Annotated in this window: 715 protein-coding genes, 3 tRNA genes, 3 rRNA genes, 1 other RNA gene, 2 pseudogenes and 1 riboswitch (1 of these 725 only partly in view); of the genes and pseudogenes, 306 read left to right on the top strand and 418 right to left on the bottom strand. The window is 30.2% G+C overall.

Annotated features, from left to right (window positions below; all coding sequences use genetic code 11):
- Both WHD08_RS03615 and WHD08_RS03610 read left to right on the top strand, forming a co-directional pair.
- Window positions 1-1735 carry the 3' portion of a glycoside hydrolase family 97 protein gene (locus WHD08_RS03615; RefSeq protein WP_208889192.1) on the top strand. 287 nt of this gene lie to the left of the window's left edge, so 1735 of the gene's 2022 nt are visible here — the last part of the coding sequence; its start codon lies off the left edge, out of view; its stop codon occupies window positions 1733-1735.
- Between the two features lie 135 nt (window positions 1736-1870).
- Window positions 1871-2941: a LacI family DNA-binding transcriptional regulator gene (locus WHD08_RS03610; protein WP_208889193.1), complete on the top strand. Its 1071-nt coding sequence runs from the start codon at window positions 1871-1873 to the stop codon at window positions 2939-2941.
- Between the two features lie 52 nt (window positions 2942-2993).
- Here the strand turns inward: WHD08_RS03610 and ttcA are convergent, their stop codons facing one another.
- Complete coding sequence (gene ttcA, locus WHD08_RS03605) at window positions 2994-3791, bottom strand: tRNA 2-thiocytidine(32) synthetase TtcA (protein ID WP_208889194.1); 798 nt, start codon at window positions 3789-3791, stop codon at window positions 2994-2996.
- Window positions 3792-4130: 339 nt separating this feature from the next.
- Between ttcA and hisG the strand changes: the two genes are divergently transcribed.
- The 8 genes from hisG to hisIE all read left to right on the top strand — a co-directional run bounded on the left by hisG (window position 4131) and on the right by hisIE (window position 11813).
- A complete protein-coding gene (gene hisG / locus WHD08_RS03600) occupies window positions 4131-4988 on the top strand; it encodes an ATP phosphoribosyltransferase (protein WP_165733266.1) in 858 nt (285 codons plus the stop codon).
- A gap of 202 nt (window positions 4989-5190) precedes the next feature.
- Window positions 5191-6474, top strand: coding sequence for a histidinol dehydrogenase (gene hisD / locus WHD08_RS03595; protein WP_208889195.1), 1284 nt, complete (start codon window positions 5191-5193; stop codon window positions 6472-6474).
- A 50-nt stretch (window positions 6475-6524) separates the two neighbouring features.
- Window positions 6525-7583 carry a histidinol-phosphate transaminase gene (gene hisC / locus WHD08_RS03590; protein ID WP_208889196.1) on the top strand — a complete coding sequence of 353 codons (1059 nt, stop codon included), beginning with the start codon at window positions 6525-6527 and terminating at the stop codon, window positions 7581-7583.
- Between the two features lie 55 nt (window positions 7584-7638).
- Entirely contained in the window at window positions 7639-8778 is a 1140-nt protein-coding gene (hisB, locus tag WHD08_RS03585; RefSeq protein WP_165733263.1) for a bifunctional histidinol-phosphatase/imidazoleglycerol-phosphate dehydratase HisB, read from the top strand.
- On the top strand, window positions 8778-9359 hold the full coding sequence (gene hisH / locus WHD08_RS03580) for an imidazole glycerol phosphate synthase subunit HisH (RefSeq protein WP_208889197.1): 582 nt from the start codon (window positions 8778-8780) through the stop codon (window positions 9357-9359). The genes hisB and hisH overlap by 1 nt, the downstream gene beginning before the upstream one ends.
- Window positions 9360-9478: 119 nt before the next feature.
- Window positions 9479-10216, top strand: a complete 738-nt coding sequence (gene hisA, locus WHD08_RS03575; protein WP_208889198.1) for a 1-(5-phosphoribosyl)-5-[(5-phosphoribosylamino)methylideneamino]imidazole-4-carboxamide isomerase — start codon at window positions 9479-9481, stop codon at window positions 10214-10216.
- 137 nt (window positions 10217-10353) lie between these two features.
- Window positions 10354-11109: an imidazole glycerol phosphate synthase subunit HisF gene (hisF, locus tag WHD08_RS03570; RefSeq protein ID WP_208889199.1), complete on the top strand. Its 756-nt coding sequence runs from the start codon at window positions 10354-10356 to the stop codon at window positions 11107-11109.
- A 104-nt stretch (window positions 11110-11213) separates the two neighbouring features.
- Window positions 11214-11813, top strand: coding sequence for a bifunctional phosphoribosyl-AMP cyclohydrolase/phosphoribosyl-ATP diphosphatase HisIE (gene hisIE / locus WHD08_RS03565; protein WP_165733260.1), 600 nt, complete (start codon window positions 11214-11216; stop codon window positions 11811-11813).
- A 15-nt stretch (window positions 11814-11828) separates the two neighbouring features.
- Here the strand turns inward: hisIE and WHD08_RS03560 are convergent, their stop codons facing one another.
- Together WHD08_RS03560 and WHD08_RS03555 are read right to left on the bottom strand one after the other, a co-directional pair.
- Window positions 11829-12323 (bottom strand): hypothetical protein, encoded by a 495-nt coding sequence (locus WHD08_RS03560; RefSeq protein WP_165733259.1) that lies wholly within the window; start codon window positions 12321-12323, stop codon window positions 11829-11831.
- Between the two features lie 90 nt (window positions 12324-12413).
- On the bottom strand, window positions 12414-13913 hold the full coding sequence (locus WHD08_RS03555) for a hypothetical protein (RefSeq protein ID WP_208889200.1): 1500 nt from the start codon (window positions 13911-13913) through the stop codon (window positions 12414-12416).
- 150 nt (window positions 13914-14063) lie between these two features.
- On the opposite strand from WHD08_RS03555, the gene yiaA reads away from it, so the two are divergent.
- The 7 genes from yiaA to WHD08_RS03520 all read left to right on the top strand — a co-directional run bounded on the left by yiaA (window position 14064) and on the right by WHD08_RS03520 (window position 21267).
- Window positions 14064-14552 (top strand): inner membrane protein YiaA, encoded by a 489-nt coding sequence (gene yiaA, locus WHD08_RS03550; RefSeq protein WP_208889201.1) that lies wholly within the window; start codon window positions 14064-14066, stop codon window positions 14550-14552.
- Between the two features lie 152 nt (window positions 14553-14704).
- Window positions 14705-15625: an EamA family transporter gene (locus WHD08_RS03545; RefSeq protein WP_165733256.1), complete on the top strand. Its 921-nt coding sequence runs from the start codon at window positions 14705-14707 to the stop codon at window positions 15623-15625.
- Between the two features lie 4 nt (window positions 15626-15629).
- Window positions 15630-16952, top strand: a complete 1323-nt coding sequence (locus WHD08_RS03540; protein WP_208889202.1) for an MFS transporter — start codon at window positions 15630-15632, stop codon at window positions 16950-16952.
- A 9-nt stretch (window positions 16953-16961) separates the two neighbouring features.
- On the top strand, window positions 16962-17810 hold the full coding sequence (locus tag WHD08_RS03535) for a DMT family transporter (RefSeq protein ID WP_244183259.1): 849 nt from the start codon (window positions 16962-16964) through the stop codon (window positions 17808-17810).
- Between the two features lie 196 nt (window positions 17811-18006).
- Window positions 18007-19905, top strand: a complete 1899-nt coding sequence (locus WHD08_RS03530) for a VWA domain-containing protein (RefSeq protein WP_208889203.1) — start codon at window positions 18007-18009, stop codon at window positions 19903-19905.
- Between the two features lie 14 nt (window positions 19906-19919).
- A complete protein-coding gene (locus WHD08_RS03525; RefSeq protein WP_208889204.1) occupies window positions 19920-20309 on the top strand; it encodes an acyl-CoA thioesterase in 390 nt (129 codons plus the stop codon).
- Window positions 20310-20436: 127 nt separating this feature from the next.
- On the top strand, window positions 20437-21267 hold the full coding sequence (locus tag WHD08_RS03520; protein ID WP_165733252.1) for a prohibitin family protein: 831 nt from the start codon (window positions 20437-20439) through the stop codon (window positions 21265-21267).
- 597 nt (window positions 21268-21864) lie between these two features.
- On the opposite strand, the gene WHD08_RS03515 is transcribed toward WHD08_RS03520, so the two are convergent.
- From WHD08_RS03515 to smpB, 4 genes are all read right to left on the bottom strand, one after another.
- Window positions 21865-22668: a carboxypeptidase-like regulatory domain-containing protein gene (locus WHD08_RS03515; protein ID WP_165733251.1), complete on the bottom strand. Its 804-nt coding sequence runs from the start codon at window positions 22666-22668 to the stop codon at window positions 21865-21867.
- 520 nt (window positions 22669-23188) lie between these two features.
- Window positions 23189-23767 (bottom strand): Maf family nucleotide pyrophosphatase, encoded by a 579-nt coding sequence (locus WHD08_RS03510; protein ID WP_208889205.1) that lies wholly within the window; start codon window positions 23765-23767, stop codon window positions 23189-23191.
- A 41-nt stretch (window positions 23768-23808) separates the two neighbouring features.
- Window positions 23809-24738 carry a geranylgeranylglycerol-phosphate geranylgeranyltransferase gene (locus WHD08_RS03505; RefSeq protein WP_208889206.1) on the bottom strand — a complete coding sequence of 310 codons (930 nt, stop codon included), beginning with the start codon at window positions 24736-24738 and terminating at the stop codon, window positions 23809-23811.
- Window positions 24739-24776: 38 nt separating this feature from the next.
- Window positions 24777-25244, bottom strand: a complete 468-nt coding sequence (smpB, locus tag WHD08_RS03500; protein ID WP_165733248.1) for an SsrA-binding protein SmpB — start codon at window positions 25242-25244, stop codon at window positions 24777-24779.
- Between the two features lie 101 nt (window positions 25245-25345).
- Between smpB and WHD08_RS03495 the strand changes: the two genes are divergently transcribed.
- Window positions 25346-26092, top strand: a complete 747-nt coding sequence (locus WHD08_RS03495) for a DUF6503 family protein (RefSeq protein WP_208889207.1) — start codon at window positions 25346-25348, stop codon at window positions 26090-26092.
- Between the two features lie 360 nt (window positions 26093-26452).
- A complete protein-coding gene (locus WHD08_RS03490; protein WP_165733246.1) occupies window positions 26453-26788 on the top strand; it encodes a hypothetical protein in 336 nt (111 codons plus the stop codon).
- A 34-nt stretch (window positions 26789-26822) separates the two neighbouring features.
- Here WHD08_RS03490 and WHD08_RS03485 read toward each other — a convergent pair whose 3' ends face one another.
- The 3 genes from WHD08_RS03485 to clpB all read right to left on the bottom strand — a co-directional run bounded on the left by WHD08_RS03485 (window position 26823) and on the right by clpB (window position 31050).
- Window positions 26823-27743 carry a hypothetical protein gene (locus WHD08_RS03485; RefSeq protein ID WP_165733245.1) on the bottom strand — a complete coding sequence of 307 codons (921 nt, stop codon included), beginning with the start codon at window positions 27741-27743 and terminating at the stop codon, window positions 26823-26825.
- Between the two features lie 47 nt (window positions 27744-27790).
- Complete coding sequence (locus WHD08_RS03480) at window positions 27791-28288, bottom strand: SixA phosphatase family protein (protein WP_165733244.1); 498 nt, start codon at window positions 28286-28288, stop codon at window positions 27791-27793.
- A 152-nt stretch (window positions 28289-28440) separates the two neighbouring features.
- Entirely contained in the window at window positions 28441-31050 is a 2610-nt protein-coding gene (gene clpB, locus WHD08_RS03475; RefSeq protein WP_165733243.1) for an ATP-dependent chaperone ClpB, read from the bottom strand.
- A 167-nt stretch (window positions 31051-31217) separates the two neighbouring features.
- Between clpB and ytxJ the strand changes: the two genes are divergently transcribed.
- The 7 genes from ytxJ (at window position 31218) to WHD08_RS03440 (ending at window position 39353) form a co-directional block, all read left to right on the top strand.
- The gene (gene ytxJ / locus WHD08_RS03470) at window positions 31218-31619 is read left to right on the top strand and encodes a bacillithiol system redox-active protein YtxJ (RefSeq protein WP_165733242.1); all 402 of its coding nucleotides are present in this window, start codon (window positions 31218-31220) and stop codon (window positions 31617-31619) included.
- A gap of 59 nt (window positions 31620-31678) precedes the next feature.
- Entirely contained in the window at window positions 31679-33229 is a 1551-nt protein-coding gene (locus tag WHD08_RS03465; protein ID WP_165733241.1) for a DEAD/DEAH box helicase, read from the top strand.
- Window positions 33230-33826: 597 nt separating this feature from the next.
- Window positions 33827-35275, top strand: coding sequence for an arginine decarboxylase (locus tag WHD08_RS03460; RefSeq protein ID WP_165733240.1), 1449 nt, complete (start codon window positions 33827-33829; stop codon window positions 35273-35275).
- 15 nt (window positions 35276-35290) lie between these two features.
- Window positions 35291-36238: an agmatinase gene (gene speB / locus WHD08_RS03455; RefSeq protein ID WP_165733239.1), complete on the top strand. Its 948-nt coding sequence runs from the start codon at window positions 35291-35293 to the stop codon at window positions 36236-36238.
- A 9-nt stretch (window positions 36239-36247) separates the two neighbouring features.
- Window positions 36248-37780 (top strand): bifunctional GNAT family N-acetyltransferase/carbon-nitrogen hydrolase family protein, encoded by a 1533-nt coding sequence (locus WHD08_RS03450; RefSeq protein WP_208889209.1) that lies wholly within the window; start codon window positions 36248-36250, stop codon window positions 37778-37780.
- A gap of 215 nt (window positions 37781-37995) precedes the next feature.
- A complete protein-coding gene (locus tag WHD08_RS03445) occupies window positions 37996-38964 on the top strand; it encodes a deoxyhypusine synthase family protein (protein WP_165733237.1) in 969 nt (322 codons plus the stop codon).
- Window positions 38965-39074: 110 nt separating this feature from the next.
- Complete coding sequence (locus WHD08_RS03440; protein WP_208889210.1) at window positions 39075-39353, top strand: hypothetical protein; 279 nt, start codon at window positions 39075-39077, stop codon at window positions 39351-39353.
- A gap of 65 nt (window positions 39354-39418) precedes the next feature.
- On the opposite strand, the gene WHD08_RS03435 is transcribed toward WHD08_RS03440, so the two are convergent.
- Window positions 39419-40123 carry a hypothetical protein gene (locus WHD08_RS03435; RefSeq protein WP_208889211.1) on the bottom strand — a complete coding sequence of 235 codons (705 nt, stop codon included), beginning with the start codon at window positions 40121-40123 and terminating at the stop codon, window positions 39419-39421.
- 803 nt (window positions 40124-40926) lie between these two features.
- Here WHD08_RS03435 and WHD08_RS03430 point away from each other — a divergent pair.
- From WHD08_RS03430 to WHD08_RS03350, 17 genes are all read left to right on the top strand, one after another.
- The gene (locus WHD08_RS03430) at window positions 40927-41454 is read left to right on the top strand and encodes a UpxY family transcription antiterminator (RefSeq protein ID WP_208889212.1); all 528 of its coding nucleotides are present in this window, start codon (window positions 40927-40929) and stop codon (window positions 41452-41454) included.
- Window positions 41455-41902: 448 nt separating this feature from the next.
- The gene (locus WHD08_RS03425) at window positions 41903-43354 is read left to right on the top strand and encodes a lipopolysaccharide biosynthesis protein (RefSeq protein ID WP_340833478.1); all 1452 of its coding nucleotides are present in this window, start codon (window positions 41903-41905) and stop codon (window positions 43352-43354) included.
- Entirely contained in the window at window positions 43347-43913 is a 567-nt protein-coding gene (locus WHD08_RS03420) for a serine O-acetyltransferase (RefSeq protein ID WP_208889215.1), read from the top strand. Before WHD08_RS03425 ends, WHD08_RS03420 begins: the two co-directional genes overlap by 8 nt.
- Window positions 43903-45216, top strand: a complete 1314-nt coding sequence (locus WHD08_RS03415) for a glycosyltransferase family 4 protein (RefSeq protein WP_208889216.1) — start codon at window positions 43903-43905, stop codon at window positions 45214-45216. Before WHD08_RS03420 ends, WHD08_RS03415 begins: the two co-directional genes overlap by 11 nt.
- 90 nt (window positions 45217-45306) lie before the next feature.
- Entirely contained in the window at window positions 45307-46446 is a 1140-nt protein-coding gene (locus WHD08_RS03410; RefSeq protein WP_208889217.1) for a glycosyltransferase family 4 protein, read from the top strand.
- 4 nt (window positions 46447-46450) lie between these two features.
- Entirely contained in the window at window positions 46451-47584 is a 1134-nt protein-coding gene (locus tag WHD08_RS03405) for a glycosyltransferase family 4 protein (RefSeq protein WP_208889218.1), read from the top strand.
- Window positions 47585-47697: 113 nt separating this feature from the next.
- Window positions 47698-48990, top strand: a complete 1293-nt coding sequence (locus WHD08_RS03400) for an O-antigen ligase family protein (RefSeq protein ID WP_208889219.1) — start codon at window positions 47698-47700, stop codon at window positions 48988-48990.
- A gap of 7 nt (window positions 48991-48997) precedes the next feature.
- Window positions 48998-49927, top strand: coding sequence for a glycosyltransferase family 2 protein (locus WHD08_RS03395; RefSeq protein WP_208889220.1), 930 nt, complete (start codon window positions 48998-49000; stop codon window positions 49925-49927).
- A 7-nt stretch (window positions 49928-49934) separates the two neighbouring features.
- Window positions 49935-51038: a glycosyltransferase gene (locus tag WHD08_RS03390; RefSeq protein WP_208889221.1), complete on the top strand. Its 1104-nt coding sequence runs from the start codon at window positions 49935-49937 to the stop codon at window positions 51036-51038.
- A 191-nt stretch (window positions 51039-51229) separates the two neighbouring features.
- Complete coding sequence (locus WHD08_RS03385; protein ID WP_244183260.1) at window positions 51230-52513, top strand: MBOAT family O-acyltransferase; 1284 nt, start codon at window positions 51230-51232, stop codon at window positions 52511-52513.
- Window positions 52514-52516: 3 nt separating this feature from the next.
- Window positions 52517-53428, top strand: a complete 912-nt coding sequence (locus WHD08_RS03380) for a hypothetical protein (protein WP_165733224.1) — start codon at window positions 52517-52519, stop codon at window positions 53426-53428.
- An 83-nt stretch (window positions 53429-53511) separates the two neighbouring features.
- Complete coding sequence (locus tag WHD08_RS03375; RefSeq protein WP_208889222.1) at window positions 53512-54027, top strand: serine O-acetyltransferase; 516 nt, start codon at window positions 53512-53514, stop codon at window positions 54025-54027.
- Entirely contained in the window at window positions 54027-55121 is a 1095-nt protein-coding gene (locus tag WHD08_RS03370) for a glycosyltransferase family 4 protein (RefSeq protein ID WP_340833475.1), read from the top strand. The genes WHD08_RS03375 and WHD08_RS03370 overlap by 1 nt, the downstream gene beginning before the upstream one ends.
- Before the next feature lie 14 nt (window positions 55122-55135).
- Window positions 55136-55858: a WecB/TagA/CpsF family glycosyltransferase gene (locus tag WHD08_RS03365; RefSeq protein ID WP_208889225.1), complete on the top strand. Its 723-nt coding sequence runs from the start codon at window positions 55136-55138 to the stop codon at window positions 55856-55858.
- Window positions 55859-55870: 12 nt separating this feature from the next.
- Window positions 55871-56980: an MraY family glycosyltransferase gene (locus WHD08_RS03360; protein ID WP_208889226.1), complete on the top strand. Its 1110-nt coding sequence runs from the start codon at window positions 55871-55873 to the stop codon at window positions 56978-56980.
- Window positions 56981-57032: 52 nt separating this feature from the next.
- Window positions 57033-57788, top strand: coding sequence for a polysaccharide biosynthesis/export family protein (locus WHD08_RS03355; RefSeq protein ID WP_208889227.1), 756 nt, complete (start codon window positions 57033-57035; stop codon window positions 57786-57788).
- A 14-nt stretch (window positions 57789-57802) separates the two neighbouring features.
- Window positions 57803-60148, top strand: a complete 2346-nt coding sequence (locus tag WHD08_RS03350; RefSeq protein ID WP_208889228.1) for a GumC family protein — start codon at window positions 57803-57805, stop codon at window positions 60146-60148.
- A 421-nt stretch (window positions 60149-60569) separates the two neighbouring features.
- Here the strand turns inward: WHD08_RS03350 and WHD08_RS03345 are convergent, their stop codons facing one another.
- From WHD08_RS03345 to WHD08_RS03325, 5 genes are all read right to left on the bottom strand, one after another.
- Window positions 60570-61547 (bottom strand): hypothetical protein, encoded by a 978-nt coding sequence (locus WHD08_RS03345; RefSeq protein ID WP_208889229.1) that lies wholly within the window; start codon window positions 61545-61547, stop codon window positions 60570-60572.
- A gap of 177 nt (window positions 61548-61724) precedes the next feature.
- Entirely contained in the window at window positions 61725-61901 is a 177-nt protein-coding gene (locus WHD08_RS03340; protein ID WP_208889230.1) for a hypothetical protein, read from the bottom strand.
- A gap of 179 nt (window positions 61902-62080) precedes the next feature.
- A complete protein-coding gene (locus tag WHD08_RS03335; protein ID WP_165733215.1) occupies window positions 62081-62653 on the bottom strand; it encodes a Crp/Fnr family transcriptional regulator in 573 nt (190 codons plus the stop codon).
- Between the two features lie 116 nt (window positions 62654-62769).
- On the bottom strand, window positions 62770-63426 hold the full coding sequence (locus WHD08_RS03330; RefSeq protein WP_208889231.1) for an HAD family hydrolase: 657 nt from the start codon (window positions 63424-63426) through the stop codon (window positions 62770-62772).
- A gap of 284 nt (window positions 63427-63710) precedes the next feature.
- Window positions 63711-64127, bottom strand: a complete 417-nt coding sequence (locus WHD08_RS03325) for a thiol-disulfide oxidoreductase DCC family protein (protein ID WP_208889232.1) — start codon at window positions 64125-64127, stop codon at window positions 63711-63713.
- Between the two features lie 250 nt (window positions 64128-64377).
- Here WHD08_RS03325 and WHD08_RS03320 point away from each other — a divergent pair, with 250 nt between their 5' ends.
- From WHD08_RS03320 to WHD08_RS03260, 13 genes are all read left to right on the top strand, one after another.
- The gene (locus tag WHD08_RS03320) at window positions 64378-65070 is read left to right on the top strand and encodes an ABC transporter ATP-binding protein (RefSeq protein ID WP_165733212.1); all 693 of its coding nucleotides are present in this window, start codon (window positions 64378-64380) and stop codon (window positions 65068-65070) included.
- A 2-nt stretch (window positions 65071-65072) separates the two neighbouring features.
- Window positions 65073-66302, top strand: coding sequence for an ABC transporter permease (locus WHD08_RS03315; protein WP_208889233.1), 1230 nt, complete (start codon window positions 65073-65075; stop codon window positions 66300-66302).
- Between the two features lie 2 nt (window positions 66303-66304).
- On the top strand, window positions 66305-67525 hold the full coding sequence (locus tag WHD08_RS03310) for an ABC transporter permease (protein ID WP_165733210.1): 1221 nt from the start codon (window positions 66305-66307) through the stop codon (window positions 67523-67525).
- 35 nt (window positions 67526-67560) lie between these two features.
- Window positions 67561-68664, top strand: coding sequence for an efflux RND transporter periplasmic adaptor subunit (locus WHD08_RS03305; protein ID WP_208889234.1), 1104 nt, complete (start codon window positions 67561-67563; stop codon window positions 68662-68664).
- 253 nt (window positions 68665-68917) lie between these two features.
- Window positions 68918-69478 carry an RNA polymerase sigma factor gene (locus tag WHD08_RS03300; protein ID WP_208889235.1) on the top strand — a complete coding sequence of 187 codons (561 nt, stop codon included), beginning with the start codon at window positions 68918-68920 and terminating at the stop codon, window positions 69476-69478.
- Window positions 69465-70283 carry a hypothetical protein gene (locus WHD08_RS03295; protein ID WP_208889236.1) on the top strand — a complete coding sequence of 273 codons (819 nt, stop codon included), beginning with the start codon at window positions 69465-69467 and terminating at the stop codon, window positions 70281-70283. The genes WHD08_RS03300 and WHD08_RS03295 overlap by 14 nt, the downstream gene beginning before the upstream one ends.
- A gap of 102 nt (window positions 70284-70385) precedes the next feature.
- Window positions 70386-71474 carry a hypothetical protein gene (locus WHD08_RS03290; protein WP_208889237.1) on the top strand — a complete coding sequence of 363 codons (1089 nt, stop codon included), beginning with the start codon at window positions 70386-70388 and terminating at the stop codon, window positions 71472-71474.
- A gap of 206 nt (window positions 71475-71680) precedes the next feature.
- A complete protein-coding gene (gene ald / locus WHD08_RS03285) occupies window positions 71681-72781 on the top strand; it encodes an alanine dehydrogenase (RefSeq protein WP_208889238.1) in 1101 nt (366 codons plus the stop codon).
- Between the two features lie 286 nt (window positions 72782-73067).
- Window positions 73068-73409, top strand: coding sequence for a 30S ribosomal protein S6 (rpsF, locus tag WHD08_RS03280; RefSeq protein WP_165733203.1), 342 nt, complete (start codon window positions 73068-73070; stop codon window positions 73407-73409).
- A gap of 3 nt (window positions 73410-73412) precedes the next feature.
- Entirely contained in the window at window positions 73413-73709 is a 297-nt protein-coding gene (gene rpsR, locus WHD08_RS03275; RefSeq protein ID WP_068452452.1) for a 30S ribosomal protein S18, read from the top strand.
- 14 nt (window positions 73710-73723) lie between these two features.
- Window positions 73724-74170 carry a 50S ribosomal protein L9 gene (rplI, locus tag WHD08_RS03270; RefSeq protein ID WP_165733202.1) on the top strand — a complete coding sequence of 149 codons (447 nt, stop codon included), beginning with the start codon at window positions 73724-73726 and terminating at the stop codon, window positions 74168-74170.
- A 100-nt stretch (window positions 74171-74270) separates the two neighbouring features.
- Window positions 74271-77444 carry a TonB-dependent receptor gene (locus tag WHD08_RS03265; RefSeq protein ID WP_208889239.1) on the top strand — a complete coding sequence of 1058 codons (3174 nt, stop codon included), beginning with the start codon at window positions 74271-74273 and terminating at the stop codon, window positions 77442-77444.
- A gap of 63 nt (window positions 77445-77507) precedes the next feature.
- A complete protein-coding gene (locus WHD08_RS03260) occupies window positions 77508-77978 on the top strand; it encodes a DUF6495 family protein (RefSeq protein WP_165733200.1) in 471 nt (156 codons plus the stop codon).
- Window positions 77979-78178: 200 nt separating this feature from the next.
- Here the strand turns inward: WHD08_RS03260 and WHD08_RS03255 are convergent, their stop codons facing one another.
- Window positions 78179-79105 carry a sterol desaturase family protein gene (locus WHD08_RS03255; protein WP_165733199.1) on the bottom strand — a complete coding sequence of 309 codons (927 nt, stop codon included), beginning with the start codon at window positions 79103-79105 and terminating at the stop codon, window positions 78179-78181.
- Between the two features lie 253 nt (window positions 79106-79358).
- Here WHD08_RS03255 and WHD08_RS03250 point away from each other — a divergent pair, with 253 nt between their 5' ends.
- Entirely contained in the window at window positions 79359-81155 is a 1797-nt protein-coding gene (locus WHD08_RS03250) for an AMP-dependent synthetase/ligase (protein ID WP_208889240.1), read from the top strand.
- Window positions 81156-81376: 221 nt separating this feature from the next.
- Here the strand turns inward: WHD08_RS03250 and WHD08_RS03245 are convergent, their stop codons facing one another.
- The 9 genes from WHD08_RS03245 to lysA form a co-directional block, all read right to left on the bottom strand.
- On the bottom strand, window positions 81377-83707 hold the full coding sequence (locus tag WHD08_RS03245; RefSeq protein WP_208889241.1) for a type IA DNA topoisomerase: 2331 nt from the start codon (window positions 83705-83707) through the stop codon (window positions 81377-81379).
- A gap of 243 nt (window positions 83708-83950) precedes the next feature.
- Window positions 83951-84235 (bottom strand): type II toxin-antitoxin system RelE/ParE family toxin, encoded by a 285-nt coding sequence (locus tag WHD08_RS03240; protein WP_302849295.1) that lies wholly within the window; start codon window positions 84233-84235, stop codon window positions 83951-83953.
- Between the two features lie 17 nt (window positions 84236-84252).
- Window positions 84253-84621 (bottom strand): hypothetical protein, encoded by a 369-nt coding sequence (locus tag WHD08_RS03235; protein ID WP_208889242.1) that lies wholly within the window; start codon window positions 84619-84621, stop codon window positions 84253-84255.
- Between the two features lie 195 nt (window positions 84622-84816).
- The gene (locus WHD08_RS03230; protein WP_208889243.1) at window positions 84817-84963 is read right to left on the bottom strand and encodes a hypothetical protein; all 147 of its coding nucleotides are present in this window, start codon (window positions 84961-84963) and stop codon (window positions 84817-84819) included.
- Window positions 84964-84988: 25 nt separating this feature from the next.
- Window positions 84989-87112 (bottom strand): Tex family protein, encoded by a 2124-nt coding sequence (locus WHD08_RS03225; protein ID WP_208889244.1) that lies wholly within the window; start codon window positions 87110-87112, stop codon window positions 84989-84991.
- Between the two features lie 143 nt (window positions 87113-87255).
- A complete protein-coding gene (locus WHD08_RS03220; RefSeq protein ID WP_165733194.1) occupies window positions 87256-87771 on the bottom strand; it encodes a GNAT family N-acetyltransferase in 516 nt (171 codons plus the stop codon).
- A gap of 176 nt (window positions 87772-87947) precedes the next feature.
- A complete protein-coding gene (locus WHD08_RS03215) occupies window positions 87948-88559 on the bottom strand; it encodes a hypothetical protein (protein WP_208889245.1) in 612 nt (203 codons plus the stop codon).
- A gap of 245 nt (window positions 88560-88804) precedes the next feature.
- Entirely contained in the window at window positions 88805-89416 is a 612-nt protein-coding gene (locus WHD08_RS03210) for a fumarylacetoacetate hydrolase family protein (RefSeq protein WP_208889246.1), read from the bottom strand.
- A gap of 96 nt (window positions 89417-89512) precedes the next feature.
- Window positions 89513-90742 (bottom strand): diaminopimelate decarboxylase, encoded by a 1230-nt coding sequence (gene lysA, locus WHD08_RS03205; RefSeq protein ID WP_208889247.1) that lies wholly within the window; start codon window positions 90740-90742, stop codon window positions 89513-89515.
- Window positions 90743-91044: 302 nt separating this feature from the next.
- On the opposite strand from lysA, the gene WHD08_RS03200 reads away from it, so the two are divergent.
- From WHD08_RS03200 to WHD08_RS03165, 8 genes are all read left to right on the top strand, one after another.
- Entirely contained in the window at window positions 91045-92913 is a 1869-nt protein-coding gene (locus WHD08_RS03200; protein ID WP_165733190.1) for a DNA topoisomerase IV subunit B, read from the top strand.
- A gap of 36 nt (window positions 92914-92949) precedes the next feature.
- Window positions 92950-93312, top strand: coding sequence for a hypothetical protein (locus WHD08_RS03195; protein WP_261973344.1), 363 nt, complete (start codon window positions 92950-92952; stop codon window positions 93310-93312).
- A 422-nt stretch (window positions 93313-93734) separates the two neighbouring features.
- Window positions 93735-96488, top strand: a complete 2754-nt coding sequence (locus tag WHD08_RS03190) for a DNA gyrase/topoisomerase IV subunit A (protein WP_208889249.1) — start codon at window positions 93735-93737, stop codon at window positions 96486-96488.
- 52 nt (window positions 96489-96540) lie between these two features.
- The gene (locus tag WHD08_RS03185) at window positions 96541-97260 is read left to right on the top strand and encodes an aspartate/glutamate racemase family protein (RefSeq protein WP_208889250.1); all 720 of its coding nucleotides are present in this window, start codon (window positions 96541-96543) and stop codon (window positions 97258-97260) included.
- A gap of 51 nt (window positions 97261-97311) precedes the next feature.
- Window positions 97312-98619 (top strand): LuxR C-terminal-related transcriptional regulator, encoded by a 1308-nt coding sequence (locus WHD08_RS03180; RefSeq protein WP_208889251.1) that lies wholly within the window; start codon window positions 97312-97314, stop codon window positions 98617-98619.
- Window positions 98620-98777: 158 nt separating this feature from the next.
- Complete coding sequence (locus tag WHD08_RS03175) at window positions 98778-100082, top strand: LuxR C-terminal-related transcriptional regulator (protein ID WP_340833470.1); 1305 nt, start codon at window positions 98778-98780, stop codon at window positions 100080-100082.
- Window positions 100083-100231: 149 nt separating this feature from the next.
- Entirely contained in the window at window positions 100232-101074 is an 843-nt protein-coding gene (locus tag WHD08_RS03170; RefSeq protein ID WP_208889253.1) for a 7TM diverse intracellular signaling domain-containing protein, read from the top strand.
- Window positions 101075-101210: 136 nt separating this feature from the next.
- Window positions 101211-101537, top strand: coding sequence for a response regulator transcription factor (locus WHD08_RS03165; RefSeq protein ID WP_208889254.1), 327 nt, complete (start codon window positions 101211-101213; stop codon window positions 101535-101537).
- A gap of 159 nt (window positions 101538-101696) precedes the next feature.
- Here the strand turns inward: WHD08_RS03165 and WHD08_RS03160 are convergent, their stop codons facing one another.
- Window positions 101697-102827, bottom strand: a complete 1131-nt coding sequence (locus WHD08_RS03160) for an ABC transporter substrate-binding protein (protein ID WP_208889255.1) — start codon at window positions 102825-102827, stop codon at window positions 101697-101699.
- Window positions 102827-103864, bottom strand: coding sequence for a GMP reductase (locus tag WHD08_RS03155; protein ID WP_208889256.1), 1038 nt, complete (start codon window positions 103862-103864; stop codon window positions 102827-102829). Before WHD08_RS03155 ends, WHD08_RS03160 begins: the two co-directional genes overlap by 1 nt.
- Before the next feature lie 75 nt (window positions 103865-103939).
- Window positions 103940-104185: riboswitch (cobalamin riboswitch) on the top strand.
- Between the two features lie 138 nt (window positions 104186-104323).
- On the opposite strand from WHD08_RS03155, the gene WHD08_RS03150 reads away from it, so the two are divergent.
- Entirely contained in the window at window positions 104324-106261 is a 1938-nt protein-coding gene (locus WHD08_RS03150; protein WP_208889257.1) for a TonB-dependent receptor plug domain-containing protein, read from the top strand.
- Between the two features lie 64 nt (window positions 106262-106325).
- On the opposite strand, the gene WHD08_RS03145 is transcribed toward WHD08_RS03150, so the two are convergent.
- The 3 genes from WHD08_RS03145 to WHD08_RS03135 are packed head-to-tail and all read right to left on the bottom strand — an operon-like array spanning window position 106326 to window position 108340.
- The gene (locus WHD08_RS03145; protein ID WP_208889258.1) at window positions 106326-106838 is read right to left on the bottom strand and encodes a hypothetical protein; all 513 of its coding nucleotides are present in this window, start codon (window positions 106836-106838) and stop codon (window positions 106326-106328) included.
- 3 nt (window positions 106839-106841) lie between these two features.
- Entirely contained in the window at window positions 106842-107561 is a 720-nt protein-coding gene (locus WHD08_RS03140) for a DUF3307 domain-containing protein (RefSeq protein ID WP_208889259.1), read from the bottom strand.
- Complete coding sequence (locus WHD08_RS03135) at window positions 107558-108340, bottom strand: sigma factor-like helix-turn-helix DNA-binding protein (RefSeq protein ID WP_208889260.1); 783 nt, start codon at window positions 108338-108340, stop codon at window positions 107558-107560. Before WHD08_RS03135 ends, WHD08_RS03140 begins: the two co-directional genes overlap by 4 nt.
- A 239-nt stretch (window positions 108341-108579) precedes the next feature.
- On the opposite strand from WHD08_RS03135, the gene WHD08_RS03130 reads away from it, so the two are divergent.
- The 12 genes from WHD08_RS03130 to WHD08_RS03075 all read left to right on the top strand — a co-directional run bounded on the left by WHD08_RS03130 (window position 108580) and on the right by WHD08_RS03075 (window position 124301).
- A complete protein-coding gene (locus tag WHD08_RS03130) occupies window positions 108580-110901 on the top strand; it encodes an ATP-dependent helicase (RefSeq protein WP_208889261.1) in 2322 nt (773 codons plus the stop codon).
- A 215-nt stretch (window positions 110902-111116) separates the two neighbouring features.
- On the top strand, window positions 111117-111779 hold the full coding sequence (locus WHD08_RS03125) for a DUF4290 domain-containing protein (RefSeq protein WP_208889262.1): 663 nt from the start codon (window positions 111117-111119) through the stop codon (window positions 111777-111779).
- A gap of 3 nt (window positions 111780-111782) precedes the next feature.
- Window positions 111783-113093, top strand: coding sequence for a UDP-N-acetylglucosamine 1-carboxyvinyltransferase (gene murA, locus WHD08_RS03120; RefSeq protein WP_208889263.1), 1311 nt, complete (start codon window positions 111783-111785; stop codon window positions 113091-113093).
- A gap of 38 nt (window positions 113094-113131) precedes the next feature.
- The gene (locus WHD08_RS03115; protein WP_165734037.1) at window positions 113132-113680 is read left to right on the top strand and encodes an HNH endonuclease; all 549 of its coding nucleotides are present in this window, start codon (window positions 113132-113134) and stop codon (window positions 113678-113680) included.
- 91 nt (window positions 113681-113771) lie between these two features.
- Window positions 113772-114320, top strand: coding sequence for a nucleotide exchange factor GrpE (locus tag WHD08_RS03110; protein ID WP_208889264.1), 549 nt, complete (start codon window positions 113772-113774; stop codon window positions 114318-114320).
- A 131-nt stretch (window positions 114321-114451) separates the two neighbouring features.
- Window positions 114452-115597 (top strand): molecular chaperone DnaJ, encoded by a 1146-nt coding sequence (gene dnaJ / locus WHD08_RS03105; protein ID WP_208889265.1) that lies wholly within the window; start codon window positions 114452-114454, stop codon window positions 115595-115597.
- 189 nt (window positions 115598-115786) lie between these two features.
- Window positions 115787-116089, top strand: an RNA gene (gene rnpB / locus WHD08_RS03100) — RNase P RNA component class A.
- 234 nt (window positions 116090-116323) lie between these two features.
- Window positions 116324-119101 (top strand): bifunctional aconitate hydratase 2/2-methylisocitrate dehydratase, encoded by a 2778-nt coding sequence (locus WHD08_RS03095; RefSeq protein ID WP_208889266.1) that lies wholly within the window; start codon window positions 116324-116326, stop codon window positions 119099-119101.
- A gap of 444 nt (window positions 119102-119545) precedes the next feature.
- Window positions 119546-121813: an aconitate hydratase gene (locus WHD08_RS03090; RefSeq protein ID WP_208889267.1), complete on the top strand. Its 2268-nt coding sequence runs from the start codon at window positions 119546-119548 to the stop codon at window positions 121811-121813.
- 64 nt (window positions 121814-121877) lie between these two features.
- Window positions 121878-122573, top strand: coding sequence for a peptidoglycan DD-metalloendopeptidase family protein (locus WHD08_RS03085; RefSeq protein ID WP_208889268.1), 696 nt, complete (start codon window positions 121878-121880; stop codon window positions 122571-122573).
- Between the two features lie 69 nt (window positions 122574-122642).
- A complete protein-coding gene (locus tag WHD08_RS03080; RefSeq protein WP_208889269.1) occupies window positions 122643-123314 on the top strand; it encodes a Crp/Fnr family transcriptional regulator in 672 nt (223 codons plus the stop codon).
- 75 nt (window positions 123315-123389) lie between these two features.
- Window positions 123390-124301, top strand: a complete 912-nt coding sequence (locus tag WHD08_RS03075) for an anti-sigma factor (protein ID WP_208889270.1) — start codon at window positions 123390-123392, stop codon at window positions 124299-124301.
- A gap of 117 nt (window positions 124302-124418) precedes the next feature.
- Here WHD08_RS03075 and WHD08_RS03070 read toward each other — a convergent pair whose 3' ends face one another.
- The 3 genes from WHD08_RS03070 to WHD08_RS03060 form a co-directional block, all read right to left on the bottom strand.
- Window positions 124419-125600, bottom strand: a complete 1182-nt coding sequence (locus WHD08_RS03070) for an aspartate aminotransferase family protein (RefSeq protein ID WP_208889271.1) — start codon at window positions 125598-125600, stop codon at window positions 124419-124421.
- 2 nt (window positions 125601-125602) lie between these two features.
- Window positions 125603-127246 carry an OstA-like protein gene (locus WHD08_RS03065; protein ID WP_208889272.1) on the bottom strand — a complete coding sequence of 548 codons (1644 nt, stop codon included), beginning with the start codon at window positions 127244-127246 and terminating at the stop codon, window positions 125603-125605.
- 78 nt (window positions 127247-127324) lie between these two features.
- Window positions 127325-128038, bottom strand: coding sequence for a DUF542 domain-containing protein (locus WHD08_RS03060; protein ID WP_165734053.1), 714 nt, complete (start codon window positions 128036-128038; stop codon window positions 127325-127327).
- 269 nt (window positions 128039-128307) lie between these two features.
- Between WHD08_RS03060 and WHD08_RS03055 the strand changes: the two genes are divergently transcribed.
- Window positions 128308-129744 carry a pyridoxal phosphate-dependent decarboxylase family protein gene (locus WHD08_RS03055; RefSeq protein ID WP_165734055.1) on the top strand — a complete coding sequence of 479 codons (1437 nt, stop codon included), beginning with the start codon at window positions 128308-128310 and terminating at the stop codon, window positions 129742-129744.
- Here the strand turns inward: WHD08_RS03055 and WHD08_RS03050 are convergent.
- Window positions 129713-130933, bottom strand: a complete 1221-nt coding sequence (locus WHD08_RS03050; protein ID WP_208889273.1) for a hypothetical protein — start codon at window positions 130931-130933, stop codon at window positions 129713-129715. The genes WHD08_RS03055 and WHD08_RS03050 overlap by 32 nt on opposite strands.
- A gap of 2 nt (window positions 130934-130935) precedes the next feature.
- A complete protein-coding gene (locus tag WHD08_RS03045) occupies window positions 130936-131370 on the bottom strand; it encodes an RrF2 family transcriptional regulator (RefSeq protein ID WP_208889274.1) in 435 nt (144 codons plus the stop codon).
- A 145-nt stretch (window positions 131371-131515) separates the two neighbouring features.
- Here WHD08_RS03045 and nirK point away from each other — a divergent pair, with 145 nt between their 5' ends.
- From nirK to WHD08_RS03015, 6 genes are all read left to right on the top strand, one after another.
- Window positions 131516-132967 carry a copper-containing nitrite reductase gene (nirK, locus tag WHD08_RS03040; RefSeq protein WP_208889275.1) on the top strand — a complete coding sequence of 484 codons (1452 nt, stop codon included), beginning with the start codon at window positions 131516-131518 and terminating at the stop codon, window positions 132965-132967.
- A 94-nt stretch (window positions 132968-133061) separates the two neighbouring features.
- Entirely contained in the window at window positions 133062-133760 is a 699-nt protein-coding gene (locus WHD08_RS03035; protein ID WP_306772169.1) for a formylglycine-generating enzyme family protein, read from the top strand.
- A 4-nt stretch (window positions 133761-133764) separates the two neighbouring features.
- A complete protein-coding gene (locus tag WHD08_RS03030; protein WP_165734065.1) occupies window positions 133765-134481 on the top strand; it encodes an SCO family protein in 717 nt (238 codons plus the stop codon).
- A 1-nt stretch (window position 134482) separates the two neighbouring features.
- A complete protein-coding gene (gene ric / locus WHD08_RS03025; protein ID WP_165734066.1) occupies window positions 134483-135205 on the top strand; it encodes an iron-sulfur cluster repair di-iron protein in 723 nt (240 codons plus the stop codon).
- A gap of 156 nt (window positions 135206-135361) precedes the next feature.
- On the top strand, window positions 135362-137158 hold the full coding sequence (locus WHD08_RS03020; protein ID WP_208889276.1) for a hypothetical protein: 1797 nt from the start codon (window positions 135362-135364) through the stop codon (window positions 137156-137158).
- Window positions 137159-137481: 323 nt separating this feature from the next.
- On the top strand, window positions 137482-137988 hold the full coding sequence (locus tag WHD08_RS03015) for a c-type cytochrome (RefSeq protein ID WP_208889278.1): 507 nt from the start codon (window positions 137482-137484) through the stop codon (window positions 137986-137988).
- Between the two features lie 108 nt (window positions 137989-138096).
- Here WHD08_RS03015 and WHD08_RS03010 read toward each other — a convergent pair whose 3' ends face one another.
- The 3 genes from WHD08_RS03010 to WHD08_RS03000 all read right to left on the bottom strand — a co-directional run bounded on the left by WHD08_RS03010 (window position 138097) and on the right by WHD08_RS03000 (window position 142161).
- Window positions 138097-139377, bottom strand: coding sequence for an adenylosuccinate synthase (locus WHD08_RS03010; protein ID WP_165734069.1), 1281 nt, complete (start codon window positions 139375-139377; stop codon window positions 138097-138099).
- A gap of 41 nt (window positions 139378-139418) precedes the next feature.
- On the bottom strand, window positions 139419-139868 hold the full coding sequence (locus WHD08_RS03005; RefSeq protein WP_165734070.1) for a Fur family transcriptional regulator: 450 nt from the start codon (window positions 139866-139868) through the stop codon (window positions 139419-139421).
- 73 nt (window positions 139869-139941) lie between these two features.
- Window positions 139942-142161, bottom strand: a complete 2220-nt coding sequence (locus tag WHD08_RS03000; RefSeq protein WP_208889279.1) for a RelA/SpoT family protein — start codon at window positions 142159-142161, stop codon at window positions 139942-139944.
- Between the two features lie 107 nt (window positions 142162-142268).
- Between WHD08_RS03000 and WHD08_RS02995 the strand changes: the two genes are divergently transcribed.
- Window positions 142269-142745, top strand: a complete 477-nt coding sequence (locus tag WHD08_RS02995; RefSeq protein ID WP_208889280.1) for a hypothetical protein — start codon at window positions 142269-142271, stop codon at window positions 142743-142745.
- Here WHD08_RS02995 and WHD08_RS02990 read toward each other — a convergent pair.
- From WHD08_RS02990 to WHD08_RS02945, 10 genes are all read right to left on the bottom strand, one after another.
- On the bottom strand, window positions 142742-143974 hold the full coding sequence (locus WHD08_RS02990) for a M48 family metallopeptidase (protein ID WP_208889281.1): 1233 nt from the start codon (window positions 143972-143974) through the stop codon (window positions 142742-142744). The genes WHD08_RS02995 and WHD08_RS02990 overlap by 4 nt on opposite strands.
- Window positions 143975-144019: 45 nt before the next feature.
- Window positions 144020-144472, bottom strand: coding sequence for a GNAT family N-acetyltransferase (locus WHD08_RS02985; RefSeq protein ID WP_208889282.1), 453 nt, complete (start codon window positions 144470-144472; stop codon window positions 144020-144022).
- A gap of 56 nt (window positions 144473-144528) precedes the next feature.
- The gene (gene ppgK, locus WHD08_RS02980) at window positions 144529-145275 is read right to left on the bottom strand and encodes a polyphosphate--glucose phosphotransferase (RefSeq protein WP_165734077.1); all 747 of its coding nucleotides are present in this window, start codon (window positions 145273-145275) and stop codon (window positions 144529-144531) included.
- 2 nt (window positions 145276-145277) lie between these two features.
- Window positions 145278-146075, bottom strand: a complete 798-nt coding sequence (locus tag WHD08_RS02975) for a TrmH family RNA methyltransferase (RefSeq protein ID WP_208889283.1) — start codon at window positions 146073-146075, stop codon at window positions 145278-145280.
- A 225-nt stretch (window positions 146076-146300) separates the two neighbouring features.
- Entirely contained in the window at window positions 146301-147107 is an 807-nt protein-coding gene (locus WHD08_RS02970) for a type 1 glutamine amidotransferase domain-containing protein (protein WP_208889284.1), read from the bottom strand.
- 7 nt (window positions 147108-147114) lie between these two features.
- Entirely contained in the window at window positions 147115-148275 is a 1161-nt protein-coding gene (locus WHD08_RS02965; protein ID WP_208889285.1) for an iron-containing alcohol dehydrogenase, read from the bottom strand.
- 15 nt (window positions 148276-148290) lie between these two features.
- Window positions 148291-149286 (bottom strand): NADP-dependent oxidoreductase, encoded by a 996-nt coding sequence (locus WHD08_RS02960; protein ID WP_208889286.1) that lies wholly within the window; start codon window positions 149284-149286, stop codon window positions 148291-148293.
- Window positions 149287-149301: 15 nt separating this feature from the next.
- Window positions 149302-149931 (bottom strand): NAD(P)H-dependent oxidoreductase, encoded by a 630-nt coding sequence (locus WHD08_RS02955; RefSeq protein ID WP_208889287.1) that lies wholly within the window; start codon window positions 149929-149931, stop codon window positions 149302-149304.
- A gap of 14 nt (window positions 149932-149945) precedes the next feature.
- Window positions 149946-150608, bottom strand: a complete 663-nt coding sequence (locus WHD08_RS02950; protein ID WP_208889288.1) for an NAD(P)H-binding protein — start codon at window positions 150606-150608, stop codon at window positions 149946-149948.
- 1 nt (window position 150609) lies between these two features.
- Window positions 150610-151194: a TetR/AcrR family transcriptional regulator gene (locus tag WHD08_RS02945; protein WP_165734089.1), complete on the bottom strand. Its 585-nt coding sequence runs from the start codon at window positions 151192-151194 to the stop codon at window positions 150610-150612.
- A gap of 145 nt (window positions 151195-151339) precedes the next feature.
- On the opposite strand from WHD08_RS02945, the gene WHD08_RS02940 reads away from it, so the two are divergent.
- From WHD08_RS02940 to WHD08_RS02905, 8 genes are all read left to right on the top strand, one after another.
- Window positions 151340-152293, top strand: a complete 954-nt coding sequence (locus WHD08_RS02940) for a helix-turn-helix domain-containing protein (protein WP_208889289.1) — start codon at window positions 151340-151342, stop codon at window positions 152291-152293.
- Between the two features lie 123 nt (window positions 152294-152416).
- Window positions 152417-153223 (top strand): universal stress protein, encoded by an 807-nt coding sequence (locus WHD08_RS02935; RefSeq protein ID WP_208889290.1) that lies wholly within the window; start codon window positions 152417-152419, stop codon window positions 153221-153223.
- 194 nt (window positions 153224-153417) lie between these two features.
- Window positions 153418-153849 carry an RrF2 family transcriptional regulator gene (locus WHD08_RS02930; protein WP_208889291.1) on the top strand — a complete coding sequence of 144 codons (432 nt, stop codon included), beginning with the start codon at window positions 153418-153420 and terminating at the stop codon, window positions 153847-153849.
- A gap of 59 nt (window positions 153850-153908) precedes the next feature.
- Window positions 153909-154244, top strand: a complete 336-nt coding sequence (locus tag WHD08_RS02925) for a cupin domain-containing protein (protein ID WP_165734098.1) — start codon at window positions 153909-153911, stop codon at window positions 154242-154244.
- Window positions 154245-154264: 20 nt separating this feature from the next.
- Window positions 154265-156484: a nitric-oxide reductase large subunit gene (locus WHD08_RS02920; protein WP_165734100.1), complete on the top strand. Its 2220-nt coding sequence runs from the start codon at window positions 154265-154267 to the stop codon at window positions 156482-156484.
- Window positions 156485-156550: 66 nt separating this feature from the next.
- Window positions 156551-156940 (top strand): group III truncated hemoglobin, encoded by a 390-nt coding sequence (locus WHD08_RS02915; protein WP_208889292.1) that lies wholly within the window; start codon window positions 156551-156553, stop codon window positions 156938-156940.
- Between the two features lie 269 nt (window positions 156941-157209).
- On the top strand, window positions 157210-158484 hold the full coding sequence (locus WHD08_RS02910) for a porin (RefSeq protein ID WP_208889293.1): 1275 nt from the start codon (window positions 157210-157212) through the stop codon (window positions 158482-158484).
- 60 nt (window positions 158485-158544) lie between these two features.
- The gene (locus WHD08_RS02905; protein WP_208889294.1) at window positions 158545-158979 is read left to right on the top strand and encodes a hypothetical protein; all 435 of its coding nucleotides are present in this window, start codon (window positions 158545-158547) and stop codon (window positions 158977-158979) included.
- Between the two features lie 129 nt (window positions 158980-159108).
- Here the strand turns inward: WHD08_RS02905 and WHD08_RS02900 are convergent, their stop codons facing one another.
- Window positions 159109-159546 (bottom strand): TlpA family protein disulfide reductase, encoded by a 438-nt coding sequence (locus WHD08_RS02900; RefSeq protein ID WP_208889295.1) that lies wholly within the window; start codon window positions 159544-159546, stop codon window positions 159109-159111.
- Window positions 159547-159698: 152 nt separating this feature from the next.
- Here WHD08_RS02900 and WHD08_RS02895 point away from each other — a divergent pair, with 152 nt between their 5' ends.
- Window positions 159699-160706: an LLM class flavin-dependent oxidoreductase gene (locus WHD08_RS02895; protein WP_208889296.1), complete on the top strand. Its 1008-nt coding sequence runs from the start codon at window positions 159699-159701 to the stop codon at window positions 160704-160706.
- A gap of 249 nt (window positions 160707-160955) precedes the next feature.
- Window positions 160956-161744: a patatin-like phospholipase family protein gene (locus WHD08_RS02890; RefSeq protein WP_208889297.1), complete on the top strand. Its 789-nt coding sequence runs from the start codon at window positions 160956-160958 to the stop codon at window positions 161742-161744.
- A 44-nt stretch (window positions 161745-161788) separates the two neighbouring features.
- Here the strand turns inward: WHD08_RS02890 and WHD08_RS02885 are convergent, their stop codons facing one another.
- Window positions 161789-162754 (bottom strand): BT4734/BF3469 family protein, encoded by a 966-nt coding sequence (locus WHD08_RS02885; RefSeq protein WP_208889298.1) that lies wholly within the window; start codon window positions 162752-162754, stop codon window positions 161789-161791.
- Between the two features lie 296 nt (window positions 162755-163050).
- Here WHD08_RS02885 and WHD08_RS02880 point away from each other — a divergent pair, with 296 nt between their 5' ends.
- The 8 genes from WHD08_RS02880 to WHD08_RS02845 all read left to right on the top strand — a co-directional run bounded on the left by WHD08_RS02880 (window position 163051) and on the right by WHD08_RS02845 (window position 173883).
- Entirely contained in the window at window positions 163051-164211 is a 1161-nt protein-coding gene (locus WHD08_RS02880) for an RNA-directed DNA polymerase (protein ID WP_340833835.1), read from the top strand.
- Window positions 164212-164729: 518 nt separating this feature from the next.
- Window positions 164730-166061: a TolC family protein gene (locus WHD08_RS02875; protein WP_208889300.1), complete on the top strand. Its 1332-nt coding sequence runs from the start codon at window positions 164730-164732 to the stop codon at window positions 166059-166061.
- An 11-nt stretch (window positions 166062-166072) separates the two neighbouring features.
- A complete protein-coding gene (locus WHD08_RS02870) occupies window positions 166073-167284 on the top strand; it encodes an efflux RND transporter periplasmic adaptor subunit (RefSeq protein ID WP_208889301.1) in 1212 nt (403 codons plus the stop codon).
- Between the two features lie 6 nt (window positions 167285-167290).
- Window positions 167291-168034: an ABC transporter ATP-binding protein gene (locus tag WHD08_RS02865; RefSeq protein WP_208889302.1), complete on the top strand. Its 744-nt coding sequence runs from the start codon at window positions 167291-167293 to the stop codon at window positions 168032-168034.
- A 2-nt stretch (window positions 168035-168036) separates the two neighbouring features.
- Window positions 168037-169257, top strand: a complete 1221-nt coding sequence (locus WHD08_RS02860) for an ABC transporter permease (protein WP_208889303.1) — start codon at window positions 168037-168039, stop codon at window positions 169255-169257.
- An 11-nt stretch (window positions 169258-169268) separates the two neighbouring features.
- Window positions 169269-170603: a DUF1566 domain-containing protein gene (locus WHD08_RS02855; RefSeq protein ID WP_208889304.1), complete on the top strand. Its 1335-nt coding sequence runs from the start codon at window positions 169269-169271 to the stop codon at window positions 170601-170603.
- 220 nt (window positions 170604-170823) lie between these two features.
- On the top strand, window positions 170824-173205 hold the full coding sequence (locus tag WHD08_RS02850) for an outer membrane beta-barrel family protein (protein WP_208889305.1): 2382 nt from the start codon (window positions 170824-170826) through the stop codon (window positions 173203-173205).
- Between the two features lie 372 nt (window positions 173206-173577).
- Window positions 173578-173883: a GIY-YIG nuclease family protein gene (locus WHD08_RS02845; protein WP_208889306.1), complete on the top strand. Its 306-nt coding sequence runs from the start codon at window positions 173578-173580 to the stop codon at window positions 173881-173883.
- Window positions 173884-174191: 308 nt separating this feature from the next.
- On the opposite strand, the gene WHD08_RS02840 is transcribed toward WHD08_RS02845, so the two are convergent.
- The 23 genes from WHD08_RS02840 to WHD08_RS02730 form a co-directional block, all read right to left on the bottom strand.
- On the bottom strand, window positions 174192-175358 hold the full coding sequence (locus tag WHD08_RS02840; protein ID WP_208889307.1) for an MFS transporter: 1167 nt from the start codon (window positions 175356-175358) through the stop codon (window positions 174192-174194).
- A gap of 94 nt (window positions 175359-175452) precedes the next feature.
- Window positions 175453-175689, bottom strand: a complete 237-nt coding sequence (locus tag WHD08_RS02835) for a helix-turn-helix domain-containing protein (protein ID WP_165734130.1) — start codon at window positions 175687-175689, stop codon at window positions 175453-175455.
- Between the two features lie 291 nt (window positions 175690-175980).
- Window positions 175981-176799 (bottom strand): hypothetical protein, encoded by an 819-nt coding sequence (locus tag WHD08_RS02830; RefSeq protein ID WP_165734132.1) that lies wholly within the window; start codon window positions 176797-176799, stop codon window positions 175981-175983.
- 50 nt (window positions 176800-176849) lie between these two features.
- Complete coding sequence (locus WHD08_RS02825; RefSeq protein WP_208889308.1) at window positions 176850-178253, bottom strand: alpha/beta hydrolase; 1404 nt, start codon at window positions 178251-178253, stop codon at window positions 176850-176852.
- Window positions 178254-178413: 160 nt separating this feature from the next.
- Window positions 178414-179028, bottom strand: a complete 615-nt coding sequence (locus WHD08_RS02820) for a hypothetical protein (RefSeq protein ID WP_261973293.1) — start codon at window positions 179026-179028, stop codon at window positions 178414-178416.
- A gap of 138 nt (window positions 179029-179166) precedes the next feature.
- Window positions 179167-179745, bottom strand: coding sequence for an NAD(P)H-dependent oxidoreductase (locus tag WHD08_RS02815; protein WP_208889311.1), 579 nt, complete (start codon window positions 179743-179745; stop codon window positions 179167-179169).
- Between the two features lie 60 nt (window positions 179746-179805).
- Window positions 179806-180369 carry a Crp/Fnr family transcriptional regulator gene (locus tag WHD08_RS02810; RefSeq protein WP_208889312.1) on the bottom strand — a complete coding sequence of 188 codons (564 nt, stop codon included), beginning with the start codon at window positions 180367-180369 and terminating at the stop codon, window positions 179806-179808.
- Window positions 180370-180392: 23 nt separating this feature from the next.
- On the bottom strand, window positions 180393-181019 hold the full coding sequence (locus tag WHD08_RS02805; protein ID WP_208889313.1) for a hypothetical protein: 627 nt from the start codon (window positions 181017-181019) through the stop codon (window positions 180393-180395).
- A 187-nt stretch (window positions 181020-181206) separates the two neighbouring features.
- The gene (locus WHD08_RS02800) at window positions 181207-181533 is read right to left on the bottom strand and encodes a DMT family transporter (RefSeq protein WP_136581885.1); all 327 of its coding nucleotides are present in this window, start codon (window positions 181531-181533) and stop codon (window positions 181207-181209) included.
- A gap of 328 nt (window positions 181534-181861) precedes the next feature.
- The gene (locus tag WHD08_RS02795) at window positions 181862-182503 is read right to left on the bottom strand and encodes a class I SAM-dependent methyltransferase (RefSeq protein WP_208889314.1); all 642 of its coding nucleotides are present in this window, start codon (window positions 182501-182503) and stop codon (window positions 181862-181864) included.
- 753 nt (window positions 182504-183256) lie between these two features.
- Window positions 183257-183652, bottom strand: a complete 396-nt coding sequence (locus WHD08_RS02790) for a hypothetical protein (RefSeq protein ID WP_340833450.1) — start codon at window positions 183650-183652, stop codon at window positions 183257-183259.
- Between the two features lie 56 nt (window positions 183653-183708).
- The gene (locus WHD08_RS02785) at window positions 183709-184296 is read right to left on the bottom strand and encodes a hypothetical protein (protein ID WP_208889315.1); all 588 of its coding nucleotides are present in this window, start codon (window positions 184294-184296) and stop codon (window positions 183709-183711) included.
- Between the two features lie 514 nt (window positions 184297-184810).
- Window positions 184811-185176, bottom strand: a complete 366-nt coding sequence (locus tag WHD08_RS02780) for a DUF1801 domain-containing protein (RefSeq protein ID WP_208891238.1) — start codon at window positions 185174-185176, stop codon at window positions 184811-184813.
- 15 nt (window positions 185177-185191) lie between these two features.
- Window positions 185192-185650: a GyrI-like domain-containing protein gene (locus WHD08_RS02775; protein WP_208889316.1), complete on the bottom strand. Its 459-nt coding sequence runs from the start codon at window positions 185648-185650 to the stop codon at window positions 185192-185194.
- A gap of 48 nt (window positions 185651-185698) precedes the next feature.
- Entirely contained in the window at window positions 185699-186421 is a 723-nt protein-coding gene (locus WHD08_RS02770; RefSeq protein ID WP_208889317.1) for a helix-turn-helix transcriptional regulator, read from the bottom strand.
- A gap of 152 nt (window positions 186422-186573) precedes the next feature.
- Window positions 186574-187026: an RDD family protein gene (locus tag WHD08_RS02765; RefSeq protein WP_165734150.1), complete on the bottom strand. Its 453-nt coding sequence runs from the start codon at window positions 187024-187026 to the stop codon at window positions 186574-186576.
- Window positions 187027-187259: 233 nt separating this feature from the next.
- The gene (locus WHD08_RS02760; protein ID WP_165734152.1) at window positions 187260-187730 is read right to left on the bottom strand and encodes a hypothetical protein; all 471 of its coding nucleotides are present in this window, start codon (window positions 187728-187730) and stop codon (window positions 187260-187262) included.
- A gap of 180 nt (window positions 187731-187910) precedes the next feature.
- Window positions 187911-188519 carry a hypothetical protein gene (locus tag WHD08_RS02755; RefSeq protein WP_165734154.1) on the bottom strand — a complete coding sequence of 203 codons (609 nt, stop codon included), beginning with the start codon at window positions 188517-188519 and terminating at the stop codon, window positions 187911-187913.
- Between the two features lie 122 nt (window positions 188520-188641).
- On the bottom strand, window positions 188642-190594 hold the full coding sequence (locus WHD08_RS02750; RefSeq protein ID WP_340833446.1) for a DUF4365 domain-containing protein: 1953 nt from the start codon (window positions 190592-190594) through the stop codon (window positions 188642-188644).
- A gap of 130 nt (window positions 190595-190724) precedes the next feature.
- A complete protein-coding gene (locus WHD08_RS02745) occupies window positions 190725-191558 on the bottom strand; it encodes an IS3 family transposase (RefSeq protein WP_244183341.1) in 834 nt (277 codons plus the stop codon).
- Window positions 191559-191560: 2 nt separating this feature from the next.
- On the bottom strand, window positions 191561-192076 hold the full coding sequence (locus WHD08_RS02740; RefSeq protein ID WP_208889910.1) for a helix-turn-helix domain-containing protein: 516 nt from the start codon (window positions 192074-192076) through the stop codon (window positions 191561-191563).
- Window positions 192077-192199: 123 nt separating this feature from the next.
- Entirely contained in the window at window positions 192200-192733 is a 534-nt protein-coding gene (locus WHD08_RS02735; RefSeq protein ID WP_340833445.1) for a hypothetical protein, read from the bottom strand.
- A gap of 15 nt (window positions 192734-192748) precedes the next feature.
- A complete protein-coding gene (locus WHD08_RS02730; protein ID WP_208889319.1) occupies window positions 192749-193309 on the bottom strand; it encodes a hypothetical protein in 561 nt (186 codons plus the stop codon).
- 425 nt (window positions 193310-193734) lie between these two features.
- On the opposite strand from WHD08_RS02730, the gene WHD08_RS02725 reads away from it, so the two are divergent.
- Window positions 193735-193989 (top strand): helix-turn-helix domain-containing protein, encoded by a 255-nt coding sequence (locus tag WHD08_RS02725; RefSeq protein WP_208889320.1) that lies wholly within the window; start codon window positions 193735-193737, stop codon window positions 193987-193989.
- A 233-nt stretch (window positions 193990-194222) separates the two neighbouring features.
- On the opposite strand, the gene WHD08_RS02720 is transcribed toward WHD08_RS02725, so the two are convergent.
- The gene (locus tag WHD08_RS02720; protein ID WP_165734164.1) at window positions 194223-194864 is read right to left on the bottom strand and encodes a DUF6266 family protein; all 642 of its coding nucleotides are present in this window, start codon (window positions 194862-194864) and stop codon (window positions 194223-194225) included.
- A 543-nt stretch (window positions 194865-195407) separates the two neighbouring features.
- On the opposite strand from WHD08_RS02720, the gene WHD08_RS02715 reads away from it, so the two are divergent.
- The 9 genes from WHD08_RS02715 to WHD08_RS02675 all read left to right on the top strand — a co-directional run bounded on the left by WHD08_RS02715 (window position 195408) and on the right by WHD08_RS02675 (window position 203198).
- A complete protein-coding gene (locus WHD08_RS02715; RefSeq protein WP_208889321.1) occupies window positions 195408-196442 on the top strand; it encodes a sensor histidine kinase in 1035 nt (344 codons plus the stop codon).
- Between the two features lie 3 nt (window positions 196443-196445).
- Window positions 196446-197174, top strand: coding sequence for a LytR/AlgR family response regulator transcription factor (locus WHD08_RS02710; RefSeq protein WP_208889322.1), 729 nt, complete (start codon window positions 196446-196448; stop codon window positions 197172-197174).
- 1211 nt (window positions 197175-198385) lie between these two features.
- Window positions 198386-198709 carry a GIY-YIG nuclease family protein gene (locus WHD08_RS02705; RefSeq protein WP_165734414.1) on the top strand — a complete coding sequence of 108 codons (324 nt, stop codon included), beginning with the start codon at window positions 198386-198388 and terminating at the stop codon, window positions 198707-198709.
- Window positions 198710-199593: 884 nt separating this feature from the next.
- Complete coding sequence (locus WHD08_RS02700) at window positions 199594-200088, top strand: TlpA family protein disulfide reductase (protein ID WP_165731254.1); 495 nt, start codon at window positions 199594-199596, stop codon at window positions 200086-200088.
- A gap of 10 nt (window positions 200089-200098) precedes the next feature.
- Entirely contained in the window at window positions 200099-200797 is a 699-nt protein-coding gene (locus WHD08_RS02695) for a thioredoxin family protein (RefSeq protein WP_208889323.1), read from the top strand.
- Between the two features lie 236 nt (window positions 200798-201033).
- Window positions 201034-201468 carry a hypothetical protein gene (locus tag WHD08_RS02690; RefSeq protein ID WP_208889324.1) on the top strand — a complete coding sequence of 145 codons (435 nt, stop codon included), beginning with the start codon at window positions 201034-201036 and terminating at the stop codon, window positions 201466-201468.
- Window positions 201469-201489: 21 nt separating this feature from the next.
- Complete coding sequence (locus WHD08_RS02685; protein ID WP_208889325.1) at window positions 201490-201693, top strand: hypothetical protein; 204 nt, start codon at window positions 201490-201492, stop codon at window positions 201691-201693.
- Between the two features lie 250 nt (window positions 201694-201943).
- Window positions 201944-202246 carry a hypothetical protein gene (locus tag WHD08_RS02680; RefSeq protein ID WP_165731251.1) on the top strand — a complete coding sequence of 101 codons (303 nt, stop codon included), beginning with the start codon at window positions 201944-201946 and terminating at the stop codon, window positions 202244-202246.
- Window positions 202247-202616: 370 nt separating this feature from the next.
- Window positions 202617-203198 (top strand): DUF6515 family protein, encoded by a 582-nt coding sequence (locus WHD08_RS02675; protein ID WP_165731250.1) that lies wholly within the window; start codon window positions 202617-202619, stop codon window positions 203196-203198.
- Between the two features lie 195 nt (window positions 203199-203393).
- Here the strand turns inward: WHD08_RS02675 and WHD08_RS02670 are convergent, their stop codons facing one another.
- From WHD08_RS02670 to WHD08_RS02660, 3 genes are all read right to left on the bottom strand, one after another.
- Window positions 203394-204647, bottom strand: a complete 1254-nt coding sequence (locus tag WHD08_RS02670) for a mechanosensitive ion channel family protein (protein WP_208889326.1) — start codon at window positions 204645-204647, stop codon at window positions 203394-203396.
- A gap of 170 nt (window positions 204648-204817) precedes the next feature.
- Window positions 204818-205456: a thiamine phosphate synthase gene (locus WHD08_RS02665; protein WP_208889327.1), complete on the bottom strand. Its 639-nt coding sequence runs from the start codon at window positions 205454-205456 to the stop codon at window positions 204818-204820.
- A 44-nt stretch (window positions 205457-205500) separates the two neighbouring features.
- Complete coding sequence (locus WHD08_RS02660; protein WP_208889328.1) at window positions 205501-206115, bottom strand: DEAD/DEAH box helicase; 615 nt, start codon at window positions 206113-206115, stop codon at window positions 205501-205503.
- A 434-nt stretch (window positions 206116-206549) separates the two neighbouring features.
- Here WHD08_RS02660 and WHD08_RS02655 point away from each other — a divergent pair, with 434 nt between their 5' ends.
- Window positions 206550-207173 (top strand): MarC family protein, encoded by a 624-nt coding sequence (locus WHD08_RS02655; RefSeq protein WP_165731246.1) that lies wholly within the window; start codon window positions 206550-206552, stop codon window positions 207171-207173.
- Window positions 207174-207288: 115 nt separating this feature from the next.
- On the opposite strand, the gene WHD08_RS02650 is transcribed toward WHD08_RS02655, so the two are convergent.
- Complete coding sequence (locus tag WHD08_RS02650) at window positions 207289-211140, bottom strand: T9SS type A sorting domain-containing protein (protein WP_208889329.1); 3852 nt, start codon at window positions 211138-211140, stop codon at window positions 207289-207291.
- 420 nt (window positions 211141-211560) lie between these two features.
- Here WHD08_RS02650 and WHD08_RS02645 point away from each other — a divergent pair, with 420 nt between their 5' ends.
- A complete protein-coding gene (locus tag WHD08_RS02645; protein ID WP_208889330.1) occupies window positions 211561-213393 on the top strand; it encodes a cation:proton antiporter in 1833 nt (610 codons plus the stop codon).
- Between the two features lie 447 nt (window positions 213394-213840).
- On the opposite strand, the gene WHD08_RS02640 is transcribed toward WHD08_RS02645, so the two are convergent.
- The gene (locus WHD08_RS02640; protein WP_208889331.1) at window positions 213841-214704 is read right to left on the bottom strand and encodes an outer membrane beta-barrel protein; all 864 of its coding nucleotides are present in this window, start codon (window positions 214702-214704) and stop codon (window positions 213841-213843) included.
- A gap of 338 nt (window positions 214705-215042) precedes the next feature.
- Entirely contained in the window at window positions 215043-216095 is a 1053-nt protein-coding gene (locus WHD08_RS02635) for a WD40/YVTN/BNR-like repeat-containing protein (protein WP_208889332.1), read from the bottom strand.
- 47 nt (window positions 216096-216142) lie between these two features.
- Here WHD08_RS02635 and WHD08_RS02630 point away from each other — a divergent pair, with 47 nt between their 5' ends.
- A complete protein-coding gene (locus tag WHD08_RS02630) occupies window positions 216143-217111 on the top strand; it encodes a patatin-like phospholipase family protein (protein WP_208889333.1) in 969 nt (322 codons plus the stop codon).
- A gap of 630 nt (window positions 217112-217741) precedes the next feature.
- Window positions 217742-218290, top strand: a complete 549-nt coding sequence (locus WHD08_RS02625) for an REP-associated tyrosine transposase (protein WP_208889334.1) — start codon at window positions 217742-217744, stop codon at window positions 218288-218290.
- A 341-nt stretch (window positions 218291-218631) separates the two neighbouring features.
- Here the strand turns inward: WHD08_RS02625 and WHD08_RS02620 are convergent, their stop codons facing one another.
- The gene (locus WHD08_RS02620) at window positions 218632-220125 is read right to left on the bottom strand and encodes a S41 family peptidase (RefSeq protein ID WP_165731239.1); all 1494 of its coding nucleotides are present in this window, start codon (window positions 220123-220125) and stop codon (window positions 218632-218634) included.
- 156 nt (window positions 220126-220281) lie between these two features.
- Between WHD08_RS02620 and WHD08_RS02615 the strand changes: the two genes are divergently transcribed.
- The 6 genes from WHD08_RS02615 to WHD08_RS02590 all read left to right on the top strand — a co-directional run bounded on the left by WHD08_RS02615 (window position 220282) and on the right by WHD08_RS02590 (window position 227744).
- Window positions 220282-220791 (top strand): RNA polymerase sigma factor, encoded by a 510-nt coding sequence (locus tag WHD08_RS02615; RefSeq protein WP_165731238.1) that lies wholly within the window; start codon window positions 220282-220284, stop codon window positions 220789-220791.
- Window positions 220778-221200, top strand: a complete 423-nt coding sequence (locus tag WHD08_RS02610) for a hypothetical protein (RefSeq protein WP_208889335.1) — start codon at window positions 220778-220780, stop codon at window positions 221198-221200. The genes WHD08_RS02615 and WHD08_RS02610 overlap by 14 nt, the downstream gene beginning before the upstream one ends.
- 41 nt (window positions 221201-221241) lie before the next feature.
- Entirely contained in the window at window positions 221242-221748 is a 507-nt protein-coding gene (locus tag WHD08_RS02605; protein WP_208889336.1) for a DUF4252 domain-containing protein, read from the top strand.
- Between the two features lie 119 nt (window positions 221749-221867).
- A complete protein-coding gene (locus WHD08_RS02600; protein WP_165731235.1) occupies window positions 221868-222410 on the top strand; it encodes a DUF4252 domain-containing protein in 543 nt (180 codons plus the stop codon).
- A gap of 78 nt (window positions 222411-222488) precedes the next feature.
- Complete coding sequence (locus WHD08_RS02595) at window positions 222489-225236, top strand: kelch repeat-containing protein (RefSeq protein ID WP_340833435.1); 2748 nt, start codon at window positions 222489-222491, stop codon at window positions 225234-225236.
- A 105-nt stretch (window positions 225237-225341) separates the two neighbouring features.
- Window positions 225342-227744: a M1 family metallopeptidase gene (locus tag WHD08_RS02590; RefSeq protein WP_244183262.1), complete on the top strand. Its 2403-nt coding sequence runs from the start codon at window positions 225342-225344 to the stop codon at window positions 227742-227744.
- Window positions 227745-227958: 214 nt separating this feature from the next.
- Here WHD08_RS02590 and WHD08_RS02585 read toward each other — a convergent pair whose 3' ends face one another.
- The 3 genes from WHD08_RS02585 to WHD08_RS02575 all read right to left on the bottom strand — a co-directional run bounded on the left by WHD08_RS02585 (window position 227959) and on the right by WHD08_RS02575 (window position 230382).
- A complete protein-coding gene (locus tag WHD08_RS02585) occupies window positions 227959-228609 on the bottom strand; it encodes a peroxiredoxin-like family protein (RefSeq protein ID WP_208889339.1) in 651 nt (216 codons plus the stop codon).
- A 185-nt stretch (window positions 228610-228794) separates the two neighbouring features.
- Window positions 228795-229517, bottom strand: coding sequence for a tRNA-uridine aminocarboxypropyltransferase (locus WHD08_RS02580; protein WP_244183263.1), 723 nt, complete (start codon window positions 229515-229517; stop codon window positions 228795-228797).
- Window positions 229518-229536: 19 nt separating this feature from the next.
- The gene (locus WHD08_RS02575) at window positions 229537-230382 is read right to left on the bottom strand and encodes an HNH endonuclease (protein WP_290248737.1); all 846 of its coding nucleotides are present in this window, start codon (window positions 230380-230382) and stop codon (window positions 229537-229539) included.
- 371 nt (window positions 230383-230753) lie between these two features.
- Between WHD08_RS02575 and WHD08_RS02570 the strand changes: the two genes are divergently transcribed.
- Window positions 230754-232613 carry a B12-binding domain-containing radical SAM protein gene (locus WHD08_RS02570; RefSeq protein WP_208889340.1) on the top strand — a complete coding sequence of 620 codons (1860 nt, stop codon included), beginning with the start codon at window positions 230754-230756 and terminating at the stop codon, window positions 232611-232613.
- Window positions 232614-232742: 129 nt separating this feature from the next.
- Here the strand turns inward: WHD08_RS02570 and WHD08_RS02565 are convergent, their stop codons facing one another.
- Window positions 232743-233666 carry a hypothetical protein gene (locus WHD08_RS02565; protein WP_208889341.1) on the bottom strand — a complete coding sequence of 308 codons (924 nt, stop codon included), beginning with the start codon at window positions 233664-233666 and terminating at the stop codon, window positions 232743-232745.
- A gap of 84 nt (window positions 233667-233750) precedes the next feature.
- The gene (locus tag WHD08_RS02560) at window positions 233751-234257 is read right to left on the bottom strand and encodes a VOC family protein (RefSeq protein ID WP_208889342.1); all 507 of its coding nucleotides are present in this window, start codon (window positions 234255-234257) and stop codon (window positions 233751-233753) included.
- Between the two features lie 157 nt (window positions 234258-234414).
- Between WHD08_RS02560 and WHD08_RS02555 the strand changes: the two genes are divergently transcribed.
- Window positions 234415-234690, top strand: coding sequence for a winged helix-turn-helix transcriptional regulator (locus tag WHD08_RS02555; RefSeq protein ID WP_208891241.1), 276 nt, complete (start codon window positions 234415-234417; stop codon window positions 234688-234690).
- A gap of 105 nt (window positions 234691-234795) precedes the next feature.
- Here the strand turns inward: WHD08_RS02555 and WHD08_RS02550 are convergent, their stop codons facing one another.
- From WHD08_RS02550 to WHD08_RS02525, 6 genes are all read right to left on the bottom strand, one after another.
- Window positions 234796-235311 (bottom strand): hypothetical protein, encoded by a 516-nt coding sequence (locus tag WHD08_RS02550; protein ID WP_208889343.1) that lies wholly within the window; start codon window positions 235309-235311, stop codon window positions 234796-234798.
- A 92-nt stretch (window positions 235312-235403) separates the two neighbouring features.
- The gene (locus tag WHD08_RS02545; RefSeq protein ID WP_165731227.1) at window positions 235404-236234 is read right to left on the bottom strand and encodes a mechanosensitive ion channel family protein; all 831 of its coding nucleotides are present in this window, start codon (window positions 236232-236234) and stop codon (window positions 235404-235406) included.
- Between the two features lie 35 nt (window positions 236235-236269).
- A complete protein-coding gene (locus WHD08_RS02540) occupies window positions 236270-236560 on the bottom strand; it encodes a hypothetical protein (protein WP_208889344.1) in 291 nt (96 codons plus the stop codon).
- Window positions 236561-236572: 12 nt separating this feature from the next.
- Entirely contained in the window at window positions 236573-236956 is a 384-nt protein-coding gene (locus tag WHD08_RS02535; RefSeq protein ID WP_208889345.1) for a DUF3037 domain-containing protein, read from the bottom strand.
- Window positions 236946-237725: a HipA family kinase gene (locus WHD08_RS02530; protein ID WP_208889346.1), complete on the bottom strand. Its 780-nt coding sequence runs from the start codon at window positions 237723-237725 to the stop codon at window positions 236946-236948. Before WHD08_RS02530 ends, WHD08_RS02535 begins: the two co-directional genes overlap by 11 nt.
- 56 nt (window positions 237726-237781) lie before the next feature.
- Window positions 237782-238135 (bottom strand): helix-turn-helix domain-containing protein, encoded by a 354-nt coding sequence (locus WHD08_RS02525; RefSeq protein ID WP_208889347.1) that lies wholly within the window; start codon window positions 238133-238135, stop codon window positions 237782-237784.
- A 472-nt stretch (window positions 238136-238607) separates the two neighbouring features.
- On the opposite strand from WHD08_RS02525, the gene WHD08_RS02520 reads away from it, so the two are divergent.
- The 4 genes from WHD08_RS02520 to WHD08_RS02505 all read left to right on the top strand — a co-directional run bounded on the left by WHD08_RS02520 (window position 238608) and on the right by WHD08_RS02505 (window position 242636).
- The gene (locus tag WHD08_RS02520) at window positions 238608-239666 is read left to right on the top strand and encodes a M14 family zinc carboxypeptidase (RefSeq protein ID WP_208889348.1); all 1059 of its coding nucleotides are present in this window, start codon (window positions 238608-238610) and stop codon (window positions 239664-239666) included.
- A 76-nt stretch (window positions 239667-239742) separates the two neighbouring features.
- Window positions 239743-240222, top strand: a complete 480-nt coding sequence (locus WHD08_RS02515; RefSeq protein ID WP_068452778.1) for an Lrp/AsnC family transcriptional regulator — start codon at window positions 239743-239745, stop codon at window positions 240220-240222.
- Between the two features lie 114 nt (window positions 240223-240336).
- Entirely contained in the window at window positions 240337-242328 is a 1992-nt protein-coding gene (locus WHD08_RS02510) for an alpha-ketoacid dehydrogenase subunit alpha/beta (RefSeq protein ID WP_208889349.1), read from the top strand.
- 122 nt (window positions 242329-242450) lie between these two features.
- Window positions 242451-242636 (top strand): CPXCG motif-containing cysteine-rich protein, encoded by a 186-nt coding sequence (locus tag WHD08_RS02505; protein ID WP_208889350.1) that lies wholly within the window; start codon window positions 242451-242453, stop codon window positions 242634-242636.
- Window positions 242637-242918: 282 nt separating this feature from the next.
- Here WHD08_RS02505 and WHD08_RS02500 read toward each other — a convergent pair whose 3' ends face one another.
- The 9 genes from WHD08_RS02500 to WHD08_RS02460 all read right to left on the bottom strand — a co-directional run bounded on the left by WHD08_RS02500 (window position 242919) and on the right by WHD08_RS02460 (window position 251497).
- Window positions 242919-243623, bottom strand: coding sequence for a pseudouridine synthase (locus WHD08_RS02500; protein ID WP_208889351.1), 705 nt, complete (start codon window positions 243621-243623; stop codon window positions 242919-242921).
- Between the two features lie 96 nt (window positions 243624-243719).
- Entirely contained in the window at window positions 243720-244913 is a 1194-nt protein-coding gene (locus WHD08_RS02495; protein WP_165731218.1) for a multidrug effflux MFS transporter, read from the bottom strand.
- A 103-nt stretch (window positions 244914-245016) separates the two neighbouring features.
- Window positions 245017-245421 (bottom strand): DUF805 domain-containing protein, encoded by a 405-nt coding sequence (locus WHD08_RS02490; protein WP_165731217.1) that lies wholly within the window; start codon window positions 245419-245421, stop codon window positions 245017-245019.
- A gap of 23 nt (window positions 245422-245444) precedes the next feature.
- Window positions 245445-245828, bottom strand: coding sequence for a DUF805 domain-containing protein (locus WHD08_RS02485; protein WP_165731216.1), 384 nt, complete (start codon window positions 245826-245828; stop codon window positions 245445-245447).
- Between the two features lie 248 nt (window positions 245829-246076).
- On the bottom strand, window positions 246077-247411 hold the full coding sequence (locus WHD08_RS02480; RefSeq protein WP_244183265.1) for a DUF58 domain-containing protein: 1335 nt from the start codon (window positions 247409-247411) through the stop codon (window positions 246077-246079).
- Window positions 247412-247599: 188 nt separating this feature from the next.
- The gene (locus WHD08_RS02475) at window positions 247600-248604 is read right to left on the bottom strand and encodes an AAA family ATPase (RefSeq protein WP_208889352.1); all 1005 of its coding nucleotides are present in this window, start codon (window positions 248602-248604) and stop codon (window positions 247600-247602) included.
- A gap of 3 nt (window positions 248605-248607) precedes the next feature.
- A complete protein-coding gene (locus WHD08_RS02470) occupies window positions 248608-249816 on the bottom strand; it encodes a DUF4350 domain-containing protein (protein WP_208889353.1) in 1209 nt (402 codons plus the stop codon).
- Window positions 249816-250532, bottom strand: a complete 717-nt coding sequence (locus WHD08_RS02465) for a DUF4129 domain-containing protein (protein WP_208889354.1) — start codon at window positions 250530-250532, stop codon at window positions 249816-249818. The genes WHD08_RS02470 and WHD08_RS02465 overlap by 1 nt, the downstream gene beginning before the upstream one ends.
- Window positions 250532-251497, bottom strand: a complete 966-nt coding sequence (locus WHD08_RS02460) for a stage II sporulation protein M (protein ID WP_165731212.1) — start codon at window positions 251495-251497, stop codon at window positions 250532-250534. Before WHD08_RS02460 ends, WHD08_RS02465 begins: the two co-directional genes overlap by 1 nt.
- 22 nt (window positions 251498-251519) lie before the next feature.
- Between WHD08_RS02460 and WHD08_RS02455 the strand changes: the two genes are divergently transcribed.
- Window positions 251520-252332 (top strand): RDD family protein, encoded by an 813-nt coding sequence (locus WHD08_RS02455; RefSeq protein ID WP_208889355.1) that lies wholly within the window; start codon window positions 251520-251522, stop codon window positions 252330-252332.
- 148 nt (window positions 252333-252480) lie between these two features.
- Here the strand turns inward: WHD08_RS02455 and WHD08_RS02450 are convergent, their stop codons facing one another.
- From WHD08_RS02450 to nfsB (WHD08_RS02375), 16 genes are all read right to left on the bottom strand, one after another.
- On the bottom strand, window positions 252481-252690 hold the full coding sequence (locus WHD08_RS02450; RefSeq protein WP_244183266.1) for a hypothetical protein: 210 nt from the start codon (window positions 252688-252690) through the stop codon (window positions 252481-252483).
- A gap of 159 nt (window positions 252691-252849) precedes the next feature.
- Window positions 252850-254445, bottom strand: coding sequence for a hypothetical protein (locus tag WHD08_RS02445; protein WP_208889356.1), 1596 nt, complete (start codon window positions 254443-254445; stop codon window positions 252850-252852).
- Window positions 254442-255158, bottom strand: coding sequence for a hypothetical protein (locus WHD08_RS02440; protein ID WP_340833400.1), 717 nt, complete (start codon window positions 255156-255158; stop codon window positions 254442-254444). Before WHD08_RS02440 ends, WHD08_RS02445 begins: the two co-directional genes overlap by 4 nt.
- Window positions 255071-255619, bottom strand: a complete 549-nt coding sequence (locus WHD08_RS02435) for a hypothetical protein (protein ID WP_340833396.1) — start codon at window positions 255617-255619, stop codon at window positions 255071-255073. Before WHD08_RS02435 ends, WHD08_RS02440 begins: the two co-directional genes overlap by 88 nt.
- On the bottom strand, window positions 255606-257819 hold the full coding sequence (locus WHD08_RS02430; RefSeq protein WP_340833394.1) for a restriction endonuclease subunit M: 2214 nt from the start codon (window positions 257817-257819) through the stop codon (window positions 255606-255608). The genes WHD08_RS02435 and WHD08_RS02430 overlap by 14 nt, the downstream gene beginning before the upstream one ends.
- Before the next feature lie 1357 nt (window positions 257820-259176).
- On the bottom strand, window positions 259177-259665 hold the full coding sequence (locus tag WHD08_RS02425) for a hypothetical protein (RefSeq protein WP_208889360.1): 489 nt from the start codon (window positions 259663-259665) through the stop codon (window positions 259177-259179).
- Between the two features lie 1158 nt (window positions 259666-260823).
- Window positions 260824-264450: a hypothetical protein gene (locus WHD08_RS02420; RefSeq protein ID WP_208889361.1), complete on the bottom strand. Its 3627-nt coding sequence runs from the start codon at window positions 264448-264450 to the stop codon at window positions 260824-260826.
- 473 nt (window positions 264451-264923) lie between these two features.
- Window positions 264924-266147, bottom strand: coding sequence for a MalY/PatB family protein (locus WHD08_RS02415; RefSeq protein ID WP_208889362.1), 1224 nt, complete (start codon window positions 266145-266147; stop codon window positions 264924-264926).
- Between the two features lie 104 nt (window positions 266148-266251).
- A complete protein-coding gene (arsM, locus tag WHD08_RS02410; RefSeq protein ID WP_208889363.1) occupies window positions 266252-267043 on the bottom strand; it encodes an arsenite methyltransferase in 792 nt (263 codons plus the stop codon).
- A gap of 77 nt (window positions 267044-267120) precedes the next feature.
- Window positions 267121-267666 (bottom strand): RNA polymerase sigma factor SigZ, encoded by a 546-nt coding sequence (sigZ, locus tag WHD08_RS02405; protein ID WP_208889364.1) that lies wholly within the window; start codon window positions 267664-267666, stop codon window positions 267121-267123.
- 123 nt (window positions 267667-267789) lie between these two features.
- Complete coding sequence (locus tag WHD08_RS02400; RefSeq protein WP_208889365.1) at window positions 267790-268383, bottom strand: DsbA family oxidoreductase; 594 nt, start codon at window positions 268381-268383, stop codon at window positions 267790-267792.
- A 145-nt stretch (window positions 268384-268528) separates the two neighbouring features.
- The gene (locus WHD08_RS02395) at window positions 268529-269821 is read right to left on the bottom strand and encodes a carboxymuconolactone decarboxylase family protein (protein ID WP_208889366.1); all 1293 of its coding nucleotides are present in this window, start codon (window positions 269819-269821) and stop codon (window positions 268529-268531) included.
- 137 nt (window positions 269822-269958) lie between these two features.
- Window positions 269959-270582: a putative quinol monooxygenase gene (locus WHD08_RS02390; RefSeq protein ID WP_208889367.1), complete on the bottom strand. Its 624-nt coding sequence runs from the start codon at window positions 270580-270582 to the stop codon at window positions 269959-269961.
- Window positions 270583-270603: 21 nt separating this feature from the next.
- A complete protein-coding gene (locus WHD08_RS02385) occupies window positions 270604-271452 on the bottom strand; it encodes a hypothetical protein (RefSeq protein WP_208889368.1) in 849 nt (282 codons plus the stop codon).
- 15 nt (window positions 271453-271467) lie between these two features.
- Window positions 271468-272388 carry an alpha/beta fold hydrolase gene (locus WHD08_RS02380; protein WP_208889369.1) on the bottom strand — a complete coding sequence of 307 codons (921 nt, stop codon included), beginning with the start codon at window positions 272386-272388 and terminating at the stop codon, window positions 271468-271470.
- 23 nt (window positions 272389-272411) lie between these two features.
- Window positions 272412-273065: an oxygen-insensitive NAD(P)H nitroreductase gene (gene nfsB, locus WHD08_RS02375; RefSeq protein ID WP_208889370.1), complete on the bottom strand. Its 654-nt coding sequence runs from the start codon at window positions 273063-273065 to the stop codon at window positions 272412-272414.
- 259 nt (window positions 273066-273324) lie between these two features.
- On the opposite strand from nfsB (WHD08_RS02375), the gene WHD08_RS02370 reads away from it, so the two are divergent.
- Window positions 273325-273714 (top strand): winged helix-turn-helix transcriptional regulator, encoded by a 390-nt coding sequence (locus WHD08_RS02370; RefSeq protein ID WP_165731208.1) that lies wholly within the window; start codon window positions 273325-273327, stop codon window positions 273712-273714.
- Between the two features lie 54 nt (window positions 273715-273768).
- Here WHD08_RS02370 and WHD08_RS02365 read toward each other — a convergent pair whose 3' ends face one another.
- Together WHD08_RS02365 and WHD08_RS02360 are read right to left on the bottom strand one after the other, a co-directional pair.
- A complete protein-coding gene (locus tag WHD08_RS02365; protein WP_165731207.1) occupies window positions 273769-273930 on the bottom strand; it encodes a hypothetical protein in 162 nt (53 codons plus the stop codon).
- A 355-nt stretch (window positions 273931-274285) separates the two neighbouring features.
- Window positions 274286-275188: a LysR family transcriptional regulator gene (locus WHD08_RS02360; protein ID WP_208889372.1), complete on the bottom strand. Its 903-nt coding sequence runs from the start codon at window positions 275186-275188 to the stop codon at window positions 274286-274288.
- A 92-nt stretch (window positions 275189-275280) separates the two neighbouring features.
- On the opposite strand from WHD08_RS02360, the gene WHD08_RS02355 reads away from it, so the two are divergent.
- Window positions 275281-275877, top strand: a complete 597-nt coding sequence (locus WHD08_RS02355) for an NAD(P)H-dependent oxidoreductase (RefSeq protein WP_208889373.1) — start codon at window positions 275281-275283, stop codon at window positions 275875-275877.
- Window positions 275878-276207: 330 nt separating this feature from the next.
- Here the strand turns inward: WHD08_RS02355 and avs4 are convergent, their stop codons facing one another.
- The 7 genes from avs4 to WHD08_RS02320 form a co-directional block, all read right to left on the bottom strand.
- On the bottom strand, window positions 276208-280899 hold the full coding sequence (gene avs4, locus WHD08_RS02350; protein ID WP_208889374.1) for an AVAST type 4 anti-phage nuclease Avs4: 4692 nt from the start codon (window positions 280897-280899) through the stop codon (window positions 276208-276210).
- A gap of 458 nt (window positions 280900-281357) precedes the next feature.
- On the bottom strand, window positions 281358-281648 hold the full coding sequence (locus WHD08_RS02345; protein WP_208889375.1) for a putative quinol monooxygenase: 291 nt from the start codon (window positions 281646-281648) through the stop codon (window positions 281358-281360).
- A gap of 122 nt (window positions 281649-281770) precedes the next feature.
- Complete coding sequence (locus WHD08_RS02340; RefSeq protein WP_208889376.1) at window positions 281771-282247, bottom strand: cupin domain-containing protein; 477 nt, start codon at window positions 282245-282247, stop codon at window positions 281771-281773.
- Window positions 282248-282277: 30 nt separating this feature from the next.
- Window positions 282278-283285, bottom strand: coding sequence for a zinc-binding alcohol dehydrogenase family protein (locus tag WHD08_RS02335; protein WP_208889377.1), 1008 nt, complete (start codon window positions 283283-283285; stop codon window positions 282278-282280).
- A gap of 20 nt (window positions 283286-283305) precedes the next feature.
- Window positions 283306-283965: an oxygen-insensitive NAD(P)H nitroreductase gene (gene nfsB / locus WHD08_RS02330; protein WP_208889378.1), complete on the bottom strand. Its 660-nt coding sequence runs from the start codon at window positions 283963-283965 to the stop codon at window positions 283306-283308.
- A 268-nt stretch (window positions 283966-284233) separates the two neighbouring features.
- A complete protein-coding gene (locus WHD08_RS02325; protein ID WP_208889379.1) occupies window positions 284234-284863 on the bottom strand; it encodes an alpha-ketoglutarate-dependent dioxygenase AlkB family protein in 630 nt (209 codons plus the stop codon).
- Between the two features lie 50 nt (window positions 284864-284913).
- Entirely contained in the window at window positions 284914-286425 is a 1512-nt protein-coding gene (locus tag WHD08_RS02320) for a BCCT family transporter (protein ID WP_244183267.1), read from the bottom strand.
- Between the two features lie 664 nt (window positions 286426-287089).
- Between WHD08_RS02320 and WHD08_RS02315 the strand changes: the two genes are divergently transcribed.
- Entirely contained in the window at window positions 287090-287797 is a 708-nt protein-coding gene (locus WHD08_RS02315) for a ZIP family metal transporter (protein WP_208889380.1), read from the top strand.
- A gap of 325 nt (window positions 287798-288122) precedes the next feature.
- On the opposite strand, the gene WHD08_RS02310 is transcribed toward WHD08_RS02315, so the two are convergent.
- On the bottom strand, window positions 288123-289175 hold the full coding sequence (locus WHD08_RS02310) for a hypothetical protein (protein ID WP_208889381.1): 1053 nt from the start codon (window positions 289173-289175) through the stop codon (window positions 288123-288125).
- 270 nt (window positions 289176-289445) lie between these two features.
- Here WHD08_RS02310 and WHD08_RS02305 point away from each other — a divergent pair, with 270 nt between their 5' ends.
- The gene (locus tag WHD08_RS02305) at window positions 289446-289907 is read left to right on the top strand and encodes a hypothetical protein (RefSeq protein WP_208889382.1); all 462 of its coding nucleotides are present in this window, start codon (window positions 289446-289448) and stop codon (window positions 289905-289907) included.
- A 332-nt stretch (window positions 289908-290239) separates the two neighbouring features.
- Here the strand turns inward: WHD08_RS02305 and WHD08_RS02300 are convergent.
- The 7 genes from WHD08_RS02300 to WHD08_RS02270 all read right to left on the bottom strand — a co-directional run bounded on the left by WHD08_RS02300 (window position 290240) and on the right by WHD08_RS02270 (window position 296106).
- Window positions 290240-290321 (bottom strand) — tRNA-Tyr (locus WHD08_RS02300).
- Between the two features lie 250 nt (window positions 290322-290571).
- A complete protein-coding gene (locus tag WHD08_RS02295) occupies window positions 290572-291486 on the bottom strand; it encodes a bifunctional metallophosphatase/5'-nucleotidase (RefSeq protein WP_165731193.1) in 915 nt (304 codons plus the stop codon).
- Complete coding sequence (locus tag WHD08_RS02290; RefSeq protein WP_208889383.1) at window positions 291486-292232, bottom strand: 5'-nucleotidase C-terminal domain-containing protein; 747 nt, start codon at window positions 292230-292232, stop codon at window positions 291486-291488. The genes WHD08_RS02295 and WHD08_RS02290 overlap by 1 nt, the downstream gene beginning before the upstream one ends.
- A gap of 150 nt (window positions 292233-292382) precedes the next feature.
- Complete coding sequence (locus WHD08_RS02285; RefSeq protein ID WP_208889384.1) at window positions 292383-293294, bottom strand: GTP-binding protein; 912 nt, start codon at window positions 293292-293294, stop codon at window positions 292383-292385.
- 23 nt (window positions 293295-293317) lie between these two features.
- Window positions 293318-294994: a PhoX family protein gene (locus WHD08_RS02280; protein ID WP_208889385.1), complete on the bottom strand. Its 1677-nt coding sequence runs from the start codon at window positions 294992-294994 to the stop codon at window positions 293318-293320.
- Window positions 294995-295046: 52 nt separating this feature from the next.
- Window positions 295047-295712: a GTP cyclohydrolase I FolE gene (gene folE, locus WHD08_RS02275; RefSeq protein WP_208889386.1), complete on the bottom strand. Its 666-nt coding sequence runs from the start codon at window positions 295710-295712 to the stop codon at window positions 295047-295049.
- Entirely contained in the window at window positions 295702-296106 is a 405-nt protein-coding gene (locus WHD08_RS02270) for a MerC domain-containing protein (protein ID WP_165731189.1), read from the bottom strand. The genes folE and WHD08_RS02270 overlap by 11 nt, the downstream gene beginning before the upstream one ends.
- An 80-nt stretch (window positions 296107-296186) precedes the next feature.
- On the opposite strand from WHD08_RS02270, the gene WHD08_RS02265 reads away from it, so the two are divergent.
- Window positions 296187-296567 carry a Fur family transcriptional regulator gene (locus tag WHD08_RS02265; protein ID WP_208889387.1) on the top strand — a complete coding sequence of 127 codons (381 nt, stop codon included), beginning with the start codon at window positions 296187-296189 and terminating at the stop codon, window positions 296565-296567.
- A 242-nt stretch (window positions 296568-296809) separates the two neighbouring features.
- Here WHD08_RS02265 and nfsB (WHD08_RS02260) read toward each other — a convergent pair whose 3' ends face one another.
- The gene (nfsB, locus tag WHD08_RS02260; protein WP_208889388.1) at window positions 296810-297475 is read right to left on the bottom strand and encodes an oxygen-insensitive NAD(P)H nitroreductase; all 666 of its coding nucleotides are present in this window, start codon (window positions 297473-297475) and stop codon (window positions 296810-296812) included.
- Window positions 297476-297706: 231 nt separating this feature from the next.
- Here nfsB (WHD08_RS02260) and WHD08_RS02255 point away from each other — a divergent pair, with 231 nt between their 5' ends.
- The gene (locus WHD08_RS02255) at window positions 297707-298063 is read left to right on the top strand and encodes a winged helix-turn-helix transcriptional regulator (protein ID WP_208889389.1); all 357 of its coding nucleotides are present in this window, start codon (window positions 297707-297709) and stop codon (window positions 298061-298063) included.
- A gap of 230 nt (window positions 298064-298293) precedes the next feature.
- On the opposite strand, the gene WHD08_RS02250 is transcribed toward WHD08_RS02255, so the two are convergent.
- The 5 genes from WHD08_RS02250 to WHD08_RS02230 all read right to left on the bottom strand — a co-directional run bounded on the left by WHD08_RS02250 (window position 298294) and on the right by WHD08_RS02230 (window position 307098).
- A complete protein-coding gene (locus tag WHD08_RS02250) occupies window positions 298294-299583 on the bottom strand; it encodes an APC family permease (protein WP_208889390.1) in 1290 nt (429 codons plus the stop codon).
- Window positions 299584-299617: 34 nt separating this feature from the next.
- Complete coding sequence (locus WHD08_RS02245) at window positions 299618-302242, bottom strand: TonB-dependent receptor (RefSeq protein WP_208889391.1); 2625 nt, start codon at window positions 302240-302242, stop codon at window positions 299618-299620.
- Between the two features lie 104 nt (window positions 302243-302346).
- Complete coding sequence (locus tag WHD08_RS02240; protein ID WP_165731183.1) at window positions 302347-303729, bottom strand: TPM domain-containing protein; 1383 nt, start codon at window positions 303727-303729, stop codon at window positions 302347-302349.
- A gap of 143 nt (window positions 303730-303872) precedes the next feature.
- Window positions 303873-306365 carry an ABC transporter permease gene (locus tag WHD08_RS02235; RefSeq protein ID WP_208891245.1) on the bottom strand — a complete coding sequence of 831 codons (2493 nt, stop codon included), beginning with the start codon at window positions 306363-306365 and terminating at the stop codon, window positions 303873-303875.
- A 37-nt stretch (window positions 306366-306402) separates the two neighbouring features.
- On the bottom strand, window positions 306403-307098 hold the full coding sequence (locus WHD08_RS02230) for an ABC transporter ATP-binding protein (RefSeq protein WP_208889392.1): 696 nt from the start codon (window positions 307096-307098) through the stop codon (window positions 306403-306405).
- A 123-nt stretch (window positions 307099-307221) separates the two neighbouring features.
- Between WHD08_RS02230 and WHD08_RS02225 the strand changes: the two genes are divergently transcribed.
- From WHD08_RS02225 to pepT, 3 genes are all read left to right on the top strand, one after another.
- Window positions 307222-307869 carry an arylesterase gene (locus tag WHD08_RS02225; RefSeq protein WP_244183268.1) on the top strand — a complete coding sequence of 216 codons (648 nt, stop codon included), beginning with the start codon at window positions 307222-307224 and terminating at the stop codon, window positions 307867-307869.
- Window positions 307870-308203: 334 nt separating this feature from the next.
- The gene (locus WHD08_RS02220) at window positions 308204-308521 is read left to right on the top strand and encodes a hypothetical protein (RefSeq protein WP_208889394.1); all 318 of its coding nucleotides are present in this window, start codon (window positions 308204-308206) and stop codon (window positions 308519-308521) included.
- A gap of 1 nt (window position 308522) precedes the next feature.
- Window positions 308523-309764 (top strand): peptidase T, encoded by a 1242-nt coding sequence (gene pepT / locus WHD08_RS02215; protein ID WP_208889395.1) that lies wholly within the window; start codon window positions 308523-308525, stop codon window positions 309762-309764.
- A 148-nt stretch (window positions 309765-309912) separates the two neighbouring features.
- On the opposite strand, the gene WHD08_RS02210 is transcribed toward pepT, so the two are convergent.
- Entirely contained in the window at window positions 309913-310452 is a 540-nt protein-coding gene (locus WHD08_RS02210; protein WP_165731178.1) for a 1-acyl-sn-glycerol-3-phosphate acyltransferase, read from the bottom strand.
- 85 nt (window positions 310453-310537) lie between these two features.
- Between WHD08_RS02210 and rmuC the strand changes: the two genes are divergently transcribed.
- From rmuC to WHD08_RS02195, 3 genes are all read left to right on the top strand, one after another.
- Window positions 310538-311884: a DNA recombination protein RmuC gene (gene rmuC / locus WHD08_RS02205; protein ID WP_165731285.1), complete on the top strand. Its 1347-nt coding sequence runs from the start codon at window positions 310538-310540 to the stop codon at window positions 311882-311884.
- A gap of 92 nt (window positions 311885-311976) precedes the next feature.
- Window positions 311977-312192, top strand: a complete 216-nt coding sequence (locus tag WHD08_RS02200; protein WP_165731177.1) for a hypothetical protein — start codon at window positions 311977-311979, stop codon at window positions 312190-312192.
- Window positions 312193-312305: 113 nt separating this feature from the next.
- Window positions 312306-312491: a CsbD family protein gene (locus WHD08_RS02195; RefSeq protein WP_165731176.1), complete on the top strand. Its 186-nt coding sequence runs from the start codon at window positions 312306-312308 to the stop codon at window positions 312489-312491.
- Window positions 312492-312635: 144 nt separating this feature from the next.
- Here WHD08_RS02195 and glyA read toward each other — a convergent pair whose 3' ends face one another.
- Window positions 312636-313910, bottom strand: a complete 1275-nt coding sequence (glyA, locus tag WHD08_RS02190; RefSeq protein WP_165731175.1) for a serine hydroxymethyltransferase — start codon at window positions 313908-313910, stop codon at window positions 312636-312638.
- Window positions 313911-314106: 196 nt separating this feature from the next.
- Here glyA and fahA point away from each other — a divergent pair, with 196 nt between their 5' ends.
- Window positions 314107-315384 (top strand): fumarylacetoacetase, encoded by a 1278-nt coding sequence (fahA, locus tag WHD08_RS02185; protein WP_208889396.1) that lies wholly within the window; start codon window positions 314107-314109, stop codon window positions 315382-315384.
- Between the two features lie 58 nt (window positions 315385-315442).
- On the opposite strand, the gene WHD08_RS02180 is transcribed toward fahA, so the two are convergent.
- The 3 genes from WHD08_RS02180 to WHD08_RS02170 are packed head-to-tail and all read right to left on the bottom strand — an operon-like array spanning window position 315443 to window position 317989.
- Window positions 315443-315772 carry a hypothetical protein gene (locus WHD08_RS02180; RefSeq protein ID WP_208889397.1) on the bottom strand — a complete coding sequence of 110 codons (330 nt, stop codon included), beginning with the start codon at window positions 315770-315772 and terminating at the stop codon, window positions 315443-315445.
- An 8-nt stretch (window positions 315773-315780) separates the two neighbouring features.
- The gene (locus tag WHD08_RS02175; protein ID WP_208889398.1) at window positions 315781-316632 is read right to left on the bottom strand and encodes a sulfurtransferase; all 852 of its coding nucleotides are present in this window, start codon (window positions 316630-316632) and stop codon (window positions 315781-315783) included.
- 28 nt (window positions 316633-316660) lie between these two features.
- Window positions 316661-317989, bottom strand: a complete 1329-nt coding sequence (locus WHD08_RS02170) for a dicarboxylate/amino acid:cation symporter (RefSeq protein ID WP_165731171.1) — start codon at window positions 317987-317989, stop codon at window positions 316661-316663.
- Window positions 317990-318109: 120 nt separating this feature from the next.
- On the opposite strand from WHD08_RS02170, the gene WHD08_RS02165 reads away from it, so the two are divergent.
- Window positions 318110-318748, top strand: a complete 639-nt coding sequence (locus tag WHD08_RS02165) for a DUF937 domain-containing protein (protein WP_208889399.1) — start codon at window positions 318110-318112, stop codon at window positions 318746-318748.
- A 61-nt stretch (window positions 318749-318809) separates the two neighbouring features.
- Here the strand turns inward: WHD08_RS02165 and bshA are convergent, their stop codons facing one another.
- The 5 genes from bshA to dnaB form a co-directional block, all read right to left on the bottom strand.
- On the bottom strand, window positions 318810-319946 hold the full coding sequence (gene bshA / locus WHD08_RS02160; RefSeq protein ID WP_208889400.1) for an N-acetyl-alpha-D-glucosaminyl L-malate synthase BshA: 1137 nt from the start codon (window positions 319944-319946) through the stop codon (window positions 318810-318812).
- 176 nt (window positions 319947-320122) lie between these two features.
- Window positions 320123-320968, bottom strand: a complete 846-nt coding sequence (locus WHD08_RS02155) for a transketolase (RefSeq protein ID WP_165731168.1) — start codon at window positions 320966-320968, stop codon at window positions 320123-320125.
- Window positions 320969-321098: 130 nt separating this feature from the next.
- Entirely contained in the window at window positions 321099-322283 is a 1185-nt protein-coding gene (locus WHD08_RS02150) for an asparagine synthetase B (RefSeq protein ID WP_208889401.1), read from the bottom strand.
- Window positions 322284-322359: 76 nt separating this feature from the next.
- Window positions 322360-322485 carry a hypothetical protein gene (locus WHD08_RS02145; RefSeq protein ID WP_261973193.1) on the bottom strand — a complete coding sequence of 42 codons (126 nt, stop codon included), beginning with the start codon at window positions 322483-322485 and terminating at the stop codon, window positions 322360-322362.
- A 106-nt stretch (window positions 322486-322591) separates the two neighbouring features.
- On the bottom strand, window positions 322592-324109 hold the full coding sequence (dnaB, locus tag WHD08_RS02140; protein WP_165731166.1) for a replicative DNA helicase: 1518 nt from the start codon (window positions 324107-324109) through the stop codon (window positions 322592-322594).
- 215 nt (window positions 324110-324324) lie between these two features.
- On the opposite strand from dnaB, the gene WHD08_RS02135 reads away from it, so the two are divergent.
- From WHD08_RS02135 to WHD08_RS02125, 3 genes are all read left to right on the top strand, one after another.
- Entirely contained in the window at window positions 324325-325410 is a 1086-nt protein-coding gene (locus WHD08_RS02135) for a DUF3810 domain-containing protein (RefSeq protein WP_208889402.1), read from the top strand.
- Window positions 325411-325496: 86 nt separating this feature from the next.
- Window positions 325497-328454, top strand: a complete 2958-nt coding sequence (locus WHD08_RS02130; protein WP_208889403.1) for an amidohydrolase family protein — start codon at window positions 325497-325499, stop codon at window positions 328452-328454.
- A gap of 12 nt (window positions 328455-328466) precedes the next feature.
- A complete protein-coding gene (locus tag WHD08_RS02125) occupies window positions 328467-329762 on the top strand; it encodes an amidohydrolase family protein (protein WP_208889404.1) in 1296 nt (431 codons plus the stop codon).
- 133 nt (window positions 329763-329895) lie between these two features.
- Here the strand turns inward: WHD08_RS02125 and WHD08_RS02120 are convergent, their stop codons facing one another.
- From WHD08_RS02120 to WHD08_RS02100, 5 genes are all read right to left on the bottom strand, one after another.
- Window positions 329896-330087 (bottom strand): cold-shock protein, encoded by a 192-nt coding sequence (locus tag WHD08_RS02120; RefSeq protein ID WP_068448022.1) that lies wholly within the window; start codon window positions 330085-330087, stop codon window positions 329896-329898.
- Window positions 330088-330241: 154 nt separating this feature from the next.
- On the bottom strand, window positions 330242-330508 hold the full coding sequence (locus WHD08_RS02115; protein WP_165731163.1) for a hypothetical protein: 267 nt from the start codon (window positions 330506-330508) through the stop codon (window positions 330242-330244).
- Between the two features lie 187 nt (window positions 330509-330695).
- Window positions 330696-332231: an SDR family NAD(P)-dependent oxidoreductase gene (locus WHD08_RS02110; RefSeq protein ID WP_208889405.1), complete on the bottom strand. Its 1536-nt coding sequence runs from the start codon at window positions 332229-332231 to the stop codon at window positions 330696-330698.
- A gap of 16 nt (window positions 332232-332247) precedes the next feature.
- Window positions 332248-333555 carry a DEAD/DEAH box helicase gene (locus WHD08_RS02105; protein WP_208889406.1) on the bottom strand — a complete coding sequence of 436 codons (1308 nt, stop codon included), beginning with the start codon at window positions 333553-333555 and terminating at the stop codon, window positions 332248-332250.
- Window positions 333556-333749: 194 nt separating this feature from the next.
- Window positions 333750-335090: a DEAD/DEAH box helicase gene (locus tag WHD08_RS02100; RefSeq protein ID WP_208889407.1), complete on the bottom strand. Its 1341-nt coding sequence runs from the start codon at window positions 335088-335090 to the stop codon at window positions 333750-333752.
- Between the two features lie 174 nt (window positions 335091-335264).
- Between WHD08_RS02100 and WHD08_RS02095 the strand changes: the two genes are divergently transcribed.
- The 5 genes from WHD08_RS02095 (at window position 335265) to WHD08_RS02075 (ending at window position 339972) form a co-directional block, all read left to right on the top strand.
- On the top strand, window positions 335265-335834 hold the full coding sequence (locus tag WHD08_RS02095) for a Crp/Fnr family transcriptional regulator (RefSeq protein WP_208889408.1): 570 nt from the start codon (window positions 335265-335267) through the stop codon (window positions 335832-335834).
- A gap of 164 nt (window positions 335835-335998) precedes the next feature.
- Window positions 335999-336739 (top strand): acyl-CoA desaturase, encoded by a 741-nt coding sequence (locus WHD08_RS02090; protein ID WP_208889409.1) that lies wholly within the window; start codon window positions 335999-336001, stop codon window positions 336737-336739.
- 125 nt (window positions 336740-336864) lie between these two features.
- On the top strand, window positions 336865-337983 hold the full coding sequence (locus WHD08_RS02085; protein WP_208889410.1) for a tetratricopeptide repeat protein: 1119 nt from the start codon (window positions 336865-336867) through the stop codon (window positions 337981-337983).
- A gap of 193 nt (window positions 337984-338176) precedes the next feature.
- Window positions 338177-339190: a methylmalonyl Co-A mutase-associated GTPase MeaB gene (gene meaB / locus WHD08_RS02080; RefSeq protein ID WP_208889411.1), complete on the top strand. Its 1014-nt coding sequence runs from the start codon at window positions 338177-338179 to the stop codon at window positions 339188-339190.
- 29 nt (window positions 339191-339219) lie between these two features.
- Complete coding sequence (locus WHD08_RS02075; protein WP_208889412.1) at window positions 339220-339972, top strand: acyl-[acyl-carrier-protein] thioesterase; 753 nt, start codon at window positions 339220-339222, stop codon at window positions 339970-339972.
- Between the two features lie 398 nt (window positions 339973-340370).
- On the opposite strand, the gene scpA is transcribed toward WHD08_RS02075, so the two are convergent.
- From scpA to mce, 8 genes are all read right to left on the bottom strand, one after another.
- The gene (scpA, locus tag WHD08_RS02070) at window positions 340371-342503 is read right to left on the bottom strand and encodes a methylmalonyl-CoA mutase (protein WP_208889413.1); all 2133 of its coding nucleotides are present in this window, start codon (window positions 342501-342503) and stop codon (window positions 340371-340373) included.
- Window positions 342500-344299, bottom strand: coding sequence for a methylmalonyl-CoA mutase family protein (locus WHD08_RS02065; RefSeq protein WP_208889414.1), 1800 nt, complete (start codon window positions 344297-344299; stop codon window positions 342500-342502). Before WHD08_RS02065 ends, scpA begins: the two co-directional genes overlap by 4 nt.
- A gap of 76 nt (window positions 344300-344375) precedes the next feature.
- Window positions 344376-345665: an acetyl-CoA hydrolase/transferase family protein gene (locus WHD08_RS02060; RefSeq protein ID WP_208889415.1), complete on the bottom strand. Its 1290-nt coding sequence runs from the start codon at window positions 345663-345665 to the stop codon at window positions 344376-344378.
- A 65-nt stretch (window positions 345666-345730) separates the two neighbouring features.
- A complete protein-coding gene (locus tag WHD08_RS02055) occupies window positions 345731-347062 on the bottom strand; it encodes a sodium ion-translocating decarboxylase subunit beta (RefSeq protein WP_165731151.1) in 1332 nt (443 codons plus the stop codon).
- A 10-nt stretch (window positions 347063-347072) separates the two neighbouring features.
- On the bottom strand, window positions 347073-347492 hold the full coding sequence (locus WHD08_RS02050) for a biotin/lipoyl-containing protein (protein ID WP_165731150.1): 420 nt from the start codon (window positions 347490-347492) through the stop codon (window positions 347073-347075).
- A 3-nt stretch (window positions 347493-347495) separates the two neighbouring features.
- A complete protein-coding gene (locus WHD08_RS02045) occupies window positions 347496-347855 on the bottom strand; it encodes an OadG family protein (protein WP_165731149.1) in 360 nt (119 codons plus the stop codon).
- On the bottom strand, window positions 347855-349414 hold the full coding sequence (locus WHD08_RS02040) for an acyl-CoA carboxylase subunit beta (RefSeq protein ID WP_165731148.1): 1560 nt from the start codon (window positions 349412-349414) through the stop codon (window positions 347855-347857). The genes WHD08_RS02045 and WHD08_RS02040 overlap by 1 nt, the downstream gene beginning before the upstream one ends.
- 25 nt (window positions 349415-349439) lie before the next feature.
- Window positions 349440-349844 carry a methylmalonyl-CoA epimerase gene (gene mce, locus WHD08_RS02035; protein ID WP_068448052.1) on the bottom strand — a complete coding sequence of 135 codons (405 nt, stop codon included), beginning with the start codon at window positions 349842-349844 and terminating at the stop codon, window positions 349440-349442.
- A 513-nt stretch (window positions 349845-350357) separates the two neighbouring features.
- Here mce and WHD08_RS02030 point away from each other — a divergent pair.
- The 3 genes from WHD08_RS02030 to WHD08_RS02020 are packed head-to-tail and all read left to right on the top strand — an operon-like array spanning window position 350358 to window position 357210.
- Window positions 350358-353690 carry a DUF2126 domain-containing protein gene (locus WHD08_RS02030; RefSeq protein ID WP_208889416.1) on the top strand — a complete coding sequence of 1111 codons (3333 nt, stop codon included), beginning with the start codon at window positions 350358-350360 and terminating at the stop codon, window positions 353688-353690.
- A 27-nt stretch (window positions 353691-353717) separates the two neighbouring features.
- Window positions 353718-356288 (top strand): circularly permuted type 2 ATP-grasp protein, encoded by a 2571-nt coding sequence (locus WHD08_RS02025; protein ID WP_208889417.1) that lies wholly within the window; start codon window positions 353718-353720, stop codon window positions 356286-356288.
- A 1-nt stretch (window position 356289) separates the two neighbouring features.
- The gene (locus tag WHD08_RS02020; protein WP_208889418.1) at window positions 356290-357210 is read left to right on the top strand and encodes a transglutaminase family protein; all 921 of its coding nucleotides are present in this window, start codon (window positions 356290-356292) and stop codon (window positions 357208-357210) included.
- Between the two features lie 109 nt (window positions 357211-357319).
- Here the strand turns inward: WHD08_RS02020 and WHD08_RS02015 are convergent, their stop codons facing one another.
- Together WHD08_RS02015 and WHD08_RS02010 are read right to left on the bottom strand one after the other, a co-directional pair.
- Window positions 357320-358333: an alpha-E domain-containing protein gene (locus tag WHD08_RS02015; RefSeq protein WP_208889419.1), complete on the bottom strand. Its 1014-nt coding sequence runs from the start codon at window positions 358331-358333 to the stop codon at window positions 357320-357322.
- A gap of 6 nt (window positions 358334-358339) precedes the next feature.
- Window positions 358340-359806, bottom strand: coding sequence for a circularly permuted type 2 ATP-grasp protein (locus WHD08_RS02010; protein WP_165731143.1), 1467 nt, complete (start codon window positions 359804-359806; stop codon window positions 358340-358342).
- A gap of 461 nt (window positions 359807-360267) precedes the next feature.
- Here WHD08_RS02010 and WHD08_RS02005 point away from each other — a divergent pair, with 461 nt between their 5' ends.
- Window positions 360268-361167, top strand: a complete 900-nt coding sequence (locus tag WHD08_RS02005; RefSeq protein ID WP_208889420.1) for an EamA family transporter — start codon at window positions 360268-360270, stop codon at window positions 361165-361167.
- A gap of 62 nt (window positions 361168-361229) precedes the next feature.
- Here WHD08_RS02005 and WHD08_RS02000 read toward each other — a convergent pair whose 3' ends face one another.
- The 4 genes from WHD08_RS02000 to WHD08_RS01985 all read right to left on the bottom strand — a co-directional run bounded on the left by WHD08_RS02000 (window position 361230) and on the right by WHD08_RS01985 (window position 366289).
- On the bottom strand, window positions 361230-362120 hold the full coding sequence (locus WHD08_RS02000; protein WP_208889421.1) for a carbohydrate kinase family protein: 891 nt from the start codon (window positions 362118-362120) through the stop codon (window positions 361230-361232).
- The gene (locus tag WHD08_RS01995) at window positions 362121-363620 is read right to left on the bottom strand and encodes a mannitol dehydrogenase family protein (RefSeq protein ID WP_208889422.1); all 1500 of its coding nucleotides are present in this window, start codon (window positions 363618-363620) and stop codon (window positions 362121-362123) included.
- Between the two features lie 7 nt (window positions 363621-363627).
- Window positions 363628-365343: a purine-cytosine permease family protein gene (locus WHD08_RS01990; RefSeq protein ID WP_208889423.1), complete on the bottom strand. Its 1716-nt coding sequence runs from the start codon at window positions 365341-365343 to the stop codon at window positions 363628-363630.
- Between the two features lie 85 nt (window positions 365344-365428).
- Window positions 365429-366289 carry a hypothetical protein gene (locus tag WHD08_RS01985; protein WP_240915416.1) on the bottom strand — a complete coding sequence of 287 codons (861 nt, stop codon included), beginning with the start codon at window positions 366287-366289 and terminating at the stop codon, window positions 365429-365431.
- Between the two features lie 303 nt (window positions 366290-366592).
- Here WHD08_RS01985 and WHD08_RS01980 point away from each other — a divergent pair, with 303 nt between their 5' ends.
- The gene (locus WHD08_RS01980) at window positions 366593-367330 is read left to right on the top strand and encodes an NUDIX hydrolase (protein ID WP_340833311.1); all 738 of its coding nucleotides are present in this window, start codon (window positions 366593-366595) and stop codon (window positions 367328-367330) included.
- On the top strand, window positions 367330-367992 hold the full coding sequence (hxpB, locus tag WHD08_RS01975) for a hexitol phosphatase HxpB (RefSeq protein WP_208889425.1): 663 nt from the start codon (window positions 367330-367332) through the stop codon (window positions 367990-367992). The genes WHD08_RS01980 and hxpB overlap by 1 nt, the downstream gene beginning before the upstream one ends.
- Before the next feature lie 361 nt (window positions 367993-368353).
- Here the strand turns inward: hxpB and fabG are convergent, their stop codons facing one another.
- From fabG to WHD08_RS01930, 9 genes are all read right to left on the bottom strand, one after another.
- Window positions 368354-369097 (bottom strand): 3-oxoacyl-[acyl-carrier-protein] reductase, encoded by a 744-nt coding sequence (gene fabG, locus WHD08_RS01970; RefSeq protein ID WP_165731136.1) that lies wholly within the window; start codon window positions 369095-369097, stop codon window positions 368354-368356.
- A gap of 100 nt (window positions 369098-369197) precedes the next feature.
- Window positions 369198-372167 carry a M16 family metallopeptidase gene (locus tag WHD08_RS01965; RefSeq protein WP_208889426.1) on the bottom strand — a complete coding sequence of 990 codons (2970 nt, stop codon included), beginning with the start codon at window positions 372165-372167 and terminating at the stop codon, window positions 369198-369200.
- A gap of 107 nt (window positions 372168-372274) precedes the next feature.
- Window positions 372275-373147 (bottom strand): succinate--CoA ligase subunit alpha, encoded by an 873-nt coding sequence (gene sucD / locus WHD08_RS01960; protein ID WP_165731134.1) that lies wholly within the window; start codon window positions 373145-373147, stop codon window positions 372275-372277.
- A gap of 179 nt (window positions 373148-373326) precedes the next feature.
- Entirely contained in the window at window positions 373327-374247 is a 921-nt protein-coding gene (locus WHD08_RS01955; RefSeq protein WP_208889427.1) for a UDP-3-O-(3-hydroxymyristoyl)glucosamine N-acyltransferase, read from the bottom strand.
- A gap of 73 nt (window positions 374248-374320) precedes the next feature.
- A complete protein-coding gene (efp, locus tag WHD08_RS01950; protein ID WP_165731132.1) occupies window positions 374321-374887 on the bottom strand; it encodes an elongation factor P in 567 nt (188 codons plus the stop codon).
- A 93-nt stretch (window positions 374888-374980) separates the two neighbouring features.
- On the bottom strand, window positions 374981-375766 hold the full coding sequence (gene lpxA, locus WHD08_RS01945; protein WP_165731131.1) for an acyl-ACP--UDP-N-acetylglucosamine O-acyltransferase: 786 nt from the start codon (window positions 375764-375766) through the stop codon (window positions 374981-374983).
- 3 nt (window positions 375767-375769) lie between these two features.
- On the bottom strand, window positions 375770-377161 hold the full coding sequence (locus WHD08_RS01940) for a bifunctional UDP-3-O-[3-hydroxymyristoyl] N-acetylglucosamine deacetylase/3-hydroxyacyl-ACP dehydratase (RefSeq protein WP_165731130.1): 1392 nt from the start codon (window positions 377159-377161) through the stop codon (window positions 375770-375772).
- Window positions 377154-378197 carry a UDP-3-O-(3-hydroxymyristoyl)glucosamine N-acyltransferase gene (gene lpxD / locus WHD08_RS01935; RefSeq protein WP_165731129.1) on the bottom strand — a complete coding sequence of 348 codons (1044 nt, stop codon included), beginning with the start codon at window positions 378195-378197 and terminating at the stop codon, window positions 377154-377156. Before lpxD ends, WHD08_RS01940 begins: the two co-directional genes overlap by 8 nt.
- 45 nt (window positions 378198-378242) lie before the next feature.
- Window positions 378243-379466, bottom strand: coding sequence for an HD domain-containing protein (locus tag WHD08_RS01930; RefSeq protein ID WP_165731128.1), 1224 nt, complete (start codon window positions 379464-379466; stop codon window positions 378243-378245).
- Between the two features lie 269 nt (window positions 379467-379735).
- On the opposite strand from WHD08_RS01930, the gene WHD08_RS01925 reads away from it, so the two are divergent.
- The 5 genes from WHD08_RS01925 (at window position 379736) to WHD08_RS01905 (ending at window position 387533) form a co-directional block, all read left to right on the top strand.
- Entirely contained in the window at window positions 379736-381289 is a 1554-nt protein-coding gene (locus WHD08_RS01925) for a bifunctional response regulator/alkaline phosphatase family protein (RefSeq protein ID WP_208889428.1), read from the top strand.
- A gap of 306 nt (window positions 381290-381595) precedes the next feature.
- On the top strand, window positions 381596-382003 hold the full coding sequence (gene tsaE, locus WHD08_RS01920) for a tRNA (adenosine(37)-N6)-threonylcarbamoyltransferase complex ATPase subunit type 1 TsaE (RefSeq protein WP_208889429.1): 408 nt from the start codon (window positions 381596-381598) through the stop codon (window positions 382001-382003).
- A gap of 7 nt (window positions 382004-382010) precedes the next feature.
- The gene (locus tag WHD08_RS01915; RefSeq protein ID WP_208889430.1) at window positions 382011-383207 is read left to right on the top strand and encodes an alanine dehydrogenase; all 1197 of its coding nucleotides are present in this window, start codon (window positions 382011-382013) and stop codon (window positions 383205-383207) included.
- A gap of 65 nt (window positions 383208-383272) precedes the next feature.
- Entirely contained in the window at window positions 383273-387109 is a 3837-nt protein-coding gene (locus tag WHD08_RS01910) for a choice-of-anchor L domain-containing protein (RefSeq protein WP_208889431.1), read from the top strand.
- Window positions 387110-387164: 55 nt separating this feature from the next.
- Window positions 387165-387533: a DUF4258 domain-containing protein gene (locus WHD08_RS01905; RefSeq protein ID WP_208889432.1), complete on the top strand. Its 369-nt coding sequence runs from the start codon at window positions 387165-387167 to the stop codon at window positions 387531-387533.
- Between the two features lie 87 nt (window positions 387534-387620).
- Here WHD08_RS01905 and WHD08_RS01900 read toward each other — a convergent pair whose 3' ends face one another.
- A complete protein-coding gene (locus WHD08_RS01900) occupies window positions 387621-388298 on the bottom strand; it encodes a TrmH family RNA methyltransferase (RefSeq protein WP_208889433.1) in 678 nt (225 codons plus the stop codon).
- A gap of 70 nt (window positions 388299-388368) precedes the next feature.
- Here WHD08_RS01900 and WHD08_RS01895 point away from each other — a divergent pair, with 70 nt between their 5' ends.
- On the top strand, window positions 388369-389052 hold the full coding sequence (locus tag WHD08_RS01895; protein WP_208889434.1) for an SIR2 family NAD-dependent protein deacylase: 684 nt from the start codon (window positions 388369-388371) through the stop codon (window positions 389050-389052).
- 694 nt (window positions 389053-389746) lie between these two features.
- On the opposite strand, the gene WHD08_RS01890 is transcribed toward WHD08_RS01895, so the two are convergent.
- Both WHD08_RS01890 and WHD08_RS01885 read right to left on the bottom strand, forming a co-directional pair.
- Window positions 389747-389968 carry a VF530 family DNA-binding protein gene (locus tag WHD08_RS01890; protein WP_208889435.1) on the bottom strand — a complete coding sequence of 74 codons (222 nt, stop codon included), beginning with the start codon at window positions 389966-389968 and terminating at the stop codon, window positions 389747-389749.
- Window positions 389969-389973: 5 nt separating this feature from the next.
- A complete protein-coding gene (locus WHD08_RS01885) occupies window positions 389974-391605 on the bottom strand; it encodes an aminopeptidase P N-terminal domain-containing protein (protein ID WP_208889436.1) in 1632 nt (543 codons plus the stop codon).
- Window positions 391606-391736: 131 nt separating this feature from the next.
- On the opposite strand from WHD08_RS01885, the gene gcvT reads away from it, so the two are divergent.
- The 7 genes from gcvT (at window position 391737) to WHD08_RS01850 (ending at window position 399385) form a co-directional block, all read left to right on the top strand.
- Window positions 391737-392822 (top strand): glycine cleavage system aminomethyltransferase GcvT, encoded by a 1086-nt coding sequence (gcvT, locus tag WHD08_RS01880; RefSeq protein WP_208889437.1) that lies wholly within the window; start codon window positions 391737-391739, stop codon window positions 392820-392822.
- A 152-nt stretch (window positions 392823-392974) separates the two neighbouring features.
- Entirely contained in the window at window positions 392975-394090 is a 1116-nt protein-coding gene (locus WHD08_RS01875; protein WP_208889438.1) for an SDR family oxidoreductase, read from the top strand.
- A gap of 22 nt (window positions 394091-394112) precedes the next feature.
- On the top strand, window positions 394113-395111 hold the full coding sequence (locus tag WHD08_RS01870; protein ID WP_208889439.1) for a metal-dependent hydrolase: 999 nt from the start codon (window positions 394113-394115) through the stop codon (window positions 395109-395111).
- A 131-nt stretch (window positions 395112-395242) separates the two neighbouring features.
- Window positions 395243-396436, top strand: coding sequence for a hypothetical protein (locus WHD08_RS01865; protein WP_208889440.1), 1194 nt, complete (start codon window positions 395243-395245; stop codon window positions 396434-396436).
- A 27-nt stretch (window positions 396437-396463) separates the two neighbouring features.
- Window positions 396464-397480 carry a Gfo/Idh/MocA family oxidoreductase gene (locus WHD08_RS01860; RefSeq protein WP_208889441.1) on the top strand — a complete coding sequence of 339 codons (1017 nt, stop codon included), beginning with the start codon at window positions 396464-396466 and terminating at the stop codon, window positions 397478-397480.
- 116 nt (window positions 397481-397596) lie between these two features.
- A complete protein-coding gene (locus WHD08_RS01855; protein WP_208889442.1) occupies window positions 397597-398463 on the top strand; it encodes a YkgJ family cysteine cluster protein in 867 nt (288 codons plus the stop codon).
- Window positions 398464-398590: 127 nt separating this feature from the next.
- Window positions 398591-399385 carry a hypothetical protein gene (locus WHD08_RS01850; protein WP_165731113.1) on the top strand — a complete coding sequence of 265 codons (795 nt, stop codon included), beginning with the start codon at window positions 398591-398593 and terminating at the stop codon, window positions 399383-399385.
- A gap of 85 nt (window positions 399386-399470) precedes the next feature.
- Here the strand turns inward: WHD08_RS01850 and WHD08_RS01845 are convergent, their stop codons facing one another.
- Window positions 399471-400658, bottom strand: a complete 1188-nt coding sequence (locus tag WHD08_RS01845; protein WP_208889443.1) for a hypothetical protein — start codon at window positions 400656-400658, stop codon at window positions 399471-399473.
- 216 nt (window positions 400659-400874) lie between these two features.
- Here WHD08_RS01845 and WHD08_RS01840 point away from each other — a divergent pair, with 216 nt between their 5' ends.
- The 4 genes from WHD08_RS01840 (at window position 400875) to WHD08_RS01825 (ending at window position 402928) form a co-directional block, all read left to right on the top strand.
- Complete coding sequence (locus WHD08_RS01840; protein ID WP_208889444.1) at window positions 400875-401180, top strand: ArsR/SmtB family transcription factor; 306 nt, start codon at window positions 400875-400877, stop codon at window positions 401178-401180.
- Between the two features lie 51 nt (window positions 401181-401231).
- Entirely contained in the window at window positions 401232-401468 is a 237-nt protein-coding gene (locus WHD08_RS01835) for a thioredoxin family protein (protein WP_208889445.1), read from the top strand.
- A gap of 85 nt (window positions 401469-401553) precedes the next feature.
- On the top strand, window positions 401554-401961 hold the full coding sequence (locus WHD08_RS01830; protein ID WP_208889446.1) for an OsmC family protein: 408 nt from the start codon (window positions 401554-401556) through the stop codon (window positions 401959-401961).
- On the top strand, window positions 401954-402928 hold the full coding sequence (locus tag WHD08_RS01825; protein ID WP_208889447.1) for a permease: 975 nt from the start codon (window positions 401954-401956) through the stop codon (window positions 402926-402928). Before WHD08_RS01830 ends, WHD08_RS01825 begins: the two co-directional genes overlap by 8 nt.
- A 117-nt stretch (window positions 402929-403045) precedes the next feature.
- On the opposite strand, the gene WHD08_RS01820 is transcribed toward WHD08_RS01825, so the two are convergent.
- Window positions 403046-403834 carry a transglutaminase family protein gene (locus tag WHD08_RS01820; protein WP_208889448.1) on the bottom strand — a complete coding sequence of 263 codons (789 nt, stop codon included), beginning with the start codon at window positions 403832-403834 and terminating at the stop codon, window positions 403046-403048.
- A gap of 393 nt (window positions 403835-404227) precedes the next feature.
- Window positions 404228-405319, bottom strand: a complete 1092-nt coding sequence (ychF, locus tag WHD08_RS01815; RefSeq protein WP_208889449.1) for a redox-regulated ATPase YchF — start codon at window positions 405317-405319, stop codon at window positions 404228-404230.
- Between the two features lie 205 nt (window positions 405320-405524).
- Here ychF and WHD08_RS01810 point away from each other — a divergent pair, with 205 nt between their 5' ends.
- Window positions 405525-406988: a carboxypeptidase-like regulatory domain-containing protein gene (locus WHD08_RS01810; RefSeq protein WP_208889450.1), complete on the top strand. Its 1464-nt coding sequence runs from the start codon at window positions 405525-405527 to the stop codon at window positions 406986-406988.
- Window positions 406989-407131: 143 nt separating this feature from the next.
- Here WHD08_RS01810 and WHD08_RS01805 read toward each other — a convergent pair whose 3' ends face one another.
- Window positions 407132-407947, bottom strand: a complete 816-nt coding sequence (locus tag WHD08_RS01805) for a glycerophosphodiester phosphodiesterase (protein ID WP_208889451.1) — start codon at window positions 407945-407947, stop codon at window positions 407132-407134.
- A 341-nt stretch (window positions 407948-408288) separates the two neighbouring features.
- Here WHD08_RS01805 and WHD08_RS01800 point away from each other — a divergent pair, with 341 nt between their 5' ends.
- Complete coding sequence (locus WHD08_RS01800) at window positions 408289-411648, top strand: SusC/RagA family TonB-linked outer membrane protein (RefSeq protein ID WP_208889452.1); 3360 nt, start codon at window positions 408289-408291, stop codon at window positions 411646-411648.
- A gap of 22 nt (window positions 411649-411670) precedes the next feature.
- Window positions 411671-413359 (top strand): SusD/RagB family nutrient-binding outer membrane lipoprotein, encoded by a 1689-nt coding sequence (locus WHD08_RS01795; protein WP_208889453.1) that lies wholly within the window; start codon window positions 411671-411673, stop codon window positions 413357-413359.
- 88 nt (window positions 413360-413447) lie between these two features.
- Here the strand turns inward: WHD08_RS01795 and WHD08_RS01790 are convergent, their stop codons facing one another.
- Window positions 413448-414299, bottom strand: coding sequence for an AraC family transcriptional regulator (locus WHD08_RS01790; RefSeq protein ID WP_208889454.1), 852 nt, complete (start codon window positions 414297-414299; stop codon window positions 413448-413450).
- 202 nt (window positions 414300-414501) lie between these two features.
- Between WHD08_RS01790 and WHD08_RS01785 the strand changes: the two genes are divergently transcribed.
- The 3 genes from WHD08_RS01785 (at window position 414502) to WHD08_RS01775 (ending at window position 418071) form a co-directional block, all read left to right on the top strand.
- Window positions 414502-415893, top strand: coding sequence for a purple acid phosphatase family protein (locus WHD08_RS01785; protein ID WP_208889455.1), 1392 nt, complete (start codon window positions 414502-414504; stop codon window positions 415891-415893).
- Between the two features lie 28 nt (window positions 415894-415921).
- The gene (locus WHD08_RS01780) at window positions 415922-416824 is read left to right on the top strand and encodes a glycerophosphodiester phosphodiesterase family protein (RefSeq protein ID WP_208889456.1); all 903 of its coding nucleotides are present in this window, start codon (window positions 415922-415924) and stop codon (window positions 416822-416824) included.
- Between the two features lie 146 nt (window positions 416825-416970).
- Window positions 416971-418071: a hypothetical protein gene (locus WHD08_RS01775; RefSeq protein WP_208889457.1), complete on the top strand. Its 1101-nt coding sequence runs from the start codon at window positions 416971-416973 to the stop codon at window positions 418069-418071.
- A 94-nt stretch (window positions 418072-418165) separates the two neighbouring features.
- Here the strand turns inward: WHD08_RS01775 and WHD08_RS01770 are convergent, their stop codons facing one another.
- Entirely contained in the window at window positions 418166-418516 is a 351-nt protein-coding gene (locus WHD08_RS01770) for a 4Fe-4S dicluster domain-containing protein (protein ID WP_068448123.1), read from the bottom strand.
- Between the two features lie 70 nt (window positions 418517-418586).
- On the opposite strand from WHD08_RS01770, the gene WHD08_RS01765 reads away from it, so the two are divergent.
- From WHD08_RS01765 to WHD08_RS01725, 9 genes are all read left to right on the top strand, one after another.
- Window positions 418587-419648 carry an acyl-CoA reductase gene (locus tag WHD08_RS01765; RefSeq protein WP_208889458.1) on the top strand — a complete coding sequence of 354 codons (1062 nt, stop codon included), beginning with the start codon at window positions 418587-418589 and terminating at the stop codon, window positions 419646-419648.
- An 87-nt stretch (window positions 419649-419735) separates the two neighbouring features.
- The gene (serC, locus tag WHD08_RS01760) at window positions 419736-420797 is read left to right on the top strand and encodes a 3-phosphoserine/phosphohydroxythreonine transaminase (protein WP_165731102.1); all 1062 of its coding nucleotides are present in this window, start codon (window positions 419736-419738) and stop codon (window positions 420795-420797) included.
- A 79-nt stretch (window positions 420798-420876) separates the two neighbouring features.
- The gene (locus tag WHD08_RS01755) at window positions 420877-421830 is read left to right on the top strand and encodes a D-2-hydroxyacid dehydrogenase (protein WP_165731100.1); all 954 of its coding nucleotides are present in this window, start codon (window positions 420877-420879) and stop codon (window positions 421828-421830) included.
- 165 nt (window positions 421831-421995) lie between these two features.
- The gene (locus tag WHD08_RS01750) at window positions 421996-422667 is read left to right on the top strand and encodes a YggS family pyridoxal phosphate-dependent enzyme (RefSeq protein WP_208889459.1); all 672 of its coding nucleotides are present in this window, start codon (window positions 421996-421998) and stop codon (window positions 422665-422667) included.
- 23 nt (window positions 422668-422690) lie between these two features.
- Window positions 422691-423770, top strand: coding sequence for an exonuclease domain-containing protein (locus tag WHD08_RS01745; RefSeq protein ID WP_208889460.1), 1080 nt, complete (start codon window positions 422691-422693; stop codon window positions 423768-423770).
- Window positions 423771-425717: a transglutaminase domain-containing protein gene (locus WHD08_RS01740; RefSeq protein WP_208889461.1), complete on the top strand. Its 1947-nt coding sequence runs from the start codon at window positions 423771-423773 to the stop codon at window positions 425715-425717.
- A 143-nt stretch (window positions 425718-425860) separates the two neighbouring features.
- The gene (locus tag WHD08_RS01735; RefSeq protein ID WP_165731093.1) at window positions 425861-426391 is read left to right on the top strand and encodes an RNA polymerase sigma factor; all 531 of its coding nucleotides are present in this window, start codon (window positions 425861-425863) and stop codon (window positions 426389-426391) included.
- Between the two features lie 3 nt (window positions 426392-426394).
- Entirely contained in the window at window positions 426395-427177 is a 783-nt protein-coding gene (locus WHD08_RS01730; RefSeq protein ID WP_208889462.1) for an anti-sigma factor, read from the top strand.
- Window positions 427178-427484: 307 nt separating this feature from the next.
- The gene (locus tag WHD08_RS01725; RefSeq protein WP_165731091.1) at window positions 427485-428228 is read left to right on the top strand and encodes a YoaK family protein; all 744 of its coding nucleotides are present in this window, start codon (window positions 427485-427487) and stop codon (window positions 428226-428228) included.
- A gap of 123 nt (window positions 428229-428351) precedes the next feature.
- Here the strand turns inward: WHD08_RS01725 and WHD08_RS01720 are convergent, their stop codons facing one another.
- Window positions 428352-428711: a dihydroorotase gene (locus WHD08_RS01720; protein ID WP_261973140.1), complete on the bottom strand. Its 360-nt coding sequence runs from the start codon at window positions 428709-428711 to the stop codon at window positions 428352-428354.
- A gap of 331 nt (window positions 428712-429042) precedes the next feature.
- Between WHD08_RS01720 and WHD08_RS01715 the strand changes: the two genes are divergently transcribed.
- The gene (locus tag WHD08_RS01715; protein ID WP_208889463.1) at window positions 429043-429849 is read left to right on the top strand and encodes an alpha/beta hydrolase; all 807 of its coding nucleotides are present in this window, start codon (window positions 429043-429045) and stop codon (window positions 429847-429849) included.
- A 145-nt stretch (window positions 429850-429994) separates the two neighbouring features.
- Here the strand turns inward: WHD08_RS01715 and WHD08_RS01710 are convergent, their stop codons facing one another.
- Window positions 429995-432226, bottom strand: a complete 2232-nt coding sequence (locus tag WHD08_RS01710; protein WP_208889464.1) for a TonB-dependent receptor — start codon at window positions 432224-432226, stop codon at window positions 429995-429997.
- 418 nt (window positions 432227-432644) lie between these two features.
- On the opposite strand from WHD08_RS01710, the gene WHD08_RS01705 reads away from it, so the two are divergent.
- The 11 genes from WHD08_RS01705 (at window position 432645) to WHD08_RS01655 (ending at window position 442034) form a co-directional block, all read left to right on the top strand.
- The gene (locus tag WHD08_RS01705) at window positions 432645-433472 is read left to right on the top strand and encodes an ion transporter (protein ID WP_165731070.1); all 828 of its coding nucleotides are present in this window, start codon (window positions 432645-432647) and stop codon (window positions 433470-433472) included.
- Window positions 433473-434396, top strand: coding sequence for a tRNA (adenosine(37)-N6)-dimethylallyltransferase MiaA (gene miaA, locus WHD08_RS01700; protein ID WP_208889465.1), 924 nt, complete (start codon window positions 433473-433475; stop codon window positions 434394-434396).
- A 56-nt stretch (window positions 434397-434452) separates the two neighbouring features.
- A complete protein-coding gene (locus WHD08_RS01695; RefSeq protein WP_208889466.1) occupies window positions 434453-434974 on the top strand; it encodes an OmpH family outer membrane protein in 522 nt (173 codons plus the stop codon).
- A gap of 226 nt (window positions 434975-435200) precedes the next feature.
- On the top strand, window positions 435201-436580 hold the full coding sequence (locus tag WHD08_RS01690; protein ID WP_208889467.1) for a glycoside hydrolase family 30 protein: 1380 nt from the start codon (window positions 435201-435203) through the stop codon (window positions 436578-436580).
- Window positions 436581-436708: 128 nt separating this feature from the next.
- On the top strand, window positions 436709-437086 hold the full coding sequence (locus WHD08_RS01685; RefSeq protein ID WP_165731062.1) for a PH domain-containing protein: 378 nt from the start codon (window positions 436709-436711) through the stop codon (window positions 437084-437086).
- Window positions 437087-437463: 377 nt separating this feature from the next.
- Window positions 437464-437838 carry a hypothetical protein gene (locus WHD08_RS01680; RefSeq protein ID WP_208889468.1) on the top strand — a complete coding sequence of 125 codons (375 nt, stop codon included), beginning with the start codon at window positions 437464-437466 and terminating at the stop codon, window positions 437836-437838.
- 2 nt (window positions 437839-437840) lie between these two features.
- A complete protein-coding gene (locus WHD08_RS01675; RefSeq protein ID WP_208889469.1) occupies window positions 437841-438572 on the top strand; it encodes a hypothetical protein in 732 nt (243 codons plus the stop codon).
- A gap of 90 nt (window positions 438573-438662) precedes the next feature.
- The gene (locus WHD08_RS01670) at window positions 438663-439178 is read left to right on the top strand and encodes a helix-turn-helix domain-containing protein (protein WP_208889910.1); all 516 of its coding nucleotides are present in this window, start codon (window positions 438663-438665) and stop codon (window positions 439176-439178) included.
- Between the two features lie 2 nt (window positions 439179-439180).
- Window positions 439181-440014 carry an IS3 family transposase gene (locus WHD08_RS01665; protein WP_244183341.1) on the top strand — a complete coding sequence of 278 codons (834 nt, stop codon included), beginning with the start codon at window positions 439181-439183 and terminating at the stop codon, window positions 440012-440014.
- Between the two features lie 129 nt (window positions 440015-440143).
- A complete protein-coding gene (locus WHD08_RS01660) occupies window positions 440144-441469 on the top strand; it encodes a hypothetical protein (protein WP_208889470.1) in 1326 nt (441 codons plus the stop codon).
- A 136-nt stretch (window positions 441470-441605) separates the two neighbouring features.
- Window positions 441606-442034, top strand: coding sequence for a hypothetical protein (locus tag WHD08_RS01655; protein WP_208889471.1), 429 nt, complete (start codon window positions 441606-441608; stop codon window positions 442032-442034).
- Between the two features lie 266 nt (window positions 442035-442300).
- Here WHD08_RS01655 and msrA read toward each other — a convergent pair whose 3' ends face one another.
- Entirely contained in the window at window positions 442301-442960 is a 660-nt protein-coding gene (gene msrA / locus WHD08_RS01650; RefSeq protein ID WP_208889472.1) for a peptide-methionine (S)-S-oxide reductase MsrA, read from the bottom strand.
- Window positions 442961-443371: 411 nt separating this feature from the next.
- Here msrA and dnaX point away from each other — a divergent pair, with 411 nt between their 5' ends.
- Window positions 443372-445066 carry a DNA polymerase III subunit gamma/tau gene (gene dnaX, locus WHD08_RS01645; RefSeq protein ID WP_165731055.1) on the top strand — a complete coding sequence of 565 codons (1695 nt, stop codon included), beginning with the start codon at window positions 443372-443374 and terminating at the stop codon, window positions 445064-445066.
- Between the two features lie 2147 nt (window positions 445067-447213).
- Here the strand turns inward: dnaX and WHD08_RS01640 are convergent.
- Window positions 447214-449034, bottom strand: a complete 1821-nt coding sequence (locus WHD08_RS01640; RefSeq protein WP_165731053.1) for a cation:proton antiporter — start codon at window positions 449032-449034, stop codon at window positions 447214-447216.
- Window positions 449035-449826: 792 nt separating this feature from the next.
- On the opposite strand from WHD08_RS01640, the gene WHD08_RS01635 reads away from it, so the two are divergent.
- The 3 genes from WHD08_RS01635 to WHD08_RS01625 are packed head-to-tail and all read left to right on the top strand — an operon-like array spanning window position 449827 to window position 451266.
- Window positions 449827-450408, top strand: a complete 582-nt coding sequence (locus tag WHD08_RS01635) for a tRNA-(ms[2]io[6]A)-hydroxylase (protein WP_165731051.1) — start codon at window positions 449827-449829, stop codon at window positions 450406-450408.
- A gap of 9 nt (window positions 450409-450417) precedes the next feature.
- Window positions 450418-450831, top strand: coding sequence for a hypothetical protein (locus WHD08_RS01630; protein WP_208889473.1), 414 nt, complete (start codon window positions 450418-450420; stop codon window positions 450829-450831).
- 3 nt (window positions 450832-450834) lie between these two features.
- Window positions 450835-451266, top strand: a complete 432-nt coding sequence (locus tag WHD08_RS01625) for a DUF4268 domain-containing protein (RefSeq protein ID WP_165731047.1) — start codon at window positions 450835-450837, stop codon at window positions 451264-451266.
- 404 nt (window positions 451267-451670) lie between these two features.
- Here WHD08_RS01625 and WHD08_RS01620 read toward each other — a convergent pair whose 3' ends face one another.
- Window positions 451671-452009, bottom strand: coding sequence for a DUF4870 domain-containing protein (locus tag WHD08_RS01620; RefSeq protein ID WP_165731045.1), 339 nt, complete (start codon window positions 452007-452009; stop codon window positions 451671-451673).
- Window positions 452010-452182: 173 nt separating this feature from the next.
- Here WHD08_RS01620 and WHD08_RS01615 point away from each other — a divergent pair, with 173 nt between their 5' ends.
- The 3 genes from WHD08_RS01615 (at window position 452183) to mnmE (ending at window position 455100) form a co-directional block, all read left to right on the top strand.
- A complete protein-coding gene (locus WHD08_RS01615) occupies window positions 452183-452683 on the top strand; it encodes a Dps family protein (protein ID WP_165731043.1) in 501 nt (166 codons plus the stop codon).
- A gap of 49 nt (window positions 452684-452732) precedes the next feature.
- Complete coding sequence (locus tag WHD08_RS01610) at window positions 452733-453608, top strand: mechanosensitive ion channel family protein (protein WP_165731041.1); 876 nt, start codon at window positions 452733-452735, stop codon at window positions 453606-453608.
- A 97-nt stretch (window positions 453609-453705) separates the two neighbouring features.
- Window positions 453706-455100, top strand: coding sequence for a tRNA uridine-5-carboxymethylaminomethyl(34) synthesis GTPase MnmE (gene mnmE, locus WHD08_RS01605; protein WP_208889474.1), 1395 nt, complete (start codon window positions 453706-453708; stop codon window positions 455098-455100).
- A gap of 82 nt (window positions 455101-455182) precedes the next feature.
- Here mnmE and WHD08_RS01600 read toward each other — a convergent pair whose 3' ends face one another.
- The 9 genes from WHD08_RS01600 to WHD08_RS01560 all read right to left on the bottom strand — a co-directional run bounded on the left by WHD08_RS01600 (window position 455183) and on the right by WHD08_RS01560 (window position 470729).
- On the bottom strand, window positions 455183-456235 hold the full coding sequence (locus WHD08_RS01600) for a T9SS type A sorting domain-containing protein (protein ID WP_208889475.1): 1053 nt from the start codon (window positions 456233-456235) through the stop codon (window positions 455183-455185).
- 78 nt (window positions 456236-456313) lie between these two features.
- Entirely contained in the window at window positions 456314-457447 is a 1134-nt protein-coding gene (locus tag WHD08_RS01595) for a PKD domain-containing protein (RefSeq protein ID WP_208889476.1), read from the bottom strand.
- Window positions 457448-457480: 33 nt separating this feature from the next.
- Window positions 457481-459292: a hypothetical protein gene (locus WHD08_RS01590; RefSeq protein ID WP_208889477.1), complete on the bottom strand. Its 1812-nt coding sequence runs from the start codon at window positions 459290-459292 to the stop codon at window positions 457481-457483.
- Window positions 459293-459315: 23 nt separating this feature from the next.
- Window positions 459316-460539, bottom strand: a complete 1224-nt coding sequence (locus WHD08_RS01585) for a hypothetical protein (protein WP_208889478.1) — start codon at window positions 460537-460539, stop codon at window positions 459316-459318.
- 1 nt (window position 460540) lies between these two features.
- Complete coding sequence (locus WHD08_RS01580) at window positions 460541-461632, bottom strand: type I phosphomannose isomerase catalytic subunit (RefSeq protein WP_208889479.1); 1092 nt, start codon at window positions 461630-461632, stop codon at window positions 460541-460543.
- 4 nt (window positions 461633-461636) lie between these two features.
- Entirely contained in the window at window positions 461637-462890 is a 1254-nt protein-coding gene (locus tag WHD08_RS01575; protein WP_208889480.1) for an Nramp family divalent metal transporter, read from the bottom strand.
- Between the two features lie 29 nt (window positions 462891-462919).
- Window positions 462920-465937: a glycosyl hydrolase 2 galactose-binding domain-containing protein gene (locus WHD08_RS01570; RefSeq protein WP_340833234.1), complete on the bottom strand. Its 3018-nt coding sequence runs from the start codon at window positions 465935-465937 to the stop codon at window positions 462920-462922.
- Between the two features lie 157 nt (window positions 465938-466094).
- A complete protein-coding gene (locus tag WHD08_RS01565) occupies window positions 466095-467765 on the bottom strand; it encodes a RagB/SusD family nutrient uptake outer membrane protein (protein WP_208889482.1) in 1671 nt (556 codons plus the stop codon).
- Between the two features lie 18 nt (window positions 467766-467783).
- A complete protein-coding gene (locus WHD08_RS01560; RefSeq protein WP_208889483.1) occupies window positions 467784-470729 on the bottom strand; it encodes a SusC/RagA family TonB-linked outer membrane protein in 2946 nt (981 codons plus the stop codon).
- Window positions 470730-471008: 279 nt separating this feature from the next.
- Between WHD08_RS01560 and WHD08_RS01555 the strand changes: the two genes are divergently transcribed.
- The gene (locus WHD08_RS01555) at window positions 471009-475076 is read left to right on the top strand and encodes a hybrid sensor histidine kinase/response regulator transcription factor (RefSeq protein ID WP_208889484.1); all 4068 of its coding nucleotides are present in this window, start codon (window positions 471009-471011) and stop codon (window positions 475074-475076) included.
- Between the two features lie 43 nt (window positions 475077-475119).
- Here the strand turns inward: WHD08_RS01555 and uxuA are convergent, their stop codons facing one another.
- Entirely contained in the window at window positions 475120-476307 is a 1188-nt protein-coding gene (gene uxuA, locus WHD08_RS01550) for a mannonate dehydratase (RefSeq protein ID WP_208889485.1), read from the bottom strand.
- Window positions 476308-476318: 11 nt separating this feature from the next.
- A complete protein-coding gene (locus WHD08_RS01545; protein WP_208889486.1) occupies window positions 476319-477146 on the bottom strand; it encodes an SDR family oxidoreductase in 828 nt (275 codons plus the stop codon).
- A 546-nt stretch (window positions 477147-477692) separates the two neighbouring features.
- Between WHD08_RS01545 and WHD08_RS01540 the strand changes: the two genes are divergently transcribed.
- The 14 genes and pseudogenes from WHD08_RS01540 (at window position 477693) to WHD08_RS01475 (ending at window position 494837) form a co-directional block, all read left to right on the top strand.
- On the top strand, window positions 477693-477935 hold the full coding sequence (locus WHD08_RS01540) for a DUF4172 domain-containing protein (protein ID WP_208891246.1): 243 nt from the start codon (window positions 477693-477695) through the stop codon (window positions 477933-477935).
- A 184-nt stretch (window positions 477936-478119) separates the two neighbouring features.
- A complete protein-coding gene (locus WHD08_RS01535; RefSeq protein ID WP_208889487.1) occupies window positions 478120-478269 on the top strand; it encodes a Fic family protein in 150 nt (49 codons plus the stop codon).
- A 218-nt stretch (window positions 478270-478487) separates the two neighbouring features.
- Entirely contained in the window at window positions 478488-478670 is a 183-nt protein-coding gene (locus tag WHD08_RS01530) for a hypothetical protein (protein ID WP_208889488.1), read from the top strand.
- Between the two features lie 682 nt (window positions 478671-479352).
- Window positions 479353-482421, top strand: a complete 3069-nt coding sequence (locus WHD08_RS01525; protein WP_208889489.1) for a type I restriction endonuclease subunit R — start codon at window positions 479353-479355, stop codon at window positions 482419-482421.
- A 30-nt stretch (window positions 482422-482451) separates the two neighbouring features.
- On the top strand, window positions 482452-483423 hold the full coding sequence (gene rhuM, locus WHD08_RS01520) for a virulence protein RhuM/Fic/DOC family protein (protein WP_208889490.1): 972 nt from the start codon (window positions 482452-482454) through the stop codon (window positions 483421-483423).
- Window positions 483424-483488: 65 nt separating this feature from the next.
- Window positions 483489-485111, top strand: coding sequence for an HsdM family class I SAM-dependent methyltransferase (locus WHD08_RS01515; protein ID WP_208889491.1), 1623 nt, complete (start codon window positions 483489-483491; stop codon window positions 485109-485111).
- Window positions 485104-486435, top strand: coding sequence for a restriction endonuclease subunit S (locus WHD08_RS01510; RefSeq protein ID WP_208889492.1), 1332 nt, complete (start codon window positions 485104-485106; stop codon window positions 486433-486435). Before WHD08_RS01515 ends, WHD08_RS01510 begins: the two co-directional genes overlap by 8 nt.
- Window positions 486428-487741: a pentapeptide repeat-containing protein gene (locus tag WHD08_RS01505; RefSeq protein ID WP_208889493.1), complete on the top strand. Its 1314-nt coding sequence runs from the start codon at window positions 486428-486430 to the stop codon at window positions 487739-487741. Before WHD08_RS01510 ends, WHD08_RS01505 begins: the two co-directional genes overlap by 8 nt.
- A 29-nt stretch (window positions 487742-487770) precedes the next feature.
- A complete protein-coding gene (locus WHD08_RS01500; RefSeq protein WP_208889494.1) occupies window positions 487771-488916 on the top strand; it encodes a PD-(D/E)XK nuclease family protein in 1146 nt (381 codons plus the stop codon).
- An 18-nt stretch (window positions 488917-488934) separates the two neighbouring features.
- Window positions 488935-489633 (top strand): hypothetical protein, encoded by a 699-nt coding sequence (locus WHD08_RS01495; RefSeq protein WP_208889495.1) that lies wholly within the window; start codon window positions 488935-488937, stop codon window positions 489631-489633.
- 6 nt (window positions 489634-489639) lie between these two features.
- The gene (locus WHD08_RS01490; protein WP_340833231.1) at window positions 489640-490500 is read left to right on the top strand and encodes a hypothetical protein; all 861 of its coding nucleotides are present in this window, start codon (window positions 489640-489642) and stop codon (window positions 490498-490500) included.
- 11 nt (window positions 490501-490511) lie between these two features.
- Window positions 490512-490885: pseudogene (locus WHD08_RS01485) on the top strand (DUF6979 family protein).
- Between the two features lie 5 nt (window positions 490886-490890).
- The gene (locus WHD08_RS01480) at window positions 490891-493590 is read left to right on the top strand and encodes an AAA family ATPase (protein ID WP_208889498.1); all 2700 of its coding nucleotides are present in this window, start codon (window positions 490891-490893) and stop codon (window positions 493588-493590) included.
- A 2-nt stretch (window positions 493591-493592) separates the two neighbouring features.
- Window positions 493593-494837 (top strand): McrC family protein, encoded by a 1245-nt coding sequence (locus tag WHD08_RS01475; protein ID WP_208889499.1) that lies wholly within the window; start codon window positions 493593-493595, stop codon window positions 494835-494837.
- 15 nt (window positions 494838-494852) lie between these two features.
- Here WHD08_RS01475 and WHD08_RS01470 read toward each other — a convergent pair whose 3' ends face one another.
- The gene (locus WHD08_RS01470; RefSeq protein WP_208889500.1) at window positions 494853-495608 is read right to left on the bottom strand and encodes a LytR/AlgR family response regulator transcription factor; all 756 of its coding nucleotides are present in this window, start codon (window positions 495606-495608) and stop codon (window positions 494853-494855) included.
- Entirely contained in the window at window positions 495608-496669 is a 1062-nt protein-coding gene (locus WHD08_RS01465) for a hypothetical protein (RefSeq protein WP_208889501.1), read from the bottom strand. The genes WHD08_RS01470 and WHD08_RS01465 overlap by 1 nt, the downstream gene beginning before the upstream one ends.
- A gap of 160 nt (window positions 496670-496829) precedes the next feature.
- Here WHD08_RS01465 and WHD08_RS01460 point away from each other — a divergent pair, with 160 nt between their 5' ends.
- From WHD08_RS01460 to WHD08_RS01445, 4 genes are read left to right on the top strand one after another with little or no spacing between them, the layout of a single operon-like run.
- Complete coding sequence (locus WHD08_RS01460; RefSeq protein ID WP_208889502.1) at window positions 496830-497033, top strand: hypothetical protein; 204 nt, start codon at window positions 496830-496832, stop codon at window positions 497031-497033.
- Window positions 497034-497090: 57 nt separating this feature from the next.
- Window positions 497091-498524, top strand: coding sequence for a viperin family antiviral radical SAM protein (locus WHD08_RS01455; RefSeq protein WP_208889503.1), 1434 nt, complete (start codon window positions 497091-497093; stop codon window positions 498522-498524).
- The gene (locus WHD08_RS01450; protein ID WP_208889504.1) at window positions 498514-498807 is read left to right on the top strand and encodes a hypothetical protein; all 294 of its coding nucleotides are present in this window, start codon (window positions 498514-498516) and stop codon (window positions 498805-498807) included. The genes WHD08_RS01455 and WHD08_RS01450 overlap by 11 nt, the downstream gene beginning before the upstream one ends.
- A gap of 3 nt (window positions 498808-498810) precedes the next feature.
- Window positions 498811-499218, top strand: a complete 408-nt coding sequence (locus WHD08_RS01445) for a 5' nucleotidase, NT5C type (protein ID WP_208889505.1) — start codon at window positions 498811-498813, stop codon at window positions 499216-499218.
- Window positions 499219-499681: 463 nt separating this feature from the next.
- Here WHD08_RS01445 and WHD08_RS01440 read toward each other — a convergent pair whose 3' ends face one another.
- Complete coding sequence (locus WHD08_RS01440; protein ID WP_340833228.1) at window positions 499682-499810, bottom strand: helix-turn-helix domain-containing protein; 129 nt, start codon at window positions 499808-499810, stop codon at window positions 499682-499684.
- Window positions 499811-499900: 90 nt separating this feature from the next.
- Between WHD08_RS01440 and WHD08_RS01435 the strand changes: the two genes are divergently transcribed.
- A complete protein-coding gene (locus WHD08_RS01435) occupies window positions 499901-500836 on the top strand; it encodes a hypothetical protein (RefSeq protein WP_208889506.1) in 936 nt (311 codons plus the stop codon).
- 500 nt (window positions 500837-501336) lie between these two features.
- Here the strand turns inward: WHD08_RS01435 and WHD08_RS01430 are convergent, their stop codons facing one another.
- The 13 genes from WHD08_RS01430 to WHD08_RS01370 all read right to left on the bottom strand — a co-directional run bounded on the left by WHD08_RS01430 (window position 501337) and on the right by WHD08_RS01370 (window position 514506).
- Window positions 501337-504510: an efflux RND transporter permease subunit gene (locus WHD08_RS01430; RefSeq protein WP_208889507.1), complete on the bottom strand. Its 3174-nt coding sequence runs from the start codon at window positions 504508-504510 to the stop codon at window positions 501337-501339.
- Window positions 504511-504539: 29 nt separating this feature from the next.
- Entirely contained in the window at window positions 504540-505607 is a 1068-nt protein-coding gene (locus tag WHD08_RS01425; protein WP_208889508.1) for an efflux RND transporter periplasmic adaptor subunit, read from the bottom strand.
- Between the two features lie 4 nt (window positions 505608-505611).
- On the bottom strand, window positions 505612-506949 hold the full coding sequence (locus WHD08_RS01420; protein ID WP_208889509.1) for a TolC family protein: 1338 nt from the start codon (window positions 506947-506949) through the stop codon (window positions 505612-505614).
- Window positions 506942-507556: a TetR/AcrR family transcriptional regulator gene (locus tag WHD08_RS01415; protein ID WP_340833225.1), complete on the bottom strand. Its 615-nt coding sequence runs from the start codon at window positions 507554-507556 to the stop codon at window positions 506942-506944. The genes WHD08_RS01420 and WHD08_RS01415 overlap by 8 nt, the downstream gene beginning before the upstream one ends.
- Before the next feature lie 107 nt (window positions 507557-507663).
- Window positions 507664-508230: a TetR/AcrR family transcriptional regulator gene (locus WHD08_RS01410; protein ID WP_165730966.1), complete on the bottom strand. Its 567-nt coding sequence runs from the start codon at window positions 508228-508230 to the stop codon at window positions 507664-507666.
- 874 nt (window positions 508231-509104) lie between these two features.
- Window positions 509105-509596 carry a CIA30 family protein gene (locus WHD08_RS01405; RefSeq protein WP_208889511.1) on the bottom strand — a complete coding sequence of 164 codons (492 nt, stop codon included), beginning with the start codon at window positions 509594-509596 and terminating at the stop codon, window positions 509105-509107.
- Between the two features lie 137 nt (window positions 509597-509733).
- Window positions 509734-511215 (bottom strand): cryptochrome/photolyase family protein, encoded by a 1482-nt coding sequence (locus WHD08_RS01400; RefSeq protein ID WP_208889512.1) that lies wholly within the window; start codon window positions 511213-511215, stop codon window positions 509734-509736.
- Entirely contained in the window at window positions 511212-511340 is a 129-nt protein-coding gene (locus WHD08_RS01395; protein ID WP_208889513.1) for a DUF2256 domain-containing protein, read from the bottom strand. Before WHD08_RS01395 ends, WHD08_RS01400 begins: the two co-directional genes overlap by 4 nt.
- A 103-nt stretch (window positions 511341-511443) precedes the next feature.
- Window positions 511444-512070 (bottom strand): flavin reductase family protein, encoded by a 627-nt coding sequence (locus WHD08_RS01390; RefSeq protein ID WP_208889514.1) that lies wholly within the window; start codon window positions 512068-512070, stop codon window positions 511444-511446.
- Window positions 512070-513527, bottom strand: a complete 1458-nt coding sequence (locus WHD08_RS01385; RefSeq protein ID WP_208889515.1) for a cryptochrome/deoxyribodipyrimidine photo-lyase family protein — start codon at window positions 513525-513527, stop codon at window positions 512070-512072. The genes WHD08_RS01390 and WHD08_RS01385 overlap by 1 nt, the downstream gene beginning before the upstream one ends.
- A 105-nt stretch (window positions 513528-513632) precedes the next feature.
- Complete coding sequence (locus WHD08_RS01380; protein WP_208889516.1) at window positions 513633-513923, bottom strand: TIGR03643 family protein; 291 nt, start codon at window positions 513921-513923, stop codon at window positions 513633-513635.
- A 1-nt stretch (window position 513924) separates the two neighbouring features.
- Complete coding sequence (locus tag WHD08_RS01375; protein ID WP_165730952.1) at window positions 513925-514326, bottom strand: DUF2452 domain-containing protein; 402 nt, start codon at window positions 514324-514326, stop codon at window positions 513925-513927.
- Between the two features lie 12 nt (window positions 514327-514338).
- Complete coding sequence (locus WHD08_RS01370) at window positions 514339-514506, bottom strand: Lacal_2735 family protein (RefSeq protein ID WP_165730950.1); 168 nt, start codon at window positions 514504-514506, stop codon at window positions 514339-514341.
- A 524-nt stretch (window positions 514507-515030) separates the two neighbouring features.
- On the opposite strand from WHD08_RS01370, the gene WHD08_RS01365 reads away from it, so the two are divergent.
- Window positions 515031-515228, top strand: coding sequence for a YchJ family metal-binding protein (locus tag WHD08_RS01365; RefSeq protein WP_208889517.1), 198 nt, complete (start codon window positions 515031-515033; stop codon window positions 515226-515228).
- Between the two features lie 487 nt (window positions 515229-515715).
- Here WHD08_RS01365 and WHD08_RS01360 read toward each other — a convergent pair whose 3' ends face one another.
- From WHD08_RS01360 to WHD08_RS01315, 10 genes are all read right to left on the bottom strand, one after another.
- Window positions 515716-516951 (bottom strand): NosD domain-containing protein, encoded by a 1236-nt coding sequence (locus WHD08_RS01360; protein WP_208889518.1) that lies wholly within the window; start codon window positions 516949-516951, stop codon window positions 515716-515718.
- 50 nt (window positions 516952-517001) lie between these two features.
- On the bottom strand, window positions 517002-520061 hold the full coding sequence (locus WHD08_RS01355) for a chondroitinase family polysaccharide lyase (protein WP_208889519.1): 3060 nt from the start codon (window positions 520059-520061) through the stop codon (window positions 517002-517004).
- A 41-nt stretch (window positions 520062-520102) separates the two neighbouring features.
- Window positions 520103-520858, bottom strand: coding sequence for a hypothetical protein (locus WHD08_RS01350; RefSeq protein ID WP_165730943.1), 756 nt, complete (start codon window positions 520856-520858; stop codon window positions 520103-520105).
- Between the two features lie 53 nt (window positions 520859-520911).
- Window positions 520912-522165 (bottom strand): glycoside hydrolase family 88 protein, encoded by a 1254-nt coding sequence (locus tag WHD08_RS01345; protein ID WP_165730941.1) that lies wholly within the window; start codon window positions 522163-522165, stop codon window positions 520912-520914.
- A 269-nt stretch (window positions 522166-522434) separates the two neighbouring features.
- Window positions 522435-523715: a T9SS type A sorting domain-containing protein gene (locus WHD08_RS01340; RefSeq protein ID WP_165730939.1), complete on the bottom strand. Its 1281-nt coding sequence runs from the start codon at window positions 523713-523715 to the stop codon at window positions 522435-522437.
- Window positions 523716-523802: 87 nt separating this feature from the next.
- Window positions 523803-524738, bottom strand: coding sequence for a DUF5017 domain-containing protein (locus tag WHD08_RS01335; RefSeq protein WP_208889520.1), 936 nt, complete (start codon window positions 524736-524738; stop codon window positions 523803-523805).
- A gap of 29 nt (window positions 524739-524767) precedes the next feature.
- Window positions 524768-526399, bottom strand: a complete 1632-nt coding sequence (locus WHD08_RS01330; RefSeq protein ID WP_208889521.1) for a RagB/SusD family nutrient uptake outer membrane protein — start codon at window positions 526397-526399, stop codon at window positions 524768-524770.
- Window positions 526400-526410: 11 nt separating this feature from the next.
- Window positions 526411-529578 (bottom strand): SusC/RagA family TonB-linked outer membrane protein, encoded by a 3168-nt coding sequence (locus WHD08_RS01325; protein WP_208889522.1) that lies wholly within the window; start codon window positions 529576-529578, stop codon window positions 526411-526413.
- A gap of 143 nt (window positions 529579-529721) precedes the next feature.
- A complete protein-coding gene (locus WHD08_RS01320; RefSeq protein WP_340833220.1) occupies window positions 529722-533831 on the bottom strand; it encodes a two-component regulator propeller domain-containing protein in 4110 nt (1369 codons plus the stop codon).
- A 37-nt stretch (window positions 533832-533868) separates the two neighbouring features.
- A complete protein-coding gene (locus WHD08_RS01315) occupies window positions 533869-534897 on the bottom strand; it encodes a LacI family DNA-binding transcriptional regulator (protein WP_208889524.1) in 1029 nt (342 codons plus the stop codon).
- A 167-nt stretch (window positions 534898-535064) separates the two neighbouring features.
- Here WHD08_RS01315 and kduI (WHD08_RS01310) point away from each other — a divergent pair, with 167 nt between their 5' ends.
- From kduI (WHD08_RS01310) to tssD, 10 genes are all read left to right on the top strand, one after another.
- On the top strand, window positions 535065-535907 hold the full coding sequence (gene kduI, locus WHD08_RS01310; RefSeq protein WP_165730928.1) for a 5-dehydro-4-deoxy-D-glucuronate isomerase: 843 nt from the start codon (window positions 535065-535067) through the stop codon (window positions 535905-535907).
- Window positions 535908-535913: 6 nt separating this feature from the next.
- Entirely contained in the window at window positions 535914-536708 is a 795-nt protein-coding gene (locus tag WHD08_RS01305; protein ID WP_165730926.1) for a gluconate 5-dehydrogenase, read from the top strand.
- A gap of 70 nt (window positions 536709-536778) precedes the next feature.
- On the top strand, window positions 536779-537954 hold the full coding sequence (locus WHD08_RS01300) for a DUF4861 domain-containing protein (RefSeq protein ID WP_208889525.1): 1176 nt from the start codon (window positions 536779-536781) through the stop codon (window positions 537952-537954).
- A gap of 639 nt (window positions 537955-538593) precedes the next feature.
- Window positions 538594-541638, top strand: a complete 3045-nt coding sequence (locus WHD08_RS01295; protein WP_208889526.1) for a TonB-dependent receptor domain-containing protein — start codon at window positions 538594-538596, stop codon at window positions 541636-541638.
- A gap of 14 nt (window positions 541639-541652) precedes the next feature.
- Entirely contained in the window at window positions 541653-543239 is a 1587-nt protein-coding gene (locus tag WHD08_RS01290; protein ID WP_165730920.1) for a RagB/SusD family nutrient uptake outer membrane protein, read from the top strand.
- Between the two features lie 467 nt (window positions 543240-543706).
- Window positions 543707-545014 carry a sugar MFS transporter gene (locus WHD08_RS01285; RefSeq protein WP_208889527.1) on the top strand — a complete coding sequence of 436 codons (1308 nt, stop codon included), beginning with the start codon at window positions 543707-543709 and terminating at the stop codon, window positions 545012-545014.
- A gap of 27 nt (window positions 545015-545041) precedes the next feature.
- Entirely contained in the window at window positions 545042-546970 is a 1929-nt protein-coding gene (nagB, locus tag WHD08_RS01280; RefSeq protein ID WP_165730916.1) for a glucosamine-6-phosphate deaminase, read from the top strand.
- A gap of 29 nt (window positions 546971-546999) precedes the next feature.
- On the top strand, window positions 547000-547299 hold the full coding sequence (locus WHD08_RS01275; protein WP_165730914.1) for a hypothetical protein: 300 nt from the start codon (window positions 547000-547002) through the stop codon (window positions 547297-547299).
- 5 nt (window positions 547300-547304) lie between these two features.
- Complete coding sequence (locus WHD08_RS01270) at window positions 547305-548159, top strand: BadF/BadG/BcrA/BcrD ATPase family protein (RefSeq protein ID WP_165730912.1); 855 nt, start codon at window positions 547305-547307, stop codon at window positions 548157-548159.
- Window positions 548160-548475: 316 nt separating this feature from the next.
- Entirely contained in the window at window positions 548476-548877 is a 402-nt protein-coding gene (gene tssD, locus WHD08_RS01265; RefSeq protein WP_208889528.1) for a type VI secretion system tube protein TssD, read from the top strand.
- A 90-nt stretch (window positions 548878-548967) separates the two neighbouring features.
- Here the strand turns inward: tssD and WHD08_RS01260 are convergent, their stop codons facing one another.
- Complete coding sequence (locus WHD08_RS01260) at window positions 548968-549372, bottom strand: hypothetical protein (protein ID WP_208889529.1); 405 nt, start codon at window positions 549370-549372, stop codon at window positions 548968-548970.
- A 151-nt stretch (window positions 549373-549523) separates the two neighbouring features.
- On the opposite strand from WHD08_RS01260, the gene WHD08_RS01255 reads away from it, so the two are divergent.
- On the top strand, window positions 549524-550516 hold the full coding sequence (locus WHD08_RS01255; protein ID WP_165730906.1) for a hypothetical protein: 993 nt from the start codon (window positions 549524-549526) through the stop codon (window positions 550514-550516).
- 63 nt (window positions 550517-550579) lie between these two features.
- On the opposite strand, the gene WHD08_RS01250 is transcribed toward WHD08_RS01255, so the two are convergent.
- From WHD08_RS01250 to WHD08_RS01205, 10 genes are all read right to left on the bottom strand, one after another.
- Window positions 550580-551215, bottom strand: a complete 636-nt coding sequence (locus WHD08_RS01250) for a response regulator transcription factor (RefSeq protein ID WP_166382406.1) — start codon at window positions 551213-551215, stop codon at window positions 550580-550582.
- A gap of 5 nt (window positions 551216-551220) precedes the next feature.
- Window positions 551221-553182 (bottom strand): tetratricopeptide repeat-containing sensor histidine kinase, encoded by a 1962-nt coding sequence (locus tag WHD08_RS01245; RefSeq protein WP_244183273.1) that lies wholly within the window; start codon window positions 553180-553182, stop codon window positions 551221-551223.
- Between the two features lie 28 nt (window positions 553183-553210).
- Window positions 553211-555460, bottom strand: coding sequence for a hypothetical protein (locus tag WHD08_RS01240; protein ID WP_208889530.1), 2250 nt, complete (start codon window positions 555458-555460; stop codon window positions 553211-553213).
- Window positions 555457-556116: a DUF1266 domain-containing protein gene (locus WHD08_RS01235; RefSeq protein ID WP_208889531.1), complete on the bottom strand. Its 660-nt coding sequence runs from the start codon at window positions 556114-556116 to the stop codon at window positions 555457-555459. Before WHD08_RS01235 ends, WHD08_RS01240 begins: the two co-directional genes overlap by 4 nt.
- Before the next feature lie 3 nt (window positions 556117-556119).
- Window positions 556120-558609 carry a hypothetical protein gene (locus WHD08_RS01230; protein WP_208889532.1) on the bottom strand — a complete coding sequence of 830 codons (2490 nt, stop codon included), beginning with the start codon at window positions 558607-558609 and terminating at the stop codon, window positions 556120-556122.
- A gap of 55 nt (window positions 558610-558664) precedes the next feature.
- Window positions 558665-558967 (bottom strand): SMI1/KNR4 family protein, encoded by a 303-nt coding sequence (locus tag WHD08_RS01225; RefSeq protein ID WP_244183274.1) that lies wholly within the window; start codon window positions 558965-558967, stop codon window positions 558665-558667.
- Window positions 558925-559725 (bottom strand): cell wall assembly/cell proliferation coordinating protein, encoded by an 801-nt coding sequence (locus tag WHD08_RS01220; RefSeq protein WP_244183275.1) that lies wholly within the window; start codon window positions 559723-559725, stop codon window positions 558925-558927. Before WHD08_RS01220 ends, WHD08_RS01225 begins: the two co-directional genes overlap by 43 nt.
- A gap of 112 nt (window positions 559726-559837) precedes the next feature.
- On the bottom strand, window positions 559838-560974 hold the full coding sequence (locus WHD08_RS01215) for an adenylosuccinate synthetase (RefSeq protein ID WP_208889533.1): 1137 nt from the start codon (window positions 560972-560974) through the stop codon (window positions 559838-559840).
- On the bottom strand, window positions 560975-561838 hold the full coding sequence (locus WHD08_RS01210; protein ID WP_208889534.1) for a hypothetical protein: 864 nt from the start codon (window positions 561836-561838) through the stop codon (window positions 560975-560977).
- 2 nt (window positions 561839-561840) lie between these two features.
- Window positions 561841-562191 (bottom strand): hypothetical protein, encoded by a 351-nt coding sequence (locus tag WHD08_RS01205; RefSeq protein WP_208889535.1) that lies wholly within the window; start codon window positions 562189-562191, stop codon window positions 561841-561843.
- Window positions 562192-562363: 172 nt separating this feature from the next.
- Here WHD08_RS01205 and WHD08_RS01200 point away from each other — a divergent pair, with 172 nt between their 5' ends.
- The 14 genes from WHD08_RS01200 (at window position 562364) to WHD08_RS01135 (ending at window position 571629) form a co-directional block, all read left to right on the top strand.
- Window positions 562364-563272, top strand: coding sequence for a DUF6892 domain-containing protein (locus tag WHD08_RS01200; RefSeq protein ID WP_208889536.1), 909 nt, complete (start codon window positions 562364-562366; stop codon window positions 563270-563272).
- A 177-nt stretch (window positions 563273-563449) separates the two neighbouring features.
- Entirely contained in the window at window positions 563450-564091 is a 642-nt protein-coding gene (locus WHD08_RS01195) for a hypothetical protein (protein WP_208889537.1), read from the top strand.
- A 54-nt stretch (window positions 564092-564145) separates the two neighbouring features.
- Window positions 564146-565402, top strand: coding sequence for a hypothetical protein (locus WHD08_RS01190; protein WP_208889538.1), 1257 nt, complete (start codon window positions 564146-564148; stop codon window positions 565400-565402).
- Between the two features lie 172 nt (window positions 565403-565574).
- A complete protein-coding gene (locus WHD08_RS01185; protein ID WP_208889539.1) occupies window positions 565575-566321 on the top strand; it encodes a hypothetical protein in 747 nt (248 codons plus the stop codon).
- 88 nt (window positions 566322-566409) lie between these two features.
- On the top strand, window positions 566410-567165 hold the full coding sequence (locus WHD08_RS01180; protein ID WP_165730881.1) for a DUF2314 domain-containing protein: 756 nt from the start codon (window positions 566410-566412) through the stop codon (window positions 567163-567165).
- A 22-nt stretch (window positions 567166-567187) separates the two neighbouring features.
- On the top strand, window positions 567188-567589 hold the full coding sequence (locus WHD08_RS01175; RefSeq protein ID WP_208889541.1) for a hypothetical protein: 402 nt from the start codon (window positions 567188-567190) through the stop codon (window positions 567587-567589).
- A 21-nt stretch (window positions 567590-567610) separates the two neighbouring features.
- Window positions 567611-568216, top strand: coding sequence for an SMI1/KNR4 family protein (locus WHD08_RS01170; RefSeq protein WP_208889542.1), 606 nt, complete (start codon window positions 567611-567613; stop codon window positions 568214-568216).
- Between the two features lie 58 nt (window positions 568217-568274).
- Window positions 568275-568949, top strand: a complete 675-nt coding sequence (locus WHD08_RS01165; protein ID WP_208889544.1) for a hypothetical protein — start codon at window positions 568275-568277, stop codon at window positions 568947-568949.
- A 35-nt stretch (window positions 568950-568984) separates the two neighbouring features.
- Entirely contained in the window at window positions 568985-569413 is a 429-nt protein-coding gene (locus WHD08_RS01160) for a hypothetical protein (protein WP_208889545.1), read from the top strand.
- Window positions 569414-569481: 68 nt separating this feature from the next.
- The gene (locus tag WHD08_RS01155; protein WP_208889547.1) at window positions 569482-569940 is read left to right on the top strand and encodes a hypothetical protein; all 459 of its coding nucleotides are present in this window, start codon (window positions 569482-569484) and stop codon (window positions 569938-569940) included.
- Between the two features lie 11 nt (window positions 569941-569951).
- Complete coding sequence (locus WHD08_RS01150; RefSeq protein ID WP_208889549.1) at window positions 569952-570461, top strand: endonuclease V; 510 nt, start codon at window positions 569952-569954, stop codon at window positions 570459-570461.
- Window positions 570462-570479: 18 nt separating this feature from the next.
- Window positions 570480-570911 (top strand): hypothetical protein, encoded by a 432-nt coding sequence (locus WHD08_RS01145; RefSeq protein WP_208889551.1) that lies wholly within the window; start codon window positions 570480-570482, stop codon window positions 570909-570911.
- Window positions 570912-571219: 308 nt separating this feature from the next.
- The gene (locus WHD08_RS01140; RefSeq protein WP_208889552.1) at window positions 571220-571465 is read left to right on the top strand and encodes a DUF4168 domain-containing protein; all 246 of its coding nucleotides are present in this window, start codon (window positions 571220-571222) and stop codon (window positions 571463-571465) included.
- A 5-nt stretch (window positions 571466-571470) separates the two neighbouring features.
- Window positions 571471-571629, top strand: a complete 159-nt coding sequence (locus WHD08_RS01135; RefSeq protein ID WP_208889553.1) for a hypothetical protein — start codon at window positions 571471-571473, stop codon at window positions 571627-571629.
- 135 nt (window positions 571630-571764) lie between these two features.
- Here the strand turns inward: WHD08_RS01135 and WHD08_RS01130 are convergent, their stop codons facing one another.
- From WHD08_RS01130 to WHD08_RS01090, 9 genes are all read right to left on the bottom strand, one after another.
- Window positions 571765-572535, bottom strand: a complete 771-nt coding sequence (locus tag WHD08_RS01130; RefSeq protein ID WP_208889554.1) for a hypothetical protein — start codon at window positions 572533-572535, stop codon at window positions 571765-571767.
- 34 nt (window positions 572536-572569) lie between these two features.
- Complete coding sequence (locus tag WHD08_RS01125) at window positions 572570-574945, bottom strand: leucine-rich repeat domain-containing protein (RefSeq protein ID WP_208889556.1); 2376 nt, start codon at window positions 574943-574945, stop codon at window positions 572570-572572.
- Between the two features lie 42 nt (window positions 574946-574987).
- Window positions 574988-575362 (bottom strand): hypothetical protein, encoded by a 375-nt coding sequence (locus WHD08_RS01120; protein ID WP_244183276.1) that lies wholly within the window; start codon window positions 575360-575362, stop codon window positions 574988-574990.
- Between the two features lie 237 nt (window positions 575363-575599).
- Entirely contained in the window at window positions 575600-576220 is a 621-nt protein-coding gene (locus tag WHD08_RS01115) for a DUF1444 family protein (RefSeq protein ID WP_208889557.1), read from the bottom strand.
- A gap of 179 nt (window positions 576221-576399) precedes the next feature.
- A complete protein-coding gene (locus WHD08_RS01110) occupies window positions 576400-577005 on the bottom strand; it encodes a DUF1444 family protein (protein WP_208889558.1) in 606 nt (201 codons plus the stop codon).
- Between the two features lie 215 nt (window positions 577006-577220).
- Window positions 577221-577838, bottom strand: a complete 618-nt coding sequence (locus tag WHD08_RS01105; protein ID WP_165730855.1) for a hypothetical protein — start codon at window positions 577836-577838, stop codon at window positions 577221-577223.
- Window positions 577839-578011: 173 nt separating this feature from the next.
- Window positions 578012-579610 (bottom strand): MFS transporter, encoded by a 1599-nt coding sequence (locus WHD08_RS01100; RefSeq protein WP_208889559.1) that lies wholly within the window; start codon window positions 579608-579610, stop codon window positions 578012-578014.
- Window positions 579611-579622: 12 nt separating this feature from the next.
- Window positions 579623-580681 (bottom strand): HlyD family secretion protein, encoded by a 1059-nt coding sequence (locus WHD08_RS01095; protein WP_208889560.1) that lies wholly within the window; start codon window positions 580679-580681, stop codon window positions 579623-579625.
- Window positions 580682-582019 (bottom strand): TolC family protein, encoded by a 1338-nt coding sequence (locus WHD08_RS01090; RefSeq protein WP_208889561.1) that lies wholly within the window; start codon window positions 582017-582019, stop codon window positions 580682-580684.
- 98 nt (window positions 582020-582117) lie between these two features.
- On the opposite strand from WHD08_RS01090, the gene WHD08_RS01085 reads away from it, so the two are divergent.
- Window positions 582118-582936 (top strand): AraC family transcriptional regulator, encoded by an 819-nt coding sequence (locus WHD08_RS01085; protein WP_208889562.1) that lies wholly within the window; start codon window positions 582118-582120, stop codon window positions 582934-582936.
- A gap of 52 nt (window positions 582937-582988) precedes the next feature.
- Here the strand turns inward: WHD08_RS01085 and WHD08_RS01080 are convergent, their stop codons facing one another.
- The 5 genes from WHD08_RS01080 to WHD08_RS01060 form a co-directional block, all read right to left on the bottom strand.
- Window positions 582989-583720 (bottom strand): SIMPL domain-containing protein, encoded by a 732-nt coding sequence (locus tag WHD08_RS01080; RefSeq protein WP_208889563.1) that lies wholly within the window; start codon window positions 583718-583720, stop codon window positions 582989-582991.
- Between the two features lie 63 nt (window positions 583721-583783).
- On the bottom strand, window positions 583784-584269 hold the full coding sequence (locus WHD08_RS01075) for a phosphoribosylaminoimidazolesuccinocarboxamide synthase (RefSeq protein ID WP_208889564.1): 486 nt from the start codon (window positions 584267-584269) through the stop codon (window positions 583784-583786).
- Between the two features lie 86 nt (window positions 584270-584355).
- Entirely contained in the window at window positions 584356-584679 is a 324-nt protein-coding gene (locus tag WHD08_RS01070) for a hypothetical protein (RefSeq protein ID WP_208889565.1), read from the bottom strand.
- Between the two features lie 18 nt (window positions 584680-584697).
- The gene (locus WHD08_RS01065; protein ID WP_205860180.1) at window positions 584698-585111 is read right to left on the bottom strand and encodes a hypothetical protein; all 414 of its coding nucleotides are present in this window, start codon (window positions 585109-585111) and stop codon (window positions 584698-584700) included.
- 122 nt (window positions 585112-585233) lie between these two features.
- On the bottom strand, window positions 585234-590240 hold the full coding sequence (locus tag WHD08_RS01060) for a DUF4132 domain-containing protein (protein ID WP_208889566.1): 5007 nt from the start codon (window positions 590238-590240) through the stop codon (window positions 585234-585236).
- A 235-nt stretch (window positions 590241-590475) separates the two neighbouring features.
- Here WHD08_RS01060 and WHD08_RS01055 point away from each other — a divergent pair, with 235 nt between their 5' ends.
- The 3 genes from WHD08_RS01055 to WHD08_RS01045 all read left to right on the top strand — a co-directional run bounded on the left by WHD08_RS01055 (window position 590476) and on the right by WHD08_RS01045 (window position 596140).
- On the top strand, window positions 590476-592989 hold the full coding sequence (locus WHD08_RS01055) for a hypothetical protein (RefSeq protein ID WP_208889567.1): 2514 nt from the start codon (window positions 590476-590478) through the stop codon (window positions 592987-592989).
- A 79-nt stretch (window positions 592990-593068) separates the two neighbouring features.
- Window positions 593069-595591 (top strand): hypothetical protein, encoded by a 2523-nt coding sequence (locus tag WHD08_RS01050; protein ID WP_208889568.1) that lies wholly within the window; start codon window positions 593069-593071, stop codon window positions 595589-595591.
- Between the two features lie 183 nt (window positions 595592-595774).
- Window positions 595775-596140: a YchJ family protein gene (locus WHD08_RS01045; protein ID WP_208889569.1), complete on the top strand. Its 366-nt coding sequence runs from the start codon at window positions 595775-595777 to the stop codon at window positions 596138-596140.
- A 650-nt stretch (window positions 596141-596790) separates the two neighbouring features.
- Here the strand turns inward: WHD08_RS01045 and WHD08_RS01040 are convergent.
- The gene (locus WHD08_RS01040; protein ID WP_208889570.1) at window positions 596791-599028 is read right to left on the bottom strand and encodes a hypothetical protein; all 2238 of its coding nucleotides are present in this window, start codon (window positions 599026-599028) and stop codon (window positions 596791-596793) included.
- 331 nt (window positions 599029-599359) lie between these two features.
- Here WHD08_RS01040 and WHD08_RS01035 point away from each other — a divergent pair, with 331 nt between their 5' ends.
- A complete protein-coding gene (locus WHD08_RS01035) occupies window positions 599360-601606 on the top strand; it encodes a glycoside hydrolase family 3 N-terminal domain-containing protein (protein WP_208889571.1) in 2247 nt (748 codons plus the stop codon).
- Between the two features lie 588 nt (window positions 601607-602194).
- Here WHD08_RS01035 and WHD08_RS01030 read toward each other — a convergent pair.
- The 16 genes from WHD08_RS01030 to WHD08_RS00955 all read right to left on the bottom strand — a co-directional run bounded on the left by WHD08_RS01030 (window position 602195) and on the right by WHD08_RS00955 (window position 631868).
- Window positions 602195-603286, bottom strand: a complete 1092-nt coding sequence (locus tag WHD08_RS01030; protein ID WP_208889572.1) for an endo-1,4-beta-xylanase — start codon at window positions 603284-603286, stop codon at window positions 602195-602197.
- A 19-nt stretch (window positions 603287-603305) separates the two neighbouring features.
- Window positions 603306-605126, bottom strand: a complete 1821-nt coding sequence (locus WHD08_RS01025; RefSeq protein WP_208889573.1) for a glycoside hydrolase family 2 protein — start codon at window positions 605124-605126, stop codon at window positions 603306-603308.
- A gap of 33 nt (window positions 605127-605159) precedes the next feature.
- Window positions 605160-606722 (bottom strand): RagB/SusD family nutrient uptake outer membrane protein, encoded by a 1563-nt coding sequence (locus WHD08_RS01020; protein WP_208889574.1) that lies wholly within the window; start codon window positions 606720-606722, stop codon window positions 605160-605162.
- 31 nt (window positions 606723-606753) lie between these two features.
- Window positions 606754-609774, bottom strand: coding sequence for a SusC/RagA family TonB-linked outer membrane protein (locus WHD08_RS01015; protein ID WP_165732697.1), 3021 nt, complete (start codon window positions 609772-609774; stop codon window positions 606754-606756).
- A 212-nt stretch (window positions 609775-609986) separates the two neighbouring features.
- On the bottom strand, window positions 609987-614111 hold the full coding sequence (locus WHD08_RS01010; protein WP_208889575.1) for a two-component regulator propeller domain-containing protein: 4125 nt from the start codon (window positions 614109-614111) through the stop codon (window positions 609987-609989).
- A gap of 233 nt (window positions 614112-614344) precedes the next feature.
- A complete protein-coding gene (locus WHD08_RS01005) occupies window positions 614345-615721 on the bottom strand; it encodes a hypothetical protein (RefSeq protein WP_208889576.1) in 1377 nt (458 codons plus the stop codon).
- 12 nt (window positions 615722-615733) lie between these two features.
- Window positions 615734-617122 (bottom strand): GH1 family beta-glucosidase, encoded by a 1389-nt coding sequence (locus WHD08_RS01000; protein WP_208889577.1) that lies wholly within the window; start codon window positions 617120-617122, stop codon window positions 615734-615736.
- A gap of 28 nt (window positions 617123-617150) precedes the next feature.
- Window positions 617151-618752, bottom strand: coding sequence for an MFS transporter (locus WHD08_RS00995; RefSeq protein WP_208889578.1), 1602 nt, complete (start codon window positions 618750-618752; stop codon window positions 617151-617153).
- A gap of 715 nt (window positions 618753-619467) precedes the next feature.
- On the bottom strand, window positions 619468-619719 hold the full coding sequence (locus tag WHD08_RS00990) for a mannonate dehydratase (RefSeq protein WP_208891261.1): 252 nt from the start codon (window positions 619717-619719) through the stop codon (window positions 619468-619470).
- 11 nt (window positions 619720-619730) lie between these two features.
- Window positions 619731-619922, bottom strand: coding sequence for a mannonate dehydratase (locus WHD08_RS00985; protein WP_208891262.1), 192 nt, complete (start codon window positions 619920-619922; stop codon window positions 619731-619733).
- An 18-nt stretch (window positions 619923-619940) separates the two neighbouring features.
- Window positions 619941-622742 carry a M16 family metallopeptidase gene (locus tag WHD08_RS00980; RefSeq protein WP_208889579.1) on the bottom strand — a complete coding sequence of 934 codons (2802 nt, stop codon included), beginning with the start codon at window positions 622740-622742 and terminating at the stop codon, window positions 619941-619943.
- A gap of 225 nt (window positions 622743-622967) precedes the next feature.
- Window positions 622968-624341 (bottom strand): TlpA family protein disulfide reductase, encoded by a 1374-nt coding sequence (locus WHD08_RS00975; protein ID WP_208889580.1) that lies wholly within the window; start codon window positions 624339-624341, stop codon window positions 622968-622970.
- Window positions 624342-624579: 238 nt separating this feature from the next.
- The gene (locus WHD08_RS00970) at window positions 624580-625626 is read right to left on the bottom strand and encodes a DUF4465 domain-containing protein (protein WP_208889581.1); all 1047 of its coding nucleotides are present in this window, start codon (window positions 625624-625626) and stop codon (window positions 624580-624582) included.
- A gap of 20 nt (window positions 625627-625646) precedes the next feature.
- Window positions 625647-627131, bottom strand: coding sequence for a RagB/SusD family nutrient uptake outer membrane protein (locus WHD08_RS00965; RefSeq protein WP_208889582.1), 1485 nt, complete (start codon window positions 627129-627131; stop codon window positions 625647-625649).
- Window positions 627132-627142: 11 nt separating this feature from the next.
- Window positions 627143-630625: a SusC/RagA family TonB-linked outer membrane protein gene (locus tag WHD08_RS00960; protein WP_208889583.1), complete on the bottom strand. Its 3483-nt coding sequence runs from the start codon at window positions 630623-630625 to the stop codon at window positions 627143-627145.
- A gap of 88 nt (window positions 630626-630713) precedes the next feature.
- A complete protein-coding gene (locus WHD08_RS00955; protein ID WP_208889584.1) occupies window positions 630714-631868 on the bottom strand; it encodes a FecR family protein in 1155 nt (384 codons plus the stop codon).
- Between the two features lie 135 nt (window positions 631869-632003).
- On the opposite strand from WHD08_RS00955, the gene WHD08_RS00950 reads away from it, so the two are divergent.
- Window positions 632004-632603, top strand: coding sequence for an RNA polymerase sigma factor (locus WHD08_RS00950; protein ID WP_165733167.1), 600 nt, complete (start codon window positions 632004-632006; stop codon window positions 632601-632603).
- A gap of 115 nt (window positions 632604-632718) precedes the next feature.
- Here WHD08_RS00950 and WHD08_RS00945 read toward each other — a convergent pair whose 3' ends face one another.
- The 16 genes from WHD08_RS00945 to WHD08_RS00870 all read right to left on the bottom strand — a co-directional run bounded on the left by WHD08_RS00945 (window position 632719) and on the right by WHD08_RS00870 (window position 666959).
- The gene (locus tag WHD08_RS00945) at window positions 632719-634185 is read right to left on the bottom strand and encodes an aminotransferase class V-fold PLP-dependent enzyme (RefSeq protein WP_208889585.1); all 1467 of its coding nucleotides are present in this window, start codon (window positions 634183-634185) and stop codon (window positions 632719-632721) included.
- Between the two features lie 100 nt (window positions 634186-634285).
- A complete protein-coding gene (locus WHD08_RS00940; RefSeq protein ID WP_208889586.1) occupies window positions 634286-636244 on the bottom strand; it encodes a protein-disulfide reductase DsbD family protein in 1959 nt (652 codons plus the stop codon).
- Window positions 636245-637265: 1021 nt separating this feature from the next.
- Window positions 637266-640400: a carbohydrate-binding protein gene (locus WHD08_RS00935; RefSeq protein ID WP_208889587.1), complete on the bottom strand. Its 3135-nt coding sequence runs from the start codon at window positions 640398-640400 to the stop codon at window positions 637266-637268.
- Window positions 640401-640690: 290 nt separating this feature from the next.
- Entirely contained in the window at window positions 640691-642067 is a 1377-nt protein-coding gene (locus WHD08_RS00930; RefSeq protein WP_208889588.1) for a hypothetical protein, read from the bottom strand.
- Between the two features lie 32 nt (window positions 642068-642099).
- Window positions 642100-644538, bottom strand: coding sequence for a glycoside hydrolase family 95 protein (locus tag WHD08_RS00925; RefSeq protein WP_340833197.1), 2439 nt, complete (start codon window positions 644536-644538; stop codon window positions 642100-642102).
- Between the two features lie 74 nt (window positions 644539-644612).
- The gene (locus WHD08_RS00920) at window positions 644613-646925 is read right to left on the bottom strand and encodes a glycosyl hydrolase family 95 catalytic domain-containing protein (protein WP_208889590.1); all 2313 of its coding nucleotides are present in this window, start codon (window positions 646923-646925) and stop codon (window positions 644613-644615) included.
- 303 nt (window positions 646926-647228) lie between these two features.
- Complete coding sequence (locus WHD08_RS00915; protein WP_208889591.1) at window positions 647229-649721, bottom strand: hypothetical protein; 2493 nt, start codon at window positions 649719-649721, stop codon at window positions 647229-647231.
- 31 nt (window positions 649722-649752) lie between these two features.
- The gene (locus tag WHD08_RS00910; RefSeq protein ID WP_208889592.1) at window positions 649753-651138 is read right to left on the bottom strand and encodes an FAD-dependent oxidoreductase; all 1386 of its coding nucleotides are present in this window, start codon (window positions 651136-651138) and stop codon (window positions 649753-649755) included.
- A 42-nt stretch (window positions 651139-651180) separates the two neighbouring features.
- A complete protein-coding gene (locus tag WHD08_RS00905; protein WP_208889593.1) occupies window positions 651181-652740 on the bottom strand; it encodes a sodium:solute symporter family transporter in 1560 nt (519 codons plus the stop codon).
- Between the two features lie 54 nt (window positions 652741-652794).
- Window positions 652795-653586 (bottom strand): SGNH/GDSL hydrolase family protein, encoded by a 792-nt coding sequence (locus tag WHD08_RS00900; protein WP_208889594.1) that lies wholly within the window; start codon window positions 653584-653586, stop codon window positions 652795-652797.
- Window positions 653576-655021 carry a hypothetical protein gene (locus tag WHD08_RS00895; RefSeq protein ID WP_208889595.1) on the bottom strand — a complete coding sequence of 482 codons (1446 nt, stop codon included), beginning with the start codon at window positions 655019-655021 and terminating at the stop codon, window positions 653576-653578. Before WHD08_RS00895 ends, WHD08_RS00900 begins: the two co-directional genes overlap by 11 nt.
- A gap of 20 nt (window positions 655022-655041) precedes the next feature.
- Window positions 655042-656268: a glycoside hydrolase family 88 protein gene (locus WHD08_RS00890; protein WP_208889596.1), complete on the bottom strand. Its 1227-nt coding sequence runs from the start codon at window positions 656266-656268 to the stop codon at window positions 655042-655044.
- A 76-nt stretch (window positions 656269-656344) separates the two neighbouring features.
- Entirely contained in the window at window positions 656345-657463 is a 1119-nt protein-coding gene (locus tag WHD08_RS00885; protein ID WP_208889597.1) for an IPT/TIG domain-containing protein, read from the bottom strand.
- A 26-nt stretch (window positions 657464-657489) separates the two neighbouring features.
- Window positions 657490-659271 (bottom strand): RagB/SusD family nutrient uptake outer membrane protein, encoded by a 1782-nt coding sequence (locus tag WHD08_RS00880; RefSeq protein WP_208889598.1) that lies wholly within the window; start codon window positions 659269-659271, stop codon window positions 657490-657492.
- A 32-nt stretch (window positions 659272-659303) separates the two neighbouring features.
- Window positions 659304-662543, bottom strand: coding sequence for a SusC/RagA family TonB-linked outer membrane protein (locus WHD08_RS00875; RefSeq protein ID WP_208889599.1), 3240 nt, complete (start codon window positions 662541-662543; stop codon window positions 659304-659306).
- A gap of 267 nt (window positions 662544-662810) precedes the next feature.
- Window positions 662811-666959: a hybrid sensor histidine kinase/response regulator transcription factor gene (locus WHD08_RS00870; protein WP_340833193.1), complete on the bottom strand. Its 4149-nt coding sequence runs from the start codon at window positions 666957-666959 to the stop codon at window positions 662811-662813.
- 1364 nt (window positions 666960-668323) lie between these two features.
- Between WHD08_RS00870 and kduI (WHD08_RS00865) the strand changes: the two genes are divergently transcribed.
- The 5 genes from kduI (WHD08_RS00865) to WHD08_RS00845 all read left to right on the top strand — a co-directional run bounded on the left by kduI (WHD08_RS00865) (window position 668324) and on the right by WHD08_RS00845 (window position 676510).
- A complete protein-coding gene (gene kduI / locus WHD08_RS00865) occupies window positions 668324-669163 on the top strand; it encodes a 5-dehydro-4-deoxy-D-glucuronate isomerase (RefSeq protein ID WP_208889600.1) in 840 nt (279 codons plus the stop codon).
- A gap of 3 nt (window positions 669164-669166) precedes the next feature.
- The gene (locus tag WHD08_RS00860) at window positions 669167-669964 is read left to right on the top strand and encodes a gluconate 5-dehydrogenase (RefSeq protein ID WP_208889601.1); all 798 of its coding nucleotides are present in this window, start codon (window positions 669167-669169) and stop codon (window positions 669962-669964) included.
- Entirely contained in the window at window positions 669964-671118 is a 1155-nt protein-coding gene (locus WHD08_RS00855; protein ID WP_208889602.1) for a DUF4861 family protein, read from the top strand. The genes WHD08_RS00860 and WHD08_RS00855 overlap by 1 nt, the downstream gene beginning before the upstream one ends.
- A 160-nt stretch (window positions 671119-671278) precedes the next feature.
- Window positions 671279-672250 carry a type I phosphomannose isomerase catalytic subunit gene (locus tag WHD08_RS00850; RefSeq protein WP_208889603.1) on the top strand — a complete coding sequence of 324 codons (972 nt, stop codon included), beginning with the start codon at window positions 671279-671281 and terminating at the stop codon, window positions 672248-672250.
- An 84-nt stretch (window positions 672251-672334) separates the two neighbouring features.
- Window positions 672335-676510, top strand: coding sequence for a hybrid sensor histidine kinase/response regulator transcription factor (locus WHD08_RS00845; RefSeq protein ID WP_208889604.1), 4176 nt, complete (start codon window positions 672335-672337; stop codon window positions 676508-676510).
- A gap of 190 nt (window positions 676511-676700) precedes the next feature.
- On the opposite strand, the gene WHD08_RS00840 is transcribed toward WHD08_RS00845, so the two are convergent.
- The 7 genes from WHD08_RS00840 to WHD08_RS00810 all read right to left on the bottom strand — a co-directional run bounded on the left by WHD08_RS00840 (window position 676701) and on the right by WHD08_RS00810 (window position 688380).
- A complete protein-coding gene (locus tag WHD08_RS00840; protein ID WP_208889605.1) occupies window positions 676701-676862 on the bottom strand; it encodes a hypothetical protein in 162 nt (53 codons plus the stop codon).
- A gap of 332 nt (window positions 676863-677194) precedes the next feature.
- Complete coding sequence (locus tag WHD08_RS00835; protein ID WP_208889606.1) at window positions 677195-677953, bottom strand: DUF6250 domain-containing protein; 759 nt, start codon at window positions 677951-677953, stop codon at window positions 677195-677197.
- Window positions 677954-679588 carry a GH39 family glycosyl hydrolase gene (locus WHD08_RS00830; protein WP_208889607.1) on the bottom strand — a complete coding sequence of 545 codons (1635 nt, stop codon included), beginning with the start codon at window positions 679586-679588 and terminating at the stop codon, window positions 677954-677956.
- Window positions 679589-679631: 43 nt separating this feature from the next.
- Window positions 679632-681080, bottom strand: coding sequence for a glycoside hydrolase family 30 protein (locus WHD08_RS00825; protein WP_208889608.1), 1449 nt, complete (start codon window positions 681078-681080; stop codon window positions 679632-679634).
- Window positions 681081-681107: 27 nt separating this feature from the next.
- A complete protein-coding gene (locus WHD08_RS00820; RefSeq protein ID WP_208889609.1) occupies window positions 681108-682607 on the bottom strand; it encodes a sialate O-acetylesterase in 1500 nt (499 codons plus the stop codon).
- A gap of 477 nt (window positions 682608-683084) precedes the next feature.
- On the bottom strand, window positions 683085-685982 hold the full coding sequence (locus WHD08_RS00815) for a DUF7594 domain-containing protein (RefSeq protein WP_208889610.1): 2898 nt from the start codon (window positions 685980-685982) through the stop codon (window positions 683085-683087).
- A gap of 91 nt (window positions 685983-686073) precedes the next feature.
- Window positions 686074-688380, bottom strand: a complete 2307-nt coding sequence (locus WHD08_RS00810; RefSeq protein ID WP_208889611.1) for a T9SS type A sorting domain-containing protein — start codon at window positions 688378-688380, stop codon at window positions 686074-686076.
- A gap of 683 nt (window positions 688381-689063) precedes the next feature.
- On the opposite strand from WHD08_RS00810, the gene WHD08_RS00805 reads away from it, so the two are divergent.
- Window positions 689064-693788, top strand: coding sequence for a carbohydrate-binding protein (locus WHD08_RS00805; protein WP_208889612.1), 4725 nt, complete (start codon window positions 689064-689066; stop codon window positions 693786-693788).
- Window positions 693789-694028: 240 nt separating this feature from the next.
- Complete coding sequence (locus WHD08_RS00800; protein ID WP_208889613.1) at window positions 694029-694478, top strand: ferritin-like domain-containing protein; 450 nt, start codon at window positions 694029-694031, stop codon at window positions 694476-694478.
- 89 nt (window positions 694479-694567) lie between these two features.
- Here the strand turns inward: WHD08_RS00800 and WHD08_RS00795 are convergent, their stop codons facing one another.
- The 38 genes and pseudogenes from WHD08_RS00795 to WHD08_RS00615 form a co-directional block, all read right to left on the bottom strand.
- A complete protein-coding gene (locus WHD08_RS00795; protein ID WP_208889614.1) occupies window positions 694568-695905 on the bottom strand; it encodes a TlpA family protein disulfide reductase in 1338 nt (445 codons plus the stop codon).
- Window positions 695906-695920: 15 nt separating this feature from the next.
- Window positions 695921-697402: a sulfatase-like hydrolase/transferase gene (locus WHD08_RS00790; RefSeq protein WP_208889615.1), complete on the bottom strand. Its 1482-nt coding sequence runs from the start codon at window positions 697400-697402 to the stop codon at window positions 695921-695923.
- Between the two features lie 33 nt (window positions 697403-697435).
- Window positions 697436-698581, bottom strand: a complete 1146-nt coding sequence (locus WHD08_RS00785) for a glycosyl hydrolase family 28-related protein (RefSeq protein WP_208889616.1) — start codon at window positions 698579-698581, stop codon at window positions 697436-697438.
- A gap of 21 nt (window positions 698582-698602) precedes the next feature.
- Window positions 698603-699403, bottom strand: a complete 801-nt coding sequence (locus WHD08_RS00780; RefSeq protein WP_208889617.1) for an SGNH/GDSL hydrolase family protein — start codon at window positions 699401-699403, stop codon at window positions 698603-698605.
- 12 nt (window positions 699404-699415) lie between these two features.
- On the bottom strand, window positions 699416-701380 hold the full coding sequence (locus tag WHD08_RS00775; RefSeq protein WP_208889618.1) for a right-handed parallel beta-helix repeat-containing protein: 1965 nt from the start codon (window positions 701378-701380) through the stop codon (window positions 699416-699418).
- A 15-nt stretch (window positions 701381-701395) separates the two neighbouring features.
- Window positions 701396-703195: an arylsulfatase gene (locus WHD08_RS00770; protein WP_208889619.1), complete on the bottom strand. Its 1800-nt coding sequence runs from the start codon at window positions 703193-703195 to the stop codon at window positions 701396-701398.
- Window positions 703196-703474: 279 nt separating this feature from the next.
- Window positions 703475-706210, bottom strand: a complete 2736-nt coding sequence (locus WHD08_RS00765; protein WP_208889620.1) for a hypothetical protein — start codon at window positions 706208-706210, stop codon at window positions 703475-703477.
- 203 nt (window positions 706211-706413) lie between these two features.
- The gene (locus WHD08_RS00760; protein ID WP_208889621.1) at window positions 706414-708219 is read right to left on the bottom strand and encodes a sulfatase-like hydrolase/transferase; all 1806 of its coding nucleotides are present in this window, start codon (window positions 708217-708219) and stop codon (window positions 706414-706416) included.
- 22 nt (window positions 708220-708241) lie between these two features.
- Window positions 708242-709183 carry a prolyl oligopeptidase family serine peptidase gene (locus WHD08_RS00755; protein WP_208889622.1) on the bottom strand — a complete coding sequence of 314 codons (942 nt, stop codon included), beginning with the start codon at window positions 709181-709183 and terminating at the stop codon, window positions 708242-708244.
- Between the two features lie 23 nt (window positions 709184-709206).
- A complete protein-coding gene (locus tag WHD08_RS00750) occupies window positions 709207-710625 on the bottom strand; it encodes a glycoside hydrolase family 30 protein (protein ID WP_208889623.1) in 1419 nt (472 codons plus the stop codon).
- A 109-nt stretch (window positions 710626-710734) separates the two neighbouring features.
- The gene (locus WHD08_RS00745; protein ID WP_208889624.1) at window positions 710735-712099 is read right to left on the bottom strand and encodes a family 43 glycosylhydrolase; all 1365 of its coding nucleotides are present in this window, start codon (window positions 712097-712099) and stop codon (window positions 710735-710737) included.
- A 610-nt stretch (window positions 712100-712709) separates the two neighbouring features.
- Window positions 712710-714377 carry a hypothetical protein gene (locus tag WHD08_RS00740; protein ID WP_208889625.1) on the bottom strand — a complete coding sequence of 556 codons (1668 nt, stop codon included), beginning with the start codon at window positions 714375-714377 and terminating at the stop codon, window positions 712710-712712.
- The gene (locus WHD08_RS00735; protein ID WP_208889626.1) at window positions 714378-716783 is read right to left on the bottom strand and encodes a glycoside hydrolase family 3 N-terminal domain-containing protein; all 2406 of its coding nucleotides are present in this window, start codon (window positions 716781-716783) and stop codon (window positions 714378-714380) included.
- 32 nt (window positions 716784-716815) lie between these two features.
- A complete protein-coding gene (locus WHD08_RS00730; RefSeq protein ID WP_208889627.1) occupies window positions 716816-719320 on the bottom strand; it encodes a glycoside hydrolase family 95 protein in 2505 nt (834 codons plus the stop codon).
- An 11-nt stretch (window positions 719321-719331) separates the two neighbouring features.
- On the bottom strand, window positions 719332-721290 hold the full coding sequence (locus tag WHD08_RS00725) for a hypothetical protein (protein WP_208889628.1): 1959 nt from the start codon (window positions 721288-721290) through the stop codon (window positions 719332-719334).
- A 352-nt stretch (window positions 721291-721642) separates the two neighbouring features.
- Window positions 721643-723301 (bottom strand): leucine-rich repeat protein, encoded by a 1659-nt coding sequence (locus WHD08_RS00720; RefSeq protein ID WP_208889629.1) that lies wholly within the window; start codon window positions 723299-723301, stop codon window positions 721643-721645.
- Window positions 723302-723682: 381 nt separating this feature from the next.
- The gene (locus WHD08_RS00715) at window positions 723683-725986 is read right to left on the bottom strand and encodes a heparinase II/III family protein (RefSeq protein WP_208889630.1); all 2304 of its coding nucleotides are present in this window, start codon (window positions 725984-725986) and stop codon (window positions 723683-723685) included.
- Between the two features lie 160 nt (window positions 725987-726146).
- Window positions 726147-727184 carry a GDSL-type esterase/lipase family protein gene (locus tag WHD08_RS00710; protein WP_244183277.1) on the bottom strand — a complete coding sequence of 346 codons (1038 nt, stop codon included), beginning with the start codon at window positions 727182-727184 and terminating at the stop codon, window positions 726147-726149.
- A 143-nt stretch (window positions 727185-727327) separates the two neighbouring features.
- Window positions 727328-728689 (bottom strand): alpha-L-fucosidase, encoded by a 1362-nt coding sequence (locus WHD08_RS00705; RefSeq protein ID WP_208889631.1) that lies wholly within the window; start codon window positions 728687-728689, stop codon window positions 727328-727330.
- 301 nt (window positions 728690-728990) lie between these two features.
- The gene (locus tag WHD08_RS00700; RefSeq protein ID WP_340833182.1) at window positions 728991-731354 is read right to left on the bottom strand and encodes a PDZ domain-containing protein; all 2364 of its coding nucleotides are present in this window, start codon (window positions 731352-731354) and stop codon (window positions 728991-728993) included.
- A gap of 15 nt (window positions 731355-731369) precedes the next feature.
- Window positions 731370-732233 carry an alpha/beta hydrolase gene (locus tag WHD08_RS00695; RefSeq protein WP_165730756.1) on the bottom strand — a complete coding sequence of 288 codons (864 nt, stop codon included), beginning with the start codon at window positions 732231-732233 and terminating at the stop codon, window positions 731370-731372.
- 13 nt (window positions 732234-732246) lie between these two features.
- Window positions 732247-735048, bottom strand: coding sequence for a heparinase II/III domain-containing protein (locus WHD08_RS00690; protein WP_208889633.1), 2802 nt, complete (start codon window positions 735046-735048; stop codon window positions 732247-732249).
- 5 nt (window positions 735049-735053) lie between these two features.
- Complete coding sequence (locus WHD08_RS00685) at window positions 735054-737729, bottom strand: hypothetical protein (RefSeq protein ID WP_208889634.1); 2676 nt, start codon at window positions 737727-737729, stop codon at window positions 735054-735056.
- A 42-nt stretch (window positions 737730-737771) separates the two neighbouring features.
- Window positions 737772-739439, bottom strand: a complete 1668-nt coding sequence (locus WHD08_RS00680; protein ID WP_208889635.1) for a sulfatase family protein — start codon at window positions 739437-739439, stop codon at window positions 737772-737774.
- Between the two features lie 18 nt (window positions 739440-739457).
- On the bottom strand, window positions 739458-741437 hold the full coding sequence (locus WHD08_RS00675; RefSeq protein WP_208889636.1) for a glycoside hydrolase family 97 protein: 1980 nt from the start codon (window positions 741435-741437) through the stop codon (window positions 739458-739460).
- Window positions 741438-741502: 65 nt separating this feature from the next.
- Window positions 741503-742981, bottom strand: coding sequence for a sulfatase-like hydrolase/transferase (locus WHD08_RS00670; protein ID WP_208889637.1), 1479 nt, complete (start codon window positions 742979-742981; stop codon window positions 741503-741505).
- A 6-nt stretch (window positions 742982-742987) separates the two neighbouring features.
- A complete protein-coding gene (locus tag WHD08_RS00665; RefSeq protein ID WP_208889638.1) occupies window positions 742988-743800 on the bottom strand; it encodes an alpha/beta hydrolase in 813 nt (270 codons plus the stop codon).
- Between the two features lie 20 nt (window positions 743801-743820).
- Window positions 743821-745140: a sugar porter family MFS transporter gene (locus WHD08_RS00660; RefSeq protein WP_208889639.1), complete on the bottom strand. Its 1320-nt coding sequence runs from the start codon at window positions 745138-745140 to the stop codon at window positions 743821-743823.
- Window positions 745141-745173: 33 nt separating this feature from the next.
- Window positions 745174-746259, bottom strand: a complete 1086-nt coding sequence (locus WHD08_RS00655; RefSeq protein ID WP_208889640.1) for a glycoside hydrolase family protein — start codon at window positions 746257-746259, stop codon at window positions 745174-745176.
- A 37-nt stretch (window positions 746260-746296) separates the two neighbouring features.
- Window positions 746297-747520, bottom strand: a complete 1224-nt coding sequence (locus WHD08_RS00650) for a glycoside hydrolase family 88 protein (protein ID WP_208889641.1) — start codon at window positions 747518-747520, stop codon at window positions 746297-746299.
- Window positions 747521-748188: 668 nt separating this feature from the next.
- A pseudogene (locus WHD08_RS00645) lies at window positions 748189-748434 on the bottom strand (transaldolase family protein); the annotation flags it as partial.
- Between the two features lie 32 nt (window positions 748435-748466).
- The gene (locus WHD08_RS00640) at window positions 748467-748712 is read right to left on the bottom strand and encodes a transketolase-like TK C-terminal-containing protein (protein ID WP_208889642.1); all 246 of its coding nucleotides are present in this window, start codon (window positions 748710-748712) and stop codon (window positions 748467-748469) included.
- 20 nt (window positions 748713-748732) lie between these two features.
- Complete coding sequence (locus tag WHD08_RS18615) at window positions 748733-748849, bottom strand: hypothetical protein (protein WP_422894398.1); 117 nt, start codon at window positions 748847-748849, stop codon at window positions 748733-748735.
- Between the two features lie 138 nt (window positions 748850-748987).
- Window positions 748988-750409: a D-xylose transporter XylE gene (xylE, locus tag WHD08_RS00635; protein ID WP_208889643.1), complete on the bottom strand. Its 1422-nt coding sequence runs from the start codon at window positions 750407-750409 to the stop codon at window positions 748988-748990.
- Between the two features lie 107 nt (window positions 750410-750516).
- A complete protein-coding gene (gene xylA / locus WHD08_RS00630; RefSeq protein ID WP_208889644.1) occupies window positions 750517-751833 on the bottom strand; it encodes a xylose isomerase in 1317 nt (438 codons plus the stop codon).
- Between the two features lie 161 nt (window positions 751834-751994).
- Complete coding sequence (locus WHD08_RS00625) at window positions 751995-753479, bottom strand: xylulokinase (protein WP_208889645.1); 1485 nt, start codon at window positions 753477-753479, stop codon at window positions 751995-751997.
- Between the two features lie 4 nt (window positions 753480-753483).
- Window positions 753484-754485 (bottom strand): GntR family transcriptional regulator, encoded by a 1002-nt coding sequence (locus WHD08_RS00620; RefSeq protein ID WP_165730734.1) that lies wholly within the window; start codon window positions 754483-754485, stop codon window positions 753484-753486.
- A 30-nt stretch (window positions 754486-754515) separates the two neighbouring features.
- Entirely contained in the window at window positions 754516-755277 is a 762-nt protein-coding gene (locus WHD08_RS00615) for a ThuA domain-containing protein (RefSeq protein WP_208889646.1), read from the bottom strand.
- 824 nt (window positions 755278-756101) lie between these two features.
- Between WHD08_RS00615 and WHD08_RS00610 the strand changes: the two genes are divergently transcribed.
- A complete protein-coding gene (locus WHD08_RS00610) occupies window positions 756102-759353 on the top strand; it encodes a SusC/RagA family TonB-linked outer membrane protein (protein WP_208889647.1) in 3252 nt (1083 codons plus the stop codon).
- A gap of 24 nt (window positions 759354-759377) precedes the next feature.
- Complete coding sequence (locus WHD08_RS00605) at window positions 759378-761270, top strand: RagB/SusD family nutrient uptake outer membrane protein (protein WP_208889648.1); 1893 nt, start codon at window positions 759378-759380, stop codon at window positions 761268-761270.
- Window positions 761271-762132: 862 nt separating this feature from the next.
- On the opposite strand, the gene WHD08_RS00600 is transcribed toward WHD08_RS00605, so the two are convergent.
- From WHD08_RS00600 to WHD08_RS00490, 23 genes are all read right to left on the bottom strand, one after another.
- On the bottom strand, window positions 762133-763431 hold the full coding sequence (locus WHD08_RS00600) for a TRAP transporter large permease (RefSeq protein WP_208889649.1): 1299 nt from the start codon (window positions 763429-763431) through the stop codon (window positions 762133-762135).
- Between the two features lie 6 nt (window positions 763432-763437).
- The gene (locus WHD08_RS00595; RefSeq protein WP_165730728.1) at window positions 763438-763908 is read right to left on the bottom strand and encodes a TRAP transporter small permease; all 471 of its coding nucleotides are present in this window, start codon (window positions 763906-763908) and stop codon (window positions 763438-763440) included.
- Window positions 763908-764894 (bottom strand): TRAP transporter substrate-binding protein, encoded by a 987-nt coding sequence (locus tag WHD08_RS00590; protein WP_165730726.1) that lies wholly within the window; start codon window positions 764892-764894, stop codon window positions 763908-763910. Before WHD08_RS00590 ends, WHD08_RS00595 begins: the two co-directional genes overlap by 1 nt.
- A 476-nt stretch (window positions 764895-765370) precedes the next feature.
- Window positions 765371-766012: a hypothetical protein gene (locus tag WHD08_RS00585; RefSeq protein WP_208889650.1), complete on the bottom strand. Its 642-nt coding sequence runs from the start codon at window positions 766010-766012 to the stop codon at window positions 765371-765373.
- Between the two features lie 91 nt (window positions 766013-766103).
- Window positions 766104-767138, bottom strand: a complete 1035-nt coding sequence (locus WHD08_RS00580; protein WP_208889651.1) for a hypothetical protein — start codon at window positions 767136-767138, stop codon at window positions 766104-766106.
- Between the two features lie 84 nt (window positions 767139-767222).
- A complete protein-coding gene (locus tag WHD08_RS00575; protein WP_208889652.1) occupies window positions 767223-768539 on the bottom strand; it encodes a RagB/SusD family nutrient uptake outer membrane protein in 1317 nt (438 codons plus the stop codon).
- A gap of 10 nt (window positions 768540-768549) precedes the next feature.
- Window positions 768550-771843, bottom strand: coding sequence for a SusC/RagA family TonB-linked outer membrane protein (locus WHD08_RS00570; RefSeq protein ID WP_208889653.1), 3294 nt, complete (start codon window positions 771841-771843; stop codon window positions 768550-768552).
- A gap of 3 nt (window positions 771844-771846) precedes the next feature.
- Complete coding sequence (locus WHD08_RS00565) at window positions 771847-774402, bottom strand: zinc-dependent metalloprotease (protein ID WP_208889654.1); 2556 nt, start codon at window positions 774400-774402, stop codon at window positions 771847-771849.
- 96 nt (window positions 774403-774498) lie between these two features.
- Window positions 774499-776136 (bottom strand): sensor histidine kinase, encoded by a 1638-nt coding sequence (locus WHD08_RS00560; RefSeq protein WP_208889655.1) that lies wholly within the window; start codon window positions 776134-776136, stop codon window positions 774499-774501.
- Between the two features lies 1 nt (window position 776137).
- Window positions 776138-776908: a LytR/AlgR family response regulator transcription factor gene (locus WHD08_RS00555; RefSeq protein ID WP_166382299.1), complete on the bottom strand. Its 771-nt coding sequence runs from the start codon at window positions 776906-776908 to the stop codon at window positions 776138-776140.
- Window positions 776909-777168: 260 nt separating this feature from the next.
- The gene (locus tag WHD08_RS00550) at window positions 777169-778998 is read right to left on the bottom strand and encodes a T9SS type A sorting domain-containing protein (protein WP_208889656.1); all 1830 of its coding nucleotides are present in this window, start codon (window positions 778996-778998) and stop codon (window positions 777169-777171) included.
- 635 nt (window positions 778999-779633) lie between these two features.
- Complete coding sequence (locus WHD08_RS00545) at window positions 779634-781049, bottom strand: MFS transporter (RefSeq protein ID WP_208889657.1); 1416 nt, start codon at window positions 781047-781049, stop codon at window positions 779634-779636.
- Between the two features lie 10 nt (window positions 781050-781059).
- Window positions 781060-782508: a glycoside hydrolase family 30 protein gene (locus WHD08_RS00540; protein ID WP_422894397.1), complete on the bottom strand. Its 1449-nt coding sequence runs from the start codon at window positions 782506-782508 to the stop codon at window positions 781060-781062.
- Window positions 782509-782561: 53 nt separating this feature from the next.
- Entirely contained in the window at window positions 782562-783836 is a 1275-nt protein-coding gene (locus WHD08_RS00535; RefSeq protein WP_208889659.1) for a glycosyl hydrolase family 17 protein, read from the bottom strand.
- A gap of 137 nt (window positions 783837-783973) precedes the next feature.
- Window positions 783974-785587, bottom strand: a complete 1614-nt coding sequence (locus tag WHD08_RS00530; RefSeq protein ID WP_208889660.1) for a glycoside hydrolase family 30 protein — start codon at window positions 785585-785587, stop codon at window positions 783974-783976.
- Between the two features lie 94 nt (window positions 785588-785681).
- Window positions 785682-789140 (bottom strand): hypothetical protein, encoded by a 3459-nt coding sequence (locus WHD08_RS00525; RefSeq protein ID WP_208889661.1) that lies wholly within the window; start codon window positions 789138-789140, stop codon window positions 785682-785684.
- A 144-nt stretch (window positions 789141-789284) separates the two neighbouring features.
- Window positions 789285-790544 carry a glycoside hydrolase family 2 TIM barrel-domain containing protein gene (locus tag WHD08_RS00520; RefSeq protein ID WP_208889662.1) on the bottom strand — a complete coding sequence of 420 codons (1260 nt, stop codon included), beginning with the start codon at window positions 790542-790544 and terminating at the stop codon, window positions 789285-789287.
- A gap of 108 nt (window positions 790545-790652) precedes the next feature.
- Entirely contained in the window at window positions 790653-792332 is a 1680-nt protein-coding gene (locus WHD08_RS00515; RefSeq protein WP_208889663.1) for a family 16 glycosylhydrolase, read from the bottom strand.
- Between the two features lie 10 nt (window positions 792333-792342).
- On the bottom strand, window positions 792343-794364 hold the full coding sequence (locus tag WHD08_RS00510) for a PKD domain protein (RefSeq protein WP_208889664.1): 2022 nt from the start codon (window positions 794362-794364) through the stop codon (window positions 792343-792345).
- A 5-nt stretch (window positions 794365-794369) separates the two neighbouring features.
- Window positions 794370-795854: a RagB/SusD family nutrient uptake outer membrane protein gene (locus tag WHD08_RS00505; RefSeq protein ID WP_208889665.1), complete on the bottom strand. Its 1485-nt coding sequence runs from the start codon at window positions 795852-795854 to the stop codon at window positions 794370-794372.
- A 10-nt stretch (window positions 795855-795864) separates the two neighbouring features.
- Window positions 795865-798867: a SusC/RagA family TonB-linked outer membrane protein gene (locus tag WHD08_RS00500; protein ID WP_208889666.1), complete on the bottom strand. Its 3003-nt coding sequence runs from the start codon at window positions 798865-798867 to the stop codon at window positions 795865-795867.
- Between the two features lie 222 nt (window positions 798868-799089).
- Entirely contained in the window at window positions 799090-801867 is a 2778-nt protein-coding gene (locus tag WHD08_RS00495) for a helix-turn-helix and ligand-binding sensor domain-containing protein (RefSeq protein WP_208889667.1), read from the bottom strand.
- A gap of 195 nt (window positions 801868-802062) precedes the next feature.
- Window positions 802063-802857 (bottom strand): gluconate 5-dehydrogenase, encoded by a 795-nt coding sequence (locus tag WHD08_RS00490; RefSeq protein WP_208889668.1) that lies wholly within the window; start codon window positions 802855-802857, stop codon window positions 802063-802065.
- Window positions 802858-803218: 361 nt separating this feature from the next.
- On the opposite strand from WHD08_RS00490, the gene WHD08_RS00485 reads away from it, so the two are divergent.
- Complete coding sequence (locus WHD08_RS00485) at window positions 803219-803578, top strand: hypothetical protein (RefSeq protein WP_208889669.1); 360 nt, start codon at window positions 803219-803221, stop codon at window positions 803576-803578.
- A gap of 9 nt (window positions 803579-803587) precedes the next feature.
- Here WHD08_RS00485 and manA read toward each other — a convergent pair whose 3' ends face one another.
- From manA to WHD08_RS00470, 3 genes are read right to left on the bottom strand one after another with little or no spacing between them, the layout of a single operon-like run.
- Entirely contained in the window at window positions 803588-804805 is a 1218-nt protein-coding gene (gene manA / locus WHD08_RS00480; RefSeq protein ID WP_165730686.1) for a mannose-6-phosphate isomerase, class I, read from the bottom strand.
- 13 nt (window positions 804806-804818) lie between these two features.
- Window positions 804819-805226 carry a hypothetical protein gene (locus WHD08_RS00475; RefSeq protein ID WP_208889670.1) on the bottom strand — a complete coding sequence of 136 codons (408 nt, stop codon included), beginning with the start codon at window positions 805224-805226 and terminating at the stop codon, window positions 804819-804821.
- 20 nt (window positions 805227-805246) lie between these two features.
- Complete coding sequence (locus WHD08_RS00470) at window positions 805247-806419, bottom strand: response regulator (RefSeq protein ID WP_208889671.1); 1173 nt, start codon at window positions 806417-806419, stop codon at window positions 805247-805249.
- 177 nt (window positions 806420-806596) lie between these two features.
- Between WHD08_RS00470 and WHD08_RS00465 the strand changes: the two genes are divergently transcribed.
- From WHD08_RS00465 to WHD08_RS00455, 3 genes are read left to right on the top strand one after another with little or no spacing between them, the layout of a single operon-like run.
- Window positions 806597-809686, top strand: a complete 3090-nt coding sequence (locus WHD08_RS00465; protein WP_208889672.1) for a hypothetical protein — start codon at window positions 806597-806599, stop codon at window positions 809684-809686.
- The gene (locus WHD08_RS00460; RefSeq protein ID WP_208889673.1) at window positions 809686-810903 is read left to right on the top strand and encodes a hypothetical protein; all 1218 of its coding nucleotides are present in this window, start codon (window positions 809686-809688) and stop codon (window positions 810901-810903) included. The genes WHD08_RS00465 and WHD08_RS00460 overlap by 1 nt, the downstream gene beginning before the upstream one ends.
- Window positions 810897-812414 (top strand): glycoside hydrolase family 2 TIM barrel-domain containing protein, encoded by a 1518-nt coding sequence (locus WHD08_RS00455; RefSeq protein ID WP_208889674.1) that lies wholly within the window; start codon window positions 810897-810899, stop codon window positions 812412-812414. Before WHD08_RS00460 ends, WHD08_RS00455 begins: the two co-directional genes overlap by 7 nt.
- On the opposite strand, the gene WHD08_RS00450 is transcribed toward WHD08_RS00455, so the two are convergent.
- Window positions 812415-813599, bottom strand: coding sequence for a glycosyltransferase (locus WHD08_RS00450; protein WP_208889675.1), 1185 nt, complete (start codon window positions 813597-813599; stop codon window positions 812415-812417).
- A 113-nt stretch (window positions 813600-813712) separates the two neighbouring features.
- A complete protein-coding gene (locus WHD08_RS00445; RefSeq protein WP_208889676.1) occupies window positions 813713-814978 on the bottom strand; it encodes an oligosaccharide flippase family protein in 1266 nt (421 codons plus the stop codon).
- Between the two features lie 252 nt (window positions 814979-815230).
- Here WHD08_RS00445 and WHD08_RS00440 point away from each other — a divergent pair, with 252 nt between their 5' ends.
- Window positions 815231-817309: a tetratricopeptide repeat protein gene (locus tag WHD08_RS00440; protein ID WP_208889677.1), complete on the top strand. Its 2079-nt coding sequence runs from the start codon at window positions 815231-815233 to the stop codon at window positions 817307-817309.
- Window positions 817310-817360: 51 nt separating this feature from the next.
- On the opposite strand, the gene WHD08_RS00435 is transcribed toward WHD08_RS00440, so the two are convergent.
- The 11 genes from WHD08_RS00435 to WHD08_RS00385 form a co-directional block, all read right to left on the bottom strand.
- The gene (locus WHD08_RS00435; protein ID WP_208889678.1) at window positions 817361-819052 is read right to left on the bottom strand and encodes a T9SS type A sorting domain-containing protein; all 1692 of its coding nucleotides are present in this window, start codon (window positions 819050-819052) and stop codon (window positions 817361-817363) included.
- A gap of 99 nt (window positions 819053-819151) precedes the next feature.
- Entirely contained in the window at window positions 819152-819862 is a 711-nt protein-coding gene (locus tag WHD08_RS00430) for a LytR/AlgR family response regulator transcription factor (RefSeq protein WP_208889679.1), read from the bottom strand.
- Window positions 819863-819867: 5 nt separating this feature from the next.
- Window positions 819868-820185: an Hpt domain-containing protein gene (locus tag WHD08_RS00425; protein WP_208889680.1), complete on the bottom strand. Its 318-nt coding sequence runs from the start codon at window positions 820183-820185 to the stop codon at window positions 819868-819870.
- Window positions 820186-820187: 2 nt separating this feature from the next.
- Window positions 820188-821231, bottom strand: coding sequence for a sensor histidine kinase (locus tag WHD08_RS00420; RefSeq protein WP_208889681.1), 1044 nt, complete (start codon window positions 821229-821231; stop codon window positions 820188-820190).
- Window positions 821231-822376, bottom strand: a complete 1146-nt coding sequence (locus tag WHD08_RS00415) for an FIST signal transduction protein (RefSeq protein ID WP_208889682.1) — start codon at window positions 822374-822376, stop codon at window positions 821231-821233. Before WHD08_RS00415 ends, WHD08_RS00420 begins: the two co-directional genes overlap by 1 nt.
- Window positions 822357-824741 (bottom strand): PAS domain-containing sensor histidine kinase, encoded by a 2385-nt coding sequence (locus WHD08_RS00410; protein ID WP_208889683.1) that lies wholly within the window; start codon window positions 824739-824741, stop codon window positions 822357-822359. Before WHD08_RS00410 ends, WHD08_RS00415 begins: the two co-directional genes overlap by 20 nt.
- An 82-nt stretch (window positions 824742-824823) precedes the next feature.
- On the bottom strand, window positions 824824-825363 hold the full coding sequence (locus WHD08_RS00405) for a heme NO-binding domain-containing protein (protein WP_208889684.1): 540 nt from the start codon (window positions 825361-825363) through the stop codon (window positions 824824-824826).
- Between the two features lie 2 nt (window positions 825364-825365).
- Entirely contained in the window at window positions 825366-825779 is a 414-nt protein-coding gene (locus WHD08_RS00400) for a response regulator (protein ID WP_208889685.1), read from the bottom strand.
- Window positions 825780-825962: 183 nt separating this feature from the next.
- Complete coding sequence (locus tag WHD08_RS00395) at window positions 825963-826631, bottom strand: bifunctional 4-hydroxy-2-oxoglutarate aldolase/2-dehydro-3-deoxy-phosphogluconate aldolase (RefSeq protein WP_165730684.1); 669 nt, start codon at window positions 826629-826631, stop codon at window positions 825963-825965.
- Between the two features lie 116 nt (window positions 826632-826747).
- Window positions 826748-827965 carry a 6-phosphofructokinase gene (locus tag WHD08_RS00390; protein ID WP_208889686.1) on the bottom strand — a complete coding sequence of 406 codons (1218 nt, stop codon included), beginning with the start codon at window positions 827963-827965 and terminating at the stop codon, window positions 826748-826750.
- Between the two features lie 98 nt (window positions 827966-828063).
- Complete coding sequence (locus tag WHD08_RS00385) at window positions 828064-829110, bottom strand: sugar kinase (RefSeq protein ID WP_165730680.1); 1047 nt, start codon at window positions 829108-829110, stop codon at window positions 828064-828066.
- A 154-nt stretch (window positions 829111-829264) separates the two neighbouring features.
- On the opposite strand from WHD08_RS00385, the gene WHD08_RS00380 reads away from it, so the two are divergent.
- Both WHD08_RS00380 and WHD08_RS00375 read left to right on the top strand, forming a co-directional pair.
- The gene (locus WHD08_RS00380) at window positions 829265-830293 is read left to right on the top strand and encodes a LacI family DNA-binding transcriptional regulator (protein ID WP_208891252.1); all 1029 of its coding nucleotides are present in this window, start codon (window positions 829265-829267) and stop codon (window positions 830291-830293) included.
- Between the two features lie 52 nt (window positions 830294-830345).
- A complete protein-coding gene (locus WHD08_RS00375) occupies window positions 830346-830996 on the top strand; it encodes a peptidoglycan-binding domain-containing protein (RefSeq protein WP_208889687.1) in 651 nt (216 codons plus the stop codon).
- 134 nt (window positions 830997-831130) lie between these two features.
- Here the strand turns inward: WHD08_RS00375 and WHD08_RS00370 are convergent, their stop codons facing one another.
- The 13 genes from WHD08_RS00370 to WHD08_RS00310 form a co-directional block, all read right to left on the bottom strand.
- Complete coding sequence (locus WHD08_RS00370) at window positions 831131-831667, bottom strand: tetratricopeptide repeat protein (RefSeq protein WP_165730676.1); 537 nt, start codon at window positions 831665-831667, stop codon at window positions 831131-831133.
- An 852-nt stretch (window positions 831668-832519) separates the two neighbouring features.
- Window positions 832520-834634 (bottom strand): glycoside hydrolase family 97 protein, encoded by a 2115-nt coding sequence (locus tag WHD08_RS00365; protein WP_208889688.1) that lies wholly within the window; start codon window positions 834632-834634, stop codon window positions 832520-832522.
- Between the two features lie 3 nt (window positions 834635-834637).
- Window positions 834638-836290, bottom strand: a complete 1653-nt coding sequence (locus tag WHD08_RS00360; RefSeq protein WP_208889689.1) for an alpha-amylase family glycosyl hydrolase — start codon at window positions 836288-836290, stop codon at window positions 834638-834640.
- Between the two features lie 57 nt (window positions 836291-836347).
- On the bottom strand, window positions 836348-838225 hold the full coding sequence (locus tag WHD08_RS00355; RefSeq protein WP_208889690.1) for an alpha-amylase family glycosyl hydrolase: 1878 nt from the start codon (window positions 838223-838225) through the stop codon (window positions 836348-836350).
- Between the two features lie 10 nt (window positions 838226-838235).
- A complete protein-coding gene (locus WHD08_RS00350) occupies window positions 838236-840656 on the bottom strand; it encodes a TIM-barrel domain-containing protein (RefSeq protein ID WP_208889691.1) in 2421 nt (806 codons plus the stop codon).
- 40 nt (window positions 840657-840696) lie between these two features.
- Window positions 840697-842649: a glycoside hydrolase family 13 protein gene (locus WHD08_RS00345; RefSeq protein ID WP_208889692.1), complete on the bottom strand. Its 1953-nt coding sequence runs from the start codon at window positions 842647-842649 to the stop codon at window positions 840697-840699.
- Between the two features lie 58 nt (window positions 842650-842707).
- Window positions 842708-842974 (bottom strand): hypothetical protein, encoded by a 267-nt coding sequence (locus WHD08_RS00340; RefSeq protein WP_340833164.1) that lies wholly within the window; start codon window positions 842972-842974, stop codon window positions 842708-842710.
- Between the two features lie 99 nt (window positions 842975-843073).
- Window positions 843074-843976, bottom strand: a complete 903-nt coding sequence (locus WHD08_RS00335; RefSeq protein ID WP_165734421.1) for an IS1595 family transposase — start codon at window positions 843974-843976, stop codon at window positions 843074-843076.
- Between the two features lie 46 nt (window positions 843977-844022).
- Window positions 844023-844259 carry a hypothetical protein gene (locus WHD08_RS00330; RefSeq protein WP_340833162.1) on the bottom strand — a complete coding sequence of 79 codons (237 nt, stop codon included), beginning with the start codon at window positions 844257-844259 and terminating at the stop codon, window positions 844023-844025.
- Window positions 844260-844324: 65 nt separating this feature from the next.
- On the bottom strand, window positions 844325-846619 hold the full coding sequence (locus WHD08_RS00325; RefSeq protein ID WP_208889694.1) for a glycoside hydrolase family 65 protein: 2295 nt from the start codon (window positions 846617-846619) through the stop codon (window positions 844325-844327).
- Window positions 846620-846746: 127 nt separating this feature from the next.
- A complete protein-coding gene (pgmB, locus tag WHD08_RS00320; protein ID WP_208889695.1) occupies window positions 846747-847400 on the bottom strand; it encodes a beta-phosphoglucomutase in 654 nt (217 codons plus the stop codon).
- 73 nt (window positions 847401-847473) lie between these two features.
- Window positions 847474-848844, bottom strand: a complete 1371-nt coding sequence (locus WHD08_RS00315; protein ID WP_208889696.1) for an MFS transporter — start codon at window positions 848842-848844, stop codon at window positions 847474-847476.
- Between the two features lie 146 nt (window positions 848845-848990).
- Window positions 848991-850013, bottom strand: coding sequence for a LacI family DNA-binding transcriptional regulator (locus tag WHD08_RS00310; RefSeq protein ID WP_165730657.1), 1023 nt, complete (start codon window positions 850011-850013; stop codon window positions 848991-848993).
- Between the two features lie 200 nt (window positions 850014-850213).
- On the opposite strand from WHD08_RS00310, the gene WHD08_RS00305 reads away from it, so the two are divergent.
- The 4 genes from WHD08_RS00305 to WHD08_RS00290 all read left to right on the top strand — a co-directional run bounded on the left by WHD08_RS00305 (window position 850214) and on the right by WHD08_RS00290 (window position 858876).
- Entirely contained in the window at window positions 850214-853126 is a 2913-nt protein-coding gene (locus WHD08_RS00305; RefSeq protein ID WP_165730656.1) for a SusC/RagA family TonB-linked outer membrane protein, read from the top strand.
- Between the two features lie 11 nt (window positions 853127-853137).
- Window positions 853138-854712, top strand: coding sequence for a RagB/SusD family nutrient uptake outer membrane protein (locus WHD08_RS00300; protein ID WP_208889697.1), 1575 nt, complete (start codon window positions 853138-853140; stop codon window positions 854710-854712).
- Between the two features lie 11 nt (window positions 854713-854723).
- Window positions 854724-856043 (top strand): SusE domain-containing protein, encoded by a 1320-nt coding sequence (locus WHD08_RS00295; protein WP_208889698.1) that lies wholly within the window; start codon window positions 854724-854726, stop codon window positions 856041-856043.
- A 67-nt stretch (window positions 856044-856110) separates the two neighbouring features.
- Window positions 856111-858876, top strand: a complete 2766-nt coding sequence (locus WHD08_RS00290; RefSeq protein WP_208889699.1) for an alpha-amylase family glycosyl hydrolase — start codon at window positions 856111-856113, stop codon at window positions 858874-858876.
- A gap of 83 nt (window positions 858877-858959) precedes the next feature.
- On the opposite strand, the gene WHD08_RS00285 is transcribed toward WHD08_RS00290, so the two are convergent.
- Window positions 858960-859412: a DUF1569 domain-containing protein gene (locus WHD08_RS00285; protein ID WP_165730648.1), complete on the bottom strand. Its 453-nt coding sequence runs from the start codon at window positions 859410-859412 to the stop codon at window positions 858960-858962.
- 1 nt (window position 859413) lies between these two features.
- Window positions 859414-860415, bottom strand: coding sequence for a DNA polymerase III subunit delta (holA, locus tag WHD08_RS00280; RefSeq protein ID WP_165730646.1), 1002 nt, complete (start codon window positions 860413-860415; stop codon window positions 859414-859416).
- 17 nt (window positions 860416-860432) lie between these two features.
- On the opposite strand from holA, the gene WHD08_RS00275 reads away from it, so the two are divergent.
- Together WHD08_RS00275 and WHD08_RS00270 are read left to right on the top strand one after the other, a co-directional pair.
- Window positions 860433-860876: a type I restriction enzyme HsdR N-terminal domain-containing protein gene (locus tag WHD08_RS00275; protein WP_208889700.1), complete on the top strand. Its 444-nt coding sequence runs from the start codon at window positions 860433-860435 to the stop codon at window positions 860874-860876.
- Between the two features lie 152 nt (window positions 860877-861028).
- The gene (locus tag WHD08_RS00270; RefSeq protein ID WP_208889701.1) at window positions 861029-862027 is read left to right on the top strand and encodes a glycosyltransferase family 2 protein; all 999 of its coding nucleotides are present in this window, start codon (window positions 861029-861031) and stop codon (window positions 862025-862027) included.
- Here the strand turns inward: WHD08_RS00270 and WHD08_RS00265 are convergent.
- From WHD08_RS00265 to nusB, 9 genes are all read right to left on the bottom strand, one after another.
- On the bottom strand, window positions 862019-862507 hold the full coding sequence (locus WHD08_RS00265) for an SRPBCC family protein (RefSeq protein WP_208889702.1): 489 nt from the start codon (window positions 862505-862507) through the stop codon (window positions 862019-862021). The genes WHD08_RS00270 and WHD08_RS00265 overlap by 9 nt on opposite strands.
- Window positions 862507-863127, bottom strand: a complete 621-nt coding sequence (locus WHD08_RS00260) for an L-threonylcarbamoyladenylate synthase (protein WP_165730638.1) — start codon at window positions 863125-863127, stop codon at window positions 862507-862509. Before WHD08_RS00260 ends, WHD08_RS00265 begins: the two co-directional genes overlap by 1 nt.
- Before the next feature lie 74 nt (window positions 863128-863201).
- Window positions 863202-863903, bottom strand: a complete 702-nt coding sequence (locus tag WHD08_RS00255; RefSeq protein WP_165730636.1) for a response regulator transcription factor — start codon at window positions 863901-863903, stop codon at window positions 863202-863204.
- 10 nt (window positions 863904-863913) lie between these two features.
- Window positions 863914-865482 carry a sensor histidine kinase gene (locus tag WHD08_RS00250; RefSeq protein ID WP_165730634.1) on the bottom strand — a complete coding sequence of 523 codons (1569 nt, stop codon included), beginning with the start codon at window positions 865480-865482 and terminating at the stop codon, window positions 863914-863916.
- Window positions 865483-865585: 103 nt separating this feature from the next.
- The gene (gene coaE, locus WHD08_RS00245; RefSeq protein ID WP_208889703.1) at window positions 865586-866182 is read right to left on the bottom strand and encodes a dephospho-CoA kinase; all 597 of its coding nucleotides are present in this window, start codon (window positions 866180-866182) and stop codon (window positions 865586-865588) included.
- A gap of 1 nt (window position 866183) precedes the next feature.
- Complete coding sequence (locus WHD08_RS00240; protein ID WP_240915412.1) at window positions 866184-867062, bottom strand: CdaR family protein; 879 nt, start codon at window positions 867060-867062, stop codon at window positions 866184-866186.
- 165 nt (window positions 867063-867227) lie between these two features.
- Entirely contained in the window at window positions 867228-867548 is a 321-nt protein-coding gene (yajC, locus tag WHD08_RS00235) for a preprotein translocase subunit YajC (protein WP_165730628.1), read from the bottom strand.
- Window positions 867549-867554: 6 nt separating this feature from the next.
- Complete coding sequence (locus WHD08_RS00230) at window positions 867555-868019, bottom strand: DUF1573 domain-containing protein (RefSeq protein ID WP_165730626.1); 465 nt, start codon at window positions 868017-868019, stop codon at window positions 867555-867557.
- Between the two features lie 51 nt (window positions 868020-868070).
- Window positions 868071-869009: a transcription antitermination factor NusB gene (gene nusB, locus WHD08_RS00225; protein WP_165730624.1), complete on the bottom strand. Its 939-nt coding sequence runs from the start codon at window positions 869007-869009 to the stop codon at window positions 868071-868073.
- Window positions 869010-869205: 196 nt separating this feature from the next.
- On the opposite strand from nusB, the gene WHD08_RS00220 reads away from it, so the two are divergent.
- Together WHD08_RS00220 and WHD08_RS00215 are read left to right on the top strand one after the other, a co-directional pair.
- Window positions 869206-870960, top strand: coding sequence for an ABC transporter ATP-binding protein (locus WHD08_RS00220; RefSeq protein ID WP_208889704.1), 1755 nt, complete (start codon window positions 869206-869208; stop codon window positions 870958-870960).
- 81 nt (window positions 870961-871041) lie between these two features.
- A complete protein-coding gene (locus tag WHD08_RS00215) occupies window positions 871042-871419 on the top strand; it encodes a PUR family DNA/RNA-binding protein (protein ID WP_165730620.1) in 378 nt (125 codons plus the stop codon).
- A gap of 206 nt (window positions 871420-871625) precedes the next feature.
- On the opposite strand, the gene WHD08_RS00210 is transcribed toward WHD08_RS00215, so the two are convergent.
- Both WHD08_RS00210 and WHD08_RS00205 read right to left on the bottom strand, forming a co-directional pair.
- Window positions 871626-872675, bottom strand: a complete 1050-nt coding sequence (locus WHD08_RS00210; RefSeq protein WP_244183278.1) for a chorismate-binding protein — start codon at window positions 872673-872675, stop codon at window positions 871626-871628.
- Window positions 872676-872685: 10 nt separating this feature from the next.
- A complete protein-coding gene (locus tag WHD08_RS00205) occupies window positions 872686-873105 on the bottom strand; it encodes a PaaI family thioesterase (RefSeq protein WP_208889705.1) in 420 nt (139 codons plus the stop codon).
- 71 nt (window positions 873106-873176) lie between these two features.
- On the opposite strand from WHD08_RS00205, the gene WHD08_RS00200 reads away from it, so the two are divergent.
- From WHD08_RS00200 to WHD08_RS00165, 8 genes are all read left to right on the top strand, one after another.
- A complete protein-coding gene (locus WHD08_RS00200; protein WP_208889706.1) occupies window positions 873177-873680 on the top strand; it encodes an IS1096 element passenger TnpR family protein in 504 nt (167 codons plus the stop codon).
- Between the two features lie 182 nt (window positions 873681-873862).
- Entirely contained in the window at window positions 873863-874762 is a 900-nt protein-coding gene (locus WHD08_RS00195) for an ABC transporter ATP-binding protein (protein ID WP_208889707.1), read from the top strand.
- 22 nt (window positions 874763-874784) lie between these two features.
- The gene (locus tag WHD08_RS00190) at window positions 874785-875630 is read left to right on the top strand and encodes an ABC transporter permease (RefSeq protein ID WP_165730612.1); all 846 of its coding nucleotides are present in this window, start codon (window positions 874785-874787) and stop codon (window positions 875628-875630) included.
- A gap of 131 nt (window positions 875631-875761) precedes the next feature.
- The gene (locus WHD08_RS00185) at window positions 875762-880276 is read left to right on the top strand and encodes a T9SS type B sorting domain-containing protein (protein WP_208889708.1); all 4515 of its coding nucleotides are present in this window, start codon (window positions 875762-875764) and stop codon (window positions 880274-880276) included.
- Between the two features lie 220 nt (window positions 880277-880496).
- The gene (locus WHD08_RS00180) at window positions 880497-882125 is read left to right on the top strand and encodes an acyl-CoA carboxylase subunit beta (RefSeq protein WP_208889709.1); all 1629 of its coding nucleotides are present in this window, start codon (window positions 880497-880499) and stop codon (window positions 882123-882125) included.
- Window positions 882126-882175: 50 nt separating this feature from the next.
- Window positions 882176-883375 carry an OmpA family protein gene (locus tag WHD08_RS00175; protein WP_208889710.1) on the top strand — a complete coding sequence of 400 codons (1200 nt, stop codon included), beginning with the start codon at window positions 882176-882178 and terminating at the stop codon, window positions 883373-883375.
- A 284-nt stretch (window positions 883376-883659) separates the two neighbouring features.
- On the top strand, window positions 883660-885753 hold the full coding sequence (gene pta / locus WHD08_RS00170; RefSeq protein ID WP_208889711.1) for a phosphate acetyltransferase: 2094 nt from the start codon (window positions 883660-883662) through the stop codon (window positions 885751-885753).
- A gap of 1 nt (window position 885754) precedes the next feature.
- Window positions 885755-886939, top strand: coding sequence for an acetate/propionate family kinase (locus WHD08_RS00165; RefSeq protein ID WP_208889712.1), 1185 nt, complete (start codon window positions 885755-885757; stop codon window positions 886937-886939).
- Window positions 886940-887113: 174 nt separating this feature from the next.
- Here the strand turns inward: WHD08_RS00165 and WHD08_RS00160 are convergent, their stop codons facing one another.
- A complete protein-coding gene (locus WHD08_RS00160; RefSeq protein ID WP_208889713.1) occupies window positions 887114-888295 on the bottom strand; it encodes a T9SS type A sorting domain-containing protein in 1182 nt (393 codons plus the stop codon).
- 164 nt (window positions 888296-888459) lie between these two features.
- Here WHD08_RS00160 and WHD08_RS00155 point away from each other — a divergent pair, with 164 nt between their 5' ends.
- On the top strand, window positions 888460-889176 hold the full coding sequence (locus WHD08_RS00155; protein WP_208889714.1) for a YebC/PmpR family DNA-binding transcriptional regulator: 717 nt from the start codon (window positions 888460-888462) through the stop codon (window positions 889174-889176).
- A gap of 298 nt (window positions 889177-889474) precedes the next feature.
- Here WHD08_RS00155 and lpxK read toward each other — a convergent pair whose 3' ends face one another.
- The gene (gene lpxK / locus WHD08_RS00150; RefSeq protein WP_208889715.1) at window positions 889475-890488 is read right to left on the bottom strand and encodes a tetraacyldisaccharide 4'-kinase; all 1014 of its coding nucleotides are present in this window, start codon (window positions 890486-890488) and stop codon (window positions 889475-889477) included.
- 223 nt (window positions 890489-890711) lie between these two features.
- Here lpxK and WHD08_RS00145 point away from each other — a divergent pair, with 223 nt between their 5' ends.
- Both WHD08_RS00145 and WHD08_RS00140 read left to right on the top strand, forming a co-directional pair.
- On the top strand, window positions 890712-891806 hold the full coding sequence (locus WHD08_RS00145) for a Nif3-like dinuclear metal center hexameric protein (protein ID WP_208889716.1): 1095 nt from the start codon (window positions 890712-890714) through the stop codon (window positions 891804-891806).
- Between the two features lie 2 nt (window positions 891807-891808).
- Window positions 891809-892582: a zinc ribbon domain-containing protein gene (locus WHD08_RS00140; RefSeq protein WP_208889717.1), complete on the top strand. Its 774-nt coding sequence runs from the start codon at window positions 891809-891811 to the stop codon at window positions 892580-892582.
- A gap of 437 nt (window positions 892583-893019) precedes the next feature.
- Here WHD08_RS00140 and WHD08_RS00135 read toward each other — a convergent pair whose 3' ends face one another.
- The 12 genes from WHD08_RS00135 to WHD08_RS00080 all read right to left on the bottom strand — a co-directional run bounded on the left by WHD08_RS00135 (window position 893020) and on the right by WHD08_RS00080 (window position 908222).
- Complete coding sequence (locus WHD08_RS00135; RefSeq protein ID WP_208889718.1) at window positions 893020-893754, bottom strand: DUF6263 family protein; 735 nt, start codon at window positions 893752-893754, stop codon at window positions 893020-893022.
- A gap of 111 nt (window positions 893755-893865) precedes the next feature.
- Window positions 893866-895188, bottom strand: a complete 1323-nt coding sequence (locus WHD08_RS00130; RefSeq protein ID WP_208889719.1) for a dihydrolipoamide acetyltransferase family protein — start codon at window positions 895186-895188, stop codon at window positions 893866-893868.
- Window positions 895189-895609: 421 nt separating this feature from the next.
- Window positions 895610-896050, bottom strand: coding sequence for a DUF5362 family protein (locus WHD08_RS00125; protein WP_244183279.1), 441 nt, complete (start codon window positions 896048-896050; stop codon window positions 895610-895612).
- Between the two features lie 140 nt (window positions 896051-896190).
- Complete coding sequence (gene rocD, locus WHD08_RS00120) at window positions 896191-897432, bottom strand: ornithine--oxo-acid transaminase (protein ID WP_208889720.1); 1242 nt, start codon at window positions 897430-897432, stop codon at window positions 896191-896193.
- Window positions 897433-898172: 740 nt separating this feature from the next.
- Window positions 898173-898282 (bottom strand): 5S ribosomal RNA (gene rrf, locus WHD08_RS00115).
- A 108-nt stretch (window positions 898283-898390) separates the two neighbouring features.
- Window positions 898391-901275: ribosomal RNA gene (locus WHD08_RS00110) — 23S ribosomal RNA — on the bottom strand.
- A 189-nt stretch (window positions 901276-901464) separates the two neighbouring features.
- A tRNA-Ala gene (locus tag WHD08_RS00105) sits at window positions 901465-901538 on the bottom strand.
- Window positions 901539-901622: 84 nt separating this feature from the next.
- Window positions 901623-901696: transfer RNA gene (locus WHD08_RS00100), tRNA-Ile, on the bottom strand.
- A gap of 84 nt (window positions 901697-901780) precedes the next feature.
- Window positions 901781-903298, bottom strand: a 16S ribosomal RNA gene (locus WHD08_RS00095).
- The 16S, 23S and 5S rRNA genes sit together here with 2 tRNA genes alongside, the layout of an rRNA operon.
- Window positions 903299-904866: 1568 nt before the next feature.
- Complete coding sequence (locus tag WHD08_RS00090) at window positions 904867-905604, bottom strand: DUF4294 domain-containing protein (protein WP_244183280.1); 738 nt, start codon at window positions 905602-905604, stop codon at window positions 904867-904869.
- A gap of 90 nt (window positions 905605-905694) precedes the next feature.
- On the bottom strand, window positions 905695-907692 hold the full coding sequence (gene ligA, locus WHD08_RS00085) for an NAD-dependent DNA ligase LigA (RefSeq protein WP_208889722.1): 1998 nt from the start codon (window positions 907690-907692) through the stop codon (window positions 905695-905697).
- Between the two features lie 14 nt (window positions 907693-907706).
- Complete coding sequence (locus WHD08_RS00080; RefSeq protein WP_240915492.1) at window positions 907707-908222, bottom strand: hypothetical protein; 516 nt, start codon at window positions 908220-908222, stop codon at window positions 907707-907709.
- A 212-nt stretch (window positions 908223-908434) separates the two neighbouring features.
- Between WHD08_RS00080 and WHD08_RS00075 the strand changes: the two genes are divergently transcribed.
- Complete coding sequence (locus WHD08_RS00075; RefSeq protein ID WP_208889723.1) at window positions 908435-909097, top strand: hypothetical protein; 663 nt, start codon at window positions 908435-908437, stop codon at window positions 909095-909097.
- 216 nt (window positions 909098-909313) lie between these two features.
- On the opposite strand, the gene WHD08_RS00070 is transcribed toward WHD08_RS00075, so the two are convergent.
- On the bottom strand, window positions 909314-910756 hold the full coding sequence (locus tag WHD08_RS00070) for a glyceraldehyde-3-phosphate dehydrogenase (RefSeq protein WP_208889724.1): 1443 nt from the start codon (window positions 910754-910756) through the stop codon (window positions 909314-909316).
- A 132-nt stretch (window positions 910757-910888) separates the two neighbouring features.
- Window positions 910889-912277: a trypsin-like peptidase domain-containing protein gene (locus tag WHD08_RS00065; RefSeq protein WP_208889725.1), complete on the bottom strand. Its 1389-nt coding sequence runs from the start codon at window positions 912275-912277 to the stop codon at window positions 910889-910891.
- 130 nt (window positions 912278-912407) lie between these two features.
- Here WHD08_RS00065 and dapF point away from each other — a divergent pair, with 130 nt between their 5' ends.
- The 6 genes from dapF (at window position 912408) to WHD08_RS00035 (ending at window position 916937) form a co-directional block, all read left to right on the top strand.
- On the top strand, window positions 912408-913178 hold the full coding sequence (dapF, locus tag WHD08_RS00060) for a diaminopimelate epimerase (protein ID WP_208889726.1): 771 nt from the start codon (window positions 912408-912410) through the stop codon (window positions 913176-913178).
- Between the two features lie 78 nt (window positions 913179-913256).
- The gene (locus WHD08_RS00055) at window positions 913257-913673 is read left to right on the top strand and encodes a GxxExxY protein (protein WP_208889727.1); all 417 of its coding nucleotides are present in this window, start codon (window positions 913257-913259) and stop codon (window positions 913671-913673) included.
- A 37-nt stretch (window positions 913674-913710) separates the two neighbouring features.
- On the top strand, window positions 913711-914235 hold the full coding sequence (locus WHD08_RS00050; protein WP_208891255.1) for a GNAT family N-acetyltransferase: 525 nt from the start codon (window positions 913711-913713) through the stop codon (window positions 914233-914235).
- A 29-nt stretch (window positions 914236-914264) separates the two neighbouring features.
- A complete protein-coding gene (mltG, locus tag WHD08_RS00045; protein ID WP_208889728.1) occupies window positions 914265-915293 on the top strand; it encodes an endolytic transglycosylase MltG in 1029 nt (342 codons plus the stop codon).
- A 67-nt stretch (window positions 915294-915360) separates the two neighbouring features.
- Complete coding sequence (locus WHD08_RS00040) at window positions 915361-916272, top strand: DUF2279 domain-containing protein (RefSeq protein WP_208889729.1); 912 nt, start codon at window positions 915361-915363, stop codon at window positions 916270-916272.
- Window positions 916273-916508: 236 nt separating this feature from the next.
- Entirely contained in the window at window positions 916509-916937 is a 429-nt protein-coding gene (locus WHD08_RS00035) for a peptidoglycan-binding protein LysM (RefSeq protein WP_422894394.1), read from the top strand.
- A gap of 35 nt (window positions 916938-916972) precedes the next feature.
- On the opposite strand, the gene WHD08_RS00030 is transcribed toward WHD08_RS00035, so the two are convergent.
- Window positions 916973-917434 (bottom strand): Lrp/AsnC family transcriptional regulator, encoded by a 462-nt coding sequence (locus tag WHD08_RS00030; RefSeq protein ID WP_165733528.1) that lies wholly within the window; start codon window positions 917432-917434, stop codon window positions 916973-916975.
- 170 nt (window positions 917435-917604) lie between these two features.
- On the opposite strand from WHD08_RS00030, the gene WHD08_RS00025 reads away from it, so the two are divergent.
- A complete protein-coding gene (locus WHD08_RS00025) occupies window positions 917605-918567 on the top strand; it encodes an NAD-dependent epimerase/dehydratase family protein (RefSeq protein ID WP_208889730.1) in 963 nt (320 codons plus the stop codon).
- A gap of 4 nt (window positions 918568-918571) precedes the next feature.
- Complete coding sequence (gene kbl / locus WHD08_RS00020; RefSeq protein WP_208889731.1) at window positions 918572-919759, top strand: glycine C-acetyltransferase; 1188 nt, start codon at window positions 918572-918574, stop codon at window positions 919757-919759.
- Between the two features lie 185 nt (window positions 919760-919944).
- Here kbl and WHD08_RS00015 read toward each other — a convergent pair whose 3' ends face one another.
- From WHD08_RS00015 to dnaA, 3 genes are all read right to left on the bottom strand, one after another.
- Window positions 919945-920649, bottom strand: coding sequence for an SAM-dependent methyltransferase (locus tag WHD08_RS00015; RefSeq protein ID WP_208889732.1), 705 nt, complete (start codon window positions 920647-920649; stop codon window positions 919945-919947).
- Window positions 920650-920768: 119 nt separating this feature from the next.
- Window positions 920769-921221, bottom strand: coding sequence for a low molecular weight protein-tyrosine-phosphatase (locus WHD08_RS00010; RefSeq protein ID WP_208889733.1), 453 nt, complete (start codon window positions 921219-921221; stop codon window positions 920769-920771).
- A gap of 97 nt (window positions 921222-921318) precedes the next feature.
- Window positions 921319-922746: a chromosomal replication initiator protein DnaA gene (gene dnaA, locus WHD08_RS00005; protein ID WP_165733533.1), complete on the bottom strand. Its 1428-nt coding sequence runs from the start codon at window positions 922744-922746 to the stop codon at window positions 921319-921321.

The following is a 922746-nucleotide window of genomic DNA, read 5'->3' as shown; positions in this document are numbered from 1 at the left end:
TTACAAATCTAAAACGGTAAGAGATGAATACAATAATGTTATTGTAACGTTTAATGATCATTGGAGTTTAGAGTTTAGAGCTTATAATGATGGCGTTGCGTATCGTTTTGCTTCAACCAAAAAAGGAAATTATGAAGTAGTGAGTGAGCAAGCGCAATATAAGTTTGCACACGATGTAGAGACTACAGTACCGTATGTGTATTCTCCAGGAACTATGGAGCATCAGCTTTTTCAATCTTTCGAAAATCAATACACACGTTCTAAAATTTCTGATTTAGATAAAAATAGGTTGATGTTTTTGCCTTTAAGCATCGAGTCTAAAAACCAAAAACGTATTACCATTACAGAAAGTGATTTAAGAAATTATCCAGGAATGTACTTAACCACAAGTATTGGTAAAAATACAATGAATGCTTTTTTTGCGCCTTTAAGAGATGATGTAGAAGAACACGCAGGGTATAATAATCTTCAAGTAATTGTAAAAAGTAGACATCCTTTTATAGCGAAAGTAAACGCACCACGTAGTTTTCCTTGGAGAGCGGCAATTGTAACAAGAAATGATGTTGAGTTGGCGAATACAACCATGTCTTACAAATTAGCTGCTAAAAATGCTATTGGAGATACTAGTTGGATTAAACCAGGAAAAGTTGCTTGGGATTGGTGGAATAACTGGAATTTAGAAGGTGTAGATTTTAAAGCAGGTATTGATAATAGAACGTATAAATATTATATCGATTTTGCTTCAAAAAATGGTATTGAATATGTAATTTTAGATGAAGGTTGGTCGGTTAATAAAGTATACGATTTAATGCAGGTTGTTCCTGAAATTGATATCAAAGAACTGGTTGATTATGCAAAAGAACGAAATGTAGATATTATTCTTTGGGCAGGTTATTATGCCTTTGATAAAGATATGGAAGAGGTTTGTAAGCATTATAGTGAAATGGGCGTAAAAGGTTTTAAGGTCGATTTTATGAATGGTGATGATCAAGAATTGGTGTATTTTAACGAGCGTTCTGCGCAAATGTGTGCAAAATATAAATTGATTGTAGATCTTCATGGTACTTATAAACCAGCAGGTTTACAACGTACCTATCCAAATATTTTAAATTTTGAAGGAGTGCATGGTTTAGAGCAAATGAAATGGCAACCAAAAGAATGTGATCAAGTTACCTATGATGTTACGTTTCCGTTTATCAGAATGATTTCTGGACCTGTAGATTATACGCAAGGTGCTATGAATAATGCCGTAAAGGCTTTAAATACTATTACAAATGAAGTAGAAACTCAATATGCTCCTAACTTCTCAAAACCGATGAGTCAAGGAACACGTACGCATCAATTTGCAGAATATGTAATTTTCTTTTCTCCTTTAAATATGCTTTGTGATACCCCAACGAATTATGAAAAGAATCCGGTTAGTACAGAGTTTATTGCTTCTATTCCAACTACGTGGGATGAAACTATTACTGTTGATGGAAAAATAGGAGAGTACATTATTACGGCTCGTAGAAAAGGAAATGACTGGTATATTGGTGGTTTAAATAACTGGGATGCTCGTGAAATAACGATCAATGTAAAAGAAATTACAGGAAAGTCAGGAACCGCTACTGTGTTTAAGGACGGGCCGAATGCAGATATGAATGGAGTTGATTTTGTGAAAAAAACAGAAAATATAAAAGATACGTTTACAGTACGTATGGCTCCAGGAGGAGGTTTTGTAGTGAAGATTTAATGAGTTTAATTTTTTTTAATCCCCCGATAGTTGTAAAATCTATACTTGTTGTAATTTCATACAGGTATAGATTTTTCTATGAATAAGACATTGTAATTTTTAAACAATTATATTTGTTGTAATTAAGGTTTGATTATGAATAAAAAGGTAACATTTAAAGAAGTTGCAGAATTAGCAGGGGTTTCTACGCAAACGGTCTCTAGAGTAACTAATGGAGGAGAAGGAGTGAATGCGAATACCTTAAAAAAAGTTCAGGAAGCAATTGATCAGTTAGGGTATGTGCCAAATAAAGGAGCTCAGCTTTTAGTACGTAAAAAAGCAAAGGTTTTTGGTGTCATAACATTAGAAATGACCATGGAGGGTGCTTCTAGTATTGTCAATGGAATTCGCTTAGAAAGTGAAAAAGCTGGGTATGCTATATCTATTGCTGTTTCAAATTCTGAAGAGAAAAATTTAGAAAATGCCATACGAGAGTTGAAATCTCAACAGGTAGACGTTGTGTTTGTGAATTTGCCTGTGCAAAAAGAGTTGGCGGAAAACTTAGTAGCAAAACATAAGCATTTACCTTTTCTATTTATTGATGTTTCGCCTGAAGCAAATGTGAGTCAGGTTGCTGCAGATCATTACAAAGGCGCTGCGTTAATTGCAGAGTTAATGTTGAAACAAGGAAGAAAAAGGTTTGCGCTTTTAAATGGACCCGCTCATTCCCATGCTGCGAATTTAAGAAAACAAGCTTGGTTAGATATTCTAGAATCCTCGGATGCAGAAATTGTGACAATAGAAACAGGAGATTGGAGTGCTGAAAGTGGGTATTATGAAACAGCAAAACTACTCTTGCGACCACAAAATATAGATACTTTATTAGTAGGGAATGATCAAATGGCATTGGGAGCTTTAAGGGCTTGTGCAGAACAAAAATATACTGTGCCAGCACAAATAGCGGTAACTGGTTTTGATGATACTATAAATAGTGCATATTACAATCCGCCATTAACAACCGTTCATCAAAATTTTTTAGAAATAGGGAAGCAAGCTGTAAAGCAAATATTAATACAGCTAAAAAATGAAAGTAATATTTCTAAAATGGTAATTCCTGTTCAGTTAATAGAGAGACAAAGTACGATGCCTGTAAAAGAAAATTTAAATGCTGTAAAAGAAATTAAAGATTTACTTCAAAAAATACAAACACTTTTACCGAATAGTTAATATCTGGCTTTCTATTTTAAAATCTTATGCGTTTAAAATAGTTCTAACTTCTCTAAATGGTAGCTATCGGTTCAGATATTTTAGATTCTAAATTATCAAAATCATATAAGTTTTTATCTAAAAGGTGAGAAGGAGATACGTTCTGTAAAGCATTCATCATGATCGCATTTCTATTTGGGAATTCAGTTTCCCAGTCAGAAATCATTTGTTTTACGTTTTGGCGTTGCAAGTTTTCTTGAGAACCACATAAATTACAAGGAATGATAGGGAAGTCCATAAAGTCTGAATACGTTTCAATATCACTTTCTTTACAAAAAGCCAAAGGTCTTAAAACAACTAAATCACCTGCATCATTTTTAAATTTCGGAGGCATGGTTTCCATTTTTCCTGCAAAAAAGAAGTTTAAGAAAAAAGTTTCTAGAATGTCATTTCTATGATGTCCTAAAGCCAATTTATTACAACCTAAATCTTTAGCAGCTTCATATAGCGTTCCTCTACGCAAACGAGAGCACAAGCTGCAAGTTGTTTTACCTTCGGGCGTTTTGTCCATTACAATCTTATAGGTATTCTTTTCTATAATTTTATAATCAACCCCTAAATTGTGTAAATAGGTTGGGAGTATTTCTTCTGGAAAACCAGGTTGTTTTTGGTCTAAATTAACGGCAACAATATCAAAAGAAATAGGCGCTACTTTCTGGAAATACAATAACATGTTAAGCATTGCATAACTATCTTTTCCGCCAGAAAGGCAGACCATAATTTTATCTCCTTCGGCAATCATTGTAAATTGCTGTATCGCTTCTGCAACAGAGCGCTGTAGTTTTTTTGTAACCTGTTTTATGTTTTCCATGGCTGCAAAAATAAGTGTTTGTTATGGAAGTTTAAAAAGGTATTTTAAATTATAAAAAATATAAATTTTAAACAAATATTATTAATTTGATAAAAATTATAGTTTGATCTAATTTTTAGGATAAATATTAGTGTAATTAAAAATAAAATTTTGATATTTGCATAGAAATAAACAAGACATGACTTTTATTCAAAACCATCATCATCATTTTTACAATTGCAGTCAAGCGATTTAAAAGTGTATTGAATAAAATCAAGATATTTATAAACCCGTTTGAGCGAATCAAACGGGTTTTTTTAATTTTAAACCGTATTTGCTCAGGCATCAAACAAAACAAAAATGAGTAATTTAAGAATTGCAGTACAAAAGTCAGGAAGATTAAATGAAGATTCTATGGGTATCTTAAAAGATATCGGAATCTCAATAGACAACGGAAAAGATCAGTTAAAAGCATCCGCAAGAAATTTTCCTGTTGAGGTTTTTTATCTTAGAAATGGAGATATTCCTCAGTATTTAAGAGATGGAGTTGTAGATGCTGCTATTATTGGCGAGAATGTTTTGATAGAAAAAGGAAACGATTTAGACTTTATAGAGCGTTTAGGTTTTTCTAAATGTAAAGTTTCTATAGCTGTACCAAAAGAGTCTGAAGCTAATTCATTAAAAGATTTAGACGGCAAAAGAATTGCTACATCATATCCAGAAACCGTAAGAAAATATTTAAAAGAGTATAATATAGAAGCACAGTTACACATTATTAATGGTTCTGTAGAAATTGCACCAAATATTGGATTAGCAGACGGAATTTGTGATATTGTTTCTAGTGGAAGTACATTATTTAAAAACGGATTAAAAGAGATTGAAGTTCTTTTAAAATCTGAAGCTGTTTTAGCTGTTTCTCCATTAATTTCAGACGAAAGAATGGCTATTTTAGAGAAAATTCAATTCAGAATTCAGTCTGTTTTAAAAGGAAGAGACTCTAAATATGTGTTGCTAAATGCACCTAACGAGAAATTAGATGACATCTTAAATTTATTACCAGGTATGAGAAGTCCTACTGTTTTGCCATTGGCGCAAAAAGGGTGGAGTTCTGTGCACACGGTAATTAGCAAGAATGAATTTTGGGAAATTATAGAAGAGTTAAAAGCAAATGGAGCAGAAGGTATTTTAGTGTGTCCTATTGAAAAAATGGTGCTTTAATATTTTTATTTGGGCGTTTTAACGGGCTTTTCGCACTCGCTTTTTTTCTAAAAAAGAAAAAAGAGCTCAAACAAATGCTACAATCCCTAACGCAAATTACAAGTTTGCTAACATCCTGCAAGGTTTAAATAACTTTGTAAGTATAAATTAAAAAGTAAAATACCTACAAGGTTTTAGAAACCATGCAGGAGAAATTTAAAACATGAATACAATTATAAACCCATCCAGAAAAGAGTGGTCTCAAATTTTAGAGAGACCCACAAAAACGGTTGATGATATAGAAGGAGTTGTAAATGAGGTTTTTGCTGATGTCAAAGAAAACGGGGATGCAGCTGTAAAGAAATACACCGCAAAATTTGATGGTGTTTCTTTAGAAAATACAATTGTTTCGCTAGATGAAATAGAAGAAGCAATTTCATTAGTTTCTAATGAATTAAAAGACGCTATTATTCTTGCAAAAGAGAATATTACCAAATTTCATACTGCTCAAAAAACCGATAAAGTTTTTGTAGAAACGGCAAACGGAGTTTCTTGTTGGCAAGAAAAAAGACCAATTACTAAAGTTGGTTTGTATATTCCTGGCGGAACAGCACCTTTGTTTTCTACGGTTTTAATGTTGGCAATTCCTGCACAAATTGCAGGTTGTAAAGAAATTGTATTGTGTTCTCCTCCAAATAAGGAAGGTAAAATTCATCCGGCTATTTTGTATGCTGCAAATTTATGCGGAGTTACAAAAATTATAAAAGTTGGCGGAATTCAAGCTATTGCAGGATATACGTTTGGAACAGAAACCATTCCGCAAGTGTATAAAATATTTGGCCCAGGAAATCAGTATGTAACGGTTGCGAAGCAACTGTCTACAAAACATGGTGTTGCTATAGATATGCCTGCAGGTCCAAGTGAATTGTTAGTCGTTGCAGACGATTCTGCAAACGCAAGTTATGTGGCTTCAGATTTGTTAAGTCAAGCTGAACATGGTGCTGATAGTCAAGTTATTTTGGTATCAACATCCAAAGAAATGATTGCTGAGGTTGCCAAAGAAATTGAAATTCAGTTAGCAAAACTAACGAGAGCAGAAATTGCTCAGAAAGCGATCAATAATTCGAAATCTATTTTTGTAGAGAATGATGAAATCGCTTTAGAGTTGATTAATGAGTATGGTCCAGAACACTTTATTGTTTGTACAAATAACAATGATTTTTATATAGATAATATAGAAAATGCAGGTTCTGTTTTTATTGGAAATTATACCCCGGAAAGTGCAGGCGACTATGCTTCAGGAACCAATCATACATTACCAACAAACGGATTTTCTAAATCGTATTCCGGAGTAAATTTAGATAGTTTTACTAAAAGTATTACGTTTCAACAAATTTCTAAAGAAGGAATACAAACTATTGGAAAATCAATAGAATTAATGGCAGCAGCAGAAGGCTTAGATGCACATAAAAATGCAGTTTCTATTCGTTTAAAAGATTTAAAATAAGATAAACCTCACAGGTTTTTAAAACCTGTGAGGTTTGGAAAATAACAGCAATGAAAACAGACTTTAACATCAATAACTTAGTTAGAGAAAATATAAAATCTCTAAAACCATATTCTTCCGCAAGAGATGAATATAAAGATGCTAATACTACAGAAATGATTTTCTTAGATGCTAATGAAAATCCTTTTGAAAACGGTGTTAATAGATATCCAGACCCACAACAAAACGGTGTAAAAGATTTACTAGCTGATATTAAAGGAGTCAGCAAAGAAAATATTCTTTTAGGAAATGGAAGTGATGAAGTTTTAGATTTAATTTATAGAGCTTTTTGCGAACCTAATAAAGACAATGTAATTTCATTGCCACCTACATACGGAATGTATGATGTGTTGGCAAACATCAATGCCATCGAAAATAGAGAGGTATTGTTAAGTGAAGGTGATTTTCAGCCACAAGTCAGTCAGATTTTAAAAGCAGCTGATGCCAATAGTAAAATTTTGTTTTTGTGTTCTCCAAACAACCCAACAGGAATTAGTTTTACAGCAGAATCGGTTAGAGAATTGCTTACAAAATTTAAAGGATTAGTTGTTATTGATGAAGCGTATATCGATTTTTCTGAACAAAGAAGTTGGTTAGAAAGATTGTCGCAATTTCCTAATTTAATCATTACACAAACTTTATCTAAAGCATTTGGTTTAGCGGGAATTCGCTTAGGAGTTTGTTATGCATCCAAAGAAATTATTAAAATTTTAAATAATATAAAGCCACCTTATAACGTAAATGAATTAACGCAGCAAAGAGCCATTGTAAGATTGCAAAAGATGGATGAAGTTGAGAATGAAATTTCTCAATTAATTAGCGAGAGAAAGCGTCTTAAAAAGGAGTTAGAGTGTTGTGTTAGTTATATAGAAAAAGTATATCCTTCGGATGGTAATTTTTTATTGTTAAAGGTAGATGATGCAACAAAACGTTATAAGCAGTTAATTGAATATGGTGTGGTTATTAGAAACAGAACTACACAACCTTTGTGCGAAAATTGTTTGCGAATTAGTGTGGGGATTTGTGAAGAAAATCAAAGGTTATTAAGAGCTTTAAAGGCAATACAGTAATATTAAAATAAACAAACTTACAAGGTTCTAGAAACCCTGCAGGAAAAAATATAAGATGAGTAAAAAAGTATTATTTATAGACAGAGACGGAACTTTAGTATTAGAACCGCCTGTAGATTATCAATTAGATAGTCTAGAAAAGTTAGAGTATTATCCGAAGGTGTTTCGTTACATGGCAAGAATTGCCGAGGAACTAGATTTTGAATTGGTGATGGTAACCAATCAAGATGGATTAGGTACAGATTCTTTTCCGGAAGATACTTTTTGGCCAGCACAAAATAAAGTAATATCGGCATTTGAAAAGGAAGGTGTTGTTTTCTCTGAAGTTTGTATCGATAAAACGTTTCCGCATGAAAATGCTGAAACACGTAAACCAAGAACAGGTTTGTTAACCAAGTATTTTTCTGAGGAATATGATTTGGCAAATTCTTTTGTTTTAGGAGATAGAATTACAGACATGGAATTGGCTAAGAATTTAGGCGCAAAAGGAATCTTTTTGTCTGAAGACCCAGAATTAGGTGCAGATGAAATTGAGACTTCTAAGCAAGAAATTTTAGATTGTATTGCTTTAACATCTACCGATTGGAAAACTATTTATGAGTTTTTAAAATTAGAAGATAGAGTTTCTGAAATCACAAGAAATACCAACGAAACGAAGATTTATATCAAATTAAATTTAGACGGTTCTGGTAAAAATGATATTTCTACAGGAGTTAAGTTTTTCGACCACATGTTAGATCAAATTGGTCGTCATGGAGCAATGGATTTAACGGTAAAAGTAGATGGAGATTTAGAGGTTGATGAACATCACACCATAGAGGATACCATGATTGCTTTGGGAGAATTATTCAATAAAGCATTAGGAAATAAATTGGGTATTGAGCGCTATGGATTTTGTTTGCCAATGGACGATTGTTTGGCACAAGCAGCGGTAGATTTTGGCGGAAGACCTTGGTTGGTTTGGGAAGCTGATTTTAAACGTGAAATGATTGGTGATATGCCAACAGAAATGTTTTTACATTTGTTTAAATCGTTTACAGATGGCGCAAGATGTAATTTAAATATTAAGGCAGAAGGCGCAAATGAGCATCATAAAATTGAAGGGATTTTTAAAGCGTTTGCTAAAGCGATGAAAATGGCGGTTAAAAGAGATGCAAACAAAATGTTTTTACCATCAACAAAAGGAGTTTTATAATGAAATTAGTAATTATAGATTACGGAGCAGGAAACATAAAAAGTATTCAGTTTGCGTTTAAGAGATTAGGAATTGATGCTGTTTTATCAAATAATATTGATGAAATAAAAGCGGCAGATAAAGTGATTTTTCCTGGTGTTGGAGAAGCAAGTTCAGCAATGAAAATGTTGCAAGAAAGCGGATTAGATAAAGTGATTCCTACTTTAAAACAACCTGTTTTAGGAATTTGTTTAGGAATGCAATTAATGTGTAATTCATCTGAAGAAGGAAATACAAAAGGATTAGGGATTTTTGATGTAGCGATAAAGAAGTTTTCGAAAGCTGTAAAAGTTCCGCAAATGGGCTGGAATATTATTTATAATTTAAAATCAGATTTATTTACAGGAATTAAAGAAAAAGAGTTTATGTATTTGGTGCATAGTTTTTACGCAGAAAATTGTGAAGAAGCCATTGCGACTACAGATTATGAATTTGAATATGCTTCTGCTTTACAAAAAGATAATTTTTATGGTACTCAGTTTCACCCAGAAAAAAGTGGTTTAGCAGGAGAACAGATATTGAAGAACTTCCTAAATTTATAAATAATAACGGATGTCATTCCGACTGAGGAACGAAGAGGAATCTAGGAATCTCATGATAAGATTTCTCAATCGCCTAAAAGGCTCATTTCGAAATGACAATAATTAATAAAAAGACTATTTTGAGAATAATACCAGCAATAGATATTATAGACGGAAAATGTGTTCGTTTAACAAAAGGAGATTATAACACAAAGAAAATTTATAATGAAAATCCTTTAGAAGTAGCCAAAGAATTTGAAGCTGCAGGTATCGAGTATTTACATGTGGTAGATTTAGATGGTGCAAAAGCAAGTCAGATTATCAATCATAAAGTATTGGAACAGATTGCTTCTAAAACCAATTTAAAAATTGATTTTGGTGGTGGTTTAAAGTCTGATAAAGATTTAGAAATTGCTTTTAATTCTGGGGCTAATCAAATTACAGGAGGAAGTATTGCTGTAAAAAATAGCGAGATTTTTGAAAGTTGGATTGAAAAATATGGTTCAGAAAAAATTATTTTAGGAGCTGATTTTTATCCTGATGCAACAGGAGGAAAGATTGCAACCAATGGTTGGCAGGAAGAAAGTAGTTTAGAATTGATTCCTTTTATTGCTGATTATCATCAAAAAGGAATTCAGTATATTATTTGTACCGATATTTCTAAAGACGGCATGTTACAAGGACCAAGTTTTGATATTTATAATCAAATTTTATCTGAAGTAAAAAATGTAAAGTTAATTGCTTCTGGTGGAATTTCAGCTTTTGATGAATTGCCTAAATTGGCAGAAAATGGTTGCGAAGGTGTAATTATTGGAAAAGCGATTTATGAGAATAAAATCAGCTTAAAACAGTTGGAAGAATTTATAATTAAAAAATAAAATGGTTCTCGATATAATTTCGATAAAAATCGAAATCACTCGAACTGATATCATGGATAAAATGTAGAAAAAATATCCATGATTATATTAATAGTAACAAATTAGTTCCTTCCCTTTGGGAAGGTTAGGATGGGCTTATGTTAACAAAAAGAATAATACCTTGTTTAGATATTAAAAACGGAAGAACTGTAAAAGGTGTTAATTTCGTAAATTTAATAGATGCAGGAGACCCTGTGGTTTTAGCAAAACAATATGCAGATTTAGGTGCAGACGAATTGGTTTTTTTAGATATTTCTGCAACGTTAGAAGGTAGGAAAACCATGATAGAAATGGTGCATCAAGTGGCGGAACAAGTGAATATTCCGTTTACAGTTGGTGGTGGAATTTCTTCTGTAGAAAATGTAAATGAGTTGTTAAAATGGGGAGCAGATAAGGTTTCTATCAATTCATCGGCAGTAAAAAGACCAGAATTGGTTAACGAATTGGCAGAGAAATTTGGAAGTCAATGTGTGGTAGTTGCAATCGATGCTAAACAAATTGATGGAGAATGGTTTGTGCATTTAGCTGGAGGAACGATTCCTACAGAGATCAAACTTTTTGATTGGGCAAAAGAAGTAGAAGAGCGTGGAGCAGGAGAAATTTTGTTTACTTCTATGAATCATGATGGCACAAAAGGAGGTTTTGCAAATGAAGCTTTGGCACATTTATCAGAAATATTAAACATTCCTATTATTGCTTCTGGAGGAGCAGGGACAATTCAGCATTTTGCTGATACGTTTAAAAAAGGGAAAGCAGATGCCGCATTAGCTGCGAGTGTTTTTCATTTTGGAGAAATTCCTATTTTGGAGTTGAAAGAGGAGTTGAAAAAACAAAATATACCGGTAAGGTTATAAAAAAATTACAATGTCATTCTGAAGAATAATGAGAAATATTTTAAAATAAAGATTTCTCAATCACTTAAAAAAAGCTCATTTCGAAATGACAAAAAACAATAATTATGAATATAGATTTCAATAAAAACAACGACGGATTAGTACCCGCAATCATTCAAGATGCAACCACAAAAAACGTTTTGATGTTGGGGTATATGAATGAAGAAGCTTTTGCTAAAACACAAGAAACTAAATTAGTTACTTTCTTTTCTAGAACTAAAAATAGACTTTGGACAAAAGGTGAAGAAAGTGGAAATGTATTGAATTTGGTTGATATAAAACTAGATTGTGATAATGATACATTATTAGTTTCTGTAAATCCGAATGGACCAACCTGCCATAAGGGAACAAGTACTTGTTGGGGAGAAGAAAACAAACCAAACTATGGTTTCTTTTCTACTTTAGAAGACGTAATTACAGAAAGAGTTGCTAACAAAGACACTAAAAAATCTTATGTAGCAAGCTTGTTTTCTAAAGGAATTAACAAAGTTGCTCAGAAAGTAGGAGAGGAAGCAGTAGAAACTGTTATTGAGGCAATGGATAATAACGACGAGTTGTTTTTATATGAATCGGCAGATTTAATGTTCCATTACTTAATGTTGTTACAAGCAAAAGGATTCACTTTAAAAGACATTGAAGAGGAATTAAAAGGAAGACATAAATAATACTTTTTGAAAGGTTTACGGTACAGATGTAAAAACTAAAGCTTTTCCATAATAAGGATAATCTCCTGCTGTAAAAACCATTCTAGTTTCACTAAGTTCTTCTAAACCAAGAATAGTAAGTTCAGTTCTAAAATTTTCATTAAGACTTTCTCCTTTAGAAATATTGATGAAAATTTTACCTGAATCTTCATAGAAACTATACGTTAATCGACCTTCTTGTTCTGTTGGATTATCGTAGTAACAAGAAATATTACCAAGTGTTACTTGAGCTTCATTTTTATCGTAGAAAAAAGTATATTCATCATCGGTATAACATTCGTTAAGTTCGCTAAGTACATCATTTTCATAGGTTTTGTAAAAAGCCTCAACTTTCCATGTTTTAGAGCTATTTCCATGGATTTTTTGTAAATCATCTATTGTATATCTAACGTCAATATCTTTGTCGTCTTTACTACAGTTGTATAAAAATAAAGAGGAAATAATTAATAGGAAGATATAGACGTGTTTCATGATATACATTTTTAATTAAAAGGAATTATAAATTTAACAAGTATTGTGCCAAAAAGGATGTTTTTTTCGGGATTAATAGTGGTTTCATAATTATTTATTTATTATCAAATCTAAAGTGACCAAATACATATCTTGTTTGGTCATTTTTGCTTTTAACCAAGCAAAGAAACTCATCATAAAAATATCTTCTTTTTTGGTGTCTAACCAGTCAAATGAAGTTTGTACTTTTTCTTTAAAGGCTATTGTAGTGGCTACTTCTGGGTTTTTATAATAGATTTCTACTAATTTTAAATAGGTAATTACCTTTTCTTGATTCATGTCTAAAAGTTTAGAGAAATAGTTTCTTTTAAAGCTTTTTAACCTTGAATCTACCAAATCAATATTTCCTAAATCTATTTGTAATAAAATTTCAATTAGGTTTTTTTTGATGGTCCAAATAATTCCTGCTTTTTCGATATACCATTTGTCCGTATGGTAAAATTTAGATACTATTTTTTGAGCTTTTTCTAAGGATTTATGCTGGTAATAAAAAACAATTAAAGAAAGTGAGAAGTCTAATTGTGAAACAATAGTTGTATTTTTTTTATCGATATAAGGCGCTAATAAAGAAATAGCTTTTACTTGTTTATTTGTGTAGTTTAAGTTAAGAGCGTGTAATAAATCATATTTCTGAATAAAGTCATTATAATATTTTTTATTTTCTGCATTCATGTAAAAGAGCATCAATTTTAAATAGTGTTCGGATTCTTCAAATTTCTTGTTTCTAAAAAGTACGTTCGCAATTAAATACAAAACCTCTAAGTGATAATTAAGTTGTTTGTCCTTTGATGTATGATTTTGAATAATTTGATATGTTTCGATAATGAATTCGTCAATATTATAATAATCAAATTTTTGAGCAGATGATATGCTTGTTATCTTAATAATTTGATATAATGATTTAAAGGATAAAGAATCATTAATTGCAATGTCTTGTTCTTTTAAAACAAGATCTATCAATTTTTTAATATCAATATTAGATTTGTTTTGACGATAATTAGCCAATGAAGTTCTAATTTTAGCGTACGCAATATTTAGTTGGTCTTCTAAAATAAGTTTATTTTGATTCTCTTTAAAATCGGCGATTAACTTCTCTAGGTTTATGTCTGGGTTTAAATGTGCATATTGAATTTTCGTATGATATACTTCATTTAAAATTGCAAATAATTGGTATTCATTTGCCGTTACGATGGTTTTGTCTAAAATTTGATACCCAACTTTTAGTTGTCCCTTTTTAAGAAAGTACCTAGCAGATAGAATGTTTTTTATCAAAAGAATATCGATTGAATTTTCTTCTTTCATACTTGTGTTTGCTGTAAAATCTATAAGAGATTGAAACAAACGTTTTCTAAGTGCATGTAAAGCTACTTTATTTTGTTTGCCGTATAATTTTTCAGAAATTTCTGTAGATGATAAATTGTCTTCTAGCAAAAGGTTTACTAATTGACAGTTTTTAGCATCTTTCCTTTTGTTTTTTTTGTCAAGGTAAGAAAGAAAATCTTGTTGTTGTTCTCTAGTAAAAGTGTTTAATACTTCTTTTAAATTTATCATTATATCGTCAGTAAATAGATTGTAAATATAATAAATTTATTAAATTTTATATGTTTTGTTAAAATTATATCGTCAGTAATTGTTGTAAATTGAATTCTTATAACTTTAAAAGGGTTGCAAATTTGTATCATAATTATTAAACTAAATATTATGAATTATCAAACAACATCTTCAATTAATGAAGAAACTAAAAAAGAAAGTAAAAAGAAAAAAGTAAATAATGAGTTAAATTCAAAACCAACTTCTGCTTATGTTGGTGCTTCTTGGGGAGCTTTAATAATTGGTCTAGTTTCTTACTGTATCGGTTTGTGGAATGCCTCGATTGAATTAAATGAAAAAGGATTTTATTTCGCTATTCTTTTAATGGGTATTTACGCTGTAATTTCCCTACAAAAAGCGGTGAGAGATAAAGCAGAAGAGATAAAAGTTAGTGAAATGTACTACGGAATTAGTTGGGTAGTGGTTCTTGCTGCGATACTGTTATTAATCATAGGACTGAGGAATGCAGATTTTCTTTTAAGTGAAAAAGGATTTTATGGAATTTCATTCTTATTAAGTTTATTTGGTGCCATTTCTGTACAAAAAAATACAAGAGATATCGATTATATTAACAATAAAACAGAAGAAGAGAAGAGTTAGTTTAGTAATGGTTTTAGATAACCAAAACCTCACAAGTAAATACTTGTGAGGTTTAAAATTTTATACGAGGTTAATTTTAATGCAAAATAGGTTAAGCAGTAATTTTATTTATAGCCTTTCTATATTTATCTTTGGTTGATAAATTACTTGTTTTGAAAAAATCAAAAATATTAATTGTTTTAGCCTTTTTTACAATATACATTGTATGGGGTTCCACTTATTTATTTAATAAAATCGCGGTAACGGCGTTACCTCCATTTTTTATGGCTTCGTTACGTTTTTCAGGGGCTGGGATTTTAATAATGATCATTTCTAAAATCTTGAAATTAGATCTTAGAATTACAAGAAAACAACTAATTAACTGCTGTATCTCTGGCTTTTTTTTCTTAGTGTATGGTAACGGTGTTTTTGTATGGGCACTTGTATATTTAGATAGTGGTTTTGCTGCTTTGTTAGCCTCTACGCAGCCATTATTTGTTTTAATATTATTACGACTGATAGATAGAAAACCAATGCAGAAACAATCTATAATTGGTGTTTCTTTGGGTATTCTGGGAATGTATTTATTGGTGAGTCAACAATCTATTACTGCATCAGAAGGTAGTTTACTAGGTATTTTTATGATTTTAACCTGTGTGTTAAGTTGGAGTTATGGCGGCGTGTTCGTGTCTAAAGCAGATTTGCCTAAAAACTTCTTTATTACTACAGGGTACCAGACGTTGTTTGCTGGTTTGTTTCTAATTATAATGAGTTTTTCTTTTGGTGAAACCATGACTTCTCCTTTAGACTGGTCTCAAGAAGTGAAGTATTCTATGGGTATGTTGGTTGTTTTTGGAAGTATTATTGCTTTTACAGCCTTTAATTATTTGCTAAAATTAGTGTCTCCAGATAAAGTTGCTACTTCTGCTTATGTAAATCCTATTATAGCAATGCTTTTAGGATGGTACTTTTTAGATGAAGTACTTACAAGTCAGTCTATTCTTGCGTCTATGGTTTTATTAACAGGTGTCTATTTTATTACCTCTAGAAAAAGGATTGCAAAGGTAGATGCAGAAGAAGTTATAAAACCTTAGATACGTGAAAAACGAAAATTCATTTTCTTTTATAAATCCTAAAAAATGGCCTTTTTTTTACGGATATGTAGTCTTAGTTTTTGGCAGTATTGGTGTTTTGTTCAGTATTCCTGGTCAGACTGTAGGAGTTTCTGTTTTTACAGATCCTGTAAAAGATGCCTTGGGTTTAACTCGAAACCAATTTAGTAATGCATACTTAATTGGTACCTTGTTAAGTGCTTTTTTTGTTACAAAGGCCGGAAGATTATTTGATAAATTCGGAGCAAGATATGTTGCTTTTTTTGCAGCATTCTTTTTAGCAGTCTCGTTAATTATTTTTTCTTTTGCGGAAGGAATTAGTGATGTTCTTAAACTTTTTTTAAACACAAAATCTTGGTTTATTCCTTTTGTATTGTTGTGTGTTTTGTTTTTTCTTGTTCGTTTTTGTGGTCAAGGTGTACTCACAATGGCTTCTAGAAATATGGTAATGATGTGGTTTGATAAAAACCGAGGTAAGGTAAATTCTATTAGTAGTATTACCGTTTCATTAGGTTTTTCTAGTTCACCAATCTTATTTAATTATTTAATTGATGAAAAAGGTTGGGAGGTAAGTTGGCAGATATTAGCAGTCTGTTTGTTTATTTTTAGTTTTTTAATTCTTCAATTTTACAGAAACAAGCCAGAAGATTTTGGCTTAATTCCGGATGGTTTTCTTTCTAAAAAGAAAACTAAAAAAAAGAACGTAGAAATTATAGAGGTTAATTTTACGTTAGAGGAAGCCAAAAAAACACGTGCCTTTTGGATGTTTGGTTTGGCATTAGCTTTTAATAGTTTTTTTACTACAGGCTTTACCTTTCATGTAATTTCAATTTTTAATACACAAGGCTATGATAAAACAGAAGCAATTGCTGTTTTTCTGCCAATTTCTATCATTGCTATTTCTGTATCTACAGTAGCAAACATCTTAAGTGATTATATAGCGCATAAAATATATTTATTCATTATGCTTTTTAGTGGAATTATAGCTTCTATAGGACTTTTAGTTTTAGATGATGCTATGGGGATTTATTTATTGATAATTGGTTTAGGAACCTACAGCGGACTTTTTGCAGTGGTAAATGCAGTTACTTGGCCACGTTATTTTGGAAGAGAGTATTTAGGTGCTATTACCGGAAAAGTAATGAGTTTTTTGGTTATTGCAAGTGCTTTGGCGCCAAGTTTATTTAGTTATTGTTTTACGAGTTTAGGGAGTTATCGTTATGTAAGTTATGTGTTAATTCCTTTTTTAGTTTTTTTATTTATAGGTTCTTTGAGTTTAAAGAAACCAGATAAAATAACAGATAAATAAAGATTAGTTTTGGAAGTAAAAAGAGCCATAAAATACATGTTGATAAGCACTTTAGCTTTTGCCTGCATGAATTCTACTGTTAAATATTTAAAAGGTATTCCTACTTTTGAAATCGTTTTTTTTAGGTCTTTAGGATCACTTTTTTTTACGGTTGGTTTTTTATTAAAAAATAAAATACCAATGATTGGTAAAAATAATAAATCACTAATTTTAAGAGCGATAGCAGGAACAACTTCAATGAGTCTTTTTTTTATGTCTATAAAGTATTTATCTATTGGTACTGCGGTTTCCATAAGGTATATTGCTCCGATTTTTTCCGCTATTTTTGCGGTATTTTTATTAAAGGAGAAAATTAAACCTTTACAATGGGGCTTTTTTGTAATTTCACTTGTAGGTGTTTTTGTGTTAAAAGGATTTGATCATCAAATAAATACAACGGGTTTAATCTTGGTTTTACTAGCTTCTGTACTTAGCGGCTTAGTTTATGTAATTATTAATAAAATTGGTAAGAGTGAACACCCTCTTGTAGTAGTAAATTATTTTATGATGTTTGCTACTGTTTTAGGAGGTATACTTTCTATAAATAACTGGACAACTCCTAAAGGAATTGAATGGTTGTTTTTATTACTTTTAGGTATTTTGGGTTATGTAGGGCAGGTTTTTATGACCAAAGCTTTTCAGACCGCTTCGACAAATATAGTGGCACCAATTAAATATTTTGAGGTTATTTATACAGCTACTTTTGGCGTTTTCTTATTCGGAGAAATTTATACTTTTTATAGTTTTTTAGGAATCGCATTAATTATTGGTGGTTTAATTTTAAATATTTGGTACAAATCTAAATTAGATAATTCATAGAAAGACTCTAAAAAAATAACACTCATTTTAAAATAGTTCTTTATATATTTCACATAAATAAAAATCATTGCAAACAATTACAATTCTATATATTATTTTAGCCCTGTTACTGAGTCTTTCGGTAGCGTATTTTCAGTACTTTTTTAAAGAAAAAAATAAGGCTAAAATCAATGTTATATTATTTGTTTTAAGAACAATGAGTCTTTTTTTGTTGCTTTTATTACTGATAAACCCAACGATTAAAAAAATAGAACTCATAAATACAAAACCTATTTTAACTGTATTAGTTGATGATTCTAAATCCATTCCTTTTTTTAACGAAACGAAGAACATTACAATATTTTTATCAGAAATTAAAAACGATAAAAGCATTAATGAGAAATTTGATATCAATAGCTTTAGTTTCGGAAGTGATCTAAAGCCCTTAGATTCACTTTCTTTTATAGAGAATGAAACCAATGTGTCTAAAGCAATAACGGCTGCAAATGATTTGTATGAGGATAAAATTGCGCCGATAATCTTATTATCAGACGGAAACCAAACGATTGGCAATGATTATGAGTTTATCAATTCTAAGCAAAAAATATATCCCATTGTTTTTGGTGATACTGTTCAATATAAAGATTTAAAAATTGCTCAGTTAAATGTAAATAAGTACAGCTACATAAAAAATAAATTTCCGGTTGAAGTGTTTCTGAATTATGAAGGTAAGGAAAATGTGTCTTCTCAGTTTTCGATTTACAAAGAAGGAAAAACTGTTTTTACTAAAAACATACAGTTCTCAGAAACGAATAATATTCAAACAATTTTAACAAATATAACTTCAAGTAAAGAAGGACTTCAATATTACACAGCATCAATTAATAAGATAGAAGGAGAGAAAAACACAAAGAATAATAGCAAAATTTTCTCTGTAGAAGTAATCGATGAACAAACAAAAGTATTGATTTTAACTTCGGTTCTTCATCCAGATTTAGGTGTTTTAAAAAAATCAATAGAAAGTAATAAACAACGTTCTGTAGATGTTTTTTTAATTGATAAATTTAAATTCAATATCAATGATTATCAGTTAGTTATTTTTAATCAACCGAACAATAAGTTTAACAAGGTTTTAAATGAGGTTAAAACGAATAATAACAATTATCTTTTAATTTCAGGAACAAATTCAGATTGGAATTTTATCAACAAACAACAATTAGGATTCAAGAAAAACACACTGAATCAAACAGAGAATTATGGAGCCATTTTTAGTGATTCCTTTTTAACTTTTTTACAAAAAGATATTGGTTTTAATCAATTTCCACCACTTAAAGATCAGTTTGGATCGGTTGACATTTCTAAAGAACATCAAATATTATTGTATCAAAATATAAATGGTTTAGAAACCAAGCAACCTTTGCTGGTAACCTTAGAAGAGAACAATCAAAAATCTGGTGTTTTGTTTGGCGAAGGTTTGTGGAAGTGGAGAGCGACTAGTTTTTTAAACTCAAATTCCTTTCAAGATTTTGATGCTTTTATTGGAAATTTAGTTCAGTATTTAGCGTCCAATAAAAAGAGAAATCGCTTAGAAGTTAATGCGGAAAGTTTGTATCCTGCCAATGCTACCATTCAAATATCAGCATTTTATACAGACAAAAATTACCTGTTTGATTCAAGAGCTTCCTTAGAGATCACTGTTACGAATTCAGCAACAAAAGAAGTTGTAAATAATCCTTTTTCGTTAATAAATAACGCTTATCAAACGGAAATAGAAAACCTTATTGCTGGAGACTATGATTATAAAGTTTCGGTAAATGGACAAAATATACACAGGTACGGTAAGTTTAAAGTTACTGAGTATCAAATAGAAGAGCAGTTTACCAATGCAGATTCAGAAAAGTTGCAAAAATTGGCAAATAGAACAGGAGGAAAGCTGTTTTTTAAAGATGAAATAGAGGAATTAAAGAAAATTCTTTTAGAAGATAAATCATTTTATACAACACAAAAATCAATCAGTAAAGACCAAAACTTAATAGACTGGAAATGGGTTTTGTTTGTTGTTACAGGCTTGTTATCAATAGAATGGTTTATTAGAAAATATTACGGAAAAATTTAAATTTAAAAATTAATATGAGATTTCACACAAGAAAGTGGGTTAAACCCGAAGATTTAAACCCAAATGGAACCTTATTTGGAGGTAGATTATTACAATTTATTGATGAAGAAGTAGCTATTTATGCAATTATTCAATTAGAGCACACAAAAACAGTTACAAAATACATGTCTGAAATAGATTTTGTAAGTTCTGCAAAACAAGGAGATATTATTGAAATAGGGATTGATGTTTTAAAATTCGGAAATTCCTCTATAACTTTAACGTGTAGTGTTAGAAATAAGTTAACAAGAAAAACCATTATTGTGGTAGATAAAATTGTTATGGTTTGTCTCGATGAAAATGGGCACCCTAAAAAGCATGGAAAAACAGAAATTGAATATGTAAAAAATCGATTAGAAGATTAAGTTTAAGGATCATTTTTATATCTAAAATTATGTTAAATATTAACGCTTTTTAACCAATATATAGATTATATATATTGTGTTTCACAAAGTTAAATTGTAAATTTGTAATTAATCAAAATTTATAAGTATGGCGAATAATCAAGTAGATATAAAGTTTCCTAAGGGAGGTGTTTTTTTTATCATTTTAGCGGTAGTAGTAATCATTTTATTTTCTAAATCTACAGTGACTATTGGGCCTGGAGAAGGTGGTGTTGTTTTTGAGGCATTGGGAGATGGTATTAACACAGAAAAAACATATGGAGAAGGTTTTCAGATTGTAGCTCCTTGGAATCGTATGATTGTAAGAAAAGTGCGTCAGCAAGCTATTTCTACAGAAATGAATGTGCTTTCTGTTAATGGATTAGAAGTAAAGGTAAATGGTACAATTTGGTATGAACCTGAGTTTTCTAATTTAGGAATGTTGATAAAGACTAAAGGTGAAGATTATGAGCGTGAATTGTTAGATCCTGCTATTAATGCAGCTGCAAGAAGTGTTGTTGGTCGTTATACTCCAGAGCAGTTATATTCTAGTAAAAGAGATGTAATTGAGCAAGAAATTTTAGATGAAATTCAAATTGTTCTAAAAGAGCAATTTTTAATGGTAAAGAGAGTTTTGGTAGAAGATGTTAAATTACCAACTACTATTAGAACTGCCATTGAAACGAAGTTAAAACAAGAGCAAGAGTCTTTAGAATATGAATTTAGATTAGCAAAAGCATTAAAAGAAGCAGAAAGACAAAAAATTGATGCAGAAGGTAAAGCGGTTGCAAATAAGATTTTAAGTGCTTCTTTAACTGATAAAATTTTACAAGAAAAAGGAATCGGTGCTACTTTAGAGTTGGCTAAATCACCTAATAGTAAAGTAATTGTTATTGGTTCTGGTAAAGATGGTTTACCTATTATTTTAGGAAATCAGTAAAAAGATAATTTCTGCTAACGCGGGATGTGAAAATTAATAAGAGAAATCATTCTCAATGAAAATCCAGCGCTAGCTGGATTTTTTTTTGTGCTTATTTTTAGAAACTTAAAGTTCTGTTAAAGTACTTTTTAACTTGTAACGTTACTGTCTTTTTTGTGTCTTATAAGTGTAGGTAATTTATTTAAGCTATTGTAAGTTTTTAAATTTAGATACGTTAGTTTGAATTGATTTAGACTTAGAACTTGTTTAAGGCTTTCCTTACTATCAAAAATAACTCAAAATAACATTATGGTTTTTGAGATTAAATATTATATAAAAGAATTCAAAATAGGATAAAGGAGATTTAAAAGGTATTGGTGAAGAGATAAAAAGTTTAGATATAAAATACAGTATGACTGTATTTTTAGTTGGTTAATAGTTAGTTTTAATAGTTGATTAGAGTCGGAAGCAATATTGTTTTCGACTCTTTTCAGTTTTAGGTGATTTTTTAAGAATGAAGTATTAGTTGTCAATAAGTTTGTAGAAATAAAAAACCTTGAGGATGAAGCCTCAAGGTTATAATAATATTGTTATTTCTATATTAGAATATATATAGAATTAATTTTTTACGGGAATTTTATCAAGTTCTATTTTACCGTTCTTTATTGCTTTGTAATTTTCATAACAATCCAATACAGCTTCAATCATTTGTAAATCAGATGCCTTTTTAATAAAGTATTCAGAGTAGTTACAGTCTGTAAGTAATTCTGTAAGTTCTTGTCTGTCCATTTGTAGATACTCCATCATTACCTCTCTGTCAAACTTACCAGCTAACATTTTACGTAAATCATCTTCTTTTTTAAGCTTCTGTAATTTTTTTAATTGTTTGGGTTTACTTCCAAAGAGATTGTATAAATAATCTACAGGTTGAAATAATGCCGCAATTGGTGATGAGAAGTCTTTTCCTTTAGGTTTACCAACCTCATAGGTCTGTGGTAGTCCGTTTATTTTAATTCTTGTAAATCGATCTTTTGGTACTTGTTTTACATCAATTTCTAAAACACCAATTAATTGAGTAGATTTTATAACAACCTCTCTAATTTCTTCTGGTTTTTCATACAAAGCAATTAGTAATTCGTTTCCTTTTAACAAATCGTTTGTAATTTTTAATTTTATAGATTCATATCCTAAATAAGAAACCAAAATCGTATCGTTTGCTCTTGTAGGGATTTCAAAGAAACCTCTATCGTTTGTAATTGTACCTTGTACAGTGTTTAGATTTAATATATGAGAAGCACTTAAAGCTTTTTTGCTTACAGCGTGAATAATTTGTCCTTTTAGTGTTTTAACACGAATGGTATCGTTCTGTGAGAGTGTGCTTAAAGACGCGAATAAGCACAAAATGTATAATAGTCTTTGCATATTGCAATAATATGAATAATTGCTTTTAGAAAGGTTAATTTTTTGTGAAACCCGATGATTTATTTGTAAAAATGGATGAAATATAAAAGTGAAGTGTTTTTTAGTAGAAAAACAACTCTTTAACTTCATTTAGAACTTACATAATTTGTAGATATCTAAAGGTTAAAGATGTTCATTATCTTAATTATGAGACGAAAAAAAAAGCTCTTTTCATAGAAAAGAGCTTGTAAGTTAAAAGGAACTATATTTATCTATAACGTCTTTTTAAATTCCAAAGTGTTGAATTTGTGTTGCTTAAATTTTTTGTTGGTTCACCAACTTTACTTTTTACTTTCTGATTACTTGTTTTCATAAATTACTTAATTTGCGGGTGCAAAAGTACGCCGTTTAAAATGTTATAAAAACAACAGGTTTAATGAGTTTGTATAGTGTGTTAACTTTAGGTTAAGTAATTGTTTGTTTTATGGTAACGTACTGTTATTTAGTGAAATAAAATTATGTTTTATCGTTTTGAATCCCTTTATAGATTCATTAATTCTGTGTACAATTTTTGAACAGGTAACCCCACAACATTAAAATAGCTGCCTTCTAAATTATCAATAGCTATAAAACCAATCCATTCTTGTATACCGTATGCTCCAGCTTTGTCATAAGGTTTGTAGTTTTTGATGTAATAATTTATTTCGTCATCTGACAGTTCTTTAAAAGAAACAACTGTAATGTCGTTTACTATCTTTTGAAACTGTTTACTCTTTATGCTTATAGATGTAATTACTTCGTGCTTTTTACCAGATAACGCTCTTAACATGGCAAAAGCATCTGCTTCGTCTTTTGGTTTTCCTAATGCAGTGTTTTCTAACCAAACAATGGTGTCTGAAGTAATTAATATATCTTTTTCTGATAAATTGGAAAAGGCTTTCGATTTTAAATCTGCTAAAAAATCTGTAATGGCTGTTCCTTTTAATTCAGGAGGATAAATTTCTTCTACTTCTTTTAATTCAATTGTAAAATCGATATCTAAATCTTTAAAAAACTGTTGTCTTCTTGGAGACTTAGAGGCTAATATTACGTTGTATTCTTTTAGTTTTTCTCTTAACATATATTTGTGTTGTTCATTCTGCGGAAGCAGGAATCTATTTTTTATTTCAATTTGAATAATACCATTGATAAAATTCCGAAAAGCATTATTACTTTCATTAAATTACTTAGAAAACTAAATTCCTTTTTGCTTTCAGAAATCCATAATTTGTACATAAAATAGAGTAGTGGAAGTAGGATAAATAAAATTCCATAGGTTAAAAGTACGTAGTCACTTATTAAAGATTGTAAAACAATTAAAAGAAATACTAGTAAAATTGCACTAAAGAAAAAAGCGACTTTAGAAGCTCTTTTTCTTCCAAATAAAATAGGCAACGTTTTTGCTTTTATTTTTAAATCGCCATTAATGTCTTCTATATCTTTAATAATTTCTCTGATAATATTGGTAAGTACAGAAAAAATAATATAAGTAATCATTATAAAAAGTAACCGGAAACTTGTTGCAGTGTTGCTTATTACTTCTAATAAATTACTGTTATGTGCTTTGGGTTCGTTGAATAATATGGTTATAAAGAGTACTAAGCCTAAAAGAACTGACACTAATAAGTTACCTATAAAAAGTGTTTTTTTTAGGTATTTAGAATATAAAAAAAGTGCTAAAATGGTTCCTATAAAAAAGAAACTATACAAACTGTTTCCGGTAGTAAAAGATATATATATGCCTAAAAATAAACCTAAAATACTACTAGAATAGTAAAGAATCCAAGCTTTCTTTTTAGAAATAGATTTTTCTATAATTACTTTTAAAGGCTTGTTTATTTTGTCCGTTTCTATATCAAAAATATCATTAATAATATATCCACCAGCAGTGATGCATAAAATGCTAAAAGCAAATATTATAAATTGATAATGAGTTAGAGTAATGCCTAAATAAGTGGTATGTATTAAGGTGTAGTTTTTAAAGCTAAGATCGCTAAAAAATATAGAATCTATCAACGCATATTTGGTTAAAACCATTGTTAATAAAACCATTAAAAGATTTTTGTAACGAATAAGTCTTAAAAAATCCATTAACCGTTAAAGCTCTTTTTAATACGTGCCAAATCACGTTTGTTATCTCTGTCTTTAATAACTTCTCGTTTGTCGTGTGTTTGTTTTCCTTTTGCCAATGCAATTTCTAATTTGGCAAAACCTTTATCATTAATAAACAAACGTAAAGGAACAATCGTATTTCCTTTTGCCTCAACGTCTTTTCTTAAAGAACGTAATTCGCGTTTGTGCATTAATAATCTACGCTCACTTTTTGGTTTGTGGTTAAAGTGATGTCCAAACATGTATTCTTGAATGTACATATTAACAATAAACAGTTCTCCGCCATCATTAAATTCACAAAAACTTTCTGTAATTCTAGCCTGACTTAAGCGAATAGATTTTATTTCTGTTCCGGTTAACTGAATTCCAGCAACGTATTTGTCTAGAATTTCAAATTCGAAACGTGCTTTTTTGTTCTTTATGTTTATCTTTTTCTGAACAGCCATAGACTGATTTTAATTTTAATAATTTTAACAAAGATACATTTTTACTTTGGTCAAAGAAATGTAATTTTGAATTCTATTATCTACTAATTAAAACAAAACCAATGAAATATTTATCAATTCTTTTTTTAGCTTTCTTAATTTCTTGTAAACCTTCTGAAAACAAGTTGACTGCACAACAAGTTATTGATAAAGCCATTGTTGCTTCTGGAGCAGATAAAATTTCAAATTCCGAAATAAAATTCAATTTTAGAGACAAAGCGTATGTTGCCAATAGAAAACCTAATGGAAGTTTTAAGCTTACAAGAAAGCAGAAAGATGACAAAGTAGGGTTTATTTCTGATGTTTTAAGTAATGATGGATTTAAAAGATTAGTGAATGGAATTCCTTATCAAGTAAACGATTCGATAGCTAACATTTTATCGAATTCAGTAAATTCTGTACACTATTTTTCTGTTTTACCCTTCGGATTAAATGACAAAGCAGTGATAAAAAAGTTATTGCCATCAACTACGGTAAAAGACGAAGAGTATTATAAAGTGCAAGTTACTTTCTCTGAAGATGGAGGAGGAGAAGATTTTGATGATGTTTTTATTTATTGGATTGGTAAACAAGATTTTTTAGTTGATTACTTGGCATATTCTTACCATACAAATGGTGGAGGAAAACGTTTTAGAGCTATAAACAAAGAAGTCTTAAAAAACGGAATTCGTTTTGTGAATTATGATAATTATAAGCCTTTAAACAAAGAAATTTCTTTAACAGATATTGATAAAGCTTTTGAGAAAAATGAGCTTAAAAAATTGTCGGAAATAAATTTAGAAAATATCGAAGTACAGCTTTTAAAGTAAGAGAAGTAGTTTTTTTTGAAGCAATTTCGTTTTTGGAGCTTATCTTGATCGAAGTATAAATACATTCGCTTTTTTTATTCAGAAAAAGAGCTCAAACAATTGCTGCAATCAGGATTAAAATTTTTATTAGCTAATAGCTTTTAATCATTAATTCCGCTACTTTAAAAAGGAAATACCAAGAGATAAATCTTTTACACATAACTTTAGTTAGCTAAAAAATAAGTGGAAAAATTTAAAAACATATTATTAATAATTCTGTTAGTTTTAGTAGGGTTTCCTTTACTAATACTATCAATTCCATTTCTAATATTTATTTTTATCTTTAAATATTTTCAAAAGAAAAAGTTTGAGAAAAAGTATTTGAAATTTCTAAAAGAAAACGAAGGAAAGAACTTTTTCTGCTATAATAACAGAAAAAAATCAAAAGAGTATTTAGAAGAAAATATCCTTACAAATCTAAATAAAGAGGTTGTTATTGTGTATTTAAACGGCAGAGATATTGAATCGGAATACAATAAAGAGTTTATTTCTGAAGCTTTATATGGATTAAAACATTACACTAAATTTCCTCATTTAATGAAAATTAGAAACGGACAATTAATTGATAAATCAATAAATAACCCGTTTTTTGGAATTCTTAAAATGAACAAACCTAAAGCTGAATTGTTAGGTGAAATCAATCATTTTTTTCAATAAAAAGAAATAATATCAAATTGATTTTTATTAACCTTTATTGTTCTTTTAAAACTGAATTTACAGCTATTTTTAAAATACCTTTTTCTTTACTATTGTCATAGCAAAGCAGAATAGTATTATTTATAATTTCGAAATAATTAAAATCCGTGCTATTTAGTAGTTCATCTGTTTTAGGGTTAATCACTTTAACATCTTCTGTTTCTTCATATAGCGTATTGTAAATAAATAAGCCATTTTCGCTTAAAAACAATATGTTATTTTTATTTAAAAAGTCATAATAACTTGTAAACTGATACTTTTCTGAATCTAAATCTAAATTTTTTATTGATTTTATAGGTGATTCTGATATAACATTCAAATTAAATTCGTCTACTTCTATATATTTATTTTCATCTAAATAAACAATAGGAAACACAAAGTCTTTGCCTACTATTTCAGCTTCTAATTTATTGTCTTTAAGTTTTAGTAAAACATTCCAAAAACCATCCTGACCTTGTCCTATCCATAATATTAAATTATTTTCATAAGCAGGATACAAATGGATAGAAGCATCAAAGTAATCTTCATCTTCAATTTTTAAGGAAGTTATTTTACTAAAATCTAAAATGTTATATAATGAAACCTCTATATAATCATCATTAACCATTGAGGCTAACCATAAATATTCATTTTGAATATAAATTTTAGCATTTTTGACAATAATTGTGTCTACTACATTTTTATTATAATCAATTATTTGAACAAGTTCTTCAGTTGAATATAAGATTTGTTTTTTTTCTGGAATAAAATCGATGTCTATAAAATTATCTATAGAAATATCTAAAACTTGATCTAAATCTTCATTAATAATATTGAATTCTGAACTTGAATTGTAAGTCAGAAATTGAGCATCTCTTTCTTTAATTCTATTAATTCGATGTTTTAAATTGCAATTTTTATCTACAGAGATTTCCATTTCTTAAAAATATAATTGATTACAAAGATTCAAATTTTAGGTTTAATTTATTCTACAGTTTCTACAACACTTGTTTTTTCATCACCAGAAATAGTAACAATATATAAGTTAGCGTTATTGTTGTCGTCTATATCTTTATACTTTTCTACGGCTAAAATTTTATTTACAAAAGCAGGAGTTGTATTGCTATGTCCAACCACTAAAACAGTTTTTCCTTTTGTTTCTTGCTGAAAAATGGAGTCGTACATTTTACTAGGATTGTACTTTATAATTTCTAAACTTTTACTTTCTGCAGTTGGTGTTGCGGTTTGTATCGTTCTGTTGTAGTTTGTTGAATAAATAGCATCAAACGGTACGTTTTTAAAACGATTAGCCCATTTTATAGCTCTTTCTTGTCCAACTTTATTCAAATCAGGATTCTTGTTTGTTTTATCTGTTCTGTCTTTTTCTGCATGACGAATTAAATAATACGTAGTTGTTTCATCGGAAGAACAAGCAGTTATAAAAGTAAAAGCGAAAACAAAAAGCAGTAAAAATTTCTTCATTATATTTGGTTTAGAGAACAAATGTAATCAAAAAGAAAAAGCGATGTTTTTTCAAACACCGCTTTTTCCAAACGAACTAAAATTGTTCATAAATCTGAACTTGTTTCAGATTCATGTTTATAGATGCTGAAATAAATTCAGCATGACAAAAACTATACACTTTCTACAAAATCAGACTGATTTCTAAAAACCAATTTATCATCAAAAGCGTCAATTAAAATAATACTATCTGTAGTGATTTTTCCTGATAAAATTTCTTTAGAAAGCTGATTTAATACTTCTTTCTGAATCACTCTTTTTACAGGTCTTGCACCAAATTCAGGCTGATATCCTTTTTCAGCCAAATACGTAATTGCTTCATCGGTAGCATCTAAAGTAATTTCTTGTTTACCAATCATTTTCTTTAAATGTTCTATTTGTAATTTTACAATTTCAAATATATTTTCCTTATTTAAAGGCGTAAACATAATTACATCATCAATTCTGTTTAAAAACTCTGGTCTTACAGATTGTTTTAACAACGCTAAAACTTCAATTTTAGCCAACTCAGTTGCAGCGTCTAAATCTGCTTTTGGGTTGCTAAATTTATCCTGAATTATATGACTTCCAATGTTAGAGGTCATAATAATTATAGTGTTTTTAAAATCAGCAACTCGACCTTTGTTGTCGGTTAACCTTCCTTCATCTAATACTTGTAATAAGATATTAAAAGTATCTGGATGCGCTTTTTCAATTTCATCTAAAAGCACCACAGAATAAGGTCTTCTTCTAACAGCTTCTGTTAATTGACCACCTTCATCATAACCAACATATCCCGGAGGCGCTCCAACCAATCTACTTACAGAATGTTTCTCTTGATATTCACTCATGTCAATACGTGTCATGGCGTTTTCATCATCAAATAAATACTCTGCCAAGGCTTTTGCTAACTCGGTTTTACCAACTCCAGTGGTTCCTAAAAACAAGAAACTACCAATAGGTTTATTCGGGTTTTGCAAACCGGCTCTAGAGCGTCTAACGGCATCTGAAACGGCAACGATTGCCTCTTCTTGTCCAACGACTCTTTTATGCAATTGCCCCTCTAAACGTAATAGTTTCTCACGCTCAGACTGAATCATTTTTGTCACCGGAACACCAGTCCATTTAGCAACCACTTCTGCAATATCATCATAAGTAACTTCTTCTTTTATCAAAGACTTTTCAGATTGATTTTCTGCTAAAACTTTTTGAAAACCTTCTAAATCTTCTTGGGCTTTTTTAATTTTCCCATATCTAATTTCGGCAACTTTACCATAATCTCCATCACGTTCTGCTTTTTCAGCTTCCATCTTTAAATCTTCTATGGCAGCTTTTGCATTTTGGATATTATCAACTACATCTTTTTCAGATTTCCATTTCGCGTTCATTTCATTTCGCTCCTCTTTTAGATTCGCTAAATCAGAACGTAAAGATTTTAACTTGTTCTCATCTTTTTCACGTTTTATGGCTTCAATTTCAATTTCTAATTGCATCACCTTTCTGTCTAAAACATCTAGTTCTTCTGGTTTAGAATTGATTTCCATGCGTAGTTTAGCCATCGCTTCATCCATTAAATCAATCGCTTTATCCGGTAAAAAACGATTGGTAATGTAACGTTGAGATAATTCTACAGCACCAATAATTGCCTCATCTTTAATTCGGACTTTATGGTGTGTTTCATACTTATCTTTAATTCCTCTTAAAATAGAAATGGCACTTTCTGTATCAGGTTCATTTACCTGTACTTTCTGAAAACGTCTTTCTAAAGCTTTGTCTTTTTCAAAGTATTTCTGATATTCATCCAACGTAGTTGCACCAATTGCACGCAACTCGCCACGGGCTAAAGCGGGTTTTAAAATATTTGCAGCATCCATAGCTCCTTGTCCGCCACCAGCACCTACTAATGTGTGAATTTCATCAATAAAAAGTACAATATCTCCATCGGCACTTGTTACCTCTTTAATAACGGATTTTAAACGCTCTTCAAACTCTCCTTTATATTTTGCGCCTGCAATTAGTGCGCCCATATCTAAAGAGAAAATTAGTTTTCCTTTTAGATTTTCTGGTACATCACCATCTACAATTCTGTGTGCTAAACCTTCTGCAATAGCAGTTTTACCTGTTCCTGGTTCTCCAACTAAAATTGGATTATTTTTAGTTCTACGAGATAAAATCTGTAGCAATCTACGGATTTCTTCATCTCTACCAATTACAGGATCTAGCTTGCCGTCTTGTGCTAATTGATTTAAGTTTTTAGCAAATTTATTTAAAGAATTATAAGTTTCTTCTTGACTTTGAGAAGTTACTCTTTCTCCTTTTCTTAATTCGTCTATTGCTGCCTGTAAATCTTTTTCTGTAACACCTTGGTCTTTTAAAACCTGTGCAATATTACTTTTAGATTTAAAAATAGCTAGAATTAAATGCTCTATAGAAACGTAATCATCGTTCATTTTTTTAGCAATTACAGAAGCTTCTGTAAGTGTTTTGCTAGCCTCTCTAGAAATCATTAATTCTGCACCAGAAACTTTAGGTAAACTCTCTAATTGTTTGTCTAAAATTTGTTCTACAATATTTATATTGATGTTCAACTTTTTCAAAAGAAATGGTAAAACATTTTCATCAACTTGTGTTAAAGCTTTAAAAATATGCTCATTTTCTATTTGATTATGACCAAAACCTTGCGCAATCTGTTGCGCCATTTGTATGGTCTCTTGCGATTTTGTTGTATAATTGTTAAAGTTCATATTTTGTTTTTTTTATTTTTCTTTTGATAAGTAATAAGCAATTTTAATACCATATGGATAATGTATGTAAGATAAGTCATTTTGTCTTGTGAGTGATTGTTTTTGCTGACTTTTTGACAAATGAAAGTTTCTTATATTTACATCGACAAACCAATAAAAAATAGATAATGAGTATATTTAATAAGATTTTTGGAGCAAAAGGAGATGATACATCAAAAGTAGAAAAAGTGTCATACTTAAATTGGATTCCTTTAACTTCTATGGAAGAATTAGAGAAAATTAAAGAAATTTCTAAAACGGAAGCTGTTTTAATTTTTAAACATTCTACAAGATGTGGAATTAGCAGCATGGTAATTAAGCAATTTGAAAAGCTTTTTACAGAAGAACATCAAAAATTAAAGGTTTATTATTTAGATTTATTAAATTATAGAGATATTTCTGATGAAGTTGGGTTTACTTTTCAAGTAATGCATCAATCTCCACAATTAATTGTAGTTAAAAATGGAGTTTCTGTAGAGAATGCTTCTCATTATGAGATCACAAATACAAATTTATCGAGATTTATATAGGATAAACTTGCATAAACCCTTATTTAAGTCTTATTTTTGTAGCCTAAATTTATATTCCTTTGGCAGAGATAGACACTTCAGTAAAGAAAGTAGGTAAAGAATTATACGGATATCAACAAGATGCACTTCAAGAGATTTTTAGGAGGTTTAAAGATGCACCTAAAGATTACCATTTATTGTACCAATTGCCTACTGGTGGTGGTAAAACTGTTATTTTTTCTGAAATAGTTAGACGTTATTTAGAAACTTTTAAAAAGAAAGTTTTAGTATTAACGCACAGAATTGAGTTGAGTAAGCAAACTTCTAAAATGCTAAAAGAATTTGGAGTTTCTAATAAAATTATCAATTCTACAGCGGTTTTAGATGACCAAGATGACTTTAGTTGTTTTGTTGCTATGGTTGAGACCTTAAAAAATAGGTTGAATGATGGTAAACTAGATATTTCTGATATTGGTTTGGTGATTGTAGATGAGGCGCATTACAATTCTTTTACAAAAATCTTTAAATTTTTTGATGAATCTTTTATACTTGGTGTAACAGCAACTCCTTTGAGTTCTAACATTAAGTTGCCGATGTATGAGAATTATCAAGAATTATTTGTGGGTGAAACCATTCAGCATTTAATAGATCATGAATATTTAGCAAGCGCAAACTTATATTCTTATAATGTTGGTTTAACTTCTTTGGAAGTAGGAGCAAATGGAGATTATACGGTAAAATCTTCTGAAGATTTATATACCAATTCAGACATGCTTTCTAAATTGGTTTCTGCATACGAAGAAACTGCAAAAGGAAAGAAAACCTTGATATTTAATAATGGTATTAACACGTCTATACAAGTGTTTCATGCATTTAAAAAAGCAGGGTACCCAATTGCACATTTAGACAATACAAATACAAGAGCAGAGCGTGAACTTATTTTAAAGTGGTTTAAGAAAACTCCGGGAGCAATTATTACTTCTGTAAGTATTTTAACAACTGGTTTTGATGAGCCAACCATTGAAGCTATTATATTAAATAGAGCAACAAAATCGTTGACTTTATACTACCAAATGATTGGTCGTGGTTCTAGGGTTTTAAACAATAAAAGTACTTTTGATGTTATCGATTTAGGTAACAACTTTCATAGATTTGGTCCTTGGGGAGCAGATTTAGATTGGGAAAAAATGTTTAGAGCGCCAGACTATTATTTAAATGCAATTCTTTCTGATGAAGATATAGAAAGTACTTTTAGATATGAGTTAACTGCAGATGTAAAAAAAGAATTTGAAAAATCTACCGATACTTATTTCGACATGAAAAAAGTATATATAGATACTATTAGACAAGGAGAATCTTCTAAAAGGGTTTTAGAAAAGTCTATTGTACACCATGCAAAAATGTGTATTGAAAACAGTGAAGACGTTTTTGATGCCTTAATTTTAGCAAAATTATTAGGTGAAGAAATTGATGATAGAATTAATAGATATGCAAAGTGTATCTCTAAAAGTACACACAATTTTGTAACCTGGTTAAAAGATGATTATAGAAAGAAATTAAACGCTTATTTAAGAACTAATTTCGATGAAGATTTTGAAGAAATTCATGGTCATCCACCAATAGAAGAATAAAAAACAAATTATAAAATTTGATATATTGAAGTTGTTTCAAGATCTCAAATGAAGTAATGATAAAATCTGAGGAAATTCAGATTGACAAAAAACTCTGAATTTTCAGAGTTTTTTTGTTTTAATATATTTCCTTTAATTTGCTAAAAAAAAGCTTCTTTTTGAAATTTTTAGATTCTTATTTTGGTGAAATCTCTTAGCTTATTCTGAATAAGTGTTCGTAACCTCTTTATTTACTATTATTTACAAGTAAAATTAATAACCAAAAAAAATATCATTTTTTTTTGGATTTTGTTATTTGTATTCAAAAAAAATATACATTTGCTTAACTTATTTAAGTAAAATGTTTAGTTTTTCTTATTTCGGAAATAACGCTCAATCGGAGTATGATAGTTATTTAGCATTTTGGAAATGCAACGAAAAAATTAAGGTATCTCCATTTTCAATTCTTCCAGAATTGCAGCTTTTTTCAAAGCTGCATGTTGTTTACTTGCAAATATTACAGTGATAACATCCTTTTTATTAGGGTTATAATTTCTATTCTAAAACATGCTGTTTTAGTTCAGACAGGCTTATCATACAATTAATTTAAAAAATAAAGTGAACACAAAATACATAGATTTAATCGAGCAAACATTCGATTTTCCTCAAGAAGAATTCAAAACAGAAAATAATAAATTGTTTTGGCACGGAATTAATTTAATGGAATTAATAGAGCAGTATGGTTCTCCATTAAAATTTACTTATTTGCCAAAAATTTCAGAAAACATCAACAAAGCAAAAGGATGGTTTCAAAATAGTATTGAAAAACATAACTATAAAGGAAAATATTTTTATAGCTACTGTACAAAAAGCTCTCATTTTAAACATGTTTTACATGAAGCTTTAAAAAATGATATCCATATAGAAACATCTTCTGCTTTTGATATAGATATTGTAAATAATCTTAAAAAAGAAGGAAAAATAAAAGACAACACGTTTGTTATTTGTAACGGATTTAAACGTGACCAATACATAAAAAATATTGGTGGTTTAATTAACTCTGGTCATAAGAACGTAATTCCTATTATTGATAATTACGAAGAAATTAATCTATTATTAGATGAAACAGATAAACAGATAAATGTTGGTATTAGAATAGCATCGGAAGAAGAACCAAAATTTGAGTTTTATACTTCTAGATTAGGTATTGGTTATAAAAATATTGTTGCTTTTTACGAACGTGAAATCGCTACAAATACGCAAGTAGATTTAAAAATGTTACATTTTTTTATCAACACAGGTATTAAAGACAATGCATATTATTGGAACGAATTGATGAAATGTTTAAATGTTTACATCAACCTAAAAAAAATATGCCCTACGTTAGATTGTTTAAATATTGGTGGTGGTTTTCCTATTAAAAACTCATTGGCTTTTGATTATGATTATGAGTATATGATTGATGAAATTATCAATCAAATAAATGAAGTTTGTAAAGATGCAGGAGTAGATGTGCCACATATTTTTACTGAATTCGGAAGCTTTACAGTAGGAGAATCAGGAGCAGCTATTTATGAGATATTGTATCAGAAAAAACAAAATGATAGAGAACGATGGAACATGATAAACTCTTCATTTATAACAACTTTACCTGATGCTTGGGCAATAAATAAGCGCTTTATTATGTTACCAATTAATAAATGGAATAGACAATATGAACGTGTTTTATTAGGTGGTTTAACTTGTGATAGTGATGATTATTACAACTCTGAACAACATATAAACGGAATTTATTTGCCTGTTTATGAGAAAGATAATCCGCTATATATTGGTTTTTTTAATACTGGAGCTTATCAAGAATCTATTGGAGGTTTTGGAGGTTTACAGCATTGCTTAATTCCGCATCCAAAACATTTAATTTTAGATAGAGATGAAGACGGAAATTTAACTTCTAGAGTATTTAAAGAACAGCAAAAAAGTAGCGAATTACTTTCTATTTTAGGGTATGGAGAAGTAATTGAAAATAAAAACAAACCAGAACAACTAACAAAACAAGAAGTGTTTTAAAACACTAATAACAAAATGAAAACAAATAAAACATATGCAGGAATTCCACAAGAATTTGGAAACCTATCAACTTCAAAAATAGTAATTATTCCTGTTCATTATGACGGAACAAGTACTTGGCAAAAAGGAGCAGACAAAGGTCCACAAGCTTTTTTAGAAGCGTCTGAAAACATGGAGTTGTATGACATAGAAACAGATTCTGAAGTGTATAAAGAAGGTGTTTATTTGGCAGATGCTATTACAGAAAATAGTTCACCAGAAGCAATGGTAGATGCTGTACATCAAGTTACAAAAAAGTACATTAACAGAAATAAATTTGTAACTGCTTTTGGTGGAGAGCATTCAGTTTCTATAGGAACCATTAGAGCATTTAATGAGTGTTTTAATAGTTTAACAGTTTTGCATATAGATGCGCATGCAGATTTAAGAAAAGAATATGATGGTTCTAAATGCAACCACGCTTGTGCGGTTTATGAAGCAAACCAAAACACTAATTTGGTACAAGTAGGAATTAGAAGTATGGATATTTCTGAAAAAAGAAATATGAATTTAGACAAAGTTTTCTTTGCGCATGATATGGCGGTAAATGAAGATTGGGTAGAAGATGTAATAGATCAATTAACAGAAAACGTTTTTATTACGTTTGATTTGGATGCGTTAGATCCTTCGATTATGCCATCTACAGGAACTCCAGAACCTGGTGGATTGTTTTATTATGAAACGTTAGAGTTCTTAAAACAAGTTTTCGCTCAAAAGAATGTAGTAGGTTTTGACATGGTAGAATTATGTCCGAATGAAAATGAGAAATCATCAGATTTTTTAGCTGCAAAATTATTCTACAAGATGTTAAGCTATAAGTTTGCTTCTAATGATGATAATTATGATAAAGGAGATGAGAATGCTAAAGCAAATCCGTTTAGCAAATTATCTAAGTTTAAAGATGATGAAAACGAAGATTTTTAGTCTTATAAAATGATTAAAAATATAGAAAATATTGAGCTTCACTATTTAACTTTAACTGATTATAAGCAGTTTAAAGAAGCAATGATTCAGGCATATTCAAGTATGCCAGGATCTTATTGGAGTGAAACTCAAATTAAATCTTTAATAGATAAATTTCCAGAAGGTCAGGTTGTAATAAAGATAAATGGAGATTTGGCAGGTTGTGCGCTTTCTCTTAGATTAGATTATGATAGTTTTGATGATCAGCATACATATGAAGATATTACCGGAAATTATACTTTTGATACGCATGATGAAGATGGAGATGTTTTATACGGAATAGATGTTTTTATAAAAAAGGAATACAGAGGGTTGCGTTTAGGTAGAAGACTGTATGATTATAGAAAAGAACTTGCGGAAAAACTAAACTTAAGAGGAATTGCTTTTGGAGGAAGAATTCCAAATTATCATAAATACTCAGCAACTTTATCGCCTAAAGAATACATCGCGAAAGTAAAACGTAAAGAAATTCATGATCCGGTTTTAAACTTTCAAATTTCGAATGATTTTCATCCTTCAAAAATTTTAAAAGGATATTTAGAAGGAGATGTAAATTCTGGAGAGTTTGCAGTTTTGTTAGAATGGGATAATATTTATTACGAGAAAAAGTCTAAAAAAGCAGCTACAAAGAAAAAGGTGGTACGTTTAGGGTTGATTCAGTGGCAAATGCGTTTGTATAAAGATTTGGAAGAATTAATGCAACAAGCAGAATACTTTGTAGATGCAGTTGCAGCTTACAGATCGGATTTTGCGTTGTTTCCAGAATTTTTTAATGCGCCTTTAATGGCGGATAATAACCATTTACCAGAGTCGGAAGCTATTAGAGAATTGGCGAAGTATACACCAAAAATTGTTCAGAAATTTTCTGAATTAGCAATTTCATACAACATCAATATAATTACCGGTAGTATGCCAGAAATTAAGGATGGGTTGTTGTATAATGTTGGTTATATCTGTAAAAGAGACGGTTCTAAAGAGCGTTATGAAAAACTACACGTTACACCAGATGAAGCAAAAGTTTGGGGAATGCAAGGTGGTAGTGAATTAAGAACTTTTGATACCGATTGTGGTAAAATTGGGGTTTTAATTTGTTATGATTCTGAGTTTCCAGAATTAAGCAGAATTTTGGCAGAAGAAGGCATGGATATTTTGTTTATCCCGTTTTTAACGGATACTCAAAATGGATATTCTAGAGTACGTCATTGTGCACAAGCTAGAGCTATAGAAAATGAATGTTATGTAGCTATTGCTGGTAGTGTTGGTAATTTACCGAAAGTAAATAACATGGATATTCAGTATGCGCAATCTATGGTTTTTACACCTTGTGATTTTTCTTTTCCTGCAAATGGAATAAAAGCAGAAGCAACTACAAATACAGAAATGATTTTAATTGCTGATGTAGATTTAGATTTGCTAAAAGATTTGAACCAGTTTGGTAGTGTACGTAATTTAAAAGATAGAAGAACAGATATATTTGAAGTTAGAAAACTTCCAAAAAAATAATTAAAAATAAAGTATTACGAGAAGTTGATGTTTAATTATCAATTATATTGATAAGCATCTCGATACAAAATTTCTGAAAAAGAAATTTCACTCGATGTGACAGTGAGAAAATCGTATGAATAATAGGTGCTGTCAGTTCGAGTGATTCTGCTTTTTTTGCGGAATTGTATCGAGAACATTTAAACTTAATTTTCGTAATAATCAAAAACAATAAAATGAGCAAACCAATTACAAATTTTATAGAAAAATACTTTTTACATTTTAATGCAGCTGCTTTAGTAGATGCTGCAAAAGGGTACGAAGCACAATTAAACAAAGGATCTAAAATGTTAGTTTCTTTAGCAGGAGCAATGAGTACTGCAGAATTAGGGAAGATTTTTGCAGAAATGATTCGCAAAGATAAAGTTCAAATCATTTCTTGTACAGGTGCAAACTTAGAAGAAGATGTTATGAATTTAGTAGCACATTCTCACTACAAACGTGTGCCTAATTACAGAGATTTAACTCCGCAGGACGAGTGGGATTTATTAGAAAAAGGTTTAAACAGAGTTACTGATACTTGTATTCCTGAAGAAGAAGCTTTTAGAAGAATTCAAGAACATATTGTAAAAATATGGAAAGACGCAGAAGCTAATGGAGAGCGCTTTTTACCACATGAATACATGTATAAATTATTGTTATCTGGTGTTTTAGAGCAATACTATGAGATAGACATTAAAGACTCTTGGATGTACGCAGCAGCAGAAAAAAACTTACCTATTATTTGTCCGGGTTGGGAAGATTCTACAATGGGTAACATTTTTGCTTCTTATGTGTTAAAAGGAGAATTGAAAGCAAGTACCGTAAAATCCGGAATTGAATACATGACTTTCCTTGCAGATTGGTATACAAATAATTCGGAAAACGGAATTGGTTTCTTTCAAATAGGAGGAGGGATTGCAGGAGATTTTCCAATCTGTGTTGTGCCAATGTTGTATCAAGATATGGAAAAACCAGAAACACCATTTTGGAGTTATTTCTGTCAGATTTCAGATTCTACAACCAGTTATGGTTCGTATTCTGGAGCTGTACCAAACGAAAAAATTACTTGGGGTAAGTTAGATATCGATACGCCAAAGTTTATCATAGAAAGTGATGCAACAATTGTTGCTCCATTAATTTTTGCTTACTTATTAGAAATGTAAATAAAATTGTCATTCCTAAATGAGCTTTTTAGCGATTGAGGAATCTTAAAATGAGATTTCTCTTCGTTCATTCTTCTCTCATTCGAAATGACAAATAAAACATCAATATAATGAAAAGAGTAATCGTAGAATACGCAAAATTAACTACTGACATATTAGATATGTTGGTAGAAAAATATCCTGACGGATATGATTATGAAGATATTATTTCTTTTAAAAATGCAAAAGGTGAAACTATAAAAGCCGTAGAAGTAAAAACAGCAGATACTGTTTATCTAGTGAAAATTAGTTCTAAACTGGAGCAGACTATGGAAGATTACGCAGAAGATGAAGATTCTTTTGACGAAGATGAAGGGATAGATGTTGATGATATAGAAGGTGAAATATAGATAAAAACAAAAATAGCTTGGAAATTTTTCCAAGCTATTTTTTTATTAAGAATAATTATTCTTTATTAATTCATTGCAGGGTCAGATCTTTTAACGCCAGCATTTGTATGCACATTACCAACTTCTGTAATCACTACACCTTCTGGACCCGCCATTTGCCAATGCGCAGATTCAACCTCTTCTAATTTAGCAAAATCACCTTCATTTGCTTCAATAATATGATTTGCAGTAACTTTTCCATCCCAGTGAAACTGAGGAACAACAACCTGAGGAAAATCTGCTCTATTGTCTAGACCAACTCCAGCTACATAACTTTTTCCGTGTCTTACAACCCAGCCTTCCATTTTTGCAGGGTTTCCATCAGCAGCAAAGTGCATGTGTTCTCCTAACATTTGACCTGGGAGTAAAAAGATGTCCATAAGCATGTATTTGTCTACTTCATTGTTTACAAACATTATAGAAGCCAAACCTAATTCGGCATATTTTCCTTTGTTATAATCGGTAAGCCAAATTCTTTCACGTAAACCTTCAAAAACTGGGTAATCGTGATAAGCTAACATTTCCATTAATGCATCTTTTGCTTTTTCTTCTAAGAATTTTCCATCAGCGTCATAAAACTGTTCATTGGTGAATTTTAATTCTTTTTTGGCAACTTGCTTTAGTTCTGTAGTTTCATTTTCTTCCGTATTTGCTTTTTTTTCTACTTTGTCTGCACAACTTGCAAATAAAATTAAAATTAATAAAGCTATTAATAATGATTGTTTTTTCATGAATTTGGTTTTTAATTTAATACATAAAATTTATGTACAGTTTTTTCAAATTTAAGATTTTTGCTAATTATTATATGTTAAGAAAAGCACTTTAACATAAATTATAGAAAGTAATATTTAAATTTTATAAATTATAAAAGGGTGTTTTACCCTAAATTATAAAGATTAATATTTTTGTTTTATAAATTGAAAGTGGATAAATTATCTTGAATAGTAATTATCTTCTTTTTTTACATAATAAGTAGATCTGTAGATTCAATTCATTTTTTTGTAAAATACCTGTTTTTTGATGTCGTTATTCCTAAAAATGTAAAATTATTCTTATAAAATTACTTAAAACTTAATATCTGGTTTTATTATTTATGCGGAAGAATAGAACTTAAAAAAAAAAGAGATTTTTTTTGTTAATTAAATTTGTTCAGGAATCAAAATGGTATAAATTAGCAGCGTATAAATATAAATAATTAATCTACTGTTTATCAAATCCATTTTATATTGGTATCAATAAACAATAGTAAATTTCTCCCTAAATTATTTATTATATGTCATTTTTATTTTTTTAAGTACTAGCATCGTCGTCATTTTTTTTGTTTTAAATTTCTATAATTTACTACTCGAAATGTGATTTTCGATGGCGAAGCCGTAAAATAGATACAAATACCTTCCCCTAATTTTTACTGTTGAATATACTCCTTTTTTAGGAAGTTTTCACGTGCACAAATTTCCCCTTAAAACATTAATAACCATCACTGTTATAGTTAATATAAACACATATTAATTGGAGATAAGAAAAACGTTACAGTATGAATACAATCAGAAAAAGAAAAGAAGAATTACAATGGTTTGCCGTTTATACAAGACCTAAGGCTGAACAAAAAGTAAAGGAAAGACTATCTGTTGCTGGGTTTGATACTTTTTTGCCAATGCAAACTGTCGTTAAACAATGGAGTGATCGTAAAAAGAAAACACAAGTTCCTTTTATTAATTCTTATGTCTTTGTAAAATCAACCCAGAAAAATTTAGCTCAAATTTATCCAACAGCAGGTGTACTAACTATTTTAAAATATTTAGGAAATTATGCTGTAGTTAAAAATTATGAAATTGAAAATTTAAGAATTTTGTCTACAAATAGTTATTCACTAACCACTGTTTATCAGAGACCAACAGGTTTCGCTAAAGGAACAAAAATAACTGTTTCTGAAGGAGCCTTTAAAGGTTTGTATGGTAATTATTTATCTAATTCAGGGAAAGACAAAGTGATTATTGAAATGGAAGCCTTAGGGAGTTATGTTGAAGTAACATTGCCTATAAATAGTCTGCAAAAAGTATGATGCTTTTTAATTTAAAAGACTGTTTCAAAAAAAAACATATTTATTAATTTATAAAAACAGATAGCTATGAGCGTAATTAAAAAAGTTTTAAGAGTTGCATTAGTAGCAACAGTAGGTATGGTATTAATTGCTGTTGTGAATTTTATAATGTTTCCATAAAAAGCAATTATTTTATAGAAAGGAATTCTAGATTTTTCTAACTGATACTGATTGTTTCAGAGTAAAACGATGCAGTGCTAAAAAAAAACTTATAGGCCAATACTCTCTTGTGAAAAAGGATTTTAATGGGGTTATGATTGTTTTTTGTTGTCTAAAATTTTTATTATAAAGTAAAAGTATTTTTGAAATAATTGAACTTTAATAGTACATGATTAATATTAATAAAGTTGAGTTAAAGTCATCAATACTGTAAAGATGTTAATATTCTAAAAATAGGATATAAGGTTAAATGACGAGTTTAAAGAAAAAAAGTTTAACAGGTCTTATTTGGGACTTTGTTGGTAAGTTAGGATTGCAGGGAGTAGGTTTTTTTGTTTCCATAATTTTAGCTAGAATTTTATTACCAGAAGATTTTGGTTTATTGGCTATCATTACAGTTTTTATAAATTTAGCAAATGTATTTTTAGATTTTGGCTTTAGTACAGCTTTGGTACAGCGCACTGTTGTAACCAAAGAACATTATGGTTCTGTTTTTTTTATGAATGTAATTATGGGCGTCTTTTTAGGAGGACTAGTTTTTTTTACTGCTCCGTTGGTTGCTAATTTTTATGAGAAAGAAGTATTAACAAACCTTATTAGAGTTATGTCTTTTAGTTTTGTTATAAATTCATTTGGTAATGTAACTAGAGCGCATTTAAGAAGGATAATGAATTTTAAGATTATCTCTGTTTCCAATATTATTTCTGCTTTTATTAGTGGTTTTATAGCTGTTTTAATGGCGTTTAATGGTTACGGAATATGGAGCTTGGTTGTACAAATATTGGTTTCAGAAATACTTAACAATATTTTAATTTTTGTTCTAAGTAAGTTTCGTTTTAAACTAGTTTTTAGTCTGAAGGCAGTAAAAGAATTATGGGGATTTGGATCTAAAATTTTTTTAACAGGAGTTTTAGACACTATTTTTATAAATTTAGATTCGCTAATAATTGGGAAAATATTAAATCCAGCTACTTTAGGATATTACTATAGATCAAAATCATTAGAAAATTTTTCATTTAGATATACAGCTTCTACATTATCAAATATTTTATTACCTAGTTTAAGTACTATTAATAACGAACCAATTGTATATAAAAATACAGTTTTAAAACTTTTTAAGATAATTTCATTTGTGTCTTTTCTTGCTTGCGGGGTATTTTTAGTTGGAGCACATGAAATCATATTATTGTTATTTTCTGATAAATGGGAACCCTCCGTTCGGATATTTCAAATAATTATATTTGGTGCCTTTGCTCCACAAATTTTTAATTTATTTTATAATATATTATTAAGTAAAGGGTTGTCTGGGTTGTATTTAAAGATTAATGTTTTTAGCAAGGTATTGTTTTTTGCAAATTTTATTTTTTTGTTTTACGCAGACTTAAATAGTTATTTAATAGGCTTCGTTTGTGCTCAGATTATTGTTTTTTTTACAGGATTAATAGTGATTTCAGAAAAATTAAACTTTAAAAATGAATTGTATTACATTTCAATTAAAAATATGGTTATTTATCTAGTTTCAATATTAATTATTTTTGGATTGAAACAATATGTTTACTTACAAATCTTACATATTGACCTTTTAATCTCTTCAATTACTTTTTTAATTGTGTTTTTGACTTTCTATTTTGTGTTCATGAAAAAGGATTTAATTTTAATGGTCAAAGAAATTAAAGAAGTGTTAAACATAAAAAATGGTTAAAAATAAAACCATCTTAAAGCACTATCTTCAAGAAGATGCTAAAGCTAATGATATAATTTCTATTACTATTTACGAACTGTTTTTAACAATTTTTACACCTAATCTATTATGGTCATTTATTAAATATTTAAGGCATTATGAATATTATTTGAATGCAAATAAAAAAGACATAGTATCTAGATTAAAGCGAAAATATTATCTAGTTAAATATAAAAATTTAGGTTATAAATTAGGTTTTTCAATACCACCAAATGTTTTTGGACCAGGGCTTAGAATACCACATTACGGAACAATCGTTGTTCACCCTTTTGCAATAGTAGGAGCTAATTGTGTATTACAAGCTGGTGTTAATATAGGAATTAACAACAATGGTGTTCCAATTATTGGGAATAATGTTTACATAGGTCCTGGTGCTAAATTAATGGGTAGTATAAAAATTGGTAATGATGTTGCCATTGGAGCAAATACTGTGGTAACAAAATCTTTTCCAGAATCTAATATAACTATTGTAGGTGTTCCTGCAAAAATAATAAAGTATACAAAGGCAGATGAAAGATGAAAAACCTTTAAAGATTTTAATAATATCATCAGCTAATTTTTTCTCTAATTATGGTGGGGGGCAGGTTTATGTAAAGAACATCGTAAACCAAATGATTGCGCAAGATATAGATGTTAGTATTGCAACACCAGGAATTTCTGGATCAAAGTTATCTCACTATAAAGAAAAACCTGTTTATACATTTACTAATGAAATGTTAGAGGGAAATTTGTTAGAATTAAGAAATTTTATAAGAGAGATTAATCCATCAATAGTACATCTTCATGGTTTTAAAGCGCCTTTTTCGTTGGCTTGTAAATCACTAGATATACCTTGTATTGTTACAGCACATCATGGTGGTTTAGTTTGTCCGGCAGGAGCATTATTAAACTCTAAAGATAAAATTTGTCCGGTAGCAGCATCAGGGAGCAACTGTTTACCTTGTGTATTAAGAAATGTAAAAGGAGGAACGTTAACTTTACCATTACAAAAGATTATTCCATTTAAATTACGGTTGGCAATTGGTAAAGTGTTTAATAAAATTCCTTTTATTTATTATGTTACACCTATTGTTACTACAACAATTTCTATTGAGAATAAAAAAAAGGAATGGCAAAACATTTATAGTAATGCAAGTTTATTAATAGCTCCATCAATAGCTATTAAAAACGCAATGTTACGTAATGGGGCTCCGGTAAATAAAATAAAAGTTATTCCTCATGGAATACCTTCTATAAATGTAAATAAAATTACTGAGGTAAAGAAAGATCTAGAAGTATCAAAAGAAAAGAAACCCGTAAAGTTTTTTTATATAGGAAGAATTTGCAGAGAGAAAGGTGTACATGTTATGTTGGAAGCTTTTAATAATTTAACCTTACCTGCAGAAATTCATGTTATAGGAGGTACAGGTAATCATTTGGAAGAAAACTATTTAAAATATTTGAAAAAAAAATACAAAAACGAAAACATCATTTGGCACGGTAAAGTACTTCCAAGTGAAGTAAATGAAAAAATAAAAATGTTTGATGTTATGATACATCCTGCTTTCTTTTTAGAAGTATTTGGACTCACCATCGCTGAATCTTTATTAATGGGGAAACCTGTAATAGCAACAAAGTGTGGTGGAGCAGAAATGCAAATCACTCATAAAGAAAATGGTTTATTAATAGCCCCTAATAATGTTAATGAATTAAAAAAGGCAATAATAGAGCTAATAGAATCGCCAAATTTATTACTTAAGTTAAAAGAAAAGACAACTTTAAATGTAAACTTAATAGATAATCATGTACAAGATTTGATTACAGTTTATAAAGGTTTCGTATAAATAAAAACAACTTTTTAGAGCATTTATTACTTCAGATTTTAATTGTAGCTTATTTCTAATGTATTATTTGTTAAGAGTTTTTAAGTCATTATGAAAAAAATATTATTCGACATTAATTCAGTTGTACCTTATTTATTAACGGGTAGAACCACAGGAGTTGGTAGAACAACTTTAGAGTTAATTGATTCGTTTTCTAAAATAGAAGAAAATTTACCTTTTGAGATTACTTTGTATTCTCAGAACATGAAAGGTATTGGCGCAAAAGATTTTATAGATTATTTTAAAACGAAGCATTTATATCTGCCACATAGAGAAATTATCAATAAAATAATTGCAAAATTACCAATAAAAGAAAGCTTTACTAAATACGATTTAATGCATGTTCCTCATAATTATGCTCGTGTTTATAATCCTAAAAAAGCCATTATAACTTTACATGATGCCTTATTTATGAAAATACAGGAAAAAGCTTTTAATCATAATCAAATGGTAAAAGATGTACCGCCTTTAATGCAACAATGTAAAGGAATTATAACCTGTTCTGAAGCTTCTAAAAAAGATATTGTTGAAACGATGCAAATAGATCCATCTAAAATAGATGTTGTTTATTGGGGTGTAAAGCACGATGTATTTTATAAATTACCAAAAGATGATTTACTAATAAAAGAAATTAAAAAAGTATCTGGAATAGATGCTCCATTTTTTTTATGTGTATCGTGTAATGCCGAACGCAAGAATACACATAAATTAGTTGAAGCCTATATACAATTATCTAAACAGTCTCCTATTAATGACTTAGTGCTTCTTTGGGGCAACCCACCTTTATTTGTTTTAGAAATGATAGAGAAATCTAAATGCAAAGAAAGAATTCATTTTATATCGAATATTACAGATAGTGAATTATCTATAATGTATAACGGAGCAACAGCTTTAGTTTTTCCGTCTTCTTATGAAGGTTTTGGATTGCCTATTTTAGAAGCGATGGCTTGTGGTTGCCCTGTTATAACATGTAGTAATAGTTCTTTAAAAGAAGTAGGTGGTAATGCTGCGTTATATTTAAAATCTTCAGAACCGGAGGGTATTTGTGATGCACTAGAACAATTTGAGAATAAGTCTTTTGATTTAGACGAAATTAAAAAGAAAGGACTGGTACAAGCATCCAAATTTATTTGGAGAGATACAGCTTTAAAATATATTACTATTTATAATAAACATCTAGAGCTTAATTAGTAGAATGAAAATTGTATATATAATTAATTCTTTAGAAAATTCTGGAGGTATGGAACGCGTTTTAACTTCTAAAGTTAATTGGCTTGCATCTCAAAGAGAATTTGATCTAACTATTATTTCTAGAACTGATAATAAAAATGGCTGCTTTTTTGAATTAAATAAAAATATAACTGTCGAAAATTTAAGTTTAAAACAGTCTAATAATAAAGTTCTAAATCTAATTTTTAAAACAGATAGGAAAGAGTTTAAAAAAGAGTTATCTAAAAAATTATTCGAATTAAAACCAGATATTACTATAAGTATGTTTGGAGATGAATATCAGTTTTTACATACCATTAAAGATGGTAGTAAAAAAATTATCGAATTTCATTTTTCTAAAAACTATCTAAGTCATTTAATGGCTAATATACCCAACCTATCATTTAGAAGGCTTAGAAAGCTATATGCTTCATATCTTCAATACAAGCAACAAAGAGTTGTTTTAAAGTATGATCAGTTTGTGTTACTAACAGAAAAGGATCAAGTACTGTGGAATAATCCGGCAAATAGTTCTGTAATTTCAAATCCATTATCTTTTAATTCTATAGAAAAATCGAATGGTAAACAAAAAGAAATTATAGCCATTGGTAGATTTATAGCGCAAAAAGGATTTGACTTATTAATTAAAAGTTTTAGTTTAATAGCAAAAAATAACCCTGATTGGAAAGTAATAATTTATGGTGAAGGTCAGGATAAAGATTATTTACTAGAGCTTATAAAAAGTTATAATTTACAAAATGTAATTTTTTTAAAACCACCAACAAAAAATATAAAAGAAGCATTACTAAATAGTTCTATACTCGCTTTTCCATCAAGATATGAAGGCTTTGGGTTAGTGTTAACAGAGGCAATGGAATGTGGGGTGCCTTGTGTAGCTTTTAATTGCGAATGTGGTCCTTCAGAAATTATAACGGATGAAAAAGATGGTTATTTAATTGAAGGTTTTAACGTAGAAAATTTCTCAAAATCTTTAGAAAAATTAATGATAAATAAAGAATTAAGGTTGCTAATGGGAAAAACAGCATCACAAAATGTGAAACGTTTTCATATAGATGAAATTATGTCTAAATGGACTAAATTATTTAATGATACAATATGAATATTCTAATAAAAAGATACATCCATTTTATAAAGCAATTACAACTTTATATAAAACGATTAGAAAATGTTGTTTTTAATCAGAAAAGAATGTTTTTATATCTTCAATTATAAATGGCTATAGGATTAAGTTTATTGGCTTTTTTAATAGTAATCATTTATGGTTTTGAATATGCCTTTTTAGGTAAAACCTATTTGGTAAGTACTACTTGGAATAAGAGAGTTAAATTTAAAGTAAACACGCAACAACGTTTTATTTTATTTTTATTAGCAACAGCAATTGTACAAGCAGGTAATTTTTCTGCTTTGTTGTTATTAATTTGGATGGGTTTTTTATTGGGATTACTATTTAAGTATGGTATTCAAATGTTTTCATCACCAATGCTTAAAATTTACGCCTTGTATTTGTGTTGGTTGATCTTTTCGTTGGTTTTAACAACTGAAAAAGGATATGGTTTTCGTGTATTTTTAAAATTTTTATTTCCTTTTTTAGTCATATTGGTTGTTACTTCTATAAAAATTACAGATGTATTTTTTATAAAAGCCTTAAAAATAAGTTTTTTAGCAGGTGTTTTTATAAATGGATGTATTGTATTGATGAAAATTATTCCCATCTATTCTATTTATAATCCTATTTTATGGTGGCCTCCTGCAGTAATAGATGTAAATCCTTTTTTTATAGGTACCGGAATATTATTGTACAAGTTTTCAAAAAAGAAATATGTACTTCTTGCCATACTTCTTTTTATTAGTATTCCAATAGTAGAGAGTGTTAGAACTGGTTTAATAGGTATTGGGGTCTTTTTTTTAGCAGTATCTTTTTTTAAGTATAAGTTAAAAGCGCTTCCTGTATTTGTATTGATAATTGCCAGTTTTGTAGCGTCTGTTTTATTTGTACCTACAGTTAGAGATAAAATGTTTCGGACTTCTTTTAATAGTGCAGAAGAAGTTCTTAATATGAGTGGTAAAATATCACCAGATACTATTGATAGTAATGGTCGTTTTGCAATGTGGGAATGGAGTTTAAAAGTTTTCTATAAAGGAAATGAATTAATGGGTGCGGGTTTAGGGCAAATGCAAGCACGTTTTTATTCTGGAAATCATCCTTTTGGAGTAATAAGAATAGCTCATAACGATTACCTTCAAATACTTTGTGATACCGGCCAAATAGGATTCGTTTTATACTTGCTTATAATAATAAGTTTTGTTTGGCAAGCATTTCGAATCTACAACAATAAAAAAAATAATGTCTCTGCAAGATATGCTGCATTTATTGCTGGTACTTCTTTGTGTGGTATTATGGCAACAGCGTTTACAGACAATGTTGTAAACTATTCTTTAATTACCTTAAGTTATCCTTATATATTTTTTGGTTTTGCTTTGGTAATGAAATCTAAAAGAAAGTAATTTTATAATGAAAATAAGTGTTGTTATTCCGCTTTACAATAAGAAAGATAGTATTGTTAATACTATAAATACAGTCTTAAACCAAACTGTTTTACCAAATGAAATAATTATTGTTAATGATGGTTCTACAGATGGTTCAGATAAAATTGTGTCTAAATTAGAGCATCCATTAGTAAGATTGATATATCAAAATAATTCTGGCGTTTCGGTTGCTCGTAATACGGGAGTTGATAAAGCGAAACATGAATGGATTGCCTTTTTAGACGCAGATGATATATGGAATGTAAATTACCTGAAAGAAATTAAAGCATTAGCAAAAGAGTATCCGAATAGCAATGTATTGGCAACCGCTTATTTAATGGAAGATTATAAAGGAAAACAGACTCCGATAAAATTAAATAAAATTCCATTTAAGAATGATACAGGAATCTTAACTAATTATTTTGAAGTAGCTACCTGTTCACATCCGCCACTTTGGTCTTCTGCTATTGTTATCAAAAAGGAAGCGTTACTAAAAATTAATGGTTTTCCATTGGGTATTAAATCTGGAGAGGATTTATTAACATGGGCTAAGTTGGCAATTAAAAATGAGATAGCTTATAATTTAAAAGCCTTGGCTGTTTTTGTGCAAGATAGTGCACATACCTATGACAATAAACCGAATAGAATTCCAGAAAAAGTAGATATTGTAGGTCAAGAATTATATGATTTATATAAAAAAAATAAGGATGTAATTTGCTTAAAAGAATACATTTCTTCTTGGAAAAAAATGAGAGCTTCCATTTATTTAAGATTAGGCTTAAGATATAAATCAATTAAAGAATCTTTAGAAGCGATATACTATAACCCGTCTAATAAATTGGTTTACGCTTACTTAGTTCTAACAATAGTTCCGAATTCAGTTTTAAACAAGATTTTAAAGAAGAATCAAAAATAAAATTTTAATGAAAGCATTAATTTTTCATCCTGCTTTAGCACCTTACAGAGTCGATTTTTTTAATTCTTTAAATGAGTATTATTCAGCTTCATTTTATTTTAGTTTAAAAAATGTTAGTGATCAAAAATTTAATCAAGAGAACTTAAAATCTCTTTGTAATTTTAAGTGCAATTATGTTTCTAATGGCTTCGAAATTTTGGGAAGATCAATTAGAACGGGTGTTTTTTCAATTATAAAAAAAGAAAATCCAGATATTATTTTTTGTGCAGAATATAGTCAAATTACATTATTAACATTTCTGTATTGTAAAATTAAGAATCCTAAAATAAAAATATACACTTTAAGTGATGATAGCATTAAAAACTCTGAAGACAGAAAAGGCTTGAGGTTGTTTTTTAGAAATTTTATCTCTAAGAATATTAATGGAGTTGTATTTACGAGTAAAGACGTTTCTAATTGGTATAAAACAAATGTTAGTAATAAAAGTAATACACTTGATTTCCCTGTTATTCATTCAGAAAAATCTCTACTAAAAAAATATTCAAATGCTATAAACCAAGCGAATGTAAATATTGGCAATTATAATTTAAAGAATAAAAAAGTATTGCTTTATGTTGGGCGATTGGTGGATGTTAAAAATTTATTTTTTCTGATAAAATGTTTTTCCAATGTTAAAGGAAAAGATAAAAAACTGGTACTTGTTGGAGAAGGAGTGTTGAAAGAAAAATTAATTGAGTTTACACAGAAATTAGGCATTTTAGAAGACGTTTTATTTATAGGTAGAAAAGAAGGTGTAGAATTATACAACTGGTATCTTTTTTCTCAATTATTTGTTTTACCAAGTACCTATGAGCCTTTTGGAGCAGTTGTTAATGAAGCTTTAGTTGGTGGTTGTCGTGTTTTATGTTCAGATCTAGCAGGTGCATCTTCATTGATAAATAAGAAGAATGGGGTGTTGTTTAACCCTAATGAAGAAAATGATTTATCAACGAAGTTAAAACAAGCTTTTGATGAAGTAAAACCATTAGGCAAAAGTATTACAGAGTTAAGAGAAAGTGCAATGCCTTTTACTTTTGATCAAAAAATGCAAGACTTATTAAAAAACATATAATAGTCTCTATAGTTATATGAAAAAGATAAACCTATAAATAAATTATGCTATTTAATTCTTGGCAGTATGTATTCTTTTTTTTAGTTGTTTTAGTTATTTACTTTTCACTAAAACATAAATGGCGCATACATTTTCTATTAATTGCTTCCTATATTTTTTACTCGGTTTGGAGTTGGAAATTTGCGTTGCTAATGTTTGGAGTAAGTGTTTTAAATTTTTTTTGCGGAAAAAAAATATTTTATGCTGCTACTAAAAAAGGAAAACAGAAATGGTTTGCAACTGCACTGATGTTTTCATTATTGCCTCTATTTTATTTTAAATATGCCAATTTCTTTATTGATTCATTTTCTAATTTAGCCTCTTTTTTTGATGTTCATGCTAATAAATATACTTTAAATGTTATACTACCAGTAGGAATTTCATTTTTCACTTTTCAGGCATTAAGTTACTCTATAGATATTTATAGAAATAGAGTAGGTGTAGAAACTAGCTTAGTTAGGTTTACAACCTATGTTGCTTTTTTTCCTCAATTGGTTGCAGGACCTATAGAGCGTTCCACTAATTTATTACAGCAATTTTATGAGGAACATGAATTTGATATTAAAAGATTTGTAGAAGGTGCTAAATTGTTTATTTGGGGTTTATTTAAAAAAATAGTTATTGCAGATAGATTATCTGTCTACTCAGATTCGGTTTTTAACAATCCTGAAGCACATTCGAGTCCAACATTAATCGTAGCAACTGTATTTTTTACTTTTCAGATTTATTGTGATTTCAGTGGGTATTCAGACATGGCTATTGGTAGTGCAAGAATGTTAGGGTTTCGTTTAATGCAGAATTTTAATTTACCCTATTTATCGATTTCTATAGGAGAATTTTGGAAACGTTGGCACATTTCTTTATCTACTTGGTTTAGTGATTACGTGTATATTCCTTTAGGAGGAAATCGTGTTTCAATCAGTCGTTGGGTATTTAATATTTTAGTGGTGTTTTTACTTAGCGGGCTTTGGCATGGTGCTAATTGGACATTTGTTATTTGGGGAGCATTACATGCCTTTTATTATTTTATAGAATTTATAGGTAAAAAAACACTAGTATTAATAGGGGCTGAAGATGTAATGAAAAAAGGATACTATAAATTTTTTAAAATTATTATAGTATTTATTTTGGTCTGTTTTGCTTGGATATTTTTTAGAGCAAATTCGGTTTCTGATGCTTTTTTAATTATTACAAAAATAGTTAGTTTTTCGGGACAATTATGGACAGGAGGATCCTCTGTAACAACACTACTCTCTGTATTGTTAATCTTATTTTTAATAGGTGTGCAAATTTTGCAATTCAATAACAAGGTGTCCATTTACTTTTCAAAAACGCAATTGCCAAGTTATGTAGAGTGGTTGTCTTATGCCTTCTTGTTAATTACAATTGCTTTATTTGGAATGTCTTCGAATGCTTTCATTTATTTTCAATTTTAAATTATGATTAAAAAGGAGATTAAGAACAAGCTTTTAAAGGACTACTTAAAAAAAGGATTCCTATTTCTGTTATTACTTATAGTTTTAGATAATGGAGTTAATTACTTTCTATTAAATGGTTTGTATAGATATTATGGTTTATATAATGATAATGAAATAGCGCTTGTTGGTCACTCTCATCTAATGCTAGGTATTGACAAGGTACAGATGGAGAAAAAGTTAGATGTAAAGGTTTCTAAATATACAAGAGAAGGTGTAAACATTGTTGAAAGAGATTTAATGATAGATCAATTATTAAAAAGCAATCAGCAATTAAAATTAGTCGTATACGCTGTAGATGCTTGGATGTTTACAGGAGAGGGGTTAAGTGAAAATTCTTACAAACAGTTTTATCCATTTATGGGTGAAAAGACAATTAATAATTATGTTTTTGAAAATGCAGCTTTTGGAGATTTTTGGCAACATCAAATTATAAAATCATCTAGATATAACGAAGGTTTAGTAAGTGGTAGTTTTAGAGGTTATTTAAAAAGTTGGGACAATCTAAAAGTAGGAGTTCTAGATACTGTTGCTTTGAATTCTGATATTAAAAAAGGTGATTTTAGAAAGATAGTTTCTACAAAAGAGAATAGAAAAATATTTGAGAATACGTTAAAAAAAATTACTCAAAAAAACATAAACATCATATTGTTGTACGTTCCAACATCCTCAATATACAACAACGCTGAAATTGGAAAATTTAATTCTGAAATCACTTATTTCAAAGGTATTGAATCTAAGTTTAGCAATATAAAGTTTTTAGATTATAACGAATTATATAGTACTAATGCGAGTTTGTTTTATGATAGAATACACTTAAATCCTGAAGGGCAAAAACTAGTTACTGGTAGTTTTATTGAATATTTAAAAAAATAGTACGCTTCCAATTAATACAATAGTACTTCTTGTAGGTGAAATAAGAAGTACAAATTTAGTTCTATGACATTATTGATAAAAGTATGTTGATTTCTCAAATAATAAAAGCAGCAAAACAGAATTCTAATTTTAAAGGAAAAATTGTAGTCTGCAATTATGTCTTTATGCGATATTTTAGAATTAGAATGAATAATATTTTCACTAAAATTTTATTCTCTCCTGTTATTATTTTATACAAGTTTATAACAGATTTTTTATTGAAGTGCGAAATTCCTGCATCAACAGTAATAGGAGAAGGTTTGGTTGTTCATCATGTTACAGGTTTGGTTTTAAACAACAAGGTTGTAATTGGCAAAAATGTAACCTTAAAACACAATACAACAATTGGTAATAAAGAATCTTTAGAAGGAGAAGATTTAGGATCTCCTGTAATTGGTGATAACGTTTTAATAGGTCCTCATTCTATAATTATTGGACCAATAATTATAGGAGACAATGCAATTATAGGTGCAGGATCTGTAGTCGTTAAAGATGTACTTCCTTATACTGTAGTAGCAGGTAACCCAGCCAAAGTAATACATATCTTAAATAAAAAATAATGGCTAAAAAGATATTGTTCCTTTTGCATTTACCACCTCCTGTACATGGTTCTTCTATGGTAGGGCAGTTTATAAAGGATAGTGCTATAATCAATAATAGTTTTAAAACTAATTTTATTGATTTAGGAACATCAAAAACGATTGATGAAATAGGGAAAAATCCATTAGGAAAAATTTTAAGGTATTTGTCTATTGTTTTTCAAACGTTTAAACAACTGTTAGTTAACAAGCCGGATTTAATCTATTTAGCCATGACGGCAAAGGGATTTGGCTTTTATAAAGATGCTGTTATTGTACTTCTTGTAAAGTGTTTCCAACTTCCAATAGTGTTACATTTTCATAACAAAGGGGTACATACGAGACAAGAAAAAAGATTTGATAATTTTTTATATCAAAAGGTATTCAAAAACACAAAAGTGATTCTACTTTCAAAGCACTTGTATTTTGATATTAAGAGATATGTTGATGAAGATGATGTGTATTATTGCCCAAATGGGATACCTCCTATAAATCAAGATTTGGTTACTAAACGGCTAAAAAATGAAACACCTAAATTATTATTTCTTTCAAATTTAATAGCGTCTAAAGGTGTTATTATTCTTTTAAAAGCACTACAAATTCTAAATAAAAAAGGAATTGATTTTACCTGTAATTTTGTTGGGGGAGAAGGAGATGTTACAAAAGAAATATTTGCAGAAAAGTTAAAAGAATTGCAATTAGTAAATCAAGTTTTTTATTTAGGTAAAAAGTATAATAGTGATAAAACAGTAATATTTAATATTTCAGACATTTTTGTATTGCCCACATTTTATCATAATGAATGTTTCCCATTAGTCTTATTAGAAGCCTCTCAGTTTGGTTTGCCTATGGTTACCACTTTTGAGGGAGCAATACCAGAAATTGTTACGGATGGAGTAAATGGTTTTTTAGTTGAACAACAAAATATAGTTGACTTAGCAAATAAGTTAGAGATATTAATTAATGATTTTCCTCTTAGAAATCGTTTGGGGATAGCTGCCAAAGAGAAATATGAAGAATCTTATACATTGAAAATTTTTGAAAAAAATATGTTTAATATTTTAAATTCTATCTAAAATAAAATTAAGAGATGATTAAATTAAAAGATGTTATAGAAAAGGTTTATGCTAACGATTTAAGTGAATTATCACTTTTTAAAACAAAACAAATAATAAATACAATAAACCCTCATTCTTATTGTGAGGCTAAAAAAGATCCATTTTTTAGTCAAGCTTTAAATGAAAGTAATGTATTACTACCAGATGGAACCGGAATTGTTTTGGCAACAAAAGTACTTAATGGGAAAGTGATAAAAAAAATTGCAGGTGCAGATGTACATCAATTTTTATTAGAAGAAGCAGCATTAAAAAAACTAAATGTTTTTTATTTAGGAGCTTCCGAAAATACTTTAAGTTTAATAAAAACAAGGATAAAAAAAGAGTTTCCATCCATCACTGTAAATAGTTATTCACCACCGTATAAACCGGAATTTTCTAAAGAGGATAATGTTAAAATGATAGCCGCAGTTAATAAATGTAAACCAGATATTTTATTTGTCGGTATGACGGCTCCTAAGCAAGAAAAATGGGTACATACTAACAGTGTCTTTTTAGATGTTAAAGTGATTACTTGTATTGGTGCTGTGTTTGATTTTTATGCAGGTACCGTAAAGAGATCTAGTCCGTTTTGGATTAAATTAGGGTTAGAATGGTTGCCTAGATTGTTAAGAGAACCTAAACGTTTATGGAAACGGAACTTTGTGTCTACACCCCTTTTTTTATGGGATTTGCTAAAAGCAAAAAATTATAAATAAAACCTACTAAAAATGCTGCAACAACTTTTATCTAACTTGACGGTGGTAAGCATATTAGCTGTCATCAATTCACTTTTATTAGTTTATTATATAATACCTAAAATTAGTTGGGTAATTATAACACGTAATTTAAATGAAAAACCCAATGAGCGTAGTTCTCATAAAGGAGCAACACCTACAATGGCGGGAGTTGCCTTTTTTATAACCTTAATTTTAACACTGTTTTTTATTCAACATTTCGATACAGAGAATATTGGTTTAAATTTAATAGCAAGTACTACATTAATATTTATGGTAGGTGCTAAAGATGATTTAGTAGTTTCTTCTCCAAAAGCCAAGTTATTTATGGAGGCATTAGCGGTATTATTTTTGTTTTTTCATAATGCTTTAGAAGGAAATAATTTATATGGTTTTTTGGGGATTTATGAAATACCATTATGGCTCGTATATATTGCTAGTACTTTATTGGTCTTAACAATTATAAATGCCTATAATTTAATTGATGGTATAGATGGTTTGGCGTCTATTATTGCCATTATAATTTTTAGTGTATTTAGCTTAATATTTTATGCTATTAGTTTGTTTTTCTATTATTTAATCTGTTTAAGTTTTATAGGGATGTTATTGGCCTATTTATTTTTTAATTTTTCCACCAAGAAAAAAATCTTTATGGGAGATACAGGCTCTTTGTTAATAGGTTTTTGTATTGCTTTTTTGTCTTTAAGATTTATGGCGATAGATATTAGTATGTATAGTCATTTTACATTTAAACCAGAAAATGGCTTTTTTGTTTTAATGGCTATTTTATGTATTCCTTTGTTCGATTTGTTAAGAGTAATTGGAGTTCGTTTACTGCAAAAGAAAAGTCCGTTTTATCCAGACAGAAACCATTCTCACCATGTTTTAATAGATTTTGGTATGTCTCACTTTAAGGCAACTATGTTATTAGGTCTTATTAATTACCTGTTTGTAATCTTTATCATAAAATTAGGAACTTACTTAAATAGTTTTCAAATGTTAGGAGTGTTTGTCTTGGCTTTCGGATTGTTTTTATTGCTTTTTTATAGACTAAAAAGTAGTATTAATACGGAGCGTTTAAAAATTAAAGAAGAGAAAGTATAATATAATAACTGTAAAAAAGAATTTTATCAATAATTAAATATCTATAAAAAAAATGAAGTATCTATATGTAACATCTGTATTGCTTTTATTTTTAGTCACATCATGTGTTTCTAAAAAAAAGATTGTGTATTTCGGAGATAAAAAAAAGGTGATAGTAAATAGTAGATTACAACAATATGAACCTACTATTCAAAAAGATGATTTATTAAATATTAATGTATCTGCAGCAAATGCAGAAGCAGTTTTACCTTTTAATATTTATGAAACTCCAATTTTAGATAATTCAATTGGAAGTGCAAAACCATTACCTTATTTAGTAAATGCTAGTGGAGAAATTAAATTTCCGGTATTAGGTGTTTTAAAAGTAACAGGGATGACAACTAACGAATTAAGTGAGTTTTTACATACAAAATTGGCAGAATATATATCTAATCCTATTATAAATATTAGCACCATCAATTTTAAAGTAACTGTTTTGGGTGAGGTTAATAAACCTGGTACATATCAAATTCAAAATCAACGGATCACCATTGTAGAGGCTTTAGGTTTAGCTGGCGATTTAACAATTAATGGAAATAGAGATATCACATTAATAAGAGAGCGAGATGGAGAACGTGTTTTTATACCTATAGATATTACTAATAAAGCCCTGTTTAATTCTCCATATTACTACTTGTCACAAAACGATCTTATTTATGTAGAACCAAATAAAAGTAAGATTAACTCTTCTGGTATAGGGGCAAATACGAGTGTTATATTTACTTCAATTGCCACGTTTATATCAATTATTGCCATTTTAATACAATAACTATTTTTTAAATTATGCAACAAGAGAACCCTTTAAATTATATTTTTCAGGAAGAAGAACCTATAAATATAAGAGAACAGTTAGAAAAATATTTATTTCATTGGAAATGGTTTGTTTTTACTGTAATAGTAGCATTAGGAATAGCATATGCGTATTCTTATTATACACCAAGCCAATATAGAGTAGCAACAACAATTTTAATTGATGACGATAGTAATGGTGGCTTATCTAGTGAGCTTTCTGCCTTTGAAGATTTAGGTTTAATAGGAGGAGGAAAAAAATCGATAGACAATGAAATAGGTATTTTAAAATCGTACACGCTTATGGAGCGTGTTGTAAAAGAATTAGGAGTCTATACTACATTTTACAAAGAAGATAGAGGGCGTATTACAGAATTGTATGATACAGAAGTACCTTTTAAAATCACTTTTTTTTCTAAAGAAAAAGTATATGATTTAAATACTACATTTAAAATTCATGTACTATCTGCATCTAAATTTGAGCTTATTTCAGAAGATGAAAGTGTTAAGAAACATGTGTTTGGCGAGAGTGTAAGTACCGTATTTGGTAAGATAACGATAACACCTACAAAAACAGAAATTAAGAATATAAATGAAACCATAACGGTTAGAATATCTGCATTAAAAAATGTTGTTGAAGGTTTAAGAGGAGCGCTTCAAGTAGGTTTAATGTTTGAAAAATCTAGCTTATTAGAACTTAGTTTAATATCCCAAAATAAAGAAAAATCAACCGCTATTTTAGATGGATTAGTAAGACAGTATAATGAAGATGCTGTTGCTGGTAAAAATTTAATAGGTAATAATACTCGTACTTTTATTGATGAGAGGTTGGCTGTTATAGAAAAAGACTTATCTGCTGTAGATAAAGGTGTAGAAGATTTTAAGTCTAATAACAGATTGACAGGTATTCCTGCAGAAGCAGCTATAGTATTAGAAAATAATGCAGAATTAGAAAAGAAAATTGTAGATTTAAATACGCAGATTAGATTAACTGATTATGTAATGTCTTATATCACTGAAAATAAAGAAAATTTAATTCCTGCTAATTTAGGTTTAAATGATGGTAATTTAGACGGTAACAGTATTCAGTACAATGAGTTAATTCTAGAACGTAATAGAATTTTAAAGGGATCTAGTCTTAAAAACCCAGTAATTGTTAATTTAAACTCTCAAATCGCTCAGTTACGAGGTAGTATTTATCAAAGTTTGGTAAACTTAAAATCATCTTTAAGTATTTCTTTAATTGATGCCGAAAAAGCAGAAAGTAAAGTAGGCTATAGAATGTCTTCTGTACCTAAACAAGACAGAGAGTTTAGAGATATTGAAAGACAACAACAGATTATAGAAACATTATATCTGTACTTATTACAAAAGAGAGAAGAAAATGCAATTTCACTTGCAGTTACAGTACCTAATGCAAAAGTAATTGATACCGCAAGAGGTAGTGATAGCCCAATAAACGCTAAAGGGAAAGTGGTGTATTTGATTGCTATTTCGTTAGGTTTAGCAATACCATTTGCAATTATTTATGTGTTATTTTTATTAGATAATAAGGTACACAACACCAAAGAAGTAGAATCTATTGTAAAAGCACCTTTAATGGGAGAAATTCCAAAAACAAAGGATACTAGTAAAGTAATTCAGAAAGATGATAGAAGTGGTTTGTCTGAATCTTTTAGGATGATTCGTACAAACTTAGATTTTATGCTTTCTGGAGCTGGAATTAAAGAAGGTGGAAAAACTATTTTTATAACTTCTACATTACCGAGTGAAGGAAAAACTTTTATTTCTGTAAATTTATCTGCAGTATTGGCTTTATCAAACAAGAAAGTATTATTAATTGGTGCAGATATTAGAAAACCTCGTTTAGAAGAATATTTAGGTATAAAATTAGGAAAAGGAATTACCCATTATTTAACAGATAATTCGTTAAAAGTTCCTGATGTAATAGAACATGTAGAGGCACTTAATATTGATGTATTGCACTCTGGTGTAATAGCACCAAACCCTTCGGAATTATTAAGTAACGGACGTTTTGAAGATCTTTTAGCGTATGGAAAGGAACATTACGATTTTGTAATTGTTGATACTGCTCCGGTAAAATTAGTAACAGATACCATGTTATTAGGTAGAGGTGCAGATTTATTTATTTATACAATTAGAGCCAATTATTTAGACAAACGTTTGTTAGAAATACCTGCAAAATTATATAAAGATAAACGTTTACCTAATATGACCGTTTTATTGAATGATGTAGAGGCAGAGTATGGTTATGGTTATAGTTACGGATATGGTTATGGAGAAGCTGAGGTTAAGAAGTCTTGGTGGAAAAGAGGATAAATGAACTATACTAGAAGAATAATTTATTTCTTAGAGGATTAGCCAATATTAAATTGGTTGTCTAGAATTGAATATTTTTTTGTTTTTTTAATAATGTTTAGCATCTGAGAAGAAGCGCTATCGTTTCTAATTATAACTTAGCTAAATATAAATATTTTTCTTTTCGGTTAAATGGTTAATTTTATATTTACTGGACTTTGTAAACATAATTAACTTTGGAGTTAACACAAGAGCCCTATATTTTTATATACATTATTAGCAGTTGTTTTATTCTTCTAGTTATTATTTTTATTAGGTTTTTCTTTCAAATATAATTTTGTTTATAATAGTGTTTTTATATTTTATAGAATTTTAAAAAATAATCCTTTCATAAAAAATGAAAGGATTATACTAGTAATTGTTTCAATATAATAATATACTTCTATGAGTTTAAATAGACTATTTCATGTAAACCATCTGTATGATATGTTTTGGTGTTACCACTTCTAGTTACAATTAATTCTTCTTTTGCAAGATATCTATAAGCGTCTTCTCCTTTATCTATTTTAGATTTTTCTATCATTACAATCTTATCCAATTTGATATTTGCTATAAAACTAAAATCATCTTTTGATCCTTTTAATGTAAAGTCTTTAGCAAAGGTATATCCCATTGTTTCTTCTGTCATAGTCGCATTAATAACAGCCTCTATTTTACTTGTGTCATTTGGGTTATCAAATGGATCAGTAGGTGCCATTATCAAGTGCTCTTCATCCGTAACTAATGCCAAAGGATTAACAATTTTACCATCTAAACCTATCATAATTGAATAATCAATTGAGATGTCTGGAGTATGAATTTTTCCCCAATACCAATTTTTAAACGCACCTGCTAATCTTTTCTCTCCCCAGTTATGGTCATGATATCCAATACCCTTAACTTTAATAGCTTTTCCACCTTTGTATAATTCTCCTTTTATTGGTCCAGATGGTACAGCTACTGTCCAGTGCATTGGAACTGGATATCCTTCTGTTGTAAATGGATGATTCTTTTTCTTTAATTTTAATTTAGCACCGTATCCATCAATCATAGTGTAAAACTCGTAGTAATCTCCACAATCTTTACAATATTCTTCACCAAGTGTAACATCACACTTTTCATAACTAATAGACACATCTTCCTCTTTGTATAATTTTATTTTACTAACCTCTGGTTGTCCGTGTGGATATATATTTAATCTAACAGACGGTTGTCTTGGGTTTAGTCTAGTGTCATTAAGAGAATACATTACTACAAAATGATCTCCATTGTCAAAATGTGCATCAAAGTACCACCAATCAAAATGTTCTTCTTTGTTTGTTACAGGGAAAACAATATGAGTTGCATCTGCTTTTGTGTAATTAATATCTTTTTTTTCCATAATATTTAGCTTTTAATAGGTTCTTAATAATTTCATCTTTTAATACATTAATTTTTAGATTTGCTGCCTTAAGTTATTGAATAGAGGAAAAGCTCTATATTTTTATACATTGTGGGCAGTACGTTATTTATATTTACCCAAAGGGGCTCAAAATACATTAATTCCCAAACCGTTTTGTTACTGGTGTGCTTTTCCTGTAAATCTAAAGTATGTCGGATCAATACTTGTAAACATTTTTACAAGTTTGAATTTAAATCTATTACCAACTGATGCCGCAATTAAATCTTCTTCAACAATAGTTTTTTTCTTAAAAAAGTGAATATTCATATCTGTATTCACTTTTAGGATCATCATAAACAAAAATTAAATAGTCACTAAGTTTTGCTAAATTTTGATTGAATAAAATGGAAGTGTTGTAATTATGAAGCTAATTTTATTTTTCATGCCAATTTGAAACAAATTAAATTTATAGTTCTTGTATACCGCAAAAATAAATATAACTGATTCGAATTTTATGAAACTAATTTCATGTTTTAACTAGTACGTTTTATTTTACTTAGCCATTGGGGAGTAACACCTATAAATTCAGCGATGTACTTAGAAGGAACATTTTTAGTAATTGGATTGTGTTCTTCAAGAAGATAATTGTATAATTTATCTTTTGGGAGACCTATTAATTTCGACTTTATTTGATTTATAAAAATAAGAGCACCTATAATATGCGTGTTACAGAATTCGTCAAAAATTTTATGTTTCGCACTTAACTTTTCTAATGCACTGCTATGAAATCCAATTACTTCAGAGTTTTTGAAAGCTTTTATTTGCGTATCAGAAGACTCTTTAGAAAAATAACTTTCTGGTTGTGTCATAAATGGATGATAATTATCAATGTGGAACGCTGTTGTTCTAAATTTTGACTTATGATCATCAAAATACTGACTTACAAACCCACCCTTAATTACTATATAAATATATTTACTATGCTCTCCAACATTAAGAATGTTTTCGTTTTTTTTGATTTCAATTTTCTTACCATTCGAAATTATCTCTTGAATTAAATTTTCTGATAAACCGTATTGAATGGCATAATTTATAAGATTTTCCATTTTTTTTAATTATTACCACTATTATATTATAATGACATTTCAACTCCAACTATCACAAACGAGCTAAGTACGTTTATTATACTTAAACAATCAATAGTTAAAACACCTAATATTCGTTACAATATCTTGTGTAACCTTTTAAAATTATTAACTATAAAATCGGCATTTTTTAAAGATTGATCTTCAGCCATTGGGTTTCTGTAACCGAATACAAAAATACCTGCATCATTAGCTGCTTTAACACCGTTATCTGAATCTTCTATAACCACACAATTTTCTTTAGGCGTATTTCCTAAAATAGCTGCTTTGTTAAAGATTTCTGGGTTTGGTTTCGATTCTGTTAAATCGGCTCCACTAATTTTTGCCGTAAAATATGGATTTAAATCAAATCGATTAAAAACTCTGTCAATATTAACCATTGCAGAAGAAGAAGCTAAAATTAAAGTCAAACCTTTTTTATGACAATGTTTTATCAATTCTTCTACACCTTTTACCAAATGTAATGTTGGGTCGTTTTCAAAGAAATTTACATATCGTTTTCTTTTATTTAAAACCAATTCTTCTGGGTCTAAATCTAAGTTAAAATGTGCTACTAATTTCTGAAAGGCATTAATGGTAGAAGAACCTGTTAAGGTTTTGTATAAATCGTCAGAAACAGTTACGCCAATAGAAGTAAAGGTTTCATAATACGCTTTTTTATGAATTTCTTCTGAATCTATAATTACGCCGTCCATGTCAAAAATGACACATTTTATTTCTTTTGGTACGTTCATGTTTCTATTAAGAGTTTGATATTATTAAATAGGAGTATAAGGTTAAAAAAAATATATTTAGTAAGAAAGCAATAAATACTTGAAACTTTTTGGATTCCTTAATGCTTTTTATAGCTTTTAATAATCCTATAATTGATAAAATTAGAATTACAAAAGCCAGAATTCCTACTAAATTTGAAATAATATAAGAATTGTCATCATTCATATATACAGACAAAATAGCAATAGCTATTGTGAATACAAAAGAGAATAATGAATATTTAATTGATAAAACCGCGTTCATTTTAATCTAAAAATTTCGCATTTAATTCAGGTGTCGGAATCATGCACGTTTCTTTTTTACCAAACCATTTGTAACGGTTTTTAGCAATATAATCGTAAACATAATTTCTAAATCCTTCTGGTAAGAATAAAAAGATTTGACTTAAACTCCAAATTCCTCCAAAGTCATTCATTATTTTTAAAGCTGCAGTAGATTTTACTTCATAAGAAACACCAGGTTCATACAAAACAATAGAATCAATCTTAGTAATGTCAATTCCTAGCTGATTGATAATTTCTTTCCCTTTATCAGACTGTAAGGCTGTAAATAAAAAGATGTTTTTAGTATCGTATTTAATTACTTTTAAGACAGAATCGTTACATAAATTACAAAAACCATCAAATAAAATAACCTTTTTGTTTTTTGGTAAATCAATCATTTTAGCATTTCAATATTAAAGAAAACAAAGATACTTTATCTTTTTTCGAAACAGATAAAAATTGATAATGGTTTCTAAAGTAGTTTTGTTTTAAAGAAAATACAGGTATCTTTAAATGTTTTAAAAAAAAGTTAATTTTCTTGTAACATTTTTTTTAATGAGACGTCTTATGTTAGTATTCGAGTAAATAACGCTTTATTTTATGTAAAGATTTTTACTTTAAATATTTTAGCTTAAAATTAACCAACCAATGATTAGAATAGAAAAACTACACAAATCTTACCCGATAGGTAAAGATTCTCTACATGTTTTAAAAGGTATCGATTTACATATAAAAGAAGGCGAATTTGTTTCTATTATGGGATCTTCTGGTTCTGGTAAATCTACTTTATTAAACATTGTTGGTTTATTAGATGAACATGATGAAGGTGATTATTACCTAAACGGACAATTAATAAAGAACTTAAATGAGAAAAAAGCAGCAATTCTTAGAAATAAATTTTTAGGATTTATTTTTCAGTCTTTTAATCTAATCTCATATAAGACAGCTTTAGAAAATGTTGCATTGCCTTTGTATTATAAAGGAATAGCAAGAAAAGAACGTTTAGAAAAAGCCTTAGAATACTTAGAAAAAGTAGGTTTAAAGGATTGGGCTAATCATTTACCAAATGAACTTTCTGGAGGTCAAAAACAACGTGTTGCCATTGCAAGAGCTTTGGTTACAAAACCAAAAGTTGTTTTAGCAGATGAGCCAACAGGAGCATTAGATTCTACAACTACAGATTCTGTAATGGATTTGTTAAGGGATATTAATAATGAAGGAATGACGGTGTTTGTTATTACGCACGAGGAGGAAGTTGCAGAGCAAACCAAAAGAATTGTACGTTTAAAAGACGGTCTTATTATTAGTGATGAATATACAAATGTATCTAAAACAGTTTAATTATGTTTGATTTAGATCGTTGGAGAGAAATATTTCAAAGCATTAGTAAAAACAAGTTGCGTTCTGCGTTGTCTGGCTTTACGGTTGCGTTTGCTATTTTACTTTTTACGTTACTTTTTGGTATTGGTAACGGACTTCAAAATACCTTTAAAAATGAATTTGCAAAAGATGCTATGAACTCCATTTATATTTGGAGTAATAACACCACAATCGCTTATAAAGGAAACCAAATAGGTAGAAAAATTCAGTTTAAAAATGATGATTTTACCTATATCAAAGAAAATTATGGAGATAAAATTCAAACCATAAGTCCAAGAATTCAGAGGTCTGAGAATGTTGTTTATAAAGATGAAAAAGATAATTACACGATTAGAGGTGTATATCCAGAATATTATGTGTTAGAATCTGCAGAAGTAACAGAAGGACGTTTTTTAAATTATAGAGATATACAAGAAAGAGGAAAAGTTGTTGTAATTGGTAGAATGGTAGAAAAAGATTTGTTTGGTCAATTAAGTGCTTTTGGAAAACAAATAAATATAGGAGGAATTATGTATAAAGTTATTGGTGTTTTCTCTGATCCTGGAGGAGATAGTGATGAGAGATATATTTACACACCATTTTCTACAATGCAAAGAATGTATGGTAATAATGATTATGTAGATGAATTTGGAATTACTTATAATCCAGATTTAAGTATAGATGAAGCCATTGCGTTTAGTAGTGAGTTGCATAGAGAATTAAAGAAAAAACATAATGTTTCGCCTAATGACCAAAGAGGAATTGGTTTAGATAATTACGCTACAAATAATAAGGAAGTATCTGGGATGATGTTTGGCTTAAGCATTTTAATTCTAGTAATTGGTTTTGGAACCCTAATAGCTGGAGTTGTTGGTATTAGTAATATTATGGTGTATATCGTTAAAGAAAGAACCAAAGAATTAGGAATTAGAAAAGCAGTTGGTGCAACACCAAGTATGATTGTTGCCATGATAATGCAAGAAGCTGTTTTTATTACTGCAATATCTGGTTATGCAGGTTTACTACTTGGAATAGGTATTTTAGAAATAGCTGGACCAAGTTTAGAAAAATACTTTATTTTAAACCCAAGTGTTTCTCAACCTGTAGTTATTGGAGCAACCTTAACACTTGTTTGTGCAGGTTTAATTGCAGGATATTTACCCGCCAAAAAAGCAGCAAAAATTAAACCCGTAGTAGCACTAAATTCAGATTAATTATGAGATTTTTATTTGAAAAAGATACTTGGCAAGAAATTTACGGTAGTATTCGAAAGAATAAAACTAGAACTGCAATCACCATTTTTGGGGCGTTTTGGGGAATTCTATTATTGGTAGGTTTATTAGGCGCAGCCAAAGGAATAGAAAATAGTTTTAATAGTATGTTTGGTAATTTTGCTACTAACAGTGTTTTTATGTCTGGGAGTAGAACTTCAATGCCTTTTAAAGGTTTTCAAGAAGGACGCCAAATTAGTTTAAGATTAAGTGATGTAGATAAAATTCGTTCAGAAATAGAAGGTATTCAGTTTGTAGTGCCAAGAAATGCAACTGGCGGACAAGTGGTTCATGGTTTAAAAACTGGTAATTTTACCATTTTTGGAGATTTTCCTTTAATAGATGAAGTTCAAAAAAAGAACCTGATAGAAGGTAGATTTATCAACCAAAGTGACATGGATGAAAATAAAAAGGTTTGTGTTATTAGTGAAGGTGTTTATAAAGAGCTGTTTGATAGAAATGAAGAGGCTATAGGTGTTTACATAAAAGTAAGTGGTATCAATTATAAAGTTGTTGGTGTTTATGAAACGAGTCAGTTTGAAGGAAAAAACAACATTCACATACCTTTTAGTACCTTTAAGTTAGTGTATAACAAAGGCGATAAATTTGAATGGATGGTTGTAACCGGAAAAGAAGAGTTTGATATTGTTCAATTAGAATCTGATGTGAAATTATTATTAAAAAATTTACATAAAATTCATCCTGATGATAACAGAGCGTTTAGAGGATTTAATTTAGGCGAACGTATAAAACAGGTTACAGGCTTTTTAACAGGAATGCAATTTTTAACATGGTTTGTTGGTATTGCAACCTTAATTGCAGGTGTTTTTGCAATTGGTAACATTTTGTTGATTACTGTTAAAGAAAGAACAAAAGAAATAGGAATTAGAAGAGCTTTAGGTGCAACGCCTAATAAAGTAAGACAACAAATTATATTAGAATCGTTATTTTTAACACTGTTAGCAGGTTCTTTGGGAATTATTGCTGGTGGATTAGTTTTAATGTTATTAGATAATTTTGTAGAATTTCTTGTAAATCCTACAGTAGATATTCCTATTGTTTTAATAGCATATGCAGTATTAGTATTTTTAGGAACATTAATAGGATTTATACCTGCGTATATGGCAACAATAGTGAAACCAATAGACGCATTAAGAGAAGAATAAAAAAAAATCAACTAACAAGAATAAATAGAAGATAAATGAAAAAAGTAATCATTTTTGGAGGAATAGCTGTTGCATTAATAGCAGTACTAATTTGGTTTGGTAAAAAGAACAGTGCATCACCGATAGAATACAAAACAGAAAAAGCTTTTAAAGCAACAATCGTTAAAAAAAGTGTTGCTACTGGTAAAGTTACTCCGTTAGAAGAAGTAGAGATCAAACCACAAATAGCAGGTATTATAGATAAAATTGTGGTTGAAGAAGGCGCAATTGTAAAAGCAGGAGATTTGTTAGCAACAGTAAGAGTTGTACCAAACGAACAATCTTTAACAAGTGCAAAAGGACGTATTAATTCTGTTCAAATTCAATTAAATAATTCAAAAATACAATACGACAGAAATAAAAACTTGTTTGAAAAAGGAGTTATTTCTCGTCAAGAATTTGAGTCTTTAGAACTTTCATATAATCAAGCAAAAAACGATTTACGTAACGCTCAAAATGATTATCAGATTATTAAAAAAGGATCTGCAGGTTCTTCTGGAGCAAATACAAATATTAGAGCAACAACTTCTGGGATGGTAGTAGAAATTCCTGTTAAAAAAGGATATCAAGTTGTAGAAACAAATGGATTTAGTGCAGGTACTACAATTGCTACGATTGCAGACATGACTAAAATGATTTTTGAAGGAAAAGTTGATGAATCTGAAGTTGGTAAATTGGTTAAAGGAACAGAAATAGAAATTTCTTTAGGAGCTATCGAAAACAAGAAATTTCCAGCAGTTTTAAATTTTATTGCACCAAAAGGAACAGAAGAAGCAGGAGCAGTTCAATTTAAAATTAAGGCAGATGTATCTTTAGATGATGAGCATTTTATTAGAGCAGGTTACAGCGCAAATGCAGAGATTGTTTTAGAGAGAAAAGACAGTGTTTTATCTATTAAAGAATCTTTATTACAGTTTGATAGAAAAACGGAATTGCCTTATGTAGAAATTAAAAATGCAGAAGGTACATTTGATAAAAAAGATGTGAAATTAGGAACGTCAGACGGTGTAAATGTTGAAGTTTTAGAAGGTGTTACTAAAGATGATGATATTAAAATTTGGAATCAAACTTCTAAAGAAGATGATAAAGACAATAATTAAGAATTTTTAAAATTCTATTTAAAAAAGGGGCTCAATTTTGAGTCCCTTTTTTTGTTTTTGATAATTAAGAAATGAATAATAATGTTCTTAATTTATAAAAAATAAAATATTTAATTTTCATTTATTCTTTGATAGACAAAGAGTTTAGGTTTGGTTGGAGTGATAAATAAATTATTTTTTTATCTTCAAGCAACCTTTTTAAGACTTCTGTAGTCTATATATTTGTAAGGCAGTTAAAAAGAAAACGAGAGGCTTGAAAATTATAAAATTACATAACAAACAAAAATCGCTCATTAAAAAAGCGATAGACAACAATAGGGAAGCGCAACAACAATTGTTCGAGCAACATTCGCCTAAAATGTTGGGAGTTTGTAGGCAATATGTAAAAGATTTGCACCATGCAGAAGATTTACTATTACAAGGCTTTTTAAAGGTTTTTACCAACTTACACAGGTTTAAACACGAAGGTAGTTTTGAAGGTTGGATTCGCAGAATTATGGTGAATACTTGTATTTCTTATCTCCGTAAAAAGAATTTAATTGATTTGTCTGACGAAGATTATGTTTTTAATGATGCAGCAACAGAAAGTTTAGAAAACACATCTGTAGAAGATATTCAGAAATTGATAGATCAATTGCCAGAAGGTTATAAAATGGTGTTTAATTTATATGCGATAGAAGGATATAAACATTCAGAAATTGCAGAGAAATTAAATGTTTCAGAAAGTACCTCTAAATCGCAATTATTTAAAGCACGTAAATTATTGCAACAGAATTATTACAAAATGAATACAGTGAGCAATGGAGACAAATAATATAGATAAAAATATAAAAGATAAGTTAGATAATAGAACGATAAATCCATCGGCTTCTGCTTGGGAACGTTTGTCTGCACAATTAGATGAGCAACCAAAGCAAAAGAAAAAAGGATGGATATTCTATATGGGAGCTGCTGCTAGTGTTTTATTGTTAGTAAGTGTCGGTTTTCTATTTTTGAATAAAAATGAAGATGTTGCACCATTAGAAATTATTGTTGAAAACCCAATTGATACGATAACAATTGATGCGAAAATTGATCAATTTATAAATGAAGTTCCTGCAGAAGAAGCAATTGTTAAGATTGATGAAGTAGAAGAGAAGCAAGTAGAAGTTTCTAATAAGAATGTCATTCCGACAAAGGAGGAATCTAAAAAATCTATCAATAATTCTATAGTTGCAACCAACAAAAACAATAATATTCCGACAACGGAGGAAGTTATCGAAACAGTGGTAGCAGTATCTGAGGATCATCCGACGAAGGAGAAAATAATCAATAAAGAAATCTTAAAACAAGACCCAAATAGTAGCATAAAAATTAATAGTGATGATTTGTTATTCGCGGTAACACATTCGTCAACCGAAGTAAAGGAGTATTATGCAAAACTAAATTTAACAAGGGAAGATGTTTTAAGTACGATTAAAAATGAGCTTAAAAACTCTAATATTAAAGTGAGTCCAGAAGCTATTTTGGCTGAAGTAGAGCGCACGATTGGAGAAGAAGATTTTCAGAATAATTTCTTACAATCTTTAAAGAAAAGAGTAACAGATATTGCAACTGCTATTGCAAGTAGAAACGATTAAATTAAATCACTTTCTGTGGTAGTATAATTAAAAGACGTTTTAATTGAAACTAGTTAGCGAAAGGATTTTATCAAACAAAAACAATTTTTTAAAACATACAAGATGAAAAGAATACTACTAATATTAGTGTTGTTAAGTACAACTATTGCCGTGTCTCAAGAAACAATTTTTGAGAAAGAAGTAAATAAAATATCTAAAAGAATAGAGCAAATTACAACAACTCAAAAAGATTCATTAAGAATAAAAGTGGTTGCTATTGATGAAAGGCTAGAGAAAGGAGAAATTACAAAATCGATTTCAAATACCTTAAAGAAAGAGGTTGCTTCTTATCATGCCAGAAGAATTGAAAAATTAGTAGGAGAACAAGAGCGTTTGTTGCAATTATTGGTGCAAGATAAAACCAATGGTAGAATAGCGAGTTCAGATGAAGAAAGTGAGTTTGATAATGACGATAATACGTTTACTGTTGGAAAGAAAACATTTTCATTTAGCTTAAATAATGATGATAAAAGTGAAAGAATAGAAAAGAGAAAAAGAAAAATGAATAGAAGAACTACCTCTCAGTTTGTGTTTTCTATGGGTGTTAATAATGTTTTAAATGACCATGAACTATCTTCTTTAAATGATTCTGATTACAAGTTCTGGCAATCTCATTTTTATGAGCTAGGTTGGACGTGGAAAACAAGGTTTACTAAAGAACCATCTAAATTGTACTTTAAATACGGACTTTCTTTTCTTTGGAATAATTTACGATTAGATAATAATAGTATTCATGTAAAAGATGGTGATATAACAGAAGTCCAAGTTTTTGATAACAAATTATCAGAAAGTAGGTTGCGCCATGTGCAAATGAATTTTCCGATGCATGTAGAATGGGATTTTTCTAAAAATAAAACGGATAAAGATGGTTTTGTAAAAGATAGAGCAAACAAATCTGTTCGTTTAGGTCTTGGAGGTTTTGTTGGTTTTAAATTAGGAGCAAGACAATATTTAGAATACAAAGATGAAAACAATGTTGAAGTTGAAGAAGTGCAATTCAATAATTTTAATATGAATACTGTTAATTATGGATTAAGTGCTTATGTAGGTTATAAGTCTACCAGTTTTTATGTGAAATATGATTTGAACCCTTTGTTTAAAAATACCGAAATTAGAAACATTTCTATGGGAATTCGTTTAGATTTAGATTAAATCCTTAAAGATAATATTACTGATGTCAATTTTTTGTGAGTTTTATTGAGTATTTGATAATTTTAATGAATAGAATTTTGGTATAAATCATTTTAAAATAACAAAAAATAGGACATCAGTAAAAATAACAAATTTGAATTTTTTTGTTAAAATACAAACAAAAAGACTGTAAATTTACTTGCTTAAAACATCTAAATTAAGCAATAATGAAAGTTGGAATTCCTAAAGAAATTAAGAATAACGAAAGTAGAGTTGGTATGACACCTGCAGGTGTTTTTGAGTTGACTAAAAAAAATCATACTGTTTACGTACAATCTACAGCAGGTGAAGGAAGTGGTTTCTTTGATGCGGACTATATTAAGGTAGGAGCAACTATTTTACCTACCATAGAAGATGTTTACAGCCAGAGTGAAATGATTGTAAAGGTAAAAGAACCTATTGAGTCTGAATATCCTTTAATTAAAGAAGATCAAATTATTTTCACGTATTTTCATTTTGCATCATGCGAGCCTTTAACAAAAGCAATGATAGAAAGTAAATCTATTTGTATTGCTTATGAAACGGTAGAAGATAGTGAAGGAACATTGCCTTTATTAACACCAATGTCTGAGGTTGCTGGTAGAATGGCAATTCAGCAAGGTGCTAAATATTTAGAGAAACCAATTAAAGGTCGTGGTATTTTATTAGGAGGTGTACCAGGAGTTGCACCCGGAAAAGTATTAGTGTTAGGAGCCGGAGTTGTTGGTGTACAAGCAGCAAAAATGGCGGCAGGTTTAGGAGCTCACGTAACTATTATGGATATTAATATGAAACGTTTACGTTATGTTAACGATGTATTACCTAACCATGTTACCACTGCTTTTTCTAGTGAATATAGTATTAGACAGTTGATTAAAACACACGATTTAATTATTGGAGGTGTTTTAGTAAAAGGAGGAAAGGCTCCAAAATTAATTACTAGAGACATGCTTAAAGATATGCGACCAGGAACTGTTATTGTTGATGTTGCCGTAGATCAAGGAGGTTGTTTTGAAACAACGAAAGCAACAACACATGAAGACCCAACATTTATTATTGATGATGTTGTACATTATTGTGTGGCAAATATGCCAGGAGCTGTACCTTATACATCTACTATTGCATTAACAAATGTAACATTACCGTATATTAAAAATATTGCGAATAAAGGTTGGGAAGAAGCTTGTGCTACAGACGCATCTTTAGAAAAAGGATTAAATATTATAAAAGGAAAGATTGTATACAAAGAAATTAGTGAAGCTTTTCATTTAGAAGCTTTTGAAGCATAATTTTAGTTACCATATTATTGATAAACCTCCAGTGTTGTTTTGTGTTTCAACCTGGAGGATTTATCAAGCTTTTTTAAATTACACTATTATTAATAAAAGTGTAATTCTTTAAAAATATTGAGAAGAATTTTACTTTTGATGTAAAGAAATAGAAGTATCTACATTTTTTTACCTAGAATTTTCTACTTTTACTTAAAGTTGATAAGAATAAATGTTATATATAATGCTAATTATAAAAAAGTTATTATATTTGCACCCTTAAAAATAAACAATAAATATTTAATTTATGAATCATTACGAAACTGTTTTCATTTTGAATCCCGTTTTATCTGATACTCAGATAAAGGAGACAGTACAAAAATTCGAAGATTATTTAGTTTCCAAAGGAGCTGAAATGATCTCAAAAGAGAATTGGGGCTTAAAGAAATTAGCGTATCCAATCCAAAAGAAAAAAAGTGGTTTTTACCATTTATTTGAGTTTAAAATTGCAGGAGAAGAAATCTCTGCATATGAGTTAGAATTTAGAAGAGATGATAGCGTTATGCGTTACCTTTCTGTTAGATTAGACAAACATGCAGCTGCTTGGGCAAAAATTAGAACTGAACGTGTTAAATCTACAAAAAAATAAGAAATGGCATCAATAGAACAACAAGCAAAAGGCGGTAAATCTGCTGACGTTAGATATTTAACGCCGTTAGATATAGACACTAAAAAAGAAGCTAAATACTGTAGATTTAAGAAAAAAGATATCAAGTATATCGATTTTAAAGATGCAGACTTCTTAATGTATTTAGTAAACGAACAAGGTAAAATTTTACCAAGACGTTTAACAGGAACTTCATTAAAATATCAACGTAAAGTTGCGCAAGCAATTAAAAGAGCGCGTCATTTAGCGTTAATGCCTTACGTTGGAGATATGTTAAAATAATAAAGAGGTAGAACATGGAATTGATATTAAGACAAGACGTAGAAAATTTAGGATTCAAAGATGATATCGTAGACGTGAAAAACGGTTATGGTAGAAACTTCTTAATCCCTACAAGACAAGCAGTTTTAGCTACTTCATCTGCAAAGAAAGTTTTAGCAGAGAATTTAAAACAACGTGCTTACAAAGAAGCTAAATTAATTGAAGACGCTAATGTTATAGCTGAAGCAGTTAAAGGATATGAAATTAAAATTGCATCTAAAGTTGGTTCAGGAGACAAATTATTTGGTTCTGTAAACAACATCGATTTAGCTGCAGCACTTGCAAAAGCAGGAACAGACTTAGATAAGAAATTTATCAAAGTTGTTGGTGGTTCTGTAAAAAGATTAGGTAAATATGAAGCTTCTGTAAGATTACACAGAGCAGTAGTTGCTGAAATAACTTTTGAAGTTATTGCTGAATAAATAACAATTGTTAAATAATTGTTAAGAACTAAAAGTCTACTTTAACGAGTAGACTTTTTTTTTGCTTTATTTTTGGTTATATAAACTTAAATCCAAAAACATGAAGCAAAAATTATTTTTTTTATGTTCATTTATTTTAATGTTTAGTTTCGCTGCAAACGCACAAACAACAACATCAAAAATTAACGGAACTATTACGGACAATTCTGGAGAACCATTATTTGGAGCAACTATTGTTGCTTTGCATACTCCTACAGGTACCGTATCTGGTACAACAGCACAAGATAATGGTAGATACGCGCTATCTAACTTAAGAATTGGAGGCCCGTATACGATTACAATTAGTTACCTAGGTTTTAAATCTAATAAGATAACAAATATCTTTTTAACCTTAGGTAAAACCTCAAATATTGATGTTGTTTTATCTGAAGACAGTAACACTTTAGAAGAAGTTGTAATCAGCTCTGGTAAAAATGCTGTTTTTAATAACGATAGAACAGGAGCACAGACCAGTATTAGAACTAAAGATTTAAAGGTATTACCAACGATATCTAGATCTGCATCAGATTTTACACGTTTAGACCCTTCTGCTTCAGGTGGATCTTTTGGAGGGAGAAACGACCAATTTAATAACTTTACATTAGATGGTTCTATATTTAACAACCCATTTGGTTTAGATGCAGCAACACCTGGTGGACAAACAGCTTCTCAGCCGGTATCTTTAGATGCTATAGAGCAAATTTCTGTTTCTACTGCACCTTATGATGTTACTTTATCTGGTTTTACAGGTGCTTCTGTAAATGCAGTAACCAAAAGTGGAACAAACACCGTAACAGGAACCGCATACGGATATTACAGAAATCAAGATTTTACAGGAGGTAAAATTAAAGGGGAAAGTATTTTTGTTCCTAAATTATCACAATCTCAAGTAGGAGCTAGTATAGGTGCACCGATTATAAAAGATAAATTATTTGTTTTTATAAATTTCGAAAAAGACAATAGATCAGATTTAGGTCAGTCTTGGTTGCCAAACACAGGTTCCGGAGCTATTAATGAGTCTAGAGTTTTAAAATCAGATTTAGATGAAGTTCAAAGCGCATTAGCAGGTATTGGTTACAGTACTGGTGCTTATGAAGGTTTTACGCATGATTCTAACAGTACAAAAGGGTTGTTTAAGTTAGATTGGAATATCACTAAAGATAATCGTCTATCATTTGTTTATAATTTTTTAAATGCCTCTAGAGATTTACCAGCGCATCCAACAGCACTTGGTTTTAGAGGTCCAAGTTCTCAAATGTTACAATTCGAAAATTCTGGATATCAAATTAATAATAATTTGAATTCATTTTTATTAGAATTAAATTCTACTGTTACAGATAATATAACAAACAAGTTTCAAGCAGGATATACACATTTCGATGATTTTAGAAGTCCTAAATCGGCTCCAATGCCAGCATTTAGAATTCAAGATGGTAACGGAGGAAATTACATAATTTCAGGTCATGAACCTTTTTCAATTAACAATACATTAGATCAAAAAGTTTTTCAAATTACAAATAACTTAAATATCAGTAATGGAGATCATAACTATACAATTGGTTTTTCTTTTGAAAAATTTGAATTTGAGAATTCCTTTAATTTAGGAGCATACGGTTTTGGAGATGCAAGAGGTTATGTTGGTGCATTTGGTGGAGATTTTGCTAATATGGATGCCTTTAGAACAGGAGTTTCTAATGGTCTTTTAGCGGATGCTATGGCTGCTGCACAAAGCACATTTACCACTAATAATGCCAATGATTCTTGGGCATTAGCAGAAACAAATGTTGGTCAGTTTGCTTTTTACGTACAAGATGATTGGAATATAAACGATAATTTTAAATTATCATATGGTGTTCGTTTTGATAAACCTTTATTTTTCAATTCTGCAGATAAAGCGCAAGACGTAATAGATAAAAGTTTTTACTTACCTAATAATCCATATACAGACCCTGCTACAGGAGAAACAGTATTATTTGATTCTACTAAAATGCCAAATAACAACTTCTTAGTTTCACCAAGAATTGGTTTTAACTGGGATGTAAATGGAGATAGCTCATTTCAATTACGTGGTGGTTCTGGTTTATTTACAGGACGTTTTCCTTTTGTTTGGTTAGGTAACCAAATAGCAAATCCTAATGTGTATTTTTACCAAGTTGTAGATCCTGATTTTAAATTCCCACAAGTTTGGAGAACAAGTTTGGGAGCAGATGTAAAATTAAAAGATGGTACTATTTTAACTACAGATCTTTCATACACAAAAGATATAAACGGAGCACATGTGCAAAACTGGGGTTTAAAAACACCTACAGGAACTTTGGCAGGTGGTATAGATAATAGATTAGTATATACAGATACAGACAGAAGCCCAAATTGGGGAGGACCAAATGATAAATCAAATGCTTATGTATTTACCAATTCTGATAAAGGAAGAACTTTAAATGCATCCTTAAAAGCACAGAGAAATTTTGATAATGGATTGTATTTAATGGCAGCTTATAATTACTTAAATTCTAAAGATGTAAACTCTATTGAAGCAGAAATAACAGGAGATGCTTTCGATTTTAATCCAGTTTTATCTAATGCAAATGATGCAACATTAGCACATTCTAAATATGGAGATACACATCGTTTTATTGCGGTAGCTTCTAAATCTTGGAATTATGGAACAAATGATAAATGGACAACCACAATTTCTTCTTTCTATGAATTTGCAAAAGGAGGTCGTTTTAACTACACATACGCAGGTGATATTAATAATGATGGGTCTAACTTAAATGATTTAATTTACATACCAACAGATAGCCAAATAGACGCAATGACATTTAAAGCACCAGTAAATACTGGAGACTTATCTATTCAAGATCAAAAAGATGGCTTAAGAAATTATATCAATCAAGATGATTATTTAAGTGATAGACAGGGAGAATATGCAGAACGTTATGGTGCATTATCACCTTGGAGAGGAAAAATGGATGTAAAATTTATTCAGAATTTAAAATTAGGAAACAATAATTCTTTAGAGTTTACTATAGATATTTTAAACTTTGGTAATTTATTAAACTCAAACTGGGGCTTAGTGCAACAACCTGATGCAGTACAATTATTAGGTGTTACTGTAGATAATACAGGTTTACCAACCTATAGTTTTAATTCAGACTTAAAAGAAACTTTTGTATATAATTCTACGTTACTTTCTAGATGGCAAGCACAAGTTGGTTTAAGATATTCTTTCTAAATCAATAAAGAATTCAGATATTTGAACCGCCCATAATTGGGCGGTTTTTTTTTACCATAAATTATGAAATATAGACAACTTACCAAAGAACAATTCGAAAGCTTACACGAAGACTTTGCTCGTTTTTTAGCAACCCAAAGTATAGACGTTAAAGAATGGAATAAAATAAAAGAAGAAACACCACAAGTTGCAGAAGAGGAGATGAATGTTTTTTCTGATGTTGTTTGGGATAATGTGCTAACAAAAACAAACTATGTAGAACATTTTTCTAAAACCTCTGTAAACCTGTTTAAGTGTGATGCAGAAGAAATACATAGAATTGCTATTAAAGTTACTTGGGATATTAATTTACTAGAACAAAAAGGATTTGAGTGGTTAATGCAAAATCCTATGGATAATTCTGTTGAGATTTTTAAAGGCACAAAACCTTATAATAAAGAGGACAGAAATAGTGAAATTTTCGATTTAATAGAAAAAGGTAGCTCTATTTCTAAAGGAGAAATTTTTGAGTTTTTTAGTCAAATAACGTCTTAGTTTTATAGAAGCTATTTCCTATTTGGAATTTATCTTGTGCGTAGTAGAAAGACAGTATCTTTTTCGTACCTTAAAAAGTATGTTGTTTCAATCAAGGCTAAGTTTAATTGCATATTAACTGATTTAACTAAAAAAGGAATCTCAAATTTATTTTGAGATTCCTTTTTTTTATTTGACAAGTTTTGCTTTTTAAACAAATATTATTCTTCTTGTAAAGCCTTACGAGCTTGTTTTATTGTTAGAGTACTTCCATCATGGCTCCAACCTGGTGCGGCAAATGCATACATAAATTTATGATACCAGTTTTTAGATTTTTTCATATCATTCCAAATATCTTTATATTCATGTGTTAGAATAACAAACGGATTATAAGAATTTGGTGGGTGCGTAACTCCGTATTTGATGTCAATATTTTCGTCAAATTCTTTAAAAGTACCAAACATTCTATCAAAAGCGTTTAAAAATCCACCATGATTTTTATCCATATACTCAAAATTTTGAGCATGATGCACTTGGTGCATGGTATGTGTATTCAATATTTTATCTAAGAAACCTAATTTACCAATGTAAACGGTATGTAATTGAAATTGCCATAAAGCTTCAATACCTAAACAAACGACTAACATTTCTGGTGGAAAACCAATAGCAACAATCCAAACATAAAAGAAAGGTTTGTAAAGAATGGTAAACCATCCGTTTCTAACGGCGGTTCCTAAATTAAAATTATCCGAAGAATGGTGTACAATATGTGCCGCCCATAAAAAACGAACATTATGATTTTGTCTGTGAAACCAGTAATAGCTAAAATCGTCTAATACCTGACAAATAAGCCAAATATACCAAGCATAACCAAAAGATTCATACCCCATAATATTTGTACGAACTCCATCAACTAAAGGATTGAATATTTCATAGACAAAACTAAAAAGTACAATTGCCGCGATTGTTTTTGTTAAAGGAGCTAGAATAGCAGAACCAATACCCATGGTAAGGCTAGCTGCTAAATCTTTCCATTTATAAATTTTCTTCTTTTCTTCTTTTTTATTGTGCTTACTGTATGTTAATTCGACTAAAATAAGTGCTAAGAAACATGGTACACCATATACTAGTGGGTTTGTAAAATCCATTTACTTTTTTAAAATTTTTGATAAAACTAAGGTAAAATATGGAAACAGCTATAGGTTTTAACATTAGTTATTGTTAAAAATATAATAAAAAGTTTAAAAAGGAAAATATTAATTTTTAATCTATAAAATTTAATAAAAAAAATGTAATTATAAACTGGTTTTGTATTTCATTAACATTAATATATCTACAAGTCATTGAAATATTCGTAAATTTGATGGTTATAAAATCCTTATTATTAAAAATAATCGAAAGATGAATTATAAACATTTACTAAAAGTAATTAAAGATAACACTAGTCGATTTACAACTAAAGAAGCTGTTTTTTATAAAGATGAAGCTTCACAAAATTGGAAAGGTATTTCTTGGGATTCTTTTTATTTTCAAATTCAACAAGTTTCTAAAGCTTTAATCAATTTCGGAATTAAAGAACAAGACAATATTGGTGTTTTTGCTCAAAATATGACCGAGTGGATTATGGCAGATTTAGGGATTATGGGAGTAAGAGCGGTAACCATTCCTATTTATGCAACGAATTCTCAAAAGGAAGTGGAATACGTTGTAAACGATGCAGAAATTAGTGTGTTGTTTGTTGGTGATCAAGAAGAATTTGATAAAGTAGAATTAATATCTGAAAATAATAAATATCTAAAATTAATAGTAGCCTTAACTAGTACTGTAGATTTAAGAGGTCATAAAAATGCTGTTTATTTTACTGATTTTATAAATGCAGAATTTCCAAAAAGCATTGAAACTGAATTAGAAAAACGTCATTCAGATTCTAAACTAGATGATTTAGCAAGTATTATTTATACATCTGGTACAACAGGAGAACCAAAAGGAGTAATGTTAGATCATAATAATTTTGCATCTTCTTTAAAAGCACATGAAGCAGAGTTAGATGTAGATGAAAAAGATGTGTCTTTAAGTTTTTTACCTTTAAGTCATATTTACGAGCGTAGTTGGGTGTTTTTCTGTCTACAACAAGGAATTCAGGTGTATTTTAATCAAGATCCTAAAAAAATAGCAGATGTTTTAAAAGAAGTGAAACCAACATTAATGTGTACGGTTCCTAGAATTTTTGAGAAAATTTTTGCGGCTATTCAAGAAAAAAGAAAAGAAGCTTCACCAACTAAAATGAAATTAGCAAGTTGGGCATTGGGAGTTGGGAACAAGTATCACAATACCTATCGCCGTTTTGATAAAAAAGTACCCTTAATGTTAAAGCTAAAGCACAAAATAGCAGATAAATTGGTGCTTAGTAAATTACGTGATGTCTTTGGTGGAAATATAAAATTTATGCCTTGTGGAGGAGCACCTTTAGTACCAGATATGGTTTCGTTTTTTCATTCATTTGCATTAAATATAAAATGTGGATATGGTTTAACAGAAACAACTGCTACCGTAACGTTATTCGGAAATCAGTTTTTTGAATTTAATTCTGCAGGTAAACCAATTTCTGGAACCGAAATTAAAATTGGAGCTAATGATGAAGTTTTAGTAAAAGGTCCTGGTGTTATGAAAGGATATTATAAAAAGCCGGAAGCTACTGCTGAAGTTTTTGATAATGGTTGGTTTAAAACCGGTGATGCAGGAAAAATTGATGAATTAGGAAACTTAGTAATTACTGATAGAATTAAAGATTTAATGAAAACTTCTGGAGGAAAATATATTGCACCTCAAAAACTTGAAATGGCTTTAGTAAGTGATTCTTTTATTGAGCAAATTGCTGTGATAGGAGATCAACAAAAGTATGTTACAGCTTTGGCTGTACCTAGTTTTGAGAATATTAAAAAATATGCAGAAGAGCATAAAATTAGTTTTAAAGATATTGAAGATTTGATTGCTAACAATCAAATTAAAACGATGTTAGAAAAACGTTTTGAAGAACTGCAAAAAGAGTTTTCTAAGTTTGAGAAAATTAAGAAATTCACCTTATTACCAAAAGAATTTAGTATTGAAGCTGGAGAAATTACGGCTACTTTAAAACTAAAACGTAAAGTAATTTATAAAAAATACAAAGCACTTATTGATAAAATGTATGCTGAGTAAATAGTGTTTTTATTTACTGTTTGTGTAAAAGGCATGTGAGATTTCTCAATCGCTTAAAAAAGCTCATTTCGAAATGACAGTTGAGTGTTTATTTTAATTACGATATAAAACATACAGTTTGTCATTCTGAAGTATTAAGAATTCATAATATATTAAGCTGAATATGAGATTTCTGAATCGCTTAAAAAATGCTCATTTCGAAATGACAAATCGTTAAAATCTTAAGCACTTATAATTTTTATCACCAAATCTTTAGTCAATGGTTTTCCATTGGCTATTTTTTTGATGTTTTCAAAGGTGAAGACGAAATCACATCCATTTTTATAATTAGAACAACCATAGGCTGTTTTTCCTTTTAAGATAGTTCCTTGTTTACATTTTGGGCAAGTAATTTTATCCGAACTCTTTTCGACAGAGGTAGAAGAGACTACTTTTTGTTTAGGTTCTAATTTCAATTTAAAATCATCATCAAAACGTATTAAACCTTCAACTGAACCTGCATCTGTTTTAAAGCCTTTTAAATTAGTGGTACAACCTTTATCAATCAAACGTATCAATTGATTTTCTGAAACCTTTTTTCCGTAGATTTCAAACGGAATTTTTAAATCACAATTATTTTTATATTCAGAACAACCAAATGCAGAAGTACCTTTTAAGAGTTGTCCTTTTTCGCATTTCGGGCAAGTTTTTCCTGCTACTTGTTTTTTGGTTGATTTTTTAGTTTTTGATTTAGAAGAACTCTCAACTGAATTCGAACTGACAGTGGCGTTAGAAGTAATTCGTTTTTTAGTAGTGTTAGAACGGACCTCATAGACCAATTGATCTACCATTTTTTTCATGTTATTAATGAAAGTTCCTGCATTGAATTCTCCTCGTTCAATTTCTTTTAAACGTTTTTCCCAACGTCCTGTTAACTCTGCAGATTTCAATAATTCGTTGTCAATGATATTAATTAAATCGATTCCTGTTTGTGTTGGTAGAACTAGTTTTTTCTTACGTTCAATATATTTTCTTCGGAATAAAGTCTCTATAATACTTGCTCTTGTAGAAGGTCTTCCAATTCCGTTTTCTTTCATTAATTCACGTAAATTTTCATCATCTACTTGCTTACCCGCAGTTTCCATGGCGCGTAATAAACTTGCTTCTGTAAAATTTCTTGGTGGTTTTGTTTCCTTTTCTAAAAACGAAGGTTCATGTGGACCTTTTTCACCTTTTACAAATGAAGGCAAGGTCATTTGCTCGTTTAATTCTTTCTTAATTTTGCTTTCTTCTGTTTCAAAAGCTACACGCCAACCTTTGGTTAAAATTTCTTTTCCGGTTGTTTTAAAAGGGACTTCCGCTGCTTTACCGATTACTGAAGTGTTAGAAACATCAGAATCTGGATAAAAAACACCAATAAATCTACGGGTAATAATATCGTACACCTGTTGTTGGTTGTATTGCAAATTCCCCTGAATTCCGGTAGGAATAATCGCGTGGTGATCTGTTACTTTTTTATCATCAAAAACACGTTTCGATTTCTTTATTTTACTACCTAAAAGAGGTTGTGTTAATTCGCTGTAGTTTGTTAATTTAGATAAAATCCCTCCAATTTTAGGATATACATCATTCGGTAAAAAAGTAGTATCAACCCTAGGATACGTAACTACTTTCATCTCATACAGCTTCTGAACCATTTTTAAAGTTTCATCCGCAGAAAAACCAAATTTATTATTACAATATACTTGTAATCCTGTTAAATCAAAAAGTTTAGGAGCGTATTCTTTTCCTTTCTTTTTGGTCACAGAAACAATTTCAAAATCAGATTCCTTAACTTTATTGGCTAAAACTTCACCATCTTCTTGTTTTAGAAAACGTCCGTCTTCATAATTAAAAAGTGTATTTCTGTATTTCGTTTGTAATTCCCAATAAGGTTGTGGTTTAAAATCTCTAATTTCAAAAAAACGATTAACCAACATTGCTAGGGTAGGAGTTTGCACTCTTCCAACCGATAACACTTGTTTGAATCCACCAAACTTTACAGTATACAAACGCGTTGCATTTAAGCCTAAAAGCCAATCTCCAATAGCTCTAGAATACCCTGCATAATATAAATTGTCGTATTTTTCTGCAGGTTTTAAATTCTTAAATCCTTCTTTTATAGCCTCTTCTGTTAAAGATGAAATCCATAAACGCTGAACCTCTCCTTTATAACCAGCTTGATTAATTACCCAACGTTGAATTAATTCTCCTTCTGTCCCCGCATCCCCACAATTGATGACTACCGTGGCTTTATCAAATAAAGATTTTACAATATTGTATTGTTTTCTAATTCCTGCATCTCCCGTAACTTTGGTGTCAAAACGTTCTGGTAACATTGGTAAATTGTTCAAATCCCAACTTTTCCAATGCGGTTTGTAATCTTTAGGCTCTAAAAGCGTGCACAAATGTCCGAATGTATATGTTACCGCATAACCGTTTCCTTCGTAGTAACCATCACGTTTTGTGTTGGCTCCTAGAATACTAGCTATTTCTCTTGCTACAGATGGCTTTTCGGCAATACAGACTTTCATTGATTATTTTTGTGAGGTCGAAATTAAGGAAAAAAAGAAATATATCAAGTTTTTAAAATTGATGAAATTTAAAATTTATAAACAATTGAATATTCTATTTAAGAATTGATTGAAATAAAATAGACCTCACAGGTTTTCAAAACCTGTGAGGTCTGAAACTGATATATGGTTAACTAAATGTTTTTATTAATAACGTTTAATTTTTCTGTTATAAATTTAATAGAAAAATTTACTTGGGAAATTTTATAAATCCTGAATTAACTTATCAGGATTTTGTCTTGTGTCAAAAAGTGTAACAATAATTATTTTTTTTGATGTATATCTATAAAATAAAGTTGTATGTTTTGTAATCACCAATCTGTATAATCCTTTTTTTCTAGATGATTCAGGAAAAATTTCTGGGTGTAATTTTATTGTATCAATACATTTATCTAATTTTTTTACGAAATCAGATTTTATTTCTAAATTCCAACTTGTAATTAAATAATAAAAAAGGTTATCAAGTTTTTTTTGAGCTGTTTTAGTTATGATTACTTTTCTGTTTATTATCTATGAGAAGACATAAAAGTTTCATAACTTGTAGTTTCTTCATTAACGATTTCTAATTCCGCTTTTTTAATTTCTTCTTGCTGTGAAAGTGTTAAATCATTCCAAAAATCATTGTTTAGCCAAAGTGATTTTTCAAGTTTAGATATTGTTTCTTCATTCTCTAAATTGATGAAATCATTAATAAATGCTAGTTTCCTTTTTTGTTGAGAAGGTTTTAGATTATCATAATCTATAATATTTTCATTAACGGCATCTATATCAAAATTAGATTCACCAATTATATTTCCTACTTTTAAAAGAGTTTCCGGATTTTCAATATCCAAAATTTCTTTTATCAATGCTATTTTTGTTGTTTGAATATCCATTTTGTTTTCTTTTTATAAAGATAATAAGTTATTAATTGACTTCATTAAAGCCAATTGAATTCGCTTTCTAACCACATCAACCTCTAGAATTTTTAAACTATATGTTTAAGCAAAGTAAGAATTGTATTTACATCTTTTGCAACAATATTGACAAAAAAAAACTTTTTGGTTTTTAAAAGATGAAGAAACTGTATTTTATTTCAACTTTGAGAGCTCTTTTTTAACATCGTCCCAAGTTGTTTTTTTCTTTTTGTTAGATTCATTAACTTCTTGTTGAATTTCATCTTTTTGAGAATCCGTTAAGTCATCCCAAAGATCATTTTTTTCTATTTTACTGCTCATTTTATAAAGGTAAGGAATTATTATTTTACTTTACTAAAGCCAATTGAATTCGTTTTCTAACTACATCAACCTCTATTACTTTTGCAATAATTTGTTGTTGTAGATTTACAATTGCACTAACATCTTTTACAAAAGTATCAGATAAGTTAGAAACATGAATTAATCCACTTTCTTTGATTCCAACATCTACAAAACACCCAAAATTGGTTATGTTATTTACAATTCCGGGTAAGAGTTGTCCTATTCTTAAATCGTCAATATTTTTAATATTTTTATCAAAAGAAAATACTTTTGCTTTGGCTCTTGGGTCCAAACCTGGTTTTTCTAATTCTTTAATGATATCTTCTAGAGTAGGTAAACCAATAGTTTTTGTAATATAGTTTTTCAGGTTTATTTTCTGAATCAATTCTTTGTTACCAATAAATTCAGAAACTTTTATGTTATTATCTTTGGCCATTTTATCAACCAAAACATAACTTTCTGGATGCACGCCGGAATCATCTAACGGATTTTTTCCTTTTTTTATTCGTAAAAAACCAGCAGCTTGTTCGTATGCTTTTCCGCCTAAACGAGGTACTTTTTTAATGGTATTTCTAGAGGTAAAAGAACCATTTTCATTTCTATAATTCACAATGTTTTCTGCCAATTTTGGTCCAATTCCAGAAACATAACTCAACAAAGATTCACTTGCAGTATTAATGTTTACACCAATGGTATTTACACAACTTTCTACGGTAGTATCAAGAGATTTTTTTAGTTTTGTTTGATCGACATCATGTTGATATTGTCCAACTCCAATCGATTTTGCATCAATTTTCACCAATTCTGCTAAAGGATCTTGTAAACGTCTTCCGATAGAAACAGAACCACGAACGGTAACATCATAATTTGGGAATTCATCTCTAGCTATTTTAGAAGCGGAATAAATAGATGCTCCAGCTTCACTCACTACAAATACATCTACCGAATGTTTAAACTCAATTTTTTTAACCAATTGTTCGGTTTCTCTAGACGCAGTTCCGTTACCAATTGCAATGGCTTCAATTTTATGCGCTTCTACCAAAGAGCTTATTTTTTTGATAGCTTCTATGGTTTGATTTTGTGGTGCATGCGGAAAAATAGTTTCATTATGCTCTAAATCTCCTTGCTCATTTAAACATACAATTTTACAACCAGATCTAAATCCAGGATCGATGGCTAAAATTCTTTTTTCGCCTAAAGGAGCACCTAAAAGCAATTGTTTTAAGTTTTTAGAAAATACGGTTATAGCATCTTCATCTGCATTTTCTTTTACTAATGATAATCTTTCGTTAGATAAAGATGGATACAATAAGCGTTTATAAGCATCTTTTATAGCGAGTTCTATTTGTGGAGTGCATTCGTTTTGCGTACGAATAATTCGTTCTTCCATTTTTTGAAGGGCTCTTTCTGTGTCAATTTCTATTTTAACACGGATAAAACCTTCATTTTCGGCTCTTAAAATTGCTAAAAATCGATGAGATGGAATTCTGCTTAAAGATTCGCTCCAATCAAAGTAATCTTTAAATTTTTGAGCTTTTTCATCTTCAGACTTTGTTTTTATTACTTTAGATGTAATTGTAGCATAACGTTCTAATTCTCGTCTAATATTATTTCTGATATCTGTGCGCTCATTAATCCATTCTGCAATAATGAATCGTGCACCTTCTAATGCATCATCAATAGTTACAACTTCCTTGGACGTGTATTTAGAAGCGGTATGTTCTAAGTCGTTTACACGCTGACTCATCATCATTTTTGCCAGTGGTTCTAAGCCTTGTAAACGAGCAGTTTCTGCTTTGGTTTTTCGCTTTTTCTTAAAAGGTAAATACAAATCTTCTAAAGCAATTAAATCTTTAGAAGTAGTTACTTTTTGTGTTAATTCTGCTGATAAAACATTTTGTTCTTCTAAGGTTTTTAAAATTGCTTTTTTACGCTTTTCTAAGGCTTCAAAAGTTTCTTTAAACTTGACAATATCACCAATTTGAACTTCATCTAAATTACCTGTCCTTTCCTTTCTATACCTACTGATAAAAGGAATTGTAGCATCTTCATTTAACAATGAAATAGTGTTTTCTACAGATTTAGAAGAAAGTTGTGTTTGTTGAATTATATATGAAAGTAACTGCATTTTTTATATGAATTTGATCAGAAAAAAGAACCTCATAAAGTCGAATTTATGAGGTTGTAAATATAGTAGATTTTTGTATTCTTGAGCACAGTAGAAAGGTTAAAATAGTTCTCGAATGTACTCGAACGGATAAAGGTTTTATTTTAAGAAATCACTTTCTCAAAAGCCAATCTTTTTGCATTGTAGCTTGTGTAAATAATTCCGCAATAAGTATAACCCAATTTCTTTATTAAAGATTGCATTCCGAGGTTGTCTTCATGCGTATCAATCTTTAAACTTTCTATTTTTTGATCTTTTAATTGTTGATGAAATTCATTGAAAAGAAATGTTGCCAGACCTAATTTTCTAAACTTTTTTTTAATTGCCATTCTATGGATTACTCCGTACACTTTATCTTCATCTACCAACCAATTTCCGTCTATAACTTCTTTGTAAGTTGGTTCTTTTTTGAATGTAAACATAGAGGTTGCCATAACAATATTGTCATCATTTACAACAACATAACTTTCATTATTTTTGATGTCATTTTCTACTTGCTCAGCATTCGGATATCCGTTTTGCCATTGATCAATATGTAAGGATGCTAAGAGTTCTTTGGCATCATCTATAATTGTCATTATTGCAGGAATATCTTGTAAAGTGGAACGTTTTAATTGCATTTAAAGAGGTTTTAAAAGAAATGTAAATTTAAGTAAAACCGAAAATAAAGTTTACTCTTTTTTATTATTTATTAATCTGACTTAAGTTTTTTTAATGGCATTATTTGTAGACCTATGTTCTTCTAGTTTTTTCTATATGGATTATAGAGTAACTTATACTACTTAAGAATTATGTTTTATTCGCGTTTGTCAATTTCAATTGCCTTTTTATAAAAACTCTCAAATTGAACTTTGTCATATTTTACTCGCATTGCAGCTAAAACATCGTATAAACCTAAACTGCACCACTCCCAAAGCATGGTGTCGAAGTTGTATTTATACATTTGTTTGCCAACTTCGTCACGAATTTTTTGGATTTCTATTTTATCAATTCCAACTCCGTTTAAGTTCTTTTCAATTCTTTTTTCCTCTTCAGTTGTCAATTCAGTATCAAGATAAGGTTCTAGAATCCAATCCCAATTCCAGCTATGTTTTTTAATTTTTATGTTATTAGTTTTCGCAAAACTTAGAAGTGCTGATTTTTGTTCTGATGTTATAAAAACAATATCGTTATCGGTATAAATTCTACAAACTCCAAACTCTGTACTTATAAAATTGATTTCGTTAGCACTTATTAATTTGTTAGGATAAGCAATTGAAGGTTGAAAAGGATATTCGGAAATAGAAATTTTATGTTCTCTAATTTCTGATTTTCCAATTCCGCATAAAAAGTTATTCATTTCATAATCAGTTGCATTAAAAAAGGCTCCACTTTTTTTTTCTTTAAAAATTTTTTTAATGAAATTCATGGTTTTTGTTATGTTATGAGGAGTGTAGTTATATCTTGAATTTGCGATTTTTAGTAAACTAATAGTAGGAGTGGAGATTCAACTTTTTTAATCAAACACTAATTTTAATATTTAGTATTCTAGGTAAGTATTTTTGTGTTTTAAATCTCGTTTACATCTTTCAACATACTTATATCAAAAAATAAAACACCTTTTTTATAGATGTCTAAAAAAGGTGTTTTATTAATTTTGAATACTATTTGTATTTATATCATTTTAAAATCTAACAACAATTCTCCGTTTACAGAACATTGTAATTGATCTCCTTTAAAAATTTCTCCTTTTCCTAGGGCAGGAGTTCCTGTAAAAATTAAATCTCCTGGCTGTAACGTCATGTATTTAGAAATAAACACAATAATATCAGCAAAATCATGAATCATATACGCTGTATTACTTTTTTGCTTCTCTTCTCCGTTTATTTTTAAATCGAAATCAATATCACCTAAATTATAATCAGAAACCGGTTTAAAACTAGAAATAGGAGCAGCACCATCAAAACCTTTCGCAAAATCCCAAGGATGTTTAGTTTCTCTAGCGTCTTTTAAAATATCTGTAGCGGTATAATCAATACCAACAGCAATTTCAGAAATGTAAGAATTTGCAGTTTCTTTAGAAATGTTTTTTCCTTCTTTACCTATTTTAACAACCAATTCTACTTCGTAAATTAACTCGTTTGTAATGCTACTTGGGTACTCCACATCACAATTAACAGCTAAACTACTTTCTGGCTTAGAAAAGATAAACTTTTTTGCATTCTTTTTTTCTGCAATGTCTTTTAAGTCAGTAATGTAATTACTTCCAATTCCTAATATTTTCATTTTAAACTTGTTTTAATTGTATAAGGTAAATTTAATAAAAAAATCCACCAAAAAATATATTTTCTGATGGATTTATAACTTGTTTAAAAGCTTTTCTTAAGCTTCTACTTTTTCTGTTTTAGAAAAATCTACTACAACTTGGTTGTGTAAAATATCTTGAATTGTTTGTCTTTTTCTAATAAGGTAATCTTTTCCTTTATGCACCATAACTTCTGCAGGAATGTAGCGAGAGTTGTAGTTAGACGCCATTGAAAAACAATATGCACCTGCGTTGTGGAAACATAAAACATCTTCTTCTGAAATCTCTGCAATTCTTCTATTTGATGCAAATGTATCCGTTTCACAAATATAACCTACTACCGAATAATAACGATCTCTTCCTTTTGGGTTAGAAATGTTGGTAATATGGTGGTAAGAATCGTACATCATTGGTCTTACTAAGTGATTGAAACCAGAATCTACATGTGCAAAAACCGTAGAAGTTGTCTGTTTAACAACATTTACTTTCGCTAAAAAAGAACCTGCTTCTGAAACTAAGAATTTACCAGGTTCAAACATTAAAGTAATGTCTTTACCATAATCTGCACAAAATTCATTGAATCTTTCTGATAATTGCAAGCCTAATTGCTCTATATCTGTAGAAATATCTCCTTCTTTATAAGGAACTTTAAATCCACTTCCAAAATCGATAAAATCGATGTTTTCGAATTGTTTAGCTACATCAAATAAAATATCAGAGGCACGTAAAAAAGTATCGATATCTAAAATATCAGAACCAGTATGCATGTGAATTCCGTTGATATTCATCCCAGTATTTTCTACCACACGTTTTATATGAGGTACTTGGTGAATAGAAATTCCGAATTTAGAATCGATATGACCCACAGAAATTTTAGAATTTCCACCTGCCATAATATGTGGATTGATACGCACACAAACAGGGATTTCTGGATGTTTTTGTCCGAATTGCTCTAAAATTGAAAGGTTATCAATATTAATTTGAACACCCAATTTAGCAACTTGTTCAATTTCAGATAAAGAAACACCATTTGGGGTGTAAATAATATCGTGAGGCTCAATTCCTGTTGTTAAACACAGTTGAACTTCTTGAAAAGAAACAGTATCTAAACCAGAACCTAAGTCTTTAAAGAACTTTAATATATTAATATTAGAAAGTGCTTTTACAGCATAATTTAGCTTTAAACTTTTAACACTACTAAAAGCATTTGTTAGTCTGTTGTATTGAGATTCTATTTTATCTGTATCGTAAACATATAACGGACTTCCGTATGTATTTGCTAACTTAATTAATTGTGCGTTTTTCACTTTGTTTTATTTTATATCAGACGTCAAAAGTAATAAAATTGTTCAGTAAATAATGACTTGTTTAAAAATATAACATATTGTTTTTTTTTGTGATTTTTATGCGGAATTTGTATTTTTGACTTACAGTTAAATTTGATGATTTTTACCTTAATTTTTTTAGATTTTATTTTTTATAAGTTGATGAGATTTAGAGAAAAAAAGCGTTAAAATCATGTTGATAACTAATTGTCTGAACCCTTTTATTTTAGCTTGTTTAATGCTATTTTAGCAAGGCTTCAAACCTAACAATAGTAACATATTTCATGAGTCAAGAAACAAAATATACCGAAGATAATATCAGGTCTTTAGACTGGAAAGAGCATATAAGAATGCGTCCCGGAATGTACATTGGTAAATTGGGCGATGGGTCTTCTGCAGACGATGGAATTTACATTCTTGTAAAAGAAGTTTTAGACAACTCTATAGATGAGTATGTTATGGGCGCCGGAAAAACCATTGAAATCTCTATTCATGGAAGCAAAGTTATTGTTAGAGATTACGGACGTGGAATTCCTTTAGGGAAAGTAGTTGACGTAGTTTCTAAGATGAATACTGGTGGTAAATACGACTCTAAAGCGTTTAAAAAATCTGTAGGTTTAAATGGAGTTGGTACAAAGGCTGTAAATGCACTTTCATCATTTTTTAGGGTAGAATCTTCTCGTGAAGGAAAATCTGCTTCGGCAGAATTTAGCCAAGGAAATTTAGAAAATGAAGAGTTTTTAGAAGAATCATCAAGAAGAAAGGGAACCAAAGTTTCTTTTATACCGGATGAAGAAATTTTTAAGAAATACAAGTTTAGGAATGAGTATGTAGCAAAAATGTTAAAATATTATGTGTATTTAAACCCCGGTTTAACCATAATTTTTAACGGCGAAAAATTTATTTCAGAAAACGGACTGAAAGATTTATTGGAAGATAATAACAATGTAGAAGATATGTTGTATCCAATAATTCACTTAAAAGGTGATGATATAGAAGTTGCCATTACGCATAGTAAAACGCAATATTCAGAAGAATATCATTCTTTTGTAAATGGGCAACATACCACACAAGGAGGAACGCATCAATCTGCATTTAGAGAAGCAATTGTAAAAACAATTAGAGAATTTTACGGAAAAGCTTTTGAAGCTTCGGATATTCGTAAATCTATTATTTCTGCAGTTGCCATAAAGGTAATGGAACCTGTTTTTGAGAGTCAGACAAAAACAAAATTAGGTTCTACAGATATGGGAGGCGATTTACCAACTGTAAGAACCTACATAAATGATTTCTTAAAAACAAAATTAGATAATTACCTGCATAGAAATACAGATGTTGCAGATGCGTTACACAGAAAAATTGTTCAGGCAGAAAAAGAAAGAAAAGAACTTTCAGGAATTAGAAAGCTAGCAAAAGACAGAGCTAAGAAATCTAGTTTACACAATAAAAAATTACGTGATTGCAGAGTTCATTTAGGTGATACAAAAAAAGAGGCCTATCTAGAATCGACACTTTTTATTACTGAGGGAGATTCTGCATCTGGTTCTATTACTAAATCTAGAAATGTAAATACACAAGCAGTTTTTAGTTTAAAAGGAAAGCCTTTAAACTCTTACGGATTAAGTAAGAAAATTGTGTATGAGAATGAAGAGTTTAACCTTTTACAAGCCGCTTTAAATATAGAAGATGGTTTAGAAGATTTGCGTTATAATAATATTGTAATTGCAACAGATGCCGATGTAGATGGTATGCACATTCGTTTGTTATTGATTACATTTTTCTTACAATTTTTCCCTGAATTGATAAAAGAAGGGCATTTGTATATTTTAGAAACTCCGTTGTTTAGAGTCCGTAATAAAAAGGAAACTTTTTATTGTTATTCTGACGAAGAAAAAAGAGATGCGATTGCAAAGTTGAGAGGAAAACCAGAGATAACTCGATTTAAAGGTTTGGGTGAGATTTCGCCAAACGAGTTTGTTCATTTTATAGGAAATGATATTCGTTTAGATCCTGTAATGTTAGACAAAGAAATGTCTATTGAGCAGATGCTAGAGTTTTATATGGGGAAAAATACTCCAGATAGACAGAAGTTTATTATTGAGAATTTAAAGGTTGAATTGGATACTATAGAGGATGAAGAGAGTCTATCTTAAATCTTTTCCGAAGGAAAGGACTTTGATTAGTTTAGGATGCTGGAAATAAATGAAACCATAATGAATAAAGAAATATCAGAAGTAAGAAGAGTTTATACCAATACCGACATTCAAAGAAAAATTTCGGATGTTTTACGTAATTTTAATGAGAATGAATTAGATGAATTTTGCAATAAAGAATATAGTAAAGAACTTTTTAATTTAAGTTTTAGTTTACTTGTTAAGTATCATAAAAAGGATTCAATAGATAGCAAGAACGAATTAATTAAAAGAAATGGATTAAATCGTTGGACATATAAGTATAACATTGAATCTAAAAATTACATTTATGCTATCTCAACACAATGGTATAAACGTCATGATGAATTTGTTCAAAGATGGCTTAATAAAAACAATTAATTAGAGGAGCCAAATTGGCTCTTCCAAATTAATAAAGACCTCAAAGGTTTTTAAAACCTTTGAGGTCTGAAGAAGTTATTAAAACAAACTTTTTTTAAAGTTTAGATAATAAAAAGAAAATGAATAATCACGATAAAAATATAGAATTGGTGTTTATGTCATTGCGAGTAACGAAGTAATTTTATGTGTAAAATAAAGATTGCTACAGAAAGTGAAAAATTTTCTTCGCAACGACAAGAAGAAAGAACCAAAATTGTTTTTAAAAAAGATTAAGATTAAAAAATATAGTTGGCAAGTACGCTGCGTTAGGGATTGAAGCGACATCCTTTTTGCTTTTTTTGCAAAAAGATACAGCGAAAAGCCCGTTAAAACGCTAAAAAAATAAAATAAGTAAACTCTTAAACGAATAAACGTTTTTTTAAATGAGTGAAGAAATTAACGAGAACGAACACGAAGAAGAATTAACGAATCCTGAAAATCAATCTGATTCTCTAGAAAACTCTGCAGAAGCAGTAGAAACCATAACTAAAGTTACAGGAATGTACAAGGAGTGGTTTTTAGATTATGCTAGTTATGTAATTTTAGAAAGAGCGGTTCCGTCATTAGAAGACGGGTTAAAACCTGTGCAGCGTAGAATTATGCATTCTATGAAAGATTTAGATGATGGACGTTACAATAAAGTAGCGAATATTGTTGGTCACACCATGCAATATCACCCACATGGTGATGCTTCTATTGCTGATGCTATGGTGCAAATTGGTCAGAAAGAATTGCTGATTGATATGCAAGGAAACTGGGGAAATATCTTAACAGGAGATAGAGCTGCCGCTTCTCGTTATATTGAAGCGCGTTTGTCTAAATTTGCCTTGGATGTTGTTTTTAATCCAAAAACTACAGCTTGGAAAATGTCTTATGACGGACGAAGAAAAGAGCCGATAGATTTACCAGTAAAATTTCCGTTATTGTTAGCGCAAGGAGCAGAGGGAATTGCGGTTGGTTTGTCTACTAAAATATTACCACATAACTTTATTGAATTAATAGACGCTTCTATAAAGTACTTAAAAGGGAGAAGTTTTAAAATTGTTCCTGATTTTTTAACAGGGGGAATTGCAGATTTCACTCATTATAATGATGGTAAACGTGGAGGAAAAGTTAGGGTTCGTGCTAAAATACACCAACTTGATAAAAAGACGTTGGTAATTACTGAAATTCCGTTTTCTACGACCACCACCACTTTAATTGATAGTATTTTAAAAGCCAATGATAAAGGGAAGATTAAGATAAAGAAAATTGAAGATAATACAGCAGCGGAAGTAGAAATTTTGGTGCATTTACCACCAAATGTATCGCCAGATAAGTCGATTGACGCATTGTATGCTTTTACAAGTTGCGAAACATCTATATCGCCTTTAGCATGTACTATAGAAAATAATACACCTGTTTTTGTAGGTGTTTCTGAAATGTTAAAGCATTCTACAGATTTAACAGTAGAGTTGCTTAAAAAAGAATTAGAAATTCAGTTAAACGAACTTGAGGAGCAATGGCATTTTTCTTCTTTAGAACGTATTTTTATTGAGAACAGAATTTACCGTGATATAGAGGAAGAAGAAACTTGGGATGGTGTAATTGAGGCGATAGACAGGGGGTTAAAACCGCATATTAAACATTTAAAACGTGCGATTACTGTAGATGATATTACACGTCTAACAGAAATTAGAATTAAAAAAATATCTAAGTTTGATATTGACAAAGCACGTCAGTTTATAGAAGGTTTAGAGGAAAAAATTGCTGTAGTTAAAAATCATTTAGCTAATTTAATAGAGTTTGCAATAAACTATTTTAAGCGATTAAAAGAGACTTACGGAAAAGATAAAGAGCGTAAAACAGAAATTAGAATTTTTGATGATATTGTAGCCTCTAAAGTGGCAATGAACAACGCAAAACTCTATGTAAATAGAGAAGAAGGTTTTATAGGAACTTCTCTAAAAAGGGATGAGTTTGTAACCGATTGTTCTGATATTGATGATGTAATTGTCTTTAGAAAAGATGGTGGAATGATGGTGTCTAAAGTAGGTTCTAAAACCTTTGTGGGTAAAGATATTATTCATGTTGCTATCTTTAAAAAGAAAGACAGAAGAACGGTTTATAATTTTATGTATAGAGATGGTGCTAGAGGTGCATCTTATATGAAACGTTTTAATGTTACCTCTGTAACTAGAGATAAAGAGTACGATTTAACTAATGGAAATAAAGCATCTATTGTACATTACTTTAGTGCAAACCCAAATGGAGAAGCAGAAGTTGTAACGGTTAATTTACGTGCAGCTGGTAGTGTTAAAAAATTAAAATGGGATATAGATTTTGCCGATTTAGCTGTAAAAGGTAGAGCGGTAAGAGGTAATAGAATTACAAAGTATGCTATTAAATCTGTAGATTTTAAATCTGAAGGTGTTTCTACATTAAAACCTCGTAAAATTTGGTTTGATGACACCGTACAGCGTTTAAATGTTGATGAAAGAGGAGAGTTATTAGGGGAGTTTAGAGCAGAAGATAAGTTATTAATTATTACACAAAGTGGAAAAGCAAAAGCGGTAAAACCAAATTTAGCCATGCATTTTGAAGATGATATGATTGTCTTAGAAAAATGGAAACCTAACAAGCCAATTTCTGCAATATATTTTGATGGTGAAAAAGAGCGTTATTACGTAAAACGTTTCTTAATTGAAACAACTGAAAAAGAAGAAGAATTTATTTCTGATCATGTAAAAAGTCAGTTAGAAATTGTTGCAACGGATTATAGACCAATTGCTGAAGTTCAATTTTCTAAAAGAAGTTTAGAAAATGAAGAAGTCAATTTTGAAGAATTTATAGCTGTAAAAGGTATAAAAGCGCAAGGAAACCAGTTAACAACCGATAAAATTAAACAAGTTAGTTTATTAGCATCTTTACCTTTTGAAGAACCAGAAGAAGAAATATCTGATGATATAGAGGTTGTTGATGAGGAAGTTGTTGAAGATGAATTGCCTATTGATATTCCGGTACCGGAAACTAAAAAACCTATTTTAGAAGAACTTTCTGCAGAAGAAAAAGCAAAAATTGCATTACAAAAATCGATAGCAAGAAAAAAAGCAGAGCAGAAAAAAATAGATGATGAAAATCAGACGAAGTTGTTTTAAGTTCTTTTGGTTTTAATATGTAAAGTTATTATAATTAGCTTAAATTATAAGGGTGAAGAAAATAGGTTTAATTGGAGGTATCACGCCAGAATCTACCATTTTATATTATCGAATTTTAAATGAATTGAATGTTAGCAATTTAGGGAAACCTCATTCTGCAAAGGTAATTATCAATTCTTTTGATTTTGGTCAAATTTCTAAACTTCAAAAAGAAGGAAGATGGGATTTGTTAGATCAATTAATGGCAGATGCTGGAAAAAGTTTAGAAAAAGCTGGTGCAACTTGTATTTTAATTTGTGCAAATACGATGCATTTATGTATAGATGCTGTTAATAAAGTAGTCAATATTCCTGTTCTTCATATTGCAGAAGCAACATCGAAAAATATTATTGAAAAGAAAATTAAAAAGGTTGCTTTACTCGGAACAAAATATACTATGGAAAAAGATTTTTTTATAGATGTTTTAACTTCGTTTGGTATAGAGGCAATGATTCCTAATGCTAAAGAAAGAGAAGTAATTCATAATGTAATTTATGAAGAACTCTCTGTTGGTAACATAAATCCAGTTTCAAAAGAAAGGTATTTAAAGATTGTTAAGAGGTTAATTAAAGGTGGGGCAGAAGGTATTGTTTTAGGATGTACAGAGATTCCATTATTAATTTCTCAAGAGGATATTTCTGTACCTGTTTTTGATACAACAAGAATTCATGCAACTGCTGCTTTTAATCTTTCAACTAAAAACCAACAACAGCAGCAACAACAGCAACAATAAATTTATTTTTTTAGAACGAGTAAAAGTTTAGAACGATATACACAACGTTAAATGAGATATAAATTAATAATCTTATTTTTATTTTATCATATTGTAAGTTTTTCACAAGATGAAATTTATTTTTATAAAGATGTAGATAATACCCTTACTCTAAAAAACGTTAAGGAGAAAGAGTTTGTATTGCTTAAAGATCAAATAAATGAAGGTTATACAAATGCTACATATTGGTTTAAAATACCGGCTTACCAAACAAAAACAAAATATATTTTTAGGTTTTCTTACGACAGGTATAATGAAGCAACTGTGTATCAGGGTTTTTATCAAATAGATAAACTACCAAATCAAAGATATTTAACGTATTCTTTTTTTAGAGATTACGATGTGTTTATTAAAATTAAGCCAAAGCTTCATTCAACATTTCCAATTGAATTTAATACAGACGAAATCTCTTTGTTAAATCAAAAACACCAACTCATATTTAATTGTTTTTATTACGGCATTGCTTTTCTTATTATTCTCTATAATTTCTTTTATTATATATTATTTAAAGATGATGCATTTCTATTTTATTCTTTGTTTTCAGGTTTTATGTGTTTCGGTATTTTTACAATGGACGGAATGCTTAATTTTTATAACCTTAGTGAAGGACTTAAAGACTTTATAATGGTTTTAAACTATATCTTAATGGTATATTTTTCTTCCAAATTTGTGAATAGTTATTTATCTTTAGATTGTTATTATCCAAAACTAAAAAAATATAGTTATATAATTGGTGCTCTTATCGTTGTAATGGGAACTCTATATTTAACTCTAAAAAATTATTATTTTTTACTGACCTTAAGTATATTGGTTTTTTCATTAATTTTCACATATTGGATTGCTTCCATTTTATTGTTTAATAAAAATATTTATACAAAAATTTTGGTTTTTGCAGAGTCTCTTCTTTTATTCTCTGCAATTGATTTTTTTATTTTAAAATTTATTGGAATAACGGTGATAAATATTGATTCTATATCTATTAAAATTGGTGCTTTTTTTGAAATGATAATTCTTTCTTTTGGAGTGCTGTATAGAATGAAAATGTTAATTAAAGAAAATGATTTTATGAAAAATGAAATCATAAACTATTCTAGAGAAATTGAAGTTCTTTCTGTTAATATAAAAGGCGATTCTAATTCACATAGTATAGGTAATCTAAGCATTAGAGAAAAAGAAATATTTGATTTAATCGTTTTAGGGAAATCAAATAAAATAATTGCGGATGATTTAAATATCTCTATAAATACAGTTAAATTCCATGTTAAAAATATTTATGGAAAATTAAATATTAAAAGTAGAAAAGAAGTTTTAAAAATTTAAACTATTTTAGTAATAATTAATAAAAAGGAAAATTTACGTTAATATTAAAACAATTTATATAGTGTTTATTTAAAACGTAGTAGATATTTTTCTTATGTTATTGTTTGGTTTCTTATACGTCTATTTATATAAGGTCTTCTATGTGAAAAAAACTACTAATGAAAATTAAATTACTCTTAATCTTTCTTTTTATAGTTGGGTTTAAAACTTTTTCTCAGTCTGATGTTTATTATTTTAAAGATGCTAATAGCAGTTTAACTTATAAGAACATTGCTCAAGAAGAATTTAAACCTCTAAATAAAGAAGTTTTAGAAAAAAAATCTGAAGCTACTTTTTGGTTTAAAATCCCTGCTAATAAAACTGACTTAAATTATATATTTAGAATTAAAAGTATAAGAGCCACTAATGCAAAGGCGTATCAAAATTTAAGAGAAATTAAAAAGTTGAGAAACCAAAGGTATTCATCTTTTAAGTTTTCTAGAGAATCGCCTATGTATGTAAAAGTTAGTTCTAATTTTAGTTCTTATTTTCCTGTTGAATTAAATACAGTGGAAGATGCTGCTTTTGAAGAAAAAATACAATTACTGATTGATGGTTTCTATTATGGAGTCGCTTTTTTGGTAATTCTGTTCAGTATTAATTATTTCTATTTTTTTAAAGACAATTCATTTTTATATCATGCCTTTTTATTGGCAAGTTTAACCCTTAGTTTTATTTTATCAGATGGTATTTTGCATTTATTTAATGTAGATGAAAAAAATATTGAATTTTTAATTCTTTTAAATTATGTGATACTCGCTTATTGCTCTTCTAGATTTGCTAATGGTTTTCTGCTATTAGATGACTATTACCCTAAAGTAAAAAATTATACCTATATCATAGGTGCTGGTATTATTCTATTTGTAATTTTATTTTTAATTTTTAAAAAGAATGATTTATATATAATCTTAGGTATTTTAACAGCAATACTTTTATTTGTGTATTGGTTTTTAGGTGTATTACTTTTTAAGGAAAACACGCATACTAAATTATTTACGTTTTCTTATGTAATTATATTGTTTAGCGGAATAGATTTTTATATTTTAAAAAATTTCGGAATTTCTTTATTTGAAACCAATGCCACTAATTTAAAAATTGGTGGTTTTATACAGATTATAGTCCTTTCATTTGCTGTGATATATAGGGAAAAGGATTTGAGGAAGTATAACTCTTTAATGAAAAATGAGATTATAAAGTTTTCTGAAGAAATAGAACAACTTACATTACAAGAGGAACCTATAAAGGTAAAGTTAGATGTTTTAAGTTTTAGAGAAAGAGAAATTTTTAATTTAATTGTATCTAGTAAATCAAATAAAGAAATAGCAGCTGAAGTAAATATCTCTGTAAATACCGTTAAATTTCATGTCAAAAATATTTATGGCAAATTAAATATTAAAAGTAGAAAAGAAGTTTTAAAAATTTAAGCTATTTTTAAGTGCTAATTAATAAAAAGAAAACTTACGTTAATATTAAAAGAATTTATTTGAAAACTTATTAGTAGTTTTTTTATGTTATTGTTTTTTAGCTTGTTATATGTCTATTTATATAAGATATTCTGTTAAAAAAACAGCTAATGAAAATTAAACTATTATTAATCTTGCTTTTTATTATTGGGTTTAAAACTTATTCTCAATCTGATGTTTATTACTTTAAAGATTCTAATAGTAGTTTCAGTTATAAGAATATTAACCAATTAGAATTTAAGCCTTTACGTACGAAAATTTTAGACAGACATTCTAATGCTACTTTTTGGTTTAAGGTACCTTCAAAAGAAACACATTTAGATTATATTTTTAGAATAAATAATATAAGAGCAATTAATGTACATGCGTATCAAAACTTTAATGAGATATCTAAATTAAGTAATCAAAGATATGTTTCTTTTAAATTTTCTAGAGAAGATCCTGTATATATAAAAGTTAACTCTAATTTTAGTTCTTATTTTCCTGTAGAATTGAGTACAGTTGGTGAGGGGACTTTTAATGAAAAAGTACAGTTAACTATTAACGGTTTTTATTACGGAGTTGCTTTTCTAGTGATTCTTTTTAGTATTAATTATTATTACTTTTTTAAAGATTCTTCCTTTTTATATCATGCTTTTTTATTGATGAGTATTACTTTTAGTTTTGTAATTTTTGATGGGATCTTAAATTTTTTTAATGTTGACCAGAAAAAAATAGAATTCTTAATTTTATTAGATTATATCTTATTAAGTTATACATCTTTAAAATTTGGAAATAGTTTTCTCTTGTTAGAGAAGTATTTCCCTAGGGTTAAGAAGTTTACTTTTGTTTTGTTTTTAACAATTATTTTATTCGTAATCTTATTTTTTATTTTAAGATTAAACGAGTTATATATAATTTTAAGCGTTTTAACACTTTTGCTTTTATTTGTTTTTAGGTGTTTTACTATTTAATAAAAACAACTATACGAAGCTCTTTGTACTTTCTTTTGCAATTTCATTATTTAGTGGGCTAGATTTTTTTGTTTTAAAGAATTTTGGAGTTTCCTTATTCGAAACAAATGCTACCAATTTAAAAATAGGAGGCTTTATGCAAATTATAGTATTATCATTTGCTGTTTTATTTAGAGAAAAAGATTTAAGGAAATATAATTTCTTTATGAAAAATGAAATTAGAAAGTTTTCTAAAGAGATAAAACATCGTACAATACAAGAAGAAGCTTTAAAAGTAGATTTAAATAATTTGAGTTTAAGAGAAAGGGAGATTTTTGACTTAATAGTCTGCAGTAAATCAAATAAAGAAATAGCAGCTGAAATAAACATTTCTGTAAATACTGTAAAATTTCATGTGAAAAATATTTATTTAAAATTAGATATTAAAAACAGAAAAGAAGCTTTAACATTAAAAAAGTCATAAAACACTAGGGTTTTAAGGTAAACCACCCAAATACTACCCAAATACTACCCATAAAATAAATAGAATTAGTTATTATATATAGTACATTTGAAATATGAAATTAACCCCCCAATAATTTTAATTGTAAAGACCTTCAATATTTCTATTGAAGGTCTTTTTTTATTTCATTTTCTCAAAAAATGTCATTTTATAATCGGGTAATAAATCTGGATTTGTAATTTTAATAAAATCTTTTAAAACTAAATCAGGTCTCGTGGCAGCTAATTCATAATATATAATTCCGCCCGTTTTTCCTTTCTTAATTGTTGAAGTGTAAATTTCATCATTTTTAAAAGCATCAAATTCTGTATAAATTTTATTACTTTGTAATAATTGTTCTTTAGTAGAAAAGAACCCTGGAGAAATCCAATATTCAGCATTTTGACCTTTATCAAAAATACTTTCAAAACTTAAAGACAAACTCCCTTTTCCTTTTGTGTGTTTCCATAAGTAGTTAAGGTTTGCATCTTTTATAAATTGTGCTACAAAACTTTCACCTGCAGGTAAATTCCAAATATCTTTACTCATGATTGCACCAGACAAAATGGTTGGTTTTTTGGTTGATTTTAGTGCGATTTGTTTTGCTACTAAATAATTACCTTCAATTACTTTAAAAATACTATCAGCTTGTTTTTCTTTATCAAAAAGAACACCAAAAAACTTAATCCATTCTGCTCTTCCTAAAGGAGTTTCTTCTAACCAATCTCCATTATAAATTACGTTTATTCCCGCTTTCTGTATAGTCGTTAAGCTTTTGTCTGCAGAAGAAACACTATAACCAACTACTAGTTCTGGTTGTAAGTCTAATAGTATTTCAGTATTTAAAGAGGTTTCTTTACCTATTTCTTTTATTTTTCCTGCATCAATTAACTGTCTTGTTTTTTCTGATGATACATATCTAGCATAAGGAAAACCGATAATTGAGGTTTCTTCGTTTAACAACTCAACCATAGGAATATGAGTTGTAGAAGTAACTACAATTTTTTGAATAGGAGTATAGATGGTATTTTCTAAAGGTGTATTTTTTTCTGATTTACTTTTAATAATATATTCAGAAACTTCTTTAGAATTTTGATAAGCAGATTTTATAACCAACTTTTTAACGCCATTATCCTCTACAATGTCAAACCCCTTAGCGTATTTAATACTACTTTCTGTTTGTGTATGATTATCAACTTTAACAGTCTCTTTCTTACAAGAAACGGTTATCAATAAAAATAATAAAATAGGAATTAACTTTATGTTTTTCATTATGAATATACTTGATTTTCTTGTTCTTGAACTCTAATAAAAGTAGTTCTTTTAGTCAATTCTTTCAGCCTGCTTGCACCAACATATGTACATGTAGATCTAATTCCGCCTAAAATATCTATAACAGTATCATCTACATTTCCTCTGTAAGGAACTTCAACTGTTTTTCCTTCGGATGCTCTATAATTTGCAACACCACCAACATGTTTGTTCATGGCAGTTGTAGAACTCATTCCGTAAAAAGCTTTAAATTTTTCTCCATTTTTTTCAATCAGTTCACCACCGCTTTCTTCATGTCCAGCAAGCATGCCGCCTAGCATTACAAAATCTGCACTACCACCAAAAGCTTTAGAAAGGTCTCCAGGGATTTTACAACCTCCATCAGAAATAATTTGTCCGCCCATACCATGTGCTGCATCTGCACATTCTATAATAGCAGAAAGTTGCGGATAACCAACACCTGTTTTTACACGAGTTGTGCAAACAGAACCAGGACCAATACCTACTTTAATAATATCAGCGCCTGCCAATAATAATTCTTCTACCATTTCTCCAGTAACTACATTACCTGCAATAATTACTTTATTTGGGTGATCTTTACGCATTTTCTGAACAAAATTCACAAAATGTTCTGAGTAGCCGTTAGCAACGTCAACACAGATAAAGTTTATTTGAGGAAATTCAGATAAAATTTCTTTTACCTTTACAGAGTCTTCTTTTCCTGTTCCTGTGCTAACTGCAATATTATTTAAAGTTTTTTCATCAGCATTTGTAGCAAATACTCTCCATTCTTCTATAGAATAATGTTTATGGATTGCAGTAAAAAGGCCATGTTTTGCAAGTGCTTTTGCCATTTCAAAAGTACCAACAGTGTCCATATTTGCAGCCATTATAGGAATCCCTTTCCATACAACATCACTGTGTAAAAAAGTAAATTCTCTTTCTAAACTTACTTGTGACCTCGATTTTAATGTAGATCGTTTTGGGCGAATCATTACATCTTTAAAACCTAACTTTAATTCATTTTCTATTCTCATTTCTATCAAAATTATCAATCCTTAAAGGTATAAAATTTGGAAACGAATTAATTAGATTGTTCATAAGAATGCATATATATTTGCAACGATTTTGGTTTTGATGTAGAAATAATTTACATCGAATTAAAAGGGAATCTGGTTGAAATCCAGAACTGTTCCCGCAACTGTAAGTTTATACTAAGCTTGTGCTGAGTTTATTTCAGCATCATTTAGTACCTCTTTAGAGGATGTTATTAATTCTTTTACCACTGACATTTTTTTGTTGGGAAGGTATAATAACATAAAACGAGTCAGGAAACCTGCCATAAATCACGAGTTTAAAACTTTCGGGATAAAGGTTTATGTACTAATTCTATTTTGTACACAAATTTACCTGATTTATTTAGATTCCTTGTTTAACAAGGAGTAATCTTTATTGTTTTCTTGTAAAAGAAGAAGACTTAAATTAAATCATTAAAAATGAAAAAACAATTATTAATTGTTGGTGTTTTGGCATGTAGTTTTGCTAGCACAAATCTTTTTGCACAGCAAAAAGAAAAAGTAGAGGCTTTAGATGAAGTTGTTGTTACAGCAACAAAATTCAATCTAAAAAAAGAGAATACTGGTAAGGTAATTCAGAAAATTACTCAAAAAGAATTGCAACAAAATGCTGGTAAAAATGTTATTGAAATCCTAAATAATGTTGTTGGTATTGATGTTAGAGGTGTAAATTCTAATGCATCAGAACCAAGAAGTATTAATATTAGAGGAGGAAGAAATAGGCAAGTTTTAGTTTTAATTGATGGTGTGCCAGTTACAGATCAATCTGCAATTAATCAACAATTCGATTTACGTTTATTAGCCGTTAGTCAAATAGAGTCTATTGAAATTTTAAAAGGAGCATCATCTACATTATATGGTTCTGGAGCAGCTACTGCAGTTATTAATGTTGTTTTAAAGAAAGCATCAGAAGATAAAATTTCTGGTTCTTTTGAAACAAGTGTTGGTACAAATAATACCGCAAATGTTAAAGGAAGCGGATTATCTGATAACAACCAAAACGTAAGTTTAAACGGTACTTTAGGGAAACTTAATTTCTTAGGTTCTTTTAGTATTACTGGAACAGACGGAATGTCTGCTGCAAAAAGTAAAACAAATGCTGTTTATGAAAATGATAGTTTTTACAGTAAAAATGCATTGTTAAAATTAGGTTATGCAGTAAATGATCAATTTTCTATAGAGACTTTCTTAAATTATGATAATTTTGATTATGATTTTGACGCAGGGGCTTTTTCTGATAGCGATGTAAATACAGGAGATCAAGAGCAGTTTAGAGTTGGTGTAAAACCAAAATACACTTATAATAAAGGAGAAGTTTACTTATTAGCTTCTGCAAATGTGGTAGAAAGAAATTTAGAGCAATTCAATTCTTTTGCGGGTACTTTAGACAACTACGAATTTGTTGGTAGAAGTGTAAATTTAGATTTAGTAAATAGATATGATTTTAAGGATGGTAAAATTCAATTAATTACAGGTTTAAATTATCAAATTCACAGTAATAATACAGTTACTCCTTTTGCAGAAATTGAAAAAGGAATTGCAAATTTTAATACTGTAGATCCTTATGCAAGTGTAGTGTATATAACAGATTTTGGTTTAAGTGCCAATGTAGGTGGACGATTAAATATTCATAATGTATATGGTAATCATGCAGTTTATGACGGGAATCTTGCGTACTCAGTTTTAAAGAATGAAAATGCTTCTATTAAATTATTAACTTCTTATAGTACAGCTTTTATTACACCAAGTTTGTATCAATTATATGATGGTTTTTCTGGTAATTTAGATTTAAAACCAGAATCTAATGAAACTTTTGAAGCAGGTTTTGATGTAAATTATAAAGATTGGCTTCAGTTTGATGTGGTTTATTTTAATAGAAAAGAAGAAGATGCAATTATTTATGATAATGCTACCTACAAATATGGTAATGGTTCTTCTGATGCAAATGGTTTGGAAATAAATACCAATATTACGCCTCTTAAATTTTTAACTGTTAACGCTTCTTATACATATGTAGATAAAGATAATACAGAAGATTTTAACGATTATATTCCTGCAAATAAATTTGTAGCTGGTTTAGATGTAAATGCTTTTACAAATACATTCTTTAATATTACTTATAAAAATGTAGGTGATAGAAGTATTTTTGATAGGTATGGTTCTTTTGGAACTGCTGGAGAAGATGTTACTTTAGAAAGTTACCAAGTATTAGATTTTGCTGCTAATTATAAATTATTAGAAGATACTGTAACTTTATTTGGTGGAGTTACAAATATTTTAAACGAAGATTACGATGATATTTTAGGGTTTTCTACACGTGGTAGAAACTTTAAATTAGGAGTAAGACTTCAGTTTTAATAAAGGGAAATTTGCTATTTTCGAAAAGAGGAAGAAGACCATCTATTTTAGATGGTCTTTTTTTTTACAATATTTTTTTTACTTCATTTTTAATAAAACTAATAGCGGTATCTGTTGGTGGTAATGTTTTAGAGTAGTCTATAATTACCTTTTCGCGCAATTCATTAGCTGTTTTTGCCGTTTCTGCAACTTGTCTTAATTTATTAATAATAGTATTTTTTGTAGCTACAACTGCTGTCCAGGTATCATCTGTAATATACATTTGCTGCACTAAATTGTGTTCAAATTCTTGATCTATATTTGCAATCAACAATTGTAAATAATCTTGAGTGCCTTCTGTAATTGGTTTAATTCTCACCAACATTTTAACAGGGTTAATACGCTCACAAAACAACAACATCCTTTCGTAAGCTTGTAGTTTTATAGGTAAAGCTTCTTTTTTTCTTTGAGATAGTAGCGCTATTTTTTCATCAGAACTTAGCTTTATGATCAATCTGTTAAAAATATAATAGGCAACTAAACCAGTTACCAAAGCGGGTAGAATATAAGCAATACTTTCTATTAGTTTGTCTTCCATAAATTAGATAAATTTTAAAGTGTACAAATATAATACTCCTAAAAAGATAGCAATACCAAAACTTAATAAAGTACCAATTAAAATATATTCCGTCAATTTTCTGTCTTTAGATGACGTTAAATCTCCAAACCTAAAAACAGATTTTGCTGCTAGTAGAAAGCCGATAGCTTCCCAATGATTGGTAATTACAAACGTAAAAACAAATAAACGTTCTAGAATTCCAATATAATGACCTGCTTTTGCAAGAGAGTCGTCGTTTTCTTTTTTACTTTCAGGATTCCACTGTGTAATTATTATTTTGATGATAATTGCAGAAACAAAAATAACCAACAGTAAAAAGATAATCAATAATAAGAGTTGATCTGTTATGAGGTTTTCTGTTGATAAAGAAAAATCTACATAAAAGGAAGTAGCAAATACTAATATGGTAAGATGTAAAACTTGATCTATAAAAAACCAAATTCGTTTTGTTTTCTTTTTCTGTAGATAGAGTTTTAAAAGATCTATACTATAATGAGATATTATAATTAATAGAAAAGCAAGCCAGTATTCTTTAAGGTTAAATTGAAGTATCAATACTAAAAATAATGCATGAAGCGCAATGTGATAATATAACTTTACCGACTTTACCTTCTTTTCTTCTTTGTTTTTAACCCATTTTTCTGGTTGAAAAACAAAATCGCCTAAAATGTGAGCTAATAAAAGTTTTAGAAATAAAATCATTTTGATTTTTCTTTTTTAATTATATTTTCAATTTTTACATTATTTTCATCATTTAGAGTATATTTAAAGTTATCCATTTCTTTTTTTCTATTTTCAGTACGAACCTTTAATTTTTTTATTGTATCAGATAAAATATCATTTTCTTCATATACTTGGAATTCCATTTCTTTTTTTATTTTTTGATTGATAATTTTTCTAAAACGTTTTTCTAGTTTCATAATAGGTTCAAATCCAGCACGTTTTTGGCGTTCACTAACACGTCCTTGTGTAATTCCTAAAAGAGCTGCAATTTCATTTTGTGTGCTATTTTCCTTTTCTAAAGATATTTTAAATACTTCTGCAGAGTTTTTTGTCCAAGAATCCATGGTTAATAATGCCAAATCAAAAGCGATGTTTAGTTCTGCATCAACTTCTTGCCAGGGAGTTTTTATAGCAATGGTTTGCTTCTTTAGATAGGTGTCAAATGCATAACCAGAATTTATAAAAGCTTCTCCGTTAGATGCTGTAACTTCTGGAGTATTAAATTCTTTTTCTCCAATTCCAATCCCAATTCTAACGTCTATATCTACTGTAGATTTTAAGTGAGATTTTAATTTTAAAGCTGCGTAAAATGCATTTTCACAGTTTTCTATTTCTAATTGAAAACTATCTCCTCTGTAAATCTGCCAATATTTTGGAGAGTCACCAAAAGTGCTCAACGCCTCTTTTAGCGTTTCTAACCAAAAATTATCATCCTTCTTTCTAGAATTGATGATGTCGCCTGTTAAAATACTTGTCATTTGTAAATCTTAATTTTTAGCTAATATATCAATTATTAAGCTAAATAACAATATTATCTGCCTGTAAGCAGATATTTTAAATTATCTGTCTGTAGGCAGATAATTGTATTTATCTGTTCTTAGGCAGATATGTTTGGATTTTCTTATGTGAAAATTGTGAATAAATAGTATTCATCTTCTTTTATAGAAACGAATAGTTTGGTTAATTTCACGCTTTCAAATTCCTTTAAAATAAACCATTGAGCACATATTTAGATTCTTTAAACGAACCACAGAGACAGGCTGTCTTACAGAAAGACGGACCCATGATTATTATTGCTGGTGCGGGTTCTGGTAAAACACGTGTATTAACCTATAGAATAGCGCATTTAATGAAGCAAGGCGTAGATTCTTTTAATATTTTATCACTTACATTTACCAACAAGGCAGCCAAAGAAATGAAGGCAAGAATTGCTAGTGTTGTAGGTAACAGTGAATCTAGAAATCTGTGGATGGGAACTTTTCACTCCGTTTTTGCTAGAATTTTACGTACCGAAGCAGATAAATTAGGGTTTCCAACTAATTTTACAATTTACGATTCTCAAGATTCTGTTCGGTTGATATCAGCAATTATAAAAGAAAAGAATTTAAATAGAGAGCAATACAAGCCTAAACAGATTCTAGGTAGAATTTCTTCCTTTAAGAATAGTTTAATTACGGTTAAAGCCTATTTTAATAACCCAGAATTACAAGAAGCAGATTTACATGCAAGTAGGCCAGAAGTTGGTAATATTTATAGAACCTATGTAGACCGATGTTTTAAGGCTGGTGCAATGGATTTTGATGATTTATTGTTAAGAACCAATGAGTTATTGGCGCGTTTTCCAGAAACGTTGGCAAAATACCAAGACCGTTTTAGATATATAATGGTAGATGAGTATCAAGATACAAACCATTCTCAATATATTATTGTGAGAGCTTTGGCAGATAAATTCGGGAATATTTGTGTGGTTGGAGATGATTCTCAGAGTATCTATAGTTTTAGGGGCGCAAATATTCAGAATATATTAAATTTCCAGAAAGATTATCCGGATGTAAAAACCTTTAAACTTGAGCAAAATTATCGTTCTACAAGTAATATTGTAAACGCCGCAAACTCTGTAATCGAAAAAAATAAAACAAAATTAGATAAAGAAGTTTGGACCTCTAATGATCCTGGAGAAGCTATAAATGTAATGCGTACTATTTCCGACGGAGAAGAAGGACGTTTTGTAGCACAATCCATTTGGGAGAATCAAATGAACCATCAATTAACTCCAGATGATTTTTGTGTTTTGTATAGAACAAACTCACAGTCTAGAGCAATTGAAGATGCGTTGCGTAAAAAAGGAATTGATTATAAAATTTACGGAGGAATCTCTTTTTATCAAAGGAAAGAAATAAAAGATATCTTATCTTACTTACGTATTTTAATCAACCCAAATGATGAAGAAGCGTTAAAAAGAATAATCAATTACCCTGCTCGTGGTATTGGAGCGACTACTATAGATAGACTTACTATTGCTGCAAATCATTATAAAAAATCAATTTTCGATATCATTAAATATATCGATAAAATAGATTTAAAAATAAATACGGGGACTAAAAATAAGCTTCGTAATTTTATGACAATGATGCAAAGTTTGCAAGTAGAATCGCAAACAAAAAATGCATTCGAAATTGCTGAAACAGTTGTAAAAAAGGCACAATTAATAAAAGATTTAGAAAAAGACGGAACGCCAGAAGCAGTTAGTAAGGTAGAAAACGTTCAAGAACTTTTAAACGGAATTAAAGATTTTATTACGGATAAAATTGAAGAAGGAGGCGATACTTCTTTAACTACTTTCTTAGAAGATGTGGCGTTGGCAACAGATTTTGATGCTAAAAAAGAAGATGACAAACCATCTGTTTCTTTAATGACGATTCACCAGTCTAAAGGATTGGAGTATATGTATGTGTATGTTGTTGGATTAGAGGAATCTTTATTTCCTTCTGCAATGAGCATGAATACGCGAAGTGAATTAGAGGAGGAGCGAAGGTTGTTTTACGTAGCCATAACAAGGGCAGAAAAAGTAGCTTATTTAAGTTATGCGCAAACCCGTTATAGATGGGGGAAATTGGTAGATGCAGAACCTAGTAGATTTTTAGAGGAAATAGATGATCAGTATCTAAATTACATCACTCCAAAAAGTACCAACCCAGCAATCAATAACTTTGTAGATAAAAGTATTTTTGATGATGCTCCAAAAGGAATTCGTTTTCAAAAACCGATTCAACGTAAAAAAATGGAACGTGATTTGGTGAAGAAAAAAGAAATTATTATTCCTAAAAATCTAAAAAAGGTATCTCAAGCAACCTCAAAACCTAATTTATTTGATGGTAATATTGTTGTGGGTAATTTTGTAGAGCACAATAGATTTGGTACAGGAGAGGTAATTGGATTAGAAGGAAATGGACCAAATAAAAAAGCAGAAATTAAATTTGGTACTGTTGGTAAAAAGAAATTATTACTTCAATTTGCCAAATTAAAAGTAATTGGATAGCAAAAGGCTATCTTAAACGGTGTTTTTAATTGTCATTTAAACTGTCTTTCCCTTGAAAAAGGGAATCTAATTAAAAATGAATCCTAAAAACTAAAAATAAATTGTTATTTTGCAACGTTAAATAACTACAAACTATAATTTTTCAGTTCTAGTGTTTTCTTTTGGTTAAAATGATAAAGGAAAATGTATCGAGAACACTTCTCAAAAATATAAAAATGACATTCGATTTAGAATACAATTCAGAAAGACCGTTAATGATAATACCAGAATACGGCAGACATATACAAAAATTAGTAGACCATTGTTTGGCTTTAGAAACTAAAGATGAACGCGATAAAATGGCAAAAGCTATTGTAGATGTTATGGGAAATTTACAACCACATTTACGTGATGTACCAGATTTTAAACACAAACTTTGGGATCAGTTATATATCATGGCAGATTTTAAATTAGATGTAGAGTCACCATATCCTCAGCCATCAAAAGAAGAATTACAAGAGAAGCCAGAAGGATTAGCGTACCCAAAATCAGCATCTAGATATCGTTATTATGGTAACAATATTCAAACAATGATAGATATTGCTTTAAGTTGGGAAGAAGGCGAGAAAAAAGAAGCTTTGGTATTTACAATTGCAAATCACATGAAAAAGTGTTATTTAAATTGGAATAAAGATACTGTAGATGATGCTGTAATTTTTAAGCATTTATTCGATTTATCTGATGGTAAATTAGATTTAAGAAATACAGAAGAAGAACTTTCTGAAAGTAAAAACTTGTTAAGAAAGCCACGTACACAAGGACAGGGGACTACCGCTACTAAAGGCACTTATAAGAAACCACAACATAGCAATCAAAATAAAAATAGAAAAAGATATTAGTATATGGCATCATTTAAAATTGAAGGCGGTCATAAATTAAACGGAACCATTACTCCACAAGGAGCAAAAAACGAAGTTTTACAAATACTTTGTGCGGTTTTATTAACCCCAGAAAGAGTTGTTGTAAATAACGTTCCAGATATTATTGATGTTAACAAACTAATTTTTATTCTTGGTGAATTAGGAGTAAAAGTAGAAAAATTAAGTAGAAATTCTTACGCTTTTCAAGCGGATGAAATCAATTTAGAATATTTAGAATCTGCAGATTTTAAAAGAGACGGAAGTTCTTTGCGTGGTTCTATTATGATAGTTGGTCCACTTTTAGCTCGTTTTGGTAGAGGATATATTCCAAGACCTGGAGGAGATAAAATTGGTCGTAGACGTTTAGATACCCATTTTGAAGGGTTTATACGATTAGGTGCAAAATTTCGTTACAATAAAGAAGAACATTTTTACGGAGTAGAAGCAGAAGAATTATTTGGCGTAGATATGTTATTAGATGAAGCTTCTGTAACAGGAACCGCTAATATTTTAATGGCGTCTGTTTTAGCTACAGGAACTACAAAAATTTACAATGCCGCTTGTGAACCTTATATTCAACAGTTATGTAAAATGTTGAATTCTATGGGCGCTAATATCTCTGGCGTTGGCTCTAACTTATTAATCATAGAAGGAGTAGATGCTCTTGGTGGTTGTGAGCACAGAGTTTTACCAGACATGATTGAAATTGGTTCTTGGATTGGTGTTGCAGTAATGACTAGATCTGAATTAACAATTAAAGACGTAAGTTGGGATAACTTAGGACAAATACCTAATGTATTTAGAAAACTAGGAATTAAATTAGAAAGAAAAGGAGATGATATTTATATTCCTGCACAAGAATCGTATGAAATACAGAATTTTATAGATGGTTCTGTTTTAACCGTTGCAGATGCTCCTTGGCCTGGATTTACGCCAGATTTATTGAGTATTGTTTTGGTAATTGCAACACAAGCAAAGGGAACTGTTTTAATACATCAAAAAATGTTTGAAAGCCGTTTGTTTTTTGTTGATAAATTGATAGATATGGGGGCAAAAGTAATTTTGTGCGACCCACATAGAGCTACTGTAATTGGTATGAATTTTGAAAGCTCATTAAAAGCTACCAAAATGACATCGCCAGATATTAGAGCAGGTATCTCATTATTAATTGCTGCTTTATCTGCTAAAGGAACATCAATAATAAATAATATAGAACAAATAGATAGAGGTTACGAGAATATAGAAGCTCGTTTAAAATCTATTGGAGCTAAAATTGAAAGAATTGCTGAATAAGGAAAAGTTTTTTATTAATTTAAAAATACTTTTAAGTCATGATAAGAAGTTTGTGGAAAGAAGAATGGAAGCATATTAAATTTGATGAGAAAATTTCTGATGTAAAAAAATTTAAGATTTCTAATTTTGGAAGAGTGCTTTATTTTAAAGAAGATAAAGAGTTTTTAAGAAATAAGAGTTTTATAAATGGATATGAAACTATTTATGTAAAGCAAATTGCTAATAACAAATCTACAAGTAGGTATGTGCATAAATTAGTGGCAGAGCATTTTATAGAAAAAGAAAACGAAGATCAAATTTATGTTTTACATAAAAATTACGACAAAACAGATAATACTGTAGAGAATTTAAAGTGGGCAACTAAAAGAGAGAAAGAGTTGCATCAGTTTAAAAACCCTGTGTTTATAGAAGCTATAAAAAACAAAAAAACTAGTTATAAGCTTACAGAAGGAAAAGTGAAAATTATAAAAAGGCAACTCAAAAATAAAAGAACAAGAATTACTATGATTGCCAAACGATTTGGAGTTTCAGATATGCAAATTCATAGAATTAAATCTGGAGAAAATTGGAGCCATGTTAAAATATAAAGAAGTTAAAAATAGTGTCAATCTGACACTATTTTTTTGTTGGCAACGTTTTTGCCTTTTAATAGTAGACATTTTAACGATTACAAAGATAATGAGTAAGAAAGATAACACCCAAGAAGAAGAAATAAAGAACGAACAAGAAACTGTTCAAGTTGAAGAAAATCAAGAAGTTGAAGCTGAAGTTGTAAAAGCAGAACCTACAACAGAAGAGTTACTTCAAACTGAAAAAGATAAGTTTTTACGTTTGTTTGCTGAGTTCGAAAACTATAAAAAGAGAACTTCTAGAGAAAGAATAGAATTATTTAAAACTGCTGGACAAGATTTAATGACATCTTTACTGCCAATTATTGATGATTTTGAACGTGCTCTGTCACATATTGAAGATGATAAAGAGGCAGAAGAATTAAGAAAAGGAGTGTTGTTAATTTATCAAAAATTATTTAACACTTTAGAATTAAAAGGATTGTCTATAGTGGAAACTAAAGCTGGTGATGTTTTTGATGCTGAAATTCATGAAGCAATTACACAAATTCCTGCTCCATCAGAAGATTTAAAAGGAAAAGTAATTGACTGTGTAGAAAAAGGATACAAATTAGGCGACAAAATTATTCGTTACCCTAAAGTAGTTATCGGACAGTAAAAAAGTATTCAGTTTACAATGACAGTGAGCAACATATGCAAAACTAATGTTGTAAACTAAAGAAGTATTAATGACAGTGAGCAGTGAGAGCTGAAAAACTGTGATGAAATACTGAAAATTAAAAATAAAAAATGGCAAAACAAGATTTTTACGAAATATTAGGTCTCTCAAAATCTGCAACTCAAGCAGAAATAAAGAAAGGTTATAGAAAAATGGCGATCAAATATCACCCAGATAAGAATCCGGATGATACCACTGCAGAAGAGAATTTTAAAAAGGCTGCAGAAGCGTACGAAGTTTTAAGTGACGAAAATAAAAGAGCACGTTATGATCAATATGGTCATGCTGGTTTTGAAGGTCCACAAGGTGGCGGCGGTTTCGGTGGAGGCGGCGGCATGAATATGGATGACATATTTAGTCAGTTTGGTGATATTTTTGGCGGCGGAGGCGGTGGCTTCGGAGGCGGTTTTGGTGGTTTTGGAGGTGGCGGAGGCCAACGACAAGCTAGAGTTAAAGGAAGTAATATGCGAATTCGTGTAAGACTTACTTTAGAAGAAATAGCCAAAGGAGTAGAAAAGAAAGTAAAAGTTAGACGTAAAGTACAAGCAGAAGGAGTTACTTATAAAACGTGTACTACGTGTAATGGTTCTGGGCAACAAATGCGTGTTACCAATACTATTTTAGGTAGAATGCAAACTGCAACTACTTGTGGTACTTGTTCTGGTGCAGGAGAAATTATTAGTACAAAACCAAGTGAAGCAGATGCACAAGGTTTAATTATAAAAGAAGAAACTGTTCCAATTAATATTCCAGCTGGTGTTACAGAAGGTGTTCAGTTAAAAGTAGGAGGAAAGGGTAATGAAGCTCCTGGTAAAAACTCTGTTGCTGGAGATTTATTAGTATTAATTGAAGAAGTTCCTCATGATTTTTTAAAGAGAGAAGGAACCAATATTCATTATGATTTATATGTAAATTTCTCTGAAGCTGTTTTAGGAACAAGTAAAGAAGTGGATACAGTTACAGGTAAAGTAAAAATTAAAATTGATGCTGGTACACAATCTGGTAAAATTTTAAGATTAAAAGGGAAAGGTTTACCAAGTATAGAAAGATATGGTACTGGAGATTTCTTAATACATATTAATGTTTGGACACCACAAGAATTGAATAAAGAACAAAAACAATTCTTTGATAAAATGTCTGACAACGAGAATTTTAGACCAAATCCAAATAAATCTGACAAGTCATTTTTTGAAAAAGTAAAAGACATGTTCTCTTAATAAAATGTTAATTTTAAATAAATAGGTGACTTTTTAAAATAAGTTGTATTTTATTTAAATATTTAATGTACATTTGTAGTGTTGCTGATTTTATCGGCAACACTTTTTCTTTTTCATAGCAATTTTTCCCACTCATTTATGAGTGGGTTTTTTTTATGACTAAAGATAAATTTATACTATAATATAGAAATTGCAGACTTATCTTATCGTCTTGTTTTTACAAGTAGGAAAGTCCGGACACCAAAGAGTATCATAGCGGATAACATCCGTCCAGCGAGAGCTGAGGACCAGTGCAACAGAAAGAATGTACAGTTAGGCTGTAGTGAAACCAGGTAAACTCTATGAGGTGCAATGCCATGTAAATTAGAGCTTGAGAGCTACTCGCTCGATTCTAAAGGGTAGGCAGATAGAAGTTACGAGTAATTGTAACTCTAGATAAATGATAAGAACCTTTTTAAGGTACAGGATTCGGCTTATTAGTCTGCATTTTCTATATAATTATTAAAACTTCAAAATAAATCAACAAACAATCCTTTTTGTTGATTTAAAATCAGTGTTTTACCGAATAACTTTTTTTTATTCATTAATTTACGCAATCTATTATTTATCTTTTAATTTTAATATAAAAAATGTAAGTTTGTCATACTAAAATAAATAAATAATTTTACAGTTTGTCTTTTCGTTTATAAGAATTAAAAAGGCCTACAGTAACTAAAGATTTCTTTCATGAGTATTTATAAAGACTACCTTAAGCAGATAGAAGAACGTAAAGAACAGGGTCTTCATCCACAACCAATTGATGGTGCAGAATTACTAAGCAAAATCATTGAACAAATTAAAGATTTAGAAAACGAGTACAGAGAAGAATCTTTGAACTTTTTTATATATAATGTTTTACCAGGAACTACAAGTGCTGCTGGTGTGAAAGCTAAATTTTTAAAAGAGATTATTTTAGGTGAATCAATCGTAAAAGAAATTACAACTTCTTCTGCTTTTGAGCAATTATCACATATGAAAGGTGGACCATCTGTAAAAGTGCTATTAGATTTAGCCTTAGGATCAGATGCTGACATTGCAAAACAAGCAGCAGATGTATTAAAAACACAAGTTTTTCTTTACGAAGCAGATACGACTCGTTTAGAAGAGGCATTTAATAACGGTAATAAAATTGCCATAGATATTATTAAAAGTTACGCTAAAGCGGAATTTTTCACAAAATTACCAGAAATAGATGAAAAAATTGATGTAGTAACATTTATCGCTGGAGTAGGTGATATTTCTACAGATTTATTATCTCCAGGTGGTGATGCTCACTCTCGTTCAGATAGAGAATTACACGGTCAGTGTTTATTTGAGCACAATAAAGAACAACAAGCAGAATTAAAAGCAGTACAAGCACAGCACCCAGATAAAAGAGTGATGTTAATTGCAGAAAAAGGAACAATGGGAGTTGGTTCTTCTAGAATGTCTGGTGTAAATAACGTGGCTTTATGGACAGGAATTAAATCGAGTCCTTATGTACCATTTATTAATATTGCGCCGGTAATTGCTGGTACAAACGGAATTTCACCTATTTTCTTAACAACTGTTGGTGTAACTGGTGGTATTGGTTTAGACCTTAAAAACTGGGTACAACAAAAAGATGCGGAAGGAAACACAATTCGTGATGAAAACGGAGATCCAGTATTAAAAGAAGAGTATTCTGTTGCAACAGGTACTGTACTTACTATTAATACAAAAGAGAAAAAATTATATAACGGAGATAAAGAGTTAAAAGATATTTCTGCAGCATTTACACCACAAAAAATGGAGTTTATGAAAGCAGGTGGTTCTTACGCTGTTGTTTTCGGTAAAAAATTACAAACATTTGCTTCTAAGGTTTTAAATATTGATGTTGTGCCAGTATATGCGCCATCAAAAGAAGTTACTATTGAAGGACAAGGATTAACTGCTGTTGAAAAAATATTCAATAAAAATGCTGTTGGTACAACTCCAGGGGCTGTTTTACATGCAGGTTCAGATGTTCGTGTAGAAGTTAATATTGTAGGATCTCAAGATACTACAGGTTTAATGACTTCTCAAGAATTAGAGATGATGGCTGCTACAGTGATTTCTCCAATTGTAGATGGAGCTTACCAATCTGGTTGTCATACAGCTTCAGTTTGGGATGATAAATCTAAAGCGAATATTCCAAGATTAATGAGCTTTATGAACGACTTTGGTTTAATTACTGGTCGTGATCCTAAAGGGAAATATTTCCCAATGACGGATGTGATTCATAAAGTATTAAACGATCTTACAGTAGGAGATTGGGACATTATTATTGGTGGAGATTCTCACACACGTATGTCTAAAGGTGTTGCTTTTGGAGCAGATTCTGGAACCGTAGCCTTAGCATTAGCTACAGGTGAGGCTTCTATGCCAATTCCAGAATCAGTAAAAGTTACTTTTAAAGGACAAATGAAATCTTATATGGATTTCCGTGATGTAGTACACGCTACACAATCTCAAATGTTAAAGCAATTTGGTGGAGAAAACGTTTTCCAAGGTAGAATCATTGAGGTTCATATTGGTACATTGACTTCAGATGAAGCATTTACATTTACAGATTGGACTGCAGAGATGAAAGCAAAAGCGTCTATCTGTATTTCAGAAGATGATACTTTAATTGAATCTTTAGAGATTGCAAAAGGTCGTATCCAAATCATGATTGATAAAGGAATGGACAATGCAGGTCAAGTTCTTAAAGGTTTAGTGGAAAAAGCAGAAAATAGAATTGTAGAACTTAAAACAGGAATTAAACCTTCTTTAAGACCAGATGCAAATGCGAAGTATCATGCAGAAGTTGTGATCGATTTAGATGAAATCGCAGAACCAATGATTGCTGATCCAGATGTAAATAATGATGACGTTTCTAAACGTTATACGCACGATAATATTAGACCATTATCTTACTACGGAGGAACTAAAAAAGTAGATTTAGGTTTCGTAGGATCTTGTATGGTTCACAAGGGTGATATGAAAATATTAGCTCAAATGTTAAAGAATGTTGAGGCTCAATATGGTAAAGTAGAATTTAAAGCACCTTTAGTTGTTGCACCTCCAACATACAATATTGTAGATGAGTTAAAAGCAGAAGGAGATTGGGATGTTTTAGTAAAATACTCTGGTTTCGAATTTGATGATAATGCACCAAAAGGAGTAGCACGTACAGGATATGAAAATATGTTGTATTTAGAGCGTCCAGGTTGTAACTTATGTATGGGGAACCAAGAAAAAGCGGCTCCAGGAGATACAGTAATGGCAACATCTACACGTTTATTCCAAGGAAGAGTTGTTAAAGATTCTGGTGAGAAAAAAGGAGAATCTTTATTATCTTCTACACCAGTAGTTGTATTGTCTACAATTTTAGGTAGAACACCAACTATGGCAGAATATGAAGCAGCTGTAGACGGTATTGTATTAACTAAATTTAAACCATCTCAAAAACAATTAGTGAGATAATCTTAAGGTTAAAAATTATATATAAAAGTCTGAGTTTTAAACTCAGACTTTTTTTTGCTCTTAATTATCTAACATATTAATGTTTATAGACCTCACAGGTTTTAAAAACTTATGAGCTTTTAATGGTTTAATATTCGCCTTTAATAATGATAACCTATGCACGTTTTTTTGGAGGTTACCACGCCAAAAAAGGCGTCGTCGGGCTTTTCGCTACAATCTTTTTGTTCATCCTTCTCAAAAAGGATTTCCACTTCTATCCCTAACCCAAGCTATTAGCATTTTTAACAGTAATTGATAATTCTTAATAGCTATTTTGTATCAAAATTATCTATTTCACTATCAGTATTAAATCTTTTCTAAGCAAAATTGAGTTATAAAACTAGTAGATATTTTTGTACCTTAGTGTACTTATAAATTATTAACCATTAAATTATATAAAATCTTATGGCTTTTGATATTAACATGATTAAAAAAGTGTATGCTAACGTTGTAGAACGTGTAGATGCTGCTCGTAAACTTACTGGAAAACCTTTAACATTATCAGAAAAAATCTTGTATTCTCATTTATGGGATAAAACAACTGATAAAGCGTTTGTTAGAGGTAAAGATTATGTAGATTTTGCACCAGATAGAATTGCTTTACAAGATGCAACTGCACAAATGGCATTGTTGCAATTTATGCAAGCTGGTAAAAGTAAAGTTGCAGTACCTACAACAACGCATTGCGATCATTTAATACAAGCTAAGAACGGAGCAAGTATGGATTTACAATCTGCTCTAAATACAAGTAACGAAGTTTTTAACTTCTTAGAATCTGTTTCTAATAAATACGGATTAGGTTTTTGGAAACCAGGTGCAGGAATTATTCACCAAGTAGTTTTAGAAAATTATGCATTTCCTGGAGGAATGATGATTGGTACAGATTCTCACACAGTTAATGCTGGTGGACTAGGAATGGTTGCTATTGGTGTTGGTGGTGCAGATGCTGTAGATGTGATGGCGGGTATGGCTTGGGAATTAAAATTTCCTAAATTAATAGGAGTGAAGTTAACTGGTAAATTATCTGGTTGGACTGCACCAAAAGATGTTATTTTAAAAGTAGCAGGTATTGTTTCTGCAAAAGGAGGAACAGGAGCTATTGTAGAATATTTTGGTGAAGGAGCTACCTCTATGTCTTGTACAGGTAAAGGTACTATTTGTAACATGGGTGCAGAAATAGGAGCAACTACTTCTACTTTTGGATACGACGAATCTATGGAACGTTATTTACGTGCTACAGACAGAAGTGATGTTGCTGATGCAGCTAATGAAGTAAAAGACTATTTAACAGGTGATGCAGAAGTGTATGCAAACCCAGAAGAATATTTTGACCAAGTTATAGAAATTAATTTGTCTGAATTAGGACCATTATTAAACGGACCTTTTACGCCAGATTTATCTACAAAAGTAGGAACTGATATGGCAAAGGCTGCTAATGACAATGATTGGCCATTAAAAGTAGAATGGGGATTAATTGGTTCTTGTACAAACTCTTCGTACGAAGATTTATCTAGAGCTTCTTCAATTGCACAACAAGCAATTGATAAAGGCATAAAAATGAAATCTGAATTAGGGATAAACCCAGGTTCTGAGCAAGTTCGTTTTACGGCTGCTCGTGATGGAATTATTCAAATTTTTGAAAAATTAGATGCTAAAATTTTCACCAATGCATGTGGACCATGTATCGGACAATGGGCTCGTTATGATGATCCAAAAAATGCTCCAAAAAACAGTATAGTACACTCTTTTAACAGAAACTTTGCAAAGCGTGCAGATGGGAATCCAAATACACATGCTTTTGTAGCTTCACCAGAATTAACAGCTGCAATTGCTATTGCTGGTCGTTTAGACTTTAACCCAATGACAGATTCGTTAATCAACGAAAATGGAGAACAGGTAATGTTAGATGAACCAACAGGTTGGGAGTTGCCACCTAAAGGATTTGCTGTAGATGATAACGGGTATTTAGCTCCAGAAAAAGATGGAAGTCATGTTCAAATTGCTGTAAAAGATGATTCTGACAGATTACAGTTATTAGAGCCTTTTACACCTTTAGGAAATAATTTAACAGGTGTAAAATTATTAATAAAAGCATTTGGTAAATGTACTACAGATCACATTTCTATGGCGGGACCTTGGTTGCGTTATAGAGGACATTTAGATAATATTTCTAACAACTGTTTAATAGGAGCTGTAAATGCTTTTGGTATGAAAACCAATTTTGTTAAAAACCAATTAACAGGTGAGTTTGGTGGTGTACCAGATACTGCAAGAGCTTATAAAGCTGCAGGTATAAAATCTATTGTGGTTGGAGATCATAATTATGGTGAAGGTTCTTCTAGAGAGCACGCTGCAATGGAACCTAGACATTTAGGTGTTGCTGCTGTTTTAGTAAAATCTTTTGCTAGAATTCATGAAACCAACTTAAAGAAACAAGGAATGTTAGGTTTAACATTTAATGATGAAGCAGATTACGATTTAATTCAGGAAGATGATACGTTCAACTTTGTAGATTTAAATGAATTTGCACCAGATAAACCTTTAACTATAGAAGTTGTTCATGCAGATGGATCTAAAGATATGGTTGTTACAAACCATACTTATAATCAAGGTCAGATTGAATGGTATAATGAAGGTTCTGCCTTAAACTTAATTAAAAAAGAAAATGCTTAAAATTTAAGCGTTTTAAATATAAAACTCTCGGAGAAATTCGAGAGTTTTTTTGTTACCTGCAATTATGAATACAGAAAAATTTAATCATTTTCTAAACGAAATATCAAAAGAGCCTTTACAAGTAATTGATTCTAATATTTCTTTAGAAGATTATTTTCCAATAGTAATTTCATCAAAAAATAAAGAATTATTAAAATTTGATATCTCTTCTTCCAAAGCATGGGAAAAACATATCAACTTATTCTTAGAAAAGAATAAAGCTAAAATAGGTTTTGGAGGTTATTTAGAAAAAAGAAATATTTACGACAGAAGTGATTATTTTAAAAATCAATCAGAAAATAATAAAAGAAACATTCATTTAGGAATTGATTTATGGTGTAAAGAAAATACCAAAGTATTAGCGGTCTTGGATGGGGAAATCCATAGTTTTAAAAATAATAAGAATTATGGAGATTATGGTCCGACTATTATATTAAAACATCAAATTAAAAAAGAAGTATTCTATACTTTATATGGGCATTTATCCTTAAAATCCATAGAAAATATAAAAATTGGCGACACTGTTTTACAAGGGAATACTATTGGGTATTTAGGAGATTCATCTGTAAACGGAGAGTATGCACCACATTTACACTTTCAAATTATTAGAGATTTAGAAGATAATTTTGGAGATTATCCTGGAGTGTCATCCAAAGAAAATATAGCATTTTATAAAAATAATTGCCCTAATCCGAATTTATTGTTAAAAATATTGAATTAATTTAGAGAATTTTGTAAACTATTGCTGAGTTTATAGACTTATCAATAACCAAAACTAAAATTATTTAATATGAAGAACTTATGGTTTTTTGATAACGTAAATTTATTTAATCTTCTTTGTCCGCATAAATTTAAAGAATATAAAAAGTGTCACTCTTTTGATGCTTATAAGAAAAGTGATTACATCTACTTTGAAGAAGACTCTGCCAGTAAAGTTTATCTCATAGAAAAAGGAAAAGTGAAGTTAGGATATTATACAGAAGATGGAAATGAAGTTGTAAAAGCCATTTTAACCAAAGGGGAATTGTTTGGAGAAAAAGCCATATTAGGAGAGGAAGTAAGAAATGAATTTGCGCAATCTGTAGATGCATCAACATCAATTTGTCCCATAGGAGTAGAAACCATGCACGATTTAATGCGTGATAATAAAACCTTTAGTTTAAAAATTTATAAGTTTTTAGGACTTCGTTTTAAGAAATTAGAAAGACGATTACAATTAATATTATTTAAGGATTCTAAAACAAGGTTTTTAGAATTTATGAAAGAGCTGTGTGAGGAATTTGGTCATGATTGTGAAAAAACAGGGGATAAAGTAATAGTACATCCATATACACAAAAAGATATTGCCTCTTTAATAGGTACTTCTAGATCTAATTTAAATGTACTAATGAATGAGTTAAAAGAAGCAAACATCATCAGTTTCAATAGAAAAGAGATAAGATTACTTCAAAAAATAGCATAAGTGTTAGCTAGCTAACATTTCAAGACTTGTTAAACTTATAATTTTGTCATCAACATTAACATAAATATTAATAAGATGAAAAAAATTTTAAATTTAGCATTCGCATTTGCAATTGCAACTACTTTTGTAGCTTGTAGCGACGATGACAACAACAACATTGCACCAACAACAGGAGATTTAACAGTAGACTTTACAGGTTTAGAAGTATTAGGAGCTGATTTTGTTTACGAAGGATGGTTAATAGTAAACGGAAGTCCAGTAAGTACAGGTACATTTACAAGCGTAACTTTTCCACAAACGTATACTGTTGGTATTGATGATTTACAAGCAGCAACAACATTTGTTTTATCTATTGAACCAGCAGGAGAAACAGGAGCAGAGGCTTTAGCACCAGCAGCAACGAAACTCTTAGCAGGTAACTTTTCTGGAAATACAGCAAGTGTAAATTCAGACAACATCGTGGTTGATGCTAGTGGAGAAATTAAAGATTTAGGATCTTCATGGGGAAAATACATTTTAGCAACACCTACAGATAATGATGATACTAATGAAGCAAGTGGAATTTGGTTTTTAGATAATGCTAACACTCCAGCGATTGCAGGTTTAGGTTTACCAACTTTAACTGACGGATGGAAATATGAAGGATGGGTTGTTATAGACGGAACACCAGTAAGTACAGGTACTTTTACATATGTAGATGGAGCAGATGAAAACGCGGCAACTTCACCTTATAAAGGATCAGTTGGAAACGGACCAGCTTTTCCAGGAGAAGATTATGTAACAGGATCTGCGGCAGGTGTAGATTTTCCTACAGATTTAAAAGGAAAAACAGTGGTAATTTCAGTAGAGCCTAGTCCAGATAATAGTTCTGCACCTTTTGCTTTAAAGCCTTTAGCACATGTTGTACCAGCAGATGCAATGACTTTTACAGTAATAAATATGGTAACAGGACCACTACCAATTTTATCTGGAAGTGTAACAAGATAACAGAAAAAGAATATATCTACTATTGTGTTAATGGTTGATTTATTTGAAGGGTAATTATATGTTATATAATTGCCCTTTTCTGTTTATAAAAAGTTTAGATAAATTTAAGAAAAACACCTATTCGGTTACTTCATCAATTGTTTTTAAAATGATGTTGCAACCTTTTATTATTTCTTCATCAGAAATGGTCAATGGAGGCGTAATTCTCATTGCTTTTTCTTCAAACAGTAAAAAGAAGAGAATTAATCCGTTTTCTAAACATTTCAAAATTACTTTAGCGTTTAGTTCTGCTGTTTCTAAAATGGCAGCTAACATTAATCCTTTTCCTCTAATTTCTACAATTGAAGGATGTACCAAATGTTTTCTAATCAATGCTTCTTTTCGTAAAGCTTCTTTAATAAAGTTATTCTGAGTAATTTCTGTTACAGTTGCTACAGCTGCTGCAGAAATAACAGGATGACCAGCAAAAGTAGAAATATGTCCTAATTTAGGATTGTCTTTTAATAAACTCATGTTTTCAAATGAGGAAATAAATGCACCAATTGGCATTCCACCACCTAAACCTTTCCCAGTAATTATGATATCCGGAATTACATTATAGTTTTCGAATCCCCAAAAAGTACCTGTTCTTCCAATTCCTGTTTGTATTTCATCTAAAATTAATAAAGCACCAACTTCTAAACAACGTTGTTTTACTTTCCATAAAAAATCATCTTTAGATTCAATAAAACCAGCACCACCTTGTATGGTTTCTATTATTACAGCAGCAGTTTTATTCGTAATTTTATCTATTTCACTTTCATTATTGAATTCAATAAATCTTGTTCCCGGAATTAATGGTCTAAAAGCTTGGTTCTGTTTTTCTACGCCAGAAACACTCATTGACCCCATTGTATTACCGTGATAGGAGTTTTTTGCTGCAATTATTTCAGCTCTATTAGTCGCTCTTTTGGCTAATTTTAAAGCACCTTCCGTAGCTTCTGTTCCGGAGTTTGTAATATAAACGGCGTTTAGATTCTCTGGAGAATTTTGTGCTAATAATTTACACAATGCTACTTGCGGTTGTTGTATAAACTCACCATAAACCATAACATGCGCATACGCATCTAGTTGATTTTTTATGGCGTCTGTAACTTTAGGATGATTATGGCCTAAACTGTTTGCAGAAACCCCTGCTACAAAGTCTAAATAAGCTTTACCAGAAGTATCATAAATATAACTTCCTTTTGCCTTAGAAATTTCTATTGCAAGTGGGTGAGGAGTTGTTTGTGCTTGGTATTTAAAAAAATCTTTTTTCAAGCTTATTGTTTTTTAGGAGAAATATCTGACTTTAGTAATTTAATTTCTTCTTTCTCTTTCGTAATCTTTTTAGGATTAAGAAGGTCAGAAATATTATCGACTTTATCTTCTGTTTTAGAGGGGATTGTATCTTTATTGTCTTTTATAAAAATGTCTTCCATCTTTTTAGGTTGTTCATCTTCACGCCAAATAAAACCTTTTAACTGTCTAACATCATCTGGCAATTTAGAAGGAGGGTAGGTATTACCATCAGATTTTTTTAAATACTTTATAGTTTCAATCTGTCCACTGTCTAAGGTGAATTCTATATTACTAGATATTTCTTTTGTAATGGTTTCTAACACATTTGTCTCTTCATTTCTATTGAAATAAACAGATTCAGCATTTCCTTTTACTAAAAGTAAGTGCAATTTATTTTCCCTAAACTTCCCAAACATATTTCTACCTTTTATTTGGTTAAAGTCTTTGTTAGAAACGGAATCTTTAGAAACTATAAACGAGTTGTTTAAAACTTTTAGCGAGTCTAATTTTTCTGTTTCTACATTAGAAATTAAGTGAATGGTATCTCCAGTAATCTGATTTTGATCTGACCAAATTACAGGGTTTTTAAACATTTTTGTCAAACCTGTTTCTTGGTTTGTATGTATGGAGTCACATTTTCCTTGTAAATCCGATTTAAAAATTTTTACATTATGATACGTTCTTACAACCCTTTTATCCGGTTTACCGGTAACTAAAAGAGTATCTCCATGAATAAACATAGAATCTTTATCAATAATAGAAATGGCAACAGCTTTTTTAATAATGTATAGCGAATCTTTTAATTCAAATATTTCTGCGTAATTTCCTTTGGTTATAAAGTTTTGAACGGTATCTATTACCTGAATATTATTCGTTGCAGAAGCAAACCCTTTTCTCTTATCATAATACAAACTATCTCCTTCTACAGTTCTTTCTTTTAAATATAGTTTGGCATTTTTAACAAAATGAGAAATATCTGTTTTGGTATTATAGAATCCTTTTTCACAATAAATTCTATTATCATTTTCTGTATTTGTAATGGTAGTTGGCCCGTATAAATAGGTTAGTCCAGAATTCGTATAATAATCTAAATGATCAGATTCTAGATGATGTTCTGGGTTTACAACGGTAACTCTTGTAGTTGCAGTAAACTTTTTATCCTCTAAATAAAAGTTTCCATTTTTACTTTTTAAGGTATTTGTTTCGTCTTTTATAGTTGCGTAACTTTTATAATACAGTTTTTGATTTAGTCTGTCAAAATGCAATGTATCTGTAGTTAAGGTCATTGTTGGGTCTTTTAAAACCACATCTCCCCAAGAAAGCGCTTGCTTAGAATTGGCATCGTAATCTACGTAACTACTGGTTTGTGTAATGGTGTCTCCTTGTTTAATTAGCACATTTCCAATAGCTTTAAAGAAGTTTTTGTCTTTATAGTACAATGCTTGTTGACTTGTTAAAATAATTCCGTCGTGAATCATTTTAACATTACCAATTAATAATGTTGCTCCAGGATATTTTTCCTCATCAGCTTCTTGCTGTTCTGCATAATATTCAATTTTTCTGTTTTCTTGCGAAAAAGAAATGGCCGATGAAATAACAAAAAGTAAAAAAAGTATTCTTTTCAAGATGATGAATTTTACGCAAAAATAATGAAAAGATAATGGCTAAGTATTAAAGAAAAGTAAAAATTAGTTGAAATAAATCTATGAAAGTATCGTTAAAGATTGTTCTAACTTTTTAGCTTTTGGAAACAATATATTATTCTCTATATGAATATGATTGTTTAATAATTCTTCAAACTGCTGCAGTTTTAAGTATAAAACTTTAAAAGAGATACATGCATTTTCTGGAATTTTATAATTATTAGTTAATTCGGCTATTTTCTTAAAGGTTTTACTCACCTTTTCATGATCATCTTCTATGATATCAATTGGTCTGTTTAAGGGAGAATTACTTGTATCAGTCACTATTTTTTTAGTATTCGCTTCAATAAGTTTCTTTATATAAGGAAAAATAATGCGTTCTTCATTTTTCATATGTTCAAGAATATTATCTGCAACTTTTAATATTAACAGATTAATTTCTATGAGTTCTTCATATTCTTCATCATAAATTGCTGCTACTTTTTCTCCATATTCTTTTAGTAACAATATATTTTCTTCTTTATATTCATGTTGAATATTCACTAAAAAGTCAATTAAAAAATCTAATTTCCAAGAATTATAATCTTTTAAATAGTAAACCTTATCATTTACCGCCTTTAAATCTTTTAGAATGTGTTTTAAATTGGTGTTTTTTTCTTCACAAGCCTGACTAAGTAACATGTTTCCATGAATACTAAAGTCTATTTTATATTTTTTAAAAACGGAGGCAGTATTTATGTTCTCAATAACTATTGTTGCAACACTTTTATTCATTAGATCCTTCACAATAATAGGCTTTGAATTCTTAACAAATATGATCTTATTATTAGGGATAAAAAATGACTTTTGTCACTTTTTTACATAATTATAGATATTTGTATTAAAACGATATCATTTTCGGATAAGTACATGTTAAATGATGAATAAAAATCATTTATTCATAACGTTAAAATGAAGTTTTTTGAACATACTATTGAGATAAAACAACTTTTACCTTCAATAAAAGTTTAAGATGATGTAATTTGCGCTAAAATTATTTTAGAATGAAATCACCTTTTTATTTAACAAAAGAAGAAATGAAATCTTATGGTTATAAGATTGTAGATATTATAGTAGACCATTACAAAGAAGAAGAGAAGAAAAAGCCCGTAATTAAGGCTTCTAGAGAAGAAATGGACTCATTATTTTTAAGTGAAGCTCCAGATGATGCTACTGATGCAAATGAGGTATTAGATTTTGTGGTGAACAATGTGCTGCCAAATAGTAATATATCTACGCATCCGAAATCTTTTTCTTTTGTACCTGGGCCAAGTAACTTTATTAGTACTATGGCAGATTCTTTAGCAACAGGTTTTAATATTTTTTCTGGTGGATGGATTGTTTCTCCTGCAGCTGCAGAGCTAGAAATTGTTACATTAAATTGGTTGCTAAAAATGTTTCACTTCCCTGTTACTAAAGGAGGTGGGATTTTTACAAGTGGTGGTTCTATGGCTAATTTAACAGCTTTAACTACTGCAAGAAGAGTAAAATGTGGTGATGATTTCTCTAAAGGTATTATCTATTTATCAGACCAAGCACATTCTTCTAATATTAAGGCAATTCAGGTTTTAGGTTTTAAAAAGGAGCAAATTAAAATAATCCCGACAGATTCTGAATTTAAGTTTAGCATGAACAAACTTAAAAATGAAATAGCAAGAGATCAGTTAGAAGGTAAAAAACCATTTTGCATTATTGCATCCGCAGGTACTACCAATACTGGTACTGTAGATCCTTTAGACGATTTAGCAGACATCTGTGAAAAAGAAAATCTTTGGTTTCATATAGATGGTGCTTATGGTGCCGCTGCAATTTTATCTAAAAAAGGAAGTAGAATTTTACGCGGAATAGAACGTGCAGATTCTTTAACTGTGGATCCTCATAAATGGTTTTTTCAACCCTATGAGATTGGTTGTTTACTAGTAAAAGATGCCTCTTGGCTAAGTAATACATTTAGTGAAAAACCTGAGTATTTAAGGGATATTGAAGGAAATGAATCTGAAATTAATTTTTATGATTACGGAATTCAATTAACAAGAAGGTTTAGAGCTTTAAAGTTTTACATGTCTATAAAAACGTATGGTTTAAATGCATTTAAGAAAGCCATTACTTATAATATAGATTTAGCTGATAAAACTGAAGATATTCTAAGAAAAAGTAAAAACTGGGAAATTGTTTCTCCGGCTACTTTGGCAATTATTAATTTTAGATACAATCCGTTAAATAAAGATTTAACAGAAGAAGAAGTAGATACATTAAACCAAGAAATTTCTACGAGAGTTGTAGATTCTAGAGAAGCCTTTTTAGTAACCACTGTTTTACAAAACCAAGTAGTTATTAGAATGTGTTTAATAAACCCAAAAACAACTTTAAAGCATGTTACAGACACTTTAGACCAGTGTGAAGGATTTGCTAAACAGATTCTTTTAGATTGGAAAAAGTAGGTTTTATATTGGTAATAAATATTCCCAAAACACCAATTGGCATCAATACAGAAACTAGTACTAATATTGTATAATAATTATTGATAATAGATAATTGCTGCCAATTGCAAAACCCCTTATAAAATATTAAAATTTCAGAAAAAAGAAAACCTATTAAGTAAATGCTTATCCAAACTTTGGGTAATTTTAATAGTTTGTTTTGATGTAAAAAAAACAAGATACTCAAACTTGTAACCCCTAAAAAAACGAGGTGTAAATACCCTATTACAAAGTCTTTAATTTGATAAGATAAATCTACAAAATAAGGGATTACTGTTATAGATTGCATTAAAGTTTTTAGAGTAAAAAACACCAAAACAAAGCTGATTAGATTAAAGAAAAAACGAGGTGTTTTCTGTTTTAAAACAAACTTATGACTCTTTATTATTTGATATAAATACCTTAAAGCAAAGAGTTGGGTAACTACGCCTAATAATGCTGGTATATAAATAGTTATATGTGGTTTAATCCATAAAAAAGATAGCGGTAAAGTTAGTACACATCCCCATAACATCAATTTATAAAAGGAAGCAACTCTTTTCTTAGAAATAACACAACGATGCTTTTCTAAAAGTGAAAAAAACAATCCTAATAAACAGCATATAAACCATCCATTATATTGAAAATGTAAATAGAAATAAATTGCATTTTTATACCAATGAGATGTACTACCTAAAGTGTTCATAATAATCCCTAAAGACCAAGGGCCAATACTAGAAATGATCATAAAAATTAGAGAGGTATTTATAAATTTTAAGGCATAACTGTCTTTCTCTAAATGGTTATTTTTTCTAAAAAAAGCATAAAACCAATAGGAACAAATTATAAATAAGGTAGAAAAAATAATAGAAAATAAAGCATACCCAGTTATTGGAAAACTAATAAGCATTCCTACAATTGTAACCTGAGTGCACAAAAATAGTGTTGTATATTTTCTTTTAGCTTCCTCATTTATATACAAGTAAAATAGTAAGCTAGTTAATCCTATATATACCCAACCTAAAAGTGCTACATGAGAGTGGGTGTGTACAAAAAATTTATAATCAATATTTATATCAATAATAGGAAAAAGACGTAATAGAATACCTAAAGAAGAAGCTATTAAAAAATACAAAAGTGCCACAAAACTTTGTGTTTTGGCTTTTATCATTATTATAACGTATTTATAATATTATTATTTTTCACATATTCCATAGACATTTCTAAGATGGTTTTCTTTTTTAATTTAGAAATTAATTTGTCTTTAAATGGTGCATATAAATGATGAACAACACAAGGATTCTCCGAACTACATTCTGCTTGTCCTAAATAACATTCATTAAATTTTTCTACTCCATCAATACAATCGATAATATCAAATAAGGAGTTTTTTTCATTAGCTTCTGTTAAATAAAACCCTCCATGAGGACCTTTTACAGAGCTTATGATATTTTTTTTAGTTAATTCTTGTAAAGTTTTAGCTAAAAAAGGAGCTGGCATCATTAAATCATTCGCAACCTTTTTAGAGCCAATTTTATTGTCTACACTCGCTTTTTCTGTAAGATATAGTACTGCTCTAATGGCATATTTACTTGAATTTGATAACATTTTATTTTTTTTGTAAAAATATAAAGATAAAACTATCTTTTAGTATGATAAATATCATTTATTTTTTTAATCAAGATTAATAATTTTGCTTTATAATAAAAGATTAAAGAGTCTTTTATTACAACTAAACCTAAAAATCAAAAAAATGAAATTATTAAAAGCAGTGTGCATACTATTTGCAGGAAGTTTACTATTAGTTAACTGTAAGAGTGAACCAAAACAAGAACTAGCTAAAGCAGATAGTTCTACCATTTATATAAAAGGTACTATGGAAGCAGAATTGACTTCTCCACCTTTTGTGCCAGCTCCAATAGGAAATAGAACGGCAAAAAAATTATTGGTGAATATGGAAATTCTAGAAAAAGAAGGAACCATGACAGATGGAGTACAATATGTTTATTGGACTTTTGGAGGTACAGTACCTGGTAGTTTTATAAGAACTAGAGTAGGAGATGAAATAGAGTTTACTTTATCTAATCACCCAGACAATAAACTCCCTCATAATATAGACATGCATGCAGTAACGGGCCCTGGTGGTGGAGCAGAATCTTCATTTGTAGCACCAGGACATGAAAAAACGTTTTCATTTAAAGCTCTAAATCCTGGTTTATTTGTGTATCACTGTGCTACAGCACCAGTTGGAATGCACATTGCAAACGGAATGTATGGTTTAATTTTAGTAGAACCAGAAGGAGGATTGCCTAAAGTAGATAAAGAATATTACATTATGCAAGGAGATTTTTATACAAAAGGAGCTACTGATGAAAAAGGGTTACAACCTTTTGATATGACAAAAGCAATTAAAGAAGATGCAGATTATGTTGTTTTTAACGGTAAGGTTGGAGCATTAACTGGTGATAATGCTATTACTGCAAATGTTGGTGAAACGGTTCGTCTGTTTGTTGGTAACGGTGGTCCAAACTTAACTTCATCTTTTCATGTTATTGGAGAAATTTTTGATAATGTGCATGTAGAAGGAGGAGATTTAATTAATACCAACGTACAAACAACATCTATTCCTGCGGGTGGTGCAGCAATTGTAGATTTTAAAGTAGAAGTTCCTGGAACGTTTATTTTGGTTGATCATGCAATTTTTAGAGCTTTTAATAAGGGAGCATTAGGAATGTTGAAAGTATCTGGTGAAGAAAATAAAAAATTATATTCTGGAGTAAAACAAGAAGGAATTTATCACCCAGAAGGGGGGACAATTCAAACCATGCCAGTAGATAAAAATAAAAAAGAAGTTGCTGTTACTACAGAAAAACCTTTAGCTAAAAAAATAGTAGATGGTAAGCAAATTTATATGACCACTTGTTTTGCATGTCACCAAGCAGAAGGACAAGGAATACCAAATGCATTTCCTCCTTTGGCAAAATCAGATTATTTAAATGCAGATGTTAATAGAGCAATTGGTATTGTTTTGCATGGTAAAACAGGAGAAATTACTGTTAATGGAAATAAATATAATAGTGTAATGACAAGACAAACACTAACGGAAGGAGAAGTTGCAGATGTTATGACTTATGTATATAATTCTTGGGGGAATAACAAAACCAATGTTACCATTAAGAATGTACAAGATGTAAAAAATAATTAATAATAATTTCAATTCAAATTCTATGAAAACTGTTTTAAGATTGACAATTTGTTTAATCCTCCTAAATATAGCTAATGCAAGCTGTCAATCTAAAATGGTAGCAATTAAAGGAGGAGCATATATCCCTTTATATGGTAGAGATTCTATGAAAGTTGAAATAGATAACTTTTTAATGGATGTATATCCGGTTACAAATAAAGACTATGTGGCTTTTGTAAAAAAGTATCCAAAATGGCAGAAAAGTAAAGTGATAAAATTATTTGCAGATGCAAGCTATTTACGTGATTGGAAATCGGATACTCTTTTAGGAGAAAATAAAAAAGAAAATTCTCCAATTACCCAAGTGTCTTGGTTTGCAGCAAAAGAGTATTGTGAATGTCAGGGAAAAAGATTGCCGACTGTAGATGAATGGGAATATGTAGCCATGGCAAATAAAAAAATGCCAGATGCTAGAAAACAAAAAGAGTACAATGCTTTTATTTTAAGCTGGTACGAAAAACCAAAGACCTTCAATCAAACTATTGGGTCTACCTTTAAAAATTATTGGGAGGTATATGACTTGCATGGCTTAGTTTGGGAATGGACTTCAGATTTTAATTCGGTATTAATTACGGGTGAATCTAGAAAAGATGTAGATACAGATAGCAATTTGTTTTGTGGAAGTGCAGCAATAAATGCGACAGATTTAATGAATTATGCAGCTTTTATGAGATATGCCATTAGAGGAAGTTTAAAAGCAAAATATACCATGAAAAACCTAGGTTTTAGATGTGTAAAAGATGATAAAAAATAGCAATATGAAAACACTTAAATATCTTATAGTATTAATTATTACAGTTACTTCATTAAGTTCTTGTAATACGTCTACTTCTAAAGAAAATAGTAAGGTAGCGTACCAATGTCCTATGAAATGTGAAGGAGATAAAGTTTATTTAGAACAAGGCGCTTGTCCTGTTTGCAAAATGGATTTAAAACCAACCTCTAAAATGGTGAAAAAAGTTTTGTCCACTATGATTTCTGATGAATCTATTTTTAACTTAACTTCTAAATGGAATAACCAAGATAATAAGGAAATTGAGTTAAAAGAGTTAAAAGGTAAAACTTTGGTAATGGTAATGATTTATACAACGTGTAAAGCTGCTTGCCCAAGGTTAACAGCAGATATGAGAAATATAAATGCTAAAATTCCAAACGAATTAAAAGAAGATGTTCAGTTTGTTTTGGTAAGCATAGATCCAGAAAATGACACACCAGAAAAGCTAAAAGCGTTTGCCGAAGAAAATTTTCTTACAGAAGACCAATGGACTTTATTACAAGGTACAGAAAGTGGTGTAAGAGAGTTTGCAAATGTCCTAGCCGTAAAATACAAACAAATTTCTCCGTTAGATTTTTCTCACTCTAATATTATAAGTGTTTTTAATCCGGGTGGAGAATTGGTACATCAACAAGAAGGTTTAGGTGTAGATAATAAAGAAACAATTACAAAGATTATAGAAACTATTAAAACATATTAAAATGAATATAACAAAAGATAATACAGTAGCAGAAGTAGTAACTTACAATATTAAGACAGCAGATGTGTTTAAAAAACACGGAATAGATTTCTGTTGTGGAGGAGGAATTTCTATAGAAAAAGCATGTAAAAAGCACAATGTTTCCTTTGAAGAAATGGAGCAAGAACTATTAAATATTAACAACCCAATCTCTAATGCTTATAATTATGATAGCTGGAAGCTAGATTTTCTGGTAGATCATATTATAAACATTCACCATGCTTATGTAGAAGAAAATACACCTATAGTATTGCAATATGCAGCTAAAGTTGCAAAAGTTCATGGGCATCACTATACAGAGGTTGTAGAAATTAACAGACTTTTTAATATGGTTGCACAAGAATTAGCGGCTCATTTAAAAAAGGAGGAACTTATTTTATTCCCTTTTATTAAAAAGTTAGTAAATGCAGATAAAGAAGGTGTAAAAGTAAATCAACCTCATTTTGGAACCGTAAACAATCCAATAGCAATGATGGAAGATGAACATGAAAGTGCAGGTGATATCTTAAAAGAAATTAAACAACTTTCTAATAATTACACACCACCAGAAGGAGCTTGTAATACGTTTAAAGCGTTGTATGCTAAGTTAGATGAGTTTGAGCAGGACTTACATCAACATATACATTTAGAAAATAATATTTTGTTTCCTAAAGCCATTCTTTTAGAGAAAAAAAATAAACAATAAGAATATTTCATTTTTAAGAGACAGTGTAAAAAACTGAGTGTTATTTATTTAATGCTTAGTTTTTTTTATTTCTGATGATATTAATCATGTTTTCTAAAGACAGATAAATATAAATTGCAAGCTTAATTAAATTTAGTTAAACATTTAAATTAAACAATGAAAAACTCACATTCATTTCACATTCCTGTTATGGGAATTGGTTTTACTATAGACTCTCCTTTAAAAGTAGCACAATTTGGTATTGATTCTGTTATTTCTTTAGTGGATGATATTTTAGTAGAAAAAATGCGAAAAATTTACAGCGAAAAATTTGAAATACCATATAAAGAAATTTCAGATAAAGTTGATGATTTTAGAGCAAAGAGAATTACCTCTTATTTAGACTTATTACACGACCAAACAGAAGAAAAGTTCAATCAATTAAAAAATATTACTTCAGAAAAAAGTAAAGCATTAATGGATTATATTCACATGTTACCAGAATATTCTTCATTAAGAAAAGAGTTTTTAAAATTGACTGAGGAAGGAGTCGATTTTTCTAAAATGAAAGATTGGGCAAATAAGAATTTATCAATGGGTAGTATTGATGTTAATATTATGACCAAAATTGATAAAGGAAACTATCTAGATAAAGAGTTGTTACCAATAGAATACAACGATGCACATGCTGCGTTAAGAGGGTATTCTAATAGTAAATTATCTTCTTCTTTAATTCTTTCTGCAGGTATGAATCCTAGATTGTATACTTACATGAGTAATTTTGATGATTTTTTTCCAGATGTAAACGGAAACATTAAAAAGAAAATTATTTTAAAAGTAAGCGATTATAGATCTGCTTTTATTCAAGGAAAGTTCCTAGCTAAAAAAGGATTATGGGTTTCTGAATATAGAGTAGAATCTGGATTAAATTGTGGTGGACATGCTTTTGCAACTGATGGTTTTTTAATGGGACCAGTTCTAAAGGAATTTAAAGAAAATAAGGAGACTTTAATAAGTCAAACGCAAGAATTAATGCAGCAAGCCTTAAAAGATGCAGACCGTATAATTCCTGCCAAAGATTTAGAACTTAAAATAACAACGCAAGGTGGTGTTGGTACTGGTGAAGAGCATTCTTTTTTATTAGAAGAATATCAATTAGATTCTGTAGGGTGGGGAAGTCCATTTTTATTGGTTCCGGAAGCAACAAGTGTCGATGAGAAAACGGTAGCACAATTAGCAGAAGCCAAAGAACAAGATTTATATTTAAGTAACAGTTCTCCTTTAGGAGTTCCTTTTAACACTTTAAAAGGAAATACAAAAGATGTGCAAAGACAAATACTTATCGATAAAGGAAGACCTGGTACTTCTTGTCCGAATAAATTTATCGCTTTAAATCATGAATTTAAAGATACAGGTTTGTGTACCGCATCTAGAGAGTATCAGCATTTAAAACTGAAAGAAATAGATGCTTTAGAAATTTCATCAGAAGAAAAAGAAGAAAGAGTAAATAAAGTCACCGAAAAATCTTGTATTTGTGTTGGTTTAGGTACATCAACTTTACTTTTAAATAATATAAGTACAAAGAAAGTAGGAGACGGAGTTTCTGTTTGTCCTGGACCTAATATGGCATATTATGATAAAATAATGAGTTTGTGTGATATTACAGACCATATTTATGGTAGAAAAAATATGCTGACTAGAACAGATAGACCAAATGTTTTTGTAAAAGAATTATCTCTTTATATTACTCATTTACAGGATAAAGTAAATGAAGCAAAAGCTACAATTGATAAAAAACAATTGAGAACTTTAACTAAGTTTAAAAAGAATTTAGAAGCTGGAATTGAGTATTATAATGAATTATTTTTAGCGAAAAAGGATGCTTTTAAAAATAGTAAAGAAGCACTTTTAAATTCCCTTAAAATAGAACAAGAAAAACTTGTTTTAATAGGTCTAGAAATAGAGAATCTATAAGGAATAATATACAGTATGAAAAGCCTCTTTTTAATATTAAAAGAGGCTTTTTTTATGTTTATAAACAAAGGTGTTATCATTATTTGTAATTGAAATACTTACATATATAGCTTATTATTAAAGGATTATGCAGTACTTGTTTTAAGGTAATTACTGTTTTTATAAAAGAGAAAAAAGTCTTTTAAATGTGATAATAGTCATGTTTTTTAGCTGTTTACTTTTTTAAATTTGTTAGGAATAATACAAGTCAACTAGCAGTAAAAAGTATTATAAAAACTAGTATCGATAGAAAAAATAACAATTAACCTTTAAATAAAACAAAAATGAAATTAAGAAATTTAATCGCCTTATTTGCTGTACTATTATTAATTAGTTGTGGAAAAGAAGAAAAAAAGAAATCTACAAATGACATGCCTACTAAAAAAGCAGCTGTTAAAAAAGCTCCTGAAAAAGAGAAAAAAACGAAAGTTGTAAAAAAAGAAGAGATAGCTATAGATTTAAATAACAAAGGAATTGGTCCTGTAAAGTCTGTAACCTTAGATAAGAACATTAATAAAAATATGGTTGCAGATGGTAAATTATTATTTAAAAACAAATGTTCATCTTGTCATAAAGTAAATAGAAAATTTATAGGCCCAAGTATGGAAGGAGTTACAGCCAGACGTTCTCCTGAATGGATAATGAATATGATTTTAAATCCTGAAGAAATGGTTAAAAAGGATCCAATTGCAATGGCTTTATTAGTTCAATTTAAAGGATCTCCAATGGCTAATCAACATTTAACAGAAGAAGAAAGTAGAGCTGTTTTAGAGTATTTTAGAACTTTATAACCTTTGTTAATCTTACTCAAGATAAATTATTATAACACCATAAATAATAAAAGCATCTTTCAAATAAATGAAAGATGCTTTTTAAGTTTATAGAATAAAAATTTTCTCTTAAGAAATTTCTCTAGTAATTGTTTGTTTTCTATCTGGTCCAACAGAAACGATAGATACAGGAACTCCAGTTTCTTTTTCAATAAAAGCAACATAGTCCATTAAATTCTTTGGTAATTGATCTGCAGAAGTCATTTTAGTTAAATCTTCATCCCAACCTTTAAACTCAGAATAGTTTACAGAAACATTTTCTGGTTCTATGTTGTATGGTAAATGACTAATTTCTTCTCCTTTATAGTTATAAGAAGTACACACTTTTAAAGTATCAAATCCAGATAAAACATCACCTTTCATCATCATTAATTGTGTAACACCATTAACGTCTACAGCATATTTTAAGGCTACTAAATCTAACCAACCACAACGTCTTGCTCTACCTGTTGTTGCTCCAAATTCATGACCAATTCTTGCCATGTCTTCACCATCTTTATCAAATAATTCAGTTGGAAAAGGTCCAGAACCAACACGAGTAGTATATGCTTTAAAGATTCCAAAAACTTCACCAATTCTATTTGGCGCAACTCCTAAACCAGTACAAGCACCTGCTGCAGTAGTGTTAGAAGAAGTAACAAAAGGATATGTACCAAAGTCAATATCTAATAAAGAACCTTGCGCTCCTTCTGCTAAAATTGTTTTTTTGTCTTTTATAGCTTGGTTTAAAAACTCTTCACTATCAATAAAAGCTAAAGTTCTTAATTTATCTATTCCTTTAATAAATTCTGCTTCTAATTCTTTTAAATCGTATTCTACCTGAACATCAAAGAATTCTAGCATTTTAATGTGCTTTTCTGTTAAAGCATCATACTTTTCTTTCCAGTTGTCTAACTCTAAGTCTCCAACTCTCATTCCGTTTCTACCGGTTTTGTCCATATACGTTGGACCAATACCTTTTAATGTAGAACCAATTTTAGCTTTTCCTTTAGAAGTTTCTGAAGCTGCATCTAATAATCTGTGTGTAGGTAAGATTAAGTGCGCTTTTCTAGAAATTAACAATTTAGAAGTATAATCTATATTGTGTTTGTCTAGATTTTCTAATTCTTTTTTAAAGATTACAGGGTCAATTACAACACCATTTCCAACAACGTTTAAAGCTGTTTTATGGAAAATTCCAGAAGGAATTGTGTGTAAAACATGTTTATGTCCATCAAAAATTAAAGTGTGTCCTGCATTTGGTCCACCTTGAAAACGTGCAATGATATCATAGTTTCTTGTAAGTACGTCTACAATTTTACCTTTTCCTTCATCTCCCCATTGTAATCCTAGTAATAAATCTACAGCCATTATAGTTGTGTTAATTGTTGTTTATTTTGTTATGTTGTTAATTAAGATTTGTTCTTTTTTGTTCCATAAAAATAAAGTGAATGATTATGAATATCAATATCAAAAACTTCTTCTATGGTTTTTTTTATAATCTGAATTCGTGGATCACAAAATTCTTTTACTTCTCCAGAATCTGTAAAAATAACGTGGTCATGATTTTTGTCGAAATAACTTTTTTCATAACGCGCCATCGATTGTCCATCAAACTGATGTTTTCTAACCAAACCGCAATCTAAAAGCAAGTCTATGGTATTATAAAGTGTAGCTCTACTAACTCTATAATTTTTATTTTTCATTTTTATATATAAAGATTCTATATCAAAATGCTCTTCAGCCGCATATATTTCTTGGAGAATAGCATAGCGTTCTGGAGTTTTTCTATGCTTATTTTCGCCTAAGTATGTGGTGAAAACTTTTTTTACTACTTCTTGATTTTCAAGAGAACTACTCATTTAGATTGATTTTTTACAAAAAGCAAATTTACAGTTATTTCTTAATTAAATACGACTTTTAATCAATTGATATTTATAAAGTATTAACACGATCTACTTTTTTAACTCCTTCTATTTTAAGAAGTTTTTTTATCAATTTATCTAGTTGTGAAATATTCTTTACACTTATAGATATTTTACCTTCAAATACACCTTCATCTCCTTTAATATTAATGCTATTAATAAATACGCCCATGTTACCAGAAATGGTACGGGTTACATCATTTGCCATACCTTGGTTGTCTACACCAGAAATGTGTAAAATCACCTTAAAGTCTTGTTTTGTAGAATCGATCCATTTTGCAGGCATAATTCTATAGGCATAATTAGATTGTAAAGAAATAGCATTTGGGCAGTTCATTTTATGAACTTTAAGACCATCATTAATAGTTAAAAAACCAAAAACTTTATCTCCGGGAATGGGATTACAACATTTAGAAAGTTTATAATCTAGTTTTTGCTCGTCTTTACCAAAAACTAAAGCATCAAATTTACTAGATACTTCTTCTGTTTCTACGTATTCTTTTTCTGGAGTATTTCTTCTTAATTTAGATTTAAAGAAATTAAATAATTTACTATTTCTCTGAGATACAAAAGCTTTTAACTGTGTATTGTCTATAGCACCATTACCAATTCTAAAAAATAAATCGAAACTTGTTTTTAATTTAAAATAATTAACCAGTTCATTGGTCGTTTTATCATTAAAAGTAATTTTTAAATGACGTAGTTTACGTATTAATATTGCTTTTCCTTCGTCTGCAATTAATTTTTCTTCTTCATTTAAAGCGGCTCTAATTCTTGCTTTTGCTCTTGCTGTAATTACAAAATCTAACCATCTAGCATTTGGCTTGTTAGATGAACTGGTAATTACTTCTATTTGGTCTCCACTTTTTAATTGGTGACTTAAAGGCAATAATTTTCCATTAACTTTTGCCCCTCTACATTTTAAACCAACATCTGTGTGTATCGAAAAAGCAAAGTCTAAAGCAGTTGCATTTTTTGGAAGCGATTTTAAATCACCTTTAGGTGTAAAAACATATATTTCTTTAGAATATAGATTCAGTTTAAAATTTTCTACAAAATCAACAGCATTTAGAGTCTGTGTTTCTAAGGTTTCCTTTAATTTATTTAACCAATCATCTAATCCGTTGTCTTTAGTTGCACCTTGTTTGTATTTAAAATGTGCAGCATATCCTTTCTCTGCAATTTCATTCATTCTATTAGAACGAATTTGTACTTCTACCCACTGAGAATCTGGTCCTACAACCGTAATATGTAGGGCTTCATACCCTGTAGATTTTGGTTGAGAAATCCAATCTCTTAAACGAGTTGGGTTGGGTTTAAAGTAATCGGTTACAATGGTGTATATTTTCCAAGCATCAAACTTATCATCATTAGAATTTGGATTGTAAATAATTCTAATGGCATATTTGTCATAAACCTCATCAAAAGTTACATTTTGATTGATCATTTTTCTACGAATAGAATAAATAGATTTAAAACGTCCTTTTATTTCGTAATCGAAGTTTTCTTTATCTAAGCCAGATTTTAAAGTCTCTTCAAATCGCTGTAAATATTTTTTCTGATCTTCTTTACTTTCTTTTATTTTTCCAAGAATACCAAAATAAGCTTCTGGTTCTGTATATTTTAAACCAAGATCTTCTAACTCTGTTTTTATATTATACAAACCTAATCTATGGGCTAAGGGCGCATAAATATATAAAGTTTCCGATGCAATTTTAACCTGTTTATGACCAGGCATTGCGTCCATAGTTTGCATGTTGTGTAATCTATCTGCAATTTTTATTAAAATTACTCTAACATCATCATTTAATGTTAAAAGCATTTTTCTAAAATTCTCAGCTTGTATAGAAGCATCTTGCTCTTTGTTTAAACGAGATATTTTAGTTAATCCGTTTACAATTTTAGCAATAGTTTCACCAAAAAGGTTTTCCATGTCTTCTAACGTGTATTCTGTATCCTCTACAACATCGTGTAGAAGAGCAGAAGCTATAGAAACTGCATCTAAACCTATTTCATAAGCAACAATTTTTGCAACTGCAATGGGATGATAAATATAAGGTTCACCAGTTTTTCTGCGTTGATCAGAATGAGCATCTACAGCAATGTCAAATGCTTTTCTTATGAGTTCCTTATCTTCTTTAGACATAATCTCATACGTACCCTTTAGCAAATCTTTATATCGTTTTGCTATTTCCTTATTTTCCTCTTCTATGGTTGCGGTGTATTCCAAATGCGTTATTTTATTACTAGGGGTTAACTCAAAGTGAAATTAAGAATAAGTATTTTAACATACAAGTATTTCGTTTTCTAAATGTATTTATTTCTTATTTTTGTAAAATGAAAAATATTTGTATCAGTTTTATCGTTTTATTTATCAGTTTTACTATTAATTCTCAAGAAAAAGCAGGGCCAAATCGTCTTTTTGAACTTCAAAAAAAGAAAGTAGAAATAGATATAAATAAAGATATTTTTACAAGTGTTACTACAAATATGTATGTATCTAAAAAACCACAAGCATTAATTGTAGGTTTGTTTTTACCTATTTCTTATGAAACTAAAAAGTCAAAAATAAATAATAATCCTGCTGCGGAAAGAATGGAATTTAAAGGGGAGCAGATGATAAATAGTGAAAATGTTTTATTGTTAACTGGTACGATAATTAAAAAAGGAATTGAATTTACAAAACAAAAATATTACATAAAGCAAGATGAAAACACTTGTATAGAACTTACAACTATGCTTGCTGTTAATGCAGATGCTAAAGATAAAATGATGTTAATGAAAATAGTGCATTCCGTAATTGAAAAAAATTAACTTTCTAAATTATTAATTCTTTCCAACAAAGTTGGATGTGAATAGTGCGCAAAAACATAAGCCGGATGCGGAGTTAAATTACTCAAACTATTTTTAGATAATTTTTTAAGTGATGTTATTAAGGCATTTCCTTCAAAAGTTTCTTTCGCATAATTATCTGCCTGATATTCAAATTTACGAGACATATAATTCATGAATAAACTTGTAATTTCTGATATCGGCGAATATAAAATTCCGAATGCAATTAATCCAATATGAAAACTTGGTATAGAAACACCTAATGCTTCGGATAAGACAGCTGAATTGATAAATAAGGATAGAATAAACAACGTTAATCCTGTTAATAAAATTGATGCTATTAAATTAAAAACGATATGTTTTCTTTTATAATGGCCAACTTCATGCGCTAAAACGGCTACAATTTCATCCGTTTCTAAGTCGTTTATTAAAGTATCATATAACGTAATTCTTTTTTGTGATCCAAAACCAGAAAAATAAGCATTTGCTTTTGTAGATCTTTTAGAACCATCTATCACAAAAATATTATTAATGGTAAAACCAACACTTTTCGCATATTTTTCTATGGCCGTTTTTAATTCGCCATCTTCTAACGGACTTTGTTTGTTGAATAAAGGAACAATCAATTTAGCGTAAAACATGTTCATAAACAAAGAGAAAATAGCGACAAAAGCCCAGGCATACATCCAAAAATTTTCTCCTGTAAGTTGATAAAACCAAAGAATTAAAGCTAGAATTCCGCCACCTAATAAGGCACTCATTACCAATCCTTTTATTTTATCTAACCAAAAGGTTTTTCTTGTAGATTTGTTAAAACCAAATTTTTCTTCAATTACAAACGTGCTGTAATAGGAGAGAGGCGTGGTCATTATTTCTGATGCCAACATAATAACTCCAAAGAAAAGTAAAGCTACCAAAATTGGATTATCTGTATAGCTTCTCGCAAATTCATCTACATATTTAAACCCATCTACAAAAAAGAAAACTAAGGTTAATAGTGTAGAAAAGAATGAAGTGATGTTCGAAAACTTAGCACTGGTCTTTTTATAAGCTTGCGATTTTTTATATTCATCTTCGTCATAAACATCCTTTAATTTTTTTGGAATTTCTGCATCAAAACGTTTTTCATTTAGCGTGTCTAAGATTTTATCAACCAGAAAACTGATGATTAATATGGCAATAATGATATAGAATAAAGTAGTTGGTTGCATAAAATAGTTGAAAGGATCTAAACAATGCGTTTAGTGTTGTTTTTATTAAAAGTGTAATTTCATTCCTTCGTGCGTCCCTTTAAACCCTAAATCTTCATAGAATTTAATTGCTCGAGGTCTTTTTTTATCAGAAGTTAATTGAACTAAATGCACCTTTTTTTCTTTCGCTCGGTTTATTGCCCATTCAAAAACACTTTTTCCTATTCCTAAACCTCTTTGATCGCTTCTAATAAACACATTTTCTATTTGTGCTCTCATACCGCCACAATAACTTAAATACTGAATATAAGTAATTTGTAAAGTTCCAATAATTTCTAAATCATTATTTTCTACAACAATAAGTTCTTGATTTTCATCAGCATCTATTTTTTTAAACGCTTCTAAATAAGAGTTTGGTAAAGGATTCTGAAAGTTTTCTCTTTTTTGACCAAGTTCATCTTCAGCCATCATTTTAATAATTTCCGAAACGTCGTTTATGGTAGCTTTTCTAAAGTTCATAGTCCATTAAATTTTATTGAAAGTAGTATTGTAAAAAGAAATTAACAAAGCGTGTTTTATTTTTTATGTTCTTTGCTCGCATAAATTGCAGCTCCAATAATTCCAGCATTGTTTTTATATTCAGCAACTTTTACTTTTACATCAGTTTTTAAATATTCTTTAAAACCGTCGTACCTTTTGCTAATTCCACCACCTAAAACAATTAAACTAGGTGTGTATACAATTCTAATATATTCTAATAAAGAATCGAATCTTATTGCCCATTCTTTTAATTTTAAATTCTCTTTTTTTCTTACGGAATCTGCAGTATAAAACTCAATTATTTCTCCATTGGTATGTAGCATTTTACCAATTTCTAAATTAGGAATTAGGTTTCCGTTAAAGAACAAACCAGAACCAATTCCGGTACCTATGGTAACCATTATTACAACACCTTTTTCTTTTTTAGCGGCACCTAAACTTACCTCAGCTAAACCAGCTAAATCGGCATCATTACTCACATAAAAGGGCAATTTACATTCTTTTCTAAATAATTTATCAACCTTAACATTCAACCATTTCTCACTTAAATTTCCTGGATGAATACATTTACCATTCACAATGGTGGTAGGAAAACTACAACCAATTGCTTTTTTCCAATTAAAATGATCTACCATTTCATTTACAACCTTTGCTACTGCTTCTGGTGTTGCTGGTTTTGGAGTGTCTATTCGGTGTCTTTCAGAAAGTAATTCTCCTGTTTTGGTGTTTACTATTGCGGCTTTAATTCCAGATCCACCGATATCAATTCCTAATACTTTCATTTTTACTTTTTAAATTTTCTTTGTCTTTTTGCTTCAAACAAAATAATTGCAGCAGAAACAGAAACATTCATAGAATCTATTTGCCCCTGCATAGGTATGTTAACGTTTTGTGTAGCAGCTTCTCTCCAAACATCTGTTAAACCAGTAGCTTCTGTACCTACAACAATTGCGGTACTTTCAGTATAATTTTCTACATGATATTCATTAGAATTCTGCAAAGTAGCAGCATATATATTGATGTTCTTCTCTTGTAGAAACGTAATTATTTCTTCGGATGTTCCTATGGAAATCTGATTGGTAAAAACACAACCTACACTAGAACGAATAATGTTTGCATTGTACAAATCGCTTTTAGGATTTGCTATAAAAACAGCATCTACATTTGCAGCATCTGCAGTTCTTAATAATGCACCAATATTCCCAGGCTTTTCAACACCTTCTGCGACTAATATTAATGGATTTTCAGTTTGAAACAAGATATTTTCTAAAGAGAAATCTTTTGCTTTAGTAACCGCAATTATTCCTTCTGTAGATCCTCTATAAGCCAATTTCTGATAAACTTCTTTAGAGATTTCAATTCTGTTTACATTTGCATTAAAAAGGTGTAAAATTTCATTTTCTGAAATTAAATCTGGATAAAAAAGAATCGTATCAAATTCATATTCAGCAGAAATTGCTAGTGTAATTTCTCGTTTACCTTCAATAATAAATAAACCCTGTTTTCTTCGTTCACGTGCTTTTTCTTGCAGTTTAAGCAAGTTTTTTACATACGTATTTTGAATACTAGTTATTTCTTTCATTAGTACAAATATACCTATTTATAGGTATTGGAAAAAAGGTAAATAATAACAATATTTGTATTTATAAACCAAATTATTAATTTTTACTATTAAATGCACGTAAATTTAAATTTCTATGAAAAGGAGAAGTTCTATTTGGTTTCTATAAATTTAAAAGGCTCGCATTGTGCGAGCCTTTTCTTTACTAATAACTTTTTACTGTTTACTAGAATTTAAAAATACTAATTACTTTAAACTAGCTAATAATTTATCTGCAACTAATTCTGATGATGCAGGGTTTTGACCTGTAATTAAGTTACCATCTTGCACAGCGTAAGGAGCCCAGTTTTCTCTATTAGAATAAAATGCGCCATTTTCAATTAACATATCTTCTAATAATAATGGTACTACTGCTGTTAAACCAACAGCAGCCTCTTCTTTGTTTGTAAAACCTGTTACTTTTTTACCTTTAACTAAAGGAGTTCCGTCTGCATTTTTAACATCCTTTAAAACTGCGGGTGCGTGACAAACAAATGCAATTGGTTTTTCTTGACGATCAAACTTTTCGATTAAAGCAACTGATACTTTATCATTTGTTAAATCCCATAAAGGACCATGACCACCTGGATAGAAAACAGCATCATAATCATCTGGATTCATGTCTGCCAATACTTTTGTATTTGCTATTTTAGATTTAGCATCTGCATCTTTATTATAACGATCTGTAGCCGCAGTAGCTGCGTCTGGAGAATCACTACTTGGGTCTATTGGAGCTGCACCACCTTTTGGAGTTGCAATAGTAATCGTTGCTCCTTTATCTAATAGTGTATAATATGGGTTTGCAAATTCTTCTACCCAAAATCCTGTTTTTTTGCCGGTATCACCTAATTTATCGTGTGATGTTAATACAAATAATATATTCATTTTATTATTTTTTTTTATTTCTTTTTTGTCTTCTGAAACTTTTTCAGAAGTTGCTTCTTTTTTAGCATTATTACAGCTAGCTGCCGTAATTATGGTAAATGTTAAGGCTAAAACCTTTGTGATTTTCATATTTTAATTAATATGCCATTTTTACAATTTTTTCTACCTTATCTGGAGATAAATTTTGGTGTTCACCTAATCCTAACCAGCCACGATCTGTAAAACGTTGTGCTATTTTTTCTGCTGTTCCTTCATATTCTTTTGTATAATCAGACAACTTTGTATCAATGCCTAACTCATGGAAAAAAGCAACTGTTCTTTCAATAGCAGCATATGCTTTATCATCAATGCTTCCTTCAGTAATATTCCAAACACGTTCACCGTATTGTGCTAATTTTTCTTTTTTAGCTTCAAAGTTATATTTATAATGACTAGGAGCAATTACAGCTAAAGTACGTGCGTGATCTATACCAAATAAAGCTGTTAATTCGTGGCCCATTGCATGTATTGCCCAATCCCCAGGAACCCCTTTTTGTATTAATCCATTTAAAGCCATTGTACAACTCCACATAAAGTTAGCTGCAGCATCATAATCTGTAGGATCTTTTAATACTTTAGGAGCAACTTCTATAATAGTTTGTAAAATACTTTCTGCAAAACGGTCTTGCAACAATCCTTCAACAGGATACGTCATATATTGTTCTAAAACATGAGAGAAAGAATCCATTAATCCGTTTGCCAATTGGCGTTGTGGAATAGAACTGATTACCTGTGGATCTAAAATAGAAAATACAGGAAATAATCCAGGACCGCCCATGGCTAACTTTTCTTTTGTTTCTGATCTGGTAATTACAGCACCAGAATTCATTTCAGATCCTGTTGCAGGTAGCGTTAAAACAGTTGCAAAAGGCATTCCTACTTCTGTTCTTATGTTTTTTGTTAAAATATCCCAAGGAGTTTCTCCTTCAAAAACTGCAGCTGCAGATAAAAATTTAGTTCCGTCTATTACAGAACCACCACCAACAGCTAATAAGTAGGTAATGTTTTCTTCTTTAATAACTTGTAAAGCTTCTATTAAAGTTGCATACTCTGGGTTTGCAGGGATTCCTCCGAACTCTACCACCTCAACTTTTGTCAACGCTTTTTTGACTTGTTCGTAAATTCCGTTTTTCTTTATACTTCCTCCACCATACAAGAGTAATACTTTTGCATCTGCAGGAATTTCACTTTCTAATTGTTTAATTGTATCCTTTCCAAAAATAATTTTAGTAGGATTTTTTAATTCAAAATTGTTCATCTTCTTTTATTTTTTTTAGATTTTAACGATCATTTTACCTTTGTTCTTACCTTCAAATAAATCGATAAAAGCAGTAGGTATATTCTCGAAACCATTTACGATAGTCTCTGTGTAAGTTAACTTTTCTTCTGCCAACCATTCTGATAATTGCTTTATAGCTCCAGGAAATTTATCAGCATAATTAGAAACAATAAAACCTTGCATTAATGCACTATTTTTAACTAAAAATGGTTGTACACTTACACTTTTAGGAGTTTCAGTCTCATTATAAACAGAGATTGCTCCACAAATAATAATTCTTGCAAAACGGTTGATATTGAATAATACAGCATCCGAAATTGGTCCACCAACATTATCAAAATAAATATCTACACCATTTGGTGCTAATTTTTTAATTTCAGCATTTATATCTTTATTGGTATTGTAATTGATACCTGCATCAAAACCAAATTTAGATTTCAGCATATCAATTTTTTCATCTGTACCAGCAATCCCGATTACATTTAATCCAAGAATTTTAGCAATTTGCCCAACAACAGAACCAACTGCACCAGCAGCACCAGAAACTACAATAGTTTCTCCTGCTTTGGGTTTTCCAATTTCGTTTAATCCTAAATAAGCAGTTAAACCAGTCATCCCTAAAATACCTAAAAAGGCACTTAATGGCGCTTTTGTTCCGTCTACTTTATTTAAACCATCTCCATTAGAAACTTGTTGTGTTTGCCAGTTTAATAAACCAGAAACATAATCTCCTTCTTTAAAATTGTCATTTTTAGTAGCAGTTACTTTTGCAATAACTCCAGATTGTACTGGTTCATTTAATTGAAAAGGTGGAACATATGATTTTGCATCGCTCATTCTTCCTCTTAAATAAGGATCTACAGAAACATAAGCAGCTTCTAAAAGAATTTCTCCATCTTTTATTGTTAATTCAGTGTCTTCAGTAACAAATTCAAAATTAGAAGTTGTTGGTTTTCCTTGTGGTCTATTGTTTAATAAAATCGTTTTCATTTTTCTTTTTTTTAATTATATTACAGTTACTAAATCTTTCATCGGTTTTCTAACTTTTACCAAGTTTACCAACCAATCTTCATCTTCTTTTCTATAACCTAATGGCAATAAAACAGCACTACGTAAACCTTTTTCTCTTAAGCCTAAAATTTCATCAACCGCTACAGGGTCAAAACCTTCAACTGGTGTTGCGTCCACACCTTCGTAAGCCGCAGCAATAATTGCGTGTCCGAATGCGATGTACGCTTGTTTGGCTGCATGATTAAAGTTTTCTTCTGAATCTCTTTGCGGATAAGAGCTTAATAGCATCTGACGGTAGTTTTCCCAACCTTCGTTTTCAAAACCACGGATTTCGTTTGTTAAATCGAACATATAATTGATGCGTTCTGGGGTATACGTATCCCAAGCTGCAAATACCAATAAGTGAGAACAGTCTGTAATTACAGATTGATTCCAAGCGATTGGTCTAATTTTTTCTTTTACTTCTTGACTTTTAACTACAAAGATTTCAAAAGGTTGTAATCCACTAGAAGTTGCTGCTAAACGAGCTGCTTCTAAAATGCGTTCTACTTTATCTTCTGCTACAACTTCACCATTCATTGCTTTTGCTGCGTATCTCCAATTTAATTTATCTAATAATTCCATATTTTGTTTTTTATTTATTTTTTTGAAAGTTTTTTTATATCGTTTGAAGTAATTATGACTCCGGCATTATTTTTAGTATTTGCTAAGTTTATCATTGCTTGCGCAATATTTTCAGCATCTATTATTTTATATTCTTTTAGTTTTCCTATAAATAAAGGTTGAATTATTTTAATAACAACCAAACCTATTTTTTCTAAGATTCTGCTTTCTTTTCTTTCTCCTCCAATTAAGGAAGGTCTTAAGATAAAAGTATTTTTAATGTTTTGTTTTAAAACATCACGTTCCATTTCGCCTTTTGTTTTATTATAAAAGACAGTACTTTTTGCATTTGCTCCCATTGCAGAAACCACTAAAAAAGTAGCGATGTTATTTTCTTTTGATAGTTTTGCGGCAGTAACCGGAATGCCGTAATCTATCTTTTTATACAATGTTTTATCTGGCGTTTTTTTAGCAGTTGTACCAATGCAACAATACACTTCGTCTGCTGTAAAATCTGTTTTAAATTGTGCTAGATCTAAAATGTCACCTATAAATTGTGTTACCTTTTTTGGCAAACCATCAATTTTAGAACGAGAAAATAATTTTATAGTCTCGTAGTTTTTGTCTTCAATTAATTTATGAAGAATATGACTGCCAGTTAAACCAGTTGCGCCTAATATGATTGCTGTTTTCTTCATCTTATTTACAAAGTTTTATACTGCTCCAAGCAGATTGAAACGCTTCCTCTAAATGAGTTTCATTTAACTTAAAAGAACCTCTTTTTTCAGACATCATTAAAAATGATAACGGATTTATAGCATATGCGTACAAGATATAATCGGACATTGGTTTTATAATTCCTTCTTTTTTTCCACGCGTCCACAAGTCGAGTAGGGGCTGTAAATGTTTAATTCCCTCTTGTCTACTTGGTTCATCAATCATTGGTGTATTATCACACTGTGCTAAAAACATCGCATTTTCACATTCCTTTAATTTAAAGTTAGCAATGCGATTCCAAATTAATTTAAAACCATCTTCAACAGACATATTAATGTCATACGTTTCAAAAGCATGGTTTGTATATTTCGCTTTTACTTCTATGTATGTTTTGTTCACCAAATCTTGCTTGTTTTCAAAATACAAGTAAATGGTAGCTGGTGATACATTCGCCATTTTTGCAATTTTACTCATAGGTGTCGCATGAAATCCGTTGTTATTAACGAGCTCTATTGTTGCCTTTATAAGTGCATTACGTTTGTCTATACTTTTTTGAAGCTTTGCCATATTGTTTTATTCTGATGCAAATGTACATAAAAATGAACGTTCATTCTTTTTTTTAACAAAGATTTATATTTATAGCAGTATAAGAATAATTGATAAAAGGGGAGTATGGAATAAAGAAGACAATACAAAAAATGTTTAATACAAGTTGATTATAGAAATTGGTATCTTTGATGAACCAATAACTAGAAGAAACCAATTGCAAGAACCTTTTATTAAAAATTATACTATTAACGACGTTGTCAAAATTATTGGAGACAAACCACAACTGTACACAGATTTACATGTGCATATGTCTAAAAATAATTTTGATAAAACTCCTTTTTTAGCACCTTTTAGATCTGGGAATTATACTTTTTTGTTGATACTTAAAGGATCCATTACGTTACAGTTAAACTTAATTACACACACTTTAGAAAGTAGTGAGATGATTGTTGTAAAACCCCAAACGGTTTCTCAAATTACAGAAATTAGTAAAGATTTAGAGATTATTAGCGTTAGTTTTACAGTCGATTTTATTTTTAAGATACTTTTAAAAAAAGCAGAATTTGATGCCATAGACTTTTTAACGGCAAACAGTTATCCGAAGTTAAAATTATTAAAAGAAGAAAAAGAAACTTCTATAGTGCTGTCCAAATTATTAGCAAAAAACAACAATGCAGATGCACTTCTTTTACCTTTTAGAAATGAAATTATAATGCACTCTTTTGGTTTATTATTATATCATTACGGGGCCATTTTTAAAAGAGAATATCCTAATTTAGAAGCACATTTAAATAGGAAACAGCAATTAACACTTCAGTTTTTAACCATTTTAAATGATCATTTTAAAAATGAACGTTCTGTTAAATTCTATGCTGATTGCATGCATTTAACACCTGCTCATTTATCAAAGGTTTTAAAAGAGGTTTCAGATAAAACCGCCAGTCAATTAATTGATGACGCTGTAATTATGGAAGCTAAATTATTACTGAGCAATCCTTTATTAAGTATTTCTGAAGTTGCAAATGAATTAAAATTTAGTAATCTTTCTTTTTTTGGCAAATACTTTAAGAAAAACACTGGTGTATCTCCTTCTTACTTTAGAAAAAACACAAATTAATTGAAGTACAATTTTTTGTTAAACTTCTCCAAAAACGCGTTTTTGACCAATACATCCCATTTTTCGACTACCTTATAATGCTGATAATTTTTTATCTTTGAGTATAATCAAATCATCTACCTTATGAGTATTATAGTAGCTACCAATTTTTCTAAACTATCTGATAACGCTGTATTATACGCCGCTGCATTAACAAAACAATTTCAGACAGAACTTGTACTTTTTCATGCATTTAGATTGCCTGTACATGCTGCAAATAGTAGATTGTCTGCCATGTCTTTAGATATTTTATTTCAAAAAAATAAAGAAAAATTAAAAAAATTAGCAGCTAACTTAAGTGAAGAGTTTCAAATTAAAGTTTCTTACAAGAGTAGTTATAGTGATTTAGGAGAAGAAGTAGATCATTTAATGAAAGAGTATAAAGCACGTTTTTTAGTGATCGGAATGTCTCCAAAATCTATGGAGCAAAATTTATTAGGGAATCCTACAACGAGTGTCATCAGTATGAAAGAATTTCCGGTACTAGCAATACCTTTAGAAGCAAAGTATAAGGAAATAAAACAAATACTTTTTGCGTGTGATATTCTGCAAGATATCCCATTAAAAACATTGGCTAGGTTACGTCAGGTTGCCTTAAGTTTAAAGGCTGCTGTAACTGTTTTTTATGTGGATCAGAAAGTAGAAGAATTAAAGATAGAAACACCTAGTATCCTAAATAAAGAATTAGAAGATGTTACCCATTTTTATAAAAATGTAAAATCGAATTCTGTAATTGAATCGATTGAAAGTGAAATTAAAAAATCGAATTCAGATCTTTTGGTTATGATGCCAAAAAAATATGGTTTCTGGGAATCTATTGTACATAAAAGTAAAACAAGAGTCATGGCTTCTGGGCAAAATATTCCGTTATTATCAATCCCTATAGAATAACAATCCCTTATTTATTATTTCCCTAGTTTAAATCTTGTATTGTTCCAAAAGGAACAGTACAAGATTTTTTTATTAACTACAAACTTTTTTTTAAGAGAAAAGGAGGGAAGTATAATTAAATATTTATTTTATAAGGGATATATTTGTCCTTTATAAAATATACCATATATTTGCGGCATTAAAACTAAGATATTATGTTTTCAAAAACTTGTGAATACGGCTTAAGAGCAGTGCTATTTATAGCGCAAGAAAGCGCTCATGGTCATAAGGTAAGTATGAGTAAAGTTTCTGAAGAAATAAACTCACCACAAGCTTTTACGGCTAAAATTTTACAGCAATTAAAAAGAAATAATATTGTAACCTCTGTAAAAGGTCCGTATGGCGGTTTTACCATTACAGAAGAAAAAATGGAAACCAAACTAAGTGAAATTGTAAGTGTTTTAGATGGAGATACCATCTATAAAGGCTGCGGTTTAGGTTTAAAACAATGTGATGCAAATTCACCTTGTCCGTTACATTATAAATTTGTGGATATCCGTGAAAACCTAAAAAATATGTTAGAAAGTACATCTATTACATCACTTTTAAATGATATGAATTTAGAAGGTTTCATCTTAAAACGCTAAAAATTTAACCAAACAAAAGATATAAAAATCTTTTAATACTTTAATTAAACTTAAACATTATGAAAGCAGCATCAATAACAGAAAATTTAATCTACGGAGAAGACAAACCTGCAATAACCGTATTAATTAAAACAGCGACTACAAAAGAGATAAGAATCCTTATGAAAAAAGGACAACAAATGAAAGAGCACAAAGCACCGTTTCCTATTGTGATAGAATTATTTGAAGGAGCGATAGATTTTGGAGTAGAAGGAGAAAAACAAGCATTAAAAAAAGGAGATTTAATTGCGTTAGACGCAAATGTTCCACACGATTTATACTGTACAGAAAATTGTATAATAAGACTTACGGTTTCTGTGGCAGACAGTGTACAAAGAGTAAAAGACGTAGTATAATTTATTAAAAGAACAACAACATGAAAAAAGTTTGGATTGCATTTACTAGTGTGGTAACACTATCCTTTTTAGTACTTATTTGGGTGGGAACAGAAGTTTATCAAACACAGCCACCTATACCAGAAACCGTTATAATACAAGAAACAGGAGAAGTCTATTTAACCAAGGCAGACATACAAATAGGTCAGAATGTTTGGGAGTCTATTGGAGGAATGGAAGTAGGTTCTATTTGGGGGCATGGTAGTTATGTAGCACCAGATTGGTCTGCAGACTGGATACACAAAGAAGCTGTTTTTATGCTTAATGCATGGGCTAAAAAAGATTTTAATTCAACCTATGAAAACTTAGATGTAGAAAATAAAGCAGCCCTAAAAGCACGATTAATTCAGCATATTAAAACAAATACGTATAATGCAGAAACCGGTAGTATTACTATTTCTAAAGATAGATATACCGCTATTCTAGAAAATCAAAAGCATTACACAGATATTTTTTCTAATGGGTATGAAAAATATGCTATTCCTGAAGGTGCATTGGTAGATACCGAAAAACTAGCACAGTTAAATGCTTTTTTATTCTGGACTTCTTGGGCAGCAAGTACTAACAGACCAGAAAAGGATTATACATATACTTCTAACTGGCCACATGAGCCATTAATTGACAATACAATTACTCCAGATTCTCAAATTTGGTCAGGGTTTTCAATTGTACTTCTATTATTATTTATTGGAGGATTAGGGTATTATTATATCCGTAATCATGAAAAAGGGGAAGCTGTCATTCACCCAGATAAAGATCCTTTAGATACTTTAATTCTTACAAAATCTCAAAAAGCTGTATTAAAATACTTTATTGTTATTTCTTTATTAATAGCATTACAGGTAGTTTTAGGTGCCCTAACAGTACATTATACCGTAGAGGGACAAGATTTTTTTGGAATCAATTTATCTAGTATTCTTCCATATTCTATTACGAGAACATGGCACACACAATTGGCTGTATTTTGGATTGCTGCTACTTGGTTGGCAACAGGATTATTCTTAGCACCAATGATAAGCGGCAAAGAAATGAAATATCAAATATTTGGTACCAACTTTCTATTTGTAGCACTAATAGTAATTGTATTGGGTTCTATGATGGGTGAATGGTTAGGTGTACACCAGTTTTTAGATTTAACAACTAATTTCTTCTTTGGACATCAAGGATATGAGTACATGGATTTAGGGAGATTCTGGCAAATTTTCTTAGGAATCGGATTGGTATTATGGGTGTTTATGGTTGGTAGACACATCATCTATGCGATTAGAAAAAATGATGATTCTAAACATTTATTAATCATATTATTGATTTCTGTTATCGCGATTGGAATGTTTTTCTTCTCTGGATTAATGTATGGAGAAAACAGTAGTTTACCCGTAATTAACTATTGGAGATGGTGGCTAGTACACCTTTGGGTAGAAGGTTTCTTTGAGGTTTTTGCAACCGTAGTTATTGCTTTTATCTTTTTAAGAATGAAAATTTTATCAGCAAAAACAGCAGGAAAAGCGTCTATTGCTTCTGCAACCATATTTTTAGCAGGAGGAATTATCGGAACTTTACACCATTTATACTATTCAGGAACACCTGTACAAGCGATTGCTTTAGGTGCAACCTTTAGTGCTTTAGAAGTAGTGCCGTTAACTTTAATGGGATTTGAAATTCGTGAAAACTGGAATCTTTTAAAATCGAACGAATGGATTCAGAAATACAAATGGCCTATATTTTTCTTTATTGCTGTGGCATTTTGGAACATGGTAGGAGCAGGTGTATTCGGTTTCTTAATTAACCCTCCAATTGCGTTGTATTATATTCAAGGTTTAAATACTACGGCAGTGCATGCACATACTGCGTTGTTTGGTGTGTATGGTTTATTAGGTATGGGATTCATTATTATCTGTTTGCGTTTCTATTCAGACAGAGAATGGAGTTCTGTAAAATTAAAAAGAGCTTTTTGGTTTTTAAACATTGGTTTAGTAGCTATGGTCTTTTTAAGCATGTTGCCAGTAGGAATTATACAGGCCTATACGTCAATTACAAAAGGATACTCTTTTGCAAGAGATGCAGAATTACTATATTCTCCAACAGTACAAACCTTAAAATGGATGCGTATGATTGGTGACGTAATTTTCTCTGTAGGTATATTCTATTTTTGTTGGTTTACCATACAAGAAACCATTTATTGTATCAAAAAGAAAAATTAATTTTTAAATTCATATACAATCAGCACACGCCTTTCATAGGTTTGTGCTGATTTAATTTTTTATAAAATGAAAGAAATAGAAAACAGAGCAGATATCAATCTATTGGTCATTACTTTTTATAATGAAGTTAGAAAGGATGCTCTATTAGGCCCTATATTTAATCATCATTTAAAAGATGCGCAATGGCCTCCACATTTAGAGAAACTAACCGATTTCTGGGTAACGGCATTATTGGGTGATGTTTGTTTTAAAGGCAATCCTACAAAAGCACATTTAAAAGTTGATAAACATTTAAAGCATACCATGAGTCAAGAACATTTTGGACAATGGTTACAGATCTGGTTTCAAACAATCGATTCTTTATACGTTGGTGATGTTGCACAAAGAGCCAAAGACGCATCTAGAAGAATGGCTACAGGTCAGTATTTGAATGTTTGGAAAAGTAGAGAAGTGTAATATCTTGTGCAGTTAGAAGTGATTAAATATTAGTATTTCTGTTTTATATTGATATAATTATGATGTAAGTTCAAAAACTGAAATTCATCGTTATTTTTATCTTTGATAATATTTAATTATGATGGCCTTTATATTCTAAGAAAGTGAGACCTTTTTCAAAAAAGTAATTAAGTGACAAATGTCAGTAAGTCTATTTTAGAATTTATATAGTTTTGCTGCTTGTAAAGTGTTTGAATATTAATTACATCAAACAATTATTAAAACCAATTATGAAAGTAATAAGACTTCTTTTTATTTTAACTTTATTATCCAATTTTAGCTACGGACAAAGCAATAAACTAAAATTAAATCTCGATGAAACAGGTAAAACATACATAAAAGCATCTCTTAGAATGCAATTATGGGCAAGGTATTTTGACACGAATCCAGGTACTACTATTAATAATGAAATTGCAAATAATGTGTTTGATGTTTCTTTAAGAAGAGTTAGAATGGGGATTTCAGCACAGTTAACGCCTAAATTATATGTGTATTCTTTATTTGGAGGTAATAACTTAAACAGTAAAACAGAAAAAGATTTTCAGTTTGGTGTGTTAGATTTATATGCTGAATATGAGTTTGCTAAAGAATTTGCTTTAGGTTTTGGAGAATCTGGATGGGAAGGTTTAAACCGTTGGAATGTTAGAAGTAGTGTAACTTTAATGTCTTTAGATGCTCCTTTATTTTCGTTGCTTACAGTTAATAAAAACGATGACGTGGCTCGTAGTTTAGGTATTTGGGCAAAAGGTCAAGTACATAAATTCGACTATATTTTATCTTTTAAAAACCCTGTTCAGTTTGGCGTTTCAGCCACAGAAGGGAAAGTGGATTATGATTTAAACAAACCGAGAAAAAGAATTTCTGGTTATGTAAAGTATGAGTTTCTAGATAATGAAAGCAATAAATCTGCCTACAGCGGAGGAGCAGGAACCTATATAGGAACAAAGAATATTTTAAACTTAGGAGCAGGTTTTATGAACCAACCTAAAATGACTTCACAACTCGTAAATGGGGTAGAAAAATATTACGATTTTAAAAATTGGGCAGTAGATGTTTTTTATGACGCTCCTTTAAATAAAGAAAAAGGAACGGCTATTACAACCTATTTAGGGTATAATCATAACGATTTTGGTCCAAATTACATTCGAAATGTGGGTGCTAATGATATTACTTCTGGCGGGACTTCTTTTAATGGAAGTGGTAATGATTTCCCGATGATGGGAACTGGAAATACCACCTTTTTTCAATTAGGTTACGCACTTGCTAAAGGTAAAAAAAGTTATCAATTACAACCAAATATTGCTGTTCAATATTCAGATTTTGATGCTTTAGATGATGCAATGATTGTGTATGACTTAGGTATTAATTGTTTCTTTAGAGGCCACGATAACAAACTAACTTTAAGTTACCAAAATAGACCTGTTTATCAAAATATTAATAATCAATTAAAAGTTGATGAACGCAAAGGAATGGCTGTGTTGCAATACCAAATTATAATCAATTAAACGAAATTGAATATTTAGATATTAATAGTTGGCTTTCATCAAAAAAACGATATAATTACAATGGAAAATAAAATTTTTAATTTGAAACAATTTGTTATTATCACTTTAATAACAAGTATTTGGATAAATATTGCGGAAGTAGCAAGAGCCATGTTTGTTGCATTTCCATTGATGGAAGAATTCTTTGCAGGCAGAATACCAATTGGTGCCATGGAAATAAGTAATGCCTTAATTTGGGGAATATGGGACACCTTGTTGTCTGCAACTTTAGTATTTATATTTTGGCTTTGTTCAGTTGCATTTGGAAATAACTTAAAATCAATTATTATTTCAGGTACTACCACTGCTTTAGCGACGATTGGTGTTTTCTGGATTGCCAGTGTAAATACAGGTTTGGGAGAGTGGAGTACGGCTGGTATTTTATTCCCTATCGCTTGGGTTGAAATGATTATTGGAGCTTGGATAGCGTCAAAACTTTATTCAAAAAACAAATAAAGAATATCTATTTGCTTTATAGAAAGAGAAAAACGAAAAGCTAACACCATGTAAAAATAATTACTTAATTAATGCTTAATCAAAAGTAGCTGTGTTTCATCATAAACGTAGATTTTCTTGAAATAGGTTTTAAGTTTCAACTAAACTCTCTAAAGCATAAAACAATCTATTAGCTGCATTCTCTTGCGATCCAAAAATAGAACGGAATAACTCTCCTTTTTCTGAAATAAGTAACCATTGTGGTGTTCCTTCTGCTTTAAACTCATCATAAACTTTATGGTTTTTATCAATATAAATAGGAAACGGATTCTCGCCACTTGTAAAAACACTTTTAATATTGGCTTTGGTTCCTTCTCTGTTTAAAAAATCTGCATGAATGCCTGCAACCTGGATGGTTGGGTATTTCTGTTGAAACTCATATGCCAAAGGAATCGCACGACCTGTACAGCCTAAACAATCGTTGTTATAAATGATCAGTAGTAAAACCTTGTTTTTATACTTGGACATTAAATCAACAGGATTTCCTTCTAAATCTAAAACGGGTATGGATTGTATGGTGGTATTCATTTTAAAATGCTTGTTTTTATTCAGTTTACAAATTTAATAATTGATCGTTTATATTAACAAAACATTACGTAAAAAAACAGACTGATTTCTGTAATTTTGTAACCCTCAAAACGACTTTATATTTCAAATATAATTATTGATTTTAAATACTTATGAAAACTCAAAATACCGCATATTCCATTTTAGATCTTGCATTAGTTTCTAAAGGAAATACTTTAAAAGACACCTTTAACAATGTACGAGAATTGGCACAAAACGCCGAAACATTTGGATACACGCGTTATTGGTTGGCAGAACATCATAATTCTACAAATATCGGTAGTATTGCTACAAGTATTTTAATTGGTTATGCCGCAGAAGGTACAAAAACCATTCGTGTTGGTTCTGGCGGTGTTATGTTGCCCAATCATTCACCTTTAATTGTAGCCGAACAATTTGGTACGTTGGGTGCTTTGTATCCGAATAGAATAGATTTAGGTTTGGGAAGAGCACCAGGAACCGATAGAGAAACTGCACAAGCCATTCGATCTGACTTTATGGAAGCTGCGCAACATTTCCCGAGAGAGATAGAAAAAATTCAGACTTATTTTTCAACAGAAAACAAAGAAGCTAATGTTCGTGCTACGGTTGCAGAAGGAGTAGAAGTGCCGCTTTATGTTTTAGGTTCTAGTACAGACAGTGCACATTTAGCAGCTAAAAAAGGATTGCCGTATGCATTTGCAAGTCATTTTGCTACGACGCATTTATGGAATGCTTTGGCTATTTATAGAGAAGAATTTCAACCTTCGGATGTTTTAGAAAAACCGTACATCATTGCGGGTGTAAATATTATTATTGCAGAAACAGATGAAGAAGCAGCTAATTTATCTACTTCTTTAATTAGAATGATACTTGGTTTATTTACCGGAAAACGAGATTTTGTACAACCTCCAACTGAAATGACAGATTATTATAAGGAGATTCTAGAAAATCCGCAAGTACATCAAATGCTGAAGTATTCTTTTATAGGAAGTAAAGCAACTGTAAAAGCACAAGTAAAGGAATTTTTAGCACAAACGCAAGCGGATGAATTGATTGCCGTAACCAATATTTATGGTATTGAAGATAGAATACGATCTTACGAGTTGTTTGCAGAAATTATGAAAGAATTGAATTCATAATTGAGCAGCAACTAATCAAAATAATTATTAAATCTCTCATTGTCCGTTCGAGCGCAGTCGAGAACTATTGAATTGCTAACATAGGTTTCGACTCCGCTCAACCAGACATTTTGATTAAAGTCTATAGAATCGTTATTCGAATTTTATGACATTTTATAGTTGATTATATCTAACAACGATTGCCTTCGTAATAAATAGCTTATAAGCCATTTAAAAAGTATATTTACGTGTCTTTTAGAGTTAAAAAAAATGATCCCAATACCTATAAATTACAGTGAACAACTTTCTAAACTAAATGTAAACATTCCTATAAATTTAGTATTATCTGGAGGAGGCATCAAGTGCGCTGCACATTTAGCATTGATAGAGAAAATTGAAGAGTTAGGCTTACAGATAAATGCCATTTCCGGGAGTAGTGGAGGCGCTTTGGTAGCTTCTTTATATGCTTCGGGTATTTCTACTCAAGAAATTTTAGAAATCTTTAAAAGAACGAGTCTTTTTAAGTTTTCTTTCTTTAGCATGACAAAAGCAGGGATTTTTGATACTTTTTTATTCAAATCGATTATTGAAAATAAAATAAAAGATAAATTTAGGGATTTAGAAATTCCGATTTATATTACTGCCTCTAACATGCAAAGTGGCAAACCTCGTTATTTTAGCAAAGGGAAGTTATTAAAACCTGTATTGGCTTCTTGTGCTATTCCTGGTATTTTTACGCCTATTATCATCAATAAAACCTTGTATTCCGATGGCGGAATTTTAGATAATTTCCCAATTAAACCTTTTATAAAATCAGGTTTACCAATTGTAGGAAGTTATGTGGCAGAACCTGCTCCAAAAACACCTTTACAATTAAATTCTACCTTTAAAGTAATTACACATGCTACGTACTTGAAATCGCATGCTGCAGAAAATTTTAAGTTTGACTACACAAAAATGACCGTTAGTTTTCCTTTGTCTGAGTATTCTGGACTAGATAATAAGGATTCTGAAAAGATTTATAATATTGGGAAAGCGTATTTGAATGGGGTTGTTTAATAATACTATTTATAGAGATAATTTGTTCTAGTAGTTTAATTAAATCAACTATCAAATTTGTCTTTTTTTGTAATGAAACCTTTTTCTTTAGCGTAAAATACAATAGTTCCAAGCGATATTGTAGAATTATTTTCTAATTTTCTATTGTTATAGCAATATTTAAGGATGTTTTTACTTTCCTGTTCATTATGATTTTCTTTATCCAATTCACATAAACTTAAAAAATATTTTTCACCTACATCGTAACTAAAAGTACTAGAGATAGCTAATGCAACTCTTAGCCACTTATCAAAAGTGCTTGTAATTGATTGATCTTTACGTCTCAAGTATTTAATTATAATCCTTATATTTTTTCTATGTTCTGAGCTATTTAATCCCTCTGTAGCATATGCACTTTTATTTATAGATTTACTTGAAATTGATTTTTTTGATTTAATTTCATTATCTATTTCATTGAATAATTTATCAGTGTATATATCTGAATTTGTATTTAGAAATAACTCTTCATCCCAAGAAACAAAGCATAATCTAGTAATATCACTTCCACTATTATCTAAATCAATATCATAATTTTCTTTAAAATATTTTTTAAGAGAGTTGAAACTAGATTTATGATCTTTTGGACTGCTATTTATTTTTACTAAAGCTTTTAAACCTTCATTAGACGGAGATAACCAAACTGAATAAATATATTTATCATTAGCTAATTTGTTTTTAATTTCATTTAACTTAGATAAATCAATATGGTCAATATCTAAAATCATAATATTATTATAAATATCTAAGTTCTCTAATTTCCTACCATTTTTAAAGACTCCGCAAAAAGTAACTATTGGTAATTTTATTTTTAGAGATTTGTAAGAATCATAATCCTTTGTATTAGTATAATATCTACATTTTGTTATGATATCTTTGTATTTACCTTCCTTTATATCTTTAAGTTCATCCAACAAATTTGATTGAATCACATTTTTTGTATAAATAATATTTTGAAACCTTGAAACTTTCATTTTTAATTACAATTATTATGCTATAAATATACTATATTTGGTTTAAGACGTAGGCAAGAGTGGAGTTTTAATTCCATTATATTGAACAGGTATAAGACTTTTTAGTCTTTAGGTGAAAGTAGCATTAACTTAATTGTTATAAACGAAATCACTGAAACAATTTACGAGCCTAATAATCCTGATGCTTAGGGTCTCTGCTGATTTGTATATTTATACCAGAGCAGCAATGTATCTCAATCATACTAATTACTACGCTTACGTCTTTTTTTTTATGAAAGAATTAGAAAGTTACTTCTATTATTGAAATATTAAAGTATAGAAAAAAGTACAGAAAGCTTTGGGTTTCAGAATGTGATATTCAAAAATTTTTTGACACTGTGCAACATGAACATTTATTAAAAATATTTAATGATACAGTAGCAGAGTTATCCTTAAAGGGAACAAAAATATCATCTACAGCAATTAAGTTATTCTCTTTGTTTTTAGATTCATATTCATTTAATTTAGATGTTTTAACAAAAAATAATACACCTATTTTTTTTCAAAAAAGTGGTGTTCCTATAGGTGAATTTGGTTGGGTAAAAGATGAATTGGTAGACAAATACTCACAATCTTATATTGAAGATTTTAAAATAGGCGTACCTCAAGGAAATGCAGTTTCCTGTTTTATAGCAAATCTTATTTTAAATAATATAGATAAAGCAGTAAAAAGTGTGGATAAAAATATTTTTTATGTAAGATATTGTGACGATATGGTACTTGCTCATAAGGATAAGGATGTTTGCAAAAATGCATTGGAAGTATATAAAAAAGGTATTACAGAAAACTTTCTTCTATATCACGAACCAAAAGTTTTTAATGATTATAAAAATTCTTCACAATCCTTTTGGAAAGTAAAATCAAAAGAACCTTATTTTTGGGGAAATAAATATGCTAATGAAAGAAATGTTCCTTGGCTTTCTTTTGTTGGGTACCAATTAAATTATAAAGGAGAAATAAGAGTTAGAAAAAATTCAATTCAAAAAGAAATAAGTAAACAAATAAGTGAGACTCAAAGTATTTTAATATCTCTTGGACTTGATAAATATAGAAAATTAGGGAAAATTGATGAGTACTCACGAAAAACTCATAATCAAATTGTTTTTAGCTTACAACAAAGGTTAATATCAATGTCAGTTGGAAGAGTTACAATTTATAATTATAATAAAAATGATTCAAATCAAGGATTATGTTGGACAAATGGATTTCACTTATTATATAAAAATAATGATGCTAAAAAGAAGATAGCGACCAAACAGTTACAAGAATTAGATAAAAGAAGAGAACAACAAATATTATATTTAAAAAGAATGATATCTCATTTAAATATAAAAACAGATGAACACGATAAATTACCAAAGTATTTGGTTGAGATATATTTTGGTGTTCCTTATAGCTACTTTAATCACATAAAATAATTTCATTCAATAAAATTATCAGAACTCTAGTTTTGTGTTAATCCTGTACTTAACTTTATTCAGTATTCATCAATGAAAAAAAAAGTATATCTTTTAGTTTATTACGAGAAAATAGAAGTAATCGGTAATATCAGTCACAGATTGCTTCATACCTTGTAATGACTTACAAAAAGACTTATTATACACCCTTTTATTTTTAAGATTTAATTTACTCAAGTAATAAGATAACCCTTATAAAAAACACTTTCTTCTATAAAGTCAAATGTTATTCACTATCAATTTCATTACGGCTTAAAAAGACCCTTCAGGTTTTTAAAACCTGAAGGGTCTCTAATACCTCATAGGAAGAGAGCTATTCTCATTATTGTAAATAGGTGCTCTTTAATCAACAAACCACCAAAACTCCCATCCATAAAAAAACCGTTTTCGTATAGTAAAAACCCGTAAACGTCTATTACGTTCTTATAAGGTACTATAAAGTTTCATCTTTGAAGTGTTCAATTAAAACATTCAAAAAAATGAAATTATATATCCTCATTCTTAGTTTACTTTTTGCACAGATTTCTTTTGCACAAGATATAACTACAAATTCCGCATCTAAAGTATGGTCTTTGCAAGATTGTATCGATTATGCTTTAGAAAATAACATTACGGTTAAAAATGCGGTACTGACTAAAAACATTGCCGAAGTAGATTATAACAAAGCAAAATCATCTAGATTACCAAATTTATTTGGAAGTGCATCTCAAAGTTTTTCTAGCGGAAATACGATAGATCCTATTACAAGTGATTTTGTAACAGACCAAATACACAGTACAAACGTAGGGATTAATAGTTCTATGACTTTGTTTCAAGGAAATCAAATAACCAATCAAATAGCACAAAGTAAAATTTTATTTAACCAAAGTGTACTTGAAGAAGAAGTAACACAAAACAACATCGTTTTAAATATTTTAGAAACGTATTTGCAAACATTGTATAGCAAAGAAAGCATTGTTATTGCAGAAAACAACTTGGTAGCTTCAGAAACAGAAGTACTAAGAGCAAAGTCTCGTTTAGATGCTGGAACTATTGCGTTAAGCGATTATACGGAAGCTCAAAGTCAGGCGGCAACCAACAAATACAATGTTATTGCTGCTAAAAACAACTATCAACAATACATTATTGCTTTAAAACAATTATTAGAGTTATCTCCAATCGAAGATATAGAAATTGAAACCATCGATGAAAATATGGATTTAGTAAATCTAGAATTGAACAAGGCGGATGTGTATGAAAAAGCATTGGGAATTTTACCAGAAATACAATCGAGCAACTTAAATATAGAAGCGAATAAAAAACAATTAGACATTGCAAAAGGAGGTTTTTTACCAACATTGGCTTTGTCAGGTAGTTTAGGTTCTGGATATACAAGTATTAGTGAAAATACGTTTTCAGATCAGGTAGATTTGAATTTCAATCAGAAATTAGGTTTGTCTTTAACTATTCCAATTTTTAATAGAAATCAAACAAAATCGGCGGTACAAACGGCAAGCATCAACATAGAAAAAGCAGAAATACAAAAGTTATCTACAGAAAAAGAAGTGTATAAAAAAGTAGAAACTGCTTATCAAAATGCATTGTCTGCACAAGAGCAAGTAATTGCAGCCGAAGCTTCTAAAGTAGCGTCGGAACAATCTTATAAATTGGCACAAAAAAAATACGAATTAGGTGCTTTAAGTACTACGGATTTAGTGATCAGTCAAAATAGGTACACCAACGCACAACAAAACTATTTACAATCTAAATACTTAAATATTTTATACCATCAATTATTACAATTCTATCAAGGAAACGATATCAAACTTTAATATAAATCATCATGAAAAAAAATAAAAACATCATCATTATAAGCATTGTAGTCGTTGTACTTGCAATTGTAGGATACTCTTTTATGAAAGGCGGCGATGCCATAATTATAGAAGCAAAAACGGTAGTTGCTAAAAAAGCAGATGTTACCACAATGGTAACGGCAACCGGAACGATTGAACCAATTACAAAAGTAGAAGTAGGTACACAGGTTTCTGGAGTTGTAGAAAAAATCTATGTAGATTATAACAGTGTAGTTACAGAAGGACAGCTAATTGCAGAATTAGATAAAACAAATTTAAATGCTTCTAAAACTCAAGCGCAAGCAAGTTATGACAATGCGGTAAGTCAGAGAAATTACATGAAAACGATTTACGACAGACAAAAATCGTTGTACGACAATCAAGTAATTAGTAGAGCCGATTTTGATGAAGCAACTTTTAATTACGAAACAGCAAAGGGAACCGTAACTCAACGTTATTCAGATTTACAATCTGCAAAAACCAATTTAGGATACGCCAATATTTATTCGCCAATAAACGGAGTAGTTTTATCTAGAGCTATTGATGAAGGACAAACAGTTGCTGCTAGTTTAAGTACACCAACATTGTTTACAATTGCACAAGATTTAAAAGAAATGCAAGTAGAAGCAGATGTTGATGAAGCAGATATAGGACAAGTAATAGAAGGGCAAAGAGTAGAATTTACAGTAGATGCGTATATCGGTGAAACTTTTGAGGGAGAAGTAACTCAAGTGCGTTTAGATCCAACAGTAACCTCGAATGTAGTTACATATACCGTGGTTATTAAAGCACATAATCCAGATTTAAAATTAAAACCAGGTTTAACAGCAACCATTTCTATTTTTACTTTAGAATTACAAGATGTGTTAACAGCAGAAGCTAAAGCAATTAATTTTAAGCCAGAAAGAGGAACCCTTGCAACTTATAATCTTCAACATCAAATAGAAGAAACAAACAATGGCCAAAGATCTAGAGAAGAAACGGCTCTTTGGGTGTTAGAAGCAAACGGAACTATTACACCAAAAACAGTAACTCTTGGTGCTAGTGATGGAGTAAATGTGCAAATTTTAAGTGGGATAAATAAAGGAGATAAATTGGTGTACAGTTTACAAGGTGTTTCTAAAACAGAAGCAGGAGGTACAGCAGAGAAAAGCGAAAGTCCTTTTATGCCACAACGTCCAGGAGGAAACAGAAAAAAATAAGAAACCATGAGTAAAGAAATCATTAAAATACAAGATTTAAAACGTGAGTTTACCATGGGAACCGAAACGGTTCATGCATTAAGAGGTATTTCTTTCGATATTAAAGAAGGAGAATTTGTTACCATTATGGGATCTAGTGGATCTGGTAAAAGTACCATGCTAAATATCTTAGGATGTTTAGATCAGCCAACATCTGGTGTGTATGAAATTGATGGCGTATCTGTAAAAGATTTAAGCAGAAATGAACTGGCAACCATCAGAAATGAAAAAATAGGATTCATTTTTCAATCATATAATTTATTAGCAAGAACCTCTGCTATAGAAAACGTAGAATTACCTTTATTATACAACAGCAAGGTATCTACGGAAGAAAGAAGAGAACGTGCTATAAAAGCGTTAGAAATGGTTGGTTTGGGAGATAGAATGGGGCACACGCCATCGCAACTTTCAGGAGGACAACAACAGCGTGTTGCTATTGCCAGATCTTTGGTAAACAATCCTGTAATGATATTGGCAGATGAGGCTACCGGAAATTTAGACACAAGAACTTCTTACGAAATTATGTCTTTATTTCAAGAGTTGAATAAAAAGGGAATCACCATTACGTTTGTAACGCACGAACCAGATATTGCTACTTTTAGTAGTAGAACGGTTGTTTTAAAAGACGGGCATGTTATTAAAGATTATAAAAATGATAACATACAATCTGCAGCAAATGAATTAGCAAAATTACCTAAACAAGACGATTAATTATGAGACTATTAAATTTATTTAAAATTGCTACAAAAGCTATCATTCTTAATAAAACGAGAACTTTATTAACCATGTTAGGTATTATTATTGGAGTAGCTTCGGTAATTGCAATGCTAGCCATTGGTGAAGGATCTAAAGAAAGTATTCGTACTACTATTTCTGCAATGGGTTCTAATATGATTACCATTCAGCCTGGTGCAGACAGTAGAGGTCCGGCAAGAGGTAGTGGAGGAGATGTACAAACGTTAACACTTGCAAATTATGAAACTATTAAAGCACAGTCGGACTTAATTAGCTACATAACACCAGTAGTAAATGGTAATGGACAAATTATCAACGGTTCTAACAACTGGCCTTCTTCAATTTATGGTGTAAACCCAGAATATTTAGACATTAAAGTGGTTGGTTTACAAAGTGGAAGTATGTTTACAGATGCTGAGGTTAAATCGGCTTCTAAAGTGGCAGTAATTGGACAAACGGTGGTTGATAATGTGTTTCCTGATGGACAAGAACCGGTAGGGAAAATGATTCGTTTTAATAATATTCCGTTTAAAGTAATTGGTGTATTAGAAGAAAAAGGAGAAAATACTTTTGGTCAAGATCAAGATGATGTTGTAATAGCTCCTTATACGACAGTACAAAAACGTATTCTAGCAATAGATCACTTAAACCAGATTATAGCATCGGCAATTAGTGAAGATGATGCACCAGATGCCGTAGAACAGATAAGTAATATATTACGTACCGAACATAAATTGTTAGATGATGAGGAAGATGATTTTAGCGTACGTTCTATGGAAGAGTTAATTTCAACCTTTAGTTCTACAACAGAAATGTTAACCATTCTGTTAGTTGCAGTTGCTAGTATTTCTTTATTAATTGGTGGTATTGGTATTATGAATATCATGTATGTTTCTGTAAAAGAAAGAACTAAAGAAATTGGTTTGCGTATGGCAGTAGGCGCAAAAGGAGCAGATATTTTAATGCAATTTTTAATTGAAGCTATTTTAATTAGTATTACCGGTGGGTTACTCGGTGTATTACTAGGATTAGGGGCCTCCGTATTTATAGAGCAATTTTTAGGCTGGCCAACAAGTGTTGCTTTGTATTCTATTGTGATTTCTTTTGCAGTGTGTGCTGTAACAGGTATTTTCTTCGGATGGTATCCTGCGAGAAAAGCATCAGCATTAGATCCAATTACTGCATTACGTTACGAGTAAAAAATAATACAATGAAAATAATACATAATAGAAATACTGTTCTGACTTTTACAGTTTGTGCCCTCGTATTTATGAGTTGTAAAAACACGGAAACGTCAAAGAAAGAACAAAATAAGAATTACAATTACACACAAATAGCAACAGGACAAGTAAAAGCTTATGGCGAAGATGGTGAAATTTTAAGTGATTTAGCACCAGGTGATGCTCTTTACGGTCAAGATGCCAACTATTTAAAAGGTGAAGAAATGTCTTTCCAAAAAAGTGAAGACGGAACCATTTTAGATTTAAACACTGGATTGACATGGCAAGAAATTCCAACAACAGAAGGTTTTGATTGGCAAGGAGCAAGGGATTATGTAGAAAATTTAGAATTAGGTGGATATGATGATTGGAGAATGCCTACACTTAAAGAATTATATTCTATTAGTGATTTTAGTACTGGTTGGCCTTATTTAGATACCAATTATTTTTCATTAGTTAATAATGAGCGTGTAGATAAAAGCGAGCAATATTGGGCAATAGAAAAATATGTTGGTCATACCGAAGAAGGTGGTTATACCGCTGCTTTTGGGGTAAATCATGCAACCGGACATATAAAAGCGTATCCTGGAGAAGCTCCTGAAGGTAGAGGAGATCACAAAGGTCCGCCACCAATGGGAAAACGAGATGCTAATAACCAAGGTTCTGCTGATCAAAAGGCATCGCCATCTAGAGATGTAGAACAAGATGGAAAAAATACAGCAGGACACAGACCTCCACCTCCAGGAAATGGAGAGAGACCAACTGGCAACCCAATGCTAAAGCATGTCCGTGCAGTGCGTGGTAGTATTTATGGAATTAATGATTTTGAAGATAATGGAAACCAAACAATTACAGATAATGCAACTGGTTTAATGTGGGCTAAAAATGATAGTAAAAAAGGTTTGGATTGGAAATCTTCGTTAAAATATGCAGAAGAATCAGAATTAGCAGGACACTCAGATTGGAGATTGCCAAATGTAAAGGAATTACAAGGCATTGTAGATTATTCTTATGCACCTGGGGCAAAAGATACTTCATTAGATAGACCCGCAATTGACCCAATATTTAATATTTCAGAAATAAAGAATGAGAATGGCGATAAAGATTATCCCTATTTTTGGACAAGCACTTCGGCAAGATTTCAAAAAGGAAAACCTTATTACTATGCATGGTACGTAGCTTTTGGTAAAGCTGTGAATGCAGAAGGTTTAGATTTTCACGGAGCAGGTTCTGTGAGATTTGATACCAAACATGAAAACGGACCTGCAGGAGAAGGTGGTGAGCGTTATTATAACTATGTACGTTTGGTGAGAAGTGTAGATTAAAAAATAAGAAGTAAAAAAATAACTAATAGTAAATGTGAATTTTACAATGAGAAAACCTAGTTTTAAAGACTAGGTTTTTTTCTATTTGTGAAATTCTTGTTAAATGTTGTGTTTTTGATTTTTAAACGATTTGTTTTCTAAAAGTAAGGGGTGTTATATTTTGAATTAGCCTTATATTCATTTTTTGCTAAAACGAAATCAAATTATAAAATATATTCAGATGAAATCCTTTATTCAACATACATTTTCCATGCTGTTTCTTTTGTTTTCTAGTAGTGTTATTTTGTCACAAGACAAAAACATTCAAATTACTGGACAATTAATTGAAGAAGCTACTTCACAAGCAATTCCGTATGCAACGGTAGTGCTTCATGATAAAACAACTAAGAAAATTATAGCAGGTACAACCTCTGATGATTCAGGGAAATTTAGTATTTCTACCTCCAATTCCAATTTTTATTTAGAAGTAAGTTTCATGGGGTTTGAAACAAAAAATATTCAAATTTTTAATATCAGTAATAATAAGGCTGATTTAGGAAAAATCATACTCGCTCCAGACAATCAAACATTAGATGAGGTAGTAATTACAGGGGAAGTTTCTAAAACCGTTTTTAAATTAGATAAACGTGTTTTTAATGTTGGGGCAGATATTAGTAGTACCGGAGCAAGTGCTTTAGAAGTACTAAATAATGTACCTTCTGTAAATGTAAATATTGAAGGTGAAATTAGTCTTAGAGGAAGTTCTGGAGTACAAATGCTAATCAATGGAAAACCTTCTGTTTTAGCTGATGAATCTAGCAATGCATTGGGTACAATTACTGCTGATATGATTGAGAGTATCGAGATCATTACAAACCCTTCGGCTAAATATGAAGCTTCTGGAACTGCCGGAATTTTAAACATCATTCTTAAAAAAGAAGAAAAAAGAGGTTGGAATGGTTCTGTTTCGGTAAACACCGGAATTCCAGATAATCATAGTGTTGGTTTAAGTTTGAATAGAAGAACGGAAAGTTTTAATTTATTTGCGCAATTAGGAGCTGGTTACAGGTCTTTACCAAAAGATTCTGAAGCTATTAATAGAGACTTAGTTAATGATGAGGTTATTTTTAGTACCGGAACAGAATACAGAGACGAAACCTTTTACAACCTTACTTTAGGAACCGATTATCATATTAACGATTTAAACGTGCTTACTTTATCTGCCAATGTAGCTTACGAAATTGAAGAACAACCTTCTGAAACAATTTTTAGTTCTTTTGATGCTAATGATGCTCTAATTTCTAGCTGGATGAGAAATGAGGTTACCGATGCTACAAACCCGAAATATAAGTACGAATTGAATTACAAAAAGCAGTTTGAAAATAATGAAGATCATACTTTATTATTTAGTGCTTTGGGTAGTTTTTTCGGAAAAGACCAATCGTCTGAATTTATAAATACCACCATTTCTGGTGATGATAATGATAGCGACCAAAAAACAGTCACCAATTTTCAACAAGCAGATTATACGTTTAAAGCTGATTATACAAACCCAATTTCTGATATTTACACGATAGAAACGGGCGCACAATATGTAATTAATGATGTTGGTAATGATTATGAAGTAAGTGATTTAACCAATGGTGTTTTTGTTACTGATGAAGCGCTAACAAACAATTTTGAGTACAACCAAAAAGTATTAGGTGTTTATGGTACTGTTGCGTATGAAAGAGAAAAATGGGGTGTAAAAGCAGGGTTAAGGGTAGAGCAGACCAACTTAAAAACACTCTTAACAAACACCAATGTAGCTAACGAACAAGATTTTACAAACTTATTTCCAACGGTGCATTCATCCTACAAAGTAGGAGAAGACTTTTCTTTACAAGCAGGATATTCTAAACGTATTTTTAGACCTAGATTATGGGATTTGAATCCTTTTTTTAATATAAGAAACAACTTTAATGTGCGTGTAGGAAACCCAGATTTACAACCAGAGTTTACAGATTCTTATGAGTTGACAAGTATTTACAAGATTGGTAATGCCTCTTTAAGCTCTAGTCTATATCATAAATATACTACAGATATGGTAGAGCGTGTTTCTACCTATATTGATGGTGTAACAATTACCACACCCGAAAATATTGGTACTAATTCTTCCATTGGTTTTGAAACAAACGGTAAATACAGAGCGAATAATTGGTTGACAATAACGGGAGATTTTAACTTAAATTATTTTGACAGAGTTGGTACTTTTGAGTCTCAGGTTTTTGATTTTTCAGGAAACCAATGGTCTTCAAGGTTAGGTTCTACAATAGGATTACCAGCAGATATAGATGTAGAATTGACTGGGAATTATCAATCTGGTTATGAAACCGTACAAGGAAATGTTACCGGATATGCACATTTAGATTTAGGTGTTCGTAAAAAAATATTTAAAGGAAAAGCAATTGTAAATTTAGGTATTAGAGATTTATTTGAATCTAGAATTTCTGAACAATTGGTATCACAAGAAACTTTTGAAACTTATAGTTTTGCACAACGTGGTCGCTTTATTACTTTAGGTATTAGCTACGGATTTGGTAAAGGCGAAGCAATGACGTATTCTGGTGGAAGAAGGAGGTAAGTTACCTCTCAGGTTCTCGACTCCGCTCGAACACCCTGTTAATTAAACGATATTCAAGAAAAGTAACAAAACGGTCTTCGAGTGGAGACGAGAAGCATAACAAATAAACATTCAATTTTAAAGAAATATTACAAGTTCTCGACTCCGCTCGAACACCCTATTAAATAAACTGTATTCATGAAGAGTAACAAAATGGTCTTCGAGCGTAGTCGAGAAGCGTATCTAATAAGCATTCAATCTTAAAGAAATAGTACAAGTTCTCGACTTCGCTCGAACACCCTAAATAAATGGTATTTAAGAAGAGTAACAAAACGGTCTTCGAGCGGAGTCGAGAAGCATACCCAACAATTTTTCCTATCTTAGAGAAAAAAAATGGCTGGACACGTATACATATTACAATGCTCCGATGGCACCTATTACACTGGAAGCACAAGAAATTTAGAAAAAAGATTAGCAGAGCACCAATCAAAAAAGGGAGCTAATTACACTAAAACCAGATTACCAGTAACATTAGTCTTTCAAGAATTATTTTTAAATATTGAAGATGCTTTCTATTATGAAAAGAAAATTCAAAAATGGTCTCATGCTAAAAAAAAGGCATTGATTGAAAACAATTGGGAACTCTTACCTATACTTTCAGAATGTAAGAATGATACACATTTTAAAAATAAAAAGTAAGGAAGATATACAGGTTCTCGACTCCGCTCGAACACCCTATTAAATAAACGGTATTTAAGAAGAGTAACCAAACGGTCTTCGAGCGAAGTCGAGAAGCATAACCCAAAAGCATTCAATTTTAAAGTAATAGTACAAGTTCTCGACTCCGCTCGAACACCCTGATAAATAAACGGTATTTAAGAAGAGTAACAAAATGGTCTTCGAGCGAAGTCGAGAAGTATATCAATGAACAAGTTAAAGTTGTCTCTCAAGTTCACGACTCCGTTCGAACGGATAATTGTAAATTAAATCTATTTAGTTATAGAGTTCTAAATAGATTTTTTAGGTCCAAAAAGAAATTGAACGATTAAAATAGCAATTGCTATGAGTAATCCTAAAATAGAAACACCTTGCCAACCAAAATGTTCCCAGGCAAAAGCTCCTAAAAAAGTACCGAACGCACCACCTATAAAAAAGCCGACCATATAAACTGTATTCACGCGGTTTCTAGCTTCTGGATTCTTAGAAAATATACTAACCTGATTGGTAATATGTAAAACTTGTAAACCTAAATCTACAATAATTACTCCCAATGCTAAACCAATTAAAGAGTATCCTGAGAAAAGGAAAATTAACCATGAAACCATCAATAATATGGTAGAGAAGACAATAAGCTGCATTTGTTTATACTTATGACTTATCTTTCCTACAACCGTTGCTCCAAGTGCACCAACAATACCAAAGACACCAAAAGCACCAGCAACATCGCTATCGTAACCAAAATGATCTTCCATTAAAAAGACAAAAGTGGTCCAAAAAACACTTAATCCTGCAAACCCAAGTCCACCACGTAAAGCAGCCAATCGTAACGAAGGTTCCGTTTTAAAATAATGGCCTATCGATTTTAATAAACTTCCGTAACTTCCTTTATAACTGGGTTTAATTTTCGGCAATTTATATTGAAGCAAAATAAACAACAATACCATGAGTATTGTTGCGGCAGTAAACATAAAGCGCCATCCGTACCATTTGCCAACAATACCACTTATTACACGACTTCCTAAAATACCAATAAGCAATCCGCTCATTACAATGCCAATGGCACGTCCTCTGCCTTTATCATCGGATAATTGTGCAACCATCGGTACAAATAATTGCGGTATTGCAGATGAAAATCCAATGAAAAAGCTACTTATAATTAGTAGATACAAAGTGCTTGATAACGATGCCGCAATTAGTGAGAGAATCATTAAAGCAAAATCGAATTGTAATATTTTTTTATTTGAAACTTTATCACCCAAAGGGACAATAAATAACAACCCAAAAGCATATCCCAATTGTGTAGCTAAAGGCACGTTACTTATGGCAGATTCACTAACCTCAAATTCTACAACCATTTGATGTAAAAGAGGTTGGTTATAATACAAATTTGCAACAACAAGTCCAGCAGATATACTCATTAAGTATAATACGGAATTGGATAAATTTTTACTCATATTTTAAATCTTAGTCGTGCCTTTAAATAAAGCATCAAAGGTATAAAACTATAAAAGGTATCAGTAATTAAAGGCTTAATAAATTGATATAATTTTAATGCTCTTTATTTCTAAATTGGGTAGCTGTAATACCTAAGTTTCGTTTAAAAAACTGATTAAAATTAGCAACTTCATTAAAACCTAAAGCATACGCAACTTCTGCTACAGATTTATCCATTTGGTGTAGTAATGTTTTTGCGTATAATATTTTATAATCGATTATTATTTTTTGAGCACTTTTGCCAGTTGCTTTTTTAAAACATTCGGTTAAGTATATGGGACTAATATTCATTTGTGAGGCATATTCTTTTACCGACAAAAATTGATGATTACTATTTAATTTATGCAAGTCTTTAATCTAAATAGGGGCTTGCATTATAATAACTTATAATTACAACATTTATCCGAAGCTATATTCTTATTAAAAGTGAAGGTACTTTTTGACACAAAATGTAGTAATCTTTTTTCTTGATATTAACTTCTTGTTTTTATTATAATCGTAAAATTAACAATTGTCTGTTTGAGCGCAGTCGAGAATTATTTGATGACTAAATGAAGTTTCTATTGCTCCTAACCAGCTCTATTATTTTTCATAAAACTCTTTTAAGACTATATTCTTACCTTTTGTTAATTTCTTCAATTCACTTAAAATATAATATCTATGCATAAACCCACAGAGGACAACAATTTTTTTGCCATGATTCTGTTGAGAAATTTGCATTATATTTTTAGCCATGGTTTGATTTCTTAAATCCCAAAAATCACCAGCTAATTTATATCCATCTCGATAACTTATTTTTTCTCCATTTGGTTTAGTATGAAAGTGAGTTTTAAATTCATTTCTTTTATTCGTTATTTTTGTCAACATTTTATATTGATAATATTGTCTTTCTTCGCAAATGCTATCGGTTGTAGCATTGTTAAAGTTTTCAGGAGATTTAGACGCCAATATTATTAAGGGTTCTAAAAGTGCTTTATATTTATTATAAATTCCAGCTTCTGAAACAGATAATAAATCAGCTTTACTTAAACTGTCTATCAGCTTTGTTGTAAATCCGTCCGTAGGGCGTGAACCGATATTTATTCTGTATTCATTTCTACCTTCAAACTCATATGGTCTTAAATGTGTTCCAGAGTATTTTTGAACATATTTTTCAGATGCGATACCTTCATTACTATTTAAATCATTTTTGTGTCTAAAATCAGAAGTAAAAGAAGATGAGTCCAGTTCTCGTAGTATATAATCAGGTTTTATATCTTCTAATATCTTAAAGAGGATCTCATCATTAAAATTAGGCTCTGGTTTATGCAACGTTCCAATAACAATTATTTCTGTAGTTTTTTCCGTTTTACAGGATAGAATTGTTAATGACGTTAGTAAAATTAGTAGTGTTTTATTCATTGATTAATTGTTGCCTATGTTCGGAATCATTTTAAAAAAAGCCTTATTTTTTATTCTTCTTTTAATTTCTTTAAATCAATTTCTCTAAAATATCTGTTCTGCTTATAGTTTTTTATACAATATTCTAAATTAGTTTTCCCTAATCTTTTTTGGGTATTGTTTTCAATGGAAGCCTTAGCTATAAAATAACTGAACTCAAGTTGATTGTCTTTAAACTTCTTTCGCCCTTGTTTAAAAAAGGCAATTGCCATTTCGAGATTTTTAATATCATGAATATAAAAATCATAATATGATTCTAGATTTGCTTTTAGAATTTTATTTTCTAAATCATCTTTACTATTCAGTATTTTATTAGCAAGGTAATTAGCCTTTTTAAAATCACCAATTTGCTTATTATAAAAAAATAGTGTGTGCGTTTGTGTTGGATATCCATTTACTATTGAATCGTATTCAATAATTTGATTGAGTGCTTTTTTATTTTTAGTATTAATACTCATTTGTATTAAAGAATAAAAATCGGTTTCTTTCATCTGTGTTTCAATTCCATAAGCTTTTTTATTCTTCGAATGATAAAGGTCAATATATTCTTTTATCTTAAAATTTTCTTTATTCGATTCTATATAGAAATCATCAATATTTCTGTATTCATTAAAGAGGAATTTTATGCCTTGTATCAAAGCCATTGCTGGCATCTCATTATGATTCGCATTAAATTCATTTATTTTTAGATGATCATTAAAAACTTTGCTTTTTAAGTATTTTGCAAACTCGTTAAATTCATAATCTTTCGTTCCATACCCTATAAATATATTTGTCTTTTCATTTGCAGTTAAATATGGCTCTATTTTTTTCTTGAAATTATCAGATTCTCCGCTCAATGAAAGTGAAATAACACCATCAAATGGATTGTTTTTTTGAAACGGTAAACAGATTACAAAATGGGCTGTATTTGAGTGTCCTATTATTGAATTATACCCTGAAGTATTATATGTAGTATTCATATAAGGAACCACTTCTTCAAACAAAAAGTTTTTCAGTTTTTCAGAACCCTCTAAATAAATAGTTTCATCTCCATTTTGATATTTACTAAAATTAGGTGTTGTTTCTATATTTCTGTTATTATGATAAACTCCAACAACGATGGATTGAGGAATAGCATCTGTCGCAACATCATAATCATTTTCTATGGTTCGTTTGCTTAATTGCTCAACATACTTTGCTGTTACATCAAAAAGACTATACCCGTCTAAAGTGTAGATAACTGGATATTTTTTCGTGATATCGTAATCTGTAGGTAAGAATATTTTTATAATTCTATTTTCATTTGGAAAATATTCCGATTTTAATTCAACGGTATGATACTCTAAAGAACTTATTTCTATTTTACTTTTCATTTGACCAAAAGCAAATGATGTAATAAGGAAAAAACTAAAAAGACTAATTATTAATTTCATATGTGTGTTCTGTAAATATTTGCCTAATATGTTTGTATATTGAGAGTTGTCTTTTTAATAAATGCTATTTTCTAAAGGGAAATTGACGTTAATAAAAAACAAAAAACTTTAATTATGTGAAAAATAATAAATTATTAATACAAGATATTGCAAATAGTTTTTATTCAGGTATCGTAATATCCAGGTCAATATCCTCGATAGATTCTAATTTATATTTTACAAATCTTCCACTGATATTCGTTCCTTTTGCTTCTAAAACTATAAAATTCATTGGTGATTTCATTCTGTTGTATAATTGTGTCTCAAGAGCAGAGAGTCTAAAAACAGAGAAATAACTTTTTTCTGTTTCTTTTATTATAAATTTATATTTTGCTACTTTCTTGTTTTTATTATTCAGAATTTTAAAAGACATTTTTTTAATTCCTTTTTTTTCTTTTATATCAGAGAACACAAATTTATTTTTAGTGACATTTTTTGTCATATTTTTTGTTTCTATAAAATATAGTTTTAATGAATCAGATTTATCAATATGAAAATAATGTATTTTATTTTCTTTTGTATCATATAGGTTAGATACAAGAGTGTCATTACGATTGTATATTTGCATATAATATGAATCATCCTCAGAATTGAATAGATTAGTCCATTCCTGATTTGGAAAGTATAGAGTAGAAAAACTATTTTTTACAACTTTATCAAACTTATAGTTTTGGCTATGGCCAATACCAACAAATAATAAAAATAATACGGAAAATATTGTTTTAACTGTTTTCATAAATTATTTACTACGTTTTTGTATAAGGTTTGTAGCTCACTTAAAAGCAACTAAAATAACAAATAATAACTGAATAGAAAGTCACAGAAGGCTTATATATATGTTGGTGATAAGCACAAGGTATAATTTTTATCAAACTTATTTCAATCTTTCTCCTAAAAATGTTACTTTTTGCAACCACCTTGTTCTAAAGTTTAAAGAGGAATTTTTTATGGAAGCAATATAAGTTGTTCTTACAGGATTTACTCCGCAAAATTTTAATGTTCCATTTTTGAATTGGTTAATAGCTGGACTTTTCATAATCAGAAAATCATACCATTTTGGGGTATCTGCCGTAATTATTAATCTTGCAGATTTTCCTTTCAAAAGTTTTTCAGGTAATGCTTTGCCCTCAATTGGTTGATATGTGATTCCTGGTAAAAAGATTCTGTCAATAAACCCTTTCATTATTGCAGGGTAACCATACCACCACATAGGAAATACCCAAACAATATGGTCTGCTTTTTTAATCTTTTCTATTGCTACAGATAAATCAGGTTCTAATTCCATTCGTTTTCGATAGCCAAATTCTAGATTAGGATTAAAATTCAAATCCGCAATATTAATTTGTAGTATTGTTGCACCTGTTTTACCAGCTCCTTTTATATAAGCATTTGATAAAGCATAATTAAAACTCTCTTTATCTGGGTGTCCATTAATAATTAGTATTGTTTTCATACTTGTTCTTTGTTTTAGGCAAAGAACAATACTTCGTTACTTTTTTAAAAGGACATTTGTCTAATTCGTAATTGTTTTTCTTATTCTACTTAAATGCCTTTGGGTGATCCCTAAATATGAAGCTAGAAAATTTAAAGGAATGACTTGTAAGTATTCTGGGTGATTTATAAGTAAATCTGTATATTTTTTTTCAGCTGATTCTTTTTGCAACAACAAAACTCTCTTTTCCATTTTAATGTATTCTTGTTCAGTAATTAATTTGAAAAATTTTAACCAATTTGCGCTTGATTTCTCCAACATTAAAATGTCTTCTCTTGATATCGTTAGTAGTTCTATATCCGTTAAGGCTTGAATATTTTCAATAGTTTTGGTTTGAGATAAGAAAGAAGAGTAGGCGCTAACAAATGAATTTGAAAAAGTAAAACAATAGGTAACTTCCTCTTCAGATGAAGAATAATAGAATGACCTAAACAATCCAGAAACTACAAACGCTACTTCTTTGGAGATTCGATTTTCTTTGATAAAAAAGTCACCTTTTTTCAATTTAATATTCTGAACCTTACTTTCAAAAAGGTCGATTTCATTGTCGGTTAGAATATTAAATGTTTGTAAGTAATTCCTCATTTTTTAATTGTTGTCAATGCTTTTTAGCTCAGTTCTTTGTTGGTAGTAGTGTTTTCATTTTCCGACATTTTATTGATTTTCGGTTGTATGATCCAAATTCCAATAAAGTAAAACCATAACATAAAAAATTCACCGGCAAATTCTCCAAAATTCACTTCTTTTTGCAATTCAACTGTTTTAAATGTTTTTGCAACAAAATACAAAGAATAAAACATTCCAAACATTGACAGTAAATGAAGAGGAATAATTACTCCAACCATTCCAGCGACAAGTCCTCCACTTGGTCCAGTTCCAGTTTGCATTATTCCACTGATCATTCCACCAATAAAAATAGAAATACAGAGTATATAAACTAATGGAATAAAGAAAAATACTTTAAATTTCTTCGTTTTCATTGTTACGTTTTCTGGTATTTTCTTTTGTAAGCCAATTGCAATAGACCAAAACCAACCAAAAAAGACACCCATATAGAGTATCATTACTATTGGGAAAATTTTAAACATATTAAATATTTCTGTTGGGTCAGGATTTGTTTCGGAATTTATTTTCGAAAACATGGTTCCCATCATTACTATTTGAAATAGTATCGGAATTCCAAACATTAATGTGAAAAGTTGCCAATGTTTTGCTTTTAAAAATCTGTCTATCATTTTAGTTTTTGTTTTGTTTCAGCACAACTGCTAACGTTTAGTAAATGAAAAGTAGGCAATTTCGAAGCACGAAACTTTCGGTAAGCCTAAAGTTTGATACATGCCAATAGCCTTAAACTTACTACTATTTCACTTATTTTTTATATACATTGTTGGCAATATGTGCTTTTGTTTTTTCAAAGTCCGATTAATTTGAGACTACTTTTAGTCCGATAATTGAGGCAATTAATGTCATAATGAAAAATAGTCGCCAAAATGTCGCTGGTTCTTTAAAAATTAGAATTCCAATCAAAACTGTTCCTACAGCACCTATTCCTGTCCAAACTGCATATGCAGTTCCTATCGGTAGTTGTTGGGTCACCTTTACAAGAAGAAACATACTTATTCCTAAACAAATCAAGAATCCTATGTACCAATAAGTTGTTTCAATTCCTGTTGATTCTTTTGCTTTTCCAAGACAAGCTGCAAAAGCTACTTCAAATAGTCCGGCAATTATTAATAGTATCCAATTCATTCGTAATTATCTTCTTTTTGTGTTGTAAGTCAATATTCAATTTCTGTCTGTTTTTGCATTACTGCCAACTCTATTATTTAAAAAACAAATATATTGATTATCAAGTAGACCTTTTTGGATAAAGAAAATTTTTCTTTGATATGATGTCTTTACATCCCTTACTTTATAAAGAACTATAAGATGCACTATTACTATTGATAGCAGATGGCAATAAGCTATTAAAGCTAGTTTTTTGCTATTGCATAATCAGTATTGACTTAATATTATATCTATAAAAGTTTTTTAGTTAAAAATTAATGAGTTTATACTTGTTTTGTAGCGTCCTGGTTTATTTTTTCCTAGCAATAAATATCATATCTGTTAAAAATGTTCCATCTGGTTCGGGGTATTTTTTTCTCTGCAAGTCAATAATTTCATATCCATATTTTTTTAAGCATTCTGATAAAAATTCCGCTTGATGATAATAAATATAAACTCTATTTTCTCCGCTAAAACTAGTCAATTCGTAACCAGATTTTTCATAATCATCCTCCATTGTACTAATGTATAACAGTCCAGAACTATTTAAGAGTTTAGCAGCGTCATAAATAAGTTTTTCACATTCTTCTTTGGAAAGATAAGGCATACAAAACCCACACATAATTCCGTCAAATTGTAATTCAATTTTTGAGATTTCTCGGCAATCAAAAACTTTGAATTCGGCTTTTGGATTATTTTCTTTCGCAAACTCAATCATATTGGGAGCTAAATCAATTCCAAGTATTTTTAAACCAGGCTTCTTACGCAATAAATATTTTGTTACGTTCCCTGGACCTGAAGCAATTTCAAGAATTTTAGAATTCTCATCTTCAATTAATTCACAAAAGGTATCGAAAGTATCATTGTATAAATCCATTTTCATAAATTTATCTTGATAATTACTAGCCGATTTGTTATACGTTTCTACTGATTCTTTATTTCTTTCTATCATTATTTAGTGTTCAGTTCAAGTTAGTCGAACGGTTGCTATATGAAAAGTAGGCAGGTCTAAATTACGTTACGCTTTCTAACTTTAAAATATTTAATGATTGTAAGAATAACTCATTATATATATGGTAAACAAGAGTGTTATAACAATAAATATACTTGAAATTACACTAGTTACAATAGCCGTTTTATTTTTATTAATCCGGATTGAAATTATAGATAATACGAGAGGTATTAGAAATAATATGGGTAGTCCCAAAATAAAAGCTTCTGGTATTTTCCAAGATATCGGATTATCATTCACAACCAATGATATATATATTCCTAATATCAATAAAATAATAATAACTGCAATATTCAATTTTTTATGTTTTTCCATTTAAAGATATTTATTAGTCAGTATTTTTTATGTAATTGTAACTTTTGTTAAGTTCTTGAGTGGGGAATATTATTGATAATTATTACCAATTCTATTTTATAAAAACAAATATATTGATTATCAAGTAGACCCTTTTTAGATATAGAAAGTTTTTCTTTATTACGATGTCCTTACTTCGTTTATTATATAAAATGCTACAATATATACCACTACTGTGAATAACCTGTTTAACAAGCTTATTAAAACAGGCTTTTGCTATAACTAAATCTGTTTTAACTTATAATACCAATTATAGAAGTGTATTCGTGAAAAATTAATGATTTTTTACTTGTTCTTTACCACAGTCCTTTGTTGAAAAACGTTTTTTAAAATTCAATTTCAATCATAAAATTTAAGTTCTTTTTTATAGAATATTAAACAAATAATTAAGGCTAAAATAGATGCTAGTATATCAAAAAAATCAAACTTCATATTTTGATTAATAAATCGTTCTAACTCCATAAATATTACTAAAGTTAATGTTATTAAGAATGAAGTAATAATTATTTTTCGAATGCTCTTTTTATTTTCTAATTTAAAAAGAAAAAGACAAGTCAGAAAAGTCATTATTGATCCTAAAAAATTAGGAATTATTCCAAGTATAAAGACTAAATACTCATTAGATTCACTATTTGAAAATACTTGTGGACGATAAATTTTCTGATTGAATATATAGACTATAAAAGAAACTAAAACGATTAATGGTTCTTTAACTTTTTTTAGAATTAAATTCATCTAATTAATTTGTATTTTGAGTCCATTCCATTCACTTATTTGTAAAGGAGTATTCTTTAATCTTTTATTTTCATCAATTCAGCATGCAAATTATTCAAGAAACTTTGTTGTGCTAGATCTTCATTAAAGTGTCTGTTATTTCTACCACAACCCTGAGTATCCAAAATGTTTTCTTTGTTAAAAGACCAATCATTTATATCTTTCACCTTTATTGCTAAAGCTTTATTACAACTTTGCCATAGATTAGAAAATTCAGTTTCCTTATTTTTATCTAATTTAGTAAAATCAGCATAAACACTAAAACCTATCATATCTGGATTAAAAAATTTGTTTATTGAAGTAATTGGTACTCCTCCCCAAGATATTACTTCTTTAAAAGAAATCGATAAAATATTCTTCTCATCAAGTAGTTTTTTTTGCTCATTTTTTTCCCAAAAGTATTGTTTCTTGTATGTGATTTTGGTTCCTTTTGGTAAAAGTATATTTTTAATAACTATTGGTTCTATAGTCATAAAAAAAGGGCTTTCATCTGCCTTGTTAGAAACAACATACATAGATCCTAATCCCTTAGCATAAACATAGAAGTAACCAACAACAATAAGTACTATTATTCCAAGTACTATAAATATTTTTTTTGTTTCCATTTTTTATTAGAAGTTTTGCTTCATATTGCAGGTAGTGGTTATCTATCTAGAAAATCAGACGAAGCAAACGTGTAACTACCTTTATTTAGCACAATACCAGCAATTTGTTATATAGGTGTAGCTATAGTTATTTTTTTCTATACACTATTAAATTATACTTAAATTCTGTTCCATCACTTTCTAAAAGTTCAAATACTTTTAATTTCGTCTTCTTTTTCCATTAGTTATTCGTTTCTGATGCTTATAATCTTAACGAATTAGCCCAAATTCAACTAACGTTTAAAGTAGTAATTCTATCATTTAGTTCATTTATAAAATGTGCTACAACGGTTTATGTAAGAATTGTAAGTGATTATAATATACTTACTTTTCAGTTTAGTACTTAGCCAAATTTACAATTTTTCATTTAAAAAATAATCCGCAAAATTGTAAATTTTGCGGACTTTGTAAAATGCATTAAACTTTAGTTTAGTAATAAAACCTTATTACTTTTACACTTTGTTAGCTACTGGCTTTATTTAGTTTTTATAGTTCCATTTCTATATAAATCTAATGCTTCATTTAATAACGATTCAATAAAATCAATTGGCAGGTCTTTATTTGGGTTTACTCTAAAAACTTTCATTCGAGAACGACTTCCTTCTTCTAATTCTATATGGTTTAAGTGTTTTCCTTCAACCATTAATAGATAAGGCTCATCTGTTTTTTTATCAGTCCAAAGATAGCAGAACATTTTTTTCTTATAACAAAAACAAGGCATTCCCCATTTTCTTGTCTCCAAAACATTATCATCTTGCCTAAGAATAACTTCTCTTAAAGCAAGCAGGCAACTTTTGTTTGGTTCTTCCTTGTCTAAATAATAATTATCAGTATCTCGAATCATTTTTGTTAGAAATTATTTTACAGCAATTAGAATATCAATTTCTGCATCATTCTGGTTTTTTGCTTTTTCTCCAAATACTTCAAAGTCTGCCGAATAAACTCGGTCTAAATCCATTTTCCATATTTCTTTCCATTTATTAACGATTAATCCCTTTGTTAAATCTCCCTTAGTAGAAAAGTTAACATATTTCCCTCCTTTAAAAGACTTACCTACCATTCCATTGGGTATTTCATTTAGGTGTTCAACTTTACACCCCAAAACTGTTGTATATGGCTTTGTATGATCACTTTGATATTCTGTGTAGATTGAATAAATAGTAGAGTCAATTTTATTAGGGATTTTTTCAAGAATTACTTCCGATATAAACTTATTCCACAATTCTCCAATGTCTTTTGCTGCTTGTTCGTTTTCATTGGTTGTTCTTATTGAAATACCGATTACTTTAAATGCTTCAACAGTTACTTTGTTCATATTTTTATATAATTTTATGATTTATAATGTTGCAAAAGTAAATGCAGATTATGACAAAGGTGTGTCAGGGGTTGTTAAGTATTTTTCTCTACAAATTTCAAAATATTCTTGAAGTGTTATTTTTTGAGGTTCAAAATACTGATTTTTAACAATCAATTTCTGAATATGATCTAATCTAAAAACCCTAAAATCTTTTCTTAATCTACATACAGTAATTAAAAGCCAATTTTCTTGAGTACTATACAAAGCGAAAGGTTCAATAGTACGTTTAGTGTTTTCTCCTTGTAAGGATTGATATTCTATTTCAATAAGATTAAAATCTGAAATAGCAGATTGGATAATCATTAAATAGCCACTTGTTTTCTGATTTTCTGTATTATTTCTGAAATGTATTCTTTCTGATAAGAATTCAATTTTTTCTTTTTGTGAATGTCTTAATATTGATTTTATTTTAGCAACTGCATTTTGATATTCTATTGCGAAAGATTTGTCTTTATTTTTTAATATAAGTTGTTCCGCAGTAATCAAAGCATTTGCTTCTTTTTCAGTAAACATAACGGGTGGAAGATTAAAACCATCCATTAGAGAATATCCTTTTCCTTCTTCCGTAATTATCGGAATTCCTGAGTTTTCAATAGTTCTAATGTCTCTATATATGGTTCGAATACTTACATTATGTTTTTCAGCAATTTCTCGTGCTGTCAATATTCGTTTTGATTGCAATTGGGTTAGAATAGCAGTTAATCTCGAAAGTCTTGATTTTTCTTCCATTTTGGTCGGTTTTTCCTGCTTATGGCTAATGTGTTTGTATAAGCTTAGTTTTGTGTTTCAAGCAACTAATTACAAACCAAGAAACTCCGCGAGTACTTTGGTAAATAGGAGAGAAGCCAACAATAAATTAAATACGCTGTTGTAGCACATTATTATTCGTTCGTCTTTTTTTCGACAACTAATGTTTTTGTTATTTTATCGTATAAATTCTGATTTTTTTTGTCCCATAATATCCAAATACTTGGGATAAGCAAATATCCAAGCACGTGTTTTAAACCTTCTCTAATCGCCCCTTTTTCAGGTTTATTATAATCTTCTCCTGTTTCCTCTGAAATCACTTTTAGGTTATATATTCTGTGTCCTAAATTCCCAATAAATATTGGATAAAATATTGCTCCAATAATTATTCCGGTCACTAAAGAATAAATTATATCTAAAAATTGAAAGTCACTCTCAAAATCTGCCCAAAATTCAGAAACAGATTTTCCCATAATTAAATAAATTACTAAAAATAAAACTCCAAAAATTAACCCTTCAATTATAGTCGCAATTAATCTTTTTCCTTTAGAAGCCAATTTGTATCCGTGTGTTTGTATTTCATTCATTTTTCTTCTTTTTATGAGTTTTTTTGTTATTGTGCTACGGTTTAGCTATGAACAGTACGGGAGCAAACTAGCGTTTGCTTGCCGCTACGCACGTAGCGAAATCTTTTTGTTTTGTTTTTTCTTTTCCTGTCCAAAGCAAAATCCAAAAGATTTTACGGACTTTATAAATATACACTGACCTTAGCGTTTAAAACCTAAGCCCGTATTGTTTATAGGTTTTGTTGTAAGCAGTTTTATTCACAGTCTATGTCTGAGACGTTTCTTGCCTCTAGAATATTTACGACCTCGTAAGTGCTTTCATAATCAGCAGCAAATCCATCTTCTGATTTTCCTTTATCAATAATTTCAATACTCACAAATATTGGGGAGTAAGGTTCTTTGTTTTTTGTTAAATTATAGTATAATTCATAAAATTCCTCTTCCGCCAAAATCCAAAATTCATTATTATCTCCACAAGGGGAAAAACTACTAACTTCATGTCCTAATGTCATTCTTCCTCTCAAAATATTTTGTGTATAATCAGATTTGGATTGGTCTTTTTCAGAATAAACTAGGGAATCAGTGTTTATTTTTGAGTTTTGTTCTACTATTTTTTCATTCGTAAAGTTTTTAACGGTTTTTTTTTGCTTCTCCTTACAAGAAATTAGAAATGGATTAAAAACAAATAGAACTAATAACAGTTTGAATATATCTTTTAATTTCATGTTTTTTTTTTGCAATAATTATCTTTTTTGAAAAATTACTTACAACGTTGTTGTATATGGTTTGTTGCGTGGGTTACACAACTAATTTAATAAATTAAACTCAACGTTAGGGAAATCCGTAGGATTTTCCGAGTACACACAGACCCAAGCAATTAATTATACACGTTGTTACCACACGTTTTATCTTTTTCTTTCCATAATTATTCCATTAAACATATATTTTCCAATGGGTAATCGACTGGTAAAATTCTCAAATTGTTTTTTTAAGTCAATTTCTTGGTTTACAATTCCAAATATTTTTCTTGCTTCCAGAACTTCGAGAGGTAATTGAACTGAATTTGTTTTATAGTAATAGTCCGATTCCAATTCCCAATATGAAGCACTTTTATTCACTCCGTTTTTCAGAAAACTGAAAGTAATTGTAGTTCCATCCAACCCCACAATACAATCTTCAATTTCGTTACAATCTTTCAAATTTTCAAATCCATCGTTTCTCAATTCCGCCATCAACTTTTTTACCATTTTTTCAGGCACTTTTATTTTTTGGACAATTTTTTTCTTTTGCTCTTCTTTTCGGTTTGTTTTCCAGACTGAATGGATTAAATCGCCCTTAAATTCACCATTCTTGAGCTCAATTAATTCCAACCTTTGAAATTCCGCCACTTCAATCCGATAAATTTCTTTTTGTGAAAGACTATCTAATTTGGTCGATTCAAATTCATTTTTAGTTTGACCGAAAGCAATTGTTCCGATTAGTAATATTGATGCTATTAAGATTATTTTTTTCAAATGTGTGGTAACGTTTTTGTATAAGCTTTGTTGCGTTGTTTAAGCAGTGAATTTAGTAAATAAAGTACGAACGGCGAAATTCCGGAGGAATTTCCCAAGTGAGCTAAAACCAGCAATAAAGTTTATACGGTGTTATGCCCTTTTATTATTTCATGAATACTTTCAAACTTACCTTTTGGATTTAATATTCTAACAGTTGGAATATCATTCAATTTCTCTTTTTTAGGAAGTAATTGTTCTATTACTTCAATAATATCGTTTATTGATTCAGTTTGAATTTGATTTTCTAATTCAATATACAATTGTTCTAAATAATCTTCTTTATTATAAAAATATGCAGTCTTTATTATTAATGGAAGTAATGCTATAGATTCATTCGAATGGAAACTACATAAAGTCGCGTTTCTCCAAGCCTCAATATCATTATTTTGAGTTAATCCAGCCATTGTAAAACTAAAAGTAGCTTTGTATTTATCCTTTATATCTGTGTATGAAATACCTAAATTGAACCAAGCTAAACCTGAAAGCATATCATATTTTAATGCTTTATTTAATGTGGTGATTGGATTTTCGCTCTTTTTAATTAAGCTTAAGTCCGCAAATTTACTTGCTTCTTTTCCATTTCGTATTTGATGTTCAATGCCATAATCATTAATTATTGATTGAAGACAAATGGTTTTAAGAAGAAATTCATCAACAGGTTTTTCAGAATGGTCGAGATATTTGTTGAAATACACTAAAGCATTAGTGTATTCACCTGCATACATTAATGAATCAGCATAAAGTGCCATTGTACTGTTGTCTTCTTTTAATTCTAATGATTTAGAATATAATTTTGAAGCCATTTTATATTTTCCCGAACGGAAAAGCATACTCGCTATTTCATTAAAAAAGTAGAATTGGTCTAAATAAATTGGAGCATATTTTCTAGCTAAATTATAATGATATATAGACTTTTCAAACTCACCTCTACCGCTAAAGTGATTACCAATGTTATAATGTGAAATTCCAATTTGTTGTTTATCCGTATTCACTATTGTTTTTTCAAGTCTTAGTTTTAGAAAATCCTCAATTATTTTATTTATTCGCTCACTTTTTGAGTTTGAGACAAGTAGTAAATTTATTTGGGTCATTAAATTTAAACCAATAAATTTTTCATCATCTAGAATTTTCCCAACAAGACTTAATGTGTTTTTTAAAAATGTAGAATTAAAAAGTGGAGCTAAGCAAAACTCTAATAATTCAGTTTTTTCTAATAGTATTGACTCAAGGTTGTTCTCAAAAATTATTTTACCAGCATATTCAATTTGGTTTAATTTAATTAATCCTATAGCTATTCCAAGTAATATGTTTTTTGTAATCTCTGTTGAAAAATTATCTTTTTTGATTATATCAATACTATGAAAAGAACATCCACTTAATTCCGAAATATTTATTTTAAGTTCTTTTTTAGATAATGTAATTTCTATAAGAGAATTCTCATCTTCAGAAAAAGTAACAAAATCTGTATATTCTTGTAATTGTTTTTTTAATTGAGTTAATATAATTCTTTTTGAGGTATCATTAATTTTAGTTTCTTTAATTATTATCGAAATAGGAATAGGGAAACTAAATAAACCAGATTTTAAGTTTCTTATTTTCTTTAGATAATTTTCAATTTTTTTATTTGTAGTTTCAAGCCACTTATCATCTTCTGAAAGTTTTATTCTAAATGTTTTTGCTTCTTTTTTAGAAAAAAACAAATCTACATTATGAATCCATTTAACATAAATTGTATCGTCAGAATCAGAATAACGAACAAGTAATATGGGAATATCAAGAGTTTTATAATATTGTAAGGTTTCAATACTAAAATCAACATTTAGAATGATAGATTTTTCTGTTGATTCTGTTGCTTTCAACTGAACCCAAAAAACTAAACCTTGAGGTGTTTTTGCATTATCAAAAAGTTCAACTTCTCCATCAATTCCGTAATCTTTAGATTTATCTCTAAAGACCCATTTTCTTGGTAGAGCAAGTTGAAATTTTGCTCTTGAAATATCTTCAATTTCGTGTTGATTTACTCTTTTAGGCATATGATTTTTTCTAATTGGGCATAACGTTGTTGTATATGGTTTGTTGCGTGTTTTAAGCAACTAATTTAGTAAATAATTACCAACCAAGAAAGTAGACTGCACCCAAAAGCTTAGACAAATTTATAATTAATTATTGATAATAAAGAGCTCTATATTCTACTGGGCTCATTCCATTTAAATTTAGTTTAATTCTTTCTGTATTATAATATTTTATATACTCTTTAATTTCTTTTTTCAATTGAATAATCGATATGTATTTGTTTAAATAAAATAATTCAGATTTTAAGATACCAAAGAAATTTTCAATTATTGCATTGTCTAGACAGTTTCCTTTTCTAGACATACTTTGTGTAATTCCTTTTTCTTTTAATAACCGTTGATATTGTTTCATTTGATATTGCCAACCTTGATCTGAATGTAATATAATGTTTGCTTGGTTAGGAACCTTCTTAAAAGACTTTTTTAGCATCTTAACCACTTGTTCGAAGTTAGGTCTTTCAGATAATTCATAACTAACTATTTCGCCATTGTATAAATCAATTATTGGTGATAAATATAATTTATTTCCAAAGACTTTAAATTCGGTAATATCAGTTGCCCATTTTGTATTAGGTTTGGTTGTTTTAAAATTACGTTGAAATATATTGGGTGCTATTTCACCTATCTGTCCTTTGTAAGATTTATATTTTTTAATTCTTATCAAACTTTTTAAACCTAATTTTCGCATTAATCTTAAAATTGTTTTATGATTTATAACAAGTCCTCTTTTGTTTATTTCTAAGGTGATTCTTCTATAACCATATCTTCCTTTATGATAATGATATATCTCTTTAATTAAGATTTTTACCTCTTCATATTTATCTGTTAATTGACTTCTTTTTTTGTGATAATAATAACTGCTTCTTGCCATATTGGTATGATTTAGTAATAATTCTAAACTATACTTATGCCTTAATTCTGTTATGGCTAGCGCTTTTTGCTTTGCGCTGCTAGAACTAAGGCTTGTAACTTTTTTAGCAAATCCAGCTCAGCTCTTAACGATTCATTTTCCAATAGAAGTTCATCTTCCCTTGTTAAAGGTTTATTAGACTTCTTTTTTGCTCTCTTAAATTCCATAGATCTAGGTCTTCCTCTTGGTTTATTATTTAAGCCTGTAATTCCTAGTTTTTTATAATTCCTTTGCCAATTCATTATTGCAGATTTGGTTGGAATATTAAACTTTAAACAAGCTTGACTTAAAGATAATGAATCATCTACAATAGATTCTAAAACTTTCAATTTAAATTTTAAGCTATATTCTTGATTTTCTCTAGGTAATAAACCTTTTTTACCATGCTTTTCATAAAAACTAACCCAGCTATGAAGAGATGTGTGATGAATACCGTTCAATAACGAAACAGTGGAAACTGCTTGATTTTTTTTTAATACTTGTTCTACACAACGTAGTTTAAAATCGTAACTATACTTGACTTTTCTTCCCATAAAAATACCCTCAAATAGTGTCTAACTTTTTGGGGGCAGTGTAAAAGTCCGCGAGGACTTTCGTAAGTAAGCGAGAAGCCAGCAATAAATTATATACGGTGTTACCCAACGTTTTTTATTCAATTATCTTTTTTTTATATAATCTTTTATCAAATTGTTATAACATTTCATTGATGTAAACTGTGTACAATTTATTCCGATGAGTTCAATGCCGTATTCATCTTTTAATCTTTCTTCAAATTCCAAAGCGGAATTATATTTATTCTGAAAATATTTGAGTTCTCCATTTATTAAGTCTTCCTCAAATCGCTTTTGAATTTTTTTACAAGATTTAAATTCAAAATATTTATAATATTCAGACATTCCTTTATTACATTGGATTCTGTTATAGTTATCTTTTGCTAAACGTAGGTTAAAAAACATTGAGAAGCAGAAAGAGATAATCGTAATAATTAATATAAAGGTTAAAGTCTTTTTTAATTTTCCTCTTATTAAGTAGATGATAAAGCTTATAAATCCTAAATAAAAAAAGAGTTTTGCATAATCTAAATCAGGAATTACACTTACAATTTCGTCCTTATATTTAATATTGACTAAAATAAAAATAGCATTAACTAGAAAAAGTAATAAAGTAATTTGTTTTATTTTAATCTTCATTGTTACCCAACGTTTTTATTCAATTCCTATTTCTTTATAAATATCATTTATTGAGTTATCATATTTCTCCTTTAAATATTTGTCAACTAATTTATTGTAGCATTCCATTTCCGACCTTAACATACAACCCATTGAGAAATATTCGATATCATATTTTGATTTTAGAATATCTTTCATTTCTGTAATTGAAAACATACCAAACTGAAAGTATTTAACTTTTCCTTTTTCTAAGTCAACAGCGAATCTTTTTTCCATTTCCACACAAGTTTTTAATTCAGAATATTCAGAAAGTCGATTTTGGCGTAATATATTTTCAAAATTTTTGGTCGAAAGATGTATATTAAGAATTAGAGAAATTCCAAAAGCTCCAATTATTATTTTAGTCAAAATTTTTCGATTTTTTTTAATAATAAAATATAGTCCAAAACTTATTAAACCAATTATAAATAGGATTTGCGAAATTTCTAATTCCAACTTAAATTCATACCAATACCACAATTCAATAGAATTAAAAATAATTAGAATAGTTCCAATAATTCCTAATGTGAATAGTAAATATTTCGTTTTTGAGTTCATTTGTTAATGTTGGGTAACTACTTATATAAGTTATTAATTAAACTATATACTACCAAAAAGAGGGGATATCAAAACTTTTTAGAAGTATTATTCTTCTATAGTATTTGATGCTTTTAGCAGCTAGACGAATGTAGTTACTTTTTACAAACTTTCAAAGATAATTTCTAGTAATTATTGGCTTTGTTTTCATAAAACAACTCCTTGCGTATTTGGCTTTTAGCTGATGTTAGCAGCTAATTATTTCACACATGCTAGTGTTAGCGTAAAATGTATAAATAGGGGCTTAAAAGCAATATTGTAACAACATATTCTCCATTAATAACTACGTGTTTTTAAGAGCTATTTTTTAGTTTTAAAAAAAAAGTACTACCTTAGAAGAAACCCTTTTTGCTATAGAGCGGTTTGTTCACTTAAATAAAAAGAAAATGAAAAAAGAAAAAAAGCACCTACCAGTGTCAGAAAACAAGCACTTAGAATTTGACCACGATTTGTTAAAAGGAGAAATCTGGCTTACTACAGAAGAAGCCATGGCGCATTTAAAGGTAAGCCGCAGTACCATGTACAGATTGCGTAAAAAGAACCTGATACCAAACTTTAAATTAGGGCACATACCCATGTACCCAAAACACCTGTTAAATAAGTTGTTAATGCATCTTGCTTTAAAGGATTTAAAATACTAGTAAGAGGTAGTTTATAGTCAACCCCTTGTTATTTTAAAAGCAGATTTTAATACTTCACAAACACAAAAAAAGCGCAGTAACATATCACTATTATAGGTGATGCATATTTGCGCTTTTATATTTAATTTTCATTTAAATACCCTTTTTCGTTTACCTTTTATAACCATTGCTGTTGCTTTAGAATAGCTTAAAAACAAGTATAGTTATGCTAGGTTACTAGAGGTTACTTTTTTTTACAGTACTGTTGCATTGCCTAGATAGGTACTTACGGCTGCAAAATTGGTGTCTGGTTTGTAAAACGAACCCCAAACCTCTACCTCAAAACTAGACATATAACTAGGCAAAGTAACTACGCCTGTGGTAGCATTTCTTGTAGCTACATTTAAATTAGAATAAAACAAATTAAGATCGGGTGCGTAGACTACTACCATCAGTTCGTCTGTAGCGGTGGCTTTTCCTTGTCCGCTATTGTCTGTCCAACCCAAATTTATAGTTTGTGCCGGCGCTATGGTTAGGGTACCAGTATCTATCCCTCTTAAATCTCCTTTGCTTATCAATACTTTAGCATAATCCATAACCATGCCTTGTGGAGCGTTTATTACCGCGTTTTTAAGATGGTAAGACGTAGCCAAATTACTACGCGATTTATCGCCCTGTGGGTTGCCAAAATATTCACTTAATATGGCTCCAATCGGACTTAAAAAACCAATGACTGTTTTAAACTTTTGGCGTTGTTCCTCTTGTTTTTCTGAAGGCGTATATTTACCACGTTGGGGTAAACTACGCATTACATTTTTTCCACGCCATCTAGAACCTACTACGTTACCTACCTTGCCAGAAAATCCGCCAAGTATTCCTTTTTCAAATGTTGCCATAATAATTGTTTTTTATGATTAATATACCCTAAATCTATGTGCTAAATTATTAACAAACAAAACCTTGGAGCCGGCTTACATCTATAGACCTTTTTTAAGCGAAAGAAATGGATTAGGCTAAACATTGCGGACTTATAACAAAGGTTGCTTTTTACGGAATTAAACCGCCATTTACTGACCTTTGTTGACACATAACAGTGGTTTTACTAAGGTTTTGTTCGGGTTTTGTTCGGGGATGCTTCGGGTAGGTTAGGGGTGTGTTTTTTAAAAATAGATACTTTTAGGGAGCAATCACGGACCAAACAAGTAGTAGTTTTAAAGAAATACCAATACTGTTGTGTTATTGTTTGCTTTTTAAGAACAATTACCATCTATAAAAAGCTGTTATTGGTATAGAGAATACTGTAAAACATCAATTAAGTGGCACCAAAATGCTAAATAGTTTTACCTTTGATTTGTTCTTAAAAAAATAATATTATTAAATAATGAATTGTAAGCAAAAAGCTGAATGCTGTTTTAGTTTGCCATTCAAAAACAAATAAAATGTATAAAAATAAAAACATAACGCTCTTTTCTCATATACTCGTTTGGCTTGTACTCTTTAGCATGCCTTATTTATTATCTTATGGGCAAGAACAAGATTTGAATAGAGTTATTGCACATTTTTGGATCCCAATTGCGTTTTATGCCATTATATTTTATGCCAATTATTTTGTATGGATAGACAAGTATTTGTTCTCTAATAAAACAGTTCATTTTATTATTATTAATCTAATTGTTATTGCCTCTTTTATTATATTAAAGGAAATACTTAAAGATTATTATTTTAATGAAACCTTCAAAATTACGCCTAAAAAAGAGGGAGTAGGGCCACCTATTAAAATGTTTTTGTACATACAAATGCTCTCATATATGGCACCTTTATTATTTTCAATATCCATAAAAACTACCAAAAGGTGGATACAAACAGAAGCGGAACGAAAAGAAGCGGCAAATGTTAAATTAAAATCGGAATTACAACATTTACATTATCAGTTGCAACCGCATTTCTTTTTTAATTCTTTGAATAATATTTATGCGATGGTAGATATTTCACCAGATCAAGCCAAAACATCTATTCACAGTTTAAGTAAATTGATGCGCTATATGTTGTATGAAACAAATGTTGAATTGATCTCGCTATCTAAAGAAATCGATTTTATGAAAAAGTACATCGATTTAATGAAATTGCGTGTTTCCGACAAAACGGTTGTCAATTATAATTTTCCACAGCAAGAAACAGGCATTAAAGTTGCCCCTTTATTATTTATATCTTTAATAGAGAATGCTTTTAAACATGGTGTTTCCGCTAGTAAATCGAGTACTATTGATATCAACATCAGTACGCAAGATAAAACGGTTTTGTTTACCATAGAAAATGATGATTTCCCTAAAAAATCTGATGATAAAAGTGGTTCTGGTATTGGACTTGTAAATATTAAAAAACGTTTAGAATTATTATATTTGAATAAAAATAGTTTCAGTACCATTGTAAAAGACAATCGTTTTATAGCTAAATTAGAAATTGAAACCAACTAACGTATGAGCAATATAAAAATTACCTGTGTTATTGTAGATGATGAACCAATGGCGCTTAATTTAGTAGAGAGTTATGTAGAAAAAACACCTTTTTTAGTTTTAAAAAAGAAGTGTAGCAGTGCTATTGAAGCTATGGAATTTATAAAAAATGAACCCGTAGATTTATTGTTTTTAGACATACAAATGCCAGATTTAACAGGTATTGAATTTTCTAAAATGTTACCAAAAGAAACCCGTGTTATTTTTACCACTGCGTTTGATCAATATGCGTTGGAAGGTTTTAAAGTAGAAGCCTTAGACTATCTTTTAAAACCTTTTGATTATGCAGAATTTTTAGCCTCAGCCAACAAAGCAAATACGTGGTTCGAATTGGTAAAAGGAAAAAAACAGCCTATAGTTTCTGATGAAAAAGAGTTTCTTTTTGTAAAATCGGAATACAAACAATTGCGTATTAAATTGGCAGATGTCTTGTATTTTGAAGGATTGAAAGATTATATTAAAATTTGGATGAAAGACAATCCGAAGGCTATTCTAACACTCATGAGCTTAAAATCTTTGGAAGCAGAATTGCCAGAAGCTCAATTTATGCGCGTGCACCGTTCTTTTATTGTCTCCCTAAAAAACATTGAAGTGATTGAGAGAAGTCAGATTGTAATTAACAAACAACGGATTACGGTTTCTGAAAATTACAAACCTAAGTTTTTGGAGTTTGTGAATAATAATTCTTTGTAAGGAATTAGCACTTCTTTGTCATTCCGAAGAATTGAGGAATCCCATCATGCTTAAGCTAACTTTAATCCTCCTTATGAGATTCTTCCTTTGTCAGAATGACAAAACTGTGTTTAAAACTCAAAGCTGTCATTCCAAACAACGCCTTTGTCATTCCGAAGTATTGAGGAATCCCATCCTGCTCGAGGCCAACTTTTAATGCTCCTTTTGTGATTTCTCCTTTGTCGGAATGACAAAACTGTGTGTGAAACTCAGAGGTAACATTCCAAACAACGCCTGTGTCATTCCGAAGAATTGAGGAATCCCATCATGCTCGAACCAACTTTTAATCCTCCTTATGAGATTCCTCCTTTGTCGGAATAACAAAACTATGTGTAAAACTCAGAGATAACATTCCAAACAACGCCTGTATGTCATTCCGAAGAATTGAGGAATCGCATCATGCTTGAACCAACTTTTAATCCTCCTTATGTGATTCCTCCTTTGTCGGAATGACAAAACTATGTGTAAAACTCAGAGGTAACGTTCCAAACAACACCTTTGTCATTCCGAAGTAATGAGGAATCCCATCCTGCTCAACCAAACTTTAATGCTCTTTATGAGGTTCCTCCTTTGTCGGAATAACAAAACTGTGTGTGAAACTCAAAGGTAACATTCCAAACAACGCCTGTGTCATTCCGAAGAATTGAGGAACCGCATCCTCCTTGAGCCAACCTTAATCCTCCTTATGAGATTCCTCCTTTGTCGGAATGACAAGATTGTGTTTAAAACTCAGAGGTAACATTCCAAACAACACAGTTTTGTCATTCAGAAGAATTGAGGAATCGCATCCTGCTTGAACCAACTTTTGATCCTCCTTATGTGATTCCTCCTTTGTCGGAATGACAAGATTGTGTGTAAAACTCAGAGTTAACATTCCAAACAACGCCTGTGTCATTCCGAAGAATTGAGGAATCCCATCATGCTTAAGCAAACTTTAATCCTCCTTATGAGATTCCTCCTTTGTCGGAAAGACAAAACTGTTTGTAAAACTATGAGATAACATTCAAAACAACGCCTATGTCATTCCGAAGAATTGAGGAATCTCATCATGCTTGAACCAACTTTTGATCCTCCTTATGAGATTCCTCCTTTGTTTGAATAACAAAACTGCGATGTTTATTTATTAAAATAGATTGATTTTCATATATTTAACGTAAAAAACAGCTAAAATCATGATAGAGTTTCAACAAGGATATCATACCTATTATGTGTATGTCATCACCAATAAATACCGTTCTACTTTTTATATTGGTGTAACTAATAATTTAGAAAAACGTTTAATACGTCACAAAACAAATATTGAAATCGGTGTTAAAACTTTTGCCTCTAGGTATAATATTCAACATTTAGTATATTATCAAAAATTTGAATGGATTCAATTAGCAATTGCGCGCGAAAAAGAATTAAAAGGTTGGAGACGTGAAAAAAAGTTGAATTTAATACGCTCTTTTAATAGCAATTTTGAGTTTTTAGAAGATCAATTTATTAATAAATAATTTAAAACAACGCCTTTGTCATTCCTAAGAATTGAGGAATACCATCATACTTAAGCTAACTTTAATCCTCCTTATGAGATTCCTCCTTTGTCGGAATGACAAAATTGTGTGTAAAACTCAGAGGTAACATTCCCAACAACGCTTTTGTCATTCCGAAGAATTGAGGAATCGCATCATGCTTGAATCAACTTTTAATCCTCCTTATGAGATTTCTCCTTTGTCGAAATGTCAAAACTGTGTGTAAAACTAAAAGGTAGTATTCAAAACAACGCTTTTGTCATTCCGAAGTAATGAGGAATCCCATCATGCTCGATCCAACTTTATCCTCCTTATGTGATTCCTCCTTTGTCGGAATGACAAGATTGTGTGTAAAACTCAGAGTTAACATTCCAAACAACGCCTGTGTCATTCCGAAGAATTGAGGAACCGCATCATGCTTGAGCCAACCTTAATCCTCCTTATGAGATTCCTCCTTTGTCGGAATGACAAAACTGTGTGTAAAACTCAGAGGTAACATTCCAAACAACGCATTTGTCATTCCGAAGAATTGAGGAACCGCATCATGCTCAACCAAACTTTAATGCGCTTTATGAGATTCCTCCTTTGTCGGAATGACAAGACTGTGTGTGAAACTCAAAGGTAACATTCCAAACAACGCCTTTGTCATTCCGAAGTAATGAGGAATCCCATCATGCTCGATCCAACTTTATCCTCCTTATGTGATTCCTCCTTTACAAGAATAACAAAACCTATTGTTTTCTAATCTTCTTCTATAATAAAGACAGTTTCATAGATAAAATGTGAAATATTATCTATTTTGTTTTATTTAAAGAAATAATACAAATACTTTTAAACTTTACTAGATCAAATAATTAAAGATACATATGTATAAAAATATTTTAATAGTAGTTTCTGTGCTATTTCTTGGTTTTACAACACAAAGTAATTCACAGAATAACAAAAACACAAATATTCCGGTTTTAAATTTTGAAACTTTAGAGCCTTATTTATATACAGATTCGGAAGAAATACATATTGTCAATTTTTGGGCGATGTGGTGTGCACCTTGTGTAAAAGAATTACCAATATTAGAAGCGTATCAAAAGCAGCATCCTAATGTAAAAATTACATTGGTAAGTTTAGATTTTCCAGATGATCTAGAAACAAAAGTAAAACCGTTTTTAAAACGAAAAGGAATTACATCTAATGTAGTTCTTTTAGACGACCCAGACGCTAATAGTTGGATCGATAAAATAGACCCAAATTGGTCTGGATCTATACCATTTACAATTATATTCAACAATAAAAAAAGGACTTTTCATGAACGTATGTTTGAGAGTTTAGAAGACCTTGAGAATGAAATAAAAAAAATAAATTAAAACCACAATCATGAAAAAAAGCAAATTAGTTTTCGCTGCCATTATTTTAATGAGCAGTCTATTTATTACCCATACAGCAACGGCACAAGATAGAAAAGGTCCACCACCAAACGGAGATAGAAAAGATCCTCCAAGAGGCGGACACAGCCCCGTACAATCTAAAACATTAGAAGAAATTGGTGGATATAAAATAGGAGATGTGGCTGCTGATTTTAAATTAAAAAATGTAGATGAAAGTACGTTTTCTTTATCAGATATTAAGGATGCAAAAGGATACATTGTCGTTTTTACGTGTAATGAATGTCCGTTTTCTAAACTGTATGAAGACAGATTAGCAGCGCTTCATAACACTTACGCTTCTAAAGGATATACTGTGGTTGCTATCAATCCGAACGTAAGTGAAGATAATGACAAAGAAAGTTTTAAAGCCATGCAAAAAAGAGCCTCAGAAAAAGCGTTTCCGTTTGTGTATTTAGCAGATGAAAACCAGGAAGTATCTCCTAAATTTGGAGCTGTAAGGACGCCACACGTGTTTTTATTAGACGCAGATAAAAAAGTACAATACATTGGTACTATTGATGATAATGCAAGGTCTGCAAGAGCTGTTAAAGTAAAATATGTAGAAGATGCTATTGCGGCTTTAGAAAATGGTGAAAAACCGACACCAAACTTTACAAAAGCTATTGGATGTCCTGTAAAAGTGAAATAGTACGTTATTATTTAATAGAGTAACATCGTAAAAAGACTGTTAAAATACTAGTGCGTGTGTGTTTGTGTTTCTTTTTTCTTCGGAAAATATCACAAACATTTGCGCACTTTTTATTTTATATCCATAAAAAAAAACATTCAAAATAGTATTATGAAGCTGTTTCGTAAAATAAGAAGAAATTTAATAGAATTAGGCAAGTTTAAATCCTATGCCTTGTATGCTTAGGTGAAATAGTTTTGATTGTAATTGCTGTTTCTATTGCTTGGAAGATAAATGATTTAAGCGATATTCAAAAAAACAACAGTCTGGTAGATGAAATTTATACCAATCTACATGATGAATTAACAACCAATTTGCGTTTGTTAAAACGTTCTATAGAAGAAAACACAGAAACTATTACAGGTTTAGAAAACACGTTAAATTATGTAGGTAAAAGCACCAATGAATTGACGCAAGGTGCTAAAGATACCATTTTGAATGTAGCCGTAAATGAAGTGAATTTACAAGAAAGTTCTGTAAAATCTATTCTTAGTACAGCTAAAATGGAATTGATAGAAAGTAGTAAACTAAAAGATTTAATAGCTACGTATTTAACCAAAATTGAGCAATTTAATAATCAGGATAAGAAAAATAAAAACATCGTAGAAAACAAGATAAAACCTACTCTATAAAAGTTTATTTCATTAATAGATATGCTACCTAATAATGATCTAAAATATAAACAGATTAAAGAATTTGGGCGTAAATCTGATTATAAAGCCTTACTTTCTAGTCAAAAATATCAGAATAATGTTATCGATCGCTTAATACAAACTCAAATACAATTAGGATATGCAAGAACTTTACATAGTAAAACTAAAATACTGATTACTAGATTACAAGAAGAAATAGAATAGCCTATCATAAATCGTTTGTTTACACCAATATTTAGCTAACAAAAACCGCTTTGTAACGATCATTTACCCATGTATTATTACAGAGTTTTGAGTGTTTTGTTCTAATCATTTAATAAATCATAAAGTCAATTTAATTTCATCTATTGTGAGCTCTAATTAAGCGGCAAATACATGTAGTTTGTCTATTTCGTTTTATCAAACCAACCGATAAAAGTACTTTTGATGCAACATAAAATCATACATATATAACATGAAAAAAGTCGCATTAACTTTAGTATTATCAGCTACAATGTTTAGCTGTAATAGTATTCAGAATATTGGTTCTTCATCTAACCTTAAACAAGCAGCAACCTTATTAGGTTCTTTAAGCTCTAATTCTACAGTACAGCAAATTACAACTCTTTTTACTTTATTAGACACCAATAAAGATGAAGCAATTAGCACAACAGAAGCAATTGGTTCTGTAGCAGAAAACTTTAATGTATTAGATACAGATAGTAACTCTACTTTAAATCTAACTGAATTAACAGGTTTATTAGATTTATTGAAATAATATAGTTTTGAATTGGAGAGAGGGCATACTTTAATAAGTATGCCCTCTTTTGTTTTTAATAGCATTTGCTTATTCTTGATTGTATGTAAAACAATTAAAATTAAAAAGGTCTTACTAAGTCTATTAAAGGATGTTTTATTTATCAAGTAATTCTACAATGCGCTCTAAGTGATAATGGCATGTTAAAATGAATAAAGAGTAGGTGTTTATTGGTTGACTTTTGTTCGTGCATAATTCTATCTATAAAATTTACTAGTTGATAGATACAAATATCCCGTTTGTCTATTCATTTAAAAAGTCATTAAACCTAAGATATATCTAAGAGTCTTAGAAGTATACAAAAGGAAGTTTAATTTAAAACATTAAAATTATGAAAACATTTATAAAATCATTCGTGTTACCATCTTTGTTTATTGTTGCGGTTGCAACACAAGTTTCTGCACAAAAGCGTACAACAACAACTAAAACGACTACAACCATTAAAAGAAGTACAGCAAGTAAAAGAATTCCTAGTAAGAAAGTAACTTATAAAAAACCTACCAAGAAAGTTGTTTCTGTAAGAAATGTACCCAACAGAACGGTTGTTACTTATAAAAATCAAAACTACTATTATGCAAATAATAAGTATTACACACAATCTAGAGGACGTTATATAGTAATAGCTCCAAAAATTGGATTTAGAGTACGTGTTTTACCAACAAATTATAAAAGAATCATGTTTAACAATTACAACTATTACAATGTAAATGGTACTTTTTATATACAAATAAATAATGAATATGAAGTGGTAGAACCAGAAGTAGGAACAGTAGTTTATGAGTTACCAGATGATTATGAAAAAGTTGTGATAGATGGACAAAGCTATTATGAATATGCAAATATTCTATATGAAAAAGTACAAGTAGATGGTACAAGAGCTTATGAAGTAGTGGGTATTATAGATGTAAACTAACACAAATATATTGGTTGATTTATTGAAAAGTGGTTGTCTAAAAAAAAGTATTTGTCAATCTGAATTCATTTCAGATTCTTATGAATATTAAAATTCAATAAGTAGAGATACTGAAACAAGTTCAGTATGACAAGGTTTTATACTTTTAGACAGCCACTTTTTATGTTTGATTCTTAAAAAAAATGATAGGTAACACTATTTTTTTTTATAATTGATAAAACTAGAATTACTAGGCAGTTCAAAAATTTCTAAGTTAAAATAGGGAACCGCTGCAATTACATGATCAAAAATATCCGACATAATGTATTCGTAGTTTTTCCAGCGTTTATCACTACTAAAAGCATAAATTTCAATCGGAATACCTTGCGTATCTGGTGGCATTTGGCGCACCATAATCATCATATCTTTGTTGGTACCAGAATGGTTTTCTATATAGGTTTCAATATATTTTCTAAAAACCCCAATGTTTGTCAAATTTCTACCGTTTAATAATAGTTCTTTATTGATGTTGTTTTTTTCATTATATGCATCAATATCTGCTTGTCGTGTTTCTAAATAAGTGCTAATAGACTGAATTTTCTTAAAGTCTTCAACTTCTTGTGTAGATAAATAATGAATGCTCTCTAAATTGATATTCAAAGATCTTTTAATACGTCTACCACCAGAATTGGTCATTCCACGCCAGTTTTTAAACGAGTCAGAAATTAGCGCGTAGGTAGGGATTGTTGTAATCGTTTTATCAAAATTTTGAACCTTTACAGTTGATAAATTAATTTCAATAACATCTCCATCTGCACCATATTTTTCAAACGTAATCCAATCACCAATTCTCACCATATCATTGATAGACACTTGAATACTAGCAACAAAACCTAAAATAGTATCTTTAAAAATCAAGATAATAACAGCAGAAGCAGCACCAATGGTAGTAATAAATTTGATAAACTCGATACCTGTAATAATAGCAAAGGCTGATAAAATACCGATTGCCCATGCAAAAATCATAAACACCTGAATGTAACTATCTATCGGTTTATCCTTTAAATTTGGTAAGGTTTTAAAATAGTCTTTTAGAGAATTTAAGAAACTTCTTACTATCCAAAGGACTAAAACAATGGTAAATACCTCTAAACTTTTCTGAATTATATTTTCTATATATTGAAAATCAAAAAACACAAAAGGCACACATTCTAAAGCAAAAATTAACGGAACGATATGCGCTATATTCCGAGGTACTTTATTTTTTACTAAAATATCATCAAAATTAGTCTTACTTTTTGAAGCAAATTGACTGAACAACTGTACAAGAATTTTTCTAATGATATAATCAATTAAAAAGGTAAGAACCGATACCGTTAATAGTAAAGCAAACATATTTATATATGCTGCATAGGTTTCAGGGATTCCTGTATTTACTAAATAATCGTATAATAGATGTGTAATTTTCATAAATGAAGATTTTAAATAAGCCTTAATGTTAAAAAAAGGGGCGACTTATTATATAATTGTATTTAAAACAAACCAAATTATTCAGTTCGTTTTATAAAGTAGTAGCATTTTAGCCTATAGCTAACATGTATAAAACTATATAGAGCTAGGCATAAAGTAAATTATTGAGACTAAAAAGTGTGTCGTTGCTCTTGTGTAGAAGACGCATTTAACAACTCGTTGAACTTTTTAATAGAATCAAAGTTTTGTGAAATTGCATCCGAAACCGCAATTCCAGAAACTCCAGTTTCTAAAATGTCAGCAACATCATCTGTCGTGATTCCTCCAGCACCAATAATAGGAGTTTCAGTTTTTAAAGCTTCCACAATTAAAGAAAAACCATTTATACCTAAATCCTTTGTAGAATTCTCTTTCGTTTCTTTATCCTTAAACGGACTTAAAGTAATATAATCTACTTTTTTGCTAATTAAGGAGTTACAATCTTGCAAGGTGTTTGCTGTTGCGCCAACAATTTGCCAGGTATATAAATGTTCTAAGGCCGTTGTAGCGCAGAAATCTATGTCCTCTAAATGAACACCATCTGCTTTTACTTCTTTCGCAATTTTAAAGTGATTGCTTAAAATTAATCTAGTTTGAAAATGAGATGTAATTTCTCTCGCTTCTAGTGCTAATTTTAAATATTTCTTTTCAGAAATACCTGCAATTTTTAATTGTACCAATTCTGCTCCAGACGAACACGCTTTCTGAATATTTTCTAGATGTTCTTTTGGAGAATTACCTTGAGATATATAGTGTAGTTTAGGAATCATTATATGTACGTTTTGGGTGAGAGTTAAAACTTGTAAAAAGTATTTTATTTAACAGATACTGTTTTAGCGTATTGCATAAAATAAGACTCAAATCGTTTTAAAATAGGGTCCATTTTTTCTGAATACAATACATATTGGCATTTATGTATACTTTGTGTAATTGCCATTAATGCTGCATAGGCCGTTTTTTCAACCAAAAAAGATGCATCATCGATACTTAAAATCTTTAATTGTGTGGTATTTACACCTTCTAATAAAAGCAATTTATTCATGGTTTTAGGCGTAGCAATAAGTACGTCCACTCCTTCAAAAATTTCAGATTTTAACAACTCTATGTGTTCTCTTTCATCACAAGCATAGACACGTAAAGCATCGTATTTACTAAGTTTTATAAATTCGTCATGCAATGCAAGTGCTTTTTCAGAATTTTCGACTAAAACCAATGCCCTTGGTGCAGAACCAACTTCTTGACACTTCAACTTATGCAAAGTAGTAAGTACTAGTGTAGTCGTTTTTCCGCTATTTACTGGAGCTGTACAATAAATGTTTGCACCACTTTTAATAACAGGTATACTTTTACTTTGAAATGGAGTAGGAGTTGTTATTTCTAAAGATTCTAAAATCTCTTTTATATCAGCGTGTAATTTTTTAAAAGGCATATCGAGTAAAAAGCTAATTATGTATTGTGAAAATGAACGGCAAATATACAATTTAATTGACGTATTTATTTCTTTTGAGGCCTCCATTTTATAGCAACCTTGACCGGAAATTTACACCAAACAATTCCTAATGTTTTTTTAACTTGGATTAAAAGAAATTGAAGTACAGAATTTAGGAGTGAAATTGCGTTAGAAATACATATATCAGAATAATAGATAAAATAAAAACACTTAAAAATGCACAATTAAATAGGTTGCTTTAAGCGTATATATCCTTCCTTTTCTTTAAACTCATATAAGACCTATTTTTATGATTTTTTAGAGGTTTAAAAAGAGGATATATGTGTGTAAATATTTTAAGAAAAATATATCATAATTACTTAGGTTATAAAGAACTAATTCAATTGTTTTGCAGATTCAAAACTTTAGAATAAATGGATAATTTAATAACCTTTGCAATAACTGTTTTTACAGGCTTTTTTGCAATAACCAACCCTATCTCGAACATGACGGTTTTTGTGTCTTTAACGAGAGGTTTGGACAAAGAAACGAAAAGAGACATTAACAAACGAAGTAATATTATTGCTTTTGTAATTGTAACTGTTTTTGTGCTTTTAGGTAAATATATTTTTGAATTGTTTAATATAAGTGTCCCTGCATTTAAAATTACAGGGGGTATTTTAATATTTTACATAGGATTTGAAATGCTACAATCTAAAAAATCTGATGTAAAAAACATTAAAAATGTAGATGTTGATGAAGATATTGCGGTGTCTCCATTGGCAATTCCTATTTTGGCAGGTCCAGGAACCATTGTAACTGCTATGAATTTTGTAGCAAATGTAGAAACTATACACATTATTTTAGTGATTGCTATCTTCGGAACTATGAGTTTAATTACTTTTTATACGTTTAGATTGAGTGATTTAATTGTAAAAGTAGTAGGGAATAACGTAATTTCTGTGATTGGTAAAATAATGGGTTTAATTATTGCCATTATTGGTACAGGTATGGTAATTACAGGTATTAAAATTTCTTTTGATTTGATTACTACATAATTCCAAAGTATATTTTTTAGTTGAAATTTTTATTTCAAAGGTTTCAATACAATCATAAATAAAAAAAGCCAGTTAGTAATTTTACTAACTGGCTTTTACTTTTTAAAAAGAATGCTTAATTCTTTACAATTTTCATGGTCGTATTCAATTCAGCAATGTGTAAGACATAAACTCCTGAATGCAACCTAGCCATATTGTCTAAGGTTACTTTACCAGTTGATACATCCACTTTTTTACTAAAAACAACAGCACCTAACATATCTATAATTTTTACGGTAGCTATTGTTATATTCGTTGATGTATTTAGTTGTAAGTGTAATTTATCATCAAAAGGAATAGGAAACGTTTTAACCGTATTTACTGCATTTCTGTCAACACTTAAAACAGTTCCTTTATTTCCTGGTGAACCAATAGCAGCTTCATTTGAATCATTTACTGCGGTTGCATTCGCAAAATAAGGCGCTTTATTAATTTCACTGAATCCAGCTTTTTCAACATCATACGATTGTCCTGGATTAGAAGCTGTATCGGGATAAGTTTCAAAATCTACCATACTTCCAACCTCGGTTGGTTCTCCAATCCATAACGTTACAGCATCTCCACCGCCAGATAAACCAGCACCAGCATAGGTTCCTATTTGAACATCTGAAATTGAATAAGTTCCGCCCCAAACTGAAATATAATTATCTGTGTCTGACGCATCAACAGCAATTACAGATTCCCCTGGTTGAATAGAAGTAATTCCATTAATTAACACTGCTGAAGCAGGATCTTGAGAATCATCATCAAAATAAAGTCCACCTAATTCTGGAGTCCAAGGCAATGGTCCGTTATTAGTAATTTCAAACCAATCTGAAGTAAGATTATTTCCTTCACCATTTCCTGGCCAGATTTCTGTAATATTTAAAACAGGTCCCACAAGTTTGTTGTACGAATTTGGTGTATTAATCGCTTCACCTTCTACCGGAGTTCCTGTAACCCCATCAAAACCTTCACCATTATAGTCATTTCTTACCCAATCACTTGTACTATCTGTGTCTACACCATTTGGCACACGAGAAGCACCGCCAACTTGATTTTCATTCCCATCAAAACCAGGCGCTAAATCTAAGGCATAGACTAAATCTCCAGTTTGACTTTCCGAACTAGCAATACCATCTAGAATTGCAGACCAATAAGTGGTATCTATAGTTCCATCATCGTTGGTATCAATATCATCACCAAGTGTTCCTGTATAATCTTTCACTAATAAAAATGTAGTTGCTCCGTTTTCAAGAATATTCTCTTGGAAAGGAGTGGTCCAATATCCATTTTCATCCGTAGTACCAACCGTAAAAGTTGCATCATCTATTAAACCCGTATTTCCACTGTCTCCTTCAATTTCTACGATGGTATAATTTGAATAATCTGTATAAGGATCTCCATAAATTTCTATAAACTCTCGTGTATCTGTACCAGAATGATCGATCACAAACTCGTTAATTACCGGAGTTTTAACAAATGGTGTACCAACAGTACCTAAAGTAACCACATCACTTCTAAATTTTTTCCATTCATCACGTAAGCCTTTATTTTCTTCACCATCATTATAAATAATAGTTGCACCTAAATCTACCAATAACTTTACAGTATCTGTATCTCCATCAGTTCCCAAAAATGTCGAATTTGGTAACGAAGCCAAACCTTCAAAAGAACCATTCGCGTTTAATGCTGTTAAATCTGCATTTCTTAACTCTGGTTGGTCAGTTCCATTTCCAGTCCAAGTATATACTTTAAAGTCTGTTTTTGTTCCGAAAGGGCCACTGATTAAAATACATCCATTTTCGTTACATTCCATACTTCTTAAACTTCTACCTGCTAAATCTAGTAAAATAGGCGTTCCGAAAGTTGCAGAACCAGCTTCCATACCAGGCAAACTTGTAAAATTAGTAACCGGTATAACAATGGCTTTATTTTCTGCAGTAGAACTACGCAATCCTAAATAAGCAGTGGTTGTACTGTTTGGAGCAAGTGCCAAAGCCTCTACTTCTAAAACAGTACTTAATTGAAAATAGTTAGCACCTAATCCGTGTAGATTATTCTCATCCCAGTTTAATAAATCTGCTTGTAAACTGTTGTATTTATCGTTATAGGTTAAGTTTGATGTTGCTCCGGTTCCTGATAAAGTAGTTGTAAAAATTACAGATCTATCAGCTTCTGCTGTAGAACCAATCCAATAAATAGTATCATCTAATCTAAAAGAACCTTCTAAATCTGCTTCTTTGGTTGAACCTAAAAAACTATTAAAATCGATTTTTTTTACCGGTAAACCTGATTGATTTGCGTTATATAAACGAATCGTTTGATCTTCATCATCACCAATCCAAATATAATCATCATCTATAGCAATTCCTGTAGAACCGTCTGCAGAACCCGTATGAAAACGACTTGAATTTGGTGTAATAGAAGCTGCTGAAGCTGCATAATTAATGGTATATGTTGCAGTGTTATCTTCTGTATCTTTTACAGTGATTGTTATCGTTGAGAAACCAAAAGTACTTGGTATAATTTTTAATAATCTTTCTCCACTAGCACCCGTAAGAACTAAGTTCGAGTTAGAAACAACCGCTTCATTACTACTATTTACGGAAACAGCTAAATCTGAAAAAGCTGTATTAGAGTCAGAAATTAAAAAAGGAATACCAATGGTACTCGCAGGGTCGGTAGCATCATTTACAACACCACTTACAAAGCCAGCATTTGTTTCAGATACATCTAAAAACGATGTTAAATTAGCCGTATCTACAATGATATTTATTGTAGAAGCAGCTACTTTTTCTAAATTACCAGGAGATCCTATTGCAGATTCACCTTCATTATTTACAGCCGTAGCTGCAGGTACAAATGGTCCTTCTCCAAGAATACTAAAACTTCCTTTGGTAACATCGTAAGACTGACCAGGGTTTGTAGCTGTATTTGGGTACGCTTCAGAATCTACTCTTGTACTATTATCCGTTGGAGTAGTGGTACTTACAAATAAATTAACGGTATCTCCACCGTCGCCTAATCCTTTTCCGTCATGCGTAGCAATCTGAACATTCGTTAAGTTGTAAACGCTTTCCCAAACAGCAATAAATTCTGTAGAATTTTCATCTTTTATGGCAATAATAGATTCTCCTGGTTGTATTATGGTAACACCATTTAACAATACAGCATCGTCTGCATAATCAATTTCACCTCTATCATCTACATAATAAATGTTTCCTTCGGCAGAAGTCCATGCGCCAGAACCTATATTTGTTATTTCGAACCAATCACCAGTAAGATTGTCACCTTTGCCGTTACCAGACCATATTTCTGTAATTTGTAAATTAGGTGCTGTAGAACCTGTGTTTCCTGGAGATGCAATGGCAGCTTCTCCTTCGTCATTAGCTGCTGTAGCAACCGGAACATACGGTGCTTCACCAATCACACTAAAAGCGCCTTTGGTAACATCGTAAGATTGACCAGGATTTGCTTCTGTATCTGGATACGCTGCAGAATCTACTCTTGTGCTATTATCCGTAGGAACCGTTGCACTGATAAATAAATTAACAACATCACCACTTTTACCTAATCCTTTTCCGTCGTGTGTTCCTATTTGAACATCTGTTAGATCATAAACGTCATCCCAAACCGATGTAAATTCTGTAGCATCTTCATCTTTAATAGCAATAATAGATTCTCCTGGCTTAATAACAGCAATTCCGTTTATAAGTACAGCATCATCTATATAATCAATTTCGTCTCTATCATCAATAAAATAAAGGTCTCCCATGGCAGGAGTCCATGCTTCTGAGCCTGTATTTGTTATTTCAAACCAATCACCTGTAAGATTATTCCCCTTACTATTACCGGACCATATTTCTGTTATTTTTAAGGTTGTTTGTGAAAAACCAACAAAATAGCTAAATAAGGCTGCAGTTAAAATTGTAATTTTTTTATACATATTTTCTCTTTTAGAATAGTCACAATATTAATCTTACATCGTTAAAATAATTGAAACTTATTATTACATATTGGTTAATTAAATAAGGGTATGTAAATAAATTGTTTATTCTGAAAGCATTTTTTAAATTGTAATTAGTTTCTTTTAATTGCTTTTAAAGGAAGTAAACTGTATTCTTTTGGCGATTCTATAGAGGTTCTTTTATTCTTGACTCTTCATCCTTATTTAAAGTAGAAACCCTTTGTTTTTTTCCATCAATGATAAAAAAAGGTCTTTTAATTAAAACTAATTTTTAACATTCGATTTCTTAAAAAAATAAGTAATTAATTTAATAATCGTGATATCTTTGAACTTAATATAATGATTTGCAACTTTTGCATTTGTAATTATAAAAAGGAACAAAATAAATAAAGTGAAAATATGACAGGAAGTTTACTTTTTGTAGCAATTATATTGTTAGCAGGAGCAATTATTTGCGTGTCTATTGCCAAACGATTGGGCTTAAGTTCTGTATTAGGCTATTTGATAGCAGGTGTAGTTATTGGACCTTATATGCTAGGAGTTATTGGGGAAGAAGGACAAGATATTATGCATATTTCTGAGTTTGGAGTTGTAATAATGCTGTTTTTAATTGGTCTAGAAATTGAACCGAAGAATTTTTGGGAGATGCGAAAAACCATTTTAGGAATGGGAGGTATACAGGTTTCCCTAACCATGTTGTTATCTTATTATCTCTTTACTTCTTTTGATTATGAGTCTAAAGTTGCCTTAGTATTATCTATGGCAGTCGCACTTTCTTCTACTGCCATTGTACTACAAACGATAAAAGAAAAAGGATTGATGCATACCACTTCTGGGGCTTCTGCTTTTTCAATTTTACTATTTCAGGATATCATTGTTATTTTTATGATTGGTTCTATTCCGTTAATGGCGAGTTCTAGTCCAAAGATGCCTGCAGATAATCATGGTGGTCATGTTAACTTATTAGATGGTTTGCCAATGGAATTGCAAACGCTAGCCATTATTGCATCCGTAGTTTTTATTATTATAGCAGGTCGTTATTTAATTGTACCAATGCTACGTAAGGTTGTAAAATCTGGAGTTAGAGAACTCTTAATTGCGGCTGCTTTTTTAATTGTTTTCGGAATTTCCTTTGTTATGGAATACGTAGGCTTAAGTCCGGCATTGGGAGCATTTTTAGGTGGTGTCGTTTTATCTAATAGTGAGTTTAAGCACGAGCTAGAAAGTACTTTAGAACCTTTTAAAAACTTAATGCTAGGGCTGTTTTTTATAGCTGTTGGAGCTTCTATTAACTTTATTGTAATTCAAAATAATCCTTTTACTATTGGAGGTATTTTAGTTGCCGTTATATTTATTAAAGCCATTGTTTTATTTATAGTAGGACTTGTTTTTAAATTAAAAATAGATCAAAATTTATTGTTGACTTTTAATTTATCACAAGTTGGGGAGTTTGCTTTTGTATTGTTGTCATTTGCTTTTCAATCTAGTATTTTAGAGCAAGAACAATTAGACATTATGCTTGTAGTTACCGCCTTAACAATGGGAATTACACCTATTGCAAGTATGATTAACGAACGCTTAATTCTTCCTAGAATAGGTACAAAAGAGTCTGTAAAAAGACCCATGGACGAACATACTAAATCTGAAAAAATTATATTGGTTGGTTTTGGTCAATTTGGAAGCACTGTAGGTCGTTTTTTAAAATCTCATGATATAGAAACTACCATTTTAGATCATGATTCTAATCGTGTAGATTATCTAAGGAAATTAGGTTTTGAAGTGTATTATGGTGATGCAACACGTATGGGATTATTAGAATCTGCTGGTATTGCAGAAGCAAAGATTTTAATTTGCGCAGTAGACAATCCAGATGCTGCACATCAAATAAGTAAACAGGTTAAGAAAAAATATCCACATGTAGAATTAATGGTTAGAGCAAGAAACAGGTATGATGCTTATGAGTTGGTGAATTTAGGAATTGAAAATATTTATCGTGAAACACTAGACACTTCCTTAACCTTGGCTTGTGATGTTTTAACTAAAGTTGGTTTCGAAAAAGAAACATTAAAAAACCAAGTAGCTAAATTTATTAAGTACGACGAAGAAAGTATAAGACGTTTGGCAGCTGAACCAAAAGGAGACGATGATTATATATTTAAAAAACGTGAAGAGTACAAACAACAAGTAGAATCTTTGAAAGAAGATTTTAAGAGAGATAAAAAACAAAATTAAACTTATTATTTAATATAGGTACCTTAGATTACTTAAAGCTAGTGTTTTATACTTTGTTTTTATTACGAACCATATTAAGAAATAAACTTGTTATTAGCGTAAAGCTACATGATGTAAATAAAAATATCAGTCCTGCTTCGGTAGGACTTTTTTTGTGATTAGATTCTAATAGAAAGGAGTAAATTACTTGAATATTCAAGGTTTATTTGAATCTTTAAGTAGATTATCTACGTAGTAAAAAAGGTCTTAAAGTTGATGAAATTGATCTTTATCAATGATAAAAAAGAAGAAGTTAAAAAGAAATAGGTAAGAAGATACTGTTTAATAAAACCGAAGAAGATAAAAAAAAATGGTTGTCTAAAAGGAAGTTTTACATCAATCTGAAGCTAGTTCAGTATAACATGATTTAAAACTTTTTAGACAACCACTTGTACTTAAATAATAATACTATTTTTTACTAGAACCACTAAATTTATAAGTAACTCCAAAGTTTAATCCGAAAGAAGAATAAGGTACTTTTTGAGATAGTTTTTTTGAAGGGTCTGTGTTGTTATGAGGTAATTCGTCTACATACGTTGTTTTTTCATAAAAACCTGCAGGCAAGTTGTCTAATGAATTAACACTAGCGTATGCAACGGTTTCATCAGCTGCATAAATATCTGTATTAAACTCTGCTATTTCAGAATCTTTTCTTTTTAAACTGATTCCGTAATATTCTGCTTCCACAAAAAGAGCAAAATGTTCGTTTAAATCATAAGAATAACCCAATGCAGCCACAAAACCTAAAGGAAATTGTCCGTGATAATCTTCTACATAATTTGTTTCAGAATAAGAACCACTAGTTAAACCTAAAGCATTGTATTGTGGCTCACTTAAGAAAGCTTTATTATAAACAACCGCTTCTGTTTTACCACCAACTTTTATTAAAGCACCAATACGTCCGTAAAAGTTATTTGTAAAATTATATACCATAGAAGCAGAGGCTCCAAATGCACGTGCTCTTGCAACTGCATTTACTTCCGCAACACCTGGTATAGATGTTTCATTAATAGTTTGGTCTGCACCATGTAAATATCCTACACCTATTTCTGCACCAAATTTCTCATTAAAAAAGTAAGTTCCTCTTAATTGAAAATTTGAACCTTCTCCGTAACTACCATAATTGTTTTCTGTGGTTGTTGTAGTTGTTGTAGTTCCTGTAAGCATTCCGGCACTACTCATTGCGTAACCGCTACTTGCTGATACTTGAAATTGTGCAAAAGATGCTGTACTCACTAAAATTGCTGCTACTGCTGTAATTAATTGTTTCATACTATTTAATTTTTGAATTATTTATAAAAAGATAGAAATTATAGGCGCTACCGTATCTCAAATAAAAGGATTTGATATCTAACTATTGGAGATCATTTTAAGTGCCATAAATTAAAATCGAAGGCAAATATACTTTTTTTTTGATAAGGTTGATGAACCTAACTAAAGGTAAATAAAAACCATTGAATTATTTCGTTTTAAAGTAAAAATATTACTTATTAATTCTTAGCCATATTCGTTAAAAAGCTGATAATATTGGTATTTAATTCCCGTTTTGGTGTGTAAATGAAAATCTAAAGCATTTAATTATTAAAAAATAGTTTAACTATTTTGTGACATTAGTCTAAAATCAATTTCCCTAATTTATTATTCCCAGATAACCAAGCGGTTTTACGATCTACAAACTGAATAGCGTAATAGGCTTCTTTACTGACTTCTACCCAAGTTAGACCTCCGTTATTAGAGAATGAAATTCCTGTTTTACCAACAGCAAAAACCTCTTTTCCGTTGGTTTTAGGCACATACTGCACACAGCTTTTGTAATTAGGGTTTTGTCCGTCTGCAACTATAGTCCAAGTGAGTCCACCATCATCTGTTATGGCTTTATTGGCTTTGTTTTCTAATGGTTTTGAGTAGTCACCACCAATTACAATACCGTTATTTTTATCAGCAAAATCAATAGAATAAATACCTTGTGGTCCATCTCCTTGTACAATTGGCGTGTTGTAAATTTGCCAAGTAGTTCCATAATCATCAGACTTTAAAACGCGTGCTTTTTTTCCTCCGGATGCAATCCAAACTGTGCTTCCAATGGTTTTAATATTTGTATTACTTGCTGCAAAAAAGGCTTCACCATCCTCAAATTCTGGTAAATTAGCACACGGAATTTTATGCCAAGTATCTCCGCCATCCGAAGTTAAAAGAATAGATGCACAGTTTCCTGTAGGATCCCCAACTGCAATTCCGTGTTGGTTATCATCAAAAAACTGTAAAGCATCATAAAAAACTTTCTCGTGATGCTCTGAATATTTTAAGGTTGCTTTTCCATCTGAAAGATGATATAATAAAGCCGGATTACCAATACTTAAAGCAAAAATAGCTTTATTATTAGATGCGATACTTCTAAAATTCGGGCGAATAGAATCTTGATATTTCACTTCTAATACCCCTGGTGTCAACTCAGAATCTTCACTATCAGAAAAGAAACCAACATCTCCATTAGAACCCGCATACATAACTTCATGCTTATTGATAACCTGAATTGCACGAATGCTAACGCTGTCTATTTTAAACTCTTTTACGGTAATAGCATTGATTTCTCTAGGTTGATAATTGACTGCACAAGATGCCAAACCTAGGAAACCAAAAATAAATATGATTATTCTCTTCATTTTTGATACTTTTATAGCACTAAAATATAACAAATCATTTTTAGATAATGAAAAAAGCATTGGTAATTTCAGGAGGAGGAAGTAAAGGAGCATTTGCAGGAGGAGTTGCGCAATACTTAATGAAAAAAGAAAAAAAAGATTACGACATATACATTGGTACTTCTACGGGAAGTTTAATGGTTTCTCACTTAGCTCTTGGCAAATTAGATGAACTAAAGGAATTATATACGAATGTAAATCAGAAAACTATTTTTAGTAATAATCCTTTTAAAATAAAAAAAGTAGCTGGAGAAAAAGTGGTTACAATTCGACATTTAAATACCTTTTGGAACTTTTTAAACGGAAGAAAAACTTTTGGAGAAAGTAAAAACTTACGAACTTTAATTAAGAAAAAAATCACCAAAGAAATATATAATGAAATTAGAAAAAATAACAAAGAGGTTGTTGTAACAGTTTCTAATTTAACAGCCAATCAAATTGAATATAAGTCTATAAATGAGTGTACCTATGATGATTTTTGTGATTGGATTTGGGGTTCTTGCAACTATGTGCCTTTTATGAGTTTGTTAGAAAAAAATAATTGTCAGTATGCTGATGGTGGTTTTGGGTCTTTAGTGCCTATTAGAGAAGCTATTTTAAGAGGCGCCACAGAAATTGATGCTATTATTTTAGAAACAGAAGTTACTCAGTTTAACAAGTTGCCCGCTACAAACCCTTTTTCCTTATTGTTTGATGTGTTCGATTTTATGTTAGCACACGTAGAAAGACACAATATTACCATTGGTAAATTAGCAGCTACTAATAAAAATATTAAACTAAACTTGTATTATACTCCAACAGTTTTAACTACAAACTCTTTAGTTTTTGATGAAACTTTAATGCGTAAATGGTGGAAATCCGGTTATAAATACGCAAAGTCTAAAAGAGAGGAGTTAATGAGTGAATTTAGACCTGATGTTTTAACAGATCAAGAAATTGAAGAAGGTTTAGACGATTTAGAGGACTTAAATTTATAAGTAAATTAGTTTTTATGCTTCAGATATAGTGTTCATAAAAGCTTCGCTAGCGCGAGCGTCTCGCTCGTGACACAACAAATAAAGTACAACAAACGATTTTCGCAACGCTTGTTTGAGTCATTTATAGTGATTGTATTTTTTCTAAATTAGTATGTTTATAAAGTGTAGGCACGAGCGGGACACTCGCGCCAGCGGATAAAATTAATTAGATTATGCAATAATAACACATAACGATTGAGCGAGTACTCTTCGCTAACGCGAGCGTCTCGCTCGTGTAACAACAAATAAAATACAACAAACGATTTTCGCAACACCTGTTTGAGTCATTTATAATGATTGTATTTTTTCTAAAAGAGTATGTTTATATTGTGTGGGTACGAGCGGGACGCTCGAGCCAACGGATAAGCTTATTTAGATTATTCAATAATAACACATAACGATTGAGCAAGTACCCTTCGCTAACGCGAGCGTCTCGCTCGTGTAACAACAAATAAAATACAAGAAGCGATTTTCACAACACTTGTTTGAGTCATTATAATGATTGTTTTTTAGTCTAAAATAGTATGTTTATATTGTGTGGGCACGAGCGGGACGCTCGAGCCAGCAGGTAAACATAATAAACTTAAATATATGAGCAGAAAATATAAATTTGGAGAAAAATCAGGAGCTTATTTTATCAGTTTTGCTACGGTAAATTGGATAGATGTATTTACAAGAGATGCTTATTTTTGGTGTATTATAGAATCCTTAGATTATTGTAGAAAGAATAAGGGAATGGAAATTTATGGATATTGTATAATGCCAAGTCATATACATTTAATTTTTCGTTCTGCATTAAATGATCCTTCTGGATTAATTAGAGACTTTAAAGGTTTTACTTCAAAAAAAATGTTGAAAATTATTGAAGAAAACTCACAAGAAAGCAGAAAAGACTGGATGCTATGGATGTTTGATAGAGCTGGAAGAAAGAATAGTAACATTACAAATAGACAGTTTTGGCAACAGCATAACCAACCAATTGAAATTTGGTCTTTAAAGGTATTTGAGCAAAAACTTAAATATATTCATAATAATCCTGTAGAAACTGGTTTTGTAACGGATGTTATAGATTGGAAATATAGTAGTGCTAGAAATTATGGAAATAACGACTCAAGTATCTTAGAAATAGATTTGAATTAGATTACGAAAAAACAAAGTTACATAACTATTGAATTTGTATTCACGCTAGCGACAGCGGAGTTGTTGAGTTAAGATCTGTACAAATAATGTTACATTACCATAGAAATAGCATTCACGCTAGCGCGAGCGTCTCGCTCGTGACAAATTAATAAAAAGGCAGCAAGCAAGTTACAAAAAGCATTTATAAGATGTTTTGATGACTAGATTTTTAATAAAATAACACGTTATGAGTATAGACACGAGCGGGACGCTCGCGCTAGCGGAGATAGTGGAAACAAAAAAAATAGAATAAAAAAGCAGTTGTATTTACAATTACTTTTTTATTCTATTTTTAAGATATATTATTTTAAATCTACATACATATTATTACTTGCTGGAGTAGCAAGTTTAGAATTATAAATTTCTGGACTTTCTTGAACATTTGTTTTAAAAACTCCTTTTGCCTCGGGGGCAGTTATGTATTCTATAGTTATTGCTAATAAAGGCTCTGAAGGATCTCCTAAATCACCTAAATTACCATAATCTTCTGCTAATTCAACTCCTGGTAATGTTACTTCTGGAGTAAAGCCATTAATTTCATCTTGATTGTCTTTATTAGATATTTTTAAAACAATAGGTTGCATTGCATATGTATGATTAACATTTAAATTAGCACCTGTTCTAGAGTAATCTTCAGAGTCATATAAAGTAATAGACCCTACTTGTTTCCCTCGTGTTGTTGTACCTACAAGCACAACATTTATATAAGGTCTTAAAGCATTTATAACCAATTCTGAGGCTGATGCGGTACTACCTGAAACTATAAAATAAACTGTAGCAAGGTTTAAGCTATTTATAGATTCTTGCAAAATAACAGCTCCATTTTCATCGGTATTCTTTATTTCATTTGGAAAATAATCAATCAAATTATCAGGGTTAAAGACTTTCATCGCTTTTTCATTCCATACTTGTTTAGAAAAAACGTTATCAGTAGGTTGTGTACTTATCATACTACCTAAATAAGTTGCTGTTCTAACAGAACCACCACCATTATAACGTAAATCTATAATTAAATCATCTACAAGTTGTGTCTCAAAATAATTGAAAGCTGCGTTTAACTCTCCGTCAAAAGAACTAGAAAATTGATTGTATAATAAGTAACCAATTTTTTTACCACTATCATTAATAACTTTAGAAATTGCAACAGGGTTTTCTGTTACGAGTTCTTTTGTTAAAGAAATTGTTGTGCCATTAGCTATAGGAATTCCATCCTTAAAATCTGCCAAACCAATTTCTAAATTGGTATTATTACTAAAAAGTAAGCTTTGAAAATTGTTTTCAGTTAATTGTGTTCCGTTAACAGTCGTAAAAATCATACCTCTTGTAACTCCTTTTATATCTGCATCAGAAGTAGGTATTACATATCTCACATACCCATAAACATTGGTAGCGTTAACGCTGAAAAGATTTATGCCAAACTCCATTCCCGTGCTTAGATTTATTCCTTCAAAAGAGTTTTCTAGAGCTACATAATCATCAACAATCCAAGAAAAACGGTCGTACCCTTTTTCATTTAGACCATAACCATTTTCTTCTGTGTATAATAAATTATCAAATAAATTTTCTGGAGATGAAGAACCTTCTAAATAACTATTTAATTGATTCTGATTGCTAAAACGTAAATCAGCTAAATCAGGAACATCACTTTGCCATAAATAGTAAGCATTTAGACCACCCCAAATAAAATTTTCAACCTCTAAATCAGTGGGAATGCCATCTTCACTTTTATCACAATTAATAAAGAGTAGGGAAATTATAAAAAAGACAATTACTTTAGGGAATAATTTAAACGTCATGAATTTATGTTTATAGAATACAACGCAATATAAAAAGAAATAGTATTATTTTTAAATATGTTGTAACAAAATATATTGTGCATCGTCTTAATTATGTAAACCGATAATAACAATATAAAACTAGTATATGTTTACAAGAAAAATCAACCAAACCAAATGAACCAGTCAGACTTTTTAAAAGTTGTTTTACCCTTTAAGGATAAAGTCTTCCGTTTAGCAAAAAGACTTTTAGTTTCTACAGAAGAAGCTGAAGATGCTACACAAGAGCTGATCTTTAAATTATGGAAAAGCAAAGAAAAGATTGCTGATTATAAAAATGTTGAAGCGTTTGCAATGACCATGACAAAAAACTATTGTTATGACCGTTTAAAAAGTAAACAAGCAAGTAATTTAACATTAATACACAGTAATTATAAAGAAAAAGATACGTCTCTAGATAAGCAAGTAGAACATCGAGACAGTGTAAACCAAGTACACCAATTGATAGAAGCATTGCCAGAGCAACAAAAAATTATTATTCAATTAAGAGATATTGAGCAATATGATTTTGATGAAATCTGCAAAATGGTAGACATGAAACCAACAGCAGTAAGAGTTGCGCTATCTAGAGCAAGAAAAACAATAAGAGAACAATTAATTAAAAAACATAACTATGGAGTTAGCTAACATAGAAAAATTAGTAGAAAAATACGAAAACGGAGAAACGTCTTTGCAAGAAGAAACAACCTTAAGAAACTATTTTACAGGAGGGTCTGTTGCACCACATTTGCAAGAATACGAATACATGTTTAACTATTTTGCTACTAGCAAAGATGAAACGTACACAAAAACCATTGAGTTAGAACCTAAGAAATCTAAAAAGAGCAACTTAAAATGGTTATCTGTGGCTGCGTCTGTAGTCTTATTATTTAGTGTATTTATTGGTCAGCAAGAATACGAAAGATACCAAGCTAAAAAACAATTCGAACAAATAAGTAAAGGGTTAATGCTTTTATCTGCTAACCTTCAAAAAGGAGAGCAAGCGGTAGCAACCTTATACACGTATGAAGATACCGTAAAAAAAATATTAAAATAAAAACCAAGTAACAATAGTAAAGCCAAGTAAACACAGAAATTATGAAAAAAATAGCAATATTAATAGCGTTAGTGATTGCCCCAATGGTAACCAGCGCACAGTCCTTTTTTGACACTTTAGAAGATATGAATGGAGTAGACATGGTAGTTGTTACCAAAGATGCTTTTGAGTTAATCTCTAAATTTAAAAATGTTCAAGTAGACGATAATGAAGGTATGAAAGTCTTTCAAATGATTCAAGATTTAAAAGAATTTAAAATGTTTTCTACCAAAGACACAGACATCGCAAACAAAATGGAAGCGATGGCAAATACCGCAATTAAAAAACAAAATTTAACACAGTTAATGCGAATTAAGGACGATAATTCTCGTGTGAAAATTTACGTAAAATCTACACCAAACAAAGATTATGTGAGTGAAGTTTTAATGTTTATTAAAGGTATTGATAAACAAACAAGTGGACAGGCAGACGCGATCGTTGTTTCTTTAACAGGAAACATAGATATTAATAAAATGTCTGAATTAGCGGATACTTTTTCTAAAAATTAAATCATTAAAATAATGTCTGTTTGAGCGCAGTCGGAAACTTTATCTGTTCTAAAAAGATAGCAATAATTTTCAACTGGGCTCAAAAAGGCACTTTTATCAACAAAAACTTAAAATAAATCATGAAAAACACAACCAAAATACTTTCTCTTTTATTACTTGTCTTGATGATTACTTCATGTAAAAATGAAAAATCATTACAAGGATATTTAGTAGAAAGCCAAGAAAAATCGGGTTTCATAACTGTAGATATTCCTACAAGTTTTTTACAATTAAAGTCTGAAGATGTTTCCGAAGAAGTAAAAGAAACCTTAAAAAGTATTCGAAAAGTTAACGTAGTAGCTTTACCAATTAAAGGAAATGAAGCTGCGTATGAAGTTGAGAAAATTAAATTAAAAAGTATTTTTAAAGATAATGAAGATTATAAATCTTTAATGTCTCTAAAAGCGCAAGGAATGAATGTAAGCATTTATTATACTGGTGATACTGAATCTATAGATGAAGTAATTGCTTTTGGTTACGGTAATGAAATTGGAGTAGGAGTTGCCCGTTTATTAGGCGATAACATGAATCCTGCTAAAATTATAGAAATGATGAATAGCGTAAAATTTGATGGAGACAATGTGAATCTAGATCATTTTAGTGCCATTTTTAAAGGGAAATAGAACTTAATTTTTTTATCTGTAAAAGCTGTAATTTCATTAGAAGTTACAGCTTTTTTGTTATTATATTTGTTAAAAAATATGAATTTAAAGATTAGTTTATTAATATGTCTCTTTTTTCTTATTATTTCTTGTGAATCTAATGAAAGTGTTGAGGAAAAAGTAATTCCAGATGTAAAAATTATTTCACATACTATTTTAGAGAATAATGAAAATTTTATAAAAACTCAAGTTGATTTAGAATTTTCAGACTCAAAAAATAAATTTTTAGAAGAACATGGTGTTTTTTGGTATAAAAAATCAACTCCTAAAAGAAAAATTAACTTTGGGGTTTTAGAAGCATCTCATTTTACAGCAGCTATTTCACAAGGTTTATTAAAAGATTCTATTTATAAAACCTATCCATTTATTAAGTTTCAAGACAAATATATTTATGGAGATACTATCACTTTCAAAAGTTTATTTACTTCTATTATAACAGTAAATGAAATTTTACCTAAAAATGGGTTTATAAATGATACAATTCAAATTATTGGTAAAAACTTTTGTGTAGAAGATTTTAGGAATAGTGTTTACCTTGGTCAATTTTCTCAATTAGATATTATTTCTGAATCAGATACTTTAATTAAAGGTACTATTCCTGCTTATTTAAAAGAATCAACACTTCCTTTAACTCTTAAAACCTGTAACACAACCACGCAAATAAAAGATGAATTTACGATAGATGAACCTATTTTAGATTCTTTAAGTTCTGGAGAAAAATATATAGGAGATGAATTAACCATTTATGGGAAAAACATTCATTCCTCAATCTCTGAAGTTTGGATAGACAATATAAAAGTAGAAGTTTTAAATAGTAATTCCATAGATAGTTTTTCAGTTAAAATCCCTAAAAATTTATCTATAGGTAAAGTAAATTTTAAATTAAAGGTAATTGATAAAGTAATTGAAAAGGAAAAATATTTCCAAACAACAACTCCATTTATAGAGAGCTTATTGCCACAAAAAGTTGGTTTTCTAGACACTTTAACCATCAAAGGAAATTATTTTAAACAGAAGAACTCTCAATTAAAAGTATATGTAGGAAATAGTTTTCAAAGTATAGTAAGTCATAAAAAAAACGAAGTTAAAATTTTTATTGACCGATATTTTAACGAAACAGAGCCAAAAGTAAAATTAGAATTTAATGACTTTACGATTGAAGAACCTGTTCAAATAAAACCTCCAGTTATCAAAGGTTTCAATAAAGAGATTTATCATTTAAACGAAACTAATTTTGTGATAAAAACAGAAAGTTTTTTAGATGATGATATAGAAATAGGAGGAAGAGCAAAAACATTTGGAGTTAAAAGTGAAGTTGATGTATCAGGTAATTTAGGTTTATCTCTAAATAGTTGGTTAGACATTGATTTTTATAGTTGGGGATATAATCTAACAACACCTGGTAGTTTAGAGATTAAAATTAAAACACAGTTTGGAGAAGATTCTAAATTGGTTAAAATTCATAAACCAGAAATAACTTCGGTAAATAAAGAAGAGTTTTTATATAATGATCATATTATTTTAACAGGAAATAATTTTGCATATAGAAGTTTTACAAAAGTTTATATAGATAATGAAGAAGTGCCTTTTCAATCAAATTCAACTTATACGCTAAATAATAGTAAAATAGAATTTCCTTTAAATATAAATACAACTGCAGGAAAGCATAAACTTTACGTAATTACTGCTGGGCAAAAATCTAATGAAATAGAATATAATATTAAAAAAACAGAAGTTTTTTCTTTAAATAAAAATATGGGTACCAGAAAAGACCTTTATGAAATTCAAGGGAAAAATCTTAAAAAACTAGAAATAACTGCAGATAATTTTTATGTTTTTCAAATAAGTGAGGAAGATGAAAAAGTTACGTTTAGATTACCTTATTTTAATAAATTAAAACCAAGTTTTAAAATTACAGCTTCAAGTGGTGACCAAAAATTTGATTTAGGTACTTTTAATGGTATCGAACCTTATGATATTTTTGAAGATGCTTTTGAGAATGATGTTCGTTATTATAAAAAACACATTACTTTTTCTGATGAAGAAAATTGGTATTATTGTAATAATGATGGTGTTTTTAAGTTTTCGTTAATAAAACATAAATGGGAAGTTTTCGATACAAATTCGCCTCCTTTTAATACCCCTCTTTTTGGAGAAAGCACATTTGTTTCTTTGGAAAATGGAATCGCAAAATATGCAATTGGAAGCCAGTTACATACTTACAACACAAATACTAAAGAATGGAATCTAATAAATCTAAAAAACATAAGTATAAAAACAGGTATTGTAGTTGGTGATTTTATTTATGCAAAACAATATGATAAAATAAATTTTATAAAATATAATTTAAAAAATCAAACATTTGAAGATTTAAATAAACCATCAGATTTAAATATATCTTTTGAGAATATTACTTTTGGAGACAATAAAATATTTATAAATCCAGTGCAAGGAAGTGGATATTATTTTGATATTACGAATGATACTTGGAATAATATAGGAAGACCAAGGAATTTTTCAGGAACTTACAATAATGTTGCTCTAAAATATTTTAAAGGAAATTTATATTTTAGTGGTGGTTATACAGATGGGGGAATAGAACATAGATTGTATGAGTATAATTTAATCTCAAATTCTTGGACAGAGAAAACACCAATGCTGCAAAAACTATTGAGTCATTCTATGTTTATAAAAAATGGTAAAATCTACTTTAGTCTTGGCATGAATGAAAATTATAGTATAAATTCTAATATTCAAGTTTATGATTTTATTAATGACCCGAACTAGTTTAACGGGTAATTAACGTTATATGGTATCGTATTTGCTAATTTTGTTTTAATAATAACACTATTTATGATAATTAAAAAAGTTTCATTTCTCCTTTTAATATTGATGAGTTCAATAAGTTTTTCTCAAACTTATAAAACCTATAAACCAGAAAGAGATAAAATTCACAGTTTGGTGCACACAAAATTAAAAGTAGATTTTAATTTTAGCGAAAAACAATTAAACGGGGAAGCTTGGGTTACTGCAAAACCTCATTTTTATGCAACTAATAAAATTACATTAGATGCAAAAGCGATGCTAATTCATCAAGTTTCTTTAAATAACAAGAACTTAGACTATAATTATGATGACGGTAGCATTGTTATTGATTTACCAAAAGAATATAAAAAAGACGAAGAATTTACGCTTTATATAAAATACACTGCACGCCCAGAAAAAGTACAACAGAAAGGAAGCGCAGCAATAACTGATGCAAAAGGATTGTATTTTATAAATGCTGATGGTTTAGATAAAAACAAGCCAACTCAAATCTGGACACAAGGTGAAACGGAAGCAAGTAGCTGTTGGTTTCCTACTATAGACAGTCCGAATCAAAAAACTACACAAGAAATTTATATCACCGTTCCAGATAAGTTTGTGACACTTTCTAACGGAAAATTAGAAAGTTCAATTAAGAACGGAACAAACAGAACCGATTATTGGAAAATGGATCAAAAGCATGCGCCTTACTTATTTTTTATGGGAGTAGGAGAGTATGAGGTTATTAAAGATTCTTATAAAAATATTCCTGTAGATTACTATGTAGAAAAAGAATATGCTCCGTATGCCAAAGATATTTTTGGTCTAACTCCAGAAATGATTGGTTTCTTTTCTGATATTTTAGGCGTAGAATATCCTTGGAATAAATACAGTCAAATTGTAGGAAGAGATTACGTTTCTGGTGCCATGGAAAATACAACAGCTGTAATTCACGGAGAACAAGCATACCAAACACCAGGTCAATTAATTGATGAAAACGTACAGGAAAATACTATTGCACACGAAATTTTTCATCACTGGTTTGGTAATTTAGTAACTACAGAAAGTTGGTCTAACTTAACTTTAAATGAATCTTTCGCTAATTATAGCGAGTATTTATGGAGAGAACATAAATATGGGAAATTAGATGCAGACATGCACTTATTTGAAGATAGTCAGGCGTATTTAAGTGGACAAAATACTGACAAACATTTGGTTCGTTTTAATTACGTGGACAAAGAAGATATGTTCGATTTAGTAAGCTATAATAAAGGTGGTGCTATTTTACATATGTTGAGAAATTATTTAGGTGATGAAGCTTTTTTCTTAGGATTAAAAACTTTTTTAAATGAAAATAAATACAAAGCAGCAGAAGTACATCAATTAAGATTGGTTTTTGAGAAAATAACTGGTAAAGACTTAAATTGGTTTTTTAACCAATGGTACTTTGGTGCTGGACACCCAAGAATAGAGGTTTCTTACGACTATAACACCATTCAGAAAAAAGTAACTGTAAACCTGTTACAGTTAAATGTAAATGAGTTTAAATTCCCATTAGCCATTGATATTTTTGAAAATGGAAAAAAAACAAGACATAACGTTTTTGTAAATGGAAATGACGCTTCTTTTACGTTTCCTTACACAAAACAGCCAACGTTAATTCAGATAAATGCTGACGGGGTTTTATTATCTGAAATAACAGAAAACAAGGTTTTAAATGATTATATATTTCAGTTAAAAAATGCAGAGAACTATCAACATAGAAGAGAAGCTTTGTTAGAAGTAGCTAAGAAACAGGAAGAAAAAGATGCCTTTAATGCTGTTGAAGCTGCAATGAGTGATGCTTCTTACAAAATTAGAATACTTGCTTTACAGAAAATCGACTTAATTAATAAGTTTTCTAAAAAAGATGCCATTAGTAAAATAATGCAAATGGCTAATAATGATGATAAAACATTGGTGCAGGCAACAGCAATTGAAACTTTGGGTAAATTAACAGACCCAGCGTTAAAAACAATCTTCGAAAAAGGACTGGAAAGTAAATCGTATTCTGTTATAGGGAAATCTTTGGTTGCTATGTATTATATAGATAAACCTACAGCAATTGCTAAATCTAAAGAGTTACCAGATGAAATTAAAAAGATATTGGCAACGCCACTAACACGAATTTATATTGAAGAAAAAGACGAAAAAGAACTTCCTTTTATAGCAAAGAGTGTGTTATCTGGAATGTTTTTAACTGGAGACGATACTACCAAAAGTTTGTATCAAAAAGCATTTAAACAAATCTCTGAAAGCAATAATTCTGAGGCAATTCAGAATTTAGTAGAAGATATGGTAGTGAAAGGAAATCAATATAAATCCTTTAATTTTGATAAAGTGGTAATCAATTTAATGAGAACCATGATAAATGATCAAAAAACCAAAAACACAGAGAATAAAGTTAGAAATACAGAAATTATTAAGGAAGGAATGGCAAAGTTATTATAGATAACTGTTGATTAACCTACTGTATATTTTTAGTTTAAGTTAACTTCCATAATATTATTCAAATATTATTTTGATAAAAAAACTTGTATCGAGACCACTAATCTTAGAAATTAAAATTAGTGTTCTTAATACAAGTTTTGTTCATTTAAATAGTAAAAGCCACAAGAATAAACCGGCTTTTATTCAGATTTAAAAAAAGAGTTTTATTTGTTGTTTAAGACATCTTTTTCAAAGCCTTAATAATTTCTTCTGGTTCAGAGCGTGTTCTATAATCTACATTTACATAGTTCCAAGCCACTACACCATCAGATTTTAATATAAAAGTAGCTGGTATTGGCAACACACTACCATTTCCATTGTTTATTTTTTCTAAATCTAAACCACGATCAGCTCGCATGTGTTCTGCTAAAAACTCTGGTACTTCCCAAGCAACACCATATTCTGATGCTACTTTTGCATCTTGGTCAGACAGAACAATAAAATCCATTTCACTAATCTCACTTTTTGTCAAAGAACCATCTGGTACTTGCGGACTAATAGCAACTAATGTAGCTCCCAAAGATTTAATTTCGCTCAATTTTGCTTGTAAAGCTCTTAGTTGTAAATTGCAATACGGACACCAATCACCACGATAAAATGTAATTACTAGAGGACCATTTTCTAATAAAGAACCTAAAGAAATTAATTTTCCTTCAGGGTTAGGTAATTCAAAAAAAGGAGCTTTTTCTCCTACTTTCAGCGCATTTTTTCCATCTTCAAAAGCTTTTGCCTTGGCTATAATTTCATCAACTCCTTTCATAAAATTAGGATTGTTTTTTCTTCCTGCTGCTATTTTTGCGTCCGTTTGTTCTCTTAGGTTATTCATTATTTTCTGTAATTAGTTTTTAGCGATATTTCAAATGTAAATATTTATTAGGCTGTTTTATGTGAAATTAATATTAAAACTTAAAGTAGAATTCTAATTAATTTTAAAAGAATATTTTTAAGCATTACTAAAATTGATTAAAAGCAAACACCTAGAAAACTACATAGTTTCTGTAAATCTATTTATTACTGTTCAAAAATGATACTTCGCTCTGTAGTTTTTTTATACAGGTTCTTGGAAATTTCTGCGCTATTTTCTGCAGCACCATAGTTTTTACTAGTTGGGTCTAGCGTATATTCTAGTTGATATGCTATCATTTTATAAAAAGGAATCAAAAATTTTTTGGTATTACATTGCTCTAAGTCGGCTTCTTTTAATAAGTTTAAAACTGTATAAACCGACTCTATGGTGCTTAAACAAAGAGGATCTGGCTGTTGCTTAATAATAAATTTCGATTTAATCTGATTATCAAAACTCACTCTTTTTAGGGCTTGCAAGTTGGTGCTCAATTTTAGCATTTTACGAGCGCAAGGCCAAGTGCCATCCAAAATAAAAATATGTGCATTAGTTCCTATAACCGTTTGCGTTTCAGTATTATTACTTGTCGATAAATTAAAGCTTTCTTTACCCGGATATAATAAGAAAAACGTACTATTTTCTTTTGCTAATATTTCATTGATCCGTTTATTATTAGTAAAATCGACACCTACTATTATTTCTGAATTTTCAAGTTGAAGATTCGTCATATAGCCGGTTCCTTTTTTTTCTTTTTTATATTCCTTTGGGTGCATCAAAATAACAAATCGTGTCTGAGTTTGCAATGTATTAATATGCTCGCAAATACAAGTACTTGAAGACCGCATGCATTTGTAACATTTTATTCTCGTTTCTTTTATCTCTACTGGCAAATTGAATCTCTTTTTGTTTTTAATATGTACTCTTTCCGTAGTGCGCATGTCTATGGCAATTTGGACATAAAGCTGCTACGTTTTTTAAAGTGTCTTCTCCTTTTTCAGATAATGGTATTTTATGATGAACTTCAAGATATGGAGAATTGTTTTTATCCCTGATAAAAGGAGCGTCTTTATTACATTTTTCACACTTTCCTTTTGCTCTTTTCAAAGCATCAATTATAACAAATGGATTTCTTTGATAATCAACTTTATTTATAATTATTTGTTTTGGAATTTTATTGTAATTAGCCGATTTTTTTAGCCTTTCGTTTTTAGTTAATTTTATAGATTCCTCAATTTCTTTTTCGAGTTCTTGTCGATATTTTTCTTGACTCTTAATAGTTTCAATCTTCTTATTTATTGGTTTTTCAATGTAGTTACCTAAGCATTTAAAAAATATAAAGTTAATTAATTCATTAATGTCTTCTGGGGATTTAACTTCTTTTATATAGCCTTCTTTTTTAGACTTCTCTATTTCTTTGTTTTTACTATTAGTAGGTGTAACCTTTAGATATGTAAAATCTTTTTTTTCTTCAAATTTATCAAACCATAATCTAATGTAAAAAGTGAAATGCTTTTTCCCTAGAGAAAGTGCAAATTCATGTCTTTTATGTGTTCCAAAAAAATCTTTAGATTTCTCCTTTGTATCCTTTAACTGAAATTCATATTTAAATTCTTTTTTATGTTTTATTTGAACGGTATTACAGATAAAAGTAGAATCAACTTTTGATCGAAATTCATTCATAAAACACTCAATTAAGTTCCAGTTTGGTGAATCTACCAAATGCTGAATTAACTCTATGTTGTTGAATCTTTTCACTTTTTTTTATTTGTTTGAACTTTTAAAAATCTTATTAGGCACTATATAGTGAATTAATTTATTTGCAGAGTTAAGTGATTTTAATTCAAAATAAATCTTAATAATTTAAAAAACTTTAATTTCCGAAAAATCTTTACTATCAAAAATGTATTTTCCATTTTAGCATTTTTAATTACAGCTAAGGTTTAAAATAGGATTCGACGATATATAGCGAATTTAATATTTTTCACTCATAATAATCTAAAGTTAAAAAGTAGGTTATAACAACTTATCAACCAAAAATCTATTTCCACAGCGTCATGCATAAAAACCATCCAAAGTTTTAACCACAGTTCCCTAATCAGATAGTATCTTTGCACTTTATTTTATTTATGTCTATAAACACACTTTTAATTACTCCGCCTTTTACACAATTAAACACGGCGTATCCTGCAACCGCATACATCAAAGGATTTTTAGATTCTAAAGACGTACCCACAACACAAATGGATTTAAGTATCGAGTTGTTTACGGCTGTGTTTACCAAAGAATTTATAGACGCTATTTTTAAACAAGCAGCAATGTTGGGCAATAAAGAATTGCCTTTGGTTTGGAAACAAAAGGAAGAATACATTAATAAAGTAGATTCTGTAATGGATTATTTGCGAGTGCAAGAAGTTACAGCTGCATATCAAATAGTACATAAAGATTATTTACCACACGGACATAGGCGAATAAAATTAGATAAAGATTTAAGTACTGAGTTTGGGAAATTAGGAATATTAGACAAAGCAAAACATATTGCTACCTTGTTTGTAGAAGAATTGGGTGATTTCATCAATGTGAATGTAGATGAATTTTTCTCCTTTACACGCTATGCAGAACAAATTGGTAGAGCTGCTTCTAGTTTTGATGTGTTAGACGACTGCTTACAGTTTGAAACTACGTTGATAGAAGACGAAATGTTGTATATTTTAGATGAGAAATTACAACAAAATTCGTATGATTTAATCTGTTTTACAGTTCCTTTTCCTGGTAATTTATTTTCTGCTTTGCGATGTGCGCAGTTTATAAAACAAAATTATCCAGAGATTAAAATAGGAATGGGTGGTGGTTATTGTAACACCGAATTAAGAAGATTATCAGACCCAAGAATTTTTGATTTTGTAGATTTTATCACTTTAGATGATGGTGAAGGTCCGTTGTTAAAAATTACAGAATTTTTAGGCGGAAAAATAGGAGAGGAGTCTTTAGAGAGAACTTATATCTGTAGAGATAACAAAGTGATTTATGCAAATAAATTGCCAAATACCATTTTCCATCATAAGAATTTACCAGCGCCAAGTTATATTGGTTTGCCTACAGAAAAGTATTTGTCTTTTTTAGATGTAATGAATCCGATGCATAGAATGTGGTCTGACGGAAAATGGAACAAACTCACTATTTCTCATGGTTGTTATTGGAAGCAATGTTCTTTTTGTGATGTAACTTTAGATTATATTGGTAATTACGAAAACACAACCGCAGAAGATTTAGTAAATAAAATTGAAAAAATAATTTCAGAAACAGGTATTACAGGTTTTCATTTTGTGGATGAAGCTGCGCCTCCAAAAATGCTAAGAGCTTTAGCAAACAAGTTAATGGAGCGAAAAGTGTACATTACTTGGTGGACAAATATTCGTTTCGAAAAAACGTTTACACCAGAATTATGTGCTTTACTTTCTAAATCTGGTTGTATTGCCGTAACTGGCGGATTAGAAGTTGCATCTGATAGATTGTTGGCAAAGATGAAAAAAGGTGTAGATATCGGTCAAGTTGCACGAGTTACCAAGGCTTTTTCTGATGAAAATATTATGGTACATGCGTATTTAATGTTTGGTTTTCCTACAGAAACAGCGCAAGAAACCATCGATTCTTTAGAAGTTGTGCGTCAGTTATTTTATCATAATTGTATTCAATCTGCATTTTGGCATCAATTTGCGTGTACAAGCCACAGTCCGGTTGGTAAAAATCCTGATGAATTTGAAATTAATATTATTGGTCCGGAATTTAAAGGTTTTGCAGAAAATGATTTGTATCACGAAGATCCAACAGGAGCAGAGCATCATTTATACAGCCAAGGATTAAATTCTGCTTTAAATAATTACTTAAATCACAAAGGATTTGAAATTCCTTTACACGAATATTTCGATTTTAAAGTTCCTAAAATAACTTTAGAAAATACATTAATAGCAAATTATTTAAAAGTGTAATTTTTTTAGAAGCTATTTCCTGCTTTCACTACTCGCTTTTTTTATCCTTTTATAAGGATAAAAAAGAGCTCAAACAAACCGTTCAATCAGGGCTAAAACTTGTTTGTAAACATTGCCCCTTTACTAGAACTAATTATTATTCAATATCCAATTAAATAAATTCTCTTTATCAATAATAGACCAACTATGAGGATGTTTATCACCATTAGCTCTATAACCTTTATTTTTTGTAGCAATATATGCTACATCTTTAAAACCAAGTTTATGTAAAGATTTAGATAATTTTTGAATGTAATACGCATTTGTTTGTTCAAAATCAGTCTTTCTATTTACTTTCCACCAATTTAGATCTGGTTCAGTATATAATCTAATTTTAGTGTTTTTTAAATTACTGAGGTTCTTAGTGTAATTAGATTCAGAAGTAAATACTGCATGTTTTTCGTAATTAGAAATTCCATCTTTTGGGTTTCCTAGTTCTTTATTAAATAGCTGAAGTATCCAAGTACTTTCTTGAACAGCTACGTCAGAAAAATTCTTTTTTATATTTATTTCAGAAGCTTTATACAATGCTAAAAGATCAATAGGAGAATCCGCTATAAAAACTCCTTTAGGATCAATATAAAACTCTTTCATGCCGGTAATATAATTACTGATTAGTAAACTTACAATTCCTCCACTTGAAAAACCGCCAATATAAATATCTTTATGGCTTAAATTATGTTTCTCTAAAGTGTTTTGTAAAAGTGTTGCTAAGTTCTTTTTGTCATTTTCCTCAAGCCAAAGTTTGTTGCTATAATTCATTAAAACCAAACTTATTTGATTCTTTTTAGCAATGTCTAAAACCTGGAACTCTCTTTTTATATCGACAGCTTTTTCTCCAAAACCACCAAATAAAATTAATACAGCTTTAGAATCTTCAATTGGTTTTATAATTTCAAAATCATCAGTAATAAAAGTCTCTATTTTAACCTCTTTTTCAAATTCTTTTTTCTTTTCTGATTTACAGGAAATCAAAAATGATAAGAGTATTATAAGTGCAACATTTTTCTTCATTCTTAGCTTTTTATAACTTTACGTTAATTTTTTTCGGTTTTAATACTGAAACAAAATCAACGTAAGTTGCTAAGTTAATTGTTTTTATTTTGCATACGCTCCAGAAGAATAGGTTAACTCGTAACTATGTGTATACACTTCAAAAACGATTCCGAAAGGATCTTCTACATAACACATTTTAAAAGGTTTATCTTTTGGATAATATTCTCTAATTGGCATTCTTTGTTTGCCTCCGTAAGCAACTATTTCATCAACTAATTCTTCGATATTTGGATCTTGAATACAAAAGTGAAAAAGCCCTGTATTAAAAGGATTAAATTCTGGTGCTTCTTTTATGCCTTGTGGAAATGAAAATAACTCAACTCCAATTCCGTCTGAAGTAGATAAATGTGCGATTTCGAATTCTTCCCAATCTTCACCAAAAACATCAATACACATTAAACCAATGGCAGTTTCTTTTTTAACTACAGAAGGCTCCATAATAATATACCAACCCATTACTTCTGAATAAAATTTTACTGCTTCTTTAATATTTGGAACGGTAAGACCTATATGTGAAAATGATTTTGGGTACTCTTGTTTTGTTTTCATAATTTCTAATTTACATTACAAAATTAATCTATATTTGCCTATTGGGCAATAACTTACCAAAAAGTAGTATAGTTGCAAAAAAGAGTAAATTAATGATTATCAGTAAAATAAATAATAAATTTTGATAGAAAAAATTACTTGTCCGCTAAATTACACTATGAATTTAATTGGCACAAAGTGGAAACCTTTAGTTTTGTTTCATTTACTAAAAGGAGGATTGCGTTCAGGTATTTTACAAAAACATATTGAAGGTATTTCTAACAAAATGTTTACACAAACTGTAAGAGAATTAGAAAAAGATGGATTGATTTCTAGGAAAGTCTACCCTGTTGTTCCGCCAAAGGTGGAATATACATTAACCAAAAGAGGACAATCTTTAGAAGGTATTTTGAGGAGTTTAGACAAATGGGGATTAGAGGATATTAAGCAATAAGCGAACTAGAATTTAAAATATTTGTACGTATAAAAAATACTCAAAACAATTATTAAAGCTGTTTTGAGTATATCTTATATTATTAAAAAAAAGTTCAGTTCTTTTTTAAACGAACAACAGAATAATTGTTAGTAGAATTCCACCAGCAGCAAAATACATTCCTTTTTTAAAAACAGGCATTTTTGGTGTATACATCCAAAAAGCAGAAAAAACAAAGAATAGTAAAGAGACTCCAAAAAAGATGTTTAAAAAATAAAGAGGACTACTTGTATTTGCTTTATGTAGTTTTTCCATTTTATTAAGCACGAATGGCAATTGCATTTTTTTAATGTTAGCAACTCCAGTTTTTTGATTGTAATTTCCATTTTTTAAATATAAAACATCACCTTCTTTATTTAATACTTTTGCGCCTTTTTTAAAAATAGGAGCTAGGTCTCGTGCAGATAAATTTGGTGCTAATTTCTTTTCGGTGATTACTTCTGTTTTTAGGAAGTCAGTGTCTCTAAAAACCATTAAAATTCCGCTTAATGCGTATACAAACATAATTCCGGCTAAAAAATAACCTAAATATCTGTGAATAATTCTAATTTGAAATGAGAAGGGCGTCTTTCTTTTTGCCATGATATTATTTAATTTTAAAATATATTATAAGGACTGATATTTCCCTTTAGGGTTTAATTTAATTATTGTTTTTTTATCATTTTTTTTAATGATTACTTCGTTTTAACATGTACATCCATTTGTGGAAAAGGAATTGCAATGTTATTTTCTACAAACTTACGCCTTATAACTCTACGGATGTCACTTTTCATTCTATCAGATCTAAAAATGGTACTACTATAAAACAATACTTGAAAATTTAAAGACGATTCTCCAAAACTCAATAATCGTGCTTCTACCTTTTTATTTATACTAACTTCCGCATGCTCTCTAGCGCTTTCTTCTAGAATTTTAATTACAAATTCTACATCACAATTGTAAGAAACTCTAATATCAATTCTAAAACGATTCAAATTAGCTTGATGACTCCAATTAATTACTTTATTAGTAGTGATTAAAGAATTAGGGATAATAATAGAAATATCGTCTGTATTTAATCCTTTGGATGTTCGCAAACCAATCTCTTGTATTTTCACAGTATCTCCATCAATTTCTAAAACATCTGAAATTCTAATAGACCTTTCAGAAAGCAAAATAATACCAGAAATAACATCATTAAACGTTTGTTGTAAACCAAGTCCAACCCCAACTAATAATGCTGCAGACCCTGCTATTAAAAGGGTTACTTCAATACCTAAGGCCTCTAACATAAAACCAAATGAAAGTACCCAAATTATATATTTTATAATCTGGAATAATGAATAGGTATTTCCTTTACTAAACTCATCTACACTTTTATTTCTAAATAAAGATTTTTTTAACAACCACAAAGCAACTTTTGTAACTAAGTAAATTAATAGCACTAGGCATAAAGCACCTATTTTTAAGCTGTATTCTTCAAAACTAAAGAGTTCAAATTCTAAAATTGTCTTTAATAATTCCATATAATTATTATTTGTAAAGTATTATTTTGGATAGATTACTTTCTAATACTTCCGATTAAATAAAAGATAAGCAGCACAAAAATGATTAAAAAAAAATTAACTGCTATGTTTTTAATGCGGGCTGCTTTATATTTCTTTCTAATTTCTTCTTTTAAAATTTTCATTTCTGTTTTAGAAATCTCAGGAAATTCTAACTCTTGTTCAGGTTTGCTATGCAGTAAACTTTCTCTTCTTTTTTGAAGTTCATATTTTAAAGAAGCTTTTCTGTTTTTAGCAGCTTCCTGTTTTTTAATTAATGTAGTTAATGCTCCAAACGATCCATGCATAATTATTATTTTTTACAAAACATATTTGTCAAAAATATCATTCAAATCTTTCTCGGGCTCATCACATAAACCCGGATGCGTTTTAGAACTCTGTATAATGGTGCTTCTGCAGGCCGCTAACCATCTAAAACGATCTGATATTTCAAATTCACCAATTTTACCACCTGCAACTTTTCCTTCACAAATTAGTTTCCAAGCATTTAAATAGTTGTTTAAAATCTCTAACTCTAATTCTGGTGCTAATGCTTTTAGTTTATCAGCATTGATGTGGTATTTTATATCCAAGAACTTTTTTCGTTTAGAAAATAATATGACTCCTATATTAAAGAATTCTTCGCGTTCTACTTTTGGTACCAATCTAATAATAGCATATTCAAATGTAACTTTATCTTGCATTTTCTGCTTCTTTAACTAGTTCGTCTATCATTAAAAGTTTCGCATTTAAAAATTGAATGTACGCAGCTCTTATTTCTTCTGGCTTTAAAACATCGCCTTCATTAATTAACCAATCTTCAGGAATGTTAGCAACGATATCTTCTATTACAGCGTTATTAATAACTAGTTTAATTTCTGATGCTGCATTTTGTAATTTGGTTGCTTTAGGTAAAAGTACATGGTCTTTTATTAAAGGAAAAGTTCTTGTCAAATGGTTTTCCCAAGTCGCCCAATTATGATGAAAGTAAAAACTGGCTCCATTATCAATAATCCAAAGTTCATTATTCCAACTTAGCAGGTTTGCATTTTTTGCAGTTCTATCAATATTACTAATCAAACTGTCTAAAAGCACTACTTTAGAAGCTGTAAATTCATCAACCTCAGAAACTAAAGGATCATACGTAATTGCGCTCGATAAAAAATGCAATCCTAAATTTAAACCGACACTAAATTTTAATAAATCCTGAATTTCTTCATCAGGTTCTGTTTTACTAAAAGAATCGTCTAAATTCATAAAAACGAGTTCAGGAACATGTAGGCCAATTGCTCTTGCTAGTTCTCCTCCTATAAATTCTGAGATCAATGCTTTTTTACCTTGACCTGCACCTCTAAATTTAAGTACGTATAAAAAGCCATCGTCAGCTTTTACGATTGCAGGCAAAGATCCGCCTTCTCGTAAAGGTTGTAAGTATTGCACAACATTTACGGTTCTAATATCAATTGTATTCATAAATACTAAATTATACTAATTCTATAACTTGAAGTTTAATAAGAAGATTTTTTTTATCATTTCTGATATTCATCAAAAGTACCATCAGAATAAAAAACGACAATACGTTGTATTTTTTTTCCAACAGTTTCAGGCGAAGTGTCGTTAAAAAAAGTTGGAGCAGTAGCTGCCTTCGGTTCTGCATTTTTTGGAAAACTACCTTTTCCGTTCAGCAACCAATACATATCTACATCATTAAATTCTGTAGTTACTTTTAGGATAAAGTCTAAACTTGGTTTATTTCTTCCGGATAGGATATGGGAAATACTGGAGCGTTGTACGCCAACCTTATCTGCAAACATAGAGGCAGATAATTGATGAAATTCCATCACTTGTTTTAAACGTGTAGTAAATTCAGATATGTTTACCATTGTAATAATGTTTCTTTATACAAATGTATACAATCTAATGACAGTAACAAAAGATATAATTGTAAACAGTTTAAATAGTGATTTACCACATTAAGTAAAACTTCAGGTAAACTACATAAACATCTAAATGATAATGTTTTAATATTTAACTATAAGGTTTTATTATCTATTTTTACTTAAGAACAATATGAATAGTACTGATTACATAATGCAATTTACAAAAGTAACACACTCATCTGAAAACTCTATTTACATTTGTAACAAGTAATGAATTTACAATTGTAACTTGTAAACTATTAACAATTGTAAATGCATAAATGACCATCAATTATTCAATTAAAAAATATTTTAAAACGGTAATTATTGTAATCCTTAGAGCTTCTTTTTTATAAATAATTATAGATATGATTAAATTTATATGACAGTTAGCTTTTAAAAATTCTTTATTTTTGAAAAAAAATATTAGCATACCATGAATACTTTACCAATCGATTTTTTAGAAAATATTTATTCCGTAGAAAAAGAAAATGCGCTACAAGGAAAATGGATTACCTATAAAGACATCGAAAATTTATTTTCTAAATACGCTTCAAAATTTGAGGTTTCAAAAATTGGTACTTCAGAAGAAGACAGACCTATTCATCAATTAAAAATTGGTACGGGCTCTAAAAAAATATTATTATGGTCTCAAATGCACGGAAACGAAAGCACAGGTACAAGAGCATTGTTTGATCTTTTTAACTGTATTTTAAATTCATCTGAGAGTACTTTTACAAAAATACTAGAAGAATGTACGTTGGTTTTTATACCGATGTTAAACCCAGATGGCGCACTTGCATACACTAGAGTTAATGCCAATAATGTTGATTTAAATAGAGATGCCGTAAATAGAGAAGCAAAAGAAAGCAGACTATTGCGCAGCATTCTAGAAGATTTTAATCCGCAGTTTTGTTTCAACCTACACGATCAGAGAACTATTTTTAGCGTAGAAGGAACTAAAAACCCTGCAACGATATCTTTTTTAGCTCCTTCGGAAGAAATTACAAGAGGACTTACAAAAGGGAGGATAGCTACTATGGATGTGATTGTAAGCATGAATGCGATGCTACAGAACGTGATTCCTAATTTTATTGGTAGATATACGGATGAATTTTACCCGACAGCTACAGGAGATAATTTTCAAAAATTAGGATATAACACTATTTTAATTGAATCTGGTCATTATCCGGATGACTACGACAGGGAAGAGTCTAGAAAATATACTTTCTTTTCTATATTACAAGGACTGCATCACATAGCAAACTCAAATTCGTTTATCAATTATGAGGATTATTTTAACATTCCGAATAATGATAAAATTTTCTACGATGTTATTCATAGATATGCTGATCATAAACAAGACGTTGCATACCAATATGAAGACAAAATAATAGAAGGGAAATTTGTCTCAAAATTAAACAAAGTAGATGAAAATAGTTTAATTTCTAAGATTGGACACTGCGAAATCGTTTTCGAAGATAAAAAAGTTTAAGTATTTGTTAGTTTTATGTTAGTTTAATTAAATTAAAATCATAAATTTGCGTAGTAATTTGAATAATACGTAAAAAATGAAAAAATTTATATTAGACGAAATAGATCATCAGATTTTAGATGTGTTAATTGAAAATGCAAGGACTCCTTTTACCGATATTGCAAAACAACTATTGGTATCTGCAGGTACCATTCACGTACGTGTAAAAAAAATGGAAGATGAAGGTATTATTCAAGGATCTACGCTTACTTTAAACTATGAGAAAATGGGGTATTCTTTCATAGCACATGTAGGTGTGTATCTAGAAAAAACCTCTATGACTCAGAATGTTATTGCAGATTTAAGAAACATTCCAAACGTTACTGTAGCCTATGTAACTGCTGGAAAATACAATATTTTTTGTAAAGTAAGAGCAAAAGGTACTAATGATGCAAAAGACATTATTTACAGAATAGACGATATTCCTGGAGTAAATAGAACAGAAACAATGATTGCTTTAGAAGAAAGCATCAATGATAAAAAGAGAATGATGCACGAGATTTTTCAACAACTGTAAGCTTCTTTTTTTTAATACCATTTAAAACCTTATCAGTAAAATGATAAGGTTTTTTTTATGGATTCTATCCCTTTATCTGTATGTTTGTTAGCATAACTATAAAATCTACAATTTATGTCTTCAAAAATTGATTTTATTAAACCTCTTTCCATTCATAACGATACGTTATTAAGCCTCTATAAATACATGTTAAAACCTCGCTTAATCGAGGAAAAAATGCTAATTCTCTTAAGGCAAGGGAAAATATCTAAATGGTTTTCAGGAATTGGTCAAGAAGCAATTTCAGTTGGTGTTACAGCAGCTTTAGAAAAAGAGGAGTATATTTTACCAATGCACAGAAATTTAGGAGTTTTTACTACTAGAGAAATCCCTTTGCATAAATTATTTTCTCAATGGCAAGGAAAAATGAACGGCTTTACAAAAGGTAGAGATAGAAGTTTTCATTTTGGTGCACAAGAATACAATATTGTAGGCATGATCTCTCATTTAGGTCCACAATTAGGTGTTGCAGACGGAATTGCATTGGCTAACTTATTAAAGAAAAATAACAAAGTATGTGCTGTTTTTTCTGGTGATGGCGCCACGAGTGAAGGTGATTTTCATGAAGCGCTAAATGTAGCTGCTGTCTGGAATTTACCTGTGCTATTTTGTATTGAAAACAATGGTTACGGCTTATCTACACCTTCTTTAGAGCAATTTAAATGCGAACATATTGCAGATAAAGGTATTGGTTACGGAATGGAAAGCCATATTATTGATGGCAATAATATTTTAGAAGTATATTCAAAAGTTAGTCAATTAGCAAAAAGTGTCAGAGAAAAACCAAGACCAATTTTATTAGAGTTTAAAACGTTTAGAATGCGCGGGCACGAAGAGGCGAGTGGCACTAAATATGTTCCGCAAGCGGATTTAGATTTTTGGGCAGCCAAAGATCCTGTAGAAAATTATCAAGAGTTTCTTAAAAATGAAGGAATCTTATCCGAAGCACTAGAGGTTTTTCTTAAAACAGAAATAGTTCAGGAGATAAATGAACACTTACAAATAGCTTTTGATGAGGAAAAAATAATTCCGAATTTAGAAACGGAACTCAATGACGTGTATCAAGATGATGCATCTAATGAAATTACACCTTCAACAAAAAAGAAAATCATTCGATTTGTAGACGCTATTTCTGAAGGCTTAGAACAATCCATGGAAAAACATGCCGACTTAGTAATCATGGGGCAAGATGTTGCAGAATATGGTGGTGTTTTTAAAGTTACAGATGGTTTTGTAGCAAAATTTGGAAAAGAGCGTATTCGTAATACACCTATATGTGAGTCTGCCATTGTTTCTGCCGCGTATGGCTTATCTGTAAACGGAATGAAAGCAATAGTTGAAATGCAATTTGCAGATTTTGTTTCTTCTGGCTTTAACCCGATTGTAAATTTATTGGCAAAATCTCATTATAGATGGCAACAAAAAGCCGATGTTGTTATAAGAATGCCTTGTGGGGCAGATATAGGCGCAGGTCCTTTTCATAGCCAAACCAATGAAGCTTGGTTTACTAAAACTCCTGGTTTAAAAGTTGTGTATCCTGCATTTCCACAAGACGCAAAAGGATTATTAATTGCAGCGATTAACGAGCCTAACCCGGTACTTTTTTTTGAGCATAAAGCATTATATAGATCTGTTTATCAAGAAGTATCAGAAAATTATTTTACTACAGAAATTGGAAAAGCAGCACTTTTAAAAGAAGGAACGCAGCTTACAATAATCAGTTACGGAGCAGCAATACATTGGGTTTTAGAGGTTTTAGAAAACAACAAACATATTTCTGCAGATGTTATAGACTTAAGAACTCTACAACCTTTAGATGTAGAAACAATTTATACATCCGTTAAAAAAACAGGTAAAGCTATTGTAGTTCAAGAAGATTCTTTGTTTGGCGGAATTTCGAGTGATATTTCTGCTTTAATCAACGAAAACTGTTATGAACACCTAGATGCCCCCGTAAAAAGAGTCGCTAGTTTAGAAACTCCAATTCCGTTTGATAAAAATTTAGAAAATCAATATTTACCTAAAAACAGAATAGAAAAAGCTATTTTAAGTTTAATTGAATATTAAATTTCACTAAGTTTAAAACTTTAATAGTTGTAAATAATCAGCAAATAAACCGTTTGGTTGTACTCTAGACAAGAAAAGTTCGTAAATTGATTTAAAAATATAGTTTTAAAAAGGACAAAATAATGGAAAGAGAACACTTTTTTCAATGCCCACATTGTTGGGAAGAAATTTCAATGATACTAGACCAAAGCGTCTACCAACAAACCTACATAGAAGATTGCGAAGTCTGTTGCAACCCGATAGAAATTACGCCAGTTTTTGAAGAAGGAGAATTGATTAGTTTTAACGCACAATCTATAGAGCAATAATACTACACAGAGATTCGCAGAGTTTATCGTTGATGCTCGCAAAGATTTTTTGATATTTTCTCCGTGAATCTCTGCGAAACAATTTTTTCAATCAGAACAACTAGAATTGTTTTCTAACATTTTTTAATTCTTCAGAAATACACAGTCTGTAAAATCGAATTGTAGATTACTGTTTTCACAGGAATGACAAAGTAAAGTACTTTTTTATGGGATTATTTTTTTAAAAAAAAACTCCGTGATCCTCTGTGTTTTCACTCCGTGAATCTCCGCGAAATAACTTTTTTACTCAACAGGATTTACCCAAGAAAAAGCTTTAAATAAACCAATCCAATCTTCAGGAAAAGAAGCTTTTAGAATAAGTTTATCTTCAGTAAAAGGATGTTTAAATTCTAGTTTCCCTGCATGTAAAAACATATTTTTCCAACCAAAATTTTCTTCAAACATTACATCATGATTCTTGTCACCATATTTTGAATCACCAATTAAAGGGTGACTTATTTTATTAGAGTGCACACGCAATTGATGCATTCTTCCTGTTTTAGGCGATAATTCTACCAAACTATAACGAGAAGAATCATACGGTTTTACAGGAATATCTAAAGTGACTTGCTCTAGAGTTCTTAAATGTGTTAAAGCCTCTTTGTGAACATTAGCATCTCTGCCTTTTACAGGAGAATCAATAATTTTTGATTCCGGAGAAAAACCACGAACTACTCCATAATACGTTTTCTGAATTTCATTAGCAGTAAACAAGTCTTGAAACTTAGAAACAAAGTGTGTTTCCTTTGCTAATAAAATAATTCCAGATGTTTTTCTATCCAATCGATGAATCGGATAAAATTTACCACCAACTTGTTCATCTAACAGTTGTAAAAGAGATTTTTCATCAGCAACATTTCTAGAATGATGCGCATGGTGTACAAGTACATTATTAGGTTTAGCAACGCAAATAATAAACTCATCTTGATAAATTATAGGAATTTCCATACTAAAATATTATAATATTTTTTAAAGTTGATAGGCTAATGCTAATATTTGGTTGTTTTTATCTATTATTTCAAATAAATATAGATCTTTTTAAAACTAATTTTTCCTTAATTTTAGAAGTAGAATTAACAAGAGCGCAATGGTACCACAAACAAAAAAACCAATAAATAGAGGCAAAGCGGTGTCTGTAATATAACTACCAATAAAAGTAGCAATTGGTACTGCCATAATGGTAGAAACAAAACCATTAATAGCCGCTCCAACACCTGCAATATGGCCTATAGGTTCCATTGCCAAAGCTCTAGTATTACCAAATAAAAATCCGATTGAAAAGAATTGCAAACCAAAAAATATCAATAAGACATAAATATTCGGATTCGTATCTCCATAAAAAAAGAGAATGTAGATTAGTGAAACTACCGTAAACATTATTGTAAAAAAGGAAACTAGTTTAAACATTCCCATTTTTACTACGAGCTTTCCATTCAAAAAAGTAGCCATTCCAATACTAATTGCCAAACAAGCAAAAATAAACGGAAACTCTTCTTCTAAGTGATATTGTTCTACAAAAATATGTTGACTAGCACTTAAATACACCATAAAGGACCCTGTAATAAAACCAGAAAATATGGTAAAAATTACAGCGTATTTATACTTTACAAATTCTTTAATTCCTTCTACAAATAGTGCTAACTTAAATTTCTTTCTTTTTTCTACCACTAAAGTTTCAGGTTGTCTTTTCCAGACCCAAAGCATAATGAAAACACCTATAATTAACTGACTGTAAAAAATAGATTTCCATCCGTAAGCATCTAATAATATTTTACCTAAAGCAGGAGCAATAACAGGCACTAAAAGAAAGATTACCGTAATAAAAGACATAACTCTCGCCATATAATTACCGCTAAAACGGTCTCTAACCATAGCAATACTTATGGTTCTTGGGGCAGATAAGCCTATTCCTTGTAAAAACCGACCAACAATCATCATTTCTAAATTAGTGGCAAAAAGACAAATAAAACTAGCGAGTACAAAAACACTAAAACCAACATAGATAATAGGTTTTCGACCAAAACTATCAGATAATGGACCTGAAATAAGCTGCCCAAAACCAATTCCTAAAAAAATCATGGTTATAAATAACTGATTGTTTTTTGGGTCTATAATATGAATTGTTTCACTAATATCTGAAATAGCCGGTAATAATGCATCAATTGCAAAAGCAACTAAAGACATTAATGAAGCCATTACAATAATAAATTCCGATTCTGATTTTTGTCTAATTTTCACAAGGCAAAAGTAGTTTTATTTAGGGGTTAAAGTTGAGAAAAATAAACAAAAAAAAAGGTTGCTAAATAAGCAACCTTCTATTGTATTTTAATATTTGAAAGAGTTATTCTCTACCTATTTCATTTATAGCAGAATTATTTCCAATTCCCTTAGGATTTTCACCCCATTTATTTGCACCAGAAACACTATCTGTACACAATACTACCAATAACCAAATAGAACCAATTAACGGTATTAGAACTATAAAAAAGAACCAACCACTTTTTCCTGTATCATGTAATCTTCTTACAAGAACAGCTAAACTTGGTACTAAAACTGCCAAAGTATAAATATAGCTTAACCCGCCTAATAAAGGCGACTCTAAAGCGATACCAATCCCCGCAAACACAAAAGTTATTACAATAGAAATTATTGCATTAAATAATGTAAACATCCAATACTCTTCTCTTCTTGCTCTACCGTTAAAATCTGCGTAATGCTCTTTTACTGCTTTTAAATACCAATTCATTTTTTTAATTTTTAATAATTATACTATTCTTGACCTATTTGATTAATTTCTGAACTATTTCCTTCACCTTTTGGGTTTTCTCCCCATTTATTTTCACCATTCTCACTATTTGAACAAGCTAAAATTAAATTATAGATTGGTATTAACATATACCAACCACTTTTTCCAACATCATGCATTCTTCTTGCTGTAACAGCTAAGTATGGCACTAAAACAGCTAAACTATAGAATGTTTCAAGGTAACCGTCTTCACCAAATTCTCCGTAATTTGTACCAAAAATTTTGTCCATAAACATAAAACCGATGGAAATAATCGTGTTTATTAAAACAAACATCCAATATTCTTGACGTCTTGCTCTTCCTTTAAAGTCTGAATACTGTTTTATTACTTTTATATACCAATTCATTCTCTAATGTTTCGTTTTTTTAATAAGCGCACAAATATATTATTTATTCTTTACCAACAGCATTAATCTAATTATTTTTACACTTGTTTTAAGTGTTAGGCCTTATGAATTATGCATAACTGTTTTCCTTAATATAATTTTCTACTAAAATAAAGCTCATAGAAGTGATGAATTTCACAAACGATAATTACTTGATTTACTTAATCCATATCTTTCCTATTCATCGTTTTCCTTTACGATATCTTATTCTAAAATAATCCTCTAGATTTTAACTCTAAATACTTGTTAATAGTATCTCCGGTTAAGTTTTCTGGTTTTGTTAAAACAGCTTGAATTCCGTATTTTTTGAGTTCTTTTACAATACTTTTCTTTTCGTACATAAATTTCTCTGCAATAATACTATCATAAACTCCTAAAACATCTTCACTTTGTGTTGTGGTTAAAGCTTCTAGTGCTGTATTTTCAAAAAAGACCACCAAAACCAAATGGTTTTTAGCCAACGCCCGTAAATAGGGGAGTTGCCTCTTTAAACCATCCATAGTTTCAAAATTTGTATAAAGAATAAGTAAACTTCTTTGTGTGATTTTTCTTTTAACAACGGCATATAGAGTACTAAAATCCGACTCTGAAAAATCTGTTTTAATATTGTGTAATGCTTCCGAAATTAAACTCATCTGAGAGTTTCTTTTTTCTGCAACTACCCAATCTTCCAACTTTGTTGAAAACGATAACATACCAGCTTTGTCTTGTTTTCTTAAAATAACATTGCTAATTGCCAACGTAGAATTTATCGCATAATCTAACAGACTTAAATTATTGAAATGCATTTGCATAGCACGACCTTTATCGATAATAGCATAAACAGGTTGCGATTTTTCTTCCACATATTGATTGATCATTAACTGGTTTCTCTTTGCAGTGGCTTTCCAGTTTAAAGACCGAATATCATCACCAGAAACATATTCTTTAATTTGTTCAAATTCTAAAGAATGACCAATTCTACGAACCTTTTTTGTTCCGTAAGAAACAGCATCATTGTTAAAAGCTTTAAAATCGAATTCTCTCAACTTTAGGAATGAAGGATAGCATTTCACCTCTTTTTCTTCTCCTAAAACGTGTTTTTTAGTTGCTAATTGCAACGGAGAACTTGCGTAAACATTGATGTTTCCGAATAAATAAACACCTCTTTCTGTCGGAATTAAATCGTAATGAATTGTTTTTTCTTCTTTTTTTGATAGGATAATATTGAAGATAAAATCTCTTTTTTGAAATTGAAAAGGAATTTCTTCTATAATAGAAAGATGTGCTTTAAAACCGTATAAACTTTGCAATTGCATCGATATTTTATTTACATCTCCATTAGACAATCGCTCTGGTAAATAGCGATTCACAATAATTGCATTTTTGGTATTGTATAAAATAAAAACATCTACCAATAGTAACACCACTAAAACAAAAAGCAACATTTTAGAAACTACAAAAAAGAAAGGTATGAAAAAACCAACCACAAAAAGAGCTGCGATGCTTCCTAAAATGTAGAAAAATCGATTGTTTAAGAATAAGGTGTTGTAAAAATGTTTCAAAAATATGTGTAATTGTTAATTTGTTTAATCGTGTAATTGTACTTTCTGTCATCTCGAAATGAGGTACGATTGAGAGATCTCGTATTGTAATATCATTTAGAATGAGATTCCTCCTCATTCTTCGTTCGGAATGACAGATTTGATTGTTAAATTGAGATTGCTTCGTTTCCTCGCAATGTCGCTTAGATTTACCTCGGAATTTCCACTGCCTCAATAATTTGCTCTATAATCTGTTTGCTTGTTAAACCTTCCATTTCTCTTTCTGGCGTTACAATTACTCTGTGTTGTAAAACAGGTATTGTGGCTCTTTTAATATCTTCTGGTGTAACAAAATCACGTCCTTCAATGGCTGCAAACGCTTTTGAAGCTCCTAAAATTGCAATACTTGCTCTTGGTGAAGCGCCTAAATATAAAAAGGAATTCGTTCGTGTATTCACTACAATGTTCGCAATGTATTTTAGTAAATTTTCTTCAATTTTTATCTGATTGACTAAATTTCTAAATTCATTTATTTTAGCTCCAGAAATTACTGTTTCAATTTTACTTGCTTTTGTGGTATTTTCTAACGCTTGTTCTTTTAAAAGAATTTGTAATTCTTCATCTGCATTTGGGTAATCGACATTAATTTTGAATAAAAAACGGTCTAATTGTGCTTCTGGTAAACGATACGTTCCTTCCTGTTCTATAGGGTTTTGCGTTGCTAAAACTACAAAAGGTTCTTGTAATTGAAACGTTTGTCCGTCTATGGTAATTTGTTTTTCTTCCATCACTTCAAACAAAGCAGCTTGTGTTTTTGCAGGAGCTCTGTTTATTTCATCAATTAAAATCATGCTCGAAAAAATAGGCCCTTTTTTAAACTCAAATTCAGATGTTTTTACATTAAAAACAGAAGTCCCTAAGATATCTGAAGGCATTAAATCTGGTGTAAACTGTATTCTACTAAAGCCAACATCTATAGTTCTTGCTAGCAATTTTGCAGTAATCGTTTTAGCAACTCCAGGCACACCTTCTATTAAAACATGACCATCTGCAAGTAGTGCAACGATCAACAAATCCATCATGTCTTTTTGACCTACAATTACTTTTTGTAGTTCTTTTTTTATCTTAAAAACACTCTCTTGTAATTCCGATAAATCAATTCTATTTTCAAAAGAGATACCTTGTTGTACTTCTTCGTTATTAGGTGTTTCCATATCTTATTTATTTAAGAAATTTTCTATCATTTTATGTAACACAATTAATTCTTCTTCAAGACATTCCGTCTTCTTATTTAAAGCAATAATTGTATTTACTAAATATTTTGTTCTTTGCAAATCATTACCAGATTTAGAAGCTAGTTTTTCTATAAAATCAGCATTTAAATTACTGGTATCTAAAAGGTATTTAGAACGAACCTTCTCTAAAAAGTAGGCTATTTTTTTATCAACCAAATTCTTATGATCTTGTTCTTTTAAATACAAATTGGCAATGGTTTGAGTAAATTCTACTGTCGAATTTTGTAAGGGTTTTATAATAGGAATCGGACGTTGTTTTCTTCTTGCATTGAAAAGCATAAACAGCAATAATCCTATTAATGAAACAAATAAAAACCAGGTTAACGTTGGATGCTCTAAAAAGAATTTAAACACATTATTATCATCCTCCTTTTTATCTTCATATTTACTAGATTTTATCTGCGGATCCCAAATTACGTCTGCATTTGGTAAATACGAAAATACATTAGCCGCATATTCCTCTTTACCGTTTAACAAATAATAATTGGTAAAGGCAATGGGTTGGGTGTGTAAATAAAAAGCCCCTTCTCCATAATGAATTTTGACAAAATTAGGCACTTTTTCTCCATCAACAGCAAAGGTTCCTAAAATACTGGTGGTGTTTTCATTGTATTGTAAAAAGTAGTTTCTTCTAATATTTCTATCAAAAGAAAATGAAGTTTTAGAAAAAGATTTGTTATTCAATTCAAAAGTTCCTTCTAACTTTTTTAACCCCTTTACATCATATACATCTTTATCTAAATTATTCGTAGTAAATTTTAAAGAGGATTTTAATGTATCTCTAAAATTATTAAAAGCTAAAAACACGTTATTTCCTTTGGCTACAAAATCTAAAAGCTCCCTTGTACTTCCGTTAGTATATTTAAAACCGTTATGCTTTATGGAAACGTAATTTTTAATTTCTACACTATCAATTACAGATTCTAACATTAAGTAATCATAAATATTCTGTTTTAATAAAGTAACCTGCTTGTTTTTAAACAGCGTTTCTGCTTCATTATAAATAATATAATTGCCAAACGGACTTTTCTCTTTCTCTTTAAAGTTCTCACTCCAATCTGTTTTATGACAACCTATTAGTAGGAACAAGAGCAGGAGAGGAGCGTATTTTTTTAAATGTTGTAGTATCATTATTTTAAAGTGTTTTTAAAAGATTGATACTTGCTTTCTACCAATTTAAAATTGGTTTCGTCTATCGGGAAATCTCCATACCATACATAAGAATAAACGTACGATAAATACGAAAAATCAGTTCTTGTAGTGGTGTTTTCTATTTCAAAAAGGTATTCTGAATTGGTTTTATCTTTATGATAATCAATAAGTTTCTTGTCTGATAGCGTTTTTAAAACTGATAAATAATAATAACGAATTGCCAATCGATATTCCTTATTTTGAATGGCATTTTGTAACAATCCGTCAATATCTGTTTCATGAATATCTTCATCTTCATAAATCAGTTTTTTTGCCACTTTCTTTTTAGACTTTTTAAAATTCCAGAAATTGGTTTCTGTGCCTAAAAAGGTTTTTAAAATAATAAATATGATAATTCCCCCTAATATGAAAGGAAAAATATTACTGATAAAAAACAAAAATGCTCCAACAAATGCAGATTCTCCTGCAGAAGGTTTTAATGGCTCTGCCTCTTCAATTTCTTCTTCTGTATATTGAAACTCTTTGTCGTTATACTTTTCTTTTATATTTTCTGTAAACGCTCTTTTTTGCGCATATTCAATAGACTTCTCATAATGAACAGTGTCTTTCTCTAACAAAAGAAGACTATCGTTTTCAACCTGTCCTAAAACAATGGAAGTAAAAAATAAGACGAAAAGAAATACCTTTTTTTGCATTAACGTAAATGATGTTTATTAGCTACCTTAAAAGGTAAAATTAAGTAGTAATAACTAATAGTAGCTAAACTAAAACCAATGATTGCAAAACACAAAACGGTAGGCATAATATTGGAATATCGGGTAATATAACCTTCTAAAAAAGCGGCTGCTAAGGTAAACGGAATCGTGCTTATAAAAATATAAAACGCTGCTTTCATCCCTATTTTAAAGGATTCGAAGCGTTTGTATGCTCCTGGGAACAAAATACTAGCTCCAATAATATAACCGGCTGCTGCTTCTATGATCATGCTGAAAATCTCGTAGGTTCCATGAATCCAAATTCCTTTTAAACTGTCGAACAAACTATTATTTTGATAAAAGAATGCTTGAAAAACAGCTACCATAATGGCATTATATACTACGTAAAAACCGGTACCAATACCTATAAATAAACCAGATAAGAACATTTTTAAGCCAACTCGTTGGTTATTGTCGTAAATACCTATAAAAGTTCCCCAATTGCTGCCTCCTTTATAAATTGCCATGGCATCGCCACTTTCTATGTTTTCTAGCGTTTGATCTATATAATTGTTCCCTAAAATCTGTCTTGCAAAAGAAGTATCGTTTAATGTTGATAACAAACCGATGAAAAAACAAGCAAAAAATACAATAAAAGACAAATAAATATATTTTCTGTACTGGTAGGCGAGTAGTGGTACTTTGTCAAAAAAGAAATACAATAAAACATTTTTGTTGCGTCTTTTTGAGTGATACACCTTGTCAAAACTAGACTTTGCCAACTTATTTAAATACTGAGTAACTTTACTTTTAGGGTAATAGGTTTGCGCATATACCAAATCGTTCATGATTTTTATATGCAGGTTTGCAATGTCGTCTGGACTTTTTTTCTCTTTATTTGAAAAACCTTGTTCAAATTCGAGCCATTTTTCTTTATTTTGCTTTATAAAAGCGACCTCTCTCATACAGAGCGAATTTAACCATTGCATGAAAAGACTCCAAATAAAAACAGCACAAAATGTAAACATCAATTTTACCCTTGCAAATGTTGGCCAAAGGCTATTTGCACTTGGCGTAGATAATGTTATAAAATTTGCATATCTCTATTTTGCTATGGAATTTTTAGATTTTAGAATGTTTCAAACTGCCTTAGAAGGAGATTCTTGGTCTTTGCGTGCCATAGATGTACTAATCTTTCTGCCGGTTACTTTTTATTCCTTGTATTCAGAAATACTCCTAAACGGACAAACAGTTGGTAAAAAATTATTGCATTTAAAGGTGATTAATATTGATGGTTTTAAACCTTCTACAACAGATTTCATTATCCGTTGGTTTTTAAGAGTGGTAGATTTTAACCTTTTTACATTACTATTTGTTTATGTGGCTTCATTAGGATTAGACGATGAAATAGCTTTATTAATGTTGCTTTTTTTCTTTGGAAAAATGATTGGCTTTTTATTGATATTATTCACCGATAATCAACAACGTTTTGGAGATATCATTGCCAATACAGTGGTTATTTACCTAAAGGATAATGTACAGTTTTCTGAAACTATCTTAGAAAATATTTCCAACGCATACGTACCAACATATCCGAATGTTATTAAATTGTCTGACAACGATGTGCGTATTATTAAAAATACTTTTAATTCCGCAAAAAAATATAATGACTTTAAAACCTTGATAAAACTGAGGTCTAAAGTCTTGGAAGTAACCGGAATTAAATCTATCCATAAAACAGATAAAGAGTTTATTGATGTTGTTTTAAAGGATTATAATTTTTATACTCAGAGTATGTAATGTGTTTGGTTTAGTCTTATAAGAGAGTAAGATAGATTGTTTGTTAAAAAACCTATTTAACATAATATAAATTATAATACAGTTTTATGCAAACATACAAATTATATTTAATATCAGTATTTACATTTATTTAAATACTGTAAAACCTTTAGAATTTAGCTTTATCAATTATCTTTTTAACTATAGACTCATAATCATCACTTGTATAAACTGGAACAATTATTTCTTGATTATTAAATGTTGCTTTAACGTCTTTTAAATGGTCTTTACTAATTGCATTATGATCTATAAATTCTACAGAAGTAAACATACCTGTATTTATTAAATCCATCATTAATTTTGATAATCCTAACATCATTATTTTATTTTTAAATTTTACGCAGTCATTCCATCAATAAAGATGTTTATGTATTTTTTCATCTTTATGATGATTCTTTCACCAATTTCACGAGCTTTTAAAATACTTGGTCTATTATCCAAACATTTTTTTTATGGATTGTAATTTTAATAAGAATACTTATTCTACATTTAATTTAAATCCATAATTTGTTTCTAAAATTGCTTTAATATCATCATATGCTAAATTCTCTAAAGAATTTGGAGCTCCAATATTATATGTTTTCCTAAAATCTTGTGCATAATCAAATGGAATTTCAGTTTCATCATCATGTTTTTGAACAATAATAGTTGGTTTATCCATACTTCTTGCATAACCTAACTCATAAGCTACATTTGGATTTCTTTCTGTTACATCTGCAATAAAAATTGAGCAATTTTCAATTTCTTTTATCATTTTAGAAATAATGCTTTTTGTTGCTCCATTATGTGTCATGATTTTTAATAACTTGATATTTACATCAGGATTCTCAGCTTTTATTCTAGCTACTGCCCTACTATAAATACTATTATAACTAGCGATTTCATCAACACCATAATATTTCATAGCTACAAACACATCAATGCTTTTTGTATATATTTTCAAATAAATATCTAATAATGATTTAGCAGAAACTTCATTTAAAGTAGCTAATTCATGCTTTGAAACCCATTGTACAAAATGTTTTAATTGCTTTTTTGAATTCAACTCTATACTTAAAGCAGCTATTAAAAAAGCGCTATTTTTTGATTTTTTAAGTAAATCGTGATTTCCAAACTCTTGATTAATTTTTTTAAGTGCAGCTTTGACTTGCTTTATAGATTCGTTTGTTTGAGGAAGACTGTTTTCTTTTAATAGAAAATCAATAATCTTTGATACTACGGATAATTTATAAAGTGTATCATCTTTAAAGCTTAGAAAAGCATTGTGTAAATTTGGAACTATATCTTCTAAATGTTCTGTTGGTAGTAATTTGTTTAATTCTCTAATTGCAACATATTTCCAACCAAACTCCTTTTTTAAGGCTTCATTTTTAAAGTTTTTTTCGTCTTCAACAATTACTCTTAAATTTTCTTCTGATGTTAATGGAACACTTTTCGTATTTATATTATGAAAGACTACTTTTTCGAATTTTTCTCCGTTATTATCGATAACCTTTTTTTTGTTTCCATCACGATCTGTTATTTCTGATATAGTAGATTGAAAAAGAACTATACAAAAAGGTGTGTCTCTCTTTTTAATTTCTTCATCACCTTTTTTATCGCTTACAGCACTTAATCTATGATTTCCATCAATTCTACTAAATGGTTGAGTATTCTTTTCAATACATTTCAATAAATAGTCTTCATCAATTTCAATTTCAACGACTTGTACTTCTGCTTTATTACGTGAATCAAACTTATCCTTATAACTTAATTTTTTTGAAGAAAACTTAATCTTCTGAATATTAGACTCAAATTTTGAACCGCTTTCAATAATATTTATTGGTTGAATTCCTTGTTCTGCTTTTGGTAATGAATAATCATATTCTACATGATGTCCCAATATAACCTCTGGAAAAAATAAATGTGGACTATGTTTTAAAAACTGTTTTATAGTTGTTTCTTGTTTAGAAATCAAGTCTCTTTGATACGTGTAATCTGCTTTTGAAAGTCTTGCTAATTCGCCTAAAGGTGCAAAACCTCTAATACATAGTTGATTACTTAACGATCTGTCTAATATTCCTCTTAAAATCATAATAACATTTTTTCGATTCTCTGTTTGGTTTTATTAAGGGCATTATTTGCTTCAATTTGTAAATTTTCAGCCATTTTTCTTTTTGCTAATATTCTCTCTTCTAATTCAATTTGTTTATCTAAGGAAGGAAAAGGGATTAGAGTAGTTGCTATGTTTTCTAAATGTAAATCAGGAACTCCAACACCTTTTAAATGTCTTGTAAATTGTATTTTACATATAGAAGATCCTAATACTTCAGATAAATAATAGTTAGATACAGTCTGATTTGGTCGTATTAGAGCAAGACTAACAAAAATATTAAAAGGAATATCTTCTTCTCTAATTATAGCAGTTTTACCAATTGTTCCAATTTTTGTTAATAAGATATCATTCATTCTAGGCTTAACTCTTCTTTCAAGCTTTTCTCCTTCTTCGAAGCTTGTATGTTTTATGCTTTTAAAAGATATACTACTATTTTTAATATTTTTTACAGAAATAAATCGAGCACCTTGAGAAATATAATTTGGTGTATGATGAGTTCCATCTGTGATTTTATCAGTTATATCTATTAGTTTTTTTACTGGATATTTAGAATTTTTAATTGATTCTAAAACAGATCTGTAATATTCTGAATTATAATAACTATCTATTCTGTTACCATTAATTTCTTTAAAAGAAATATTAAATATTCTATTACTAAGTGAATTATCCTTAACATGTTTAATATTATCCATAAATACTCTGGTAATATTAAATTTTTATTGACTTTAATTCTAGTAATATGGTTTGAATAATAAAGATCTTTATTATCTGTAACTATTGTTGTTTTACCAACAAGCTCCTGGCTATTTGTATTATTAAATAAAACATCATCTTTTTCTAATTTATCTGCTTTCTCATTAAATGGTACATATACATTTTTATTATATTTTAACAAACCATCTTTACCAAGATTAGTTGGTCTAATGTGTATAATTCCATTTTCTGCATCACTTTGGTCTTTTTTACCAGCCCCAAAACCAGATTTAAATGAAATTGCAACTTTACCTATAGATAGACTATTAAACTTACCAGAATTAAACTTTGTTAGATCTGAGGCGTAAAAAATAGGGTCTAACCTACCTTCTAATTTACTTTTATCAATTAGAAATAAATTAGTTTTTCCTAGTTTAGTAGAAAACTTAAATTGTGCCATCTTCTACTGAATTTATAAAGTTTGTTAATTCTTTTCCAATAATTTCTAACTCATTATTTTTTGTAAGATTTCCTGTTGCATCATACCCAATATCTTCGGCTATTGCCATGAAAATTGGATAATCAATTAAATTATTTTGCTTCTCAGATATTAATTTTTCATTTAATTCATCTTTTAAACTTTCAATTTTTTCTTTGTAAAACTCATTAATTTCAGCTTTCCAAGCTTTAAAGCTATCGGAACTTTCAATTTCTTTTTTAGCTAAATTTTTAGTTTCTCCGTTGTAACCTATATATTCTTTAAATTTTTTTCTTTTTTCGCTATTCCAATCATTTACTTGTTCTTCATAATTATAAGTATTAATAACGTCTAATTGTAAACTAGCAATTTTCTCTTTTAATTTTAAAGTTTCTTTTTTCGACCATTTTTTAAGTATTAATACAGAACTTTTTACACCAGCACCAGTTGCACTAAATGCAGTTTGTGGCATAGAAACTACCGCTATAATCCTAAACCAAGTTTCTATATTATCTCTTACATATTGTAAACTACTATTTGTTAAAATTCCATCAGGAATAACTACAGCCATGTAACCATCCTCGGCTAAATATTTATGACATTTTTCTATAAATAGAATTTCTGTACTTTGTTGTGGTCTTCTACTTTTATTCTTTCCTTTTAAATCTAACCAGTCTTTTTCTTTATAGCTTAAATTATATTGATGCATATAAGCTTTTTCAGTTTGTTTTATTAAAGAACCAAATGGTGGATTTGTTATAATAAAATTAAAGTGATCGTAATTAAAACCTTGGTTTTTAGTAACAGCCTCAATAGATGTTTTATTAAGCCTTTCTCTTAGTTTTTTTTGTTCGTCAGTTTCATCTGGTGTTGCGGGTAATATTCTTGGAGGTGTTAACCCGTCCGTAGCAACAACATTTGTATGGCCATCATCATGAATAATCATATTCATTTTAGCTGTTCGGGCTATTTGCTCATTTATTTCTATTCCATATAAATAATTCTCAGCAAAATCATGCCAATGCTTATGATGTTTAGCATGCTGTTTAACATCAGTTTTATGTTTTGGGTAAATTTTGTCTGCATGTCTTCTAACTTTGTCTAATGCATGTAATAAAAAACCACCACTACCACAAGAAGTATCTAAAACGTAAGATTTATTTGTAATTGGCAAAACACTAACAACAAAATCTACAATTGGTCTTGGTGTAAAATATTGTCCAAAATTACCTCTAAAAAAACTTCCCATGAAAGTTTCAAAAGCTCTTCCTTTACTATCTAAATCAGTATCAGATAAATTTATTGATTCTAAGTAACCAACAACAGTTCTTAATTTTTCAGGTGTAAGACGTATATCATCTTTAAAAACTTCCTCATCAAACTTTCTGCCTTCTTCATAAAGAGCTTTAATTCGTTTTGATAATTCTATATTAGTTTTATCTTCATTTTTCTCTTTAAAAATTTGAAAATCATATGGATCACCAATCTCTCGATCCTTTCTTTCATCCCATATTTTACAGAATATCAATTTATCAAGTTCATCAAAAGCTTCTGATGGATTTAACTGTCCTCCACCCCAAAGAGATTTGTGTGCTTGTTTAAAAACTTCCGTAAGATTTTCTTGATTAATAACTTTAAGATCGGAAAACTTTTGCTCGCCCAATTTAAACTGCATATCATCAGCTTCATAAACATATTTATAAGGAGCAAGTTTATCTACACCAAATTGTGGTATATCTGGTTCTTCCTCTCTTGTGTCTTTGGATTTATCTACACTAAAAAATTCGTCTTTAATTCCTGATGTAACCCAAACATATTTTACTTCATTAGGCAAAGCATAGGCATAACTATAAGCTTGTTCTATTGCTTGTTGAAATTCTTGTTCGTTAACTTCCCTCCTTTTACATTCTACAAGTATATGAGGTTCTTTACAGTCATCATCATTATAAACAACAAGGTCTGCCTCTTTCTTTTCAGAACCCATAGTCACACTTACAAATTGTTTTATCCTTTTAGGATTATAACCATATTCTAAAACAAGCTTTAGAAATGTTATTGCTTGTACTTGCTCTTCTGGATTAGTATAATTCCTTGGCTTATTCTGATGCAAATATTTTATTTGCTTACCATCTTTAGTTAAAGTAATTAACTTTTCTTTTATTCCTTTTTCTATTAAACTCATTCTTCAAGTTTATTTGTAACTAATAATTCTTTTATATCTGTATCTGAATAATAAAATTTATCCAATATTATACTTGCCTCTTTCTTATAAAAATGATGCATTTGCATATGTTTTTTTTTGTAGATTTTAATTAAATAAGTTTCTTGATTATTTTACATTAAAGTTAACTTTAGAATATTTTATAAAATAAACAGCATTATATTATCAAATCTATAGTTGTCAATATTCCATAATGTTCGATGTAACGGTACTTGGTTTTTAGACATTTATGTGTGTAGCTTTCTATTAAATGAATTTCATAAATAGGTGCATTTTTTTTTGTTTAAAATTACATTTTTTGCCGGAATTGACAAGTGAATTGACAAGAGATTTTTCCACACTGAAACAGAGGTAATTACTTGATTTACAGACCGATATATAAAGCACTAAAAATCAATGTATTACAATTATTTTAACACAAAATTAACATTTATAGCATTTTGATTGATTATCAGTGTTTTAACTGTTTTATTTTTCCGATTTCGGTACTTGGCAAGGGGTGTTACTATAGACCCCTTGTTAAAGCACTAAATTGGACGTTTAAGAAGTTATAGATTTATGGCAGTTTTTAGCCTTAAAACAAAAAAGGCTAAAACCACGCTTTCCGCTATATCTTTAAAAAACATCTGAAGAGTTTGTTAAAGGATGCCGCTACAATCGTTACTGCAAAAAAAACAAATCAATTTATTTATAGACGTACGAAAGTTTTTAAAAAAGCAAAACTACGCACGATTTTTCAAAAAGAAATGTAATAAAACTTACAAAAAACTAAAAAGTTTTTCTTGTTTTATGGAATTTCAAGAATTGAAAAATAGTTCGTTTAACTCGCTTTAAAAAAACTTTCTACTACTGGGCACTCTTCAAGAAGTGAAAAAAAAAGAAATTAAAATTTCTATTTTTTCTACTTCTTTCAAACGACCTAAAAAAATTAAAAAATCAAAAAAAAAGTATCAAACAAGTTCAAAAAAACTCAAACAAGGTGTTTTTTGATGTTTTTAATAGGTTTTAAAACAAAAACCATGTACTTGTATTGTTTAAGTATAAAAAAGCGCTTAGAAGCTCTTTTTTTATGCTTGGTTTATTGTTATTGTTTTTTCTATTTCCTAAGAGATAATAATTTTTATCTACATCAAACCAAGCTTAAAATCAATTAAAGAAGAAATAAAATAAAAAACATCATCAAACAAACTCAATAGACCTTAAATTATAGTTTTTAAAGTGCTTTTGTAAACTCTAAAGATAAACGTAATGTAGTTTTGAGTAAGCATAAAAAAAAGCGCTTAGAAGCGCTTTTTTATTATTTGTTTGATTTTTTCAATTATGCAATTCTTAAATAGTTTTCAGATTGATTTATTGTTTTTGTTTTTTCTACTTTTCCAAGAGATAATAATTTTTTATCGACATCAAACAAAGCATCAATATCATTTCTTAGATATTTTAAATGTTTCAATTCCGCTTTTATTTGATTCAATAATGTTTGATTTCTACCATTTTTTGTTACTAGTACTTTATAAAACTCCATTTGCTCTTCTAACAAATAATAAATATTATTAATCTCTTTCCCTACAGAGGTAACATAATCAGAATTGTAAAGTCTCCAATATCTTTCCATAGCATAGTCCAGAGACTCTCTCATATTTTTCTGTACGGGTAAATCCATGTTTAGTGAAAGTAAAATATTGTAGTTGTAAAGTTTTGGGATGTTTAAAATTAATTCTTGTGTTAAAGTGTTTAAATTATTTTCAAATGATACTAACCATTTTTTTGCTTTTACTTGATTAGAAAAAACAAATTGCTTCTCTCCCATTTCAAGAAACAAAAAGTATGGTCTTTTGATGTTTCCACCAAATGATTCTCGTTTATCTTTTATATGTAGTTTAATTTTTTTTCGCACAGTATAACACCTACTGTACTCAATATAACATGATAAAAATTATAAGTTAAAAATGACGTTAAAATGACGGTAAAAATTACTGCCAGCTTTTATCTTTTTTTTCTAAACCCCTATAAACATTGGATTCTATAATTAATATATTATAAATTATAATACATTTATATAGTAATTTCTGTATAGCCGTTTTTCATTGCTATTTACACATAATATCAGATATAACACCTTTTGGTTTATATCGTCCGATATTATGTTAAAAGAAATTATGGGTTAATTTACTTCTAAGATTTAATTGATAGATATCTTTCTCTAAAATTATTAACATTATAAAATTATTCCTTTAGATGTGTTTTATTATTCTACAACACGTATTTATTTAAATTCCGTAGAATCTTGTATTTGGTAATCTATATGAATATTTTTTAAATACGCGATTCTCAGAAACCGCATTTTTAGTTAGAAAACAGATTGTCAGTTCGAGTGATTTCGATTTTTCATCGAAATTGTATCGAGAACCTTTTTTTATACAATGTTACTTATGGATAAAAATTCTCCAGTCATTCTATCAATATTAATGTTGCTGTATTTTTATTAAGAATAAAACATTTTTCTATTTCTATGCTTTTTATAATTTAGCGTTTACTCTAGTGTTAATTTTATTATGTTAAATACAAAATAATTGATAAAGTTAATCAAATATAGGATTAAGCTATTTTAAATAGTAATTCAAAATTGTTACTATTAATTTTTCATTATTTTCTTTTTTTCCTTGACCTTTCGACTTCGCTCAAGATAAATTCCAAAAGAAACAAAAAAATCAAGACTTACATATATTTTTGGAAACAATTACGGTTCGTTTCTCTATATTTTAGGATAGATTCTAACTTTTAAGACTATTTTTAGAAGTATTATAAAATAGGAAAACTTAAGAATATGTATTGCTAACACCCTAAAATATTACGTTCCACTCTCCTATTATTTTTTTGCCAAAATTATATTAGGTCAAAGGCATTTAGTAATTATAATATTCATTTTTTTGATTCATATTAAATAGATAATTAAAAATGTTTTAAATCAGAATATTTGTGACCTTTTTATTTCGTTAAATGAATATATTGGTAACTCCGTTTCTTCTAAAAATTTAATTGGTAATTGATATGATGAAACTACCATAGACTTAACCTTATAATCATCAACATTTTTACTAAATTTTTCTGAAAGCTGTTTAATATTATTAATTAACCAATTATTTCTTGCAACATGTTTAGGTAATTGTTTCTCAGTATAATTTCTTACATCTCTTTGAAAATCATACATAATTTTAGCTTGTTTTGTGTTTTTACACTCAATTGAATATATCAATTTACTCTTATCATCAAAAGCCAAAATATCAATATCTCCATAATTTTTTTCAGCGATTAGCACTCCTTTTTTATCTATTTTCACTTCAAAATCAACAACCCTTAAATTAGGGTTTTGGTTTAGCCAATCTCTTACTTCATTTGTAAATTTTTTACCTTTTAGATTAAGACGCTTTGCAATTAAATTTCTAATTCTGTTATGCTCATCTTCAACTCTAAGACTTGCATTTGAAAATTGATATATTAAATTGTCTGATGCTTTAATTAAAAACCTTGCACTCCATAGATACCAAACTTTTTTGTCTTCATCAATAATTCTAATTAAAGGTTTCCTTAGATAAGAGAGTTTTCTATTATATCTCCAAGGAAAAATTTCCGGTATTATATAACCTTTTGGTGCTGCATCCATTTTCCCTCTACTATTAAGAGTTAGTACTTTTAAATATGAATTAATTTTTTCAATATTGAATTTTGTTTCTTTTAATATTAATTCCACGAACTCATTTTCTTTCATTTTAGAATAAGAACTCTCTTGAATAAAACAATATTCAGCTAAAAATAACGAGATTGTATTTATTTCTGAAAATGAAATTCCCCAATCATTTATAAAAACTTCATCAATATTATTTAAATAGTCATCTTCCTTTTCTTCACCCAATTCCTTCTTTTCATGTTTATTAAAATTAGATTCAAAATTCTCTCTATAATTAACTAATTCATCTTCTTTATTAGATATATTATATTTACTTAAAACATCATCAAAAAAACCTTTATTTATTCCTAATCTTCCAGACGCTAATAATCCCATTTTAGGATTGTCTATATCAAATCTTATTATGTCTTGAACATACCCAAAATAAGTTATTTCACTCATTAAGGACAGTAAATAATCAACATCATCATTATTTGGAAGTTTCTCACTAAAATATGGTTCAGCGCTAACGAATTCGATAAGGCATCTCATAGATAAAGAAACATTTACATACTCCGATTCTGATTCATGAAACTCATTAAAAACATCTGTATATTTTGAAAAACATTCTAATCTTGCAGGTATATATAATTTTCTGTATTCATTAGCTTGGATAATTGCTTCATGATGATGCATTAAAAATTTTAATAGTTCAAGTGTATTATATTCTATTAATTTATTTCTTAACTCTTGAATTATAGCATTAACAGAATCAACTAATAATTTAATTTTTTCTTTTTTATCAATTATTTCAGCAGGAATTTCATTATCATAATTAAGCCAATCAACTACGCTTTCTAAAACGTAAGAGTTATCATATTTTTGTATAAATCTTATTTTTGGAAGGTATCTTGGGTCTATCTTTAAATTATAACTTGAATCAACAGTCAATATCATTTTTGCAGAACCTAATGGAATATGATTATCAATTATAACCTGTATAACTTCCTCACTTAATTTTTCATACCCAATTGCATTAAATAATTTACTCAAGCTTTTAATAACTATAGACATTAGTTGTCTTTCTCCTTGATTATCTTTTCTATGTAGTGCTGCATAAAATTCCGATGGGATTTGTATTTTAATTTTTCCTTCAGCTGCTATAATTTCATATTCAAGGTTGAATACTTCTAAATCTATATTATATAAAACTTGAGGGTTAAAATCATATAGTTTTTCATCTAGTAAAATAATAAATTCAATTGGAAAAGGAACAGAGTGATTGAAATGTTTGCTAAGTGATGGATAAAGTTCATTCAACCAATGGGTAATTGCATCAATAAAATGAGTAACCATTGTATCTCTTTTTCTGGGACACGTTATCCAAATTGGGTAATCAAATAATTCTATAACAGACTTATAAATCCCAATATAATATTCTTGTGATAAATAAATCGGAGCATGTTTAGCTGTTTTATAAACAGGCAAATAACCTAGCCCTCTTTTAGGTTTAAAAAACATAACACCATGTTCATCATTTTTAGTATTAATATCAGTTATAACTTTTCCTTGTGTTCCAAAATCAAAAAACAAACCATTATAAGCTTCATCACTATGCAAAAATGAATCGTGATTCTTTGTATAATATGAATAATAAGTTAAAATAGAATACATAGGAGCAATTCTAACTCCTTTGTTTATAGCTCTATCAAAAGCCTTACAATATTTCCAAAGAGAAATTTTGTTTAAATCCCAATTACTATTTAATCTCTTTAAATCAATAATGTTTATCATCAAAAAGTTATCTGAGCCTTCAATATCTTTTAAGGCAAAGAATTTATCATCAGTAGTTGAATAAGAGGAAATTATTAATAATGTCAAGAATTGGTAATTTTCATTATTAACTTTATCTCGTACAAAAGAAATTACAGTACTTGCTCTTTCTTCATAATCGCTATCTTCACTTGAATTCAATAATACATTAACATATGCCAATTTATTTTCATCAAATTGCCATATTGATTCACCATTTCTTAATTCTATTTTATCCTTTATTTGGATATTTAAATCGGTCATAGACCAATTCATTTTTCTTAATTCTTTGAACGAATCATTCTCTATATTTAAATCATAGATTTTTAACAATCCTTCTAAATGATTATTGGCTTCTAATTCACTAACTATGAAATTATTTAGTGAATACATTTGTGCACTCGGGAATATTAAATAGTACATGTCATTAAATATGACAAATGGCTTTAAAAGAATTGGGTTTTTATCAATATTGATTAAATCTATATCATCTTTTTCTATATCAAAAATGAAATTATTTATAACATCACTTTTAATATTAAATTTATTATAAATAGCTTGAATGTCTTCTTTACTGAAACAAACTAAATCTTTATATTTTTTAAAAAAATCTTCTTCAGGAAAGAATAACTCATTTTCATTATTATCTAAGCAGATATACCTTTTTAATCCTATCTTATTAGCAATATTTGTATGAATTGAAAGAAAAAACATAATAGATTCAAATATTTTTTTTTTGAATTCACTCTTTAAATTGTTTTTTGCATGAAGTATGCTGTATGTTAATCCTTGAACGATTTCGGTACTGTTTATTACTATTCCTGGAAAAACTATATTATTACCATTTGAAAAAAGAAAATTCTCTGTAAATGATGTTTCTACAGGGTCTTCTCTGTGATCACTAGGAAACATCTCTTGAAAAGCATTAACTACACCATCATAATTGAGTTCTTCATTTATATTATTCATATTCTTAGCTATTAAGCTAAGTATAATTTCTATTCTTAAATTTTTACCATGATTTTCTGGACATAATTGTAGAATTGAAAATAACTTCAATAATTCTGATGTATTTTTCTTTGATATATAATTTATAAAAGGTTCATATTCTTCCATAGTTAAATGTAGAGAATCTAAACGAATAAAATTTACGGAATACCATAATTAATTGAAAATTAGAAATAACAATCCCATTCCATACACATTTCACTACGCTCCTATCCCTTCGAGAAACTCAGGACAGGCTCTGTTTCGTGAAAAGCGTATTTCATTACATTTTTTAAAGAAGATTTTAGAAAGAAAAAAATAAAGAAAAATTGTGAAGTGTAAAGCTTTTTACTCAAATCGACAAAGGAGATTCACGAATACCCAATAATATAAACGCATGAGTAAAGCAAAGTAACCCCGCAATAAATATGCGGGACAAGCGCCATACAGAACAGTATAATACATTTTACAACAATTAGCAAAATAGCGCTTTTGGGCTATATGTAACGTAATTGGATGCTTTAGGAATTCCATATTAAAACAATAAACCCAATAACGATTCTATTGGGTTTTATTTTGAGAACTATGTTATAATTACTCGGTTAACAAGAACAACAATCGTTTGTGTTAGCGTTTTGATTAAAAGAGCAATCTACACCAGCATCAACCGCTTTTTTTAATTGATGAAACGCTTGCTGAATCTTAGCTAATGGTGACGCTACATTCATTCGCATAAATTGTGTGTGCGAACTTTCAAACCAATCTCCAGGTGTTAAGGCTAATTTTGCTTGATGCACCACTAAATGTTTTAAAGCAGCATCCGAAAGATTCAATTTACTAAAATCTAACCAAATTTGATACGTTCCTTCTGGTTTAAAAAGGGTTACTTCTGGTAATTCTTTTTGCATAAAATTTTCTATCCAATGCATCGTTTTTTCAAGATACGCGAGTAAATCATCTAACCACTCCTCGCCTTTTGTATATGCAGCAATTGTAGCATTTGCAGAAAGTATATTTCCGTGATCTAAATACAAAGAACCTATAGTGTTTTTAACTTGCTTATGAGTTTCTTTATTTGGTATATATAAGTATCCATTAGAAATGCTTTGCATCCCAAAGGTTTTTGCTGGAGAACCTAAAACAGCAATGTGATTATCACTATTAGTTAATGAAGCGATGCTATTAAATTGTGATTTAGAATACACAATACCAGAATGAATTTCATCACTAATAATAGTAACATTGTATTTATTTGTCAAATCTACTAGTTTTTGTAATTCTTGCTTTGTCCACACTCTACCAACAGGATTGTGAGGATTACAAAGTAAAATAGCTTTAATATTTAGGGTTTTAAGTTTACGCTCCATATCCTCAAAATCCATTTGATACTGTCCAGCAACAACTTTCAATTTATTATGGATTACTTTTCTTCCTGCAGATTCAATCACCTTAAAAAATTGATGATACACAGGTGTTTGTACCAATATTCCATCTCCTTTTTCTGTTAATTCTCTAATTAAAACACCAATTCCTGTAAGTACTCCAGATACTTGTATAAAGGATTTAGGGTTTAATTTTAATTGATGACACTTTAAATTCCAATCAGCAATAGCTTTAAAAACTTCATCCGTATTAAATTCATAGGCATACATATTTCTTGTGACCAATGTTTGCAGAGCTTCTTGTATGGGTTTTGCAATTTCAAAATCCATATCGGCAATCCATAAAGGCATGACGTCTGTTGCGCCAAACATTCCTTTTAAATAATTAAGATTACTCTTAGCAAAATTGTTTTGGTTCTCGTGTATTATATCAAATTGACTCATTTTTATTGTATTTTATATATAGACGGCTGATTAAAAAAAAGACGCAAAAAAAAATTGCCTCACTAAATTGTGAAGCAATTTTTATATTCATATATCTACTAAAACTATTTTTCTGCATACACACCAAGGCTAACAATAGCGTTCTCGCTTGCCTTGAACTTTTCTAATTCTTCTGGGCAACAAACATAATTCAGCAATACATTATCTGGTATGTCTATAATACGTTCTTTAGTAATGGTACTATTTTTGAATCCAGTATCTTTTATGGCTTCCATATAATCTTCTTGCTGTAATGCTCCAGAAATACAGCCTGCATACATTTCTGCAGCTTCCATAATCCCTTTTGGTAAAGTACCTCTCAATACAATATCCGACATGCTAAAGTGTCCTCCAGGTTTTAATACGCGATATACTTCTTGATACGCTTTCGTCTTATTTGGCACCAAGTTAAGCACACAATTACTTACAGAAACATCAATAGAATTGTCTTTTAATGGAAGAGCTTCAATTTCGCCTAAAACAAAATCTACATTCGAATACCCTAATTTCTGTTTGTTATCATTTGCTTTTTCAATCATGGCTTCGGTCATATCAACACCAATTACATGACCAGTATCTCCAACAATTCTTCTAGCAACAAAGGCATCATTTCCAGCACCAGAACCTAAATCTAGTACGGTATCTCCTTCTTTAATTTTGGCGTGTTCTGTTGGAATTCCGCATCCTAAAGCATAATCTGCATCTGCTTCATAACCATCAACTTTAGCATAACTTTCACTCATGGACCAGTCTTGAATTGGCGAATCGCAAGCTGTTGGTCCACAACCACAACCTGCTCCAGAATTAGCGACTCTTGTATACGCTTCTTTTACGTTTTCTTTAATTTCTTGTGACATACTATATCTATTTAAAGTGTTATAATTTAATTTTCACTCTATAGACGTCAACCTTATAAAAAGACGCAAAAAAATAGTTAATCACAAGATGGATTGCATTTTTTTTCTTTGTAATCTATTACATCACCATATACATCTGTAGATATTTCACAACATTGGTCGTAAGAAGATTTTAACAACTCTCTACCTCGTTGTACTCTAGATTTTGCACCTGAATACGAAATGTTTAAACGTTCTGCTATTTCTTTTTGCGGAATATTTTCAATATCAGCCAAAATAATTGCTTGTTTATACTTTTCTGGAAGTGAATCTATAAACGGACTAATGCAATGTGAGAGTTCAGAGGTAAGTGAATCGTTGGCATAATCTTCAGCCTCTATGTTATCGGAAGATGTTTCAAATTTTAATTTTCTAAAATGAGAAATTATTTCGTTACGTGTTATTTGATAAATCCAAGACACCAATTTCTCTTTATTCTTTAAAGAGTCAAATTTTATAAACGCCTTTAAAAAAACATCTTGAACAATATCTTTAGTAAGTTCAGGATTCTTAACTTTTCCGTTAACAAAATTTGTTAATCGGCCATTCATATAATTCCAAACGTGTATAATTTCAGTATTCATAGTAGCAAAAATAAATCTTTGATTTATGTATAGACGCATAGATTAAAAAAAGACGCAAAATTTTTAAATATTAAATTGAATTTGCACACAAGCCATTTCATACAGTGAATTAATATTGTTCATTTATACTTTTAATTCTTCAAAGACTTTTCTGAAATTTTCAGCACTTTGAGCCCCAACCACTATAATTTTATTATTAATAATAAAAGCTGGAACACTAGAAATATTATTATCCATACAAAACATTTTATTGGCTTCTAATATTTTTTTATACTTATTAGTAGCAAAAACCTGATCGACTTCTGCTTCTGAAATACCTACTGTCAATGCCATTTTCTTTATTTCGGGAACCAAACTTATGTTTATGTCCTTAAAAAAGAATGCTTCGTACATTAGTGTATTAAAGGCATCAGATTTGTTTACCTCTTTAGCATACTCTGCAACTTGTAATGCTTTGTTAGAATTAGGCATCGCAGTTATATCTGCAAATTCATAGCCGTATTGACGTCCAAATTCTTGTAGCTGAACATTTTTCTGTTTTGCATTTGGGAAATAATCTTTTGAAGGAATACCGTTTTCCGGTATGTCTGAATGAATTTCATAACCTCTAAAGTTAATTTCAATATCGTATTCTTTTTTCAGGCTATCAATAGTTCCTTTTGCAATGTAGCAATATGGGCATTGAAAATCGGAAAACATTGTAATTTCGTATTTCATTTTATCTCGTTTTTTTAGCACTATTTATATAGAATTCTTATTTTCTATAATCTCTTTTAATATTATTCTAAGCGCAAATACAAAGCTTTCAGGGCTTTGTGTTTTTAATTTATTTAAATCTTCTTTTTTTTATGATGATGTCTTGTTACTTCTCATCAACAATTTTACTTGTGGTAAGGTCTCTTGGTAGTGAAAAGGATTCAATTTTATTACTAAAGAGAATTGGAGCATACAATGTGTTATTTTCTATACTGATATCTGCTAATCCTTTTGGAAATGTTCCTATTCTTTTTCGAGTATCCTTATTGATAAAAAACAAATCACTTACAGTACCTCCGGTTACTAAATAACCATCTTTAACTGCCGTTAATCCGTCTAAAGCACCTAATTGATAAGAACTTTTAATCATAGCAAAAGACTTATCTATTAGATCGACTTTATACACACTTCCGTATTTATCAGGAGTTAAGGACAAAGATAATTCTGAACCAAAATTGGCAATAACCAAATTATCATCTTGAATAAAAATACCATTAGGATGCTTAATTTCTGATGTTTGAAACCAAACCACTAGCTTATTATTTTCTAGCGTGAAAATTTTACCACTAGCAATATCCGAAACAAATACTTGCCCATCTTTTGAAATCGCTACGTCATTTAAAGCCATTGCCTCTTTTGAAGAAATACTCGCTAGTAACTTCCCCTTTTTTACATCAATAATATGCAATTCATTACCGTCACCCACATATAATTTATCTTGATACAATGCCAAACCTGCAGGATTATTTAAACCTGTAACCCATTTGTAATTATCTACTTTACCTGCTTTTGTAATTCGGCTTATATATCCTTTTTCATTCTGATTTACATTAGAAACATACAACCAATCTTCAGTTGGAGAAGCGACTATAGATTCTGGCATAGCAAAGCCCTCTAATTCCCAGTTTTTAACTAATTGATCCGTTGAATTCATTTTAGAAGAAGCTGTATAATTAGTTTCATCTAAAACTTCTTTCAAAGCAAAAACGCCATTGTTTGCAGCCGGAAAACCAGTATATAGACTCAGCAAAATCATCGTTTCAGAAATCTCATTTGGAGTTACTCCAGTATTTAAGGCCGCCTTCATATGCGATTTTAATTGAGATTTTGCATTAGCTTGTGTAGTTAGACTTGCAATAATTAGTAATTCTTTTGTTTTAAAATCTAAACCTGGTCTGTTGTAAATTTCGCCAAAACCATAACGAATTATGTATTCTGACATATCTGGAGATACGCTTTTAAAAGCAGCTTCTAGACTTTTGGAAGCGCCTTCTCCATTTACCTCATTTACAATTTTTACACCTGTTTTATAGTTATCTTCTTTTGTTATTTGTGCCAATGCCAAGTAATTAATACCTAAAGCAAAAATTAAGACAATTTGTTTTTTTAATATGTTCATTTTATCAGTTATGTTTAGCTCTAGTTTTAGAGCTGCTTTTGTTTTATTTTTCTATTTTTAAACTTCTCTATATAAAGAAAGTTTTAAATTCACTTGATTTTTTTAAATAGTGATTTTCGGTCAAAAGAGAATTACGATTAAATTTCAGTAACAAAATGCATGTACTGTTTTAAATCTCCTTCTACCGCTTCTTCTAACAATTTTCCTGTTTTCATGGCGTATGGTTGATGAAAATGAATATCCCAAACATCAGATTCTTTTCTCCAGTGTTCATAAACCGCCAAAGTATCTTCTTGGTCGTCTACCGTATATAAATCAAAAAAAATGTTTCCTTGCTCTTCTTTTCTTGTGTTGATAACATGATCTTCAAACTGTGCTAAAACTTGTTTTTTATAATTGGGCTTCAACTTAAATATGAAGAAAATAATGAATAATTCATCTTCAGCATTTGGAGATTTTGAACGATCTGGTAACGGATTGGTATCTCCTAAGAAATAAAAATCGGGCACAGTTTCCAAGGTCGTTTGCCCTACTTGCATTAACTTCTGCATGTGTGGTTCGTTATCGTGAGATGTTATTGCTGCATTGTCTTCCCAACGTTCGTACACAAAAAATACATTGGCATCTGTATTCGATACAAATACTTTTATTTCTTTATTACCAGCTTCTTTTTCTGTTGCAGCTTGTGCTTCTTTTAACGTTGCTGCAAAACTTGTTGCGTGTGCTGGTTTTGCTGTGAATTTTACTATGGTACTTTTCATAATTATGTGTTTATAAAAAATTTACTTTTTTCGAGTTAGTGGTGCTTTTTGGGTTATGGTAACCTCTTTTATTTTTGCAAATCTATCATTAGGATTATCCTCTACAATCCAATGATGTGCTGTAGTTGCCGTAACTATTTGTCCGTCTTTTGTTTCTCCATTCCAAACAAAATCAACGTTAACTTCATATTGGTTCTCTGAAATAACTTTCATAGAAAAATTCTCTGGAGAATGACTGCTTTTATTTAATTGCAATGGTGTTCCATTTAACCATTTTTCTAATTGTTCTATGGTAACAATAGGCTCACTATTTGTTGAGAAATTAAGTTTAAAATCTTCAGCTAATACTTCTTTAAAAGAGGCCACATTACCATCTAATTGTTCCATATTTAACAACCAATAATGCATTAGCGATAACATTCTGTTTTCCGGATAAGCGTCTTTAAATGTAGGATTCTTAATTTCGCCCGTAGGCTGAATATTTATCTCTGTAAAAACTGGTAATAGCGCATTAGGGACTTCTTTTAAAAACGTACTATAATGCAATGGATAACTATAATTAGATCCATCTGGTTTTAAATTTTGATATACAATATCAGCCTCAAGATTCATAGTGCCATCCTCTAATTTGTGAACCGTTATATTTTGGATATGATGCGCATTTTTCCACCCTTTATAAACTTTTAATCTTTCATGATAATTTTCTTTGCCCTGCATTTCTCCCGCTGCAGATTTCATTTTTACAGAATCTGCTAAAATTTCTAACTGATTTTCTAATCGTTGCTTGTTTTCAAAATCACGTTCGTAAAAAAGATACCAACGATGATATTGCACAATAGCTGCATGCATAATTTTTGTGTTCGTATTCATCATTATGTGTTTTTATTATTTTATAAATTTTTTAATATCGTTAGCAACTTCTTCAGGAACTTCTAATTGAGGAGAATGTGCTGCGTTTTCGATAACTACTAAAGTTGCATTCGGAATGTGGTTTTTGTAATATTCAGCTGCATTCAACCGTACCACTTCATCGTGTTTACCTTGTAATACTAATGTTGGCGCTTTTATAGACCGAACATCGTCTTTAAGATTGAAGTATTTTCCGTTTGTAATTGCAGGAATCAAAGTGTCATCAACAAAATCTTTACTGTTATTCACGGTCTCAATCATATAGTTCGCTATTGGTCCTGGAAGGTCTGGTACTTTATAAAAAACACGTAGAAGCACAACATTTAACTCTTCTTTATTTTCGATTTTTTTACCAAAACCACCATACACAACGTGGTCTTCTATTTTAATGCCTGCAGCATCTAACAAAACTAAATTTTTAACGTCATTAGGGTATTTTATAGCGTAGGCAGCAGCTGTATGCCCTCCCATTGAATTACCAATTAGGTTAAATTTTGTTACGTTAAGTTTAGTTAAAAACGATTTTAGAAAAGTGGCTTGTCCATTAATAGAATAGTCCAATCCCTGTTTTCTTTCATTCTCACCATGTCCAGCCAAATCAGGAAGAATTAGATGATACTCATTTGATAAGAATTTAGCAGTTTGTAAAAAGCTATTTTTATCATCTGCCATTCCGTGAAGCATTACAAAGTCCGGTTTATCATTATTCGCTTTACTTTCGTAAAAATGCACGGTGTATCCATTTACTTCCACCGTTTTCTTTTCTAAGTTTGCTGCATTGGCATAACTAACATTCGTTTGATCTACCAACACTTTTGGAAAAAAGAAAAATACAATAACTCCAATTACAAGTAAGCCAGCGATGATACCTCCAATTATTTTAAAGAATTTTTTCATTAGTTATATGATTTTTATAAGGTTTATAATTTGGTAATAATGGTCTCTTCTGAAAATCTAGATTTTGGAAGTTTAGAATTGAAATCGGTGTCTTTTCTGTATCCTAAAGACACCACTGCAAGAGCTGTGTAGCCTTTTTCATGCAAGCCAAACTCTTTATCTAAAGCTTTTACATCTACGCCTTCCATTGGGCAAGCATCTATACCTAAAACTGCAGCTCCTATTAACAATGACCCCATATTAAGGTACACTTGTTTTTCTATCCAAGGTTGTACATCCTTTAGGTCATATCGATGCAGGTTTGCAAACATCATACGTCCTGCATAAGCTTGGTCTTTATATTCTTGTTTTGCATAACGTCCGTCTTCGTCCTCTTTATCTTGAATGCTTTTTATATAATTCTCATCGACATTTGTTTTTGCTGCAATTACAATTACGTGAGAAGCATCCAAAACCTTTGGTGTATTAAAAGGAAAGGTTTCTTCCGTGCCTTTTGCAATACGCTTTTTTCCAGCTGCCGTATCAGCAATTATAAAATGCCAAGGCTGTAGGTTTATACTTGATGGACTTAAACGTAATAAAGATTTGATTTGATTAAAGTCTTTATCCGTTATTTTTTTTGTCTCATCAAATTCTTTTACGGTATAGCGGCTGTTTAAAATCTCACTTAAATTCATCTTTTTATATTTAGTTGGTAAATTATACTATCAAAATTATAGTGACAAAAGTATGTGTAGTTTCATTGCTGTGCAATAATGGTCATAAAGTATAGTATAAGATAATTTTACAACCCACTTTTAATCAATTCTTTAAGTGTAAATATTTTTACTATACAAAATATAGTTGCACACTAAATTAAAGTCCATTAAATTTGCAGAAGAATCTATTAAAAAGAGAGTACATATTCGTATGTTACTTTCATAAATATATATCATTATGGACAGAAAAGAACTGTTTGAAAAAAAGCCAAAGATTAAAATAAACGATAAAATATCCTTCTGCCCAACAAGTGCAGCAATGGAATTGATTGGCGGAAAATGGAAAAGCGTAATCCTTACCCACTTAATTGGCGATAAAAAACGTTACAACGAATTGAGAAAGGAAATTCCAGGTATTACAGAGCGTACTTTAAGTTTACAATTGAAGCAATTAGAAGCCGATGGTATGGTTAGCAGAAAAGTCTTTACAAAAAAACCACCTTTAAAAGTAGAATATAAGCTTACCGAATTTGGTGAAACCCTTACACCTATTTTAACCCTAATTACTGAATGGGGTTTACACGCTGCAGAAACAAAAGGTGAGTTTATTTTTGAGGATGCGAAGTAAATTAAATAAGGCTATCCAAATTGGTAGTCTTATTATTTTTTTAAACTAAAGCGTTTAGAATAAACTATCCGTTAGTACTAATAATTTTTCAATTTTAGCTCCATCATAAGCATCTGGATATGCTTGCGAAAAATAGCCTTTTGGATCTCCTTTATCATTATCAAAATACTTTCCTGAATCGTCTTTATAAGTTTTAGAAGTCACTAAATCATACAAAATATCCGCACCTTTTTCTGCCGGAGACCAATAACAAGCTCTGCAAAGTGTTCTGAAAAATCTAAGTGCTGCTATGCGAGTGTCTCTGACTTCGTACCCACAACAATGAGCAAACAATAATATACAAACAAAAAGCACAGCGAGAGTTGTGCTTTATTTATTGTTAATGATAATAAGCGGGTGCATTTTGTTTATATCAAATGAATTTCGAAATGATTGATAATAAATTTGAATTATTTTTTCTTAATATGAAATAGAAAATCTAATCATAGCCTTAGTTATGGTTCTATTTTATATTGAAATATTAAGGAAAAAGAAACGAATTTAATCGGTCATTTTGATGTTTATTTGGGTATTACTTCATCTTTGCTGTAAATATATTTCGAAGCACCTCTAGTTCTTTCTTGTATTTCAAATCTGTTCTTGAGGCAAAATACAAGGTGTTTTCGGTTTTTACTTTTCCTTCCCAAACTAAATTGATTTCTTTATTCGAAATCTCCTTTTGACATAGAAAACCAGGCACTAATGCCAATCCGTTTTCATTAGATAAACATCGAATGATAGAAGTGATATTAGGCAAAATATAGTTGGGCTTAAAAGATGGTTTTTTATTGAAATTCTCAAACCAAAAACGTCTAAAATGCTCCATTTCGTTGGAGGAACTATACCAACTATTTTTCAATAATTCCGCTTCTAAGGAATTCAAATTATTAGCTTCTATGTGCTTTTTTATCTCGGTCGTATCCGTTTTATTTCCTGCAATGAGAATAATTCTTTCTTTCGAAAAAGGGACATACTCCACCAGCGATTTTTTATCATTTTGTTTTTTGGGCGTAATCACTAAATCTAAAATGCCATTATTCAAGTCTTTTATTAAATCTGTATGCGCACCAAATCGTGCCACTAGGTCAAAATCCAACTTCGGAATTTCGGGTTCAATAATGAGTTGAAACATCTCAGAACACATACCAATATTTATAGAAGGATTTGTTTCTTGCGTTGTTCTTTTAAAATGCTGTTCGGCAATTTCCAACTTGTTCAGCGATTCTATAATGTATTCGTATAAAAATTTTCCATCCTCTGTAGGAATCATTTTTCTCGAAGTGCGTTCAAATAATTTTTTCCCAATATAGGCTTCTAATGCATTCAAGTGCACGCTAACACCAGGTTGAGATGAATATAAAGCAATTGACGCTTTAGTTAAAGTGCCGTTTTCATATACTTCTTTAAATGTTCTATACCATTCTAAATTTACCATAACTATTAATATTATAATACAAAGGTATGATTTGTATTATTTTTACAATACAAAAAACCAACTTAATTTTGTCCATAATTAAATAAAGAAAGATGAAAAATATATTTATAATAAATGGAAGTCATCCATTTGCACATTCTGGAGGTCGATTTAACGAAACACTTTTCAATAATACAATGGATTACTTTGATTCAAATGAGAATTTTGCTGTAAAATCTACTCAGGTTGGTGATGATTATGATGCAAAGGAAGAAGTAGAAAAATTTAAATGGGCAGATATCGTTATTTACCACACCCCTATTTGGTGGTTTCAGATTCCATTTGGTTTCAAAAAATATATCGATGAAGTTTTTACCGAAGGTCATCAAAACGGAATTTATAAAAGCGACGGAAGAAGCAGAACAAATCCAGATATTAACTACGGAACTGGTGGATTGATGCACGGAAAAAAATACATACTCACCACTAGTTGGAACGCACCCAAAACAGCTTTTACTTTAGAAAATGAGTTTTTCGATCAAAAAAGTGTTGATGAAGGGGTTATGTTTGGGTTTCACAGAATGAATGCTTTTACAGGTATGGAATTGATAGGTACACACCATTTTCACGATATGGAAAAAAATGCAGATGTACCGCTGGAGTTAGAAAATTACAGTGGCTTTTTAAACAAAATTACTTTGAAGATGTAATTACTATGACTTTCTAAAAGTTGATTTTTAGTTCTATAAAACAATCTATAAGTAAACAATCGAGCGAAGCCGAAATCTATTATTGATTATTGACTTCGCTGGATTTTGCAATTGTACTATTTTGTAAATCGGATGGATTTTAAATCTACCTAGTTTGTCATTCTGCAAGAATCTCACACACGTATACACAACGAGCATCCACAATCAGGGTCATTGCGAGGAACGCAGAAATCACGTACAGTGCATCACTTTTTGAGGAGTTGCAAATTTGATTTTAAAGGATTAATATTGGTGTTTCTTGTTTTTCATTTTGTCAACACATTTTTTTCATCACAGAATACTTTCTCGTAATAAATAACCATGTATAGAACCTCGTTCAATCATAAAATCAAGTATTGGGATTATTTTGTTTTTTAATTTTATTTCTTCTTTTATTTTTTGTTTGTTGATGAAAACAAATTTTCTTAAAAACTTTTCCAAGTAGTATAGAGTGTTTGATTCTAAATCGCCAAGATTTAATGATTTATTGTTTGATATAATTGTATAAATCCAATCAATACCTTCATCTTTAAAGTTTGACCCGATTGAATTTAAAACTTTGACAACAGAATACAATACAGAGGGAATGTTACCTATTTCTTTTGAAGCGTTTGTATAAAGAGATAAGTTTTCCTTTGTTAAGCTACGCCACTCTTCAACTCCTTCACGCCACCAGCGCCATGCGAGCAAGTAATTTATTATAATTTCTTTTAAATGGTAGCCACGTGGATTTGAGCATAGTTCTTTTATTTTAGGATATAGATTGTTCCATATGTACCAAAATTGTTCATACTTGTTTAAGTAATCTTCTGCCTTTAATAATTCTGCAATAAATGAAGCTGTTTCTTCTGTTGAAGAAAACGAATCAACAAAAGGCTTAAGATATATGTCAATTTCGCTTTTTTCTCTTTCTAAGATAAAATAAGCAAACCTCATAAATATATGTAACCGTAAAGTATAAATGTTGGAATCGTCTCCCGAATCATCTTTGTAACTTCTTCTATCTTTGAGCAACTGTGGTGCCAAAAAGGGCAAAGATTTAGAATAGATATCTAAGTGAGTTTTATCTTTTGTGTTGGAAGGAATTAATTGAAGAACTATTTCCAAACCATGAATGTCAAGTGAAGAAATATCGTTTATATCAAATGAGATATTCTCAAAAATAAAATCAGAATTTGTCTTTTCCAATTCTTCTAAAATCGAGCTTTTAGAAATTAGACCCCAACCTTGTTTTTTCCTTATTTCCACAATAATATTTTTGTAAATAGGTTGGAGTTTTACATATCCAAATAAAATTGATTGAGCAATTTTTGGATTTTGTTCCCACATTTTTGATTTATGAATAGATTCAATAACGTAATCACAAATTCTTTTGTAGTGCCCAATAGATGTTTGGTCTAAAAGTGCCAAAACCATTAATGAGGTATAATCTTCAGTTTCTTTTAGATATTCATTAATTAATACTGGAATAGCATGAATCGAAGCTTCAACTCCATCACTTATTTGATAGTTGTAATCATCAGAAAAAAGGACAGATATATTGGAAAGTACAATGTCTTTGCAATATTCTTTATCTTTTCTTGATAGTATGTCGTTGTGTTCAATTAGTAATTTTGAGCAGGAAAAACCAGGTATTGAATAACCCATAATACCCATTACATTTCTTCCAGAATTTAATTCTGCGACAAGTTGTTTAGTTTCAGATAAAGCTAAAAGAGGGGTCTTATCATATTCCTCTTGTTTTAAAGTTTTGGTTTGAGACCTTTCTGTCTTCAAGAAGTCTGCCCATAATCTTAGAGAAGTATATTTAAAAATCTCTTGGTATTGACTATCTGCTTGTTCACTTTCCTTTCTATGGTCATCAGAAAGTTCTTTAGGACTAAATTCTATTCGTAAATTATTGTCGTCATGCTTTGATACTTTGGAAATAAGGTTTCGTCTATCCATTCTCGCTAACAATATTCCAAATGCTTTATTTGTTAAACCGTTGGATTTGTATTGGTCAATTATTTTATACAATTTCTCGATGAATTCAGAATTTTGTTCTTCTGTAAAACCTTTTACACCGAAAAGCTGATAATTTAAAAATAATGATTCCAAATTTGAACTTCTATGTTTATCCTCACAAGTCTTCAATCTTTCACCTGCATATAAAATATCTTTCATTTTATCCATTCCAGATCCTATTGAATACAGAGATTTAGCTTGAAACTCATTTGTGCATCTAAATGTGTCCGAATGAAATAATTCAATTGTTTTAAATAAAATTAAAGCTATATCGTAGAATTTATCAGGATTTGCAAGTACAACACTACAAACAATCGAAGTAATAGAAGCAGATTTTGATTGAGTAAGAATTCTTAGAAGTATTTTCTGAATTATTTCTGGCTTTATGATTTGAGAAAATTCTAAAAGAGTTTTTTCTAATGCCATATGTATTGACTGCAATAGGTTTGGAACAACAGGGCTTCCATTGCCACGATACATACTCCATATAGCACCACTTAAATACTGGGTTACTTCCGTTTCATTAATGTGTATTGTAACTTTTACGACACCTTCTTTTCCATAATCAGATTTACTGAAAGATTCAACGGCTCTATTTGTAAAATCTATGATAAAATCAATTGTTTTGTAGAATTCTATTTGTAATAACCATTTTATTGGTGTTTGATTAGCACTTGAAGGAAAATAATTGAATTGGTGTTTTTCTGCTAAGCCATATCTACTTTCCATTGTGTCTCTATCAAATCCAAATCTGTCTTGCTTTATTGGCTGTTTTTGCCAAAACAAATCACACAATTGAATAATAGATTGCGGAAGTGTTTTAATTAATTCAGTTGCTATATATGGTTTCTCTATAATTTTGGAGCAAAGTCCGGCGTATGGGTTTCTGTGTTCAGTCCAAATATTAGAAATTACTTTGTCAAAAATTTCTTTTAGTTCATCTTTTAATTCATAGGCTGCATTGAAAACCACTTTCAAAATATTTTCTTCTACAACTTCGTGTATATAGAAGTTTTCTTCAGTTTCAGTTTTTTGAATTAAACTCAATGCTAACAAGCCTGCGTATTTTGTTGTTTTTCCTGTTTTGTTGAAGTCGCACCAATCAGTTAAAATTGGTAAAACAAGTTTTAAATTACTATCAAAAAAGTCAGTTTTATGTTTGTAAATAAGCGAAATTATTTCTTCCCAACCTTTGCCTTTAGGTTTTATAATTTCAATATTTTGAATTTCTGAAATATCACTACAGGCGATTCTTAACAGGAACAAAATACGTTTTAGTATTTTAAAATCATTTGCAATGATTTCCTTCTCGAAAAAATTAAAAAACGTCTCTGAATAATCCGATAATATAACAGATACTAAAATTTCATCTTTCCAAAATTGTGTTAACTTAACGTTGGTAAATGCACTTTGAATAAAATTTTCTATTTCGTTACTGTTTTCATATAGATGGTCAGATAACCATAATCTAAACGCTCTGCGAATAGGTAATGAATTTCCTAAGTCGTCAAAAAAATCTTTTATGTTTGAATAATTTGAAAAACTACGGGAAACTATTTTATCCAACGTCCATTCTTCATAAATGTCATGAGTAATGAAATATCCGTTATGTGTGTCGTCATATCCAAGTATTTCGTCTTGTTTTAATTGAAATAATGCTTTTTGTGGCAAACTGTCTGCATTGATATAAAATCGTCCTGTTTCACATCTTTGTTTGGCAATGCTGACAATACACCTTTCTCTTTCAAGATGCAGGTTGTCTTTTTGAACAGTATTTTGTATTTTCTTTTTCCAAAGCAAATCAATAAATCCATTATAATTTCCTTGTTTGTCAATGTTTGAATATTGTTGAACATACTCCCTTAGATAAAACAAGTTTCTAAGACGTTCTACGAATTTTTGATTGTCGGGAAGTGAAAATTTGAATTCATCTGCGATTGATTTTAATTCATCACCACCAATCAAAGAAACATTATTCACTTCAAATGGCAACTGATAATTCTCCTTTATGTGAAAAGTTAAATCATTAAGATAAGCGTAGCGTGTTGTAAATATAATATTCCAATCATTCTCTTTTAACTTTTGTATTAATGTAGTGAGAATATCGTTGTTAGAAATCTCAGCGAGTTTTTCTGCGGAATCAATTACAAATATTTTAAGTGCTTCATCTTTGTAAGTATTGAGAAACTCTACAAATGTAAATTTGTGGTCAAAGTGAAATATGTCGTTAATGTGATTTACATTAAGTTCATTTGCTTTAAAAACACAAATTGGTATTTTCTTAAAATAAGAATTATAATATTCCTTGAAAATTGCGGTTTTCCCACAACCGCCTTCACCTGAAATAATTATGTTTTTTTTCGATTGAGAAGTATTTGCTATTGTTTCAACAACAGAACTTCTGTCAATTTTAATTTGTTTGTCTCCGAATGATATTTCCGTTTGAATTGCTTGTAAAATATTCTCGTTGTGTTTAGAAATTTCATCAAGTAAATCTTCTTGGTTTGGTTCAAGGCTAAAAAAAATGTCATTAATATATTTGTTGTCTGGTAAAGATAATTGTAATTCAAAATGACTTGGAACTCGCCATTGAATATTAATACCTTCTGCCTTAGCAGCTTTCTCAATATCTAATTGATATTGCGGTTTTTTTTTACTTTTAGTAGTGCTTTCAGATAGTTCTTGGTTGATGTAGAAAAATAATTCGTCTAATTGTTTATTTTTTGATTTAGCTTTTTTAATTGAAGCAATAAGTTCGTTTTTATTGACAGCGACCGAGGTTGTATAATATTTAGATTGAAAACCATAATGTTTTCCATCTTTTTCAATTGGTTCTGTCTCAATTCCTGTTTGGTTTTTGTAGCGAAATAATCCAATTCTATTATTAAATTCAGCACAGAAAAGCAGATAAGACATTTGTTCAAATGCCCAAGTTTCTCGATTGTCGTATTTTAAACCAAAAATTTTCCAATTCATTTTTTGATATTTATCCTAATTGTTAATATTCGGGGGCTTGCTTTTTTCACTTGCTGCCAACTACTTAATAACGCATAATTTACAGTGAATATCCACCAAATTTGATTTATAGATCCTCTACACAATAGCGTAATTACATCAAATATAAAACTAATATTTTTAGTACAACAGATGAGAATTTGCTGTTGTTTGAAACTTTTAAGATTAAATAGAGTAAAGAAAAGTTATACTAAAAATATTATTCCTCGCATACCCAAAACCCCTAGCCCAGATAGAAGTGGAGCTCTTTTTAATCTTGTCTTTTTTGGCAATATTAAAAAAGCGGGAACGGATAGCTGGAAATAGCTCCAAAAAAAAAACAACTACTATCATCAAATTATAACCAAAAAAAAGAGCTTTTGGACCATGTTTTCACATTGGTCGCAAAAGCTCCATTTTCAAATTAAATGGTGTCTTAATTAGGCAAGCATAGTCATTTTATTCACTGCAAATTCGGCAATAGCATCTTTGGTCGCAGTTTGGAGCGCTACATAATGAGGCGTTGCAGCGTGAAAAGTAAGTGCCTCAGCATCTTTCCAGTTCTCATACATTGTAAATGTATTGGCATCGTCATTGTCTTGAAGGCAGTTGTAGTTGATACAACCAGCTTCTTTAACACTACTGGCAACTAATTTTAGTAATTCGGTTTTAACCAATTCTCTATTTTCTTCTTTGGCTACAATTTTAGCCACAACAGTTATTTTACTCATGATTTGTCTATTTTTAGTGTCACAAAATTACAGCTTTCAGATGGCTTTACTGCCTAATTTAACGTTCTCTTCTCCCCTTAAATTTGGTTTAAAAAGCCAACCAATCTGCTGAATAATGATCTCTATTTTTTAGTTTTCTTTAAATAGTCAGGAAGCTCTTTAGACAACCAATCTTGACGCACAGGTACGTGCACATCTAAGTCTACCGTTTCTTCTAAAGCCCAAAACTCGTGTGGTACATTTTCAGGAAAAACAATTACTTCTCCTGCTCCAACTTCTACAAATGTTTCTTTACCATCAATAATAGTCTTAATTTTTACTTTACCAGACATTATATAAGTAATCTGTTCATTTGGATGCTGATGCCAAGGAATATGTGCTCCTTTTTCTAAATTAAAAATAGTCATTTGACCTTTTTCTCCGTGAAACCACTTACGCTTGATGCCTTTTCCAATAGTTTCCGATGCCATATCATCAAAATTGAAATGTTGCACTTTTGATGTTGCTACAGAATCTATGGTGTTTCCTTGTGCATTTGCTGTATTGCTAACAAAAAAAGCTGTTATAGCTACTGCTATTATAATTGATTTGAAATTCATTTTATGTATATAATATGTGTCTCATTGAGACTAAAATCCTTCTAAAACTATTTTACCTTTTGCTTTTCCTGTTTCTAAAAAAGCGTGTGCTTTACGCAAGTTTTTAGCATTAATAATTCCGAAATTTTCACCTAAAGTGGTTCTAATGGTTCCGTTGTCTATTAATTGAGAAACGTTGTTTAAAATGTTGTGTTGCTCTATCATATCATCCGTTTGAAACATAGAACGTGTAAACATTAACTCGATGTGCGTAGAAACTGCTTTCCCTTTAAAAGGCATCACATTCATCACTTTAGGATCATCAATAAATCCGAATTTACCTTGTGGCTTAATCAACTTAGCAATTTCATCAACGTGTTGTTCCGTAGCATTTAAACTTACCACATATTCTGGCGCAGGAAGACTGTATTTCTCAAACTCTTCGCTCAATTTATTTCTATGATTGATAACCGTATCTGCACCCAATTCTTTTAACCAATCTGTAGTTTCCTCACGAGAAGCAGTCGCAATAATGTTCAATTTTGTAAGCTTTTTAGCCAATTGAACCATTATAGAACCAACGCCTCCAGCTGCTCCTATTATTAAAATAGATTTATTGGCATCGTCTTTAGACACCTCTAATCTATCAAACAACATTTCATACGCTGTTAATGTTGTTAATGGCAACGCGGCAGCTTCTGCATACGATAAACTTGTTGGTTTTTTCCCAACAATGCGTTCATCTACTACTTGATATTGCGCATAACTTCCTTGACGCGTAAAATCGCCAGCATACCAAACTTCATCACCTACCTTAAAAAGAGTAACGTCGTCACCAATTGCTGTTACAATTCCGGTAGCATCCCAACCAATAATTTTCCAATCGTCACCTTGTACAGGCATATTTGCACGTACTTTGTAATCTGCAGGATTTACTGAAATGGCTTTAATCTCCACTAAAACATCTCTACCTGTTGCTTTTGGAGTAGTAATTTCTATGTCTTGTAGCGAATTTACATTGTCTATTGGTAAATTCTCTTTATATCCTATTGCTTTCATCTGAATTAAATTTTTTGCAATTATATTACAGTAATAATTTCACTTTCTGCTAATCTAGATTTTGGAGTTTTGTCCGTCGAATTAAAATCAGATGCTGCTCTATATCCTAAAGATACCGCTACTAAAGACGTAAATCCTTTTGCTCTTAATCCGAATTCTTCATCTAATGCTTTTACATCAATACCTTCCATTGGTGTTGCATCGATACCTAAACTTGCAACTCCTAATAAAAAACTACCAATGTTAAGATAAACTTGTTTTTCCATCCAATGTTGGAGGTCTTTTAAATCAAATTTATGAATATCAGCAAATGCTTTTACAGCACCTAAAAATCCATTTTTAATATCTTCATTTGGGAATCTACCATTTTTGTCATCTATATCTGCTATATGCTTGTAATAGTCTTCATCAACATCTACTTTAGAACAAAACAATACAACTGCTGATGCGTTCGTTATTTTTGGTTCGTTAAAATGAAAAAAGCCTTGTGTTCCTTTTGCCATACGTGCTTTTCCTTCTGTACTTTCTGCAACTATAAAATGCCAAGGTTGCAAGTTTACGCTTGATGGACTCATTCTTAATAAATTTTTAACCTGTGCCATATCTTCTCCAGATATTTTCTTGGAAGTGTCAAATTCTTTAGTGGCGTATCTCCAGTTTAATGTGTCTTGTAAATTCATTTTTATATATTTTTTATTTAACTATCATTTTTATAGTGACAAAAGTAAGTATAGTATTAATAACTCACAATAACGGTCATAAATGATAGTACAAAATAAATAGAAAACCGCCCCAAATTGATGTACAAAAAAAGGGAATATTAGTATAATCAAAGGTGAATTAGAGGCTACTTCTTAAATTTTTCATAAAAAAGACAATAAACATGTTTTTAAAACAATAAAACGTACCATAAGTTTAAGTGAATCCTTTATTGATACTTTTTTTGCTTTATTCAACCCATCTAAAGGTCAAGTTTATTCGTGGTCTAATTTTTTTTGTGGTCTTCGGAATTTTGTGTTTCCAATTTTCTTGTGTAGCACCTTGCATTATTAGCAAGCTACCATGAGTTAATGGAATTTCAATACGTTTTAAATCCTTACGAGTGGCGTGTTTTAACTGAAACGGTCTTGTTTCACCAAAAGTAGCAGAACCAATAACCGTGTTTTTTCGTTTACCAACTTCATAATCTTGATGCCAATCTACACTATCCTTACCATCGCGATAATAATTAAGTAAGCAGCGTGTAAATTTGACATCCACTTCCTGTTCTATGCGTTCCTTAATTTTTATTAACTCCGCAGTCCAAGGTCGTAACTTTGTTGTTTTCCCAACATAAGCAACTTCTAAATCCGTATCACCATACCATGCTGTAAGTCTTGGTAAATCTATTTGTTTGCCATAAATAGCCATCTGGTCTTGCTCCCAAGTTGTATTATTTAATAGACTTGTATATAGAGCATTACTTTCTTCTATGCTGAAGAAATTTTCTAACAAGGTAACATGAGCACCTGGTAAGTCAAATACTGTTTTTATGACCTGATCTGTAGAAAATAAGTTGGGTTGATTAAACTCATCCATACTTTTATTGTTTATATATTAATCGAAAAAAGACTAAAAACTTACAGCAATTACGGCTTTGTTTTACTAATTATTGCTTTGTTTTTTCTGAGGTCTTTAACAAAAAGAAACAACATAATTATAATAAAGAAAGAGAACGGTAACGACGTAATTATTAGTAAACGCTGTACGGCTTCCAGAACATTAATATCTGCCTTAATATTACCTAATAACACCAAAGCTATCGTTGCTAATAAAATAAAAACAGACCAGATGACACGATGTGATTTACTTGGATTTTTATCACCTTTATCAGTAAACATGCTTAATACAAATACTGCCGAATCTACAGAAGTAATCAAAAAACTAATTAATAAAAACAGGGAGGTTATATTTAAAAATGTTGCGAACGGATAGTGTTCAAAAAACACAAAAATGGAAGAAAACACATTGCTAAATTCATTATTATAAACACCCCATTGTTCTATTAATTGAAAGGCTGACGTTCCGAAAACAGAAAACCAAAAAAAAGTTCCCAAAGACGGAATAATTAAAACACCTAATAGTAATTGTCTTATAGTCCGACCTTTAGAAATACGAGCTATAAATATACCTGTAAATGGTGCCCATGCCAACCAAAATGCCCAATAATAAAAAGTCCAACCGGTTAAAAATTCTAAACCTGGATTATAATTACCAATGGCTAAACTCATTGGTATAAAGTCGATTATATAATGATAAGTAGATGTAAAAAACGCAATTAAAATACGTTTCATATCACTAGTAAAAAAGATAAACAACAAAATACCAAAGGTGACAATGATATTTAAGTTAGAGAATATTTTAATCCCTTTATTAACACCTTGCCAAGCAGAATAACAAGCCACTGTAGAAATAAAGACACAAAGTAAAATTGTAGTAATCAATCCAAAATCTTGGTTTAACAGATGATTTAAGCCACCATTAATTTGCGTAGTTCCTAAACCGATTGCCGCTATTAACCCGAAAACAGTAGTAATAATAGTTATAACATCTACACTATTTTTTAGTGTATTACTTTTAACGCTATCTTCTATAGTTGCACTAATTCTTACCTTCTTTTTCTTGACATGTAATGCATAGCCAACAATTACTGCAAAAAGTCCATAAAAAGCCCACGCCGTAAGTCCCCATTGATAGAACGTAAACTCTAAAGCTACTGTTTGCGCAGGTAAACTAGAGTTAAAAGGCGGGTTTTGCTGCATAAAAACAGGTTCTTGCACTGCTCTTAATAAAATACCAGATCCCATTCCTGCGCTATAAAGCATAGCAGTCCAAGACCATAAAGAGTACTCGGGGTTAGATGATGGTTTTCCTAGTTTTATCCTTCCATATTTTGAAAAGGCAAGTAGTAAAAGCGCTATAACACATCCAAAACCTAAGTATAAATAAAAATATCCAAAATAATTGCGTACCCACAACGAAGCACTTTCAATAGCATTATAACTTGCTTCAGTAGCAAAAAAAACAATTAAAGTGCATATAAATATGATGCTTACTGATATTGATAAAATGGAATGTTTTTTTATTTTTTCTCTAATCAAACTACTAATTTTTACGTAAAAATAGGAATTAGAATTTAAATCCCTATTTATACTTACTATGGTAAATGTTGTCCTTTAGTTATCGATCGAATAACTTAATTAAACTACTTATGTTAGTGAGTTTTTAAAAAAACAAGTTAGTATGCCTTTGCGCGAATATATTATTAAACCATCTGTTTAAATTTATTAGTTTAATACCTGCCCATATATCATGTGCTATTAAATCCATGCATCTACCTTTAACTGTGTATATATAATTCGCTGGATCTACTGGTAAACAGAATTTTGTCATTAAAAATTTATTTAATTATTCAAATATAAGGTGTCAATAAATTTTATAAACACACAAATGTTTTTTTTATGTTTGATAGATATAAATTAAGGCTAATGATATTTAATTCCACTTCTCTCCTATTCCTTCGAAAAACTCAGTAAAGGCTAATTTTCGTAAAAAGTCTATTTTATTCTCTTTTATTATTTTTTAATTGTATTCTCAGGTGGATAAATCATAATTTAAAGCCATTTAAAGGGAAAAAATAATATTAGCTATAATTCTAAGTATTAAAAGGAAAATAGCACTTCTTCTTTTTTTTATCTAGTAATAGTCGTTTATTGTATTAAGTTAGAGAAGTCTAAATTAAGAATAATATTATCGTTTAAAAATATGTTACAAAACTTACTCTTATTTTCAGGATTTGCAGGAATTACAGTTTTTATTGGTGGTTTATTAGCTAATTTTTTCAATCATCATATTCGTGAAACTCCTGTAAAATATGAAATTACACACACAATGATGTCTTTTGGTGCAGGTATTATATTGTCTGCAATTGCTTTGGTATTAATTCCTAAAGGTTTAGAAGAATTAACAGTTTTACCAATGGCAATTTCCTTTACTGCTGGGGTTTTAATTTTTCTTTATATCGATCAATATTTAGCTAAAAATGGTAGTAAAAATGCTACTTTGCTAGCAATGATGATGGATTTTATTCCAGAATCAATAGCTTTAGGAGCTACATTTGCTGTTGATCCTAAAATGGCAACTCTATTAGCCGTTTTTATAGGACTTCAGAATTTACCAGAAGCTTTTAATTCTTATAGAGATATGGTGGGAAGTGGTTTTACAGCACAAAAAACATTAATTATATTTTTCGTTTTAAGTTTTTTCGGAATTGGAGGTGCTTTAATTGGACATTATTTTTTAACAGATTCTCCAATTTTAACGGCACATTTAATGACTTTTGCAAGTGGAGGAATTCTATATTTATTAATAAACGATATTATTCCTGAAAGCAAATTAAAAAACAACTATTTAACTTCTTTGGGTGCTGCTTTTGGTTTTTTAGTCGGTATTATTGGTGAGAAACTAATTTAAAATAACAGATGTTGTTTGTTCTAATTATGAAGTTAAAATGAGATTCCTCAATCGCCTAAAAAGGCTCATTTCGGAATGACATGTTGCATATTACCTAAATAAGCTCATTTCAGAATGACAAATTGATGTACTCTAAAAAGGTTTATTTTGGAATGACAAGTTGTACGTAATCTGAAAAGGCGTATTTTGGAGTGAAGACTTGATCTACTCTAGAAAGGATTATTTAGGAGTGTTAAATTCTATGCTATCTAAAAAAACCTCGCAAGCTTTTGCACTTACAAGGTTTTAACAACTACTTTACTCTCTTTCTTAAATTGTTTGTTCTTTATCTTATGGTAATTGTATTACCACAACCTGTATTTTTACTGTATACTTTTGCATTGGTAGCTTTACCATTAACTTGTAAATATCCATCAGTATCACAATCCCATTTAGCTGTTCCACCTGCAGAAATTTCTATTTCATGAGTATCCATACCTTTTGGGCATACATAAATAGTGCTTCCGCTAGTGTTTCTAAGCGTTACTTTATTTGCCTTTTGTGCACCTTGGTAATTGGCTTCGTTCAGTTTTTTTCTTCTCTCTAAGTCTTGCCATTCTGGTGTTGCTTTCACAAAATCATTGTATCTTTTAGATTCTGCCCATGATGCATCACTTGCAGCTTTTTCTTTTGCCAATTTATCTATAGTAAGTTTTGCAACGTTTTTATCAGATTGCTTTTGTTTTGCCGTTCTACCATCTTGTTTTGCTTTCATGGCAACTAAATAATCTGTAATTATTTTATCTAAATCCTTCTTTTTGAATTCTTTATATTCAGGTCCAAAAACGCCGACAGATCCTAATGCTTCCTTTTTTAACGCTTTCATTTTCGCGAAAAAAGAGTTCTTCTTTTTAGTCTTTTGCTCCTTTTTCTCAGCATCAGCCTTTACAGGTGCAGTTCCTGCTTTTATATAGACAGCGTAAATACCTTTAAAAGTAGCAAATTTTGTTGAAACTCCTTCAAGAGCAAAAACATAATCATCAACAGATACATAGTAACTATTAGAGCTCCAACCTTCTATTGTAATAACAGACTCATATGGATACCCAGAACACGTTCTTTTTTCATCTGAAAGATCAATTGTCATTTTAGTTTCTCCTTTTTTTGGACCTTCTTGTATAATCGTAGAAAATTTATACCCTTCTCCTGTTGGTAAATATTCTTTTTTAAATTTAACCGAACTTGTTTTTTCTTCTGCCTTATAGGTTCCATCTCCCGCTTTTGACACCTTTATATATAGGTTGTAAGTTTCTGTTTCAGAAATGTTCTCAAAAAAGCTTTTTTGTGCTTGTGTTGCAGTAGTTATTAATAGTACAACTGCTAAAATTAAATGTTTCATTGGTTTCATTGTTTTGGTTTTAAAATTGATGTTTCTTTCTTTTTTATAACAGGTCAAAATTAGAACTAAACACGGTTTTACATCATTCAAAAAATGACTATTTAAGTCAGAAAGCAACCATTTGATTCAAAAAGCTACTATTTGGGTCAAAGCAGTTATACGCTCAAATAATTACATAATTAAAGTATACATTTGAGTGTTATTTAGTTTAAAATGAGCTAAAAAGCTACACTTAAATTGAATGTAAATACTAATTAATTAAAATTAAAAATGATGAAATTAAAAGGATTATTACTCGTATTATTTGTTTGTGCTTTAAATGCAAAGGCTCAAGATTATTTTCCTAAAAGTGATGTGTTTGATGGTAAATATTATTCATTAAATAAAATGGGGAATCCAGGTCAAGAAGTAAAAGAGGTATTTCTTGCAGCAGGTTCACCTGGTACCACAAAAATGATGACACTTAGTCTTACGGAAGGTGGTATGCCAGCCTATTTTGTGTTTGATGAAGCAATATCTAAAAAAGTAAAAAAAGCGGTATTTCGTAACAGAATGTCAATGGTTTTTATGTACGATAAAAATAGTTTAGTGATGGTTCGTGAAAAAAAGGAAAGAAACCAGGCTGAAGGAGAAACCTTGGTAGATTTTTTTAGTAAAGACAAAGCCAAAGTAGCTACTATGACAAAAGAAAAAGCAATGGAGTACGCAACGCAATATGCAGGTGAGTTTTAAAAACAGTAATGATGCGTTTTTATAAACTAATTATTTTAAACTTATAATTCCCCTTTGTTCATTTAGAATGAGCAAAAAGGTTGTGCATCTTAAATAATCATAATTTTAAGTTGCACAACTTTACTATAAATAGAGCCCTTTAAAGACAAGAATATCAATTGTATAAAATAGACTTTTACAAGCATCATGTAAGTGATTACAGTTCTTGTAAAGTTAATTTTTTAGCCCTTTTTAATTGTAAAAAAAAACTAAGAATAAGAGGATTAATATGTGAATTTTTGAATTATGAATTAAGAAGGAATTTAATTCATTTTAAAGTGGAAAGTAAATTGTGGGGAGAGCAGGATTCGAACCTGCGAAGACGTAGTCAACGGAGTTACAGTCCGTCCTCGTTGGCCGCTTGAGTATCTCCCCTTTATTTACTTTTTCCTACAAATCTGTTGTAAAAGTTAACCAAATAACATCAGATTTTGTTGTAAAGAACTACCTTGTTTTCTTAAGGTGTGCGAATATACAAAGTTTTCATAAATGACCTAAAAATATTTTGTTTTTTTTTCACTTTTATGCTTTAATTTAATCTTCAGAACTTGTTACTTTGTTAGACTTGCAAACCTTTATAAGAGTAACAATCTGAAAATAAAGCACTTCGGGTTTTTAGTGTGAATTACACCAAAATAGTAGTTCCTTTTGCTGTTTTAGTAGCATCTTCATCAAAGTAAAAATCAATACGTCCTAAGTTTACACCATAAGCTCCTACTTGGTTGACCAAGGTGTTTTTTCCGTCTGCATTTTTTACAATGGTTGGTTTTGGTAAAAAAGTATGAGTATGACCACCAATAATTAAGTCGATGTCTTTAGTAGCCTTTGCTAGGGTTAAATCTGAAACTTTATCTGGATTGCTTTTATAGTAATATCCTAAATGCGATAAACAAATAATCAAATCGCATTGTTCTTCTTGTTTTAATTGACGGGTAATATCTTGTGTAATTTCAATCGGATTTAAATAACCGGTTTCTTTGTACATCTTCTTACCTACCAAACCTTCTAACTCAATACCCAAACCAAAAACACCTATTTTAAGTCCGTCTTTATGCAGTATTTTATAAGGTTTTACATGTGTATCTAACACCGTATTCTTAAAATCGTAATTGGCAGAAACAAAATCGAACTTTGCGTTTGGTAATTGTTTGTACAATCCTTCTATAGAATTGTCAAAATCATGATTCCCAATGGTAGCAACATCATATTTTAGAATACTCATCAACTTAAACTCTAATTCTCCTCCAAAATAATTAAAATAAGGCGTTCCCTGAAAAATATCACCAGCATCTAACAACAAGGTGTTTTCATTTTCTTGTCGTATTTGTTCTATCAAGGTAGCACGTCTTGCCACTCCTCCTCCATTCGGAAATCTGTTGTGGTTGGCTTTAAAAGGTTCTATATGACTGTGCGTATCATTGGTGTGTAAAATAGTAATATGTCTTTGTTTCTTAGCAATAAAAGACGGTAATGTAATACCACCCACTAAGGCCATTGTAGAAAAGGCTCCTGTACGTTTTATAAAATCTCTTCTTTTCATTAGTTCAGTTTTACACGGTTATCGATGGTGGTTTGTAAAGTATCTACCTTTTGAAAGTAATCTATAATAGCATCTCTCATTTTATAATCTAATACGGTTAATGCTACAGGATTTTTAAAAAAGTTCATTTTATCGCCTCCATCTTGTAAATAATCAGAAGTTAAAACAGTATAAGTCTTATTTTTATCCAATGGTTTTCCATTAATTAGCAGTGTATACGTATCTCCTGTAATGGTCAATTCTATATTTTTAGACAAAGGATGTGCAGCTTTGTTTTTTATAAAATAAGTAACCAATTCTTTTACTTTATCTCCTGTTAGAGTGGCAACGACCAATTCGTTGTCGAATGGCATTAATTTAAATGCGTGTTCTTTGGTGATGTTTCCTGCCGGAATGCTAGCACGGATTCCGCCACTATTAAACATCGAAAAATCGATGGAATTATTAGTTTTCTCTTTAAAAAGTGGATTTGCCACTGCTACACACATATCTGCCAATAGATTACCTAAAGTACTTTGTCTGTCAACATTTTGCCTGGTTAGTTTTATAGGTGTATAAGTTAAGGTTTCTTGCATATCACCAGTAAGTTGTTCTTTATAAGGCGCTATGAGGTTTGTTATTTTTGCAGAGGACACAAAGGTACTATCTATAGCAATGTTTTTAGCCGTTATTTTTGTGAGTTGTTGATCGGCTTTTTTGCAAGAAACTACAAGGAGTAGACCGCAAATAAAATGTGATAATTTCATGGTTTTCATATGAGGCCGAAAGCTAATAATTAAAAAAATAGTATCCTTTTTTTTATTCTATTAATTTACCTGTACATTCTGTTAAAATATAATTAAAATGCGCCACATCGTCTCTATTTAACTTTAAAATACCTGTATTTATGTAAATTATTATAATTCATTGTGAGTTTTAAGGCTATCTGCAATCGCTTTTTCTAAAACAGCTGGTTCACTACCAGCACCAATAGTTAGTAATTTAGTTCCTGTTATTGGCACGCCTTTAAAAGGTCTTACAAATACTTTTCCGTCTGGAGTTCTTTCAAAATAAGTGTAATTTGCTTCTTTAGCTATTTGTACGCAACCTTTAACTCTAAGTATACTCTTAGGCAGCTGGTTACAAATAAGGTCTATGCAGTCTTTAGATGGTAAAACAGGTAAATCAATAGAACAAGAAGACCAATGTGCTTTTTGATGTGCTAATTTATCAACCACATTTTTAGAAGGTAAAAGAATGGGCAACAACTCAACGTCTAGCGCATCCATAGCGATAATTTTAGCAAAAGGATTGTGTTTTTTTAAATCTTCAATCACCAATTCCTTCCTATGTTCTGAAACTCCATCAAGATGTGTCAACACAATTAAAGACGAAACCTGTATTTGATTCGCTTCTAATTCATCATGTTCTCCTCGTTTTTGCCAATTTTGTACATCTACTACAGAAATTTGTATGGGTGGTAAAAATCGATCGTTTACGCCTACTCCTAAAAACTCCATTAATGCACAAGCATCAGATGTACCGTTGGCTTCAATTAAAGTAATTCCTTTTTTTCTAACAGGAATTCCGTTTACATAATTTCTGAGTTCATGTATGCCACTACAACAAATACAACTTCCAGTAAGCGCTTTTACATGTTTGTTATCCACTTTTTCCAGAAACTGCTGTACATCCATATTGGCATTTTCATAATCATTTAAAATGACAAAAGGGTTCCATTTTTTTTCAGAAAAACGATCTATTAAATAATTTAATAAAGTAGTTTTTCCTGATCCTAAAAAGCCGACAATGGTAATTATTGCTTCCATATTGTAAAAATGCTTATGCTGATTTATGCTTCTTCTAGTAAATTTAATTTATTCATTTTTTCTATTAAATCTCCTGTAATTGCAACTACTGTTGGTTTAGGAATATTGTCTTTATCAAAAGGCCAAGTACTCGTTGGGTTGCTTAAATCTTTTGTTTGCTCACCTGGGTGTTGCACACTTAAAAACAGTGTTTTACCATCAGGAGAAAACCAAGAACCTGTTAACTCTGCATCTCTTGGCGCAGTGGCAACTCTAATTACTTTCCCAGCATCTTTTCCGTATCTCGGAATAACAAATAAACTGTTGTTTTTAAAAGGTAAATACGGTGTATCAGCTCTATTCATTGCGCTACCAGACATGTCTGATGTCATCCAAAGATTGCCTGCTAAATCAAATGCTAAGTTATCCGGACAAGAAAAACCTGAAGCCTCTCCTCCTGCTTTGTACGTTTCTGCTTTAAAAGTTAGCGCATCAAAAGCACCATCTTTTTCTTCAATTTTTAAAATTGAACCATGGTAATCACCTTTAGGTTTGTTATTTGTTAAAGAGACAAAAATGTTTCCTGTAATAGGATCTATTTCTATATCTTCTGGTCTATTTAATGCAGTAGCTCCAATTAGTTTTGCAGCTTCTCTAGCTCTAATTAAAACTTCTGTTTGGTCTTTGAATTTACTTTTTAAAATCGGTTGATTTTCCCAGTCCATAGCTAACCATTTTCCGTTGATGGTATCCGCCACATAAAGTGTTCCTTCTTTTAAAGAACCTGGTTTAGAAGAGATAAATTTATACAGATGTTCATCATTATGATCATCACCGGTATATGCAACTACACGCTTATCTTCTAGTTCGTAAAGTGTACAACATTCGTGTGCAAAACGACCTAAAGCAATGTGTTTTTGTGCAGTTCCGTCTTTTGGATTTACTTCTACTACCCAACCATAATGTTCTGGTGGATATTTATAAAATGTTTCCCATCCATACTCACTTGCACGGTGTGTAGGATTGTTATTTTCATCATATTCTGTTTCTCCAAAACACGCATCGTAGTTTTCTTCACAGGTAATAAATGTTTTCCATGGCGTAATTCCGCCAGAACAATTACTATTCGTTCCAAATACGGTAGAGGCCTCTTTAATTGGAGTGTCCCAGTTTAGCGTCATGGGAGTTTGGGATGTAATACGTCTGTTGTAAGGATCGTTTTCAACAACTTTCCAAATGCCATTTTCCTCTTTAATTCGTACAATACTTCCGCCAACATTGTACATTTCTTTATCTACTTGCTCTTTTGTTTTTGGAGTTTTGTTTTCTTCGGATTCGTTATAATCAGAGACAAAAAACGGATTTATATACTCATGATTTACCCATAATAAACCGTCTTTAGGATTGTTATCATCCAAAGGAATAAAACAGATAAAATCATTATTGAATCCAAAAGTATCGGCATTATTAATCTTTTCTCCCCATTTAATGATGGAATGATATTCTAATCCATTGGCTAATAATAAATCGTCTTTATCTGAAGGATTCAATCCTTCTAAAACTAAGTTTTTTAAAGTTTTAAATTGGTCATCAGACATTATATCAATTCCCTTTGCAGGAGTTGTTGTATTACCACAACTTACTAAAAACTGAGGAGCAACTGCTAGTCCTAATCCTGCTTTACCAATAAAAGATATAAATTTTCTTCGATTATATTCCATATTATATATTTGCTTTAAATAATTATTAATAGGTAATTAAGTAAATGCTAAATTATATTTTTTCTTGAGCGATGATCTTTAAGAAATCGTTACGTTTTTCTACTTCAGTAAAACAACCTCCATACTCTAAAGTCGTTGTAAAACTGCTTTGATCTTTGATACCTCTAGAAGAAACACAAAGGTGTTTTGCTGTCACCGAAACAATTACATCTTTAGTACCTAAAATGGTTTGTAAATCGTTCAAAATTTGAAGTACAAGCCTTTCTTGCACTTGCGGACGACGTGCATAATAATCTACCAAACGATTTATTTTAGACAAACCGATTACTTTGTCTTTAGGAATATAGGCCACATTTGCATACCCTATTATTGGCAAAAAGTGATGTTCGCAAGCAGAATCTATCGTAATATTTTGTTCTACTAACATTTTATTATACCCATATTTGTTTTCAAAAGTGGATAGTTTAGGTTTATTTACTGGGTTTAACCCATAAAATAATTCTTTTACATACATTTTGGCAACACGATATGGAGTACCAGATAAACTATCATCAGTTAAATCTAATCCCATTTCTTCCATGATCTTTTTAAAATGATACTGGATGTTTTCTATTTTTTCTTCATCACTTTTATCAAAAGCATCTGCACGTAAAGGTGTTCTTATACTTGATGAGAAATGATTGTCACCTACAATTTCTATTTCTTTTTTATTTTTCATTTGTACAACATTTATCGGTTTTACACTGGCAATATTTTCTATTATATGTGTGTAAAATAATTAGGGCAATTGCTGGTATATAGATTGCGCTTTCTGGTATAGAAAGCAATGCTATTTTTTCATTGATAATTACAACAAACAGTAGTAACCAACTAAACCACAAAGCAGGTTTCATCCAGGTATTCGTAGTAGTTTCTGTAGATCTATAAATGGCAAAAAATGAGATTACTAAAAAGAAATAGTCTATAAATTTCCACCAAACAGGTGTCGTACTGCAACAAGCTGATGCGCCTGCTTGCACTATAAACAATAAGGGAGTAGCAGCACAATGTATAAGACAAAGAGAACTTGCTATAGCACCGATACTATCGGATTTTTGTTTTGAAATGATCATTACTTATTTATTAACACAACTGAGTTGCAAATGTAAATAATAAATTTGTTATTACAACTAAGTTGCACTATATTTGTTATATGGGAATTATTAGAAAAACAAAGGCTGTAGAAGTATTACTTAATGAGTTTAAAAACAGCTCTGTAGCTATTTCTGCAAAAATGCTAATAAATCAATTAGATACTGAATTTAACAAAACAACGATATATCGTATTTTAGATAAGCTAGAAGATGATGGTGTTTTGCATTCTTTTCTTGGTAAAGATGGTCTTAAATGGTATGCCAAATGTACCGGATGTTCGGCAACGGAACACAAAGATGTGCATCCGCATTTTCAATGTCTAAGTTGTGGTAAAGTAGATTGCTTGGAAGTAAAAGTTGTTATTCCTAAAATAGAGAACAGACAAATAGCTTTTTATCAAGTGCTTATACAGGGGAAATGTGAAGAATGTATTGGATAAAAAAACCAACTAAATAAATTGTAATTTATTTAGTTGGTTTTATAATAACCTGTACTTTAATTTATGATCAAACAATTATATTAAACAAAAAGCAGATGTTAATACTGTTTATTTGACTTTAAATTAGCGTTATTCCCTATATAAATAATGGTTTCTGTATTTGTACAAACTTCTGAAAGGAATTTTAAGTAGCTTCCAAAAAAAATACCTGCAGGTTCATTTTTTGTGTAATCTCCCAAACTTTATATTACTGTAAAAATTTCACTTTCGGCCAATCTAGATTTTGGTGTTTTTTCTGTTGAATTAAAATCAGATTCAGTTCTATACCCCAAAGAAACAGCTACTAATGAAGTAAAACCTTTTTCTCTTAATCCGAATTCTTCATCCAAAGCTTTTACATCAATACCTTCCATTGCTGTTGCATCTATTTCTAAACTTGCAACTCCCAATAAAAAGCTTCCAATGTTTAAGTATACTTGTTTTTCCATCCAATGTTGATAATCTTTTAAGTCATATTTATGAATGTTTGCAAAAGCGTTCATTCCTCCATACATCCCATTTTTGACGTCTTCATTTGGGAATCTTCCATCTTTATCTTGCACATCTAAAAGGTGTTTAAAATAAGCATCATCTGCACCTTCACTTGTTTTTGAACAGAATAATACAACTGCAGAAGCGTTTACCACTTTTGGTTCATTAAAATGAAAAAAACCTTTTGTTCCCTTTGCCATACGTGCTTTTCCTTCGGTAGTTTCTGCAATGACAAAATGCCAAGGTTGAAGGTTTACACTTGAAGGACTCATTCTTAATAAATTTTTAACTTGTACCATATCTGCATCAGATATTTTCTTGGTTGGGTCAAATTCCTTAGTAGTGTATCTCCAGTTTAATGTTTCTTGTAAATTCATATTATATTTTTTTATTTTACTATCATTTTTATAGTAACAAAAGTATACAGAGCATTTGTATCTCGCAAGAACGGTCAAAAAGGATAGTATCCAAACCATCTTATAAAACATACTTAAACAATTAAAATACAGTCAATTATATTAAATGTTAAATTTACTATAAAAAGTATAGTTGTATACCTTAGTATAGTAACATATCTTTGTATGGTCAAAAACAAAAATTATAATCTTATGTACACATATAATGGAAAAGAATATCCTTGTTGCGCAAGTTTAACCATGGGAATGATTGGTGGTAAATGGAAAACGGTTATTTTATTTCATTTACGCAATACTACACTTCGCTACAATGAATTAAGAAAGCAAATGCCAACAGTTACGGAAAGAACACTAAGTTTACAATTAAAAGCACTAGAAGAAGATGGTATTATTAAGAGGACCGTTTTTGCCTCTAAACCTCCTTTAAAAGTAGCGTATTCATTAACCGATTTTGGTAAAACTTTAATTCCGGTTGTACAATCTATAGCAGATTGGGGTTTTTCTGTGCTTGAAAAAGATAAAGGTGTTGGTGTTGGTGTTAATATTTAAATACTAAGACTTACAAACACGCATTAAATACTCAATAATCTTTAACTTATTTAACAAGTTTTATAAAGTTAGAATTCTTAAAACTGATGAATACATAGTAACTTATATTATTAAACTAACGCTTTAAGTTAAATTATATAAACACAATATTAGATGGTGTTTATATGTATTATTTTCACGTAAATTAATGGAAGGTATTTGAGTTTTAATCAACTCTTTTACGATAAGAATTACTGTTTATTTGTTCGGTTAGAAAAGAAATACGTTACAATACCAGTTAATACAAATAACAACCCGATAGCACTTTCTTTCGGTTTTTCCATTAACATATATCCTAATATCCAAATACTAAAAACCACAAAAACAATTTGTAGAAATGGTTTTAACGGACTCTTAAAAGCTCCCTTTCTTCCTTTTAACCAAAATATAGAAGCAACGGTTAATGTTCCCATTAATTGTAATAAAAAACTAGCATATAAAAGCACTTGTTCAAAAGTACCTGTAAGCGTTAATACAATACTTATTCCTGCTTGTAACCACAAAGCTCTCACTGGTATTCCATTTTTGTTTTTAACGGCTATTTTCCTCCAAAAAGAATGATCTTTAGCCATGGCAAATGTAATTCTAGATCCAATCCAAAGATAACCGCTTACGGTTGCAATAAGCTGTATGGAAATTAAATAACTCACCCAGTTCCCTCCTTCTGTACCAAAGATATTTTTAAAGGAAATAAAAGCGACTTCCACCTTACCAGAAAGTTGATCTACAGATGCATGTTTTAAAAATACAATTTGTAAAAGCACATAAATTATAGTGACTAATGCAGTTCCAAATAGTAAGGCTTTTGGTAAATTTCTTCTTGCATCATCAATCTCATCCACAATGTATGCGGCAGAATTCCAACCTGTATAAGCATACGTTACGTATAATAATGAAACAGCAAAACCGGGTAATAATATTTCGTCTTGCCAAGAATTACTAAGATCTATAGCGGTTACATCTTGTGTAGGTACAAAACTAAAACCGAGTATAATTAAAATCAGTACAAAACCAATTTTAACACCTGTAGAAATATTTTGAAACTTTCCGCTTTGTCCAACACTTATAGAGTGAACTGCAGTCAATATTAAAATCACTAAGATACCGAACCAATCGTTAAATATGGTTGGATTTATAGGGTTTAAATAACTTTTCATCGCCATTACAGAAATAGCAATCGGAGCTGAAAAACCAACGGTTAAGGAAACCCAAGCGTAAATATACCCAACAATTGGATGAATTAATTTTGATAGAAATACATAATCTCCACCAGAATCATCAAAATTTGTACCTAATTCGGCATACGTTAATGCACCAATTAAGGCGAATAAACCTCCTAATAACCAAATTAGCACAATACTCCATGTATTCTGAATATCAGTTAATTGATACCCTAAACTGGTAAAAACTCCTGTACCAATCATATTGGAAATAACCAAAGCTGCTGCCGTCTTCCACCCTATTTTGTGTTTACCTTTCATGAACCTTGGTTATTTCCTTTTCAGAAATATCTAATTATATTTTGTAGTTTAATCTCGCAAAATAAAACGCTCCTGTTGTTCCCATTTGAACAGATGCGTATTTGAATACACCAAAATAACTGTTGTCATAAATTTGTTCATCTGGCAATACATCAAATAAATTATTTGCGCCAACTGTTAAAGAAAGATTATCATTGATATTGTAAGAACCTGTTAAATCTGTAGTCAGTTTTCCTGAATGTAATTGAGCGCCTCCAAAAGGAAAACCATTTCTAGTTATTTCTCCCCAATACGTGTTTCTTAACATTACTCCAAACTTGTTTTTTGTTAAATCAACTGTAAATATTGCTTTGTCCTGAGGATTATTAGATTCAATTAAAATTTTTTCTTGAGCACCAAAATACACATCTTCTTGACCTACAAAAATGTCAGGAACATTATTTAATGTATCGTCTACTTCAGTTTCATTATGATTGTATAATAAAGAAAAGTTTAAAGCACCTTCATTTAAAGGAACTTTATAATTCATTACTAAATCTACACCTGCGGTGGAAGTGTTAATAGCATTCGTAAAAAAACGAGCAGAAGATACGCCTAAGGGCTGCAATATGGCTTGTAATTCTGGTATTTCATCACCATAAACATCATTACCTAAACTACCAGTGTAGATAATTCTATCATCAATATCTACTTTATAAGCATCTAAAGTAATTTGAAAATTATTAGTAACCTTAGCTGTTAAACCAACACTAATACTTGTAGATGTTTCTTCTTTTAATTCAGGAATACCTAAAGTCTGAGCAATTTCACTATCGTTTCTAAATGTACCTCCGTTAATAAGGTTTCCATCAACCAAATCGGTAGCAATATTGTTAAAATATTGTTGTTGTAAAGATGGCGCTCTAAAACCAGTACCAAACGCTCCTCTTAACACAACAGCATCCGTTAATTTATATCTTGCTGCTATTTTTCCGTTGATGGTATTTCCAAAATCACTATAATTTTCGAATCTACCAGCTACATCAACTAAGAATTTGTCAGTAAAATTAAGTTCAACATCTGCATATATTCCTACAGAAGATCTTTGCTCATCTACTTCATTATTCGGCGCAAAACCAGGAAATGAATTTGCTCCATTACCAATATAAGAACCTTCTTCACCTGCATAAATCGTATAATTTTCGTATCTATATTCAGCACCAAAAGCCAAACCAAGTCCGCTCATGATAGTATCATCAAATTTAGAAAAGTCTAAGTTTACGGTATTTTGTAAAAAAGTATGTCCACCTGCATCAAAAGAAGTCGGACTATTAATTCCCAATGCATCGTTTACAGTATTAGAAATGCCATAATCAAATTGATTATAACCATTGGTGTTACTCAAATCAAAATCCCATTCACCAAGTTTCGTTTTATACCCTGCAATTAAAGAAAGGTCGATTATTGTAGATTCTAAAATGGGTTGAAAACCATTTGGAAAAATTTCTAAAACATGTCCTTCCGAAGGTAATCTTCTAAAACCAAAACCATTACCGGTTCTATAATTTCCACCACCGGCGGCATAAAAAGTTCCATTTTTACTTGTAGGAAGCTCAAGATTCACAAAAAGTTGTGTGTTCGTAATTGCAGCATCACCTACTTGAAAGTTAAAATCATCACGAGTTAAACCCGCAGCATTTATCAACTCATCATCACGTTCTCTTGCGCCATCATTAGAAAAATCATACGCAAAGAAATTACCTAAATCAGATTGGTCATAAATAACCAAATTATGATTTTGGCTTCTACTTGTTTTACCTCTATCATTAAATTCTGCCGTAAGGTTTATAAATCCACCTTTATTGCCAATTTCAGTACCATAATTTACATTTAAATTAAACGTTTCTCCATCACCTTCTGAAGTTAAACCATAAGTAGTACCAATTTCTAATCCAGTATTTTTCTTTAAAATAATATTGATAACTCCAGCAATAGCATCCGAACCATATTGAGCTGCAGCTCCATCCCTAAGAACTTCAATTCTATCGATAGCAGCTGAAGGGATTGAAGATAAATCTGTACCTACAGATCCGTTTCCAACCGTATTTTGATTGTTTAATAATGACGTTGTATGTCTTCTTTTTCCGTTGATAAGTACCAAAACCTGATCTGGACCTAAACCTCTTAAAGAAGCAGGATCTACATGTTCTGTTCCATCCGAAGAAGATTGTCGATTAGAATTAAAAGAGGGCACTAAATTCGCAAGTAAATCATTCGCCGTAGTTTGTGCACTTGTTAATTTAATTTTAGACACATCAACAATATCTACCGCTACCGGTGTTTCTAATTTTGTTTGTCTAGGATTTCTTGTTCCTACTAATACAACTTCCGAAAGAATTTCTGAAGATTCTTGTAAAACAATCGTTAAATTGCTTCCTCCTTGTTGCTTCTGAGTTTTAAATCCTAATGCAGAAAAAACTAAAATTGCGTTTTGATTATTGCTAGAAACAGAAAAATTACCACTGTTATTTGTAATAGTTCCTGTTGATGTACCTTCGATAATAACATTTACGTCTTCTAGTGGTGAGTTGTTGGTATCAACAACTTTTCCGTTGTATATTTTCTGAGCTGATAAACAGAATGTTGTACTTAGAAATATAAATAATAAAAAGGACCTCATAAATTTTAATTTAAACTGATTTTGATTGAATTAAAGCATGTAATTAAAACCGTGCAAGATAACAAAAATCGAAATATTTGCCCCCTTTTTTATGATGTAAATGATTACCAACTAACACCTGCTCCACCACCACCAGAACTACCGCCTCCAAAACTTGATGACGAAGAAAAAGATGATGAAGAACCAGAAGAAGAGGAAGTCTGTCTTACTTTTTTAGGAAGAACTACTATCTTTTCATCTTGATAATTACAATTTTTACATTCATAATAATCAACTCTTTCACCTGCAGATGCATACGTTGCAGATTTTAATAGTTTAGATGATTTTTTTCCGTACGTTTTATAACCACATTTGGTGCAATCACTGTATTTTCTGCTATTAATACCTTCATATTCTAAAATTAGAATATCGCTTTCATCTTCTGTTACCCAAACATCATAGCGAGTTGATTTGAGCCTTTCTTCTAAAATTTGAGCAGCTTCTAAAAATTTATTTTCTCTCCATTCATCTTTAAGAGTTAACAGCTTGCCATTTACTTTACTATAACGAGGAGCTGTTCGATATTTTTGCAGGCGTTTTTTTACCTTTTTTGAAATAAAAAATAAAGGAAATGGTAACAAAAAGATAAGACATCCTAATTTTAATTCGTCCAATCGATTATACTTATCGTAAAAATCGTCTTTAGATATTTGGGTTTGATATAATACACCTTCATACCAAAACAGCATGAACGCGCAAATAATAGTGTACACCAATAAAAAATAATGATACCATTGATAATTGTCGTCTTTTTGATGTACAATACTAGTACCGTAAACTTCCTGAATAACCTGCGGATTGTCTAAAAACTCACGGATTCTAACCACCGAATTTATCAATCCCTCACCATAATTTCCATTCTTAAAATTAGGTACAATTTCATTTACACCAATTCGGTAGCAAACAGCGTCCGTTAAAATAGGTTCTAGACCATAACCAACCTCAAACTCTGTTCTGCGTTGGTCCATTACTGTTAAAATTAGTAATCCGTTGTCTGTATCTGCTTTACCGATACCCCATAATTCGAAAAGATCTACGGCAAATTGTTTAGGAATTTCTCTACCAATACTTGGGATTACCACTACGGCAACTTCAACAGACGATTTTTGCTCTAACTCAAATAATAATCGGTTTATTTGATTTTCTGAGGATGCATCTATCAAATCATTTGGATCGGATACATAGCCTATAATTCCAGTACCTCTTGGACTCGGAACTTCTTTAATTGAATAACTTTCTTTATCCTTATTATAAATTGGTGCTTTAAATCTTGGATAATTAATTGCTGGCTGCTCAATAGTTTTTTCAAGCAAAGCACCTTCTTCTGAAGCATCTGATACATCTTGACTAAAACCTGTTATTGATATACATAAACACCAAAACAACAAACTCGTTAACAGTCTTTTCTTATTGGTTTCAAGAAGATATTGGAAAGTAAACAGATTCATGTTTTTATTAATTATAATATAATGATTTCATTAAAGTCATTTTTAAAAATGTCAGTTCGAGTGATTTTTCTTTTTTGAAAAATTGTATCGAGAACTCGTTTAGAATCTAAAAACTAATAAACACAACTTCAACAAGTGACACACTATGCCTCTTTCCTCAATACCTCCAAAGGTGGACTTTTTAAAACCGATTTTAAATTACTCAAACCAATCACCACAACTAAAAATGTAATTCCTGGTAGAAAAACTAAAAACGGAATTGCAGATGGTATAAATGGTTCTTTAAATATAAAAGTAGCTAATAATTGACTACCAACTAAAGATAATAAAATACCAGTTAAACTACCCAAAATACCTAAATACACATATTCTAAAGCTGTAATTTGCAAAATCTGTTTGCTTTTTGCACCTAATGTTCTTAGTAAAACACTTTCTTTAATTCGTTGGTATTTACTATTTCTAACAGAACCAATCAGCACAATTAAACCAGTTAAAATGCTAAAAAATGCCATAAAATTAATAATCCAAGAGATTTTATCTAAAATATCTTCTACAAGTGTAAAAACCTGACGCAAATCTAAAATAGTAACATTTGGAAACTCTTGCACCAATGCTCTCTGTAAATCCGCAGAACCTTCTTTATTTGGCACGTGCGTCGTCATTACATTAAATTGAGGTGCATTTTCTAAAACTCCCGTTGGAAACAAAATCATAAAATTGACTTTCATACTACTCCAATCTACTTTTCTGATGCTTCCTACAACTGTTTCCATCAACACACCTTGAATGTTAAAAACAATTGGATCTCCTATTTTTAAATTGGCATCTTCAGCAAAATTATCGGATATAGAAATATTTATAGGATTTCCATTTATAAATTTTCCTATCCACTCACCTTCTACAATCTCTTCGGTTTCAGCTAATTCTTCTCTGTAGGTAACTCTAAATTCTCTGTTTAAAATCCATTTTTTCATTTTAACAGTAGAATCTTTCCGAATCTCATTTACTGTTTTACCCTGAATACTTTGCATGCGCATGGTAATAATTGGTATGTTATCAATTACTTCCAATCCTTTGCTGGTAAAAGTTTCTAAAATAGCTGTTTCTTGTTTTTGTTGAATATCCATTAGAATGATATTAGCATCATCCTTTTTATTTTCTATGGATGTTTTTGCTAATAAAATATCCTTCGTAAAGTATAACGTACTTATTAGAAAAGTTCCCAATCCGATGGCTAAAACAAGCACCATTGTTTGGTTATTCGGTCTAAATAAGTTCAATAAACTTTGACGCTTTGTATATCCCCAAGAACTTGGGAAGAATTTTTTAATCAATTTGATGAAAAGGTTAGCAACACCTGCCATAATTGCAAATGTGATAAAAATACCTGCGGTAAAAATCAATCCGTTTACGGCATCTTTTAACATCCAAAAAGAAAATAAATAGATAAAAAGTAGAATTAAGAATACTACTGCAATTCGTGCTTTTTTAGGTTTTTGTAAATTGTCTTCAGAACCTCTTAAAACCTCTAAAGGTGATACATACCAAGTGCCTAACAAAGGTAATAATGCAAATAAAACCGACATTAAAACACCTAAAGTAACTCCCATTAATATAGGTTGTGCAGAAATTGAAATAGCAACGTCAAAAGGTAAAAAATCTTGTAATAGATACGGAAAAGCATATTGTAAACTAACTCCAATAACAGCACCAATTAAACCGCCAATCAACCCAATTCCGATAATTTGGATCAAATAAATTAAAAAAGTTTGTTTTCTAGAAGCTCCTAAACATTTTAAAACGGCTACATTTTTAAGCTTTTCTTTAATGTAAATATGCACAGAACTTGCAATACCAATACAACCTAATAAAAGGGCAATAAAAGCAACTAAATTTAAAAAGCGACTCACATTATCGTACCTTCTGCCTAAGCGTTCACTGGTACCTGTATGCGTATCTAAATCTGCATTTTCTGTTTTAAGAATAGGATCTATTTTGTTCTCTAAAGTAACTAAATCCATTGTAGGATCTTCGAAAAAATATTGGTATTCTTTTCTGCTTCCTAATTGTAATAACCCAGTTTCTTCAACAAAGCGAAACGGAATTAATACCGCTGGAGCTACAGAAGAAGAAATTGCTGTACTACCCGGAATTGATTTTAAAGCACCAATAATTTCAAACGTAGTTTTACCTAATTTAATAGAATCTCCTGGGTTTATATTATATTGTAAAAGCAAGGTAGCATCTACCAAAGCGCCTCCTAATTCTTGATATTTTGTACCAGCATTTTCAGGTTCGGTAGATAAATCTCCGTAAAACGGAAAATCACCTTCCATAGCCCTAACTTTCACTAATTTTGTCCCATCATTTTTAGGGAAAGCAGCCATAGAAACAAAGTTGACTTCAGATGCATCTGCGCCTAAAGAATCTATAATTGCTTGTACTTTTTCTGATGGTATTTGTTTGCTATCAATAATAAAATCGGCCCCCATTAAGGATTTCGACTGTAGCTTTATGTTTTGCTTTAAATTGTCACTAAATAACTGAATAGAAACCACGGCTGCAATACCTAAAATAATAGATGCCATAAAAAGCATTAACCTAGAAAGGCTTGCTTTTCCGTCTCTCCAAGCCATTTTTAATAGCCACTTAAAATTTAATTTTGAAGTCATTTTACGCATTAATAGTGTTGGTTTTTTCGTTAGAAATAATCTTACCACCTTTTAATCGTAAAATCTGTTGCGTTCTGTTTGCTAAATCTAAATCGTGTGTAATAATAATTAAAGTAGTGCCCGCTTCTTTGTTCAATTCAAACAATAATTGAATGACCTTTTCGCCAGTTTCTTCATCTAAATTACCAGTTGGTTCATCTGCAAATAAAATAGAAGGTCTGTTAGCAAACGCCCTTGCCAAAGCAACTCTTTGTTGCTCTCCACCAGACAATTGCGATGGATAATGATGTAAACGACTTTCCAATCCTACTTTCTCTAACAAAGCTGTTCCAAATTTTGCCGCATTTTTTTCACCTTGTAATTCTAAAGGAACAATCACATTTTCTAAAGCAGTTAACGTAGGTAATAATTGAAAATTCTGAAAAATAAATCCGACTTCTTTATTACGTAATGCCGCACGTTCATCTTCATTCAAATCTTGTAAAGAAGTGCCGCACAACTCAATAGTTCCAGCAGTTGGATAATCTAAACCTGCACACAAACCTAATAAAGTCGTTTTTCCACTTCCAGAAGGCCCAACAATAGAAAAAATACTTCCTTTTTCTACTTCAAACGAGATATTGCTAATTACTGTTAATTTTTTAGAACCGCTCGTATAAGTTTTCTCTAAATCATTAATCTTTAATATATTTGACATTACTTTTATTTAATTTTTTACTAAAATATTCCGATGTTGAAAAATAATCAATTGCTTATACATATCAACCATATATCTCAAAAGGTTTTCTTAAAATTTTGTTGTATTTTTTTACTGATATTCATGTTTTCTTGCAAACAAGATACTTCTAAAAAGGCAACAACTCTAGAAACAACCACTTCTAAAACTGAAACCAATCAGACTGAAAATAGTAGTGTAAAAACAATTGTATTTTTTGGTGATAGTTTAACGGCAGGTTATGGTTTAGAAGATGTAAACGATGCTTTCCCAGGAATTATTCAGCAGAAAATAGACTCTTTACAGTTGAATTATAGCATTGTAAATTCTGGCGTTAGTGGAGAAACTACATCTGGCGGAAAAAACAGAATTGATTGGGTGCTGAATCAAAAACCTACTATTTTTATATTAGAATTAGGTGCAAATGATGGTTTAAGAGGTGTGCCTTTAAAACAATCTAAAGAGAATTTACAAGATATTATAGATGCTGTAAAAGAGAAATATCCAGAAACAATTATTGTATTAGCCGGAATGCAAATTCCACCAAATATGGGACAAGAATATACTACTGAATTTAAAAATATGTTTCCTGATTTAGCAACAAGAAACGATTTGTATTTAATTCCTTTTTTATTAGAAAATGTAGGAGGTATCTCAGATTTAAATCAAAAAGACGGTATTCATCCTACAAAAGAAGGACATCAAATATTGGCTAAAAATGTTTGGACTGTTTTAAAACCAATTTTAAAATAAAGTTACCTTTAATATCTCTAAATATTTTTCATGAAGAATATTCTTTTCATAATACTCGCTTCACTGGTCTTTTTTTCTTGTTCACATCAAACAGAAATTCATAAGCATTTTAATTGTAAACCCACTACTTTTAAGGACTTAGAAGAAGTAAAAGACGTTAAAAATTTGTTTTCTCTTGAGTTACCAAAATCATGGAAAACAAACTTGTATTATGACGATATACAATCTTCTATTTATACAGCAGATACTACCAAACAATTAACAGAATCTTTGCTTTTAGAATATACAATCTTCTATTTATACAGCAGATACTACCAAACAATTAACAGAATCTTTGCTTTTAGATGTTACATTTATCAATAAAAGCATTAATTTTGATACGTCTTTTAAACAAGAACGAGAGCAAGAAGAGATATCAAAAAGTCTTATCAACATAAAATCTGAAGAGACTACTTTTTTAGAAAAGCCTTCTTATTACACAGTTTCAAAAGGTAAAAAAGGAAAATTTGATTACCAAGTTTGCCATGTATTTATTAAAATAAACGACCAGAACTTTATACTTGCAAAGGCAGAAGTTTATGGAGATTATTTAGTGAATAAAAGATTATGCAACGCACTTGCATTGATGGAAAAAATTAAAAACATTCAATAAAATGATTGAAAAACAACATATTACCGATAGATTTATAAAATACGTAACGATTGACACAGAGTCAGACCCTAACAATCCTGCTTTTCCGAGTACTGAAAAACAATGGGATTTAGCCAATGTATTAGTCGAAGAACTAAAACAAATTGGTATGAAAGAGGTAGATTTAGATGCCAATTGCTACATTATGGCAACTTTACCAAGTAATTTAGATTATGAAGTGCCAACTATTGGTTTTGTTGCGCATATAGATACGAGTCCAGATTTTACAGGTAAAAATGTAAAACCTCAAATTGTAGAAAATTATCAAGGCAATAATATTATTTTAAATGTAGAGGAAAACATCGTTTTATCTCCAGATTATTTTGATGATTTATTACAGTATAAAGGTCAAACGATTATTACAACGGATGGTACTACCCTTCTAGGTGCAGATGATAAAGCCGGAGTAACAGAAATTGTAACCGCGATGGAATATCTAATTCAGCATCCAGAAATTAAACACGGTAAAATTAGAATTTGTTTTACACCAGATGAAGAAGTTGGTAAAGGTGCACACATGTTTGATGTTGATAAATTTGGTGCAGAATGGGCTTACACCATGGATGGAAGTCAGATTGGAGAATTAGAATATGAGAATTTTAATGCTGCCGGAGCAATAGTAACCATTACTGGTAAAATTGTACATCCAGGATATGCAAAAGGTAAAATGATCAATTCTATGCTAATTGCTAATGAATTTATTACAGCGCTTCCAACAAACGAGATTCCGCAAAGAACAGAAGGTTATGAAGGTTTTTTCCATTTACATGATATCAATGGAAATGTAGAAAAAACTGTTTTAGAATACATTGTAAGAGATCATGATTTAGATTTATTTGAAAAAAGAAAAAGTTTAATGCACAAAATTGCGTTAGATTTTAATACAAGATACAATCAAGATTTAATTGAAGTAACTATTAAGGATCAGTACTTTAATATGAAAGAAAAAATTACTCCAGTAATGCATATTGTAGATATTGCAGAAGAAGTAATGACAGATTTAGGAATTACACCTTTAATTAAAGCGATTCGTGGTGGTACAGATGGTTCCCAATTATCATTTAAAGGTTTGCCTTGTCCTAATATTTTTGCTGGCGGACATAATTTTCATGGTAGATATGAGTATGTACCTGTAGAATCTATGGTGAAAGCAACAGAAGTAATTGTAGGAATTGCAGAGAAAATTTCGGTGAAGTTTGCATAAAAAAAAGAGTCTTCAGTATCCTGAAGACTCCATATCATAGCATGATACTATTTGCGTAACATATTTCTTAAAAATAAAGCCCCTAATCTCTATCAATAATTATATGTAACACACAAATATAATCTTTTTTATAAAACAAACCAAATAATTAAAATAATTCAGGGTTTTTCCCCTTTACGTCTTTAAAGAATGAGTGAAACACCTCAAAATCAGCATCTATACTTGCTGTTGTATAATAAGGATTAGATATTTTTATCTTCTTATTTTTAAAGTCTAAGGTTGCCATAACAATAGGAACATTTGCTCCTTTTGCAATATAGTAGAACCCTGTTTTCCATTTATCTACTTTTTTTCTGGTTCCTTCAGGCGAAATTCCTAACCTGAATTCTTCCTTATTATTAAACACATCAATAACGGCATCTACCATATTTGTGCTTTTAGTTCTGTCTACAGGTGTTCCTCCTAACATTTTAAAGAAAAAGCCAAACGGACCTTTAAAAAGAGAAGATTTACCAATAAAGTGAACCATAGTTCCAGAAGACATTCTAGATAAAATTGCTATTGGAAAATCTAACCAACTTGTATGTGGTGCTGCAATAACAACATATTTTTTAGGTTCTTTAGGAAAATCGTTTTCTAGTTTCCATCCTAATATGGTAAATAATATAAACCTTGCAATTGTTTTCATATATAAAGATAGCATTAAAAAATGCTGATTTAGAAGTTTTTTGTTAGCGTTTAAAATGATAAATTTATGAACTTAATTTGATATGATGAACGAAATGATAATTTACTTCTTAATTGCACTGATATTTAGCCTTGTAGGATTCTTAATAGGCAAACTATTAACCAAATTAAAATTTGAAAAAGCAAAAGGAGATTCTGAAAAGGAAAAATCTCTATTAGAATTTGAAGTTTCTAAACTAAATGAAACACTTAAAAATACAGAAATTACAATTGATGATTTACAAGGTGAATTAAGACACGTTCAAAAAGAAAAAGAAATTTTAATTTCTGATAAAACACGTTTAGAAACAGAATTTAAAAATGTAGAAGAAAAGCTAGCGCATAATAAAAATGAGGTTGAAAAATTACAAGAAAAATTCACCAATAATTTTGAAGTATTAGCCAATAAAATTTTAGAAGAAAAATCATCAAAATTTACACAACAGAATCAAGAAAACTTAAAAATAATCTTAAATCCACTACAAGAAAAGATTAAAGTTTTTGAAGATAAAGTAGATAAAACACACAAAGAAAGTATCGATTATCACGCTGCTTTACGTCAGCAAATTTTAGGTTTAAAAGAGCTAAACCAACAAATGAGTAAAGAAACCTTAAACCTTACCAAAGCCTTAAAAGGCGATAATAAAATGCAAGGTAATTGGGGGGAATTAGTGTTAGAAAGAGTTTTAGAAAAATCTGGTTTAGAGAAAGATAGAGAGTACTATGTGCAGCAAAGCTTTACCAATGAAGATGGTAGGAGAATTCTACCGGATGTCGTGATTCATTTGCCAGATAATAAAAAAATGATTGTAGATTCTAAGGTTTCTTTAACAGCTTATGAGCAGTTTATAAATGAAGAAGATGAAACTTTAAAAGAACAGTTCTTAAAAGCACATGTGGCATCACTCCAACGACATGTACATCAATTATCAGAAAAAAAATATGAAGATATTTATAAAATTGAATCTCCAGATTTTGTCTTACTTTTTATACCGATAGAGCCTGCTTTTGCTGTTGCCCTAAATTATGATAATCATTTATATAATAAAGCATTTGAAAAAAATATTGTTATTGTAACTCCTACTACTCTTTTGGCCACTTTAAGAACCATAGATTCTATGTGGAATAATGAGAAGCAACAAAGAAATGCTTTAGAAATTGCAAGACAAGCCGGTGCTTTATATGACAAGTTTAATGGTTTATTAGGTGATTTAGTCGGAATTGGAAAACGAATCGACGACAGTAAAAACGAATACTCCAATGCAATGAACAAGCTTTTTGAAGGAAGAGGGAATTTAATTACTTCTGTAGAAAAGTTAAAGAAAATGGGAGCTAAAGCTAAAAAAGCTATCCCAGAAAACATTATTAAGCGTGCTAATGAAGTTGATGAATAGCTAATGCGTTATTATTTAACTGAATGTAGTTAAGCTGAAATTCACTTATTTTTTACTTTTGAAGTGAGTATTAACCTAAAAAACTAAAAAATATGTCAGTTATAAAACACGAAAGAGGTTTACATCCTTTAAAAGGAACCGTAAAAACAGATGAAAAGAATGAAAAAGATTCAGATAAGAAAAAAGAAAGTATCGTAGCAGAAATTGATAAGAAAAAAGAAAAAGGTGAATTAAAAAATCAAATACAGAGTGCGACTGATGATGCAGATGAAATTGCTGGAAAAATTAAAAGTTCAGAAAAAGAATAACTTTTATCTAATGAGTCAAAATTTTAATAGATAGCATTCATAAGCAATTATAAATCTTTCTAAATTTACACTATTATTAACTAGTACTATTGTAGTACATAAATGAAATGAATATGAACTCGGATACAACAAAAGGAAATTGGAAACAAATTAAAGGAGAATTTAAAGAAAAATATGGTCGTATTACCAATGATGAGAGTACGGAAGCAGAAGGTTCTTTTGATAAACTAGTTGGAGAAATCCAAGAAAAATATGGTGAAACTCGTGAAGCCATAGAAAAAGAAGTAAAAAGTTGGTAAACAACTTTTACAATATATTTAAAACTAAAAAAGCATCAAGAATTAACTTGATGCTTTTTTTATATGTATTCAAATAAGTTTTAGATACTATTTTGTACTCGAACTGATATGATCATTATATAACTTATTTGAAGGCATTGCCTTCTACATTACGAATAATCTTCTTGCACTCATCATGTGTGCAACACGCTCACCAATTTTGTGTAAAGCATCTTCATTTGCAGCGTTTATGATAGCTTCATCAATAAAATTAACAACAGCTTTCATATCTTCTTCTTCTAAACCACGAGTAGTAATTGCAGCAGTTCCAATACGGATTCCTGAAGTTACAAAGGGGCTTTTATCATCAAAAGGAACCATGTTTTTATTTACAGTAATATCTGCTTTTCCTAATGCAATTTCTGCATCTTTACCAGAAATATTTTTATTACGTAAATCTATTAGCATACAGTGGTTATCTGTTCCGCCAGAGATAATATCATATCCTCTTGCAACAAATTCTTTAGCCATTTCTGCAGCATTTGCTTTTACTTGTAATTGATATTCTAAAAACTCATCTGTTAAAGCCTCTCCAAAAGCAACTGCTTTAGCAGCAATAACGTGCTCTAAAGGTCCTCCTTGGTTTCCAGGAAAAACAGAAGAATTAATTAAAGTAGACATCTTTTTAGGATTTCCATTTTTTAAAGTCTCTCCAAAAGGATTGTCAAAATCTTTACCAATCATAATCATACCACCTCTTGGTCCACGTAACGTTTTGTGGGTAGTTGTAGTTACAATATGACAATGAGGAATTGGATCGTTTAAAATTCCTTTAGCAATTAAACCAGCAGGATGAGAAATATCTGCCATTAAAATAGCACCTACACTATCTGCAACTTCTCTAAATTTCTTAAAATCGATATCTCTAGAATACGCAGAAGCACCAGCAATAATTAATTTTGGCTTGTGCTCTTTAGCTTGTGCAGCTAAATGATCGTAATCTATAATTCCAGTTTCTTTAACAACTCCGTAAAAAACAGGATTGTATAATTTACCAGAAAAATTTACAGGAGAGCCATGAGTTAAATGGCCACCATGAGATAAATCAAATCCTAAAACCGTATCACCTGGCTTTAAACAAGCAGCATAAACAGCTGTATTTGCTTGAGAACCAGAATGAGGTTGTACGTTTACATATTCTGCACCAAATAATTCTTTAGCTCTGTCTATAGCAATTTGTTCAATAACATCAACTACTTCACAACCTCCATAATATCTTTTACCAGGATATCCTTCAGCGTATTTATTAGTTAAAATAGAACCTTGGGCTCTCATAACATCATCACTTACAAAGTTTTCTGAAGCGATTAATTCTAATCCATTTAACTGTCTTTCTTTTTCTTCCTGTATAAGGTCAAAAATTTGGTTGTCTATTTGCATTGTTGTTGTTTTTAAAGAAGCATCAAAAATAATAAAATCAAATTTGTAAAAAACATGTTTTAACTATATTTTATCATTTTTTATTATAATTGTATATTTATTAAAAATGTACTGTTAAAAATGCGTTTTTAATTGTTTTTTTATTTTAAAATGAAAAAAAATTATGTAGGTTTGATGAAAAATAAATTTCAAAAGAATGATCATAACAGCAAATAATCCTAATAGAAAATCTTGGTTAAAAGTAGATAAAGATTCAGACTTCCCCATACAAAACTTACCCTTTGGTGTTTTTATCACAAGAGATGATATCATTACGATTGGTAGTAGAATTGGAAATTTTGCTATAGATTTAGGTGCTTTTCATCAATTAGGTTATTTTGAAGGGATACCATTAACGGATGATATTTTTCTACAAGATAATTTAAATGATTTTATTGCGGATGGTCGTAAAACTTGGCGTTTGGTTAGAAACAGAATTGCTGAAGTTTTTGATGTTACCAATGGATCTTTAAGAGATAATGCCAATCATAAAGATAAAATTATCTTTAGAATGGACGAAGTAGAAATGTTGATACCTGTTGCTGTAGGTGATTATACAGATTTTTATGCGAGTAAAGAACACGCTACTAATGTAGGTTCTTTGTTTAGAGACCCTGAAAATGCATTGCTACCAAATTGGTTGCACATACCTATTGGTTATCACGGTAGAAGTTCTTCTATAGTGCCATCTGGAACAAAAATTAGAAGACCTTACGGACAAACAAAACCTGAAGAAGGAAGTAATACTCCTGGTTTTGGACCTTCTCAATTATTAGATTTTGAGCTAGAAATGGCTTTTATAACCACAGATGCAAACGTTTTAGGAGATAGAATTCCGATTGAAGAAACAGAAGAATATATATTTGGATTGGTGCAATTTAACGATTGGTCTGCAAGAGATATTCAAGCTTGGGAATATGTGCCATTAGGCCCATTTTTAGGGAAAAGTTTTGCATCAACAATATCTCCTTGGATTGTAACTTTAGACGCTTTAGAGCCTTTTAGAGTAGAAAGCCCTAAACAAGTGCATGAACCATTACCGTATTTAAAACAAAAAGGAAAAGGAAGTTACGATATTCATTTACAAGTAGGTATACAACCAGAAAACGGAAAAGAAACTATTGTTTCTAATTCTAATTTTAAATATATGTACTGGACAATGGCACAGCAATTAGCACATCATACTGTGAATGGTTGTCCTGTAGAAGCTGGAGATTTAATGGGATCTGGTACTATTTCTGGTCCAACAAAAGATAGTTACGGTTCTATGTTAGAGTTAACTTGGCGAGGACAAAACCCTATTAAGTTAAACGATGGTACAGAACGTAAATTTATAAATGATAACGATACTGTAATTATGCGTGCACATTGTAAAAATGATAAAGTGCGTATTGGTTTTGGAGAATGTGTAGGTAAAATTCTACCTGCTAAATAGATGCTAAATCTTTATATAAAACTAAAAAAGCTTCACAATTTGTGAAGCTTTTTTAGTTTTACGCTATAATTTTTTTCAATAAGAGAAATACATTTCGTTCTAAAACATCTACAGAACCATCCGCAAAAAAGACATTTTTTATATCTTTTAAAAGGTTTTCTTTTTCAATATCTGTGTATTTATTTTCAGCTAAATATGTTTTAATTTTCTCCATAGATTGATAATCATTATCATGTACAATCTCTGTATGAATCCTATTAAATAAAGTTTCATTTACTTTCGATAAAATATACTCACTTTCAGATTCTGTTTCTATATAGTTACTTTGTGCCGCGTACAACAATACGTAAGTTTGAAATTCTTCTTTTGTCCAATTGATGTTCATCATATTTTATTTTAAATTTCTATTGGTAAATTCTCCGTACTTCCCCACTCTGTCCAAGAACCATCATAAACAGCATAGTTTTTAGATCCTGATATTTCTGCACCTAAAGCCAACACCGAAGCAGTGATTCCTGTTCCGCAAGAAAAAATAAAAGGTTTCTTTTCTGGGTTTATCTCTTTGAAGATAACTTTTAATGCTGCTTCAGATTTGAATGTTCCATTTTCTATAATTTCACTAAAAGGCAAACTTACAGAATTAGGTATATGACCTCCTTTTACATCACTTCTAGGTTCTGGTTCGGTACTATTAAAACGACCTTTGGAGCGTGCATCAGCAATTAAAATAGTTTCATTATTAATTGCATTCAAAATATCTTTTGTAAATTTAATTTTTTCTGATTGATAATTCACCTTAAAATCACCTTTTGAACGTGAATTCTTTTGTTGATTTTCAATAGGGTATTTATTTGCAATCCATTCAGGAAAACCGCCATCTAAAACAGCAACGTTTGTAAAGCCCATTAATTGAAACATCCACCAAACTCTTGGTGAAGAATATATTCCTAAATCGTCATAACAAACAATAAAACTATCAGTATTAATTCCTAATTCTTGTGCTTTATATTCAAATTCTTTTGATGATAAAATGGTGTTCGGAAATTTTCCGTTTACATCAGAAAAAGTGTTTTTAATATCAAAAAAAATAGCACCTTTAATCTGTGTTTTTTCATCAGATTTAACGGTATTTGACTTTTCAGTAACTTTTGGTATCGTACAATCTAAAATAATTAGATTTTTATGTTCTAAATTATCTTGTAACCAACCTACAGAAACTATCGGTTTTGTTATTTTTAAGGACATCATATTAAAGAGTTAGAAAAGTTATAGAAAACTACTTTACATCATCATAATTATCATCCCAATCTTTTGGTTTAGGATCATCATGTAATTTATCTAAAGACTTAGCAATTATCATAGCTACAGTAGCATCTCCTGTTACATTTACAGTAGTTCTCATCATATCTAAAGGTCTGTCTACAGCAAAAATAAGCGCCAATCCAATTGGTAATAATTCCGCTGGAAAACCTATCGATTCTAAAACAATAACCAACATAACCATACCTGCACTAGGTACAGCTGCAGAACCAATAGAAGCTAATAAAGCAGTGGCTACAATAACAAGCTGATTAGAAAAAGTAAGCCCTTCTGGCCATATTACTTGCATAATAAAAACTGCTGCAATGGCTTGGTATAAACTTGTACCATCCATATTAATGGTGGCTCCTACTGGTAAAACAAAACCTGCTACTTCTGGATCTACACCTAAATGTTCTTCTACCCTTTCCATAGTTACTGGTAAGGTTGCAGCGCTAGAACTTGTTGAAAATGCTAATAATTGTGCCGGACTTATTTGTTTTAAAAACCAAAGAGGTGATTTTTTTGTATAAACACTCACTAAAATTAGATAGAATCCTATCATTAGTAATAAACCTCCAACTACACAAAGGGCATAAACTAAAAGTTTTAAAAGGATTTCTGTATCATCAAAAGCAATAATAACATTTGCTAATAACGCAAATACGGCATACGGAGCAAAAAGCATAATTAAATCTACCATTTTCATGACAACTTCATTTAAGGAATCAAAGAAATTCATTAATGGTTTTGCTTTTTTCTCTGGAATTAACAATAAAGAAACTCCAACAAATAGAGCAAAAAAGATAATTTGAAGCATACTTGCATCACTTAATGATGTAAAAATATTACTCGGAAAGATATCTACTAAAGACTGTAGTGGTCCTGTATTACTTTGTGCACTCGCTTTTGTTAATTTGTCTACAACATCAGAAGATGTTTCATATTTAGCCTTTATCTTCTCTATTGTGTCTGCAGACATACCTACTCCTGGTTTTACCACATTTACAATACCTAAGCCAATTACAATAGCAACCAAAGTAGTTAACATGTAGATAATCATAGTTCTAATTCCCATTTTTTTAATTTTAGAAATATCTTTTAAATCAGAAATTCCTTTAATTAAAGAAGCCAAAATTAGGGGTACTGCAATTAGTTTTAATAAGTTTATAAAAATGGTGCCAAATGGTTTTATCCAATCTGTAACAAAACCTTTACCTCCTTCAACAGAGTTCATGATGAAACCGAAAAGAATTCCAAGAACCATACCAATTAAAATCTTCCAGTGTAATGCTAGTTTTTTCATTAAATAGTTTAAAAATTAAGATTTTGAAAGGTAAAAAAAAAATTAAAGTATATGTGACTTTATTTGTATATTGTGTCATAATTTTTAGAAAAGATTCATATTAATTATTAAAAACATAAAATGGCAGGTATTTTAGACATATTAAATAGTGATTTAGGAAAACAAATAATCTCAGGAGTTTCTGGGTCAACAGGAAATGACACGAGCAAAACAAGTAGTGTTTTAACAATGGCTTTACCAGTGTTAATGAAAGCTATGGAAAGAAATTCCGCTACACCAGAAGGTGCTGCTGGATTAATGGGGGCTCTATCGGGTAAACATGATGGTAGTATCTTAGACAACCTTGGAGGTTTATTTGATGGTGGTGTAGATGAAAGTGTAAAACAAGATGGTGCTGGAATATTAGGACATATTTTAGGAAGTAAACAACAAGGTGTTGAGCAAGTTATTGGTCAGAAATCTGGCTTAGATGCTGGTTCTGTTGCTAATATTTTAAAAGTAGCTGCACCAATATTAATGGGTGTTTTAGCAAAACAATCTAAAGAAAACAACGTTACAGATTCTTCTGGACTAGGTGGTTTATTAGGCGGAATGTTAGGTGGTAATGACGCAGCTAACGAACAAAGCTTCTTAGAAAAAATACTAGATGCAGATGGAGATGGAAGTGTTGTAGATGATGTTGCTGGAATGTTTTTAGGTGGTGATAATAAAAACTCTGGAGGAATTGGAGGTTTATTAGGTGGTCTTTTTGGAAAATAAGATTCTATAAATTATAAAAGTTAAAAAGCTCAAACAAATTAATGTTTGAGCTTTTTTATATCTATATAACGTTACTTTTATAACAAGATTTATAAATTTCTTCATAAACTGGTAATATATTTTCTAAAGAAAACTGCTTAGTATGATTTTTAGCATTTTTCTTAAACCTTTCTAAAGTAATATCATCTTTTACAATTGAGATCGCATTTTTTGCCATATCTGCTACATCACCCAAATTGCTTAAATAACCAGTTTCTCCATGAATATTTACTTCTGGTAAACCACCTGTATTGGTAGATATTACAGCAGTACCTGCCGCCATTGCTTCTAAAGCAGCTAAACCAAAACTTTCTGTTTGCGAAGGCAATAGAAAAACATCTGTATAACATAATATTTTAGCTACTTCTGTACTGTTTCCTAAAAAGAATACATCTTCTGTTAGTTTTAAGTCTTTTACAACTTTTTCTGCTTTTGCTCTTTCTGGCCCTTCACCAATCATTAATAGTTTAGAAGGAATTTCTTTTCTTACTTCACTAAAAATTCTAACAACATCTTCTACTCTCTTTACAGGTCTAAAATTACTTACGTGTGTAAAAATTCGTTCATTTGGTTTTGCTAATGCTATTCTTTTACACTCTTCTTTATGTGCATTATTATATTTTTCAACATCAATAAAATTATAAATTACTTTAATATCTTTTGTAATATTGAATAACGTATTTGTGGTTTCTTTTAAATTATTAGAAACTGCAGTAACTACATCAGAATTATTAATACTAAATTCTACAGCCGTTTTATAAGTAGGATGACTACCTACCAAAGTAATATCTGTTCCGTGCAAAGTAGTTACAACCCTAACATCTAAACCTTTTTCTTTTAACATTTGTTTTGCCATATATGCTGCATACGCATGTGGTATTGCATAATGTACATGTAAAACTTCTAAATCATGCTTTTTAACTACTTCTACCATTTTACTAGACAGCGCTAATTCATAAGGTTGGTATTCAAAAAGAGGGTATTCTTCTATTACAACTTGATGAAAATGTAGGTTATGAGATAGAAAGTCTAAACGAACTGGCTGGTTATAAGTAATAAAATGGACTTCATGTCCTTTATCTGCCAAAGCCATTCCCAATTCCGTAGCTACTACTCCACTTCCCCCAAATGTTGGGTAACAAACAATTCCTATTTTCATATAATTTTTTGAAATATTAAAAGATTTACAGTAAAGATCTATAAATACGATTCTTTAGTTGTAAATATACTTCTATTCTTACAGTCGAAATCAAAATAAAAGCATAAAAAAAGCTTTTCAATTAGATCGAAAAGCTTTTTTAATATATTAATTTTAGAATCTAAAGACGCTAATTCTTAGTAATCTCCTAAAGTTGCAGGGTTTTGAGCCAATGCATTTTCTAACTGCTCATCACTAGGTGCTTTACCATGCCAAGCATGTGTATGCATCATAAAGTCTACACCATTCCCCATTTCTGTATGTAATAAAATACAAACTGGTTTTCCTTTTCCTGTTAATGCTTTTGCTTCAGCTAAACCAGCTAAAATAGCTTCAATATCATTCCCTTTTTCAACATCAATAACGTCCCAATCAAAAGCTTCAAATTTAGCTCTGATGCTTCCCATTGCTAAAACTTCATCAGTAGTTCCATCAATTTGCTTTTCGTTTAAATCGATTGTACAAATAATATTGTCTACTTTTTTTGCTGATGCGTACATAATTGCTTCCCAGTTCTGTCCTTCTTGCAATTCACCATCACCATGTAAACTATACACTATTTTATCGTCTCCATTTAATTTTTTTGCTTGTGCAGCACCTAAAGCATTAGACATTCCTTGACCTAAAGATCCAGAAGCAATTCTTACACCAGGTAAACCTTCATGCGTAGTTGGGTGTCCTTGTAAACGAGAATTTAACAATCTAAAAGTTGATAATTCTTCTACAGGGAAAAATCCACTATGCGCCAAAACACTATAAAATACTGGAGAAATATGTCCGTTTGAAAGGAAGAATAAATCCTCATTCTTTCCGTCCATTGTAAAATCTGTAGAATAGTCCATTACTTCTTGATATAAGCAAGTAATAAATTCTGCACATCCTAAAGATCCACCTGGGTGACCAGAGTTAACTTTATGAACCATGCGTAATATATCTCTACGAACTTGTTGCGTAAAATCTTGTAATTGTTGTGTTGTTGGCATTTTGTTATTTTAATTTGGACAAAAGTAATTTTTTTAATAGCAACTTACAAGATTAATTGTAAGCAAAAACAGCTTTATGATCAATTAAAATGATATTTTATGAAAAGAAGAATTTTAAAATGATAAAAATCTATGTTTTTTGTTTCTTTTTCTTTGCTGCAGGAAACAACACATTATTTAAAATTAAGCGATAACCTGGTGAAGTTGGGTGTAAATCTAATTCCGTTTTTGGATCGTTTACTCTATGTGAATAATCTTCTGGATCATGACCACCATAAAAAGTAAACATTCCTTTTCCTTTGGTTCCATGAATATAACGAGCCTCTCTATTGGTTTTATTTTCACCTAAAACCAAAACATTAGATTTAACTGTATTTCTATTAAACGCTGTAGTTTGCCCCATAAACCCTTTTACTAAAACAGTATGATTTTGCGTTAACATGGTTGGCACTGGATCCCATTTTGCAGAAAATTCACCTAAAGAAAAATAATCTGAAGTTTTAGGAATTTTACGTTTATCAGTCATGTCTATATTAGAAAACTCGTACGTACTTGGATTTTTTACCAATTGAAAATTCTTAAAAGCAAAGGTTTTATTATAATTTATTTTCGATTGATAATTTAAGTCAGAAGCATCACCATCAAACATTGCCTCAGCAATATCTACTCCTTCTGCGGATAAAGCAATATCAAAACTATCGGTTGCAGAACACATGGCGAACATAAAACCACCACCAATTACATAATCTCTTATTTTTTTTGCAACAGCTAATTTCTCTTCAGAAACTTTAGAAAACCCTAATACTAAAGCTTTTTTTTCTGAGTTTTTCTTAGCTTCTAAATACCAAGGAGCTGTTCTAAAAGAACCGTAAAACTTACCATATTGCCCCGTAAAATCTTCGTGATGTAAATGCAACCACTCATATAAAAGTAGCTTATCTTCTAAAACTTCTTTGTCATAAATAACATCAAACGGAATTTCAGCATACGTTAAAACCATAGTTACCGCATCATCCCAAGGCATTTTATCTTTAGGAGAATATACTGCTATTTTGGGTGCTTTTTCTAAAGTTACTGCATCTTGATTCGATGAAGGAGAAGAAATTTCTTCTAAAATTAATTGTGCTTTTGCATCTGAAATTATTTGGTAAGAAACTCCACGTATTTTACATTCATTTTCTGCTATTTTATTGTTTTCTATTAAAAAAGCACCTCCATCATAATTTAATAACCATTTCGATTTTAAGCCTGCCTCTAATGAAAAATAGACAATTCCGTATGCTTTTAAATGGTTTTTTTGATTATCATGACTCATTGGTACGTATATAAAAGAGGCCCAAATTGAGTTTGAGAGTAAGAGAAATATTAAGATTGTTAGGTTTTTTTTCATATTACCAATTTGCACTTTCTTTTTCAAAATCTTCTTGTGTAGAAAAATTTCCATTTAAATAATCTCTATTAGCTTCTTCTGCTCTAGAAAAAAGTTCTTGTTTGGTGAAAATTTTATAAGTACACATATTAAAGCTTCTTCATATCTAAAAACTAAAATACACAATTACTTTAAAGCAATTGTGTATTTCTATAATTTTATAAATTCTTTACTATTTAAATGTCGATTATCGACTAAAAAGGAACATCATCAGCACCTCCAAAAGCATCTTTCGGGTCTACTCCACCTTGTCCTGCAAAAGGATCTTCAGGGAAGTCTGCATTCATAGATGATTGAAATTCTGAGCTGAACCCTTCTTCTAAATCTGAGAATTTTGCTAAGTGACCGGTAAATTTCAAACGAATATTTTCTAAACCACCATTTCTGTGTTTCGCAACGATAAACTCTCCTTGTCCCTCACATGGTGAATGATCATCATCATCCCATTCTGTCATTCCGTAGTATTCTGGACGGAAAATAAACGATACAATATCGGCATCCTGCTCAATTGCTCCAGATTCACGTAAATCAGAAAGTAAAGGCCTTTTAGATCCTCCACGCGTTTCTACCGCACGAGATAACTGAGAAAGAGCAATTACTGGCACTTCTAATTCTTTTGCTAAAGCTTTTAAGTTTCTAGAAATCATAGAGATTTCTTGTTCACGATTTCCATTCGATTTTCCACCAGCAGTCATTAATTGTAAATAATCAATTACAATAATTTTAACACCGTGTTGCGACACCAATCTTCGTGCTTTTGCACGTAAATCAAATACAGAAAGAGATGGTGTATCATCTATAAAAATAGGTGCATCAGACAAACGTTTTACTTTTACGTTTAACTGTTCCCATTCGTGTGGTTCTAAATTTCCTTTTCTTAATTTTTCTGATGTTAAACCCGTTTCCGAAGAAATCATACGCGTAATTAACTGTACAGAAGACATCTCTAATGAGAAAACAGCAACACCATGACCAAAATCAATCGCCATATTCTTCGCCATCGAAATTACAAATGCCGTTTTCCCCATACCAGGACGTGCAGCTATAATAACTAAATCGGATGGTTGCCAACCAGAAGTTAACGCATCTAATTTGGTAAAACCAGTTGCTAAACCAGACATTCCTTCTTGATTCCCAATTTCTTGAATCTTAGCTAAGGCTTGTTTTACTAAAGAGCCTGCATCTTCAGAACTCTTTTTTAAATTTCCTTGTGTAACTTCAAACAATTTTGCCTCTGCATCATCTAATAAGTCAAATACATCGGTACTTTCATCATACGCATTTTCTATAATTTCACTAGAAATTGAAATTAATCTACGTTGAATAAATTTTTGTAAAATAATTCTAGCATGGAACTCAATGTGTGCAGAAGATGCCACTTTTTGAGTTAAACGAATTAAAAAGAAATCTCCTCCAACAAATTCTAGTTTTCCATTCTTTTTTAACAAGTTAGATACAGTTAAAAGGTCAATGGGTTCAGAATTTTGAAATAATTCATAAATAGCCGCATACACTTCTTGATGTTTTTGATCATAAAAAGCATCTGAACTTAAAACGTCTATAACGTCATCAATTCCTTTTTTATCAATCATCATTGCACCCAACACAGCTTCTTCTAACTCCAGTGCCTGTGGAGGAATCTTGCCTTTCTCAAGACTAATTAATCTTGATTTATCTATCTTTTTTCCCGTTACAGGAGTCGTTTTTTCCATTGCTACAAAGGTACTTTTTTAGGTTGAAATTGGTTTGTTAAACTTTACTTTAATTTGTGAACATTTATTGTAAACAAAAATGTTATTATCTTGTTAATAACCAGCCAACTTCTAAAATGAAATGTTATTTTTACCAATAAATTTGGATTTTTAAAAACTATTATATCCTCTTATTTGAATATATATAAACGCTTATTTACACAAAAATAGTATCCTTGAAAATCAATAAAAAACATTTATTACTAACATTTTTACTTCCAGTACAAATAATATTAATTCAATTGGCTGCAGAAAATCCTGCGTTTATAGAGAAATATTATTCAAACGGAATCTACCCTCCTATTTCTTCTTTTTTAAGAATTATTTTAGGCTGGATTCCTTTTTCTGTTGGTGATATACTATTGGCGTTCGGACTCTTTATTTTTATTCGTTTTATATTTAGATTGATAAAAACACGTTTCAAGAATTTTATTCCAAAAATTGTTCATTTTACAGCCATTTTATCAGTCATTTATTTTTGCTTTTATCTCTTTTGGGGTTTAAATTATTACAGAGAGCCTTTGGCGAAAAACTTAAATTATCAACAAAAAGAATATACTACAGAGCAACTTCAAAAAGTAACAGCACATGTCATTGAAAAGCTAAATGAGTATCAATATAAAATCACTAAAAATGATACTTTAAAGGTAGAAAATCCGTATTCTCAAAAAGAGATGTATACAATGGCAATTTCTGGTTATGATAATTTATCTAAAGATTTTCCTCAGTTAAAATATCAATATAAATCTGTAAAAAGTTCTTTAATGAGTTTGCTGCAAACGTATAATAGAACTGCAGGATATCTAAATCCTTTAACAGGTGAAGCACAGGTAAACGACAAGCTTCCTAAAACAAGTTACCCAACTACAACGTGTCACGAAATGGCACATCAAATTGGTTTTGCTGCAGAAAACGAAGCTAATTTTGTTGGTTTTTTAGCAGCTAATTATAATGACGATCTTTATTTTAAATATGCAAGTTATCGAATGGCTTTGGGCTATTGTATTTCTGAATTAAGAAAACGTGACCAAAATTTATCCCAAGAACTTTGGAAAACAGTTCATAAAGGAATACTTAAAGATTTTAGTGCGAGTTATACCTTTTGGCAGCAATATAAAAATCCGTTTGAGCCAATTCTTAAAAAAGGATATAATGTCTATTTAAAAGCCAATAAACAAGATAAAGGTGTGCAATCTTATAATTATGTGGTGGATTTATTTATTAGTTATTTTGAGGTTTCTATACCTTCTTTAAACTCCTAAAACTTTGTTAAATTAACGTAATTTAACATTTTATAAAAAGGTTCTGTTTAATTTTAGGAAATTAATTCAAACAAATTCAAATTTTTATGAGAAAATTACTCTTATTTTTCTCCTTATTTGTGGCTTATTCGATGCAATCGCAAGAATATTTCCCTACAGATAGCGGAGTAAAAACAACTAAAAACACCACTTTTGCATTTACAAATGCAACTATTTATGTAACACATAAAAAGATTGTAAAAAAAGGAACTTTACTAATTAAAGACGGTAAAGTTGTTAGCATTGGTAAATCTGTTAAAATTCCTGATGGAACAAAAACCATGGATTTAGAAGGAAAAACAATCTACCCTTCATTTATTGATATTTATTCTGATTTTGGAATCGCAAAACCACAAGGTCAACCGAGATCTAGAAATAGAACAACACAATATGAACCAACACGAGAAGGTTATTATTGGAACGATCATATTAGACCTGAAAACAACCCTATTAATAGCTTTAAGTTTGATAACAAAAAAGCAAAGAGCTTAATTGATGCCGGTTTTGGAATTGTTAACACACATTCTAATGACGGAATTGTACAAGGAAACGGTTTATTAATAGCCTTAAACCCGAATACATCTGATGCTTATCGAATTTTAAACACAAGGTCTGCACAGTATTTATCTTTTCATAAAAGTGCAAAATCTACCCAAGCGTATCCTAGCTCTAGAATGGGGGCAATGGCTTTATTACGCCAAGTTTTTAATGATGCAGATTGGTATGCAAAAGGCAATATGAAAAATAAAGATTTGTCTTTAGAAGCCTTTAATAACAATAAAAATTTATTACAAATATTTGAAACTGCTACTGTTTTAGATGCATTAAGAGCAGATAAAGTTGGTGATGAATTTGGTGTGCAATACACTATTGTGGGAAGCGGAGAAGAATTTGAAAGAATTAATGATATAAAAGCAACAAATGCCAACTTTATAATTCCAATTAATTTTAGTGATGCTTATGACGTTTCAGATCCTTTATTGGCACAACACATTTCTTTAAAAGACATGCGTAAATGGAATCAATCGCCATCTAATTTAAGTGTACTTTCTAAAAACGATGTCAATTTTGCATTGACAACGCACACTTTAAAATCTGTAAATACGTTTCATAAAAACTTACAGAAAGCGATAAAATACGGTTTTGAGAAGGAGAAAGCCTTAGCTGCATTAACTACAATTCCTTCAACTATAATTGGAAACAATACAATTGGAAACTTAAATACAGGAAGCTACGCAAACTTTATTATTACTTCTGGTGATGTTTTTGAGGCTAAAACTACCATTTATGAAAACTGGGTTCAGGGAGCTAAAAATGTAGTTAATGATATGAATATTAAAGATATTACAGGTGATTATATGTTATCTGTAAATAACAAAAACTACGATTTATCAATTACAGGTAAAGGAGCTAAGCAAACAGGAACTATTAAAATTGATGATAAAAAAATTAAGTCAAAATTTTCATATAATGATGATTGGGTTTCTATCACATTAAACGATGACGAACATTTTACAAGAATGCTAGGTAAAATTGTAAATGCTTCTAACGTAATGCAAGGCGATGCTTTTGATACCGAAGGAAATAAAAGCTATTGGTCTGCCAGTAAAAAGATTCAAAAAGAGGAAGAATCAAAAAAGGAAAAAATCAAAGAAGAAAAAGCAATTACAGTAGTTCCAGTAAGTTACCCTAATATTGGATTCGGTAATTATACACAACCTAAAACAGAAACAATATTAGTTAAAAATGTTACTGTTTGGACAAGTGAAAAAGAAGGGGTTTTAGAAAACACAGATGTTCTTTTAAAAGACGGGAAAATAGAGAAGATTGGTTCTAATTTAAGTGCTAGAGGTGCTACAGAAATTGACGGAACAGGCAAGCATTTAACAGCTGGTATTGTAGATGAACATTCTCATATTGCTGCTTCTGCTGTGAATGAAGGTGCTCAAAACTCATCTGCAGAAGTTACTATGGAAGATGTAATTGATCCTAATGACATCAACATTTACAGAAATATTTCTGGAGGAACCACTACTTCTCAAATTTTACACGGTTCTGCAAACCCTATTGGTGGTCGTTCTGCAATTATCAAACTAAAATGGGGAGAAAATGCAGATGAGATGATTTATAAAAATTCTCCTAAATTTATAAAATTTGCTTTAGGTGAAAATGTAAAACAATCTCGTTATACAAACGGAACACGTTTTCCACAAACAAGAATGGGTGTAGAACAGGTTTTTACAGATTATTTTACAAGAGCGCATGAATATGATGCTATAAAGAAAAGTGGAAAACCGTATAGAATAGATACTGAAATGGAAACCTTGGTTGAAATTTTACACGGAGAACGTCATATTTCTTGTCACTCTTATGTACAATCTGAAATCAATATGTTAATGAATGTTGCCGATAAAATGGGCTTCAAAATAAATACATTTACACATATTTTAGAAGGTTATAAAGTTGCTGATAAAATGAAAGATCGCAATATTGGTGCTTCTACATTTTCAGATTGGTGGGCATATAAATACGAAGTAAATGACGCAATACCATACAATGCAGCAATTATGCACAATGAAGGTCTTACTGTTGCTATTAATTCTGATGACAGAGAAATGTCTAGAAGACTAAATCAAGAAGCAGCAAAAACAGTAAAGTACGGCGGAATGACAGAATTAGAAGCTTGGAATATGGTTACTATTAACCCTGCAAAATTATTACATATTAATGACCGTGTTGGTAGTATAAAAATAGGTAAAGATGCAGATGTTGTTTTATGGAGCCATCACCCAATGTCTATTTATGCTAAAGTTGAAAAAACAATTATAGAAGGAAAAGTGTTCTTTGATAGAAATGAAGACATCAAAAAACGTGAAGCTATTAAGCAAGAAAAAAGCAAATTAATCAATATGATGTTGCAGGAAAAAATGGGAGGAGCAAAAACTCAAATTCCAGCAAAAAGAAAAGATAGAAATTTTCACTGCGATACATTAGAAGAAATATAAAACTAAATAATAATGAAAAAAATAATATATAGTTTGCTATTTTTCTTCTTAGTAGGAAATAGCATCGCGCAACAAACGCCCGCAGACAAACAAACTACAGATTATTCTATAGAAGGTGCTACAGCACATTTAGGAAATGGAAAAATTATAGAAAATGCTTTAGTAATGTTTAGCAATGGAAAAATTGTATTTGTTGGAAATGCAAATGCAAAAATAGCTCGAAGAGGAACCATTATTAATGCCAAAGGAAAACATGTATATCCTGGTTTTATCGCTACAAATGCCTCTATAGGTTTGGTAGAAATAGATGCTGTAAAAGCAAGTGATGATGAAGATGAAATTGGAGCAAATAACCCACATATTAGAAGTTTGGTTGCTTATAATGCAGAAAGTAAAGTGGTAGAATCTATGCGCCCGAATGGAGTTTTAATGGCACAAATTACACCTAGAGGTGGTACTATTTCTGGAACTTCATCTGTGGTACAATTAGATGCTTGGAACTGGGAAGATGCTGCTATAAAAACAGACGATGCAATTCACATTAACTGGCCAAGTAGTTTTACGAGTGGAAGATGGTGGTTAGGAGAAGATCCTGCTTTAAAACCAGATAAAGAGTATCCTAAAAAAATAAACGATATTCAATCTTATTTTTCCAATGCTAAAACCTATTTAGCAGGTGATAAAAATAAAATGCATTTACCTTATGATGCTACAAAAGGTTTATTTGATGGAAGTAAGAAATTATTTATTCATGTAAATGGACAAAAAGAAATTACAGATGCTATTACTATTATTAAAGAATTAGGAATAGAAAACATTGTAATTGTTCATGGTGATGAAGCTGATAAAGTAGCAGATTTATTAGTTAAAAATAACATAGCAGTTGTTTTAGAAAGACCACATAGAAATCCAGAAAATGAGGACGATGCTTACGATTATACGTACACAATTGCAAAAGTTTTAACAGACAAAGGTGTTGTTGTTGCACTTGGTATGGAAGGTCAAATGGAAAGAATGAATACTAGAAATCTTCCATTTTACGCAGGTACTTTTGCTGCATTCGGGTTAGACAAAGAAGTAGCTTTGCAATTATTAACTTCTAATTCTGCTAAGATTTTAGGAATAGATGATATGGTTGGAACCTTAGAAGTTGGTAAAGATGCTACCTTGTTTGTCTCTGAAGGTGATGCTTTAGATATGAGAACTAATATTTTAACAGATGCTTTTATTCAAGGTAGAAAAATCAGTCTTGAAACACATCAAACAAAACTTTGGAAACGCTATTCTAATAAATACAAAACTAAATAACCAATAAAAAGGCTTGCAATTCGCGAGCCTTTTTTTATCCTTTTAAAACATTAAAATATTTAATTCTTAAAATAGTAACAAAAAAAGCCCATCAATTAATTGATGGGCTTTTATAAAACTTTAAGTATATTTCTTAGATAACTTTTACGTTAACCGCGTTTAAACCTTTGTTTCCTTCTTGTAAATCGAATTCAACTTCGTCACCTTCTCTAATTTCATCAATTAAACCAGAAACGTGTACAAAATGATCTTTGCTTACTCCTTCTTCAGTGATAAAACCAAAACCTTTTGTGTCGTTGAAAAACTTTACTGTACCTTTACTCATAATAATGTTGTTAAATTTATAATACTAATTATATTGCAAAGATGGTTCCATTTTTCTGATATACAACCTTATAATTGTTTTCTTTTCTCTTTTTTATTATTTTTTTTATTATTTGGAATGATACGCCTTTAAATACAGTCTTTAAAAACTAATATTACACTATTATCTTCTCAAAGTAAATCCCTAAAAAAGTATCTACCTTTTCCTTTAAAGCGTTTATAGAGTGCTTTTCTTTTCTGTAAATTGTTACATTTTCTGCTTCCCTATTTCTACTAAAACTTTCTTGTACTTCTACAATACGAACACCTTTAATGTTTTCAAGGAGATTTTTTAATCCTACGACTAATGATGTGTCGCTTAAATAAATTTTTAAAGTTTGTTCTCTTGGTGAGTTTCTAATTTCAGTTCTAAATGCTAACATAATTATAAGTTTTAAGTGGTTTATAAATAATGTTACAGAAAAGTAACTCTCCTAAGTTACTATTTTAGTTTCATATTTACAAAAAAACATCTATAATCAATAATAAAAAAAAAGGAATACTTATGATTTTAAACCATCAGCATTCCTTTTTAAATTTTATTTTACTTGTTACTTTATACTATAAATTCTACCAATCTATCGGAAAATAATCTTTCAAAAATTTACCAGACCAGTGTTTCCCTGTGTTAATTCCATCAATTAAAGGATCCATCACTCTTGCGGCACCATCTACAATATCTAAAGGTGGCTGAAAATCGTGAGTTTCTACTTTATGCTTAGACAATTCTGCAGGATCTTCATCTGTAACCCAACCAGTATCAACCGCATTCATATAAATACCTTTTTTAGCAAATGTAGATGCAGACGTATGCGTTAACATATTTAAGGCTGCTTTTGCCATATTTGTATGCGGATGTCTGTCTACCTTTTTAAATCGATGAAACTTCCCTTCCATGGCAGTTACATTGATAATATGTTTTTTACCTGTATTTTCTTTCATCATTAAATTAGACAAACGATTACATAACACAAACGGAGCAACAGCATTTACTAACTGTACTTCTACCATTTCTGTAGTTTCTATTTCGCCTAATTTTAAACGCCAACTGTTGGTTTTTCTTAAATCTACTTGTTGTAAATCTGCATCTAATTCTCCTTCCGGAAAAACTTCTGCCGTTTGTAACGAATTGTCAAAACTATACGGAATTTGAGATAATTCAGCCGAATTTCTTAAACCAATTCCTGGTTCTGGTCCGTGCCAAGTAACTGGCAAGACATTATTTTTATCCGTTTTAGCAGTAGACACACTTAAGTCTGCCAATTCTTCTAAACAACCTTCATGATCTTGTAATAACCTTTGTGCTAACTTTGGTAATTGATTTATCGGTTTCTTTTCGTTCTCCATTAAATGGAAATAAAAACCAGATGGTCTTCTTACTGTTTGCGCTGCATTGTTGATTAAAATATCTAATCGATCGTATTTTTGTTCTATATAATTACAGAAAATTTCTACACTTGGTATGTGTCGTAAATCTAAGCCATGAATGTGCAAACGATGACTCCAATCTTTATAATCTTCTTCTTTTGCAAAACGAATCGCAGAATCTGCAGGAAAACGAGTTGTTGCTACAACCGTTGCTCCAGAACGTAAACACATTAATGTAATGTGATATCCGATTTTTAAACGAGAACCTGTGATTACAGCTACTTGTCCTTTTAAATCTGTAGTTTGAAAACGTTTTGCATAATTTAAATCGCCACATTCTGTACACATCGTATCATAAAAATGATGCAACTTGGTAAAAACCGTTTTACATACATAACAATTTCTTGGCGATTCTAATTCTGGTGTATCTTCATTTAATTCTGCTGCTCCTAATAATTTAGGCGCCACAAATAAAGCTGCTTCTCTTGCTGAACGAATTCCGGTTGATTTTCTAGCGTGTTTATCGCTTTCAATCATTTTACGCTTTGCCGCTTTTTTTGCGTCTTTACGTCTGCGTTGAAATTCATCACGATTTGGACGAGACAATTCGCCAGCAACTTTAAAAAGTGCGACTCTTTGTTCTTCTGGCAATTCAAAAAGTTGATTCGTGTCCTCCAATAATTTTTGAAGTGTATTGATACACGAACTTACTTCTGTATTTAATTCTTTATTACTCATATTCTTACACTTCTACTTACACTTTGTAAATACGTACTTTTTTCTTTTTTAAACGAGAGTTGTTTAATTTCTCTATCAATTCTTCTGTTAATGTAGATGGAACTGCCACAAAAGCACAATCTTGTTTCAACTCAATTGCTCCTAATTGATCTTTACTTAATTTTCCTTGTTTTATAAACAAACCAGCAATATCTCCTTTAGAAACTTTGTCTTTTCTACCTCCAGAAATAAATAATGTTTCCCAAAAAACAGGACTTCTTTCTGCTTGTTTAGAAATGTTTTGTAAATCAGCATGCTTAATAAAGTCTGGTAAACGTTCGTCTTTCCATTTTAGAACAAAGGCAGTTCCTTCTGCAGAAACTCTTGCTGTACGTCCGTTTCTATGTGTAAATTCTTCTACGGCTTGCGGTAATTCATAATGAATTATAAAACTCATTTCTGGCACATCAATTCCTCTTGCTGCTAAATCTGTTGCAATTAATAATTGATTGGTTCCGTTTCTAAATTTTATTAAAGAACGTTCTCTATCCTTTTGCTCCATTCCACCACTAAAACAACCGTGTTTTATGTTCTTGCTTTCTAAAAATGTACTTACGTTATTTATAGAATCTTTTAAATTACAAAAAACAATCCCTTGCTTATTTCCTAAATGATTTAGTAAATGTAATAAGGTATTTAGTTTATTTTTAGCCGGAGAAACTACTGTTCTTATTTCTAATTTAGAAGTTACTGCTTTTAAATAATTAACGGTATTTGGTTTACTTAAACCTACAAATTCAGGAATTTCAACTCCTTGTGTTGCAGAAGTTAATATGCGTTTATTTAATGATAATTGATTGATGATATTACGCATTTCATATTCAAAACCAACCTCTAAAGACTTATCAAATTCATCTAAAATTAAAGTTTTAATGTGGTCTTTAGAAAAACGATCGTTTGCAAAATGATCTGAAATTCTACCAGGTGTTCCTATTAAAATTGCAGGAATATGTTTTAATTCTATCTTATCTTTAGACATCGGTCTACCACCGTAAACTGCATTTACTTTAAAACCAGAACCCATAGAACGAATTACTTGCTCTATTTGAATTGCTAACTCTCTAGAAGGCACTAAAATCAATGCTTGTACTTCTTCTAAACTTGGATCTAAAAGTTCTAATAAAGGCAAAGAAAAAGCCAATGTTTTACCTGTTCCTGTTGGCGAAAGTAAGATTACATTGTCGTTTTTATTAATGGTGGCAATCGCTTCTTTTTGCATTTGATTTAACTCTTCAATCTGCAATTTTGATAATATATCTTGTTGACTTTTAATGTTATTTGCCATACTTATTTCTTTTTTTAGTAAATGGTATCATTTACTTTTTTATTGATGTCTGGTTGAATAAAATTAAGGCGAACTTAAATATTTATAACGACCATTGACAGTTTATATAACTTACTGTTTAGAAAAATTACCACATAGATACATAGCTCATATAGCTTATGTTTTCTATGTTCCTCTGTGGTAAATAATATTGTTTATTTCTTTTTCTTCTTTTTAATTACCTCTGGTTTTGTCTTTGCACTAGCTGTTTGTGCTAAATAATTAGACAAAACTTTATCTACCAATTCTTCTTTGGTTAAATGATGAAATATCGTTTTAATCTCTGCTTTTAAATCTTCTGAAATAGCACGATTTGGTTTTGCTTTAAACACTTTTTTAGCCCAAAGAATGGTATTGTTATCTTCAATACTTTGTGCATCTGCTTTTTTATATTCTTTAAAAACCAACCCTAAATCTTCTTCAAATTCAGGAATTTCTTCTAATTCTTCTGGTTGTATCACACTTAAAGAAAGCCCCGTTGCTCCTGCCCTAGCCGTTCTACCGCTTCTATGCACATACGTTTCATATTTATCTGGTAAATGGTAATTTACTACGTAAGAAATTTCTTTTACATCAATACCACGAGCAGCTAAATCTGTAGCCACCAAAATATCGATATTTCCTTCTCTAAATTGTCCCATTACTCGATCACGAATCCCTTGAGTTAAACTACCGTGTAAAGCACCTGATGAAAATTTATTAATCGCTAAATTTTTAGCTAATTTATTAACGGCAGCTTTGGTTTTACAGAAAATAATTCCGCGTTCTCCTTCTTTAGTCGATAAAAAGTGCATTAAAACATTCAATTTTTCTATCGGTTCTACCACCACATATTGATGATCGATGCCTTTATGTCCAACAGAATCCATATCCGTTTCTATATGTTCTACGTGTTTAGACATATAGTTTTGTATCAATTGCTTGATTGTTCCAGGCATTGTTGCTGTAAACAACAATGTTCTTCTAACATTCGGAATTTCTTTTATAATAGCATCTACTTCTTCCTTTAAAGCGCTTACCATTTCATCTGCTTCATCTAAAACAAAGTAATTGATTTTTGTAATATCAATCGCTTCACGTTTCATTAAATCTACCAATCTACCTGGAGTTGCAATTACAATACTAGGCTTCTTTTTAATCGCTTCAATCTGCGGTTTTATTGGGATTCCTCCACAAATAGAAACAATTTTCTCCTTTTGTTCATCCGAAGAAAAAGAAAGTAAATTGTCATATATCTGATGACCTAATTCTCTTGTAGGAGCTAAAATTAAAACTTGAATATGTGTTTCATCAGCTTTAATTTTTTGCAATAAAGGCAAACCAAAAGCAGCTGTTTTTCCCGTTCCTGTTTTTGCTAAAACCACCATATCTTTCTTTTTATGCAAGATAAAAGGAATGGTTTTTTCTTGAACCGCAGTAGGAACTGTAATTTCTAATTTTGCTAAACGTGCTTCTAATTCTTTATGAATTCCTAAAGATGAAAAAGTTTTTGACATTAAATATATTTTTTGCAAAGGTAGCAATATCGTTCTTGTTAATTAAAGAAATTATGGCTCTTGAATTTAAAATATTTTAATTGAAAATAAAATGATCAGAATACTCAAAAATAAGCTTAAAAGCGGCTTTTTGAATCCGTATATTTGCAACTCTATTTTAGTATAAATATTCATTTGAAACAGATAAAAGCATACTTACAGCAAATAGCCAACATATCTCAAGAAGATTGGGACTTTTTTACGTCTAAATTGCAGCCTCGTGTTATTAAAAAGAAAGCTGTTTTCTTAAAATTAAACGAAATTGAAAACCATATTTCATTTATAGAATCTGGTGTGGTACGCTTGTATATCCCTAAAGAAAATCCTGAAAAAGAAATTACTTTTGGATTTAGTTTTAAAGACCAATTTATTAGTGCTTATGATTCTTTTTTAACCAGAAAACCTTCTGCTTATGAACTACAAGCACTCACAGAAACTACCATATTAAGTGTTTCTTACACCGATTTACAAGAAATTTATAAAAAAACCCAAATTGGTAATTTAATAGGAAGATTAACCGCAGAACGACTGTTTTTAATCAAATCTAGCAGAGAACAAAATCTATTAAACCTAACTGCAGAAGAACGTTATCTTAAATTATTTAAAGACCGTCCAGAAATTTTAAAAGAAATCCCTTTAAAATATGTCAGTTCTTATATTGGTGTTACCGCACAGGCTTTAAGCCGAATTAGAAAACGTATTTAATCATATCAATACATTTTATAACACTTTTTAAGGTATCCTTTTTATTACAAAAATTAGTATTGGTTCTTGGTTCTTAAAGCCCAACGCTCTTTTTTATTTTTTTATTGATTTAGGTTCATTGTTTCACCTAAAACAGCAAACTATCTTTGTCAAAATTTTTAAATATGGCAGTAGTTATTTTTATTATAGTGCTTTGGTATGGAGGTTTGTTTTTTCAATCTTTCTTTTTACATCGTTATGCAGCACATCAAGTATTTACCATGTCTAAAACCATGGAAAAAATCACTTTTATTTTAACTTGGGTTTTTCAAGGATCTAGTTATTTAAGTGCTTACGGATACGGAATTATGCACAGAATGCATCATGCATATACAGACACAGAAAAAGATCCACATTCACCTTCTTACGATGCAAATATGTTTGCAATGATGTGGAAAACGAAAACTATTTATCAAGATATTAATGAGCAACGCATTGCTATTGATGATCGTTTTACTAAAAATGTACCACAATGGAAATCTTTTGATACTTTTGCTGGTTCTCGTTTTTCTCGTTTACTTTGGATTACCTTTTACATTCTATTCTTTGTCTTTTTTGTAACCGCTTGGTGGCAATGGTTGTTATTACCTATCGCTTTTTTAATGGCGCCAATTCACGGTGTGATTATTAACTGGTTCGGACACATTTACGGCTATGTAAACTTCAAAATGAAGAACACAAGTAAGAACCTTTTTCACTTCGATTTCCTTATGATGGGCGAAGGTTATCACAACAATCACCACAAACATGCTAGTAGTCCAAATTTTGGAGTTAAATGGCACGAAATAGATATGACTTATGTAATTATTAAGGTTTTAGACTTTTTTGGACTTATAAAATTGAAGTCTATAAACGTTAAGAATTAATTTGAATAAAAATGAATTTCTCCCATCTGTAATTCCTCATTTATTTTGAATAGAATATTTTATTGAGTAATGGCAAAGTAGCTTTTAAAACAATATTTATCTGTATTTTTGAGAAAAACAAGAATATGAATAAAATGATAGTTAGGTTTTTATTATTTTTAATCCCTTTGTTGGGGTATTCTCAAAGAGCAAAATTGTATAAAGATTTACCTATTAAATCTTATTACAAAAATGGAAATATCAGAGTAGTTAGAAATTTTAATTCCGGCAAACTTTTAGGGTATAAAACCTTTTACAGAAGCGGAGCTATACAATCTAATTATGTATTTAATTCAAAAGGACATCATGATAGTATTGCCAATTTCTACTACCCAAACGGTAAAGTTAAAACAGTCTGGAAGTATAAAAATAACATCGTTAAAAAACGTATAGATTATACGTTAAAAGGAGAAGTCATTAAGGGGAAAAAAGATTATAAAAGATTAAGAGAATGCAATGATTATTTATCACATTATAGAAATAATTTAAAATACACATTCTTAAGGGCTAAATTAAATTCAAACCTTGGTTTTTATGACGAAGCTTTAGAAGATTTTAATTTTATTCTATCAAAGTTAAGTCCAAGTCAAATAAAAAGATCTGCACAAAGAAGCATATACCACAGTATGGCTATAGATTACACTTATACAGAAGATTATGAAAAAGCTTTAATGTATGGTTTTAAAGCTTTGGCTATCCAAAACGATAATCAAGCAGTATTAAATAATTTAGGTTGGTTATTATTAAGAATTAAAGACTACGATTTAGCACTTACATTCTTAGATAAATGTCATGAAATTAACCCCAAAAATTATTATGCTTTTTTTAATAAAGCAAAAATATATTTAGAAAAAGGGAACTACCAGAAAGCTTTAGGTTTTATTGAAAAAACCATACTTGATGAAAGAAGTCATAAATTAAGTAGAAAAAACATTTCAGAAGAAAAAACTATTTGGGCCACAAGAGGCGAAATATATTATAGGTTAGGAAGGTTAGAAGAAGGAATTATAGATTTACAAAAAGCTTTAGAAGAAAACCCTGCAAATTCATATGCCTATAGATGTTTAGCTTTAATTTACATAGATAATAATCAGTTAAACAAAGCTTATATTACTTTATTGAAAGCTGAAGAATATAAATATGACAAAATTTATGAGACCAATGAAGTAAAAGAGCTACTTAGTAGGTATTATACCTCTAAATAATATTAGCAGAAAAAGGAAACAATAAAACAAAAATATTTAGCATCAATATCATGGTCGATTTTTAAAGATCATTCACCTATAATTTCTATAAAAATCATTTAAAAACACCCTTTAATAAGTGGTGTTTTTTTCATTTTTAGTATCTTTGTTAGACACTGAACTCAAGCTATAAACCTACCTTTCTATCTCTAAAATGAAAAACTACAAGCCAAAAAAAAGACTACCTGCACAAGCTTATATAGATGGTATTTTAAAAGGTGATAGAGTAATTCTGTCTAGGGCAATTACTATTATTGAAAGTAATTTAGAAAGCGACAAAAGTTTAGCAAAGGAAATAGTTCAAGAGATATTACCAAGTTCAGGGAAATCCATACGAATTGGTATTACAGGAGTTCCTGGCGTTGGTAAAAGTACTTTTATTGAAGTCTTTGGGTTGCATTTGGTGAAATTAGGACATAAAGTTGCCATTTTATCTATAGATCCAAGTAGTCAGCGCTCTCGCGGAAGTATTTTAGGTGATAAAACGAGGATGGATGAATTATCAGTTTTGCAAGAAGCCTATATTAGACCTTCCGCATCTGGCGACACTTTAGGTGGTGTTTCTAATAAAACTGGAGAAACCATGTTACTTTGTGAAGCAGCAGGTTACGATGTTATTTTAATCGAAACCGTTGGTGTTGGTCAGTCTGAAACTGCGGTACACGGAATGACAGATTTCTTTTTATTGTTGATGTTGGCTGGTGCTGGTGATGAATTGCAAGGAATAAAAAAAGGAATTATGGAAATGGCAGATATGGTTGTTATTAATAAGGCCGATGGTGATAATATTACCATGAGTAAACTAGCTAAAAGACAATACCAAAACGCACTACATATTTTTCCGGCTTCAGAGTCTGGTTGGACTCCTGTTGCAAGTACTGCTTCAGCCATAAAAAACATTGGAATTGATAAAGTTTGGGATGAAATTTTAAACTTTAAAAAATTAGTTGATGAGAATGGATTTTTCTTAAAAAACAGAAACCATCAACAAATAAAATGGATGTATAACAATATTAATGAAGAATTGAAACACTTGTTTTATGGTTCAAAAAATATTAAAAGAGAACTTTCAGAATTAGAAAAAGATATTGTCACAGCTAAAATTTCGCCTGTAAAAGCAGCCCAACAAATTATAGATGAATTCAAAAATTCTTTTAAATTGAATTAATAATTCATGAACCTTAAAAATTGTATAAAATGATATTTGATAATTATTTTGACAGACAATTTGAATTGAGGTATTTTGAAATGAATAATAAAGGATTAGCAAGGCCAACAACTATTTTGGCTTTGTTAGAAGAAACTGCTGCAGAGCATTCTCATTCCATAGGACATAGTTTATTTGATCTCTTAGAAAAAAATGTAGGTTGGGTATTAGTTTCTGGTGTTTTACAAATGAATCGTTATCCTAACTATAGAGAAAAAATAACCATTAGAACTTGGCTCTCCCACTACTCTTTTATCAAAGGTTATAGAGAAAATATTATTTACGATGAAAACAATAATATTATAGGAAGTGCAAAAGGTTTATGGGTTTTCTTTGACATCGATAAAAGAAAACCAATTCCTATTTTTAATGAAATTAAAGAAAAATGGTCTTTACTTAATAAGCACGCTATCAATCGTAATATCAAGCAAAAGATAATTGCTGTAGAATCACCTCATCATACAAAACAATTTAGAGTCAATCGTTATGATACAGATTCCAACAAACACGTAAATAATATTCGATATTTACAATGGGTTATTGAATCGATTCCGGAAGAAGTTACAGATAATTACTTTTTACATGAAATTGATGGTCGTTTTATTGCTGAAGCAAAGTTTGGAGACACCATTCTATCTTTAACGCAAGGACTTGAAACAAAAAATTCTTTTGCACATACTATAAAAATTAAAGGAAGCGATACCATTTGTGCTACTGCAAAGACACTTTGGAAGCCGTATTAACAATTATTAGGTACAATTTTGTCTTTTAGGCGATAGGAGAAATCACATAAAATTACTCAGTATTTGAGACCTCTTGTTATGCGACTTCTCATTGTATTAGAAGTGCCAAGTACATGGAGTTTTAGTTATTCATCAAAAGGAAACACTTTTTTTATGTAAACATTTTATCTAACATTCAACTCTATTAAACAGTTTTGTCGAAGACTAACTTAAAATTACTGAATGTCCTTCGACAAGCTCAGGAAGACATTTAAATTTTCAATTGTTTTTAGCGACATAATAATATTAAATTGGTATAACATAAATACTTCTTTTACGTTTTAACTGAAGTAATATAAAAAAACAAAAAAGCCCAAATAACTAAATGTTTGGGCTTTTCAATATAAATAATTTAAACCTTATTCTTGTTCTAAATATTTTTCCATAATCGTAATAGCAGATTCAGAAATTACAGTACCAGGACCAAAAATAGCGACTACTTTTCTTTCTAATAGATAATCATAATCTTGTGCAGGAATTACACCTCCTGCAAAAACCATAATATCTGGTCTTCCTAATTTTTCTAATTCGCCAATTAATTGCGGAATTAACGTTTTATGACCAGCCGCTAAACTAGACGCTCCTACAAAATGTACATCGTTTTCAATAGCTTGTTTTGCTACTTCTTCTGGAGTTTGAAATAAAGATCCCATATCTACATCAAAACCTAAATCGGCAAAACTAGAAGCAACTACTTTTGCTCCTCTATCATGCCCATCTTGACCCATTTTTGCAATCATAACTCTTGGTCTACGGCCTTCAATTTCTGCAAACTTATCCGTTAATTTTTGCGCTTTCGCAAACGTACTATCGTTATTTACTTCTTTTCCGTACACTCCACTTATCAATTTAGTATCTGCTTTATGTCTTCCAAAATGAACTTCTAAAGCATCAGATATTTCACCTAATGTAGCAAAATTTTCGGCAGCAATAACTGCTAGTTCTAATAAATTTCCTTTTCCGTTTCCGGCACAATCTTCTAACGCTTTTAAATTAGCTTTAACCAATTCAGAATTACGTTCAGCTTTCATTTTATTTAATCGTGCAATTTGAGAATCTCTTACAACCGTATTATCAACATCTAAAATTTCTATGTTTGTTTTTTCTTTTGTTTGAAATTTATTCACTCCAACTAAAATATCCTGACCAGAATCTAAACGAGCTTGTTTACGAGCAGAAGCTTCTTCGATTCGTAATTTTGGAACTCCGGTTTCAATAGCCTTTGCCATACCACCGAGCTCTTCAACTTCTTCAATCAATTTCCAAGCTTTCTTCGCAATTTCTTGAGTTAAATACTCCACATAATAAGAACCCGCCCAAGGATCTACAGATTTAGTCATTTGGGTTTCGTCTTGAATAAAAATTTGCGTGTTACGTGCAATTCTTGCAGAGAAATCTGTTGGTAAAGCAATTGCTTCATCTAATGCATTGGTGTGTAAAGACTGTGTTCCTCCTAACGTTGCCGCCATTGCTTCAATACAAGTACGAGACACATTATTAAAAGGATCCTGCTCACTTAAACTCCAACCAGAAGTCTGACTATGCGTACGCAATGCCATCGATTTTGGATTTTTAGGATTGAATTGTTTTATAATTTTTGCCCAAAGCATACGTGCAGCACGCATTTTAGCAATTTCCATAAAATGATTCATTCCTACCGCCCAGAAAAATGATAAACGAGGCGCAAATTCATCAATTTTTAAACCAGATTTTAATCCGGTTCTAATGTATTCCATTCCGTCTGCTAAAGTATACGCCAATTCAATATCTGCTGTTGCACCTGCTTCTTGCATGTGGTAACCAGAAATAGAAATAGAGTTAAACTTCGGCATATTTTTAGTGGTGTAATCAAAAATATCACCAATAATTTTCATAGAAGGTAATGGTGGATAAATGTATGTATTACGCACCATAAATTCTTTTAAAATATCATTCTGAATCGTTCCAGCAAGTTTATCTAAAGAAACACCTTGTTTTTTTGCGGCTGCAATGTAAAAGGCCATAATTGGTAAAACGGCACCATTCATTGTCATAGAAACTGACATTTTATCTAACGGAATTTGATCGAACAAAATTTCCATATCTAAAATAGAATCTATGGCAACACCGGCTTTACCAACATCTCCCGTTACACGCGGATGATCTGAATCGTAACCACGGTGTGTAGCCAAATCAAAAGCAACGGAAAGTCCTTTTTGACCTGCTGCTAAATTTCTTCTGTAAAAAGCGTTTGACTCTTCCGCAGTAGAAAAACCTGCGTATTGACGAATCGTCCAAGGACGCATGGCATACATGGCACTATATGGACCTCTTAAAAAAGGAGGCACACCAGCAGCAAAACCTAAATGTTCTGCCTCTGCAATATCTTCTTTTGTAAATTGTTTTTTTACAGGAATTCCTTCAGGAGTATTCCAAACATCTTTATTCTCTGAAGCTGCCACTGTTTGTTTAACAGCTGAATTTATTTTTATATCTGAAAAATCTGGTTTCATACTTCTAAAGATTTAAAGGTTTTTTGAACTTTTTTCTGAATATTAGAAAGCACAACAAGAACATCTGTTCTCATATTTACAACACCATCTAAACCAGCAGCTGTTAATTCATCCATGTTTTTTGGAGCACCAGCTAATAGTAAGACTTTGTCTGTATCAATTGCTCTAAATGTTTTTACAAAATCGACAGCGGTTGCATTGTAATCTTCATCTGAACTACAAATAACAACTACATTTGAATTTGATTTCGCGCTTTCTGTAGCGGCAACTTCTGCATTTGCAAAACTTTCTTCTTGATGTACATCAAAACCACTTACTCCTATAAAATCATACGCAAAAGCAGCTCTTGCTTTACGCATCGTTAAGTTTCCGTAACTTGCGAGTTGTACAATTGGTCGCACATTAGTACTTGCCACTAACTCTTCTGTAACCCTACGCATTGCTTCAATTTCTAAAGAAGCTCTTCTTGGAATTAGCACCTTAGGATCATCTGTAATTCCTGAAGAAAGAACGTTTACAGGAACTTTTTCCATTAGGTTCGGGTATTTATTAATCCCAACCATAGGGGTTCTACGCTGACTAATTAGTTTTAATTTTTTAAGTCGAATTTCAGCAATTTGCTGTTGAATAATTTCATTTTCAAAATTGATATAAAAACCACCGTCTGCTTCAATCGCTTTAAAAAGTTCTAAAGCTTTTTCTGCAATTTTAGAACTTACCTCTTCAATATAATAAGAACCATCTACAGGGTTTGAAACTTTACCAAAGTAAGATTCTTCTTTTAAAATTGTTGTTATGTTTCCGGCTATTCTGCTTGAAAAATCAGAAGCACTTTTAAATTCTTTATCATATGCATCTATTAAAACACCGTCAACATTACCTAAAATTGCAGCCATTGCTTCTGTTGTACAACGTAACAAATTAGTTTCTGCATCGGTAATTGACTTACTCCAAATAGATGTTTTAGCTGTAATTGTATTCGAAAAATCAGCAAGCTGATATTTGGCAGCAACCTCAGCTAATAAGTTATTGAAAGCTCTAAATTTACCAATCTCTACAAAATACTCTAAACCAATGGCTAGATTGAAGTTTAGATTATTAAAAATATCTTGAACTAAAATTCCTTTTTCTTTCAGTTTTTCTGTTAAGAAAACTAGAGAACTTAATGTATATGCAATTTCTTGAACTTGATTTGCTCCAGAATCTAAATACTCTGTTCCAGAAATAGAAACTGCTTTAAAATTTGGAAAATCACTTGTCAATTTCACCAACTCTGCAGTAACATCAACTAGACTTTCGTTAAAAACACCCGTTGTTACATAATCCGAAATTAAGTTTGTATCGATATAGCCTTTTAAGTTTTTACCTTTTGCAAATGCAACTAATTCCTTTGTAAAAGGGATGGCATTATTAAATAATTTAAAGGAAACAGTAATTTCATTTAAGTCTATTCCATTTAAAAGCTCTTCAACGGGTACATTTGTTATCATTTGAAAAATAATACCATTTATACCTTCTTTAATTGCTTTTAATGCTAAAGCATTACCAGATTTCCCACAGCAAGCAGTAACACTTCTATAGTTTACTAATGCTTGTGAATTCTGTCCTGTATTCTTTAGCTGTGTTATTGAGTTTTCAATATTATAACAAGGCTGAAAATTGATACCAGTTAGGTTTTTCCATACTAGTTTTCTATCAAAATCAGCACCTTTTAAATCTGCGGTCACTCTTTCCATCCACTGTTCAGTAGAAACTGAAGGAAAATCTGAAAACAATGTTTTATTTTTCTCGCTCATTATGTCTGAATTTATTTAATATCAATAGGTTATAGTCCTTAAAGTTACAAAATTTAAGAACTATAACCTTCAAAATTTATTTTACCATTAAACTATTTCCAAATCTTTCAAAAATAGCTTTGTCCAATTCCTCTCTGTGATTTGGGTGCGCAATATCTCTTAGTGCTTGTGCTCTTTGTTTTAAATTTTTACCAAATAGTTCTGCTATCCCATATTCTGTAGCTATAAACCTAGCATGCGCACGAGTAGTAACAACTCCTGCTCCTACTTTTAACGCTGGAGTAATCTTAGAAACACCTTTAGATGTTGTTGATGTAATTGCACATATTGGTTTTCCGCCTTTTGATAAAGCAGCTCCACGCATAAAGTCCATTTGACCACCAACTCCAGAAAACATTCTCTGACCAATAGAATCTGCACAAATTTGCCCTGTTAAATCTACTTCAATTGCAGAATTTATTGCTGTTACTTTTGGGTTTTTACGAATGATAGAAGTATCATTTACATATGCAATATCATTCATTTCAATTTCTGGGTTGTTATCCATAAAATCATATAAACGACGTGTTCCCATAGCAAAACCTGAGACTATTTTATATGGATTTGTTTTCTTTTTAGAACCATTTACCACGCCTTTTTCAACTAAATCTATAATTCCTTCGGAAAACATTTCTGTATGTATCCCTAGGTTTTTATGGTTGTGTAAGAATTTTAAAACAGCATTTGGAATCCCTCCAATTCCCATTTGTAATGTTGCTCCATTATCAATAATTGCAGCAATATTTTCTCCAATAGATTTTTCTATTTCAGATGGTTCTACAAAATTCATTTCGTAGATTTCTTCTTCAACTTCAACACAAGCATCAAAATGTTTTAAATGTATTTGAGCATCTCCAAATGTACGAGGCATGCGTGGGTTAATTTGAGCAATAATTGTTTTACCTTGTTCTATACCAGAAATAACAATATCAACAGAAACCCCTAAAGAGCAAAAACCATGTTTATCTGGTGGCGATACATTTACCAATACCACATCTAATTTCATATATCCTTCACGGAATAAACTTGGTATTTCACTTAAAAAAACAGGAATATAATCTACCGTGTTTCCTACCATTTTACGAACGTTTCCACCAATAAAAAAAGCATTTGTATGAAAACTTTCTCTTAATTCTGGTGCTGTATATCCACAAGCTCCCTCTGTATGTAAATGAACAAGTTCAACATTTCTTAATTCTGGAGCTCTAGCCACCATCGCTTTTATTAAAGCTTGTGGTGTAGCTGATCCTCCTTGAATTAAAACTCTATCGTTAGATTTGATTAATTTAACAGCTTCATCAGCTGTCATTTTATTTGGTATTTTCATATGATCAAATTTTAAAAATTTTGTTTTTGTTCATTTACACGCTAAAATGAACTTCTAATTATCCATTATCCTAAGAAACTTAAAATAATACCTGCGGCAATTGCAGAGCCTATTACACCTGCAACATTTGGCGCCATGGCGTGCATTAATAAATAGTTACTTGGATCTGATTTTAAACCTTCGGTATGTACAACTCGTGCACTATCTGGAACAGCTGAAACTCCTGCTGCACCAATTAAAGGGTTTATTTTATGCCCTTCTTTTAAGAATCTATTCATAAACTTCGCAAATAATAATCCTCCACAAGTTGCTATTACAAATGATATAGCTCCTAAACCAAATATTAATAATGAATCTTTTGTGATAAAAATATCTGCCTGGGTGGAAGCCCCTACAGTAACACCTAATAAAATAGTTACAATATCAATTAATTTAGTTCTTGCAGTATCTGCTAATCTTTCAGTTCTTCCAGATTCTTTTAATAAATTCCCAAAGAATAACATACCTAATAATGGTAAAGCACTTGGAGAAATAAACGTTGTTAAAATTAAAGCTACGACAGGAAAAATCATTTTTTCTTTTTGAGTAACAGCTCTTGGTGGTTTCATTTTAATTTTTCTATCCTCTTTAGAGATTAACATTCTCATTAAAGGAGGTTGAATTACAGGAACCAACGCCATATAAGAATAAGCAGCAATAGCAATTGGGCCAATTAGATTTTTAACCGTGGTACCATCCGCTAATACATTAACTCCATTAGCTAATTTTGATGAAAGGAAAATAGCTGTTGGGCCATCGGCTCCACCAATAATACCAATTGCACCTGCTTCTGGAAGGTTAAAACCTAAATATAATGCCCCCATAAAGGTCGCAAAAACACCAATTTGTGCAGCTGCTCCTAATAACATTAGTTTTGGATTTGCAATTAAAGAAGAGAAATCTGTCATTGCTCCAATTCCTAAGAATATTAATGGTGGGTAAATCCCTTTTACCACCCCAAAATATAGATAGTTTAATACAGATCCTGTTTCGTAAATACCTGTTTGATTTCCGGCTACAAAAGGAATATTTCCTATAATGACTCCTGCACCTATGGGTATCAGTAGTAAGGGCTCATAATCAAACTTAATACCTAAGTAGATAAATATAATTCCAATAATTATCATTATTAAGTTTCCAGACGTTGCATTTGCAAAACCTGTATAACCATAAAACTTTTTTATTCCTCTAAATGCTCCTTCAAAAACACCCTCATGTTGCGGTGCTATATCCACTTGCGTGGTAGTGACTGTGGTGCTATTTACGGCGTCTTGGTTTGAATTTGTGCTAAATCCTAATACTGGTCTTATAAAGATCAATAATGACAAAACACAAAATATTAAAATTACTTTTTTCATGTTTCGTGTTTTATTCTAGTTCTATCATTAATTCATCATGCAACACCTGTTGGCCAACACTAATTTTAATAGCTGTAATAGTACCTGCTTTTTCACAGACAATGCTATTTTCCATTTTCATTGCTTCTAAAACAAGCATTCTATCTCCCACTTTAAGTGTATCCCCTACTTTTACATCAATAGATAAAACAACTCCAGGAATTGGGGCTACAATTTTTGTTTTTGCAGATTTTGGATTTACTTGTAAAGGTGCTGCTGGTTGCTTTGAAGCTGCACGAACTAATGTAGGTGTCTTCGTTTTTTTAACCTCTTCCTTCATTTTTACCTCATAAGAAGTGCCATTAACCTCTAGGTGAATAATATTATCTTCATGAGATTTTATATTAACGGTATAGCCGTTTTCGTTTACTTTAAATTTATAGCTTTTCATTTGTTATAATCTATTTTGAATTCCGTAAATTTTAGAACTCCAAGGTGAGTATGATTTTTTAACTTGTTTAATTGTTAAAATTGCACTTTCATGATCATGCTGTTCACTTGTATACATGTGCACCGCCGCTCCTATAACCGCAGATATTTCTCCAGTAAAGTCTTTATCCCCTTTTACCTTAATTTCACTAACTTTTTTGTCCTTTCCTTTTGTAATTATTTTATATACATAAAGCATTACGGGTAACCCATAATTAAAAACCAACGCTAGTAATACCAATGCACTAAAAACGATGAACAATCCTGTAAATAAAATAACGTATCCTTCACTTATAATCTCTGTATTTAAAACTAAGTATGTCATTATAATGGAATGTTTGAGTGTTTCTTTGGTGGATTTACATCTTTTTTATTCTGAAGTAATTCTAAAGCTCTAATAATTCTGAAACGAGTGTTTCTTGGCTCGATTACATCATCTATAAATCCGTATTTTGCTGCCATGTAAGGATTTGCAAACCTTGCAGTGTACTCATCCTCTTTTTTCTGAATGTACTCTTGCTTTTCATCCGCATCTTCTATTTTTCTAATATTAGATCCTTCTAAAACCTCTACAGCACCTTTTGCTCCCATTACAGCAATTTCTGCGGTTGGCCATGCATAATTTACATCTCCGCGTAGTTGCTTACAACTCATAACATCATGCGCTCCTCCATAAGATTTACGAAGTGTAATTGTAACTTTAGGTACAGTAGCTTCTCCATAAGCAAATAATAATTTTGCTCCGTGTAAAATAATTCCGCCATATTCTTGCCCTGTTCCCGGTAAGAACCCTGGTACATCAACAAGTGTCACAATGGCTATATTAAAGGCATCACAAAAACGAACAAATCGTGCAGCTTTTCTAGAAGCATCAATATCTAAAACACCTGCATAATATTTTGGTTGATTGGCAACAATACCAACCGGACGACCATTAAACCTTGCAAAACCTACACAAATATTTCTAGCATAATTTCTATGAACTTCTGTAAACTCGCCATTATCGGCAAGTATTGAAATTACATCAACAATATCATAAGGTTGATTAGGATTTTCTGGGATAATTTCATTTAAAGCATCTTCTAACCTGTCAACTGGGTCGTTACATGCAAGTATTGGCGCTTCTTCTAAATTGTTTGAAGGCAAGTAACTTAGTAACTTACGAACTAATAATAAGTTTTCCTCATCATTTGCTGCTAAGAAGTGAGAAACTCCAGATCTAGTAGAGTGAATTTTAGCGCCACCTAATTCTTCTGCAGTAACAACTTCACCAGTAACGGTTTTTACCACTTTAGGACCTGTAACAAACATATAACTTGTGTTTTCTGTCATAATAGTGAAATCTGTTAAAGCCGGAGAATACACCGCGCCACCAGCACAAGGACCTAAAATTGAAGAAATTTGAGGAATTACCCCAGAAGCCATAATATTTCTTTGAAAAATCTCTGCATAACCAGCTAAAGACCTTACCCCTTCTTGAATACGTGCTCCACCAGAATCATTTAAACCAATTACTGGAACACCAATTTTCATTGCCATATCCATCACCTTACATATCTTTAATGCATATGTTTCTGATAAAGAACCTCCGAATACGGTAAAATCTTGTGCAAATACATAGACAATTCTGCCGTCTATAGTACCATGACCTGTAACAACACCATCCGAAAGGTAAATTTGTTTATCCAATCCAAAAGACTTTGTTCTGTGTGTTACAAACATATCAAACTCTTCAAAACTATCATCGTCTAAAAGAATATCTATACGCTCGCGTGCAGTTAATTTACCTTTAGCATGCTGAGAATCGATACGTTTTTCTCCACCACCCATTTTAGCTTCCGCTCTTTTTTCTATGAGTTCGTTAATTTTATCTTGATTTGCCATTTTTATATAAGTATTTTCTTTAAAATTATTCTTTAGAACAAAGTTCTGTAAGCACTCCTAAGGTAGATTTAGGATGGAGAAAGCCAATATTTAACCCTTCTGCACCTTTTCTAGAAACCTTATCTACAAGTCTCACTCCGCGTTCTTCTGCAGTTTTTAAAGCTTCTGTTGCATTTGGTACTGCAAAGGCTATATGATGAATACCTTGTCCCTTTTTCTCTATAAATTTACCTATTGGACCATCCGGAGAAGTACTCTCTAATAATTCTATTTTTGTATTACCTACCAAAAAAAAGGCTGTCTTCACTTTCTGATCGACAACCTCTTCTATAGAATAACATTTTAAACCTAAAACTTCTTCGTAATATTTTATTGAAACTTCTAAATTTTCAACAGCAATACCTAAATGCTCTATATGTGAAATATTCATAATTTTTATGTTTAAATTTCATCAAATTTAGCATACATCTTGTTTTTATTATATGATAGTTATCATATTCACAGATTATTACAACTTATCTTAAATTATTTTGAGGAATCAAAAAAAATAATGTTTTAATTCATTGCTTTGTTTAAAAATTATAAAGCTTACAACTTTTAAGTGAGTAAGTAGTTATTGCTCTTAAATTTATCAAATTATCATTTTAACATTTTTATTGTAAAAAAATTATTACAACACTAATAAATAGTATTAATATATATGTATTAATGAAGGTATTCTGTAGTTTTATTACTAAATTTATAAAAAATAAAAGTATTCCAAAACGATATTAAAAATAGATTTATTATGAAGCTGTAATGCTTTTTGAATCTCTTTTTTATTATGGATTTTAAGTTATTTAGAATAATAAATACTTAAATTTGCCGGCGTTTTTTTTCGCTTTATTTTGAAAGGTTAAGTAAGATTAACTAAGTAATTTGCACTCAAAACATATATGTATACATGGCATTAAAAATCGTAATATCACACAAAACGACTTATAAATATGATAGAAAAGTATCATTATCTCCTCATATTTTTAGGCTAAGACCAGCACCACACTCCAGAACACCTATAGAATCTTATTCTATTAAAATTACGCCAGAAGAACAATTCTTTAATTGGCAACAAGATCCTTTTGGAAATTATGTGGCACGTTTGGTTTTTCCTGAGAAAACAGATGAGATGTCTATTGATGTTGAAATTATTGCCGATTTAAAAACCATAAACCCTTTTGATTTCTTTATTGAAGAGTATGCAGAAGAATATCCTTTTGTGTATACAGAAACTGTAAAGAAAGAACTACAACCTTATTTAGAAATTACTGATAAAGGAAAATTATTAGAAGAGTTTATAAAAACATTAGATTATACGCCAAGAAAAACCATTTATTTTTTAATTGATATCAATCAAAAAATTTATGAGTTTTTAAATTATAATATAAGAATGGACCCTGGTGTTCAAACTTGTGAAGAAACTTTGAATCAAAAAAATGGTTCTTGTAGAGATTATGCATGGTTATTTGTACAAACTTTACGTCACTTAGGTTTTGGAGCTCGTTTTGTTTCTGGGTATTTAGTGCAATTAAAATCAGATGAAAAATCTTTAGACGGTCCTTCTGGTCCAGAAGAAGATTTTACAGACTTACACGCTTGGGCAGAAGTATATTTACCAGGTGCTGGTTGGATTGGTTTTGATGCCACTTCTGGTCTTTTAGCAAGTGAAGGTCATATTCCTTTAGCATGTACACCTTCTTTTGAAAGTGCTGCACCAGTTTCTGGAATGTCTGATAAATGTGAAACAGAATTCTTTTTTGAAAATAAAGTAACAAGAATTTTAGAATCTCCAAGAGTTACAAAACCGTATACAGACGAACAATGGAAAGAAGTATACAAACTTGGAAATAAAGTAGAAAAACAACTAGAAAAAGGAGATGTTCGTTTAACAATGGGAGGCGAACCTACTTTTATATCTATAGATGATTTAGAATCTCCAGAATGGAACACAACTGCAGATGGACCTAATAAAAGAAAATTAGCAGGCGACTTAACCAAAGGTTTGTATGACAAATTTGGTAATGGAGCTGTTTTGCATCATGCCCAAGGTAAATGGTATCCTGGAGAACCTTTACCAAGATGGCAAATAGAAATTTGTTGGCGTAAAGATGGTAGACCAATTTGGTTCAACAAAAAGTATTTATCCAGCTATGCTGATAATCCTATTGTTCCAGAAAATTCTGATAAATTATTTTTAGAAACGCTTACTAAATACTTGCGCGTTTCTGGAGAACATATTTTACCAAGTTTCGAAGATCCTTTTTATCATTTATGGGAGCAAGGTAATTTACCGATAGATATAGATCCTGCAAAAGATAAAGACGGCTCTTTAGCACGCAAAAAATTACATGAAATTTATGAAAAAGGCGCATCTACACCTGTTGGTTATTTACTTCCTTTAAATAAAACAGAAGACAAATGGTTTAGTAGTGCTTGGACTTTTAGAAGACAACACATCTTTTTAACTCCAGGGAATTCTCCTATGGGATTAAGATTACCATTAGATTCTTTAATGGAAAAACCAGAACACGAGATTTTCCCAATTCATGAACCAGACTTATTTTCTAAAAAGAAGCGTTTACCGAGTTTTAAAAATATTGTTAAGAAAAGACATCAAGAATTTTTAGATTATGGTTTAGAGCCAAACCAACCAGACTATTTTGTACGTACCGCACTTTGTGCAGAAATAAGAGATCAAAAATTATATTTATTTCTACCGCCTTTAGAAACGGCAGAAATGTTTTTAGATTTAATAGCCTCTATAGAGCTTACGGCAAGAGAATTAAATGTACCTGTTATTATGGAGGGGTATGAACCACCACATGATAACAGATTAGAGTCTCTAAAAATAACACCAGATCCTGCGGTTATTGAAGTAAACGTTCACCCAGTTACCAATTGGGAGGACTTGTGTAAAAACACATTTACTTTCTATGATGAAGCTAAAAAAGCAAGATTAGGTACAGAAAAGTTTATGTTAGATGGTAAACACACCGGAACTGGTGGAGGAAACCATGTTACTTTAGGAGGTACCACTCCAGCAGATAGTCCTTTATTACGTAAACCAAGTTTATTGCGTAGTTTATTAACTTTTTGGCAACATCACCCAGGATTAACTTATTTATTTTCGGGCTCATTTGTTGGTCCAACGAGTCAGGCACCAAGAGTTGATGAAGCTCGTTTAGACAATTTATACGAGTTAGAAATTGCGTTTAATCAAATTCCGAAAGATGGCGAAGTTCCTTTTTGGTTAACAGATAGATTGTTTAGACATTTATTAACTGATTTAACAGGAAACACGCACAGAGCAGAATTTTGTATTGATAAATTATACTCTCCTGATTCTTCTACAGGAAGATTAGGGATTTTAGAATTACGTGGATTTGATATGCCTCCACATCCTAAAATGAGTTTGGTACAAATGTTATTGGTTAGAACTTTGGTTGCATGGTTCTGGAAAAAACCTTACGAACATAATTTAGTTCGTTGGGGAACAGAATTACACGATAAATTCTTAATAGAACATTACGTAAGAGAAGACATTAAAGATATTGTAGACCAATTAAATAAAGCAGGATACGAATTTAAAGAAGATTGGTTCGATCCATTTTTCGAATTTAGATTCCCATTACATGGGATGGTAGACATTAATAATATTCATTTAGAATTAAGAGCTGGTATAGAACCTTGGAATGTTTTGGGTGAAGAAATCACTGGCGGTGGAACTGCTAGATATGTAGATTCTTCATTAGAAAGATTACAAGTAAAAGTTTCTAATTTTAACGAAGACCGTTTTGTGTTAAGTTGTAACGGCGTTAAAGTACAATTAAACAAAACAGGCGTTCATGGAGAGTATGTAGCAGGTGTTCGTTATAAAGCTTGGGATCCGTTTTCTGCTTTACACCCAACAATCCCTGTAGATACTCCACTTGTTTTTGATATTGTAGATACTTGGAATAAACGCTCTATTGGAGGTTGTACTTATTTTGTAGCGCATCCAGGAGGAAGATCTTATGATGAATATCCAGTAAATAGTTATGAAGCAGAATCGAGACGAATTAATCGTTTCTGGGAATTTGGACATACACAAGGTGAAATTGATCCTGTGGAAAGTATCAACCCAAATACAGAAAGCACTAGTAGAAGTGTAGAAACCAACAGTAGTTCTAAGCGATTTAAGTTTAAAGAATTACCTGTTAATTTTGAATTTCCTTATACCCTAGATTTAAGAAAAAAGTAGGGGAATTTATTATAGGTAGCATGAAATATGACGATAGAAGAAAATCAAATTGAAAAAACAATCTTACACGATTATTTTTTAAATAAAAGTAAATATGATGAACTATTAATCTCTAAAATGGAAGACACATCAGATTGGAAAGTTTTATTAGACAATTTACAAAAAATTGGACCTAAAAAATTAGCTTCTAAACAAGTTGATATAGATTGGTTATTGGCAGAAAATGGTGTTACCTATAATGTATATAACGATCCTAAAGGGTTAAATAGACCTTGGAATTTAAACGTAGTTCCGTTTATAATCCATCAGAAAGAATGGAGCGAAATTGAAAAAGGAATTCAACAAAGATCTGAAATATTAAACCTTATTTTAAAAGATTTATACGGAAAACGTGAATTGCTTAAAAACGGAATTATTCCGCCCGAAGTAATTTACGCACATCGTGGTTTTTTACGTTCTTGTGATCAAATTGAATATAAAACAGCAAAACAATTACTGGTACACGCAGTAGATTTAGCGAGAGGTCCAGACGGTCGAATGTGGGTTGTAAATGACAGAACACAAGCCCCTTCTGGGATGGGATATGCTTTAGAAAATAGATTTTCTACAACTAAAATTATTCCTGAAATATATAAGCATGTAAACGTTAGGCAACCTTCTACTTTTTTTAATGATTTTAACAAATTATTATTAAGTGTAGCTCCGTCTAATTCAGAGAACCCAATGGTGGTTATTTTAACACCTGGTCCACATAATGAAACCTATTTCGAACATTCTTATTTGTCTTCATTTTTAGGTCATCCTTTGGTAAAAGGAAATGATTTAGTGGTAAGACACGGAAAAGTTTGGTTAAAATCTTTAAAAGGATTAAAACAAGTTGATGTTATTTTAAGACGTGTAGACGATAGCTTTATGGATCCTCTAGAATTAAGAGAAGATTCTTACTTAGGAGTTGCTGGTTTATTAGAAGTGGTTCGTTTACAAAACGTTGCCATCGTAAACCCTATTGGAAGTGGTGTTTTAGAAAACCCTGCTTTAATTCCGTTTATGGAGAATATTTGCAAATTTTTCTTGAAAGAAAAGTTAATTCTACCTCAAATTGCTTCTTGGTGGTGCGGACAAGAAAAAGAAAGAAAACATGTTTTAGAAGATTTACCTTCTTATGTAGTAAAAAGAATAGACAGATCACATAGAGAACATATCTATTTTTGTGAGTTTTTAAGCAAAGAAGAATTAAAGGAACTAAAAGAAGAAATTTTAGAAAACCCAAATAGATTTGTAGCACAAGAAAAAATATCTTTTTCTACAGCTCCTAATTTTATTGATGATAAATTAGAACCTCGCAAAATTGTGTGTAGAACTTTTTCTATAGCAAAACAAGATAGTTATAGCGTTATGCCTGGTGGTTTAGTTAGAGTTGCCACAGAGCGTGAAGAACTTTTTGTATCTAATCAACGAGGAGGAACTAGTAAAGATTTTTGGATTGTTAGTGATAAAAAACAAAATTACTTACAAAACTATTCTTGGAATAAGAGCGTTTCCAATCAGGCAGAAAGTATTAATGACGTACCTAGTAATACTGCCGAAAACCTATATTGGTCTGGTAGATATTTGGGTAGAACTTTATTTACAGCAAGGTATTTACGTATGGTTTTAAACCAAATGACGCATGTACAATATAATGATGAAAGAAAATCTGAATCTGAAAGTTTAAAAATATTATTTCAATCTATTACAAACATTACATCTACGTTTCCTGGTTTTACAGGAGAAAATGAAGAGGAAGCATTAAAGAATCCTCTTAAAGAATTAAAGTCGCTTACTTTAGATAACCAGAGAATTGGAGGTTTTGCTCAATCTATGCAGAGTTTTAACAATTCTTATTATTCCCTTAGAAATCTATGGTCTAAAGATATGTGGCGTGTTTTTGATGGAATTCAAAAACAACTTACAAAACTTAAAGAAGAAAAGGTTTACACTATTTCTACGTTATCTAAGTTCTTTGATAAAATAATTACAAGATTGATTGCTTTTATGGCTTTGTCAGAAGAAAGTATATTAGTAAGACAAGGACTTCTACTCTACTTTATTGGTTTGCAGATAGAACAAGCATCTATGACTATAGAGAAATTTAGGTCTTTAATTATTGTAAATTATAATGAGGAATTAGAGTATGAAGTTTTAGAATCACTTTTAAATAGTCACGAAAGTTTAAACATTTATAGATACAGTTACAAGTCTTATCTAAGTATAGAAAACGTCTTAAAGTTATTACTTTTAGATAAAGAATATTCTAGATCTTTAATGTATCAAGTAAAAAGGATTAAGAAAGATATTGATAAGTTACCGAATACAAATACATCTGTAGAAATGACTATTTGTCAAAAAAACATCAATACGGTAATTCAAAAAATTGAAAGTTTATCGCTAGAAGAAATTCTAGAAATTGATGAAGCATCTAATATGCGTAAAAAGTTAGACAATTTACTGTCTGATTTAAGTGATTTATTACACTTAACATCTTTATCTGTTTCAGACACTTACTTTAACCACTCTCAGCAACAAAAACAGTTGGTAGATAGAAAAATTTCTAATTAATATGATTTTTGATCTTTGGCACAAAACAAAATATAGTTATGAAAACGGTGCTTCCTTTTGTCATAATATAACCACGTTAAAACCTAAAAGTTTTAAAGGACAGACTGTATTAGAATACGCTTTAGAAATTAGTCCAGAACCTACTGATATTTCAGAAAGACTCGATTTTTTTGGAAATACAGTTACTCGTTTTTCTATTCAGCAAAGTCATGAAGAACTAGTTGTTATTGCACGTAGTAAAGTTTCTAGAGATTATGATATACAAATAGAAGGACAAAATTTAACTGAAGGAAAAAAAGTTACCATAGAAGAAGCTCTTAAATTATTAAAAGGAACCCAGCTAGACATTATTGAAGCTAGACAATTTGTTTTAGGTTCTCCTTTAATTTCTGACATGAGTACCGTTATTAAAGAATATGCTTTGGTTTCTTTTAAGCCTGAAAGATCTTTGTATGAAGCTTCTTACGAATTAATGCAACGTATTTTTACAGATTTCGACTTCGTTTCTGGATTTACAAACATTGCAACACCTTTAAAAGTAGTAATGAAAGAGAAAAAAGGGGTTTGTCAAGATTTTGCTCAAATAGCTATTGCTTGTGTTAGGTCTATGGGATTACCTGCCAGATATGTAAGTGGATATATAGAAACACTACCACCAGAAGGAAAAGAAAAACTGATTGGTACAGATGCTTCTCATGCATGGTTTTCTGTATTTATCCCAACTTTAGGTTGGATAGATTTTGACCCAACTAACAATCAAATACCAAAAAACCAACATATAGTTGTTGCTCACGGTAGAGATTATTATGATGTACCTCCATTAAAAGGAGTCATTTACAGTACAGGTAAAAGTAAAATGGATGTAGCTGTAGATTTAAGGCCTGCCAAAAATTATCAAAGTCAAAGCCAGAGTCAGTCTTAAACTTTTAAAAAAATAAAACTAAAAAAAACCTCAAAGCATTTAAAAACTTTGAGGTTTATTGTTTTTTAAAATAATCGTTTAAATAAGGCAATTATTTTTACGCTAAATATTATTGCTTTTGAGTTTGTTTTTTAATTTCAGTAGCAACTTTAACATCTGGTTTTACTATAGCGTCTGAAATATTAAAATAATTATCTTCTAATTTATCAGCAATTAAAACTAAATGCTCTATTAAATCAGCAATAAATTCTTCTATATTATCTTCAATATCTGTTATGAGTTTATACTCAAAATCAGCTTTCATTTTACCAATTAAAAAAGCTGCAGAATCATCTGTAATTTGTCTGTTTTTAGAAATAATACAGATATACTTATATATTTGATACAAACAACTTTTTATAGATCTTGGACATTTTCCGTTTAAAATAATAAACTCTAAAGTGGTTTTTCTAGAAGGTGTTTTTTTATAAAAACTACGCATCATATCATGTGTAGACACACATTTTAAAAGCGTTGACCATTGGTAACTACCATCTATTACATCTCCATAAATTTCTTTGGCTGCCGCAACATCACTTAATTTAGAATTAATAATTCTGGATACTTGTATTGCTCTTTCTAAATATACACCTAACATAATAATGGCGTATACTTCATCATGCAAAAGCGTACCTTTAATTTTACTTCTTACTTCTGAAGCAGATTGCGTTACCATAGAAGTAAACTCATACAAACCGCTTTTTACAAATTTTTCAATTGGATACCCTTTAAAACTATGATTAATTCTATTGATACATTCAAATAATTCTGTCGAAATTAAATCTCTAGAGCTTCTTGCATTTTCATGCGCATTAATAAAGGTATTTACAATTGAATACGGTTGCTCTAAATTTAGACCAACATTAAATAAAACAGCTTCTTCTTCTAATGTAATATCTGCATCTATAATTTCATTGGCAGACATGTACATTACAGATCTTAATACAAATTGTCTAGATTGTGATAACTCATCTGGTGCGTCTAAAGATGAAAAATAATTTACGTTTAAAAACCTTGCTAAGTGCTCTGAACGTTCAATATATCTTCCCATCCAAAAAAGGTTATTGGCTACTCTTGCTAACATATTTTTTTATTTTTTTAAAACCCAAGTGTCTTTTGACCCTCCACCTTGAGATGAATTTACTATTAAATTTCCTTTTTTAAGTGCAACTCTAGACAAACCTCCTTTTAATACAAAATCGGTATCTTTTCCTAATAGAGTAAACGTTCTTAAATCTACATGTCTAGATTCGAAAGACTCATTTTCATCTATATACGTTGGGTGAGTAGATAATGACATTATAGGTTGAGCAATGTATTTTCTAGGTGCTGCTAAAATTGTTTTCTTAACAGTTTCTATTTCTTCTTTTGTTAGTTTACTTCCAATAGATATACCATATCCTCCAGACTCATCTACAGGCTTTACAACTAGTTTATCTATGTTTTCTATAACATATTTTAACTCATCTTTTCTACTACAATGATAGGTATGTACGTTATTTAGAATAGGTTCTTCATCTAAATAATATTTAATAATTTCTGGCATATAAGTATACACAGCTTTGTCATCTGCCACACCTGTACCAGGAGCATTTACCAAAGTAACATTTCCTTTTTGATACACAGAAAATAAACCAGGAACCCCTAACATAGAATCTTTTTTAAAGACTAAAGGATCTATAAATAAATCATCTACTCTTCTGTATATAACATCTACTTTTTCTGGTCCATAAATAGTTCTCATATACACAAAACCATTTTCTACAAATAAATCTCTTCCTTCTACTAAAACAACTCCCATTTGTTTTGCAAGAAATGAATGTTCGTAATAAGCAGAATTATATACACCAGGTGTAATAATAACACAAACAGGAGCATCTACCCCATTTGGTTTTACAGATTCCATAGTATCTAATAATTTAGAACCATAATCTACAACCGTATGTGCGTTATATTGATTAAAAACACCAAACAATGCATGTTTTACAGCATTTCTATTCCCAATAACATAACTAACACCAGAAGGACATCTAATATTATCTTCTAATACATAATACTTACCATCAGAATGTTTTATTAAATCTGTACCCGAAATATGATTATAAATGCCTCCAGGAGGATCTAATCCTATCATTTCTGGTAAAAAATTGGCAGAAGATTTAATTAAATCTTCCGGTACAATGCCTTGTTTTATAATTTTTTGATCATGATAAACATCCCAAAGAAAAAGGTTTAAAGCTTTACTTCTTTGTAAAACACCTTTCTCTATTGTAGTCCATTCTTTATTATTAATAATTCTTGGAAATAAATCAAAAGGGAAAATTTTTTCTTTTACCTCCTTATCACCATAAACTTGAAACGTAATTCCTAGATTAAAAAAAGAATCTTTTGCTTGTTTATTTAAACGATCAAATTCAGACACTGAGTAAGAACCAAATAAATTATATAAGGTTTTATACACCTCCCTAACTTCATTATTATCCTTAAGTAGTTCATCATAAAATCTAGAATCTAGTTCGTAAGTAGAAAATAGCGGTAGTGTTTTAGTTTCTTTCAAATCTTATAATTTTTTAGTAAATATAAATTACTTTTATGAAAAAAGTAAACATTTTTAAATTATGATAGGATTATTGTAACAATAATTTTATTTTATTTGATTTTTTACAGTAATCGTAAAAAATCATTATCATATTTTCAATTAAATAATTTCAAAAACAAGTTTTTTATCCAATTTCTATTAAATTCCTGTAATCATTGATAAATAACGAGTATGGACAATAGTAAAAAGGGTATTTACTTTTATAAAAAGCATTCTTGAAATACCTACAAAAGATAGCAATATTTATCCTAAAACCGTAATAAAAGAAATTATTAAAAGAATATATTTAAAACACTAGTATTCTAAAAACATATAAAAACCTATTTATCAGTAGACTAAACGAACAATCTGTCTTTTAAAAAAAATAGTAACTATTAAAAGTCGCCTATTTTTTTCATTCTATTATCTTCGCGCGCATTATGTGGATGTACTTAGGACTTTTAGCTGCTTTATTTTTAGGATTACACAATTTATGTAAAAAACACGCCGTACAAGGCAATGAAGTATTTCCTGTTTTGTTGGGAACAATTTCTTCAGGTTTTTTATTGATACTTCCCTTCTATTTAGGTTCTATTTGGAATCCGGAGTATATGCAAAAAATAGGTTTCTACATTACAAGTATTCCTTGGAGTACACATGGCTTTATCTTTATAAAATCGATGATAATGGCTGCCTCTTGGGTTTTAGCTTACCAAGCATTAAAACATTTACCTATTACTATTGTTACACCAATAAGATCTGCAGGACCTTTTTTTACATTTATTGGTGCAATTTTTATTTATCAAGAAAAACCAAACGCCTTACAATGGATTGGTTTCTTTCTTATTATATTATCTGTCTTGTTATATTCTAAAATAGGAAAAAAAGAGGGTATCAACTTTAAAAAAAATAAATGGATTTTTGCCATTATTGCGGCTACCTTTTTAGGTGCTTCTAGTGGTTTGTATGATAAATTTTTAATTCAGACTTTAATCTTAAATCCACAAACATTACAATTTTGGTTTTGCTTTTATACCATTCTAATATTGTTAATTATTTTATCAATTACATGGTTTCCTTATGCTGATAAAAGAAAAGCTTTTAAATTTAGATGGTCTATACCTGCTGTTGGAGTCTTATTACAAACGGCAGACTATTTTTATTTTAAAGCACTACAAGATACTGATGCTTTAATTATGTTATTATCGGCTATAAAAAGAAGTCAGATTATAATTGCCGTTGTAGTTGGCGGATTGCTATTTAAGGAAAAAAATAAGCGTAAAAAACTGGTTCCTTTATTCGGAATTTTACTTGGAGTATTTTTAATCTTATATTCTTAAACAAAAAAAGTTTCGTAATAAATTACGAAACTTTTCAATATATAATAATGTGTAATTAAATTTTACACAGTCTTTTTTTCCATAAAATCTAGAATATCGCTTTCTTTAATTTCAGGATTTGCACCTTCACTACTTGCAACTATTGCACCTACAGCACAAGCAAAATCTAATGCTTCTTGTGGCGCAACATCTTTTAATAGCTTATTAATTAAAGAAGCTAAAAAAGAATCTCCTGCTCCAACAGTGTCTACAACTTTTACTTTATAACCTTCATTATAATAGAATACATCATTATAATAAAGTATGGCTCCTGAACCTCCTTTTGTAACACAAATAGATTTTGTATTCGTAGTTTCTGCTATAAATTGAATGTTCTCTTCTAATGAAGTTGACTTAAAATTTAATCCCTTTGAAATTTCAATAATTTCATCATCATTAAATTTTATAAAACTAGCCTCATTCATTAAATAACTTAAACCTTCTATGTTATAATAAGGTGCTCTAAGATTTACATCAAAAATTTTATATTTTGCTATTTTTAAAAGTTCATATAATGTATTTCTTGACACTTCATTTCTAGCCACTAAACTACCATACACAAAAGCATCTGAAACTTTTACTATTTTCTTTGCACTTTCTGTTAACTCTATTTGATCCCAAGCTCTTGGAAACATAATATCATAAGAAGCACAACCATTGTTATCTAATAAAACTTTTACTTTTCCTGTTTTTAGTTCTTCATCTATTTGTAACGCTACTTTGTTAACGTTATTCTCCTTAATAAAAGTCTTAATTTTTTGACCATTATCATCTTCACCAACCTTAGTGATTATATATACATTATTTTCTAAAGACTGTAATCTTACTGCAACGTTTAAAGGAGCTCCTCCTATTTTTTTATGAGTTGGAAACACATCCCAAAGCACTTCGCCAAAACATGTAATATTTGCCATCTAAATTTCATTTAAAATAGTACTATTAATATCTTTCACAGACTTCTCTATACCGTTTTTAACAATACTCTGATACGCTTCTATATAAGCATTTAAAAAGGTATTAGAATTTTTAAGCTGCCCAAAAATAGATTCTATTTCTAAAAACGCCGCTGGATTATTTCTTGATAAAATTGCTTTTTCAGTTAAAACAGCTTCCATAGCATCTTTAATTATTAATTGAGATCCATTTTCATTTACGCCAACACTATAAATTGCAAAAGCAGCAATGATAAAAGCAGCATGATTTACAGTTCTATTACTTTCTAACTGATTATAAACCGTAGGTAAAATAAAAATTGGAATTTTAGCAGAACTCTCAGAACAGATTCTTTCTATTTGATCTTTTATATAGGTATTTCCAAATCTTTGGATTAATGAAAATTTATAATTTTTTAAATTCACACCTTCTAAATCTCCTAAAGTTGGTGTAACTTCATTCCCCATATAAATTCTTAAGAAAGAACTGATATCGGCATCATTAGCAGCTTCATCAATAGTAGAATAACCATATAAAGCTCCTAAAATTCCTAATACAGAATGACCTGCATTTAGTAAACTTAACTTCATTTTTTCATACGGCACCACATCTTTTACAAACTGAGCACCAACAGTTTCCCAAGCAGGTCTTCCGGCTGCAAAATCATCTTCAATTACCCATTGTTTAAAAGGTTCACAAACCACTGGCCATCCATCATCGATACCTGAAGTTTCTTTTAATTTTTCGATATCTAATGCAGATGTTGCAGGTGTAATTCTATCTACCATTGCATTCGGAAACGATACGTTCTCATCAATCCAAGATACTAAAGTTGGTGCTGCTACTTTTACATAGCTTAACAACATTTTTTCTGTCATGTGTCCGTTTCCTTGTATATTATCACAAGATTGAATAGTAACACCTTTTAAACCATTTTCTTTTCTTAATTTCAACGCTTGCGTTAAATATCCGAAAATAGTTTTAGGCGCATTTGGAGTTTCTAAATCGTGCTGAATTAAAGGATTTTCAAAATTGAATTCTCCTGTTGCTTCATTATAATTATAACCTCCTTCTGTAATGGTTAAACTGATGATTTTTACATCTTCACTCGCCATTTTTTCAATGACTTTTATTGGACTTTCTGGCGCATACAAAACTTCTACCATAGAACCAATAATTTGTTTTGTTAACGAACCATCTAATTCTTTTATAATCAACGTATATAAACCGTCTTGCTCTTTAAGTATGTTGTAAATTTTAGTATCAAAATCTAACAAAGCAACACCACAAATACCCCAATCTTTTTGAGTATCATCATTTAATAACAGATCTGTATAAAACGCTTCATGTGATCTATGAAAACCACCAATACCAACATGTACAATACCTGTTTTAATGTCGCTTCTATTATAAGTAGGAGAAGTTATTTTAGTACTAATTTCTGCTAAATTCTTTTGATTTAATTTAATTATATTTTCCATGATTTTATTATTTATTTAAAGAATTACCTCTTTTAAGTGCCCAAATTGATGTTACAAAATAGACTACAGTACATACAAATGCATAGGTGTAAAATAGTTCTCTATTTGCTATATATACTTTTTCTGTTTCGCTACCAAATAACACAATACAAGCCAACACAACGGTTATTGCTAATGAAAGTAATGAGATACCTTTTAATACCTTTGTAAATAATGATGTATCTATTATAAGTACAACTTCTCTTTGTGCTTTTATTTCTTGAAATTCATCTATATGCGTGTTTCTTACTCTCTCTTTTTCTTCTTCTTCTGGATATTTATCTTTTGCTCCATAACGTCCTGCTAAAAAAGTATAAATAAGTATTGTAAAAATCCAAGTTGGTATAAATAAATAGTAAAAAGACATTACATTTAAAATATTTAAACCAAAACCAAACAACAATCCTAATGCCCAAGAAGCAATGGCAGGAGTACTAAAGGTTAAATTACGATAATGAGACCAATAACGTGTATACCCTATTTTAGGGAAAATTTGATGCTCAGCAAAAACAATACTACCAACTGGTACAACTAATAAACCTGCATACGTTAATAGCGGAAGCATTTGAGAAAACACAAACGGAAAACAAGCGACTACCATAGTTACTAAACCAACAACTATAGTTGTCTTTTTTCTTGAATTTTTAGTAAAAATAGCTTGTGCAGCCAAACCAGCTCTATAAAGATTAGCAACAGCAGTCGTCCAACCAGCAACAATAACAATTACAAAACCAGACCAACCCAAAGCATAATAAGCTACATCTCCCGGATCTAATTCTACGATAGATTTACCAATAATAACAGCTGCACCAGCCCCCATTATTCCTGCAGAGATCCAAGCAACAAAATGACCAAACATCATTCCTGTACTTGTTGTTAATCCGTAAGATTTCTTTTTAGCAAAACGAAATAAAGCCATATCAATAAGACCAAAGTGAGTAATTGAATTTGCTGCCCAAGCAAAACCGATAACTTCTAACAAACCAATTCCTGGTTCTCCATCACTATTAAGTCCCGTCCAAATGGATTGATCTCCTAAATTTATAAGTTCCGTCCATCCACTTGGTAATGTTTCACCTAAAACATCTAAAGAAAGTGCCGGTAAAAGTATAAATGCACCACTAATAAACATCACAAATAACCAAGGCGCACAAATTGCAGAGAATTTAGAAACCGCAGTAAAACCATATATAGCAATGGCAACCACCACAATACCAACGAGTAAAACTATTAAAACAAACCAAAGATTAGTTGGATACCAATCTAGTTGTGCCGGAATATCAAAAGCAAAACGAACAGCTGTAGAAGATACGGTTATCATTGCCGCAGAAATGACTGTAAAAATAACAACATTTGCCCAATTATAAAGCTTTGTCATTGAGTCTCCTGCTATTTTATTAAGATATGTATACAAACTCAATCTAGTATCTACAGCAATAGGAGATGTAATTAACGTCCAACTTAAAACAGCTAATATATTACCAATCAATAATCCTAAAATGATATCTTTAGTAGTTGCACCTAAGGCAACAAACGTTGCTCCAATTACAAATTCTGTAGCGGCAACATGCTCAGCAGCATACAAACCTGCAAAATGCGTCCAATTATGTAGTTTATTTTTAGCAATTGGTAATTGCTCTATTTCTAAGTCTTCGAACTGCTGATATTGATTGGGAGTTTCCATATGATGTTTTTTTAAAGTTAGTTCTTTTTAATTTTAGTGATAATGTTATACATGCTGTGGTAAATATTTAATAATTATATATGCCTTAAAATAAAGTTAGATCTAATTGAAGTACTGTTTTTTCTTGTTCTGGATTCCACATTGCAGTAACTCCAATTGGTAAATTATAGTTACCTATTTTAATATCTTTGTTAAGTGTTGCTCCTACATTTATAATATTAGCAGCACTTTCGGTATAAAATGTTTTATCTGTGGTAAAAGACCAAGCACCACCTGCAAATAAAGATAAGTTAGCATCACCTTTTTCCCAAACCTTACTATTCACTTCAAAATAATGTGTCCAAGAATTCTTTAAGCTACCATCTGCTTGAACTTCATAATCTCCAGAACCACCATTAATTATGGTTGCTAAATATAATAAAGTATTAGGTGTAACATTATATCCAAAACTAACATCTACAAAATTGTAGCCTTGGGTTTTATCATAACTCCAAAATTTTAATTCATCTCCTCTTTCTTCTACACCTGTATAATTGTTATGAGAAACTGCTTCTATAAAAAAACGATCAGAAAAACGATATTTGGTATAGATTGAGACTTCTTTATAAAAAGCACTTTCAGTTTCCCCTGTTGTAGTATTATTTACATCTATCGAAGAAAAACTTGCGCCTCCCCAAAGACCAAACGTAAATTTCTTGTTTTTTGAATTGTATTCTAAACTCGTAGCAATCATTGCACCAGAATGAACAACACCCCCATGCCATAAATGCATATTCTTAACATGTGCTTCAACACTAAAAGCATTATAATCTTCATTAGTTATATCTTTCTGAGCATTTGTGTTTTGTGCAGAAATCAATAAAATAATATTTAGAAGTAAAACAGATAAACTTCCATTTTTAATATAATAACTTACTGGTTTCATTTCTTTCGATAATTGTCTCATTACTTATATCTTAAATAGTTCTAAATCTTAATATCATACTTTTAAAATAAAACGTCAAAATGACGTTTGATAAGCAAATGTAAATAAAAAACTTTTACTAAAACAAAAAAAAAGTAAAAAAAATATTCTATATTCTCCTTAATCTATGTTAAATTAATATCATAAGTATTGATTTTATCAGTAAAACCGCTATATCAAGAAGTTATAAATCATTTTCAATATTTTAAATAATTATATACGTAATAAATACGTTTATTTAAAATAATTAAAAAAAAAGAGTAACTTTACATTATAAATAAGATTATGAACAACAAGAAAATATCAAATATATCGGTAGATTGTGTCGTTTTTGGATATGATACAGATACCAAATCTTTAAATGTTTTATTAATAAAACGATATTTAGAATCTAAGTCTGATAATAAAGTACTTGTTGATGATTATGTATTAACGGGGTATCATGTCTATGAAGATGAAACTTTAGACGACTCTGCTTCTAGAGTTTTAAAAGAATTAACTGGACTTACCAATTTATATAAAAAACAATTTAGAGCTTTTGGTGATCCGAACAGATTGACGAATGAAAAAGACTTATTATGGATTCAAAATGAGGAATTCAACTTAAGAACCATTACAATTGCTTATTATTTTTTACTAAAAACAGAAGATGTTGCTATCGAAAATAATAAATATAAAGCACAATGGTTTTCGATTAACGATTTACCAGAATTAGGTTTTGATCATAAACAAATTATTTTGGAAGCATATGAAGATTTAAAAACCAAATGCTTGCAAGAGCCAATTATATTTGAATTATTACCAGATAAATTCACCATAAATGACGTACAAGATTTATATCAATCTATATTGGCAATAGAAATAGATAATCGGAATTTTAGAAGAAAATTAATCAATAAAAAATACTTGGTTCCTTTAGACGAAAAACAAGTTGGAGTTTCTAAAAAACCAGCACAGTTGTATATGTTTAGCAAAGACATTTACAATAAAATGTTTCAAAAAAATTACTTAATCAACATTTAATGATATTAAACACTTTTATTTTTGACATGGATGGAGTTATCATAGACTCTGAACCTTTTTGGCGACAAGCACAAATAAAAATTTTATCCACTTACAATGTAACTGTTACTGTAGAAGATTGTATTAAAAATACCATGGGTAAACGGATAGATGATGTTGCACTCACTTGGTGTCAATTATACCAATTATCTATAAATCCTAAAAGTTTAGAAAAAGAAATTATTACAGCTGTAGCTAAACTAATTACTGATAAAGGAAAAGCTAAAAAAGGCTTATTCGAATTGTTAGATTATTTAACAAAAAACAATTTTAATATTGCCTTAGCAACATCATCTAGCAAACCTATCATCGATGCAGTTTTTAACAGATTGAATATCGCTTCTTATTTTAAGGTAGTTTGTAGTGCAGACGATGAAGAGTACGGAAAACCACATCCGGCTATTTATCTGAAAGCAGCAAAATTATTAAAAGTAATTCCTGGAAATTGCTTGGTTTTAGAAGATAGTGTTACAGGTTTAATTGCTGCAAAGGCTGCTAGTATGAATACTATTGTAATTCCTGAAGATAAAAATGACCCAAGATTTACATTGGCCAATAACATTTATACTTCAATGCTAGATGTTATTAGTTATTTAAAACCCCTTACAGAGCAGACATTATAACAATTTAACTATTTAAAGTCGCTTTAAGCTTTTGACTGTTTATATATAAAAACGATATATCTGTCTGAACACTTTGCCCTTTACCCAGCATAAGTTTTGTTGAAGACTTTAGTTTGGCTACTGAATATTCTTCGACAAGCTCAATAAGACATTTAAATTTTCAATTGTTTTAGCGATATCATAAAATTAAATTAGTATTAATTAGTTACTATTAAACCCAACAGAGAATGTTTTAATATTAAAACAAACGAACACCATAAAAATAGTTTCAATCCCCCAAATAGAGTTATCTAAAATCAGAGCATAAAAAAAAGCTTCAATACAGTATTGAAGCTTTTTTATAATTTATAAAGTGTTTACTTTAGTTCATTCCTCCATCTACAGATAAAGTTTGTCCTGTAATATAAGCACTCATATCAGAAGCTAAAAATACACATGCATTTGCAATGTCTATTGGTTGTCCTCCTCTTTTTAAAGGAATACCATCTCTCCAGCTTTGCACTGTTGCTTCATCTAATTTTTCTGTCATTTCTGTTTCTATAAAACCAGGAGCAACTACGTTACTTCTAATATTTCTAGACCCTAACTCTAAAGCAACCGATTTAGAAAAACCAACAATACCAGCTTTTGAAGCAGCATAATTTGTTTGACCAGCGTTTCCTTTAATACCAACTACAGAACTCATATTAATAATAGAACCCGCTCTTTGTTTCATCATTGGACGAATAACAGCTTTGGTTAAATTAAAAACAGATTTTAAATTTACTTCAATTACTTTATCAAAATCGTCTTCAGAAATACGCATTAACAAGTTATCTTTTGTAATACCTGCGTTATTTACTAAAATATCTATAGCTCCAAATTCTTTTAAAACCTCTTTTGCTAATTCTTGAGCAGCATCAAAATCTGCAGCATTAGATTGGTATCCTTTTGCAGAAACTCCAAAAGCTTTTAATTCTTCTTCTAAAGCATTTGCTGCATCTACAGAAGAACTATATGTAAAAGCAACATTTGCTCCTTGCTTTGCAAATTCAATAGCAATTCCACGTCCAATACCTCTTGTTGCACCAGTAATGATAGCAGATTTATTTTCTAATAATTTCATATTAAGTCTTTATTTTTAAAAAAGCAAAGATACTAAAATTAAAAAACTCGTAAACTAATTTAGTTTACGAGTTTATAAGTTAAAAAGAATATTGAAAATCTTATAATTTTACTTCCTGTTCATCTACATAGTTAAATAAATAATCTATTTCTAGCTCTTTTATTTTTCCTAGTTTCTGTAAAGATTCTACATCTAAATCCTTTTTATTACCAATAACCATTACATTATAAGACTCTCCTTTAATATTATTATTAAAGAAATCCTTTAAATCTTCCATGGTCATCTCTTTAATGGTATTGTACATTGCTTCTCTATTATCATTGTCAATTCCTAATTTTTGTAACCTTTCATAAGACCAAAAGATATTAGATTTTGTAATTCTTTGCGCTGCCAATTGTTTTAAAGTAGCTTCTTTTGCTGCTTCAAATTGTTTTTCGGCTTCTGGCATATCATTCATTAATTCCATCATAGCATCTACCGCTTGCTCCAATTTATTAGCTTGTGTCCCCACATAAGCCATTACATAATTTGGAGAATCTTTTTTAGAAGCGTTGCTGTATGAAGCAAAAGCAGAATAAGCTAAAGATTTAGACTCTCTTATCTCTTGAAATACAATCGATGATAAACCGCTTCCGAAATAGGTATTGAACAATGTTGAAGCTGCTATATTTTCTGGATTAAAAGCATCACCTTTTGCTAAAAACATTAATTCTGTTTGCACCATATCATAATCTGTAAAGAACACATTATTCCCCGTCTCTGTTTCTTTATACTCTTTTGCAACAGGATATTCTTTTAAATCTCCAAATATTTTATGATGTGTATTTAATGAAGCTACGGCAGCATCAACATCTTTTCCGTAGTAAAAAATTCGTTGTTTATAATTTTTCATATCCTTAATTAAGGTAACTAACTCTTCTGGATTGATTGCTTTTAACTCATCAATTTGCATGATATCTCTTAACGGAGAATCTTCACCATATTTACCATAATTCATCAAACCATTCCAAAGAATATTTCCTTTTTGCGTTTTTCCGTCCTGACGTCCTTTGTAAATTTTTTCTACATATTTACCATACGCTTCTTTATCCGCTTTAGCGTTATCCCAAAGATGTTCTAATAACTCTAAACCTTGTGGTAAATTTTCTTTTAATCCATTTAAACCAACATAGGTTTTATCATTTGCAGTACTTACGTAATAAGAAATTCCTAATTTGTAAAATTCTTTTTTAAGTGCTTCGTTGGTGTATTTATCTGTACCAATGTATTCCAAATAACCTGCTGCCAAAGACAATTTCTTATCATTATCACTTCCCATATCAAAAATGATATTCATATCAAACAAATCATTTTTTTCATTTAAAACATAAGAAACTTTAATTCCGTTTGCTGTTTCAGACTCTTTAATTGCCGTTTTATAATCTACAAACTTAGGTTGTAAAGGTTTAGAATCAACTTTATTAAAAGCTGTAATAAACTCAGAACTTTTATCTCTATTTAAATGAACTGGAGTAATACCAGGATTGGCAACTTTTACAATATTCTTATCCTCTCCTTTTCTTTTATAAGTAACTACATAATTTTCTTGGTAAAAATTCTTAGCAAAAGCTACTAATTCTTCTTTTGATATTTTCTTTAAATCATCTAAAAACTGAACTCTTTTAGACCAATCTTGTTGATATATAAAAGCATTTACATAAGTATCAGCTAAAGCTGAATTGTCTTCATATTGTCTAGTTTGACTCAATTTTAAGTCATTTACAACTGCTTCAATCATCCAATCTTCAAACTCACCGTTTTTTAATTTTTCTATCTGATCTAATAATAACTCTTTAACTTCATCTAAAGTTTGTCCTGTTTTAGGTGTTCCTGTAAAAGAATGATAACCATAATCATTTAAAAAAGTTGGAGAACAACTTGCTCTTTGTACCAATTGTTTCTGATTTAAATTTAAATCGATAATACCGGCATTTCCGTTTGCCATAATCATATCACAAAGCGTTACCAATTTTTCTTCTTCACTATTAATTCCTTCAGATCTGTAGGCAATAGAAATAGATTCTGATGTTGGTCCAAAAACCTCATTAACTATTGGCGCTGTAATTTTAGCTTCTTTTGCCAATGTTGGATGTTGTAATTCTTTCCTTTCAAATTTACCGAAGCTCTCATTTACCTTTTTAATAGTTGGCTCAAACTCAAAATCACCTACTAAAATAACCGCCATATTATTCGGAACATAATACTTGTTAAAGTAATTATGAATGTCTACCATAGAAGGATTTTTTAAATGATCTGCTGTACCAATAGTTGTCTGTTGTCCATAAGGATGATTTGGAAATAAACCATCTAACATAGCAGCGTAACGTTTTCTAAAATCGTTGTCTTGTCCTCTATTAAACTCCTCAAAAACAGCTTCTAATTCCGTATGAAATAAACGTAAAACTAGCGTACTAAAACGTTCTGCTTCTAAATCTACCCATTTATCTAGTTCGTTCGCAGGAATTTTATTGGTATATACTGTTTGCTCAAACCAGGTATAAGCATTGGTACCTGTTGCTCCTAATGACGCTGTCATTTTATCATACTCATTAGCTACAGAATAATTAGAAGCTTCTAAAGAAACTTTATCAATTTCTTTATACAACGCTAATTTCTTGTCTTCATCTTTTTCGATTCTGTGTTGTTCATACAAATCAGAAATTTTCTCTAAATATTCTTTTTCTTTATCCCAATCTGCAGTACCTATTTTATGAGTTCCTTTAAACACCATGTGCTCTAAATAATGTGCCAAACCTGTAGATTCTTTTGGATCATAATTAGAACCTGCTCTAACAGCAATATAAGTTTGAATTTTGGGTTCATCAGAATTCTGACTTAAATAGACTTTTAATCCGTTTTCTAAAGTGTACAAACGTAAACCTGTTGGATCATTTTCTACAATTTCATAAGATAACCCATTGGTATCTTTTTGTGAAGTTACCTGATAACCCTTTTCTTTCTTAGTGTTAGTATTACAACTTACAGCTGTAACTAACAAAAAGCTAATACATAACATTTTAAGCTCTTTCATAATTTTAATTTTGGTTGAAATAAAAAACTCCGATGAATTTACAAATTCATCGGAGTTTTTATGCTATTTTATTAGAAAACTTTATCAGTTTTTCAATAGAAATCTAATTATTTTAAGACTTTTGCAATCATTTCACCAATTTTAGCTGGAGAACTCACAACGTGAATTCCATTTTCTGCTAAAATTTTCATTTTTGCTTGTGCTGTATCATCAGCTCCACCAACAATTGCACCTGCGTGCCCCATTGTTCTTCCTGCTGGTGCAGTTTGACCTGCTATAAAACCAACAACTGGTTTTCTGTTTCCATCAGCTTTAATCCATTGTGCAGCTTCTGCTTCTAAATTACCACCAATTTCACCAATCATTACAATTGCTTCTGTTTCTGGGTCATTCATTAATAATTCAACAGCTTCTTTTGTTGTAGTTCCAATAATTGGATCTCCTCCAATACCAATTGCAGTTGTAATTCCGTATCCTTGTTTTACAACTTGGTCTGCTGCTTCATATGTTAAAGTTCCTGATTTAGAAACAATACCTACTTTACCTTTTTTAAAGATAAAACCTGGCATAATACCAACTTTAGCTTCGTCTGGCGTAATTACACCTGGACAGTTAGGACCAATTAATCTACAGTCTCTACCATCAATATAAGCTTTTACTTTTACCATATCTGCAGTAGGAATCCCTTCTGTAATACAAATAATCACTTTAATTCCTGCGTCTGCAGCTTCCATAATTGCATCAGCAGCAAATGCTGGTGGTACAAAAATAATAGAAGTATCAGCTCCTACTTCATCTACAGATTCTTTTACAGTATTAAAAACTGGTTTTCCTAAATGCTCTTGACCTCCTTTTCCTGGAGTTACCCCTCCAACTACATTCGTTCCATAATCAATCATTTGACCAGCATGAAAAGTACCTTCACTACCTGTAAAACCTTGAACAATAATTTTTGAATTCTTATTTACTAAAACACTCATTGGTTTGATATTTTATTTTGTTACACAAAAATAGTTTATTGATAGTTTCTAAAAAAGGATTCAAACAAATTATTATCAATAAAAAAGTAATAATTATATGTTTAAGCTCCTTTATTTTTTAGAACAAGATAGTCTTAATGTTTTTATGAGTTTTAATTCTCGAAAAAAAACAATTAAGATTACTTTCTATCTTTTAAAAAACGTTTTATTTCTGCCATTTCTTTTAATTTTTCTCTTGATTCTGAAACTGGAGTTCCGAAATAACTTTTTCCTCCCGCAACAGATTTTGTAACTCCTGTTTGACCAAGAATTATAGCGCCTTTACCTATGGTAATTCCGCTATTTGTACCAACTTGTCCCCAAATTGTTACTTCATCTTCAATAATTACACAACCAGCAATACCTGTTTGTGAAGCTATTAAACATTTTTTTCCAATCTTAGTATCATGACCTACATGAACTTGATTGTCAATTTTTGTACCTTTTCCAATAGTTGTATCTCCTGTAACACCTTTATCTATAGTACAAGATGCTCCTAAATCTACATTATCTTCTAAAACTACTCTACCACCAGAAATCAATTTATCAAATCCTTCTGGTCTGTTTTTATAATAAAATGCATCTGCTCCTAAAACCGTATTCGCATGTATAGTAACATTATTACCAATAACTGAATTATCGTAGATAGTTACATTAGGATGAATTACACAGTTTTTACCAATAGAAACATTGTTTCCAATAAATACATTGGGCTGTATTACTGTGTTTTCTCCAATAATAGCGGTTTCAGAAATACTTGCTTTCGCTGCTATAAAAGGATTAAAATATTTTGTAATTTTATTAAAATCACGAAAAGGATCTTCAGAAATTAATAATGCCTTTCCAACCGGGCAATCAACTTTTTTGTTGATTAATATTGTGGTTGCAGCAGAATTTAACGCCTTGTCATAGTACTTAGGATGATCTACAAAAACAATATCTCCTTTTTCTACAACATGAATTTCGTTGATTCCTAAAATCTCGAAATTTTCATCACCAATAAATGTAGTATCTATTAGTGTTGCTATTTGCTGAAGCGTTTGTGGTTTTTGGAATTTCATAATTTAGTAGGCAGTTTTCAGTAGGCAGTTTTCAGTCATACTGTTTACTGAAGACTGCCTACTGCCAACTTTTTTACTCTTTAATACGTTCTTGATACGTTCCTTTTGTAGTTTCTACCTTAATCTTATCACCTTCATTTATAAATAATGGTACATTTACAGATGCTCCTGTTTCTACTGTAGCAGGTTTTGTTGCATTTGTAGCTGTGTTTCCTTTAACACCAGGTTCTGCATGGGTAACTTCTAAAATTACACTTGCTGGTAAATCTACAGAAAGTGGCATATTATCTTCTGAGTTGATGATAATAGTAACAATTTCTCCTTCCTTCATTAATCCAGGATTATCTAAAGCTGCTTCTAACAAACGAATTTGTGTATAATCTGCTTCATTCATAAAGTGATAAAATTCACCATCATGATATAAAAACTGAAATTTATGAGTTTCTACACGTACATCTTCAATTTTTCTACCTGCAGGAAAAGTATTATCGACTACTTTACCGTTACTAACACTTTTTAATTTTGTTCTTACAAATGCAGGTCCTTTACCAGGTTTAACATGTAAAAATTCTATAATTTTATATATATCGTTGTTGTATCTAATACACAATCCGTTTCTAATATCTGATGTTGTTGCCATATTTTATTGGATGTTTGCCTTTAGTTATTTACTATAAGCAATAGTTGTTAATTTTATTTTTAAGCTTTATAAACGATACTTTACTATAAAAAGTTAGTTCGCTTTAGAATAACCTTTCATAATTCCTCTATGAGATTCTTTAATAAATTGAATAATCTCATCGCGTTCTGGAGTTGCTTCCATTTCTGCTTCTATAATATCAATTGCTTGTGAATTATTATAATTTCTTTGAAAAAGTATCCTATAAATATCCTGAATTTCTCTTATCTTTTCTGTTGAAAAGCCTCTTCTTCTTAATCCTACAGAATTAATACCTACATAAGCAAGCGGTTCTCTTGCAGCTTTTACAAACGGAGGAACATCTTTTCTTACCAAAGAACCACCTGTTACAAAAGAGTGATTTCCTATAGATGCAAATTGATGCACTGCAACCATACCTGCTAAAACAACATTGTCTCCAATAGTAACATGACCTGCTAAGGTTGTATTATTAGAAAAAATACAATTATCACCAACAAAGGTATCATGTGCTATATGACAATACGCCATAATTAAACAATTGTCACCAATTTTGGTTTTCATTCTGTCTGAAGTACCTCTGTTTATAGTAACACATTCTCTAATAGTAACGTTATTACCAATCTCTACAGTAGTTTCTTCATCATTAAATTTTAAATCTTGTGGAATTGCAGAAATTACTGCTCCTGGAAAAATTCTACAATTTTCACCAATCTTAGCACCTTCCATAATAGTTACGTTAGATCCAATCCAAGTTCCAGAACCAATGGTTACATTATTATGAATGGTAGTAAAAGGTTCTATTACTACGTTTCTTGCTATTTTTGCTTGCGGATGTACATACGCTAAAGGTTGATTCATAGTTTATTTTTTTCTAGCAATTTGAGCCATTAATTCTGCTTCTGCAACTATTTTTCCGTTCGCATAAGCATACGCTTGCATGTGGCAAATACCTCTTCTTATTGGGGTAATTAACTCACATTTAAATGTTAAAGTATCTCCAGGTAAAACTTTTTGTTTAAACTTTACTTTATCCATCTTCATAAAGTAAGTTAGATAGTTTTCTGGATCCGGAACCGTGTGTAAAACTAAAACTCCACCACATTGTGCCATTGCTTCAACTTGTAAAACTCCTGGCATTACAGGTGATCCTGGAAAATGTCCCACGAAAAAGTTTTCGTTCATGGTTACATTTTTCATACCAACAACATGTGTATCAGAAAGCTCTAAAATTCTATCAATTAATAAAAATGGAGGTCTATGAGGTAGCACATCCATAATCTGATGAATATCCATTAAAGGAGGTAAATTCAAATCGTATTGAGGAACGTTATTTCTTTTTTCCTGCTTAATAATTTTTGCTAATTTCTTTGCAAATGAAGTATTAATTAAGTGTCCTGGTTTATTAGCAATAACTTTACCTCTAATTCTAATACCAACTAAAGCTAAATCTCCAATTACATCTAATAACTTATGTCTTGCAGCTTCATTAGCCCAATGTAAAGTAAGGTTATCTAAAATACCGTTTGGCTTAACAGCTATATTATCTTTTTTAAATGCAGTTTTTAATTTTTCCATGGTTGCTGCAGACAATTCTTTATCTACATACACAATAGCATTGTTTAAATCACCACCTTTAATAAGGTCGTGCTCTAAAAGCATTTCTATTTCATGTAAAAAACTAAACGTTCTAGCATCTGCAATTTCTGTTTTAAAATCAGAAATCTTTTCTAGATTTGCGTTTTGCGTACCTAATATTTTAGTTCCAAAATCTACCATAGTTGTCACTTGGTATTCATCTGATGGCATTAAAATAATTTCGCTACCTGTAACTTCATCCTTAAAAGAAATAATTTCTTTTACTACATATTCTTCTATATCTGCATCTTGCTCTTGTATACCCGCACTTTCTAATGCTTCTACAAAATATTTAGAAGAACCATCCATAATTGGTGGTTCTGAAGAATCTAATTCTATTAAAAGGTTGTCTATATCTAAACCGACAGCAGCAGCCAAAACATGCTCTGAAGTCTGAATTTGAACTCCATTGCGTTCTAGGTTAGTTCCTCTTTGTGTATTTACAACATACTCTGCTTTTGCCTCAATAATTGGCGCTCCCTCTAAATCTATTCTGCTAAAAGCAAAACCATGATTAACAGGTGCAGGTTTTATAGTCATATTTACAGTGTTACCAGTGTGTATACCTACGCCAGATAAACTTACCTCTTTCTGAATTGTCTTTTGCTTTTTACTCATTTATTATCAGTTTTTGAGACTTCAACTCTTTTTCTATATTGCTAATTTTCGATGCTATTTTAGGTAAATTTCTAAAATAAACCGAACTTTTATTAAAATCTTGTATTTTAAATGCAGGTGAACCATTTACCATCTCATTATCTTTTAAACTTTTAGAGATACCTGCTTGGGCTAATATTTTTACATTATTACCAATTGTTATATGACCTGCAAAACCTACTTGTCCCCCAATCATACAATTTTCACCTATTTTAGTGGAACCTGCAATACCTGTTTGAGCTGCAATTACGGTGTTTTTCCCAATTTCTACATTATGGGCTACTTGTATTTGATTGTCTAACTTAACACCTTCATGTATAATTGTAGATCCCATAGTGGCTCTATCAATTGTACAAGCAGAACCAATATCTACATTGTCCTTTATAATAACATTACCTATTTGAGGTATTGCAGTATATACTCCGTTTTTATCTGGTGCAAAACCAAATCCATCCCCACCTATAACAGACCCAGAATGAATTTTGCAATTGTTACCTATAATTGTTTCAGAATAAATTTTTACTCCAGAAAAAATAACGCAATTATCACCAATAATTGAATTATCACCAATATAAGCATTTGGATAAACCTTTACATTTTCTCCTAAAACCACATTTTCTCCAATATAAGAGAAGGCACCAATATACTCATTAACACCAATTTTTGCCGAATCAGAAATAAAATGAGGATTTTCTCTGCCCATTTTATTATTTTTAACTTCATTGTAAAATGCTAATATTTTAGAAAAAGCTTCATAAGCACTTTCTACTTTTATTAGTGTTACATTCACTTCTTTTTCTGGGACAAAAGTACTGTTAACAATAACTACAGATGCATTTGTAGAATATAAAAAAGATTTATATTTTAGGTTAGAGAGAAAGGTTAGTGAACCTTTTTCTCCTTCTTCTATTTTAGATAATTTAGAAACTTCTACATCAGAATTACCAACGATGTCACCTTCTAAAATATCTGCTATTTGTTGTGCTGTAAATTTCATTAAGCGCAAAAATATAAAATTTATAGTGATTTGGCTAATCTCATTCTATTTTGGATAACAAATAAAGTATTTTATTACCGGATTTGTAAGCGCTTGTAGATTTAATTGATCTGACGCTTTGGCGATATCTCTTAGTTTTCCCTTTTTATTCAGAATAAAAATAGGTTTTTCTTGCTGATATGCTTGATTTTCGATTTTTTTGGTGAAAACAAAATATTTTACTTCGTTTTCTGAAAGCTCCAATTTTTTTGAAACTTTATTTATTTTTTTATTCAATTTTGCAACTTCAAACTCCTTTTGTTGAATTTCTATACGCAACAATTTTCTATCAACAATCATCTTAGATAATAAAGATAAAATTTTATCACTATGATTTGTCCATTCTTTTATGGCAGACATTACATCATAATCATCCAGTTTAGAAAACATTTCTAAAGTTTCATCAGTAAAATTGTCTTGCGATATTTTTTTATATAGAAAATAACGTAAAGAAGTACTTGCAAATAATTCTACTCCATTATCTGCCAATTCTTTTGCTCTTTTTAAAACATTAACCAGCATATTTTCTGCTACCAAACCTGTTTTATGTAAATATACTTGCCAATACATTAAACGTCTGGCAATTAAAAAGTTTTCTACAGAGTAAATCCCTTTACCTTCAATAACCAATTCATCATCCTTTACATTCATCATAGCAATTAACCGATCCGAAGAAATATTACCTTCTGTAACACCTGTGTAAAAACTGTCACGTTTTAAATAATCTAATCGATCTATATCTAATTGACTCGATATAAGCTTGCACAAAAACTTTCTAGGATATTTTCCTTCAAATATTTCGATGGCTACATCTAACTTTCCGTTAAATTCATCATTTAACTTTTTCATAAATTTTAATGAAATTTCTTCATGAGAAATGCCATTTACAATACTATGCTCTAAAGCATGCGAGAAAGCTCCATGACCAATATCGTGCAATAAAATTGCTATATACAAACCATTTTCTTCTTCTTCAGAAATTTCTACTTGCTTAAAACGTAAAACTCTTACTGCTTTTTGCATTAAATGCATACAACCAATGGCATGATGAAAACGGGTGTGATTAGCTCCTGGATATACCAAGTTAGAAAACCCCATTTGGGCAATTCTTCTTAAACGTTGAAAATAACGATGTTCTATTAAATCAAAAACTAAAGTATTTGGTATTTGTATAAACCCATATATAGGATCGTTCAAAATCTTTAATTTATTATGTTTTTTATTCTTCAAATGAGTGTTTTTATCAATCTATGGCAAATTACAAATTAATGCCACGTACTAGCAAATTTAAAGTTTTAGTTTTTTCTGAAAGCAATTATATTTAGAAAAAAGAAACTTTGCTAATAAAATAAGATTAATAGTCTTATTTCTATTAATAAATGACGAATTCATTTATTAATAGATATCCCAAAATTGGCAATATTTTATCATTTTTAAAACCTAAAAAGTATAACTTTTAATTACTTTTATACTTAATTGTTAAAATGATAAACAAAAATATGAGCAGTATACAAATTTTATGGGTAGATGATGAAATAGAGTTATTAAAACCGCACATTCTTTTTTTGGAACGTAAAAATTATAAAGTAACTACTTCTACCAATGGTGCAGATGCTATTGATTTAGTAGGTGAACAAAATTTTGATATCGTTTTTTTAGATGAAAATATGCCTGGATTAACAGGACTAGATACACTTGCAGAAATTAAACAAATACACGCAAATTTGCCTGTTGTTATGATTACAAAAAGTGAAGAGGAATATATAATGGAAGAAGCAATTGGTTCTAAAATTGCAGATTATTTAATAAAACCTGTAAACCCTAGTCAGATTTTATTAAGTTTAAAAAAGAATTTAGACCATTCTCGTTTAATATCAGAAAAAACCACTTCTAACTATCAACAAGAATTCAGAAAAATTTCTATGGATTTAGCCATGGTAAATTCTTATGAAGAATGGATAGATCTTTACAAAAAACTAGTGCATTGGGAACTAGAATTAGAGAATATTAGCGACCCTGGAATGTTAGGAATTTTAGAAAGTCAAAAACAAGAAGCCAATAGTCAGTTTTTTAAATTCATCAAAAAAAATTATGAAGATTTTCTAACAGCACACGATAAACCTACTTTTTCTCACACACTTTTTAAAAACTATGTGGTGCCAGAATTAAGTAAAGACCAAGGAGTTTTATGGGTTGTAATAGATAATTTACGTTACGATCAATATAGAATTTTAGAGCCTTTAATAAACAATCATTACAAAAAGGATCAAGAGCATTCTTATTTTTCTATTTTACCAACAGCAACACAGTACGCTAGAAATGCAATATTTTCTGGATTAATGCCTTCTGAAATGGAAAAACGTCATCCAAATTTCTGGAAAAATGACACTGATGAAGGCGGAATGAATTTGTTTGAAAATGATTTCTTAACGGCACAAATAAAACGTTTAGGTTTAGATATTACACACGAATATTATAAAATAACCACCTTAAAAAACGGTAAAGAATTAGCTGATAACTATAACGGAACCAAACAAAACGACTTAACAGCTGTGGTGTATAATTTTGTAGATATGTTGTCTCATTCTAAAACTGAAATGGAGGTTATAAAGGAATTGGCAGGAGACGATAAGGCATACAGAAGTCTTACGTTAAGCTGGTTTAAAAACTCACCATTGTTCGAAATCATACAAAAAGCACAACAATTAGGTCAGAAATTAATTATTACCACAGACCACGGAACCATCAATTGTAAAAACCCAACAAAGGTAGTTGGTGATAAAAATATTAGTGCCAATTTACGTTATAAAACAGGTAGAAGTCTTTCTTACGAAGATAAAGATGTCTATGCAGTAAGAAATCCAAAAGACATTTTCTTACCAACTGTAGCTATGAATAGTCCGTTTATTTTTGCCAAAGAAGACCTATTTTTTGCGTACCCAAATAACTTTAATCACTTTGTTAAATACTACAAAAACACGTATCAACATGGTGGAGTTTCTTTAGAAGAAGTTATTATTCCATGTGCCGTTTATAGTCCGAAGCAAAAGTAGTTTACAACAGCAGTAAAAGTTATATGGTTTCAATTATTAGAAGCTATTTCCTGCTTTCACTACTCGCTTTTATTGCCTAAAAAAGCAATAAAGAGCTCAAACAAACCTTTCAATCAGGGCTAAACTTGTTTGCTAACACAATTAATTATAAAAATAGTCTGACAGATTTAAACTACTTGTCAGACTTTTTTCATTTAACAAATTGAGCAATACAAATATAGTCTCTCCTACTTCATTTATAAAGTTTAAATATTATTGACTGTAAACAATAACTGATTACTGAATACTTTTTATATTTTTGTCTTTATGAAAAAAAATTACTCTTTAGAAGATTTATCTGAAGTTGCAGCAGAGATTATTACATCCGCAGAAAATAAAACATTGTTATTTTACGGGCAAATGGGCGTTGGTAAAACAACTCTTATTAAAGAAATCTGCAAACAATTAGGTGTTTTAGACAACATCTCCTCTCCTACTTTTTCTTTAGTTAATGAATATCAGACTACAAATAGTGAAAAAGTTTTCCATTTCGATTTTTACAGAATTACAGACGAGGAAGAAGCGTTAGACATGGGAATTGAAGAATATTTAGATAATAATGATTGGTGTTTAATAGAATGGCCAGAAAATATAGAAAATTTACTACCTTTAGAGGCTGTTCAAATTTATTTGACTATTTCAAATGACGAACAACGAAACATTCAACTAAAATAACCTAACTATGAGTTCATTTTCTCCTTTCAGTAAAGAAGAATTGCTTCCGCAAGAAGAAATGTTGGAAATTAAAAGGCAAAAAGGAGAACTATTTATTGGTTTGCCAAAAGAAACCTATTTAGGTGAAAAACGAGTTTGTTTAACTCCAGATGCCGTTTCTGCATTATGTGCTCACGGACATAGAGTTGTCATAGAAACAGGTGCTGGAGACCATGCAAATTATGCCGATAGAGAATATTCTGAAGCAGGTGCAAAAATTTCTTACGATGTAGAAGAAGCTTTTAAATGCAATATTGTTTTAAAGGTTGCTCCACCCACTGAAAGTGAAATCGAATATATGAATCCGCAAACAATTCTAATTTCTTCGCTACAATTAAAAACTCAAAATAAAAAATACTTTGAGTGTTTGTCTAAAAAACGAATTACTGCCGTTGCTTTCGATTATATAAAAGACGACCATAATACCTACCCTATTGTAAAATCTTTAAGTGAAATTGCTGGTACCGCTTCTGTATTAATTGCGGCAGAACTAATGAGTGGAATTAACAAAGGAAACGGACTTTTATTAGGTAACATTGGCGGTGTTCCACCTTCTAGCGTGGTTATTTTTGGTGCTGGAACAGTTGGTGAATACGCAGCAAAAACCGCTATTGGCTTAGGTGCAAGAGTAAAAGTTTTTGATAATTCTATTAGTAAATTACGAAAATTACAAGATTCTTTAAGTGCACCAATTTACACTTCTACACTTCAGCCAAAATCGGTTGCAAAAGCATTAATGCGTGCAGATGTAGCAATTGGAGCTATTAGAGGAAAAAATAGATCGCCCATTTGCGCTACAGAAGAAATGGTAGAAACCATGAAAGAAGGAGCTGTAATTATAGATGTTAGTATAGATAGAGGTGGTTGTTTTGAAACCTCTAATGTTACTACACATAAAACACCTACCTTTATAAAACACGGGGTTGTACATTATTGTGTACCTAATATTCCTGCTCGTTATGCAAGAACAGCTTCTTTATCTATTAGTAATATTTTTACCCCCTATTTATTAAATATTGCTGAAGAAGGTGGTTTCGAAAACGCCGCTCGTTTTGATAAAAGTTTACGAAACGGAATGTATTTTTATCACGGAATTCTTACGAACAAAACAGTTGCCGATTGGTTTGATTTACCGTTTAGAGATATTAATTTATTAATTATTTAACCTTCCCCCTCAAATTAACCTTCCCTCATAACATCAATATTTTTCTATTATAAATATTTATTAGTATGAAACATTTAACTTTTAAAACAAGTAACCCAAATAGGTTTTTTAAATCTATCATTTTTGTTGCTACGTTACTACTTACATCTTCTATTTTTTCTCAAACAGTAACTATAGATGATACCAAAACAGCAGAAGAACTTGCTAATCAACTTATAGATAATTCTTGTATCAACCTCTCTAATGTTGGAATTTCTTCAAGTAAATCTGTTGCCACTTTTAATAATAACGGTGGAGATTTTCCTATTTCAGAAGGAATTATTATAAGAACAGGTAATGCTAAAGATACAGAAGGACCTTTTACCAATACTAAATTAAGTAGTGAAATAACTGTAAAAGGAGATTCAAATTTACAAGCAATTAGCAATGCTGAAGGAGGCACATCTGATATAACCGATGTAGGTTCTTTAGAGTTTAACTTTACTCCTGTTGGTAAAAAATTTAGTTTCAAATATATTTTTGCATCTAATGAATATGGAGAATTTCAGTGTGAAGGTAGAGACCTTTTTGCAATTATATTAACAAATATAGAAACAGGAGAATCTTTTAACCTAACAACTCTTCCTGATAATACAAATGTATCAGTTAAAAATATAAGAAATACTTCTAATAATATTTTATGTAGCTCTAACAATGAAGCTTTATTTGATACATATTACGCGACTCCAACTACAAGCTCTAACATAAATATGAGGGGGTTTAGTAAAGTTTTAACTGCTTCTACCGACGTAATTCCAAACAATGAATATAAAATAAAGTTTGTTATTGGAGATTATGGTAATTCTGATTTTGACTCTGCTGTTTTTATAGAAGCCGGAAGCTTTAACAATACCTTAGATTTAAGAAAAGATAAAGAACTTTGCAATGGTGAAAATATTACTGTCGATTCTGGTTTTTTAAAAACAGATAATTTTAACTTTGTATGGACAAAAGATAATACTCCTTTAACTACTGAAACCGGAACAAAAATAATTATTGATAGTCCTGGTACATATGGTTTAACAATTACATCTTTAACAGATGCAACTTGTCTATTAAGAGACAACATAGAAATAACCACTATTAATGCAACACAACCTGAAGATGTTAATATTTGTAGTAATGATACTATTATTAATATACCAAATGAAGTAGAGGGACAAATATTAGACAGTGTAGATCCTTCTAATTATTCTATTTCTTATTTTACTACTGAGAGCGATGCTAACAGTAATGCAAACCCAATACCAAACCCTACAAATTATCAAACAACAGTTAATACGTTTACACTTTGGGCTAGAGTATCTATAAACAGCACTAATTGTTTTGATATTGTTAGTTTTAATGTTAGCATTAACCCTTTACCATTAGTTGACAACTTACCAGATGCTTATGTCTGTTTAGAATATATATTACCAACACTAACAAATGGTGAATATTATACGCAATCAGAAGGACAAGGAACAAAATTGGATGCTGGAACTCCTATTACAGTAAATAATACGACTATATATATATTCAATAACAATGCAAATGATTGTTCCGAAGAAAGTTCTTTTAAAGTATATATTGCCAATGATTTCGATATAGCTTTAAAATACTGTGAGTTTTTTAAAATACCAAGTACTCCTTTAGGAAAGTTTTATAAAAACGAAAATGGAGTAGATGAAATTGTACCTGGTACAGATTTAACAGCAGATACAACTGTATATTTTTATTCTGAGTTAAATGGTGAAGTTTGTAGTGAAAAGAAATTCGAATTAACCATTACTCCCTTACCTCTAATAGATACATTAACAGACATAGTTACTTGTGACCCTGTAACATTAGCACCTTTAACAAACGGAAGGTATTTTACAGGAAACCTAGGAACTGGTACTGAGTTTTTTGCAGGTGATATAATAACTTCTAGTAAAAATTTATACATCTATAATATAGATGAAGAATCTGGCTGTGAAAAACAAAGTGATGAGTTTTTTAAAATAACAATTATAAATCCTGATGATTTTATAGATGTTACATCTTGTGATAACTACATATTACCCAATAAAAGTGTTGGAGAGTATTACACAGATAGCACTCGTAGTGTTATAATACCATCAGGAACAGTTATTACAGCGTCACAAACAGTTTATTATTATGCAGACGAGGTAACAACTAGCACTAATTGTACAGGCTACGAGTTCTTAATTACAATTAACCCACTACCAGAAGTAGATCAATTACCAGATTTAACAAATTGTATAGATGATTTGCCAATACTACCAACTTTAGTTAATGGTAATTACTTTACAGGCAGAAATGGTACAGGTACACCATTATCTGCAGGTGATACAATAAACAGCACACGAACAATTTATATATATAATAAAAACGCAACTACTGGTTGTGATAATGAAACAAGTTTTAGAGTTACAATTAAACCACTACCAACAATACAAACTATTTTTAGTTTTTCTGTATGTGAACCTTATACTTTACCAACATTAAGTTTTGGAGCAAAGTTTTTTACGCAAGCAGACGGACAAGGTACCGAATTGTTTCCTGGTGATGTTATAGAAGAAACTCAACAGATTTTTATCTATAATCAAGATACAGAAATTACAACTTGTGCAAATCAAAAAGATTTTACAGTAACTATTTTAAATATAGAGGTAGATGAACTTGATGATGTAAAAGCTTGTGAATTTTACACATTAATTCCACTAGTAAAACCTGGAAATTATTATACAAATGCAAATAAAACAGGACTTTTAAATGCTGGAGATAAAATTACAACAACTCAGACCATATATATTATTGGAGATGATACTAGATTTTTTCCTTGTCAAAATTTAAGCTTTTTTGAAGTTAATGTTTTTTACGAACCAAATTTAACGGACTTAGGAGTTGTAGATGATCTTGAAAAATGTGGTTCTCTAATATTACCTAGCATCACTAACCCAGATATAACTGTAGAATATTACAGAGATTTAAATAGAACAGATTTAATACTTCCAACAGAATATACAATAACAGATGCAGGAACACAAACAATCCATGTACGTGCTTATCCTACAGAAAACCCAGATTGTTATTCAGATGGTAGTTTTTCAATTACAGTATATCCTCTATTAGAGATTTATGCAAAAGGTGGTGCTATTTGTATTGACCCAACTACTAACGAAACCAATAATCCTTTTTTAATAGAATCAAACATAGATACAAGCATTTATGATGTAAAATGGTACTTAGAAGGTGATCAATTAAACACAACTTCTGTTGCTAATTGGAGCGCTGTAAAAACAGGAACTTACACAATAGAAGCTACAAGAATAAACCCAATTAATATTAATGATTGTGATTACAGTCCAATAGAAGTAGTTATAGAAAGTTCTAATCCAGAATTTGAGGTTAATTTCTTATCAGATAACTTTTCTGATTTATATGCTATAGAAATTGTAACAATTAATGAAGGTTTAGGTAACTATACCTATTCTTTAGATGCTGTGAATTTTCAAACTTCTAATATATTTCAAAATATTAAACCTGGTATTTATACAGTAACAGTTAGAGATCTTACTACGATTTGTAATGATATACAAATTGAGTTTACAGCCTTAAATAATCCTACTTATTTTAACCCAACTAATGATACTTGGAATATTACAGATTTAAAAGATGACCCAACAGCAACCATAGATATTTTTGATAGATTTGGTATACACATAAAAACCATAAAACCGAGTGGAGAAGGTTGGAATGGTTCAAGTAGTAACGGAAATAAAATGCCAAGTACAGATTATTGGTATATATTAAATTATACAAATGTAGATGGAAACCCTGCTATTTTTAGATCACATTTTTCTTTAATAAGAAAATAAGTAATATTATTTAAAACTGATTAAAAGGCTTAAATTTGCACTTTAAAATTATACAATGCTCATTAAACGAATAGGATATTATTTAGTCGGTTTATCATTAGGTTCTGTTGCTGTGTATTTTTTCTGGCAAAAGAAACAAGCTACATTTGATTATGGAATGGATGCTAGAACACTAAAGTCTATCAGAATTAAAGAGCGTTTATATTCTGATGATGCCAAAAACGCAATGCATAAATTTGATATTGATTCCTTAAAAATAAATACTATTTTACATACAGGTGATGTTGATTTTGGAAAAAGCAAACCAAGACAAGAACCTTGCCCTGAATATTATATTACAGGGACTAAAGACTTAGAAAAAGTAAGTTTATTAGTGAAACGTTGCGAATCTACCGCTACTATTGAAAAAATAATAGTGGAGTAATCATATTTTTTTATCTATAAATTGACAAAAACGATCTATACTTCTTAATAAAAAAGTCCTTTCTATTAAAATAGAAAGGACTTTTTTTTATTCAGTTTTTAAATTTTCATGATAATATTTCTCAATCTTATCTACATTTTTTATCGTTTTCTTAACCCAATTAAAATATAAAACATCTTTTTCTTCTTTAGTTAATTGCCAATCTACAGAAGAACTTCTTAATTTTGTGGTTACGTCTTGTAAAATAATAGCGGCAGCAACAGAAATATTCAAGCTCTCTGTAAAACCTACCATTGGTATTTTTAAAAAACCGTCTGCTTGTTCTTTTACATAATCCGAAACTCCCTCTGCTTCTACTCCAAATACAAATGCAGATTTTTTAGTAACATCAAAATCTTGTAACAAACAAGAATCATTATGTGGCGTTGTTGCTATAATTTGATATCCTTGTTCTCTTAAATTATCTAAACAAGCTTTGGTGTTATCTCCGTCTTTTTTATATCGTCTAGAAGTCACCCATTTTTGAGAACCTTTTGCAACATGCCTAGAAACTCTATTGGTATATTTATTTTCTATGGCATGCACATCTTGTACTCCAAAAATATCTGCGGTTCTAATAACGGCACTTGCATTATGAGGTTGAAAAATATCTTCTAAAACCACCGAAAAATGACGCGTTCTATCTTCTAAAACCTTTTTAAAAAGGTTTTTTCTTTTATCTGTTAAATAGGTTTCAAAGTAATTTAATAGTTTTTCATCAATCATAAATACAAACTTAATTTTATTATTTTTACCTTCATTAATATTTTATAAAAATACAAAAACGGATTTTCTAATGAAAAGATTAGTTGTTTTAACTGGAGCAGGAATTTCCGCAGAAAGCGGGATACAAACATTTAGAGATGCAGACGGATTATGGGAAGGACATAATGTTATGGATGTTGCTTCTCCGGAAGGTTATGCTGCAAACCCTGAATTAGTTTTAAACTTTTACAACGAACGTAGAAAACAACTGTTAGAAGTTACACCAAATAAAGGTCACGAAAATTTAGTGGCTTTAGAAAAGGATTTTAATGTAGAAATTATCACACAAAATGTAGATGATTTACATGAACGTGCAGGCAGTAAAAACGTAACGCATCTACATGGAGAACTTTTAAAAGTGAGAAGTTCTATTGATGAAAATATGGTTATAGATTGGAAAAAAGATTTAATTTTAGGAGATTTATGTCCTAACAAAAGTCAATTAAGACCTCATATTGTTTGGTTCGGAGAAATGGTACCGATGTTAGATAAAGCTATCGAAATCACTAAAAAAGCAGATATTCTGGTGATTATTGGCACTTCTATGCAGGTATATCCAGCTGCTGGTTTGGTAGATTATATAAAACCGAATACTCCTATTTATTTTATAGATCCTAAACCTGCGGTTTCTAAGGGGCGTTTTAATAATTTAACCATTATTGAGGAAGTTGCTAGTGTTGGAACAGAAAAACTGATGGAGTTATTGAAAGGTTAAATCAACTTTTCAAAATTGCTGATTGTAATTGTCATTATAACTAGATGTATTTAGATTCCTCTTTTTTTAGCTCCGCAAGCTACTTTCAATCAAAATATCTTTTGATTTCAGTAGCATTCGGAATGATATTTTTAAAATATCCAATAACACTTAGAATAAAACTAATTAGTCAAATTTTAGTTTTTATAATTTGTTTATCCTTTATTTTCTAACGATTGTCATTTCGAAATGAGTTTTTTCGCCTTTCGACTTTGCTCAAGATAAACTAATGAGAAATCTAACAAATATAGACTTACAAAATTGCATAGCCTTATGCGATTTCTCCCAAAAGGACGAAATAACAAAACTGACTGTTTTAACTTCTAACGCCTGTCATTTCGAAGTTAGCCTTTTTCACGATTGAGAGATCTCATAACAGTGAAACCACAAAACGAAGCATCCTTATGCAATTTCTCCCAAAAGGTCGAAATGACAAACTGTGTAAAAATACTTATACTTACTGCTTTATTGAGATTTAAAAGCAACTAATTAAACACTAAAAGTCAGCAAACAAGTCTAGCCCTGATTGAACGGTATGTTTGAGCTCTTTTTTACTGTCAGTTCGAGTGAATTTGTGAAGAATGAGCAAATTTGTATCGAGAACTAGCAGTAAAAAAAGCGAGTAGTGAAAGCAGGAAATAGCTTCTAATAAATATTAATCAATCATGTTTTTTAAGTAAAACTGCTCTACTTTTTCTCTTGCCCAAGGTGTGGTTCTTAAAAATTTTAAAGAAGACTTATAGGTTGGATTATTTTTAAAGGCGTTTATATTTAAACTGTATCCTAATTCCTCCCAACCATATTCTAAGAAAAGTTCTTCTAACATAGTGGCTAATTTTATACCGTGTAACGGATTTTTTGGTTGTTCTGTGCTCATAATTATTAATCTAAATTTGGCAATACAAAATCATCTAAAACAGATTTTTTCGCCATGATTCCCTCTATTTCTTTAACGGTTCTGGGTGCTTCTTCAGATAAATTTATAGGACCCTTTTTAGTCACTAAAATATCATCTTCTATTCGAATACCTATTCCCCAATATTTTTTATCGCAATTACTACCTTCTGGAATATAAATTCCGGGTTCCATAGTAACAATCATATTTTCTTCAAAGTTATTATAATTTCCTGGATCGTGCACATCTAAACCAATATGATGCAATACTCCATGTGGTAAATAGTTGTGTCTTTCGGTGATAGATTTTATAATTCCGAGTTGAAACAAGCCTTCATTAATCACTTTAATCGCTGCCATGCTTGGCGCACTCATTGGTTCACCTATTTTATACAAGGCAATTCCTGCTTCTTGCGCTTTATAGACAATATTATAAATTTCTTCTTGTGCTTTTGTGAATTTTCCGTTGGCAGGAATTGTGCGCGTTACGTCCGCTGTGTATCCTCTATATTCCGCTCCTAAATCCATTAAAACTAAATCGTTGCCAACTTTAGTTTTATTATTTTCGATATAATGCAAAATGCAACCGTTATTTCCGGCACCTACAATAGACGGATATCCTTCGTATTCAGCCCCATATTTTTTGTACACAAATTCATGAATTCCTTGCAATTCCGTTTCCGACATGTGCGGTTTCATTGCCTTCATCACCTCTATTTGTCCAACAGCAGAAATTCGCACTGCTTTGGTTAGTAACTTCACTTCTTCAGCAGTTTTAACCTCTCTCATGGTTGCTAAAGTATTGGTTATAAAGTAAAAGTTGAAGTTATTATTCTTTTTAGCGATTAACCTTATGAAGATTTTTTTCTGATAATCTTTTAATTCATTATCATTTTTTGCTTTTGCAAAATTGGTAATTAATTGGTCGTTTTGTAACTCTGGAAAACGAGTAAGATCTTCATTTATCTTTTTAGAAAGCTCAATCATATTTTTATCAGGAACATTTGCAATCTGATTATATGCCTTCTCTAGGTTTTTAGATGAAAATTGAATATCATTAAAACCTGATTTTTCCTTAAAACTTGTTACTAAATCATAAATCTCTGCATTATTTCTAGATGAATTTCTGTAATCATCCTTAAATTCTGTAATAAAAACCTTATCAAATTTCTTAAAATCAATTTGTGACGCTATAAAATCTTCTGCATTCATTGTGGTATTAAAACCTAATTCTGCTGCTGCTTTTTCTGCCCCCAAACGTTTTCCGTACCACATTTCTGCTCTCGCATCCTTTTTTTGTACATATAAAACCTCGTTATAAGAATTTCCTTTTTCATCTGTTTGAAACTCAGAAAACAATACTAAAACTGCATTTGGCTCTCTATAACCGGTTAAATAATAAAAATTTGGATCTTGATGAAATACATAATCTACATCGTTTGCTCTGTTTCTTACAGGGTTTGCAAACACAACAGCCAAAGAGTTTTTTGGCATTTTAGAACGTAAAATAGCACGTCTTTCTTTATGAAATTCTTTTGGTAAATAATCTGTAGGAGTTTGCGCAATACTATTTAAGGTAAATAGCAAAAAAGTGACAAATAAAAAGTTAAAAACTTTCATAAGGGTGGTTTTATAATTGAGAATTTCAAAAGTAACATTTATTATTTTCTAGGTAAAAATATTAACAAAGTATTCGTGATAGATAATTCCATTTTTTTCAATAATTTAGCTGAAATTTAAGAAATCTATACATGAAAAATATTGCATTAAATAATATTCACGTTGCTTTAGGTGCTAAAATGGTTCCTTTTGCTGGTTACAACATGCCTGTACAATACGAAGGAGTTACAGCAGAACATTTAACTGTTAGAAATGCCGTTGGTGTTTTTGATGTAAGCCACATGGGAGAGTTTTTAGTGGAAGGTGAAAATGCATTGCCTTTAATACAGAAAGTTACCTCTAACGATGCTTCTAAACTAGAGATTGGAGATGCACAATACAGCTGTTTCCCTAATGAAGATAACGGAATAGTAGATGATTTAATTTGTTATAAAATTAAGAAAAACACGTATTTACTTGTCGTAAATGCTTCTAATATTGAAAAGGATTGGAACTGGATTTCTAAATATAATGAGGAGTTTAATGCAGATTTAAGAGACTTATCTGAGGGGTATTCATTATTAGCTATTCAAGGTCCTAAAGCTATAGAAGCAATGCAATCTTTAACTTCTGTTGATTTAGCAAGCATTCCTTTTTATAAATTTAAAATTAGTGATTTTGCCGGAATTGAGAATGTAATAATTTCTGCAACGGGTTATACTGGTTCTGGCGGATTTGAAATTTACTGTAAAAATGAAGAAGCTGAACAAATATGGAACAAAGTTTTTGAAGCTGGAGCAGATTTTGGAATTAAGCCAATTGGTTTAGCGGCAAGAGATACTTTGCGTTTAGAAATGGGATATTGCTTGTACGGAAATGATATTAACGATACAACATCTCCTATTGAAGCAGGATTAGGTTGGATTACAAAATTCACCAAAGAATTTGTAAATGCAGAAGCGTTAGCAAAAGAAAAAGAACACAAACCAGAAAGAAAATTGGTTGCTTTTGAACTTGATGAAAGAGGAATACCAAGACATGGTTATGATATTGTAGATGGTAGCGGAAACGTTATTGGTGAAGTTACTTCTGGTACTATGAGTCCTTGTTTACAAAAAGGAATCGGAATGGGTTATGTACCAAGAATTTTATCTAAAGTAGGTACACAAATACATATTCAGGTTCGTAAAAAAGCGATTCCTGCAACAATTGTAAAACTTCCTTTTTACAAAGGATAAAATAATATGTTCGTTCGAGTGCAGTCGAGAAATTTATAATTATATATTATAATTAATAAAATTTAAACTGTACTCAAGCAGAAAAATAGTTGTCTGTAATAAGACAACTATTTTTTTATTAAATCATTTATTGAAATTTCATCAAAAAAAATATGAATTGCTTATTAACTGGAGGAACGGGAATTGTTGGAAGTCATATTATTTTTGAATGGCTACACAAAGCCATTGTTGAAAAAACGGTAAATCATCTTTTTGTGGTGATTCGGGCGAATGAAAAAACAGCTGTACAGCGCTTATTAGCTGTTTTGAAAGATGCTTCTCGTCCTGAATTTTTAAATGATTTTACACTTGAATCTTGTCTAAAAAAAATCACGGTTATCCCTAATGATTTAGGAACCATTAGTAAAGAAGTTTTAGAAAACTATAATTTTGATACCGTAATACATTGCGCTGGTTCTACAAACCTATCTAGCACAAGTGATTCTAAAAAGACAGTACATTCTCAAAATTACTTGGTAACTAAACAACTTTTAGAGCAGTTACCAGAGTGTGTAACTCGTTTTTTATACATTAGTACGGCGTATTCTTTTGGTATCCAAAATGAAAAAGTATGTGATACTATTGAAAACTATACCGTTACCAATTTTAGAAATCCGTATGAGCAATCTAAATATGAAAGTGAACGTTTTGTAAAAGAAACGTGCAAGCATAAAAATATAGCTTCTCAAATTTTAAGACCTAGTATTATTTGCGGTCGTTTAATTGATAAACCTTATTACGAAACTCCAAAGTATGATGTTTTCTATTCTTGGGCCATCTTTTTAGCAAAGTATGCTACCAAATCTAAAGAAGCTTTCAGAATTTGGATTGACAAAAAAAGTGGTTTAAATATTGTGCCTGTAGATTTTGTTTCGAAAGCAATTTTATATGCTTTTTTAAATCCACAAATAAAGGAATTGAATATCGTAAACCCTACACAGATTTTACACAAAGAGTATGTAGGCGATGTTTTAGAGTCTTTTGATGTAAATTCTTATGAGTATGTTGCAGTAAAACCTAACAACTTAAATTCGTTTGAAACGCTGTATTACAAAACCATTGGCGATATTTTTGAGAATTATATTTCTATCCCAGATTTACAGTTTAAAACGGACCAAATTTTAAACCTCATTCAGCAGTTAAACTTAGAAAATACATTAGGAGTTCATGAAAACTTTATGAACTTGATTAATTATTCCGTTGAAAAAAAATTTAGAAAGAGTTATTAATTATTAGTAAAAAAATAATCTAATGGATTCATTAACACAAATAGTTTTAGGTGCAGCAGTTGGAGAAGCTGTTCTTGGTAGAAAAATTGGTAATAAAGCCATGTTGTATGGTGCTATTGCAGGTACAATTCCGGATTTAGATATTTTTGCTAATTTCTTTGCTGATAAAGTTAGTGCCTTAGAAATACATAGAGGTTTTACACATTCTATCTTTTTCTCGGTGCTCTTTGCTCCTATTTTTGCTTTTTTAGTCAGTAAGTTTGAAAAATATAAAAATGTAAAAGATTGGTCTTGGCTTTTCTTTTGGGCTTTTATAACGCATCCTATTTTAGATGCACAAACTACCTGGGGAACGCAACTTTTTTGGCCTTTAGACATTCGTTTGGCTTTTAAAAATGTTTTTGTAGTAGATCCTTTATATACACTACCTTTTTTGGTGCTTTTAATTTTGGCTGCGTTTCAGAAAAAAGAAGCTAAAAAAAGGCGTTTTTATAATAATTTAGGCCTTATTATTAGTAGCTCTTATTTAGTACTTACGCTTGTATTAAAAGGTATTTCTTATCAAACATTTACCAAAGAATTGGCTGTACAAAATATTCAGTATAAAGAAATACAAACAAAACCAACACCTTTAAATACCATTTTATGGACTGCTAATGTAGAAACAGAAAATGCTTTTTTAATTGGTCATTCTTCTTTTTTTGATAAAAACCCGGTTGATTTTTCTAGTTATCCAAAAAATCATGAATTGTTAGGTGATTTAGTTCATCAACCAAAAATGAAACGCATGATTGCGATTACTAATGGTTGGTACACTATCAATAAAAAAGATGATGCTTTGTATTTTAATGATTTACGTTTTGGAGCTTTAAGTATGAAACCAAATGCAGAGAATTTTGTTTTTAAATACAAAATTGAAGTCGATACTAATGGTGTTCCGTCTTTTATTGAAGAAGCTAAAGATAAAAGAGATGCTAAAAAACTATTATCAGAATTGTGGGAAAGGATTAAAGGGAATTAAAAACACTTATTTTCAACTTGATATTTCAATTCAAAAAAGTTAATTTCGTTCGCTTGTGATTAAAGGCATGAATGTTGCTTTGTATCAGAATTAATATTTTAAGAAATTTGAAACCAAGAACAATGTATCTTATGAAAAAATTACTGACAATTATTACCATTATTTCAGCATCAATAGTAAGCGCACAAAATAATAAAGACTCTTTAAATGTAATTTATAAAAATTATTTTGAGCTATTAAAAACAAAAGACAAATTAGATACTGTTGTTCTAAAAGTGAACAATTTTGAAGAGTTAATGAAGTCTAACAACCAAATTATTAAGAAACTTTCGGATGCAGAGCTTTTTGGTTTAAAGAACCAATTAGAACAAAGAAGAAAAAAAATTATTAATACTACAGAATTTGTTTTTGCTTCAAACGCAAGTTTAAATGCCATAAAACAACTAGATGCAACTAGTGATTATCTTACTCAAATCTCTAGCTTAAACAATCCTGAAAATTCAGATTTAGGTTTTTCTTTATCCGAAGAAATTGCAGAAATTTTAGAGAATGAAATCATAAAAGGGAGTCGAAAAATTAATGGCATAAAAAAATCTAAATTTCTACTTTTTATAGATAATATTATAAAATCTCCTTTAACAGAAGAATTAACCAGTGCAATACCTGTGGTGAGTTCTATAAAGTCTGTTGTAAATCTGGTGATGGGCAATGCGCTTAAAGGAAACGATGTTTCCATAGATGATGTTATTGATTTAAAAAAATCATTAAATGTGTATTTGGTGCATTATGAAGGATTGGCAAAAGCACAAACCGAATTTGAACAAAATCTTGGTAATTTAGACATTAGAAAAGAAGGATTGGTATTACTTTTAACGCAATACACCACAGAACGTTCTAATACGTTAAACCCAAATGCCATTTCTGAGCAGGATAAAAAACTAACTTTAACAAACGTTATAAATAAGCACTATACCAAAGGCATTGTACAGCAAAGTGTAGATAAAATAATTAGCGCTAAACCCTTAGATTACAACAATCATTTAACAAATAAAAACTTAATGTATCCTACATATGCGTTAAATCAGGCAAAGTTTATAAGAGATGAAGTAGAATCTTTAAGTAAAGAATACATCTCAATTTTTAGCACTTATCAATCTGCCTTAAAACAAGTTTTAGAAAAAAGTAAAGCTATTGGTGATAAAAATAAAATTGATAATAAGATATCTGAATTAGAAATAAAACTTTTGGCTGTTCAGGTTGCATTTGATGATAATTTAAATATTTACAACTTAAATAGTAAGTTTAATGCATTAATGGAATATTAAAAATAGTTAAAGTTTTAAAATCAGTTTATGAATAAAAATGTATTAAAAACAGGTGTTTTTTCTTTTGGAATGTCAGGACAAATATTTCATGCTCCATTTATTAATGAACATCCTAATTTTGAATTAAGTGCGGTTGTAGAAAGATCTTCAAAAAAAGCACATCTGACCTATCCTACCATAAAAAGTTATGATAGCATTGATGAACTTTTAGCCGATTCAGAAATAGAATTGGTTATTATCAATACCCCAAATACCACTCATTTTGAGTTTGCTTTAAAAGCTTTACAAGCAAAAAAACATGTATTACTAGAAAAACCTTTTACAGTTAATTCATCCGAAGCAAAACAATTGTTTGCAGCGGCAAAAAAATATAATCGTGCTGTTTTAGCATATCAAAACAGACGTTATGATAGTGATTTTTTATCAGTAAAAAGTGTATTGGATTCTGGTAAATTAGGGCAATTGGTAGAGTTTCATCTTCGTTATGATCGTTATAAATATGATATCGGACCAAAAGCAACTAAAGAAACACCAGTTCCTGGAAGTGGTTTAGCATATGATTTAGGTCCGCATTTGTTAGATGCTGTAATCTCTGTTTTTGGAATTCCGTTAGAATGGAAAAAACAATTAGGTAAATTTCGTCCAAATACGCAAGTAGATGATCACGCTCATTTTCATTTAATATATCCAAACGGACTGCAAGTTTTTATAACTACAAGTTTATTGGTTACAGAACCACAACCTGCATTTATTTTACACGGAACAAAAGGCTCTTATATTAAACAACGTGCTGATGTACAAGAACAACAATTACAAAAAGGTATGAAACCTTCCAATCCTTTATTTGGTTTAGAAGACATTAATAATCAAGGTGTTTTAACGTATTTTAATGATGAAGGCATAAAGAAACAAGAAAATATAGTTTCTGAAAAATCTTCTTATATGCAAGTATTTGATGATGTTTATAATACGATTAGGGAAGGAAAACCATATCCAGTAACAGAAGCTCAAATTATGCAACAACTAGAGATTTTAGAAAGTTAAATAACAATTTCTTCTAAACTTAAGGTTGAAAAATAATATCTTTACAGCTCAACTCAATTATTCTTTTTAGTTAATTGAATCGATATGAAAACTAATTATTAAAACGACCAAAACGAATGCAAACTACAAAGCTGAGCACTGAAAGTATATTACCACTCACCTGCTCGCGCGCTGGAACTTGCTGTTTCGGAAAAGCTGTTATGCTAAATCCTTGGGAGTTATTTAGTTTTAGTAAAGAAAAAAAAGTAAGCCCAAAAACCTTTCGTGATTTGTACACTGATTTTGGAGGAATCCGATTAACTTTTAATGGAAAACAAGATAAAAAAGGTCAGAATGCTTGTAGTCAGTATGTAGAAAATCATGGTTGCAGCGTGCACCAAGGTCGCCCGTTAGCGTGTCGTTTATATCCGTTAGGTCGTCAAATTCAATTTGAAAAAGCAGATTATATTTTTGAAGGACCAAAATTTCCATGTTTAACAGATTGTGCAGAAGTTTTAAATTTACCAAAATTAAGTGTTGGCGAGTATCTAAAAGGACAAGGAGCAGCTCCTTTTGAAAAAGCACAAGATGCCTATTTAAACGTAATGCAAAATATTGCTGATATTGCTTTTGAATTGTTATTAGATAGTGGTTTATCCGCCTCTGGCGATACAAAAACATTGACTTTATGGAGAGAAATGGGTAATGAATCACCTGAATTATTGGCAGAAAGAATTGGTAAAGATTGGATAGACGCATTAATGATTCCTGATATAACAGATATTAAAGAAAATTCTATTGAATTTGCTCAGAAACACAACGATTTATTACAATTAAAAGCACAAGAAGAGTTTGGTTGTTTACAAACATTAGATCAGGTTCATGAAGCTTGTATTTTAATTATGGGCGTTGCATTGCAATTATCTAGAGGTTTAGGTGCAGATACAAAAGGAATAGCAGAACTCTGGATAGAAACAGCAAAGAGTAACGGTGCTAAAGAATAATCTTAAACGTAAGTTCTTTGATCAACTTGATAAAAAAAATCAAATTTCTAAATATAAAATGTAAGGTTTCTATTTTTAAACCGATAACTATACATTAAATCAATTAATATCCATTTAAATAAGCCACATGAAAAAACCATTGATTACATTATTTGCTAGTTTACTACTTATTGTAAGTTGTAAAAAAGACCCAGCTAAAACAAAACAAATAGAAGAAAAACCACAACCTGTTGTAGAAAAAACTTTTGCTCAAAAAATAGAAGTAGCACATAAAAAAGATGCTTTTCTAGCAAAAGAAGCAATACAATTTGATGCTTTTATAGAATTTGGAGGAAACGAGGTTTTTAACGCAAACGTAACTGTTTCAACAACTTCTGATATTGCAAAAATCACTTATAAAAATGGTGATGAAATTTATGTAAATAAAGAAAACATTTTTGTTTCTCCTAGTTTAGAAGCAAACCCAGGAGTTCGTTTTCATGCCTATACCTGGAGCTATTTCTTCTTATTTCCTTATAAATTAAGCGATAATGGAACTATCTGGAATGATGCTTTTAAAACTAAAGAAGCTACTCAGAACTATGATACTGCAAAATTAAGTTTCGAAGCAAATACAGGTGATGCACCAGATGATTGGTACGTTGTGTATAAAGACAAAAAAACAGATCTTTTAGAAGATGTTGCTTATATTGTTACCGTTAATAAAAGTACAGAAGCTGCAGAAGCAGATCCACATGCTATTAAATATATCGATTATACAGATGTTGATGGAGTTCCTTTTGCTGCAAATTGGGAATTTTATGGTTGGAGTATTGATAAAGGTCTAACCGATAAAATTGGATTTGCAAAAATTACCAATATTAAATTTGTAGAAGGTTTTAGAAAAGACTTTGCTATTCCTGAAAACTATATCAAGAAATAATTTTTTTAATTTTTAATAAAAAAGCCTCACAATAATTTGTGAGGCTTTTTTAATTTCTAATTTTATCTCAGATTCTTTTGAAAATTTAATTTCTAAATTTATTTTGAGTAATAATATATTTTAGTCTTTCTTTTAAATCCTCTCCGCTCTCATACACCATTTGTTCATTAGTAGGAAAAGGAACGCCTTTTAAAGTCACTAAATCTAAATGAGATTTACTTAAAGCTCTTTTATCTCCTTTATAATTTGCGTAAGTATGCTCAAAAATAAACTCGCTTTCTATAGGATACGTTTCTATTACTTGACGAGAAATTAAATCTACATATTTTACTTGCCCAACAACTTTTGCTGTTTTTAATTGCGTAAATTGATATAAGTAACATCGAACATTTATCATTTTATCAACCTGAACTTTATTGCCTTTATCATCTAAAACATTCTTTCCATTTTCATCTAAAAGATATTTTAATCCATCTTTAACCTGACTTTCTTTAATAACTTCTTTTTCCTTAACCTGTTCCGGAGAAATTGATATGTTTATAAGGTTTAACTCTAAACTAAAATCATACGTTATTTCTCTGTTTTTTCTTCCGTGGTAAATCGTCCAAAAATCATTTAACCCATACGTATCAAAGTTTAATAAATCTTCTTCTAATTTCTTCGGAATTATTTTTTCAGTTTCATTTTTCATAGAAACAATCACAAAATCTAATCCGTTTTGATGTGCAATTTCCATTAAATTACGCACATCTTTATAATTCGGATTTATTTGTTCTAAGTATTCTAATTCAGAATATGCAGTTCTATAATCTAACTTGTTATTGCTATTAAATAGCTCTTTTGCTTTTTCATATAAATGATCTGATAATTGATTTTTTGTAGCTATAATTTCATTATCATAATTAACAAACTTAAAATCAGCATCTCTACCTTCTTCTAAAATAGTTAAAGGCAACAAAGGTTTTATATTTTCTTGCCTATTTTTTAAATTTTCATAAAGTCCGTAAATAGATTCTATACTTTCCGGATTATTGTCTTTCTTTAAGAAATTAATTTGTGCTAAATCTTTAGAATTTGCTTTAACAAAAGCTTGTTCTAACATAATAATATAGGGCTGATTTCCTTTTTTAGTCTTATTTTTCTTTAATTTTTCTAAAGCTATCTGTATAGCTCCATCGTAATTTCCATTATTTATAGCTTCTTGTGTCTTTTTAACACTACTGCAAGAAGTAAAGATTAAAAACGATAAAATAAATAGTAATTGTTTTTCCATAATAAGTAGTTTGTAACCTATTTTTCAATAGTTATGCCAAAAATATCATTTTTTAAACTTTAATAACTAATTTGACTCATGTACTTTATTTTAAAAGGAGATTCAAAAATAAAACCATCAAAATAATTACAAATCACCCTACAAAATAAAAAACACTATTTGTGATAAATGTCACATTTTCCCTAAAAAACCAATCGTAAATTTACGATAGGAATTATGAAAAGAAATATAGACCCCATAGCATACAAAGAAAATACTGAAGCCTTAGCAAAGTTTGCTAAAGCATTGGCACATCCTACTCGCATTGCAATTTTAAAACATTTAGAAAATCAATCTTGTTGTTTTACTGGTGACTTGGTTGATGTTTTTCCTTTGGCACAATCAACAATTTCTCAACATTTAAAAGAGTTAAAGAATGCTGGTTTAATTCAAGGGGAATTAAAACCACCCAAAATAAAGTACTGTATCAATCTAGAAAACTGGAGTATTGCAAAATCGTTATTTCAACAATTTTTTGAGTAATATTTTTTTAATAATCAAATCGCTTATTGGCGATAAACAAATACAAATATTATGAGTAAAGTAATTAAAGTTTTAGGTACTGGTTGTCCGAAATGTAAATCTATGACAGCTGTTGTTAGCGATGTAATTGCAGAAAACAACATCGATGCTACTATTGAAAAAGTAGAAGATATTATGGAAATTATGAAATATAATGTAATGACAACTCCTGTATTAGTTATTGATGATGCAATTACCGTTAAAGGGAGAATTCCTTCTAAAGAGGAAGTATTAGCTCTTTTAAAATAAATAATATGTCTGGCTATGACCAATCGAAACCTCTTTATTTAAATATAAAGTAAGTACTTATCGACTGACCTTTAAATATTAAGTTATGAACTATCAAATTAAAGCTTCTTCCCTATCAAATGAAGATGCCGTTATTCATATAAAAAAATCGGATATTGATTTCGGAACAACTTCAAAAACGGCTAATACTTTACCGAATCCTGCTGAATTATTTTTAGGCTCATTTGCTGCCTGCATGCTAAAAAATGTAGAACGTTTTTCTAGTATGATGAAGTTTAGCTATTCAAAAGCTTCGCTTGAAGTAAATGCAACACGTTTAGAAAGTCCGCCAAGGATGGATAATTTAAACTACAATTTAACAATTTACAGCAACGATAAAAAACTGAATGTAGACTTACTAAAAAAGAACATCGAAAAATTTGGGACTATTTACAATACTATAAAATTATCTTGCAACATTTCTGGAACTATTAAAACAAAAGAAAATGTTTGATTGGGTACAAAGTTTTGCAGATTGGTTAATTTATACCGTTTTTAATATTGATGGAAACACGCATTTAGGAACTGCCTTAAATTTCTTTGTGTATGACACTATCAAAATTCTGATTTTATTATTTTTTATCGTTTTTATAATGGGAATTGTAAACGCATATTTTCCAATAGAACGCTTAAAAGATTATTTACATAGAAAAAAATTATATGGATTAGAATACTTTCTTGCGTCTATATTTGGAGCAATAACACCCTTTTGCTCCTGCTCTTCCGTTCCGTTATTTATAGGTTTTGTACAAGGCGGAATTCCGTTAGGAGTTACTTTTGCATTTCTAATTACTTCACCTCTAGTAAATGAAGTTGCCATTGCCATGTTTCTAGGTTTATTCGGAGTAAAAGCTACCTTAATTTACGCTATTTCGGGTATTTTATTAGGGAGTGTTGGTGGTTGGTTATTAGGCAAATTTAATCTAGAACCATTACTTTCTGATTGGGTAAAAAAGATTCTTGACAATAAGATGTATCAAGCAGAATACGAAGAAGAAAAACAAACTTTTTACCAACGATTGCCAGAAATTACACATGGCGCTTGGGATATTGTAAAAGGTGTACTACTTTATATAATTGTAGGAATTGCAATTGGTGCAGCAATGCATGGTTTTGTGCCAGAAAACTTTTTTCATACCTATTTAGGTGGTGGCGAATGGTGGACAGTTCCTCTTGCTGTTATCGTTGCAGTCCCCATGTATGCAAATGCCGCTGGTATTGTACCAATAATTCAAGTTTTTGTAGCTAAAGGAGTACCATTAGGAACTGCAATTGCTTTTATGATGGCAACTGTAGGTTTGTCTATTCCTGAAGCTACAATGCTTAAAAAAGTAATGTCATTAAAATTAATTGCTATCTTTTTTGGAGTGGTTACTATTGCAATCATTTTATCAGGATTTTTATTCAATTTAATACTTTAAACCAAAAATCAATAAAAATGATAGTATTTTAAATTTTATCAGGAATAATATAATATTTAATTTAGAAAGACAAATAAAACAACACCTAGATATTATCAGCACTTAAATAAAGGTTCCTTAATTTTTAATTTGTACTACATTAATAGATTGTTCTAAAGAGTGGGCAACAGGTCCGAATTGATTAAAAATAGCCACATCTACTGCATCGAGACCGTAACCTACAGTTACATACCCTCCTTTTTGTCCGGTTTGAGTAGCATCAAAAGTATACCATCGTCCACCAACATAAGCTTCAAACCAAGCGTGCATATCCATAGGTTGCAATTGGTGTAAATAACCAACAACCATACGAGCAGGAATACTTAAACTTCGGCACAATGCTATGCCTAAATGGGCTAAATCTCTACAAACCCCAGAGCGTTTCTGATACACTTCTGTGGCAGAAATAGGGTAATCACTACTTCCAGGAATATAACTGATAGTAGTTCTCAGCCATTCCTCTATTGCAAATACTTGCTTATAACCAGCGGGTTTATCTAAGGTAATCGAATTTGCCAAATCATTAAAACGATCGGACTCACAGTACCGACTTGGTAATAAATAACAAAGCACATCATTGGGGAGCTGCTCAATTTCTATAAAAGGTGCATCAAAATTGACATCTACAAATTCAGAGGTCTTTACATCTGAACTCGTATAAATAGATAATTTACCTACCGGAGCCACAAAACGCTGATATAAATTACCGTAATCATCTGTAAATTCAAGGATTTTTATATTAGGTGTTATTTTAAATTCGTCACGCTCAATCCATTGTTCTGCTCCACTTCGAGGGCGTAATCTTAAAATAAAAGGAGTGGGAATTTCTATATCAAAAGCCAAATTACAACTAACACGTAACCACATAAATACATCTTATTAATAACAGTTGATATTACCAAAATTAGCAACACTTAAATGTAGTGGATTCATTATTAAGAAGTGTTGCTTTATATGTTTTAATTACATCATAATTATATGTAAACAACAATAATTAGTCTTATAATAGTGAATTAAAAACCTTAATTATGTGATAAAAACCTAAAAAGAGAACAACAGCTTCTAATTGTTGGATATAAAAACAGGTGAATTTTACCCACATCCAATAATAAAAAATTTGAAATAGAATAAAGTAATTTTATAAAAGGAAAGGTATTGTAGAGTTTCTATTTAAAATTATCACAAAAAAAATCCAATGAAATTTCATTGGATTTTCTATATATGTAAAATTCTGAACCAAGTTCAGTATTTGGATTTTGATTATACGTTGAATCTAAAGTGCATGATATCACCGTCTTTAACAACGTATTCTTTACCTTCTACTTTCATTTTACCAGCTTCTTTTACTTTTGCTTCAGAACCATAAGTAGCAAAGTCTTCATAAGCAATTGTTTCTGCTCTAATAAAACCTTTTTCAAAATCTGTATGAATCACTCCTGCTGCTTGTGGCGCAGTAGAACCAATAGGAATTGTCCAAGCTCTAACTTCTTTTACACCTGCAGTAAAATAAGTCTGTAAGTTTAATAATTTATATGCAGAACGAACCAATCTAGAAACACCTGCTTCTTCTAATCCAATATCTGCTAAAAACATTTGTCTTTCTTCGTAATCGTCTAATTCTGTAATATCTGCTTCTGTACCAACTGCTAATACAATAACTTCTGCATTTTCATCTTTTACAGCTTCTCTAATTTTATCTACATATGCATTTCCAGAAACGGCAGAACCTTCATCAACATTACAAACATATAACACTGGTTTTAAAGTGATAAACTGTAATGGTTGTACAAATTCCATTTCTTTTTCTGTAAACTCTAAAGTTCTTACAGAAACACCTTTTAATAAAGTTTCTTCAATTTTAAGTAAAACTACTAATTCTGCTTGCGCTTCTTTATTACCAGTTTTAGCTGTTCTCTTTACACGCTCTAAACGTTTTTCTACAGCTTCTAAATCTTTTAATTGCAGTTCAATATCTATTGTTTCTTTGTCTCTAACAGGATCTATAGAATTATCTACATGTATAATATTATCATTATCAAAACAACGAATTACATGTAAAAGAGCATCTGTTTCACGAATATTTGCTAAAAACTGATTTCCTAAACCTTCTCCTTTACTTGCTCCTTTTACCAAACCAGCAATATCTACAATCTCTACAGTAGCAGGCTGAACTCTTTCTGGAACAACTAATTCTTCTAATTTCTCTAAACGTGTATCTGGCACGTTTACAACTCCTAAATTTGGTTCTATGGTACAAAAAGGAAAGTTGGCACTTTGCGCTTTTGCATTTGATAAACAGTTAAATAAAGTTGATTTTCCTACGTTTGGTAATCCTACAATTCCGGCTTTCATGTAAATAAATTTTGCTTCAAAAGAAAGTTTTAACTTAAAATTAATAAACTCTCTTAAAGTTTTAAGAATGCAAATATAATACTTTGTTAAACTTAAAATGATTTTTATTTATAAATAAAGAATAACAATACATTTATAAAAAAATCAACATTTCATGACGAAAAAACTACTCTCTTTTTCAGTACTATTTTTGAATATTATAGTAATGAACTCTCAAACAATTTCAGGTAAAATCATCAGTCTAAATTCTTCCAATCCGATTGAGAAAGCAGCACTTTTAACAGACAAAAAATCTGGTTCAACTTCAGATGAATTTGGTAATTATACCTTAAACCTAGATAACGTAAAAATAATTACTATTTCTTGCTTAGGCTATCAACCAAAAACCATCACAAAAAGGCAACTAATAAATAATCATTACGTAGTAAACTTACAAGAAGACGTAAATTTACTCGATGAATTTCAACTAAACTTAACCAAAGTTTCTTTGGATAGTTTATTGATAAAAACAGCTAAAAACATGAAAGAAAATTATCTTTCATCACCTGTAAAACAGGATGTTTATGCTATAGAAAATCAAAATTTAGACTTTAAAAAACTAGAATTCGAATTAAATGCTAGTTCACTTTTAAGTAGAAAAAAAAGAAAATTAGCAGAAAAAGAATTAATGCAATTTGCTGATAATCTTCAAGAAAAAAATCCTGCTTTTGGTACAGAATTTAAAGCAACTGTTTTAAATAAAAAATTCTATTCTGAAGAACGGAAAAAAGAAGTAGATTCTTACGAAGTAACCGCTATTCAAGGGTTTAAAAAAATAGACATCGGAAACGGTGTAACCTTAGAAAACATAACAGAAAGGCTTCAAAACGTAGTTTTAAAACATTTGAATTCTAAAAACACATATAAAGTAAAATCTGGACTTTTTAAACTGGAAGACTCTTTGTCTATGGTAGAAACAACGAGAGTTGCAGACTCCATTGCAAAAGACAATACTTTTAGTTACTATGGCCAAAGTTATCCGCTTAGAAATATAAAATATAGAAGTGTATTTTTTAATACTTCTACCGAAAAGAATTTTCTTGATCAGAAATATTACGAACATCAATTAGAAGAAAATGAAATATTAGGCTCTAAAAAGTATTATGTGGTTTCATTCAATCCTGACAAATCAAAATCTAAATATTCTGGTAAAATGTATATTGATCCTACTGACTTTTTCATCAAAAAAATAAAATATAGTTATGCTGATGGAAAACGTGGACAACATTTGAATTTAAAGTTTTTATTCGGAATTAAATTCTCTGAAAACCAACATCATGTAACCGTTTTCTATGAAAAAAATACAGATGATAAAATCTATACTTCGTACGTAAAAGAATCTAAAACCAATTACGCATACATAGATAGACCTATAAAGTTTATAGAAAATGCTAAAGATAAAAACAAGGTAAAGTTTAATGTAAAAGTAGAAATAAATGTAAGCGAAGACAGAGAAACCTTTGTAAATAATATTACAGATTTTGATGCTGATAGCTTTAAAAAGAAGACCAAAGAAGAAATTAAAGAAGCCTATAAAAAAAGAACTTCTTATATGACCAAAGAAGATTATGCAGCTTCTAACTGGAAAGATAAAGTTTTAATAAACCAATATTTAGCGCAATATAATTAAGCATACATCTACTTTAAATTACAGTTTTTTAAATAAACGAATCCCCAACATAAAGAAACGTTGGGGATTTATCTGAATAGCAACAACATATTTGTTCAGCCTTAAAAAAAGCTACTAAAATGATTTAATACGGTTATGAATACTTATTTTAATACCGAAAAAGCATTTATCATCTCTTCCAAATTATCAGTCAAAATAAAATCGACACCAGCATCTAATAACTCTTGTATTTGTTCTTTTTTTTCTGAATGAAAATAATTTACATGAACCCCATTTTGTTTCAGTTTTTTTAGATCATTAATTATAGCATCATTATCTCTACTATTTTTTATCTGTAGAAATGCAAATTTTCCTTCTATAGTTTTATTGATATAATCTGAACGAGAAGACAAGCGCTCCATATTACAAATTTTCAATTTTTTACTTACGCTTTCTACTCCATTAGCAGCTTTCTTCCCACATGCAATTACAGATTGTTGTTTTCTATTTTCTGCAATTACCATTTTAGCCGTTTCTACACCTACCCCTCTATCTCCTTTTAAATGAATATTTAACCATATATTTTGTGGCATTATTTTAAGAACTTCTTGTAACGTTGGTACTTTTTCACCTATAAACTTTTCAGCTTTCCAACTACCGGCATCTAATTCTCTAATCTCAGCTAAAGTTAACTTAGATACTTCTCCAAAACCATTTGTCGTTCTATTTACAGTAGCATCATGCATTATCACAAGTTTATGATCTTTTGTTAACTGTACATCAAACTCTATCATTTGGACACCTAAACGGATGGCTTCTTTAAAAGCAGCAATTGTATTTTCTGGATGCGTTTTGTTCGCTCCGCGATGTGCACAAATACCTTTTAGAGGTAAAGGATCTGTTTGTGCAAAAATGGATAGATTTAATAAGAGTAATATCCAAAATAAAATATTCTTATTTAATAGTATAACCTTCTTCATCTTTTATTTTTTAAAGAAAAAATTCTTCTTTTTATTAAATACAAATTAAGTTGAATAGAGAAGATTAAAATGATTAAATCTTATTCGTTTTATATGATATTTAAACTGCTTCATCAAAAAAAACAGCTCGTTTAAGTTCGAAAATGAAACACCAATTATTGCTCATTTTCACCATATAACATTGTATTAACCTTGTGTGAACCTTATAATAACAAAGAAAAAAAAAGAGACAAAATATAATCTATAACTAACAATATACATTAAGTTTTAACAAGATTTTTAGAATAGGTTTGCCCGAAATTAACATAACAAATCAACTACTTTATTAATTCATTCACAGTATGAAAAAAAGAAACTTAAGGCTTTTTACCTTCTTTTTAATATGCTTGTTATCTGCAAACATATATGCACAACAACAAGTAAAAGGAGTTATAAGTGACACTAGCGAAATACTCTTACCTGGAGTATCTGTTATTTTAAAAGGAACAACTATAGGAGTTACTTCCGATTTTGATGGTAATTATAGTATTACAGTTCCCAACAACAATTCAATACTTGTATTTTCATACTTAGGTATGTCAACACAAGAAGTTACTGTTGGTAGTAAAACAAATATCAACGTTACCTTAGAAGAATCTTCGGAAGCATTAGACGGTATCGTTGTTACGGCTCTAGGGATTTCTAGAGAGAAAAAATCATTAGGGTATTCTGTTGCTGAAGTATCTGGAGACGATATGACAACCGTAACGCAAGAAAACGCATTAAACGCATTAAATGGTAGAGTTGCAGGTGTGCAAATTAACTCTACTGGAGGTGCTGGTTCTACTGTAAGCGTAATTCTACGTGGAGCTTCTTCATTAACTACAGACAACCAACCATTATATGTTGTAGATGGTGTTCCTTTAAGTAGTGGACTTACCAATATTGGAAGTATTGGTGGCGGTGTAGAAGTAGATTATGGTGGAGGTATTAGTGACATTAACCCAGATGATATTGCAAACGTATCTGTTTTAAAAGGACCAAGTGCTGCTGCATTATATGGTGCTAGAGGTGGTAATGGTGTTATCTTAATTACTACAAAATCAGGTAAAAAAAATAAAGGTTTAGGCATTTCTTTTAGTTCTAGTAACGTCTACGAAATTCCTTATAAATTTATCGAAAAATCGACACTTTTTGCAAATGGTAGCAGACCAAATCCTAATACAACACAAATAGATGAAACCTCTTCTGGTTGGGTTGGTCCTGAATTAGACAAAGGTTTAAGTGCTATTCAATGGCCATATTCAGATCAAGAAATAGCTACGGGAGTTGGTGTGGCAAAACCATTAACTTCTAGAGGAGCAAATAATGCAAAAAATTTCTTTGAAAATTCATTTACCTCTACAAACACTGTTTCTATAGAAAATAGCACAGACAGAATGAATTATAGAATGTCATATACCAACATGCAGCATGAAGGTTTTATTCCAAATTCAGATTTATATAGACACAACTTTGGTATCAATAGTAGTTTTGATGTTAATGACAAATTAAAACTTAACTCAAGTATAAAATATACTATTTCTGGTGCAGATAACCGCCCTTCTACAACAGACAGAGGAGCAAATCCATTACAAGCATTATATGACATTAATAGCCATATAGATATTCTTGACATGAAAGATTATTGGTTAGTAGAAGGTGTTAGCCAAAATGCACCCTATAATTTAGGTGACGATCCTTCTCAATTTGAATTTAACAACCCTTATTTTTTAGCAAATGAAATAAATAATGGTTTTAAAAGAAAAAGATTGATGGGGAATATTCAAGCCGATTATCAATTTACAGACAAACTTTCTTTAATGACTCGTTTTGCATATAATGATACGCATGAAGTAAGAGAAACTAAAATATCTAGCGGTTTTAATGATGAACCTAATGGTGCTTATGGTTTATCTAACATAAATGGTGTAGAAACGAATGTCGATTTTTTACTTACTTATCAAGATAAATTAAACGAAAATTTTGATTATAGTTTATCTGCTGGTGGTAACAGAAGAAATTTAAATAACAACTCATCATCTGCACAAACTAAAAACGGAGGTTCTGGCTTAGTAGTACCTAACTTATTTACATTATCTAATATCGCTTCAGACAATATTAGTTATGGAAGTTCAACATCTAAAAAACGTGTAAATAGTTTGTATGCTTTAGGTAATATTAGTTTTAAAAATACGGTATTTGTAGATGCTAGTGTTAGAAATGATTGGTCTAGTACCTTACCAGAAAATAATAATAGTTTTTTATATCCTTCAGTTTCATCAAGTATTTTATTAGATAAGATTTTTGATATGGGTAACGATGTATCCTTATTTAAACTACGTGTTGGTTGGGCACAAGCTGGTAATGATACAAGTGCTTATAATTTATATTCTGTTTTAAGCAATTCTGGAGATTGGGGAGCTGCTTCTCAATTATCTGTAAGTGCTGCTTTAAAAAATGATGAAATTAAACCAGAAATTAATACATCTACAGAATACGGTGTTGATTTATCGCTTTTTAGAAATAAAGTAACTATGGATTTTACGTATTATGAATCTGACAACAAAAACCAAATATTTCAAAAATCTTTACCAATATCTTCTGGTGCAACAAGTAAATTATTTAATGCTGGTAATTTAAATAGTAAGGGTTTTGAAGCAAGCTTAGGAAGTGTTTTAGTTAAAAATGATGATCTACGTTGGAATATGAATTTAACATTTACAACCAACAAAACCATTATTACAGAATTAGCACCAGGAACAGATTATGTTTCTTTCTGGTCTGAAGCAAGAAATGGTGCTTATACTTGGGTTGGTGAAGAAATTGGTCAGTTAGTAGATAGAGCATTTGTTCGTGTTGAAGATGAAAACTCGCCTTACTACGGATGGCCTTTGTTAGACGATGAAGGATGGGATAGTGACGATAGAACTTTATCTGATGCAGACGGAAATAGAGTGGCTCCTGTGACAGGTAATTATAATCCTGATTTTAAAATGGGATTACAAACTTCTATTACGTATAAAAACTGGAATTTATCAATGAATTTTGATTGGAGAAAAGGAGGACAATTTGTTTCTCAAACATATCGTTATGCAGAATCTGATGTACAAACTTCTAGATGGTTAGATAAAGTGTATGACTTAAGCAACGTAAATGATATTCCTGCTTACATCAGAGAAAATTCTGATATCTTTTTATCACCAAATGGAGAATTCTATCCACTTGTTGGTGGACCTACTGCAGAGTATGGTGGTTTCCCTTATGATGGTTTAAATGACGGAGTGTTTTTACCTGGAGTAATGGGATATTATGATGACAATGGTAATTTTGTAGCTACTCAAGAAAACCTTGGTGGAGATGGAACGCAATACCATTCTTATGGAGACAATTATCCTTGGAGTTATTCTAAAGCAGCAACTTTTGATGCAGATTACTTAAAACTTAGACAAATTTCTATTGGATATACTTTTCCTCGTGAAGTATCAGAAAAAATGGGAATGAACAATTTATCACTTTCATTATTTAGCCGTAATATCATTTTATGGACAAAAGCAGGTATCAATATAGATCCAGAAAGTGCTTTTCAAAGTTCAGGATCTGGAATGGCACAAGGTGTAGAACGTTATAACATTCAACCATGGTCAATTCCTGTAGGTTTTAAACTAAACGCAAGTTTTTAAATTAAAATAAAAAATCAAGAATATGAAATTTATAAAAAATATAGTTATTTTATTTCTATTGATTCCAACTTTGTTTATCGTTTCTTGCGATAGCAACTTGGTAGAAATAAATGAGAACCCAAATGGAGTTGAACCTAATTTGGCAGACCCAAATTTATTAATAAGCACAGTAATGACAGGGCTTGCAACAAGTACAACTTCTAGAGGTTATGCTGGAGATACCGGAGCTGCTGCACAGTTTATACAAAGAGATTCATGGTCAGACAATAGATATGATTGGTCTACAGGATCTATTTGGTCTACAAATTACAACTTACTTCGTACTAACAAAATAGCAAATGAGCAAGCTGTAGCATTAGGTTTAGAGTTTCATGAAGGAGTAACTTTAATATTAAAATCGATGTTATTTGGTAATCTTACGGATTACTATGGAGACATACCTTATTCAGATGCTTTACACGGAAATAATTTAGACGGAGAAAAACCTACTTACGATACACAAGAATCGGTTTACAAAGGTATTATTGTAGATTTAGAAACAGCGGCTACCCTTTTAGAAGGAAGTAGTTTTGAAAATGTTGATGCTTCTCAAGATGTTTTTTATTCTGGAGATGCTTCTAAATGGCAAAAATTAGCCAATTCTTTAGCACTACGTTATTATATGCGTTTATCAGAAAAATTACCAAGTTTTTCTCAAGAAGGAGTTACTAAAACGCTCTCAAAACCATTAATTAGTAGTATTGATGATGAATTATCTCTTAGTTATATTGGAGGTATAACGAGTCAATCTTGGCCAGAAAGTGGACTATTTGGTTCTGCTTCCGCTTTTTATAGAGTGAAGCCTTGTACAACAATAACAGACAAGTTAAAAGAATTTAATGACCCTAGAATAGCAGTTTGGTTTGCTCCTGTAGCAACTCCTACTAAAGTTGTTCCAGCAAATGAAATTCCTGGAGGTGGTGATATTGCTGAACAAGACGGTATCCGTTATATTAACGAAGAAACGTTAGAAGAAAATGGTTATGCAATCTACTCTTCAAAAACGTATGCAGCAGATATAGAAGCAGGTAAAACACTTATTGATACAAGTAGCGTTTACGTAGGATTACCAGTTGCTGTAAGTAATGCAGATCCGTACACTTATAACCTAAATACAGAAGGTTCTAGAGGGGGTACAAATAGTTATGTTTCTAGAATGAATGAAGTATTTAATTTAAAAGAAGATGGAGGAAACTTACTAAAAGCAAGATTGTTCTCGTATGCAGAAATATCATTTTTAAAAGCAGAAGCAGCCGTGAGAGGTTGGGGTTCTAATGCCGAAACCAATTATTTAGAAGGAATAAAAGCTTCTTTAGAAGTTTGGGGAGTATCTGATACTTATAGTGCATATATAACAAATTCTGGAGTTGCCTTTGATGGTAGTTTAGAAATAATTATGCAACAAAAATGGATTGCTAATATGTTTAATGGTGATGAAGCGTATTTAGATTGGAGAAGAACAGGTTTTCCAACTTTAAATGCGGGTCCATTGGCTAGAGAAAATGTGATGCCTTTAAGATTCGTCTATCCTAGCGACGAAATAAATAATAATACTGCAAATAATGCAGTTGGAGCTGCTTCCTTAGAAGAAACTACGTATAGCAATACAGATTCTAATGACAGTCCTTATGCAAAACCTTGGATTGTTCAAGATGTAACAAAACCTTGGTAATATTAAATACAAGAAGAATTTTAAAATGCCTGAGTTTCCTCAGGCATTTTTTTATGTTTATAAAATAAGTAACTTTTAATACAAAATTCTAACGTCTAAAATTTTTACGATAATTAGAAGGTGTTTTTCCCATTCTAGCTTTAAAATAAAGATTGAAATTAGCTAGATTATTATAACCACTTTCATAACAAATTTCAGCTATTTGTTTATCTGTTTCAGCTAATAATTTTGTAGCAATACCTACTTTTACATTTTTTACGTATTCCATAAAAGTAAGTCCGGTTTTCTTTTTAAAAAATCGACAAAAAGAACTTGGAGCCATATTTAAAACTGCAGATGCTTCATCCAAATTAATTCCTTCTTTAATATTTAAAAATACATATTCGTATACTTTGTCTATTTTATCTACATTTTTAGAAAAAGCAGTTTTTTTATTTGTAGGGTTAGACAGTTGCTCTCTATCTTCAATTTTAATAAGATATTCAAATAACTTTAACAGTTTAATATAATATTCTAAACCATCCGTTTTTACCATTTCTAATAAAATTTGATGAATTTCTGCATCATTTTTAACTTTAAAGCGGATACCATTATTTGCTTGTTTTAATAACAATTCTACTTGCTTTAATTCAGGGATTTTAAAAAAATCAAAATTAAAAACATTTTCAGAGAAATGCGTAACAATACAAGTTGGAGATTCATTATGATCACTATTTTGTAAATCCCAACAATGAGGCAAACCAGCTCCTAAAAGTACAAGATCTCCTTTTTCAAAACTAGAAACATGATCCCCAATTATTCTTCGTCCTTTACCAGAAGTAACATAATTTATTTCGAAGTTTTTATGAGAATGAATTTTCCTATTTGAAGATAAAGGCAATTCTCTTGATATAAAGGTATGGTTGTTTGGAACAAATATTTTTTCAAAAACAAAATGCATAGTATGGCTGTTATTCAAGAATCCAATACTATGCAATTGTTTTAATCTTTAGTTTATTATAATGTAATCTCTTGTTTAATTATATGTAATTTATCTTAATAATAAAGCTAAAAAATGATGAATCCTTAACGATTCGTTATTGAAAGGAAATCGTTTTTTACTTCATGATAAAATATTTTTGATTTAAATATAAATTTCAATAATGAAAACACAAAAAAGCTTAATTCTATTAGTAATCACTATATTATTTAGTGCTCTACTTCAAGCACAACACACGCATGATAATGGCACTGCACATACTCATTATTCTGCATTCGATTCTATAGTTGCGCATAAATTAATATTTCCGTCTAGTACACCAGATCGTGTTATAGCAAATCTAACAGTAGATGCAGCGCATAGTTTAGCTGTAAATTGGCGAACAGATCAACAGGTTTCTAATGGAGTTCTAGAAATCGCATTGGCAACAGACGGACCCGAGTTTTTATTACGAAATGTTGAAAAAATAAATGCAACTTCACAAAAATTTGAAAATCAAAATAGAAATGAACCTCTTGTAAAAGCTACCTATCACTCTGCAGTAGTTTATAATTTAAAACCAGATACAGTTTATATTTATCGTGTTGGAAACGGAAGCAAAGACAATGGGTATTGGAGTGAGTGGTTTCAATATAAAACAGCAAATGTAGGAAATGAAAAACCTTTTAGTTTTATCTATTTTGGAGATGCTCAAAACAATGTAAAATCTTTATGGTCTAGAGTCATTCGTAATTCATATCGTCAATTTCCACAGATCGATTTTATGCTACATGCTGGAGATTTAATTAACGACAGAGATGCCAATTTAGAATGGGGAGAATGGTTTTACGCAGGTAGTTTTATCCATGCAACGGTACCAAGTATGATGACGCCTGGTAATCATGAATACAGAAATGGTGTTTTATCCTCTTTATGGAGACCACAATTTACCTTGCCAGAAAATGGCCCAACAGAAGCTTTAAAAGAAACTTGTTTTGCGATAGATTACCAAGACATGAAAATGATTTCTTTAGATAGTGAAGGCTTTGATGAAAGCAAAGAAGCGAAAGAAGCTCAAATACAATGGTTAGATTCAGTATTGCAATCAAATACAAAAAAATGGACAGTTATTACAACCCACTACCCTATTTATTCTACGGCAAAAGGACGTGATAATAAAGAACTTAGAGAAGCTATAAAACCTTTAATTGATAAGTATGGTGTTGATTTAGTTCTACAAGGTCATGATCACACGTACGCAAGAGGATTCCCTAAAAATGAAGGAAAAGGTTTAACTGTTGTAGAAGATGCAGGTGCGGTTTATGCTGTTTCTGTAAGCGGACCAAAAATGTACGAATCTAAAGATCAAGAATGGATGGTAAGACGAGGTGAATACACACAACTTTTTCAAATCATAACAGTATCTAAAGACACTATTAAATACGGAGCCTATACACCAATAGGAACACTTTATGACGCTTTTGAAATCATTAAAAAAGATGGTAAAAAAACATTGATTAATAAAGTTCCTGAAACACCTATTAGATTAAAAAAAGATCTAGAAAAAGGAGAGTAACTCATCAACTAAAATAAAAAACACAAAAATGAAAATTGCAAAACAACTAATTGTTTTATTCGTCTTTTTTATAGCATGGTCTTGTACAAAAGAAAATACTTCTAAAAAAGAAAACCAAACTAAAGAAGTAAATGTAAAAGCTACAAATATAGCAACCACACTTAGTGAATTTAAAAATGCAACATCAAATTCAATCTTAGTTGCAGCTCATAGAGGTGCACACATGGGGAACTTTGAAAACTCAATAGAATCTTCTTTAAAATCTATTGAATTAGGTGTAGACATTATAGAAGTAGATGTAAAAACAACAAAAGACGGTCATTTAATATTAATGCATGACGGCTCTATAGATCGTACAACCACAGGAACTGGTAAAGTAGAAGAATTAACCTTAGCAGAAATTAGATCTTTTAAACTGAAAGCTCCTTATGGTAGAATCAGTAAAGAATCTGTACCCACTTTTGAAGAGTTTTTAAAAGTAGTAAAGGGTAAAATAATGGTTGATGTAGATATGAAAACGGATAATGTTGAAGGACTCGTAAAAGCTGTAAATGAATTTGGAAATAAAAAGGAAGTTTTCTATTTTGATAATGATTACGATCAATTAGATCGCATTAAACTTTTAGATAAAACGGCTCAATTAATGCCTAGAGCGTATTCTCTACAAATGGCAGATTCAGCAGTTGTAAAGTTCTCCCCAAAAGTAGTACATATAGATACGGGCTTTAACACCAAAGAAGTTGGTGATTTGTTAAAGGAAAACAATGCAAGAATTTGGATTAATACTTTAGGAGAAAAAGATGCAGAAATTCGTTATGGAAGTGGAGAAAAAATAATTGAAGAATTGATTAAAAATGGTGCAAACATCATTCAAACTGATGAGCCAGAAATGTTATTAGAATTATTAAGAAGCAAAGGTTTACATCAATAATTTGGTGCGATTATATTTTATTTTTTCACATATAAACAGTGCACCTAATTAACAATCAGTTGAAATTAAAAAACATTTTATCATTATTATCTTTTCTTTTTTGTTTGATAATTTGCAGGCAAGAATCTTTTTCTCAACAAAGCAAGGTGCCAGAAATTTATCTAGCACCTATTTATAAAGTTGATTATGGAGATGCTACAGCAGATAAACCTCAATCTAAATCATGGTCTACAGAGCATGGACAATGGTTAATTATTGGCGATAAAGAGGGACCTAAGTTATTAAAAAAAGATATTTCAGGATGGACTCCTCAAACGGAAATTAATGAACAATGGACAAACTTACCTCGTAAAGCAGATGTTTTTAAGAATGGGAATGATGTACATATTGTCTTCGTTGATGAATGTGCTTTGAGTGTTGTTAAAATGACTTATTCTATAGGTAAAGAGAAATACGAAACTCAAAGGAAAAAGACACTCTCTATTCCTGAAAATTGTAATTCTATTGAAACTGCAACGATTACCCAAGATTCTAAAAATGAATTTTGGGTTTGTGCAGACATGAATGAAACCATAATGGTTTGGCACTCATTAGACGGAAAAGAATGGTCTACACCCTTTACTATTGCAAGTAATATAAATAAAGATGACATATCTTTAATTACTAAATTAGAGAACCAAGTATCTGTAATTTGGTCTAATCAAAATACACAATCCGTCTACGAACGAATTCATTATGATGGAGATAAATCAGATAAATGGTCTCAACCCATCATTATTCAACAAGGAAACAATAATGCAGATGATCATTTAAACGCAACCGTTTTTGAAAATGGAGAAATGATGATTGCATCTAAAAATAGCGTAGATCAGATTAATCAACCTCAATTTGTATTAAGAGTAAGAGATAAAAAAGGACATTGGACCAACATTTCATATGAGCTTCTTAACAAAGGAAAAAGTCCCAGTAGACCAATGATTAACCATGTAACTTCCGGAAAAATATTTGAAGCTCATTCTGTGAAAAATAAAGAAAATAATAGGTATCATATTTCAATAAACGAAATCAAAAAAAAGAATAATAACTATATCTTTAAAGAACTCATTCGATTAAAAACAAAAATAAAAGGAAAGAATGGTGATGTTACTTCTAGTAAGGATCCTTTCTTTTCTAAAGAATCAAAATTTATCTTTTTCTCAGATGATTTAGGTAATATTTACTCGTTTGATCTAGATTTATTATTCTAATGCTATTTTCTAAATAACTATAAAGATAATTAGAAACTAAAAAGCCCCAAATCATTAGATTTGGGGCTTTTATAATATTATAAAAATATTGTATTTAGTCGTTATGCATAAAGCTTTGCTTCGCTAACAATTCTTCTTCTGTTTCTACAACGTCGTCATCTGGTACACAACAATCTACAGGACATACTGCAGCACATTGTGGCTCATCATGAAAACCTTTACATTCTGTACACTTATCTGGAACGATGTAATAAATTTCATCAGAAACTGGTTCTTGAACATCATCGGCATTAACAGATTTACCATTTGGTAAAACCGCATTTCCTTTCAAATCTGTTCCGTCTGAATATTTCCAATCATCTGCTCCTTCGTAAATTGCAGTGTTAGGACATTCTGGTTCACATGCCCCACAATTTATACATTCATCTGTTATTATAATTGCCATAATTTTCTGTTCTGTTTTTGTACCTTTGCAGTTGCAAAAATAAAGCCAAAATAATAGACAACCAAAATAAATGGATAGTATTCAAAACAGAATTATTGCTTTCGCAAAATTAGGCGCCTTTTTAGGGCAGTTTTCTATCGATAAAATAAAAAAAATCGATAATATTGAACATAATGAAATCTTTTTTGATGGCTTTTTACATCAGATAAAATTAGCACAAGAAAAGAATTCTTGGTTTACAAAAGACAATGTTTTGTTCTCGTTAAACAGCCTACATAAATCACTTACAGAAAACAATTTAAATACATTTACCGAAAGCTTAGATTTAACTAAAAAATCATCAAAAAAAGTGGCTATTGTTATGGCTGGAAACATACCTTTGGTAGGTTTTCATGATTTTTTATCCGTATTAATCTCTGGTCATTCGGTGTTGGTAAAGCAATCTTCTAATGATAAACACTTATTACCCTTTCTAGCGAAGTATTTAGAGTATGTAGAACCTACTTTTAAGGGGAAAATTACTTTTACGGAAGAAAAGCTAACAGATTTTGATGCTGTTATCGCTACCGGAAGCGATAATACTGCGCGTTATTTTGAATATTATTTCAAGAATAAACCAAATATTATCAGAAAAAGTAGAAATTCTGTGGCAGTTATCACCGGAAAAGAAACCGAAGAAGATTTTATTAAATTATCTGATGATGTTTTTCAATATTTTGGTTTAGGTTGCAGATCTGTTTCTAAATTATATGTGCCTAAAGGTTATAATTTTGATGCTTTTTTTACAGGAATGTACGCTAAAAAAGACATGATTGAAAACGCAAAATATGCGAATAATTATGATTATAACAAAGCGGTCTATTTAATGAGCTTGTTTGATTTGTTAGAAAACGGTTTTCTAATGATTAAAGAAGATGAAAGCTACGCCTCTCCTATTGCCACGATATTCTATGAATATTACGACAATGAAACAGATTTAAAAATAAAATTACATCAAGATAAAGATAAAATTCAGTGTATTGTTGCCAAAGACTTTATAGAAAATGAAATCGCTTTTGGCCAAACGCAACATCCTGAGTTAACAGATTACGCAGATGGTGTAAATACCTTAGAATTTTTATCAACAATATAAGTAACAAAGTGGCAAAGTTGCAGAGTTACAAAGTAAGACTTTGAAACTTTGTTACTCTGAAACTTTGTTACTCAAAAAAACAAAAAAATGAAAAAACATAATTTCAGTGCAGGCCCTTGTATTTTACCACAGGAAGTGTTGCAAAAAGCATCAGAAGCAGTCTTAAATTTTAATGATGATAATTTATCATTGATAGAAATTTCTCACAGAAGTAAACCTTTTGTAGAAGTAATTGAAAAAGCACGTTCTTTAGCTTTAGAATTGTTAGGATTAGAAAATAAAGGCTACCAAGCATTATTTTTACAAGGTGGTGCAAGTTTAGAGTTTTTAATGGTTGCTTACAACTTGTTAGATAAAAAAGCAGCGTATTTAAATACGGGTACTTGGGCAGATAAAGCCATAAAAGAAGCGAAAGCTTTTGGAGAAGTTGTAGAAATTGGTTCTTCTAAAGATAAAGGTTACAACTATATCCCTAAAGGGTATACTATTCCAGAAGATGCAGATTATTTTCACTGTACAAGTAACAATACAGTTGCTGGTACACAGATGAAAGATTTTCCTGAAACGAATATTCCTTTGATTTGTGATATGAGTTCAGATATTTTTTCTCGTCAATTAGACTTTGAAAAATTCGATCTTATTTATGCAGGTGCTCAGAAAAATATGGGGCCAGCGGGTGCAACTTTAGTCATTATTAAAGAAGAAATTTTAGGTAAAGTAGAAAGACACATTCCTTCTATGTTAAACTATCAAATTCATATTGATAAAGATAGTATGTTTAATACTCCTTCTGTATTTGCAATCTATGTTTCTATGTTAACCTTACAGTGGTTAAAAGATTTAGGCGGAATTGAATTTATTGAAGAAGTAAACAATAAAAAAGCAGCACTGTTATATGATGAAATTGATAGAAATCCTTTATTTAAAGGAATTGTAGCAAAAGAAGACAGAAGTACCATGAATGCTACTTTTACTTTAACAGATGATTCTTTAAAAGAAAAATTTGATTCTATGTGCAAAGAAGCTGGAATTAGCGGAATAAATGGACACAGAAGTGTTGGTGGTTATAGAGCTAGCATGTACAATGCATTGCCTTTATATAGCGTACAAGCTTTGGTTGATGTGATGAAAAGCCTAAGCCCATCCTAACCTTCCCAAAGGGAAGTAACTCTCACTGTTGAGAAACAATTAAACAGTTAAACAATTACACGATTCAACAAAAGTAAGAATGAAAATATTAGCGAACGATGGAATTTCTAAAAGCGGAATAGATGCTTTAGAAAAAGGAGGATTTGAAGTACTAGACATAAAAGTAGCACAAAATCAGTTAGAAAGTTATATCAACGAAAACAATGTTGATGCAATTTTAGTAAGAAGTGCAACACAAGTAAGACAAGAATTAATGGAAGCTTGCCCAAGTTTAAAGTTAATTGGACGTGGTGGTGTTGGCTTAGATAATATAGATGTAGAATATGCAGAAGACAACGGTTTACATGTAATTAATACACCAAAAGCTTCATCTGGCTCTGTGGCAGAATTGGTTTTTGCACACCTTTTCGGGATGGCTCGTTTTTTACATTCTTCAAATAGAGAAATGCCTTTAGAAGGAGATTCTCGTTTTAAAGAATTGAAAAAAGCGTATTCTGAAGGAATTGAATTAAGAGGGAAAACCATTGGTATTATTGGTTTTGGACGTATCGGTCAGGAAGTTGCAAAAATTGCTATTGGAGTTGGAATGAATGTTTTAGCTACAGATGATGAGGTAACAAGCGCACCAATCACTTTAGAGTTTTTTAACGGACAAAAAACTACTTTTATTATTGAAACGGTAGATAAAGAAGAACTTTTAAAAGAGTCGGACTTTATTACTTTACACACGCCGGATCAAGAAGATTATATAATTACGGCATCAGAATTTGAAAAAATGAAAGATGGTGTAGGCATTATAAACACTGCAAGAGGTGGAATTTTACATGAAGTAGATTTAGTACAAGCTATAGAAAGTGGTAAGGTACAATTTGCAGGTTTAGATGTTTTTGAAACAGAACCTACTCCGGCAGTGCAATTATTAATGAATCCAGAAATTTCTTTAACTCCGCATATTGGAGCTGCGACCAAAGAAGCACAAGATAGAATTGGTGTTGAATTGGCAAACCAAGTTATTGCTTTGTTAAAGAATTAAAAAAGTTTCTCAAAACAAAATTCTTGAAAAAATAATTTCATTCGAAGTGACAGTTAGTTTATAAAAACAACAACTGTCATTTCGAAATGAACTTTTTTAAGTGATTGAGAAATCTCATCCATACCTAATATTTAGAATCTTCATCTGAATTACAAAAAAGAAAACATGATTAAAGAAAATCTATTAGAAATAAAACAATCACTTCCAGAAAATGTAACCTTAGTTGCTGTTTCTAAAACCAAACCAATAGAAGACTTGCAAGAAGCGTATGCTGCTGGTCAGCGTATTTTTGGTGAGAATAAAATTCAGGAAATGGTGGATAAATATGAGGCTTTACCAAAAGACATTCAATGGCACATGATTGGTCATTTACAAAGTAATAAGGTAAAGTACATGGCACATTTTGTAAATTTGATTCATGGGGTTGATAAATTCTCTACTTTAAAGGAAATCAACAAGCAAGCAAAAAAACATGATAAAGTTATCAACTGTTTATTACAAGTTAAAATAGCCAAAGAAGACACCAAGTTTGGCTTATCTTTTGATGAAATAAATGAAATTTTAGCATCAGAAGCATTCGCTGAATTAAAGAATATAAAAATCACTGGTTTTATGGGAATGGCCACGTTTACAGACAATAAGGAACAGCTACAAGAAGAGTTTTTATCTTTAAAAACATTTTTTGATGCACACAAATTGAAAACTGTAACTGAAAACTGTAACCTAAAAACACTCTCTATGGGAATGAGTGGAGATTATATACTTGCTATAGAAAATGGCAGTAATATGGTAAGGGTTGGCAGTTCAATATTTGGTCAAAGAAATTATAATGCTTAATTTTATCGTAAAAGAAAACGACTTTGTACGCAATTTTAGATATTGAAACCACAGGAGGAAAATTTAATGAAGAAGGCATCACTGAAATTGCTATCTACAAATTTGACGGCCACACTACAGTAGACCAATTCATTAGCTTAGTAAATCCGGAAAAAGCCATTCAAGAGTTTGTGGTAAAACTTACGGGCATTAATAATAAAATGCTTAAAAATGCACCTAAATTCTATGAAGTTGCTAAACGTATTATAGAAATTACTTCAGATTGTATTTTAGTGGCTCATAATACCACGTTCGATTATAGAATTCTTAGCACCGAATTTGATAGATTAGGCTACGACTTTAATAGAAATACGCTGTGTACCGTAGAATTGAGTCAGAAGTTAATTCTAGACCAGCCTTCTTACAGCTTAGGAAAACTTACCAAATCTTTAGGAATACCAATTACAGACAGACATAGAGCTTCTGGAGATGCTTTGGCAACCGTCCAATTGTTTAAATTACTATTAGAAAAAGATACTAATAAAAGTATTATACAAAGTTCTATCAAGTATTTTGACAGAAGACATCAAAAGCAAAAATTAAGAAGTTTAATAGAGGAAATTCCAACTGTACAAGGAGTTTTTTACATTCATGATAAAGAAGGTAGGGTTATATTTATTGGAAAAGGAAAGAATATTAAATCGGAAGTAAATAATCTCTTTTTAAAGGTTACCAAAAGAGCCGTTAAAATTCAGGAAAGAGCACAATCTATTTCTTTTGACAAAACAGGAAATGAACTTTTTACCCGTTTAAAATATGCTATCGAATTAGATGCTTTAACTCCTAAATTTAATTTTAAAAAGAATCCGAAATTTATTACTCAAGATTTTAATAATGAAGATTTTATTATCATTGAAAAAGGGAGAGAAGTAGAAGAAAATGCCGTAATTTTAATAGAAAACAACGAGGTTTATGGTTGTGGTTACACAAACTTAAGCAATCAAGAAAGTAGGATCGATATTTTAAAAACGATCTTAACTCCTATTAAAAATAAGATTCAAGCAAAAAATATTATCAAAAATTACATCAATAAAAACAAAGTACAGAAAATTATTAGATTGTAAATGAAATTTTTCACCCTACTACTCCTACTCTCATCAACTTTAATTATTGCACAAAAAAGTAAAACTACTAAAATGGGTAAAACTACTTTAGAAGAATTACAAATGACAATTTACGATAAAGACTCTACGGCAACTGCTGTTGTTTTATACGAACACGCAAACAGGTATCCTGATAGGGATAATGATGAAATTCCTAGAACAGATTACTATTATCGAATTAAAATTTTAGATAAAGCATCTTTTGATTTAGCCGATATTACGATTAACTTATACGAAAAACAGAAAGTTAAAGATATTAGTGCAGTTACCTATAATATTACCGATAATGGTACTATGAACAGTACATATCTTAACGGTAAAGATATTTTTACAACTAAAGAACGAGATACATGGACGGTTAAAAATTTTACGTTACCTAATATAAAAGAAGGGTCTGTTATAGAATATACCTACAGTGTTTTATCTCCGTATTTAAGCATTAACGATTGGGAGTTTCAATCTGAAATACCAAAAATAAAAAGTGAGTTTGATGCATCTATCTTAGGAAATTATCAATACAATATAAAAAAAACAGGTTATTTACAATTAGATAAAGACGAACCTTCGGTAGATAAAAAATGTGTTTATATTGATGGTATAGGTGAAGGAGGATGTGCAACCTATTCTTATGGAATGAATGATATTCCTGCTTTTAAGGAAGAAGATTATATGTTGAGTAAGAAAAATTACATCTCTAAAATTTCTTTTGATATAAAATCGATTACGAGTTACAGAGGTGTTATAGACAACTTAACGACTACTTGGAAACAAGCAGATAAAAGCTTAAAAGATCGTTTTTTTAATAATCAAACCTCAAAAAAAACTTTTTTTAGAAAAAATATTTCTGAAGCTATTTTAGAAACTGAAAATAGTTTAGAAAGAGCACAAAAAATTTACACTTTTATTCAGAATCATTACACTTGGAATGATAAATATTGGACCAATGAAGATGCAAAAGTAAAAGAAGCATTTCAGCAAAAATCTGGTGATGTTGGTGAAATAAATATTTCGTTATACAACAGCTTAAAAGCTGCGGACATAGATGCCAATTTAGTCGTTTTATCTACAAGAGAAAACGGAATTCCTACAAAAATATTCCCAGTTATTTATGACTATAATTATGTGATTGTACAAGCAGTTATAGATGGTAAACCTTATTTCTTAGACGCAACAGACAAATTTATTCCTTTTGGAGAAGTTCCGTATAGAGTCTTAAATGGAGAAGCTAGAATAATCAACTTTAAAGAAGAAAGCTCTTGGGTAACTTTAAAGCCAAAATACAGATCATCTTTAAACATAAACTCTAGCCTTACGTTAGATGAAGAAGGCGTATTTACTGGATCAGTAATGATGATAAGAGATGGTCTTTTAGCAACAGAGCAAAGAAAAAAGATGTCGTTAACCAATGAAGATGGTTATTTAGAAAATTTTGAAACTGAAAACCCAAATCTAGAAGTTGATGAATATGAAAGAGACAATTTAGAAAACCTAGATAAAAAATTACAAGAAAAATTTAAGATCCGATTAGAAATGGATGAAGTTTTAGGTGACAAAATAAGAATAAACCCTTTTCTTTTTAATAGAACAAAACAAAATCCTTTTAAATTAAAAGAAAGAAATTATCCTGTAGATTTTGGTTATGCTAGACTGAATAATTTTTACTTAAGCTTAACAATTCCAGAAAATTACACGATTGTAAATTTACCTAAAGACAAAGCAATATCCTTACCTAATAAAGGTGGTAGATTTATACTTAAAACAGTAAAAAAAGGAAATACGATTACTGTTTTAACAAGAATGCAAATCTCAAAAAAAATATTTTCTGTAGCAGAATATTATGCTTTAAAAGAGTTTTACAAACAAATTATTATTTCTGAGAGTGGTTACATAATTTTAGAAAAGAAATAAATACATTTTTCTAGCTATCATTAACATTCAAAATACCTATAATCTAAAACCAGTAATCGAGACAATCATATTATTTTTATGATTGCGAATATAAAATGACTGCATATCAATTTTATTTAATAGATTAGCGGCAGATACATTTTATGGATTTAGAGCAATTAATTTTACAATTTCAAAAAAAGGACGTTAAAGCCTATGAAAAACTATACAATATGTATTGTGATAGTATTTCTGGTGTTGTAAATAACATTGTTAAGAATGATGATGTTGCACAAGAAATTACGCAAGATGTCTTTATAAAAGCCTGGAATAAAGCAGATTCTTATTCTGCAAAAAAAGGACGTTTTTTTACATGGATACTAAACATAGCAAGAAATGCAGCTATCGATTATACACGTTCTAAGAAATTTAAACAGTCTAAACAAAACCATAACTCAGATTTTTTCGTAGATATATTAGAAACCAGTGATAGTTTAGATACTGCTACTGATACAATTGGCTTAAAAGAGTTTGTTACCAAATTAGGAGACAAATGTAAAGCAGTAATTGAATTATTATATTTTAAAGGGTTTACACAAAAAGAAGCCTCTGAAGAATTAGAAATGCCAATTGGCACCATAAAAACAAGAAATAGAAATTGCATAGGCGAATTACGCACCATGCTTGGAGTTTAAATAATGAATATAAAAGAATACATAACATCTGGAATTTTAGAACTGTATGTTGCAGGCTCGCTTTCTGAAAAGGAAAATGAGGAAGTGCATGCTAAAATTAAAGAATACCCAGAAGTATTGGCCGAAGTTGTATCCATAGAAAAAGCAATTGCAAAACTAACTGCTGCTGCTAAAAAAGATGCTCCATATTCATTTTCAGACATAAAAAATCAATTAAAAATTGAAGAAACCAAAGTAATCTCTATTACTAAACCGAAAACTAATTGGTTACAATATAGTGGTTGGGCTGCTTCTTTATTAATAGGAAGTGTACTTATCTGGACACTTACACAAAACAAGCAACTTAAAGATCAGGTTGCTACAGAAAAACAACAATTAGAAGAACAAATAGACAAAGCTTCTAACAGCTTAGCAGAAGCAGAAAAACTAATTGATATCTTTAGAGATAAAGACATTGTTTCTGTGCCTCTAGCGGGTCAAAAAGTGTCTCCAACCTCTTATGCAAAGGTATATTGGGATAAAAAAACAAAAAGTATTTATTTAGATGCTAAAGGATTACCAGCACCTCCAAAAGGAAAGGTATACCAAGTTTGGTCTTTAAAACTAAGTCCTTTAACTCCAACAAGTTTAGGTACAATAGACACTTTTATGGCAGATACAAACAAAATATTTACCATAGAAAATGCCAACGAATCTGAAGCATTTGGAATTACTTTAGAGCCTGCAGGTGGTAGTGAATCTCCTAATCTAGAGCAATTGTATACTTTAGGTGCCGTAGCGTCTTAGACTTATTATAATTGTCATTTTTCTATAGTTTTCTTGATTAAAAAATAATATTGTCATACTGAATTTTATTTAGCATCTCACCTATTGAAAGTCAACAACTTTATCAATCTGAATGAAATACGGCTTGATAAAGTTTACTACTTTTAAAGAACCTTATCCAATAAATTAAAGGGCATTTAAAAGTATAATCATCTAAAAAAGAAATCTTTACAAACTACTTTATAATTCATACTTTATTCACTTTTAATACACTCGAAAATAGGTTAATTTTACGCGTCTTAAAAAAGTTAAGAATAAACGAAAACAAATGTTTAGACATCAAGGTAAAAGCAGAACTTTAAAACATAATTTAAGAATTGCAACCATACTTTCTTTTGTAGCTGGAATTGTAAATGTTAGCGGTTTTTTGGCATTTAAACAATTAACTACAAATGTTACAGGGCATTTTGCCTTGTTTATTTATGACGTTGCTAATTTTGATTTTTGGAAAGGAACAATTTATTTCCTTTATATTTTCTCATTTCTTTTAGGTTCTTTTTTATCTAGCTTTCTGATAGAAAAATATAGTGAAAACAAAAAACTGAATGTCTTTGTATTGCCAACGGTTATTGAGTGCCTTGTTTTAATTTCTATAGGGCTTATTAGTAATTTTATGGAATTAGAATACGCAAACCTTATTATCTGTTTATTACTTTTTGCTATGGGATTACAAAACTCCTTTGTAACAAAAATTTCTAATGCAGTTGTAAGAACGACACACTTAACCGGATTATTTACAGATTTAGGAATTGATCTTTCTTTATTATGTTTTCCTAAATTGGCACCACAGAAAGAATTACTGAAATCTAATATCAAACTCCGAGTTTATATTATTCTATTCTTTTTTGCAGGAGGATTAATAGGTGGTTTTTTCTATTCTAAATTAGATTTAAAGTTAAATACTTTAATTTTAGCTGCATTGTTTTTATTAGCAAGCTTATTCTTTGATGATTTTAGATATAAAGTTATAAAAACGAGGCGAAAATACTATCAAAAAAAGAAAGTCCAATAACACTTAAAACTATAGCGTCCCTCCTATTAAATGAATTCTTTAGAAGATACTTCTTTTATAAAATATTAAACAAAAAAAGGCTTCCTAAAATAGAAAGCCCAAACTAAAGAAAAAAAAATACTATTAATTTCTTAATAGCTCTTTTTGTAAAATTGCTTCATTAATATTTACTTTAACGTATTTATGGCTATTAAAAAATTTCTTTTTAGAAGCTAACTCAATAGTTGCTACCACATCTCCGTTATTTTTCTCTTTGATTGATTTAATTTGAACTTTTTCTCCTTTTACATTTTTGTAATTTGCAAGCCCTCCTTTTTTTATAATAAAGTTCGCTCTAGGAAAAGCTATATGTTTATAATTATTATTACTCACCTCTCCAACTACAAAAACATCGCCTACTTTGATGTCTGAATTAGAGTTTTGAGAATACATAATACTTGATAAAAAAACGAATAAAAAACTGAATAATAGGTTATACTTCATAAGAAAAAAAATTAATATTAGTAATAAATCAAAAATAATGAAAACCCATAAAATTACAATATCAATAAAATAAGAAATCTTTATTATTGAATAATTAAAAATTATCCTATAAAATAAACGAGTTTAGCAATATTTAAGTTTTTTTCTAAATAATTAAACTTGTATAATTCTCAATTTATTTTAAGAAGTAATTGCTCTTTAAAAGATGGCACTTTTTAAAATCATAACACACTGATAAATAGCTATTACAGAATTTGTTATAAAAAAAACTATATTAGCTAAAGAATCGTTTTGTATCTAAAATACTTTCAACCTAAAAAAAATCATATAAATGAGAAATATAATCTTTTGCTTATTGCTTGTAATGATTACTATTGGATGTAAAAAAAGTGTCGTTTACAATGATCCAATTCCTAAACATGATAGTTTAACAATTGCTTCTAAATTTGTGAATGAGGACCGAATCATTAATATTTGGACGCCACCAAATTACAACGAAACTTTAGATAGCTTACCTGTTTTGTATATGCCAGATGGCGGAATTAAAGAAGATTTTCCGCATGTAGCCAGTACCTTAGCGAGCTTAATTACAGCAAACAAAATACCTCCTTATATCTTAGTAGGAATAGAAAACACCAAACGTGACAGAGATTTATGTGGACCTACAAAAATTGAATATGATTTAGGTTATATACCAAATGCTGGTGGCGCAAATAACTTTAGAGATTTTATTAAAAATGAATTATTTACAGCAATTGATAAAAAATACAGAACAGCTACTAAAAAAGCAATTATTGGAGAATCTTTAGCAGGATTATTTGTGGTAGAAACCTTTCTTTTAGACAACAATATGTTTGATGTTTTTATAGCAATAGATCCTTCTTTATGGTTTAATGAAAACTACTTGGTGAACAATTTTGAGAACTTATCTGAGGACAATTATAACAATAAAAAGAAGCTTTGGTTTGCTAGTTCTGATGCTATTGATATTTCTAAACATACTAAAACGTTAAATAACAAATTAGAAGAATCTGATAAGAACTTAATTTGGAAATATACTGACGAACCAAACGAACAACACAATACCATTTTTAGAGCTACCAAAGAAAAAGCATTAATTTGGGCATTAAATAACTAATTGCAAGAGCATTATTACAAAAATAGAAATGCCTATTGCATTGCTGCAATAGACATTTCATCAAACTAAAATTTAGGTTTCCGCTTTTTCGGGAATTCGGTTTCTTTTATGAATACTATAAAAAACCTACATCAATTCTTTTCAATTAAAACGTGTACGTTATGGTTGCTTTGGCAAAAAACGGTGTTCCTGGTGTAAAATGAATTTCTTCTACAGCATCCGTTTCATTTTGCAACCTACTTTCCGTTGCAAACTGCGTTTCATTCCATTCTACATCAAAAATATTTTCTAAGGCAACACCAAAAGTAACATCTTGATTCACTTTATAATTGATATTAAAATCACTTACTACATATCCTTCTGCAGTAATAGAATTATCTTCATTTGCTGCTCTATCCGCTAAATAACGGTAACGCAATCCACCAGAAAACTTCCCTAAATCACTAAAAGAAATTCCCCCTGCCATTGTAAAACTAGGCGCTAACGGAATGTAATCTTCTCCGTCTTCAGCTTCTAAACTTCTTGCATGTGTAACTGTTGCATCTGTATCAAAATACACATGATCTGTTAATTGGTAACGAATGCCTAAATCCAATCCAAAACGTTCCGATTCTCCAGATGGCTCTACAATACCAGCATCACCAACATACACAAACTCTTCTTCTGAAAACAAATACCAAGCTGCCGTGTTTACTACTAAATTCTTAGTAGGTTTCCAAATATTTCCTAAGTCTGCTCCGTAGGCTCTTGGTAGAACTTTATCTGCATTTTCTTGTAAAACAACTCTTGCATCATTAGAATGAAACCCAATTCCTGATTTTAAAAACCATTGTAAATTATCGTTTTGCGCATATAAAAAGTTCAATTTAGGATTTACAATTGCCTTTGTTTTACTCAATGTTTCATACGTTGTACTTAAAGCATCGTTGTATAAAAACTTAAAATAATCTAAACGAATAGATGGTGCTATTTTAAATTTTCCAATCTCAAATTCTGAGTTAAAAAACGCGTATAAATTGCTTTGTTTTACATCTCCTAATTGAATGTTATTTAACAATTCACTTCTATTTTTTGTGTGCGATAATTCGTTATCAAAAATTAAATCGTAACGTAAACCCATCCCTTTTGTAAACTTCGCTTCTACATTACCATACTCTTTTGTGCTGATGATTTTCGCATTCATTCCGTAGATACTTCTATCCTCAAATTGTTTAATTTGATCTCCATTTACAATATCTTCTAAAAAGAAGGTAAAATTAGAATACAATTCAAAATCATATTTAGAGTAAAATGTATTTGCCTCTAAAATAGAACCATTATCTAATGTTTTTTGCAATTGCGCATTTAAGTTAGATCTAGATGTATTACCTCCTTCTGTATCATCAATAGAACCAAAACGATTAATCAATCCACTTTCTACGGCTCTAACTGGCACTTGACCAGAAGCATCCCAAGAACTTGTAAAATGAGAAGCTGTTAATGTTAACTTATCTCTTCCATTTAAAAACGTATTGTATTTTGCAAAAAGATTCAATCTATTAAAGTTTTGTGGAGATTCGTAAGCGCCATCAAACTCTATATATTCTACAGCAACATACGCATCGTTGTTTTTAGAATTTTCTAATAAATTAAACATCCCAACGGTTCTTAAAGAGTTAAAGTCTCCATAACCAACAGATATCATACTTTTATCAATGGCTGTTTTTGTATCAAAATTCACATAACCAGCAGTATTAAAATCACCTTGATTTGCGTAATAAGGTCCTTTTCCAAAATCTATTTTTTGTATGGTTTCTGGTATTACAAAATGTAAATCAGAATATCCTTGTCCGTGTGCATGAGAAACCATGTTTATTGGCATTCCATCTACAGAAAGTGCAATATCTGTTCCGTGATCAATATCAAAACCTCTTAAAAAAATTTGTTCTGCTTTTCCTCCTCCAGCATGCTGACCGATAAACAAACCAGGAACTTTTCTTAAAATTTCTTGAGAATTATTTACAGGATTTACCTGTACATCTATATTTGTTAAGGTTTGTAACGCATTTATTTCTTTACGCAATACCAATTCTTCTAATTGAAAAATTTTCGTTTCTAGGTGTATGGTAATTCCGTTTTTTAAATCTTGTTCAGTTACTTTTAACGTCTTTGTTCCAAAACCTAAAATACTTATCTGTAATGTATTATTTACAGCTGTTTTTTCAAGAATAAAACTTCCAGCTTCATTTGTATGTGTATGTAAATTAGAGTTTTGATTGATAATATAAACGTTTTCTAAAGGTTCATTTAGCGGATTTAAAACAATCCCTTTTAACTGCTGACCATAAGAATGCAAACAGAGTGTTATCGCAAAAAATAGTAGTAATTTGTTCTTCATATTTTAAAATTTTCTCGAATTTATATATTTTTTATGTTAATTTATGTTAAAGAACCTAACTGATATATAACACTTAGTAATTGGGTTTTTAAAACTTTAGTTTCTTCAATTCCTTTATTCACTTTTATCTAAAACAAGTGATATTAAATACGTATTTTAAGATCTCTAATACGACGTACCTGTATATCCATAATAATCTAAATGGTGTAATTCGTTGCATTAAATAGAGGTTGTTTGTAAATTTTGAAATCTCGAAAAAAGTTTCTAAATATATAGGACGAAAAGATTGTCACGCTTTTAACAAAAGATGTTTTATTTTAATTATTTTTGAAATCCTTTATAAACAAAGAGAAAACAGTTTAAAAAATACTATATCATTAAAATAAGTATAGTATTGTAAAAGAAATTTATATAAAATTTGAAGAATAACGATAAAAACACTTCTTGGAAATACCGTATTCATGAAATTATTTATGAAGCGGACACTAAAGCTGGTAAATTATTTGATGTTATCTTATTAATAGCTATTCTTGCTAGTATTTTATTAGTGATGCTAGAAAGTATTGAAAGCTTTGACACAAGGTATCACACTTTTTTAAACATAGCTGAGTGGGTTATTACCATCCTTTTTTCCATTGAATATATATTAAGAATTATTTCCATAAAAAAACCATTTAAATATATCTTTAGTTTCTATGGAATTATAGACCTACTTTCTACAATTCCAAAATACCTTTCATTATTTTTAGTGGGCTCTCATCATTTAGCGGCTTTAAGAGCTTTACGACTGTTAAGGGTTTTTAGAATATTAAAACTAGCTAGATATGTTGGTGCTTCTAATAGATTATTAGTAGCTTTAAAAATGAGTAGAACCAAAATTTCGGTCTTCTTATATTTTGTAGTGATACTATGTGTTATTTTAGGTACCATTATGTACATGATAGAAGGTCCAGAAAACGGATTTACAAGCATACCCACAAGTGTTTATTGGGCAATTGTTACCTTAACAACTGTAGGTTATGGAGACATTGCTCCACACACACCTTTTGGTCAGTTTCTTGCAAGTATTATCATGATTTTAGGATACGGAATTATAGCCATTCCTACAGGAATTGTTACAGCAGAAATGACAAAAAGTGCAAATAATAGCGTAGATACAAATACACAAGCTTGCCCAAGTTGCTCAAAAGAAAACCATAAAGATGGTGCTCAATTTTGTTATAACTGTGGTAGTAAATTAAACTAAATGACTTCTAATAATTATTTAATTACCATTGTTGGTCCTACTGCAATTGGTAAAACAGCCTTAAGCATTCAATTAGCAAATCATTTTAAAAGTGCTATAATTTCTTGCGATTCTAGACAGTTTTATAAAGAAATGACTATTGGAACTGCGGTACCAGATAAAGAGGAATTAGCGGCAGCAGCACATCATTTTATTCAGAATAGAAGTATTTTTGAAGATTATAATGTAGGTTCTTTTGAACGAGATGCCCTTGCAAAATTAAACGATCTTTTTAAAGAAAACCCAATTCAGATAATGGTTGGTGGTTCTGGTTTGTATGTAGATGCCGTTTTAAAAGGATTGGATTATTTCCCAGAAGTAGATCCTAAAATAAGAGAAGATTTAACCCTTAAATTAGAAAAAGAAGGAGTTGAAGTATTGCAAGAACAATTAAAAGAACTAGACCCAGAAACTTACAATGTAATTGAATTACAAAACCCTAAACGGGTGATGAGAGCCTTAGAGGTGTGTATTGGTTCAGGCATTCCCTACTCCACTTTTAAAAACAAGCCAAAAGCACCTAGAAATTTTACTTCCATTAAAATAGGTTTAGACGCAGACCGACAAATTATTTATAATCGTATAAATATGCGCGTAGATATTATGATGGAAAACGGCTTGCTAGAAGAAGCTAAAAACTTATATCCTCATAAAAGTCTAAATGCACTACAAACGGTTGGTTATAGAGAATTGTTCTCTTATTTTGATGGTGATTTTACCAAAGAATTTGCCATTTCAGAAATTAAGAAAAATACCCGAAGGTTTGCAAAACGCCAAGGTACTTGGTTTAAAAGAGATGAAACAACCTTATGGTTTGATTATCAAACGGACATAAACACTATTATTGCTAAAATTTCTGATAAAATTAACATATCAAAACCGTAAAAACTTTTGTAATTCATTCGCTTTTATATCTTTGTTGCACAAAAAATCAAAATAACATGAAATCAAAAATTATATGTATTGCCTTTGCTTTAATTAGTTCTATTTCTATTGCACAATCTAAAGTTGGTACGGTAGATAGTGAGTATATTATTAATCTAATGCCTGAAACAAAAGTTGTATCAGAAAGATCTCAAAATTACGGAGCAAAATTAGATTCTTCTTTTACCATAAAAGTAGAAACGTATAAAGCCAAAATAGAGGCTTTTAAAAAGAATGAAAAAACGCTTGGGGAATTAGCAAAGCAAGCTGAATACAAAGAATTGGCAGAAATGGAATCTGATATTAAAAAATACCAGCAAAACGGAAACCAACTAATGCAATTAAAGCAAGACGAATTAATGCGTCCTTTATATGCTAAATTAAGTAATGCCATTGCTACTGTTGCCAAAGCAGAAAAATACACACAGATTTTAACCATAACTGGTAACGAATTTGCATACATAGACAACAAATTTGATATTACAGAATTAGTCTTAAAAAACTTAGGAATTGCAATTCCTGTTGCAGAAGGAAAATAAATTTTTCTCTCAAAACATTTACTATAAAGCCTCTCAGAAATGTGAGGCTTTTTTTTTGTTTAAAAAACACAGGTTAACCTTATATACATATAACCATGACAACTATCATTTTCAGTAATCGTTCAATTTTTTACTTTTAAATTTTTGCTAAAATCACTATCTTAGCTAACCTGCTTTTATTCAAAAAAAATCAACTTAATCTTTTAACTTATTACCAACAACACCAATGAGAAAACTTATTATAACTGCTTTATGTTATTTCCTATTTATAATTTCTATAAACGCCCAATCAAAAGTATTTTATGTTGATTTAAAAGAAGGAAAAGAAATCCCTGCACAACCAATTTTAGAATATACACAAAATAGCAACAATGAAAAAGCTCAAAAAATAGTTGTGTATCCTTCTATAGAATTTCAAGAAATTGAAGGCGTTGGAGGTGCTTTTAATGAAATAGGCGGACTTGCTTTAATGTCTTTACCCCAAGAAAGCAGAGAAAACGTAATGCGTAATTTATTTAGTGAAGATGGCGCTCAATTTTCATTTTCTAGAACTGCCATTGGCGCTAGTGATTTTGGCGCAGATGCATATAGCTACTCCGAAGTTGCCGAAGATTATACTATGGAACACTTTTCTATCGAAAGAGAAAAAAAGAGTGTATTACCTTATATAAAAATGGCCTTCAAATACAATCCTAAAATGAAATTATTTGCTTCTCCCTGGAGTCCACCAGGTTGGATGAAGTCTTCTGGAATTATGGATCAAGGTAAAAATAATCGAGATCAAAATAAACTAAAAGACGATCCAAAAGTTTACGAGGCTTACGCACTTTATTTTTCTAAATATGTAAATTCTTATGCAAATGAAGGTATTAAAATAGACAGAATACTTGTTCAAAACGAAACTGATGCTAACACAAATTATCCTTCTAATGTTATGCAACCAGCGCAGATGTATCAATTTATACAGCAGTATTTAAGACCTAATTTTAATAAAAACAATATGAAAACAGAAATTTGGGCAGGTACATTTAGAACTTACGGTGCTTTAGATGCTTTAGAGTTTGCAAATACAGAAGGCTACCTAAACGCTGTTGACGGAATTGGATTACAATATACCAATACAAACTATTTAAAGGATCTGTCTTTTTTAGCTAAAGATACTCCAACCATGCATACAGAAGGTGTTTGCTACAATGGTAAAAACAATATGGAACAAGCTTATAATAGACTTGGTGAAATAGCATCTTATATCAATTTTGGCGTTCCTAATTATTGTTATTGGAACATGATTTTAGACGAAACAGGAAAAAGTGGTTGGAACTGGAAACAAAATAGTTTAATTAATATTGATAGAAAAAACCAAACCGTTACTTACAATCCGGATTATGCCGTAATTGCCTTATTAAGTAAATACATGCAACCTGGTAGTAAAAGAATTGCTTCCTTTTCTAAAGAAACATTAATTTCTATTAAAAAAGAGAGTAAAGTATATTTATTCGTTCAAAACAATCCTGATACCGAAAAAAATTACGAATGTATCGAAGCAGGAAAAACGGTTGCTACTGCAACTATTCCAAGTAAATCTGTTGCTGTTATTGTGTATTAAAGTGATAATGTAAAATAATTAAAAACAACTCATTAATAAGATTATGGGAAACCGTAAACTTTATTAAATCTTTTTACCGAAATTTATGGGGTAGAAAAAGAAATAATAAATATAATTTAAAAATTACTATGGGATTATTTAATAAATTGTTAGGGAATGCAAGTGAGGTTTCATCTGAAAAATTGAATCAAAAATATGGCAGATTACTTACTGAAAATGAAGAAATTGAATTAGGTTTTAAGCTTTTCCGTGATACATTTATGTTTACAAACAGGCGTTTAATCTTAATTGATGTTCAAGGAATAACAGGAAGTAAAGTTGAGTACAAATCTATGCCATATAAAAGTATCTCTAGATTCTCTCTAGAAACCTCAGGAACTTTTGATTTAGACGCTGAATTAAAAATTTGGATATCTAGTGAAAACATTCCTTCTGTGAGTAAAAAATTTAATAAGAGCATTGATGTTTATGAAGTTCAAAAATATTTAGCTAATAAAGTGATGTGATAAAGTGGTGATTTTTTAGACAACTTTTTTTTGTTTATAAAATAGTATTATCTGCCTCAGTACAAAACTTAGTTGATAACATTATGGATCACTAGTTAAATTTCATAAATGATGTTCCTATAAATGATTTCTCTAAAAGGTCGAAATGACAAAACTGAGGTCTTTTTAAGATTGATAATTAACAAATTACTGTTAATAAGTTAATCTATATAAACACCATATAAATTGTACTTTTATCATGAAAAATTCTTCCCTCATTTGCTATGAAAGAATTTCAAACAAAAAAACTTAAATAATTGAGCATATTTTCCTAATGAAGGATGATATGATGAATTAATGTAAATATATAAACAAGTTGGGTGCAATATGAGAAAACTATGAAAGACATTAACATAAGAGATTTAATTAATTTAGCTACACAGGAAGTAACTGACCCTGAAGCCGAATTAAAAAAAGTATATGAATGGCATCACGAAAGAAAATTAATGATTATAAAGGGTACGATAAGTATCGCAATATCATTGATTGTTGCACTTGCAATAGCATTTTTTAAGAGTGAGTTAAAGATTGATAATACTACAATGTTATATCCATTGGGTTTTTCACTTCTAACAATGTCCTACGGTTTCTACGAACTTTACCGAGTTAGCAAATTGGGTAGAAAATATATAGCATCAATTACTTTATTAAATAGATTTAAACAGATAACACCATTTTTGGCATTGTATCGTTCAGCATTAAATAACGAATAATTATGGACGAAAATTTAGAAAATTATATTTCTCTTCTTGCCACAGTACTTGGACTAATTTCATTGATTGTTGCAAGTATATCAGGAGTTTCAAATTCAATCAAGCAAAGAAGATTACTAAAAGAACTAAAGAAAAAAGAATTAGAAACAATCCTTGATTCATCAGATATTCTTGCTCTTGGAGAGTATTTAGATAATGACATTGGTAAATTATCAATTTCGGATTATGTTGATAATAAAAAGTTGACCAAAAAAGTGGATTATTTGATTAGCCGATTGACTCGTTTCGTTGGTACTGAAGAGGAGATAAAGTCAGAAAAAGAAGCACAAGAAAAATTTGAAAGTGAGCATCCAGCGAGTGAACTAATAAAAGAATTTCCATTTACCGAAAAAGTAAGTGAGGAATTTGACAAGATTATAAACGAACTATATATGGGAGAACCTTGGAATGCTCTTGCTCGATTAAGAAGATATATAGAAATTTTATTAAAGAATATAGGAGAGGAAAATGGACTGGAAATAAAAAAAGTTTATTCTGTTACCAAATTATTAGATATTCTTACTCGAAATAAAATAATAGATTCTGATATTGCAAATAATTTACGATATCCAATTCACGTCAGTAACAGAGCAGTTCACGGTCAAGAATTGAAAAGAGGAGAAGCCGAAGAAGCAATTCATCACGCAGCTTATGCAATACAAAAACTAATAAATACTGCACCCAACAACGTATAAAATTAATTGCTTGGTACGAGCCTACTTACGAAAATCCTCGCGGATTTTACACTGCCCCCAAAAAGTTAGACACTATTTGAGGGTATTTTTATGGGAAGAAAAGTCAAGTATAGTTACGATTTTAAACTACGTTGTGTAGAACAAGTATTAAAAAAAAATCAAGCAGTTTCCACTGTTTCGTTATTGAACGGTATTCATCACACATCTCTTCATAGCTGGGTTAGTTTTTATGAAAAGCATGGTAAAAAAGGTTTATTACCTAGAGAAAATCAAGAATATAGCTTAAAATTTAAATTGAAAGTTTTAGAATCTATTGTAGATGATTCATTATCTTTAAGTCAAGCTTGTTTAAAGTTTAATATTCCAACCAAATCTGCAATAATGAATTGGCAAAGGAATTATAAAAAACTAGGAATTACAGGCTTAAATAATAAACCAAGAGGAAGACCTAGATCTATGGAATTTAAGAGAGCAAAAAAGAAGTCTAATAAACCTTTAACAAGGGAAGATGAACTTCTATTGGAAAATGAATCGTTAAGAGCTGAGCTGGATTTGCTAAAAAAGTTACAAGCCTTAGTTCTAGCAGCGCAAAGCAAAAAGCGCTAGCCATAACAGAATTAAGGCATAAGTATAGTTTAGAATTATTACTAAATCATACCAATATGGCAAGAAGCAGTTATTATTATCACAAAAAAAGAAGTCAATTAACAGATAAATATGAAGAGGTAAAAATCTTAATTAAAGAGATATATCATTATCATAAAGGAAGATATGGTTATAGAAGAATCACCTTAGAAATAAACAAAAGAGGACTTGTTATAAATCATAAAACAATTTTAAGATTAATGCGAAAATTAGGTTTAAAAAGTTTGATAAGAATTAAAAAATATAAATCTTACAAAGGACAGATAGGTGAAATAGCACCCAATATATTTCAACGTAATTTTAAAACAACCAAACCTAATACAAAATGGGCAACTGATATTACCGAATTTAAAGTCTTTGGAAATAAATTATATTTATCACCAATAATTGATTTATACAATGGCGAAATAGTTAGTTATGAATTATCTGAAAGACCTAACTTCGAACAAGTGGTTAAGATGCTAAAAAAGTCTTTTAAGAAGGTTCCTAACCAAGCAAACATTATATTACATTCAGATCAAGGTTGGCAATATCAAATGAAACAATATCAACGGTTATTAAAAGAAAAAGGAATTACACAAAGTATGTCTAGAAAAGGAAACTGTCTAGACAATGCAATAATTGAAAATTTCTTTGGTATCTTAAAATCTGAATTATTTTATTTAAACAAATACATATCGATTATTCAATTGAAAAAAGAAATTAAAGAGTATATAAAATATTATAATACAGAAAGAATTAAACTAAATTTAAATGGAATGAGCCCAGTAGAATATAGAGCTCTTTATTATCAATAATTAATTATAAATTTGTCTAAGCTTTTGGGTGCAGTCTATTTTCTATTCGGTTTGTATTTGCTAAATTAGGTGCTTAAACACGCAACTAATCTTATACAAAACCGTTATGTGTAAATTGAAAAAAAAACTATGTGGATTAGATATCATATAAAATGTCATAATTGTAAAAAAGTAACTAATCTTAGATTACATCTGCTGTCAAGAGAAAAACAAGATGTAAAATTTAATTGCCCTAATTCTGATTGTCGAACAGTTCTTGAAGCTCAATTGGATATTGACTATGAGAAATTTCAGAGCTATACAATGGACATTCCCGATGCAAGTTTTCAAGGATTTCATCGAAACTTTTTAGAATCATTAGACTTCAAAATTTTACGTGGAGAAAAAACTGAAGGAGATTTTGAATCTGGAGATTTCTTCTTAGAATATTCCGATAAGTTACCTGTTAAAAAAGCCAGTACAGAACCTCATAATAAATTTATGGCCACAGTTCGTGACCCCAAAAATGTTATAGAATCAGGGCAAAGAGATAATATACGAACTTTATATGATAATAATAAATGGAATGAACTTAAAGACTTAGTTACTGCATACCAAATCTCTAATAAAAAAAACATTGAAACAATAAGTAATCGATTAAAAAAAGAATGCGTTCTACTTCAAGAAAAGGAATTTGAATTCCAAACTGATTTGGGTTTTGTTAATGCGTATTTCTTTATTTTAAACCATTTTGTATTTCCTTGGATTGATTACGAGAAACATTCAGATTTTATACAATATTTATTTGATACATTATTTAAGGAAAGTGCCTTTAAAAATCCACAATTAAATGATGTAGCGGATTATTACACCAATGATTCTTTTTTACAAAACTTCAATCACGAATGCTCATCCCTAATTAATGAGTTTATTGATTTGAGGTTTGATTTTGTATATACATTCCAAGATGTTGATTTTAAAGAAAAAAACATTTCTACAATTAACTTCACTAAATTGAAATCGTTCTACACAGATTGCTTTGAGTTTTTAGGGAGGTATAGTATAATTCCAATAAAATTTATGAACTATGTAGAAAGAGGAGATATAACAGCAATGCCCGCAGGAACACCCAGAAATGTTAATAACCCAGACGATTTTGAAAATCTTAGCAATGGAAGTAAAATGGAAATATTTAACAAATATTCTACTGGAGAAATATTCGAAATATTCGAGAATAGGTTTGATTCGAAATTAAGAAATGGAATTAATCATTTTAAAGCAAAACTTGATAGCGAGTCACAAATCATATCTTATTATCCAATTACAAAAAGACCTAATGAAGAATATCAAATTAGCTACAGTGAATTTTTATTGAAAAGTTTGAATATTTTTGAAAGTGTTTTGAGACTTAATCAGTTTATAAAAATGTTCTATTATTACAATCGAGATAGAAAATCTGCACATAACACCGTATAAAAATAATTGCGGCTTAGTGCTTAATCAAAAGTCGTTGCGCGTATGTAACGTCTGATTTCCCTTCGGAAAATCCTCGCATACAAACCCGCAACTATTCTTATACATAAACGTAAATAATTTGAGAAAAACGGAACTAATGAAAAAAATATTGTGCTTTTTAATCGGAATTTTAGTGTTAAGTTGTGTAAATAAAACTGACTCTCAAAAAAAAACGGAATTAGTAATAAACTCGGAAATAAATTCAATTGAAATTATATATTCTGACTCAAGAGAAAAAACTATTGAGGGTTTAAAAAAAATCTGGAATTGTGAATTCCCATTCATTTCGAAAAGTGAGACTAATTTTAATGGAAAAATATCGAATGACATTACTCTAATGATTTCGGAATTTAAACCTGTTTCATCTGAAGAAAAGAAAAATAAGATTGAGCTAACTTCTAATTTAATTAAAAAGAATATTCTGAATTATAAAGAATTTTCAGAATTAAAATTCATTACAAGTTATACAACAAAAGATGGAGAAAGAAGAACATCCAGTAAAACTATTAAAATGACTGAAATATAAAAACTACCTGAAACAAAGAACTGAGCTAAAAAACAACTCTTTTCTTCATTAAATTTATACATTATTATTCTAGGCTCATAATATTATGACTTGTTACTAGTCAGAGACCTTCAGAATTATCAAAGACAGTATTATCACAATGCAACTCTTTTATTGTTTCTAAACTTCAAAACCCTGAAACCCATAAATATATTAGTCAATTCTAAGTTAAAAACAAAAAAAGCAACTCAATGAGTTGCTTTTTCAATATATATAAAATGCATTTGTTAATGCTTATCAGTCTTTAATAACTGCGGAAACCTCTTTTTAAACTTGTTTAATCTTGGTATAGAAACCGCCTTAATATATCCTTGATTTGGGTTTCTACGTTCAAAATCTTGGTGATAGTCTTCTGCTTTGTAGAATTTTTTAAGTTTGGTAACTTCGGTTGCTATTTTACCATGGTACACTTCAGCATTTAATTTAGCAATCATTTTTTCTATAATTGCCTTTTCAGCATCCGTTTCATAAAAAGCAATAGATCTGTATTGAGTTCCGTAATCTGGATGTTGTCCGTTTTTGGTTGTTGGATCTTGAGAACCAAAAAACACGGTCACTAACGTTTCAAAAGACACTTTTTCTGGATTGTAATACACTGCCACAGTTTCAGAATGTCCTGTTTTTCCGGTTCCAATACTTTTATACGTTGGGTTTAACGTATGTCCGCCAGCATAACCAGAAACAGCTTCTTCTACTCCACTTACACTTTCAAAAATAGCTTCTACACACCAAAAACATCCACTTGCAAAATAGGCTACTTTGGTCTTTTCTTTAGCAATATAAGTAGCTTTGGTTTCAGTTTGAGTTTCTTTTTTATCAGTAAAACCGAAACAAGAAATTAATAATATTGATAAACTTAGAAAGGTAACAGACTTTAAAATATTCATTTTACTTACGGATTAGGGTTAAAAAGAAAATTGCACAAAAAACAGTTGGTCTATTTTCAGTACAATTTTCCGAACTTTTAATTTAAAAGAATCCAAGGAGTTATATTCTTGGAAACATTCAATTCCTTTTTAAGGGAATCGAAATTATTTTTAAATTACTTATATAGTCGTTACAAATAGAAACAATTTACACGTTGTTTACAACTTTAGGATTTTATTAAGAAAATGTCTTGTAAAAAATACCTGATACCCCTATTTTTGTTCAATATTAAATCAAAATAAACCAGTCTCTTTAAGGTTTAAAGCAGGTTTAAGGTTTTTACCTTAAATTTCAATAGCTACTTTTAATCAAAATCTATTTTGATTTTAGTACTCTTTAAAAAGACGTTAACCATATACAATCTATTATACATGGAGCATTTTATAGTTTCTGCGCGTAAATATCGTCCACAAGTTTTTGCGGATGTTGTTGGGCAACAAGCCATTACAAACACGTTAGAAAAGGCTATAAAAAACAACCATTTGGCGCAAGCCTTGTTGTTTACAGGTCCACGTGGAGTTGGTAAAACTTCTTGTGCTAGAATATTGGCTAAAAACATTAATCAACAAGATGCGGAAGTTTCTGCAGATGAAGATTTTGCTTTCAATATTTTTGAACTGGATGCTGCTTCTAACAATTCTGTTGATGATATTAGAAGTTTAACAGATCAAGTTCGTATTCCGCCACAAACCGGTAAGTATAAAGTATATATTATAGATGAGGTACACATGTTATCTCAGGCAGCTTTTAATGCTTTTTTAAAGACCTTAGAAGAACCACCTGCACATGCTATTTTTATTTTAGCAACTACAGAAAAACATAAAATTATTCCGACGATTTTATCTCGTTGTCAGATTTTCGATTTTAAGAGAATTGGTGTTTTAGACGCTAAAAATTACCTAAAAGTAATTTGTGAAAAAGAAAATATTACGGCAGAAGATGATGCTTTGCATATTATCGCTCAAAAAGCGGATGGTGCAATGCGTGATGCTTTGTCTATTTTTGATAGAGTTGTTAGTTTTTCTGGAAACAATTTAACACGTGAAGCTGTTACCGAAAACCTGAATGTATTAGACTACGAAACGTATTTTAATATGACAGATTTAATGCTGACCAACAAAATACCACAAGTATTAAATGCTTTTAATACTATTTTAGCTAAGGGTTTTGAAGGACATCATTTTATTAATGGACTGGCGAGTCATTTTAGAGATTTACTGGTTGCCAAAGACAAAGCTACTTTAGAGTTGTTAGAAGTTGGTGATGCTGCTAAAAAGAAATATTTAGAGCAAGCTACCAAGGCAAGCATTCCGTTTTTAATGCAATCTATAGAAAAAGCAAATCAGTGTGATTTGAATTATAGAGCTAGTAAAAATCAGCGACTGCTGGTAGAATTAACCATTATGCAAATTGCCTCTATCACTTTTGATGGAGAAAAAAAAAAACCAGCTAACTACATAATTCCTGCTACATTTTTTCAAGCACTTTCTCCTGCTGTAAAAGAGGCTGCAAAACTGGTTGAGAAAAAAATTGAAAAACCTGTAATTGCACAAGCTCCAAAAGTAGAACCGCCTAAACCTAGAATAAAACCAATATTAAAATCTGTTGGTAGGCGTGCATCTTCGTTATCTTTAAAAAGTATTCACGAAAAAAAGGTAGAAAAGAAAGCGGTTGTAGAAGAAAATTTTGACAACCATCCGAAAGACTTTTTTACTGAAGAAGCTTTACAGATCCTATGGAAAGAATATGTTGCGCTGTTAATTCAAAAAGGAGAGCGTAGTATGGCTTCTATTGTAGGAACAGACGTACCACAATTAGGGAAAAACTATAAAATAACTTTTTCGGTACCTAATAAGTTAATGGAAGAGCAATTTAGAAAAGGAAGATCTGAATTGATCAACTTTTTAAGAAAACGACTTAATAATTATGGTATCAGTCTTGAAGTTAATTTAAACGAAACCATAGAAAAAAAGTTTGCCTACACTCCACAAGAGAAATATAATAAGATGAAAGAAATAAACCCTCTTATAGATAAACTACGTCAGACTTTTGAGTTAGATATGTAACAACAGTTTTATTATTGCTGATTGTAAGAGCAGTCTAATAAGGGAAAGTTGAGCGATTTTAAGTGTCTTAAACTATATCCTTCGACAAGCTCAGGAGGACATTGTGAGTATTCATTGGATTAGCGTTTTTAGTTAAGTATATTGCTTTATTAAATTAAAAAATATTTCTCTAAAACACTATTATTGTAGTATTTAAACACAATTATCTCAACAACAACTTTAACACTTTTAAGGCAAAGAATTAAAACAATATCCTTCGACAGGCTCAGGAAGACATTGTGAGTATTCATTGGTTTAGCGTATTTAGTTAAGTAAATTGATTTCATTAAGTTAATACCAAAACACAATTATAATAACGATTTGTCTGGCTGAGCTTGTCGAAGACTTTTTAACCAATTACTTTGATATGCATAGAATTCAAAACTCAAGCTAAATCCTTCGACATTCTTAGGATGACATTGTGAGTATTCATTGAGCAGCATCTTTAGTTAAGTAAATTACTGTCGTTAAAATATTTCCGAAGCACAATTACACTAACGTCTGTCTGGCTGAGCTTGTCGAAGTCTTTTTTAACCAATTACTTTGATATACATAGGTCTGAAAACTCAAACATGATCCTTCGACAGGCTCAGGAGGACATTTTGAGTTTTTATTGGTTTAGCGTTTTTACTTAAGTAAATTGATTTCATTAAATTATAACCAGAACACAATTACAACAACAATTTGTCTGTCTAAGCTTATTGAAGACTTTTATAACCAATTACTTTTATATAAATAGGACTGAAAACTCAACTCTGATTCTTCGACAGGCTCAGGAAGACTTTGTGAGTATTCATTGGTTTAGCGTATTTAGTTAAGTAAATTGATTTCATTAAGTTAAAACCAAAACACAATTACACTAACGATTTGTCAGTCTAAGCTTGTCGAAGACTTTTTAAATCAATTGCTTTGATGTACATAGGATTGAAAACTCAAGCGTAATCCTTCGACAGGCTCAGGAGGACATTGTGAGTATTCATTGGTTTAGCGTTTTTAGTTAAGTAAATTGGTTTTGTTAAATTATAACCAGAACACAATTACAATAACGTCTGTCTGACTGAGCTTGTCGAAGACTTTTTGAGTCAATTACTTTGATGTACATAGAATTGAGAACTCAAGCGCAATCCTTCGACAGGCTCAGGAGGACATGGTGAGTTTTTATTGGTTTAGCCTTTTTAGTTAAGTAAATTGGTTTCATTAAGTTAAAACACAATTATAATAACGATTTGTCAGGCTGAGCTTGTCGAAGACTTTTTTTAACCAATTACTTTGATATAAATAAGATTGAAAACTAAACTGTGATCCTTCGACAAGCTCAGGATAACATTGTGAGTATTCATTGGTTTAGCGTTTTTAAGTAAATTGCTTTCGTTAAATTATAACCATAACACAATTACAACAACGATTTGTCTGGCTGAGTTTGTCGAAGTCTTTTTTAACCAATTACTTTGAGTTAAATAGAACTGAAAACTCAAGCTGAATCCTTCGACAGGCTCAGGAGGACATTGTGAGTATTCATTGGTTTAGCGTTTTTAAGTAAATAAATTGCTTTCGTTAAATTATAACCAGAACACAACTACACAAACGATTTGTCTGGCTAAGCTTGTCGAAGACTTTTTAAATCAATTGCTTTGATGTACATAGGATTGAAAACTCAAGCGTAATCCTTCGACAGGCTCAGGAGGACATTGTGAGTATTCATTGGTTTAGCGTTTTTAGTTAAGTAAATTGGTTTTGTTAAATTATAACCAGAACACAATTACAATAACGTCTGTCTGACTGAGCTTGTCGAAGACTTTTTGAGTCAATTACTTTGATGTACATAGGACCGAAAACTCAAACGTGATCCTTCGACAGGCTCAGGAGGACATTGTGAGTATTCATTGGTTTAGCGTATTTAAGTAAATAAATTGGCTTCATTAAATTATAACCAGGACACAATTACACCAACGATTTGTCTGTCTGAATTGTTTAAGTCTTTTTTAACCAATTACTTTGACTATAAATAGGATTGAAAACTCAACTGCGATCCTTCGACAGGCTCAGGAAGACATTGTGAGTTTTCATTGGTTTAGCGTTTTAGCTAAGTAAAGTTCTTTCACTAAATATTACACATTTTTACCTAAGTAAATTAAAGTACAATCCTCTTTGGTTAATTCTGTTTTTTCAAATTCAGGAATTAGGTATAATTTATCATCTTTTCTGATAAATAAAAGCACCGATTTAAATTCATTAAACAACCTAGAAACCATTGTCTTGTATTCATCTTCTGTATTAATTTCTACTTCATAAATTTTAGGATTCTCTCTAAAAGCTTCACTTAAATTAATATAATCACCTTTTGGGTTGAATAATATTTGTTGTTGCTCTATACTTAAGTTTGGATTTTTTATTTCTTCGGAAGTTGCCAATCGATATGAACCTTGTTCTCCAAAATTATTAGAAAAACTTTCTATAGCATATTTATTTACCGCTTCACTACCCGTCATTGCAATTAAATAACCAACATCATTTAACTCGATATTATCCGTTAAATCTTGGTTATAAATATCTATTTCAATGGCTTCTAAACCTGCTTTTAATGATTTTTGAATAAAGTTTTTATTAGAGTCTATCAAAATAACCCTTTTATCATTGTCTTTTAAATATTTTGCAATTAACCTCGCCGGACTAGAGGCTCCAATAATTAAAATAGCATCGGATCTTTTTAGAAAAACACCCACCATTTTTGCAAATAACCTTGCTGTGGTGGCATTAAATAAAACCGTACCTAGAACAATCATAAAAACCAGAGGTGTAATATACTCTGCTCCTTCTACACCTTGTTTTAATAACTTACTCCCAAATAAAGACGCAATTCCTGCCGCTACAATTCCACGAGGTCCTACCCAACTGATAAATAGTTTTTCATTGAATTTTAATTTAGAATTTCTGGTACTTACAAAAACTGCTAAAGGTCTTATTACAAAGACAACAGCAGCAAAAAGTGTTACTGTTTTCCAGGTATACAACAAGAGTAAATCTTCCATATTAATGTTTGCAGCCAATAAAATAAATAGGATGGAAATTAACAAAACACTTAAAGATTCTTTAAAATAAAGCAATTCTTTTAAGTTGCTTAATTTACCGTTTCCTAAAACCATTCCCATCACCACAACTGCCAATAAACCTGATTCATGTGCAAAAACTTCCGACTCTACAAACACCAATAAAACGGTAGATAAAGAGACTACATTTAATAAATAATGTGGAATCATTTTTTTATTGATGGCATACGCTAAAGCATGTGCAAACGTAAATCCAAAAGTGGTTCCGAAAAGTAATATTTTACCAAATTCCAATAAGGCTGTTTTAGTAAAACCACTTCCACCACCTACACTAATAAACTCAAAAACCAATACTGCCACTAAAGCACCTATTGGATCTATTAAAATTCCCTCCCACTTTAAAACTGTAGAAATATCTTTTTTTAGAGGAATGTTTCTTAAAATTGGCGTGATTACAGTAGGTCCTGTAACAATAATTAAACCCGAAAACAGAAAAGAAAGTTCCCAGCTTAAATCAAAAACATAATGCGCCACCATTCCTGCTCCAAAAAAAGTAATGGTAGAACCTATTGTTATTAGTTTTGTAATTACGGGTCCTACATTTTTAATCTCACTTCTTTTTAAAGTTAAGCCACCTTCAAAAAGGATAATACTAATGGCTAAAGACACAAAGTAGTACAAACTATCTCCAGGAAAAAGACCTTTTTTTCCATTCCAGACTGGCTCTATCCACTTTGTTCCGTCTTCACTTAAAAACTCTGCAGCAATTGGTCCTACTAGTAAACCAATTAAAATTAAAGGTAATATTGCTGGGATTTTAAATTTCCATGCTACCCATTGTGCTAATATTCCTAAAATAATTATACCTGCTAATTCTATCATATATCAATCGTTCTATTAAATGTAAAAATAAGAATGTTTGCCTATCATAAAAATAAAATAGCAGTTTTTATTTTTTCTAAAATCTGCATTATTCTACAGATAAATGAAACTATAGATCTCTTTTTTACATAAAGTTTATAAAATTACAAATAACGCTACGTTTTCTCAAAAATTAAAATTTATTATTCAGAATAGAACTCTAAGAACTGATGGTTTTAAAAACGAATGTGTAAAATCAAAAAACCTTGAAAAATAGGTGTAATAATAATCTTGAAATTAAATGATTAGAGCTAAGTAGTTAATTGGATAGCATTTAGTTTAAAAACAAGTAAATGTCTGGTTGACCGCAGTCGAAACCTATTTAATAATCTAATACTTCTCGACTGCGTTAGACTTAACAATAGTAAGTTTAATAACCAAAAAGAAATAGAACAATTTAAGTTGAACAAAAAGCAAGTATTTATCTACTGCCCCCTATAATTCTTTTGTTTTAGCCGCAACTTTTATTGATTTCTAACGAAATACACTTACAAAACGATTGCTTTTAAACATAGCACACCACAAGTAAATAAAAAATGTAAGGTACTTTTTAATGAAAATTGCACTATTTTTGACGTTCAATTTTTTTTGAAGGTACACTATTTTGTAAAACAGGTTATTATAGCTGTCGTATTACCTAATTGTAATACGAATGCTTCCCCTATTTTTAAAGTAGATAGAAAACCTTTGTAAATGCTAAAGAATTAAATCTATAGCTTATTTGAGCTTTAGATTACAAAAAAATATAAAAGTATGTTAGGATTACAATTTGAAACTGAAACTTCTTGGGCAGAAATAGCCAAAGATAATTTACAGCAAATACTTACAGACCATGCATTTTTAGAGCAAAAAGCAGCTTCTAATGCAGTTTCTATTATTATTAATTATTCTGAAGAGACAGAGTTGGTAAAGGAAATGAGCAATATTGCTATTGAGGAAATGCAACACTTTAAAATGGTGCATTTGTTAATGGTGAAACGTGGAATGGTTTTAGGGCGTGAGCAAAAAAATGATTATGCTATCCGATTGCAAAAATTCTTTAAAAAGACTGGAGACAGAACCGATGCTTTAATTCAGCGTTTGTTAGTTGCTGCCTTAATTGAAGCAAGAAGTTGCGAGCGTTTTAAAGTGTTTTCTGAAAACATGGAAGACGAGGAATTGTCTAAATTCTACAATAACTTAATGATTTCTGAAGCAGGACATTATACTACTTTTTTACAATTTGCACGCCAATATCAAGACAAAGAGATTGTTAACGAAAAGTGGAATGCTTTACTAGCTTTTGAAGCAGAATTGATGAAAGAACGTGGTAATACGGCTAAAATACACGGATAAACACTAGATATGGATATAGATAATATTTCTAAAATTGAACATTTTTCTGCTTTTGTAGATTTGAGTTTAAAAGAATTTTGTGAGCAATTTAGTTTGTTGTTATCATTACCTCAAATGACTTTTATAACTGAAGATGAAACAGAAAGCGCAGAAGTTAATTTTAACGGAATCGATTATAACATAAGCAAACCTTATAAAATTGGAACCTTAAATGAATGGGATGATAATGTACCAAAAGAGCATAATTTTGGTATTGTATTAAATATTGATAAAGCAAATACCGATTTTAACAACACCAAATTAGAAGCAATAGCCAACGTTATTGCTACCAATTTTAATACAGATCTTTTACATTATAGAACCTGGTTTTCCAATGGTTTTAGCACAGAAAAGGTTCACATATTTACACCGAATAAAAAATAACAAATGTTCTCTAAAGAAGAATCAGCACTTTTACGAAAAGATTTTTGGACTAGTTTTGGGAAATCTTTCCCTAGAAAATGGTTATTGTACAACACTAAAATTAAAGGTTTCTCTTTTAAATTTGTTGCCGAAAGAAAACAAGCCATGGTTTGTTTAGACATTGAGAACCCAGATGAATTGGTAAATTTGCTTTATTACGACCAAATGTTATCTTTAAAAACGCTGTTAGAAACAGAGTTACCAGAGGTGATTTTTAACGATGAATTTGAGCTAGAAAGTGGTAAAATAATTCATAGAATTTATGTTCCTTTCGAAGGAAAATTTAGCGTTTATAATAAAAATTCTTGGAGAGATTGTTTTGAATTTTACATGGAAACCATGCCTAAATTTGAGCTCTTTTTTTACGAATATGAAGATATTATAAAGAACATTTAATCTTCATTTTTTGTGATTTTAAATCAAATGTTTACTTCTTTTTTTATATGATTTAGAGCTTTTTTTTATGAATTTTATTATCTCTAAAGATGAAACCACGTCATTTAACACCTCTATAAATTCAAAAAAACACCTAAACCAAAGATTCAGCAACAAGTACCTAATGTTTTGATTTTAAATCTTTTAAAACAAAACAACACCACTAAAAACAAAGCTATCAATTTTTCTTATAGTCTATATTTTGTTTGCGTTAAGGATTGGAACGGCATCCTTTTTGTTTTTACAAAAAGATATAGTGTAAAGCCTGACCTTTTTAGGGAACGCCCAACTTACGAAGCGTAATTATAGCAAAAAAAAAATCGCCCTAAAAATGGACGATTCTAATAAGCTACTTTCTTCTTTTTCTATTTTATAAATGCAATGCTAAAAGGATAATTTGGTGCTTCATTATTACTAACTTTTATGGCGTTTATAATTGGGAAAATTAAATAGAAAATTCCGATTACAATGAACCCTAAAATTCCTAATCCGAAAAGAAAAATTAACGGGATACAAATTAAGATATAGATAAACATAGAGATTCTAAAATTAAGAATTGCTTTTCCGTGTGCATCCATTCCAAAGATTTCATCCTTTTTTGTGATCCATAAAATTAAGGGAACTATAAAGCCACCAATGCCGGTTACAAAATCTAATAATTGACTTAAATGAGTAAGTACTAATAGCTGTTTATCTTCTTTCATTTTTATATATAAAGTTTTAGTTGTGTACTTATTAGACTTAAAAAAGTTTGTTTTGTTACATATTTTGAGTTGTTATTTTTATAAAAAAGTATTTGAGTTAATATGTATTCTATTTGAGCAAAGACAAACTATGCATTGATTGTAATTTTGTATGGAACTTAAAAACATATATTATGAATTACTTAAATATTGACAAAGACAAAGCATTACCAGTGGTATCAGAATTAAATGTACTGTTGGCAGATTACCAAGTGTATTATCAGAAATTAAGAAATTTTCATTGGAATGTTTTAGGCAAAAACTTTTTTGAATTACACAATCAATTTGAGGACATGTATAATGATACAAAACTTAAAATTGATGATATTGCAGAAAGAATTGTCACCTTAAAATACCACCCAATTAGTAAATTGTCTGATTACATAGAAGTTTCTAACGTTAAAGAATCTAGTCCATTATTAACCGATGTTGAAATGGTAGACATTCTAAAAAACGATCAGAATATAATTTTAACACAACTTTCTAAAGTAATAAAGAAAGCCAATGAAGTCGAAGATGAAGGTACGGCAGATTTAATTGGAGCATACATTAGAGAGCTAGAAAAATCTTCTTGGATGTTGAATGCATGGTCTAAAAACACGAGTGACGTATTGGACAGTAGTTTTGTAGAATAATAAAATTAGCTTACATTACTTCAAAATAATTTCATCACTTAATTAAAAAATGGATAAAATAACTGAAAAACTAGAGATCTGGAAAGATGTCTTTATCAAAAACATTCCCAACATTGCTATTGCAATAGTAGTACTATTTATAGCCTATTTTGCTTCAAGAGGAATGAACTCTATTGTAAACAAAACGATAGGAAAAAAAATAAGACAAAAATCTGTTAGAGATTTAGTTTCTAGATTTGCCTCTGCCCTAACTATATTACTTGGCTTGTATTTAGCCATGACTGTATTAAAGTTTGATGATACCCTAAAAGCCATTATTTCTGCTGCTGGCGTGTCTGGTATTGTGATTGGTTTGGCGCTACAAGGTACACTTTCTAACACTATTTCTGGTGTTGTTTTATCCTTTAGACAAAATTTAAACATTGGTAATTGGGTAGAAACCAATGGTTATTCTGGTGAAGTAATAGATATTAATTTAAATTACTTTGTTATAAAAGAGGCAGATAATAATATGGTAGTTATACCCAATAAAACCATTTTAGAAAGTCCTTTTAAAAATTATTCTCTCACCAAGAAAATGAGAATTTCTATAGAATGTGGTGTAGAATATGGTGCAGATCTAGATAAGGTAGAAGCGCTAACTAGAGAAGTAATTTCTAACAATTTTACACAAAATGAAGCTAATAAGGAAGTAGAATTCTTTTACACCGAGTTTGGTGATAGCTCTATTAATTTTTTATGCAGATTTTGGGTAGATTCTACCAATGCAATGGGAAAATTAAAGGCTAAAAGTCTCGCGATAATAAAAATTAAACAAGCGTTTGACAAAGAAAACATCAGTATCCCGTTCCCAATGAGAACATTAGAGATATTACCCAACCAACAGTTAGACATCAAGAATATTGTTGATAAAGAGCAATCTTAAACTTATAAACTTTATTCCCCCAATTACCTAAAAAGCTGAACACATTTTGTGTTCAGCTTTTTTCTTTTCTGATAAAATCTTTATGTATTTTTGCAACATGATTAAAAACGATACTATTATTGCTTTGGCAACTCCTGCTGGTGTTGGCGCTATTTCTGTAATTAGACTTTCTGGAGAAAATGCTATCACTATTGTTGATGCTTTTTTTAAATCGATAAAAAAAGGAAAGACTTTAAAGAATCAGAAAACGCACACCATTCATTTAGGACATATTATACAAAATAATATTCTTGTTGATGAAGTTTTAGTTTCTGTTTTTAAAAACCCTAATTCTTATACAGGAGAAAATGTAGTTGAAATCTCTTGTCATGGTTCTAGTTTTATTCAGCAAGAAATTATTCAATTATTCTTACAAAATGGTTGTAGAATGGCTGATAATGGTGAGTTTACCATGCGTGCTTTTTTAAACGGTAAGATGGATTTAAGTCAAGCAGAAGCGGTTGCCGATGTAATTGCTTCTAATTCTGCGGCAAGTCACCAAATGGCAATTCAGCAAATGCGTGGCGGAATTACCAATGAATTGAAAGACCTGCGTGTTCAGTTGTTAGATTTTGCAGCTTTAATTGAGTTAGAACTCGATTTTTCTGGTGAAGATGTGGAATTTGCAGACAGAACGAAGTTTAAAGAATTGGTGGCTAAAATTACTTTTGTCTTAAAGCGTTTAATTGATAGTTTTTCTTTTGGAAATGCTATGAAAAACGGAATTCCGGTTGCTATTATTGGCGAACCAAATGTTGGAAAATCTACACTTTTAAATACACTTTTAAACGAAGAAAAAGCCATTGTTTCTGATATTGCTGGTACAACCAGAGATGCTATTGAAGATGAAATGATTATTGATGGTGTTGCTTTTCGTTTTATTGATACTGCCGGAATTAGAGAAACGGAAGATGTTGTAGAGAGTATCGGGATTAAAAAAGCGTACGAAAAAGCAGAAAATGCCCAGTTGATTATTTTCTTAATCGACTCTAATAAGTACTCCTACGCTAGTGATGAATTTTTAGAAGAAATAGAAACTATAAAAACACGCTTCCCTAACAAACGCTTATTAGTGATTGCCAACAAAGTTGATACCTTATCTTGCCATGATTCCGCTGTTTTACAGTCTGATATTGAGAATCTAATTTTACTTTCTGCTAAAAACAAAACAGGTATTGAAGAGCTTAAAAACGAATTGACTTCTTTGGTTAATATTGGTGCTTTAAGTAACAACGAAACTATTGTTACTAATTCGCGTCATTTTGAGGCTTTAAACAATGCTTTAATCGCTATTTCTTCTGTGCAAGAGGGAATTGATTTAGAAATTTCTACAGACTTATTTTCTATTGATATTAGAGAGTGTTTGCGTCATTTAGGGAATATAACTGGGGAATATGATGTGGATAAGGATATTTTGGGGCATATATTTGGGAATTTTTGTATTGGCAAATAGATTTGTTTTCTTATTAAAAAAAACTAACTCCTAGATATCTAGAAGTTAGTTAAAATGAAAGTTAGTTTTATAAAATAACTTACTAATTGATAATTAATCGTTTCGTAATAGTGTTGTTTTCAATACTTTTTACTTTCATAATATAAATCCCTTTTTTTAGAGAAGAAATATCTAAACGATTATTAATTATACTTTTTTGAGATAAAACTCGTTTACCTAAAACATTAATTATATCAACAGAGGCAATTTTTTCTTTTTTTGAATCTATATTGATATAATTATTTGCTGGGTTAGGGTACACATTAAAATTAACCAACTCTTTTTGAGGTATATTTAAAGTACTTGAAGTCGTAACATCTGCCCAAGAAGTTCCTATTCTAATTTCATCAATAGCCATTGCAGGAGTTTTAGAATTAGAATTGGCATTTATTTTTAAAGCCGTAAAAGATGATTTATTAGATTCATTTTCTAAGGTTATAGAACTCGTATCCGAAGTAGCAGATGGTTCAGTAGTACCATTAATCGTTGGATTCACAAATAAATGAGCAACTGAATTTCCGTCCTTGTTAAATTCATATTTTATAACAACAAATATTTCATCTACATTTTCAGTAAAAGTAGCACCCGTATAAATTGTAGCTTCACCAGAAGTATTGCTCTCATTTATACCAAGATTAAAGGTAGTCGCATCAATTTGTGAAAAATAAAGTGCAGCACCATACCCTCCAGTACCAGACCCTGACAACGTAAAGAAATAATCTTTTGCCGTTCCTGATAAAGAAGTCATATCTGTAACTTTAATGATACAAGAAGCATATAAATTTACGCCATCATCTTCAGTTACTGGTTCAAAATATAATAAAGGATCATTAGTTCCTCCTTTAATTTGAATTGCATTTCCTGTAAATGCAGGTAAACCAGCATAACTAGTAAATGGTGAAGCAATTACAGAAGGATTCTTTGTACTTCCATAATCATTTTCAGTCCAAGCCCCTTGCCCAGTCTTTGCATCTGAATCTAATAAAGTAGTTCCCTCTGTGTAATCAAAACCCTCATATACAGGTAACTTAGACAAATCTTGCCCAAAAGATAGTAATGTGGTAAATAGTACTGTTAAAAATAATTTTATTCTCATAATTATGAGATTTAAGTATTAATAATTAATTTATATATATCCACTTTTTATAATATAAAAAGTGGATTTTATTATTTTCTAGTTCTTCACAATTGTAAAGTCGTCATAATAAGCTTGTTCTGAAGCCGTAAAATCGTTTGTCATAAAAAAGACAATTTCACTACTTGAACCTGTTTCAAATGTTATTTGTTGCTCTATCCATTCTGCAGTAGAACTTCCTGTAGCATCATCATACGTTTGTGATGCGATTATTTTCTCTGATACATCTATAAATTCTGGTGCATCAAAATGATCTTCATAAATATTGGCATACGTAGCACAACCTGCATCAGGTTTCTGTTTCATCCAAAAAGTTATTGTATAACTTGCATTTGGAGAAACGATAATGTCTTGATATAACCAACGTCTTGGCTTAGAAGATGAATTATTTGTTGTTAAATTTGCAGCATAACTTCCCCCAACTGTATGATTATTGCTACTAGTCGCTTTGGCATAATAGTCTGAGTCTCCAAAAACACCATCTGCTAATTTCTCCAAAGCGGTATTTCTCCAAGCTATTCTATTATCATTTTTCACAGGCTCATCATCCCAAGTACCATTGTTTATTTTAAGTTCTTTTGAAACAAATACACTATCTACTAATACGGAAGAACCTAATGGACCTGCAGCCGTAAATGTAACTTCGTACCTACCAGCGTCTGCATAACTATGAGTTGGACTAGCATCACTTGATTGATTACCATCACCAAAATCCCAAGTAAATGTATCCGCATCATTTAGGTTTGTTAAGTTTTCAAAGTTTGAACTTAGATTATCAGTAATTAGCTTATACTTTGGAACAGGAATTCCAGGAGGAATAATTTCTTCAACGGTAACATCCTGTACTATTTGATGCACACCACCTAATCCAACTGCACTCAAAGCAATTTTAAAAGTACCATCTGATGCGTATGTAAAAGTTGGACTTTCTTCTTCTGAAATAGCTGAACCTACTTCTCCAAAATTCCAATAATATTGCTCTGCATTTATTGATGTATTTGTAATAGTAACAACTCTGTCATCATCCGTTATAAAAGTAAAAGACGCTTCTGGTGCAGCTTCACTATCATCTTCACAAGAACTTACTAATAAGAGACTTATCATTAGAAAAAAGAACATCAAGTTTCTTGAAAAGAATAATCTTACTTTTTTTATTTTAATATAGTTTTTCATTATTTAATAATTTAGGTTTAATATTTCGCTAGTTTAATTTCGTTTTAATTTATAGGCTAATAAAGTATGTATACTAATACCTGGAAGCAATTCACTCCAATTTAATATTTGTGATTTATGTAATTTTTTTCTGAACATTTCGGATCCTTTCAATGAATAAAGAATGATTTCCCAAGAACCTTCTGGTGTTCTAAAACCATTATTCTCAGTAACTATTATCAACCCAGATTTTAAATTTTGATTATGATTTATACTAAAATCTTTAATAGATAATGGAAAATTATTTACATTTAAGTTTAAGCCTGCTACAGTACTAATAGCATCGCTAAACACATGCTCTCTCCCGTAGAAATATTGATTATCCGGGGTTTTCTCTTTTATTACTGAAGCTGAAACTGCAAAAAGAACATTACTACTAGGCTTTACTATTGTTTTTGTAAAACTTGTTTGCTCTCCTGCATTTAACATTAAATAACTTTCTTCTTCTAACTTAGAAAAACGCTGACTCCCAGAACCTTGATCCCCATGTATAGACCAGAAAAACTCTTTATCTGAAGTTGTTTTGTTTTTAAATTGAAAAGTGATAGAATAATTACTTGTACTTTCTTCAATAGTTACACCAACTTCATGATCATCTGTAGAATGAAAACGGTTGTTTGTTGAAACCTGATCAATTAGAATATCTTTATAGATATAGTATAAAAACTTCTTATCTCCGTAGAAATCATAATGCCCTCTTTGTTTTATGACACTACTTATTGCCAAATCCGTATCATTATCTTGTACCGTAAAAAGCATAAATCCTATGAGGTTTCCTAACTCTTTAGTTTTATGAAACATAATCTCTAAATTGGCTGCTCCTTCATGATTTTCATAGTTTGCTGCAGCTACACTACTTGAGTTTGCATCTCTATCATAAGACGCTCCTGTTTCTCCTACATACCAACCACGATTGCTATTTACACTAATGCCACGACGATGAACAATCCTTTTATAATAAGAATTCTTTTTTAAGATTGCATCTGTAGATATATAGAGATTGAATCCTAATAAATCAAAATTCTCAAATACATTACCATCTTCTGAATCTAAATTCTCAAGTTCCTGGTATAAATTTACAGATATTCCATTTCCAGAATCTTTAGCATCTCCTGTATGAGAAACAAGTTTACCTGGTGCATATGTATTATGAATTGCATCTGCGGCAGCATTCATAAAATCTTCTATTCCTTGAGCTCCTATTTCATTATACCAAGAGGCATATTTTGATGAAACATTTAATTCGTGATACATTAAATATCCCATTAAATACTTACTTCCATCTGTACCTGCAGCAGTATTAATTGTATTAATTAAACTTGCCACACTTCCTTTATGAGAAGTGTCACTTATAGCTCGTGCAAATGATGCGGCATCATTTGTTGGTAAGTCATCAGAAAGGTCTGATATATTATCTTCTGGATTGATTTGCACCATATAATGCATCGCTTTATTAGGATTCCCTCCATCTGGGTTTGCTACATTCCATTCTTCTATCCATTTTATTAAATTAGCATAATTTTCAAAATAAGAATTACCCCATTTACTGTCATCTGGACTTCCATAAATACGTAAGGTATTAACACCAATAGCACTTAATTCCGAAAGTTTTTCTTTTACTAAAGCTTCACTATTAGTTTGTTGACCATCAGTAAAAGGTGTAGCTTTTGCCCAAGATTGTCCGTTTAAAAAGAAAGGAGTACCATTTCTGTACATTCCATTTGCATCTACAGTCCAATTAAAGGATTGGGAAAACATATTCCCAAAGGATAGTAGTATTATAATTAAAACTAAATATTTCTTCATTCTATGTATTTATTTTTATAAGTTTAATTTTGGCTTTTTGATCTTTCTAAAAGAACATTAAAATACTCTTGTGCCCAACCAAATGACCCATCTGGACGAATTAACCAATTACCTGCTAACTCCTCATATTTAAGAACTCTATCTTGTTTTTTAGATCCTTTTTTTGTGTCATTTGAATATAACTCCCAATAAAATATATAAGGTATTTTTTGCGCCAAATAAACGCCCATTATCACATCTGTAAAATTCTGAACATATTCTTTAGTTCTATTATTTCTGTTTTCATGCTCATTTATTTCACCAATAAATACAAATTTTTCACCTTTCATATAAGCTGTAGGATTCATATAATGTCTTAAATAATCAACCCCTTTATACATTTTTATGCCATCTTCAGATTTTCCATCATAAGCAGACCATGCTACCATATCTACTTTTACATGAGGTAAAACACTAGTTGTAATTGAAGGCATACTATGAAGAATACCATCATAAACTTTATTTACCTCAACTGCATTGTAAACTTTACATTTTGAATCCTGAAAATTATTTCGAGCTCGACTAACTCCTTTTTGGCGTGCCTTAACCCAATCAATCATATTTTTTACTCTTACTGGTGCATTTGGTGAAACTGAATCTTTTCGCCATTTGCTTTTTGCACTTGTACCCCCTCGTAGCATCCAATCACCTTCCCAATTTGAAAGTATAAATGAGACTTCTCTGTCTTTATATTTAGTAAGAAAATGAGTTGTTAAATCATAAAATTCTTTTTCTACACGATTTAAGTTTTCTGTTTGATCTTCTGTAGATGCTTTTCCGTATCCATCTTTAATATTTAGAGCAAAAACTTTAAAGGGCATCTTAAAAACTTCATCATAATATTTATGATTAGCCAATTCTTTTAAGGTCATAGTTTGGGTTAAATTCCAATCTGAGTTGTATTTATAACCATGTGCTTGACCATTTGCTTTATAAAACCATAACTTTAAAATACCATATCCTAACTCTTGTACTTTTTTAGCACCTTCAATAATAAAAGGTTCATCTGTTAAATGATATTGTCCGTTTACATGAGTTGCTCCTAATCTATATTTTAAATTGGATGGAATTTTACCTCCTTTAGATGGTCTGTGCTTTTCAATCAATCCTAATATTTGTTCATCGGATAAATTATTTGACACAAAATCTTGCGCATTTACAAAATGCGTTAGTGTTAATAAGAATGATATGAAAATTACTTTCTTCATTTTAACTTGGTGGATAACAGAGTAAAATTTTTGATGCTATTTTTGATTTATAGGTAACTTCATTTATTGCTGCTGATAGAAAAATCTCATCACCTTGCTTAAATTCATATTCTTCTCCATTGCATAAAATAGTTCCTTCTCCATAATAAATAACTGCTACATAAAAACTATCATTTCCTTTTAAAGTATACTCACCATCTAAATCAAGTTCTTTCAAACCAAAGCAATCTGTATGCGTTTCGTTAAAAATTGAATTTAAATTATGATTATCTGATTTATCAATAACTTTAGGTGTTACTTTCCAAAGCTTCATCGCTTCTTCATATGAATAAAAATCATAGTGAAAACATTCTAGCATCATTTCTTCTCCTACACCTTGATGAATTAATTCATCAGAAATAGTTAAACCTTTTGGAGTTATTTTTTCAACTCTCATTGTATAATCTGTAGGTTCTTGAACTTCCATCAAGAAACAACCACTTCCAATAGCATGTGGTACACCACCATAAATCATAAATGCATCACCAGGTTTTACTTCAATTTTATGAAGGCAATTTAGCATCCCTTCAATATTTTGATTTAAAAAGTGTTCCTTCCAAATTGCCTTTGTAACGCCTTCTTTAAAGCCCATATAAACAACACTCTTTTCACCATCTATTTCTCTGTTGTTTAATACATACCAAGATTCCGTTTTTCCGAAATTAGAATTCAACTTCGTTTTTGCGTATTCTTTATCTGGATGTACTTGAATCGTTAATCGTTCATTTGAATCTAACATTTTGATTAAAACACCCGTAGTTCCAAATTTATCAGCTAACTTTTTCCCTAAGTAAAGTTCTTTATTAGACTCCACTAATTCTTTCAATGATTTTAAACCATTTGGCGTATTTAATAATGAGAGTCCTTCCTCTTCTGGGCGCCCTTTTCCTCTTGCAGTAATAGTAGACATAATCCATTCTTCTGGCATACTACCATCTTTTTCAGGAGTATCTCTTTTCCATTTATCAATTAAAGCTCCACCACCATAGGTGCGCCAAACTCTATTATTGACTTGTTTTAAAGGTACGTGTGCGAATTTTTGTAAATCTTCCATAATCTTAACTAAAAATTTGAATAACTCCTGTAATTCCTATAAACGAAGTGTATAATGAAAACAATAATATTAGTCCTAAAAAAGCATTCTCTAATGGTTTGTTTTTGTGAACTCCCATTAAATCCGCCCTATTACTCAAGTACATAATTCCTAAAACTGTAACAGGTAAAATAACAGCGTTAAAAACTTGTGAAACAACCATTACAAATATGGGTTGTGCATTAAAAACGGGTACTACTAAACCTAATAATGAAATTAAAAGAACCATTATTCTGTACTTAGGTAAAGTCATGTTTCTATCTGAATTGTTATAGTCACAGATTAACCAAGGCAACATTAAAATGTTTGGAAATTGAGAAGAAACACCTGCAGAAATAATACCGATTGCAAACAAAGATGTAGCGAAAGTTCCTGCTAACGGCTCTAATATGCTAATCATTTGAGATGCAGTTGATAAACCAATACCTTCAATAAAAAGTGTACCTGCAGCAGCTGCCATAATAGAAGCACTAATAATAAACATTAATACTACAGACACAATAGCATCATTACTTTGCTTTTTTAAATCCGTTATTTTCCAACCAGCTTCTTTTACTAAAGTTGTTCTAATGATAAATAAACCAGAAAAAACAGTGGTTCCTACCAAAGAAGCTATTATTAAAAACGGACTTTTATCTGCATCTAAACTTTCAGGTATATTTGGAATTAATCCTCTAATAATATCCATTGGAGGTGGCATCATGATAAAAAAGTTAAGCAAGAAACTTGCTGACATAATTGCCACAATTACAGCTAATGCTCTTTCAAAAAATTGCGTTTTTCCATTCCAAAAAATAAAATACACCATCGCTATAAAAGCAGATGCAAAATAGATTGGAGAAATACCTCCTTCAACAGCACCTTTAGACCATTCGAAACAAATATCTGATACGATACCCATTACGCCCATTACACTTCCACAGACACCTATGGTTAAGGCAACTATAAAAAAGATACCAACACCTGGGTGAATGTGTTTTCTAAAAGCTTGCAAAGCTGTTTCTCCTGTTACTAATGTAAACTTACCGTATAAGTTTATCATAAAATAGGTTGTTAAACAAGAAGCAATGACTGTCCAAAGTAGTGACATTCCGTATTCAGCTCCTGCTTTTGCCATGGTAGTCACACTACCTGTTCCGATATTTAAACCAAGTAAAAAGATACCCGGAAGAAATAAAGCCAACCATTTTGCAAACTTGCTTTTATTGGTTTGTTTCATAATTTTTATTTATTTTGTAGGTGTTACCGCTACTTTTTATTGATATCTAATTTTAATCCTTTTGTATTCCATCCTTCCAAATGCATTTCTACATTTTTGTTCTTTAAATACTTTTTATCAACCTTAATATTGATTGTTTTTACTTCGTTAGGAAGTAGAGAAACATAGTCATCGTCAAAATGAACCGGAAGAATACTTTCTCCAGTAACTTTATCTTTCAATTTGATTTTATTCAATAAAGAAATGTTACCAGAGGTATTTGTTAATTTAATTTTAGCTGTATAAAAGTTATTTTCAGAAGACTCAACTATATTTAATTTAATATCAGCTTTCGGTAAATCATTTAGATCTAAACAATTTTTATTCTTGTTCTCTAACCAATAAAAGTTATCGCTTAATACCTTTCCTTTTCTTGTTAACTCCAATTTTAAATACAGTACTTTATCAGCCGGAGTATGTACTAATGGAAATGATGTTTTCACGGAAGTAGAAGTTATACTAATTGGCTCTTCTTGGCTCCAAACCACGTTTCCTTGAGCATCAAAAATGGTTGCTTTTATCGTCGCTTTCTTAATATCTTCTCTCGTGTTATTTGCTACACGAATTTCATTTCTGTCAATATCCCAAAAAGCATGAATGTTTGAAGATCCTTTCTTAACTGCAAAATAAGAAGCTGTATATTCTAAATAATGATCATATAATTGACAAATTAAAGAAGGCCACGCAGATTGACTCATCCATAAAATCATTCCACTTCCTTGCTTTGATTGAAGCGTTTCAAACATTGCCTTACCCGTTTCATAATTTAACAACTGCGCTTTGTTACTATAATCTACTGCACTTGTAGCTTTTCCGTATCTTTCCTCTAAATCATCTGTATACTTGTGTGATCTAGAATCTTGATAATTATGAACAGACCACATATCGCTAATTGGCCATAAATCTTTTTTAGGCATCATTTTACGTAAACTCTCAATCTCAGGGATCGCAATAATTCCGATCTCACTATGTAATGTTGCTCCTCTTCTTTTAAAATACCACTCTGGCGTTTTTACTTCATAAGGACCATAACCACTTAAAGTTCCTGCTGCAGAATTTTGAACATAATGACGCGTACCATCTAATAATTCTGTTTGCTTTTTCATAGCTTGATCATATTCTAATAAAGGAATCCCTTCATTACGACCACAGTAAAAAGCTAATGATGGGTGTTTACGTACCCATTTAATTTTATCCTTAGCGTTTTCCATAAACAAGTCTAAATTATTTGGATTTGGACCATTTTTAGGATTTGCTAACCAAAAATCATCAAATATTAAAACTCCATATTTATCACAAGCTTGGTAAAATTCTTCGTGATTTGTCATACCAATCCAGTTACGAATCATATTAAAATTAGCATCTTTATGTAATTTAACACGTAAATCATACCCAGCGTAATCCATACGCATCATTGCTTCTGGTAATCCCCAGTTTCCACCTTTCAGTAAAATTCTCGTATTATTACAGTAGATAAATAAAACACCCTCTTGTATTTTATACTCTAATTCACGAATACCATACTTGATGTTTTTCTGATCAGAAATCTTACCATCAACAATAAATTCTAAATCAAGATCTTGAAGTATTTGTTCTCCATACCCATTTGGCCACCAAAGTTTTGGCTTTTTTATAGACAATTTAGAGAACTTAGATTTGTCTAGAATAACTGTCTTTGTTTCATTAGCAGCAACCGTTACAGCTACTTCTAATCTTATTTTACCATTTAACCTTGCAATTAATTTTCCATTAATCGCTTTTGAAGAAGAATTTTTAAGCTCTGTACTTATTGTTAAATCTGCTTTCTTTAAATCTTTTGATTGAAACTTTGTAGAAACCCATGGATCTTTTATAGAAATACTACCACCTACTCTAAAGTTTACATTATTCCAAATACCATTATTTCTACCTTTTATAATTGGCAACCAATTCCAACCAGCAGAAGCCAATGAAGTTGGACCATCAAGACCTAACATATCCCCATTTGAAATTCTAGATCCTAATTTCTTTTTTAAGATTTTAAATGTACCAGAAACCCAATTATCATTATGATGCACTAAAACAGCAATTGTATTAGGTTTGTCTAAATTAACAAAATCCGACACTTCATATTCTCCTCTAAGGAACCCACCTTCAATGCGGCCTAATTGTTTACCATTGATATAAATATCTGATTTATAGTTAATACCAGAGAAGTTTAAATATATTTTTTTGTTTGCTAATTCTGATGAAAATTGTACTTCAGTACGATACCAAAAATCGTTACCAGAAAAGAATTCATCAGAAATTTGATGCATATTGTCTCCATATAATGGATCTGGTAATGCACCAAAATTGTAATAATCTCCTAATATAGTTCCTGGCACTTTTGCAGGAATCCATTTTGTATCGTTATATCCAGTATTAGAAATTTCGGCTACACTCTCATTCACCATAGCGGTAGATTGTACACGCCATTTAGAATTGTTTAATGATAAATTATTCGCTGAAATTTGATTAACTTCTGAAGGCTTAAATCTGTTGTTATTTTGCCCAAGAACCACAACCTCATTTATAGAACAACCACGTACAGTATCATTTACATCAGAAATATCAATTCTTACAAACTGAACTTCCTTTCCTTGAAGATCTAAAACCTGATTTCCACCTGTACCATTATCTGTACTAAAAACCTCTTCTGATTTATGATCAGAAATTATAGAAATCGTATATTCTGTTGCAAAATTCACACCCCATTCAATAGTAAGAGTATTCGCCTTTTGTTTCGAATTTAAATCAATTAAAAGAAATTGGTTTTTATCCTTATAATGTGCTTCCCAATAGGTTTTTGAATTACCATCTACAACAAGATGCCCAGTTTGATTTGCATCAATTGAAGAAGAATGTGTAACAATACGATATTGTGCTATATTATTTTCTTGACTATATCCTTGTCTAGAAAAAATCAATGTAACCACAATACATAAACACATTTTAATCAACCACTTATGTTTTATATTTTTAATCATTTTATGTTTTATATTTTTAATCATTTTATGTTTTATTAATTTAATTTCGTTCTTGTGTTTAGCTATTTTTTGAGTTGAGTTCTCCTACTGAATTAAAAATTCAGAAAAATTTTAAAAAATATGTTGATTTAACCTACTTTAGAAGTAAGTTTTAATTCTAGTTATACCCTGGATTTTGAGGAAACTCACCTGTTAAATTTGCATCAATAACACTTTGAGGAATTGGTAATAATTTATCTCTTTCTTGAATATTTTCCCCTCCGTTAAAATTATGCAACTTTGTTCTTTCTAACCACTTACCTGTTCTTAATAGTGTGTACCTTCTATGCTCCTCAAGAACTAATTCGCGAGAACGCTCGTCTAAAATAAAATCTATAGTTACATCAGCTGCAGTAATAGGTGTTGCATTAGATCTTTCTCTAATTATATTTAAAGTATTTTTTGCTCCTTCAAAATCATCATTCATAAATTGAGCTTCAGCTTTTATAAGATAAGTATCTGCTAATCTTAAATATACCTGATCATTATATTGATAACCCGCAGTAATATCTGATTCATTTCCAGATTCGTATTTTCTACTAAAAGGCCAATCCAATCTATTTCTTGTTGCATTAGTAATTGGATTACTCCAGTCTAAATATATGATGTCACCATAATTATATCCTGCTGGTAGTTTATCAGCTACAGCTGGTACATTTTGTGAAGCATCTTTTAAAGTAAATTGTTTTCTTATAACATAGTTCGTAAATCTATCGTCTCCAGCTTCATAAAGATCCATTGCAAACTTAGTCAAAGACATTCTAGCTCTTGGTCTACCTCCTCTTTCAACAGTAAGTTCTAAAGGTGTAACACCTCCAATTTTTATATCATTATATCTACTAGTGTGCCAACGTCTCATGTTACTTCCTTCACCGCCAATTGTAGCAAACTCCCATTGCCAAACCCATAATGCTTCCGTATTTCCTTGCTCCCTATTACTATTTCCATCATGAAACATATCCATAAAAGCAACTCCTGGCTCACCAGACTTAACTCCATACCTTTGATTAATAAGTGAATAACCCTGTGTATTAATAACTTTATCAGCAAATATAATTGCCTCATCAGGATTATTTAAAAGTATATACAGCTCTGAAATATAGTGTTGTACAGCACCTTTACTAATTCTACCTGCTACTGGAGAAACTGGCACATACTTTTCAGCAAAAAGTAAATCTTCTTCCATTTGTAATCTTATTTCTGATACAGGAGTTCTTACCCAATCTGTTTTAATTGCTGACCCATTAGATTCTTCTAAAGTTAAAGGAACATCTCCCCAAGTATAAGTTAAATGCCTATAAGCCCAAGCTCTTATTGCTCTAGATTCGCCTATAACACGATTTTTATTATTGGTATCACTCCCCCAATTTACATCCCCATTTTCAGCTCTTCCAATAATTGTGTTTGAAGAATTAATAACACTATAAAGCCATTCAAAATTTCCTTTAATTTCTGCATTAAAGGCATTGTTTGTTTCACCCCAAGGTTCAGCAACTCTACCCCATCCATCACGATGATTTGTACACATATTGTCTGTACCACTTACAAACATTTCTGCACGCATTTTATCCGCACTTCTATCACTATCATTAGTTGCTCTTCCTTCTCTCTCCATTCTTACTCTAGCATACAAACCATTTAATGCAGCCTCAAACCCTGCAATATCTAAGAATAATGAATTAGCTGTTACTATAGAAGGTGTTTTTTCATTAAGAATATCTTCTGAACAACTTGTAGTTATTAATATTAATAATGCTATGAATGTTATTTTATAATTTAAAGTTTTCATTTTATTCAGTTGTTTTTATTATAATCCAATATTTAATCCTAAAACATATTCTTTAACTTGAGGTGTAGATCTTTGACTCCCAAGTTCAGGATCTGTACCTGTCCAATCTGTAATTGTTACTAAATTTCTTCCTGTAACGTACAATTTCAATTTACTTAACTTCAATTTTTTTAATATCTCGTCTGATAAATCATATGACAAAGTGATATCTCTAAGTCTAACGAAGCTGGCGTCTTCATAACGTGTTGCTTGAAAACCTCCTTGAGAGCTCGCTAACTCATCATTAGCAAAAATTGTGTTTGTAGGGTTCGTTGGTGTCCACCAATCACGATTCACTGTATTTCGTCTCACTCCTTGATATACATCTGTATTCCAAAGATCATTTGATTTCGTATTTCCACTTACCCCAGTAATAAAGAAGTTTAATCCTATGTTTTTATAATTTAATGTATTTGTTAAACCCCATACTACTTTAGGATCTCTTTGACCTTGTACAACTCTATCATCTCCATTAATAACAAAATCTCCATTTACATCTTTAATTTTCACATAACCTGGTTGAGTGCCATATACAGCAGCTAAATCAGCTTCATCAGTTTGCCAAACGCCATCATATTGAAAACCATAATTTGTTGAAATAGGCTTTCCTATAAACCAATTATTATCAAGATCATCGATTTCATTTCCGTTTTCATCAAGATTACCATATAACGATACAATTTTATTTTTAACAAAGGCTATATTCCCTCTAGTAGACCAGGTAAAATTATCAGTTCTAATGTTGGTTGAACTAACGGATACTTCTATACCGCTATTATTTGTTTCACCAATGTTTTGCGTAATTTCAAATAACCCATGAACAGGTGATATAGATCTGTTCAATAATAAATCTGATGTATTAGTATTATAATAATTTATATCTCCAGTAATTCCATTTTTTAGTAAACCAAAATCTAGACCGATATTAAAAGACTCACTTGTTTCCCAACTTAAATTAGGATTACCTAAAGTAGAAGGTATATAACCCGGAGCAGTTGTATTACCAACAACATTATCGAAAACTCTAAACTTTGCTATACTTTGATAAGCACCTACAGCTTGGTTTCCATTTCTCCCCCAAGAACCTCTTAACTTTAAATTATTGATAATATCACTTTTAAAGAAATCTTCATTGGTAATATTCCAACCTAGAGCTACTGATGGGAAAGTACCCCATTTTTTTCCTTCTCCAAATCCAGAAAAACCATCACGTCTTACTGTAAACGTAAATAAATACTTATCATTAAAAGCATAATTTGCTCTAAACATTTGAGAAATAAGGTTTGTTTTTCTATACTCATATGAAGGTTCTATTAAAGAAGCTTGAGATGAGCCATACCAACCTAATATATCATTTGGATAACCTTCTGCGCTTAAACTATTGGTACTTCTTTCATTTTCTTCTGTACTATATACAGCTGTTAAACCTATTCTATGTTTTCCTAAATCTTTGTTATAAGAAAGTATGTTTTCTATGGTTGAACTTTTAATATATTGACGACTAACATCTGAAGAACCTTGCTTCTCAAAACCTTCCGTTGTATTTCTTCCACGATATGTTCCTGAATCAGTTGTTCTATATCTATACCCTGTATTTAATCTAAATTGCAGACCTTCAATAGAAGGTATTTCTATATTTAAAAAGTTATTAGTAACAATTTGAGTGGAAGTATTTGTGTTTTCCATATAAACCCCTTCTAAAGGATTACTCCAAAATGTATCTTCTTCCCATGGATAAATATTCAAACTACCATCATCATTATATGGCTTTGTTAAAGGATTCATCCAAAAAACATCTGAAAAATTAGCAGAATTACCACTTTGATCTCCAAAAGTTAAAGTACTGCGTGTTCCCAAAGTTAACCAGCTGTTTATTTTAGTATCTAAGTTAACCCTAGTAGAAATTCTTTGATAATTATCATTCTTTGCTATTCCTTTTACATCTAATAAATTAAAAGCAGTATAAAATTTTGTATTCTTTGAACCCCCAGAAACAGATAAGTTATGATTTTGACTAAAACCAGTACGCAAAGCTATATCAGGCCAAGAAACCCAAGATTTATTATCGTATATCTCTTGCTCTGAAACCGTAATTGCATCAGGATCTCTATCTTTTTTAAAGTTATAAAACTCTTCACCATCCATTAAGTTAGGTAAATTTGACAATTGTTGAATAGAAGAATACCCGTCATATTTAATAACCGTTTTACCTTCTACACCTCCTTTTGTTGTAATTAAAATAACTCCATTAGCTCCACGAGATCCATAGATTGCTGCAGAAGATGCATCTTTAAGAATTTCTAAAGATTTTACGTCATTTGGATTTATATCTCTAAGTTGACCTTGATATGGCACACCATCAACAACAACCAATGGTCCATTACTTGCTAAAATAGAATTTTTACCCCTAATTACAATTGAAGTATCATCATTACTCGGAGCTGCACCAGATGATAGCGTTGTTATTGAAATACCAGGAATTGCACCTTGAATGGCTTGTGAAATATCTACGTTTGGAACCGACTCTAATCTTTCTTGATCTAAAGATGCTACTGTACCCGTAATGTCACTTTTCTTTTGCGTACCATAACCTACAATAACAATTTCATCAAGAGAATTAATATCCTCTTCCATTATAACATTTATAGATTTTTTAAGTGACACATCTACTTCTAAAGTTTTATAACCTATAAAACGAAAGACTAATGTTGATACTTCTGGTACAGAAATTGAATAATTCCCGTCAAAGTCAGAGGCAACTCCTACAGTTGTTCCCTTAACCACAACACTAACACCTGGCAACGGTTCTCCTGATCTTGCTTTTATGACTCCACTAACCGTTGGGTTTTGAGAACTACATACCAGCGAATAGAACAAGAACAATAAAAGGTAATTTGATTTTGATAAAATTGAATAGAGCTTCATTATTGTTTAGTTAATTTAGTTTTTATATAAAATTAATTTTTCTGTAATTCTTATTTTCGAATTAATAATATTTTGATATCAATTTTCAATAAGACTGTTTATCCCAACAAATGTAAATGGACTATACATACTTTTTTCCTCTATATGTTTCATATTCTTTCAATTATAGCTCATAATTACAGACATGTTTCATGATGAAACATTTGTAATACAATAATTATAAAATTTTAAAAAAAATGTATCTATTATTTTTATATTAGCAATATACACATGATTAAAATGAGGATACTTCTATTTATATATATACTTTTTCTTTTACCAACTTCTTTCTATTCTCAAAATGCTCCTATTATTTCTTTAACAGAAGTTAGTCCAGAAGGAGGTGTTTCTATTACTTCTGTAATGTGTATAAGCGAAGATCATTTAGGCTTTATTTGGTTTGGAACCAATAATGGTTTGTTTAAATATAATTCTAACGAAATAAAACGATACAGCTATTCTCAATCGAACCCCAAAACCTTATCTACAAATAGGATAAACCAAATTTTAAGCAACAAAGATGGAGATTTACTAATAGCTACGGAGAAAGGTATCTGTAAATATGATCCCGTTTTTGATTCTTTTTCTAGGTTGTCAATAAAGAATAGTCAGAATAAATTAATAGGAGATAATATTGATGCCATAATTGAAACTACAGATGGTGATTATTGGTTTTTGGATCAAAAAGGTATTGCTCAACTAAATGGGAATCTCGATACAGCTGAATACATAAATATTCATAACAATAAATCTCGCCCACGATTATTATATAAAGATGACTCAAATAATATCTGGGTTGTATTTCAAGACGGAAAAGTATATTTCAAAACTAAGAATGCTACTAAATTTCAATTTTTTACGCAAAGTATATCTGGCTATCCAAGAACATTTTATTCAGACGATGAACATATTTGGATAGGTTATGATAAAAAAGGTTTGATGTGTTTTGACATAAACGGAAGCCTTTTAAATCATTATAACAAGCAAACAAACTTTTTAAGTAATCGTGTAAGAAGCATCATTAAATCTAAGGATGGTAAATTATGGGTAGGAACCTATGATGGTGTCGCTATCATGAATGATCTTGATGTTATTAAAGTGATTAACTCAGAAAACCATCCTAATTTACCGCATCAATCAATTTGGTCTCTATACAAAGACTCCAACAATATTATTTGGATTGGCACCTGGTTGGGAGGTTTAAGTTATCACAGTGAGTTTAAGAATTCTGTTACTCATTTTACCCAATCAAATAAAAACAAGTCTAAAAGTAACAATATTATAACCTCCTTTTCACCAGACCCAGATAATGAACATACATGGATTGGTACTGAATTTGGTAGTCTCTTTAAATATAATCAAAAAGAAAATAAAACAGAAGAACTTGACGTTTTATACGATAACAAAAAAGTGAAAAACATTAAATCAATCGTATTTGATATCTATAATAGATTATGGGTAGGAACCCGTGATGATGGTATTTTATATAGAGCAAAAAACGATGAAAAATTCACGAAATTAATAACTCCCTTTAAGGTAGGTCTTCAAACCCTTAGTATGTTACCTGTTGAGAAAGGTATATGGATTAGTGATTACCAACAAGGTGTTTTTTATTATTCTTTCGTGGATAAAACGTTTAAACAATACAAACACAACCCTTTAGTTAAAACTTCTATCTCTAATAATCATATTAGAAAAATGATAAAAGATAGAAAAGGAAATTTGTGGTTTGCTACTGAAAAAGGATTAAATTTATTAAAGAAAAATTCTGATGAATTTATAAGGTTCTTACACTCTGAAACTGATCCAAATAGTTTATCTACAGATTATATTTATTCGGTATTTGAAGATGTTAAGGGTAATATTTGGATAGGAACAAATGGTGGAGGTTTAGATAAGTTAACTTTAAAAAGCAAGAAGTTTGAACACTACTCCACAAAAAACAACTTACCCGGTAATGACATCTATACCATTTTAGAAGATATTAATTCTAATTTATGGTTAGCCACAGATAATGGTATTTGCAAGTATTATCCAGATGAAAACAAAGCAATAACATTTGGCCATATTGAAGGTATTCATAACAATAGATTCACGCCAAATGCAGGTCTAATCTCTAAAAACGGACTCATGTTTTTTGGAGGTTCAAATGGTTTTATTTATTTTAGACCCGATGATATATTAATTAGAAATACCATTAAACCTAAAGCCATTATTACTAATTTCTATGTTAGTAATAAAGAAGTGGTTCCTGGACAAGAAAATAAAATCTTAACATCAAATATTAACATTTCTAAATCAATTAAATTAGATCATAATCAGAATTCTTTTAGTTTTAGACTTACTGCAAATAATTATATAGATCCCGATAAAAATCACTTTAAATATCGTCTTTTAAACTTTGATGAAAATTGGGTAGAAACAGATATAAATGGTCCGGCAATATTCACAAATGTACCCTCTGGAAGTTATACTTTTGAAGTTTTAGCCTCAAACAATGATGATATCTGGAATGAAATTCCAACCACGGTACAAATAAAAATTGCACAACCTTTTTGGACACGTTGGTATGCTTTTATGGTGTATTTTTTATTCACACTGATTCTAATACTATTTGTACGAAAACAAGCCCAAAATCGTCAAAAACTAAAAAATCAGATTCAAATAGAGAAAATAAAAAACGAAAGTGAAGAAAGTTTACATCAAATAAAACTACAATTTTTCACAAATATAACACACGAGTTTAGAACACCGCTTACTTTAATATTAGGGCCTGTTAAAAGGTTACTAAATAATTTTGAAAAAACCGACCCTGTTTTTAGTCAATTGAATCTTATAAAAAACAATTCTGAAAGACTTTTAAGATTGATCAATCAAATTTTAGATTTCAGAAAAATTGAAGCAGGAAAATTAAAGTTAAGTCTGATTAACAGTGACATTGTTTCTTTTACAAAAAACATTTTTGATTGTTTTACAGAACACGCAAAACATAGAAGTTTTATCTATAACTTTAAATCTGACATACAATCACTTAGAATGGATTTTGATCCAGAAAAACTGGATAAAATCATTTTTAATATTCTTTCAAATGCATTTAAGTATTGTACAGATGATTCTACTGTAGAAATAAAAATAAAATACAATTCAAAAACCGATATAGAATTTATTAATTATAATGAATTTACAATTGGAGACCCTAATATTAAAAACTTTGTTGAAATATCTATATCGGATACCGGTGTTGGTATCTCTAAAGAGAATCTTTCAAATATATTTAAACGGTTTTATCATAAGGATAGCAAAGATAGCCAAGGCACAGGGATTGGTTTAGATTTAACGAAAGAGTACATTAACTTACATAATGCAAGTTTAAAAGTCGTTTCCGTTGAAAATAAAGGCACTATTTTTAGCATTATAATTCCTTGTGAACAATTAGATATTAATGAAACAAACACTAATTCAGAAACCTATATTAATGAAGTACCGAAAGCTGATTTAATAGAACTTGAAGAAAAGGTTGAAAAGTCGGAAATTTACAATCAAGATTCATTAATTCTTATTGTTGAAGACAACATTGAATTACTAAATTATTTAAGTAATGTGTTGGGTAATTATTTTAAAATTTCAAAGGCAAAAAACGGAGTTGAAGCTTTAGAGCAAGTCCATTCTCTTTTTCCTGACATTATTGTTTCTGATATTATGATGCCGGAAATGGATGGAATAGAACTTTGTGAAACCATAAAAAAAGATATAAGAACAAGTCATATTCCAATAATTTTGTTAACTGCATTAGAAAGTGTAAAGAATAGAATTTCGGGATTAACCTCTGGAGCAGATGCTTATCTTTCTAAACCTTTCGACGATAACCTTTTAATTACCCAAATTATTAATTTATTAGAATCTAGAAAAAACCTGAGAGAATCATTTGTTAATATTAATGAAGTTTGGGAAGAGAAAGTAGATCAAATGGATATTGATAAGAAGCTTATTTTAAAGGCTGTTGAGGTTATTGAATCTAATATTTCTAATGCAAGTTTTACTGTTGAAACCTTAGCAAGTGAATTAGGATTGAGTAGAACTACTTTACATAGAAAACTAAAATCTTTAACAAATCAATCAGCTACTGAGTTTATTAGATATGAAAGATTAAAACATGCCGTTATACTCATGAAGAGCGGAAGTTATAGAATGAACGAAATTGGTTTTGCTGTTGGTTTTAATTCTCATAATTACTTTACAACTTCGTTTAAAAAACATTACGGAATGACGCCAAGTGAGTTTTTAAAAAGAAATACCTATAACAAATAGTTGTTATAGGTATTTCTTTTTCTATTTATTATCATTATTTTAATTATAATGAACGTCTAATTCCGATTTCTAATCCACGTAATTCTGCTAAACCACGTAAACGTCCAATTCCTGAATAACCAGGATTTGTTTTCTTTTTTAAATCGTCTAACATCTTATGACCATGATCTGGTCTAAAAGGCATTCTAAGATCTTTTCTTCCTGCAGCAATACGTTTTTGTTGTTCTAAAATCAACGCCTTCATAACAGCATACATATCTACATCTCCATCTAAATGATCTGCTTCGTGGAAATTCCCTTCTGCATCTCTTTTAGTTGCTCTTAAATGAATAAAGTGGATTCTATCACCCAAACGTTCTACCATTCCTGCTAAATCATTATCTGCTCTTACTCCAAAAGAACCAGTACAGAATGTTAATCCGTTATTATGAGAAGGAACAGCTTCATATAAATCTACAATATCTTGCTCTGTTGATACTACTCTTGGTAAACCTAAAATAGGAAAAGGAGGATCATCAGGGTGAATACACATTAAAACCCCTGCTTGTTCTGCTGCAGGAATAATTTCTGATAAAAACGAAAATAAATTTGCTTTCAATTCCTTTGGGCCAACATTGTTATAGGTTGCCAAAATAGCATTAAATTCTTCTAAAGAATATCCTTCTTCAGCTCCAGGTAAACCTGCAATAATGTTTCTGATTAAGGTTTTTTGTTCCGCTGCTGATGAATTCTTTAAAAATGCTGCAGCTTTTTGTTTTTGAGCATCCGAATATTCGTTTTCTGCTCCAGGTCTTTTTAACAAGTACAATTCAAAAGCGGCAAATGCTGCTGCTTCAAAACGTAATGCTGTAGATTGATCTGAAACTTCGTAATCTAAGTTTGTACGTGTCCAATCTAATACTGGCATAAAGTTGTAACAAACAATATCAATTGCACATTCACCTAAATTTAAAAGCGTTTGTTTGTAATTATCAATATACAATTGATAATCTCCAGATTTTGTTTTTATGTTTTCATGAATTGGTACAGATTCTACTACAGACCAAGTCAAACCAACACTTTCAATAATATCTTTTCTTTTTTGAATTTCTTCTACAGTCCAAACTTCTCCATTTGGAATGTGATGTAACGCAGAAACAACTCCTGTTGCACCTGATTGTTTTATATCTGATAAATAAACGGGGTCATTTGGTCCGTACCAACGCCAAGTTTGTTCTAAATTTTGTCTCATTTTATTTTTTTTTAAACGCCACTATACGCTGCAAACCCACCATCAATAGGGATTACAATTCCTGTTACAAAAGAAGATGCATCATCACATAAATATAAAGTTGTGCTTATTAAATCTTCAGGTTTACCATAACGCTCCATTGGAGTTTGATCTATAATTTGCTGTCCTCTTTTAGTTAAACTTCCATCAGATTCTGTTAATAAACTTCTGTTTTGATCTGTTAAGAAAAAACCAGGAGCTAATGCATTAACACGGATTCCTACTTTAGAAAAATGTACAGCTAACCATTGTGTGAAATTAGAAACAGCCGCTTTTGCGCCACTATAAGCTGGTATTTTTGTTAGAGGTGTAAATGCGTTCATTGAAGAAATATTCAGTACAGAACAACCTTTTCTACCTACCATATCTGTTGCAAAAACTTGTGTAGGAATTAATGTTCCTAAGAAGTTAAGGTTGAATGTAAACTCTATTCCTTTTGGATCTAAATCGAAAAAAGTTTTAAAACCTTCTGTTTTGTTTGATAAGTCTTCTAGTACTAAAAACGGATTAGAAGTTGTTCCTAAAGGATGATTTCCTCCAGCTCCATTTACTAAAATATCAACTTTACCAAAAGTATCATTTACTATTTCTTTTGCTTTTTCTAAAGAATCTTTTTCCAATACATTTGCTGCAACACCAATTGCATTTCCTCCAGCAGTATTAATTTCATTAGCAACTTTATCTGCGGCATCTTTTCTTAAATCTAAAACAGCTACACTGTTCCCTTCCTTAGCAAGTGCTATAGCTAATGTGCTACATAAAACTCCTCCCGCTCCTGTTAATACTACTACTTTACTCATTATAATATTTTTATGTTTTTATTCCTAATTAGTGACTCTACTTAAAAATCGAATTATGTCACCCCATTATTATTTCACAAAGGTATAACTCACGTTACTAATGATTTTCATGTATTGTTTCAATCTATACTAAAATTGTATCATGTTTGTTTTTATGTTTCACATTGAAACATGTTTGTTATAATTTTAATACTAAATTAGGAGATAAAACAGACACCTTATTTTATAATTGAATTCAATTATAAAAACTAGTTAGTTGACATTAGTGTTAAAATCAAACAAAAGAATAGCACAATACTTTCTTCTAAGAGGCTTTTATATTTAAAAGTTGAATTCTTTAGATAAAAAAGAGCCTATTAACTCTTAATCCAAATTAATAAATCATAATTCTAAGGAATATTATAAATTTAACGAACCTAATAATTAATTTAATCGGCTCATGAATTATAATTGGCAACAAAAATATTGAACTCATTTCTCTTATAATATAGAAGAGTTAGAAGACAAATTATATGTTTTTGTTCAAAAAACAGGACTAGTTAAGTAATAATAAAAGGCTTATCAAAAAAATCACACACACAGACTACAATTAATATTTTGGCCTCTGAAGCTATTAAAACTTCAGAAATTGAAAGAGAATATTTAAGTAGAAAAGATGTAATGTCTTCCGTTAGAAACAACCTTAAAATAAGCACTTCATACGAGAACGTAAAAGATATTAAAGCCAAAGAAATTGGAGAGCTTGTTACCATGGTTCAGAACACATTCAAAGAAATGCTATTTGATTAGCATCGCAAACTATTACAGGACGTGAAGAATATTAAAGTTAGGGAATGGAGAACTCATCAAGAACCTATGCAAGTCATTTCTGGAGCAATGGGAAGGAAAAAAAATCATTTTGAAGTTCCTCCTTCAAAAGACCTACCTAAAGAAATGGAGCAATTTATAAATTGATTTAATGACTCTGCTCCTAATGAAAAAAACTATAAAACACTTAGCCATTAGAGCTGCTGTTACTCATTTATATTTTGAAAGCATTCATCCTTTTGAAGATGTTAATGGAAGAGTTGGAAGAGCTATTGCAGAAAAAGCACTTTTACAAACTATAAGTAGCCTTTATTAATTATTCTTTCTACAAGTATAGAAAAAGAAAAAAAGCAATATTATGGTTCTTTAGAAATAGTAAAAATAAACAATCAAATAACTAATTGACTTTATTGATTTAATACTTGATGCGCTAGATTTATCTGAATCTATTATTGATTCTACGCTGAAAAAACGAATCTTTTCGATACCTATAAATCGAAATTAAATGATAGACAATTAAAAGTAATTAAACGGATGTTAGCAGGAGTAATTGATGGATTTGAAGAAGGCATTACCAATAAAAAGTTTATTAGTATTACTAAAACTTCTAAAGCTACTGCTACCCGTGATTTACAAAATTTATTAGAAATGAATGTTTTAAAACTATTAGGCAAAGGACCTAATACTTCTTATCAAATCAATTTCGACAAAATATAATTAATGTATAAAATTTATATTTGTCGTACTTTTATCCACTAAACAACAGCTAAAAGAAAATAAAAGTGTACAGCTTTAGTACACCTAAACTGCTACAAACCCAATAGAATATAGGATTACTACATATTGTATTGGGAAGTAAACCACTGATTAATAGATTTTTAACCACTCATTAAAAGTTAATTTTAAAATTATAAAATCCGACTGAATATATAAACCATTCAGAATATCTTTATCTTGTTTTTTAATAAATAATCAACTGATTTTGAGTATATTAAAATTACTCTGTTTTTTTGTTCATTATAACTTGGTGTTCATTGTCACTGACACTAATAAATAATCTAAAGTTTTATATTAAGCTAGAAACATCTTTAAAACCTTTAACTCCACTCCTAACCTATTAAACATTTTTATAATAATACAGAACGTTTTAGGTCTTTTAGTATCAATGTAATTCAGTCTACAAAAATGAGTTTGCTAATGACCCTAGAAATTCTTAATCTCTGATATTTTATATTCCATATCGGAATATGGAATATTCAACTTAAAATAATATCTTCTTAGAATATAAGTTTGTTGTTCAAACTATTATATATTTCTATAAATATAGTTTTATAGTTTTACGGAAATCCGTAATTCTATATCAGTTCGTTTTACTACTTTAGTCCTCCACTCATATGCTATGAAATTTAACGAAGATTCAAGAGTAAAAATCCCCTCAATACTCCATTTAATCAAGTTAGGATATACGTATCTTTCCTTGAAAGAAAACAGTTGGGATTTAGAAACAAATATATTTACTGACATATTTTACAGTCAATTAAAAAGCATCAATAAAAACCTTACACAGAAAGAAGCTGAAAAAGTTTTTACAGAAATTTCTCTTTCATTAGAAAATGAAGATTTAGGAAGAGCTTTCTACAAGAAACTGATAGATCAATCAGGAATAAAATTAATTGATTTTGAGAATTTTGATAACAATACTTTTCACGTAGTTACAGAATTACCTTATGAAAAAGATGAGGACAATTTTAGACCAGATATCATTCTTCTAATAAACGGAATGCCACTTGTTTTTATCGAAGTTAAAAAACCAAACAATAGAAACGGCATTAAAGATGAGCATGATCGCATGCAAAGACGTTTTAAAAATAAGAAGTTTAGAAAATTTATAAACCTAACACAGTTAATGGTTTTTTCTAACAACATGAAGTATAGCGATACCGATACTCAAATGTTAGAAGGTGCTTTCTACAGCACTACAAATTATAGAAAACCAATTTTCAATTATTTTAGAGAAGAAGAAACCTTTGATTTAGAAAAATTATTGTTGCCCGTTTCTGATGAAATAGAAAACATTGTTTTAAAGGATAATAATTTAATCAGTATTAAAAATGCGGATGAATTTACACTAAATAAAAGTCCAAATAAACCAACAAATTCTATTGCCACTTCCCTATTTCAAAAAGAACGCTTAAAGTTTATTCTACAATATGCCTTTGCGTATGTAGAAGAAGAAAATGGTTTAGAGAAACATGTAATGCGTTATCCGCAGATTTTTGCAACCAAAGCAATTGAAGATAAACTAGAAAACGGAATAAAAAAGGGAATTATTTGGCACACACAAGGTTCTGGAAAAACTGCCTTAGCCTACTTTAATGTAAAACACCTTACAGATTATTATCAAAAGAAAAACATCATTCCAAAATTCTATTTTATTGTAGATAGAATCGATTTATTAAACCAAGCAGCAAAAGAATTTAATGCGCGTGGATTAATAGTTCACAAGGTTAATAGTAGAGAAGAATTTACAAGAGATATTAAATCTACCAATGTAATACACAACAGTTCTGGTAAAGCAGAAATTACAGTGGTAAATATTCAGAAGTTTAAAGACGATCCTGATGTTATTAAAAACAACGACTATAATTTAAGCGTACAACGTGTTTTCTTTTTAGACGAAGTGCACAGAAGTTACAATCCAAAAGGGAGTTTCTTAGCCAATTTAGAATTAGCAGACAAACATTCTATAAAAATAGGATTGACAGGAACACCGCTTTTAGGAAAAGAATACAATTCTAAAACCTTATTTGGCGATTATATTCATAAATACTATTACAATTTATCCATTAAAGATGGTTATACACTACGTTTAATTCGAGAAGAAATAGAAACCAAATTTAAACTGACTTTACAAGAAACTTTAGAAAAAATTAAAGTTTTAGAAGGTGATGCTGATAAAAAGAAAATCTTTGCACATCATAAATTTGTAGAACCGATGCTAAACTATATTGTACAAGATATGGAACAAGCAAGAATTTCTATGGATGACAATTCTATTGGCGGAATGGTCGTTTGCGATTCTTCTGAACAAGCTAAAATGATGTATGAAATCTTCCAAGAAAAGTATGCCGAAAAAGAAGCTTCTTATTTTTCTCAAGCAGCAGAAGATCCAGATCATTATGGAAATCAAAAATTAGAAAATAGCAAAGTAAAAAAAGCACAAGTAATTTTACATGATGTAGGTTCTAAACAAGATAGAAACGATTGGGTTGCAGATTATAAAGCAGGTAATATCGATTTTCTATTTGTGTATAATATGCTACTCACTGGTTTTGATGCAAAACGCTTAAAAAAATTATACATTGGGCGTAAAATAAAATCGCACAATTTATTACAAACACTTACCAGAGTTAACAGAACGTATAAAAATCATAAATATGGTTTTGTAGTCGATTTTGCTGATATTCAAAAAGAATTCGATAAAACAAATCAAGATTATTTTAACGAGTTACAGTCTGAATTAGGTGATGAAATGGAACATTATTCTAACTTGTTTAAATCCGCAGAAGAAATAAAACAAGAAATAGAGGAAATAAAAGATGTCCTTTTTAGATTTGATACGGTAAATGCAGAACTGTTTAGTCAGCAAATATCAGAAATAAACGATCGTACAGAAATAAGACAAATTGCTAAGGTTTTAAACAACTCTAAAGAATTGTATAACCTAATTCGTTTATCTGGTAATTTTGAATTGTTAGAACAGTTAGACTTTAGAAAACTGGTTGTTTTATCTAGAATGACGAATGATCGTTTAGCGTTAATCAACACAAAAATAGCTTTAGAAACCAATTTAGAAACCAACAACATTTTAAACACTGCTTTAGAAGATGTCATTTTTGCTTTTACCAAAATAAAGGAAGAAGAAATGGTGTTGGCAGATGAACTAAAAGATACTTTACAAAAAACAAGAGAAATGTTAGGTGGTAATTTCGACCAGAAAGACCCTGTGTTTGTTTCTTTAAGAGAAGAGTTAGAACGTTTGTTTAAAAAGAAAAATCTAAGTGACGTTTCTAAAGAAGAAATGGAAGCAAATATAAAAGCCTTAAATGAAATTTACGATCAAGCTAAAAAACTAGAAAGAGAAAATCAGCTATTAAGAGCAAAGTATGATTTTGATGAAAAATATACACGAATCCATAAAAGATTGCTAGAGAAAAATCCGCTAACAGATAACGAGCGTAAATTATTTGAAGCCTTAAAAGGATTAAAAACAGAAGTAGATAATGAGATTTTACAAAACGCTAAAATATTAGAAAACGAGCGTTATGTAGAAAAAATGATGATGCGTTTGGTCATCAATCAATTTAAAAACAAACAAAATATCAATATTAATGCAACCGATGTAAAACGCATTAACAACATTTTAGTAAAAGAATACATTAATGAGTATAATGGTAATGTTGCTTAAATTTATGGTAACTAAAAAGTAAAGGATTAAATGCAGGAAAAAAATCAAATAAAAATATTTCAAGCTAAAGACAATCAAGTTGAAGTTTCTGTTCAGCTTGATAACGAAACTGTTTGGTTAAATAGAAATCAACTTGCTACTTTATTTGATAGAGATATTAAGACTATTGGTAAACATATAACTAATGTTTTTAAAGAAGGCGAATTAAGTAAAGTAGCAACTGTCGCAAAATATGCGACAGTTCAAAAAGAAGGAGATAGAGAAGTTACTAGAAATGTAGAACATTACAATTTAGATGTAATAATATCTGTAGGTTATAGAGTTAAATCACAAAGAGGAACTCAATTTAGAATATGGGCCAATAGTATTTTAAAAGAGCATTTAGTTAAAGGATATACAATAAACGAAAAACGTTTAGCACAAAAAGAACAAGAAGTACAAATTCTAAAAGATGGTATCACCATTTTAAGCAGAGTTATAGAAGAAAAAACAGCAGACAACCATTGGTTAAGTGTTTTTGCAAAAGGGTTGAGTTTGTTAGATGATTATGATCATGAAGAACTAGATGCAAAAGGACTTACCACAAAAGAAGCAGAGTATCCAAGTATATCTGACTATCAAAAACTAATCAATCAAATGCTTACCGAATTTGATTCTGATGTTTTTGGTAAAGAAAAAGATAAAAGTTTTGAAAGTTCAGTTGCACAAATTGAAAAAGGTTTTGGAACAAAAGATTTTTATACAAGTATTGAAGAAAAAGCTGCAATGCTTTTATATTTGGTGGTAAAAAATCATTCTTTTGTAGATGGAAACAAACGGATTGCAGCAGCTTGCTTTTTAAAATTCCTACAACAAAACGAAATATTATTCAATAACCAAAATCAACCTATAATTAGTAATGATACCTTAGCAAGTTTAACGCTTTTTATAGCTTCTAGCAAACCAGAAGAAATGGAAACCGTAAAACGATTAGTGATAAGTGTATTGAATAGAAATAATTAAAAAATTACGAATGTCAGTTCGAGCGCAGTCGAGAACTTTAAAAATAAAATAGCACCTAAAATAGAATGACAACACAAAATTTTGAAACCAAAACCAAAGCATTAATAGACGACCTAAAAAGCGTTTGTGCAAACTATGGTTTAGGAAATGACGGAAACGAATTTAAAATAATTACCCAAGTATTTTTATACAAATTCTTAAACGACAAATACGTTTACGAACTAAAACAACTAGAACCTACTTTAGCAGAAGCCGAAGATTTTGACGCTGCTTTAAAAAACTTATCCACCGACGAATTAGAAATGTTGACCATGCAAATTAGCCAAGACACGGCGGTTTTTGCACCTAAAAACCTACTATCTAGGTTGTTTGAGCAACAAAACAAAGACAAATTTGCAGAAATTTTTGACGAAACCTTTTTAGAAGTTGCAAGAGCAAATAATGATATTTTTTCTGTACTCACACAAGGTGGAGAAAAAGTGGTCTTGTTTGATGATATTAGCAAATATGTAACTGACAATAAAGATGCGTTTTGCAAAGCATTGGTAAACAAATTGGTTGGTTTTAGTTTCGAGCATATTTTTGAACAAAAGTTCGATTTTTTTGCCACTATTTTCGAATATTTAATAAAAGATTACAATAGCAATAGTGGTGGTAAATATGCAGAGTATTTTACACCTCATGCCGTTGCAAAAATTATGGCGGCTTGTTTGGTTACAGACAAAAACGTAACCAACGCTACTTGTTACGACCCAAGTGCTGGTTCTGGTACGTTGTTAATGAATATTGCACACCAAATTGGCGAAGATAAATGTACTATTTACTCGCAAGACATTTCTCAGAAATCTTCTGGTTTATTGCGTTTAAACCTAATTTTAAACAACTTAGTACACTCCATACAAAACATTATACAAGGCAATACCATTTCTAATCCGTATCATAAACAAGAAAACGGACAATTACAAACCTTCGATTATATTGTTTCTAATCCGCCATTTAAATTAGATTTTTCTGATTATTCGGCATCTTTAGATTCTAAAGCCAATAAAGAACGCTTTTTTGCAGGAATCCCAAATATTCCGAAAACCAAGAAAGACTCCATGGCAATTTATTTGTTGTTTATACAACACATTATGCACAGTTTATCTGCCAAAGGAAAAGCAGCAATTGTAGTACCAACGGGTTTTATTACCGCACAAAGTGGTATTGATAAAAAGATTCGACAAAAATTAGTAGAAAGTAAAATGTTGGCAGGTGTGGTTTCTATGCCTTCTAATATTTTTGCAACTACAGGTACCAACGTTAGTATTTTGTTTTTAGACAAAGCAAATACCAAAGACGTGGTTTTAATTGATGCTTCTAATTTAGGAACCAAAGTTAAAGAAGGAAAAAACCAAAAAACGGTTTTAAGTAATGCTGAAGAACAACAAATTATTGATATTTTTAACGCAAAAGAAATAAAAGAAGATTTCTCTGTAGTGGTTTCTTATGATGATATAACCGCCAAAAACTACAGTTTAAGTGCCGGACAATATTTTGAAGTTAAAATTGAATATATAGATATTTCTTCAGATGAATTTGCTACTAAAATGAACCGTTTTGAAAGTAATTTAGAAACCTTGTTTGCGGATTCTAAAACATTGGAAAAGGAAATTCAAACCAATTTAAAAAGTTTGAAATATGAATAGAATTTCTCTTGAAAAAATTTCAAAAATAATTAATAGTGGATTAACACCTTTAAGGTCAAATAAAGAATTTTGGATTGACGGCAATATTCCTTGGGTAAAAACAGAGCAATTAGGAGAAAAATATATTCATGATTCAAATGAAAAAATAACAAATTACGCTTTACAAAATACTTCTATTAAACTAAATCCAGAAAACACATTAAGTATTGCAATGTATGGTGAAGGAAAAACAAGAGGAAGTGTATCAATTTTAAAAACCGAAACAACAACAAACCAAGCTTGTTGTAATATTGTTATTGATGAAAAAAAAGCTGACTTTGAGTTCGTTTACTATTATTTAAAAACTCAATATGATAATTTAAGAAACTTATCTTCTGGAGTTAGAAAAAACTTAAATTCTAGGGATATTAAAAACTTTGAAATATCATTACCAAATCTACAAACCCAAAAACAAATTGCCAAAGTTTTATCAGATTTAGATGCAAAAATAGAAATCAACAATAAAATAAACCAAGAATTAGAAGCAATGGCCAAAACGTTGTATGATTATTGGTTTGTACAATTCGATTTTCCTGTTGCGCTAGCAACAAGTTCCGAACTTGATTCAGAACCTCTAACTTCAGAAAATTTAAAACCCTACAAATCTTCTGGTGGAAAAATGGTTTTTAATGAGGAGTTGAAGCGTGAGATTCCTTTTGGTTGGGAGGTTGGAACATTATTAGATATTGCAAATTTTCAAAATGGTTTAGCTTGTCAAAAGTTTAGACCAATAAATGATGATTTTTTAAGAGTCATTAAGATTAAAGATATGAAGGAAGGTTTTTCAGAAAAAACTGAAAAAGTTAGACCTGATGTTCCCGATAAAATTAAAATTTTTAATGGAGATATATTATTCTCTTGGTCTGCTTCACTTGAAGTTATTCAATGGTCTGGAGGAAATGGAGCTTTAAATCAACACATTTTTAAAGTTACTTCTGAAAAACATCCTAAATCATATTACTATTTTGAATTACTAAATTACTTGCAACATTTTAAAATGCAGGCTGAATTACGTAAAACTACGATGGGACACATAACTCAAGAACATTTAAAACAGAGTAGAATAGTAATTCCTCCAAAAAAAATAATAAATCAATTAGACATTATTATTAACCCAATTTTGGAAAAAGTAAACAAAAATAAGATTGAAAACCAAAAACTTTCAGAATTACGAGATTGGTTATTGCCCATGTTAATGAATGGGCAAATTACAGTTAAAGAAGCAAAAGAACATATTAATCAAGCAGCAGAACCACAAGAAAATTATTCTAAATCAAATGGCTAGAACATTAATAACAGAACAAGAGTTTGAATCACAATTTACGTTGGCTGCAGGATTTGGTGATTCAAGTCCTATCCGATTCAGTTCTAAAATATTTGATTTTTATATAGAAATATCACCAGAACACAGAGAGTTGATATTTATAGATTGTGAGTTTTTAGAGCCTATACTTTTTTGTAAAGGTGTTCAATTAGTACAAGAGGTTGACGAAATTATCGATGGAGATGATTTGTTTAATGAAGTCGAAACTAATGTGTTTAGTGAAAGTGTTACTTTTAGAGTGTGTCAATTTGAAAAAAAAATACAGTTTGATGATGTTATATTTAGTAACAAGTTTAAAATACATAATTGTACTGTCAATGATGCTTCATTTCGTAACACCACATTTAACGATTTAGCAGATTTTTGGTTAACTACATTCAATAAAGATATAATTTTTTATAAAACAGATTTTAATAAAACTACAGTCTTTAGTATGGCGAGATTTATAGGTAATGTATTATTTACTTATTCGTTGTTTACTACTAAAGTTATTTTTGCAAGAACGAAATTTAACAAAGGTGTTGATTTATCACAATCAATAATATCTGGAAAATTACAGCCTTTTGATTTACAATTTAATTTCAAAGAATTTAAGGCAGAGTATGTTGGTAAAGATGATGAGACTTTTCAAAATTATGTAGATAGAGATGCTATAATACCTTTAGTAAATAAAGTGCATACATTTCAAGTTTTAAAAAAAGCTTTTGAAGATATTGGTAATTATTCGGACTCAATTATAATGCAACGTGAAGAAAAAAGAGCATTTAGAACGCTTACTAAAGAACGTGCAAACGAGAATAGAATTAATTCAAATAATAGAGTCATAATATGGTCTAAAAGATGGTTAAACAAAGCTAATAAATGGCTTGTAAAGGTATTCCTTAAATTGAATAAACTTGTTTCAAATAAAAAAGGAGATCAGTTCATTTTATGGCTTAATAGATGGTCAAATAATTATCAATCAGATTTTAGAAATGGTATTTGGTTTACATTATTAGTTACAATAATTTTTGGTAGTATAACTTTGCTATTTACTGAAGCCTTCCATAATAATATATGTTTTGGTGATTATGAATTTAACAAGCAGGCTTTTACTAAAGGGGTTCGGTATTTATTTACTTTTCTTAATCCAACAAGGAATTTAGATTATTTAGATAGTTTAAAACCTACGTATGGAGGAATAGCTTATTTGTTTGATTTTCTTGGTCGTTTAGCAGTTGGTTATGGTTTTTACCAAACTATACAAGCCTTTAGGAAGTTTAAATAAAAAAAATGATATGAAAAAAAGGAAAATATATGAAAATTGAAGAACTCCAAAAATTTATAAAAGAAAACAAAATACCAAAAATTAAAGGCAAGCCTAAAACCTTTTTAGGAATTGCTAAACAACCACATTACGAAAATGTATTATCTAACATTTATGCCTTTTATTTTAATGTAAATGAGGTACATAAATTATACGATTTGTTTATTGTTTCGTTACAAGAGCTAATTGCTAAAAAACTTATTGATACTGATTTAACAAAAGACATCTCATTTTCAGAAGGATTTGAGATAGAAACCGAATACACAACAAAAAAAGGAGGTAGAATAGATTTGTTGTTAACTTCAGAGAACGAAGCCATAATAATAGAAAACAAGGTATATCACCTCCTAAATAATGATTTAAAAGATTATTGGAACTCTATTGATGGTTTAGTCACTAAGAAAATAGGAATTGTACTTTCCTTAAATCCAATTTTAGAAATAAAACACAAACATTTTATAAATATTACGCATTTAGAACTGTTTAACAGTGTTATGAGTAATCTAGGTAATTATTTGTTAGAAGCAAATGACAAGTATCTAGTGTTTTTAAAAGATTTATATCAAAATATTACCAACCTAAGTAAAAGTTTTATGGAAAAGAAAGATTTAGAGTTCTACTTTAAAAACAAAGAAGAAATCAATCAAATAGTTGAATTTAAAGATACTGTTTTAGATCATGTTATTAGCGAATTAAGAATTGTTGGTGATAGTATTGAAGATGTAGATACAAATATACCAAGACGGTCAAGTGATGCTGGTAAAAGGTATTGCTATTTAAAATCTAAAATAAACAGTAATCTTATGATTACAATAGTGTTCAGGGATTTATTGCTGAAAGATGAAATGTATATTGTTGTCGAGTTTAAAGGTGCTGCATTAAAAAATAAAGCACAATACAATGTGGTAGAGTTTACAGCTGAAGAAAAAGAAATATTAGTAGAAGGCTTTGAAAACAGCACAAATAACTATTGGGCTCATTTTGCTATAAAAAGATATGACTTGAAGCAAGATGAAATTCTAAATTTAAGCGACTTTATTTCTAGAGCTTTAAAAGACGATTATTTATTAGCTGTTTACAGAAAGTTAAATGAATATATGTTAGTTCAGAAGAAGGAAAAAGAATTGGTTGGGTAAAAAAAACAAAAAAGAAGCATGGAAAATAAATTTAAAATTATTCAAGATAATATCAGTAAAGAAATATTAAGTAAACCCCCTATTGTAGATGGTATCATTAATTCTGAAAAATATGCCAAGGCAAAAACAAGGATACTTTGGGTTTTAAAAGAACCTAATTCCACTGAGAGTTGGACATATCAAGACTATTTATCTATAGCCGATATAGAAACTAAAAAAGATACGAAAGCTAATATTTTAGTATATCCAATTTTCAGAAAGATTATATATGCTTCTTATGGTTTAATAAATAACAAAGAATATGCAAATTTACCCGTTGCAGAAGAAAAAGAAGTGTATTCTATTGGAGAAGAAATTGCTTATATCAACATAAAAAAAACAGGTGGAGGAGCTAAATCTGATGATAAAGAAATACAAGATTCTTATAATAAAAATGAAGAATTACTCTTAAAACAAATTGAAGAATATAAACCTAACATTCTTATTTTTGGGAATACTTTAAAGTATTTTAACTTAGAGGAATTAACAAAGTTAGGTTGGAATTTATCTGACAAGCATATAATAGATAAAGAAACAAACAACACTCATTATTACCCTATTTCAAATGATAAATTATGTATTAACGCGTATCACCCAGCTTATTGGAGTGTAAACATGGATGTTTATTGTACCGAAATTATAAACGCAGGTTTGGAATGGAGAGCAATGTATAAATAAATTAAAATGACAAAAAAAGATGCACTTGTAAAATATATTTCAGAAATGAATATAGATATGTTATCTCTAGTTTTAGAGAATGACACTTCTATTATGAATATTACCAAAGATCTTTTTTTAGAAAAGTTAGAAGAAATTTTTATTACGTTAAAAGCAGCTGATATTAAAGAATTTTCTAAAATCAAAAAAAGAGTTTCCGAAGAAGATTCTGGAACATATAGTTTAGAAGGCTGTCAATTTATTACAGCGGACAAAAGGTCTTTAACATTTTTGTTTGAATTAGAAAATAATGAGATTATAGATATTTATAATGGTTCTCAATTTAAACTTTACCAAGATAAAGAAGAAACAACACCAATAATTTTTTGTGTTTGGAACGATGAAGAATTAAGTTACAAACCAACTGATGAGTATATTTCTTTTACCACTAGAATTGATCCATTTTACGCACAATTTGAGGCTTTAAAAGGTTCAATTATACCATTAGATGTATTTGGAGATTGGTATAAATTGGTTAAAGAACTTTATGATTGCATACCATTAAGAAAATATTTAGAATATAAATTTTATTATGACTTTTCTAATTTTGTTGTTGACAATTTATTTGTACTTACTATTATAGAAGACGCTGAAAGAACTAAAAAAGCTGTTTCCGATTATAAAAAAATAGATACTTCAAATGAATTAGATATGTTAGAATGGCAACTAAAGTATAAAGACATCAGATATATCTTTAATGATGATTCTAAAAAGTTAAACAACTTTAAAGAGCGGTATTTAATAAAACATAAAACTGAAGATTCCATTATTTTAGATTGCTCTAACTATAAGTTTTCGTTTGAATTTGCAGAAATAAGAAATCAATAAAAAAAAATGCTATGAATAAATACGGACAAACAGCTTTAAAAGCAGCACAAAATTATAAAAGCTCTTATTCTATTACAGAAATTTACGCTAGAGCTGCAAAAGAGGTTTTTGAGACAAAAAGTTCACAGGAAAAAGGATGTCCAAAAGGCACATTTTTAGGTTTGTGTGAAGAAGGTTTGGTAAAAGGAATACCAAGAGGGAATTACACAAAATCTGTTAAGAATAAAGAATATGCTTTACAAGCTATTGAAATATTAAAATGGGCGGATAATAAAACCTATACCCAAAAGAACTTTGGACAGAACTAAATTTAGGTGATAAAAGGTCTAACTCTCAAATGGATGTTGTTTTGGCTCTTTGGGATGCTGGATTAATTGAGAAATAAAAAATATGGCATTTACTCCAAATAGTATTACAAAAAACCACGTATTTAACGCTATTAATAAAATAGAAGAACAACAAATTAAACTAACAAAATCTACTAGATGGTTAGTAAAAATAGATAACACTACATATCCACCAAAAGAAGTTATGCGTTATGCTCATAAAGAAATGAATGGAGAGAAAATTTGGTACTATAATGGTGGTGCAGCAACAAATAATTATTTAAAAAAAATGGGATTTCTAATATTAGATATGCATAAAAATAAGCTACAAAATCTTATAGATAATTACAAAGAAGAAATTAAAAAAACACATTTAAAAGATGAACGTTACAAATGGGAATTACTAAAAACATACAAAGGACTTCCTAATTTAAATGCTGATAATTTTTTAGATGAAGTAAAAAAAATTGATTACGATAATTTGCCTTATGCTATGAGTAAAGCAGTTATTAAACAATTATTACTTAAAGAACCCGAAAAAATACGATTATTATTTAAAAATCTCTTTAATGAATCTATTGATTTAAATACTAGAGTTAAAGCGTTTAACGAAGAAACTTTAAAATTTTATAGAGGGTTAGGAGAAACTCTTTCGCATCATCAAGATGAAAGAACCATATCGGTTTATTTAACTTTTTACAATCCAGAAAAATATACTTTTTACAAGTATTCCTATTATAAGGAATTATGTGATTTATTAAATATTGAACAAGCAAAAATAAATGAAAGGTATGCACATTATTTAGAATTGATACATCAAATAATTTCTGAATATATAGAAAATGATACCGAACTTATTGAACTCGTAAAAGCTTCTATCCCCGAATACTATGATGGCTCTAACAATCTTTTAGTAGCTCAAGACATTTTATATCAAATGTTTAATAAATTTGAACCTATAAATTATTGGATGTATGCTCCAGGAGAAAATGCTAGTAAATGGGACGAGTTTTATGAAAAGGGAATTATGGGACTTGGTTGGGATGATTTAGGTGATTTAAATGCATATTCCACTAAAAAATCAATTCAAATAAAACTTCAAGAATTAGCGGATACTACTTCCGCTAAAACAAATAATACCGCTGCGAATTACGAATTTTTAAAAGTAATGAAACCAGGAGATATTATTATTGTAAAAAAAGGGATACATGAATTGTTAGGTTACGGAGAAGTTACTTCGGAATTATTTTATGATGATGAGAGAGCATCTTATAAAAATTATAGAAATGTAGATTGGCTTTTAAAAGGTAATTGGAAATTGGATGATAATTTGGCATTAAAGACATTAACCAATATTACTAAATACAAAGAAAAAGGAAATGAAAGTACAAATTATTACGATAAACTATTAGCGATTATGAATGGAGATAAAGTTGAAAGTAAAAATGTAATAGAGACAAATAATACTCCTCCAACAAATCAAATTCTATACGGACCTCCAGGAACAGGAAAAACTTTTTATTTAAAAGATCAATTATTTGAAAAATATACAGTAGCTCAAGGTAGTTTAACTAAATCACAATATTTAGAAAATTTTGTCACTGATTTTACTTGGTGGCAAATAATTACGATTGCAGTTTTAGATCTTAAATTGGCAAAAACTAATGATTTATTGAATCATGAATTAATAATTGCTAAATCTAAATTATCCTCCTCTAAAAATATTAGACCAATTTTATGGAGTTCATTACAAACACACACTGTTTTAGAATGTAAAAATGTGAAAGTACAGCAACGTATTGAGCCACTAATTTTCAATAAAAATGACAATTCTAAATGGTCAATTGTGGATACACAATTAAAAGAACTTTACCCAGAAGCTCTTGAACATTTAGAAAAAATAAAAAAATATAAAGCAAATGATGATATAACAATTAAAAACTACGACTTTGTTACTTTCCATCAATCTTTTGCATACGAAGATTTTATTGAAGGAATCAAACCAATTTCACCAGAAGAAGGAGAAGAATCGAAAGATCTAGGATATGCCATTGAAGATGGTGTTTTTAAAAAATTATGTTTACGAGCAAAAAATGATCCTAACAATAGATACGCTATTTTTATAGACGAAATAAACAGAGGAAATGTTTCAGCTATTTTTGGCGAGCTCATTACATTAATAGAAATAGACAAACGTAAAGACGCTAAGAACGAGATAAGTATTAAACTCCCCTACTCTAAGACAGCATTTAGCGTACCTTTTAATATTGACATTTATGGAACTATGAATACAGCAGATAGAAGCGTTGAGGCCTTAGACACTGCCTTACGTCGTCGTTTCGAGTTTAAAGAAATGATGCCAGATTATGTTGTTATTAAAAATGGGGAAGTGGAAGGAATAAAACTTTCTGAGGTTTTAAAAAAGATAAATCAACGTATAGAATTATTAATCGATAGAGATCATACCATTGGTCACTCCTACTTTGTAAATGTTACTTCAACAGAGAAATTAGCCAATGCTTTTAACAATAAAATTGTGCCTTTACTACAAGAATATTTTTATGGAGATTATGGGAAAATTGGGTTGGTTTTGGGTAATGGTTTTGTGAAAATTAATAAAAATGATACTATTAATTTTGCTGATTTTAAATATGATAATGCGAATGATTTTAAAATCGCTAGTTACGAACTAAAACATGTTGATGAAAAAACGGTTATTGATGCTGTTTCAATATTATTAGGCTCAAAAGAAACTCCTCAATAACATTGGTAAAACAGCATAAAATATCGATTTTCGAACACCAAAAATTATACATTGGTACACAAGGTTTTAAACAAACGCATTTAGATGCGCTTTTAAAATTAAATGAATACCATGATGGTAATTATTTTGAGCCTATTGCAAAAGGGATTCGCTTTAATCAGTATGTTGGAGTTATTCAAGTAGATGGTTTAATTATAGAAATTAATCCAAAAGCTGACAAAGATGATGAAGATTACAAGTGGAAAGGTGTTTTATTAAAAATGTTGAAAGCTTGTGGAAAAATTAAAGCAGATTCCTCTGGAGACGCAAATGTAAGAAGACAACATCTTAATTTATTAGAAATATATTTTGAGTTGTACTTAAAAGAAGTAGAAATCTTGGTTCGGAAAGGTTTCATCAAACAATACAGAAAGCAAACTAAAAACACAAAAGCGCTTAAAGGGAAATTAGAATTCGCAGGAAACATAAGACATAATATCGTTCATAAAGAACGTTTTTATACAACGCATCAAGTGTATGATAGCAATCATTTTCTGCATCAAGTATTACACAAAGCGTTAACTATTGTTAGTCAATTTACAAAAGGCACAAGATTGCAAGACACAACAAATAGAGTTCTTTTAAATTTTCCTGAAGTAGATACTAAAACCATTACCGTAAAACAGTTAAACACCATTATATTAAACAGAAAATCGAATAACTATAAACCCGCCTTAGATTTAGCACGATTGATTATTTTAAATTACTCTCCAGATATTGCAAGCGGAAAAGAAAAAATGTTGTCTTTATTGTTTGATATGAATCAACTTTGGGAAGAATATGTTTTAAAACAACTTCAAAAAGCCTGCGAAGGAAAAGATATTACAGTTTCAGGACAAGAATCAAAATCATTTTGGGGCGCAAATAGTTTAAGACCTGATATTGTTTTAAGAAAAGGAAATCAAAGGTACATTATAGACACCAAATGGAAACGACCATTAAAAAGTTCGGCTTCTGTAAGTGATTTACGTCAAATGTATGCCTATTGCCGTTTTTGGGATGCAGAAAAGGCTGTTTTATTGTATCCTGGAAAAACTTCTGAAAATAAATTTAAATCGTACTTAACAGACGATTACTCCTTAGACAATAATGAAGATTCAAAAAAAATAAAACATCAATGTAAAATGGGGTTTGTTTCTGTTTTAGATACTGAAGGTAACCTTAGAAAAGATATTGCTACTGATATTTTAAAGTTATTGGATTTTTAAATTTTTTATAAAAAATTAACTTTTAAATTTAGCTCTTAATCTATCTACAAAACTAAGTTTCTCTTTGGCAGTAACTTCAAAAGTTTCTTTACAATGAAACAAACTTATATTTGTATTATCTCTTTCTTTAATATGTAACATATTAATAATAGTACTTTGATTAATTTTTTCAAAGCCATATATTTTTAATTCCGAATGAAGTTCATTAATACTTTTTCTGACGTTATCAAACAGAACTTCATCATTTTCTCCATAAATACGAACGCAATTCTTATCCGGTTTTTTGTTTTCAAAATTTTTACTTCTACTTATATAATAAGCCTGATCTAGTTGAAATCTTATATCTCTATTTGTTCCAATATGTAAAGTAATTGTACTATTTGAATTTGAAATAGGTAAAGGTTTTATCTTACCAATAACCTTATTTTTTAAAACATATTTAAACTCTTCAAGCTCAAATGGTTTGCTTAAATAACCAGAAATATCTAGTTCATTAATTACTAGTTTTTCATTGTCCGTAGTGGAAGTTAAGAAAATTATTTTTTTATCTATAGCTATTTTTTTTGCTAACTCAATACCATTAAAAATAGGCATTTCAAAATCAACAATGAGTAAATCATAATCCGATTCATTTATTTCTTCAAAAGCTTTTAAAGAGCTATCAAAACTTTTTATATGCACTAAATTAAAAGATTTTGCTATTGTATCAATTTTAGCTTTAACCCTCTCTATAATTTTAGGTTCATCATCAACAAGAATATAACGTATCATTATTTTATAGTTAGAGTTAATTGTGCTAAATATTGATTATTAGATATTGGAGTACTTTCTATTTTACTACCAGGGTAATAAGTATCTACAAGCTGTTTTAATGCATTTAATCCAAATTTACTAGAGATTTTCTCATTTACTTTATTAATTAAAACTTGTTCCGTACTATTCACTAAACAATAACTAAGTTCTTTTTGTTTATTTTCTTTAAGATCAATACTTATAAATGAACTTTCATTATTTAAGCTTCCGTGTTTTAAAGCATTTTCTAAAAAGGGAAAAAATAAAGTAGGCTTAATCCTTATTGTATTTTTTTGATTTGCAGTAAGTGAATCATGCATTAATATTTTAGCATTAGGCTTTAGATATTGTATCAGCTCTAAAAACATATTAATGTGTATTAATTCATCTTCTATAGTTGTACTTTCTGTATTTAAAGCGGAAACATTATAATCTAAAAGTTTAAAAATATTTTTTAATGCTTTTACTGAGGGTATCTTTTTCTTATCCTTGATTCTTTTATATTGTATTCCAAAAATGGTTTTATAACTTAATTCAGTCTCCTCTAAATCTTCATAAATCTGACTAATTACATTCTTTATAAAATGTGCTCCAAGACGTGTATTATTTGCCTCCACATTTTTAAAATCAACATAACGTTCGTATGCCTTTCTTTGATGATTTATATCCTTTTCCTGAAGATGTATCGCTACTTTTTGTTGTGCAATTTTCTTTTCTTTATCACTTAAAGTTGCATAAAATTTTTCTTTATAATCAGTAATATTTTTATTTAAGTTAGAAATCTGAGCTTCATTATTCTTTAGTTTTAGTTCAAAAAGTGCAGTATTTTTTAATTTTTTTTTATCGTTTTTGATTGTTATTTGCATTGATTGCAACTGTGCCTTTAACAAGGTATTCTCTCTCCTAAAAGAACGTTTTTTATATAGGTTATACCAATTTCTTATAATTATTAAAACAAGAAAGCTTAAAAGGATTAGTATAATAATCATCAACTTTTCGTTTTCTGCCAATAATTTAGCTTGTCTTGATAATGTGTTCATTAATAATAGGGTTGATTTTTATTATAAATAGAGAATACTCTATAGTTTCCTTTTTTATATGTCCCAAATAAGTCAGTCTATATCCCAAATATACTCGGTCTATCCCAAACCTGAAAATTAAATTTAATTCTTCTGCATCTTTGATGTAAGAACGGAAGTTTTGACAGAAGATAGTCTTCAAATTAAAGCTTTTGAAAGTAATTTAAAACAACAAGTAATTATGAGTAAATCAAGACCAATAACAAACAAATCAGCTACAAGAATTCATAGTTCAACTGCTAAGTCTACCACATCAGAAAATGTCGTAAAAGGAAGTTTTGCAGCAAGAGCACAAAGTGTAGGATCTAAAAACACAAACAAGTAAAAACGAACTTAATCTCATTCTTAAAATTAAGGATGAGATTTAAAAAAAAACAAAATTATGAATACAAAAATAACATTAAGCGGATTTGCAGGAACAGGAAAATCTACTGTAGGTAAAATGATTCAAGAACAATTAAACTTTCAATTTATTTCTGTGGGAAATTACACTAGAGATTATGCAAGGCAAGAGTATGGAATGGATATTAATGAATTTCAAAATAAATGTAAAGCAGAACCTGGACTGGATAATGAAATAGATGAAAAGTTTAAAAAGGAATGTAATAGTAAAAACAATTTAGTCATTGATTATAGACTAGGATTTCACTTTATAGGAAATGCATTTCATGTACTTTTAAAAGTATCTGATGAAAATGCTTCTAAAAGAATACATCTAGAAGATAGAAGTGATGAAACAACAAGCAAAAAAGCTATTCAGCTAAGAAATCGAACCATGAGAGATCGATTTAGAGAAAACTATGGTGTAGATTTTACTAATGAAGATAATTACGATTTGGTTATTAATACTGACGGTTTAACACCAAAAGAAGTAATGAACTCAATAATTAAACAGTATCAAAAACAATTGATTATAAAACGAATACCAAGTATAAATTTTCATTTATGGGAGCCATGTAATATGCGTTGTAAGTTTTGTTTTGCCACCTTTAAAGATGTAAAACAAACCATATTACCAGAAGGGCATTTACCAGAGGATGAAGCTTTAGAAGTGGTTAGAAAAATAGCCGCAGCAGGATTTGAAAAAATAACTTTTGCAGGAGGAGAACCGTTGCTTTGTAAATGGTTGCCAAATTTAATTAAAACAGCAAAACAATTAGGAATGACAACTATGATTGTGACCAATGGCAGTAAATTAACGGATGACTTTTTAAAGGAAAATAAAAAATATTTAGATTGGATTGCTGTTAGTATAGATAGCTTGGAAGATGAAAACAACATTAAAATTGGAAGAGCAATTACAGGAAAAAAGCCATTATCTAAAGCCTTTTATTACGAATTGATAAACAAGATCCATAAGTATGGTTATGGTTTAAAAATTAACACGGTAGTTAACAAAGTAAATTATAAGGACAATTTAACTGCGTTTATAGAATATGCCAAACCAAAACGCTGGAAAGTATTACAAGTCTTACCTATAAAAGGACAAAACGATAGTAAGATTGATGATTTTAAAATAACAGATGTTGAATATACTCATTTTTTAAACACACATAAAGACGTAGAAACTATTGTTCCAGAATCTAATGATGAAATTAAAGGGAGCTATGTAATGGTTGATCCTGCAGGACGTTTTTTTGATAATGCACAAGGAACACATAATTACAGTAAACCAATTTTAGAAGTTGGTATACAGGAAGCTTTAAAAACAATGAATTATGATTATGGTAAGTTTTTAAACAGGGGAGGAATTTACAATTGGAATAATGTCAAAAGCCAAGATTTAAAAAAGGAGGATTTGTGTTATGAAAAATAGAATAGAAGGTTTTTGTAAATCAGACCATTTTAGTTACAGGCAATGGGATAGAAAAATTAGTGATAATCTTTTATCCAAAATTTTAAAAGACATAGAAACTAATAATTGTAATACGCTACTTATCGTTAGTCGCAAAGTATTAAAGAAAATAAATAAAAACATAAATGAAGAACTTTTTATTAAAATTGATAACAAAACCTTAATCACATGCTTTTATTGTCAGTTTCAGGAGTATTTGGCAACAAAAAGAATTCAGCAATATATAATAATAGATAAAATTTAAATTATGAAGAAGATAGTATTAATAGATATGGATGGCGTTTTGGTAGAATTTGGTGATGGATCATTTAAAGAAAATAAGAATAAAAAAGGTTTTTTCTTCAATAAGAAACCAATTAAAGGTGCTGTAAAAGCATTTAAAGAGTTAAGTGTTAAATACGATTGTTATATAGTATCTACTCCAGTTTGGAGTAATCCACATTGTTGGATGGAAAAAAGATTGTGGGTTGAGAAGCATATAGGTTTAGAAGCTAAAAAAAGATTGATATTAACTCATCATAAAAATTTAGTAAAAGGAGATTATATAATCGATGACACAAAAAATCATGGTGTAGACAAGTTTGAAGGTGTGCATATTATGTTTGGTCAAAAATCTTATAGTAATTGGAACGATGTTCTTGAATATCTGAAATAATATCCTTTTGTAATAAGCCTTGATAGTTTTTCTAAACACTTCTATTTTTATTTATAAAGTAGAAGTGTTTGATACTTTCTTTAAAATAGGGTTTGTTAAGTATGTTTATTAGTAATTAATTTTAATTCTATAGAAAAAGAGCCTTATTTGAAATATTTGGGCACTATTTCACTTCGTTAAATTAGTAGAATATGAATAGTTCACTTTTACTAATAAATAGCATGCAAAATCAATAAAAAATCTATTTGAACCGATTAATAAATTTAAACGGCTCATAAATTCTTTCATAATTTTATGATTTATTAAGTTATTAAGGATAAATTAATCCTCATTAGATAATTATTAACTAAATGTAATGGATAAAACACTTATTATTTAACCTCATTATCTTCTATTCTTTCTTCTCTAATAGGCATTAATGTATGACCAAACATACTTAAAACTTGGTTTATTTTATCTATGTTTAAATTCGTTTTCTCTGCTCTATTTTACGTACAACAGTTAGAGCTACTCCTGCTATATCGGCAAACTCAATTTGAGTTAAATTAGCAGATTTTCTTCGCTCTTTAACAAATTCTGATAAACTCTTCATTATATGTAAAAATATAAAACTAAAAATAAATTATAGAGAATAAAAATTATTAAATTGGGAGTAATTACCTTAGGCTTAACATTAAACACCATGGATAACGGAACACTAACAAGGATAGAATTATATAATTTAGTTTGGTCAAAATCTATATCTGCAATTTCTAAAAACTATCGTATTTCTACTAGTGATCTAAGGAAAATATGTAAATATTATAATATTCCTCTACCTCCTAATGGTCACTGGCAGAAAATAAAGTATAATAAAGCTATTATTATAATTGATTTACCAGAGAGTGAAAAAAAAGTTCAAGAAAAGATTGAACTAGTAAAACGAAACGAAGGCGATAAAGATATTCCGTTTTTAACTTCTCCTTTTAATAAAAGGTTTTTTGAACTAAAAAATGACTCTACTTGTAGTTTTAATATTCCATTAACATTAAAAAATCCTCATCCACTTATTTTAAAAACAAAGAAAGGTTTAGAAGATCTAGATAAATTAACTAAAACTAATTATGAGATTGAAAGAAAAGTGTTTAATGAGGTTCTTCCTATTCATACAGACCTAAAACTTCGGAATAGAGCACTAAAGATAATGAATGTAATTGTTTCATATATATACAAACAAAACCATTCTATAGTTTTTGAATATGGTAATTGCTGTGTTGAAATGTTTGGGCAAAAAACAGTATTTTATTTACGTCAAAAATATAACCGCATTCGCACCACAGACAACAAAGGATGGACTAATCAAAGCTTTGTAAAAACAAGTAACTTAGAATTTAGAGCAGGACCATCTTACAAACATAAAAGTTGGATAGATAAAGAAAATAAAAAAATTGAAGAGTATATTCCTAACATTATTGCATGGATAGAGCAAGACTGTAAATACTGGCATGACCTTAGAAAGGAACAGGCAGAACAAAAACAAATAAATAAAATTGAACGTTTAAAAGAAGAAGAAAGACTGTTGCTAATAAAAAAAACAGAAGAACGCATTCAGAATTTAATTATTGATAGTGAGAAATAGAGTAAAGCAACTATTTTAAGAGACTATATTAATGCAGCTATTAAAAAAGATAAATCAAATAATACATTTGACGAACAGAAAAAAGCTTGGGTAAAATGGGCCTATCGACATTGCTAATTCTATGGATCCTTTAACCTCTAATTAAGTTTATGACTTTAAAAAATCATTATTTAATTTAACAGAAAAAATATATTATGAATAAACACTTCAAAAATATTTGTACATTTATCCACTAAACAACAGCTAAAAGAAAATAAAAGTGTGCAGCTTTTGTACACCAAAACTGCTACAAACCCAATAGAATAAGTAAATACTACATATTGTATTGGAAAGTAGATTTGTTTGACTTCACTTAGCCAATATCAATTGTAAAAAACTTAATGTTTAATTTATATTGAAAGCTTTTTTAAGTAAAAAATAAAACATACAGTTTCTTAAAAAGACAAAAGCTCCTTAAAATGGAGCTTTTGAATTATCTTTATATAAATATTTTGAATTAACTACATTTCGTGCTTAGGAGTATATCCATCTTCACTCAAATCATGATGTTCGTAAACTTCATGCATTGCTGCTTCATAATCTACAGATTCACCCTTAGTTAATTTATCAACTATTTTTTCCATTATTTCATAAATTACAGGAACAACCACCAGCGTAAGAAAAAGAGAACTAATTAATCCTCCAATAATTACCCAAGCCAAACCGTTTTTCCATTCTGCACCTGCTCCTGAAGCAATCGCAATCGGTATCATACCAAACACCATAGCAATAGTTGTCATTAAAATTGGACGTAACCTAGCGTGATTAGCCTGAATTAAAGCTGTTCTAATAGATTCTCCTGCAGCTCTTCGCTGGTTGGTGAAATCTACCAACATAATGGCATTTTTACTAACTAGACCAATTAGCATAATAATACCAAGAATAGTAAATATATTTAATGAATTATTAGTTAAGGCCAATGCTAACAACGCTCCAATAAATGATAATGGAACAGCAAACAAAACTACAAATGGATGAATAAAACTATCATAAAGCCCCACCATTACTAAATAAACTAATATAATAGCAGCTAATAGTGCAATTCCTAAAGTACCAAAACCTTCACTTTGGTTTTCTTGATCTCCACTCCAAATATAATTAACTCCAATTGGTTTTTCTAATTTATCAAGCTTTTCTTGCCATTGTGTTACAATTGTTCCTGATGAAACTCCAACGTTTTGTCCTTGAACAGTTACCGAAGGAGATTTATCTCTTCGTTCTAATTGACTTGGACCAGAACCTTCAGTGATTGCTGCAAATTGTGATAACTTAATTTGTTGTCCAATGTTATTCACAAAAATAAGATTACTAACATCATTAATGTTTTTTCTATCAAATGCATTGTATTTAATATTAATGTCATATTCGTATTCACCGCCTCTAAATTTTCCATCTGTATTACCACTATAAGCTGTTTGCATAGTTACACCTACTGTCTGAAGTGTTAAACCTAAAGCAGACATTTTATCTCGATCTACTTGAACATTAACTTCCGGACTTCCCTCTTCAACAGTTAGTTTAATTTCAGTAGTTCCTGCAATTTTACGTAATTCTAACTCTGCTAATTTGGCAAATTTCATGGCACTTTCTACATTTGGCCCTGTAACAACCAATGCTAATGTTGCATTTTCGGCTGATCCTAAAAGACCAACAGGAACCGTTTTAACTTTAGCACCAACTAAAACCTTTTCTAATTCTCGTTTTATTTTTGCAGCAAAAACAGTAGCACCATCCGTACGTTCGTTTTGGTCAATCATTTTAACATTAATTTCAGCTTTGTATGCCGTAGCTTGAGCAGCCCCCATTCCTTCACTGGTTTGACCAACAGTTGAATACTGACTGTAAACATATTTTTTTGAATTTAAAAAAGCTTCTGCTTTTTGAGTCATAAAGTTGGTTTGCTCTAATGAAGCATTTTTAGGCATTTCAATTTGAACTAAAAACTCACCACTATCAGATGCCGCAAAAAACTCACTACCAATAAATCCAGCAGGAAGAAGTGCTACAGAACTAAAAAACAACACTAAAACAACAATTAAAGTAGTTTTATAATAATCTAAACACCAAGTTAGTATTCTAGAAATCCAGTTTGTAAAATTCGTTAGAAAGCTTTCAAAACGTAGAATAATTCTTCCAAATAAATTTTTACCCTCTATATGCTCTAGTTTTCCAAAACGAGAAGATAACCAAGGAATAAGAGTGAAAGACGCTAATAAAGAAAATAATGTAGAAATAATTACGGTAACACAAAATTGAGTGATAATGTCGGAAACTAAACCAGAACTCAATGCAATTGGTAAAAAAACTACAACAATTACTAAGGTAATTGAAGTTACCGTTCCTGCTATTTCAGAAGTGCCCTCATAAGCTGCACGAACCCTATTTTTCCCCATTTCCATATGTCTATAGATATTTTCTAAAACAACAATTGCATCATCAACCAAAATACCTACAACTAGTGATAATGCTAATAAACTCATTAAGTTTAGTGTATACCCAAGCAAGTAAATGCCTGTAAATGTTGCAATTAAAGATGCAGGAATGGAAACCATTACAATTAAAGAATTTCTAATGCTATGTAAGAAAAACAACATTACAAAAGCAACTAAAAATACAGCAATCATTAAATCATGTATAACAGAATCAGATGCTTCTAATGTAAAACGACTACTATCTTTAGCTATGTTAAATTTTAATTGGTTTGTTTTATAATCATTTTCAAGTAATTTTATTGTGCTTACAACCTTATCACTAACAGCAACTGCATTAGCATCTGATTGTTTTATAATTTGTAAAATAATTGCGCTTTTTTGATTTACACGTGCTATTTTTTCAGCATTTTTTTGAGTGTCTTGAACATCTGCAATATCTTTTAAACGAATTTGAATATTGTTTTGAGAGGATACTACCAAATTTCTTAATTCATCAACATTTTTATATTTACCTGCTAATCGAATTAATATTTTCTGTTCTCTAGTTTGAATACTTCCTGTTGGAAAATCTAAGTTAGATGCTAAAATGATTTGTTGTACTTGTGGTACTGATAAACCGTACCCTTGAAGTTTTGTTGCATTTAAATTTACTTGAATTTCACGCTCTTGACCACCAATAATATTTACTTGTGCCACACCATCAATACGGGATAACACAGGCGATATTTTTTTATCAATTAAATCATAGAATTCAGCCTCATCCATTTTTCCATTGGTTCCAATAGTCATGATTGGAAGATCACTTAAAGAAAATTTTATTAATGAAGGAGGATCTGCATCCTTAGGTAAATCTGCTAGAATTGAATTAATTTTACGTTGTGCTTCGTTTATTGAATAATCTGCATTGGCATTTGATGTCAATGTAATCATTACTGTTGAAAGACTTTCATAAGATTTAGAATCAATTTTTTTAATATTTTCTAACGAGGAAACTGCATCTTCAATTTTCTTAGTAACGGTATTTTCAATCTCATTTGGAGACGCTCCGGGATATACGGTTGAAACGGTGATTACATTTGTTTCAAATTTTGGGACTAATTCGTAACTTAATTGACTATAACTGAAAAGCCCACCAATAATTAGAATTGTAAAAAGCACAATAATTAGTGAAGGTCTTTTTATGGATATTTCTGCTAATTTCATATATTTTGTCTAATAATTATTTTAATCAATTATTTAATAATTTCAACAGTATTACCGTCTTCTAGGTTAATTTGCCCTGTTGTAACAATAATTTGTCCAACTGATAAACCTTTTAAAATTTCAACTTGATTACCTATAATTCTTCCTGAAGTAACATTTACTAATTTGGCTATATCATTTTCTATTATAAAAATTTGATTGCTATTTACACTACCTACAAATGCATTTCTTGGTACAACAATCATATCTTGTTTTTGTTGTTTTGAACTAAAGTTAGCAGTTCCATACATTCCTGCTTTTAACTGACTTTGAATATTATTTTCAATTTGAATCTCTACTGGAAAGTTTAAACTTCCATCTGATTTTGGAGCAATAAAAGTAATTTTACCTTCATAAACTTTATCAGGAAAAACAGATGTAGTTACGTTAATAATATCATCAACTTTTAAATTCGCTACCTGAGATTCGTTCACTGAAACTTTTAATTTAAGTTTAGAAACATTCACTATTTCAAAAAGTGATGTCGATGGCACTGCAGTTAGTATAGAACCAATTTCAATCATTTTTTTATTTATAATTCCATTTATGGGTGATTTAATCTTAGTATCACCTAAATTTATTTTTGCATGCGTATAATTTGCTTTTGTATTTACCATATTTAATTTGGCCTGATCTAGCTGTTGTTGGGTTACACCTCCCGTTTTAAATGCACTTTGAAATCTAGCATAATCATTTAATGCATTTTGATAAGTTGCTTCTGTAGCTTGAGCATTTAAATCTATAATATCGCTTCTTACAATTGCCAATGTTTGGCCTTTTTTAACTTTATCTCCTTCTTTCACCAAAATACGAATAACTTTTCCAGAATTTTCAGCACTAAAAGTAAGTTGCTGAATTGGTTCAAAATTACCGTTGGTACTAAAGTTTAATAGAACATTATCAGTTTTAACTGTATCAACTTTAACTGATACAGCTGCATTTTGTTCTGAAACCAGAGCTATTTTGACTTCATTTTCTTTTTTATTTTTTGTTAGTACTAAAGCAATTAAAATTAAAGCTCCAATGACTATTATTCCTGTTATTATTGTTTTTTTCATCTGTTTAATTAATTAATGTATTTAATTCTCCTTTTGATTTTATTAATTGAATTTCTGCTAATTTGTAGTCTAAAATTGCAGCAGTATAATTATTTTGTGCAGTTGTATAAGCATTTTCAGCATCTAATAAATCTGTTAACGATGCTAAGCCTAATACATAGTTATTATTAATATTTTTCAAAATTTCATCAGCTAAGGCCATATTTTCTTTCTGATTTTGAAGCGTTATAACACTATTTTCAATTTGAGTAGTAGCATTCTTATATTCTAAATCAAGTAATAATTGAGTGTTTTTAACATCTTCTTTAATAGATCTTAATTGAACATCTGCTTGCTTCACTTTAGCTCTTGTTCTAAATCCAGAAAAAATAGGGATTTTTAAATTTAATCCAATTGAAGAAAAATTTGACCAATAAACATCATCATCAGAATTTGCTCCCCATGGTAATTCTGAGCCTTGCCCAATATAATTGTAGTTAGCAGAAAGGGAAAGTGTTGGGTAAAATTCAGAAATTATTGATTTTTTTTGTAACCCTAATAATTCTTCCTGTTTTTTAAGTAATAAATATTCACTTCTATTAGTTTTATTTAGGTCGTTTGTTAATACAGTTGGCTTAATTTCAAACTCAAATTCTGGAATATTTATTTGAGTATCAATTTGCATCCCCATATAAAACTTAAGGGTATTTTCTTGCAATTGAACTGCGTTAATAACTTGTTGTTTCTGTGTACTAATATTAGATATGTTAACATTCATTCTATCCAAATCTATTTTTTTAGCCAAACCATTTTCAAATTGACCTTTTACTATATCACGTACTTTAGTCGTGGTTTTTAAATTATTTTCAACTAAAATTAATCTTTGTCGTAATACATATACTTGATAATAATTATTAGCTACTCTTTCAATAACCTGTTCTTTAGTTAATTGGTCATTTATTTGATAAAATTCTCGTGTAGTTTTGGCAGCTTTTAAACCTATGAATATAGATTGATCAAATAAGTTTTGAGTTAAAATAATACCAGCACCTGTAGACCATTTTTGTCCAAAACTTGCTTCAATCATTGTTCCTGGTTGTCCAAAATAATCACCGTCAATAACTGTTGTTTGTAATACAGGATTGTATGTTAATGAACCATTAGCAAAAATTTGTGGTAAAGCTCTTGAACGTGCTTCCTGAATTTGGTATGTGCTATTTTCTACTTTTAATTTTGATTTTTTTGCTTCAGACTTGTTGTCTAAAGCGTAGATAATTGCATCTTTTAGAGTGAGCAACTTTATTTCTTGTGCCTCTATTTTTATTGCAAAAAGCAGAAAAAATATAATTATAATTTTATTCATTGTTGTTTACTTTGATTTTAATATTTGTTTCTATGTAATTAATTCCTTGTTGAGTACAAATACCTCTTAAATGGTATTCTAAAAAGTTTTTTTGAACCTCTAAATTGTTAAATTGTATTGGATTAAAAAGTTCTGCATTTCTAATTCCGTTAATTCCTGTAGCGTAAAACCTACTAATAAGCTTTAAATTAATGTCATTTCTAAAAAGACCTTGTTCTATTCCATTTTTCAAATTTTTTATTACATATTCATCTACTTTATTAAATTGATTAGATATTAATGAATTAAAAATTACAGGGTAGTATTTTTGCAACTGATAAAAAGGTGAAGAACTTTCGCTTTTTAAATAATACGTCACAAAATCTTTAATTGTAAAAAGTTTATCAATAGGATTTAAATTCATTTCAAAAATAAAATCTATACCGTATGAAATTTTTTCAATTAATTGTGTGATAACTATTTTTATTAATTCTTTTTTATTTTTAAAATATTTATAAATAGTTTTTTTAGAAATTCCCATTTCTAAAGCTATATCATCCATTGTAACACTTTTAAAACCATGTTTTAAAAACATTTCAGCCGATTTATTTATAATTCTATTTTCCACTTAAAATTTAATTGACTTTTCATTTTTAATTCGTTTATTGTTTTAGTCAACACAACAAACCCAGTAAACCGATTTAGTTTTTTTAGTTTACCTTTAAGCAAAAAAAATTATCTTAATATCCCATTAAAATATGCATTTAACACTTCTTTCATTTCATTTTTAAATTCAGTTTTATTATCACAGTTGTAAATATGATATTCTATTAATGCATGTACAATTTTATGAATGGTTGATGCTTCAACATTATCTGATATACAATTTTCATTTTTTCCTTTTTGGAAAAAGTCAATAAAAAAATCTTTTTCGCTATTTTCTTTGCTTTTTCCCATTTCTTTTATTCTTGGATACTCAATTCTAAGGGCTATTATATTAGATAAAGTAATTTTATCAAAGCTGTTTATTATTTGATCACTTAAATTTTGTAACAACAAAGGAAAGGGACTATTACTTTCTAAGTATTTTTTTAAATTATTGATATTTTTACTAATTGAATTTAAACTTATCTCATATAAAAGATCTTCCTTATTTCCAATTATTTTATATAAAGTTCTTTTAGACATATTACATTCTTTTGCCAAATCGTTCATGTTCCAACCCTTAACACCGTAACTCAACAATAATTTTTCTGTTTTCTCAAAAACTAATTCTTTAGAATGACTATTTCCAGATTTCATACATATAATTTAAGTAAACCAAATAAACCACTATGGTTTACTTAGCAAAGTTACAAACTTTTTTTGATTCTAAATAAAATACAAAAAAAAAATTATACTATTCTAAAAGTATTGTAATAAACTTTAATTAATATAATAAAGTTGTTTGTATTCATTTTAAATTGTGTTGGTATAATTACTGTTAATTTGTAAATCTAAAATTCAATAAAATAATTCAAATTTTTAGTTACTACAAAAGGAGTTAAAATAAGTAAAAAGGAAAACCTACAAAAATAAATATTCTAAGTTTGTTAATAATATGAATCCACTTAAATAAGACACAATTAAAAAATACAATTAAATAGAAATAATAACAAAAAGAACAACAGATCTTACTTTAACCATATAAGAATATTCTTCTATTATTGTTACTTTTCTAACAGTACAATACCTTTTAGTGATGGTGAAAAAGTATCAATAATACAAAACCAATTTTTATTATTAAAATCATGTGAACCTGGAATTTTAAAACCAAATCCTAATTAATAGCAGTGTATAATCTGTAATACTTAAATTTAGATATAATCTATAACCATTCACAATCAAGACTATAGATTAAATAGTTGATTTCTCCTTCTGGAGTATCTTGTTTATGAAATTAGAATACGTGCAGTTAATGGTCTTTATAAAAGAATGACGAAGACAACAATCTTCTTCCCAATCATATATACTAGTGTTATTGTATTGCAAAGTAAACAAGCGTTAACAAAGGAAAGAAAAAGACTATAAAGAGCAAAAAAACAGCTTTTTCATAAAAATCAATTTAGTTTTATTTCTCTTCAAAACACCTTGTTGGTCGTTTTGGTACTCCAAAAGTATTCAGCTTTAAATTTATTTAAGTTAGAATAATACTGTCTATCTCAACTTTAAAACCTTCCGCCTTTTTATTTCCAATTAAAAAAGCTATTTCTTCAAGACTTTCTTTGCTATAATTTGGTTTTTCTAATCTCTTACCTCTATAGGTAGGGTACATATCTGATAATAATATTTCAATATCTTCCCATTCATTAGACGTTTCAAAAAAAGCAATATAAACGTGATCATCTGCTATCTTACTTCTTATTCTAAATTGATATCGTTTTCCGTCTCCTTTAACTCTGATAATAACTTTAGAATATTTATTCGGTACTATTTTAGCAAAACGATTCCTCAATAAAGAAAATCCGCCATTATTTTCTAAAGATACAGTGCCACTAAAAACACAATTACCATTTTCTTTTAAAGAAAATAATCCAGACGACTTACCTCCCATTACAGCATCATTAATAATTTTCCAATTATCAGCATTACGATTCGTATTACTATCAAAAATGACTAACTGTTTCATATTTTTTTAAAATTAAATTATTAAGTGTATTTATTCAGCATTCGTATAAAGATAAAACTACAAAAAAGTAATAAACCTATATCAATATAACTATTAACCTTGTAAGTAATAGTTTTTCTTTTCTCTATATGACTTTTTTAAAGTTTTAAAAGATACCTCTCAGCATTTTTAATATGTAATTCTTGTTTTTCATCAGGCATTTTATCAAACATTCTAACCAACATTCCTAATCTAGGGTTCGACAAAAAGAAGTCACGATGTGAATTCATAAATCTCCAAAAAAGACCATCCCACGTAGCTTGCCAATCTCCTTTTTTATAATTGCTCATTTTCATTATATAATTACTACCACTTATATAAGGCTTCGTAGCCATTAAACCTCCATCTGCAAACTGACTCATTCCGTAAATATTAGTTACCATTACCCAATCGTAAGCATCAATAAAGAGTTCCATAAACCATTTGTAAACCTCATCAGGTTCAAATTCACATAACATCATAAAATTACCCAACACCATTAAGCGTTCTATATGATTGCAATACCCTGTTTTTAATACTTTTTTAATCGTTTGATCAATGGGTATTATACCTGTAGTTCCGTCATAAAAAGATTTTGGAATCTTTTTTGTAAACTTCCAAAAATTTGTAGTTCGTTCTTCACTTCCTCTAGATTCATAAATACCTCTTATAAATTCTCGCCAACCGATTATTTGTCTTACAAATCCTTCTGTAGAATTAATAGGAACATCATTTGCTTCAGCATAAACCAAACAAGCGTCAACCACATATTTAGGCGTTATTAAACCTACATTAAGCATTGGTGTTAACACGCTATGATTTAATATTGAATTTTCAGCAACAATAGCGTCTTCATACACTCCGAACTCGATAAAGCGTTTCTCAAAAAACTGTTGTAACCAATCTTTGCTTGTTTTAAAATCAATTGGATATAAAGCATATTCAGTTAAACTTCCTAAGTTATTAGCGAAATGACTATTCACATACGCTTTTGCTTCTTTAAAATACCCATCAACATCAGGAAACTGAATTGACGGAGGTGTTTTTTTAGCTGGATATTTCTTTCGGTTTTCGATATCAAAAGTCCATTTTCCGCCTGTTGGTTTTCCGTCAGCTTCTAAAAGAATATTACGTTTTTTACGTTGTTCCGTATAAAAAGTTGTTTGATGGTATTTCTTTTTATCCTTTCTAAAGAAAACTTCTAATTCTTCTTTTGAATTTAAAAATAAAGGTGAGTCATAAATTGTTGTGCTAATATTATGTTCTAAACAGCCTTTTAGCAACCTTTTCTGAAGCCAATTATCCGTTGGATCTATATAATTAATATGTTCAATTCCTTTTTGTTGTAAAGCAGGAATCAATTCTCTAATATCGGAAATATCTTTTATTGCTTCAATATAATGAACGGCAACATTTTTTTCTTTCTTTAAAAAATCAGCATAACGTTTCATTGTAGCTCTATGGAAAGCTATTTTTTGTTTATGAAATGAATACTGCTTAAAAAATAAATACTCTTCTACCAAATAAACAGGTGCATTTACTTGAAAAACTGGAGATTCTTCAAATAATTGATGTGGAAATATTAAATTGATTGTTTTCATTTACTTCTTCTACAACGTTGACTACAATATTTTACAGCTTCCCAGTTCTTTTCCCATTTTTTACGCCACGTAAATGGTCGGTCGCAAACGTTACATATTTTTTCAGGAAGATGCTCTTTTTTCATTGATAAATAATCTTATAATAAGTTATTAAATAACTACGGAAACACAATAAATTTCCTTGATGCAAAGCATCGGATAATTAAATTCTTGATTATAATCTTAAGGCTAAAACTCAGGAACTTCATCTATTCTTACATAAGGATGTTTTGCTATCTTTTTTAACGAATAATAACTATTTAAACCAGAAATACCAACACTTTCTGTAGCTTCTAAGTCAATATCACCGTCAACTATAGCATTATCAGGAAAAATTAACTGTTCTATTTCTCCTATAATTAATTTGGTTCCATTATGTTTTATATCAATGGCTTCTACAAAGCGCATTCCTATTTTAAATTTACTTTCTTTTACAAAAGGTGCTTTAAAATCTTTTATATATTCTTCGGTAAGATTACATCGTTTAAATTCTGACTCATCTACATTAAACTTAGCTGAAGTATAATGAGCATTCTTTATAAAATCTTGATGGATATGATTAATTGTATAGAATCCATTTTCTTGAATATTAGCTATCGTATGCCCAACTTCTGACGTTTGTGGTCTTGTAATAAAACCTAACAACGCAGGGCTACTACCTAAATGAACTATAGAACTAAAAATAGCTAAATTACTTAGCCCATTATTATTTATAGTACCTATAAGGTTTGCCGGCTTTATACCTGTTACCGAATTCATAATTTTTAATTTAGTAACACGGTCAAATCCTTCTATATCTTGTTTATTGTAAATCATTAATTTCTATTTACGTGCATATTTAAAATGCGATTTTTTTCTTTTTCCACTGCGGGATGTTTTTTATGTCCCCATATTTTATCTCTTGCTAATCTGGCACTTTCCTGTAAATCTACAATTGGCAACGGATAATCTTCTCCAATAACAACTTCACAAAACGCTTGCTCCATTGTTGACATTTTCCAAGGTTCGTGGATGTATGCCATTGGAACATTTGCTAATTCTGGAATCCATCTTTTTATAAAAACACCTTCTGGATCATGTTCTTGTGAATTTTTTACAGGATTATATAAACGTACGGTATTAATTCCTGTGGTGCCAGCTTGCATTTGAAATTGTGGATAATGTATTCCCGGATCATAATCTAAAAACTGTCGAGCTAAATGATAGGCTCCGTCTCTCCAATCTTGATCTAAATTCAATGTTAAAAACGAAACGACCATTGCACGCATTCTAAAATTAATCCAACCTGTTTGTGCTACTGCACGCATACAAGCATCCACTAAAGGTACACCCGTCATTCCTGTTTTCCAAGCTTTTATAAATTTCTCGTTTTTTTGATGTGCTAATAATTCATAACCCTGATTAATACACAACGTTTCATATCTACATTCTACTTCAAACTTCTGAATAAAATGACAATGCCAATGCAAACGTGTTAACATTGCAGAAAATGCTTTGTCGTTTTTTGTTCCGTTTGGATGTGTACCTACAAACTGAAAAGCTTGTTTTATACTGATATTTCCCCAAGCTAGATATGGTGATAATCTACTACAAGACATTCTACTTTCCGTTGGCTTTGAAATATGCTTTTGGTAATTTTTGCCTCTTTCTGCTGCAAATGATTTTAAATAACGCCAAGCATTTTGCTCTCCTGCGGGTTGAAATTGCTTCGGATATTCTTTCCATGCTGTTTCCAAGGTTTCAGGTAACAAAAAAGGATGTTTCAGCGCTGCTTCTTTAGAAATTGAATAGGTATTTTGAATTACAGGAGCATGCATGGTTATATGCCATTGCTTACTCCAATTATCTCTATTTTTAATACCTCGTAAAATACCATCTCGTTGAAATTCTTGCCAAGTAATTTTATGTTTTTTTAAAAATAAGCTAACAGCTTTATCACGGTTCCAAGTTGTCTGTGTACCACTTTCCTGATAACTAAAAACATTTTTTACATCAAACTCTTCAATTAAGTAATTAAATACGTCTATAGCTTCTGCATAAAATACACTTACGTTTCTGTTAAAAGGTTTTAGACTATTATTTAAGGATTGAATAGAATTATAGATAAACTTTAAATGTCTCGGACTGGTATCTGGGTATTCAATAATTGAGGGCTCAAACAAATAAATTATTTTATACGGAATACCAGATTGCTCTGCTTTATGCAAAGGTTCGTGATCTTGTGAACGAATATCTCGTTTTAACCAAACAATATTTACAGGTTGTTTTTTCAATAGATATTTAAATAAATTACCTCGATGTAAAACTCGAGTTTTTTTTAGATCTTATATTTATTCTTATAAAATATGGGAAGTAATAACCTCGCTATCTCCCTCTTATTAACGTTTACTAATTCTATTTCCCGAAATTGCTTTCTGACGAGAACATTTAAAACGTGTAATACCTGGATTGCGTTTTTTTAAGTGTTTTTGACTTACACCACTATGCACTCGTTTACGCCAACGTTTAAAACTTGATTCTTTTAAATTACCTCGCATTACTTGTATCACTTGCTTTTCTGCTAAGCCGAATTGAAATTCAATAGCTTCAAAAGGAGTTCTATCTTCCCAAGCCATCTCTATAATACGATCTAATTCTCTTTCTGTAAATTGTTTGGTTTCTAATTTCATATTATATCTTTTGCCAAATTTGTTCTGCACTTAAATAAAAACTACCTAAAGAATTAAAACGACATTCATTTGGAGCTATAATTGACAAAAAAGTTTCTTCGTTATCTCTTTTGTACAAATGATATATTTCTCCAAGAATAGGTTCAAAAGTAAATTCCGCATCAAAAATCATTTTATTATACTCATACTCCTTCATCATATTTTCATATTCAGCTTTTAACTCTAAATATTTCGACTTCATTTTATGATTTACCTTATTAATGCTTCTGTTTTTCCAAGCAATACTATCAGAAGTTGTTATCACCGGAGCACCAACAGAAGTTGCATATGGTTTTAACGATGCATCATACTTTTGCGTTTCTGTATTAAAAACTACATTGTCTGGTTTTTTATCTTCTTTCATACCTTTTAAAATCTATGCTTTCAGTGCTAACATTTGTTTCATCACTTCTTCTGCCTCACATGTCTTTTCATCACTCTTTTTTCTATCCGAAGTAGACAAAGAATAAGCCTCTTTCATAAGGTTTTCATACTTACTTTGTAATTTTTGTACTTCTGATTTCTTTTTAAATATTCCGAACATCTCTATTTTTTGTGTAAATATACAAAATGTTTAACTAATGTTAATTATTGTTAAACAAAATTACTTGTGAGGTGATTTATTAATATATAAAACGATCCTTTTATATTCGTTTTGTTATAGCAATTAGTAAATTGATTTCTTAATATAAATTCTTAAATAACTTTACGTTTACATAATCTAACAACTTATAATTCAAAGCATTTCATTAAAAAAAATGAAATTAAATAAAGTCAAATATTTTAATTACGGGAATATGAATTAGTCATCTATCTAAAAACAAATCTCTTTGCTTTATGGAGTTTCAAGAAAAATAGAGAGCTGTAATTTTGTTATATATAGGAAGTGGAATAGGTTTTGAAAAATCTTAATCAAATAAAAACATAAAAAACTATTATGAGTAAGATTATAATAGCTAGAGTCAAGTCAGCTAAAAGAATATAAATGCATACTACTAGAACAACAAAACATCCAAAAATCCAATAGAATATAAGTTTATTACATATTGTATTGGTAAATAACAAAATATGAAATATCCAAGTAATCCTTCTAATCTATGTGAAAATTATTACAAAAAAGAACATCAAGGTATTAACTCTGTAACTACCCCAGAAATTTTAATGCGTTCTAAACAGAATGCTTTTGTGATGGCTAATATTTATTATCTACAAAAAAGTCACCATAGTGCAACCAAACCTTCTAATACTGAAAAAAAGAAATATTAACTTGGACAAAGTTGATAGAATGGATAAAACTATATGTTTTACAATCAACAGAAAATACAGTTAAGTAAAAAGACCTTTATTGCCTTTATTTTTAACAATGATAACTTATTTACTTCTTGCTACTTATACCCCCGAGTTAAGTCTTTTACTTTCTTGATTATTTACTTTATTATAAAAAGACAATACCTCCATACATCAAAAATAAATTAAACAGAATAGATATTATGATAAATATGTAGCTTTAAATACTTAAGTAATAGATTTGATGCCTCCCAAATAAACTACAAGCTATTAAATTAGAAATACCAAAGACCGATTTTTAATTACAAACTAAAATTTAGTTTCTGTAAATAAATTAATATAAAAAAGTGAATTTTATTCACTTTTTTTTCACAAACTGTTATGTTTACATCTAACCACCAAACACTTAACCGTAAAAAAGAGATTTTATTTAAACTTAATAATATATTAAGATAAATATAACCTATTAATCATTACCAGAATTATTAATACCTGAAACTAGATTAATAACTTTAATATCATTTTTAAAAACTCCTCCTCCATTTTTATTAAATGACGCTACATTTATAGGGTTTGATATTTTAATGTTTCCGTTAGGTAAAACATTTTCAGTAATATTAATAGATTCTTCATAGAACTCTTCTTCTAATGTATCTCTCCAATACCCAATTCCGTGATAAATATCATCTGTAGTAGTAATTGCAACATTAATATTATTATTAATAATGACAACATTTTTTAAAATAGGATGATCTGGAGTGTTTCCATAAACATACATTAATATACCAGAAGTACTCATTGTATTGTTTCTAATTGTGGCATTTTCTCCATTACGCAACTTAATAGAACCTCCACTGCTATTTGTAGGCCAACCAGAAATTGTATTATTTTCTATAGTTACATTATTAAAACTATGAACATAAATACCATGATCTGTTTCGTTTAGGTTAACCCAAGATTCATTTCTTTTTATAATGTTTTCCTTAATAACAGTTCCGTCACTATTGTCATTTATGCTGCAAACAAAATAACCTTCATCTCCATTATCATTTCCAAAAGTATTGTTTAAAATTTCTGTATTCTCACAATCAACAATATAAACTCCACGTCCGCTATTGCCTTGTCTTCTTTTAAAAGTATTTTCTGAAAGTAGAATATTATTTGTTTCGAATAGCTGAATATATGCATCTTGAGTAAAAGACTTATTTGTTCCTAATTTTCTTTTACCATAATCAAAAACACAAGATTTTATCGTTGTATTACTTGCGTACCTTAAGTTGAGTCTAATGTTTTTAAATTCGATACCATATATTTCTATATCACTGTTATTAGAACTCCAATATTGTTCTAACATTTCTGTTGATGAAGATTCTATTGCGGTAAAAACAGGTCTAATTTCTGATTTTCCATAAATAGAAATACCATCTTTAATTGCTAATTCTCCTGTAATATTATAAGTACCAGCTTCTACAGCTACCCTATCACCACTTAATGCTGAATTTAATATTGTATTTATTTCTAAAAATGTCATCCCATTTGTAATCAGAAAATCATAAGTAATAGCATCTTTAGTATCATCAGAACTAACTATCTCTGCTATTTCATTCTCATTTATTTTACCAACATTAGAAGTAGATTCGGTACAAGAAAACAAAAAAAAGGAACTTAATATAATTAATAAATATTTTTTTATTTTTAACATATTTAGATGTTTTTTAATAAGTAATACCTTGTAAAGGAAGGTGTTTAAATTTATATTTTAGAAATAGAAAAAATTCTAGGTAAACCATCTTTACATTCTAATGAAAACGTTGTATTACCATCTTTATAACTTATAGATTTTATAAAATTAGTTTTAGAAGTATTCCATTTTCCTTTAAGAGTAAAAGAAAGTGGTACAGGCCTGCTAAAGTTTATATAACGACTTTTTTTATATGCTTCGAAATTTAAATCTGGTTGCACAACACTTAATTCAGCAACATTGGTTTCTTCATTACCAATCATTATCAAACAAGGATTAGATACTTTTTCTAATAAACCGTTTTCTAAACTTTTATCTGCTTCAAATACAACATAACCCGTTATTTTTGATTCTTTATCTTTTACAATATGAGCTATATTATCTGCTCTTAAAATAGTATAACTATTGTCTTTAGAAGCATATTTATTAAAATCAGCTTGCTTATTTTTATCTAAAAAAGGATAAATTACATATTGATAAGAAGCATCTTTTGGAGCAAAACCATGGTTTAACCAGCCTGTTGCATAATCTCCTTGGGTTTCTTTAACACCTTTTCCTTTGGCGTTCATTTTACCCGTATGTATTGAGTATTTATTATGGTAAGAATCTTGTGTTTTTTTCTGAATGTAAGTATCATTTTTAGATAATAAATAATAACCACTTCCATAAGGATCAATTATCCATTTTTTAGAAGAACTGTTCTTTGTTAAGACTTCTTTACTTCCTAATTTTTTCATTTTTCCATTCGAAGAATACAACACCTGCTTAGAGTCTGGTAAAAAACTTTGAAATAAATTTGTTTGTGTAGCATTTTTAGTATCAACGCTAGAAATATTAGTTCCTATAGAAATTAGTTTATCACCAAAAGAAAAAACAGATTTCTTTGCTTTTAATTTTCCTGGAAAACCATTTTTAGTATCGTCTCCATCTGCATTAGAACCACTGCCCTCATTTAAAATCATTCCAAAAATTCCGTTACCATTTAGTGTTGTTGTTCCTGCAAAAGTTTCATCGCTTCTAAACATTAACAATGGCTTTTTAGTTTCTAATTCTTTAAGCGGTAAATAAATTATAGTAGCTCCAGGATAACGGTTCCAATCCCAACCTTCTTGACGGAAACCACTACCACTTTCTCCTTTATTATTTAATAATTCTATGGTACCATTTGCAGGATATCTACCATATCTATTTTCGTCTACATAAATTTCTGATGCCCAAACATATTTACTATAGCCTTTTATAATTGCCGCCCAATCATTTCCTTTTCTTTGTATTGCAGTGGCTGCATAAGGCAATGTTTTATATGGCTTTAACTTTTGACTTGCAATACCTTCAATATCTCTAAAAACAGTACTATTAAAGACATCTTCTTTGCCCCAAAGTCTTAAATATGCCGCAGCAACATCTCTATCTATTTTAGAATTACCTTCTGGATTACCAGATTGTGCCATCATTAAATATTGATCTTTTAAAGATTCAATTCCGTTATTTTCTAAAGGATGTCTGCCCGCATTACCAAAACCCCAATTGTATAGTTGACTATATTCACTTGATGTTAAAAATGCCTTTTTAAAATTTTGATGTCCTGCTGTTTTTACTCTAAACCTTGTTCTAGAAAGTGTTTTTATAACTTTTGGTACATTTTGGAAAGCTCCTAATCCATAAGCAGGATAATGCCCATTATGATGCCAAGAAGTTCCATCAATTTTAAAACCCCATTCTTCATTTTGTTGCGCTAAAATAATAGACATATAATTAGAATATGCTTTTAACAAAGCAGCTTGACCTTCTTGATTATCAACTAAAAAAATAAGCATTAAATGATAATAAGATTGTGTATTTAAATAATCTATATTTACTTTAAAAGTACTTTTATCGTCTAATAACATGCCTAAATTAAATAGCCAATGCATACTGTTTGCAACATCATTTAACAAACCTTCTTTATATAAGGTTTTTCTCATTGTAAAAAAACCTTCTGCGATTCCTCTAACAAAATAACCAACATGATGTCTTGTTCCTCCACTCGTGCCAGCTTGCCAACCCTGATCTAAAAAGTACTTTGTACCTAAAACAAACATTTCTTCTATTTGTTTTGTTTCTTCTGGCGTAGATCTATCATAGAAGTGAGAAAGCTTTCTCATAATTGCGCCAAAGGCTTTTACATCATTAAACCTTTTAACTCCTTGTTGGTCTTTGTTAAAGTATTCTTGTTGATCATAAAATGTTAAAGGCGGACCTAACACAACTCCTTCTTTTTCATAAATACCCAAAGTATTAAAATCTGATTTAAGACTATTTATGTATGTTTTATATTTTTTGGGTACTTCTAAATCTTTTGTAATCAAGCTTTCAAACTTGTTTAAATCTAACCTTGTTGCAACTGAAATTGGTTTTTTTTCTAACTTTTTAATACGATTAAAATTCACTGCAAGTGGCATCCAAAAATCTTCTCTTAACTTTTTATCTTCTTTTATAAAGGGAATTAAATTATCTGGAAATTGATGTCTGTCATCTTGGTATTGAGAAAAAATAATGTCATCAAAAAACAACGTTCCGTTTTTGGATGTTGTAGTAATTTTAAAATAATCATAATTTACAGCAGTTCCTTTTTTAGGTGCATTACCATCCATTTCATAAAAAGGAACCCAAATTTTTCGCCAACCTGTAAAGTTTAAACTAAGATTAAACCAAACTTCTTTCTTACCGTCTTTTTGATAAGAAATAGTGATTTTTTCATCTTGTGAAACCTCATTGTATATTGCCATTTGCAACGTTGGGCTTGCAGGAAAATAGTTTCCATAAGCTAACGGACTTTCTTCTAATGTTAAAAACTTAAAATTAGAAGTACCAAAAGAAGCCTTATCAGACCAAGACCATTTTAAGGAGTTTTTTCCGTATTTATAATGTTTCTTACTTGTAATTAAATTACTGTTTTCAGTTTTATATTCACTTAAAACGGACTCTTTTTCAAAAGACTCTACTGCTGGTTTATTTTGTTGTGCAAAACCTGTAGCTGTAAAGAATACAATTGAAATAAAAATCGTTTTTATAAATATTGAAAATTTCATCTTTGTTACTTTTTTATGTTATTAGGTATTAAAAAACTTACTTAAACTTTAAGTCTAGTAACTTTAGAACCTTCTATTTTCCACTCTTTAAACCAAACACTTTTAGTTTTATTTGCGGTACTATTATTGTTCTCGTTTTCAAAATTACTAACCAAGCTAAAACTACCAACCAGTTGCTTTTCTGAAACATTTTTTTTGGAAATTCTTGTTAAAACCTTACCGCTTTTTTCTTCTAAAGCAGAAAAATCTAATGTATAATTACCTTTCTTATTATTTATTATTAAAAGCTGTAAGTACACTCCGGTTTTTAAAGCATTAATTAGATTACTATTTTTTTGGTTTGAATTTAGCTTACCAATAAATAAAGTTCCGTTTGTACAAATACCAATATCAATGCCTTTTCTAATATTGTAATTATCTTTCTCATTCAATTTATCTCCAATATGGAAACCTACCCAGTTTTTATTAGAAACCTCATCATTAAGAATACCTAAATGCACTTTAATTTCTATATCTCCATTATTATTTTCTAACCGTCTTGTTAAAAGGTGAATGTTACTATTTTTTTCACTTACCAGACATTCAATTCTATCATTTGTTACTTGCCAATCCTTAGGATTTTTTGTCCAATAATCTAATTTAAGATACTGTTCGGTTTCTCCTTCTTTAAAATTACTTGTAAAAGTATTAGAAAACGCTGTTTCTTTTGTACAACTAGCTAATAGACAAAATAAAAAAAAGGAAGTAAAAACTAGCTTTTTAAACGAACAAAATAAAATAGGGGATTTTAATATCATTACGGTAAAATTATTTTAGAGGTTAACCTTAAACAAGTATAAAAATAAGTAAACTACTTTTTTTCTAACTTTTTTAATCTAGACAAAGCTTCTATATAATAATAATCTGCATAAATTAAAGCAACATCAATTTCCCATCCTAAAGATTTTGCACCAGTAGAATGTAATAAAAAAGCATCTGATTTACCAACACCAGAATATTTTTTAGAACTTAAAGAATTTAACATTTTTATACCTGCATTCAAATATTTTACTTGCTCTTCTTTACTTTCTACAAAAGAACTTAAATCTATTAAAGCAGATGCTACAACTGCTGCTGCAGAAGCATCTTTTTCTTCTTTTGGATCACTCTGCACATCAAAATCCCAGGCAGGAATCATATCTTCTGGTAATAATGAAATGTATTTATCCGCTAGTTTTTTAGCAAAATCTAAAAACTTTTTATCTTTAGTTTCTTTGTACACCATTGTGTAGCCATATACTCCCCAAGCTTGCCCTCTAGACCATCTGCTATCGTCTGCAAAACCTTGCTTTGTGTGTCTGTTTAATACCTTTCCATTTATAGAATCATATTCTATAACATGCCATGAAGTTAAATCTTCTCTAAAATGATTATTCATAGTTGTTTCTGCATGCTTTACAGCCATATCATAATGTACAGGATTCCCTCCATTTTTTGCTGACCAAAACAACAATTCTAAATTTAACATATTATCTATAATAGTAATGTGCTGTTTCCATCTTGGATGCATTTTATTAGACCAAGATTTTATCGTTCCTACATTTGGATTAAATCTTGTTGCAAGAGAGTTTGCAGATGTTAATAAGATGTCTTTATATTCTTTTTTATCACCTATTTTAAAACCGTTACCATAGGCAGGAAACATCATAAAACCAATATCATGATGTTCTGTAATGTTCTTAAAATCTTCAAAAACTTCTGTACGCTTAATTGCTTCTTTTTTCCATTTATTATCTCCAGTTACATCGTAAGCATACCATAAAATCCCTGGATAAAACCCAGAAGTCCACATTAATTTATCATTAGGTACTTGATGCCAGTCTGTATCTTCTTTTTCTATAAACCTTGGATGTTTTGTTAAATCTGTTAATTTAGGCACAGCTCTTTCTAATTGTGTTTGACAATCTGCAATTGCACTTTCTAAATTAAAATTTAATGTTTTTTCTATGTTTGAAACAACTGTAGTTTCTTTTAATTTCTTATTAGAATCTTTACAGTTTGTTAGTACCAAACACAAAATTAAAATTGAACCTTTTGAGATTCTAATAACTATTTCTTTTATCATAATAATTTATTTTTTTAACCGGGCTTTTAACTTGTAATTCTGATGCTATTTAATATGATGTAAAATTCGTTCATTTATAAAGTAATAAAGAGGGGCAAATTAACCTTAAGAGAGGTATTTACTATTCTTTTAAAATTAATAGCAGATATTAATCACTAAACAGTATTTAAATTATAGTTTAGTGAACTTAAGTTAAAATAAAAAAGGATAGATCTATAATAAACCTATCCTTTTTATTACCTTAAAAATAGGGTTGGAATTTTATTACTCTATTTTAATATTAGTTTTTTAGTTGTATAATTACCTAATTCAGATTCTAATTTTAACAAATAAATTCCACGAGAAAAACTTGCAACATCAATGGTTTTTTTAAAATCTCCATTTAATACTTCCCTACCTGTAATATCAGTAAGTTTGATACTTTTTATATTAATAGTGCTTTCGTTTTTGATATTTATAATATCTTCTGCAGGATTAGGGAATATTGAAATGTTTTTACCTAAAATAGCATCCTCCGTAGATGCAACTGCTAAACTTAATGATATTACAGAACCATTAATTGCTACATTATCTATAGAATAATCACGACATACATTTGGACTTCCGTGAGCACTCTCGTATCTTAATTCTAATACATCACCTTCATCACTAGCTAATGCAGTATAGCTTAATGACACTTCCAAAACAGTTGTATTATTAGGTATATTAGCTTTAAATGTAGTTAATTGAACTCCACTAGTTACATTAAATAAAGACACGTCAATCACAGTATAACAAGTATTTGTTATATACATTTTTGTAACCACTGAATATGCGTCTCCTTCTTCCATAGTTTCGTCAAACGTAAATGCAGAACCATTACCAAGTACCGCAGCTTGTACATCTGCATAAAGTGCTCCATCAGCAACACCATCTCCATTATCAGCATCGGTATTTGTATTACTTAATTCAACATCTCCTATAGCACTCCAATTACCTGTTTCTGAAAAAGTGGTTGTTGCAACACTTACAGCTGTTCCATTTAGTTTTAAAACATCAATAGCATAATTACGAGCTGCTGAAGCTTGAGTTTTTATAAACCTTACTTCTAATACATCACCAATATCGGTAGCAGTAGCAGTGTACATCAATTCCATAGCTACAATTTTATCAACAGAAGTACTACTCATTCCTTGTAAACCATTTGAAACTCCCGATGTTTGAGTACTAGTTATAGCCAATTCAGTACCATCTGTTTTATTATATAAAGCAACAGAAACAATACAAAAATTATTAGTAACATTATATAATGTTGTATTAATAGTATAGTCAGCACCATTCTCCATTGTTCCATCAAATGTAAAATATGCTGTTTCAGTTTCTGAAGTAGCATCTGATCCATCTATAAGTTTTGCACCGTCACCAAAACCATCTCCATTATCTTCATCCGTTGTAACATTTGTTATCGTTACAGTAGCATCAGAACTATAAGAGCCTGTTGCTGTAACTTGTGCATTTGTAATTGCGCTAATACCTATTAAAGACATTAGTAAAAAAGTAATTTTTTTCATGTTAATATTGTTTTTTAATTAGATTATAAAAATAAACCCCCTCTTTTATTAAAAAGAGGGGGCAACTAATATAAAAAGAGGGGGTAATTACTCTAACACCTCTATTGTTAACTCCTTAACATCTTCTTCATTTCCATAAACAGTAGTATTATTACCTACAAAGGTTACTGTATAAACCCCTGCTTCTGAATAAATATGTTTAAATGATTCTAAACGTTCTGAATATGATTTAAGTGAAATTGCTTGATCTGGTAAAACTGCTGTTAAATTAATTTTATCAGTAATTAACCAATCTTCATTTGTAAAATCTGCAGAAGTACCATTCATTCTAAAAAAATCATTAGACCACCAAATCCATTCGTTTGTATTTGCATCTCCAGAACCTTGTACGTTTACGGTTTGCCACTCTGTACTTTCTAAATCTGTAACGGGTAAAGTTGTTGTTTTACCTGCTACCGATAAATCTATTACAAAATTATTAAAACGATATTCTCCTTGTCTGTTACCTTCGGATGTTTTTCCTTCTGCCAATATTTTAAAGGCAATATAAACCGACTGACCTTCTGCTGCTAAGTCTGTAATATCTCCTATACCAGAATTTGTCCATTCGTACGTTCTGTTTGTTGGTAAAATAAATTTATCTGAAATATCTGTCCAATTTGACGCAGCAATTGCTGCTGCTGTTCCAGAACCATCATAATCTGAAGAATATTGAATAGATAAACCAGGATTAGAACGACTTGTTCCGTTTTGATAATTTTGAGCACAATCAAAAGACATATTTACAGTTCCTTCTATATTTGTTCTATCTCTATATTGATATTCTTTACCAAATTCTCCTGAATAAAAACTCAAGAAATTTGGCGCATTTTCTATTGTAAATTCTACTTCTTCGCCCACAGCGATAGATTGCTTTACACTTACTTCAAAATCGGGTGTTTTTACCTCTTCAAAATCTTCGCAACTTGTAAACAAAAATGTTAGCAAAAGTGTACTGAATACTATTTGTTTTATGTTTTTCATCTTTATGTTTTAAATTTTAAACTAAAATTTTACCAACCTGCTGTTTGAGATAAGTTTGTATTTACACCTAATTCTTGTTCTGGTATTGGCAGTATATAATGTTTAGAGATATCAAAATTATTGTAACCATCAAAATAATTAAAAGAAGAGCTAAGGCTATTTAATCTAACTTCTAAAGTAGTTGGTTCGTCTCCGCTTAAAGGAATTCCGTCTGGCCCAACATTAGCATCTGCATAGATAGACCAATCTGTATTTACAAAATCTGAATCTGCTCCTAAAGTTTCCATTATACTTTTAGTTTCATTTACTCTTTCTTCTAAAATACCCCATCTTAAAAGGTCGTATTTTCTATGCCCTTCAAAACACAATTCTAACATTCTTTCTTCTTGTATTAACCCTTCATTAATCTCTGTAAAAGGTGTTGCTTTAGCTCTGTTTCTTACGCGATTTACAGCATTTAAAGCTAAACTAGAACCTGGGTTTATTTGATTTTCTGCTTCTGCATACATTAATAAAACATCAGAAAACCTTAAAACTGGCCAATGGTGTGCCCCATAAGATGAGTTGGTGTTATTACTTTCTAAAGATCTTCTATATTTTGATGCTACTTCTAAAAATTGATTATTAAGAAGCTCTGTATTACAGTCATTTAATCTTGGAACATAGTACGGGTTTACGTTCCACAATCCTCTTTCATCAGAAATATCTGATCTATATTTTTGTAATAAGGAAATTGTTGCATTCATTAAAGCAAAACCTTTTCCACAACCTTCATCGTGCACTAACATACCAGCAACTGCACCTAATTTTGATGATTGATTTACATCTGAATTTGCAAAAGAGAAACCTATTTGAAAAAGTACTTCTTTATTATCATACTCTTCCATTGCTAGTTTATTAAACACATCTTGGTAACTAGAATTTAATTGGTAATAAGAATTACTTATAATAGCTTCACTCCATTCTTTTGATTTCTCATAAGCTCCGGGTTCGTTAAAAGGCTCACCTGCAATATATAAATATGCTCTTGCTAACAAACCTCTAGCAACACCTTTACCTGCTCTACCAGGTGTAACATCTGCATCTTCTGGCAAATCTTTTTCTGCTAATTCTAAATCAGCAATAATTTGCTTATAAACATCTATACCAGAAGTTCTAGGTAACAACTCTCCAATAGTTTCTTCTAATTGCATTGGTATTCCTTCTTTACCGCCAAAGGCTTTTTCTAAATCGAAATAAATAAAAGCTCTTAAAAAATGACCTTCTGCAATTAGTTGTTGTTTTAGAGTTTCATCTATATCAGAATTTCTAACACCTATTAAAAAAGTATTAACACTTACAATACCTTCGTAATAACTTGTCCAAAGTATTCTTAACTTAGTATCTGAAGAAGAAAAATCATTTTTAATATAACCAAAAGCTCCAACTCTATTATAATGCCCCTCATCTGTATAACTAGATGGGTAAAGTGCGTTAATTTCTGCTTCTTTATACGCTGTAACTACTCTACTGTATACACCTGCTAACCCTGCTAAAGCACCAGATTCTGAATTATATAATGTTGTAGATGTAATGCTATCGTTTTGTTCAATATCTAATTGATTATCGCAACCTTGTATTGTAAGTATTAGTAGTAATAATATTATTATCTTAATTTTCATAATTGTATTTTTTAAAATGAAACATTTAAACCTAAACTAAATATCTTATGCTTTGGATAGGCAGAGTAATCTATACCAGGCATAATTGCTGAACTATTTACAGACACTTCCGGATCAAAACCAGAGTAATTTGTCCATGTTATTAAATTTTGTCCAGAAATAAATAACTCTAAGCTATTTAACTTCATTTTTTCTAGTATCGGTTGTGGAAAACTATATGAAAAATTCACTGTTTTTAATCTTATATAAGAACCATCTTCAATAATTCTAGAAGAAATATCTTCAAAACCTTGTCCTCCTGCTCTATAAATATCTGTATCTTGATTATCAATAGTCCATCTATCTGTTACGGTAGCTAACTGATTTTGTCCTACAGTATTCATATCTTCAAAAACCATTCTATTAGCATTTAAAATATCGTTACCATAAGACCATTGAAAAAATGTATTTAATTGAAAGTTTTTATATTTAAACGTATTTCCTAAACCTCCAAAATGCTTTGCTAACCCATTACCAATAATAGTTTTATCATCATTTGTAATTACTCCATCACCATTTAAATCTTTGTATTTTTCATCTCCGGCTTGATGACTTCTGTAACTAGGTTGCGATGCTAATAAAGTATGTGATGCATCGTTTGCATTGTAGTTTTCAAAATCTTCTGGTTGATAAACTCCATCAGAAATATACCCAAACATATTACCCAAAGGTTTTCCTTCTTCAACAATATATTGTTGGCTACTAAGCCTCCAATAATAATCTGGTGTTCCAAAAATTGGTTTGCTTTCTGGTAAAGAAATTACCTTATTTTGATTAAATGATATATTAAAATCGGTTGTCCAACTAAAGTCTTTTGTCTGAATATTTCTAGTACTTAAACTTATTTCTAAACCTCTATTTCTTACTTGTCCAGAATTTACCCATTGTGTAGAAAATCCTTGAGAAGGAGCTGCATCAGAATTAAGAAGTAAATCTTTTGTGTCTTTTTGATATACCTCTGTAGTTAAAGAAATTCTATCATTTAAAAATGACATATCTAAACCTGCATTAAATTGAGATGTTGTTTCCCATTGTAAATCTAAATTTGCACCAAAACTAGTAGGTCGTTGCCCTTGAATCGTTTGTCCATTAAAAAAATAAGATGCATTGTTTGATGTTAAAATTTGATTACCAGCATTATAATTAAGAATTCTATCATTACCCGTTTTACCATAACCTAATTTAAATTTTAACTGAGAAAAAATGTTTAAATTTTTAATAAACCTTTCTTCTTCTGCTTTCCACGATACAGCTACTGATGGAAAATAACCAACTCTATTACTTTCTGGAAAAGCAGATGATGCATCTCTTCTAATAGAAGCTGTAAGTAAATATTTATTCTTATATCCATAATTTAAACGTCCTAATAATGAAAAAACACTTCTTTTTTCACTTGAATTTATATCATTCGCATCATTTAAAGTACCCTCATCAATAGCATTAATACCTAAATGTTCTACATATTGAGGAATATCTATAGATTTAAAATAGGTTTGATCGAAATTTCTAATATTTAAAGTTACACCAACAAGAGCATCTATTTTGTGGTCGTTAAATGTATTTTTATAGTTTAGCGTATTTATTGATGAATAATATTTCCAACGGCTATTATCTAAAGAACCATTAATACCGTCTATTTTATTTATTAACCTACCATATACCGTTTGACTATTATAAAACTGACCCGTTTTTCTGTATTGAGAATTATAACTTCCTTTAGCATCTAAAGTTAACTTTGGTGTTACCTTATATCTTAAACGTAAATTTGTTATTAATTGATCTGTTTCACTTTTTCTATATTCATTATTTAATGATACTAATGGATGCCAAGAAACAATATTAGTTACATCATATTCATTACTAATATTATTTAAAGGATCTTGTCCATTATAATCTAAAAACTTATTTGCTACTGGCGTATACCCTATTAAACTTCTTAAAAATGAATACGAAGATGTTCCTTTTGTGTTTAATCCTTCTTGACTGTAGGTTGTATAATTTATATCTATAGTTGCGTCTAATTTATCATTTACTTTATGGTTTAAAGTAACTCTTCCGTTTAATCTTTCATATTCTGATTTTAATAAAGATCCTTGATCTTCAACCATGTTTATAGATGCATTAAATCTAGTTTTCTCTGTACCACTAGAAATTTTAAGTTTATGTGTTTTAGAATACGCTGTTCTAAAAGCTTCATCTTGCCAATTTCTCGAAGGATAATCTGCGTAATCTTCTAAACCACCAACAATAACACTATTTCCGGTATCTGCATCTGGTACAGAAAAGAACCTTAAACTTGTAGAACCTTCATTTAGTTCTAAATTTAACTTGATATATTCGTAAGCATCTAAAACATCTAACGTTTTAGAAACTTGTTTTACATCTAACCTAGACTCATAAGTAATTTTTGTTCTTCCTTCTTTTGCTCTTTTAGTTGTAATTATAACAACTCCATTAGAACCACGTACACCGTAAATTGCTGTAGCAGAAGCATCTTTTAAAATACTCATAGACTCTATGTCTGATGGATCTACTAAACCAGGATTAAAATCTTCTACAATAAAACCATCTAAAACATATAAAGGAGAATTATCTCCGTTTACAGTATTACCTCCTCTAATTACAATATTTGCTGCGCTTCCGGGTTCTCCGCCACCAGAACTAACCTGCACCCCTGCTACTCTACCAGATAAAGCCTGATCGAAATTTGCAACAGGTGCTTTTGTTAATTGACCAACATCTACTAACGCTACAGAACCTGTTAAATCTTTTTTCTGAACAGCCCCATATCCAACAATAACTATTTCGTCTAAGTTTTCTACATCTGGAGACAAACTTATATTTACTTTATTTTCTTTACCTATTTTTTTTGTAACAGATTTATACCCTATATAACTATAAGTTAAAGATGAACCTGCTGTTATCTTTATAACATAATTACCATCAAAATCTGTAGAAACTCCTTTTGTGGTTCCTGCTTCAGATACCGAAACTCCAGGTAATGGAGAACCGATTTCATCTGTAACAATACCTGAAATTGTTATTTCTTGACCATAAGTAGTAAGTACACTTAGTAACAAGAAAAAGAAAATTCCGTTTGTTTTTAATTTAATTAAAGACAATTTAAACTGTTTTTTCATTCCTAAAATATTTTATATTATACCGTAAATTTAAGAGACTTTTAACAAAAAAAAGAGGGACAAATAGCTCAATCTAATGGGGGTATTTGTTCATAAAAAGAATAACCCACTAGAATAAAGAAGTTTAAGTGTTATATTTTTTATTAAGAATTTAATTGAATGTCTTCATGGTTTTTTACTCTGTATTGAGAAGGCAACTCATTAAACTGTTTTTTAAATGATTTTCTAAAGTGTTTTAAATCATTAAAACCAAGCTCAAACGCTATTTCAGAAATAGTACGTTTTGTTTGTGATATTAATTGAGCAGCTCTTTTTAATTTAATTGTTTTAATAAACTCTATTATAGATTGACCTGTTAATGCTTTTAATTTTCTATAAAAAGCAGAACGACTCATTCCTATTTCATTTATAAGGTCAACAATAGTAAATTCTGAATTATTGATATTTTCTTCTACAATTGTAATACACTTTTTAAGAAAAATTTCATCTGCAGATGTTATTTCTAATTCCTTAGGTTTTAAAATAATATCTTTTTTAAACTTTTTAATAAAATTTAGCCTTGTCTGCAAAAGGTTCATTACTTTTTGTTCTAAAATACTAGCATCAAAAGGTTTAGTTAGGTAGGCATCTGCACCTGTTTTATAACCTTCTTTTTGAGATTCTTTAGAAGTTTTTGCCGTTAAAAGTAACACAGGAATGTGACTGGTAACAACATCTGTTTTAATTTTTTCACAAAGCTCAATACCATCCATTATTGGCATCATAACATCACTAATAATTAAATTTATCGAATTATTCTTAGCTATTTCTAATGCTACCTCACCATTTTCTGCTTCTAAAATATTATGGTTATTCTCAAAAATTTGTTTGATAAAGTTTCTAACCTCCGTATTATCTTCTACTAATAGTAAGGTAGGAATATTATCATCTATATCTTCAATATTATTGTTTTTAGGTTTTTCTTCTAAATAATTTATAGGATTATCTTCTAAAAAAACGGCTTCATTTACCTCTTCAGATATATCAACTATTTGTTCTTTTTGTAAATGTGAGTTTCCAAACGGCAATTGAATTACAAAAGTTGCTCCTTCCTTTTCTTTACTTTTTACTGTAATACTTCCTTTGTGAAGTTTTATAATACTTTTTACCAATGCCAAACCAATACCTGTTCCTGATCTAGAGTTTTCATCTCTTTTTATTTGATAAAATCTATCAAAAATAAATTTGACATTCTTTTTAGGAATTCCTTTTCCGTCGTCTTTTATCTCTATTTGAATAAACTGCTTTAAATTTTTAGGTTTTGTATAAGTAGATAATTTAATTCTAATTTTACCATTGTTAGGTGTAAATTTAAAAGCATTTGATAATAAATTAAAAATTACCTTTTTTAAATTTACATCATCAAACCATATATCAATATGTTTATCTTTAGATTTAAATGTAAAATCAATTTCTCTATAATCTGCCATTTCATCAAAAGATTTCTTTATATTTTCTATAAACGAAACAATATTATTTTCTGATGCTCGTAACTTTAATTTACCTGTTTCACTTTTTCTAAAATCTAACAATTGATTGATTAACTGCAACAAAACACTTGCATTTCTGTACATGGTTTTATGTTGGTTTTGTATAGAAATAGAACCTTCATTATTTTTTAACATCCTCTCTAAAGGACCAATAATTAAAGTTAACGGTGTTCTAAAATCATGAGAGATATTAGTAAATAGCGTCAATTTTAATCTATTTATCTCTTCTATTTTTTGTTTTTCTAAACGCTCTTGTTTTAGTTCGTTTTTTTCGTATATCCTTAACAAAGAATATTTTCTAATCAAAAATAAACTACCAATAATTAAAATTGAATAAATTAAATATGCCCACCAAGTTTTCCAGAAAGGAGGTAGTATAGTTATATAAATAGAGTGTCCTTTCTCATTCCAGAGGCCATCATTATTAGATGCTTTTACTCTAAAGGTATAATTACCTGCGTCTAAATTTGTGTAAGTAGCAGATTTATTATGTCCTATATAATTCCAATTCTTATCAAAACCATCTAATCTGTAAGCATATTCATTTTTTTCTGATTTTGAATAACTCAAAGCTATAAAGTTAAAATTAAAGACATTTTGATTGTGGTTAAGAGTTATTTTTTCATTTATTGAAGAACCTGATAAATATGGCTTATTATTTACAGAAACAGAGGTAACATAAACTGGAGGAATAAAAGAATTTTCTAAAATTTTATTTGGATTAAAAAATACAATTCCGTTTGTACTACCAAACATCAATTCTTTGTTTTGCAATTTAATTTTAGAGTTATAATTAAACTCATTACTAGATATACCATCAGAAATATCAAAGTTTTTAAACTGATTACTTTCTAAGTTTAATCTACTTAACCCTTTATTTGTACTAAACCATAAATTATTATAATCGTCGGGTAAAACAGTATAAATAACTTGGTTTGGTAATCCTTCTTCCAAACCATAATTTATTGTTTCTTTTGTAGTATAATTGTAAAAATAGAGTCCATAACCTTCTGTACCTATCCATAAATTACGCTGTTTATCTTCAAAAGCACAAAGGGTAATAATAGAAGTATCTTCTTCTCTTTCTTGTTTATATTTTATAGGTACTATCTCTTTAGTGTTTATGTTTATCTTTGCTAAACCTTTGTTGCCCGAAATTAATAAAACATTTTTATCTTCTGTTTTTGAAATATTATAAATTATTTCCCCAATAGATTGTTCTGTATTTTTAACTCTTAGAAAGGTTTTCTTTTTTTTATGAAACACATTTAATCCTCCACCAGAAGTTCCTACCCAAATATGTTTATTTACATCTTCAAATAATGAAATAATTCTATCATTACTAATACTTAAACTATCGTTAGAATCATTATTAAATTTTTTAAAATTGAAAGGTGTTTTTGTTGGGTTTAAAAAATTAAGACCACCATCGTGTGTACCAATCCAAAAGTTACCTTCACTTGTTCTTAGAAGTGCTTTTACATTATTAGTGCTTATAGATTTTGGGTTGTCTTCATTGTGCGTATAATATGTAAATTTCCCCGTTTTTATATTTAAAAAGTTAATACCTCCACCTTCGGTACCAATCCATAAATTTTTAGAAGCATCCTCTACAATAGAGCTTATAACTTTATAATTTAATTTATAATTACTTGCCCCTATGTAATAGTTTTTAAAAAGGTCAAAACTTCTGTCGTAATAATTTACTCCACCAGCATAGGTACCAATCCAAACATTTCCTTTTGTATCTCCTGTAATATTAAAAATAGAATTTTGGCTTAAACTATTTTTATTTTTTTCGTCATGCAGGTAATGATTGATTACATTTTTTTCTTTATTAATTATATATAAACCATTGTAAGTACCTACCCAAATGTTTCCATAAAAATCTTCATAAACAGACCTAACCTCTTCATTAATAGAACTTATTTTATTTGTTTTTATTTTAAAATGTTGAAACTCGTTTTTTTGAGGATTAAAGACCGCTAAACCATCTCTATACCCCAACCAAATAGTATTGTTTTTATCCTCATAAACAATTGGCGCGTAGTTTCTTGTTGTTTTTCTAACTTGAGTCTGAGGATAAGAAATCTCTTTAACTATACTATCATTATAAACAATAATATTTTTTCTATTACAAATCCATAAATTATTATCAGAAGATCTAAATAAAGATCTAATTTGATTTTTTAATAAATGGACAGAATCCTTTGCAATGTCTGTTCTTTCTTTAGTTATAATATTAAACTTTTCTAAACCAGAGTTTGTACCAACCCATAAATTATTGTCTCCTGCAGATGTTAAACTCCAAATTTCATTATCAAAGCTACTTTTTTTAGTTTCTGAATGTTTATAACGTTCAAAACTATCATTATTAGGTGTAAATTTATTTAAACCGTTGTTTGTCCCAATCCAAATATCTCCGTTTTTATCTTCAACTAAGGTTTTTATAAAACTATTGCTTATACTATTTTTATCTTTATAATTGTGTCTGTATGTTTTAAATGTATGGCCATCATATTTATTTAAACCATCTCTTGTACCAAACCACATATATCCTTTAGAGTCTTGCATAATACACAATACAGAACTTTGAGATAAACCATCTACTAAAGAAAATTGTTTAAATTTTAATGATTGATTAGTACCAGAGAAATCTTGAGAAATAGTAGAATATGTTACTAAGATTAAAAGGAAAGAGAATATTATTTTTATAAATTTCATATAGGTCTTTAAAAAGAAGAGTTTTGATAAGTACATTTTACTCAAAAACTCTTAAAGAAGAATTGCGTTCAATTAAATTTGTTTTTACAATTATAGTTTCATTGGTAATTATTTTTGATTTATCATCAATTTGAGAAATTAACAAGTTTGTAGCAGTTATACCTATTTCTAATCCTGGTTGGTTAATTGTTGTTAATGATGGATCTATTACAGAAGAAATAGATTCGTTACTAAAACCAACAATAGCTATGTCTTTAGGTATTTCTACTTTTATATTTTTTAAATATTTTATTGCTCCAATAGCTACAACATCATTTGCACAAAACAAACCATCTAACTTATAAGGTAATGTTAATAGCTTTTTTACATTTTCTTCTCCATCACTTTCCATTAAACTTGAAGAAATTACTAATTCCTTACTAAATGGAATATTATATTTTTTTAATGCTGCCTTGTAGCCTTTAAATCTATTTTTATAAATTTCTAAATTCTGAGGTCCAGAAAAATGTGCTATAACTTCACTTTTTTTCGTAATTAAATGCTCTGTAGCAACAAATGCTGCATCAAAATCATCAATAAGAACATTACTATTTCCTTCTATATTACAATGTCTATCAAAAAAAACATACGGTATGTTTCTTTTTTTTAATCCTTCTAAATGTTTATAGTTTGTAGTTTCCATAGAAATAGAAATTAAAACTCCATCTACTCTATTTGATAATAACGTTTTTATAATATTTTCTTCTCTTTCTAAACTTTCTAAAGATTGACAAATAATAACATTGTACCCAGCCTTAAAAGCTGTTTCTTCTATTCCTGAAATTGTAGAAGAAAAAAAATCTCTAGAAATTCTTGGTACAATTACCCCCAATGTATAAGTTTTATTTTTTCTTAAATTAGAAGCCAAATGGTTTCTCTGGTAACCTAATTCATTAGCTTTTTCTAAAATTTTATTTTTTGTTTTTTCAGCAACTCTAGGACTGTTGTTTAATGCTCTAGACACCGTAGAACTATCTATTCCTAAAATTGCAGCAATGTCATGTATGGTTACTTCAGTGTTTTCCATTTTAAAAAAAAATCCATTTTTTATTGGCACCTATATTAGGGTAAAACTAAACATATTATTATCATAAATAAAAGGTAAATATAAAAATATAAAAATACAATCGATTGTATTTTTATATTTTTTATTACTTTTGTAAGAGAACTTACAATTAATCTTTAAATTTAAGAATGATAACAAATTTCACAACAAGATACGCAGCATCTCCAAAAGATGTAAAAAACTACAACACAACAAGGCTTAGAGAAGAGTTTTTAGTAAACAATTTAATGATTCCAAATGTTATAAACCTAGTATATTCTCATTATGATAGATTTATAACAGGTAGTGCAGTACCAACAAACGAATCTTTAAAACTAAAAACTATAAATCCTTTAAAATCTGAAAACTTTTTAGATAGAAGAGAATTGGGAATTATAAATGTTGGAGAAAAAGGAACAGTAATTGTTGATGGAACTTCTTATATTTTAGAACATAAAGAAGCATTATATGTAGGTAAAGGAAACAAAGATGTTATGTTTTCTAGTGCATCATCAGAAAACCCAGCTTTATTTTACTTAAACTCCACTCCTGCTCACAAAGCTTTTCCAAATAAAAAAATTGGTAAAGATGATGTAGAAGTTATAGAGTTAGGAGCGCCAGAAACTGCAAATGCAAGAACTTTAAGAAAATATATTGTAAATAGTGTGGTAGATGTTTGCCAACTACAAATGGGGATGACAACTATTAAACCTGGAAGTTCTTGGAACACTATGCCTGCACATGTGCATGATAGAAGAATGGAAGTTTACTTTTATTTTGAAGTTCCAGCAGACCAAGCTGTTTGTCATTTTATGGGAGAACCAACAGAAACTAGACATATTTGGATGGGAAATAATGAAGCTGTAATTTCTCCACCATGGTCAATTCACTCTGGATCTGGCACAAGTAGTTATTCTTTTATTTGGGGAATGGCTGGTGAAAATTTAGATTATGGTGATATGGATCATTGTAAAATAAACGAATTAAAATAAAAGATTATGTCAATTAACTTATTTGATTTATCAGGAAAAGTAGCATTAATAACAGGTGCAACTCATGGTCTTGGAATGGCAATGGCTAAAGGAATTGGAAATGCCGGAGCTAAAATTATAGTGAACGGAAATTCTTCTCAAGAAAAATTAGACAAAGCATTAGCAGAATATAAAGCCGAAGGTATAGACGCTTATGGTTCTCTTTTTAATGTTACTGATGAAAATGCAGTAAAAGAAAGTGTAGCCAAAATTGAAGCAGAAATTGGTAATATTGATATTTTAGTAAATAACGCAGGTATTATTAAAAGAACTCCTTTAGTAGAAATGGAAGTGGTTGATTTTAAAGCTGTAATTGATGTTGATTTAGTGGCTCCTTTTATTGTTTCTAAACATGTTGTTAAAGGAATGATAGAAAGAAAAAGCGGTAAAATCATTAACATTTGCTCTATGATGAGTGAATTAGGTAGAAACTCTGTTGGTGCTTATGCAGCAGCAAAAGGTGGCCTAAAAATGTTAACCAAAAATATGGCTACAGAATGGGCTAAATATAATATTCAAACTAATGGTATTGGTCCAGGATATTTTGCAACAAGTCAAACAGAGCCAATTAGAATTGAAGGTAATCCTTTTAATGATTTTATTGTAAGTAGAACTCCCGCAGGCAAATGGGGTGATCCAGATGATTTACAAGGCGCAGCTATTTTTTTAAGTTCTAAAGCAAGTGATTTTGTTAACGGACAAGTGGTTTATGTTGATGGTGGAATTTTAGCTACTATTGGTAAACCAGCTAATGAAGATTAAATAAATAAAACCTGCCTTATTATAGAAATGAGGCAGGTTTTTAAGTTAAAAACTAAAACCTAATATAATAATGAATACAATTAAAACACTTTCATGTTTATTAATTGTAACACTTTTATGTTCTTGCTCTCAAGAAAAAAAGGATACAATTATTACCGTTAAAAACACACTGAATTTCGAGCGTACCTTTGAAACCGTAGAAATTCAAAGAACAGCGCTAAGTACAGAAAACCTTTCTTCTATAGGCATAAAAAACACAACAACAGGTAAACTTTTGGTTACACAATTAGTAGATACTGATGGAGATGGAGCAATGGATCAATTGTTATTTCAACCTAAAATAGCAGCTAATTCTGAAGTAAACTTTGAAGTTGTAACTATTTCTGATGCAGAAAAACCAAAAGCAGAAGAGTTATGCTATTCTCGTTTTGTCCCAGAAAGAACAGATGACTATACTTGGGAAAACGATAAAGTAGCATTTAGAGTTTACGGACCCGTTGCACAAAAAATGGTAGAAGAAAATGTTCCTGGAGGAACTTTATCTAGCGGTGTTGATGCTTGGTTAAAAAAAGTAAAATACCCAATAATAAATAAATGGTACAAAGAAACTATAATTGATAAAACAGGGTCTTATCATGAAGATACAGGTGAAGGTTTAGATGATTTTCACGTTGGTTCTAGTAGAGGTATTGGTGGTATTGCTGTTAAAATAGATAGTACTTATTTTTTATCTAAAAATTATACAAAATGGAAAACAATTACTACAGGACCAATAAGAACTAGCTTTTATTTAGAATATGCTAACTGGGATGCTTCTGGTAAGATAATTAAAGAATCTAAAACAATCAGTTTAGATCTTGGAAGTAATCTTTCTAAATTTTCAACTTCAATTGAAGGAGTCGATCAAATTTCTGCAGGTTTAACTTTACATAAAAAAGACGGAGAAGTTTCTGGTAACAAAGATGAAGGTTGGGTAAGTTATTGGCAACCTCATGCAGATTCTGAACTTGGATCTGCAATTATTGCTGATAGAAACACTTTTTCTGGATTTGAGAAATATGATATTGATACTCCGGATTTAAGCAACGCTTACGCACATCTAAAAGTAAAAAATAATAAAGTAGTTTATTATGCTGGTTTTGGATGGAAGAAAAGCAATCAATTTAAAACAAGACAAGCCTGGGAAGCTTATTTAAAAATATTCTCAAAAAAAATAAATAATCCTTTAGAAGTTCGTATAAAATAATCATTCTATTAATTTTTAGCTTTTTAAAATTTCGTTTAACAAAATTTATTTTTCCTATTTAGATTCTAAATTTTCTATTTTAATTTCTGCCGAAAATAGGTAAGAGCAGCTATAATAGCAAGAAAAAGAAGGCTTTTATAGCTGCACTTCTTACTGAATAAAGTCAGAGAAAAGGATGTATGTAATCAGAATAGACGTTTTAAATCATTTTTAATTTAGAATAAACAAGTCAACATCAAAATATACTATATCCTAGAACCATAGTGATAAGATAGTGAGTGCTTATATTATTTACAAAGCTAAAATAGCATGCAAACAACTACTGCTCCTATAATATTAAAACACCCACAGTTAAAGAACCTTCAGAAATCTAATTAAATAAAGCTCCTAATATATACTTTAATAGTGCTTCTCCCCTATTACTTACTCAAGATACATTTTCATCATATCTTTACTCGTTTTACTACTTTACAAATACCTGTTTGTATTTCTTAATTGTTTAAATTAAGTTCAAAATATAAAATGAACTAATACCCCCTCTTTATAGCTCTATTACCCCCTTACAAATACACATGTAACTTATTAATTTTGAGAATAATAACTAACCAATTTTATTATTAACTAAAATTATTTATTTCCATGAAAAAAATTCAAACATTACTATTTATTGTTTTTTCTATTGTTTTTACATTAAGCGTAAAAGCACAAGAAAAAACAATTTCTGGTACAGTTACTTCTAAATTAGACGGAACTACACTGCCAGGAGTAAGTATTGTTGTACAGGGTACAACAATAGGAACAGAAACAGACTTTGACGGTATGTATACCATTAAAGCTTCTGTTGGGGACATTTTAAGCTTTTCTTTTTTAGGAATGAAAGCAAAAAATTTTACAGTTTTAAGCACTTCTAATAAAGTAAATGTTATTTTAGAAGAAGATGCAAGTCAATTAGATGAAATTGTTGTTACAGCACTTGGTATTAAAAAATCAAGAAAATCTTTAACCTATGCAGCTCAAGACATTAATGCAGATGAGTTAAATAAAGTAAAACAAACAAACCCTGTAAATAGCTTATCGGGTAAGGTTGCAGGTGTAAACATCTCTAGAAGCGCTTCAGGCGCTGGTGGATCTGTCAAAGTAACTTTAAGAGGTAATTCTTCTATAGGTAATAACCAACCTTTATATGTTGTAGATGGTATTCCATTATCTAACCCATCATCTAGCCAACCAGGAAATTCTTTAGGGAGTAAAGATGGCGGTAATAGAGATGGAGGAGATGCTTTATCTTTAATAAATCCAGATGATATTGAGTCTTTAACGGTTTTAAAAGGAGCATCTGCTTCTGCATTATATGGTAGTGCTGGTTTAAACGGTGTAATTTTAATTACGACTAAAAAAGGTAAATCCGGTAGTTTTAAGGTTGGTTACTCTTCAAATTTAACTGTTGAGAATTCTGCTTATGTTATGGATTTTAATGATGAATCTCAAAGTAATATTGATGATTTTTTATCTACAGGGTTTACTAATATTAATGCAATATCTATATCGGGTGGTACAGAAAAAGCACAAACTTATTTTTCTTATAGTAATACATTTGCAAGCGGAACTTTACCAACAAACAAGTTAAAGCAACATACGTTTAATATTAGAGAAACTGCAAAGCTTTTTGACGATAAGTTAACAGTAAATGCAAGTGTTATGGGATCTACTCAAAATGTAGTAAATAGACCTGTTTCTGCAACATATTATAATCCTTTAGTTGGTGTGTATGCTTTTGAATCTGATACAGAGAAATTATCTGACTATTCTAACTTTGAAGTTTACAATCCTAACAGAAATATAATGACTCAAAGATGGTTTCGTGGTGAAGGATCAGAACCTGGAACATTTTTTACTAGTGATATAGAACAAAATCCATATTGGATTTTAAACCGTAATGTTTCTGAAGATACAAATACAAAATTAGTTGCTTCATTAAATCTAAGTTTTAAACTTACAGATTGGCTTACATTACAAACTAGAGGTACGTATGATAAATCATTTCTAGATTTTGAAAGAAAAATATATGCTACAACAAATGCCACTTTAGCCCCAGAAAACGGAAGGTATATTGTTGAAGAAAATGATTATACACAATTATACGGAGATTTTTTAGCAAATATTAATACCAGTATTAATGAAGATTTTTCTCTAATAGCAATTCTAGGAACTAGTACCAAACGTACTACAACTGAATCTTTTGTGGGAGATTCAGGAATAAGTGGAGGTTTACAATTTGCAAATGTATTCTCATTTCAAAACTTTAACGGAAATCCTTCTGTAAAATTCGAGCAAAACTCTTTAGAAACAAGAGTAAGTTCATTATTTGCAAGTGCAACCATTGGTTTTAAAGAAAAAATTTATATTGATTTAACAGCTAGAAACGATTGGTCTTCTACATTACCTGAAGAAAACAATTCATTCTTTTATCCTTCGGTTGGTGTAACAGGTGTTTTAAGTGAATTATTTGATTTAGGAGAACATATTTCATTTGGAAAAATAAGAACATCTTATGCAGAAGTTGGTAGTGGTTTTTCTGCAGACAGAATATCACCTAATAGTAGTATTCTTTTTGGTGGTGGAGGTGTTAATTCAATAAATCCTATTAGACCTTTTCCAGGTTCTACACCTAAGCCAGAAAGACAGAAATCTTTTGAAATTGGTACGGAATGGAAATTTAATAATAATAGATTTGGAATCGATTTAGGGTATTATAATACTAGAACTGTAGATCAATATTATGCATTTTCAACATCCGTTTCTATTATAGGTGCAGAACAAGCATATTTAAATTCTGGTGAAATTTCTAATTCAGGTGTAGAAATTTCTACTTTTTTCACCCCTATACAAAATGATAATTTCGAATGGACATCAATATTAAACTTTGCAACGAATAAGAACACTGTTGAAAAAATTTATAATGGCCAAGTCTTAGAAGGTTTAATTGAACCTGAGTTTTTTACAATATCTAGTAAAAGCTCTAATACTTTTGGTTCTTATTTAGTTGAAGGTGGTTCTTTTGGTGATATTTATGCGCAAGTAGTTAGAAGAGACGAAAACGGGTTGCCTATTGTAGACAACGATGCGGTAATAGCTAATGATGATAATACGGTTGATGGTTTAACAAAAGTAGGTAACGCAAACCCAGACTTTACTTTAGGTTGGAACAACTCTTTTCAATACAAAAATATTACTATAGATTTTTTAATTGATGGAAAATTTGGTGGTGAAACCATGAGTATGACCGAAGCTATTGTAGAAGGATTTAGTAATAACTCTGCTAGAGAAACCGAAAATGCTAACATCGCAGTGGTAGATTTAGCTGGAAATACATCAACATTAACAGCACAAGAATATTATGGAAAAGTAGGTGGTAGAAATGGTTTTACTGGTGAATATATTTATAGTGCAACTAATGTAAGGTTAGCAGAATTTGCTTTGGGGTATAACTTTAAATTAAGTGAAGAATCATTTTTCTCTTCAGTTAAAGCATCATTAGTAGGTAGTAACTTGTTTTTCTTTTATAAAGATGCGCCACACGATCCTAACGTTTCTTTAAGTACAGGTAATGCATTACAAGGTGTAGATATTCTAGGACTTCCTTCAACAAGAAGTATTGGATTGAATCTTAATTTAACATTCTAAAAAATAAATAAAAGATGAAAAATATAAATAAAATATTAGCACGTTTAATTGTTTTAGGGTTAGTTGCTACGTCTTGTAGTAATTTAGAAGATTACAATGTAAATGATAGAAATATTACGCAAGAACAATTAGAGGTAGATTTTCAGCATGTAGGGTCAAAATATAAACCTATTTTCGAGAATATTTATAAATACAGTCCAGCTGCTCAATATCAATTACAGCAAAATTTAAACGCAGATGTATATTCTGGGTATATGACAAACCCAAGACCATTTGTTGCTGGAGCTAATAACACCACTTATAAAATGATAAGCGGTTGGAATAATAGTATTTGGAGTATTCCTTATACTAATGTAATGAATAATGTACAAACTATTAGTGAATTAACAGCTATAGATTATCCTACATTGTATGCAGTTGCCTTAATCTTAAAGGTAGAGACAATGCATCGTGTTAGTGATGTATTCGGACCAATAGTTTATTCAAACTTTGGAGATTTAGAAAATGCAGGGATTTATGATTCTCAGCAAGAGGTTTATAGTGCCTTTTTCACAGATTTAGATACTGCTGTAGCTAATTTAATGGCAAATATAGATAGTAAAAGTTTTGCTTCTTTCGATTTGTCTTATGACGGAGATTATAAACAATGGGTAAAACTAGCAAACTCTTTACGTTTACGTTTAGCAATTCGTATTTCTAAGGTAGATGCCGATAAAGCAAAACTAGAAGGCGAAAAAGCGTTAAGTCAAAGTTTAGGAGTTATGGAAACTAATGCAGATGGTTTTTTTGTGAACAGTGAATTCGATCATCCTTTAACAACTTTAGATAACTCTTGGGGAGATACAAGAATGAATGCTACAATGGAGTCTATATTAACAGGTTATAATGATTCTAGAGCCACTAGTTATTTTGATGCACCAACAAGTGTATCTGGAACCGTAAAAGGTATTAGAGCAGGATTACCTTTGTTAGGAGCATATGCCGATGAACTTGCTCAAAAAGCAGATTATATTGGTTTTTCAGCTATTAATGATAATATTCACACATCTAAAGTACAGTTAATGACAGCATCGGAAGTTGCTTTCTTAAAAGCAGAAGCATCTTTAAGGAATTGGTCAGGCGCAGGAAGTGCTCAAACAAACTATGAAAAAGGAATCCAATTATCTTTCGATCAACATGGAGCAAGCGGGTCTGCTTCTTACATTGTAGATAATATATCTACACCGTTAGATTATACAGATCCTATAAATGCAACAAACAGTGTAGCTGCTTTAAGTAATATAACAATAGCTTGGGATGGTGGCGCAACCAATGAAAAAAATCTAGAACGTATTATTACTCAAAAATGGATTGCAATGTTTCCGGAAGGACAAGAAGCTTGGAGCGAATTTAGACGTACAGGATATCCTAAGATTTTTCCTGTTGTAAGTAACCAAAGTGGAGGCTTAGTTGATACTGATATTCAGATTAGAAGAATACCATTTGTAGATAGTGAAATATCTACAAATTCAGAAGGTGTAGCAACAGCTGTATCTTTATTAAAAGGATCAGATAATGCAGGTACCCGTTTATGGTGGGATACTGGAGCATCAAATTTTTAGTGTTAATTAGTGTTTATTTGAATTAGTTTAGAGCAAGTAAAAGATATATCTTTTACTTGCTCTTTTTTTTATGAAGATTTAATTTTCTTTTTAAAATCCTTGTATAAATAAGTAATCAATTTATTTCTCAAAAAAAGTAAAAATATTTAACCAAATTCTCTACACAAATAAACAGCCTATTAGAAGTTCGTTTTAAATCTTAGTAAGTTTCATAAAAAGAAAAATGAATTGTAGTAAATACAATCCATTTTTTATCACTTCACTCAAAATCATTCTTTTTCATATAGCTAAGACTTCTAAAGTAAACAACCTATTTAAAACTAAACTTACTTAAAAAATAGCGAACTAACAGAAGTACTTTCTTGTTATTTTTTAATCATTGACCACCCTACCCCTAATAATAGAACATTAAACCACTCATTAAAAACTGTTTTATTTTTTAATTTTACATCTATAAATTTAAAAAAATGAACAAAAAAAACAGTACTATTCCTATTATAATAATAGCCGGAGTTTTCTTCATTTTCGGATTTGTTACATGGATAAATGGAGCATTAATTCCGTTTATGAAAACTATTAATGAATTAACAGATGCTCAATCTTACCTAGTTGCATCTGCCTCTTATATATCTTTTGTTGTAATGGCTTTGCCAGCTTCTTATATTTTAAATAAAATAGGCTATAAGAAAGGAATGTCTTTAGGATTAATCATTATGGCTATTGGAGCGTTAGTTTTTATTCCTGCAGCAGAAGCAAGAACATATTGGGTGTTTTTAACGGGTATTTTTATCCAAGGAATTGGTATGACGATTCTTCAGACAGCTGCAAATCCTTATATCACAATTTTAGGTCCCATAGAAAGTGGTGCTAAACGTATTGCAATTATGGGTATTGCTAATAAAATTGCGGGTGCATTAGGATCTTTAATTTTTGGGGCATTATTACTTTCTGGTATAGATGATGTTCAAGAAAAATTATTATCTGTTACATCAGAAGAAAAAAATATTTTATTAAACTCCATGGCAGATAGCGTTTTTATCCCTTATCTAATTATGGCTATTGTGTTATTTCTTTTAGGAATTTTAATTAGAAAAGCACCATTACCACAAATTGAAGCTGATGAAATAGAAGAAAATATTGAGGAAGAAAATATAAAAACAAACATCTTTCAATTTCCTAATTTATGGTTGGGGGTTTTAGCATTATTTTTTTATGTTGGTGCAGAAGTTATTGCAGGAGATACCATTATTGCCTACGGAATTTCATTAGGTTTTACTGGTGAAGAAGCAAAATACTTTACAACATTTACTTTATTAGCAATGATTGCTACATATATATTAGGCATCTTCTTAATACCTAAATATATAAAACAAAAAACGGCCTTAGTTGCAAGTGCTCTGTTAGGTATCATTTTTAGTTTTTGTATTATAAATACAACTGGTTATACGTCTATATTATTTGTTGCTGCATTAGGTATTGCCAACGCACTTGTTTGGCCAGCTATTTGGCCTTTAACTTTAAAAGGTTTAGGGAAATTCACAAAAACAGCTTCTGCTTTATTAATTATGGCAATATCAGGTGGTGCAATAATACCTCCTTTATATGGTAAAATAGTAGATGCTAAAAAATACGAATTAATTACAAATGGTATGCAAGAACTAGAAGCAATAGCTACTGCTTCTACAAATAGTTATTGGCTATTAATACCTTGTTATGTTATGATTCTTTTTTACGCAATAAAAGGTCATAAAATTAAAAATTGGACAAAAAAATAAAACTCTAAATACATAAATAAAAAAAGTATGTTAAAAAGTAATATAGATAAAGCAACAGGTTTTGAAAAAAGATTTGAAAATATAGGTACTGTTGTTTATAAAGATTCTTCTTCAGCATCAAGATCTGTGGCAAAGGAAATCGAAAACCTAATAAAAGTAAAACAAGCGCAAAAACAACCTTGCATCCTGGGTTTAGCAACAGGTTCTTCTCCAAAGGGGCTGTATGCAGAATTAGTTCGTTTACATAAAGAAGAAGGTTTAAGTTTTAAAAATGTAATCTCATTTAATTTAGATGAATATTACCCAATGGAACCAGATTCTGTAAATAGTTACGTTCGCTTTATGCAGGAACAATTATTTAATCACATTGATATTTTACCTGAAAACTGTTTTGTACCAGACGGAACACTACCTAAAGATAAAATTAGAAGTTATTGTGATGAGTATGAAGCTAAGATTGAAGCTTATGGAGGTATCGATTTACAAATTTTAGGTATTGGAGGAAATGGACACATTGGTTTTAATGAATCTGGATCACTACAAAATTCAAAAACAAGATTAGTAGCCTTAGATCATATTACAAGAGTAGCTGCAAGTGCAGATTTCTCTGGGTTAACAAGTACACCAAGAACAGCAATTACTTTAGGTGTTAAGAAAATAATGGAAGCCAAAAGAGTAATTTTAATGGCTTGGGGAGAAAGTAAATCTAACATTATTAAAGAATCTGTAGAAGATACAGTTACAAGTCAGGTACCTGCATCTTATTTACAAGAACATAATAATGCCATGTTCATTTTAGATCAAGCGGCAGCTTCTAAACTAACAAGAATAAATACACCTTGGTTAGTAGAAAAAATTATTTGGACAGATCATCTAATTAGAAAGGCTGTTTTAAGTTTAGCACTTTCTCTTAAAAAACCAATTTTAATGTTAACAGATGCAGATTACATTGAAAACGGTATGAGCGATTTATTGGCAGATTCTGGACCTGCTTATGATATTAATATAAAAATATTTAACAAGCTTCAGAACACAATAACAGGATGGCCTGGAGGAAAACCAAATTCTGACGACAGTAAAAGACCAGAAAGAGCAACTCCAGAAAAAAAACGTGTCTTAATTTTTAGCCCTCATCCAGATGATGATGTTATAAGTATGGGAGGAACCTTTAAAAGATTACATGAACAAGGACACGAAGTTCATTTAGGGTATCAAACCTCTGGAAACATAGCTGTAGCAGATGATGAAGCTTTGCGTTTTGCAAGTTTTGTATGTGACTTTAATGATAAATTTGGAATAAAAAGTTCGGAAGCAGAAAATATATTTAAACAAGCAGCTACTTTTTTAAAGAATAAAAAAACTAGTGAAATAGATTCATTAGAGGTAAGAAAAGTAAAAGGTTTAATAAGACAAGGAGAAGCTAGAGCTGGTTGTCATTTTATCGGTTTACCAGATGTACAAATCCATTTTATGGAATTACCTTTTTATGAAACAGGAGCTATAAAAAAGAACCCAATAGGTATTGCTGATGTAGAAATTACTAAAGACTTAATCGAAAAGATAAAACCACATCAAATTTTTGCTGCAGGTGATTTAGCTGATCCTCATGGAACTCATAAAGTTTGTTTAGATGCTATTTTTGCTGCGGTAAAAGAATTAAAACCTAAAAAATTTATGAAAGATTGTTGGGTTTGGCTATACAGAGGTGCATGGCAAGAATGGGGTGTTGATGAAATAGAAATGGCAGTTCCAATGGGGCCAGACCAAGTATTAGAAAAACGAAAAGCTATTTTTAAACATCAATCACAAAAAGACGGCGTAGTTTTTCAGGGTACAGATAGTAGAGAGTTTTGGCAACGAGCAGAAGATAGAAATAAAGAAACAGCAGATATATACAACCAATTAGGTTTATCTCATTATGCTGCTATGGAGGCTTTTGTTAGATGGAAGTATTAAAAAATATAACTTAAATAGATATTGATATTTTGGGAAATTTAATTGAATTTGTAGATCTTAAAAGGATAAAGAAAATTAATGACATAACTGTTTATCATCGTTTTGTAAACTGGGTAAGCAGCGAGTTTGATTTGTATCTTCAAAATGAAACAAAAAAATTGCAAGTATTTTTACCAAATGGTTCATTTGATATCGAAATTTTTAATGATTGTAATAATAGTTTAAACATTCTAATTCATGTAAAAGGGAAGTCTAAAGACACATCTCTTATGATCATAAAAAAATTAGAAAACATTTATAATAATGTATTAAAATTTAACTTAAAATAAACACAATGATATTAATTGCTGATAGTGGATCAACAAAATGCGACTGGATTATAATAAATTCAAACAAAAAAAAAGTCGCAAAAATAGCTACAATAGGTATTAATCCTAGATTACTTTCTTTAAAAGAGATAAATAACATTATTACTTCTAGTAAAGAATTAGAGTCTTATAAAAGTAAAATTGAAACCATTTTATTTTATGGAGCTGGTTGCGCTTCTGAAGACTCTAGAAACAATTTAAAACAACTTCTTTTTAAATATTTTGATATAGCAACAAAAATAACTGTAGAAGAAGATTTAAAAGCAGCTGTATATGGAACAACAAAAGAGCCTGGTGTAATTTGTATATTAGGTACAGGATCTAATTGTTGCTATTTCGATGGAAAAAATGTTATTGTTAAACAAGTTTCTTTAGGTTATTCTATTATGGATGAAGGCAGTGGTAACTATTTAGGTAAAAAATTATTGAATGCTTATTTTTATAATAAAATGCCTTTAGACTTAAAAACAAAATTTGAAGAAGAGTACAATTTAACACTTGATGTAATTTTAAATGGACTCTATGAAAAAGAAAACCCTAGTGCTTTTCTAGCTAGTTTTGCAAAATTTGTAATTGAAAATCAATCTAACGAATTTATAGATGCTATTATTGACAAAAGTTTAAATGAACTATTTGATAACCTTATTATGTGTTATGAAGAAGAACTTTTTACAAAACCACTACATTTTGTGGGATCTATAGCCTATTACCTTCAAACAAAAATTATAAAAGAAGCAGAAAAAAGAAATATTAGAGTAAGTTCTTTTATCAGCAAACCTATCGATAACATAATTATGAATATTAATAAGATTGATTTTTAATGTAATATTTACAAATAAATTTCAATCAATTAAAACCATCTAAAGACTATTTTAATTTAATATGAATAGAATAAATTAAAAAAAAATCTAATAGAATTGTATTGAAAAGTAATCTATCTCATTTAAAATTAAGTTTTACAAAACCTCATATACAACTCATCCTTTTATTTTTTAACCTTTTTTAAATTAGAAAAAGTAACATTTCATTCACACTTCTTATTATAGTTATAAATATCACTGAAAACAGTTAGAAATATTTAGCTATTTTACTTCAACTTTGTAATAAATAAGAAACAATAATAAAAACATAAATAATATGAAAGAATTAAATGTAATACAGCGTATAGAATTAAGAATTAAAAAAGACGATAATACAGAAAAGGTATTTAAGTTATCGCAATGCGATTATAATCTATCTTCTACTTATTATCCTAATGATGAAGAAGAAAGAGGATTAGATGTAAATCTATCTGGCGTGGTTACTAATGAAATAGATACTTTCTTTTTAGAATGGTTGTCTCGTAAACCAGGTGAATGGTCTGGTAGCTTAAAAATTTATCATCAGAAACAAGATAAACCTGTAATTAATTTTGTTTTTGATAATGCAATTATTCATAATTATAATCAATCTTTTTCAGAAAACAATGTTCAATCTCAAGATACTTATATTAATACTATTTTATCAGGTGTTGTTTTTAATGATGTAAAAATGAATTAAGATATATTTATCTAATTATCTAAAAAAGCCTTTAAGATAAACGTCTTAAAGGCTTTTTTTATTCAATTTATAAATCATATTTAAAACAATTTAAGATTGCTGTAAACTACTTTCTAAATATTCACAAATTTCTAAGTCTGTAAAATAACCACTTTGATGGCCTCCCCAACAAGCGGTTAAAGAAAACACACTTGTATCTAATTTTAATTCTTTTTTAGCTTCTGCTCCTTCATTAGGTATGCAATAGACTTCAATTGAGTTTATATTTCCTGCTACAACCTCTTTTGATTTTTTGTCTTTACAAACTGATTTTAAACCATCTGTAAGGCGTTGTAAACAAATACTTGGTACAAATTTAATGAAGTCTATTTCAAAAGTATTCCAGTTGATGTTAATCGGAATTTCTTTACCAACAATCTCATTAATCTCTTTTTGATAACCTTCTAAATACTGATCTTCTATTACTTTTGCAGCTTTTTCTTTTTCTAATTTCATAATGGGTGTTTTTAGTTTCAGTAATGTATCAAAGGTATTAGAAGAGATTCTTAAATTAGCACCACCATTAAGTGAAACTTAAAACTCACTGAATTCCGTGAGTACTGCATCAATAAATTCGTCTACATTTATTTAATAAAAATAACAACATATGAAAATTACAATTATGTCAATAATCTGCTTAATAATTTTAGTATTAATCGTAGCAGGTTGTTCTAATTATATTGGAATATCTAAAAAGAAAGCATCTTTAAATTTAGAAACCTATTTACAAAGAGAATATAATGGTAGACTTGTTTTTAGTGATTTAAAACGTTTTTTTAACGCAGCCACAATGGACCCTAATATGTTTGGTGTCTTAATATTTGATAAAGACATTCCGGAAATTGAATTTTACACACACATTAATGTAAAAGAGATTTTAGAAAATGATACTTTGCCTATGTATCCAATATCAGATTTAATGACTTTTGATGATTTATACCAAGATGCAGTAAAACAATACGAAACAAGACAAGCGGTGATAGCCGATTTTAAAAATGAAATTCCTGAAATAATTTTTTCTACAGAAACTATTGAATTAAATTTTAAGAGAAATCTAAAACCAAATGAATTAGAAGATGTAACTACACGTTTTGTGGTTAGCTTAAATGAAAATTTTAAAGAATTAAATACCAGCTTTCAATTTAGTTTAGTTATTAAAACACTTACATATCCCGAAGGATTTATAATAATCCCATTAGAAATAGAAGATGGTAAATGGCAGAGAAAACCGTATATATTATCAGAATCTAACAGTGATTTTAATGTTTTAAAAACAATGGTTCATAAAAACATTCAAGCGAAATTAGAAACTCCGTATCCTTATTATAAAATTACTGAGCATAGCAAAATTTATATGGATAAATCTTCTTTATCTAAAGGTGCTTGGTTACAATATCTAGAAGATAAGAGAATTACAAATGAAGGAAAAGGTAAATGGAAAAACCCACAAACAGGACTTTATGTGGTCTATTTTGATTTAGATTCTAAATTTATATATCGTGGAGAATTGTTAACAGAAGAAAATGATAAAATGTCTTATGTAAAAGAATTAAGACAAATTATAGAAACGATAGAAAAAGAAGGAATTAGAACTAAATAATAATTTCATTTCAAATTTTAGATAAAAAAAGAGGCTTTAATATATTTAAAACCTCTTTTTTTATTAATCAAATAAGCCAGATTCTATGGCATATTTTACGGCTCCGGTTGTTGTTTTAGAGCCTGTTTTTAAAAGAATATTTTTTCTGTGCGTTTCTACCGTATTTACAGAAATAAATAATTTTTCAGAAATTTCTTTAGAAGTTAATTCTTCTCCTAAAAGTGCTAACACTTCTTTTTCTCTAGGAGAAAGTTCTATATTTTTATATTTCTTACGCTTAAAAACGCTTTCCATATAACGCTCTTTTATCAACTTAGAAAAATATTGTTCATCTCCTAAAACAGTACGTACTGCTTTTTGTAATTCATCTTTGCTGGTAAATTTTGGCACAAAACCATCGGCACCTTTTTGTATTACTTTGTGTACCGTTCTATGATTATCTAACATGCTTAACATAATAATTTTTACCTTACTATGCTTTTTCTTTATTTCGGTTAGTAACTCAATTCCGTCCATTTTAGGCATGCTGATATCACTAATAATTAAGCCAACTTCAAACTGATTTAATAATCGAATTACTTGTTTACCTTCTGTTGCTAAATGTATTTCACCAATTTCTTCCATATCACTTAATATGGTATTTATGCCTTCTAAAAACATAAGGTGATCGTCTGCAATAATGATGTTTGTTTTTTTCACAATATTTATGTTGTTGGAATGTCTATTGTAATTGAAGTTCCATGACTAGAACCGCTATCTATATCTAAAGTACCTTTTATTTTTTGTAAACGTTCTTTAATATTACGTAGCCCAATTCCTTGTTTTTTATTCTTTATAAATCCTTTACCATTATCTGTAATTACAATATTTAAATGGTCTTCATGCTTGGTTAATTGTACATCTGCTTTTGTTGCTTCTGCATGTTTTAAGATGTTATTTATTAATTCTTGTACAATTCTATAGGCATCTGCTAAAAGTTCTGCAGGTAATTTATCGATGTCTTCTTCTGGGAAAAAATAGGTCTGAATATCTAGTTTCGATTTCTTTGTTATTTGATCAATAAAATCGGTTAAAAAACTAGTAAATCCTATTTTAGAAAAAGAAAGCGGATGTAATTGATGAGAAAGACTACGTACATCTACACAAGCATTATTTATAGCATTTGCAATTCTTTTAGATTGTAATTCGTCTTTATGATTTTCTGTATAATGTTCAAATGCTATTTTTATACCCGCCAAATCACTTCCAATTCCATCATGAATTTCTCGTGATAATCGAGAACGTTCCTCATCTTGCCCTTCTTGATAACGTTCTATTACAGATAATTTATGATCCTTCATCATATCTGTAATTTTTTGTTTCGCATTTTCTTCTTGTTGTAAATTCAATTCTTTTTGAATGCGCAAACGTTTAACGTAAGATAATCTAAGTATAATTAAAATAATTAAGACCAATATAAAACCAACTATAAAAGCATTTCTAACAATACGTTGTCTTTTAACCGTAAGTTCTACTTTTTGCAACTCAACTTCGCTTAATTTTTGTTCCTTTTCTAAAAGTAAAATTCTAGCTTCTTTTAATTGTGTTTCATATCCTTCTTGAATTTTAGCTACATATTTCTCTTTATCTAATGTCTTCTGATCTGCAACAGTAGCAACTCCTTTTTGATAAAATTCTAAAGCTTTTTCAAAGTTTTTTTCTTCTTGATAAAGTTGTGCTAAATTCTTGTAAATATCAGATTTATAAACAGATAAAGATTGTTCATCTCCAATAGCCAATGCTTCTTTAAAGTAATTAATCGCTTCTTTTTTATGTCCTAATTTAGCTTCACATAAGCCCAAATCGTTTAAAACAATAGCAATATCAGAATGAAATTTTAACTCTTTTAAAAGCCCTAATGTTTTCTTTAAAGCAACTACAGCTTCTCCACAACGCTCCTCCTCTACCAACATTTGAGAAAGATTAATATTTACATAAGCAATAACTGCTTTATTTCCTTCTCGTTCTCTGTAATCTAAAATTGTTTTATAATGCGTACGTGCTTGGTCAAACTTCCCTTCTTCTTTTAAAATATTAGCAAAATTAAATAAGGTGGTTAAAACGCCATCATCATCCCCTAATTCTCTGTAAAGATTAGCGGCACGATCTAAATTTTCTGCAGATTTTTTATATTCTTTTTGAAGCAAATAAAGTGTCGCAATATTTTGATATGCATTTGCTTCTTGTATTTTATCATTTGTTTTTTCTGAATAACTTAAACACTGCATAAAGTAATCAATAGCCTTCGGATATTCTCCTAAATGCTTATAAGCAGATGCCATAATATTATAGCAAGCTGCCAAACCTTTTTCTATCTTAAATTTATGAAGTAAAGAGATTGCTTCACTTGAGTACTTAATGGTGTTTTTGTAATCTCCTGTAATGTTACTTAAGTTTCCTAAAGCATAAAGCGCACTAACTTCTTGAATATCAATTTTTAATTTTCTACTTTCTTTAAGCCATTCTGTAGCCGCTTTTTTTGCTAATTGTGGATTCGTATTTATATTTTTTTGATATTCTAAAGAAAGTGAATCTATACGAGCTGTATTATCGATTCCCTGCGACACAGTCACATTATAAATTCCTAAAAAAAGGACTAAAATTATATATCTTGTAAATTGTTTCATTTCTAAAAAAAAAGTAAACTTAATACCTTTAAACGAAATAATTGTTTCTTATTCTAGATTTCATTTCTTTTAACATTTCTAATTCATTATTTTCAAATTCAATATCTAATTTAGAGATGCTTTCTAGTAAATTATGTTGTAAAAATACATCTTCTTTATAATTTGTTGTTGCAACCTCTAAATGTTCTAATAAAGCATCTTCAGACGGATTATCTTTACTTAAATACATGGCGTTGTACTTTGTAAAACCTTCTACATCATTCAATCCTTTTGTAAATTTTTTAAACACTCTTAACATCACATTATATTCATCTTTAGGTAAATTAAAAAATGATTCTTCCGGATAACTTTGTCCTAAATGTTGATACGCAACAAAAGCTTCCTTATACCTATTTTCTTCTTCTAATAAATTGGCATATTGAAAATCTAGTTTCCAATCTCTAGCTTCCGGAGCTTCTTTTTTAATAGTTTCGTAAAGTGTAATAGCTGCCGGATTATCAAAACCTGCTAACAAACACTCAAATGCTAATTTTAAATAAGCGCCTTTATTCGTTGATAAATCTGCTGCCTTTTTTAAAGATGCTGATCCTGCAGCATTATTTCTTAACATCCAATGTATAAATCCGTTATTTCTGTAATCTGAAAATGTAGTTGGGTTGGCTATTAAATCATCTGTAGATACCTCTCCTAAACCTTCTGGTTTTTCTAAAAAAGTTTCATAGCAAATCCATTGAAAAACAGGTTCTAAATAGGGTGCTAATTTTTCTTGTTCAAAATTATAGATTGCATATTTATGGCATTCTGCATAATCTCCTTTTTCTAGAAGCGCTTCCACACACATATTCATGGTGCTACAATAATTGCCGTCGCCAATTTTATAAAAGCTAATTTCTTCTTTCATATCCTCAAAAAAAGCTTTGTAATTCTGGTTTCTTGCATGAATAATCATACGTAAATTATACAACCAAGGTGCATAAGAATGTGATGGTAACGGAAAATCTGAAAGTGATTCATTTATCACTTCATGAGCTTCATCAAATCTACCTAATTTAATGAGCGCTCGTGACTGAAAAAATAGCGTTTTAAGCGTTGGTGTTTTTCTTCGATGAAATTGTACTACAACATCTAAAATACCTTGCCAACTTTCTATTCTACTATTCACTTCTAGTAAATAAAACAAATATTCACTCATTCTAAGTCCGTTTTTAAAGGCCTCGTGATAAGCTGCTCCAGTAGCATTGTAATCTTTTACAAAGAAAAAAGACTTCGCTTTTAATACTAGTAATAATGGGTTTTTAGGGTTTAAAGCCAAACCTCGCTCTACACTAATGTCAATTACTTGTTTGTTTTTTGTATGGTAATATGCTGAATTTCCTATAAATAAATATTGATGCTGCGCCAATTGCCAACCAGAGTTTGCTAAGGCTTTCATATAATTTTGATACTCTTGAAAATTGGTGTAGTTTTCTTCTGGAAATTCTGGTTTAGAGGGTTCCTTTAAAATTTGAGAAACCATATCGTACATCATAAAAGATTGTGCATAATCTGCTAATAAAAAACGTGTGGTATCTGTCAATTCTAAATGTCGCCATTCTGAAATCCATTGTTTTTTATTATCGATAGACTTATTGCTCCATAAAGTCAATTGAATACGCGCTAAATTTTGATCTACTTGGTCTAAGTTATCATCAAATTGTAAGGGTGTTAAAATTTCTTTACGATGCGTATCTGATGCTAAATTTAATAATTCATAAGCATCTTCTGCTTCATTAGAAATACGTAATTGTTCTATACGAGCAGTTTTCACCTCCCAAAGTAAAAATCGAGCTTCTGTTAACGCAGGATAACATTCTAAAATATATTTTAGCGTACTAATTGCTTCTTCAAATCGACTTTCTTCTTGTAACTTTAGAGCATAATGTATGTGTAAGGTTTCGTTATACGGATATGTCATTAACGCCTTTTCATACACCCATTCTTCACAGTGTTTATAGTAACTACAAACACATTCATAATCTGAAGGTAATATTTCATTTATATTGATTAAAGCTTGTAAATAAGACTCTAAAACGGGCATATTTAATTCTTCAAAAACACCAATATAAAGCATATACATGCGATAATATCTGGCAGTATCTGCAGGATAACTCTCTCCTAATATTTCAATATTTTCTTGAATATTGGCCATAATAGGTTGCATAGGAACATATAGATTCGCTTTATAAAGTTCTTCTGCACGCGCTATTTGTGTGATAACTTCTTGTCTTGTTAAACTCATTTTCCCCATGTTTTAAACCAATCGGCATGTTCTATATATAAGCGTTGGTAGCATTCCCACAGTGTTTCCATTCCAGGAAATTTACTAACATCTTGTTCTGTTGCTCCTAAAACATATTCATCTCCTAAACATACATTTCTATGAAATTCTCCCCAACTAGAAAAAGTTGATTTTATAGTCTCGTTCGCTTCTTCTAAACGTAAAACCATTTCTCTTGTATCAATAAAACCTAATACGTGCCCTAAGCGCATTTGAAAAATATAATATGCCATTTCATACCCAATTAATTTTTGCTTTTTTAGGCTAAAACGGTATTTCCAAACCATTTTATAAATGCCTTTCGTTTTTGGATTTTCTTCGGCATTGTATTTTGCATCAAAATCTCTTGTGGTACTCATTCGGAATTCTATTGCTAGTTTTTCGAACGCATTAGAAACCATTTCTCCGTTTTCATAACGTTGCAAACTATTACGCAAATGCAAACCAGATTTTATGCCATATAAACTTAAAAGTCGTTTTGCTTGCTTCACATGCATTTGGTTTTCTAAATCGAAACCAGACCAACTTGTTAAGTCGGCACTTTTATAATTTTTCTTCAAAATCAAGGCCGATAAATTTAATTGGTCTTGTATTTTTGGTGTTATTTCTTGTGTCATTATCTAAGCTTTTAAATGGTCAACGACTTCTAATAAAGCCTTTGTTAAATCTTCTGAATAGGCTCCAGATTTTGCCATCGATTTTAATCCCATTCCGTATGATGGTGCCATTTTAGTTCCTTTTACCAAATGCACAAATAAACTTCTACAAAGTATTCCGTATGTTTCTTGTTCCGTTTTTGGCGCTAAATTTGTATCGAGTAAAGTCATATAAAGAGCCTGAATAAACTTAGCTTCAATTCCTGTTTTATCATTAGTTAACCAAACTTTAAATTCTTCTATTTTTTCATCTAAAGGCTCTAAAAGTTTAGTGTCGAAACTTCCGTTTTCCTTATAATTTTCTAGATTATAAAGTACAGCATCTACATATTTTTGGTTAATTTCTTTAACTTCCATTTCAACATTAATAGTTTGCAACTCTGCTGCAATACTTTCAATTTCTGTTTGAGGTTCTCCTTTAAAATGAAAATGATAAAAACCATCAATAGCCGCTAATAATTCTTCTTGATACGTAAAACACGCTATAACACTTCTGCTGTAATCAGTAAGATATTTTACAGTGTTTGTATTTAATTTTTCTTTATTTAATGTCTTTAGAAAATCGGTTAAATACGTATCAATTTGCATCGAAATATAACCTAACATGCCGTTGTCTTTTTCTTTGAGCTTACATTTTCTATGAAAAGTGATAATTCTATTTATAGCTCTATCTAAAAAGTAACTCACATCGTCTTCTCTAGAATTAAAATAGTTTGCTGTACGAACACCTAGCGTGTCTAAAACATCTGAAATCCAAACAGCTTCTTGTCTAGAACTATAATAAAAATCGCCTAAATAGTTAAACCAAGCTTGAATAATATTTAAGTTTAAAGGACGCGCTTCATTAACGTAATGTCCTTTTGCAAAATTGTTACAAAGATCGGTAACGCAAGCATCAATGTCTTTTAGTGCCCAAATTTCGTTTACACGCGTAAAATTACCTGGCTCTACACATAAATTAGCTAATGTTTCTACAATAAAAGGTAAGTTTTCTTTTCTGATATCATCGCTAACATCTCTTGTTGAATAAGCAATCTCTATCAAGTATAATTGTAAAACTTCTTGTTGTTCTGCGTAGTATAAAGTTAATAATTCTTCGCGAGCATCATAAAAAGTGAGAATTAAAAACTGATTTAATGGAATTTTAATGCCTTCTTTTATAAAGTCTTGAAGAAAACCTTTTAAGTTGTCTTTATTCTGATAAACGTTTTGAATTAAAAATGAACCTGTCATTTGAAAATCTTTGTGATCATAACGCATTACAGGAAATTGTCCTTTTCTGTCTTTAATCAATAAATCTGAAAATATGGTATTGAAGGTTTCTGTCTGATTTTTAACACCGGTTTTAGGATGACATCTATCAAACCAAAACGGAATGAATTGTAACGGAAGTGCTTCTACCCTATTTTCTGTAAGAATTAACTTACCGTAATCTTTAAAAGCTTCCGTATAAAAATTGCTTCCGCCATCGGCGTTTAACCAATCTACAAAACGTAAATAGCAAACATCTAATTGCTCTTGCGGAATATTTTTATCACGATTATTAAATAATAAAACATCGCCTGAATCCCATAACATTCTAGGTCCTAATGCGGCAATTAACGGATGAAAACCTTCGGTAGTTTTTAGGTTTAACAATTCTAAACTATTTACTTCTAAGTAAATAATGCGCTCTTTTATCGCTTTATGTGCTTCGTAAATAAGTTGTAAATCATTGTAATAAAAAGCAGCTAATTCTGTACTAAACCAAGGCAACATTAAATCGTATGCACCTTTAACATACACGCGTCCTACAGGTAATATTTTATGAAATTCTGAAATGAATTTATACCAGTTATTATCAAAAAAATGTTCTACAAAAGCATTGTCTATCTTAAACGGAAAAGTAGCTATGGTTTTATCTGCATTAACAACCGAATACGTTTCGTTTAAAATTTGATATCGAATGCAATACTGAATTAAAAAGTCTGAACTCAGCACATCTCTAATATCAAAAATTCTGTGAACTAAAAAGCGAGCCACACAAAGAGAAGCCTTAGATTCACTTTCTACCAACATTTTTAAAACCTTAAAAAATTGCGTTTTCAAATCTTCAGAAACAGCATCGGTTTGTAAATAACTAAGATTGAAATATAAAAATTCTAGGAGCTTATTAGTGCTTTTTTCATCCGGATAAAATCCTTTTTCTAACAATGGAATCCAAGATGCAATAAGCGCTAAACCTTCTTTTTCATTTGCAAAAATAGCAGGATGAAAATAAATAAGTTGTGCTACTTTTTCTGTAAAATCAGCTTTTACACCTTCTGTATTATAATTGTTTATTGTATTTTGATAAACATCAGTATCAGTAATGTTCATTAATTCTAAAACTTGAAGTATTGCTTTAACTTCAGAAGCATCTAAAGATGACATCTCTAATTTCGGAACTATTTTCTCTTTAAAAATCGCAGACATTTGCTGGGTGTTATTCAAATTATATTGTAATCAATTTTATTCTTTTGGGAAGATTTTATTCGACGAAAAACCATTCATTTTCTTCAATTTCTCCTTCGTTACCCATTAAACTTTTTAGAAAAGTATTTAGGTCTTCAGCTTCAATATATCCGGTTTCTACGTCAGCACCAAAACGAATAATTTGTCCGGCTTTTCCTTTTGTATTCGGAGCAAAATCAAAGGCTAAAAAATTACCGTTTTCTAAATCAAAAAACGGAATCCAATAAGGTGTCGTATACATTAATAACGCTTTTCCTTGGTTTGTAGAGTAGGTATCTAACAAGTCTTCTTGCGTCCAATCATCATAACATTTTTCCAACCTTTCCATTCCTTATAAATATCTTCTGCACCCATTATGGCACATCTATCAATCCCATTATGCAACGTTAAGTATTCCTTTATTATTGCAGGAAAAGGAAAACCAGCTTCTTTTTCAAATTGAGCATAAATGGCATCATTGTTCTTTGGTGGGTGTATTGTTAAACCTTTTTCTGCAATTAAAGCATTAAAAGATTGTTTTACTTCTTCTAAATTAATTTTAGCTTCTAACTGAATAAAAGGTGTTAAAAAATCTACTTTTTCTTTTGCTAATTTTTCTGCTATAAATTGATCAGGAATAAATTGATCAATAAAAGCGCCTGTATTTTCTTGAAAAGTGATATTCTTTATATTAGAAACAGGTTGAGAGCTATACAAACTCGTACTAAAATTGTAAATAGATGGAACAAATTTTTTAGTTACGTCATCACTTTTAAAACGCTGAATATTTATAAACCATTCTTCAAATATTGGCGTATTTTCTATTTCAAAAGTAGCAACAGTTCTGTCTTCTAAAAATCCAATACCGTAGAATTTTTTACTAGATTTATAATCTGGTGTAACAAGTGAGAGTTTGAATATTTTTTTACCAGAGCGAGTTTCAATAGCATCTATAATTGCATCTCTAAACGTAAAAGAATTCTTGTAATATTTTGGATCTTCAAGAATAGAAAGTGTGTTTATTTGTATAGGTTCAAAGTTAAAATCGTTCCATTTCAACAATTTAAAGTCTTTAGAATATTGGATACTATTGTTCATTTTCTCTTATTTTTTTGATACCGCTAAGATACTTTAGAGCTATGAAATTTTTATCACTGAAACTAATGATTTTAAAAACTACGGAATACTTTTAGACATCAATACAAAGAAATTATTTTGATAAAAATTGGCTAATACATGCTCGTTTTGGACCGTAACTTCCATGAACAGTATTAAATTTTATATCTAATTTTTGAAGTAAATTCTCGTAATAAAAACTAGGCAATTGATCGAGACAAGTAATCATTAAATTTTTCTCAATTTTTAAATCTTGATGATGAATTGCATCAGAATTGAAAGCATAATTTAATAATTCAGTATCTAAAACTTGCGTTCTAAATTCACCCTGAAATTCGTTTGTAACATTTGCTTCATTTTCATTATTCTGCAGTGTTACAGACGCTGTTTTAGACATTGGTCCGTTTCCGTGTCTTGTTTGATAACAACGTGTAACGTAAAAAATAGCTATTTCTGCATCTTCTTCTAAATGCATTTTTATAAGCTGAATTGCATTTTTAGAAGTGGTGTAACTCCACGTTGTATGCGGATGAAAACCGTGTTGTGTATCTAATAATATTCCTTGGCTGCCTTCAAAAATAAAATGTTCGAATGTTTTTTTTAATTCTGAAAGAGATTTTAAATTATAAAATTTCTGAATAGAAAAACAACTTTCTATAAAATACGCTTCGTTATAATCTTTTAGCTCGTTTTTATAATATTCCTGAACGCTTTTTGACTGACTTTCTAACTTCGTTTCATAGTAATTTTTGATACTAATTAAACGTTCTTTTAAAACCCAATTAAACTGCAAATCGTTTGCATACAAATAAATTTCTTCTTTATTTCTAGCAATGGTTGTACCGAAACCCAAACCACAAGAACCGTGATTTTGTTGTTTTTCTATGGCTCTATTAAAAGCAATATCATAAAAAGTGGTAATCATCGCAAGCGGATGAAAATACAATTTTGGTTGATATTTTTTCAAGAAATTACCTTCGTCTAAAATAGCTGGTGGAAAAAGTGTAGTATGCTCTGAATAATACGTAGGAACACCCAATAATGTTCCTGAACCAAAATTACTAAACGTATGCGTAAGTGCATCTGTACTTACAGTATGCCCAATTTGATGTCCACCAGAAAACCGAACCACTAAACTTTCTTTAGGGTTTTGTGATGCTAAAAAATCGGTCGTTAAACCTTTTCCAGCATCACCAAAACCTAAATCTATAACAATACTACATTTTGTCATTTATAACATATTTTCTACTTCTATATCATCAGAAGAAGTATTGGTATTTGTGGTTGCACTAAATGGTTTATGATTTTGAATCACCACATCTGCAATACGTTTTGCCACGGTTTTAAAATCAGCAATTTCTATAAAATTATCTCCTAAAAGCGCTTTCCAATTTCCTTTTCGGTGTTCTCTTTTAGACCATTCATTATGCTCTAAATGCATATGAAATACATTATACTTTTCTTGAGCCTCCTTAATAATGTTTTCCGTAGTAATTGTTTCTGCTTCTTCTGCGCAGGTATATCTTTTAATAATTTCTGCCGGAATATTAGGAAAAACAGGTTCATCACCAATGGTGAATAAAAAACCTTTTTGCTTTCTTTTTTCCCAACAATCAATCGAAGTATGACGTGCTGCAAACAAATGCGCCAAATTATACCCTTCTTGATTGTTTCCGCCACCGCCACCTTCTAAATACACACGCGTTAACCAACGGTCTAACAATTCTGCAGAAGACTCAAACTGACCAACTTGCAAAGGAGCAGCATCATAAATAAAATCTCCAATCCCTAAAAATAATACTTGCGGATCTTCAATTCCTGCTTCCATTAAAGAGCCTATAAGGTCTGGCAATGCTTCTTTTACAATATGTTCTGGCACAAAGCCCATACTTCCGGTAACATCTAATGCCACAATAATAGAAACCGTTTCTGGATGCTCCTCAGAATCTCTAGATTCTCTAACAAGTGCTTTTGTAGGGTCCATTTCTGCATCTATATTTCTAGACGTAAATATTTCTTCTCTAGACTTATTGCTATAGTCTTTTGTTTTTCTTAATTTTTTATAAGCGTCGTTACTAAATCTTCCTCCTCCCATAATTATAATTCGTTTATGATTCCGCCAAATAAATGCGTGTAACGCTTTTTGGCTAATTCTAATTTAATTTCTAAATTTCTAATCTTTACAGACATTTCTAAATCTTTGGCTACATAATCCTTCGCATCAAAATCGGATGCTAAAACCAAACTGTTTGCGTCTGTCGGACTCATATCTAACATGTTTTCTTGTTCGCGTTTTAAGCGTTTTAATGACAAGGCTAAATCTTCCGTTTCACGTTTGTACATTAATTGCGCATCTTCTGCAATGGCATTTGCACGATCGTCTCTTATTTTTTCATTGTTGCGCTTTAATGAATCTAAAAAAGCTGCACTTTTAATTTTGTCTTCCATCAAATATATTTTCACCAAAATTATAGGTAACTCTTCATTTTTTTATCCCTGAAAAGGGTGATTTATTTTTTTTATTGAAAATATCTGTTTTTAATAGATATATAAAATCACTGAAATCAGGCAGTAAATTTTTTAATCGAGTAATTACCTTTGATGATTAAAAAAACTACTGATGACAACGATACATTTAACTTCAACTGATTTAAAAATTAACTCAGTTTCTATAGAGTTTCCTATTTCTATAAACACTTTAAAAAAATGTTTAGATGATAATTACCGAACAATTAAAGCCAAAAGCAACACCATTTTTACTTGGGATGAATTAGGGCTTTTAGGTTATTCTAAAAATGGAGAGTTAATAGAATCTCTAACTTTAAGTTTACAACCTGATACTTACGATTTTTGTCCTAAGAAAGAATTCTCTGGAACATGCTACTTTAATGATCAAGAGATTACCAATTATTATAAAACACATAAAAAAGAACGTGTAGCACTTTTTAAAGGTGATGATTCTGGTGCTTTGCCACTAAATCATATTTGTGCTTGGTTTAATGTTGATGAAGAAGAAACTATAAAAACAATTGAAATAAGTACATACAAACCTTATGTGCGTTGGCAAGGTATTCCGGATGATAAATATATTATTAAACCACTTGATGAGGAAGAAATCACTTTTGTAGACTTTGGCTTTAAACTGTCTATTATAGAAGAATTAATGTATATGAAAGGCTTACTAGAACCTAAATTCGACATTTATGAATTTGCAGATTGGTATAGAGATCGTAAAATAGATATTGATGAAGAAGGTTACGAACCTATAGCAGAAGTGGTACAATATTTTAAAGATTTACCAATTCCGAAACGTTTGGCTACAGAAATTACAGACATTTATCAAGATGGAGGAAATGATATTTACATGAACCTCTCCCCTTTTTCTGGTGGTGGTGAAGATGATTGGGATATGGAAACGGCTGTTGATGCAAAACAATTCCCTAACCTTAAAAAAGCAACTTTATGTTACGCTAAAGATTGTGTTTATGACGAATTTGAAAAAATGGGTATTGAAGCAGAGTCTTTATAATTGGATTGCCAAGAATTTTAAAAAAGTACACTTAATTGATGTACTTTTTTTTTTGCCTTTTAGTACGCTAAAAACACTAAACTAAAATCTACTATTTTTAAATATCATTAATTTCAGTGATAAACAAAAAGCACATTCCCTCTAATTTTGTCTAACAATATAAAAACAAAAAAAGTTATGGGATTAACGATTTCAAGTGGAATATTAGCAGATTTTTTAAAAAATGAACCAGAAGGTTATGAGGCTTATAAAGTCATTTTTGAGAACATAAATACCATATTAGTTAAAAATGGTGTAGCTCCTTACACAGAACCAGATAATCTAGAAGGAAATACTTTATCTACTGGCGGATTTTCTTATGGTTTTTTACATCATTTAAGACGTTTTGCTGCTCATGTTTGGGAAAATGAATTTGATGAAAATTGGGTACCAACACCTTTTTCTCCGGAAGAAGAACCACAAGGTGATGCAGTTTTAGAAGATCAATATTCTTATTTATCTAGCCACCTTTTAACACATTCAGGTTCAGAAGGTTTTTATATTCCTGTAGAATTGCCAGAAGTTCTTTACGATACAGATGAGGCTCCTGTTCCTGGTGCAATGATTGGTTCTTCTTACGATCTTTTAAGAGAATTAAAAAGTCTTACAAAGCATTTAGGTATCACTTTAAATGAAAATGATATTATATCTAATTTACCAGAATTGAATGAAAAAATTAAAAACGAAGGTGATTTTTGGATTGAAACATTGGTTTGTGCTACTCTTTTAGATGCAGCTAAATTTAGTATCAATAACAAAACAGCAATTGTTTTTAATTAAATAGTAACCTCTTTTAACTTTAGGTTCTCTCCAAAAAAGAAAAAAATAGTACAAATGAAATTCACAGACAAGAGTAAAGAAAATATCAAACAAGAATGGAATTTATTAGGAAGCAAATATGCTTTTGATGTAAATGAAATGGTGAAGTTTGGTGAAACGAACGGATGGGAAAATTGGAAAGGAGAAGAACCTAAAGACGAAAGGGATCATTTAGCAGATGCTGTTTATCAGCTTTTAAAAGAAGCTAATAAAAATAATACGGTTGCTCAATTTAGAAATGATTTTCCGCCTGCGCACACGCCTTTCATCAAATTTTTGCAAGATAAAGGGCAAAGTATAGAACAATTACATTTTATAAATGAGCAGAAGGTTGTGTTTTTAGTAGGTACAGCGTATCAAAAAAGACAAGCATATCTTCTTGAAAATGATACAATTATAGAACTTGATGACACTATTAGTGCTATAGGAAAATCTAAAAAGAATAACGTTTTTGCAATTGTTTCTAATCATAAAATAGTAACAACACAAGGTTGGCAAGGAGAAATTATTGCAACTTTTAATTTAGAAAAAACGAAGGACTTAGGAATTACAGAATTAACTCCTTTTAACGACGGACATAAAACTCTACTAACAACATCCGAAGGAATTTATATTATTTCTAAAGATGCAGAAAACATGATTCACCCAGTTCCAGATTTAGAAGACGAAGAATGGGAGTCTGATATAGACATGGAAAACGCAACAATTTCTAATGATAATAATTACATTGTTGTTGGCGATCAATGCCGCGACCATAGGGTTTTAGATAATAATGGCGTAGAAATTGGAGAAGTTGGTCCGCAATCTTCTTATCCAGATTTTTGTCTTTTCTCTAAAAATGACCATCAATTAATTACAAATTCTTGTCATTTTTATAATGGAGTAACTATTGGTGTAGATGCTACAGACTTAAAAAACATCAACATAACAGCTTATGAAGAAAGCGAAGATTATACAGTTATAGATGACGGAATGAGAGTTTATTGTGGTGTAGCAACTTCTAAATATTACATTTTGGGTGATGCTTTCGGTTATATTAAAGCCATTGATACTAACGGAAATTGCATTTGGAAATACTTTTTAGGTTCTACCATTACAAGTATTACTATTTCTGACGATGAAAACACATTATGGATTGGTTCTGCATCAGGAATGCTTCATAAACTACAGTTAGATAAAGGGCTTAGAGATAACCACACCATTGGAAATGGAAATCATTATGAAGAATTTAGATTCATTTTTTGGAAAGAAGAATCTATTATGAAATGGTAATTCTGTAAGAAAGAAAAAACAGCAAAACACTTTTCTTTATATTTTAATATCACTGAAAACCGTTACATAAAAACACGTACAAAGCTTCATCTTTGTTTGTATAAAGAAATAAAAGTAATTCATTTTTATTCAAAATATTTAATTGATCTGTTTATACAGAAGTACCCGTAACATGAAACAATTATTACTAATTATATTCAATTTAATCTATTTAACGGGGTATTGCCAATATCCTTTTGAAGAATCTCCTAAACCTGTTTATGAGGAATTCAACGATTGGAAATTATACGATTTAACAGAAACAAAACAACAAGCAGATTATACAATTACTATTAATGATTTTTTTGAAACAGAAGCGCTAACCATTCAATTAACATCTTATACAGGAGATGAAGATCAAGCTTCTTCCATAAGTATATTTAGAGGTAAAACTCAAATTCAGAAGCTTTCTGAGGATATGTTTTTTAGTACGTTAAATATTTTTGAACCAATTAGAATAACTGATTTTAATGCTGATAATTTAAAAGACATAAAAATTTTAATTCCGTATATGGGTAATGGAATCGCAGCTTTAAATGTTCGTGTTATATACCTAATACAAGGTAAAAACAATAAGTTTTCAAAAATTTCATATGATGATATGATGGACGGAAATCGTGAAGAAAGAGATTTTAATAAGGACGGAATCTTTGAAACGATTACAATGAAACTTGATAATTATGAAAATAATAATTATTGGACATTTAACATTTTTGAATTTACAGAATTAGGACTTACCAATGCTAATGAAAAAAATAATTACCCAATAATGACACAATATCTTTATAAAAAGAACTTTAAGATTACTAATAAAATAAGTCATTCTAAAATGAAGACGTACGCTTTAAAACAACCTAAAGAATATAACTGGCAAAAATAAAGTTGGGAATTGAAAGGTTGTTTCCTATTTACAAAATCATCCAATTTTTAGTATTGAATAAAAATAAATAATTAAAAACAAAGAAATTATGAGTCAAGAAAATAATGTAATCTACACCGAACAAAACGCAAAAATGAAAGCTGCTTATCTTAAAGCGCAGTCAACCTTTAATTACTTTTGGCGTGAAATTTATTGGGAAGCTAAAAGAGTTGTTCCTGCTCACGATTTAGCATTAGTAAAAATTCCTTTTCAACAAAAAATTGAAGGAAAAGAACAACCTTTAGTAGAACACATGTGGATTAGTGAAATTGATTTTGATGGAGAATTTATTACAGGTATTTTACAAAATGCACCAAATAAATTGACAAATGTTGCTGAAGGCGATACCGTTACCAGAAAAGTATCAGAAATATCAGATTGGATGTTATCTATAGACCGTAAAACTTATGGAGGATATACCATTCAGGCACTACGCTCTGATATGACAGATAAAGCGAGAGAAAACCATGATAATGCTTGGGGTTTAAACTTTGGGGATTATAATAATATTCTAATCGCTCATCAACAAGAAGAAAAAGAAGAAAACCTTATTGAGCACCCAATGAGTAAAGTAATGGAAAAACCTGCTAGAGATTTCTTTACAGAAAACTTAGACGTAGTAGCTGCTGTAGGTGAAAATGGTATGACAAGATTACACACAGAAACCATTGCTGGAAACAAAATAGCTGTAGGAATTTTATTAGAATTAGGTGCAGATAAAAATGCTAAAACTAAAACAGGAAAAACAGCATTCGATTTTGCTACAGCGCTAAACTGGTCTCACCTTATACCAATTTTAAAATAAAATTAATCGTCATCATTTTTTAATGAAAGCAAAAATCAAATATATTTTTATTGGTCTTTTAGCCATATTAGCGCTCTCTTGGTTCTTTATCAATAACCAAGAAAGCGCTAATATGAATTCAATTTTTATTGAAAAAATTAAAGATGGTGACATTATTTTTAGTGCGCTAAATACTGATAACAGAGCATTAAACGACTTTAATAAATTTGGAGTTATAGAAAAAAAATTAGGTGAAATATACGTTTGGGATAATCAAAACACCATAAAAAAAAGCCTTTCTGAATGGAGTAAAAATGGAGAGATATTTAAAGTTTATAGGATAACACATCCAGATTTTAATATCAATACCTTAGAACTACAAAACGGAACTTATAACCATATAATGAATTCTGATGTACTAGAATTTATAATTGAAAATAAGTAAAAAATTAAAACAAAATTCGAGATGAAAACAATAGCAGACAATTACATATCAAGTCTTAAAAAGGCCTATTACAATGCTAAAGGAAAAGAAATTTGGGATCATTTTGAAAATATAAAACACGGTGCCTCTCAAGAAAATTTAGATGAATTGAAAGCCGATTGTCCTACTATTCCTAAGGCGTTAATTGATTTATTGCAATATGTAGATGGTACGTATTGGAGAACGTATGGTGACGAAGATATTGCTTTTACCTTATTGGGTTCTGATTTATCTAAATGTCAATATTACTTATTATCGTCTCAGCAAATTTTAAAAAATCAAGGTGATGCACCATATAATTTTCAAGACTATTTATATGGAGAATATGATATCGTGGACATCGATGAAAAAATCTTAAAAAAAGCAAAAGATCTTAATTGGCTTCATTTTTCAGATTGTACAAATAACGGCGGAACGTCTCAACTTTACATAGATTATAGTCCTTCTGAAAAAGGAAAAATAGGTCAAGTAGTGAGGTTTCTTCATGATCCAAATGAGTTTGAAGTAATTGCAGATAGTTTTGATGCGTATTTACAAATGCTTATAGACAATAAATTTCATTTTATTACAGAAGATTCAATAGAATAAAACTTTTACAAAAGATAAAATAAGCCTAATTTGTAATTAAAACATCTAAACCTATTCAATGCATAAATTATACGTATTAATCATTTCAATTGTCTTCTTTTCTTGTAATAACACTAAAAAATCGACTAAGACTTCAAAGCAAGAAATAGTGCCTAAAGAAAATATTATTGTCAAAGAAAATGATGTAGACAACTTTATTCCTGATGGATATGAAGTTGTTTTTTCTGGAAATGAGTCTAATAAAATAAAGGCAGATTTAAATACAGATGACATTCTTGATTATGTAATATTAATAGCAAACGGAACTAAGAAAGAAAAATATTCAAATGCAACGAGCGTAAAACTTGCCATATTTGAAGGACAGAAAGACGGTTCTTTTATCTTGAAAAATGAAACAGGTAACCTAACCTATTCTTTTATTTATACAAATCCAGATACTAGAATTGCAGTCACAGACACAAATATAATTAGTATAAAACATCAATCGATGCGACATGATTATGAATTAAAATTCAGATATCAAAACAGCTATGAAGACTATATGTTAATTGGTGCTGAATATAATAATTATGGAAATGCGGCACATGTTGGCGCAGGAAATACAAGTACCAATTTTATTTCTAAAAAGAGAACTTCTACAATTGATGGAAACAAAACGAGCAATTTAGACAAACTATTAATACCTATTTCAGAAGTGAACGATGACAATGTTTATGATTTAATAAGTAATTAAAAAATATCATTCCACAAGTTAAAAACTTCAATTAGATGAAAAAAATAGTACTATTACTTTCCGTATTTCTTGTTTGTTTAGCAACATATTCTATCATTAATTATACAAATAGAGCCAAATTTCAAGAAAATGAAAGTCATGTTTCTCTGTCTTTAGATGGTAGTTTAGTACTATATATGGAATCTGCAAATGTTGATAATCATGCTTATTGCAAAATTTTCCTTTTTGATACAAAAGTGTATCCAAATCTAAAGGAAGAAGGGACATTTCCATCAAAATTACAGAAAAGCAATCCGAAGGCATTATTCTATATTCCACTAAAATTTTATGCTCGAATTACAAATTTTAAATGGAATGAGAAAAATAACACAGTCAGTATTCATCAACCGGCTGTTAATGATGTAAAAGCTTTAAACTACGAAATTGATTTGAATAATTTTAGCTTTTACAAAAAGGGAGAATAAACGTATTTAAATAAGAAGTTTAAGTAGACTCTTATTACAAGTAATAATTCAAATAGTAAAATAACAATATGCATTTAGAAAATGCCATCATAAAAATTCAAAACTTCGATGTCAATGATGATATGGAAGATTATGAAATTAGTGAATTCTTTGATGCTATTGGAGACAAATTAATCGATGTAAAAACGTTTACAAGTTCTCAAAAAAAACAATTGATTCAAGTACTTTTTGATTTTCTAAAACGGCAAGATCCAGAGTTAGAAGAAGATTTTTCTTTCATCCATTTTATAGAACATATAGACAAGCCAGACTACAAGATTTATGATGCTGAATTACTGAAATTCAATACCGAAAACGGAACGATTACTACTACCCTTTTATTGAATCGATTTATCAATCGTTTAAAAGAACAGGAACGTAAAAAACATATCGATTTATTAAAATCGATTTCTGAAAATAAGAATTATACCGATTTAGTGAGAGCTGAAGCATTGAGTTATTACGAACATCAAAATAAAAAAGGATAAAAACAACAATTATGAAACTTGCTTTTGATACTTATTATTACGACGGAAAGGCGAAAACAATTGCGGTAAGCTTTAATGACTGGGAAGATGACGAGCCAATACAAATTTACACAGATATTATTGAAGGTGTAGAACCGTATGAACCAGGATCTTTTTACAAACGCGAATTACCGTGTATTTTAAGTCTCCTTAAACAAGTGAATTTAGAAGAAGTAGACTTAATTATCGTTGATGGTTACGTTATTCTAGAAGAAAAACATTTGGGTTTAGGTGGCTATTTGCACCAATATTTAGAAGCCAAAATTCCGGTTGTTGGTATTGCTAAATCTGAGTTTGTGTCTAAAACATCTGTATTTAAAGAAGTGATTCGTGGCGAAAGTAAAAAGCCATTGTATGTGACCACTATTGGAGTTGATAAAGAGGAGATTTGCCACGCCATAGAACGAATGCACGGTAAATTTAGAATGCCAACATTACTACAGATTGTAGATACAAAAACTAAAGAAAATATAAAGAACTAATATTAAAAAAATATAATTATGAGTACAGATTTTATTATAGAAAGCATTGACCTTGCTAAAAACTTGTTTAGAAAAAATTATAGAGATTTTATTTCAGAAAAACCGAGAACAGTTACTCTAGAAGATGAAGATTTTAAACTATATAGTTTTGAAAAGATGATTTCATTAACAAATATTGATGGTATGGAAGTGAGCGAAGCTCGTGCCTTAAGAGCTTATGCAAACTCACTGAAAGACATTTTAGGACCTACAATTTACGATCAGAAAGGAAAACAGTGGTCAATGTTAATGTTATCAGCCAGTATAACTATTGGTAAAAATAGCGAAGGGGATTTGTTATTTATAGATAGACATGATAGTAAAACACTTTATATTTTTCGTCATGATGATGGTGGTCTATTTAAAACAAAAATGACTTTATACAAATTAATAAAAGCCTATTCAGAATAAATTTTAATTACGTATCGTAAGTAATTAAAAAGCTCAATTATAAATTTTATAATTGGGCTTTTTTTTGTTGTAATATCTGTTTCTTCTGATACACACTATTAAAACCATATTCCTGATTTAATAGTAGCCTCATCTCTTAAAAAAAATATAATTTTTTGACAAATAATAATAAAATAATGTTAATAAGGCTGTTATAATTGGCTGTACATAATATAACTTTTAAGTTTGAATAAATCTTAAAAATTAAAACTATGTTAAAGTCATTTAAAATCAAAAAATTATTTTTATTCGTGTTCATCTGTGGATCTATGAGTCTTACAGCACAAGAACAACAAGATATTTCGGATAAAGAATTAGTGCAATTTGCTGATGCTTATACGGAGGTTCAAGTTCTGAATCAACAATCTCAACAAAAAATGATGTCCATTCTACAAGAAGAAGGATTAGAGATCGAACGTTTCAATGAAATCCAACAAGCTAAGATGGATCCAAATAAAAAATCAGATGCAACTGATGTAGAAAAAAAGAAGCATGAAAATATAACTACTAAATAGAAAAAATGCAACCTGAACTAGAGAAAAATGCAATTGCAAGTATAGAATCTACAGGAATTTCTATAAAGAAGTTTGAAGCATTAGCTGCTAAGATTCAAGAAGATACAAGTCTTCAACAAAGGTTACAGACTATTATGGAAAAGCGTCAGGAAAAAGAGTATTAAACTCTTATTTTATATTAAACCAAATAGCAGGTTTCTTTTAAAAAGAAACCTGCTATTTTTATTCTAAACAGTTTTATTACTGGTATATAAAGTTTTATCCGAAATAGAGTTATCTACTGTTTTTATTACTAATAATTACTCTGTATATCTTAAAAACAAATGATTTTTATCTTTAATGATTTCTGCTAATTTATCAAATTCGGATTCTGTTGTATTATACAATTTAGCCAAGTCAACAATTAATTCTTTTACTTTATTTTCTTCCAGCTTTTCATTTTTATTGAATCCTAAAAATGAAGCACCAATGCCAAAAAGTTCAAGACTGTATTTTTCAAATAAATGTTTAGATAAAGCGTAATTTTCAAAAGGACTTAAGTCGGCATTAAAATATCCATTCGGAAATCCGGTAAGCCCTTCGTATGACTTTTCTACGGGAAGAATTTTAAGAATAACCTGTTTGTCTAAAAAAGCTAATGGAGATTCATTCATGTTTTCTAAATCTAAAACATCATCTTCAGAATTGTTTATGTTTCTTTCACAAACTTTTTTAAAATCAATTCCTTTTGTTTGTTTCAAAAAGTTTTCTCGGATAATGAAATATTCCGATGGTGTAGAAAGATGCCCCAAATGCTCGTTATCTTCATCATAACAAGCTTTGTCAAGTCCAGATAAATCATATCCTTCTGTATCCAGAAGAGAATTCCAATCACAAGCGTGACCACTGGTATATTCGGCTTGACCTAAATCATCAAGCGTTAAAATTATAGTCTTGTCAGGATGATTTTGTTTATAGGTTTGGTAAACGTCCATAAGTTCCTCGTACGACTTTATATTTTCGATTAAAAAACTCTCAAATAACAATTCGTGGTAAGGCGAACGATTATTAGTTAATTTTTCTATTTTCATAAGTTTTGTTTTAAATAGTAAATCTTATTAGAAGTTACGCAATAGCTTCTTTGCTAAACTCTTTTTTCAATTCAGTGTAACCTGGCGTTATTAAGTATTTATATTTATCAGGATTCATATTTCCACCATTAAATTTTCCAATATAATATTTAAGTTCTTTCAGTTTTAACTTTCTAAAATATTCTGGAACCGCATTTTCAAACTTACAGCCATCAATATCTAAACGCTTTAGTTTTGGTAAATCGGCAATCCAAGTTGGTAAATCTATAAAATCGTTTCCGCCAAGCGATAAGGTTTGTAAAGTTGTTATTTTTTGAATAAATTCTGGTAATACATCAAATTTATGGTGTATTAAAAACTCAGTTAATTTTAGTTCAGAGATACTTTCAGGAATACTATTTACATCGTCACCAATTCCCATAAATCTTAGTTTTTTCAAGGCTTTAAACTGATTTAATTTAGCATAGCCTTCCATTCCAAACTCATAACTTAAAGCAATGTATAAAGATTCTAAAGCAGGTGCTTCTAAGGTTTCTAAGGTTTTAAAAGTAGTATAACTTAAATCTAAATTTTTTAAATACGGCAATGTAACTTCAGGAAATGTACTTGTAACATCATAATGCGCTATGTCTAAAGTTTCTAGTTTAGGCATATTTTTAATAAGCGCTTCTAGGTTTTCTGCTTTATAAAAATCTAATTTTAAATAATTTAAATGTGGTGCAGCTACACTAGTTATTTCAGTAAGGCTAGCTTCCTTATTATCTAAATGCAAATACTCTAAATTGGTACAATGTTTAAGTACATCTTTAAATTGTTCCGTATTTGTATAGGCTTTTAGTGTGGTTAATACTTTTGGTTTTGGTAAGTATTTTGTTAAGTCTTCTTGCGAATTTTTAGATTCATTAATACTAGAAAAATGAAGTGTTTTAGTGATTAAGTTGCTAAATAATACTTTAGGTTTTTCAATAGATAAATTAGCAAAATAAGCGTGTTCTGTTTCTAGTAATTTTTCAGTTGCAATATATTCTTTAATGTCAAATAAATATAATTCTTTAATTTTAGAAGGTAAATATTTAGCTTCTAAAACTAAACTTCTACAACTATTAAAACATAAATAATCTAAGTATTGCAATTCTTTTAAACCTTTTGGAATACTTTCTATGTTAGCACCGTATAATTTTAAATAGTTTAGTTGCGTACAGTTTTCTATATTTTTAAACAAGGTTTCCATTTGGCTTCCTTGATGAATATCAATAGCTTTAAGCGTTGTTAATTTCCCGAACCCGAGCGATACATCAGAAAAATCTGTAATATATTGTATTTTTAATTTTTTAAGATTGGTAAATCTATCAGGATGCGAGAATACATAATTTAAGATTTCGACATCATTAATTAATAGTTCAGAATTTAGAATTGGCTCATTTCCCGGTATAATTTCTAAATCATCATCCAAAGTTATGTATTCACAATGCTTTGTAAATATTTGATGGTCTTCAATGGTTTTAATTAAAGGAATGCCATCTAACTTCAGCACAAATAAATTGTCTAATTGATTGAATCCGTTAGGGATTTCAATCAAATTAGGACACATATATAAATCGAATTTCTTAAGCTTTTTAAGCATAGAAATACACGTAGGAAGTTTGGTTAAATGTTTTAAACGAATAAAACTTATTTCTTTTATACTTGTTGGTAATTGTAACTGAGAGGCGTCTTTTAAGTTGACTAAAATAAAATCTAACTCTTCTAAGTTTGTTAGTTTTTCTAATTGAAGTGACTCTTGGAATTCCGTTTCTATGTAGCTTAATTCTAGTTTTTTAATATTTTTTAAAGACCAAAAAGATTCTGGAAATGTAACAAGTTTTGATAATTCTAGAGTAACACTTTCTAGTTGTTGTAAATTCCCTATAGAAACGGGTAATACTTGGTAATTACCTTTAATTTCTAAAGTCTTTAAAGAAGTGATATCACAAATTTCCTTTGGAAAATCGTTGCTAAAGACATCACTTACTTTTAGGTGAGTAATACCATTTAAACGAGAAATAAGATTAGGTTGCTTTTCTAGTTTTTGAGCAATAGCTTCGTCTCTTATAGAAAGTGATGAAAACTCAAACATGTTGTAAAGTTTCCCTATTGGAAACAATGGATCTTTAGTTCCAAAATGAAGTAAAGTTTTTATTATTTTACCAGAATCCTCACCATTTTCAGGAAGTTTATTACGTGTTTTAAACGCATTGTTAATTTCTGTAGTTCCATATTCTTCTAAAATTTCAGTAACCTCGGCAATAATAACCTCATCTCTAGTTATTTTACCTATTAGAAACAGTTCGTACAAGAAAGCTTCAGGATAATTCTGTGCTGTTTTTAACTCTTTATAATAAGTAGTAAGATATTCAATTTTAAATTCCATAGTTTATTTTTAATACTAAAACAATAAAGTAAATTTCACTTTTTAACCTGCTATACGTTTAATAGCCTCCATCTTTTTAAGAATGATAGGTACAAATAAGGCAAACTTAGCATTAAACTCTTCTTGTGTTTTTGCGGTGTTTAAATTTGTGCCCATAGTTACCCAAGAAGCACATAAAGCGTCTTCTAAACTATCTTCATCAGTATCTATATTTAAAGCTTTAATAAGATTAAAATTTTCATCCTGACTGTAAAACCCAGACTCTTTAACGATTTCAAAAACGAGTTCAAAAATACTTCTAGTATCTAAAAGTTCACTAATTTCTATTGTTCCTTTATCAGAAGCACTTATAGATTCAAAGACATCTACCATTAAATTTTGTACTCTATCGTTAATATTAGGGGCTAGATTTTTCAATTTTTATTTTTTTAAAGTTGATTTTTAATATGTATTGTTAGCTATTTAAAACTGACGAAAAAAAGAAATATAAGTGGTACTAATTTTTTAGACTTATAATGTTCATCTTATATATTTACGACAAAATTAAACAAGCATATACGTTTTTTTATCACTGTATTCCGCTATTTAAATATTTAGTAGTTTATCTGATAATTTAAAATTGATAAAAGAAATAGCTATAATATTTAGTTATTTTTATTCATCTCTTGTTATATTATCTAATGCTATATGTCCTGTAATATGTCCTTCTTTCATTGTAAAAAGAATATTGGCTACAGGTGCATTTCTATAACTACCATCTTCCCAAGCATTCTTGTGCATGTCTAAAAATGCGCCAAGTAGCTCTTCATCTGAGTCTCTAGAAATTACCATCATACAACTACGTCTTGGAACAGAAACCAATAAATCTTCTGCGTCTAACATAGCATGTGCTTTTAACATATGTAAGTTAGAAAGAATTCTTTCACTAGAAAAATCATGTCCGCTAGAAGTTAATAATTTATTTTGAAATGCTTCTGAATACGTAAATTCTGTTTCATAATTTCCTAAGTTTCTAAAAGCTTCATTTGTAATTTGCTTTAGATCCATATTTTCTAAATGCTTTTGTGTTAGAAACACAAAATTATCTGGAGTATCTATACCATACGCAATAACTACTTTTGGTCCTGCTTCTGATTTTATTAAGTTAGAATTTAATGCTCCAGCTTTAAGGCCAACCCAATTTCCTGGTTTTAAAATAGGATATATTTTTTGATCACTATTTTTAGTTTCTTCAATTATTTTTTCTATTTCTTTTCCGTAAAGAGTGCCGCTCATCATCTTGTGTTTTATTATTTACTACAAAATTAGAAAAGCATATAAAGTTTATTATCACTGTATTCAGCTATTTCAAAATTTAGTAAATTATCTATGATGTTTAATTCAACCGAATTAGATCCATAAAAAAAGGCATTCTTAAAAATAAGAATGCCTTTTTTGTAATTATTTAAATTGAATTATAATGGAATGTGCCCTACAATAGTTCCTTCTTTTACAATAAAAAGAGAATTGGTAATAGGTGCATTTCCAAAACTATCATCCTCCCAAGTAAAGTTGTGTAGGTATGCAAATTTATTCATTGTTTCTTCATCTACATCTCTAGAAATAATGGTCATACACGTTCTTCTTGGAATAGACACCAATAATTCTTCCGCATCTAACATAGCGTGTGCTTTTAACATATGTGCTTTAGAAAGAATTATTTCACTAGAAAAATCGTTTCCGTTAGTAGCAACCGCTTTATTATCTAACGATCCAACAAACTCTAATTCCGCTTCATAGTTTCCTAAGTTTTCAAAAGCTTCACTTGTAATTTGTTTCCCATCCATAGTTTCTAAATGCTTTTGAGTTAAAAACACAAAGTTATCTGGTGTATCCATTCCATATGCAATTACCACTTCTGCTCCATTTTCGGCAGGAATTAAAGTATTACTTAAAGCACCTGCTTTTAAACCAACCCAATTTCCTGGTTTTAAAATAGGATATATTTTCTGATCACTATTTTTAGTTTGTTCAATTATTTTTTCTACTTCTTTTGAATTTTCGTTTGCTGTATTGCTCATAATGTTTTGTTTTTATTATTTATTACAAAACTACAGAGGTATCTATTTTTTTTTATCACTGTATTCAGCTATTTCAAAATTTAACGGTTTATCTACCCTAGACGTTTTCTAAATAATATTCATAAAAAAAAGGTATTCTTAATATTAAGAATACCTTTTTTTTATGAATATTTCCTCTGAAATAGAAAATGTTACTATATATATAGCTTTTAGATTTATAGATATACGATACCTTCTCTATTACCACTTTTTATGTATAAAAGTATATTAGCAATATGCGCATTGTTGTAAGTTGTATCATTCCAATTATGTCTATGCACATGTAAAAACATATCTAAGAGCTCTTTGTCCGAATCTTTAGGAATAATAAGGATATTACCACGTCTAGGTATAGATACAAATAATTCTTCTGACTCTAAAAAATCATGAGCCATACGCATCTGTGTATAACTAAGAGCTCTTTCATTAGAAAATCGAGTTCCATTTGAACTCAACACTTTATTATCAAATTCTTTTTCAAAATTAAATTCTTGTTCAAGCTCGTCTAAGTTGTCGCTAGCTTCTTGATATAAGTTTCTATTTCCAAAAAATTCTTTATGTTTCTTTGATAGATACACTAAGCCATCTGGCGTTTCTACGGCATAAGATTTAATAACTAAAGGAACATCTTTATTATCGTCTTCAGAAACTTCTACATTATATAACGCACCATTTTTAACACCTGGCCAACTTGCTGGTTGTAGTACAGGATAAAGTTTATATTCTCCATCTACAGCTTTTTGTACTACTTCGTCTATTTCTGCTAAATATTGTTTTTTTTCTTGATCTGTCATAAGTATAGTGTTGTAATTAATTTAATACAAACCTATAAGAGTATTTGATCAATTTTATCATGGTATTCTGTGATATAAAAATATAATGGTATTATTCTTTAATTAGAATATAATAAACGATTCGTTTAAATTCCCTTTATAAACTCATAACAGTATCAATATTTAAAGAATCATTAAATAGGCGTTAATTTATCTGTAATTTTTCTAAGGTGATAATGAAAATGCGGAATTAAAGCAATACCAAGCATTACAAAAATGATAAAGCAACTTAAGTAAATATAGTAATCGCGGGCAAACAAAAGATTAGATTGAACTCCTACTGCTTTTCCTAACATTTTTCTTGCACCTGCAGAAGCTTGTAATTTAGAAGCTCCGTGACTTAATAAGGTTTCCTTGTAGTTTTGTAACCGTAGAGCAGATACAGGGTTTGTAATTACAATGTCCTCTGCAAAATTATTATAATGCATACTTCCTTGACGCAAGCCCATAAAAGTAACCAACGCCATACTTAATGTAAAAGTAAAACAACGATACGAAACTCCAGTAACCGAAGCAGAAAAACCTATTTCAGAAGGAACTCCTGTAGCATAAAAAATAACTATAGAAACAATTAAGATACCATTACCAAAACCTTGAAAAAATAAGGGTAATATAATATCTAGTATTTCTGCTTGATTTCCCAATATGAAAATCATATAGATATGAAAAAATAAAAATGAAGCAAATCCTGTAAGCCAAATTAATCGTATTCTTACACCTGCTAAAATAAATCGTGCCGTTAATAGTGCTCCAAAAATAACTCCTACTCCATTTATTATCATCACATAACTTTTGTGATAAACATCTAAATTAAGCCCATTGGCAAAGAAGCCAAACGACACGCTAGTATCTCCTTTTGTAATATAAAAAGCGACGAGCATTAACATTCCAATTCTAAAATTTCGATGTTTATATATGCTAAGATCTACATAAGGTGTTTCTAACTTTAATTGCCTAAAAACAAACAAGAGTAACAAAATAACAAAGGTTATTGTTGTTAAAATAATATGTAAACTCTTAAACCAGTTGTAGTATTGCCCATAACATAATATATAAGTCACCGTGGTTAAAGCAGCCGCATATAATACAAAACTTACCCAATCTACTTTGTCTTTAATGCGAGTTTTTTCTTTTCTTAATTCTACCCCATTTTTTAAGCAAACAAAAAGCAATACAAAACCAGGTAAACAAGAAAATATAATTAATATAAAAAGGATATTAAAATTGTAGTTTGAAAAAAGAACAGCATCAACAATATAAGAAAGCGGTACAGAGCCAAACATGGTTCCGTACAAAAAAGCATAGCTTAATACTCTACTTCTTTGGGAATGAAACTGCTGAAATATTAGATTAAATGAAGTGCCTACAAATACAAGTGCCAGCATTCCGTTTAAAAACCTAAAAACAATTAATAAGATTAAATTTTGGGTATTATAAAGTATCAAATTTACGAGTATAAATAAGATGCAGCACATGGTAAAATATGGTTTGGTAGCAAATTTAGTCGAGATTGTTTTTTCTAAAGAAAAGCCACTCGCTACCCCTAAATAAAACATTATAATAGAAAATTTAATGTCATAAGAATCGGCAGCATAATAACTCATCGCACTATCCATTCCGCCCATATAAATCCCTAAAACAGCGGTTACAGGAACAAGTGTAAGCAAAATTGCAAGTACCATAAGCCATCTTGGAACCCAAGATTTGAAGGAATGATGATAAGTTGTAGACATAATTTAATTTTATTATTTAGGAACGCTTACCTCGGCACTCATACCAGCACGAAGTTGTTCTAAGCTATTTTCATTATCAGTAAGTTTAATACGAACAGGAAAACGTTGTGTAATTTTTACAAAATTTCCAGTGGCATTATCTGGAGGTAATAATGAGAATTGAGATCCTGTAGCGGCAGAAAATGCTTCTATAGTTCCTTTAAATGTTTCTCCAGGAAAGGCATCAATTGTAATGTTTGCTTTTTGACCTTCATGCAACGCTGCAATTTGTGTTTCTTCAAAATTGGCTTCAATCCATTTACTTTGATTTTTATCTACAATAAAACCAATGGTTTGTCCTTTTTGTACCAATTGTCCTATTTGTAAATTCTTTTTACCCATATAACCATTGGTTGGAGCAGTAATTATTGCATATTTTAAATCGAGCAAAATTTTATTTAAATCGGCTTTTTTCTCTTGAATTGTTGCTTTTGCAACTTCTATTTGGGCGCCAACATCAGTCGTTTTACTCAGTGACGTTTGATAGCTTCTTTTTACAGATTCAAAATTCGCTTCAGCAACTTTTAGTTTGGTCTGGATATCTTCAAAACGTTGTGGGGTTACGGCATTGTTGTCTAATAAATTTTTGTAGCGTTCATATTCCTTTTGCTGCTGATATAATTGTGCTTTTGCCGCATTAATTTGCGATTGATTGACCCCTGAACTTACGTTAGACGTATTTTGATTGCTTTCTAAAACATGCAATTGTGCTTCGGCTGCTCTTAATTTTGCTTTCGCAATATCTTGTTGTACCAAAGCTTCATTTCTATCTAATACAACTAAAGTATCTCCCATTTTTACATGTTCATGGTCTTTGTACTTTACTTCTTGTACATAGCCATTGGTACGGCTTAAAATTGGGTTAATGTATTCTTTAACTTGTGCATCATTTGTTGTTTCATATCTCCAATGATGAATCATAGAAAACACACCCCATATTATTAATCCGATTAAGATAAATAAGGCGACCAGATAGGTAATTCGTACAAGAATTCTATCTGTCTTTTCGTATTTTTTTAATGCTGTGCTCATTTATAATTTTCCTGATATTTTTAATAATTGATAATAATGTACTTTGGCTGCTATTTGATTGTTAATCAATTCAAAATGGGCCTCTAATTGTTGGGTATCTGCATCAATCAAATCTGTTAAAAGAGATAATTGATTAAAGTAAGTTTGTTTTACGATGCGATAATTTTCTTGTGCAGATTGAATATTTTCTTCCGCAACTTCAATTTTTATAACATCTTCTTTAAAACGACTATAAGCTGTTTTTACTTGCTTTCTTAAATTATCATCCACATTTTCTTTGGCTAATTTTTGTTGCTCTACTGCTATTTCGGCTGCTTTTTCTTTATGCTTGTCATAATAAAGTGCAGAAATATCATAAGACAATTTTATACCTGCAACACCTAATAAATAAGGTGCCTGTTCATAAGGATAAAGCTTAATTTGAGGATATGAATACGTATAACTCCCAAAAAAACCAATCTTAGGAAGTTTATCTGCTTTTAAAGCAACTGTTTTTAATTCACTTAATTCTATTTGTTTTTCGGCCATTTTTTCTAAAGGCGATTCACTAAGCATTTCCGAAACAAAAGTTTCGTAATTCTTATCGATAGCGATATCTTTTGTCTGAATTGTATCAGACGGAATTAAAAGTGTATCGTCTTCATTTCCTACTAAAATATTAAGAGCTTGTGTTACTATAACAAGGTCGTTTTTTATGGTAACCAATTGTGTTTGAAGTTTCGCTAATTGTAATTTTGCTCTTAGAAAATCACTTTTTAACACCACACCATTTTTAAACAATTGCTCAATCAAACGCACACGTTCTGTATTTTGTTTGATATTTTGCTTCACTAAATTTTCATATTGATACGAACGTTGCAGACTTACATAATATTGAATTACTTCTAAATGCAATTGGTCGCTTGTTTCTTCTTCAATATGTTCTAAAAACTCCTTAGTTGCTTCGGTTGTTTTAATCGCCGTTTTTGAAGCGCCACCAGCATAAATATTAAAATAAGCAGATACCGACGCATCATAAACACTATGATCTTCTAAAGGAATAAATTCTGCACTGTTATTAATTCCGTTTACAAAAACAGGAATATTTGATAATTTTCCATAAGATGCATCAAAGTCTAACGATGGTAATCTTTTGTTTTTGGCATCGAGGATGTTTTCTTTACCAATTTCCGCTTTTAAATGCTGAACTTTTAGTTCTTTACTAAAAATCTCTGCTTTACTCCAAACATCATCTAAACTTAAGAAAACACTATCTTTTGATATTTCTTGAGCATAGCCAAAGGTGTTAAAAAGTACTGCTAAAAAGAAGAATGTTCTTTTTATTAAACTGCTAATCATTTCTGTTTCTATTTTTGAGCAAAATTACCGAGACTATTATAGCTTTGTTTTTTGTAAATAGACAAATATTTACTAATTTGAGCCAAATAACAATTAGGATGAAAAAGGACTATAATCCATTTCAATTTTTAAAAGATGTTGATCATATAAAAGACAGCATTTTTATACATCATACTAAAATTGAAGAGCAATTGCCAATGCACAAACACCATAAACATCAATTATCTTATATTGAAGGTGGTGTCGCTTTTTTAAATACGCCAACCAATTCTTATTTTTTACCAGCACGCCATTTTATTTGGATGCCAGCAGGAATGGAGCATAACGTAGAGTTACGTTCGCCTTTTATTATGGTTCGTAATTTATATTTCCCCGTAGATTTGTTTCCTAAAGATCATAAATTAAGAACAATGGGAATTTACCCCGTTACCGACTTAATAAAGGAAATGATTTTGTTTACCGAAGAATGGAAAGGTGGGTTTACAAAAGAACAAACTCATCAACACGAGTTTTTAATTGCTTTGAGAAATGTATTGATGGCAGTTTCTAGAGTTCCAATTCCAATTGCTTTACCAACTACAAAAAATGAATTACTAAAACCTATATTAAAATACATTCATCATAATTTAGAAGAACCTTTAAAACTCAATTTGGTTGCAAAGGAATTCGGGATGAGTTCTAGAAGTTTATCTAGAATATTTAGAGAACATATTGATATTTCTTTTCTTCAATATTTAAAAATGACCCGCGTAATTAGAAGTATGGAAATGTTATTAGAAACAAACAAGTCTATTAGTGAAATTGCCTATGCTTGTGGCTATAGTAGTATTGGCGCTTTTAGTAATGTATTTTATCAAATATCTCATATACGTCCTGTAGATTTTAGAAAACAGAATTTAAAAAAGGGAGGAAAATAAAGCTATTTCCCTCCCTTTTGTATTTTAATTACTTAAAAAATATAGTAAGATATTAATCTACTTTATAAACTAACTTCATAGTAATTGAAGCCGTTTTTTCTCTATTTGCTGTATTAAACGTTCCTCCCCAAGAATAATCTTCCCCAGAGTTTTGACCTGTGATTTGAAAAATTCCCATTTTAGCAGATTCTAAATCACTTAAATTTCCTCCAGAAAATTTAGCAATGTTCTCTGCACGTATTCTCGCATCTTCTGTAGCTTTAGAAATCATTTCTATTTTAAGATCGGCAAGTTTTGTGTAATAATATCTAGGAGCTTGTGAGTAAAATTGAACACCTTGGTTTAATAACTCAGTGATTTCTCTAGATACCTTTTCTATTTTATCAACTTCTTTAGATTCTATTTGTACAGATTGTGTAAGTTCGTAACCCACAAATTCTTGACCAGCATATTCTCCATTTGTAGTGTATAATTGCTTCGTTTTTTCATTTGTTTTTACAGCACTATAAATTAATTCTTCTGGCTTAATTCCTTTTTTAGATAGGTAATTATTAATGGTGCGTTTCTTTTCTTCTAATGTTAAATAGGCTTGTTTTAAATCTGAATTATCGGCACTAAAACTTCCTTCCCAAACAATTAAATCTGAAGAAAAATCTGTTTTACCTAATCCCGTAACTTGAATTTCTCCATCTTTTTTATTTCTATCCGTATATGCTTTTCCTAAGAATATAGAAGATGTAACGATGGCTATTCCAAAAATAATTGCGTTTGTATATTGTTTCATAATTTTTTATTTATTCTGATGTTTTAAACTGATTTTAAATGAAGTCTTAGTATTTCTTTATGTTTATTCATCTAATAACTTCTCTTCTTTCATTATTTTTTTTGCTATTTCGGTTTCATTTTTCCCATTATCTAATGAACCTGGTAACATAATTATACGTTTCTTAATTTTTCCGTTTTCATCTTTAAAAAGAACTTCAAATCGAGAACGTGTTATTCCGAATATTGCTTTTTTAAATTTGATACTTTTAATGTCTTTTCTTTCTATTATTGGTGTTGCAGAATTATTAAAGCTTGCAAATATTCCATACATCAGAAATAAACCAATTATTAAATAAAATATAGACATTGGAATTTGACCTGTTTGAAAACTATCAAATGCAGAATAAAGTAAGAAAGCAGAAATTCCTCCATAAATTATTAAAACTCGAGTGATACTTTTTCCAACAACCACTTTTGCCATATTACCAATGATTCCATCTCTTGTTAAAATAATTTTATCTGGTAAAATATGACAAAATCCTGTTTTAGTTTTAAATTGTTTTTCCATTAATTTTCTTGCTATTTTTTAAACCTCATCCTTTTTTTCTCATTAATATTGAATAGCATTTTTTAGTAAGATTTGTTTTTTAAACACTACTCCTCTATTATTAATTCTGTAAGATTAATTGTTTTATTTTCAACAAGTTGATAAACTCCTTTGCCAGAAATTTGTTCGGTAAAAACTTGAACATCATCTCCGTAAGAAACTCCTACATTTACATCAAATATAAATTTGGCATTTTTAAAAGTGAAAGAATTAGTATTAACCTCAACAGAAATGTTAGTTGGTTCTAAGGTAACATCCCAATAACTGGAAGCTTCATTGCCGAATTCTAGGTTGACTAATAAATTGCTCCAAGTTTTATGATGATTAACAATTTGTGCTGCCAATTGGTTTTGTATGTTTTCAATATCCATATTTACTGAATTTAAATACTACCAATACGTACCAACTAAAAACGTCATTCTTATAAATGCTATTACACTTTCTGATGTTAATTCTAAAGGTGCTTTTAAATCGGTAATTTCATCTTCATCTACAAAAACTACAAACAAACCGTCTTTAAAAGAAAGTAAAACATTGTCTATTGCTTTTTGCAAATTTGCTAAATCTGTATTGGCTAATTCGCCAAATTCTACTTTACCACTTTCTGCTTTTTCTTGTATTTCTGCCGGACTTAAAAATCCAATGACATTAACTTCTGTTCGTTTTTTATTAAAAGCTTCTACTTGATTTTTTACACAACCAATTAATAATTCTTCTAAATTTTTAGGATTTTCTTCTAAAGTAAAAGGCACTTTTTTAACCTTCTTCTTGCCTAGCCTTTTTAGTTGTAACGTGATTTCCATAATATGCTAAATGTTTTTTGCGTTAGGGATTGACGAGGAAAGCCCACAGTGCGTTAGCACGAGGACTTGCAACAGAAAGCCCGACCTCGCCTAAGCGAGGTAACGCCATAATTGTTTTAATATTAGCTATTTATCTGTGCTAAAATTGTTGGATCTTGTATTTTATTATCTTCGGATAAAAGCTTCATTTTAGAAATAATTTCTGCCGATTTTGGATCGTCGTCTACAAATGGTAAAAACATACGACCTCGATGCTGACTATGCACCGGAATTATAGATAACGCAAGTCCGTTTTTGCTTACTTGACCACTTCCTAAATGAATACTGTATTCGCCAAAGGTTCCTTTAATAAACACAAAACGTTCTTTAACGGTAATGTTTTTAAGCTTGAATAATCTTGCCGATTCTTCTGCCAAAGCAGCACGCATTTGCATGGTACTATGACTTGCTTCTGGATCTACACCACCAACATGTGCAACACTTACCACAAGATCTATATCTCGCATAATTTCACTAAAAATTACAGACGGAATCTCGGTAAGCGGAATTCTTTGATACGTATCTACAGAATGAAAACAGATATCTTCTATGGTTGGCGCTTCTGCTTCTGAGGGCGAATACCAATCTGCCATAGCATACATTGTTGCTATAAAACCTTTTTTGTGATATACTTTTTGTAAGCCTTCTTCCATACTTACCGTCCAACCTCTACTTCTTAAAAGTGCTATGGTTTTTTTAGGCTGAATTTGGTGTCCTTGGTAACGTTCGGAACGATTGCTATGTTCGCGTTCATCATCGGTAACTAAATACAACTCTCTAAATACTTGTTTAAAAGGTTGTGTTAAACGTTCTGCAAATAAGTATTTCTGATACATATCCCACTCTACTGCTTTGTATAAATGAGATGCGTGCGCAATAACTAAAAGGTCGTTTTCTTCTAATTGATGCGTTTTACCGTTAGCATCTGTTAAAATACTTTCATTGTAAAAACCTGAAATTTCTTTTTCTGGAACGTACATTACTAATTTACTCAACATCACTTTTACAATAGGATGTTGCATCATATTATGAATTTCTAGCGCTGTAAATTCATCTTCATTTATCATTGCATTTTCTAATGATAAACGGGTTCTGCTGTATTGTCTAGAAAGGTATGTTTTGTTTTCTTTTAAAGCGATTATTTGCTTGTCTTTACGTAATTTGGCAGGAATATTTTTTAACGACTTACCTGCTTTGGTAACCTTAATATCTGTTTTACCAAGATTGTTAATTACTAATTCTATCTCCGTTTCTTCTATGGAAATTTTAGAATTCTCCATAATTTTTTGAGTAGCTTTTGCTTCCATTGCCCAACTAAAGCGTACACGATCTTGATAACCTGCATTACGAGATAAATTGTCTAAACCAATTTCTACTGCAATAGCTTCACTTTCTTGACGTTGTGCTCCAAATTGCTTGCTCTCTTTTAAGAAATCTTGCAACAAATTATAACGCTTTAATAAATCTTTTTCTGGTATGGTTTTACTTAACGGAATTAAACCTAAAGCACGCACGTAATCTTTGTCCCGCTTGTCTTTAATTTTCTTTAACGTTTCAGTAATTTTTACTTCACCTAACATTACGCTAGAATATAATTTTACTTGTCTATGTCCGTTTCCGTCAGAAATATATTTGGCTGCGTCATGTAGTAATTTCCAATTGGTTTTTCCGATGGTTTTATACACTCTATTAAACCAATCTACATCTATGGCTCCAAGAGCAAAATCACTTTTCGGAATGTTAGAATAACGAGAAATAATGGTTTCTTGTTCGCTATTCATACGATCTGAAGCGTGTGCTTGAAACCACCAAACGGCATCTTCTAATTTTTCTAAACCTAAATATTCTCCAATAACACCTGTCCATTGTGTTGCATAACACGCAAGTTCTATCAAACGTTTTTTAGTCACTTTAGAAGCATCTGCACGTGCAGCAAAATCGGCATAACTTTCGGTATCTTTAAAGAGAGATTTTTTAAGCATAGAACTAAAAATAGTTTTTTTGCTCTCTCCATAATAACTATAACCACGCTCAAAATTATCTTTTCCTAAACGTTCTAAAATTCTAAATACATAATCTACACCTTCTACACGATGAATACCATTCATGTAACCTGTTGCTGTAGTTTCTATATCTCCACGTTCTAATTCTGTTTCTAATAAATTGGTTTTTAAGGCTGCAAAAACATGTTTAGGTACGCTGTCTTTTTCTATCCATTTATAATTTATTCTAGAATTATAACCACCGTCCATAAGAGACATTAATTGACGAGAATGTAAGGCTTGCAAACATAAATCATCATCATTAATTAAGCCTTTTTTGTAAAGTCTTAAAGTTACCGGCATACTAGGAAATGGAACAATGCCGGGTCTACTGAATTGTTTTGTAATTACGCTTACATCTGCAGTTGCATTAGGATATTCTATATCTTGTGCAACTAAATACATATAAAAGCTCCAATATTTATGAACTTGTTCTTCTGTAAGAAGTTCTAAATGATTAATACCTAAACTTGGTACAAGTGGTAAAATGATGTTTGCCCAATTGTACGTTTTTTTATTATAGCGATAATTAGACGTTTGATATTGTACTAACTTCAGCTTGTCTGGAAAATTAGCAATCATATCTTCCATAACATCTAGCTTAAAATTAGCTATTGTTTTTTCTTCTACATACACTTTATATAGACGTTGTAAAATTTCATTATAAGCTTCAGATTTTGAGTTATAACGGTCTTCTTTATCTAAATTTAATCCGCTTAAATCTGGATAATATTGTCTCGCAAAAGTGCCTAATTCTTTATAATCTCCAAATGGATTATTATGATTATTAATGTAACGGATTGCAGCATGCATTTCAAAATCATTAAGCGTACTTTGCTCGTACCAAGCAATCCATAATTTTGCTAAAGGAAGGTTCTGTAAATGATCTTCTGCAGTAGCATCTTCATCTAATCTTTTTATACTACGAATCCCTTTTTCTATATAAGTGGTTGCTATTTCTCCTCTATATAGTTCCGCTTGATATTCGAAATGTTTATTTTTAGTAACAATTGCGATTAACTTATTAACCTCTTTTATAATTTTATTTGCGTCTATAAATTCTTTAAATTTAAATCCTGCAGATTCTGAAGTTGTAATCCCTAATTTATCGAAGAAACTGGTCTTTTTCTCGAAACGAGATTGTGGTATATATAATGGTGTTAAGTTATCATAATCTATAGCTCCAAAACCATTACTATAATTAAACTCTTCTGCATTGTCAGAAAACTTATCTAAATAAACTTGTTCGTTTTTTGTGATTTTAGGTCGTTCGTTATACATACGAATTTGGTCTTCTACAAAGTTAGACTGTCTATTTTCGTCGTGTAAAAGCGTTAACATTTCTAAACCTCCTAAACGTTGATCTATACTTTTTGCTGTTACTAAATTTGTAGCACTGTTTCTTAAACGATCTGCTGGTAATTTTATCAATAATTGAATTAAAGAAGTACGTAATTCTTTATGTTTTCTTCTTAATAAATCTTCTGCAATTTCTAAATCTTCATCATAAAGATGCATTCTACTAAACAAATTAAGTCCGGTAGCCATTAACAATTCGTTTCTGTTATAAATTGCTTTTCTTGCTAAAGCTCTTTTCCACGAATTTTTATCAAAATTTAAAGGTTCTTTTTTCTCTGAATCTTTTTGATAATTGTAAAATGAATAACTGTAATCTATAGGAAAAACTTTACGAATGTAACTCTCTCTAAATTCTGTTGGCAACACTTCTAAATCATTCGCCATTAATTCTAATTGATTTTCTGTAGATCCGCTTAAAAGAAACTGATAAAAATAATAAGAGCTAGGTGTAAAACTCCACCAAGAAAATATTTTAGTTTCGAAGGTTTTACCTTTTTCTTCTGCTGCTTTTGCTACATCAAATAATTTTGAAAAAGTGTCATTATCTAATGAAGTATTGTGTGGTAAATTTACCGCCATCCAATGATCTAAAGCATAATCCTTACCAATTTCATTTTTAAAATACGCTACTAAAGAATCGTTTGTTCTGTCTGTTTTAGATATAAAATATAATGCTAAAATCTTTTTATTTCTATCTTCTGATGTAAAAACAAGATCTAACGCTTTAGCATTTGCTTTGTCTACATCTAAAATAGCAATAGACCATAAAGCTACTAAAACCTCTAAATTATCTTTACTTTTAAGAAGTGTGTCTACTTCTTTTAAATTTAAAATTAAAGATTGTGCTAATTCTAAAACTCTATTGATTACCGATTTTTTAGGAGTGTCCCAATTTAAACCAAACCAAGTACTTACTGCTCTAGTAACACTACTAAAACGAGTAAGGTCGTTTTCTAAAACAATATTAATCATGTATTTTAAAGCACCAAGACCAGCTTCATCTAAAGATTCTAGAATAGTTTGTCTTAATCCTTCTTGACGTTGGGCAGCTAGTAATAATTTACCAACCATTTCCCAATGCTTTTCGTCTTCAGACAGTAATAATGCTTTTATAATATCTATACTAATACCACCAATTTCATCTTCTCCCTGAATAATATCGTCTAATAACTCATCAAACACTCCTTCTCCATTATGTAGTAAGGTTGCTAAAAAATAACCACTTGAACCTGGAAAATACGTGCTATATTGAAACTGCTCTTGTAATGTTAAGCCGCCAAAACCTCTTCTACTTAATCGTAAAAAATGGGTAAAAAACTGTAATTTATTACGTAATGTATCTTGCGTTTTTACAGACCTAAAAGCTTTTCTGTCATATCCTCTTTGATAAGGTAACGTATCCATAAAATCCCACATATCGGCTAAATACGGAGTTTGAACAATACCATATAACTCAATTGCTAAGCGCATTCCTTCTTCGGTTCTCCATGGATTTATTGTAATTGCATCGTCAAAAATGGCAACAAAATCACTTACATTATAATAGTTTCTTCTTTCGCCTTTATCAAAACCTCCTAAAATTTTAGCTAAAACTCTATAAGGTTCAGAAAATGGACGAAAATCAAACCGATCTATTTCTGGTTTTTTATATTTTTCTACGTATTTATTTGCTTCTTCTACTGGAATCATATGTCTTAATTCTTTAAATCAATTATAAATGCTGATTATAAACCTTATAAAAAAAGGAATCATAATTAATGGCAAGGTAAAAGTAAGATTGCTTTTTTTCATCACTGTATTTAATGATTTTTTTTTGTAAAGTTTTAACTTTTTAAATGAAGGTGTATTTATAATATCACAGAATACAGTGACAAAAAACATCTGATTTTAAAATAGGTTTGTATCATCAAAAATAAACAGCCTTATGATATTTGCTAAACACGAACATGGTTTCAATTTTAATAATGATGAAGCATCTTATAAAACGATTAAAGCTTGTAAAAATTACCCAGAAGATTTTTATTACGAGATTTTTGTACTCGCGAAATCTACTAAAAACAAGCAGATTAGAACCGAATGTACCAATATCATAAAAAAACAGGCACCAGAAGCTTTACAGTTAGCTTTTAAAAGTCGAAAAAAAATAACGCTGATAGAAGATTCTTCTTCTTTTAACAAGAAGCTGATTGCTATATTAGAGTACGGTGTACTTTCAGAAGACCTAGACCTTTTTAAACTATTTACACTTGTTTGTAGGCATTTAACGCTTTCGCTTGAATATGCAAAAAAAGAAATCATTGAATTTTTCATAGAAACACCCCGTCTTTTAAGTCAGTTTAATGGTATTAAAGAATTATCAATTAGCACCTCTAGACAGAAAGAAGGTTTTAGTAGCGTTGTAAACAACATAACGCAACTTACCTCATTAGAGAAACTAGAACTTGACATTGATTATAAATACATACCAGAAGAACTAGAACGATTAGTTAGCTTAAAAGAGTTTATACTAGCAGCACCTAACTTAGTATGGGTTCCCGTAGGAATAACCAAGTTAAAAGCACTTAAAAAGTTGGAGTTTAGAGGGGATTTTCGTTTTGGTGATGACGATCCTAACCCTAACATAGTTAACTTTACTTGGCTTACAGAACTTACAAGTTTAAAGCATTTAAGAATAGGTTCTTTTACGGTACAAGACCTCTCTGGTGTAGAGCTTCCGGCAAGTTTAAAAAAATTAGAGCTTTTTAGGTTAGAAAATCTAACCGCTTTACCAGAAACACTTGGTCACTTACCCAAACTAAAAAAATTGAGGCTAAGTGGTATGGAATCCTTAGAACACTTTCCTGCATCTGTTAGTGAATTTAAAACCTTAGAGGTTTTAGAAGTTATTCATTTATCAAAATTAAAAAAAGTTCCTGCATCTTTTATTTTTGGACCAAATATTAAACGTTTACTAGGTTTGTATACAGAATTTATGCCTTATGGAGTAACACCTGTAACTAAGCTAAAAAGAATCGTTTTTACCCATCCAGAGCTTCTTAGTTTTGTATTAGATAATGCCTTGTCTTTTACTAATTTAAAAGAGATAGAAATTAATTGTGATGCACCAAAAAGAAGAAGTGCACATACGCTTTCTGCTTTTAAAAAACTTAAAAACCTTAAGTATAGATTAGCACATCATTTAGAATGGGTTTTAGAGGGTATTCACGAATGTAAAAAGCTAGAAGACGTTCTTATTTTCGGAATATACGATGCGACTAATGCTAAAATGACAAATGTTGATGTTGCTAATTTCCCGCAAGCATTTTCTAGAGTAAAGCATTTGCAAACCTTAAGAGTGCACCGTGCAAAAGCACTAGTTTTAAATACAAATTACTTACCTATAAAGACAGACAGTCTTACCATTACAGATATAAAAGTCATTGAGCCAGGTGTTGAAGATTTTGAGGTAAATCATATAAAAGTAATAGATACACCTATTACCGCATTGCAAAAATTTTATTCGGTAATACGTGCTAAAAAAATGAAGTTAGGCGATGAAAATAGAGTTAAAAATGAGATTCTAGATTTTGATAATTTTAAAGACCCTGAAAACATTAAAAACTTCATATTTAATAGTAATGTAAAAGGCTTAGATAAGGCATTAAAAGCACTTTGTAATTTACAAACACTAACCATTGATTTTAATAAAGATAATGCCGAACAAAACAACGGTTTAACCGCTTATACACACCATAATTTAAAAAACTTAACCATTAAAAATTTTAATGGTAACACTAGTGTTATTAAATTATTATTAGAGCATACGCCTCATCTAGAATTTTTAGAAATTTACGATTGTGTAGGACTTGCAGACTTACCTAAAATTACTTTAAACAAACTAAAAACACTGATATTATTTTATAGCGATGATATACAGTCTATAGAAAACTTAACAGTGCCCAACATAGAACTATTTAAAGTTTTATCGTGTGACAATTTTGGTTACGATGCTATGGTTACGGCATCGCATTGGAAAACGCTTAAATTTCTTTGGTTAGAAAGCATTAGTAAAGATGTTGAAAGCTATCCTGAGACCATTGCAGACTTAAATTTAGATACCTTTTTTATTGATGGTTGTTACGCTAAGAGACAAATCCCGAAATGGATAGGAAAAATGAAATCCTTACGAGTTTTAGGTATAGAAAACTTTAGGCGTTCCCCATTACCGGAAGAATTAGCCGAATTAACCCAATTAAAAATAATGAGTATTAGAGGCTGTGATTTTTCAGAACAAGTGTCTGATGAATTTAAGAATTTGAATTTAGAGGATTTAATTTACAGGTATTCAAAATTTAATGGAAACAATATGAAATCTTCTAAATACTACGCATTAGCTGGAAATAAATTATTAAAAGAGGATTTTGATAACAGATATGAAAAATATAATCTGTACTGTTAAAGAAATTTAAGCACAACGTACAGCAATCTAAAAAACCTGTTTTCAAAAGAAATTTATACTTTAAAAATTAACGATTATTATGACAAAACCAGCAGAAACACCTGTTTTCAAGTTTTATACAATGGATGAATATTATGAAGACATTAAAAAGTGTAAAAACTTTCCAGAGGATTTTTATTATGAAATTTTTGTGATTGCAAAAACAACATCTAATAAAAAAAATAGAACAGAGTGTGCTAACATCATAAAAAAACAAGCCCCAGAAGCTTTACAAATAGCTTTTAAAAGTCGAAAAAGAATAACACAAAAAGGAAAGCGTGTAGCCAGAATGATTTCTATTTTAGAATATGGATTGCTATCTGAAGACTTAGACCTTCTTAAATTACATAATCTAATTGGTGGAGGATCAAAACTATGGTTTTTTCATTCTTCGACAGATTTTTTAGATCGCTTGTTAGAACATCCACATATATTAAGACGATTTAACGGCGTAAAAAGTTTAGAAATCCATTTAAAAGATTTTGGTAATAAATATGATAGTATTCTTAATGAGATATCAAAATTAACGTCTTTAGAAGAAATAGATCTAGAAGGTGATTATGAACAACTACCAGAGGATTTTGGTAATTTATTAAATTTAAATAAATTAAAGCTTGTTGCGCCTTGTCTAAAAAGGTTTCCTAGTACAATGTCGCAGTTAACAGCCTTAAAAAAATTACGTATAGAAGGTGATTATTGGATTGGAAAAATTATTCCTAATATGAATCTAACCGATTTTAATTGGCTTACAAACCTTACTGAATTAAAAGTATTCAAACTACGTTTTGTCGGTGTTCAAGATTTGTCTAAAGTTGTGTTTCCAGCAACCTTAAAACAAATAGAATTTTTTTGCTTAGGTGAATTAACAGCATTGCCTAAAGATGTTAGTCATTTAAAGCAACTAAAAGAGTTTCAGGTTTTATCTAAAAGCATAGGTAGCTTACCAAATGGTTTTGAAGATTTACCAAAATTAGAACTTTTTCAACTTAATGCGCCTAAGATAGATTCCATATCGTCTACCTTGTTTTTTGGAGATACGTCTAGATGTTTTGGAGATGCACCTAGACCTAAATTAGAAACAAAAATTACATATAGTGAAACTAATATAACACCAATGACGGTAGTAAGTCTGCGAGAATCTATAGAAATAGATTCGCCCAAACTACTTAATTTTGTGTTAGATAACGCGTCGTTTTTCCCTAATTTAAAGACGATAACTGTAGATTGTGAAGCACCAGAAATTCCACATAAAACATCATTAGCTGCATTTAAAAACTTAACAACGCTAAATTACAAACTAGAGCATAAATTAGATTGGCTTTTTGAAGGAATTGAGCAATGTAAAAAACTTAAAAATGTAGAATTATACAGATTTCAAGAGTCAGGTACTAGAGATATAAAATTAGCAGTTAGAATTTTTCCTACACTGTTTTCAAAAATAGAGCATTTAGAAAACTTAACGATTAAAAATGCGAGTGCTTTAGTTGTAGACACCGACCATTTGCCTAGACAAATTACCAATTTAACGATTTCTGAAATTAAAGGCATAAATGCAGGAACAGAAAAGTTAGATGTGTACAATCTAGAAATTAAAGACACACCAATACTAAATTTACAGGAATTTTATGCAGTAATTAGTGCAGCTAAATTTAATCTAGGACATAGAAATAATGATGTAAATAATGTATTAGATTTTGAAACTTTTAGACATCCAGAGAAAATTGAATCGTTTGATTTTACCAGTGATGTGAGTCAGTTAGAGAGCTTATTAAAAAACTTCGTGAATTTAAAAGAGCTTACCATTACGTTTAAAAAAAATAAGCCAGAACATAACAATGCATTAACAGCCTTTAATCATCCCAATTTAAAAGTATTAAAAATTGATAGTTATAACGGAACTACCGAAGCTTTAGAACGTTTATTAGCCCACACATCAAACCTTGAGTTTTTAGATGTATTTGAAGCCAGAGGTTTTGATGATTTTCCTGCTGTAAATTTACTTCAGCTTAAAAAATTAATAATGCAGAGTGTAGCTGTTAAAACCATAGATAATCTTAAAGTTGAAACTATTAAAGCGGTAAAACTGATCCATTGTAATAACATCAGTGATGAAAGTATCGACGTGATATCCCGTTGGAATTCCTTAAAACACCTTTGGTTAGAAGGCTTAGATGAAAATGGTACCACGTATCCTGAATCAATTTCTGAGTTGAATTTAGAAACGCTTTTTATCAGTGCACATCATAAAGAAGAAAAAATTCCTATTTGGATTGCCAAAATGAAAAATCTACGTGTTTTAGGAATAAACAATTTTAAACAAGTGGTTTTACCGGTAGAATTAGCAACACTAACACAACTTGAAGTGTTAAGTATTAGTGGTTGTGATTTTTCTGAAAAAGTATCTGAAGACTTTAGAACCCTTAACCTACAAAAATTGGTGTATTGGACGTCTAAATTTAATGGTAGCAATATGAAGTCTGAAATCTATGAGCCATTAGAAAATAAATTAGTGTCTCAACGTAATTTTGATGATATAGATAGTGAAGCGCCTTTTAGGGTATAGCTAAAAATTTACTATTACATACGAATAGTTTTTTTGTACAAAAAATATATTGTTTCTCTGCGCCATCAATTTTATAATAATTTATGTTTTACAAATAAGAGGATATACCTTTATATTTGCATTAAATGATTCAATATATCCTTCTATTTAAAAGGATAAATTGTATTAGTAAAGAATAAAACAATGAAATGTCCTTGTAATCCATCTAAGTTATATAAAGATTGTTGTAAAAAAGCGCATCAAAATATACATTCTGTAACTACTCCAGAAATTTTAATGCGTTCTAGATATAGTGCTTTTGTGATGGCCAATATTGATTATCTACAAAAAAGTCACCATAGCTCTACCCGACCTTCTAATTTTGAGAAAAAAGAAATATTAGCTTGGACAAAATCTGTAGAATGGCTAAAATTAAATGTTTTACAATCCACAGAAAATACGGTTGAGTTTAAAGCCTTTTTTTATGAGAATAGTTCTTTAAATGTGATACATGAAAATTCTCTTTTTGTAAAGGAAAATGATCATTGGGTGTATAAAAGTGCTTTGTAAAAAATCTCTTAGAATAAAAAAGAGTTGTCTAATCCTAAATAATCGATACAGATTCATAAAGGATTAAATTTAATACTTAAAACGAAACAATGACATCATTGTTCAGTCTTTTTGATTTATATGTTTTATTTGAATTTTATTTTACTTCTGCATTTGGTTTGGTATCAACATATGATCCGATAAATGGGGGCTTTCCTTATTTATTTTTCAAAGCCATATATAATGCTTATAATGCCCCTTGAACACATAAATTATTTAGATACATTAAATCCTATAATTTTCTTTGAATATGCACCTCTTATCAATGCTAGGTAACTTGGATCTTCCCTTCATCTAACATAAGTAATCTTACTTACCTAAACCTGTTATGGTTTATTTATTTTTAGGTTACCTCGATTCAATAACTTAACGCAACAAATCTAAATTAATAGATTTGTAAAATGGAAGTAAAAAAAAATAGACAATTAACTTTAAAAGAAAGTAAGCAATCTTTTTGGTTTCTTTTTTTATACTTAGTGTTTGCAATACTTTTCATTATACTATTGGTTTAGTGTATCGCTATTTTAGTACGGGACAGTTATAAAACAAAAAAACCTGTGAAGTTTATAGCTTCACAGGTTTAACATTAACTCAAAAAATCCCCCAAAAAATTATTTTGCCATGTGGTTAACAGCATTCAAGAATAATGTTTCTCCCGTAGATGTTAAGGCATAACCACCAACATTTACAGCAAAAAACATTCTTCTTCCAGCAGCTACACCACCACCGGCATATGCGGCTGTATTTGCGTCCCATTCTGCGATAGCTACATTTCCAGAAGCGCTATCTGTAGCATAAATTGTACCATTACCAGCTGTAGTAACATCTGTAACATGTAAAGGTAAAGTAACTAAATCATCAGTAACTCCATCCGTAATATTTATACCAATAAATAAAGGATGGTTAGGATCTACAGACGTTACATTTAAGCTTCCACCTTCATCAAAACCTCCTGAATCAAATAACTGTAATCTAGAGTTTCTTGCTATATAAGAACTTAGAACAATTACAGGTGTGGTAACAGACATCCAATTAGCTCGTACCGTTTCATCACTACCAAAATTACCGCTATTCGTATTTCTAGATATAAGAACTAAATCATAACCATTTAAAGTAGCAGCACCTGTTGCGTCTAAATTATCCCAACTATTATTAACCGCATTAACAGTATGCCCTTTAGATTCTAACAATGCAATATATTCTAAATCATCTTCAGCATCACCTACCTTATCTGAAGCAAATGCAATGTTTAATGTAGTTGCAGAACCACCACCACCTGCGTTATCTGTTACAATTCCGCTTGTTAAATATTGTACAGAATTTAAATAAAGTTGTTGTCCAACATCAGTTAGTGCAAAAGGGCCAGCATTAACACCTAAAAACATTCTTTTTGCTGAAGGAGTACTTGCCCCTGTATAAGCTTCTATATTAGCTTCCCATTCTCCAATTGCTAAGAATCCTGTAGTTGGATCTGAAGCAATTAGTGAACCATTTCCAGCAGTAGTAACATCAGTAATATTTGTATTTCCACCAGATATTATATCGCCAGTTTCTCCACTTCCTGTTAAAGTAACTCCTGTAAATATTGGGTGCGATGTATTATCTACGTTAAAACTAGGTGAAGCGTTTTCAACAAAAGTTCCAGAATCAACAAATTGTAATCTTGAGTTTCTTGTTATAAAGCAACTAGTTAACAGTAAAGGTGTTTTAACAGTCATCCAATTGTCTTTTACAGTTGGGTCTCCTCCAAAATTACCACTGTTAGTATTTCTAGATATAATAACTAAATCGTATCCGTTTAAAGCATTTACTCCAGAAACATCTAAATTATTCCAAGCACCATCTACAGCATCTACTTCGTAGCCAGCATCTTTAAGCATTGTTATATACCCAGCATCAACACCTGCAGAATCATCAGTTGCAAATGCAATACGATATGTAACATTTGTTTGAGTTGGTTTAATATTGATTTTATCTAAATTAGTATCAGCTCCAGTAAAATGTGTTCTAAATGTATTGGTTCCTGCTATTAATGTTACTGCAGGAATTGTTACGTTTGTATAACTATCCCATCCACCTGTATATGCAAAATCACCTGTTTCACCTAATTCGGTTATAACTCCAGTTCGTGGAGCTATTTTTTGAAATTTAATTGATTTTCCTCCAGTAGTACTTCCAGAAGCAACTACAAATTCAATATCATAAACACCTGTTTCAGTTACCTCAACAGTATAATTTATCCATTCATCAGCTGCAGTATATCCTACACTTGTTAATAAACCATTCGTACTAACTTGTACATCTACACCATCATCATCTCTATAAGTAGCACTACCTGCTGTTTCAGCTAAGTTTTCTTCTTCAGTATCATTATATGCAACGCCTTGTCCGCCTTCATCATAATTTTCAGCTTCAATAGTTCCGGGTACATTTACAGCAATTCCTCCAAAAGGAATTGGGAGTGGCAATGCATTTATAGGAGCAATTTGTACGTTAAATATTTTTTCAGATATCGAGTTATCAATATGTTTAATTGTTAAAACAACGTCACTTTTTAAAATTTCATCAAAAGAAGTATTATTAAAAGTTACGTCTACAACAGGTTCTGTTGATGTGGTAAGAGAGCCACCAGGAAACGTCCACTCTCTAGAATATACTTTAGTAGAAAGATCTGTAAAAGTTATAGTTCCGCCAGACTCAATATCCGTTGCACTTGCCGAAGCATTTGTAATTCCTTTTTCAAAAAGCGTTACCTCTCTTAATTCTTCAACCTCACAAGACAAAATAGTAATAACAAGGAAAAGAAGTAAATACCTCAGTTTAAATATGTGCATGTTTTTTAAAATCATGATTCAATTAGTTTTAAATTAATAATAGATAATCTATTTAGTTGAATGCAAAGGTTGTTAATAGTTGAAGTATTGTGGTGTCTAAAAAGTTTTCTTTAGGGTAAAAAATGTACACTTCTGCACTAAACCTCAAGTTTTTAAGGGAAATATGTTCTTTATATCGGAAGACAAATTAAATAATATGTTTTTAACTTATTAATAAAATTAGAAATTGTTAAAATTATTAAGTTGGACATTTACCCCCCTAAAGAAAATTTTTTGAAACATTCTTTTTTTGCCAAATTGAATAAATTTGAATATTCTTTATATTAAATTTTTAATAAATAATTATATGAAATATTATTTAGCATTTATAGTGCTTGTCTTTATAGGTTGCTCTGAAACTAAAGTTTCTAAAACTGAAGATAATACAACAGAACAATTTATAGATAGTTTATTAACCACAATGTCTATTGATACTAAAATAGGACAGACCAACTTAAGAGGTACTTCAAGTAGAGCAAAAACACTATCTGAAGAACTAAAAGAAGATGTAAGGCAAGGAAATGTTGGTGCACTACTAAATGTAATGAATGTTGAGTTTGTAGACGAACTTCAAAGAATAGCTGTGGAAGAAAGTCCTAATAAAATACCTTTAATTTTTGGGCGAGATATTATTCACGGTTTTAAAACCATATTTCCTATTCCGTTAGGTTTGGCAGCATCTTGGGATACTGCAACGGCAAAAGCATCGTCTCGAGTTGCTGCAATAGAATCTAGTTCTGTAGGAATACGTTGGACTTTTGCACCAATGTTAGACATTGCTAGAGATAGTCGTTGGGGTAGAATTGCCGAATCTCCAGGAGAAGATCCATATTTAGCATCCGTTTTAGGAAAAGCATATGTGCAAGGTTTTCAAGGAGACTCTCTAAATGACCCAACAAGTATTGCAGCATGTGCTAAACATTATATTGGTTATGGTGCAGCTATTGGTGGAAGAGATTATAATACGACCATAATTTCTGAACCAATACTGAGAAATGTGTATTTACCGCCTTTCAAAGCTGCTTTAGATGCTGGTGCAGCAACAGTTATGACTGCTTTTAATGAAATAAATGGGATTCCGGCTACGGGAAATGAATACCTTTTAAAAGATGTTTTAAGAGATGAGTTAAAATTTGATGGCTTTGTAGTAAGTGATTGGGATTCTGTGGTAGAAATGATTACACACGGTTTTGCTAAAGATGAAAAACAAGCAGCAGAATTAGCTGCCAATGCTGGTATGGATATGGAAATGACCAGTAAAGCATATGAGCATCATTTAAAGGAATTAATTAAAGAAGGAAAAATTACAGAGCATGAATTAGATGAATTTGTAAAAAATATTTTAAGAATAAAATTGAGATTAGGCTTATTTAAAACTCCTTATCGAGATAAAAATAGGGATACAAATTTTTATGCAAAAGAACATTTAGCTGAAGCTAAAGAAGCGGCTATAAAAAGTGCAGTATTACTTAAAAATAAAAACATATTGCCTTTATCAACTAGTACAAAAGTAGCTTTAATAGGGCCTTTGGCAGATGCTCCATTAGACCAATTGGGAACTTGGATTTTTGATGGAGAGAAAGAACATACTATAACACCACTTGATGCATTTAAAACAGCAGATATTAATTTTAAATATATACCTGCATTAACCCATAGTAGAGACAAATCTAAAAAGCAATTTAAAAAAGTTATTAATGATGTAAAAGGTGCTGATGTTATTGTATTTGTTGCTGGAGAAGAGGCTATTTTATCTGGTGAAGCACACAGTAGAGCAAATATAGATTTACCTGGAGCTCAAGAAGATTTAATAAAAGAATTAGCAAAAACCGGAAAGCCAATTGTTTTGGTAATTATGGCGGGAAGACCCATTACTATTACAAATATTATTGATGATGTTGATACTGTTTTAATGTCTTGGCATCCTGGTACAATGGGTGGTGAGGCATTGCAAGAAATTATTTTCGGAATAAGAGAACCTGAAGGAAGATTACCTGTATCTTGGCCAAAAGCAGCAGGACAATTACCGTATTTTTACAACCATAAAAACACAGGAAGACCTGCGAGTAAAGAGAACTACACTGCTATGGATGATATTCCTGTAGGCGCGTGGCAAAGCTCTTTAGGTAACAAATCTCATTATTTAGATGTTGGCTACACTCCACATTTTCCATTTGGTTTTGGTTTAGGATACACAGATTTTACTTATGACAACCTTCAAATATCAAAAGATACTATTGGTTTTAATGAAGATTTAGTAATGAAAGTTTCAATAAAAAATACAGGAAAACGTGCAGGGAAAGAAATTGTACAGTTATACCTACAAGATATTGTTGGTAGTATTACACGACCTATAAGAGAATTAAAAGGATTTCAGCATGTCAGCTTAAAGGCTGGAGAAACAAAAGAATTAACTTTTAAAATATCATCTGAGCAATTAGAATTTACAAACCATAAAATAATTCGTGCTGCAGAAGAAGGTGATTTTAATATTTGGATTGGACCTAATGCAGCATCTGGTTTAAAAAAGTCATTTTATCTTAAAAAGAAATAGTTACCGTTACATTTTATTTAATATAGAAAATAGCTACCATTTAAATATGGTGGCTATTTTTTGTTTTAAAAATACTTATACATCAAAATTGAACAAGCGTAAAGCTCTAGATAATGGTTTTAAAAGCTTATACATATTGTAAGTGAAGTTGTAAATAAAAAGAAATTATTAAGGTAAGAAATCTCTGAAAGTATACTATTAAATAGAATTATGGAGGTAAATTAATATAGATTTAAGCTATTACTTTCATATGAATGATAAAATGATTTACTACTTAATTTAATAAATTAATACGAACTCATGCCTTTGTAGATTTATGAATACTTAGTCTTTTTCTATTAAAGCACATTGAAGTCTAAAGCAGAATAATATTAAACTTACACTCTCCCCTTTAATACACATTAATAAAACTAAATATTAATGTATTCAACTTCATTAAAATAAGTATAACAAGAACGTAATATTTTACTAAGAAATTCATTTTAGGGACTTAGAAAGGCTTTTAAATAAAATATTCCACAACAAAAAAGGCAGTAATAAATAGTTTATGACTGCCTTTTGTTATAAAAATGTAAATTACATATGTGATTAATTCAATCCATTTAGAAATCCTTGATATGCTAATTTTTTATTTAGATCGGCATCAAATAACAACGGAAATTCTTTTGGATGCCATTCTGTTTTTAACCATGAGTAATTGTCTGAAACTCCCCAAGTGGAAATTCCAAACTTTTGACTTTCTGGTAATGTTTCATACATTGCTACAATAGCTTCATAAATAACAGATTGTTGCTGAGCATTCCCACTATATAAAGAGAAATCATTAGATTTATTTACATTTATTTTAATATCTAATTCAGAAATATGAATCAATAAATCTGTAGAAGCTAAGTCTGTAAAACCATCATTAATTTTAGTTAAACCAGTATCTGTACCATAATGAAATTGAGCACCAATACCATCAATAGGAAATCCTTCTGTTTTAAACCTAGAAGCCATGTTTTTAATTGATTCTCTTTTTCCTTCATCAATTACAACACTATAATCATTATAAAATAACTTCGTGTCAGGATCTGCGTCTTTTGCATATTGAAAACATCGTCCATAAAATGCTGTTGGATCATTAAAAAGTGGTGCAATTATATCTTCATTACGAGCGCCTCCATTATCTGCAAAAACCTCATTAACAACGTCCCAACTTTTTATTTTTCCTTTATATCTGCCAACAACATCTGATATATAGGTTTTTACTTTTGATTCAAAAGCGATAGAATCATTACTCTGATTTTTAAACCAATCTGGAAATGCTCTATACCAAACCAAAGCATGTCCATGAACCTCCATGTTATTGTCTTCTGCAAAATTCACCAAATAATCTGCTGCTTCCCAATTATAGTTGTTTTCAGATAGCCATAATTGGTCCATTTTCATTTCAAATTCTGCCGTCAATTGGTTAAAATTAGCTTTAAAAGCATCTGCATATTGAGCATCTGTTTTTAAAAGACTAGACTTTACTGCTGCTCCAACATTAAATTCAGCTTTTTCTTTTAAGCTAATTGTTGTTTCTACAGTTGTTCCTGATGGCTCAGCCCCTTGTACAAAAACAACTTTATCTTCGGTTGTGCAAGAAGTAATTAAAAGAAGCATAAATACTCCTATAATCTTAAAAATTTCTTTCATAATGTTTAATTTATTTCACTTATTTTTTTGATTCGTAATATGCCTTAAGAACATAAAATGCTTTTTTCTTTACACCATTATTAGAAATTAATCCTTTACGATTCCAGAAATCTTGATATACTGGGTTTTGACGTCTTGGTGATCTAAAATCAACTAAAATCCAAGGAGTCATTCCTCTAAAACCATCAATTTTTTCTAACATTTTTATTTGGTTGATATAAATAGCCTCTTGGTGTTCTTCACTCCACATAGTATCTTTATCTCCATGATAACCTGCTAAAGCACCTGCTCCAAATTCAGAAATTACTACAGGTTTATCAAACTTAATATGAAACTCATATTTATCTAATTCTTCTGGTTTACCCCAGTACCAACCACCGTATTCATTAAAACTAGCCAAATCTATTTTGTCTCCTAAAGGATCATCAACAACAACAGTATAACCTTCTCTTTCTACTTCTAAAGCTGCAGCTACTAACCTAGTATTATCGATACTTCTAACTTTGTCTACCAAATTACCCATAAACACATTTCTAGGTTCTGTAACCGGAGTTTCATTACCAATAGACCATATAATAACACTCGCTCTATTTTTGTCTCGCTCTATACCAACTTCTAACTGATTTGCTGCGTTTTTATAAGTTTCTGCATTTGTCCAAGAAATAGTCCAATAAACAGGTACTTCTGCCCAAACCATTAATCCCATTTCATCTGCTAAACGAAGCATTTTTTCATCATGTGTGTAATGTGCCAAACGAACATAGTTACAACCTAACTCTTTAGCCCAAGTTAACAACATTCTCATATCTGCTTCAGATCTTAATCTCCCTTTTATAAGCGGGTTTTCATCATGTAAAGAAATTCCTTTTAAGAAAATAGAGTTACCATTTAAAAAAATGTCTTTTCCAACCGTTTTAATGGTTCTAAATCCTATTTTATCTGTTATTTTTTCTTGATCAGATGAAATAGAAACTTCATATAATTTTGGGTTTTCTGGACTCCAATAACTTATTTTTTTTGTAGGAATAGAAAACTTTACAAACCCATTTTCATCAACTTTATATTCTTTCTTTATCTTTAATTCAGGAATTTCTAGAGATACTGTTTCCTTATTTTTTGAATTATCAACTTGAATATATCCTTCTATTATTTTGTTTTCATCTTTAGCCAATTGAACTTTATAATCACTTATAAAATTTTGTGGTGTTTCTAATATTGATACATCTCTAGTTATTCCTCCATAATTCCACCAGTCTGTATTAATTGTAGGTATTTCATCTACCTTACGAGTATTGTCTACCATTAAAACAATAAAATTGTCACCAGTATTTAGTTTGTTTGTTACTTCAAACTGAAAAGGAGTAAAACCACCTTTGTGAGATCCTATTTTTTTACCGTTTAAGTAAATATTAGATTCATAATTTACAGCTCCAAAATGAATAAAATAACGTTTGTCTTTTTCTGGATTGATAACAAAATCTCTTTTGTACCAAAGTGTTCCTTCATAAAATTCTAATTTTTCTTTTTGAGAATTCCAATCTCCAGGGACTGTTAATGTTGGAGCAGAATCAAAATCATATTCTACTTTTTCACTTTTACCAGGATTTGTAATGTTTTCATAAAAGCCTCCTTTTCCTGTTTTAGACATATCAAACGGTTCTAACCTATAATCTAGATATCCCATTTGATAAGGATCTATAATATAATTCCATTCACCATTTAAACTTAATTTTTCTCTACTGCTATTGTTTTGAATCGTCTTTTGTGCAAAAACATTTATAAAAATGGTGCAGAAAGTAATGATACTTAATAGCTCTTTTCTCTTAATTATTTGTAACATATTTTAATATTTTTCTGTTTATAAATCTTATTTTTAATACCCAGGGTTTTGTGGAAAAGTTCCCATTGCATCTATTTGAGATTGAGGAATAGGAAGTCTAACCATGTGAGGTTGCATAGGTTCTGGAGCTACATTACTTGAGTTAGATCCATAACGATAATGCAAATTTTGTCTCTCTACTAATAAACCTAATCTCTTTAATAAAAACCAACGATTTTTTTCGAAAGCCAATTCCCTTGCAGATTCTTCTAAGTACGTATCTAATGTAAAAGAAGTGAAGTTATTGGTTGTATTACCATAAGCTCTTTCTCTAATTTTATTGATGTATTCTAGCGCTTTAGACTCATTACCAGCTCTCCATTGTGCTTCTGCACCTAACAAAAGTGTTTCTGCAAAACGGTAATACATGTGATCTTTCCAACTTTCATTTTTTAATGCTGCTTTTTCTGCATCATAAAACTTTTTTAAACTAAAGTGATATCTTCTATAATTATCATCATAATCTGTAACAGGAATTACTTGCCCAAACCTAGGAGAATCTGGGTTGTTTGCTACATAAGTTTCTGGGTAGTAATACGTACTATAACGTTTGTCATTTGCTTTATCATAAAGATTTTCTAAATAATCATTAGGAAATGACCAACCAAGTGCTTGTCCCCCATTTTCTATTTGTGCTATAAAATCTCCAGACCCCTGTTCATATAAACGATGTGTAAAAACACTACCAAACCAAGATCCATCTCCACCTGCTAAAACATCATTTGCATTATCTATATTATTACCACCAAACAATTCATCTCTAGTGTAAGCAAATAAGGTTTCGCTGTGTTTTAAGTTTTGACCAAAAACAGTATTTAGATCTACTAAAGCATGACCACTATCATTAATAATTGCATCAAACTGAATTACAGCTTCTTCCCAATTACTTTCCCACATAGCTACTTTACCTTTTATGTGTCTTGCAGTAGCTTTATTATATCTTCCATAAGACTCATTATACGATAAGTTTTCTACAGCAAATTTTAAATCATCATTAATTAATTTATACACATCTGTTGGATTCGCCGGTTCGTAAACGATAACGTCATTTAAGTTTTCTGGTGTGGTTGCAATCGTATCTAGAAGAATATTATCATACATTCTTAATAGATCAAAATAAACTTCTGCTCTTATAACTTTAGCTTGTGCTAATAAATGATTTCTTTTAGTAACATCCATATCAATACCTTCTGCAGTATTAATGATGGCGTTTGTTCTATCAATAATTAAATACCCATTTACCCATTTATTAGCAGCAAAATTACTAGGTGTATGATTTGGACCATAAGGCCTGTGAAATGTTCTCGTTAAACCAAGATCTGTACCTGCTAAAAAGAAGATATTAGATATCAAACGATCATCAAAACCACCAGGTGCATTGTAAGATCTCATTAAATTGTATAATGCGTTTACTCCAACATCTAAACCTTCTTCTGAAGTGTAGATATAATCTACAAATACTTCATCAAAAACCTCTTCTTCTAAAAACTTTTCACACGAAATATTTAATGTCGAGATTAGAAAAGCTAAAACAAATAATATATTTATATTTTTCATCTTCTTATTTATTTATAATTCTTATTTAATTTTAAAATCCTACTTGTAAACCAACTACAACAGAAACTGCCTCTGGGTACTCATTTGGAGATTTTTCTGGACTATAAGATTGAAAATCTGTAATGGTTAACAAATTACTACCTGTAACATAAAACCTTAATTTATTAAGACTTAATGACGTTAAAGTTTTTTGAGGTATTGAATATCCTACTGATACATTTTGTAAACGAACATAAGAAGCGTCTTGTAACCCTTTAGATATTAATTGTGTAGGGTCATCAGATTCATTTGGTCTAGGAAAGCTACCTCCTGGATTTTCTGGTGTCCAATAATCTTGTTTAATTCCATTTTTAATACCTCTTAGAGAACCTCCTTCTAGATAACCATATAAGAAAGAGTTATCTTTAGTAATTCCCTGAACAGTAGTGATATTTGCAGAAAAGTCAATTCCTTTATATTCTGCTCCTAAATTTAAAGTTCCAAACCAATCTGGTGTTAAATCTGTTATTACACGATCGTCTGCATTTATAATACCGTCATTATTTTTATCTAATAACTTTACATCTCCAGGTTTTGCATTTGGTTGAGCCGAACTAATAATATCTTCCCCTTCTTGAAAAATACCTATAGGTTTATACCTATGAGCAACTTTTGTTGGACTACCAATAAATAATTGGTTAGCAACATCATCATCTTCTACACCATCACCGTCACTATCTATACCAGAAAGACTAAGTATTTTATTATTGTTTTTAGAGAAAATTAATCCTATATCTAATTTAAAATCGGTATCTCTAAGAACTGCTGTATTAAAAGACACTTCTACTCCTTGGTTTTCTACTTCACCAAGATTTACCAATTGACTAGAATAGCCTGTTGCAGCATTTAAACGAATAGGAAATAATAAATCTTTTGTTCTTGTATTATAATACTCAACTGTAGATGTTACTCTATTACTCCATAAACCAAAATCTATTGCAGCATTAAATGTTGTTGATGTTTCCCATTTTAAATCTGGATTAGAAATTTCATTATCACCAACATAACCAGATACTTTAATACCATCTATTATGTATTCTCTTAAACCAGCTGTAGCAATACTTCCGTAAGGATCTATACCTTCATTACCAACACTACCGTAACTAAATCTTAATTTTAAATTATTAACCGCATCAACTTTTTCCATGAAAGATTCTTTATGAATATTCCATCCTAAAGCAGCTGCTGGAAAAAATGACCACTTATTATTTGCACCAAAAACGGTTGAACCATCTGATCTACCAGAAACGGTTAAATAATATTTTGAATTATAATCATATTGTACTCTTGCAACAAAAGAAAGTAAGCCTCTAATATAACCAGTTGTGGTTGGTGTGTTTGTTTCTGCTGCTTCTAAACCATTAATACCTAAAATATCATTAGGTATATTATTGGCAAAATTATAAAACCTATTAGATTCCTTTTGGCTAATACTATGAACACCTGTTAAATTTAAATTGTGTTTAGAGTCTGTATTAAAATCAGTGGTATAAGTAAAAATGTTTTCTAACTGTAATTCTACAATATCATTGTAACTAACACTACCGTTTGCTAAACCACCACTAGAAATACCTGTTATAGAATTTGTAGAGTTATACGATAAAGCTTTTTGGTTCCAAGCTCTTCTACTTGCATTTAATCTATATTTAAAACCTTTAAATGGAGTTACGTCCATAAAAATATTTATAATATTATTACTATTACTATCGTCTGTATTTGTTTCTTTTAAATTGATTAAAGGATTTTTGTTTTCTTCAAATCCACTTGGTTCTATTCTTAAAGATCCATCATCATTATAAACTTTACCTAAAGGTGATGTTGTAATTGATGAAAGAATTATGTTACCAACATTTGGTCTATTTGAATTAGCATATTGAAAAGAAGTGTTTAATCCAATTTTTAACCAATCATTTAATTTTTGATCAACATTTAATCTTGCAGTTACTCTATTATAATCAGAGTTTTTAATAACACCTGTTTGATTAAAATAATTTAAACTGGTATACACACTCATTTTATCTGTACCAGAGGCAATACTTAAATTGTGGTTTTGTGTACTACCAACACCTATTATCTCTTTTTCCCAATCTATATAATTACCTGAATTTATACTTGATAATTCTAAATCAGAAAAAATTTGATCATCTGGTAAAAAAACTCCTAAATTAGAATTTCTACTAGCTTCTCTTTTCAGTTGAGCAAATTCCTCTCCACTATAAATATCAAAATTTCTGTTTATGGTTTGTATTCCTGATGAACCATTGTAAGAAACAGACATCTTACCTTCCTTACCTCTTTTTGTAGTAATTAATACAACTCCATTAGAAGCTCTAGCTCCATAAATTGCTTGTGCTGCAGCATCCTTTAAGATTTCCATAGAAGCAATATCATTTGGGTTAATATCATTAATATTTTCTATAGGTACACCATCTGCAATCACTATAGGACTGTTTCCTCCACTAATAGAGTTCTGCCCTCTAATAAGAATCTCTGAAGAACTACCAGGACCTCCATCTCCAAGTGTAACCTGTACACCAGCAGCTTTACCCCTTAACATTTCTCCTACATCAGATGTAGCAACTTTCATCATCTCTTCTGTTTTAACAGATGCCACAGAACTAATAAGATCACTCTTTTTCTGTGTACCGTATCCAACAACAACTATTTCATCTAAAGACACCGCATCAAATTTCATAATTATGCTAAGTTCAAATGAATCTTCAATTAACTTAGATACTGTTTTCATACCTATATATGAAAATTGTAAAGTATCTCCTTTTGCCGCCTTAATAGTAAAATTACCATCAAAGTCTGATTGCGTACCCGTTGTGGTACCTTTAATAATTATGCTAACACCAGGTATTGGCATATTGGTATCATCCGTTATTACTCCGGTAATTGTTTTCTGTTGTGCATTTATAGTATTATAAAAGCTACACATAAAAATAATTAAGCTTACTTTAAAAAGTTTTTTAGCTCGATTAATCATATTTGTTTGTTTGTATTCTTCCATATTTAAATCTTTCTTAGAATTTAGTTGATTTTTAATTTAACCATCGGAATTGAAAATAGGCTGTAGCAAAGATTCAAATAAATGAAAGTTAGATAGGGTTAAATACATTCATTTTGTGGGGTATGAATGTGTTTTCTTTTAGTTTAAAGGTGTTATAGGAAGATAAATTCTACTATTTTTTAAAACAATAAAAAGTTTTTAGACTACTAATTTTATTTTTCTAGCATCTTTTTTCTGTATTCGGAAGGAGAAACCTCAAATACTTTTTTAAATTCTTTGCTAAAATGTTTACGATCATTAAAACCAACTAAATAAGTAACTTCAGAAACGTTACAATTTGTTTTAATTAATATTTCTGAAGCTTTTTTTAACCTTAAATACTTAATTAAACTGGCAACAGAATGATTGGTAAGTGCTTTTACTTTTTTATACAAAACCGTTCTACTCATTCCTATTTCAGAAACCAACCCATTAACATCAAACTCTGGGTTTTCTATATTTTGTTCAATCAATTTCATTAACTTCTTAATAAACAACTCATCTGGGTCGTCTATTTTATCTAGTTTAGAGTCTATAATAAAACTTCCACTAAACTTTTGTCTTAATATTTCTTTGGAAGACAATAAGTTAATAATATTTAATTTTAAAACTTTAATACTAAAAGGTTTGCTTATATATGCATCTGCCCCAATAGTTAATCCTTCAATTCTACTTTGTGTAGAAGCTTTTGCCGTTAATAAAATGATTGGAATATGATTGGTTCCTTCACTAGTTTTAATATGCTTACAAAACTCAAAACCATCCATTTCTGGCATCATTACATCACAAATAATTAAATCTGGAATTTCTTTTACCATATAATCAAGAGCATCTTGTGCTTTAGAAAAATCGATAATATGATATTCTTCTTGTAGAATATCTGTTATAAATTGTCTAATGTCTCTTTCGTCATCAATTATTAAGAGCGTTTTTTTGCTAGTATCATTTTCAAAATTTTCTTGTTCATGACTACCATTGTTGTTTTGTATAATTTGAGAAATAGGTGTTTCTATAGTTGGTATAATAGAAACTGGATCATCAATTGTTATCTTGTTTTCTATTGCATAAGGTGTTTTTAAATGTTCTTTACCTTTCTGTAATGAGATTTTAAAGACAGTATTAGTCCAAGAACTATCTTCATTTTCGATCGTTAATTTTCCTAAATGTAGCTCTACAATTGTTTTAGATAATGCCAAACCAATACCACTACCTACATTTTTATATCCTCTTTCATTTAATTGAAAAAAGCTTTTAAAAACGTTGGTTTTACTACCTTTTGGAATACCAATTCCATTATCCTTTATTTTTATTTCTACCCAATTATTATCCTCTGCTACTTCTTCAATAGAAAGTACTATTTTCCCATTTTTCTTAGTAAATTTAAAAGCATTACCTAACAAGTTGTAGATAACTTTTTCCATTTGATATGTATCAAATAAAAGAGGGATTGCTTTAGAGTTCATTACAAATTTGTAATCAATATTCTTTTTAACTGCAAGTCCCTTAAAAGATTCAAAAATATCGAAACAAAATTGTACAATATCTTTTTCTTCGCAAAAGAGTTTAGCTTGCTTACTTTCAATTTTTCTAAAATCTAAAAGCTCATTAATCAGGTTTAATAATCTTTCTGAATTTTTCTTGATATTTAAAAGTTTTTTATAGTTTTTTTCATCCTCCTTATTTAATTCTAAAAGCTCTTCTACAGGTCCTTTAATAAGTGTTAAAGGTGTTCTTATTTCATGAGATATATTCGTAAAAAAGTCTAACTTCATATTATAAAGCTCTTTCTGTCTTATACTTTCTGTTTGTTTTAATACAAGCGCCTGTTTAATGTACATTTTACTTCTAATAAAATTCATAATTAAAAAGATAATAGACAATAAAAGTAGTAGGTATAGAAAATAAGCTAAATTAGTTTGCCACCATGGTGGAAGTATTTTAATTTTTAATGATTTTACTAATGTTGGGTTTTCTAGACCTTCTTGATGTAATGATTTTAACTTTAAAACATAGGTTCCGGCTTCTAAAGCGGCCAAGTTTATGTTATTTTGCGTACCAATATTCTGCCAATCACCTTTATCAAAGGTGCTCTCTAATTTATAGGCGTAATTATTTTTTTCGGTATGAATAAAATTTAAAGAACTAAATTGAAGTCCTATAAATTTTTGATTATGGTTTACCGTTATTTCCGATGCTTCAGAAATATCTTTTTTTAAAATTGGGTTATCTATAGAGAATTTCACTTCTTCATTATTAACCATTAATTTTGTAAGAACTATTTCACTTTCTTTTTTTGTTTTTTTAATGGTGTTTGGATCAAATAACACGAAACCTTTACCACCTCCAAAAGCAATTTTATTTTCTATATTCTCAGAACAATTAATGGAATAACTTTTAACAGTAATTCCGTTTTTAGTACCATAACTTAGAATTTCTAGATTTGATTTTATAAAAGGAATACTAAATTCATTAAATTTTATTTTAAACAGTAAATTATTAGAACTTACCCATAAATTACCATCATTATCTTCTGCAATACTTTTTATAGTATCATCGGTTAACCCAAGACCTTCATCTATTAGATAAAACTTATTATTATTTTTATCAAAATAAGTTAAACCTCCATATCCTAAGCCAATCCAAAGTCTATTTTTAGAATCTGTAAAAACAGTCGTTAATGTATTGTTAGGTAGTGAATATGCTTTTTCACTTTTAAAATAAGTTGTAAATGTTGACGTGTTTTTATTATAAAAATCTAGTCCAAACTGTGTAGAAATCCATAAACCTTCTTCAACTTTATTTATGTCTATAATAAAGTTATCACTAATAGAGTTCTTAGAAGTATCTTTAATATAATTTTTAATATCACCGTTTTTAGAAACTTCAATTAATCCATTTCCGTCTGTACCAACCCAAATAGTTTCGTTATCTACAGCAAGAGAAGTTACTTGAACATCCTTATCATTTATGGTTATTTTACGAAATGTTTTTTTCTTTTTATTAAATTCGAATAAGCCTATTAATGTTCCACATAAAAGAGTATTCTCATTTTTATTTTCAACAGAATTTATAACGTTTGCACCATTTCCATTAAAGGAATTTATAAAATAAGATTTTCTAACGCTAGTTTTAAAGTTTAAATGATTTAAACCACCTCCATTTGTTCCTGCCCATAATGAGCCGTCAACATCACTGGCTAATGCATTAACAATACTATTGTTTAAACCAAACTCTCCTTCTATACTTTCATTTATATTAACAAAATTAGAATTACATTCATTGTAAAAATTAATACTACCAATCTTTGTTCCTAACCAAACACTGTTTTCTCTATCTTTTAATAAACTAGTTATATTATTATCACTAATTGTTGATGCTATTATTTGATTGTGTTGATAGCTAAAAAATTCTTGTGTATCTTTTTTAAAAACATTTAAACCGTTATCTGTAGCAAACCAAATAGTATTAGTATCAATAGATAAAATATCTTTTACATTATTAGATGAAATTGTATTTTTATCACTTTCTAAATGTTTAATAGCTATAAATTTATTACTACGTTTCGAGAACATATATACCCCTGCACGTTCCGTTGCAAACCACAAATCTCCTTGGTGGTCCTTTACTATTTTTAAAATTCTATTTTGATGAAATAACTTGTTCTCTTTTATTGATAAAGGTAATTCTATTGGGAAACCTGTTTCAGGATTAAAACTTTTTAAACCAGCATTTGTGCCAACTAAAACACCATGTTCTTTATCGTAAAATAAAGAATAGACCTTGCTATTACTTAAACTAGGATTTGTTGTTTTAAAAACATCTTTTAATAAATGATTTTCCTTATCAATTTTTCTTACGCCTCCAAAAGTACCAACCCACAAATTGTTTTGATCATCTTCTACAAACGAAGAAATATAGTTTCTACCTCCTTTTGTTTTTAGAATATCAATAATTTTAAAATCATTTGTATTTCTATTATAAAGGTTAACTCCATGATTTGTTCCAACCCATAAATTTTCATTTACATCCTCGTAAATAGTATTTATCTTGTTATCGCTAATAGTACCATCTTCTCTATTTTTGGTATAATATCGTATAAAATTATAACCGTCATAACGCAATAAACCATTATCTGTTCCCATCCAAATAAACCCTCTTTTACTTTGAGTAATTACAGAAATATTACTTTGAGGAAAGTTGTCGTTGTATTCTACTGTATTAAACTTTAAATCTAATTTTTGAGCATTAGAAGAAAACGAAATAATAAATAGCAGAAAATAGAAATATATGTTTTTCATGAGGATGTTATTACTCTAATAGCTTAAAAAAAATAAACTTATGTAAAATAAGCTAACCTTAGAAACTTAACAAATAATATATTTTATTTTTTATTAAAGGTAATGTTTCTTGTTATTTAAAGTACTCATTAAATTGAGCATTTGGTATTAATAAAATTAACTTCTTCGAACATTTCTTACAATTAAGAGTTGTTCAAAGAAGTTAAAAGTTTCCTTTTAGTATGTATTCTTTTTTAAAATACGATTACCTCTGGAGCTTTATTATTTTTTGCCATTTCAATGGTGTAAAGAATTTGTTTTTTAAGAACTCCACTTTTATTAAAAACAAGCACCATTGTACTGTTTGGGGCAATTGTTCCTTTAAAATTAGCTTTTAATTCGTTTTCTGATGTTAAAATCAAATCATCTTTTGTGTTTTTGTTTAAAGAGTTCAAATCAAAATTGTAAGAGTCTTTTTCACTTTGATTCATTAATAAGAAACTATTTTGAGCTTCATTTTCAGAACCTAAAATCTTAAAGTATCCTTTATTACTAGTCATTTTAACATAGTTTCCTGTTATGTTTTCTGACATCATTTGCATGTGGTAATACGTAGAATGAGGTGTAAAGTTTGGTGGACTACCAATATAACCAAAATAGGTTTTTGCAACATCACTTTCTTGAATACACCAAGGGGTTACACAAAAAGCTTCATATTCCATTGATAAAGAAAATACATCTACCCAAAACTGACCGTTTATAAATGAAGGTACAGAAATACCTTCTATACTTAAGTCATCTGGGTTAGAATACGTAATATTAAATTCTGTAAGTCCCCAAGTTAATGCAGCATCTCCTGTTCTATTATATTTTAAATTAGAGGCATCTATATCTTCTTTTAAACTTAAAATTTGACCACGAATTTTGTCTACAGAATTAAAAATAACATCTTTTCTCGTATATTCCTTTCCATTAGGGTACGAGTGAAAATTTACACCATCTATATACCAATTTCCATTTTCATCACGTCCAGCAACACTTTTTTCATCACTTAACAGTAATGCTTCGTATAAATCATTATAATATGAGGCTGCATCTGGAACAAAAATCTTAATTGTTGGGTCTACAACTTTCATAGCCGTTGCATACGTTTTTATCATGTTAGAAATTGAATCTATAGACCATTTAGACATTCCGTAAGGTTCATTTCCAATAGACCAATATTTAACTTTTAAACTATCTTTACTAAAATGTTTTACTAATTCGGCAGCTCTTTCTGCAGATTCTAATTTAGAAACTTGAAATAACGGTTCTGCACCAATTTTTTTAATAGATTTTACCCAAGTTTCTAAAGTCTCCATAGGTGGCATTTTAACATCATAACCATTACCGCCAATTCTAATGATTTTTGGCCCACTTTCTTTTACTTTTCCCCAAAGAGATTCTTGAATGTAACCTGGTCTACCTTCTGCCCTATTTGTTAACCACAAATTCTGACCAAAGAAATATGGACTTATAGGTTTTGCTGTTGTTATTCTTGTTGCTGTTGTTTCTTCTATTTTATCTATTGGTTTGTTGCAACCAAAAAAGATTCCAATAATAATGATTGTAAATTTTAATATATTTTTCATATTCTCTTTTAATTATAATGATACTTCTGCACTATCATTTTTTATTGCTTTTTTAAACCAATGTGCAGATTTTTTAGGAATTCTTTCTAAGGTTTTAAAATCTACATAATGCAACCCGAACCTTTGTTCATATCCCAGAGCCCATTCAAAATTATCCATAAAAGACCAAGCAAAATAGCCTTTTAAATTTACGCCATCTTGTATTGCTTCTTGACAAGCTATTAAGTATCCTTGATAAAAATCTAACCTTTCTTGGTCATCAATTTTACCATCTATTAATTTATCTGGATAGGCACAACCATTTTCTGTGATGTAAATATTTGGTTTGTTGTAACGTTTATCTATCCATTTTAAAAGTTTCTTACATCCCCAAGGCACCACTGCCCAGTCCATTAAAGTTACTTTCCAATCTTTATCTACAGACAAATCTACATCCTGATCTTCAGAAATTCCTCCATTTCCATTTACAGCAACTTCCTTTTTAATTCCGTCTGAATTTGCGGCAAACATGGTGGTGTAATGATTTAGTCCAAAAAAGTCTGAAGTACCTGTAATTAACTCTTTCTCTTCTTTAGAAAAGGAAGGAAGACGTTCTTTTAATCGTTCTTTCATTACCTTCGGATAATCTCCTTTGTAAATAGGATCTGCAAACCAAGCGATAAAAAATTCTAGAGCTCTTTCTGCAGCGTCTTTATCTTCTTTACTATCTGTTAAAGGTTCTCTCCAATCGCAATTATTAGAAATTCCTATTTCTCCTTTTTGATGCGTATATTTTTCTCGATATAACTTTACAGCTTTTGCATGTGATAAAATTAAATGATGTCCTGCCAAATAAGGTTCTGAATTAGAAACTCTACCAGGAGCAAAAACACCTTGTCCGTAGCCTAAAATAGAAACTACCCAAGGTTCATTTAATGTAATCCAGTTTTTTACACGATCACCAAATCTATCAAAACAGATATCAGCATATTCTTTAAAGTAATCGGTAATATCTTTATTTAACCAACCGTCATTTTCCATTTGTAACGCCAATGGTAAATCCCAATGATAAAGTGTAACCCAAGGCACGATATCTGCTTTTAAAAGTTCATCAATTAACTCAGAATAAAACTGAATTCCTTTTTCATTAACAGCTCCTTTTCCTGTTGGCATAATACGAGACCAAGCAATAGAAAAACGATAGGCTTTAACCCCCATCTCTTTCATTAACTGTATGTCTTCTTTAAATTTATGATAATGATCGCAAGCAATATCACCTGTTTCATTATTATTTATTTTACCAGGAATGCTACAGAAAGCATCCCAAATAGACGGCCCTTTTCCATCTAAATCACTAGCTCCTTCAATCTGATATGATGATGTAGCTGTTCCCCAAACAAAATCTTTCGGAAATTTATTCATAAGTATAGTATCAATATTTTTATATATTCTATTTTTCTAGTAATCTTCTTGTATTTAATTCTGATGTAATTTCATCTAATTTAGTCTGGGTAAGCGGATAAAAGAACATTACAATCGCTGCTAAAATGGTAACTATGGATGGAATCCAACTCATTAACATAACAACTCCTGGCAATGCACCTTCAATTGCCACCGAATCTTGACCACTATAATGAAATGCAGCTAGAACCAAACCTATAATAGCACCTGCAATTCCGCCTCCAAATTTTGTTGCAAAAGAACCTGCAGAATATACCAATCCTGTTGCTCTCCGTCCGTTTTTAAATTCTGAATAATCTGCTGCATCTCCTAACATTACAAAGAACAAAGTAGGCAGAATTGCCGCACCAAATTCAGAGATAATACCTAAGGTAAAAATCATAGAAATATCATTTGGACCACAGAAAACTAGTAATGCATTTACACCTCCAGAAAATAATAGTGCACAAATAAACAACATTCGTTTTCCTAATATTTTACCTAAAGGAGCGGTAATCATTGCTCCTGCAATAGAGGCTAACATTAAGCCAACCATAAAACTGGCGGCCAATAATTGATCATTTAAATAATGTGTAAAGTAAACTACAACAATTCCTTGTTTTATAGAATTATACACATTAAATAACAGGCCAATTGCTAATAAAATTAACCAAGGTTTGTTTGTAATTAAATCTTTTAGATCTTGTTTTAAGTTTGTTTCTTGGTCTTTAGGTGGCAATACTCTTTCTTTTGTTGAATAAAAAGTAATAATCATAAACAAGGTTAAGAAAATAGACATTACATAAATAGAGTTGCTATATCCTTTCTTTTGATCTATAATTGAAAAAGATTCTTTATTGATGTCTTTTTCTCCGGTTACAATAAATGTGTATTTTTTATTAGCTTCTATGGTAAAGCTCTTTCCTTTAGTAGGGATATTTTCTTCGGACTCAAGAGTATCCCAAGTAAATAAAGCAATTCCGTTTTCTGTTTTAATATTTGCGTTTAAAACATCTTTTGGTGCAGAAACTTCCACTTTAAATCTTTCTGTATCTAATTTATCAACTTTAATCGTTGGGTTTACATTACCAAAGTAAGCAACCAAAAAAAGTAAGGCTCCTTGTACCAACATTCCTCCTCCAAATGCCCCAACCATTCTAAAAGAACCAATACTTGTTCTTTCTTTATCATTACCCGTCATTACTGCCATTAATGCTCCGTAAGGAACGTTATTTGCTGTATAAATTAAGGTAAATGCAATGTAGGTGATATAGGCATAAATAATTTTACCTGTTGGGTTTAAATCTGGACTAGAAAATAGTAACGAAAGACTTAAACCTAAAGGGACTGCTGTCCATAAAATCCAAGGTCTAAATTTACCGTATTTAGATTTGGTTCTGTCGCCAATAATACCCATTAAAATATCGCTAATACCATCGCTAAAGCGAGATACCAACATTAAAAGCCCTACTGTTGCAGGATGTAATCCAAAAACATCGGTATAAAATATAAATAGAAATGCGGCAACACCCCTCCAAGCTATATTGGCTGCACCATCTCCAAGAGCATATCCTATTTTTTCTTTTAATGGTACTTTATTTATGTCTAACATGCATTAATTTTCTAGGTTGATTAAAAAAAAGAGACATTCATTTTTTATGTTATTTCTAGACTGTAAAGAAAATATTTATGTCCAAATTTAAAGTAAGGTAGATGTATTTTTTAGGGGGGGTATATGAACTAATTGCATAACTCAAGCACTAACATTACTATTAAATAAAAAACTCAACCTAAAGAAAAATAGGTTGAGCTTAATTATTATGAATTAATTTATTTTTCACAAGTTAAACAACCTTGGTAAAAACATTGATATTTCTGGAATATATATTATTAATAGTAAAACAATCACCATAATAAATAAAAAAGGCAGCAACGGTTTTATAACTTGTGACACTGAAAATTTAGTAATACCAATTTCTAAAATCAGAATTGTTAACGCATGAAGCGTACATAAGCCTATACAAAGATTCAGTACTAATACGGTTCCAAAAGGTACTGGATACATCTCTAAAGTAGTTGTAAAAATTAGAACTGCCAGAGCCATATCCATAAAAGTTCCAATAATTTATAATACTAAATTGATTAATAAAAAGATGACGATCGGCTAATTCCTAATTCTATTTACGTAATTCAGCCAAACCTCATAAACATTCGATACCTGAATAACCAGGATTTCTTTTCTTCTTTAAATCGTCTAACGTTTTATGTCTGTGATCTGATCTAAATGGCATTCTTATCTCTTTTATTCCTACTTCAACACTTTTTTTTCACTCTAAAACCACCGCTTTCATTACCGCAAAAATATCTACATCACCATGTAAATGATCTACTTCATGAAAATTACCTTCTGCATCTCTTTTTGTTGCACGTAAATAAATTTTAGAACCTAAACGCTCTACTATTCCTGCTAAAGCAATATCTGCTCTTACACAAAAAAATCTTGTACAAAATATCAATCCATTATTATGTGAAGGAACAGCCTTATATAAATCAACAATACCTTGTTCTGAAGATACCATTCTAGGCAAACCTATACATAGGAAAAGGAGGATACATCTAGATGAATACACTTTAAAACGCCTCTTTGTTTTGCCGCAGGAATGATTTCTGATAAAAACGAGAATAAACTATTTTTCATTCCTTTAAGGCCAACATTCTTATAGCTAGCCCCAATTACATTAAATTTCTTTAAAGAATACCCTTCTTCTGCCCTAGTAAACACGCAATAATATTTCTAATCTTATTTGTTTGGTTTAAAAACGACTCTATATGATTCTCCTTCATTAAGAACTTGACTTGCCATGTCCTGTATATTTTTAATAGACACTTTATTAACAATATTTTCAAAGTTTTTAGGATCATTTATATTTAAATCATACCTAAAAAAAGAGGTTAATAATCTCATGTCATACGCGTTCTTATCGATGGATTGTGTTCGTTCTTTTAATAAATTAGATCTTGTTTTATTAAGGTCTTCTTCCTTTATATTTCCATCTGCTATTTTTTGTAATTCAGTATTTACAATACCGACTAACTTATCTGCTAATTCAGGATTACAATCAAACTTAAATGATACATTTAATTCCGATTTCGGTTCTCTTATAAGATGTGCATTTGCTCTAGGACTATAAGCACCACCTTCAGTCTCTCTTACGGTTTCTGTAATTCGTAATTGTAGAATGTCTCCCAAAACATTTGCATAAATTGCATTTTCTACAGTGTAAGGTATTTCTTTTTTATACAATATATTTACAGTTGATTTTGGGTCTTCCATAGCTAAATATACATCTTCAGTAATTTTATCAGACACCCACTCTGCCCCATTATCAATAAAGACTTCTTTAGTATTATAGGTAGGTATACTTGCTATGTATTTTTCTAAAAGGGGTTTTAATTGATCTGCTTTAACATCACCAACTATAAAGAATTCAAAATCTGATGCATCATGAAACCGTGATTCATAGATAGATTTAATTTTATCAAATTTAATATCAGACACGTATTCTTGGTTAAAAAGCCTAATTTTCGGATTGTTTTTTCCGTAAAGAACTATTTTTAAACTATCATTCATTTTCTCACTAATACTATTAGTTCGACTAGTAATGTAGCTATCTAAATTACTTTTTAAAACTTTGAAAGCAGATGGGTCAAATCGAGGTTTCACAAAATACAAATGAACCATTTGAAGCATCGTTTCTACATCTTGTGAGTTAGATCCTCCTGAAATAGATTCGCTAATTTCATTTAATCGAATTCTTACATTGGCCGTTTTTCCTGCCAGTACTTTTCTTAAATCCGTAGTATTAAAGTCTCCTAAGCCAGACATTTGAATTAAGTTACCTAGTAAATTTGCAGAAGGTAAATCTATATCGTTTAATAGAGATTTACCTCCATAACTCAATCCATTTAAGGCTACTTTGTCTTTTTCCTTGTTAACAAACTTATAATGGACTTTAATATTGTTATTTAATAAAAAGGTAGTCGATTTTAACTCGTTATTAGTTAAAGTCTTAATTATTTTACCTGATTTAATACGAATGTCTGATACTAAGGTTTTACCCTGCATTGATTCTTTATAAGGTTCAATTGTGCTGTCGTTCTCTGCTAAATTGATAATTTTAATTGCGTCTGCTTCTGTTAAATTATATTGTTCTGCAACTCCTGTAACATTTATAAACCTGTTGTTTTTGGCATATAAGCGTTTAATGGTCTTATGCAGATCTTCTTTAGTGATTGTACTAAATATTTGTTTTACAATTACAAATTGTTTTTCTATATCTGAAATTGTGCTGTTTTCTAAATAATTACTTTTTATTGAACCTATAATTCTTTTGTGACTGACACTTTCTTTTTTTGCTACCTGATTTTTATATGCAGTTTTTAGCTGCATAATTTTTCTATTAATTTCAGATTGCACAAATCCAAACTTTACAGCACGTTCTATTTCTGTTAAAACTTCAGAGAATGCTTCTTTTTGTAGATTTGGTTTGGGGGCAAGTCTAATACTTAAAAAATTTGATGTTCTAGACATGCTTCCATAAGACATACCAGCTCCTAAAAATGAGGCTTCTGGTTTTTGGGCTTGCTCAGAAATTCTAGCATTTAACATACTAGTTACCATGGATTCTTGTAAGGAACGTTTTAAATGGCCAATAGTCCCTGTTTCTAAAGGTTTTTGATGACGGATTCCGTAACTAATATTTGCCGTAGAAACTTCTGGATCCATCCCCAAACTATACATCATCTTATCATTATTAGGAACATTAACGGTAAACCGTTCTCTTGGATTTTTAATAGCAGGGATTTTTGAGAATTTTTTTATAATTTTTTGCTCAATGGTTTCTATATTTACATCTCCTATAACCGCAATAGCCTGCAGATCGGTTCTGTACCAATCATGATAAAAATTGCGAAGTGTTTTATAATCAAAATTTTCTACAATAGACATTTCACCTATAGGTAATCTATCTGCATATTTAGAATGATTAAATTTTATAGGTAACGATATCTCAAATAAACGCATTTGTCCGCTTTGTCTTGTTCTCCATTCTTCTTTTATAACGGCACGCTCTGCATCTATTTCTTCGTCTGTTAGTAATAAGTAGTTAGACCAATCATTTAATATTGTTAAACAAGTATCTACCAAACTATCTTTGGTAGGAATATTATTTATGTTGTAAACCGTTTCATCAAATGAGGTGTAAGCATTTATGTCTTTACCAAATACAGCACCATGTTTTTGTAATGTATTTAACATACTCTTACCAGGAAAAGTTTGTGTTCCATTAAATGCCATGTGCTCTAAAAAGTGTGCTAACCCTTGTTGGTCATCATTTTCTAAAACAGAACCTACATTTTGAATAATGTAATAACTAGCTGCACCTTTTACAACGTTGGTACTTTTAATATAATAGGTTAATCCATTTGTTAATACGCCTTTTTTAATGCTTTTATCTATTGGCAATGGTTGGTTTAAATCAAGAGATTGAGCGTTAACAAAAAAGCTCAATGGAAGTAATAGTAATAAAATTAAGTGTTTCATACTTTTATTTATTGTGTTAAAGATATTGATTTTGTAGAAAATGATAAGAACCTAAAATGAAAAGGAAAGAATTGTATTTAGGACTAATTTTAAAAAATAAAAAAGGGTTATTATTTACAAATAACCCTTTATATAACTTTTCGAAGTTTATCAGTAATTAATTCAAATAATTTATTCTAAAAGAAAAATACAACGAAAAGATATAAAGAAAACTTAAGATAAAAACTATAAATTAAGCTCATTAAATAAATCTATTAGCTTGGAATCTGATGGTCTTGGCGCATGTGCATCAACAATATTACCTTTTGGGTCTAGTAAAATAAATCTAGGGATTCCATTTATTTGATATTCTGAAACAAATTCACTACTCCAATTCTTATCTGCAATTAATTGAATTCCTCCCATCTTTTTATTTGTGACCATTTTTTTCCATTTCTCAAAATGTTTTTCAGTATCAATAGAAAGACTAACAAAATGAATCTTTTTATTCTTATAGTCTTCTTCAATTTCTTTTAAAAATGGTACTTCAGCCAAACAAGGTGCACACCATGTTGCCCAAACATCTATATATACATATTTCCCTTCTAAATCACTTAAAGATGTTTTTCCGCCTGCATGGTTTATATAATCTGTAAATTCAGGAGAAGGTTTTCCTTTAGCTATTTTTATAAGGTTATTATACTTTTTTGTAACCTTTTCGGTTTTAGAGTTAGCTATTGATAAGTAATATTCATAATATTCCTCGATCTCCTTAGTTTCGCTTATACCAAAAAATGCAGCAGTGCTTATCAAATTATTTTTTATAAATTCATTTGGCACCTTATTATAAACTTTAAGTTTCGCTAAACTTTTATCAATGTTTTCTTGTGCTATTAATGCGTCAATTTCTTTTTGATAATACCATTTTACTAATTTTTTATACGGATAAGACATCTTGTAATCTTCTTCATTCAAAAAATCAAACTCTTCTAATTCATCATAAAAACCTGGTGATACATTAAAATTATTATTTTTTGAATATACTCGATGAGAATTCTCGTAATTAATTAATTTATAAAGGCGATTATACTTTAATTCTTTACGTCTAAATTCAAGAAAATCTTTTGTAGTATTCGGAAAACTATCTAAGTATTTAGACAAGCTTTCTTCCACCTTTTTAGATTTAATTTTAAAATCAGTTTCTGATAATAAAAAATATTCTGTGGTATTTCCTATTAAAGAATAATATCGTTCATTTTTTGTAAGCATAAAATTTGAAGCTTCTGAATCTTTACCTGTTAATTTACCCGAACTTCTAAAATTTTCAGCATCAATTGTAAGGTTAAAATCACCTCCATTAGGTAAATATAAATCTACTCTTTGCCTTGGGTTATGAAGAAAATAAAAACCGGTTCCAGAAGTTATAGTGTCTAAAAATGTACCATCCTCTTCTAAAGTAATTTTTTTATTTTCAGAACCTTCTCCTATTTTTGTTAAACGAAATTCACGCGATTTTGTGTTTAGTATTTTCCCTGAAAATAATATGTAATCTTTTTTGGGAGTACTATTACAAGACGACAAAAGTGTGGAAACTAATAAAACTAATAATATTTTTTTCATTGTTTAATATTGTTATAAGCAAGCATTTATTGATGATTAATAACAGAATAATAGGTCTGTTACCTATGCTTAGACTGAGTTATTTTTTAGTAGGTAGTTTTAATGGAGGCTAAATAAATTAACCTCCCATTATGTTTTTATAAATAGCATTACTTTTAACTCTCTTGAAGTATCTTTTGATATTGCAATGTAATTATCAAAAGCATTTTAAAAATTAAAAATTTTTATTCTTATTTTGTTATTTCAGACGTATGCCATCTAAACAAAAAGTAGGTGAATAAATCATATTACCAAAATCATCTACATAAGAAGATGAAATTTTAAATAAAACTTTATCTACCTCTCCTAAAGAACTTAAATCTACTTTAGTCCAATCTTCTAAAACAAAATTATATGTTGGGTTTATTAAATCTACATTTGCTCTAGTTGCTAAGTAAAATTCAACATTACCTGTAGTACTTCCGTTTAGAGAACCTTCAATATTTAATTTAATATATCCTACGCTTAAATCTGTATAAGCTGTTTCGTATGCTTCTTCTGCTTCTTCATCTGTACTACCGTTGTTTAAAGCAGTTGTTTTTGCTGCTTCTCCTGCTTTACGCTTCTCTAGTATTTCATGACCAGATAATCTAACCGCATTTACTCCGCTAGGAGAAGGTAGTAAAAACCTACCGTATCTAGTTGATGATGGGTTTGGGTTTTTTATGTTTCTTACTGCAGTTCCATCTATAAGATAAGCTTGTGAATCGCTATCAAAAGTACCAGAATATACAGAACCATAACTTGCCATTAAATAATTATAACTTGTATTAGCTACTAATACATGACTAACAATTGCAGGCTCATTAAGTGTAAAAAAAGCATCATCTCCGGCAGCATGACCTACTAAATAATTTTCAGTTCTATTTGGTGTTACTGTACTTACACTAAAAGCAGTAGAATCTATAGACTGTTGAGTTTCTGCAACTGTAAGACCTCCAGCTGGAGCAAAATCTGGACTTAAATTCCAAGGGTAAGATCTTTGACTTTTATTAGATAATGCAAATCCGCTATAAGTGCTACCTCCTGTATTACTTACATTAACAGTAACAATTCCAGATTTAGAATCTCCAGATGTAAATGGAGAATCGGAAATTTTATAGGTAAACCTTCCTAATTCTAATTCATTAAAGGTAATATCGTTTGGATATGGTATTTTAAGTTCTAGTTCGTCATCACAAGAGTGTAAAGTGAATAACCCAAAAACTGCAGCTGTGATACAAATATATTTGTTGATAAATTTCATGTGATTTTTATTTTAAATTACTATAAATCTATATTTTGAGTCATAAGTTTATTAAATTCCATTTCTTCTTCTGGAATAGGGTAACATAACTTGTTTTTATCAAGAATTTTTCCATTTTTTATAGCTACAATCCAAGGTTCTCCTGCTGTTTTAAAACGTAATGAAGCATAATATTCACTTCCATTTTCTAAGAAGGTTTCAAGAAAATACTCTTTAAAAATTGTATCCATTAATTCTTGTTGAGAATTAACTGTTAAGCTAGGTAAAACAGGGTTTGTACGCTTAGAACGCATTAGGTTAATTGGTGCAATAGCTTCTGCTATAGATGCTCCTGTTCTAGCCAATAATTCAGATTTCATTATATATAACTCTGGATATCTAAAGTAATAAGTATTGTATTTTTCGTCTCCTTCTAAGACTCCATCATATTGTGCTAACCTAACAACCTTAGTCCAAGTATAATACCTATTGGTATCCCATGAAGCTGGTGAGTGCACGTCACCTGTTACAATATCCCATCGCGGGTCTGCCTTAAACCAATCACTTCCAAAATTCAATTTAGCCGTTATTTGATCTTCGTCACGTGGCAGCTTGTCAGCATATCTTTGAGCAATATTCGCTGAGTAATAATAACTTTTATAGGTTCTGTTGCCCTCTTCTAAATATCTTGAAAATAAATTTTCTTCAGAGTCCCAAGAATCTTTATATACTTTGGCTAAATCGTCTTGCATAGAAAAACCTGACACACTTGTATTAAGTACTTCATTTACTAAACCAAGTGATTCTTGTAAATCTGATACATTATCATTCATGCCTCCTCTGTAAAGTAAAATTTTTGCTTTTAAAACTTTTGAAAATTCTTTTGATACATATCTACTACTTTTAAATGACCCTAAATTAGCAATTGCATAATCTAAATCTTCAAAGATTTTATCATAGCTTTCTCCAACACTTATTCTTGCTTTTTCTATATTTCCTAGATTAACAACTTCATCTCTATATAATAATCCATTAGGGTTATCATAATCATCAGACCACCAATGTCCGTAATTCCATAATAAATTAATATTTATCCATGCTCTTAAACATCTTGCTTGACCTAATAGAGAATTTCGTTCTTCTTCACTTGGTACCTGAGCGTCAGATAAGTTTGAAATTCCTTCTATAGCAAAATTTGCAGAATTAAGACTTTTGTAAAAGTAACTCCATCGGTAGCGAATACTAGTTGTTGTTTCATTTCCTTCTGCATATTCCATATTATATTCTGCAGAACGCCATTTAATAAAACCAGAACGTGAAGCTAAATCTGTATAATATTGCCCTGACCATTGATCACTATCTATAAATGTTTCATAAACGCCACCTACAGCTGCTTCTGCTTTACTAAAATTAGTGACACCATTTTCTTCGTTTAAAGAAAAGCTAGGTTCTCTTTCTAAGTAATCCGAACAAGAACTTAATGCTACTAAAAGAATAAATAATGGTATGTATATATATTTTTTCATGTGTTGTTTTTTTATTGAAGTTTAATCTTAATACCTAAATTATAAATTTGTGCAGATGGGTAAGTACTAGCATCAATTGCCATCCCTGAACCAATTTTAGAATTTGTCCAGTTACCTTGTGGATCAAATCCTGGGTATTTAGTAATTGTAAATAGATTGGTAGCTTGAAAAGTTAAATCTACACCACTAATTAGCATTTTTTCAAAATATTTATTAGGTAATTTATATGTTATATTTAGAGCATTTAACCTTAGATAAGAAGCATCATGTAAATAAAAATCTGAAAACTTATTGTTTCCGCCAATTAACGTTTGTGCTAACCTTGGATAAGAAGCATCATAAGGGTTTACAAGAATAGTACTTTGTCCTGCAACAATATTACTTTGGTTATAATCGCCAACATAACCTATGTTTAACCTTGGTAAATCCCATAGTCTACTATGACCATAAGCATACGTAAAAGCAGCATTAACCATAAAGTTTTTAAAACGGTAGGTTAGTCCAAATCCACCAGTTCCTTTTGGAATAGATGAGCCTAAGTTAACTCTATCATCATTTGTAATTTTTCCATCTCCATTTTGATCAATATAGATCATATCTCCAATAGTCTCTTGAGAGTTGTTTAAAAAAGTTGGCTGACCTGTTGCCGTTCTACCTTGCATTGCAATAGCATCTTCATCTGTAACAAAGAATCTACCAGCAGTTTGTAATCCGTACCATTGTCCCGTTTCCTCACCTTCTACCAATTTTATAAAGGGCGCATAGCTACCAGGAAATAATAGCTCTTCAAGATCTCCGTTAATTTTAACTACTTTGGTCTTATTGTTTGAAAAGTTAAAATTAAAAGTTAGACGGTGGTTATCTGAACGTAAAATATCGTACTTAATATCAAATTCAAAACCATTATTTTTAACGGATGCTACATTTGACGTAATACTTGTAAAAGCAGCACTTGACGCCAAAGGTGTTTTATATATTAATTTGCTACTATTTTTTGTATAAACACCTACAGAACCATAAACTCTGTCATCAAGTAATCCAAAATCTAATCCTAAATCAAACATTTTTGTTTCTTCCCATTGTAAATCTGGATTTCCGATAGAACTAGGCTGTATAGCCGGACTTTCATTATATTGTACAGATCCAACTTGTGTTATCCAATCATAATTTCCTAAATTTTGAGATCCTGTTATACCTAAAGAAGTTCTAAGTTTTAAATAAGACACATATTTTTTAACACTTTCTCCTTTCATAAATTTTTCGCTAGAGATTAACCAAGCAGCAGCACCAGAAGGAAAAAGTCCCCAACGTTTATCTGCTCCAAAACGAGATGAACCATCACGACGAATAGTACCAGAAATAATATAGCGATCATCAAATTTATAATGTAATCTTGCAAATTGTGATATTAATGCATTTTCTGTTTGCGTCTCATTTATAGAGTTAATTGAAGCTGCAGATCCAAAATTATTAAGCACATCATCATCTGGAAAATTAGAAGCTTTTATATAATGATATCTAGAAATATAATTCTCCATTGAATGACCAATTAAAGCACGTAAATCATGTTTTTTATTGATTAATTTAGCGTAAGTTAAAGTGTTTTCCCAAATATTAAAAGAAGATTTAGTATTGTACCATGTTCTAGTACCAGTGGTATTTTGAGCAGTTCCGGCACGGTCATAACTTAAGTTTTCACTATCTGTATAATTGTTAGTGAAAGATGTTTTAAACTTAAAATCATTTAAAATATTTATATCTAAAAAAGCTGTACCATTAAAAGTAATTCCTTTTCCAGATCTTGTGTTTTGTAGGGTAGTATATGGATTTTCTGTAAATAAATCTCTTGTAAACAAGCTTCCATCTTCTTCATAAACAGGAATATCTGGTCTAACCTTTTGTATAACACTAAGCATATAATCTTTATTATCAGATTTACGAGAACTTCCATTTAGGTTAAGTCCAAATTTTAAATTTTCACTAATTTTAGTATCGAAATTCATTCTACCTCCATACAACTCGCTTTGCCCCGATTTTACAACACCTTCCATATCACTATAATTAAAAGAAGCAAAATAGGTTGTTTCTTCAGACCCTCCACGAACAGAAAAATCATGTTGTACCACCACTGGATTCTGAGTCATTTCTTTTTGCCAATTAGTGTTTCCATCATAATAAGCGCCATCTAGCGTTACAAGATCAGATTTATCATACTCGCTATTATTTAGGTTATAAAATGCTTGAAGATCTAAATAACGTTCAGCAGAATTAGTAAACGAATCCATCGTTAATACCATTTCTCTAGCTGCAGCACCAGAAAAGTTTATATAATCTTCAGATTCAAAATATTGATATCCATTAAAATCCATAACCTGCACACCTACTCTAGAAGATACTTCAAAAAGAGGTTTCATTCCTATTTTACCTTTTTTAGTGGTTACTATTACAACTCCATTAGCAGCTCTAGAACCATATACTGCTGTAGCAGAAGCATCTTTAAGAATATCTATACTTTGTACATCATTTAAATTTAAATTATACAAAGTATTTGCAACATCACCAGAAGTTGTAGATGAATATTGTGGTACACCATCAATAACCCATAAAGGTTGGTTATCTCCAGAAAGTGACGATGCCCCTCTAATAACCACACTAATAGGAGAAGTAGGTGAAGCAGATTGTATTTGAACATTTACACCAGGACTTTTACCTTGCAATAAACTTTCGACGCTAGCTCCCATAGGTGCATTCTCTATTTCTTTTGCACTAATTCTAGATATTACTCCTGTTGCATCTTTTACTTTAGATGTTCCATACCCAATTACCACAACTTCATCTAAGCCAGATAAACTTGGTCTCATTTTTATATTTAAAATTGTTTTGTCGCCAACCACAACTTCTTGATTTTCAAAACCAATATAACTAAATACTAAAATTTTATCTTTAGAGGAACTACCTAAATTAAGTGAATAATTTCCATTAAAATCTGTTGAAGTTCCATTTTTAGTCTTTTTTTCATAAACACTAACCATAGGAAGAGGCTCACCACTCTCATCTACTACAGTACCACTTATTATTATTTGCTGAATTGCTTTCACAGTTTTAGAAATACGAACAACTTCAGTTGGCTTTTCTTTTATAACTATAGTTTCGTCTTCAGAAAACTCACAACTAAAACTTCCTTTTGATAAGGCTTTCTTTAAAAGATTATTCGCTCTAATGATTCCTTTTTCTAATTTTATTTTGGGATAATTCTTAAACAAATCTGCTCTATAAATAAAACTATGATTTGTATGACTTTTAATAATTTCAAATACTTCATCTACTGAGACTGTTTTGTTTGATTCAATTGTAATTTTTTCATTCTGTGAAAAACCACTTTTAGGAGTGAAACTAAAAAGAGTGGTACAGAAAAGTAAAAAGAATGTTTTCATAATGATAGGTAGAAATCTTTTCTTAAATAAGAAAAGTATTTTTGTAAAATTATTTTTCATAAATTTGCATTTGGTTAGTTGTTAATTAATTAATCACGATTCTTAGGGATATAACTAGCTGTGAGAGGTTTTGTTTTTATCCCTTTTTTTATTTTATTGTCAAAATTCTATTTTTAATACTATATTTTACATTGGTTGTAGTTTTAATTGATTCTAATATTCTATATATTGATTGTTGTTTTCTTAAAACACCTGTAAAAAGAATTTCTTCGCTTTCTTTTTTTGTAAATTCTACATCTAAATCATACCAACGAGATAAAACTTTTAAGATCTCTTTTAAAGGTTTATTTTTAAAACTAAACATTCCATTTACCCATGCAATTTCATCATCTGCCTTTACTTCATATACTTTTATAAAGTCTGATGAGTTTGAAATTTTTGATTGTTGACCTGGTATTAGAGTTTTGTTGTTATTTTTATTCTTAACATTTACAGAACCTTCTAATAAAGTTGTTAAAATATCGGTTTCATCTCGGTAAGCTTTTACATTAAATTCAGTTCCTAAAACAGTAATCGTTTGGTTGTTTGTTTTTAAAACAAAGGCATCTCCATTATGTTTAGTACTTTTAGAGACATCAAAATAAGCTTCTCCATAAAGCAATTCAACTTCTCTAGTTTTTCCTTTTTTAAAGTTTACAGGATATTTTAATTTACTTTCAGAATTTAACCAAACTATTGTATTGTCTGATAATTCTATAGAAAACAAACCTCCTCTAGGAATTGTTAAGTAATTATAAATAGTTTCTTTAGTTTTTGTTTTATGTTTTGTATTAAGTTTTGTTTCGTATACTAAACTTTCTCCATTACTATGAATTGTTTTGTTATTATATCCTTTTCCATTTTGTAGAGCAATATTAGATCCATCGTCTAAAGTTAATGTCGCTTTTATTTCTCCAATTGAAACAGTCTCATTTATAACAGGGTTTGTTTTTTGTGTTAAAAGGTATCCAGAAACAATTAAAACAGCAATAACTGCCGCATATCTAGATATCTTTTTCAAATACAATGGCAATACTTTTTCCGATTTCTTTTTATTTATATCAGTTTCAATTTTATCCCAAGAAGAGGTTATAATATCGTTTTTTACTGATTTTAACTGTTCTACAGAAAAATTCAACATTACATATTCATTAAACACATCTCTGTTTCCTTCATCTAACCAAGCTGCAAGTTCATTCGCTTCAGTTTCTGAAATATTATTATCAAAATAACTTATAATTATTTTCTCTATCCTTTTATTCACAATGTTTTCTTATTTCTATTAGTAATACGCTAACCTTTTCTATAATGCCTATAAAAAATTAATGTTTTTTTAACTTTTCTTTAAATTTTTAATGATATCTCATTAAAATATCTAAATTTGCTCGCACACTTTAACATGGCAGACAAGCAGAAAATAGTAGATTTAGTTCTTGGACTAAAAAAAGGAGACCAACTTTCTTTTAAGGTTTTACATGATCTATATTATAAAAGCTTGTATATATATATTAACAATTTTACTAAAAATGAATTTGAAACTGAAGATATTTTACAAGAAACTTTTATAAAAATTTGGAATTATAGAGAAAAACTAAGTGAATTAGATTCTTTTAAAGGCTATTTATTTAAAACAGCCTATTATACTTATATTGATAAGTACCGTAAAGATAAGCGAAATCAAAACGTATTAGACGGTTGGAAACATCAACGTCTTATGGAAACCATTGATGAAGATGACGAAATAAATCTCTTGAGAGTAAAAAAACTAAGAGAGACCATCGACAAATTACCTAACAGATGTAAAAAAGTATTTATTCTCTGTAAGTTTGAAAACCTCACGCATGCTCAAATAGCTGAACATCTAGAAATTTCTCCTAAAACGGTTCAAGCACAAATGTCTAAGGCATACAATATAATTAGAGAGAGTTTTAATGATAAAGGTACTTTAACGCTATTTCTTAATTTTTTTAAATCAATTAAAACTAAAATTGTCTACTAGTTTTTCTTAATAAGAATTCTTCGATAAAATAATCTTTTAAATATTAATTTCTACTAATAAATTAATATACTATTTTAGAAAACTCCACTTCTTTTAAAGTCTAATTACACAGCAATTAAACTAAAAACCAATTCCTTACCATTTCAATTTCTATAGGATTTACTGTTTTATGGATGTATTCATTTTTTACAGAATCATACCTATAATCCTTAGACCAATCCGTTATATTTTTAGCTAATTCTTTTAACGAATTACAAATAAATTCTAATTCCTGATTTGTAATGGTTGGATGAATGGATAAACGAATCCAACCAGGTTTTTGTGTATTGCAACCATGTAAAATCTCATCTTTTATTCTATTTGATGTTTCTTGATTTACATTTAATAAAAAATGCCCATATGTTCCTGCACAAGAACATCCACCTCTTGTTTGAATTCCGAATCTATCATTTAGTAACTTAACAACTAAATTAAAATGATATTTTTCAAAATAAAAAGAAAAAATACTTAAACGATCTTTAAGGTTTGGTGCTAATATTTTTATATCAGAAATACTTTCTAAAGTTTTAAAAACAATCTTGTTAATTTCATCTTCTCTCTTCTTAATGTTTTCAGTCACCATTTTATCCTTTAACTGAATCGAAAGTGCAATCTTTATAACTTGTAAAAAACCAGGTGTTCCACCGTCTTCTCTAGTTTCTACATCATCAAAATAATCATGTTGTCCCCAAGGGTTTGTATAACTCACAGTTCCTCCTCCAGGATTATCGGGCACTACATTCTTATATAATTTTTTATTAAAAACCAACACACCAGAAGTTCCGGGTCCACCTAAAAACTTATGAGGAGAAAAGAAAATAGCATCTAAGTATTCTTCTTCATTTTCTGGATGCATATTTATATCAACATAAGGAGCACAACAAGCAAAGTCTACAAAACACAAACCATTGTATTTATGTATTAATTTTGCCACTTTATGATACTCAGTTTTTATTCCAGTAACATTAGAGCATGCAGTAATTGAAGCTATTTTAAACTGTCTCTTTTCGTGTTTTTTTATACACTTCTCAAAACTTTTTAAACAAACTAAACCCGCATCATCACAAGGCACAACTTCTACATCTGCAATAGTTTCTAACCAAGATGTTTGGTTAGAGTGATGTTCCATATGACTTGCAAAAACAATAGGTTTTATTTCTTCTGGAATATTAGTGTATGCTTTTAAGCTTTCTGAAACTTTTAATCCTAAAATTCGTTGAAATTTATTTACAACACCTGTCATTCCAGATCCATCAGTAATTAAAACATCATTAGCACTTGCATTAACATGTTTTTTTATAATGTTTCTAGCTTCATGATATGCTAACGTCATTGATGCCCCAGATGTTGATGTTTCTGTATGTGTATTTGCAACAAAAGGTCCAAAATTATTCAATAATTTTTCTTCAATCGGAAGATACAATCTTCCACTTGCTGTCCAATCAGAATATACTAACTTTTGTTCTCCATAAGGAGATATAAAAGTCTGATTAACACCAACGATATTCTTTCTAAATTGATCAAAATATTTTTCTAAACTCATTTTATGCATACTAAATTATATTAAAATGTTTTCTTGTAAAAGCATTGCTTTAAGATCTCTATCAAAATAATGCTAAAAATTAATCAACTAAATAAAAATGTTACTTCTTAAAATTACTAATACCTTCTTTTAACCAATTAGAATAAGTATCTATATCTGGCGTATAAGCAACAGGTTTTATTAAGTTTTCTTCTGTATGATCCATTAAGACATACATTGGTTGCGTGTTAGTTTTATATTTTATAGTTTGTAATTCACTCCATTTTTGACCGATATATTTTAATTTTTTACCTGGCTTTAATTTAGAATCTACAATCTCATCTGCATTTAACTTTCTTTTGTCATCTACATACAAAGAAATTAAGACAACATCATTTTTAAGCATTTTTAAAACTTTAGGATTTACCCAAACATTTTGCTCCATTTTTCTACAGTTAACACAAGCGTGACCGGTAAAATCAATCATAACTGGTTTTCTTACTTTCTTAGCATACGCTAAACCTTTATCATAATCATTAAATGCTAAAATATCATTTGGAGCCATTAAATGTGCTCCATCTGGAATATCTGAATGTGAGACTCCACCTCCGCTACCAAGCTGTCTAAACCCAACTCCATATGGAGACTCACTATAATGCTGTGGTGGAGGAAATGCACTTATCAAGTTTAAAGGTGCTCCCCAAAGCCCTGGAATCATGTAAATTGTAAATGAAAGTACAATTAAACCTAAACTTAATCTACCTACCGAAATATGGTTCACAGGAGAATCATGTGGTAGTTGTATTTTTCCAAAAAGGTAGAATGTTAATGCTCCAAAAATAGCGATCCAAATAGCAATAAAGATTTCTCTTTCTAAAAGATGTAATTGTAATACTAAATCTGCATTTGACAAAAATTTAAATGCTAATGCTAATTCTAAAAACCCTAATACAACTTTTACTGTGTTTAACCAACCTCCTGATTTTGGTAATGAATTTAACCAACCTGGAAAAGCTGCAAATAAGGCAAATGGTAAAGCAATTGCCGATGAAAAACCTAACATTCCAATAATTGGTCCAACTTGACTTCCTCCTGCAGCTGCTTCTACCAATAAAGTACCTACAATTGGTCCGGTACAAGAAAACGAAACAATTGCTAACGCTAAAGCCATAAAGAAGATACCAATTAATCCACCTCTATCTGCTTGAGAATCTACTTTATTTGCCCAAGAGTTTGGTAGCATAATTTCAAAGGCACCTAAAAATGAAGCTGCAAAAACTAAAAGTAAAACAAAGAAAATAACGTTAAACCAAACATTTGTAGATAATGCATTTAAAGCATCTGCCCCAAATAATAGACTTACTAAAATACCTAATAAAACATAAATTACAATTATTGATAATCCATAAATAATAGCATTCTTGATACCTGCAGCTTTTGTTTTACTTTGCTTGGTAAAAAAACTAACCGTCATGGGAATCATTGGAAAAACACAAGGTGTCAATAATGCAGCAAATCCAGATAGAAAAGCAATAAAGAAAATTCCCCAAAGACTTTTTTCTGATGATGAATCCTTTTTAATAGAAACCACTGGTTTACCCTCTTTTTTTATGGATTCAGTTATTACTGTTTTTTTACTAATTGTAAATAACAAATCTACTTCTGTTGGAGGCAAGCATCTAGTATCATCACAAACCATAAACTCAACGGTTCCGTTTATTTCATTCACAGGACTCGTTAATCTGATTTTTTGTTTGAATACAGCAGAATTCTCAAAAAATTTAATCTCCATATTAAAAATAGGATCATCAATTGTATGGCCTTCCTCTTCAGAAGTGTTTCCTATAAGTTTTAACTTAGCATCTTGATCATCGAATGTAAATAAAGTGGGTATTGGGCCGTCTTCAATAACATCTTGGGCATATAAATGCCAACCTGCATCAATAGTTGCTTTAGAAATTAATATATACTCTGTTTCTGAAATTTTCTCAACAGTAGTTTGCCATTTAACTGGTTCGTGTATTTGAGCTGTTAAAATTAAACTAAAAGTTAAAAATAATAGAGTAAGTAAGTTTTTCATTTTAATATTTTATGTTATTACTATTTAATAAAAAGGGTTATTATTCTTTAAAATAATAACCCTTATATCTTTTCAGTTTTGTAATTAATTCAAAAAGACAAAGCGTAGGAAAAGAATGTTATGTATTTTATTATTAGACGCAACAAAAAATAAAAACCCTTACTCTATATATGCTAAAAAATATTATTGCACCAAAAAAAGACTCCCTTAACCCCTGATTTTAAACTCGACAAAAAAACACCTAAAACACTAACAAATAGAAATATAAACATCTAAAATCCGTATATATCTTTTACACTTATTCAAGTGTGATTATTTTTTAATAAAAACTTTTTTATTCACAAACATTAAATACAGTGTTTTTTTTTCATAACTCTTGATAGTTTGGGTTTTATATTTACTCTAAAGAATCATTAAATACAAATTAAACTTTTAGAAATGAAAAATAGTCTGATTACAAGTAATAGATACTCCATTTACAGCAAGTAAATAAAAAGATTAATGAAACTATAGAATACCATATAGAATTAAAACTTTAAAAATTGAAGCAAGACAGTTAATTACTTTGAACTCATTCTATGAAATAAGTCGTTTGAAAATGAAAATTGTTTTGAAGAATCTAGTTTATTACTATTAAAAAAGAATAGAAGACTTTAGATTATAAATTTCACATAGCATCCATAATACGATGGTTTTTAGACTTTTTATCAAATTAATTTCAACAAACTAGAAAGAACAAATAAAGTTTATATTTCTTTTACTTAACTAAATCAAACACAAAGAAGATAAAATACGACTTCTTTTCTCTTAGTCACTTATCATAATTCCATAAAAAAAGGATAGTTACATATTGTATTCGGAAATAGGTATGTTTCTTTTAGTACATTAAAGGGTATAAAAAAACCTTAATCTATTTAATGAATAGATTAAGGTTGCTTAAAATTTTAGAATAAAAAGAAATAATTTATTCCTGTTTTAATGATTCTAAAGAAATTGATTCGCTTTTTTAAATTAGCCTTATTTACATTTTAAGTATTTTTTTACTTAAAATGCTACCATTAGAATTGACTCTAATTAAATACATACCTTTCTTAAAATGATTTATATCGATAGATTGCTTATTACTTTTAATGCTACTTTTCAACATTAATCTACCAACCATATCAAATATTTCTACATTAGCACCTAAATGATTGGTAATAGTAAAACTACTTTTTACTGGATTAGGATACATAGATATTACCTCTTTTTGTACATCATTAACGGCTAATGTTACACCTGCATAGTCAATTATATCTTGAATTGAAGCAAAGTTTTTAATCCATTCTATGTCGTTATACGTAGAGTTAGAAGTACTACTAGTATCATTTTCATCAATAAGAAATATAATTCTATTAGTATCTGTATAGTTTTCATTATCAGTAAATATTTTCTTAGCGCTACTACCAAAACCTGGACCATTGGCACTTAAATCATACACATAAATACCAGAATTATTAAGAGTTGTATTCGCTAAACTAGAAAACCCTTCTTTATCATTATTATACCAACCATTAGCCATATAAAAAGCCATTCTTCCTGCTGGTAAATGATCTATTTTAATAGCAACATAAGGATGCGCACTACTAAACTCTAAATCTGCTGGATATTGAATTCCCAAATATCCTGCAGCAGCAGCATAGGTTGCCTGTAGCGCTCCAGAAGTAACACTCATCGAAGTTGTTCCTGGATTATTAAAGCTAGACCATCCTTCAAAATTATTATTTGTTTCAAAAAGAAATTCAAATTGGCCGGCAACTTTTGCCTCTTCTAAATAAATGGGCAATATTTTTTTAGAAATACTAGGCCCTTCATACAATACAGATAAAGAACTATTAACTCCTGATGCTGTAAAATATTCGACGCTTATTTTGTGATATCCTTCATTTAAACAGATATTTGCTGATGCTTCTTGTAATCCGTCATTATTAAGAATAGAAACACCTGCTATAGACAATCTAGAACCATCATCAGAATTTGTATAAAATGTATACATACCATCTTTAGCAGCATAAACATACCCATCAAATACAAAACCATAATTATCTGTACTTGTCGCTTCAGATAAACCAATTGTAGAAATTTCGCCTGTTTTAACAACCGTTTCTAAAGTAAAATCTGGAAGTTCACTCCATGTGCCTTCATAGTATTTATAATTAACACCCTGTGCATAATTAAGGTCTGTATCAACAGAATCTATACAAGATAAAGTATTAATTTCTATGTTCATATTACTAAGTTCGAACGAATTATTAGCTCCACTAAATAAAACTTTTAAAGCTTGTACACCTTTCGTTAAAGAAACATTAGTTGCTACCGTAAAATCTTTCCAATCTATAAGACTTGTTGAATTTGTAGAACCAAAAGGAACATTAACATCTGTAGTAACATCTTCACCTCCAAAATTAAATTTTATTTTACCATTACCATTTGCTGCGGCATATCTTATAGAAATATCATAAGTTCCGTTTGCTGGCACATTTACAGTATAAGTTAACCATTCTCCATTTTCAATATTAGTTATACTATAACCTCCTTCTAAAGATTCTTTTAAATCTACATTTTCATCAGTTCTATACACTCCTCCTGTATTACTTGAAGAAATATCATTGTAGGTACGACCTTGACCGATTATAGGAAAATAATCAAAATTTTCAGCCTCAATTGTCATTGGTAATGTATTCATATTGTAATTTGGTAATCCATCAGTATCGAACCCATTAATTGGGTCTCCCGGACAATTACTTGTTCTACTATGGGTAAAAGCTCCCCAACCAGGAGTATCTGTTCGACTTTCTGAACGAACCTCATAATCTCCTGTTTTTTCAATATTTAAATCTCGTCCTCTTTGTAACCATTTATACTTTTCTGGATCTAAATTTAAACGATCCTTATAATGATTCAATGGGGTTTCCCAATATGGTCTTGTAATATTTAAACCTCTAAGAACTCTAGTATTATCCGATCCTGAATAAGGGTTTATTTTTAATGATTTTCCACGAGCAGTTCTATGTAATTTCTGATAAAATAAACCATTTTCTACGGTTGGTTCCCAAGGTTCTAAAACACCATCATACTCATTCTCGTAAGTTAAATTGTATCTTAAATGATATTCTAATCCTAATAAAATTCTATTATCAGCTAAACTGTATAAATCATCTCCTTGATTCCATGCTATTTCAGCAATTTGAGCTGTTAAAGACACACCATACATGGCATGTGTTTGATCTCTTGAACTTTCTTGACTCTGTCCGTTATCATAAATATAATTGGTTATAACTCCGTCATACCCATAATCTGGAATGGTAAATTGTTGTGACCAGTTATAACTAATTAAAAAACCATTATCTGAAATTATTGATGTTGTTGTCTTTGGTCCTGCCTCATAAGGTAAATCATCTGGATGGTGATCTTGATCACTTAAATATCTTAAAGCACGTTGATACATTAACTCGTTATCAAGAAAAATACCCATAGACATCATCCCTTTATAAGCTGCTAATTCTTGATTTCCTGCTCGTTTAGGATCTCCATTATAAATACCCCAATAAAAAGTATGATTATCATTAAAGGCTCCTTCCGGAACGGTAGTATTAGAATACCCAGGATACACAAGCATGTCGCTAAATTTTTGCATATCTGCTTCTGCCCAACCAGCATTACTGTGTTTAATTAACTCCGCAGCATTAACCATAGGCGCTACATATAAACCTACATCAAGAGGAATACCTGGTATTGATTTTAGATTTACCCATGCATTTAAAATTTCTATAGCTTTATCTGCATGTTTTTGATCGTTAGTCATCCACCACATTAATGCATTTTGGTAAGCGGCCGTCATATCATCTTCATACGCAGCTTTATTTGGTCCACTATTGCTATCTCTAGCAAGAACCGTCATAGAAGTATTTCCTTTTACAATATAGGTATGCTGAGAAAAAATATCTGCCGCTAAACTTTTGTAGGAACTAGCCCAGGGCTCAATACCTGCTTCAATTTGGAGTTTCATCCTTTCTAAATCTGATTTTTTATGATTTAATCCAGGATGCACAAAGTTTTGTGCTTTTGTAAACATTGAAAAAAACACTATTAAATAGAGAAGTAATTTTGTTTTCATAATTAGTTATTATTTTTTTATAAAACTAAAAAAAAACAACATTATAAAATCTAACTTATACATCAAATTATCTAACATAGTACCCTATTACCTAAGCTATAAAGGGGTTTTTAGATTATTAATCTTAAAATTATAGATATACAAATTACAGTTCTCGTTTTCCTTCTATTTTAAATTAGAAAGAAAAAAAACAGTATTTTTCTGTCTTGTAAATGAAATGAAAAATTAATTATAGTTATTTTTTTGACTGTAAAAATCAATCTTAAATTTATAATGATATTATCTAATATTTATTTATCAATATTAGTAACCGTACAATTACTCGTTAAATCATTTAATAAAACTGGCATTCCTGTATAATTAAAAAGCTTAATATTTGCTGCTCCAGAATAATCTCCATGCTTTGCATCAGGTATTCTAAATCGATGAACATCGTTCCAAAAAGATTCACCAAACACTATTGGAGATACAATACTACGCTTGTTTCCTTGATAATTTCGAAAGGTTATTTGGTGACCAGATCCATTAATTTCTGCTAAACGAGAAACATTATATGTACTTACAGTATCTACAAGTTCTAAATCTACTACACAATTTTTTACATTATTTCCTACAAAAGTAATAATAGGTCCATACATAGCATCTCCTTTAGAATCCTTAATAACACCATCTGTTCCTATAGAAAATCCTTTTTCCTGACAACCAATAGCTGTAGACCCTACAACTTTTGTTGGCGGTAAATTTGCACTTAAATCAAAACCTGATCGCATATTTTTTACCGTGCAATTTATAACTGTTACTCCTTTTGTTCTTCGTCCATTTAGTCCGCCAGATCCATAAGTTCTAATACCATCTTCCGACAATGATTTAATTTGATTAGGCATAATTTTTCCTGGAGGATAATCACTTTTAAAACCAGCATCAAAAGCTAAACCAGAAGTTTCTGCTAACATATCGTTAGTTGCTCTCATTTTTCCTTCAACATAACAATCTTTTAATAGCGTATTTACTGCACCTTGCATAAAAATACCATGTCCATAAGCGTGCGTAACAACTTTACATCCTAATAATTTTGTATTTGTCCCTTCAACCAATAAAACAGAATGTTTATGCAAAGGCACTAATGCATTTTTACCTTTACCTAATAAATGACCATAGCCATAAGGAGTAGATCCATGCACAAATAAATCTGCATTTTCTATAGTATTATTATCTCCCATTATTCGCAACATTTGTACTCTATTAGCAGGAACATGTTCACCAATATCTCTAGCTTTTAATCCGTTTATATAATTATTAGAGCCACTTACTAGTACTTCACTAAACTCACTCTTACTAAAATTATTATGAAGTTTTGCATCTATATTTATAACAACACCAGACAAAAAGTAACTACTATTGTTTCCTGAAAAGTGAATTAATGAACCAATTCTAAAATCATCTTTTCTTTTACTTGTTTTATCTCGTTTAAAGACACTTAACCCTCCAATTTTAATAGCACTAATAGTATATTCACCTGGCTTCATTTTAACCAAAACATTACTTTTCCCTGCATAATGAGCCAGTTTATTTAATGATTTTATAAAAATAGTATCACGAGAACTGTTTTCTGCTTTCATTGAAAATACCACTATTAGTAATAACAAAACGCTAATTATTTTTTTCATATATCTATATTATTTATTTTTCTGTTAGTCAATTAATAAAAAAATGCTACATCTAAAACCTCTTTTTCCCCTGCCTTTAATTCAATACTCTTTTTAAACTCTCCATATTTTACAAACACTATTTGATCTTTTAATGATTCTAAAGATACTTTCATCAGTTTGCCATCTTTCCAAATTATATCTACAACAACATTTCCTCTTGCTTTTAATCCTTTAATAGAACCCGTAGACCACGCATCAGGAAGTGCAGGTAAAATATGTATTTCTTCTGTATGACTTTGCAACAACATTTCTGCAACACCTGCAGTATAGCCAAAATTACCATCTATTTGAAATGGTGGATGCGCATCAAACAAATTTGCATACAACCCGCCATGTCTATGTTTACTTGTTTCATCAACAAAAGAAAATAAATTATTTATAATTTTATAAGCATGATTACCGTCTTGCATTCTTGCCCAAAAATTAATTTTCCATCCCATACTCCAACCGGTAGCTTCATCTCCTCGTAATTCTAACGTTTTATGAACGGCTTTAAAAAGTGCTGGTGTTTTCTCTTTTGTTATTTGATTTCCTGGATGAAAACCATATAAATGAGATAAATGCCTGTGATGCGCATCGGTTTCTAAAAAATCTGATTGCCATTCTTGTAATTGTCCTCTTTCACCTATTTTAAAAGGCAGAAGTTTATGCATCAATTTTTCTATGTAGGCTCTAAAACCTGCATCAACATTTAATATTTTAGATGCTTTAATAACAGTTTCAAAATTTTCTCTTATAATAGACATATCCATGGTTCCACCAGCACTTACTGTAGATGAATGCTTTTCATCATAATAAAATTTATTTTCTGGTGATGTACCCACTGGTGTTACTAAATACCCTTCTTTATTTTCTACCAACCAACTCGCAAAAAAAGTTGCACTACCTTTTAATAAAGGATACCCCTCTTCTTTTAAAAATGTAATATCATTTGTAAACTGATAATGTTGCCACAAATGACTTGTAAGCCAACCAGCACCAACAGGCCAATAAGAATACATTACTGCGTTATCCGCAGGATAAGAAGGCCTCCAAATATCAGTATTATGATGCGTTACCCAACCAGGATTTCCGTACATATTTCTTGCAGTTTCTTTACCTGTAATAGCCAATTCTTTTACCAATCTAAAAAATGGCTCATGACATTCTGAAAGATTGGTTACTTCTGCAGGCCAATAATTCATTTGAGCATTTATATTCATTGTATAGGCAGAATTCCATGGCGGAATAACCTTATCGTTCCAAATACCTTGTAAATTTAATGGCTGCCCTCCTGCTCTAGAACCAGAAATCATAAGATATCTTCCGTACTGAAACAACAATGTATTTAGGTCTAAATCTGGAATTGTTGCATAATTTTTAAGACGAGCATCTATAGAAATATCTAGAGTAGATGCTTGATTTTCTAACGAAAACTGAACACGATTAAACAAATTTGAATAATCTTTTTTATGAGTTGCTTTTATTTGGTTGTAGGTTTTATCTTTTAATTCTGATAAAATTTGCTCATTTACCTTGGCAGGATCTTTTCCTTGCGTACTTGGGCTCTTGTCAAAACCATTAAAACTAGTCGCCATTGATAAAAGCACGACTACCTCATCTGCATCGGAAACAGAAAGTCCTTTTTCTGTAGCTACAATTTTTCCTCCTTTATTTTTAATTTCAAGTCTTGCTTCAAAAAACATTCCTTTACCAGAAACCTCATCTCCATAAAGTACTTGTTTTGCAAAAGGTTTTCTAGAACCATCTTTATTAAAAATTTCTGGATATTTATGTTCATCACCATTACTCTCTACATTTTCTAAACTTCTTCTTAATACAAAACCCGGAGCCTGACCTTTTAAAATAATAGTCTTTCCTTCTACTATTATTTTTGTAGGATGTAGAGATTCTAAAAAAGTATCAAAAGAAATAGCTTCTTTTTTATCCGAAGAAATTTTTATAGCGATTATATTATCAGGATAACTCGCTAAAACTTCTCGCTTATAATTTACTTTCTGAGAGCGATAGTTAACTGTAGAAACAGAATTTTCTATATCTAAAGTTCGCTCGTAATTAGAGATTGAATCTCCTTTAAAGTGAAAATATAAATCTCCAAAAGGTTGATAACTTTGATGAAGTCTACCCAACCAATTTGTTTTCATAATTTTTTCTGCTTCAGTATATTTATCCGAAGCTAAAAGTTGCATTACCTTATTGTAAGTTGGTCTAATATTGGTTCCTTTATAAGTAGAAGATGGCTCTCCAGAGTACAATGTATTCTCATTCAACTGAATATGTTCTACCAACGCTCCTCCATAAATCATAGCTCCTTGCCTACCATTTCCTATAGGTAAAGCTTCTGTCCATGCTTTTGCTGGGGTTTTATATTTTAAAATTAAAGCTTCGTTTAAAACCTCACCTTCTTCTATTTTAGTATTACAATTCACTAAAAAAAAACAGATTAAAACCAAAAGCAACCTACATAAAATCTTCTTATTTTTTAATTCAATCATATTTAATTCTATTGCTTCTTGTATTCTAAAATAGGTTCTTCTAATAATGGTTTACGTGAAGCTCCTTTTTTTATTCCAAAATAATTAATTTTAGATTTTGAGTGTAGTACAGCTTTTAATACAGGTTCTACTTTTTTTCCTTCAGGACTTAAAACTATCGTTTCTCCTTTTTTAAGCAAAATTTTAAATTTACTTTTCGCTACTTTTTCTATTGTTGTTTTTATATCTGATGAAATACCATTCCATCCAGGAATATGTACTACACAAGGTTGACCCGATAAACTTTTAATAACAACCCATTCTACTTTTTCTTCTTTCATAGAAGCACTTACTTCAAAACCTCCTTTTGCTAATAAATCTCTAAAAGAAGCTTCTTTCCAATCTTTAGGTAAGGCCGGAAATATTCTAATTTCTTCTCCCAAACTTTGCAAACTATATTCCATAATAGCAGCAGCACCACTTAATGGAGTTTCTACAACAGGGTTTGTTCCTTCCATATAAAAGGTGTTGGTTAAAAAATGTGCTTTTCCAATATTAGCATCTAAAAAATCTTGCATAACAGCTACAGCTTCATTTCCCATACCCAATGCAGCGTATAATGATGATGCTCCTGTAAATGAGTAACCTGCTAATCCTTTTCCTTCTTCTATATTATGCCAATGTAAAACAGATTTTACTACTAAATCTCTATCTCTTGCTGAATTAGGATCTAATTGAAACAATGGATATAAGGCTAAAAGATGAGAATAATGACGATGTGATATATCTACCGGTTGATCACTACCAATCATTAATCCATTTTCATCTACAGGATACGGAATAAGATCTACTAATAACTCTTTCCAATGTGCTACTTCTATACTATTCTCATTTGCTTTCTCACTAGCATCAATTAAACTATTTAACAACCAACGTAAAATAGCTAAATTGTAATTGGTGTTTTTAAAAGATTTAAAACCCATGTATTCTGGAGATCCCATAGGTTTAAGTTCTAATTGACCTTTTGGATTTCTTTCTAATTTTTGCTCATAAATTTCTGCAATTTTCATTGCTTTAGGTACCCATTTTTTAAGAATGGAAGCTTCATCACCTTGAAATTTATAATACATCCAATAATTATGTGTAGCCCAAGCAAAATCTCCTAAATTTTTACCAGATTTATATTTAATTTGATACTCAAAATGATCATCAATTAGTTTGATAAAATTTATAGCGATATCCTGATGGTTACTAGCATTAAAAGACCAATACGTAAGTTGAACATTAAGATTCCACCAAAGCCCTGGCCAAGAAGTATTTTTAAAGAAAGGTCCCATTAAGTCTAAAGCGGGTCCATCTGCACGAGAACTTGCTGCCATTTTATATAACTGAATCCAATAAAATGATTCCATTCTAGCATCTGGAAAACTTAAAAAAGATTTCTTAAAATAATTATGCCACCACTCACGATGTGATTTCTCTATTTTTTTTAATCCTATTTTTTTTGCTTCATTAACATTATGTATCGCAACACCTGCAGAAACATCTAAAGCAGGTACTTCGTTTGCTGTTGATATATATATTGTGCTTTTTTGTTTATCTTTTGACTTTACTTCAGACCAAGCTGTAGCATAATCTCCACCTGCTTCTAATTTTTGTACACAAACAGCATGTTTATCTGTAACCTTAATTTCTGGACTATAAGGGTTCATTTTGTACTCATCTTTATATCTCTCGTACTTAATCACTGCTCTAGAACAAGAAGCATCACCTGGCAACCATTCCCAAGAAAAAGGAATTTTTACACCGTTTTTTCTTTCTGTAGAAGAAGCTTCAATAACTTGTACTTTATCATTGTATGGAGTAAATGCACGAAATTTTATTTCTCCTAAATCAGTAATAATAGTTCCTCGTATTTCTGCATTCCATAAATCTTGTCGTAATCTTGCTGTTTTAATTTTCCCTGCGGGATGTAAAACCATTTTTCCAATATCCAATCTAGAAAAATCTAATAAATTAGTACCTTTTACACCCATAGATGTTTTTCTGTTTGGTGCTTTTCTATGGTCTGTTACATCCTGACGTCCCACATGAAAGTTAAATCGATTTTCATCTAATTTAGCATACAACATCATTCCTAACTGACCATTTCCAACAAAGGCTCCTTCTGCCCATTGCTTCGGAATATCTTCCCAAACTAAATCATGTTGACTCATAAATGATGGCCAATCTATTTTAGATTTCACTTTATTATTAGAACGAGAAACACTAGAATTTACATTCTGTCCATTAAGTGTTACAAAACAAAGTAAACAAACAACAAGTACTATTTTTATTTTCATGTTTCTATACATATTAGGTTTTTAAAATATTCTTTATACCGTATTTCAATATTATCAATTCGTTAGATAAATTCGTATAAACTATCATTCATAAAATCTAAATTATCGTTTTTTATTAAAAAAAAACACCAATAGAACAAAGGTTACAAGCAATAATTCATTCTTTATCTCTTAGATAAAAAAAAACTTCCCAAATTGAATATTCAATTAGGGAAGCTCCAAATTCAAAACAAAAAAAAACTCTTATCTACTGTCTCTTTTAATATTCCTTTTAAATAAAAAAGTTTAATTAATCTTTATAGGTTAATTTGCTTTTTCTGATCTAATTACTTTTCCATTTTTACTTTCTGTTATATTTACTTGTAAACTTTCTGTAACTAAATTACTAATCGTAATTTTTTGCTCTCTGCCATCTAATAAATACACCGTTAATTCATTTGGAGAATTAGTAACAATTTTCACTATTTGACTTTTACCTTTATAAGGCTCTAAAACATGTAAAAATTGTGCTTGTTTTTGATGTACTCTAACTCCATAAGTTTTACGTTCTGGATTATTTCTTATCCCTCTTATTTTACCTCCGTTAGGATAATTTGCTACTAATAATTTTGCTTTCTTTGGCCATAATGAATGTACATCTAAATGAACACCATTGTCTATAAATTGAACCTTGGCTCCTTTTCTAGCTTCATACCATTGCCCTTGTTTAAAATATTTATAAGGAGAATCTTTTAAAACACTCACCGTTTCTAAAATTGGTCCTGTTTTTTTAGCTCCCTCTATAGATTGTAATCCTATTGGATGTAACAACCAATCATAGGTATGTTTTTTAGGCGCATTCATAAAATCTGCTATAACAACATAATCATCTGTAACAATAGACAAACGTTTTTGATGTACTTTTTTAAAATCAGCATCAATCTCTACATCATCCCAAGGCGGAAATTTATCTGGATTACCTGTAGGAATTTTTCTCCAACGAGCATTTGTTTCTAAAGCAGAAACCTGCATCATTTTCCCTTTAAAAAATAACGTTTGTTTAGACGGTACAGCTTCTTGTTGCAACTCATCTACAACAACCATATTATGCGAAGCTGAAGTTTGTACACTTTCTTTATATCCCTTGTGTCCATAACCAAACCAAACCATTTCTGTTCCAAAAAACTTGTGTCCGTATCTATCTAATGCTACTAAACCAGTTCTATCAAAATGACCATGCCAACCACCATGAGATCCGTATTTTAAATAGGCTTGTATTTGTTCTTTTGAATCTTGTGCTTCTTTTTGTGATCTTAATGCAACTAAACCAACATTTGCAACAAAATCTGATGCTGATCTAGGATCTTTAACAACAGGTAATTCTGCAACACCGTACATTAACGAAACCCAAGAATCTCTTTTACTTTTGTTAATTACCCATGCTAATTTTTCTATTCCATATTCCCTGTAAGCTAACTCATAAAACTCATTTGGTTCTTTAAGATTAGAATCATTACTAGAAACGACAAAACCATCTTCATCCATCATAGAAACATATGGTGTTACCATATCTTCTACACCACGAGTACTTTTTCCAGTAGGTCCCCAAATATCGAATTTCATTCCGGTATATCCTTCTTTTGCATTTTCAAAATCTTTACTTTTTACTTTTGTAGGAAAACGTCTATGGTATAAATCTAACCCATAATTCTCGAAAGCTTGGGCAACCAAAGTATAACGTTGTGTAACTAAATAACAATAATTAGCAGTTCCTTCAAACCACCAACCATCTGCCATAACTCCTTTTGCTATCTGATCTCCCATACCTCCATCTGCTTCAGTTAAGTACTTTACCTCTGCCATATTTTGTAAAAACAAAGCGACAACTATAGCACCAGCATTTGCACTTGCTTGATGATTCATAATGCCTAAAGAACTCATGTGGGTTCTATTTAATTCTAAATAATAACGAAACGTAGCATTAATATTCTCTCTATCCTCTTCCGAGAATGAAGATTCATTATAAACAACATCACATGCTGCTGCTAAAAATAAAAAGAAATTACCTTCATGCACCTGAACTCCTGTAGTAGCTGCCCCTATTGATAGATATCCCTTTTCTTTATCACAAACATCTTTAATAAATTTTATAACCTTGTCTCTATAAAAAGTATTACCTGTTAATTTCCATGCTAAACACATTTGAAATGCTTTTTCACCATCACTTGTATTATAAGCCAAACTAGACCATACTTTTGTTGGTCTTGGTAATGAAACTACTTTTCTTTTTGGAAATTTAAACTTGTCTAGTTTATCTAGCATATTTGTTAAATTTCCTTTTGCCCAATCGTAATTTTCTACTTTACTTTTTGTTTCTTCAATTATAGCATCAGTAACAAATAAAAATGGATGTGGTTTAGAATGAACAGAAATAAATTGTAACTCCTCAGTAGTCTGACTTGTTTTATTTTCTAGAATTACAAAGCTTGATTCTTGTCCGCCAACAGGAATTCTATCACTCATTACAACCGACAATATTACTTTAGAAGAACTCTTAGGTGCTAAAATAATTTCTTTAACAGATAAAGAATTACTACAAGCTAACTCATCCTCTTTTTTTATACTGATAGAAAAATTAGCTTCGGTATTACCAGTGTTTTTTAATTCTATTGTATAATGAATAGCCTCATTTACTTTTGCTATTTTACATTGAATATTACTTTTATCAGAAGTACCATTATTTAATCCGTTTGCAAAACAAGAGAAACTAATTAAACTGATGAATGCAAAAATATACTTGCTTTTTATTGCTAACATTTGTAAATATTTATTTGTATTTAAAACTACCTTATTCTCCCAAATAAGCTCCATGTTCTTTTAACTTGGCTTCAAGTTTAGAATAGTCAAGCTCCTCTGGACTTACATTATTAAGTACTGATAATGCTGCCAATGTTCCTGCTCCCTGACCAATAGCCATAGCAATAGGTGTTACACGTACAGCTGCACTTGCATGATGATCTGCACCAATTGCTCTACCAGAAAGCACAAGATTTTCTACCTCATTTACTAATAAAGAATCTTTAGGTATGTAATAAGCGCCCTCTGCATTTAAATGAACTGAATCTGTATTTCCTCCATCTGGAGAATGAATATCTATAGGATAGCCACCAACTGCAATCACTTCTTTAAAGCGGACTTCGTTAACTAAATCATCAGAAACTAAAACTTTTTTAGCCAATGGATGACGAGATTCTCGAACACCAATATGAGGTGCAGTACTTACAAATGTTGCATTTTCGAAACCTGGAGCATATTTTTTTAAGAACTTATAAATCTCTACACATTGTTTACGTCCTAATGTTTCGGCTTTACTTAAATCAAAAGGATTTACAGGGTTAAATCCTAAAACACGAGAGGTATTAAATATAAATTCTCCTTCGGTATTTGTTTCAAAAAATAATACGTTATCTCTTGGTATTGTTACTTCTCCTTTTTCTTTTGCTGCATTCCATAAATCATAAAAACCCCAAGTAGAAATACGTTTTGTTCTTTTTAAAACCTCAGCTTTATCTTCTGCTCTTTCATCGGCATCAAACTGATCCCAATTATTAATCATGTATTCTCTTAACTTTTTTGTTTCAACATTACCAACCTTTATATTGGTTGTCATAGGTTGTGACTTTCCATCTCCAGGTCTACCTTCAGTAAAAGGAACTCCAGATAGTTTTACCATCTCACTATCTCCACTAGCGTCTATAAATATTTTTGCAGGTATTTCTTGAATCCCTCCTTTGTTGTGTATAAATACCGATTTTATTTTGTTACCATCCTGAGCAATATCTATTAAACGAGTATGATATAAAATTTCTGCTCCAGCTTCTACAACCATATCTTCTAATGTTACTTTTAACATTTCTGCATCAAACGGTGTTACTGTAGAACAATACCCAGTACTATCTAAAATATGACCAGGACTAGCACCTTTTTCTATTAATCTATTTACCATATCGTTTGGAGAACCAAAAACCAATTGCCTTCCAGATTTATTATGAAAAGTCATCATTGGCCCAACTCCCATTGCTGTTAATGAACCTCCTAAAAAACCAAATTGCTCAATTAATAATGTCTTTGCACCTGTTTTTGCTGATGCTATTGCTGCATGACTTCCAGAAACTCCTCCTCCTACAACAATTACATCGTAACCGTCTATTAATGTTGTTTTAAATGTTTTCATTTAATTTTATTTATTTAATTATTTTTAAACTACTGTTATATGCTATACAACAGTTGGTTTTTGATTTATTTTACTCGTTAATTTTGAATGTATTAATGCAACAATTATTACTACTGCTGCTCCTACAGGAAACCACCAGAAAAAACTGATTCCTTCATAATGCATCCATGCAATTATTAAAATGGTTAAAATTGCACCTATTAAAATACCTGTAAAAGATCCTTTTCTCATTAATGCCAAAAAAGCAATACCTATTAAAGTACCATACGCATAACCAGGAACTTTAAAACCTAAAGCTAATAAACCTCCGTCTTGAAAAAAGCTAAATGCATACGCTAAAAGTGCTAAAATTAATCCCCAAACAATAATAGCTTGTTTAGATATTTTTACAACTTTGTCTTCGTGCATTGTTTTTAACTTCGGATAAACTAAAGGACCAACTCCCATAACACTGGTTTGAGAAAGTGCTGTTAATGCTGAATCTAAAGTTGAAATTCCTGCGGCAAACATTGCTGCTATAATTAACCCAGAAATACCATTTGGTAATTCGTTTACAACAAAATACGGAAATATTCTGTCTGGTTCTAATTGCATCGATTTATCTACTAAATCAGATAACGGATATATATCATAATAAGCCACTAAACCTATACCTACAAAAGCCATAATCCATGTTGTAGCAACACCTATTACAGAAAATGCCACAGCTTTTCTTGCTTCTTTTAAATTTTTACAACATAAAGCTCTCTGCGTAACTACTTGATCGACTGCGTTTGATCCAAATTCAAAAAAAGTACATCCTAAAATACCAACCCATAAAGTATAGGTTTTATGAGGATCTAAAGATAAATCAAAGAGAACTAGTTTAGCTTTGTCATCTGCAATTGCCATCATTTCTCCAAAACCACCAGGAATATCGCCAATGGCATAAAACAATGCAAAACAGGCTCCGAAAATAAAAATTACAAACTGAATGGCATCCGTCCAAACAACCGTTGTAATCCCTCCAATATAAGACCAAACAATAGCAAATACTGCTATAATAGCAATACACAAAACAGTACTTTGTCCGGTAATAACACTAAGAACCAATGCTGTACCCAATAAGCGTACACCTTGACTCATAGTAGCTCCGATCATAAAAAAAGTACGTGATAGTTGACTTGTTTTTACGCCTAATCTTTTTTGAATAAAATCGTATGGACTAAAAATACCTTCTTCATAATATTCTTTTAATAATACATAAACGAAGAGTACATTTCCTAAAGCAAAACCTATTGTCATTTGTAAATAGGTTAAATTTCCTTGCATAGAAAATATAAATGCCGGAACTGCAATAAATGTAGCAACACTTGTTTTAGTAGCTATTAATGATAATGAAACTGCCCACCAAGGTAAGTTATTTCCTCCTTTAAAAAAGGCATCTAAACCTTTGTCTTTATTTTTTACGAGTTCACCAATTAAAGTTGTTCCTAAAAGGAAAACAATTAATATAACCCAATTTAAAGTTGAAAAATGACTAGATGCTACCTCATCTGTACTTTGTGAAAACATAGAGAAGCAACAAAATAATGTTGTTATTATTATAATGGTTTTTTTCATAATTATGGTGTTATCTAACTTTACTTTTTAAACTATTAATATTTAAGCTCATAATTAATTTTCGCTATTATTAGTAAGCATTTTATATAAAAAAGAAGGATAATTTTCTCCTGTAATAGTACCTGCTCCTTTTGCACCAGATCCTTTTGTTAAAGAATCTCCAAAGCAAATAATGTTTCTATATTTTTTAGATAAATTATTATTTTCAAGAAATTGATAAACGTTTTCAGCAATTAATTTATAGCCTAATGGAGTAAGGTGCACGCCATCTTCTACATTACTGTTCTTTTTATTCCTTATGTATTTATCCTCATTATGAACAGGTAAGTTCAATGTTTTAAATGCTAAATTATTATCTACAAAAAGTGTATTATTAGCTTCTGAAACTTCCTTTATAATTTGTTTTACTTTATAAAGTTTTTGGTTTGGTCCTTCTTTAAATAAATTCTTATCGTGTCTATTAAACAAATAAATACTATCTACAGTTGGGGGACTTATTAATAATACTTGTGCATTTGTTTTCTTTATTTCTTTTACAATCTTATCTAAGTTTAATTTATAATCGTCATAAGACACTAATTTCTTAGAATTTAACATATCATTTGTACCTACCATAAGTATTACTAGATCTGCATTTTTACTTAAAACATCCTTCTCTAATCTACCTAATAAATTTATCGTTGTATTTCCTGCTACACCATTATTTTCTAAGTTTAACGTAAATGGAGTTTCAACTTTTTTAGAAATCAATTTAGTATCGCTTTTAATTTTTGATGCTTTACATCCACTTAAAAACACTACAAAGACTAAAAAAGAGATGATATTTATTTGTTTACTAAAATTCATACTGTTGGTTTAATTTATTATTCTCTCCTAAATCTGTTAAAATATTTCCGTTTGTAATCACTTTACAATTTTTAGACAACTCACCAAATTCTATTGGCATTCCGGTTTCATTTATTAATGTAATATTATAGGCACCAGAAAACTCTTTAGAATCTTTGTTGGGGTATCTGTATTTATGAACATCAGACCAAAATGATTCTCCAAATACTATTGGTGTAATCTTAGTACGCTTTTTATTCTCGAAATTTGTAACCTTTATTTTATGTCCCGTTCCGTTAATTTCCATCAAACGTTTTACGGGATATGAACCTACCGTATTTATTAATTCCAATTCTACATTACAATTTTCTGTATTGTTCTGATGAAAACTTAACAATGGACCATACATAGCATCTCCTTTTGAGTTTTTGATAATAGCATTTTTTGATACTGAATATCCTTTTTCTTGACATTCTAATGCTGTACAACCATCAATTAATGTTTTACCTATATGCGCACTTAAATCAAACCCAGATCGCATATTTTTTACGGTAGTATTTATTACCGTAATGTTTTCTGTTTTTCTACCTACCAAATAACCATACGGATATGATCTTACTCCATCTTCAGAAAGTGCTTTTATTTCATTTGAAATAATTTTTCCTGGCGGATAATCACTTTTAAAATCAACACTAAAAGCAGGGCCAGAAGTTTCTGCTAACATCTCATCTGTAGAACGCATTTTACCTTCTACATAACAATCTTTAATTAAAGTGTTTTGCGCTCCTTGCATTACAATTCCGTGACCAAAACCATGTGTAACTACTCTACAAGCAATTAATTTTGTATTTTTACCAGAAACTAATAAAGAAGAGTGTTTTCTTGGTTTTACCAAAGGCTTTGCTCCTTTACCTAATAAATGCCCATATCCATAAGGGTAAGAGCCTTTTATAAATAAACCTACATTTGTTATGGTATTGTCATCTCCCATTACATGCATCATAATGGCTCCTTTTAGAGGTGCTTCATGTCCTTTATCTTGCACTTTTAACCCTTCTATTTTATTGTTATTTCCACTTACAAAAATTTCGAAAATATGATTTTCACCATACGTTTGATGTAATTCTGAATTAATTTTTAGAACTACACCATCTAATAAAAATTGATTATTATTTCCAGAAAAATTAATCAATGCTGTTATAGGGTAATCTGACTTTGGTTTTCCTTGAAGGTCATGTTTTTTTATGATTAAATTTTGACCATATTTAGAATCATCCAAATTATAAACCCCAGGTTGCATCTTTACAACCACATTATCTTTTGCTGCAAACTCAATTAACTCAGACAAACTATCAATATTTATAATTTTATTAGCAGAATTAGAATTACTGTTGCTTTTACAATTCCAAAATAGAATTGCAATTAATATAAATTGATAAGTTGATACTTTACTCATAATAATTAAAGTTCTATTTCTTATTTTTTTAATAAACCTAAATCTTGTTTATTTTCAATCTGTCTTAACTTTAGCATTGCTTCCATATAATAATAATCTGCATAAATAATAGGTGTATCTATTTCTGAATTTTTAGGATGATGACCAGTAGAATGTAATAATAAAGCTTGATTTGTTTCTCCACTATAATACTCTTCTGAAGATAGTTTTGCTAAAAACCTTTTTGCTTCTTTAAAATATTTTTGCTTTAACTCTTTATCCTGAACAAGACAAGATAATTCTAACATACCACAGGCAGCTACTGCAGCTGCAGAAGCATCTTTTGGAGCATTCGGAATTCTTGGATCGTCAAAATCCCAAAACGGAATACCATCTTTAGGCAATCTGTCTAAATAATGCTCTGTTAATTTTATAGATGTATTTAAAAAGTCTTTTCTTCCTGTTTCTCTATACGCCATTGCAAAACCATAAATTCCCCAAGTTTGACCTCTTGCCCACATAGATTCGTTTGCATAACCTTGATGTGTATAGCCTTTAATAAACTCTCCTGTTTTATCATTAAATGAAGCTAAATGATAAACAGCACTATCCTTACGAACAATATTGTTCATTGTTACTTCTGCATGACTTTCTGCAATCTCATACAACTTTTTACTTCCTCCGTTTTTAGAAGCCCAGAATAACAATTCTAAATTCATCATATTATCTATGATTGTATTATGCATGTATTTATCTTTATATATAGGCCAAGAAAGAAGAGATCCTACATTAGGGTTATAAAGTGTTGCTAAAGTATCTGCTGCAGAAAGTAATACTTTTTTATATTCTTCATTTCCTGTTAATCGGTATCCGTTTCCAAAACTACAATACACCATAAAACCAATATCATGGTTTTCTGCAGATGTATACGCTATTTCTTTTATTGGAGCAGTAAAACGTTCTGCTTGTTTTTTAATCGACTCATCTCCAGAGAATTCATAAGCATACCATAACACCCCAGGCCAAAAACCGCTACACCAATCTTTTACTCCTACAAAATCCCAATTTTTATTTCCTTTTTCAATACTTCTTGGAAAGTCAACAGCACTTGATAATCCTGCTACAGTTTTCCTTGTTTTTAAAACACTTAAATCCAAGACATGTTCAACATCCAATTTTATTGGTTCCTTTTTTGGTGAAGTACATCCAACCAAAACTGAAGTGCTAATTAATAGCCCCAATATTGTTTTATAAAATTTTATTTTCATTTCTATTTTTATTTAGTAATTTTAATTTTACTAGGTTATTATAAGCTGTATTAATAACCTAGTAAAATATTTTGTTTTAGTTAACGTAAGCTTCCAGTTCTTCTATAGATTTAAAGGCGATAATCCAATCTATATCTAGTGAACCACCAGCAGAATCTGTAAAGTTAAAAAGCATACGATTTATAAGTCCGTCCTCTAATTTAGTGGTAGTAAAATTAGCTCCACCAATATCATAAACAATTATATTTTTATCAATTAAACCTACAATTGGATCAGGATTAACTTTATTTTTATACCATTTACCATACTTTACACCACTATCATCTCCTGTTGTTTCCAGAAACATATATTGCCTACCATTTGGTATCGCCGATACTTTCATTGCTAAATATGGGTACTCTTCTTTTTTAAGACTCATCGTTGAAAATGGTTCTGATGTTGGTGCAATAAAATCGAATCTACTTGTGCTACCTCCATAAGGCCAAGTAAAATTACCAGCAGTAGTAACTGCACCACCAGAAAACCCTTCTGTATCTCCTAAAACATTAAATAAAAATTTAAGTCTACCTGTAGGATATAAAAAATCTGGACCAATAAAAGTCTGAGGTCCTTTAACGATTGTTATAGGTCCGTTTGCAGCATCAAAAGGTACTTTTACTTCTATTTCTGTATCAGAAATTGATATAATATCAATTGGATTTGGATTCCCTGAAAAATAAATTTCTACGATACTAGTATCTGTTCCAAAATTTTCTCCAATAATTTTAATAATCTCACCTTCTTCGGCTTGACTAGGGTTATAGTAACTAATAACAGCCCCTGGAATTAAATTAAATTCTTGTTCAGATTCATGAGAATTTGTCCAAACATCAACTTTAATTTTACCAGAATTAGCTGTTGCTGGTACAGAAACAACCATCTGAGTATCATTATATGAAGTTATATCGGTTGCAGGAATTCCATTAAAATAAATTTTAGCAGCTTCTTTAAACTCACCAAAATTACTACCTGTTATAGTAACTGATTGCCCTGAAAAAGCAGAGGTTGGGGAAATAGATTCTAAACTAAAATCTCCATAAGCAACCAGTTCTGGATTAAAATCCCCATCTTCATCTGTACTTAAACACGAACTTGTTAGTGCTAGAATAGCAAAAATAAAAAGGATTGAATTTATTTTGTATTTTATATATTTCATGATCTATATATTTTAAACTATTAGTATTAATAACCAGGGTTTTGTAGTACTTCTGTTTGACCAACTTGTAATGTAGGAAGTGGGTGTAAATAATTTGTTCTAGAAAAGTTTCTGTTAGAAACAGCATCTAATTGAACTGCTTTTAACGTACCTGAACCGGTAGCTACAGAAATTTCTCCAAATTGATAACTACTTGGGTTATACAATGCGGCATTGTTTTCATAATCTGTGCCTTCAATAACTGCACCTGCAATTGGTTCTCCTAAAACTTCTTCTGCTAAACCCCAACGTTTTAAATCTACATATCTAGAGTTTTCCGCATACAATTCAATTGTACGTTCTCTTCTAATTTCATCTTTAATATTCATTCCATTAGCTATTAAAGAACTATTAGAAATAGCTGGTAAACCTGCTCTTGCTTTTACTTTATTAATAGACTCACTCATTTGCGTATCAGTTAAACTTCCATTTAATTCTACCAATGCTTCTGCATACATTAAATAAACAGCTGCCAAACGTATTTGTGGGTAATCTGCAGATTCTTCTTTAGTTTGTCTGTACTCTCCATAGTTATAAGTACAAAACTTTTGATTGTAATATCCGGTACTTAATTGTTGGTTTAAAACAATAGATCCGTCTACAGGAACTTCATAAGTATCATAATCTGCAAAATAAGCTCTCATTCTGTAATCACGATTTTGGTATTCATCAGACGTTTTTACATAACCTTTAAATAAAGGAGAATCATTTATAGTTTTTCCATCTAAACATAAAAACATATCCATCATTTTTCTACTTGGTTGTAACCTACCTCTAGCACCATGTGTTAAACCTGTATTTCCTTTATATAAATCAAAATCGTATTTATTATAAAGAATAAATTCTTTATTTGTAGATTTATCTAAACCTGCAGGATTAGAACCACCATCTTCTAAATTAAATAAATAGAAAGAACTCTTATTATCTAATAAAGAATTATAATTCCATAATTCATAACCACCTTGATCCATCACTGTTTTTAATACACTAACAGCTTCTTGTAAATAGGTATCTACATTACTTGCACTATAGCCTGCACTACCCGCTCCCATTGAGACACCATCTCCATCTGTAGAAGTTTGTACATATTTCATCCAAGTTGCCTCATATAAAAGAACTCTTCCTTTAAAAGCCATTGCAGCCCACTTACTCAATTTACCTTTATTATCAGTTCCAATATTTTGTTCTAATGGTAAATCTACTATTGCTTCTTCTAAGTCTTTTAATACTTGTGCAACTACCTCATACCTACTATTTCTTGGTGATTTTAGTTCTTCTGAATCTGTATCTAAAACTTTGGTTATTAAAGGTACTCCTCCATATCGTTGTACTAAAAAGTAATAATTCCATGCTCTAAAAAACTTAGCAATGGCAATGTATTCTTTAATGTCATTAACATCTCCGGCATAACTCTCTGCACGTTTTAATAACACATTGTTAGCACGTATGTAAGAATACGCATTATTCCAATAGCTATCTACTTGTTGTAAACTAACAACTCCTCTTCCATAATCTTGCTGAGTACCTTCTGTATAAGAAGTTAAATCTGTACCATAATCCATAAAATCAGCAATATTACTTCCTCCTGTCGGTCTAAAAGCAATCATTTGTCGGTAAAAAGAATTTGCATTTTGCTCGTAATGTATTGGTTCAGAAAAATACACATCTTCAGTAATACTCGCTAACGGAGTTAAGTCTATAAAATCATCTTCACAAGAGGTGAAGAAAACCATGAAACATGGTAGAATAATATTTATTATTTTTTTCATCTTAATATTTTAATTATATGATTAGAATTTCTTTAAAGTGATACTTTTACTCCAAAAGCCCAAGTACGCATAAATGGGTAAGAAGCATTACTACCATTTGTATTTGATGTAGATTCTGGATCGTAACCATCATCTAAAGTAGAAAGTTCGAATAAATCATTTCCAGAGAAGTAAACTCTTAATTTGTTGATATTGGTTTTACCTATTTTAAGATCTTCGAAGTTATACCCAATTACAAGAGATTTTAATCTTACATAAGCATTATTTTGTAACATAAAATCGCTGTATTCATAATTCCAAGCGGCACGTAAATAATTTGTTGATGTTCTTGGAAATTCTGCAGTAGGGTTTTCTTCTGTCCATGTTTGCCCTAAAAAGGCAGATGTATGGTTGGTATATCTTCTAGCAAAAGGATATGCTAAGTAACCAGTTCTGTGTACATTTTGTTGTAACGTACCTTGAAAAAATGCTGAGATATCCCAGTTTTTATAAGTAGCATCTAAATTTACCCCAAACACATAATGAGAAGAATTATCTCCTTGATATTCTAAATCTTTATCGTTAATTATATTATCGCCATTGGTATCTACAATTTTAACATCACCCGGACGCAATCTTGTATCTGCATTAAATTCTGAAGGAATTATACCTGCCGCAGTTTCTGTGTATTTTGCATAATATGCATCAACTTCTGCTTCATCTTTAAAGAATCCATCTGTTTTATACATATAAAAAGAATTTAAAGGATCTCCTTCTCTTAAGTTTCCGTCACTAGCTAAATTTAAGCCTTCTGCAAAACCTAAATCTGCATTATCACTTTCTCTACCTTCATAACTTAATAAAACATTTCTGGTATCGCTCATGTTTGCAGATATGCCTAAGTCAAATTCACCAACTCTATCTCTCCAACCTAAAACAACTTCCCAACCAGTAGTTTTCATTACTCCTAAGTTTGTAACAGGCTCTGTAGCTCCAAAAACTTCTGCTACTTTTCCTCTAATTAACATACCAATATTCTTTTTCTTAAAGAAATCTACAGAACCATAAACTTTATCATTTAACAATCTAAAATCTAAACCAATTTCCTGATTCTGAATATGTTCCCAAGATGTAGATGTGCTAAAGGCTCCATTTGCAGTTGCAGTAGTTTGCCATCCAGCATTTTGGCCAAATAAACTTGTACCAAAACTTACTCCTTGTAAATAACCAAATGTACTTACTCCACTTACACTACCTAAATCTCCATAACCTCCTCTTAGTTTTAAAAATGATAGAATATTATTATCACTTAAAAAATCTTCATTAGAAACTACCCAACCAGCAGTTAAAGAACCATAATTAAAAAATTTATATCCTTCGGCAAATCTAGAAGAACCGTCTCTACGCCCTTGTAATTCTAAAAGATATTTTTGTTTATAATCATAATTTACACGAGCAATATATCCGTAAAAACCGTAAGTACCTGCGCCTCCATTGGTGGCAACATTAACGTCTATAGGTGCAAGGTTTAAATCATATACTCCATAATCTTCAAAACCATCTCTTCTTACATCTAAATTTTTACTAGTTTTTAACTCTCCTTCTATAGCTAAAGTTCCTGTTAAATTATGATTTCCAAAACTCTTTTTATAATTTAAAGCCCCTTTAATATTCTTGTAAGTACCTTCATCTTTTTCTTCATATATATATGGAGTTGTATTTACAGATGAGTTTGCTTTATTACCAAACCAACCGTAAGTAGGTACGTTTAAAACATATTTTTGATAATTCTTTAAATCTCTAGCCATAGAAAAAGTTCCTGCAAAGCTTAAATTATCTGTTATTTTATAATTTGTAGAAAATATAAATCTAAATTGTTCTGTTTTATTATTGGTACGACCACCATCTACAGTACTTGCAATAGCGTTGTTTCCTCCACCAATTACACCAAAGTTAGAATTCCATTGTCCGAATGGGTTTTTAGCCAAAAACAAAGGAGCATCATAACTAAGAGATTCTGAACCAAGCCCAGTTGAAGGACCAGAAAAGTGTTTGTGAAAATAACTAACATTTACACCAATCTTTAATTTTTCGTTAACGTTGTAATTATAGTTAAATGCAAAGTTGTATTTTTTTGCACCATCGTAAGTTGTTTTTAAACCACCTACATTATGATCGTATCCTCCAGAAAGACGAAAATCACTTTTTTCTGTAGAACCAGAAATACTTACATTATGTTGGTTAGAAAATGTACTCCCATACATTTGATCAAATAAATTTCCATTTCCTAAATAAATATTTCCAAGAATTCCGTTTTCATAAATACGTTCTTCTCCTGCTGCCATACCTTCTAATGATTCTTTATCCCAAAAGAAATAATACGGATTTACATCATTAGATGCTGCTTCTAAATAAACACTAGCATATTCTTGCATTGTTGGTGATGGAGGACGAATACCAATTGTAGAGTGTCTTAAAACAGTACTTGCTTCTACTTTTACTTCTCCTTTACCTTTTTTAGTTGTTACAATAATTACCCCACCAGCACCACGTGCTCCATATATAGAAGCAGATGCACCTTTAAGAATACTAATATTATCAACATCATCTGGGTTCATGTCTGAAAAAGAGGAGTTGTTTAATGCAGGAACTCCATCAATTACCAATAACGGAGCAATTCCGTTTACCGATGTTTGTCCACGAATTAAAAAACCTAAACCTTCTCCTCCTGGTCTTGTAGATGATCTTGTTACTGTTAAACCTGGTGTTCTACCTTGAAGTGCTAATGCAGGACTTGTTACTGCTAAATCTTGAAAAGCTTTTGCTTTTACTTGTTCTACGGCGCCCGTTAAAGTTTCTTTTTTGGCAACACCATATCCAACAACAATAATTTCATCTAGTTCACTAACATCAGCAGTTAATGTTACATTTATAGTTTTATTATTATCTACCTTTTTTTCTATTGTGGTAAAGCCAATATAACTGAAAACTAAAATAGAATTAGATGACGGTACGTTAATAGTATAATTACCATCAAAATCTGTAATTGCACCTATATTTGTTCCTTTTACAAGTATACTAACTCCTGGTATTGGACCGCCTATTCCATCAGATAAGACAGTACCAGTAATTGTTAATTGCTGTAAATTAATTTCTCCATTATTATTAACTGTATTATTTATACTGTACCCATTGGTTATAAATACAATTAAAAATAAAGCGGTTAACGGAAGAGGTTTAAAAAAACTTGTGAACTTATTAAAGTTGCCCCTTAAGTAATTCTTTTTTTTCATAAAAAGTAATGTTTAGGTTGATTGATTAATATTAGAATATTGTTAATCTATTTAACAGGTACAATTTAGAAATTATGACCACTGATAAATCTAAATTAAGATTCAATTAATCTAAAAATAAGCCCATTAATGGCTCAAAAACCTAGTAAAATATAGAAAATCTAATTAATCAATGATGTACACCAATTTAATTGTAGAGGAAACGAATATTAAACTTATTGTAACAATAAGTTTAATATTGAAGAAGTAAAAAATGCTATATGGAGGTTATTTAGAGTTTTTTTCAATAAACTCTTTTGGAGTCATCTCAAATAAGTCTTTAAATGTTTTTCCGAAGTAACTTGTAGAATTAAAACCAGACATATATGAAATTTCTTTAATAGAATATTCATTCTTAATTAATAATTCTGAAGCATATTTTAATCTAATGCTTCTTATAAAATTACTTGGGTTCTGGCCTGTTATAGTCTGTAATTTTCTATAAAACTGAGATCTCCCCAAGCCAATAGATTCTAATACATTATCTAACTTAAAATCTGTATCGCTAATATTATCTAGCACTATGTTGGTTGTTTTATCTAAAAACGCTTGATCTAAAGAATTTGTAACAAGCTCTTCTGTAGGTAACATGAACCCTAATTTTGAGAATTTTTCTCGCAACCTAGCTTTTGCTTCCAAAAGGTTTCTAACCCTAGCAGTTAATACACTTATTTGAAAAGGCTTTGCAAGGTATTCATCTGCACCATTATCATACCCTTCAATTCTATCTTCTTCTAAAGCTCTTGCTGTTAATAAAATTACTGGTATATGGCAGGTTTCTAAATCTGTTTTTATCTGTTTGCACATTTCAAAACCATCCATTTTAGGCATCATTACATCACTTATAATAATATCTGGAAAATACTTTTTTATCATTATCAAGCCTTCCAAACCATTTACAGCTTCTTTAACGTTATAAATATCTTTTAAATCATTTTTTATATGAAGCCTTAATTCTTTATTATCTTCTACTATAAGTATCGTTGGTTTTACTTTTTCTTTTCCTTTTTCTTTAACATCTTCACTGTTGTCAACAGCAGAATCTGTGGTAAGCACCTGATATTCTGTAGCCATAACAGAATTTATTAGAAATTCATTTTTAAGATGTTTAACTTCTTTTTCTAGTTTTTTTTCTTTTTTTATAGGCAACAATACAGTAAACTTACTCCCTTTATTATATTCACTTTCAACATGAATGTTACCACCATGTAACTCTACTAACCCTTTGGTAAAATTTAAACCAATACCTGTTCCTGTTTTAGTGAAAACGACATTGTAAAATCTAGAAAAAATCTTTTTTAATTGTTCTTCATTTAATCCAATACCAGAATCTTCTACAATTATTTCAACAAACTCTTTTGATAAACCTTTATTAAAATAAAGTAATTTAGATGTATTCTTTTTCTTAACTTTTTTTATTGAAACAACAATTTCTCCTCCATCATTAGTAAATTTAATTGCATTTGAAATTAAATTTGTTATAATTTTCTCCACTTTATCAAAATCAAAAAGGGATGTTATTTTTTTAGAACTTGACTTAAACGTATAATTAATTTCTTTTTTATCTGCCAAATCTTTAAAAAGAAGAAAAATATCTTTACTAAAATCAACGACATCTCCTTTTTCAAATTGTAAGGGAGACATCCCTACTTCCATTTTTCTATTATCTAGTAATTGATTTACCAAATGTAATAAACGCCTTGCACTTCGTTGAATTGTAACTGCAGATGTTTTAACCGTTTCTGGATCATTAAAATTAGAAAGTAATTTTTCTACAGGATTTAAAATTAAAGATAAAGGAGTTCTAAATTCATGCGAAACATTTATAAAAAATTGAAGTTTCATTCGGTTTAACTCATAACTCTGTATTTCTTGTACCTTTTGTGTGTAATATTTTAAGGCAACCCATACAATTAAACCAGCTAGAATAAAATACAGACAAAAAGACCACCAAGTTTTCCATGGAGGAGGTAAAATTGTAAAGTTTATTTTAGCAGATTTAGAACTCCCCCACTGTCCTCTAATTGAAGACATTACTTCGAAAGTATATTTACCAGGAAGTAGATTAGAATAATTTATACTTCTATTATTACCTGAGTTTATGTAATTTTCTTCTAAGCCAATTAATCTATATGCATATTCTGTTTGATTAGGGTTCTTGTAATTAAGAGCAACAAATTCAAAAGTCATAAAACCTTCATTATAATTTAAAACAAAGTTTTTAATTTCTTTTATAGACTTATCTAAAAGCACTCTATTGCCAATAGTATCGCCTGCCTGAACAGTTTTATTAAATAATTTTAAATTTGTAATTGTTGGTTTTGTAAATATTGGTGGAGAAAAAACATCCGTTGGTTTAAAGAGATTAAACCCATTTAAACCTCCCATTAACAGGCGTCCATCTTGTGTTTTTTGTATCGATTTACTTTGAAACTCTAACCCTTGTAAACCATCATTGCTATTATAATTAGAAAAACTTTCTTGAATAGGATCAATTAAACAAACACCCCCTTTTGTTGTTACCCAAATCTTAAAATTATCATCTTCAACAATACCTACAACAATATTATTTGGTAATCCATTTATGGTTGTATACGTCTTTAAAAGTTTAAAGTTGGTATCTAGTTTTAAAATACCAAGATTAGTACCTACCCAATAATTACCAAAATGGTCTTCCTCAACATAATTAATTTTAACATTAGAAACACTTTCTGTTTCTATTTTATGAAACTGAATATCTGTTGGAATTTGTTCTTTTAATGTATTTAAATCTACATAAGACAAGCCCATAGATGTACCTACAAGTAACCTGTTTTTTGAATCTATTGAAAGAAAAAATACAAAATTACTTGATATTGTATTTTCTACACCTAATTGTTCTTTATAGCTATAAAATCTTTTTGAAGTAGGGTCTAATACATTTAAACCAGTTGTAGAGGTACCAAACCAAAGCCTCTTTTTAGAATCTTCTACACTTGTCCATACTGTATTTTGACCAATAGAATATGGATCTTCTGTACTGTGTAAATATCTTGTAAACTTTTTTGTTTCTGGATTAAAGTTATTTAGACCTCCATCCCATGTGCCAATCCAAACAGAACCATTATAACTTTCTGATAAACTTAAAATTTTATTAGAACTTATTGTATTAGAATTTTTAACACTTGATTTATAATGTGTAAACGAATTTTCTTTTTCGTTAAAAAGGTTTAATCCGCCATTTCCTGTACCAATCCAAATTCTCTTGCTAGAATCTTCTAAAACAGCTTGACCAATTTTATCACTTAGCCCATCTTTCTTATTTGCTTGATGAAAATAATGACCAAAGTACGATTTAGAAAGCACCAATTTACTGATACCTTTATTGTAGGATGCAATCCAAAAGATACCTTTCTGATCTTCAAATATTTTTGATGGTTGATTGTTAGGTAAAGAAAAAGGATTTGACTTACTATTTAAAATATGATTTATCTCTCTTGTTTTTTTATCTAAAATATAAATTCCATCTCCATCTGTAGCAATCCAAATAAGTCCTTTACTATCTTGGTATATATCAAAAATTGTAATATCCTTATCTACAATAGAAATAGTTTCAAACTCATTTCTCTTTGTATCCCAATACACTAAATGAGACAAATTATTACCTATCCAAAAATCACCATCACTATCTACCATTGTTGCTTTTGGCAAATGGTCGAAATCTTTAGTACTATGTTTGGTAATTAAATACCTTGTAAAATTATTATTTTTAGCATTATATTTATTTAAATATTGATCATTAGAAACAAACCATAACTGGTTATCTAAATCATTTTGAATACTAGTTATGTTATTTTGAGATATAGAGTTATTATCATTACTATTATTTTTATAACGTTCTATATTCAAACTATTGGGTTCAAAAGAGGCTTTAAGAACAATTTTACTAACACCATTATTAGTTGCTATCCATAAAATGGACGTTAGTTCGTCAAAAAACAAATCATAAACAACAACTTTATGAAGATCATCTTGTGATAATGGAATTCTAAAAAATTTATTTTTTTCTTTATTTAATACATTTAAACCATCATCTGTACCTATCCATAAATTATTATTAAAATCTTCTATAATAGTATTAATTCTATTATTACTAATAGAATTAATATCTCCTGGTATTGGCCTATAAACCTCAAAGTTATAACCATCATACTTATTTAACCCATCATTTGTACCTATCCACAATACACCTTCTCTATCTTGAAATAATTCTACACATGTACTACTAGAAAGGCCTTCATTTGTACCAAAATTCTCAAACTTAAGATTTGTTAATTGAGCATTTGCAGTACTAGAATAAAAATAACAAAGAATTATAAAAAGTATTCTAAAATTCATTTTTCTATCAATTATGATAAAACAGGCTCTAAAAAATGTTTTTTAAAACTTGTCGAGTTCTTTTGTTGAAATAATTTATATAGATGATAAATTAAAATAAAAAAGTCTTTTGTTCAAACAATTTATTTTATATAAACATATACAAGAGTAATAAAAAGTAAAATATTTTTCTCTAAATTATGATTCATACAATATAAATCACAGCTCATTTCTCTTTAAAATTAAGTAATTACAAGTACAAATCTAACTTTTGTTAAATATAAAACAATTAGTTTACCTTAAATATTAAATGACTTTTTAGAACTTAAATTAACTCAACCTATTTGGTAAAAGTAAGTTAATATTGATAAAAAAATAACAGAATTAGTGAGAATATAAACCTATTTTAGAGATAAAAATAAAGTTTTTTTTAAGTACTCTTTTTATATTATTAAAAAATATTCTTTTTAAAACTTACCGTTAAAATTAACTTAACCTAAAATAAGTAGAGTTCTTATTTTTTTGATCATGAATTTTCAATCATTAATGTATAAATAAGAAAACAAATGCTAATTGAAGGTATAGAAAAATTTAAAGATAATACAACAATTAAAAATCTACAGCAACATAAAACTCACAGAATTTATTAGAAATAGGTAGGTAAAGAACATAGCAATTCTTATGGTAGAGTTCTAAAATTTGTAACATTCACTTTTTAGCAACAACTCTAAAAGTTATTAAATGCTCACATAAAATAAAATGATTATTAAATTTAAATGCCCTAAACTTACTCAAAAAATCAATCGATTTCATTATTATGAATAATGGATTCCTACCAATTTTAAGTAAACATTTCAATATAAAAATTAGTATGATTGAAATATTTTACATAATTCACACTATCTAATTAGATACGTTTTCTACAAGAAAATAATTTCAAGAATTAAATATATTGATATTAGGGCAACTTTTAAAAAAATCTACTTAGTAATATAATGTTGTTAAAAACACCTCTCTTCATAATTTTATATTTTTTTTACTTAACAAAACCTAGCAAAAAGATCTCCATATAATTACCATTTCATATTAAATTAATAAAACTTTATAACTATAAAAAAATAAATTCATCAATTCAGTTTTTTTATTTAAATGTAGATACTTCAAAATAACTATTAGACTCTATTTTGATAAAAAATGATTATTTTTTTTATGTCTGTGTTATAATTACTTCCCTAAAAAAAAATACAGTAAAATGGGCTTTATTTTATATAAATGGAATATAAATTATATAAAACTAATACAATGATTTTTTAGTTTTACAACTTAGAGAACAGAAAAATTATTTTTAACATGAATACTAAATAAATAAAACTTATAAGTTTATTATGAAAACAAGTTATACAACACGTTACGCATCTAGCCCAAAAGCAGTAAAAAAATACGACACGCAAGAATTAAGAGATGAATTTTTAATTCCTGATTTAATGGAACCAGGAAAAATAAAATTCACGTACACACATTACGATAGGTATATTGTCGGTGGAATAGTACCAACATCTCCCCTAAACCTAGAAACAATAGACCCTTTAAAAGCAGAATTCTTTTTAGAAAGAAGAGAAATGGGCGTTATAAACGCTGGACCAAGCGGTAGTATATCCGTAGATGGTGAGGTTTTTAAAATGAATCATAAAGACGCTTTATACATAGGTAAAGGTGCAAAAGACGTTGTTTTTACAAGTGATGACAACGCTAATCCATCTAAATTTTATATTAATTCTTCTCCTGCTCATAAAGCATACCCAACAAAACATGTTAGTAAAGAGCAGGCTAATAAAGTAGAATTAGGGAGCTTAGAAACAGCAAATCACAGAACCGTAAACCAAATGATTATTGGCGGAATTGTTACAACCTGCCAATTACAAATGGGAATGACAGAGTTAAAAACAGGTTCTGTATGGAACACAATGCCAGCACATGTACATGATAGAAGAATGGAAATTTATTATTATTTAGATATTCCACAAGATCAAGCGGTGTGTCATTTTATGGGAGAGCCTCAAGAAACACGTCATATTTGGATGAATAATCATCAAGCTGTAATTTCTCCACCTTGGTCAATTCACTCAGGGTCCGGAACATCAAATTACACGTTTATTTGGGGAATGGCTGGTGAAAATTTAGATTACAATGATATGGATGTTGCAAAAATCACAGAATTAAGATAAGTTATGGATACAAATAAAAAATTATTCGATTTAACAGGGAAAAGAGCATTAATAACAGGTGGTGTTCATGGGTTAGGAATGGCAATGGCTAAAGGATTAGGACATGCAGGTGCAGAATTAATTGTAAACAATTATTCTACAGATATGCTTCAAGAAGCAAAGCAAGAGTATGAAAGCGAAGGTTTAAAAGTACATACTTATGTTTTTGACGTTACCAATGATGAAGATGTTAAAAAGCATATTGATTTAATTGAAAAAGAAGTAGGTCCTATAGATATATTAATTAATAATGCTGGTATTATAAAAAGAGTACCAATGGAAGATATGGAATCTGATGATTATAGAGCTGTAATAGATGTAAATCTTGTTGGCCCTTTTATTGTTTCTAAATATGTTGGTAGAAAAATGATTGCTAGAAAAGCTGGTAAAATAATAAACATTAACTCTATGATGAGTGAATTAGGAAGAAATACGGTTTCTGCTTATGCTGCTTCTAAAGGAGGTCTAAAAATGTTAACTAAAAATATGGCTACAGAATGGGCGAAACACAATATTCAAACCAACGGAATTGGTCCTGGATATTTTGCAACTTCTCAAACAGCTCCTATTAGAGTAAATGGTCATCCTTTTAATGATTTTATCATTCAAAGAACACCCGCAGCACGTTGGGGAAACCCTGAAGATTTAGCTGGTACAGCTGTATTTTTGGCTTCTAGTGCTAGTGATTTTGTTAATGGACAAATTATTTATGTTGATGGTGGTATTTTAGCAACTATCGGTAAACCCGCAAACGAAGAATAATGAAAAAACTAATCTATCTTTTCCTAACCCTTACTTTTTTTATCTCTTGTGATAAAAAACCAGCAACAATTTCTAGTATAGAAGTCAAGAATAATTTAGATCTTGATAGAGAATTTGAAACCGTAGAAGTTGATATTTCTACTTTTAATTTAGATAAAAATTCTTCTTTTGTTATACTTGATAGTAATACAAAAGAAGAAATTACTTCTCAAGTTATTGATACAGACTTAGATGGAAAAAATAATATCATCATTTTTCAACCTAAAATTAAAGCGAACTCTACAAAGAAATATACATTAACAAGTACAGAAACTAAAAAAGATTCTGTTCCTGTTTATTGTTATTCTCGTTTTGTCCCAGAAAGAACAGACGATTATACTTGGGAAAACAACAGAGTTGCTTTTAGAACTTATGGCCCTGTTGCCCAACAAATGGTTGAAGATTCTGTACCTGGAGGTACACTTTCTAGTGGTATAGATGCTTGGTTAAAACGAGTAGAATACCCTATTATTAATAAGTGGTACAAAAAAAACGCTCTTGATATTGGTGCTTATCATAAAGATTCTGGTGAAGGTTTAGATAATTTTCACGTAGGTTCTAGTCGTGGTGTTGGTGGTACGGCTGTAAAAATTGATACTTCTTTTTACTTTTCTAAAAACTTTACTTCTTACAAAACCATTACAACCGGCCCCGTTAGAACAAGTTTTGTACTAACATACCCTAAATGGGATGCTAACGGAAAAGTAATTTCTGAAACAAAATACATCTCTTTAGATTACGGGCAAAACTTATCTCGTTATGAAATAGACGTAAAAGGTACAGAAACTATTTCTGCAGGTTTAACATTACACAAAAAGGATGGTAGAACCTCTTCAGGTAAAAATTGGATAAATTACTGGGAACCTTTTGATGATTCTGAATTAGGACAAGGAGTAGTAGCTGAAGGTGCGTACTTTATCGATTCAGAAAAATATCTTACATCTAAAGTAGATCAAAGTAATTTATTTGCAAATTTAAAAGTTATTAATGGTAAAGTAATTTATTATGCAGGTTTTGGTTGGAAAAAAAGCAATCAATTTAATACACAAAAAGAATGGGAAAGCTATTTAGAAGACTTTTCTAAGAAAATAAATACACCTTTAGAAGTTCTCTAAAGTCATTATTTATCACATTCCATTTAAGAATTAACTAAAAAGCTTTTCTATAAAAAGCACGATATTTTTTAATTCCTAAATGGAATGTGTTTTTTACTTACAGATAAAGCTTCTATTGCATTACAAATTTTAGATAATTATTAATTAAAAAAACAACATCATGGAATTATATCCTATAAAATTTGCTCCAATTTTTAAATACAGACTTTGGGGAGGAAATAAACTAAAAACATATCTTAATAAAAAATACGACGAAGAAAATATTGGCGAATCTTGGGAGGTTTCTGATGTTAAGGGAGATGAAACTAAGGTTTTAGATGGCTTTTTAGCAGGACAAACACTTAAACAACTTATAAACACCTATAAAGGAGATTTTTTAGGTAAATCTGTTTATGAAACTTTTGGTACTAATTTTCCTATTCTGATAAAATTTATTGATGCTAAAACTCCTTTATCAATACAAGTACACCCAAGTAATGCACTTGCAAAAGAACGACATAATTCATTTGGAAAAAATGAAATGTGGTATGTTATGGAAGCAGATAAAGATGCAGAACTTATAGTTGGTTTTGATACCGATACCAATAAAGAAGAATATCAAAATCATTTAAATAAAGACACAATATTAGAACTTTTACATCAAGAAAATGTAGAGAAAGGAGATACATTTTATATTCCTACAGGACGTGTACATGCTATAGGAGCAGGTGTTTTGTTGGCTGAAATTCAACAAACTTCTGATATAACTTATAGAATTTACGACTATAACAGAAAAGACAATGCTACAGGTAAAGAGAGAGAGTTACATACCGCACTTGCAATAGATGCTATCGATTTTAAATACTACAGTAATTTTAAAACAACTTACAAAAAGACCCTTAATACCTCTAATACTTTAGTACACTCTCCTTATTTTAAAACCAACTTTATTAAGGTAATAGGTACTTTAGAAAAAGACTATACAAACCTAGACTCATTTGTAATTTACATGTGTGTAAATGGGACCATAGAAATTACATCTAAAAATAAAATATATAGATTAAACATGGGAGAAACTATTTTACTTCCTGCGAATCTAAATCAGCTTAAATTATCCTCTGAAAAGGGAGAAATTCTAGAAATTTATTTGTAATATGTGCTTCTTTTGAACTATTAAAAGATAGTTTTAAGCAATTTCAAATAACTGAATCAAAGTATTTATCTGATATCATTAAAAATGAATTTAAGGTCTTATATCATCATCCTCTTTTGTTTAATTTCCAATATTGTTATTGGTCAATTTAATAATCTAAAATTTGAAAACATCGATACTATAGATGGCTTATCTAGTAGTACTTGTATGGATATATTTCAAGATAAAGAGGGTTTTATGTGGTTTGGTACCATAGATGGTTTAAATAAATACAATGGCTATGAATTTGAAATATTTAGATCTGTTTTAGGGGATTCTAAAACCATTAGCAATAATAGAATTACTTCAATTCAAGAAGATAACGAAGGAAATCTTTGGGTAGGTACTAATAATGGTTTAAATTTTTTTAATAAACGTACAAGTAAATTTTCTGAAATAAATCTTTACAAACAATTATCATTATCTAACAGTTCCCAAAAAAACATTAACGATTTACTGTACGATAAAATAAATAATATAATTTGGGTAGCTACCAATAATGGAGCTATAAAAATTAAATTAGGAGATGATAATGTAAATACCAAAAACTTTCATTTTTCTTATTTTATTAATGATCAATCAAATTTAAACTCTATAGATAATAATGGTGTTAATGTTATTTTAAAAGATACCAACAATGATATTTGGATTGGAACAGATGGAAATCATTTAAACCAATACAATGCATTAAAGAATAATTTTAATCGCATTCTTATAGAGAGTAAAAAACCTTACGAATTAAACCACATTCCAAAAGGATTTTTTATAGATTCAGATGGAGATTTTTGGATAGGTAACGACTTAAATAATCTAATTTTATGGGAAAAAGAACTAAATCGTTTTAGTCATATTTCTTTGGTTGATAACCATGTTCCAATCTTTAATATTTTTCAAGATGATAGTGGCTTTTTTTGGGTTCCTAGTGAAGGACAAGGTTTGTATTTATTAAAAAAGGAAAAAAATAAGGTTAGTATACAACAACATTTTAAAAATAACCTTTCAGATCCATTTTCTCTGCCTAATAATAAACCATCAACAGTTTTTCAAGATAAAAATGGTATCTATTGGATAGGTAGTTACGATAAAGGTGTGAGTAAATTAGACCTTAAAAAATATTCTTTTGGTCACTATTATTATCAACCTGGAAATAACAAAGGACTGAGTGCTAAAACGGTACAATCTGTATTACAAGATAAAAAAGAAAGAATATGGATTAGCTCTTATGACGGTGGTTTAAACCTTTTTGAAGAGGAAAATAATACATTTAAAAAAATTTCTTATCAGAATAATAAAGGGTTAAGTTCAGATAAAATTCTCTATACTTTCGAATGTCATGATGGTTACATTTGGGTTTGTACATTAGATGGAGGATTAAATAAATTTAATCCAGATAATAATACGGTAGAGCAGTTTTTACACGATAGTAAAGACTCTTTGTCTATTAACCAAAACTCTGTATGGGCAGGGGTTGAAGATGCTAAAAACAGAATATGGCTAGGGTTAAGAACAGAAGGTATTAGTTTATTTAACCAAAAAACAAAACACTTTACTAATTATAAAAACAACCTAGTAAGTAATGATATATTGTATTTATTTATAGATTCTAATAATCGATTGCTTATTGGTACAACTTTAGGTTTAAATGTAGTCGATTTAAATACATTAGAAGATTTTATTCCAAAAAACATCGAGTTTACTGAAGTTAAAGAAAATGGCGTAAGAGATAATTGGATTAACTATATAACAGAAGATCATTTAGGTAATATTTGGATTGGAACCGATAGTGGAATCCGTCAACTAGATAGCAATTTAAAGTTATTAAATTCTTACACTTCTCAAGACGGATTACCCAATAACCTTGTTGTTGGTATTGTAGAAGATAACAATAATAATTTTTGGATTACAACTAAAGGTGGTTTGTCTTTTTTAAATTCACAAACCCTAAAATTTAAAAATTTTAATATTCATGACGGTTTACAAGGACCGGAGTTTCAAAGTAAATCTATAGAAAAAACAAAAGATGGAAGAATACTTATTGGAGGAATAAATGGTTTTAATATATTTAATCCTAATGATATTAAAGCTCCTGAATCTGCAATACTTTATCCTCAAATTACCGCTTTAAAATTAAATAACAAATTAGTTTCAGTTGGCGATACTATAAACGGTAGAGTATTATTAAATAAAACAATATCAGCAACAAATAATTTAGAGCTGCAATACAACGAGAACTATATTTCGTTTGAATTTTTATCATTATACTTTGAAAATCCAGAGCAAATACAATATGCTTATAAAATGAAAGGTCTAGATGATGAATTCATAAACATAGGTTCTAACAGAGTGGTAAACCACTCTAACCTAAAAGCTGGAAATTATACTTTTGAAGTAAAGTCTTCTATTGATGGTCAATGGGATGCTTCTAAAACAACAAGTATAAATATAAAAATATTTCCTCCCATTTGGAAAACGTGGTGGGCATATTTACTATACTCTTTAATAGGTGCCTTATTATTTTATATTGTAATACATTACTACACACTTAAGGTAAAAGAGTCTCAAGAACATGAATTAGACCAAATGAAGCTTAAATTCTTTATTAATGTTTCCCATGAATTTAGAACTCCCCTAACCTTAATACTAAACCCTGTCGATAAAATACTATCTAGTTATAACCAAGATTCTGATACTATTAAAAACTCTGCAATCACCATTCAAAGAAGTGCCAGAAGGTTACTCCATTTGGTAAATCAATTATTAGATTATAGAAAAATGGATGTTGGAATGGCTCCTTTACAATTTGAAAAAGGAGATCTTATAACATTTAGTAGAGATATCTTCTGTCTTTTTAAAGATTTAGCCGCAAAAAAAGAAATTAATTATCAATTTAAAACCTCTATCAACACTTTAAACTCATTATTTGATTTTGATAAAGTAGAAAAAATTATTACTAATTTGATTTCTAATGCTATAAAGTTTACGAATAATGAAGGAGATATTACAGTATCAATCAAAAAAATAAAAGAAACTGAAAAAAAATCTAAACTTTCATTTTTAAAGAAAGATAAACTAACAGATTATGTAGAAATTATTGTGGAAGATACTGGTGTTGGATTAAATAAACATCAATTAAAAAATGTGTTTTCTCGTTTTTATAATTTAGATATAAATAAAGCTGGTACCGGTATTGGTCTTAACTTTACGAGAGGATTGGTAGAGTTATGTGGTGGAGAAATCTTTATTGAAAGTGAACATTTAAAAGGAAGTAAATTTACTGTTCGTTTGCCTTTAAACGTTAATGCAAAAGCAGAAAAAGTAGAAAATATTAAAAATGAGTTCCTAATAAACTCTATGAAAGCTGTTGAATATGATATGTTTATCTCTAATGACTCTTTAATAAGTCCAACCACGGAAGAAAAAGAAACTCTAGATGATAAAAAACTACCAACGATATTAATTGTTGAAGATAACATTGAGTTAAGAAGGCATTTAACAAACGACTTAAAAGATGACTATATTATAAAAGAAGCTTCTAATGGAGTTAATGGATTAAAAATGGTAAAAAAACACTATCCAGATATTGTAATTAGTGATGTTATGATGCCTAAAATGGATGGTTTTGAAATGTGTAAATCCATAAAAACAGATTTTGAAACATGCCATATACCTGTTTTACTATTAACTGCAAGAACCTTAGATGAAGATAAAATACACGGTTACGATAATGGTGCAGATGGTTACATTTCTAAACCGTTTGTAACCAGTTTACTTAGAGCAAGGATAAATAACTTATTAGAAACTAAAAGAAGGCTAAGAGAACGTTATTCTAAAATTGGAGGAGCACTCTCTTTAACTGAAGATACAACTTCTAATTTAGATGAAGCTTTCTTAGATAAAACTAGAAAAATTATTTTAGAAAATATTAGTGATATCGATTTTAAGCAAGATCATTTATTAAAAGAAATAGGTATTGGTAAATCTCAATTTTATAGAAAAATAAATGCTTTAACAGAGTTAAACCCTAGTGGTTATATTCGTACTATAAGACTAAGACACGCCTCTGAATTACTATTAAAAAAACAACATTCTATAAAAGAAATTACACATATGTGTGGCTTTAATTCTACCGCCTATTTTAGCAAAACATTTAAAGAATTATTTAATGTTACACCTACTCAGTTTATGGAACAAGAAGGAAAAGAAGGAATGCCAAATTTATAAAATGAAGTTTTTACTTTTTATTTAAACCTCATAGCAGGATGTGCATAATTAGTTTAGTATTAAAAGATATAAAGTTGTTTATTAAAACATGAACGTCAAAAATTCTAAGGATTTTCTTAAGAGTGCAAAAGTTAGAAATTAAGTATATATAATTATTTTGTTGCTTTTATTCAGACCTTTAATGATTCAATTAATTTCTGTTTTGAAAAGGAAACCATTTTAACACGAATGTTAAACCTACTGCACACAAAACTCCAGATAAAATACTAATTATATTATTTTCCTCATAAAAATAGCTAGCAATACCTCCTAAAATTATAATCCCAATTCCAATTATTTGTAACTTATTCATAAATTTGTTTCAACTTTCATTCCAATAGAGTAATAACTCAATAAATTGAAATATTTATCATTATTGTAAATATATTAATTCTACTTTTAATTTTCAGAGTCTTTTTTTTTAATGATACCAACTCTATTTTTCATAAACATTATAAAAAAACTTCACCCTTGGCGTAAGACTTAAATAAACATCTAAAAGATTTCTAATTAAAACATTACGAAACTTCACAAATAAAACACTATTTAAATAGTTACCAACAAAAAAAAACGAACCTTAAATAGGGCTCGTTTTTTTTTAAAATTAGTTTTTATCTAAAAAAAACTTAGTCTTAAATTAAGTGTTTAATCTTTATTGTTTAAATAAGACAATTGAAAGACTTTAAAGTTATCTACAGTCATGTGATTTTTTACAGTTCTAAGACCAAAATATCCAGAAGTATAAGGATTTGTATCTTTAAAATCTACAAATAATTCATTATCTCTATAATATTGAATCACTCCATTATGTGCTATAATTTTTATATGATAAGACCTATTGCCTTCTAACATAAACTTGACATTTTTTAGATCATTTTCTGGTAATAATGGTCTTTCTCCATTACCAACATATCTTCTAAACCTTGTTGTTCCATTGTCATTACCACCAACTCCCATGTAGTACAACTGTAGGCTATCATAATTAGAAAACTTCCCTCCTCTTTTTTCTGAGTTAGCAAACAAATCTTGCACATTTTCTGGATCCGAAGCCATCCAAAAACAATTTAAATCAGAAACACGATCATTAGGTCCTCCATTCTCTATTAAAAAAACATCGTATTCTATTTGAATAGAGCCAGAAAATTTTTCTTTTAACCAAACTGTACATCCAGAAACATCATCGATTACCAATTTACTATCCTCTACCTCTACGGTTCCATTAGGCATTTGTTCAACTTTCCAATTAATTAAAGCATCTGTAAAGTTCTCTTCGAAAATAAGTTTTTTTTGTAACTTTTCTCCTTTAACAGTTACGGTATCATTATTATTAGAACAGGCACCTAGCATCCCAATAATTAGAGACGCTAGCAACAATACTCTTCCTTTTACAATATATTTTCTCATTTAATTTATTTGTTGAATTAACACCAAACTCCAAGGAGTTATTTGATGATCTATAGTTAATACCCCATTTTTATCTGCTTTTACATATGATGTTTTCATTGTATTTGCATATTCTTTCATCAATTTAATTTCTTCTCTTGTTGGTGGTTCTGGTTTTCCCATATCCTCCCAAAAATTATGAATATTTCCATGATCTTTATCTAAAATTTCCATTTTAAATAGTGTTCCTGCTTTTAATCCTTTTAAAGAAAAGTTTAATGCTTTATTTGTCCCTTTTTCTCTTTTATCTCTACCAGAAGGTACAGCATTTTCATATTCTTCCGGATAATTATATGCTAAAGCTACAACATTACCATTAGACGATTTTTTACTTACAAATAAATAATCATCCTTATATAATTTTTGATCACCTAATTGGTGTAACATTCTGTATGCATGATACGATGGTTTTACCAAACCTTGAAAGTTTATCATACCAAAACCTCCATGAAATATACTTGATGCTCCTCCTTTTTCTTCAAAAATATCAGTAAAAGTCCACAAAGCTAAAGAATTAGTTAAACCAATACAATCTAAATTAGATTTTACAATATAAGCTGCAGCAGGCAAACGATCATGCATATCATCTCTACTACTTGGACTTGTATGCCATTCTGTAAGGTGTATTTCTATATCCGGAAAAGCACTTTCTTTTACTGTTTTATTTATCCACTCTAAATCTTCTTTTACAGATTGCACATGTCTTGTTAATCCTTTTCCTTTTCCTGTTTCTGGATTAAAAGCATAATCTGTTGGGTAAGGATGACAGCTGATAAAATCTACTGGCAAATTTTCTTTTTTACAATACTCTAAAAAATCTTCAATCCATACACCATGCCAATCTAAAGTATTAATATCCTTTGCTGCAAAAACTGCTTCAGAAGCTTCATCATCAATTATTTCTCCATCAAAACGTGTATCTGGCACAAAATTACTTGTAGATGGTCCACCAACTTTTAATCGATTATCTACAGATCTAACGGCTGTTACAGACTGTTTATACAATTCAAAATATTGAGATTTTGTTCCGTCCCAAAATAATTTATATAAATTAGGTTCGTTCCAAACCTCAAAATACCACGTTAAAACCTCATCAATTCCGTAACGATCTACACAGTGTTGTGTAAAAGCTTTTACTAAATCGTGGAATTTTTCAAAAGACTGCTCATCTGGTGTAATATTTGCTTTCCACCAAAAAACAGTTTTAGAATCTTTAGCCGCCATACTTGTTGGTAAAAAAGCCAATTCTACAAAAGGTTTTACTTTTAAATCTAACATTCTATCAAATAAATCATCAATATATTGCCAGTTATAAACTGTTTTTCCTTTTTCTATAATTACCGGAAACATATCATCATGAAAAATTCCATGAAAACGAACATATTCAAATCCTGCATTTTTTTGAACTTGCTCTAATTGTTCTAACCAACCAGCTCTTAAACCTTCATTAGCTCTACCAGCACCAACCATTTTACTCCAATAATGATCAAAAACTTCTCCGTCTTTTTTTACATCAACTTTAATATTTTTTTGTGCGTTAACCATAAAGGCAAAACCAAAAATTAATCCAAAAATTATCTTTTTTATTATATTCATTTTTATATTTATTTTAGTGAGTTTTATTTTTAATAGACTGATATTATTCTGTAAGAACAATAGTATTAATTGATTTTGCTTCTACCTTTACAGTAACTGATTTACTACCAATTTTTAAATTTAAAGTATCTACAGATTCTTTAGGGTTATAGGCTAATACCACTACTCTACCATCTTTTAATTGAAATGCCATGTGATTTTTTCCTTCGGATGATTTTAAATAATGATCTCCTGGTTGTACAAAATGAGACAAATGTTTAAACAAATAAAACTCATCTGTATAAGTAACGTTTTTGGATGCTTTATCTACAACTACCATAGAGTTTTGAGGCCAACCCCAAGCACTTTTTCCTGTTTCATCTAAAACCATATTCCAATACATATAAGAACCTGAGCCATTATTAAAATAATGCACAAGGTCTTTCCAAGATCTTTCTACAGAAGTCCAATCATTTTCATGTTCTCCACATTTATTTTCTGTTTGCATCAACTTTAAATCTGGAAATTTTTTATGTACAGTTGGTATTGCTTTTGCACCTCCCCATTGAAAACCTGCTCCAGAAATATAATCAGCTGTAGATTTGTAATCTAAAATTGTTTTTACATAATTAGGATTACTAGAGTTTACAGTACCTAACCAAATTTCTGTATTTAATTTATCATTTTTAAATTGAGGACCTAAAAAATCATTAATAAAATACGCCATATCTTCTGGTCTCCAAGTACAACTTGGCCAGTTTGGTTGAAATGCGACTTCATTTTGCGGCATAATTGCAAACAAATTAACTCCTGCTTCTTTATAAGATTTTACAAACTTAGAAAAATACAATGCATACGCTTTTAAATACCTTTCTTGCATTTTAAAAGCTGTTGCATTATTATTGATTTCTGCTCCAAGATTCATTTTATTTCCTTCAATAGCATTTTCAAAATTGCCGCTTCTCATTGCGTAATGTTCGTTTACTTTCATCCATGCTGGCGGAGACCAAGGCGATGCCCATATTTGCAAATCTGGATTTACTTTTAACGCTTCTTTTAAATACGGAATTAAGATATATTTATCTCTGTCAATATTAAAATCTCTCATTTCAAAATCTTCTGGTACATCGTTACTCGAGTAATAACTTAACGCATAATCAGAGGCTCCAATCGGAATTCTACACATAGAAAAATTGGCTCCTTCTTTAGAAAATAAATCTTTAAAAACTTGTTTAGATGCTTCTTTTGGCAAGGCACTTAAAGCATCCCAACCTAACTCATTAAAAGCCCCACCAACGCCATCTATTTCTTGCAATAACGTATCTGTATAAATTGTGATATTTGTTGCTGTAGTATTGTCTTTTTGTAAAAATCGTTTTGCTTTAACCCAACGTTTTGTTGCTGTACTGTACGTTAAATCTACTTTCTGAGCAAAAGACACATTACTTACAGATATCAAAGCTACTAATACTAAAGGTTTTAAACTTTGTTTATATAAATTACATTTAATCATATTAATCTTTTTTTTAATGATAATCAATTACTTTTCTGTACTAAATATAGCTGCAGGTAACCCTTCTATATTATATAAATTTGCGCCTTCTGGGTTTGCAGCCCAAGCATAACGAACTTCTTTTGGCTTTAAAACATTTTCACTCCAAACTTCTATTTTGTTTTTAGAAATTATTTTAGCATTTGCTTTTATCCAAATACCCTTTTCGTTTAGAACTTCAAACCTTTTTAAAGGTTGATTAACGGCTACAGCATCATTTAATAATTCTTTAGAAGCAGTCATTAAACCAGAACCAACTTCTTTAAATTTAATTTGAATTTTATTCTTTACAATCTTTTTAGATTGATACAAAGGTCCGCTTACAGCAGGTATTCTTATGTTATAATCTTTCTCTAAAGCCCATAATGCTAATCTTTTTCCTGCATCCATTTTATTATGTGGATGTATATCTTTAGGTTCACCAATATCATACAAAACAGCCATTCCTGTATTTTTTACTTTTAAGGTTCTTCTTAACTGATCATTAACCGTAGACCATCCTAAATCATTCTTTTTAGAACTTCTATTACATGCAGCCAATTGAGCCCAATAAAAGGGAAAATCTCCTTGTGCCCATTCTGCTCTCCAACTACGTATCATTGTTGTTAAATAATTTTCATATTCTTCTGGTAAATACCCAGCATTACTTTCTCCTTGATACCAAATTGATCCTTTAATTGCATATGGAATTATTGATGACAACATGCCATTATGTAATGTCGCTTCTAACTGCATATTATCCTTCGGATTTTTTAAAGGTTTAGGTTTTCTGCCTTTTTCTCCGTTTTGTGTCCAAATTTTTATTTTTTTCTGATATTCTAAATCAACATAATCTTTGGCTTCCATTTTCTTTATAGTTGCTTTAGATTTAACTCTACTTGCTTCAAAATAAGCTTTCATATTTTCATCTTCTAAATACGCTTCTTCAGATAACCAAGGTTGAATTCTGGTTCCTCCCCAGGAGCATTCTAATAAACCAATAGGAACATCAACTTGTTTGCGTATCTCTTTTGCAAAGAAATATCCTGTTGCAGTAATCTTACCAATATCTTCTGGGTTTACAGAAACCCAATTCCCTTTAAAGTTCTTTTTCTTATCGAACAAAGAAGTAGTTTGTGGTACTTCTATGTGTCTAATCCAATTGTCATTTGCCGTTTTAACTTCATTTCTAATATAGTTTACTAAAGGCTGATGTTTTGGATCTTTTGCATCATTTAAAAATTTAGACATTGCAAAATCCATATTAGACTGTCCGGTACATAACCAAACATCTCCAGATAATATATCTTTAATTACAATTCTATTTTTAGAGTAAACAGTAATATTGTGTGGTCCGCCTGCTTTTGGTGTTTTTAAAAACGCCTTCCAATTACCTTTCTTATCTGTTATTACTTGTGCATTTGCGCCCCAACTAGTCTCTATAGTTACAATTTCATTAATATCTGCCCAACCCCATATAGGTACGGTTGCATCTCGTTGAATAACCATATGGTCTGAGAAAAGTGCATGTACTTTTACATTAGCTAAAAGCAATTGTGTACAACTAAAAAACAATATATTTATTAGAAGATAACGTTTAAAAAAACAATTTATAATACTTCTTAAATTCATAGTTAAATGTGACTTTATTATATTTTATGATGAAACTCATTTACAGGTTTTAATCCATAGAAAAGCTTTATTTTATTTACTTATGTAATATTATAGAATCATTATTAAAATCCATATAAATTATAATTACTAGACTATAACTTATTACTCATTTTAATTATAATAGCTACTTAATCCTTTTAAATGCTGATATTTCTTCAAAATAAATTTTTTAATATCTTTTTATTTTACAACTAAACAGCACAAACTAAAATAACAAGAAGCACTAAAAAACGATCTATTTTATTGAATTTAATTCAACAAAAAACGAAGCTAAATAGCTTCGTTTTTATATATAAATTATCTAATCAGTAATTATAACTTCACAATTTTTTTATTCATTATTTTAGATGAATCTTTAATTGTTAAAATATAAATACCACTATTAAACTTAGATAAATCTAATTGAGATTTGGTAGATTCTAACTTCATTTTTAATACTTCTTGTCCGTTAATAGTACTCAATATAACTTCTGATTCTTCCAAATTAAAATTTGCTGACAATAAAGAAATATTAAGTATATTTTTAATTGGGTTAGGATATAATGCAACAGCTATTTCTTCATTATCTAAACTTAAAGAAGAATCGTAATATTCTATAATTAATTCTGGAGCAAGATTTAAATCACTTTCCTTACTATAATAATCGATTCCAATACCACTATCTGCAGGATCTCTTACAGCAAAAGTCACCATTTTATCATTATTATATTCTTGAGCAACGTATGACGATACTTCCCACTCATTCCAAGTAGAAGGCGTTGTAATAATACTAGACCTTTCATTTTCAAACGCAGGTTTATTATTCCATGTTATTTCAGATTCTATCCAATTATCATCTGCAACATCATAAACTGTACGCGTATCTGTAAAGCTAGTTCGTTGATACATTCTTAGTTTTGTCGAAATAATTGGTCCTGGTATAGATTTTAAATCAAATTTTAAATAAATAAAACGTGCAGACAATTTTGTAACCATACTTCCTCCATCACCAAAATTAGAATTTGATTTACTTTCATGAACATAACTATCTGCATCTACAATTAAGGTTTTTGTACCTCCTATTTCATTTACAACATCTAATTCTTGCGTTACAGCTATCGCTGGATTATAGGATTCATTACCAATTTGATTTGCTGTTATTATCGTTCTTCCACTACCTACAACATGTATTTTACCATCTACTACAGTTGCTACTGAAGGAGCTGAACTTGAATAACTAACCTCTAAACCAGAACTTGCTTTGGCTGCTGGATTAAAATCTTCTGTTCCTACTACTTTATGTGAAAGCGTAAAAAATTGAATATCTTGATCTTCTTTTACTGTTGCTGTTTTAGAAAGTTTAAAGTTATCTAATTTAAAAGCTTCAGATGTTCCTGAAAACTCAATCTTTAAGCTTTGTACACCTTTGTTCAATAATATATCTTCAGCAATTACAATTGTTTTCCAATCTGAATCTCCTGTAGAATTAGATGCATCAAACGGAACTATTACATCTCCGGTTTTATCTTCTCCTGCAAAATTAAATTTTATGGTTCCATCTGCTTTAGAAGCGGCATAAGTTATAGTCATATTATAAATAGCTGTTTCTGTAACCGAAATTGTATACGTAAGCCATTCTCCAGATTCTATAGATGTAATTGCATAGTTTTCATCTCCTAAATCTTCCATATCAACGTTATCGAAAGCACGATAGTTTCCTTCTGAATTCCCTATAGATTTATCATGATACACACGTCCTTCTCCTTTTTTAATCGGATCATAATCAAAATTTTCCGCTTCAATGGTATTAATTATATCATGCATTGTATAAATAGGCAAACCTTCTAAAGTAAAACCACTTATTGGGTCTCCAAAACAATACATAGGTCTACGAGCAGAAAGTGCTCCCCAACCAATAGCATCGTTAGTCCAACCGGCATCTTCATAACCTGATAATTCTATTGCTTTATCACGAGCTCTAATAATCCATTTAACCTCTTCTTCCGATTTTAAACCTCTTCCTAAATAATGAGCTATTGGCATTTCAAAAACTGGTCGAATACCACTAAATTCTCCTACTCCAATCGGACTCATCGCTTTAGAGTACCATCTTCCTGTTCTATCAAACCCCTCTTTAAATTCCCCTGAACTTACTGTTGGTACCCATGGAGTTAATTGATCATCAAAAGACGCTATTGCAGATACGTTATACCTCATGTTATATTCTAACCCAAGTAATAATCTATCATCTGTAAACCCGTAAAGATCTTCTCCTTGATTCCAAGCCATTTCTGCCATAGATGTTAATAAACCTATACCAAAAGCTGTATGTTGTTGGTCTCTTGAGCTTTCTTGACATTGACCATTATCATCTATATAATTTACCATAAGTTCATTATACCCATAATCTTCAATATCATAGCCTCTTGTAATACTATACGTATCTGCATAATCGTTAGTATCTGTAATTTCTTTACTTGTATTTGGACCTGCAGGATACGCCAAATCATCTGCTCTGTGTGGTTCTCCTTTAACATATCTTAAAGCGCGATCGTACATAATTTCATTATCTAAAAAAATACCCATAGCCATAACTGTACGCCAACCAGAAAGTCCTTGGTTTCCATGCCTAACAGGATCCCCTTGAAAAGCTTGCCAATAAAAAGAACCATATGAATTTGATATACCTTCTGGAATTTCTGTATTTGAATATCCAGGAAATACCAACATATCTTCAAATTTTTTCCTATCACTATCAGACCAACCTGTATAAGTGTTTTTAACAATTTCTGCAGCTTCGATCATAATATAAGCAACACCACCACTTAAAGACGTTGTTCCATTACTTGTTACAGATTCAATATTTACCCATGCATTAAAAATTTCGATAGCTTTATCTGCATGTCTACTATCTCCCTCAATATACCAACGCATGGCATTGTAATAGGCAGCTCTAATATCACTATTCCAAGCACTGTAATTAGTCCCATTATCACGACCTAATTCCGTAAAAGAAAGATTTCCTTTAACAGTGTAATCATATGCTGATTTTGAATCGGAAACCATTTGATTATAAGAAGAAAACCAAGGATCTATTTCTGCTTCTACCATAGCTTTCATTCGATCTAAATCGGATGTTTTATGCGTAATTCCTGGGTGTACAAACTGTGCTTGAATTGTATTTATTACTGTAAAGCACAGAATTGTTAAATAAATTATATTTTTTTTCATTATAGAATAATTTTAAGACAAACCTTTTAATCTTCCATTCAAAACAAAATCATAATAAGATTAATGGTTTTCTTTTATTTATATTTTAAAATTAGTTTTTAACCACTTTTAAAACTTTTGAATTTTGGTTTCCTTGTACAGAAATCATATAAATTCCTTTTGATAAATGGCTCATATTAATATCTAATTCTATTTGTTCGTTAGCTATAGATCCGCTTGATGTAGTTCTACCATTAATATCAAAAACAGTATACCTATTAAACTCAGATGCTGGCATATGAAGAGTAACTTTATCATTTACCGGATTTGGATAAAAACGTAAAGCGTTACTTTTATTTATCTCCTTAGAAACAGAAAGTGTTCTACTTGGTAATGCATAAATTGCATCGGTATTTATATTTGCTCCAGTAACATCTGTTACTTTAAGCCAATACCAATACTCGGTTTCATTTTCTACGCTACTATCTGTAAAAGATCCTCCGGTTACACCATTTGCTACTAATTTACGTCCGCTTGCATTAGAATCTGTATCTCTAAAAATACCTACATTTTGAACATTTATATCTTGAATATCCCAATTTAGAGTCACAAATTCATTTCCTGCCACTGTGGTTAGTGTAATTTTTGGCTCCATAAGAACTGGAGTTGCATTAACGGCTTCTGAATTTGTACTAACTCCAGACACATCTGTTGCTTTAATCCAATACCAATATTCTGTGTCATTTTCTGCGGTATTATCCGTATAACTATCACCAGAAACGTTATTTGCTATTGAAACTCTACCACTTGGGTCTGAATCTGTATCTCTAAAAATATCTTGATCTCCTAAAGTGATATCTTTTAATTCCCATTTAAGTAAAACGGCATTATTAGCAGGGTAAGCATTAAGTATTACACTTGGATTTGGCACTGCTGGCGTTAAATTTACAGCATTAGAATCTGTACTTTCTCCAGAAATATCTGTAGCAACAATCCAATACCAATATTCGGTACCATTTTCTACAGTTTCATCTGTATATGTTTCACCTTCAATATTACTAGCTAATAAGGTTCTTGTAGTAGCATCTGAATCTGTATTTCTATATACTTCCTGATTACCTAAAATGATTCCTTCCATCTCCCAGTTTAAGATTGCTTTACTATCGCCTTTTAATGCTGTAAGAATAATTAATCCATCTACATTTACTGCAGTTGCACTTGCTACATTAGAGTTTATTGAACCATTTTCATCAGAAGCTTTAACCCAATACCAATAGGTTACTCCATTTTCTGCATTTGTATCAACATAATTAACACCTTCAACTTTTGATGCAATTAATTTACGCCCACTTGGATTTGAATCTGTATCTCTAAACACATCTTGTCTTACTGGAATCATATTTTTAAGTCCCCAATCTAAAAAGATCATATCATCTCCAGATACAGCAGACAAGCTTACGCTTTTAGTATCATCATACACACAACTTATACTTTCATCTGTGGTGTTACCTGATTGTAATACTGCATTAGGTAGACTATAATCAGTTCCATTTCCGTAAGAATTATTATCATAAACAATTCCTGTAGCTCCATTTACACCACGAATACCATCTAAAACATTGTTAGAAACACAGTTTCTTTTGATATCTATATTGGTTGTTGGTACTCCTTCTGAATTAGCAAGGATTCCTGCATTACCATTATTATTAACAATACAATCATGCACTAAATATCCATCTGTATTTGCCGCACGAACACCTCTAAAATAGTTTCCAGACATATTACAGTTATAGATATTAATATCTTCACTGTAAGAAATATTAATACCGTTACCTGTAATAGAATTAATAAATTGACTATTTTTTACTTCTGCACCATATACACGTCTTAAATACATATTATGTGCATAGCCTTCTTTGGTTATTGCACCATTACCTTCAAACAAGCAATCTTCTACAACTAATTTTTTAGCTCCTTTAATATGTACTCCCCAACCTGTATTATAGCAATGTACGTTAAGAATCTTTATACTATTGTGATCTACTCCTTGAGAAGTAATTTGTATACCTCCGCCACTTACACTATTAATACCTTCAATAGCTAAGTTTTGAATAACAAGGTTAACTAATCCTTCAGAATCGGCTATAATAATCTGAATATGATCGTTCGTTTTTATTAAACTTTCTCGGTAACCTTCTCCTTGTAAAGTAACATTACTTTTCATTCTTAAAGGTACTGTTACAATGTGTGTTCCTTTTGCTAAAGTAACAATACCACCTCCGCTATCTGCTACAATATTTATTGCGTTTTGAATGTCTCCTCCTAAAGGTACATTTTCATCTGCAGCTTTTAGTGATGTTGGTAAAAAAGTAAAGAAAGCGATAAGCATCGTAAACTTTAAAAAGTAATGTTTTTTCATAATTAAATAGTTTTAGGTTAACATAAAATGATGAGATAAAAGGAAAATAAAGTTTTTAGAAACTCTAGCATACAGATTATCATAATGCATTTTTAAATTTATATAAAACTATAATATGCTAATTTTAAGACCTATAAATTATAGTTCTTTTAATATAACTTATCATTAAATTGAAGAAAATAGACACTAAATCTGATAAATAAAATCGTAGAAATTAATAATAAACACTAAACAAAAAAAGTGAAATTATAATTTAGAAAAAAGAATTCTACTTATTTAAAGTTTAAAAGAAGAGTTTTAGTTGAATTTTCAAAAGTTTCTTTTTTTATCAATAGTATTTACAAAAAAACCTATACTTTTTTCTCTCCTCCTAAAAAAAAAAACGTAAAACATCAAAAAATCAACACTTTACTATGTAAAAAACTATAAAGAGTAATAAATTATAAATATTGAACAATGTATTATAGTTGTAAAACTATTAATTAAATAATTTTAAAAGAGCTCTTTATATGTTTATGAATACAAAAAAAAGAGCATCAATCATATTTATATTTTGTTTAGAGTTAGGTTCTTTTTTTTATTGATTTTATCATCTATAATCTCTACTAAAATAGGTTTATAAAAATCTACACGTATCTAACATTAAATAAAAAATAAATTTAATTTAATTTAACACATTTAGTATGGAAACAAAATTCACAAAGTATGCCATGAAAACACATGGAAAATTAGTAGTAAAAACTAAAATTTTATTTACCCTCTTTTTTTTATCTATTAGCAGTATTTCTTATTCTCAAGTTACTGTTAACTCTTTAACGGAACTCCTGCCATATCTAAAGCAAGATAATGTAAAAGTAACCTTAACACCCGGTACTTATACTGTTACTCCAGAAGATATTCAAAACGGATTATTTCCTGATTACACAGAATTCTTAGGTAGAAAAAATTATGTACTCTTATTAATATCAGGTAATAATAGTGTTTACGATTTTACAGGCGTTACTATTAATGTAGAAACTGCAGTATTTAATGCATACTCTGGTTCTTATGATAATTTTTATGAGGTTCAAACAACAGGTAACAACAATGTTCTTAAAAATTTAACTTTAGTAGACTTAGGTAGTGTTAATGATTTTCCTAAAAACGGTGCCTGTAATATTACCATGGATGGATCCTTCAATAGAATTGAAGGTTTTCATATTACAGCAAAAGGATCCTTTCCTTATGGCTATGGAGATGCTTTTGGTAAAGGAGGTACTTACACCATTAAACACAACAAACATAGTGCATTCTTAATTCGTGGTGAATCTAACCATGCAAAAGGCGTTACTATAATTCATAGAACCTACGGACATTGTATGTTTATGCAAGCTGCAAATAATCCTATAATAGAGGATTGTTATTTAGAAGGAGAAATGCGATCTACAGACGATATGCTAGCTGAAGCAGGTACAGGTTCACCTGCCGATTTAATCGATTTTTATACCGTTTGGGGTTATAAATTACCTCCTGGTTATATGAAAAGTACGGGGGAAGCTGGTATACGTGCCTATAATGGTGGAGAGACTATTATAGATGGAGTAGAATACAGCAGAGGAACAAATAACGTAACCGTAAAAAACTGTACAATTAAAAACTTAAGAACAGGAGTTACATTGGCTCATGCTACAGGTACTAAATATGTAGAAGGGACCACAGCAATTGGTTGTGAAAACGGATTCTCTTTAGGAACGGGAACTGTAGTCGATTCTTATGCAGATTGTGCCTATGGCCCTGTATATTCTTCAACCTATACAAATGATAAAAATTTTGATGCCGAAATCACTATTATTCCTGCAGAAGGTCCTTATTATAATGGAGAAGGTAGTGTTGCTTATATTGGTGGAAGTAATCATAACATTGTTCTAAAAAGCGCTCCTGGTTTAGTTTTAGATCAAGACTTAAAAATTAAGTTCGGTGGCGAAAGAAATCACATTAGTACGTTAGGAAACAGCTTAAATAACCAGGATGATTTTACTGCAAGTACTATTCAAATTGATAACCAAACCAACTTTGCTGTACACTTAAGTGAAGATACGTCTTATATTACTGGACAATCTGGTGGGATGGTAACCGATTTAGGTCAGAATAATAATGTTGTACATACTGCTGTTTCTGTTTCAAAAATTGAAGCTGAAGATTATATTAATATGGAAGGTGTTTCTGTTGAAGACACTACAGATGACGATGGAACAAATCAGGTTACAAACATTGCTTCTGGAGATTGGGTAGAATACGACATCGATGTACAATTAAGCGGAACGTATACTATAGGTTACCGTATTGCTAGTGCAAACTCAGGCGAATTCACATTAACCTCTGGCGATGATACTTTAGAACAAGTAAGTTTTGATGCCACAGGAGATAATGCGACTTGGACAACCATAAACTCTGCAACACCATTCTTTTTAGAATCAGGAACACATACCTTAAGAATTACATCGCAAAGTGCCGATTGGAATTTTAATTGGCTAGATCTCGCTTTAGAATGTGCTGTAGTTCCTATAGATCCTTTTGTAGAAGAATTGAATGCCTTAGGTATTTCATTAAGCTTAACTGAAGATACAGATTTAGATGTTTTCCCAGGAAATACAGCCCGATTACAACCTCAACCTGAATTTGGTGGAAACTGGAATTGGACAGGTCCAAATGGCTTTACATCTAACGCACGTATTGTAGAAATCACAAATATTGATGCCACAGCTGCTGGTGAATATAACGTAACTTACACTAATGATTGCGGACAAATAGTTGCAGAAACATTTATTATTACGTTACAAGGCAGTCTTACCATAGAAGGAGAAGCCTATTCTGATATGAGCGGTGTAGAAACAGAAACTACCACAGATACTAGTGGAGCAGATCAAGTTACCGCGATCGAAGCTAACGATTGGATGGAATATACATTCAACATCGAAAAATCGGCGACTTATGCTTTTAGTTTTCGTGTTGCTAGCGCTTCAGAAGATGGTGATTTTAGTATGCAATTAAATGGAGAAGATCTACAACAAGTAACGTTTCCTGCTACAGGAAGTGCATCAACTTGGACGACTGTAAATGCGCCTGCTGCATACCTTGCCGCAGGAACGCATACATTAAAATTAACATCTAATTCATCAGATTGGCTTTTTAACTGGATGCTTTTACAAGGCGAAGATTTTGTAAATCCATGCGCACTTCCTTTCAACCCTGATGTTTTTACTGTTCAAAATGAAGAAAAAGAATGGACTTCTGGTTTAATAGATATTAGTTGTGTATCTAGTGTAAACGCTTATATCACCTTTTCAGGAACAGAAACATTAACGTCGGCAGACTATCTTAATATGTATTATAAATTAGATGGCGGAGCACGTATGTCTATTTCTGAAAACACAGGTATTCCTTCTGAAACTGCTGGAGCTGTAACGGGATTAACAGGACAAACTATAGAGTTAATTATTGAAGGAAAATCGACTAGCGCTGATAACGTGTATACCATTTCAAAAATAAACATCGTAGAATCTACAGATCCTTTTGTAAAAATTGAAGCTGAAGATTTTACAGACTCCAGTGGTCCAAAAATTGGAAACAATAGCGATGAAGGTGGCGGACAAAATTTAGGGAGTATTAAACCTGGACACTGGAGCATGTATGCCGGTCTGGATTTAACAAATGTAAAAAGTATAAACGCGCGTTTATCTACTCAATACGACGATGCAAAGGTAGAAGTACGTATAAATGCACCAGACGGAATGCTTATTGGAGTTATAGACGTTCCAAATACAAAAAATTGGAATATTTATGAAACAGCAAGCGCATATATTGAAGATGTTACAGGTATTTACGATGTATATTTAATTTATACAACTACAGAAAGTTCTAATGTATGTAACATCAATTGGTTCCAGTTTTCTGATGCTTTTGTAAGAGCTCCAATAGATCCATTCTCTCAGTTTGAAGCAGAATATTTCGATTCAGAGGAGGGAACACAAACAGTGACAACTACAGACAAAACAGGAACAGACCAAGTTGGAGATATTCAAGATGGCGACTGGATTATGTTTAAAGGTTTAAATATAACAGATGCCTATAGTTTAGATTTAAGAGTTGCAAGTGCTAGTGATAATGCGAAAATTGAACTTAGATTAGATGCTCTAGATGGACAACTATTTTCATATATAGATGTACCAAATACAAGCGCTAACGATTCTTGGACGACCATTTCGGTAACGCTAAAAGCAGTTTCTGGCGAACACGATATTTATATGATTTTTAAAGGAGAAGGAAACGACCTAGTTAATCTAAACTGGATGCAATTCAAGCTTTACCAAAATCCTTTTGAAAGATTAGAAGCTGAAGATTACGACAACCAGCAAGGAGACCCTAGTGTAAAAACAACTCCAGATGTAGATGGTGGAGAAGATTTAAGAAGTATCGTTCCTGGAGATTGGGTTATGTTTAACGACGTAGATCTAACTGGAGTTAAAAGTGTAAGTGCGCGTATAGGTTCCGTTTACAACGATGCATTTATTGAAGTTAGAACGGGTGCTGCAGATGGTGAACTTATTGGCATTATTAACCTATATGACACTGGAGGTTGGTACAATTATGAAACGGTAAGCGGAAATATTACCAGCATTGAAGGAACGCATGATGTCTATTTTATTTTCAGTACAGAAACCAGTAAGAATGTTTGTAATATAAACTGGTTCCATTTTTCAAGTTTAGAAATTATAGATTCATATGAGCCTTTTGTAAGAATTGAAGCTGAAGATTACAGTTTATCTAAAAGCATACAAACTACAGTTACAACTGATGTAGATGGTGAAGATGAAGTCAGCGATTTACAAAACGAAAATTGGGTTATGTACAACGATTTAGATATTAGTGCTGCCGCTTCTATCTCTTTAAGATTGGCTTCTATGTATGCGGGAAATAGTGTAGAGATACGTTTAGACGATTATAACGGAACACTTATTTCTACTCTAACGGTACCAAATACAGGAGGTTTAACGACATGGGCAACCATTTCTAAAAACATAACTACAGTAGAAGGGACTCATGATATTTACCTTGTATTTAAAGGAGATTCAGAAAATCTTGGAAACATAAATTGGTTAATGTTTAATGAAGACTCAGTATTATCGATAGATGACAATGACTATCAGACTGTATTTATGTATCCTAATCCCGTAACTAATATTTTAAACATTAAAAATGGAATGGGTGCTAAAGTAGATATATATGATATTACAGGAAAACAAATACTTTCTAAACAAGTTATTTCTAACGAGCAAACGATTAATTTAAGTCGCTTTGCTAACGGATTATATCTTGTTAAAATGGAAAATGAAGGTAAAGTAACCGTTAAAAAGATAATGAAGCAATAAGCAGAGTTATTTACAATATCTTATTTAAAGACTGTCTGAAAAGGCAGTCTTTTTTTGTGCGAAATTTTCAAGTATTGATAATTTCCTGTTTTATAATTCTTTATGTACTAGAATCTGTTTAAAGCTAATTTTTAATTTGATTGCAATAATTAGAAAGACACACTTCTTGTAATTTTGATAACAGATGAACACAATTAACCAGAGTTCATTTAGTAAATATTAATCAAAAACATTAAAACTATGAATACGTACACAGATAATATTGGAAACAAATTAAACGCTTTATTAGAGAAAACTTACGATGCAGAAAAAGGGTTTACTAAAGCTGCCGAAAACGTAACAGAAACGCCTCTTAAAAATTACTTTAAAAGAAAATCTCAAGAGCGTTTAACCTTCGGACATGAATTAAAGCAGGAACTCGCAGCCTATGGCCAGGACATTAATAAAGGTGGAAGTATTACTGGACAAGCACACAGAACGTGGGTGGATATTAAATCGGCTTTTGCGACAAATAACGAAGGAGCCATGCTTGAGGAAGCCATTCGTGGTGAAAAAGCTTCGGTAGAAGAGTATCAGGATATCATTAATGAAACGGATTTACCGTTAAGCACGAAAACCATTTTAGAATCTCAGAAACATACCATAGAAAGTGGTTTAGCTAAAATTAAAACGTCAGCCGATATTAAATAAGTTATTTTTCAAACAATAAAACATAAAGCCGCCTTAATTCAAAATTGAATTAAGGCGGCTTTTATAGGTTGCAATTTGCCAATGGGCAACTACTCTTTTATTAATTCTTCAATTTTTTGTTCCAAGTCTTTTCCTCTTAAGTTTTTGGCAATAATAACACCATCAGGGTTTACTAGAAATGTTGTAGGATATCCTCTTATACCATATTGCTCTTTAATGCGGTTGGAGTCATCTGTAAAAATTTGTGGCCATGAAATGCTATACTTTTCAATCATTTTGGTGACATCTTCAGGAGCACTGTCCCCTATTATACTTACGATTTCAAATTTAGAACGCGCTGTATTTTCATAAAATGCTCTAAGATTCGGAAGTTCTTGAATACATGGCCCACACCATGTTGCCCAAAAATCGAGTAACACATATTTTCCTTTTAAACCTTCCAAAGAAACCGATGCTCCTGTACTAAATTCTTTACCTGAAAAAGGAAAGGCTTTATATCCGACTTGAGCAGAAAATAATTGATCTTTGGGTTCTTTCATTTTCTCTAAAACCAATACATTTTCATTCTTATTTACACCTCGATTTTTATATGTATTACCATTAATTTCGATGTATTCATTTTCTAGAATTATAACATTTTCATCTGCTTTACCTTCACTTGGAATACTATTTATAGTAACCAGTTCTGAATTATCGTAAGATAAATTTTTAAAACCATTTGAAGCTACCGCCAATGCTACACCTTCTAAGCTCGTTGTTGCATACTGAGGAAAATTACTTAAAAACATATTGTATTCTTTCATATATACAATAAGTAACGGTGCACTAATGGTGGTTATTTCGTTATTTACAAAACGTTCAAAGTTCACGTCTTTCACATTTGCTTTAGCTAAAGAATCGTTATCAAATTTAACCTTGGGGTCTATTTCTGTAGGTTTAAATATCTTATCATCAGAGAAATCAAGATTATTATTCGTGTCCACAATCATTTGCAGCTCACCTATTGAATCTTTTCCGAATGCAAAAGCGATCTTCGTTTTAATAGGTGCTTTCGATAAATTTAGAGAATCGGGAATCCAATTCCAATTATTCTGAAGTTGCTCATAATACGCTTTTGTAATAGCATTAGTATGGTAACTTTCAAACACCAATTGATAGATATCTGTATTAATATCCCCTACTTTAACATCTGTCCAGCTGCTAGGAATTCCAACGGTTTTGAGCTCTGTCTTTTTCCATGGATTATTCTCAGATTCAGAATACGGAGACATACCACCCATAGCAGACTTAAAAGGACCATAGCCGTATATTTCAGTTAATGGCAACTTTATGATGTTCTCATTTACAACATCTTTCTTACTCCTATCACAGCTTACAATTAGAAATAATAGGCAAATAGACGTTAATATTAAGTAGTTATACTTCATTTTAGATATTTTTATTTAATGGATCTGTGGCTGGTTCCATAATCTGTATGGATCATCATTTGCTACCATCTGTTCCAACAACAAAGCCTCCATCTCAGCCAATTTTTCTGCATACTTTGGATTTTCTGCTAAATCGGTCTCCATCTCACCATTCTTATGATGTTCTGGTAAATATTCATTAGGGTTTTTCGCTAAATTAAAAAGTTGAGTTTCTCTCACTGCACCATCCATTACATCGTATTTAATCAATTTCCAATCGCCTTTTTTAACGGTTCTCATTCCTGGTTTTGTTCCTCCTGCATACACACCATACATTACATCTCTAACTTCTTCTTTTTCTCCTTTTATTACGGATGTAAAACTTTTTCCTTGTACCGTTTTTGGAATTTCGATACCTGCTAAATCACATAAAGTTGGTAATACATCTAAAAGGTATATATTTCCTTTTACTCTTTTTCCTGCTTCAATTCCAGGTCCTTTTATAATAAATGGAACACGCCATGTATGTTCGTATAAATTCTGTTTCCCCATTAAACCATGTCTCCCAATAGACATTCCGTGGTCGGATGTATAAATAATATAGGTATTATCTAACTCCCCCATCGCTTCTAACTTATCTAATACTTTACCAATTTGTATGTCTATATTTTCTGAACAAGCATACTCACGTCCTAATTCATTTCTTACCGTATTTTCATCTCTATTTTTCCAAACACCACTTACACGCTCTTCATCTCGAAGTTTTGGATGTCCATGAAAAAATGGGTGTTCTTCTAAATAATTATCCTGAAGTTGGGGTTGTTTTTCACTTAAAGCAGGAACCTTATTTTTATCCTTATGGTTTACTGCTCCGTATTTAGCTAATAATTCAGGAGTACCATTTCTGGTATCATGCGGATGAGAAAATCCAAAGTAAATTAAAAAAGGAGCCGCTTCTTTAGTTGTTTCTCTTTCTGATAAATACCTTAAAACTTGTTTAGAGTGCCACGCACTTCCGGTTTCCTCTGTCCCTCCTCTTTTAGTAGCATCTTTTACAACCGTAAATTGTTTATTAGCATTTGGGTACGAATTTCCTTTTTTACATGTACGCATGGTATTGTAACCTGCATTATTAAAAACAGCACCCATGGTAGAATCTTCTATTTCGTTATATTCATTATTTTTTTGATCTTCTGCACTTTTAGGTAAATTCCAAACTGTTCTACCAGACATAATCATGTGTCTAGAAGGTGTACAAACAGCTCCATTCATAGATCCCATATTTCTTGCCTGATCAAAAACAAGTCCGCCTTTTGCTAACTTATCTATATTGGGTGTTTCTAAAATTGAATTTGGGTCGTATGTTTTTAAATCAAAAGGAGATTGATCATCAACCAAAACAAACAAAAAATTTGGACGCTTTTTTTCTGTTATTTTCTGCTTCTTTTCAGTGCTTTTACATCCTACAAATAAAACTAAGATTGATATAACAAAAAGTAATTTATGCTGTTTGTTCATAAGGTTAATTTAATTATTAATATTATTTTTTAATTACCATAAAATTCTAACATCCTTTGGCCATTGTTTAACATCAGTATATATTTCGTTTCCTTTTTTAAAAGTACTATTCTCTAGAGTAACATCACATTTTAACAATCCCATATCTACCTCTATATTATCAAAAACACTATTGATTATATACGAATCATTAACCGATCTCCACATTGCTCCCCAAGTATTGTTTACAATCTCACAACGATTTAAAATTACTTTTTGAGGTGCATATTTAGGATTTTCTGTATAATGATATTTATCATAATAATTTTCACAAGGAAACCAGAGTGCGACTCTTGCGCATCCTGAAACATGATATTTATGAAAGAAAATGTATCCAGCTTCGTCATGATCTGCCTGAATACCATTTGTTTTAGTATCTTTTATAGTGCAACGTTGTGCCAAAACATACTCGCAAGATGTATATTTATTTCCTTTACCTTTTACAGGATAAGACATATTACAATCAGACTGTAAAATGTATTTGTTATACAAAAAGTATACATTATGATACAAACCCCCTGCAGATCCATTATATTGAAAATTACAATTATCCATTATAATATTATCAGTCCGTTTCATATGAACACCTTGTGCAGACCAATCTGTTACATCAATATTTTGAAGCATAATTCTTGTGTGTCTGCTTTCGTTTCTACCTCTAAATAAAATACCATTTACTTTCCCTTCTCTTTTTCCTTTAAGGGTTAAATCTTTTATGACTAAATCTGTAACTTGTGGTTTATCTTCAATATTAAAAGCAGCATTATCTATTCCTTCTCCTTGTAAAAGGATTGTTTTATCTCTCCCTTCTCCAATTAAAGTAATATTACTTTTTAAAGTAATGGTACTGTTTAAAATATGAGTTCCTTTTTTTAGGAAAACAACTCCACCACCTTCATTATAAACATTGTCTATGGCTTTTTGTATAGATTGACCAGGTTTAACCTCTACAACATTTTGCAACCATTGTTTAGGATAGTCTACATGTTTAAAATCATCATTCCATTTATCAGACATTACAGCATATACTTCTTGCTCTATAGTTACTTTAGTATATGCAAATGCTTTTTTTTGTGCATTTATAGATGAAATTAATCCTATAAAAGCGATAACAAAGAAATGTTTTATGTTTTTAATCATATTCAATTATTATGATGACTATTATAAATACTTAGCAATTACTTCTGCTACTTTTTTACCTTGCTTAATTTTACCTAATTCGTTATAATGAACGTTTCCTGGTTCTTGTTCCCATTGTTTTCTATTAGGTTTTGTAAATGTATAAAGGTCGTTTATAGCAATATTCGGATGATTTTCTAAAACCTCTAAAGCTGCTTTATTAAACTTAATACTATCGCCAGCAAAACGTCCTTTTGCATTTTCTGGAACCGGTGTTGTTGTAGCAAAAATCAATGTAGCTTTTGGGTAATTTGTATTTAAATAATTACAAACCTCCTCTAAATTTGTTTTATATTTTTCTATGGATGAAACTTGTTTTCCGTTTTTATTTAGATGTTTTCCTTTAAGGTATTTTAAATCGTGTAATCCAACATTAAAATGAATAATATCCCATTTAAATTTCCAACCTTTTTTTAAATCTGGTTGAAACATGGTCTTTTGCATTTTATCCATATTTGGGATAAAATTATGACTAGCTCCTCCATTTTTAAACAACCGAATTACCGTAGCTTTCTCTTCTAAAATTTTTCTAACTGTAGATGAATATCCTATGGAAATAGAATCGCCATAAATAAGTACATTGGGTTTTCTTCTTACAGGATTTACATATTTAAAAGCATCTGTTTTATAAACCTTACCTATTTTACCACATAATTGTTCCCAAGTCTTTTTACAAATCTCATAATCTGTTTTTTTAGCATAACTTTCTGCAAAGACTTTAGGTGTTACTAAAACTCCTAAAATACTTGTCCCTAAAATTTTTGTAAAATCTCTACGTTTCATCAGTAATACTAATTATTTAGACCATACTTTAATTTTATTCTTGCCTAATTTTAAATTATTAAAAGGCCCAACTAAAGGAACCTTAGTCGTTCTTGCTTTTCCAAAATAATCTTCGGTTAAAGTGATAGGCGAACCATCTACATTTTCGAAAGGAGTTTCTGTTTGCAATGCCACACCCATTAATTGAGTATCTACAACATTCGTTTTTACATTTGCAAAACTTTCATCAACAGTAATATTTAAATAATATCCGTCTACCTCTTCCGTTAAACTAATATTTGGGTTTAAGTTTCTATTCTCTATTTTATTGCTATCAATATTAGAGGGTAATGCTTTATTTAAATACAAATTACCATCAATAAACGTCGGAAATTTCTGTTTGTTTGCACGATTAAGACTTCCGTTAAATTTCCATTTATAAGAAGCATCCGGAAAATCATTATAAACATTTAAACCATGTTGTTGGCTACTTTGTAAACTATCTTTATCTGATGCTAAGATGTTATTATAAAAACGATCGTCTCCCAGAATAATCGTCATTAACCCCATAACCTGCGTAGAATGCGGAAAATGATATTGTGTAAATCGATTTCCGGCAGAACGAGTTTGTACTTTACCTGCCATTATATTATTTGCAAACGTAGTACCTTGAGATGCGTTTAATAAAGAAATTTCTGATAATAAAATATTGTTGTCAATAATCATAGGACCATGATTAACCTCTACAAATAAATCTTCGCTTGCATCATTATTATACAATAAGTTTCCAGTTACTCTTGCTCCTTGTGCTTGCCAATCTAGCCAAATACCTCTGTGATTATCATGAATAAAGTTATTTTTGATAACTACATCAATAGCTGCATGTAATTTTATGCCCCCAACTTCCCAACCACCAAACTGTTTTTTAACGTTGACATTGTAAATATGATTATTACTAATTTCACTAAATACACATCCTAAATGACCAATAATTCCGCCTTGTTCACAATCTTTAATGGTATTATTTCTAATAATATGAGAACCAATCATTTCTTTAGACCAACCTAATTGTAATGCTTTAAAAACAACTTCCCTTTCTCTTTGTGTACCATGCTTTTTCTTATCGTTAATCCATAAATTTTGCCCAGAAGCTCTTTCTTTCCCAATACTGATTCCGGTACATTTAGAGTCTGAAATTAGGTTGTTTTCAATGATCCAACCTTTACTCCAATTCGGACCAATTAACCCACCTTGTTCTGCTGTTGGTGGCGCCCATTGTGTTGCAGCATGACTCATTTTAAATCCACGAACTGTTATATAATTTATCCCCGTTACTTTTGGAAAAAAAACGGTGGATCTTACATTTATTTCTACCAATTCTTTATTAGGATTATGCCCTCTAAAATTAGCATAAATTGTAGTCGTTTCTTCATTACTTTTACAAAACCATTTATATTTTGATCCTTCTCTATCTACTGCTCTTTTTAATGGAATTTCTTCAAAAACCTTAGACAAGCTATCTATTTCATACAAAGATTTTCCGTTGAGATATACTTCTCCTAAATGATGCTCTCTTCCGTATTTTTCTGTTAACCAATCTCCTTTTAAAATTTCTTGATAAGGATTAAAATCGCCAAACATTTCGTTGTTTAACACAACTTTCCATACATTTCCTTTATATTTTTTCCACGTTTTTATTTCCTCAGAACCTTTTATCCAAACATCTTCGTTTTCTGCTGCTTGATAAACAATTCTACTAATATTATTAAAACCACCGTTAAAAGGGTTTATTCTCTCTCTATAAGTACCTTTATGTACTGTAATAACATCTCCTGGCAATGCAATTTTAGCTGCTTTAGAAATTGTTTTAAAAGGATAATCAATACTTCCTTTATTAAAATCATTTCCACTAACAATGCTAACATGGTACTCTGTTGCATGCAATAATGATGATATTGTTATTAAAATTAAAACAATTATTTTTTTTAATATTTTCATACTTATTTAATATATTTAAATCTTCTCTATTTTAGCATAATAAGCACCTATTTCAACATCATTATCTAAGGTAAACCAAGTTTCTAAATGCGTTTCTCCTTTTTCTAATTCTACCGTATATTCTACAAATTCTGATGTTAAATCTACTTCTTTAGACATATCTATATTCTGAATTTTAATTCTAGAATTTTTAATAACCAAAGCTTTTCCTTTTTTACTAGCACTTACACTCGTACCTTCTAAAGCAGGACGAATAGGAGCCTTATCTCCTAACGCTAAATGTGATTCTTCTGGCCAACGACGTAATTTTATAGAATACATTGCTGTTTCTGCTACTTTTACACGCCAAAAACCGTTGTTTATTTGTCCTTGTCTAATATGATCTTGTTTCCAAGGTGTAAAAGTATCTGTATGCCAATCATGACAAAATAAAGTAGTAGGGTTTTCTGCTTCATTACCAACAATAAAATATGGTTTTTCTACAAAAGTCGGAGAAATTTCTGCCCACCATTTATCATATTCTGCTTTGTATTTTGCTACTTTTTCTGGATATTGATCTGCAATATTTGTTCTCTGTTCTGGATCTGTATCTAAATTATACAATTCTGTTCCTTCTACCATTCGCCAATTTTTATGCATTAAAGCGGTACGTTTCCAAGGAATAGGATCTGTAGAAAACTGCGTATTTACATATACAATTCTATCATCAAACTTTGAGTTATCACCTTTCATTAAAGGCACTAAACTAGAACCATCAAACTTTAAATCTTCTTTTACTTCTAACTTACATAAATCTATCAAAGTTGGTAAAATATCATAATGAGCCGTTAATGCATTTATATCTTTTCCTACATTTATTTTTCCGTCTTTCCAATGGATAAAGAAAGGGACACGGTGTCCGCCTTCATACATACTTGCTTTTACACCACGCATTCCTGCATTGTTTCCTTTTTCTATAAACCCATCTAATCTGTCTTCTCCTTTTCCCATTTTACTTCCTGCTGAAGAACCATTATCCGCAGTAAAAATTAAAATAGTATTGTCCATTAAATCAATTTCTTTTAAATAAGTAACTAGCTTACCAAGGTTTTCATCAATATTAGCAATCATACCGTAAAAGGCTGGATTAGGTATATTTTCATTGTTTTTATATGGATCTGAATATTTATCATCTACCCAATATGGAGAATGTGCAGCATTTGTAGATAAATAACAAAAGAAAGGTTTGTCTTTTTGATTACCTATGTATTTCTTGGCATTTTCGAACCAAACATCTGTACAGTAACCTTCAAATTGTTCTGGTTTACCATTATGAATATAAGTATCATTAAAATAATCATTATTCCAATAATCCATTGTTTGGCCAACTCCACCTCCGTTATTCATTAAAACCTCATCAAAACCATTGTCTTGCGGACGGAAAGGATAATTATCGCCTAAATGCCATTTACCAAACATAGCTGTATTATATCCATTTTCTTTAAAAATTTCGGCCATAGTTTTTTCTCTTTCGAGTAGTAGTGAACGTCCTTTTATGGTAAAAAACACACCAGTTCTATAATTATGATGCCCCGTCATCATTGCTGCTCTTGTTGGCGCACAAGTAGGACTTACGTGATAATCTGTAAGTCGTGTACTTTTACTTTGTAAAGCATCTATATTTGGAGTTTTAATTTCTTTATTACCCAAGGCAGCAATATCTCCGTAACCAATATCATCTACCATAATTAAAATTACATTTGGTTTTTTACTCTTTTTTTCTTGTACTTTTTCTTTAGTTGAACAAGATAGAAAAGACAAAATAAAACAATACATTATAATACAATATGAAATATTTTTTATCGGTTTTGAACACGTCATTATTAACAATTTTTATTTAAAATTAAAAATACTAATTCGCTAAAATAAAAGCTTACCACAAATTTAAAAATACTCTTTTTTAATCTTTATATACTATACTCAATATTGTTAACTTATAGCCCATTTTTGGTTTTAAGCCTTGTATATAATATAAAAAACAAAAAGACTGTCTATGTCAAGACAGTCTTTTTTCTTATTCAGTTTTCACTGAATTCCCAACAAATAACTAATACTTTATTTTAAATTTATAACTCTAAAATCTCCTGCACTAAATTTCTTTTCTATGTTATTTTGAGTAATTATTACAGGTACTTCATTGTGCAAAAATACTTGTCCGTTTTTTACTTCTAAAACAACATTACCTAAAGTACTTGCAGTAATTATATAACCCTTTGCTTTCAAGTGATTTCCTTTACCCATAAATAGAATTACATCTCCGTTTTTTTCTTCTCCAACCAAAGCATAAGAAGCATCAGAAACCATCCCTTTATAGTTTGCTTTATATTGATTTTTAGATGAAAAAATAAAATCCTCTCTTCCTGATTTACTAGTGATATGTAAACCTACAAATTCTTTATTATTCTTTTCGTCCTCAAAACTTTGTATGCTTTTAATACTTTTTCCTTCTGTTGATGTAAATGGTTCGTAAACAGACACAAAAGGATGTTCCCATGCTTCACCATATTGACGAGCAGTTAACGTTAAATAAGGAGCATTACTTACATCATAAGGTAAATTGTGCTTCTTAAACGCTTTATTTGGTGGCGATTTTAATGAGAAAATCTCACGACCTTCTGTTCCTTTCATCCAAAGATTCATAAATACATCTTCCTGTCCTTCTGGTCTATCAATTTTCCATTGTGCTTGATAATCTTTATCACTTTTAATTGACTTCTTATCCCACTGATAATCAAACGCATATAAATATCCGCCGGCAAAAGCCATTTCTTCACTAGGTGTAAGATCTAAAGGTTTTCCTAAAGCATCCATAACTTGCATACTTTGTCCTAAATTATGATAAAAATAATCGTGAAACTTATCTCCTTTACGTTGTTTTTTAGAACGGAAAATATCAACATAATATCCTGTTGTTTCTCCTGTTTTAATAGTACTTACTATTCTATTTTGATCACTACGTGTTTCTGGCTCTAAAAAATAAACATCAGAAAAAGTAATATTTTTATAATAACCTTCTTTCTTTTCTGATTTTGGATACTCTGCCATTAAATCAAAAGCATGATTACTAAACATTTCTGTGTAAGACGAAACTCCGTCTACCATAACCGTATTATGTGCCGGAAACTGAGAGTAAAACTCTAAATAAATTGGTTGTAAATAACCTGCTCCTTTACCAGGATCTGCACCTTGCACAAAGCCTTTACCATACAACTCTAAGTTAATTCCGTTTGCATGCATGTGGTTACCTAAAGATGCATTTAAAGAAGCCATCATTCCGTTTTTACCACTTCCCATACGTTGCACATGCCAACTTACATTTGGCGCATAAAATGTTTGTGTTATATAATCTTTTATATCTGCAGTTTTATATTTCTTATTTAATTCTAAAGGTTTAGCAGCAAAAAAAGAAGAAATATTAGCTTTAGGTTTCCTTTTGCTTTTCGTTTTTTCTGAAGTATCTTCGAACAAACGATACATTCCTGTAAATTCTTCTTCTAATTCTTTATCACCATTTTTCTGAGCAATACGAATCATATTACTTATTGCTTCTGTGTAAATTGGTCCATAAGTTGTATCTCCAAAAGCAACTATTTGTCCGTTAGGAAATAAATATTGAGGCAACATTTTTACCGCTTTATTTATGGTTGGTGTGTATGGTAAAATATTATGATCGAAAGTGTTATCAAAATCATTAATAAAAGTAGTTAGATCTTTCGTCACACCTTGAGAATATCCCGGGCATTCTGCCCAAACACCTGTTTCTTTATCATAACCAAAATCCATAAACTTGTTAAGAGACCATTGGCGTGCAGACGTAACATTTAAAATATAATTGATGTAATATTCTCGTCCTTTTTTGTCTTCATAGTTTTTATCATCTTGTAAAACCATGGCAGCTTTTAAAATGGTTTTTGCTTGATGAAGGTTCCAGTTATTTTGTGGAACTCCGTTTTTTATAATTTGATCTGTCCATCTTTTAATAGTCTTATCATACATTGCAATATCTTCTGGGTGATTTTCTTCTATATATTGATGTAAAAAATCATATAATTCTGCGATGTTTTTCAAGGTTCCCTCATGAATCACTTGAAAATTAGTAAAACCAACTAATGTTTGAATATGTCCATTCATTAAATCGATTGGTTCACTTCTGTAAGACATTCCTTCCATATAGGTGTGAAAAACATCGTAAGAAAACTTAGCAAATCGCTTATCATTTTCTAACCAATATAAGAATGCTGCATCACGAGATAAGTTAATAATATTGTCGTTAATAGTATAAATTGCTCTACCAGTTTTAGAAATTTCTGCCCATTCAAACGGGTGTCCTTCTTTTTTATTATTTGGTAAATACAAACCACGAGGATCATCCATATATGGTAAAATATCTTCTAATTTTGGTACACCATAATTTGATGTATAATCTCTAGAACCTACAAAACGTACTGTTGGTACTGGTGCTTCTCCATCTGCGTGCGAATAATTAATTCCGTTAACATAAACGTTAGTAGATTTCGTTTTCCAATACATTTGCAAACGAGAAACCATCCATTCTGGATCATTTACATGACGTACTACATGCTCATCTATTCGATTATGAATTCCTGCTAAAACATCAGTTGCCCAAGTTTCTTTCTTAATCGTTTTTTTCAAATCCTTTTTACCAGATTCTGTAACATACAATCTCGGATATCCTTGTTCTAAATTTGTTGGAACCGGTATTGTATTATTATTTTGTGCGTGTAGTTTAGTGATAAAAACTAAACACATAAAGAAAATTATATTTTTCACAATTTTACTTCTCATTTTATTTTATAGAATAAGATGTTATTATTTCCGTTATACAAAATCACATAAATATAAAATTTTATTGTGATGTTGAATACTATTTATTTAATTGCAATGTAACTAAATAGTAAAATTAGCACTATAAATTATGGGGCAATGAGTGTAAATTATGCTCTACTCTTCAATATTTCATAATTTTATTTTACTTATTCTTTTAAAGTTACGTAATTATAATATACAGCTCCTTCCATTTCTCCTGATGCATTATAAAACCAAGTTTGAATAAATGCTGGCCCTTTTGGTAAGTTCTTTAAAGTAAATTTTACTCCATCTGCATTTGGGTTCGTTTTTTTAGTTTGATCAACATAAATAGTATCACCATTCCAAATTTTAATACGCGCACTTGCTATTGGTAAAGCAACACCAGAACCTGCTGAAGTTAATGTAGTTTCGTTTTCAATTTCTTTTGGCCAACGACGTAAATCAAAATTATAAGTTCCCGTTTTATCAAATTCAACGGCAATAAAACCACTTCCTTTATCTCCTTTTTTAACTGCATCTTGCTCCCAAATTATGGTTCCATGAAAATCCATTGCATGTAAATCTGTTTCTGGTTCTGCATCGTTACCTAAAACAATTCTAGTATATTCATCTGATCTTTCATCTACAAGTTGCCACCATTTTTCATATTCTTCTTTTAATTCTGATACAATGGCATCATTAGCGGAATTATTAATTACATCTACTTTTTGTTTTTCATCAACCAAAACATCATATAACTCCCAATTAGAATCTGCACTATTACGAATTAAACGCCATTTATTGGTAATTGTATTCCCATCCCAAATATCTTTTTTAACGGATAGTTTTTTATACTTTTCGGGAAACTCTGTCCACATATCATTAATAATAACGGCTCTGTTTTTATATTCTATAGGATCGTTTGATGAATCTTTATCTAAAAAAGGTTTAAAACTTTTCCCTCTAATTTTTAATTTTTCTGGTCTGTTAGGTACATCTTTTAAATCTAAAATATCCATAAATGTTGGTAGCCAATCTATATGCGCTGTAAGTGGTGTTACTTCTCTAGCTTTCCCTACTCCTCCAAGTCCACCTTTTTTCCATCTTACAAAAAAAGGTACACGAGTTCCTCCATCATAATTAGAACCTTTTCCTCCTCTTAATTGATCACTTCCGCCACCATTATCTGTTGTAAAAATAAGTATGGTATTATCTGCAATGTCTCTATCGTCAAGATATTTCATTAAACGCCCCATATTTTTATCAATATTTTCTATGGTAGCCGTTTTTGCACTAGCTCCTTTTCTTGCATCTGGTGGTGTTACATGTGGTGCATGTGCTGTGCCTAAAGGAAGATAAACGAAAAATGGTTTTTTCTTTTCAATATTATCATCCATAAATTCCATGGCACGATTAAAAAAGAAATTATTAGTAAAAGCACCTTTTATTCCATCATCTTCATCTGTCATTTTAACCAAGCTATCATTAACCCAAATATTTGCATTATTATTGGTATTGTCCCAATAATCTGGTTGTTGACCTGTTCCTCCTCCTTTTATCCAAGCTACATATTCGAAACCTCTATCTTTAGGTCTAAAAGGATAATTATCTCCTAAATGCCATTTAAAAAACAATCCGGTTGCATATCCATTTTCTTTAAAAACATCTGCCATAGTAATTTCATCAGCACGCATCATATTTCTACCATTAATAGTATGCCAAACGCCCACAACATCACTTGGTCTTCCTGTTAAAAGTGCTGCTCTTGTTGGCGAACAACTTGGTGAAACATGAAAATCTGTTAAACGTACACTCTCATTTGCAAGAGCATCAATATTTGGAGTTCTAGGTCCATTTTTTTTGTAATATGAAAAAGCATTGTGGCTTATATCATCTGGCATTACAAAAATAACATTGGGTCTGTCTTGGGCTAAAGTGCTAACTGTTAACATCAACAATAAAGTAAATGTTGTTATTATTTTTATGTTCATAATATTTAATGATTTTTCTTAATTACTTTAAATGAGAAAGTATAAAATTGGTTACATACTGACTCAGCTCTTGAAATGATGGGGAAATATTAGATCCACTAAAACTATGTCCTGCATTTTTAATCGTCAATAATTCTACATCGGCTTTCTTTTCTTTCGCTACTTCTAGCATATATGTTGAATTAATGATTGGTAGTACAATATCTTTCTCTCCATGAATAAGTAAAATTGGAGGACTATTTCTTTTCAAGAGTTCCGTTGGACTAAGTAATTTTGCTAATTTTGGTTTATTTTTTAAACTATCACCTAAAATTCTATTATAAGAATCTTGTTTTTCAAACAAAGAACCAGGTACCAACTCTGGGTTTAATAGCGATGTAGCAGGAAAATAAGAAGCTACACATTTAAAATTCGGAAAATAATTAGTCAACGTTGTATCTCCCTTAAACTCAGTATTCTGCCCAAGAGCCGCAACAAGACTAAGATGTCCTCCTGCAGAACCACCCCAAATACCATATTTTTTTTTATCTAATTTATACTTTTCAGCATTTTTTAAAAGGTACCTCGCAGCATCTTTTGCATCTACTGCAGCTTCATATGCTGTAGAGCCTCCTCGTGTTTTTCGATACTCTATAGTAGCACAAACAACACCACTATCTAATAAAGATTTTAAAGTAGTTATAAAAGATTTTCTAAATATTTTATACCGATCTCCTCCTGCCCAACCACCTCCATGAACATGTAGCATCCAAGGATTATTTTTTTTAATTTTAGAGGAATCAGGATAATAAATATCCATCTCTAAACGCTCCCCATCTACAACTTTATAAACCACATTTTTTTTGTAATTAAAAGTTTCTAAAACTTTTAAATCTGATAGTTTTTGGCCATAAATAAATGAATGAAAAACCACAAAAAAAACTACAATTAAAGGCCTATTAATTCTAAACTTACAAAAACTCATAACCTTCTTTTTTTTTAAAAATATTATTTTTTAAATACAAAAGCACACAAACTTTGCTTAGGAAGTTCTACTGTATAACTTTTACCTGCTATTTCTATATTTTCTATAGAAATATTTTTCTCCATATTTTCTATAAAAACTACTATGCGATTATCATTTTTTACAGCTATTGCTTTCTTTTTATTTGGTGTAACTACTTTTATACTTTGGTCTCCTGGACGAATAAACTGACTCATTAAAGAAATTGGTGCATAGTCTGCATTATAGGTTACTTCTCCTTTTTCTCTATTAATATTAATAAGACTATTTTGTTTCCATCCCCAACCACTTGTACTCGTTTCATTTAATATAATATTCCAATAACAGTAATTTTCACTACCAGAATTTAACCAATCTGACACCTCAGAAAATCTTTTTCTAGCTTGTTTCATAGAATTATCGCCGTTTTCGCAACGACCTTCTGTATGCATAATTTTTATGTTGGGGTGTTTGTCTAACAACTCTTGCATTGTTGATGGCGGACAATATTGTAAACCAACTCCTGTTACATTTTTTGATCCCTCTAAAGACATAAATTTTTGTGCATCTTTACGTTTTCCTCTAAAGCTTCCTGCCCAAAGTTCTGTATCAAAATCTGATTCTTTAAACTGAGGAAGTATATAATTTGATACCAATTCTTCCATTTGTTCTGGTTGCATATCATTACCAGGATATTTAGGATTCATATCAGTTTCATTCTGAATAATTAATCGGTTTATACTGATACCATTTTTCTGATAAGCTTTAATATATTCTGAAAAATATAATGCATAAGCTTCGTATATTTTAGGATCATTTTTTAAAACATTTTTCTCAACACCTTTATTTCCTCCATCCATTTTACCAGATTCTTTCATCCAACCTGGAGGACTCCATGGAGAGGCAAACATTTTTAATTGATGATTCTCTTTATATGCTGCTTGTAAAAACGGAATTAAAGTTGATAATTCTCTTTCTATAGAAAAGTGTTCCATTTTATAATCATTAGCTGTTTCACTATAACTATACGCACTTAAACCAAAGTCTGAAGCCCCTACAGCTGTTCTACAATTTGATAAACCAGTACCATTTGTAGTATTAAAAAGTGCATATGCTAACTCTTTTTGATCTGTATCTGACAAGCTTACAAAAGCTTCTCCTCCCATTTCATTAAAAGCACCACCAATACCACTTAAATTTGAATGAATAACACTATCCAATTCAACCTTAAAACTAGGATCTTCTTTTCTTGTAGACTTTAAAATTACAGCTTTACTTTTAACTGGCTGTGCAGTAACTTTTGTAACATCAGATAAAATTACATAGTTCAATTCTAATTCATAATCGTCAGATTTTTTACAACTAGTTAACATTAAACTAATAGCAAATGAGAGACTTACTAATCTTAATATATTTCTTTTCATATTTCAATTTTATACCTCAATTAGAAGTAATGCTCCTTTATTTTTCTATAAACTAACTTTGTATTAATTCTCCAAAAATCATTTAAGAACCCTAATTTAATTTGTGATATTATTTTTCTTCGTCTTCAAAAAATTGCTCTAATTCTATGTAATCAATTGCTAATTGTCCTTTTGATGGTTTCCAATCTTTTTTGAAAATACGAACTAAATTATCTCCTGCTTTTAATTCTACAATTCCGAAATCTATTGTTGTAAATTCTTTAGACTGAGGAAACGTAAACTCACTATACTTATGACTATTTATTAAAATATCATGATTTGATTCTCCTTCTGGCGAAGCATATCTTACTTTAAAACGATATTTTGATTTTTTTGCAACTTGTGCCAACACATAAACATGATCAAAAGGATTATCAAAATTAGTTACATAACCTTTACCGCTATAGCCTTTTATCCATGTATCAACAATTACATTATATAATTCTCCGCCAGCAGCAAAACCATTTTCTGCTTCTAAATGAAGTGTTGTTCTTGTACGTTTTGCATTTCCCAATCCTTCTTTTGAAGGAATAATAGGAATGATATCTCCATTTTTATCATAATGTAAATAATCTGCCATTACATTTCTGGTTTCACTTAATCCTCCTGATAACCAAGCACTGTGATAAAACATCATATCTTTTCCTTTAAAAGTAACAGTCCCTCCATGATTTGTACCACTCTGTCCTTCAAAATCATCAATAAAAACACCTTTATATTCATAAGGCCCTAAAGGATTATCTGCAACGCCATAAAACATTTTTTCTGGCCATCTTCTTGGTGTTAGACCAGGATATGTTAAGTAATATTTTTCATCTTTTTTATGTACCCAAGGTCCTTCAAAAACATGTGTTAATTGTTTGGTTAAATCCACATAGGTTTCCGGTTTTATAGACATTAAATCTTCATTTAATTCTGCTGCAAAACATTTACGATCGTGTCCCCAATACAAATACGGAGTTCCGTCATCATCAATAAACAATGCAGGATCTTGACCAAATTCAACTCCTTTTACATATCCTAAATCAGTAAAAGGTCCTCCAGGAGTATCGCTACGCGCAATTCCGGTTCTAAAAAGCCCAATTCCAGCTTCTTTCATACAATAGATTAAATAATATTTACCTCTATAATACACTGCATCCATAGCCCAAGCATGACTCTCTGCCCATTTTACATTTTCTAAATGTAAAATACGCCCATGATCTTTCCAATTAACCATGTCGGTTGTAGAAAAAGCATGGTAACCTGTCATACCATAATGGTTATTAGAACCTGGTTCATCATGACTAGTATACACCCAAAGTTTATTAGGATTATCTGGCCACACATGTGGCGATGGATCTGCAGTAAAAACGTGCGTAAAAACTGGGTTTTGAGCACTAATACTAATTGAAGTAATTACTGTAATTAGAAATAAAACTCTTCTAAATTTCATACTTACACTTTATTTTTTGATTAGTTTAGATTATTTTTTTTAATTAATTTATCTTTAAGTGATAAAAATAATTAAAGTAGAAATACTTTGTTATAAAACATGGTTCTTTTCATATAAAACAACAACCAAAAAACCAGGTAAAACAAAGTACATGTTCTATCTAGTTTTTTGATATCTCTTTTTTTATTTAGAACTATAATACTACTTTTAGATCTTTACTTTTAAAAAAATCCATAGAATTTTGATTAAAATGTATAGTATATCAGTTTCATATTTTAACTAAAGATACTTTTTCGATTCAGGGTATTGTAACTCTATTTTAGAATTGTAGTTGGTGTACTTCCAAACCAACCAACATTTTATTTTCGTTAATAATTTCTATTTTAATAACCAAACGATCTTGCTAAACCCTTACAATATTATCTAATTTTTTAATTTTATGTTTATAAACAGATTTACAACCAAAAGCTGTAAAATTAATAAACAAATAAAGGTGAGCGTTTGTAAATTTCTCATGAGTTAAGTTAATCTATTAATCTTTTTTGAACACTACTTAAAGTTTAAGTAAATGATACTGTGACAAGGAATACAGATAAGGTTATTTTTTCTTCTAATTATGTTGCCTTAATTCGTTCACTTTTTTATCGGCATTATTTTTAATATGTCTATTATAATCTTGTGTATACAATGTAGCTACGGACCTATATTTTTCTGGCAATTTGTTATATTCTGCCCAAGATTTATCGTAAATTTTAATCCATTTTACAATTCCTTTTTTATCACCTTTGGCTTCTGCATCTGACAAATAAACAAGTGCTCTGTATATTTTATAGACACCCAACCCATATTTAGAAGAAGCTATCGCATGCTTTCTAGTCTCTTCACTATCCCAATGAATAGATTTAGCCAACTTAACAATCTCTTTCCATTTTGCAATAGATTCTTCTTTTTGTTCTAAATTTCTACTTTGACCTACAAGATCTTTTGCAGGAGCTGGCCAACCAATACCTTGGTCTCGAGTCCACCAAACATCACTAATATCATTATATGTTGTATTTCTACCTCTAATTACTGCTTCTGCAGATAGCAAACACAACTTTCTAAATTTAATAATATCCTTTCCTTTTAAATGTAACCGTTCAGTTGCATATCTATTAAAAATAAAAGCTTCACTTTTTTCTGTATTTTGTCCCCACTGCGCCATCACCCAAGCATTTAGATCGCACCACATTTCATTCTTAATATAAGGACCGTCCCATCCACCACCGCGAGACCATGTCCAAATACCAGCATACAGGTCTGGTCTTTTCTCTACAAACTCACTTATACTATTTATTTCTTCTTCTGGCATTCTAGCATGTTCTTCAAAACCTTCTATTACTCCATTAGCAATATAATTAGGATACGCTCCTTTGCCTTCATATTCTCGTGCGGCTTGTACTTCTATAATTTGACGATGGCGACCTTGACCAATTAATTTACTAAATGGACGTGCTCTATGAAAATCGCCTTCACATTGCTTTATACTAATTATTAAATTTTGATGTGGTTCTATTGCATCATTTACTTTTAAATATGTTTCCATATCTCTATCAAAAGCATTCCAAGTTCTAAAAATGAGCTGTTTATTACGTTTTACACAAATCTCCTCGCGTAAAATTTGCATTAAAGGAATGATCGTTTTTTTAGCATTACTTTTATCTTTTATTGCTCCTTGATGAAAAGGTGCATCATGTAAATAGGTTTCTCCAATACGAACTACCAAACCATCTAAATCTGAAAATTGGTCAAACATTTCATTTATTTGAGCTCTGATAAACTTTTCTGTTTGTACATTATTAGGATTGCCAAATGTACTCTCTATCTTATATTTTTTGATTAATCTCTTTGGAAACAATACTAAATCAGACATAGCATAAATTGCCATACCTTGTGCTTTACTAGCGGCATGCATCTTTTTAATTTGTAATGCTTTGTCATCAACCCATTTTCGTTCTTCTGATCCTTTTGGAAGAATATCAACATCTACAGATTCCCAATTTATTGCTAATGCAGGCGATTCAAAAAGAAAATAAACCTTACCATTATACCCCATTTCCTTTATAACTGCCGGATCATTATATACCGATTTATAAGGTATTTCACCAGGATTATGATGTACCATATCTAAAATGAGCGGAGCATTATTTTTAACTTGTGCTTTTATATGAATACTACAAACACAAGAAAGTAATACAATTATATAGGGTAATACGATATGAGTTTTTAATTTTATCATTTACAAAATATTAAATTTTTCTTTTAAATGGATATCTACAGACGAGCTACCAACAAGAATTTGAAATGTTCCTGGCTCTACAGTCCAATTCATGTGCTTATCTAAAATTTCTAAATCTTCTGGTTTTAACTCAAAGTGAACCGTTTTAGTTTCTCCTGGTAAAAGATGAACACGATCAAAACCTCTAAGTTGAGATTCATACGTAGTAACGCTACTTATTTCATCTTTTAAATACAACTGTACTACTTCATCTCCAGCAACTTTACCTGTATTTTTTACATCAAAAGACACTTTAATATTACTTTGAGATTGCTTTGTTTGTTGGTTAACCACTAAATTACTATACTTAAAAGTAGTATAACTTAATCCGTATCCAAAAGGATATAATGGACCTAAAACTCGTGTATTGCCATACCCATTTGGACCTGCTCCTGGTTGTCCTGCTTGAGAACCGGGTTTGTATGGAAAATTTAAAGGAATTTGTCCTACAGCTTTTGGAAATGTTACACTTAGTTTTCCTCCTGGATTGTAATCTCCAAATAATGTTTCTGCAATAACTTCTCCTGCCGCAGTACTCGGAAACCAAGCTTCTAAAATAGCTGGTAAAAATTTATTTTCCCAATTAATTGTTAGTGGCTGACCATTTATTAAAACTAAAACCACTGGTTTTCCTGTTGCATATAAAGCTTGTACTAACTGAAACTGTCTACCAGGAAGTCCTAAACTTGTTCTAGATTTAGTTTCTCCTACTCGCTTTTCGTCTTCTCCAACTACGGCTATAATAATATCCGACTTGTTGGCTTGTGCTACAGCTTCTGCAATACTTTTTTCTTCGATCTCTGAAAGTGGTGTTGGAATAATTTCACTCCCAGGCCAATCTGGATCTACAATATCACAACCTTTTACATAGCTTACTTTCGCTTTGTTTTTTGCATAATTTTTAATCCCTTTAAATACTGATGTTGATGGATTATTAGCAGGACCATAACGACTATACGTAAAACTTACTTGATCTGCTAAAGGCCCTGTAACTAAAATATTTTTAAGATTATTAATATCTAATGGAAGTAGGTTATTTTCATTTTTTAAAAGCACTAAAGATTCTCTGTTTATTTGTTTAGAGAAAGCTTCATCGGCTTCTGTGTGAACTAATTTATCTGATTCTTTTGGGTTTTCTACATATGGCTGATCAAATAAACCTAACCTAAATTTCACTTTTAATACTTCAGAAACTCTTGTATCAATTGTTTTCATAGAAATTTTGCCTTCATGTATCAATTCTCGTAAAGGTTCTATATAAGATTCTGGAGTTCTAAATGTTGTACGTACATTTAAGCCAGCTTCTACAACTTGCCTAACCGCTTCTTTATAATCTTCTGCTACTTTATGTTTTTCTGACACATATTCTACAGCTTCACTATCTGAAACTACATAGCCATCAAAACCATATTTTTCTCTTAATAACTCTGTTAAAAAATACGGACTTGCAGTAACCGGAACACCATCATAATCATTATAACTACTCATAACGCCCATTGGTTTTGCTTCTTTTATAACACGTTTAAATGGATATAAATGAAGTTGATGCATTTCTCTTGGTGCTACATGCGGATCTGTACGTGCATCGCCATCTCTTGCTCCTTTTGGTACGCTGTAAACAGCAAAATGTTTTAACGTTGCAGCCACACCTTCAGACTGAATACCTAACACCATTTGCTTTCCCATTTCTGCAATATGAAACGGCTCTTCTCCATAACATTCTAAAACACGTCCCCAACGTTGGTCTCTTGCAACATCTAATATAGGTGCATATACATTGGTATAACCTAAAGCTTTTGCTTCTCTCCCAACAATAGTTCCTGCTTTGTGTACCAACTCTTTATTCCAAGTACTACCAATACCAATAGGTGCTGGTAAAGGCGTTGCTTTTTTATGACACAAACCATGTACTCCTTCGTTTGTAAAATCTACCGGAATCCCTAAACGTGTTTCTTCTATAAACCATTTCTGTACTTTATTTATAGCCTCTGCATGTGTGCTGTAAGGATAAGAATAAGATGTATGCGTTTTTTCTTGATTCCATATTGTATTTAAATGTTCATCAATATTAGCAATACCATCTTTCCAAACTCTATTTTTCCATTCTGGTGTAGGTAACTCATCTTCTAAAACACGTGCAAAACCATATAAAGTAGCCATTTGACATGTTTTTTCATTAACATTCATTAATGAAACTAAATTAGAAACTCTATCGTCAATATGGGCTTTCGGATCTTCGTAGACATCCTTTATACCATTTTTATTAAAATCAATCCAATCTTTAAAATAAATACTCTTCTTATCACCTTTAAAAGAAGACAAGAGAAAAACACTTACTAAAATAGCTACTAATACTTTACTTTTCATTCTTAAAAAATTTTATTAAATTAAACCTATTTTTAGTTATTTATCAAAACAACCTCTTGCCCTGCTATTGTTTCAATAGTATATAGATAAGATTCTTTTAAAACTACCTTACTTAAATTTGATGATTTTGAAATTATCGTTTTTTTCAATTTTGGTACTTGATAAAATGTATTCTTATTATCACCTTTTGCTAATGAAAGACTTGCATTATCGCTTAATGCTAACTCATTATAAGAACGAATACGAAGCTCTCCACCAATGGTGGATTTTATTACAGCTTTTACAACTTCTCCATTTTTCCATTCTAAATCTACTATTTCAAAACCACCTCTAGCACGAAGTCCTTTTACTTTACCATCTTGCCAAACGTCTGGCAAAGCAGGAATTAAATGAATAGCGCCATCATGACTTTGTAACAACATTTCTGTTAATCCAGATGTAAATCCGAAGTTACCATCAATTTGAAATGGTGGATGCGCATCTAACATATTTGCATACGTACCTCCTCCTTTTGGAGAATCTGGACGGCCAACTAACTTAATTTGATCTCCCATTAACTTATACGCATGATTTCCATCTAATAATCTTGCCCATAAATTAATTTTCCAGTTCATAGACCATCCTGTTGATGGATCTCCTCTTTGAATTAATGTATTTTTTGAAGCTTCGAATAATTCAGGATTATGATAAGGTGAAATTAAATTAGATGGGTATAATCCATATAAATGAGAAACGTGACGATGATCATCTTCGGGATCATCTAAATCTTCCATCCATTCTTGAATTTGATTGTATTTTCCTATTTTAAAAGGTGCTAATTTCTCTAAAGTTGACTCCATTTTAATAACAAAATCATCATCAACATGTAATACTTTTGCAGCAGCAATTGTTTTGGTTAACATATCAAATACTAACTGCGTATCCATAGCAGCACTTTCTACAATATTTACACTTTTCGGACGACCTTTTGGTGCGTGTTCTGGTGAAATTGTTGGCGAAATAACCAAATATCCATTCGCATCTTCTGTTAAAAAACTGACACAAAACTCCGCAGCTCCTTTCATTGCCGGATACACCGTTTTTAAATATTCAATATCACCACTAAACATGTATTTTTCCCACAAATGTTGCGCTAACCAAGTTCCGCCTGTTGTCCACATTCCCCAAGTTGCGCCATCTACAGGGCCTGCAATTCGCCAAAGATCTGTGTTATGATGCGTTACCCAACCATCAGCTCCGTACATTACTTTTGCCGTTTCTTTACCAGCTACAGAAAGTTCTTTTACAAGCTCAATTAAAGGATCGTGCATTTCAGATAAATTAGTTACCTCTGCTGGCCAATAATTCATTTCCGTATTAATATTAACCGTGTAAGCACTTTTCCAAGGAGGTGTTAAATCTTTGTTCCAAATTCCTTGTAAATTTGCGGCTTGTCCTCCTGGTTGCGAAGAAGAAATTAATAAATATCTTCCAAATTGAAAATATAAAGCCGCTAAACTAGGATCTGTTACCGAACTAAATTCTCTAATTCTAACATCCGTTGGTTTGTCTTCGTGTATCGATTTTCCTAAATTTAATGAAACTCTATTAAAATATTTTTGATAAAACGCAGCATGGTTTTTTAATAATTGATTGTACTCCTTATTTTCTGCTTTTGTAATATAATCTATTGCTTTTTGATGCGCATTTGCACTAACGTCTTTATAGTTTACAAAATTAGTTGCAATAGAAATATATAATGTTACGCTATTTGCACTAGCTACTTCTAGCTTGTTATTTACTGATGAAACACTCCCTCCTTCATTAACTATTTTAACTCTAGATTGAAATTCTACTTCTCCTTTTATTGGGGCTGCATTCCCTAATCTTTTATTCAAATTATCGCTTCCGAAACCAATCATTTTTAAAACATTGTTTCCTTCTGTAGATACGGTCACTTTTGCAGGTTTTGGTCTGTCCATATCTGCCGTAAAGCTCAATTTACCTTTTTGATCTGCCGTTAAACGCATTACAATAACTTGATCTGTAAACGACGTAAATATTTCTCTTTTATAATTTACACCATCCGCAGTATAAGTAGTTCTATTTACAGCGTTTTCAATATCTAAAGCTCTATAATAATTAGAATATTTCCCCTGATTTAAAAAGTCTAATCTTAAATTACCAACAGTTTCATAAGGCATTCCATGAGAAGTCTTAGAAATAATTTTGGCATTTGCTAAATTATGTGCCTCTTTATATTTACCATCAAATAACAACGTTCTAATTTCTGATAACACTTCCTTTGCAGCTGGGTTATCATTTCTATGAGGTCCTCCAGCCCATAGTGTACTTTCATTTAACTGAATGTTCTCATGTTCTGGCAATCCATAAACCATAGCTCCTAATCGTCCATTTCCTAACGGCAAAGCTTCATTCCAATCTGCTGCAGGAGCATCATACCAAAGTTTTAAATTCTCTTTTTGTTGCCCTAAAGCGCTTTCCATTGTTAATAGGAAAAGCATCATTACAGCAAGAATAATATTCTTTTGACTCATATTTTATCCTTTTATTTTGATGACAATATTGGCGTATAAATAATTGTTATGGCTCCTTTTTTAAGTTTGTTTTCAAAATCGATACCAATTCTCTTAGCATCCTTTCCTTCTCTTAAATGTTTAACAGGAACAGGTTCTGGATTAAAAGTAACTTTACCACCAGTACTTTTTATTTCTACTTTTACTTTTTGACTTTTTCCTGATAAAATTAATGTCGTTGCGTTTAGAATTTTGTAATTAGAATATGTCATAATTGCGGTTCCGAAATCAACATTTTTAGAAGCTACAAAATCATCTTTTATAGTTATAATCCCGTTTGCTGACTTATCATTTATCACTATTCTTTTTAAAGAGTTTAACATCGATAATTCATAAGCAGGTTTTAAATCCATTACAACTTTATCCGAAGTTTCGCTAAAGACAGTTTCTATAATTTCTCCCTTAAATTGAATTCCGTTAGATTGTAACTTTCCGTTAATTCTAGGTACTGGATGTCCCCAAGAACTTCTTGCTTTGTTATGCGGAGAAAAAGAACCTGCTCTGTATGAAGGAGCCCCGATATCACCAGAAATTAAATCTTCATCTAACACCAAAATATACGTACCAACATCACTATGATTATGATTCTCTGCATTATGACCTGCTTTTACGGCTATTGAAAAAGGTGTTTTTTGTTTACCTCTAGAGATGATCATTCCAAAATCTTCAAAATAAGTATGATTTTCTAAGGTTTTAGTTTCTGAAACTTCTGTATTTGGACTGAATAATTCTGGATTATTCCACGCAATAATTTGTTCTACGGCTTCTTCAAATCTAATTTCAGTAGGTTTTATTGCTCCATAATATTTTGAAGACAATACATTTGCAAAATTACTTCCTTTACTAGATGTGTGCGAAACGCCATCTGCAAAAGGTGCGCAAGTTCCGTTTTGAATTTCAAAATGCTCAGGAAAATTACCAACTCTTTTTAATTTTCCGAAATCTTCTCCTTCAAACATATTGACTTTTCCATCAGTATATTCATGTATAATTTGTGCTAAATATAAATAATGACTAAAACCATACCCCCAATATCCTAAGCCTTCAGAACAATAACCATCATCACCAAAACCACTTAAATAATATTTCATTCCGTTTATTGCAGCACCAACTGCTCCCAAACGTTCATCATAGCTTTTAGCATTGGTAATACTTACAAATACAGATCCACTTGTACACACAGAATTCCAGTTGTTTGTTCCATCAATCCAAGTATTATTTTTGTCTAACCTTTTGGTACTTTTTAAATAAGAATCTGTAATTCTTATTTGTAATTCTGTTGTTATTTGAGTTTGCATTTCTCTAGAAAGAACGTCACCTAATAACGATTTTGCTAAAACCATCACAGAACCAAATTTTCTTGCTCCTAAATCTATCGTCATTCTTTTTCCTTCTAAAACAGTGTTATTTCTATCGTCATGATTAGGGTGTAACCACGATTTCATATCCATAATAGCTTGTACATAGGTATTTATTTGAGGAATAAATTGTCCTTTATTTTCGATACATTCAGCCAAAATAAAATGCTCTAAACGATCCATCGTTCTGTAATATCTCGGTTTATAAATTTGTCTGTTCCCTTCTTTATTTGCTCTTCTGTAAATTTCGTCTGTAATAGGTACTTCTGGTGCTTTTGGTAACAAAGAAATTGCTTTTTCTAAATAAGATTTTCCAGATGGCATTCTAGCTATTTTATCCCAATATTTTCTGTCTGTTATAGATGGAGCTGGTTGAAAAGCTTCTTTTGGCATTACAGCTTTCAATATTTCTATTTGTTTTTCTGATGGATAAATTTTATTTCCATCAGCATATTTTAAAAACGATGCTATATCTAAAGATCCTTTTTGGTTCGTTGTTTTTTTATCACTATCACAAGCAGCAAATACAAGTACTAAAATTAACAGCCAAGTTATTTTTTTTTCAAATCTCATTTTTTATTGGACTTTATATATAACATCAATTTTAAAGAAAACTTTCTGATTTTTATATGAAATATGATTCCTTTAATTATACATATTACCCTTTTAGAAGTTAAAACGATTGTAAACCCTACATATATTAATTTTAGCAACAGCTATATAAAAAAAGCCCAGAAATAATTCTGAGCTTTTTACGCTTATAAATAATTGCACTTTGTTTTATAAAATAATTTTTATATTTAAACTGTTTTTCAATCAATTTTTCTAACGGAATAACTTTATCAAATTCTTTAATTTCTATAATAAACCTCAGCAGTTTCTGTTTTAAAACCTATTAGTACTTATAAAGAGTTTAAATTAAATACTACCTCTTTACAAATCTTTTTACAGATTCGCTATTTCCACTTTTAACCCTAATAAAGTATACACCAGAAGTTAACTTAGAAATATTAAACTGATTCTTTGTTGTCTTTAATAAAACGCGACCATTTACATCTAAAACGGTAACATCTAGATTTGTTAAATCTTTACTTTTTATAGAAATGGCTTCATTTGAAGGATTAGGATAAATACTAAAATCTAAATCTTTCTTTAAACTTATTGTACTTAATGTTGTTGCATCTAAAATTGTCATATTTCCCCATATAGGCGCTGCCTTATAAATAGCTAAACTAGCGCTAGGTACATATGCCGTTATATTTGCTGCGGTACCAGCCCAAGCTGAATTAATTATTGCAGGTGTTGTTCCTTCAACTATTAATTTTGTTATACCAGAGCCAGTCCAACTACCTTCATCAAAGGTAGTTATTGATGCAGGAACCGTTAATTCTTTAACTTGTGTTTGATAAAACATGCGATTTGTTATTGCTGGCATAGAACTACCAAGTGTAGCGCTAATTAAATTATTAGATGAATAAAATGTATGAGTACCTACAGATGTTACAGAACTAGGAAAAACAATATCTGTAAGCCCAGAACTGTGCCATACTTGATCACCAACAGTTTTTATAGAATTTGGAAGTGTAAGACTTGTTAAATTAGATGCACCTCTAAATGCACGAAACACAATTGTTTTTAAAGAATTAGGAAGCATAACACTTGTTACCGAAGAACTGTTAAATGCATTTTCTCCAAGAGTAATTACCCCATCAGGAACAACAACAGCTCCAATACTTTTATTACTTAAAAATACATTTTTACCAATTTCTGTAAGGTTATAAGTTGTAGATGTTGCTGAATCTGTAGCAGATGCTGGTATAGAAAAACTTCCGGAAGCAGTACTACTTGTTAATTTTATCTCGTTTGGAGAGGTACCTGTTACTATATAACTAAAATCGCCAACGGTAAAAGTATTACCAACTGTTTGCGGCCCCACTAAAGGTAGCAATGTGTTATATAAAAAACTTGGATAACGGTTTGTAATACTATCACCAAAACATATAATTTTAGTAGTAGAAAAACCTTTATCAACAAAAACGTCATACAACAGATTTGCTATTTGTTGAGAACCTGCCTCTGTTTGATGTACACCATCACTAGAGAATAAACTAGGCTTATTATTAAATAGCGTATACAAATCTACAAGTACAATATTTTTTTCAACTGCAATTTTTTTTAGAACTTCATTACCCTGAATAATTAGGTTGTTAGGACCATCCGTCCATAAACTTTCGTCTTTATCACTTAAAAAAACCGATTCTATAACAGGAGGAATTGTCATTAAAATTAAATTTCCACCATCTGCAATGATCTGATCTACAATACTTCTTATATTCGTTTCAAAAACATTAACCGAATTAAGTTTACCAATATTAGTAAAATCATTGGTACCTCCCAAAACAATTGTAGTTGTTGGATTGTTAGCAAAAACTGACGAATTTATTCTGCTTAGCATTTGCCCAGTTGTATTTCCTGCAGTACCTTCTTCTAATACCTGAAGGGTTTGTGATTTAGCTTCAAACCCTATAAATAGAAAAGCTATAAAAAATAGTGATGTTAAAAAAGTAGTTTTAAATTCATTCATATTCTTTTGTGTTAGGTTTTTATTAATATCATAACCATAAACGATGATATTGATAAAACAACATCAGCAATTAATTTATATGACCTTTTTATATTGATACAATTTTAATATAATCTTGTTAAAGGTTATATTAATTATGATTCATATAGCTCTAATTAAAACCCTTTAATACACTAAATTTTTCCATTCTTTAAAAAGACTATAACTAGATGTTAAAGAGTTAATTATTAGACCTAAAAAAAATCGATTCAAATAAATGAACCGATTTTTAAACATTTTAACAGAATTACTACTTTTATTGCTGATAAAGTTCTTCTATAAATAAGAATAATAACTACTTGTTCTTTTTAAAAATATAAAAAAGAATGATAACTATAAGCTCTATTTATTATCTCTAATTAATACTTTTATTATTTTTTTAGAAGCATTATAAGTCCCCTTTTTAGCAGCACCATTTAATTTTAAATTATTGATATTTTTAGGACTATAAAGATTTACTGTTGCGTTTGGTTGTCCTTGAAAATTAATATTCGGATTCTCTCCAAAATTTTCTACTAAAGCAGTGTACTTAGATAAAGCATGTATTAATACTTGTCCGTTTCTTCGCAAATAACTTCCGTGTGTTATAAAAACCTCATTAATATTGTTGATATTGGTTTTATCAACTCCTTCATCAAATTTTAAAACAGTAATGTATGCATCCGTTTGCCAACCATCAATATTTATTAAACTGTTTCTATGTTTTAAGCGACCATCTGCTAATAGATTAAAATAAACTTCTGTTGTTTCTCCTTTTTGAGTTATCGAAACTTTTAAATAATCTTTACCTTGCTCTCTAGTTATTATGGGTAATTTATTTTCATTTTCATCTGTTTCTAAAATTATTGCTGAAACAAATTTAGTTCTCGCTGTTTCTTCAAAATGACTGATAGACCAAAATGGTTTTTCTTCTTCTGGATGATGATCTTCGTGCCCAATTTTTTCTGTTAACAACATGTGCTCTGGAAAATCGTGAGGACGCTCTCCTCCTGGAGGAAATGTATTTGGAAAAAGAGGACGAACTCTTATTTTTGCATCTTCATTTTTTATGGTTAAATCGATACCACCTTTTAATTGAGATTCTCCATTGTAATGTAATAACCATTCAAACTTACCTGGTTTAGAAGCTAACAAATCATCTATTACTAAAATTACATCACCAACCCAAATAAAGCTTCTATAATTACGCTCTAAAATGTGAGAATATGGTCCTGTAGCATTTGCTAATAGATATTTAAAATCTTTTCCTTCTACCAAATTATGTAAAGATCCAGCATTAACAGTTCCAAAATAAGGATCCTTTCTATTCTGAGCTTTTCCATCAAAAAAGATAACATTATGTGCTTCACTTTGGCAATAAAACTCCGTGTACAACGGACTTAAATAACTAGCTCCACCAGAATCTATAATTAAATTTTTACCATTATGAAATAAAATATACGAACCCGCATCTGCATGCGCATGATTCCAGGTAAAACCAGATTTTACAGCCAACATCGTTTCATTATCATCATAAGAATTTCGCATAGTTGCCCATCCCATATCTTTATAAAGATGAGATTTAGGTCTAGTTGATGAAAAAACTGAATCTTTAGATTTAAAATCAGGATTTAAAATTAAAGCTTCTGCAGCGTTTGAATCTTTATTTTCTCCGTTAGATAGATGATTTATATAGTTTTGATATCCTGAGTTTTGATACCCTAAATTCCAAAGTAATCTAACAATTCTATCTCCATTGGCTATTATGCCTGCATCACCAAAATTAACAGCAAGGTCTTTTCCTCCTTTAACATAATAAGTTGTGTTTATAAAAAAATCGCCAATTTTATTAAGTATTGGAGATTTGTATGTAGGTTCATTAGGCAAAACATTCTCATAAGCATAAATAAATAGAAAATATTGAGATGCGGCATATGTAGCATAACCAATACTCTCATAAAAGCCGCCATCTTTATCAAAAGTTGGTGGTTTATTTTGCAATACACTTCCTGTATAATTAATCCACTCTACGGCAGATTCTTCAATTTCTTTAGCCCATTTTATTGCTTCCGGAATTTCATTTCGTACAGCTAAAGAAGTTAATCCCGACATATACACACAAGCACTCCACCAATTATGCCCCATAGTGTCATACGTATGCATATTTTTTTCTGGCTCTAACCAATCTTCTCTTGCCGGAATGATGCCTAAACGCACAATATCTACTGCAATTTCTTGTCTTTCTGTTTCTGATAAATAATTGTAAATACAATCGAACCCTATAGCAATATCATAACTTGTATGAGAAGTACCTAAACCACCTCTCCAAGCGGGTGTTCTTTTTAATAACGTAGCTCCTTCCCATGTTGTCTTAGCAGTATAACTAAGCAGTAATTCTTTTAATTTTTTAGCGAATTTTTCTTCGCCAGTCATTCTATAAACTAAACCTAGTAAAAGTCCATCTTTAGATTTTAATTTATCTTTTTTTAGTAATCCTTTGGCTTTTTTATATTGTTCATTCCAACTATCTTTTACAGACTTATTTGTTGAAATTTGATTTTTTAATTTTGAAATATTAACATCTGTATATATTAAATAATTTCTTTTTTGAGAAAATAATGTAAATACTGACAGAAAACAAATAACAAGAAAAACTCTTTTTTTCATATACTTCTAAATTTTGATGGCTTTTAAATTCTTTCTAAAAAAAAATAACATTGAAAACAACATAATAAATGCTGTAACAATGTTATTTATTTTTATTTAAAACCTTTTTAAACCATGGTTCAATTACTATAAAACATGATCTTATAAATCTAATTTAAAACTACATAGCTTTCTTTATAGCCTTTTGCACTAACGGTTCCATAATGTCATAACCTGCAGCATTTGGATGTACAGTATCTCTACCTAATTTTTTTATCAACCCTTTATTTTCATTTACCATTGGTGTATAATAATCTAAATAAACAATCTTATTTTCTTTAGCATATGCTTTAATTAGTTTATTTAATTCGATGATTTTATCTGCTGGTTCTACAGACGGACTCCAAGAATAACTGCTAGCTGGCAATACAGCAGCTAAAACAACTTTTATTTTATTTGCTTTTGCTAACTCTGCCATAGAAAATATATTAGCAGCAATACGGTTAATAGCTATATAACCTCTATTACCTGCAATATCATTTGTTCCTGCAGATATAATAACAACTTTTGGTTGTAACTCAATAACATCTGGTTTAAACCTTAACAACATTTGTGCACTTGTTTGACCACTGATACCTCTATTTACATACGTTGGGTTTGCTTCAAAAAACGAACCATGATCTCTAGTCCAATTATCTGTGATAGAATTACCGATAAACACCACTCTTTTTTCTTTTTTAGTAGGGGCTTTTAATTGAGAATTTGCGTTTCTATATCGTTTTAAATTTGCCCAATCTTCTGTAGGTGTTAATTGTATCTTTACAACTGTAGCAATCTTATTTGGCGCTTCTTTAGGTAGAAAAACAGTTAAATTGCCGTCTATTAATTTTGTTTTTAACTTTTTATCTCCATAATTTAAGAAAGCTGTTCTTACTTTTATTTCTCTATCAATAATCAGTTTTCCGTCTTTTGGCCAATCATAAACATGTGCGTAAACAACATCTCCTTTTTGAGTATAATGACCCCAATTAGGTTTTTTAAACTTACTCTCTGTTGTTGCGTAAATAGCCTCTTTGTTTTCTTTCTTCCACACTGCCATTTCTTTAAGCTCTTCATTATCAGTAAGCTTTTTTACGTCTAAATTTTCTTGAGCAAAACTAGTGTTTAAGTTAATTATTGCAATAAATGCTAGTATTATAGATTTTTTTAATATTTTCATTTTATATAATTTAATAGATTTTATTTTATGTCTTTTTTAAACAAAAAAAATAACATTGCAGACAATTTATAAGATTGATACAATGTTATTCATTTTAATTAAAATTTATTCTAAATTATAATTCAACTTCTCTAAACTATAACTTATTTTAATTCTATTTTTATTACCGTTACAGTAGCATCTGGAGCTAACATTGGTACATCCACCAGGACTTCTCTAGAAGTTGCTATTGAACTTAATTTAGTCTTAGCATCTGTTAAAACTGTGGCTTTTTTAACTTTAATTTCTTTGTTCAGTTTTAATAATCCATCTTTTGGCCAATCAAAAACATGTGCATAAAGTATGTTGTCTTTAATAGTATAACGTCCCCATTTTGGTTTTTCATAAGGACTCGCTTTTGCGCCGTAAATAGCTTCACCATTTTTCTTCGTCCATTCTCCCATCGCTTTTAAACGTCTAATACTTTCAGCTGGAAAACGGCCAAAACCATCAGGACCAATATTCAACAAGAAGTTACCTCCTTTAGATACAATATCTACTAATTTTTCAATTAAATCCTCACTACTTTTCCATTTATTATCCGAAGGTTTGTAACCCCACGTTCCGTTCATAGTCATACAAGCTTCCCAATCAGTATCAATTCCAGTATCAGGAATTTCTTGCTCAGGTGTACCAAAGTCTCCCGCAAATTCTCCTGGATGATTATTCATTCCGTCCATTCCCGTTCTTCCTTTATCAACTCTATTATTGACAATTGTGTTCGGTTGAATCTCACGAATGTATTTGTACAAATCTTTTCCCATTTCTGTTGTGTAATCAGAAATCCAATCACCATCAAACCAAACAACACCAATATCTCCGTAATTTTTTAATAATTCACCAACTTGAGGCTTCATATATTTCTCATAATATTCCGGAAATTCTGGATTTACAACCGATGGATCATCATGTTGAGAAATGTTATAATTTGGATATAAATTCCCTTGTGCTTGTGGATGATGCCAATCTACAATTGAGTAGTAAAAACAAAATACAATGCCTTGTTTTTTACAAGCTTCAGATAATTCTTTTACAATATCACGCTTAAAAGGTGACGTATCCATTACATCATAATCAGACACTTTAGAATCCCATAAACCAAAACCTTCGTGATGTTTAGAGGTAAGAACAATATATTTCATACCTGCATCTTTGGCCATTGTTACCCAAGCATCTGCATCAAACAAAGTTGGATTAAACATTTCTGGAAATTTCTCATAATCATCAATCGTATAATCTAATTTGTCCATTGCCCATTCTGCACCACCACCAGCAATTTTAGTTCCTCTTTCTCCACCAATTATAGAGTATGCTCCCCAGTGAATAAACATTCCGAATTTAGAATCTCTCCACCACTCCATTCTTTCATCGTCAGATAATTTCTTGACTTTCGATTTTTTTTGTGCGTTTACATTTCCTAAACAGAAAATGGCAACAAATAATACTAATAATGATTTTTTAAACATTCTTATTCAGTTTTAATTTGGTTTTCATTTTTGTATCATTATAAATAAATAGCTACTTTTTATTTATACATTAAAAATAATATTATAACTCATTTATCATGATGCTACAATGTTATTCATTTTAACTTTTATTCTCTTTAAATAATGGTTCATCTTCTATAAATTATGGCTTATAACTTGCATTTATTAGCTTAAAAATCATTAATTGATGGTTTTAAAACTAATAAAACTGTAATCTATAACTACTTTAACTACTTCTTCTAACCTTTTAAAATGATATCAAAAAAATTCTAATGCTATCTTATTTTACCCTAATTCTAATTTCTTTTTCAGCTTGATTTCTCATCACCACAAGATCTAACATATCTGTTTTATTTTCTACATTTATTTTGAAAAAATCCTGAATATTTTTTACTTTTTTTCCACCTGCTTTTAAAATTACATCTCCTTTTTTAATTCCGTTATTTTGTACTGCTGGACTCGGTTTCCATATTCTTAAAATAATTACTCCTTCTGCAGAATTCAATCCGTAAGCAGACTGTTCTTGTTCTGAATCTACACTTTTAATATTGTTACGTAACCAAGCTACAACTGGACTACTTTTGTTTTCTGATAAATCTTTAATCACAGGAACTTCTGGAGTTTTAGCAATCTTTTTTAAACTTTCTTTTTGAACTCCGAATTCATCCATAGAAAAATTCTTAAAACCTATTTTTAATGCTGGTGAATTTTCTGAAACCGTAAAATCTAATTCAGACGGGTTTTTAAACATCGGATCTCCATAAGTACTATGCATATCTCTATTATAAATTTGAGATTTCATCATCGATTCTTCATTCGGAAATAAATTATAATCTAATTCTTTTCCCCATCCTAACAAGCCAACATCTTGGTACGTATCTGCAACAATATTATGTTTAAAAACATCTTGACTATTGGCAAACCAAACATGCGGATGCAAAGAATTATTAACCATAATGTTGTTTTCTGCTACGCGATTAAAGCCTTCTCGCAGTTTCAATCCGCTATTTAGCAGTAAATTATTATAAATATGATAGTTAGAAGAACCATCATCTAAATCAATATCCCAACCATGGTCACAACGAAAACGATTGTTTCTAATAATGGTAGTTTTAACAGCATCCCATGTATACATATCCGGAATTCCCATCGTTAAACTGTCCATCACATTACGTTTTGGTAACCAAAAACGATCTCTTCCCCAAGAATTAAAAGAACCATGATCACTGGTTTCTAAAACTGTATTAAAAACATCGTTAAATTCTAAAATATGACCTCCCCAAGTTCCATCTCCAATATTAATCCCTGCTCTTGGCACATCATAAATACTGTTATGACGTACGGTAATATCCATTGCCATAGAAATCTGTACACCTGCTGTTTGTTTTTCTACACGACCAATTCTATGAATTAAATTATTTTCTACCAAACATTCTCGTGGATACAATTCATTTTTAGGTCCGGCAACGGTATCTAATTTATTTGCATCAATATATTGTCCGTAATTAAATGATGGAGAACGCACTGCAGAAGCATCACCTATAAAAGAAATAGCACTTGCGCCAGCATCGTGAATGTGATTTCCTGTAATTTGCAATCCCTTATTGTATTTGCTAGCCATAATAACGTTTCCGCCAAGATTGGTAAATTCATTATCTTCTACTTTACAGTTTTCTGTTCCTTCAAAAAACAGAACAGCTCCTCTATAGATTGTCCAATCGCTTCGTAATAAAGGTTCAAATTCTTCCATAAAAGTACGTTGCGTATTCTGGAAAGAAATGTTAGAAATAGTAATATTTTTTACAGGATTTTCTAAAGTACCCACAACCTGAATTAAATCTTTAAGCACAGAAACCTCTACTTTTGCCGTTTTTAAATTGGTGTTTGCTAAAGGCCAATAATACAATTTGTTCTTTTTTTTGTCTAAAAACCATTCTCCAGCACTATCTAACTCTTCCAAAACATTCTCCACCATTCGGTATTCTTCGTGTGGTTTAGACCCTCTGTTATTTTGTTGACCTCCTTTTAAAATTGCAGTTCCGTCTTCGTTAACACCTGTTATTACATAATGAAAACCGCCCCATTTACCACCATGTAAAGCATTAAAATAAGCTCCTTTAGGATTTTTCCATGTGGCAATTCTTTCTTTAGAAATAGCATCTGCTGCAAAACCTTGCCAATAATGAGCAGTTTCATCATAATTAGGGTAACGTGCTAAAATTTGTGGTTTATTATTGATGACTAATTGATCAAAATCTAATCCTTCTTTAACATCGGCTACAAAAATAGTATCATTCAATTTACTCCAATCTAAGTTTAACGGAACAGATCCTTTTAAAGTAACATCAGAAGTATTTCCTGTAATCGTTAATCCGCTTAATTTCGGAGTAATTTCTATCGCTTTTTTTAAGTAATAATCTCCAGAACCTATTTTTATTTCAATAGAAATATTTTTATTTTTTTGTTTTAATTCTGATGCCTTTTTTACTGCATATTCTAGACTAGAAAATGGATTTTCTTTACTTCCATCAGCTTTTTCTACAACATTTTTAGAAACATATATTTCTTTAACCTCAACTGTTGAAGTAAAAGAAAAACAGCATAAAACTATCAATGTAATTATTAAAATAGAACTTTTTTTCATATTTATTAAATGCTTTTAAAGTGTTGCTTTCCCTTTTAAATAGCCTAAAGATTGTAAAAACAAATCGGTTTCAAGCAATGTTATTTTAAAGTATTTTGGACCTTCTTTTTTCCATTGATTAAAAAAACCATGTTCTTGTCCTTCATAAATTTTTACATCACATCTTCTATTAACTTTTTCCATTTTTTCTTTATATAAATAGGCTGTAGAAACCGGAATATGTTTGTCTTTACTACCTAATAAAAATAAAGTTGGTGGTGCTCCTTTTGTGATATTATGCATTGGCGAAATTTCTAAATACCGTTCTCCAACACGCTTGTACCCATACCCTTCTTTACTATTATCAATTACGGGGTTAAACAAAACCAACGCACTTGCTTTAGAACTTACCGATACATCATCTGTAATTTCATTTAAACCAGAAAGTAAAGATGTTGCCGCAGCTAAATGACCACCAGCAGAACCTCCTGATGCAACCATTTTTTTAGTATTAATTCCAAATTCTTTTGCATGAATTTTTAAATATCGCATTGCAGATTTAGCATCTTTTACAGACTCAAAAGGTGTTGTATTTTGTCTATTTTTAACTCGATAATCTACAACCACAGAAACCATACCTCTAGATGCAAAATATTTTGATTGATCTTCAAACTGGCTAATACTTCCACCATTCCATCCGCCTCCAAAAAAGAAAACGATGGTTGGATATTTTTTTCGCTTTTTAAAATTATCTGGAAAATAAAGACGAAGCATTAAAGAGTCTTTATTAACCACTTTATAAATTACATCTTTAGTTAGTCGTTCTTGCTTTTCTTGACTATAAGAAGAAGCAAAAATAAATAACCCCAATATTGTTAGAATAATTTTTCTAAACTCCATATTACATGTGTATTTATTTTTTATCAAATATAATTTCTGCTTTATCATACCCTTTTGCGATTTTAAATATAAGCTGATTTGCATTATTCCTATTAGTTGTTCCTTTTCTACTCGCTACAATTTTTCCGTTTTCATAAAGTTTTAAAGTTGCCGATTTTTCACTTTTTAAAACAGGCATATTTATAGTGATTGGTTCATCTGTTTGAAACCTAAAACCTCTTTTTATTTTTTCTATTGAAAACGTAAAAGGATTACCTGAGGATATGATATTCCATCCAAAATTTTCATATTTATACATTCCAGAAAGAAAGAGAAAATCTAATTCTTCATCTAATTGACGTGTAATAGAAACCAATCCTTTTTGGTAAAATGATTTTTCTACTGTTACATCATTTTCTGATGCATTTAATACAATTCTATCCTTGGTAAGATTATTATTTAATAAAACATTTATAATTTGAGAATTTGGATATTTCTCTATGGAAGCATAAGAAACATTCTTAATAGGGTTTTCTTCTCCTTTTATAAAAGGATTAAAGACCAACGCAAATGGATTTTTCCAAGAAGCATATTCTCTTTTTAAAATTAAGGTTGGAAGTTGTTTTTTTAAAACTTCTTTAGGAGCAGTTCCTTTACTAATTGCATTAGATTTTGGTGATTTAACGCTGTATATCGTTTGGTTTTCTGCGCCTTTAACCCATAATTTCATTAAATTATCTGGCTTATTTTCACTTTTTAAAGTAAACAATGCCGTAATATCTTTTGATGATTGTGTTTTAAGTTTATCTGTAAAATAATCATACCCTTTTAGATCTCCTTTTTCAGCGCTTAAATCATCAGTTACAGATAGTTTTAATGGATGTTCTTTATCATCATAAATATCTAAAGATTGACCTAAATTATGATAAATATACTCATGCTTTTGTGTTCCTTCTTGCTGCTTTTTAGATCTAAAAACATCAATAATATAACTCTTTGCTGAGTTCGATTTTACAATAGCTGTAAAACGTTGTTGGTCGGAAACTGTTGCTGGTTCAAAAAAGGATACTTTAGAAAATGTAACTTTATCAAAAGCTGGTTTTTCGCCAGAATTAGGATATGCATTGTCTAATCTAAAAGGATTGTAAGAACGCATAGCGCCATAGTCTGATTTTCCATCTACAACAACCGTATTGTGTGCCGGAAACTTAGAATAGAATTCTTTAAAATCACTATGCCAATAACTAGATCCTTTTCCCATATCTGGCCCAAGTGCATAATTATTTGCAAAAAGCTCTATAGAAAGACCATTTGCATGTGCATGATTACCAAAAGAACCAACCGTAGAAACCATTACTGCATTTTCTTTATCTCCCATTCTTTGGTTAAACATACTTACGTTTGAAGCATAAAATGTTTGAGATGTAAGATTTTTAATACTTGATAAATTTTGTTTTTTATTCGATTTTAATATGTCAGCATAAAAGAAAAGTTGAAAGAAGTCATCTGCTTTTCGTGTATATAAATCATCAGAAATCATTTTAGAAAGGATGTCAGAGATTAAAGTTTCTTTTGTTGTTTTATCATATTTTTGATAATTAGAAATTAGAAGTTCAAAATTTTCTGGCGGCAATATTTTATGATTTGCATCTCCAAAACCTATTGTATATCCGTTTGGAAATAAGTATTGAAATGATGCCAAAGCCGCTTTTTCAACTATCGGATAATTTAAAAATTCGTCTTTATTTGTAGCATGATCTAAAAGAGTAAAAATGCGTAAAAGTGTGGTAATTACGTGTACAGAATATGATGGAGATTCTGGCCAAATACCATTTTTATGATCGTAAACTAATAAAGATTCTTTTATAGATAATTGTCTATCTGTTGAGGTATCAAAAGTATGCTCTAAATAATATTCACTTCCTTTTCCATTTTTGTAGGTAGCATTATTTTCTAAAACCAAACCTATATACGTTAAAAAACGTGCTTGAAATAAGTTCCAATTATTATCCGGAATTCCGTTTTTTATAATTTGATCTCCCCATTTCTGAAACACCGCAACACTTGTGTCTAAATTAGTTTTATTGGTTTTAAAATAATCGTATAAAAAATCATAAGTAGTTACTAAGGAAACTACAATGCCTTCATGTATAACTTCAAATGTAGCCAAACCCGAAATATATTGTTGATTCGATTTTTCTAAATCAACCGGAGCTTCTCTATAATACATTCCGTTTATGTATTTAGAATACACAGGTGCTGCAAATTTTGCATATTTTTCATCACCAGTTAACCAATACAAAAAAGCAGCATCTTCTACTAAAGACATTATTTGTTCGTTCAGTTTCTCTATTCCTGTCCCCGCTTTAGAAGGATGAATCCATTCTTTTTTACTTCTTTTCTTATGTTCCCAAAAAAGTCCTCTTTTATCATCAGAATAAGGTTCTATATTTTCTATTTTTGGTCGTTTATAATCTGTAGCCCAATCTCTAGAACCTGCAAATCTAACAGTTGCTACCGGAGCAGCATCTTTAGAATACGCAAAATCGCCTCCTTTTAAAAAGACTTTTTTATGCTTGGTATTCCAGTTCATTTGTAATCTTGAAACTAACCAATTTGGATCTTTTTCTACATATTTAAGATATTTTTCAAGATTTTTCTTTTTCTTTTCTACTAAACTTTTCTTCCAAGAAACACTTTCTAACGTTTTAATAAATGCTTCTTTAGATTCGTTATTGGTATAAATTCTAGGGTGTTTTTCTACTTGCCCAAAAACAGTAAATGACAACATCAAAAAAATAAACGAAATATAAAATTTTGAAAAATATTTTTTCATATTAATTATTTTATTTCAACATTATAACCTGCTGGGTATTCTTTTAATTTTCCTTTTTTAAGCTGAATTAAAACAGGTTTATCTGATGAATAGTAATATTTACCATTTTTGTATTTTAACTCTGCTGAAACAGCTTCTTTTACGGCTGCTATTTTAAAATCGTCTTTTTGTAAACTTTTCCCTTTTCCTAAATACAAGTATTCAAATTCTCCGTTTTTCTCAGAAGCAATTCCAAAAATCCCTTTAAAAATTATATTCTTATCAACTTTATAAAAGACATCATCAATAGCGTTACATATATATTGTTTGCTATTTTTTGAAGTAACTAAAAGACTTATAAAATTTTCTGACGTTTTTAATTTCGATATATTTTTGATGGATTTATCACCAGTTTCATACGTTTCAAAAACAGCTACAAACGGATGTTTTTTTCCATTGATATCATTTTGTCTTACAATTAAAGTAGGCGTACTTTCTGGACTTTTATTGACTTGACCTGGTGTAATATCGCTTCGTAATGTGGTTGGTGGTGCATCAACTACATACAAATCTCGGTTATTTTGCCCCATCATCCACATGTTTGTAATTAATGCTGGTGAAACCGCTGTTGTAGTCCAAGTTGCATTAAAATCATCTGCGTATTTTATCTTTTTCTGATTTTTGAAAAAAGCATAATTTTTATCATACTTTGTTCCTAAATCATTTACATTTTTTAAACTCAATGTTTTATTCACATCATTTTTTAAATCCATAGAATTCCCTAAATTGTGATGTATATAATCGTTATCTAATTGATCTGACCTAAAAACGTCTACATAATAACCTGTAGTTTTAGAAGTACGAACCATGGCTACCAAACGACGTTTTTCATCAGCAGAAACATCAGTAAAAGAAACATTTTCTGAAGTTTCTGAAGTATTATACAACCCAGAAGTAGTATCTACAAATGGATCCATTGCATTTACAACAATATCTCCGCTACTATAACCTGGTACAATGGTATTTGATCCCATAATGCCCCTATGATAACCTGCATCTTTAGACCAATAAGATTCGTAAGCAGAAGCATCTGGTGCCATTGCCCATCCTTGTCCGTAAAACTGCATTGCTAGTCCGTTTTTAGTTAAATGAGACTTGTGTTTCCCTCCATATAAAGTAAACATCAATCCATTATTTTCATCGTTTCCATTTTTCATAATAATGTGTTTATGAAACGGAGAATAAGCGGCTTTATGAAACGGTAAATCACTACCAGAACCCAACAAAGGTTGATTAAAAATAATGCTTTGCCAGTCTGAAGCATTTCTATCATACTGACCTGATGCAATATTTTTACGGATTACAGTGGCCATTTTTTCAGCAGTTTCTATATCTCCTTCCCAGGTTGCATACGTTAATAGCGATTCGAAAGAAGAAATATTAGCGGGTCCACCACGCATATCACCAAAAACCACTAAATTACCACGAGCATCTAACCATCCTAAATTTGCCAAAGCAGCCTTGGTTATAATAGGGTTACCTGCCAAAGTATTTACACCAGATTTATATAACTTTACGCCCATTTCTAATACCAAAGGAATCATGCTAGAAGCATACCCTGGAGATTCTGGCCATAAACCTGTTGTTTTATTATAGAACTCCATGATTACAGGCAAACCTGCAAAATGATCTGACGCTTTTACTTCTGTATAAAAAGGGATGTAATATTCTCTTCCTTTTCCATCTTCATAAAAATCATTAGACTCTAAAACAAGCATACTATTTAATATGTTTTTATATCTATTTACGTTCCAATTACCAACTTTACCTCCTCTTATTAAATCTATTTCTATAAAACGTTTAAACACATTACCAGCAACTTCTGTGGTGGTTTTGTTTAATGTTTTTAAATGAGGATGTGGATTTGCATTTAAATAATTATACAGAAAATCGTAAGTAGTAGCCGCAGGAATTTGTCTATCGTCATGGATTACTTCATAATCATAATATCCCATAATACCACCGGCTTCATAACCTCCAGGTCCTTTAGTAGATTGCTGAGGATCTAAAGGTGGCTGCATATAATAGGTACCTAATAACCAAGTCCATAAAATATCCGAAGAAAATTTAGCATATTTTTCTTCTTGCGTAATATAATAGGCAAAAGCCGCTTTTTCTGCTAACTTTAAAATTTCCATGTTGTTTGCACGAATCATGTGTCCGGTTTCTTTATAAGGAATTAAAACAGGTGTTTTGTCTGCGCTAGATCTGCTAACCCCTAATAAATCTCCAGATTCGTTATACGGAATCCTATCTTCTAAAGGCACGTTTAGATAATCATTCCAAGTACGCATACCGGGTAATCTTACTGTTGGTAAAGGTGCATTTCCTTCACCATAATCCCAATTTTGTTTCTTAATATAACATTGTGTAAAATGTTCTCCATCTTTCCAATACATTGCTAAACGCGATACAATCCATTCCGGATCTTTAATATGACGCGTTACATAAGGCGTAATTTCTTCTTGTAATTTTTTCCAAGATGCTTTTGCCCAAACTTCACTTTCTATTTTAGACAAAATTTCTTGCCTATCAGATTTATCTGCAAAAACTCGAGGATGATCCCCTATTTCTTGAGCGTGTATAAAACTTTTTGTTAAAAATAAAATGATTAATAATGGAACTAATTTTGATAATTTCATCTGGATAAAAACTATTTTATGACTATTATTTTTAATTACTTTTTAATGAAGCGGAACTGTTTCTATATCTGGATTGTTCTTTGCTTCTAAATATTTTCTTAATATTTCTTGATCTAATTCTGAACTATCTCCATATTCTTTACGTAATTCTACTAATTGTTTTTTCAGTTTTATCACAACCTCTGCATACGCAGGATCATTAATAACGTTATTCATTTCGTTTACATCATTTTTACGATCATACAACTCCCATTCATCTACATCATAATAAAAATGAGCCAATTTATACTCTTGCGTAATAATAGCATAATGTCTTTTTACCATGTGAATTCCTGGATATTCGTAGTAATGATAATACACGGCATCTCTTGTCCATTCTTCATTATTACCTAATAATAACGGAATTAAACTTTCCCCTTGCATGTCTGAAGGTGGCACAATATGCGCTGCCTCCAAAATAGTTTGGGCAAAATCTAAATTCTGCACCATTTCTGTATTTGTAGTTCCTGGCTTTATTACGTTTGGCCACTTTATTAATAAGGGTGTTTTAAAAGATTCATCATACACAAAACGTTTATCGAACCAACCGTGCTCTCCCAAGTAAAATCCTTGATCTGATGTGTATATAATAATGGTATTTTCATCTAACTTGGTTTCTTCTAAATAATCTAATAAACGTCCTACATTTTCATCAACCGAAGCAATACAACCTAAATAATCTTGCATATAACGTTGGTAACGCCATTTCATTAATTCGGTTTTATTCATAGAAGGATATTTCTTTTTAAAGTCTTCCATCATTGGTCTATAAACCGAATCCCAAACAGCTCTTTGTTCTTTGTTCATTCTACCAACTTCACGCTCAAAAGCTTCTAAATCCCAACCAGACATATCTTTTATGCCTAATTCTGCCATCATTTCTGGATACAATTTAGAATCTCCTGCCCAATTCATATGTGTTAAAAGGTTCATTTCTGCTGTTTTAGCAGCAGTTCCTCTTCCTTTGTAATCATCAAACAACGTTGCTGGTTCTACAAATGTTTTTTTTGTGTATTCTTTAAAATGACGAGGAGCTGGCAACCACTCTCTATGTGGTGCTTTTTGCATAGAAAACAACATAAAAGGTTTGTCTTCTTTTCTGTCATTTTTTAACCAATTTAGGGTCATATCCATAATGATATCGGTTACATAACCTTCAACTGTAATTCTACCATCGTTGGTGTTAAAATCTGGATTGTAATATTGACCTTGACCCGGAAGGATTTTAAATTCGTCTATTCCCTTTGGATTATTACCGAAGTGTAACTTACCAAACATTGCTGTTTGATAGCCTGCCTTTTGCATCAATTGTGGAAACGTCATTTGAGATTCATCAAACGGAAAAACATTATCTACCTTACCATGAATATGTGTATGTTTTCCTGTTAAAATAGTTGCTCTTGATGGCGCACAAATAGAATTAGACACACAAGCATTGGTAAACTTTACACCCTCATTTGCAATACGATCTATATTTGGAGTTTCAATTAAATGATTACTATATGCACTTATTGCCTGATATGCATGATCATCAGACATCATAAAAATGATATTTGGTCGTTTTTGTGGTAACTTTTTTTTCTCTATTTTTTGCTCTGTTTTACAGGATATCACCATACCTATAAAAAGCAAAAGTGATATTTTTTTAAAAAAAATAATTCTATTTCTCATTTTAATATTTTATGGTGTTTATATTTTTACAATATGAATTACAAAACCATTATTCTTTTTTATGGTTAAATTTAATTTTGAGGTATTATTTATTTCAATTTCCTCTATTTTAACATGTGTTCTCGTTTTTACCGTTTCATCATCGGTATATACTTTTGCTTTATATGTTTGATGATCCGTTAAAAAAGAAAAATCTAAAGCAACCTTACGTTCTGTATTTCCATTGATTCCTCCAACAAACCAATCATTTCCTTTTCTACGAGCTATAATTCCTATTTTAGTTATTTCGACCTCTAACACTTTGGTTTGATCCCAAGTGGTAGGTACTGCATTAAAAAACTCTAATTCAGGTTCGTTTCCTATATGACGCGTATCGCCCCATAAACCATCTAATTTTTCTGGTGAAGCCGCTGGTTTATCATACCAATATAAAAATTGTAGTGGACTAAAAATACAAACTGTTTTTGCTAATTGAGAAGCTCTAGATCCCATTTTATCAACTCTACTACTGTAATAACAAACCGTATTATCTGAGGCACCTGCAAGATTTCGTGTAAACATGCTAATTAAAGTATGTTCATTTGGTACTGTTTCCTCGTCTCCACGAATACCTTCTTGAGTTAAAAGATTAGGATACGTTCTTGAAAATCCTGTTGGCCTATATTCATCATGTACATCTACAATTAGACCGTACTTGGCTGCTTTTTTTATAGCCTCATGCATCCATGTAGTTGCGTCTTGATCTCCAACACGTACAAAACCAAATTTAATTCCTGCTACGCCCCATTCTTTAAATAAAGGCAGTAATTCGTCCAATTGTTTTTCTAAAGATCTACGGTTTACGTATAAAATAAGTCCTATTCCATTCTCTTTTCCATAAGTAGTAACCGCTTTCATATCTAAGGGACCTTTTGATCTTTTTAAATCTAAAGTAACAGTAGTGGCATCCGAACTATTTTTCATTTCATCTCCATACCAGCCTGCATCAAACATAATATATTGCATATTGTGTGAAGCGACAAAATCTATAGCGGCAAAAGCTCCTTGGGTTGTTAATGTAGTTTCTCTTAAAACTTTTCCTGGTTTAATCCAAGATTCGTCAGCAATTTTAGATGGATCGTTTAGGTTTTGAATTATGTAATTATTTTCTAAAAGTTCACCTTCATTTTCCCCCATCATTACTACTCTCCAAGGAGATTGAAAAGGCAGTTTTTTATAAATGTTTAAACCAGTTTCTCTTTCTGCTAAAATAGCACCTGTAATAGTATCTTGTTTTTGATCATTCATTTTACCATCTAATGTTGATAAAATACTGTATTTAGAAGAAGTCCCTTTATCAAAACTCAATCTTGCATAATCCACTAGTTTTGCTTCTGCCAAAGCAATCATTAAACTATCATTTATTTCGATAACTAAAGGTCTTTCGGAACCTACTTCTAACTCAGTTAAAGGAATTCTTTTATATTCTCCTTGTGCCGTTAAAACACCTGGACCTCTTTTAGGAGTTGACCAAAGCTGATGGTTTTCATTAAAGTTATAATGAATTTTTTCTCCTAAACTTATTTCTGTAATATTTTGTTGATTCGGAATTTCATAAGCAAAAGCAATTCCTTCGTTATAAGCTCTCCCTATAATATTAAGGTAACTATCACCTAATTTTAAATATATTTTAACTTGATTGTAATTATCTGGAATAATACTTAATTCACTAAAATTAGAGTTCCATTCGTTTTCTACTGTAGACTCTTCTATATTTAAAACGGACACTTCTCCTGAAAAATCTATTTCTTCAGAAACAAGCTCTAAAACAGAGGGTAATACTACTTCTTTATTTTCGTATTTTATAGAAAACGAAAGTTCGTTATTTTTCTTATTCTCTAAAAAAGTGATTTTTTTAGTTTCATCTGGAGACCTTAATTCTATAAATTTTGGCTTGTTACAGTTAAATAATAACAAGAAAATTAAAACAATTACATACTTAATTGATAAATTATTCATATAATCTTATTTTTTTTAACATTTAACACCAGTTCTATATATTTGATATAATTAAAGAGTAAATATCAATTTTCACGCACCCAAACATGACTTCCATCTAATAATTCTTTATATTGAATTTCGAATTCTTTTTTAATTTCATTAAAAACTTCTAATTCTTTTAAAGACAAGTCTTGTAATTCTTTTTGATCTTCCTTCATATTAAATAATTGAAAATCTGTTAGTTTAGCACTTTTTACAAACGCTTCGTTACCATCATATAAATTATGAATATTTGGTAATGTTTTATCATCAACTTCTAAACGCCCCATAATTTTCCAATCTCCCATTCTCATGGCAACTCTTCTTTCATTTAAAGCATCGTAAAAAGCCCAAATTAAAGGGGTTGTTCTATCAAAATCACCTGTATTTAAAAGTGAGTTAAAAGATTCTCCATCTAATTTTCTATTTGGTAATTTTGCGCCTGATAACTCTGCAAATGTTGGTAAAAAATCGAGTGCAGAAACTACTTTATCAAATGTACCTGTATAAGTTTCTTTTCCAATCCATTTTACAATTCCGGGTACTCTAAAACCAGCTTCGTTTGTCCATAATTTCATTCCTTTTAATTCTCCAGGAGAACCGTAAGAATGTATAGATTTTGGGGTTCTATTTAATGTTTCAGGACCATTATCTGAACTAAAAACGATTAAAGTGCTCTCTCCATAATTTTTTTCGATATATTCAATTAATCGTCCAACAGCAATATCCATATTTTCTACATTGGCAAAATATTCTGCTTGTTCTCTATTTTTTGATTGCGGTAAATATTTTTGAACCAAATCTTCTGGAGATGCAATAGACTCATGTGGTTCATGAAAAGCAACTTCTAAAAAGAATGGTTTATCTGTGTCTTTTTTATTTAACCAATCAATCGCTTCTGTTACTACAATCTGACTACTAAAACCTTCCATTTCTCCTACTGCTACTCCATTTCTAATAAAATTTTTTGGGTTTTTATGACTTGGTGAAGCATTGTTGTGTGTAGCCATCCAATGATCGAAACCAAAATCGTTTGGTTGCGGTTGTTTATCAGAATTAAATTGAGAACTACAATGCCATTTACCTACCAAGCAAGTTTCATATCCTACTGATTTTAACATTGCAGGAATTGTTTCTTCATGAGCCTGAAGATGTACTAAATCTCTATTATCTTCACTTTTTTTATGACCAGGAATAAAGTCGTAAACACCTGCTCTATTAGGGCTTCTACCTGTTAACAAACCAACTCTAGAAGGGGAACAAACTGGTGCGGCCGAATAAAAATTAGTCAATTTAATTCCGGATGAAGCTAATTTATCTAAATTCTCTGTTTTAATAATAGGATGCCCAAAAGAGCCCAAATCTCCATACCCTAAATCATCACATAAAAGCACAATAATATTTGGTTGTTTTACGCTTTCCTTTATAGTAATTTTATCAACAGATTTTGATGTTTGTTTTGATTTACAAGAAATACTTATTACAAGAATAATGAGTAATACATATTTTAATTTGTTCATCATCTTTATTTAATTATTAAAGAAATCGTTGAAAAATAATAGTTGATATTTTATAGAATTACTCCAATATTTGTTGGTATGTCCACCAGGTCTTTCTATATAATCATGCGGAATATTTCTTTGTAATAACTTTTTATGAAGTCTTACATTAGCATCATAAAAAAAATCATCTACACCACAATCAAAAAGAATTTTTAAACTGGTTTTATCTAATAAATACACCATATTTATTACCGTATTATTTTCCCAAGTTTGTTTATTATCAGCATAAACACCCAATCTTTTTGAAAGATCCCATCCTAAAGGAAACGGTCTAATATCTACACCACCACTCATACTTGCAGTTGCTCCCCAAATATCTTGATGTTTAAAAGCTAAATACAAAGCTCCATGACCTCCCATAGAATAACCAGAAATTGCTCTATTATTTTTGTTGATAATTGTATTGAACGATTTGTCTACTTCGGTAACTAATTCTTCTGAAATATAGGTTTCATATTGCATAGTTTTATCAATAGGACTATTAAAATACCAACTTGTTTTGTTTCCGTCCGGACAAACGATAATTATATTATATAAATCTGCATATTTTTTTAATTCTGGTGCTTTTTTTAACCACGCTTTATAATCTCCACCAGCTCCATGCAATAAATAAACAACAGAATATGCTTTTCCTTTTTTTGAATATGAATCTGGAGTGATTACTACATTTTTTATATGCTTATTCATCGATTTACTATACACATTTAAAGTATCTACTTTAGCTGCAAAAAGCTGAAGTGAACAGCAACAAAAAAGTATAAATCCGAATATATTTTTCATGTTATAAAAGTTTATTTTTACTATTTCTTTAAAATAATATCCTCTAATTCTTCTAATGTTTTTCCTTTTGTTTCTGGCATCATAAAAGCTACAAATAGCAATTGTAAAACCATCATTCCTGCAAAAACTAAGAATACCATTCCACCTCCAATTGCTTTTAACATAAAAGGAAATAATGATGGAATAAGTGCTGCTAAAATCCAGTGTGTAGAACTACCAAAAGATTGCCCTGAAGCTCTTAAATGATTCGGGAAAATTTCTGATATAAATACCCAAATTACGGTTCCTTGCCCAATAGCATGTGCACCAATAAATAAGAATAAGAACAAAGGAACTGCCATACCTGTCCACTCTAAAAAGAACGCTGCAGATAAAAGACTTAATGAAATAATATACGCAGCAGACCCAACATACATTAAGGTTTTTCTCCCTAATTTATCAATTAAAAACACACCTAATAATGTAAATACAAGATTGGTAACTCCTAAACCAATACTATTTAATAAAGCTGAACTTTCTTCTAAACCTGCTGCTTCAAAAATACGTGGCGCATAATATAAAACGGCATTAATTCCAGAAAACTGATTAAAAAATGCTATTAAAAAAACCAAGATTAATGGAAATCTATATTTTTTAAGAAATATGGTTTCTGTTTTATCACTTTTTTCATTGTGAGAATTAAAATCGCTAATTTCTTTTTCAACATCTGCATTTTCATCTATAAATTTTAAGATTTCTCTAGCTTCTGTTTCTTTTCCTTGTGATAATAACCATCTAGGGCTTTTAGGTAATTTTAACGCAAATAACATATATAATATAGCAGGAATTGCCTCTACACCTAACATCCATCTCCAAGCATTTTCGCCAATATCACTTAATAAATAGTTCGATAAATACGCTATCATAATACCGAAAACAATATTAAATTGATACATAGCAACCAAACGACCTCTATCTTTTGCCGGTGCAATTTCTGAAATATAAGCTGGTGCTGCAATGGTTGAAGCTCCTACTCCAATTCCTCCAATAAAACGAGCAAAAGCAAATATATAAGGATCGTTTGCTAAAGCAGAACCTATTGCCGAAACAGCAAACAAGACTCCAATTGCTAGAAGTGTATTTTTTCTTCCAAATTTGTTTGTAGGTATGCCTCCAAAAATAGCTCCAAGTACGGTTCCCCATAACGCCATTCCCATAACAACAGAACCATGAAAAGAATCTGAAGATCCCCATAAAGCTTGCAATTTTTGATCTGCTCCAGAAATAACAACTACATCAAATCCAAATAAAAACCCAGCTAAAGCTGCGGTAATAGACCATAATAATATTTTTTTGTTCATTTTATATGTTATTTTAGTTTGTTCTTTTTAATACTACTTTAATGGAATAACCATATTCCAAGTTTTTGTTCCGTTGCCAAATCCTCCAGGACCATTCATTGTTGCAAAAAAGATATGTGTTGGTTCTCCATCTTGAACTAAAACAAAAGGGCGTTCTAATTGTCCTTGTTTAATTATTTTTCCATTATTCCACTGTATCGTTTTCGTATATGCTTTTGGCTTATCATCAATAACCCAATTAATTCCGTCTTTAGAATGTGCTAAAAGACCATCACCTTTTCCTCCTGTTAATAATCCTCTTTGGTCTTTTGCAATCATATGATATCCTTTATCATCACTCCATAAATGAGGATCTTCAACTTCTCCAAATTTTTCCATTGAAAATAATGGTTCATCACTAACAACAGTATATCTACCATCAAAATGAGGTGCTGTAGCAACACCAATACTCATATCACTTTGTGCTATTCCATCTTCTTTATAACTTCTTCCTTTAAATAATAAAACTACAGACCCATCTTTTTTTATTAATGGTGATGGATTGGATGTTAAATAACTGTAATACGAATTCGGTTTTACATCTAAAATTGGTGTTTCTTTTCGCTCCCAAGGTCCGTAAGGATTTTTAGAAGTTGCTATACCAATGCGTTTGCTCCATCTTGCAGCAACACTCCATTTACTACCTAATTTAAAGTCTTTTAAATTTTCTTTATTAACATCTTCAAAAGGATGTGTAGATCCCATATAGTATAAAATATAGGTGTCTTTATATTTTACAATTTTTGGATTGTGGCAAGATTTCCCGTCCCAATATTGTGCACCTCTTTCTCCTAAAGCAACATCTTTAAATTGATAAGGTCCTTCTGGTGTTTTAGAAGTTGCATGCACAATTTCAGATTGAATCATCCAACCTGGGTGAAATGGTAACATTTTTGGCCAACGAGATGCGTACATATGATAAATGCCATCATCTCCTTTTATTACCGAACTTCCCCAAACCCAATAATTTTCCATTTCTAAACCTCCATTAATTGGGGCTTCTTTTAAATTATCAAAAATGACATTCTGTGCCTTGGTAGACATAATACATCCGATAAATAAAAGAAGAAAATATTTCATTTTTAAATGGTTTTTAAGACAGAAATCCTTTTTTAATTTATTTTTTTAAAGAAGCAGCTTCTTGCATTTTATTTAAACGCACTAACGCTTCCATATAATAATAATCTGCATAAACAATTGGTACATCTATTTCTGATTTATGAGGTAAATGACCTGTTGAATGTAATAATAAAGCTTGGTTTGTATCTCCACTTAAATATTTATCGCTAGAAAGTTCTTTAATATAACTCACTGCTGCATTATAATACTTTGCTTTTAATTTTTCATCTTTAACCAACGTAGACAACTCTAACATACCAGCAGCAGCAACTCCTGCAGCAGAAGCATCTTTAGGTGCATTTGGTATTTTTGGATCATCAAAATCCCAATAAGGTATTTTATCTTCTGGTAAACGTTCCATATAATGATCAGATAATTTAATTGCTGTATCTAAAAATGCTTGCTCTCCTGTTTCTCTATATGCCATAGAAAAACCATAAATACCCCAAGTTTGTCCTCTTGCCCACATAGATTCATCTGCATAACCTTGGTGCGTGTATCCTCTTAAAAATTCTCCTGTATTTTCATCAAAAGAACCAACATGATAAACAGCATTGTCTTTACGCACAATATGTTTCATGGTTACTTCTGCATGACTTTTAGCAATGTCATATAAATCTTTACTCCCTCCATTTTTAGCTGCCCAAAAAAGCAACTCTAAATTCATCATATTATCTATAATAGTATTGTATTTGAATTTATGCATTTGACTTGGCCAAGATAAAATAGTACCAACTTTAGGGTTATATAAAGTAGCTAAAGTATCTGCAGCTGCCAATAAAACTTCTTTATACGCTTCATTACCCGTTAATCTATAACCATTACCGTAACTACAATACACCATAAATCCTATATCATGATTATCTGCCTTTGTATATGCTATTTCTTTAATAGGTAATGTAAATCTTTCTGCCTGTTTCTTTATTTCTTCATCTTTAGCGTATTCATAAGCAAACCATAAAGCTCCAGGGTAAAAACCACTACACCAATCTTTTACATCTACAAAATTCCAATTTTTATTTCCCTTGTCTATATTTCTAGGAAAACTGTCTGCACTCACCAGTTTTGAGGCAACTTCTTTAGCCTTTAAGGTGGTGATATCTAATACCTCTTTTGTATTAAATGCATCTAATTGTATTACAGTCTCTTTCTCTTTCGTTGAATTGCATGATATTACTATAAGTAACACCGCTAAAAGCATTAATGTTTTTTTGATTATCATCTAATTTGTTTTTTAATTGATTTTTTTTTTAAAACTATGAGTTGAAAAAAAACATTCAACCCCAATTATACTGGTTACAATTATAATAACAATACTAAATAATGAACATAACTTATAACTCAAAGGCTATAAAACATCATCCTTTTATCTACTTATCACCCATTTTAAAGGGTGAAACTGCCTTTATTAGAAATAAGTCAAGAAAAAACCCAAATAAATCTATAGCTGTAATCCTAATGTCTATAGAGGTATTATTAATTCTTATAAATAATAAGACTTAAAAAAAATCAATTTTAAGGTTATAAATTATATCTGATAATCAAATTATTAAAAAAAGATAAAACTGTCATAATACCTCACTTTTTGAAACCTTTTATAATAGAAAATTAATTTCAAAAAATTTAGTTACTAATAATAGTAGCTTATTTACTTTAATTATGAATGAAACAATTAATAACAAGATCAATTTTGTACTTATATATTGTAGAGAAAGTAAGAATGACAAAAACAAAAAAAAAATAGATATGATTGTGAATTAATAATAAATAAAGAAAAATATACAATTTGTAAAAGCCAAAGAATAACTTACCACAAAAGAATCTTTATTTAAAAAGATAAAAAAGGTTACACTGCTTTTATAGCATTAAAAACAGTGCAACTTAACACTACTAATTCCCCTTCTTATAATCTTCTAAAAATTGTGCCAATCCACTATCTGTTAAAGGATGTTTTAACAGTCCTGTAATAGATGATAAAGGTCCTGTCATTACATCAGAACCTAATTTAGCACAGTTAATAACATGCATTGTATTACATACAGATGCTGCCAAAATTTTAGATTTAAATCCGTAATTATCATAAATTAATCTCATTTCTGATATTAAATTTAACCCATCTGTAGAAATATCATCTAAGATGTTTGCTAGTGCAGAATACCCAAAATGATCTAATCCGAACCTTCTAAGTTTACTAGTAAGTCTGCTGTTAAGCCGAATAATGGTTTGTTTTTAGGAATAACGCTTTGCTGATATTCTTTAGATTGTAACCTAAATACTCCTTCAGAAATTACAGAAGCAATATTTACTTTTAAACCATTTTCAGTTTCTGAAATTTCTGCAGCAGCTACTAATGTTGCTACTTCAGAACCATTGGCAATTAATACTACATCAGGATTTACTACTTCTTTTACCAAATAACCTCCTTTTTCTGCTGCTAAAGCTTCTTGATATCCAAAGGGTCAAAATTAAAGAATTCTGAATATAAGATGTGCATAAAATCTGCACCTTCCGTATGACCTGCTGGATGTCCTGAATTTTCTTTTTCTACTATGGCAACACATAATGCTCTAATATTATCTGCTGATTGTTGGTCTATTTTATTGTTTATGTTTATTTCTTATAATAAACTTCGTTTAAAAACTGTAGCTTCAACGAAGCTTATTCCTGTTTTATAATTTAATTTTTAAGGTTATTTTTTCCAAAGTTTTTCCATTTCCTCTAAAGTTTTTCCTTTTGTTTCCGGAATGTATTTCATGATAAATAACATCGCTAAAATACTCATGATACCATACACCCAATATGCAAATCCATGATTGAATAAACCTGTTAAATAAGAATTATCATTCATCATTGGGAAAGTTAAAGACACTAAATAGTTAGAAACCCATTGCGCAGCAACTGCTATTGCTAAAGCTTTTCCTCTAATTTTATTTGGAAAAATTTCTGCTAATAACACCCAAGTAACCGGTCCCCAACTCATTGCAAAACTTGCTACATACAACATCATACAAAACAATGCTAAATAACCAGTTGCACCTGAATAAAAAACAAAACCTAATGATAACATGGCTATCGCCATACCTAAAGCTCCAATAATCATTAGTGGTTTTCTACCGTATTTATCTACAGTTTTTACCGCTACAATGGTAAATAAGAAGTTTACAACACCTACTATAATGGTCATTAATAACGCACTATCTGTACCCGTTGAAATAGTTTTAAAAATTTCTGGAGCGTAGTACAACACGACATTAATACCTACAAATTGTTGAAATATAGATAACAAAACTCCTATTATAATAACTAACCATCCAAAAGACAACAAGCTTCCTGATGATGTATCATTCATCGAATCTTGTATCTCTGCTAAAATTTTAACCCCCTCTTTTTCTCCATTTACTTTTACTAATACCTCTAACGCTTCTTCTGGTTTGTTACGCAACACTAAAGAACGTGGTGTGTCTGGTACAAAGAATAAAAGCCCTAAAAATAAACCTGCAGGAATTACTTCTGATGCAAACATCCATCTCCATCCAATTTCATTTAGCCATGCATCAGAACCTCCACCTCTTGAAATAAAGTAGTTTACAAAATAAACCACCATAAAACCACCAACAATAGCTAGTTGATTAAATGACACTAATTTACCTCTACTACCTGCGGGTGCAATTTCCGCTATGTATAACGGAGACAACATAGATGCTAAACCTACTCCAATGCCTCCAATAATTCTATACACAATAAAAACGGTTGAAAACGTATGATCTAATTCACCAATAGGCGCTATAAACATTTCTGGCATTGCAGAACCTAATGCGGATATTAAAAACAAAACAGCTGCTAAAATCAACCCTTTTTTTCTTCCTAATTTTTTACTGATAACTCCTCCAAACAGACCACCAATAATACAGCCTATTAATGCACTTGAAACTAAAAATCCTTTAAAAGCACTTGCGGCTGTTTCTGACATCCCTTTGGGGATTACAAAAAAACTATCTAAAGAACCTACTGTTCCAGAAATTACACCGGTGTCATACCCAAATAATAAACCTCCCAAAGTTGCCACTAAGGTTAGTTTTATAAGGTATCCTGAATTTGTTGAATTTGCCATAATATGTTTTAGTTAATTGTTTCTACCACTTCTGCTAAAGTGTAGTTTAAAATAATATGTATATAAAAAAACCTCTTAGATTTTTAAATCTAAAAGGTCTTTTCTCTTTATATATATTGATTAATAATGTTTTCGAATAACTCTTGTTTACCGCTTTGTAAACTTAATTCGCCATTTTCTTGCGCAATTTTGTACAAGTCTGTAAGTTCTAATTTACCACCTTCAAAATCTTTTCCTTTTCCTCCATCAAAAGAACTGTATCTTTTTTCTCTTAATGAATTATATGAAGATGATTGTAAAATTTTATCTGCCGTAAGTAACGCTCTAGCAAACGTATCTGCTCCACCAACATGCGCATGAAAAACATCTTCTAAATCTGTAGAGTTTCTTCTGATTTTTGCATCAAAATTAACTCCCCCCCCTTGTAAACCACCTGCTTGTAGAAATACTAACATCGCTTCTGTAGTTTCTTGAATGTTATTTGGAAACTGATCTGTATCCCAACCGTTTTGGTAATCTCCTCTATTTGCATCAATACTACCTAACATTCCTGCTTTAGCTGCAACAGCCAATTCGTGTTGCATGGTATGTTGTGCTAGAGTTGCATGGTTTACCTCAATGTTTATTTTAAAATCTTTATCTAAACCGTATTCTTTTAAGAATCCGATAGCTGTAGCCGAATCAAAATCATATTGGTGTTTCATTGGTTCCATTGGTTTAGGCTCAATAAAGAAGGTTCCTTTAAACCCTTGCGCTCTTGCATAGTCTCTTGCCATGGTTAAAAATTGGCCCATGTGGTCTAATTCACGTCCCATATCTGTATTTAATAAAGACATATAACCTTCTCTTCCTCCCCAAAACACGTAGTTTTCTCCGCCTAATTTAATAGTAGCATCTAAAGCCAATTTTACTTGACCACCTGCTCTTGCAACTACATCAAAATCTGGATTTGTAGCAGCTCCGTTCATGTAACGTGGATTAGAAAAACAGTTTGCTGTTCCCCATAATAATTTTACACCGCTTTCTGCTTGTTTTCCTTTAATGTAATCTGTAATGATCTCTAATCTTTTTTCTGATTCTGCAAATGTTGCGCCTTCTTGTACTAAATCATAATCATGAAAACAGAAATAATCAAACCCCATTTTGTTGATGAATTCAAATGCAGCATCTGCTTTGTCTTTTGCTGCTTGAATAGCGTCTGAAGATTGATCCCAAGCAAAATTTTGTGTTCCTGGTCCAAAAGGATCTCCTCCTTGTCCGCAGAATGTATGCCAATAGGCTATTGAAAATTTAAACCAATCTTTCATTTTTTTTCCTGCAACCACTTGCTCTGGATTGTAGTATTTAAACGCTAACGGATTGTCTGATTCTTTGCCTTCGAATTGAATTTTTTTGATGCCTTTAAAATATTCTTTATTTGCCATTTGTATGTTGTTTAAGTGTTTATTTGTTTAATCGTGTAATTGTTATTTTATGTACTGCATTCGCGTTAGGGATTGCAGTGGAAATCCTTTTTATGAGGTACGAATAAAAAGATTGAAACGAAAAGCCCGACCTTTTTAGGAACGCCCAAAAACTTCTTTTTTTATTGATTATTTAAAACGAGTTCTAACTCTTTTTTCCAATTTTGATAAGCTTCTAAATATGGTTTTTGATCTTTAAAAGGCATAAAAGTCATAACGTGATCATTGTCCATAATTGCCTTGCTAAATGACTCAAAATCTCCCGTATGAAGGTTTGCCGCTCTTGCCGCACCAATAGCTCCCGTGGTGTTGTAAATTTCTATTTCTTGTTGAATTAAAGTAGCAACCGTATTTGCAAAAATTTCTGAACGAAATAAATTATCGTTTCCTGCTCTAATAACACTTAGTTTAATTCCGTCTGATTTTAAGATTTCTATTCCGTATACAAAAGAGAATGCAATACCTTCTAAAGCCGCTCTACACATGTGTCCCTTGTGATGATTATTTAGATTCATGTTTACGATACGTGTACCAATTTCTTTGTTATTCAACATGCGTTCTGCTCCGTTACCAAAAGGAATTAAGCAAACTCCGTCTGAACCAACAGGAATTTCTGAAGCCAAATTATTCATCTCTTCATAAGAATTTACATCCAAATTATTTAGCAACCAACGATACTGAATTCCGGCTCCATTGATATTTAAAAGCTTACCGATTCTTTTATTTTCTGATGAATAATTTACGTGTGCAAAATTGTTAACGCGCGTACTTTCTTTTCCTGATAAATTATCTGTAACCGCATATACAACACCAGATGTTCCGCCAGTTGCAGCAACTTCTCCGGGATTAAATACGTTTAAAGAAAGTGCATTATTTGGTTGATCTCCGGCTCTGTAATAAATTGGAGTTCCGGCAGCAATACCGCTTTCTTGCTCTCCTTTTTCATCCACTAAAGATTGAATTCCGAAGGTGTCTACAATATCTGGTACTAAAGATTTGTCTATCCCGTAATATTCTAAAAGGAAATCTGCTACGGAATTGTTCTTAAAATCCCAAAAGATACCTTCTGATAAACCTGAAATTGTCGTATTTATTTTGTTTGAAAATTTATATGCCACATAATCTCCTGGCAACATAAATTTATAAATCTTCTTATAAATATCTGGCTCATTTTCTTTTACCCATTTTAATTTTGAAGCTGTAAAGTTTGCTGGTGAGTTTAATAAATGTGAAGCACATTTTTCTGTTCCAATTCCAGCAAAAGCCTTGTTTCCAATCTCTACCGCTCTACTATCGCACCAAATAATACTTTTACGAAGTGGTTCTCCTTTTTTATCTACCAACACTAAACCGTGCATTTGATAAGAAATACCAATTCCTTTTATTTGGGTTCTGCTAACGTTATATTGCTTTTTCAAACTTGTAATGGCGTTACAAATATGTAGCCACCAATCGTTTGGTTTCTGTTCTGCCCAACCGTTTTTCTGAGCAAACATGCTCATTTCCTCTTTGGGTTCTTGTACAACTCCCAAGCTTTTACCGGTTGCAATTTCTACTAATGCAGCTTTTATGGAAGAGCTTCCAATATCTAATCCTAAGTAATACATAATTTTATAATGATTCTCTTATTATTAATTTTGTTGGAACATAATACTGCATTGGTTTTTCTTGTAATACAAACTCTGCAGCCTTGGTTCCTAATTCTTTAAAATCTGTTGAAATAACTGATATTCCTTTATAAATAAATTTTTTCATTGGTGTTTCATTGTAGGATAAAAAACCTACATCAACCCCAGGTTCTAAATTTTTGATTTTACATTGTTCTAAAAAAACACCTAACATTCTATCGCTTGTGCTTATATACGCAGCATCTTTTTGGAGAGAGAAAGCATTAGGATCTGTAACTATTTGATATTTAAATTGAAATAATTCACAATATTTTTTAAAATAAGTAATCGTTTCTATCGGGTGATATGTATAGGTTGGATATAAAAAAACCAGTTCTTTATACTTTCTAAAAACATCTACTGCTTCTTTTAAAGCTTCATAAAAAGAGTTACCAAAGTCTTGAAAAACATAATTATTACTAGTATTGGAATGTACGCTCCAATCTATCAACAATAATTTATCATTATCAATGTCTGCTAATACAGAAGGTACCTCATCATTATTAAAAGTCATAACTACATACTTATAATATTTTCCGGCTGCATTGTTTAAAATTGTTTTAAAATTATCTATATTATAATGATGAAACTGCACATCTGTAATAATATTATCTGGCAAATTATTAACAAATGAATGGTACAAAACTTCTTTATAAGCCTTAAAAGTATCTAAGAGTAATAAAACTTTTTTAGTTTCATTTGCTACATAATATCCTTTATTAGGTACAGATTCTATAACACCATTTTCTTTTAAAATTGAATACGCTTTAAAAACGGTATCTCTAGAGAGCTTACTCATTTTGCAAATTTTGTTTACAGAAGGTAAAGCATCTCCTTTTTGTAATATATTTTCTCCAATAGCATCATTAATAGCATTTACCAATTGCTGATATTTTGGTATATCGCTTTCATGATTAATGGTTAGTGAAATTATACTTTTATTCATGTTTTTCTATGCTGTTATTTAAATATGTTACTATTCTTTAGATGGCTTTTTTATTTGTTTTAAACCTGCTGCCCAAAGAATTCCTCCTTCAATCATTTTTATAAACCGAACATCTGTATAAGATTCATTTGTATGCCCTAAACCTGTATAAAAGACTCTACCTCCATCATAATTATGAAACCAAGTTATTGGATGTCTTTTTGTATGCATTCTTTTTCCTTGATAAGAACTTTCGTCTAAAGAAGCCAATACATTAACGTATTTTGCAACAGGGTTTATAAAATTATACCATTCGTCTTTAAAAACTTCTTCTTTTTTTAAGTGATTAACTGCAGGATGATTACTAGACTTGTCAATCATCAAACTTGCATTTTGCACCTTTGGATGATCTTTAAAAGTAGCTCCCACCATTTCATTATACCAACCCCATTCTTTTTCCGTATCGGAAGCAGCATGAATACCTACAAATCCATTACCTTTTTCTATATATCTTTTAAATACTTTTTGCTGCAGATCATTAAAAATATTTCCGGTTGTATTTAAGAATACCAACACGTTATATTTTTTTAAATTTTCATCAGTAAAATCATTAGAATTTTCTGAAAAGCTAACATTCCAATTATTTTTAGCCCCCAACTCGGTCATTAGTGTAACACCTGCTGGAATAGATTTATGGCGAAAAGCTGCCGTTTTAGAAAAAACTAAAATATTTGGATTACTATTTTGAGACTGAATACTACCAACTATAATTAATAGAAATAAAACAATAAAAGTTATTTTCTTATAAGACATTTTTAATAATTTAAATTTGGTGTAAAGACTACATTAAAATCATTCTGTTCTGTTCCGGTATGCAACAGTGTAAATATATATTTAAAATTTTAAAAAATTGATATAATACTTTATTAAATAAAAATAAATTTATAAAAACTATAATTTTCAGAATAAAAAAAACACTTAAAAACAGAATTATTTCTTTAAAATATTAATATCATTAACAAAAACTTAGCATAACTTATAATGCAAACTACATAAAGCATAATCCTTTTATTAGTCTTTAAAATCTAAAATCAACATCATTTTTTTTAACACTTAAACTCTCTAAAAACGTTTAATAAAAGTATATTTATATTTTTAACAGCATACATTAATAACAACTATCAATTCATCTCTTAAAATATAATAATTAAATGCTTTTTAAACTCCACAATTCTTATTCTCTAAGTAATTTTTATTCAATTTTGAAATTAAACCAACAAACTAATTAAGTAAAACACACTTTTTAGATTGTATCTTCTATAAGTTAAAATTTTCAACACAATTAAAAAATCAGATTTACATTCTTTTCAAAGACCTAAAAAGAACATGTAAAAATAAAGATTACACATTCATATATAATATTATGTTAAAATACTATTACCATTACATAATTAACAAAAAAAAGAGATAATAACCTCATATCAATGATTTAACAGGGTATAATTTATTAAATGGATGATATTTTATGTCCTTTGAATACTAATTTACAATCTGTTTCTCTAATAATTTTTAACATTGTTTAACGATTTAATAACAAAGAAAATCGATACAAATTAATTAACTTAAAAAAATAATTTATGACTAAACTAAGACAATGTCAGATTAATCTGAAAATTTTCGCAAGTCTATTTTGGATAGTGGGCTTTGTGATTTGTGGTTCATTTACACAGTTGCACGCAGCCACACCAACTTATTCTTCTTTTGACAACAACCAAGACAGAACTATAACGGGTCAAATTTTAGGAGCAGAAGACAAAATGCCTCTTCCTGGAGTAACTATTATAGTAAAAGGAACAACTACTGGTACAGTTTCTGATTTTGATGGAAATTATACTATTAGTATTCCTGAAAATGCAACTTTAGTTTATTCTTACTTAGGCTATGTTACTAAAGAAGTTATTGTTGGAAATAGTAACTCTATTAATGTGAGTCTTATATACGACTCTACTACATTAGATGAAATTGTTATTGTTGGTTTTGGTACACAGAAAAAAGCAACACTTACAGGATCTGTAGCACAAGTAAAAGGTGACGAAGTTATAAAAGGGAAAGGAACATCTAGTGCTGTATTAGCATTACAAGGTGAGGTTCCTGGTTTAGTGGTAACACGTTCATCTACTCGTCCTGGTGTAGAAGGAACTTCTATTAGCATTCGTGGAGACATTTCTGTTAATAGCATTAGTCCTCTTATTTTATTAGATGGTGTAGAAATTTCACAAGGAGACTTATCTGCAATTAACGCAAATGATATAGAAACTTACTCTATATTAAAAGATGCATCTGCTGCAATATTTGGAACTAAAGCTGCAGGTGGAGTTATACTTGTAACTACTAAAAAAGGGAAACAAGGAAAAATGAGAATTACTTATAAAGGTGAAACTCAATTAAATTTACCTAAAGAATTCCCTGTTGCAAATATGAGTGAATTTGCAGATGCATGGTTAGCAGCAGCAACAAATGATGCTATTGATTTTGTTGATGGTGATGGAAATGCTCAAACAGCAGCAACAAGTTTTAGATTTTTTACAGAAGAACAGTTTCAGATGATGTCTAACGGAACATTACCAACAGCTCCAGATTCTTTTTATGTATTTGGTAATGATCATTACTTTTCTGATACTAGTCAGTTTGACGCTGTTTATGGCACAACGATTACAGAAAGACATGATTTATCTCTTTCTGGAGGTAATGAAAATGCAACCTACAGAACATCTTTTGGGTATGCAAACGAACGCTCTCCAATAGCATTTGTATACGACGGACAAAAACGTTACAACTTTAGAACAAATGTAGGATACAAAGTAAATGATTTTATAAAAACAGATTTTAATATCTCTTATAATAGTAGTACTATAGACACACCTACACAAGGTATTGGATTTGGAATTCAAGACATGAATATTTTTCCACTGTATAATCCTGACGGACAATTTTACGATAATTTTGGAGGAAACAATCCTCTTGCATATCTAAAAGAAGGTGGTCGTGTAATAAACCGTACTAATGTATTTCGTTTAGGAGGTAAAATCTCGGTAGACTTAGACAAATACGTAGAAGGATTAGCTTTCTCTTACTTTGGAAACATAGCAATGACACAAAGTAGAAAAAATAAAACTTGGAAACCTGTAACAATGTACGATTGGGAAGGAAACGAAACAAGTACTCCAACAACATTATTTAACTCTAAGTTAGAGGTAACAGAGGCAGATTACGTATTTCAAAACCATACTTTTCAAATAAATTACAACCGTTCTTTCGGAAATCATAATTTAGGTGTTATGGCAGGGTATACAGCAGAACAGTCAGAAACAGATAAATACTTTATGTCTCGTTCTAATTTAGTTGATGCATCTCTAAATGATTTAAATGCTTTTGATACTCCTACACAAACAAATAGTGGAGGAAGTAATGTAGTTGGTTTGGTATCTTATTTAGGGAAAATAAATTACAATTACAAAGAAACTTATTTATTAGAAGCGTTAGGTCGTAGAGATGGTTCTTCTCGTTTACACCCAGACTATAGATGGAAAAACTTCTTTGGAGCCTCTACAGGTATTGTATTCTCTGAAATGTCATTTATGGATGATAGTAAAATTAACTTATTAAAATTACGTGCATCATACGGAGAAACAGGTTCTGTAACAGGTATTGGTGCTTACGATTATTATTCTAGTATTGGTAATGGTACTGTATTGTTTGGTAATACGCCACAATTAACATCAACCTCTAATATTAGCGGAATGACATCTTTAAACCGTACTTGGGAGCGTGTATCTACAAGTAATATTGCTGTAGATTTTGGGCTATTAGATAATAGATTATCAGGTAGTGCAGAGTATTTTATTCGTAAAAATGATGATATGTTAGTTAATATTACATATCCAGAAATAATAGGTGCTACGGCTCCAAAAACAAATAGTGGTAATTTTAAAACTAAGGGTTATGAATTATCTTTAAACTGGAGAGATCGTATTGGAGATGATTTTACATACCGTGTTGGTCTTGCTTTTTGGGATAATGAAGGTGAAGTTACCAAAATGGAAGGAAAAACAACCATTGGTTTAGGTAAAAATAGTATTGTAGAAGGAAAACCATTAAATGCAATATATGCATATAAAACAGATGGTATATTATCTACAGAGAGTCAAGTATTAGATTATTATAACCAATATGGTTTTACAGATTCTTCAGACCAAACAGACATGAAAAACAAAACAAAGTTGCCTAATTACAGAAGTGCAGATCGTTTAGTACCAGGAACCGTAAACCGTGTAGATGTTAATGAAGATGGTATAATTAATGAAGACGATTTAGTTTACGTAGGCGATGCAAATCCTCATAAAAGTTTTGGTATTAATTTAGGATTCACTTATAAAAACTTCGATTTTAGTGCTTTCTTTCAAGGAGTTGCAGACATAAATATTGTTAGAACAGGTTCTCTTTCTTATCCATTTATGCAATGGTGGACCAATCAAAACCCGATTTTTACAGATAAAACCTGGACACCAGATAATCAAAATGCCGAATACCCTGCAGCTTTTCTTAACGGATCTAGAAAAACATGGAATTATGGAAATTTAAATGATGTTAATGTTATTAAGGCTGCATATTTAAGAGCCAAAGCAATATCTATTGGATATGGATTACCACAAGACGTGTTAGAAAAATTTGGAATGGATAAAATTCGTTTATCTATAACTGGTAACGATTTGTTTACAATTTCTAATATAAAAGATGGATTAGATCCGGAGTTTGGTGAAGGAACAAGACAAGGAAGTATGGTCCCTTTTACATCAGCATTGATTTTTGGACTTGAAATCGGATTTTAATTACTAATTTTTAATTTAAAGAATATGAAAAACATACAATATAAAATAAAAAAAATAGGTCTAACAGCCATTGTAACGGCATTCATGTTTGCAGGATGCTCAGAATATCTAGACCAAGAGCCACTAGATTCTGTTACAGAAGCTGTTTATTTTACAACTCCGGAACAGTTTGAATTAGCTGCCAATTATTTTTATCGTCAATCATTCGGTTATGATGATGGAGACCAATCTTCAGATTTATCTGGAAATCTAGAAATTTCGCCTTCTTACGGTCAAGGTCAAACTTCTATTCCTACTTCTGACGGAATTTGGAATAATAATTATGATCAAATGAGAGAAGCCAATCAACTGATAGAAAAAGCTGCAGAATATGACGGAAATCAATCTGAAATAACAAGCTATGTAGCAACAGCTCATTTCTTTAGAGCTTGGAATCATTATAAATTATTATTACGTTTTGGTGGTGTACCAATAGTTACTCGTTCTTTAGACGTAGATTCAGAAGAATTACTCGCTCCAAGAAATAGTCGCTACGAAGTAGTTAATCAAATATTTATTGATTTAGATGTAGCCATTGCAGGTTTACCTTCAGAAAACACAATTCCAGATTCTGAAAAAGGGAAACTTTCTACAGAAGCTGCTAAATCTTTTAAAGCTCGTATTTTATTATATGAAGCTACTTGGGAAAAATACGTAGGAACAGCAACAGACGGTGATGGACTTAACGTAGGAGCAGGATCTAATAAACCTGCAGGATATCCTAGTGTAGAAGAAATGTTAACAGAAGCAAAACAACAATCTTTAGCAGTTATTAATAGTGCAGCTTACCAATTATGGGATCATCGTGCAGAATTTGGAGATAGAAATTTATTTTATCTATTTAGTTTAGAAGATGATGGCTCTAACCCTGCTGGATTATCTAAAGCAAATAATAGAGAGTTTATTATTCAAACGGTTTATGACAACCCATTAAGAAGAATAAATCAAAACTTAACACATTCTAAAAAACATACACCTTCACGTAAATTAATGGATATGTATTTGTGTTCAGATGGTTTACCTGTACAACACTCATCAGTTTTTGAAGGCTATGATGAAATGATTTCAGAATTTCAGAACAGAGATTATCGTCTAACAAGTTTTGTTAGCGAACCTCTTAAAGAATATTGGGGTTGGGGAAATAGTACAAATGGTGGAGGTGCACAATATGGTGTAGATTTTGCAGATGCTGGTACAAATTTCGATTATAGATATGTTCCTCAATTAACAAGTCCTGCAGCAGGACGTAATATTGGATACCAAGGTGTTAAATTAACAACTGAAGATAAAGGAAGTGAAACTAAAGATGAGTCTTTTAATTACCCACATTTACGTTATGCAGAAGTATTATTAACATATGCTGAGGCAAGTGTAGAGTTAGGAGGAGGTGCAATTTCTGATAGTGATTTAGATATTTCTATTAATAAAATTAGAGAACGTTCTAATGTAGCACCTTTAACAAATGCATTAATTACTCCATATGCAGATTTAAATATGTTAGGAGAAATACGTAGAGAGCGTGCTATTGAGCTATTTGGTGAAAACCAACGTTTCAATGATTTAAAACGTTGGGGTATTGCAGAAGAAGAGCTTAGTCATGCTGTATCAACAACATACGTAATAGGTACAGAATTTGAAACAGCTGTAGACCCAAAGAACCCTAGTTCTACAATTTATAATCCTTCTGCATTCTCATATGGTACAACAACTACTGAACAATCAGTATCAAGTTACGCAGGTATAGCAACCACTAAACCAGGAGCATTAATTTTAGATATTTCAGGAAACAGAAACTTCTCTATAAGTAATTATATAGATCCTATTCCTTCTGTTCAGATAGATCAAAACCCAGAATTATTACAAAACCCTGGTTGGTAAATAATTGTTTTATTATTTGAATTATTTTACAATTAATTTCAGCTGTAGATATTTTATATCTACAGCTGTTTTTTTATATAAGAACTTTACATTTATACTAAAAGTTGCATTTGGAAACGCTATTTCTATAGCTATAAGTTTACCATATTTTACCAATTTAAAGCTGAACAACACCTACACAACTAAAAAACACCTTCTTATACACACTAAATTAGTGTATAAAAATGAATCGTTTATATTTTTTTTTAAACTAAACATAACTTTGCTATCGATATAACAATAATGTTTTATCATAATTTTTTGTCTTCTTAACAAATTGCAAAAGACATATTCAATTTAAAGTTACCTTACCTAAGGTTCGTTAAAATGAACGTTTAAAATTAGACGAAGTTCTTTCTTTTACAATTATAAACTCATTAGTAGTTTGAAAAGATTATAAAGAGTCTATTATGAGATTGAATAATACAATACTAATAATTAGATATGTATTGAGTTTCAATAATATTTATCTTTTCTTACAAGCCTTGTTTTTAATTATATTTTACTGTCCCAATCAATTATAAAAACAATTGCTTAAAACTTAATTTTAAAAGATAATAAGGCGGTTCCAACCACAATCCCTAATATATAATAGGGAAAAACATAAAGCACTTCCCTGAATATATAAAGTAGGACTATATTAGGGAAAGCCTTAATCAATCATTTAAATGAAATATTGTAGTATTGAATTATCAAACAATGAAAATTGATTGGCTAAAAAGGTAATTGATATATATAATTTCTACAAAGAAAAACCCAATACGTTTTAGTAAAACATATTGGGTTTTAAATTATTTATATGGATAAATAATTGATATTGATGCTACAACAAATCAAACTGTCTAGGTAACCAAAGTGTTAATTCCGGGAAATAAGTAATTAGTAACAACACACCTATCATTACCAAAAACAAGGGCAATAAAGGCTTTATTACTTGTTGTATTTTTAAATCTGCAACACTACATCCCACAAAGAGAACAGAGCCAACTGGCGGGGTACAAAGCCCAATACATAGGTTCATTATCATGATGATTCCAAAATGAATTGGATTCATTCCTAATTCAGTTACAATTGGTAAAAAGATAGGTGTAAAAATTAAAACTGCCGGAGTTATATCCATAAAAACACCTACAAACAATAATATTAAGTTAATGATAATTAAGATTACAATTGGGTTATCACTAATAGCCAATAACGTATTACTAATTTCTTGCGGAATGTTTTCATAACTCATTACCCAAGACATTGCAATAGACGTTGCTATTAAAAATAGTACAATTGCAGATGTTCTTATTGTTTCTAAAAAAATTGGAGAGAGATCTTTTATTGTAATTTCTTTATAGACAAAACCTAAAACTAACGTATAAATAACCGCAATAGCAGAAGCTTCTGTAGCCGTAAAAATACCTGCTACAATTCCTCCAATAACCAACACCAACAACATTAAACTTGGAAAAGCCGCAATAAAACGTTTAAAAAACTCTCTAAAAGAAACCAATTTATCCGTTGGGTATTTTTTTATGATTGAATAAACTAAAGCAACAACCATCAAAGCAAAACCAATTAACAAACCAGGCACATAACCTGCTATAAATAATGCCGCAATAGAAACCCCTCCACTCGCTAAAGAATAAACAATTAATACGTTACTCGGCGGAATAATTAATCCTGTTGTAGCACTTGTAATATTTACAGCAGCACTAAAAGACTTATCATAACCTTCCTTCTCCATCATTGGGTTCATAAAACCACCAATGGCAGAAGCAGCCGCAACTGCAGAACCAGAGATTGCTCCGAACAACATACACGAAATAATGTTTACAAAAGCCAAGCCTCCAGGAAGTGGTCCCACAATAGCTTTAGCAAAATTGATCAACCTGACGGCAATACCTCCCCGATTCATAATTTGCCCTGCTAGGATAAAAAACGGAATTGCAGACAATGTAAAACTATCTAAAGATGTTGCCATTCTTTGCGCCATTGTAGCTACAGTTGGCAGAAAAGGCATTGAACTTAACAAGGTTAATAGGGCTGCTAAACCAACAGCATAGGCTATTGGGACTCTTAATGATAAGAAAATTAAAAAGCTGGTTACTAAAATTAGGACTTCAACTAAATTCATATCTTTTTAGGCTTTATTTAATTTTCTTTTATTAATTAATGTATCTATGGTGTAATAGCAAATTAGAATTCCAGAAATAGGAACCACTAAATAAACAATTCCCAAAGGAATCTCTAAAGTTGCAGATGTTTGACCGAACTGGAAGCTTAACTGACACAATCTAATTCCTCCAATAACCATTACTATAAAGGCAAAAAAGAAAGTAGATAAGTAGACAATTCCATCAAAGAAACTTTGTTTTTTTGCAACTACATGTTCCGGTATTAAATCAATCGCTAAATGTAAATGTTTACCAGTTGCATACGCAGCCCCCAATAATCCTATCCAAATTAGAGAGAAACTAGAAATTTCATCTGTTATAGTACTTGGTGCTCCTAAAATAAATCTTGAGAATACCTGCCACACAACACTTAACAACATTATTGTTAAGATTAAAAGCACTAATTTTTCTAATATATTATCAATTTTCGCTCTCATTATTGTTTGTTTTTTATGGATAGTATTAAGGACTTCATTGCTTCATTATCAGCAAACATATCTAAAACACCTTGCGTCTGTTCTTCAAAAGGTACTTTATCTGGATAAAAAACCTCCACACCTGCTTTTTTAACTGCTGCTAGAGATTCTTTTTCTGATGCTGCCCATAATTTTCTTTGTACAATTGTACTTTCTGCAACCGCTTCTTTTAACCAACCTTTCTCTTGTTCATTAAATCGTCCCCAAGTATCTGTACCAATTAATAAAACATCGGGTACCGACGTGTGTTCATCCAAAGAAAAAAACTTACAAACCTCATAATGTTTTGAAGTATAAAAACTTGGAGGATTATTCTCTGCTCCGTCTACAACTCCTTGTTGAAGTGCTGTATATAATTCTCCCCAAGAAATTGGTGTTGGAGACCCTCCCAAATCATTAACCATAGCAACTGCCATGTTGCTTTTTTGAACTCTTATTTTTTTACCCTTTAAGTCTGCAGGTGATTTTACTGGTTTTTCTTTCATATAAAAACTTCTACTACCCGCGTCATAAAAAGTTAAACCTCGTAGTCTAAATTTTTCTCCTTTCAATAATAAATTGTCCCCTATCTCACTATCAAAAACACTAAACATATGTGTTTTATCTCTAAACATGTAGGGCACACTAAACACTTTATATTCTGGTATAAAATTCTCTAAAACAGCAGCAGATACTTTTGTAATATCTAAACTTCCAATTTGCAATAATTCTAAACATTCTCGCTCCCCACCTAACTGGCTACTTGGGTAAATGTTTACAATTAGTTTACCGTCTGATTTTTCTTTTAGTCGCTCCCCTAAAATTACCATTGCTTTGTGAACTGGATGTTGTGTGTCTAAAGCATGAGCTAACTTTAAAACTTTTACTGTTTTCTCAGTTTTACATCCAGATAAAGACAAGAGAAAAACAAAAAGAAAAGCAGTAATAACAGTATTTCTATTAATCATTATGTATAAAATTTATTAATTGTAAATTTAAAAACCACAACAGTTTATACATATAATTTATAAACCAATTCTATAACCTATTACCCATTTTGAAGTAAAAACGCCTAAAATAACTTTGTGATTAAAGCCCTTAGACTGTACGATTTCTTTTAATGTTATTCTGAGAGTTCATAAAACGTAAGACTTTTAAAAAGCAAGTAAACTTTTGTTTATTTTATAGATTGATATTATTAAACACACTTGTATATATATTTAGTTAAAATGAAACTAATGCCATCTTTGTTTAAATAAAACTTAAAAGAAAAAATATAAGTTATAAACTATCAATATAAATTTAGCTTTTCGATTTCTTATAGTGTAGAAATTCATCTAAAAAATAAATCCCTGAAGCGCTGCTTCAGGGATTTATTTGAATTTAAAAAACTTAATTGAATCTATCCATATTTCCTCGATACAAATCAATTTCGATTTTTCTCCTACTCCATTTTCCATATTCTAAGGAAACTGGTTTTAAAAGCTTCATCATTATTCGTTGATATACTATTTTCTAAATACGTTTGTATTTCATTCATTCTATGACTTCCTGAAGGATGGGTAAAAGAACTACCTCCTAACAAGTTTTGTAAAAAAGGAAAGTCTGTACTTAATAAACAAAACTCATTATTCAGTTTTGATTTAATTAAATGAATTGCAATTAAATCTGCTAAATATTCTGCTTTTTTATAATCGTTTGTGATACTACCCTTTGGTATGCTACCTTCTAAACCAAATAATCTTGCTTGCGGAATGGTTACTATATGTGCCACTTCATGTGATAAAGCAAATAGTTGAATATGTTTTTTTGTTACGTTTATCAAACCTTGGCTTATTTCTACATAGCCAAAACTAGCACCCGCATTTATGCTTAAATCACTTTTATCAATTTTAAATTCTGTAGGTATTTCTACATCAGAATATTCTTTAAATAAGGGTAAAACAGACTCGTTATATATTTTTATAATTTCTTCTTCTTTTGTTAATGGAATAATTTCATTTTCAGGAAGTATAACTTCGTTAGAGGAATTTGAATTGCAAGCGCACATCAAAAAAACTAAGAATATTAAACGGAATTTCTTCATTTAAAATAAGTGTTATATAAACAAACACCCTTAAAATTAAGGGTGCTTGTTTTAAAAATAAAAAAAAGGGGGTTGTTATTGATGCTATTTATTAATTAGCGTAATATGTAAATGTTTTTTCTACAGTATTTCCTCCATCATAAGAAGTATAAGAAGCACTTAAAGGGTAGTTATCAGTATTATATATATAAGTAACAACATCATCCGCTAAAGAACCAGAAATAGGGTTATTTGTATTTATTGATTCAATTCCGACATTAATAGCAGCATATGCCGTTGGATACATTCCTTTAAAAGGGTTATTATTAATATCGTAAGTAGCAATGTAATCAGTTCCGTATCTAACTTCTTTTGTAACGTTTCCATCAACAACAGTAAATAAAGTTTCAGTTACTTCATCTTCATCTCCTGTTTTATCTGTTCTTTTCTCAGAGATTAAATCTCCAAATTCATTATATGTATAATTATAAACGTACGTTAATACATCATCTACAGAATAATCTGCTTCTGTAATTTTTCCAGATTCATAAGTATAAATAGTGCTTTGATTAGTTGCTGTTACTTTTTTCTCTATTATTTGATTTTTATCGTCATAAACCAAATCAGTTACCGTTGTAATTATAGTTCCCCATTCATCTGCTTCTTTAGTTATTGAATTAGCAAAATTAGCATCGTTATAAGAATATGTAGTTGTTGATAAACCAAACCAAAGTTCATCTACCTCATAAGTTTTTAATTGAGAACCACTACCAACTTCACCACGAACAGTTATAGTTACAGTATAATTTTTAGTAGTAACTTCATCTTCTGCAGTTACCGTAAAAGTTTTAGCTTCACCATCTACAAAAGAAATTGCTGCACCAGAAACTGGAGAAACAGTTGCATTTTCTGAAACCATAATTGTAGGAACAACGGCAGTTAAGTTTGTTCCAAAAGGAACAGTAACAAGAATATCGGTTCCTAAGTCGTAAACAATATCAGCTGCATTTACACCATCAATAGCAATTGAAAAATCGGTAATAGTTGCCAAAGATGATTCTATTGGAGCATCATCATCACTTGAACATGAAACAGTTGTTACAGCTAAGGTTAAAAAAACAGTAAGAATCGAAAAAATTTTCTTCATAATTTAAATATTTAATTGGGTTATTTTTATCTTATTATTAAAATTGTAACCTATAAGATAATAAAGGGTTACAACTGTTTTTATTTATAAATTAGGGTTATTAATAGTAGCATCATTAGGAAAAGGAATCACATATCTAGCATCGTTTTCCTCTAATATGTAGGTTACTCCGTCAAAAATCTTAGTTAATTTAGGTTGCGTAGTTCTTCTTAAATCATTCCATCTTTGACCTTCAATAGCAAACTCTCTTCTACGTTCTTCTAAAATTTCTATTTTTAGGTCGTTACTTTTTAATGAATTTACGTTTGCTTTATAAGTATTAAAACCATCGGTTGTATATCTATTTTCTGCAAATGATATTAATTTTTCTTTTGCTAAAACATCTTTATTTAACGCAGCTAAACATTCTGCAATGGTTAAATGTAATTCGGCTGTTCTATAAGAAACTTTAAATTTAGTTTCTGCCCCTTTTTTAGAACTAAAACTTCCGTCTGTATTTTGCTTAAAATAAAGTGGAAAACGTAAATCTGTCGTTTGATTATAAGCGTTGATTAAAGCATCTGAAATGGTTGTATTACTAACCAAATCTACAGAAGCAATGGTTTCTAATGCCAAAATAGATTCTACGGAGTTGTATTCTGATGGCATTATAGAAGTATCAGCATTCAGATTTTGAATTTCAGCATTTATAGCAAGTGCTTCATTTGCTGCGTCTATTGCTTTTTGCCATTTTTGTTGATATAAATACACACGCGACTTCAATGCTTTTACAGCAACTACAGAAAATCTATAATTATATCCAACATCTTGTTTTTGAATGTTTAATAAGCTTTCTGCTTTAGCAAGATCACTTAAAATTAATGCATAAACTTCTTCAACAGATTCTACAGCATACTCCTTTTCTGCGTCATATTCTGTAGTAATTGGCACACCAGGATCTGTATTTGCTGTTGCTTTATTGTAAGGTTTTGCGTATAAATTGATCAACTCGAAATACTGCATTGCACGTAAAGCACATGCTTCTCCCACCAATTGTTCTTTCTCTGACAAATTTCCTTCTATAGTGGCTTCACTATTTATTACATGATTGGTGTAAAAAATAGTATTGTAAAAAGTAGCATACGGAAAAACAGTTGTTAAAGGACTTGGGTTTAGATCATTCCAAATAAAAAGATCTTGATAAAACTCTATTCCAGCTGCGTCTGCACTTAAAGATAATTCATCGGTTCTGTACGTTGTTAAAACCTTATGATTTTTGGCTATTGAATATGCTGAAGTTAGAAAACTTCTATACTCTTCTACAGATTTAGGGATTACTTGCCCTACTGGTTCAATATCTAAGTATTTATCACAAGAGATAAAACTTAAAGTGACAAAAATGCTATATATTAATTTTTTCATAAATTATTTTTTAAAAAGAAAGATTAAATCCTGCTGAAATAATTCTAGGAATAGGTTGTGCATATAAACTACCATACGTTTCTGGATCAAAAAAGCCATCATAATCTGTTCCGATCACAAATAAATTACGTCCTTCAAGGTTAAAGTTTAAGCTTGATATTTTTAACTTTTCTAACTTTTTGCTAGGTATTGCATAACTCAACTTAATACTGCTCACTCGGATATAAGAAATATCTTTTACCCAAATATCTAAGTCATTATACGTTTGTCCGTCATCTGAAGAATTGAACCAAGTGTACACTAAATCGGTATCGAAACCAGGAGAGGTTGCTCCAATTAATGCTGGATAATTACCAGTTCCTGCTTTTAAAATATCTGTACTATAATTATTTCCGGGTTGTGCTAAGGCAAGGTTATAACTTGGAGCAGCTTTTACAGTTTGTTTTATATTAAAATTAGTTAATACACGTAAATCAAATTGTTTGTATTTAAAACTATTTCTAAATCCACCACTAAACTTCGGTGTTCCATCGCCCACATAAGAATATAAATTTCTGTGTTCTTCTCTTGTTAATTGACTTCCGTTGGTTCCTGCTTCTAAATTATAAAAATCTACTGCAGAAACTTTTTTACCATCTTTCCAAAATAATGGTAATCCGTTGCTATCTAATCCTGCAGTTTTAATTGCAAAAATGGCATTTACACTATATCCTTTTAAAGAAGGTTTAAAGTCTTCTTCTCTAATTTCAATATTATCAACAATACTTTTATTGTGAGAGATATTTAAACCACTTGTCCATTTAAAATTAGGTGTATCAATATTGGTGGTATTTATAGCAAGTTCAAATCCTTTATTGCTTACAGTAGCCCAATTGGTATTGATAAAATTATAACCACTTTCTAATGGTACAGATCTTAAACCTATTAAATCGGTACTTTTTCTTGCATAATAATCTCCTGAGATATAGATTTTATTATTTAATAACCCTAAATCTAAACCGACGTTTGAGGATACTGTTTTTTCCCATCTTAAATTTCCATTAGGTGCGTTTAACGCTCTAATAGTTTCTTCGCTAACTCCCGGAAGAATCGATTCTGTATAATATTCTCCAACTACAAAAGGTGATGTAGATTTATCAATATTTCCTTGCACACCGTAAGATGCTCTTAGTTTTAAATCGGTTACAAAATCAACATTATACATAAAGTCTTCTTTATATACATTCCAAGAACCGGCAAAAGACCAAATAGGTAAGTATCTATATTTAGGATTTACCCCAAATAAGTTAGAACCATCATATCTTAAACTTGTAAAAGCTGTATATTTTTTATCGTATGTATAAGAAGCTGTTCCGAAGAAAGAAGCGTATGCATTTTCGCTCAATGTTTTTTGATAAGGATCAAATAAAGAATTGGTTAATGAACGCTCATCTGTAATAGCAACAGAAGTTAAAGTGTTTGCATTGTAACCAAAACCTTTGGTATGAATTTGTGTTCTTTTGTTTCTTCTAAATTCTGTCCCTAACATAACATCTAGTTCATGAACATCATTAAAAGAAGTGTTGTAATTAGCAGTTGTTTTCCAGTTATATTGAAAAACATCTGCATTCCAATTCTGAATAATTCCACCTTTAGGCATATAATAAGAAGTACCTGTAGATGATGCATATTCAGATCTTTGCTCATATTTACGGGTATAGTAACTGTCTTCTGCACTATACTTTTCAGTTTTATCAAAATCTAATTGTAAACCTAATTGTGTATTAAAGTGAATATCTTTATTCAATTTATAACCAACATCAAAAATGGCTTTTAATGAGCTTGATACTAACTCGTAATTCGTATTTTCTCTTTCTTCTAAAATGTTATAATCTAGATTTAAATCTGATCTTTCTACCAAATCTGGATCATACATATAATTACCATCCGCATCCTTTACTTTTAAATATGGATTGGCATTTCTTGAATAATTAGAAGGGTTTGTATATGCATCTGCTCCTGTAATATAAGAAGATGTTGTGGTTTGACTACCAAATAACGCTACACCAACTTTTAGTTTTTCGTTAACCTTAAAATTATCTTTTAACGTAATATTAAATCGTTTCTGACCTGTACCTTTCGTTGTTCCTTTTTCATCGAAAATACCTGTAGAAAAATAGTAATCATTATTTTCTGTTCCTCCAGAAAGACTAACACCATATTGTTGGTTTATAGCCATTTCATACAACTCATCTCCCCAATTAGTATTGGTGTTTTTTAAGTTATTGATATCATTTTGAGCATCACTAGAAATACTACCAAAACCATTATCTCTAAAATTGTCATACTCGCTGTAATTATTTAAAATTCTAGCAACCTCTCCTCTATCTTGCTGATATTTTAAATCGGATCTACTTGCCAAAAGTAATTCGAAATCTACTTTTTGAGCAGAATTCATTAAATTCAACTTACTAAAATCTGGTTTTTGAGTTACAAATACATTCGCATTTACATTTATGCGCATTGCTCCTTTTTTTCCATTTTTACTAGTGATCACAATTACTCCATTTGCTGCTCTTGCACCATAAATAGAAGTAGCAGAAGCATCTTTTAAAACCGTAATACTTTCTATGTCTTCTGGATTTAAACCTGCAATTGGGTACGATTGTAAATTATCGATATTATCTTTATCTCTAAAATCTTGTGGAATATCATTTCCTTCTAACGGAATTCCGTCTAACACCCATAAAGGATCTGAAGAACCATTTAAAGTTGCAGCTCCTCTAATAGATATTTTTGAAGGTGCACCTGGAGCACCACTTATAGGCTGAATAGATACACCCGATAATTGCCCAACCAACATTTGATCTACACTAGCAACACCTGCTTGATTGATATCTGTCATTTCTACCTCTGCATAAGAAGAGGTTATTTTGCGCTTTTCAATTTTTTGATATCCAGTTAAAACAACTTCATCCAAACTTTCTGAACTCTCTTTTAAAGTAATAGATACGTTTGAAGTAATTTTAGAAACATCAATTTTTTCAGTTTCATATCCCATATAAGAAACCAAAAGAAACTTAATGTCTGCTCCTATTTTTAGAGAAAAATTACCATCAAAATCTGTGGTAGTTCCCAACATTGTGCCTTGTATAACTCCGTCTGTATTGGTTGTATTTCCTATAATTGCAGACGATGCGTACACAGATGCACCAACAATTGGCATTTTAAAGCCAGCGTCAATAACTTTTCCGTTGATTACTTTTTCTTGCTGTGCAAAAAGTAAACTAGGAATAAAAACTAACAGGTATATTAATTTCTTCATGATTTAATTTTTCAAATTATATTCAATTCTTGCCATTAAATCACTATAATGTGCTTTAGTAGCTCTATTTCCTCTATTTTTCTTTCTTTTTAAAAGCACCAATATTTTCTCTAATGCAGCTCTTTTACTAGTTCCAATATCTGCAACTCTAGGTAAATATGAAAAGTGTACATTTTTAAAATTATTAGCGTCTTCAGAAATTGTATTTTCCTTTGTTTTTTCTAACAACTTATTTCTATCTACAGTTAAAACATCTACATAGTTTTTCTGTGTAATACGATCAAACATATCTAAAGATTTTCCCTTTTCAGTTTTCTTAAAAATGGCTTCAAATAAACTATCGAATACATATTCTTCTGTAAAAACCTCTTGATTATCTTTCACTAAAACTTCATTTTCTGTAATTCTCATCAATCTATCTGTTTTTATCAAAGCGTAAATAACGTTTGTTTGATAAATACGTAACATAGAAACAGGAGAATAATATCGTTCTCCATCTGGAGCATCTCTTACTGCAAAAACTTTATTGATAATATTTGGCATAAACAACCATTTTTGTGGTAAAACAGCATTTTGTATAATATAATGCAATGCTTCTTTTTGCATTTTTGTAGATACTGGTTCAAAAGTGTCTTTTCCATCACCATAAACGGTATTGTTTATATACACTCCTCCAATATTTGCCATTACATGACCATTATAGGTAGACCATTGGTCTATAACTGCCTTGTATAGTTTAGATGCTTTGTAATAATCCTGCCCTTCTGCTGCTGTCCAACTTAAAATATTTGGCAATATTCTCTTTAAATTCTTTAAGCCATATTCACTTGCTTTTACAGCATTATCTCCTAAATCTTCACTTTGAGACCTAGGGTCAATTACTTCACCTTGTTGTGGTCCATAAAAATATAAAGGATCATTTTCATGCTTACGAATCCATTGGTTTAATACTGGAATTTCTTGGTGAGCAGATGTCTCATCCATCCATCTATATCCCCAATCAATTGCATAGGTATCATACACACCAATTTTAGGGGTAATATCTGTAACGTTGTCTTCTGGTTGCGCTACATAATTAAAACGAGCATAATCCATAATAGACGGTGCTGTCCCTCCCATTTTAGCGGTAAACGTTTTAGATCTTAAAGAATCTACAGGATAACTAAATGATGCACCCATATTATGTTTTAATCCAAAGGTATGACCAACTTCGTGAGATGAAACAAAACGAATTGCTTCTCCCATATGTTGGTTAGAAAACTTGTTTGGTCTTGCTTTTGGATCGATAGGACCTGTTTGCACACGAATCCAAGAATGTAAACCTTTCATTAAATTATGCCACCAAATAATATCTGATTCTAATATTTCTCCACTTCTAGGATCTACAATAGAAGGTCCCATAGCATTCTGTTTTTCTGATGCTGCATAGGTAATTACAGAATAGCGAACATCATCTGCATCAAAATCTTTATCCTCTTTAGAAGGAAACTTCACTTTTAATACATTTTTAAATCCAGCTGCTTCAAAAGCTACATTCCAATCATACACACCCCGTTCTATAAAAGGGCGCCATTGTTTTGGGGTAGCAGGATCTAAATAATAAATAATTTGTTTTTTAGGTTGCACCAATTCTCCTCGTTTATATTTTTCGATATCTTCTTCTCTAGGTTCTAATCTCCATCTTGTAATCATTCCTCTAGATTCAACTTCTTGTTGATCATCAGAAAAATAATCCATCGGTTTTGTAAAATACCCAATACGTTTGTCTGAAAAACGAGGTTTCATTACATCTATTGGCAATAAAACAATATTTGTAGTAATACCAATTGTTAAAGGTAATGCTGCACTTGCTCCTTCTTTAACAGAAGTGGTTAACAACGATTTTACAACAATATTTTCAGGAAAGGATTTTATACTTTCTAAAATAGACAAGTTTGTTTTTATACTTCCTCCTAAACCTATATTTGTAAGTACATCGCTAAAACTTTGTTTTTTACCATTAAAAATTTTATTTACTTTAATAAATACAGAAGTAGAGTCTGTATTTTTACTTTCAATTTCAAATTCTTCTATAATAGACTCCCCAAAATTATCTTTTACTGATAAAGTAATTGCATCATTTTCTGGAGATTGAACCCTAGGATTTATGGTTTTAACCCAAACTTTGTTTAAATCAGTGTCTTTATAAAAACGAACAAGTTTGGTTTCAAAAGTCATCCCTTTGTTTAAACCATGTCCGTTTAAAGCATAAGGAACGCTAGACACTTTATTTACAATTAACAAATCTCTAGATAATAATGAATCTGGAACTTCAAAATAGTAATCTTCTTTTATAGCATATACATTGAACAATCCTTTTTTAACATTCCCTTCTTTTAAAAATTTCTGATACGTCAATTTTTTAGCATCCGTAGGTTTTATAGAATCTTTTTTTTCTTGATTTTCTTTATCAGAGGTATCCTTTTTATCCTGAGAAAAACCAGACAAGCTGGTAATCATCAAAATAGAAACAATTAAATACTGAACCAATAAAGCGCCTTTTAAAGAGGATATTTTCATAAATGACATTGTTAAAACATCAAATTTGCATGATATCAACAACTTAACAAAACAAAATGGAGTGAACTCATTAAAAAACGGAGTGAAATAATTTTTTTAAGTAATAAATGGCAATATGCACACAAATTCGTCATCAATTACCCCTGTTTTAAAGGCTGATATATTATAAAATTGATACGTATTCTCTAAATAAGTCAATCCAATATGATGACTATCTTTAGCTTTACACTTTCTTGGTGTGTAATTATTTTTAATGGTAATAAAATCTTCATCAATAACAACACTAATCATCAACGGATTTATTTTAGTTATTTCATTATGTTTTATCGCATTTTCTACCAACGTTTCTAAAGATAGAAATGGTATTTTTTTAACTAAAATTGTATCATCACAATTATTTTTAATTGTTACATGTAAACTCTTATTAAATCTAATTTCTTGTAAAAAGATATATTGTTCTAAAAAGCTCATTTCTTCTTTTACTGAAATTAAATTCCCTTCTCTCTCATCTAAAAGGTATCTATAAACATCCGCTAACTTTAATACAAACTGTTGTGACAAATCGGGATTTAAATCGATTAAAACATGTAAAGAGTTTAAACTGTTGAATAAAAAATGTGGATTTATTTTTTTCTTAAGTTGATTCAATTGAAGAATTGCATTTTCTTTCTGATACTTTTCATTGCTATATATTAATTGCTCCTTCTCTTCTACTACCTTTAAATTTTCTACATATTCTTTTTTTAACTGCAATCTAGAAGCTATTAAAAGCAACATAAATGTAGTAAATGCTAAAAAACTAATCCAAGAAAAATATCCTTGTAAATTTTTTGTGGTTTCTTTTAAATGAATATCAACAGGAAAACTAACGACAACAATTAAAGGAGTATTTCCTATTTTAATGGTATCGAAATATCGTAAAACCTCTAAATCTAAAAACTCTGATATGGCTTTATCTTTAAGAGAGTTGATATTATTTGGTACATAGTATCCATTAATTTTAAGAGAACTTTTTAAAATTTGTTCAATAGAAATGGTACTAAAATAAGTGTCTATTTTTTTCCCGATGTATGCCGTATCCGGATGCAACATACAAATACCGTCTTTATTGGTAATTACCGTATAACCTCCATCTCCTTTATAGGCTTCAGAAAAATAACTCCAAAATGAAATTAAATCAACATCATAACCTGTATAAACAACATTATTGTTTGATAGTTTTTTAATATAGATTTTCCTATTAATTACATTATTTGCTTTCGTTATAATGGTATCTATAACCACCTCATCTTCTACAAAATGAATATTTTTTAGAAATGTATCTATTTCTTTTTGATACAAAGAATCTTCCTTATTCGAGAAATGAGTTTCCCTTATTCTTTTAGGTATATCAATGGACACAAAACTATTATAAATGCTATGATTCTCTATAGCCAAATCTGAAGTGAATAGTAATTTCTCTTTTAAAAATTCGAAAGAATTATTTTGTGAATTTTGAAGAATTTTTTGGGAGTTTTTGAAAGAGTTATTCAGTTGATTAAATTCAAAAGCAACAATGTTTTCTTTGGATTTTAAATTCCCTTGAATAATATCTTGAATTAAATCTTCTGTAACCGATGTAATTTTAGGCGTAATTAATGAACTTCCAATAAAAAAAACAGCAATCAACAGCATACTTATATATAAATATTGCTGATGCTTTTTTAAACGAGTCCAAAATATAGAGGTTTGCATATTAATTATTTAACCATTCTTTAAAAGGACTCACATTTTTTGAGCTAATTAAAATAAAATCGTTGCCTTTAGAAGACGGTTCTAATTCTATTTTTAATCTATTCTGACTGTATTTTACAATCGTTTTTATAGCTGTGTGACGAACAATAAATTTTCTATTTATTTTAAAAAAATCTTTTTTCGATAGTTTTAAATCTAAATTTAAAATGGTATCATCATACAAAAAACTGTCTCCTTTAATAGTATATAAAAAAAGCGACTTATTTTCTGCCATAAAATAGGCTATTTCATCTGCACTTATAGATATTAATTTCTCTCCCCTAGAAACTAAAAATCGCTCTTGTACTACTTTGGTTTCTTTAGATTTCTTAAAATGAGATAATAAACTTTCTAAATCATTAGAATTATTTACGGGTGCTGCTGAGTAATTTTTATACTTTTCTAGCGCAGCATTTAATTTATGTTTGTCGTATGGCTTTAATAAATAATCAATAGCAAAAAACTGAAATGATTGAATGGCATATTGATCAAATGCTGTGGTAAAAATAATAGGAACATTGATTTTTAAGGCTTCAAAAATCTCAAAACTTTCTCCATCTCCTAAATGAATATCACTTAAAATTAAATCGCAGCTATTGTTCTTAAACCATTCGATAGATTGCGCTACACTTTCTAACCGTTTTTTTATGTTTATAGAATACGTACTTTTTAATAGTAAATTTTCTAAAGATGCTGCTGCTAAGTCTTCATCTTCAATAATAACAATATCCATTTTAAATTGATTTATATTTTTTTTAAAGCCGGGGGCACCTTACTCAATATATTATAAATAATTATAATTATTTATAATGATATTGAAAAGCAAAAATACAAATCTTCATTAGAACTAAATTATATAAAAATATAGGATTTTTTTATGTAAAAAAGTTAGTCATTCAGACGTTTTGTTAAACTTTTATAAATTATTTTATATAATGGACAAAAAAAAAGGATACTAAATAGCATCCTTTTTAAGTTAAATAAAAATATTAATTATTCTTTAATAAATTTTGCTGTTGCAAATACGCTATTTATAGAACACTTAATTAAGTAAATTCCAGAGGATAAATTAGAAACATCAATAGATTCGTTATTTTTATTGATTTCCAAACTCATTACTTGCTTCCCTAATAAATTATAGATCGCTGCACTTTTAATTATGTTTTGAGCAGTAATATTTAATCTATTTGAAGTAGGGTTAGGAAACATAGAAACGTTTGACAAAGCATTATCATTTACACCTGCTGTTGCAGAATTAAATAAAACAACATCATCAATATAAAAAGTAAAATTTGCAGAACCATCACCTTCTGTTCCATTATCAAAAATTATAACCAATTTATCATAGGTATTCGCTTTATTAATTGACGTATAATCAAAAGTTAAAGTTTCCCAAGTATTCGCCATCGTTGTTGCTACTTCTTTTTCGAAAAAAATTGCCCCATTTCCTGAATCTTCTACTTTTAATAAAACTTTTGCTCCTACTCTTGGAGAAAAAACTTTCATTGTAAACATGTCGTTATTTGCAAAATCCATTGCAGCACTCATATTAAGAGAACTTCCTCCCCATGGTTGACCTGCACTTTTAACCATTTTACCAACATTTGCAGAAGTATTGTCTGCATTACTATGAGGATTTGTTTCTGTTGTTACAGCTCCTCCATCAAAATCTCCCCATGTCGTTGCGCTCTCAAAATCTAGAGGTAAAGCTACTTTAGGTATTACAACACCTGAAGAAGACAACGAAATATCATCTATATAAAAAGTATAATTTTCGCTTCCATCTCCCATTATGTCATTGTCAAAAATAATAACTAATTTTTTATAAGATGCCGTTTTACTTATTGCTGCATAATCAAAAGTTAAAGTTTCCCATCCATTTGCAATTGTTGTTAGAACTTCTTTACTATAATTAATTCCTGCATCTCCAGAATTTTCTACTTTTAATAATACTTTTGCTCCTACTCTTGGTGAATATACTTTCATTGTAAAAGTATCATTATTAGCAAAATCCATTGCAGAACTTAAGGTTAACGCACTTCCTCCCCAAGTTTTACCTTCAAATTTCACCATCTTACCAACTTTTTCTGAAGTATTATCTGCATTGTTATAAGGGTTTGTTACTGTTGATACAACTCCTCCATCAAAATCTGACCAAGTTATTTCGCTTTCAAAATCTAATGGTAACGAAGCAGTACCTGCAACAGGAGCTGCTGGTGCATCTGTTAATTTTTCTGCATTAAATTTTATATTATCAATATAAATGGTGTTACCTTCTGCTCTATCCGCCATATCTTGCGTCCAATCTACAAAAACAACCATTTGACTAATATTTGATAAATCTCCATTAGGATTTATACCAGAAAGATCGAATGTTAATGTTTGCCATTCATTAACAACTAAATTACCAACATTTTGGTCTGTAATTTGAAATGAAGTTCCTGCACTATTTGTTCCCATTTTAATACCTACAGTACCTACGTAATTTTTATGTACATCCATAGTTAAGGTTAAGTTACTTGCAACACTCATATCAATTTTCCAAGTACCAAATTTAGAGTCTTCCCATTTATTATTAACACCTGCATAAAAAGCATTACTAGGTCCCATAACAATTTTCATTACTTTAGAAGTCGTAGCGTTTACACCATTTAAATTTGGATTGTCTACTATTTCTGCTGGAGCTGGTTCGTTATCAAAGGTATACCAATTAGATGCTAATCCTGACGGAGTACCTTCTTCAAAATCTAAATGATATTCTTGTTGTTGTGAAAAGCCTATTGAAGTAATTAAAAAGGCTAGTAGTAAAGTAATTTTTTTCATAATTATTTGTGTTTTAAATTTATGAAACAATATTAACCTTATTATGCACTATATTAACTTAAAACACTACAACAAAAAACATACAACCAAAAAATATTCTGAATTTTAAGTTTATTTATCAATGAAATAAGTACTTAACATCGTTTTATTTTTCCTTTAAATTACTAATTATTAAATAGATATATTTATTTGTATTGGTAATGTATAGCTAAAAAAACATAAGTAGAGTTCTATTTTTGTTTGAGATTGTTCTAAACCAAAATAAAACGAATAACTTTCCACTATACACAAAATAAACAATTCATTTATCAAGATCTTAATTACTTTTATGCAATTTGAATCCCCTTTATGTTCTTAAAGTAAAATAAGAATTAAAATCTGTTACACCATCCTACATAAAAAGTATAACTATTACAACCCCTAATTTGGTATCAATAACCATTAAAACCTCAACTTAAACTCCTTTATTTATGCAATACAGATCCTACAAAAAAAACGCTATAAATAATTAATATTCATAGCGTTTAAAAAATAATTTAAAAAGTAACTTATCTTATTTCTTAATATTTTAATTTTCCTTTCTTAACCTGTTACCTGTTATCTATAGAAACTTAAACATCATCAATTTCTCTATTTTAGTGTACCTTACGTTTGTCTAATTCTATTCTAATTTCTCCAGCACGTTTCTCAGAAAGGTCATAATTTCTCATGATGTACATTGCAATAAGAGTTCCTGCTATAGGAAACCCTGAAAAGAATAACCTTAATCCAATAAGTGCCTCTTCTGTCTGAATATTAACTGCAGAATCAAACCCTACAACAGATAAAATTGCACCACTTAAACCTCCTGCAATTCCGAACCCAAACTTCACCATCCACCAGTAAATAGCTCCAAAAACACCTTCTCTACGTTTACCTGTATTTAATTCATCTAAATCAATTACATCTGCTGTCATAGACATCATTAAAGTAAATAAACCTCCAATACCAAAAGAAAAGAAAGGCAATGCAAAAAGAAACATATAGGGTTTACCAGGAATAAACAAAAACCATAACATAATATAACCAACTACAGAAATCCCTTGAGACACCATAAAGGCTTGTTTTTTACCTAATAATTTAGACATTTTAGCCACAATAGGAATCACTAAAAAAGTAGTTACCAAAGCCCCAACACTTCCAAATAGCGTTGGCCAAATTCCTGCGGCAGCAGCATCTCCTTTAAAAAGATAGTACACAATAATAAAAAAAGTAAAACTTGCTACGGTATTAAATGCATTAAAAACAAAGAAAGTAGCAAAACATAGTTTCTTAAAAGGTTTAGATTTAAAAGCTTCTACAAAGTTATTTCCTATTTCTTTTAAACTTCCTCCAATATTTTTTAATGTTAAAGAAGCATAATTTTCATTTATGGTAGACTTACTTTTGATAAAAATAGCAGGTACCATTGCACAAATTGCAAAAACAACGCCTACCCAAACAGCCAATTCTCTTACCGCAACATCTGCTGTAACATACCATTCTGGATCGTACATAATAACCCAAAACCAAGGCGCAATTACCCAAGCCCATTGACCAATCCATTGTGCTACTGCCATGATACTTGTTCTCTCATGAAAATCGTCGCTCATTTCATAGCCCATAGCTACATAAGGAACACTAAAAATGGTAAGACCTAAATAAAATGCAAAAGAGGTTAATAAGAAATACCAAAAATTATAATCGAGCGAGTTTTCTCTAAACAATTGCCACATAATTATAAAGGAAATCCCCATTACAATGGCTCCAATAAAAACATACTGTCTTCGTCTACCCCATCGAGATTTGGTGTTGTCTGAAATATATCCCATAATAGGATCTGTAATCGCATCAAAAATTCTTGGCACTAAAGAGATAACTCCCCACATCCATCCTGGAAAACCTAAATCTTTTACCAAAACGACTATAAATATTCCTATTACAGCTGGAAACATTTGATTTGCAAGCATACCTACTCCAAAGGCAATTTTTTGACTCAATGGAACTTTAGAAGACGTTTTAGTATAAGACATAATTTAGATTTTATTTAGTTGCTATCATTACTGTTTGCAATGCTTGTGCATCTATATTTATAAGCGTTTCTTTTCCTCCTAAAGAGATTTTAAAACTTTTCTTCGTTTTCCCTTCATTAAAAACCACTACAGCAATAGAACCGTCTGTATTTTGAGCTGCTGTAACTTGTAATTCTTTATCAGAATTGTTTACCTCAATTACTTTTGCTTCTGGTCTTATGTATTTACTAAAATGTGCCATGGTGTAATACAATGGTGTAAAATAAACTTCATCTTTTTCTGGATCTACAATTACCGGAGCAACACACCAATTCTCAAACCAATTTGGCCCTCCTTTGGTATCTAAAACCATGTTCCAATCTACCCAACCGTCTACCCAGTTATTAAGACAACCAATAATATCTCTTGCATATCTATTTACAGGAGCATATTTAGGGTGTAAATATTTATTTTCTGGTTCTCTCCAGTCATATCCCCAATCTGTTGCTTCTTTTTTCCAATACCAAGCATCGTCTTGCCAAACAGGTATTTCAGAATCGATACATCCTTCTGTTTCAATTAAGTATTTTTCTGGTGCTTTATTATGTGCATATTGTAACGCTTCTGGGAAAACTTCATAGGTACTTTCATACCAATGAATTGCAGTTCCATCAAAATATTTTGAGGCACTTTCACTTCTATACATTTCATCTACCCATTCTTTTAAGCCTTCTCTATTTTGATCGTAGCCTAAAATAATTTTATCACCATAACCCTCTTTTTCTAATTTTGGACCTAAATGGAACTCAACAAAATCGGTCATTTCTTTTGGAGTAAAGTGCATACTCTCCCAATTATCTCCATTTCCGTGTGGCTCATTTTCTACTGTAAACCCCCAAATATCGATTCCTTCTGCTTGGTAAGCATCTATATATTTAGAAAAGAACAATGCCCAAGTATCATAATATTTTGGTAATAATTTCCCTCCAACCCATTTGTTATTATCTTTCATCCACGGAGCTGCTGTCCAAGGTGATGCAAATATTTTAAATCCGTCTTTAGACGCTTTCATGGCATCTTTTATCATCGGAATTAAATCATCCATATCATCTTTTATTGTAAAGTGTTCTAAATTCACATCCTCTGCTACCGGAGAATATGAATACTGACTTAAAGAAAAATCACAAGAATTCATGTGGGTTCTTGTTAACGAATAATTTGCGCCTTCTTCTGAGAAATACGCTTGAATAATAGTATCTCTATTTTTCTGACTTAATTTATTTAATAAATAAGCAGATGATTCTGTAAAAGCACCTCCAAAACCAGTAATGGTTTGAAAGGTTTTATCAGGATTTAATGTAATTGTAGCTGCATTTTCAGCTGGAATAAAATCAGTGATTTTAGTTAGTTTATTTCCTGCTTCCGAAGTTTCATAAACATCTACAGATAATTTATGTTCCTTCTGGTTGCAACTAATCATTATGACTAAAAATAGTGTGTAAAAAAAATAGTTCGTTTTCATTGTTGTTATTTTTATCTTTTATATTCTGTGTTCGGAACCAAAACATCATTCATTAATGCCTCTTTATTTCCATTATATGTTTTTGTTATTTCTTTCCTGTTTCTTGTTAAACCTTTAAAAACACCTTTATCTACCAAACTCCAAAGCGGATATTTAGCTTGTCCTTTTAAGTTGATCAATCCAAAGTGATTTTCTGATCCATTAGCATTGTTTGCATCTTTCCATTGTTCATCAAAAGCCTCAAAATAGAAACAAGAAATTCCTTCTTTATGCGTCCAATCTCTTAATTGTTGATAATACAAACCTTGCTTATATTCATCTGTAGCTCTAGAACCATTTACGCCATAATGTCCGCTAGAAATAGTTGCCCAACCAGTTTCGCCAATATGAATCGTTTTGGTAGTATCTATACTTTTTACATAATTTACAACATCACTATATTGTTTTTTAGCAAACGTAAAAGCACGCAACATGGCACTGTCGACCTTTTCTTTGTCTGATAAATTTTCTTCAATTTCAGGAACTTTCCAAAATTCAGAATTGTAATGTGTATTATGGTATGCATACGTGTGCATAGAAACATAATCGACCGCTTTAATTAAATCTTCTAAGTCTTTGGTATGATAAACAGGATCTCCGCCTCCCCAAGAAGCAAAATCATCTGAACTTGTAATCCAAACATCTTTAGACAATGCGCCGTTTTTCTTTAAATCTTGTAAATGATTTACCCATTTTAAAATTACATTGGGTTGCACAAAATAACTTGCAGCCCATTTTACCATAGCTTCATTACCTACTGCAATTACTTTTACAATGTCTGGATATTTGTTTGCCAACGCTACTGCTCTTGCAATTTCCCCTTCATTTTGATCACTTTCAATATCATGATTTGGTTCTTTGTCCGTCCAAGCATTTAAACAATCTATCCAAGCCCCCAACATTACATACATTTCAAAATCTACATCATCTTTTTTAAGTTGATGAATGGCTTCTAAAACATTCGCTGCATGTGGTAATTCTGGTTGAACATTGTAAGTTCTTAAAACCTTAATACCCATTGCCGAAAGAATTTTTAAATCTTCTTTCAACTCTTTAATTGTAGGCTGATTTTCTCTTGAATTCTCTCGATATCCTCCATAAGAAATGGCTAAATACTCTGGATTTCCTAAAATATGTTCTGCTGTTATTGCTACCTTTTGCTCTTCTTTTAACTTCACTTTAGAATTACAACCAACACCAAAAATCAACACAATAATTGCAAAGAAAATTTTAATAATTGAATTCATATTTTTGATAATTAAATGCTATTTACACTTCAAGATTTATAACCTTGAATATATTTATTTAGAATACCGATTTGTATAGGAAACATAGCATTTAAATTGACGCTATATCTCAGCTTAAGCATACATTTTGATTTTTTTTACTTATTACGTAAATGAATCGTTTGAACAGCTCTAGGTGCTATTTTCGTTGTAAAAGTCTTAGTTTCTAAAACAATCGATACTTCATGAGCTTTTTCATTTTGGTTAAAAACAACCACAGCAATAGAACCATCTGTATTTTTTGCAGCTGTATATATTACCCCATCTACTGCTTCACCTTTTACACCGATTCTGTGTGCATCTGGGCGAATGAACTTACTAAAATGACTCAATAAATAATATAAAGGCGTGTAAATTACTTCGTCAGTAACAGGATTGATAAGTACTGGTGCGCTATTAAAATTATCGTAAGGATTTGGTTGTCCTTTATTACTAAGAATGCTACACCACTCAATATATCCTTGAGTTCCGTGGTTTAAATCTGTTATAATATCGTTTGCATACGTTTCGAAAGGCACAAAAGTACCTGCATAATCTGTACTTGATCTCCAATATTGACCAATTGGATCATTGGCATCAATATCTATACTAGATTCGGTATGAATCATCCCTTTGTTTGGCCAATTCTTCTGTAATTCTGCTAATTCTTTTGCATACCAATTATTCTCTTTTAACTCTGAATTTGTATACCAATGAAAAGCAGTTCCCCAAGCATATTTAGATGCTTCTGGATCTTCATACGTTTTTGCAACATAGTCATTCATTGTAGACTTATTATGGTCATAAATCAATACGTGCAATCCAGCATCTAAATCATCAAGATTAAGATGACCATCTTTAACCAATTGAGGCCCCAAATGATCTCTCAAAAAGTCTCTCCCTTGTTCTGGCGTAAATCCATTACTATCCCATTGTGCATCATGCGCATGTAATGGTTCATTCTGTGGCGTAAGCCCCCAAAGAGTAATACCTTGTTCTTTATATGCAGTTACATATTTAGACATATATTCAGCCCAAAGGCCATAATATTCCGGTAGTAAACTACCATTAGTCATTTTAGAAGTTTCTCCTGATTTCATCCAAGATGGAGGACTCCAAGGCGAAGCAATAATCTTAAAATCTGCACCAGGAATACTAGCTGCTTCTAAAATCATTGGAATAAGATCATAATTTGGATCTATAAGTTCAATGCCACGAACCTGATCGTTTTCCTCTCCAGAAAATCCTTTCATATCTTCATGGATACTAAAAGTTGAAAGATCTTCATCTCCCTCTTCTACGTAAGTGTAATGATTGTTTGAATAATCACTACTGTTAATGTGCGTTCGTGTAAGCGTAAATCCAGCACCTTCTGTTGGACTAAAAAGTTTGGCTAAAACTTTTTTACGAGCATCGACTGGTATGGTAGCTAAATTCCATGCTGAAGATTCAGTAAAAGAAGCACCAAAACCATAATACTTTTGATATTCTTCATTAGGAAAAAGCTGTAATGTTACTTTTTTTACTTCTGTAGCAGGTGTTTTAACTTCATCACTTGATAGTAATTTAAGGTTGTCACCAGCTTGTGATGTTTGATAAACATCTGACACATAATTTTCATAAGCACTTTTTGGTGAGCAGCTAACAAAAATTATGGATATAAATAAAAACCATAACCCTCCAATATTTAGAATATCAGATTGCATATTCATTTTTCCAGTATAATTTTTCATTTTCCTTTTGATATTAAATATGTTCATTCCTTACTATATTTTACGAATACTCCACCAACTGTAAAGCAAAAACCTTACAGCTGAGTTGTATCATTTACTTTTTTACTGAAACCTCTATGTGATCTATTTCTCCTGTTCTTTCGAACATCATTTTAGAAATAGCACTGTTAAGAGTTAAGCTTTCTGAGTTTTCTTGTTCTCCATTCACAAAAAAGATGGTGACACTTTCTTTACCTGTATTTTTATAAATAACAGGCACTTGACAATACGTAAAACAAAGCGAACCTTTTTCTAAATCAATCAATTTTGCTTCTTTGTTAATTGCGTTATATTTAAAAGTTTTAGGAGTTTCTACAAACTCACTTGCTCTTAATAACCTTGGATTAAAGTTGATTTTTCCTTCTTTTACAAAAACACCTAACTCACCTATTCTACTTAAAACATCTTCTTTAACCTGACCAGTCATTCCTGGTTGCTGTGCTCCTTTTCCGCCTGGTGTATGTGAATATGGATCTGTAGGAAATGCACCATATAATTCTGGTGATTTGTGCACTCCAATTCCTGCCTGAATTTCATAATAATGATCTAATAACGCACCAATAAGAACCTCATCTTCATTATTTTTTATTGCTAATAAGCAATTTTCTTGCACTGCTAATAACAATTTAGAAACCATGTGCCAATAAATAGAACCTAACCCTTCATAGCCAAAAAATGTTCCTGAACGACCTGTAAATGCTTTGTGGTTAAAAACCTCTTCGAAAATAGTTGCTAATAATTGTCCTTCTTTTTCAACTAAATCAGCGTATGCTTCTGGTAAATCCTCAAAAGTTGCTTTTAAACTATTTGCGTTGTTAAAATTGGCATTGAAATGATAGGTACCCAAAACATCTTTATTAATGATTTGCGTATTGTTATCTGTGATTAATTTTAATAACAACTCAGAGTTTTCTACCGAAGATTTCGGAATTATATTCTTTTCATCAAAACGAGCTAATTCTTTATTCGGATATAAAATATAACTGTATTGATCTTCTCTAAACAGCGCACTTGCTTTCATTCCGTCTAAAACTTTTAAAGCTTCTTTTGACGATAAATAGCCAGCACTTAAAACAGCAACTTGCCCTTCTAACATTTCAGACAAATAAGAAACAGACACTTCTGTATCGTTTTCTATGGTCATTAAATTATAAGAATGATATAAATTATCTGTACGTTTATTTGCTTTTATGGTATGATCTAAATACTCTTTTGTAATAGTAAAAAAGTCTAAAAGAGCTGCTTTTTTAAGAATAATTTTATCACTAGAAAATCCGTTTTCATAAATTGAAGTTCTAAATTTACTTCCAGCTTCACCTAAACCATCTAAAACAGTTTTTCTTTCTGCATCAGAAAATTTTCTTGATAAAATATTTTTATTTTGATTAAAAGTAGTTACAACTTCATTAAAAAATGTTGCTAATTCTGAAGAAATGGCAACTTCTTCTGCTGTTGATTTTACAACTACTTTTTCGAAGAAATTAATAAAACGATTTAGGTAGTTAAGTGTTACCATAGAAACACCGTTACCAACCAAAGCGTTGTTTGCGTCATTCCATTCTGGTCTTTGCGTGTTCATCCAAATTCCACCTTCAGGAATAAAATTAGATACTTTTGCTAAAACAGTCGCTAATAATTTCTCTATTAAATTTACTTTATAAATAAAGTAGTTTTCATCTCTTAATAAAGCACCATCAGCACCTAACCTTTCTCTTCTTTGTTCTATATTTTCTTGTTCTTCAAAATCAAAATCAATAGTATCTTTTGGATTTTTTAAAATATCTTCATATTTCTTAATTCTATAAGGCACATTTGCATAGACAAAAATAGCTTCAGAAAAACGTTTTTCTAATTGATTTGGATAATGGTTTTCTATAAATTCTAAGAATTTTAATAAGTAAATTATCTGATGATCTCCCCAATAACCAATGTAAGACCAAGGGTCATTTTCTTCGATAACTTCCCAATCGAAACCATCTTTAGTAACTCTATAAGGATTGTAACCATCAAAAGTAGTGGCATTCAAAAACTTATGAATCATACTTTCTATAAACTCTGGATAAGAATGTGCTAATGTTTCCCAGTTTTGGAAAATATCTCGCCAGTTCCCTTCATAATCTAAAATTTTAGACCCGTCTATTTCATTTTTTGTGTTGATAGAAAACTTGTTCCAAGGTCTACTTGGGTCTCCATGTCTTCTACTAAACTTTAATGGTAAATACTCAAAACAAAGTCTTTTAAAGTTTTTATCTTCATCTTTCTCAGCAATAGCAATAATTACTTTTAAAGTAAATAATTCTGGTAAATCATTTAAAACATCCTCTTTAAGTTTTAAAACCTTTTTATTTGCCTTACTAATATATTTTATAAAATCTTCTTTTTCAATTTTATAATCATCATCAAAAGTACCACCTCTCATTAAATTGAAAAGCGTATTTGCAAAATGTCTTGTGTTTACCAAAGCATCATCGGTTACTTGTAAACCATCTGCTGCGCCAGTTAAAGCAATTAAGTTTTTTGTACCTAACTCAATATCTTTAGTAATAATTTCTAATAAATTTTTATCTTCTTTTATTGCTTTAGAAACTTTTTGAATATCACCAATTGTTTGATTTACGTTTGCAATAAAACGCCATTCTTTAGATTCATTAGCTTCTAAGGCGATATCAGAACTAATAAAATAAGCTCCTTTTTCTGCTTTTACATCTACCTCTTGTTGTAATTCTAGACCTCTTCTAAAATTATTTAATTGTAATGATGACAATAAATACGTAGGATTTTCGATCCCTAAAGACCAAACAATATTTGCTTTTAAAGCTTCACTTGGTTCTGCTTTATCGACAATAATTGCACTTAAAGCATAAACACCTAAACCAACTTCTTTTTGTAATTCGCTCTTTTTATAGGCGTCTACTAAATTACTATAAGAGTTTTGCAAATCTGTAGTTACATCCGAAGGAATAATATTTTGCAAACCATCTAAAAAAGTAACTTCAATTTTTTCTGGTGAATTATTAATTAAAGTCGATTTTTTTACAAACCCAAATTGATCAGAAGAACTCCATTGATATCTAAAAGTAAGACCTAAATCTTCATTAATTTCTTCGAAAATAACTTTATTACCAAAACTGTTTTTATACAAGTTTTGTTTTGTTTGATATAATCCAATTTGGCGTTGAGAAAAAGGTTCCCAAACATACGTTTTGTCATTTTTAGTAACTTGAAAAATAGATTTACTCCCTGTTATATCTGCAGACTCTGTAATTTTATCATCTGTATAATAAGGAAAAAGTGAATACTCACTATTTTTTCTTCCTGCAGACAAACCTCCATTACTAGAAATAAACATCCAATGGTTAGAGTCTGAAACAATACTCATAAAAAAAGGTCTCATTTCATTGCTATTCGAAATTTTATAATACACTTCGTTTTCGAAGTTCATCATTTCTCCTTTTACCTCTTGCGCTTTAAACGCTGCTTTATTATTTCCTAAAAAAATAGTCTTTTTTGTCATCAAAATTATTTTTTGAACCTCTTATAATTCATTTAAAGAGGTTGTTATTTATTGATTCCACAAGGTACTTTTCAACCTTGTAGAATTTTATATTATATACCTACAGGTTTAGAAACCCTGCAAGAAGAAGCGCTTGAAGCTTCGTTAAAATTTTATTTCTTTAAAATGCTCCGAAATCAAATCGGTTGTCATTCCTTTTGCATATGGATTTAATTCATGTGCTTTTTGTAAAGCAAAATAAGCTGCCCTAGGTGATAATGTGTAAAAACCATTTTTATCTGTTAATCCTTTTGCACAGATACCAAACCATTCTTCATTCATGTTATTTGCTCCTTTTTCATAATCTATTGCATAGCCTGCATTAGACCAAGAAGCATGATTATCATGAATATTTAAGCCTGTAGTTTGGCCATCTTTCCACCAGCCATCACTAAATTGAAAAGTAAAACCTCCAATAGCATTTTCTGCTTTTCCTAAACCCGCCACATTTTCATAAATCTCTTTCCAATTTTCTACCATATAATAGGCTTGCATTTTTTGATCTTCTTTCTGGGTAATTGAGTTAAAAGCATCTGCTCCAAATTCTGTGAATAATATGGGCATATTCAATGTATTTTTCACGTTATCAAAAGCGTCTCCAAAAGATTTTCCTCGATACATATTTGTTCCATAAATATCTACGTCTTTACATTCTTCTGCAATAATATCTATATATAAATCGTCTCCATTACAAATAGCAACTGGGTGATTTATAGCTATCTTTTTCATTTGAATTGCCGCCTCGTTCATCAATCTATACATTGCCCTACCTCTTAACTCTCCTATTTCTTTCTTTTCGGTTTCGCCTTCAGGAAAATCTTCTGTTTCCGATCCTGCCCAAAAAAGTCCGAAGTTATTTTCGTTACCCAAAAGGAATAATAATAATCCAGGAGTGTTTTTGTAAGTAGCTGCCATTTCACCAACTTCTTTTAATAAGCTCTGTTGTGCATCTGCATTTCTGTAATCTGTTTCTGATTCCCAGTTACCATTTATAGCAACTCCGTATCTACCAAAAGAGTGGTTTAACATGGTATAAATGCCATAATTTTCATAGATATACGTAATCCATTCTGGCTGAATTCCTGTATAGACACGAATAGTATTAACGCCCATGTCTTTCAACAAAGTCATTTCTGAATCTAATGCCGTTTTTATAAACGCTTCTGGTTGCTCCCACAAACTATAAGCGAAATTTGTTCCAATAGGAAAATAATCCCAATTCATTCCATTAATTATAAAAGCTTCTCCATTTACAACTAATTTCATTCCTTGTTCATTCTTTAAAACAGCAACTTTATCTGTCTTGTTATCACAAGAGTTTAAAGTAAAAAAAAGTAGGATTATTGGTAAGAAAATGTATTTCATAAATATCAACTTTAATGCGTAAGTTTTTAATGTATCATCAAACTAAAGAGAAGAAAAAATAAGGTCAGCCACTTAATAAACTGACCTTATTAAATAAACCAAAAAATATTATTGATACACTTTTACATAATCTATTTCCATGGTATCTTCTGTAAATGTATCTGCTACATCTCCACCAAGAGTACCTCCAACGGCTACATTAAGAATTAAAAAGAAATCTGCATTAAATGGCAATGTTTCACTGTTTGTCATTTCATAAAACATAACATCATCTAAATAAATTTTAACAGACTCTTCTGTCCATTCCATACCGTAAACATGAAACTCTGAAGCTGCATTAGAAATCTCAGTAGTTTCACCATAGCTTGCATTAGAAGAACTAGCATCATCAAACCAATGTAAAGTTCCTAAAGAGGTATTTTTATCTGCACCTGTTTGCTCCATAATGTCCATTTCTCCACATTGTGGCCAACCTACCGTTGGAAAGTTAGATCCCAACATCCAAATTGCGGGCCAAGTTCCTGCCGCAGCTGGTAACTTCGCTTTTACCTCAACTCTACCATATTTAAATTGATACAATCCTTGCGATTTTAATCTTGCAGAAGTATAACCATCACTTCCATCAGCTTTAGCTGTAATAATTAAAGAACCACCTTCTACCTTCACATTTTCTGCAGCTTCTGTATAAGTTTGTAATTCTCCATTACCCCAACCACCTGCACCTAAATCATAGGTCCAATTTGCAGCATTAGGGGCTCCATCTGTATTAAAATCATCTTCCCAGACTAATTCATTAAAAGTATAATTTGGAGTAGTTGCGCCTTCTACAGGTTTTGTTGATGTAAATTTATGATACCAAGCAGCACCACTTCCTGAAGCAGAATTTTCTATAATTCTAACTATCATCTCATCATTAGTAATCGAAATAATATCATACGTGCTAGCACCTACATACCATCCCATAAATCCTCCATCTGCAATTTCGAATTCTGTACCTCTATAAGGTTCATCATTATACGATCCTTCTGTTCCTGCTTTAGATGTTGATGGTCCAAAAGCAACCGTTTTTACACCAAACATTGTCGTTGCTACCGTTTCATCATAACATTGATCTCCATCTACACCTATTAAATCTCCATAAGTACCAGGTATAAAAGCTGGTCCAACAGTTTGCTCAAAAGTAAGTCCGTTTGCAGTTCTTGTAAATACAAACTCATTATCATACATACAAGATTTTTCATCATCCCAGGCCTTAATTCCATTCCACCAAGCCTCATATGCAAACTCTCCATTCCCATAGTCATCTGTAGCTGGTCCCATACCTACATGTACTGCAACATCTGCTTGCCAATACCATTTTTTACTATCACCTACATTTGCACCACTTAAAAAGTTTTCTGCCTCCACATCAGAAAAAGAACTATAAACTTCTACATCTATTGTTTTTGTTGATGAAACGCCACCTGTACCATTTGCTTTTACAACAACGGTATATAGATTTACACCTACTTTAGAAAACCTTTTTGTTAAGACTCCTGATGGTGAAGCTTGTGCAACTCCATCAAAATAATATACATAAGAAGAAGCATTCTCAGCAGTTGCTGTTAAATTTACAGAACCACTTCCGTCTCCGTAAGGATTATTAGCATCTACACCTACAACTTCTGCCGTTATTACGATGTCTGTTGGAGAAACAATTTCTCCGAATTCGTACTCATTCTCTTGACATCCATAAAGGACTGTCATTAAAGAAAATAAGATTATATAAATATTTTTAAGTTTTTTCATAATCATTATTTTAAAATTGTGATATATCATCTAGATAAATAGTATAATTAGCAGAACCATCTCCTTCTGTACCATTATCCATTATTAAAACCAGGTTTGTAAAGTCTACAGAAGTACTTATTCCAGAAAAATCAAACGTTAACTCCTCCCAAGCATTCGCTGTGGTTGTAGTTGCTGTAATTTCTGCTGAAGCCACGGTATTTGGCCACGGAGTAGCATCTTCAAATTTTAATAGTACATCTAAACCTGCTCTTGGAGACCAAACTTTAACTTTGATACTTGTTCCAGCTGTAAAGCTAAATGGTGTAGGAACTGTAATTTTAGATCCTGCCCAAAGTTGACCTGCATTTTTTACAAGTTGTGCAACCATTGCAGATGCGTTTCCGTTTGTGTCTGGATTTGCAATTACAGAAATTGCACCACCATCAAAAGAACTTAATATAAACTCTGGTTCGAAATCTAAAACAGGACTTGTAGAAATATCATCTACGTAAATAGTGTAGTTAGCAGATCCATCTCCTTCCGTACCGTTGTCCATTATTAAAACTAGATTATTAAAATCTACACTCGTACTTATTCCAGAAAAATCAAACGTTAACTCTTCCCAAGCATTCGCTACCGTTGTAGTTGCTGTAATTTCTGCTGAAGACACAGTATTAGGCCATGGAGTAGCATCTTCAAATTTTAACAATAAATCTAAACCTGCTCTTGGAGACCAAACTTTAGCAGTAATTGTTGTATTAGAAACATCAAATGTTGACGAAATTGTAATTTTAGATCCTGCCCAAAGCTGACCTGCATTTTTTGCAAGTTCTAAAACTGAAGAAGATGAATTTCCATTTGCATCTGGATTTGCAATAACGGAAGCAGATCCACCATCAAAAGAACTTAATTCATAATCTGTTTCAAAAGTTAATGGAGTTACACCAGTAACTGGCGCTGAACTCGCTTTGTAAAAATAAAGATTGTCTATAAACACAGACCCCGAACCTTCAAACTTGAATTGGTGAATATCATCTACTGATAAACCTTGCTCTGTAAATGCTGAAATAGGAATGTTAATCGTTGTCCAAGCATCTTTTGTTAAGGCTGTTTTTATCATTTTTTCTCCGCTTGCAACACTAATTAAATAGGTATCTAATTCTGTAGCATCTGCAGTCCAAACATCTAAATGAAGAAACTCCATACCAGAAATATCTTGTGTTTCACCAATTTGAATTCCTTGATAGTTTAAATTACTATACTGAATCATAGCATCACCATTTAACTCAAAAGGAGTATAAACAGTTGTTTGGCTCCAATTCGGGTTAAAATCTGTACCTGCAACATTTGTATAGGTATCACTAAAAATAGAAATAACATCTGCAGCATCTCTTGCTGGTTGTGTATTTGCTGATTTTAAAGGTGCTAAAATAGCAGTAACTTCAAACTCACCGTTATATTCTGTTGTTTCAATTGCACCACCTTTAGCTATTACTTTTACAGTATACGTACCTGCTGTAGCGTATTGATAATTTATGACATCTCCAATATTAGCTGATGCTGCTGGTTGTGCTACATCTGCTTCTCCTGAATAAAAATCGTAAGTAGCTGCAAAATCTGCTTTCGCAGTAATATTTAATTGTTTAGAGATTGCAATATCATTTTCTATAGTAACTTCTAAATTTTCTGGAGCTTTAAAAGAAACTACTAATTCTTGTGTTGCTTCTGTTGCGTCTCCTTTAGAATTATAAGCTACCACTTTAATATTATACGTTCCTTCCGTATAGGTATGTTGCGCCATTTTACCAGCTTCAACACCTTTTTCTTCTGCAGATGCATCTCCAAAATAAACATCAAAAAAGGTTGCCCCAACCGCAGTTGGTAAAATAGTAACCAAACCAGAATTATCTTGCGATAAATTATAACTAGCAGCAACATTAGATGGAGGTGCTACATTATCTAAGAAGTCTAAACTTCTATCTTCTTCTGAACAAGCATTAATAATCAAAAGTATTACTAATGCTTTGTATATTATTTTTAATTTCTTCATAATTATTAGTATTTATCGTTTTGTTTCCAATTTCCTTGTGAAAATTGTATTTCTTCAATCGGAATTGGAAAAACCTCATTTTTACCCGTTGTAAAACCTGGTATTTGAGCCCCTCTACCTGTTCTTACCAAGTCGAAAAATTGATGACCTTCTCCTACTAATTCTACTCTACGCTCTTTATAAATTGCAGCTGTTAAATTAGAACCTGTTGTAACAATATTATGATCTGCATCACCAAAAGCTCTTTCTCTTACTCTGTTTAAATACGTTTTAGCTTTAGCATCATCTGCTGATGGCTTTCTATTATTAGCTTCTGCTGCCATTAATAAAACATCTGCAAAACGAATAGCTCTATAATTATTAGGGTTTGTTAAGTTTAAATCTCCTGCTGCTTCTTCACTTCTTTTTCTAGGAAGATATTTTCTATTAAAATAACCTGTATGCTCATAACCTGTAGTAAATTTTGCTCCAGTTGAAGCTGCCCATGCATCAATATCTAAAATAGCAACCTCTTTTCTGTTATCTCCATCTTCAAATTGATCCACCACTTCTTGAGTTGGTACATTAAAGCTAAATCCAGAAGTAAATAAACTCCCTTCATATCCTCTTACACCCTGATACCCAACGGCAACATTCCCTTCACTACACTGTAAACAATCGAAACTTGCACCTTGTGTATCTGTATATTGCACTTCAAAAACAGCACCTGTACCATTTTCTCCGTCAAATTCAAAAATTTTGTTATAGTCAGATTCTAAAACATATCCTCCGTTATTTATAACACTTTCTAAAATGCTTGCAGCTTCATCAAATTTGTCTTGGTATAAATATACTTTTCCTAATAATGCTTGTGCAGAACCTTTTGTTGCTCGACCAACTTGAGGCGCTGTATACGTCATGTTTGCAATTGCATATTCTAAGTCTGCTTCAATTAAAGCATATACATCTGCTTTTGACGATCTTGGTATTGTTTTTTCATCACCCAAAACAAAACGACCGTCTGCTTTAATAGGAATATCTCCAAACCATTTTACCAATTCAAAATTATAATACGCTCTTAAGAAATAAGCTTCCGCAAGAATTACATTTTTACCCGTAAAGTCGGTTTTATCTTTAAACTCAATAATATAAGCAGCTCTATTAACACCACCGTACATAAGACTCCAAAGGTCTTGAAGTTGATCGTTAACAGGAGTATGCGTCATATCATCTATTTGCTGATATCCAGGAACATCTGTAGCTGTTTCTCCACCACACAAAGTATTGTTAGAAGCTATTTCTCCCATTAATACATTTCTAAATGTAGATTGTAAAGGATCATAAGCTGCTACTAAAGCATTATAATAATCAGTTTCTGAATTGAAAAAAGATTCAGAATCTTCTGCATAAACTTTTGCATTATCTAAGTATTCATCTGAACAAGCACTAAAAATAAACAAGCTTGCCATAAAGATGAATCCTAATTTTATTATTTGATTGTAATTTCTCATCTTTTATTTTTTAAAATTCAACATTTAAACCTAACAAAAACTGTCTAGCAGAAGGATAGTTACCAGAATCGATACCAGCACCTATTGCTCCGTCATTAATAGAAGGATCGTAACCTGTGTAGTCTGTTAGCGTAAATAAGTTATTGATAGAAGTATATAATCTTAATTTAGACAGCCCTACTTTTTCTAATAAATCTGGCGCAAAAGTGTATCCTATTTGTATATTTTGCATACGTAAAAAAGAAGCATCTTCTACAAAGAAATCTGAAAACAGTCTGTTGTTTGTAGCATCGTTAGTTAACCTAGGTACCGAGTTGCTTGTACCTGCACCCGTCCATCTGTCTAAGTAATAAGCAGGCTTATTCACATTTGGTAAAAACCGTTCAAAATTTCTAACCATGTCTTTCCCTAGCTCTGCATATAAATAAGAAGTAAAATCCCAATTTTTATATTTTGCAGAAATATTGAATCCCATATAGAAATCTGCTTGCGGATTACCAATGTTCACACGGTCGTCAAAGTCTATAACACCATCGTTATTTGTATCTTTATATCTGATATCTCCAGGAGAAGTAACACTTGCTCCTAGCCCTGTTTGAGAAGGATGTGCATCTACTTCTGCTTGTGTTTGGAAAATTCCGTCTGTTTGTAAGCCAAAGAAATAACCAATTGGTTGTCCTACTTCCATTCTTGATGTAGGAAGATTACCGATTCCAAAATCACCTCCTTCTACAATAGCGTCGTCTAAAACGTCTGTTACTTTGTTTTTTACATAGGTAACATTGTATCCAAAATTTAAAGAAAAATCTTCTTTAGAAATGGCTTTGTAGTTAATTGCCAATTCTCCACCTGTATTTTTAGAAGTACCTGCGTTTACTGTTGGGTTTTCCCCTCCTGCTGCGCCAGAACCTAATAAACCAGAAACTGGAAAGTTTTCAATTAATAAATCTTTTCTTGTTTCTTCAAAATAATCTGCAACAATTGTCAATTTATCATCAAATAGATTCATATCTAAACCAATATCTAATTTCTCTGCGGTTTCCCAAGTTGCTGAAGGATTAGACAAAGCACCTTGTGCAGTACCATCTACTAAACTTCCGTTAAACACATACTCACCTTCACCATCTAATAAAGATCTGTATAAGTTATCCCCAACTAAGTTTCCTAAAGTACCGTAACTTGCTCTTAATTTTAAAAAGTTAATTGTTTTGCTATCTTTTAAGAAGTTTTCATCAGAAATTTTCCAACCTGTAGTTACAGACCAAAAATTATCTACTCTTTGATCTTCTGCAAAAACAGAAGCACCGTCTCTTCTAATTAATCCAGAAAATAAATATTTCCCTTTATAATCATACTGGGCTCTACCAAAAAAAGAGGTTAACCTAATATCTCCATTCCCTGTATTTAAACTTCTTTGTTCACTTTGCGAATTTGTTAAACTAATGTCTGCAAATTCATAAGAATTATTTGGTACATCAAAACCAGTAGTATAAATACCATCAAACAAATCATTCTGTACACTTGTACCTAACGTAAAGGTAGTATTGTGGTTTTCTGAAAATGTTTTTTGATAAGTGGCAAATGTTTCCCAAAGAACTCTTGTTGAAGTTGTTTTATATTGATATACAGAACTTTGAGTTTTATTATACACTTTACTAGCTCCGTAATTTTGAATTGGAGTAAAAGAACGTTGTTTTTCGTTATAAATTTTATAACCAACACGAGATACTACATTTAAACCTTCAATTGGTTTATATTCTAATTTAAAGTTTCCTTCAATTCCGTTACCTTCATTTTCACCAAATGTGTTGTTTAATAATGATAAAGGATTTACAACTTCAATTCCTAAAAAGTTATTTGTATCCTCTTCATTTACTCCAAAAGTAGGAGCGTAATTTAAACCATTAAATAAAAGAGAAGCATCAAAACCTTCTGAAGCACTCGTATAATAGTTTGCTATTAAAGAAAAATTTAATTTCTCACTAATATCAACTCCTAGGTTTAATTTAATATTATTTCTAACAAAATTAGATTTTTCTTTTGCAATAATTCCATCTTGTTCTGTACGAGAAGCACTTACAAAATATCTAAAATTTTCTCCACCACCAGATAAACTAATATTATGGTTTACTAACATTGCGTCATTAAAAAGTTCATCTTGCCAATTAGTTCCTACACCTAAATCACTAATATTACTAAAAGGAACAGTTTGTCCACTTGCTGCGTATGCTTCATTTAAAACTAAAGCATATTCTGTTGCATTTAAGTAATCTAATTTTTTAGTAGTTTGTTGAAAAGCAGCATATGTATCATATTTTACAGTTGCTTGCTTATTTTTCTTACCTCTTTTAGTAGTTACCAAAACAACACCATTTGCACCTTTTATACCGTAAATAGCAGCTTGTGCATCTTTTAAAACAGTAATAGATTCAATATCATTTGGGTTTATACTATTTAAATCACCTTCATAACCATCTACAATTGTTAAGGGTTGGTTGTTTGTATTAGAACTAACCCCTCTAATTAAGATATTTACTTTTGCACCAGGTGCACCAGATGAAAGATTAACTGCAACACCAGAAGTTGTACCTTGTAATGCACTTGTTGCATCAATAGGTTTTAAAGCTTCTAAAGTTTTTTCTCCTACAATAGATACAGAACCTGTAACATCTTTCCTTTTTTGTTTACCATAACCAACAACAACAATTTCATCTAAAGCCTCTGCAGACTCTTCTAAAGAAACATTTAATGTTTGCTGATTTACCACAACTTCTTTTGCAGCATATCCTAAATAATTAAATACAAAAGTTGCTCCTTCCTCCACTTTGGCAAAACTGTAAAGTCCATCAAAATCTGTTTCAGTTCCAACTGTTGTTCCTTTAATTAATATACTTACTCCCGGCAATGGATCACCCGTTTTAGCATCTTTAACAACACCCTTTACTGCTATAGTTTGCGCAGAAGCACAAAAACCTATAAGTAAAAGGAGTAATAATGTGATTTGTTTTCTCATGAATAAGGTATTTATTATTTTGATTATAAAATTATAGTTAAATTATAGTTAAATGGCAAAAACAGCCACAACAAAAAACATACATCACAAATAAAACGGCAAAAAAATGATGAATCCTCAATAAACACAAGGCTTACAGAATATGTGAAATATTAACCCAAAACATAGTTATATTACCCTTGTATAGGTGTTGTAGTGGTGAAAAAAAGTAGTGTTTGGGTATTAAATCTCCAAAATGTAGTTTGTTAAGTTCTCATCATGAGGTAAACCCATTTTTTTTCTTAATCGGTATCTTTTAACCTCAACACTTCTAGGAGAAATGTTTAATAAAGGAGCTATTTCTTTAGAAGATAGGTTTAACCTTAGATAAGCACAAAGTCTTAAATCGTTTGGTGTTAAACTTGTATGTTTGTCCTTTACTTTTTTTAGAAAGTTTTTATCAGCATTGTTAAATGCTTCTTGAAACATTTTCCAATCATCTGTATTGTTTAAGTTCTTATCAATAATCTTAACTACTTTTGAGATATCTTTATTCTCACTGTTTGCCAATTCAGTTTTAATAGTATTTAAAAAATCATTCTTCTTTATAATGTTCATTGTAGAACTTGCCAACTCTCTACTTTTACTCTCTATGTCTACTCTTAACTTATCATTATTAAGTTTCATTATTATTTGAGCACTCTCTAATTCTTTTAACTTTAATTCTTTTTGTGCTTTCTCTAATAGAGATTTACTTTTAAGTTTATACCTTCTTCTATAATAAATATTTATCAAAACAATAATGAATAAAACAGCTATTACATAAAATACGATGTATAGATTACTTAAATAAAAAGGGCGTTTGATAGAAAAGTTAAAAGATTTAATGTCTGCTATCTGATTTCCATATTTTCCTCTTACCTGAAAAACATAGTCTCCATAAGGTAGGTTCTCATATAATTGAGATGAATTCTCCGTCCAATCGGACCAGTTGTTAGACAGTCCTTCTAATCGATATTGATATTCGTTTTTTATCATTTTATCATACTTAGAAATACTATATGAAAATTCTATATTGTTGTGCTTATTCTCTAACACTGGTGCTTCTGTCAATGAAAGGGCCGTTTTTACACCATCTATCTTATTTACAAGTACATGTTGAAGGGAAATAGTTACGTTCTTTTCTTTTTTTACAAGAGCATCATTTAAGAGTAAATACCCGTGAGAAGTACCTATTAAATAATTATCTGCACTAATTTGTGTTAAGTTCTCGAAACCTAAAACATTATTTCTGATGCTACCAGCAATAGGAATTGCTTTTACTTGCGGGCTTAAACTAATACTATTAGAGGTTATAAGAAGTATATTATTATTAGAAAAACTATACAACGTGTTCTTTTGTTCCGCTAATTTTCTTATCGTTGTAATATTCTCTAAATCATTTATTTTTTTTGAAAACAAAGAATCTACTTTAAAACTACCATCAGTTTGTTTTTTATATATTCCTACTGAAGATGAGTAAAATAAATCATTACCAAAAGAAAAAACATTAGACCCATACCCTATTTGAGGAATGTTTATTTTCTTTTTTTTGAGCACTTTAGTATAGCTTTCATCAATTTCTAGTTCATAGAACCCTTTCAACTCATGATTTACATATAATTTATCGTTATAAAACTCATAAAACCGACTAGAAATATCGAATCCATCAATTTTATTTTTAAACTGCCAGCTCTCATTATCTTTTTCTAAAATAGATAAACCGTCATAACCACCTTGAATAAGAATATCCTTATTGTTTGGTACTTCTTTTATATTCCAAGTACCAAGTTCTTTAGTTATAGCACTTATTATCTTTTTATTTTTAATAACAAACGTTCCTTTATCATGTCCACAGAAAAGATTTCCTTCAATTTCTTTCAAAAACCAAACTTGACCTTCTGTATTTTCAATTAACTTAAACTTTAAATTTTTATCTTTAAAAAACAATCCCTGATTGGTCCCCAAATAAAGTTGATTATCAAAAAACAAAGAAGTATAAATAGTTCCTAAAGCGCCATCTTCATCTTCAAAAATTTTAAATGCTGATGATACATTTAAGTAATTTATACCGTTATCTAAACCAACCCAAATATTATGAGAATTATCTTGAAATAAAGAAAGTGCAGTATTGTTACTTAATCCTTTTTTTCGATTTATAGTAGACGTAATTTCCCCATTTTCACTCAGAAAAATAATACCATTAGAAATTGTACCAAGCAAGAAACTTTTATCCTCTAATTGAATGGCACTAAAAATTAAAAAACTGTGTTTATTTAAATCCGTTTTTACTTGTGTAACACCTGTTTCCTTTACCGTAACAAAACCTTTTTCTTTGGATAAAAAAAGCAATTCTTTATTATGATAAAAACAATTAATAATTTTATTATCCTTAAAAAAAGCATCGTTTGAGAAAACTTTTTCTTCTCCATTTTGGACAGAAAATAAACCTACATTCTTTTTTTGAAAAAAAATGGTATTATTTGATACAAAAAGTCCAGAAATAATTTCTTTAGATTCTATTATTTTAACCTCTTTAGAAACGGTATTCAAAAAATAAATTCTTGTATTGGATTTAAAAAGAATCCAATTTTGATAAAATTTGACATCCCAGAATTCTTCTCCTTCTTTTAATTTTATTGATAACTTTTCTACTAATGAGCTGTATTCTAATTGTCCTTTTTCATTTTTTTCCCAAAAGCCAAAATCCATAAAAGAACCTGAATAAATTATTTTGTCTTTAACTTTTACAGATCTTAAAATGGGGTTTGAAATATGCGTATATAGTTGCCACTGTTCTCCATTATATTCGAGAAGCCCACCATTATTAGCTACATATATTAAATTATCTTCAGACTGCGCTATTCCCCAATTCTGATTTTGACCTTTATAATCTTCTGCTGTAAAAATTTTAATTGGAGGTAATTCTTGTGCAAATCCAACAACATTAATAAAAAAAAATATAAATAAAAATCTATACATAACTTGTAACAATATGTTTGGTTACTAAATTACATTAAATATCATTAAACAAGACTAAAATCAATAACCTGTATGGTTTTTATTTTGATAATAAACCTCACTAATAAACAATATAGCAATCCAATTACCTTAAGCTCAATTATATGCTTGTGTTAAAAATAATTCTATTTTTTTAAGCTTATTATATCTTTTTTTTTACTCTTCGTTTAATGGTTTTCCTATGGTTGCCAAAATTCCACCATCAACATATAAAATATGTCCGTTTACAAAATCGCTTGCTTTAGATGATAAGAAAATTGCTGCTCCAGCCAAATCATTAGGATCTCCCCATTTTTTTGCAGGAGTTCTGTTTACAATAAAATCGTTAAAAGGATGCCCTTCCACTCTAATTGGGGCTGTTTGTGAAGTTGCAAAATACCCTGGACCAATACCGTTTATTTGAATATTAAAACGCGCCCACTCAGTCGCCATGTTTTTAGTTAACATAACTAAGCCTCCTTTTGCTGCAGCATAAGCCCCAACAGTATTTCTCCCCAACTCGCTCATCATAGAACAAATATTAATAATTTTACCAGATTTTCTTTCCATCATTCCACGAACTACGTGTTTAGAAACAATAAAAGGACTCACCAAGTCGATATCTACTACTTGCTTAAAATCTGCAACTTCCATATCTACCAAAGGAGTTCTTTTAATAATTCCGGCATTATTTACTAAAATATCAATGACACCAACTTCTTTTTCTATTTTTTTAACGGCAGCAATAACTTGATCTTCATCTGCAACATTAAATTGATAACCAAAAGCTGTAATTCCTTCTTTTTTATATTCAGCAACGGCATTGTCTACTTTTTCTTGTGATGAATTTCCATTCACAACAATAGTAGCACCTGCTCTCCCTAAGCCCATAGCCATTGCCATTCCTAAACCATGTGTAGAACCTGTAACTAAAGCTACTTTTCCTGTAATATCAAATAATGTTTGAGACATATTTTTATCTTAATTTTATGTTTATGTATTGTGAACTTATCTATATTGGTCTTTTTTCTTATTCTGATAAAATTAAAGAATAAAAACTTAACTTTTAATTATATTTATTTTTTTATGTATATCAAACTTTAAACTTCGTTTGTTTAAACAGTACTTCTCTTTAATTTAAAATAATTATACTGACTTCTAATTTAAATTTCTAAGCTAAATAAGCGTCTTGTTCGAGAATTACCATGGTTTATTTTTTTTATCAACTAATATTTTATAACCATAAAATAGTCTTTTAAAAACAGTAAAATTAATTATGAAGTTATAAAATAGCTTATTATTGTAAACTTAAAAGTCTAAACCGTTCAAAAAAATGACAATTCAAGATTTAGTTGGTACATATTCTATTATTGGTAGCAACCAAGATGTAGATGAAAATTCGTATAAAGGAGAACTTCACCTAACTTTAGATGAAAATGACAGAATTGTTGCCAAATGGAATATTAGTGAATCTCAAGAACAAACAGGAATCGGTTTTTTTAAGAATAACATTCTCGTTATCAACTTTAAATATGTTGGGTTTGAAGATGCAATTTATAAAGGAGTGGTGGTTTACAAATGCCTAAGCAAAGATATTTTAGAAGGTTTTTGGTCTGAAGAAGCAGGAGATCCTAAATTCTTAGGATCAGAAAATTGTTTTAGAGTAAAGCACTCTAAAACAATTTTAAATTAGTTTATAAATTTATTTTGGAACACTTGCCTTATAAATTTCAACCTCAGAATCTGTAGTAATTTTATACGTTGTATTCGCTTTTATAAGTACAGACTGCCCTTTATCTAAAGAGATAGTTTCATTATTCTGAAAAACAGTAGCAGCTCCTTTTAAAGCCATTAATATCTCTACAGAATTTGAAGTTGAAGAATGAGATACTGTTTTTGTCAATTCAATTTTACTTAATTCGAAGTCTTTAGCTTTAGTTTTAAAAACAACTTCTCCATTCTCTTTATTTTCCTCACCGAATAAAATAATAGGAATCGTTTCTTCGAATTTTGTATTTTTTATAAGCTCTTCAACATCTATGTGTTTGCTAGTTAATCCGGCTCTTAACACATTATCTGAATTTGCCATTAACTCCATGTTTACACCTTCTAAATAAGCATGTGGCACACCTGCATCTTGAAAAATTGCTTCTCCTCTGCTTAAATTTAAAATATTAAAAAAGTAAATAGAAAAAATACCTTTGTCAATGTCTTCAGAATCTTTATTATTTAATGATTTGGCTGCCCAATATGCTGGTGAAGATTTTTCTAATTCATTATTTACAAATTTTGGAAGAATTCTTTTTACCAAAGGTCTCAAAATTGTATTTACTTCTTCTTGTGAGTATTCCATCACTTTTTTATAAAGCCCTAAATAACCTTCTTCTAAGAAGGTATTTAACAAGAAACTTAACTCTAAAGTTTCTTTTAAGTTTTTTGCTAGTTTTTCACTTTCTAAAAACCCATGCAAGAGCCAAAAATCAGTTAAAGCCACCATTATTTCTGGCTTGTGATTTTCGTCTTTATAATTTCTATTATCGGCAGTTAAAGGAATTCCTTGTTCATTTTCTTTTTTGTACCCTATTTTAGCAGCAGCAATACTTGGGTGTACTTGAATAGATAGCATTTTACTTACATCTAAAACTTTGAATAAATATGGTAGTTTACCAAAGTCTTTTGCAACTTCAGCTCCTAAATTTTCTGTTATATTTTGTGCTAAAAACTCATCTAATGAAACACTACCTTCCTCAGTAATAACTTTTGAAGGTGCTTTTAAATGTGCTCCTAACCAATATTCTGCATATGTAGTGTTTGGCTTTATCGTTTCTGAAACTAAATTAGGAATGAAGCTTTCTCCTCCCCAATCATAATTTTGCACTTTACCTTCAATTCTAAGTAGTTTGTTGTCTAAGTTTTTCATTATATATATTTTTTCAACTAGTAATTTCGTTTAGCGAATACACGCTTCGCAACAAAACCCTTTCATTTTTTTTATTTATGAAATTTTCATCCTTAATACTTTCTAATTTCTTTTTTAAATTGTTTTTAAAAACACTTTTTGGGGTCGTATGCACAAATAACTGAACATCATATAAGTTAGACAAAAACCGCACCCCTGCTTTCATTGCTAACTTCAAAGCCTTTTCTTTTCTCAAGTTTAAAATAGAAATGTCAAATTTAGAAGATTCATTTAACTTAAGTAAGAAATTTAATATTTTATTATTGTTACCATTATTAACGATACATATTTTAAACTCTTTATTAAAAAGTGATTTAAAACGGATTTCCTTTAAAATATCAAGGTCATTCTTATTACATATTATTATGATTCCTTTTTTCATATTTTTTTCGATCAAATAGATTATGCTACAACAGTGCTTTTATGATCTTTTTTCCCACTTCTATAATGCCAAGCAATTTGCCCTAGTTGACCAACTATTTTAACAGAATCTTTCATTGATAGTTTAGAGCCATCAGCATGAATCCATCTTTTTAATGGCTGTTCACATAATATTTCTTTTGCTTTTTTTAATCCAAAATGCAGTGTTATTCTTCTAAAAATTTCAACATCAAAAATCCATTGGGTAACAAATTTTTCTTTAAAAGAAATATCTATTACATCTTTATGAAAAATTTTAGCACCACATTGGGTATCTTTAAAGTCCATAGAAAGAATTTTTCTAATGATATAGTTTATAGTCAAACTAATAATCTTTCTTGCTGATTCTTTCGTAATATTTGCGCCCATTCTACTAATTCTAGAACCACTTACAATCTTATAATTAGATTTTTCAATAGTTGAAACTAAATCATCAAAATCAGCTAAATCTGTTGATAAATCTGCATCTAAAAACCCTATATAATCTAAATCTTCTTGCTTAGCCATATATAACATGCCTTGCCTAACAGCTTCTGCTTTACCTCCATTTTTTTCACAATCATAAACAGTAATAAAGTCTTCTCTACCTTTTCTTAACTTATGTAAAACTTCTAAAGTTTTATCTTTACTTCCATCATTTACAAAACATAAATGATATCCGGTATTTTTATCTATATAATCTGTAAATTCTTTGCTTAGCAATCTTTCTTCTTCATTATAACAAGGTATTACAACACCAACACATCTTTGTTGTATAATAGTGTTCTTATATTTTTTTGTAGTATCTGTATTTTCTGGAAGGCCAATTAATCTTTTTGTTCTTAACCCAACCTCTGTTAAACTTAGAGGTTTTTTCATATAATCATTTACACCTAAATCAAAGCCTTTTGTAATCATGTCATCATCTGTATTACCAGATAAAATCATAATTGGTGTATTAGATTTTTTAACTTCTCTAATATGCTTTACAACCTCTAAACCAGAAATAGTTGGCATATTAATATCAACAATCACTAAATCTGGTTTAAAAGAATTGTACAATTCAATTCCTTTTAAAGCATCTGTTTCTGTTAATACTTCATACCCCATTTCTTTTAACCTACTTTCTAAAGGTATTAGAACTAATTTTTGATCATCAATAGCTAAAATTCTCATAACGATATTTTTATATTACTTATTTACACCTCAAAAATACTTTTGTTTTATTTTTATTCTATAATAAGATCTTTAAAGGTTGATTAATTAGGATGAAAGGTAAGTTACTTTAGACAAATAAAAAAAACTAAGTTTAAAATTTTTACCTTTACATGATTATAAGTCAGAGATCTATTAATGAAAGAAAAATCTAATAAATACTTAATTACTGCAATTCTATTGGCAGTTCTTTTTCATGGTTCTACTATTTTCTTTACATTAGAAACTACCTATGACGCTTTAATTCATTTATTTTTTGCAGATCATTATGCAACTAGTTGGTTTGAACCCTGGAATTATAAATGGTATACAGGCTTTACGGTGCAGAGTTATCCTCCATTGGTGCATCAAACAATTGGAGCTTTATCGTTAATAGGAGGCTTAAAATTTGGAATGTTTACAGTGGCTATGATAGCCATTGTTCTATTTGTTACTGGAGCTTACAGGTATTCTTTATTAATAACATCTAATAGAACTGTTGCCGGTTATGCTGCTATTTTAGCTGTTTTTTCTTCTTCTTTTGTAGAGACTTTGCATATTTTTGGTCAATTACCCAGTATTATAGGTGTTTCTGTTTTAATGCATTCGTTACCCGAAATATACCTATGGCTTAAAACAGGAAAATATAAATTTTTCTTTACTTCTCTTTCCTTAATCGCTGTTACCGTTACCTCTCATCATGTTACTCCTATCTTTGGAATGTTATTTTTTATATTTCCTTTAATAGGAACGGTTATTATGGATGTTGCTAGAGAAGAAGTTAACTCTTATAAAGAAGTTACTTTATCTTTATTTCTAAAAACATTTATGAAACAATTGAAGAAAAACCTTGCATTTGGGTTCTCTTCACTATTCCTTATAATATTTTGTATTTTTCCCTATTGGATGAATTCAAAATTAAACCCAATAACACAAGTACCTATTCCTCATGGATCTAGAGATAGCTTTATAGATGTTACATCTTCTGGTTTGGTATTTTTTACAATTCCATGGGGAATTTTATTATTCATTTTTCCTTATATATTTTACAGATACTTTAGTAAAAGATATTTATTTTTCGGATTGTCTTTTACCATGTTAGTTATTTTGGGAACAGGTGGCACAACACCAATACCTAAAATGATTTTAGGTGAAACGGCCTTTAATATTTTAACCTTAGATAGGTTTACACTTTGGGGTTCAATCATGTCTATTCCTATATTTGGAGAGTTTATCTATAGGTTTGTAGAAGGAGATTTAAAAGTTCTAATACAAGAACGATTTGGTGCCGTTTATCACCGTTTATTAGGAGGACTATTGGCCGCTTTTTATGTTTCTATGGTAATTTTCACCATGAGTTTGGGATATTTTAGACCTTCTCAACCTCAAAAGATAAAAATGCTTCCTATTGTAAACTTTCTAAGTCAAGATTCTCATGATCATTGGAGGTATTTAACGTTGGGTTTTGGAGATCAAATGGCGTGGTTAGCAGCCCAGACAAACGCAATGAGTGTAGATGGTAATTATCATTCCGCGAGGCGCTTACCCGAACTAACAACAAGACCTATAGAACGTTTAGAAAACTCAAAGTTTAAAGGAGTTGCTGGTATTGGTTCTTTGCAACAATTTTTAACCACACCTGAAAAATATAATTTAAAATATATTTTTTCTAATGATAAATTTTATGATCCTGTATTATTTTTCTGCGGATGGCAGCGTTTATCACAATTAGAAAACGGTATTATGGTTTGGGAAAAATTAAACGTACCTCCTATTTCATCTATTTTACCCAAAGAAGATGTACCTGCTTGGGTAAAAATAATTTGGGGGATCATTCCTTTTTTAACTGTACTTATTGCATTTATTTTAAATATACAGTCGTTATTTGTTCATAGTTTAAAAACAAAATTTAAAGCTGTTCCTGTTTACTTTAAATTTAAAGTTGATTACAATAAGTTTCCTAGAATTGTATTAAAAGCATTTCATATCTGGGCAGTTATTTTAATAATCACAATTGGTTATGCGTGCTATATGTTTTATATTAAAAACGATACACAAAGATCTCCAGAAAATGTAGTAAAAGCTTATTATGACGCTGTCGATTTTAAAGAGTTGAATAAAAGTTATACCTACATAGATCCAAAAGATGAGCTTACAAGAGCACAATATTTATTAGAGATATCTGTTACAGATGGTTTGTTAAGTTCCTATGCAAAGTTAGATGCTATAACCACAGAGATTATAAAGCAGACAGATAGTTTGGCCACATTAAAGGTAGAAACAAAATGGATTACTCCATTAGAAAAATTATCAAAAACTGAATTTAAAACAACTGTTAAAAGAAACAGTAAGTGGTATTTAAAACCAACAAGAAAATCGATAGATTTACCACCAGATCAATTATATTCTAAGAATTCTACAGGTTATTTTAATCAAGGAAGAAGAAGAATTACCACAGAACAAACCCATCACGAAGATGTTTTAAAACAACCTGTTTTAGAAATTGTTTCTGCTAAACTAATAAAGTTTAACAAACGTTATGCTATTATTGGAGAAGTACAAAATATAGATAATGTTCCATCAGACGTAGTCTTAAAAGGGACACTTTATAATGATGAGAATAAAGAATTGGCTACTTATAATGCAAAACACATTTTAAAACACAAATTAATGCCAAAAGAGATTAGTGCTTTTAGAATTAATTTTGAGGGTATTGCTTGGTCTAAAACAAAAGATTCTATTCCTAAAACTTTTAATCCAGACGAATTTACGCCTGTAGAACTCAGTGAGCAACCAACTAAATTTAACTTACAAGCTGCAGGAAATACTACAAATTCGGACTTGTTTAAGGATATTGTTTTAAGTGAAGTAAATATAAAACCAACTAGCATAAGCGGAACTTTATTTAATAGTGGAATTCAAGAAATTACGGTTCCTCAATTAATTATTACATTTTATAACAAGGATAAGGAAATGATTTGGGTGGATAATTTATTTTTAAAAGAAGGGATACGACAAGAAAGAAAAATTCGTTTTAACTATGCTATTCCTCTAAACCCAACCATTAAAACAATAAGTAAAAATATGGATTTTTGCTTTGTAAACGGTTTACCAAATAAAGATATTGCTTCTAAAATAATGCCAAATAGAATAAAAAACCATACTATTGGTAAACTACAAAAAGTAATTCATCCACTTTTTAGTTATGTTAGAATAGAATTAAGTATGTATATCGGTAATCCTAAATAATGAAATTAAAACAAGTATTTTTTCTACTTCTTTTTCAATTAGTTATTGTTTCTTTTTTTGCACAAGAAACAATAACTAAAAAACCTGCTATTTTATTAGTATCAACAAAAGCAAATTATATAGTTGGTGATAAAATTTCACTCGATTTTAAAGTTAAAAAAGATACCACATTTCAATTATATTGTTCTAACAGTTATGGTGCTACATTAATAGAATCTAAAAGTATCAATAAAAAAGTTACATTTAAAATCCCCGATTTTTTAACAAGAAAAAGAGGAATACTTTCTTGGAAAACCACACAAACAGATACCATAATTTCAGGGAACATTTCTATTTCACCTCTGCAAGAACCAACATCCATAGAAACTTATTTAGGCCCGCCAAGTATAGATGCAGGTGATACCGATTACACAATGTTAGTGGTAATACCAACAGATAGCTTAGACAATCCTATACCGAATAATAGTAAGGTGGGTGTAAAGTATCAATTTCTAAAATCTGAAAAAACTGAAGCTATTTTTACAGATAAGCTAATTGGTCATAAAAATATTTATGCTCCTAAAAAAAATGGTAGAATGATTATTTCCTCTGAATCTTTCGGTTTAAATTCTAAAGAATTTGATGTAAATGTAATGCCAGCAATTGCTACTAACTTTAAACTTTATCTTCGTAGAAATCATGAGTATGCAGATGGAAATCAAATAACAACTTTTTTTACGTCAACAATAAAAGACAAAAATAAAAATATTATTAGCGATGGTAGTTATATTGAATTTTACATTACGAATAAAAAAGGAAATATTTTAAAAACTGCTGGTACTACTGTAAACGGAGTCGCACACGCAAAAATTATACATCCAGATTTTGAAGATACTTGGAAGGTGCAAGCCTATTTTATTGGCATTGCAGAAAGCAACACAATAACAGTAAAGTATAAAAAAGTTGTTGAAGATTATATCGTTTCCTTTTTAGACAAGAATAGAAGTATTAAAATTGGTCCATTAAAAAGTTTTATGAATCAAATCATTCCAGATGGTTTATCTGTAAAACTATCTATTTATAAAAACAACGTACTTATCAAAGAAAAATATAATGAGTCTTTAAACGGGATAGCCATTTTTTACTTAGATCCTAATATTTTTGAAAATGATGTTTACGATTTTAGTATTGAAACTGCGGGTCTTAAAAAAGATTTTAAAAGTATTAAGTTATGGTAAAAAGAAATAAACAAATTCTTAGAGGAGTGTTAATGCTAACTTACCTAGCAATAATTGCCGTTCTTTTATTCTTGGTAAGCTCTTTATACAGTTTTTTAAACACTGGTGCAGATAGAAGCAAAATGTTGCATACAGAAGTTAAAAAAGTAGAACAATACTTACCTAAAGTAACATGGAAAGATGATGGTAATGAAGGCAGAAAAATAAGTGCTCAAAAAATTGCTGCCGTGCAAAACGATTATTTAGATGCTTGGTATGTAAAGCAAATTGCTTACAAAACAAACACAAGAGTTGGTATAGAAGATTATTTTACCAAAAGTGCAAGAAAAAATATTTATGCCAATTTAGATTACAACAAACTCAACAAAACGTCTATAGAAGCTACCACATTAGAACATAATTTAGACATCGAGTTTTTTAGTGAAGACGGACAATTAATTGTTTTAAAAGACACCAATGCAATCGAATATAAAAAGGTTTTTAAAGATGAAAAGTTAATCTTAGAAACTACGGAAGTTACTTCTTATAAATATGTATTATTATTAGAAGATGGATTTTGGCGCGTAAGACACATGGTAAAAGAAGCTTCGGAAAATTTTAAAAATACTCCTGTAAAAAGATCTTTAGAATTTGCAGATATTAAAGGGATCAATTATTACCCACAAGCAACCCCATGGAATATGTACGGTGATGAATTTGATATTGATATTATAAAAAACGATTTTAAAATTATAAAAGAGGCAGCATTAAATTCTATTCGAATTTTTGTGCCTTATGAAGATTTTGGTAAAGCAAATGTAAAACCAGAGAAACTAGAAAAACTAAAAAAAGTATTAGACACCGCATTAGCAGAGAACCTAAAAGTTGTGGTTACTTTGTTTGATTTTTATGGAAATTATGATGTTTTAGACTGGACATTGAACCAAAGGCATGCAGAAAAAATTGTAGAAACTTTTAAAGAGCATGAAGCTATTTTAGCTTGGGACGTAAAAAATGAACCTAATTTAGATTTTAACTCTAGAGGTAAAGAAAATGTAACCGCTTGGTTAGATTTTATGATTATTTTGATAAAAAATATTGATAAAAAACATCCCGTAACCATTGGTTGGTCTAACACCAAAAGTGCCACTATTTTAAAAGACAAAGTAGATGTTGTTTCTTTTCACTATTATGAAGACTTACTTAATTTTGAGGATGAATATTTAGCCTTAAAAGAAGAAATAAAAGACAAACCTATTGTATTACAAGAGTTTGGACTATCGTCTTACGGCGGTTTTTGGAGGCCTTTTGTTGGTTCTGAAGAAAAACAAGCTAACTATTATAAAGAAATACAAAAAGTCCTGACAAAGAACTCTGTTCCTTTTATGTCATGGACTTTATATGATTTTGATGTGGTTCCTAAAGAGGTTTTAGGCCGATTGCCTTGGCGAACTAATCCACAGAAAAAATTTGGTTTTATAAATAATAAAGGGGGAAAAAAATTATCCTATAAATACATTTCTAAAGAATAATTATGATTTCTTTTTGGCTATTATTTTATCAAATTCTTCTAAATAAATATCTGTAATTCTTGACATAGGGAACGCCGTTGCTGCTTTGTAATTTGCTTCACCAAGTTCTATTCTATAGGTATCATTTGTTACAATTGCTTTAATTGCATTTGCCAAACTTGTTACACTTTCTGGTTCAAAAAATTCACCTCTATAACCTTCATCTTCAATTAAGGTTGCTAAATCTCCTAAATTAGGCATTACCACTGCTCTACCATAACTTCCTGCTTGGTGTAATACTCCAGAACTTCCGGTTGTAGACGTATAAGGAAAAACAACTACAGCACTTTCTGTAAACAACGGTTCTACTTCATTTTCTTCTACATACCCAGTAAACGTAAGTTGTGGTACATGTTTGTAAGTTTCTTGAGCATTCTCTAAATAACCAGGTACATTTGGGTTGTCTGTACCAGCAATTACAATTTCTAAATCTAAACCTGTTTCTTTTCTTACAATTTCTACAGCTTCAATCATAGATTCTACTTTTTTGTAGGTTCCGAACTTTCCGAAAGTCATAATCTTTAAAGGACCTTCAGGTAATTTTTGTGATGGATTTTCTGGAATTTCAAAAGTTCCGTGAGGAATCATTTTTACATTATCAACCTTATATTTATCAACTAAAGTAGTTACATATTTATCCATTGTAACCGCAACTAAATCTGCTTTTAAGATCAATTTTGTTAAGGATGTACCAATAAAATTATATATTTTTTGAGCTAGTTTATTAGAGGTAAATCCAGCACTATCTAAATCTACTTGTTCTAAAATATTATGTAATAAAACAATGGTAGGTATTCCTTTCACTTTACAAATTAATGGCAATGTCAACCCCAAAGCAGCAACCACTTTCTTGTCTCCAAACTTCATAAATTGCAAGTTGAATAAAACAGCATCTGGCTTTGTTTGATTAATTGCTTTTATAACATTATTCGTATTAGCGTAGCTATTAAATTGCCAACATTCTTTTACCGTAATTTTACAACCATCTGCTTTAAAATTAATTTCTTTTTCACCTGGAGTTTCATCGGTTAAAAGAATTAATTCTGTAACCTTTTCTTTCAACCTAAAACTTTTAACTAAGTGATATGCATATTCGTTTAAGGTTACTTTACTTGGTGGATACGCTGTTACGATTGCTAATTTCATATTGTTTTTTTTATGGTACTACAAATTTCAAAATTTTGCAGCAATTTTAATTAAATAGACTGCTCAAACGCAATTATATATAGTTGATTGGAAAATAACTATAGACATTGCTTCTAGGTTATTTCTTTTGGTTTTTTGGAAGACTTAGAATCTTTAAAAAAGAAGAAACTAAGTTGTACTATTAACAATAAAACCATTGCTATAATTTGCACATGTACAACTTGTTCTAAACTTTCATGAAAAAGTACAACTAAAACAATTTGTAACATTCCAAAAATACCAGACAGAACAACGGGTACATATTTGTCTAAGGATAAATAATAATATGCAAATATGTTTGAAATTGCAAAGATTCCTGTTGCAGATGCATATTTCCATAGTAATGAGGCTACAGACACGTATTCACTACCAAATAAAATATTAATAATTTCATTAGGAAAGAAGAAGCAACTAATTACAATAGCTGCAGCTATAAAGCCAATATATGCTACATATTTTAATAAAATAGGTAACGTATCTTTTCCTTCTTTTTTAAGTTGAACCACTGTTGGTAAAAGTAACATTACAAACATCCAAGCAATAAAATAAACAACCCTACCTATTAAAGCTAAAGAAGCATACAAACCTGCTTCATAAGAAGCAAAATAATGTTTTACTAGCAAAATGTCACTATTGTTTATAATAATTTGAGTTAACTCGTAAAATGCCGTAATAATAAAAAATTTCTTCACCAATTTCTTATTGACTTTGTCTAATTTAAAAGGTTTGAATAAAGAAAAATTACTCGTTCTAAAAGGAATCAACCCAAAAACAAAGGAGAAAAAAATACCAATAGCAATTATCAATGAAGAATCTATATCTAGAAAATACAACAAGGCAAATGTTAATAATAACCTACTCATCATTTCTGATTGATAAGTTACAGACAGTGATTTTAATTCCTGCTTTCCTTGAAAAACACCTCTATTTACACTCATTAAAAAGTAAAATGGTACACCAACTCCAAAAATAACAAACATTGTAGAAGAAGTCGTTTTAAAAAAATATTGCAGTTGTGTAGCAAAAACAATGATTGCAATACCTAGAATAATTCCTGTAAATAAAGCATTTTTATAAATTTTAGAAATAAAACCAGTAAAAATACTATCCTCAAAAAGTACAGAAAACTTAGCTGTAACCAACTGAAAAGTCATGGCTACAAAAGATAAAACCAATAAAAAAGTAATTAAAATAGCAGCATCTGCAAATTTCTCAGGACCTAAAACCCTTCCTAAAACTAAATTATATATATAATTACCTCCGTTTACTAAGAGCACACTTAGCATAAATAATTGTTCAGGTTTTATACCTTTTTTTACAAACCTTATAATTTCTTGCATATTTTTTGCTATTTTATAATCCTATTTAGGCTTTTAAAATTATTATAAATTTCTTTACAATCACAAGTATTCTTTTATTATTTTACAATTAGTTAAAAATTACTGATATTAGTAACATTCAATTTTTAAGTAATACTTAGACAAATATCATCTAGATCCTCTAAAATAATACATTTCTAAGTTGAAAAACACTTTTATATAGTTTAATGATTAATTACTAATGCTTAACTTGCCAAAGCAAAATCAAAATCTATGAAATTCTTATATTCTACACTTATCTTCTTTCTTTTCTTTAGTATACAAAGTTTTAGTCAAGATATGCAAGAGGGCTTTACCTATTTAGAAACAGGTAAATACAAGGAGGCCGAAGTTTTTTTTAAAGACATATTAAAAGAGTATCCTACAAATAAAACGGCCAGACTTTGTTACGGAAGAGCTATAGGTCTAAATGGTAAAGCAACTGCTGCCGTAACACTTTTTACCAACTTATTAGAAGATTACCCTACAGATTTTGAAGTAAAACTTAATTATGCAGAGTCTTTGCTTTGGAGTAAGAATTATCCTGATGCAAAAGTTTATTACCAAAAATTACTAAAGGAAAATGATAAAAGCTTTGCTGCATTATTAGGCTATGCTAATACCTTATCTAATTTAAAAGAATTTGACGCTGCTTTAATAAATGTAGACAAAGCCTTAGGCGTACTTCCTGGCAATCCTAATGCTTTGGTTTCTAAAAAATACATGAGATTAGGATTGGCAAGTAAGAAAGTAAGTAATCAAAAATATGAGGAAGCAGAAACCATTTTAAAAGAAAATTTCACTTCATTTAAAGACGATAAAGAAACGTTACTAAACCTTGCTAATTTATATTTAATTTCTAAACAAATAGAAAAAGCAAAAAACACTTATGAAATTATAGGTAAAAAGCCAGAAGATAAACTTATCTCATTAAATGGAATAGCTTTAGCACATCACTTAGATGGTGATGATAAAACAGCATTAACTGTAAGTAAAACAGCGCTAAAAAGTATTGATAAAAACACCTCTGAAACCTTAAAAAATCAAACCACAGAAAGATATATTCAAGCTTTAATTTGGAATAAAAAATATACGTCTGCCAAAACTGAAATTGATAAACTATTAGATGATAATAAAAACCCAGAAAACTGGATGCTTTCTTTAAGAGCAACTCTAAACATCTATAAAAGTGATTTTAAGAAGAGTATAGCAGATTATAATTTAATCTTAAAAAAAGACAGTGCTTCTTTTGATGGAAATCTAGGAAAAGCAAATGCTTTAAAAGCATCTGGTTTTTATAATAATGCATACAAAAGTGCAGAAAATACACTAACCTTTTATGAAAAACAAAAAGATGCTTCTAATTTTATAAAGGAACTAGATTTAAGTTTTACGCCATTTGTAGAAACCAAATATTCTTATTCTTATGACAATGGAGATAACGAAGCAAATGCATACGACCTGAAAGCTGAAGTTCTGTTTTCTACAAAGTTTAAAATTTTAGCAAACTATAACTTTAGAACAACTCTTAATAATCAAATTGACTCATTAAAAGCCACTACAAATAACTTATTGTTAGGTGTTTCTTATCAATTACTAAACAACCTAACCTTAAAAGGTAGTTTTGGTATTACTTCTTCTGATTCAGAATCAAAAAAATACAATCAACTATTAACAGATATTTCACTTAATATAAAACCTTTTAAGCTTCAAAGTTTAGAATTAGGGTACAAAAGAGATGTTCAAAATTTTAATGCAGCATTACTGAATGATGAAATTGTACAAAATAATCTTATTTTAAATTATAGCTTAAATACCAACTTTAATTTAGGTTGGTTTACACAATATTATTATACTTGGCAAAGTGATGAAAACGTTAGAAACCTCTTATTTACTTCTCTTTACTATAATATCTTTGCAAAACCTTCTATAAAAGCAGGGCTTAATTATCAAAATATTTCTTTTAAAGAATCTAAAGATAATTATTTTAGTCCGAGTAAATTTAATGCAGTTGAGATTTTTGTAAACCTTATAAAAGATGAAACTGCAGCTAAGAAAAAAGAATGGTTTTATGGTTTAACAGCTGCTACTGGTTTGCAATATATAGAAAATGATGATGCTCAAAGTACATACAGAGTTCAAAGTAATTTAGGGTATAAATTTTCTGAACGTGCTTTATTAAACATCTATGGTTTACAAAGTAATATAGCTTCTGCTGCCGCATCAGCGACTACAACAGCAAGTTTTACATATACTGAATTTGGAATCCGATTTAAATGGATTTTCTTAAAAAAACCATTATATAAAAAATAAGGGCAAAAGGAAAATCTTTTGCCCAACAACATTCCTACTTAGATTGGGGGACTAGTTGACGATAAAGGTTCCGAAATGTTGATTTTTCTTATCATCAATCAATCTGTATTTATAAACTCCTTTTTTTAATTGAGGTGCAATGTATTTTACTTTTATAGAAGAAGAATTTGTGCTTATATTTTGTACATCTACTACCCTCCCCATTATGTCATATACCTGAATTAGAATACTGTTTGAAGTAAATGGTAATTGGATAGTTGTAAAATTTGTAAAGGGATTTGGGTAATTTATTAAATTATTATTCTTCTCTGATGTAAAGTCATCTGTACTCAAATCATTATTAACCGTGAATGCTATTTTATTTATATCAAAATTAAAAGGTTTATAATTGGTATAATCGCCTATAATAGAAAATACAATTGTTTTAATATCTTTAATAACAGCTTTGTTTCCTCGGCCATCTACAAAATCTAAAAATGAAATACTATAAAACTTTTCTTCTAAATTAGCCGGAATCGTGTAACGTAATCTATTTTTCCAGTCTCTATCTCCATTAGACATAATTATAATCTCTATAGGCTCATTATTTTTTATATTAAAATTTAAAAAGTCATATTTATCTACATTTAAAGTTTTATTTTCGGGTAAAAGGTGCCTAAATAAATTAACATTACCTTTTACTTCTCCAACTGCTTTTACACTTCTTTCTACTTCATATACATCCTCTTTTAATTCTCTTTCAAAAGTATGTACTTCAAAGTTTGAAACCATTACATATTCTTTCAAGTAATCTAAACCCCATGTTCCACCTGCCAAATACAAATCATCTTTTTGAGTAGAAGAAGAAGTTTCTAAATAAAAACCAATATCAAATAAAACGCCTGTTTGTATTGATAAAACTTCATTATAACCTCCTGACAAAGAAAACGTATTGGCCACTTTAACATGCTCTGAAATCTCAGTTTCTGCTATATTCCCAACAAAATTTACGGATTTTTCTTGTGTTCTGTTTACCAAATTTAAATGAACAATACCATTAGAATAAGTTCCGTTTTTTACAAAAACATTAGGTAATACCTTAGTTACCAAAGTACTTTTTAAGTTATTTTTTTCAGTATGTTGTTCTATGATATAATTTGCGATTGAATAAACTTGAGCGAAAGAACTTCCCCAAATAAAATAATTTTGATAATTCCCTGTAGGATATTGGTCTATGTTCCAAAAACTAAACAACTCATGCTCTTTTCTATGTGTGTTAATAGAAAAACTTAAAGTATATTCTGTTTCACCTGAGACGCTGCTAATTTTAGTTTTTATTAATTTATGTTCTTTAATTAAAATAGTATTAACACTATCTAAACTAACGCCATTAAACCTGTTGCAAATTGCTTTAAAATGATTATAAATACCGCCTTCTGTTTCAGTAGCTATAACAGATGACACTTGTTTATCTCCTTGATAATAATTTAGAGTAATATTTTTTTTAATGATTGTAGTTGCGAGTAATTCCTTAGAACCAGAAACAAGTACCGCTTCTGTATGATTTATTCCTGTTTTGGGTAAATAATCAGCTAGAGAATTTATATAATCAATTTTAGAGAACTGATTATTGTTAAATTTTATTTGATTTTCTATTACACTTACTTCACTACTAAATCGATCGACTTTGTATAATTGAGCATTTAAGTTTATACATGCTATAAAAGTTATAAAAAGTACTATTTTTTTTATGATATGTTCCATTATATCACAAAAATAAGCAGGAAGTACACTAAATTTATTGATTATTAGTTGCTTACACTTTAACTATAGATAAGTTGTAAGAAGTGTTTAGATAAACCATTAAAGTAAATCTAATCTTTTCATTAATTCTGGACGTTTAGACCTACTAACAGGAATTACATCTTTTTTAATAAGAACACTATTATCTTCAATATCTATAATTTTTTTAATATTAATGATATATGAACGATGTATTTTTAAAAAAAGGGATTCGGGCAACTTCTCTTCTATTTTTTTAAGTGTAGAGTGAACTGTATAATCTTTGGTTTCTGTTTTTATTTTAATATAATCTCCTTTAGCTTCTATTAAGTAAATACTTGGTAAGTCTATTTTTATTAATCTACGATCGATATTAATATAAAAATCGTTATCAACTTTTTTAGACTCAACAACTTCTTTTTTAGGCTCATTAATAGAAATCGTTTTAGTTTCTGCTTTAAGAATAGCTTTCTTAAATCTAGGTAATCCTAACGGTTTCAATAAATAATCTACAATAAAATCATACTCAAAAGCTTCAATGGCAAACTTAGGATCTGAAGTTGTTAAGATAATTTTAGGTGGATTTTTTAAGGTTTTTATAAAGTCTAATCCACTAAAACCAGGCATATGAATATCTAAGAAAATTAAATCTACCGTATTTTCTATCAAATATTTCATGGCTTCAATAGCGCCAGAAAATTCTTCAACAACGTTTAACGACTTAACTTCATTACAAAGGGTTTTTATAATAGCCCTTGCCATTTTTTCATCATCAATAATAATACAATTCATACAACTTATATAGTTTCTATATAGTCTGAAATTGCTTTTAAAATTTCATCAAAATCTTCCTGACCTTCTAAACTTTGTTCTCTAAGATTATGTTCAAACTTATTTGCCATTTCGTAACTCTTTTCAAGTCCCAAAATACTAATTTTATGTTTAATCTTATGAACATTTTCTTCAATTTTTTTAAATTTTTTATGCTCTAAGCTATCATGGTATTCTTTCTTTTCCTCAGGAAACTCTGTTTTAATCACCCCAATAAGCTCTGTTCTAATAGATTCATCTCCTCTAGCTAATTGTTCTATATATATTAAGTTTGGTTGTTCCATCTTTATTTTTTTATGCTAAAGTAAAAAGTAGAACCCACATTTTGCTCTGATTTTAGATAAATTTCTCCATTATATACTTCAACAATTTTTTTTACGATAGACAAACCTATTCCAGTAGATTTATAATCATCTTCTAATTTTTGAAACGCAACAAATATTTTATCAAAATATTTGTTATCAATTCCAGTTCCATTATCCTCTATGTAAAATTTCCAAAAATCAGAATCTTCAGTAAAACCTATCTCTACCGTAGGTTCTTTTTTATCATTAAATTTTACAGCATTGTCTAATAAATGTAAAAATAATTGCTCTAATCTAAATTTATCCCCTTTTATGGTAGGTAATCTTTCAGGAATTATATAAGTAGCACTATTTAATTTTTCGTTTTTCTTTATTAGGTTATTTACTAAATCATTTAAATTTACATTATAAATTTCTTTTTCTATTCTACCGATTGTAGAGTATTCTAAGATTCCTTTTACAAGTGTATCCATTTTCTCTACATTCTCCCTAATAAATTGTAAATTTTCCTTTCCGGCAGCATCTAAAACCCCAGAATAATCTTCTAAGACCCACGCAGTCAATGCTTCAATGCTTTGCAAAGGCGACTTTAAATCATGAGAAACCATGTGTGCATAATCATTTAACTCTTGATTTTGACGCTCTAAGTTTTTTAAAAGCTTGTCTTTCTGCTGATTTATTTTAATAATTTCCTTGGTCTGATTGTCTATAAAATCAACCAATTTTAAAGAATCTATCCCCTCTTTTGGACGATTACTTTTTAAATCGTAAAACTGTAATTTATCAATTACACTTTCTAACTTTGAAATTACTTTTTTTTGAGAATTAGACTCCTCTCTTAATTGTTCATTAGCACTATACAATTCATCTGAACTAAATTTTGTTGCTCTTTGCAACATTAAAAACTGTTCTTCTGAAGTACTGTAAGATTTATCTATAGCTCCTAAAAATTGGTCTAATTCTTTATTAGACTGCAATTCTTTGGGAAGAAATTTTCTTATTTGTCTTTTTAATAAAGAATTCATTACTCGCTTATTAATGTAACAGTCATGGTTTGGTTGTGCAGTTGACAACTATTTTCTCCTATAAAAGGCGCTATTTCTCCATAAGAATACAGCCCTGTAACCGTTGCAGTATCACCAACAACTTCCATTACTTCTTCTACTTCTTCTTCTACTCTTTGGTCTAAAACTAATTTTCTACCAATACAACTTACTAAAATTGCTAATTCTGGTTTCTTCTTTCTAAATTCCAAAGCATTTATGGCTGCTTTTTCTGCTGCATTTACAATGTTATCTACATTGGTCATCATTAATTGTACTTTAGTATCCTCTACGATATCACCTGCTAAAATCATAGAATTCTCTTCTTCATCTATATTTAATATACTTCGCACAATTGTATTTGTACCATCTTCAGATTTTACATTTAAAGGATATAACAATGCTGCACCTGGCAATTCTTTAGATTTTTCACCTAAATATTTCTTATATAAATCTAAAGCTGGTAAATTATCTAACTCATATAAAATATTTCCTTTAGATTTGGTTACTACTCTTTCTGGTCCAAAAGGTGTCCAACCTCCATTAATAGAAAATGTAACTTCTAAGGTTTCTCCATATAAACCTATTGCCACCATTTCTCCTGGTTTAGGATTTTCGTTGTAAGAAGAAATTGTTTTTTCAAATCGTGCATCATCACCACACAAAGCACCTGTAATTAATAAATTATTGTCAGTAGCGGCATTCATTCCTCTAGTTAATTGGCTACCATTTATAAAACTTCCTTCAGAGAGTACAAAAACGTGCTTTAAACCTTCTTTTGGCAATTGACTTATTAATTCTTTACCAACTGAAAAACTATCTATTTTAGCGTCTGAATCTTCACTTAAAACATTAGATGTCTTAATTACAAAACTACTTTTCTCAAACTCTATTGCAGTAATCGTTATTGTTTCATCATCAATAGATTCTGAAGAAATATCACCACAAGCAGAACCAAAAACAATATGTCCATTTTTAAAAATAGTTCTAATTTCTTCAAAAATAGACTTATCTTCTAATAAATATCGATTACCAAAAACAAGGACTAACGGTGCTATTAAATCTATTTTCTCTGATAAATATTTCCAATCAGTATTTTTATGCTTTTTAAGTTGTACGGTCTTCATTTAGTTTTTTTTTTATGGTAAAGTAAAAAGTAGTTCCTTTATTTGATTCACTTTCTAACCAAATTTCTCCTTCATGTAAATCAATTATTTTTTTAACAATTGATAACCCTATACCAGTTGAATCTTTTCTTTTATTTAAAGAGGTAAACACTTCAAATATTTTACTATGATATTTTTTTTCTATACCAATACCATTATCTTTTACAGAAAATTGATGAAAGGTACCTTTATCTTTATAATCTATTTCTACAAGTCCTGTTTCTTTATCACAGAATTTTATAGCATTACTTATAAAATTTTGAAATAATTGTTGAAACTTGGTTTTATCTCCTTTTAAAACAGGTAATACTTTTAATACGTTTACAGAGATGTTTTCTGGTATAAATAAAACCTTTTGTAAATCGCATAACGTAGTATTTAAATTTACCTCTTGATCTTCTTGTGTACTAGATCCTGCACTCGAATACTCTAAAACATCAGAAATTAATTTTTCCATAGTTTCAAGTGTTGTTTCTAAAAGGTCAAAATTTTGCAGTGTCATTTCATCAAATTTCCCTTCATTATCTGTTTTAATCCAAGAAATTAAAGCTTCTAAACTTCTAAGCGGAGATTTTAAATCATGAGAAACAATATGTGCGTATTCATGTAAGTGTTCATTACTATTTTCTAGTTCTTTTAAAATTTGTTCTTTTTGTAATTCTAATTTTTTAATTTCTGTAATATCAAGACTCAAGGCAATAGACCCAATATTTTCTCCAAATAAATTGTAATTAGGAGCAGCACTTACCAACCAATATTTAGTTTCTCCTTTTTTATTTTTCGTTTTAAGTTCATAAGAAGTAGACTCACCTCTAAGTCGTTTTTCTTTTTGATCTTTTATAATATCTAAATCTCCGTTAAATGTAAAAATATCACGACCTATTTTTCCTAATAATTCTTCTTTGGCATAACCAGACATTTCTAAAAAACTTTGGTTTACCATCGAAATTTGATCATCTATATTAATCTCTACCAATCCTAAATTCATGTTGGCTATAATATTGCTGTATTTTTCTTTTTCGACCTCTAAACTTAAGTTATATTTCTTCTCTAAGGTTACATCACTAAATGCCCATAAATAACCTTTTATTTTTCCGTTAACTATAACAGGTGTATAATTTCTTTCTAAAATTTTACCATCAACCATTTTTAGTTCTTCACCAAAAACAGCTACTTTATTTTCTACAATTTCATTCATTCTTTGAACAAAATTAGAAGAGTCTTTAAATAACACTTTATTTTGTTCAGATGCTTCTCTACAATCCATACCTATTAAATCAGTTGGTTGTACATCTATATTAAATAGTTGACAAAACTTGGTATTCGATAAAACTATCTTTCTATTTTCATCTTCTAAAATAATACCACTATTTAAATTTAAAACAAGCGCAGATAATCTATTTTCTGACTCTATAATTTTTTCTTTATCTAATCTTTCTTTCTCAATATCTTCTACGGTAACTACATTATAGTTAATAATATTATTGTCATCTTTTACGGCAGTAACTGTAACTTTTGCCCATAAAATATTGCCATTCTTTTTTATATATCTTTTTTCTAAATTATAAGTACTTATTATTCCTCTATAAAGTTGATCTGTTAGTTTTTTAGATTTTTCTATATCTTCTGGGTGCGTTAAATCCCCAACTTTAATATTATCAAATTCTTCTGAAGAATAACCTAACATTTCTTTTAAAGAATTATTTATTAATAATAATCCTTTTTGATCATTTCTAGATAAAGTAATACCGATAGGAGAGTTATTAATAATAATACTTAACTGGTGTTTTTGATCTTCTAATTGCTTTTTCATCCTTACCCATTCGCTAATATCTCTAATAATACCTTGGGCAGCAATTGGTTTATTTTCTTTATTATAAATTAAAGAACAATTTACTTCTATCCATTTTAGATTATTATTCTTATCAACAATTCTTGCGGTATAATCATTAAAAGAACCCTCTGTATATAATTTATTAAAAGATTTAGCGGTATATTCTAAATCTTCTTTGTAAACAATTTTTGAAAGATTAAATGCCTCTTCATTTATATCATAGCCAAAAACTTCTACAGCAACTTCATTCATCTTTAAAACATTTCCATATAAATCCATAACTAAATATGCATCATTAATGTTCTTAAAAACTCCTTCTAGTGTAGATGATTTCTCATTTAAAAGTTCTGTTAACTCTTCAGATTTAGAATATAATTCCCTAGACTTATCTTCAAGAATTTTCTCGGCAGCTTTCCTTGCTGCTTTTTCGCGTTTTAGAGCGCGTTGTAATATTCCTATTTGGTCTTGATTTTCTTTTAAGGGGGTATTCATTTTATATTTCTTTTATAATATAGCTCTTAAATTTAATTTATTTTTAGCTCTTAAAAAAATTCTGATATAAATAAATCCTTTTTTAAATTTTGTGGACAATAAACCTTACTTCTGTTCCGTCTTCTTTAATTTTCTCTAAAACAATAGATGCCTTTGAATTAAAATGTTCAAAAGTTTTGTTCATTAAACCTAATCCAAAATGATGCATCGCTCTGCTAGATTTATAAAGCATTATAATAGAGTTGTCTGTTTTTTCTTCGACAACAAATGTTGGAAGTTCTGCATCTGGATATATTTTTTGAACTTCTACATGTATATGGTTCTCAATAGACGCTAACATTTCTATTGGATCTTTATATGTTTCTAAAAGACCTGGGTAACTCGTTTTTATAACGGAAAAAAAATGTTCTGCATAAACTAGAAGTAAATCATCTGTAGAAATACCTGTATTACCACTTAAGTTAGTTACCAATTGTAACATTTCAGAAAAACTATAGGTTCCTATAGATGTATACACTCCTTCAGAAGCCAATTCTGATTGAGAAATAATTTTATCAACCATTTCTAAACCAAACTTTTCCTCAACTAAATCTAAAAACTCTGTAAAAACTATCCCTTTCATCTTTAATATTTTTTTAATTCATTTGTACTCCAATAAGATAAAACCTTTTCAATTTTCTGAACATAATCATCATATTTTAAAGGTTTTAAAATATAACCAGAAACCCCAATTTTATAACATTGGTCTAAATCTCTTTGATTATCTGATGTGGTTAAAATTACAGTAGGAATATGCTGTATATTTTCATCCTTTTTTAGAATAGATAAAAATTCTATACCACTCATTTTTGGCATGTTTAAATCTAGTAAAATTAAATCAGGAAAATTACTTTTATCTTCTAAGATTTTTAAAGCTTCCTCACCATTTTTAGCTTCTTGAATTGTATGTTCTAATTTTAATAATGAAAGTGTTCTTTTCATTTTCATTATTTCAATAAGATTATCTTCTATTAATAATATTTTTAAGCTTTTGGACATTACAGAGGTTTTAAATTTATGTATACAAATCTAAGTTAATTTAATTGAGTATTATTTAGGTGGTTGGTCAGAAATGTTAAAGTATCGACGAAATGCAAAAAAGTATAGACCATATTTAATTGTAAAGACAAAAAAAACTCCAACTTTTCAGTTGGAGTTTTAAATTTATAAAAATAGTTTAGACTATTTTCTTACTGCTTTTACAATAGCTAAAGCTGCTCTCACATCTTTTTCTAATTTAGCGTAATCTTCATTTGCTATAATTTCTTTAGAAATTAATTTAGATCCCATTCCAACGCAAGTTACACCTGCATCAAACCAACCTTTTAAGTTTTCTTCCGTTGGAGAAACTCCACCTGTTGGCATTAAGCTAGTCCAAGGTTGAGGTCCTTTTACTCCTTTTACAAATTGTGGTCCATAAATATCACCAGGGAATAATTTTACGATTTCACATCCTAATTCTTCCGCTCTAGTAATTTCTGTTAAAGTACCACAACCAGGAGACCATAATACTTTTTTACGGTTACAAGCAATTGCAATATCCTCTCTTAAAACCGGAGTTACAATAAAGTTTGCTCCTAAAGCCATGTATAAAGATGCTGCTCCTGCGTCTGTTACAGATCCAACTCCCATAATCATACCTGGTAATTCTGCAATAGCGTATTTAGTTAACGCTCCAAAAACTTCGTGAGCGAAATCTCCACGTGCTGTAAACTCCATTAAACGAGCTCCACCATCGTAACATGCTTTTAATACTTTTTTACTTAATTCTATATCGTTATGAAAAAATAAAGGAATCATTCCTGTTTCTTTCATTACTTGCGCTACTTCTAATCTTGAAAATTGTGCCATTTTTTTATTGTTTATTTGTGTAATCGTTTATTTGTGTAATTGTTTGATTGTGTAATTGTTGAATTGTACCTGAGTGTTACAGTTACACAATTTAACAATTAAACCCTTTAACAATTTTAACTCCAGTTTAATATTTTTTTGAAATCGTATGCTTCTGGATTGGTAACATATTTTTTCGCATTTTCATAGTCCTTTTCTTTTAAGAAGAATAAGTTTTCTATGAATAATTGTGCCATATCAGAATTAATATCTACTAATCTTGGTGGAATTTTACCGTTTTCATCTTCAAAATCCTTTAAATATAAAGGTGAAATATCTCCATTAGAATTAGCACTTACAATACAACCTGTAGCACCTTGATCAAATAATTTTTTAACTCCAATACCAAGTAAAGTACATAAGGTTAAATCGAATGCTATAGGATTACAACATCTTAATTCATACCCCAATTCTACTGGTCTAGATTTAATATCTAATCCTATTTCTTTTAATTTAACTTGCAGTAAGTAATTAAATATATGCGATTTACTTACGTTCCCTAATTCTGGATGTCCGTGATCATCATAAGTAAAATTAATCCCTGAATTGATGATTTCCTTTTCTTCCATAAAGTGAAAAACACCTTCGCTAATTAAAGCGACACCGTATTCTACACCCATAACTTTACATTTTATAATAGAAGAAATAATCATATTGATTAACTTCTCAAATGTAATGGTTGTTTTGTTAAACATTTCTGGAATAATCACCATTTGGAAATGACATGCCGAAGCAATTCCAAACGCCAAATGTCCAGCAGAACGTCCCATTGCAGACATTACAAACCAATTTTCACTAGTTCTTGCATCTTCATAAACCGTATTTCCAATACGTACACCTTCATCTTTTGCTGTATGAAAACCAAATGTTGGGTTTCTATCTGGCAAAGGTAAATCGTTATCTATTGTTTTTGGTACATGAATATGCCTAACGTCTAACGCTTCACTTTTTAAATATTTGGTTAATCTATTTGCTGTAGAAGCTGTGTCATCTCCACCAATAGTAACCAATAATTTTACATTATTTTTCTTAAAAAAATCTGCTTTAAAATCACTGTCTTTAGGTTTAAATCTACTCATTATAAGACTAGAACCACCTCTACTAAAAATACGATCTGCACGATGAAAATCGAAAATCTCCAATTCAGGATTTTCTGAAAGCAATCCTTGATATCCATGATGAACACCAATTACCTTATAACCATCTTTCATAAAGGTTTTAGCAACAGTACTAATTACTGTATTAATTCCTGGAGCAGGACCACCTCCACACATTATAGCTACAGATTTCTTCATATTTTATCGTTGATTTTAAAATTAGTATGTGTACAGTTATAAATTTGTTTAACTGTTAAATAGCGTAAACTACTTAACAGTTAAACAAGAAACTAGATTTATCTAGCTACTCTTCCAGATGCATCACCACCCATCAATTTATTTACTTCTGCAACTGTAACTAAGTTTGCATCACCTTTAATAGTGTGTTTTAAACAAGATGCAGCAACTGCAAAGTCTAATGCATTTTGATCGTTATCTGGGTATGTTAATAATCCGTAGATTAAACCTCCCATAAAAGAATCTCCACCACCTACTCTATCAACGATATCTGTAATTTGGTATTGACGTGTTTGTAACATTTCATTTCCATCATATAAAACTCCTGCCCAAGTATTGTGAGACGCAGAAATAGAACCTCTTAAAGTAGTAATTACCTTTTTAGCTCTTGGAAATTTCTCCATCATTTGCTTACAAACAGATAAGAAAGCTTCTGCTTTTACATCATGTCCTGCTGTTTGAACTGCAGCTCCATCAGGCTTAATCCCGAAATGCATTTCTGCATCTTCTTCATTTCCTAAAACTACATCACAGTAAGAAGTTAATTCAGTCATAATAGACTCTCTATGCGCGTCATCACAGAAATTCCATAATTTTGCACGGTAGTTTAAATCTGTAGAAATAGTAATTCCTTTTGCACTAGCTGCTTTTAAAGCTTCTAAAGTTACATCTGCTGCACCTTGAGAAATTGCAGGGATAATACCTGTCCAATGAAACCATTCACATCCTTCAAAAACTGCATCCCAATCTATCATTCCAGATTCTACTTCTGCAATAGCAGAATGCGCTCTATCATAAACCACTTTAGACCCTCTAGATACAGCACCAGTTTCTAAGAAGTAAATTCCTAAACGGTCTCCACCATAAACAATCTTATCTACACCAACACCTCTTTTACGCATTTCCATCATTGCACACTCACCAATATCATTCTTTGGTAAACGCGTTACAAAATCTACATCAATTCCGTAGTTTGCTAATGATACTGCTACGTTAGATTCTCCACCTCCGTAAACTGCATCAAAATTATTTGCTTGTGAAAATCTTAAAAATCCTTGAGGAGCTAATCTTAACATGATCTCTCCGAATGTTACTACTTTTGCCATTTTAATCCTTTTTTAAATATTATAGTTAATTGGTTAAACGTTTAAGCAATGTTTCAAAATAAAATCAAAAGGAAAGAAATGAACTATCGTTTTGATTATATTAAATATCGAATTATATTTGCTTAATCGATTAAGCAAATATATAAAAAAAAGTATTATCAAAAAGAAAACTACCATAAAAGATATTGCAAGTGTTTTAAACATCTCTCCAGCAGCTGTTTCTAAGGCATTACATAACGACTCGCGAATAAGTGAGAAAACAAAAAAAGCCGTTAGACAAGTTGCAAAAAACCTAAACTACCAGCCCAATCACCTAGCAAGTGCGCTAAGAAGTGGAAAAAGTAAACTTGTTGGTGTAATTGTACCTAGAACAAATAGCAATTTTTTTTCATCTGTAATACAAAATATAGAAGAAGTACTAAATAAAGAAGGCTATAACATTATAATCACACAATCTAACGAGTCTTTTAAAAAAGAATGTGCTAGTATAGATACTTTATTATTTACGCAAGTAGATGGTATTATTGCTTCTATGGCAAATGAAACTGTGGACTTAAGTTATTTTGAAAAAGTAAAAAAAGCAGGAATTCCTTTAATTACATTTGATCGTGGAGAAAATGATTTAAATGTAGATTATATTGGTATTGATGATTACAACAGTAGTCATTTAATAGTAGCACATCTTGCTGAACAAGGTTGTAAAAGAATTGCACATATTGGTGGTTTTAAACGTACCCGAATTTTTAACAACAGAATTAAAGGATATATAGATGCTTTAAATAAACACAACTTACCTCTCATAGATGAGTTATTAATAGAAAGTAACCTAACAACTGAAGATGGTAGAGAAAAAATGCATCAATTACTAGCATTAGAACATAGACCTGACGCTGTTTATGTAGCTGGAGATTATGCAGCTCTTGGTGCGTTGCAAGTGTTAAATGAAGAAAAAATTAGTATTCCAGATGAAATAGCTTTGGTTGGTTTTGGTAATGAACCTTTTAGTTCTATGGTTACCCCTTCTATTACAAGTATAGAGCAACATAGTGAGGAAATAGGGAAACTAGCTGCGCTTTCTTTTTTAGAACATGTTAAAAATGATGTTGTAAAACAAACACTTACCAAAAAGATTTTAGATGTAGAATTACTTATTAGAGATTCTTCTAATAGAAGACACTCCTAACCTATTCTTTTTCTTATTTTTGTTAATAGCTAACAGACAATAATCAAACCTTATGAAACAATTAATTATTTTACTTTTATTGATTATTGCCTTTTTTATTGGATACGGACAGTATTCTCAATATCAAAGATTCAATTCTCCGAATGTTGATTATAAAACGACAAAAGAAATAGATAACGCTTACTACAACCAGGAAACGGTTATTAATTATTATAAAGCTATTGAAGATTTAAATAGTTTTGTAAAACTGCAGTGGACAGCTAATAATATTGATGTTAGAACTCCAGAAGAGGATACAGAAGAAACTAAATTAGCACTTAAAAACTATGCTGATAAGGTTGCTACTCTTAAATTTTATGAAAGCAAATTAGAACAATCTGCTGTATTAAAAACGAAAGGTTTGTCTAATGAAGAAATTCAATTTTTAGAAAATACGGGGACCGACTTAAAATCTCACCAAAAATCAATTGCAGTTAACAAAATTAAAAGTATGTTTAATCCTGATAAAACAATGTTTTCTGGGTACAAAAGTGCTTTAATCTTTGAAGTTCAAAAACAATTAAATAAAAAGGGTTTCGAGATAAAATTAGATGGGGTTTATAAGCTTGAAACTTTAAATGCGATTAAAGGTTTTGAAGAAAAAAACAACCTTTTTGTAGATGGTGTTTTAGATGTTTTAACTCTAGACGCTTTATTTGAATAAAAAAAACTGTCTAAAAAAAATGTCAATCTGAATTTATTTCAGATTCTTATGAAGATTGAACTTCAGTAAGTTCATCTACAGAAACAAGATAAGTATATCAAGATTTAATCCTTATTTAGACAGCTCTTTTAAACTTATTTCTTGTTTTTAGGAGTCTTACCGGGTTTCTTTGTTGCTTTTGCTTTCTTTTTCTTAGGCATTTTTCCTTTTATTCTCTCTTTTTCTATAACAATATCTGCCATAAATTCTGAATTAAAAGTATGCTCTTTTGCTAACTTTATAAAAGTAAGAGCTGTTTTATAGTCTTTTAATTGCTCATGTAAAATTGCTTTCTTTAAATATAAAAGTGCTTTATCAGATCCTTTTACTGTTAAGGCAAAATCTATAAAATCTTCTACTTCTTTATAATCTTCATTCCATAGAAGTGTATTAATATAAGGTGTATATACCTCAAAAGCATGAATATTTTCTGCTAAAGCTTGTTTAAAATATACAATTGCTTCTTCATATTTATACAACTTTTCCGCATAAACTCTTCCCATTAAAGTTAATGCCATTGTATTTTTATCATCATAAGATAATGCAAAGTTTAAAGCTTCCATTACCTCCTCTAAATCGAAAGGGTAACTTTCTAATGCTTTAAAAATATAATTATTTACCAATGTTCCCATATTATTTCTTTATTTGTCATTTTACAAAATGACTCTTTATTTTATCAAAAAAAACACCGTTTTAAGCTGACAGCAACCAACTTTAATGATATTTTTTTGTGTACTTGATATTATAATTTACAACTTTTTTTTGTAATATCTAAATAACACACTTACTTTGTTTATCTATTCATCAATTATGCCATTTTCTAATAGATCTTTATTTTATGAATAATTGCTAGTTAAATTGCTTCTAAATACGCTGTTTTTTAGCAAGTACAAAAGTACGCTCTGTTTGCGCTATTCTTGCAGATATTTGTATTATTTTTTTGATTGGTTTTTCTTTTTTTAATAAATAGAAAAAAAGAGTTCAAATACAGATGAAAAACAACCTTCTTAATAAAACTTTTAAAATTCTATTGCATTCTTTTATTTTGCTCTATTGTTAGTAAACTCGCTTGCGTTAGGGATTGAAACGGCATCCTTTTTGTTTTTCTCAAAAAGATATAGTGTAAAGCCCGACCTTTAGGTAGCGCCCTGAAAATAAATCAATTTGCATAAAAAAAACGTCCAAAAATAAATTTTGACCGTTTGCGTTACTACTTTAATAATTAAATTTTACTATTTTTCTAACAAAACAAGATCAAATTCTGAATCTATAATTACTTTTCCGTCTTTAACTTCTACTTTATCTGCTGATGCTTTTTCTTTACCTAAAACATCGACCTATAAAGTAACAGTTTAGCGTCCTTTTTAGGTGATTTAAATATAATCAAAAGTTATTACTTTTGTTATTTTATTATGATGCATAATATGTATGTAAATTGGTTACATTTCCAAATTTTGATTGTAAAAACTATTGTACCTAATAAATTAATTCATTTTCTTAATACTAATCGCTAATCCACCTCCTTCAGCTAAAGGAAATTTCAGTTTAGAAGTGCGTTGTAATTCTATCGTTTGAAACTCAATATCTAATGGATTCTTATCCCAATGAGCATTTTTACCGTCTTTGTAAATCTTAGCTTCGTATAATTGATTGTCATCTAAAAAACTAAAATCTACTTCAATTTCTCTTGAGTTTTCATCAGAAATACTTCCTAAAAACCAATTACCTGTTCCACGTTCTTTTCTAGCGATTGTAACAAATTCACCAACTTCTCCATCTAAAACTTTGCTTTCAGACCAATCTACACCAACATCTTTAATAAATTGAAGTGGTTTTGGGTTCGCCTCATAATGCTCTACTAAATCTGCAGCCATTTGAACTGGACTGTAAATAACCACATATAAAGCAAGTTGATGCGCCAAAGTTGTATTTACCTGATTATTCTTTTTATAGTCATCAAATTTAATATTAAAGATTCCTGGTGTATAATCTATAGGTCCTGCCAACATTCTTGTAAAAGCGACAATTGGTAAATGCTCAGGAGGGTTTCCTCCATCAGAAGACCAAGCATTAAATTCTTGACCTCGTAAACCTTCTCTAGAAATTATATTTGGATATGTACGTCTTAAACCTGTTGCTTTTATGGGTTCGTGTGCATTTACAGCTACTTGATATTTTGCTGCTTTTATGGCTGCATTGTTATATTGATTCACCATATATTGTCCATGATGATATTCTCCTTTCGGTAAAATTTTACCAACATAACCAGATTTTACTGCATGCATTCCATATTTCTGCATTAATGCATACGCAGCATCTAGTTGTTTTTCATAAGTCGCAGTTGCTGCAGAAGTTTCATGATGCATAATAATTTCTACACCTTTTTCTTTTGCATACGCAGTAACTTCGTCTAAATTATAATCTGGATAAGGAGTTACAAAATCAAAAACACCTTCTCTGTCTTCAAAACCAATCCAACGTTCCCAACCAGTATTCCAACCTTCAACTAAAACACCACCAATATTATTCTTTGCTGAAAAGTCGATAAAACGTTTTACATTTTCTGTGGTTGCTCCATGTTTTCCATGCGCTTTTCCTGTATCTGTCCATTTTCCATCAACCATTTCCATTCCATAATCCCAAGAAGATTTTCCTAAGTGCATTTCCCACCAAACTCCTGTATATTTCATAGGTTTAAACCAAGAAACATCACCCAATTTATTTGGTTCGTTTAAATTTACAATTAAGTTAGATTGAATTAAATCTGGTGCATTTTCAGTAATCTGAATCGTTCTCCAAGGGGTGTTAAATGGCAATGTTCTTTTTACTTTATAAGTTGTATTTCTAGAACCTACTAAACTACTTTTAAAAGATAATTTATCTGTATCAACTTTTAAAGTCATTCCAGAATAATTTACCAAAGCAGCTTCATGAAAACTTAAATGAATGCCATTTTTACCAACTAAAGTAACTGGTGTATTTACAGCATTTTCTGGAATGTATGTTTGCCCTAAACTTGGGTGATTTCTTTTAACAGATGCATCAATTTCTGATAACTTTGTAGTGCTATACAAATGCTCGTAAATATCCCAATCTCCAGGAATCCAAAAAGTTTTATAATCTTCAGTTAAATTAAATTGTGTATTTTCTTCAGTTATAAAAGCTTCCGAAAAATTGTCTTGTTTTGGGAATTCATATCTAAAACCAACACCATCATTGTATATTTTAAAAACAATATTTAACTTTCTTTTTAAGTCTGATTTTTCCTGCAATTCTACTCTTAATTCATTGTAATTATTTACAACATCTAATTGCTCTCCCCAAGGCATTTTCCAGGTTTCGTTAAATTCTTTTGTTGATGATTTAATGACTTTAAAATTATCTAAAAATGGTTTACTGTTTTCAAAATCGAAACCTAAAGAAGATTCTTTTATGATTGATTTATTCTTAAAAAAGACAGTATAAAAAGGTTTTCCTTGTTTATTTAAAGAGAATTCAAGAGAAATAGCTTCATCCGGAGAAAATAAAACCTTTTCTGATTTCATCCAACAAGAAGACAAACTAATACAAATAACTACTAATAAAAACTTAATTTTCATAACTTATTTTTTTTCTAATAAGACCACAGTGTCTTTTGATGTAAAACTTACTTTTCCTTCTTTAACTTCGACTGTTTGATTTGAGTAAAAATCATTTATTTTTTCGCCATTATTAAAGATTGAAGAAACAATAATTTCTTTATTTCCTTGTGGTAAATTAAGTCCGATTACAACTTTATCATCGTTTCTAACTCTAGAAAAAACCAAACCATTTTCTTCAGAAATTAATTCATGCTTTCCTGCTCCAACAGCCATATGATTGGCTCTAAACTGACCTAATTTTTGCCAATGTTCTAAAATTTTCTGAGTTTCTTCATTCGATTTAATGTCTTCCCAATTCATAAAAGAACGCAAAGTAGCATCGCCCACAGTACCTTTTATGGTTAAATCTCTTGCAGATTCATCTCCATAATATACTTGAGATGTTCCTGGAGTTAACAGCAACATAGTGGCCGTTTTATAAGGCTGCTCTCTTTCTTTATCAAAAGGCTGCCCATCATCATGAGATGTTAGATAATTTAAAATTCCGTATCCTTTAAAATCTGTATGTAGAAGCGAATCGTATTTTTGAAAAACAGCTGTTTCTGCCATTTGTTTCACATTCCATTTCAATTCAAAATTGATTAAACTATTAAAAGCATTGTCATAATAATTAATTTTCTCTCCACCTAAATCAAATGCCTTTCCATCTGATATAGTGTAATTATACACCTCGCCTACTAAATAAAAGTTGTTTTCATCTAATACTTTCTCAGGATTATTTTTTTTGTAAATAGCAAAAGCAGCATCGCATTCTTCTTTAAATTCTTGCCATACAAATTCTTCTGTATGTTTTACGGTGTCTACTCTGTAGCCATCAATTCCGAATTCTGTAATATAATCCGTTAACCATTTCATAATGTAAAAACGTGGTGCTCTTGGGTGACCAGTTCTTGCAAAAAAGGCATCTAATTCTTTTACTTCTTGCTCGTAACGTCCTTCTGCTTTCCACTTTTCTACCAACTGAATTGGCAATTCTACAACCTCATTACTTTCTGTTTTAATGTCTGGTAAATTTTCTACCAACGTACAAGAAACCGTATTTTCATAAGAATCATACGTACAAGCTGGTCCCGTTCTTACCCAATCTGAAGGCCAAACCGGATCTTTTTCTGTAACTGGACCTGTGTGATTGATAACGGCATCTAATAAAATACGAATTCCGTTTTTATGCGCAATAGCTACCAATTCTTTCAAGTCTTCTTTGGTTCCAAAATTCGGATCTATACTTGTCCAATCTTTTGTCCAATAACCATGAAAACCATAAGACAAACCTGTACCTTCATCTGTTCCTCCATGAATTTGCTCTACAATTGGCGTCATCCAAATGGCGTTAATTCCTAATTTGGTAAAATAACCTTCTTTTATTTTCTGAGTAATTCCTTTAATATCTCCACCTTCAAAGCCACGTAACTTTCCTGTTTCTTTAGTTCTTTCAAAATTGATATCATTGGTGGTATCTCCATTATTAAAACGGTCTGTCAATAAAAAATAAATATTTGCGCCTTCCCAAACAAACTCTTTTTGAACTGTTTGTGTTGCTACTCTTTCTTTTGATGAATTTTCTTTACAACTAATAATAGTTGCTAACAAGATGAAAAAAACAAGGTTCTTCATAATTATATTTTATGTTTTAAATCTCAAAGATTTTAAACCCCTTTGAGGTTTATGTTATTAATATTTAACTTTAAGTATAAAAGATTCTAATGGTTTTAGATCTACTCTAACTCTAGCTTCTCCGTTTTCTACTTTTAAAGTTGATGAATACTCTTTATACAATTGATCTTCTACTTGGTATTCGCCATCTTTTAAATTCCATTTTGTAATAATATCTTGAGGTAAACCTAACTCAAATCCATAGGTATCATTTGCATTAAAGTTAGAAACTATAATTAATTTTTCATCATCGCTGTAACGTACAAAAGAAGAAACTCTATCATTATACCATTCTGTATGCTGACGATTAAAATGATGAATATCTTGGTACTCGCCCATTAAGGCATCACTTTTAATGGTAAAGTTTAATAATCTTTTGTAAAAATCTCTTAATGATTTTTCTTGATCCGTAGATTGCCCGCCATCATACTCTTTACCATTTACCCAACGTTGTAAAGTTGGCACACCAATATAATCGAAAATAGAAGTTCTAGATGGACTTCCAAATCCTGCATTTTCTGCTCCAGGCTCTCCTAATTCTTGTCCGAAATACACCATTGTTGGTGCCGTAGAAATTGTTGCAGAAACCACCATTGCTGGTTTTCCTTTTAAAGGATCTCCCGCAAATTCTGGACTTGCAATTCTTTGCTCATCATGGTTTTCTAAGAAATGCAACATATTGTGTTCAATATCTTTTAAATCTTCTTGAATTGGCGCAATATGATCTGTTAATCCATGACCTTGCATAATATTTTTTATGGTATCATACAACTGCACTTTGTCATATAAATAATCCATTTTCCCTTTTCTGATGTAATTTCTATATTCATTTGGGTTGTACACTTCTGCCAATAGAAAAGCATCTGCATTTTTCATTTTAATAGCAGAATTCATAAAACTCCAGAATTCAACAGGCACCATTTCTGCCATATCATATCTAAATCCATCTACACCTTTTGCGGTCCAATACAATGCAATATCTCTAAATTTAACCCAAGAGCTAGGTACTTTTTTATCTTGCCAAAATTCAAAGTGTTTTTTGTAGTCTTCATTATCAAAACCTTCTGGTAATTCTTCAAAATCTTTTTTACCTTCAGGAGAAACACCATAATTTACTTTTACAGTTTCATACCAATCATTAAAATGAGGTTTTGCAGCTCGTGAACCATTACCTGTCCATTTTGCTGGATTTTCATCAAATTTATTATCTGATAACGGATTTTTTTCTCCGCCTAAAGGTGCATATCCATTTAAAAAGTCTGGTACTTGAAAAGCTTCATTAGGCACATAATAAAAATTATTATCTACATCATACTCCACTGTTTTATCATCATCTGCACCAAAGTCTTTGGTTCCTTCTGGGTTAGATAAGCTTTGATAATTTCTAGCAACGTGATTTGGTACAATATCTATAATTACCTTTAATCCGTTTTTATGAGAACGCACTATTAAAGCCTCAAATTCTTCTAATCTGTTTTCTACATTTACTGCTAAATCTGGATTTACATTATAATAATCCTTAACCGCATACGGAGATCCTGCTCTACCTTTTACAATATCTGGATCATCATTTGAAATGCCAAACTCTGTATAATCTCTAATTACATCATGGTGAGGAACACCTGTGTACCAAATATGTGTAACACCCAAATCTTTAATTTCAGACAAGGCTTTATCTGTAAAATCATTGAATTTACCAACACCATTTTCTTCAATAGTTCCCCAAGGTTTATTAGTGGTATTTGTATTACCGAATAATCGTGTAAATACCTGATAAACCACTGTTTTTTTCTCTTGATTTGTATTCATCTTCTTAGTTTTTGGTGTTTTTTCTGTTGAACAACCAATTATTATTGCTAAAACTGAAACAGATATAACGCTGTATATTTTTTTCATAATTGATTTTTTATTTTAATGATATTTTTACTTTTAATTCTTTATTAGGATTCCATTTTAATGGAATTGTAAGCATATTTTTTTCTGATGAAATTCGTTTTCTTTTTCCATCAACTTTTACCTTTTTAGGATTCCAGTTGATATTATGTAATACCAACGTAATTTCTTTTTGTTCTGGATTCCAATTTTCACCAAATCCTGCTTTCATTTCAAACTCTAAGCAACCTTTGGTTAATTCAGATTCAAATTCTAGAATTTCATAAGCTCCTTTTTCAAATGCATTAGAAAGCAAACCATTGTCATTATAAAGCGTTCTTTTACTTTCTTTAACCGAAGCGTCAAAATAATAATGAACTTCTAAAACATCACCTTTATAAGCATCTGTAGTCTGTTCTAATTTTGCCATCGGTATAAAAGCACCTCCTCTTACATACGTAGGAATTGTTGCTTCCTCTAATTCAACTGATTTTGTTTGTCCACCAACAACTTTTTCATCTGTATAAAAATTAAACCAATTGGCAGTACTTGGAAAATAAACTTCTTTGGTTGCTACCGAATCTTTTAAAATTGGTGTGATTAAAAAATCATTTCCCCAAAGGTATGTAGTTGAATTAGTCATCAACTTTTCATCGTCTTCTTCAAAGAAAATAGGACGCATCAATGGCGTTCCTTTTTGATTGTTATCAAATGCTACATTGTAATTATATGGCAATAATTTATAACGTAATTCAATGGCTTTCTTGGTCAATCTCTTGGCTCTTTCACTTCTAAAAACAGGTTCACTAGCAACATCTTCTTGAGCATGAGGTCTAAATATTGGTTGAAAAACACCATATTGCAACCAACGGATATATAAATTATCATTTAAATTTGCGCCTGCAAATCCACCTAAATCAGAATGCATGTATCCCAAACCTTGCATCCCCATTTGTAATGCAATTTCTGGTTGAGACTGCAATCCTCCCCAAGTTCTGTTAACGTCTCCAGACCAAGAAATCATGCCAAAACGTTGCGAACCAGAATAACCTGCTCGCATTAAAATAAAAGGTCTTTCATTTGAAAACTCTTTTTGATAGCCTTCAAAAATTAAACGTGCCCAATCATGCCCGTAAATATTATGAATTTCATCTGCTGTTTTATTTTCAAAATTCACCCAAGAAGGCAAAACTTCTGGCTCTCCTAAATCTCCCCAAAGTCCTTTTGCTCCTAATTCTACTAGTTCTTTATATATGTTCCAGAACCATTCTCTTCCTTCTTTTTTGTAAATATCTACAATACCTGTATTTCCAAAATAGAAATCATATTTTGCGGGATTCCCGATTGAATCTGTTGCTAAAACATGTTTTGCTGCAGCTTCATCCCACTTTTTAGAAGTGGATAAAATAAAAGGTTCTGTAATTAAAACTGTTTTTACACCTTTGTCTTTAAGTCCAGAAATCATTCCTTTCATATCAGGAAAAGAATCTTTGTAAACCTCCAAATTCCCCATGGTTCCTTGTAACTCTTTTCCAAACCAATACAAGTCTAAAATTACAGCATCTACTGGTATTTTTTCTTCTTTAAATTTAGCAATAGTCGCTTCTGTTTCTTGTTGTGAATGGTAACCAAATCTACTTGAAAAGTTACCTAAAGTCCAACGAGCTGGTAATGGTTGTTTCCCTGTTAAATCGGTATAATTGTTTACCAAATCGATCCAGGAATCACCAACAATAACTTGATACGTTTTTCTTCCTGAAATGGTTTCATACGTTAAAGAATTGTCTTTTTTACTGTCTAAATCTAAATAACCAATAGGAGCATTATCAAAATGAAGCATGTATTTTTTTGATGAAATAACCAAAGGAATTGTAAAGTTCATTAACTCCGCATGCGTTTCATAACCATACTGTGCTCTATTATAGAGTGGCAATCTGTTACCTCTTCTATTCATGCCCAAAGCTCTTGATCCTGCACCATATAAAACCTCATCTGAAGTTAAATTGAATTCAATTTTTTCCGTTTTGTCGGCAACAATATTGCCTCTAACCAAATCCATTGGTTGGTGTTCCGACTTAAAATACCCGGTTTTTTCTGAGGTAACAACCTCATCATTATAGGTATAAATAATTTGAAAAGGTTTGTGTTTTACAAGTACCGAAATTCCTTCAGAAAAGAAATTACTTTCGTTTGCACTAATTACATGAGTAATATCTACTTCTGATGGTTTTAAAACTACCGCATGAGATTCTTTAACCTGCTCCTCACCAGTAGGAATAAAGCTAGTTTCTACAATTTTTGTATTTAAAAATGTAACAATGTACAAACCATCATTCACATTAATATTAAAACCATTAGCTGTTTGTTTTATGCTTTTAAAAACTCTGTCTGTATTCTGTGAAAATGAAAAAGTTGTTATAAAAAGTAATAAAAAAAATATTTTATAATTCTTCATATTTTATGTTTAAAAACCCAAAAGGTTTAGACCGTACTACTTATATTTTTGTTGTTAAAAGAACACTACCTTTTTCTGATAAATGAATTTCATTTCCCCAAATAAAAGTATCGCCCGTAATAATGTTTTTTAAGGTTTTACCCTCTAATCCAACCTCTTCAAATCGTTTTAAATCTATTGTAATTGGTTCAATATTTTTATTGATAATATTTACAACCGTTTCATCACCCTTTGTTCTAAACAAGAAATAAGTCCCCATGAAAGGAGCAAAATGAATGGTTTTACCATCATGAATTGCTTTACTATCTTTTCGATAATTCAAAATCTTTGTAATAAAAGATTGCATGTCTTTTTGGTATTCATTTAATCCTTCACCAGTAAAAGCATTTACAGCATCATCTTTAAAACCTCCTGGAAAATCACTTCGTATTAAACCATGATCTCCGGGGTTTGCAGAATCATTCATTAGAATTTCTGTACCGTAATAAATTTGAGGAATTCTTGGTAAGGTTAACATATAACTCAATCCCATTTTTACTTTTGAGGTATCTTCCCAAAGCTCTGTAAAAACTCTTGTTTTATCATGATTATCTAAAAAGACAAACACATCTTTTGGAGATGCATAATGAAAATCATTGGCTAAACCTTCATATAGTTTTATCAAACCTTTGTCCCATTCTTCTTCTTCATTAATACCTTCTACAATGGCTTTTTGCATTGGAAAATCCATCGGAGATTTTAAGTTAGACTCATAACCATCTCTGTTATTTGCACCTCTTTGCCAATACCCAACAATTAACGGATTGTAGCTCCACTCTTCTCCCACTATAGAGAAATTAGGGTACTCATGCATAATAGCACCTGCCCAATCACTCATAAAGTTTTTGTCTGGATATGGATACGTATCTTGTCTAATACCTCCTAAACCCAACGTTTCTATCCACCAAATACTATTTTGAATAATATACTTTGCTAAAAACGGATTTCGCTGATTTAAATCTGGCATTGCAGGTGTAAACCATCCTTCATTATTTCCTTTTAAATCTGCTTTTGATACGTATATATCTTGATTTGTAGTTCTTCTATGGTTAGACCCAATATTGGTTTCATTGTTCCAATTATCTATATTGTCCTCATAATTTTTTTGATTGTTTAACCAATCACCAAAAGGTAAATCTTCCATCCACCAATGCCCAATTCCACAATGATTTGCAACTTGGTCCATGATTAATTTCATGTCTTTTTCTCTTAATTTATAAGCTAACTCTTTATATTCTGATAAATTTCCGAAACGAGAATCTACTTTATAATAATCTGTAATTGCATAGCCATGATACGAACTTTCTGCCATATCATTTAAAAGAACTGGCGTTGGCCAAACAGTTGTAAAACCAAGGTCTGAAATATAATCTATGTGATTTATAATTCCTTGTATATCGCCTCCATGACGCTTGTAATTATCAGAACGGTCTATATCTGTTTCTTTTAATGCTGTATTGATATTATTAGAATCATCTCCGTTTGCAAAACGATCTGGAGTAATTAAATAAATAGCATCAGAACTATTAAAACCTATAAAATCGTCCGACTTTTTATCTCTTGATTTTAACTCGTACGTATGTGTTTTTTTTGTGCTATCTGCAAAAGTAAAATCGATATTAAATTCCCCTACTTCTGTAGACTCATCAATTTTTAAATCGATAAATAAATAATTATTACTTCTAGCTTTGTGTACTTTTTCGATAGTAACTCCTTGATAAGAAATAGAAGGTATTGCATCACCAATATTTTCTTCTTTTACTAATAATTGCAACGAAGTATCCTTAAAACCCACAAACCAATTTGGTGGTTCTACTCTTTCAATTTCGTTTATTACTGCTGTAATTTCCTTAGTAACCTCCATTTTATTTTGTTCTCGTTTTTGGCATGAAAACAAAAATACAATAACAGAAATTATAAGAACATTTAAATGGTTGTATTTTAATAGTTTCATTTTATCCTATTTAAACCTCAAAGGTTTTAAAAACCTTTGAGGTTTGCTTTGTTACTATTTATTCAATTTCTTCAAAATTATCACTTTGTTCATTTTCTTTATGAACATGAATAAAATTATCTTTATCATCAAAAAATTCAATCACTTCTTCTCTCTTCAAAATTGTTGGTTTTGATGATAAAATAGATTTATAAGAAGAATATAAATATTCTTGATAATTATCTGTAAAACCATGTTTAAGAGGATTTAAATGAATATATAAAATTACATTTCTTAAATATTTTAAATCCTTAATTCTATTACGTTTAAATCTAACTTTAAACAAACTACCTTCTCTGTTGTACTTTTTATTTATTGCCTTTGTATAAGCATTAAATAAGTTAGAAAAAGGTTGAGATAATTTCTCTAAATTTATTTTATTGAGTTATACGTTTAGCTTCTGTTTTATTTGATTTTGATAAACTGGTTTGGCAACTACCATTCTTTCAATTGTTTTATGAAATATACTTTTCTGAAATTGAGATCTATTAATTCTAAAACAAAATTCATCAAAATAAGCTTGAATATGCCATTTACTTACATGAGTTGGTATTGCTCTAAGCCAAGACTTAACTTGCATAATCATGACATGTAATTGTTTAAAGTTAGCACCATTATTACTATAGATTTGCTCAATGTTATAAACTTCTTTCAAAGGTTCATATCCTCTCCATTTATCTGTTATTATTTTAGCAGATTTACTTATGTGTTCTTCAAAAATTGGTGTTAATGATTTTGCAGAATAGTCGTTTATAGATTTAATGTAAACTCTTTTCACCTTATTGTTATCTGTTAATTCTACTGCAATTACGGCTTTTTTCTTTTTTGTATCGTAACTCCTACCTTGTTTTCCTTCTTCTTTTCCTCCAACAGTAAACTCATCAACATGAATTAAGGTTTCTAGAGGATATTTTTGACTACTTTTCATTGCTTTACGAACTTTTTGCATAAAATACCATGCAGTTCCTTGACGAATACTAAAGCGTTTACCCATTTGAATACTTGAAGTACTTTTACTATTTGTACTCATTTCAAAAGCAACACAAAACGCTTTTTGCAATCCAAATTTAACTTTATGAAAAAGTGTATTTGCAGTAGCACTTTCTACATGATGGCAAGCATAACAGTGATAATTATATCCAGCTTTTTCACAACCTTTTGTATGTCCACATTTACTACATTTAAAACCATCCTGCCATTTTATTTTTGATAAATAAGCTTTACAGGCTTCATCATTTGGTAGTTCTTTTATAAAGTTTAGTATATCTTGACCTTCAAAATTATCCATATATCAATGTTTTAAAGCTATAAGATACGGAAACTAAATGACTAACTCAAATAATTTTATTAATAGATGATAACTCTTCCCTTGATTTTATTTTAATCAATAAATGAAAATGATTTTTCAACAAACAGTATGCATATACATCTGCAATTGGTGAAATATGCTTTTTTATTAAATTTAAAAAATGTGAATAATTACTATCTTCAACAAATAAATTTTCTTTATTATTTCCTCTATTATAAATATGGTAAAAATGGTCAGGTTCTAAAACATCATATTTTTCCATATTTTTAATTCGATTATTATGTAAACCTCAAAGGTTTTAAAAACCTTTGAGGTATCTATTTATATTTATTTACTTGGTGACACAGTTACTTGTTCTCCATCAACTAAAATATCAATTGATTCTTTTCCTTCTAGTGTAAACTCAGTTCCTGTTTGAGAAACATTTACTGTAATTACTTGATGTCTAAAATTCACTTTAAATGAATAGGCTTTCCATCCCTTAGGAATTTTTGGAGCAAAAGAAAGCGTGTTATTTTGTACTCTCATTCCCCCAAAACCTTCAACGATACTCATCCAAGTTCCTGCCATAGAAGTAATATGCAATCCTTCTTCTACTTCGTGATTATAATCGTCTAAATCTAAACGAGAAGTACGTAAATAGAATGTATATGCCTGATCCATTCTATCTAACTTTGCAGCTTGAATACTATGTACACAAGGAGACAATGAACTTTCGTGCACTGTATATGGCTCATAAAAATCGAAGTGACGCTCTAATTCTTCCGTAGAAAAATCATCTTCGAACATATAAAAACCTTGCAATGTATCTGCTTGTTTGATGTACGGAGAACGTAAAATTCTGTCCCAACTCCATTTTTGGTTAATCGGTCTCTGGCTTTTATCTAAATCTGCAACCGTAATTAATTCTTTATCTAAGAAACCATCTTGTTGTAAGTACACATTGTGTTTTTCTGAATATGGAAAATACATATCATCTGCAACACTTTTCCATTTTGCCAATTCTTCATCAGAAAAATTTACTTTTTCTTTAATTCTGATGTAATCTGAAATATGGTCTGTTTTTACAACTTCTATATTTTCTAACGCATAATTAATACACCATTTTGCAATGTAATTGGTGTAAAAGTTATTGTTGATGTTATTCTCATATTCATTTGGACCAGTAACACCCAAAATCATGAATTTATTTTTATCCGAAGAAAAAGTCGCTCTTTGTTGCCAAAAACGTGCAATGGCAATTAAAACTTCCAATCCTTTTTCTGGAATGTAAGAGTAATCGTCTGTAAAACGGTGATAGTTATAAATAGCAAAAGCGATAGCTCCATTTCTATGAATTTCTTCAAAAGTAATTTCCCATTCGTTATGGCATTCTTCACCATTCATGGTAACCATTGGGTACAATGCTGCTCCGTTTGTAAAACCTAACTTCGCTGCATTTTCAATCGCTTTGTCTAAATGATTATATCTATATTCTAACAATGTTCTTGCTACAGCTTGGTCTTTGGTTGCCATGTAAAAAGGAATACAATACGCTTCGGTATCCCAATACGTACTTCCTCCATATTTTTCTCCTGTAAATCCTTTCGGACCAATATTTAAACTAGCATCTGTACCTAAATACGTTTGGTTTAATTGAAAAATATTAAAACGGATTCCTTGTTGTGCTTTTACATCTCCTTCTATGGTAATGTCGCTCATGCTCCATATTTGTGCCCAAGATTCCTTTTGTTTCTCTAATAAAACATCAAAACCAAAACTAACGGCTTTGTCTAAAGCTACTTTTGCTACCGAAACTAAAGCGTCTTTATCATGATTTCTATCAACCACATAACCACCAAATTTATGGATGGTAAATGTTTCATTTTCTTTAATCTCTTGTTGATAAGTGCAAGAAATTAAATTTGAAGTTTGCTCGCTTTTACAAGGTACCTCAACTTCTTTATTGTCTACAAACAAACGAGATTCCATAAAAGTACACGTGTAAAAATGTGTTTTCATGGTTCTTGCCTCAATATAAGATTGTTGGTTATTTTGAGAAACTTTTAAAACATCCCAAAATTGATCATCCCAATTGGTATCTTCATTGGTAATTCCTGCATCTATATAAGGAATATACGTGATTTTAGCATCTGAATTTAACGGAGTTATCGTGTAACTAATCGCACCAATTTCATCTAATTCTAAACTTAAAAAACGTTTTGCTGCTACTTTAATTTTGATTCCGTTTTGTAAAACAGCTTCAAAATCTCTAGACAACCAACCTTCTTGCATGTTTAGTTCTCTCTTAAATTTAGAAACCTCTTTACAGGTGTTTAAATCTAATTTCTCTTCATTGATCAATACGTTAATACCAATCCAATTTGGTGCATTCAATACTTTTGCAAAATACTCTGGGTATCCATTTTTCCACCATCCAACTCTTGTTTTATCTGGGTAATAAACACCACCGATATAACTTCCTTGAAAAGTTTCTCCTGAATAATTTTCTTCAAAATTAGCTCTTTGTCCCATGGCTCCATTACCAATACTGAACAAACTTTCTGATGATTTTACTTTCTCTGAATTAAAGCCTTCTTCTATGATAGACCATTCGTTTGGTATGATATAATCTTGATTCATTTTGTTTTTTTAAGATATAAGAACAAAGATGCTAGACCGCTACGCTTTTAGACTGATTCTTGCTCTGTAATTTATTTTTTATCTTGTTTCTTGACTCTTTTTAGTCTTGTTTCTATTCTCGACCTAATTATTTATCAATCAGCTCCTGAATAAAATCTGTACTGATTTCTGTAAAATCATTAAAGTTATGTTTTGCTTCCGATAATATTTTATCATCACCAATACCAATACTGATCATTTTTGCTGCATTTGCCGCTTCTACACCTGCCACTGCATCTTCAAAAACCACACAATCAGTTGCGTTTACACCTAATTGCTTTGCGGCTAATAAAAATACTTCCGGATCTGGTTTTGCTTTGGTAACATTATTACCGTCTACAATAGCATCAAAATAGTGCAAAAGACCAACTTTCTCTAAAATAGGTTGTGCATTTTTACTTGCAGAACCTAAGGCAATCGGAATATTTTGTTCTTTTAAAAAAGCTAAAACTTTAGGTACATCAGGTAAAATTTCTGAAGCATCCATATTTTCTATATACTTTAAATAATCTACATTTTTTTCGATCATCCAAGTGTCAAATTCTTCTTGTGTTGCTGTTCTATTACCAATTTCCAACAAAATTTCTAAACAACGTTTTCTACTTACGCCTTTAAATAATTCGTTTTGTTCTTTGGTAAATTCGAAACCTAATTCGTTTGCTAATTTTTTCCACGCTAAATAATGATATTTCGCTGTGTCTACAATAACTCCGTCTAAATCGAATATAAATCCTTTTTTCATCTACTTTCCTTCTTTATTTTTAAATAAAATTAATTTTAGCATGTATTAATTTTATCTAAACTATTTATTTTTTTTAAGTCCCTTCTTGATAACTAATTGCATTTTTATTGGTAATTAATAAATTACATAATCCTGCAATTATTAAACTTATTCCTGCAACTGTCATTGCATTTATAGCATCTTCACCTAATAAATTAGATACATAATTAATTCCCCCTAATGCTGCAATAATTTGCGGAATTACAATAAACATGTTAAATATTCCCATAATAACGCCCATTTTCTTTGGGTCTACAGAACTAGATAACATGGCATATGGCATAGACAAAATACTACCCCAAGCAAAACCAATTAATACAAAACAATATTTTAAATTTTCTGGTGATGCATAACTCATCGCTAAAAACCCTAAACCACCAATAATTAAAGAAAACATGTGTACATATTTTCTGTTGATGTTTCTTTTAGAAGTATATAAGGTTAGTAACAAGGCAAATGCCATAGAAGACAATCCGTAAATACCCATTGCAGAACCTACTGAATTAGAGGATTCTTGAAATTTTGTATTGGCGATTCTAAATGCTTCTGCTTGCACAGTGTCTGTCATATTAAAAGCAGCCTCTATTGGAGCGGGTGTATGAAATACGTGTTCCGTTAATGCAGGATTTGCCATAGACCACATGGTAAAAAATGCAAACCATGAGAAAAACTGAATCACTCCCAACTTTTTCATTGTAGTTGGCATGCTACCAATATTCTCTAATATATCAGGAATAAAATTATTCTTTTTTGCTTTTTCTTTTTCAAACTCTTTCATGTCTTCTGGCGGATATTCATCCGTTGTAAAAACGGTAAAAAGAATACTTGCCATAAAAACAACTGCACCTATTGCAAAAGCAACTTTTACAGACATTGGTACAACTCCAGATGCAGCTTCATTACTAACACCAAACTGAGAAACCATCCATGGTAAGTTACTTGCTACCCAAGTTCCTATTCCTATAATTAATGTTTGTACAACAAAACCATAAGATCTTTGAGATTGTGGTAACTTATCTGCCACCAATGCTCTAAAAGGTTCCATAGAAATATTTATGGAAGCATCTAAAATCCATAAAAAACCAGCAGCCACCCATAATGCAGGAGATTGTGGTACAAAAAATAGTGCTAATGAACTTAAAATTGCACCTACCAAAAAGTAAGGCTTTCTTCTCCCCCATTTTACACTCCAAGTTCTATCACTCATATAACCAATAATTGGTTGTACAAGTAAACCTGTTAAAGGTGCGGCTATCCAAAGCAAAGGAATATCTTCTTTTCCTGCGCCTAGTGTTTGAAAAATTCTCGACATAAATCCACCTTGTAAGGCGAATCCAAATTGTATTCCTAGAAACCCAAAACTCATGTTCCAGATTTGCCAAAAACTTAATTTACGCTTTTCCATTTATCGTATGCTATTAAGTTAATATTACGATAAGCGTTTAGACTTATCAATTCATAAATTTTGTGGAATGTAATTTATTGATAAATCGTAAATATCTAGCAAAGGTATGTGTTTTTTATATATGTGAAGAAAAGGAAAGTAAAAATCTACGACGACGGTTTCGTAGATTCTCGTAGTTTTAAATCGCTAGAAATCACGATTTTTTTAGGTTTAAATACTTCAGATTCTTTTTCTATTCGTTCTATTAAAAGTTCAACTGCTTGTTTCCCCATTACAAAACCATGTTGTGCAATTGTTGTAATAGAAGGTGAAGAATATCTAGAGATTAAACCATCTGTAAAACCTATTACAGAAAAATCTTCTGGTATTTTATGTCCTTTTTGTTTCGCTGCTCTCATTGCCTTAGCTGCATAAATTTCATTTACAGCAAACACTGCATCAATATCTTGTTCAAATACTTTTTCTATTTGATCAGAGATATCAGCTTCTTCATCAATTTCAAGGATTAAATTAGAGTCTGTTTTAATATAAGCTTCTATCAATGCTTTTTCATAACCTTGCCTTCTTAAAGCTCCTACATTAACGTGCTTTGGTGTTGTTATTAGCGCAATTTTTTTTCTACCATTTTCTAACAAATGCTTCGTCGCTTTATAACCGGCACCAACATCATCTACCACTACTTTATCACACAAAATTTCATCTACAACTCTATCTATTAAGACCAACGGAATTTCTTCTGCCACTAGATCTTCAAAATGCTTAAAGTCTTTATTTTCTAATGTTCCACTTGCAATGGAAACAATTAAACCATCTACACTTCCGTTTGATAAAACTTTTAAGGTATCTACTTCTTTCTTATATGATTCATTAGAGAAACAAACCATAATATGATACCCTTTTTCATTAGCACCTTCTTCAATCCCCATAATTACTGTAGAGAAAAAATGATGCACTATTTTAGGTAAAATAACTCCAATTACTTTTGTTTTTTGATTCCGAAGTTGAAGCGCTAAACTGTTAGGTTTGTAATTATAGTAATCTGCATAAGCTTGAATTTTTTCTTTAGTCTCTCTACTTATTTCATGACTATCCTTTAAGGCTTTTGAAACGGTAGACGTAGAAACTCCTAATTCTTTCGCAATTGTTTTTATAGTAATTTTTTGCTTCATTCTTTATTAAATCTAAAATATTAGCGTGATTTTTTATTAATATGATGACAATCTCATAAGAAAAGTTGTTAACACGAAAACGTTTTCGTGATTTATATCATGTTGTAAACATATTACTAATATCTATATTTACAATGTGGAATGTAAATTTATTGTAATCAAAAAAGTCAAATTTACAGTTATTATTTAACAAATTATACATGGAAAAATTTAAATTATTGTTAATTGGAATTCTTTTAACAACCTCATTTAGCGTGTTTGCACAACAAACAGTTAAGGGTGTTGTAAAAGATAAAACATCTGGCGATCCTTTGCCTGGTGTTAGTGTAGTTATTAAAGGTACTACTAGAGGTATGCAAACCGATTTTGACGGAATCTTTACTCTAGATAAGGTACAAACAGGAAACGTACTTGTCTTTAGATATTTAGGTTTTTCAGACAAGGAGGTTACAATAGGTACAGATTTTAATCTATCTGTAGTATTAGAAGAATCTTTAGAATCTCTAGACGAAATTGTTGTAGTAGGTTACGGTTCGGTAAGAAAAGAAGATTTAACAGGTACAACAGATTTATTAACAAGTAAAGATTTTAATAAAGGACCTATTGTTTCTGCACAATCACTTATTAGTGGTAAAGTTGCAGGTGTAAATGTAATTGCGGGTTCTGGTGCTCCAGGAGATGGACAAACCATTAATATACGTGGTACAGGTTCTTTATCATTAAATAGCCAGCCATTATATGTTATAGATGGTATCCCATTAGACAATGGTGGTGTTGGAGGATCTAGAAATCCATTAAACTTTATAAACCCTAATGATATTGAAACATTTGTAGTTTTAAAAGATGCGTCTTCTACTGCTATTTATGGTTCTAGAGCTGCAAACGGGGTAATTTTAATTACTACTAAAAAAGGTAAAGACAGTGAGTTTAAGTTTAACGCAAGCTCTCAAACAACTGTTTATACTTTAAGAGATAAAGTAGATGTTTTATCAGCAAATCAATTTAGAAGTTTAATAAATGATATTGGAACACCTAACCAAATTGCTTTATTAGGTGATGCTGATACAGATTGGCAAGAAGAAATTTATACAACTGCTATAGGGCAAGATCATAACTTTAGTGCATTAGGTAAAATTTATGGAATACCAATGAGAGCTTCTTTAGGATATTCTGAACATGAAGGAATTTTAAAAGGAGATAACTTACAACGTACAACTGCTTCTATGAACTTATCTCCTACTTTATTTGATAAACACTTAAAGATAGATTTTAACGTAAAAGGAATGTACACCGAAAATGAATTTGCAGATAGAGGTGCAATTGGTGGAGCGGTGTCTTTTGATCCTACACAATCTGTGTATGATGCAAATTCTCAATACGGTGGATACTTTGCATGGTTAGACGCTGGTACCGGAAACCAAAACAACTTAGCACCAACAAACCCTTTAGCATTATTAGACTTAATAGATGATTCTGCAGAAATTAGACGTTTTGTAGGGAATGTAAAGTTTGATTATAAAATACATGGTTTAGAAGATGTTACCGCAACAGTTAACTTAGGGTATGATACTTCTAACAGTCATGGTAGAAAAGTTACTTCAGAACTTATTCCAACTTCAGATGCAACTTTTAATGGTTCTTTATCAAGATTTACTCAAAATTCAGACAACAAGGTTTTAGACGCCTACTTAACGTACGCTAAAACTTTTAATGAAAAGCACAACTTAACAGCAGTTGCTGGTTACGCATATCAATCTTTTGAATATGATAACTATAGTTATGATAGTGAAGCGGAAGAAGATGGTAATACGTATGAATTTATAGACAAATCTAAAAACGTGTTATTATCATATTTCAGTCGTGCTAATTACGATTATGAAGGTAAATACTATTTAACAGCAACCGTAAGAGCAGATGCTTCATCTAAATTAAACCCAGATGATCGTTGGGGATTCTTCCCATCATTTGCTGCAGCTTGGAGTATTCATAAAGAAGCTTTTATGGAAGATTCTTTCTTTAATGAATTAAAATTACGTGTTGGTTACGGTGAAATAGGTAACATTAATGGTTTAGGTGATTATCAGTTTTTAACTAGGTATCAAGGTAGTACAGATACTGCTAACTATCAATTCGGAAACTCTTTTTATCAAACTTTTAGACCAGAACCAATTAATACCGATTTACGTTGGGAAGTTGGAAGAACTTTAAATCTTGGTGTAGACTTTGCTTTTCTTGATAGAAGAATTACAGGTTCTGTAAATGCTTATTTAAAAGAAACAAACGATCTTATTGCTAGTTCTATTGTAGACCCTTTTACAAATTTTGGAAACAGAATTAACGCCAACATTGGTAACATGGAAAATAGAGGTTTAGAGTTTAACTTAAACACAACCCCTATTAGAACAGATAATTTTGAATGGACAGTAGACTACAACATTTCATTAAATGATAATAAAATTACCAAATTATCTGCAGACCAACCACAAGGAGGAATCTCTACAGGTGTTGGTAATAATGTACAAGTACATAGAGAAGGTGAAACTGCAAATAGTTTCTTAGTTTTTCAACAAGTGTACGATGCCAATGGAAAACCTTTAGAAGGGGTTTTTGTTGATAGAAATAACGACAATATGATTAATGATGATGATAAATACATTAATGAGGATCCTTTTGGAGATGTTTTAATGGGCTTTAACACAGGTGCTAGTTATAAAAACTGGGATGTATCTATACAAACTAGAGCTAGTTTTGGTAACTATATGTACAATGATGTTGCTGCAAATAAAGGTGTTGAAAAAAACGCTACAAACAACAGTATATTATCTAATTTACATGCAGATTACTACAATAGTGGTTTTACAGTTATTAATGATAGAACGGCCTTAAGTGATCATTTTGTACAAGATGCTTCTTTCTTTAAAATTGATAACATTTCACTTGGTTATACTTTAGATAAGATAGAAAACACAACGTTTCGTTTTTATGGATCATTACAAAATGTTTTAACAATAACCGATTATGATGGTTTAGATCCAGAAATTAACTTAGGAATCGATAATGATTTTTACCCAAGACCTAGATCTTTTGTATTAGGCGTAAATGTTAACTTTTAATAAAAAGAAAAATGAAACAAAAATTTAAATATTTAATTGTAATCATGTTATTCTCTTTAGGAGTTATATCATGTCACGAAGATTTGAATCAATTACCTATTGATCCAGATAGTTTTACAGAACAAGATGTGTTTTCTAATGCAACAGAAGCACAAGGAGCACTTGCTAAATTATATGCTAGTTTGGCTTTAACAGGTCAAAAAGGACCTTCAGGTGAGGCAGACATACAAGATATTGATGAAGGTTTTTCTCAATATTCTAGAATGTTGTTCAACTTAAATGAATTAACAACAGACCACGCTGTAGTTGGTTGGGGAGATGCAGGTTTACCAGATTTACATGGAATGTATTGGTCTGGTAGTAACGATTTTTCTGAAGCATTGTACTATAGGTTAGCACAAGAAGTATCTTTTTGTAACTCATTTATAAATAATGCAGCTGTTTTAACAGATACGGAGGTTGCAAGTTATATTGCAGAAGCTCGTTTTTTAAGAGCATTTGCTTACTATAATTTAATGGATATATATGGTAACGTACCTTTAGTTACTTCTGTTTCCACTGAGTTGCCAATGCAAGCATCAAGAACAGAAATATTCAATTTTATTGAAACTGAATTATTAGAAATTCAAGATGAATTAAAAGTAAGTGGATCTAGTGAGTATGGTAGAGTAGATCAAGCTGCTGCTTGGGCATTATTGTCTAAATTATATTTAAATGCTGAAGTTTTTACTGGTACAGCAAAATATGCAGAAGCAGTAACGTATTCTAACAAAGTAATGACTTCTAGTTATTCTATTAATACGGTAGATGCCAATGGAAACGGAAGTGCTTATGACGAACTTTTCTTAGCAGACAATAACACAAACGGAGCACAAAATGAATTTATTTTTGCCTTAAATTTTGATGGTCTTAGATCTCAAACTTATGGAGGTACTACATTTTTAGTACATGCTGCAATTGGTGGAAACATGAATGCTACAGAGTTTGGTGTAAACGGTGGCTGGGGAGGCTTAAGAACTACCAAAAACTTGGTTAATAAATTTGATGCAAACGATAAAAGAGGAATGTTTCATTCAGATGGTCAAACTTTAGAAATCGAAGAGATTCCTACTTTTGAAAATGGATATGCTGTTACTAAATTTAAAAACATCGATTCTAATGGAAACCAAGGATCTGATGCTGCAGGAGATTTTGTAGATACAGATTTACCGTTAATAAGATTAGCAGAAATCTATTTAAACTACGCAGAAGCATCTCTTAGAGGTGGCGGAGGAGATTTAGGATTGGCTGTAACTAAAATTAACGAATTAAGAGAAAGAGCTTTCGGAAATGTAAGTGGAAACATCAGTATAGCAGACTTAACTTTAGAGTTTGTTTTAGACGAAAGATCTCGTGAGTTGTATTGGGAAGGACAAAGAAGAACAGATTTAATTAGATATAATTACTTTACTTCTGATACGTATTTATGGCCTTTTAAAGGGAATTCTAAAAACGGATCTGGAGTTCAAGATTATAGAAACCTTTTTCCTTTGCCTAATAATATTATAACAACGAATCCTAATTTAAAACAAAATCCAGGATACTAATAACTAAAGACATGAAAAAAATAATAAATTCATTATTCGCTCTTATTATTGTATCAATTGGTTTTACCAGTTGTGAAGATATTAATGACAGAGTAATCATAAACCCGGATGTAGCAGCTACAACAGCGTTGATTATTCAAGAAACTGCACCTATTGTACTTTTAGAAGAGAATCAGACTGAAATTGCTCTACATACAACTTGGACAGCACCAGATTTTGGTTTTGATGCAGTGCCAACGTATAAAATTCTGATAGATTTAGCTTCAGGAGATTTTAGTAGTGCAGAAACCATAGAAATTGGTGATAAATTAGAGAAATCATTTACAACTTTAGAATTAAATTCTATTGCATTGGCATTGGGTGCAGAAGCAGATGTTGCTTCAGATTTGTCTATAAAACTACAAGGCTTTATTGGCAATCAATTGTTAATTAATACAAATTTGCAAACCATTAATGTAACTCCATACTCTAGTATTTTAGACTTATCTACTACATGGGGAATCATTGGTTCTGCTGCTAATGATTGGGGTGCAACTCCAGACTTACCATTCTATACAACCAGTACTGCAGGTGTTTTAGTTGCTTACGTTACTTTAATTGATGGAGAAATTAAATTTAGAGAAAATAGTGATTGGGATAATAATTTTGGAGATGACGGTGCAGACGGAACTTTAGATGCTGGTGGAAGTAACATCGCTGTTGAGTCTGGTGCTTATAAAATTACCATGAACTTAAATAGCAACACTTATAAAATAGAAGATTTCTCTTTAGGTATTGTTGGTTCTGCTTATAATAATTGGGGAGAAACTCCAGATTTTGCTCTTACTTACGATTCTTATTCAGATCAATTTAGAGGAATTGTAAAGTTATTAGACGGTGAAATGAAGTTTAGAATGAATAATGATTGGGGTACCGCTTACGGAGAAGGTGCTGCAGGGTTCTTAGATGCATCTGGAGGTAATATTGCTACTACAGCTGGTAGATATATTGTTACTGTAAACCTAAATGATCTATCTTATTCTTTAGAACCAATAGAAGATATTTGGGGACTTGTAGGAGAAGCAACTCCTAATGGATGGGATGGTCCAGACGTATTATTTACAAGAGATTGGTCTCAACCAAATGATGATATTTGGGTCCTAAATAAAGTAACACTTATAGATGGTGAATATAAATTTAGATCTAATGGAGCATGGGCTTTAAATTATGGTGATGACAATGCTGATGGAATTTTAGATAACGGAGGAGCTAATTTAGTAGCCACTGCTGGTACATATTCTTTTGTATTAAACTTTACAGATCCAGAAAACCCAACGTATACAATAAATTAATTTTTTTTAAAACTTTACAAAGACTACCCCTAAAAGCGGTAGTCTTTGTTTTTTAACACGATTACTTATGAAAAAAATTACACTACTTTTATTATTAATAACTACTCTAAGCTATAGTCAGGTACAAAATGCTACCTTTTCGGTTTCTCCTACTACTTTTAACGAGAGCGATGATATAACCATTACAGTCTCAGGTATTACAGCTGCTTCTTGGGGAGTTTCAGAGATCTATTTATGGTCTTGGTCTTATGATATCAATGATGCAAACGCTATGGATTCTCCAACAAATGGAAGTTGGACGAACTCTAACGAAGCTCAAAAGCTAACAAACAATAGCAATGGTACTTATTCAATAACATTTAAACCATCAACTTTCTATAATAGAACTGGTTTAGGACGTATTGGTATGTTAGTTAAAGCTAAGGATGGTTCTGGAGATAAGAAAACTCAAGACCAATACTTTGAAGTTGGTGCTTATCAACTAACTTTAAATGCTCCTACAACGACTACAACAATATTAAATTCTGGAGAAACATTACCAATTGCTGCAACAACTTCGTTAGCATCAAACTTTAGCTTAAAAGCAAATGGAGTTGTTATTAATCAACAAAATAACACATCAACATACAACTACACTCCTACCGTTACAGAAAATACTACCTTTATTCTAGAAGCTACAAATAACGGAGAAATTAAAAGCACAACATTTAAAGTAATTGTAAAACCAACGGTTTCAGAAGCACCTGTTCCTGCAGGAATGAAAGACGGAATTAATTTGAATCCATCAGACAATACAAAAGCTACTTTGGTTTTTTATGCTCCCGAAAAAGAGTTTATTCACCTAATTGGTAGTTTCAACAATTGGGAAATTAACAATGCCTATTTACTTAAAAAAGACAGTGCTACAGATCGTTTTTGGATAGAACTTACAAATTTAACTCCGCAAACAGATTACACGTATCAATACATCATCAATGCAGATTTAAGAGTTGCAGACCCATACTCTACTGTAATTTTAGATGAATATAACGATCAATATATAAACGCAACAACCTATCCTAATTTACCAAGTTATCCTACAGGAGAAACCAACCACGCAGTTACTTTATTAAGAACTGGAGATGCAAATTATGTTTGGCAAACTACTAACTTTACAAAACCAGAAAAAACAGACTTGGTTATTTATGAGCTTTTAATAAGAGATTTTGATGCCTTACATTCTTATGATGCTGTAAAAGCAAGATTAGATTATTTAGAAGAATTAGGTATTAATGCCATCGAGTTTTTACCTGTCATGGAATTTGATGGCAACGAATCTTGGGGTTACAACCCTTCTTTTCATATGGCTTTAGACAAATATTATGGCAACAAAACTTCTTTTAAACAATTTATAGATGAATGTCATAAAAGAGGAATTGCTGTAATTATAGATGTTGCTTTTAATCATGCTTCTGGTCAAAATCCATATTATAGAATGTACAATACAGACAATGGTGGTTATGGCGGACAAGCAAATTCAGATAGCCCTTTTTTCAACCCAACTGCAACACATTCTTACAGTGTTTTTAATGATTTTAATCACTCGAAACAAGCTGTAAAAGATTATGTAAAAAGAGTTTCTCAATATTGGATTGATGAATATAAAATTGATGGTTTTAGATGGGATTTAACCAAAGGATTTACTCAAAATTGTGTTTCTGGAGATGCTTGTACAAATGCATATCAGCAAGACCGAGTAGATGTTTTAAAAGAATATGCTGATGATCAATGGGAAATAGACCCTAATTTTTATATTATTTTTGAACATTTAGGTACCAACGAAGAAGAAACTGAATGGGTGAATTATAAATTAGATGAAGGAAAAGGAATTATGGTTTGGGGCAACCACAATCATCAATACAACCAAGCGACTATGGGGTATGGTACTGAAGCCGATTTTTCTTGGATTTCTTACAAAAACAGAGGTTGGTCTGTACCTGCAAATGTTAGTTATATGGAAAGCCATGATGAAGAGCGTTTAATGTATAAAAACGTACAATTTGGTAACGCTAGCGGAAGCTACAATGTTAAAGACTTAAATACAGCATTAGCTAGAGAAGCATTAGCGGGCGCTTTTTATTTTACAGTTCCTGGACCAAAAATGATTTGGCAATTCGGAGAATTAGGATATGATATTTCTATAGAAGAAAATGGTAGAACAGGAAATAAACCAATTTTATGGAATTACTTAGACAATGTTAATAGAAAGAATTTAAAAGAAACTTGGTCTAAATTAATTCAATTAAAACTGCAATATGAAATTTTTGAAACTTCAGATTTCACTCTAGATGTTGGTAATGCTAACGGATTAAATACAATTCATTTAACAGATGCATCTGCCTCAGACATACAAAACATTACTATTATCGGTAATTTTGGTGTAACCACGCAAAGTATTTCTCCTACTTTTCAACAAACAGGTACTTGGTATAATTTATTAGAAGATAACACTACAATAACAGTTACAAATACAACTGCTAGTATTTCGTTAGCTCCAGGTGAATTTAAAGTGTATGCAAATAACCCGGCTTCTCTTTCTTCGGATGATTTTACGTTAGACGATAAAAACTCTATGAAACTGTACCCTAATCCAGCTAAAACACACTTTGTTCTTTCTGATAAAACTAATGAAGTTACCATTTTTGATATTACCGGAAAACAAGTAAAATCGTTTTCTAAAGAAGCAATAGACAGCAATTACTTTGAAGTATCAGCCTTTAAAAAAGGTGTTTATTTTATTAGAATTAAGGATGTAAATAACCAAATTCTTACTAAAAAATTGATTCTAAACTAACTCAATAATTAGTGATTTAAACAAAGAAAGCGAGCAATATTTATATATTACTCGCTTTCTTTATTTATAAAAAACATGTAAATCTAAACTCCAAATTGAGTTAAGTGATGGTCTAAATGTTTATAAAATGAATTATTCCATTCTACCGCAGTTAGTTTACCAAAAGAATTAGACTCTTTACCTTCAAAATGAGTTTCTCCTAATTCTTGGGTTTTAATAATGTAATCTACTAAATTTTTCTTTTCTACTTCAAATTCTTTATCATCAGCAATAATGAATTGAGATGCAGTTCTTCCATTTTTAGCATAAGGTTTTTCTGAAACAACAATATTTTTAACAATCATCTTTAAAATCCATTTGGTAAAAGCATTTGGTTTAGGATATTTTTCTGTAAAAACCATCTCATAAGAAACAGCACAATGCGCTAACATTTGAGATACAGACATTTTTCCCCAAGTTGGATTTGTTGTAGCCGATAAATTATTGATTCTTTTAATTACGTCATTTGTAATTTCTTTTTCGAAAATATTTTTCATTCTAATGTAATATTTTAAACAATAATTCTTTTAATATATCTTTTTGAGATTGACTTGCGCCAACACCTTTACTTTTTACATCTGCATCTCTTAAAAAGGCAATTATTTGTGCCACTTTACGCATTGGATAATTTCTTGCAGCTAAAAAATATTCATCAACAAAATAAGGATTAACACCTAATGTTTTTGCTACAGAACTTTTAGACTTGTCTTTTAAACCATGAAAAGAAAGGAGTTGGGTAAAATACCCATTCAACAAAGAAATGGTCATTACCAAAGGATTGTTCTTTGGGTTTTCTGCAAAGTAATTTATAATTCTATTGGCTTTTACAATATCCTTCTCTCCTACTGCTTTTCGCAATTCAAAATTGTTAAAATCTTTAGAAATACCAATATTGTCTTCAATATGCTTATCACTAATAATAGATTCTTTAGGCAGAATTAGCATTAATTTATCTAACTCGTTAGAAATTTTACTTAAATCTGTTCCTAAAAACTCTACTAACATCTGAGATGCTTTGGGTTCTATTTTATACTTTTTACCACTTAAAACTCTACGAATCCAATCTGAAACCTGATTTTCATACAGTTTTTTACTTTCATAAATTAAACCTGTTTTAGCAATTGCTTTGTGCAGTTTTTTACGCTTGTCAAGTTTTTTATACTTATAATTAAAAACTAAAACAGTGGTTGGTTGCGGATTCTCTGCATAAGCAACTAACTTTTCTATATTTCTACTTAAATCTTGGGCTTCTTTAACAATTATAACCTGTCTTTCGGCCATCATTGGGTAACGTTTTGCAGCAGAAACAATATCTTCTATGCTTGCATCTCTACCATACATTACTTGCTGATTAAACCCTTTTTCGGCTTCCTCTAAAATATGTTCTTCTATATAGTCAGAAATTTTATCAATATAATAAGGCTCATCACCCATTAAAAAATAAATTGGCTTTATAATTCCTTTCTTTATATCTGAAACAATGTCTTTTATTTCGTTCATTTACTTACTTTTGACTGATGCAAAAACTTAACCTACCTTCTTATAATTTCAAACTCAAAAGTAGCGAAAATAAGACGCTTATTTTTGATAAACTGAGAAAAAAATATATGGTTTTAACTCCAGAAGAATGGGTACGTCAACATTATGTATCTTTTTTAATAGATGAAAAAAAATATCCAGTTTCTTTAATTGCCTTAGAAAAGCAATTAACCATTAATAATCGTAAAAAAAGAACAGATATTTTAGTTTTTAATAAAGAAGGAAATCATGAGATTATTGTAGAATGCAAAGCACCTTCTATTAAAATCACACAAGACACTTTCGATCAAATTGCACGATATAATTTAAAGTTAAAAGCCAATTACTTAATTGTTACCAATGGTTTAGAACATTTTTATTGTAGAATGGATTTTGAAAAGGAAACCTATATTTTTTTAAAGGATATTCCTGACTACAAATAACAATTGTCATTATTCTAAAAGTAAAACAGAAAAAAGAATAGAAAACGGACATTTCTCTTTTGCTTAAACCCATGTGTAAGTTCAATTTATTTATACTTTTATTAAGACAAATTATATAAAAAAAATAACTTATAAACAGTAAATTCGCATTCTTGAAAATAGCAATCGTCATATTAAATTGGAATGGTCAAAAACTGTTAGAACAGTTCTTGCCATCCGTTATAGCTTTTAGTTCTAAAGAAGCTGCTATTTATATAGCAGACAATGCCTCTACAGATTCTTCTGTTACCTATGTAAAAGAAAATTTCCCAACGGTTAAAGTAATAGAAAATACTATAAATGGTGGATATGCAAAAGGATATAATGATGCTTTGCAATCTATAGATGCAGATATTTATTGTCTTTTAAATTCTGATGTTGAGGTTACAGAAAATTGGTTAGATCCTATAAAAAATGTTTTTAAAAATGAAGAAAACACCGCTATTATTCAACCAAAATTATTGGATTTTAAAGACAAAACGAAGTTTGAATATGCAGGCGCTGCCGGTGGTTTTATAGATTTATATGGCTATCCTTATTGTAGAGGACGTCTATTTAATCAATTAGAAAAAGACAACGGGCAATTTAATGATGAAGCTACTATTTTTTGGGCTTCTGGTGCATGTTTATTTATTCGCTCTAAAGTATTTCATCAACTAGGTGGTTTAGATGAAGATTATTTTGCGCATCAAGAAGAAATAGATTTGTGCTGGCGAGCACAAAATAGAGGTTTCAAAATAAAATACGTGGGCTCTTCAACCGTATATCATGTTGGCGGAGCTACTTTAGAAGAAACAAACCCTCATAAAACATATTTAAACTTTAGAAATAGCTTACTGAATATTGTAAAAAACGTTCCTAAAAGATGGTTTCTATTCGTTCTTTTTTCGCGTTTAATTTTAGACGGAATTGCAGGTTTAAAGTTTCTATTAGAATTAAAGCCTGTTCACACTTTAGCTATTGTTAAAGCTCATTTTAGCGTTTATAAAAACTTCTTTAAATTTTTGAAAAAACGTAGAGTTTTACAAAAAAAACAAGATTACAATTTACATACAAGTATTGTTTGGCAATACTTTGCGTTGGGTAGAAAAAAGTTTGACGAACTAAAGTAATTCCTTTTCTAAAACTTCTCTCCATTTACCAGACTCTGCATAGTATTTTATCACCTTATTTCTTTCAATTAAAAATTGTTGCATGTATTTTTTAAGAAAAATAAAATCAGCAATTTTTCCAAGAACCCCAAAAGGTGAAGTAAAGTCAAAAATATCTTTTACAATCACTTTGTCCCCTTTCCGTTCAAGAAAATGTTCATGTCTAAAGCTTTTAAAAGCTCCATGAACCATTTCATCAGCAAAAAAAGTTGGTGCTTCAAAATCTGTTATAATAGAAGTTAATTCTTGGGTAAAACCTAAATGTTTAGCTCGCCAAGTTACTGTTTCATTAAGTGATATTAAACCAGAAGTTTTACCAGCAATTGCTTCTTCTTTAGAGTTTTTTGTAGAAATTTTATGTAAATCGATACTTCTAATTAAATTGAAAACAATATCAATATCAGCTATATTAATAATGGTTTCTAAGTGAATTTTTGGCATTACAAAATATCTAAACTTCCTTTACCTTCTCTTATTACTTCCGGATATCCATCTGTAAAATCTATAATTGTAGATCCTTGATTGTCTCCATATCCGCCATCAATAACAATATCTACCCTCTTAGACCATTTTTCGAAGATTAATTCTGGATCTGTAGTATATTCTAAAATTTCATCTTCATCTCTAATAGAAGTAGATACAATTGGGTTACCCAAAGCTTCTACTAAAGTTCTAATAATATTATTATCTGGAATACGAATACCTACCGTTTTCTTCTTTTTAAAGACTTTTGGTAAGTTATTACTTCCAGGTAAAATAAAGGTATAAGGACCTGGTAATGCTCTCTTAAGAACTTTAAAGGTAGCACTATCTATTTGCTTTACATAATCTGACAAATGGCTTAAATTATTGCAAATAAAAGAAAAATTTGCTTTTTCTAATTTTACGCCTTTTATCTGAGCTATCTTTTCTAAAGCCTTATTATTGGTAATATCGCAACCTAAACCATAGACAGTATCGGTTGGATAAATAACCAAACCGCCACGTTTTAAAACAGCAACAACTTTGTCTATTTCTTTTTGGTTTGGATTCTCATTATATATTTTTATAAATTCTGCCATATATTAAATATACAAAAACTCAACCTGATAACCAATCATGTTGAGTTTTTTATTTCTGGGAAACTTATTTTTATTTAAGATTTATCTACCATTCTAAATCCTTCACCATGTATATTTAAAATTTCTACATGTTCATCTGGTTTTAGGTATTTACGAAGTTTTGCAATATAAACATCCATACTTCTAGATGTAAAATAATTGTCATCTCTCCATATTTTTGTCAATGCTAATTCTCTTGGCATTAAATCATTTTTATGAATTGCCAACATACGCAACAATTTACTTTCTTTTGGAGATAACTTTATAGGTTCTCCATTTTCACCAATAGATAAATGTCTTAATTTAGAATTGAAGAAAAAGCCTCCAATAACAAATTCGAATTGCTCTGATTCTGCAGTTTTATCGGTGTCTTTACGCTGTAAAATTGCTTTAATTTTATGCAATAATACTTCCGAATCAAATGGTTTGTTTAAATAATCATCTGCACCAACTGCATATCCTTTTAAAACATCTTCTTTTAAAGTTTTTGCTGTTAAGAAAATAATAGGCACCTCTTTATTGGTAGTTCTAATATCTTGTGCTAAAGAAAAACCATCTTTACGAGGCATCATTACATCTAATATACATAAGTCATAATCGCTGTTTTTAAACATGATTAAACCTTCTATACCATCTTTAGCGTGTGTTACATTATAATCATTTAATGCTAAATAATCTTTTAAGACTGTTCCAAAATTTGGATCATCTTCAACTAATAAAATTTTTTTACTTCCCATTGTTATGTTTTTAAATTAAAGGTAATTTTACTGTAAACGTACTTCCTTTTCCTTTCTCACTTTCTACAAAAACAGTACCATGATGTTTTTCTACAATCTCTTTTACATATGCTAAACCAAGTCCATGGCCTTTTACATCATGTATGTTTCCTTTTTGTTCTCTATAAAACTTATCAAAAACTTGTTTTTGAACCGCTTTACTCATTCCTATTCCTTCATCTTTTATTTTAAAGATAAAGAATTTATTAGCACTTTCTGTGTACACATTAATTTTAGGTGCACCTTCAGAATATTTTAAACCATTTTCTAATATGTTAACAATTATATTTGTTAAATGAAATTCGTTACCAGGAATTTCTGTTATAATTGCTTCAAAATGTGTATTTATAGTCCCTTTTCTATCAGCTATTAATAAACTTACATGTGTAATTGCATCTTCTATTGTGTCGTGCATATCAATAGTTTCCTTACTAATATCTAACTGATTTTTTTCTAACCTAGATATTCTTAAGACATTCTCTACTTGAGAGTGCATTCTTTTATTCTCATCTCTAATCATTTTTACATAACGCAACACTTTTTCGTTATCATTAATAATCTTTGGATTCTTGATAGAGTCTAAAGCAAGGTTAATGGTAGCAATTGGTGTTTTAAACTCATGCGTCATATTATTTATAAAATCAGTTTTTATTTCTGATATTTTTTTCTGTCTAATTAATTGATATAATGAACTAGAAAAAGCGATAATAATGATAAAAATAAAGGACAATGAAAGTATTAAAATACCCGAAAGACCAGAAAGTATGTGTTTATCTTTAGACGGAAAAGTTACATACAACTCATACTCAACGTCCCCATTTTCATTAAAAAAAAGAGGATACGGATAGCTTTCTTTTTTGTTTATAGTATAATATCCAGATTTTAGTTTTGTAGCTAAACCATCTTTACTATAAACACCATATTTAAAATCTAAATATACATTTCGTTTTTCTAATTCTTCCTTAATCGTATTATTTAAATCGTTATTACTTATTCTTTGATGAAGAGGAGTAATTTTTTTATAATCTTCAAAATATGCCGAATTATAAGCATTTTCTATTTTCTTAAATCTTTTAGTAAAAGAGTATCTGTTTTCATCTGTAGAAGAAAAAGCATTGTCTACTCCTTTAATTAATCTTGAATGAAAAAAATCTTGTTTGCCAGTAACTCTTTTTACTATGATAGAATCATTGTCTAAAAACTCTGTTGGTAGTTTAAAATTTTCTTCTAAATAAGTAGTCCCTATAGAAAAACGCTCTTTCGTAATAGTATCTATTTCTTGAAACAAATAATTTCTTATTTGAGCGTCGTTAGCCAAACCAACGTTATCAAAGAAATCTTCCATTTTTTTATCAAAAAAAGCTTCCTCTTTATCATTTATTCTTTGAGTTACATTACCCAAAGATTTTTGAATATCATTCTTAAATTGCTCATTTCTGCTTTCAACTGCATTGTTTATCCAAAACAACTGCACAGCAATAATTCCTATCAAGGAAATGCTCATTAAAACCACAATAAGAACAAACATTTTCTTACCCATACATCAAAGTTACGGCTTTCAAAAGTTGATTTTATTGTTTTTAACCTAAATTAACAACTTTACTTTAAATTTAAGACTCTTTTAACAATCCTATTGAATAAAATTAAATTGAGACCTCCTTTTTTGTTAAAATATTATGGATTTTAAGAACCTGAAAATGAGTATTTTCTTTACTTAAATTGGTAATAACATAGTTAGATTGTAGTAACTTTTTATCTTCTAACCATTGGTTTTTTATTCTGTTTTCTACCGCTATTTTAGAAGTGTTATCTCTTAGCATTGTTCTTTCTATTCGAATGTTAAGAGGTGCGTAAACAGATATAATAATATCGCATTTTAGATTGCTTTTACTTTCAAAAAGAATTGCATTTTCATATAAAATATACTCTTTATCTGCATGTAACTTTACAAATTCATTAAAGTGATTTTTTACTTCGGGATGTACAATTCCGTTTAACGCTGCTAATTTACTTTTATCCTTAAAAACAAGGTTCGCTATAAAAGGTCGGTTTAATTGATTATCTAGGTAAGATTCATCTCCAAATTCTTCAATAATTTTAGACTTTATTATTGGAGAGGTGTTCATTAACTTTTTAGCTTCAAGATCTGCATTGTAAATAGCAACCGTATTAAAATTGGCAAAAATAGTAGCTACTGTAGTTTTACCGCTTCCTATACCACCTGTTAAACCTACAACCATTTTATTTCTGAATTAAAAAATCTATTTTATTAGGTATCACTTTAAAACTTTTAACATAATCTGGTTTTCCTATTACTTTAGGCAACAAATACCCCAGGTTATTATCTTTAGAAAGATTATAATCACAAACTACCTCAAAAAAGTTTTTATCAATTTTATTAAAGTTAGAAAGGCCTACTACATAAACTATTTCTACAGTTTTATTAAGTATCGTTAAATCTACTCCTCTTGGAAGGTTTTTTATTGTAAAGGGAACTTCTAAAGTACCCTCTGTAAACTTCTCTACTTTACCACTAATGGTTGTAAATTTAGCATTAAACTTAACGTTACCAGAGTTTTTAGGCAACACAATTTCAACATCTTTAGAAAAATCTTCTCTAACATTCTCTAATTTTATTACTTTTAAATCTATGGAAGTTATGTTCTTTACTTGTGCTTCTGGACCTGAGATTAAGATACTATCTGGTTCTACACTTACTGGCTCTAAAATATCATAACCAATTTGATATTTAATATCTAAATTTGGTTTTAAAGGCACTTTTTTAGAAGTTAAAGTACCAATATCTAAATAAATAGTATCCAACACAATTTGTTGTAATTCAATGCCAGAATGCAATTGTTTTTGAATCGTGTTAACTTGGTTTTTTGTTAAAAAATAATAGCTCCCAGAAGATTTTTTACGCAAACTATTAGCATTTAGGGTAATTGTTTTATCACCAAAACCAGATCTTATAATATTAAAACCAGTAGATTTTACAATGATATCTATTTCTTTTGTAGGCTTATTTTCTAATAATTTATCTTGAGGAATATTTTTATAGTTTACAGAAAAAGTGAGACTAGTGGTATATTCTTTAGAAAGCGTAATTAAAAACCACATTAAAATAGAGGCTATTAAAAAACTAATAAAACTTTTCGTTATTTTTCTATTCTTTATCAAGGTAGTAAATCAATTTTAATGCAATCTACACAAAAGCTTGTTAACAAAAAAGTGAGCTGTATCTAAAAAGACATAGCTCACTTAATATTTTAATTAACTAACTATTTATTTTTTAGCTGGTGCTAATTTTTTGTTTGTTAATTCCATAGAAACAGCAGAACGTTCAAACTTAATTTTCCCTGCTCCAGTTTCTATAGTTACGGTACCTTCCGCTTCATTAATTTCAGCTATTTTACCATGAATACCACTAGAAGTAACCACTTTTGCTCCTTTTTTAATTTCAGATTGAAAAGCTTTTTCTTTTTTCTGACGATTCATTTGTGGTCTTATCATAAAAAAATAAAACACAACAATAATTGCTAAAAAAGGCAACATGCTCATTAAACTACCACTCATTCCTTCTTGTAAAAATATTACAGTATACATATTTTTTTATTTTGCTTTTGGTGTTACAGAACCTTTAATTGTTAAAACCTGTCTACCAGCTTCTGTGTTTGTTGTTAAGGTTACTGTTTTCTGTTGTCTATTTGGTCTACCGTTTGTATTAAACTTCACATCAACAGTACCCGTTTCTCCTGGTTTAATTGGTGCTTTTGGCCAAGTAGGAACTGTACAACCACAAGAACCTTGTGCGTTTGTAATTACTAAGTCTGTTTTTCCAGAGTTGGTAACCACAAAACTAGTTTCTACCAAATCTCCTTCATTTACAGTACCAAAATCATAGATTGTTTTATCTAATGAAATTAAAGCTGTTCCTTTTTTAATTTCATTATCTCTAGATGCAGCGTTATCTAAATTTTCTTGGTTTACTTTTTTAACGGCACTTCCTCCGTCTTTACAAGCTGTAAAGAAAGATGCTGTAATTACAAATGCTAATAAAATTGTTATTTTTTTCATTATGATTTAATTTTGCGTAAAAATAATAAATTAATTACCTAAAACAATAGTTTAAAGCAATCCTCTACCTATTTTAACAATTCTTTTACTTTCTATAAATTCTTTAGAAATTTTATCTAAAACTCCATTAATAAAGTAGCTACTCTTTTCTGTAGAATAATCTTTAGATATTTCTATATATTCATTAATAGTAACTCTGGTTGGTATAGAATGGAAATTAAAAAACTCTGCAATTGCCATTTTAATTAGAATCATATCTATATCGGCAATTCTATCTGTTTCCCAGTTTGGTGTTTTTTCTTCAATAATAGATTCATACTCTGTATTATTTAAAACTGTTTTCTTAAACATTTTAGATACAAAATCTTCATCATCCTTGTCTTTATATAATTTACCTAAAACAAAAATAGTATTATCTTTCTGCTTACTTAATGTTTTTACAACCCAAGTATTTACAAAAGGAATATCATCAGACCAAGAAATCATAGTGTCTTCAAAATATTCTCCTAATTTTTCATTTGGTGCAATAATTTCTTTAAAGAAATCAATTACAAAAGCTTTGTCTACTTTATAAGAATCTTCTTCAGTAGCTAAATATTTTTTATACAAATCGCTATTTTGCAATTTCTCAAAAATAATTTTTACATACTCATCATTTTCTTCCCAGTTATTTACATCATTTAATTCAACATAACCTTCTATACTTACGCTTTCTGCGATGGTATTTATCAGTCTATTGTTTAAAAATTTGTTGTTTGGGTTTAAATCTTCTTTGGTAGCAAGAATTTTCTTTTTAGAAAGTGCTATTTTTTTAGCTGCTAATTTTTGTACTTCTACCAATAACTGTAGGTTTAAAACGTACAAATCGTACATTTTTAAAATACTATGTTTTAAAAATTTTTCCTCTTTAATGATATCATCATTATAAGAATGTAACATAGCGTACACAGATTGCATTACTTTAACTCGAATATGTCTCCTGTTAATCATTTTCTAAAGAACTTATATATAAATTTGGGTGCAAAAATAGTGTTATTTTACTTTTATTCGACTACCTTTTTATTCTTTTTTAAGAATTAATTCTATCCTGAATCTTGTATCTTTGCATTTTTACTTATTTAACAAAAAAATAATTTATAGATATTATAATTATTGTAATTTTATTTTTTTAAAAATTCAATATTCATTGAAGGAACTAAGACACGTAAACAAATACTTTTCTAAATATAAATGGCGATTATTAATAGGTTTATTAATAACTGTTTTAGCCAAATTTTTAGCTTTAAAAATACCTCAAATAGTAGGAGACTCTTTAAACATTGTTGAAGATTACCAAAACGGAACCGTTACTAATTTAGAAGACGTACAGCATCAATTATTAATAAACGTACTTCTAATTATTGGTGTCGCTATATTATCTGGATTTTTCACTTTTTTAATGAGACAAACCATTATTGTTACTTCTAGGTTGATAGAATTCGATTTAAAAAACGAGATTTATCAACAATACCAAAGGTTATCTCTTAATTTTTACAAAAAAAACAGAACAGGAGATTTAATGAATCGTATTTCTGAAGATGTTTCTAAAGTTAGAATGTATGTAGGACCTGCAGTAATGTATACTATTAATATGATTGTTTTATTGGTTGTTGGTTTTACTCAAATGATGAGTATTGATGTGGAGTTAACCATGTACACTTTAATTCCTTTTCCTTTATTATCGATTTCAATATTCGTTTTAAGTAAAGTAATACATAAAAGAAGTACAATTGTTCAGCAATATTTATCAAAATTAACCACTTTTAATCAAGAGTTTTTCTCAGGAATTAATGTGGTTAAATCTTACGGAATTGAAGCATCCATTATAAAAGACTTCGATAAAATTGCAGATGAAAGTAAGGAAAAGAACATCCATCTTCAAAAAGCAAATGCGTTATTTTTTCCGTTGATGGTCTTTTTAATTGGTATTAGTAACTTATTAGTTTTATATGTTGGAGGTCAATTATATATAGAAAACGAAATACAAATAGGGACCATTATAGAGTTTATGCTTTATGTAAATATCTTAACTTGGCCCGTAGCTGTTGTAGGTTGGGTTACCTCTATGGTACAGCAAGCAGAAGCTTCACAAGCTAGAATTAATGAGTTTTTACAGCATGTACCAGAAATACAAAATAACAGCAATTTACCAATAGAGTTAAAAGGAAATGTTACTTTTAAAGATGTTACTTTTACGTATGATGATACTAATATAACTGCTCTAAAAAATATTAACATCTCTGTTAAATCTGGGGAAACCATCGCTATTTTAGGTAAAACAGGTTCTGGGAAATCTACTATTATAGAATTAATTTCTAGGTTGTATGACACTAAAACAGGAACTATTTTATTAGATGATATCCCTATTAAAGAGGCTAATTTAGATGCTGTTAGAAGTCAGATTGGTTTTGTCCCACAAGATCCATTTTTGTTTTCTGAAAGCATAGAAGACAATATTAAATTTGGTAAAGAAGACGCTACACAAGAAGAGATTATTGCTGCAGCCAAAAATGCAGATGTACATAAAAATATTATCGATTTCCCTAACGGATACAAAACCGTTTTAGGGGAACGTGGTGTAACGCTTTCTGGTGGACAAAAGCAGCGTGTTTCTATTGCAAGAGCAATAATAAAGAAACCTAAAATTTTAATTTTTGATGATTGCTTGTCTGCTGTAGACACAGAAACTGAAGAAAAAATCCTTTCAAATTTAGAGAGAATATCAAAAAATATTACCACTTTTATAATTAGTCACAGAATCTCTTCGGCCAAAAATGCCGATAAAATTATTGTTTTAGATCAAGGAGAAATTATACAACAAGGAACTCATAATCAACTAATAAACATAGACGGTTATTACAAAGATTTGTATGACCAACAACTTTTAGAAAAAGAAATTTAATGTTTAACCTTGCTACATAAAATATTTTGTTAGATTTGTTAAGTATAAAAAAAATATTATAATTACTATTTTACAAGAATTATGGCAGAGAGAGCAGAGAGAGTTGAACAGGAAGAAATTTTTTCACAAGTATTAAGAGCAGGAAGAAGAACTTACTTTTTTGATGTAAGAGCAACAAAAGCAGATGATTACTACTTAACTGTTACGGAGAGCAAAAAGTTTACACATGATGATGGATCTTTCCATTACCAAAAGCACAAAATTTACTTATATAAAGAAGATTTTACCGATTTTCAAGAAATGTTAGGTAAAGCAACCGACTACATTTTAAATGAAAAAGGGAGCGAAGTAATTAGTGAGCGTCACCAAAAAGATTTTAAAAAGGAAGAAGGAACTGAAACTACTGAAGAAGTAAAATCTACAGAGAGTTTTACAAATGTTTCTTTTGACGATATATAACAGTCTTAAACTATTTTTGTATTTGCTTAATTGAGAATACCAAATAGGAATAAATAAGTACGTTAAAAATATTTTATTTCAAGTTTTACACAAAAAGAAAAACCGCAAATTTACTATTTGCGGTTTTTTGATTTTTGTTTAAACTATATTTGGTTTATATACCCCTAAAAGGGTTTGAAACCCTTTCAGGGTTACTATTCAGTAAATTAAAGTATTTTTTTAATTGTCTTAGTTTTAGCAACAGTTTCCTCCCACTCTTTTTTTGCTGAACTATCTTTTGTAATTCCGCCACCAACATATATAGAAGCTATTTTATCTGCTACACTCATACATCTTAAGTTTACAAAAAGAGAAGAACTATTATTTTCAATATTTAGTTCTCCTAAAAAACCGCTATAAAATGTTCTTTTATAGTTTTCATGTTTATAGATAAACTCTTCAGCTTTTTCTCTTGGAAGGCCACAAACAGCAGGTGTTGGGTGCAAGCCTCTAATTAATGTTTTTAAATTGGACGTAAACCTCAACTCACCTTCTACACTACTTCTTAAATGCAACAAATTCCCAGCTCTTACCGTTTCTGTCTTATCAATTTTAAGATTGGTAGAAATTGGTTTTAATTGACTTTCAATAAAATCTGTAACTAATTGCTGCTCATCTAATTCTTTACCTCTCCAAACAACCTCCTCGGTATCTACATAAACTTGAGTACCTGCTAAAGACATCGTTTTAAAAGTATTTCCGGTAATATTTAAAAGTGTTTCTGGAGTGGCTCCAAACCACAAACCTACTTTTGGATGAAACCAAACATATACAAATGCATTTGCATAGGTATTTAATATTTTTTTAAAAGTAAGTAGCACATCAAATTCATCTAATTGAATTTCTTCTTTTCTAGAGACTACAACTTTAATAAGCTCGTTATTATTTATTTCATCTAGCGCTTTTTCTACCAAATGAAGATGTTTTTCTTTATCAGAACTTACCTCGCTTGATACAGTATCATTAAGAGATAAATTTTCTTCAATTAAAATATTTTCATGAATAAATTCTGATTTTTCTAAAGGAAATAAAACCGCTTTTTCATCAGCATTAAAAGGCGCAAAAACAAATCCGGTTTCTTTAAATTGAGTTGTAAAATGCAATGTATCATCCTTCATAAAAAATCCATTAACGGATTCTGTATTCGGTTTTCTATAAACTACAAAAGGGATGTTTCTTTTGTAATTTTCTTCAATTTTATTAAAAATAATATTCAATGTGTTGTATTTATGATCTCTTAGTTAAAACAATATTGGTCATTTTTGCTACGGAAATTAAATCGTCATTTTCGTCAACAATTCTAACCTCCCACAAATGCGTTGTTTTACCTTTATGAATGTTCTTTGCAGTAGCAAAAACCACTCCTTCTCTTTTGCTTTTTATATGATTTATAGACAACTGAATTCCGTTTACAAACTGCGTTTTACTATCTATAAAAAAATTAGACGCTGCACTACCCACACTTTCTGCCAAAGCCGCAGTTGCGCCACCATGTAATTGTCCGTAAGGTTGATGCACCCTAGAGTTCACAGGCATTTTTGCAGTTAAAAAATCATCACCAAGAGCAACATATTCAATATCAAGAGTTTCCATTAATGTGTTTTTAGAACTCTCGTTAAATGCTTTTAAAATAGCAACTGTATCCATATCATTCGTTTTATATGGTAAAAGTACATATAAAATTTTGTATTTTTGCAGCAGAAAAACGAAACCATTTCATGTACAAAATACGCATAATTTTAGACACAAAAGAAGATGTAATCAGAACTATTTTAGTTGATGACAACTTAAACTTAGAAGATTTACATGCAACAATTGCAAAGTCTTTTGGTTTTGGAGGTCAAGAAATGGCTTCTTTTTATAAAACCGATGATGAGTGGAACCAAGGTGAAGAAATTCCGTTGTTTAATATGGAAGAGATTGGCGAAGGTGTTTCTATGCAGACTTGTATTTTAAATGAGACGTTACCCCAAGAAGGTGATAAACTAATTTATGTGTACGATTTCTTAAAAATGTGGACTTTCTACGTTGAAGTTATTGAGGTTTCGGCTGATAAAAAAGGTGATTTACCACAAATTATTTTAACTGTTGGAGAAATACCTAGTGAAGCACCAGAAAAAGAATTTATTGCAGAAAAATTAGACGATGGTTTTGGTGATGAAGAAGACATTGATGATGAGTTTGGTCATTTTGATGATGATTACGACTTTACTGAATATTAGGAAATATGTGTAATTGTTTAAGCGTTTATTTGTGTAACTGTGTTTAAAATTACACTTACAATAATTATTAAGCATCTAGTTTTAACAATTACACTTTTACACATTTCAACAATTACCAAAATTTCCCGTAACAAAATTGTAAATTAGTCGTCTTACAAACATAATCGACTAAATCAATTTCTTTGGAAACTATCTTATCACTAAAAAATCTCGATAAAAAATACGGAAAAGTTCACGCAGTAAACAATCTTTCTTTTGATATAGAGAGAGGAAATGTCTACGGAATTTTAGGTCCTAATGGAAGTGGAAAATCTACCACTTTAGGAATTATCTTAAATGTTGTAAACAGAACTTCTGGAGAATTTTCTTGGTTTGACGGAAAACTAACTACACATCAAGCCTTAAAAAAAGTAGGTGCAATTATAGAGCGACCTAATTTTTATCCTTACATGACAGCTACTCAGAACTTAGCTTTAATTTGTAAGATAAAAGAAATATCAACAGAAAAAATAAACGAGAAACTTGCAACCGTAAATCTTTTTGACCGGAGAGATAGCAAGTTTAGTACGTTTTCTTTAGGGATGAAACAACGTTTAGCTATTGCTTCTGCCCTATTAAATGATCCGGAAATTTTAATTTTAGACGAACCTACAAATGGTTTAGATCCGCAAGGTATTCATGAAATTCGTCAGATTATACAAAATATTGCAGCAAACGGAACCACTATTTTATTAGCTTCCCACCTATTAGACGAAGTAGAAAAAGTATGTTCTCACGTAGTGGTTATAAGAAAAGGTGTAAAATTATACGCAGGTCGTGTAGATGAAATGACAGCTTCTAATGGTTTGTTCGAGTTAAAAGTAGAAACGAACGAAGATAAATTAATGACTATTTTAGAAGAGCATCCTGCAATTGGTAAAATTAGTAAAGATCACGAAACCATAGTTGCTACTTTAAATAGCGAAATCTCATCAACAGAAATAAATGAATTTCTATTTAAAAAAGGGATTATTCTATCTCACTTGGTAAAACGTAAACCTAGTTTAGAGCAACAATTCTTAGATCTAACCAACAACAATTAATCACCTTTTAAACTACAAAGTCATGTTAAGACTACTTACTATAGAATTTCATAAATTAAAACACAACAGTGCCAGTAAAGTATTATCACTTATTTACTTTGGCCTACTTACCTCTATTGCATTAATTGCAGTGATAAAATTTGATATTGGTCCAATAAAATTCCATTTAGCAGATATGGGTATTTTTAATTTTCCATACATCTGGCATTTTAATACTTACGTGGCTTCAATTTTAAAGTTTTTCTTACTCTTGGTTATTGTTTCTATGATGGCTAATGAGTATAGTTACAAAACGTTAAAGCAAAATTTAATTGACGGTTTAAGTAAAAAAGAATTTATACTCTCTAAATTTTATACAGTAGTTGTATTTGCTTTAATTTCAACCATTTTTGTATTTGTTGTCTCTTTAATTTTAGGTCTGATATATTCAGATTACAATGAATTTTCTATAATCACTACAGATCTAGTCTACTTATTAGCTTTTTTTATAAAACTAGTTGGTTTCTTTTCTATGGGGTTATTTTTTGGAATTTTAGTAAAACGTTCTGCTTTTGCTGTTGGTGCTATGGTAGTTTGGCTTATAGCAGAAAGTATGTTTAAAGGATATTTATTTTGGACTTTTAGAGATGCAGACAAAACAGGTGAATCTGTAGATGCTATTATGCAATTTTTACCTCTAGAAGCTATATCAAACTTAATAAAAGAACCTTTTTCTAGATTAGGTGCTGTAAAGTCTGTAGCTAGCCAAATAGGAGAAAGTTTCACAAAAAGTTACGATGTACATTTTTCTTCTATTCTTATTGTTTGTTTCTGGACATTCATATTTGTTTACCTTTCTTACAGATTGCTACAAAAGAGAGATTTATAAGCATATTAGAATCTATTAATAGTATAATTAAATAAAAAAAAATCAATAAACTTTTGTAATTTGGCATTAAATTATTGTGTTGTTAAAATTGTTTAACCACTAATAATAAGAATACTTAATTTAATATTACAATGCGCAAAAGTTTCCCCCACGTATTATTACTTTTTTTCTGTTTTATTACTTTTCAAAATATAAATGCACAATTAAGTAGAAAGCATTTTATTCCGCCATTAACTTACGCTGAAGTAGGAAATGCAAATCCTGAGGAACAATATATTTATATTTCTACTCCAAGCAATCAAAATGTAAGTTATACAGTTACACAAGTTGGTTCTACTACACCTATTACCGGTATTATCACTAATACTTCTCCGAAAGAAATATCTATTGGTACAGGAAACAGTCAGCTTTTTGTAGATTCAAGACAAACAAGTATTGTGCATTCCGATAAAGGCTATATAATTGAAGCTAGTGATGTTGTGTATGTTTCTGTAAGAGTTTTAGCTGGTTCTCGTGCACAAGCCGGTGCATTGGTTAGTAAAGGTGCTTCTGCTTTAGGAACAACTTTTAGAGCAGGAATGTTTACAAATCAAAACCCTCAAACCAATTACTTAAATTTTATTTCTGTGATGGCTACAGAAGATAATACAACAGTAGATTTTGATGATTTACCAACTGGAATTTTAATCAAAAATTATTCTGGGAGTTTACCAATTTCTGTTACTTTAAATGAAGGCGAAAGCTATGTTGTAGCTACAAATTCTTTTGATAACACGATAAATAGAGATGGTCTAATTGGTACTTTAATTACTTCAGATAAACCTATTGTTGTAAATATAGGTTCTGCAAACGGAAGTTTTCATAATGGAAGTGGTAGAGATTATGGAATAGACCAAATTGTAGGAGTAGATAAAATTGGTTCTGAATATATTTTTGTGAAAGGTGACGGTTCTAATGGTTGGGAAAATGTATTAATTGTTGCACATGAAAATAATACTGATATTTTTATTAACGGGAATATTACTGCTGAAACAACTTTAAATGCAGGAGAGTATTATTTGATTGAAGGAAATGAGTACAATTCTAATGGGAATATGTATGTAAAAACTTCGAATCCGGTTTTTGCATATCAAGGAATTGGAGCAAACACAAGTGAAGCAAATCAAGGTTTATTTTTTGTTCCGCCTTTAAGTTGTGAAAACCGAGGTAAAGTAGATAATATTCCTAATATTGAAGATATCGGCGCTACAGCTTTTGATGGTGGTATTACTATTGTTACAAACATAGGAGCTACTGTTAATATTAATGCTCAACCTATTTCTACCTATAGCACTTCAGGACCATATGATGTACAAGGAAACCCAAATTACGTTACCTATAAAGTAACCAATTTAACAGGTAATATTTCTATTGAAAGTAGCGGAGAATTGTATTGCGCTTATTTTAACCAAAACGGTGCTGCTTCTTCTGGTAGTTTCTTTTCTGGTTTTCCTTCTAACCCTGAAATAAAATTTGATGTAGCTATTGCTACTTTAGGAAACTGTCTTGGTAATGGTTTAGAATTACAAGTTGCAAATTCTGACTTATTTGATACTTTTGAATGGTTTTTCAACAATGTTTCAACAGGAATTATTACTCCTAAAATTACACCTACTAAGCCAGGAAACTACAAATTAGTTGGTACCATTGGTTGTGATCCGCTCAACTTAAAAACTTTTGAATCTGTAGAAATCCCAGTTAGTATTTGTCCTGATGATTATGATAACGACGGCATTATAGACAACTTAGATATTGATATAGACAATGATGGAATTTTAAATATTGATGAATCTTTAGGAAACAAAATCATCGATTTAACAAATATTAGTTCTCCAGTTGTACAAGAAGATTTAACTCCAATTACAGCTAATTTAGCATCAGAAAACACCACTTTTAGTGGAGATGCAAATGGTAATTTTGTTAGTACGGCTAATACTGGTACTATATCAAACTCTAGATACACTTTAACATTTACTGATGATAATATCAACTTTAAATTAACTCAAAATACTACAAAAGATCACACTATTTCTTCTGAAGAATATTTTATCCTAAGATTATCTCAAGCAAATAAAAATATTACATTAGTAGATCCTGACAACCAGATTTTAGTAGACTCTAATTTTGATGATGAATTTGAAGATGATTTTACGCAGTTTTCATCATCAGTTATTAAATTTAAGTTTAAGTCAAATTTAGTAGGGAATACAAGTACATTTCAATTTGTAGCCAGTCAAATTAACAATATCACTTTTGAACATTATAATAACAATAGCAGTGCTATTTCTACATTTAATGGAACATTAGGTTTAACATGTTTCTCTTTAGATTCAGACGGTGACGGAATTGAAAATATGTTCGATTTGGATTCTGATAACGACGGAATACCGGACTTATATGACGCTTATGGTCAAAATATTACTTTATCAAACGTAGACGCAAATCTTGATGGTTTAGATGATATTTTTGATTCCATTTCAACAAATTTAGATACCGATGGAGATGGCGTTAAAAACTACTTAGATTATGATTCTGATAATGATGGAATTTTCGACTCCACAGAAGCTGGACATAATTTAGACTTAAATTTCGACGGTGTTATTGATGTTTTTAAAGACATCAACCAAAACGGATTGGCAGATGCTTTAGAAAATGATACTTCTATACAAACATTGTCACTTAATTATACAATTTCGGATACAGATGAAGATAAGATTTTCAATTTTGTTGATTCAGATTCTGATGGTGATGATTGTTTTGATGTTATTGAAGCTGGTTTTACTGGAAATGGTTCTGGTAAATTATTTGCAAATCTTTTTGAAGTTGATGCCAATGGTAAGGTTAAAAACTCTGATGGATATATAAATCCTATTAACGCCAATTACACAACCTCTGCCCCTATTATTATAACAACATTTAACGATGTTACTTTTTGTGAAGGTGATACAGAAACAGTTACTATAGATGCTAATGCAGATAATTTTGAATGGGAATTTTCTACTGATGGTACAATATGGAACACAGTCTCTGACGATACTTTTTATTCTGGTAGTACTACAAATTCATTACAAATTACAAATACACCTTTATCTTATGACAACTATCAATACAGAGTCGTTTTAAGTAAAACAGGAAATACATGTGGTTTAACTTCTGATGCAATTGTTTTAATGGTAAACCCAAAACCTGTTATTGTAAATAATCCAGCAGAATTATTTCAATGTGATAACGATGCAGACCTGCAAACAACTTTTAACCTTACGGAAGCAGAAATTAGCATTACCAACAAAACAGGTGTAACTTTTAAATATTATGCAACAGAACTGGATGCTGAAAATGGAACATCCGAAGTTGCAGACAATACAAGTTATTTTGTAGATACTACTGGTGAAGCTTGGGTAAGAACAATTTCTAACACAACAGGCTGTTATGCTATTTCTAAAATTAATTTAATGGTTAGTTACGCTCCTAATGAAACTTTTAATGACACAATTTCTCAATGTGATGATTTTCTAGATTCTGAAGGAAATGATACTATAAACAATGACGATTCAGATGGAATTACCTTTTTTGATATAAGTAATATTCCAGGTAAAATTTCTACAGATTCTGATATGAAAATTGAATTTTACGAAACGGATGATGCTAGAACAAGATCTTTAAAAGAAATTACAGAAACACAAAATTTATCAACCTATAGAAACAAAAATCACCCGTATTCAGCTGGAAATCTTGTAACTATTTTTTACAAATTAATCAGTATTACAAATAACAATTGTCAAGGAATTGGTGAATTTTATTTAGAGGTAAATAAGATTCCAGAATTTACAGTTGAAGGGGAATTACCTAATGAACCTATAATTATTTGTGCAGAAAATATTCCTTACACATTAAATGTATTAAACCCTAATGAGACATACACTTACCAATGGACCAATAAAAATGGAGATGATTTAGGAAGTACAAAAAACTTAGATATTAGTAATGCTGGAGAATATACAGTTACAGCATCCACAAACAGTTGTTCTCGTTCTAGAACTATCACCGTTTATAAATCAGATTTCGATAATTTAGAAGAAAGTTTTGTTACCATTATAGATGATCTTTCTATTATAAATTCTAATTTAAACATCAGAATAGACATTCCTAGAAATCCTTTAATTAACGAAGAATTTCAATATGCATTAGAAGATGAAAACGGAATGACAATTCGCTCTTTTCAAGACAGTAATATTTTTGAAGATATAGAAGGCGGAATTTATAAAATAATTGTTGAAAATAAAAATGGTTGTGGTTCTTCTAAGCTAGTGGTTTCTGTTATTCAGTTTCCAAAATTCTTTACTCCAGGCGGGGATGCAAAAAATAATACTTGGGCTGTAAAAGGAGTTAATACCACCTTATATCAATCAAACAGCACTATTAATATCTTTAACAGATATGGTACATTAGTAGCACAAACAACCATAAATAGTGACGGTTGGGATGGTACCTACAATGGTAAACTCCTTCCTTCTAACGACTATTGGTTTTCTGTACAACTAACACCTATTGATACCGAGAAAAAGCCAATTCTTAAAAAAGGACATTTTTCTTTATTGCGAAAATAAAAGCAGCTTTTTAAAAATAAAAAGAGGTCTTCTAAAAAAGTTTTAAACCTTGTCATACTTAACTTGTTTCAGTATCTAAACTTACTAAAGTTAGGTAATCCTAAGAATCTGAAATAAATTTAGATTGACAAAAAAACTCCTTTTTAGTACACCTCTTTTTTTTATCATTTTAATCAAAAGAATATTTCTTAAATTAGCATAAATTAAGAAATAAATTTCGATGGATATCAACTTCAACAAAAACGAAGATTACAATAAATTGTTAGCATCAGATCTAAAAAGAAGATTTGCCAAAGTAAAATTAGGTGGTGGTCAAAAAAGAATTGACAAACTGCATGAAAAAGGTAAAATGACCGCAAGAGAAAGAGTTGATTATCTTCTTGACAGCAATTCTAAATCAATAGAAATTGGTGCTTTTGCAGGTGAAGATATGTATGCAGAACATGGCGGTTGTCCTTCTGGAGGCGTTGTTGTAAAAATGGGATACGTAAAAGGAAAGCAATGTATAGTGGTAGCAAACGATGCTACTGTAAAAGCAGGTGCATGGTTCCCTATTACTGGAAAAAAGAATTTACGAGCTCAAGAAATATCCATAGAAAATAGATTACCTATTATTTACTTAGTAGATTCTGCGGGTGTTTATCTGCCTTTGCAGGATGAAATTTTTCCAGACAAAGAACATTTTGGTCGTATTTTTAGAAATAACGCTATTATGAGTAGTATGGGAATAACACAAATTTCTGCTGTTATGGGAAGTTGTGTTGCAGGTGGTGCGTACTTACCAATTATGAGTGATGAAGCTTTGATTGTAGATAAAACTGCCAGTATTTTTCTTGCTGGAAGTTATCTTGTTAAAGCAGCTATTGGCGAATCTATAGATAATGAAACTTTAGGAGGCGCAACTACACATTGCGAAATTTCTGGAGTTACAGACTACAAAGCAAAAGACGATAAAGATGCGCTTGATAAAATAAAATTCATTATTGATAAAATTGGTGATTATGACAAAGCAGGTTTTAGTAAAACCGAAGCTTTTCCGCCAAAAGAAAATGAAGATGATATTTTCGGAATCCTTCCGAAGGAAAGAAACGCTCAATATGATATGTTAGAAATCATAAAGCGTTTGGTAGACAATTCAGAATTTGAACAATACAAAGAAGGCTACGGAAAAACAATTATTACTGGTTACGCTCGTATTGATGGTTGGGCTGTTGGTATTGTTGCCAATCAACGTAAACTAGTAAAAACACAAAAAGGAGAAATGCAATTTGGAGGCGTTATCTATAACGATTCCGCAGATAAATCTACCCGTTTTATAGCCAATTGTAATCAGAAAAAAATACCGTTGGTTTTCTTACAAGATGTTACCGGTTTTATGGTCGGATCAAAATCTGAACATGGTGGAATTATAAAAGATGGTGCAAAAATGGTAAATGCAGTAAGTAATTCTGTAGTTCCAAAATTTACAATTGTTATTGGTAATTCTTACGGAGCAGGAAATTATGCCATGTGTGGTAAAGCATACGACCCAAGGTTAATTGTTGCGTGGCCAAGTGCAGAACTAGCAGTAATGAGTGGCAATTCTGCTGCTAAAGTATTGCTACAAATAGAAACGGCATCCCTAAAAAAACGTGGAGAAGAAATAACACCAGAAAAAGAAGCTGAGTTATTCGATAAAATAAAATCGCGTTATGACAAACAGATTTCACCTTATTATGCCGCTGCCAGAATATGGACAGACGCTGTAATTAACCCGTTAAGAACTAGAGATTGGGTTTCTATGGGTATTGAAGCTGCAAACCACGCTCCTATTACAAAAAAATTTAATATGGGCATTTTACAGGTGTAGGTTTTTTGCGTAATTTTGACTAAATAAAAAAAAACAACTATAAATTGATTATGAAGAAAACTACTACCTTATTTTTAACATTACTAATGATTTTTGCTTTTACAGAAAATAGTGAAGCTCAATTATGGAAAAAACTTAAAAAGAAAGCTGAAGATGCACTTGTAAAAGGTGCAGAAGACAAAATTGATAAAACGATTAACGGAGAAACCACTGCTGATAATGAGAGCATAGAAAATGATGATGAAGATAATGAATTAATAAGTAACGATACTCCTAACTTATGGAGAAACTTTCGTTTTGTACCAGGAGAAGATGTTATCTTTTATGATGATTTAAAAACGGAAGAAGTTGGCGAATTTCCAGCTCGTTGGGACTTGATAAAAGGAAACGCAGAGGTAGCAAAATTAAATGGAGAAAAAGTAATCATATTAATGTCTAAAGACGGAAATACAATTACACCATTAATTAAAAGCACGGATTATCTAGGTGATGAATTTACCATAGAATATGATCTTTTAATTCCAAACTTTAGACAAGAAAAAATTTGGTGGATGACGCAAGAACTTCATTTTACGCCTAAATTTCATTCCGAAGATGTACAAGTTAGGTTTGATGTAAATACAGATAAATTAACAGGTTGGGCATCTAACAGTAATTTTAAAATTGAAAACATTGCTATTGGAGCTCAAAACGAATGGCATCACATTTCAATATCTTATTATAAAGGAAAATACAAAATGTATTACGACTCTAAAAGAATTTCTAACTTACCAAATTTTGATGTAAAACCAACCGTTTTTGGTTTAGAGTTATTGTGCCATACTAGAAGTAAAAAAGTACATCCTTATATCGCCTTAAAAAATGTTAGAATTGCTCATGGAGGCGGAGAAATGTATAAGAGAATTATTGCTGATGGAAAATATGTAACTAACGGAATTATTTTTGACAGTGGAAAAGCAAAAATTAAAAAGCCTTCACTAGGTATCATTAATAAAATAGTAACAATCTTAAAAGATAATTCTGATTGGAATTTTGATATTATAGGCTATACAGATAATGACGGTGCAGATGATATTAATTTAAAATTATCTGAAGAAAGAGCAAATGCTGTAAAAGAAGCAATTGTAGAACAGGGTATAGAAACGGAAAGATTAACCGTTATTGGTAAAGGAAAAGCAGAACCTTTAAACAGTAATAGTTCTGCAGAAGAAAAAGCAAATAACAGACGTGTTGCTTTTGTTAAAAAATAGAAACAAATATTTTTTTAAAAAAATAAAGAGGGTTTTGTACAGTGTACAAAACCCTCTTTATTTATACAAAACAAAAAGCTATAACTTATATCAGAAAAAATAAATACTAATGCTTTTTAACGTTCATAGAATTGTAACCCAATATCTTTTAATAAAATCTATAAATTTCAAATAATAGCTATTTATTTATCTAAAAATCCATTTTTCTATTAAAAAATGATGACTATTATCATAATTATTAGTTTCTTTATAACATATTTTTGCAAATACAATTAACAAAAAAAATGAGTAAAGCTATATATATTGCCGCAATTGAATCCGACAGTGGTAAATCTTTGGTATCATTAGGTCTTTTAAGAATGATGCTGACCAAATCTTCTAAAGTAGGATATTTTAGACCTATTATCAACGAAGTAAAAGACAGTAAATTTGATGACCACACCAATACTGCTATCAACTTTTTTAATTTAGATATCGATTATGATGACTGTTATGCATATAAGCACAATGAAGTTGTAGAGCTGCTAAGTGAAGGTAAGGCAGATGATGTAATACATAAAGTAATTAAAAAATATAAAAAGCTAGAAGCTAAATATGATTATGTTTTAGTAGAAGGTACAGACTTTTCTGGTGAAGGTGGTTTTACAGAACTAGATGTAAATCTAATGATTGCCAAAAACCTAGGTATTCCTGCTTTAATAGTGGGGTCTGGAAATGGCAAGAAAAAGAAAGATTTTGTAAACACCATGCAACTTACTTATAAGTCTTTTATCAAAAAAGAAGTTGATGTAATTGGTATTATTGCTAATAAAATTGAAGTTGATGAGGTAAACTACATTCAACAAGAATTAGAAAAAAGTTTTCCAGAAAACTTACAAATAAACGTAATTCCTAAAATTGACTTTTTAGCATATCCAACCGTTAGAGAAGTTTTACAAGCTTTAGAAGGTAAAGTATTATTTGGAGAACAATTTCTAGACAATGCCATTGGAAGTTATAGCACTGGAGCTATGCAACTGCGCAACTATTTAACAAGAATTAGAGAAAATGCTTTAGTAGTTACTCCTGGAGACAGAGCAGATATTATTTTGGGTGCTTTACAAGCAAATGCTTCTACCAACTACCCAAAAATTGCGGGTATTGTTTTAACAGGTTCTTTACTACCAGAAGAATCCATTACCAAACTAATTGAGGGGGTACAATCTACCGTGCCTATTATTTCCGTAAAGGGAGGTACTTTTGGTATTACCAATAAGATTGGCGCAGTAAAATCTAAAATTTACGCAAGCCACAACAAAAAAATATTACTATCTCTAGATACTTTTGATACGTATGTAAATGCAGAAGGTTTAACAAACACATTAACCTCATACAATTCCGTAAAGTTAACACCAAGTATGTTTCAATACAACTTGCTGCAAAAAGCAAGAGCTTATAAAAAACATATTGTTTTACCAGAGGGTGATGATGAAAGAATTATTACTGCAGCAGCGCGTTTACAATTATTAGATATTGTAGACTTAACCTTATTAGGAGATAGAAACACTATTCAGCTTAAATGTGATCAAATTGGATTACAAATAGATTTAGATAAAATAAACATTTTAAATCCGGAAGACTCTATACACAATGATGCTTTTGTAAAAACATTATATGAAGCTCGTAAACATAAAGGCATGACAGAAACCATTGCCGAAGATTTAGTAAACGATGTTTCTTATTTCGGAACCTTAATGATTATGAATGGTCTCGCAGACGGAATGGTTTCTGGTGCAGTACACACAACCATGCATACTATAAAACCATCTTTACAGTTAATTAAAACCAAACCAGGGGTATCTGTAGTTTCTTCTGTATTTTTTATGTGTTTATCAGACCGAGTTTCTGTAATGGGAGATTGTGCTGTAAATCCAAATCCTAATGCAGAACAATTAGCAGAAATAGCAATTTCTTCAGCTCAATCTGCAGAAGCTTTTGGTATAGATGCAAAAATTGCCATGTTATCATATTCTTCTGGAAGCTCTGGAAAAGGAGAAGAAGTAGAAAAAGTGAGAAAAGCTACAGAAATAGTGAGACGCTTACATCCAGAGTTAAAAATTGAAGGACCTATACAATATGACGCAGCCGTAGATATGTCTGTGGCAAAAACAAAAATGCCAGATTCTGAAGTAGCAGGACAAGCGTCTGTATTAATTTTCCCAGATTTAAATACAGGAAACAATACCTACAAAGCTATACAAAGAGAAACAGGTGCTTTAGCAATTGGCCCAATGTTACAAGGTTTAAACAAACCAGTAAACGATTTAAGTAGAGGTTGTACTGTAGAAGATATCTTTAACACCGTTTTATTAACAGCAATACAAGCACACCAAGGATAATATGAATATTTTAGTTATAAATGCAGGTTCTTCATCTTTAAAGTATCAATTAATAGAAATGCCATCACAAACAGTAAAGTGTGTTGGTTTAGTGGAAAGAATCGGTATGCAAGATGCCATTTTTACACACAAAAAAGATGATAAAAAACACTCTGAAGTTACCCCTATATTAGACCATGAAGTTGGTTTAAAAAAAATAGCAAAAGCTTTATTAGATCCAGAATTAGGTGTTATAAATTCTGTTGATGAAATAAAAGCAATTGGACATAGAGTTGTGCATGGAGGAAGCAGATATAGCGGTACTGTTCTTATTACTGAAAAAGTAAAATTTAATATTAAAGATTTATTTGATTTAGCTCCTTTACACAATCCTGCACATTTAACAGGTATAGAAGTTGCTGAAACCATTTTTACCTCTGCAAAGCAAACCGCTGTTTTTGACACTGCTTTTCATCAAACAATGCCAAAGGAAGCATACCAATATGCAATTCCTACTATTTATTTAAAAGAAAATAAAGTAAGAGCTTACGGTTTTCATGGTTCTAGTCATAAATATGTTTCTGAAAAAGCAATAGAACATTTAGGTGAAAAATCATCAAAAATAATTACGATTCACCTAGGTAATGGTTGTAGCATGTCTGCTATTAAAGACGGAAAATGTATTGATACCACTATGGGATTTTCGCCTACCAACGGTTTGGTTATGGGAACTCGTGCTGGAGATATCGATCAATCTGTTATTTTCTTTTTAATGAAGAAATTTAATAAATCTGCAGATGAAGTAAATGATATTTTACAAAAAGAATCTGGAATGAAAGGTTTAACTGGTTATTCTGATTTAAGAGAAATTGAAGAAAAAGCAGGTAATGGTAATGAAGAATGCCAAATTGCTTTAAATTTAGCAGGCTATAGAATTAGGAAATTTATAGGTGCTTATACTGCTGCTTTAAATGGATTAGATGCTATTATATTTACAGCTGGTATTGGTGAAAACTCAATTTTAATGAGACAAATGTCTTGTGAAAATTTAGAGTTTTTTGGTATTGAATTAGATGAACAAAAAAACGACATTCGTTCTAAAGAAATTAGAGAAATTCAGCAAGATACAGGTAAAGTGAAGATTTTAGTAATTCCTACCAATGAAGAACTAGAAATTGCAAAAGAAACGTATGATCTTTTAAAATAACAAACATACTTTACATAAAAAGAGGCTGCCTAAAAAGTAAGTTTTTTGTCAATCTGAATTTATTTCAGATTCTTATGGAGATTGAACTTCAGTAAGTTGAGATACTGAAACAAGTTCAGTATGACAAGATTTAAACCTTTTTAGACTGCTTCTTTTTTAGGAATACTTTTCCTTTTAATTTTTAATAATTCTTTTGGTAGCAACACCACCTTTTTCTGATTCTATTTTTACCAGATAAACTCCATTCACTAAATGTGCTATATTTATTTCACTTTTAGTTGATGCAAATACTTTTTTTCCTAAAACATTAAAAATTTCAATATTTTTTAGAGTAAAATTAGCAGCATCAATCTTTAAAATATTTTTAGTAGGATTTGGAAACACTGCAAAATCAATAGAACCAAAGTCTTTTGCACTTGCAGTTTCTTCTCCATAATAATAAGTATTCCTGTAATTTGAATCTTCAACAGAACCAATTAATTTATTAATAAATTTAGTATCCTGCCCTGTTAAAGCTTCAAAACCATGTCTATCTATAAAAGGATGTGTAAAACTGCTCATTATTTGTGTCTCATCAAAAGTATAACTCATTTCATATTCACTTTCATAAGAGCCATCACTATAATCAAAATCTTCCTCTAATATTAAATTATCGTTTGCATCATAATTGTATTCTTCCTTATAACTAATATCATAAGCACTTCCATTCCAATCATACGAAACAAGGTTTGCAATTTTATTATTTGCATTATAAGTATACACATCCTTATCATCAGCACTCCAAGAACTGCCATTCCATTCGTAATAAATAAATTCAGAAACCAAACCATTAACTCCGTAACTTATAGTAATCTTTGAAGATGAATCTTGATCATCACTTTCTGCAATCAATACCCAAGCAGAACCATTCCAAGAAAGGTCTATTAATTCTGTAATTTTGTTATCAATATAGGTATAAGTAGATTTATTTTCATTAACATAAACACCATTACTTAATTCTAAACTTGTAGATTCAATAAGTTCATTATTACCATTATAGACATAATTTGTTTTATATCCGTAAGTAACATTTCCTGTACTAGAATCATAGCCTTCATAAGATTCACTCGTAATTTTATTAGCACTATTATACACTATTTTTTCTTTACCATTATACTCCCATAGCGCAGTTATACTATTCCAATAATAATAATTTTCAGACGTTAAATTATTATTGGTATCATATTCGTACACATATTTAGCACTATTTAACCAATTTGTTCCATCAAAATATTCTTCTACAGAAGAAGTAAGTTTTACTTGCCCAACAACAACAAATGAGCAAAAAGTTAAAAGTAATAAAGTAATTTTTTTCATAATTTTTATATTTAAAGGTTTCACTTTAAAGTTATAGAAAAGATATACTCAGCACAATACCTACAAATAGGTATATTTCTAAAAAATCCTTGTTTAAAAAATTGTGAATCAACTTGCTAATTTTTACATTTGTATTTATAATTTTTATAAAAACATCATTAGAAATGGGAAGAGCATTTGAGCTTAGAAAAGGACGAAAAATGAAACGTTGGTCAGCAATGGCAAAAACCTTTACTAGAATTGGTAAAGATATTGTAATGGCTATTAAAGAAGGTGGTCCAAATCCTGATTCTAACTCTAGATTAAGGGCGGTTATGCAGAATGCAAAAGCTGCAAACATGCCTAAAGACAACGTAGAACGTGCTATAAAAAAAGCAACTGATAAAGATACTGCAGACTATAAAGAAGTTTTGTTTGAAGGATACGCACCTCACGGAATAGCCGTTCTTTTAGAAACTGCAACAGACAATAATAATAGAACTGTAGCCAATGTTAGGTCTGCTTTTAATAAGTGTGACGGAAATTTAGGTACTTCTGGCTCTGTTGTTTTTATGTTCGATCATGTGTGTACTTTTACTATCAAAAAAGAGGATATTACAATCGATTTAGAAGAATTAGAATTAGAATTAATCGATTTTGAAGTTGAAGAAGTTTTTAATGACGACGAAGGAATTATTATTTATGCACCTTTTGAGCAATTTGGAGCAATCCAAACTTACTTTGAAGAGAATAATACAGAAATTTTATCTTCAGGATTTGAAAGAATCCCCACTACAACCACAAAATTAAACGAAGAGCAACAAGCCGATGTTGAAAAATTGTTGGAGAAGCTAGAGGAAGATGATGATGTGCAAAATGTATTTCATTCAATGGAAATGTAATTTTTTTTTGGCGTTTCCACAAGGGTCGGGCTATTCGTTACAAGTCCTCGCCCTTTCGGGCTGTGGGCTTTCTACTGCTATCCCTAACGCAAGAAGATTTTAGATTTTAAATATTTATAATACATACAAAGACCTCAGATATAACAACTATCTGAGGTCTTTATTTTTTATAAAATCAGAATAACAAAACATCATGTGACTTATTTAAAAAAATGGTGTCATATAAATGAAGTGTACTTAAAAAGATACTTCTAACAAAAATCAAAAAAAAGAAACCAGCGTCCTAACAACGCTGGTTTTATTGTATATGATTTTTAATCATTGAATTAAATTCTTCACAACTCCCTAAAAAAGAAGTTTGTATTCCGAGAAAAGAAAGCTTCTCTACCCTATTTTCTAAACGCACATAATCTTTCTCTGTAGTTAAAATAAGCTTTTTAGAAGACTTTAAATCGTTGTATTCCTTCTTAATTGCTTCTATTTCATTGTCTGTAAAATGATGATGATCCGGGAATTTTAAATGCTTAAAATTTACATTTTTCTCCTTTAAGAATGATAAAAGTGGCGTTGGATTTGCAATTCCAGTAATTAATAAAACTTCATAATTCTTTAAATCATCAACCAAAATAGATTCAGATCCAGCTGTTTTATCGTCATAAGAAATCGTTGTAAAAAATACCTTTTTATGGAACTTCTTTAACTTCTCTTCAATCTTATTTTTTGAAGACTCCGTTAAATTTACAGGGCATTTGGTTACCAAAATAACATCTGATCGCTTTGCTCCTCTCCTACTTTCTCTTAAATTTCCTGTCGGCAATAAAAAATCATCTGTAAATAAATCATCATACTTTGTCAATAAAATGTAAAAACTACCTTTTACTTTTCTATGTTGATAAGCATCATCTAATAAAATAACTTCAGGAGCACTGTCTGTAATCAATTTAGAAATCCCTGTTACTCTATTTGCATCAACAGCAACATCAATGGTATTAAACTTTTTATAGTATTGTAAAGGTTCATCACCTACATCTTCCGCAGAATGCGTACTATTAAGCAACACAAAACCTTCCGTCTTACGTTTGTATCCTCTACTTAAAACAGCTGTCTTAAAACCATCTTTTAATAAACGGATTAAATATTCTATTTGCGGAGTTTTCCCAGTTCCGCCCACGCTTAAATTGCCAACCACAATTACTGGAACCTTAAATGAAGTCTGTTTAAAAAAACCTACTTCAAAAAAAAAGTTTCGTATGCTAGTGACCACATCATAAATAATGGAAAACGGAAAAAGTAAAAATCTTAGAAATTTCATTAATTCAAAAATAAGCAGGTTACACACATTAAAAAAGAAAAAAACACGAATTTCACGTATATTTATTTTGTGAAATTTATCTATTATTTTAATTGCGATATTTTTTATACAATAAATTAATTCCTTGCATAAATTTATAGGAGATCACACCTAAAAAGCAGGTAATTTATATAGATTCTTACAAGGAAAATGTTAACTTTGATTTTTGACACAATATTTATTTATGATCATAAAAGACATTACCAACTACTTAGAAGAATTAGCACCTTTAAATTACGCTGAAGATTTTGACAATGTTGGTTTATTAGTGGGAAATTATAATACAACCGTTTCTAGTGTACTAGTAACTCTTGATACCTTAGAGAAAACGGTAGACGAGGCAATTGAAAAGAATTGTAATTTAATTGTAAGCTTTCATCCCATTATTTTTGGTGGATTAAAAAAACTTAACGGAAATTCGTATGTGGAACGTGTGGTTTTAAAGGCCATAAAAAACGATATTGCTATTTATGCAACGCATACTGCCCTAGACAATTCTAATGATGGTGTTTCTGCTAAAATGTGTGAAGTTTTAGGTTTAGAAAATCCTAAAGTTTTAATTCCTAAGAAAGGAATTATCAAAAAACTAACCACGTATGTTCCTACTAAAGATGCAGAAGCATTAAGAAATTCTCTATTTTCCGCAGGAGCTGGAAATATAGGTAATTATGATAATTGTTCTTTTAATATTTTAGGAGAAGGAACTTTTAGAGGTAACGAAAAATCGAATCCGGTTGTTGGTGAAAAAGGAAAAAATACCACTGAAAAAGAAACCTTAATTTCTATCATTTTCGAAAGTAAAAATGAAGCTGCTATTTTAAAAGCATTAAGAGCTAATCATCCTTACGAAGAAATAGCATACGAAATTATCACTACAGAAAATATACATCAAAATATTGGAATGGGAATGATTGGCGAACTTCCATCGGAGATGGATGAAAAAGCATTTCTTTTATATTTAAAAGCCACAATGAAAACAGATTGTGTGCGCCATTCTAATTTTATCAATAAAAAAATAAAAAAAGTAGCTGTTTTAGGTGGATCTGGTAGTTTTGCCATTTCTAACGCAATAAAAGCAGGTGCAGATGCATATGTGAGTGCAGATTTTAAATATCATGAGTTTTTTAAAGCCGAAAATAGTATCCTTTTGGCAGATATTGGACATTATGAGAGTGAACAGTTTACAAAAAACCTTTTGGTAGACTATCTTACGAAAAAATTTAGTAATTTTGCAGTCATTTTATCAGAAGAAAGTACAAATCCTATATATTATATATAAACATGGCAAAGAAGAAAGAAATTTCGGTTGAAGAAAAGTTAAGAGCTTTATACGATTTACAATTAATCGACTCTAGAATTGACGAAATTAGAAACGTTAGAGGTGAACTACCTTTAGAAGTTGAAGATTTAGAAGATGAAGTTGCCGGATTAAACACGCGAATTGCGAACTTAAACCAAGACGCAGCAAACTTAGAAACTGACATTAACAACAAAAAATTAGCTATTGATGAGTCTAATGGGTTAATGAAAAAGTATGATGAGCAGCAAAAGAAAGTTAGAAATAACAGAGAATTTGACTCTTTATCTAAAGAAATTGAATATCAAGATTTAGAAATTCAATTAGCTGAAAAAAGAATTATTGAATACAAAGCAAAAATAGCTCAGAAAAAAGAGGTAATTGATGCTACTAACGAAAAGTTAGCAAAACAAGAAAAACATTTAAGCCATAAAAAAGCTGAATTAGATGCTATCTTAAAAGAAACTGAGAAAGAAGAAGAGTTATTAGCTCAAAAATCTGAAGAGTTTTCTCAAACTTTAGATGCACATTTATTTTCTGCTTATACAAGAATTAGAACTAAAGTAAAAAACGGTTTAGCAGTTGTTGCTATTGAGCGTGGAGCTTCTGGAGGTTCTTACTTTACAATTCCACCTCAGGTGCAATTAGAAATAGCAAATAGAAAGAAAATTACTATCGATGAGCATAGTGGTCGTATTTTAGTAGATGCTGCTTTGGCTGAAGAAGAAAAATTAAAAATGGAGAAATTCTTTTCTTAATCTTTCTACTCATAAATTAAAAAAAACTCGAAGCTTAAAAGCTTCGAGTTTTTTTTTTAAAAGTAATGTACAGTTTTAAAGCAGTTTATATAAAGTATTGAGAACACTGGCTACAAAAAAGAATTCAAAAAGATTAATGAAACCTTAAAGTAGGTTTTAATATCGCTAAATTTGTGGTAAACTAAAAGTTAAAAACAAATTATTAATTAATCAATAAAAATAGATAATAAGAAGACTGCTTTTATCGAATCATATGCTGCCTCAAAATCAAATATACAAGTAAAATAAAGAGCAAAAACTGAACATTAACCTCATTATTCTATTTTAAATATTAAATTTAATCTTTTATTATCTTTATCGATTATTTTCGAATAAACAATACTTTATCAAGTAATGCTCTCTATAACAACCTTTTTTATTTCCTTAAAATAAGAAGGTTATTTTTTAACCATTGTCATCTTAATTGTAGACTTTAATTCTTGTCCGCTTACTGACATATTCATATCAATTGTAGAGTTTTCAGGAATTCCAGAAGCTTTATCAATATTCATATTTCCAGAAATTTTTCCTGTTGCCATTCCAGAAACATCACCAGATAAATCTAAAACAATTTTATCACTAGATATAGATTTTACAGTATAAAGGAAATCCATTTTCATACCTTTTTCTTCTTTAGTCATTGTCCAAGTACTCCCAACACTTACTGCTTCTGTAGGATACACAACATTACTAGATTGTTTTGCCATATCTTCTACTCCAGGGATGCTTGGCTCAACTTTAACTTCTAAAATTTCACCTAAGTTATTTCCTTTAGCAGATATAAGAGCACTTAACATTGGTCCCATTTGAGCTTTCATCATTTTACCAGTTTCATCTAACTCTTCATCACTTTTAGTAGAATCAAAACTCATTACTTGTCCACCTTGTAACATGTCCATAGTCATTTTAGTGAATTTCATTTCACTATCATAAGTATCACCATTTACATCTAAAACTTTTATATCCATATTAATAAGCATTCCCATAGACATTACAGTTCCCATTTCTTGAGAAATGTTCATTTCAACATCATAAGTAGCTCCTTTTTCATAGTTTAATCTAAGTAATGCAGCATCTTGCGCGAAGCTTAAGTTTGCAGAAATCACTAGAAATAAAATTAACAATTTTTTCATTTTTTTAAATTTAGTTTTATAATTATTTATATACAACGAATATAATATTTTGAAACAAAAAAACGCTCACAAATTGTGAGCGTTTTTAGTATAATTGTATTTATTTTAAAACTAGAAGTCTTGGTTTATATCCCAAGCTTCTAAAATATCTTTTAAAGTTTTAATAAACATTCCGCCTAAGGCACCATTTACAACTCTATGATCATAAGAATGTGATACAAACATTTTTTGTCTAATTCCTATAAAATCACCTTCTGGAGTTTCTATAACCGCAGGTACTTTTCTAATAGCTCCTAGGGCTAAAATAGCAACCTGTGGTTGATTAATAATAGGTGTTCCCATAATAGAACCAAAACCACCAACATTTGTAACGGTATAAGTTCCTCCTTGTATATCATCTGGCTTTAAAGCATTATTTCTTGCTCTAGTAGCTAAATCATTAACTGATTTGGTAATTCCTACTAAACTTAGTTGATCTGCATTTTTAATGACAGGAACAATTAAGTTTCCATCTGGTAATGCAGCAGCCATTCCTAAATTTATATTTTTCTTTTTAATAATGGTATCACCATTAACGGCAATATTAATTAAAGGATATTTTTTAATTGTAGTAGCAATTGCTTGCATAAAAATTGGTGTGAAAGTTAATTTCTCACCTTCTCTTTTAAGAAAAGCATCTTTAACTTTATTTCTCCATTTTACAATATTGGTTACATCAATTTCTATAAATGATTGTACATGCGCAGAAGTCTGTATAGAATCTACCATGTGCTTAGAAATCAATTTACCCATTCTACTCATTACTATTATTTCATCTTCTCCATTTACAGAAATTGGTGCTGCTTTAGCAACCGTTTTCTCTATTTTTTTAGGAGCCTCAGCTTTAACAGGAGCTTTAGATGGTGTTTCTTTAACAGCTTCTCCTCTATTTTCTATATAAGAAAGTATGTCTTCTTTAGTAACTCTATCATCTTTACCAGAACCAGGAATAGATTCTAATTCGCTCATAGAAATACCTTCCGTTTGTGCAATATTTCTAACTAAAGGTGAATAAAACTTACCAGAATCAGAAACTTTAGCAATTGGTGTAGAAACTGTATCAACAGCTTTTTCAATCGTTTTTTCTATTTCTTCCACTGGAGATTTTTCTGCTTTGCTAGTTGCAACAACTGGTTCTGCACCAGAACCTTCTCCTTCTATTTCTATAATTGCAATGGTTGCTCCAACAGCAACAACATCATCTTTTTCAAATAAAATTTCTATTAATGTACCAGCAACTTCAGAAGGAATTTCTGAGTCTACTTTATCCGTAGCAATTTCTACCACGGCTTCATCTAATTCAATGGTATCTCCAACTTCTTTTAACCAAGAAGTTATCGTTGCTTCTGCAACACTTTCTCCCATTTTAGGTAATTTCAATTCAAATCTCGCCATTTTATCTAATTTTTCAGTATGCAAAAGTACTAAAAATCGTTGATTTTTTAGTGTTTTTAATCTAATAAAAAAATGACCTTATAAAACAAACTTTACATTATCCATAATAAAACTTATTTTAAATTTAATTTTGATGAATTTAATGTAACAAAAAATTAATTTTAATATATTTTACACAATATTAATTACCAATACAACTTTTTATTTATGTAAGAATAAAATAGGTAATCAACTTAAACAAGCTACTTTAAAAAGTGAAATAATTAACGATTATAACAGTATCCATAAGTTTTAAGAGAGATAAAAGAAATAAAAATGATCTTTAGATATAAAATGTCCTTTATGAATTCATTATTTTCCTGTAAAAAATTAATTTCAACATTTAAATAATTCAAGCAACATAAATTAATAAAATATAATTTTAAAGTCCACCAAAAACAGCTGCAACAATTAACAAAGCATATAAGGACATGGTTATAATTGTAAACACTCCTATAAACTTATAGTGAGATTTTAACATCTCAAAAGCTTTAGCTAAAGTTTCATCATTTTTTGTAGACAATGCTGTTTTCATTTTATTAGAAAATTGTAATAAATAATACACTGGAAAAAAATAAATAATAGCGAGCACCAAATAAGTTACTGTCATTGTTAATCCTAAACTCTCAGGCATACCAGGTTGCATTTTACCTGCCAATTCAAAAATAGTTGTAGCAAAAACTGCAAAAACAAGCATAATTGCAATTAAGATAAAACCAATAATTGACAAGAATTTTGCCCATTTAGCTGTTTCTTTTAAAAAATTCTTAGAAGCATTAGTTATTGTAAGCTGTTCTAATTGAGTAATAGGATTGTGTATCATAAAATGAATTGTAAGGTTTCGTTTTTTCAAAAATAAACAAAAAAAAGAAGCCACGAATTCACAATTAAAACTTTGTGCATCCGTGGCTAAAATTATATCTAAAAAGTTATTCCTTTATAGTAATCTCAAATATTTTAAAGCTATTTAAATTCTGAAATAGTATTTTTAATAATTGAAATACATTCCATTAATTGAGCTTCATTAATCACCAATGGTGGCGCAAAGCGAATTATATTTCCATGTGTAGGTTTCGCCAATAAACCATTCTCTTTTAATTTCATACAAATATCCCAAGCAGTAGAACTATCTTCAGAATCATTAATTAAAATTGCGTTTAACAAACCTTTACCCCTAACAGATTCTACCAAATGATTGTTTTTACAAAATTCAGTTAATTCAGCTCTAAAAATAATACCTAAAGCTTCTGCATTTTCAGCTAAGTTCTCTTCTGCAACCACTTCTAAAGCAGCAATTGCAACAGCTGCAGCAACAGGGTTACCTCCAAACGTAGAACCATGATTCCCAGGTCCAATAACATCCATAATATTATTATTCGCTAAAACAGCAGAAACAGGATATGCTCCACCACTTAGCGCTTTACCTAAAATTAAAATATCTGGTTTCACATTCTCATGATCTACAGCCAACATTTTACCCGTTCTTGCAATTCCTGTTTGCACTTCATCTGCAATAAAAAGCACATTATAATCAGCACACATTTTTTTAGCTGCAGCCAGATACCCTTCAGAAGGAACATAAACACCAGCTTCACCCTGTATAGGTTCTACTAAAAAAGCCGCAATATTATTACTACTCTCTAAAACCTCTTGTAACTCTTGCAAATTATCATATTCAATTTTGATAAAACCTTTTGTATAAGGACCAAAATTCTTTTTAGCAACAGGATCATTAGAAAAAGAAATAATAGTAGTTGTTCTACCATGAAAATTATTCTCGCAAACAATTATCTCCGCTTTATTCTCTTTAATTCCTTTTACTTCATATGCCCATTTTCTGGCAATTTTTAAAGCAGTTTCAACTGCTTCTGCTCCCGTATTCATTGGTAATAATTTGTCAAAGCCAAAAAGTTCTGTAGCAAATTTCTCATATTTACCTAACACATCATTGTAAAATGCACGCGAAGTTAAAGTCAAGGTTTTAGCTTGATTCACCATTGCATCAACAATTTTCGGATGACAGTGCCCTTGATTCACAGCAGAATATGCCGATAAAAAGTCATAATATTTTTTTCCTTCTGCATCCCAAACATATACACCTTCTCCTCTACTCAACACCACTGGAAGTGGATGATAGTTATGTGCTCCATATTTGTTCTCTAATTCAATCGCTTCTTTCGAAGTTAATTTGTCTAAAACAGTCATTTTTTTCGTTTTAAATGTTTATAATAAAATAACCATTCCTGTTCTACCTTTATCTTTTCAGCAAATACTGAAAACTCAGCGTGGGAAAGAAATCATCCCCGAAGTTTAGCAAAAGTAATCAATTAATAACTTAACTTAAAAATTATTTGGGCGTTACCTAAAGGTCGTGCTTTACACTATATCTTTTTTGTATTTACGTGTTTAAAATACGTAGGTAAGATAATTATTATAGTTTACTATTATTAACTATATCTACAAAAAAGGATGTCGTTTCAATCACTAACGCAAAACATAAGAAAGTCCATAATAAGTATTTAAAAATAGAACGAACAATGGTTAGTAATAGACTTTACTCCATACAAAAAGACCAAAAATTAGACAGAATCTGAAATAAATTCAGATTGACAAAATAACGATGACTATTTATAGCTAGTGATCATTTATAACGAATACCGTCAAAAATTAACCAAATCGATAACTTTACCCAATAAAAAAGCAAAAAAAAAGAAAACGTTTGTCATGCTGAACTCAGCACAACAAAGACTAAAGCAAGGCTATTGATCATTTGTAACGTGTATGATCAAACGTATGAGATTTTTCCTGCCGTCAAATAACAACTTAAATGGTTTAATCTAATGTGTTGCTCACAAAACCACATCAAACCTTTCAGTTTATCACAAAAAAAAACCTCAATTCCGAAGAATTGAGGTTTATAGATACGGAGTTTATTCCGTATTAAAGAAAGGCGGCGACCTACTCTCCCACATAAATGCAGTACCATCGGCGCGATTGGGCTTAACTTCTCTGTTCGAGATGGGAAGAGGTGAGCCCCAATGCTATAACCACCCTAAAATTTTCAGCTAAATTGCTTCAACTGTATAAGTTGACATATGGTAAAATAATATCGTTTTTTTCGTAATAAATAAAGAGTCTGTGCTCCCGCCTTTCGGCGGGAAGCGTACATAAGTCTATGGGTTATTAGTATCACTTGGCTATGACATTACTGCCTTTACACCTATGACCTATCAACGTTGTAATCTCCAACGACCCTTTAAAGAAATCTCATCTTGTGGTGGGTTTCGCGCTTATATGCTTTCAGCGCTTATCCCTTCCCGACGTAGCTACCCTGCTATGCTTCTGGCGAAACAACAGGTACACTAGAGGTCAGTCCAACTCGGTCCTCTCGTACTAGAGTCAGATCCACGCAAATTTCTAACGCCCACAGCAGATAGAGACCGAACTGTCTCACGACGTTCTGAACCCAGCTCGCGTGCCACTTTAATGGGCGAACAGCCCAACCCTTGGGACCTTCTCCAGCCCCAGGATGTGACGAGCCGACATCGAGGTGCCAAACCCCCCCGTCGATATGAGCTCTTGGGGGAGATCAGCCTGTTATCCCCGGAGTACCTTTTATCCTTTGAGCGATGGCCCTTCCATGCGGAACCACCGGATCACTATGCTCTTGTTTCCAACCTGATCGACCTGTATGTCTCTCAGTCAAGCACCCTTATGCCATTGCACTCTACGTACGGTTACCAAGCGTACTGAGGGTACCTTTAGAAGCCTCCGTTACTCTTTTGGAGGCGACCACCCCAGTCAAACTACCCACCAAGCACTGTCCTCATCTCTGAGTTAGACTCTAGATAAGCAAAGGGTGGTATTTCAAGGACGACTCCACAACGCCTAGCGACGCCGCTTCAATGTCTCCCACCTATCCTACACATTACTTATCCAAAGCCAATACTAAGCTATAGTAAAGGTTCACGGGGTCTTTTCGTCCCGCTGCGGGTAATCGGCATCTTCACCGATACTACAATTTCACCGAGCTCATGGCTGAGACAGTGTCCAGATCGTTGCACCATTCGTGCAGGTCGGAACTTACCCGACAAGGAATTTCGCTACCTTAGGACCGTTATAGTTACGGCCGCCGTTTACTGGGGCTTCATTTCAGATCTTCGCCGAAGCTAAACCCTCCACTTAACCTTCCAGCACCGGGCAGGTGTCAGGCCTTATACATCATCTTTCAATTTAGCAAAGCCCTGTGTTTTTGATAAACAGTCGCCTGGACCTTTTCACTGCGGCCCATCCGAAGATGGGCGACCCTTCTCCCGAAGTTACGGGTCTATTTTGCCTAGTTCCTTAGCCATGAATCTCTCGAGCACCTTAGAATTCTCATCCCAACTACCTGTGTCGGTTTACGGTACGGGTTCTTATAATCTGAAGCTTAGAGGTTTTTCTTGGAAGCCCTTAGGCACGCTATCCAATTGTCCGAAGACGCTTGGTACTATCACATTTCACCTAGATCTGCGGATTTGCCTACAGTTCTAATAGCTACATGTTTCAACGAACTATTCCGTCAGTTCGCGGTGCTTTCATTACTCCGTCACCCCATCGCAATTATAAGAAGTACAGGAATATTAACCTGTTATCCATCGACTACTCCCTTCGGATTCGCCTTAGGACCCGACTAACCCTCAGCTGATTAGCATCGCTGAGGAAACCTTAGTCTTTCGGTGTGGGGGTTTCTCGCCCCCATTATCGTTACTTATGCCTACATTTTCTTTTGTAATCACTCCAGCATACCTCACAGTACACCTTCTACGCTGATTACAATGCTCCCCTACCACTAACGTGTCTTTCAACGTTAATCCATAGCTTCGGTAATATGTTTATGCCCGATTATTATCCATGCGAAATCGCTCGACTAGTGAGCTGTTACGCACTCTTTAAATGAATGGCTGCTTCCAAGCCAACATCCTAGCTGTCTAAGCAATTTCACCTCGTTTTTTCAACTTAACATATATTTGGGGACCTTAGCTGATGGTCTGGGTTCTTTCCCTCTCGGACATGGACCTTAGCACCCATGCCCTCACTGCTGAGAAACATTTTATAGCATTCGGAGTTTGTCAGGAATTGGTAGGCGGTGAAGCCCCCGCATCCAATCAGTAGCTCTACCTCTATAAAACTTTTACTCAACGCTGCACCTAAATGCATTTCGGGGAGTACGAGCTATTTCCGAGTTTGATTGGCCTTTCACCCCTACCCACAGGTCATCCAAAGACTTTTCAACGTCAACTGGTTCGGTCCTCCACTGTATGTTACTACAGCTTCAACCTGCCCATGGGTAGATCACTCGGTTTCGCGTCTACTACTACTAACTAAATCGCCCTATTCAGACTCGCTTTCGCTACGGCTCCTTGACTTAATCAATTAACCTTGCTAGAAACAGTAACTCGTAGGCTCATTATGCAAAAGGCACGCCGTCACACCATAAATGATGCTCCGACCGCTTGTAGGCGTACGGTTTCAGGTTCTATTTCACTCCCTTACTTAGGGTTCTTTTCACCTTTCCCTCACGGTACTAGTTCACTATCGGTCTCTCAGGAGTATTTAGCCTTACCGGATGGTCCCGGTGGATTCATACAGGATTACTCGTGTCCCGCACTACTCAGGGTACCACTATCTAAAATTCGCTTACTTTTACGGGACTATCACCCTCTATGGTTTGTCTTTCCAAACAATTCTAATTCACTTATCTTCGAATATCGTGGCCCTACAACCCCTATTTTGCCGTAACAAAATAGGTTTGGGCTAATCCGCGTTCGCTCGCCACTACTAACGGAATCACTATTGTTTTCTCTTCCTCCGGTTACTTAGATGTTTCAGTTCACCGGGTTTACCCCACTTACGTGGTGACATGTCTTCAACATGCCGGGTTGCCCCATTCGGATATCTACGGATCAAAAGGTATGTGCCCCTCCCCGTAGCTTTTCGCAGCTTATCACGTCCTTCGTCGTCTCTGAGAGCCTAGGCATCCGCCATACGCCCTTACTTAACTTATTGTACTTTTTGCTACAGTATGTTTCCATACTATAATGAACTCTTTTATATTTTTATAAAAAAATTATTTAATTAGATTGCTCTAATTGTTCTCTATCTATTTGATTCTTACGATATCATTTTACCAATATGTCAATGAACTTGTGGCGAATCGCCACTGATAATTAAATCAGCAACAACGTTAAGCCGTTGTGGAGAATATCGGAGTCGAACCGATGACCTCTTGCGTGCAAGGCAAGCGCTCTAGCCAGCTGAGCTAATCCCCCATTATGAAATTCAGAATAAATCCTAAATTATGAATGTAGAATCCTCTTACTTCCAGAATTTCCTTAGTACTTTTTTGCTTTTTGTAGTCCCGGGCAGACTCGAACTGCCGACCTCTACATTATCAGTGTAGCGCTCTAACCAGCTGAGCTACGAGACTATAATAGCTTAAAATACTTATATTATAAAATTAACAGCAAAGAGTAAAAATGACCTTTTTTTGTAACTCACCATCTTTCTCTAGAAAGGAGGTGTTCCAGCCGCACCTTCCGGTACGGCTACCTTGTTACGACTTAGCCCTAGTTACCAGTTTTACCCTAGGCGGCTCCTTGCGGTGACCGACTTCAGGCACTCCCAGCTTCCATGGCTTGACGGGCGGTGTGTACAAGGCCCGGGAACGTATTCACCGGATCATGGCTGATATCCGATTACTAGCGATTCCAGCTTCACGGAGTCGAGTTGCAGACTCCGATCCGAACTGTGATATGGTTTATAGATTCGCTCTCTGTTGCCAGATGGCTGCTCATTGTCCATACCATTGTAGCACGTGTGTGGCCCAGGACGTAAGGGCCGTGATGATTTGACGTCATCCCCACCTTCCTCACTACTTGCGTAGGCAGTCTCGTTAGAGTCCCCAACTTTACTTGCTGGCAACTAACGACAGGGGTTGCGCTCGTTATAGGACTTAACCTGACACCTCACGGCACGAGCTGACGACAACCATGCAGCACCTTGTAATCTGTCCGAAGAAAACTCTATCTCTAAAGCTGTCAGACTACATTTAAGCCCTGGTAAGGTTCCTCGCGTATCATCGAATTAAACCACATGCTCCACCGCTTGTGCGGGCCCCCGTCAATTCCTTTGAGTTTCAGTCTTGCGACCGTACTCCCCAGGTGGGATACTTATCACTTTCGCTTAGTCACTGAGCTAATGCCCAACAACTAGTATCCATCGTTTACGGCGTGGACTACCAGGGTATCTAATCCTGTTCGCTCCCCACGCTTTCGTCCCTCAGCGTCAGTACATACGTAGTAGACTGCCTTCGCAATCGGTATTCTGTGTAATATCTATGCATTTCACCGCTACACTACACATTCTATCTACTTCCATATGACTCAAGTCAACCAGTATCAAAGGCAGTTCCATAGTTGAGCTATGGGATTTCACCTCTGACTTAATTGACCGCCTGCGGACCCTTTAAACCCAATGATTCCGGATAACGCTCGGACCCTCCGTATTACCGCGGCTGCTGGCACGGAGTTAGCCGGTCCTTATTCTTACAGTACCGTCAAGCTAGTATACATACCAGTGTTTCTTCCTGTATAAAAGAAGTTTACAACCCATAGGGCAGTCATCCTTCACGCGGCATGGCTGGGTCAGAGTTGCCTCCATTGCCCAATATTCCTCACTGCTGCCTCCCGTAGGAGTCTGGTCCGTGTCTCAGTACCAGTGTGGGGGATCTCCCTCTCAGGACCCCTACCTATCAAAGTCATGGTAAGCCGTTACCTTACCATCTAACTAATAGGACGCATAGCCATCTTTTACCAATAAATCTTTAATTAAGTTTTGATGCCAAAACTCAATACCATGGAGCATTAATCTTCATTTCTAAAGGCTATTCTCCAGTAAAAGGTAGGTTCTATACGCGTTACGCACCCGTGCGCCGGTCGTCATCTGTGCAAGCACAATGTTACCCCTCGACTTGCATGTGTTAAGCCTGCCGCTAGCGTTCATCCTGAGCCAGGATCAAACTCTTCATTGTATATTTTAAATATTTTAATGAATAAGTTTCAAAAGAATTTGTTTAAATAAATCTAAACATGGTTATTCTACTCTTTAATTACGCTGTCAATTTCAATATTTTCAATGAACTTTGTTTCAATCTTAATTAACAACTTAAAGATGTTAATCGGTTAAAACTTTGTAGAAATGTTAGACTCGAACTAACTGACTTTTTTAATAATCATTCCAAATTTTCTTTGATCGTTTTCGCTGTATTTCTTAGCGGCTGCAAACATACAAACTATTTCTAATCTGACAATAAAAAAATAAACTTTTTTTTATTTCTTTTTGTTTGCTGTAAAACTAAAAAACTCTGAACGTTTTTGCCGAAAATTTCGGACCGCAAACATACAACTCTTTTTAATTATAAACCTAAGGAAATTGTTATTTTATTTTTAATAAAATTTTTACATTTTATCTAGATAAACTACTAATCCTCACCTTACTTACAACTCCTCAATGAACGTTGCTAACTGTGTGATATTACTGTTAGCGGGTGCAAACTTACAACTCCTTTTTAATCTAACAACTATTTTTTTACCTTTATTTTAATTTAATTTTACAATGGGTTTTAATGAGCTTGTTTTTAGTAGTTTATGAGGGGAGTTTTTTTGAGTGAATTTGTAAGGTTTTGGGGATTAGGGTGGTTTTGGTGGTGGATGCTTGTTTTTAACACATAAGAACATAGAAAACATAGGTTGATTGGAGATTGAGTTTTAGTAGAAATAGACATTTTTATTGTTTGAGGTTTGTTGAAATATGGGGTATTCTATGAAATAGTGTGGTTGAAATACGTTTTACTCCTTGAGGAAAACACTTTTTAGGTGTTAAACTTGTTCTTTGATATGATTCTTTTTGTACAAAAGTACTTGGAATGACAACTCTGGAGGGATTTGAAATAAGAATTTCCACAAAGTAATTCTCAAAACCAGAATAATACCGTCTCTTATATATAGGTGCATATTTATAAATAGGATGAATTCGACGAATTGGGAGCCTTACTAATGGAGAAAAAAGAGTTATTATTATCTTACTACTCTAAAAAAACTATGAAACAAGTTTTTCTGACACATAGAAACATTAGTTGTGGGGTTTTCTTTGGCAAATAACAATGGACAAGGTGTATTTGATTGAGACTTATATGTAATCTATACAAAAACAAACAGCTCCTAAAAATAAAACACTCACTATCAGTTTATTAAAACTAATAAACCTCACAGGTTTTAAAAACCTGTGAGGTCTTGGTGATGGTTTTGTCTTAAATGTTAAGGAAGTACTCTATAGTGTTTGTTGCGTATTAAGTTCATTACTTATATAGGTATTAATCCCTGAAAAGGAACTTCATTCGGCAAATTAGCTGTGTTAGGGATTGGAACGGCATCCTTTTTATATGATTATTGATGCGATAGCAGTAATAAGCATATAAAAAGATATAGTGGAAAGCCCGACCTTTTTTATCTAAAACCTTCTTTAAATTGAGAATTATACTTATTTAAAACTGTAACCTATATATAATAGACTAAAAAAGGGAACACCCTAAAAAACATCTTAATCCTTAGCCTTTCTAATTTTTCCTTTTTTACGCATTTTAGAAAAAAACAGTTTGTATTCTTCTACATTAATCTCTGACTTTCTTTCTATAATTATTTTAGTAAAATCGAAATTGAGTTTTGACGGTTGAGGTTTAAGCTTACCTTCTTGAAATGCACGTTGCAAGACATCCTCTATTAGAAAATCTTCATTCTCTGTTTCTGGATGGTATTCTGTTTTCAATGAAAGTTTAAAAACGTTTGCCGTCGTATTGTACCAAAATGCTTTCCAACCACTTCTTAATTCTTTGATATTATCGAATGCAGTTTCACCTGTTTGACGATGGATTAACTTAATGAGAATTCGACCTTCTGTGGTAGTCATCTTTTTAATTTGATCTGTAAACTCGCCTTCTATGTATTTTTGAATAATCTTTGTGTACTGTCTTCTTTTCCTTTTAGATTCGATTTTTTCTAATCTTACATTTAAAGAATCTAACCTTTCTGAGGCAAGTTGTGCATAGGGATAGGCTCTAAATACTTTTCTACGGAACCACAAATAATAACGAACATCTTCTCTTGAACTGAATTTGTGTTTTGGTAATAATGAAAACTCATTAAGATTTACAACTAATGTATCTCCTGGTTTTACAAAAACATAATCGTCGTCATTAATAGGCAAGGAATCTGTTTCTTGTATTTGAGAAAAAGAGACTGCCGAAATTAGTACTATATATATGTAAAGAAGTTTTTTCAATTTTATTATCATATTACAAGACAGCATCAGTTGAAAATGAAAGTCAACTATTTCTATTATTTACTGCTAATTAGAGTCTAAAGTTATCTTTTAACTAATTTTATCTATAAAATCTTGTTCAGAAATTATTGCAATTCCTAAACTCTCTGCTTTTGTTAATTTTGATGGTCCCATATTATCACCAGCAACAATAAAATTTGTTTTTTTAGAGATTGATGAACTTACTTTTCCGCCATTATCTTCAATAGCTTTCTTTAATTCATTTCTACTCATTTGATAAAAAACGCCAGATACTACAAATATTTGTCCTGCTAGTTTATCTGTTTGATTCTCTAAACTTTCAGCAGAAACTTCTAATTGAACTCCCGATGTTTTTAAACGATTTATTAAATCGATATTTTCTTGATTTGTAGAAAATTCAATAATACTTTGCGCTATTCTCTCGCCTATTTCGTCTACGCTTATTAACGTTTCTAAATCTGCAGACATTAAATTGTCTATTGATTTAAAATGTTTTGCTAATTTTTTAGCTACCGTTTCTCCTACAAAACGAATTCCGAGTGCAAATAATACTTTTTCGAACGGAATTTCTTTTGATTTGATAATTCCGTCAATCATATTCTGAGCAGATTTCTCTGCCATTCTTTCTAACGGAATAACCTGATCTACGGTTAAATCATATAAATCAGCATAACTTTTAACAAGTCCTTCTTTTCGTAATAAATCTACCGTTTCACCCCCTAAACCATCGATATCCATGGCTTTTCTAGAAATAAAATGCTGAATTCTTCCTGTAATTTGAGGCGCACATCCAAACTCGTTTGGACAATAATGCTTTGCATCTCCTTCTGTTCTTATCAATTCTGTATTACACACCGGACAATTGGTTGCGTAAATTGTGTGTTCTGAGTCTTGTGGTCGTTTTGAAAAATCTACAGCAATAATCTTAGGAATAATTTCTCCCCCTTTTTCCACAAAAACAGTATCTCCTACTCTAATATCTAATTTTGAAATTTGATCTGCATTGTGCAATGAGGCTCTTTTTACTGTTGTACCTGCTAATTGCACAGGTTCTAAATTTGCGACCGGAGTTATTGCGCCGGTTCTTCCAACCTGATACGTAATCTCTTTTAAAACCGTTGAAACTTGTTCGGCTTTAAACTTATACGCAATTGCCCATCTTGGTGCTTTTGCTGTGTACCCTAGTTCTTCTTGCTGATATAAATTATTTACTTTAACTACAATTCCGTCAGTTTCGTAAGGTAAACTGTGTCGTTTTGTATCCCAATTGGTGATAAAATCGAAAACTTCATCAATCGATTTTACCAAAGTGATGGTTTCTGGAACTTTAAAACCTACTTTTCTAGCGTTTTCTAAACTCTCATAATGAGTTTTGTATTTTCGTTCCTCCGTTACTACTTGATATAATAAACAATCTAAAGGTCTTCTTGCAACTTCTGTACTGTCTTGTAATTTTAAGCTTCCGCTTGCGGTGTTTCTTGGGTTTCTATATTCTTCTTCTCCGTTTTCTACACGCTCTTCATTCATTTTATTAAAACCTTCAATAGGTAAAATGATTTCTCCTCGCATTTCGAAATTAGAGACGAAGTCTTCTTTTATACTTAAAGGAATAGAACGAATTGTTTTTATGTTAGGTGTTACTTCATCTCCTTGAAAACCATCTCCACGTGTTACCGCTTTAACAAACTGACCATTTTCATAGGTTAAATTGATGGAAGCTCCGTCGAATTTTAGTTCACAGGTATACTCTACTTCTGTTGTGCCCAAAACTTTTTGCACTCTTTCTTCCCAATCTAACAAATCTTCTTTAGAATAGGAGTTGCTTAAAGAATACATTCTATTTTTATGAACAACCGTATTAAAGTTTTTTGTTACCGTACCTCCTACTCTTTGCGTTGGAGAATTTGGATCAAAGAACTCAGGGTTTTCTGCTTCTAACTTTTCTAATTCTTTTAATTTTATATCGAACTCGTAATCTGAAATTGATGCGTTATCTAACCCATAATAATTGTAATTATGTGTATTTAATTCATCACGAAGTGCTACTATTTTTTGTTGATTTGTCATTCTTGAATAAAAAATTAATCTTGTTGTTTTCCTGTTAATACACTTACTCTGTTTGAAAAAGGGTTTCCAGTAGAGCGTCTAAACGAAACTATTTGTCCAACATGCCAAATTGCATCTGCAATTGGTCCGTTTATTACACACCAAAAAGAAAACTCTTTATCTGGAAATAAAATTTTATAATCAGAAACATCTTTACTTTCTCTAAGAATTGTACTTGCTTGTAATAAGTTTTCTAGTGTTTTTTTCCTTTTTTCTACAAATGTGAGCTCAGGTTGTTCACCTCCATTTACCTTTTTTAAAGTAGCATATAAAATTCTTATTGATAAATTATAAATATGATCTATCGTTTCTTCTGTTGTTCTTGCTTCTAAATTTGGCTTAAAAGTTAAATCTTTTTCTACTAAACCATCTGTTGCCCAATAATATCTAAACCCCAAACCATCTATCATTCTACTAGTTGTTGAACCCGCAGTAAATTCTGTTGAAGGTTCTGGTATTTGAAAATAGGGTAAATCTTGATGAGATTTCATATAAAAACGGATTATTAAGATGTGTAAAAATAGTAAAAAGAGGGTTGGCAACAAAAGTTTGTTTTATCAAAAAAGGAGTGTAAAATAATGAGCTATTTATAACTAAAAAAAGACAACTGTTTTCTGTTAAAAAAACAATAATACTACTAAATAACTTGTTATTAATTTGAATAATATGTAATTTACATGGACATTCAAAAATGAAGTAAAAAATGAAGTACGCTATTAAAATAAACAAAATTTCTACAGTAGATGACTTGGAGAATTCTTGGAGTATTGAAGATTACAAAGAACTTTTGGTACGTTTTGATTTTGCCAATAATAATGTAAATGATATAAAAGAATTAAGAGATTTACTTTTTATGGCAATATCTGATAAAGAACCTAATGAAGCAGCTGCCATTGTATTAGATTATAAATTATCTAAAGTTTTAAATGAAGGTCAAATAAACTCTCTTTCTTATGAAATGTTAGTAGATAAAATTTCTGAAGAATATCCAAAAATTGAATTGCATAAAACGTTATTTATTATCAACCAGCTTTTATACAAAGCTTTTAATGGTAAATTCCCAAATACAAAAGCAACTATTGTAGATTTTGAAATAACTCCGGCTAGAAATGCTGATGAAAATATAACAAAAGAAATTGCCTTAAAGTGTTTTGCCCATAATTTAGATAGTCACAACGTAATTAAACGATTATTTGCAGATCAATTAAATGCTGAAGAAGCTTTTGTGGAAGCTAATGATATTATTTGGTATTTAGAAAAAAATGAAACAGGCTATAGAATGACGACCTCTGAATATTTTATGAGTAAAGAAGAGTTTTTAAATGAAGATTTTGAAGCTGTTATTGATTTCTTTGAAGAAGAATAAATAAGACTGTTAAAATTGAAAAAATTGATTTTTAAAATAATTACAGAAGCTGCCAAACAAGTTTAGCCCTGATTGAAATGGCATCCTTTTTTTGTTTTTTCAAAAAAAGATATAATGGAAAGCAGGAAACAGCTTCTAAAAAAATAAAACCCGAAACAACAACGTTTCGGGTTTTTACATTCAATTTTAATTGAATGAACTTGCACTAAGAGACTTTTAATAATAGGTATACCTTCTTACTTTGGCAATGTGTTTTGCGAGACGCATTACTTGATGTGAATATCCGTATTCATTGTCGTACCAAATATAAATTACAATAGTTTCCTTGTCTGTAATTGTAGATTTACTATCGAAAATTGAAGGTGCTGTAGATCCTAGAATATCTGAAGATACCAACTCATTGTCTAATGAATATTTAATTTGTTCTACCAAATCGCCTTCTAAGGCATATTTTTTTATAATTGAGTTTACACGTTCTGTAGAAACCATTGTATTTAACTGCAAATTAAGAATTGCCAAAGATCCATTAGGAACTGGAACTCTAATTGCATTAGATGTTAATTTACCTGCCAATACAGGAATTGCCTTAGCAACTGCAGCACCGGCACCAGTTTCTGTAATCACCATATTTAAAGCCGCAGCTCTTCCTCTTCTATTCTTACTATGCATATTGTCTACCAAATTTTGGTCGTTTGTGTATGCATGAATGGTTTCTAAATGTCCTTTTTTAATTCCGAAATTGTCTTCTAATACTTTTAAAATTGGTGTAATTGCATTGGTTGTACAAGATGCGGCAGAAAAAATATCTACCAAATCTGGATTATATTTTTTGTGATTTACACCATGTACAATATTAGGAATTCCTTTTCCTGGAGCTGTTAACAAAACTTTGCTTGCCCCCATTGCTTTTAAATGTCTTGCCAGAGCAACATCATCTCTAAAAGCACCTGTATTATCTATAATTAATGCGTCTTTAATTCCGTATTTGGTATAATCGATTTCTTCTGGATTATTTGCAGAAATTAAATGAACTGTTGTTCCGTTTATAATTAGAGCGTTGTGCTCTACGTCTATTTCTACAGTTCCTAAAAAATCTCCGTGCACAGAATCTATACTTAATAAAGAAGCTCTTTTTTCTAAAACTTCTCTATTTATTTCGCCACGAGTTACAATAGCTCTTAATCTTAATTGTGAGCCTTTTCCCATTTTAGACATAAGCTCTCTCGCTAATAAGCGACCTATTCTACCAAAACCATACAAAACAACATCTTTAGGTTGAATGTTCTCTGATTCTGTAGCGCCTTTTAATTTGTTCCTTACAAAAGCCACTTTATCAGCTCCTTTTATAGGACTTAAATAACACTCGTAAGCAAGTTTACCAATATCTAATTTAGAAGATGGTAAGTCTATTTGCTGAATTGCTTTTGCAATACCTAAGGCATCTTGTATAGAAATTGGTTTGTTTACAAATTCTTTAGCATAGTTTATTAAATTTAAAACCTCACTTGCTCTTTTGTCTATTAAAGTGTTTCTAAATAATACAAGTTCAATAGATTTATCATACCATAAATCATTTACAATAGTGATAAACTCTACTGTTGCTCTTCTATTTTGAGCTTGTGTAATTACCTCTTTTTCGTAATCTAAAATTATTGACATATTGAAAATTAAAATAAATTTCAGGCAAAAGTATTTCTTTTTCCTTGAATACGAAATCGATTTCGTAAAGTTTTCGTAAATAAAAAAATCCTGATAAATTATCAGGATTTTAATTATTGTAATATTTAAATGCTATCTAAAAGCATAACGCTCTCTTTCTCCGTCTAAATTGATAACTTCTATATAAATTGGGTTTCCCGCTCCAAAAGATGCATCTATTTCTTTTACCGCATCACTAGCATTTAAAACTGGCTTCTTATTAATTTTTGTAATAATATAACCTTCCTTTACACCATAATAATTAAGATTTCTATTTTGATTGGTCATTATTCTAGCACCTCCAGGAATATCAAATTTCTTAATTTCTTTTTTAGAAACATCTTTTAAAACAACTCCTAATTTTCTAGAAACATAAGCATCTTTTTTACTTAATGTTATACTCTTAGTGATCTCTTCTCCATCTCTATCAATCGTAATATTTACTAAATCTCCTGGTCTTTTTGCTGTTAATTGACCTCTTAACTCAGAGAATTTAGAAATCTTAACGTCATTCACTTTTTTAATAACATCTCCAGATTGTAAACCACCTTTTTGGGCACCACCATCATCACTAACTCCTGCAATCAACACTCCTTCTATATCACCATCTTCCTGATTGATATTTATTCCTAAAATAGCCTCTTGCACAGTACCAAATTCTAATAAATCATCTACAACTTTTTTAGCAATATTAGACGGAACTGCAAAAGAATAGCCAATAAAAGAACCTGTCTTAGAAGTAATTGCCGTGTTAATACCCACTAACTCACCACGTGTATTTACCAAAGCTCCTCCACTATTTCCTGGATTTACCGCTGCATCTGTTTGAATAAAAGAATCTGTAGACCTAGTTCCTTCTAAATCTCTGCCTTTTGCACTCACAATACCTGCAGTAACTGTGGATGTTAAATTATAAGGATTACCGACTGCTAAAACCCATTCTCCAATTTTTATATTGTCTGAATTTGCAAAAGGAATATAAGGTAAATCAAAATCTACATCAATTTTTAACAATGCAATGTCATTATCTTTATCCGTACCTATTAATTGTGCTTTATATTTTTTTCTATTATTTAAGGTGATTTCTATATCAGACGCTCCATCAATAACATGATTATTAGATACAATATAACCGTCTTGCGAAATAATTACACCACTCCCCGTACCAACTTGCTCAAATTTTCTGGTTCCGTTACTATTACCAAAGAAAAGATCTATCGGACTAGATTGTGTTCTAATCGCAGTATTTTTAACATGAACTACGGCATGTACGGTATTTTCTGCAGCAACCGTAAAATCTACAGAATTGGCTATTGCATTTGCATTGTTTAATGCTGGGTTATAGTTTGCCGTAACCGTTTTTATGGGGTGAGAAAAACTTCTTTCTATAACCACATTTTCATTAAATAGCATTTTATATCCGCCTAAAGTGATAGCGCCTCCTAAAACTGCCATTCCTAATAAACTTAGTATTTTTTTCATGATTTTAAATTTTTATTACTCAAATATACAATTATAATAATTTCAAAAAATCTGTTTAACTTGATTTTAACTGACTTTAACCGCTTTTTAACAGTGCTTTTTTATTCTTTAAATTCATATATTTGTGCTAATGAATTTAGACTTTTATAAATACCAAGGAACCGGAAATGATTTTGTTATGATAGATAACAGAACTCTAACTTTTCCGAAAGAAAACATTGCCCATATAGCGAAACTTTGTGATAGAAATTTTGGTGTTGGTGCAGATGGAGTTATCTTAATTGAAAACGATACCGATTTCGATTTTAGAATGATTTATTTTAATGCTGATGGAAGTGAAACTTTCTGCGGAAATGGTGGCAGATGTGCAGTTGCTTTTGCAAAACACTTAGAAATTATTACCTCTAAAACGAGCTTTATTGCTGTAGATGGTCCTCATTTAGCTACAATTGAAAATGGAATTGTTTCTTTAAAAATGATAGATGTTGATGAAATTATCTTGAAGGAGAATTCAGTTTTTGCATATACTGGCACACAACATCATGTAGAATTAGTCGATAATTTAGATAATTTTCCTGTTTTTGAAAAAGGAAAAGAAATAAGATATTCTTATAGTGCTCCTGGAAGTAATGTGAATTTTGCACAGAAAATTAATGAGACTACTTTTAGAGTAAGAACCTACGAAAAAGGTGTTGAAAATGAAACTTTAGCTTGCGGAACCGGAGTAACAGCAGTTGCAATTGCCATGCATAAAACGGGAAAAACAACAAGTAATTTAATTTCTTTACCTGTTGAAGGTGGAGATTTAGAAGTTACTTTCTCTGAAAAGGATGGAATTTATACAAATGTGTTTTTAAAAGGTCCGGCTACTTTTGTTTTTAAAGGAAACCTTAAAATATAAACAACAAATCTTTTTTACCACATAGACATATAGTTTTCATAGATAACTAGGATTTACTATATTGTATGAAAAAAGAAATTGAAAATTACAAAACAATATTTAAATGACTTAACCTATTCTTTTTTAGGTTGCTGTATTAATGTCCATAAAGAATTAGGCCCTGGATTACTAGAAAGTGTTTATCATTTATGTTTAATTGAAGAATTACAATATGAAAACATATCTTTTATATCGGAATTAGAAGTACCTATAAAATATAGAGGAAAAGAAATTGACACAAAATTAAGAGCAGATTTATATATTGAAAATTGTTTGGTTATAGAATTAAAGTCTACAAATGAAATGAAACCTATTTTTGAAGCTCAATTACTAACTTATATGCGTTTATTAAAAGCTCCCAAAGGGATATTAGTGAATTTTAATTGCCTAAACATTTTTAAAAGCGGACAAAAAACTTTTGTAAATGACTATTTTAGTGAATTATCGAACAACTAAAACTATGTTACCTCTGTTTCTATGTGGTAGATAAAAAATTATGAAATTAATCGGTAAAAAAATAAACTTACGTGCTTTAGAACCCGAAGATTTAGACTTTCTATATCAAATAGAAAATAACGAGTCTTTTTGGGAGATGAGCCACACACAAACTCCTTTTTCTAAATTTATTCTAAGACAGTATTTAGAAAACGTACATTTAGATATTTACGAAGCAAAACAACTACGTCTATTAATTGAAGAAACTGCGACAAAGAAACAACTAGGAATGATTGATTTATTCGATTATAATCCGATGCATAAAAGAGCAGGAATTGGTATTTTAATTCATCCAGAATTTCAAAAACAAGGATTTGCATCCGAAGCACTCTCTATTTTAATTCAATATACTTTCTCTACTTTAAATACGCATCAATTGTATGCCAATATTACAACTGATAATTCTAAAAGCATCTCACTTTTTAAGAAACATAACTTCAATAAAGTAGGTGTAAAAAAAGATTGGATATTATCCGAAGGAAAATTTAAAGATGAAGTTTTATTTCAGTTGATAAAAGACTAATTTTGCAATTCTAAAAAAATCAAAAAACTTTGGGTAAAAAATTTATATACGCAGTTATTGCTACCGTTATTTTTATTAGTGGAATTATAGGATACCAATATTATCAAAAAATATTTGGAAAATCGATTACAAAAGACACGGAACTTTTTATATACTCTTCTGACAGCTTAATTGATGTGAAAGAAAAAATTTCTGAATTTTCTAAAAACACAAATACTTTTCTTTTAGTAGCTGCTAAGAAAAATCTTTCGAAACCAAAACCAGGTAGATATATTCTAAAAGAAGGAATGTCTAACAACGAGTTGGTAAACCTTTTAAGAAGCGGTAACCAAACACCTGTAAAGTTGTCTTTTAATAACCAAGACACTTTAGAGAAATTAGCAGGAAGAATTGCAGAACAATTAGAAACAGATTCAATTTCGTTGTTAGCCTCTTTTAAAGACAAAGATTTCTTATCTAAAAACAACCTGACAGAAAAATCTGTATTGCAAATTTTTGTTCCAAATAGTTATCAGTTTTACTGGACTACTTCAGCAGAAAACTTTAGAGACAAAATCTTTGTAGAATACAATCGTTTTTGGAATGAAAGTAGACTACAAAAAGCAAAAGCATTAGAATTGTCTAAAGAAGAAGTGATAATTTTAGCTTCTATTGTACAAAAAGAAACTGCAAAAAACATAGAAAGACCAATTGTTGCTGGTTTGTATTTAAATAGATTAAAAAAAGGTTGGCCTTTGCAGGCAGATCCTACAATTATCTATAGTGTTAAAGAACTTAAAGGACAAGATTATGTGGTAAAAAGGGTATTGACCGCAGATTTAGAAATAAACTCTCCTTACAACACCTATAAATTTAAAGGTTTACCGCCTACGCTAATTTCTATGCCAGATATTTCATCTATTGACGGCGTTTTAAATGCAGAAAAACATGACTATTTTTATATGTGTGCTAATGTAGATAAATTAGGATATCATGCTTTTGCAAAAACACTTTCTCAGCATAATAGAAATGCAGCAAAATATCATCAATGGATGAACAAACAAAGTATTAATAGATAGTTTTATAAGTAATAGTAACGTTTATCTCTTCTTACTGTTGTAAAATACAACCCTATATATTTTTAAAATGATAAAATTGAAATTAAATAAATTAATTGTTTTTTCTCTCTTTTTTTTATTGACGATTTTCTCTCATGCCCAAAACTCATCATTTTATAAAAAATCTGACACCTTAAATACAAAAAGAAAAAACGCTATTATTCTTACCGAAAGTGTAATGGCTGGAGGCGCTTTAATTGCCTTAAACCAACTTTGGTATCAAGATTATCCACGTTCAAGTTTTCATTTTAAAAATGACAATAAAGATTGGAAGCAAATGGATAAAGTTGGGCATTTTATGACTTCCTACTATCTTGGTAAAGTTGCTATGGAAACTTTAGATTGGGCTGGAGTTTCTAAAAAAAACCAATTAATTTACGGAGCAACAGCAGGCTTTGCTTTTTTAACCGCTGTAGAAGTATTAGATGGTTTTTCTGAAGAATGGGGAGCTTCACCTGGTGATGTTCTTGCAAACGCTACAGGAACTGGATTGTTAATAGGACAAGAATTATTATGGCAAGAACAACGTATTACAGTTAAGTACTCTTTTCATCAAACCAAGTTTGCAAAACAACGACCAAATACCTTAGGAGAAAACTATTTACAACAAGCTTTAAAGGATTATAACGGACAAACGTATTGGCTTTCTGCCAATATTTGGTCTTTTAACAAGAAAAGTTCATTTCCAAAATGGCTAAATGTTGCTTTAGGGTATGGAGCCGAAGGCATGCTTTATGGAAACTCAAACGCAGTAAACCCAATACAGCAAGATGCTTACCGACAATTCTACCTAAGTTTAGACCTCGATTTAACAAAAATAAAGACAAATTCGGAATTCTTAAAATCTGTCTTTTCTGTTGTAAACTTCATAAAAATACCTGCTCCTACTCTTGAAATCAACACCAAAGGAGCTTTAACATTTCATTATATGTATTTTTAATAAAATTTAACATATTGATTATCAGTATAATTAAATTTGGTTATACATTTGCACCCGCAAAACAGAAAATTTAGTTTATCAAAAAGTTTTTATTTTTAAGTATCGTATTTTTAGGATTTATCAACGCAACTTCTATTGATAAAAAAATAGGTACTCATAACAAAGTTACTTTCCCCAAATTCGTAGACTATAACATCCCTTATTTACAAAAGGACTTTGTAGGTTTTAAAGAAGCATTGGCTTTTAAAGAATCTCAAGGAAGTTATACCGTAGTAAACACATTAGGTTATTTAGGAAAATACCAATTTGGAAGAACAACTTTACGAAGATTTAAAATTTACAATACAACAGCATTTTTAAAAGATCCAGAATTACAAGAAAAAGCATTTATAGCTTTGTGTAAAGTAAATAAATGGATTTTAAGAAAAGACATTAGACGTTCTGTAGGTAAAACCATAAATGGTATTAAAATTACCGAATCTGGTATCTTAGCAGCAGCTCATTTAAGTGGTGCTGGAAACGTAAAAAAATATTTACGAAGTAACGGTGTTCAGGGCTTTTCTGATGCTTACGGTTCTTCTATAAAGTCTTATTTAAAGAACTTTGGAGGTTATAATGTTTCTAATATTATAGCAGACCAAGACGCTACTGTTATTAATAGTTAATTAACAGAATACAGCTCTTAGTAATACTATTATTTTTATATGCAATACCCCGTGGTACGAGTTATTTCTTTTAAAACAAAATAACTTTCTAAAACACCAATATTCTCAATTTTAGAAAGTTTTAGCCTTACAAACTCATGATATTCATTAAGGCTACCTAAGTTAATTTTCAAAAAAAAGTCAACCTTACCAGCCATATGGTAACATTCTTGTACTTCTTTTAAACCTCTAATTTGCTTTTCAAATTTATCTATAAAGCCTTCATCGTGGTATCTTAATGACACCATACAAATTGCTGTAATAGGAATATTTAGAAGGTCTTTATCTATAAGTGCAACGTACTTTTTAATATATCCACGTTTTTCTAATCTTCTAACACGCTCATACACTGGAGAAGGAGTTAGATTAAGCATCTCTGCAACTTCTTTTGTTGTTTTTTTAGAATCTTCTTGAAGAATTCTTAAAATATTTAAATCTGTTTCGTCTATTTTTTCCATATAAAGATAAAATCACTTGTTAGGGGCTTACATACACCCATGTAAAAGTATTTAAAATTTAAATACTGATTAAATAAAGATAAAAATACTTATTTTTAAATTAAACTAAGTGAAATTAACTTTATAATTAATCAAATATTTAATTTTATCCTTTCAAAATATTATTAAAAATGGATAAAGAAATTATTTTAATAACAGGATCTAGTGGTCAATTAGGCACTGTTTTGGCCGAAAAATTACAAGAAAAATACGGGGTTAAAAATATAATAGCAACAGATCTAAGAGTAAACCCAACATTTAATGGGGTGTTTGAAACTCTAGATGTTACAGATTTTGATGCTATAGAAGCAATTGTATTAAAATATAAAATCACTCAAATATACCATTTAGCAGCTATTTTGTCTGCAAATGGAGAAAAACATCCATTAAGTACTTGGGACTTAAATATGAAAACTTTATTTAATGTTTTAGAAGTCTCTAGAATTCATAAAATAAGTAAAGTGTTTTTCCCTAGCTCTATTGCCGTTTTTGGAAATAATGTAGAACGCTTAAATACTCCTCAATCTTCCAATTTAACACCTTCTACGGTATACGGAATTAGTAAAGCTGCAGGAGAAAATTGGGGGAAATACTATTTTGATAAATACGGGTTAGATGTAAGATCATTAAGATACCCTGGTGTTATTGGTTATCAATCTTTACCAGGTGGAGGTACAACTGATTATGCTGTAGATATTTTTCATAAGGCTGTTAAGAATGAGAATTATGAGTGTTTTTTAAATGCAGACACTACGTTACCAATGATTTATATGGATGATGCTATAAGAGCCACCTTAGAATTAATGGAAGCTCCAAAAGATAAAATAACAGTAAGAACGTCTTATAATATTTCTGGTTTAAGCTTCAACCCTAATCAACTAGAAACTTGTATTAAAGAAAACTATACTGATTTTAAAGTAACTTATTCACCAGACTTTAGACAAGGAATAGCAAATTCTTGGCCAATGAGTATAGATGATTTGGAAGCAAGAAAAGATTGGCAATGGAAACCAAAATTTGATATCAAATCTTTAACAAAAGTGATGTTGAAAAACTTGGAACTTAAATATAATAATAACCTTATAAATTCATAATATTATGTACGGCACTATAAAAAACGATTTAAAAAAAGAATTAGAAACTATAAAATCTAATGGTCTTTTTAAAAGCGAACGTATATTGACTTCTAAACAAGGAGCAAATATTAGCACAGTTAACCAAGACAATGTTCTTAATTTTTGTGCCAATAATTATTTAGGACTTGCATCACATCCAGACGTACTAGAAGCAGGAATAAATGCTATAAAAACACATGGTTTTGGTCTTTCTTCTGTTCGATTTATTTGTGGAACACAAGATATTCATAAAGAATTAGAAGAAAAAACTGCCGCTTTTTTAGGAATGGAAGATTGTATTTTATATGCTGCTGCTTTTGATGCTAATGGAGGCTTATTTGAACCTTTACTTTCTGCTGAAGATGCTGTTATTTCTGACGCCCTAAACCACGCCTCTATTATTGATGGTATTCGTCTTTGTAAAGCAAAAAGATTTAGATATTCTCATAACGACATGGCAGATTTAGAAGAACAATTAAAACAAGCTAGCTCATCTAGACGTAGATTAATTGTTACAGATGGTTCATTTTCTATGGATGGAACCATAGCTCAATTAGATAAAATTTGTGATTTAGCAGACAAATATGATGCTTTAGTAATGATTGATGAATGCCATTCTACTGGTTTTATTGGTGCAACCGGAAGAGGTGTACATGAATACCATAATGTAATGGATAGAGTAGATATTATTACTGGAACTTACGGTAAAGCTTTAGGTGGTGCATCTGGTGGTTTTACAGCAGCAAGAAAAGAAATAGTTGATATTTTAAGACAGAACTCTCGCCCTTATTTATTTTCAAATACGTTGGCTCCTGCAATTGTTGGTGCTACACTAAAGGTATTAGATAAAATAACAAAATCTACAGATTTACGAGATACACTAGAACAGAACACTATGTTTTTTAGATCTGAAATGACAACGGCTGGTTTTAAAATTGTAGAAGGCACACATCCAATTGTACCAATAATGCTTTATGACGCTAAAATTGCTCAAGAATTTGCAAAACTCTTGCTAGATGAAGGTATTTACGTTATTGGTTTCTTCTTCCCTGTTGTACCAAAAGGAAAGGCAAGAATTAGAGTCCAATTATCTGCTGCACATTCTAAAGAACATATTAAAAAAGCAATTGAAGCTTTTGTAACAGTTGGAAAAAAATTAAACGTTATTTAATATCACAAAGTTATAAGCCTAAAGACATATTTATTTCATTTTTAGACTTCAAAAAAAAAAACACTTAATAATCTATAGATTATTAAGTGTTTTTTTTGATCAGTATCTTTTATAATATTTACATCACAAAGTCTTTAATAGAACTTTAGTCTAAAATACAGCAATGTACTAGAGTCTGTTTTAGACTACTTATGAATAATAAAAATAGCTGGTTTCTTATGTAAGTCTGGTTGTTGATGCTTCCAGTCTTTAATCATCATGGTTTTTATATATTCTGATGGCAAAGTAATATCTGCCGCAATACATAAATTGGTAGTTGGTGATAAAGTTGCTTTTAAATCTGCCAACATTTTATCATTCCGATAAGGTGTCTCTATAAAAATTTGAGATTGATTTTTATCTTGAGAAATTCTCTCCAAATCTTTTATCGTTTTTTTTCTATCGGATTTATCAATAGGTAAATACCCATTAAAAGCAAAGTTCTGTCCATTCATACCAGAACTCATCATTGCCATAATAATAGACGATGGTCCAACCAAAGGAATTACACGAATATTATTTTCATGTGCTAACTTAACAATACTTGCACCAGGATCTGCAATTGCAGGCACACCAGCTTCAGACAATAACCCAACATTAACTCCTTCTTTACAAATATCTAAATACCTAGACGTTTCTAATTCTTCAGCATATTTGTCTAACAACATTAACTGAAGTGAAGGCTGCGATTTTTTAGGTGAAATTTTCTTAATAAATCTTCTTGCCGATTTTTCATTTTCAACAATATAGTAATCAATCTGTTCAACTACTTTTTTAACTGATAAAGGCATTACTTCTAAAGGTTCAGTTTCTCCTAAAGTAGTGGGGATTAAATAGAGTTTACCAATCATTTTTTATATTTTAGATACAGTTTTCACGATTTTATACAAACTAAAAACGTAGAAATAATAGTTTTATTTTTTTTTGATACTTATTTTACAGGCTCTAACTGATAAAGTGCATCCTTTATTTAAGACAAATTATCGGCAATAATATCACAAGCTTCATCTAACATTTTATACACATTTTCAAAACCTTCATTTCCTCCATAATATGGATCTGGAACACTTAAATTTTTAGTAGGATGTGTTTCATTTAAAATCATTCGTACTTTTTGCTCATCAGTATTATTTCTGGCCAACGACAGTATGTTTTGATAATTACTATCATCCATTGCAAAAATAATATCAAATTCGTCAAAATCTTTTACAACAAATTTTCTTGCTCTTTGCTTAGTGATGTCTATTCCATGTTTTTGAGCAACTTCTATAGAGCGTTCATCCGGAAGTTTACCAATATGATATGCAGCTGTACCTGCAGAATCTACAGAAACAGTATTAGAATTTACTTTAGATTGTAAAATTCCTTCTGCCAAGGGAGAACGACATATATTCCCTAAACAAACCATCAATATTTTTTGCATAAAAATAATTTTTGATAAAAATAAGAAACAATTACGCTCTTAAAAAATTTAAGAGCGTAAAATTAAAATATCAATAAGTTATTCGAAAATCTACTATTTAGAAAGTCAACTTTTTAGTTAAATCCTCTACGTACTTTTTAAACTGCTTGTCGGTTTCTGTTAAGTTATCTACCGTTTTACAAGCATGTAATACAGTTGCATGATCTCTTTGCCCTATTTGATTACCAATACTTGCTAAAGAAGTCTTTGTTAATCTTTTAGCAAAAAACATGGCTAACTGACGCGCTTGTACAATATGACGTTTACGTGTTTTAGATTGTAAGGTTGCCACATCCATATCAAAATATTTAGAAACTTCTTTCTGAATATAATCTATAGAAACTTCCTTTTTGGTGTTTTTCACAAACTTGTCTACAATTTGTTTTGCCAATTCTACAGAAAACTCTTTTCTATTAAAAGAAGCTTGTGCAATCATAGAAATAACAACACCTTCTAATTCTCTTACGTTAGATTTAATATTTTTTGCAATATATTCTACAATATCTTCAGGCATCTCTACACCATCTCTGTACAATTTATTTTGTAAAATAGATATTCTAGTTTCGTAATCTGGCGCTTGTAACTCAGCAGATAATCCCCACTTAAAACGAGATAATAAGCGCTGCTCAATATCTTGCATATCTACAGGAGCTTTATCCGAAGTTAAAATAACCTGTTTTCCATTTTGATGTAAATGGTTAAAAATATGGAAGAATACATCTTGTGTACCAGCTTTACCTGACAAGAATTGTACATCATCTATAATTAACACATCTACCATTTGATAGAAATGAATAAAATCGTTTCTTGTATTTGATTTTACAGAATCTATAAACTGTTGTGTGAATTTTTCTGAAGAGATATATAAAACAGTCTTGTCTGGGTATTTATCTTTGATATCCACACCAATAGCGTGCGCCAAATGTGTTTTACCTAATCCAACACCACCATACACTAATAATGGATTAAAAGAAGTTCCTCCTGGCTTATTTGCCACTGCCATACCTGCAGAACGTGCCAATCTATTAGAATCTCCTTCTATAAAGTTTGCAAAACTATAATTAGGGTTTAATTGAGATTCTATTTTTACTTTTTGTAATCCAGGAATTACAAAAGGGTTTCTTAATTCTCTTTTATTAGACTCTAAAGGAACAGTAACTCTTTGTGGCTTTAAAGGATCTCTGTTAGAACTCGGGATTTTAACAATTTGCGGTCTATTACTGCTATAATTGTTTTCCATTTTTACATCGTAAATCAATTTAGCATCGTTGCCTAATTGTTTTACCAAAGCAACACGTAATAATTTGATATAGTGCTCTTCTAACCATTCGTAAAAAAATTTACTAGGCACCTGAATAGTCAACGCTTCGCCAGAAAGTTTTACCGGTTTTATTGGCTCGAACCAAGTTTTATATGCTTGCGGTTTTATGTTATCTTTTATAAAAGACAAACATTCATCCCAAACTGAGTCAGCATTTATAATCAT

This window comes from Polaribacter sejongensis (assembly GCF_038024065.1).
In the GTDB taxonomy this organism is placed as follows: Bacteria; Bacteroidota; Bacteroidia; order Flavobacteriales; family Flavobacteriaceae; genus Polaribacter; species Polaribacter sejongensis.
The sequence above is the reverse complement of the archived record's forward strand: the minus strand, read 5'-3'. Positions and strand labels throughout refer to the sequence as shown.

Coding starts and splice junctions, on each gene's coding strand:
- WHD08_RS02845 (WP_208889306.1), top strand. CDS start 173,578: ATGGCTGGACACGTATACATATTACAATGCTCCGATGGCACCTATTAC.
- folE (WP_208889386.1), bottom strand. CDS start 295,712: ATGAAAAATAAAAAAGAAATAGAAATTGTAGGTGACAATCATTTCTCA.
- WHD08_RS01995 (WP_208889422.1), bottom strand. CDS start 363,620: ATGGAAAATATAATTAAATTAAATCAAAAGAATTTAGCAGAAATTAGT.
- WHD08_RS03450 (WP_208889209.1), top strand. CDS start 36,248: ATGATTAAAAATATAGAAAATATTGAGCTTCACTATTTAACTTTAACT.
- WHD08_RS00155 (WP_208889714.1), top strand. CDS start 888,460: ATGGGAAGAGCATTTGAGCTTAGAAAAGGACGAAAAATGAAACGTTGG.
- WHD08_RS03090 (WP_208889267.1), top strand. CDS start 119,546: ATGGCTTTTGATATTAACATGATTAAAAAAGTGTATGCTAACGTTGTA.
- WHD08_RS01535 (WP_208889487.1), top strand. CDS start 478,120: ATGAAAAAAACTATAAAACACTTAGCCATTAGAGCTGCTGTTACTCAT.
- nirK (WP_208889275.1), top strand. CDS start 131,516: ATGAAATTATTAAAAGCAGTGTGCATACTATTTGCAGGAAGTTTACTA.
- WHD08_RS00595 (WP_165730728.1), bottom strand. CDS start 763,908: ATGAGAGCGAAAATTGATAATATATTAGAAAAATTAGTGCTTTTAATC.
- WHD08_RS02935 (WP_208889290.1), top strand. CDS start 152,417: ATGAGTATTATAGTAGCTACCAATTTTTCTAAACTATCTGATAACGCT.
- WHD08_RS03315 (WP_208889233.1), top strand. CDS start 65,073: ATGTTTGATTTAGATCGTTGGAGAGAAATATTTCAAAGCATTAGTAAA.
- WHD08_RS03235 (WP_208889242.1), bottom strand. CDS start 84,621: ATGGATATTCAAACAACAAAAATAGCATTGATAAAAGAAATTTTGGAT.
- WHD08_RS03140 (WP_208889259.1), bottom strand. CDS start 107,561: ATGATTTTATTTCTAAAACTTTTATTAGCTCACATTTTAGGCGATTTT.
- WHD08_RS01185 (WP_208889539.1), top strand. CDS start 565,575: ATGAAACAATTATTACTAATTATATTCAATTTAATCTATTTAACGGGG.
- WHD08_RS02965 (WP_208889285.1), bottom strand. CDS start 148,275: ATGAACAATTTTGAATTAAAAAATCCTACTAAAATTATTTTTGGAAAG.
- WHD08_RS01480 (WP_208889498.1), top strand. CDS start 490,891: ATGGCATTTACTCCAAATAGTATTACAAAAAACCACGTATTTAACGCT.
- WHD08_RS01220 (WP_244183275.1), bottom strand. CDS start 559,725: ATGAACAATAGTATCCAATATTCTAAAGACTTTAAATTGTTGAAATGG.
- WHD08_RS00825 (WP_208889608.1), bottom strand. CDS start 681,080: ATGATTAAATGTAATTTATATAAACAAAGTTTAAAACCTTTAGTATTA.
- WHD08_RS01130 (WP_208889554.1), bottom strand. CDS start 572,535: ATGAAAATAGAAAAATTAACTAATAATCGTTCGCCTTACCACGAATTG.
- WHD08_RS02460 (WP_165731212.1), bottom strand. CDS start 251,497: ATGAGAGAGGTCGCTTTTATAAAGCAAAATAAAGAAAAATGGCTCGAA.
- WHD08_RS01350 (WP_165730943.1), bottom strand. CDS start 520,858: ATGATATTAAAATCCCCTATTTTATTTTGTTCGTTTAAAAAGCTAGTT.
- WHD08_RS01825 (WP_208889447.1), top strand. CDS start 401,954: ATGTTTGATTGGGTACAAAGTTTTGCAGATTGGTTAATTTATACCGTT.
- WHD08_RS00690 (WP_208889633.1), bottom strand. CDS start 735,048: ATGAAAAAATATTTTTCAAAATTTTATATTTCGTTTATTTTTTTGATG.
- WHD08_RS01150 (WP_208889549.1), top strand. CDS start 569,952: ATGAAACTTGCTTTTGATACTTATTATTACGACGGAAAGGCGAAAACA.
- WHD08_RS01915 (WP_208889430.1), top strand. CDS start 382,011: ATGAGTTCATTTTCTCCTTTCAGTAAAGAAGAATTGCTTCCGCAAGAA.
- sucD (WP_165731134.1), bottom strand. CDS start 373,147: ATGAGTGTTTTAGTAAATAAGAATTCAAAAATTATTGTTCAAGGTTTT.
- WHD08_RS00725 (WP_208889628.1), bottom strand. CDS start 721,290: ATGAGATTTGAAAAAAAAATAACTTGGCTGTTAATTTTAGTACTTGTA.
- WHD08_RS03260 (WP_165733200.1), top strand. CDS start 77,508: ATGAAATATAGACAACTTACCAAAGAACAATTCGAAAGCTTACACGAA.
- WHD08_RS03560 (WP_165733259.1), bottom strand. CDS start 12,323: ATGAAACACGTCTATATCTTCCTATTAATTATTTCCTCTTTATTTTTA.
- WHD08_RS03505 (WP_208889206.1), bottom strand. CDS start 24,738: ATGGTTTTATTAACAATGGTTTTAACCAAATATGCGTTGATAGATTCT.
- WHD08_RS00140 (WP_208889717.1), top strand. CDS start 891,809: ATGGCAAAGAAGAAAGAAATTTCGGTTGAAGAAAAGTTAAGAGCTTTA.
- WHD08_RS03170 (WP_208889253.1), top strand. CDS start 100,232: ATGAAAATTAAACTATTATTAATCTTGCTTTTTATTATTGGGTTTAAA.
- WHD08_RS02110 (WP_208889405.1), bottom strand. CDS start 332,231: ATGAGTAATAAAGAATTAAATACAGAAGTAAGTTCGTGTATCAATACA.
- WHD08_RS01770 (WP_068448123.1), bottom strand. CDS start 418,516: ATGGCAATTATAATAACAGATGAATGTATAAATTGTGGGGCATGTGAA.
- WHD08_RS02180 (WP_208889397.1), bottom strand. CDS start 315,772: ATGATGAACATCAATTGGACAAAAGAAGAATTTCAAACTTACGTATTG.
- WHD08_RS02040 (WP_165731148.1), bottom strand. CDS start 349,414: ATGGCAAATCAAGATAAAATTAACGAACTCATAGAAAAAAGAGCGGAA.
- WHD08_RS00080 (WP_240915492.1), bottom strand. CDS start 908,222: ATGAAATCTCATCAAGATTTACCCTATTTTCAAATACCAGAACCTTCA.
- WHD08_RS00735 (WP_208889626.1), bottom strand. CDS start 716,783: ATGAAAAGTAAAGTATTAGTAGCTATTTTAGTAAGTGTTTTTCTCTTG.
- WHD08_RS01590 (WP_208889477.1), bottom strand. CDS start 459,292: ATGAAGAAATATTTAGTTTTAATTATAATACTACTATCCTTTGGGAAT.
- WHD08_RS03420 (WP_208889215.1), top strand. CDS start 43,347: ATGGTTAAAAATAAAACCATCTTAAAGCACTATCTTCAAGAAGATGCT.
- gcvT (WP_208889437.1), top strand. CDS start 391,737: ATGAAAAATATTGCATTAAATAATATTCACGTTGCTTTAGGTGCTAAA.
- WHD08_RS00370 (WP_165730676.1), bottom strand. CDS start 831,667: ATGGGAACATTGGTAAATAATTATATTTTTAAAGCATTAGAAAGTTAC.
- WHD08_RS00165 (WP_208889712.1), top strand. CDS start 885,755: ATGAATATTTTAGTTATAAATGCAGGTTCTTCATCTTTAAAGTATCAA.
- WHD08_RS00575 (WP_208889652.1), bottom strand. CDS start 768,539: ATGAAAAAATTAATATATAGCATTTTTGTCACTTTAAGTTTTATCTCT.
- WHD08_RS01710 (WP_208889464.1), bottom strand. CDS start 432,226: ATGAAGAACAAATTACTACTATTTTTTGCGATAACACTCTGTTTGCAT.
- WHD08_RS01800 (WP_208889452.1), top strand. CDS start 408,289: ATGAAAAAAAGAAACTTAAGGCTTTTTACCTTCTTTTTAATATGCTTG.
- WHD08_RS00460 (WP_208889673.1), top strand. CDS start 809,686: ATGAAATTAAAACAAGTATTTTTTCTACTTCTTTTTCAATTAGTTATT.
- WHD08_RS02085 (WP_208889410.1), top strand. CDS start 336,865: ATGAATAAAATGATAGTTAGGTTTTTATTATTTTTAATCCCTTTGTTG.
- WHD08_RS01025 (WP_208889573.1), bottom strand. CDS start 605,126: ATGTTACAAATAATTAAGAGAAAAGAGCTATTAAGTATCATTACTTTC.
- WHD08_RS00295 (WP_208889698.1), top strand. CDS start 854,724: ATGAAAAAAATAATAAATTCATTATTCGCTCTTATTATTGTATCAATT.
- WHD08_RS01330 (WP_208889521.1), bottom strand. CDS start 526,399: ATGAAAATTAAGATAATAATATTATTACTACTAATACTTACAATACAA.
- glyA (WP_165731175.1), bottom strand. CDS start 313,910: ATGCAAATAGACAACCAAATTTTTGACCTTATACAGGAAGAAAAAGAA.
- WHD08_RS02455 (WP_208889355.1), top strand. CDS start 251,520: ATGAAAAGACTCCAAATAAAAACAGCACAAAATGTAAACATCAATTTT.
- WHD08_RS02855 (WP_208889304.1), top strand. CDS start 169,269: ATGAAAATAATACATAATAGAAATACTGTTCTGACTTTTACAGTTTGT.
- WHD08_RS01015 (WP_165732697.1), bottom strand. CDS start 609,774: ATGGAAGAATACAAACAAACAAATATGATTAATCGAGCTAAAAAACTT.
- WHD08_RS00795 (WP_208889614.1), bottom strand. CDS start 695,905: ATGAAGTATAACTACTTAATATTAACGTCTATTTGCCTATTATTTCTA.
- WHD08_RS00450 (WP_208889675.1), bottom strand. CDS start 813,599: ATGAAATTAGCAATCGTAACAGCGTATCCACCAAGTAAAGTAACCTTA.
- WHD08_RS01420 (WP_208889509.1), bottom strand. CDS start 506,949: ATGAATAAAATTATAATTATATTTTTTCTGCTTTTTGCAATAAAAATA.
- WHD08_RS01080 (WP_208889563.1), bottom strand. CDS start 583,720: ATGAAACAATATACAAACGCAATTATTTTTGGAATAGCCATCGTTACA.
- WHD08_RS00275 (WP_208889700.1), top strand. CDS start 860,433: ATGCAAAAACTTAACCTACCTTCTTATAATTTCAAACTCAAAAGTAGC.
- WHD08_RS01450 (WP_208889504.1), top strand. CDS start 498,514: ATGAAAAATAGAATAGAAGGTTTTTGTAAATCAGACCATTTTAGTTAC.
- WHD08_RS01070 (WP_208889565.1), bottom strand. CDS start 584,679: ATGGATATTGAAAACATACAAAACCAATTGGCAGCACAAATTGTTAAT.
- WHD08_RS02725 (WP_208889320.1), top strand. CDS start 193,735: ATGAAAAAAGAAAAAAAGCACCTACCAGTGTCAGAAAACAAGCACTTA.
- WHD08_RS02525 (WP_208889347.1), bottom strand. CDS start 238,135: ATGGTAAACATATCTGAATTTACTACACGTTTAAAACAAGTGATGGAA.
- WHD08_RS00935 (WP_208889587.1), bottom strand. CDS start 640,400: ATGAAAACAAAATTACTTCTCTATTTAATAGTGTTTTTTTCAATGTTT.
- WHD08_RS03375 (WP_208889222.1), top strand. CDS start 53,512: ATGTTGATTTCTCAAATAATAAAAGCAGCAAAACAGAATTCTAATTTT.
- WHD08_RS02115 (WP_165731163.1), bottom strand. CDS start 330,508: ATGTTAGCATTTAGAACTGAAATTAGAAACTCACCAAGAGAACAAACT.
- WHD08_RS00810 (WP_208889611.1), bottom strand. CDS start 688,380: ATGAAAAAACATTACTTTTTAAAGTTTACGATGCTTATCGCTTTCTTT.
- WHD08_RS02760 (WP_165734152.1), bottom strand. CDS start 187,730: ATGAAATTAAAAGATATATTCAAACTGTTATTAGTTCTATTTGTTTTT.
- WHD08_RS02310 (WP_208889381.1), bottom strand. CDS start 289,175: ATGAAACATTTAATTTTAGCAGTTGTACTATTAATAACTACTGCAACA.
- WHD08_RS01640 (WP_165731053.1), bottom strand. CDS start 449,034: ATGATAGAATTAGCAGGTATAATTATTTTAGGAATATTAGCACAATGG.
- WHD08_RS00230 (WP_165730626.1), bottom strand. CDS start 868,019: ATGAAAAAAATAACAATTTTATTAGCATTTGTAATTACAGCATCTTTC.
- WHD08_RS02420 (WP_208889361.1), bottom strand. CDS start 264,450: ATGGAAGAATATGAACCTTTTATAAATTATATATCAAAGAAAAATACA.
- WHD08_RS02975 (WP_208889283.1), bottom strand. CDS start 146,075: ATGAAAGAAATAACTAGTATTCAAAATACGTATGTAAAAAACTTGCTT.
- WHD08_RS00895 (WP_208889595.1), bottom strand. CDS start 655,021: ATGAGTAAAGTATCAACTTATCAATTTATATTAATTGCAATTCTATTT.
- WHD08_RS02795 (WP_208889314.1), bottom strand. CDS start 182,503: ATGATAGAAAGAAATAAAGAATCAGTAGAAACGTATAACAAATCGGCT.
- WHD08_RS00505 (WP_208889665.1), bottom strand. CDS start 795,854: ATGAGAAATTACAATCAAATAATAAAATTAGGATTCATCTTTATGGCA.
- WHD08_RS02635 (WP_208889332.1), bottom strand. CDS start 216,095: ATGAAGAGAATAATCATATTTATTTTTGGTTTCCTAGGTTTGGCATCT.
- WHD08_RS02240 (WP_165731183.1), bottom strand. CDS start 303,729: ATGAATCTGTTTACTTTCCAATATCTTCTTGAAACCAATAAGAAAAGA.
- WHD08_RS00960 (WP_208889583.1), bottom strand. CDS start 630,625: ATGAAAAATAATTTTACAAAAATACTTTTCTTATTTAAGAAAAGATTT.
- WHD08_RS01455 (WP_208889503.1), top strand. CDS start 497,091: ATGAATACAAAAATAACATTAAGCGGATTTGCAGGAACAGGAAAATCT.
- WHD08_RS01040 (WP_208889570.1), bottom strand. CDS start 599,028: ATGATTTTAAAAAACATGCACATATTTAAACTGAGGTATTTACTTCTT.
- WHD08_RS02620 (WP_165731239.1), bottom strand. CDS start 220,125: ATGACGTTTAAATTATTCCCTAAAGTAATTGTCTTTTTTATAATTTCC.
- WHD08_RS02995 (WP_208889280.1), top strand. CDS start 142,269: ATGAAAAATATTTGTATCAGTTTTATCGTTTTATTTATCAGTTTTACT.
- hxpB (WP_208889425.1), top strand. CDS start 367,330: ATGATATTAAACACTTTTATTTTTGACATGGATGGAGTTATCATAGAC.
- WHD08_RS03510 (WP_208889205.1), bottom strand. CDS start 23,767: ATGTTAAGAGAAAAACTAAAAGAATACAACGTAATATTAGCCTCTAAG.
- WHD08_RS01575 (WP_208889480.1), bottom strand. CDS start 462,890: ATGAAACAAACCAATAAAAGCAAGTTTGCAAAATGGTTGGCTTTATTT.
- WHD08_RS01290 (WP_165730920.1), top strand. CDS start 541,653: ATGAAAAATATAAATAAAATATTAGCACGTTTAATTGTTTTAGGGTTA.
- WHD08_RS00485 (WP_208889669.1), top strand. CDS start 803,219: ATGACAATTCAAGATTTAGTTGGTACATATTCTATTATTGGTAGCAAC.
- WHD08_RS02590 (WP_244183262.1), top strand. CDS start 225,342: ATGAGTTCAATAAGTTTTTCTCAAACTTATAAAACCTATAAACCAGAA.
- WHD08_RS02315 (WP_208889380.1), top strand. CDS start 287,090: ATGTTACAAAACTTACTCTTATTTTCAGGATTTGCAGGAATTACAGTT.
- ychF (WP_208889449.1), bottom strand. CDS start 405,319: ATGAAAGCCGGAATTGTAGGATTACCAAACGTAGGAAAATCAACTTTA.
- WHD08_RS02045 (WP_165731149.1), bottom strand. CDS start 347,855: ATGACATACTTAGTTTTAAATACAGAGATTATAAGTGAAGGATACGTT.
- WHD08_RS01405 (WP_208889511.1), bottom strand. CDS start 509,596: ATGAAACAGTTAGTCATTTTTGATAGTAATACGAATCGTAATGCTGAT.
- WHD08_RS01810 (WP_208889450.1), top strand. CDS start 405,525: ATGAACTCTCAAACAATTTCAGGTAAAATCATCAGTCTAAATTCTTCC.
- WHD08_RS00930 (WP_208889588.1), bottom strand. CDS start 642,067: ATGAAAAAAATAATTAGCGTTTTGTTATTACTAATAGTGGTATTTTCA.
- WHD08_RS03350 (WP_208889228.1), top strand. CDS start 57,803: ATGCAACAAGAGAACCCTTTAAATTATATTTTTCAGGAAGAAGAACCT.
- WHD08_RS00255 (WP_165730636.1), bottom strand. CDS start 863,903: ATGGGAAGTAAAAAAATTTTATTAGTTGAAGATGATCCAAATTTTGGA.
- WHD08_RS03525 (WP_208889204.1), top strand. CDS start 19,920: ATGAGATTTCACACAAGAAAGTGGGTTAAACCCGAAGATTTAAACCCA.
- WHD08_RS00425 (WP_208889680.1), bottom strand. CDS start 820,185: ATGGAACAACCAAACTTAATATATATAGAACAATTAGCTAGAGGAGAT.
- ytxJ (WP_165733242.1), top strand. CDS start 31,218: ATGAGTATATTTAATAAGATTTTTGGAGCAAAAGGAGATGATACATCA.
- WHD08_RS01985 (WP_240915416.1), bottom strand. CDS start 366,289: ATGAGACAATTATCGAAAGAAATGAAACCAGTAAGTTATTATATTAAA.
- WHD08_RS01785 (WP_208889455.1), top strand. CDS start 414,502: ATGAAAACACAAAAAAGCTTAATTCTATTAGTAATCACTATATTATTT.
- speB (WP_165733239.1), top strand. CDS start 35,291: ATGAAAACAAATAAAACATATGCAGGAATTCCACAAGAATTTGGAAAC.
- WHD08_RS02915 (WP_208889292.1), top strand. CDS start 156,551: ATGAAAGAAATAGAAAACAGAGCAGATATCAATCTATTGGTCATTACT.
- WHD08_RS03055 (WP_165734055.1), top strand. CDS start 128,308: ATGAAATCACCTTTTTATTTAACAAAAGAAGAAATGAAATCTTATGGT.
- WHD08_RS00415 (WP_208889682.1), bottom strand. CDS start 822,376: ATGAAGACCGTACAACTTAAAAAGCATAAAAATACTGATTGGAAATAT.
- WHD08_RS02390 (WP_208889367.1), bottom strand. CDS start 270,582: ATGAAAAGTACCATAGTAAAATTCACAGCAAAACCAGCACACGCAACA.
- WHD08_RS03515 (WP_165733251.1), bottom strand. CDS start 22,668: ATGCAAAGACTATTATACATTTTGTGCTTATTCGCGTCTTTAAGCACA.
- WHD08_RS02340 (WP_208889376.1), bottom strand. CDS start 282,247: ATGAATTTCAAATCAATTATAATAGCAGTAGCTATAACAGCTTTTTTT.
- WHD08_RS01215 (WP_208889533.1), bottom strand. CDS start 560,974: ATGACAAAATGTAGTATTGTTATAGATTTAGGTTTTGGTGATGCTGGA.
- WHD08_RS02055 (WP_165731151.1), bottom strand. CDS start 347,062: ATGAAAAAAGTAATTTTAATATTTTGTGTTTTGTCATTATTGATCTTT.
- WHD08_RS01505 (WP_208889493.1), top strand. CDS start 486,428: ATGGCTAGAACATTAATAACAGAACAAGAGTTTGAATCACAATTTACG.
- WHD08_RS00175 (WP_208889710.1), top strand. CDS start 882,176: ATGAAGAAAACTACTACCTTATTTTTAACATTACTAATGATTTTTGCT.
- WHD08_RS00135 (WP_208889718.1), bottom strand. CDS start 893,754: ATGAAAAAATTGTTAATTTTATTTCTAGTGATTTCTGCAAACTTAAGC.
- WHD08_RS00335 (WP_165734421.1), bottom strand. CDS start 843,976: ATGGATAATTTTGAAGGTCAAGATATACTAAACTTTATAAAAGAACTA.
- WHD08_RS02020 (WP_208889418.1), top strand. CDS start 356,290: ATGATTTTTGATCTTTGGCACAAAACAAAATATAGTTATGAAAACGGT.
- WHD08_RS03210 (WP_208889246.1), bottom strand. CDS start 89,416: ATGAAAATATTAGGAATTGGAAGTAATTACATTACTGACTTAAAAGAC.
- WHD08_RS01890 (WP_208889435.1), bottom strand. CDS start 389,968: ATGAGCACAGAACAACCAAAAAATCCGTTACACGGTATAAAATTAGCC.
- dnaB (WP_165731166.1), bottom strand. CDS start 324,109: ATGGAAAAAACGACTCCTGTAACGGGAAAAAAGATAGATAAATCAAGA.
- smpB (WP_165733248.1), bottom strand. CDS start 25,244: ATGGCTGTTCAGAAAAAGATAAACATAAAGAACAAAAAAGCACGTTTC.
- WHD08_RS02265 (WP_208889387.1), top strand. CDS start 296,187: ATGGGAATTATTAGAAAAACAAAGGCTGTAGAAGTATTACTTAATGAG.
- WHD08_RS00605 (WP_208889648.1), top strand. CDS start 759,378: ATGAAAAACATACAATATAAAATAAAAAAAATAGGTCTAACAGCCATT.
- WHD08_RS00490 (WP_208889668.1), bottom strand. CDS start 802,857: ATGTCTCAAACATTATTTGATATTACAGGAAAAGTAGCTTTAGTTACA.
- WHD08_RS00350 (WP_208889691.1), bottom strand. CDS start 840,656: ATGAAGAATTATAAAATATTTTTTTTATTACTTTTTATAACAACTTTT.
- WHD08_RS03060 (WP_165734053.1), bottom strand. CDS start 128,038: ATGAATAAAAGTGTTGCAACAATAGTTATTGAGAACATAAATACTGCC.
- WHD08_RS01395 (WP_208889513.1), bottom strand. CDS start 511,340: ATGAAAAAAGAGCATCTTCCTGAAAAAATATGTAACGTTTGCGACCGA.
- WHD08_RS00775 (WP_208889618.1), bottom strand. CDS start 701,380: ATGAAAATATTAAAAAAAATAATTGTTTTAATTTTAATAACAATATCA.
- WHD08_RS01235 (WP_208889531.1), bottom strand. CDS start 556,116: ATGACACAAGAAATAACACCAAAAATACAAGACCAATTAAATTTATCG.
- WHD08_RS00565 (WP_208889654.1), bottom strand. CDS start 774,402: ATGAAAATATCCTCTTTAAAAGGCGCTTTATTGGTTCAGTATTTAATT.
- WHD08_RS01780 (WP_208889456.1), top strand. CDS start 415,922: ATGAAAATTGCAAAACAACTAATTGTTTTATTCGTCTTTTTTATAGCA.
- WHD08_RS03380 (WP_165733224.1), top strand. CDS start 52,517: ATGATTAAAAAGGAGATTAAGAACAAGCTTTTAAAGGACTACTTAAAA.
- WHD08_RS01170 (WP_208889542.1), top strand. CDS start 567,611: ATGAAAACAATAGCAGACAATTACATATCAAGTCTTAAAAAGGCCTAT.
- WHD08_RS02280 (WP_208889385.1), bottom strand. CDS start 294,994: ATGGAATATAATCGAAGAAAATTTATATCTTTTATTGGTAAAGCAGGA.
- nusB (WP_165730624.1), bottom strand. CDS start 869,009: ATGATTAACAGGAGACATATTCGAGTTAAAGTAATGCAATCTGTGTAC.
- kduI (WP_208889600.1), top strand. CDS start 668,324: ATGAAAACAAGTTATACAACACGTTACGCATCTAGCCCAAAAGCAGTA.
- mnmE (WP_208889474.1), top strand. CDS start 453,706: ATGATTAAAAACGATACTATTATTGCTTTGGCAACTCCTGCTGGTGTT.
- WHD08_RS03435 (WP_208889211.1), bottom strand. CDS start 40,123: ATGAAAAAACAATCATTATTAATAGCTTTATTAATTTTAATTTTATTT.
- WHD08_RS03255 (WP_165733199.1), bottom strand. CDS start 79,105: ATGGATTTTACAAACCCACTAGTATATGGTGTACCATGTTTCTTAGCA.
- WHD08_RS01820 (WP_208889448.1), bottom strand. CDS start 403,834: ATGTGGTTACGTGTTAGTTGTAATTTGGCTTTTGATATAGAAATTCCC.
- nfsB (WP_208889378.1), bottom strand. CDS start 283,965: ATGAATTTACAAGACACATTAAACTGGAGATACGCCACTAAAGAATTT.
- WHD08_RS02065 (WP_208889414.1), bottom strand. CDS start 344,299: ATGAGCGAGAAAAATAAAACATTGTTTTCAGATTTTCCTTCAGTTTCT.
- WHD08_RS00720 (WP_208889629.1), bottom strand. CDS start 723,301: ATGAATGAATTTAAAACTACTTTTTTAACATCACTATTTTTTATAGCT.
- WHD08_RS00820 (WP_208889609.1), bottom strand. CDS start 682,607: ATGGTTATTCAACGAGATGCAACCGTACCTATATGGGGTTGGGCAGAT.
- WHD08_RS01075 (WP_208889564.1), bottom strand. CDS start 584,269: ATGGAAAAACAATTTAAAACTAAAACAGGATTTTGTCATATTTTACCA.
- WHD08_RS02625 (WP_208889334.1), top strand. CDS start 217,742: ATGAGCAGAAAATATAAATTTGGAGAAAAATCAGGAGCTTATTTTATC.
- sigZ (WP_208889364.1), bottom strand. CDS start 267,666: ATGAATACTGAAATTATACACGTTTGGAATTATATGAATGGCCGATTA.
- kbl (WP_208889731.1), top strand. CDS start 918,572: ATGTACGGCACTATAAAAAACGATTTAAAAAAAGAATTAGAAACTATA.
- WHD08_RS01425 (WP_208889508.1), bottom strand. CDS start 505,607: ATGAAAAAAACAATAATAACAGGAATAATAGTCATTGGAGCTTTAATT.
- WHD08_RS02740 (WP_208889910.1), bottom strand. CDS start 192,076: ATGGGAAGAAAAGTCAAGTATAGTTACGATTTTAAACTACGTTGTGTA.
- WHD08_RS00070 (WP_208889724.1), bottom strand. CDS start 910,756: ATGTCAATAATTTTAGATTACGAAAAAGAGGTAATTACACAAGCTCAA.
- WHD08_RS01260 (WP_208889529.1), bottom strand. CDS start 549,372: ATGAAATTAGAAAAAGAAAAAGCTGCAAAAGTAATAGAAGATCAGTAT.
- WHD08_RS00850 (WP_208889603.1), top strand. CDS start 671,279: ATGGAATTATATCCTATAAAATTTGCTCCAATTTTTAAATACAGACTT.
- WHD08_RS00770 (WP_208889619.1), bottom strand. CDS start 703,195: ATGTATTGTTTTATTTTGTCTTTTCTATCTTGTTCAACTAAAGAAAAA.
- WHD08_RS03015 (WP_208889278.1), top strand. CDS start 137,482: ATGAAATTAAGAAATTTAATCGCCTTATTTGCTGTACTATTATTAATT.
- uxuA (WP_208889485.1), bottom strand. CDS start 476,307: ATGAGACAAAATTTAGAACAAACTTGGCGTTGGTACGGACCAAATGAC.
- tsaE (WP_208889429.1), top strand. CDS start 381,596: ATGAAAAAAAATTACTCTTTAGAAGATTTATCTGAAGTTGCAGCAGAG.
- WHD08_RS00790 (WP_208889615.1), bottom strand. CDS start 697,402: ATGAACAAACAGCATAAATTACTTTTTGTTATATCAATCTTAGTTTTA.
- WHD08_RS01595 (WP_208889476.1), bottom strand. CDS start 457,447: ATGAAAAACTATATTAAAATAAAAAAAGTAAGATTATTCTTTTCAAGA.
- WHD08_RS01870 (WP_208889439.1), top strand. CDS start 394,113: ATGGATTCATTAACACAAATAGTTTTAGGTGCAGCAGTTGGAGAAGCT.
- WHD08_RS02485 (WP_165731216.1), bottom strand. CDS start 245,828: ATGAATTGGTATATAAAAGTAATAAAACAGTATTCAGACTTTAAAGGA.
- WHD08_RS02030 (WP_208889416.1), top strand. CDS start 350,358: ATGGCATTAAAAATCGTAATATCACACAAAACGACTTATAAATATGAT.
- WHD08_RS00950 (WP_165733167.1), top strand. CDS start 632,004: ATGGCAGACAAGCAGAAAATAGTAGATTTAGTTCTTGGACTAAAAAAA.
- WHD08_RS00840 (WP_208889605.1), bottom strand. CDS start 676,862: ATGAATAAGTTACAAATAATTGGAATTGGGATTATAATTTTAGGAGGT.
- WHD08_RS02985 (WP_208889282.1), bottom strand. CDS start 144,472: ATGAACTTTAGAAAAGCTACCATAAACGACGTTTCGGAAATTATTAAA.
- WHD08_RS02990 (WP_208889281.1), bottom strand. CDS start 143,974: ATGCAACCAACTACTTTATTCTATATCATTATTGCCATATTAATCATC.
- WHD08_RS00420 (WP_208889681.1), bottom strand. CDS start 821,231: ATGAATTCTTTATTAAAAAGACAAATAAGAAAATTTCTTCCCAAAGAA.
- WHD08_RS03020 (WP_208889276.1), top strand. CDS start 135,362: ATGAAAAACTCACATTCATTTCACATTCCTGTTATGGGAATTGGTTTT.
- rmuC (WP_165731285.1), top strand. CDS start 310,538: ATGAACGAAATGATAATTTACTTCTTAATTGCACTGATATTTAGCCTT.
- WHD08_RS01085 (WP_208889562.1), top strand. CDS start 582,118: ATGAAAAAGGACTATAATCCATTTCAATTTTTAAAAGATGTTGATCAT.
- WHD08_RS02670 (WP_208889326.1), bottom strand. CDS start 204,647: ATGAAAATTACACATCTATTATACGATTATTTAGTAAATACAGGAATC.
- WHD08_RS02015 (WP_208889419.1), bottom strand. CDS start 358,333: ATGTTAGCAAGAGTAGCCAATAACCTTTTTTGGATGGGAAGATATATT.
- WHD08_RS02905 (WP_208889294.1), top strand. CDS start 158,545: ATGGAAAATAAAATTTTTAATTTGAAACAATTTGTTATTATCACTTTA.
- WHD08_RS02490 (WP_165731217.1), bottom strand. CDS start 245,421: ATGAATTGGTATTTAAAAGCAGTAAAAGAGCATTACGCAGATTTTAAC.
- WHD08_RS01230 (WP_208889532.1), bottom strand. CDS start 558,609: ATGTCTGCGATTTTTAAAGAGAAAATAGTTCCGAAATTAGAGATGTCA.
- WHD08_RS01465 (WP_208889501.1), bottom strand. CDS start 496,669: ATGAACACATTATCAAGACAAGCTAAATTATTGGCAGAAAACGAAAAG.
- rplI (WP_165733202.1), top strand. CDS start 73,724: ATGGAATTGATATTAAGACAAGACGTAGAAAATTTAGGATTCAAAGAT.
- WHD08_RS02765 (WP_165734150.1), bottom strand. CDS start 187,026: ATGAATGAAATACAAACACACGGATACAAATTGGCTTCTAAAGGAAAA.
- WHD08_RS03050 (WP_208889273.1), bottom strand. CDS start 130,933: ATGATAAAAGCCAAAACACAAAGTTTTGTGGCACTTTTGTATTTTTTA.
- WHD08_RS00710 (WP_244183277.1), bottom strand. CDS start 727,184: ATGAAAATATTAAAAAAATCTATAATACTAGCATTTATTGCAATAATT.
- efp (WP_165731132.1), bottom strand. CDS start 374,887: ATGGCAACAACATCAGATATTAGAAACGGATTGTGTATTAGATACAAC.
- WHD08_RS00200 (WP_208889706.1), top strand. CDS start 873,177: ATGTACAAAATACGCATAATTTTAGACACAAAAGAAGATGTAATCAGA.
- WHD08_RS02475 (WP_208889352.1), bottom strand. CDS start 248,604: ATGGAAACACCTAATAACGAAGAAGTACAACAAGGTATCTCTTTTGAA.
- WHD08_RS00675 (WP_208889636.1), bottom strand. CDS start 741,437: ATGAATAATTTATCAATTAAGTATGTAATTGTTTTAATTTTCTTGTTA.
- WHD08_RS02920 (WP_165734100.1), top strand. CDS start 154,265: ATGAAAAAAGTTTGGATTGCATTTACTAGTGTGGTAACACTATCCTTT.
- manA (WP_165730686.1), bottom strand. CDS start 804,805: ATGAAAAACTTAGACAACAAACTACTTAGAATTGAAGGTAAAGTGCAA.
- WHD08_RS01555 (WP_208889484.1), top strand. CDS start 471,009: ATGAGGATACTTCTATTTATATATATACTTTTTCTTTTACCAACTTCT.
- WHD08_RS02895 (WP_208889296.1), top strand. CDS start 159,699: ATGAAAACTCAAAATACCGCATATTCCATTTTAGATCTTGCATTAGTT.
- WHD08_RS02510 (WP_208889349.1), top strand. CDS start 240,337: ATGTCTTCAAAAATTGATTTTATTAAACCTCTTTCCATTCATAACGAT.
- WHD08_RS00260 (WP_165730638.1), bottom strand. CDS start 863,127: ATGGCAGAATTTATAAAAATATATAATGAGAATCCAAACCAAAAAGAA.
- WHD08_RS00995 (WP_208889578.1), bottom strand. CDS start 618,752: ATGTTAGACATAAATAAAGTACCATTAAAAGAAAAAATAGGATATGCT.
- nfsB (WP_208889370.1), bottom strand. CDS start 273,065: ATGAATTTAAGTGAGATTTTAAACAGCCGCTATACCGTAAAAGAATTT.
- WHD08_RS02000 (WP_208889421.1), bottom strand. CDS start 362,120: ATGGCAAATATTACATGTTTTGGCGAAGTGCTTTGGGATGTGTTTCCA.
- hisD (WP_208889195.1), top strand. CDS start 5,191: ATGAATACAATTATAAACCCATCCAGAAAAGAGTGGTCTCAAATTTTA.
- WHD08_RS02025 (WP_208889417.1), top strand. CDS start 353,718: ATGACGATAGAAGAAAATCAAATTGAAAAAACAATCTTACACGATTAT.
- WHD08_RS03320 (WP_165733212.1), top strand. CDS start 64,378: ATGATTAGAATAGAAAAACTACACAAATCTTACCCGATAGGTAAAGAT.
- WHD08_RS01270 (WP_165730912.1), top strand. CDS start 547,305: ATGATATTAATTGCTGATAGTGGATCAACAAAATGCGACTGGATTATA.
- dnaA (WP_165733533.1), bottom strand. CDS start 922,746: ATGATTATAAATGCTGACTCAGTTTGGGATGAATGTTTGTCTTTTATA.
- WHD08_RS02555 (WP_208891241.1), top strand. CDS start 234,415: ATGAATTTAATTGGCACAAAGTGGAAACCTTTAGTTTTGTTTCATTTA.
- WHD08_RS02370 (WP_165731208.1), top strand. CDS start 273,325: ATGGACAGAAAAGAACTGTTTGAAAAAAAGCCAAAGATTAAAATAAAC.
- coaE (WP_208889703.1), bottom strand. CDS start 866,182: ATGGTTGTAGGTTTAACAGGTGGTATAGGAAGCGGTAAAACTACAGTA.
- WHD08_RS00330 (WP_340833162.1), bottom strand. CDS start 844,259: ATGGAAAAATATGATGTTTTAGAACCTGACCATTTTTACCATATTTAT.
- WHD08_RS00885 (WP_208889597.1), bottom strand. CDS start 657,463: ATGAAATATATAAAATACAAAATAAATTCAATCCTTTTTATTTTTGCT.
- WHD08_RS02860 (WP_208889303.1), top strand. CDS start 168,037: ATGAGACTATTAAATTTATTTAAAATTGCTACAAAAGCTATCATTCTT.
- WHD08_RS01740 (WP_208889461.1), top strand. CDS start 423,771: ATGAAATTTTTCACCCTACTACTCCTACTCTCATCAACTTTAATTATT.
- WHD08_RS03555 (WP_208889200.1), bottom strand. CDS start 13,913: ATGATAAATTTAAAAGAAGTATTAAACACTTTTACTAGAGAACAACAA.
- WHD08_RS01790 (WP_208889454.1), bottom strand. CDS start 414,299: ATGCATTTTGTTTTTGAAAAAATATTTGTTCCAAACAACCATACCTTT.
- WHD08_RS03310 (WP_165733210.1), top strand. CDS start 66,305: ATGAGATTTTTATTTGAAAAAGATACTTGGCAAGAAATTTACGGTAGT.
- WHD08_RS00465 (WP_208889672.1), top strand. CDS start 806,597: ATGAAAGAAAAATCTAATAAATACTTAATTACTGCAATTCTATTGGCA.
- WHD08_RS03395 (WP_208889220.1), top strand. CDS start 48,998: ATGAAAATAAGTGTTGTTATTCCGCTTTACAATAAGAAAGATAGTATT.
- WHD08_RS00945 (WP_208889585.1), bottom strand. CDS start 634,185: ATGAGTTTAGAAAAATATTTTGATCAATTTAGAAAGAATATCGTTGGT.
- WHD08_RS00535 (WP_208889659.1), bottom strand. CDS start 783,836: ATGAATTCAATTATTAAAATTTTCTTTGCAATTATTGTGTTGATTTTT.
- WHD08_RS03095 (WP_208889266.1), top strand. CDS start 116,324: ATGAGTATTTATAAAGACTACCTTAAGCAGATAGAAGAACGTAAAGAA.
- ppgK (WP_165734077.1), bottom strand. CDS start 145,275: ATGAAAGTATTAGGAATTGATATCGGTGGATCTGGAATTAAAGCCGCA.
- WHD08_RS01210 (WP_208889534.1), bottom strand. CDS start 561,838: ATGGGAGGAGGAAGATTTAGTAACGACGCTTATAAAAAATTAAGAAAA.
- WHD08_RS00835 (WP_208889606.1), bottom strand. CDS start 677,953: ATGAGAAAATATATTGTAAAAGGAAGAGTATTGTTGCTAGCGTCTCTA.
- dnaX (WP_165731055.1), top strand. CDS start 443,372: ATGGAGCATTTTATAGTTTCTGCGCGTAAATATCGTCCACAAGTTTTT.
- WHD08_RS01065 (WP_205860180.1), bottom strand. CDS start 585,111: ATGGAAATCACGTTACAACTAAAAAGGCTAGGCAAGAAGAAGGTTAAA.
- WHD08_RS02570 (WP_208889340.1), top strand. CDS start 230,754: ATGTCTATAAACACACTTTTAATTACTCCGCCTTTTACACAATTAAAC.
- WHD08_RS00590 (WP_165730726.1), bottom strand. CDS start 764,894: ATGATTAATAGAAATACTGTTATTACTGCTTTTCTTTTTGTTTTTCTC.
- hisG (WP_165733266.1), top strand. CDS start 4,131: ATGAGTAATTTAAGAATTGCAGTACAAAAGTCAGGAAGATTAAATGAA.
- WHD08_RS02305 (WP_208889382.1), top strand. CDS start 289,446: ATGATGAAATTAAAAGGATTATTACTCGTATTATTTGTTTGTGCTTTA.
- WHD08_RS00435 (WP_208889678.1), bottom strand. CDS start 819,052: ATGGAACATATCATAAAAAAAATAGTACTTTTTATAACTTTTATAGCA.
- WHD08_RS02615 (WP_165731238.1), top strand. CDS start 220,282: ATGAACCAGTCAGACTTTTTAAAAGTTGTTTTACCCTTTAAGGATAAA.
- lpxD (WP_165731129.1), bottom strand. CDS start 378,197: ATGAAATTTACAGCACAACAAATAGCAGATATTTTAGAAGGTGACATC.
- WHD08_RS02665 (WP_208889327.1), bottom strand. CDS start 205,456: ATGATTCCTAAACTACACTATATATCTCAAGGTAATTCTCCAAAAGAA.
- WHD08_RS01355 (WP_208889519.1), bottom strand. CDS start 520,061: ATGAAATTTTCAATATTTATAAAAACGATTTTTATTTCAATTGTATTC.
- WHD08_RS01955 (WP_208889427.1), bottom strand. CDS start 374,247: ATGAAATTCCAAAAACCACAAACGCTTCAGCAAATAGCAACACTAATA.
- WHD08_RS03155 (WP_208889256.1), bottom strand. CDS start 103,864: ATGAGAATAGAAAATGAATTAAAGTTAGGTTTTAAAGATGTAATGATT.
- WHD08_RS02865 (WP_208889302.1), top strand. CDS start 167,291: ATGAGTAAAGAAATCATTAAAATACAAGATTTAAAACGTGAGTTTACC.
- WHD08_RS01200 (WP_208889536.1), top strand. CDS start 562,364: ATGACAACGATACATTTAACTTCAACTGATTTAAAAATTAACTCAGTT.
- WHD08_RS02730 (WP_208889319.1), bottom strand. CDS start 193,309: ATGAACTCAAAAACGAAATATTTACTATTCACATTAGGAATTATTGGA.
- WHD08_RS02930 (WP_208889291.1), top strand. CDS start 153,418: ATGTTTTCAAAAACTTGTGAATACGGCTTAAGAGCAGTGCTATTTATA.
- WHD08_RS03495 (WP_208889207.1), top strand. CDS start 25,346: ATGAAATATTTATCAATTCTTTTTTTAGCTTTCTTAATTTCTTGTAAA.
- WHD08_RS01515 (WP_208889491.1), top strand. CDS start 483,489: ATGACAACACAAAATTTTGAAACCAAAACCAAAGCATTAATAGACGAC.
- WHD08_RS01850 (WP_165731113.1), top strand. CDS start 398,591: ATGAAAAAACCATTGATTACATTATTTGCTAGTTTACTACTTATTGTA.
- lpxK (WP_208889715.1), bottom strand. CDS start 890,488: ATGAAATTTCTAAGATTTTTACTTTTTCCGTTTTCCATTATTTATGAT.
- WHD08_RS01730 (WP_208889462.1), top strand. CDS start 426,395: ATGAATATAAAAGAATACATAACATCTGGAATTTTAGAACTGTATGTT.
- WHD08_RS00805 (WP_208889612.1), top strand. CDS start 689,064: ATGGAAACAAAATTCACAAAGTATGCCATGAAAACACATGGAAAATTA.
- WHD08_RS02650 (WP_208889329.1), bottom strand. CDS start 211,140: ATGTATAAAAAAATTACAATTTTAACTGCAGCCTTATTTAGCTATTTT.
- WHD08_RS02885 (WP_208889298.1), bottom strand. CDS start 162,754: ATGAAAGTTTCAAGGTTTCAAAATATTATTTATACAAAAAATGTGATT.
- WHD08_RS01755 (WP_165731100.1), top strand. CDS start 420,877: ATGAAAATATTAGCGAACGATGGAATTTCTAAAAGCGGAATAGATGCT.
- WHD08_RS02640 (WP_208889331.1), bottom strand. CDS start 214,704: ATGAAACAATTAATTACAGCAGTAGCAGCAATTTTAGTGAGTACAGCA.
- WHD08_RS02840 (WP_208889307.1), bottom strand. CDS start 175,358: ATGAGTAAAAATTTATCCAATTCCGTATTATACTTAATGAGTATATCT.
- hisF (WP_208889199.1), top strand. CDS start 10,354: ATGTTAACAAAAAGAATAATACCTTGTTTAGATATTAAAAACGGAAGA.
- meaB (WP_208889411.1), top strand. CDS start 338,177: ATGAAAAACTACAAGCCAAAAAAAAGACTACCTGCACAAGCTTATATA.
- pta (WP_208889711.1), top strand. CDS start 883,660: ATGAGTAAAGCTATATATATTGCCGCAATTGAATCCGACAGTGGTAAA.
- WHD08_RS00375 (WP_208889687.1), top strand. CDS start 830,346: ATGAAACAATTAATTATTTTACTTTTATTGATTATTGCCTTTTTTATT.
- WHD08_RS01440 (WP_340833228.1), bottom strand. CDS start 499,810: ATGAAGAGTTTATCAGAATTTGTTAAAGAGCGAAGAAAATCTGCTAAT.
- WHD08_RS01315 (WP_208889524.1), bottom strand. CDS start 534,897: ATGGAAAACACTGAAGTAACCATACATGACATTGCTGCAATTTTAGGA.
- WHD08_RS02600 (WP_165731235.1), top strand. CDS start 221,868: ATGAAAAACACAACCAAAATACTTTCTCTTTTATTACTTGTCTTGATG.
- WHD08_RS02450 (WP_244183266.1), bottom strand. CDS start 252,690: ATGATGTTAGGATTATCAAAATTAATGATGGATTTAATAAATACAGGT.
- WHD08_RS02195 (WP_165731176.1), top strand. CDS start 312,306: ATGAACTCGGATACAACAAAAGGAAATTGGAAACAAATTAAAGGAGAA.
- WHD08_RS02815 (WP_208889311.1), bottom strand. CDS start 179,745: ATGAAAACAATACTAATTATTAATGGACACCCAGATAAAGAGAGTTTT.
- WHD08_RS02705 (WP_165734414.1), top strand. CDS start 198,386: ATGATAGAGTTTCAACAAGGATATCATACCTATTATGTGTATGTCATC.
- scpA (WP_208889413.1), bottom strand. CDS start 342,503: ATGAAACCAGATTTTTCAGATATAAAAATAAATTCAGCTGTTAAACAA.
- WHD08_RS00785 (WP_208889616.1), bottom strand. CDS start 698,581: ATGATTAAAAACATAAAACATTTCTTTGTTATCGCTTTTATAGGATTA.
- WHD08_RS02680 (WP_165731251.1), top strand. CDS start 201,944: ATGAAAAAAGTCGCATTAACTTTAGTATTATCAGCTACAATGTTTAGC.
- WHD08_RS00215 (WP_165730620.1), top strand. CDS start 871,042: ATGGCAGAGAGAGCAGAGAGAGTTGAACAGGAAGAAATTTTTTCACAA.
- WHD08_RS02540 (WP_208889344.1), bottom strand. CDS start 236,560: ATGCATGGATCGTTTGGAGCATTAACTACATTAATTAAAAAACAGGAA.
- WHD08_RS00400 (WP_208889685.1), bottom strand. CDS start 825,779: ATGTCCAAAAGCTTAAAAATATTATTAATAGAAGATAATCTTATTGAA.
- hisIE (WP_165733260.1), top strand. CDS start 11,214: ATGAATATAGATTTCAATAAAAACAACGACGGATTAGTACCCGCAATC.
- WHD08_RS01900 (WP_208889433.1), bottom strand. CDS start 388,298: ATGATTGATGAAAAACTATTAAATTACTTTGAAACCTATTTAACAGAT.
- WHD08_RS00240 (WP_240915412.1), bottom strand. CDS start 867,062: ATGTGGTTTTTAATTACGCTTTCTAAAGAATATACCACTAGTCTCACT.
- WHD08_RS00740 (WP_208889625.1), bottom strand. CDS start 714,377: ATGATAAAATTAAAAACTCATATCGTATTACCCTATATAATTGTATTA.
- WHD08_RS02100 (WP_208889407.1), bottom strand. CDS start 335,090: ATGTCAAAAACTTTTTCATCTTTAGGAATTCATAAAGAATTAGAAGCA.
- hisB (WP_165733263.1), top strand. CDS start 7,639: ATGAGTAAAAAAGTATTATTTATAGACAGAGACGGAACTTTAGTATTA.
- WHD08_RS01005 (WP_208889576.1), bottom strand. CDS start 615,721: ATGAAAAATATATTAAAATTTACAATCATTATTATTGGAATCTTTTTT.
- WHD08_RS03030 (WP_165734065.1), top strand. CDS start 133,765: ATGAAAACACTTAAATATCTTATAGTATTAATTATTACAGTTACTTCA.
- WHD08_RS01050 (WP_208889568.1), top strand. CDS start 593,069: ATGACAAAACCAGCAGAAACACCTGTTTTCAAGTTTTATACAATGGAT.
- WHD08_RS02720 (WP_165734164.1), bottom strand. CDS start 194,864: ATGGCAACATTTGAAAAAGGAATACTTGGCGGATTTTCTGGCAAGGTA.
- WHD08_RS01090 (WP_208889561.1), bottom strand. CDS start 582,019: ATGATTAGCAGTTTAATAAAAAGAACATTCTTCTTTTTAGCAGTACTT.
- WHD08_RS02950 (WP_208889288.1), bottom strand. CDS start 150,608: ATGAAGAAAACAGCAATCATATTAGGCGCAACTGGTTTAACTGGCAGT.
- WHD08_RS00905 (WP_208889593.1), bottom strand. CDS start 652,740: ATGAAAAAAACCATTATAATAATAACAACATTATTTTGTTGCTTCTCT.
- WHD08_RS01625 (WP_165731047.1), top strand. CDS start 450,835: ATGTTCTCTAAAGAAGAATCAGCACTTTTACGAAAAGATTTTTGGACT.
- WHD08_RS01840 (WP_208889444.1), top strand. CDS start 400,875: ATGAAAAGAAATATAGACCCCATAGCATACAAAGAAAATACTGAAGCC.
- WHD08_RS00570 (WP_208889653.1), bottom strand. CDS start 771,843: ATGAAGAAATTAATATACCTGTTAGTTTTTATTCCTAGTTTACTTTTT.
- WHD08_RS01135 (WP_208889553.1), top strand. CDS start 571,471: ATGCAACCTGAACTAGAGAAAAATGCAATTGCAAGTATAGAATCTACA.
- WHD08_RS00365 (WP_208889688.1), bottom strand. CDS start 834,634: ATGAAAATTAAGTTTTTATTAGTAGTTATTTGTATTAGTTTGTCTTCT.
- WHD08_RS00860 (WP_208889601.1), top strand. CDS start 669,167: ATGGATACAAATAAAAAATTATTCGATTTAACAGGGAAAAGAGCATTA.
- WHD08_RS02560 (WP_208889342.1), bottom strand. CDS start 234,257: ATGAAAACAAAACAAGAGTACCCAAAATCATTTTCACATATAGGTCTT.
- WHD08_RS00405 (WP_208889684.1), bottom strand. CDS start 825,363: ATGAAAGGGATAGTTTTTACAGAGTTTTTAGATTTAGTTGAGGAAAAG.
- WHD08_RS03485 (WP_165733245.1), bottom strand. CDS start 27,743: ATGGAAATCTCTGTAGATAAAAATTGCAATTTAAAACATCGAATTAAT.
- pepT (WP_208889395.1), top strand. CDS start 308,523: ATGATTGAAAAACAACATATTACCGATAGATTTATAAAATACGTAACG.
- WHD08_RS01530 (WP_208889488.1), top strand. CDS start 478,488: ATGTTAGCAGGAGTAATTGATGGATTTGAAGAAGGCATTACCAATAAA.
- WHD08_RS01860 (WP_208889441.1), top strand. CDS start 396,464: ATGAATAAAAATGTATTAAAAACAGGTGTTTTTTCTTTTGGAATGTCA.
- kduI (WP_165730928.1), top strand. CDS start 535,065: ATGATAACAAATTTCACAACAAGATACGCAGCATCTCCAAAAGATGTA.
- WHD08_RS00715 (WP_208889630.1), bottom strand. CDS start 725,986: ATGAAAAAAAGAGTTTTTCTTGTTATTTGTTTTCTGTCAGTATTTACA.
- WHD08_RS00700 (WP_340833182.1), bottom strand. CDS start 731,354: ATGAAAAAAAGTTCTATTTTAATAATTACATTGATAGTTTTATGCTGT.
- WHD08_RS01145 (WP_208889551.1), top strand. CDS start 570,480: ATGAGTACAGATTTTATTATAGAAAGCATTGACCTTGCTAAAAACTTG.
- WHD08_RS03370 (WP_340833475.1), top strand. CDS start 54,027: ATGGCTAAAAAGATATTGTTCCTTTTGCATTTACCACCTCCTGTACAT.
- WHD08_RS01035 (WP_208889571.1), top strand. CDS start 599,360: ATGAAATATTATTTAGCATTTATAGTGCTTGTCTTTATAGGTTGCTCT.
- WHD08_RS03440 (WP_208889210.1), top strand. CDS start 39,075: ATGAAAAGAGTAATCGTAGAATACGCAAAATTAACTACTGACATATTA.
- WHD08_RS02925 (WP_165734098.1), top strand. CDS start 153,909: ATGAAAGCAGCATCAATAACAGAAAATTTAATCTACGGAGAAGACAAA.
- WHD08_RS01205 (WP_208889535.1), bottom strand. CDS start 562,191: ATGGAAGACAAAATTAAAAGTGCAGCTTTTTTAGATTCATTAAAGCGC.
- WHD08_RS02355 (WP_208889373.1), top strand. CDS start 275,281: ATGAAAAATATATTTATAATAAATGGAAGTCATCCATTTGCACATTCT.
- WHD08_RS03410 (WP_208889217.1), top strand. CDS start 45,307: ATGAAAAAAATATTATTCGACATTAATTCAGTTGTACCTTATTTATTA.
- yiaA (WP_208889201.1), top strand. CDS start 14,064: ATGAATTATCAAACAACATCTTCAATTAATGAAGAAACTAAAAAAGAA.
- WHD08_RS01795 (WP_208889453.1), top strand. CDS start 411,671: ATGAAATTTATAAAAAATATAGTTATTTTATTTCTATTGATTCCAACT.
- WHD08_RS03165 (WP_208889254.1), top strand. CDS start 101,211: ATGCAAATTATAGTATTATCATTTGCTGTTTTATTTAGAGAAAAAGAT.
- WHD08_RS02255 (WP_208889389.1), top strand. CDS start 297,707: ATGTACACATATAATGGAAAAGAATATCCTTGTTGCGCAAGTTTAACC.
- WHD08_RS01570 (WP_340833234.1), bottom strand. CDS start 465,937: ATGATTAAAAATATAAAACATAAGTGGTTGATTAAAATGTGTTTATGT.
- WHD08_RS01670 (WP_208889910.1), top strand. CDS start 438,663: ATGGGAAGAAAAGTCAAGTATAGTTACGATTTTAAACTACGTTGTGTA.
- WHD08_RS01525 (WP_208889489.1), top strand. CDS start 479,353: ATGAAATTTAACGAAGATTCAAGAGTAAAAATCCCCTCAATACTCCAT.
- xylE (WP_208889643.1), bottom strand. CDS start 750,409: ATGGCAAATTCAACAAATTCAGGATACCTTATAAAACTAACCTTAGTG.
- WHD08_RS00305 (WP_165730656.1), top strand. CDS start 850,214: ATGGAAAAATTTAAATTATTGTTAATTGGAATTCTTTTAACAACCTCA.
- WHD08_RS02790 (WP_340833450.1), bottom strand. CDS start 183,652: ATGAATTTAATTCTAAAAAAAGTTAAAGAACCATTAATCGTTTTAGTT.
- WHD08_RS00870 (WP_340833193.1), bottom strand. CDS start 666,959: ATGAATTTTAGAATACTTTTTATAATTCTTTGTTATTTTTATTCTAGT.
- WHD08_RS01045 (WP_208889569.1), top strand. CDS start 595,775: ATGAAATGTCCTTGTAATCCATCTAAGTTATATAAAGATTGTTGTAAA.
- WHD08_RS02550 (WP_208889343.1), bottom strand. CDS start 235,311: ATGGCAAAAAGAAAGACGCCCTTCTCATTTCAAATTAGAATTATTCAC.
- WHD08_RS03195 (WP_261973344.1), top strand. CDS start 92,950: ATGCTGGAAATAAATGAAACCATAATGAATAAAGAAATATCAGAAGTA.
- WHD08_RS00205 (WP_208889705.1), bottom strand. CDS start 873,105: ATGGATACAGTTGCTATTTTAAAAGCATTTAACGAGAGTTCTAAAAAC.
- WHD08_RS02515 (WP_068452778.1), top strand. CDS start 239,743: ATGAAAAAATTTATATTAGACGAAATAGATCATCAGATTTTAGATGTG.
- WHD08_RS02235 (WP_208891245.1), bottom strand. CDS start 306,365: ATGGCTTGGAGAGACGGAAAAGCAAGCCTTTCTAGGTTAATGCTTTTT.
- WHD08_RS01375 (WP_165730952.1), bottom strand. CDS start 514,326: ATGAAAGAAGATAAAAAACCAGACAATGTAGTTTTTAATACAGAAACG.
- WHD08_RS01805 (WP_208889451.1), bottom strand. CDS start 407,947: ATGAAGAAGGTTATACTATTAAATAAGAATATTTTATTTTGGATATTA.
- WHD08_RS00685 (WP_208889634.1), bottom strand. CDS start 737,729: ATGAAATTATCAAAATTAGTTCCATTATTAATCATTTTATTTTTAACA.
- WHD08_RS01370 (WP_165730950.1), bottom strand. CDS start 514,506: ATGTTCGGAATATTTAAAAAGAAATCAGAAGTACAAAAATTACAAAGT.
- WHD08_RS02630 (WP_208889333.1), top strand. CDS start 216,143: ATGAAAAAAGCATTGGTAATTTCAGGAGGAGGAAGTAAAGGAGCATTT.
- WHD08_RS00550 (WP_208889656.1), bottom strand. CDS start 778,998: ATGAAAAAAATTACTTTACTACTAGCCTTTTTAATTACTTCAATAGGC.
- WHD08_RS00440 (WP_208889677.1), top strand. CDS start 815,231: ATGAAATTCTTATATTCTACACTTATCTTCTTTCTTTTCTTTAGTATA.
- WHD08_RS01655 (WP_208889471.1), top strand. CDS start 441,606: ATGAAAAAAATATTGTGCTTTTTAATCGGAATTTTAGTGTTAAGTTGT.
- bshA (WP_208889400.1), bottom strand. CDS start 319,946: ATGAAAATAGGAATTGTTTGTTACCCAACATTTGGGGGAAGTGGAGTA.
- WHD08_RS02360 (WP_208889372.1), bottom strand. CDS start 275,188: ATGGTAAATTTAGAATGGTATAGAACATTTAAAGAAGTATATGAAAAC.
- WHD08_RS00940 (WP_208889586.1), bottom strand. CDS start 636,244: ATGAAAAACTTACTTACTCTATTATTTTTAACTTTTAGTTTAATTTTA.
- WHD08_RS02345 (WP_208889375.1), bottom strand. CDS start 281,648: ATGAGTAAAATAACTGTTGTGGCTAAAATTGTAGCCAAAGAAGAAAAT.
- WHD08_RS01715 (WP_208889463.1), top strand. CDS start 429,043: ATGAGAAATATAATCTTTTGCTTATTGCTTGTAATGATTACTATTGGA.
- rpsF (WP_165733203.1), top strand. CDS start 73,068: ATGAATCATTACGAAACTGTTTTCATTTTGAATCCCGTTTTATCTGAT.
- WHD08_RS03250 (WP_208889240.1), top strand. CDS start 79,359: ATGAATTATAAACATTTACTAAAAGTAATTAAAGATAACACTAGTCGA.
- WHD08_RS01545 (WP_208889486.1), bottom strand. CDS start 477,146: ATGAGTAAAGTAGTAGTATTAACAGGAGCGGGAGGAGTTTTATGTAGC.
- WHD08_RS03180 (WP_208889251.1), top strand. CDS start 97,312: ATGAGATATAAATTAATAATCTTATTTTTATTTTATCATATTGTAAGT.
- WHD08_RS02700 (WP_165731254.1), top strand. CDS start 199,594: ATGTATAAAAATATTTTAATAGTAGTTTCTGTGCTATTTCTTGGTTTT.
- WHD08_RS00190 (WP_165730612.1), top strand. CDS start 874,785: ATGTTAAGACTACTTACTATAGAATTTCATAAATTAAAACACAACAGT.
- WHD08_RS02200 (WP_165731177.1), top strand. CDS start 311,977: ATGTCAGTTATAAAACACGAAAGAGGTTTACATCCTTTAAAAGGAACC.
- holA (WP_165730646.1), bottom strand. CDS start 860,415: ATGAACGAAATAAAAGACATTGTTTCAGATATAAAGAAAGGAATTATA.
- WHD08_RS02385 (WP_208889368.1), bottom strand. CDS start 271,452: ATGAATACGAACACAAAAATTATGCATGCAGCTATTGTGCAATATCAT.
- WHD08_RS01410 (WP_165730966.1), bottom strand. CDS start 508,230: ATGAAATCTGGAAATAGTCATTCTAAAGAATTAGTTTTTGAGAAAACA.
- WHD08_RS03045 (WP_208889274.1), bottom strand. CDS start 131,370: ATGTTATCAAATTCAAGTAAATATGCCATTAGAGCAGTACTATATCTT.
- WHD08_RS03530 (WP_208889203.1), top strand. CDS start 18,007: ATGAGTCTTTTTTTGTTGCTTTTATTACTGATAAACCCAACGATTAAA.
- WHD08_RS00750 (WP_208889623.1), bottom strand. CDS start 710,625: ATGAAAAGAAATATATTAAGATTAGTAAGTCTCTCATTTGCTATTAGT.
- WHD08_RS01865 (WP_208889440.1), top strand. CDS start 395,243: ATGAAAAAATTACTGACAATTATTACCATTATTTCAGCATCAATAGTA.
- WHD08_RS01690 (WP_208889467.1), top strand. CDS start 435,201: ATGAGAAAACTTATTATAACTGCTTTATGTTATTTCCTATTTATAATT.
- WHD08_RS00250 (WP_165730634.1), bottom strand. CDS start 865,482: ATGGGTAAGAAAATGTTTGTTCTTATTGTGGTTTTAATGAGCATTTCC.
- WHD08_RS03325 (WP_208889232.1), bottom strand. CDS start 64,127: ATGATTGATTTACCAAAAAACAAAAAGGTTATTTTATTTGATGGTTTT.
- WHD08_RS02530 (WP_208889346.1), bottom strand. CDS start 237,725: ATGAATACAATTGATATTAGAACCGTAAATGTTGTGCAATACTTACAA.
- rpsR (WP_068452452.1), top strand. CDS start 73,413: ATGGCATCAATAGAACAACAAGCAAAAGGCGGTAAATCTGCTGACGTT.
- WHD08_RS00445 (WP_208889676.1), bottom strand. CDS start 814,978: ATGCAAGAAATTATAAGGTTTGTAAAAAAAGGTATAAAACCTGAACAA.
- WHD08_RS02170 (WP_165731171.1), bottom strand. CDS start 317,989: ATGAAAAAACTAGCATTACACTGGAAGATTTTAATTGGTATGGTTCTT.
- WHD08_RS00395 (WP_165730684.1), bottom strand. CDS start 826,631: ATGGCACAATTTTCAAGATTAGAAGTAGCGCAAGTAATGAAAGAAACA.
- WHD08_RS00975 (WP_208889580.1), bottom strand. CDS start 624,341: ATGAAAAAAATATTATTAGTTTTATTAGTTTCCACACTTTTGTCGTCT.
- WHD08_RS02735 (WP_340833445.1), bottom strand. CDS start 192,733: ATGAAGATTAAAATAAAACAAATTACTTTATTACTTTTTCTAGTTAAT.
- WHD08_RS00265 (WP_208889702.1), bottom strand. CDS start 862,507: ATGCCAAAAATTCACTTAGAAACCATTATTAATATAGCTGATATTGAT.
- WHD08_RS03265 (WP_208889239.1), top strand. CDS start 74,271: ATGAAGCAAAAATTATTTTTTTTATGTTCATTTATTTTAATGTTTAGT.
- rocD (WP_208889720.1), bottom strand. CDS start 897,432: ATGACTGTTTTAGACAAATTAACTTCGAAAGAAGCGATTGAATTAGAG.
- WHD08_RS00040 (WP_208889729.1), top strand. CDS start 915,361: ATGATAAAATTGAAATTAAATAAATTAATTGTTTTTTCTCTCTTTTTT.
- WHD08_RS01565 (WP_208889482.1), bottom strand. CDS start 467,765: ATGAAAACTTTAAATTATAAAATAACATTCATAGCATTATTAATATTA.
- WHD08_RS03400 (WP_208889219.1), top strand. CDS start 47,698: ATGGCTATAGGATTAAGTTTATTGGCTTTTTTAATAGTAATCATTTAT.
- WHD08_RS03405 (WP_208889218.1), top strand. CDS start 46,451: ATGAAAATTGTATATATAATTAATTCTTTAGAAAATTCTGGAGGTATG.
- mce (WP_068448052.1), bottom strand. CDS start 349,844: ATGAATATTTCACATATAGAGCATTTAGGTATTGCTGTTGAAAATTTA.
- WHD08_RS00755 (WP_208889622.1), bottom strand. CDS start 709,183: ATGAGTTTTTGTAAGTTTAGAATTAATAGGCCTTTAATTGTAGTTTTT.
- WHD08_RS00855 (WP_208889602.1), top strand. CDS start 669,964: ATGAAAAAACTAATCTATCTTTTCCTAACCCTTACTTTTTTTATCTCT.
- WHD08_RS03520 (WP_165733252.1), top strand. CDS start 20,437: ATGGCGAATAATCAAGTAGATATAAAGTTTCCTAAGGGAGGTGTTTTT.
- WHD08_RS01725 (WP_165731091.1), top strand. CDS start 427,485: ATGTTTAGACATCAAGGTAAAAGCAGAACTTTAAAACATAATTTAAGA.
- WHD08_RS00680 (WP_208889635.1), bottom strand. CDS start 739,439: ATGAGAAATAGAATTATTTTTTTTAAAAAAATATCACTTTTGCTTTTT.
- WHD08_RS01320 (WP_340833220.1), bottom strand. CDS start 533,831: ATGAAATTTATAAAAATAATATTCTCTTTCCTTTTAATCTTAGTAACA.
- WHD08_RS00410 (WP_208889683.1), bottom strand. CDS start 824,741: ATGAATACCCCCTTAAAAGAAAATCAAGACCAAATAGGAATATTACAA.
- WHD08_RS02380 (WP_208889369.1), bottom strand. CDS start 272,388: ATGAAAAAATTCTTTAAAATAATTGGAGGTATCATCGCTGGCTTACTT.
- WHD08_RS02785 (WP_208889315.1), bottom strand. CDS start 184,296: ATGGAAACAAAAAAAATATTTATAGTACTTGGAATAATAGTACTTATT.
- WHD08_RS03190 (WP_208889249.1), top strand. CDS start 93,735: ATGAGTGAAGAAATTAACGAGAACGAACACGAAGAAGAATTAACGAAT.
- miaA (WP_208889465.1), top strand. CDS start 433,473: ATGACTTCTAATAATTATTTAATTACCATTGTTGGTCCTACTGCAATT.
- WHD08_RS03135 (WP_208889260.1), bottom strand. CDS start 108,340: ATGACAAGTATTTTAACAGGCGACATCATCAATTCTAGAAAGAAGGAT.
- WHD08_RS02090 (WP_208889409.1), top strand. CDS start 335,999: ATGGCAGTAGTTATTTTTATTATAGTGCTTTGGTATGGAGGTTTGTTT.
- WHD08_RS02165 (WP_208889399.1), top strand. CDS start 318,110: ATGGCAGGTATTTTAGACATATTAAATAGTGATTTAGGAAAACAAATA.
- WHD08_RS01285 (WP_208889527.1), top strand. CDS start 543,707: ATGAACAAAAAAAACAGTACTATTCCTATTATAATAATAGCCGGAGTT.
- WHD08_RS03335 (WP_165733215.1), bottom strand. CDS start 62,653: ATGGAAAATCTTATAAATTATGCCATTCAATACGGTTTATCAGAAAAT.
- WHD08_RS00610 (WP_208889647.1), top strand. CDS start 756,102: ATGACTAAACTAAGACAATGTCAGATTAATCTGAAAATTTTCGCAAGT.
- WHD08_RS00655 (WP_208889640.1), bottom strand. CDS start 746,259: ATGAAATATTTTCTTCTTTTATTTATCGGATGTATTATGTCTACCAAG.
- WHD08_RS01105 (WP_165730855.1), bottom strand. CDS start 577,838: ATGACAGATCAAGAAAAAAAACAATATTTAGCAGAAATAGACGAAGTA.
- WHD08_RS03125 (WP_208889262.1), top strand. CDS start 111,117: ATGACATTCGATTTAGAATACAATTCAGAAAGACCGTTAATGATAATA.
- WHD08_RS01980 (WP_340833311.1), top strand. CDS start 366,593: ATGAACAACAAGAAAATATCAAATATATCGGTAGATTGTGTCGTTTTT.
- WHD08_RS02130 (WP_208889403.1), top strand. CDS start 325,497: ATGAGAAAATTACTCTTATTTTTCTCCTTATTTGTGGCTTATTCGATG.
- WHD08_RS00315 (WP_208889696.1), bottom strand. CDS start 848,844: ATGGAAAAGCGTAAATTAAGTTTTTGGCAAATCTGGAACATGAGTTTT.
- fahA (WP_208889396.1), top strand. CDS start 314,107: ATGATCATAACAGCAAATAATCCTAATAGAAAATCTTGGTTAAAAGTA.
- WHD08_RS00970 (WP_208889581.1), bottom strand. CDS start 625,626: ATGAAATTTATCAACAAATATATTTGTATCACAGCTGCAGTTTTTGGG.
- WHD08_RS02770 (WP_208889317.1), bottom strand. CDS start 186,421: ATGGAAGAAAAATCAAGACTTTCGAGATTAACTGCTATTCTAACCCAA.
- WHD08_RS00600 (WP_208889649.1), bottom strand. CDS start 763,431: ATGAATTTAGTTGAAGTCCTAATTTTAGTAACCAGCTTTTTAATTTTC.
- WHD08_RS00390 (WP_208889686.1), bottom strand. CDS start 827,965: ATGAAGAAATCTGTAGCTATAATGTGTGGAGGTGGTCCTGCTCCAGGA.
- WHD08_RS02425 (WP_208889360.1), bottom strand. CDS start 259,665: ATGGGAGAGAAGCAATTTGTTTTTTCTAATCAAGTAAAAGCAAAAAAA.
- WHD08_RS02820 (WP_261973293.1), bottom strand. CDS start 179,028: ATGAAAACAGTTAAAACAATATTTTCCGTATTATTTTTATTATTTGTT.
- WHD08_RS01365 (WP_208889517.1), top strand. CDS start 515,031: ATGAAATATCCAAGTAATCCTTCTAATCTATGTGAAAATTATTACAAA.
- WHD08_RS02565 (WP_208889341.1), bottom strand. CDS start 233,666: ATGAAGAAAAATGTTGCACTTATAATACTCTTATCATTTTTGATTTCC.
- WHD08_RS02470 (WP_208889353.1), bottom strand. CDS start 249,816: ATGATACTACAACATTTAAAAAAATACGCTCCTCTCCTGCTCTTGTTC.
- WHD08_RS02715 (WP_208889321.1), top strand. CDS start 195,408: ATGTATAAAAATAAAAACATAACGCTCTTTTCTCATATACTCGTTTGG.
- WHD08_RS01635 (WP_165731051.1), top strand. CDS start 449,827: ATGTTAGGATTACAATTTGAAACTGAAACTTCTTGGGCAGAAATAGCC.
- WHD08_RS00145 (WP_208889716.1), top strand. CDS start 890,712: ATGATCATAAAAGACATTACCAACTACTTAGAAGAATTAGCACCTTTA.
- WHD08_RS01580 (WP_208889479.1), bottom strand. CDS start 461,632: ATGGAAGATTTACAAAAATTCGCACACGTACCTTTAAAACAAGTCAAT.
- WHD08_RS01055 (WP_208889567.1), top strand. CDS start 590,476: ATGATATTTGCTAAACACGAACATGGTTTCAATTTTAATAATGATGAA.
- WHD08_RS02395 (WP_208889366.1), bottom strand. CDS start 269,821: ATGAACATATTAAAAAAACAAATTGTCTTAATTTTTGCTTTAGGTATT.
- WHD08_RS01430 (WP_208889507.1), bottom strand. CDS start 504,510: ATGAAATTAGCAGAAATATCCATAAAAAGACCTTCACTAATTATTGTG.
- msrA (WP_208889472.1), bottom strand. CDS start 442,960: ATGAATATTTTAAAGTCTGTTACCTTTCTAAGTTTATCAATATTATTA.
- WHD08_RS00915 (WP_208889591.1), bottom strand. CDS start 649,721: ATGTTAGCAATAAAAAGCAAGTATATTTTTGCATTCATCAGTTTAATT.
- WHD08_RS00510 (WP_208889664.1), bottom strand. CDS start 794,364: ATGAAGAAATTAAAAATAATATACAAAGCATTAGTAATACTTTTGATT.
- WHD08_RS02230 (WP_208889392.1), bottom strand. CDS start 307,098: ATGTCAAATATATTAAAGATTAATGATTTAGAGAAAACTTATACGAGC.
- WHD08_RS00385 (WP_165730680.1), bottom strand. CDS start 829,110: ATGGCAAAAGTAGTAACATTCGGAGAGATCATGTTAAGATTAGCTCCT.
- WHD08_RS00880 (WP_208889598.1), bottom strand. CDS start 659,271: ATGAAAAAAATAATAAATATTATTCTACCATGTTTCATGGTTTTCTTC.
- WHD08_RS02610 (WP_208889335.1), top strand. CDS start 220,778: ATGGAGTTAGCTAACATAGAAAAATTAGTAGAAAAATACGAAAACGGA.
- WHD08_RS00185 (WP_208889708.1), top strand. CDS start 875,762: ATGCGCAAAAGTTTCCCCCACGTATTATTACTTTTTTTCTGTTTTATT.
- WHD08_RS02890 (WP_208889297.1), top strand. CDS start 160,956: ATGATCCCAATACCTATAAATTACAGTGAACAACTTTCTAAACTAAAT.
- WHD08_RS00180 (WP_208889709.1), top strand. CDS start 880,497: ATGGATATCAACTTCAACAAAAACGAAGATTACAATAAATTGTTAGCA.
- WHD08_RS01435 (WP_208889506.1), top strand. CDS start 499,901: ATGGATAACGGAACACTAACAAGGATAGAATTATATAATTTAGTTTGG.
- WHD08_RS01060 (WP_208889566.1), bottom strand. CDS start 590,240: ATGATTCCAGTAGAAGAAGCAAATAAATACGTAGAAAAATATAAAAAA.
- WHD08_RS02050 (WP_165731150.1), bottom strand. CDS start 347,492: ATGAAAAGCTATAAATTTAAAGTAAACGAAAACGGCTATACCGTTAAT.
- WHD08_RS01855 (WP_208889442.1), top strand. CDS start 397,597: ATGCAAACTACAAAGCTGAGCACTGAAAGTATATTACCACTCACCTGC.
- WHD08_RS01845 (WP_208889443.1), bottom strand. CDS start 400,658: ATGGAAAAACAATTACTATTTATTTTATCGTTTTTAATCTTTACTTCT.
- WHD08_RS00025 (WP_208889730.1), top strand. CDS start 917,605: ATGGATAAAGAAATTATTTTAATAACAGGATCTAGTGGTCAATTAGGC.
- WHD08_RS02775 (WP_208889316.1), bottom strand. CDS start 185,650: ATGAACAAAGTAACTGTTGAAGCATTTAAAGTAATCGGTATTTCAATA.
- WHD08_RS01660 (WP_208889470.1), top strand. CDS start 440,144: ATGTGGATTAGATATCATATAAAATGTCATAATTGTAAAAAAGTAACT.
- WHD08_RS02335 (WP_208889377.1), bottom strand. CDS start 283,285: ATGAAAGCAATAGGATATAAAGAGAATTTACCAATAGACAATGTAAAT.
- dapF (WP_208889726.1), top strand. CDS start 912,408: ATGAATTTAGACTTTTATAAATACCAAGGAACCGGAAATGATTTTGTT.
- WHD08_RS00290 (WP_208889699.1), top strand. CDS start 856,111: ATGAAAAAAATTACACTACTTTTATTATTAATAACTACTCTAAGCTAT.
- WHD08_RS00890 (WP_208889596.1), bottom strand. CDS start 656,268: ATGAAAATAAAATTTTATAAAACAATATTGGGGCTATTAATTAGCACT.
- WHD08_RS02660 (WP_208889328.1), bottom strand. CDS start 206,115: ATGCCTTTTAAAAAATTACACGCTGATATAAAAGAGATTTTAGAATCT.
- WHD08_RS00310 (WP_165730657.1), bottom strand. CDS start 850,013: ATGAAGCAAAAAATTACTATAAAAACAATTGCGAAAGAATTAGGAGTT.
- WHD08_RS02585 (WP_208889339.1), bottom strand. CDS start 228,609: ATGAATAACCTAAGAGAACAAACGGACGCAAAAATAGCAGCAGGAAGA.
- WHD08_RS01910 (WP_208889431.1), top strand. CDS start 383,273: ATGAAACATTTAACTTTTAAAACAAGTAACCCAAATAGGTTTTTTAAA.
- WHD08_RS00540 (WP_422894397.1), bottom strand. CDS start 782,508: ATGATTAGTTGCAACCAGAAGGAACATAAATTATCTGTAGATGTTTAT.
- WHD08_RS01490 (WP_340833231.1), top strand. CDS start 489,640: ATGACAAAAAAAGATGCACTTGTAAAATATATTTCAGAAATGAATATA.
- WHD08_RS01360 (WP_208889518.1), bottom strand. CDS start 516,951: ATGTTAAAAATAAAAAAATATTTATTAATTATATTAAGTTCCTTTTTT.
- WHD08_RS02125 (WP_208889404.1), top strand. CDS start 328,467: ATGAAAAAAATAATATATAGTTTGCTATTTTTCTTCTTAGTAGGAAAT.
- WHD08_RS02290 (WP_208889383.1), bottom strand. CDS start 292,232: ATGAAATTATCACATTTTATTTGCGGTCTACTCCTTGTAGTTTCTTGC.
- WHD08_RS01240 (WP_208889530.1), bottom strand. CDS start 555,460: ATGAGTTTAACAAGACAAGAAGTTATCACACAAATAGCGCGTGCAGAA.
- WHD08_RS00130 (WP_208889719.1), bottom strand. CDS start 895,188: ATGGCGAGATTTGAATTGAAATTACCTAAAATGGGAGAAAGTGTTGCA.
- WHD08_RS01735 (WP_165731093.1), top strand. CDS start 425,861: ATGGATTTAGAGCAATTAATTTTACAATTTCAAAAAAAGGACGTTAAA.
- hisH (WP_208889197.1), top strand. CDS start 8,778: ATGAAATTAGTAATTATAGATTACGGAGCAGGAAACATAAAAAGTATT.
- WHD08_RS03075 (WP_208889270.1), top strand. CDS start 123,390: ATGAAAAAAATTTTAAATTTAGCATTCGCATTTGCAATTGCAACTACT.
- WHD08_RS02825 (WP_208889308.1), bottom strand. CDS start 178,253: ATGAAATTAATAATTAGTCTTTTTAGTTTTTTCCTTATTACATCATTT.
- nagB (WP_165730916.1), top strand. CDS start 545,042: ATGTTAAAAAGTAATATAGATAAAGCAACAGGTTTTGAAAAAAGATTT.
- WHD08_RS02245 (WP_208889391.1), bottom strand. CDS start 302,242: ATGAGGTCCTTTTTATTATTTATATTTCTAAGTACAACATTCTGTTTA.
- WHD08_RS01300 (WP_208889525.1), top strand. CDS start 536,779: ATGAATACAATTAAAACACTTTCATGTTTATTAATTGTAACACTTTTA.
- WHD08_RS02445 (WP_208889356.1), bottom strand. CDS start 254,445: ATGATTTTAAGAGGAATATTAGACAGATCGTTAAGTAATCAACTATGT.
- WHD08_RS01885 (WP_208889436.1), bottom strand. CDS start 391,605: ATGAAAGTTTTTAACTTTTTATTTGTCACTTTTTTGCTATTTACCTTA.
- WHD08_RS00030 (WP_165733528.1), bottom strand. CDS start 917,434: ATGGAAAAAATAGACGAAACAGATTTAAATATTTTAAGAATTCTTCAA.
- WHD08_RS00515 (WP_208889663.1), bottom strand. CDS start 792,332: ATGAAAAAACTTAAAAATATTTATATAATCTTATTTTCTTTAATGACA.
- ald (WP_208889238.1), top strand. CDS start 71,681: ATGAAAGTTGGAATTCCTAAAGAAATTAAGAATAACGAAAGTAGAGTT.
- WHD08_RS03365 (WP_208889225.1), top strand. CDS start 55,136: ATGATTAAATTAAAAGATGTTATAGAAAAGGTTTATGCTAACGATTTA.
- WHD08_RS00560 (WP_208889655.1), bottom strand. CDS start 776,136: ATGCAAACCTCTATATTTTGGACTCGTTTAAAAAAGCATCAGCAATAT.
- WHD08_RS00650 (WP_208889641.1), bottom strand. CDS start 747,520: ATGATAATCAAAAAAACATTAATGCTTTTAGCGGTGTTACTTATAGTA.
- WHD08_RS03200 (WP_165733190.1), top strand. CDS start 91,045: ATGAGTCAAGAAACAAAATATACCGAAGATAATATCAGGTCTTTAGAC.
- WHD08_RS01610 (WP_165731041.1), top strand. CDS start 452,733: ATGGATAAAATAACTGAAAAACTAGAGATCTGGAAAGATGTCTTTATC.
- WHD08_RS00015 (WP_208889732.1), bottom strand. CDS start 920,649: ATGATTGGTAAACTCTATTTAATCCCCACTACTTTAGGAGAAACTGAA.
- WHD08_RS00580 (WP_208889651.1), bottom strand. CDS start 767,138: ATGAAGAAAATTTTTTCGATTCTTACTGTTTTTTTAACCTTAGCTGTA.
- WHD08_RS03145 (WP_208889258.1), bottom strand. CDS start 106,838: ATGGAAGACAAACTAATAGAAAGTATTGCTTATATTCTACCCGCTTTG.
- WHD08_RS01380 (WP_208889516.1), bottom strand. CDS start 513,923: ATGAAATTAGAAACCAAACAATTTACAGAAAGAGAATTAGATCGTATT.
- WHD08_RS01965 (WP_208889426.1), bottom strand. CDS start 372,167: ATGAAAGAGCTTAAAATGTTATGTATTAGCTTTTTGTTAGTTACAGCT.
- WHD08_RS01875 (WP_208889438.1), top strand. CDS start 392,975: ATGAATTGCTTATTAACTGGAGGAACGGGAATTGTTGGAAGTCATATT.
- WHD08_RS01905 (WP_208889432.1), top strand. CDS start 387,165: ATGCTCATTAAACGAATAGGATATTATTTAGTCGGTTTATCATTAGGT.
- WHD08_RS02285 (WP_208889384.1), bottom strand. CDS start 293,294: ATGGAAGCAATAATTACCATTGTCGGCTTTTTAGGATCAGGAAAAACT.
- WHD08_RS03355 (WP_208889227.1), top strand. CDS start 57,033: ATGAAGTATCTATATGTAACATCTGTATTGCTTTTATTTTTAGTCACA.
- WHD08_RS02435 (WP_340833396.1), bottom strand. CDS start 255,619: ATGGCACAATTTAAGTTTTCTACTAAACTAGGAAAAACTAATTTATTT.
- WHD08_RS00530 (WP_208889660.1), bottom strand. CDS start 785,587: ATGAAAAATTATACTGGAAAAATGAATATGCAATCTGATATTCTAAAT.
- ttcA (WP_208889194.1), bottom strand. CDS start 3,791: ATGGAAAACATAAAACAGGTTACAAAAAAACTACAGCGCTCTGTTGCA.
- WHD08_RS03230 (WP_208889243.1), bottom strand. CDS start 84,963: ATGAGCAGTAAAATAGAAAAAAATGATCTTTGGGATGACTTAACGGAT.
- WHD08_RS02145 (WP_261973193.1), bottom strand. CDS start 322,485: ATGTGTACTTATAAAATTTTCACCAAACAAGAACTTTTTTCTAGAGCA.
- WHD08_RS02465 (WP_208889354.1), bottom strand. CDS start 250,532: ATGCAAAAAAAGGTATTTCTTTTCGTCTTATTTTTTACTTCCATTGTT.
- WHD08_RS03010 (WP_165734069.1), bottom strand. CDS start 139,377: ATGGCTGTAGATTTATTACTAGGATTACAATGGGGAGATGAAGGAAAA.
- WHD08_RS02870 (WP_208889301.1), top strand. CDS start 166,073: ATGAAAAAAAATAAAAACATCATCATTATAAGCATTGTAGTCGTTGTA.
- WHD08_RS01180 (WP_165730881.1), top strand. CDS start 566,410: ATGAGTCAAGAAAATAATGTAATCTACACCGAACAAAACGCAAAAATG.
- WHD08_RS02695 (WP_208889323.1), top strand. CDS start 200,099: ATGAAAAAAAGCAAATTAGTTTTCGCTGCCATTATTTTAATGAGCAGT.
- WHD08_RS01000 (WP_208889577.1), bottom strand. CDS start 617,122: ATGAATAAATTTCCGAAAGATTTTGTTTGGGGAACAGCTACATCATCA.
- WHD08_RS00615 (WP_208889646.1), bottom strand. CDS start 755,277: ATGTCTTATAAGAAAATAACTTTTATTGTTTTATTTCTATTAATTATA.
- WHD08_RS02655 (WP_165731246.1), top strand. CDS start 206,550: ATGGATAATTTAATAACCTTTGCAATAACTGTTTTTACAGGCTTTTTT.
- WHD08_RS03115 (WP_165734037.1), top strand. CDS start 113,132: ATGATAAGAAGTTTGTGGAAAGAAGAATGGAAGCATATTAAATTTGAT.
- WHD08_RS03390 (WP_208889221.1), top strand. CDS start 49,935: ATGAAAGCATTAATTTTTCATCCTGCTTTAGCACCTTACAGAGTCGAT.
- WHD08_RS00160 (WP_208889713.1), bottom strand. CDS start 888,295: ATGAAAAAAATTACTTTATTACTTTTAACTTTTTGCTCATTTGTTGTT.
- WHD08_RS02830 (WP_165734132.1), bottom strand. CDS start 176,799: ATGAATAAAACACTACTAATTTTACTAACGTCATTAACAATTCTATCC.
- WHD08_RS01295 (WP_208889526.1), top strand. CDS start 538,594: ATGAAAAAAATTCAAACATTACTATTTATTGTTTTTTCTATTGTTTTT.
- lpxA (WP_165731131.1), bottom strand. CDS start 375,766: ATGAATCAACCTTTAGCGTATGTACATCCGCAAGCAAAAATAGCAAGA.
- WHD08_RS00520 (WP_208889662.1), bottom strand. CDS start 790,544: ATGAAATACATTTTCTTACCAATAATCCTACTTTTTTTTACTTTAAAC.
- WHD08_RS00920 (WP_208889590.1), bottom strand. CDS start 646,925: ATGAAAATAAAAATAGTACTTGTTGTTTGTTTACTTTGTTTTGTAACA.
- WHD08_RS00345 (WP_208889692.1), bottom strand. CDS start 842,649: ATGAAACTATTAAAATACAACCATTTAAATGTTCTTATAATTTCTGTT.
- WHD08_RS02850 (WP_208889305.1), top strand. CDS start 170,824: ATGAAATCCTTTATTCAACATACATTTTCCATGCTGTTTCTTTTGTTT.
- WHD08_RS00990 (WP_208891261.1), bottom strand. CDS start 619,719: ATGGTATCTTCAGAACAAGGTATTGTTGATTTATATAAGGCTGTTCCT.
- WHD08_RS00665 (WP_208889638.1), bottom strand. CDS start 743,800: ATGAAAAATATATTCGGATTTATACTTTTTTGTTGCTGTTCACTTCAG.
- WHD08_RS00495 (WP_208889667.1), bottom strand. CDS start 801,867: ATGTATAGATTTTTATTTATATTTTTTTTTATTAATGTTGTTGGATTT.
- WHD08_RS02535 (WP_208889345.1), bottom strand. CDS start 236,956: ATGCAAGATAAAGTTACATTTGAATATGCTATTATTAGATTGGTACCA.
- WHD08_RS01445 (WP_208889505.1), top strand. CDS start 498,811: ATGAAGAAGATAGTATTAATAGATATGGATGGCGTTTTGGTAGAATTT.
- yajC (WP_165730628.1), bottom strand. CDS start 867,548: ATGTATACTGTAATATTTTTACAAGAAGGAATGAGTGGTAGTTTAATG.
- WHD08_RS01245 (WP_244183273.1), bottom strand. CDS start 553,182: ATGAAACAATTTACAAGATATATAATTTTAGTCCTTTTTTTAGGAATT.
- WHD08_RS01620 (WP_165731045.1), bottom strand. CDS start 452,009: ATGAAAGAAGATAAACAGCTATTAGTACTTACTCATTTAAGTCAATTA.
- WHD08_RS00980 (WP_208889579.1), bottom strand. CDS start 622,742: ATGAAACACTTAATTTTATTACTATTACTTCCATTGAGCTTTTTTGTT.
- WHD08_RS01010 (WP_208889575.1), bottom strand. CDS start 614,111: ATGAAAAACATATATTTCTATTTTCTGCTATTTATTATTTCGTTTTCT.
- WHD08_RS03425 (WP_340833478.1), top strand. CDS start 41,903: ATGACGAGTTTAAAGAAAAAAAGTTTAACAGGTCTTATTTGGGACTTT.
- WHD08_RS00500 (WP_208889666.1), bottom strand. CDS start 798,867: ATGAGAAAACAAATCACATTATTACTCCTTTTACTTATAGGTTTTTGT.
- WHD08_RS02675 (WP_165731250.1), top strand. CDS start 202,617: ATGAAAACATTTATAAAATCATTCGTGTTACCATCTTTGTTTATTGTT.
- WHD08_RS00875 (WP_208889599.1), bottom strand. CDS start 662,543: ATGAAAAAAAAGAATTACTTAAGGGGCAACTTTAATAAGTTCACAAGT.
- WHD08_RS03430 (WP_208889212.1), top strand. CDS start 40,927: ATGAATACAATCAGAAAAAGAAAAGAAGAATTACAATGGTTTGCCGTT.
- WHD08_RS01305 (WP_165730926.1), top strand. CDS start 535,914: ATGTCAATTAACTTATTTGATTTATCAGGAAAAGTAGCATTAATAACA.
- WHD08_RS02710 (WP_208889322.1), top strand. CDS start 196,446: ATGAGCAATATAAAAATTACCTGTGTTATTGTAGATGATGAACCAATG.
- WHD08_RS02595 (WP_340833435.1), top strand. CDS start 222,489: ATGAATTTAAAGATTAGTTTATTAATATGTCTCTTTTTTCTTATTATT.
- WHD08_RS00300 (WP_208889697.1), top strand. CDS start 853,138: ATGAAACAAAAATTTAAATATTTAATTGTAATCATGTTATTCTCTTTA.
- WHD08_RS02955 (WP_208889287.1), bottom strand. CDS start 149,931: ATGGAATTATTAGATAAATTAAATTGGAGATACGCAGCAAAAGCAATG.
- WHD08_RS02005 (WP_208889420.1), top strand. CDS start 360,268: ATGTGGATGTACTTAGGACTTTTAGCTGCTTTATTTTTAGGATTACAC.
- WHD08_RS00285 (WP_165730648.1), bottom strand. CDS start 859,412: ATGAAAAATATTTTCGAAAAAGAAATTACAAATGACGTAATTAAAAGA.
- WHD08_RS02875 (WP_208889300.1), top strand. CDS start 164,730: ATGAAATTATATATCCTCATTCTTAGTTTACTTTTTGCACAGATTTCT.
- WHD08_RS01720 (WP_261973140.1), bottom strand. CDS start 428,711: ATGAAGTATAACCTATTATTCAGTTTTTTATTCGTTTTTTTATCAAGT.
- WHD08_RS01495 (WP_208889495.1), top strand. CDS start 488,935: ATGGAAAATAAATTTAAAATTATTCAAGATAATATCAGTAAAGAAATA.
- WHD08_RS02545 (WP_165731227.1), bottom strand. CDS start 236,234: ATGGAATTATTAAAGACAATTTTAGAATTTGAACTCTTTAGTTTTGAA.
- WHD08_RS02750 (WP_340833446.1), bottom strand. CDS start 190,594: ATGCCTAAAAGAGTAAATCAACACGAAATTGAAGATATTTCAAGAGCA.
- serC (WP_165731102.1), top strand. CDS start 419,736: ATGAAAAAACATAATTTCAGTGCAGGCCCTTGTATTTTACCACAGGAA.
- WHD08_RS00695 (WP_165730756.1), bottom strand. CDS start 732,233: ATGGAGTTTAGAAAAATTATTCTAACAATATTGGGGTTATTTATTTTT.
- WHD08_RS00545 (WP_208889657.1), bottom strand. CDS start 781,049: ATGTCTTATACTAAAACGTCTTCTAAAGTTCCATTGAGTCAAAAAATT.
- dnaJ (WP_208889265.1), top strand. CDS start 114,452: ATGGCAAAACAAGATTTTTACGAAATATTAGGTCTCTCAAAATCTGCA.
- WHD08_RS02120 (WP_068448022.1), bottom strand. CDS start 330,087: ATGAGTAAAGGTACAGTAAAGTTTTTCAACGACACAAAAGGTTTTGGT.
- WHD08_RS03080 (WP_208889269.1), top strand. CDS start 122,643: ATGAAGAACTTATGGTTTTTTGATAACGTAAATTTATTTAATCTTCTT.
- WHD08_RS01830 (WP_208889446.1), top strand. CDS start 401,554: ATGAACTATCAAATTAAAGCTTCTTCCCTATCAAATGAAGATGCCGTT.
- WHD08_RS01345 (WP_165730941.1), bottom strand. CDS start 522,165: ATGATAAAAGAAATAGTTATTAGAATCTCAAAAGGTTCAATTTTAATT.
- WHD08_RS01255 (WP_165730906.1), top strand. CDS start 549,524: ATGAAAATTACAATTATGTCAATAATCTGCTTAATAATTTTAGTATTA.
- WHD08_RS03445 (WP_165733237.1), top strand. CDS start 37,996: ATGAGCAAACCAATTACAAATTTTATAGAAAAATACTTTTTACATTTT.
- WHD08_RS02810 (WP_208889312.1), bottom strand. CDS start 180,369: ATGAGGAATTACTTACAAACATTTAATATTCTAACCGACAATGAAATC.
- WHD08_RS00620 (WP_165730734.1), bottom strand. CDS start 754,485: ATGAATAAAAGTATAATTTCACTAACCATTAATCATGAAAGCGATATA.
- WHD08_RS03305 (WP_208889234.1), top strand. CDS start 67,561: ATGAAAAAAGTAATCATTTTTGGAGGAATAGCTGTTGCATTAATAGCA.
- nfsB (WP_208889388.1), bottom strand. CDS start 297,475: ATGAATTTACAAGAAACATTAAACTGGAGATACACTACTAAGGAATTT.
- WHD08_RS03295 (WP_208889236.1), top strand. CDS start 69,465: ATGGAGACAAATAATATAGATAAAAATATAAAAGATAAGTTAGATAAT.
- WHD08_RS03330 (WP_208889231.1), bottom strand. CDS start 63,426: ATGAACGTACCAAAAGAAATAAAATGTGTCATTTTTGACATGGACGGC.
- WHD08_RS00910 (WP_208889592.1), bottom strand. CDS start 651,138: ATGAAAACATTTAAAACAACATTAATAGACGGTTACGATGTAATTGTT.
- WHD08_RS01585 (WP_208889478.1), bottom strand. CDS start 460,539: ATGAAGAAAGTAATTTTCATATCATTCTTATTAACACTAACGCATTTT.
- WHD08_RS03220 (WP_165733194.1), bottom strand. CDS start 87,771: ATGCAATTAAAACGTTCCACTTTACAAGATATTCCTGCAATAATGACA.
- WHD08_RS00900 (WP_208889594.1), bottom strand. CDS start 653,586: ATGAATTTTAGTAAACAAATAAATATCATCTCTTTTTTAGTCTTTGTA.
- WHD08_RS01340 (WP_165730939.1), bottom strand. CDS start 523,715: ATGAAAAAAATTACTTTTTTACTAATGTCTTTAATAGGTATTAGCGCA.
- WHD08_RS02250 (WP_208889390.1), bottom strand. CDS start 299,583: ATGAAAGGTAAACACAAAATAGGGTGGAAGACGGCAGCAGCTTTGGTT.
- WHD08_RS00065 (WP_208889725.1), bottom strand. CDS start 912,277: ATGAAAAAAATACTAAGTTTATTAGGAATGGCAGTTTTAGGAGGCGCT.
- WHD08_RS01765 (WP_208889458.1), top strand. CDS start 418,587: ATGGATAGTATTCAAAACAGAATTATTGCTTTCGCAAAATTAGGCGCC.
- WHD08_RS02150 (WP_208889401.1), bottom strand. CDS start 322,283: ATGAGTCATGATAATCAAAAAAACCATTTAAAAGCATACGGAATTGTC.
- WHD08_RS01325 (WP_208889522.1), bottom strand. CDS start 529,578: ATGAAAAAACAGTTTAAATTGTCTTTAATTAAATTAAAAACAAACGGA.
- WHD08_RS02175 (WP_208889398.1), bottom strand. CDS start 316,632: ATGATGTCCTTAAAAATAACAAAACCGATAGTTTCTGTAGGTTGGTTA.
- WHD08_RS02645 (WP_208889330.1), top strand. CDS start 211,561: ATGACAGGAAGTTTACTTTTTGTAGCAATTATATTGTTAGCAGGAGCA.
- WHD08_RS02105 (WP_208889406.1), bottom strand. CDS start 333,555: ATGGCAAATAACATTAAAAGTCAACAAGATATATTATCAAAATTGCAG.
- avs4 (WP_208889374.1), bottom strand. CDS start 280,899: ATGAATTGGAAAATTTTTGGTTTAAAATACGACAATCGAGAAACTTGG.
- WHD08_RS01615 (WP_165731043.1), top strand. CDS start 452,183: ATGAATTACTTAAATATTGACAAAGACAAAGCATTACCAGTGGTATCA.
- ric (WP_165734066.1), top strand. CDS start 134,483: ATGAATATAACAAAAGATAATACAGTAGCAGAAGTAGTAACTTACAAT.
- WHD08_RS00780 (WP_208889617.1), bottom strand. CDS start 699,403: ATGAAACGTAGAGATTTTACAAAAATTTTAGGGACAAGTATTTTAGGA.
- WHD08_RS00745 (WP_208889624.1), bottom strand. CDS start 712,099: ATGAAATTTAGAAGAGTTTTATTTCTAATTACAGTAATTACTTCAATT.
- WHD08_RS02910 (WP_208889293.1), top strand. CDS start 157,210: ATGAAAGTAATAAGACTTCTTTTTATTTTAACTTTATTATCCAATTTT.
- WHD08_RS03290 (WP_208889237.1), top strand. CDS start 70,386: ATGAAAAGAATACTACTAATATTAGTGTTGTTAAGTACAACTATTGCC.
- arsM (WP_208889363.1), bottom strand. CDS start 267,043: ATGTCACAAGAAATTAAAGAAAACGTAAAAGAAGCGTATACAAGAGTC.
- WHD08_RS01470 (WP_208889500.1), bottom strand. CDS start 495,608: ATGATACGTTATATTCTTGTTGATGATGAACCTAAAATTATAGAGAGG.
- WHD08_RS01925 (WP_208889428.1), top strand. CDS start 379,736: ATGAGCAGTATACAAATTTTATGGGTAGATGATGAAATAGAGTTATTA.
- WHD08_RS01020 (WP_208889574.1), bottom strand. CDS start 606,722: ATGAAAAATATAAATATATTATTTGTTTTAGCTTTTCTAATCTCGACA.
- WHD08_RS02835 (WP_165734130.1), bottom strand. CDS start 175,689: ATGAATATTAGTCCCATATACTTAACCGAATGTTTTAAAAAAGCAACT.
- WHD08_RS00965 (WP_208889582.1), bottom strand. CDS start 627,131: ATGAAAAAATATATATACATACCATTATTTATTCTTTTAGTAGCATTA.
- WHD08_RS00660 (WP_208889639.1), bottom strand. CDS start 745,140: ATGAACAAAAAAATATTATTATGGTCTATTACCGCAGCTTTAGCTGGG.
- WHD08_RS00585 (WP_208889650.1), bottom strand. CDS start 766,012: ATGAAGAAATTCCGTTTAATATTCTTAGTTTTTTTGATGTGCGCTTGC.
- WHD08_RS00525 (WP_208889661.1), bottom strand. CDS start 789,140: ATGACAAAAAAGACTATTTTTTTAGGAAATAATAAAGCAGCGTTTAAA.
- WHD08_RS02075 (WP_208889412.1), top strand. CDS start 339,220: ATGATATTTGATAATTATTTTGACAGACAATTTGAATTGAGGTATTTT.
- WHD08_RS02685 (WP_208889325.1), top strand. CDS start 201,490: ATGCTACCTAATAATGATCTAAAATATAAACAGATTAAAGAATTTGGG.
- WHD08_RS02440 (WP_340833400.1), bottom strand. CDS start 255,158: ATGGATAATATTAAACATGTTAAGGATAATTCACTTAGTAATAGAATA.
- WHD08_RS00430 (WP_208889679.1), bottom strand. CDS start 819,862: ATGAATTGTATTATTATTGATGATGAAAAAATGGCAAGGGCTATTATA.
- WHD08_RS01160 (WP_208889545.1), top strand. CDS start 568,985: ATGAAAAAAATAGTACTATTACTTTCCGTATTTCTTGTTTGTTTAGCA.
- WHD08_RS01695 (WP_208889466.1), top strand. CDS start 434,453: ATGAAATCAAAAATTATATGTATTGCCTTTGCTTTAATTAGTTCTATT.
- WHD08_RS02505 (WP_208889350.1), top strand. CDS start 242,451: ATGGAAAGAGAACACTTTTTTCAATGCCCACATTGTTGGGAAGAAATT.
- WHD08_RS01125 (WP_208889556.1), bottom strand. CDS start 574,945: ATGGAATTTAAAATTGAATATCTTACTACTTATTATAAAGAGTTAAAA.
- WHD08_RS03340 (WP_208889230.1), bottom strand. CDS start 61,901: ATGATGATCCTAAAAGTGAATACAGATATGAATATTCACTTTTTTAAG.
- WHD08_RS01140 (WP_208889552.1), top strand. CDS start 571,220: ATGAGTCTTACAGCACAAGAACAACAAGATATTTCGGATAAAGAATTA.
- WHD08_RS00830 (WP_208889607.1), bottom strand. CDS start 679,588: ATGAATATAATAAAAAAGATAATTTTTGGATTAATTTTTGGTTTTGCC.
- WHD08_RS01190 (WP_208889538.1), top strand. CDS start 564,146: ATGAAATTCACAGACAAGAGTAAAGAAAATATCAAACAAGAATGGAAT.
- WHD08_RS02060 (WP_208889415.1), bottom strand. CDS start 345,665: ATGAAAATACCAAATAAAATGACAGCTGATGAAGCTGTTAAATTAATC.
- WHD08_RS01095 (WP_208889560.1), bottom strand. CDS start 580,681: ATGAGCACAGCATTAAAAAAATACGAAAAGACAGATAGAATTCTTGTA.
- tssD (WP_208889528.1), top strand. CDS start 548,476: ATGAAAGAATTAAATGTAATACAGCGTATAGAATTAAGAATTAAAAAA.
- clpB (WP_165733243.1), bottom strand. CDS start 31,050: ATGAACTTTAACAATTATACAACAAAATCGCAAGAGACCATACAAATG.
- WHD08_RS03160 (WP_208889255.1), bottom strand. CDS start 102,827: ATGAAAAACATAAAGTTAATTCCTATTTTATTATTTTTATTGATAACC.
- WHD08_RS01675 (WP_208889469.1), top strand. CDS start 437,841: ATGGACGAAAATTTAGAAAATTATATTTCTCTTCTTGCCACAGTACTT.
- WHD08_RS01990 (WP_208889423.1), bottom strand. CDS start 365,343: ATGGAAACTCCCAATCAATATCAGCAGTTCGAAGACTTAGAAATAGAG.
- WHD08_RS02500 (WP_208889351.1), bottom strand. CDS start 243,623: ATGGAAATTCCTATAATTTATCAAGATGAGTTTATTATTTGCGTTGCT.
- WHD08_RS03245 (WP_208889241.1), bottom strand. CDS start 83,707: ATGAAAGTCTGTATTGCCGAAAAGCCATCTGTAGCAAGAGAAATAGCT.
- WHD08_RS01940 (WP_165731130.1), bottom strand. CDS start 377,161: ATGAGTAAAAAGCAAAAGACAATTCAGAAAGAGGTAAGTTTATCTGGC.
- WHD08_RS00670 (WP_208889637.1), bottom strand. CDS start 742,981: ATGATGAACAAATTAAAATATGTATTACTCATTATTCTTGTAATAAGT.
- WHD08_RS02210 (WP_165731178.1), bottom strand. CDS start 310,452: ATGAAAACAATTGCAAGGTTTATATTATTTACCATATTAGGATGGAAA.
- WHD08_RS02520 (WP_208889348.1), top strand. CDS start 238,608: ATGAATACTTTACCAATCGATTTTTTAGAAAATATTTATTCCGTAGAA.
- WHD08_RS01155 (WP_208889547.1), top strand. CDS start 569,482: ATGCATTTAGAAAATGCCATCATAAAAATTCAAAACTTCGATGTCAAT.
- WHD08_RS03085 (WP_208889268.1), top strand. CDS start 121,878: ATGAATACAGAAAAATTTAATCATTTTCTAAACGAAATATCAAAAGAG.
- WHD08_RS01195 (WP_208889537.1), top strand. CDS start 563,450: ATGGGATTAACGATTTCAAGTGGAATATTAGCAGATTTTTTAAAAAAT.
- WHD08_RS00010 (WP_208889733.1), bottom strand. CDS start 921,221: ATGCAAAAAATATTGATGGTTTGTTTAGGGAATATATGTCGTTCTCCC.
- WHD08_RS00845 (WP_208889604.1), top strand. CDS start 672,335: ATGAATTTAAGGTCTTATATCATCATCCTCTTTTGTTTAATTTCCAAT.
- WHD08_RS02400 (WP_208889365.1), bottom strand. CDS start 268,383: ATGAAATACGAAATTACAATGTTTTCCGATTTTCAATGCCCATATTGC.
- WHD08_RS01630 (WP_208889473.1), top strand. CDS start 450,418: ATGGATATAGATAATATTTCTAAAATTGAACATTTTTCTGCTTTTGTA.
- WHD08_RS01390 (WP_208889514.1), bottom strand. CDS start 512,070: ATGATTTACAATAAACAAGATATAGAAGGATTTGACCGTGTTACTAAA.
- WHD08_RS02295 (WP_165731193.1), bottom strand. CDS start 291,486: ATGAAAAGAAGAGATTTTATAAAACGTACAGGAGCCTTTTCTACAATG.
- ligA (WP_208889722.1), bottom strand. CDS start 907,692: ATGACAAATCAACAAAAAATAGTAGCACTTCGTGATGAATTAAATACA.
- WHD08_RS01560 (WP_208889483.1), bottom strand. CDS start 470,729: ATGAAGCTCTATTCAATTTTATCAAAATCAAATTACCTTTTATTGTTC.
- WHD08_RS01895 (WP_208889434.1), top strand. CDS start 388,369: ATGAAAAGATTAGTTGTTTTAACTGGAGCAGGAATTTCCGCAGAAAGC.
- WHD08_RS00470 (WP_208889671.1), bottom strand. CDS start 806,419: ATGAGAATTTTAGCTATTGATGATCAAAAATTAGTTCTAATACCTTTA.
- WHD08_RS02970 (WP_208889284.1), bottom strand. CDS start 147,107: ATGAAAATCACAAAGGTTTTAGCCTTAACATTTACCATAATTACGGCA.
- WHD08_RS03480 (WP_165733244.1), bottom strand. CDS start 28,288: ATGAAGAAATTTTTACTGCTTTTTGTTTTCGCTTTTACTTTTATAACT.
- WHD08_RS02430 (WP_340833394.1), bottom strand. CDS start 257,819: ATGAGTTTAATAGAAAAAGGAATAAAAGAAAAGTTAATTACTTTAACT.
- WHD08_RS02415 (WP_208889362.1), bottom strand. CDS start 266,147: ATGAGTCAATTTGATATAATACACGAGAACCAAAACAATTTTGCTAAG.
- WHD08_RS01510 (WP_208889492.1), top strand. CDS start 485,104: ATGAATAGAATTTCTCTTGAAAAAATTTCAAAAATAATTAATAGTGGA.
- WHD08_RS01680 (WP_208889468.1), top strand. CDS start 437,464: ATGAAAGACATTAACATAAGAGATTTAATTAATTTAGCTACACAGGAA.
- WHD08_RS00815 (WP_208889610.1), bottom strand. CDS start 685,982: ATGAAAAAAAATATAATTTATTTAACAATTCTGTGCTTTACAGTAATA.
- WHD08_RS01110 (WP_208889558.1), bottom strand. CDS start 577,005: ATGAGCAATACAGCAAACGAAAATTCAAAAGAAGTAGAAAAAATAATT.
- WHD08_RS01165 (WP_208889544.1), top strand. CDS start 568,275: ATGCATAAATTATACGTATTAATCATTTCAATTGTCTTCTTTTCTTGT.
- WHD08_RS01175 (WP_208889541.1), top strand. CDS start 567,188: ATGAAAGCAAAAATCAAATATATTTTTATTGGTCTTTTAGCCATATTA.
- WHD08_RS02225 (WP_244183268.1), top strand. CDS start 307,222: ATGTTTTCTTGCAAACAAGATACTTCTAAAAAGGCAACAACTCTAGAA.
- WHD08_RS00625 (WP_208889645.1), bottom strand. CDS start 753,479: ATGTATTACTTAGGATTAGATATTGGAAGCTCTTCCATAAAAGCTGCA.
- WHD08_RS02805 (WP_208889313.1), bottom strand. CDS start 181,019: ATGATAGACAGATTTTTAAAAGCAAAACATTGGCAACTTTTCACATTA.
- WHD08_RS00555 (WP_166382299.1), bottom strand. CDS start 776,908: ATGGATATTGTTATTATTGAAGATGAAGACTTAGCAGCAGCATCTTTA.
- WHD08_RS00760 (WP_208889621.1), bottom strand. CDS start 708,219: ATGAACATAAAAATAATAACAACATTTACTTTATTGTTGATGTTAACA.
- WHD08_RS01030 (WP_208889572.1), bottom strand. CDS start 603,286: ATGAAAGAAATTTTTAAGATTATAGGAGTATTTATGCTTCTTTTAATT.
- WHD08_RS03610 (WP_208889193.1), top strand. CDS start 1,871: ATGAATAAAAAGGTAACATTTAAAGAAGTTGCAGAATTAGCAGGGGTT.
- WHD08_RS02945 (WP_165734089.1), bottom strand. CDS start 151,194: ATGGCAAAGCTTCAAAAAAGTATAGACAAACGTAATGCACTTATAAAG.
- WHD08_RS00730 (WP_208889627.1), bottom strand. CDS start 719,320: ATGAGTCAAAAGAATATTATTCTTGCTGTAATGATGCTTTTCCTATTA.
- WHD08_RS01335 (WP_208889520.1), bottom strand. CDS start 524,738: ATGAAAAACATAAAACAAATAGTATTCAGTACACTTTTGCTAACATTT.
- fabG (WP_165731136.1), bottom strand. CDS start 369,097: ATGAAATTATTAGAAAATAAATCTGCTATCATTACTGGTGCAACAAGA.
- hisC (WP_208889196.1), top strand. CDS start 6,525: ATGAAAACAGACTTTAACATCAATAACTTAGTTAGAGAAAATATAAAA.
- WHD08_RS00075 (WP_208889723.1), top strand. CDS start 908,435: ATGAAGTACGCTATTAAAATAAACAAAATTTCTACAGTAGATGACTTG.
- WHD08_RS03225 (WP_208889244.1), bottom strand. CDS start 87,112: ATGCAGTTACTTTCATATATAATTCAACAAACACAACTTTCTTCTAAA.
- WHD08_RS03175 (WP_340833470.1), top strand. CDS start 98,778: ATGAAAATTAAATTACTCTTAATCTTTCTTTTTATAGTTGGGTTTAAA.
- WHD08_RS02605 (WP_208889336.1), top strand. CDS start 221,242: ATGAAAAAAATAGCAATATTAATAGCGTTAGTGATTGCCCCAATGGTA.
- WHD08_RS01115 (WP_208889557.1), bottom strand. CDS start 576,220: ATGAGCGGCACTCTTTACGGAAAAGAAATAGAAAAAATAATTGAAGAA.
- WHD08_RS03215 (WP_208889245.1), bottom strand. CDS start 88,559: ATGAATTTCATTAAAAAAATTTTTAAAGAAAAAAAAAGTGGAGCCTTT.
- WHD08_RS01835 (WP_208889445.1), top strand. CDS start 401,232: ATGAGTAAAGTAATTAAAGTTTTAGGTACTGGTTGTCCGAAATGTAAA.
- WHD08_RS02155 (WP_165731168.1), bottom strand. CDS start 320,968: ATGCCAACAACACAACAATTACAAGATTTTACGCAACAAGTTCGTAGA.
- WHD08_RS03385 (WP_244183260.1), top strand. CDS start 51,230: ATGTTTGGAGTAAGTGTTTTAAATTTTTTTTGCGGAAAAAAAATATTT.
- WHD08_RS00705 (WP_208889631.1), bottom strand. CDS start 728,689: ATGTTTAAAAAATCATTATTAGTATTATTTGTTGCCATTTTCTGTTTA.
- WHD08_RS00800 (WP_208889613.1), top strand. CDS start 694,029: ATGAATACGTACACAGATAATATTGGAAACAAATTAAACGCTTTATTA.
- WHD08_RS01400 (WP_208889512.1), bottom strand. CDS start 511,215: ATGAAAACAATCAATTTAATATTTCCACATCAATTATTTGAAGAATCT.
- WHD08_RS03110 (WP_208889264.1), top strand. CDS start 113,772: ATGAGTAAGAAAGATAACACCCAAGAAGAAGAAATAAAGAACGAACAA.
- WHD08_RS03150 (WP_208889257.1), top strand. CDS start 104,324: ATGAAAAAACAATTATTAATTGTTGGTGTTTTGGCATGTAGTTTTGCT.
- WHD08_RS02325 (WP_208889379.1), bottom strand. CDS start 284,863: ATGGATGAGTTTAATCAACCCAACTTATTTTCTACAGATCAGGTCATA.
- WHD08_RS00360 (WP_208889689.1), bottom strand. CDS start 836,290: ATGAAGAACCTTGTTTTTTTCATCTTGTTAGCAACTATTATTAGTTGT.
- WHD08_RS02960 (WP_208889286.1), bottom strand. CDS start 149,286: ATGAAAACGATTTTATTAAACAATAGACCACAAGGAAAACCAACAACT.
- murA (WP_208889263.1), top strand. CDS start 111,783: ATGGCATCATTTAAAATTGAAGGCGGTCATAAATTAAACGGAACCATT.
- WHD08_RS02270 (WP_165731189.1), bottom strand. CDS start 296,106: ATGATCATTTCAAAACAAAAATCCGATAGTATCGGTGCTATAGCAAGT.
- WHD08_RS00455 (WP_208889674.1), top strand. CDS start 810,897: ATGGTAAAAAGAAATAAACAAATTCTTAGAGGAGTGTTAATGCTAACT.
- xylA (WP_208889644.1), bottom strand. CDS start 751,833: ATGGCAAATAAAGAATATTTTAAAGGCATCAAAAAAATTCAATTCGAA.
- WHD08_RS00125 (WP_244183279.1), bottom strand. CDS start 896,050: ATGATACACAATCCTATTACTCAATTAGAACAGCTTACAATAACTAAT.
- WHD08_RS00475 (WP_208889670.1), bottom strand. CDS start 805,226: ATGAAAAAAGGAATCATAATAATATGTAATAAGAATGACCTTGATATT.
- WHD08_RS03360 (WP_208889226.1), top strand. CDS start 55,871: ATGCTGCAACAACTTTTATCTAACTTGACGGTGGTAAGCATATTAGCT.
- rhuM (WP_208889490.1), top strand. CDS start 482,452: ATGCAGGAAAAAAATCAAATAAAAATATTTCAAGCTAAAGACAATCAA.
- WHD08_RS03035 (WP_306772169.1), top strand. CDS start 133,062: ATGGTAGCAATTAAAGGAGGAGCATATATCCCTTTATATGGTAGAGAT.
- WHD08_RS03345 (WP_208889229.1), bottom strand. CDS start 61,547: ATGGAAAAAAAAGATATTAATTACACAAAAGCAGATGCAACTCATATT.
- WHD08_RS01600 (WP_208889475.1), bottom strand. CDS start 456,235: ATGAGAATAAAATTATTTTTAACAGTACTATTTACCACATTACTATCT.
- WHD08_RS01100 (WP_208889559.1), bottom strand. CDS start 579,610: ATGTCTACAACTTATCATCATTCCTTCAAATCTTGGGTTCCAAGATGG.
- WHD08_RS00355 (WP_208889690.1), bottom strand. CDS start 838,225: ATGAAAAAAATATACAGCGTTATATCTGTTTCAGTTTTAGCAATAATA.
- WHD08_RS02800 (WP_136581885.1), bottom strand. CDS start 181,533: ATGAATTGGATACTATTAATAATTGCCGGACTATTTGAAGTAGCTTTT.
- WHD08_RS02900 (WP_208889295.1), bottom strand. CDS start 159,546: ATGAATACCACCATACAATCCATACCCGTTTTAGATTTAGAAGGAAAT.
- WHD08_RS01685 (WP_165731062.1), top strand. CDS start 436,709: ATGGGATTATTTAATAAATTGTTAGGGAATGCAAGTGAGGTTTCATCT.
- WHD08_RS03005 (WP_165734070.1), bottom strand. CDS start 139,868: ATGAGTAGTTCTCTTGAAAATCAAGAAGTAGTAAAAAAAGTTTTCACC.
- WHD08_RS01750 (WP_208889459.1), top strand. CDS start 421,996: ATGATTAAAGAAAATCTATTAGAAATAAAACAATCACTTCCAGAAAAT.
- WHD08_RS01500 (WP_208889494.1), top strand. CDS start 487,771: ATGAAAATTGAAGAACTCCAAAAATTTATAAAAGAAAACAAAATACCA.
- pgmB (WP_208889695.1), bottom strand. CDS start 847,400: ATGAAAAAAGGATTTATATTCGATTTAGACGGAGTTATTGTAGACACA.
- WHD08_RS03415 (WP_208889216.1), top strand. CDS start 43,903: ATGAAAGATGAAAAACCTTTAAAGATTTTAATAATATCATCAGCTAAT.
- WHD08_RS00325 (WP_208889694.1), bottom strand. CDS start 846,619: ATGAATCAAGATTATATCATACCAAACGAATGGTCTATCATAGAAGAA.